The organism is Candidatus Lokiarchaeum ossiferum, assembly GCA_025839675.1.
Taxonomy (GTDB): Archaea; Asgardarchaeota; Lokiarchaeia; order Sigyniarchaeales; family Promethearchaeaceae; genus Lokiarchaeum; species Lokiarchaeum ossiferum.
Genome location: CP104013.1, coordinates 1326444 through 2249189 on the forward strand (window position 1 = coordinate 1326444; position 922746 = coordinate 2249189).

Sequence of the window (922746 nt, forward strand, 5' to 3'; positions counted from 1 at the left end):
TAATGATATAAGAACTTATTTTCATGAACTCGTTTTCAGTTTCATTTGCAATTATATGAAAAAGAAGAAATCCAGTTTGATTGGAGTTTCTTGATAAACTGAGCAATTATTGCAGACAATTGTGTTTTGTCTTTACTAATATCAATAAAATTTCAATTAAACAACGATTTAGTTAGTAGAATACAATTTTTTTATGAAATTTCGTCAATTTTATACACAATCAATTCAAATCAAGAATAAATATTAAGAATAAAAAAAATTAGAAATGAGAGAGTTTTCGTTTCCATATTATAACTATAATTACACTTGAAAATAGAAGGATCAACGCTCCAGAGAATCCTGGAATAGTTGAGCCAAAAGGATTATCTGAAGAGGATGTAGAATCCGTAGATGTGACTTCGGAAGTCGTTTCAGATACCGTAGAAGTAGTGGTATTCATGGGAGGGTACGAATCAGATAAAACTTCGACATTCAATTGAAAACTCGCTATATCACCGTCATCATCTGTCACAGTTAAGGTAACAAGGAATAATCCAGTTGCACTATAAGAATGGGACGGATTTTGGAGATTCGAGGTTGTTCCATCGCCAAAATTCCACGAATAGATCAACGGTGATATTCCTCCACTCGAAATATCGGTAAAATACACGGTTTCTCCAGTATTGACAGATTGCTTGGAACAGGTAAATTCACTGACCAAATTTGGAGTAAAAATGTTATCATGAATATTATTCCCACTCCCCTCATCAAATATGAAATTTTGCTCATTTTTAAGAAGATGATTCTGAAATACCATATTATTGGAGGATGTTTCACTCAGAAACATACCCCAATTTTTATTTTTAGCAACCAAATTCTTAGAGATACTGTTTTGAGAAGCCATAATCATGATACCACCATAATCATTATGTAATATATTATTTCCCGTAATATTACAATCCCAATTACCCGCTAAAAGAATTCCCATACCCAAATTGAAACTGATATTATTATTTGACACTCTAATGAGGTATTCCGAAGTTAGGCTAATTCCATCAATAGTATTGTGTTTCATCACATTATTGTCCACAATACATCTAGAGGAATAAAACAATTTTATGCCACTATTTGAATTATTCTCAAAAGAATTCCCAATCACGGTACTAAAAGAGGAATTGCCAAGAAAGAGCCCATCTTTTAAATTTAACAAAACCGTATTATCGATCACCGAGCAATTTGGAGAGAGATAAAGACGAATTCCGAAGAAATAGTTGTCGGAAACAATATTTCCAACAATAGTGCAATTAGCAGATTCCAGAATTTCGAAACCATCACCAGAGTTTCCAAATACAGAATTTTCACTTACGGTGCAATTGGGTGATTTTTCTAAATGAATGGCATCAAGATTGTTATTTGAAATTACGTTGTCTATAATTGAGCAATTGGGCGATTGTTCCAAAAAAAGGCCATATACTGAATTATGTGAGATTGTATTATTAATAATATTACAAAAAGGGGCAACACCAAGCTTAATTCCAGATTGTGTATTCTGAAACACTTCATTTTCAGTGAAATTACAATTAGATATCATGGTAAAGGAAATCCCATGACTATTACCAAATAGTTCATTTCTAACAAACGAACAATTGTTTAAGTACCAGCCTTCTAACCCCCCATTAGTATTGTTACCAAGGATATTATTTGAAACAATACAGGTGGATGTTTCATAAAGACGGATACCTGGTAAAAAATTTAGTTGATTGAAATTTTCACTTAAGGTGCAATTTGAAGAATATGATAAATTAATCCCCCATTGGGCATTTTCAGAAACATTATTCTTTAGTATGGAACAATTGGTTGAATAGTAAAGTGAGATACCCGTGTGCGAATTTTCAATTATTGTGTTATTAATTATAGTTATATTAGAAGAATAAGAAAGAGATATTCCAGTGTTCGCATTAGTAATGGTACAATTTCGAATGTTAGCATATTTAATGGAATTAGAGATTTTTATTCCTGTAGTTCCAGCTCCATCAACAGTTAAATTAGCAATAACATATGGATTTGAAAAGGTGCCATCACCAGCTATGTCTGGGATTACGGAAATCCAATTATCATGGTCAATTGAAATGGGACCAATACTACTTTTGGGAGTAATTTTTTGAATGGGAAGCGAATTCAATGAAAAATTTTCTTCATTAGGGAAGGATTCGCGACTACTAGATATTTCTTTTAAAGATAAGCCTTCCAGTCCAATGATTAGAGAGGAAAGAAGAATAAAGCCAAAAAGGAAAGCTGTGGGGTTTTTTTTGTTTTGTGATATCATTAGAATTTAACTCTTTTAACAATGTATGGATATTAGCCGCTTCCTTTTTATATTTCATGAATTAAATTAAAACATATCAGCACTATTAAAGACAATATTGAATGTAATACACATAATCTACATTTGATGAAGATTTCATGATATTTATGAGACTATTTCTCTTGGTTATCATCGCTAAAACTAATCAATTCATTCGATTTTTTAATAAAACAACTAATTTAAGCTAGTTTGATGAAAGAAGAAAAAATTAAAATAAACATTAGTTCTGAACCGGTTATTTATGGATTTACTATTATTCGACAGGATTTCCGTGTTCATCGAAGAATTTATTCTTTGCTTTACTTGCTGTGAGAATTCTGATCATAATCTTGAATGCTGAAAGAAAATAAATGTTTTTTCCGGACCCTTTAACTTTTCGAATCCTCGGAACTAAATAATCTGCAATTGTCTTAGGTTTTTCTGCTAAAACATTTAAACGTTGTTTTGATTTTAGATCGGGAGTGACTTTTAATAGCATGTCTGTTAAAACTATTCCTGGTCTGAGATCATGAATGCCAATTCTTTTAGAAAGGTTTTTGGTCTCCAACAGTAGGGTTTTTTTGATTATGGGAATCGCCGATTTTGAGGTGACATAAGGTAATAAATTGGCAGTGGGCCTTCCATGAGACCCAGCACCTTCCATATTGAATATATGCCCAAATCCTTGATCAATCATAATTTTTAGAACGGCTCTACAGCACAATAGCGTTCCGATAACATTCGTCTCAATAATACTCCTTATTTGGGAAACATCTAAATCAATTAGAGGCGCTCGCTTATTACCAGCGAGTCCTGCATTATTGATCCAAATATCGATTGTTCCGAATTTATTAACTGCAAATGAAATCAATTGCTCTATATCCTCGGCTTGAACAACATCACATGGGATTCCAAAGACATTTTCTGGACCATAAATGTTTTCAAATTCCGCGACTGTAGAGTCGATGGCATCTTGTGATCTTGAAGAGATAATTACCTTATCACCAAAATCCAAGAATTTCTGTGCAAGGGCTTTTCCTATCCCTTTTGAACTTCCCGTAATAACGACATGCATTTTTTTTCACCTAGTTTTTAGTTTTTTTTTTATTTTTCAATACTTTTTTTTATCTCAAGATTTAGTAAAAAACTTGCTAAGTCTCTAACTCATTATTTAAGAATTCTAAAGATGAACTTAAAAATTCCTTAAGATTTAGGAATTGAGTAATAATTTTTACCATACGATTGTACCCACTTCTTGCTTGCAATTGAGGTGCTCTCTCACTTAGTTCTTTCAACCAGTCTTCCATGGTCGGTATCCATTTAAAATAACTCTGGATTGATTCACGTAGAAAATAGAAATGAGAATAGGAAACTGATTCCATTTGATAATAGTATCTTCTTTCATTTGGCTTTTTAAATCGAGAAATTACACCCAATTCAAGAAGGTAATTTAATCCAAGAGAGATCGCCCCAGCGGACATCCCAGTAAAAATTTTGGAATCATGATTTACTGATTCAAAGTGCAATGTAATTTCCCTTAATGATTCTTGGGTAAGTTCTTCATACAAGATGAAAAAAATGAATAATACCCTATAGTCAGATTTCAAATTCATATATTGCAAAGAATTAGCAAGATATTGAATAATTTCAGAAATAAAGGTGCAAAAATCACCACTGAAATGAATATTTTTCCTTTTTTGTTGCTGAACTTTTTTTGGTTTAGAAACAGGAAGTTTCAGGAGAGCACTGATATTTTTTACATCCTGTTTATGACAATCAATCAGTTTTTCTAATCGGGAGAAAGCAAAGGAAGGATTTGGTCTATATGAGGACAATTTTGTCTTTGAAAATGGTGAAATCTCCATAGTTTGAAAACATTCAATTTTTTCTGAAAGGAATGAAATGGTATGACGAGAATTGATTACTGCTAGTTGAAAGGAGTTAAGTACTAACTTCTCAACATCAGAATTAATCTGATAAATAAATTTGTTTTTTGCACCAAGGACTTTTGAGCAAGTGATCCCAATCTTTCTTTCTACTAATTCACTAAGAATTTTTGATATTAGACCACTTGAAATCCCTTTTTTTTTATGATTCTCAAAGTAGAGATTGGAAAGGGTTTTAAAATCAGATTGAGTGAGAGATTCGTGAATTAATAAGTAGGCCAAGATATGGGATAAAACGGAGCTTCTACCTCTTACAATACCCGTATCAACGTAACAATCAATGAATTTTCGTTCGAATAATCGAATTTCGGGATCAAACACAATATTATCTCGAATTTCAGTAGTTTTTTGGTTTTCTTCTTTCAATTTGGAAAATCTCCATTAATTGGTTGACATAAACAGGTGGTGCAATTCTTGTATTGTTTTATACACTATATTCTTAATTTAATTAACTATTTGAGACATATAAAAGTTTGCAATTTTCATGAAATATGAAAGTTTATAATAACTATTTTCTATAGATACTAGAATACATTCAATATTCATGAAATATGAATGTATAGTAATCTTATAAATAGAGTAGATTATCAATGATTGAAAATAAAAAAAACTATGAGTATACACGGGAACTTTTCATGAGGGAACGTGCGTATTATCGGATTCCAGGGGTGAATGTATTTTTTCACCTCAAAATTAGAGGACAAATTCAAGAAAATCAAATGAAACTAGGAATTAAAGCGGTGCAAGCGAGACATGTTTTACTTCGCTGCAAAATTATAGAAGACGAACAATTTAACCCTTATTTTACTACAGAATCATGTGGAGAAATTGAATTAAAAAGTATTATTCTTAAGGAATCCAATGATTGGTTCGGAATTATGGCAAAAGAGTCAATAACTCCGTTTGAATTCGATAAACGACCGCTAATTCGCTTTATTCTTGGAACAAAAAAAGATATTTCTAATGAAACAGAAATTTTGATAGTTTGTCACCACTGCATTTGTGATGGTCTCTCATTAGGATTTCTCACACGGGATCTAATGCAAAGTTTGGCAATTCCACCACATCCTCTTGAAATTCTCGCACCTCCTGCGGGAATCAACATTCATAGTATTCCTGAAGAGATTAAACCTCAACGACTACTCGCTTTACTTATCAAAAAAATGAATAAAAAATGGCAAACACAACGAATCCAGTTTGATCAGGAAGATTTTAGAAACTTATTTGATGGTTTCGCAAGGAAATACAACCCTTCCATAATTTATTGCCAGGTTCCAAAAGATATTACAAAAAAAATAATAAGACGTAGCAAGAAAGAAGGTATTACTATCAATACGGTCATCCTTACAGCAATACAATTTGCTTCATCACAAATTCAGAGAGAACGAAAAAAATCTCTTAGAGAAGTCACGATGGCAGTAGGAGGGCGACACATTCTTCAAGGAAACTTGAAAGAAACATTTGGATTTCATGCGATAAGTCTGAAAGCAAAATTTCGTTATGAAAATAAAAAAGATTTCTGGGATAATGCTCGAATTTTCCATCGGATTCTACAAAAAAAATATGATCCCCAAAATTTACTCTCTGTTATGAAAACTAGCATTAAGATTAACCCAGAGATAGCTGATGCCATGCCCTATAAAATTCTTAGTTCAACGGTCCCTTCTGGATATTCCCGCTATGAAAAATTATCCAGTTTTGGTAAACGAAAAGATTTGTTTTCAAAATTCATTAAAAAATCAATTACAAAGTCTCTGGGTGCTCACTTGATTCTTACTAATATTGGAAATTTGGATTTTCAAGTTCATTATGGAGATTTAGAGCTTGAAGAGATCTCTTTTATACCTCCACCCAGTGATGCATTTGAAAAAATTCTTGGTGTGGTAACCTTCAATGGAAAGATGAATCTTTGTTTACGATTTTCAGAATCCAATGTAAACCGAAGTATCATAAAAGATATCCTGAATCTCGCAGTAGTAAAATTAGCGGAATAGATAACTTTTTTTAGATTTTTCTTTTATTCTATCACGTCTGTTCTATTTAACTACCGTATTACATCTTCTAGGAATAAAAGTCGCAAAAGTTGTCCCTTCAGTCAAAAAAATGCATCCAATCAACCTAAATTGAATTGGTGAAACTTGGGGGATGTTTAGATCCACCTTCACTATGAAATCTAACTGCAAATTGATATTATATAGTCAAAAATAAGATCTTGAAACCCAACCGTTTTGAAATTTTATTCTTGCTTCAAAATTATTTGATATACTCGTTTTACTTAATACGGTAGAACGAATAACAATAATTTGTAGATTCTTTGAGGACAAATCAGTTTAACGATTCTCATCATGGGCATTGGGATAAATAAATTGGAGAAAATTCCGAATTAACAAATATGCAAGGTGATCCAATTCTTCTGGGAAAGTTTCAATTTCTTCTAAAAGACGAGATTTTAATTCACTATCTTGAGGTAAGTCGAGAAATTCATCAGCCCATTGACCAATATTGTGAGCTTGAAGTTCCAAATAAACCTTCAAATGCCAGAAAAGTCAAATCCCTCGATAAAAATTAGGGAGATCGGTTCAAGATCTGGAATCAAAAACATGAGTCAATAAAAGAAGGATACAAAATACTACAGAAGTCCAACCAATGAGAAAGTAAGAATGAAGAACTCCAATATACTCGATTTCAAGGTAAAAAGTGGTAATCAAAGGAGCCAAAATTTTTGCAAGATATTGAGCATTCACCCCCCATCCATTAAGGGTACCTTGTTTTGCAGGAGGAAATTTTTTTGCTAGATTTAGGGCAATGATCGGCTTGATGCTCAATAGAAAAATAATCTGGATCCCCATAAACACAAACATAATCCAAAATTGATTTAAGAATGGAAATAGGAAAAATAACAAAACCATTCCTAAATTAGCGAAGAGAAACACCTTTTTTTCCCCGATTTTGCGAAGCAACGGCTTAAAAATCACGCCAGTGAACACCAACATTTCGATCCCGACTAAAAGATACAAAAAACCGATTTCCTCCGCCCCAACACTAAAACGAAGGTCCAAATATATCGGTAAAGACGAATTAATTGTTGAAAAAGCCAAATTCACCAAAAAAATCTGCAAAAGGATGAGGAAGGTTTGAATGCTTAGCTTTGATTTTTCGGGATACTTGTTATTTTCGGGGTGGGAAAGATGCCCAGCATAAGAAGGAGATAAGGTTTTTTCCCTGAAAGGACGAGTATCAGGCAAAAATTTAAAAGTTAGAATAATGGAGCAAGCCCCCAAAAGGGCTGCCAAGAGACATGGAACCATCCAATTAATCGAACCAAGAAAACCACCCAAAGCAGGTCCAACAATGATTCCCAGAGACACCCCAAAAAATAATTGTCCCATTTTTTGACGCCGTTCTTCGGGGGTGGTGACATCAGCAAATAAGGCTTTAACAATTGGAGCTTGCCCTCCAAAGATACCATCCAAGATACGACTTATAAACAACATTGAAATATTCGTCGATACTGCAAGTAAGGCAAAAGATATCACTGTCCCAACTTGGGATAAAAGTAACGGTTTAATTCGCCCACTCTTATCACTCCATTTTCCCCACAGCGGAGAAAAAATCATCGTCGTAACTGCATTCATGGAAATAATAAGACCTATGGTGAAGGGGGATGCCCCCAGATGTGTGGCAAAACTTGGTAATAAGGGTAAAACCATGGAATATCCGGCTGTATCCACAAATAAACACAAGGATAAAGTAAAAAGAGCCCATTTTTGATTCATCAAAGAGGGAGAAAGGGGAATTTTTGAGATGTTTGATCTAATCCGATCAAAAATCCCTTGGTTTTGGGAAAACTGATCTATTTTTTTCATCTGATTCCATCCAGTCCGGAATTTTAAGTAAATAAAAAAAATCAAGCGCGTGCGATAATCTCCACAATCCCCAAGGTGCCGTTTACCTTGACAAAATCACCTGTATTTAATTCTATTGTTGCATCATTCGTCCCGACAACAGCAGGAATCCCCAGTTCACGAGCTACAATAGAAGCATGGGAGAGAGGTGCACCGATATCAGTTATGATTGCGGCTGCACGGGGAAAAAGCAAAGTCCATCCAATATTGGTCGATTTTGCGACAAGAATTTCTCCAGGTTGGAAAGTATCACCTTCTTCCACACCGTTCAAGACTCGAACACGCCCTTCTCCCACACCCGATGACCCAGAAAAACCAGTTAGGTGAGATCTTTTACTCATATATTCGACACCGTTTGAGATGGATCCAATTTCATCTTCGTCTGAATAGAAATCAGTTCTTCGTTGTGGATTGCTGTGCCATGCTTCAGGATCGAATTTTCCACAAATATACACCGGATAGGGATGAAGAGCATTATACTTGGCATGAGTTTTTTTTCGGGCAGGTATATACTGGAGCGAACTCTCATTGCCAGAAAGGATCTCAAGCATTTCATCAATCGTGAGGTAGAACAGATCTTCTCCCAATCCTGTAATTTCGCCAACTTTCAGTGCAAATTTTCGAAGAACAAATCCAAAACGAACCGATTCAGATCGCATTTTTTCGCGCATTCTACTATTGCTAGCAATTTGGAGGAGATCTTTATGCATTTTTTTTGCTATTTTAGGAAATTCGGTTTGAAATTGCTTTAAAACAGATTGATATCTTTGTTTTTGATCTTCCATCATTTTTTCTACATCTATGTTGGATCTCTTAAATTCGGCAAGTTGCTTGTCTAACCACTTAGGATCTTCAATGGGCCGAGGAGTTGAAATATCACCTTCATGAGCACTTCGATGTCCATAGTTATACAAATATTCTTGACGAGACAACGTCCCCTTGATTACACGCGATAGTCCAACTATAGGACCCATGCTATCTAGCAATTCGGTATCACTACTGAGGTTGGATATTAAAATCGTGGCGTTTTCCTCCCCCACAATTTTTTTCAGTTTGGTCCGCAGTTTAGAAGTATGTTCCATGCTTTTTGAGGACGGTCCAAGCATCATCCATCGTATCTTTAGAGCCCAAGGGAAAAATTCTTCCAACCAAAAATCCTTTAATTTGTCTTTTGTGTCTAGTTGGGGTATTTTCTCAAAGAATCCTGCACAAATTTTTGGTACTAAAGGAAAATTTATAGAATAGTTTTTGGTAGCCTTCGCTTTATTTTTTTTGATAGATTTCGCATTTTTTGCGAGCATTTTAATTAGGGTAAGTTTAGAATAGGGGAGCGTGGGCATAGACATTCCCTTCGGTACCTTTCCGAGCATTTCGGAAAATTCTTCTGCTGCTTTCTCAGGATCTTTTCCCATGATCTTAAACATTGTCAACATATAACTAATATTGAAATACAATCGTCCACAAATATTTCCAATGGGAGCAATTCCGGGAATAATTCGGACCAAGTCGATAAATGATTTTTGCATGTAAGACCATGAAAAGGGAAGGACTATATCTTCCATGCCTTCTCCAGTATTATTGGAAGTCCACAAATATCTAGCCCCCATCGAGTCATTCCACTCCCCAGTTATTGGATTATAAGATTTTAAAGTGGAAATTGGACGAGATTGGAGGATAAAAAGCGAATTATTTGCCACTGCCCATTCAATATCCTGGGGAAAAGCTAATTGAAGTTCAATTTTCACCGCCAGTTTAAATAGTTTTTTGCCCATTTTGGCCATTTCAGCAGGACCTTTGTACTCACCCTTAGGTTTTGTTAGATGAAAAACATCAGGATTCACATCACCAGAGACCAATTTCTCCCCCAACCCGCGAGTATAATTACCCACCATCAAGGAGCGATCTGCAGAAATGGGATCAGCAGTAAATAAAACCCCTGAAACTTCAGCAGGAACCATCTTTTGAATCACCACCGCAATTTGGTGTTCTTTATCAATTCCCTTTTCTCTACTATAAGTTTGCACCCTTGCACTTAATCGTGAAGTGAATACAACCCCAATGGCATCCCATATTTCTGTAAGTGATTCCACGTTTAACACAGTTTCAAACTCACCCGCAAAGGAAGCCAAATCCGAATCTTCACTCAGGGCAGAAGATCGTACTGCGAAGTTGCTTACACCTTTCAATTTTTTAAAATGTTTGAGTTTAATTTTTACTTCTTCCCAAGCGTCAGGTCTCAATCCATCGGAATTAAAGCTTTCAGGAAAGACGATAAGACCTGGAGGCACAGGATACTTTAATTGATATAACTTTGCTAACATACCGCCTTTTCCCCCAGCGGAAATAAAATCTTGCTCGGATAACTCACTAAATTCTTTACAGAATGATACCATTTTCTTCAAATTATTTACCATATTTTTTACCTTCTCTGATCGATAAAAATATTGTGATTTTTCAAATTTTATAAATTTATGAAATTCAACACATCTAAGAAAATACCCATATTTAAAGTTTCACATAATTATAAAATATGAAAAATTTTAAATTCCCACTTTCTATATATTTATTGAGTCATATGAAACGGATAGAATCCACCGATAACCCATATAATATTTTGGTTGACAAGGACCTAGTATCCTACTATGAGTTCATCTTTAGGTTCTATCAAGAACTTGGAAAAGTGAAAGGAACCCCGAAGAAAATATCCACTTTAACTACTCTTCTTATGATATTTCAAGATCTCACCCAAAAACAGCTCCAAGCTCTTACGGGATATTCACTCACAAGTATTTCCAATACTTTAAATGTTCTTCAGAACGTAAATTTTGTAGAAAAAATTAGAATACCGGGTACGCATACATTCCAATACCATATGCCCCCCCAAATTGAAAATGCAATTAAACAGAGTATAATTCGCACCCATCACCTCCTTAAGGATACAATCACCTATTTTCGTCAGGTTCATGGTGAGTTGACATCCCCACAATTGAATCAGTTGCAAGGAGCATCATATATACAGACTCAACTGAAAGTAAACATTAAACACTTTGAATTTGTCAATCATGTATTGGAAAATTTTCTAGGAACTCTGAATAATCAAGATATCACAGAGATGGGAAACTTAGAAAAACAATATGCTGATGTGTTTAAGCCAAAAAATTTTCCTGAAAAGTATATTTTTAGAGATTTAGATGCCATAATCGCAGGTATTGAGAAGCAAATAATATCACACTTACAAAAATCGATCTTCCAGCCGAAAAAGGGAACATCCAAAGCCTTACTGATGCCCTATTTCATCACACGTGAATTCCTTACTCAAAAAGATTTAAAAAAAATTAGCAAATTATCTGTGGGCCAAATTTCGGGAGGTTTGAAGGAATTAACCCAAAAAAATCTATGCGGATTTAGTACTAACCTATTATCAAATCCAAAATCTAATCGGCCCATTAAGGTGTACTACATAAAATCCCTCCCCTATAGCCTGATATATCGATTAAGACAGATTTTTGACAAAATATTCGAATTTAAACCATCCTTTTTGAAAATGCAGAAGGAATTAAAACAGAAGAAATCTGAATGGAACGATAAGAACGGATTTAACAAAATTTTAAAATATTTTACCGAATTTGTGTCTATTATTACGAAGTATGAAGAATTTAATAATTATATTCAAGAAATAGAGCAGTTTATTTAGTTTATGGCAGTTTTATAGCGAAATTTATATAATATTTGCTTAATAGTATGCACAGGGTAAGTAAAATGTTCTTCCCTTTTGGGAAGGCGACTATAAAAGATTAGGGCTTTTGTCATTAATTGAGCTTGATAACAATTCTACCGAAAATTCTATCAGGAAATATTAAGTGATGATGATTCTTTCAAATCCCGCTCCAATGACAAAAACAGAACAAGTATAATTCGTTTTGGGATTTGAATGTTTTACAACATTCCTTGAAAAATATCAAGGAGTAAAAAAACCGACTGATGAGAGATTCAATCTAATTAAATACGACATGAAAAGAGCTTGGATGCATTTTTCCAGTAAATATCTTCTAAAACTTCAAGGGGAAGATCCAACCCATTGATCACAGTTCCCATCCTGCTATCGGGGTCAGTAAAAGGAAGAGGTAAATTCACAACATTGGTCTCGAAAAGGGCTTGATAGGTCAAATACCGGGTATAGTAATAAAGAGGTTTCTTTTTCTTTCGTTGCCACCCGAAGGAGAGATCTGAACCCCATAAGATTCTATTATGATATTTTTTTAGAAAAGTATTAGAATTCGCGGGATTTCGGGAGAGTTCCCGAGCCATCCATCGTGCCGAGCTGGCATCCACATAAAAATTAGGATAGGTATCAAACCACCGACCAAGGTTTACTAAATTTTCCGGTTGAGCACCAAAATGAGCCCCCAACACCTTCATTTTTGGATATTTTTTTAAAAATTCCTCAAATTCATGAAGATGACTTTCTTTGGAACCATACTTGCTTTCGGGAACATAGACGTTTTGATACCATATATCGGGATCTGAATTATGCACTAAAAAAACTAAGTCCAAATCCTCGATTCGAGAAAACATGGGTTCATACATTGGATTCGATAGTTTGCTAGCGCCTTCTTTTTCTCTACTAAATTTTTTTGTATAAACACTAAATCGAGGGGCAAACCATAATTTAATCACGGAAAAACCTTGAGAATAATATTTATCAATTGATTTGGCAGCTTTACTTGGTTTACCTTGAAGAAATTGCAAACTGGGAAAAAATCGGGCAAATGTAATCATATCATGGAGATCAGGTGATATTTTCTTAATCAAATTAGTATTTACGATTGCGAGCATGCGTTGAATATTAAAATCTTGAGCATATTGGATATTTTTCTCCAACGCTCGTGAGCTCCAAACGTGTGTATGTGCATCAAATTTAGGACCTATATATTTTGAGGGAAGAAGAGAATATTCTGAGTCAAGATTATTGGATGCAAAAGTGCTAAGCGAATTGTTTTTCACCATTTACCAACGAGGGTTTAAATTGTTCTTGAAAAATAAAAATGTTTGTAAAAAAGAAGATGAAGACTAGCTACCATGTTATATGAAATTCACAAGTAGCGTCGCCCTTTGAAGTACATTTGGTCTGTTCTACTTTCCCTGTTTTAATTCCAGCCATCTCAAGGATCCCTAAAAAAACACCTTTATATAGTTTACAACTATAATCTGGTGCTTCCGCCTCAACAATGACATCTCCATCGTCTTTCTTAATGAATTTTCGCGGTTTTAGTCCATTTCCCTTATGATTTGCTTTAAATCCTTCAGCTTCGAACAGAATGTAATCTAAAGGGGTTTTTAAAGTTGGGGGTAATCCAGATGTTTTCTTTATCGTTGGATACACTTTTTGACCTAATGTAACATACGCACGATCGCCTGTTGGGGAAGCCTTTGCATACGCATCCATTGCATGGGCAAAAATTTTAGTATCATACCATCCTTCTTGATCCAATTTATTATAATGCAAATTTGTTTGTTTAAATATATATTCATCCGCTTTAGCCTGTGCATCCTTATACGCACCCATTAAGGAAATAGCCAAGCTTATGAACTTTCCTTTTACCTTAGCCATGATTTAAAATCACTAGACGAAGTATTTATATTTTATTTTTTACATTTTTTTCAAAAAAAAAAATATAATTGATCATACTTCCTATAAAAAAGTCCAAAAAGGGACAACCCAAAATCATTTAAAAAAGAGGAACATAGATCAGATGAGCATAACTGGGGATAAATTAACATCAACAAATTTAAGGTAACAAGGAAAATGGAAATAAGATGGAAAAAATGAATAAGCCCTTTTTAGAGATTTCGGTGGTGTCTACAACAGATGCAAGTTTGGATGTGGTTGAAGTTCTTAAAAAAATTAAAAAAAGCATTATGGAATATCCAGGGAATCCACCTTTATCAGCTAAAATTACTACTAAACCATCGGTTTTATTCACATTTGCATCTTTAAACCATTTTAAGGCAATGTATGAAAAAGATTATCGTATATATTCATATTTATATGAGGAAATAATCCAAAAACAAGTTGACTTATCTGCAAACATTTTCAAAACAGGTGCAGAGAGTCTTGCAACTAACTTGACCCAAGAATCCACAAAAAATAAAGAAAACTATATTGTATTGCGTTATTATTCAAACAATATAGCCCCTATGCGACGTCATTATCAATTAATTTATAAGGTAAACGAGATCTTTGGGTTTCAAATAACCAATGAAGAGGTTCAAGATGGATTTTTACGATTCTTTAAAACCAGGGAAGATTTTGAAGGATTATCAATAGGGTGCGATGAAGTTGCGAAATGGATGGAAGTCTTTCGGATTTTTAAAATTGATGTGGAACATCCGAGTATCAAAGAATTCATTGAGATTATCCAATCCTATTTAGGTTAGAATTTAGAAAAAAAGAAAGAATTAACTCGATATGAATTGAGAAAAACAATCGCCTTTTCTTTAGATATTAAAAATATCCAGTATATCTAAGCGTAACAAACGGGGTAGCATCAACAATTCTGCAGCCCTTGAACCATATAATGCCCCAAAATGTTGATTATGTAGCTTAATTTGATCAATAAATTGACGTTTTTCCGGAGGGAATTGAGATTCATAAGTCAAGATTGCATCAAGCTTCTTTTGTAAGACTGAAGAGATATCGACTAAGAATGAATTGTGGGGAATTTGGCCCGACATCATAGCTCCGACAGGAAAATAGAATAATTGCTTGATTGTATGTACAGGATAAGTGAAGTGTTCATCCCATTTGGTGAGGCGACTATAAAAGACCGCTGCTTCCGTAATCAGCTGGGCTTGGTAGTGATCTGGAGAAGCCATAATAGTTTTTCCTCCCATCGTGATTACTATTTCAGGACGATGTTTGCGAAATACATCCCCTAAGGAAACTCGAGCCTCAAAAGAATCCATCAACCTCCGATTAACACAGCAATCCAATGTCAATCGATCTATCCCTAGAATTTCAGCCGCTGCAGAAGCTTCTTTTATCCGAGTGTCATGATCCCCTAGGGGAGTTGGTTCTCCATCCGTTAAATTTACAAGCAAAACTTTTTTTCCTTTTTTTGCAAGGGTCGCCATTATTCCTCCAATCCCAATTTCAGCATCATCAGGATGGGCAGTCACAACAATAACATCATATTTTTCTTCTTTCCTCGTCTCCTTAAGTTCAGTCATTTTTTATTCACCTTTTTTCATATACTATCCATTTACCAGTAGATATCAGTGAATAAATGCAACTATTAAGAAGTGGAGTTTATAAAAATTCAGTGACAAAGCGCAGGAAATTATAAAAAATAATTAAATGAATAGAAGAACAAAGGGGAATAAAAAAGAATAAGAATCGCACGAATATTCTCTCACCCAATTTTTCATTTTTTTTTATCAATTTCAAAGCCTCAATAAACGATGTAATATATTTTGAATCAAATGAATTCATATACCAATTGGATCTAAAAGTCTAATTATGAAAATGACTTAAAAGGTATTATGGTGTTAAACGAAATTAAAAATCGACGATCAGTGCGAAAATTCAAACCAGAGATGATTCCCGACGAGAAAATAACAGAAATCATCAAAGCAGCACAATTTGCACCTACAGCAATGAACAATCAAGCCATCGAGTACATAATAATTAAGGAACAAACTATCAAGGATCAAATTTTTGAAATAACCGAACCTAAACAAGAGTTTGTAAAAACAGCCCCTATCATCATAGTTCCTTTTACAAATACCGAAAAAACCAACTTGGCAACTCAAGATTTAAGCTTAGCATCAGAAAACATTTTCCTACAAGCAGCAGCTTTTGGATTGGGAAGTGTATGGAAAAATTGTTATCCTCCGGTCGCGAAAAAAGTAAAATTCATCCTCAATATCCCAGAGAAATACACATTGATAAATATAATTCCAATTGGAATTCCAGAAGAAAATCCAAAACCTTATGGTGATTTCAACTTTAAATCTGAAGGAATTCACACTGAAAAGTATGGCACTAAATTTAAAATAAAAAATGATTTAACAAGGAAAAACAAATGAATTCAAAAGATGATTTCTGGGATGATATGGACGCTTTGATTCCGAAAATGCGTAAAGCAGTTCGATCTGCACTTACACAAGATATTGCCACAATTGACCACGATTTAGCCCATCAGAGTAAAGAACGGAAACTAATTCGCACCAGCTTAGACTTTTTACGCAAAAAATGGATTTTAGAACTTATCTATATCATCGATTTATTAAAAACACCCTTTTATACAGACATCCACAATCATCTCCCCGAAGTCAATACAAAAACCCTTATTTCAAGATTAAAGGAGTTAGAAGAACTAGAAATGGTGAATCGTCTTGTAATTAGCACCCAACCTATTCGAGTCCAATATAAACTCACAGATTTTGGAGAAGGCATCTATGAATTAATTTTACCATTACTTTCATTTTATTCAGAAAAAATGAATAGGAAACAGAGATCAGACCAAAAAAAACCAGAGTAAAAATATGAAACGTAAATATATTTTACTGATATGAATTAGTTAAAGATTTCATTACATTTTTGGGATGAATTCCTTTACATGAAATTTTGCTAATTTTAAGGAAAATTAATCTACATCCTTGAATCGTTATTGTGTTTTTTGTGCATTCTATCTTTGATTAAAATTAAAAATACACCTATACTAATTACTATTCCTCCAGTCCATATCATAATGGATGAAAACAAGATTCTATCAAACAACCATCCAAAGAACCATATGATTACTGGTCCTCCAAAAATACTGTTACGCATACTACTCATTGCCGAGAGCACTGAGGCTCTTTGGGAAGATTTTATATAAAGATTTTCAAAGTTTTCAATAACCAAAAAACCCATCTCACGATTCATAACCAATAATCCCACCAATATACTCATCCCCCACCAAGATGTGATCATTCCCATGAAAATAAATATCAGACTTTGTGAAACAATCACTCCATAAAAAGTGGCTCTTTCTCCCAAGAAATCTACCATCTTATGAACAATTGAAGCCCCAAAGGCGCCCAAGAGCAAAAAGAAAGCAAATAAAAAAGGAATATACTGATCCGAAACCCCTAATTCTTGAAAATGGAATTGAGAATAAATATCCCAATATGATTCAATGAAAACACCAAAGAAGAGGGAAAAGAATGTGATCCATAAAATATCACGATTTTTGAACACGATACTCACCGATTTTTTCATTTGAGAATAAATGGATGGAGTGAGTTTCGTTGAAGATTTGAGGGGTGGCTCATGTACAAAAGATAAGAGTAAAATTGCACACCCCATAGTGACAATCTGACAATAATATGGGATGCGAGGATTGATTACAAATAAAAAACCACCTAAAAGCATGCTAAAAGTCGTCGCTAGAAGCCCCAGTGAGGAAAATTGCCCTTTTACTTTTAAAAATGTATCGGATTGACCTTCAGATTGTAAAATGTCATAGATCAAAGCAGAATCTGCGCCTGATCGAAAAGCAAAATCACAACCATTCAAAATTCCAGCACATATTAAGATTATCCAATTGGCAGAAGAAATTGCAAATAAAATCATTAACAAAAACCAAGAAAAGTAACTTAAGAGAATCGAATTTTTCCTTCCTTGACGATCTGCAAAAACACCGCTCGGAATATCAACAAGAAGAATAGTAATAGAGGTAATGGCTTCAAAAACGCCTATCGATTCGAAGGTAAAACCGATATACTGGAAAAATAAAATATATATGGCATTAATAAAACCAATGCGATAAGCGATATGGGAGCATGCAAGTTTCCGTAGATTAGAGTTCATATTTTTGCTTCCTTTGAGGATATGGAAGATTAAATGTTACAAAACATTTGTGAATATGAACCTTTTGAAATCATCCTAAAAAAAATGAACTCAAAACTACCAAACAACTTATACTTTTTTGATTATCGAAAATAAAAAAAAAATATGAAGAAAAATATTCTTGTAATGATTTACCCCAACATGGCAGATTTTGAAATGATCCTTGCATGTACAAGTATTTCCAAGTCAGACAAATATAATATAGTCCCAATTGGGGATGATTTAAACCCTATTGTTGCGGAATCAGGACATACATACATCCCAAAAAGAAAAATAAAGGATATTCCAATGATGCAGAACATTGAAGGTTTAATCATTCCAGGAGGATGTGGAATGATTGCATCTTCTGAATTGATAGAGCTAATTAAAAACCTCCACTCTAAAAATAAAATGCTTGCAGCTATTTGTATAGGACCAGAATATCTTGCTACAGCAGGCATTTTAGATGAATTGAAATACACAACTTCAATGAAACCAGAATATTACATTGAGAATGGTCGATCAGATCCCTTTAACTGGGAAAATAATACAAACACACGCATATGGTTGGAGAAAAATATTATTACTGCTAAAGGTGAAGCTTTTGTAGAATTTGCTTTAAAAATATGGGAGTACTTGGAAATCATGACACATGAAGAACTTCAAACGGAACGGGCAGAATTTACTCCCGAATGGTGTCAATAAGTCACCTTTTTTTATTATTTAAGTAAAAATTTTTGAGAAATATTGAAAAAAATCATTTTTCACTCGCCACACTTTTGAAGAGTAGAATAACCGGTAAAGTGCCAAATACATAGATTCCCATAGTCACCAAAAAGTTTAAGCGAAAATTGTTATTCGGACCAATAAGATATCCCCCAACCACAGCCGAAACATTCCAAAATAAGCCCCACGCAAGGGCTTCTAAAGAATTCCAGAGCCCACGTTTTTCTTTAGGGATAATGTCCATAAGGATGGAACGACTCAAAGGTTGGGCCGCATTCATGAATGATCCCCGCAAAATAAAAATAATAATCAAGAGCCACATCGGAGGGTAGGTAGCAATAATCCCTAAGCAAATTGTAGCAACTGCCTGGACCAGGAAAATCATTTGAGGACGTCCATTTGCTTTCGAATATCTTTGGGCTAAAAGTCCCGAAAATCCAGTTGCAATTGATGTAAGTCCCGAAATAATTTGAACCAAAATTGGAGACATGGTATACTCTTCCATGAAAAATATGGGAAAGAATTTGACTGTCATTCCTGCTCCAAGCCCGATAATAATGTTGCATCCTACTAAGATATAGGGAATGAATTTCGTTGGTATCAATGGGATTTTCGTTTTTGTGCGGGAAGAGTCAAATGCAAACGGTAGATCTCCTTGCGGTTCCTCATTTTCAGTTGTTGTGTCTGGAAGTGGGATTGAATCGCTAAGAGAACCTAAAGATTTCTTATCACTGAATAAAAACATCATTGCTAAGGAAATTAAAGAAAATATTAGTCCTACTCCCATCACCCATTTCAGAATAGACAGATCCCATTCATCACCTAGGATTAAAAAGAGAATAATATTTAGAAAAGGACCGATTGCCATACCAATTTGTCCAAACATTTGTCTCCAAGAATATATAACAGACCGATCCCCTGAGGGAACAGAATCAGCAAACAATGCTTCTAAAGAAGGACGGGTTAATCCTTGATAAAGTCCCCAAATAATTAAAGATATAAAAATCATAGTTAAGGTATTTGCAAAGAATAAAATTCCAGCACTTATTAACCCAAATACAGCAGCGGCTTTTAACATCCAATCTCTTCTAAAGCGATCAGCTAAGAAACCAGAGGGAAAAACCACAATTGTCATAGTTACACCCGTAGCAGCAGAAGTAAGACCAAGTAATTGACTAGAAGAATCCGATAGTAAGTAAATAAAACTACTCAATACATTCCCCATCCATATTCCTCGACCAAGGGATTGCATAAGCGTAAACCACAAAACTAAGCGGACATTATGATTTAAATTACGAAATGATTTGAGTTTTTGAAACATTATGACATCATCAAAGAGAAAGATAGATTGATTAAAGACGCAAATAGTATAAACATTCTGCTTTAACGTTTTTGTTAGAACGTTTTACAAAAGCGTAATTGAAAAGATATGATTTTTGATTTTTAGGATGTTTTATTTCAGATCCAAACATTAATTGAAAAATTTTGATAACAAGTTAACATCTAAGCTTTTAACCAAATAAAAGAATCTATCTACCTATGGGAGGCTTTTTCGGAGTTATTTCTAAAGAAGACTGTGTCAATGACCTGTTCTATGGGACAGATTATCATTCACATCTCGGTACAAAAAGAGGTGGTCTAGTTGTTCAAAATTCAAAGCGGATGAATCGAGTTATTCATGATATTACCACCGCACCTTTTCGACCAAAATTTAAAGATGATATCAAAAAACTACATGGGAACAAAGGGATTGGGATTATCAGTGATTTTGAAGATCAACCGCTAATTATTGGTTCCCATTTAGGAATTTATGCAATTGTGACCGTAGGGAAAATTAACAATTTGGATTCCCTCGCAGGCCATGCTTATAACAAGAAGCATACTCATTTTTCAGAAATGAGTGGTGGAGAAATTAATCCAACCGAATTAGTTTCAACACTTATCAATCAAGAATCAAATTTTGAAATCGGATTACAAAAAGCTCAAGAACTCATAGAAGGGTCTTGTTCAATTCTCCTTCTCACTGAAAATGGTATTTATGCTGCTCGAGATAAACTGGGACGTACTCCAATAATCATCGGAGAAAAAGCAGGTAGTTATGCAATTACGATGGAAACGTGTGCTTTTCCAAACCTTGATTATACAATTAGTAAATATTTGGGTCCGGGGGAAATCGTTTTAGTGACAGAAGATATGGTTGAAATAAAATCTCCAGCTAAAGAAAAATTGCGCATCTGCAGTTTTTTATGGGTGTATTATGGATATCCAGCATCCAATTATGAAGGAATTAATGCAGAAGTGGTTCGAAATAGGTGCGGTGCGATTCTCGCTCAAAATGAAGACATAGATATTGATTTAGCCGCAGGAGTCCCCGATTCGGGAGTAGCACATGGAATTGGATATAGTAATGAAGCCCATGTTCCCTATCAACGACCTTTCGTAAAATATACACCCACATGGCCACGAAGTTTTATGCCTACAAATCAATCTACACGGAACTTGGTTGCCCAAATGAAATTGATTCCCATTCGGGAACTAATTGAAAATAAAAAATTGCTATTTTGTGAAGATTCCATAGTTCGAGGTACTCAATTACAAGATACTGTCCAACGATTATATGACTATGGAGCGAAAGAAATTCATATGCGTCCAGCATGTCCTCCGTTGATCTATGGGTGCAAATACTTGAATTTTTCACGTTCGCGATCAGAAATGGAACTGGCAGGAAGATGGGCGATGAAGGAGATCGAAGGTGAAAATCCTCCAAATTTAGAAGAATATGCAAATGAAGGATCAGAAAAATATCATCAGATGGTAGAGGTTATTCGGAAAAGGATGAATCTCACCACTTTGAAATATCAAAAGTTGGATAATTTGATAAAAGCGATAGGTCTCCCTAAGGAAAAACTCTGTACATACTGCTGGGATGGACGAGAATAAAACCTATATACTTTTTTTCCTTATTATTACGAAATAATGACCCAAAATCCGATAATTATTGAAACTTATTCCTCTGAGTGGGTCAGAGAATTTAATCGGATTCGTGAAATTTTGACGAAAACACTTATGGGAGATTTTTTAACGATTGAGCACGTGGGCAGTACATCAATACAAGGATTATCGGCCAAACCAATATTGGATATCACCATAGTTATTGATTCACGCGACTTGCTACCAAAGATTATCACAAAATTAAAGTCAATAGGTTATATTCATTGTGGAGATAAAGGAATTCCGGGACGGGAAGCTTTTGAAAGATTGTCATCTGATGTACCCTATACAAATCCACCGCACGTCTGGATCCATCAACATTTATACGTATGTGATAAAGAAGCGGAGCAATTGAAACAACATCTTCTGTTTCGAAATTATTTACGAAAACATCCAGATGAAGCTTTACTTTATGGACAATTGAAACTCCATCTTGCTGGAAAATATCGCCATAATCGTGAAGCCTATACTAATGCTAAAACAGATTTCATCTTGGAAATACTTCGTAAGGCAACAAAAGAAAAAACCTATGGAAACATCTAAAAGGAAAATAAAACAAGAGAACTCAATGAAGACTCATACGAAGGGAATTTTAGCAGCAACTTTTAATTATACTTTCATTGGGTTAAGTTTTCTTTTTACAAAAATTTCTGTCGCTGTTGCTCCAGTTTTCATTGTACTTTCCTTACGATTTGTGATTTCATTAATAATACTTCTGCTTTTTAGTATCCTTTCCCATACCCATTTTTCGATCAAGGAATCCTTGAAGAAAGATTGGAAACTAATTGGAATATTTTCTCTCCTTCAACCAATCTTGTTCTTTATTTTTCAAGCCTATGCATTGAATCGAGTTGATAGTACGGAAGTAGGCTTGATTTCCTCGACGTCCCCTGCTTTAGTCGCCTTACTAGGATTCATTATTTTGAAAGAATCCTTATCAACGAGGAAAATAATTGGCTTAATTTGCTCTCTTGGAGGATTACTATTTATTTACATCATGAAGGGGGCGCTCGCTCACCCAACTGATATTTGGGGGATAATGTTTATAATTAGTGCTACCCTCACCGGTGCCTTATATCAAGTTCTGGCCAGGAAATTGTCAAAACATCATGATCCCTATACCCTCACCTTTATTCGTATTTCAATTGGGACAATTATATTCTCGTTAATTTCCTTAACTTCGAGAAATTGGCAAGTTTTTTCTTTCAGTGAATTACAAGAGCCTATTCAATTCTACCTCGGCCTTTTTTACTTAGCATTATTCACAACAGTGGGAACTTCCATTTTAACCATCATAGGACTGAAACATCTCAAAGCGGCAGAGCAAGGAATATTTGCGGGGTTAGCCACCACCATCTCCATTCTTGCAGGAATACTTATTTTATCTGAATCTTTTTACTGGTATCAAATAATAGGGGCTATTTTTACCATCCTCGGTATTTATCTGATGAATTCAGCATCTCAAGAGAAGGAAGTTATTTGCTAAAAATTGGCTATTGAATTGTTTTAATATCCACCAGGGCATAATATTATTATAATTGTAAATGGAGAATAAATCATGAAATTTTGTCATAATTGCGGAGAAGAGATTGAAAATACTTCAGAATTTTGTACCTATTGTGGAGCTAAAATGTCTTCCCATGCTCAATATCAAAGTGTTCCAGTTCAACAACCGGTTGTTCCAGCACAGCAAACAACCCACAATAACGCAATTCCAACCTATTCAGCGTATGGAACAAAATATCGAATCGTTGCGGCCCTTTTAGGCTTTTTCTTCGGAACTTTTGGAATTCATAAATTTTATTTAAATAAAACAAAATCAGGTGTTTTATCGCTAGTTTTCTTTTGGACTGGTGCCCCGACTATAATTGGAATAGTAGAAGCAATCCTCTACCTAACAGACGATGAAGAAATGTTCCAGCAAAGAATGCAATTAACCGATAACATCCCAAAAAATCCTTCCCGAGACAGACTTGTGGCAGCAATCTTAGGATTAATTGGTTTAGGTGGATTTGGAGCTCATCACTTCTTTATGCGAAATCCACGCGCAAAATATTTCCTAATCTTCTGTTGGACTGGTATCCCATTGATTGTTGGTTTTTTTGAAGGATTGATTTATTTACTAGAACCTTTGGAGAATTTTACCCAGCGATATTATTACTAATTTTTTTTTTTGTTTCTTTTGCCAAAGTAATCCATTTATCTTCTTTTTTTTTAGATATCTTGGAAAAGATTTCAATTCCCTTATCAAGTGAGGTTATTGACTCTGAATTTAGTTTTAAATTGTAATTACAAAGACCTACTTTAATAGAGTTTGGTAAATATACCATCCGTTTGGATCGACCTTAATAGCATACTTTAATTCTTTCAAGGCAAGTTTATATTGGCCAGTTTCATACAAAATCTCACCATAAATATCTCGATAATCGCCCCTTTGTGGTTTGAGAGAGACTATTTCCTTTGCCAGACTTAAAACAGATGATAAATCCCCATTGCTAATATAGCAGTAAATTAGGTGGTTTTTTAATGTCGAATTATCGTCAAAGTGGGGTTTAGTCTTTGATGATCTACCAAGCTTACATGAAAATCTATACCCTGTAGGACAAGAAAAGAAGGAAAAAAAAGATCTTAGGTTCAATCAATCAGCTATCGTGAGACTATACGGCGAATAGATGAGATTTAAATCATTTTCGCTTTTTCTTATAAATTATAGAAGCACCTACCACACCTATTAGAACAAGCAGCAGATCAATTGGTCCAAGGGGGGAGGAATCTTCTTCAATATGAAATGTATCACTAATTCCAATGCTTTCCCCATATATATTTACTGCAACAATTTTGTAGTAATAATTCATATGAGGGACCAAATCACCGTCGTCGGTGAATTGCGTAATCGTACTCGTTCCAATAATTTCATATGGGATATTTTCATCACTCGAATATTCAGCCGTATTATTTGCACGGTAAATATTATAATAAAGAATAGGAGCACTTCCATTTGATAATGGTGCATTCCATTCAAGGATGTTATAAGGTACTCCATCAGCAAAATTTGATTCGATCCGCAATCCAGTCGGTGCTGAAGGAGTTTCCTTCAGTCGAGCACTCACTTGGTTGGATTTCTCACTTTCTCCAATAATATTGATTGCTTTCACTACATAAAAATAAATATATCCTTGAGTAACATTTTCATCGATATATGAAGTAGTATTAGTATTTACAATTGCAATATAATCGGTTCCATTAGTGGTAGAACGATATACGGTATAGTTAAAGATCGGTTCCCCTCCATTTGTTGAAGAAATATTCCAATAAAGTTGCACTTCAACAATATTTGTTATTGCTTGCAAATTTAATGGTTTAGAAGGCACTGTTGCGAATAAAGCCGGAATTCCACTCACTTCATTTGATTGAGGGCCAACCGCATAGTTATTGACTGCAACCACATAATAATAATAGGTGATATTGTTTGTTACCGTCGTATCATTATACTCTTCTGAAAAACTCGTTCCGATTTGAGTATAGGATGTGGTATCATTCGTGGAACGATAAATTTCATAGTGAATAATAGGACCAGTTCCAGTGAGCGCGGGAGCGTCCCATTGTAATTCTATTGTACAATTACTTGGTGTAGTTTGTAAATTTTGAGGCGCAGAAGGAGCGATTATGACGAAGATTGCACTCACTTCATTTGATTGAGGGCTAGCCGCATAATTATTGACTGCAACCACATAATAATAATAGGTGATATTGTTTGTTACCGTCGTATCATTATACTCTTCTGAAAAACTCGTTCCGATTTGAGTATAGGCTGTGGTATTATTCGTGGAACGATATATCTCATAATATTTAATTATACTTGCTCCACTGAGCGTTGGAACTTCCCATTGTAAACCTACCGTGCAATTACTTGGTGTGGCCTGCAAATTTTGAGGCGAAGAAGGACCATAACTTGCATAGGGAGTTGCATTGACTATTGAAGAACCTAAACTTTCATCATAATCATTGTATGTAGTAACATAATAATAGTAAGTAGTTCCATTCTCTACACTGGTATCATTATAATAAAATTCGTCATAATAAGAAAGACCGAGAAAATATTCCGGAAATCCTGTGGTGCTCCTTGTAGATCTATAGATATAAAAATATGTTAAGCCCCATGAAGAAGAACCATTACTTAATGGAGCATCCCATTCAAGAAAAACAAACCCTAATCCTGCTTTGGCTGTAATATTTTCTGGAGGTGTTGCTTTGTTTAACACCGATGTATTGTTACTCTCTGCAATAGAGGACGTGTTACTTTCTCCAATGGAGTTTACGGCAGTAATATAATAATAATAAGTTGTTCCATTTTCAATTTCAATATCAAAATACCGGAGCATAGTATTGTATCCAATATACGAGAAACTCTCATTATCTTCAGAACGATAAATTCGATATTCATTGATGAGGGCTCCTCCATTTGAAACTGGTTTGTCCCAGGTTAGTTGGATATAATCATCAGCATCCAAATAATCTTTTCCCGTTGATATCGATGGATTTAATGGGGCAGTAGGTACTGTTGACTGATTGACAGGAATTGCACTTGCGTTGTTTGAAAATTCACTTTCACCTGCAATACTAGCTGCAGAAACCTTGTAATAATATTCGTGTCCATTCGTTAGATTGACATCAATAGCATTCATACTTGATGTATTGAATTGGTAACTAAATGAACCTCCAACATTAGTTGTACGGTAGATATTATACCACAATATTGTACTTCCATTATTCAAAATTGGTGACTCCCAATGTAGTGCTACTGATTCATTCCCAGGGGTTGCTTGGAGGTTTGAAGGAAGTGAAGGAACTCCAATAGGGATCGCAGATACTATATTAGATTGATTACTCTCCTGGAATGTAAATATGGAAACATAATAAAAATATTCTGTCCCACACACCACATCATTATCTTGATAAGACAACTCCCAATTATATGCAGAATCAATAAATGTAAAGATAGAATCATTCGTTAACGATCGGTAGATATTGTAGGAAGATTGAGGAAAAGCCGAAGCACCAGATGGAGCAGTCCAATTTAACTGGACATAGCCAATTTCCCCAGAAGCAGTGAGATTTTGTGGAGGTAGCATTGCAAGTGAGACAGCAGAAACAATATTGGAGGATTCAGACTCTTGCTCTTCCCAAGAAGGATCGATTATCACAATACCTGCTGTAACAAAATAAAAGTATTCTATCCCAGGATCGCCAGTAAAATCTTGATAAGACAACTCCATACTAGATAGAGAAGTAATAAATGTAAAGCTAGAATCATTCGTTATCGATCGGTAGATATTATATGACTCGACATTAATATTTACCCCAAACTCAGAAGCAGTCCAATTTAACTGGACATAGCCAATTTCTCCAGAAGCAGTGAGATTTTGAGGTGGAGTATAAAAATTATCATCGATCGGCTCAGCTGAATCGAATATTTGTTGTTTTTCGAGTTTATTCGTTGTTTCGGACTCAGAAAATGAGATTATTAGTCCAAAAAGATTTACCAAAATGATAAAGTAGATGACTTGTTTTGTTTTCAACTATTTGACCTCCATAAATATTTAGTTATTTTTGCCCAATTTCCACTTTCTGGAAAAAAATGTGAACCTAAAGGCTCATAGGGCTCAAATGTAAAGAAATATCTCATTTATGTTCTAAATCCCTTTCTCCGTTAAAGAAACGACTATAAGATTCTAAGACATAATTAGACTTGTGTTCTTTGTGAAATCCCATTTGATTGTTATAAATAATAATAGAACTCCACGTAATAACCTTATTATTTAAATACTAAAAAAAGGGGAGAAAGTAAACAAGTTTGCTTCATGATATCATCGTAACGATCAATGTTTTTTACAGGGAATTTGAATGACCCTAAAGTTTTAGAAGATTTGTTCTTTGAAGTGTGGTATTATTTAGATTTATAATTTTTCGACAATGAAAATGTAAATAAATGCGAGAATACAACCTTTTTAATCCATTTGTTCATCTAATGCCTTTTTAAGACCCAAGAGCAAACACCTTGATAAAAAACTAGAAAACAGTAAGCAACCTTTATATCTGCCTATTCTTGCTTTCTTGCAAACAATTTTGTATATGATTATTGAAAGGAAGAACCTTTTTAAGTGGATAAGATTATCATATTCACTAATAAAATTCTGATTTATGAAAAAATTCCTTAGAAGGGATGTAAATATGGCCTCAAGAGAAGAAAATGATCTCCCAAAACAAAATATAATAGATCCCAACATTCCTGTTGCCTATTCATTGATTTCTTTACCCCTAATTTATCTTATTGGATATTTTCTCTTTAATTTTCCTCCTTTTAATATATTTTTCGTACTTTTACAAAATCTTACCACGTATTCTGTTGCAATATTATCAAAGATATCTTTAATGCCCGAAGTACAAATAATTCATTCTTTTAATTCAATATTGACTGTTTCAGCTTCTGACCCTGCTTTATTCTATGAAAATATTAACTGGCTGTTTTCAATCAACAAATGGTGCACTGCAATGAATATTGGGGTGTATATCATCGCGCTGGTATTAGTTACACCAATTTTTCATAAAAGACAAGAATCTCATCCCTTAATTCAATCATTAGTCGGAAAAAAGGAATTATTTCTCAAATTAAAGGCTATATCTTTGATGTTACTTCTTCTTTTTATCTTAAACTCTATTAGAGTCTGGTTATTTCTTTATTTATTCGTGATGTATGATATTCCCAAAGAAATCTCCCATGATCTGATTTATAAACCTGTTATCTTTTCACTGGGAATTTTTTTTGTAGCAATGTTTCAGAAACTCGGAATTGATATAGCAGAGTTGATTTTATCTTGGTTTAAATCGATGCTCTTTATTGTTCAATCAGGAAGAGATTTTATCTTGCAGAAGTTTCAAAACAAAAAACCCTCTCGAGATGAAAAAAACTGACTAAATACTTGAAGCTATTGGGTGTAAGCATAGTAATTTGGATCACGCCATATTTTTGGGGACTGATTGTCCCATTAGATGTAGAGTTTCATCCGTTGATCTTACTTTATGAAATAAATGATGGTTATTATGTCAGTCTAATATTGCTATTAGCATTATATCTAATCTTGACCCATGATCTCCAAGAAATCATGTTGAAAGAGTGTTTATTGGAAGGATTGGTGATAATGTGTCTTCAAATTACTTTTGACATCATATTTATGATTATTTTTCCTCCTCTCCCTTCACAGAAAATTCTTCTGTTTGTGGGAATCTCTCATCTTTTGATCCCTTTTTGGCTCCTAATGTTTTATTGGATAATACAGAAAAAAAACGAACTATTCACAAAAAAAGATCATACTTGAATGGGTCTCGACAACCTCTTTGAATTGAAAATCTGCCCATTCTTGGACGAATCCTAATAGTTGAAGAATGATGGGATAGCATCCGAAAAAACTCTTAGAAAAGATTTAATCCCAGATCACTTAGGCTAAAAATACTTAAACCGATAGTAAAAATAATCTGGCAAATAAGAATAAAGGAAGAAATTTGGATCGCTCTCAGATTTATCCTATTTTTTCCTAACTTGCCTTTTTCTTTTTTTGCTAAGGAATAACAAATCATAGGACATAATAAAGGATAAAGTAAAGATAAGGGCAATATTACTTTAAGAACCAATCTTGAATCGTGGGGAAATATTTCTTTAGTTGTTTTCTCTTCTAACAAATCGATCCATTCGATCTGATTTAAAAGAAAATCAGCATCCATCATACCTAATGTATACCATGGACGTTTTTCTTCTTTATCGTTATCCAAAATTAAAAGAGATTTCGCTTTTGGCATTTTTGGAGCTAATATGCTTGCAATCGTTCCAATTGCCCATTCTAAACTTCCAAAATATCCAGTTTTTTCCCATACCAATAGAATTAGATAAATGAAGACAAATGACACCGCGATAATAAACATGGTGGTCCCAAAATCATAGAGATCGGAATCCCCAACTAAAAATTCATTACCTAATGACAAAGAAATTAATCCAATAGGAATAAGGGCGAAAAATCGTTGGAAAGTGTAGATTGATAATGCAGGTATCCCAAAACGACGGATAGGTCTGGAATACTTAGCAAAAGTGTTTGAAGCACCTCGAAATTCTAGGAGTCTAAAGAGCATCGTTATGGCAATGATTTGCCCAGCAAGAACCATCAAGAACCACGGAAGCCAGTGAAGGTACAATCCATTTGATAAAGCCGTTATATCATCATAATCATTATCTAATGGGATTAAAACATCAAAAGGGCCCACATCTTGAGTTACCATGAAGAAAATAGCAATCAAAATTCCTATAACACCGATGAATCCAGCAATTATGGCAGATTTAAAAAGATCTGAGGTTTTTTTCTGCTCTTTTTTTTCCGCTTTGAAAATCACTATCGCAATAATATTTCCCACAAAAGCATAGCTTAAATATGGAAAAATGGGTGTGTTTTGACCAGCAACAATAAGAAAAATAAAGTATTCGAAGTATTTAGTAATAGGCCAGCCCATCAGAGGCTGAGAAATATATTTATTTCCAGTAGGATCTAAATTGCTGGGATAGTCCGCCGTAGGATATCCAGGTATAAGTGATCTAATGGAATTCCAGATTGGTTGTGTTGCAATCAAAATAATTATACTAAGTCCAATGAAAATCAGAATATTGCGATTAAATTTTAAATGCCCATTATTTCTACATAATACCGGGTATATAATTCCATTAATAATCATGCACACACTCAGACACATCAATGGACTCATCACATAAGAATGCCAAATGATCCGAGTAAAATCAACAGGTCCCCAAATCAAAGTTCCCAAAAAACCATACTTTTGCAAGGTCCCTTCCACTATCAGCGCAATCATAAGTAATAAGAACCCAAATAACACTTGTCTTTTCATCACACTTTTCCAATCATTTCCTTTTTCTAAATTTCGCTGCATGGAGAAAATATTTCCCGTAGCACTGATCATTACGAACATACTTCCCCAACATCCAAAATAAACAATGAAGAGTAAAATTATAACTAAAATGATTGGATAATCATTTAATTGTGATTCTAAGCTTTCTTCATCAAGTAAATCAGTAAATAGATGAATAAAACAAACACACATTATGCCAAAGCCGCGTAAAAAGTCAATTGTTATATATCGTCTCATTTTAGTTCACAATATTTCCATTTGATATTCCCATTTGATAGTCTTCAATATTTCCATTTGATTAAATTTAGTCAATCGATTACATGGTCTTTCTCTTTTCTTATTATAAAAAATTACTTATTTTTACAATCTAATCGAGAAACACGAAGTAATTTTAGTAACTTCTAATTACGAGTGATTTTTTCTAGAAAAATCTCAAAATGGAAGAGATTTTTATCAACCAGCCACAAGTATGGAAATTATGACTCAGGAAAAAATTTACATAATAAAAACTCATATATCTACAGCACTTCATATCTTTATTCGAGGATTGGAAGGAGATGCATTACGTTAATATACTTTTGAGTTAGAAAGAAAGGTTTTATGAAAGAACTTAAGGTGAAAGAATTTTAATTCGCGTTTCAATTGAGAAATTGAAAATTAGATACCAATTTAATTAAATTTCTTGTTAATTCATTTGAATCGGAAAACTTGAATTTTAACACTTAAGAAGAAAGCGCTAAATCAGCTGAAAGTAGTGCGAAGTGATTTTTCAGATCAGAACTCATTTTCATAAGGAGTAAGTATATTTAACGGAAATTAAAAAATAGTAAAGATTTAAAATTTCAAAATCCTAAGAATTATTAGAGCACATATGAGTAGTAAATTTGGAATTTCCACTTATCATAATACCCAAGCGATTTATCAAAACCTTGATAAATTGCTTCAACAGCCCATTCTTGGAATAAAAGAAGACGCAATGACTAATTATCTAAATTATTTTGAGACTAAATGTCAAAAATCGAAACATATCATCACTGAAGCCAAGCAATATATTCCGGGAGGCGTACAGCATAATTTAGCTTTCAATTATCCATTTCCGATTGTGGTCACCAAGGCAGAAGGAGCTCACCTATATGATGTTGACGGAAACAAGTATATCGACTTTTTGCAGGGGGGAGGGCCAACAATTCTTGGAAGTAACTATCCTGCTATCCGCGATAAAGCGATTGAAGTTCTTTCAACAGCAGGTCCAGTTACCGGATTATTTCATGAATATGAACTTAAAATTGCAAAACAAATCCATTCCTATATGCCCTCTATAGAAATGTTTCGGATGCTGGGTAGTGGGACTGAATCAGTTATGACAGCACTTCGAATTGCTCGATTAGCCACTAAAAAGAAAAAAATAATTAAAATGGGAGGTGCTTACCACGGATGGAGTGATCAAATGGTATATGGATTACACATCCCCGGCACTCGCAGATTTGAAGCCCACGGGATCCCTGCTGCCTGCAGTCGACATACGCAAGAAGTATATCCAAATAATATAGGCGCATTAGAACGTAAATTACAATGGAATAAATTACGAGGAGGAACAGCTGCGGTTATTTTAGAACCCTTAGGTCCTGAAAGTGGTACTCGTCCGGTCGATCGAGACTATAATCAGAAAGTAAGAGATTTATGTGACAAATATGGCGCATTACTCATATTTGATGAAGTTGTTACTGCATTTCGGGTTGGTTTGGGAGGTGCTCAAGGGTATTTTGGAATCAAACCAGATTTGACTATTTTTGGCAAAATAGTCGCTGGAGGCTATCCTGCAGCCGGTGGAATTGGAGGGAGAAAAGATTTAATTTCCTATCTCGCAGCAGGTTTGGAAAGCGGAAAGAAACGTGCCTATTGTGGTGGAACTATGGCCGCCAATCCATTAAGCGCCGCCATGGGATATTACACATTAAAAGAAATCGAGCGAACCGATGCATGTGTTAAAGCGGGGCAAGCAGGAGATCAAATCACCCAAGGACTTCAAAAATTAATTGAGGATTATGAACTCCCTTATGTTGCATATAATCAAGGCTCTATTAATCACTTAGAAACTGTAGGTGCAATGTTCATTAAACTATTTGGCTTGCAGATATTCAAAGCCTTAAAAGAAATAAAAGCCCGAAAATTCGCCATGGAACAGTATGGAGCAGCTTATATGGCCGAAGGGATGGTCACTCTTGCGGGAAGTCGTCTTTATACAAGTATGGCAGATACTCCAGATGTTATCACAGATGCATTACAACGATTTGAACGGGTGTTTCAAAATATTCAAAAGAAGTGAAAATGATGAACGAAACAGAATTGGAAGTTAAAAAAATTGTTTGCGAAGCAGGAAAACGATTATCTACCAGCGGATTAGTTGCGGGAACATGGGGAAATATCAGTTGTCGAGTAGATGATGATACGATGGTGATAACACCCAGTGGTGTAAATTATGATACTGCTTCAGAAGCAGATATGGTAGTAGTGAATTTACATAACATGGAATATCAAGGTCAACATAAACCATCAACGGAAGTGGGACTACATGCCAAGATTTATTTGACCCGAAAGGAAGTGAATGCAATAATTCACACCCATTCAATGAACGCATCAACAGTCGCAGCAGCGCGTCGTGAAGTTCCCCCAATATTGGATGATATGGCACAAATTGTAGGTCCATCCATTCGAGTTGCAGAATATGCCTTACCTGGGACAAAGAAAATCACCAATAATACGGTCAAAGCCCTCCGAGGTCGAAATGCGGTTTTAATGGCAAATCATGGAGCCTTAGCCGTGGGTCGAGATATTGAAGAAGCCTTTACCACATGTTTAGTTTTAGAGAAAGCATGTAAAGCATTTATCGAAGCAGAATTTATGGGAGGAGCTAAGTCCATTAACAAATTCGAAGCTCACATAATGCATCAGTACTATTTACGTAAGTATTCAAAGAAAAAGCGATAGAATTTGAAGAAAAAAGGAAAAAATCTGATCCACTTTCTATTCATTCCTTGGGAGGAAACTTCCTTTAAGTTTTTTAAACCTTTAATTTTTATATTTTACCTTGAAATCCATGATATTCTAAAGTAGGATCCCAGTAAAAATCAACAATTTTAACAAAATAAATATTAGAAGAAAGGAAAAAAAGGAAAAATTTCCAAAAAAAAACTCAACAATCCAAAAAGTTTTATTCACTCTTTTTAATTTGGACTTTAGGAGTGATTGGAGAAGCACCATTAATATTGGTTATGATTGGGCAATGAGTTAACACTTTTTCCATCATTGCTTCGACTTTCTCTTTTGGAGCGGGGGATTTAATTTTTATTATAGGTTCCAATTTGTCATAACCAGCGAGTAAATTGTCATCTAAACCGAAAACAGCACCTAAATTAATATGACCTCGGCTGAATACCTTCAATTCATCGATTTGGATATCCATAATTTTAGACCAGAATTTGGTGACCGCAACAATACAAGCACCAATAGATCCAAGAATGACTAATAATGGACTAGGACCTTCATTTAACCCATCTAAACCTGGAGGAGCATCAATCGTAAACACAAACGGTTTGGCACCCATTTTGACTTCGGTCTTCATGCCATCAGGTAGCATGGTGCATTCAACATTAAAATTTTTTTCTCCTTTGGAGATATCTGCTTTAATCGCTTCGTATGTTTCTTTAAAACTTGGCATATTGATCATCTATCTAACACATCAATATTCATCGAATTAATGAAAAAGAATGCGTCACGAATATGTATTCATATAGATTAATAAATTTTGGTTTTTTACTTTTGATATCACTTTTTCAACATTTTTGCTGAAAAAAATAATCTTTTTGAAATAAAATTGACATAGTTTTAACAATTTTGATCAATCTATGGAACACTCAAAAATAAATTGAGCAAAAAAAAAGGAGATAGAAAAAATGCCCATCGATTTAGAGCAAAAGTTTATTCTTGTTTAACTAATGTAGTACTGAGCAATAGATCAATTATTTTTTTCTTCTTGCGAATAAAAGGGACCGTTTGCAACACAATAATCATTTCAGAACCAATTTTTAAAGTCACAGTACCAGCACCCATAGAAATCAACTCGAATATATCCGTGAATTCAATATTTAATTGCAAATTAGTGGTTGGAAATCGTTCAGATTTTCCTTGAGCCAGACCTTTGATATAGATCTCATTTTTTTCAATCTTGACAAAATGTACTTGAGCTTGGATAATTGCAGCAATTATTGTAAAGCCTAAAATTCCAAGAACCCATGCATAGAATTTAGAATCTAGAGTAAAATCAAATAATGTACGAATACTTGCAATGAAAGCAAATAAATCAATCGTACCGTTATGATCCAACAAGACTAAACCCATTCCAATTAAAATAACTACAAGAAAAAGCACAAAGAACTTTATACTCGAGAAATCAAAGCCAACAATTACAAGATTTATGAAGAATATAAAAATCCAAATAATAGCAAGTTGCGAAATTGGCTCTCGCCCCAATTTTTCTCCCCCATATTGCACAACCAAGGCAATGAGAGTATAAATAAAAAGGGGATAAAATAAAATAATCTTAGAATAATTCTTTAACACTACGCGATTTTTGGGTTTTGTAGAATTTGCTTTAGTTTTCGAAGTCATATAGATAGGTATGATTTTTCCACCTAAAGCCCTTTATATTCCAAGGGAGATAAAAAAAAGAAGCATTAACGATAGAGATTCATTTTAATTGTTTCTTGAGTTATTCTTGCCTCTTCAGCAGCAAAAGCCATAAAATGGGATTCCATCGCGGTTTCAATATCAGCATAGCCTGCCTTTTCCGGAGATTTTACACCAAGGAGAACAGATGTAAATGCATCCATCATTCCAAAATCACCCCCACCATGCCCCGCCATGTTCATTCCGGTTTTATAAACGGTTATTGGAATGCTATCACTAAAATTAGTCACTACCACTTCTTCGTGCTCTGCACGAAAAACTCCACGAATACTCCCTTTGGTTCCAAAAATTCGAATTTCCCTACCTTCTATATCCGATAATCCATGCACAGTTAAAGTGCCAGTTACTCCAGAGGGAAAATTGAAGGTAGAAACTTGATGATCCACCACATCATTTCCTGTTTTATAGATACATTTTCCATAAGGTCCTTCTCGGAGAGCTTTCATCCGACCTTCGACGGTTAAATCAGTTGTGATGATGCTAGATGGCCAATCCTTCCAGTCTAAGAATGATTTATATTTAGGGGCTAACTTAAATAGATGACCTGCCAGTTTACGGTGCTTTAATACAATTTTGGCTAAAAACTTTAAAAATTTATTAGAACTTGTAAAAATCTCTTGAATAATAGGTTTTCCACGAAGATATAAGGAAGGAGCATACCATGGGCAAGTTGACGCATGACTACACCCATCAGTACATCGATCTGCTGCATTTTCAGGAGCATTTTCAGGACGATAATGGGAGAGGTTCCCCGTAGATTGCACATTGAGCGGTTGTTTTCCAATAAGCCAAAACATAAGATCTAAATCATGACAGCTTTTTGCTAAAATGAGAGGGGAAGAGGTCGCCTTATTTTTCCAATTGCCTCGCACAAAGGAATGGCCAAAATGCCAAAAAGAGACATTTTCAGAATGATCATAATGAATTATACGCCCGATTCTACCAGAATCAACCACATTCTTAATAGATTTCCAAAACTCCGTATAGCGAAGTACATGTCCCACTTGAATATATTGATCCTTTTCTGTTCTTAATTTAACCAACTCTTGACATTCTGCCAAGTGAGGAGAAATGGGTTTTTCTAATAATATATGGTAACCCAATTCAATTGCCATTTTAGTAGGGAAAAAATGCTTATCATCTTGAGTACATATGAAAACAACGTCTGCGATCTTGCCCACTGTTGGATTTAGGATATCTTCCCAGTTTGTATATGCATGAGAGTCGGGAATGTTATGAAGTGATTGATATCGTTTACGTTTTTCAGGTATAGGTTCAGCAACAGCAATCATTTTTAATCTATGAGGTTTTTCAAGGGCGTACAAACCATAGGCATCCACTCCCCGATTTCCAGCACCAATCATTATTCCGGTTACAGGAGTTCTTGTACTATTCATGATTGATTAAATTATTTTTTCTATATATGATCTCGGATTTCCATTTGTCTCTTATGTAAAAAAGACTTTAATTAGTTTAAAAAAAGAACACACAAATAATTCGAAAAAATTTTCAAGCACGATGCATTGACAAAGCTATCATGGCACCTGATGAAGAAGAAATTGAAGAAGAAGAAGAATTTGTTGAAAAAACCTTCACTTGTCGCGATTGTGGCAACACAGTCGAATACGGAGAAGGTGATGATATGATTCACCTTTGCGATGACTGTTTGGAATTATATAAGGAAGATAAAATTTGGAAAGATTTCGATGCTGGAAAAATTGGAGAAGAAGATTTGACCAGTTTTGATCTCACCCCTTATTTGAATCCTAAAGGTAAGAAGAAAAAAGGAAAGTAATTTTTCTTTATTTTTTGTAAACAAATTAATTTAAGGGAAGAATTCTGAGATTATGGAAGACTTCCGAAGAATTTTTCCAATTCTTTTTTTTGATTAAAAATTATTTCTCAATTTTTGGAAGCTAACTTGACGGATTTTTGTCGGAATAGATCAAAGATCCTACATTTTTTGAAAGCGAAGAGATATCCTTCAGATTAATAATAATATATAATAATTCCAACAATTCTACTGAATAATTCTAACACCAACGATTTAATAACCTTAATTTTCTCTATATTATCATGGCAGCTTCCACAGCACAAGTTCGACTGGAAGATTGTTTAATTTCTGAGGAACATCTTCCAAATTCTAAACCAAAGATGCGATGGGCAGACGAACTAGATTTTCCCCAAGATGAAATCTGGTTACGAATCCGATATCAGTGATAGGTCCTTTTTTTATTCCATCATTAAGGAATACGTAAAAAATAAAATGTGTTCTACCAATTTTTATCCCTTATTTAAGAAAGTCCGAAATTACTCATTAATTTCTTGATATAATTCTAAGTGGATTTTTCGAAGAATTTCAGAATCAAATTTCACTACTTTCCGATCATAGGTCACCAACCCATTATACTCAATTTCTACATCGCTAGTTTGGGTGTAGATTATTCCACTCAACCCTTGTTTAATGAGAGGCTTAATTTTTTGCAGAAACAAGTCTTTGAATTTAGATTGCATTTCGGCTATATTTTGAAATTTTTTGTATCCAAATTTTTTCTTAGGATTCCATAGATGATCATCGATCATAAGCGTATAGCCACCAAATTCTGAAAATATAATGACACGTTGACTTTCAAGAGCAGGGAGCTTGATTTTTTGAGAATAATTATGAATACTTTTAAAATCTCCACATCCTTGATCAAACCATCCTGAAGCATGATCCACTAATCGACTAGGATCATGGTTTTTGATCATCGCGGAAATTCGTTCCGAGTCAAATTGGCCCCACGCTTCATTGAAAGGAACCCAAATTGCAATGGAAGGTACATTATATAACCCATCCAACATTTCTATTAATTCTGTCTCAAAATTCGATCGGAGAGCTGGATCTTTATAACCAGAAAATGCATAATGGCGATCATCACGAATCTTTTTCTTTAATAACATACTAATTATACCTTGACGATAGATCACCCCCTTTCCACCGCCATTAGGCATGTCTTGCCACACAAGCATTCCAATTTTATCACAATAGTGGTACCAGCGAGCCATTTCAACTTTGATGTGTTTGCGAACTGAATTAAAACCCATAGCCTTCATCATTTTGATATCATAAAGTAATGCTTCATCACATGGCGCGGTATATAACCCATCGGGCCAGAAACCTTGATCTAACACGCCGCTCATAAAATAGGGGAGATTATTTAAGAAAAATCGTGTTTTACCAGACTTATCCTTATGTAAACAAAATTTTCGCATAGCAAAATAACTATCCACTACATCTATTACTTCTTCATTTTTCATCAGAGTGAACTTTATATCGTATAAATAGGGGGATTCTGGAGACCATAAATGAGGATTGGGAATTTTAATGGATACTTGGGATTTTAAGGGACCAATTTCTTTGATAAGCAACTTATTATCTTCAAAAATTTCAATTTGGCACTCCATTCCTTCTGTTATAGGTGTTGAAAAATCGATAGTTAAACATTCTTTATCAATATCGGGATTATAGCGAATATTTATGAAAGAATTTTTTGAAACTGGCTCTAACCAAACAGTTTGCCAAATTCCAGAAATTGGAGTATAGAAAACCATCGAGGGTTTCAACCATTGTTTCCCAGAAGGTTGGCGTCCTGTTTCAGAAGGATCCCATACTTCTACAACTAATTCGTTTTCTTGATCACGCATTATATAATCAGAGATATTAAAAGAAAAGGGATTATAACCTCCTTTATGTTGACCAACGTTTTTTCCGTTCACATAGACAGTTGTTTTCCAATCAACGGCGCCAAAATGAAGAATTACATCTTTGTGTTCCCATAATTCAGGAATTCGAAAGCTTCTGCGATACCAGATCTTGTTATTGGGCAAGATAGGTTGTTGAACTCCAGATAATGCCGATTCGGGACAAAAGGGAACTAAAATTTGGTGATCATATCGAGTAAGTATGGAAGAAGGTTCAGTTTCAATTCGAAAATCCCATAACCCGTTCAAATTTAGCCATTCACTGCGTTGCATCTGCGGTCTTGGATATTCTTGCCACACATTAGTTTCGGTAATAGAATCAGCCCATGGTGTCATTAATGGAGCTTTTTTTTTAGCCCATGGAATTTGCGCCATATTAAATACTTTCTATGTTTTCCTATTAAAAATCTTTATAGCTTAAGACATAATAGTAACTATGAATTTAATTTTTGATGAACGAAAATGTACCAAATGCATGCAATGTAAGGCAATATGTCCAGCGGGAGTTATTTCACAAAACGAGGAGACAAAGCAACCTTTTGAAAAATATCCTTTAGCTTGTGTTGAATGTGGACATTGTGTCGCAGTATGTCAATATGACGCAATCCAACACAAAATTCTTCCAACTGAAGAATTCACCCTCATAAATCCAACAAATATAAGTTTTAACGATCTTAATGGGTTTATGAAACGTCGCCGAAGTATACGACGATATAAAAAGGAATCAATCCCAAAAGAGCACATTATTACTCTATTGGAATCAGTAAGATATAGTCCAACCGCAGAAAATGCTCAAGAATTAAAATATACCGTAATTACTAATCCAGATAATCTCTGGCAGATCAAATCAAAAATGGCTAAAATCTTCAATTTTGGTTATAGCGCCTCCAAGTTTTTTTTAATCAAAGCTTTGATGCCAAAGCGACTATTGAGTAGTTTAATCTCAATTATGGGCAGATGGAACAAAGGAAGTGAGAATGGAACAGAAGATCCCTTTTTACGTGGAGCACCTTGCTTAATAGTCATTTATTCAAAAAAGAAGGATTTCCTTAAAACGTGGGATGCTGGAATTGCAACCAATCATTTAATGCTTGCAGCACAATCTCTTGGTTTAGGAACAGTATGCAATGGATTTTTCGCAGTACTTGCGAATATATTTCCATCCTTAAAGAAAAAAGCCAAAATCCCACGTAAATTTAAAATTGTTGGAGCTTTGTGCGTTGGATACCCAAAATATGACTATGTAAAAACATGCACTCGTAAAATATTAGATTACAATATTTTTGAGTAATTTTTATTTTTCTAGTTCAAAAGTTTCAAAAAGCTAAACAAATTCGTAACATGTGAGAATAATGGGTGAAGATAGTGTGTTTATGGTAGGATATGGAACCTTTATCACCAACGAGACATATCTCAATTCTAAAAACGTTAAGGTATGTATTGTTCCGAAACATCGACGATTATGGTTGAAAACAACAATATTTCCCTTTATATTACCAGATCCAACTTTTCCAGGCATTCATGCATTAATTTTCTCTATTAATAAAGCCCAATTAAAAAATCTTGATATTTATGAGGGAGTTGAGGCAGGATTATATTCACGCGAGGTTATTTCTGTTCAAGATCTCAAAGGAAATAATTTTGAGGCGTATATTTATATCCCTACCAAAAAATGCATTGCAGAATATGAGTTATCTTTAGATAAAGATCCCACTGACTGTTGGATTGAAGAAATTCAGAAAAATTCTAACATTTACGAAAAATATCCCCAATTAATCAAGAAACTGGACTAATTTTTTCATCATTAAAGGAGCAAAACTTTTCTGCTTTTTTTAATAGAAGAAAAATTCAATCACCCCAAGCAGATTCTGACCAAATCTGTGCAATTCTATTTCCAAAAACTTATGATGAAACAAAGTATAATTTACCAAATTAGATGTGATTTTATGTTCGGTAGATTAATACGCAAGAAAATTTCAAGTATGATGCATTCGGAAAGTGATACTTCATTTGCACTTTCAGGAAAAACAATTCAAGATCCAGATATCAATCCTGAAATAGATAAAAATCTCACCACTGAAGAAAATGTTTGCATGCTTCTGAAGCAAATGACTTTGGAAGAAAAAGTAAACATGTTAGGTGGGGAAGAGAGTATGGCAATTTCGGGAGTACCTCGCCTTAAAATACCTCGTGTTTGGTGTTCGGATGCTACCGCAGGAGTACGATGTTTTGGAAAAGCAACAACTTTTCCTACACCCATTGCTATGGCCGCGACTTGGAATCGAGAACTGATGCAAAATATCGGAAGATCCATAGCAGAAGAATGTCGAGCAAAGGGAGTCTCTGTGCTTTTAGCACCAGGAATAAATCTTTACCGAGTGCCCACTTGCGGTCGAAATTTCGAATATATGGGGGAGGACCCTTTTTTAATTTCGGAATTAGTCGTTCCTTATATCAGAGGAGTTCAAGATAAAGGAGTAATCACAACAGTTAAACATTTTGCATGTAACAACTCAGATTATGATCGCCACCGCATGAATTCTCAAGTAGATGAAAGAGCACTCCATGAATTGTATCTTCCCGGATTTAAAGCAGCTATTACTAAGGCAAAGTCTTACTCCATTATGTGTTCCTACAACCCAATTAATGGAGTTTATGCGAGTGAAAATGAAAAACTACTAACGGATATCTTACGTAAGGAGTGGAAATTTAATGGTTTTGTTATTTCCGATTGGACTTGTGTATACAACACCAAAGAACCCATTCTTGCAGGTCTTGATGTTGAAATGCCGAAAGGAGATTATTTAAACATGCAAAAAATCCAACCATTACTTGATTCTGGTGATATAAAAGAAGAGGATATTGATAGGCATGTAAAAAATATCTTACGAGTATTTATTGAAACAGGAATATATTCAAGATCAATTAAAGATTCCCGTTATGAGGAGTTTAATTCGGATCATTCCGATGTTGCTCTAAAAACCGCACAAGAAGCAATAATTCTTTTAAAAAATGAAAACAGCATTTTACCTCTATCAAAATCAAAGATCAAAAAACTGGTTGTATTAGGAAAAAATGCCCTACGCACAACTACAAGTGGGGGCGGATCGTGCTATTTCCGTACAGATGAAACTATCAATATTTTTGATGGATTGAAACAATATATTGGAGAAGAGATTCAAATCGTCCCTCTAACACTATCTAAAACTAAAATATCTTTAGATGATGAAAGCATACTTAGAGATGCGGATGCCATTATTTATTGCACTGGATTTACGGAGGTAGAAGAAAGTGAATGTTGGGATCGTTCATGGAAATTGACAGATTCTGAGAATACCACTATCACAAACATATCTCAAATTAATCAGAAAATGGTGGTGGTGATAACAGCTGGCGCAGGGTTAGAAACAGAATCATGGATTCACCAAGTTCCGGCAGTTCTTCATAGTTTGTATCTGGGACAAAATGTTGGTAAAGCAATATGTCAAGTTCTTTTTGGTGAAGTGAATCCTTCTGGGAAATTACCATTTACCATGGCGAAAAAATGGGAGGATTTTGAATCCACGAAAAATTATGTAAAGAAACCAGAAAAAGTGAATTTTCTTCGCATTTGGGGACCCCAAGGTAAAAAAGGAGTTCGAAAAATTTGGACTGCAAATTATAAAGAAGGTTTAATGGTTGGTTACCGACATTTTGATACCAATCAAGTCAAACCACAGTTTCCATTTGGATTTGGATTATCTTATACTTCCTTTGAGATGTCAAATCTTCAATTGTCTAAAAAGCAGATAAATCCGAATGAATCGATTTCAGTTTCTTTGGATATAAAAAATATCGGAGAGGTCTCTGGGGCAGAAACTGTGCAATTATATATTCAAGATATGGAAAGTACTTTCTTTAGACCTTTAAAAGAACTAAAGGGCTTTGAAAAAATATTTTTGGCTCCAGATGAATTGAAAGTTATCCATTTTGAGATCACAGAAGATTTACTTCAATTTTATGATGATAAATCAAGAAATTGGAAATCGGAATTAGGTTTATTTAAATTACTTATTGGGAATTCGTCACAAAACATTATTCTTGAAGATATTTTTGAATTGACTAAAATGTAAGCGGTCATTTCTTTATTTAACTTCTCTTGATTTGATTTTTTTTAGAATATTCTCAAACACATAAATATAATAATTCTACCATTTTTTATTTAATAAGAATGGTTGCTCTCTCAAATCAAAGATGTTTAGTAATTCTAATCCTTTTTACTTCTATATTCATCAATCCAATTTACACAACTTCAGCTTTAAGTTCATTACAAGCAGAAACAATCAAAATTGGTGTTGATCGGGAGGCAGCTCCAATGGAATTTGAAGAACAAGGTCAACCCATGGGATTTAATATAGATATATTTGATCAAGTTTCAGCAAGTTGGGAAACTCAAAATCAATATTTATTCATGGAATGGCCAGATGTTTTGGATTCTGTGAATAATGGCAGTTTAGATGCAATGTTTGCCATAAAAACCGAAGAAAGGAGAGAAATCTATGATTTTAGTGATCCTTTTCTAAATATATCATGGCGAATTTTTATTAGAGAAGAGCAACCTAAATTGAATTCAATCACAGATTTAGAAAACCACACTGTGGCGGTCATTAAAAATTTCGCTGCTGATCAGTATTTGCAAAGTTTAAGTTTTCATTTCCATATTATTGAAGTAGAAGATACTGAAGAAGGATTGTCTTTACTATCAAAAGGAGAAGTATATGCATACTTTGGAAATTATCATTTGGGATTGTATTATGTTCAGCAAGAAGAGTTTAATAATATCATTCCAACAGGCGAAGAAATGGCAAAGCAAGAGATGTGCATTGCTGTCAAGAAAGGGAATTCTGAACTTTTATCAAAAATAAACATTGGACTTCAATTGTTATTTGAAAGTGGAAATTATACTCAACTCTACAATTCATGGTTCGGAGGTGATGTGCTTCCCGAAATAAACCCAACAATCATTCAAATAACATCAATTGTTATTGGAGGTTTATTTGTGGTATTGATACTACTCGCAGCATGGAATTTCGCGTTAACTAAAAAAATTGAGGAAAAAACAGAGGATTTAAAGAAAACTAACAGATTATTGATGAGACAAGATAAAATCGAATCCATTGGAGTTTTAGCAGGAGGTATCGCTCATGATTTCAATAATTTCTTAACCTCTATTTTAGGAAATATTTCTTTAGCTAAACTTGAGATTGGGGCAAGTAACAAAGATCTTTTTGAAATTCTTCAAGAAGCGGAGAACGCTTCAATAAATGCAAAAGATTTAACCCAACAACTACTCACTTTTTCAAAAGGAGGAAAACCAATAAAAAAAGTTATAAATATCGCCCCAATCATTCAGCGTTCAAGTGTTTTTGCGCTCCATGGAACGGATATTTCACTGTCGCTTGATATTGCTGAAGATATTTGGCCAGTTAGCGTAGATGAAGGGCAAATCACACAAGTAATTAATAATATTGTTATTAATGCCAAACAAGCTATGGAAAAAGGTGGAAAAATAAAAATCACAGCTCAAAATAAGGAAGAACCCGTCATTTCTCAGACATTATCCCCAAAAAAGAAATATATTGAAATAAAAATACAAGATCAAGGTATTGGAATCCCAGAAAGAAATATTACAAAAATATTTGACCCCTATTTTACTACAAAACCAACTGGAAATGGTTTAGGGCTTTCTATTTGTTACAACATTATCAAAAATCACAACGGGGAGATTCTGGTTCAATCTGCGCAGATGAAAGGAACGACGTTTACGATTTATCTCCCCGCATCTGATAAACCAATTGAAAATTTGAAGAATACAGAAGGAAAATTAATCAAAGGTTGCGGAAAAATAATAGTTATGGATGATCAACGCGGTATCCGAACTTTGTTAAAACTAATGCTAACTAAATTGGGTTTTGAAGTAGAAACATCTAGCGATGGAGAAGATGCAATTCAAAGATTTGAAAAATCAAAGTTGGAATCAAGTGGACTTCCAATTCTAATCTTAGATATCACTATTCCAGGGGGTATGGGAGGTATTGAAACACTAAAAATTTTAAAAAAAACAAATCCCAAGATTAAAGCAATTATCTCCAGTGGCTATTCTAATATAGCAGTAATGAGTGATTATAAAAAATACGGTTTCTTGGGTGTGCTCCCTAAACCCTTTTCTTTGATGGAATTAAGCAATTTATTGAAAGAAATTCTCGAATAAACAAAATTGTTAATGGAAAAACTATAATTCATTTGAGATTCATTTTTTAAAATGGTTTTTATTTGGTCATATATGATTCGAGATATCTTAGTGATTAGCAAAGCAGGTTTACCATTAGTAGCACTCAACTTTGGAAATTGTCACAGTTTTAAATCGAATCCATCAGAATTTGCAGGTTTGATCTCAATTATACAGCAGTATTGCAAAACTTTCACAGGTCAAGAAATCAACATTGTTGAAATGAATAAATTGAAAATCGGCTTTTATTCCAAAAGAGACTTGCAGTTTTGCATTATTTTTGATGTTGAAGATGATTCTACTAGCGCATTAAACAAAATTGAGATGATAGCTAAATTATTTATGACGTATTACGACGTTCAACTAAAAAATTTCAATGGAAATATCAATTTATTCAAAGATTTCGGAGATTTACTGATAACATCAAATATTGCGCAAAAAAATTGTGGAAATCGTGATGATTGCGTAGATTGTCCAAATAATGATAAAAATCTTGAAATTACAGAAATCCTTTCGATAAATAAAGCAAAGAAAATTTTCCATTCTTTAATTGATGTTTAACTTTAGAAAACTTTGGAAATTGAACTGGTTTTTTTTAAATTCAACTTATGAACTGAAAGTTTTTTAGTAAATATGTTGATGAATTATTCGTTGTAATGTACGAACGGATTCGGATGAACATTGAATAACACACATCATCTTACTAAAGTTATGGATATAACCACTCAAAAACCAAATGAAAAACGTGAATTTTTAAAAAAACTCATTTTAGAACTTCACGAAACTGAAAATATGGATAAAGTGAAGAAACAATTTAAGTCAAAGTTTTCAGATGTTGATTCAACAGAAATCGCATCTATGGAACAAGAGTTAATCGAAAATGGAGAACTTACTGCAGAACAAGTAACAAAACTATGTAATGTTCATGTGGAAGTTTTTAAGGATGAATTAAATAACCAAAAAAGTGCAGAATTAATTCCAGGTCATCCGATTCATACGTATCGCGAAGAAAATAAGATTGCTTTAGATCTGGTTAGAGATTTACGAAAAGCAGTTAAACCACTCAAAATGATTAAACTCTCAAAAATTACCTCCCATTATACCCGACTTGAAAATCAACTATTTCCGATTCTTGAAAAAGTCGGATTTTCCGGACCATCCCAAGTAATGTGGGCAAAACATGATGAAGTACGGAGGATGATCAATGATAAAAAGAAAGAGGAATTTCCCGCTTTACTTGATGAAATTGAGGGTCTTGTGTTTAAGGAAGAAAAAATACTCTTTCCCACGGCTCTTGAAAAACTCACAGAAGAGCAATGGATTGCAGTAAAACGGGGTGAAGAAGAAATAGGATTTGCATGGATAAAACCTGGCACCCAATGGAATCCTGTCACACCAGAGCAAATTCATATAGGGAAAAATGAATCGAAAACTCCAATATCTAGGATGATAAGCAAGATTATTGATTTAAGTACTGGAAAACTGGATCTTGAAGTGCTCGATCTCATTTTAACAATGCTTCCTGTCGATATTTCCGTTGTGAATGAAAAAGATGAAGTAATTTATTATTCAAATAATCCAGATCGTGTCTTCCCCCGAAGTCCAGGTGTGATTGGGCGAAATGTCAAAAATTGTCATCCTCCCAAAAGCCAACATATCGTTAAACGAATCTTAGATGCCTTTAAAAACGGAAGCCAAAATACTGCTGAATTCTGGCTGGAGTTAGGAGGACAATTTATCTATATCCAATATTTTGCGATTCGAGATTCCATGGGAAAATTCAGAGGGACTCTAGAGGTAACCCAAGATGTTACAAAAATTCGAGGATTGAAGGGAACCCAACGGTTATTAAATTGGAATGAACAACACTAACATTAATCATTCCTCTTTTTTTTTTTACATTTCATAACCTTTTCTTCTCAACGGATTATGGTAAAAAATAAATGGAGTTTTATAAGATCCAAATTTTAATTATATCATGTTTAAGAAAGATGATATTACATTAGCTGACATTAAATCAACACCCAATCCTGCAGTAGACTATATTAAATCCCATGACACCTACAAAGGGAATTTTGTGAGTTACACTCCAAAATCTGATGTCTTGAGCAAAATAGCAGATTGGTTGAAAACAAATGATGAAAAATTGACCATCGTTGCATTCGGAGCATCTTGGTGTGGTGATTGTGTGCGAAACATGCCAAAATTAGCAAAAATTGATGAAGTCATGAATAATGAGAAATTTTCAGCAGGAATTTTGGCTGATATCAAAGTAATTCCCCCCTATGAGCGAGAAAAAGGTAAATTAATTTGGAAAGTTCCACCATCCCCTCCAGAAGCCCTCGATGAGAAATTTGATATGTTTCACATCCCAGCGATCTTTATTTTTAATAAAGAAGGTAAATGTTTGGGGAAAATTGATGAAAATCCAGAACACACAGATACAGTGGAAGAAGAGATCTTACACTATCTGAAATAAAATCTTAGAAACATACTATCTTTTTTTTATTATTTCTTATGAATTAACACAAATCTAGCACGTGTAGATGTGATTACAATGAAACTCGAGAACATTCCAAAAATAGGATTAGGTACATATCAAATGACAGGGGAAAAATGTACTAATGCGGTTGTAGAAGCAATTGATATCGGATATCGACTTATTGATACAGCACAATTATACCGAAATGAAGAAGATATTGGAGTTGCACTTCAAAAATCTTCAGTACCTAGAGAAGAGTTAATTTTGGCTTCCAAAGTGTGGGTTACAAATTTAAGCCCGAAGCGTGTCATTTCAAGCACGGAAAAAAGTTTGCAAAAGTTGAAGACAGATTACTTAGACATCATGTATATTCACTGGCCAGCTGTCCGATATAATGTCAAAAAAACTATTGGAGCCTTCCAGCAATTGCTGGATGAAGGGAAAATTAAAGCATTTGGTGTATCAAATTTCACCCCAAAATTAATAGATGATATAGAAAAATTCAATTCCATTAGAATCTGGGGTAATCAAGTAGAGCACCATTTGTTACTACAACAGAAACCAATGAGAAGTTACTTAGAAAAACAAAACATGAAAATGGTTGCATATTCACCATTGGCTCGAGGAAAGGTCTTATCTTTACCGATAATTCAAGAATTAGCACAAAAATATGAAAAATCTCCGAGTCAAATAGCCCTTGCTTGGATAATGGCACATAATGTCATTCCAATTCCTAAGGCTTCAAGTAAAAATCATCTCAAACAAAATTTCAAAGCCCAAGAAATCGTTTTAACTGAAGAAGATATGATTAAACTAGATAATCTTCAGATCCAAAAAAGATTATTTTCACCTCCAATCTTATCTCCGAAATGGTGATTGTTCTTTTTTTTCATAACAATTCTTTTAAATAACTGAGTTTTACTCATATTTGTATGCCAGAGGATAGTGTTCATCCGAAATTTCGTCGAGATCGTCAAGGGAAAATCAACCATATAATCAAAGTTTTTTTTGATTTGGTGAAGGAAAAAGGCTATAAAAAAGTAAGCACTAATTTAGTCGCCAAAGAAGCGGGTGTAAGTATCGGAACAATCTATCGTTATTTTCCCGAAGGAAAACCGGCAATAATTCGAGAACAATTTAATGAAATATCAGAAAACTTCATAGATTTTTCAGATGTAATCAAAATTATTACCAAAAATGATAAAGAAGCAATAACGAGATTTATCAAAAAATACCTGACTTCTCACAGGGACAGTCACACCCTTCATGAAGCCTTTGAATTAGCGCAAATCGAAAGCCGAGAAATTTTTAGCATGAATGGGGATAATTTAAAAAACTACATCAAGCAATTTTTAACCAAGGCAAAGGATTCTTACCCGATATTAAGCAAAATTCCCGTAAAAGATGCACAACTTGCATTTTTGGCAGGAATAGATCTAATCGACCATTCGGTCCACCAACATCTCTTTTATGCCCCAATTTTTGCTTCAGATGAAGAATTAATAGATTACCTTGTTGAACTATTTCAAATGACACTAAATCGGTTTATTTTTAAAAATATGCAAATTAATTAGCTCGTTTTATTCAATTATTCCAAAATTGCGTATAAAGTTTTTGATCAGTTGTTTTTCGATTCAAAATTCATTTTTATCACTTATTGAGAGAGATAGTTTGTGACAATCAATGGGCTCTTCAACTAATATATGAGCACTACTCATTTATTATATTATAACTGAGTCCTACTCATTTATGAAAAAAGTGATTTTAAATGGTAAAAACCCTAAATTATAAATTTAAATTAGACCTAGGACAAATGTCTCAGGTTTGTATACGAGAAACAGATTCAATAATCAAAAATGAAGGATCAAGATTTCAAAAGAAAGATCAAGAAATTCAGGGAGAACACCTAAATGACTAAACGCATTTTATCCATCGATATTCTTCGTGGGTTTGGGATTATTTTTGTAGTTCTACTTCATGCTTTAGCCTTCCGAATATTTGGGCAAGATCGCAGTCAAATTCAACAAATTTGGGAAACAACTCCCCCAATCTTAATCATCTTAGCATTGCCATTTGTAATTATTACATTATGGGGATCAGTATTCACATTTCTTGGTGGTGTCTCAGTCACTTATTCAATTATTCAAACTGAAAATCGAAATAGTGAAGACGTGCCCAACAAGATTCAACATCATTTAGTAAGGAGTCTAATTATTTTGGTGCTTCAATATGTTTTCCTTGCCTTGTTTTCAAACCAAATTTCGGGAAATACATCCCAAATAACGCACTCACTAATCACGGGATTTTTTGAAACATTGAGTTTCGATACACCCAGTTTCTTGCACTATTTTACCGCAGGAACTTTAGAGGCCATTGCTGCAGGAAATATTGTGGTTTCTTTAATTTTATATTTACAATGGAAACGCAATAAGCTCACTAATTTCTCTCACACTTCCAGACGATTTATCATGATTGGGCTAATAATTATAATATTCACATTTATAGCTTTTGAAATTATAGGAGATCAAGCAGCCAACATATCATTACTTCAGCAAAATGAAAAATGGGGTCAACTATTGCTCTTTATCAAAATTTTTGCTGGAAGATATAGTTTATTCCCCACGCTATCCTATGCAATGTTTGGAGCGGTATTTGGGTATGCTATCGCTAGTAATCAATCCTATAACGAAATCAAGAAGTATGGTTTTATTATCGGGGGTATATTTATAGGAATTTTCATGATCTCTCTTCTTCGCGGATTTAATTACATTAAAGACCTCGCAGGTGAAAATTTACCGCTAAATGTGTATTTGTTTAATCTAGGAGGACAAATGGTCACTTTTACCGCTTTACTCAAAATTGATTATAGTTCACCAAAGAAACGAGAAATTCATAAAAAACGAGCAAGAATTTTCTTACTTTTCGGAAATTTAACACTCACAATATATTTCTTTGAAGGTATAAATTCAATTCTTTTATATCGAATATTTGCCAGCATCTTTTCAATCAATTTTGTGTCGAATGCATGGCTTGTCTTTTTATATGAAAATATGATATTTTTGATTTGGGTAATAATATTGACTTTATGGGGTAAATTAAAATTCAATTTCACTATTGAATATTGGATTGGCCTAATCGAGAATAAAGTTAGAAAACTCTTCAATCAAAGATATGTACAAGAAAACGAACCCGAATTAGGTGTTTTTAGTGAAATTAAGAACCCAATAATTGTATTAAAATAGATGAAGTTTGATACAGTATTTTCTTTTTTTTTGATACTTTTAATATCTTTGAAAGTGACATATTTTTCTATGAGTTTACTTTCACAAATTGCTGTTGGAGTCTGTTTTCTAATTATTATTATTGTTCTTTTCTTTGATGAAAATGATTATCTCACCTATTCAGTCTTGCTTATATTAATTGCAGCAGGTATTTCAGCAATAGAACTTGAAGAAGCAAGACATATTGAAACTTACATAAATGCAATAGACTGGGAAGTTGTGTTCTTTCTAATAACAATGTTTACTATCGTTGAAATTCTCAATGAAGCCCGCGTTTTTCATGAGATTGCAAAATGGATTGTATTTCGATATAAAAATAACATTCGGAAAATGTTTTATGTGATCTGCATTATTTCAACTCTAAGTGCTTCAATACTGGAAGATTTAAGTGTAGCGATCATTTTTATTCCAATTATCGTATTAACTTGTAAAGATCTTAATATTAATCCAACACCCTTTTTACTCGGCATGACTATTTGCATCAATTTAGCTGCAACATTAACTCCATTTGGTTCAGCCCAAAATCTTATGATATCAAACTATTTTGGGTTATCCTTCTCTTTCTTTGTCTTAAAATTTGGCCCCTTCTTTTTGGGATCCACCATTATCACCCTAATACTTCTTGATTACTTTGTCTTATCAAAAGAAATTAAAAGAAAATGGAAAAATTCATGTGACGAGCACAAAACAGATTTATCAATCATGGAAAACGAAGAATTAAAACTTGCAGAGGATCTTCGGACTGATTCAAAGATAATTATCATCAATTTGATTGCTTTGATAATATTTATTGTATTATTACTAACAATTCATCAAATTCACGTCGCTGGATTGATTGGGATGTTGATTTTTGTTTTTATTAATCCTCGAATTGGAAAAGCAAAAAAAAAACGCCCAGAACTTTCGCATTTTTTTCGTAAAGTGGATTATAAATTGATTTACTTTTTTATTTGTCTCTTTATTTTAGTAAATCTTATGGAATTAAATGGAACCATCTTGATTATGGAATCTATAATTCAGAATGCAATTTTTGATAATATTTTCATCCTATCTATTTTAATCCTCATAGTCACATCTCTCTTCTCTGGATTTATGGACAATGCTCCAGTAACCATAATTTTTATGCCAATTATTAAAATCTTGGTTGAAACAGCAGGTTTTGAACTAGTTCCTTTAATTATTGCTTTTGTCCTTGGAATTAATTTGGGAGGAAATTTTCTTCCCCAAGGAAGTGCTGCCGATATGATGACGTTGGAATTATCAGAAAAATATTGTGTTCAAGATTTGACTTATAAAAAATTAACTATAGTGGGCGGATCATTTGCTTTTTTACATATAATATTGGGAGTAATATATCTGGCGATTATCATATATCTTTAACAATATTTCTAATAATGTTCCTTTAAGAATTCATTTAAAGTGTAGAAATTGTAAAAAAAATCCCATTTGTGAATAATAAATAAAGAAGATTTGGTTTTTTATGCACTTTCGGTGATTCTTTCAAGGTAACAGATATGTTTTTTTTCTGATGGCTATTCTATTCAGTAGAAGAATCAGGTAAAAATTCCGGATGTTCCAGTAGCCATTTACTCAAATTATGGGCCGATTCTAAATCAGGATCTTCCATGAGCGATTTTTCATATAATAATTGGATCTGACTTTGATAGGGATTCACATTCTCTTTTTTCAAAGGAATTTTTTCATTAGAGTCAATCTCTGACACTTCCAAAATAATCTTATCTTCGGGAACTGCTGAAACCCTCTTTTGCGCCCGTTTTTTAAATAATCTCAATCTTGATCCATCTTTCCTTTTTTACTAAGGTAATAAAAATACAATGAGTATTTAATTTTAGGTGTCAAATAGAGAAATTATCTAATAGTTCATTTTTTACATTTTTTTTATCAAAAATTGATGCCTCTAAAAAATTACCAAGGCCAATAAAAAATAAAAACATTGTCTGATAGAATAACTTGGTGAAAGAAAACTATGAGTGATCATTTTCTCCAGAATAAGCAAGTTTAACACATGTTTTAGAAATAATCCTCCAGGTTCGCCACGAACTTCTGTTTTTACTAAAATCCACTTTGGAATAAATTGTTTTAGAGAATTTTCTCCGCAATGGATATTAGCACAAGATTTTTTTCTCCCTTTTAACCAAATTAAAAACTCAACTTTAGGTGAAACCCGATGGAAAACTATTTAGAACAATTCAGAGCCATTGAACAAAAATGGCAAAGCCGATGGCAAAAAGACGCCGTATTTAACGGAAAAATCGATAAAACCAAACCGAAATGGTTTATCACGGTACCCTATCCCTATACTTCGGGACCACTGCATATTGGACATTGTCGGACGTACAATTTAGGGGATATTTTTGCGAGGTATAAACGACAAACGGGCTTTAATGTTATGTGGCCTATGGCATACCACATTACTGGAACACCCATTTTATCAATATCTTCGCGAATTGAACGTAAAGAACCAAAAGTATGGGATCAATACCGAAAATATGTGGGCATCTATGAGAAAAATCCCCAAAAAGTCGATGAAATCATTTCTTCATTCACTGAACCGATGAATGTGGCCATGTACTTTGCAAAACATCTGATGCAAGATTGGCAATCCATGGGATTTTCCTTAGATACCAGTCGCCAATTTACCACTGGTGATCCCGAATATAAGAAATTCATTGAGTGGCAATATCATCATTTACATAAGAAGGAATATATCACCAAAGGCACCTATCCCATTTTATGGTGTAAACAATGTCAAAATGCGGTGGGTGAAGATGATATATTAGGTGGAGATGAGCAAAAAGTTGAAGTTTCAGAATTTGTGGGCATGAAATACAAATTCGATGCAAAAACCTTCATCGTCGCCGCAACTTTACGCCCAGAAACAATTTATGGAGCGACCAATTTATGGGTGCATCCCGATGCCACTTATTCAAAGATTCATATTGATGGAGAACAGTGGATTGTTGCAGGTGATGTAATACCGAAGTTACGGGAGCAAAATCATGAAATCGCAATCATTGAAGAATTTCCAGGAAGCAAATTAGTAGATCATGAGATTGAGGTACCTTGGACAGAGCAGAAAATTCCAATTTACCCTGCAATTTTTGTTAATACTGCTCATGCTACAGGCGTAGTATATAGTGTCCCAGCCCATGCTCCTTTCGATTATGCCGCGATTAAAGATTTACAAGCGGATGATGCAACAATTGAGAAATATAATATTGATCGTGATCGATTATCAGCAATTATGCCCATTTCCATCATTTCCGTAAAACAATATGGAGAATTTCCAGCCGTGGAAATATATGAACGGATGAGGATAAAAAATCAAGATGATGCAGAACAGTTAGAAAAAGCAACCCAAGAACTGTATCGGGATGAATTTTATTCTGGGATCATGAAAAAAAATACAGGGATCTTTGCCGGAATGAAGGTAGAACACGCCAAGGATCATGCCGCGATAAAATTCTTTGAACAAAAGATCGCTTCAAAGATATATGAAGTATCACGAAAAGTTCAATGTCGGTGTGGTGAAACGGTTTCAGTTGCGATTTTGAAAGATCAATACTTCTTAAATTACGCAAACACGGAATGGAAAATGCAAGCAAAAGAAATGTTGGATCAAATGACAATCACCCCCAAAAAATATCGATCCAGCTTTGAATTTACATTCAATTGGTTAGACAAACGTCCCTGCGTGCGAAAACGAGGCATCGGTACAGAATTTCCGATCACTAAAGGAAAAGGGTGGATCATCGAATCCTTAAGCGATTCGGTGATTTATATGGCCTTTTATACCATCATTCGAACGATTCATGAAGCAAAAATTGAAGATCAGCAATTAACCATTGAATTCTTCGATTATATTTTCAAGGATCAAGGTAACATTGATGATGTATTCCAGCAAACCAATATACCCAAGAATGTTCTAAACCAAATCAAGCAAGAATTTGAATATTGGTATCCCAATGATTTCCGTCATACAGCGATTGCACATATATCCAATCATCTATCCTTCGCAGTATTTCACCATGCAGCCATTTTTGCTAAGAACTATTGGTTGAAATCCTTTTCATTGAATAATATGTTAATACGGGAAGGAAAAAAGATGGGTAAAAGCAAAGGAAATGTCATCCCGATGGCAGAAATTCCCAAAAAATATAGTGTGGATTTGACCCGCTTACATTTAGCCTCAGTAGCGACAGCCGATTCAGTAATTGATTGGAAGGAGCAAGAAGTTATGCATTCATTGAAACGGTTGATAAAATTTTGGGAATTAGTTGAGAAATATCCCCCTAAAAAAAGAAAAATAACACAAAAAATCACTTTTCCTTCGAGATTGTTCCAAGCTAATGTCAAATATAATTTTATAACAGCCCAGCAAGCAATGAATGATCGTAAAGATATACGTGAATATGGTCAAAACTCATTCTTTAATAATATCAGATTAATTGAGGAATTTGAACGGAATGATACCATTACAAACGAAGGGGAACGAAAACAGGTAATTAGTGAATTAATGTTTGAAATGGCTATTTTTAACGCACCTCTAATACCCCATCTGTGTGAAGAAATTTATGAGAAAGCGGGACAGGATGGTTTTGTATCTTTTGCCCAATTTCCAGAAATTAAATTGACCGAAGAAGATCGAATTATCATTAATCAAGGGAAATTTATAGAAGGCGTTCAAGAAGATATTAATAATATCTTGAAAATGATGGAAACTCACCCTAAGCATATTTATGTATATGTAAATGCCAAGTGGAAATCGATCTTATATTCAAAAATTCAAAATTATTTTGATGATCGAAAAGTGACCATCCCAGAGATCATGAAGATTGCCAAAGAAGACCCCATATTACGATCCCACATGAAATTGATTGCTACTGAAGCAAAATTGATTATAAAAAATCCATCAATTTTGAAAATGGAATTATTAAATAATATCCAGCAAATCACAGCGCTGAAGGAACATATTCCGATGTTTAGATCCAAATATCCAGAGATTATCATGGAATTTATCGAGGCCGATGCGCAAAATATATATGATCCAAAAACACGAGCCTCAAAAGCCCGTCCAATGAAACCAGCATTATATATGGAATAAATATTCAGTTAGAATATGAATTAATCATACTTTTTTTTTCTCTTTTATTACCCTTTAATGAAATTTTGAAACATTTTTAAGAATTCACTTCTTAAATGCTATGCTGATAAGATATGAGTATCGAAATCTTAAAAATTGTCGTTATAGTTCTCTATGCTGGAATTATCCTATATGTTGGAATCATTGGTAAGCGTAAAACAAAGTCCACTGAAGATTTATTGTTCGGAGGGGGAAAAATAGGTGCCCTAATGTCTGCTTTCTCCTACGGAACAGCTTATTTTTCTGCCGTATTATTCATAGGATTTGCAGGACAAATTGGATGGAATTATGGACTGTCTGGGTTGTGGATTGCACTTATTAATGCTTTAGTAGGAGTATTTGGAGCATGGATGATAATTGGATGGCGAATGAAATCTGCTTCACTTCAATATAATGCCCAAACACTTGGAGAATTTTTAGAAGGACGATATCAAAACTCACACCTTCGGATTATTTCTACTTTTGCTATTTTCATTTTCTTGATTCCTTATTCTGCGGCTGTATTTATGGGCTTGTCTTATTTGTTCCAATTCAATTTTAATATTCCTTATGAGATTGCAGTTATTGTGATGGGAGTCTTCACCACATTTTATTTGGTTATGGGAGGTTATAAATCCGTAGCGATCATTGATGTTATTTTTGGAAGCATAATGCTAGTCGGAGTTAGTGTACTTCTATATTCAACTTCTTCAACCGCAGGGGGATTTGAAGAAATATTATCTAAATTAAATGCTATAGATCCAAAATTAACCGCTACTGTTGGCCCTCCTGGACTTTGGTCATTATTTTCCCTAATCTTTCTCACTAGCATCGCTCCCTTTGCGATGCCTCAACTTCTGCAAAAATTTGTATCTATAAAAGATAGAAAATCTATAAAGAAAGGAGCAATAGCTTCAACGATATTTGCACTAATTATTGGTGGAGTGGCCTATTTTGTTGGAGCAACAACTAGAATTTTAATAACTCCTGAAGAATTTCCTGAGGCATTTAATCTCGATAGCGGAACACCTATTTATGACCGTCTTATGCCCGAACTATTAGGACATGTTGTACCAGACTTTCTTTCCATACTCCTTCTCTTATTAATTTTAGCCGCTTCAATGTCGAGTCTGGCATCCATGGTTTTGACATCCAGTTCTACATTTGTAAAAGATATCTACTTAAAACTGCAAAAAGAGGAAATTGAGGATAGAAAAGTGAAAAAAATTTCCCGATTAGCTAGTGTTATTTTTGTGATTTTAGCAGTTGTTCTCGCTCTCGGAAATTTTGATTCAATTGTGATGATAATGAGTCTCTCTTGGGGAGCTTTAGGATCTGTATTCTTAGGTCCAGTAATATGGGGACTATATGGAAAACCAAGCATCTTTACCAAATTTGAAGCACTTTTTGCATCCATATTTGGATTAGGGACTTGTTTTTTATTGGCAATAGTTGGTAGACCTACTCCAGAAGCTGGAACTATTGGTATGTTGGTATCTTTTTGTACCCCAATTTTGCTAGCGTGTATTAGAAAAATACAACAGAAACAACAATAAAGGTTTCTCGGTTTTTAACTGTAAAATTTGATTTAATTTAACAACTTTTTTAATTGCATCGGATCTTCAAGCATTTTGCGAGAAATGGATATTTTTTTTGCTTTTTTTTTTAAAGTTTGAATTAAAGAGGATAATATTGCGATTCCTTCCGGAGTATTGAAGAGTAAACATTTTTGATAATCGATTTCATCATTCAAATCAGGGAGAAATATAATCCCCAAGTGATTCACAACTCCAAAATAGAAATTAAGAGGTTTCTCTAAAATAAAGATACTGATTTTCTGACTTCCCACCATTTTAATAAAGGTTGAAAAGTGTTCATGATTCAAAAACTGAGAAAAATTCTCTCGATCAGACAAAATTTCAGTGTTTGCAAACTGAAATTTAAAATCACTGAAATTCATGGCCCTATATTCGAGATCAAGATCAAAACTTCCCCCAATGCAAATGTCTAAATTATGAGGGGTTAAATATTGCTGGAAACTGGACAAGAGAGAAAAAAGATCCGGAATAACCAAGGGTTTTGTCGTCATCAACCTTAAAATCATTAAAGCATCTTTAAAGGGAAAATAGTGATTTTTAAAGTATTCAAGATCATTTTGCGATAGTTTAGTTAATGAGAGAATTCCATGAGCAATTTGTGAGTTTCCGTTTGCCGAATATCCTTCCACAGTATGATTTATGATCCCATTTTCAACCATTTGCTTCACATGATATTCCAAGGAAGACGATTTCATACCGGTTTGTTTCACTAATTCTGAAAATCGAACAAGTCCTTTTTCTTGGAGTAAAATTTCAATAATGCGGCATCTAATAGGGTGAAAAATCGCCGTAAGCATAGAAGACGAATCAGAGGACGGTTCCATTATTAATTAATAGCATGGGTTTATTTAAGTTATCGTGAAATGTACGAAAAAAATCGTACATTATAAACTTCTTTGCGCGAGCCTTTATCTATAAATGCTACTCTCTATTGGTTATACTTCTTGAATTAGAAGTAAAGAAGATGCATAAAAATGTCACTAGCATGGATAAATTTAATTTTATATTATGTTGCATGGATCGGATGGTTCTACTTGTATATGATAAGTCTGCAGCCCATGAAATTTGAATCGAAATTTGGTGAAGAAACATGGAAGAAATGTGCTTCCTATCGAAAAATGGCAATTTACCCTGCAATTTTGCAATTTGTTTGCCTTTTTCTCTGGTTTTTCTTCCCAGTTGAACCTGCTCGATGGTCGATTGCAAGCACTCATCTTCCCAGCATTTTGATAGCCCTTGGAATAACAGCAGTATTCGCGCCAATTATGATTAAAGGAACCATAGACGCAGGAAAAGAAACCTTAGTACCTTCAAAAGAAACGACCATGTATGGAGGAATTTACAAATACTTACGTCATCCACAAGTTTTGGGAGAATGGCCACTATTTTTAGCCATGGCTTTTTGCACCAATTCTTGGTTAATGGTAATCATTTCACTGATAATCGTTGTGATAACAGCACCTCTTATGGTTTATTTGGAAGAAATTGATTTAGTGAAAAGGTTTGGTGAAAGTTATCAAAATTATCAAAAACAAACCCATGCGCTCATTCCAAAATTTTTTTCAAATTAGGGAAATAGGAAGGAAAACTATGAAATTATCCATTGATCCAAGCCTAAAACGCAATAAACCACTCTTGATTGCAGCGTGGGGATTTATAATATATGCAATAATCGAAATAACTGATAGCATCGCCATAATGCTTATTGCTCTAAAAATAATTCCTAATATCTACTCAACATCTATAACGCTAGCTTTCACCCCGATTCAAACAATCGTGGAAACCCAGCCCGTTTTTTTGATTTTTATGTTTATTGCTTTTACGGGGATGCGTATCACAGCAGCAATTGGGCTGATGAAAAATCGATTATGGGGGTTTTGGGTTGCAGCAATGAGCTTAATTTTCACCATATTATTTTGTTTGATTTTGCTCCCTTGGGGATTTATCGAGAGTTTCCTCTGCATGGGATTGTTAACCATATTGATTATTGGAAAAATGGGCTCCAAGTCACTCATCTCCAAATAATCTGTCTTTTTTCTTCGTTTTCAGCCCGAAGGTGTATTAAAAAAGAAAAGAAAATAATTTATTTTATTTCATCAACACAAGTTTTTCCTTCCTTCGAAGAAAGTATTTACGTACTTCTTCCACGATCAAAATTGTGGAACCAATTCCAAGAATAACTACCCAGTCGATGAATAGAAGTGGAGTCGTTTCCAAAATGAGGTTGAAGAAACTTAAGTGGACGGCTAGGATTTGCAAGCCAAAAGATGCAATTAAACCAAATAATATCATACGATTATTACGAAATCCTATCTTGAAAATGGATTCCCGATTTGATCTACTGGCAATCGCATTAAAAATCTGTAATACGGCGAGTACCGTAAAACTTAAAGTTTCTTTTCTAACAATTGAGTCATCTTTAGAGTACACATTGAATATGAAAATAACACCTGCAGCCATCACTGAAGCAACGAGTAAAATATTTGCAATTATCGATCTATCAATCAATGAATCTTCAGGTTTTTTAGGAGGGCGGAGCATAACATCATTTTCACGAGGTTCAGCAGCTAATGCCACGGTCAAACTACCATCAGTCACTAAATTAACCCATAATATCATAATAGGTGTAAAAATTAGCGCCTCCGAGTTAATAAGAAGCATTGAAACCAAGATCGTAATTACTTCACCCATGTTGGTTGTTAGTAAGAATTTAACCCCTTTCTTTATGTTTTCATAGACTACTCGTCCTTCTTCTACAGCATTCACAATACTCGCAAAATTATCATCAGTTAAAATCATTGAAGCAGCATCTTTTGTAACATCAGTTCCAGTTATCCCCATAGCTACTCCAACATCAGCAGTTTTTAGTGCTGGTGCATCATTAGCACCATCCCCCGTCATTGCTACAATCTCTCCTTTAGATTTTAATCCATTGACAATCCGGTACTTATGTTCAGGCGAAACACGAGCAAATACGCGGTTTGTATCCAATTTTTCAATAAATTCACTTTCTGAAGTTGAATCAATTTCTTTGCCATCCATAGCAGTGAATTCGGTTGTTAGAATTCCAATATCCTTACCAATGGAAGAAGCAGTCAATTTATGGTCACCTGTAGCCATAATTACCTTTATTCCAGCATTATGAGCACGTAAAATGGCTTCCTTAACTTCCTCACGGGGGGGATCAATAATGGCAATTAATCCCATGAAAATCATCTCTAATTCTCGACTTTCAAATTTGGCTTTTAAATCATCAGTAGTGATATTCGAGTTAGATTCCTCATGATATGCGATGCCTAATACACGATAACCTTCTGAAGCATAATATTCGGCTTTTTGTTCAATCTGATCCTTCAATTTATCATCAAAGGCAATTTTTTGTCCATCAACAGTAATGGACTTACTTACCTGCATAATTACTTCTGGTGCTCCTTTTACAATTAAAAGAGAATTTGCATCATTTTTATGAATAGTCAACATATACTTATTTGCTGATTCGAAGGGAATTTCATCGATTCGAGGATATTCACCCATCAATTCTAGTTTATTGAACTGTGCTTTTAATGCCGCCACCAACAACGCACCCTCAGTTGGATCTCCTACAATTTCCCAAACAAATTCGTCGTTTTCTAATTCATGTTGACGCAATATGGCATCATTACTTAAGGCCATATTTTGTAAAATAAGAGGAAGTGTGGAATGTTGAGTGATTGAAATAATTTCTCCATCCACAGTAAAATCTCCGATTGGAATATATCCGACACCACCTACTTCAATATCAGTATTATCCACGAAAATGTGTTTGACAGTCATTTGATTTTGTGTTAAAGTGCCAGTTTTATCACTTACTATTGTAGTTACTGCACCTAATGAATCAATTGCATTAAGCTTACGAATGATTGCATTGCGTTTTACCATTCGAGATACACCTATGGCCAGAGTAATGGTAATTGTGGCAGGTAACCCCGAGGGTATGGATGATACCAATGTAGCACTCGCAAAAATTAACATATCAAGAATATCAAATCCTCGGATTATTCCGAGAATAAATGTCAGTGCACTGGCAAAAAAGGCAATAACACCAAGTTTTTTACTTAAAGAGCTGACTCGTTTTTCTAATGGAGATTTCATTTCTTTGGTCTGATTGATAAGTTCTGCAATTTTACCCACTTGAGTTTTCATACCAATTGCATATACTATTGCTTTTCCTCTTCCAGAAACCACAGTGGTTCCCGAAAACACAAGATTTTTGCGATCAGCAACCGAAGCTCCAGACAAGACAGGTGTTGTAATTTTTCTAACTGGAAGTGATTCACCAGTCAAGAGTGCTTCATCTACTTGTAAATTCGCCACTTCAAATAAACGGGCATCAGCTGGAATTTTATCACCCGCTTCTAAATAAATAATATCACCTGGGACAATTTCTCGAGCTTTGATACGATATTGTGTACAATGTAAAACATTCCCACAATCCCTAAGTATTGTGGCTTCAGGGGCAGTCATAGATTTCAAAGAATCTAAGGCATTTTCAGCTTTTACTTCTTGAATAAACCCAATTATACCATTTATCAACACAATTGCAACAATTACAATAAAATTAGTTAATTTTCCTACGAGAAGGGATAAAATTCCCGCTGCAAGTAGTACATATGTGATAGGATTAAGAAACTGTTCTGAAAACATTTTCGCCCGACTTCTCCTATCTTGGGTTTGAATCTCATTCCAACCATATTTTTCTCGAAGGATATCAATATCTTGCTCGGGCAATCCAGTAATTTTAGTTTCAAGAAATTTGAAAGTATCATTTATTTCCATTTCATGAACTAATTTCGTTTGATCTGAAATTAATTCATTATCTCTTATTGTCATCATTATCCATTTTTACAAAATGAGTAATAAAAACATAATCAATTGTAAAAATAAAAGGTGTATTTGAAAAATTTATAGACTAAATAGGATAGTTGAAAAAAACTATTAATAAATTATTATTAGTTTTAATAGAACTTCTTGGAAAAATAATTGGAATCAATTAATATCTTCAAAGGCATTTTTCTTTTCTGAAACCCAATTATCTAAAGCAACATCAGCTCTTAATAAGCGATAATTTAACGTGCCAATGTGAAGCATCAAATGCCGTAGATTATATATAAGCGAACTTAAGATATTGGTTCCATGCCATTCAAAGACAGAAGGTCGATATAAATCTTGAATTTCCAGTCGTGAAAAATATTTTCGAGCTTTTTTAGAACATTTTTCCAAATATTCTTTAACTTGATGAGGTTCCAAAGGAATTTTAGGCGTGTTTCCAACACGATGAGACACATTCCGAAAATACGGTTGGAAACTCTCTCTTTCCTCTGTGGTGAAACATAAATAGAGATCCAAAAAATAGAGGGCATGGTAAGAAATGTGCCAAAAAGGAGGACCATGAGATTTCTCATTCCATATATGCTCTGGGCACTTACAAATTACTTCTTTCATCATAGCGAGTGCAGCACCAAATTGTTCATCAATTGCTATAATCAAATCATTGGGTCGTTCTTCATTGTTCATAATGACAAAGTTGATTGCAAAAAATAAAAAAGATTTGTCAGTCATGTTTTTTTAGGATCTAAAAAAAAAAAAATGCTAAAATCTAAGTATTTAATTAAGATTTCACATAAAATGTTATTTCTGCGCAATTATTAAGTAACGCTGGCTTTCAATATCGAGAAATCCTTTTTTTTGTATTTTTTGATGCAATTCATATAATTTATCCTTATATAATTCAATTGTGAAATTTGGAATTTGCCAAGGTATTGCTTTGAAATAATAGACCATAGCTCCAATGTCGAAAATCCGTGTTATATATTTTAAGGAACGTTTTGTATGGATTTTTAATCCATTATCCGCCAATTGATTGGCTAAAAAATCAACAGTCCAATTTGGATCATAATCCTCTGGATTAGGTGCTCCAAGCATTTGGTTTAACATGATATCATTATCGGGGCCTACTTGTTGGGTGATAAAGCAACCTTGGGGTTGAAGAACTCGAGCAACTTCCGAGGCATTATAATATTCATGGCGATTAATGATCAAATCAAATTGTCCATCAGTAAAAGGAAGCTTATTTTCATCTTCCAATGAAATCACAGATATTCCCCTAGGTTGTAACCGAGATTTTGCAATAGGGATGTTAGGAGCGTAGCACTCTGTGGCAACGGTTTTGGAAGGAAAAGGAAGGATACTTAAAAATTCCCCACCACCAGTTCCCATATCCAAAAGTGATTTAGATTGCAGTAAATAAGGGATAATCAGAGAATGATAGCTCCACTCTTTAACCGACTCAACAAATCGATTATTTATGTAAGAAAAATCCCATCCTTGAAAATTTTGGGAAATTTCCTTTAGATAAAATTCAAAATTTCTTTCCATAATCAATAAACCTACTCAATTCATGGTATTTGATATATTTTAGTAAAAAAAAGTCAAACGATAGAGAAGAATCAAATTTTTCGACTTAGAAGCTTGAAATCAAACTTCCGGAGATATTTTATTTGATTTAACACATACTTCCGTGGATTAGGACTTTTCCCCAAAATATCGTGTGAATTGAGAAAAGTATACTTCGCCACTTTATCTTCTTTATATTCACTGTAATTCTGGAAAGCGGAGAGCAACACTGCATCATATTTATTATGAAAGAGTAATACAGTGGAAGAAGAGTTTAAATTATCCACAATTTCAGGTGTTATCGGAGAATTCGGAAGAAAACGGAAATGGTAATAGACTAAAAGATCATAGTCAAGCAATACTAAGTTCGGAATGATTACTTTTCTCATCAAACCTTCACTCAAATAGCGCTCCCGTAATTTTGAAACAGTATGTCTATTCAATTTCACAGTCTCTAACTCTGAAATTTCTTTTATGGATTTATCTGGAAAATCAACTAAAGCAACAAAAACGGCTTTATCATTCTCGGAGAGATTCACCAATTCAGAATTATCGAAGTAAGAAACAGGAGAGTCTTCAATTGCATCGAAATTCAGTTGGTTTATATCAATGTTGAAATTCTTTTGTAATAAATAAGAATAATCGAAGAAATTTAGGACTTTTGAGGAATTTATAGAAAAAGTTACATTTTCTGGTAAAGCTTTGGTTATTAACTTCAATTTTCCCATTATTTCAGTTCTCTCATGAGTATTCGAAATAAACTCGGTATAATTCTTGTTGAAACTAATCGAAAATTCTTTCTCTGCTTCACCTAATCTCAAAAATATATCATTCGATGATTTTATTTTGGCCATAATATTCATTCGTTTAGCAGGAGTCAGTTTCAAATTGTATTCAGCGAAATTAATACTTAAAATCTCAAAACCCAATCGATTGAGGATCGGTACATACACCACTTGAAACATCTTGCGCTTCTCAAGTTGATTGCGACAATAGTTTACAGTAGAATCTTTAATTTTCAGGACTTCCGCCAGCTCTCTATCATTCCGGTTGGGAAATCGGACCATACCATAAAGGACTAATTCTTCATTATGCGAAAGGGTTTTTTGAATGGCAGCCATAATTAAATATCACACTCATTAAGCGGTAAGAAAAAAAAATCAGATAAAATTTGGGATTTATTGAGCAAGTTTTTCATCCACAAGCTTTTCAATTAATCCATCTTCAGGAATTTCGGGTATGGTAATATGACCCCGACTACGAGAGTTCCATTCGGTAGCAGTACTGACAGCATTGGGATTTCTTGCCCAAGCCCGTCGTGCTACACCACAATGCACATCCCAATCAAGCGCCATTTCGATAATTGTGTCCACCCGTTCACTTCCATCGAGAACTAAACCGAAACCACCATTGATAACTTTTCCGGTTCCCACCCCTCCACCATTGGAGAGAACACACATAGTCATCCCACGAGTAGCATCTCCTGCCCAACAATGGTGTGCCATATCTGCCATAATGTTGCTTCCATCTTTAATATTCGAAGTTTCACGGAAGGGACTGTCAGTTCCAGATACGTCATGATGATCACGCCCTAGCATTACGGGCCCAATTTCACCATTTCGAACCATTTCATTAAATTTCAATGCAATTTTCACCCGGCCTTGCCCATCAGCATATAAAATACGTGCTTGGGTCCCAACAACTAACCTATTCTTTTCCGCATCACGAATCCATGTCCAATTATCGCGATCCTGACCTCGACGATTTGGATCAATGCAGCTCATAGCCATCTGATCTGTTTTGATTAGATCTTCATGTTTTCCACTCAAGCAGACCCAGCGGAATGGCCCATAACCAAAATCAAAGCATAATGGCCCCATAATATCTTCCACATAGGAAGGATAAATAAAGCCATTTTTAGGGTCTTCTTTGATGGCAATATCTTTAGCTCCTGCATCATACACGGCTTTCAAGAAAGAATTACCATAATCCCAGAATTTAGTTCCCCGTTCAGACATAATTTTGATCAGTTCATATTGCTTTCTTAGTGATTCATCAACTTTCTGATTAAACAATGATCGGTTAGACTTCAATAATTCTCTTCCCTCTTCAAAGCTAATTCCTGCGGGAGTATAACCTCCTTCATAAACCGCATGGCAACTTGTTTGATCAGAAGCCAATTCAACATTCAGATTCTTGTCTACAACATATTGCCATAAATCTACCACATTTCCATGATAAGCTATTGAAAGACGTTCTTTTTTCTGGCGGTATTCTTCAACCCATGCAAAAATTTCATCTAAATTATCGGACACTTTTGCAACCCAACCTTGTTCATGACGGGTTTGAATTCGTGAATAATCAACTTCAGCCGTGATACTAATAGCCCCTGAAATATCGGCGGCTTTGGGTTGCGCACCACTCATCCCTCCTAATCCACTACTAATATACAACACACCGGATAAATCTTCATCCTGGGCATGTCCTAAATATAATCTCCCAGCATTCAATAATGTTATATAAGTCCCATGAACTATACCTTGCGGTCCAATGTACATCCAACCCCCAGCAGTCATTTGACCATAGTTAGATACACCTAAGGCTTGTGCTCTTTGAAAATCTTCAGGATTATCATACATACCGATCATTAACCCATTAGAAAAAATAACACGAGGGGCATTTCTTTTAGTTGGAAATAATCCTAAGGGATGACCAGACATAACAACTAGTGTCTGATCAGGTTCCATAATTTCAAGATATTTCTTAATCATACAATATTGCATCCAATTTTGGCAAACTTGTCCCGATTCACCATAAGTAACCAATTCGTAGGGGTAAAGAGCAATATCAAAATCGAGATTATTGTCAATCATAACCTGAATGCCTTGAGCTTCTGGAATCCCTTTATATTCAGTAAGAGGTTTGCCCTTCAATGGCCCTTTTGGGCGATAACGATAACCATAAATACGTCCTTTTGTCATTAGCTCTTCTAAGAATTCCGGAGCAAGGGTAGCATGCAATTCTTTTGGAACATAGCGCAAAGCATTTTTCACGGCGATAATGGTCTCATCGTGAGTGAGATTATAGCCCCGATTTGGAGCCCGTCGATATTGGGGATCAAATATCGGATCGGCGGGGAGGACCGAGGGTAATTTTAAATCTGTGATGGTGGTTTTCATAATTGATCAAATAAAGTTGCATTTCGAACCATTTAAAATTTTCTTAAAAATTCCACAAAAAATTCAAAAAATATGCAATAGAAGTAAAAAAAAAGTGACTTTTTTTGAAAGTGTCAAAGAATTATGTGGGAAAAAGGCATCACGAAATTATTTTTTCAATGGAGAAAGGGAAGTTTGAATTGAACTTGATTATAAACTGTTTTTCATAGAATTTTTGATTCAAAATGATGTTCCCTAGTCAATTATTATTTTTATAAGAAAAAAGGTTATGCTGTGAATGCATTAATCCCAAACAAGTAGAAAGCATTTTTAAAAAAAGGAGCCAAGTTTATAAATTGAGATTACTCATCTAGCTCCAAGCTAAAATATGTTTCAATAATCCATTGGATAAAGAAATAAAAGGGGAGATTGAGAAATGGGATTCTTTCATGAAAAAGAAAATGTAGAAAAATATATTAAAATGGCAGAAGGCTTTGATGGAAAAGAATTAATTAAAGAATTAACCGATTTCTTACCAACCCAATCCTCAATACTTGAAATTGGGATAGGTCCTGGAGTCGATTTTCTTATTTTGGAACAATATTTTCAAGTCACAGGATCAGATAACTCGCAAGTATTTGTAGATCGTTTTAAGCAAAGACATCCGAGCGCCAATGTATTGAATTTGGATGCTGTTTCCCTAAAAACAGAGATTAAATATCAAGGGCTTTATTCCAACAAGGTTTTACATCATCTCTCCCGAGATCAACTTAAGCAATCGATTCTAAGGCAAGCGGATATATTGCAAACCAATGGAATAATTTGTCATTCATTCTGGCAAGGAGATAAAGAGGAAAATATGGATGGACTCCTATTTATATACTATACAATGGAACAACTTCAAGCATTGTTTCAAGAGCATTTTCAAATTCTCAAAATGGAACAATATCAAGAGATGGAACCAAATGATTCTATCTATTTAATTGCCAAAAAAAAATAATTACTGCCTCCATTGTTCGGGCAAAAAACTTATGATCCAAATATTTTTTTTAACTCTACCTCCGCTTTTAATCATGAATACTGAACATTCAAAATTTTCTCAAAATTTCCAAGTAAGATATGGGGAAGTTAATCAATCGGGGCAACTGATGATTCACCACTTATTTAATTATATGCAAGAAATTGCATTCAATCATGCAGATGCACTAGCCAATACTATAGAGGGAAAATCACACTTTGATTTTGCAGTTGTATGGACTAGGATGAAGTTAGAAGTGGAAAAAATCCCAAATTGGAAAGAAAATCTAACCATTTCAACATGGATCTCACCTTTAAAAGACCAACAACGTTTTGCGTTTAGAAATTTTGCAATTTTCAATCAATCCGGCCAAAAAATAGGAAAGGGGTATGGTTCGTTACTCTTTTTTGATTTAAAACAAAGAAAAGCCGTAGGAGTACCAAAGGATGTTGAGAATTATCCGACTCATGAAGAACCAGGGGATTCCCATCATTTTTCACAAATTGATATTAATGTTTCCGAGAAGAAGGATACTTCATTTTCTACGAATTTTCAAGATCTTGATATTTATCGTCATGTGAACAATGTCAAATATATTGAGTGGGCATTTAATGAAGTGAAACCAGAAATATATAAATTATATATTCCTTCTTCAGTAGAAATAAACTTTCTAAAAGAACTACGACTCGGAGAGTCAGTCTGTGTCCAAACGGAATATCTTGAGGGAAGCTCTGAATTGTTAATTAAACATTTAATCTATAAAGAAGAAAGTGGAGTCAAAATTGCCCAACTTCAGACATCTTGGAAAAAAAAATAGTCAATAATTAAACCCTTTTTTGTTATTATTCAGCATTTTGTCTCCATTTTGTTGGTTTAGTTTATGATGAAGAGATAATTTCATCCTTAGAAAGGATATATTGATTCGCAATTTGTAAAGAAGCGAGCACAGCTTCCAACTCGATTTTATCAGGGGTATCTTCCATAGTATGATATACTAAATGGTCACGTATCACATGATTTTCCATCCCCAATAATGTTGTAGCTTCAATGCCGTGCCTTCCAAATTCAGCTGCATCTGTGGCTCCTCCGCCCCAAGCAATCTTTCCCTTAGTGGTGGGATAACCTAATTCTTGAGCAATTTTTTGGCAATCTTCTATCATTGAATCCGATAATTTGACAATTTGGTTGAGATCCGATTGTAAAAAGGATAATTCATCTACGTGGTAAATGCTATCCATGTTAAAGAGAAACGTGGGTACTGATCGCAATTCCTTTAGATGATGTTTTACATAAGCGCGTGAACCTCTAATTCCTGCTTCTTCAGAGTCGAAACTAATAAATACCAATTCAGTGTGATTAAGAGGGTTTTTACCGGCTTTTTTGGCAGTTCCATATAATTCCGCCAGTTTGCATGTTATAGCAACAGCAATCATATTATCTCCAGCACCAGGAGAGACTTCCTTACTATTGAAGAAATAGAATTGTAAAACTGCGGGAGACCCTACCAGCAAGATTAGGGGTAAGTAATTAACAAACTGTGGAATAGTTCCAGTAAAAATATCAATTATTGCCCATGCGAGAAGTAATCCATTAATTCCAAAAAATATCAATAGACCCGTAATAATACGAGGGCCGTACCATTTCTGCAACTTTGGGTTGGCCATAAAATTCATCACCTTGGCACTATCATGATGTCCAGCTACAATTACACGTCTTTTTATTTCATTTTTCGGTGATATCTTCCCAATGATATTGGTTCCAGATTTTTTCTTGAAAAGAAAATTGAAGGTTTCTTTATATTGAACGAAATGGAGATAAGCATAAAGAGTTGCAAACGAAAAGCCTAAAGCCGCCAAATAGATCCCAGCTCTCCCAATCAGTAAAAGAGATGAAAAACAAACATATACAATACCAAATATTTTCATGAATGCCATGAAGGAATTTGGACATGTTTCAAATTGTTCTTTGGTTGTTGTATCGCAATATTTTGATAAATTTGCATGAATAGCATCACCTGCTTTTTCACAAGCAGTAGTTCCGGTCAACCGAGGCCCAAAATCATCAATGATGTCAGATGTAAAAGTTAAAGCATCCTTAGCATCTGTTGTGTGAATCATGACAGTTGTATCAAGCAATTTTGGATAAATTGTCCGAATATTTGTTTTCTGGTCTTCAATATGATTATAAATTTCAGTATGAACAAGAGTTTTGTATGTCATTCGAAATATTCACATCCTAGTTTTGTAGATTTTTCAATTATAAATTGTTATATCTACTTAGTAGATCTAACAAACCTTTTTAAATTTTTGTTCTGCCTACATAGCAAAGTAGGAAAAGAGTCTTGATGAGAAAGAGTCTTCTTATTAAGTTTTTGGAAAACACCAAAAATTGCACTTATTGTGCAAAATTGGTTAATTAGAATCTCACTAAACAGATTCCTTCCAATTTATAAAATGCAAATGAACCTTATCTCATTAAAGAAAATAATGATTCAATGGAAATTTTTTTTTGTAATTCCTCAAGATTTTTTGTAATTCCTTGTTTGTTCAATAGAATTTTCATTGTTATTACTCGATCCTCATTTGGATGCAAGCTAAAATAATTATCAGAAACAATAAAATCACAATCTTGCACTTTAAAGTGAACATATAGAGCAATTTTTTTAGCACTGATCTTTATTTGAAAGGAAAAGCGATCTTGTATTTTTTTTTCTTCAGAATTTATTGGAAATAAATCAAAATTAATACCCGGGTTTTGTAAGGGAAATGATTTAGGTTCCTTAAACAATCGGAAGCCAAATGCTCGATCCCTTAGGGATTCAATTCCATTGAATTGTGTAGAATAGAAAATAACATGATTTTTTAATTCACGTCGAGAAATAGAGAGTTGCTTTAGTGTGATTTTGTCTATTAGAATCGAACAGCAAGGGTCCAAATTAACTTCCACTGAATTTTGATACTTGATAACCCCTAAATGATTTTGAATAGACCACTTCACAGAGGATTGCACGGGATATTGCAAATCATTGGTACCCCAAATTTCCACTTTGCTATCGGATTCCTGGATACTAATGAGGAGCGGGGAATAACTACGTTTTACAAAATAATGAGAGGCTTTCCACCGACCATAATAGTCTACCGAAGACCAACTAGCTACAGGCCAACAATCATTCAATTGCCAGTAGAGAGAGCCCATACATTCAAAATTTGTTCGATGACGACGCCAATGTTCAATTCCATATTCCAATGCTTCACCATGAGTTATTTGGGATAAGATCACTTGACTCTCAAAAGAAGAAGGAATTTTAAAACGCCGCTTCATATATTTTAGAATTTTAGCATTTCCAGCCAAATTTTTTTGGTGGTTTTCCATAATTGAAGAGAAAAAATCAAGTTCTGAATCAGGACAAAACGATTTAATAGTCTTCAAAGAAGGAAAAGATTCAAATCCATATTCTGACATAAATCGAGAATTAAATTTTCTGAAAGCAGAAAAAGGAGCACTCTGATGCCAGACTTTCCAAAAATGGGAGTCACCAGTATGAGCTTGATTACTCTTCAATAAATTCAAGAGGGAACCTTTAAACTTCTTTCCTTCGGAAAAACCATTGGAAGGAGAACTGGGCCAATAGGAGCGAGAAGGATCAAACCTTTCGGTGAGAAAAGGGAGTTTTTGCTCAAATAATTTGTGATATCCCACTTTAAATTTACGATGGACTTTTTTACCTAAAAGGCGGGATTCAAATGCGAGTAAAGGCCACAACTGTTCAATTTCATTATTACCACACCATAATGCCAAACTAGGATGATTTCGAATGCGTTTTATATTCTGTATCACCTCAACCTCTACATTCTTTAGGAATTCATCATTGTAAGGATAAATTGCGCAAGCAAAGGGAAAATCTTGCCACACTAAAATCCCTAATTGATCGCATAAATCATAAAACAAGTCATCTTCATAGATCCCACCACCCCAGACCCGTAGAAAATTCATATTAGCATCTATCGCCGCATGGAGATTCATTTCATAAAGACCCATCTTTTTTCCACGGGGAATGCAACTGTCAATCGGAATCCAATTGGCACCTTTTGCAAAAATTGGAACTCGATTTAGTGAAAAATAAAAGCTTTCACCCCATTGATCGGGTTGTCTGATCAATTGCAATTCTCGAATTCCAAATTTCAACTGTCTCTCATCCAATACTAAAGAAGATGAATGAGAACGAATAATTACCTGAAGAGTATACAAAATTTGATCTCCAAGCCCAATAATCCACCATAGTTTTGGATTTTGAATAATTAATTGCTGAGAAGAAGATGAAGTTTCAAGTTTTTGCGAAAATTTAGAAATTATTTGCGAATCTAGAAGAATGCTTGTCTCAATATCCACATCTGCCATATTCTTAAGGGGTATTTTTCCATCAAGTTCAAGATCAATGCAAACTTCAGCTGAATCTACTACCGGTTGTATTGAAGAAATAGATTTTTTCCAATGGACTTTGTGTTTAGAAAAATTGAGTTTTTGCTTTATGTTGACGGAATTAATTTTGACCTTATTCCACGATACGATTTCCACCGGTTGCCAGATACCAATATCTGGAAATTTAGGTCCCCAATCCCAGCCAAAGGAATATTGGCTTTTTCGGAGATAAGGAGCCCCAGGAATCCCAGCATAACCAGTATTTAATTTAATATGTTCTTTTTCAATTTTCTTCGCAACATACTTTGTTGGACTATGAAATTGGACCTTGAGTTCATTTAATCCTTCATGGATGTAATTTTTAATATCGAATTCATATTTACGGAACATATTTTTCGTTGAGCTAACTTCTTTATCATTTAAGTAAATTGTAGTTATTGTATCTAAACCATGAAAAATAAGCTCAATTTGTTCAAACAACAGAATTTCATTAGAAATAAAAAATTTTTTAATGAAAATCCAATCTTCTTCAAAGACCCATGAAATGTGCCCTTCATTATTACCATAAAAAGGATCTGAAATAATATTTCTTTCCTCTAATACTTCTAATACAGTACAAGGAACATCTATATGAATAGGTTTAATGGAAGAGTTCTGAATAGTCCAACCTTTATTTAAGGAGAGATTTTGTGGAGATAATAGGTTCGTTGAAGAAACTGAATTCATCGAATTGATCTTGATGTTTATCAAGATAAATATACTGCTTGCAATTTAAGAGATATCTTAATTGCACAGAAATGTCGCAAACATTCTTAGGTTTCTACCGCCATTTTGAAGTAAACTTAAACGAAAGATTAATATGAGCATAGAAGAAAAACAAATAATTATGCATAATCCCTTAAATTCAACACGACGGATTCAAGCATTTGATTTTTTACGTGGATTTGCAATAATGATCATTATCTTCGTCCACCGAATTCATTATACTTGGACAGGTATGGAAAATGGAGAGAACTTATTTACGGATCAAGGTATTGGAGTAGTATTAATAATTGTAACAATCGTTTTTTTTATGATGGCAGGTATTTTTTATGTTGTCTCTGCTACGGTAAATACATACAATTTCTATCACCGTGTAACCCAAGATCATGAAAAAATTAAACAATACACTAAAATTGGGATCATTTCGGGGTTTTGGTTAATCGGTTTAAATTATATCCAACGGATCTTTTTTATGAATGGATTTACAAGTACTTCATCGGGTTTAGAACCGGAATTTCCCATAGGTATCTTTCCAAGTTTATTGAAATACCAAGGAGAATTCACATGGTTTTGGTCCATCCTTACGCAAACAGGTACCCTTTTTGTATTAGGGATCAATTTAACTATCGTCACAGGAATTCTTTATTTGCTCTTTAAAAATAAGAACAATCAAAATATGAAACAAAAATTGCGCATTTTATACATTTTAGGAGTAATGTTCTTTATCTTATCAATTTTCGTTAAATTTTGGGGACATCCTTTTTATTCTCAGTTGTATTCAGACGAAAATTATTTCGCAGCATTTATTTTGGGGGGGTTTACAACCGAATTTGGTCTCTTTCCGTATCTCAGTTTCGGGTTGTTTGGGAGTTATTTTGGATTGTTAATTGCTTCTGAAGAGAATTTACTCATAATTAAAAAGAAATTTCGCAAATCGATTTTGATTTGGTTAGTGATCGGATTAATTGGAGTCGTCGTTTTTAATACCGATACCGATTTTGGAGATCGTTTGATGACTACTGCAATTAATTGTGTGGGAGTGGCTCTCTTCATGCTTTTCGAATGGATTTGTTTAAAAATTTATGACTATTCAGCCAAGAAAATAGATGAAACTAAAAGTAAGCCATCAAATGGCATTGTTACTTTCGGAAAAATTAGTTTAACCATTTATATTTTAGAACCCTTGCTCGCAGAAATATTGATTCTTCCTATAGATTTGATTTTTGGAATAGAATGGAAAACAAATGTCTGGATGGTGGGATTGTTTGGAATTTTGTGTATAGCTATGTGGATGTTAATAGCCTTTTTCTGGAAAAAGAGCGAATTCATTGGTTCTTTTGAATGGTGTTCCAAAAAACTGTTAAAAAAGAATCGACCTATTCAATATAAGGTATAGAACAAATTAATTTGAATTAGAAAATGAAGAAATTATTGACTTCATTTAGAAAAAATGAATTGAAAAATTAACTTGGTAATATTGATTGTTTTATTTTTTCTTTTTACTCGCCAATTTACTCAGAATCATGAAAATTCGTAGCACCATTCCAACAAAATCGAAGAAAATATCAATAACAGCCATCATCCAATAACCACGTTTTATTTTCCCCGGTAAGGTTGCGGCATCAAAGACCATCACTCCAAATAAATAGCCAAACATTAGTAAATCGACGACAATATTATTTTCTCCTTCTCCAAATATGGCAATTATAACTACTTCTAACACTCCAAATAGAATACCAAATAACAAGAAATACCAACAATAATGTTTAGAAATCTTGTCTTTCAATAAAATGCCCAAGGCCATGGCTCCACCAGTGGCAAAAACACCAATTAATGCACTCGTTATGAAAAGACTTCGGGTTAATTCTTCACCCAAATCTTCCGCTACAAAGGATACAACAAACGACAACAAAACTCCAGATCCCAGTGCAGAAATGAAGAACAATACCATGGCAATTAAATTAACTCGTAAGAAAGTAAAAATCATGAGTAAAATCCAAACACCTACAAACACACATAATGCAATGATTATTTGAGGAATGGAAAAAGTGGTGAGATCTAAAGCAGGAGCACCGAACAATCCACTGAAATAGAGAGTAGATAATAACCAAAGAAGTGCTGCAACAAACATCGTTGGTAAAACTTTAGAATAAAATTCGTTGTCAAGAGCAGGTTGTTTACCTTTTACATGACCAAAATAATAAAAATTTCCCATAATGTGAGCTAATTCTTGGAAAATTTAATTGTTTTGATCGCTGAAAAGAAGGAAAGAATTGAATTCCCCTTATTGGAAAAGAGACATCATTTATGTTTTTTAAACTATAAAAAAAATGGAATAAGAAGACCTTTTCTTAAAATATGCTATAATCCTTTCAAAACACATTTTTTTCCATTAACATACTCAATTGAAAGATAATTTTTATTTTTAGATTAAAGCAAACTTTGAAAAGCTTAATATTAATAATATAAATATCAGAGAAACGATTGATTTTTTTTGGTGTAAATTAACTCATGTTATTTGAAAAATCTACTGTCCATTTTGAAATTACTTCTGAGTGCAACCATCGATGTATTTTTTGTTACAATCAACATCAGGTTTTTGACAATTCAAAAAATAAAGAATACATATCTTTCGATTTTTATAAGCAAATTATCGACAAGTTCGTTGAACTGAAAGTTAAGAATGTTATTATCACCGGTGGAGAACCATTTCTCCACCCTGAAATTCTTCCTTTTATTGAATATGCAAAAAAAAGGAAATTAGATATAAGTATCAATACAAATGGATCGCTTTTAACACCTGAAATTAACCAATTTTTAGCGAACTACAAAATTCGCCTACTTGTTTCTCTCCATGGCACTAATTCTTTATTTGAAAAATTAGTTCAAGTTAAAACCTTTGATCGAGTTCGAAAAAATCTAATTGATGCACGCAAAAATTATAATCTAAATATTTCTCTACAATTTGTTCCAATTAAAATTAATTTCCATCATATCCGAGAAGTTGCACAATTTGCAAAAGAGTTGGGTTGTTATCTACAAGTAGGAAGATACACGGATCCTTGTGGAATATCAGAAAGTACTTCATCCTTTGGATTAACGATTAAAGAATACCATTCTCTTTTCAATGAAATTCTCAAAATAAAAAGAGAATTAAAAGTACCCATTGGACTCGGAAATGGTATCCCATTTTGTATGATTGATGAAGAAAACCTCTCCAATGACATCCTGAATCTATTTAATCGCTGTGGGTGTTCTTTGGGAAAATCAATTTGGGCTTTGAGTCCAGAAGGTAACATTCGGGCTTGTCCGCAATTAAGTAATACAATTGGAAATATATTAACGGATTCTATCAAAATCCTATCTCAAAAAATTGAAGATTTATTTAATTCATCAGTAATCACTCCCGAAATATGTCAAGATTGCGGAATTCGAATACTTTGTTGTGGAGGATGCAGAGCAAGCGGATTGGTAAGAAATGGTGCAATTAATTCATTTGATCCCCTATTTCCTCTTGATGAAGAGAGGCGAAATAAATCAATTGCATTAATTAAGCAAAAAATCAAAATTCTTGGAGAGAAAGAGAACCAATCATTATCAAGTGAATTTGATGAACAAAGCATTTTGACTGCAAATCGAGAGCTATTTCGAAGAAATTTAAATAGTTACGTTATTTTAAGAGGATTTGGAAAAAATGGATTCATATATAAAGAGTTAAATGAATCTGCCTTGGCGATATTGAATGAATTCAAACATCCAAGTTCTGTGAAATCAGTTCTAATAAAATTAAGCAAAGATTTCTCTATTGGAATCGAAGAAATTAGAGGAGACGTTTTCAATTGCATTGAAAATTTTCTTAAAGCAGACATTTTACAATTCTGATCTCAATTTCTTGTCGTAATCCGTAGACACTCAAAAAATAAAAACAATTTTTATATCAAATTGATTTTTCATTTTGTATCAAATAATCCCGATTACCAAGATATGTTAAAAATTCACTCAAATCCGCTTTAACTTCACCCATTTCATTTTCTTCCAAATCAAAAGATTGTTTCAACTGAGTCAAAATATCAGCTAATGACCAGTAATTTAATTCAAGTAAAATTTTAGTAATTTCATATGCAACATCATTAATGAAAAAAGCGGTTTGTTTTTTCTCATCTAAAAAATAATATGAATTTTCATTAACATGTTTTAATAACACATGTTTTGGAAAGGAATATGTTTGCGTTTCTATTAATTTGAAATCTATATTCTCATCAGAGTAATTAATTTCAGATTCACTATTGAATATGGTTTTGGGAATTTGTTGTTTTCCCGATATGATTAAATATACGTCCCGAATAATGTTATTAATATCGCCTCCCGACCAAATTGAAAGAAAAAAGAATGTAGTGCTTATTACTGCGTAATATACCATTGTAAACAAAAATAACTCAAATTTTTCGTTGAAAAGATTTCCACTTCTAACTGAAATAATTGAGAGCACTGTGGGAAATAAAATAACGAGATTACACCACAAGGTACCCATTATAGCGATTTTTATTCTTTCTTTTGGAGTAAAAAGCAAAAGTGGAATTTGAACAGTCTCAACATTAATAAGAGAATTCAACTTTGAAATATAAGACCCAAATCCGCCATACATTTTGGCAGCAATTAAATGACCCCATTCATGAAATATGGAAAGAAATAGAGATAAAAGTAAATAGGTTGAGTAATTAAAAGCATCAGAAAAAATATATGAAATTGAAATTGGATTGTTCGTAAAAAACCAAAAAAATTCCAAAAATGTTGCAGAAAGTAATAATATCCAATAGAGATTCTTAATTTTTTTTTTCCAGAAAAGTTCTGATAAATAATTGAATAGTTTTGTTCTAAAAGTCATTCGAAAATGAATTGCCAGAATAAGGTTTGGAGAAACACCTAAGATATTGAAAGCGGGCCAATCTTTGTTAATTGCGAATTCTATTAATTGATTTAAAATAAACCAGCTATTTCGAGTTATTAAGAAAAGAGATACAAATGATAAGGAAAATATCCGTTTATCAAAAGAATAAATTACATATAAACCAATACCAAGTAAAATTGAAAAGAAATGAAGAAGGAGGACAAGAATTCTTTTATTTTTCTTTAAAAGGATAGAATCAATATGAATAAGAATTTGAGAATAAGATAAAATCGACCAAACTCCATAAATAGAGAATAGGATATTTTTGATTTTAAACGAATTATCCCCAATAGAAAGCACTTTATCCAAAAAGATTTGAGACATTATGAAAAAAACTAAAAATCCAAGCAATGAAAATGCGAATATTCTCCAAAAGGGAGGTTTAATTATCTTCTTAAACTGAAAAAGACCATAAAACCACAACATAATTGGAATTGTGAACGCAAAAGAGGAGAAAATGAAAATACGGAAAATTATATATAATCCAGAATCCATTGTAGTGAAACCGATCTCCCACGTTCATAATATTTTGATAAAATTATAGAAAAAAAGTTATTGATTTCTTGGGTTATTCTCCAGAAACATCCCCAGGAATATCGAAACAATCGCAATCACAATTACAATAACAATCATCACAATTGGCCGAATAACAATCACAATTTGCTGGGTCTTGGCAGTTGCTTGCATAACAAACTCCAGAAACTTTGCCACCTGGGTCATTCATCTGACAATCACATGAAGGATTAAATTCTGAAATTATATTACGAATTACGGGTTTTGTCCACTTCTTCATTTTTTCTTATTCTCCAAGATTTTTCGAATTAAAAATCTGTTTATACTATCAAAATAATGAATTGTCTATATAAAATTTTTCCAACATTAGTACATATTTAGGGCATTTTTATAGCTTCCAAATACATTTTTAATTTTGAAAAATTAATAATAGTGATTTTAAATTGTTAACTGATTTTGATGGACACAAGATTCGTTTTTCAAATGAATTAAAAAAAAAAATTGAACTGAAATATAAAGATATAGTGAATCATGATATCACACACCAATATCGCGAGAAATTTAATATATTATCCGATTTGACACTTCAAAATAAACGAGATGAAACCGAAATTGCATATTTAAAGGCAAAATATGCATATATCTTGTATGAAATGCAGTATTTTGAATCCAATCCGCATTTTAAAAATAGAAAAGTAATCTTCCAAAATGATAATATTGGTGAATTAATTTGGTATCTAACTTATTTATGTTCCAGAAAAATTACTCCAGAGGTAGACGAAATTCATGATTATTTAAAAGAGAAATTGGAACATTCAACAGATAACCTTCTTAATCTTGAATTTCTATATCCTCATTTCTTAATATTAAGTGATCAGCGTAAATTTTCACATGTATTTGATGAATTTTTGAATATCAAGTCGGAAATTCTTCTTCTTTCAGAAGAATTTAGATTAACAAAAGCATTGCTCTATTCTTGTGCAATAAATATTATACCTTATATTGAAAAAGAATCAGAAATAATCGATGAAATTTTTGTTGAAATAGAAAAAGTAATTAATTTTCAAAAAGACCTTTTTGGATATTGTGAGATTCAAAGATATTTAATTAGTACAGAATTATTATCTCCTGAAAAAGAGGAAACTAATCGCAATCAACTCAAAAAATTACTTTCTTATTATTTTGGGATTGGAACTAAGCTCATTCAAATGAAAGTTACAATGAATTTAGGACTTCTTGATTATTATAATGAGAATTATATTTCGAGCGTGAAATATCAACAACAGGCACTTCAATTAGCCAAAGATTTAAAAAGTATTAAATTTCAATCTTATATATCCTATTTGACTGGATTATCACTAGTTAAGTTGGGGAATTATTTGGAAGCTAAGCAACATTTTTTATCAGCTCTGGAAGGAAATCGTCTTCAAGCAAATGAAATTCAAATAATTAATATTTTCGAAGCATTAGGAAATCTGTCAGAAGATATAGGTCAATTTGATAAGGCAGAAGAATTTTATAATTCCGAAATTGAACTTGCTAAAAAACATAATGTTTTATCATCTATTGCTGCAGGGAACTTGAATTTAGCAATATTAAAGCTTTCTCAAGGAAATCTTTTAGAAGTCTTGAATTTATTACAGGAAGCAAATCATTATGCTCAAGATACATCCATGGATAATTTTATTCTTTCCATTATTAGTTATCAAGCTAAACTTTCATTTATGCAGGGAAATTATCAGAAATCATTAACATTATTAGAAAAAGGAAAAGAAAAATTAAACCAAAATTCATCTCCCGATGAATTGGCAAATTTTTACCTTCATGAAGCAGAAATACGATTGGGAATTGGTCAAGTTAATATTTCAAAAAAAATCTTACTCTCAGTTTACAATAAACAAGTTCGGGGGGAATCATTATCAACTTTTAGTGAAATTAATGAAATTCTTGGATCAATTCATTTCTTTGAAAATAAAACAGATGAAGCAAAAAAAATACTCATCGAAACTTATGAAAAATTGGCAGAAAAGGGATCTTTTGGAGGTATTTTCCAATCAGTTTTGGTACATCTCCTCGAATTTTGCATGATTAACAAAGATGAAAAAGAATACAACAATTGGAAAGACATAATGATGAGCCATTTAGGTACCCATAAAATTTCATTGTTATATGGAAATCAAATAAAACTCATATTTTTAGAATTAATGCATAAATACAATTCAAATTCCTTAGATCTCACAGCCTTAAATGATTTTGAGACCACTTTGAAAGAAAAACAATTTCTAAATCTTAAGTATAAAGTGAACTTGCTCAAAATTCGTTTTTTAGTTGACTCAGATCAAATCAAACAAGCGCTTGGTGTTATTCAACAGCTTGAATGCTCAATCGCAGACAATCCTAACTTAATCTTCGAAATTGAAATAAAACTCATTCAAGGATTAATATTAAGTCGAGATTTTGATTTTGAACAAGCACGAGAAAAAATATCTTCATTAACAAGTTTATTACAAAAATATAATCTGAAAAGATATATTGATCGGCAACAAGAAATCACCGATTTAATTCAAAAACATTGTGAATTATTTTCAGATATATATGATTTCTCTGAGCAAAAAGACACTCAAAATAGGCAAAAAGAAAATTTGAAGGTACCATTGAATGTTATTCATCAATATTTAGATGAATCTATTAAGATCTTATCTTAGAGAAATTACCAAGCGTGTTTTTTTTTTATACCCACTTTATTCCAATTTATTATGCTACTTCTGGTTTATTCCAATAAAAATATAAAAAAATGGAGGATAAATAGCAATTTATATTAATATCTAATTTAAGAAAAACAAAAATCAGTTAACTGAGAGATATTTTTTTGAAAGATAGCATTATCCTTCAAAATGTGTTTTCCCTGAGCAATATTGAAAGCGATTTCGTCATAATAATTCATATAAAGAAAATTAGCAATCTTCATTTCCGATGAAAATTTTTTTTCCCAATTCGAAATTAGGCCACCCATTGCATCTACATTTGGAATTTGGTTCCAGAAAACAGCAAATTCTTTTCCTAAAGCAAATGTTTTTTGATAAACATCTTGAACCATCTTTAAAGTACCTTTAAAATTGTTTAATTCTGCTCGTAAAATTAAAACAATTTTATTTGCGATTAAGCCATTATTAATTTGAATAAATCCCCATCCTGGACTGGAATCAATTATACAATAATCAAATTGAGAGGATAGATTTCGTAAGTCACCTAAAAATAATTTCAATCGTTTTCCATGATAAGATTGGTCAACAGAAAAAACTTTATCATTGAGAGAAAAATTATAACCACAACAAATGACTGAAAATCCATGATTAGTTTTTGAGATTGCCTTGGATAAATCACAATTACCTTCATAATAGTCGTTAAAAGTAAATTTTGGGTTTACTTTCAAAATTTCAATAAATGAGGGCATACTAATATCAGTTTCAATTAATAATACCCGCTTATTTTTATTTGCTAAATTCGTTGCAAGGTTAAGTGCTATTAGAGATTTACCAGTTCCCCCGCGAAATGAATGTACTGTTATTCTTTTCATAAATTTATCACCAAAGAATATTTGATGCGGATTATTTTTTTAATGATTATTTAAATGGACACAATTGTATGAAGTTGGAGTCAAAATCGGGTTCATTTATTGAGAAATTAATTTATACCTTTATATTCTTATGGGTATTGATTATGGAATCCAATATATTTTCTCCCCCTTATAATCCATACTCTCAATATATCCATCAGCTATAAGAAGGTCTAAACCAGCGAGAATAATATTTTCTTCCCTCTTTGTATTTTCGATTATGTTCTTTAGGGTTATTTTACCAGAATTATCATCTAATTCGACTAGTATCATTGCAATTTCTCGACAGAAAGGATTTAAATCCGTTAAAATTTCATAAAGATTTTCCCGTAAATTCTTGCGCTCTTTGTCAATTTCATTTAGAAAATTAGAAATGGAAGTATCTACAAATTGCTGTATTGTTTTAATGGAATATTTTTTTCGAAATGAAGGAGAATTGATATTTTTCGTTATAGAATTTGCGAGATCCTTCTCTAAATAAATATTATACACATCATAGAGAGTATTGGTTTTGCGTATTGCATCGCGAATAACGTTAGTATTTTGAATATTTTGGACGCTTGTACTATTTTTCACAGCAATTTTTTCCTTCAAAGATTGAAAGTGCACAAGATCGTCATCCTTCAAATCAATTCGAACAATAATTTTCGAATTTGAGAGGTCTTTATCCACAGGTTTTTTGGCCAATTTTTTCCCTTCCATAAATTATGTAAGTAAAGGTCATATTGATATATAAATATGTTACAATAGTACGATAGATTTTTGATGGAAGCATAATTTGTACTAAGTTCATACCTTTCACCCCATAAGAAAATTACTAAAAAAAAACCAATTAACTAAAAAAGAGAAAATTTGAGGAATAAAAGAAATTATTCATATCGAATTGAATCAATTGGAGATAATCTAGCAGCTTTACGTGCTGGGATAAATCCAAAGAAAACTGAAATACAAAGTCCAAATAAAACAGTTTTAATAATCATTAGAAATGAAAAGATAGGAGAAAATTGGATATCAAGGGGAGAACTATTATTTTCATTACCACTAAGCTGCATATATGCAGAATCCCTATGATTGATGAAATTCGTTGCACCAAATGCGAATAAAATTCCAAGGGCTACACCCAAGATTGAACCTAAAAACCCAATTAATAAAGATTCAAATAGAAAAATACCAAAAATCTCTCGATCTTTAGTACCGAGAGCTTTTAAAATCCCAATTTCATGAGTTCTCTCCAGAACGGAAATCGTCATAACATTCATAATTCCAATTCCAGCAACAAGTAATGAGATTCCCCCAATCGCAGCAAGAAACAAAGTAATTATTGTTGTTGCAGTATCTATAGTTCCACGCATTTCTTGTAAAGTTATAATGCCGACGTTTTCGCCAAATATTTCTTTGATTTCCAATGAAACAGTAGAAATAGTTTCATTGGAATCATCAGTGAGCTTAACTAAAATCATAGAACATTCATCAGTTTTGAAAAGTTTTTCAGCAAAATGAATGTCCATATAAATTGCATCATCAGAGGGAGCACCAAAAGTATCATATGTTCCGATAAATTCTAAGACTCCACTAATTTGTTGTGAAGAACTATAAATTTTTGTTGAGGAAGATGTCCGTTCAGCCCATTGTAACGTCAAATTATCACCAATATTTCCGATCGAACTTTCATTCCCCCAAGGAAAAAAGAAATCATGACCCAAAATAATAGAATCATTCAGCGTTTCAAGTCCAGACCCATTTCTGAATTTAAAAGTATTAGGATAAAGCTGAGAATATTTTTCAAAATCAATCCCATATACAACCGTCAACACATCTGTGCCATTTAAAGACAAATAAACCTGTTTTTGAAGCACCGCCACAGCAGTTTCTACTAAAGTAAGATTTTCAACCAATGAAGAATCGTTGATGTATAGGGAGACTTCAAAATCGGTTCGAGACATAATCGAAGTTTGCTTTGCTATAGTTATGGTATCTGTGGAAAATCCTTTATCAAATTCATCATTTATGGTTTGTTCCAAACCTTCACCTAAAGCGAGTAAGGAAATAATAGCCGCAATACCAACCACAACACCTATAGTAGTAAACATAGCTCTTTTTTTACGGCTAATTAATGTAATTCCAGAATATCCAAGGATATCACGAATTTTCATGTCATCTTCTCTCCATTTTGAGTATCATCTATTATTTGCCCATCTACAAGATGTAAAATTCGTTCACATTTTTGAGCAATTTCTTGATCATGAGTAACCATTATGGTTGTAATACCTTTTGCGTCATGAATTTTGCGAATTAAACTCATTAGTTCATCCCGAGTTGTAGTATCGACATTTCCTGTTGGTTCGTCTAACAATAAAAAAAAAGGTTCTTGACCAAGGGCTCGTGCAATAGCAACGCGTTGTTGTTCGCCTCCACTTAATTCATTATTTTTATGCTTCACCCGATCTGAAAGCCCTACAAAAGATAATAATTCTAAAGCCTTTTGTTTACGTATCCGATGAGAAAAATCACCTTGAACTGTCATAGCAAGTTCAACATTTTGGAGTGCTGTGAAACGAGGAACTAAATTTAAATTTTGAAATACAAATCCTATCCTTTGTCGTAATTTCGCTAATTCATTCCTCCTCATAATTGAAACCGGAATATTATTTATGAAAATTTCGCCTTCAGTTGGGAGGTCTAGGGCACCAATAAGATGAAGAAGAGTTGATTTTCCACTCCCAGAGGGCCCTAAAATTGCGATGAATTCGCCTTCCATGACATTGATCGAAATATTGACCAAGGCATTTACAGACACAGAATTAAGATCATAAGTTTTAGAGACATCTTGTAACCGCAATATACTTTTATTTTCCAGTTTTTAAAACCTTCGATTGTGTTTGATTATAAAGAAAAAAGACAAATAATTAGATAATTTTTTCCATAGGGTGTTCCCATTTATTCAATTCGTTATCAAAGCCTAGATCTCCGACATCTTTATTCATGGATTTAATAACGGCATATTTTTGATATACCACTCCACTTGCCCAAATTATTGCGAACCACGCCAAAGTTGTTCCGATATAAGGAATGAACATCCTTCCTCTTAATGGACGGGCATAAATAAATTCAAAAAGGGCGGGTAAGATCCATTTATATCCATAATGCCATTTTTTGCATGCAAGGGCAAGCAAAATTATATACCCAAAATCCAGTAAAATTGAGAATAGAAATCCTACACCATGATAAAACCAAGTATCTACGATGTCTAGGGTTGTACATACAACACCTAAGAAAAATAAATAAAGAAACTCAGATGACCATTTTGGTTCTATCCATCCAGGTGCTTTTTGATTTGATTTTTGCTCTTTATTTTTTTTTACCCAAATAATTAACCCCACAAAAAGACCAATTAGGACATTAAAAATAACTAAAACATATCTATTCCGCGAAATCTCATAGGAAGTGTCGGTTAATAATATTTGGCACCAGTGTCCATCAATTATCACATCAGCTTGCTCCAAAGCACCACTTGTGGTGTCAAAGATGAAGGATCCATGCTTTTGATGGGTTGAACTATCATAGAGAGTTGCTTCAAAACTTGCTTGAGCTCCTGAAAGATTTCGATGCTGAGCTAAAACAGGATAAAAAACGAACTTATCTATCACTTCATATTGATACAGAGTGGAAGAATTCCCAAAGAATCCGGTGGGATCCATAACTTCATAGAGATCGCCTTCACTTACACCCGCAAATACTACGACATTCGGAACATACACCCACCAAGGCGAATATATATTTTCCATTTTGGTATTATTTTGATAAACCCACCCTTCTGGGCTCATCCAAAAAGTGCCAATAACATTTGAATCCAATGTAATTGTGACTTGTGTGTGGGTGGTATTGATTTTACTCCCATCCAAACGTAGGTGTAAAATATCTTGACTTGTGTAATTGAAAATCTCAAATTCCACGTACTGATCCCCATCAAAGAAATAAGCTTCTCGAAAATTAATTTTATTCTCCAATCGTTGGGATATCGGACTTAAAATTAAAGCAAATAGATAACATGAATAAACTAATACTACCAAAAATGTTCGTTTTTTCCAAGATAAACCCATTAAATATAACATTCAGTATAATGCTTAAAAGTTTTAGAATAGAAGTTCTAATACATTTTATAAAATAGTATAGACCCCATTCTCAGATTGTTTTAAAAATGAAAATACAATATTTGAAAAAATGAATTGAAAATTCGAAAAAAGTGAGCTTCTATTTTTAGACATTATACTTTTCAAGAGATTAAAAAACGATTATTCATTTTTTGTGACATGGAAGATTTTTGTTATGGAATAGATCATCTTACACCTGAAATAGCTCTTCAAATAGCTCGTAATGAAATAAGAGGTATATTAGCAGATAAAGCGAAAGAAAAAGTGCTTCACTGCTATAATGCAGTTCAAAAAATAGCACAAGGTGAACGACCAGTGTATTCTATCAATACAGGTTTTGGTAGTTTGTGTACCACCAAAATATCCAAAGAAGATGCAGGAACCCTTCAAGAAAATTTATTGAAATCTCATAGTGTTGGAATGGGAGATCCTATTGACGCAGAAATTGCCAAACTTATGCTCATCCTTAAAGTACATGCGTTATGTCAAGGTTTCAGTGGTACTTCTTTAAAACTTATTGAACGTATTATTTGGCATATTGACAATAATTATATCCCCAAAGTTCCAGAACAAGGTTCTGTCGGTGCCTCCGGAGATTTATGTCCTTTATCACATTTATTTATCCCTTTAATTGGTTTGGGAGAAGTTACCAATGATAATGGAAAAACATATATTCCAACGCAAACAGTTTTAACACAATATAACCTTACCCATTTTGCCTTAGGAGCCAAAGAAGGCTTAGCTTTAATCAACGGAACTCAATTTATGGCAGCTCATGGAATTAAAATTATCGAACGTTTACAAAACTGCCAAGATCATGCAGAAATAATTGCTGCTTTGAGTTTGGAAGGATATATGGGATCAAAATCACCCTTCGATAAGCGGCTCCATCAAGTTCGACCTCATCCAGGGGCACGGATTTCGGCAAAACGAATGTGGGCATTATTAGAAAATTCTGAAATTCAAGTGGCCCATAAAGATTGTACTCGTGTGCAAGATCCATACAGTTTTCGGTGTATTCCCCAGATACATGGCGCAAGTCGTGATGCTTTAGTCCATCTTAAAGAAATTATCACCCGTGAAATTAATTCAGTAACGGATAACCCTAATGTTTTTACGGAGGGAGATGAATCTATTGCAATTTCTGGAGGAGGTTTTCATGGAGAACCGATTGCACTTCCGATGGATTATGCCGGTTTAGCTGCGTCAGAATTAGGAAATATTGCAGATCGTCGAATTTATCTTCTTATGGGAGAAAAAGGTGAATATGGACTTCCTTTATATCTCATAAAGGGTTCCGGATTGAATTCTGGATTTATGATTACCCAGTACTGCTCAGCAGCATTAGTTAGTGAGAATAAATCTCTGTGTTATCCCGCGAGTGCAGATAGCATCCCCACAAGCAACGGAGTAGAGGATTTAGTCTCGATGGGATCGATTAGTGCCCGAAAAACTTTGAGGATCATCGATAATTTAGAAAAAATTCAAGGTGTGGAATTATTCTGCGCATGTCAAGCAATTGATTTTCGTAGACCCCTTAAATCCAGTCCAACTTTAGAAAAATGTTATCAATATGTCCGATCCAAGATACCTCATATTGCTGATGACGAAGTATTATCTGGATATATGAATTCTGCCACCAAAATTATCCGTAGCAAGAAATTACTTACTTTTTTTAATATCTAAAAAACCTTAGGTAAAATGAAATGACTCAAAAAACTTTGATTGGTCCATTTAAGCAAATATTGACCATGCAAAATCTCCCTGTAAAGGGATCGATTAAAGATGAAGCTTTAGAAATCATTGAAAATGGAGCAATCTTAATAGAAGATGAAAAAATCCATAGTCTTTTGACTGAGGAACAATTCCAAACAGAACGAAAGAATTACAAAAAAAAACGTGGAGATAACATATTCTTTGAAATCACAAAGGATTCAATCTTAATTCCCGGGTTCATTGATTCACATACACATATGTGCTACGCTGGATCGCGAGCTGATGATTACGCTCGAAGAATAGCAGGTGAATCGTATCTTGAAATTGCAAAAAAAGGAGGAGGTATTTTAAGCACCGTTAAATGCACACGGGAAGCGACTAATAAGGAACTAATGCAATTATTGTTTGAACGCGGTTTGCATCATTTAAAACGGGGAATTACAACATGTGAAGTCAAAAGTGGATATGGTCTTGATCTAGAAAATGAATTAAAGATGTTAAGAGTAATCAAACAAGCAAAGGAATCCAGATATCTTATCCCCGATTTAGTATCTACGTGTTTAGCAGCTCATGTGAAACCGAAGGAATTTGAATCCCATGAAGACTATTTAGATTTTATTGTAAAAGAAATCTTACCCAAAATTATAGAAGAGGGGCTTAGTAAACGTGTTGATATTTTCATTGAAGAAGGAGCTTTTGATTCCGAAATGTCATTAAAATTCTTAGAGCAAGCCAAAGCCTTAGGATTTGAAATTACTGTCCATGCAGATCAATTTTCAACAGGAGGCGCAAAAGTAGCTGCAAAAGTAGGGGCAATAAGTGCAGACCATTTGGAAGCCAGTCAAGAAGAGGATATCATCGCAATGAAAGAAGGAAATGTAATTGCCACAGTCTTACCCGGAGCTTCAATGGGATTAGGTGTTGGATATGCTCCCGCCAGAAAAATTTTGGATAATGGTCTTTGTTTAGTAATTGCTTCCGATTGGAATCCCGGCTCAGCACCTATGGGAGATTTATTGATTCAAGCAGCAGTCCTAGGTGCCAATCAAAAATTGTCAATTGCAGAAACACTTTCAGCGATTACGAATCGTGCTGCTCTAGCATTGAATTTGAATGATCGTGGAGAACTTTCAGAAGGAAAACTCGCAGATATGCTAGCATTTCCATGTTCAAAATATCAAGAAATATTCTACAATCAAGGAATTTTACGCCCGAGTTTAATTTGGAAACAAGGAACCCGGATAATTTAAAAAAAAGAGGGAATAATAATGAAACAAGATATTGAGATAGCGCGAGCAGCAGAATCTAGACCCATCACCGAAATTGCTGCGAAGATGGGAATCCCCGAAGAAGCTTTAGAACCTTATGGGAAGGACAAGGCTAAAATTAGCTTAGATTTCTGTTTTAAATGCCAGAAGAAGCACAAACCAGGCAAACTCATTCTAGTCACCGCCACTAGCCCGACACCTGCTGGAGAAGGTAAAACCACAACCGCTATTGGATTAACCGAAGCATTAAATCGATTGAACAAGCAAGCTGCGGTATGCATTCGTGAACCTTCATTAGGTCCTGTTTTTGGAATCAAAGGAGGGGCAGCGGGAGGAGGATATTCACAAGTAATCCCTATGGAAGATATAAATCTCCATTTCACTGGAGATCTCCATGCAATATCATCTGCTCACAATATGTTAGCCGCAATTTTGAACAATGCTATTTATCGCCATAAAATTGATTTAGATCCAAAACGAATTTTGTGGAATCGTGTATTGGATGTAAATGATCGAGCTCTAAGGAATATCATTGTAGGATTAGGAGGACATACTGATGGAGTGTCGCATCAAAGTAGCTTTGATATAACTGCAGCATCTGAAATCATGGCAATTTTATGCCTTTCTAACAATATATCAGAGTTAAAAGAGAAAATTGGAAATATTCTCTTAGGTTTTGATTATGCCGGTAACCCCGTCTATGTGCATGATTTAGGAGTAGAAGGATCAATCACCGTGCTACTTAAAGATGCAATTAAACCAAACTTAGTTCAAACCATGGAAAATAATCCTGCCTTTGTGCATGGAGGACCTTTTGCAAATATTGCCCAAGGATATAATACGATTATTGCCACCCAGATGGCTTTACATTCTAATGATTTCGTTGTGACCGAAGCAGGATTTGGATCCGATTTGGGGGCAGAAAAATTCTTTGATCTCGTATGCCCTTATGGAGGATTCACACCAGATTTAACGGTGATGGTTACTACCATCCGTGCGTTGAAAATGCATGGCGGACAATCACTAGATCGAATCACTTTGAAGAATACCGAAACTTTGGAAAAAGGATTGGTCAACTTAGGACGCCATTTAGAGAATACACGCAAATTTGGAGTCGACTGCGTTGTCGCTTTAAATAAAATCTCTTCGGATACAGACGATGAATTGCGGTTAGTTATCGATTATTGTAAAGAATTAGGTTTTGATGTGGCTCTATCCGAAGTATGGGAAAAGGGAGGAGAAGGTGGCGAAGAATTGGGGAAATTAGTATTAAGCCATATAGAACAAAAAAATACAAGCTACCATAAATTATATGACTGGAATCAGTCGGTAGAAGAAAAAGTCAGGATTATTGCCAAGGAGATATATCGGGCAGATGATGTTGAATTTCTGGAAGAGGCGATAGAAGATATCAAGTTTATTAATAAACTAAATTTAAGTAAACTCCCCATTTGCATTGCAAAAACACAAAAATCTTTCTCTGATAACCCTACACTAATGGGTGCACCAACCGGATTTACATTGAAGGTAAGCCGAGTATTAATTGCATCAGGAGCCGGATTTTTGATTCCAATTACAGGAAAAATGTTACGAATGCCCGGATTACCATTAAATCCTGCAGCCGAATCCATTGACATTGATTACGATGGTGATGTAGTCGGACTATTCTGATAAAATAATTTTATTTTTTTCATGATTTTTCATTTTTTTTCTTGATTATTCTGGTATTTCAACATTGAGAAGAGAATATCTCGACATTTTTATAGAAAAACAAATAAAAATACTTGATCTATTATGCAACGACATCGATATTCCTTTTTTGGACAAAAAGTTGGACTATTATTGGATTCATCGGAATGGACCGATGCCAGTTTATATCTCCGCTTTTTAAAAAAACGACCTGAAGGGTATTGGGAAAAACCCTCAAAAAAGGAAGGCAAAAATATCAAGCTTAATCTTCTTGAAATGATAGCAATACTTGAATTATTATCTGACAACCAAACAACATCAAAAAAATGGAGTACAGTGCATCGATTTGGGCAAGAACAAACCCCTATTACCTTTGAAAAACGCAATGACGCCTTAACAATTTCAGTACCAGGATATCAAAAATACATGAAATTTCCAGAAACGAAACTGCTCACTGATCTCCTTCAACATATTTATAACGAAAAAATTATTTACGCCACCAAAAGTGAAATGGTGAAATCTACTAGTAATCCCCATATGGAAGAGATCAAAGCACCATCACGAGAATCTATCCCCATTCAAGAGAATAAGATATATTCAAACACTGCATCCACTAACTTCTTTGATCAAAAAATGAAATCATCTAAACTTGAATTTAATTCATCAACATCTCAAGATCCAAACGCTTGGATTTCGACTTTGGAACAGAAAAATGATTGTTATTTAGTGCCCGGAGAAATTCAAACCCGAAGTGAAAAAGCGATCGCCTTTCAGATAGCAGGACATAAATCGACTTGGGTACCCCTTTCCTGCATTAGTCAAGTCATAGATCAAGATAATTTAAAGGGATTGTGGATAAAACAATGGTTCATAAATAAAAAAGTGGAAGAGATTTTTGCGAATTAAATTAATGATAGAAATCGAGAGGAAAGGAAAAAAGAAAAAAATGATTGATTTCGCTAATTTTAATTACGTAGAATTGAAAATTGATAGTCAGCGAGACCTTCGGTGCAGCTCACAATCATTAAAGTATGATCACCAGTTGCATAATTTGCTAAGTCTATAGCTTCGAGGGTTTCTTCCGACAAGTCATCAAGAACTAATGTCATGATATTGGAATATAATTCGACTCCATCAACAATATCAACTTTAATCAAGGTTACAATGAAATCAGTATTGGGTTTAGCAGGAGCGGTAAAAATGACAAGATCATCAGCATCATCAATAATTACTCCATTTATTGCAATATTATCTACATACCACCCTTCTTCTTCAGTCCCCCAATCAGTCATATAACGGAAGGCTAGCATAACTTCACCGGAATATGCGGAAAGATCGAATTTCATAGTGATCCATCCATCACTTTCACCATCCAAACCAGGTAGTTCTTCTTTGATTGCGGGATAGCCGTCAGGATGAATTTCATCAGTAGTATAATCATTTGCTAACGAAGTCCAAGTTTCACCGCCATCAGTCGAAATTTGTACAAAACCAAAATCCCATTCATGTTCGATGATGTACATAGTCTCAAAATTCAACACCGGATCTACAAATCCAGTAAGATCAAATTCAGCAGTCAATGCCAAATCATATTCTGGAATAGAAGATGTGGAATACCATTCTAGATCACCGTCACCATCTTGATCCACTTGAATCCATGTTGGTTTATCTGCTACATCATCCCCATTAAATTCAAATGAAGGAAGGAATGATTCTTTCAAATTATTGAATTTTATATAGTCAGAACCATAGGATCCTAATCGAGTGAACCCAGTTCTGTCATTTAAATAAGATTTAGTTTCTCCAAAATCAGATCCGAAATAATCGGTAACTGATGGTTGCATAACATTATAAATTCGTGCAGGATTTTCTTCAAAGTAAGCTCCGATGTCTATAAATATATAATTATATTTTTCATTTCCTGCATAATCAGAATGAAGTAAATTCGCGATCCTCCAGTCATGGTAAATTTCAGTAAAGGTTTCAGTATAGCCAAAATGGTTTAGGGCATTATTTAAACCTAAGATTCCAGGAATACCAGTTTTAACAAAATAACTCAGAAACTCGGCTCCATAATGATCACCTAAATAGATCGACCATAATAAAGAACATCCATAGTCAGCTAATATATTAATATCCCCTTGATCACCCCATTCAGTTAATGAATTATCTGGTGTGGCCAAATAGGCTTCAATATCACCCCATGAAACTCCATACCCACATAAAGGTTCAGCATACATTGAGCATCCTTCATTCATGAAGGTATCATCATCAGGATTCCAGTCATCATGAATTAAATGTTGGTATTCATGAGCTACGGTTCCCATGTACATTTCAGCTCGATTATCCCAATCTGCACTATCAATTGAAATAATGTTGCGATCAAACGCATCTTCAAAGACTCCCCAATAAAATCCAACAATGTAATAAGGATAGCTATCATCATAGTAGGCTTCATCCCTTATATTTGAGATTAAAATAACATCACGCCCAGCGGGATCTACATAGGACTCATTAAGTTCAGCAAGTGTTCCATCATGAAATTCTGGAACTCCAAAATAGCTTGAAACTTTAGGATAGATATTTCCTTCAAATTCATCCATCATATAATCTACATGATCATCGGTGATAATTGGAGTATCCCTATTATCTGGAAAACTCATATCAACTTGGACCCAAATTTCAGTGTGTTCACCAATGGCTCGCAGTTCAAACGCGTCTACAAAAATTCCGTCAGGCACATCAGCACTATAATCATCCAAACAATACCAATTTACAATAGCTCCAATAGGATAATAATCTTCACCATCTAGGGTAGAAATTGCGTCAGCCACATTTATTTCCGGACTTGACACAGAAGGAAGATCAGACATTTTTGTCTCCCGGAGACGTGGTCCAATATCCATAGGTTGTTTCATGATTGTTTCATCAATAGTTGTCGCAGATGAGGTCATCGTTAGTGCCAAGATAAACGAACCTATAAACAACATAGGTAATATCAAGCACATCATAACTTTTCTTTTCATTTTTATCACTAATTTCCTAAATCAATTGTTATTAATGTTTCACACAACTGACGATTCTAGCATATCTCCGTCAATAATATTTAAAAAGTGTCGGATACTTTTCCCCATTACAAACGCGAAAATCAAAAGAATCACCCGTATCAACTTGTTTTTAGAAATTTAATTTTAAAATTAGGAAAAAACATTATAAATTTGACATTTAGTAAACTTCTGTCAAATTATGCTAAAAAACCGGAGTAATCAAGATAGAATTTCAATGCAGTATATGTGAATATTAATCCAGCAATTAGTAATCCCATAGCTATAATGGGGCCAATATACATCTTCATAATTTCAGATTTCGTAGGAGCGATTTCCACTAAACCAGATGATTCCGAAATACCTTGAACAAGAGCCTTATCCCCTTCGATAATGTGTTTTGGAGGCTGGGTTGCAATTGCCACCTCCCGCTTTTTCACATCAGCAGCCGTCCCTAGTAAAGTGATGGCAAATCCCATAAAAGATATAGAGATACTTAGTTTTGATCGTTCTTGATTTAAACCAATGACAATGAATTGTTCTTTATCATCAGTTTTGGTATTGACCATTTGAGAAAACTCAAATAAATCATTTTCTAGTTTTGTGGTTAAATTTTGAATCTCTTTATCGGACGATTGCCAAGCCAATTCAATTTCTTGTAATGATGCATTCCACTGATTATACAATAGTGATCGTAACATATATTCATCGTTACTAATAGTTTCCGTTCGAGAATCGTGTTCTTCCCAAATGGAGGCCCATCGGGCTTCAAAATATAATTCAGCCATGTTCCATAGCTTTGAAATATTAAATTGAAGAATATAGAAATTTCCAAATAATTCTTCAGAGTGATCGGTATAAGTCTTATTGATAATATCAAAAGTATGAGGATACGTGAAATCTAAAGCACTTGGAAATACATCTGTTAAATTTTGTTGTTCTATGATTCCCACAGTTAAATTCTCATAGTTTGAACTATTAGTATAAAAGATTTCTCTAACTTGTGGTGTGGTTCGAATTTCACTAAATTTGTAAAGGGAATTGGCATAGAATAAACTATCATAAATTTCCCTTCGGAGAGTGGCGTTAGCTTCGGTTATATTCATATTATTTGCACTAACCATTTCTTGTAAATATATATCCAATGATCGCACTTCAACTTCTAAAATCTGACGATATTGGCTACTTATATAGTCACAATCACCAATCATTTCCACTACATAATCATTCATTTTATCATATTCATCAATTTCTTCCGAAAGAATTTGTTCCGAATAATCCATTGCATCCTTAGTTTCATCGCTTATCCGATCCTCTTCCTTACTCAACCAAGTTGCCATATTACTTTCTAAAGTCCGAATTTCTTGGGCATTACTGGTCACCAAATCATCAATTTCATTCATATTTGAAATCCGTTTTTGAGAAATATTGAGTTGATCGATAGTGCGTAATTGATATATAGCAGTTTGATTTTCTTCCAATTCATTTGCCATCACGCTGTTCAATGCAGATATACCAGGAAGTATAGCGGAGGAAATAACCATAATTAATATTTTGTTTACCGATTTCATATTCTAACCATCATTACAACTTTGTATATGAATCTATAAATTTGAAACCTAAAGGAATTGTGACTATCTTTCTAGATCTTCGATGCAACAAAACTCCAAAAATTAAGAAATAAAAGCAAAACGTAGAATTAAAGCATTTAAAAACTCTTAAATTCCAGAATTTTACAACTAGAAAATGACTAGGAACTATAAAACTTATTACTAATTTTCACTCAGACAAATTATTTTAAGCCCATATAATCATCAAATAGGCAAGTAAATGCTGAATTCTGCACCCATTCCTTCTTGAGAATCGATGTATATATACCCATCATGTTTTTGAATGATTTCATAGGCAGTAGCTAATCCTAATCCATTCCCATCTGCTTTTGTAGTGAAATATGGCGTAAAAATATCATTCAATATAGATTCGGGAATACCTGGCCCATTATCTTTGAATGTTAACTTTATCCAACGCGTTATGTTAGATTTGGCATTGTGAGGTTTAAAATTATTTAATTCTCTAATTGAAACTTTGATGATACCTGATTCAGTGATTGCTTGACGTGCATTTAGTACGATATTTTGAACGACTTGACTAATCTGGTTTGGATCACATGAAATCTCCGAAATTTTTTGAGGAATTGAGTAAATAACCTTAATTCTGGATCCTGATAGAATAAAATTTGTTGAATCTAAAACGATGTCTTCAATTGAGGCATTTTTCTTGATTGGATCACCTCCCTTTGAAAACTGCAAGAGTTGATTTGTTAATGTTGAAGCTTTATTGGCCGCGAATAAAGCATTTTCGAGATCATTTTTCAAATCTGAAGGTTGATCTAAATCAAGGAGATTCATTGACAAAGTTCCTGTAATCATTGTCAGAATATTATTTAAATCGTGGGCAATTCCACCAACCAGCAGTGAAAGGGATTTATCCGATATATCCCGACTATTATGACATTCAGAAACCATGGGATTCAACATAACCTTCTCTCCTTACTAAAAAAAAAAAATTTTGATTTTTGGGGGAAAAAAAAGGAAAATTAGATTTCTAACAGGTGTGTTATTTGTTTCTTCCTTGACTAAAAATATATTCCACCAACTATTTATTTATTTGGAATTTTCTTTCATACCAACTTCATTGTTTTTTATTCTATCTAAAGCATTATAATGAATATTTTAGAGGTCTTTCATACTCTATATTATTTTTTACAAAATAATCATTATTATTGAAGTGAATTGGGGCCATTGATTGGTATATTAATTTCTTAATTTAATTTAATTAATTCAAAATTGAATTTTTTGTCTGGCATATTATGCAAATTTTTCCAATTTATTTATAAAGATTTAAATTATTCTCCTTCTCTAGATCAATAATCATTTAAGGTTGTTTATTATGATGCAAAAAAAAAACAATATGATAAATCTATGTGCTCTCATTTCAATTGGAATTTTGGCATATTTCACCGTTTTGGCAGGGAAAATCTTATTTTTGAATTCAATCGAAGAAAATACGAACTTATCAACTATTATTATAGATTCTCAATTGAAACACGAAACTTTATTACACGATTTTATAACCATGTTTAATAAAGAAACAGAAAGACCGGGAACACCTCAATTCATCCAGGATTTCATAAATATGTTTAATAAAGATAAAGAAGGACCGGGAACACCTCAGTTCATCCGGGATTTCATAACTATGTTTAATAAAGATAAAGAAGGACCGGGAACACCTCAATTCATCCAAGATTTCATAACCATGTTCAATAAAGATAAAGAAGGACCGGGAACACCTCAGTTCATCCGGGATTTCATAACTATGTTTAATAAAGATAAAGAAGGACCGGGAACACCTCAATTCATCCAAGATTTCATAACCATGTTCAATAAAGATAAAGAAGGACCGGGAACACCTCAATTCATCCACGATTTTATAACCATGTTTAATAAAGGTAAAGAAGGACCGGGAACACCTCAATTCATAAAACTAATAGTTTCTTAATTATATCATTTTTTTTTTATGGGAAAAATATTTAGGAATACAAATAGTTAAACAAAATAGAATTATTGGTTTGAGATCAATGATAAAACGACCAAAATTACGAAATTTGAAACAAGAAGAACTTAAAATACTTATGGAATTTCAGGAAAACCCATTTATCACTTTTGAGGAATTGGCTCAGAAGACTAAAATATCAAAATCAGTGGTCTTTAGGACGATTAAGAAATTCGAAGATCCTTCCTTAAAACCAGCATATCTAACAATTGTAGCTATTCCCAATTTAAGGGCTTTGAATTTTGAAAACTTTGAAGTATTTGTAGAAGCAGAACAAACCCACCAAATAAAGTCAATTATTACATTATGTGAAGAACATCCTTATATTTGGTACTATGCTCGCTGTTATGGAAAAATAAATGGATTTTCAATCCAATATCGTACACCCAAGGGAACGAGGCACCAAATTCAAGAACTTCTTGATATTCTAAAAACAAAAAATCTTATTCAGAATTATTATGTATTAAATTTTGAAGAAAATGTAATTTATACCCACCCTCAAGTAAAAAATTGGGATATGGAAACATTATCTTGGAATTTTGACTGGAATGAATGGTTTTTAAAAAAAATAGAAAAAATCCCAATTCAACAGCAGCAAAAAAATAGAGAAAAACGACTATTAACTAATTTAAAGCAGATAGATTTACTCATATTAAAAGAATTATTAAGAAATTCCCGAAGAAAGAATATAGAAATGATTCAATGTATGAAAACGAATGGTTGGGAAATTTCTCAACAGCAATTTAGTAAAAAAGCTAATTATTTAAAAGAAGTCTTTATTCTTGACTATAGAGCCGAAATTCATCCCGAAACATTAGATATTCTGACTCCTGTTTTGCTATGGGGAAGAGGTGAACAAGAAGAAATCCTAAAATTGGCAGTGAAAATAAAACAATTTCCAATCCCTTTTATTTCAACTTTTAAATATAACAAGACGTTAGTTTATTGGTATTTGCACCTATCTACATTTCAGTTAGCAGAATTATTATTAAACTTACGACCAATTTTAAGTGAAATACACTTTTTCTTTATTGATTTCCCACATTCTGAAAAATTTTCCTTGGAAACATCCAATTTTAATGAAAATCAGCATGATTGGATTCAAACGGACCAGTTTATAATTTATGATGTGTTGGAAAAAATATTAAAATCTCGCTAAAGAGTTTTTTCTTATCTAAAAAGGGCATTCCGATTGAAAATTTACGCTTAATTAGAAAAAATTTCTCAAAACTGCAAAAATGGACAAATTTATAACTTTTTAAGAAGAAATTTTAACTTGTAATTATATTCCATTAACAATATGTTTGGAAAAGAAGGGAAAATGGTGCGCCCACCGGTGATTGAAACCGGATCTCCGGGTTGGAAACCCGAAATGCTAACCGTTACACTATAGGCGCACAAATGATTTGTCTAATAATAACAAGAAGTTAAGTGAATAATGAGTTTTAAAATTTTTGATTCTAACTTTGAATTGACATTTTTAACTTATTATATTGTGGATAGAAAGATGCTTATCAAACTCAAATTACGATGAAGAATCAAAAAAATATGATGGAAACCAACTTTTAAGCTTTTCAAATCAAATCAAAATTCTTTGTTCCAACCATGAAGATATATCTTGAAAAAAGAATATTTGCAAATAATCCCATAAAAGAAAACAATCAAATTGGATCGAGTGAAGTTTGGAGGTTATACAATCATATTGCAACCATTTAAGGGTCTTATTGTGCTCATTGTTTTCAAAAGCCGATTATATTACGCAAAATAATCAGTATATCGCTTTATAAAGAAAGCAAATAAAAAATTCGAAATGAAAAACCTCATTCATGAAACAGTTAGATTAAATAAAATAATCTATTCCGGAGATTCAAAGCCCTTCGATATGTTAATCCACAAAATTTTTCAGAACCTAAAATCTGAGGAGATTTCCTTTCCAATGAAAAATTAATGTTTGATGCCCATCAAGAGCGCCACATTTTTTTGTCTTCACTCAAATATATTTTCCCACACGTATAAGGAAATAAAAATGGAAATTAAAACCAAAGGTTTCAGTATAAGAAGTAAAAATATATTTAAACATGATAAAGGAAAATATTTCACTGAAATTAGTCCACAACTAAGAAAATTTCATTAATCGGCTAAATTATGTCGGTATCGTCACATGACTAGTAATTTATAGGGATCAAAAACAATGTTGGAGTACGGATTATATTAAGGTCTTAAAAATGAAGAATAAAACAAAGAATATCCTAATTATCGTATCTTTTATTGTGGCTTTTGGATTAGCAAATTTCAATGAGATTCATAGTTTTCAAGAGAATATATCAGCAAAAATCTCCGATGGAAAAGAACCACAGACATCTACGACTAACAAACCCCGTTCCAGTTATGTGGTAGTGCCATTAACAATTAATGTTGTGGAAGGTACCAATCTAACTAAGGCAGAAGTAGAAGAACGAGTCAAGAAAATGAATGAGATATATAATTGCGAGGTGGTTATATTCGTGTGGAATGGAACAATCAATACAGTGCCTGATCCAGAGGGAAATGGGGATGGAAAAATTGATTATAATGCGACCCACAGGACCAAGGTGAGGAGTGATGCAGCTAAGAAATCAGGAGGAAAAGGAGTTAGCATTACAGTGACCAATTCCCTAGGTGATAATAATACCAACGGAATGTGTATTGTGGGAGGTGCTCATTCAGCAATTGTAAGGAAAGGGACAGATGGAACCACTTGGGCACATGAAGTTCAACATGCCCTTGGGCAAAGTCACGGACAATCACAACCCGCAGGGGAAGACTTAGACGGTGATGGTGATAAAACCGATGATCGCGGTTGGGATATCGACGGCGATGGGAATGTGACCAAAAAAGATCAAGGGTATAATTTATGGGGTCGGAGAAGTGATCGAACGGGAAACAATATGACAACTGCAGGCCATGATGCAATTTATGGGAATGCTTCTGCACTCCCAGGAGCAAGAGTTAAAACCCGTCCTGCCAAGCCAGCAACTACAAAAACGGACGGAATCACACCCTTGAAAGGAGGAATATCACCGGGTAAACGAAATGAATCATTAACTCCAGAGAAAAAAAGTTCTAATATCATCCAAGGAGGTTTTTCAGTCAATTATACAGATCCAAAAATGACGTTATGCTTACAACTTGCCGATATGCCAGCAGGGATAGTGAGTTTTAATTTAATTATTGATGCGGATCCAAATCATGGTAATCCACTTGATGGAGCAGATATCTGGATAGATTTATTTTGTAATATGGGGGTATTTGAATTGACACCTCACACATGGGGTGAAAGTGATTGGATAGATCTCCCTCCACTACCGTTCCTTCCCAGCCCCGGAATGGATACCATCAATCTGAACAATATCACTGGATCAGGATTGGTTGATTCCTTTTTTGATGTTTTTGTCGAAGTGGACATTCCCGAGCCTGCTATAGTAGATCCATTAAGATTTAGTGAAGAAACAAAATTTTGGTTCGAGTCTTGGTCTGAGATGGATTACTCAGATCGGACCGCAAATTCAACAGTAGACATGCGAGATATTCCGGATGAAACAATTACAGTAAGTAATGAACTTACAACAGCAGGAGGTTATTTAACAGTCAATGGCACAAATTTTAGTCCCGAGTCAACAGTAACTTTATATTTTGATGGGGAATCTATCGGTACCGTGCCTACAGACACTCAAGGATTCTTCACCCATGATATTTTAGTTATTCGGGAATTGTCCAAGGAAAATGTTATTCTCACCGCCATGGATGCGCAAGGAAAAGGAGATGGAATTTACATTGATATCGAAGGATCAGGAACAAAGACAACAAGTAGCACTGACACAACCTCCAGCAGCTCAACATCAACTCAGTCAGATGATACTGCAGACGTCGAGAGATTAATTATTCCAGGATATTCCCTTTTCTGGACTGGTGCAATTTCAATCTTTTCTTGCCTGTTCTTACTGAGAAAACGATCATTTTGGATTCAATTGAAGTAGTTGACATTATTTCCCATTTTTTGCCTTTTTTTTGCTGTTTACTTAATCTTCTAATGATCTTCAAGAAGAGTAAAAAAATTCGAATTTAGCCTTTGAATTAATAATAGAGAAAATATTGGACAGGAACGAGAGTAAACATGATATAAAGCCCAATTATACATAGATAGAATGAAAAAAAAAATAATATAAACCCCCAATTATTTGAATGAATGGAGAAAAGGGATATTTTGCTCTTGGATCTGAGGCGAGGGCAAAAAAAACCAGAGGAAAGATAATAGGCAAGATACTCTTCAGGGAAGAGCCGAAAAAGGATTTTTTCTTCGAGTTTTGAAAAAACCACAGTTGTAAACAAAATAAGAATAAAGGATGCAAGATCTCCGATGCGAATTCCCCAATCGGAAGTCCCAAAATAGTGCAGTATTGAAAATTCTGGAGGAACATATAGGGCAAATGGAAAAATCATCAGAAGAATTCCTAAATTCTGCGGATGACGTATGTATTTATAAATACCTGTCCTTACCAAACCGACTTTTTTCTGTTTTTGAATACTAAAATAGAGTATCGAAAAAACAAAAAGACCGAATCCTATTCCAAATATTAGAAATTCAAAGAAAATAAATTGATTTGTAAACAAACCGCAATCAAGGTACGCATTTAGCCAAGATACAAACAAATTTGTACCAATCAAACTTGGATCAATAAAATACCAAGAAATACGCGTGAAATAACCTAAGGAAAAAATTGGAACAAAAATGAGAAACATGGGCCATAAAATACCGCCAAAAATTACAAGATAGGAGCCAAGTTGGGAAAAAAATTTAGCAATAGGTAAAATTATTCGGATTTTTTTAGAGGAATCAATTTGGGATTTCATTTTTTTCCAAGTCCTTTGCTTAGGTAAAAGAAATCTGGACTTAAAAACATCAATGGAAGAGAATAGTAAATCTTCAAAAATGACCTAAAAAAACTGAACTTTCGATTACTATATAACTTGAAAAGCAAATTTATTTAAGTATTTTTTTAGATTGCTCATAGAAAGTTAAAACTCTGTTGACTACAACCCAGCTATCATAACCCCGATCTGGAAGAGCGATTTTTTGTCCAGGAAGATTTGCAATGGTTGCGGAAAAATGTCCTTTTTGAAATCCACCAATTAAAACAACAGAATCTTCTTCTGAAATAGCAATAGCATCTGATATTTCTTTTAAAGAATAAATTTGACCTGCCGCAGTGAAATGGTAGATATTTTTCTCAGAAAATTTGGCTGTTAACCAATGGGAAAAATTTTCAGTTTCCCGACGAATGAAGTATGGTTTTTTTTTGGGAATATTCCCCACTTCGAGTAATTGGACCATCAAAGCTTTGAATCGGTGATAATCTCGAGGACACCGCATATCAGATGAGACAGAATATAAAGCAGATTTTGTGTGAAAATAAATTTTTATTTCACCAGCGAAATTGGCCGGGCTTCCTAGAGTATCTAAAAGAAAATGATGAAGAATATCAGGACGACCCCGTTTTTCGCTATTTTTTAGTTTAGCCAAAAGATGGTGATGCAATGAAGTATCAAGCAAACGAGCAGCATTATTAAACTTTTGTATCCATTTCTTCACTATTGGATCTTTATCGTATTCGGATGGTATCATTTCGAGGGCAGTTTCAGTAAGAATCATATGCAACATGGGGGGAACCTCATAGATTTAAACAACAGAATTATTTTCGAGATGGTTTAGCGGGAGATGGTCGATTGTCAATAACTTTCCCTTTCACAATGTAGCGAGTAATATGGCCGCACATGTGGCAAGTTACACTCAAGTAAGAGCCATAATGCTTTTTATGATTCATTCGGAAATGCATATTGTTTCCTGGTGATAGTAATTTTTTGCAAGAATGGCAAATATAACGTTTCTTGGATAGGGGAATATTGATTTTCGCACCCATCGCAATTTTTCGGGCGATAAATACATAACGATTTGCAAGCACTGAATTTGTGCTATATATGGCATGGGCACGATCTAGCAAATCATTTACTCGTTCCGTGGCAACATCTTGCATCAAAATATGTTGTTTCATCTGTTTTTTTCGTCTTCTTTTTTGATGACGAAAACGAAAGGGGGATGAATTTCGAGGATGACCTGTCATAATAGAAAAACACCATGTAAATGTGAAAAAATTTAACTCCGTTTTTTAAATTTTGGAGTTCTTTTCGAAGAATGACCCGTTCCTGATCGAGATTTTCCTTTTTTAGGACCAAATTTTGAACTATTCGAACGAGCCCCCGATTTTGAAGCAGTTTTTGGGAATTTTTTATTGTCGCGCAAATTGGGGCGTGGTCGTTTCACTTTCTTTTTGGGTTGCTTGGTTTCAATCGCACCGTAAATTTCTTCACTTTGTTGATCAATGCGATGGAGTAAGTTTTCATCATCATAATCAATAAATTCTGGATTCATATCAACGACTTCACCATTTTCATCAAGCACGACGGTTTCTTCTTCACTTTCTCCATCTGCTTGAGGGGTGATTTCTTCATTATCACCAATTAACTTCCCGTATTTTTTCGGAACATGCAATCCAGTAACTTTCTTCTTTGAAATAATAAACGTATGTCCTCGTGCATCTAAAACAACAATTTTCAAGCCTTTCATAACTGCCGCAATGAAATGATCCATTCCATGTTCTGTGACCATATCGGGCATAACCTTGAGCTTCACGATTTTATTTTTTTTTAAGTGATTCTTAATGTGCTCCAATACACTTGGGGTGACCCCCGTTTTTCCGATAATTACATGGGCACGTTCTTGCCTAACTTGATGAAAGAGTTCTAATGACATTCTACTATTTTTCTTAGTCATGCATTTTCCTTAAATTTAATGCTTTTTAAAGCAACAATAAATGAATTTCATGCCAAAATAGTTTTAATATGAATAAATTGCTAAAATGGCATAGTAGCAAGAGAATCAATAAGGTAATCGAATGAATTTGACAATAACAACGAATAAAGAAGGAGAAAACAAAGAGCCTCCGAGGTTTGGAAGTAAATCATTATTGAGAAAACTAAGTGCTTATTTTTGGCATTTTTCACAAAAATAAGTCGTACGCTGTGCAATAGGTAGACGGGAAAGAAGAGTATTGCAAATCGGGCAGCATCCATCCTTTTTTCGGAAGGAAATAAAGTAGTCCGATGAGAAGGGTTCCCCGTATTCATTACCTTGTTGGACAGCGTGAATCATGATCTTCTTTATTTTTTTTGCTAAACGGATAAGTTCATCAGCGGATAATTCCTTTGTAAGACGATCGGGGCGAATTTGTGCTTGAAATAAAGCTTCGTCAGCATATAAGTTCCCCACTCCCGCTATAATTTTTTGATCTAATAAAGCAGATTTAATTTTTCGATTTCGCCCTTGCAATTGTCTTTGAAGTTCTGAGGGGGTAATACTTAATGCATCAGGACCGAATCTTTGTGATTTAATGTATTCATCTATATTGGCTATATATTCCACCCGTCCAAATTTTCTCTGTGATATATAAGCTAAATAATATCCATTCTTAAAATTAAAGACTAACCGATCATGTTTATGGAGTTTTTCATTAGAGTTACTGTAGCGAAAATCACCAGTCATCCCAAAATGGAATAAAAGACCCCCTTCACTGGATAGCTTGGCAAACATAAACTTTCCTCTCCGCGAAGTTTGAATAAATTTCGCTTGTTGACAAAATTGGAGCAGTTTCTCGGCAGAACTACCTTTAAGAATCTTTTCTTCCACGATATTCACTGAAGTGATGGCCTTATTCAAGGCGTGAATGTTAAAATATTGTCGAAAAGCTTCTACTTCCGGTAATTCGGGCATATTTTATTCAATTCGGAATAGTTTAAAAGGAGAAAGGTAAGGTTATTTTTTTTTGATTTGGATTTGTGTAATCTGAACATAATACATCGTTCTAAATATCGTACAGATTACATTTTCAAGATGTTAAAAACAAAAATGAAAAATTAATAACAAAGAATAAAGCAAATTTACTTAATTCAAATGATTTTCGGGAAATTTAGGAATTCTAAATTTACAACAAAAATCTGAAATCTATTACGAATAAAATACCCATTTATGCCAGTAACAATTGATTCTTTCAATTTGCTCGTTTTATCGTAAAAAATACCTCCACAAAGGATTAAATTTAATCTTATCAAGACATCTTCTCAAGTGGTTGTCTGATAACAGTCTTTAATTTTTCTGGTTTTGTCCTACGAGGATCTGATAAATAAATTTCATGATGATGTCCCCGTAAATGGAAGTTATTTTCTTTGGCATATTGATGGAGCCGTTTAATAGTAGGAGGTTCTTCATCATAAGGTCCAAAATATAAAATTTGCACCACCTTTCTTTCATCAAAAATTTCCACTCGGATATCATCAATTAAGGGTGCTTTATCCCTTTTCTTCAAGGCTACTTGTTCACTCGCATATTGGATGTATTTTTCACCGATAAAATCCGGAATTCGGATCATCATTGTCCAATTCCATAAACGCTTTTCTTCCATCGTCCATTTTTCCATGTCTTTCATATACCACAATCCTTCCAATGGAGGAACCACATAATCTTGTCCTTCCGGTTGCTTTTTGTAATACATTTTTAGAGTAAAGGATACCGCATAAAGTGTACTTATGGCGTTCTTGTAATCTTTTGAAATATTAGGATCTCCTTTACCATCTATCATAAAAAACTTCATTTTTGGAATTTCCAGAATAGTTGGATGTTTGGACGAGGGTTTGTAGAATTCAGGATATTTTAGTTTATAATCAAATTTAGCAGGTGTCATACGATTTATTCCCCTTTTATTGAAAATCAACGGGTAATTATAACAAAATTACAAGAATATTAAAACAAATTGAGTTGGTCTCGGGGTAAGGTTTTAACATCATGGATCTTTGGACATTAGTGAAGCAATATGGAAAAATATGATGTAATTCTCTTCGATTTGGATGGAACGTTAACCGATCCTAAGAAGGGAATAATCAATTCAATCAAATATGCTTTGAAAAAATTAAATATTTCAAATTATGATCCAAAAACTCTTGTCGAATTTATAGGTCCCCCATTAGATGAATCTTTTGAGTATTATTTCCACATGGATCATGATCAAGCCCTTACAGCAATAAATTATTACCGAGAATATTTTAAAGTCAAAGGTTTATTTGAAAATCAAATATATCCGGGAATTCCTGAACTGATGAAGCGAATTCATGATCAAAAACGCAAAATTTATGTTGCTACTTCAAAACCAACACAATTTGCTAAGGATATTTTAAACCATTTCAAAATTGCAGATTATTGTGTGGAAATTGTTGGTTCAAACTTGAATTTGACAAGAGTCAAGAAAGCAGACATTATTGAATACGTGCTACAAAAAATACCACAATGTCCGCGAGAAAGAATTGTAATGGTTGGAGATCGTAAATATGATATTATTGGTGCTAAGGATACAAAAATTGATTCAATCGGGGTAACCTATGGATATGGAAATCTTGAAGAAATTAAACATGCTAATCCAACAATGATTGCACATTCAGTGGCAGAATTATCTCACCTTTTACTTTAGAGCAAATTTACCTATTTTTTGATGGAAATATTAAAAACAGATTAAAATTGAACGTTAGATTTAAATTGTAGGTCAAATCTACATGTAATTAAGAATAAAGTAACAATTCTTCAATTCAATTAAAAAATCAGCAACCAATTTCCAAATCAATCTTCCAAAATCGAAAATTTTTTAATTTTTGTTTGTTTTACATACATGTCGATCAATGATCGGTATTTTCGATCGATTGATATGAATTTAGCGCAAGCTAAAGCGAGGTAATGCAAAATTAACATATATGATATCTATCCGCAGGATTTAATTGCCGCAGTTTCAGAAAAGTTGAAAGAAATTGATACAATTGAAGCCCCGAAAGAAATGATGTTTTGGAAGACTAGCTGGATAAGAGAGTATCCCCCTGTGGATTACGAGAATTTCTGGTATATTCGAGCAGCCAGCCTTTTACGAAAATTATACCGAAAACCAATCGGAATTAATCGATTGAAAAAGGTATATGGTGGAAGAAGTCCAGGATTTGTTCACTATAATCATAGTGCATCTGGTTCTGGTGCAATCATCCGACGTATCTTACAACAATTGGAAAAAGCAGGTTTTGTCAAAAAAACCGAAAAATCTGGACGAGAATTAACTAATGCAGGACGATCTATCTTAGATAAAACCGCGGCAGAAATTTCCCGAACAGAATCAAAAATAACTGCATAATAAAATCTTTTTCAAAGGTTGATACGAATGAGTGAAGATGAAGAATTGCGAAAGTTACGAGAACAACGAATGATTGAGATGCAACAACAGCAGGCACAACAAGCTCAACAATCTCAAGCAGCAGCTCAGCAAAATGCAATGCTTCAAGCCCAAAAACAAGCAATACTTGGAAAAATTCTTTCGTCAGAAGCTCGGGCAAGGTTAGCCAATATCCGATTAGCACGTTCAGATTTTGCAGAAAATCTCGAATTACAGCTGATTCAAGCCTACCAGTCCGGAGCATTAGGAAATCAAATACCCCTTCCTGATGAAAAATTGAAAGCTTTACTGATTCAACTTCAACAATCTCAGAAAAGAGAACGAAAAATCAAATTTAAATAAATATAATAATTAAGTGATAAAAATGGCAAGAAATAAAAGTTTACCAAAAAAGCTTCGCTTAGGCAAAGCCAAGAAGATAAGTGGTAATGTCCCAACATGGGTCGTTCAAAAGACCAAGGGAAAAGTGCGATGGACACCACACAGCCGTCGACATTGGAGATCTCAACGGATAAAGTCTTAATCTTAATTGGGTGATTTAAATGGCAAAAAAGAAAGTAATTACAAAAAAAATAAAGGTCGCTGAAGAAGAAGTTCAAGCTAAACCTATTAAGAAAGAAGAAACCGAAGATGTTGATGCATTTGATGTTGATGAAGTTCCAGAATCTGCGGAAGAAATCAGTGAACTTGAACAAGAAATCAGTGAAGATGAACAAGCAGATTTCGATGAAGAAATTCAAGAAGAACGCTTCTATACAATCCCATTAGCCAAAAAAGGATTTGAATTAACACCTCGATGGAAACGCAGTAAAAAAGCAATTAAAGTAGTGCGTGAATTCCTTGAACGACACATGAAACCGGAAGGAGAAGTGTATATTTCCCAAGATGTTAATGAACGAATCTGGGAAAATGGTATTAAAAATCCTCCACGAAAAGTTCGAGTTCGAGTAACAAAATCTATCGATGGCATTGTAAGAGCCTATCTTGCATAAATAAGTTACTTTTTTTTCTACTTTCATATATTAATATTACAAGAGATGATTTTTTGTGACAATTATAAAAGAAAACGTTTTTGGCGGGTCAGAATTAGGAGTATATCTTTCCTTGAACAATCAATATTTCATTCATCCTCCTAAAATCCAGCCAAAATTATTGGATCAGGTAAAAAAGATCAATTCAGAAATAATAACCATTGAAACTTTTATCGGTGGAGGAGCGATAGTAGGTTCCTTACTTGCAATGAATTCCCATGGAATAATTGTCCCAGCGACAATACAGGATGATGAACTGGAAATTCTCAAGCAAAATATGAAATCTGATTTTCAAATCACAATTATTGATTCGGAACATAATGCATTTGGAAATTTAGTCCTGTGCAACGATCATGGAGCAATAATTTCATCAAGATTAGTTGATGCCCAAGAAGCCATTGCAGCTGCTTTAAAAGTTCCAGTCAAAGTCCTTGATTTTGCAGGAACCGATTTAGCAGGAGCTTGTGGTTTAGCAAATAATAAAGGAGTGATTGTACATCCTATGATTACCGAAGAAGATGCAGAAACAATCGCCGAATTTTTAAAAGTAGAAATTGATGTGAGTACCGTAAATATGGGTATTCCTTATCCAAACGGAGGGGCCTTAGTTAATGATTTTGGCGGTATTTTTGGAAGAAACTGCACTGGTCCTGAAATTCAACGGATTTCTGAAATATTAGAGTTAGAATAAAAATCTCAATTATTTTTTAATTTATTATTGAAATCTACCTCAGATTTCACAATTCCATAAAAATTTAATGGAAATTCAAATTGAAAATGATAAAAAATTAAAATGATGTAGCGTTATTTTCAACTATAATTTAATTAAAATTAAGTGAAAAATTATGCCCGAGACTGAAGTTAAAATTTATAAAATTTCCGGTAAATATGTTATGAAGCACCAAAAATTCTCTTTTACCAAACATGTCCGAGCCTTATCTGAAGATAATGCAATGGAAAAAGTTCTTTCTACTGTCACCGCTTCGAAAATCCTTCGAAGAAAGATTACTATTACAGAATGTAAAGTTATTTCAGCAGAAGAATGTGATGATCTTTATATTAAAACGTTAGCCACTATGTAAGTGATCATAAATTCAATATCGAACGACCTATACCAATCCTGGTGTTGATCCGATTGAATTTTTTTTGTGATTCTCTTTTTATATCAAAATACATTTAATAAATTAAAATTTATAGGAAAATTATTTCAATGAGCACCCCAACTAATCCGCCATCCCAAAAAGATGTTCAACAATTATTTTATGTGTTTCAAGTTTTAGAAGACCAACAAAAGGGATTAATCGAACAGCTAAAAATGCTAGAAGGTCAAATCCGTGGAGTTACCCTCTCAAAAATCACTTTAGAAGGATTTTCAGAAATCACTCCTGACCAAGAAGTATTACTTCCCGTAGGTGCAAATGCATATACAAAAGCAAAACTCATCGACCCCAGTAAAGTGACTGTCTCAATCAGTTCTGATATGTTAATAGAAAAGAATCTGGAAGATGGATTAAATAGTATTTCTAAACTTCTTGAAAATTACAATAGCATAAAAGAACGACTTAATGGTCAATTGGGGGATGTGGAAGGAAAACTGGCTCAAATCCGACCCCAAATTGAAAATTTGTACCGTATGAGTGGAATTGCACCAAAGTAGTTTTGTGGGAATTGTGGTAAAAAATGTTTAAAAAATTAAGTCATGGCTTATCCAGCATTTTCAAGGTCACTTTATCCGAAAAAAATATGGATAAAACCATGGAAAAACTCAAATTAACATTATTAAAAAGTGATGTTGCGGTTCAGGCAGCTGAAGAGATCTGTAAAGCGACAGAAAAACAGCTCACTGGAGAAAAAATCGGAGCTTTTTCTAAAAAAGATACATTACAAAAAGCAATTCAAAATTCGATATATCAAATTTTGAGTGTGGAAAACCAATTTGATCTCATAAATACCATCAAAAACCGCCCAAATAAAAGGAAACCATATGTAATTATGGTATTAGGTGTGAATGGTACGGGAAAAACAACCACAATCGCTAAAATGGTGCATCTCCTAAAGAAAGAAAATATTTCTATGGTTGTAGCAGCAGCAGATACATTTCGTGCGGGTGCAATTGAACAATTAGGAAAACATATGAAAAAACTCGATACTCGACTCATCAAACAAGAGTATAGTTCAGATCCAGCTTCGGTCGCATATGATGCCATTGATCATGCTACAGCAAAAAAACTCGATACTGTAATTATCGATACAAGTGGTCGTCAAGTGACCAATAAGAATTTGTTAACGGAATTGCAGAAAATTAAACGGGTAAATACCCCCGATTTAACATTATTTATTGGAGACTCTCTTGCAGGAAATGATGTTTTAGTCCAAGCAGAAAAGTTTAACGAATCTATTGGGATTGATGCTTCAATTATTACCAAATTGGACGCAGATTCGAAAGGAGGGGCTGCATTATCGATAGCATATATAACCAAAAAGCCAATAATTTATATCGGAGTCGGCCAAAAATATGAAGATTTAATCCATTTCGATCCAAAATGGTTTATATCGAAGCTAATGGGAAATACAAAAAATTAATTTTGTTGGGAAAGATCAAAAACCGAACAACAATTTTTTTAATAAATAGAAAATTCAAAAATGTGAATCGTAATGACTGTAGATAAAGATGCCCCTACTTTAAATAAAATTCAGAAATTTTGGTTGAATACCAAACGGATAATCACCATTTCCACAAAGCCTACTCGAAAAGAATATTTTACCATGATGAAAGTGTGTTTAATTGGGATAGGAATTATCGGCGGTCTTTCTTATATCTTTCAATTGATATTTAACTTTATTCCATTTTAACTCACTTCCAGTGTCTTAGAACTTATTTTCATAAACAATTCTTTTTTTGCTAATTTGTCACTAACCATTTCATTCTTTCAATGACAATTGGGTTGAGAGTTTGTAAATTTCCTTGCGGAGCGGAGCAGGATATCTCTTTGGAAAAAATCCAAATTTGTTATGGACATCTGATTTTATGAAATGACTTTCTGTTTCATTTTAATTAGAAATAGTAAAAGTAAAAGTAAAAAAAAGAAATTAAAGGAAATCTTTAAAATAAAATAATTCAACTTCAGAATTACTTTGAATCTTTAATTGGGGATTGATATTGACCGCTATGATACGTTTAATTCCTTGAGCAATGACTTTATCAACAAAACGTTGGGTGACAACACCGTCAATTACAACTGTATTCATATTGGAATCCATTTTATTGAAAATATTAACATTACTCGTTCTCAATATTTCATCATATGTTTCATTCAAACCAATTGCTTCATTGCTTGAAACTAAAGATTTGATCATAGGTGAGAGTTTTTCTTTAGGTAAATTGAGTAAAGCAGCAGGAATTCGATTATGATCCCGAGAATTTTTTCGATCTCCTTTTTGAAATCGTCCTCCGTCTCTTCGATTATCAAATTTATCTCGTGAGTTGCGAGGATTTCTATCATGGCTATTGCGATCCCGTGGGGAGCGATCTCGAGTATGTCGATCTTTGTCAGTACGTTCATTAACGCGATTTGAGGCAGAACGACTAAAAGAAGAGTTTCGTCGTTTATCTTTTGCATCTTTTAAATCTCGTTCATATCGGGATTTATCATCTTTTGCTTTTCGTTCTTTTAATAAATGTTCAATGGGGCGTTTTTGTTGCAGACACTTAACCAATTCTTTTGGATTAAGTTCTTCAACTTCATGGTTGTTGGGGGCTCGTGCATAAAATTTAATTTTTGAGACCTGTAATAATTCGTTTAAAATCATATCGCCTCCACGATCACCATCTAAAAATGCGATGCACTCTTTTTTATGGGTGAGGTCAATAATTGCTTTGGGAACCGAAGTTCCATTGACAGCGACAGTATTTTTTACTCCAATTTTTAATAATTGTTGGATATCATTTCTACCTTCGACAATAATAACACGATCTGCTGTATTGATATCAGCTCCAGCAGGTAATCCATTCCATGTAATGATTGATTCTTTTTGGAGTTCGAGATTGATTTTATCAGAGATATTCTCTTTATCAGCTCTTCCCGCCTTCCAATCTTTCAATAATTCTTTTGCACGTGCTTCAATTTGCTTCAACTTAGATTCTCGTAAATCCCTAATCTCAGTTAATACTAAAGAAGCTCGACAAGGTCCTACACGATCTACTGTCTCTAAAGTAGCTGCTAAAATAGCTGTTTCTGTCCGATCAAGACTTGAAGGGATGATTATATCCCCGGTGGTTACTCCATTTGCTGAAGTAGCATTTACAACAATACGGCCAATTCGTCCGGATTTTTGCAATTCCCGGAGTTCGAGATCATTTAATAATCCTTCAGTTTGGCCAAAAAGGGCACCAACAACATCTTGCACTTCTACAACACCATGAACACTGAATGTGGCTGAAATGTTATATTTTGCAGATGTTTGGTCTACCGATTCATTTATTCCTTTTGTCATGAATTTTCACTATATTTTATTTATCAGAAATCTTATGAAAATCCCTCATCGAAGATGAAAACAAGAATAACAAATGATTGAGCCAAAACTATCATCCGTCGTTTATAAAATACATATATTACTAATACCTAGTCTTCCAAGTGCGAAGATATCTTCAGATATTAAGACCTACTGTCCTTCACTTTTCTAATTACTTTTCCCCTTGATCAAATGAAGCAAATTCCAATTTACTTCGATGGATTTATCCAATAAAGTCTTGGTTTCCGTTTTTACTTTGGAAATTGAAGTTCTCTTGACCAATGAGCATTGAACTTGATAATGGGTGTTTGGGTTTTATTTATTATGAATTTTTTAAACTTTGAATATGATTTGAATGCGGTTTTGAACCAACATTGTGTTATTTTAGTAGTAGCATCGCCACGATTTCCTCGTGGTAAAATGCTCGTAAATGCGTTTCCCTCTTGATGTGAAATTATCCTACGTGATTGGTGATAATTTTTATTTATATTTGATTTTTGATTTCACCCCACGGTGTGTGGGAATGAATGTATTTCTAACTGTTTGTAATATTTGATAGATTGTACTTGTAATTGGTAATAGAACAGTTTAGTAATTTTTTGACATATTTTCCTATTAACATCGCAATGAATTCTCGATTTTTATATTCTTACAACTCTCTTTAGAATTGATATTGTTTCAAGAATTTTAAGCGAATTACTTAGTTAGTTTGTGAAGAGGAACTTTTCCTCTAAATAAGAATAGGTTTTCGGAGTAAAAAAACATTTCCCTTCAAAAAATATGGTTTTCTCCTTATTTATTAAAAATAAATTAAAAAAATTTTAATTCAACTTATACAAGAATTATCCAGAGGTTAATATGGAAAACCTAATTATTTTTGGAGGGAAAGGAGGAGTTGGAAAATCTTCCATTTCCACCGCGACTGCAGTACATCTTGCCGATCAATTACAAGATCAAAACGTACTTTTAATTTCATTTGATATTGCACATAATTTATCGGATCTCTTTGACAAACACATTGGAAATGATGTAACCCAAATTACTAAGAACCTTTTTGCCATTGAGCCCGATCCCGATAAATATACTAAGGCCTATACAGGAGAATTGACCAAGAAAACTCAAGAATTAATCAATTCATCAAAAATAATTGCCATGATTCCGGATTTAGGCAATATTATTTCTGAAGCTGTAGAAGGAGATAACATTCCTCTCGCCTTGAAAAATTCCCTATTCTTCCAAAGTATTATTGATGCAGAGAACCCCATGGAACAAATTGGGGAAAAACAAATGCGATATAAAGGTATTGATCAAACAGATGAGACCCCATTTGAAGAACGGCAAAATATTCCGGATTTCGATATAATTGTGTGCGATTTTCCCCCAACAGGTAATATGATTGCATTATTTGAAATCCCGACTGATGCAACCCAACAAATGATGCGATTAACCTTAAAGATGTTGTCAAGCATTCAAGGTTCCTTCAATAAACTTAAAAAACTCACTAAATGGGTCAAACCTGCATCATGGATGGCAAATCGGATTGTGGGAGATGAACGCAATGAAGAAGATCAGTTAGATAAAGAAGAACAAAAAAATTTAGCCCAAGAAATTCTTGATATCGTGCTAGATATGGAAGAAAGATCTAAAAGAATTACGCAGTTAATGAACTGGTTAGGCTCACTGCGTCTGGTCAGTATTGCGGAAAAACCATCCTTTGAAGAAGCAAAACGAGCACGTGAGTTATCACTTCCCTATGTTTCAGTCGATGCTATTCATATTAACCGTTTAATTCCAGAATCAGAACGGGGTAATTCACCTTATCTTGATAATATCCTTAACAACCAAGAAATATATCAAAAAGCAATACGGGACAATTTTCTAGATCAAAAGGTATGGGAATCTCAACTTTTAGATCAACCTCCAATTGGAATTGAGGGTTTGCTAAAATTGGCTCATGAAATATATGGTGATACGCCTGTATGGGACATTCTTAATCCCCTACATAGAGTTATTAAAAATCCCAAGAAAACTAAAACAGAACATGTCTTCAAAATTGATGAAATACGAAAAAAATGGGATAACGCGTAATTACCAAGGAAAAATTTTTCAATTTTTTTTTATGAATCCCAAATTTTTTTGCTTTTCATTCATTCATTTTCTCAACATATGAAAAAAACACGTTTTGAAATTAAAAAACAAATGGGATTGACCCGGAAAGGGCGTATTACCTTCGGAGAAAAATCGTTTTCAACACCAAATCTTATCTTCCCTACCAATCAAAACCTTATAAACAAAATTGATCCCTCAACTATTCTACTACCGGATAATATTATTGGTTATCATATCGAAGATCCATTACATATTTTAGATGAAACCACACCAAAGAACTTAAAATCAGATTGCACATTAATAGCACATCAAACAGACCTATTTACAACATCCAATGAAATATTTGGAATTCCTAAAAGTCTAAATGCATTATTTGAAGATCCTCTTCAAGAGCTGGAGAACATTCCAATTTTATCTGAAATTTATCCTAATACGAATACAAATCGTTATTTGAATTATGAGGTAAAAAGTTTGGAGCATCGTTTAAAATTATATAGCGAAGTTCTCTTCTCCAAAGCAAAGGATCAAAAATTTATTATGGAATTTAATTTTAAGCAAGAAAAAGAGTTTTTACCACTTATTATTGAATGGATTAATGAAAATATAACTCATATCTTAGGAATTCAGCTTTCCAATCTATTTAAAAATTTAATGAATGCGACAGATATACTTCATTGGATATTTACATTGAAGCAAAAGATCCCTTCGGACTTAATTTGGATTTTAGGAGGACAGATTTTTCCACAAGACTATGCCTTAGCGCTTTATCTTGGATTTGATTTAATTGATGCCCGTACAATCTTCCAATGGAGCATGAAAGGGATGTATATAGGATCCAATTCCAGACAATGGATCAGAGAATTACAACATCCCCTTTGTAGTTGCAATTTTTGCTCCAACTTGTATCCCCTCATGCCAATTCATGGAGAATTGGCAATTGAAACTCAATCTAACATATTCAACCATAATCTTTTAGAAATGGTAGGTGAATTCCGAAGGATTCACCAATATTTCACCGATGCTACTTTTCGCACCTATCTGGAAGCAAAAATTCATTCGAGCCCCTTAGCAGGATCCCTCCTAAAATTAATTGATGTGAATTATGCAGCTGAGATAAATTCCCGTTATCCCTTAATTAACACCCATCCAGTGATGTGTATTGGTTCCGAATCCTATACTCGCCCAGAAATATCCAATTTCATCAATCGAGTGAAAAAAGAAGTTACCCCGAGTAGAGCATACCCTATGGCAATAATTCTTCCATGTTCGGCAAAAAAACCTTATTCACAATCAAAATCCCATCAACGATTTCAAAAAACAATTAAACGGGCAACTGGGAAATATTATACTGAACTTCATCAAATTATTATCACATCTCCAACCGGAGTTATTCCCCGTGAGTTAGAACGAGTATTTCCAGCAGCACATTATGACATTCCGGTGACTGGAAGTTGGGATGAAACAGAAATTCGATCCACGGGGGAAGCGCTAGCATCATGGATCTTGAAATATCCCGCATTTCAAATACCATCGAGGACTCAACAAGACGAATCTATGAAAATTATTGCCCATCTCTCGGGAGGATACAAATTGGCGTGTCAATATGCGGAAACCCTCATTCAAAAAACTCATCCAAAATTTACTTTTCATTATACCATTGATGGAAATACCCATGGAGGTGCTTCAAGTGATAGCACCCTTTCGATACTGCAGGAATGGTTGCAAAAAAATCGGACTCTATTAGAAAAAAATTATCCACAGTCAAAAGCTGAACGTATGACCCGCTTGACTGAAGATGAAATTATAATTCGTGCTACTTTTGATTATCAATTTGGCAAGGGAGCTGGTGATCTGATTTCTGATCGCGGGGCAGTGATGATAAAGGGAAGATGGCCTCAATTTAATGAAGTCTATGTATACGATGGAGCGGGAAAACTTTTAGTAGGAAGATACTACATGGATTCGGGATTGTTCAAATTGGCCCCATTGGGAGCGGAACTATTACTGGATCACAATCGCAACTTTGTGAAAATAAATGAAGAGGATCTTCGGGGAACCACCGTATTCAAACCCATTTTAGCATCTCTAGATGAAACAGCCCATCCTGATGATGATGTAGTAGTAATCGATAAAAATGGAGAATATTTGGGCGTAGGTGAATTAAATAGTTCTCCGCAAGACATTCTTTCGGCACTCCATGGAAAGGTTTGTAAAATGCGTAAAAAGATAAAACGCAAGAAAAAAGGAACACCCAGTGCTGATCTGGCATTACTTAAAGAAATTGAAGGAGATGACTAAACTTGGCACAAACTCAAAAAATTAACTCCGAAAAACCATTAACTACTGCAATAAACGCTTGGTTAGAAAATCAACCCAAATATGTCAATGAACTGTGGGACGAACTGGTGTATTTGCGTAATCGCCCCTTAAAAAAGAGTAAGTATGAGAAACAAGTGAAGCTCGATCGCCCTGTGGCAGTATTCTCGAAAGAAGAACGACTAAAGGAAGGCATGGGGAAAGAAATTACACTTATATTCAAATCTTCTGCATGCTCATGGGCCCGATCTAAATCTGGAGGGTGCACCATGTGCGGTTATTGGAATGATCGTGCCCCCGAAACAATTACAGAAGAAAATTATTGGAGTCAATTTACCAATGCTTTGAGCCGATATGAAGAGTTATTGGGAAACCCTGAAGAAAAAATTGTATTCAAAATGTTTACTTCCGGATCCTTTTGTGATCCCAAAGAAATTGCTTTGGATCTTCAATACCGGATACTTAAAAAACTTGCTACATACCCCACCATTAAGGAAATTGTCATCGAATCCCGTCCCGAATATATCACAGAAACACTGATGACCAAATATCATGAAATTCTTCCAAAGCAATATTTGGAAATTGGCGTTGGACTTGAAACCACTAATAATTTTGTGCGAACGAATATTATTAATAAAGGATTTGCATGGAAAGCTTTTGTCAAAGCAATGGATATTTTACACAAATTTCACTTTGGAGTGAAAGCATATTTATTATTTAAACCTCCATTTCTCCCCGAATATGCCGCCTTAGTCGACATCCACCATAGTATTCGCCAGTGTGTCGAATATGGGATTGACACAATTTCAGTTAACCCAACTAATATCCAGATGCATACAATTTGCAATGAATTAGAAAAAATCAACCGATTTCGATCCCCCTGGCTTTACTCTCTCCTCTGGGTTCTGAAACACAGCCTCACCAATGAAGATTTAAAACACACCCGAATTATCTGTGATCCTTCTGCAGCCGGAAAAGATCGTGGAGTACATAATTGTCAAGTGTTTGATAAGAGTAATGTTGAATGCTTACAAATCTTACATGAGTTTGTTGTTCAACAAGATGTCACATGCATTCCCGAAACCTTTTCTGGATCATGTTGGAACTCCTATGAAATGGAATTGTTGTTAGGAAATCTCTGAAAATCTTTTAATCTTGCTCTTTTTTTTCCATATGGAACATTTATATCCATTTTTTTGCCCTTTTCTCAATTTTGGAAAATCAAACGCATCTATCTATCCCTTAGTAAGCCCCGCTAGGAAATATCGTCATTTCGACAAAAAATATAGAGTTACGAACTCTCAAAATTTATATTTATATCTCTCTTAGATAGGAATAACCTATGTTTGAACAGGAAATCACCCCGTTTCAAGATGGATTTGTGATATTACGCGAATATGAACTCACTACAGACCCTGATAAATTAGTACTCCATCTTTTTGATAAAATGAATTCACCTGAAGGTATTACGGAATTGCGAGCTTCCGATAAGCGATTTGCAAAGCATAGGGATAAGAATAATCGATTTATTGCCGAATTTAAAGGAAAATTAATAGCGACCTTGACTCTAGTCTCTGAATATTGGAGTAAACAAGGATTTCACATGTACTCCGTCGTTACAGCGAAAGATTACCAAGGGTCAGGTATCACTTCATTACTATTTGATTATGCGTGTCAGTGGGCATCAGCTCAAGGAAAATCAATAATTATTGTAGATACTTACGAAGATAATCTCCCAGCACAAAAATACTTTAAAAAGATAGGCTTTAAGCGAATAGGGATCATCCCCGATGCTATTGAAAATAGCAAAAATGAGAAAGTAGGCCAGATTTTCTATTATTTGCACATCAACCTAAAAAACTAAACAATTGCAAATCTTGTTTGTATCATCATTTTTCTTTGTATTGATTGTAATATGGAAAGAATTAAGGATTTTATTAAGTAAACGAAGAAAAAATAGAATAAAATCTTAGAATGTTCATTTTTTAATGAGTATGTCTTAAAATTCCATTAAATAAACCACTTTTGAACAAATATATACATTATTTTAATCGGTTATTCATTTCTGTCCCATTTTACTCGGACAATAACTTTACAAGTTTTGCTTTAATTTCCATCTATTTTTTTTCACATCCCAATTATTCAAAAAACGCTGTTATTTCGGATTAAATCTAAAAATTCAAATTTTATGCGCCATTTACCAACTTAATTCTATGGATTTTTGGATTCGATTTTTCAACCCCCTAAATCTCACAGAAAAATTACCTATTAGGCGATATATTAATGGTTAAAGTAAGAAATCCCCAAGAAATCGTCGATATGGTGCAAAAAGGAAGCTATGCTAAAAAGCGTGTCTTTTCCATCGTTGCCCACATCGATCATGGTAAAACTACTACCTCTGATTTCCTTTTAAAACGTGCAGGGTTAATGCGCCCTGAAGACGCCGGAGCAATGCAAGCAATGGACTCCGATGATGAAGAACAAGCCCGTGGAATCACTATTTTCACTTCTGTTGTTCTCCTCGCCTTCAATGACAACCGCCAACCCGAAGATGAAGAAGCATACATTTTCCAGATCAACGATACTCCAGGTCACTTGTCCTTTACCGGTGAAGTCTCACGAGCCCTCCGAACCTCGGATGGTGCTATTCTTCTTGTAGACGCCCTTGAAGGTATGATGACTCAAACCGAAACTAACATTCGACTTTCCGTTGGAAACGAAAAATGTAAGCCAGTAGTGTTTATCAATAAAGTCGACCGTCTCATCTCTGAATTACGTCTTGAACCTGCTGAGGTTTATAAGCGTGTTGATGAGATTATCAATGATGTTAATAACCTCATTCGAGAACTCCAACCCGAAGGTTCAAGCTGGACCGTCGATTTCGCTAAAAGCCAAGTCGCTCTCGGTTCGGCTAAACATGGTTGGGGATTTACTATGGAAATTTTGAAACAAAATAATATCAAACCAACTTTCGTGTTTGAAAAGTATAACGAAGGAGACATTGATTTCCTCCGCAAGAATCTTCCATTGGATGAATCCTTACTTCGGATGGTTATCGATCATTTACCAGACCCCATTACCGGCTCCAAACTCCGAATGAAACACATTGTCTCAGGTGTAGATTGGGACACTGATTTTGGGAAATCTATTCTTAATTCCGATCCAAAGGGTGAATTATTAGGAATGATTGCCAAAGTATTTATCGATCCAAAGAGTTTCCGCCCCACATTGATTGGTCGGGTGTTCTCCGGATCCTTACACCAAGGAGATACGATCTATTTAGTCAACCAAAAAAAATCATATAAAGTTAAAAGATTAGGTGTTATGGAAATAACCGATTTATTGGATATGGACATGGTACCCGCTGGAAACTTATTTGCAGTGTTTGGATTCATTTGTCCCTCAGGGGAATCCTTCGTACGCAAGGAATATGCGGAAAGTTATGAGAACAAAGACGATATTCCAAGGTTTGAAAGTATTAAATACTCATGTGAAGCTGTAGTGTCTCGATCTATTACTCCAATCGATCCTCAAGACTTAGGAAAGCTCGGAGAAGTCACATCCAAATGGTTAATGGCAGACAACACCGCCAAGTTCAGTTTAAACAAGGAATCCAAAGAATATGTGCTCAGTGGAATCGATCCCCTTCAAATTGAAATTCTCACAAAGCGGATTAACAAACAAGTAAAAATCAAGATCGGAGAACCAATTATTGTATACCGGGAAATGTGCACCGATAAAGGTGAATTATACTACACTAAATCTCCAAACGGTCATAACCGAATGAAAATGTTTATTGAACCCTTAGATCCGGTAGCCACCAAACTTAGTTTGGATGGTGAAATCAACGAAATGATGGATCGTAAAACCATGGGTAAAATCTTACGGGAAAAAGCTGGCTGGGATGCCAAAGAAGCTCGCAAGATTTGGGATACCTATGAAGGCAACCTTTTAGTCGATGGATCCAAAGGATTACAACGGATGGACCGAATCAAATCAGCGGTAATTGATGCGTTCCGATCCTTCTGTGAACATGGCCCATTAGCCAAAGAACCTGTAATGGGAGTAAAGGCAACCTTTACCGATTGTACAGTCCACTCTGATCCTGCTCACACAGGATTCGGGGAAATTGCTACCATGGTAAACGCCAACTTAGCCCTCGGGTTCCTCTCAGCTAAACCAAAAATGTTTGAACCTATCCAACATGCAGATATCAAAACCCCTAACGGAACCGAAGGGGGTATCATCAAAGTACTGACTCAGCATCGAGGAATTATTGGTGATATTTTACCTGATGGTGCCTACATGCGTGTCACAGGAAAATTACCTGCTTCAGAATTAAGTAAAGGAATTGCCGATGATTTCCGAGGAGCCACCCAAGGACGGGCATTCTTTGGATACCAGTTTGCAGGGTTTGAAGCTATTCCACGCGCAATTATGGAAAAGTATATCATGGAAATTCGCAAGCGCAAAGAAATGTCTGAACAAATGCCAGATGGCAGCAATTTCAAACGATTCATCTATGTCCGCACGTAAAGACCATTGTGGATTTCAATTTTTTTTATTTCTATATTCTTATTACAATTTGTTTTCAAAAATGAAAAACTGGAAACGCTAAACCATTCACAACCGTTTTATTGTCCGATTGTTTTTAGGAAATTATCTAAAATTGCTAGAAAAAAACCAGAAAAAAATCGATACCAACGATTAAGTTGGATCGGAAGAATAGAATAATTCTTTGGCTTCAGGTAAGAGATTTAAGCAAACCAAACATAGTCAGAAAAATCGACAATGATTGGATATTGTCTACGATTTCTTTGTCTAACAGATAAAACTAAATCTTCTGCAAAGTGGAAACTATCAACTGCGTTGTATCCGTCGGCGACATGGTCAAAGAAGGCATCGGAAAATTTACCTTCACCTGGAAGTTCGGCAAGAGCATAGGAATTGTGGTCTTCATCTGAGGTGGACATTGCTAAATATGGAGATGCTTGGAAATCCAATGGGAATCCACCGGAATGGCAAGATTCGATTAAGAAACTAATTCGTTCTGCTTCCAATCGATCAAACATTACTCGAAGTTCGCTAGAATACACTATACTGGTGCCAGGTGCAAAAGCGGTCAATGAATCTTCACCATTGTTGTTTCCATGGCCGAAAAGATAGAAGAAAACGGTATCTTCAACACCTTCATATGCCTCAACTGTGTTGAAATCGGCTTCAAAATCAGCAGTATCTTTGAAGTTATACATAACGGTATAACCTTCGTCTTGTAAGATTGCCCAATATTCATCAACGCATGCTTGAGTTCCAGCATCACTTGCCCAGAAAAAGACGGCGATCTTTTCTGGAATTGCATTAGCTGATCCTAAGCTCAAGGTTTCTAATTCTCGATCGCTTGATTCAGCATCATCTAAAGCAAAGGAAAAGGCACTTGCAGGAGTGTAACTTGAACTGAAGACAGTTACAAAAATTAAACATAACCCAACAAGAGCCAAACTTATAGATTTTCTCTTCATGTTAATCACATTTCAAAATAAGAAAAATATGGGATATTTTTGCTTATTATGTATGAGTGCTTAAAGATCGTTTTGATCCGATTGCAATTCAACCACATAAATGTATTGCAATTAAGCATGTTACCTTTGTTCACATTACATATAAATGAAATGGAAAAATGAATCATAACAGATTAACATCTATTTTCATATTTTTGTAAAACGCTCTCTCTATGCGAATTCGGAAGCTAAGAAGATAAGAGAAATAGCTACGATATCTACTTTTTTATTACTATATAGAACAATTGTTAAAAGTAATAGAATGATTGAACAAATAGCAGATATAATTGGGTTTATTTTTGATAACTCTTACTTTTTTTGAGATTTTTCTCTCTTTTACACTCGTATTATATCTATTAAAAATAAGATGATTTCCAAAGAAAAGAAAAGAGCCATTAAGAGTTCTAACTTCCACATTTTATCTTCCGAGGAATTTTGGATGCTAAGAGAATAGACTTCAGTTAAGTATGCAATTCTCGCCCTAATGGAAGTGATCCAAGATGAAAGATCAAACAAATTGCAAATATGTTTGTATATTTCCCCTAAAAAAAAGTTCCCAATAATTTTTGAAACATTTTCAATATTTTCAAGCATAAATAGAGCATCAATTCTTAATTGTTGTATTCTTTTTGCTTTTAACTTAATTTGCCGATGATTTTTATTTTGAAAAAGAAAAGTAGATTCAATTTCTGCATCTTTCAACCATTTATCAAGAATGAAATCCAAATTTTGTAATTCTAAACTCATATAATTTGATAATTCGACTATAGCGAGAATATCTTCATAATCACGATAAGGATCAAAAATTAAGGCACGTTCTGATTCGAAAAGGAGCAAATCTTTTTCAAAATATGAGAATTTGTTATTCAATATATCCGTAATTTGTGTATGGTGGAGTTTATTGTTTGAATGTTCTCGAGATAAAAATTTAGCGACTAAATCTTTCTGAGTTTCAACAAAATTAGAAGCATTGATATTCTTATCTCGAATACAAAAAACCGAATAAGATTCAGGATCTCTTACATTAAATTTATAAAGCTCCTTCGTGATGAATGGTCTTATTTGTGCATAAATATGTTGAAATTGTTGATTAATCCATTTCTTAAGGGAAATTGGTGCTTTATTTGGGAATTTTACCTTTTGTGTTTTCCGAAATAAGTCAAGCTCCTCTAAAGAAACTTTTTTCACAATGGAACGTGTGATAAACGAGATGACTCCATCTTCATAGAATTGAACAAAAATGGAAATTTTCTCGAATATCTCTACATTCTTTGGAAAATAATCTTCTAAATGAATGTTTAACGGTTCAGGTAATATAATATTCTTTGGAGTTTTTTTACTAATTCGGAATTTTCTCTTTTGAGAAGAAGGAAATAATTTTATAATTTGATTAAGGTCAATTGAAGTCCCTACATCCCATAAATCGAAGAAAACTATTTCACATTCATCAAACATCAATGGTCGTTTCAACTCCCTTAAGAACTTCAAAATTCAAGCAATCAATTTGATGCACCCATTCAAATTTCTCTATCATGAATCTTTTCAAATATAAAATCCATTCAATATCTCCATTCCAATCACAATTAAAACGACTATTTTCACATTTTAAGTTATGATATATAGGCTTTTCTTCAATTTTTTTTTTTATAAAAACACCCCACTTGCTTTGCATATGGGAAGCTATAGATATTAAACCTATTGAGTGATTATAGAGTCCTCCCTAACATTTCTTTTGAGGAAAAAATTGCTAAAAACACAGCCGTTTGAAGCAAAATTAAGTTGTTGCATTATGACCAAAAAAAAAATCTAAACGAGTATAAAATGGACTAGTAAGTATCCTTAAACTTCATTAATGTCAAAATCGCTAGCATTAATAACTTCTAAAACTAACAAAAAGATAGAATAAAATTAGGGACGATCTATTAATATGGAAACACCATCTTTTTCAATTAAACAATTTCTTACGCCCATTCAACCGTTAGTTTTAGAGAATGTTCCAGTTGAAATTATAATATATAGCAATTTTGACCCAAATTCCCCCAAATCGATAGTTCAAGGCATTTTTAGAATAAATATTCAGAAACCAACAGACGAAATCGTTTTACAGACAAAAATTTCATCAGTAACCAGCATGAACAACCCGTTTAGTTTTCTGACTTTAACAAATACAGAAGAGAATTATAGCATTTCATTTTCTTGTCATAGAATTTTATCCATCACATTGGAAGGTAAGGTAGGAGTGATTGTTTTCATGCCCCATGGGACAAATCCTATTAATGGAATACCAGGAGAGATTAATGTTGCCTGGGGGGAAATCAGGATAAGCGGTGATGAAGGACAAAATGCCCAAATTTTACAAAATCAAATTCAGAATCTGTATATAAATAATCAAGTCCCTCGTCCACGGTGTTCTACATGTCAAGGAATGAAAATATTGAAAAAAACAGATCTAATGACGGATTTTAATGAAAATGCAATAGTTGTTGATGAGAATTTAGTCTGTCAAGATTGCTTGAATGGTGCTATTAACTATTATTCGAGCTTAAAAACTCAAATTGAAAACCTCCGCACTCAAGATGGAATAAAAACAAATAAGGAATATTTACTTCAATTAATTGATGGAGGGATCACCCTTGCGGAAAATTTGAACGATGAACCCTTCGTAATGGAATTTATCATATTAAAAATAAAAGTTTTGCAATCCAGCGATGAAGGAGAAGAAAAATATCAAGCCAAGGAGTTATTGGAAGAAGTGCAAATGTTTGCTGAAAATTGGAACCTTTCAGAAATTACAGCCAAAGTAGAAATATTGCAAAAGGCACCAGAATTGAAAGAAATAGATAACATACCTTCAAATAATACCAAATCGTTGGAAAAATTAGATAAAGATCCAACTCTTCTGGATGAGAAAAAAAATGAGCCCATGAAAGCGGTTTCTTTAAAACCAGTTAAATTACCAAAACTCAGCACTCCTATCAAAGACATAATCATTGAAGAAGAAGTTCTTCCTGATGAAGAATCCTTAGAACAAGAAGAACCAAAGAAAAAAAACTTAGAATTCCTTAAACCCGAAGATATCCCTGTCGATGAAGATGCAATGGCCTTAGGTGAAGCTTTGGATTTCACACCATCTCCAGATGATTTACATATACCATTACCAGAAAAACAGCCCGAAAAATCATCTCAAGAAAAAACCTTAGAATTCCTTAAGCCCGAAGATATCCCTGTCGATGAAGATGCAATGGCCTTAGGTGAAGCTTTGGATTTCACACCATCTCCAGATGATTTACATATACCATTACCAGAAAAACAGCCCGGAAATTCATCTCAAGAAAAAACTTTAGAATTCCTTAAACCCGAAGATATCCCTGTCGATGAAGATGCAATGGCCTTAGGTGAAGCTTTGGATTTCACACCATCTCCAGATGATCTACATATACCATTACCAGAAAAACAGCCCGAAAAATCAACTCAAGAAAAAACTTTAGAATTCCTTAAGCCCGAAGATATCCCTGTCGATGAAGATGCAATGGCCTTAGGTGAAGCTTTGGATTTCACTCCCACTCAAGAGGACTTAGATGAGCAAATCCCAAAAAAAATGCCACAGACGAAGCAAATAGAAACAAATATACCCATAGCCCCACCGAAAGTAAATTCAGATGAAAGCACATTTAAATCACCTCCAGAATCGGATTTTGATCCACTTGCACCAATTTTCAAAAAAGGAGATGAAAAACCATCAGAAATCCCAATAAACCCCCTAGAAGTACTTGATCATAAATCAAATACTAAATATGCAGCGGGATATCAGGAATTGAACAAGGGAAATCTTTTCTTTGGAATTGATAGGACGAAGCAAAAATTATCCACTTCTAAAGATAATAGTGAAAAAAAACCAGAAATTTTTTCACTCTTCGGAGGAGCTCCTTCAAAATCGTCCCAAGAATCATCATCAACGAGTCTTGACAAAGAAGCCATTTCTACCGAGAAATTATCCCCCCTCTCTTTAAGGAAAAATGCACGTCAGAGACGCCGTAATAAGGTGGATATTTGTCCGATGTGTGGTAAAATCGCCCCCCAATGTACATGTGGGTATATGAAGGCAAAAGGAAGGAATTAAGTTTATAGAAAGGGTAAGACATTTACATAAAAATTACCCATGCTTTGGGCAGCCATATCTGAAAATGGAGGAGTCGAAGCCGAACCAATGCTAAAAACCTTCAAATTAGAGATAGGGTTATTAGGAATTTCATTTTGAAGATATTCCAAGAATGTTGTAAATTTCCGCTTTACATTAATACATAAAAAACCATCACAATCGTAAGCATCAGGATGAGCACTGACAAAGCGAGAATAATGAGGTTCATCACTTACAGCAGGCCCAGTTCGGATATATTCTTCAGAAATTACTGGTTGAGGTGCATGTAAAGCAATAACATAAATCCCCTTTTTTGCATCAAATATTAATTCTCCTTCAACATTTGGAAACCTATCTTCGAGAGTTGCTTCCTGTTCAGCCTTTCGAATTAATTTCTCCATTAAATGATACAATTTATCCCGATATTTGGTATAGTGATCTTCTTCAGTCTCATGATATTCCACGTAATATAAGCAATTTAATGTCTTTTTATCGGAATGTAGAGACAAAATTGAAGGAATTCTTTCTTTTCGGAAGAAACTTGCATCGGGATTCGCCATAAATTGTTGAATTTTTGACTTCATTAAATAATATGCCCGGGAGGAGATGGAAGATCCTACATTCCTCTTGGCATCGGTGGGATCAATAAGGATTAGAAAATCATTGGGAAAAAACCTTTTTCGTATATCTGCAAAGGATTTATTTTGATATCTTGCAACATATTCGGGTAGCATCTCACTGGAATAAAGAATTTTAGAATTTAATTTATCAAAATTGCAAAAAACACCCCAAATAGAACTATAAAGATGAATCAATAATTCTGCACTGTACCCAATGAACCCACTACGCCCGATCGCACTTTGGTCCCCATAACAATGATGACATTTAAAAAAGTATTTTAATAAGCGCACATCATCCTTTTGTGATTTAGACAAATGATCACGGATGAACCGGCTGTGATGAGGGGAACGATCAACCGCAGTTATTGGACCGTTTTCATGGATATATTGACTTGACAAATCAAAACAGCAAACTAAATCGATTTCCACACCTTCTAATTCTGCTGACACATATGGGTGTTCAGCATAGCTGAGACGAACATTTTGATAGTGATTTTCTTTCAAGGTTGGAATCAACCAGTCCGATACAAGATTTTTGAACAATTTACGGATATAATCTCGACGAACTTTCTTTGAAGAAAACTTTGATTCAAATAAAAAAGTTGGATCTAAACCAATGAAAAGATCAATATCCGCAGCGTTGGTTAATGCAGTTTGTTTGATCCCAGTAGAACCTTGCGGTTCGATAAACATTAGAGATATTTCAGGTGGAATGCGACTAGAATTGATCACTTCAATGGTATCAGAAATTAAATTCTGCATTTTGATCAATTCTGATGATTTAGGAACAATTTGTTTAATTGTCTGGTGGAAAATTGAAGATATTTGTGGAGGAGGAAGAGTTGGAGAAAATTTCATAACAATAAACCTTTAAGAAGAATCTTGAATAGACTTAATCAATTCATCAACAGGAACGGGCTCAGGGATCTGAAAACCTTTCTTTAAATCTTCAATTGAACGTTCTTGAGTTATTCTAGGGATAAATAATACAGGGGCACTTATCTTCCCTAAAGTAGGATCTTGAGATTGAGCATTTTTAACTAAGAATTCCACTGATTGAACGAAACCCCCATGCACCACGATTCGCGAAGAATACCCAGGGTGAAAGAATTTCCCTTCAACCAGCTTACCTAAATGAGAATATTTCAGGGTTTCCTTTCGTTCTTGAAAGAAAGAAATAAGATTTGAAGATTGAGCATACATAGAATTTTGAATTAAAACCATTTCTGTATGATAACCATCAATCTTTTCCAAATTTTGAATGCGATCGAGATTATCTTGAATGTTTGGTTTTCGGAATAGGGGCAATTTTTCGAGAGACAAGCGTTCTCGCCAAGCAACATCTTGATCCAATTGAAGTTTTCCTGTAAGATCTATATCGAAGGTTCCATCTTCCATGCGATGACAATTAGGATTTACAATTTCCAGAATTTTTCCCTCTGTTTTAATGGGCGCCGAACTTATTGAATCAATTGCGCTTTGATCCTTTAATTCTTTTATTTGATAAAACCCTTTCATTGACTTTCGAATGTCTTTTGCAAGGCGCAATGCAATAAAATATAAAACCAAAGAAGATTTTATTCCCCGATAAATAAAAACAGAGCGTGAATCATCATCGGTAATTAAAATTACCTTTGATTGAGATAAAATATCGCCCACAGTCGAACCTTCAAGAATATGAGTTTCTAAAGATCGGGTCACTTCAAACGCTTGCATTTTATTCTTTACCTACTTCTAATTTCATTTTAACCAATTTAATTTTTTGGCAATAATTCAATGACAAATCTCAAAAATTAACTTTTTAGGCTTCGAAGACCATATTTGATCCATGAAACTATGTCCATCCGTCAAAAATGGTTTGCATTTCTCATGTAAACAATGTGGAAAATGTTGTTCAAATGAACAAGATGGATATGTTTTCATTTACCAAGAAGATATTGATAACATTTGTAAAAATCTAAAAATCTCAGAAGAGGATTTGGCAGAAAAATATTTTTCGACAACTGATTATGATTATGACTTATGGGATGAAAACTTAGGTGAAACTAAAAAAACCAAAGTTTACCCCACTTTGATTTTGAATAATGAGAAAAATCAAAATTGTGCATTTTTAATTGAAGCTGAAGGAAAGAAATTGTGTAAAATCTATAAAAGCCGACCCTTACAGTGTAAAATTTTTCCTTTTTGGAATGTTATCATCACTTCGGAAGAATTTTTTTTATCAGCAAGTCATTCTTGTCCTGGAATTAATTGCTCAGAAGATACGAAAGGATTCTTTTCACCTGAGAAAATTAAGGAATTAGTCTATTTAGAACGAAAAATGGAATATGATTATTATACCAAGATGAAAAATTGTGATTTTGAAATGAATGAGGTTTATCCCTTTTTAAAAAAAATCAAACCACTTAGTAAGAAAAAATAGGATGAAAAAAAATTCAGAAATTAAGTTTGAATTGAAGTGTCTTTTTTCACTTTAGCAGAATCGGTCATCTTTTTAGTAGTTGGGGAAGTTTGTTTAGGCGAAGGTTTTTTTTTCGACTTCGCAGTCTTCTTTGAGCCTTTTGATTTCTTTGCACTCTTTTGAGTAGTTTTCTTTGATCTGCTTTTAGCAGATTTCGTCGTACTCTTTTTTGAGGATTTTTTTGAGCTCTTTTTGACGGATTTCTTTGAGCTCTTTTTAGTGGATTTCTTTTTTGGATCCAATACAAGCATTTCTTGGTGTTCCTCACTATCGAGAACCTGACCATTTTGGTTAGCATGATGAAGAACAGGAGCTAAAAATTGCCCTGTGTAAGATTTCTTGACTCTCACAATCTCTTCAGGAGTACCCGATGCAACAATTTCTCCCCCTTCGTCGCCTCCTTCAGGACCAACATCAATTAAATAATCTGCAGATTTAATAATATCCATATTATGTTCAATGATGATTACAGAATTACCTTGATCTACTAATCGCTGAATAACTAAAATTAATTGGTTAGTATCATGAAAATGCAATCCTGTTGTAGGTTCATCTAAGATATACAAGGTTTTTCCTGTACTTCTTTTACTTAACTCCCGAGAAAGTTTAACTCTTTGAGCTTCCCCACCTGATAATGTGGTGGATGACTGTCCAAGTTTTATATACCCTAACCCTACATCAATGAGAGTTTTCAAAATGGCTTGCATGCGCGGATGATTTTCAAAGAATTCATAAGCTTCTTCATGAGACATGTCTAAAACTTCGGCAATATTTTTACCTTTGAATTTAACTTCAAGAGTCTCTGTGTTATAACGTTGACCTTTACAGACATCGCATCGTACAAACACAGATGGAAGGAATTGCATCTCAATTAAATTATACCCGGAACCAGTACACTTTTCACATCGTCCTCCCTTTACATTGAAACTAAATCGGCCCTTCTTATATCCTCGGAGTTTTGCTTCTTGAGTTTTTTCAAACAGATCTCGGATAATATCAAATAGTTTAGTATAAGTTGCTGGAATCGATCGAGGAGTTCGACCAATTGGTGTCTGATCAATATGGATAATTTTATCAATGGCATCACTACCGTCAATACTGTCAAATTCACCCGGAATCATTCGAGATTCTCGATAAATTTCGCGATGTAATCCTTTATAGAGAATCTCCATAATTAAACTCGATTTTCCTGCGCCACTTACACCAGTTACAACAGTTAAAACTCCAAGAGGGATCTTAACATCAATATTTTTTAAGTTATTCGAGCGAGCACCTCTAATTGTTATCCATTGATTGTCATTGGAACGTCGATATTCAGGTGTAGGAATGAATAGTTCACCGCGAAGATATTTCCCTGTCAGCGATTCCTTATGCTTTTCTACAACAGATAATGTATCCGCCACAACCACTTCACCTCCATGAATTCCAGCCCCTGGACCAATATCAACAATGAAATCCGCAGATCGGATAATTCCTTCATCATGTTCAACAACAAGAATGGAATTACCTTTATCGCGAAGTTGTTCCAACATTTTAACTAATTTATAGTTGTCTCGAGGATGTAAACCGATGGAAGGTTCATCTAAAACATATAAAACCCCCACAAGATTCGAACCAATTTGAGTCGCTAACCGAACACGTTCTGATTCCCCACCCGATAATGTTTTACTTTCTCGATCCATTTGAACGTAGTGCAAACCTACATTCAAAAGGAATGTATATCGAGCAAATAATTCTTTAAGTACTTCTTTGACAATATGCATTTGCCGATCTGAAACAAGAGCTTTAACTTCACTTAAGAACTGAAGGGCTTTATCAACGGTCAATGTTGATACATCAGCAATACTCTTTTCATGCAATATGACACCTAAGGCTTCAGGACGAAGACGTTGACCATGACAGACACGACAAATTTGCTGTTCCATCCATTTTTCATAATATTCTCGACTTGAATCAGAGGAAGATTGCATATAGCGTCGTTGTAATGTATTTAATATTCCTTCAAAAGGACGGGAAACGTTGTAAGAAAATTCCCGATCACCATTACCATTAGACTGACTTGAATCAAAGTGGAAGGGGATTTTTTCTGAGCCCGACCCCCATAAAAAGATCTGCCAAAAATCTTCGGGTAAATCCATGATAGGATCCGATAAATTCACATTATAGTGTTCCGCAACGGTTTCTAAGATTCGCCAGCTGTAAGTTTCGAGGGTTCCAAACCCGCCAACACTTCGTAAATTGCTCTCGTATAGATTCCGGTCTTTATCTGGAAATAAACGATGCTCGGTAAATTCATTTGATTTTCCTAAACCATTACAAGCAGGACACATCCCATGAGGTGTATTAAAGGAAAAGAGTTGAGGTCGTAAATCGGGCATCGAAAGACTACAAGTAGGACAAAAGAGGCGTTCAGAATAGATTTTCGGATCTTTTTCTGGAATCCAGATCTTGACTAACCCATCTGTTAATTTTGATGCTTGTTCCACTGCATCAGCTAATCGATTTCGGAATTGATCTGTATCTTTTTTCACTAATCGATCGATTACAACATCAATATCATGAAATTTATTTTTGTCAAGACTGATTTCTTCATCCAGTTCATATTCGATCTCATCAACTATCACCCTTACAAAGCCATCTTTCTTTAATTGCTTGAAAATTGCACTATATTCACCCTTTCTTCGTTGGATTATGGGGGAAAGAACGCGAAACTTGGTATTAACAGGAAGTTCTTTTAATATTGATTCAGTAATTTCTTGTGTGGTTAAAGGAGTGATTTCTTGACCACATGTAGGACAATGCGGGATTCCTATATTAGCGTACAACAATCTTAGATAATCATATATTTCCGTAACCGTACCCACGGTACTGCGGGGATTTTTACTCACACTCTTTTGCTCAATGGCAATGGAGGGAGATAAGCCTTCAATATAATCTAAATCGGGTTTATCCATAGAGCCCAAAAATTGACGGGCATAGGTATTCAAGGATTCTAAATATCTGCGTTGTCCTTCAGCATATATGGTATCAATGGCAAGGGAAGATTTTCCCGACCCACTTAAACCCGTAAAAACTACCAGTTTATCGCGAGGAATTTCAATATTTATATTTTTCAAATTATTTTGACGAGCGCCCTTAACAATAATACTAGATTTAGTCATTTGTTATCATTTCACTTCTGTTTCTTTTTTCGTTTTATTGATGTTTTTTTTTTTCTTATTACGCATACTTTGAATATCTCGTTTCCGGACATGTTCAACAGTTCCCATGAGTTGAAACCCAGACATTTCTTTCATTTGTTTATCCAGAGAAGGAGATTCTGAAGAAGATGATTCTGTAGGAGATTGGGATTCTTTTACATTTACTGTTTCTTTTAATCCCTCGAAGGTCCGTTTTTTATTTTTAACATCAGATATTAGATCTCGAAATCCTGCTGCCTTTTCAAATTCTAAATTTCGTGCAGCCTCCAGCATCGCTTGCTCCAATCCAATGAGTAATTCTTCCTCATTGGCATTCTTTTCGATTGTATCATGCAACACTTGTTCAAAGGATTTACTCATCTCTTCTTCTTCCTCAGCTTCTGACAAGGAATCTTGAACTCGTTTAATAATTGTTTGGGGAGTGATATTATGTTCTTTATTATAGGCAATTTGCTTTGTTCGGCGACGATTAGTTTCTTTCAAGGCTTCAGTAATGGCGGGAGTCATCTTATCCGCAAAAATTAGAGCACGACCATTTGAATTCCGAGAAGCTCGACCAATTGTTTGAATCAAAGAGCGTGTATCACGCAAGAACCCTGATTTATCACCATCGAGTATAGCCACCAATCCAACTTCGGGAATATCAAGACCTTCACGAAGAAGATTGATCCCTATTAAAACATCATATTTGCCTATCCGCAACTCTCGAATCAATTCCATCCGTTGCACTGTATCGATATCAGAATGTAGATATTCAATTTTAATTCCCAGATCTGAATAATAGTCACATATATTCTCAGACATACGCTTTGTTAGTGTGGTTACAAGAACACGATTACCTTTAGCAACTTCTTTTCTTATTTCAGAAAGAAGATCGTCGATCTGATGTTCTACGGGAAGGATTTCCACTTCAGGATCAATCAATCCAGTGGGTCGAATAACTTGATCAACCCAGACACCTCCACTTTGTTCTAATTCATATGGTCCGGGTGTAGCACTAGTACAAATGACATGAGAGATTTTCTGTTCCCATTCATCGAATCGCAGAGGACGATTATCAAGTGCACTGGGTAACCGAAAACCATATTCAACAAGATTTTGTTTTCGCGCTTGATCTCCCTTAATCATTCCACGAATTTGGGGTATTCCAATATGACTTTCATCCATAATAAGCAGAAATTTTTCAGGGAAATAATCATAAAGACAGGCAGGCATTTCCCCCGCTTCACGTTGATCTAAAAATCGAGAATAATTTTCAATACCCTTACAATATCCTACTTCCTTAAGCATCTCCATATCATATCGTACGCGCTCTTCTATCCGTTGGGCTTCCGCCCATTTTTGTTGATCTTTAAATTCAGTTAATCGAACTTCCAATTCTTGCAAGACATCTTCTACTATCTTGTCGATTAACTCTTCTATTGTGACATATTCTCGAGTTGGAAATATCTTTAAATTAGGTACTTGGTTGAGTTTTTCATTGGATACTGCATCCATTAGGAAAATGCGATCAATCTCATCTCCAAACATGCTAACCCGATAGTAATTATCCAAGTAACCTGGAAAAATATCTATTGTATCGCCCCTAACACGAATTTTTCCACGAGTGAAATCAACATCGTTCCGTTCAAAATGAATACCAATCAATTTTCGCATTAAAGCTTGGCGTGAAATTTCCATTCCGGGTTCTAGAACAAAAGATTTTCGTGACCATTCCGTGGGATTACCAATTCCATAGATGCATGAAACAGATGCAACTACAATTACATCTTGACGTGTCATTAATGCATGAGTACTGGCAAGACGATATTTCATGATTTCTTCATTGACTGAAGAATCTTTCTCAATATAAGTTCCGGAAGCGGGCAAATAAGCTTCAGGTTGATAATAATCAAAATAAGAAATGTAATAGTGAACGGAATTGTTCGGGAAGAAATCTTTAAATTCTTGATATAATTGGGCAGCCAGCAATTTATTAGGGGCCATTACTAATGTTGGAATATTAATTTGCGAAATTACATTTGCCATTGTATAAGTTTTACCTGTCCCCGTGGCACCTAATAGGGTTTGAAATCGTTTTCCTTTCATAATTCCTTCAGTAAGCTGTCGAATTGCCTCAGGTTGATCTCCTTTAGGTGAATAGTCCGACACTAAATCAAATTTAACCATATCTTTCGTCTCACAATTTTCCTTTGAAAAAGGGATGTTTTGAATAAAATTCAATAGAAATCCGAAGTTCTCTCTTCCAAAAAAATAAGGATTTCTTCCAAATTATATTGTACGCTTTTGAAAAATACGAAATTAAAATTCAGAGGTTATTGATTTTTTGAGTTATATATATTAAGTTGTTAATATAAAAAATACGAGATTCTTTGTAAATCAAATTAATTCTTCAAAACAGAATACTACTGAAATCCGATTTATCCGAATAAAATCATACTTGATTAAAAATCAATATCCATATGTCAATATTCCAATTAGATTATAAGGAGATTAAGTATTTGAATAACTAAATTGTTCAGATACATATCCAACATAATAAATTTTGGTCTTAACAATTTGATTAATTAAAAACTTTTTGCTTTAGGGAATAAGTCATACATCATAATCTATTGAAAATTGTGTAGATCATAGTGCTATTTTTTAAGAAAGAACCAAAACAGATTAGAAATTTTCCAATAATAAATGTTTTAAGTGATGAAATTCAAAAACTTAAAATCAAATGTAATATTGTTAGTAACTATACAATATTGGTCTTTTTTTAATGAACGAGTTGAATTTTTATCTATGGCCACCAGCATCAAAACAAAATCAGAAAAAAAACTTTTAGGAATTTCCTTGGAATGTGGATCTTGCCAACACGCCAAATCAATAACTGCGATTAATGATAAAGAAATAGAAGTAGATTGTTGGTCTTGTGGACCATTAATCTTCGATATTACCTCTACCGACGTTTCATGCAAAAATAAAGAAATAAAAAATCTATGTCCAAATTTGCTTTTATTGTCCAGAAAATAATTTTTAATTAACAAAAATTTTTTCATCAATGAAAAATTAATAATATCAATATAATGTCATCGAATACGCAAAAATGGAAAAATCGTTATAGATTGTTAGGATTATTGGTTATTTTTCCAATTTACAAGACTTTTGACTTTTTTTTGGATGATGAAATGGAAGATCACCTAGTGTGGGGTTTTGCAATGTTAATCGTTTCTATTGCATTTTTACTAAGTTTAGCTGTTTTAATTTACAAAAGAAATCAATAATTTTTTGGGTCTTTTATACACAGTCAAAAAAGTTTTTTTGGACTTATGAAAGCCTCTCTAAACCAGAAAAATATAGTTTACTCAGATTATTTCAGTCTTTTTAGTGTTAGGGTAAAATTTATTTGATTCTATCCAAGTAAATTTAAATACCCCATGTATTTTCTCAAAAAATGCATTTTCGAGGAGATATGATTCTCTTCAAACATCAATATATTTTATTATTTATCAAGAAATCTTTAAGGATTTTTGTCGAAATTGCCAAAAGCTTTAAATACCCGAAGATATACAAATCAAGTAACAAATCCTTTTGTGGGTAAATTTTCTTTTTATTTGAGAGATGATCTCAATTTTGCAAAAATGTAGCACTTTTCCTTTGAGATTATTGACATTCTGGAAAATATTTTTCCCACATAATGAATTTTGTCGAATTTATTTGCCGATTGTGCAGTACATTTAAATATTTAGATTCAGTAATGTAATTAAGAATCTTATGAAAATTTTGATTCTATGTTCGAATTGAGCATACTCAAGGAAGAAATTACTATGGTATATCAAGCTAAATATGTTCGGGTCTCGAAAATTCGAGATTTGCTAGTTGAAGGAGAAACAAAAATTCGAGTAGCAGGCGACGCCAAAGAAAAAGTAAACGAATATTTGGATAAAGCTATTGAAGCAGCAGTCAAAGAATTAATTGACAAACTTCCTCGCAAGAGCAAAGGGTCCTCTAAAGGCGAATTAAAACGAATCACAATTCAAACTCAAGATTTTGAATAATTTTTTTAATCTTTCCTAGATTGAAGCAACAATTCATGATTTTGAAACTTTTTTATTCTCTTCTAACTTTTCTTCTCCAATGATTAAGGATAATCAACTTGATACTTTGGTCGGTGAATTAGTAACAGCAGGATTTGAAAATATTGCATCAATGAGATTAAGCGATAAAAAAAAGTGGATGCAATCTGGGTGGGCTATGGTAGTGAATAATCCAATCATGGCTAGCACGGTTCACGATTGTTCTTTATTACATTTTACTCCACGTTTATTGTTAAGACCTGTGAACCTTGATCAATTAAAACTGATCGTTCTTAGTTGTGTTAAAAAAAAGATCCCAATATCATTTGCCAGTGGAAAAACAGGACTTTCAGGGGGATTTACCAGTCCATTTGTAGTAGTAGATATGGAATCATTACATACCATACCAAAACCATATTTCATGAATATGAATGAGAAGTTTATTGAAGTTGATCAAAATGTGCTAGTCGCAGAATTAATCCGTAGAGTACAACAAGACACACATACAAAATTTATATTTCCCGCCCAACCAAGTAGTTCTTTCAAGCTTCCCGTCATGATCGGAGGATTAATTGCCACTAATGCAAGTGGAGTCATTGCCGGAAAGCTGGGTCCAATAAAAGAATGGATTATTTCAATAGAGATTCTCACCCCCCAAGGAGAACAAAAAACAATTTTAGCTCAAGATCCTGATATTGGAAAATATATTGGAGGTGAAGGAAGATTTGGAATAATTCTGAATGCTAAAATTCGAATTGCACCCAATGAATCCACAAATGATGCTCGATTACTATTTGGCGATGATTTAGAAACTGCCTTTACTGGGTTGCAATCTGTCCAGGATGAAAAAATTTTTCCATTGTCCAGCGAATTTATATTATCTGAATCAACACTACCCGGCAAATTTGGAGCGTTATTCAAGGATCGTCCTGTTAAGTGGGCAATTTTGTTACGGGGTAATAAAAACGAACTGGAACAATTTGAAAGTTATGTAGCGAAACACACCAAACTACAAAGTGTTCATTTATCTAATGAAGAATATCAAGCTTACTTAGAGGAACGCACAGCATTGGCAACCCAAACAAGGAGTCAAAATTCAGATGATTCTTTTATACTGTATCCTGGATTTGAGGATGTCTTGATGCAGCCACAATTTGCCTTTAAAATATTCAATGAAGTAAATGAAATACTTACTCGAAATGATTTCCCCCAAGTGATGGTGGGATATGGGCACATCAATTTTCGCCAAGGACTAGGAATATTAATGCACTTGAGAGTCCCCGTTTCAATAAATCAATTGATTGAAGATCGACAAACTATGTTTCACAGGATCGCAAAGACTGTTGCTGAAATGAATGTAAATTTCATTGAAAAATATGACATTATTCCAAAAGCAGAACATGCAATAGGAATGATCTTCCCATGGCGAAACCGGAATGATATTGCTAACATATTGAACCAAATCAACAAAAAAGAAATGTTTCCATCACCCCATGTAAAAATTTTCCAAGAAGTTTGTGAAAGATTGCAAATCCCTTTAGATAGACCTTTCACAACCAAAAATAGCATCAATTCTCTAACCGAGTATTACTACTGCTATCTTATGGGAAAATTGGACATTATTTACGGAGAATAAATAAAATGAAATATACTAGAGGCTTCTTCTTAGAAGGAAAATATCCCTATGTTAGGTATGGATCAGGATCCCAAAAAATAGTAATTTTTCCACCTACCCAAGAATTAATCTTCAGCATTGCACAAAATCCAGAAAAACAATTAAAAAATTATGTGAAAATGCTTTCCCCTCTAGAAGATTTTTCATTGTACATTTTAGGGTACGACAAGACCATTTCTGAAAAGCAATGGTGTCGCGATGTCGCCAAAGATTTTGCAATTTTTATAAAAGATTTGGGCCCAGTGGTTATTGTCGGAATTTCCTATGGTGGAGCCATTGCTATTCCATTTGCAGAACAAAATCCAGAGTTAACCAAGAAACTATTATTGATTGTTTCAGCCTATGGATTGTCTGATGATGGAGTAGATTTTTGTAAGGATTTTATTCGTTTGGCTAAAACTAAAGGATTTCGTGAAGTACAAAGGAAAATGGATAACTTGAGCAATAAATGGTGGATTCGAACTCTGCTAAATATAACCACAACATTACAATGGCATACCCGAAAACAGTCCATTAACCCAGCAAGCACATTTATTAATGCTTACACTCATATTTCAACCTATCCAGTAGGATTAAAACGACATTTGAAGGGAATTAAAGCGCCCACGTTGATCCTTGGAGGGACCCAAGATCAATTTTTTTCAAAAGAGCGATACCAGGAAACTGCGGCTTTGATTCCTAATGCCACCTTGGAATTGTACGAAGGGCGAAGCCATGTTTTACCCTTAGAATGTTATAAAACGATTCAAAAATGTGCGACAAAATTCCTTATGGAAAAATAGTGTTTTTGATCTAATTCCCCTTTTTTTGTTCAATTTGAGAAATTAGCTTTTTATTATTTTAGGGGAAAGTGAACATAATTTTGATTTAGGTATGAATTTTCTAAATCAGGTGAAAAATATGGTTTTATTAAATCCAAATAAACTAAATACAACAGAATATCAAGATGAAATCACCAAATCGATTATGACCAAGACTATTAATTGGTTTGAAAACAAAGGACGATTACAATTAAAGAAGGATCACCATGAACGTACATGGTATCGTGATTTTTTAGATTTTCTACATGAAGAACAAATTTTTGCAAACTTATTAACCCCTCCTCAATATGGAGATCCAGGTACACGTTGGGATACTTTCCGAAATAATCAAATGAGTGAAATTTTAGGATTTTATGGATTAAGTTTTTGGTATACTTGGCAAGTGTCGATTTTAGGACTGGGTCCAGTATGGATATCTCATAATGAAAAAATAAAGAATCACACCGCAAAATTGTTACAAGATGGCGGTATCTTCGGATTTGGCCTCTCTGAAAAAGAACATGGAGCAGATATCTATTCTAGCGATTTAACACTGACAAAACAAGAAGATGGAACCTATTTCGCCAATGGGAATAAATACTACATTGGAAATGGAAATGAAGGGGCATTGATTTCAATCTTTGGGAAAATGGAGAACATTGGTGAAGTGGAAGACAAACGCTTTGGGAAATATGTCTTCTTCCCAGTAAGCACTCAACATGAGAAATATGAAGTGGTTAAAAATGTGATTGATTCGCAAATGTTTGTCGCAGAATACAAACTAAATGATTATCCTATTTTAGAAGATGAAATTTTAGCGAAGGGACAAGAAGCTTGGAATATGGCCTTGAACACAGTGAATATCGGGAAATTTAACTTGGGATGGGGATCCATTGGAATTTGTACCCATGCATTTTATGAAGCCATTGATCATGCCACCCACCGAATTTTGTATGGACATCCTGTGAGTGATTTCCCCCATATTCAACAATATTTTGTGCAAGCCTATGCACGCTTAGTTGCCATGAAAACCTTTGCCCAACGAGCAACAGATTACATGCGAGCAGCTTCACCAGAAGATCGAAGATATTTGTTGTTCAACCCACTTGTGAAGTGTTATGTTACTTCTCAAGGTGAAGAAGTTATAGATCTCTTGTGGGACATAATAGCTGCTAAGGGATATGAAAAAGATCAATACTTTGAAAACGCCACAAAACACATTCGGATGTTACCTAAATTGGAAGGAACAGTCCATGTCAATATGGCGTTGGTTGTAAAATTTGTGGAGAATTTCTTCTTCAATAAAGCCAATCTTCCCGAAGTTCCCAAAATGGACCAACCTATCAATGATGATTTCTTATTTAATCAACCTGCCGCAAAAGGGTTGAGAAAAATAGTCTTCCATGATTTTAATAAAGCCTTTGAGAATGTTGATATCCCAAATGTTCTTATATTCAAAGAACAAATCTTATTATTTGAAGAATTTTTGAAAACCGCTGCCCCCACAAAACTTCAAAGCAAAGATTTTGATTTTGTTTTGATCTTTGGATTTCTCTTTACGCAGATTGTTTATGGTGAACTAATTTTAGAAAATCAAAGATATTCAGCCTTAAATGAAGATCTCATTAATCAGATCTTTGAATTTATAGTGCAAGACTTTTCGAAATACGCAGTAAAGCTCTATTCCAAACCGACATGCACTGAAACACAAATGAACCTGCTCTTACAAATGGTCAAGAAACCTGCTTTGAATGAGGAAGGATTTGCAAAAGTATGGCAAAATTTCGTGTTTCCATTGAAAAATAGCTATACAATGCAGGAATAAGTCCCTTCCACCTCTTTTTTTAATTACTTTTTCAACCCTTATTCAAAATAACTAACCATTTAAACGAATCATCAAATGATGATTTGATTAATTTACCTTTTTTCAAAAAAAAAAAGAAAGAACCCTTAAAAACTCTCTAAAGAAACATGGGATAATAGTCATTTTCATAGATTTTTCTTTATGAAAATGATCAAAAGTATGGATGTATTAAAAATGCCTTTAAAATTATCAGAAGCAGTATATGGGAATTTACTTGAAAAGAACTACAATAAAGCCTTGAGCTTAGGAAATCGATATTCATTTATCAACTCCAATATCTTTCCTTTGTTAAATAAAGAAGAACAGGATCTCTTTATGGGATTTCAAGATGTTTGTAAAAAATTATTAAAAGAAGTTAACGTCGATGACGCTTATGAAATCTTACCTAAATTAGGGGAACATTATATGCTCCAACGAATGAACACCTACGATGGAGTAGTTGGGTCATGTAAACGACAATTATTATTGAATATGGCCGTAAATGGTATGGCTCCTGAAGTAGACATGGCAATGACCGCTTCTTCTATTTTAGTTGGAAATTCATTGTATCACAACCCAGATCGGAATGACATTCAAGAAAAAGCTCTAAAAGAGATTTATCGGGGAACGAAGGTCGGAGGTATTGGAATCACCGAACCAGAACATGGCAGCGATGCAGTTAACATGAAGACTACGGCCAAAATTGCTGAAAATGGAGATATTACCTACAATGGAACCAAAATATACACCACTAATGGAGCAGTGGCAGATTATTTCAGCACTTATGGAGTAACAGATATTTCAAACCCACGCCGTACTATGATGTTAACCTTATTCAAGCGAGATGATCCGGGATTATCGACCGAAAGGTTACATATCCCAGCAGCTCATGGAGTAGGAATTGCGAAAGTAAACTATGACAATATTACCGTCACCAAAGATCGAATGATTGCACCACCAGGAGAAGGATACAAACGTTTATTCCGTGGTTTGACCCCAGAACGATTTGCCATTACAACTGGAACATTAGGAGGAGTGTGGCACGCGTTAGCTACTGGAACCATTTATACCCAATTACGCCATCAATTTGGTAAGCCTTTATTCAAATATCAAGGTATCAGCCATGTTTTATCCGACACATATTCCGAACTTTCGGCCTATACCGCTTTTGCAATGCAAATCGCAGACTTCTATGATAAAAAAGTGGGTGAAAAGATTCACCGAGGAGAAACACCTAACGCCATGGATGAAGCCACGGTTGCAATTTTGGCAGCTCAAGGAAAATACTTAACCACCCGAATGTCCCATCGTGCCACCTATGAAATCGTACAGCTTATGGGAGGACGTGGAGCAATCGACGAACCTGGTTCCAACAACATCATAAATCGGGGAGAAAATATCTCTAGGTTAATGGAAGTACTCGGAGGACATCGCAATATTCAACGGATGATTATCGAAATGGGTCTTAAAGCATCCACCTCTATGGCTATCGGCAGCAATATCAAGAAAGCCAAACGAGAACAAGGAAAAGTGGAACAAAATATCACTCAACTAGTAATGGCTCGTGCAGAAAAAATGCTCAGTGAAGAAGCACAATTTTTACCTGATGATGAAAAAGCCAATTTGAGCAATGCCGTGAATAAATTAAAAGCCGCAGTCGAAACAAATAATAAAATTGAAATGGCGGCCTATGCTCGAGTATTACCCAAAGTTTTATCAAAAGCAGGAAAAGCAGTCTATAAAGCTAAAAAAGCACAATAATTACCTTTTTTTGATTTTCTTTTTTCTCAAGTTTTTTCCGTTTTTTCCCCCCTTATACTAAAAAAATATTAATTACATCTTAGCTATGATATGTATAAATAAGTAGAAATGATAGGGTGATATTTTTGGAAGAAAATAATGATCATGATCAAGAAAATGGAAATGATAAAGTAATCGACACAGAAGATACACAAATAGACCAAGAAATTAAGCCTTCTGATGTTATTGAGGATGATTCACAAGTCGAAGAAGGAGAATCAACCCCAACAGACGATTCTGATTCACAATGGGAAGCCACTTTAGAAGATAAAATGGGCTCCAAAAAAATGAAAAAAGCGTTAAAGAAGGAAAAACGCCAAGAATTCAAAGAAAAACTCCGCCTGAAGAAGCAAGAATTAAATGCGAAATCTGCTGAAAAAGTGGAAGGAGAATTATTAAAGGTGTTAGATAAAAAAGTTATTATCTATACAATTTTATTTTTGGTTGGTGCGGGACTGATTTTGTTCTTTGGAACAAATCAAAATAAACCTATAACTATCACAATCTCCTTTATTGCGATAATTGGGGTCTCTATGCTCTATTTTCTCTCAAGGTTTCCAAAAATCCATGATTTGATGTTTTCCCAAGGACGTATATTTAGAAAAATTCTACTAAATATTTTCGCTTATGGAATTGGATTTGGAATTTATATGGCATTCATTTATGGATGGGATGAGTTTTGGGGAGAAAAGGCAGAATTTTTAGTTTTTGAATCCCTATTTGGACTACTTTTACCATTAAGTTTTTTCCTATGGAATGCAATTCAAATTTGGTTTGTAAAAAGCACAGTGGAAAATGTTGCAGTTAAATCTGAAGCAAAATTCAGAGTGAAAGCAGAAACTAAGACAGATAAAAAGATCAATGCGAAAATTACACTTAAAAACACCATTTCTTTGGTAGTCCCATTTCTAATTCATATTGTGATAGTTATTCTTCTTCTATTACTTGACCGAGAAAAGACCTTTACTACCTTGTTCCCAAATAGCACAGTGGATTTTACAGGATTTACTGGAAGATTTACAATAAATCCAATAGACCCTTTGGAAGAAACTTTACCTTTTAATTTCAGTCAATGGCTTGCTATTTATCCTAGTGAGAGAAGTAATTTTGGAGCATTTTTAATAGAATATTTCCCCGCTATATGGTGGGATAATGCAAAATTACAAGCATTTTTCTTATGGATAGTTTTAATCTTTATAATATTAATCGCCTTGACAATACGACAAGCAAAATTATTCAAACAAAGTAAAGAAAACAATTCAAAAAATATATTTTCTGGGGTATTTTATTTGATATTCTTTATTTTCTTGTATTTGAAATTCTATTCCGTTTTCAATCTTGTAGTAAGTCTTACGGGTCTTGCCCAAGATGCGGCACCTGATCAAATTCCATTATTTTATCAAATTGTTGATTGGGCTTCAAGTTTCTTCTTAATGATAATAACAATATTAAATTTGATACGAGGCTTTGGAAAAAAAATAAAAGGAGACACTTCAACTATATCGAAATATCGAAGAACCCTTCAAATGTTTATTTTTGTGTTAATCTATTGGGGAGGTCAATTTACATTAATCTCCAGCGGAATGGATCAAGCGAGCCTCAATCTTGCAACTTCACTATTGGTTTCTTGTATATATATAGGGTTTTATTACTGGTATTCAAGCTATGTCTTAGAACGTCGAGGTTTTATTCGCAAAAAATCATTCACTCGAGCGGAAACCAAAGAAATGATGTTGGAATTAAGTCAACGATATAAAAATAGATTGCTCCAAACCATTGAAAATGGAGAGATCATCCAGTCCACACTAAATGAATATTTACTTGAACAGAGGATTGTTTTGGAAGATGGAGAAGAAGAAGATGCTCAAGTTGACACAATGGAAGTGGAAGAAGAAGAAACCACACCGGTTACACGATTAGAGAAAGCTCAAATCCAATACGAAGAAGCCCGAAGTGAACTTGAAGCATTTGAGGCAGCGGTTGCCAAATTGAAGCAATCAAAGGAATATCTTAAAACTTTACAACCTAAAATAACTGCCGCCCAAAAACTTGTTGATGCACTCAAGCCAACCATTGATCGAGATTTTGATTTTGCTGAGGTAACTCATCAAGAGTGGTTAGAAAAATGCCAAGAGCAGGAAGATATTTTCAATAAAAGTGTTGTAAAACTAGATGCTTTCAAAAAACCGATCGAGCCAAAACCCCATAAAACTGCATCAGGTGAGATTGACCATGACGCAACGGAACTACTAATGAAGGAGTATAATGAAAAATTTGCTCAATACCAGGTTTTAGAAAAGGATAAAGAAGTTAAAGAAGCAGCTTACAAAGAATGTAAGGCGAAGATGGAAAAACAGGCTGAAGAATGGACAAAATTACAAAAAGAGTTACAAGATGCCCAAGCTAAACGAGATTCATTGCATAATCTTACAACAACCAAAGACACCTTGGAAGCAGAAATAAAAGCATTAGAAAAAGACATTATCGTCTTGGAAGAACGAAAAAATGATGCTCAACCTTTATTAGATATTGCAGCAGCCTGGCTTGACAGCGCCACTACTGAAAATGAGAAATTTGAAGAATTGGAGGCAAAAATAGCAGAAGAAGAACAAGCCATTGAAAAGTTGCATAATGCCGAAAAAGTTCATCAACAAGCAGAAATGGATCTACAAACTGCTCAAGAGGAACTTGCATTAACAAAATCAATTGAAGAAAATCAAGCAGACATCGAGGCTGCTTTGGAAAAAATAGCCACTTTTGAAGCAAAAATCAAGGGAGCAGAAGCTATCCGATCAGATTGTAAACTCGCTTTTGAAGAAAAAACTGAAGCCCTTAATAATGCAAAGGAAGCCCACAGTGAAGCGAGCAATATTTTAGAAACGGCCCTTAAGCTTATTCAACAACGAGAAAAGGATCTGAAGAATGCCGAAGAGCATCTTCAAAAAGGAAAAACATTGAAAGCGGATTTAAAGCGTGCAAATGCAGAATTGGACACTTTAAAATCTCAACAAAATGAAAAAGCAAGTGTGGAGAATGTGGAATCCACAATAAAGGATCATCAAGCCCAGTTAAAAGAATTTAAGAGCGATTTGAAGCTCGAAAAGAAACGTGATCCGATTAACCAAAGCAAAATTGATGAGTTCATCACCAAAATTAATGATTTAGAATCTCAGATCAAAGATGATAAAGCTCTTCTAAAAGAGGTCAAGGGAATTGCATCGGATGTTTCGAATCAAGCTAAGAAAGTGAGTCAAATTGAAGGAAGTCAGATCAATTTAGAAGAAGCCCAAGAACAAGTTACCAAATGTCAGAAATTAGTTGAGGAAGCTTCTGAAGCAAAAATAGCACCAAGTAAAGTCAAAGAAGAAAAACTGGAAGAAATGCAACAAGCTCAGCATGACTATGATGTCGCTAAATTGAACTTGACTAATGCCGAAAGTGATTTGAAGGATAATGAAAATGGTTTAGCTCAATCCCAAGGAGAGAAAGAGGCGGCGGAAGTTGCATTACAAACTCGTAAAGATGCAGAAGCAAAAGTGAAAGACACAACCCAAGAATTGAAAAACGCGAAGAAATTATTAACTAAAGCTCAAGAAAACCGGGACGTGGAAGAGCAGAATAAAATCGAGGCTCAACATACTTTTGATCTTAAGAAAGAAAATGCCGCTTTAGAGCGAGAAATCTTCAAAGCCCAAAAAGCGTTGAAAGAAGCTCATAAAACCTTTAAATTGGCCGTACGTAAGGCAGAAGCGAATGTTGTTGGGTGTGAACAAATACTACAGGATAAAATTGCTCATAAGAAAGAAGTTTTTGAATCACGGAAAAAGCCTGTGGTGGATTCACCAGCTAAAGAAGTATAAATTTTCTTTTTTTTTGATCTTTTTCATTTTTTCTTTCTTTACTCTAAAAAAGCGTTTCAATTTATCAAGATGCAATTTAATTAAGTTAAAAAATGAAAGATTGACATATACTTCTTGAATATTCATTAGAATTTCATGGGGAAACATTCTATCAAGTTTGAAAATAGATTTATATTCCAAAAAAAATATAAAAATGCCATGGAAGATGGAAAAACCAAGCAGAAAAAAAAAGATTTTGTCGTAAAATTTTCAATGAAAGGGAAATTGTACACAATTACTCTCTTAACAATTGCGATTGTGGTCGGTTCAATAATTAATACTACGACTCTAGCTTCAGATTTACTTACTATTTCCATTTGGATCTGCATCTTGCTACTAGTGATACAATTCATTATGTTAATTATTAACTATTTTTCAAAGAATAATGAAATTCTATTCCAAGAAGTTGAAAATTTAGAATTAAGCTTTCCACCAAAGAATACCGATGATATTATTATTTTCCACGAAGATTTGAAGGAATTAAAAATAAACATATCTACATTAGGTGATCCTGCTGTATGGAAAACTCCAAAAAAATTAACCGAATTAATGTCAAAATTGGAGATCAAATTCAAGAAATTTTTAGATGAGTTCATTACATCAATTCTTTTTGATCCAAAGCTTCAAAATAAGGATAAAATGAGAGAATTACAAAAAATTCTGAAGATTGAACATACAAAATTTACGGAAATTGCAACAAGATATATAGAAGTTGAGAATAATCTGTTTAATTTACTTAAAGAGCACTCATCCAATTTCAAACATATCCATTTAATTGAAATCATTAATTCAATTAATGTCCCAATTGAAGATTTAGAATTTTTTATCCAAATCTTCATAAAGCGTGAGTTAATGGATATTGCATATAATTCTACTAATAAAACAATTATATTTGAGAAACAATTAGATAATGAAATTGCTAATTTAACAAATTTATTTGAAAATTGGAAAAAAAATGAGTATAAAGGAAATAAAATCTTAAAAAAAATTTAATTTTCTTGCCCATTAATTAAAATTTCATGAAGAAGCATTTCTAACCACATCGGTAGCTTCAATGAACTCAAAGATCGTTCGGGATTTTTTTTCTTTCCAGGTTGTTCTGGGAATTTTCGTAAGCGATGTTCAATATATCGCACGATGACATCATGTTTAAGGGCATCGACAAGAGGTTCAATTATCACAATGTTCCGGAACACATCTAAAGCTTCTTGAGCCGCAATAGAGATTTCAGGAGCCCCATGATCCAACATTCCAATTAAAGCAGAAATGGAGGTGGGATCTCGGATTTTCGAAAGACTTTCAATGGCAATTAAGATGAGATCTTCCGTATCGGTTTTTAAGAAGTCACAAAGCTGCGGAACCGCATCTTTGCATTTATATTCGCCAAGCATAAAAGCAGCGGCCCCTTGAACCTCCAATTCTTCATCATCCAATAATTCAATAAGTTTGGCTTTCACTTCAGGATGACGATCATAAAAACCCGCACTAAGAGCAGCATTTTCTCTGACTTTGGGATTTTCATCATTAAATGCTTTCAAAAATGACCCTGCAGCGGCCGGATTTGCAATCATTCCAATGGAATCTATGGCGTAATAACGATCTTGCCAATTATCAGAATCGATACAAGATTCTAAATGGGATGAAGCATTCTTGTCTCCAATATTTGCCAAGCTAGCCATGGCACAATAACGCACATCAGGTTCTTTATCATGCAAACTAGATATTAGTGGGGGGACTGCACGGTTATCTTTAGTCATTCCCAAAATCTCAATTGCTTGTTTGCGGACTTCCATATCTTCATCCCCTAACAGATCTATAATAGGCTGAACAATGGCTTCACCAAAAAATTCAGGTTGCATTAAAATATCTAAAATGGCGAGCTTAATATCTGAGTCAGGCAGAAGCAACCCCCGAAGAATTGCTTCCAGAGCATCCTCTTCAGATGAAAGATTGCCTAATTCATAAACGGCTTGAATTTGTTCAATAGGATTATCACAACCAATTAGTTTTTCATAGATCGGTTGGATTTTGGGAGAAAAAGTTTGATTCACCATATACCTAATTTTTATTAGTTTTACAAATTAATAATACAATTGATATAAATATGCAATGGTGGATAATCGGACTTGCACTAATTATGGTCCTTGGAATGTGCCCCTTAATAGGGCGTTTGATATATAAAATGAATAATAAGGTGGCTTTCTTATTTTATTTGATCCTATCTCTTATCTTATCGGCAATAATATTTATTATAACCGAGCATCCTTCATGGGATTCAATGGTCGAATTATGGGGGGACTATTTTGGATCCATAATTCAACTGAAAATTGTTTACATTTTCTCTTTTCTTACATATATCACAGCGGGAGTTGGAATAATTGGAGGTGTATTAGAATACGTAGGAGAGCATGCGGAATCTGCGGATGCATATAAGAAATATGATAAGAAATCACCGATTAAATTATATATTTACTTCATAATCTATGGATACATTTTCTTATTTGCAATATTTGCTTTCTCTCAGTTTCTCTTTGTCTTTTTCCAATGGGAATTTCCAGGAACTTTATTAAATGAATTCTTCAGAGCTATGTTGTTCCATAATATCATACTTGCTTTAATTGGAAATATTTTGACAGCCATCAAAATATTTCGGTTTGGATTTTTCTCAGTTGAATTCTACCGATCCGAATTTCATCCTTCTGTAGCAGATATCGGTCCAAAATTACGAGGTTTTCGAAAATTTTCAGCTTGTATTGTCGGATCTATGGGAGTGTATATATGTTGCTTCATCTTGGTAATGGAACTTTTTCCAAATACAGCGGGAGAAACGGTTACGTTTGGACGGTCCATTTACTTTTTAGCAGCAACAATCCAATCCATCTTATTTTACCTTCTGAAAGATAGATATGTGGATCAACTTAAACCGCTTTCAAAACAATATGATTTGAAGGTGGGAACTGGATCTTATAATCCTTCTGAAAAAGAAGAAGCACTCAAGGAAAGCGATGAAGATTTGAAATTTATTGATTAATGATTAATTTAGTTACTCCTTGTCAGAAAGGTTTTTTTGGCTTTTTTCTCTAATTATTACATGGATGTTTTAGACTGTATTAAATCCAGAAGAAGCATTAGGAAATTTGAAAATCAATTGATACCCCAGGAAATCATAGAAGAAATTTTAGAATGTGGACGATGGGCCCCTTCTGGTGTGAATTTCCAACCTTGGAAAGTATTTGTTGTGTCAGATCCCAATGTCAAGGAAAAACTGGCAAAATGCACGAAACATAGTTCATTAATATTAAACGCACCCCATACTTTTGCCATCTTCTTAGATCAAACCAAACAATATCATTATACTAAACATGTCCAGTCGATTGGCGCCTTTTTCCAGACCTTATTATTGGCACTTCATGCTAAAGGCTTGGGGGGAGTGTGGTTAGGAGAAATATACAACCAAAAAGACCAAGTAAGTGATGTTTTTGGGATCAACGATCCCCAATTGGAATTCATGGGAGCAATTGCATTTGGAAAACCTGCAGAACAAGGGAAAAGTTCACGCAAGAAGGTATCTGAATTTGTGGTATGGTCCTGAAAAAATTCATCAAAAAATTCTAAATATGGGGTTTGTTTTACCCCACTAAATTTATTTATTCAAAAATATCAGTAATTGAGAAAAATGATTACATGATTGTGGTTCTTTTTATTGATGTCGAAAATTGAGAAATTAGATACCATTTTTTAAAAAAAAAGACCGCAAGTTTGACTTTTTCTGACACAAAATTGGCATACGAAGTAGATTTTTCTTCAAGGAAGTGAGTGAGCTTGTTTGTTTTGTTAAAAATCGTAAATTTTTTTATCGAATTTTCTATTTTTAAAGTATGGCAGAAAGTATTGAAATTTTTGACCTTGCAATAATCGGCAGCGGGCCCGGAGGATACCATTCCGCCCTACGTGCTGCAACATTTGGAGCCAAAGTCGCATTAATTGAGAAGCATGAAAGACTTGGAGGCACTTGTTCAAATTGGGGGTGCATACCAACGAAAGCATTATATTCATCAGCAAAATTAATCGCGGATTTGAAAGAAAAAGCACCAGAATTTGGAATTAACTTCACAAATGGATTCACCACCGATTTTGGAAAAGCAGTTGAACGAAAGGATAAAGTAGTTCATGAACTTACCGATGGTATTCGAGGTCTTTGCAAAGCTAAGAAAGTGCAAGTGTTTCATGGTTTTGGATCTATTCTTGGTGGAAATATTTACACCAATATTAATTTGAAAATCAAAGAACAAGATGGAAATGAGATTTTTATCAAAGCAAAAAGAATTATTGTTGCAACAGGCTCTGCTCCTGCAGAAATTCCCGCATTTAATGTTGATCACCAACGAATTCTTGATAGTGATGATTTATTGGATATTAAACGTGGTTTAAAAATTGCCCCAAAAAGTTTGATTATTATTGGTGGTGGAGTCATTGGGTGTGAATTTGCTAATATATTTGCCCAATATGGCACTGAAGTGACTTTATTAGAATATCTTCCAACCATTTTGGCTAATGAAGAAAAATTAGTTGTAAAAACCATCAAGAAAGAATTCAAAAAATTGAATATAAACATCTTAGAAGGGAAAAACGTTCTTTCTGTGATCAATACAGGGGATCAAGTGAAAGCAACTATTTGTGATGCAAAAATTCCCCGTGATGAAGTTGATTCAGCAGAAAAGCAAGAATTTTTCGCAGAAAAATGTTTGGTAAGTATTGGTCGAATGAAAGTTACTGAAGGGTTAGGATTGGAAAACTTCCAGATTGCTCTACAACGTGGTTCCATCCCAATCAACCATGAAACGATGGAAACATCATTCCCTGGGATTTATGCTATTGGTGATTGCACTGGAATTCTTATGTTAGCACATTTTGCCAGTTATCAAGGAGATATTGCCGTATCGAATGCACTTTCATCAATTGGTGGATTCGAAGGTGTACACCCAGAGAAAGCAGATTTTGCGACTGTCCCAGCAACAACTTTTACCCATCCAAATATTGGAAGTGTCGGCTTACGCCAAAAAGAAGCCAAAGAAAAATATGGAGAAATATTGGTTGGCCGATTCGCATACCAAAGCAGCGGTAAAGCAAAATGTATGGGCGAAGAGACAGGTTTCATGATGGTTATTGCCGACGCGCGCACGGATAAAATTGTCGGAGCATCTTGCGTTGGAGAAGCGGCCCCAGAGTTGATCTCAGAAGTATCAGTTGCAATGCGATTAGGATTGACCACTCATCAAATGGCCAGTGTTATTCACAGTCATCCTACATTATCTGAAATCGCCTTAGAAGCGGTTGAAGATGTGCATGGAATGGCAATTCATAAAGCCGGTCGAAGAAGATAAAACTTCTTTGAATCTATTCCTTTTTTATCTTATTTTCTTTTAATATCTTTGAAAATTCTTCCATTCAAACATTTCTAATAGGGATTGACCTTTTATCCTTCATCCCGTTATATTATGTATGGAATCATCGAAAAATCGAAATAACCGATTTCATAACTGGTTATTTGATAAGATTGCATATTTTTATCAATGGTTCTTCAAAAAGCAAGTAAAATCCTATCAGAAAATACTGATGCGTCACATTGACCAGTTAAACTTAAAACCCAATGCGAAAATATTGGATATTGGATGCGGTACTGGAGCCTTTGGAACAGCATTTCAAAATCTGGGATACGATGTAGTTGGGGTAGATGTTGCTCCAGGTATGGTTAAACGTGCTTTAAGAAATAACTTAAAATGTCAACAAGCCGATGTTTTACAAGGATTGAATTTCTTACCTGAATCCTTCGATTTAGTTATTGCAGCCTTTGTACTCCACGGATTGAAAGAAATTTATAGAAAGAAAATCTATGACGAAGCTTCAAGATTATCCAAAAATCAGATTTTATTTCACGACTACTCTACTACAAGAAAAATACATATTTCCATTATTGAGTGGTTAGAACGAGGAGATTATTTTAATTTTATCAAGCAGATTCCATCAGAATTTAATGTCCACTTCAATTCCGTAAAAATTACTCCGATAAAATCCCACCTGGCATTATATCACTGTAAGAAAGTAAAAAAAGAAATATAATTTAGACAGAGAATTGATTAGTTAAAGTCATCTCATGAAAAGTAGATAAGATATTTGTTGGATCTTTAATCAGTTCACCTAGTTTTGCATCCTTTCCAAGTTTTTCTAACTGCTTTAAATAGAATTCGACAACCTCGCAGGCTTTTTGAATTGATTCTTGAGAGTTTTGGATTAAACCATGGCCAGGAATAAGAACATGATAGGGTAAAGATTTAATCCTGGAAACATTGTCAAAATGAAGTTGAAAAGTAGAATCGGCTCCAACATAGGGAAGATATTGATGACCTTCATAATCAAAAATCAAAAGATCACCGACAATCATATATTTATTATTCAGAATTATGGAAATAGATCCACTACTGTGACCTGGAGTTTCGAGTATTTGCAGTGAATGAGTTCCAAATTGGAAGAGATCGCCATCTTGGTGCAAATTTTGAGGGATAAAAGTGGGATCATTCACGTTATCCGCAAAATTTTCTTTGTAGTTCTTGCCACAATGGATTTGACAATTGGCGAAAAGTGAATTGGCAAAGCAATGGTCAGAATGTAAATGAGAAAAGAAAACATCGGTAACTGTGATTCCTTCGCGCGCAAGATGACGTTTCACTTGCAGAGCTTGTTGTTCATTTCCAATATCGATTAAACATGAATGATTTTCATGAATAAGGGCAACAATATTGACTCCATATCCTTCTTTGAAGGTATATAACAAAATATTGGATTCGAGTTGGGAAACTTCCATCATATCGAGTTAATTAAACCAATTAGGATTTTAAGACTTACTATTTCATTTTGAAAACAACATGAAAAAAAAGGAAAAAGAAATACAATTCAATGGAATAGAAATTTTGAGCAATTTTATATTTAGTAGTTGTAGAAGCAATCCTATTCCATCAAATACTTCAACAAACGAGTATTATCTTGATGGGGGAAAAATTTATCAAATTCAATGAAATACTTTTCAGGCCCATATCCCACAAATGCTTTGTATCTTGATTCTTTCTCTATATGCAGTTCATGATCTTTCAAATCAAAAAGTGAATTTTTTTTAACATATTTAAACCATCCTTCAATATCATCGAGTATAAAACCAACATTGACCGCTTTTTGATCCGTAAATTTATGCATTCCTCGTTTTTCATCAACAATGGCCATAAATCCTGTTTCCGATACTCTGTAAATTTTAGTCCATCCTTGATCTACTACTTCCTCAAACCCATAAACATCTTCATAAAAATGTTGCATAGCTAATACATCCTTATAATAGAGCCAAATTATGGTTGAGTGTATCGATAGTTCTGCTGGAACATCACTTTCGTGCGCAGATTGAACAACAACTTCTTTATTTTGGTTTAAGAGGGGAAAAAATCGTTCATTTTCTTGATGTTGATTAAATCGTTCGAATTCCAACAAATATCCTTCCGGATCTACAACTATAAAACCATCATGTGCACTATTCTCTTTTTCTTTAAAGTCATCTTTGATCTTCACATTTTTGCTTTTTAAGTGTTCATACCACTCTTTTAGCTGATCAGTCAACAAAGCGAGTGCAACTGTTTTCGGTTCTTCAGTAGTATGCATTCCTTTTGCCCCATCAACCAAGATAAGATAGGAATCTTTTGTCATTCGCATTATTTGAGCCATTTTATAATCGGCCATCAACTCAAATCCAAGATTCTTGACATAGAACTCTCCGGCTTTTTTTAGATCGTCATAATAAAGAAATAGATTATTCGCTTTAAGTCCAAAATTAATCATCGTTTTGAAAGGAGTATTCATAGACAAAAGTCCATTAATTTTTTGAGGACTATAACTAAGCATCCTACCGAATCTTTTTGATATCATACGGCGGTTTTTTTCATTATATTGCGCTGTATCTTTTAATAACTTCTGATCTTCTTTTAACATCAGATAGTTATCTTTTGTTGTTCCTTGAAAAAGAAGAAGCACGTCCAATCCCTTCGCAATATCTGCCGGGAATAAATCGGTCACTATAAGATCCGATTCTCTATATACTAATACATTATGTTTTGCGGCTATTTTCTTTGCATCCTCAATGAAATTATCCATTTCATCAGGAGGTAAAGGTGCACTTAATGCTAGCTGTTTAACCCCTGCATTTATTACTTCAGAGAAAGCCCCTACCACGCCAAGATCAAATGATTTTTTATGCAATTTGGGACCCATTTTTCTAATTTCTTCTATGGGATAAAAAATTTAATGTTTTTTATCCTTGGAAATTTTCCAATGATTTCACAGATCAGACATATACATATATCCATTTCGATACCCATTGTATTTTATAAGATCATCTAATGATCGACTTATGTCCATGAAATGTTATTTTTACGATCATACGATGATCATAATGCCATCATTTATGATGATGGTCACTTTACATTTTCATGGTCTTGATATTATGAATAATGAAAAATTTAAAATGACCTTACCGGAGATTATCTTGGTAGCACTCATGAGTGCTTTGAACGCGGGTTTCGATTTATTACTAAGTCCTCCTTTAAAAGTATTATTTGGACATATTGTAGCAGGAATCTTTTTAATGGTACCTATTAATTTCATCTTCATAACTTTTACAAAACTAATGGTAAATAAACATGGTACAGCAACAATTTTCTTGACAATTTTTGCAACGATTTCAATTCCCACAGCAATGTTCGGAGGAGTTCCTGGAGCCTACAAAATTCTCATTGGTGCAGTAATTGGGATAGGTCTGGATTTGATCTTTAGTATTAAAAATAAAATTGCTAAAATTATTGCTGGAGGAATTTTGGGTGCTGTAATCTGGTGGATTACACTTTTTACAATCTGGCAATTGTTCAAATTTCCATTTGTAACGGGATTTAGTAACTTACTAAATGCAGCAAGCCCAAATTTCGCAGAAAGCATCGATCTTTCTAACATCATTCAATTACCAATCACAGGGTTTGGAGGTGCTTTCTTTGCATTTGCAACACTATGTGGACTTTTATCAGCGATTCCTTGTGTGATAGGTGGATTCATAGGCTTCGGGTTATTTAGGACCATCGAAAAAACCGCATTATATGAGAAATTCCAAAATATGCAATAATTATCTCACCTTGCAAAATCGTTTAAGAGCTAGAAGATTTTATTTGGTAACCTTTTTTTTAATCCACTACCCTATAAAGGCCTTGTGAAAAAAACATGGATAATCCCACCCATCGAGTACTACAACCTATAATTCAAGTCAAAGATCTTTCTTTTGCCTATAAGAAGGAAAACTGGATACTTAAGGATGTTTCTTTTTCCATTCAACCAGGAGAAATTGTAGCAATAGCCGGTCAATCGGGAATTGGGAAAACTACGATGGGTTTTATTCTTAAAGGACTTATTCCTCACACGATTAAAGGAAAGTTAAAGGGAAGCATTCAAGTTGCGGGTTGGGATGTAAAAAAAACAAAAATAGTTAAACTAGCGAAAGCCATAGGGATGGTTTTCCAAGACCTAAACTCCCAATTATTCAGCACATCTGTTCAAGAGGAAGTTGAATTTGGCCTACGAAACTTGAAATTAAATCTCGAATGGGGACTTGAAGCAATGGAATTTTTGGGTATTGCAAATCTACGCGAACGAATGCCAATGAATTTATCTGCAGGTCAAAAACAAAGGGTTATATTAGCAGCCATCATTGCAACACACCCAAAAGTATTAATCCTCGATGAACCTTCTGCTCATCTGGATAAAATTTCTAAAATTGGGTTAAAAAACCTACTGATGAAATTAAATCATGAATATGGAACAACTATTCTCATCATAGAACAAGATCCGTGGATATTAGGAGAGATGTGTCAATCAATCCTCCATGTTGAAGATTGCACGATTCGAAGAACTGACAAAAATAGACTTTTAGAGAAAAAACCTCAATGGAGCTGGAAAACATGACTTCAATTTCTAATCTTATGGATGAATCTACAACAATATCTGCTAATTCCCAACATGTTCAATCAAAATCGCAAAAATCAACTCCAATTTGGGCAGATTATAAATTTCATATTCATCCGATAATTAAATTCTTACTATTTGGAATTTTGAATGTAGCAGCCTTTTTACCCAGTTTTCAACAAATAAGGTGGATTTTTCTCATTATCGAAATAATTTTAGCCTTTGGGATTAAATTGGAGATTTATCGTGTTCAAGGATTTTTCAAGTTTCTTTTTATGAATTTCATTGGGATTTATTTTCTCTTTTACTTTGTCGATTTTAGTTGGATAAATGCCTTCATTCTGTTCTATCAATATACACTCTCAATGCTGATTCTCTTTTTAGGAACCTTCATTTTTACACAAACTACACCTCCCCGCGAGTTGCTTACCGCATTAAGGATGTTTCATATTCCGCGAAAATTAGCCTTGGGAATTACAGTAGCAATTACATTTTTACCTTTGTTGACGGAACGAATTCGTCTTACACGAGCCTATCAAGAAGCAAGAGGATATAAAGTACATTTTTGGAATTTAGGACCGATTATAATTCCAAGCTTGCTAAATATTCTGGATTTATCAATGAATTTAGCAATTTCCATGGAATCTAGAGGATATGAAGTTTAGATAATATTTGGAATTTGTGACAAATTCGTGTATAAAATTTGGCCTTACATACATTGTAAAGTATAAACGTTTTATTGTTATTAATGGAAGATCATTTTCATGAAGAAGAAAATACGGAATTGGGAGCGTCCTACTCTCTTACAATTGCAGTTGAGGATTTTAAACAAAGTGTGCAGTTATACCAAAGTAAAAATCTGAAAGCGGCCTACAATCTTCTTCAAAAAGCCTTAAAAAAATTCCAATTGGAAAAACAACATAAATTGGTTATGGAATCAACCTATCTTATTGCAACAATTCTATTTCAGTTTGAGAAGTACTCCAAAGCAATTTCCTATTTCAAGGACTTAAATTTATTAGCAACAGAATTAAAACATCAGAGATATCAAGAATTATCTTCCTTCATGCAAGCATATTGTTATTATAAAAACAAAAAATTTGCTAAAGCGTATGAAATTTTCGAAAGAGAATTAATAGGTTCAACATCCTATGTAAATCGATTACAATTTTTTACCTTCAAAGCACGAACCTGTAGCAAATTAGGATATCGAGATCAAGCAATCCCATATTTTGAAGAAGCAATCATGATTTGCGAAAAAACCTCGGATTTACCAGGAATTAAACCCCAACAAGCACAATTGTTATATGATTTAGGATTGGAATATCATTATCATATACTGGATGAACTACGAGCCGCAGGTTTTTCTCAGTACAATAACTTGCTGAAATGGTCTCAAGAATTTAATCAATCAATTAACAATTTCTCCAAAGCAGTTGATATATGGACAAATACTGGAGAAATAAAAAAAACAATTGCGACTTACCAAATTATGGGGAATATTTATGGTTATTTGAAAAATAACCAAAAACAACAAGATTACTATAATAAGGCCCTTCAGAATGCAGAACAGAGTAACGAATTTACTCAATATATCAAAATCGCAAAAATACTTATTCGATTACTCAATGAACAAAATGCTTTCACCGATCTAATCCCACTTCTTCAAAAAATCATCTCCATTCTCAATCAACATGGTAATAGTGATGTATTGTCCATTGCGGGATTTCATCTTGAAATCGGGAAAGCTTTAAAAAAACTTAATCAAATTGACGAGGCATTGTTGGAATTTATTACGGCATTGAACATATATCAACGCTTAAAAATTCCAGTCCAAGGCCACAAACGAACTTTATTAGCACTTCTTGATATTTACCAGACCAAACAAGAAAATAAGAAAATTTCATATTACTCTGAGCAATTAAACAAATTGAATAGTAAATTTGAAGACTTACAACCCCATACTGAAAATAATTTAGGTGTTCTAAACGATTTCTGGATCATAACTGAAACAGGATTGGAGATCTTTTCCTATTCTCCAGGTATGGAAATAAATCTCACTTTATTTGGAGGATTTGTCTCTGCATTACAAACTTTTTCTCAAGAAGTTACAAAGAAAAGGATGGAATCTTTTGTGATAGGAGATTTGAGGTATTCATTTTACTTTGAAGATGGAAAAAAAATATTCATCTTGGGAAGATCAGAACTTTCAGAATCAGAAAAAACCGTTAATTTTATTTTAAAACAGATTTATCAACGGTTTAACTTAGAATTTGAAAAAAGACTTGAAAAATTTTCAGGAGATGTAACTCCATTCTCCAAATTTGGAGAGATCTTAGCAACTATTGATTTCAACTTAGCTTGATTGGGAGAAAAAATATAGTAAATATTGGTCTATACAAAAAATATATACTAAGAATTATAAAATTCAAAGGAGAGTAATGCTTACGGCAGAAATTTCAAAACAAGATAATGAAGAAAAACAAGCTAAAGAAAAAGCTTTAATTCAAGAAAAAGAGGTTAAACAAAGACGCCTTAAGGAATTACAAGCAAAATTAGCAGAAATAGAAGCCATAGAAGACCTCTCGACAAAAATGAAGACCGAAAAAGAATTATTTTTGGATGAAATTCTCCAGATCTTAGAACAAGAACAAAAAAAAGATCACATTCTTTCAACAATCATAAACTGCCGTAAAATCATTGAGATGACTGAAGATTTGGAAAATGTTGCTTTACATGCCCGAGCTAAATCAATTTTTGTGGATTTTGAACAAAAGTTAAAGGAACACCATCGAATCCAAGATGAGGAAGCAAAAGCTGTTATGCAACAGATCAATGATCTGGAGCAAATTATTAATATTGAAGATACTGTTGCACCAGAAATTGAAGATATCCCGATCTCGTTATTCATTGGAAATATTAATGAGGATTTGTTAAACATGCAAGAATTAGCGGATCAAGTTTTAGTAGATCACGCTGTAGAGATCCAAGAATATGCGGAAAGTAAAGCAATAATAAAACATGTTTCAGGGAAAGCAAGAGAAATCACTCAAGAAATTGATGTGCTTTGGGAATTTGCCGATGATAAACCAAGTTTGCCTGACTATGTAATTACAAATACCATAGAAAATTTCGCCGATGACCCGATTGAAGAAGCATTTATTCAGGATATTATTCCGTACAACTATGAAATATCGGAAGTTACAATTAATGGAAATACTCCGCAAGTAGATCCTCATCAACAACGGATGAAAGATGGATTACAATACTCTTGGTATATCCCAGAAGCAAAGAAGGATAATCCAATTGAGTTTAAATATCATTTAAAACCGAGAATTTCCCGAACCGTGGTTTTACCTTTGAAAAATTCTCTCAAAGTAATTAAAACCCATTCTTCTCTAAACAATGAGAAAATTGTTGGAGAAAAGAAAAAGCAAGATGAAGGAATTTTTGATGCCCTACTCAAATTTAAAAATTCGTACGAGAATCAACTTTCAGATATTGTATTAGAAGATGTAATCCCAATTTTTTATACTTATGAAGTAGAAGAACAAAAATCGGGGGATTTTCCTTCAGTCAAAGAATCTTCTGAAAGTTTTGTTAAATGGAAATTGGATGAAATGCCCATTGAACAAACCAGCTTACATGAATATCATCTAATTGAATTGCAAAAAATTGAAGAATTGAAAATTGAAGCTCATAATGTCTTAAAGCAAGATCCAGAAAAAGTAAGTAAGCACAAACGTAAAAATATTCTAAAACGGCAAGAGAGGGCACGTAATTTCCTTCAAAAATTTAATTTGTAATACATTCAAAATTTCAATTTGATTTAATGTTGCTTGGTGTTAATTATAAAAAACATGTTTTTCTACATTTCTTTAGAGCGATATCACCAATTGTCCTTCTTCTTGATACTGTAATATTAATTCAGCAACTTCATTGGAAGGGACCATATCTACTCCATCCATCAACTCCGATTTATCCATACCAATTATACGAGCTGCGAGATGGCAACAAATAAAATTTATACCCAAATCAATGCATTCTATCATTTCTTCTTCATATCTATTCCGTCCTACTTTCCCCCGTTTTCCTAGTAAAATTCCCATCGGACCCCAAAGAACAACAAGAACTTCCAATCCTTTATTTTTGTAATATTTTGCAAAACGAATTATTTCGAGAGGAGAGGTAGACTCATAAATCATGTTTTTGAGAAGGAGCAAAACTTTTGTAACTTTCACCATTATTTTAATTTAATCAAGTATAAAAAAAAAGGCACTGGTTATGTTAAAAAATGAAAACATTGGTTATGCTAAAAATTAAACCGGTGATATAAAATGACAATACAATGATAAAAAAATGAAATTGGTTTTGTGTTTTAAACTCATTTTAATATGAATGCTACGATGTAATATTTGAAAAACAACTTTAAATTATATAAAACAATCATATACTTGATCATAATTTAACATTTTCATTTGCCTTTCACAATCCAAGTTAAAACGGGGAAAGTAAGTTAAATTTTATTCTCTTGCATTTATCATTCAATCAAATGCTTTCCTATTCATCTACTTATCTTAACACTATTTTCAATTAATTTTGTTAATAGAAGAGTTTTTTAAAGAAGTTTCCCTTTATATTCATAGTAATATTGAAGAAAGAATCTGATCATTTTCTGACTAACTATTCACCATAATACCTTTAGCGATGAAAGATGATTAATTCTCATTCATTTTTTAATAACAAATTTGTAAATAAAATTTGAGGGAAGAAAAATGGCTTCAACAGCAAAAAAAATTACAGAAATTCTTCAGCAATTTCCGCCAGAAGATCCTTCTTCATTGATTCCTGTACTTCAAAAAGTACAAGAAGAATTTGGATATTTATCTGAACGAAATGTTTACGCAGTCTCAGAATATCTTGTAGTTCCAGCTTCTAAAATATACGGAGTTGCAACATTTTATGCACAATTTCGTTTAAAACCACTTGGAAGGCATATTATTAATTTATGCAGAGGAACTGCATGTCATGTTAAAGGATCTGAAAGACTTATTCCCGTTTTTGAACAAGAATTAAAATGCAAAGTCGGAGAAACAACCAAAGATGGAAAATTCACATTTTTGGTTGTTGCTTGTCTTGGAGCATGTTCCTTAGCTCCTGTAGTAAATATCGATAATGATTTTTACGGTGATGTTCAAGCGGGTCAAATCAAACGAATTTTACGGAAGTATGAATAAGGAAGGATTAAAATGGCAACAGAAAAAGCAACTCAAATAGGAAGTCAAATCGATCTGACCGCAATAACACTTTCTCCAGAGAAAGTGAAGGAAATAAAACATATTGGAAATTCAGAACCAATTATTTTTATTGGGATGGGAACGTGTGGACTTGCAGCCGGAGCTCAAGATACTTATAACACGTTAATCACTGAAATTCAAAAATATAAAATGAATGTTAAAATTATCCCAGTTGGATGTGTTGGTGCTTGTTTCGCAGAACCAATATTGGATATAAAAATGCCTGGAAAGGCTCGACTAGTTTATGAAAAAATTACAAAAAATAAAGTCGCGGATATCATTTCTAGAACACTTCAAAAGGGAGAAATTATTGATGAGTGGGTATTGGCCCAGTATACATCTATAGAAGATGAAAATTATGCAAATGTGGTAGATATTAATGATTTTCACTATTTCAAAAATCAAAAAAAATTCGTTCTCTCAAGATGTGGTTTGGTCAATCCAGAATCCTATGAAGAATATCTTGCGTATGATGATGGATATAAAGCTTTAGCCAATGTGTTAGAAAATTTAACGCCTAAACAAGTGATTGAAGAAATTAAGATAAGTGGATTACGAGGTCGAGGCGGTGGTGGCTTTCCTACAGGGAAAAAATGGGAATTCGGATATAATGCAAAATCAGAAGATGGGATAAAATATATTATTATGAATGCCGATGAAGGTGATCCAGGTGCTTTTATGGATAGAGCTGTGTTAGAATCTGATCCATATTCTGCCATTGAGGGGATGACTCTCATGGGTTATGCTATCGGTGCCCAAAAAGGATTTATTTATTGTCGAGCAGAATATCCTTTAGCCATTCGCAATCTATCTAAAGCAATGCACACCGCACGGGAAAAAGGACTCCTTGGAACTAATATTTTGGGGTCAGACTTCTCCTTTGACATCGAAATTAAAAAAGGTGCAGGTGCTTTTGTATGCGGTGAAGAAACAGCATTAATCGAGTCAATCGAAGGAAAAAGAGGAAGTCCACGCATTAAACCACCATATCCAGCCGTTTCTGGATTATGGGATCGCCCCACAGTAGTAAATAATGTTGAAACAATTGCTCAATTAGCAAAAATTATTAATATTGGAGGTAAAACTTTTGCAAGTTGGGGTACTGAAGGCTCAAAAGGTACAAAAGTTTTTGCTTTAACAGGAAAAATTCAATATGCAGGATTAGTGGAAGTTCCCATGGGAGTAACAATTAAAGATATTGTTAAAATCGGGGGAGGCATTCCAAACAACAAAAAATTCAAGGCAGCCCAAATTGGGGGACCATCAGGAGGATGTATCCCAAAATCACTCATCAATACACCCATTGATTATGAAAAACTAAAAGAAACTGGTGCAATCATGGGATCTGGTGGTTTAGTCATTATGGATGAATCTACTTGTATGGTTGATACAGCACGCTTTTTCATGAATTTCATTCAAGAAGAGAGCTGTGGTAAATGCATCCCTTGCCGTGAAGGAACGCGACGAATGCTGGAAACCTTAGAAAAATTGGTCATTAAACCAAAAAATGATAAGGAAGTTGTGGATCGAATGAAATCCATGATGTCATTAGAAAGATTATCCCATGTGATTCAAGATACATCCCTTTGTGGGCTCGGTATGACAGCCCCCAATCCCGTATTATCGACATTGCGATATTTCCGCGATGAATATGAAGCACATCTGTATGAAAATACATGCCCCGCGAAATATTGTTTGGGATTACTTGAATTTAAAATTAATGTTGAAAAATGTGTTGGATGCGGCCTTTGTAAGCTTAATTGCCCTAATGATGCAATCTTAGGAGAAAAGAAACAACCACACTACATAGTTGAAGACAAATGTGTAAAATGCGGACTCTGCCAGTCGAATTGCAAATTCGATGCAGTGTTCTTGGAGTAAGAGGTGGAAAAAATGGCAACAAAAACAATTACTATAGATGGACAAACCATTGTCCTTGAAAAAACTAAAACAATCTTAGAAGTTGCAAGAGAGCAAGGAATCTACATTCCCGTCTTATGCTATCTGAAAGAGGTGACTCCAACTGGCTCATGTCGAATGTGTGTGGTTGAAGTAGAAGGAATCCCAAGACCTGTTCCTGCATGTAGTACAGCAGTAAGTGATGGAATGATAATTAAAACAAACACACCTCGAATTCAATTAATTCGGAAAACGATTGTCGAATTGTTAATTGCAAATCATCCCATGGATTGCCTATATTGTGTGCGAAATGGAGATTGTGAATTACAAGAACTTGCAGAAATTTACGAAATTCGTGACCATCAGTTCCAAGGTTCTAAACGGATCAATCCATTAGATCAAACCAGTATGGCCTTAGTTCGTGATCCTAACAAGTGTATTTTATGCCAACGCTGTGTAAAAGTATGTGATGAAATACAATCAGTCCATGCAATTGATCTGACAAAACGTGGATTTGAATCAATCGTCACTAGTGCATTTGATAGAACAATTCATGAATCATCATGTGTGTTATGTGGTCAATGTGTTCGAGTTTGCCCAACTGGAGCTTTGATCGAACGTAGTATTCAGAGTGAAGTAAGAGATAACCTTTTAAATCCAGATGTAATTACAACGGTTCAAGTAGCACCTTCGATTAGTGCGACAATTGGAGAGGAATTTGGTTTTGCTCCAGGAACGGATGTTTCTGGAAAACTGGTGACCGCTTTGAAACGTATGGGCTTTGATGCGGTATTTGATACCGTATTTGGAGCGGATTTAACAATTATGGAAGAAGGGAATGAATTAGTGAAACGGATAACGAGTAATAAAACACTACCAATGATCTCCACTTGCTGTCCGGCATGGATCAAATTCATGGAACAAGAATTTCCAGATTTAATTCCACATATGAGCACTTGTAAATCACCGATGTCCATGCAAGGCGCCATTATTAAAAGTTTCTGGGCAAATAACACAAATGCGGATCCAAAGAAAATTTTCCAAGTAGCAATTATGCCATGTATGGCTAAAAAATTTGAACGGGATAGAACAGATTTAGTTAATGATGGATTGCCAAATACCGATGCAGTTTTGACCACCCGAGAACTTGTGAGATCCATTAAACGTTTCGGAATAGATCTTGCAAAATTACCTGATTCTGACTACGATGATCCTTTGGGTGAATCCACCGGTGCTGGAAAAATCTTTGGTGCTTCAGGTGGAGTCATGGAAGCAGCATTAAGAACTGGATATTGGTTAGTAAATAATAAAAATGTCGAACATGTGGAATTTGAAGCGGTTCGCGGAATGGATTCCATAAAGAAAGCCATAATTGAGATTACACCCGAAATCAAACTCAGTTGTGTTGCCGTTAGTGGTCTTGCCAACGCACGAAAAATTTGTGATGAATTACGAGAAGGAAATCCAAACAATTACCAATTCATTGAAATCATGGCGTGTCCAGGAGGATGTATCAATGGTGGAGGCCAACCCCGAGGATTGGATAGAGAAGTATTAGAACAGCGAGCAAAAGCATTATATTCATTAGATGATAATTATTCAATTCGATTTTCGCATGAGAATACTGCAGTTCAAAGACTCTATTCAAATTTCTTGAAAGAATTAGGTAGTCATGAAGCACATCATTTACTTCATACAAAATATTATAACCGAAAAGTAGGAGGCCAAGAATAAAATGGAAATAGAAGCGACACACAACGCAATATTGCTTGTACATTTTGAAGAAGGACAGTTTGTATCCCGTTTCACCAACGTATTTGAAGAAAAAGGATTTAGTTTATATCACTGTCCCAGCATAGAAGAAGCATATCAAATTCTCGGATCTCAAAGCGTGGAAATCGTTGTATTGGATATGGACGAAAACTATGATGAAGCTTTCAAATTCTGTTATAGAATCAAGCGAAATAAAAATTTAGAGAAAATATTTGTTATCGGATTAAGTGCTGCTCATACCCGATTCGGTATTTACATCGATGCTCACACACGTGAAGAACGGAATTGGCTAAATTGTGATCTTTTTGTGCATAAACCAATAAATGCCCGAAATCTCTACCTCCTTCTTAAGAAGGAAATTGCAATTATGAAAGGCATTGATGCCACAGACCTAGATTCTGAACAAGAATCTTGGCTTTAATTTTTTTCCTTTTATTTCTTTACATATTGAGTGGAAAAAATCAAATGTATGGAACTTCAAGATCTTGTTCTCGAATTCACAAGAGGTTTTGAATAAATTGTGTCATTTCGGGGATATAACTGATAAACTTGACAACTAAAGCAAATTGCGCTTTGGCTCTCTGTAAATTATGAGATTCAAACTGAGTTTTGAAATAACAATCACCATCTAGATAGTCAGACAAGAAACGAAGACCAATCATGAATGCCATCATAGCGGGTGCATCAGGCAACAAGGAAATTTCCTTAGGAGTTAAAAAATCCTTAGCATTGTCAATATATCCCCGAATAAATGATTCTAAGAAGATTGAATTGATTTGGATCAAATCCACATTTTTTTCATCTTCTTTTGCGGTGCTGGCAATAATGCGAAGTGCATCTCCAAAATCGTAATGAACCAACCCCGGCATAACTGTATCTAAATCAATAATAGAAATAGCTTGGTCTTTTTCATTCAGCAAGATATTATTAAATTTCGTGTCATTATGAGTCAACCGAAACGGTATTTCCCTCGATTTTGCAGCGGTATGAATTTGAATTAATTTATTACGATATTCCTGTACAAATAATATTTCTTCCTTAGCGTATTTGTTTCGATCAGATGAATTCGCTTGCACTATTCGGTCATAAATCGCCAAGCGCGATTCAAGATTATGAAAATTAGGAATTGTATCATTTATCTTTGAAATAGGAAAATTAACAAGAGATTTTTGAAATAGTGCGATGATTTTACCCGCTTCCAAAGCTTGAGTGGAATTTTTCACGAGATCGTGGGAATTTGCATTATCAATAAAATTGAAAATTCGCCAATATTCACTATGAGCATCTTGAAACCAATACTTTCCTTCATGAGTTGGAAAAACTTTCAGATTCACGATAGGGCTAGACTTATTTATTATCCCATCCATTTTCTCCATGTATTGTGTTATTTGCACTAAATTTTCTTGCAGTTTCGGGGGATTTGTGAAAACATGATTATTTATTTTTTGTAGGATATAATCTGGTGACGTTTTTTCTTTAGTTTTTATGAGAAAAGTACTGTTAATGTGGCCATTTCCGAAGGGAATTGCTCTGTTAAAAGTTCCAAAAACCTTGAATTGATCAAAAATCGATTTAATTTCTGTTTTTATCTCATCAGTCACCATTTTTTCTAACTAAATAAACCTATATTAATATATATGATTTTCTGGATAAAATTGAAGAAGGAACACTAAAAAAAAGGAAAAATGTAGTTAGGACAGTTCTTTTCCTAATTTTTTGGCCAAAAATTCAAAGTATTCCCTTCCCTTCTTAGTGATACCAGTCCCAGGGAACGCACCCCATTGATCATATTCATTGTAACCATCTTTTATTAAAACCTCAAGAAATTCAGATGTTTGTTTAAATGAAAGATGTTCCATATCACCCAGAAAATCTTCTGCGACTAACTCTCGCAAATAAGGCACACCAGTTCTTCTGATCACGCCAATTTGAAATTTGAGAAACCGATAGATTAAATCTTCTGTGATATTCAATTCTTTTAAAATGGGATGTTGGGAGAGATCTTGGGTTTTTCCCCAAACATGCATTTGAGGGGGCTTTTGTACATATTTTTCTTTAGATTCCGAAGAATCACGGGATTTTGTGGGAGAAGATTTTGAATCAGTAAATATATTCAACATTGAAGGATCAAATTCTTCTGCCAAGATTTTTAAAACACTTTCCCCTTTTTTTGTAATTCTGGTTCCAGGAAAAGCTCCATGTTGATCATAATCCAAAATATTGTTATCTTGGAGCAAATTAAGGTATTTTTCAGCACCTTCATAATTAAAACCTATTGTTGCAGAATCTGTTAAAAAATCGATCGTAGCAAATTCTCGTGCATAGGGCATGCCAGTTCTTTTAACAACTCCATAATGGAATTTTAGAAATTCAAAGGTTTTTTTTTTATAATCATCGCTTAAATCGTCGACAAATTTTTGGGACACAAATATTATAAATGAAAATTTCCCTAAAACGATTGTACTTTTGAAAGTATTTCGACTAATGCGCGCAATTCTGAGAAATCATCATCAGTTAAAATAGTAGAAAACTTACTTTGCATTAAAATCAAATTAGATTTGAATGAATTTGGATATATTTGAATAAATAATGAAGCAAAATCTACAAATTTAAATTCAATTTGATCCGTCATGCCAACTAATTTGGTCTTCACTTCATCTCTTAATTCTTTTTGATCTAGAACATGAGATAAAACACAAATTAAAACAAGAATATAACCCTTCATGTTAAAAGCTGCAATTTTATCAAAGTTATGAAATATCTGCAAATAAAAGGATAGTATTTCCCTGAAATTGTCATCTAATTCCTTTTTACTGAGTAAATTGAGTTTGTGCATATAATTAAGTTTTTCAAGCGAGAGAGAAGCGGCGGAAAAGTAATTTTGGTCAGATTGATCAACTTCTATCTGCATTTCAAGAACTTTAAGTAAGAGATGCAATAAATCGTTGCATTTAAACTTACCAATTTCACACATTTGGTAAGCTGCGATATAATTAATAATGGAGCTTTTTGAATTTCCCGCTTTATAATAAAATTTTCCCGCTTTTTGAAATAATTCTTGCGCTTTCCTATAATTTTTTAAATATTCAAACATTCGAGCAGCATCTTCATAATTAGTGGCGGCGGAAAGATTTTTTTTTGCTTTGTGATAGTAATTTCCAGCAATGAAAAAACAACTAGCGCTATCAAGATAATTATTTAAAGTCTCTCTATAACATAGACCGGCACCTCGATAATAAGAACCAATTTGATTCTTGCTAATATTACCTTTAATGCCAGATTTTGCTAAATTAATATATACGCCAGCTTCTTTTCTGGAATATTGCTGAAAATGAGGAAAATCATTCAATTTTTTATATAAGGTTTTAATTATCTGGTATAATTGAGAAAGATGCAAATTTTGGGATTGTACTTCATGAAATTCTGCAACATCAATAAAATAACTTATTGCTTCCAGTAAAATTTCATGAGATTTTGAAACTCCATGGAGTTTTTCATAAGCATCAGCTATGGTGTGATAAGCATTTGAAATGATGGAATAATCAGAAATGAGTTTCCCAACCTCAATAGCAGATTGTGCTGAGATAACAACATTTGACCAATCCTTTAACTGAGTAAAAAGAATTGAAAGAGTCAGATATCTACCGCATAAGTCTCGAGGGGAGCCAACATTTTGTAGGATTATGATTTGATTCGAAATCAAACCAATCGCTTTTCGTATATAATTTTCTTCATTATTCCTATCTTTTAGCTTATTTCGATAGATATTCGCAATTTTTAAAGCAACATTAGCAGCTTCTTTAACTCCACCTTTAATAACTACTTGGTGAAAATAATTATCATAAAACTTTATGCTCTTAATATAAATTTTACGGGCATTTTTTACATAAAACTCCTCTAAATAATATGCAGCACTATATAAACGACCAGCTGCTTCATAATAATCTCCATCTTGAGCAATATCATTTGATGAAGAGATAAGATAGGCCATTAGATCATATAGTTTTATATCCCGTTCAGATTTGGATTCTGATTGCTGTATCTCATCAAGAGCAAGCTTAGTATAAGTAATAAATTCATCTTGGTTATTATATTGATGCTCTTCTTTCATGATATTCAGCATTTTATTTTTACATCTACAAATTTAAAAAAAAATCTTACTTATGGCAATGCAATGTTTTTGAAAAAGCTTATGGGATTGATAAAAAAAAATGAACTTAATTTTTATAGTATTTTTCTTAGGGAAAAAGTTTTTAACTTCATTTTTTTATTCTACTACTTAGTAGATACTAAAATTAGGTGAAATTAAAATGCAATCTTTACAAGAAATATCAACTACGGGTACATTAAAGACCTATCGTGTTAATACTACACGTAATGTGGCAGATTTATTGAAAGAGTTAAAATTGGAATCAAAGTTCTTCGCAATTTTAGCGGATGGTAAAAAAGTAGATTTAGACGATAAGATCGAAGAAGGATCTGAAATTACAATCCTCCCAAAAATTGCTGGCGGATATTAAAAGCTATTTAGAAGAAGAATATTTTTTTTTCACATTTTCATTTAATCGAATTCATTTACTACTCAGATTTTGCAATAAAATAAGATTTAATTTTGTAATTATAGCAACAATGAGAATTTGGATTTTTTAAAAATAGTGAGAACTAATCCAATTCAAATTCGTCAACTAATTTGGCCATGCAATCTGGACATAATCCATGTGAAAATCGCAAATCATTATGCACCAATAGATAATCTTCGACTTGATTCCAATAACCATCATCACTGCGCACTTTTTTACATGTTGAACAAATCGGTAGAATATTGCGCAAAGTGTTGATCTCATTTTGCGCATTCTGTAATTGATTGACAAGGATTTTTTTCTTCGGTGGCAATAAATACAGTTTAAAGGGTGTTTCTACTGCAGTAAATTCGAATTTTTTCGTTGGAAAAAAGGTTAAGAATATAAATATATTGAGTCCAAATCCGATTCCAAAAATGGATTTTGCAACAATACCATTTAATACAGAAAAAAATTCGCCAGCAAATAAGATGTTTATTCCAATTGGATATAATATTCCATCCAAAATTAAGATAATAATATAGATTGAGGTGATAACAAGATTACTAAGAATTTTCTTTTGAATTAGAGGGATCACTTTTTTAAATAAAAATAAAAGAAGAAAAATCTCGCTAGAAAATAATATAAATGAAAATATCATAGAGATATAAGAAAATTCAAGAAATTCTAATGGAACGTCTAAAATATTAATTACAATTTCAGTAGAAATGATGAATTTTATGAAATAGAACAGTAATACAAGAAACAGACTAAGAATAAAGAAAGTGTAAATTAAATTACGAACAATTTTTGGTTCAGGTTGAGTAAGAAACAAGAAAACTGCGGTAAATAGTAAAGCACTATAAGAAATATCTCCTCCGTTCAAAGAAAAGTGAGAGCTTATTTGAATATTATACAATGTATTAAAAAGTTGGGTTAAACAGAAAAGAACCCCAAGAGTAACATAATAAAGAGTTATTTGGATTTCTTTTGAGAATATTAGAGCAAGAAATGCGGGAATACTATAGATTAGAAAGAGAATAAGAATTATGAAAATCACATGCATTTTTAATACAAAAAAGAATCAAAGCAATTGATGGTATAAACTTTTGTATAGCAAAAAAATTTTGAAGTGAAAATGCGCTTATTAATATGAAAAGAACTATTTCTTTGGTTTTATTTCTATATTCATCAAATCCACAGCTGCAGTTGTATCTTGAAAGAATCTTCTAGCTTCTTCTTCAAGGATCATAACATCGCGATAACGCCCCGAAAAATGAACTAAAAATAAATGACCCACATTAGCATCCCGAGCAACTGTTGCAGCCATTTTCGTTGACATATGAAGTTTTTCAATGGCCAATTTTTCATCTTCAATGATATAGGTAGATTCGCAAATGAAATAATCTGCATTTTTAGCAAGAGTCACCAAATTGGGACACATCATTGTATCACCACTATATGCCACGATATATCCAGGTCGTTTTTCAGTGACGATACCTTCCAAAATAGGATTGATTTCAGTGTCTCCATTAATTTTGATCGTTTCACCTTTTTGCATTCGCTTCCATAGAATCCCAGGTCGAATATTTAATTCTTTGGCCCGTTCAGGATTAAATTTTCCATCATGTGGCTTTTCTTCATACCTATATCCCAATGTAGGCATACTATGTTTCATCCAATACGTTTTAATTACATATGCATCTGCAATTTTAATGATTTTTCCTGAAATTTGGACAAAGGCTCGCTCATATGCAGATGTTAAGAAATTCCGGTATTGAATAGTGTCCATCCCCCCTTTAGGTGTATCATCTTTTGGAAACTGAACTTCTATTAGCGAAAGAGAATAAGATTGCGCTTTTAGACCGATTAATTGAAAATGAAATAGTAAATAAGCTGCAAGGCCTTGCGGTCCAATGATGGTCAAAGGAGCAGTTCGACCATTAAGATGAAAATTAAATAATAACCCAGGCAATCCAATAACATGATCACCATGCAGATGGGAGATCAAAATAGTTGTGGGTACATTAAATTTTAATTTTGCGGCTTCAAACCGTCTTTGAACATCTTCTCCAGCATCAAATAAGATTATTTCACCACTGTCAAGTCTCATTGCTATAGCAGGTAGATTTCGATCCATCGTGGGAGTCGCCCCGCTGGTTCCAAGAAATTTTAATTCCATGTCGATTCAATTATTATTTATTTGAAGGGATATTAGAAGGTTTATTTTTTTTACAATTCGAGCTTATCAATATTTATGATCTACTGTATTTTACTAAATCCTTCAATTGATAAGATTATAGAAATTCAAAACTTTAAATTAGGAGGAACCTATCAATTACCCAACCCACAAGTGTTTCCAGTAGGTAAGGCAATAAGTGTTGCACTAACTTTGAAGGAATTGCATATATCGACACATATAGTAGCTCTAATAGGTCAGCTTGATATAAAATTATATAAAAATTTCTTGGAATCAAAAGAGATAAATCACACTTTGATTGCAGTTGAAGGTAAAACGAGAACTAATATGACATTAATCGATTCAATCAACGATGCTTCAACGCATTTACGATTTTCTGGATTTGATGTCACTGCTAAAAATCTTTCAGAAATCAATTCGTTTCTTCGAATCATGATACAAAAAAATGATATTGTAGTTTTCAGCGGATCATTACCCCCTGGCACACCTTCTGAATATTTTTTAGAACCAAGTGAAATTATTCGAAATAAAAATGCAAAATTGATTATTGACTCCAGCGGTGAACGATTGAAATTAATGAAAATGTACAACCCATATATCATCAAGGCAAATTTACAAGAGATGGCCATTATTGTTAATAAAAAACTATGTACCAAAGAGGATTTTGACCATCAACCAACCGAAGAGGAATTATACACTTTACTTGATTTATGTTCCGAATTAAACGAGTACAAATCAAAATTCAATGTCCTAACATTAGGAAAATATGGGGCTCTAATTTTTAATAGAAAAGAAGCATATTACGGAAAAGTAACCTTAGAAAAATCCGCATATACCATTGGATGCGGAGATGCATTTTTAGGAGGACTAATCTCTGGTTTGATCAATAAATATGAAATGAAAGCAATCTTAAGAATTGCAACGATTTGTGGAGCTGCGAATACTTTGCAGATTGGTCCAGGATGCATTAATCAAACGGACATCACTAACTTAGAAAGTAAATGTCAAATTCAAAAACTTAGGTAGACGCAAAAGAAATTTTCAATTTGGAAGTAAAGAAACTAATAGGGAAGTTTTTTCAATTCCTTAAATAATTTGTAAAAATTTCTTTGAAACGAATATGCAACAGGAATAGCGAGCATATCAGGATGTTTTTTAAAATCCATAGAGTATGTCAAAGGGTGAACCATTTCAGCAAGGGGAGCGTTGTGATCATTAATAAGAGCAGAAGGTGAATTACTTGCCATAAATTTTACAAAAGTATCATGATTAAGGGAATTGGGAGTTTTGTCTGCTGATTTGAGATTATTAATTTCGCTCATAGTGAGTACTCTGTTTTTCTAGTATTTGAGTTTTTTTTTATGATGGATGCAAATTTTTTTAGCAATTAAGGGCAAATATAAATTAGCTGATGTCTTCAAATCCAAAACACTATTTTAAATGTACTAAGTGCAATAGTCTATATATCTTTGAAAATGATAATCCTATTAAATGCAGCAAGTGTAATGATACGAATTTTCAAAAAATGGAAGGGCGGTTCATACTTAGATGCAGAAAATGTGGGTTAACTCAAAATAAAAGTGCATTTAATCAACTCCACGGTCAGGAACCTCTTCAATGCCAATCAACGACTTGTCATGGACTTATAAAAGTAATTGAACTAGGAAGAAGAAAGAAGCAACAAATTGTGAAAGAAACTAGCCCTGAAAATGCATTTGTTTCGAGAAAGAAACAAAATTCTTCAGCAGTGCAACCTTCGGTACCTACCCGGAGAACTTTACCGAGTAAATCGAGTGAAGATACAGGATTACCTTTCCCAAAACCAAAAGAAACTCAAAATGTGCCTGAATCTCATCCAATTATCAAGAAGGATCAATTTTCTCCATTCCCCCAAAAAGAGAAAGATTTAAAGAAACTTGAGAAATCTGCAGGACCTGCAGAAAAAGATCACCCTGGGATTAAGGAGGGAGATAATCTTAGGTTAAAAGATGATTTTTATGAAATAACGACAAAATTGGGTACGGGAGGAATGGGTTCTGTTTGGAGTGCCCGAAATCTAACCACAAACAAGAAAGTTGCAATTAAAGAATTTTATTATAGTAGATTTCATGATCCAGAGTCAGGAAATAATTTTTGTGAGAAATACTGGACCCGAGAAGCAACAATTACTAAAATTCAAAGCGATTCACCCGAAGCAACTATGCATTTTATCGGATCCTTAAAACTCGAGAATTTTAGAAATCCCGAATATTACATCTTTTTGGAATACATCGAAGGAACTGTTTTTGACTCATGGTATAATAATAAATTTAAAGATCTAAAAAATTTAAGCGTAAAAGAACTCAGAATCATAATCAAGGATGTTTTAATGCCAATTGCTCGACATATGTACTTTGTCCACCAAAAAGGAATTGTTCATCGAGATTTGACTGTCCAAAACATCATGATAGTTAAAAAAAGCAGATATTCTGATGAAGAAGTCAAACCCGTTATAATTGATTGGGGTGTTGCTAAAAATGTGGGAGTTAATAATATGTTTCAACCCCGAAAACCTTATTATATATCTTCCGCACCAGAAGCAACAGGAATTCGAAATAGAGGAACCCCTCCCGAAGTAATGGCAGGATTTGAACCGATAGCTGCAACCGACATTTATATGTTGGGACATATTATGTTTTATATCTTCAGTGGAGGACATTATGCAGGAGCCGCTGCAACAAACGAAGATTTTGTACTTCATCCTGGTGATTTCAATCCAGATTTGCCTTCTGACTTTTCAAGATTGGTAGAATTTATGACTCAATACGAACCTGCCGATCGAATGGAAAACATGGTCAAGGTTTATGATGCATTAAATTATTTATATAATTCTTCTGAAACGATTGAAAATCCCAACTTGGCAAAAACAAAACAAAAACAATATTTCCTTTATTGTGATTATAACGAATGTTTTATCCCGTTGCCAGAAGGACAAATCGTACAATTAGGTAGGGACGAAATCATTGCTGCGGGGACCGAACATTCGATGGATGGACATCTATATAATGCTTTAATACCTATTGAAGGGGATAAATTCATGTTTGAGATCTTTATCAATGAGGGATATGCATTCATTCGAGATTTTCATTCGAAATTGGGATCTTTTATATGTCAATTAACAACCACGAATCAACAAGTGTATGATAATATTAGTATAAAGGGATTAGATAACGTCAGTATACAGCTTTCAGAGGCAAATCTCGGAACTACTCGAATCGAAGTCCCTTTTCTGGCACCAGATGGAATAACATATCGGATAGAATTCAAAATTTATGCAAAGGAGGAATCCCAATGAGTACAAATAATGAATTTTCCGAAGAAAATCATTTGCGAGACTTATTATATTCCTTAGCAAAGCAAGAAGTTCCTGAATATGTATTCCAGTGGTTCTTTCGATATTTTGCAAAGGGTACCGAGTTTTTTAAGGCGGAACCTCACGATTTATTAGAAAACTATAGCGCACTTCTTTCCACAGCAAAAATCATGTTAGATCATAGGTACAATAATGGCTCCTACTCAAAAATAATTCACGATACACATACTCCAGACTGGAATTATTACTTCATCGGGGACACACATGGCAGTTTTGATGATACGTATCTAATGATAGATTATTTTATTCGAGTATTTCAAGTAAATCCGAATATAAAGATAATATGGTTAGGTGATTACGTTGATCGAAATCCCTTTGATCTACAAAATTTAGCATTTATTGTTGCATTTTGGATTTTATTTCCAAATAATGTATTTTTACTCAGGGGAAACCACGAAGATGCATCTGTGTGCAGCAGATATGGCTTCTCGCAACATCTCTACGAAAAAGCAGGGTCGAAAGATTACTTTAATCCAATTTGGGATCAAGTAAATCAATTTTTTAGCCATCTTCCATTAGGATTTAGAACTCAAATTGGGGAAAAAAAAATACTTGCAGTCCACGGAGGTATTCCCTTCGATACAAAGGATTATAAACCAATTAAACTCGAACAAGGAGGGAGTAATCTAAATTGTTTTCAAACAGAACATTTTGATATGGATGTGTTTTCCCAAACGATTCTATGGGCGGATCCAGACCCAATAAATTTAACAACCGGAGTTGCCCCCACCCCACGAACAGGAAGACCGAGGTTTAGTTATCAAGCTTTTAATGATTTTATGGAACTTAATCAATTTGATATTTTAATTCGAGGGCATGAAAAATTCTCAAACGGTTACAGTTTATTATGGGATAAACGTCTCATATCACTCTTTAGCACTTCAACATATGATGGGAGAAAGATTGGGGAAGCCAAGTTCCTCCGGATTCAACCAAATACAAAACGAAAAGATATAGAGAATGAAGAATTAAACCAAGGTATCGGAATATTAGCAATAAAAGAATATTTCCTTGAAAATCAATTGGATAAATATTACAATGCAAAAACGGAGTTTTAAATCATGGTAAGTTTTAGTATTACCTATATTTTTCATATTATGACAACGCTTGCAGGATTAACAAGTTCTGTGTTCATTTTAAAGAAAGATTCAAAATATTTAGGAAATCAATTTATGGCTTCAGCCACAGGATTAATGGGGATTTATACCTTTTGCATTTTTATATATGATATTTTGGCCAATGAAGCTCTAACATTGATTTTGTTACCGATTGGAATGGTTTGTGTTTTAATTGGAACCATGTTGATTTATTTTGCAATGCAGTGCATGGTGAATTCAGCAGTTTGGTTTAAAAAGCATAAAGAATGGTTAATTTATGCATTCCTTGTTGGAACAATTGGAATTGTTTTCATTATTTTTGCAGATCGATTTATCACCTTTGAAGCACCCGATGAACTGGGAGGCAATATTAATGTTCATTTAAGTCTTTATGCGCTACTAGTTATAGCAAGTTTAATGCTCTATTTTATGTTCCGGAGCATAATTTACTTAATTCGACATGGTATTAGAAAAACTGATGGAGCTAGAAGGAAAAAAATGATCATTTTTGCTTGTGGTTTAGGAATTTGTATTTTATCTCTATTTATTAATGCTGGGAGTCAGTTTGCATCAGGAGTAATTTTAGATGTTCTAACATATTTAGTTTTGTCCATTGGTGTATCAATTACCAGTTTTGGCTTTTTAAAACGAATCTAAAACAGATTTTAACCCAAACGATTTGATTTTGTGATTTTTTTTCATAATTTTCCATCAACCGAATGATATTTATTCAAAGCGATTTAATTTTAGTATGATAAAAAATGGGATACAAATTTCGATCTACCCTAACAATTGGATTGTTGTATGGGATGCTATTTGTTTTAATACTTGCAGTAGATTTTTTTCTCCCAGATGATATTTATATCTTTTCCCCACTTATGATTGCTATCTTAAGTTGTATAGGAATCTTCTTTCAATACTTGATATCTCCTTTAATTATAGGATGGATATATCGCATTGAGTGGGTAGATTATAATCGACTGGAACAAAATGATCCCCATATCGCCCAATTAATCCAAAATGTTTGTCAAAAGTATAATTTCAAATTGCCTAAATTTGGTGTTATTCATGGGGGAACACCCAATGCATTTACATATGGATGGACTCGCAATTCAGCCCGTTTAGTAATTACGGATGGCATTTTAGAGTTATTAAATGCAGAAGAGCAACGAGCAGTCGTAGCTCATGAACTAGGGCATATTGAACACAATGATTTTATTGTAATGACATTTGTTAGTGCCATTCCGGTAATGTTTTACACCATTTTTCGATTGTTGACTAATTCCTATCGATATAGACGATTTACCAGTGTTAAACCATCTAGAGGATCATCTGATGACAACAAGTATGCGCAATATATTCTGCTTATTAAAATCGGATTAGCCATAGTCAGTTATATCATGTATATCGTAGGATATTTTCTGTCATTATTCATAAGTCGATTACGAGAATATTATGCCGATGAATTTTCAGGAAAAGAAACAGCGGATCCCAATTCCTTAGCGACCGCTTTGGTCAAAATAGCCTATGGAATTTTGCAAGAACCGGAAAAAGGACAAAAAACATTTAATGACAAAAATCAATATGTGAAAGCCCTTGGAATTTTTGACAAAAATTCTGCGAAAAATTTAGCCTATTCCGCCACAAATGGTAGCGGAAAGATAGATAATACCCTACTTGCACGCGCCTGTGCTTGGGATTTATATCAACCATGGGCAAAGTTTGCTGAAATCACTTCAACCCACCCACTTCCTGCAAAACGAATAAAACAATTGAGCTATATGAGTTTTAAAGAATTTAAAAAGCCGCCAAAGGTAGATCTTTCTCAGGCAAAGGTTGAATTTGAAAAACAAATGGGAAAATCTGCATTGGATGAATTTTTCGGTGAATTATTAATTTACATCATGCCTAAATTGATCTTCTGGACATGGTTAATCGTAGGAGGTATCTTATTCATAGCCAATTTTGATATCACAACCTTTTCCCCCCTCTTTAATGGATATTGGTCTTTTATGGTCTTTAGTTTGGTGTTAGCAGGAATTTTCCAACTAATTCAGAATGCATTTAAATATAAAAGTGGTTTTAAAGAACATAAAATTGTTGATTTAATTGGAACAATTAAAGTGAGCCCAATTCGACCTGTTCCAACAATTACAAAAGGTTTTGTTATAGGAAGGGGAGTACCAGGACTTTTTTGGTCGGAGGATGTTGTAGTAAGGGATGAAAAAGGAATCATGTTCATTGATTATGATTTTGGAATAGGGTTTATCAACACATTGTTTGGAATCTTCAAAGCGGAAAAATTAAAAGGGAAAGATGTGGAAATTACCGGATGGTATCGCAGAAATCCAAGTCCTTATATCCAAGTTCATAAAATTAAACTATTGGATGGGTCAGGAAAATCCTTTGGAAATTATAAGCGAGCATTTTGGCAATTTGTGGGGATATTCCTTATCGCTTTAGGTGGAATTCTCTGGTTTTTACTATAAAAGAAACTGTTCTTTTATTTAAAAAATCAATAGTATTTTTACTCATTTTTTTTAAATTTTGTTTGATTTTTATCACATGAATAGATTCCGTTCTTGCATCCCCGCAATAATAAGCTTTTTGTCTTATGGATGTATTTGATTTCTCCATTTTTGGACAATTCGGATGGAACACACATCTCTGATCCAAAATTATCTAAAATAGCAGAAAAGATTTCATCCGTATTTTTCCAATCTGTTAAAAATTTGTAGAGAAATCCTTCAATAAGTTGATTTGATAAAGGATAGTTTTTCTTTGACATAATGTGAATTAATAGTATTCTTGTAATTTAAACGATTTTATCTTTGCAACAGCGGGAAATGATACAAAATTGTTGCTATAAATTTCAATTTAATCTAGTCATATTTTTTATGAACAAATTTCACTTGGTCTCCATGAAATTTAAAATGAAAGTAGGAGATTTATCCCCGTAGGGTTAAAAAAATGCGAAAAATTGATTTTTATTGGAAAAAATCGTGGTCTGACCAAAAAAAAAATTTAGCAATTATCATCTGTGTTAGTTTTGCCTTAGCGATGATATCGGGCTTTTCATTTTTCTATGAATCGGTTCAAAACTATAATTTCGAAAAATCTTTTACTCAGTCAAGCGATTTTTCAATTTATCATGCACCTCAACAAAATGCTGACGGGCAGTTTATTTCCCCATTGAATTTTGCTGAATATTCAAACATTACAAAACCAGGGGTAGAAAAAGCATTTTCCTCTACAGATCTGGATGTCACAGGATATTATAATTTTGCATCCATAACTCATGGTGAAGCTTTTTTTTCAGTAAAAAATATCAGTCGATTTACCTCAAAAGGATATAACTCTGGATTTAATTTCTTAAGTGATACAAATGCTACCGGATTCCAATACATTTTAGCAGAAGATGATTTCTACAAATCTGAACGATTTAACGATTATTTCATCATAATCGAAGGAGAAAGTCCAAATTCTGACAATGAAATATTAGTTGATTACCAATTTGCAAGAAAATTCGACTTACGAGTAAATGAAATCTCCAATATCACAACGATGATAGGGGCTATATGGCCGGGCACACCTTTAAATATCAATTATCAAGAATTTATTATGGAAAATATAACAATTTCGGGCATTTATTTGCCAAAAGATAATTTAATTGGATTTAACAACTTGAATTTCAGATATTCCTATACCTATCAAAATTATGTAGATGAGGTAGTTCCATCAGATGACTTCACTTTTGAATCACCTGGAACATTTTCCTACTACAATTTCTCAGGAACTGATCTAAATCATCCTGTCCAACAACATTTTTCACAGATTGCAGCCGATACCGATGCTTCGAGATATTTAAGATCAACAAATATTGTATCTGGCTATTCCTTATTTTTTAATAGAGCGGCAATCAAATTTGAAACGATAAGCCACCAAAAAACCATAATTTCGCAACATGCCTTTGATTTTTCTTTAAATTTACCTTTAGCAGTTGTGTTTAATGATAATCTAGGATTATTTTTACAAGAACAAGCAAATTCATCAAGGTTAGAAAAATACTTATTTCAAATTTTTAATCTACCCTTTATAATTTTTGCCGGAATGATTAGTAAAAAACAATTAAACAGATATTATGATAACCAAAAAGAAGAAATTTTGATTTTACAAGGAAGAGGAATTTCAAAGTCCATTTTGAATACACAGATTAAATATAGTGCATTTCTAAGGAGTTTTATTACCAGTATAATTGGCACATCCTTTGGATGTGTTTTCTTTTTTGGATATAAAAAAATCTTGGGAAATGTCCTAATTATTGGACAAAACGCACAAATATTACCCTTTATTACAGTATCCGATCTATTCCTCACATTTTTGGTTAGTCTTGCAATAAATTTCGCAGCGACTATTTCAATAATTCAAAAAATAAAAAAACAAGATTTATCTAAAATTGCTGCATCCATGAAAATTGAAGATTTATCATCTGATTTTGATGAAAATAAATTGTTTGGAAAAGAGAAAGAAGGAGAAAAACTAAAAAAATTTGCTCAAAACTTAGAACACGATAAGAACCAGAAGAAATACCATAAAAAAACACAAAAACGAAAGAAAAAACAAAAGAAAAATGAAATTTTTGAAGAAAATGCAGGAGATTTCTTTAACAATCGAATCAAACCCACATCAATTCTTCAGATCTGCGTGGGTTTGCTACCTTTGATATTGCTATTTATTATATTTTTAGGAAACAATATCAGCCTTCCAGACAGTTTAATTGATTTAACTTACAATCTTGAGCAATTAATTCCAGGCATAATATTACTTTGTTTCATCTGTTTAGGACAACTCGTTTCTGGAATAGGAAAAATATTCTTTTTAGAAAGACCAAAAATATTCAGTAAACTCGCTAAAAGAATTTCGAGGGTGTTTTTACAAGATTTGGATATGTTCATATCAACAAATTTAGTAAAAAAGAAACAATGGGGAGAAATTGCGAGTTATCTTAGTATTTTTATTGCATTATTAGTTGCAAGCAATATTAACTATTCTTCTACTCAAACCTACGAATTTTCAATGAACAATTATTTGGTTGGAGCGGATTTGAGATTGGAAATCACAACTCACAATTTTACTTCAATGGAGAATATTCAAGAATTTGAAGAAAATCTAACGAATTTTCGCGTGAGTAATCGAAAATTGGTTAATGAGGTCGTTTCCTGTTTCACTTCAAGTTCACAAATCCAAACGACAGTGGGAGGAGTAAATGTATCTGTCAGTTTGCCTATCTATACACTAGATCTTCAAAAATATGAGAAAATTATTACGGAAATGGGTAAACCTGTTCCATATAGCGACTATAATAACAAAATATCAGAAATTCAAAATTTTAATACTGAAAATGAAGTTATTGGAGCAATAGTTTCCCCTACAACATTGAGCCGTTTCAATAAAAATATTGGAGATCAATTGGAAATCAAAATCCCTATTTATAATAGTTCCACAGATTCTTATTACTATCAGGAATTACAAATAGAATTTATCGAAGTTCTCGATCTGATGCCCGGTCTATTTTATGATGCAAATGATTTTCACACTAATGAACTGGGAGTCATATTGGACTTGAAATCGATTCCCGTTTCTGATAATGATATAATTGGGAATAGCATAATTCAATTGATGGATCTAAAAATCTCTTCAAATAATGACTGGGAATTGATCGAATCAAATCTTATAACAGTTTATGAAAATCAAGCTACTTTTTTGAATATCTGGACATATAACCAAGATTGGGACGATTTCCAAATAGAAATACATTATTTCGATTTTGGTTCGAGGGGATTTTACAAACTTACGTTTTTGATAATTGTTTTGTTAGGAGTATTTATCGGAATTCATTCTGCATTTACAATCCAAAGTGTTTTAGAAGAAGAAAAAACGGAAATCCAGAATTTGTTCAGAGCAGGATTTGAAGATAAAAATCTACTAAAGATCGTGATAATTGAAACTTCAATAATGATATTTTTAGCAATACTGGTCGGAGGATTGGTGGGTACGATCTATGGAACGATACAACATAAACTAACTTTCAATTATGTATTGACAGATCCAGAATTTTTCTATAGTAGCACTGTACACTTTCCAACGAGCATAAATTTATCTTTATTAATTGGAGGAATTCTTCCAGTGGTTTGTGCCATTTTCTTGCTTCAACTACTTCTTCTATCAAATAAATGGATTGGAATGAAACGAAAGAATGGGTTGCAAAACAAAATGAGTGAATTAGCATTAATTAATTGCTTAGCTATAGGTTTAGCCTTACAATTGTTTTTAAAACTTTCAAATGGAATTGCCTTTGGCATGATAATCGGAATTATATGGTTTTCAAGTCAGGCGCAAATTCTAAACAAAAAAAATAAAAAAAATCAAAATCAACTTCCAACAAATGTTGTGAAAATAAAGAGCAAGGCATAATTTTTTAAATTTTTTTATCTAATTTCTTTGTAAAAATTTAAAGTTGTTTTTCTAAAAAGGGAATTAGTTTCATTATTTTCATATTTTGAATATGAATTCTAAACAATAATTAAGTGAAAAAAAATTCCAAAGATTTAATAATTCTCTCGAGAAAAATAAATTAAGTATTAATGTTAAAATTTCATTTTTTTGAAATAGATGAATATTTTAATTTATAAATTAAATCAGGTGAAAATTACAATTCCAAAATATTTTGGTTTTTACTTCAAACACAGTTTATCAAAATTAAAAAATGAATGGCTCGTTATCATTTGCATTAGCCTCTCTTTATCAATGGTCACGGGATTAAGTTATTTCTTTAAAGCCGCTCAAAAGCATCAATTTGAGAATTCATTTTTTACAATGACAGATTTTGAGGTTACTTATTATCCAAAATTTGACAATGGCGGATTAATTCCAAAAATGGATTACTATCAATATTTTCATGACTCAGAAACCAAAATAAAAAATTCAATTAACAATAGTCCATTAGATTTAAATGGCACATATAAATTCGGACTTTTTGGATGGGGAGCAGGATATGTCGTTCCACAATATTGGGATTATCTAAAATTGGAAGACACTTCTGGTATTTTGGATTATGTTAATAAAATAAATGGTTCCAATGTTCAATTTGCATTATTTGAGCAGGATTTTTATCACTCCCAGCGATTTAATGATTATTTTAAAATTATTGCAGGAACTACCCCTGAAGCTGAAAACGAAGTATTAATGGATTACAATTACGCGAAGAAATTCAATTTGAACGTGGGAGATATTACAAATATAACAGTCTTAGTTGGAAGAACTCATGATTTGAATCCACCGGTAGGACACTTAATACCTTTTCAATCGCCTCCAGTAAAACTGGTAGGAACTTACTTACCGATTAAAGAAGATTACCGAATTAGCCTCCAACGTCTCAAATATAGTTACACTTATTTTGATTATCTCGCAAATCGAAGTTTTCCGGAATTTATTGATGAAGTGGACACTCCTGCGATTTTTTCGGCTAAAAATTTTTCAATACCCGGATTTTCACATCCATTCCAATTATTATATCAAAATATTAATGCGACTGATTTCTACAGAAATTACCTCGTGAATGATAACTTACGATGCGGATACATAATAGCTTATAATAGAGATCATATTCAGTTCAATACATTAAATAAGGATAAAACAATAATTGCCCAACAAGCGTGGAACACATCACTTAGTATGCCTTTTGAAGTAAATTTTGTTGATTATTTAGCTTTACAATTGAACAGAGTCTATTTAGATTTGATGGAAAGCCATCTCATTATCCAAGTTTTGAATATTCCAATAATCCTTTTTTCAATTCTTATCACCCAAAACTTTGTGGCGTCGAATAAAAAGCAAATTAATGAAGAACTATTACTTCTCCGACTTCGGAGTGTTCCATTAAAGACAATAAAATGGCAAATAGTGATCAGTGCGTTTATTAAGGGACTAATATGTATGATATTAGGTTTACTTGGGGGATTTATTACGTTTTTTGCTTATGAAAATTTCATTGGAATGATTTTTTTTGATACTGAGAAAGTATTGCTAACCCCTTATTTTGAATGGAATAATGTACTTTCGTCTTTCATTCTTGGAACAATAATGAATGGAATTGCAATTATTCCGAAATTAATTCAGGCACGAAAACCGAAATATGCTGACATTGCTGCATCTCTATCTCAAGATGATTTAGCTGCTAAGTATGATGAGAGATTATTTTTGGGAAAAAAAGAAAGAGAATTAACAGAAAAAAATGAATATGACAGTGATAGTAAAAAATTTTTTAAGCGCTATAACATAAAGAAAAAAACTACCAAGAAGAAGGTCGTTTATTCCGATTTTTATGAAGACGAGAAAAAAAAACGACAATTCTTACCCTATTTACTGATGGGAGTTGGAATAATACCAATAATTTTGAACATACTTATAGTTATTAGGTATTCTACAACAGCTTCAGATAGTTTAGTGGATTTAGTTAATATAATGACCTATTCTCTTCAAGCCTTTCAATTTCTTACATTGTTTGGGATGGCATTTTTTGTTGCTGGATTAGTGAGATTGGTTGTTATTCAAAGACCTTCTCTATTTGCTCGGATATCAAAGCAAATTTCCAAATTATTTGTAAAGAGGTACGATCACATAGTTGGATTAGAATTAGTGCGACAAAAAAAATGGTCTGGGATTATTACCTATCTGGCAATATTTGCCTCGCTCCTTATAACAACAAATATTACATTCAATTCCCAATTTCGTTATGAAACTTTGGAAAGAAACATGTATATTGGCTCCGATTTTCGAGTTGAAATGCAAAATCCATCGTTTGCATCATTAGATCAAATTAATTCATTTGAACAACAAATTCTAAATTATTCAGATGCAGACGCAAATCCATATTTTAAGGATTTAACAACATGTTTTGTAGATATTAATTGCACAAGTTATAATTATTTTAACGATCGGATGATAGAAAATTCATTTAACGCTTATATTTTGAATTCAACCGATTATTTAAATATTTTAGAAAAAAATGAGAAACCTCTTCCCTATCCCGAATTCAAAAATGATATTAAGGAATTGTATTCAGAAAATATGATGTCAAGCAATTCTTCGCTTCCAGCGTTTGTTTCAAGCCGATTTCTTATTGATTCCAATTCAATTATTGGAGATAAGGTAGAAATTCATCACAAATATTCCAATAACAATACAACAGACTTACAAACTCAAATACTACATATCGAGATTATTGGGGTTTTAGATTTTGTGCCAGGATTGTACAATAACTCGGATTTTATTGAGAGTTCAATATTATTGGACATAGGAAATCTGAATCAATCGGAAAATTTAGTTCATGGGAAAAAAATAATTCAAATACTGTCATTTAATAGCAATTTTGATGTTGGATCAGAGACAGAATATGATAATCTCCGCATGAAGTATTCCGCTTTTTGTTCGAATATAAGATACGATATATCAGACCCCGATTGGGATGACACATCAAAAGCTATTTTATCTATTCAATACGGTACAAGTGGATTTTTTGGATTGGAATATTTAAATTTCACACTTATTGGATTTTTGTTAGTCATAGAATTATCTCTAACAATTATCTTAATAAATCGAGAAAACTCACATTTCAATGGTCTTCTGCTTGCGAGGGGAATAGGCAGAAAAAAAATTTTTCAAATGGAATTAACAGAAACATTTATTGTATTTTTAATTGCATTTTTAATTGGTTCCATTATCGGAATAGGTTTTAGTTGGATTTTAATCAAGGTTGGACAAATAATTATTCAAAATATAATGGGCAGCACATTTTCCTCTAGTACAAATCTTCCTATATTTTGTGATATTGGAAATCTTCTTTCTATTTTCAGTTTACTCATTGTATCATCAATTGCAATCCTTGTTATAAATTATCTCGTGTCTAAAACAGAAACAATTGAGCAAACAATGGAGAAAGAAATGATCTAATTTTTTTTTAATTATATTTTCATCTCAATATGTATTTTTACCATTCGAATGAGTATTCAACCCGATAAATCCCATAATGCAACATAGATACCTACCAGGAAAATTTTTCATTCAGAAATGATTTTAGATTAAATTTGGATAGCAAATATGCCCTAAAGCAAAAAAAGGGTATGAAAAATAAAAGAATTAGAGAAAAAAGCAAGGTTTCCGCATCAAAATTTTCCTTAAATTGTCTTACCACAAAAGAAACAGAATTTTTCTTCATTCGTTGGTTGTTTTGCCCCACAACTTTCACATCGATCGATATTTGTTCTTTTAACTGGTCGGTTGATTTGTTGTGAATAACGTTGAAGTTGTTGGCGAACCAATGAAGAACGAGCTTGATTATTCAAATTTTGTTTAACAACGGGCGGTTTATGGATACGAGCTCTTTTCCTTTTAATAATTTTTCGTTTATATTCCCGTTTTTCTTTCATTGTTTTAAATTCAGGTAAAATTTCTGCTTCATCTTCTTCAACTGCAGGAACCATGAAAGTAATAGATGTAGCCGTATTAAGAGAATCGCCAGTAATTTCTTCGGAAATATCATCTGCTTTTACAAACGTCGTTTTAACTTCAGTTAATTTCTGTTTTTCTTTCTTTTTCTTTTGATTCTTATCTTTTTCAGTGGGATCAAATTGAAGATGACAGAGCTTAATTAAATCATCTATTTCTTCAACAGTATCTCCGATTTCCAGATAAATAGCTTTTTCTTTGCACTCTAATAACTCATCATAAATGGATTCTGCTTGTTTTTCTTCAATTATTTCAACGATTTTTGAGATTGAGCTTTTTAATGTTGAAATTTCTGTATCAATTTGATTTTGGATTTGTGAACCGGTGGCAGCAATATAATCTCTCATTGGATTAATTATGATCCCTTTGTATTGAGAAATTGCAGTTTGCAACCCATCCATCATATTTCTCGCTTCAATTACTTTATCTATTTCAATAAACCCTTTCGCTTCTTCTACACTTTCTAACAATTGTTGATGATTTGTGGTTAATTCAATATATTTATTAATTTCAGGAATTATTGATTTTACAACAAGTCCTTTGGCTGTTTCAAGCAATTGTTCTAACGAATTACGAGCATCATTAAAATGAAGAACGTTGATCTCTTTTTTAATAATTGTTTCAAGAGAGTCATTCATTCGACCTTCGCGTTCGCTATTCCCTTGTTTGACTTTCTTATCAAGAGTTTTCAGTACAATTTGAACTTGTTCAAATAATTGTTTATCATCTGCGGAAACATTCATAATTTCTTGAATAGATTTTAATGTTTGAGGAAATTCCGTGATTGAATCATAATTACGCTCCAATTTTTTACACTTGCTTACAACGGATAGATTGTGTTGACATTGGAGGTTCAAGACGTGTAATTCTTGTTTTAAGGTATTTAATCCCAAACGTTGAGCGCGAATTTCATAGTTACTCAGTAAATCAATAATTTCAGTAAATTCAAGACTTTTTTTCAGTTTGGCTAAAATGGCTTTATAATCGGATTCAAGCTTCTCAACTCCATCTTGTAATCCAATTTCAATCTGTCCATGTAAATTGGCAACATTTTCTCGTAAAGATGAACTATAAATCTTTGGATTAGTTTTCAAACCACTATCAATTTTATCGAGTAATTTTTTACATTGTTTAAAGGCGTCTTTTATATCCCCTTCACTAAAGATAAGCTGAACTTTATGTATTTCGTCCAAACCTTCAGAGTTCAGTTTAACTTTTTGAGAAAGGCGTTCAATCCGATCCTGGAATTGCTCTAACCCAGTAAAATTATTTCGAGCAATAATTTCTTGCAAAATAGATGTAGATTGATCAATATCGATCGATTCATCTAAGAGTGCATTTATTTGATCTACTTTTTCTTGAAACTTCGATTCTTCTTGAACGATTTTTTGTTCTAAATCCTTTTCTAACTTCTTGAATTTATCTTCCAAATTGGAATATATTAGAATATCTGATTTTTCAAGCATATTGCTTATTTTTATTTTCCCTTGAAGAATGCTACCAAATTTTTCATGAGCCAATTGGTCTTCAAACTGGAGGACTTGCTGAAATACATCAAAATTTTGGTTAAACTCTTTCAAAAAATGTTTATGTTGATCAAGATATGAATGATATTCTTGTTGTGTTGCAATAATATGTTTCTGTTGAAGAAGAGTATTCACCTCTTCAAAATTCAGTTCAGCCATTAGTTTTGTTTTTATCGCAACTAATTCTGATCTAAGTATCTCTTCTCCTTCATCCCGACACTTATTAATCTCTAGGCTAAACTTATCCACTCTTTCTTTGATATTATCGAGTAAGATTTCTGGTTTTACTTTAGATTCGATTTTTTCAATTAATTGGCGCATTGATTTTTGAGAACTTAAATAATCAGCAGTTTGGAATATTGCTTCAATATCTAGTAACCTATTGTATAATTCCATATTTATATTACATACATTTTGCTCAACACGAATTTGTTCTATTAAAACAGACATTGAATACTGTTCATATTTCTCAACCAATAATTTCATAAGAGAATCCGATTCAACAAATCTGAAATCAGCCATCAATTCTTGAACATAAAGGAGCTGTATTTTAGTTTCATTATTTAATTCTTCAATCAATGACTCGACTTGTTCCTTAATAACTCGAAATTTGTCGATGGAATTGAAAAAAATAAAATCTGGAAATTGTTCAAGGATCTTTTCAGCTTCTTGAATCTTTTTCCAAGCGGCAGGAAGATCTTTCCATTTTTTTGCAGCCGCACATAATCGTTTAAACTTGAAGTTTTGATTTTGAATATTTAGCAATTCTTTGGTATTTCCAATCCAAATTGAAATTTTTTTACTAACATTGAGTTCAGGGAGTTTAATTTGTTTTTCTTGAATATATTCTTCAAACTGGGATTTTATAGCAACCATCTTCTCAAGAATCTCTGGATGAATAAGAAAATGTTTGTTTGAGAGTGCTTGCTTGATCTTTAATTTATTTAGTTGGTGATCAATTGTGAAAAATTTTCGTTCAAGATCAGATTCTGAAATATCGTCGGATATTTTTTCTCCAAACCTTCGTAAAGAACGGATAAGAGAAATGTTCTTCTTTATTTTTAATTTTAATAAATAGTACGGATTAAGTAAATAAACCAATCCATTTTGTGAAATTTTCAAATAGAGAGGTTTCAAATTTTCTTTTGCTTCATCAAATTTTTGGGATTTAAACAAAGTTTCAAGTTTATCTATGTCATTTTTAATTTCTTGAGACATATGCTTAATTTGGGATGATACTAACCTCATTTCGTTTGTTAATATTGACACCCTATCATCTGAATAAACTATGGGGTGTTTATGAATTAACCGTAAATTAGATGTTAACAACAAACGCGATCGAATTAAATCATCGGTTTTTTTTGAATAATTAAAATTTAAACGATAAATGGAATCGAAATAGGAATATTTGACTTTATCTAAAAATGATATTTTTGGTTCTCCTTCAGAAGAATCATCAAGCTCTGTATCGATTGAAGCATTATCTTCCAATGAATCACCTTCAGGAGCAATTTCTTTAACAAGGGATTTAGATTCTTTAGAGAGTGAAAAATTTTCCTTCAGATTTGCACCACACATCGAACAAAATGACTGTGGATCTTCCATTTTAATTGGAGTACCGCAAAACTTACATAGATGAGGATCTGTCATTGCTATATTATTCAGTTAACCATGTGAACTTAAGAAAGTTATCACAAGAAAATCTATCTTCGGAGATTATATGAATTTGAAGAGAAAAATAGGGAAAAAATGAATTTAATAAATATTATTTATTTATCGGTTAAAATCAGTTCAAAGGTTTTCACTTCAAATGGACCAATCGTAAACTTTAGAATATTTTCCATTTTATCCATAATCACTGTTTGCTTTGATATATGTCTTTCTAACAAATCGCATTCCTTAACTTCAAGAATTTTATCGTGCAATTGACCAGGTAAAAATACCGTAGCATGGGTTGAATAGCCTGTGACTTCTGCAAATCGAACAATTATCGATCTTCGCTTTTCCCATTCGTTACGCTTGATTGCAGTTAAATGAACATTATCTTGAACAAGAAATTCAAAATCATTCAGTTGGAGAGAAATATCATGATCCCCACAAATTTTTTTAACTAAAGGAGGAAAATTATATTCTTCTGCGACTTTTTTAATTTCGGGATTAGTTTTCTTATTGGATTTAGTTAGACACCCTCCAGAGTGAGGATAATATGCAAATCGAGCACTTATAGGTCCAATCCCAGAATATACTGGAGGTTTTGATCCATCCAATTTCTTTCGAGCAGCGCGCTCTTTTAAAACCCAAGATTCGGCAGCAGGATTCGGATACCGGACGGCCCTATGTAAGGTTAGTCGAATTCTACCAGCACTCACATCAAAAGCATATTTCCCTTCATTAAGTAATGCAATACCCCATCGATTATCGGTTGTACTCAAATCAGCATACTGATGCATTGTTTTTTCAAATCTGGCTTTATCTGCAAGAGTATCAGGCAGAGTACTCTGGCGAAGTGCACAATACATTTCATCAACTGTGACTTCTTTTGCTTGCGTTTCGGTATCCAAAGTTATTTTTAACATAGTTTTAATTTCTTTCCAATCTGCAGTCCAGAAGCAATAAACAACGGGATCATCCTTAAACAATCTTAAAATTTGTGATATTGGTGATTCACCAAGCATTTTAGAGATTTTGAGAGTACTAAAAATTGGTCCTTCATCCATTACTTCAATTTTTAGTTCTTGAGTTTGTGAATACATTTTCGGTTTGGTCCAATATTTTTTCGAAAGATTCCATGCTGGATAACCATCATAACCCCGATCTTTATAGCCTTCAATTAAAAAACTTTTGTTACCATAAACAAGATTTTCTCCATCATTCACATTCACGGATTTAATTTCTGTTATAGCGCCTGATTTTGGATCCAAACTGAGACTCGTGATCCCATTAGTCATACGAGGAATACCCTCCGATGTGACGAATAGTGAAGGAGATTCAAAATCTTCAAAAGCAATTCTCCCTTTGATAAGTTCATAACCTGAAATTTCCAAAATCATCCACCATCCTTCCGAATTATTCATCATCCCATCTTTAAATTCTGCAGCAACGGGTTGACAAAGGGAACACTCTTCACCAAGATCAGTTAAGTAATAGAATTTTGCTTGCGGAGGTTTTCCATTTGCATCTAATGTTATATTAGGATCCACTTCTGAAATGGGAATGAAAATTCGAGCATTTCTTTTCCAAGATAATGGATTGAATATTCCAATGGGATATTTATCCGAATGAATTTCCTCCATGCAACGATTCAGAATCAAGGCAATATTGGAATCACACATATTCCACAAATCCACAACATCATCATAAACTTCAACAATTGAACTGCCGGGTAAAACATCATGAAATTGATTGAGCAAAATTAATTTCCAAGTCTTTTCCAAAATTTCATAAGGAAATTCAAAAGCTGGATTAGATATTGAGAGTATTGTTGCTAAGGTTTCTGTGGAACGCATTAAAGATTCCAATCGTCGATTATGACGCTTTACTTCCCCATGAACCGAGAAAGTTCCACGATGAGTCTCTAAATATAATTCATCTTCCCAAATAGGCAATTTATCTTTATATTTGGTTAAATTGGAAAAAATTTCCGAAACAGAAGACCAATGAAAATGCATCTCTTCATCTTTTCCAACTTTTTCAAAATTGATTGCTTCAACCATGTTTTGATGACTCGGCCCATGGCCTCCATCCCCCAAACCAAAGAAATACCCCACATCAGGAATAATTTGGTTTAAATCAACGTGATCTTTAAAATTTGTATAATCAATGCCATAATTCCAATTTTTTCGTCCAGTTTCTTTTAGAAGATGATAGCCATAGCGATAATCATTCCAATTTTCAAGAATTTCGGTATTTTGACCAAAATTTGTTGTTAGTAATTCAGATCCATCGGGCGATTTCCAGAGAAAATTAACAAAGGGAAATTTCGTCTGTTGATTCCAAGTAATTTTTGTTGTCCAAAAGGATTTGGCACCACTTTTGGTTAAGATCTGAGGAAGGCCGATATTATAACCAAAAGAATCTAAAAACCATTCAGTTTCAGGTAAAACACCAAATTCATCCCGGTAAAACCGCATTCCATAAAGTCTTTGTCGAATCATCGATTCTTCTCCTGGCATCATACAATCTGGTTCGACCCAAGACCCACCTACAAGTTCAAAATAACCTTTTTTATGATAATCTTTAATTTTAGCAAATAAGGAGGGATTATCTTCTTTAACCCAATCTAACATTTGCGGCGAAGAAGTAGCAAATTTGAAGTTATTCGGAAACCAATCAGCATGGAAAATAGCTTTTTCAAATGTCTTTATTGCTTTTTTCCGAGTTTGGGCATACCGCCACAACCAAGCCATATCAATATGGGATTGACCGACCATATGCCAATGGAGTTTCCCTGGATCTGAAGTTTCTCCAATCACTTTTTTCCATCGAAGCAAATTTGTTCTAACTTCTTGTTGATACTCTGGACTATTGATAGAATCTTCCAACCAAATTTTTCGAGTAGCAGCATTATCTATATCAGGTTCTTCAAATTGATTTGGATCAAGTCTTTCAGACCCACTATATTTTCCCTTTTTTCCCAGTTTTTGAAATTCTTCTGTTTGCATCATAATCAAATAAGTAAAAACATGTTTGGGGAAAAAAAAAGGTTCTCAATCAATTTATTGATCAATTTAAATCGGTCAATATGGTTAATAACTGCCAATTAGAAGTCCAAGGCTTGGAAAAATCGATTTCCAATATTTTCGCGGTTATTTCTTGAGTGCCATATTGAGAACAAGAAAAAATACTAAAAAGACGATCTTGAAAGTATTCACGATGACCATCAAGATAGACTTCATGACCACGCACCACCCGATCAACCTTATTAATTTCACAAAATCGATTGAAAATTTCTTCACCAAAAGTAAATCCCGCACCTCTGGGACTCGGCAGGAAATACATCCCAGGGGGTAATTCTGCCGCAGGGTCACTCCATAAAATTTGTTGTGAAAGAATATCCATCTCATCCATATTTGAATACTTAGAATCAAGTCGATCCAATCCCGCTGTGATATTGGGGATAATGGGTAATTCTTCAAATTCACGATCGTAAAAAGGAATTCCACCATGAACACACATAATTTGTTTAGCATCATGTCGAACTACATGGACAAGTGGAAGCTTCATAAAAACATATCCAAAATCGTTAAAGAGGTAAGAATTAGGGAGATATTTATTAATATTTTCCCAAAACCCATAATTCATTGAAATGGTAACATCTTCATGATTCCCACGTAAAACTCGAACATATTGGGGGAATTTGAGGGCAAAGGAAAAAATATAGAGAATGTTATGGATATCATATGGACTCCGATCTACATAGTCTCCATCAAAAACGATTAATATTTCTTCATTAGTCTCTTGAGCCTTCTGAATCTGTGTTAAAAAGAATTGAATACACTTATGGGTATCTATAATTGAACCATGGGTATCTCCCACATAATAAACTTTTCCTTGATTTATTGATTCTACAAGAGGAATTGATAAATCAAGAAATTCATTGCCAAGATACAGATCACTAAACTCTTCTAATAAACCACGAATCATTTCTGGAGCCTTTTCATCACCAACATATACATCAGAATCAACTTGTAAATCTGAATTTTGATAAAAATCCCAAAATTTGTTTGCAAAAGGAATTTTTTCATCAGAAATATGAATTTCTTTAAAACCTGAAATAATCGGCAAAAGAGGTGAGACAATAGGTTCTACAGTTTCTAGAGATTCTTGAGCATCAGTAATTGGATGGGTTGAAATATCGGAACTGATTTCTTGCCTTAAAGCAGTTAATTTCTTGATATATTCTGCTTCTTCCTGTTGTTGAATAAGTTTGTACTTTGCAAATTTTTCGAATATCTCATCTGTAATCCTCCCAATGTCTTCCTTGATTCCATGAGTTTCTAATGGAGTTTGATCTTTCGGGCAGATAAGCATTCCGAGCTGTAAATCGGGAGCGTTATCAAGAGGTTTATCACTTCGTTTTTCAATCAAATGACTATCATACTGTCTTAAACATGTAGGACACACCACAATCATCCGATCTGCAACAACTAACCCTTCTTTTAAACAATTTCGACACAATTTGCTCGCCGCCTCTTTTTCAGAATAATAAAATGCGTGCTTGCAGTGATGACAAATATGTATTTGCTTGGCCATGTAAATCTATAAATACCTTTTATTTGGCGATCTCTATAAATCGTTTGCTTTTGATTTTAAAAATGATATATAAAAAAATTAGATGATTGTCAGAATTCCGGTAAATCCAAATCCAGTCAAAATTATCTCAATTCCGATCCATAAAAGAATTAATGAGAATATTTTTTGAATTTTAGAGCCATATTTTATAAGTTTGACAATCATTTTAGAAGTAAACTTCCCCATCAATGGACCAATTATGATATAAGGTAAAGTTAACCCTATAGCATACAGCAACATGAGATACATTTGTACTGAAGTCTCATATTGTATTGAAAGGGTCAGGATTGAAGCATACATTGGAGTAACACACGGAATAAAGGCAGAACCCAAACTCAATCCAAGTAAGAACGCCCCACCATAGCCAGAGTATCTTTCAATTATTGAGGGTCGCTCTTGAGTTTTTTTTAATTCTGTTTCGGAATTTTCAACTGATGTTTTAGGAGTAAGGCGATCTTCCACACTCCTCGAATCATTATTGTCTGAAGAATGCAGTTTAGAAAATTTCTTACTCATAAATTGTTTATTAAACAAAAGATATAGGGAAAGAAAAACCATTAAAGATCCGGATATAAGATTGATGTATTTCATTTGAGTGATCAAAGAACTGAATGTGCTCAGCAAAATCCCTATGATAGCAAAAGTTGTAGAATATCCGATTGCAAAGATGAGGCTCATAATGATACTTTGTTTAGTATTTTTTGCAGAGGAACCAATATAGGATATGAATGTAGGTAATAGAGCAGCATTACACGGACTAATAAAGGAAATTAATCCCGCAGATAACGCGAAAGTAAGGATAGATATTTCAACCACTTTTTATTTTCACCATGAAGTTTGAAATAGAAAAAAAAGACTTGTCTTTAATTCTTTTACAATAATTTATCAATTGCCGATCTCATATTAGCAGCAGAATTTAGCCCAACTAATTTCTGACTGTATGATCCATCTTTCCCCAAAAAAACCATTGAGGGAGTCCCAGATACACTGTATTTTGACGCCAATGAATAATCAGTGTCTCGAACATTTGACCATGTGTATTCATTTTCAGATGCCCATTTCTGTATATCAGCAACGCTTTCTGAAATCTGAACATCGATAGCAACTATTAGAACTTCATCACTTGAATATTCTGCCATCACAGTTTTAAGATTCTGCCCATTTTCTTCGCAATAATAGCAAGAAATGTAATGAAAGTATAGAACAACAACCTTCCCAGCATTATCTGCCAACTCAATAACACTTCCATCAATTGTTGATAAGGAAAGCGGGGTTTTATATCCAGAGGGAGAAGATGACACTTCGGTTGAATCTCCTGTGTAAGTATAGGTAATACTATTCACGAGTTCATCATTGTTTTGTGAATCTAATAACTTTCCGACTCCAACAATCCCTAAACCGATAATAACAATGAAACCAATGAAAAATACAAAAGGAGAATTATTTTTTTTCTTTGAAAGTTCTTCGTCATAGTAAGTATGTTTTTTTCCAGACTGCTTTTGCTTAATTTCAGTTTTTGCTTTGATTTGATATTTACTTTTTGCCATGATATTCACTCACATTAAATCTTACATACATTCTTGATGATAGGATCAATATTTTTTACGGAGAGGTGTTTTTTCAGCAAACCTTCCGTTGAAATAATGATATCTTGTGAAAAATCAAAATGATTGAGATATTGATCGGAAAATTCGACCAACAATCCTTGTTGATTGCGGTAACCCTTGTCTTCAGAAATGAAATGAGCTTGATCTTTGACAATAGGGCTAAAAATTTGGGTACAAGGCTCTTCCAGATACTCGACATCAATTAAAACATTAGAAATCTTTTTTTTTTCAATATATTCCAGTGCACGAGTATCAAATTGTACATTAGGTATTAAAGGAAGATCTGTCATTAATAGTATTTAGCAAATGAATGTTAAAAAAGGTTATGCAAATAATATACCCTACTAAATTAATTGGTTTTTTTTTTTTAATAATTTAGGAATCGTCCTTATTTAGTTTAGATTTCAATACTTTTAACATCTCAAAATATAAATTTTTATATACAGCCAATTCTTCTTGAGATTTTTCGAATTTTGCTTTCCAGTTTTCATTCTCTTCATTCACAATCACAATTTTTTTTATTGTTGTATTTGATAAAGCACTTCCAAATTTCAGTTTAAGATTTAGCTGAATATCTCGATAGGACATGCCAACTTTTAAAAGCTTCCGTGCAAATTCGATTTTTTCTTCATTATTGTCAGCCATTCTAATCATTACCTTATCAAAACTGAAACTAAACATTTTTTGATGATTGGATATCATTAAGTATTTTTTCATGTTCTTTACGTAATTCCTCCTCGTTAAAATCCCTAAATTCTTCAATTTGAATCTCTTTACCACAAAAGTTACAAATTATTACATTAGATTCTGAATCTACACTAGCTCTCACAGAGTAAATAGGTTTTTTGCAATATGAGCAGAAATACTCATTTTTTGAAGCTTTCTTGTCTTGATTTATGAGGAAAAATCGAGCTCTTCTTAATTCAAGAAGCAATATAGTAATAAAATTAATAATTGCGGGAATTATCATCAGATCCCAATTATTGATAGAGGAAATAAAATCTATAGTTTCTAAGACGCTTATATTTGTTAAAAGGGAAAAAAGGGATAAAATAAAACACACAATGAATATTCTATCATCTAGTTTTTTTTTTTTAAACTTAAGTTGATAGAATTTGCATATGTAATAATAATAGCCAAGTTCCCACAAGATCCATAGGGCTATAAAATTGAAAATATTATTTCCCGTAAGATCATACAAATATGACTCCACTACGAATTGAATGAAGTTGATATTAACAATAACCCCAAAAAACAATATTCTACCAACAATCTTAATTAAAAACTTTGTTGAATTAAAAAAAATCAATTTTTGACTATTGCTCTGCAATATAACAGGCTTTTCTAAACTCAAAACAAATTTTATTAAAACCAATGAGATAATCATAGCAAAAAAGAAGAGAGTATAGTCAAAATTAGAATAATTATAAGTTAACCAATAAAAAATTCCCATAAATCCAAAAGATATCAATGGAATCATTAAAATTAATAATCTTATATCAATTTTTAATTTAGATTTTACATTAAAAGCAAGAAGAATAAATATAAGTACCACCGTAAATCGAATAGAGGACAATAGGTAGGATCTATAGATTATAACTTCAAAATATAAATAGAAAGTCAAGAAAAAAGAATAAACTGCTGTTTGAATATAATGTTTGATTATATTCCTAACATCATTTTCCAATTTCCAATTAAAACCTATTATCTTCAAAAAGATCATACCAACTATAATAAATACACTCACCAATAGGAAAAGAATTGAAGGAATTATTAATCCAACTACTATTACCATCAGAATAAATAATGATGGAAAGAGAATAATGATGGAAATCCTATTGCCAAGTTTCTCTTTCAAATCCTTAAAACTTTCTTTGATACCACATATGAAAGACTTCACCAACGAATTACTTTCAATGAGAATTCCCGGTATAGATAAAGTGCTCTCCATTTTAAAAAGAATATGGAAAATGAATATTCCAATCAAGAAACTAAATATATAATCATCCATCCTATGCGAGAAAGTTCCCATAACATCGATTCCAAAAAACCAAGCGATTATGTTACAAAAAACTATGAAAAGATAAAAAAAATTTAGTGTCTCCTTTTCATTTAAAATATCATTTCTATTTAAAATATAAATCAATTGAGTTAATGTGAGGAAAATTAGAGAGAAAAATGCCCCATACCCTCTTAATTCAAAGCTAAAATCAATTGCGTTTATATAAGCGAAGACAAAAATTCCGACCAAGAAAATAGTACGAATTATTAATTTGGAGTTCATTTTAAGAGATTCGCGAAGAGCAAGGAAATTGAAGAGTCCATAAGAATCTGGAATATTCAGGCAAGATTTATTTAATAAATCATTCACTACTTCATTCTTAGTTAATCCATCTTTTAAATCATTATTAGATTTTGGACGATATTTCAAAAATAAAAAACTACAAATGATACTTTCGAATACAAGGAATATAAATTTATATATTGATGTGATATATAATTGAATAATTCCAATTGCAGAAAATAATATTACCAAAAACCAAAAAAGGAACATTCTAGTTAATTTTGAAAAAACCAACTTCTCTTTAATATTGAAATAATGACAAAAAGTTCCGAATTCTAACATGAAAAAAGAAATTAAAAACATACTAGAATAAATCCAATGTGAGAAATTTGCGATATCTCTACTTATTATGAAGCTCGTAAATAAATTACAATATATTAAGATTATTACGGAGATACTAGAGAAAATATGCTTAGTGTTGAGGAAATACGTGATTATTTTTTTTTTTAGAAACTCTTTTTCGCTTATAAAAAATAACGCAAGAGAAATCCATATATACGAAAATATGGATATTATAAAGCCGTTGGATCTAAAATGTTCCAAGTGGTTCAATTTAAAGAAATAGAGAAAATAAAGGCAAATTGTTGCACATATAATAAAGGAAATGCAAAGTTTCCTTATCAAAGAATTTGGTGTTTTCAAATCGTTATCCATAGTTTTTCATCTTATCTTCAATTAATTTAGCAAATTCCAAATTAGGTGATATATGTATAAATTAAATCCATATAAATATTTTCAAGTGCTACATTCAAAGTTTGATATAGAACCAAAATCATAATTAATTTGGATTAAGTGAATAACACTCTAAAAACAAATATAAAGATAGAGAAAAAAAAAGGTAGATAAAATTACAGAAAATGAATTTCAATCCACGGAAACCACTTTAATTTTGAAATTTAGAGCTTTTCCAGCCATTGGGTGATTCATATCAATGGTCACGATTTCATCTGTAACCTTAACAACCAATGTTGGAATTCTCTGACCCTTCTCAGTTTCCCCATAAAACATCATTCCTGGTTCTGGAACCGGATCTTTAGGAAATTTATCACGAGGTATTTCATCCAATAAACGATCATCCCTTTCTCCATAAGCATCCTTAGGTTCTAAACGGAAAGTTTTCTCATCGCCAGAATTCATGCCTATTAATGCATCATAAAACCCTTTGATCAAACTTCCAGGTTTCATTTCAAATTTCATGGGAGATTTCCCTTCAGTACTATCAAAAACTACCCCATCATCAAGCGTACCCGTATATTCAAGGCAGATTTTCGAACCTTCTTCAATTGCCATATTTTTCACATTTCAAAAAATTTATTCTTGATTAATTCAAGTTTTTTTCTCGTTAAGGGCTTTGGGAAAATTTCTTCTCAAGAAATTTTTATAAAAGATAGGTGATAATTATGAAATATTTTCTTGTTCTTTCGGAGAATTAATTACAATTAATCTTTTCAAAACATCCACTAAGAACATATTTTGAAAAATAATGATTCCAAAATCAAAAAAATAAGGTTTAACATAAATGTCTGACAAAGAAATTCAAATATATGAGATTGTAAATCGAGAAACTCGTGCTTGGGACACCAAAGATGTTCAATTGCTCATGACCATTTTTCATCCCGATATGGTATGGCCTTGGCCAAAAACACCCGACTCCCACGATCCGATTAACTGGACAATAGAATGGGGGAGATTTAACTACAAGCGATGGAGCGAAAATTGGCAACAATTATTTGATACACACGATTTAGTTCACAATAAGAGAAGTATTAAAAAAATAGAACTCTCAGACGAGGAAGATGGAGCCTTTGCTGTAGTTGATATTGATACATTATGGAGAAACAAAGAAAACAAGGAAGAACAAAATTGGAAAGGTCGCGTATGTAAGGTTTACACAAAACTAGAGAAAGAATGGAAACTGATTATGCACACGGGAGTCTTGAATTATTAAAAAAGAAGAATATCTTCTGAACATAATATTGCAATCACCCACGATTTCCTCGTTTTTTTGAGTATTGATGGCCTAAAATGAAATTGAATACGTTTGAGGAGATAGAAAACTTTCTTAGATCAAGGGTTTCCACAAAATTTTGAAATTGATTGGGGGTTTTCCAGAAATATTGGATATCTTCGGTGATTTCCATTTCAGAGTTACCAACAGCTTTTTCATCCACAATGCATTCCACAATATAGGTTCTTTCATCAGATAATCCAGCACTTTTAGTACACAGGGGACTAATTGAAACAATTTGGCCATCATAGCCAGTTTCTTCTTTCAATTCTCGAAGAGCTGCTTGTTGAGGAGTTTCACCCTTATCTACCAACCCAGCCGGAAAACTAATTTCTATCTGATTAATAGATGCTCGAGGCTGTGAAATAAATAAAAATTTATTATATCTTCGTGAACGGCAAACTACGGACACAATTTGTCTATTTTGATTTCGTGAAACATAATCCCATTCTTGTTTATTTCCCGTTTTATCAAGATAAGTAACTTGCTTTAATTCCAACCATTTGGTAGCATACAAATTCTTCGTGCTTTGTACTTTCATGACTAATAGTTTTTTTGTGTTCTTAAAAATGTACCTAGGAAATGTTATGTTTTAATTCAATGAAAGTTTTTGGTAGTTGAACGAGATGAAGAAAGCGGATTTTAAATACTACGGTTTATTAGTGATCGCAATGTTTTTCTGGGGTTTGAGTTGGCCGCTTGCACAAATCATGGTAGGACAAGCAACTCCATTTCAGGTTGGATTATTCCGCTTCTTAATTGCCAGCTTACTATACATTATCATTTTATTTTGTACTAACTTTAAAATTATCAAGACATATACCTGGAAATCTGTTAGAGATTTTACAATTCTTGGATTATTAGGTATTTTTGGATATGGTTTTTTATTCTTAACTGCTATGCAATTTACTACATCATCGCAAGGAGCAGCAATCGCAGGAATACAACCAAGCTTAATCGCTATCGCATCCTTTCTTATTTTTGGTGAGAAATTATATCCAAAATGGAAGTATTTTGGGATATTATTAAGTTTCTTGGGAGTTTTAACAATTATTGGAATTCAATCCTTCATTGAGTTCAATAAAAATCACCTAATTGGTAATTTTATTGTTTTTATTGCCTTTTTATTCTGGTGCGGGTATACTCTTTATGGCAAAAAAATTATGCAAAAATATTCTTCATTAGAAACCACCACTTGGAGTTCTTTTACAGGTATGCTTATGTTTGGGGGAGCAGCTTTAATTGAAAATAGATGGTCCCAACTGGTAAATGTCCCAGCAAGTTTTTGGTGGAATATTTTAATTTTAGGAGTATTTACAACGGTAGTGGGCTTTTTCTTATATTTTTATGTTATTAATAAAATCGGCGCAGTTCGTTCGGGAGTTTTTATCAACTTAGTTCCCGTCTTTGGAACACTCCTATCAATAATCATTTTGAACCAAGAAATTACATGGACCCTTTGGATTGGTTTAGTTTTAATTTCTGGGGGAATACTTATCATCAATTATCCCAAAGATTTTTCAAATAAAGAACAACTCAAAGAGCAAATGATTTTAGATTAGGATAGAATGGATTTTTTTATTAAAATTTGGTAAATTTCGGATGGATTCTTAACGATATAAGCATCAATACCGATATTTTGAGCACCAATTACATTGTTTGGGACATCATCAAAGAAGAGAGTTCTAGCGGGTTCACAATTAATCTGGTTTAATAATTTTGAATAAATTTTAGATTCTGGTTTGTGACACTTCATTTCATGAGAACAAAAGATTTGTTTAAAAAATCGAGTTATTTGTGTGAAATGAATTTTCCAGTGGGAAGCATGCAAAGCATTTGTATTTGAAAGAATATAAAGAGGATATTTTGATTCTAATTGTTCTAAAATTGGAAGAATACCATTAGGAATTCCAAGATGGATATTATTCCAGCCTAATTTAAATATGGAGAAATCCCATTCTATCCCTAAAACCTCTGTGAGATAGGTAAAATAATCCATGGAAGAGAGTTTCCCTATTTCAAAATCATAAAGTACTGAATCAAATTTATAATTCTTTTGAAAAAAATCAAAGGAATATTCGGTTAAATCAGCCCATTTTTCAAATGTTCGAGTGAAAGTGTAATTTATAAGAACATTTCCCAAATCAAAGACGATAGCATCATAAGGCAAATTGAGAGTACTAGATTTTTGATCCACAAAATAGCTAGGAAGCCTAAATATTTAAATAGATTCGATTATATTATTTTCGAAATTATGAAAATTTGTTTTTTGATGAATAAAAAAAAAATTGGGAGAATACATCTATGTACAAATTAATATACGCCTTTAGAAGCACAAAAATTGATTTTCGCACCATTTTACTTGCTGCAAGTATTCGATCTTTTGCAGGCAAGTTAAATGAATGTCCGATTATTATTGCCTACAATGATGAGCACACTAAAATTTCACATGAACATCAACAAATTCTCAAGACATTAAATGTCTCTCTTATATCTTTCCAACTTTCAAAGGATTTTCATAATGATTTTTTTGCTGATTTTGTCAAAGCTGCTGGAATTATTGAAAAGAAAGTCTATAACGAAACAGAAAATTTAGTCTGGTTAGGCCCTGATACTTTGATCTTCAAAGAACCCACTCATTTTCTTTTACCTGAAGGCATAAAAATTGGATATCGACCTGTTCACCACATCAACATAGGAAGCCTTTTTGGATCCCCAATCGATGACTACTGGAATCTAATTTTTAGATTGTGTGAAGTACCTACGGAACGCTTTTTTCCAATGGAAACTCATGTTGATTTAGATATCATTCGCCCCTATTTCAATGCTGGATCTATTATAACACGCCCAAAAGAAGGTTTATTTCAAATCTGGTGGGAAAAATATCAACAATGGCACCAAAATAAGGAATATCTTGAACTATGTAAAGTTAAACCCGCCAATCGCATTTTTTTCCACCAGGCAATCTTATCGGGATTAATTTTAAACCGATACACAAAGAATTCCTTACTAAAACTTCCAAAAAATTACAATTATCCTCTGCATCTTCACACACAAAATTCCCGAAAAGATAAGCCCAAAGATTTTGAGGATATGATCACAATTCGGTATGAAAACCGTGACATTTTAGAGAATATTGCGCTACCTAATCACATAAAAACATGGATATCAAAAGAATTATCAAAAATCGATTAACGATCATAGAATAATGTGTGCATATGGGGTTTAAAACCCAAAGATTTCCAAAATGATTGGGATACTTCATTTTTTTCCGCTACGGAAAGTTCAATCCGAGAAATTTCCTTATCCTTAAGCCAATCAAGCGCTTTTTTAAATAACTGTTGTCCTATATGATGTCGACGAAATTCATTCAACACAACCGTATCAAATATAGACCCTTTTTTTTTGATTTGATATACAGGAGGATATAATGTTGTTTTCCCCGAAATATATCCAACTATTCTTTTTGAATTAATTTCTTCTGCAACAAATATAAAAGCACTGTCAGTTTCTGAAAAAAAAGAATGTGCAAAAGTACGGTAGTTTTCAGTGGCCTCTTTACAAGGGGTAAAAATAGAATCAAGTTGTGAATGAAAACGAGTAAGTTCTTCCCATAAATTAACAATAGAATCAATATCTGTTTCTTGGGCTCGGCGAATAAGAAAGGATTTCATAAGTATTAGATTAAATTAGAAGGAAAAAAAAGTTTCTTCTGATAGCATCTACTCGGTTGATTCTTGTTTTAGAAATTTTGTTAGATCGGCCAAATTCTTTTTAAGTTTTGCAGTTTCGGATCGAAATCCATCAATGGTTTTTAATATCTGAGAGTATTTTTGAACAAGATGCTTATATCCGGTCAATTTTTGTAGTTTTACTTTATTTTTGATTAATTCAGTAAGAGATTCTTGGAATTTATCGACCCAAGAATAAATATAGTTGTCAGAAGCAATGACTGCTTCAAGCATCGCAACCGAGATCGATTCTAAGAAATAAATTCGAGATTTTTGGTAGACTTTAGGATAACTTTGAATGATATTCTGTTCCAATAATTGACTTAATTTTCGAGAAATCGTACTCAGAGATAAAGAACATTGTTGTTCAATCAAATTTTGAGTTACTGTATGTCTGGTTTGGAGATAATTAAAAGTATGATTTAAAACAGTGTCATTGCTAAAGAAAATATTATTTTCAACATTGTAAGATATGAATATTTTTTCAAGTGCAACTAATTCTGGAGGAAATTCGATTATTTCCTTTTCTTTTTTCAAAGATCGGATATTTTCGGAGAAGAAGTCATATTTTTTCTCTTCAGAAATTGTTCTTCGTTGAACTTCAATATAATTGCGAACCCCATTAATTCGTTGAGACAAAAACTGCGATTTTTGCGGATATTGTAAAGAAAATTCAGATATTTGGTTCTGTAAATTTATGAGAAACTCATCCAACACTTCCAAATCACGCACAATTAAAGAGAAATCTTGATACACGAAATTTATAACATCAGATTTTAACTTATAGCAAAATTTATGAGTGCTTGGTATATGACCACGAGTAAGAATATTCCCTTGGATCAGACTTCGCAAGGTGGTGGAAATTGTGCTGGTAGAAAATGCTTTCTGGTTTTTCTTTTGATTTTTTGTATTTTCAACAAATGTGGTTTGTGTTAAATCTCTTAATGATTCTTGAGTAAGTGCATCGTAAATTTGCATATAACCAAAAATTTCCGTGGTAGTATGATCTAAACTTGAAATTCGTGCAATGTTTACGAAAAAACTTAAGAGACGCTGCTCATATTCTTTTAGAGGGCCATCTAAGATTGGATCAATCATTCTTGTCATCTGATTATTATAGTTTTGGTTAAAATTATTTCTAGTTGTGATTCCATTATTCATGAACTTTTTCCCTACTTAATGAAATAAGTTTAAATATTTTAAATTATTCTGTTTTCGAAAAAATGAAAATATGCGAAATCATATTTTCATGACCTTTTTTCGTAGTAGAGTTGATTAATTATGAAACAGAAAACAAAAAACAAAGTTGAATTTCACAATTTTAAAAGAACATTTTTAAAATGTTCCCTGTTCATATTTCTTGCAATCAATATGACACCATTGTTAGAATCCATTTCGCTGAGAAATGTGGAAGCTACAGATTCATCATCGGAAGCTCCATACAAAATTCTATTTATCATGGATGAAAATTATGGAGGTAATTGTAAATATATTATTGAAATCTTTGAGAACTATGGATGGGAAGTTACCACCACAGCCACAAAAAAAACAATTATCGGTTGCAGTTATGTGAGTTTTAAAGAGTTTACAGTCAATAAAACCCTCAGAACGGTAAATTTTCTGGATTATGATTGTATTTCAATCCTGCCAGGTAAAGACCATGAAAATCTAAATAAGAGCGAATCATTTTTAGATAAGATCCAAGATGCCGTTTACAGTGGAATAATCGTTTCTGCATGGTGTCGTGCAGTACTATTACTTGCACGAGCAAATGTTATTAGGGGGCGCACAGTTACAGGTAATGATGCAGATAAGGATATCTTAATCGCCGCGGGCGCCACCTTCAAATCTTACTGCCCTCCAATTCGTGACAACAATGTGATTACTTCTGTTCGTAGCAAATATTATCGACAAGAAACATGCGATCTTATCAAAGATACAGTTGAAAATTACGTTCCTGAGGTTGTTGACTTTTCAACATATTTAGGGGGTACAGGAGATGAACAAGGTGTTTCTTCAAGGTTAAAATATTTGGGAGATACTGAACTCGATTCTCAAGGAAACATCATTGTTTTAGGGAGAAGTGCGTCCGCCGATTTTCCGGTAAAAAATGCATTTCAAGAAAACAAATCTAGGGGTATCGATGTCACAATTACCAAATACTCGCCAGGAGGGAAGATAATCTTCTCAACCTTCTTTGGAGGTTCCGGCGATGAATGGGGTACGGGATTAGCACTTGATTCTGAAGATAATATTATATTCGGCGGGACAACGACATCACCTGATTTTCCTCTCAAGAATGCTTATCAAACAGAATTAAAGGGCGGGTCAGAAGCAGAAAATGACATATTTTTCGCTAAATTAAGCAGTGATGGACAAACACTATTTCATTCATCCTACTTGGGAGGCACAGACAGTGAGTGGTGTTATGCATTAGCAGTGAGTTCCAATGGAGAGATTGCAGTGGCAGGGTTGACCGATTCCACGGATTTTCCAATGATGAATCCAATACAAGAAGAAAAAGCAGGATATCATGATATCTATGTAACAAAATTTGATAGCTCTGGACAAGAAATTCTTTTATCAACCTATATTGGACAAGCAGGAGGAGATTCATGTCGTGGGTTAGGATTTGATTCTCATGGCAACCTATATGCCACAGGAGAATTAACCGGTTCCGATCTTGCAAAGGGAGCAGTATTCCAAAGACAGGCAGGAGGAGGATCCGATGCTTTCTTAGCAAAATTCAGTAAGAAAGGGGATCTCAGCTTCCTTACCTATTTAGGAGGATCCAATGTTGAACGAGCCACAGATTTGACAATCGACAGTCAAGATAATATAATAGTTACAGGATATACCTACTCGACGAATTTTCCAACCAAGAAAGCCTTTCAAGACGAAATTGCGGGGTCCTATGATATCTTCGTGACAAAAATAAGTTCCACCGGAATGCGAAAAATATTTTCAACATTCCTAGGAGGAAATAATATCGATCAAGGACATGCGATAAGTGTTGATAAAGATGATAATATTGTGGTTGTAGGAAGCACAAAGTCCTCTGATTTTCCAATTACAATAGAATCTTTGGCGAATCTTACGGGGAAAACGGAAGCATTTATCGTAAAACTATCAAAATCAGGAAAGGAGATGCTTTATTCAACAACAATTGGAGGTGCCCAAGACGATATTGCAATTGCGACAGTTAGTACTTTAGATTATAGCCAAATAATTGTTGGTTTCACATTCTCAACTAATTTTCCGGTGATCGATGCAACCCAAGACTGTTATGGGGGAAATTGTGATATCTTTATGACCAAATACTATATGCCCTATGAAAGTTCTTTCACAACTCAAAATTCAATTCCTGGACCATCAATGATACTTATAATTTCTCTTGGAATTGTGGCAATTGTGTTTTTAATGATAAGTAAAAGTAAGTAATTGAAACATTTTGTTACCTTTTTTTCCCTTTTTAGAAATGAACTTGATTTACTTTGAAATCATAATTCTTTGTATGTGGTTTTCTATGAGAACTCATGTTTAAATAACGAGAATTCAAAAATTGGTTGTAAATTTGATATTCTATTTCAGGAATTTGAGCATCAGGATGAGTAATTTTATTATTTTCAAATTTCAATAAAGAATTTTTTAAAATCGTTTCAATTTGCGAATTTATATATTCTATACCCATGATAATTAGATCAGAATACAAAGAAAAATATCTTTTGATACAATATTCGTAAGAAATTTAAATATAGAAATTTTTTTCCCAAAAAATGCATTTCTAAACTTCAATCCTAATTGCTAAAATACAGAACCGCTCAAATTATAAAGAACAATATCAAAAAAATAAGCAGTATTTCGAACGTATTCAGCGAATTTACCTCAAATACAAACTTTAATCAGAAAAGTATGAATTGATTAAAAGCAAAGTTTTTAATATTATTGATTCTCTTTTATGAATAAACAGAACATTCTATTAGAATGCAAAGATATCGGGTGCGGAAAAACAAGTGGATTATAATGAAATTTTAGACAAGTTGTTTCAAAAGAGCAATTTTCGAGAAGGAATTGAATTAATCAAGAAGTTAGAATTGGATTCTTCAGTATCTCAAACAATTCAGACGAGAATTCAAGTTAAGAAAATAAAATTTCTTGAAAAATTGGAAAAATATTCTGAAGCATTAATTCTCGCAGAAAATTTATTAAATCTTCCAACCACCGCATCCAATCCTAAATTACGAGCACAAATATTAATTGAACGAGCAAAAGTTTTATTCTCCACTGGAGATATGACCAATTGCCTTATTACCATAAAAATGGCAGAATTAAATCTAATTTCTTACAGAAATGACCGTGATCCTGAAAGTAATGAATTGATGGCAATGTTAATTCTTTTACGTGGTGGATATAATTGGCATCATGGAGAATTAAAAAATGCATTGTATTATTTCAAATTAAATTTGGAATTGCAAGAAGAAATTCAAAACCCGTTAGATCTTGCTCACGCCTATAATAATGTTGGTGTATTGTACAATGCCACAGGAGATTTAACTTCTGCTTTAAAATATTTGAAAACTGCGTATCAAAAATATGACCAAATTGGTTCTACACGTGGCTTGTCCAAAACCGGAAATAATATTGGGGCAATATTGATTCAATTAGGAAAATTAGATGAGGCCTTATATTATATGAAAAAATCACTCGATACAGATATAATCGAAAGTTATATTGATGGTATCAGAGTTGCTTCCCATAATATCGGGGAAGTTTATTGGCATAAGGGAGAATTCCAGATGGCTTTAGCTTACCTAAAACAAAGTTTGGATCTATGCAGTAAAATAAAAGATAATTTTCATATAACTGAGACACTTATTCCCCTAATTGCAGTTTCATTAGAACTAAATTATATTACCAAAGCCGAAGCATATTTAACCCAAATCAAAGAAATTGAAAAACAATCGGAGAATGCAATCATCCATCAACGATTCTTACTAGCGAATTCACTCATTTTAATTCAAAAAAATGATAAAGTACATTTAGAGCAAGCGGAGACATATTTGAAAGAAATTGTTCAAGATAAAATTCGATACCACGACATATCGATGATGGCAGTGATACATCTTTGCAGGATTCAGATTAAGCAAATGGAAAGAACCAACGATTTGTCGATAATGAACGATTTGAATGAAAATCTTGAATTTATAATAAACAACTGTTTAGAAAGTCATTCACATTCGTTACTCATTCAGTCCTATTTGATAAAAGCGCGTTTATCAATGATTAATTTAAATTTTGCTGATTCACAGAAATTATTTCTAGAAGCAAAAAATAAAGCCCACACTTATGGCTTGAATCGCCTAGAACATGAAATCTGCTTAGAATATGATCGATTCTTACTAAATTCAGCCTTTTGGAAATGGAATTCACATGTTGAAATTGAACATTATAAAAAATCACAAATTAATCAAATTAAATTGCAATTGGAATCATTTTTTGCCCCGAAGAATACACAGATCAACGATCTCAATAAAGAAGATCCCTATGCTCTAATATTCTTAAATAAGAAGGGTAATATTTTATTAACGAAAGAATTTAATCCGGAATGGAAAGAAAATTCCCTCGCCTTCGATATTTTCAAATTGAATTTAAATACAAAATTACAACAATTCTTATTCGATTCTATTGATCTGGCAAAATATGAAGAGTTTAATTTAATTTTTCGAGAATTCAAAGAAGTAATTATTTGTTATGTGTTTAAAGGATCGAGCTTTATTGCATCTAGGAAAATGGATAGCTTGATAACAAAATTGAATGAAAAACAAATATTTATTTCGAAGTTATCCAAAGCTTCTTCGGAAAATAAACAAATTTACATGGCTAGAGAACAATTTTTTAGTCAATGGCTACAGAGATTTATCACAACTTCGACATAAGCTAGGTAATGTCTCTTTTTTTCCACAAAAATTTTAACTTTAAACTCCTTTCATTCAAACTTATAATTGAGAAAGCCAAAAAACGTTCTTTTTCATTTTATCCAAAGATTCAATCGTTCCCACATCACACCAAAGTTCATTTTCATGCATTTTTATCAATTTCACCGTGAAGTATTTCTCTTTAATTATTCGAATTATTGGCTCAGTAAGTTCTATTTCTCCCCGAATTGTAGGTTTAGACTCTTTTAGCAAGCCAAATATGATTTGATCGAAGATATAAATTCCAGAATTATTTAAATCTGTTTTCGGAGCCTTCGAATTTGGTTTTTCAATGAAATTTAGTATTGTATCTCCTTCATAATAAATCGCGGCTCCTGCAGAAGGATCTTCCGTGGGATTGCCTACGAGGTAGAACGGATTATGATCTTGCTGATAAGTGTGATATAACCTTAAAAAAACACTTTTACTGACTAAAAGATCTCCATAAGTCAGTAAAAAAGAAGAAAAACCAAGATCTTTAAGAGATTTTTCAACTAAGAGTGTAGCTCCTCCCGTTCCATTGATTTCTTTTTGACGAATAAAGTGGAATGTTAAGGGATCAGTTATTGGGTTAATTTTATTTCCAAAAATTACATAAGCTGCAGATAAGAAATCATGTTGGATCCAATTTTCAACCAGAGTTGCCTTATACCCTGTAACAATGAAGAAATCGCGTATTCCAACTTGAATCAATCCAGAAAGAACATAATCAAGAAGGGGTTTGCCGTGAATCATGACTAATACCTTTGGGATCTTATCAGTATAGGGGCGCAGTCGTTTACCTTGTCCTGCAGCAAGTATTACTGCAGGTAATTTTTGCATTTCTTTCTCCATAAATAGCGATTTCCTTTACGGTTTAAATTAGAAATAATCATGATCTTATCTAAATGACAATATTAAGACATGAAGACCATATTAATCCAACATCACTCAGTTGGGATGATTTTAGATCCTAAGGGAAATAACATGAGGGAAATAATAAGGTTTTTCTAAAAAATCAGGTTGTTTAAACATGGAAACTTTGATCCCGACAGTTTAAGGCGGTTAAATGTCAAAAGGAAAAAAAATGAACTACTGATCTCCAACTTGTCGAATCACTTATAATAACGTTTGTGTATTAATGTGATAGAAAAACGTGAGAGATCCCAATGGAGAATATTCACCCTAAAACTTTTCAAACTCATGCGGGTAAAATCGAATATTATTATCAGAAGAACCCCAACAATGATTTAACTATTCTTTTCATACATGGATTAACAGGAAACAAAGAATGGTTTCCAGATCAATACCAGCGTTTTGACTTGCAACGATATTCTTGGATAACCTATGATTTATTAGGACATGGGAAATCCGATAAACCTCCACACCAGGAATATTATACAATGGAATTTCAGGCATCTATTCTTCGCCAATTACTAGAGACTCTCGATGTAAAGCAAATGATCATATTTGCACATTCCATGGGAGGTCCCATAGCAATTTCTTTACTGGAAAATATTTTAAATCCTTCAACACAATTTAAGATAGATTGTGAAGTACTTGGCTTATTCTATTTAGAAGGAAACTTGGATCGTGGAAATGCAACCTTTTCGGGTATAGTCGCAGATTATTCCCAGGAAGCTTTTGAGGAAAACTTTGAATCTTTCATTCAAGACATAGCCCCCCCTTCAGATCCAGACTCAATAGAGACCTTAGAAGCATTCCGAACAATAGGAGCATTTGCCCTTTGGGCAACTTGTGTTGATTTAGCCCGTACATCTAGACGCGAGGATTTGTTGCCGCGCTTACTGAAAATTGCATCATTTCCTATTTATTTTATATTTGGGGAAAATAATAAAGGGACATATTCTTCTGAATTGCTTCTCCAAAATAATAATCAACCGTTAATCTACATTCCGAAAGCAGGTCATGGATTATACTTAGAAAATCCCCGGGATTTTTGGAAACAAACACTATCCCTTCTTGAATCGAAAATGATGTAGTAAATATCATAAAAAGGTTTTAATTCTTCTACTAGGAAAGTTGTAATTCAAGAGAATTTCAGCATTCACATAATTGTTATTTATTAGCCAAACTGGATCCCAATCAAGACTGATAAGCATCAATTGTCATTTATTTCTCGTTTTTTCAATGTACTATGATGAAGCTAGAAAAAAAGATATGATGAAAAAAAGAGCACTAATATCAAAATGATCGCCTTTATTGTCAATTTTTGGACTCCCAGACTTTTATTTCACATTGAAAAAACATATTATTAGCACTATTAAAAAATTATAAACCACAATGGTAGATATCATATTGAAAACCTCCACAATTCCACAGTCAGAACAAATAGCCTTGGCGATCGAAAACGGATATACGCGCCTAATTAACAAAGAATTAATCAAAACATTTACAGATGCTTTCCGATTTTCATTCAATTCCCCAAAATTTGGCCTTTTCCTTTTGCGAACCATTTTCCACCAGAAAAAAGCCCTCAAAATGCGAAAAAGGTGGAAAAAACAAGAGTTAAATGTACCAGCATTTCTAATATTTAGTGTCACAGGATCGTGCAACCTCCGGTGTAAAGGGTGCTATTCTCACGCTCAACATCGTGATAAAGAAGAAGAACTCTCCTCCCAAAGACTGCAAGAAATTATTCAGGAAGCTAAAACCTTGGGAATTTCGGTTATTTTAATTGCCGGAGGTGAACCTTTCATGCGGAAAGAACTTTTAGACATCACCAAACAACATCCGGAAATCATCTTTCCTATTTTTACAAATGGATTATTAATTGACGATACAATCATCTTGAAATTGAAAACACAAAAAAATGTTGTCCCTGTCATTAGTATTGAAGGACGCTATGAAGAAACCGATCTTCGACGCGGAACTGGTGTTTTTAAGAAAGCACAAGAAGTGATGGAAACGATGGACAAAAATCACATATTTTTTGGGACATCGATTACGGTTACTTCCAAAAACTATGATGTTGTCATGAGTCCCGAATTTGTGGAATCCATAATCGGTTATGGCAGCAGGTTATTTTTCTATGTCGATTACGTCCCGATTCAAGAAGGTACCGAAAATTTGATGCTCTCGATCGAACAAGCTCAACAAATAACAAATATTTCAGCAAGCTACAAAAAAAAATACTCTAAGCTATTTGTGGCCTTCCCGGGAGATGAAGAAAAGTTAGGAGGATGCTTATCGGCAGGGCGGGGATTTCTTCACATCAGTCCCGAGGGTAGAATTGAACCCTGCCCATTTGCTCCATATTCAGATATTAACTTGAAAGATCACTCTTTGCAGGAAGCCCTTCGTTCCAAATTTCTAAAAGAAATTCGCGATAACCATTCCCAATTACTAGAAACTCAAGGAGGTTGCGCATTATGGGAACAACAGGATTGGGTTCGATCTTTATTGGAGTAAAAATTTTCTTTTTTTCTAACTAATCCTCATTTATTGAAATAAAAACTTATACATCAATTCTTTTTCTAAAATCATGAGCCCAAAACCATGGAAGATATTCAATTGACAAAAAAATAACCTCAGTTTTACGGGATAAAGATTTTCTAAAAGGGTTGCTGGGATTTCTTGGAATATATCTTATCGTTGTAGTAATTGCAGTGAGTAATATGCTCATATTTGGAGGATTTTTTTTGCTTATATTCATAGTTTTCTTCTTCTATCTTATTGTATGTTATCCAATTGGGTTCATTTTAATAAAGAAAGCCAAGAAAAAAGCTTTTGGAAATGGTTTAATGGGGGTAATGTCCATTGTTATCTTAATTTCAGTTTTCATTTACTTCATACCACAGATATTTGGTTTCACTCCCGATTAATCCGGTTGGATAGAAATTCATGTATTTGGATAGTCAATGACTTAAATAAATGTCTTACGATTGCATGATTACAGTTTCTTTTTTAGTTGGTGAATACAAGGGAGCAGAAAACATGTGATTTGATTAGAAAAAAGTTAATTTAAGAAAAGTTTAAGAAATTTTCCTTTCATGTATTTTTTGCTATTTACTCAAAGTGCAGTTTGAATTGAATTAAGGGAACCAAAAAGATGTTAAAAAGTAAAATCGTTAAATACTTTTAGCAGAATAGGATTATCTGCATTCCATTACCATAGTATCTTATTGCTAATAGCCAAAATAAAAACTAAAAATGAAATAAAAAGGAGATTAGCGAAAATTTTTTTCGAAAATTTTTTGCTCCTTTGTTACAGTATAGTTTAATTTAGTGTAAAATTTATGCGCGAGTTTCCGTTTACTGTTACAACGCACTCTAACCTTCCTGTTTTCATTAAAGAGCCCTTCTACATGCTTCACTAACAATTTTCCTATTCCATTCCCACGTTCTTTTTCATCTACTACTAATCCACCAATTTCAGTAAAGGGTTTTGAGGTAAGTCTTATAGCCGTGAAGCAATGAATATACCCAACCACTTGATCATTAACAACGGCAACGAAAGCAAAGTGGTCCGGTTTTTTCAATATTGCATGGATTTGGCTCTTCACTACATCAAAACTCACTTTTGATCCCAATTGAATTGCAAGAGAAGTAATAAATTCACTATCATTCAAGGAAACAGGTCTTATCAAAACTTCATTCTTCATCATTCATCACTAATTTTCATTACGTATAATTAATAATTATTATTTTTTCTACATTATATTTTTCCCCTATCGCTTGTTTTCATTCACCTGGTGGTTCAATTCTTTTGTTTGAGGATGGAGAGATTGAATGCAAGATTGGTCACCCATTTTTTCTTATTGTAAATATTGGATTTGCAAGTATGGTTTTTTATTCAGTCTTTCTTTCAATACATCTCGAAGAACACCTTTTTAATCATTATTGAATTATATAACTGCATATTTACAATTTCCAACCATTTTTCTAAAAGAGGAAAATTCAAATATGGATAAACTTGAATTGAGGAAAATTTGTCCCCCATTTTCAGAAATGTCTGAAGAAAAGCAGCAATTATTAATGAAACTACACGTTACAATTAATAGAACCAGAATCAGTTCTAACCAAACTCAATTCATCGTTGAAGTAGATCAAAATAATATTGTGCGATATATTTTGATTGATGCTGGAAAATCATATACTTCACCCAAAATACTTGAATTAGTTGAAGAGATCCCTTTGTTATTTCCTGATCTTCTAAAATTGTACTGTGATATTACAGGAATGTGGAAAATTCCAGTTGTTTGGGGATCTCTCCGAAATCTTATTCTTTTAAGGTGTGGTAATGATTTGGGACCACTCCAATCTTTCCCTTTTTCATCTTTGTGTAATTTAAAATACCTCGAATTGTGGGGTAATTTTTCATTTCTGCCGGAATCGATAGGCGCTCTCCAGTATTTAGAAGAAATTCACATCATTTCTTGTCACAAATTAAAAAACTTACCATTATTTTTTATGCATCTCCCCTCTCTCCAAAACCTACATATCCGAGATTGTCCACAATTAACTATCTCAAAATTGCTTTACGACAACCTTTGCAAGCAGTCTAAGTTCAAGTTTGATTGACAAGGAATAGCAAGGTGTAATTTTTTTTACTACTTTGTAGCCGATATACCATATTTTCAAATTAAAGTGCAAACGAAGTATACATTAATTGAAGACTGAATAATTTATAGGTATGTATAATGATGGAAATTTCCTGGATCATTGAGAATTTGTCGATATGCATACGTTCGATCTTGAATTTATAATTACTCAAGGAAATGGGTCTAAATCAGATCAACATTCTTCATCTTTCATCATTAAACTTTCATTGCTATATCTTTAATAATTATTTTTTTTCCATATTACATTTTTTCCCTATAGTTTGGTTTCATTCACCTAATTGATTCACACGGTTTTTTGATAATATGGAGGAAACCAAATTTGATTTTAAAAGTGATAATAGGACAAAACGGATAGTAAAAAGAAAATGGTGGGAGATAAGGGATTCGAACCCCCGACATCTGGCTCCGAAGGCCAGCGCCATATCCAGGCTAGACTAACCCCCCACGGGAATATTTTAAAAAAACAAGTCGCATTCTTCAATCAAATTAATGATTCCTTCTAGCATAGTAATCATTACAGATTATTTATGTTAAATTCAGCCACCTTTTTTAATTTTTTGATTACACCTAGAAAGAAGTGATATCCACCGAGATTTTGATAAATCAAGGAAGAGGGTATCACATAGTTTAAAAGGAAAGATGTAAGGAAGATGATTGTTTCTTCAGACTGGAAAATCATTGTGAAATGTCTCATTAAGAAATATTTAGGATCACCGATAATTCTTACCGCCCAGATTTGGGAATAAGATAATGGATAGGAATCATACTTGTATTTATAGGAGTAATTTGGCGGAAAAGGACAAAAAAAGCGGAAATTTTAAACCATTATGAATTGAAGTAATCGAATTTGCGCGATGGGTATTTTTTAGGTAAAAAAATTGATACGATTTTACCGTGTTATAATTTTATTTTTCAATAATGTAGGCCATGGATTTTTTCCCCTTTTTTTCAAGTCGGATTAAATTTGCCTCAACTAACTTATCCAAGTGATATTTAATTGTCTTTCGATTCAACTCCATCCGAGTTGCAATGCGATTTTGAATTATGCCGGGGTTTTCTGAAATAATCTCAAAGATTTGCAGTGTTTTCTTACTTTTCGCAATCTTGGGATTAAAATTAGCGAAGGGATTTTTTTCTAAATATGGAAAAAAGACAATATAATTGCCTACTCTTTGTTTGTAAATAATTTTATAGGTTTCAAGGATATCTAAATGCCATGCTAAATTACTTGGGGATGTGTCGATCTGCCGTAATAATTCGCTATAATGAATTCCGGCTTCATCGATGATAAGGTCTATTAATCTACTGCGAAACTCATTTTCTAACACTTCTTCCATCGATAATCGATGGGGAAATGTGTTCATTGGAAGAAATCGGTCTGTTAGGTAATGGCGATATTGTTCCTTAGACATCGCAAACCCAAATATAATAACTATCAACCCAAGTAATGAAAAGATATAAAATAAGGGCTCATTCAACAAAGTAGAAATATTAAAAACAAAGGGATCAATTATAATTCCGATAACACCCATCTTAGGATCATGAAAAATATGGTCTCCTCTAGGATAATTGAGATATAATATCGAATTTTCATCATTAAAACTCACTAAGACATCTCTATGCACATTATCAACAAGAACCGAATTTTCCCAACTGAACATCCCTGAAAAAGAATTATCAGTAGTATGTAATCCATTCTCATTTTGGGAATACCCCTTTTTTTCATCTTCGGTTTCATCTTCATACTCATACTCTTTATCCGATTCTAATGAAGTAGAGAGTGCAATTTGAGAGAAGTTGGATAAGAAAGGAAAATTCGAGATCTCTATGTCAAACTTCATCTGAGTAGGAGTCTGTATAGTTCCACTAATGTTTTCAAATTCTTCAACAAAGTAAAACCTTAAGAGAAAAACATCATCGATTGTGGAAATTGTTAAGATGTGAATCGTTGAATTTGATAAAGTTGTGGAAGTTGAATAATTTATGGGATAAAATTGTGGAAATTCATAAGTTTGAATTATCTCATCGACATTTGGATTATATACATCATTGTTATTGATGTCTATAAATTCAATCAGATTTGAAAAGAATATTTCGAATTTCAATTTGATTTCGTCCGAATTATACTCTGATTCATATTCTAATTCTAATCCCACTCCAATATCGGATATTTTTACGCTGAATTGAATTTTATCTTTCATTGATTCCATTTTTCGAACGGATTGAATTTTAGCTTCTTCAGACGAAACTTCAATCTCCAGTTCTCGTTCATTTTCCTGTTCTTTTTCATCCTTAATCTTATCGTTATCTTTATCTTCTGGATCTTCCGGTTCTTCGGGGTCTTCGGGATCTTCCGGTTCTTCGGGGTCTTCGGGATCTTCCGGTTCTTCGAGGTCTTCGGGATCTTCGAGGTCTTCGGGATCTTCGGGATCTTCGGGATTTTCAGAATTTTTAGTAATATCTGCACCCATTTCATCAGAAGTAGAGGTTTTTTGAAATGAAGTCGCTGCATCCCATAGAAAAATATTTGCAAATAATCCTATAATTAGAATAAACCCAATACTTCTGCGATGTTTTGATACAAGATTCATTTTAAGAACTCACTTTAGGAAGATACTTAAAAAAAGAAAGAGAAATCTTTCTAAAAAAACTATTTATTACTTCTTTTTCTTAAAAACAATTAACGCAATTGAAATTCCTGCAATGCCAAACATAATCCAAAGAGGATATCCAGGAATATTTGCAATCAAATCTGAAATAGCTCCGTCAGTTGGATTGGTTGATACATCGGTTGACATCATAGGTGATTCTGTAAGTAATCCTTGAACACCTATTTTTGGATCATGATATATATTAGTTCCATGAGGGTAATTGAAGAATATTTTCTCATCATTGACATCAATATCATCTGCTGAAACGGGATTGACTAGTACATCTTCACTCATCCCGTCGATATTTGCATATTCTGCCCATGTAAAGGCGGCGGCAAACCCATTCATTACACTTGCAAGTCCTGATTCTTGAACTGCGAATCCATTCACTTCATCTTCTGTATCGTGTTCTACAGCATATTCGGATTCGGATTCTAATTTTGTGTACAGTGCTAAACGAGATGTTGAATTCAAGAATGGAAAGTCGTTTATTTCAATATCAAGTTTCACTTGGGTGGGAGTAATTGTGGTGGAATTCACGTTCATAAATTCTCCTGCCGCAAATAAATGGATAGTAAATACATCATCAGCAGTGCCAATTTTAATGTAATGGAGAACTGAAGAATCATTTTGTGTTATTGCGGTATATTCCGGATCTTTGAATGTATCTATTAGGTATTCTTGCAGAATAGTGTCATTGGATTTATTAAACATTCCATCTCCATCAATATCTACGTATTCAATGATTTTTTTAAACACGGTCTTGAATTCCACTTCCAATTCAGATTCGGTTGTCGCATTTTCGTATTCAGACTCAAACTCGAGCTTAAGCGCAATTCCATCATCCCAATGAATTTTCACTTGAAATTTGTTAGTGACATTTCCGTGTTCCATCTTTGATTCAATTTGAATTTCATTTTCTGATACTTCGATCTGAACTTCACGTTTATTTTCATCTTCATATTCATCATCGATGTCATCATTATCCTCATCAATATCTTCATCTTTAGCAAGATTTTCATCTATGCTATCGTTTGTTTCTTCATCTTCATTGTCATCAGTTTCATTTACCGTATTCAAACTGATTCCAGCATTCCTTTCACTCTCTAGTGAGGTATTATAAATTTGACCATTCACAATACCTAAAGAAAGAAAGAATGCTCCCAATAAAACCAAACCAATTAATTTTTTTTTCATAATAAGCTCTAAACATCACATCTCGTGAAGGATATATAAAGAAATTGGGAGGATTTTGACCCTACAAATTTGTATATGCAAGTTTTTAGAAATTTACCGGTCCCTTGCTTTTTATCTTCTTAGTCAGTCTATCATTATTTATGGTAGTTACTCATCCGTTTAAAGTTGCGTTAGAAAAAGAAATTGCGACTTGGAACAATTATCGTCGGGGGCTTCGGCCAGAGGATCGTCTATATTTTGATGAAGTCATGAATGCAGCTCGAAAACATTGGAAAGAAATAGGGGCTTGTCAACGATTGGTACCGATGGAACCGATTTTTCTTAGCGTGATGGTAGAACAACAAAGAAAATTGGAAGAATTGAAAAAAGAATTGAAACAAATAATGATATGATCTATAAAAGATACCTAAATTCTTAATTTCAATGCATTTTCGGCATAACATAAATAAGATTCATTCCAATTGGTAATAATGAAAGAATAAATAGTATAATTCTAATCATGACATTCTTATTCACCTTATTTCACAGGTACGATTAAATATGTATAAAAATGCTGTGATCAAAGTACTTTCTAATTTAAAGTTACGAATTTTTAATTTATGACAAGAAATTAGAGACAACTCGCTCCTATTATGAAAAATCTGGAACTTTTCTTATTTTAAATAATATAGAAAAAATTTAATGACCTTGAAAAATAACCAAATTATTCTTCCTTAGGTTTCCATTGCCAAGCAATCCATATAGACAATAAATTGAAACATACATAAACAATTGTCAATAAATATCCCCAACCTACATGAACATCGAAGAAATTCATGACATTGAATACGAGAAATATAGGGGGAACAACAAGGTTTAAAATCCTGACCACTTTGCGCTTGCAGAAGAGAGGTAATAAGATCATAACAGTCTGAATGATTGCCAGGGGAGTTGCTACAAATAATAATAGTGAGTCGTCTGCGACTTCCGTGATTTCTTGCATGAGGGATAGCATGTCTCCAAAAGTCCAAAGTAAAAATTGAGATATCCAAATAGCCGAAAGTTTGAGTTTTGTGTCTTCCATAGATTTTCACTTCAATAATAGGTTGAATTGAAAAGTCACATTTCTAATACCATGATGAAACCTTTGGATCACCCTATTAATATATTGATATTATTCAATATGAATATTAAAACTTAGTAAGAATTTAGCTAATTAAGGAGAAATTGAATAAAAACAAAAAATGTCACTTAATATTTTTTGTTTTTGAATAAGTGGTCAATTTTATCATCGACAACTAACTTAATATAGCACGAGAAATAATGAAAATTTAAATAACCGTATTTCAAGCACGCCCATTTGATTGCTATTGATCTTGGATATACATCAGTAGTGTTTTTTAATGAAAGCGAATAAATCAAGGAAGAAAAATATAATAAAAACCTTTGATATATGAATTGAATCCTGCGAATGATGAACTGTTTTGTTAAAATTATTAATTAATTTTGAGTAATCTATGTTCGAAAACTATCCCCTATATTTTAAATATCAAATTGATGGTAACATGATTAGAAGAGGAGTGATTCAAAAATGCAATTTGACTTATTTTACCATGTGGTAAGAAAATTTAACAAAAGAAGAAATATCATTATGTTCGGATGTGGAACATTGATATTATTATCAACGATCATGATTTATTCAGAAAGTGCGATGGGAGATACCCAATTAATAACGCAAAATATGAGTGACACACCAAAATCAGCCACAAATTATGGACATCTTCAGATATCAGAGCAAAATAATTGGTCCACCTATCCAGAAATCGCCCAGGGAAAAGGAACATATGATGAACCATATATTATCGACGGGGTCACTTTTGATGCAAATTACCTGAAATTTTCCTTGAAGATATCAAATACTCAAGATTATATGATATTTCGGAATTGTGTCTTTAATGGGTCCTATAATGGTGATAGTGGTTCGTTCATAATCGATTCATGCTCCAATATTGACATCATCAGCTGTGAAATTATCAATAATGAACAGACGGGATTATTTATTAAAGATTCACAGAATATTACTGTTTTTCAGACGACGATTGAATATAATTCTGACACAGGTATATCATGTTCAAATTCTTCCAATATCACTTTTGAATCGAATATAATTGAGGCTACTGATGGTATAGGAATCCTGATCGAATCAAATTCACACAATATTGAGATTTTAAAAAATGGTATTGGTTATAATGAAATTGGAATAAAAATTATGTCTTCGAGCTCGTATGTCAATGTTACTGAGAATGATTTTGATGGGAACTCAAATTATCATGTGATACTCGTTCAATCATCATTTAACAGTATCATTGGAAATACATTATCTGAAAATGATGGAAATGAAATCATCGATGAAAGCAATGATGAAACAAATACAATAAGGGATAATAGTATTACATATCTTCTTGGGGAATTCTATTTAGAGCAAGATTATATGTTGCTAGTTTATTATGGATTAATTATTGGAATAGTTATAACCGCTGTCATAATAGGGCGGATAAGAAAAAGAAAACGTTCTGCAAATAAACAAAAGATTAACGTAAATCGAATAAAGGATTTTTGTCCCCATTGTGGTGAAATTTTGCCAAAAATTCCACATAAAGAGATCTCTAATCAACCAAGAGTTAATTATTGTGAACATTGTGGAGAAAAAATACTTTAACCCATTTTTACTTACTTTTTCTAATAAAATTGCTTATTTTGGACAATAGGCTATGCCATCGATCTGGCATTTCAATCCTTCCGGACCACCTTTATGAGCAAATTCTGTCGAAAGGGTTTTTCGAGCAGGATAAACACCCTTAAATTTCTCTTTGAAGACAGCTTCCATAATAGGGATGTCCCAAGGATCCCGAAGTAACACATTGACTTGGACCACAGCAGATAAAGTCATGTCAAAGAGGGTTAAACGTCGCTCCATATCTTCGAGAGCACCTTCGACTTGTTCTTTGATGGTTCCCCCAACATTTCCTACACAAAAGGTTAAAAAAATATAATCACCGGCTTTAACAGCACCTGAATATGCATATTCAGAATTAACATCTTTTCGTATTATATCACCCATAAGGAATAACAAAATTAAGAGATAATTTAAAGCTACTCCTCAATGAAAAACTTATTTACGATTAAATTGGTAGAATAAAACCTAAGATAAAAAGCGAGATTTCGAATTTATTCTTAAACTGATGATATTAGTTTGATAAAAAAAGATAAATATTTGCTAGTAGAACTTGGACCCCTATTCTTTTATGTTGTCTTAAAGCTTAAGAAAGGTATAAGTTAAAACAAACAACTAAGGGTGAAAACATGGAAATAATAATAAATGTGAACGAATATATCAAGTATGAAAAATTAGAAGATTCTTTATAGCAATTGAAACAATTCTATGCAAATAACTTTTTTTCCTTTGAAATATCAGTATTTCACTTATGTTCTTAAGATGAAACTTGACCTAAGTTGAATGAAAATATTTTAACCATTAGAAGTAATTATATTAAATGAGAAGATTTGAAAGTATACGTGTGATAAACATGTATTAATTCGCATGTTAGTATTGAAAAAGGTTTAACCTGAAAAAATAGAGAATGATAGGTAATGAAAAAAATACGTTTAGGAAGAACTGATTTAGAAGTATCAAGAATTGGTATGGGAGGAATTCCCTTACAACGTCCTTCTGAAGAAAATGCAGTTAAACTAATTAAATTTGCCTTGGATCAAGGCATAAATCTAATTGATACATCCCGACATTATGGCACAAGCGAAGAACGAATTGGAAAAGCATTGAAAGGCCGGAGGGATGAAGTTATTTTAATTACACGACAAAGTTTAATGGACGGAATGACAGCAAAGAAGAACTTGCAACAAAGTTTAGCCACACTTCAAACGGATTACATTGATGTTTGGGAATTTCATAATGTGGGAAAAGAAAAATATGAGAATTTATTAAAACCTGGGAGCGCCTTCGATGTTGCTAAACAAGCGCAAAAGGAAGGCAAAATCAAACATATAGGTATAACGAGTCATTGTTTTGAAACTATGAAGAAAGCTATTATTTCAGAAAACTTTGATGTGGTGTTATTTCCATTCAATTTTGTCAACAATGAAGCAGCAGATTCCCTAATTCCTTTAGCAAAAAAATTAGACATTGGATTTACTTCGATGAAACCTTTTGCTGGAGGTAGATTGCAAAATGCATCTCTTGTTATGAAGTATCTTATGCAATTTGACGATGTAATCCCTGTTCCAGGATTTGAGAAAATCGAGGAAATTGAAGAAGTAGTTAAAATAGTAGAGGGAAACTACAAACTATCAACCGAAGAAATGCATCAAATTGATCTAATGAAAAAAGATCTCGGAAAAAAATTCTGCCAATGGTGTGGCTATTGCATGCCTAGCTGTCCCCAAGATATTTATATTCCAGGAGTAATCAATCTTAAGGTAAGTTACAATTTATGGCCCCAAGGAGACTTTGTAGCTAATTATCAAAAAGAAGTTAATAAAGCAAAAAAATGTATTGAATGTCGAATTTGTGAGAGTAAATGCCCCTATAGCTTAGAAACCGTCAATTTATTAAAGAAAGGGATTGGTTTTTTTGACAGCATAGCCCAACTTTGAAAAAATTTAGGATTGTAAGAATTTTCAGAAAGGGAATTTATTGATTACCTTATATTTTTCACTTTGAAATTTTTTCCACAATCAACCATCTTAGAGAACAAACGAGTAACAGGTCAAAAACCAGCAATTAGAAGAAAAATAAAAATAAAAATTAACAGAAATTTAGATGTGAAAAAAGATAGGAAATAAGCGGAGTGTATGTTTACTCCTTTAATTCCAAATCATCCAGAGCTTTATTACGACGGGTTTGAATTTCTTTAACTTTTTCCGTATTGAGGGAAAATAAGGACGCAAATACAACCCCGATAATTAATGCACAGGCGGGAAAAATCGACATTAAAAGGCGCAAACCCAGTTGTTGTTTCGGAGTCACAGCAACCAAATCCACTTCTTCCCACCCATTATATGAGGTAAACACGATATTGATGCAAATAATGATCAAAATAGTAGCTAAACGGATGAAGACCGCATGAACTCCAAAAAAGGAAGCTTCCCGTCGCTGATGGGTACGCAACTCATCTTCATCAATAACATTGGAAATATTCCGATCAATAAAATAGGGGCCACCTCCAAAACCTATTCCAATAAAAGCCATGGCGATCATAGCACCTACATATTCAGTAATGAAATACAATGGAATTAAGGAAACAGCCCAAAAGATCATACATACGATAAAAGCTTGACGACTACCAATTTTTTTATCCAACCATGACCAAAATAGCACACCGGGGATGGAACATAGAAACACAGTCACTAATAACAAGGTCGTTTCAAACGCATTTTTACTTAAATCGAATTGAATGGAGGCATAGATCGGTAAAACCATCGGTAAAATCCCAAAGACATACCAATTCATGGTGGAAGCCATTACGATTAAAATAAAATCTTTGTTTTTGAACGTATATTTGAACGAATCAAGCAAGGAAAGGGTTTTTTGTTCTTGAAGTTCTTCCAAAGGACGTTCCCGAATTCCAGTTTTGATATGCCCTAACATTGTTACTAAAATGCACACCCCAAAGATTGCCCCGCAAAGAATATACTGGCGACGAGTTATTGCATCTGTCCCTACTAAATCAGTTATTACTATTCCCGGTAAGGCAAAGGCAACTAGTAATCCAACCACCATTAAAATCCGACGAGAGCGCCCCACTTCTTCACGAGCTCGATCCGATCGAAACATTTCAGGATAAAGGGAAGTATGATTCAATGAGTAGGTTGTATAGAATGTGTCAAATAAGATCATACTGATCGCCATATAAATGGCAATAACAGTATCGCTCCCTTCAATAGGTGTAAAAAGAAACACCATCACAAGCGGTAGAGGAATGATCATAGAAATTATCCAAGGTCGTCGCCGCCCACCACCAAATTTCTTCGTACGGGTTCTATCAGAGAGAGCACCAAGAATTGGATCATTAAAAGCATTGAAGATCGACCAGATTATGAAGACAATGGTTACGGTATCAATTGGGAGGCCTATCACAACGGAATAAAAGGTGAAGATTAAAAAGGAAAATCCTTGATAGGCAATTAAATCGGGTATTTCCCCAAGAGAAAACCCAAGATTCAGTTTTAAGGGAACTTCCCGTCCCGACTTGGGTTCAAGAGTATTACTTTGTGAGTCCATAGTATTATTCAACGGTTGACCTAAAAAAGACTTCATTTTCAAGATCTGAAACAAAATACCCCTAAAAAGTGATTATATCATTCTTCTTTAGAGGGAGAAAAATCGAGTTTTAGGATGGCCAGTTCTGATCCCATTCCTGTATCACGGGTTCCTACGAAAATTTTACTTGGAAGAGGGGAATTTTGATCGGGAGAAAAGATAACAGGGAATGGAAATTTATGGTTATGAAGAGGCAAAAATTTTCCAGCAGAATTTTTTTGTTCCATCATCACCACATCATTGAATTCTTTCAGCTCAACATAATATGGAATAGCCATGCTGGAACATTTTGGGCACCCCGGATAAAACCGAGTTGAGATAAATAAAACAGGTTTGAAGAAGTGTGGGAGATGTTGGAGTAAATATTCTTTTATTTTTCCCATCGCAATAAGTTGCATAATTGATGTGAAAAACCCAAGGGAAAAAAAGATAATGACTTTTAAGGTAGGAAAAGTATTTTGGAGAGAAATGTCATTTCATTTTTGTGGAAAAACCATTTCTTGAGATCTCGGTGGTAAAAACTACAGAAAAAAGATTTCCTCCTGTAGAAATATTGAAACGAATGCAACTTAGTTTTAAAAACCATTTCAACATCACAGGAAACATTCATAATTTGGATAATAATCCTTATCTACGATTCGTTTTTAATTCGAGAAGCGACTTTGAATTTTTATATGATCAAGATTATGAGGCTTATGCATTTTTGTATGACCATATTTTAACCAATGAAATGGACTTCAATTTTATAGAAGAAACAGTGAACCGAAATAAACCATCTGAACCGAAGGATGTAGCTGAAAATTATCTCATTTTTCATTACAAATCTAATACAATTGAACCAATGCGTCGTAATTACCGGTTGACTACAAAAATGAATAATTTAATGGGACAAAATATTGCTTATGAAGAAATAGAGACGGGGTTTCTCCGTTTTATCCACAGTAAAGAAGATTTTGAAAGTATGTTGGTAATGACCACCAAGAAGAAAGGATGGGAGGATTATTTTAAATCCAAGCAAATTTCATTGACACACCCTACAATACAGACGTTTTTTGAAATCGTCGATAGATGGGAACAAAAAGTGAGAGAAAAACATGGAGTTTTACAAAATCCATGATTAGAGATTTCAAAAAATTCATAAGGAATCATTAACCAAAATAATTTGAAAAAAAATGGAACAGCGCCTTCTTCATCCCTATGAATCCATGCTGAGTGGTTCTAACATCACACTTGCAGTTCAAATTCAAGGTCAACTTTCCCAAGGGAATCTTCTCCAAGCTCTTCACCAAACTGCTCTAATACATCCCTATTTACAATATGAAATTTGCATTCACCAACCAGATTCACAGCAAAATACAGCAAAACAATTCTTCCAAAAGAAAAAACCTCTTGAATTCAACATTCATTCAGAAACTGCACCAGTTACCCAAGATTCGTGGCAGGAGCGGATACAAAAAGTGAGTAGTTCTCCTCAAACAAATATGAATGCCCTATCTCAGATTCAACTATATTCCGATCCTAATAACAATAACAATGATCTTATCTTGGTGTTTAACCATGCAGGAATTGATGGATTGGGAGTCTTCCATGTTTTAGACATTTTACTCCAATCTTTGGCAAAACCATCCGAAGTTTTAGGTAAAAAACGTGTTTTCCAAGACATCATTAGTCGAATCCCTAATAGTTCTGGAGAAATTCCATATCCTTCCTTACCAAACGATGCTCATCCACCCTTAATGTTTTCTTCAAATTATCCGCCTAACACTCCAGCTCAAATAAAAGGCGTTTGGGCAGAATTTTCAGAGGATGAAACCAATCAATTACGCCAAATTTGCAGAAAAAATGAGAGCACGATTCAAGCGGTGATTACAACGGTTGAAATGATCGCCCTTTTAAAATATCTCAGGCAAATTTCACCCTTACCACAAACCATAATCCATATGGCCCCAATCAATATGCGCCCCTTTGTAGAACCGCCATTAGAACGTGAAGATTGTGTTTGTGGAAGTTCTGCAGTATTATGGTCTCAAAAAATTACATCTACCATGGGATTGTGGGAATGTATACAGGATTCGACAGTCAAACTCAAACAAGAAATAAATCGAAAAGCAGCCTTACGGTGGTGGTATAATATGGCAAAGGGTGAATTTATCAATCCTTCCACATTTATGGCATCCTCAATTGGAAACACTCCAATTAAAAAAACCTATGGAGAATTCACCGTTTCCGCAGTAAAATTAATAGGAGGAGCATATGATAAAGCAATTACAAGTCAAGCAGGATCAATGGTTCATGCATATACGGTATGCAATCACCTCAATATCACTTTAGCATTTACTAATCCCCCTATATCAAAGGATTGGGGTCAAGGAATATTAGATGATATGGTTTTTATCATAAAGAATATGCTGAAAATTTCTGATAAAGACCTTGAGATAGGACAGATCCTCCAACTTTTATCACTGAAATGAACCCTTTTTTAATTTTTGCATCCCTTTTTGCTACAATGCCCTTATATTTTGAATTCTAACAATTAATTATTTTTAAAAAAAAAATGCTCGCTTAAATATTTAAATTCCTAGCACAAAGAAAAGATATGAAACAAAGTGGCTCTGATCAAGACCCAATCATTCCAAGAAAAGTTCTTATTATCCTCGAGTTAGGGGTGATAATTGTGGGATTTCTCTTATTTCTTCGCTTTCATAATCCAGGAGTGATCCTAATTTCAATTGTATTGATGATTATAATTTGGCTATTAGGCAAACGCCCAAAAAAACAACCCTATGAATATTTATTTGATCAAAAACAACAAGAAGGAACCCTCCCATACGTTCCAGATACTCGATTCGATCAGCCTTATACCCCTCACCTCCCCAGCCCAGAAAAGGCAATGATACTTCCCTTTACGACAGAGGGGACCAAAACACGAATATACAAAAATTTCCAAGAAGCGGCTGAATATAATACAGGTTGGTTAAATGCTGAAACCCAAACCTTAAATTTGGATACCGAGGATGAAGTTATATTAAGTCATTGGACCCCACTACAAGTGTTACTAAAGAAATCCTTTGGAGATTCCCTGAAATCATTTATCATGCTTTGTTTTTATTTCAGTATTTACGCGGTTATTTCCTATTTTGTCACAATGAGAAGTGGAGATGCGAAAGCAGCTCGAGATGCTGCCATGCAAGCTTTGTTCTTCCCATTATTTCCCTATATTTTGATCTCTTATCGAAGTTTGGATAAGTATATCAAAGCTTTGGGTACGGCGTTCTTCTTAATGGTTGCAGTATTCATCCCCTTATCAGCAAATGGATTTATTTCGGGAGAAGGAATTCCCTTTTTAAAATACTTCTTATTTATCGATAAATATTTTGAAGGTCTCTCAGGTTTATTGGCCCAAGCAACAGGCACAGAAACATACATCCAATTTACGAACCGAATGTTAATAATTGTTTTTGCTTTTGAATTCATTCTTATGATTGTGTATGCGTTTATTAAGACACGTCCCTACATCCATACAGTAATTTCAAAAAAAGCCATTTTTATTCGTGCTAAAACGAAGAAATCGGTCTTTGAGATAATCAAACTGGTTTTTTGGATCATATTCAACCCTTTTAACATCAAACAATATAAAGATATTCGAGATCGGGTGAAATATAATCGCATGACTGCTTTGGAAGGACATCATCATGATTTTAGCCGGGTCCCCTATGATTCCATTGAAAAATTGAAAATTCATAAACACAACATAAGAGGCACAGTCTTTTTGCTTATTTTAATGATGGGAGTTGGAATTTTAACACTCAAATTTTTTATCGGTTTTGGCCTCATTGGAATTGCGATCGTTCTGCTACTTCGAACTATGCGTTTTAATAACACCTATCGAATCACCTTAGATGTAAAACGATCAAAAGTGGAAGGATCCTGGATATTAAGCCATCAATCGGATATTTTTGAATTTGACAGGGTACCGGAATCTATCACGCAGTATTTCCGTCAAATATAGCCCAATTAAGATTTTTTCTTATTTTTTTCTATTTTTAGCCCGTAAAATCTTTTTAAGAGAGTTTGTTTATTGAGCTTATGGAAAAAGTGAATCTGACTCAAAAATTCGATCTTTTTTCGGAGTATTTTAATCCTAAAATTGTGGGTGAATTAAACAATCAAGCCGTAAAATTGGTCAAATTCAAAGGCCCTTTTGTATGGCATCATCATGAAGCAGAAGACGAACTATTTCTGGTAATTAAAGGAGAAATGAGCATAGAATTTCGGGAAAAGACGATATTCTTACATGAAGGAGAATTTTTAGTGGTGCCCCATGGCATTGAACATCGCCCCAACGCCACTGAAGAAGTTCATGTCTTAGTATTCGAACCCCTATCAACAATTAATACCGGAAATAAACAAAACAACTTCACAGTGCAATGCGAAAGAATTTAGCCCTGTGTAAAAAACAAATTTTAATGATGTAGATAAAAAATAAGCCTTTTTTGCCTTTTTTATCACCCAAGACAACAAAAACCTTACCAAAATCAATTTTTCACAATGTTGAATAATTCATAAAAGAAGAACCAGGATTTTTTTCTGTAACCATGCGATCCTTGAAATATGAAGCTAACTTTTCTTCCCACTCGGGAGAATAATAGTATCGACCCCATAATCTTTGTTTAGCTCCGGTTGATAGCGATAAAAACCAATCAAAGGTCTGCCGCAGACCATCTATTAACCGATAGCGCGGTTTGAACCCAAGTTCTGTAATTGCCTTGATATTAGAGAAAGTCATGGATATGGGATATTCATACGGCCATAATCGCCTTTCTAAGGACCAATTTAAAGATAACACATCATTAGATGTGAAGAAAGTATATTTGAACGGGATTTTGCACCACCAGCTCACAAGACGCGCAAGCTGAAGACTAGTTATAAATTCTCCTGTCGTGGCATTATATATTTGGCCAATAGAACTCGAGGATTGAGCCGCTAATAAACAGAGATCTGCCATATCTTCAGCATGTATCATATCCAAATAAAGGGATTCGGGTGAAAGTAAATATAGCGGTAGCTGGGAAAGAATACGATGAAAAAAATATGCTTCTTTAAAGGAATAATTATCTGGCCCATAAATATATGTTGGTCGTAAAATGACTACAGGAAATCCAAATTCGTGATAAGCTTTGAGCAAATCTCGTTCACACATCCGCTTTCCTAAGGGATAGGAAGGTTCTGTGTTATTAATCGGTCCAACAGGATCTGTTTCATAAATAGGGTGAGTTATATAACGCTCAATGTGGTTCAAATCATAAACATCGACTGTACTCACATGAATGAACTTTTTTATTCGCCCTTTTAACATACCAAGGAGTTGCTTACTTTCGGTCCCCTTCCAAGCAATAAAATCGAACACCCAATCAAATTCCTTATCGATTAATACTTGCTGTAAAGCATCCACATGATTGCGATCTAGTTTATGGTGGATCACACCAGAAGGATAAATAAAAGGTTGATTCCCGCGATTGATGACCGTAATAGCATGGCCTGCCGCGTGCAATTTGAGCAGTAATTGTTTCCCACTAAAACGAGATCCCCCAATGATTAAAACTTGCATGAGGAAATTAAGGATCGAAAACGTTAAAGATTTCCTTTAGCAAAGAAAAATGACAAAGTAAAATTTTAAATTCGTTTGGCATAGAGCATATAAACACCCATACGACTCCCGAGATCATCTTCCACGAGATACACTGAAAATCCTTTAGAAGTCAAGAATGACTGCATTTCATGATGAAGATTTTTACATCCAACAATATGCGTATGCACTTCCATTGAGATTTGTCGAATTAAGGGCCAATGATCTTCTTGAATTCCCGCGATCACTTCTCGCTCAGCATTTTCTGCGTCAATTTTCAGAAGATCAATCCGTTTAATATCATGTTCTTCTATAAAGGAAGAAAGAGTTCGTACATGGCATCGAATTTTTTCACTTTGATATAATTTTTTGAGACTTCGATTAACAACCCATTTTCGTAAGAATTTCGGAACAATACGGGCCAAGGGATTCGTTTTTACCACCACATCATTATAATTTTCTAAATATTTTTTTAATTTAAAGTCCCAATCCACGGGATGGGCTGTAGAATCAGCACACACTTTAGGAAAGTAATAAAATTCAATATCTTTCTCTTCATTGGAAAGACCAACATTAAAAAGGTGGGTAAAATTAGAATCTGATGTGATATTTGCAGATAACACTTTAAAAATCACAGGTACAGGTTCAAATATATAAATATCTAGATTTTTAGCGCAATTTTGGACAAACCGGGAGAATAAACCAATATTCCCACCAACATCAAAAATGATATCACCATCTGAGATTGAAATTTCATGCTGCAAATATTGTTTTTCAACATAAATCTCATTATAAACATACAAAGCGGTTAATTTATCTATATAATATAAGGATTCTCCATTAGGTAGGATTAAGTTGTTCATTTCTTTTAACCTAAGATTTCCTTGATTTTTCAAAATATAAAGCTATCGATTGAAATTCACTGAAGAGGGGTTATATCAGATTTTTTACTAGGAACCACCATGCGATTTGACTTTCTGCGGTTGCATGCTAAGCAAAGTATTTGAATATTATCCACAGTACTTGTTCCACCTCGAGAATAGGGAATAATATGATCATATTCAATATTTTCTGATGCCCCACAAACTACGCATCGACCTTGATCCCGCTTCCACACACATAGACGAACATAAGCAGGAATATCCCGCCCAGTAGAAATATATTCCTTTTGAGATGTCGATTTTGCAAACTTTAGAGCCAAGTGATAAGCTTTTTGTGAAGATATTTTTTGTAAATGAGTTTTTTTCCGTTTCGAAACCCGATAGTAGGTTTTTGAAATGTTCCGATGATGCTGACCACGAAATTCAACGATTGAACCTACTAAAGCTGAAAATTCAAATGAAATCCAGTAGGTTTTATGTTTCGCATCCCAGAGACGAGGTGAATGTTTAATGAAGAAACGTTTGTAAGTTCGAAGCCATGGATCATATACCAAAAATGCTGCATAAGCATGTTTATTTTGCTTGGGTTGATAGTGTCGATCCGTTTCCAATGAACATACAACCATCGTAATTCCAGATGAACGATGAAAATTTTGAATCCAATTGCGTAACCCCATCTTTTCTCATATCACCTAGAATTCATTCTATCCATGATTAGATGTTCCGAAAGGTCAATAATTGAACATCAAAAAATTGAAATATTAACCTATACAGTTCTGTGATTTTTTAAAATAATTAAATTAATGAAAAAAAGATTTCCCCATGAATTTTACCTATTTCACAGGTAATTTAATTGTGGAACTTATTAACCATAATATAATTCCAAATAAATAACCCCATTCCCAAAAAGGCACAATATTTCCAGAAATTTTTGATTGAATAACAAATATTAGGAAACTCATATTAAAAATGAAATAAATTGCCACTGTAATTACAATTTTCAAGATAGAAGACACTGGTAGTTTTTGAGTTGATAATTTCTGTTGCTTGTAAATTCGAAAACCTTTGATTATCAATATCAAGTTGATATTTGCCATGAAGAAAATTCCGCCAAATGTAATTCCAGCAAATGTAAAATGGGGTACTTTGAAATCTTTGGGGAAAATTCCAATTAAACTCAAGGAGATGGAGGAAATAACACCAAATAATGTCGAAATGCCTGAAAGTAAGTAGGAGATGGACTTCATTATTCGAAACAAGTGAATAAAATGGGGTATCATAGAAATTCCAATGATAATCACTCCTATATTCCATAATTTATGTCCTCGAGGATTTAAAAGAATTGAACCTTGATCGCTGATAGTATTTGTAAAAATAGAATAATTTTCTGGAAAGCGTATTTGTGCAAAAGCACATATAACAATCAAAACCCCAATAAGCCCATAAATATACAACCGATGAATTATGGGTTGGGATTCAAATTTGTGAAAAATTTGGTTCCGTGAAAGAAATTCTGCCGATCGAGTATATTCAAAATTCTCTATTTTAATCTCCTCTTTTTAGAAAATAATTTAAATTTAAATATATAATACAAAAGAAAGTATTACCATATAAATTTACAGTGATCCAGTCTTTAGCATCAAACAAATCTATTTAATCAAACGAATATTGCTTTCATTTAAAGAATCGTTTTATCAAATAAGAAATTTAAAAACTTTAAGGCTGGAAAAATCAACTTAACTTGAACAAAACAAATGAAATATGAACTAACAAAAGCTCCTGTCTTTGGTCGTTATAATGACATACAGTTAGAAGAACTTGATTTCAACTTAATGGTAGAACTTGAAAAAGAATTAGGTAAACCAATTCCCCCCAAGAAGAAACTCGATTGGAATCTCTACGGATATGTTCATCAAAATAGAAAAATCGAGGAACTGGGCTTATATTTAAAAAAAATTATGCTATTGAATGAAAAAATAGGTTTGTTGAAAGAGTTAAAATCCTTATGGTTAGAGGAAAACGATATTGAATTGATCCCACCATCTTTTGAAAACCTTCGAAAATTACGGAATTTATCGTTTAACATGAATAATTTATCAGAATTACCAACTTATTTTCAAAATTTCATAGAATTGGAATCCCTAGAAATTAATCATAACCATCTTTCAACCCTCCCAGACATATTTTCGGGCATGAAAAAATTAGTAAAGTTGGACATAAGCCACAATCAATTGGAGACACTCCCAGATTCAGTAGTAAATTTAAAAGGATTAAAGGAATTTCGACTCAATAACAATATCATCTCTCACCTTCCGGAAGATATTGAACAATTAGAACAACTACAAAAACTTTTTTTGTCATCAAATCGTTTGACAACACTTCCTTCATCAATCATTCAACTAGCTCATTTGGAAAAATTATATATAGATAAAAATCCAAACTTGCAAGTAACAACGGAACAGTTAGAATGGCTTTCGGAAGTTGAAGGAAATGGTTGTTTTATTCGATCAGACTTTGAGAGATTAGAACCGAAGCGCTCTATTCAAGTTTTAAAGCCTCATAAAGATTCAGGAATTAAAATGAAAGAAATTAAAAAGAAGCGAACATGGCTTCAAAAACTCCTGAAGAAGAAGAAATAGTTTTTTCAGGAATTATAGATCTTTTTTAAGATTTCTCATCATTAAATTTTATGGTGATAAGTTCAAGTGCAAGATTTCCTAAGCATCCGGATGCATTGAATCAAAAACTTATTAATACGATTATCAAAGTTCCATTTTACAATTGCTTTTCTCTTATATTTGTAAGTTTTTTACTTCCACTCACGGCCACCCAAATATTTCACGCAACTGGTATCCAAATTGGTTGGATTATTGCTTCACAACTCATTGGATCAGTTGTGATGAATATCAGTCTTATGATGGTACCAAGAAATTGGCAAAAAAAAAACATGATCATTGCTGGTTCCTGGGGAAAAGCAATTTCCTTATTATCCTTATTTATCGCAATAGTTACTCAATCATTTTTCCTTTTAATTTTGAGTCAAGTTTTTTCTGGTTGTTTTGTGACCTTAATACGCACTCCGACGGATTTATTGCTAACTGAGAATAGTTCTATAGCAACACGTACCAGAATTTTTGGAAGGAGAATGAAATATAGTGGCTACGGCTGTCTAGTTGGAACTGGAATTGCTTTTTCTATGTATACACTATTCCAACTTACAGTTGATTCAAATATACTCATTTTTTCTCCCTTAGTCCTTTTTTGTTTTATTTCTTTTTGGGCAGGTTTGGAATTTTGTTTTCAATTTAATGGACTCCAGAGCCGTAATTCTTCGCAAAATTTAGAGTTAGCCGATTTCGGAGAATCAAACGACACCGAGATAAATGAAAAAAAAAAAGGAACGACATCTCGTTATAAACTTGGTTTTGGAGTTTTGGCAGTTACGTTTATTTTTCTTGGATTGAATCAAACGATTTCAAAATCATTTATTCAAATGTTGATTTTAAACCAAATTACCACCAATGAATCAATCATTTTTCTCATATACATTCCGTCTCAAATTATTTCGCTTATTTTAGCACCTTATTTGGCAGATTTATCAGTGAAAATAAGTCCCTACTTATTAATTTCTGTTTTATGCATCTCTGGATGTGTTTTTACATTGTTATTACTTCAAATTACCTCAAGTATAATTTTTACGCTAATTCTAACTACTGATGCTGCCATCGCTTATGCAGGATCAATTATCTTAAAGAATTATATTTCGAAAGCACCAGAAACGGAAAAATTAGGCAAATTATTTTCATTAATAAATTTAGCAAGTATTATTGGGATGATTTCGGGTCCAATTATAGGAGGTTGGTTGTGGGACACCCAAGATATTCAGACACCCTTCATTTATTCGGTAATAATTGAAGGGATATTGATACTCCCTTACTTATTTGCAATCAAATTGATAAATTTACAATCGCCAGGAGTGAAATAAATTTCTTCAAAAAGAATAAAACTGCCAGAAGTTTTGGAAGAAGTTTGGATCATGACCAGTGATGGAATCCCTCTTTATCACACAAATAAAAATTCTAAAATTTGCAACGAATTGTTCACAGGTTTCATTTCAGCCATTACCTCTTTTGCTTCAGAGATATTTGTTGAGAAATGCCAATGCATCCAAATGAAATCTTTCAAATTTACCATTTTATATCATTCGGATCCCAATTTGATTTTCATTTGTCGATCTGATGCTCATGTTTCAGAAATCAAGGTAAAATTTTACCTAAATATCCTAAAAAGGAAATTTTTAGCTGATCATCAGTTTGATTTGGAAAATTTCAAAGGGAAAATGGAGCAATTTAATCATCTCGATTTTTGAAGAATGTGTGAGGGAATATTTTTTACAAACTTCGTCCAATCAAAATTGATGATTAAATTTACCAGAAAACAAATAATGACTTTCACAGCGGGTCCTTTTGGATTTTTATTGGGAATGGTCCCATTTCTAATAGGATTTTTAACTGGATCTGGAATTGAATTTGATAAAGCAAGAGCCACCAATGAATTTGCCCGAGCACTTCAGGAGAAACATCAATTGTATTTTTGGATAACATTTTCTCTATTTCTTATCATTGTAGGTTTGTTTTTGTTTCATTATATCTATAATGTGAAAAAGAACAAATTTAATCCAGAATCAAAAACTAATCAATTTTTTTCCTATATTCGAATAATCACAGCAATTTGTACAGGATATTTAGTCTATGAATTGGTAATCTACCTTCTTATTAATGAGATTTACTACCATGGAGCATTTTTGACAATTCCATACTTAATTGGTCTTGGAATTACGCTAGGTGCATGTATACTTGTTTTCACTGACACGAAATTTATGGCATTTCTCTATCAGAGCGTATTAAAACAAAAAAAGCAAAATATCTTATATTCGATAAACAAATCACTCAATTATGCAAAATTGGGCAAAAATTGTATCGTTTTAATTCTAGGGTTAATTTTTATGATCCCTTCCATTTTTCCAATGGTTGGAATTACTCCAAATCCAGATGTACAACCTGAATCAGGATATGGATCCACAGATCGTCCTTATTCTGTTTCGAAAATCCGCATTGAAAATAAACTCCCTGCTGATATCGCATCCTATGTGTATCCCGATAATGAGAATTCCAGCTGGTATAGTTATATATATTTGCCAAATTTAGCGGAAAAATCCTTGGATGTAGAATCTCAAATCCCTTTGGCGTTTTTCTTGCACGGTTATGGAGGATCGTATCATATGGAGTATGATGCAACTCTCCGCACCCTCGCTTCACGAGGAGTAGCAGTGATTTTTGTGCAATATGCAACGGACCTTAACGTTGAAGTAATCTTAGATAATTTAGAAAATGCATCAACCACCAATAGTGCCGATTATTATGTGCGTTATAACATGACTTGGAATGGAATCGAAAATTCTGTAGATGCTCTAGTAGGTAATAATACTTTGATCGATCAAGAAGACTTGACCGCGATATTGGGAGAGTCGTACCAGATTGATTTATCTCGCATAATGATTATGGGCCATAGCTATGGGGGCGGCATGACATTATTTATTGGACCACAAGTGATTAAACAAGGGTGGGCCACAAAGCAACTCATCATTGACTTAGAAGCCCCCTGGTTTGCCAGTAAATGGACAACTCATGATATTGGACTCTCAAATTTGCCTAATTATACAATTGTGAATGTCGTCGGATATGAAGATGATGCAACCGCTAGCCCATGCATAGGTATGAGCCATTTTGAACGTTTTTATTCTCGAGATGATTCAGATCCTCTAAATTCCAGCCAAGTATCGTACCTTTATATCCAATCTGATCGTTATGGATTTCCACGACAGATTGCCACCCATTATCTCCCCACAGATGCTTTAATCAACACATTGGCACATTTTGGATATTTTCGTCGGTTGGATGCTATGGCAGGATTTTTAACAGCCGATGCATATAATCAAACTTCAGTCGCTATAGAAGCTTTAACTTACTTCACAAATGGAGGCACTCATGTGACTTGGATGGGAGATTGGAGCGATGGTACCCCAATAAAGCCCATTTTGTATTCGATTGATCCCTATGGAAAAAGAGGAGGTACAAACATCGCCGTCTTAGTATTGGATCCTGACCATGAAGAATGTCAGGGGTAATTTTTTTTTTCTAATTCTTACTTCAATTTATTTTTGCACATACTTTTTTACCAATAATGCTGGAAATACGCTGAGACAAGGCATGAGGCGCTATCAAAGCGCTTAACATTGGAAATTTGCTTTTTTAACAACTCTCCATATTGTTCTTCAAAGGACTCTAAAAATTCTTGCATCTTCCTCCGAATTTTTTTAATATCACTTAAAGCAATAGCCACCACTAAAACATCCCGTCCATCCTCAACTAAAATAGTGAAATCTTCCTGTTTCAAGACTTTCAAGGGCATTTTATTTTGAGCCACTTCTTTCATGATGGAATTAACTGCCACGATTGCCCCTCCTAATAAATCTTGGCGATTTTCCGTATCCTTAGTATCGTTTTCTGTGAAATCTTGAGTAAAAATAGTTATTCCAGATTTATACATAATGCTAATGTACTGAAGTGCTCCTTTCCATTCCAACTCACCTTTCGTTGGAAGTGTTTCATTAACTTGGGAAATCAAGATGGCAGCAATTAAAAACAAGAACAATAGAATTATAATAAAATGGGCGGGTTCAGAAGCCATTTTAGGATGTAATAATTCTCCAACTCCAACGGCGAGAAGCATTCCAATACCCATAAGAATATATGCAATCGACATACTATCTCGGATAAACTTCTTTAAAGAAATTTCAATGAGTAATAGAGAATTACTGGTCAAAAACATCGTGATTCCCACCCCCAATATAATCGGAAAGATTGTATAGAGAAATGCCGGATTCGAAGTAAAATATAGTAAAATAAATGCAAAGGCTTGCATCCCCAATCCAAGAAGCATAACAATCCGTCTGCCGATTGTATCTAACAATATTCCATTTGGTATGGATGAAAGTAAAACGGTAACAAATAAAATAAGCATAAATTGAGGATATTTATGAGAAAATTGGCGTGATTCAAGCAACAAAAAAGAAAAATAGAAAGGTAAAGTTAAGAAAAATCCCCAAAATATAGCAATCAATATCCGCATTATAGATCCTTCTGCTTGAAAGTAAATTCCAAAATTAACCCGAGATTGAAATGAAGAAGTGGATTGAGTCCGTCCTTTAAGAACCAAAAAAATGGTAACAAATCCTAAAATAGCAAGAATCAACACGTTCATCCAGTACAATTCGAGTAGGATAAATATATTAAATGCGATGATGAAGAAATTTATTGTTAAATAGCCCAAAGCATTGGCTCGTCCATTGTATTTTGGATCTGGGAAAGCCACTATCAATTGAGAGAACATCAATCCTGCAAAGGCACTTCCACAAAAACCAGAACCAAATAAAGCCAATTCCAATAGTATTGGGGATTCCACCAGTTGTAAAAGGGAAACAAAAATAATATCAAAGATCACTAATAGGATATAACTCATAAAGAAATTTAATTTTGAGACCACCAACAATGCAAAAATTCCTCCAATCACACATCCCATATATGCAAATAATACATAATGAAGGGGAAGACCCGCTCGGAAGCAGGCAAAATACTCAAAGACAAAATGGCTTGCCCAAAGCAAAGCTGCTACGATATTTGCTCCAAAAATAGAAGCCCATTGGCTTTTTGAAAATACTTTGATTGGTGGGATAATATCCATTACATTAAATTTAGGTAATTTCCTATAAAATTGCTATGGTTCCACAAATAATTTAGTTTAATGAGGTCTATATGTATATGCCTAATTCACAACATATTTTATTAAAAGGGAAAAATGATTTGGATTTAATATCAGATGAATTTCGAAACGGGTCTCTTTTTAAAAAAAATCCCATATGCCAAGGCAGGATCAGGGTCAAAAAAGCTGATTATTTTTCCCCCAACCCATCATTTAATGTGGGATGTAAGAGTTGACGCAGAAGAACAAATTAAGGGATATAGCAGATTTGTCCCTGAAGGATACACCTTTTATATCTTAGGCTATGATCCAAATCTCCCAAAAATGCATTCGAGTGAATCCATTGCAGCAGATTTTGCTGAAATTATCAAAAATAATATTGGGCCAGCAACAATCATGGCAGTTTCATACGGAGGTTCCATCGCATTCCCCTTTGCAGCAACTTATCCCGAATTAGTTGAAAAATTAATATTAATAGTGACCGCCTATGGAACTTCAGGTCCGGGAACCGAATTTGCCGAACAATTAGTGAAATTAGCAAAGGAAGGGAAAATATTCACCTTAGAACGCAAAATTAATGATTTGTATTCTAATACTATCATTCGGAAACTTTTCAAGCTGAAAATGTGGAAAGATTGGGCAAAAAAAGAAAGCACAATGAACCCTATCTCAACATTCATAAATGCTTACGAACATTTACTTGCCACCTCAGAAGATCGAAGAAAATATCTCTCAAAAATATCAGCCCCCACTCTAATCATTGGGGGCACCGCCGATCAATTTGCTTCGGAAGAATATTATAAAACAACTGCCAACCTAATTCTTAATTCTCATTTGGAACTTTTCGAAGGTGAAACACACACCGTCATTGTGGAACAATTTTTCGCTGTAAAAAAACTGATTCGCCAATTTTTAGAGGTGGATCAAAATACAATACGTATAATAAAAAATCTTTCCCAGAAATTAGCAGAAATGATCAAGGAAAATATGAGTATCAGTAAAATTAGCCAAAAACTCAAGCAATTAACATCATAGAAAGGAAAGAAGAAAAAAATAATGTAAAGGGTTTAAATTGGACGTGAATTGGCTTGGAAGATAGGATAAATAAAACTTCCGAAGATTTGTGCATAGCCTTCTTGAACAGAAACGATAGCAATTAAATCCTTTTCATCCTTCGCTTTTGGACAGAGTACGATTTCTTCCCCATCTCGTGAGACAGCATAAAAATCATTCGCATTCTTCAAGTTTCTAAATTGTATATTCCCTAATACTTTCATTTTTTGCACAATTTCTCCGAATGTAGCCATATCCCAACTCGTAGTATATAAAAAGCGAGCAGATTTCTTCATGTAGGCCACTTGAGATAAGGCTTCCAATATTTTAGGTTCCACCGAAGGAGAGACGATAGTAATAGTGCTTTTTGTCCGGTGCATGGCAGCAATGATTGACTCCAATAAAGATTTAGTACCAAATACGTGCCAAGTTGCACTATTTCCAAGAGGTTCTACTTGCATTGCAGCATTTTTTATATCAGTTAAAGCAGTTTCATTTTCTTCTGCATTCTCAAACCCGGTGTCAATCGCATTCATGAAATTTAAGGTAAAATCAGCAATTGCATCTTTAGTATCTTGAATGTTGGTTTGGATTGTTTTAGACAAGTCTTGTTGCAAATGGGTTGCATTCTCTTGATATTCTGCTTTATGCTTCTCTAGCATAGAGTGTAATTTTTCTTCCATGGCACTACATTCAGCGGTGAACAGATCTTTTTGACCGGTTAAATCAACATGCTGTTTATCATCCAAAGATGCGATCAGATCTTTGAAAGTTTGAATGTGAGTATCAATTTCTTGTTGTTGTTTTGTATTAATTTCATCAATTTCTTGGCGGAATAAAGTTATTTGATCATCGAGTTTCTGATGTTGGAACTCATTCATTGCTTGAGTTTCAGTTTTGAAGAGAGAAATTTGCTCATCTACTTTTTGGTGAACAAATTCATCCATATCCTTTATTTCTCCTTTGATTAAATTGATTTCACCATTGATCTTATCGGAAATATTGGTTTTGCAGTTGCGAAAATCATCACTTGTGCTACGAATTAATTCATCAAAAATTCTGCGTTGTTCAGTTTTGACATCTTTTACATCTCGATCGAAATCTGCAGAATGAAGAGAGTTTTTATCAGTAGTTTTCTTCAAGTGATCATTAATATCGCGAATTTGAGTTGCAATTTCATTGGAAGCATCACCTTTGATCCGGAGATGTTCCTTATCCATTGCATCATACCATAATTTAATTTTCTCATTTACGTTGGTATTGCACTCATCGTTATGTCCCAAACCAGTTTGGCGATACTTATTGATTGCAAATTCATATTCTTCATGATGAGTATGTAAAGAATTTTCGAGAGAATCTTTTAATTTTATTGTAGTATCTTGACAATGTTTGATGTTATGTTGTAAATTACCATTAATCTCTCCCGAGAGATCATTGGCTAAGCCTTCCAATTCTGCTTCGAGTTTTTCTTTTTGATCCCCATCTAATGAGTCCGTTTCAGTTTTGAATTCTTGATTTTTCTTTGAAACAAAAGAATCGAGTTCAGATTTGAGTAAATTTGTGGTTTCGCCCGTTTCTTCAATATATTTGGCCGTACTATTTTCAAAATTAGATTTCATATTGCCAGATATACTTCCAATTCGGTCTTGAATCTCAGTATAACGATCCAGGAAGTTTTTATGTTTCCCAAATAACAAAGCTTTCCAAGCACTACCTCGTTTGGCAAGATCTTGAGCCAATTCCGAATATCTATCACTAGTATCCTTTAAATTATCCATTAACTCAACAGTATTCTTTTTGAATTCCAAAACCTGCCCCGCCAAATCAGCGTGACGAGAATCTAACTTTGCATTAATTTGATCACGTAATTTTCCGCTAGTGGCATCAAAATTGGAGACATGGTTACCAAGAAGCGAAGAAAATTCGTTTTTCAAAGCTTCTACCACTTTTTTCATTCGTAAAATATATTTATCCAATATTTCTTCCAAATCTGGTTTTAAACCGTCAGCATGTTCTTTATGATGTTCGACGTGTTCATCTAAATCTTTTTTACATTCAATTTCGAGCTTACTAACACGATCTGCAAAATCTTTCAGAAGATCATCCACAATTTTATTAAGAGTAGTTTTCTGATCTTGAATTCCACCATCATATTTTAATTTGAATCCTTCAGAGATTTCTTTGAGCTGAGAATTTAAGCTATCAACCATGGTATGCAGGTTTTTTTCAAGGGCTTGAGTTTGAGTGACATGTTGAGCGGAGGTATCAGTCAATTGAGCATTTAATGCGGAATTATCAGAAGTAAACTTCTGGGTGTTTGAATCCCAGATTTTTGTGGATTCAGTGTGTCGTGCATTGACCGTGTCTTTAACATTCTTATCATGGGTATCAACATGGGTGTGAAGATCGGACTCAAGAGTTTTAGAAGTAGTTTCATAACGATCTCGTCCTGCAAATAGTTTAGTTTGTAAATGCAATTCTAAATCTTTACCTGTTTTTTCAAAGCGATCCCGTCCTGCAAATAAATTAGTTTGGATGTTATTTTCAACTTCCTTTGCAGTCAATTCAAAACGATCCCGCGATGTATGGGTTTTCGACTTAACCTCATCCGAGAAAGTAGTGCGAGTATTAGTAAACTTATCTCGAGATTCAAATAACTGGTTTTGGACTGTATCCATTAAAGCAATGCTCGTTGTATCCAAACGAGAACGAGCAGATTCTATAACATTCTTTTTATCGACATCATTAGTATCGCTTTCTTTAAAGAATGCATCAATTTGAGTGGAGACGCTTGTATTTATTGCTTGAACGCCAGAATTTTCAATATCATCCAAATTTTCAAAACGAGATGATTGATCTGTGAGCACTGAATCTTTAATTTGACTAATTTCTTCCCGAAAAGTAGCAGATTCTTTATTAAACATCTCCAAATAGGGTTCGAGAGGAATATATCGATCAACAATTCCTGGAATCTTTTTTATGAAATTTAAGCTTTCCAATTTATCAGCTATCGTTTGTATCTCGCTGGGTTCTTCTTTTCCTAAAACACCGGCGACTTCTGAAACTGTGAATTGGGGATAACCCAAAAATATTAGGTAGGCCTTAAATTCTTCATCAGTTAAGCCATAGCGCCCGTATATTTCTTTTGTGTGTTCTTTAAGAGACATAAATTATTACCTCGTACGCGAATAAACATTTCTTGTTTTTCTTCACTTTAAGATTTTTCCTTGCGCCTAAAAAATTTACCCTAGACGTCTATTTAAAATAAAAAACAATCAAAATTTCCCTCATTTTTCTTTCATTTGAATTTTTAAAGAGGTTCAAAATAATCCCAAACAGGATTTAAATCGGGATATAATATATTAAGAATAGGTTTGTACATCTCATATTCTGCATCTTTACCAATTGGAATAATTTCATCAAAGATATCTTCAATTGTCTTATATCCGAAAGTTAAAGCGATCCATTGCTTTTTAGTTAACTGAAATATTGGAAGATTAGTAAAATCAATAGAAGTGGGTGAGAGATCAATTTCATTTACTGAAACTATTTCTCGAGTTATACGAAAGAGAAATCGCGAATTTTCAATTTGAAGTAAGAATTTATCTTGTAGATCAACCATTGTAGAATTTGCTACGCGTTGGCAAAAAGTAGTTTGCATCCATGGTAAAATCACCCCTGGATGAAACAAAATGGCCATATTTTTTGTATCCAAATTTCGTTCTACAGAACATTTAAATTTCTTTCCCAAAGCGAATACTTCTGTATCTGTTGGATATGTTTTTATTTCTAAAACCAACGAGGGCGAATTATATTCTTCCAATAAGGCCTGCCACAATAAAAGAAAATCATCTGGATCATTCATTAAAGAATATTGTTCAAAAATGCGAAGATTATTTCCATCATAACGCGCAAGCGCATATGCTCGAATATCTCGACCCGAATAGATCGTTGCAAGAATTGCATCATTATTTAGATGTTGTAGTAATTTCTGATGGAAATGGATGGGATTTCGAATACACCGGATAGGACGTTTGACAAATTGGGTTGATCGATGGCGAACCCAATACATTTCTTCTGAAACGGATTCGGTGAGTTCATGTTCCATAAAAAATTCAACATACTTTCCGGTTGAGACCTTTTTTTCCATTAATGTCCGTAATGTGGACTTAGCAGAATATGTCCAGCTAATACGTAAATTCCACTCACTAAAGGAAGTTTCATAGCCCAATTTTTGATATAATTCATCTGCTGCGGAATGTAAAACAATTCCATCAAAACCTTCATTTTGAATGGCTGAATGAACATGATTTATTAAGTGTTTAGCAATACCTTGATGGCGATATTTAGGGTCTGTTCCTACCCCTGTCATGCATACTAAATGAAGGGGGCAGTACCAAAGCATTATATGAAAGGGAATTAATAATAATCCTGCAACAGGTTTATTATCCAAGAAGGCCCCCCAAAAAAATTCTTCTCGTTGGCGAGGCACATAATCAAATTGTTGGAAAAAATCTTGGCGACATGGATTATCAGGATCTTTAGAAAAACTCCGATTAATACAAAGTTCCACCGCTTCAATCTCATTTGGTTTTACGGGCCGAATTACCAAATTATTGAGTATCGAATCATTTCCCAGTGTTTTCTCATCCTCTTTTATAATATCTGTTTAAATCAATTCTTTTAAACTTAAAAAAGAGATGTAAATGTAAATTTCATCAAAGAGAAGAGGCATTAGAAAAACTAAAATTAATGAAAGATGGAAAATTCATCAATGTAAGTTACAACCAATTTTCTGGGTGATGGTACTTGGCAAAAAAAGTAATCGCAAAAAAGAATAAAACACCACAACCAAAGGAAACAAAAAAAAAAGACACTCCTTTTGATGAATCTACAAAAAAAATTCGTGCTCCTATTATCACTGTGTTGGGACATATTGATCATGGAAAAACATCTCTTTTAGATTATATTCGAGGAACAGTTGTACAAAAACGAGAAGCGGCAGGAATAACTCAACATATCGGCGCATCCTTCTTTCCTATGGACAGAATTTTAGATTTTTGCAAGGCGCCCCAATCATTGCGAGATAAAATCACACTCCCCGGGTTTTTAGTTATTGACACTCCAGGTCATACTGCATTTATGAATCTTAGGAAACGAGGAGGAGCTGTGGCAGATGCGGCAATATTAGTCATTGAAATGCCTACCGGGCCGCTTCAAACCACATGGGAATCCGTTAGGATCCTCCGTGATCGCAAAGTTCCTTTCATCTTAGCCGCCAACAAAATCGATCGTATTGATGGATGGAAATCCATTAAAGATGCGGATTTTCTTGAGACTTATAATAAACAAAATCCATTCACTAAAGAATTACTTGATAAATACATCTATGAAACCATTGGTTTGTTCTATGAAGAAGGATTCCCCGGAATAGAACGGTATGACCGAATATCCGATTTTACACAAAATTTGGCCATTGTTCCAACCAGTGCACTTACAGGAGAAGGTGTTCCCACCATTTTGATTGTGTTGCTCGGAATTATTCAACAATACCTACAAAAAAAAATAAAGTATACGGATGGTCCCGCCCAAGGGGTTGTTTTGGAAGTGAAAAAGGAAGTTGGGTACGGCATTACCTTAGATACAATTATCTTTGATGGACATCTTCGAAAAGGTCAGAAGATCGTCGTTGGAGGACTAAATGGCCCAATTGTTTCTCATGTTCGGGCATTGTTAACCCCTCGAGATATGGATGAAATTCGGGATCCTTCCAAGAAATTTCTACAAAATGATATCATATATGCGGCATCAGGTGTAAAAATTTTAGCCCCCGATATCGAAGATGTGGTAGCGGGTGCCCCAATTCATGCAGTTGAATCAGATGAAGAATTAGAAGAAGTCATTGAGCGTGTTCGAGAAGAATTGGAAGCTATTAATATTGAAACAGATGATGAAGGAATCATTTTAAAGGCCGACACACTCGGGTCACTTGAAGCGGCAGCAGGATTGTTTCGACAAGATAAGGTTCCAATTCGAAAAGCAGCTGTAGGGCCAATTACGAAAAAAGATGTTTCCGATGCAGTAGCAGCTCGCGAGGTAGATGAATTTTCAGGCCAAATTTGCGGATTCAATGTGAAAATTTTACCCGATGCAGAATTAGAAGCAGCCAATCAAGGAATTCGGGTCTTTTCCAGCCCAGTAGTCTATCGAGTTGTGGAAGAATATAAAGAATATATGGCACAACGTCGTAGTGATGAAGTCGAACATATCATGAAAGAACTGATTATGCCAGGAAAACTCACGATTATGCCTCAATATATTTTTCGACGATCAAACCCTGTAGTTATTGGAGTAACAGTAGAAGGAGGAAAGATTATCCCTAAAATGCGATTGATCAACCAAAATGGAAAGGTTATAGGAACCCTCCACTCAATCACAAAGAATAATAAACCTGTTCATGATGCAACGAAGGGAGATGAAGTAGCAATTTCAATCAATGGAGCAGTTTTAGGACGAAATTTGCTCGAAACAGACACGTTATATATCAAATCTCCCGAAGCACATATTCGACAGCTCCGCACCCGGTTTCGAGATGATATTACCCCCGATACATTAGAAATTCTAATCGAATACGTCAAAATTATGCGGAAAGTGGAAAATAATTCCTACTGGGCCGCTTAAGCGCAATAATTTAAGATTCATTTTTTAAAAACATAAATTTTTTTTAATTTGTTGTATTTTAACACCTACTCTTGTTCGAAAAGTCTTGAAAAAGACTAACCCAAATTTGAGAATTAAATTTGCGGTGAACTTGGTCCGGGTACATTGTTAAACAATGACCTGACTGCTGGAGTATGATTTATTATGGCCGATGAAGGACAATTTAAAATTAATGTGTCTGCTGGTAAAGACGCACCCGAAGAATTTCGGGGACAAACAAAAGTCATCACCTTAGAAGAAAACAAGTTTACACTTGTTGGCAAGATAGTAGGCGAAACATTTAATGGAGCTTTAATTGGATTACCGGGTTATGAATTAAAAATAACCGGGGGAAGCGATCGAGGCGGAATTCCAATTCGAAAAGATGTACACGGTCCTACTAAAAAGCGAATTTTACTTTCCAAAGGTCCATGTTACGTGCCGAAAAAGCATGGAGAAAAACGCCGAAAAATTGTGCGTGGAAATGAAATTACCGATGATATGACTCAAGTCAATACGATTGTTGTGAAATATGGTAAAGAAAAACTCTTCAAAGCGAAAGGCGAAGAAGAGAAAGCAGAGTAAGGTGAATAACAAATGGTCAAAGTCTTAAAATGCTCATATTGTGGCGAAGAAATTCCTCCTGGTACAGGAACCACATTTGTCAAAAACGATGGGTCAATCTTCCAATTTTGCACCCCTAAATGTCGAAAAATGAAATTGAAATTCAAAAAACCTGCCCGAAAAGTCCGTTGGACAAAATATTTCGGACAAAAATAAGATTTTCAAAAATATCTTTTCTTTTTTTCTCTATCTTGTGATATTCTCTAATTGAACTAACACAATTTAATTTCCAAAATCAGACTTTTCAGATCAAAGTACTGCACAGAAGCGAGTTAAAAAAAAAAGAAATTAATTCTAAAGATAAACTTATCTTCGAATTCGTTTTGCTTCACGTTCTGTTTCACGTAAAACAATTGTATCGTTCTTGCGAACGGGACCTTTAATATTTCGAGTGACAATACGGTTTTTATCTTTACCATCTAGTACTCGGACTTTACATTGTAAAATTTCACCAGTTAAGCCAGTTCGACCCACAATTTGGATCACTTGGGCATAACATTGAAATCGATCATCATTCTGCTGTTTATCTTTTTTAGCCATTTTTCACTCTCACCTTATTTTCGGAGTGCGCTAACATCTTTTACTATGGCTTTTAAATCTGCTTCTGCTTCTTTAGGAATATCTAAAACAGCGAGAGCAGAACAAGGGATGGTGATACCGGCGGACTTTCCGAGTTCAGCTTTTGTATTAACAAATGTATAGGGTACTTTCTTTTCTTGAGCAATCTTTGGGAGGTGCATCACAATTTCGGCAGGAGAGATATCCCCAGCAATGATGACGATTTTAGCAATACCGCGTTCAATAGCTTTGGTGCTTTCATTCATTCCCTTTCGAACTTTACCATTCTTATCGGTAACTTTCTTGACAAAATCAAGAGTTTTATTCTTAAGCTCATCAGGAGCTTCAAAATCTATGTAGGACATTTTTTGTTAAACCTCAATCAAAGCGCAAAACACGCTTATCATTTTATCATTGGTTTTTGAAACGAACCAACATGATCCTAAAATTAGCATATAAAAAAAATTTTTCTTTTTTCGTCGACCCAACTGGTAGAAAATGCGAAATAAAACCTTCATGGAAAGCAAGTCGCACGAAAACCACAAATTTTTTTTTAAATGCAGTATTGAAAACCTTATGATTATTCCCGTTCGATGCTTTTCGTGTGGCAAACCTATTTCGGATAAATACGAACCCTATATGCAAATGCGTGCTGAAGGAATTCCCATCAATGAAATCTGGGAAAAATTGGGCATTCGACGATTCTGTTGCAAACGTATGTTAACATCTCATGTAGAAATTGTTGATGACTTACTTAATTTTAACCGACTCCAATAATATTTTTTCATCATTTGTTTTTATTCTTTATATTGATCCTACGTAAATATTTTAATCGTATCTAAATCTTCATCCGATGCAAAAATTATTTATTACAAAATCTATACTCCAGAAGGTTTATCGAACCTGTTGCTACCAGAGATTGTATCGAATAATTTAGAAAAAAAAGGTTAGAGAATTTGAAAGTTAATAATTTTGATTAAAAGTTAAAATCGAAATCGTCGCCACCTTTCTTCTTCTTCTTTTTCTTTTTACCAGAACTACCCCCAAGTGCATATGCATCATCTTCGGGCACATAACTGGCAAAGGCACTCCCTCCACTCACAGAATAAGCATCATCCATAGATCCTCCTTCTCCTTGTAACCACGATTTTTTCTTCGTGAAAAAGAACACAAAGGAATGAATGAAAAAGACCGCATATAAACCTACGAGAGAGAGCATATGTCCAATTACAAAGGATTCATTTATTCCTCCTGCCATCGCACCTGCGATAAATCCAAAATAGATGTGTGAAACAATTGATCCTAAGAACAGAAGAAGAGCGGTTATCAAAGCAAGTTTATTCTTCTTTCGTAACCCAATACATCCAATAAAATTTAAGAGTGCAGCAATCACGTACAGAATAGTGGATAACCAATAAGGAGGCCCATAAACATATGCAGTATTTGAAGGGTCCACCATGATAAATGTAGCAAGACAACCCAAACTTGCCAATATCCCAAAAATCCCACTTACAACCAACATTTTATTTGTTTTTATAAATCCCGAAATGAACACCAAAATCATCCCAAGATACACAACAATTTGTGCGATTGCCACCATCCCAAAGGAATTTATTGAGGCGCTCTCAAAAAATGCTTGAATTGATGCGTCCCCAGCCATCAAAATGCTTGTAAAATTAAAGAAAAGCACCGCCCCTGCAGCAGTTAATAATCCTCCGATCAAAGATAATATTTTTACCATTTTTTTCTACTCCATTTCTGATGTTAATTTATTATCAGTACTAATTTAGTCATTTATACATATATGCTTTCTTTCGTAAATAGATTTAGGTTAGTCAAAGTCATACCAGAAATTTCTTGTTGTTCAATTTGATCGACCTTGGGTCCAAGATGAATTAAATTATTTCAGAATGTATAAAAAGTGGATAGAATTCGAAATTTTTTATGTAAAATTAACAATTAAAGCAAATTTATAAAAAACTATTACAGTGCAAATACAATTTCTACAAAAGATTGAGTTTTGAATGATTTTTGATTAGCCTGATAATTAATTGGTGCAAGTCAATTTGATTAAGGTTGGTTCTTTTGCTAGTAATTTCAGAGTTCTATTGAAAAAAAAAATGTGAAATATGGACCCTATATAAAGTTTTGAGAAAAACTTCAGTTAGCAATGATGTTTTTGAATAATTTAATTACACAAAGCTTAACCCATACCCGTTCCATACGATTTTGTTTTAAATAGGGATTAAAAATGTGTTCTTGAATTGTCTTGGGAATACCACATTCCACATCTTGTATTGAAATCTGAATGTAATAATTTTGAAAAAAAAATTAAAAAATACGAAGAAATGAAAAGAAATCTAAAAATTTTGGATTTCATTATAAAGACGGGAAGATCCCGTGTTTAGCTCATCAGCAACTGTACTTAATTCTTCTAAAGTAGCAGCCATTTCTTCTATTGAAGATGATAATTCTTGAGCCGTACCTGAAGATTGTTCAATAATTCCATTAATTTGTTCTATTTCCTGAACAATTTGCACGATATCTGAATCTTGCTCTTCGATATTTTTTATTACTTCACCTATCCCAAAATCAGTTTTTTGGATTATTTCAAATAGATTTTCCAATTGAAGAGCAGTCTCATCTAAAGCAACTTTACCATTGTTGATTGCTGATTCAGTAGATGTGGTTTCCTTGACAGCGACACTAACTTCATTTTTAATTTCTGAAATTAGATCATTTATTTGATCAGCAGCTTGTTTTGAATCTTCAGCAAGTTTACGAACTTGTTCAGCAACTACAGCAAATCCTTTACCTGCATCTCCTGCCCGTGCTGCTTCAATAGCTGCATTTAAGGCGAGTAAATTTGTTTCTGTTGCAATACCTGCGATAACATCAACAATTTTATTTATCTCTTTACTTTTAGTATCAAGAGAAGACATAACTGCTGAGACTTGCGTGGCACCATTAGACATCTCATCCATCCGAGATAACAAATCGTCAATAAGATGTTTTCCAGTTTGAGCAAGATTACCTCCATTTTTTGAATTATGGGCAATGGTTTCTGTTTTCTTAACAATATTCTCACTCACTTGTTTGACCCTAGAAACGGCTTCAACTATCTCAATTGCAGATTTATTTTGATCTTGAGCCCCTTTTGCCATTTCTTGAGTTCCATTAGAAACATCTTGGACAGAAAAATTAATTTGGTTTGAAGACTCGGAGACTTGCTTGGCCATAGTTTTTACTTCATCAGCGGTAAATCTTACTTCTTTTACTAACTCACGAAAATCCGAAACATCAATAAATGTAATTAATTCTCCAATAAACTTATTATTTTTATCATGCATCTTGATTACATTCAAGGTGGCAACGATTTTTTTTCCAAGAACATTCTTAAGCGAAAAATTGAAATTTTTTATATAACCTTGTTTTAGATATTTTTCATGTGATAATTCGTATTCTTTTAGATCTTCAAATAAGATTTTTATATTTTTACCTTCAATATCATCTCGCTTCATTCCAGTTAATTCAAGTAAAGAATTTCCCACTTCTTTAATTTTATTTTCAGGATCTATAAAACATAGAGGTGTGACTGTTGAATCAAAAATCAATTTATTTATTTCAGTTTGACTTGAGACGTTATTAATGATTTTTTTAAAATTTCGAACAATTTCAGTGGTTTCATCGTTATTTTCACTTAATTCTTCGATTTTGTGAAGATCACCTTTTGAATATGCATGAACGGATTTTTCTACATGTTCTAATGATTGCATGAATTGCCTAATTAAAATAACTGCAGAAACAAGCACAATAACGGATAAAATCGTTGCAGCAATCAAAGCAGGGGCGGAAAGCGAAATTAGACTTGGAACAAAATCTTCTTCAGGAACCAAAAGAATTACTTTTAGATCTGTAGGAGCCAATACTTCTTCAACAACAATATAATGTTTTCCATCTTCAATATATTCGAGTTGATCCTCAAACCCCGCAACATCTGAAGACACAATATCTTTATTCTTGAAATATTCGCTTCGTTCTATCCCCGAAATATTGTTTGATGAGACTTGAATTACATCCCGACTATCGATTAGCATCAAAATGCTATTTTCTGAAGGGTTGCTTGCAACAAAACTCTTGACTAGATCAGTCAGTTCAATTCCAATACCTGCAACACCAATAGGATCATTTTCATCCCCCATAAGGACATTAATCCACAAGGAAGTAGTTTGCAATTGATCATTTGAGTCAACATTTGTAGATGCTTTTATTCCCGAAGTTAAGGAATCATAAAACCAGGAATCATCAGGTGTGTTTTCGCTAAGTGTTTGAATTAGGTTTTCGCCTATCCAAAATTCATTAGTTTCTTTACTCGCCGCAAAAGCGGTCAAATTATTCTCTAGTAGTAATTTCATTTTTTCAATGTATAAATTTTTTACAAGATTGGTATCATTTTCACCCAAAGTGCCCTCAAACCATGCAACTCCGCTTGGATCATCAGCTAAGGCTAAGGATTCATAATAAGCTCTTTGGATCTCATTTTGTATTCCCGAAGCATAATAATGGAGGTTTTTCGAGATATCGGTTCGAAAACTTTGCTGAATATAATTTCGAGAATATTTTTGTCCAATCATAGTTCCAGTAAAGGATGTAATCAAAATTGAACAAATTAAAAGTAGTAACATTTTAACCCGTATTTTCATGGAAAATCATTCTTTTTATTTTGGAGTTTTCAATAGAATTGATATACAGTTCTGATTATTTAATCACATCCAATCTATCGAAAACCACACTATTTTTTCCAAATCGGGAAGGTATTAATTAATTTATTTTAGAAAAAGTATACAATTTATTGTTGTAATATTTATTGTTTTGAAGATGAATTTCGAAAATGTAAAACGCAGAACCGATCCATCAATAATCCATTAAAATTAAAGAATTGAATGAATTCAATAAAATAGGAATTAATTCCTTTTTCAATTATTATTTTTCACTGGGATAGGTTTCACTTTTAGAATTTATCTCATGTTTGAAATAGATGGATAACTCATTTCACATCGAACTAACAAACATCTATGATAAAACAATATGAATAAATGTAAGCCTTCTTGAGATCAATTAATGAAAATTTTGTCCATAATTGGATCGGGAAGAAAAAATGGGAATACCGCGTTAGTTTCTCAACTTATTGAACAACAATTAAGCCAAGATCCAACTTTTGACTTTGATTACGAACATTTATATATTAATGACTACCGCATTTTACCCTGTATTGGATGCAGAACATGTTTCAATAAAATAGAAATGTTCTGTCCCCTCAAGGATGATTTTCTTCAAATTAAATCAAAAATTGACAAAGCAACCTTGATTATTTTTGCAACTCCGGTCTATGTTAATGATGTAAGTGCTCTTATGAAATTATTGATTGATCGTCTTGCTTTTGCGACTCATCGACCCCAGTATTTTGCAAAATATGCTTTCGTTGTAGCTACTACAGCACTCTCAAATCCACGTAATGCAATCAGATCTTTAGCAAGTGCCATTAATGTGTGGGGATTTCACTTGATTGGAACACAAGGTTTAAAATTGAAAGTATTACCGGATGAAGAAAAGATTCAAGCCAAATATAATAAAACAATCCAAAAAATTACCGCAAAAATAACCAAAATAATAAAATCAAATAGAATTTCATCTCCCACCATTCTCAAACTCGCTATTTTTAAAGTTCAGCAAAATTACTGGAAATCGCAACAAAAGATGCTATATGAATATAATTACTGGAAATCTAATGGCTTTTTCGATTCTGATCGTGTGTATTTTAGTGAGGTCTCTCCTCCAAAGTGGAAAAAAGGAATGGCCGGATTACTCGCTTGGATAATCAATAGTGTTTTCATGTAAAGGAAATTGTTTAAAAAAAGATTCATTGTTATAGTATCCCTACTTAGAACTTGAATCTTTTTCTATTCAGTCAATATCGGCAAAAAAATATGAAATGCAGTTCCTTTATTTATTATGGATTTAAATTTTAGATATCCATGATGTTTTTGAATAATGGAATTACATAGAGCTAAACCCAACCCAGTTCCATTTGTTTTTGTTGTAAAAAATGGATCAAAAATATGATCTTGAATTGATTCTGGAATACCTTTCCCTTCATCTTGGATGGAAATATGGATAAAATTGCCTCCTTCCAAGTTAAAATCTGGAAATTGAGAAGTATTTATGGTTTGCATTGAAACTGTAATTATACCTCCTTTCTCCATTGCTTGATCGGAGTTAATTACGAGATTTTGTATAACCTGAATTATTTCTTCTTCATTTATCATAATGGATGGTATATTTGGGGAAATGTTTAGGTTAACTTTCGATTTTCTCCCTCGAATCGAAAAATCTATTACTTCTGGAAGAATTTTGGAAAGATCAGTTTTTCTGGTTTCTGAAGAAACATTTCCTTTTGAGAATGTTAGGAGCGTATTGGTCAAATTTTTAGCTTGATTTGATGCATTAATCATATCTTGTACAATTTCTTTACTCTCAGGCTCCATTTTCTCATCCATTTTCAATAACTCCGCCCCACCAATTAAAGAAGTCAAAATATTATTGAAATCATGAGCTACACCTCCAGCGAGAATTTGGATTGACTCAATTTTCTTTTGATGGATTAAAGACGCTTGGGTTTTTAAAAGTAAGCGATTTTGCTGTTCTTTTTGTTGAATTAAATTGATCAAAATGTGATAAATTATCTGGGATATTCCAAAAGATATTATCAAAGTTGGAATCAATACTGAAATATTGTCCACAGTGGCTATCTGTGTTGCAGGATGAAAAGTTTGTTGAGAAGAAAAAATACCAAAAATGCAGTAAATGATTACAACGACTATATCGAGTAAAAAAACTCCCCATGCAACTTTATTCGAAGACAATATTGTGCTACAGATTAGGATAAGCCCAAGTAAAGTCGCAAGATAAGCAGATCGCGTAATCATGGCTTGGATTAAGATGGCAATATTTGTAAAAAAAATTTGGATTATTACACTTAAGTTATACTTACCACGCTTTAAAATGATCAAAATAACCAGAGATGCAAGAGAAACTATCAATGAAAAGATCCAATAATTAGAACGAGTTATAATACCATAGATAAACATGATTGTACTCGATAGAATTATAGAATATAAATACCATTTTAAAATCATATTCCGATAATAATTCAAATTGATATCCTTTGATAGATTTTCAACCATACAATAAATATGATCTTTATTCCTAAAAACTTCAAAATTTCTCAAAATAACTACTACTCACTTCAATGATATTTTATAGAACTAATTTGTGTTAAAATTTCAAATCTATATACTCGTGGGACAGAATTGCGTATATATATAAGGATTCAAATTTTCCCGAATGGGCCTTTGAGCACTCCCGCAGACACCCTTCACGAATAAAGCCATGTTTCTCATACACATGAATAGCCCGTGCATTGGTGGTCAATACATCTAACCACAACCGATGAAATCTGCATTCTTGAAAAGTGAAATTTTGAAGAAAATGTAGAAACTGGGACCCATAGCCCCTACTGTGAGCGTTTAAGGCAATTCGGTACAATTCCATGCATTTATATGGATTAGTGTTCCCTTTTAAGATCCCGAATCCGACTTTATTCTTCGCTGCATTCGGAGTCATTTGTTTTACTTCTTGAATTTCAGCAATCCAATATCTGCAATCTGGATCGCTTAAACAACTTCGATGTTTTTCTAAAGAGTCGTGCCCTACAAACACGCTATTTTCGGGCAATAATTCCACTTCACAAATAAAATTCAGATCTTCTTGAGTTGCGGGTCGAAAATTAAGCTTCTGTTTCTGCTTTACCATCAATTGATCTTGAAAGCAGTTTGCTTCTTTTTTAACTTTTCGGAATTATCTGCTTTCTTAAGTAATTGATCTAGGCAAATTGCAAAAATTTTTATTTTCTACTAGTTTTAGTTCTTTATACCACTTTTTTCTTTTCTGGCCTGATATGATAGTGGTAGACGGACGGGTTGTGGTCCCGTTTGCGGTGGTTCAATTCCGCCTCAGGCCACCATACTTATCAAAACATCAACCAAAGTAATTTTTAGTCATTTATTTGTATTTCATTTCTTGAGTTTTGAACCATTTTGATTAAATTATAAGAAAAAAAATACTTTTATATTGAAAAGTTTAGGGAAATGCAAAAATGGTCGGAGAAGTAAAAAAATTTTACATGATCGTCTTTCTCTTAGACAATTTTTGGGAATGCTATGCTATCTAACAGACATCGACGCAGAGAATTACTAGGCATTTCCTGAGTTGGTGGTGATCTATTTTTGTCTTCCAAGTTCACTACAGGAACATATTCTTCTTATCGCTTGCCTAATACAGCGCTATAAACTCATTCCTGGAAGGGTTTGCTCATTTTCTCGCTTTTTGGCCGTGAAATATAAATTTGTTTCGCCAAAGGTTTTTTCTTGGACTTCGATTTACGTATATTTGATCACCCTTGATGTTGCTCTACTATCCGATCTAAGTATATCAGATGAGAGTTGCTTCAACGAATATATTCGGAAAGAAGACGAACTATTGGAAGGTTTGGGAAAAATTATTGAATCTTTACTCAGAATTGAGAAAAAAGTTCAAACACTTCAAAAACATCTATACAGGGATTTTATATTTTGTGCGCGGGCGATACCCAAAAGCGGATTGCAACTTGTGAGTTTGGACGACTCCCCGAAGCCCTTCCAGAAAGTAAAGGATAAATATAAATTTCTAAACTGTGATGATGGGATTATGAATATTCAACCCGACCAACAGGAAAACCAGATCCACCATTGTAAAAAATGTAACGAATTAACCCCCCATTCATTATGTGAAAACTGTAGTTCATGGGTATGTGATTATTGTGCATTTGGGTGTTCCCATTGCAAGAAAGTAATTTGTGTGGATTGTCTGAAAGTAGTGCTGGGAGAAGAATATGAGGTTGTGGGATATCCTTGTACCTACTGTGAAGGACAGGGTAAAATTGAGAAAATTCAAACTCGCATTTATCACCACCCTTGCAAAAACTTATTTAAAAAGAAATTTATCCAATATCGAATCGAAAAATTACTTGTTGTGCTATTTTGGTTCGTAAGTGTGGGAATTATGGGACTTTTCACATATATTTTCTTTATACTTATATTACCAACAGAACATCTCGGGCCAAAGATATTTGCGGGAATTGTTATTGGACTTTTGGATCTAGAAGTTATATACTTCCTTCCAGCTGTTATAAAGGGAAAAGTCACAATTTCTTTTGGCGCGAGTGATGAGTGATAGCAACTGGAAATGAAACTGGATCAAAAACTTAGAAATATATTTTTTGATTGAAACAAATGAAAATTTCCAGCCTATAATTCCATCTAAAAGAGTTATTACATATATCAGACAAACGCATAAATTTCCAAAAAAACATCTGCTGAAAATTGCTTCAACGAATATATTCGGAAAGAAGACGAAATATTGGAAGGTTTAGGAAATATTATTGAATTTTTACTCATAATTGAGAAAAAAGTTCAAACACTTCAATAACATCTATACCAGATCTTCGAGAGATATGAGGACGCGGACGGAAAACGGCTCCAATATTTTCTCGATAGATTCTTGTTTAACAGAAATGATGGGCGTAAACTAATTTTTAAGCAAAAAAAACATCCCCACATTTCCATGGACTGATCCCTGCCTTTTAATTTCAGAGATTATTTGTGAATATTCTCTATTTCTTTTCTTTTTCAAGGCTTTCAAAATACAATCTTTTAAAAAATGACAATTCACGCTCTAAATCTTTAATTTTTGATTCTAACTCGCTAATTTTGTCTTTTTTTTTATTCAAATTTTTGATTGTAGTGTTAGACATTCCACTTCCAAATTTATCAAATAACTTTTTCTGAATTTCGTCATAGGATAAACCTTCTTCAGTTAATTTCTTTGCAAATTCGATTTTTTCTCTGCTAGAACGAGGCATTTTGATCTCTCCAATCCACCTTGGATTTATTTTGATAAAAAAAAAAAATTCTACACCGAAGTATCAGTATTGTGCGCTTGACCCGTAAAATCATTCGAATGCTGTTTAATTATATGGTCTTCGAATTTTTCCTGAAAAACTTGATTAAATTTAGACTTCATTTGCAGAAGGAGAGTGAAACAATATCCTATTGCAATTCCATGTCCAAATCTAAACGGTATCATTAACCAAAGTGAATAATATTCGAAAATATACCCGGAAAAGCTTGGAACGGAGCGAGAAACAATACCAAAGGGTGAGAAGAAATTCACTATGATCAACCATATGATAATTATCAATATTCCACCTGTAAACCAAAGTAGGGCTTTTTTTCTTTTATCTGAAAAGAAGTCAAAATCCTGAGAGATAATATCCTTCTTGTTACAACTTCTAAAAAAGTGCAGCTTCTGTTTTATCAAAATCATGTTCATAGGACGGGTGAACAAAATTCTTTTTTTTTCGTTGGTATTGTCCCTAATTTCATGTTTAACTTTCTGAGCGACTCGAATTTCCCTTCGCATAATAATCCAGGATTTAATTGATATGACTAAAATCATCACTATGAGTAGTATACTTAAGAATAGTGAGAAATATGATAAAAGATTCTTCACGTAGAAATATACCATCAAAGGAGTTACTTCAATTGCAGATCCCCCAATTGCCCCAAATTGACCCGAATTTTCAACTAATGAGATCCAATCTATGTTCAGTGAAAAAATAATTCCAGGTGTACAATTGAAAAGGAAATGAATTGTTTCAATAAAAACCAATGAAATACTAAGAAAACTGAAGAAAATTTTCCAAAATACGGATGATTCTGCCTTAATCATGCCAATTAAGTATAGTATAACAAAAAATATTACAGCTGGTGCTAAATAAAAAAGAAAACTATTATAGTAATATATTAACAGCACCCCAGATGGATTAATTCCTCTAATAGGAATAATTCCAAATAAATCTCCGGAGGGATAAATGAGAAAGATCTCATAGAGTACTAAAAAAAAAAGAATTCCAGTTAGTTGTTTAGTTTTTACCATTTATGTTCAATGAATATAAAGTAACTCTAGTATTTAAATGATTACTATAAATTATCATAGTTATGATAAATATCTTTTATTAATCTCATAAATATCCTTTTTAACAAAGCGCTGATGGAGAATATTTTATAAATTACTATAGTTAAATATGGAAATATCATAACTCAAAAATATGTTCAAAAAAGATTTCAAAAGGACAACAAGATAAAATAAACATTTCATTTTCCAAATAATACCATTGAAAAGATCAAAAACTTAGAAATGATATTTTGATTGAATTAAATGAAAATTTACGGTCTATAACTCCATCTAATAGAATTATTACATATCATGGACAAACGAATAATTTCTAAAAAAACGATTTTTTAATAGTATCAAAAAGAAATCCCGCCAATCTTGCACCCATTTTTCTCTAAATTTTTTAACCAAACAACTTGTTCTTCCGATAATTGGAGATCTAAACCATCGAAGGCAATTGTCTTCAGATTGCCCAATTTTACAATTCGGGCCGGTAGAGTTGTTAATGCATTATGGGATAGATCCATATCTTCGAGGTTTCTCAATTCACAAAAACTACTGGGAATTTGCGGAATCTTATTTCCTTTGAACGAGATTGCTTTAAGATTCAAGAGATTTTTGATCCTTGAATCAATTTCATCGATCTTATTGTCATTTAAAATGAGAGAGGTCAGGTTGGGAAGATGAAATACTTCTTCAGGAATATTTTCAAATAAATTACCCCCTAGATCTAATTTTTTGAGAGTAGTTAGGAGCAGAACACTTTTGGAAAGCGATTTTAATTGGTTATGATGGAGATCAAGTTCTTCTAAATTTTCCAACCATCCAATCGTTTTAGGTAAACTAGTTAAATTATTTCGCCGTAACCCCAAAATTCTAAGGTTTTTTAATTGGAAAATATCCTCAGGCACGTTTTTTAGGCCACATTCATCTAAATCAAGGTTTGTTACACTTTTGTTCTCAATTGTGCGGATGCTAATGAGGGCTCTATTCGATTTTCCGATTTTATCCTCAAGAGTTTGAAGAAATTCAACTTCATTCTCCCAAAGTTCGGTTGTATTATAAAAAGAAGTTTTCTCGGGTGAGATTAGGATCCGGTTTGGATCAAGACTCGCTGATTTAGTAGATGCGATATTTTTTTTGTCTCTTTCTTCTCCCTTATCCATTTTTTTTAAAGGATCTTTCCTTTTCATGGGAGCATTTTGCTTTTTATCACCGTGGGTATGGTCATCCGTTTCGGAGGAAAATGCAGAGAGAAGATTGTTCAAAGAATCATTTGGTAACGAATTTTCTTTTTCCTTCTTTTTACGTAAGAATTTACTCATATGTATATGAGAGAAACCAAAATTGTTTTTAAATGTTTAGCGATGTGAGAATTTTGAATAAAGAATCAAATTAAGGGGAGTTTTTGTATCTTTCAAGAATCGAATTGCAATTGCAGTTTAGCCCTTTCAATAACGTTTTAATTAAGAAAAGACATTTTTGATGTACTTTAATTGAACTAACCGAAAATTTAATCGAGTATATGAAGGTTTTATTTCTATGTTTTACATTAACTATGATAGTTTCATTTTAGTTTTTTTATCAGCATTTTTGACAATAATTAGAACGAGGAAAAAAAATTACGCAAAAATAAGCGAAAGTATCCCTATATTAATCCCATAACAGAGAAAAGCAAGGAATAGTCCAGCTACAACGATAATTAGCATCTCATTAATGAATCGTTTTTGTGGTTCCAAGCTGGGGGTTTCCACAGCATAATTAGGACATTGAGTTATATTCAGTTTCATTCCCAAATACATTAGAATCGTTCCAGTGATTATTTCAATGATACAAAGACTAAAGAGCACGATCAAAGGGTTTACCCCATAGGATCCAAAATTAGTTTCAAATAATATGGTGATCATTGCACCGAAATTGAGCATCAACCCCCCTAAAAATCGAAAATAACTGATTTTTGTTGGTTCTATCCACCATGCCTTAAGATTGGTCTGACAAATTGGACAAGGGTGAGCCTTACCAAGTTCATTAGCAGATTTGGGTCGAAATTTAACACTTTTAGCACATTGAGGGCACCAATAGGCCATGCGAGGAATTCCATGAACCCATCCGGAAGTTGCGGGATAGATCCCGTTGGCATTTTCTAATGACTTGTTGGGAACATTAACGGCGAAGGGTTTTGTTTGTTCAATAGGACTTTCAGTTAAGTCCGGAATTCCAAGAAGGAACCATATTGCGATGGAGATTAGAACAGCCAGAACTATTAATACGAGGAAACGAGAAATAAAGTATCCTACCGAGCTGCCACCAACAAAACTTAAAATAACAGAAACAAATATTCGCAACCCTTGCAAAATCGACAAAATTTTGGGCATAATTCCATGTTTCCAATATAAAAGGAATAATGCAAAGGATGGACCCTGTCGAATCAAAGTTTCTATGAAATTTGCATAGCCGAGATTAATCAGGAGGAAAAGGTCCAAAATTCGGTACACTCCAGCCAGGAATAAAGCAAAACTGATCAATATGGCATGGTTTTTGGGAAGCAATTTTATATAATTCAAGTAACTAAATAATAATCCAAGAATTATGATCGATTGAATCGGGAGTAACACATCCATTATCTGCAGGAATACAGAAAAATCCATCTTGGTTTGAAAAAAACCGATAAAAATTTGGAATAGTAATAAAAATCCACATGCTGCCAATCCTAGATAGGTGATGCCATTATATTTTTTAGTGATATAATTCGTCATAATTAGACAATACTTGTCTAAATAATTATATAAAAGTATTGAACCATACTAAATCGTCTGAAGCGATTAATAATTTTAACAAATACTTAACTCAGTGGATTATGCAACTCAAGTTGATGAAGAAGAAAAATTTGAGATATTTGCACAAATCAAGAGTAAGCAAACAAACATTGTAGTGAGCTCGATTTCTGCATTCTCAACAAGAAAAAAATCCTAGTAACTTTTAAAATAACCCCCAACCTAACAGCTATAATTTGATAGAAGTAACTGAAAACTTAACCAACTTAATTCCGAATTTCAAGGAATTACTGCAATATAACTACGTAATCTATGCGATTTTAGACAAATCCTTGAAGGGGAGAGTATTTGTAGATCAATTACCGAACCCTAGAGTGGTTGTAGCTTGGGATAATACAGATGACTCTGGATTATATCTGGAAGGGCCTTATAGTTCCACGATAGCCAAAAAAATTAATCAGTTAATTGTAAGTGATATCATACCAACAGCAGTAAAGCTGGATGAGAGTAAAGATATGACCTGCTGCTTCGCCCCTCATGATGTATGGATTGATCACGTGGAAGGAGAAATATTCAAGGACGTTCCTGTTCGTCATGATACACGTAAATTCTTTCATTTTGAAAAGGGAAAAAATACCATTTTAAATTGGAAATATGAATTTCCACATCATTTTTCGGTGATTTATTACGATGGACTTCAGAAAGAAGCAAAATCTTGGTCTGGTGAATCCATTAACTTGTTCGATTTTGAAGGTTTTGATAAAATAGAACCCCTACTCTCCAACTCAAAAGATCCATTTGCATGTTGCATCATAGATAAAAAGCAAAAAAAAATAATAACACGAGTGTTTACGGATTGGAATAGCACAAATTTTGTGGAAACAGGCATTCAAACCACGGAGGAATATCGTAAGCAAGGATTAGGATCAAGATGTGCCGCAGCGATGTTGGAATTCGCATGTTCCCGCGGATATAAACATATTGGCTGGCATTGTTGGAGTGAAAACGTAGGATCAGCTAAAACGGCCTTACGAGCAGGATTTGAGTTTGAACGAAGTCATTCAGTATTCCATTTGTGGTATAATCAGTTTGATAATCTGATGCTTCACTTAGATCACTTGAATGATGGGGAAGATGGAAGAAACACGATTGATGTTTATCGGATTTTAGAAAACCATATTAGCTCTAACTCCCATGCATATCAAACATCATATTTCCAGTCACAACCGTATTATAGGCGGTGGATCACCCATATGAAAGTGGTGAGTTGTGGAAATGCAGGTGAAGAAGAAGCGGCAATAGAGGCACTGAACCAACTGAAGACAATGAAAGTAGATAATCTACAGGGAGTTATTGACGACTTAGGAAAAAAAATATTGAACAAACGATTGTGGGAAAATCCAATGTGGAAAGAAATAATTACTTCTATTGAATCCATTGAAAATTAAAGGACTTTACAATATTTTTTTTACTGTTTAAATTGAAAATCTAACTTTCTTAGAAATTTTCTAAAATAATAACTTTTAAACCTCAAATTTGTCATAAATTTCATAGCGAATGGACTTATTATTGAAAGAAAATCGGAAATTTAATGCATTTCTGTTATTGCTTTGTATTGCAATAGTGGGAATTTCATCCATCTATTTTTCTCAAGACGAGGAACAACATAAATTATGTAATTGTGTTAACATTCCACCAAGTATGGCCAGTGTGAGTTATCAAGTGGAGGATGAAGCGATCTATTTCTTTACAAATCCAAATGACACGAGTAACATTAATTATATCCAATTTTTTCTGTCATATAACGAAACAATCTTCTCTGATCTTAGATCTTATGTGACTTTCAACAATTCTCTTAGATTTAACGCAGGATTTTATGTGGATATTCGATCCAATAATAAGGATACCAATTTTCACATCCAGCAGAGAATAACTCCACAATATGTGAACTTGAATAAAAATTGGTATCGATCGGAAAGTATTGCTTGGATCCAATGGGTTAATAAAACGAACTCCGACGTGTATCTGGATCCTTTCGAAGGGGTGAAGATTCATGTTCTTTTTGGATCTCAGGAGTTGATAACTTGGGGAGATTCTTTCACCATATATTTAGCTTCAAGCCGTGAAAATGTCGATCAGATGCTTGAATTTAGGGTCGATTTACCTCTGGAAATGCCAACCGCATCCAACCAAATTATGGGACAATATTCCAAGGCTGAAACCCGAATGTATTGAAGGATATAAACTAAAATAAAAAAAAATGTTAACTCGAATTTTTTACTCTTCTTTAACAAAAAGCGCTTTAACATCCTTTTCAAATAGGAAAAAGGCAATTCCAAGCGGAAAAGCAAAAATCAAGAAGTAAGTGGAACTAAAGATGACCATATAGCGACAAATGCGATTTTTAAAGAAAAGGCCTATGGAACCAATCACAAGAATGAGAGAAATCGATCCATAATAGATCCCCAAAATCTCTAATTGAGTGCCAGTAACATCCATGGAATCACCGATTAAATCTACGAGAACATCGCTCATGGTTAAAGCAACCACCCCATAAGCAAGCATGATAACACCCAACAACAGTGAAATACTCGAAATAATGTTCAAGCGTGTTTTTGCCGGCATTTTCGATGGGATTGCAGCTTCTACAGGATGGTCTAACACATCCCGGGCGGCATAGAACAGAAGAAACATAGGTATTAAGAAATAAATAACACAGCAGAAAATGACTGCATATTCCCGTTCCCCTCCATAAATTTCAGTGGAAATTAACATTAACACAATTGATAAAACGGTACCAATTCCAAAAACAATAAATGTCTCTTTATATCCCTTTCGCAAGTAAAACAATGAGAATATAATCATCCCCACCACAATCGCTTCCCCAATCACCATTATAGGATTCATAGTGTGATAAAGGTCACCACTCCACTCCATGATATCCTGTAATTGGAGATCGATTCCAGGAAAAACATGCATTTCCAGCTCACGATGGAACATTTGATCGATAAAAAAGTGTGAAATTCCCCCTGCTGCGCTAGCACAGAACGCATTTTTCCAGGAGATTTCCTTAATCCCTTCATCCATAATAGTTAAGGGAAATCCCTTCGAGGAACGCTCCATTTTAAATCGTGAGATATAAGAAAATACAAGAGCCAATGGGATAGAAACAATGATATATCCAATAATATAATGGACCCCAGTTTCAATAAACCCAAAAAGAAAAGTAATATCGGGGCCAAAAATGTTCGTCATTAAGAAAATAAAAGCAAGTTTATAGCTGAATCGTTCTCGCGCGAAATAGAGAATAGGGATCAGCACACATAATCCATATACAATATGTCCAAAAGTTGGCATGATTAAATCACTTGAAAAGTTGTGTTGAAATTCTTCAATTAGTATTATTCTGCTGGAAAGAGTTTTAAAGCCATTGCCTCACTATTCCAAAAAAATAAAAAAAGTTGATAATTAAAATTCCCTTTTGAAAGACTATAGAAAGAAAAAACTCAAAAATTTTGCCGCTTTAGATAGCTAGAGTACGTAATGAAAAATGAAAACCAAGCGATTAAAAAGCTGAACTTGCAAAAACCATCGGGCACTATCGATTTTCTCCCTGAAGATATGGAAAAACGAAGATGGTTAACGCGTAAAATCGAAGATTCCTTTGCTAAATTTGGAATTCAGCAGATCGACATCCCTATGTATGATTTCTTTGATTTATATCGGATTCGATCTGGAGAGAAAATTATTAATGACATTTTTACCTTCCACGATCCTCCTAAACACCGCGCAACGGAAAATCCACCTTTATATGCCCTCCGTCCAGAATTTACCGCACCTTTTGTGCGTTTTTATATTACTAGCGAATTAATGTATCGACCTAAACCTCAGAAATATTTCTATATAGGCCCCTGTTTCCGTTATGATGAACCGACCCGTGGAAGATATCGCCAATTCACCCAAGCAGGCTTTGAAGTGTTTGGGGCCGATACACCAGCAGCTGATGCGGAAATGCTTATTGTAGCGATGAACTTGATGAAAGAATTGCAAATTCAAGAGTATCTTCTCCGGATAAATGATCTTACATTCCTTCGCACTTTCCTCCAGGAACAAAATCTATCCATGGCTATGCAAAACAAGGTTTTTGGGGTAATCGATAATATCGCGAGTTACTTACGAAAATTGGAAATTGGCGCATTAGAAGATCGAACTCAAGAAGATCTCATCGGAGATTATTACGCTATGATGAATGACTTGGAAATAGATCGAGACTTGACGGTTATTTTAGAAAATTTACTCTTACTCGTAGGGACAGCATCTGAAGTCATCGAGCAATTAAAAACCATTTTCACCGACTTTCCAGCCACTTTGGAAGCAATTAACAAATCAAATATTCCTGAAGTGTGCACCTTATTGGAAGCAGCAAATATAAATAACTATGTTGTAGACTGCGGTATTGCTCGAGGATTGGATTATTATACGAATACGGTATTTGAGATTGATGTTCCCGCACTCGGGAATGAAAAACAAGTCTGTGGAGGAGGGCGCTATAACGCCATGGTAGAAGAATTTGGAGGTGAATCTACCCCAGGTTTAGGTTTTTCTTTTGGATTTGAACGGCTAATTATCACCTTGGAAGAACAAGGTTTATTCAACCCCAAGGAAAACCGATCGGATCTTCTGATTGGAACCAAACCAGAAACTCGGGCTTATGGGATAACCATTGCCCAACAATTACGGGCGGCTGGTTTGAGTGTAGAGACGGATATAATGAATCGTTCCTTCAAAGCAACAGGGAAGTTTGTTAATCGAATGAAAATCCCATTTATGATGTTCTTAGGACCGCGTGAAATGGAAAACAAAAAATTTTCATTAAAAAACTTCACTACCCAAAATCAATTGAATGATTTAGATTTGGAAGCAGTAATTAAAGAGATTGAGACTTTTAAAAAAACTCAATAACCATTTTTTTTCTTATTTGACATATTCCCGTAAATGAGTGATTTTTAATAATTCAACGTTAACATCACGAGGATCTTTCCTATCATAAGTTAATCGAGCCACTCGGGCTTGGATAGAAGTATTTACATAGTCCCGTGCTGAAAAAATGGAAAGAAAACGATTTTTAAAATAATAGCGAAAACCTTGTTCAAACACTTGATGTCCCCGAATCACCATGTCCACACGATTGGTTTTGATAAAATTAGAAAAAATTTTAGGCCCAAACACGTAGAAGGATCCCCCTCGTTCAAAATTCGGACCATATAATAGGTTTTTTGAAAGATTTTCAATAGGATCATTCCATAAGATCTGTTGGGAAATCGGATCAATTAATTGGATATCAGCAAATTTATTTTGAAGATCTGTCTTCCTTAAATTGATAGCTTGTTTGGGATATTCAAGATTAATAGGAATACCCCCATGTAAAGCAAGAATATTAAAGCCATCGGAGTCAATAAATGCCGCTATAGGTAAAAGCTCAAAAAGACGAGCAAAATCAAGATAGAGATTTGTTCGAAAACGAGATTTCACATTTTTTTTAAAACCATAACTCGTGTTGACTCTTTGTTCCTCATGATTGCCTCGAAGTAAAATCACATCTTTGGGATGACGAAGATTGAAAGAAATTAAGTACAACAACGTATGAATATCCATTTCATTGCGATCAACATAATCCCCTAAAAACACGCATTTCATTCTTTTACCTTGTTGTTGGGCTTCTCTAAACATCGCTTCAAAATAATGAATTATGATATTCAAATCAAAAAAAGCTCCATGAATATCCCCAATAAAATAAAGAATCGTATCTTTTGGATTATAAACATCGATAAGGAGAGGTTTTTTTATATTCTTCTTGGAATATAATTGGATTATTTTTTCCAACAAGGCAGATATTTTCTGGGGAGCTGTTTCATCACCGTAATAACGTGTAAAGGAGATGGCTCGATTTTTTTGATTAAAATAATAATCCCAGAATTCCTGTTCCATTTTTATCCCTACAAAGATGAATCAAAAGTGTCCCGATTTGTTGTAAGTAGAAATAAGTGAAAAGATCCTTTGAATTTATGGATTATTGCTTTGGTGAAAATTTGGGAATGACATCAGGAAATCCAAAGGCCTTCAAGGGTTTTACACGGGAATAAGAAGAAGATGGAGCAATATGATCCCCCATTTTAAGTTCGGATTGTGAGACCGAATCGATTCGTTGCAAAATCGCCAGAATATCCTGATCCCCGGAAGAATTCTCAGAAACATTGGGTTTTTTAACTCTCTCCATAGTAAAATCTTCCCATTCATTTTCTGATTTTGACCTTTTAGTTTTTGAATCAATATCATTGGGAGATGAATCCTCGACTGTTGCTTTATAAATTTCAACTAAATCAGGATATTTTCCGATTTCCTCAATAATATTATCCTTTGAAGAGTGGGAATTCGGTGATCTCACTTCAGAGGGGTGGATTGAAGTATCTATAATAAATTCCTTTGACTCTGAATGATGGGACACAACATCTATTTCAGATGATGATGAGGGATGAATGGTATTGATTTCTGTTGGTGAGAATTCTTCTGATGGCACTGTGGAATTAGTAGCATCTAAAGAAGAATTTTCTGACATTAGACGGAGAGAATCGATATCAATTTTCTTGTTGAAAATTCGTTCTAATTGTTCAATTAAACCTTTTAAATACAATACTATTTCGGTTTTAGAAAGATCAAACTCGGATCTTGGTGAAGTATTGAATTTTTCAAGATAGTATAAATATTCATCTGCATTTACATTAAACTGCTTCACTATTGCGACATAAGCTTCAGAAAGGAGAAAAATGGATTGATGTGCCTTTTCTTTTTTAAGTTGTCTCAAATAGCCACTAAAATCTTGGTTTAACTTATCAAAAGAATTCTCATCGGCACTCATTGTTTAATATATCTTTTATTCTTAAGCTTAAAAAAATTTGTTTAAGCAATTTCAGAATTTCTCAACGATTAGTGATTTAACAGTCCAATTATTCAAATTGTTTCCATGGTTTTGTTAAGTGACCTTCAATGCTTAAAAAAAAAGATCTCTTTATTTTTGATATGGATGGTGTGCTCTACCGAACTTCGGAGCCTATCCCATCTGGAATTGCATGTGTGAAAAAATTACGGGATTTAGGGAAAATAGTGGTATTTCTGACAAATAATTCTTCAAAAACTCCTGAAAATTTTGCCCAAAAATTATATGACATGGGGTTACAAGTCGAATCGGAATTGATTTATACCTCAGCCACAATTACAGCAATGCAATTATCTTCTCAATATCGAAATGCCCAAGTATATGTGATTGGAGAACATGGATTATATCAAGCGTTGAAAGATCAAGGGTTTACTGTTTTAAATGAGATTTACCCAAATATTGAGGATTTAACAATCATCCCGGAAGATTTAACGGCAGATTTAGTAGTTGTAGGGTGGGATACTCATGTCAATTATAATAAATTTCGCGTTGCGATGATGTTAATATTAAAGGGAGCTCAATTCTATGCTACAAATGATGACGCTTCTTTTCCAGCCCCTGGAACATTTTGGCCCGGCTCGGGAGCAAACGTCGCTTTTCTTTCCACAGCCTTAGGAAAAGCCCCAGAAAAAATATTTGGAAAACCTTTTCCAGATGGAATTCAAACAATTTTACAACATTATCATAAGGATCCCGATTCGGCAGTTTTGGTAGGTGATCGTCTTTCTACAGATATTTTAGGAGGAAATCATGCAAAAATAACAACCGTTTTTGTAGAAACAGGCATTAATTCTCACGATGATGTATCACGAGTCTCGGAGGAACAAAAACCAACCTATACCTTCCCTCTTCTTTCTGATATGATAGACAAATATTTTTCATGAAAAGTTCATTTTTTTTTAGTTAGATGATGAAAAGTTCGGTATTTTAGGTTGCATTTTTATTATAGGTTGCATTTTTTGAAATTAGCAAGAAATTTTTTCGAAATTTTTTTGTGGAGTTGAATCCTTTTTTGAGTACAGATATCCAAGATTTAATCCAGAAGTTGGGCGATCGCAATACAAAGGCCCGTTTAGACGCAGCGAACGCATTAGCTCGCAAAGGAAATGAAGCTTTAGATGAAGTGACTAAACTTCTTAACCACGATGATTATACTTTTCGTCGAATCGCAGCATATGTGTTAGGTAAAATAGGAAACCCAGATTCCGTTGAAATTTTAGTCGAAGCTTTAGGCGATGATAACTCAGATGTCCGAAAGAGTGCAGCCCAAGCTTTGAATCGAATTGGAAAACCCGCAATTCCTCTGTTAATTCGAGCTTTGGGTAATATTTCCAAAGATGTTAGAGCAAGTGCAGTGTGGTCCTTAAGTAAGATGGGATCTATGGTTGTTGACCCCTTAATTGAAGCCTTAGCAAGTGAAGTTAAAGACGTTCGTGCAAGTGCTGTTTGGGCACTATCCAAAGTTGGTACACCTTCAATTGCACCATTAGTTCAATTGATTGACAATGATGAAAAAAATGTTCGTGAATCAGCCATTTGGGGTTTAGCGAAAATTGGTACTCCAGCGATTGAAAAACTAGCAGAACATTGGAACGTTCGTATTGGTGAAGATGCCCGTGAAGGGGAATCAGAAACCGATAGTGTCGATATTTCCGATTTGATTGCTGGCGGCGAGAATGCTATCAAGCAATGGATTAAATTTATGATTGATAATCGGCACAAACCAGAAGGGCTTGAATCAACCCCTGAATCTGAAGTTCCAAAAGAAGAATAATTAAATTAATCATATAATAATCATTATTTTTTTTTTAATTTTTAATGCAGTTCCTTTCTTCGCTTATCCTTCGCAATATATCTTCCACGTAATTCAATGTGATCAACTCGGGAGAGTATGAGTTCCATTTTATCTGATAACTGCGTACAATTTTGATAACCTTCAATAAATGCAGGATAGGTCCGATCAAATAAAGCACCATGAGTGCTTTGCAAAACTCGTTTGAAAAGATGTATATCCATGGCCATTTCTTCTATTCCAATATCTCGTTTGGCCAAACCAAAATCAATAAAAAATAATTCATTTTGATCAGTATAAAGAATATTTGAAGTTGTAAGATCTCCATGCATATGATCTGCAAGATGTAACGTAGCAACTAACCGTCCAATTTTTTGAAAGACTATTTTGATTTGAGAAGAATTAAAAGAATTCATCCGATCTTTCAAGCGATCTGCTTGAAGAAATTTCATGACAATTATTCCTTCAGAAGGCATTACCTCATAGACTGGTGGAACCGGAAAACCCATTTTTGCTAATGATAGTAATGCGCGCCCTTCAATTAATGTACGTTGTTTTCGGATTTGAATATCGAGTTTTTCTACTCGATAGGGTTTTTTTGATCGAAATTTCACCACAACATCTCTTTCAAACCATCTTCCTTGAAATAAAGTTGCTTCCGCTCCCTTTCGGAGAATTTTATTAACATGGGAAAAATTTAGATTTTTTATTTCGGCTAATAATGTATCTGAAATGACAGGAAAATTTTGACCAGACTGTTTGAGGTAAATACGATTTTCTACCTCCTTTTTCCAAGGAATAGGTACTTGATCCATCCGCCATTTTGGTTTTATTTTAGTGGCATCGATCAAATCAGCACCTCCTGAATGAAATTGTTGGATCCCAGCCCATGCGATCATTGCCCCATTATCACCTGCAACTTTGAGCGGTACGACATGAAATTCAGCATCATGATTTTTGGCGATAATGGAAATCATTTCTTGCAAACGTTGGTTCGCTGCCACACCACCGGTAAGTAATACAGATTTTTTCTCAGTATGTGCAATAGCTCGCTCAAATACTTCAGTTAACATCGCAAAAGAGGTTTCTTGCAGCGAATAGATGAGATCTTCTTGAGTATATTCCTTTTGCCATAAGTTTGGATTTCTTAGAAGAGATCGAATCTTGGAATAAAGACCCGAAAAGGATAAATCCATCCCTTTTACTATGTATGGAAGAGGAAAATATTTTTTTCCCAATTTTGAGAGAGATTCCATACGTGGCCCTCCAGGATGAGGAATTCCTATTTCACGGGCTACCATATCCAACATGTTTCCAATAGGTAGATCAAGGGTTTCTCCAAATACTTGATAATGGTCAGAATCAAAGGCGCTTATGATGGTATTACCCCCAGACACGTAAAGAGTGACTGGATCTTCAACCCCACACATTTCTCGCCCTATTTCGATATGAGCAATACAATGATTGACACCTACAAGAGGGATATTGAGTTTTAAAGATAAAGCACGAGCTACAGCGGCCCCAACACGTAAACAAGGACCAAGTCCTGGACCTTGGGAAAACGCAATTAAGCCAACCTCCTTCAACCGAATTTTTGCTTTTATTAAAGCGGATTTAAGTAGTGAATCGTAACAATTATAATGATGTTCAACAACATCTATAGGTTTTAATCCGCCTTCCGAAGGCATATATGTGTCTGATGATAACCCCAAAAGTTTACCCGTATCAGTAATAAGACCAACACTAAATGTATGTGCAGTACTTTCAATTCCTAAACAAATCACAAAGAAACCTCCAATTAAATGAAACGGACACCAAATAAAAATAATGTGAGGAAAAAAAAAAGAAATAAATCGTTTTTAATTATTGGATGCTTTCACTTTACGTTTAGCAGGGACTACTTTCCCAGATCGTTTAAATAAGGTATAACCACATTTGCCACAATGCATTCGATCATAATGATCAGCTAAGAAATTGCCCGGTCCACATTTTGGACAGGATTTTCGTGCTCGGACCACTTTATCCCCTTCAATAGTCCACATTGGACCTTTATTTTTATTTCGTGGGGGTTTCTGGGTCTTTTCTTTCGTTTTTACTTTACGTTTAGCTCCTCTTGCCATTGTTCATTCACTCCTAATTTTTCTTCTTCTTTTTCTTCTTGGATTTAATTTCTTTCCAAGCCGCGTCTCTTTCGCCCTTAGGCAGATTACGGATTTTTGAATAATTCGGTTCCAACTTAGAGGCCACATCTTCATTATCGTAAATGAGTGCGAGACCGTGGACATGAGGCATTCCAAACACAGGTTGCATCGTTTTGATAAAAGTTAATTCCGTTTTTGCGGTCTGCATAGCGGCTAATTTATCGCGAACTTCAATTCGATTTGGAGATCCAGCGCCGAGATGAGCAATCTCAAAAGAGATTTCTTTTCGGTGAAGGATACTGTTTTCTTTCACTTCGGTTATTTGAATATCGACCAAATATATCACCTGCTAGATCCAGTAGCATACGTTTTCCATGAGGGGACTATATGAGACCTTCTTTTCTAGCTTAAATTGTAAAAGGGAAGATTTGTAAAAAATTTATGGGTTTTCTTTCGAGAAACGGTCAAAACGGCATCAAACGGAAGGTAAAAGAATTTTAGATTTTTTCAATAGGTTCCATTTGATCAAAAATTTCTTGAAAGTGAGCTTTTACAACATCATCGTTAAAAATTCCTACACAACCGGAAGGTATATTTGTTCCTAAATCAGTCAAAGGTGGCTGTCCATAAAAGATAAAACAATTTGAAGTTTCTAATACAGCAGGAACAACAAGCAAATCTTCTTCACCATTGATTTTTATTATATATTGGTTAGAATTTGAAATTGTTTTACGGATAAAGGCAAAGATATCCTCCGCAATCATCCCACGCGGATTTAAAAATGAGATATATTTAAATTCTGATAGCGATGGAATTTTGATATCACCTCCACGTTGGGTCTCTCCGTCAATAAAACAATATTTTACAAAAGAACATAACTCTGGATGGGAAAGTAATGCTTGAGATACTACATCCCCCACACAAATGAGAACGGGATTATTTTTAGGGGATATTTCTTTACCTTGCCTTAAAAATTTCCCCTCATCAATGGATCTTATCCAATTAATTGCTTTAGGTATTGAAATCTCAGGAGAGCCTTCAAATAAATTTCCCATAAGATCTTCCGGGGAGGTAAATTTACGCATATCGCGTGTTAGTCGGTAGTACATCTATTCATAATAGAATAAGAAGGATTCAAAAAAAAAGTATGGAAAAGTGATTTTTCCCAACTTCATGAATTCTACATATTAAACGAATTTATGGTTTGATATACATGTTCTCTAAGGATCTGGTTGCGATGTTGACGGATCGATTTATTATTTTTCTTGAGTTCAAAATTGGTTCAAGATAACTCCGAAAATAGGTTCCAATCTTATCAATTTCCTTAATTCGTCTCCCAGCTTTGAATGAAAAAAGAACTGATATTTCCTGCCCAGATGACATTTCCCAATCAAAGAAGGCACGTTCAGTACAATTTTTTATAATTTCGGTAGTTAATTTAGCATACTTGCTTATTTCGTCAAACATTTTTTCAAACTTCACTTTCTGATACGCTTCAGGTACAAACCGGACCACTTCTCCTCCCAACTTTTAATCCCCTCCTCCATCTTAATAAAAAAGTCACATAATTCTATATCTTATAAATATCCTCCAAAGCGATGGAGGCATCGATTAAAGCATGATCCAAATGTTTTTCAGAATTAATTAGAGGTTTGATATAAGTTCGCAGATAATCGAGCATTTTGGAAATTTGTTCAGTACGAGCTTCAACATTTTCATTCACCAGAGTATTTACACTACGTTTTTCTGAAGACTCCCAAGCGCAAATTGCAAGTTCAGTATATTTTTGAGCGAGTGTATAACTAATCTGAGCATCTTTGCTAATATTTTGAATCATTTTATCAAACTCTACTTGACGACGTTGATTTGAAACAAAGCGAGTTGTATTGCTCATTTTTACTTTCCTCCTTCAAATTGAAAAAAAAAAAACAGCAGATAAGGATAAAGATGAAAAAGATTATTCTATTTAAAAAGAAAATAAATCAGAAGCTTCAGAATATTTTATACATAGTTTCCAAAGCCTTTGAAGCAATTTCAATGGATCGATCCAATTTTTTTCGTGAAAAGATGATTGGGCGCAATTTATCGCGCAATTTATCTAACATTTTGTCAATTTCAATGGATCGATAATCCGGACGTGCGGTAAAAAGAGTCAAAACGTCCTTTCCACCTTTGTTTTCCCATTCAGTTAATGCACTTTCAGAGCATTTTCGTACTAATTCGGGACTGATTCTCGCCTTAGCACTAATTTCTTGAATCATTTTCTCAAATGAGTCCGATCTATATTCGTGACTTACAAATCTGGTAATTTCATTCCCCAAGGTTTTCACCCACATACCATTCTAAGAAACATCAACGTAATAAATCGTACTATTTTGGAAATACATCTACATTTAAATTAGCTGAATTAAAGTTGAGTGGAAATGATAATCAGCGAGAAAAACACTTTTCTTTCAGATATACACCGAAAAGTACAATCTCCAATAAACAGAATGAATATCTAAGATTTGAATATCTAAAATTTGATAAGATTAAATAATTTTAATATACTGAGAAAAATCATGTTTACTAAAGCAATTGTTAGGACTCCATGCAAAAAAATGGTGGAAGGAATAACCACATCTCATTTAGGAAAACCAATATATGATATAGCTTTGAAACAACATCAAGCCTATATTCAAGCATTAAAATCCTGCGGCTTGGAAGTGATCATACTCCCAGCAGATGAACGATTTCCAGATTCCTGTTTTGTGGAAGATACTGCAGTTGTCAATGAAAAATTTGCAATAGTTGATCGCCCGGGAGCAATTACCAGACAGGGAGAACAAAATTCTATTCATGCCGAATTAAAAAAACATTATTCAGATATAAAGATCATAACGGCTCCAGGTACCCTAGAAGGTGGTGATGTGATGAGAATCGGATCAAAATACTATGTTGGGCTTTCAGATCGCACAAATCACAATGGTTTTAACCAATTTCGAGAAATCTGTTCACAGTTCAATTTTGAAGCCAATGCAATTGAAATGAATGAAATGTTGCACTTAAAAACAGGTGTAAATTACTTAGGAGATAATACTATTCTGGTAGCAGGTGAATTTATAGAAAAAGAAGAATTTAAATCGTTTACCAAAATAATTGTTGACCCAACCGAAAGTTATGCGGCCAATTGTATAAGAATTAATGCAAATATTATCATGCCGAAAGGTTTTCCCATTTTGAAAGCGAAACTGCAAAAAATTGGAGTATCCATTCTGGAATTAGAAATGAGCGAATTTCAAAAATTGGATGGAGGACTTTCCTGCCTTTCACTTCGCTTTTAGACAACCTTTTAGTTCAATTGGTCTAACAATCCGATTGGAAAAAAATTTTTAATAATTTTATCATTTTTAGTTATAGAACGTTAAATTTTCTTATTTTCGCATTTATGATTCATTTTTTTCATTTTTGTCAATTATCTTTAAGTAGATGGAATTTCTAAAGCTATTATCAAAAATGTGTTAGATGAAGGAATTCCTATGCCACCTATTATATCATCGCGCTCCCAAGAAATTATTCTAATATTCCATATTGAGTCGACAGAAACAAAAAATTTCCCGAAAAAAGCCATTGTAATGTTGATGCAAGATGTAACAGCACAGATGGGAGTTTCTTTGAATTTAGATCTAAAAACTCATTCACTAATAATAAAATGCAAGAACATTGATAGCTTTAAAATATTTTTTGAAATGGCCTGCATAAAAATCCCCTTATCATCTATACCTTCAGAGAAACCATTTGAAATTCAATTTACTTTCAATGCTATCCCCCCAACAATCCATGAAGTTGAGCTAATTGATTTCTTAGAGGAAAGATTCCAAGTGATGAATATCGGATTAAACCCAATAATAGGAACAGGAATCTATAAAATCATCTTTCCTTGCCAAGAAATGTATAAAATCGCCGTTATTGGAATGTTAGAACGAATGCATCAATTATCTATACCGTAACAGTTCAAGAATTAAGAATTAAATAAAAAAAGTATTATCGTACTCTAAGGGCATATTTACCGGGAGTATCAAAATTTAATCGTTTCGCTAAAACCGAGTGTTTTGGTTGCAGTACAACAACTGCACCCGAAAAATCTTCGGATAGTGTATGAGTTTTACACTTCGGACAATATTCTTTATGCGTAATTAAGTGGCACGTTTTGCAAGCACGTTCTTTTGTAATTATAATCACCTGATGTTAAATTTAATAAAAAATGGAACTAATCTTCCACTTCGAGGTTATCATCCACGATTTCCCCGCCTTCGCCTTCAATTTCTTCAGCAATCCATTCAATTTTCCCAAGAAATGGTTGACGCATGGTTAAACCTAATTTTCCAGATCGCCCAGTTCCCATTGAGACTGCAATAATTCGGCCTCGAACCATATCATCGACGGTCAAAATCTTGTTGGATTCCTTTCCTATAAAACGCTGATTCATATTTTCATAGGAAATAAAATCATCGCAAATTTGAGAGACATGACATAACCCATCTGAAGGACCTAAGCGAATAAAAGCCCCGAATTCTACGACTTCCACAACTGTTCCTTCAATTATTTCATGCAATTCAGGCATATAACAGAGAACAGTAAATGTACAAGAATGATATGTACTAGGGTCACCGTGAAGCAATTTTCCGTTCCCAAGTTCTAAAACATCAATACAGACAATAACGAAGCCGATATTTTCAAAAATTTGTCCATTAAATTGTTCTGAAAGGATTTCAAACGCGGCATCTTTAATATCGCCACCAAATTTAGTCGGAGGGATTTTCACGACATGCTGGAGAGTTAATTCTTTATACAAAGTATTTCGATCCTTGACACGCTAATGGGAGGAAAAATGCAGCATTTCTAAAAAAATTTTGCATAATGTAATCTAAAAGATTTGAATGGAATTGCGAGGAAAAGAAAAAAAGATATAAATTAGCTTTTAATTCGTTATTTAATCTGCTTACCACATATAAATTAGCTTTAAATCCGTTATTTAATCTGGCTTAATCTTAAACCAGAATTTATTTGGCTTAAGATGGATAAGAGGCGATCTTCAAAAGATTGCACTACATCTTTATTCTTATTTAGAGTTTTTTGAACAATTGGGAACATTTCCGCAGCAACGATGCAGCTTTTTTTGATCTTCTTGCGATGCCGGCGAGAAAGGGATTGAAATTGCATACCAAATTTTTGCTCTATAAGCGATTGAAAATTTTTTCTATTGTAAATAAAACCGTTGGGAAGATGTAAAAAAAGAGACATTAACTCCCAAAGAAGATGAGTATTATTCATCCCAAAGAAGTCTAGAATAAAGGCTCTTTGAAATTTATTCATATCAACAGATTGAGAATTCCAATAAGAAACAGCATAGAAAGCCAAATCAAAGATAGGACATAACCAATTATAGTGAGATTCAGCATTTCCAGAGTTGTGAGATGATTTTAGCGTGATTTCAGCAAATTCCATTTCAGAAAACAGATCTTGAATGTCTTGAGAAATCTTATTGTCAGCGACGAATACAAAATTATACTTATAACGTCTAGCATAAGTTAGCCACCGAATAATTTCGGCCTTTTGGGTGAATTCAGGTAATTTTGCAGGAATGGAACAAATCCGCTTTTGAGAACTGGGATAATCAAAAAGTTGAAGAGATTGGATGACCCAGAAATGTTGGTTAAAATGAATCAATTGGGAAAGAGAAGATAAGGCATAGAATAATCCGATTTTACTAAATGCCTCAATTAAAATAGAGCGATTTTCAACCACAATAGAATAACATTGATGCAATATTTCGGGCGAAAGAAATTCATTATGAATAGAATGATGTTTATGAAAAATTTGAGGGATTTGTTCAGGATCCAAATATGAAGCGGGGATGGGAGGGGAGTTTTCAATAAATTTGAGAATTGTGGATGTGCTAATTGAGATTTCTTTTTCGAACTGATTTTTTAATTGAGATGTGAGGGCGATATTCTCGAGAGTAATAGTGAGTTCATCTGAAAGAAGTAAAAAATGGGGATTAAAATGCAAAAACTTGGGATAAGGCAAGATTGGAATGTTGAGATCAATGAGTTGAAAATTCAAGGGAGGCTCATTCAATCCTTGAATGAAAACTTTAATTTTTCCCATAAGGTTACACAATTAATTGTTCCCAAAAAACTATAGCATCCTCGCAAAGACTCCGACTGTATAGGATCTACGATTTACGAGATGTATGATGATGATCTAGCTATCAATTAATGAAAATATATTGACTTAATGCATTGTATTAAACGAATTCCGAAGATGATTAATCGGAATTCTCGGAATTCCGAATGTGAAAGATAGTAATTATTGGATTTCCGAGGGTTAGTTTTAGGATTTTCTTTAAATGTAATTCTATTTGATCAAATAATTATTGATATAAAAGAAAGTAAATAATTATCACTAAATTATTTACAGCTTCTTAAAGTGATTCGATAATGAATTTTGAAAATAAAGTATGCTTAGTAGCCGGTAATCTTGGTAAATTGAAGAAAGATAAATTTACCTGTGGCTTAGGTGGATTAATAGCTCAACAATTGGTTGCCGATGGAGCTCAAGTGGTTGCCATTGATTTAGATTATGAAGTTGCAAAAGCATGTGCAGCAAGTATAGGCGGAAAGATCAAAGCATATGAATGCGATCTATTAAAAGATCGAACCTCTGAAGAAACAGATTATATTGACGATAGAGGAAAGGCAAAAACAACTGTAAAATGGACAGATAATCCTGCGCTTGAAATGGTGGAAAAAATTATAGCTTCTTTTGGAAAAATTGATGCAGTTATTTCAAATTTTGATTATTTTGAACAAGCTCGTGTCGATAATTCAAGTGAAGAATTCTATGAAAAAATGAAACAAATGAATGTTTCCCCAACATTTCATCTTTTAGCCGCTGTCCGAGAACAATTATCATTACAAAGAAAAACTCAAGGCACTTATGCTAAAATTGTAATCATCACAAATATCATGGGAAAAGCAGGAATGTCATTAGGATCTATTTATTCTGCTTTCAAAGGGTCCATGGTAGGGTTAACCAAATCTCTTGCACGGGAATTTGCCCGATTTGCAAATGTGAATGGTGTTGCCCACGGTCCTCTTTCTGAAAAGAAAATGCAAGGACCAAAAGATCGGGTAAAGAAGAATTATATGGCGACTCAAACAGAGATGTCGAATTTACCCCTTACAATCAAGAATATCGCACCCTTGGCGAGATTTTTAGCATCCGACGATGCAGCAGGAATTACTGGCCAAGTAATGAATGTGGACGGCGGATTGTGGTTAAAGTTAGAATCATAAAAAAACTGAGGTAAAAAACAATGGCATCTACAATTGATAATAAAACAAATTTCATAGCAAAAAATGATGTAAAATCCCCAAAAAATTTGCTGGATGGAAAAGTAGCAATTATTACGGGAAGCAGCCGAGGAATTGGAAAAGGAACAGCAATAGTCTTTGCTCAACAAGGAGCTAAAGTTGTGATAAATGGACGAGATGTAAAAGCTTGTGAAGAAACAGCCCAAGAAATTCGAGATATGGGTGGGGAAGCCATTGCATGTCCAGCAAGCATTACTAATAAGGAAGAAGTTGACAATTTGGTTCAAAAAACAATTGATACTTATGGAAAAATTGATATTCTTGTAAATAATGCCGGTACTAGCAGAGATGCTCTTATTCACAAAATGGATGATAAATTATTTAATTTTATTGTTGATTTAAACCTGAAAGGTACCCATATGATGACCCAAGCCGTGTTGCCACACTTCAGACAAGCCAATCGAAATAATGAATTTAAAAAAATTGTAAATGTTGCGAGTATTACTGGAGTAACAGGCAATTTTGGACAATCAAATTATGCAATCGCAAAAAGTGGAGTGATTGCATATTCCAAAGCCATAGCGAGAGAATTAGCAATGGATAGAATCAACGTGAATGTAGTTGCGCCGGGATTTTGTGAAACTCGAATGACTGCTTTGAAAAAGGAAGGGGATGAATTAGGCATGCCGGGTCCATTAAGAAATATTGCCATCTCAGCCACACCTTTTGCTCGAGAAGGGAAAGCAGGACAACCAGAACATACTGGGAATACAATACTCTTCTTCTCAAGTGAATTAAGCGATTGGTTATCAGGACAAGTCGTTACCGTTGATGGTGGGATGTATATTTAAAAAAATTTTTTCCAAAAAAAAAAAAGTGAAAAATCATGGTCGAAGTATTAAACAAGCATAATGTTGGGAATACAACCCCAAAATCTGAAATTATTTTAACTTACAAGAAATTGAAATATTTACGCCGCAAAGGATTGAAATGGGGCGGAGAAAAGTTGACAAATGAAAGCATTGCAGCATGGCGTAGTTTAATTGATGAAGATGCAGAAGCAATGCAAATGGATTACCTGGCAGGACTTTATTTCAAGAATGATAAATATGAAGAAGAATCAGTTTCTACTCCAAAAAAATCCTTGAAAAACACAATGTGTGAAATGAAATCCAACAGTTCTGCCATGGAACGATTACAATTTCTTAGAATTTTTGGATTCTTACCAGGGAATAAAAAAATCTCTTCAGACGAATTGAATTCTTGGGAAAACCTTGTAGAATTAGATGTTGAGGCCGCTCAACTTGATAAATACGCCGATCAAAAAATTCGGGAATTTAAATAAATGATAAAATACATTACATTTTTTTTAATAACTTTTGGTGAAATTAGAAATGCAAAATTTTGAAGAAGTCTACTTGACAGATTATGTAAGAACCCCATTCTCCCGTTCTCGACCTCCGAATGCGGAAAGAAGTGCGTTTAGCGAAGTACGTGGAGACCATCTTGTGGGTTTCACATTAAGAAATATGTTTGAAGAACGATTGAAGGGAAAAGTGAAACCAGAAGAAGTTTCAGAATTCCTTTTAGGATGTTCTCTTCCCGTCGGTACCCAATGGGCATATGCGGGGAGAAATGCATGGTTTGCAGGAAATATGCCCGCGAGTGTTCCAAGTGTAGTATTTGATCGCGCTTGTGGAAGTGCAATGACAGCTATGCACCATGGAATTATGTCCATTCAAACAGGTAATAATGATATTGTGGTTGCTTCTGGATTTGAGAACATGTTTATTGAAACTATGAACCCAACCCTCCAAAAAAGCATTGTTTTACCCCAAGATTTAGTAGCTGAAGCACCCGGAAATATTTGGTATCGCGATGATATAGATATAATGACGGGTTTTCAGATGGTCCAAACTGCGCAAAAATTGTTTGAAGAAGAAGCAGATAAAATAACCATTGAAGAAATGGATCATTGGGGAGTACGAAGCCATAATTTGGCGGAAAAAGCTTTGAATGAAGGATATTTTAAGGGAGAAATAATTCCAGTCATGGGGCATAAAGAAGGAGATCTCAATGAACCGATGCTGGTAGAACATGATCTTTCAATCAGAAAGGGTACAACCTATGAAAAAACCGCTCAGCTTCCACCAGTTAGTACCCCTGGATTTCGAGGCGGATATAAAAATGCGATTATTAAACGAAAGAACTATAAAGAGAGATTTGGTACCAATAAGGGAGCAATCAAAGCTGGAAGTTCTTCCCCACTAAATGCTGGAGCAGCAACATGTATGTTAATGTCAAAAACTGCAATGGAAGCACATAATATCACTCCAATGGCGAAAATTATTTCCATGGGATGGGCAGGAGTTGATCCTTCTGTAATGGGGCGGGGTCCCGTACCTGCAACAGAAAAAGCATTAAAAATGGCAAATTTAAAGGCTGAAGAGATTGATTATTGGGAAATTAACGAAGCCTTTTCAGTAGTAGCATTGAATGCAATTAAATCAATGAACATTAATCCTGATCGTGTGAATGTAAAAGGGGGTGCCATTGCTATAGGACATCCTTTAGCAGCTAGTGGGGTAAGATTACCTGCCACATTGGCGCGCATTCTTAATGAAAAGAAAGCTCGATATGGATGTGCAAACTTGTGCTGTGGTAGTGGCCAAGGAGTTGCCTTAGTTATCGAGAATACCAATCTTTAATTTTTTTTTCCAAAACTAAAATTAACATAATAGGAGAAACATCAAAATGAAAATTACAAAATGGTTAACCGAAGACGAATGCAAAGCCGCAATAAATCAATATTTAGAAAAATACGACAATAATACCTTAGTAGCAGATGATGCACATCTCTTCTTTAAAACATTGTTTGGTGGGATCTACTCTTCCAAAGTGGAAGAAGAAGACGAAGATAAGCAAGAACTATGGGAAAATATGTCAGATGATATTGAAGAATTTGAATCCTTAGGATATTTCATTGAAGTGCGCGATATTAACCAAAATTATGTATTCAAGCTTACAGATACAGAACAAAAAATCGGAATTTATGAAGGAGAATACAATGTTGATGAAGCAAATGAATTATTGGGCACAAAACATGTGGTATGGATGGATTGGACCCCCGCCTGTCAATTGAAGATTATGAAAGGAAATCCAAATACTGATCCGGAATTTTTTGCTGGGGATTGTACTGTGAAAGGGTCTTTAAAACTAGGCTCCAAACCACGCCAATGGATTTATGATCTTTTTGTTTTTATTGATCGTGAAGTAGAGTAATTTCTTAATCAATTTTTTCTATTTTTTCAATACTATAAAATCGTGATTATCTTATGTTCAATCGATGCAGAAAAATGCGGGAATGGATCAACATCTCAGAAGTAGAGAGTGATCCCGAGTGTCATATAAGTCGGGAAATTCCATTCCAAGAGAAAATAACTAAAAATACTTTAAAAAAGAATGAAGAAAATATTCTAGATCAATGGTTTGTGCAATTAATGAAAGAATACAACCCCTATTTTGCCCAAACTCGACCAAAAACAACATCCCAAAATTAAATATAAATTATTTGTATCTATGATTTCACGAATCCATTTTTTTTAGTTCTTATTAGTACATTCAAAAATGAAAGTTTAATTGGGTTTAATCTAAAATAATTTGATATTGTCAATCATTTTTCATTGCCAATATAATTTTTCATAATTCAAATATTGAAAAATTTTAAAACATCTCAATTTATTGTTACTACTGATATCTATGAAAAACTATTTCAAATTCTACTGGCGCCAATCTCTCAAGAATATTCGAAAGGAGGTATTAAGTATTATAATCATCTCAATTTCGATTTCTATGGTATCAGGTTTGAGTTATTACTTTGAAGCAACTCAAAAAAATAAATTTGATGAGGGATTTAATTTTCTACCCGACTTTGAAATAGTGCATGAACAATTTTTTACCGAGGATTTGGGAGTAACTCCCCGTTTAAATTATTCCCTTAATTTTCAACCAACAAATAATAAAATTCTCAAATTACTCAATGAATCTCGTCTGGATATTGTTGGCACGTATCAATACGCTCTTCTAACCATGGAAAGTGCTTTTTTCTATAATCCAGAATTAGATCATTTAGATTTAAATGATATGCGTTCCCTTTTTCAGTATTATACCTTGTTAAATGCTAGTCGCATTGAATTTGGATTTTTCAATAATTCTTTTTATCAATCTTCCCGATTCCAAAATTATTTCAAAATTCTTGAAGGGGAATATCCAAAAACTCAAAAGGACATTCTCATCGATTTTAATTTTGCCCAGAAAATGAATTATCAGGTTGGGGATATTGTAAATATTAGTCTTAAAATAGGCCGAATTCATGAAATGTCCTTAGGAATTGGAATGCCAATTTTTAATTTATTTGATTTTCAACTTCTTAATGTTAGTGTTTCGGGATTTTATCTTCCCAAAATGAATTCATACAATATCGATAATGAAGATTTTTACTATTCTTACACCTATGAAGATTATCTTCTGGGACATAAATATGAAGAAAAAGAAAATATTGACAGCCCCATAATGTTTTCATGGTATAATTTCACAGAAATAGATGGAACCCACCCGGCTCAACAACTTTACTATGAAATAGACCACCATGTTGAAGCTTATAAATATTTACGTAACGCATTTACACGCTCTGGTTATATTGTTTTTTATAATCGGGAGGCCATAAACTATGCATCAATCCGAAGCATTAATGTTAAAACTTCTCAACAAGCAGACGATTTAAGCATTCAAATTCCCTTAGGCCTATTTTTTCATAATAAACTAAATCTTCAATTAGATGAAAACTATCGAAATCTAATGGAAAATCGTCTTACTATTCAATTACTCAATCTTCCAATCCTTTTCTTTTCATTTTTAATTAGTCAAAATATAGGGATTCATCGCAATAAGAAAAAGGATAAGGAAAACCTACTTCTAAGATTGCGTGGAATTCCTGTAAGAAAAATACAGAATCAAATAATTGTGGAAAGTATTATAGGAGGAATGATTTGTACCGTTGTAGGTATTGGCGGAGGGCTTTTGACTTTTTATGGGTATGATTATTGGTTTGATGAAATTTTCCAATTTTCGGAAATAGTGCAATTGAAACCCCTAATAAACCTAACATCAATAATTCAACCTGTTATTTTAGGAATAATAGTCAACCTATTAACGAAAATTCCAAAAATATATGAAATTCGGAAGTCAAAATATGAGAATATCAGTAATGTCTTGAATAACTCAAGTGGAATTTCCAAAAACGATGAAAATGCAATCCCAAATGAATATTATCAAAATACCGCCGATCAAGTTCAACTTAGAATTAATAGTCAAGAATTGCTAGGCAATAAGCTCCTAAAGAAAATTGAGAAAAGAGAAAAACGACAAGAGAAGATCTCCAATGGAAACTCTCTTAAATTTAAGTATTCTCTGATATTGGTGGCAATTGGGGCACTCCCATTATTGGCCTACGCAATACTTTTTATAACAAACACTTGGATCGTCCCAGATAGAATTCTAAACGCATCGATTTTTCTATACGAATCTGTTATTGAAATGAAGCTATTAGTTATGCTGTGCATTGGAATTTTTGTGGCAGGATGTATTCGTCTGGCTTTAGTAATGCAACCTTATAACTTAACAATTTTGTTAAAGAAGATTTCAAAAATATTTGTCGGTGATTTAGATGAAATGATCAGCTTAGAATACATTCGTCAAAAAATTTGGTCTAGAATCATCATCTATATCGGAATTTTTGCAGCATTACTTGTGGTATCTAATATTTCTTATGTTTCTGAGTATCATTACAACATTGTTGACCAAAATATCGATATAGGGTCGGATCTCCAAATAACGACACCATTGTCACCCCAAGATGAAGAGTTAATCCACGATCATATTAATAATCTAAAAGATCAACAAAATGAAGAGATTGTAAATGATATCGTGTCTTTCTATTATTCTTCAAATAATTCTTTAAATTTATCCTACTCATATTCAAATGAAAAATTGATATTTAAACTATATACGGGAGACATTGATCATTATCGCGATTTTAGTTCAAATAACGACAAAATTCAACCTAATGGACAGATTCTCAGGCGACTTAAGCGATTAAATGATCACAATACAAAATATCTCACAAATGATAAAGAATATGCAGGAGCCATTGTAAATGACATGTACCTGTACGAATCAGGCTTAAAAATAGGTGATGTTGCCCAAGTTGAGACATCAAATTTTGATTTAGAAACAAATACTACAATATCTTCCTTTATTGATGTTCAAATAATCCAATCACTAAATTTTATTCCAGGGATATATAATTTTTCTAATTCCTATGAATCTGCGATGATAGTAGATGTTAGAACAGTGAGTGAGATAATTCAGGATGGATTTCTATTAAATTCAATTCATCTTGTAGATTTCAATCCAAAATTCACAGTAAATAATACAATTCAAAACTCAATGACAACCCAATTACTCCATGATTTCCCAAATTGTCAAATAAGACTCTATAATCCATTATGGGATCAATATCAGAATGCAAAACCATCTTTAGAATTTAGTAACAGTGGATATTTTAAACTCCTCTTTGTCGATTTATCTATCATTGGTTTAATAATCGCTGTTGAATTAGCACTTTTAATTACCCTTATTTCAAATGAGGATTATGATTTCAATTTCCGTCTCTTGATCCGTGGGACTGGAAAAAAAGGATTGCTAAGAATATTACTCACTGAAACAACAATTGCCATTAGCATCGCTTTGGTCTTTGGATCTTTCGTGGGATTTGGATTTGGTTGGATTATGAACAAAGTGAATCAAATAACAAATGCTAATTCAAAAGGATATCCATTTCCGATTCGCCCAAATTATCCCATTTTTGCCGATATTGGAAAAATTATTCAAATTTTTGCGTCAATATTTGGTTTAGCACTTCTAATCATATTCATGGGCTATTTAAGAAACCAACGTAAATCAATTGCGGAAGTAAATTTACAAAAGTAAATCTTTTTTTTCCACTTAAACATGTATCTTTTGATGGTAAAAGGAAAAAAACCGTTAAAATATGTAAAAAAAACAAGTGGGTTACAAAGACGACATCAATCCGAAGTTAAACATAAACTTCGTCATTTTGCAGAGGCAGAATATCGTGCGAAACGACCTTTAGAGTTACGGCTATTACAATTGAAACCTCAGATTGTTTTTAAAAAAGGAACGGTTCTTCCAAATTTATTGATAAAAGCACTTCAACAAACTGCCTATGTGATTTATCTAGATTATGGGGAAGAAATTCGATTCTATTTCTATACTTCTGATGGCATTTCCATGGGAGCATCTAATTTTCCAAAAACAGAGAAATTGCTTAGTGAAATGCATGGAAAAGCAAATACTCTGATATCATTACCCAAAAAAGATCCAAATGCAGATATTGATATAGATAGTATTCAATTCCAACAATACTTCAAAAAAATGGTTAAGAAAATTAGCCAAAAATATGCAGTATCATTTAAAACACTACCAACATTTGCAGTAAAAAATAAAATCCCACAAACCATACAAAACCGTAGCGGTATTCAAGTCCAAGATCAAATTCTCCATATTTTACGCGAATTTATTTCAAAAGAAATTAAAGATATAATTATTCTACGGGAAATTTTCTTATTATTAACCCCAAAAAATGAAACGAGCAATTTTTTACCTATCTTTGGGACAATGTGGGCATTTACAGAAATTAATTTGACTTCAAAATTGAATTTAGATACTTTATTACCAATTTGGAAGTACAGAAGTCCGTTGGTAATTAAATTCAAAAGCTGGTTGTCCCAGCGATTTCTTCCAAATCTACATGAAAATACAGAAAATATTCAGAACTACAGTTTATTTTTATTTGAAATGATTCAACTTTTAGAAAAAAATAAAATAATTCAACCCACACTTCTTTACGATGTAATTCTTTTATGGTTAATGAAATATGGTATTCAGAAAATCCCAATTTATCCAAAGAAAGTAAAAAAATGGAGGAAAACAAATTGGATACTTTATCAATTACTCGATTTTATTGATCGAGAATCGCTTTTACTGAGTAAATATCAAATCAACTGTGAAGGTTTTAGAACGGAAACGATTTCATTTCTGCTTTTAATTACTCAATTCACCCTATTTTTGGAACAGAAAAACTCAAAGAATTTAAAAGAACGATCATCTACAACTACCCTATCCAGCTTTCCGCACTACAAACAAAATTCGAAATTACTGGAAGAGTTGAACTTACGTGAGTTTATTGAATTTTTACCAGCGTCCATTAACAATAATTATGATATGATGATATTAATCCATCAAATGATAGATGAACTATTTGTTCAAAATGGGTGTGTACTTATTTCACCTACCGAAATCCAATTACACAAAAATGCACAAACGGAATATGAATTTATTTTACAAAATCGGAGTGATTGGATTCTTTATAATCCAACTTTTTACCTTGAAATTGCATCGAACTCGTATATTACCACAAAAATTGTAAAACATCCAAATATTGTTGTATTTGATAATCAAATCAAATTGCCCATCAAAATCACTTCATCAAATCGATCAAAACCAGCACATATCGAAATAATATGTGAATTTGATGATTATATTGTAAAAAACGAGCGGAGAATTTTAAAATTGGCTCAAATCTGGATTGAAATAGAAGAATAAAAAAAATTAATTATACACTTGTTCTAATTTATGACCACAATATTCACAGAACACTGCATTATTTTGATTTAACAATCCCATCATTTCGGGAGTGAATTGCTCTCCACACATCGGACAATGTAAAACATCCACAACTGGAGGGACGGAAGAAGGAGCACGAGGTGCTGTTGGAGGTCGAGGTGCTGTTGGAGGTCGAGGTGCTCTTGGAGGTCGAGGTGCTCTTGGAGGTCGAGGTGGTCGAGGCACTTGCGGAGGTCTAACATAAGTTCTTGATTGATGAGAAATACCATGGAAAATAGAACGGATTAAATTGATTACTGCCTTCACAATTTCGATCGCAAGTTTGATTGCATATTTTGTTATATAATAGGCTAGGGAAATACAGGCCACAGTTAAAGCCACTAACCCGGCCATAATTAATACTTGATAGAGCGTAGAAAGATTCTGAAACCATCCTCGAAAAGCGAAAAAGGAATCAAATTCAAACCATAAAAATTGTATTTGAGTAAGATGGGACATTTTTATTTTCATTTCCTAGTTTATTGATTAATATTGCTTATGATAATTTAGTTTCATTACCTACCTAAATGATCTAGAAACCAATTTTTATCACGTTCTTTACTAGAGAAATAATTTACCATCCGAAAATATCTCGCTAACCTTTACAATATTTTTATCTTTATCATATTTAAACAAAATTAGCAAATCTCCATGCTCTTTATGGGAAAAAATCCCCGATTCAACAGCTCTTTTAATATACCACGGATCTGCTGTAATATTACACTCTGGATAATTGTTGCATCGATAAAATTCTTTGGTTGAAGTGATAATCTTTTTCATTTCTGTTTCGCATTTGGTGCAATAAACATCTAATTTTCCCCGTGTGGCTTCCCATTTTTTCATGATTTCTAGAATTAGGGCATTAGTTTCTTCTTTCGATTGAGATTTCGAAGATTTTTCCGATTGTCTTTTTATAGGAGGTTCATCTTGCGATTTTTTTATGGGAGAAATTTCTTGAGAAATGAAGAGATCACACTCAAAAATAGTTTCCATTTGCTGAGAATCAACACCTTTCGGACAATCCATCATATTTTTACACATGAAACACCAAGGAATTCCTGGTTCCATCTCAATCTCTTGCTTTTGTTTTTTTGGTCTTGAAGGAGTTATATCAATATCTTTGGATAGAAGTTCCAAGACATCCAAGTCTTCAAATTCCTCATCAACATCGAGATCTAAACCGGAAATAACTTCAGATACATCATCCCCGCCAATAAATTGTTGTTGTTTTTGTTGATCGTGAGATAATTTTTCAAAATATTTCTCATAAGCATAAAAAAATTCATCTTGATATTTTTGTCGATTGATGCGGTATAGATCTATTTGATTTGTTTTGGTGAGACCATCCGTTTTGTAATAAAGTTGAATAAAGAAATCATCAGAATTAATATCTTGAAACTCAAACTGAGGAGGAAAATTAAGAGGGCGATCAACACACTGATGGAGATCCAAAGATGGAAAAAGAGAAAAACACCATGGACAAAGTTGTTGGATAACAGTTCCGCGCTTTTTAGGCTTTTTTTTAAGTTTCGACTCTATTTTTTCTTGAACGAGAGCAAGTTGTTCTTCTTTTTCTTGTTGCAAAATTTGGGCTTCATATCGTTTCGTAATTAGATATTTTAAACTGGGTGGATTTGCTTTATTTAATAAGTTAAAACATTCTTCGAATAGGGATTTGTATAAAGAACCATTCAATTTGAACACATCAATTTTCCCAGATCGATTCCAAATCCCAATATTCTGATATAAATAAACAAAAATCCAATCCGTACACAGATATTTAGGAACATGAAAATCAGTAGGATAGGAATCGGGTAAATTTTTACAGAGATGTTTACTCAGATCGTTATATTGGGAAATACAGAACGGACATACTTGTTTTACATTTTTTCGGTTAATATAGAGTTTTTCATAAAAATTGAGTTTTTCTTGAACTTTTATGTCAAATTGATTATCGGGAAGAGAAAATTCGGCAGTATCTAGATATGTTTCTTCTGAATCTGAATGAGACGCGGGAATTTGTTTAGGGAAAAAGATTCTTGTATAATATTTCAGAAAAATTTGGAGATAAAGAGTCCGGTTCAATAAATATATATCAAATTGGCCAGAAGAGTCAATTGCATCCAATAAAGAAAATGATACGGCACAAAACATCTGATTTGCCACCAAATCTGATGAAAATTCAAAGTTATAAGGTTTAAACTTACACGAATGGTCCCGGAAATCAGTTATTTGATGCATACAAAAAGGACAAAGCAAAATCAAACCCAATGTCTCATTATTGAGAGATGCAAGTTCATATTTGTGAGAAAATTGATCCCAATCGGGGAATTCTCTTATAGAAGATAACTTGGATGGAATTTTTGATGAATCAGATCTATCAGTATCCCTTTTTGCTTTTAAACGTTGCTGAGCAATCAACCGAATCAAAATACCTTCGGCATTTATATAAACGTCGGAGTTTGCACCATTTAGGGCAGACAGAATTGCAGTACAATATTCAGTATATTTCTTTCTATTTAATTTAGATTTGAGTAAAAAGCCCCTATCATCCCACCCTTCGGTTTCCTGGTATAGATGTTTGTAAAAAGCATCATCTCCGAGAAATTTTCGAAAATTCGATCCTAAAGGTGATTTTTTGCACTTGTGGAAGTCTAAACGAATAAATTCATCGAAACAGTAGGGGCAAACTTTGGGAATTTTTGATGATGTGTAAGACTTTTTAATAATTTTGGGAGCAGGATGGCGAATTGAAGCCTCAAATTGAACAATGGCTTCTTGATCAGAAAAAGCTTTATCATCCCATATCTGATCAATTGATAATTCGAGGTTATTCGATAATCTCAAATACATTTTAATAAAAAAACGTTGATATTTTTTTCGATCTAATTTTGTTCCATCAATGTAATGAGTTTTTGAGTTAAAAATCCCTAATTTTTGATATAGTCTAAGATAATGGACAGAAGAATGCATTTTTTTATTTCTAAATGAAAAATTCATGGGAGCAATTTGACAACGATGGCGAAAAATTTGTTTAAACTTACGATAACAAAAAGGACAAATTTGACGTACTTCTACTGGATCATTCATTGATTGCGCGGGGGATTTTATTTTCTTCATCTCCTGTAACTTGACAAAACAATAACTTGATTAATTTTGATGGATGGTTCCAAAATAGGATGAAAAATCAAAATTAGAATCAAAGAAAAAAAAATCTTTGAACCTAAATTTTTAATCATTGGAAAAAATAATAGAAATATTGTGGAGAAATGGACAGAAAAAATTCAACTATATCAAAACATTGTTGAAACGACACAAATTCATGGACCGATTTCAAAACTGATTGGGATGAAATTTGTTCATGTTGAAAAAGGGAAAACGAAATTTGAACTAACTCCTAACGAAAATCATTACAATCGAGGTGGATCCGTTCAAGGCGGAGTATTATGTACTATGGCGGATGCTTCCATGGGATTTGCTTTTGGCTCAACAGTAGATATTGATCAAGAATTCACAACCATTGAAATGAAAATCAATTTCATTCGACCAGTATTCATTAATCAAACATTACTTGCAATTGGTAAAGTTGTTCATAGAGGAAAAAGAACTGGTGTAGGAGAAAGCACGATTTATTTTAAAAAAGAATTCGAATTAACTGGAGACGCAGCCAAACCGGTAGCTAAGGCTTCGTGTAGTTTGATAATTCTTTAATTTACATCGATTTAAGATTTTTATGCTTCCACTTTGAAACTTCATCGGAATTGATAAGAAAATGTAATTCTTGCAAAATATATTCTTTATCTTGTCCAAAATTTTCGGATTCAGTGGTTGTATAGTTACTGATATGATCATTTCTAAATTGTGAAGTTATTTTTGATTCTATTTTTGAAAGAAGTAGAAATTCTTCTTCTAAAACTTCTCGAGGAGTTAAAATCTCAAATTTTTTCATCTTGATTTCTTGTTCTAAAGGAGAACCAGGTAACACATTAAGTGTCCTGAATCTAAATATAGTCGGATTTACAGCATTAATTACCTTAGCAGTTTCTTTTGCATGCATTTTAGACCATTTCCTTCCGCCTAAACCCAAAATAATATAAAGCGAAGCCTTGATTCCGCAGCTCATTAATTTTTGAATTGCTCGGATCTCCATTTTTTGAGTCTGACCTTTATGCATATATTTTAGCAAAATATTATAGCCGGACTCAATCCCAATATAACAAATTGATAAACCCAAATTTTGGAGCGTTTTCAACTCTTCTTCGGATTTTTGAAGAATATCAAGTACCTTCGCATAACAACTAACCCTCCTAACATGATGAAAGTTGTGTTTTATTCTTTTAAGAATTGATGCTAATTGAGCAGTCGGAACAGAAAGTGCATTTCCTCCACCAAGAAAAACGGATTGTGCTTGTGGAACTTCCTTGGACCAAATATCAATATCTATATAAATTTGTTCCAATTCTCTTATTTCATATTTTTGAATCAGCACATTTTGATTGTTGAAAGAATTTCGATATGTATTACAAAATCGACACCGATTCCAACTACATCCACCTGTGATTGGAATTAAAACTGAAAAAGCTTCAACAGGGGGACGAATGATAATATAAGAAGCAGGAATCATTGTTAGTACTTCTAGGAGACAACCTATAAGAATCCTTATTAAAATGTGTTTTTGATTATTAGAACTGAGGACATTTAGTCTATTTAGTTCACCAAAAAAAACGAGAAAACTTTTTATATTGGAATTTTGATCAAATATTTAGTATTTTGAAAAAAAATACTCTGAATTTTGAAGAAAAAAAATCTAGATGAGAAAGTTATGTCGGACGAGTACTACGATTTTAACCAATTTTCGAAGTCCACTAAATCCAAAAGGAGAAATAGAGGACCAGTTGAACGAGAGAACCGCAAAATTAAAACAAAACCTCGGCAAAAGGATTATCATTTAATTGCCAAGCAAGTAAAACAACGGGAAAGGTACGATTGGATTCCAGAGGAAATTTATGAGCGATATAGTGAATTAGACTGAATAGAAATCGGAAATAAAGATTTTTTTAGGTTTTTTCTTTACTCAACATAATGAGAAAATTTCTAGTTTTTGATCTAGGGGAAACATTGATCGATTTTAATATGACTGGGGTCTGGCGTGAGCAGATGCGGTTAGATGTCATTCCAAAAATGTTCACAAATTTAAAATCATTTCACTCCACAATCACGAATTTTCCTCAATACTCAACCTTCTTAGACACTGCATATGCATCGATTGCGAGAGGAGGATATCCCGTGAGTATGATTAATAGAATAAAAAACGCTTTAACAACACTTAAAATCCCCTTCTCTCAGAAGATCATCAATAGTCTACTTCAACCCTTTGATCAAGTCTTCGCCACCAAAGCGAAAATCTATCCACAAGTCAAATCCACTCTAGAGGAGTTAAAGAATTTAGGGTATATTTTAGGACTATGGTCTAATACCCCATGGCAAAGTCCGGGATATATGAGTGAACGAGTGATGAATCGATTTAACATTCGAGAGTATTTTTCCGCAGTCCATTTTTCTGGTGATTATGAAATTAGAAAACCTAATGCGAAAGCACTGGAAATTGTGCAAAAATCGTCTCAATTCAAGAAAGATGACATGATATACATTGGTAATGCGGAAGTGGATATTCAAACAGGGAGTAATTTTGGAATTCCGACGGTATGGATAAAAAGAAATGGAGATATACTCTCGGAAAAATGTCCTCGTCCAACCTATGAATTGAATTCTATATCGGAATTAGGATCGATATTACCCATTCAATGATCAATAATCGGCAGGAGAAATTCCAAAAGTATCATCCAAATCTGAAACTAATCCGTCTTTGGCATCAATTATTGTTGGGCTTTGACCTGGAACCAATCGAACGATTTTTGGCAGGTAATTTGCTGATTCGGCAGAAGGGTGAGACTTAATATTTGAGGCAGAAAAAATCGTGCAACAGAGATCATTTGTAAAATCAAACCTTATACCCGTTTTAAGATATTCATTCGATCGAACCATGTAATGACATTTGTTCGCTTGTAAAAAATGATTAAAAGCTTCTTGAGAAAAGCCAGATGATTCATCCATAGATGATAACGTTTCAGGTTTTGATGTATAAATTCTTTGAAGATCAATACCCAATTCGTTAAATTTTATCTTTCCAAGGGGTAATAGTGAATCCATCTCATTTAAAATAAAAGGTTTATTTGGATTTGTTGAATTGATCGGGATTCCAGTGTTTTGGGCAAGAATGTTGATTTGCCCTTGATTCATTGAAGCGATATGAAAATAAGGCATTCGTGAAAGAACGTGCATAATCAGACGATAAATTTGCTGAAATTTAGGGGGTGTTAACGATTCACTAGTTATTTGTAACGAGAGGGGAGAAATCATTTCATGAAAATCTTTTGCACCTCGCAAAAGTACCACATTTTCTGGATATTTCAGAGTAAATAAACTAAGTAGAGCAAACATTTCAATCCCAGAGTGATCATCATTGAAATAATTACCTAAGAATATAATCTTCACAGCGGGGAAATTTTCAATGATTGGGATGAAATAGTTGCATAAATTCTGTAGTTGCTGGAAATCCCCACAAATATCTCCAACATAATACACATAATTCACAGGCTCGCGAATAAGGGGAACTTTACTTTCTTCTAGATGAAAAATCATCGAAGAAAAAAGATGAATATAATCATTGGAATTTAAAGGTATTTCATCAAAATAGCAGAGCTTCAGAGAAAGAAGATATTGATTGATGATCTGATTTGTTAGAGAGGGGGATAAAGTTGCGAAATCTAAGGAAAAATCGAAATTAGAAAATATTTCTGCAAAGGGATCCAGAGATGAGACATCTTCTGTTGATGATTTCACATTGGAATTGGGCGCATTATGTAAAGCAATTTCTTCAATTTGTTCACCAATTAATTTGTCTGAAGGCAGTGGAGAAACATTGCTAATCACTTCGGCATCCTCAAAGGCATTTTTTTGCATCACTAATTGGGCAGGCATCCCATCCCAACGTTTTCGGATTGTCAGTAACCCATCACACTGATATTGATTCAAGCATTCACAAATACCTTCATGAACAGCCATCCTAACAACTCGTTTTGGCCAATATTCTAAACATTTTGGACAATGGATTAAAAATCTCTTTTCTGCCTTAAAGAAGATCTTATTATTACAATGGGAACACTGATAGTGTTTTATATCGCTAGATGTGGATAAATGAAGAGTTTTACACGATGAACATTCGAAAAAATGGATCTTTTCTGGATTGCTATCAGACAATTTGGGTACTCCAATGTGAGAATTTGATAATTAATCATTAACGCTCCCATTTTTATTTTTTTGGCTACGATCCTTAAGAAAAAAAAAACTTTTTTAAAAAAACTGAAATTGAATCCTACAACATTTTCAATATTTTGTCGAAGGATATATTAACTCATTAATATAAGTCACTTAATCTACCTATACGAGTGTACTAACCAATGAAAAATTCAATTATCGTTGTTTGGATTGATTCCAGAAGAAATGGAATCATCATCGCTGGATCGAAACGCATAAGCCATCCGTGGAGTATTAAAAGAGAACCCGATGCCTTTCTCATTCAGAATAATGATACCACCCAACCCATTAACTTTTTCTCCGAGCAGTGTAATTGCCAAATCTGCAGCTTCTTGCGGAGAATATCCCTTCCGGATAAAATCTATTGATTGACGGGAAATCATTACTCGCATTAGATCTTCACCATACCCGGTAGCTGCCACGCCACCAATAGATTCAACATACCCACCAGATCCCCATAACGGAGTATCCCCCACTCTTCCAGGTCGTTTAAATGGGGTTCCCCCAGTTGATACAGCAATTGCGATATTATGAGACTTATCCAAACAAACACATCCTACGGTTCCCATTCCGTTAGTTTTTTGATAGCTTCCAAAAGCCTCCTTTGGTTCAAAATGCTTCATTTCCTTTATTGCATGATAACGTTGCAATTCCCTACCCACCAATAAATCTTCAGGATTGCATTCAGGGATTTGTTGTTCCCGTGCAAAAATATTAGCACCTTCCCCCACCAACATGACATGCTTTGTTGTGTCCATTATTTTACGAGCAACAGAAATAGGGTGAAAAACATTTTGGATTCCACAAACAGACCCAATGCGATACTCATCTGTCGCGATAATTGCATCCATCTCCACTTCACCTAGCTGGTTGACAAAGGACCCTTTCCCAGCATCAAATGTTGGATCTTGTTCCATTAACCTTACACATGCTTCTGCAGCATCAATAGCGGAAGTTCCATCTTCCAAAAAATCATATGCTAACTTACAAGCAGCACGAACTCCACATAAATGATTTTCTACAGCATCATCTGGGATATCCCATGCACCTCCGTGAACAATTACACCAAATTCCATAAATTATTTCTCCTTAAATAGTCCAAGATCGCTCAATATTAATTTTTTTTTACAAATGAAAAAGCTTCTAATCCAAAAGAATTTTTCTTAACCCTTTTATAATCCAAATACCTAAGTTTTTTTTTCCAAGGGAAGTTAGAATATCCTAGTGAAAATTATGGAATCTACAAAATATAATGAGGATCTTTGGGATGAAATTCCCGCTTATGCGTTTATGGCTTTAGGAAGAAGAGGAAGAGAAGAAATCAGTCTGACCCAATGTTTTATTCCCAATTGCAGCTGCAATGGAGATGATAAACTTCATCCCTTAGTTAAAAAGATGGAAACAATACCAGCTTCAGATCAGAAGTTTTCCATTCAGAAATCGAAATATTTAATCCATTGTGATTGTTGCAACCAACAATTTCATTTAGTTTTCGAAAAACATCTTTCTAATGAACCTAAAAAAGAAGATTTGAATGAGGAAGCGATTCTCTTGGAACGTGTATATGCATCCGATGCAGATGATCAAGTAGATTATGGAGAAATCGGATTTGTTCAACCAAAATAATATTAAATAAGTGGATAAGAAGATTGTGGAAGGCATTACTTGTGTTTTATTTGATTTAGACAATACCTTGATAGAAATTCCCAATACTTGGATCTATTTTGACACTCTCATACAAGATGTGATGGAACAGATCTTCAACTTACCCATCCCCCCTAAAGAACAACGAGATACATTATGGCGGTCGGGAAAAGAATATATCAAGATATTACAATCTTGGGGAGTAAAGGATCCTGATGAATTTTGGTATCATTTTGATCAATTCGATGCCAAGAAAAGACGAGTATTGATTCAACAACAAAAACTTTTCTTATATGAAGACACCCTTCCTACCCTAAATAGACTCAATAAAATACCTGAACTTAAAATAGGTATTGTAACCAACACTCCCACATTTCTAGCGATAGAAGAATTAGAGGCGTATAATCTAACTCATTTTTTTAATGAAATTATCGGATTAGGGGAAGATCAATCTATTTGCAAACCAGAACCCACTGGGATTAATCAAATTTTACGAAGGATGGATAAAAACCATAAAAATACCCTTTTTATTGGAGACTCATTAGTAGATATCCAAGCTGGAATAAACGCTCATGTCACCCCCATTTTGATAGATAGACATAGAAGAAAAAGCAAAGGATTGAAAGGAATTCATCCTTCAAAGTATCTCTACTGCAATTCGTTGCAAGAAATTTTTAATTTAGTCCAATTTTAGCAGAAATCATGTTTCTTCCATATAATTGCGTGTGATTGTTATGGGGTATAAGTTTAAAAAATCACAAAACAAGTTCAACCTATGGCCGTAACATTGGAAACAAAAGTTAAACATGTATCAGTCTATCAATCAGGTGCCAGATTAACACATATTGGAGAGTTGGAATTAAAACCAGGCAAGAATACGCTAGTTATCAAAAAACTCACCAAAAGACTGGATAAAGAATCGGTTCGAGTCAAAGGCACCGGACATGGACAAATTATAAATGTGAATATTGAACGTCACACCCAAAAAGAAAGTAAACTGCCAGAATTGAATGAAATACGGAAAAAAACAGACCAATTACAGCGAGAACTACACTACACTCAAGATAATCTGAAGATGTTGGAAGAACGGTATCAAAATCATATCGATTTTTCCAAAATTTTTTTTAAAAGAGCTCCAACCTATTTCAATAAAAATGAAATAAACCTCGAAAAAATTTCAGCAATGGAACAACATATTGAGAAAAAGGATGAGCTTTATCTATCAAAACGCCACGAATATGAAAGTAAATTAGAAAAACTAAATGATGAACTCCACGAACTTCAAAAGGAAGCAAATAATATCGGAACAGCCCAAAAAATCGAAGAATTCTATGAGATTTCCATTAATTTAGAGGTTCTTCAAGAAGGGAAATTTGAGATTGAGGTACAATTTCAAATTCCTGATGCCTATTGGATTCCATTTTATGATGTAAATTTAAGCGAAAAAAATGCACATCTGAAATTATTAGGAAACGTGTTTAATAACTCAGGTGAGGATTGGAAAGAGGTACAATTAGAAATTTCAAGTGCAAACTTGCGACCAGTAAGAATCATTAAACCCAGGCCGATGATCGTAAAAGAACTGCAACCTCTTCCCCCACCAAGGCCAGTGAGCGCTTCTCTTAAAAAGAGGGGAAAGATGAAAGCAATGAGCGGTAACATTATGAAAGGTGGGAGAGATATGGAAGAATCTATCGGATTTGCAGCTGAAGCAGAGCCATTAGCTAGATCAGTTCCAAGAATGCAACAACGAATGGCAAAAATCGATGAAAGTTTAGGTGTTCAATCTTACCAATTACCCACACCCTTAAATATTCCTTCAGATCGACATCCACATCCAGTAACTTTAGTTGAAACGATTTTAGATACGAAGAAAGGATATTTTTGGAGTGTAGCTGCCCCAGATATGATAATCATTAAAGATACTATCACAAATGGAGATTTATTATTATTGCCTGGTAATGCCAAGGTTTATTATGAGGGAGAATTTATTGGAGAATCTCAAATACCTTTAATTGCCCCAAAAGAATCTCTTGAACTCGGAACTCGACGGACATATGATCTCAAGGTAATTAAACGGTTAAAAAACAGATCTTCCAATAAAGAAGGGATCTTGAAAGGGAAAATTGGTAAGGCTTACCAATATGAAATTGAAATTTCGGTGCTAAAGCCTAATAAATATAAATTAAAACTGATGGATCGAATGGTGCATTCCGACTCTGAAAAAATAAAAGTTGGGAAATCTAATTTCAATATCGAACCAGAATCAAAAGATCTCGGCATTTTGACATGGAATTTAGATTTAACAGGAAAAGAAAAAATAGTGATTTCGTATGATTACGAGGTCATCTGGGAAAAAGAAATCCGAATCACCCCCGCTCTACCTTAATAATTCCAAACTTTTTTTTAGCTTTTTAACTAATTATAGCTCAATTTCATGGAAAACCAAATTCGTTCTTTATCTAAAGCAATTGTTGCTAAATCGCACAAGGCAAAAATTATCGAATGGTTTGATCTCCATGTAGATGAAACAGGTAAGAAATTTGGTTTTAATTTTGATTTATGTAATCTGAATTTGAATAATAAAGACAATGAAAAATCAATTAACGATAATCGATTAATTGTGGGAATAGATTGGAAAATGAGTTCAGAGGATTTTGTCAAAAATCTTGGAAAAATATTTTCAATTTGCGTCAATCAACGATCTTTAGACTCAAAAACAACTTTGGGACAAGAATTTACACCGATGGACACAGTTTCATCTATTTTCAATGGAATTGTAGATTTGAAAAACATTTGTGAAACCACAAATATCCTTGATTTTGCTTGTGGAACAGGAAATTTTATCGGATGGTGCCTTAGATATCAATTAGAAGCGTTTTTCAAAGATCAAAATGAAAAAAGAACACAAAATATGACTAAAAATTTCAATAACAGATTAGAAACATTATCCCATCACTTGATTGCGGTGGATATTGATCCCCTGTCTTGTTTTACTACGGCGATATATACATCTTTAATAATTTTACATTTCATTCTACGATTTAATTTAACATTTGATAAAAAAATACAAAAAATGTGTTTTCCAGTTTGGATTATTCATGAGAATTTCTTCGATTTTGGAATGAAATATCCGACAATCTCTCCAGAGATTATTTTAGGCAACCCACCCTATTTATTTTCACGAAATCTTCCTGTTGATACACTTAAATTTTTGAAATCGAGAAAATTTCAATCCGCACGTGGACAATTTGATCTTTCAGATGTGTTTTTGGAACACTCTATGAATTTATTGCAATCTGGGGGAATTTTAGGGGTGATTATTCCAGAAACAATAACCATTTTAGAAAATCGACAGAAAATCAGAAAATATCTCATTAAAAATTCGGATGTCCTAAAAATTCAACATGTTTCAGGTACTTTCACAAATATTTCTGTTGAAAATATTCTTTTGTTTGCTCAAAAAAGTCAAAAGATACATAATGAGATGCTGACGATTTCTTGGGAAAATTTCCAATCTCAAATTATCAAAAGAAGCGATTTGCTTGAAAAAACACATTTTCCGCTAATATATTCCACCAATATTACTAAAGAAATCATTGCATGGGTTGAAAAGAATTTCATCTCAATAGATGAATGGAATGAAATACATCCGGAAGTTGCAATTAAAGTGTTTAGAGGGGTGGAACTCTCAAAAAAGGGAGAAATCATGCAATGCCCAAAATGTGATAAATGGATGCCCTATTCCCAAAAAAGAAAGACATGTTCCCATTGCAATTCAGAATTAAATAGAAATGGAAAAATTAAGAAAATAATCAAGAAAATGGAGAAACTTGGCGAGGCAGAAAAATTTCGCCCTTTCATTCCGCATTTTACTACTAATCAACCTTGCGTTATACCAAGTGCAAGAATTGAACTTGGATATTCCGGGATCAAATACAAAAAACTGCATGATTTTTGCCCGCAACGCATATTAGTTCGACAATTACTTGCAAAAAAACGGTTATGCGCAACTACTGTGAATGACCATTCTCTCACTTCCCAAAGTATTTACAATATTATCTTACCCCAACCATTGCAAGCAGATATTCAGAAACTTCGTAATATTTTGGCATCTGATTTGATATCCTATTATAATTATACCACATTCAGTAAGGGAAAACGGCTTTTTTCTCGAATTCTTTTACAAAAACTCAAAAATCTTCCGTGGATCCCACGCAACCAAAAATACTCTATTATAAACCAACTCCCAAACCATTTCATCCCTGAAATTACCACACGACTTGGGGAAAAAGATACCTTAATATAATGCATCAATCTTCTATTATTGCAAAATAACGCTTTAATGCTTTTTCAATTATTTGTTCATCAGAAATTTTTTCTTTATAAGACTGTTCTCGTAATTCTTGGATGCTTTTGATATAATCTTCAGCATCTTTGGTTAAAGCGATAACGGGTTTATCTACTTTCTCGATTAACATCTTGTAAATTCGAAACAGTGCATCATTTGAAGAACGTGAAGATTGTTCCGCATCTTTAAACAGTTCAGAGTGTACCAAAATTGCTAATTCTTCTTCTAACTTTTCAATTTTGCGAAAAACTCGATGAAGAATCACTTTCTCATAATTAGCAGAAGATAAATGTTCATCCGACATAAAAAATAATCGTTCTGCTTTGGAGAGTAGCATATGAAGATCATAAATTTCAGAAATATATATGTTTCCCCCAAGAATTATTACGAAAAATGGTAATCATTCTATTTAAGGACCCTATTTAAATAAAATTGAAAAAACTTTCGGGATCATTCTATAATATTTAAACCCCAAATAGAAAATATAGCGGATAAATGTCCCTTCTTGGAACAATTTCTTAATTACTTTCAAAGGAAAATCCATATCAGCATACTCTCGTATAACATTCTGTAATGATGTTGTGGTATAAAGATGGAAAAAGTGATTGAATTCATGGGGAGCAAGTGCTTCCAAAAGAATACGAATAATATAATGAAGTTTCAATTCGCGACCAATAGATTTTCGTACTTTTCTTTCGTAATGATGATATAAAAAGTTATGTGAAAAATTCTTTTGGGAGATGGCAAGAGAAATAGCGGGGGCAAGAATTTTTGCGGCAGAAACCAGCATGATAATCCCACCCCCAGTTGTTGCTTTTACCATACATGCCGAATCACCAATTAAAACAGTATTTTGAAAAACCATAGGAGCTAATAATCCCACTGGGAGTGCTCCCCCTTGTCGATCAATTTGATTTACTGAAGAGAGATTTAATTTTTTTAAAAATAGCTGAAACGCTTTATTAGGATGGTTTTTTGTGGCTAATCCCACCCGACAAACACTTCCTTCTTTTTCAGGAACGACATAGCCAAACAATTCCTTCCAGCGCGGATTAAAATACATAGATGTCTGATCGATCGGATATTTCATTTCAAATCTTGCTTGTACGGCTGGAATGACATAATTTTTTTGATTGAAATGAGCTGCCACTTTAGAAAAAGGGCCATCAGCACCCACCACCATGCGAGCCTTAATAATTCGTTTTGAAGTTTTAATTATTACATCGGTTTTCGACAAAGCCCAATGCTTTAGATATTTCTCTCCAAGATAATATTTCACCCCTAAACCTTGTGCTTTACATCCAAAATACGCATCAAAGCGAACTCTATCAATAATCACAGGTGATTCTGATCCTGACATTTTAATTGATACTAAATTCGGAGCCACAATTTCCGCTATATGAACACGATTTAAAATAATATCGTCGGGGAAATCAAGTAAAGTTAAAATTTTTTGGGAAATTATTCCTGCACATTGAAAAGGTTTCCCGAGTTCGTAGTGTTCCTCGATAACTATACAATTTACGTTTTTTTCTGCGAGTAAACAGGCGAGATAATTTCCAGCAATGGAACCTCCAATGATACACACATCCACATCCACATCAAAGTTAACCTTGGATTTTTCCACAATTAACTATATGAATCTAAGTATTTCATTTTTTCATAAAGCAATAGTTCAAAAATACCCTTTCCTTTCATTTCACCATGCTATTTGTGGGCGATGAATTGAAGCGACAAAATTCAAAAGCAAAAACTTCCACCGAACCAACTCTATTCAAACCCATTTTTCTTCCTAAAGAAGAACCAAAAGAAACACTGATCATCGAGGGACGAGGAAAATATTCAATCCGGAATAGTCTCAACAATCTTACGGGGACAGAATGGATTAAATTCACACGCTCATGGTTTGAGCACCATCCCCCACCACGAAATAAAAAACAACAAGAACATCTCCACCCCGCTAAATTTCCCGAAGATTTAATCGGAAAATTTATCCAGTACTTTACCAAAGAAGGAATGTGGGTATTGGATCCTTTCTTAGGCACGGGATCAACTTTAGTTGCTTGCGATGCGACACGTCGAAATGGAATTGGAACGGAATTAACGGAAAAATGGGCAAATATCGCAGCTAATCGTACCCAACAGTATGTGATCCAAGGAGATTGTCGAGAACTAAAAAATTATGCGCTTCCCCCCCTCGATTTTTGCATCTCTAGCCCTCCCTATTGGGATATGCTTCACCACTCCCGCGGTGGTTCTGCAAGTACCCAAAAAGCACGGATCAGGGAAGGGTTTGATGCTACTTTTTCGGATGATGAGCGAGACATGGGGAATGTGGAAGATTATGATGATTTCATTGAGATGTTGCTTCAGCTATACAAAGAAATTTTTGATTTAATGCGTCCTGGGGCTTATTGTGCAGTTGTGATGCAAAATTTACTAAAAAAAAATCAGGAATTTTATCCGATTGCGTGGGAATTCGCTTTAAAGATGCGAAACTTTGGGTGGCAATTATGTCAAGAATTTTTGTGGTGCCAACGAGATAAAAAACTAGGTATCTGGGGCTATCCCAACACATACATTTCCAATGTCCATCACCATTATTTTTTGATTTTTCGAAAGCCACTGCCTAAAAAGAAAAAAAAAAGTCGACGAAAGAAAGAAAATAATAATTAGTAATTTGTATTCATTGGAAGTAAGAAAATGGATTTAAAAAAAATTATTGATGATATAGACAAGCAAATTATTGATATGCTCCAAGAAGATCCTACACTCACCCACAGTAAAATTGCGAAGGAATTAAAAAGATCCCAACCGGCTATTGGCGCTCGGGTCAAAAAACTCACAGAAAAAGGGATTCTAGCCACCCAAATCGGAGTTAATTTCAATCAACTTCAAGAACTAAACTTGGTGAAGGTTGAATTAAAAACGACAAGAGTTGAAGATGTTTTAGAGTTGTGCCAACATTGTCCTTATGTCTTGAATGCCTTAAAAACATCAGGTAATTACAATATAACCATCTTTTTGGCATCTGCAAGTTTGAAAAAATTGGATAATGTCCTCGACCGCCATTTTCGAGAAAAAGACTATGTCTCCCAGTTAAAAATGGATTTAGTCACCGATTTTGCCAAAAAATTTGTTTTACCCATGAATTTTCAAGCAGAAATGAGCGACGATGGAGATGATCCATGTGCTAACCACCCTCTTTGTGCCTTAGCACGTAAAAAAGCAGGTATGCGAAGTCCTGCAGAACTAAATTTAGTATAAGAAATCATTATTCATTTGTTTTTTTTTCGTGTTGTTATTCCGGTTTCTGCCTTGTTTCACATGCAAACGAATTAAATATAATATCTTTTTGCGGCAACTATGAAAAAAAAGACAATTTACCGCGAAAAAATTATGGACAATTTGTGAAAAATTAAAAAATCGTTGAAGCTTTTAAAGATTACTAGGAGATTTTTAAAAATGGTTAAAGAAGTAATGCAAGCAGAGCTCGAAGAGCTTATCAAATGCAAAAAAATAGTAATTGTTGATTTTTCAGCAACTTGGTGTGGCCCTTGCAAGTCTATTGCAAAAGTATTGGAATCAAAAGTGACCCCCCAATTAGAAAATGATGACGATGTCGCTCTTGTTAAACTTGATATCGACAAAAATAAAGAACTGGCCACAGCCCTTCAAGTTATGTCTGTTCCTACGATGATGTTCTTCTTCTGCGGTCAACGCATCGTATTTCAAGGTGAAAATGGAAAACAAGAAGATCGTATTGTTGGTTTTGATCCTAATATTGATAAAATGATTTTAGGATTAGTCGACCAATTGAAAAAAACACCCGAACCTGCTGCTGGTGGATGCGGATGTGGTTGTACCGGTTGTGGCACTGAAGGTGGCCATGATAGCGATCCCGATAAAGGCTGTGGATGCTAGTTATCTTTTTTTTATAAATCTTTAATTTTGGAATATTGAAATATTATAAAAAATCCTTTCTGAAAGGATTCTGTCCCATTTTTGGTGGTAAATTAAACTAAGTAGATTTTTTGAATTATTTTTCGATCAATCTCACTTTCTATAATTGTAAAATCAAACTTTAAAGCATGATATCATTCTAAGCTTTATTAGCAAAAAGGTAACTTTTATGATTCAATTCCAAATAATCTCAAAGAGGAAAGCGAATAGACGGGATTTTTATTTCTTAATTATCATTATTGGATTCATTACTTCATATTGCTTAAACTATGATTCAAAATTGTTGAAGACTAAAACTTCAGAACACTCGTCTTTTTCTAAATTGGATAATTTAACAAGAGCCCCTAAAAGCAGTACAACTCATGATCCAATCTATATTAAAGAAGATAATTGGTCATCATTTGATGTGGTTACTGGAAACGGTACTGCTTTAGATCCTTATGTGATATCCGATCTAATAATTGATGCCAGAAATAATGATGAAAATTGCATTGAGATTGAAGAATCTGAAGCATATAGTATCATTCGAAATTGCACATTTATTAATGGAAGAAATGGTTTAGTTTTACGAGATGCTTCTTTTTGTTCAATCGTTGAGAATAATGTAGTCAATAATACTAATAGTGGAATTTTATTATCTAATTTGAAAAATTGTTCATTTACAGGAAATACAATTATTTGTATGAAAAAGAATTCTGGATACTTCTGGAGCATTGGCACCGGTATTAATATTATCAATTTGAAAAACTGTTCTTTCAACCAGAATTTAGTATTAAATTGTCCATTGAATGGAATTTATCTTAAAGATTCGGAAAACTGTATTGTAACGGAGAATTCTATTGAAAACAGCACGCTATATGGTATCAACTTGCAAAATTCGGAAAACTGTATTTTATTACAGAATTCTATAGGGGAAGGATCAAAACGTGGAATTTATGTCTCTGAATCGAATAATTGTACTTTGAACGGTAATATAATTAACATAACAACACGTGATGGAATTATATTTTCAAAATCTAACAATTGCAAATTGTTCCAAAATCAAATCTATGGTTCCGGAATTTCTTTATATAGTAGTTTTAATAATCAAATTGACACCAGCAATAAAGCAAATAGTAAAATAATTCACCTCTACGAAAATATTCAAGGAATTTCCCTAATACGGGAACCGAATGTTGCTCAAGTTATTCTAATCAATTGCTCAAACTCACAAATAATGAATCTTAAAATTTCTGAAACTTCTATGGGAATTTCAGTTCAAAATTCTCAAAATTGTACAATCAAAAATAATGAAATAGCTGATTCCAATTATGGAATTGATTTCAAATATTCTCAAAATTGTACAATCAAAAATAATGAAATTACTGATTCCGATTATGGAATTGATTTCAAATATTCTCAGAATTGTTTTGTTAATGGAAATATTGTGAAAAATATTGCAAGTACTGGAATTTTTTTTTTAAGTACAGAAAATTGTACAATTGATACAAACTCAGTTGAAAATATTTCAGATTGCGGTATTGGGATTCAATTTTCGGAGAATTGTACAATATTGGGAAATTCTATTCTCAACACGGAAGATACCGGAATAATGTTATTATTTTCAAAGAATTGTACTCTGACAAGAAATTTTATTACCAATAGTTCAAAATTTGGTATAAGGTTATATTTTTCATGCAATTGTTCAATTACGGAAAATTTAATCACCCACAATAAGTACGGTATTTATTTGGCGATAGGTTCTTGTGATAATTTAGTGTGGAATAATACTCTCTCAAATAATTCAGAGAAGGATATTCTAGATGACGGAGTCAATAATTTGATCATTGGAATAGGATTACCCTTGATTTTAAGTTTAATCCTTATCATTTTAATTAGTTTTCTTGGAATAGGGGGCATTATTACAGGAATTTTTCTTTTATTAAAAAAAAAGATGGATTAACTTCATTAAAAAGAGAAAAAGAAGAAATTTATTAACCAAAACGATAAAAAACGTTATAAAATCGCATACTTATCTTTTTTTATATTTATATATTTAGTTGTTTAAATAGCATCATCCTTTAATTTTTTAATAAAATTGCTATCGATCCAGTATATTTCTGATTCTCTAACAAAGAAAAACGCTTTTCCATCGGGCGTTAATCCTGGAAATCGTTCACTTCCTTTAGAGTTAATCGTAGGTCCGAGGTTCATGGGTTTAGTCCATTGATCATCTTCGGTATGGAATGAAATAAAAAGATCAAAATCCCCAATACTTCCTGGCCGATCAGAAGAAAAAATCAAATAACTTTCATCGGGAGAAATAAAAGGTATCCAATCATGATGGGAACTATTGATTTGTGGGGGAAGTAATTCTGGAGAACTGAATATTCCCTTTGATTGCCGAATTCTATAAATTCCCATATTGTTTTTCACACCATCCAAAATACTCGTGAAGTAAAATGTTCCTGACTTACTTATACTGGGAGTGGATGTAAAAATATGTGCGAATTTATCGCCAAAAGTTAAATAAGGCACGCTCCATCCATCTTCGGTCCGATCCACTTGCCATACTCGAAGAGTATTCGCTTCCGAAGTGGAATCTAAAGGTCGCTTTGAATAAAAGTATAAATGTTGATTATCAAAAGAAAAAACCGGCCCTCCATCGACAAAATCACTTGAAAACGAAGCGAGTTGGGCAGGATTCCATTTTCCATTTTCAAACCGAGAAAAATAGATCTTTTGGGGTGTTTCTCCTAAAGGGAAAGTTATCATGGACCAGTAACATTCTTTATGGTCGGCTGAAAGAGCTGGACTACTATGGTTATGTTGATCAGTTGAAATAATACACGGAACAAATTCTTGCGGGATATTTGTTGGAAAGGATTGTCCGTAATACTGCATATCTTTATTCATAAAAAATGAATGGTAGGGTTTAATATAAATTTATTTATTTGATTTCCTACAATTAATTGATTCACACATAGAATAATCACTTGATCAACATAATTATTAAACAAATTATGGCTAATTTCCTTGATTCCTCCAAATTTATTCAATGTATGCTCGAAAAAACCCATTTTCTGAGATCTCACATACTTGTGTAAAAGACAACACAGAGAAACTTCACAAATTCTTTTTGAGTCAATTGAAGAAAATATCGCACCTTTGGATACGACTGATACACTTCATGTCAAGGTTTAATTGTGATTTTTGGGATACTCAAAAATAGGATCAATTTGATATTATTCCCTTTGGTATGATTCCAAGCGATAATCTAAATCATTTAACGTTCTATTATTTGACCTCATCGCTTAAATAAAAGTAAATTTCTGATTATTTTAGGGATTTGATTTCGGAAGAATTTTGTATGAGACACAAGAAAAAAATTTTCGGGTTAATATTAGGTCTGACATTGGTGGGAAGTTGGTGCTTTTCAATTGAAGGGATGTCATATCTCGGACATCTCCCCAATGAAAGGTTTGCTTGTATCATCACGCACTTAGAATATCCACCAGATTTATTTGAAGGTCAACAGGTGGAATTCCGGATTTCGGCAACTTCTCTATCCTGTTTTTCAGATCAAGAATTATATCTCCGCAAATACAAGATCTTTCGATTAATTGAAGGTCATTTTTACTACTATCAAGACCCCAAGTTGTTTTATTGTGAAGCAGAATTACCAGTTAGTATGAATTTCACATATATATTTCCGTTTGCGGGAAATTGGAAAATAAAAATTAATGATTTTCCCATCATAGTTTCAGTTCAAAGAAATTAGTCATCAAATTGAATGTTTTTTTATCAATAAATCATAGAGGATAATTATTTCTCCTAATATTGGTAAGATATCAAGTTATAGCATAATGGATGATATATTTAGGGATTATTTTCTTCATAAAGCCGATGTCGAATAGAAATTACAATAGGATGATCGATCAATAGTAGAGATTTTTCTAACAGTGATAACTCAACAGCAGTACCTTCCCATGCTAAACGTTCAAATTGGTGAGAAATGGCACTTATAAATAATATATGGAGCAGAAAAAATTAGATTTGAGCGTTGTTAAATTAATAGAATGGCATTAAGATTTAAATGTAAAATTTAACATAAGATAATCGGAAATAAGTCAATTTTTTATTCCCAAAAAGAGAAAAAATTAATTTTTACGCCAACAATATAGCTGATGGAATTAATAAAGCTTGTTATCCATTTGATTTGGATGGAAATTGTTTCTCTATGATTATAATTCTATTCAGCCTAATGGAGCGACATCAAATTAATGATGGAATGCAGCAGATTTTAGATTTCTTAAGAGAATCCCTTTGAAATCCTTCAAATATTCAATTAATGAACTTAAAATCAATCCAGCTGAGATAAAATCGAAAAAATCGTTTGAAATAATCGTTTTTACTACAAGGAAAGAAAATTCCTAAAATTTGATTTAATGTCCTCCGGAGGACATTCTTTTATAAATAATTTGGAGATAGAATTATAACGTGCTTAATTTAGCGAAAATACAGCCAAAACTAGATTGGAATTATCATCGATAAGAAATCATAATGAAATATGACATGACAGAGTAAGAAAATAAAAATAGAGCGGAATATTGAATGCAGATATTATGGAGAAATGATCCCGATCATACGAAAATGAGAATAAAAAAAGAAAGACCAAAAAATTAAGCCGATAAATCTTTGACCATAGTACGAAGTTCTTGATTTTCCTTCTCCAATTTATTTATCTGATTTTCCAATTGCTCCATTCGCTTAACTATGTCCTTGATGATAGTAGAATCAAAGATAGAATCTCGAATTTTATTAAGTTTGGCTTCAACTTGAGATTCCACCTGAGTTTCAATTCTGTGGAAATTCGATTCCATTTTGGTATCCAAGTGATGCTCAATGTTAGCTTCTAAACGAGAGGCAACTTTGGTAGAGATAACGGGTTTGGAAACAGCAGCTTTTCCTGCTTGAAGTTTAAAAGGTTGAGGTGTGAATCCTTCGCCCATTGGAATCTTTGCAAATGTACGTTTTCCGACAGCCATTACATGATCTTCTCGACTGGTTGCGGTTTGGTTGGATGCAGCGAGAGCAGGAGATAATTCGGCAGCAATTTTTTTATCCGCTTCAGAAATAGTTTTTTTTTCTTTAACAAAACCCGAAGCTTGGTGTCGTTTGACTTGAACATTTTCTGGAACTTTCTCCAATTTTACCGAAGTACGTTCTGATTTTCCTGCGGTTTTTTTTGCTAATTTCTGTTCTTCTAAATTACGCAAAGCCTTTTGTCTCAAGAAACCAATAGTTTTTTGAATCTGATAAGTGTTGATGTTAGGAATTGCCAGTACACTGAGAACCCATCCCGTAAGATGATTGCCTAAAGGAAGTTCCTCGGGGTTCGGAGTATCCTTATACACTTTACTTGCTAAAACATCTCGTGCTTTAACTAGCCGGATCGCCCAAAAATTATTTACTTTGCCCATTTCAAGCTGATATGATGATCCAGCAATCCCAAGTTGAGGGGTTAAGGGTTGAAAATTTTGATTATTACTCATATAACATCTATCTCTCTAATTATTCCTTTTTTATTTACCTATAAGTGATATTTCTTTTTAGGAGTATTTATTTCCTTCTTTTTTGTGATTTAGGAATCCAACAATGTTTGCAAGAAACCAAGATCCGATCGGTCATGGAAACCCAAAAGGTATAAGGAAAGCAAACGAAATAATAATAAAAGAAATTTTACTGGTGAGAGAAATGGTTCAAAGTCGGGGTACTGTTAAACTTAATTTGGAAATATATAAAACAATTATTGCAACTACGACACGCTATGCGAATGCGCGGATACCTGAGGAAGAATGGGCAGAAGTGTACGGATTATTATATGGGTACAATGATGGGGACAATGTAATAATTACAGAAGCGATTCCCTTTACCCATACAAAAAAACAGCGTCATATTTTGAAAGTAGAATTTGATGAAGAAGATTATGCTTTAGCGGCATCAATTGAAAGCGATTTTTATATGAAAGACCCTCCCCAATATATCGTAGGGTGGTATCATTCTCATCCTGGAATTAAACTAATGTTATCTCAAGATGATATTAAAAACCAGTTAGCTTGGCAGTCCAATAATCCCTTAGCAATTGCCCTCGTGTTTAACCCGGTCCGTTTACTCAAGCAAATGGAAGTACCTGCCAGAAAGGGAGATCCTGTGACTCAGTTACATTTGGATTCGGGTTTTGAGATTTATCGGTTGGATGACCCCAATCGTGGGATTGAGGCGGCTTTTCATGCAATTCCTTTTGAATTCACAGATTATACTTTTGATGAAAACTTGTTATCCAATGCCCAAGAGTTTGTACAATGGGTAACAAAAGCGTTTCCACGAGGGGATGCAATCCTTGCAGACTATCAGCGATTTATTGATAATACATGGCAAAAATTAATTGAAACCTATGAAGGAACAGTCAGTTATGTCCAAAGACTGAAACGAAAAGGCGAAACAACGCGTATTTCAGGTATTATTACATCGCAAAGTCAAGAAGCTGCAAAAATTTTGGATCAAGGAAATGCAATGATCAATGTGTTTAAAATGATGAAGATTTATCTGGAATACAAAGAGCGCGAACGCTTAGTTCCACAGATTGATTCATTATTATCCGATTGGGATCAAAAATCAAATGGGTTTTTGGATAAATTCAAAACCATTTCTACGCTTTAAAGGTTTAGCAGCGGGAATTTTTACATGTGGCGCCCACAAATTTTTTTGATTTCTTTGTAACGCGTTCTTAAAGTAATATCTGAAATTTTCGCATATTGAGCAATAATCTGTTGACTGCGAGGAATTCGTTCGCGTAAACAAGCAAAATAAATCACACCTGCAACAATACCTACCGAATTTAGGCCACTTGTATTTTCATGTTTAAGATAAATTGATAAAATCAAATTAGCTTGTTGAACAACAAATTCATCAAGACCTAAACTCGCACAAAGTTTTGGAATTAATGGAGCGGGATTACTTTCTGGTTTAACAAGGTGTAATTGGCTCATTAATAAGTAATAATATCGATATGCGAGTCGAGAAGAAAAGTTATGATCTTCAATTACTTCTTCTATGGATAAAGGATGTTTATTCAGTTTTGCTGAATAAAAGAAACAGACTTGTGAAGTGAGAATTACATTATGAATTTTAAAATTCGGGCATTGGATTGCTTTTTGGAAAAGATAAATACTACGAGTAACAATGTATTCCCCCAATCCAAAACGAGCGCAAAGTCGTTTAATTTCATTAATTCCAATGGTTAGCTTTCGATCATCCCAACTTTTATTCCGATTTAACTTCAAAGCCCGTTTTAGGTTTGGGTTAATATTCATGAGTGATTTTTTAGAGATCGAAATGGTAGTTTCATCAGAATATGGCACTCCATCCCAACTGGAAACAATTATGTTAGTTTCTTTTACAAGACCACACAGATTGCATACAATTTGCCCAGAAGGCATATCAGTAATAAAATTGTGAGAATGTGTCTCAAAATCGATCGATGCAGAACTATCATTGGGATGATAGTTTGAGATGGTTAAAATTTCCCCCATAAAAAGATAAAGGGATCGCGCCTATATGGAATACTTCAAGTTAGCATTTTTTCCAAATATAATGGGAAAAGAATGAACGTAAAAAACGCAAGAAGAAATAAAAAGATTTATACTAACTTTGAGATTTTTGCGCAAGTACGCTGAGTATCTAAGAAAACTAACCCCAATTTAATATCTTTTGTTGTAGAAATAGTAAGAACAGAATTAGGTCCTGCGGACATTGTTATTATATATCCATTGACTCCTCGAACAAACACCATTTCAAGAGTGCCCTTACCAAGTTCTTGAGCAGCACGCTCCCCTAACGACAAGATAGCAGCAGTCATAGCAGCAATCCGAGTTTCATCAGCATTTGAAGGTAAGGCGGATGCAATGGGTAACCCTTCCACCGATACAATTGCCGCAGCTTGAACCTCGGGAATTGAAGCAAGTAAATTTTTTAGGATATCATCAAGTGTTTCGTCATTACTCATGTATTTTACAGCCCTTATTGGAGATATTTTTAACTTTTTTTTATTGATGGTATTTTTCCTTAGACTAAGGTAATACCGCAGCTACTTACTTATCTATGTTTTTAATATGTTTAATATGTTTTTTAATTTATGTAGTGCAATCAAAACACCATTTTTATGGGGATCAATTTTTTTCACATTTCTGTAGTAGGCTTATTTATGGTAATTTTTAAATGCTCCTATCGTACCTTCCTTTTTTAAAAATCACCCTAATTACTAAACATTAAGGTAAGACCCCTTCTTATACATTCTTTTTTACATTAAAAGATATAAATGTTTGCATATAGGAAAAATAGAACCATCTACAAGAAAATTTATAAATTTAACAGACATAATATATTTACGGCACGATCTTACAAATGAATTAGAAGATTTCATAAATCGCTTCATACTTCTTCCCAATTCATCATAACCCTAAGAAGGTAATTAAATGGTCATAGAACGTCAAAAGATGAAAAATATTACAATTGCACTACCTGAAATCTATGTTGAAAATATTGAGAAAATTCAACAAATTGGATTGGTGCCCAGTAGATCGGAAGCAATTCGATTAGCTATTCGTGAATTTCTCAAAAAGGAGATCCATACCTGTCAGCTTTTAGGTTACGACCTCAAAGTGGAATAATTTTTATTCCTTTTTCTTTTTATTACTCCTTTTTCTAATTTTTGACTTGTTTTCACATTTTATTTAAACTAAATCGCATTAAATCCATTATGGAATTTTCTTCTGAAAAAATCACCCTTTTTCACAGCGAGATCACTACATTTAATTTTCTTGAACATCCTCATGGAGGATTTTTAATCAGTTATTTACCTGAAAACTCTTCCAATATTGTTATGATGCAACAAGATCAAAGATATTCGGAATGGAGTCATGAAATCCCCCAAAATAAATCGAATTTTCAACAACTAACCGAAAAATGGAATAGGATTGAGGGTTTTTCATCTTGTTTTGATAATAAGGGAGATTTATTGAGATTTTTCAACGTAAAAACTAACGAGGGACAAGTAAAGTTATATTCCACAGCATCTTATTCATATGGGAAACATTGGGATTCGCTTAAAGAGATGACGGATGAATTTCAATCTTGGAAAATTGTAACCCAACCACTCAAGATTAAAACGGGAATTAATATAGGACAAATAGTATTATCTATTGAAGATCCTCGAGTTAATAGAGCGATGACTGTGTTTACAAAAGATAATGGAAGATCGTGGAATTTCTCGTTATTTGTTGAACCTCCAGAAATTGAGGAAGAACCAGAAAATTTTCATAAAAATGGAACTTTATCACCAGTTACAATCGAACTTAAAAATAATCAACTCAAAATGTATTGTAGAACACTTGATCCATCAAGACTCACAGAATCTATGTCATTTGACATGGGATCAACATGGACAACACTAGTTTCGACTTCAGTACCAGATTTTTCAAAAAAAGATGCCTTTACTGCTTATTGTGTACCGAATATCGAGGGGACTAAAAAAAACATTTTAATCTTAGGAGCAACAGGGCGAGAAAACCAACTAACACCTACTTTATGGTATTCAAAAGATGAGGGAAAAACTTTTGAAGTTGTTTGGAAATCCCATAGCTTAGAATCCAACCCGATAAAGCATAGTATTATTTATTTAGATAAAGAAAAAATTATACACTGGTTATTTGTAATTTCAGATAATATGATTTACCATTATTGGACATCTTTATCAAGTATTTGATCATTTAATTCCCAACTCATTTAAAAGAGCGAAAAAATCATGAAAAAAAAATATACTACAAAAATCTTAGGAGCAAAAGGATTACTGGACAAGGAGATAAAAGAATATTATGGGAGACTTAAGGATCTACGAAGTTCAATTAATAGTGATTCACAATCAACCCAAGCTCAAGAAAATTTGTTTGAATTAACCGGAGGTTTGCGTTTTTTTTACCAAGAATGGATTTCAAATGTTAAACCCTATAATGTAACACCTAAGAAACTAATCTTTGTATTTCATGAGGCATACGGAAGCTCAGATATCTTCTTCCCCCTTGCGGATATTTTAGGAAAAGAAGGGTTTTTAATAATAGGATTAGATTATCGGGGTCATGGAAGAACGGGAGGACAAGCAGGAGGACATCTCGGAGATATTGATAATTTCGATAATATTATCGATGATTATAGATCTTTAATTTCTTCCTATGAGGAAAAATATGATTTACCAATTATATTCATAGGATATGATATAGGTGCCCTAATTGCTTTGAAATTAGCAGCTAAACACCCTCCAAAAAACTTTGAAGGATTGATCTTTATTTCCCCCATCATTCAGTTAAAAGATCGGTTAAAACATGCTTTTCTATATCCAGCACTCACAATCGGAAAATTATTTTCAAAAGGAAATCCAGTACAACCAATTATTCCAGAAAAAATGGAAAAAACTTACTATCGTGAATATCAAGAATATGCGCAAAACAATCCACTTCGGCTCAAAGAAATGTCTTTGAGAATGTTCAAAGCCATTCTTCAATTGATAAGACAGTCTAAAAGATTAAATAAAAAAATTAATTCTCCATGTATGATTTTGCAAGGTACGAAGGATACTTTGGTTGATGTGTTCGCAGTTCACAATTTTTATAATAATTGGTCGCATCCAAATAAAAAAATTAGATTATATGAAAATGCAGGCCATAATCTGCTAATGGATAAGTTTACCAATGAAATTTATGAAGAAATACGTTTATTTATCAATTCAATCTAAGGTGAAAAAAAATAACAGATTTTACAACAGAAAAGGAAGCTTTTGAGTATATCGAGCATGTCGGAATAATGTGGAAATTCAAGTTTTATGGGTTTTTTAAAAATCTCCAATTTTTTGAACCCTACTTACTTCTTATTTTCATTAATTGGGGATACTCTTTCTTCCAAATTGGTATTTTCGTGATGATTCGCGAAATATTTACGTACTTGTTTGAAATCCCTTCAGGTATAATGGCGGACAAATATGGCAAAAAAAATGAACTCTTATTATGTTTTCTCTTCTATATCTTATCCTTCTTTCTATATTTCTTAGGACCGGGATGGTTTGCGGTCATTTTCGCATCAATTTTGTATGGTTTGGGGGAAGCTTTTCGATCGGGGACCCATAAAGCGATGGAATTGCAATGGATGGAAAAAAAGGGTTTGTTAAAATATAAGGCATATATTTATGGAAAGACTAGATCTTGGTCATTGTATGGCTCTACTTTAAATTCGGTACTCGCAATTGTCATAGTATTTTTTATTCCCGCAGAAAAATGGATCTTTTTGTTAGCAACAATTCCATTTATCTTGGATTTTCTTTTAATTAGTTCTTATCCCTCTTATATGAATATTAAATTAGAAAAATCCAAGTTAAAATGGCACCAACAGCTAAAACAAGATTTTCTGGATTTATTTACTGTATTCAAAAATCGAAGATTGCGTAAGGGAGTTTTCACTTCAGCGACCTTTGATTCAATTTTCAAATCCTTGAAGGATTATATTCAACCAATCATAAAAATTTTCATAGTAGCGATATTAATCAATTATAGTTTAGATGAGACCCAGGAAGATTTCTATATTAAATTAATATTAGGTATCATTTATGCCATATTTTACCTCGTCTCATCTTTTTCATCCAAAAATGCATATAATGTCATACAACGAATCAAAAATACTAAACGCACCATTGATCTTCTCTTTGATTTCTTTGCAATTTTACTTCTTTTAGAAGCAATTTTCATGTGGTTGAAAGTCCCGATATTGATCATTCTAATCTATATGGTAATTTATGGAGTATATAACCTACGTCGTCCTATGTTGGTTGGATATATTGGAGAATTAGCCCCAAAAAATCAAAGAGCAACAGTTTTAAGTGTGGAATCTCAAATAAAATCCTTTTTAACATTTCTTTTAGCTCCGATCTTAGGGATCATTGTAGATTACACATCAATTCAAGTATTGTTTATTATTTTAGCAGCAGTGATAATTGGGGTTAATTTCTTGTTTTTGCGCGGAGAATGTTCCACTCAAGAGATTAACTGTGATTCTGCTGATTCAATCAATTGAAAGTAAATCTCCATCATGTGCTACAGAAATATTTGAAAATTTTTTTTTTGCTTCCTTTAGAAAACCTTCTTCTTCAATTTCTGTAAGATCTGGCAAATGGGTTAAAATTAATTGAGAGGCTTTTGAAATTGATGCGAGCATTGCCGCATCTTGGGGCGTACTATGCATTAATTTATGAGCTAAAGATTTTTGAGAATCATCAAATGATGCTTCATGAATGATAACAGTACCTGCTGGAATAAAATTATGGAATTCTTTATTTGGTGCAGAATCTCCAGAATAAAATAATCGACCATTAAATAGAAAAGAATAACATTTAGGGTGATGAATCGATTCTATCCAGTCAATGGAATACTTATCGGTATTAAAATTAAGAGATAAAGGATTTTCATGAATATAAGGTAATTCAATGAGGCGAATTTGATAATTTACATTTTCAAATGGACAAAAAGTAACTTGAATAATTTGTTCAATAGCTGATTTATACCCTTCAGGTACATAAATTTTGGGAGACATCCGGATTTCCTTAAAATTTTTATTTTTTGTATAAAAAGCCCACTTAAATAATAAAGAAATCAAACCAAGAATATGATCAGGATGAACATGGGAAACAAAAATTGCTTGAATTTGATCAAGAGGATAATCAAATTTAAAGAGAGATTTTAAACAACCTTCACCACAGTCGATTAAAATTTTCCCATCTATTATTATTGATGGTAAATTTCTTGTTAGAGTTATTCCATATCCACTAGTACCCAGAAAGCGAAGTTTCATATTTTACAATCTCCAAGCGAGGAGCAAAAAAATTGAAAGGAATTTCTAAAAATTAAAGGAAGAACCTTCATAGGAAGTAATAATTTCTTTTATTCGGGCCAAGTATTGTCCAATATTTGATTTTTCATGTTCAGGAATTGATATGGCGAGAATTCGTTCAGAATCAAATTGTACAATTAGTATATTTGCCCCTTTACCTTGTAAAATCGTATAATCCATGGGAGTTTTCATCATCACTTGTGTCAAATTACTTAAAGCGGAGACTTGAGATCCAACCATCGGTCCTTGAACTTTTCCATTATCGATTATTTTGATAGGTAACCCTTCTTTTGAAATTATTGCGAGAAATGTTGCGGAAGGAATCGCTCTCATTATTTTCACCATAGGATCTTCAGTAATATAATCACTCGTTTCAACAAAAGCAGCAATTTTAAGCAATAAATTATCAAGAACTTTTTGATATTTTATAATACCTTCTAATTCTGCGAGTTTTCGATTTAAAATTGCGGCAGCAGACACATCTTTAACAATAGCCATTAAAATAACATGATTTTCAACAGTTAAATAAGAAGAATTCAAATCATTTTTTGCAATATGAGCAAAGAGACCTTTAGAGATATATTGAAAACTTGTAGCCGAGGCAATCAACTCATTCTCATTAAAATCTGTTAGTTCAGGTTTGAATTTAGTATAAATATTAGTAGCTATATCAGTTCCAACAGAAAATCCTTGAATTGCAACATTCTCCTTCATTGCCTCTTCGATTATTTTGGATATAGATTTAATTAATTCCTCATCATTATTGCTCATAAATTTAAAAAAGCTTTCATACCCTAAAATGATTTCAGAAGAAAATTTAAAATTGCAAAAAAACGAAGATAAATTACAAAGAACATTTTGGTGAAATTGTATCGACGACCAAGAAAAAATCAAAAATCTGGAAAAGACCCTTCAAGCTTTGAATGAAGAAATGAATTTTTTGAAAGCAGATCTTGATGATGCGGATGAAGAAGTAGAACGATTAGAGGAACGTTTGTTAGAATATGAAGCCAAGGATGGAATATTTCTATCCAAAGAGAAAGTGATGATAAAAATAAAAAAAATGCTTTCCCAAAGCCTTCACAGCATTAATATAACCACTCCCTCTATAATGGATTTGGAGAAATTGGATTTATTTGAAGTTTCTTCATCCATCAGTATCAAAGCATCTTGTGAAGTCGATTTTTCCAATATCCAACACCAAGAAATTTTAGAAGATTTGGAAAACCTTGATAATATATCTATTCGATTATATTCAGATCAAGATCGATTCTGTGCATTAAGAGATGGGGAAGAATTACTTTTAGCTTCAGTTGGGGATGAATACGATCAACTTCTGTTTTTCCGCACAAGGGATGTGAAGCAAATTAAAATGTTTACTACTCTTGTAATGGAAGCGTGGGTAAAAGGGAAAAAAATCAATAAGTAACAAATTAAGAAATTTCTTTTTTTTTATGGAAAAGACGTTGAACTAATTTGGCTCGTTTTGTGTCAATATTAAAATCGATAAGATTCGCCTTTTTTAATTCATGGCAAGCACGTAAGATCATGGCCCCTCCAATACCAGATGCAGATTTCAAATGATCTACAGTCATTTCTTCAGCATCCCCATGCAATAAATAAAGAACTTTGAAATGAGGTTGACTGGCATAAATTTCTTCGAATAAAGCTCTATAGATAGATAATGTTGCACGCATGTCGTCTAGAGAGATTTCTTCACTATCACTTGCGATTTTAGTAAATTTCTCCAATTCTTCTTTCACTTGGGCATATTCTAAAAGCAATTTATGTTGTTCATTGGTTAACCCAGATATTTCTTGTTCTTGTTTATTTGTTTTTTCCTGCAAAACACGTTTCTGGGATTCAAGATATTCTTTTTGAACTTCAAGTTCGATAAAATCATCGCGTGTTGCTGATATAATTCTATTTAATCCAGATAACAATCCAGTTATATTGGATTCCGCAGAATGTAAGATATCTAATGCAGCATCTAATTTTTCAATTCGATCTTCTTTTGGACTATCTAATGGTATTTCCATCTTCTTAGATAATACTTCTCAATTAAAATATTTAAATTCTATCCAAATATGATGAAAGATTGACAAAAATGATGAAGTCAATTGCTAAAAAATTCGGAATATTTTTTATTCTGAAATGATGTTGCAGGGCAACCAAGGCATGTACCATCTTTATACATCCCACAAAACAAACAATTCATCCCACAAGGAGTGTTTTTGTTTTCTTTCTGTTCTAAACTTAATTGCGGTATCGGGATAAAGCCCGGCTTTACATTAGATATTGAATTATAAACCTTATAGCTGCGAATCTGATCATCAGATTTAATCACACTAGAAATAAAACAATTTACGTCACCGATCGACGGACAAATGATTTGGATAAGTATATTGTATTTACCTGATAATCGATCAACAAGACTAACACGAGGGCACAAGCGTGATTTTTCAATCAAGCGTCTTTCAGTTTCATAATCTTTGGTTTCAATCATAGCGTAAGCTGAAATCATTTTTAAAGCATTAATATGACAATTAGCTTGAATTTTAATCATTTTTTCTTGAAGTTTTACGAGTCTTTTTTGAACACTAACATGAGACATGGATGGTTTCTTATTTTTAACTTGGGATTCAGAAGGTTTTTTAACAAATTGTAACATTTCTGCAAGTTTGGTTAATTTTTCTCTTCCATTTTGAAATAGAAAAGCAATGAGTTCTTCATCTACTTCATCAAGTTGCTCGTTTTTCATAATTCAGTCTTACACTTTTTTATATTATTTCAAATTGTAACTGCAGTTCAATCTTAAAAAAATTTGAGATTCTTTTTTTTTGAATAATTTGGTTACAAAACGTAACTTATTTTTGATGAGTATAACAAATTGAAGTCAAAATTGATAAACAGTTATTATTTGTAGATTTTGTTAGCGGTTTTTGGGAGATTTAAGGTAATTTAAATAGGATTTTTATTTTCAAAGATATATAACACTTTTTTTAAGTGAGGTATGTATCAATGCAGTATAATCAAGATAAAAAACAAAAAATTGCGGAAATTTTAAAGTCTGTTAAAGAAAAAAAAATTAAATTTTGTTTGTTACAATTTGTAGATATTGAAGGAACGCTAAAATCTATTGGTATTAATTCCAATCGGTTAGAAGACGTCTTATATTTTGGAGAAGGTTTTGATGGATCTTCAATATCAGGATATGGTCGATTAGAAGAATCAGATATGGTAGCAGTTCCTGATCCTCAAACTTTTTCAATAATACCATGGAGAGAAAATGAACCCGATGGAAGGTTTATTTGTGATATTTATAATCCAGATGGAACCCGTTATGAAGGAGATCCGAGATATATTTTACAAAGAGCTGCAGAAAAGGCGGAAGAGATGGGTTTTCAGATGAAAGCAGCACCAGAACTTGAGTTCTTTTTACTTAAGAAAGAAAAAAATGGTTTTGGATCAGAAGTCCTAGCAACTGATTATCGTGGTTATTTTTCCGCGGATGGTTCCCATGAAGATCACTATATCCGAAGAGAAATTGCATTGATTGCAGATCAATTTCCTTTTGTCGGATGTGAAACGGTTCATCACGAAGTCGCTCAATCACAACACGAAATCTCAATTCGATACGATGATGTCCGGAAAATTGCTGATGCAACGATGACTATGAAGATGGTAGTAAAAGCAGTAGCTGCAAAGCATGGATATATTGCGACTTTTATGCCTAAACCATGGAAAGGTCATAATGGGTCTGGAATGCATGTTCACCAAAGTCTATGGGATTTAAAAGGCAATAACGTATTTTATGATGAAAATGATCCAAACGGGAAAATAAGCAACATTCTGCGATATTTCATAGGTGGTCAACTAAAACACGCTCATTCCATGACAGCAATCTTAAATTCATGGCCCAATAGTTTCAAACGATTAATTCCAGGATTTGAAGCACCCACATTAATCTCTTGGGGATTTAAAAATCGGTCAATGCTCATTCGAGTTCCAAATTTCTTCAATAAAGGAAAAGCAGCACGATGTGAAATTCGAAGTCCAGATGGTGCGGGAAATATCTATTTACAATTAGCAGCCTTGTTAAATGCGGGGTTAGATGGAATTAAATATAAAATTGATCCACCTGCACCGGTTGAAATCAACTTGTTTCATACAACAAAAGAAGAACGAGAAAAATTGGGGATCAAAGAGCTTCCTGAAAGTTTAGGTGAAGCGTTAAGTCATATGACTCATTCGACTTTTACAAGAGAAATGTTGGGTGAAATTGCATATGAAGCATTTTATGATTCCAAACGCAAAGAAAATGATCTCTACAACCAAATTGTCTCAAATTGGGAATTACTTAGATATTCTGACAAATTATAGTTTATCAATCTATATAATTGCTTTGATTTATTCCATATCTTTTTTATTTCTTTCTTTAAGCACTTTACAAGGTTTTTCTGCCGCAAAAACATCGGAGGGATGTTTCTAACCACAACAGAACCAGCGCCAATAACAAAATTATCACCTATGGAAACTCCATAACAGATGATTACACTTCCTTCAATCCAAACATTATTTCCAATATTAATTGGATGAACTGCTTCTTTCCCAGTTAATGTTTCATGTGGATCAATTGAATGTGTGGCAGCATATATTTGAACATTTGGCACCATTAACACATTTTTACCTGTAGTTACCTTATTCACATCCAAGATAATACAACTATGATTACATTATTCAAAATTTTTAATAAAATCTGGGAAATCGAGAATATCAAACAGAGCGTGATAAAAAACACAATACTGGAGATTTCTATAGAAAAATCCCTAAATCTTTTTAGGTTGAGTTATCAATTATGATTTAGGCTAAAATGAGAATCTTGTTAATTGACAATGATTTAGAATTATTAGATGAAATGAGCCAGATAATTCTAAATATGGATCCCATGCACGATATCACGATTTGCCATTCAAGTTTCGAAGCACTTCAAAAATTTCGTAAGAATAAATACGATATCGTTATCACTGAGGTTTACCTCCAAGGTGGAATTCCTGGAAATGAATTAATTGAATCAGCACCCAAAAAAAGTTTTAAAGTAGGAATGGCCGAAGTTTTGGAAAATCCTCAAATTCGCGGACCTTTTAATCGTTTCCTTCTTAAGCCTATTAAAGAAAAAGCTTTGAAGGAAACACTCGTGAATGCAAAGTATAATAAACAGTATGTAATCTAAATTTTTTAACTTAAATTCTTTTTTTTCCTTAAGCGACAAATAATTGCTTTTTTATTGAAACATGATTTAGTTTATTTTTATGTTTTGATGTGAATTTAATGCAAAAAAAAGGATTTGACAATAAGAAATACTTGGAAGAACAATCAGAAGCAATTCTTAAACGAGCGAAAAAATTTGGTAACAAACTCTATTTAGAGTTTGGAGGGAAACTATCAAATGATTTACACGCAGCAAGAGTTCTTCCTGGTTTTGATCCGAATGTTAAAATTAAATTACTCCAAAAATTAGCGGACAAATGTGAAATAATTATATGCATTTACAGTGGAGACATTGAACGTAAAAAGATCAGACAAGATTTTGGTTTGGCTTATGACACCCAAATTTTGCGAGATATTGATGATCTTCATGCATACGGATTAACAGTCCGAGGAGTAGTGATAACTCGATATAAAGATCAACCAGTTGTGGATATCTTTAAAACCAAATTACAAAGAAGAGGAATTAAAGTATTCACCCACCATCCAATTCCAGGATATCCCAATGATGTAGACATAATAACGAGCCAAAAAGGTTATGGGAAAAATGAATTTATACAAACTGAAAGACCAATTGTTGTTGTCACGGCTCCAGGAGGAGGATCAGGTAAATTAGGAACTTGTTTATCTCAAGTGTATCATGAAAATCTGAATGGGAGTCAAGCTGGTTATGCAAAATTTGAAACATTTCCAATTTGGAATCTGCCATTAAATCACCCAGTCAATATTGCATATGAAGCAAGCACAGCAGATCTTGGAGATATTAATGAAATTGATTATTTCCATTTAGAAACTTACAAAAAAACAGCAATTAATTACAATAGAGATATTGAAATCTTCCCAGTAGTTAAGAAAATTTTGGTAAAAATAATGGGAAATGACAAAGTCTATCAGTCTCCAACAGATATGGGTGTTAATCGAGCAGGATTTGCAATTATTGATGATATAATTTGCCAAGAAGCAGCAATTCAAGAAGTAATTAGGAGATATTTTAAATACTCATGTGAGTATGTAGTAGGAAACGCAAATAAAAAAACTATGAAACGCATTGAACAAATAATGCTCGGAAAACTTGATTTACACGCCCATGATCGTAAAGTGGTAACCCCAGCAAGGAATACAGCTAAATTATCAGAAGAACAACACAAAGGACATGATGGAATCTATGTAGGTGCAGCATTGGAACTTAAAGATGGAAATATAATTTGTGGGAATAATTCGTCTTTAATGCATGCTTCTTCTGCAATAATATTAAATGCCATTAAATTTTTATCAGATATCCCCATGAAAATTGATCTAATATCTAGAAATGTATTAGATTCAATTAGGAAAATGAAAATTGATATCTTGAATACAGATAAAGTAAGTCTAAATTTAGAAGAAACACTAATCGCCCTCAGCATTAGTGCAACTGCAAATCCAACTGCTGAGATTGCAATGGATTCTTTGAAACAATTACGAGGATGCGAAATGCATATGACCCACATAGCATCACCAGGAGATGAGATAGGACTAAGAAGATTAGGAATTAATTTAACGAGTGATCCTCAATTTGCAAGCAAAAATCTATTTGTTAGTTGAAAATAACATATCATTATTAATAATAAATTGACAAAAGCTCTTCTAAGGAAGTTTATTTGTCATAAAAATTCTTCTTAACAATGAAATTTTTTTGCGATGGTGCGTACATAGTTACATGCCCAAGTTTGTTTTCGTAACTGGCGGAGTAATGAGCGGAATTGGAAAAGGTGTCACCACAGCATCCATTGGGAAGTTGTGTCAATTTCGTGGTTTTAAAGTATCTGCCTTGAAGATAGATCCTTATTTAAATGTAGATCCCGGAACTTTAAACCCTGTTGAACATGGAGAATGTTTTATCACTGATCAAGTGTGGAAATATAATCCAATTGGAGATACTACGAATAATCCATTTACATCAACCAAAATTGCAGAATTAGACCAAGATTTTGGAACTTATGAACGATTTTTAGGTGATCCAATTCATCCAAGCCACAATATCACTTCTGGTCAAATATATTTTGAAACAATTTTAAAAGAACGTAAAGGTGATTATTTAGGAAAAACAGTACAAATTATTCCCCATTGTACTAATATGATTAAAGAAAGAATACAAAATATTGCGAAAGATGAAAATTTGGATGTTTTGATTATAGAATGTGGAGGAACTGTAGGAGATGTGGAATCAGTCATATTTTTAGAAGCGTTTCGTCAACTTCGTTTAGAACTCCCTGAAGAAGATACTGCATTAGTTCATGTAACGCTAGTACCCTATTCAAAGGCCGTTGGAGAATTAAAAAGTAAACCAACTCAACATTCAGTTAAAGAGCTACAAAGTGCTGGTTTACAACCTGATTTCTTAATCTGTCGATCTGAAATTAATATGTACGAGGCAATCAAAGCAAAAATTTCTTTGTTTTCAAATGTTAAAAAAGAACATGTTATTGCAAACCCTGACTTAAAAAGTATTTATCAACTGCCGTTAATTTTTGAGCAACAAGGATTTGGAGATCTCCTCGGAGAAAATTTAGACCTTAAGACAAGATTAGTTGAAAATAATACTTATTCAGAATGGGTTGAGATGACCAATTTATTTGTGAATAAATATACAAAAACTTTGAGAATAGCAATGCCAGGTAAATACGTGGACAATAAAGATTCGTACGTATCAATTAATCATGCCCTTGCCCATTCTTGTGCTCACGAAAAAGTTAATTTGGAAATAGTTTTTGTTGATACCGAAAAAGATAATTTCGATGATGATTTGAATTCTTGCGATGGGATTTTGTTAACTCCGGGTTTCGGGACGCGAGGAGTTGAAGGAATGATTCACTCGGCAGAATTTGCAATGGATAACAAAATTCCTTATTTGGGAATTTGTTTTGGAGCCCAGCTATTTTATGTTGCATTTATGCGATCCAGAATGGGAATTGAAAGTGCCCAGTCAACAGAAATTGATCCAAATGCAATTGAACCTGTTGTTTCTATGATGGATGAACAACAAAAAATAGTGAACATTGGCGGAACTATGCGATTGGGAGGTCATTCAATAATCATTGATAAAGATACCAAATTGTATGAAGCCTATCAACAAACAAAAATTACAGAAAGATTTCGACATCGATATCATATTAATGAAAAATATGCGACAGCTGAGGCAAAAAACAAAGGGATTCGTATTTCAGCATATGATGAAACAAGAAAAATTGTGAATGCAATAGAACTAACAGGAGATCATTGGATGGTTGGAGTACAATGCCATCCCGAATACACTTCTCGCCCCTTTAAGCCTTCACCAATTTATCATGCTTTTATAAAAGCAATTTTAAAAAATAAAGCATAAGTGTTATCATTTTTTTTATTTTATATTCTTCACCCATTTTAGAGTATCTGTTGCATCCTCTTCTTTTTCAAAGAAATTTATCAATTTTCCCACTTCAATGGCAAAATCCGTAAAAGCTTGACCTTGAGCAGTCAAAATATTACCGTCTCGAATGAGATCTACTTCTTCAAATAGCGTATTTTTAAAAAAAACTTTTTCATCTTCTTGAATACTTCCAGTGCATTTTTTTCCATCTAATATACCAGAATTAGCTAAAAAGGTGGGACCACCACAAATAGCTGCAATTTTTTTCTTTTTTTGATTGAGTGTAGTCAAAATATGATTTAGTGCTTTCACATATTCTCTTTGTTCAGGATCTTTAATCAATAACTTCGGTTCTCCTCCAGGAATAATAAAAAGATCACAAAGATCAGGATTTAATTCCGACAACAATTTATCGGCTTTAACTTTAAGCTTGGTTTCACTTTCAAATTCAAGTTTATTGAAGCCGAAATAAACCAAATTTTCTCTTTTGAGTAAAAGCGTGGCAAGAACAATTTCAAAATCCGCAAAACGATCATAAAGTAATACATAAATATTACGTTTTTCCATAAATATCAGAAAAATAGTTTATTTTTCAAGTTTTTTTATTTCATGAGTGATTTCAATTGATCAATAGTTGTATTGGGATCATATCCATCAAATTCAAATATCTTTGCAGAAGAGTATTTGATAAAATTGTTTTCAATTCGTTGAACAGATAATTGATCAACCCCCAAAAAGCGAGTTGCGAAAGATTTCTTAGGTTTCATAATCACTAATTGATATCCTCGATTTCCAATTTTTTTGGCTATTTTTTCAAGTTCATCAGCAATCTGTGTAAAATCTGCACGACTTGAAGCATTTAAAGCAGGTTTTTCCAAGGAAATATTTGCTCCTAAATCACTTAGTATTAATATAATCGGGATAGAAAGTCCTTTAATTTGTTCTTGCCGAATTAAAGTTGTAGCTATATTCAGCGCAGATGCAAGTGGAGTGTACGATGTCGCTTTAAGATTGTTTAGCCTTTTCATCCCCACTGAAAATGAAACAGATGGTCGTTGAAGGATGCGAGCTTCTTTTCCTTGAAATGAAATTACACTAATTTTATCTTTCTTTGTATAACCCTCAGCATGAACACTTTGAATCACTTTTATCGTTTGTTTTAAAATCCGACGCATGGATGCACTTGCATCTACAATAAAATAGAGTGAAAGAGGAGCATGCAGTTCATTTACCTTTTCTAGAATGTATTCATATTTCAAATTCACGGCCAAATTTGAAGGATTGGGCAAATTTGAAGAATAAACAGCATCTCTAACTTTTTGCATTGAAGAAGGATACGAAATGAAGTGATTTTTAATAGTAGCATTGAAAGCTATGGAATTTGGATGTTTTTTTGGCTTTTGAGCAAAAACGTATCGCCCTCCGCTCCGAGTTAAAATTTTTAATCTAGAACCTCTCCCATTGAATTTCACTATCCTTCTATTTTTTTTTATCAAACTTAAAATAGGAGAAACATCGATATTTAGAGGTCTTTCAACAATATAGGTGGGGATTTCATTTAAGTCACTCAGTTCAATTTTTTTAAATGAGTTGAGATCTCCAACTTTAAGTCCGTTTGAAAATTTTTCTTCCAAATTCAAATTAGAATATTGATCTTTAGAATTTCGATCACCACTTTGCAATTCCGGAAGATCTTTGCTTCTATGCTCCAAAGGATTTTCACGAAATTCTCCACCAACTTTCATTGAAGATTTGTAGATGGAAGATTTTTCTGAAAAATCGGATTTTTTGTCATTTTGTGAAAATTCAGGAAATGAAGTGATATTTTGCCAAATTTTTTCAAAGGTTGATTCTAGAAGAAGATTTGTTTCAACATCATTTTTTGATGATAATTTACCCTGCAAGGTTAAATGCATTCCTTTTTTCAGGTGATTTTTAGTAATATGAAGATTTCCATGATATGCTGCAATAGCCCGACTAACTTTTAATAAAGTAAATTCGACACGAGGTGATAATTGCGGAAATGAAGACACAAGTTTTGAAACAAAAAAATGGTCTCTTTTTAGGAATTGGATATCTTTCAATAAATTTTGGGCATATAAAATTCTCTTACGAAGTGAGTTTTGAGAGAGCTTGTATTTTTCAATAAATTTTTTAGGATTATCATCAAATTCTATTGCATTATGTGTGATTTGAGATCTAATTGAGACATCATTTGGAGCTTTAATATCTACAATCAATCCAAAACGATCTAAGATCTGAGGGCGTAGAATTCCTTCTTCTGGATTCATAGAACCTATAAAAATAAAATCAGATTTATGAGATAAAGATAAGCTTTCTCTTTCAATATAATTAATCTTGGAACTAACAACATCCAAGAGAAGATCGAGAAGATTATCAGGTAACAAATTAATCTCATCGATATATAATACACCTCGATGAGCTTTAGCTAGGAGACCCGGTTGGACTCTAATTTTACCTTTTGCAATTAAATTTTCTAAGTCAACAGAACCAACCATCATATCACTAGTTGCTCCGAGAGGGATAGTTATAAATTCTCTTTTCTTTGTCATTCTAATTAAGTTATTAGAATTTTCTTGACAGAAAAAACAATAATTTTCATTATCTTCTGGATCACAGTGAAATGGACAATATTGATTCACATCAATATTTGATAGAAGGGGTCTTAGAGAACGTGCAACAATGCTCTTTCCAGTTCCTTGTTGACCAATCAAAAGAACTCCGCCAATATGTGGATCAATCATATTTAAAATCAATGCCAATTTCATCCGATTTTGGCCTAAAAAGGCAGAGAAGGGAAAAGAAATTCTATTCACTATAAGTGAATTAATTGAAAATAATATATGAAAATTTCTCAAAAATAGAATAAAAAAGAGATTGATAAATCTCAATCAAATTTCTTGATAGTAACAGAATTGGCACAATAAAACATATCGGTAATCCCAATATTACTGGAACTAGGAGGTACGATAGGATTGGCAGGTTGTTGAACATTCCAAGGCAAAGGATCTTCCCCTTTCTTTGTGATATTCAAAATTTTGATATAATAGCGAATTGCAGTATTATAATAAGGTGAACTCGGTTTACCATAGCTTTGTGTTTTTAACCCTGTATTATCATCAATTCCATCACCATTATCATCAATATTGGCTTCTAAGACAAAACGCTTGGTTTGTCCTTGTTCCATCCCCACCATCGCCCCATAAAACCCATATGGTTCGGCAGATGTAGAAATAGTTGGATACACTTCACCACCCATAGCAGGGGTGATTTCGTTGTTTTCATCATCGTGGTATTCATCCCAGTCGACTAAGCCATCACCATTGGTATCAACCCACATTTTGAATTCAAGAATCGCACTATCTCCATATTCTATAACACGAGTTTCTTCTTCTCCCCCGTTTGCTGGATTGAGATTGTCAATATTAATTACGAGAATTACAACAGCAACCACTATTATAACAAACCCAATTCCCATAAAAATAAGTCTTGGATTTATACTATTTGCAGATAAATTTTGCTTCTTGACGTATTGTTGTTTACGAGCATTATGTTTAGGATTTTTTGAAGGAATGTTCATTCACTCCGGATTTTTTATTCAAGTTTTTAACTCTATGAAGAAATATTTAAAAGTAATTAAAAAATTTTTTAGCACGTTTTTTATATATAGAGATTGTTTTCTGAATTCTTAAACGTATCCTTCTCCACTGTTGATTTCAGCTGCATTTGTAATTTCGGACTGATATTTTTCATAAAATAGTCAATAGCAAAAACTATACTAAAATAATTGAGTTTAAATGTTTCAAAATCCGCAGAAATTGGTACATCTGCTTGTGCCCAGATACTTTTATTTTCTGGATCCAGCGAATAAACAACACTGTTTAAAATAAAATTTCCTTTAAGGATTTCAGCATAGAGATGCGTAGTTGAATTACTGGATAGTTTATCAATTTCGAATATGGATGTTTTAATCAGAATCCACTCTGGACTTAAAACAATATGACTTAGAAATGTGAAATCTTCATAATCAAAGGGAACTGCAATGATAAGCTTCTTCCGATCAATCTTAAGATCCACGATTCCTATATCCTCAAGGTAACAAACAACCAAGTCGAGATTTTCTTCCATTTTTTCCCGTTCTTCATCAGTCAACAATTTTTGAAGGTTTTCATCTAAAGGAGTTAAAGGAAGATCGAGTGTATTGGAGGAAACTATATCTGTATCTTCAAGTTCAGAAATTTTCTTTTTTGAAGGTTTTTTGGATGTTTTCTTTTGAATTTTATCTCCATTCTTAGTGGATTTTTTGGATTTCTTTGTAGATTTCTTAGAAGTTTTTTTTGAAGCTTTTTTTGAAGCTTTTTTTTTGGATTTTTTAGAGGATTCTGCATTAGATGTCTTAGATAAATTATTTTTTGCCTCTGAAGTTTTCTTCTTTGTCTTCTTCGTTTTTTTGGTTTTATTCGCAGTATTCTCAGAATCCTCCTGAGATGATTTAATTTCCTTTGTTTTTTTTTTCCCCATATATCAAATACCAATTTTTTTTTTATTAGTTAATATTTTTAATTTAACAACCGAACTTTAAAAGAATTCGATTCAATGTAAATTAGAGATATTAAGATCAAACAAGTGTCAGATAAAGTGTCAGAAAAATCATCCTACTTTCAAGAAAAAGTCTGGTATATTATGAATTCGATTCAAGCAAACCAACTTTTTGTCCACTCTTCTAATTTGGAGATTTTGGTCCCCCAAATAAAAATAAACAAAAAAAGTAAAACCAACCCCACCAAATCGATCCAAAAATCAAAGAAATTAATTGCAAAGCAATTACCGGAAATATTAACTATTTGTATCTTGAATGCGCTATCCCCAAATTCTGCAATGTTACTTGTAGGAGGGCATGGAGGAGGAAAAACATCAATAGTAAAATATCTTGGACGGATGTTTACGGGAATGAGCCTTGCAGAAGCAGAAGAATGTATTTTACGGGGGCATCCTCAACTCACAGAAGAAAAAATAATTGCAACTTTAAATATCAAGAAATTAATGAAGGAAGGAGAAGAAGAAGTTATTTGGCGACGTTTTTCTTCAAATTTTTGGAAAATCATTGACGAAGTGAATCGATGTTCCCCCTATACTCAAAATATCCTTCTTTCACTTTTAGCGGAAGGTAAAATTAAGTATTATGATTCGGTGCTTAATATTTCAAAATATTGTGTTTATGCGACATTGAATCCAAATGATGTGGGCACATTTGAAATGGCTGCACCATTTCTTGACCGTTTTGGAATATCGGTTCCAATTTCAATGCCAAAATCTCAGGATTTGGCAATTATTCTTAGTAGTCATGATGAAAAATTGGGAGGATATGACGAATTGATTCAAGTACCCCAAGTATTAACGGTGGAACAATTATTGAACATCTGGTACGAGGTAGAAAATATCTCTTGTTCTCAAGAAGCATTAGATTTCATTCATGCAATCATTAGAGAATTTACATTATGTGAAAGAATTGATAAAGGAAACTCAGACTATCTAAAACCTTCGACAGGCTTATGTGCCGGATGCCATTATAATATACCAAACAAAATCCCTTGCTGTAATTCCGATTCAATTTTATCGGTTCGAGTAGCAAAAGATCTTCTTCGTTACTCAAAAGCACTATCGTGGCTATTAAATCAACCAGAAATTTCAATAAACACAATCATAACGCTTGCACCATACGTAATTAGCCATCGAGTCACATATATTGAACGATTAATAAATACAAGTCCATATTGGGGGAATAAATACAAGTATACCCAAAAAATGCTTGAAATTATTCAAAAACGATTTTTAGTTCGCAAAAAAGCATATCAGATAATTCAAAATTTGCAAGCAGGTACAAGTTCAGATGAGGAAATGAATACAATTAAAATGATGGCTAAATCTGACCTAATTATAATCCAAGATCTACTTCCTCTGGCACAAAGTTTATTTACCAAACCTTATCAAGAAAAAGTCCAAATTATGGAAAAAGCGCATCAACTAAAGGATATTAACACAATTTCCCAAATTAGAAGAGAATTGTTAAGAGATATAGATTTTCCAAATCGAGGCGCATTAATTTCTCGGTTAAATGGGATTTTAAGAGAATTGACACTTCGGAATTACAATTGTTCTATGGAATTATGGAATTCTATCCGATTTACAATTGATGGACTGTTACCAGATTTTTCTCAAAAATTACGAGAAACAACTAAGCAAAGAGGAACATATAGACTAAAGAATGAAGATTTGGAATTAGAAATTAATGTTACAGGAATTCAAAAGACTGATATCGTAAATTTTAGTTTTTTTGGCGGAGAAACTGCCACGATTTTAAAAGAACGGATTCAAGAAAACCATAAAAATTCATTTAAGAAAATGGAAGAATTGATTGAAGAAGCGGAAAATAGTCAAAAAGATCTTGAAAATAAATATATTGCTGAAAATCCTTCAAAAATTTCGGAACCACCATCCAAATCAGAATCCACGGATGATCTATTTGATGAAGAGTTTTTTCAGTTGTAGAGGATGAATTATATTGAGTCCCCAATATCCCGAAAAATCCCAAAAAAACCTCATAAAAAAAAAAAAAAGAAAGCCGAAAAGATCCATCAAAATCAAACCAATTAAGGGACGAATTTTAGAACTAAAGGACAATTATAAAAAAAATGGAAAGAAACGAATATCAAAAGTATATCATTCTTTTTCAGATCAAGAAGAAAAGATACTGGAAATCGGAAAACGAGCTTATTATAAGGCTCTTGCTTACTATTATTATCCTAGCCTTCCCGATCCGGAATTCATTTTTGATTATTCAAAAAAGATTGGATTTTTCATCAACTTAGATACCTACGGCATTACATTAAATCTTGCAAATACACCAAATATCTATTTAGAAAATGAATTGGAAGATTATTTTTTCTCTCTATCTCTACATGAAATATCCCATTACATTTTTTGTCCTTATGATACTCTCACTAATTTCAGATTATTAGCAGCAGCGATTAGGGGGGGGGTAAATAAATACTATTCCCCGATGGTTGTTAATATTTTTGCAGATTTAATCATTGATCAAAAAAATCATGCTGACTTTCCAGATTTAATGAATTGGGAATTATTAAAAACTACAGAATCCCTTTTTGATAAATCAGCTAACGAAACTTGTAGTAATCTGACCAAAGTTTTAATCGAATGTTATGAAATATTATGGGGAATACAAATTATTCCAAATTCCCAGAGAGATGAAATTAGATCTAATGCTTCAAAAAATATTTGTCAAATAATATTAAAAAATTTTTCAAACGAAAATTTATGGGAAAAAAAGGTAAAAGCGATAGGGAAACAATTAGTGGAAATATTAAAGAAAGAAGTACAATTAAATAACAATTTTCAACAAGAAAATATAAAACAAAAACAATCCCCCTTTATTTTACCAGATGATGTTCTTAATATATTTGGAGATCTTACAGAATTAAAAAACCCTGATTTGATTAAACAAAAATCTCCAGATTTAAACGCTCCAGTTGAAGACAAGGAAGAAAAAAATATCCAAAATTTGATGGAAGAATTAGCGCCAGAATTAAGTTTCAATACAATGCGAGATCTTCTATCTTTACATGGTTATACGGATTCAACTCAGAATCTTGCATTGTGGTATAGAGGACAAGCAAAAGGGTTGATTCAGATAGAATATTTTCAAAGAAAAAAAGGAGGTTCAATCCCCCTATATCCAGAAACTTGGAGAATAGGAGATGCAATTGAATCCTTTGATCCTATTCAATCGCTTTTAGTTAGTCCTGTGATCATTCCAAATATGACAACTCGAAAATGGAAATATGATTATGGGATAGGGCAAGAAAAATTATCAAAAATCCAAGATATTATGATTGTTTTGGATTCTTCTGGTTCCATGGATTGGAATTTTAATAAGAAAAGCATTTCTGGTCGTTACCATATTTCTCTACTAGCAGCATTTTCTGCAATGCAATATTCCCTTCAACGAGGAAGCTATATCTCAGCAATAAATTTTTCAGAACAAATTATCGCTCAACCATGGACTAATGATTTAACCAAGATTGAACGAGTGTTGTTATCTTATCAAGGTTTTGGAACAAGATTACCAACTAAAAAAATTGAAGAATTTGCTCAAAAAGCTGAAAATCCATCTTTAATTTTAGTTATTTCAGATTTAGAAATTGAAAACTGGGCACCATCGAAGAAACTTATCAAAAAATTGCTAGCAATGGGACATAAAATAATTTCTTTCTTCATTGACGGCGATCAATCCATATTATTGACAAAAAATTTTCAAGAGTTAATGGAAAGAGGTGCTAAATTTTATTGCATTGACAATATTGATGATCTTATAGGATTGGTCCTTTCTGAAGTAAAAGTTTTGCATCAATAATAATTTTTCACTGCGAATCTATGAAGTCTTGGATTTTTTTTTTTATTAAATTCTTTTCATTTGGAATCCCAAGATAATCTGCAAAGATTTTAGTTGTTGAAATTACTTTAGTTTTAATTTTTACTTCTTCTCCCGCTTCATTTAATGCATTATAGGAATTTATTGATATATTTACAAATCCTTCCTTTTTCAATGAATTTACGGATTTTTTAGCCGCTTTTCCAATAAAATCAACAACATCTTGCAATTCAATTGGCTGATTATACGCGATAAAGGCTAAAGTTTTAATTTCGTTAGGTTTAAATTTTTGTTGTTCGGTAAATTTGATTACTCCAACTTCATGCATAATGGTTGTTTTTACTTGCATACCAAAAGAATTGGAACTAAATTGATATATTTCTATGGCAGAATCATATGAATTGTAATCTGAAATCAATTCATTTATGATTTTAATAATTATTTTCTTCGGAATAGTTTTTAAACCAATGGAGAGTTCTTCTATTGAAATTTCCTTGCCAGCTTTAAATAAGGCTGCTTCAATAAGTAGCTTCCACTCAAAATATTGATTTTTACCAAACTGATTACTAATATTGCTCATTGAAATACCTTTAATTGAAGTCATTTGATCCATTTTAAATATAATTTGATGAAAAAAATATATCAATATTATCCATATACTACGTAGATATTTCTTTGATTAACTTCTACCAAATTTTAAATTTAAGTTCATTACCTAATGAATCATATACACCCATGCAATTCGAATTATACGGTGCACCCACGATTATATTTACAGGGTTTAATCGAAATGATTTTAAATCTTGTACACTTGGCTTGAATACCCCACTCGGGTGATTATGAAAAGAAGCGATAATTGATCTATCCCTTCCAATGCGGTGAGGAAAAAACACTGCAGATTTTTCAGAAGATACCGTTTGTGGGGAAAGAATATATTCTTGTAAGAATCCATTTTTCAACCTTAAGACACAAAAAATTTCCCGCGGATGATTTTCTCTAGCAATTACCATTAATTCTTCAAATAGACTATTAGAGATGTGGACTAACTTTCCTGTGATTGATTCCAAAGTTTGCATTATAGAACGAATTATATCACTCATTTGGGGAGGTGCCAATTTGTTCCAATTTCTTAACTCAGGAATGAATTGCTCAATATCAGGAATATTTTTTGTTATTTTTTTTGGTAACTCGATTTTTGGCTTGTTTGGATATCGCCGAAAATTTATTTTTAAAATAATTTCGGGATATATGGAAATTTCAAATTGGTTTTGTTTTGACTCAACTGCGGTGCTTGAGAAATCAAATATCATCTGTTTTTGGGTCTCTAATGAAATCATTTGAATCAAATGTTTATAAGAACTTTGAGTATAAAAACATTTATTACAGTATTGTGTGCAAATCATATTATGACTGAAGAAAATGCCGAAAATATTTGGCTTGATGTTCAAAAAATACAGCAATTTCTGGCAAAAATTACACCTCCAAATTTACCAATATTAATTATAGATGATGATCCATCAATTGGAAAATTGATAACAGGGCTACTGAAAAGATTAGAGTTTGAAAATAGCACATTCGTTGATAATGGAATAGATGCAGTTGAAATATGCCAAAAACAAGAATTTAGTGTTATTTTCCTAGATCTACAACTTCCACATTTGAACGGATTAGAAATACTTAAAGAAATTAAAACGAATCCATCAAGTAAATGTAAAGATGCAAGAGTGATTATTTTGACGGGTTTACCATCCCTTGAATCTGCAATAGAAGCGATGCAAGTAGGAGCATTTAATTATATCGGAAAGCCTATGAGTATCGAAAAATTTGATGAGGCTTTCGAACAAGCCCTAAATGATTTTTACAATCAAAGACGCGAGGATCTAATTTCAAAATACATGCAGCATCACCAAAGTGAAGATATTTATCAATTAAAACAAGAAATTGCCGAGAAAAATGAAAAAATCAAACGATTGGAAGCTCAAATAAAAATACTTCAAAAAAGCCTCTAAACTGATTCTTCGAGAGGTGTTTCACCTTTTATTAATTCTTGCAATACTTTTTTGATAGACAAGTTTATTACTGAAGTGACTCCCTCAATGTTGGAAACACCAAGAAGATGATCCACTCTTGCCATTGTGACATCTCTATGAGTAATTATTATAAATTGAGATTTTTCAGATAATTCTTTTATCATATCGGCAACTAAGGCAGCATTAACATCATCCAAGGCTGCATCAATTTCATCCAATATATAATATGGACTCGGTACATGCATTTGAATCCCTAAAATTAGGGCAATTATTGTTAGAGTTCTTTCTCCACCAGAAAGTGCCATGACATTACACTTTTCTTTTTCACCGGGACGAGCAACAATTTGGACTCCACCTGCAAATGGATCTTCAAGATTTTCCAATTCTAATCGCGCTTCACCATTTGGTGACAAGCGTGAAAAAATATATCCGAAATTAGCATTAATAGCATTAAATGTATTCATAAAAACTTTTAATTTTTCACTTTCCAAAGCCTCAATAAATTGTAAAATTGCTTCTCTTTCTTGAATAACTTGCTCATTTTTTTGCTCCAACTCGGTAAATCTCGCTTGAATTTCGGAATATTTCTCAATTGCTCTTAGATTGACTGCCCCAAGAGAATTTTTTTGATCCAGCAATTTTTCGATCTCAAGTTGATGTTTTGACTCTGACAAAGAAAGAAATTCTTGAGGAATTAATATTTCAGGAAGAATATGACACTTCCACTCTTGAATTTTCATGTCCAATTCAGATGATTTTATTTCAAAAGTATTTAATTTAACTTTCAAGGGATAGCGGTCATTATTAAGTTGTCCAATTGAAGTTTTCTTTTCAGACACTTCAAATTGTAAATTTTTCTTGTTATTAAGTAAGTTAGCAACAACTGCACTTTTTTGTACTATTTTTTCATCAAGAGCACTGGCTTCAATTTCTGTTTTCTTGAGATCACTTTCAAATGTGGAAATAGAAAGATTTGTTTCAGAGATTGATATTGATCTCACATTTAACTGCTGTTGTGCCTCTTTTCGACCGTTACTTATTGTTTCTGTTAAAGTCGACATCTTTTTTGTATACTCAATCTCTATTTGACTGGCAATTTTTGTTAATTTCTTCAATTCTTTTTCCGCGTTTCTCAGCTGTTGTTTTAGTACAGATTCTTCAGAGGAATCAAGTTTTTCTTGAATTGAATGTTCTTTCTCATTTAATGAAAATAATTTTTGTTCAACTTCCGAAAGAGAAGCATTTAAAGTCTCCAATTTGCACTCCAATTCCTTAATAGAAATTAAAATGTCTTCAATTTCTACTTCTAAAGTTTTTATGCTCGCTTGAAGGGTTTGAATATTAGATTTACAAATCGCAATTTTTTCATTGATTTCCTTTGTTTTATTTGCACCAGAAATTTTCAGTTGATATAACCGGCTAATTTCACCAGCATTGGATTTAAATTTTAATTCTAAAGCATCGATTTCATTTTTGAATTTATTATAATTATATTCTAAGTCCACCACTTTAGTTTCTTCATCATTTGTCCCTTTAAATCCAATACCTTTTGGTTTATTTTTTTGACCACCGCTCATTAAATTTGAACCATCAATTACATCACCATCCAAAGTAACTCGCTTGGCAGAAACTTTTAAATGCCTTGCAGTAGGAAGATCTTCCACAATAATTGTTCTTCCAAAGACATATTCAAAAGCATGAAAGTACTTTTGATCAAAAGTAATTAAATCAACTGCCCTTCCATAGATTTTTGGATCTCGAGATATTGATAGATTAAAAGAAGAATACCTAATCTCATCCAAAGGAATAAAGGAAGCACGACCGATTTTATTTTGTTTCAAGTAGTTAATACATTGTTCCCCAATTTCTTGGTTATCCACTACTACAAAGTTGAATCGACTTCCTGCAGCCATTTCCATAGCAATTGCAAATTTGGGATCAATAGATCCAAGTTCAGCAATGGTCCCATGAATTCCCGTTATTTTTCCAGAATTCTGTAATTTTTTTATAGCTTTTAACGCACGATTACCTGAATTCATCTGCTTGACAACTTTTATTCGAGATTTAATTTCGAAAATCGATTTTTGTGTTTCGGTGGCAAGAGGTTTTATTTTTTTTAATTTTTCTTGAATATGAATATTTTCTTGATTCAATTGGCTGATTTTCTTTTCCATTCCACTTTTAGATACATCATCGAAGTCAGTTAATCCAAGTTTGACTTTTTCCTCGTGTTCCAATTCCTTTAAATGAACCTTCATTTTGCCAAGATGCTCATGGTTTTCAAAAATTTTTTTTTCATTTTTGATTTTATCATTTTTCATAGTAGAAATCTGATTTTCAAGCACTTTGATTGACGTACTAATTTCAGCTTTGTCTTCTTTTACATTATTAATTTGAATCCGTATGTTTTTTGATTCTTCTTTGATTTGTGTATATTCAACATCAATTTTTTGTAAATTATCTTCAAAATCTGATATTTCTGCATTTTTTGAATCAATTTTTTCTTGGATCGTTTGTTTATTTTTTTCAATATCAATTATTTCTATTTTTAGGGATTCTTCTTGCTTTTGTAGGTCTACTAACCGGAGTTGTAGATCTTTTTGTTCCTTTTCATACGTTAACAAATTTTTATTTGCATATTTTAATGATGTTCTAAACTCAGTAATTTTATTTTTTAGTTCTTTCATTCGATAGGTCATTTGTAATAATTCTTCATCTTGCAATGCTTGAATTTTTGGATTTAGATCTTCGATTTGCATTTCTAGCTGGGAAATTTGTTCGTTTAGATCTTGTTCAAGGCAATTAATGTCCCCAATTTGAGCTTCAATATCTTGCTTCTGCAAAGCCATATCAGAGATATTTTTAACTGCAGAATTAATTTTAACTTGATAAAGAGCATTATTCCTAATTTTTTCTTGCTCTACAACGGCGAGATATTTTTCGGCATCTTCTTTTTCTTTTTTTAATTGTTCTAATTGGATGTAGACCTCATTCAACAATAAAGAGATTTGTCCTAAATTGGTTTGAACTTTAACTAATTCATCTTCAGCAGATAATTTTCGCTCGTTATAAGAAGAGATTCCAGCAATATCTTCAACTAATTCCCGCCTTTGAGTAGAATTCATATTAATCAGTCGGAAAAGTTCACCTTGCATAATCATATTCGACGAATTAGGGATGATTCCAGCAAGATCAAGAAGACTTACTATTTCTTTTCTGGTAGAACGCTTATCATTTAATCTATAGATTCCATTCCCTTTTCGATCAATTTTTCTTAAAATTCGAATTTCTGATTCACCTAAACCAAAGGCGCCGTCTTTATTATCAAAAACGATTTCTACAGAAGCAGTTTGAGCAGGTCCAAGTCCATTACCCCCATTAGAAATTAAATCTTTAATGTTGGTGGCGCGAAGAGTTTTTGCAGAAAGTGCACCTAAAACAAAAACAAAAGCATCGATAATATTCGATTTACCTGAACCATTAGCTCCAACAATAGCGCTAAAACCTTTATCAAAATTTATGACAGTTTTCTTCCGAAAACTTTTGAAACCGATACAAATCATTTTGTTTATGTGAACCATGCCGTATTTCATCCAAATTTAATTAAACTCTCTAAAATGCAAGAATTGAGTGTGTTGATATCGTGATAAGATCGTGATATGTTTAGTTCTTGGATTTAAAAAAACGAAAAAACATAAAAAAACCACATAACATCCAGACATATATCCAAGTAATATTGATGAAAAGAAAAAAAATTTTTATAGATTTTCTTTTTTATTGACACGTTTTTGTAATTAGAAGTTAATTTTTTAATCTAGAAGAGATAAAGATAAAATTATAGAAATATCGCATTATTATTATCTTAATACAGTAAATCAAACAATTTATATTCATATTTCAAGAAATTTGAGGAATACAAATGAGTGCTAAAAGACTAGTAAATATACAATGCCCTACATGCCAAACAATTAAAGATATTGACGTTCCCGAAGATCTATTCATGGGAAAAAAAATGGGTTTAATTAAAATCCATATTGAAAAAGGTATTTGTTGTGATCATCAATTTATTGCTTTTTTCAGTAAATCTGGGAAAAATTGCGGGTACGAAAAACTTGATGTAGCTTTTGAATTAACAGAAAAAGACGAAATTCAAGAGTTATCCTTACGAGATCTCCTAAAGAAGTATGGGGATTATACGATGACTTTAATGTTTCATTCGATTATCATCAATGTTCCAATCATCATTTTACATACAAAATACGAACTGGAAAATAAAGCTCCCGCTATGAATATGTTTGTAAATGAATTTTTGCCTGAAAAATATTATAGCCCTTTACTTTTTACTTCAGAATATGATTTAGATTTTCATAAAAATCCTAGAACAGATGCTTTAGTCATTTCTGCTCAAAATGATGTAGAAAATACTCCATGGCCAACTATCCCATTTGATTATGAGAAAGAGATTATCGCCAAGGCACTTGACATTCTCGATGATAAAATGCAACCTCTTATCGTTCAAGAAGAATTGAACATTCTTTTTAATAAAGCAGAATATTTCAATAATCTTTTAGATAAATGGGCAGCTATTTATGAAGAAGATGTAAGAGCAGAACTCGATAAAGAGTTTCCAGACGAAATCGATGATTACATGTATCGTTTGTTGTTACAGATTCTTGAACGAAGGTTTAAAGCTGATATGTCAAAAATTAAAAACCCTACCCAACCGAAAGGTCGAAGATTGCGTTAGGAGCATTTTTCTTTTTTTTTTATTTATTAGTTTACAGGTTATTTTATGACAAAAATTCTTTACACCGATAATATGCAACGGACAGAATTCTTTGCACAAATTATTTCTCTTGAAGACGGTATTTATTTAGAACTTGATCAGACTGCTTTTTATCCCAAATCCGGAGGAGTTGATTGTGATCTTGGAAAAATAGAACTTCTTGTTGATAACCATATTTTCCAAGTTATTCAAGTTAAAAAAAAAGGATCAAAAATTATTCACCAAGTTGATGCCCCAGGATTAAAAGAAGGAGATAAAATAAAAGGAACGATAAATTGGCCTCGAAGATTGGAATTAATGCGATATCACACAGCAGCACATGTTTTAAGTGGAGTTTTTTTTAAAGAAGGAAATGTGAAAGTGACGGGAAATGATTTAATATTAGGACAGGGACGTATTGACTTCAATTTTCCTGATTTTGATAGAAACAAAATCGAAAAATTCGTCGCACGAGCAAATGAATTGATTCAAAAAGATTTACGGGTTGAAACATTCTATATGAAACGGGAAGAGTTGGATAGTGATCCGAGTTTAACCAAATTAGTTATGGGGTTACCTAGTTCGATAAAAAACGTGCGAATTGTTGACATTAAAGGGTTTGATAAGCAACCAGACGGTGGATGTCATGTTTCCCATTTAAATCTAATCGGGAAAATTGAAATTTCGAAAATTAAAAACAAAGGTAAAAACAATCGTCGATTGTATTTCGTTCTAAAATAGATGGTTTTATCTAATTTTTTTTCTTAAATAATATATGCAACCTTTGAGTGAACTAAAATCTACTGATTTGGCAAAAATTGAAGTGATCTTCTCCGATATTGATGACACAATAAGCACAGAAGGTAAAATTCTTCCCCAAGCATATTCCGCTTTATGGGATCTTTATCATGCAGGGATCAAAATTGTTCCCATTACAGGGCGATGTGCAGGATGGGTAGATCATATCACCCGCATGTGGCCAGTTACAGGAGTAGTGGGCGAAAATGGTGCATTTTACACATATATGGATTATTCAAATATTCCAGTTAAGTTAAGAAAGAGAAATTATCTTAGTCCAAATCAAATTCACAATAATTCTGAAAAGTTTGAAGAGATAAAAGCAGAAATATTTCAACAATTTCCCACGTGTAAGGTTGCCTCTGACCAGCCGTACAGAGAATTTGATCTTGCAATTGATTTTTGTGAAGATGTCCCCCCTCTTTCTATGGATGAAGTAAAAAAAATTGTTCGAATATATAATAAACATGGAGCAACCACGAAAATTAGCAGCATTCATGTAAACGGATGGTTTGGAGATTTTGATAAATTAAAAATGACCAAAATCTTTGCTCGCGAAGTATTAAACTTCTGTTTAGACGATTATCCAGGAAGAGCAATATTCATTGGAGATTCCCCAAACGATGAACCAATGTTCGATTACTTCCCATTTTCTATAGGAGTTCAAAATGTTAACAAATTTACAAATCTAATTAAAAAAAAGCCGAAATTCATTACAAAAAAGCCATCAGGTTTAGGATTTGCCGAAATGGTTAAATTTATTTTGAAAAATCGATCCTAATCTTTTAATAATTTTCTTTTTTCAACAATTTCAAAGAATTGAAGGGCAAATCGTGAGTTTAAAGAAATTCCTTTGAGTTGAAACCATTTTTCCCATCCTTTTCGTGATAAATTATCAAGTTTACTATCTTCAAAATCCTCTCTTCTTCTATAAAACTTTAAAAAACCATCTTCAACTTCTTCAATAGCCGATTGAATTCCAAATAATTTATCAACACGGGTAGTCAATTGATAATTTCTTCGCATAGGATCTTTCCAATTTGATGTATATTTTAAAACAATGTAATTTTTATCAAATGCAAAAGAATTTTCTTGTTTTGGTTTTTGAATTAAAGTTGCTTCTTTGAAATAATCTTCAAGATCTAAATATCCACTATTCACATTTTCAAGAATACAAGTGTATATGGACATATCTCGTTCATAAGCAGTCAGGTATAAATTTTTAGAAGAAAATTGAATAGTTAACGAATGACCATCAATGGTTTCGTTTAGATTTACAGAAATACCATAAGTATTCTCGAGATCCTTTCTAAATTCCTCCAAAATATCAAATTTAGAACGTGTGGTATCAGTAGTTGTAACAATTTGAATTTTTAAAAAGGGAAGATCTTTCTCCATCGGATAAAGTATGATTACTATATGAAAAAAAGGTATTGTTTCTAATTTGAATTTACTATGAGAATTCTTCAAATATTTTTAAGATCGAAGAATAAATATATCACTGTCATTTAATAATTATAAGATTATTAGGATTGATTGAAATTTCTGCATCAAAAATACCAGAAAGAGAGAAAAAGGACCATTTTTCTACAAATAGTGACAATTGTGAAATAAATATTGACAATAATTCAAAAAAATACTTGATTACACCAGATTTTGAACCAATGATCAAAATAATTTATTGGAATAGTTTAGGTTTTTTCTTTTTTGGATTCATCATTCCATGGGTAACTGCTCAATTAATGGACGCTAGTGGTACAGAACTGGGATTTGTTGTTGCAAGCCAAACTGTGGGGGGTTTAATAAGTTCTCCAATAGTTGGATATTTAACGGATAAAATTTCAAAAAAAAAATTAGTTTTAATTGGATCAACAGGTCGAGGATTTGCTTATGTCATAATGTATTTTGGAATATGTTTTACATCAATCTATGTGTTTGCAATTGGTATATTTATCCAAGGACTTACTGTAGGTTATTTTTGGACACCATTAAATGCCCTAATTGCTCAAAAATCCCATAAAACCTATCGAGCCTCAGCATTTGGAAAACAAGGAGGAATGATTGGAAAGGGGAATTTAGTAGGATCTATTATTACCTTTAGTTATTTTGGACTCATGAATTTTTTGGTACCTAATCAAATTTGGTTGATTTACATCCCGCTCTTATTCTATATGTGTTTTAATGTGTTTGCAGGTTTGAAATTTTATCATGAAGTTGATGAAAAGCTTACTTTTGACAATTATATTAAATCACTCAAAGATTCGAGCTTAGCACATTTGATTGATAGCACAGAAGAAATAATGGTTAGAGGTGATAAAAATCAAGCAGAAATACAACCATCTGTTGCGAGGAAAGGGTTAATAATTGGTTTAACTTTTCTAATGTTTGCCTTTTTTGTTGCGGCGATTAATCAATCGCTAACTAGACCCTTCTTACAGGTATTTTTGACCGAAACCATGCAAATTCAAAATGGCTTTATTGTTATGCTAATATATTTTCCTAGTGAAGTTTTAAGTCAACTTTTAGCACCCAAATTGGGAGAACAAGCAGATAAATTAAACGCATCAATCGGAGTTGTTATTATCAGCGGATTTGGAGCATTGATTACGTGGTTTTTAATAAGTACAAATTCACCTATCATTTTTGGTTTAATCTTAATTTTCGATACTACTTTTGCGTGGGGAGGAAATTTAATCTTTCAAAATCTTCTAAGTCGAGTTTCTAAAAACAATAGAGGTAAAGTTTTTGGTTTGCAAAATTGGATAACCCTTTTAGGTGCAGTAGCAGGTCCAATTCTAGGAGGTTTGCTCTGGGATAACTTCACACATAAAACACCATTTTTAATGTCAATATTCATAGAACTTCTACTTATCCCTTTATTCTTGTTAGCGATTTACAAACTAAATCCATTCATCGAAGAGAAAATTGACAAAAAAAAAACGAGAGATCTAATAAAATAATTCAATTTATAGGACTTTAAGAAGTGCTAAACAATTTTTTTGAATTTGTGCTTCAATTTTGGAAGTAACTTTGTTCTCTTTAATTGCTATTATAGGTTCAATAAAATTAAATTTCAAGGAACGGCACAACTCAGCAAGTTTTTTTCCCGCTTTTCCTCCTCCACCATGGGAAACAAAACCAAATGCAGGACGACCTTCCAACTTAGACCTCATTTCGTATAATTCATCAAAGAACAATTTAATATATCCGGACATATATCCAAAAAATTCTGGTGTTCCTATAATAAAAGCAGAAGCATCCATAATTGAGTGAAAATTCATTTGAATTGCATCATAAAGTTCAATAGATACATTTTCAGGAATAAATTCACGAAATATATCCATAATGCGTTTTGCTAACATCTTCGTGTTTCCACTTTTAGAATAATACAAAATGACAATTTTTTTTCCCATATTTTTTGTTTCCTTACTCCACTAATTAAATATTTGGTTAAGAAAATTGATTGATTAAATAATTACGCAACTTTTGAACTCCTATTTCCAATGGACCTTCATTTTTAACGATGAAATCTGCTGTAAGAAAATCCTGATTTTTTCGAGCCCGTTCAACCCGATCTCTAAAAACAGGATCATTTTCGGACTCTCTCCCCCGATTTTTTATTCGTTCAAGAGTTATAGCAAAAGGAACTTTTACAAAAATAACTTTTAAATACGGAAATCTTTTACGTGCGTGGTCTATAATTGACCTACTTACATTGATCACTACGATATGACCTCTATTTAACCAATCTAAGATCTCACAAGACACTCCATAATCAAGACCATAGATGTGCCACGATAAGCAAAATTTATTATCTCTTTGTAATTGATCAAATGTTTCTTTTGTTACTGAATGAAATGGTTCTGTTTCATGAGGAGGTCGAGTAATATATCTGTGGGGAATCCGGATTTGTGGCAAATTTGAAGGCCAAGTTTTAACCACTTCGTTAATTAAAGAATCTTTGCCACTTCCGCTATTTCCCACTAGAAGGAAGAGTTTTTTATTCAAAGTCATACCATCACTAGTTTAAGGTTTTAAGAAATTATTTTGCCTTTTTCTTCTTTAATGAAGATGATTTTAATCCATGAGCATTTATTGACGCTTGAATTATTTTTCGCATCATATATTGCATTTTTCGGGATTGATATTGCTGTTCTCGAATTTTCACCATTAAAGGATAATTAATTCTAAAATATTCCATTAGGTTTGCAAACCATCGGGAACGATAAGAACGTCGGGCTTCTTCTTCTTCATCTTCATAAATAAGGGGCGGGAGAAGTTCTAATTCAGTTCTTTCATGGAGGATATTGCGATAAAACCATGTTTGCATTAATACGACGATCTCTCGTGTGCTTTCAGGACGATATTTCATCAAAGCAGAGGATAATGCAAAATCTGAAATTGGTAAAAATTCTACCCAACGATCTTCTGTTTCTTCAGTATCATCCATCCCATAACGGGAAAGATTAAAATTCCAATTTTCCACAGCCAATTCTTTAAGTAAAGGATACAACCTTCCTGGTGTTATTCGAGTATATTTTTCAATTGATGGTGCAATTTCAGAAATTTTAAAGCGAAAATCATCAGGATAATCAGCCACTTGTTTAATTCGTCTTATATATTCTTGTTTAATAATCTCGTAGACTAAATCGAGAGTATCCTCATCAACCGCTCGATCTATTATTAACTGTTCTTCTTCATGAGATTTTTTAATAGCTTCTTCATCTTTAATTTTTCTCCCATATTGGATTGAAAGTGCTTGAATAAAAGTATCATTTTGTTTGGATGAAGATACAGGACCTTTTGTTAACTTCAAACGTTTTCTTTGATCCTTTTGTATATTGGTCGAAAATTGATCTTGTAGATATTTTTTAGCTCGTTCATCCGCTTCTTTGCTTTTTTGATATTTCTGAGTAATAGGGATAAAATCAAAATAGAGAACTTGACTACCAGGAAGATTTTCTTCTTCATAAATCTGTACATCAATAAATTGTTTATCCAATCGATGAATTAGGGACATCACAATTCCCTTTCCCAAACCAGTTAATTGCATCAGTGATTGCACTATTTCATCACTAATAGCTAGACGTTCTCCACGACGAATGAACTCTCGTTTTAAAAAGGATAAAATTACGTCCATGCTTTTATCCTCTTTGCGGATTGCAGCTTCATTCATATGCATGAACATGGAAAATTGTTGTGGTTTAATCCAATAGATTAAAATCGACAGGCCCAAAAAACCCAAAATAAGGTAAGGTAAGACCACATAATCATATTGAATATATTTTGCCAAGGAAGTGATTTGACCTGCATGATTGGTGATCAATCCCAAGCGAGCGGTTGTTTGAGATAAAATCATCCCCATCAGAAATAGAACCAAACCATCTGATGTAAAGAATAAAACACCTTTTTTAAACTGTTTGCGGATATCCAACACGATCCAGGAAAGAAACAGAATAGCCAATAAAAACTCAATAATAAAGAAAAAGGAAGAAGATGAATCATCCCCCAGCAAAATACTAAGAGCTTCGATAAATTCTGGATCCAGATATAAATATAAAGTAATATTATAGATAGAATATAAAAGCATGACAAAGCTAATTAACCCAAATGTAAAGAAATCAAAAACACCAGCCCTTTTTGTTGAACCTTTTTTTCGACTTAAAATTATTTGTATAATTAGAAAAACGGATACCAAAAATAATCCCAAGTATAGAAGAGGAAAAATTTTATCCATTTCCTTATTATAAATTGAAAAAGCTTGAACAGGGTAATATTTTCCAAGAACATCTAATGTAAAAGTGACTGTTCCATAACGGATGAACCAAGCTACAAAAAAGAGTGCGCCAATGATGACGAAGGGGATAATAAAGGCCAAAAAATATAGAAAAGGAGAATAATTTTCTGAAAATCGCTTTTCTACCTTCGTAGCACCAGATCTCGCAGCAGTATATATCCGAACGGACTGAAAAATTAACCAAATCATAGCCAAGATTAAAAGAAATGAATACAATTCGAATGAACTATCATTTAAAAATTGTGCCAAAAAATAATTTCCAAAAGTCAGAAGAAGGACCGAAAGAAGATGTTTTAAAAGATATAATTTCCCAAAAAACCAAGTAAGAAACTTCTCATTGCAACAAGCGAGGCTTAACATCACAAAAGTGAACGTAACAGCAGTCGCTAAAGTGTAGAGATGTGCACCCCCAAAAGATAAAATAGTAAGCAAAGTATCAAGGAAGGACCCAGATTCTATATCTGAGTTCATTCGAGCAAAAAATACGAATGAATAAAGCAAGAAAAAGAAAATTAGACCCAACATACGCTTTCCTAAATAAGAGTGTTTTTCTCCTTGAGTTTGTTTTTTTGTCCTTCCAAGAAATAATTCACGAAAATAAATGAGTTTTTGCTGAACCTTGGTTAAAAAAGCGTTTTTTTTTTGGGAAGAGGGATCTTGGGCAATAATTCGACTATATTTGTTTCCCAATGCGTTTTTTGAACCATCTACTGAAGGTTCAGATCTCTTTTCTTCGTTTTTTTTATTATTTGAAGATGGCTCATCTACATTCATTGTATATCCATATATTTGTTACTTCAACTAAAAAAAATTCCCATTGGTAAAATTCTATTATATCCCAAGTTTTTATAATAATAACCATTTTTTTGGAGATATTATGAATATGGATTGTGATCGATGTGGAAGGTGCTGCTATGAATTCTCACATCAAATCCATTTTCTTTCCGATGAAAAGTTTATATTAAAGCCTATTGAGTTTCAAGATAGTTTTGTTGAAGAAAAAGTTCAGTTATATCATAAATACATGGATAAGTTCAAAAAAAAAACTCAAAATAAAATGAGGTTCTTTATCCCCACAAAAAAGCAAATATTTCCATATCTTAATTCCCAATCTCAGAAATATTTAATAGATGAAATGGTGCACCCTAATGAATGTATGTTTTTAAGTTGGCAAGAAAGATTAGCTTCTTGTGAAATTCATCAATACAATCCTCAAATGTGTAAAGATTATCCCACTGCTAAAGGAGGAGTGTGCAAAGGACATCCTGAAAAAAAATATACAAAACATTTTTATTATTATCAAAAACAGAAAATTGGGTTTGCAATACAAGCTTTGGAACAAATCTATTCTGAAAGAATTAATAGGCCTATAGCTTTTGAAATATTAACGATTTTGATGGATTTTGGAGATTTTAATCTAGATCAACTAATGGTTTTTTTTGAAAAAGACTTTTTCTACTCAAAATCAGAAATAGTGAAAGCTATGGATGATTTAAAAGATCTTGGTTTAATATTTCAAGAACAAAATCGCATTCAAGGGATATCGTTAAAAGAAGTAGAAGCTCAAATAGATGAGGTTATGAAGAGGAGAGGATGGCAATATCCTCATTAAAACATAAAAATTAAAAGCATTTATCGATGAGGTTACTTAGAGAATATGATAGAAAATTCCCAATATGAGAATGTTCCAAAAGAAAAAGTTTCAGAATTTGTATTACGTGCCATTGGAATGTTGATGGAAGGACAAGTTTCGGAAACGATTATCTTATCCAGTCATAAAATTAATTCTATCCTCCAAGAAAAATTGGGAAAAAGTTTGAAAGTGGATCGAATCGGAAGAGCTTTAGCTCGAATTGCACGCAAGAATGAATTGAAGAAAATGAGCACCAGAGTTCCAAAATATATTCTTAAAAAATCCCAATTTAATAAACTGTCGGTTCCAGAATAAATTGTTCCTTACTTTTTCTTAAAACATATTGTAAATCATTAAATAACCAGAGAATTTTAATGTGAGAAATTATGAGTAAATCTTCAACATCGGGTTTAACATCAACTGAGAGACAATTCAATCATTTAATTCAAGATGGAATATCAAGTTATAAACGTGCCATTGAAGCAAAAACAGTCAAAAACACAGTCAAACTTGCTCAATCATGTATAGATAAATTAGAAAAGGCAGTCCAACTAACTAAAATTATTGGCAATGAAGAACGTAACCCTTATATCTACGAATATATCACATTATCTAGCGCTTTAATTGGGAATACTTATATCACCAATAAGGATCTTCTTAATGCGATTGAGCAATTTCAATCTGCCTTAGAAAACAATAAAAAAACACTAGGTAATGAAGAAACAAATATAAGAGAGTTATATTTTTTATCAAAATTGATGAATATTGCAGAACTTCAAGAAAATTGGAGAATTGCCGACAAATATGCAATTCGAATGTATCCAATTGCAAAAAAATTAGAAGATTCGGAAAAAGCGATGGATTATTTTACAGAAATTAAGGATGTGTTCATTAAAAGTAAAAATTTGGATATGATCAACAATTCATACACTCAACTACTTAAAATTTGTAAGAAATCTAAGGGATTTGAAAAACTTAAACTTTCGATCGCTGAAATCTATAGTGATTATGCAAATTATTTGGAAGTAGTCTTAAATAAAAAGAAGAAAGCAAAATCATATTTTAGACAGGCAAAAGATTTGTTTAGCGAAATTTCATTAAGTGAAAAAGCTCAAGAAATGAGTACACGAATCGAAAAGTTGCAATAAACTACTTTTTTATTTATACATATTGCTTTTTAAATGATAGTTTTTCACCTTCTATATATTTGCCAACCAAAAGTTGTCAATTCCGAAAATTTTAAATGTCTAGATTTCTTCATTAATATTAGATAAAAATTGATGACTCAAAGTTGTCAAAAATTAAGTGATAAACATGTCTGAAACAAAAAACACAAAAAAAGAAAAAATCATCGGTATCGATTTAGGTACCTCTAACAGTGCCGCAGCTGTTATGATCGGTGGTAAGTCAGAAATTATTCCTGCAGCAGAAGGCGTTTCCATTGGTGGAAAAGCTTTTCCAAGTTATGTTGCATTCATGAAAGACGGAACACGTTTAGTTGGAGAACCTGCTCGAAGACAAGCAGTGTCCAATCCTGAACGTACTATTCGAAAAATTAAAAGAAAAATGGGTACCAGTCATAAAATTAGTATTGATGGAAAAAATTACACCCCAGAAGATATCAGTTCTATGATTTTATCCAAAATCAAAGCAGATGCAGAAGACTATCTTGGTGAAAAAATCGAGAAAGCAGTCATTACAGTTCCTGCATATTTCAACGACTCTCAACGAACCGCAACTAAAGATGCTGGACGAATTGCGGGTTTAGATGTCGTACGTATCATTAACGAACCTACTGCAGCATGTTTAGCCTATGGAATTGATAAAGCAGACGGGAAAGGTGAAAAAATTGCCATTCTTGATTTAGGTGGTGGAACTTTTGATGTTACGCTCATGGACTTCGAATCTGGAGTGTTTGAAGTGTTATCCACATCTGGAGATACCGCTTTAGGTGGTACTGATATGGATGAGGAAATCAAAAAATGGATTCTCTCCGAATTCAAACGCCAAACAGATGTCGATTTAAGCGCTGATCCACAAGCAATGATGCGAATTATTGAAGGAGCAGAAAAAGCAAAAATAGATCTTTCTTCGACCTTTTCAACCCGAATAAACTTACCGTTTATTGCTATGGGAAAAGATGGACAACCTTTAAGTCTTGATTTGGAATTAACTCGAGCTAAATTAGAAGAATTGATTAGTCATATTTTAGATCGATTGAAACCCCCAATGGAAAAAGCACTACGTGATTCAAAATTATCCAAAAGTGCAATCAACCGAATTATTATGGTTGGGGGTCCTTCCAGAATGCCTTCGGTACAAAAAGCATATTCCGACTTCTTTGGACGAAAAGTCGAAAAAGGTGTTGATCCAATGGAATGTGTTGCCCAAGGTGCTGCAATTCAAGGAGGAGTACTCTCTGGAGAAGTTGAGGATTTATTGCTCTTAGATGTTACCCCATTGTCCTTAAGTATCGAAACCCTCGGAGGTGTTGCAACACCTTTAATCGAACGAAATACAACAATTCCAGTGGAACGAGCCAAAGTATTCTCTACTGCAGCCAATAACCAACCATCTGTAGAAATTCATGTATTACAAGGAGAGAGACCGATGGCACAAGACAATATTACTCTTGGAAAATTCCATTTAGACGGAATCCCTCCAGCCCCACGTGGAACACCTCAAATTGAAGTGAAATTTTCCATCGATGCTAATGGAATTGTAAATGTCACCGCCAAGGATTTAGGAACTCAAAGAGAACAATCTATCACCATCACAGGCCAATCGAAACTTTCTGAAGAAGAAATTCAGAAAAAGATTCGAGATGCAGAATTACATGCTGATGAAGATAAAGTTGTCCGTGAAAAAATAGAAGCCAAAAACACTGCCGATGGAATGGCTTTCCAAGCAGAAAAAATGATGGCCGATAATGCGGATAAAATGGATGAAGACTTAAAGAATGATCTTATCAAAGCCATTCAAGATGTTAAAGATGCAGTAGCAGCCGATGAATTGAATCGAATCAATGAAACCAAAGATGCTTTGGAAAAACTATTGCACAAGTTGGCAGAAAAAATATACGCACAAGGTGGAGCCCCAGGTGGTCCCGGTGGAATGGGAGGAATGACCCCAGAACAAGCCGCAGCTTTTGCACAACAAGCAGCTCAACAAGGCGGAGCCCCCGGAGGACCTGGATTTGGAAACATGGGTGGAGCCACTTACGATAACCCTAACGATAACGACAAGAAAAAGAAGAAAAAAGTCGTTGACGTTGACTGGGAAGATGATTAAGTCCCAAAAAAAAGATTGGGCCGAAATTCCATCCCCCCTTTTTTTTAAAAATTCTATTTATAGAAAATTTCAATTACATAGAAAGATTCATATCAATTATTCATTCTCAGAAATAGCCAAACGGTAGACGATTCACAAATGTCCAGCAATAAAAATAAACGCGATTATTATGAAGTTCTTGGTATTGATAAAAGTGCTTCAGATGCAGATATCAAACGAGCCTTTCGTAAATTAGCAATGAAATGGCATCCTGACAAAAATAAAGCCCCTGAAGCTCAAGAAAAATTTAAAGAAATTAATGAAGCCTATATGGTCCTTTCCGATGGAGATAAGCGAGCAAAATATGATCGATTTGGATTTAATGGATTGGATTTTGGCGAGGGAGGTTTCTCCGGGGGAGGATTTTCTTCTTTTTCGGACATTATGGATATGTTTTTTGGCGGTATGGGAGGCATGGGCGGATTCGGAGGCCGACAATCTGGAGGAAGACGTCGACGCCAAGTACACGGTGAAGATATTGAGACGACCGTTTCCATTGATTTTATGGAAGCTGTTTTTGGTGTTAAAAAGGAAATTGAATACTCCCGTTATGAGCCTTGTGGAACTTGCGATGGAAAAGGTGGAAAAAATGTACAAAAGTGTACCACTTGTAATGGAAGTGGGCAAGAGACGCGTACAACTCGTTCATTATTAGGTTTAATGCAGCAAGTAGTCACATGCTCTCGTTGTAATGGATCAGGAGAAATTGTGAAAACTCCGTGTAAAGTATGCAAAGGAAGAAAAGTTGTTTCAAAGAAAAATAAAACTTCCATCGACATTCCTGCAGGAGTAGATAATGACATGCATTTGAAAGTTCAAGGTCATGGACAAATTCCCACTAAAGATGCGATTCCAGGAGATCTTTATATTCGTATCAGAGTTAAAAAAGATGGTCGATTTAATCGGGAAGGAAGCGATCTCTTCAGTGATGTTAACATTTCGTTTATTGAAGCCATCAAAGGATGTGAAACTACCATTGAAACGGTAGATGGTCCTAAAAAAATTAAAATACCCGCAGGAACCCAACCTGAAACTACGATGCGCTTACGCAACAAAGGTATTCCAGATTTAAACACGCGTGGAAAAACCCGAGGTAATCATTTCATTAATATTAAGATTACAATTCCAAAATATAGTGATCTTTCCAAAGATCAAAAACATCTCATTGACAATTATGAAAAATCAATTTAACCCAATAAGTAAAAAAATTTTTTTCTTTCCTTTCATCTAACAACGGAAGCGGTTCCAATTCATAACAATAAAATGATGTGACTTTATCCCTTTTTCCCATTAAGCAAACTCAATAAAAACTTGCCCATTAATGATCTTCTGCAACTTAATCAATAAATCATCGTTCACTGTATAATACTTATGTTTACCATTATTAGTCAATTCTGTTAAAACAAGACTCCGTTCCTCCAAAATCTGTAAATGTTTTTGGACGGTACTATAATGCATATCCAATGTTTTAGCGACTTGACTCAAAGTTGCATTATGATCCTTTAAGAAGTCAATAATGAGCTTAATTTTGTCATTTTGTAATAAAAATAAGTCAAATTCATGATTCATGTAGGTTTTATTTTCAAAATAGCCAAAACTTCGATTGTACTGAATTTTCTTGGTAAAACCAAATTTTTCTAACATTCCCATGTGCCAATTGAATTCATTGGAGCCCAAATTTAATTCTCGGCGAATCAATCGATTATAAGCTCCAGGATTTCTTTGAATAAAATGTAAAATCTTTTGACGTACTCGATTTGAAGAAATTTCATCTTTAGTGAGTGAAGTCCCCTGAATAAAATATCGTTTTTGAATCAGAGTATTAACCGCTTTAGTAATCTCAGTTTCAGAATATTTGCTGCCCAGAATCCTATAACATATTGGTAGAATCGTATTTAGATCGAAATGCTTCAATTTTTTCATATATTTTTGCATGACCTTATAGGCATTGATTTCAATTTCTGACAGGGGTTCAAATTTCATAAAAATTCCACACGATCCTACTATAATGTAACTATAAAACCTCTATTATTAAAAATTTATAGAAAATTTCTTAACTCATTTTTTCAAGATGAGGTAATGAATTTGATATCTGAAGTTCTAAAAAAAATCGTCATCATCGGAAATATCTTCAAAATCATCTTCATCTGTACTCATGAAATTCTGTATGAACTCAAACCGTTCAGCGGGAGATAACGCCACCATTTCCCGAATAAATTCTTCTTGCTGCAGGGAATCCATCTTAAATTTCGTCAATAACATACGGATTTCATCTAAATCGACTATTTGCATGGGAGAAGTTAAAATTTCTTCCACATCAGGAGGAATTGCACCTTGGACTTGCAAATTATTTGCATTCAATTGAGAAAATTCTAAGAGACGATGTGATTTAACAGCATCGATTGGAGGAAGGACAACATCCAATAACTCTGGATCAAGAGTTTGCAAATCTTTTTCAAGAGGATTATGGCGTTTCCATAACCGATCATAAATCGGAGAATAAAGAAAAGTAAACACAATAGTAATTACAATAATACCTAATAAAACTAAAAAAGCAATGAAATAGTTAAGTTGAGCAGATAGAGATGCAATTCGAGTGATTTTCAAAGTAAAAGAACCAATATTCCCGGCTCGATCTTCCAATTCGATGCGAAGTAGTAAATCGTTGAATTTCATCGCTTCCCATATTTGATCTGGAAATACCACATAAAATTCTCCCTTAGAACGTTGAATGGGGATTAATGAAATATAATCAATTGTTGGATCCTCCATATCTACAAAATCGGAATGAATGCTTCGGTGATTCCGCGTCAAATTTACGTATATTTTAAAATTTGAAATATCGTCATCCTTAAAGCTGAAATATAATGTTGGCTGTTCATCAAATTCATAAGCATCATATATCGGATTATAAACGGATTTAAGTGAAACATTACCGTTTTGTGCCCAAAATGTATTTGGATCACCGCTTTCAAACGCAGGTGGAATAGTATCTTTGATAAAAGTAATTTCATAGGAAGATGTTGGATTGCCTGCTGTATCATTTACGTAAATATAGATGACATTTTGACCTTCTGGCATATTTTGGAAATCTTGGAGAATAATGGAAGACATTGTCCCATTGAAAAAATATGTCGTTGGATTGTTTGCGTACCCAAAATCACTATACTTTCGATTATTTACTGTAAAATAGACTTCAACATCATTAGCAACGTTATCTGTAATCCACAAATAGACTAATGGGCTTTCAGTAAAATAAAAGGGGTTATCATGATATTTAATAAGTTGTCCATTCTGAGTGAGTTGAAATCCCAAATCAAATGTCGGAGCATGAAGATCTTTTGTTATATTAAGGGAATAAGTATAATTAACAGAACTATTGATTTTAATAAAAAATTGGACAAAAATGGGAATTGTTTCATTTGTTTGATCCCATTTCTCTTTTAGCGTGATATTGAATAATGTTGAGACCATATTTGAATTCAAGGGATTAAAGGGATCTAATGAATCCAAATCCACTTCATCAGAAATGTTGGAGATTCTCCACCAGTAACCCTCATTTGATTCGATCACTGTCGTATTTAAAATTTCCAATTGGAGGGATGGAAATGACCGGAAAAATGTTTTATTATTTGGAGTAAGGACCCGAAATCCCACGGTATTATTTTCTATAAGGTCAAAATTTGCATCAGAAGTCTCATTTTCATTAGAATAAATTTTTTTCGGATTAATATTCAAGATTGTTTTGGACGATTCCGCATCTACAGTTTCAAGATCATAATTTGTTTTGGGCACATAGAAATTGATCTGCCCTATTATAAACACAATCCACAAAAATCGTTTCCACGTGATTTTCTGGTCCATATGGATCTTCACACAATCGCCTAACAAATTTCCAACATATAAATTCAACACACTTATCCAAATAAATTTAGCCCAATATTTTTGGGCCATCCATACACCTTCCCTTCTTTTTCAAAGAAAACATTTTGGATAAATACTAATTTTTACCATGGAACTTCAAAAAATTCAAAATTGTTTTTATCACAATACTCAAAGAAAATTTCTTTGCGAAAAATGTGGAAAAAATCTTTGTCATGATTGTGTGAAAGTGATTAAGGACCCAGAATTTCGAGACAAGACCTATTGTTATCCTTGCTATTATCAATATCTTAAAAATAAGGAGATGGATTTGTTTAAATTAATACCCATTCCATGTGTTTGCCTTTTAGGATCAATATTTCTTTTTCTAAATGGGAACATTTTGGAAGGGATTCTAGTATTAATTAATTTTATTGGGATCCCTTTATTCTTAATTAAATTTTTAAGACCCAAGCGACTCGAAGAAGCGCGAAAAGTCGCCATGAAGTATGACTCTGGATCATATCAATTAGATGAGAATATAAAGAAAAAATAAAAAGGAAAATTTAGCCTGTTGGTGGATCCTTCATTTTGTTATTAATGGATGTGAAAATATTAAATAAATATATTACCAGTAAACCGAAGTTGATGGGAAATTTAATACTTGAACAATTAATTATCAATACATCTTTAATAGAACCATACTTTAGTTTGATTTTGATAATTTTGACATTCAATAATTTAGAAGAACAAATTTAGAAAAATGACTCACACGGGAAATTAAAATGGTGCACTCGCCGGGATTTGAACCCGGCTCCCCAACGTGGCAGGCTGAGATACTAACCGCTATACAACGAGTGCATATTTTTGCCTAATGTAAATATCATTCCATAATATAAAAAATTTATTGAACAATTCAATTAAAAAAATGAACTATCTGATACCAATTTCAACATAAGAAAAAAAAAATCGAGAGAAGTATGATTGTTTTTATTTTTTTGAATATTGACTAAAATTGACATTATCACTAATCTCAGAAAGCCTTTATTTGATATAGAAATCATTTTTTGGTCCAATTCATTTTAAATTTGCCAGTTATTGATAATCTATCAAAAATCACTAATATATTTTCTCTAAAACAACATTAACATTCTAATACACGCGAATTTTCAAATTTTGATCAATAGTTTAATCACAGTATAAAAAAATCAAAATCTCACATTATCCAAATTATCATAAAATGATAATATATTTAAAGGTGTTATCATTAAAATGTAATAATGGAAATTCAAAAACAAAATTTAAGTTGGAACATTATGGGGATGATTCTTTATTTATTCATTTCCATCACACCAATTTTCAACTCATATTCTCCCCTATATTACATTTTTCGAATATTGTGGGGATATCTTTTGATTTCAACCTTTCAAATTCTGTCTCACACACCTCAAAAACAAAAACGTTTTTTAGCTTATTCATTTTTCTTTTTGGGTCTAATTGCGGATTGTTTTATGTATTTTACCCTTCAAAAAAAATATTATACTCAATTTGTTGTTAAAACGACATATTTTTATTTAGTTTTTGCTCTTTTAGTCTTTTTAACAATCATCTTAAGTGTGATTGAAATTCATAATTTGTTCCAAACTTTCAAAACGAGATCCCGAGTTCGCGATGAGATATTCTCAGCCTTCAAATTTTCTCCAAATCTGATAAATAATGCAAGTTTATCGGTTCATTTTAAACGAATCACTCAAAAATGGAAATACAGCTTAAATAGATTAGGTTCTAAAAAAACAACAGAACAAAAAAAAAATATTAAAACCATGGCCGTTATACATCTCATACTGATTTATTTGGGCATATCAATAATATTGAGAACTATTACACTTTATGGACTTACAAATGGTGAACAAGGGGTGGATTATTATTTTTGGTTAAGAACACTCGCAGCTTCAACTAGAAACACATCCTCAATATTTCTTAATTTAAGTTTTTATTTTTTACTAACTTTGATTGGAGGAGGTTCAATTTTTGCCATTATTCAAGCAAAGATGAAAACTAATCATGAATACAATGATTATCGAGAAGCGTCATTACTTTCTACTCATAACAACACAATTTTTCAAATTAAGTCACAAAATAATCCTAACCAAACGGAGATTGATGAATAAATGCCCAAATCAAGCCTAGAAAAACTACAATTTGCGCAATTATTACTCGATAAAAACATACCCTATAATGAAATTCAAGAAAAATTGAAACTCAAATTTGGCTCTGGTATGTCAAATACTACTCTAGTAAAGATGCAAAACTTTGCAGAGTCTGAAGATTTGAAAGATCGACGAATAGCGGAGCTAGAACGAGAATTAAGATTTTTTAAAAAACTATATTTTGATTTGCTCGAAACAACTCAAATTTCGCTAAAACACAAAGAAGACAGTTAAATATACAAATTTTTAAAGATGCTTTTTTAAAAAGTATCGTTAGAACTCTTTTTATCCTTTTTTTTAAATGCAAACTCAAAATTTAGAAATGACTAATCTGGCAATCATAGATTTTGGGGTGAAAATTATATATTTCTGTTCGATTCTCTTTTTGTTAATAATTATTAACTCGTAAAAATCATGATATCAGCTATTCTAAAACGACATCGACCTTCTGATAACCGCGAACTTTTAAATTTTGATCCACAAAGGCTTGAAAGTGATGATCACAAACCAATTGTGCGGGGATCGAAATAGTATTCAGAGGTTTGGATTTATTAATGAGATTTATTGGAAAGCCAATTTTTTTTGTCATCTGACAGGTTGGACACTTCACAGTAATGATTATTTCCCTGACGTCAGGTTTATTATCACCAGATGTGAAGAATTCTTGAATTTTATTCTTTATCAATCCTTTTCGTTTGAGAGCATCTTTTAGATTAATATTAGTGTAAAGAGGATTGTTTAGTGAATGAAGAATTTGTTTTAAGGCTTTGATATTGTTAGATTGGCAGTAATGAATAATCAAATTATATTGCATCTTGTAATTATCTTCTAATCCAACTAAATCAGCAAAGAGATTATGTCTAATGATTCTGATATTTTCAGGAAATTCGATTTGATTGTCTTGGGGAAGGGAAATAAATTGCTCAGATTGAAGGGGCCAGGATAAACCGACAATAAACAGCATTACATCCATTCTTTGATATTTTAGACTTATTTCTATCAATTTTTCCCAAGATAGATCAGTTGTATAGATAAATTGGAGGGCTTTGACATGTGCTATTTTTCCAGCATCAATATCGAATTGCGCAGCCAGGTTTTTACCATCACCTTGACTTGTTAATCGATATTGTAAAAATTGTGTATCGTTTAAAATCAAACCATCAGCAACAATAGTTTCATCTTGATAAATTTTGGGATTCGTGTAGTAGATGAGTCCAGATTTATGACCGAATTCCGTAATTAAGGAGCTGAGGTGAGAACTAAATAAATTATGAGGGTCTTCATAACTTACGAGGGCTTCAGACTGAATACTGGCATAGTTTTGAGTATTTTCAGCATCGTCATCCAAATTTAATTCACTTGTATTATTAGAGGTAAGTATCATGTACTTGTTTCACGCAAATTATTTGATATAGTGAGAAGACCCCATTCATTTATTATTTAGTTCGAGAAGATTTCTAAGGCCAGAGGTAATTATTGGAATGTTTCTAACTAAATTGACAATTTTGCAAATATAAATATAATATATAAAAATCGAGGGATTTTGGTCGATATCCATGTGTAAAATAACGTTGAGAGAGAAGTTGGAATTTTTATCTTTTTTTCCTAACCAGTTATACAGAAGTGTGTTTTTTTAAAAACCAGCAGAATTAAAATTAATTGAATTGAGACTCAGTTTCCCGATGTACCATTGATATGAAAAATGGATTATTTTTATTTATTTTTCCAAAAAAACTTCAATAGGGTTCCCAATCATCATTTTATGAAATTTGGAAGTTTTCTGATCTAAATTCCCAAAAAAAAATGAAATATTCTGATGTTGATTTCCAAAAACATTTTTATAAATAACGAATAATGATTTGATAATTCTTCCTTTCCAGTGGAAATTAGTTAATTACAACGACTTCATAACGATGTATACTTACACATAAGCAAGGATCTCAAATAATTCAAGTAGATTTTTATCAGTAGAGTAACATAAATGTGTTATGCAAGCCATTTCCTATATGAATAAAACTGATTTGCTTCTCAATGCGAGAAAACACTATTTTTCACTGGGTGTGGATGATGGAGCAGCAAGCCTATGTCGGGCCAATTTTACTTATGGATTGGCAAAGATACACTATGCACAGCACAAGTTAGGTATATCCCCGAATGCAACATTTATATCGACTCCCGATGAAACGATTTCTCGTAATTCCAGGAGGTGGTCTTCGGGATATGGTTATGGAGGTAAATTAACGACTGGAGATCCAAATGACCCATTGATTTTCGTCGATACGAAACCCAACGCGTGTGGAATGCTGGTGGGTGGTTTGGAAAACCTTCCAAAACCCGATCAAATAATTAAAAATATCAATAAAGTGTTGGATTCAGAGATATATCTGGATAATATAAAGCTCGAATGGGACTATAAGAAAAGCAACCATTTCATCGATGTGTTTGAGACAAAGCTTGCAATCAAAAGTGATTTACATCTACCCCCCTATATGTTCATTATTCACGGTTCTGTCCCCGAATTGCGAAAAGCTACGGAAAAAGGACCAGGATTATATTACGATCAATCACCCGAATTACGTGATATGTCCCAATCAATCAAGACACCTTTTGGTAACATTTTCTACCTAGAAGGGAGAAATGCAAAACAATATTACCACTTTTATCAGTACGCAAAGGAACTAGCCGCCAAAAAACGAGTGATGGCAGCGGAGATTCTTTTTGGAAAATTTGAAACTCTTTCGAACCCAGTTCATCAAGGACTCCTGTCCTATGGAGAAATACTATTGGGTGCTCAACATATCACAGAAGAAAAAAGTAAATTGTTTCCAGTCGCCCTTCGATCTGATCTACCTTCGTATTTAATAACTGCTCTCCCTAATTTAACCGATGAACAAATTGATGATCTTGGATTTGAAAATCGAGCTAAAAAATTAGGCGTTCTCAAAAATTTAAAGAACTTAAATGTCCTTCCGCATGGAGGAGGATACAAACTACCCCATATTAATCAGGTTAGGGAAGTTCTTGAAATTGATGGAGAAAGATTCTTTGTATGTGAACAGGAGGTAGAAGATGGAACATATATCTTTTCCGATGTGACAGCCACTCAGTTTCTCTATCGAGGCAAAAAAATTATCAAACGAATCGAAGATCTGAACTTAGGAACGATTGAAGCCAAACTTTGGCCCAAATTCGTCTTGAAAATTTAAATAAACGAATTTGGATGGAATCAATTTTTAGAAGTGTTCAAAAAGAAAAAATGACCGAGAAAAAATATCGCGATTATAACGCTTCAACTGATTCGCTTTTGTTTTTTTTTACGGGTTTTGGGGCCGCTTCAATCACAACGACATTTTGGGCCACTAGTCCTTTATCTCCATCGACAATCTCAAAAGTTACTTTATCTTCTTGATGTAACGTTTTGAATTGATCTGATTCTCCAACTATTGCAGAAAAATGGACAAATACATCTTTTGCGTTCTCAGAATCATCAATAAGAGAAATAAACCCATAACCTTTCTTATAATTAAACCATTTTACAATTCCTGTTGCCATCCCTCGCACCATACAAATACTTTACAATTATATTGCAATTTATCAAAGAATTGTTAGAATTTAAATTTCCTATTACAATTTTCTTCAATTAGAGGTTTTGAAAGTATTGAATCACCAATTTTTTGTAAACCATGGCAATTTTGGGAAATCGATCAAAGATTTGTTTTATTTGCTTTATATTCAAACAATAAATCTTAAACACCAACGCATCAATTTGTGCTAAATCGGCCCAATATTGTTGTTCAAGTAGATTTTTTTGGCGATAATCGCGACCAAGCTGAACCATCTGATCGGCCCATCTTGCTGATTTATTTTGAAATTGGGTGACTTGAAAAATCAATTCTTCATGCAGAGGATTCGAAGACTCGTAAAAGGGAAGAGGAATACTTTTCACAAGATATTGATTGACATTATTATTAGTACTAAAAAGACGGATCCAATACTCGGCGACGAGAGAACCAAGCAAGCCTAATAAATAGAACATTTCGGATCGAGATATGATTTTTTTTTCTTCAGAATGACCATTGCGCAGAATTCGATATGGAGTTATATAATTCAGAGAATTCACCGTGGCTATCCCAGAAGGGATGATAGCAAAAAACAATCGCCTTCGCAATTGAATATTTGAGACATTCCGCCAAACTATCCGTTCATATTGAAAAATAGGCTTATATTCTTTATAATCAATTTTAGGAGCAATAAAATATTTCACAGCACTTATAGAATAGCCATAATGTACAAGATATTTTCCTTCCAAAACAGGAATAAGAGAAGGTTCCTGTTGGATGACTCCATTTTTTTCATCATCGGTTCGATTGAGTTCCCTTTTGGTATCGAACCCCCATCCCTTAGCAAGAGTGGGATATTGGTGAAGAAGCATAATGAGATCTTTCTCATCATGATGAGTTATGAGAGGAATGGCGAATGAATTTTCAAGAAACTTCTGGGTATTGTGAAAATTGGGAGATATTTGTTGCAGAAACTTGAGGGAAAGTGATACATGATCATCATTATGAAGATTCCTTGCATTGAAAAATGCAAATTTGAGATTAGTAGTGGGACCAGAATTGTGGAAAGTGAGGACAATCAAGGGCATTCCAGCAGCAATATTTGGGAAAAAATCTTTTCCTGTATAGCTTAAAGTGATATGTAAGATTTGAGTTCGTTCCACCAATTCAATACGTAACCGATTTGCACGTTCTTCACCCAATAACCCAGCAGGAATAATGATAGAACAATATCCAGAGGAATTACCTAAAGAGAGGATCCGTTCCAGAAACAGTTTGTAGAGATTTAGTTTGTTCTCCCCTTGAAGATGAAAAAAATGTTTCCAATAATCATTCTTTGATTTGATGAGCTGGATATATTGAAAATAATTTTTCGAGATAAGTTCATTATTTAATAATTGAAGCTTCTTTTTCTTTTTTTGAACTACCGCTAAATCAGCAAAATTAGGATAATATGAATTAAAAAACTCATTGTCATTGATTTGATTCATTTCCCATGGTGGATTATTTAGAATGATATCAAATCCATTATGTTTTTCAGTAATATCAAATAGGGTTCGGCTAAAAATTTCAGGAAACTCTAATATCCATGAAAACGAATTTTGCATATAAATATCATGATAGGGAGTTGGCATTTCTGCATAATATTGAGCCAAGATTTGCTCTTTGAGGAGAGAAAGTTGCTTTAATGCAGACATGATTTGTTTTGAGTTGGTACTTAACCGAGATTTCTCCCGTAGAATAACTAACTGTTCTATATCAAATTTGAATGGTTGGATAGAAGAAATGAAAGCAGGAGAAATTGTGGGAGAAATTACCGCATCTCCATAACGGAAATTTAAATTTAAAGGAGTAAAATCCCGTAATAAATCAGGATAAAATTGTTTGGAAGAGAGAACAAGAATTTTTGAGGCAAGCTGTTGAGCAAACCCATCTAAATCAACCCCATAAAGCATGTGAGTAAGAATATGCCGTTCCCACTTTTTATAACTTAGTTGCGTATCAAAAAACATCGTTAAAGAAGAATTATCAGATAAATTGCTAGTAAGATTCAAATTTTTATCAAGAAGTGTACAAAACTCATGTCTACGATTGCAAAGATAGGTAAAACTCGCCCGTAAAAAAGCACCTGTACCCATAGAAGGATCACAGATTGTGATTGAAGAAACATCATCCAACAATGAAGATATTGCATTTATTGGAGGTGAATTGGATACAAGAGGGGAAATTCCTTTAGTTTTTGATAAAATATTAGAAAGACGTCGCAATTTATCATCCAAAAATGTTCCTAAAGTTTCATTAACCATTTTTTCACAGAGGGAATCAGCTGTATAAAAAATACCTTTTTCTTTATGTTTGCGATTAGTTTTGTGAGGATTCACTGTGAAGTTTTGCTCACTAAAATTCCATTTTAAACGAAATTGATATTTAAGTTGATAATGATAATAATTTTGAATCAATTGCAGATTTAGTCCTTCAATTTCCCGCGCATCACCTAAAAATGAAACATAATTTTCAGAATTTTCGAGGAGAACCATTATAAAAGATACTAAAGGATCAGTAGTCCCTATTTTTAACGGATCTGCCAACTGAAATTTTGACAAGCTAAATGCTTTGAGGGCATTTTCAAATAACCCAAGATTTGCTGCCTGTAAGATTTTACTTTCGAGATGGGATAGGGAATATTCATCAGTAAAATCAAATTCAAACTTCAATTCTTCAGGGAAACAAAAATTTTTTGCATTTAGGAGGGAAAGAATCTCACCGATTATATGTTCCTTCAAAAGATTAAGGCTATCAAAATTCACTAGTTTTAAATGACATTTTTCGCTTGAAAAGATTTATGATTTTTGATTAAATGAAGGACAAAATGGTAAACAAGAAAAAGAAAATTGAAATTGAAAAAAAAGAAAATTAGAGAAAAGACATTTCTTCTTCTTCTTCAAAAGTTGGTTCCTCACCAGGTTCTCGAGCAACATCGTATTCGCGGACTGCATAATATAATTTTTCACATGCTTCCCGAACAATTTCTTTGGTTTTTCCTCCAGTACACACAATTCGTCCTGTGGAAAAGATAAGAAACACTGTTTTTGGTTGTTGCATCCGATAAATTAAGCCCGGAAAAACTTCTGGTTCATACATGCTGTATTCCATAACTACGGCAGCCATGTTTAAATCAATAGAACATTTAAGATCTCCACTAGCTACGATGTTTTGAATAATAATTTCAGGATTGGAAATATTGATTTTGCATTTAGAAATTCTCTTAATTACATCATTTACAACGGTTTCTGCTTCATCGGCTCGTCTCATACCAGTAACGACCATTTTTCCAGTAGAAAAGACCAAAATGGTTGCTTTAGGTTCCATGATTCGCATGACTAACCCAGGGAATCGTTCTGGATTATATTCGACATCAGAGTACTTTCGGGCAATAATATTTAAGTCCATTTTTTCGTCAATATCAACAGTTACAGTTGCAACAACGTTTTCTATCTTATATGTAAATTTTTCTTCTTCTGACATTATAAAAATCACTTTTTCGCTTTTTTTTATTTAAATACTATTCTTTAAAAGTGGTGAGTTATTTATAAATCCTTTTATAGAGACGGGCACCACAACACGATTGTTATAAAAAAAAATATAAGGGGTGAATATCATACGATCGTTTTACAATCAAACATGGATTAACCAGCTTTCAATGAAGCTCCACAAAAAATTTTCAAGGATTATCAAACAAACTGAAATCAATGAGCCCAGATTTCCCAGTAAAATACCGTATTGATGAAATTTTTGATTATTCGGTCCATGATCTTCTCGATTAAAAATACTTTTGTAGAGAAAAACACATTGCGTAATCCAGACTCCAAGGGATAGAAAAGCAACCACTATAACATTAATATAAAGCATAAATGGAGTGTTTATGGATGAAATCATGCGGACTAGAAAAGGGAACCACAAAACAACACTCGAAACTACAAAATAAATTCCCAAGGGTGAAATACTTGCAACAATTGCCCACAACACCATAACATAAGAATATTTCACAACTAAATTCGCCCGAATATTAGCATCTAAGACAGTTCCCGATCCATTATCTAAAAAATAAGTAATAAAATAGCCCAAAGACACCAAACCGATGGAAAAAATAAGGAGACCCTGATTTCCTCGATTAAAATGCCAAATAGGGTGAGCTTCGTGCTCATTGAAACGAGTTAAGCCACAAATAAAGAAATGAAAGAGGAGAAAACTTAGCATAAGAAGAGGAGTCAAGCGATTCAAAGAAGACAGAAAAAAAACACCGGCAGCAAGCATAAATAATATTCCGTAATTGCCCCATTCTGGAAGAATTTTCCTAAAAAGGGCTTTTTTTTGATTCGAATTGAAATAATTTTCAAACTGATCTTCCATTGGATTATTTAATTGCAGATATCAAATAAATAAATTTACCCCGAATCCAAATTTTAATTTAGCATTAAAACAAAGTAAGGTATATCAATGGGAATCCGAAGAAATCTTACCCGAAAAAGTTATCGGAAGAAACACGCCATTTTAGGGGAGAATATCATCTTAAAAAAAACGGGGATCGAACATACACGGGGATTATATGAACAAGTAGTTTCACCAGGAGTAATGGATAATCTAACTATCAATATAGATGACATCGAAGAATTTCGCCGATACATTATTTTCATAACAAATCAATGGAAAATGAATCAAGATTTTACGTATACAATTATAGAAAACAAAACTCAAATGATTGTAGGACAAATAAGCATCTATAATATATCATTTTCCCACAAACGGGGAGAAATTGGGATTTGGATAGGAAATTCTTATTGGAAACGTGGATATGGAAGCGAAGCACTTCATCTAATCACTGATCACGCGTTTGGAGATTTGTTCATTAATCGATTACAATGTCATATTTTTACTACTAATCAACGATCTATAGCCCTTTTTGAAAAAATGGATTTCCAACGTGAAGGGTTAAATCGACAATTTGTTCTAAAGGAAGAAAAGTTTCGAGATGTCTTTTGTTACAGCTTGTTGGCGGAACAGTGGGAGAAGAAGAAAAAAAAATCTAGCTAAACACAAAATTTTTTGATTCCCATTCATTAAATAAGGTAATGAAATTTGCCAAAGAAATGTGGTTTTGGATAACCCCGTGCATTATTGCAGATATAGCATGGCATATTTATTCTCTTCCAACAAAATATAATCCTTGGGCATATTTTTTTGTGATTACCTTTCCAACAGTTTCTGGAATACTATTATTGGCTTCTTTTTTCCGTGATCCAGAAAGAACCCCCCATCCAAACCATGTTCCAGGAAAAACCATTTTATGTCCTGCAGATGGGAATTTAATTGCTATAGAAGAAGAAGCAGGAGATACAGCGATTTATGTTGAAATGCATTATAATAATGTGCATGTAACTCGAGCCCATCTTTCGGGGATGGTTACAAAAGTGATTCGCAAAGGAGGACGTCATCATTGGGTATATTTTTTTAAAAAGACAGTTGGATCTGAATCCCAAGCAATTCGAAAAAATGCTCGAGCAATTATCCAGATGCGTGATCTGGAGGGAAATTATTTTGAATACTACTTAATATGTGGTGCTTTTTTTCGACGGGCCAAACCCTTTGTTAAGCCCGGCGATCAGATAACAGAAGGACAACGAATAGGAGTTATTGCCTTCGGTAGTACTGTAAGAATCACTTTACCAGGTACCCACTATGAAATAATGTCCCAAATAGGGGATAAAGTAAAAGCGGGCCATACTATTATTTGCAAACGAATACTTTAAGAGGATAAAAATGAGTTTATCGGAAAACGAAGAAATTAGGGACTATTTTAATGGATGGCTTGATGCCATGATGGCAGTATATGGAGAAGTTTTGGAAGAATGGGAAGAAAATAACTATGTGCAACCATTTCCGGATGCTCAGGTGACCTTTAAATGTAATGATTGCGGAAAATGTTGCAATTTTGAACAACATGATGTATGGGTGTACCCCTCCGATATGGTAAAATGGTTAAATGAATATGAAACAGAAAAATGGATACCTTTATATTTATGTGCCTTATTACCAGTTCAAGATCTGGATGGAATAACAGGGTTAGGATTACCCTCCCAAAAAAATTTAACGAACCAATATCGAGAAATAATGAAAAAGATTAAGGATAAAACAATCGTTCAGACTTTACAAGCAATCCTAGATCAATTGAAAGTTCTTAATCCATCTTTCGATGAAAAATCGGATTTTTGTGTCTATTATAATACCAATCCAAAACAAGGAACTGGACATTGTTCAATTTACAAACAGCGCCCAATTCAATGCCGTTCTTACCCTTATGATTTTCCACAATTCACAAAATTTGTTATCCCTGGACAAACGGAAGAAATAGATCTAGAAGATTTACCTCGCTGCCCTCCTAAGACATACACACACGGAGATCCAAAACAAGGTGTACTCACCAATGCAGACCAAAGAGAAAATGTCACATTTGAAAAAGCTAATTACCGTACTTCGAGTATCATTCACGATTGGGCGGAAGAATCACTAGATTGGAAAGGGCTTGTTGAAGAAGACATTGGCGATATCATTTTGGAGATTTTTCATAAAGGCATTTTAAACTTATGGCGAAAATCCAAAGTGTTTCCGAAGCCAGGAGGATCTAACAAAGGAGCGGGTAAACGATATGTTGCTGGAAAACGACCACAAAAAAGTACTTCCTTTAAAGGAAAGAAGAAATATTCCAAAAATTAGACTCAAATAAATCAGACGCTTTTTTTTAATCCCTCATCCTTTTTGTTTGTCAAAATTATTTTTAAACAATAACTACAAATACAAAAATAATTTTTTTTACTTGAAATATTATGGAAATTGATTTTTTAAAACAGGATATGGTTGAGATAACTTTATCTTTCTTTGATTTGATAATTGGGCCTCGTGTTATAACTGGTCTTCCTTGGTACAATGAAGGTCGATTGAATCAATTTATCTCCGAATACTTCGATTTCCATAAACCAGGAGACTTTTTTTGTCATATTTTTGCGAATTCACTTTCTTTCAATCGATTATTTCAGATAAATAACCCAGACAACGTTCGAGGAGGAAAGCGATTATTTATGCTGACCACTTCAATTCCTTTTACATTACTAAAGCGCAAAGATCTTCTCCAATATTTTCCCTCCATTGAGCAACTTTTTATTGATTGGGAAAAAGACTTGGCTCATTTATCTCATTTAAATCAAATAATTCAAGATGGAAAACGGGAGAACGAAAATAGTTTGCATCCAATTTTATATAAACTGAGCCAATATTTGGGAGAATTACAATTTATAATTCATGTCACCCCAGATACAATTACTATTCCCATGAATTCAATGTCAATTAAGGATTTAGAATAAATGGCTGAATTCTGGTGCAATTGTAAAAATCTTTTTCTTTTTTTCAAAATGAGAAGTAATAACTCCTCGTTTTTTTAATATTGATAGATATTTAGACACTGTAGGTTGAGATATTTTTTCTTTATGCTTCCATGATTGACCCGTTTGAATTTTTCGGGAGACATAGGCACATTGAATTGCTGGAATGGTTTGATATCCCAAGGCAATAAGACGAGCAAACGATTTCGCAGCGGGTTCTAAGATAAATAGCGGAATTTTTTGAGGTTTAGTTATCGTTCGATTCCAAACTATGGCTGTTATCCCAGAATTTTTTGAATTCAATAACATGTAGTACAAGAAAGGGGAGATTTCAGATGGGCAATCCGATAAATCTATTATCAAAGGATTATTAATCCCATGAAGATCTACTAACATTTGACAAAATGTAAGAATTGATCCGTCTTTTACAATATCTTGCTTTATTTTCTGCAAATATACAGAATTTGAGCCATTATCAATTTCAGAATTATGTTGAAATGATTCTGCAATCTGTGTAAGACTTTTATATCCTCCATGCGATTCAAAAAAAGATAAAATACTATAAGGAATAAGATCTGGACTGTGAAGGAAAAAACAACTCTTGATATCAAAAAATTCATAATCCTTCTGCATATAATCACTTGACTTAGTATAAATATAAAGTAGGTTTGGCATTTGTAATCAATAAACTTTTTTTCAAACAAGTAGCTCTTTTAGCTATATTGAAAGAAATCATCAAGTTCCTAAATTTATTATGAGATTCTTCATGAAATTTATTTAATGGCTAGTAACTCTTCCGCATCAAAACCTTTATTGTCGGTAGTAGATGAAATTCAAAATCAAGTTCTTGCAAATTATGCAGATAAAATTTTTGAAACAGAATTTTGGAAACCATTAATTCCCATCAAAGCAAAAATGTTTGAAAAACTAAACACTACAGGTTTTCAATTTGAAATTGATGATGATATCATTTTGGACTCTTCAGGGCTACTAAAACGACACTTTTTTGCAAAAGGAACCATCCATGTGGAGGAAAAAGAGAATATCGTATCAAATGGAAAGATTTGGGATGTAGAGATTTCATTAAATGAACCTTTGGCAATAGTTAAAGTTCGAATTCGGGCACGTGATATTGTCGAAAAGAAGAAGTTAAAAATCGGAATATTCATCCAAACCATGGATTTTGATAATAATTTGCTTGATGGAGTTGGAAGAGATGCAATTCTTTTTGCCATCAGATTTTATATTAGAAAAGCCATTCAAATCGCAGCAAAAATTAATTAATTGAGATTGATCACGTTTTTATCAGCTGTTAGATCCATACTTTTTTTTATTTATTAGACACTTTAGACCCTCATGGTTTTGAAACTTCAATGGAACAGAGGCAAATCTTTTGGATTGGCCTTAATTTATCTCGGGATTATGGGACTTCTCCAAATCATATTTATTGCAATTGGACAATATGGGATGCACATTGGATCTCGCCCAATTGTTATTCTGATTCCAATTGGAATCATTTTAGCGACCTTTTACTCATTAATAGTTTTATTCGAATCCACCACATCGGTGGTAGATTTTCGGAAAATCCATCAAAGTGTATCTAAGAAAAGCAAGAAAAAAACTACTCAAAAACCAGGTTTTAAGGGATTTATTAACAATATTTACGTAAAGCCCGTTTTAATGATAATTGTGGTCTTTAGTGTCTTATTTGGAATTGCCTACTTAATTTCATTTTCATGGACTGAACAAGCATCCACTTTTGCTATTGCAGACAATGTGGCTGGCTTTGGTGTAATTATTTTTGCTAATTATATGGAAGTATCAACAAAAAGAAAAGCACGATAATTTTCCTTTTTCGTTTTTTCTATCTTTATTTCTCTTTTTCCTTTTACTCATTAATTTTTGAGCAAGAATAAATTTTTTAGGATGATTTAACACTAATTAGATTAGGAAGGAAAAAAGGAAAATATTTTGAAAATGGAAATCTCAATTTCATGTCCCTATTGTGGTAAACAAATGCAAATAAGTTTGTCCAGAACCAAAGCAAAAGATGTTATTTGTGAACTCTGTGGAAGTCCTCTGAGTGAAGAAGCATTTAAAGCGATCAAAGATTATAAACCCCCAAGCCGAACAGGCACAAAATCATCAAATTCTGAACATGTAACTCAATCTACGACATTTCCATCAAGTAATGAAACTCCCGCTTTTCCTTCTCCGACACACACACCGGAACCTGCAAAAATTCAACCAGTTAGAAATTTCCCCTTTCAAGTTGGAGAAGCGCGATCTCCCATTTCTGCTCCGTCCATCTCCAATGAAGCATTTCTTATATTCCCTCAAATAAATCAAAAAATTAAAATCCCAACAACCAGTTCCTATTTCCATTTTGGGAGAAATGTAATTTTACCGTTGGTTTCACCTTCTCAATTTGATGTTGAATGGCTGAATTCCATATCCAGAGTTCAAAAACAACACGCACGAGTAATTAAGGAACATTTTAAGATTAGACGAGATTCAGCAGGCAAATTTTATCTGGAAGATAACCAAAGTCGATGGGGAACATGGATTAATCGTCAACAAATCAAGAACAAAGGGGAAATTCCTCTTATGAATGGCGATAAAATTGAATTAATGCTTTCCAAACCGAATACAAAAAAAGTATTTCCTTTTGAGATCATTTTTCAGTGTTAGAGTTTTTATTTGAGTTTTTTACACCCTTATCAAAATGCCTTTATGCTGAAAAATCCAAAATATAGTCAATGGTAAAATATTTTTTAGATGGATTTGAAACCATAGGTCATATTTATGCCAAAATTTTGAAGGATCAATTAAATATAACAACTATTGATGAACTCACGGCCATCCCACTAGAATATATTGTAGATAAAACAAATATTGAAGAAGAAAGAATAGAACAATGGTTAGAAATCGCAGATTTATTGAGAATTCCAACAATGTCCATAAAAAATGCTGAACTTTTACTTTTTGCAAAGATTAATTCAGTTACAGAGCTTTCTCACCGACAATCAATTCGTATTCTTTACAAATTTCAAAACCTCGATAAAAACACTTATCACATAATAATAAAACAGCCATCGTTACATCAAATTGAATCGTGGATAAACTACGCAAAAATGATGACCCAGAGGATAAAAAGTGGTGATAACATTCCATTAGTTTGCTTCCCCATGATTACCTTAGATCACTCTTCGAATTTTCAAAAGCATCAAATTGTTACATTGCGTGATTTAAAAGAATTTCCCCACTTAGATTTACAAAAAAATATTGGACTTTCAGAAAACAAGCTAAAAGAATTTATTCAATTGCGAAAGCTCTTGGATATCGATGGAATTGATATATACATTGGCAATCTCTTACTTCAAGCAAACATCACATCTACCAAACAAATAATTGAAATGAACGAAAATGATTTACTAATTCGAGTTCAATCCATTCAAGTGAATGAGATGAATCCCTTAGAAATACTATCTATGGAAAAAATCAAAGAGATAAAAGCCCAAACCGTGATTCAAAAAGGAGGAACGAACTAAGTGACCTGGCTCACTATTTTAATCAATATCCTATATTTAATTTTGGGAGGTCTAATCTTATATTTTGCATCTGCATATGCTCATAATAATTTGGTACAAGTTAATCGCATTAGAGGTAGTACCTTTAATATTAAAAATTGGAGTGTCTGTTTATTCTTCGGCATAATGGTAAGTATGTCTTCGATTTTTGGATTGAATTTACTTGTTAATTTTTTTAGTCCCACTCCTATCTATTCAATTGCGAGTTATTTATTAATTTTAGAACTTTTAATTCTGATCATTTATCCTATTTGGGAGATCTTTTTCTTAGGACGACCAACATCTGACGCTATCACCGACTATCATAAATTTTTAGAACGGAAATTTATTGACAAAGCTCAAGGGAAGAAAGCATATTTTGTATCGTTTTTAATTTTTGTTTTGACCTATATTACCCCAATTGTATTAATAACTCTCATTTTCCAACTTGAAATTTTGCCTGTGGCATTTTTATGGAGTTTATCCTTCCCCTTGTTTTTTATAGCATATTATGCCGCTTCAGGTTTGATGGTAAATGTCCTTGGAAATGCATACAAAGATGTTTCAGAGTTTGATATGTCGAGCAATTCTCTCATCCAACCTAAAAAATCAACCAAAATGTCTAAAACTATGAATAAAATCCAACCTATTCTTGCGTGGTTTCCGTTCTTACTCGAGATTTGGAATATTATCTTACCAATGATGCTTTTAATCAGATCGGGTCAAATTCAACGCAATGGAGTAATTTATATTGGAACTATTCCTATTGACATCGGACTTGTCTCATTAATTGCAGTTATATTTGTAATTCGTGGATTTGTGACCCGATTTTGGGTAAAGAAAAGCAAAACTAAAGCTCTTGATTTTGTTTTTACGGGATATATTGTAATCGCCATTAGCTTGAATATTATGATTCATTTCATCACGCTAAATCCAACTATTATTGAAAGGATTTTTATTGTAGATATAGGGGGAACTCATCCACTTCAAAGCTTACAAACGCTTCTTGAAAAGACATATATTATGCTACCGATACTCATAATACAACATACAGTCACTCTAATATATGCAATTAAGAATGTTGTCAAGAAAAACGCACAATACCAAGCAGATATTCGATTAACCGCCGTGCATAACGCAGCAGGAGATTTACCAAATTTAATTTTTGGATTAGAAACTATCTCGAATAATAACCAAGATAAATCAAAAAATATGAAGAAAAAGATCAATTTTCCCATACTGATCAAATCCATCATGCTGGAACCGGAATATAGTCATATAGATATTGACATTAATGAACAAATTCGAGAAAAAGCCAGTCAATATGTGATCCTAGCATGTAAGAAGAAGAATCAAGCCATAGAATTAGTTACCTTTTTCATTAGCCAAATCAAAATCAGTGTAGCCAAACACCGAGATATGACCATCAATCGCCATTCAATTGATATATTGGGGCGAATTGGTCAATTATATCCAAAAGAAGTAATAATTCCTCTTTTCAAGATACTAATAGAAGCACCATTAAATATTAAGCGAGAAATCTTGAAAGCTATTGCCCACATTGGGAAATTTAAAGCGAATACAAAAAAAGTTTTAGATATGCTCCTCCCATTTTTGAATAGTCCTGATCATGAAATAAAAACGATTTCTATTCAAGCAATTTCAGAATTATACTTTGGTTTTGAAGATTCTCTCTCGGTATTAGACTATTTCTATCAAATTTTAGAAAATGATAGAGAAGATCCATATCTTATTGAAAAAGTTTTGACTGCTATGATAAAATTGTGCTGCAGGCATGCTGATAAAATTGAAGTCAATAGGATCCTTCCTTTTCTAAATTATCAGAAAGAAGGAACAGACACACAGATCTTAAATTATGTTTTACAAAATTCAATTGTTATTTTAGGACATATTGCCCATATCGCTCCAGAAAAAATCCCAAAAAAAGCAATAGAACCATTCCTTGAAGATTCAAGAAATTTCATTCGGTATGTGACGACTGATACAATGGGTAATTATATGCTAGCAACCAAAGATCTTGAAATTTTACAAAACTTGTTTGTTATATCAATCCAAGACCCAGATGAAGATGTCCGAGATATGGCAATTGAATCAATACAAGAATTTTTGATGATAGAACCTGCCAGTGAAATAATATATAAGAAACCAGAAAAAAAACCCTTGTTTGATCTTTACTTGGAGGTGCTGCTATCTTCGAATAGAAAAAAAGCAGAAAATGCAAGTGAAGCTCTAAAATCAATCGCCCCATTGTATAAAAGAGATATTTTTGCAGAGATTGAGCCGTTATTACACGGAAAAAACGATGAAATTATTAGAGATTGCTTGAATATTATACCTTACATCCCATATCAAGAATCAATCAATTTGGAAACGATTTATTCTTTAATGAAGCACCATCTTTCATCAATACGAGAAGAAGCAATTAATGCGTTAGGTTTGCTCGCAGAAAAAGGATATGATATTGATGAATTTCGAGTTATCTGGATGCTAGAAGATGATGACCCTCAATGCCGATTTCGAGCAATTTTTGCTTTAGGAAAAATTGGAATCCAAAATCCACGCGATGTAGTTACCCATTTAATACGTCACTTTTACCGGATTGATCACATCTCCCAAACTCAAGAATTAATGCTTATTTTTGAATCTCTTGGCTTAATTGGAATTGAACACCCTTCACGTATCGCGATTGCTTTACTTCAACAAGCATTAATGGGAGATACTAATCCTCTATGTAAAGATGTGGCAGCACGAGCATTATTTGAAATTGGAAGGTCAATGATTCAGAAAGGAAAAGCAATTCAGTTACTCCAACACCATCACTTAGATCCTAAAGATTTCTCAAAATTACTTGATTTCTTTAAAATTGCCGAGCGCCAAGAATATGATTTGGGTGATGTTATTATGATCTTAATTGAAGCATTGCAATTAAAGGGAATCCCGGATCAAGCCATGTTCATTATAGGTGATTCATTGCAAGATTTATTGCCAGCATTTCTGTTTTATGAGAAATCATCTGAGTCCGAAACCTATCTAGAAACCCTAAAAGAGTTAATAAAACAAATTTATCACGCAAATTACTCCAAAGACATCTTAATTCTTGTTGATAGGATCACATCTTTGCAATTTTTCAAGAAGTATGTTGAAGAAAAAGATAAAGATATTCAAAAAGAATATTTATTTTACACAAAAAATTATACTCCAGACGCCGAACAATTTTTTGGACAAGGAGAATTGTTCATGGGCATGCATATTCCAAATTATCAAAAATATGCTGAAAAATCCTTTGAAATAGCTATTGAACTTGGACCAAATGAGATTTTCATGCCTTTGTGTTATTTATATTTGGGAACTATCGCTATCAATTCAGGTGATAAAATAAAGGCAAAAAATCTATTAGAACAAGCCATTTTTGGATTTGCAGCCTTTGATGATGTTAAAAACATGAAACGAGCGAAATTAAAATTGAGGGAAATAGCATAATAAATTTAAAATTTAAAAAATTTTTGTAATTTCATCTTGGGTAGAAAAACATAATGGGAAAGGTTCATCTTCCCCTTTTTTTACTAAATATTCTCCTTTATTTTTAGTAACTACACCTATAGAAGTTGTTTGAATATGATTTTTGGCCATAAATGCAATAACTTCAGATTGATATTTTGGATCAATTGTAAACAGTAAAGCACCCGAAGCAATCGTGCGTAACGGATCCAAATCAAAAGCATTGCACAAAATTTGAGTGCAAGGTAGAATAGGTAATTGCTCAAATTCAATAGTTACCCCACATTGTGAATTTCCAATCATTTCGGCAACACCCATGGCAAACCCTCCTTCAGTTGGTCCATGCATAGCCGTAATTGGAAATTTTTTGTGGAGGAGGCGTGCATCTTGCACAATGGAAATTCCAGGATTATGTAAAAATGTTTTCCCTTCATCTATTATGCGTTGCTGAATTCCTTTTTGCTGAAGTGCCATTTCTTTTTCTCTTGCAATAATAGCCGTACCTTCAATAGCGATTCCTTTTGTAATCATAAGAACATCTCCAGGTTGGGCACCCTTTGTTGTTACTAAGGAAGATTTATTTACCATTCCAAGCATATTTCCAGCAATAATTGGTCGATCCAAACCAAAAGTCACTTCCGTATGTCCACCAATTATGGATATTCCCCATTTTTGACATTCATGTGCTATATCTTGGAAAATTTGCAGACAAAAGGCCTCATCTGTCGTCTTTTCCGGCAGAAAAATTGTTGAACTAAACCATTTGGGTATTGCTCCAGAAGTTGCCACATCGTTTGCGTTCAAGGTTACTGCATAGTAACCGATTTCATCAGATGCAAAAGTCACCGGATTTGTCTTCGAAATCAAATAACTATCCCCCATATCGATGGCAGCAAAATCTTGCCCCAATTGAGGCCCTACCACCACTCCATTCATAGAGACGGAAGAATTGCATATTTTCAATAATTTTTTCATAAATTCCGTAGGTAATTTCCCGGGTGAAAATGGCATATTTAACTATAGAAGGTTGACAAAAAAAAACATTACAGATTGGATTGAAGAGGAATTATTACCTATCATATAAACTATTTTCATTTGAATCTATGGTTACAACTAATGGTCCAAATTTTGATACTTCTAAAAACCAAGCCGCTTCAGGTGATCCTAAATCGAGCCATTCAACAGATTTTACCTTAGTGATAAATTTAGAGACAAGCGCTCCAGCTCCACCAGGATATTGCAAATAAATCGCAGGTATTTTGGACCATTCCACATCTGTCATTCCTCCTTTACCTATTACAATATTACACGAAAGAAGTCGACAAACATCTGTTTGAAAAGGATTCATGCGAGCACTAGTTGTGGGTCCACCCGAGATGATAGAATAGCCACCATTTTCATTTTCTTTAACAATCGGCCCCATATGATAGATTGCTCCCCCTTTAAGATCAGAAAAGGAAGCGGGAAAATCCTTCCCATGTTTATGATATTCTAAAAGTCTTTTATGAAAATGATCCCTTCCAGTACAAATTATCCCCGAGATGTAAACTAAGTCCCCTGTTTTAACCTCCTTGATTTGTTGAGGAGAGACTGGCAAATTGAGGTTGTGAATTTGAGTCATTTATTGATCCTCCTCAAATTTAAATTGAGAATTCAACTTTCCAAATGTAATTTTACCCAAAGAAGTAATTCGGCAAGATTCGGTTCGATGACAATAGCATTCAACAATCAATCCAACAGGAAAAGTCGCTGGATGACGCATACCTATTTCAATTCGCACATCTAAGCAATTTGAATGCCCACCTAAGCCCATTATGCCTATATCGAGGTCGTTGATTTGTTGTAATAAACTTAATTCCAATGCTGCCACATCTTTACGGATATGATGAACACCAAGGGGGCGTAACAATGCTTTTTTCGCCAAGGACATGCATTTTGAGGCATCACCACCTAATCCGATACCCAGTATTGTTGGTGGACACGGTTTTCCCCCTGCAAATTTCATTTGCTCAACTATCTTAGGAATAAAATCATGAATACCTGTAGCAGCAGGAAGCATAAACAATTTAGACATGTTTTCGGACCCTCCCCCTTTATTCATTGCAGTAATCACAAGATCAGACGATTTAGGAATGATATCGAGATAAATAGGAGGCATATTTTCACCCCCATTAAACCCTTCATTAATTTGAGTAATAGGATCAACACTATTGGGGCGAATCAAAGATTCTGCAGTTAATTTTTTTAAAACTCGTAAAGAAATCTCTTTAAAATTAGAGACCAGAGGAAAATTCGAACCAATTTGAAAAAAGAGATTAATGTGACCGGTATCTTGACATAGGGGGATCTGATTAGAATGCCCATATTCAATATTATCCAACATTAAATCAATTTGTGATAATTGAATGGGGTTTTCTTTTTCAATTTCTCGAATTTCCTTCAGTTTCTGGATAGTATCTTCACAAACACTAGTTGAAGACTTAAGAATCAAATCATAAATTGCGAGTTCTACGGATGCTAAAAGCGCGGAAGTGTGCACAAAAGATACAATGCATTCATTTATTATTAATCATATTAATTAGATTTTTATCCAAGACCGAATTAAAAAAATAACATATATAAATATATTCAATACGAAGTAAGATCAATGATGAGAGTTAAAATAAAAAATGCATGATCAAAATTTGAATATTTCTCATTTGGATCTCTTATCACTCAAGCAAACACAATCAAATATTTCATAATCCATCAATAAACCAGAATAACACCCAAAAAATCAGAGTAAAAAAAAAAAAGATGACCGAGATATGACAAATCACCTTAATTCATTTCTCAATAGAATTGGACGGAATTATATTAAGGATTGGTATTCAATTAGAGATATTCAGGATTGGATGTTGGAAGAAATATATCGAAAGCGGAAAACTTTTCCAATTTGGAGAAAAAAAGTGCTTTTCTCCTTTACATCATGGATAAAAAATAAAACTAAAAAAGGACCTTCGAATGATATCGCTGGCTTTTCTGAGTACTTTTATAGAAAAATGGATTGGCTTTTCCGATATTATTTCCAAAAAATGTTTAACGGTTTTAATGAAAACCAACTTCAGCTGGTGGGCATCGAAGGGCATGCTAAATCACAATTTTCCGATTTATTTTTCGAATATAAATATCACTTGACCGAGATGGAAATAGCTTCCTTTAAACATTTTAAAGAAGAATTTGAGCACCCTGATCACTACCATCGGATAATTTCTTATATTTTCAATTTGGTTATTATGGTTTTTGGCAAATTGATAAAAGACATTCTTAAGAAAGATATCCAAATTACCATGTTATGTGCAGAAGTGAAGATTACCTATACGGGGGAAGAATATATTCATTTCATTATCGTTTCCCGAAAATTGGATGTCGCTTTCTTAAAAACTTATTTATATTCCTTAATCTACCATTTTGCTGAAGTGTTTCCAAATGTTAATAAAGGTCTTTTAGCTCAATTAAAAAAAAAAAACGACGAGATCTACCCCATTGCACTGGCAGAGTATCCAAAAAGTCGCAGAACCATTTCAACTGTCTTATTCACGCTTCAAAAAAAATGTCAACTCCTTGAAGAGATTACACCTGTACTTGATATTTTGAATTTTATCGCATCCCGAGTGGAAGATTCCATTTATGATACGATTCCAATCGTCCAGGAGATTATCGAGGAAAAAATCATACTCAATAAAGATCCAGAACTAATTGATGACATCGTTGAAATTTTTGAATTTTTAAACTCCAATGCATCGCTTTTTTCCACATTTCAAGCTAACAATCGAGCCAATATGCAACGTCAGTATCAACTTTTTTTCTTCTATGCACAATATTTTTGTTTTGGAGGCTTGGAAAATATGGAAAATAGTACCACTTTCAATTTTCCCGCGATTATTCAACAAACAATCGAAATTGAGCAATTTTCCGAACGTTTTCCAAACATCACTATGGAAACATTTACCAATTTCATTTTCCAAGGTCTTTCTCTTCCCACCAGTAAAGCCATGGATATAGTGTTTCATTATATTTATGGGCAATCAGTGAAAGAAGTGAATGAAACATTTTTTGAATGTTTCTTACATTCATTAAACATCAAATTTCATTCAAAACTTCAAGAAATACGGGATAGAAATCCACGGTTCCAGATTGATTTCGATGAGATTGTCCATATAATTCTTGTTATTCTTTTCAATTTAACCGATAAAATCTTTTTAGCTAAAAAACCGGAAGATGTGCAGGATAATTTTCGAGATAAAATCTCCCGATATACTCCCCAAAAAATTACATTGAGAGTCTTAGAATTAAACATTTTTAAGGATATTCCTCTATCAGATAATAACTGGCAAGATTATTTTCTTAGCCGTAATAAAAAATTTGTTCGCCATTTTTTCCAAAGATACTTCGAAATTCCTGATAGTTATTTCTTCTCTAATAAACGATTACTTAAAATCAATATCATGTATGAGCGAGGGTTACTCCCTTCAGCGAAATTTTTAGAAGAATGGATTATAGCGTTCTTATTGCAAAAGTTTTATATTTTCCAAAAAGAAGTAACAGATTCATTACCTAAACACTATGAAACTCAAGATATTACGGAAAAATTGCATAGATTATTTTTAAAAGACATAAAAGATGAACAAATCCAGAAAGATTTAAAAGAAATTGTAGAATTTTTCGCAAAAATATGGTAAAAAATACCTTAACACCCAAATTTCAATTTAGAGATCATAAATCCTCATAATTTTCTCAGGATTGGTTAAGAAATTAATAACCGGCAAATTATAATTAGTTTCAATGGATTCTACTTCTGAAGGCGTTGAACTAACCGCACCCGCCACAGCTACAACTTGTGGATCTAATTGCTCCGGAATTTCCTTAGAGGATTGGACACAAAGAATTTTTTTTTCATCTAAATCACGAAAGCCTTCAAACAATAAAACGATTGATTTTGGGTTAGAAGCATCTTCAGATTGTGAAATAGCTTCTACTATTTTAATTAATGTATTTGTTGAAACATCCCAATTCAAAATAAATGCCGATTCATTTTTGCTTTTCGAACAGACAATTCGAGCACCTGCTTGGGAATATTTCCAAGTATTTTTTCCTGGTATGTCAATTGAAAAATCATCTCGATGAATATGCTTGAAAGCCATGCACCGAATCTTTTTAACCGAAAGAAATTTGATGATAGCTTCGATACTTGCAGTTTTTCCCGATTTTGAATACCCAATAAAGGAGATTTTTGGAATTGAAGTAACTTGGGATGCATCCATATTGATTAAGAAATTCAAATGAAGATGAATATTCAACTTTTTCGAATTTCATTTTTGAAATATAATTTCAAATAATATTGCAACCAAATACAATCAAGTAAAAAAAAAAGTAATTTTGAGAGATTCTACATGAGTACAAGTCCTAACCAAAAACAACAGACCATCTTCATTTTCGATGCTAATTTTTTCATTTCTTTAAAAGAAATCAAAGCAAATTTACCCTATCAACATCTTGCTGTAGCAAAATCAGCATTGAAAGTTGAATTTTACGTAAGCGGTCCAGTCTTTAATGAATGTCCATTTATTGTCGGGACGATTCAACAACAATTTTATAAAGCAGTAAAGGTTGAAAAAGTGAAAGAAGCAGAACTAACCCGTGTGAAAGATGATCTAAAAAGGAAAGGAGTTAGACTACTCGCTCAAGATCCAGATTTATCCTTGGTTGCATTGGGAAAACGGTTGAAAACGAAGAGTTCAGAAGTCTTTATCGTAAGTGATGACTTTAAATTGAGTCAAAATATTGATACTTTGGGTTATCGAATGAAATGTCTTCCCCTTCCAGCATTTCTGCAAATATTGGGAAAAAATTTAACGGGAAAACATCGCACTTATTGGAAACTAATTCGGAAGAAAGTATTGACACTCAACTTAGATTTCATGATGAAAAGGAGCGATATCTACGCACCCCAAGCCAAAATTGCATGGTTAATTGAAAATGCAGTCTCGGTTGCGGGAGAAGGAATTCATTTGAACGATAGCAATATTGATCCAAAGGAGAAAGAGCCTGAAAACCTAGATGATATAGTCAAATTGCGAAGAATTTGTGATGATTTTATCCGCGGTAAAAATATTCCCCCCTCAGATATGAAACAGATTAAAATTTATCAAAAAGCATTGGACACAATTAAAGAAGGAAGGGTAATAATTAAAGAAGCGAAAGAGGCTTTAATGAAGAGCAATCACAAACTAGCCTTACGTCAACTTCGAAAAGTAAATGAACAGCTGATCCAAACCTTCCAGATCATGGGAGCTACTTTATCGGAAAATGCCTATCACTTTTTTGAGCGCCTTATGGCGTCAGAAATTTCAAAAGTCGTCTTTCTTCGATCTTTTGTCCTGATTGAAAACAATCGGATTACAAGTGCCCTATCAGCCTTAGATCAAACCGCTTTCTTTGCAACGATGGCTCAAATTCCCGAAACAGTTTTAACAATAAACTATTTGAAAGGATTATTATATATTTATAATTCATTTTACAAGAGAGCTATTAATCAATTTCAATTTAATTTTAAATTAGCAGATTCGCTCAAGGTAAGAGAAACCTTAGCAAATACATTAAAGTTAAAGGCAATTATCGGAGAATCAATCACGAGTTTTCTTATCGATCAACAAGAAGAAGCTGTAAAGCAAGTTCAAACAGCAGTTAGTCATTTATCACCCAAGATGCTACCAAGTTTGATGACTGCCCTCACAGATTCAGGAGATTACTTTCTTGCTTTGGGATTTCCTGAAATTGCGTCCAACTTATATTCTGAAGCCTTAGAGTGCGCAATAGACTCTGGAAGGAAATGGAGATACAACATTCTTATAAGCAAAATGAAGAAAGCCTATATGGCATCTTCTCTGATTGGAACAGAAACACGTCCGAGCGGAGATATTTCAGTTTTAATTGATAAATTCCATGATATCAAAGATGTTGATACCTATAACGAAATTATGACAGAACTGGCATTGTTTACCAATAAATTTTACGAACCCTTTAAATTCTTTTCTGAAGGTACCCGAAAGTTGACTAAATATGCCGACCTACCGAAAGAATTCCATGATGAATGGGAATGTGTCAAGATCCAAGAAAATAAAAAAACTGGAAGAACTTTATTGATCGGGCTAAATGAAGAAATTGGGTTGGTGGCTTTTGATGTGCTTTTAGACACAAATTTAGATGGTGTTCCCGAAAATTATACCATTAAAATTCGCGAGACTGCCAAAATTCGAATCGATCCACCTGATGAAATCAAAGAATCTCTATTCCTCATCCGAGCAATCGTTAAAACAAATAATGAAGATCGTGATATTGAAATTGTGCGCAAGATCCCGATTTTCTTCAAACAAATGGCATAATAATTATTTTTTAATCTCTATTATGTTCTTTTTAAGGATAATTATGCAAGATTGTTATCCTTTTTATTTTCCAACCCTATTAGTATATTTGGCTTAAATTTACAAAAATGGAAGGAAAAAAAATGACCTCCAATGTCTTTTCAAAAAAAAATGAAATTGAAGATCTCCTTGATAACTTAATTCTTCAACGAAATATCTTTGTAAGCGAAGTGGATTTGGACATGTGGAAATCGGCTTATGTAAGTATTTTTGGGATTTCAAATGTGCTGGATAATCAATTAAAGCACGGCGTTTGGAAACATAGTCAGTTTGAAAAACCTTTGAAAGAGCTGAAACGAAAAACTAATAAATTTGTGAAGTTAATACGTCGCAAAGGAATCAATCATGGCAAATGGGAAGGAGCATGTGCGGAATGTACAGATATCCTCCGCGAATATCAGGATCTTTGTCTCCCTCAAATCGAAATTATTACTCAAGAACTTGATGAATCCAATCCAATCCGGATTGAAATTGAAAATCAATTAGGATTAAATATAAAGGAAACACATCATTAGGAAAAAAAATGTGAACCTTTGTTCCAATTCACAATAAAAGACCTTCGCCGAAAAACACATCCGATTCTGAATGTCAAAAAAAAAATAGAGCAAGCACTGATCCATCTCCAATCAAAAATAGTCGGATTAAGGTAATTTTGGGATTAGTAGGTTATTTTCTCATATTATTAGCAGCCTTCATCACCCTTTTAAACTTATTTTCGGACTTATGGTTGGTTTGGCTGGAATGATTACTAGGAATTATCGCTTTTACACTTGTTCTACTTGTTAAGTGGCATTGACAGAATTATGTCTATAAATGTGATTTCTGTGAAAAGGAATTTAAAATTTCATTTTTAGTAGATCTTTTGAGCCCCCATGGAGCAAACAGAACCGGAGGTCGGATATATTTAAAATGTCCGAATTGTAATAAGAGATCTAAAATTGGAGTAATCAAGAAATCAACAAATACAGTTCAATCAAAAATTTTATAAGATTATAGACTAAATCTGCATAATGATAACAGAATTATTTTGTACTTACCATCCTACTCGTATCGTTAACACAAGATATGAGTAATGTGGAAAAATTATTTGTTTAGAGTGTAAATCTGTTTATCTTTAGACCTATAACAACGGCGTTGGTGATTCCAGCTCTTCTTTTCATATTAGAAAAGAATTTTATGCTCAATGTCATAAGATATTACTCGAAAAAACGCAAAGTCTTCCAAATATCTTGTTCTCAAGTATGTACCTGAAATCTCTCAGTAATTAAGTAGAAAACATCAATTGAAAAATCAGTTAATGATATATTACAAAATATTGACGACAATCTACCTAATTCAATTTTCCAAAAGAATAAAAAAATTAGTTACAGCATTAGGATTAAAAAAAAAGATTGTGAAAATAATATTACCCGAATACGTATTATCTTATTTTAGTGTGTTTACGTCGGTCGTCATCAGGACGTATATTTACCTTATGAGTATGTACGGCGCAGCTAACACAATACCATTCAGTAACTTGTCTTCTTGGAACGATAGCACCCGCTTCTCGTAATTCTTTACCGATGGCAAAATCAGTAAGGGTAACATAATGAGTAACTCGTTTGGCTTTCCCTCGTGGGACTAATCGACCGCATTTATTACAGTGGATAGAACCTTGGCGTCCGCCTGAGGATCCGGTTTTGCCACCGCTTTTTCTTTTTTTAGGAATAGTAATTCACCATATTGATCAGTTTTTAAATTTTTTTTTAGAAGTGAATGTGGTAAAAAGGGGGACATCTAAAAAAAATTTTATTATTTCCTCGAAGAAATGTGGAATTTTGGAAAGGAAAAAGAGCACAAAAAAGGGGAACTATTTCGCAAGGGTTTCTTGTTTGGCTAGAATTTTTGCCACTTTTTCGGGCATTTTATTATTTAACCACTTGAAGGCCCAAGAAACCCGCGACCATAAGGTTTGAAAACATAAGACAGTATAAAGGATATGGAGATAAGGGAAAATGTGGAAGACATTTGCCGGATCAATATCCATAAATTGAACTTGAATGGCGAAAGCAATCCACTCAATGATGATGGAAAAGAGAATAAAGAACCACCGTTCGGCGCGTTCCATAAACCCAATCCCTTTCATAACCACACCCTCAAGTTCAGCGCGGGATCGAGTATAAGAAATCATCAAAACAATAATCAAAGTAGTAAAACCAAGCATATTATTGACAAGAGTATTTTCAGGCCAAAGCATTCCAGAAAGCATGAAGCCCAGAACAACCACAGCATCGGAAATACGATCCAAAGTACTATCCAAAAAGGCCCCAAAGTTCGATGATTTTCCAATTTTACGAGCTACAGCCCCATCGATCACGTCAATATATCCTGTAAAGAAAAATAGCCATCCAGGAATACAAGCCCACCACCAATTAAAATTAGCTGTGATTGGAGAATAATTATACATAAAAATTGTGGGTAATGCCAAAGCAACAGCCGCAGCAACAGAATCTAAAAATCCGAGAAAGCTTATCATATTTGGAGTTATTTTGTGTTTGGCACAAAAATTAACTGGTCCATTGATAAACTTGGGTAAAAGATGACGATAATTATTGAGAACCATTTTGTATTATGCTCTTTTATTGTATGTACATAAATGATATTTAGCAATCATATTAAATTTTAACGAAATCAAAGACTTTGTTTAGTTTTCAATTAACAATGAACTATGAAGAAAACCCAAAAGAAAAATATAGAAATAGGACAAAAGGCATGATCCTGAATCCGTTCATTAACCTCTTCGGTCATTGCTGGGTATTACCGAATACTCCCGAAACCTCTTCTCATAAGATCGGACTTCAAATGAAACGAACCATGCAGGGCAGATATTCCTGTTTCGGAAAAGGGTTGCTGACATTCTCTCATAGCTAGCACAAGGCAGTCTCAAGAAAGGGCCTAGGATCCGAAGGTATTAGAATAAACAAACTCCAAGCTGTCGTCAATAATTTATGCGCGAATTCTTCATTCCCAAAGGGTTGGATTCGCCCTCGGTTACATGACTTTAGTGCTTATCATCGTTTCCCCAAAATAATTAAACGGTGAAGGAATAAATTTTTTGTGATCCTAAGCGATTTTTTGGGGGTAATATTATCACGATATGTTTTCACATGATAATCACCTCCAAAAACATTTTTTACCGTAGACTACTTATGGCTTCGGAAGAACTTTTAATAACATCTGTCAATGAACCGATATTACAATCTGATCCAAATCTAGTTGATGAACAGATGTTAGATCTATTTTCTTCAAAAATTAAAGCGTGTTTCCCAACTTTCGTAGCATCCGTTGTCACCGATATGGACGGATTCCCACTTCATGCAGATGTGGGTAACTCCATGGATGAGAATTTATTGGCATTAAGTGCCGTAGTGAGCAAACGCCGTATTATAGATGTTTCAAGTTATCACAGATTAGTTCGTCCCCTAAATAAAAATACACGTCTTTTAGTTCTGTTGGAAAAGTCAAGGGAGAACTATGCTAATGTAGGGATATTCGAAGAAATAGTTAAAAATGAAAATCCTCTTGAGTAAAAGAGAAAAAAAATCTTTGCTCTTCTGTATTACTTTCGTTTAACAGGTAAATCGAGATTTAAGCGAGTAATTAATTCTTTAAACCGATTTCTGACAGTTACTTCAGTCACTTGAGACACTCGAGCGATATCTCTTTGTGTTCGTCTTTCTCTAAAATAGATACTAGCAACATAAATTGCAGCGGCTGCCACACCAGTTGGACCTCTTCCACTAGTTAAACCTTTCCGTTCAGCTAAGCAAATGATTTCGTTTGCTTTTCGAGCTACATCAGAACTCAATTTCAGTTCAGAAGTAAATCGATTTACATAATCTGTTGCTTTGGTCGGATTAGAAGATAAATTCAATTTGGAAGCCACAAACCGATAGCTCCGACCAATTTCTTTTTTATCCACACGGGCACATTCAGAAATTTCCTGCAATGTCCGAGGGATTTTACACATTCTACATGCAGCATACAAACTAGCAGCTGCAACACCTTCAATCGATCTGCCCCGAATCAAATGATTTTTGACAGCCGAACGATATATTTTAGCTGCTGATTCGCGTAGATTTTTAGGTAAACCGAGAACACTTGCCATTCGATCTAATTCACTTAATGCAAAAGTTAGATTTCGTTCGGTTGCATCAGATACTCGTATACGACTTTGCCAGCGACGCAATCGATAAATTTGACTTCGCAATCGACTGGGAATTTCACGGCCACTAAAATCTTTGTTTTTCCAATCGATGATAGTACTTAATCCTTGATCATGGATCGTAAATGTCATTGGAGCCCCAACCCGAGTTCTCTTTTCACGTTGATCACTATCAAAGGCACGCCATTCTGCGCCAGGATTAATAATTCTATCACGTAAGACCATACCACATTGACTACATATAATTTCTCCCCGATGCGAATCGTAGATAGTATCAATTCCACGACAATTCGGGCAGAGAGATTCCGAGTCCTTTTCATTTAATTGCATGCTATTTGCCATTTGTTACAAGACCTCATTTTTTTTTCTTGAACTTGGAACTTTGACTATAAGGAACTTTCTTGGGTGGAAAACGTTTTATTTGGCGAGTTTTGGAACCAGATTTTGATTTAATGTTCGTTTTCGTTTTCGACGGTAATGTAAATAACGATGATCCATGTAATGAATCGTAGATTTTAATATTTTGACTTGAACCCCTTCGCATCAATTGTACAGATATAAATGGTTTGGTGACCGGACCAAAAATATCTGCAATATTACCAACCCTTTTCTTTTCTGCATCAAATACAGCATCCCCAATTTCAGGTAATGCCTTTTTATCCAACCAATCCGTGCAGCGCAAGATTATGTGTTGTGAACTCGCAACACCAAGTATTTTCCCAATATTCAATTTGTATTACTCCGTTTTTTTTTTACGTGCTTGGAAAAAAAACGTATTAAACTATAAAAATGTACCATCCCGCATCACATGGGGAAAAAAATGGGATTTAAAATATTATCGCAATAACGAAGTTACAGTTTTTTTATATTTAAAACTTTGCAATATTTCGCGCTTTTATTCAAATAACTATTAGAATAAACCAAAAACAGTGGAAATTTTTAAAGAATTTCGACAAAATAAATCTAAATTCAATAGAATTTCAAAAAGGGTCATTTTGCACTTAATACAAAAGTGGAATGTATATCAAATGTATGTCATCCAATTTTTTAGAAGACGAAATGAATAATTTTTGTAATAAGAAGTGATATATAAATGTTTCTTCACCTCGTATTCTCCATACTTGATTGAATGGGATAAATTTTTCTGAAGGAAAAAAAAAGTAACAATATTATTTGCGAAAAGTTTTCTTTTTTTTGCCTTTTACGGAAGGTTTTCGCTTTTTTGGATATTTAGAATATCCAGATCTCTTTTTTTGGGATTTTTTGGATAGTTTCTTGGATTTTGAACTTTTTCTAGGAGTTCTAGAAGTGGCTTCCTTTTTTGAAAGTTTTTCTGTTTTGGTCGAATTCTCACTGCTTCCTTCTTTGGAACTATCATTTTGAAGTTTTAATTTCTTCTTTTTTACATTAATCGGTGGCTGATCAAGTAAAGTGTTTCGATCATCATAATCTTGCATTTGCAATTGTTGTGAATGTTGGAAAACTACTCCCTTCAATTCTTTAATCCCAATTTCTTGTGAGGCAGATGTTTCTAAAATCCCTAAAAATCCAGAAGTAGCTTCAAAACCTTGAATTTCAATTTCAAAATCAGAAAATACTTGTAGAAGTTTTTCTTTTAGGGCTTTTAGATGATAAGAATTTAGTTTATCAATTTTATTTAAAACTAACACCGTAGGAATATTATTATTTAGCATAAATTGAATAAACTCAATGGTTAAGGGCACAGTTTCTTCATTTTGGAAATACCATTTATCTAATTCTTCTCCAAGGCGATCCGCACTTGATACCATTAACATTAAGAAAATATTATTTCTATCGATCTCAATATATTTTAGGATTTGTTCTTGGACGAAGGCTTCTGAAGATCGATCTAAGCGAGTCATACGCCCAAATCCTGGAAGATCTATAACATGATAATTCAAAGCAGGATCATTTATAATGGTTAATCGCACTGTAGATCCTGCGGTTTTTCCGATTTTTCCCTTATACCACTGCGGATGGGAGAGAAGATTTTTAGTTAAACTTGATTTTCCAACATTAGAATTACCAATTAAACAAAGTCGAGGAAAATTACCACGGGGATAGGAAAATTTAATTTTGGGCATAAAGAAAGAAAAGCTGCCATGATTCTTTATTTTTTGGATAAAACTAAAAATGCAAAAAGAAGTATTAAAATGGGATCATTTCTAAATATCCAAAAAATCATCCTTCAAAAAATCTGAAAACATAGCTTCTTTTTCATTGGAGGTTAAAATTGGACGTTCAGAAATAGGATCTCCCACCACGTTCAAAATTTCTTTCAAGTTCTCAATATTGATCATGACTTTGAGCTTACCTCCCTTAAACTGTACTACTTTTTGATCGTATAGCTTTAATCGAAGAATGAACCCTAACCCAAAATAAAACTTATGTTCTTCCAAAGGTTCTACAGGATTTTTGCTTGTGACCTCTTTCAAAGCATCATAGATAATAGCTTTTGAAGCTTCATGATCTTCGTTATCGAAGGTCAAATACCATAAAGCATGATAAACAATTTTTGTTTTCCGTTCACTGAGATATTGAATGAAATCTTCTTTGGTAATGGTTTTAATTCCTTGAGCTTTGCGTTTTTTGGCAAGTTCTTCTTCCATTTTAGCTTCCAAATCATCTCCAATTTCCGGTTTGAACTCTTCCTTTTCAATTTCTAATTCTTCTTCGGAAAGAGTATCATCAGGAGACAATGATTCAGATTCTTGAACATTTTCTGCAATGGCTTCCTCCATATCCCTAAGATCTTCTTCAGAAAGATCATCTAGTCCTTCTAGATCCGCAAATTCCAAAAGTTTTTTTTGTAAATCTTCAGAATAATCACCCCCTTCTAAAGCATCTGAAAGATTTTCATCCGATTCGTTTGTTTCTTCATTAATTTCGAGAGACTTTTCTTGAATTTCTTCAGAATTTGTATCTACCTCAATATTTCCATTATCTTGAGAATCATTATCTTCTTTTTGTTCTGGATCGTTTGAAGTCATTATGCTCAAGTATATATCAAACAATTTATCTAATAACTTTTTTTTTCCGTATTTACTTAGTAAATCGTAGTATAAAATGGATATTCTTAAAGAAAAAAATATAAAACTCATCATTTTTGATTATGATGGAGTCATTTACAATATGATCGAGCCCCTTCGGCAAACTGTAGAAGAAGGAATAAAGAAATTTAATTTGAAATCAAATGGAATTCAAGAAGATATGCGAGAAATATTCCATGTCCTAGAGCAAGCACTGACGCGAACAGTAGCAGATCAAATTCTTGATTCTAAAGAAATGCTTGATATAAAATTGCTTGATGGAGTACCCCATTTACAACGATTACGGATCAGTGCTCATTTTTATGGAGAATTTCGAGCCCGTACTAAAGAACCAGTATTATTTGATGGAATTGTTAAGTTAATTAAAAAACTACATAAGCGGGGAATAAAATTAACTATCCTTTCTAATAGTGCCAAAAATTATATTGTAGACACAATGAAACAATACGAACTGGATCAATATTTCAATACGATTTTGGGAGCCGCTGAAGTTGTAGAAGTAAAACCAAATCCTGAAGGACTGAATAAAATTCTAAACATAGAAAATATTGAGGCAAAAAATACCATTTTCATAGGAGATATGATATCCGATTTGGATGCAGGAAAGAGGGCAGGAATCAAAACAATAGCTGTGGCCAGTGGTATAGTCCCCTATGAAAAATTGGCCAACGAAAATCCTTTTGCGATCGTACGAGATATTTTTGAATTAGAGAAGTTTTTTGGAATTAATTAGATGATACAAAAATTAAAGCATTAAAAATATAAGAAATCCAAGAATCACACATTTAATAGTATAGATACGTTGAACCAACATAAAGGTGAATGAAAAATTAAACTCTTAATGATTCATAGTAATGGCGCGAGTATGAAGAAACGCGCACCAGCCACATCAAAACCCCAAGAATTTGAGGGAACAGAAATTCACTTAGACGGAAAAGTATTAGTTTGTTTTATTTCTGTAGAAGATCAAGATACTTTCGACATCAAAATTATCTCTAAACAAGCAACGGATGAAATTTTAAAAGGAATTAACTTAATTGAAGAATTTCCACAAGATATTGCTGAAAAAAACAAAGAAGTAGAAAAATTCAATACAGGATTAAAAAGAGCGCAAGAAAAAGGCTTTCGACAAAGTGACAATCCGCGAAAACTAAAAGAATTGATATTAGATCCTTCGGAATATAAAGTGGATCGAATCTTAGTATATCCATGGGCCCATCTCAGCAACTATTTAAGCCAAGAAAAAGTAGCTTCGGAAGTATGTCCTGTCATCGCCAAGATGTTAGAAGATAAAGGGTTAGAAGCACATTTTTCACCATTCGGATGGTATAAGGCGTTTACTTTAGATTGTTTAGGGCACGAAGTTGCCGAAATGTACCGAAATATACCTTTAGCATTATTATCTACTGAAGTGCGAGCAAAATCAAAAGTATATATAGTAAATAGTGATAAATCAGTTGACTTTTTCTGTGATTCTTCGGAAGAAGGCAAAAAGAATGCGAAAATTCCAAAACATTATTCCAAAGATTTTCGGGATTTTATTAAAGCTGAAGTACTTTCGACTCGTGAAAAGGGCAAACAAGAACCAGCTCACATTAAAATGATGCAGAAATTCGAATTGGCGGATTTTGAAGATGCTTCGGATGCTGGAAATCTCCGATGGTATACAAAAGGAGTTTTGATGAAAAACTTAATTCGGGATTATACCGAACAAACGGTTGTGAATAACGGTGCAATCTATGTAGACACACCAGTGATGTATACAGTAAAAAATAAAAAACTTACAGCACAAACCGCTCGCTTTCCTGCAAAAACCTATTGGGTCCATAGTGGAAATAATCGATTCCTTTTACGATTTGCGAGTGATTTCTTATTATTTAACATGTTTTCTCAAATGCATATTCGCTCAGAACAACTTCCAATTAGATTTTATGAATATGAACAATATGCCTTTAGACGAGAACAAGCAGGAGAATTAGCGGGTTTACGGCGATTACGCACATTTACAATGCCCGACATGCACTCATTGTGTAAAGATGTACCTCAAGCAGTAGAAGAATTTAAAAAGCAATTTCTTATGTCCAATGAAGTCCTCAATTCTTTTGGTCTAAAATCTTTTATTGTAATTCGCACCACCGAAGAATTTTGGGAGAAACATAAGGATTGGATTATCGATATTATGGCATCCCAAAACCAACCAGGATTAATTGAACTTTGGCCAGAACGGTATTATTACTTCATCTTAAAATATGAACGTCCTGTTCTTTCTGCTCAAGGACATACTGCTTGTTTATGCACAAATCAAATTGATGTCGAATCCGCCCAAGATATAATTGAACAATATGGCGAAAAACGTCAAAAATATAACATATCTTGGCATTCGAAAGATGGAGAAACCGACCATCCAATAATATTGCACAATTCTCCTTCAGGTGCAGTCGAACGTGTTATTTGGGGGCTATTAGAATCCAATGCAAGATATGAGAAAGATAAAGTATCCGGGTTTAAAACGTGGTTATCTCCTGTGCAAGTTCGGGTAATGGCCATTACAGATAAAGAAGCAGAAATTGCGGAAAAAATAATGGAACAACTAAATGCAGAAAATATCCGCTGTGATTATGATGATAGGGATGAAAAAATTGGGAAGAAAATCCGCAGTGCAGAAGTTGAATGGATTCCCTATACCGTTGTGATTGGTTCCCAAGAAGTTGAAAATAATACAGTTTCAGTTAGAAAACGTTTAGTGGGAGAACCTTTAGTGGAAGGAAAAACAAATGAGCAAATCAACGATATCCCGCTACCAAAACTTTTTGAAATTATAAAGCAGGACTTGAAGGGATATCCTCATAGAACTTTGCCTATACCATTCAGAAAATTTTCAACACGTATTAATTTTAGATAAAAAAAAAAATTCTATCTTTTTTTTTCTTACTCCATTTTAATCAGAGTTTTTATTATATCAGGATTGTTATAAGCATCCAAAGCCGTTTGGATCTGTTCTAAGGGATATATTTTTGAGATCATTGAGTTAACTTTGATTTCTCCTGATTGTAACCCTTGAATTGCCATTGGAAACGGTCCGCAGCGACTAGTATATATTTGAATTTCCCTCACAACCAAATCAGTAATATTTACAGGAGTTTGTAAACCATGGGTTGATTTAATATGTATTTTACCACAAGTCCGACAGGAAGCAATAATATCGTTTAAAACACTCGGATTTCCACTGGTATCAACACAAATATCAGCTCCAATCCCTCCAGTTAATTTTTTGATTTCGGATGATAAATTTTGTATCTTATGGCGGTTAAGTGTGTGAACTTCCCCATAACTTTTCACGAGGGTAAGTTTTTTTTCAGAACCATCGACTGCAATAACTTTCAATTTCTTTTGTAAAGCAATTTGTATGATAAGTAAACCTAACTTTCCTAGACCAAAAATCACAATATTGCGATCCTTTTCTTCAATCGGCATTTTTTCGAAAGTCTGATAGGCGGCAGCCAAGGGTTCAATGAATGAAGCATCTTCAAAGGATAAAACTGAAGGAATTTCATGTAATAAATATGATTCAACAGCAATATACTGGGCAAAACCACCATCAATATCAATTCCTAAAGCTTTTCGAGAAATGCATTGAGTATAATTTTGATTTTCACAAAAATAGCAATTATTATCGATATTACTATTAATTTCACAAGTAACCCGTTTTCCTTGCCAAATTGGATCGACATTAGATCCTAAATCTTGGACAATTCCGACGATTTCATGCCCTGGAATAAGGGGTATTTTAGGAACAGGCAAATCACCAGAAATAATCGCACGATCAGTGCCACAAACACCGGCAACCATAACTTTAATTAATACTTGAGACGCTGAAATGATTGGTGGATTAATTTCTTTAATTTCAAGATTGGTTCCATTAAAAATAGCGGCTTTCATAATATAACATCAATTTTGTTACCTATAGAATTTTATGAATTGTATCGAGATTTTTTTTTTCATGAAGCTCCAATTGTTTGAGTGGGAAAAAACACCCAATTGTAAAATTATGGAGAGTTTGATGGGAGTTTTTTCCCAGAACGTGTGTTTTAGATTAAAAGCAACAATGATTTAAAGGATCTTACATTTTGGTAATTAGTAATTTATTATCTTTGGATGCTTGAAATGCCTGAAATAAAAATTGATTTTAATTTATTCTTTCCATCTGAAAGAATATGCCAAACTTATTACGAAATTCTCAAAGAACACAACTTAATTTCACCAAAAGATCCAGTAAGTGAAAAAAAACCTAAGCGGTCCTTGGAGATCGATCACTTTATTTGTTGAAATGCATTCCGCCATATTTTTTAAATAATTCTATCTCGTTAATTCCTAAAATTTTAGAAAAAATTAAACTTTTGAAAAATCTATCTTAATTGACTTATCTTTAGGCCAAGAGCCACGAAGCAAAATATCTCGAGAGGGTTCATGAGTTTCAATAATCTCAAATCCACCTTGACGTTCTAATTCTTGAGCAAATTCCAATAGATCATCATATGTTGGAGCATAATCACGCAGTTCACGATTCTCACCAAGATGACCTAAACGATTCTGAAGTTCTAAAGCATGAGCTTCTACAGTGAATCCTTTTATATCAATGAAATTAGGTGTAGCACCTTTCAAAATTTTAACATATTCTGGAACCATATCAAGGTTTATATTCAAATATTTTACAGCGGTGATTCTTACAACCGTCCTACAAGGTAGTTCAGGTAAGAGTTGAAGAGTTTCTAAAAGATTTTCCCACGCATGTTTTGTCATAGGGCGCGAAATTTGATTAAATGACTTTCTATTGGAAGCAGGGAGTGTGATGTACAATTGGGTGGGAAGATGATTTTCATTATATAATTTCCTAATAACAGAGGGATGAGTCCCATTTGATACAATGAACGTGCACATGTTTCGTTTTCGAAATTCTTCAATAAATTCTCCAATGCGAGGATACAAGGTAGGTTCTCCAGCTAAGGAAATAGCTGCATGTTTGGGAGTTTTAGCCCGTTCAAAAACAGCTATGATCTCTTCTTTTGTTGTCACTTCTTTGAGGATTGCAGCATCAACATCATTGTGAGATTTCAAATCAGCTTTCCATTTCTGAGTTAATACATATTTATCATCTTCAGGATTGAGTAAAATTTTACAATTTTTTAATAGCAACATAGCACGATGAATTTTTGCACGAGTCGTTGAAAAAAGATTGGCAATTTCCATCTCCCCAAAATTTAAATTATTAGAATTAATTTTCTGAGCATGATCTACATAATGATAGAGAATTTTATGCATGAGATCGAAATTTTCCAAGGATTTTTTAAGAGTGATATGTTCAAAAATAAGATTTTGAGAATGACGAATCATTTCCCTTGCGAGTAACTTTGGTTCATCAACATCACCTTTCCATTCTGCACCAAAGGAAGAATTTTCAATATCACGCCAACAAAATACACATTGATGATTACAAAATGGCAAAGCGGGAGTATTTTGAATACATCCCTCGGATTCTATGCCAAAATAACCTTTATAACAGTTCCGATTGGATCTTCCGGTTAGCATTTTTTGTTCTTGCCAATGGCAAGGTTTTACTGCAGAATGTTTGAGTGGACCAATGATCCGATAATTAGATTTCATATAGGACTTAATTAACTTATCTTTATCAAATCCCGCGATTTTTATCGATTTCTTGGGATTTTTTTTTGTTTTCTGAGATAAATCCATTTTAATAGGGAAAAGAAAGGAAAAGAAAAAAAATTTGTGATTAAAATCAATTAATCTGTATCTTCGAGGAATTCACAAATTTCGAGCTTGGATTGATTGAAGAAACCGACGATCATAAACGCAAAGGTTAGCCCAAGCACCATCCCTAATACTAAAACAAATTCTAAGTAGTTGAAGAATATAGGCATATTCAAGAAACCTCCCCCGAGGGTTAAGGAATACATTTTACAAAATGCCATGGAAGTAAGAGTACCTCCGAGGATCCCAACGACAACAGATATTAAAAATGCAATTAACATCTGAACGGAGAGCATGGAATAGATCCCTTTTCGACCAAATCCTCTAGCAAGCAATTCCCCATACATACTTTTGTTTTGATCCTGGGCAGAAAAGATCAAAATTGCGACCCCAACAGCAAGAACTGCCCCAATTACGATCAAATTGAAGTAAAAAAGTCCTAGATAAGGAATTTCAATAGTATTATAGGATGAACTGTCAACAGTTTTCCAATTATAATTGTATGATTCAAATTCGACCGCATATGTATTATAGGTCGAGGAATCACGAATTAGATTAATAATTGGGGTATAATCATTAGTTCCTTCAGTGTCCAAATTATTGACATCGATTAATTCTATTACTCGATTTGTGGGAATAACTTCCTTTGAATAATTGAAGACATGCGTATCTATAATCATGAAATCCTCAAGATCATCTTGGCTAAAATACAAACCAGGCATAACATCAAGAACCATGAAAATTCGAGCAGTAATCAATTTATTCACCCGAGCTCCAGTAACATAATTGGTCGAAGTATGTGTTAAAACGACCGTTTCTCCAATCCTAAAATCATTATTAGCAAGATAAGTACTGCTAACAATAATTCCAGCATTATCTTCTGATAGATCAGCATTGTAATCAATTACACTTTGAATATCGGAAGCAAAGTTTTGATTAGGTAGATTTTTATCACTTTCCTTAACAATGTCTAAGTATTCTGTCAGATTTACAAAAAATTGATTATTTTTAACCTGACCACGATGCTCAAACTTTGTATAGACTAGTGTCATGTCGTTTACAACCGAATTATTTGTATCATCCCGTAGATTCCGAATTTCGTCGCTAAAATTGTCCAAGTCTTCATGATCTTCAAATATTTGACCAGCTACTAAAAATTCCATCTTTAAATCGGCACCAACAGCTAAATTTGTTCGAATTTGGGATTGTCTGACAAGGGAGTTGGTACTCATGTTTCCAAAGACCAATAAAGACACGAAAATTCCAATTAAAAATACAATTCTTGTATACTGTTTTTGTCGTGTCATTTCAATACCTACTAAATAATCCCGTTTACGAATGAATAAATGGCTGATTTTTTTTGCTATTTTGGCAAAACGCGGGGGCGATTCTACAATTAGAAATCTTAACAAACCAGCCACAAGCACAAAGGGGCTTGCTATTGTCAAAATTGTAATAAAAGTAATCTGAGATTGAAGAACTAATGCAATTTCGATTAAACTATCTGATGCTCCAGGTCGTTGACCAAGAAGAACCATGAAGAATAATATTGGAGGTAAAAGAGCAGCAAAAGAAATTGCCACACCCCATTTTGGAATTAATTCTTCCTTACGTTTGATGAAATTCTGAATATCTAATTCTTCTTGTTTAGCAGCTTCGTTAATTTGAGACTTATATTCCTTTATATAGAGAGAAGTTTCATCATAATCCGTATCCCCTTCTTTTTGAGTTAAAGCTGATGAGATTTCAGAGGTTTTAAGCTTATTGATAAATCGGATCGCACTAATAGAGGCTAATAGAGTCATAACGGTTCCAAACAAAAAAGTTTCCCCAATGGTTGTAATAGTCACACTAGGCGATAAAAGAAATCCTTCTACGTTAAAATCATTCAAGAATATAGGATTCAACCAATATTGACCTAAAAAGAAGATACCAAATCCAAAAAGGATTCCCAGGATCGAAATAAAGAAACTATTTACAATTGATTCAGTTATTAATTGATTTTGAACCATTCTCTTAGGAAAACCACGCATGCGCATCGAAAAGAACTCAAAATATCGCTTTCTTATATTTGACTTGTTAGCAATCGAACCTAAGTAAATTGCAAACAAATATAATGGTAAATTTGTAAATTGAATCGACAATCGAATATCGGTTTGAAAATCAAATTGTTCCAAAAACACTGGAGAAATGATATTATATGCCTGATATGTTGAAGGAAAGTTGTAAATTGTTCGTTGGAATTCATCTTCAATTATTTCAGAGGATGCACTAAGCCAAGCAATATTTACAGAATCTCGATCGTAATCTACGCCTAATAATGTTTTAATCGTAAATCCAAAATTTTTTCGATTTTGAATATATGAATCGTTTTCAAAAGCATTTATAATGGATTCCGTTGGATAAATCTGTGACTCATTAGAAAAATCATTATAGGTAAAAATCCTAAATTGATTAAAGTCAAAATCTGATTCACCTACTTGAGCTAAAACACGTTTAGTAGAATATAACCCAACGATATTAATATCATCAAGAGTTAAATTGTATTTTCCTATAGTATTCACTTGAATTGTCAAGTTTTCTTTAGATGAGACACTTAAATTGTATTCGTCAGCAAATTCCGAAGCAACAAGACATTCTCCAGGATTAGTTGGTACCTTACCTTCATCAATATTAATATAATTTTGAAATCTTGAGGAGCTGTAGAGATTATTTGCAGAAATCCACACTAAATCTTGTTGTTCAATTACACCGAAGATATCTTGATTAATATAGAGAAGTTCCGAAGAAATTTCCCTATAGTAGTAGGAGTCAAGAATATCAAGTGAAGAATCTGAGAATATATCTTGAATATAGGTCTCATTTTCCCCAATGGTCCAATCCATTGCATCATTATCTATATCTACACAAAAATCGAACATATTTGTATACCCTTGTTGAAGAGTAAATTCCTGTGCAGAATCAAAATAATAACCAAAACCAGCAACCATTGATACTGCCAAACCAAGTGCCAAGATCGTTAATTTTGATTGTTTGGTATATTTTATTCCTTGTTTCCAATAAAAGGATATTTTATTTCCCAATTTACCACATCCATATTCTATTTTTACTTACGAAAAAAAATTGAGAAATCAATCAAGGGACTCCATTTCATTTATTTTAACTTTATTCAAATCATGCGCTGTAACAGCCACAAAAGATAATTCATTACATTCTTTACAAAATATAGCCGCTTTTTGAACAATCTTAAAATCATGTATTGCACAATAAACATCGTTTTTATCGATTTTCTTCACAATATTTGTTGAATGGCAGTGTGGACACAATTTAACCTCATTCAACTTTGGAAAATTTTTTGGTTGAATAAGTTTATTCGTGGCATCATTTGATCGGGATAAAGACATGTCTGTTAACATATCTGATCCATTTGATTCATATTCAATTTCAGCATCATCAGACTTCCCATCGATTCTACGAACAAATTGACCATCACGAATAACTAAGGTATAATCAGCAATCTTTCTAACTGCAGGATCATGAGTTACAATTAATAATGCTTTATCGGGATTAGATTGCATAAATTCTTTAAATACTGTCAGAATGTTTTCAGCAGAAACAGAATCAACACTTGCTGTAGGCTCGTCTGCAATAACTAAAGCAGGATCGTTAGCAAAAGCCATCGCAATGGACAATCGTTGTTTTTCCCCACCTGACATGGTTGAAGGGCGATGATTCATTCGATGATCAAGACTAACTGCTTGCAATAATGATTTAACTCGTTCTTTTCGAGATTTTTTATCAATTTTATCTGCAACAATCATAGGCAATTCGACATTACCAGAAGCAGTTAAACTGGGAATCAAATTAAATGATTGAAAAATGATTCCAATTTCATCTTGTAGTAATTTTTGAATTCCTTCATCTCGTAACTTGGTGATCTCTAAACCCTTGATTTTAACAGAACCAGCATTTGGTTTTTCAATCCCGCATAAACAGTTGAGCAAAGTGGTTTTTCCAGAGCCAGAAGGACCCATAATAACCACTAATTCACCAGGATAAATCTTAAGATCTATCCCACGAACAGCCATAACTTCAATTTTCTTTTGTTTGAAAATTTTATAAATACCCGTCATTTCCACAACAGGGATTTTATGTTTTTTTTCGATGCTGACTTCGCTAACAGCAGTAACAGTTTCAATTTTTCCTTCCATAATTATCATCAAAAATTTATTTTTTTTATTTTATTTATCTTTCAAATCCATTTAAATTTTTTCGTATTTTTGAATTTTGAAAAAATGAATTTTTCACTTTTTTTGCAATTTTCAAATTATCAACCAAATAAGTTTATTTTCATGATTTAGACACATTAAATTTCCAACACATTTGAAATTCAAATTTTGAATTGTTTGAAAAAAGTATTGGTACTTTATATACATTAATTCTTCTTTATTAAATTTTCACATAATTTGGGATTTGCAAAAAAAAAATTATTATAAAGTAAGCTCTAAAAAGAATTGTTGAATAAAAAATAAAACATCTTTAGGAAAATGCTAAGTCTAAAAAAATTGAACAAATGGATTTTAAGAAATTTTCAAAATTCAAAAATACGAAAATTTTAAATCCACAGTTTTTTTTATTTACTAATGAGTGAATTGAATGAACACATTTTTGATCCCCAACTTCGAGATTATGAAAGCCAAATTATAGACTTTTTTATCAAAGAAGGAGAGATTAGAAATCGAGGGAAAAAGGCACAGTTAATTTATGCCTATTTGCTAATCCATCGCCAATTAACTCAAAATCAACTAGCGGAATTAAGTAATCTTAGCAAAGGATACATATCATCAGCATTATCTTCAATGCAAAATATACAACTAATCAATCGAAAAATGATACCTGGAACACACACATACAAATATTCTTTTGTTAATGATAATAATTTCTTCGGATTTCGGGAATCATCGAAATTAGTCCAATATTACAACAATTTTGAACGAGTTGTTTGGAGTGAAATAAAAAAACTGGAAAATCTGAAATGTGAAGAAAAATCTCAAAAGAGATTCCTAATAACGAGAATGAAAGATTTAATTCGCTGGACTCAAGCTGTGACAAAGATAATTTGTGAGCAAGAAGGATACAAAAATCCAAATGCAGATAAGTATCCAAATTTATTAAATACTCAATTATACAACTCAAATAATGAATTAGAATTTTTCGATTATGAACCCAACTTAGTAGAATTTGAAAAAAACTTCATAGATATCATTTTGTCAATGGATAATACCTTTAGAAAAGACCCCATTCTCATATTAGAAGGATTTTTTCTCACAAGGAAAATTTTGAGTCAACAAAAAATTGAAGAACTCAGTCAATATTCTCGAGCAACTATTTCAAAAAGTATTTCAAAAATGCTCAAAATGGGGGAAATTCAAAAAATTCCAAAATCAAATGCCTTAATTTCTGGATATAAAGCGTATATTATGCCAAATGTGACCGAAGTTCAGCTATTAATGCAGATATCCACCCACGAACAAATTTTGACCTTCCAACCAGCAATAAAAAAAATAATTGTCGAATTGAAAACAAATAAGAAGAAGTTAGATAGATTAAATGGTTATACTGAAATTCAAGATATAACAAGCAAATTGGAAGAATATTTTTCGCATCACGAACAAAAATTAAAAATCACCAGAAAGATTTGCCATGAAATAAAAGATATTCAAATTTTGACTCATTAAGCTTCGTTTAACGGAGTTTTTTTTAATTTTGCAAAAATTCTAAAATTCATAATTTGGAAAAATTTTTAAAATTTAAAACTATGAAAAATTTAGATATAATTTTTAAGAAAAACTTGAGGATAAAAGAAGTGGCCAAATATTGGAAATATTATTGGAATGAATCATTGATTAATTTGAAAAAACACTGGATCATTATTTTGTGCATTGGATTTTCTATATCAATGATTAGCGGTATGGCATATTTTAATATAGCAAATCAACAAATACAGTTTCAAAATGCAATTAATTCGGTTTCAGATTTTGACGTCATGCATGAACAATTCTGGACAAGTGACCTCGGATGGGAAGTTAAACTCGATTTTTATGAAAATTTCAATCATTCTGATTCAAAAATGGAGGAAATAATTAATTCTACCTCTTTGGACCTTGAAATGACTGTCAAGTATGGTATGTTGCATGTTGAAGAAGGATTTATTGTAAACAAAGATTGGGAATCATTTGAAATCAACAAATATAGTGATCAAATGAAATATCTGACCGATATTAATGCATCTAAAATAAATCTTGGTATGTTTGATAACAATTTTTACTCTTCTTCTCGATTTAGTCAATTTTTCAAAATAATCGAAGGGAAAGCACCTGAAAATCCGAATGAAATACTAATAGATTACTCTGTGGCCCAAAAATATTCCTATAAATTGAATGAAACAATCAATATTACTACAGTAATAGGTTCAACTCGAGCAGGAATCCCAATTATTATCAATCTTCATGAATTTCTTTTAGAAAACTTGACCATTTCTGGAATTTATCTACCAACGAAGAACGATTTTCAATTGGATTTAAATGAATTTCAGTACAGTTATACAGTCGACGATTACACCGCAAATCAAACCTATCAAATTTCAAAAAATTATATAGAGAGTCCTTTGTTCTTCTTATTTAATAACTTTGAAGTAGAACAGCGAGAACATATTTTACTCAATATGTATCAAGAAGTAGCCGAAAGCGATGGCTATAATTTTATGAGAGCTTTTCGCACATTTTCAGGTTATATGTTTTTCTTTAACCGCGCAGAGTTAAGATTTGATCAGATAAGGACGATGAAAACCCAAATTTCTCAAAAATCCTTTGAACTTTACCAATCTCTTCCTTTTGGGCTTGATTATTATGACAAATTATCAAACATTTTAGATAATGTCTATCGAGAATATCAACAGACCGGTTTTTTTCTTCAATTCCTTAATTTCCCAGTAATTTTATTTGCAATCTTAATATCTCGTAACTTAGTTCTTGAGGATGAAGAAAAATTTAGAAAGAAAATCTTAAATCTAAAAGGAAAAGGAATGCCAATCCAGAAAATTGTAAGACAAATACAATTCAACACTTTAATTACAGGATCAATTACATCTCTATTAGGGATCTTATTCGGAGGTTTGACCTTTTATGGGTATTCAGCATTTTTGGGAAGAATTTATGGAGAAGTTCAAGAATTGGCTGAGATTCCAGCAATTAGATCAAACACAATCATATTCTGCTTCTTCTTAGGAATTGGAATCACATATTTAACAAACGTTGAGCTTATTCACAAAATTAAGAAGTTGAAATTCTCTGATTTAGCAGAATCGATAGGCAATGGATCTATGAACAACATTAATGAGTCAAGCCCATTAAATAAAATAACTGATGATTATAGAGCATCGGTTTCAAAATGGGCTTGGATTCAAATTATATCGAGTTTAATTCCGGTAGTTGCATACTTACTTTTATTTATTAGCAAAAAATCAGTGATTCCAGATAGTTTAGTCGATATTGTTCGAGTATTTTTAGCAGGTGAAAATTATATTTTATTATTGAGTTATGTAGGAATGGGTTTAATCATTTCAGCAATAATTCGAATTATATCACGAGATGTTCCCAAAATATTTACCAATTACTCAAAAAATGTATCTAAGGTATTTGTGAGGGATCTAAATCCCATGGTTTCTTATGAATTAACCGAAAATTACAAGTGGAGCCATATTTTAACCTACCTCGCAATTTATGTTGCAAGTATGACAATTTTAAACATTTCATTCTATTCAATATTAAATTATGAGATGAATTTAGAGACATTTATAAATACTGGAACATTTATGAGTGAAAATCTGGATGCTTCTTTTGTATCCTTGAGGGGGGATTTTGCATTAATTTTTGGAAGTAGTGGATTTTATAAAATGATTTATATCAATTTCATTATAGTTGGAATATTTTTAGGGATTGAATTGGGTTTAACAATTATTATCATCATAAAAGAAAATTCTATGATAATGAATACATTGAAAAACCGTGGTTTAAAACGTAAAAAAATGATAAAAATAATAATGACTCAAGTATTTATCGTTTTTTCACTTGCCATTATTATTGGTGTTGGTATTGGTCTGTTGGTGGGCGTGGGTCAAATTAAAATGGGATTGTTCCTACTTACACATAATTCAGACAGTATTATACCGATGAATTCAGAATTTCCAATTATAATGGAGTTTTGGTCCCAAACAATTATATTTACAACAATATTTTTGATTGTTTGCTTAATTTTACTAGTTTACTTTTTTTACCAAAAACAAACCCACTTGAAGCAACAAAAAGTGTCTGAAGATATCAAATCAGTTGTTTACGCTTTGAAATAAACAAATGACTGTTTTTTTTTCTCTATATTTACGATATTGTATGAAAAAAAAAAATTATTCAAAAATTAAGCAATATTATATAAAATTAAGTGAAATCATTTTGGTTAAATATTGGCTATTTTATTGGAACGAATCGATTAGTTCAATAAAGAAAAATTGGATCCTTCTATTATGTATGGCATTATCTATATCCATGTTTAGTGGATTATCCTATTTCAATGAATCAAATCAAAGCAATAATTTTCTGAATTCATTGATCTATGTTAACGACATTGAAATTGTTCATGATCAATCTTTTAACCCAGATAATGGATGGACAACGCGCGTCAATTTTGTTGAATATTTCTCAGAAACCGATACACAAGTATTCAAAGCCTACAATGAATCTTCATTGGAACTAACAAACATCATGAAGTATGGAATGATGAGGATGGATGAAGGGAATATCGTGTCCCCTCAATGGAATATCATTGATCCGAGCGAATATTCAGACGGTTTTAAATATCGAAAGGACGTAAATGCAACAGAAATAAATATAGGTTTATTTGATGCTAATTTTTATAATTCTGAACGATTTGACCAATATTTTAAAATCCTTGACGGAAATGTACCAACCACCAATGATGAAATATTAGTAGATTATTCATTTGCACACACATACTCTGTCAAAATAGGTGAAACAATAAATATAACAACACTTATTGGAAGGACCATGAATATGTACCCTCTAATTTACAATATGCATGAAGTTCTGATTGCAAATCAAACAATTTCCGGAATATATTTGCCCACCCAATATGAATATGATTTAGATTTGAATCACTTTCGTTATTCGTATAATTATCAAGATTGGGTTGAAAATCGTACTTATAGCCAACCCCTAGATTTTATTGAGAGTCCCATGATTTTTACATATAATGATTTTTCCGTGAATCAATCAAATCACGTAATTAAAAAACTGTTTGATTATATTCGGGATTACCACTTGACCACCAATTTTATTCGATCATTCCGTACTTTTTCCGGATATGCCATAACTCTTGATAGAAGTATGCTTGAATATCAAAAAATTCGGACTTGGCGTACTTATATTTCTGCAAAATCCTATGATATGTATATTGATTTGCCTTTTCAAGTTGGGTATATTGATCGGATTTCCAATAATTTAAAAGAACTATCATTAGAATACTCACAAAATCGATTTTTCTTACAGTTTTTAAATTATCCAATTATTCTTTTTGCAATCCTTATAAATCAAAATTTAATTGAAAAAAATGAATTTGAATTTAATCAGAATTTGCTCCATTTAAGAAGCAAAGGTATGCCAATTAAAAAAATAATGATCCAAAAAGGCTTTCAAACCATAATGAATGGTCTAATTGCATCTATAATTGGCCTAACTGCAGGATTACTAACATTTTTTGGATATAATCAATTTTTGGGGAATTTGTATTCGATTTCTGGGGATGTTGCGAAAATACCATTGATATCAACAACTACCATCCTTGAAAGCGTGATCTTAGGCTTATTAATGTCAATATTCTCATACTATGCAATAATTCGAAAAATCAAGAAATCAAATTATTCCGAACTAGCGGAAATAATAGGAGAAAATCAATGGAACAATTCTCCAAAGACAACAAATTCCTTAACAAAATCATTCAAACCAATTTCAGTGTTTACTATTATTCAACTTTTTATTGGTATCATTCCTATATTTCTATTCATTTTGATATATATTCACAGTGTCGCACAATTACCTGATAGTCTAGTAGATGTTGCAATCACTTTAACCGAAAATACCGCTTTTCTACTAATCTATTCATTTGTTGGTTTAGGATTACTTGTTTCTGCATTTGTTCAAATATTTGCGATACAAAATACAAGAATTTATCAAATTCTATCCCAAAAAGTAGCTCATCTCTTCGTTAAAGATTTAAACCCAATTGTTGCGGAAAATCTTGTTTTAAATCGAAAATGGGGAAAAATTATTTCCTATCTATCAATTTTCATAGCTTTCTTAACGAGTTTAAATTTAAGTTTTTATTCGCATCTTAATTTTGAGAATTTGTTATTGACTTATTCACCAGAGAATGAAATTGCATATTCTTTCTTGGGAGCAAATTTAATTTTTTTGAAAGGTACCTTCTCAAAGGAATTTGCAAGTAGTGGTTTTTTTAAAATGATGTATATTGATTTTATCACAATAGGTCTATTTTTAGCAATAGAACTTGTTTTAACCATCATCACCATTGCTCAAGAAAATAAAAGAGAGAGCCAAAATTTGATTGGACGCGGAATTCCAAAAACTAAAATTTTAAAAATGCTACTAACACAGATATTCATCGTTTTTTTGATTGCAATAATGGTCGGAATTCTTTTTGGTTTCCTATTTGGTCTGGGATTAAATAAAATCACAATTTATCTCCTAATGCTTGAAAATCAGATAAACATTTCAGAGATTCCAATACCGATATTTTATGAATTTTGGACAATTGCTGGCATTATTTTCATTATTTTCATGTTGGTTTGCATATTATTAACAATTCATTTTGCTCATCAAAAACATGGGGAAAATAACAACCACCCATATCAAATTTCTCCTATTCTAAAGCATCAATAATTTGGATTAAATTTTTTTTTCCTGTCCCTTAATTGTAGTTTATTTGATAAAAAGCAAGAAAAGAAAAAAGAAGGGATCCAAGGTTTTTAATTATTTTTAAATAAAGCAACCAAAGTTATAATGGCACCTTCAAGAACCAAGATAATCCCAGATAAGAAGTGGAAACATGCCATTACCCCAAAAACTAGCTTCAAAATCCCCAGCCATAATGGGATATCTTGCATTCTCCGGTTCTTAGCAATTGATCGAAGAATAACGAGATCAATAGAAAGTGCACCCAAAGCGATAAAGAAATAAATAAGTCCAATTTCATCCAGTGAAATGAAATAAGGATTAGTAAAGCCGAGGATTATAAATCCCAAGAGCGAAGCAAAAATATTCGTTAAGGAAAGAATAACATCCCCAAAACTTCGCTTATATTTCCAAGAAAATACCGCACTATCAGTAATTGCAATAAACATTACAATAAATCCTTTGAATGCCAGATATATTCCCACACCTTTGCCAAAAATGGACCCTAAAATTCCGATTATAATAAAATCAATTCCATAATTTTGAAGATCGCGAGATTCAATTTTTTTCCTTACCCATACGACGTCATACAAGAAAATTATAATTCCTACACCGACCGGTATCAAAGCTCTAAGCAGATCGGATTGATAAGTTGATGAATCACCCGATTGGAGATCAGGAATTGTAGACATAAGAATAATAATGCCATAAATTAAAAGATGAATCATGGTAAGCGTTGAAGTAATGAGATTCATTCGACGGAAATACGAATATTTTTGCGACAGTGGCGGAGCATCCATATCATTATGAAATATTGACATTCGAGGTCGACGATATTCATTTCGATAATTTGAATCAGATCTTGAATTATATGGAGATTTTCGGGGAGAAGAAGCGGTCGTTGCTCGAGGTGAAGAATTTTGATTTGAAGATTTTTTATTTGGTGATGCTTCACTGTGTCCGGATGGAGAAGATAATTTAGAATCTTGAATTTTCTTCTTTATTCCCGAACCAATACGTTTCGTCCCTTTCCATATTTTTTTTGTACCTTCACCAAGTTTTTTAGACCCTTTTTTTAGATTTAGTCCAAGGTCAGAGAAAACTTGTTCTTTATTGGAATTATTCGAAGAAGAAATATGGATTGTTTGCATTTGGAATTTTTTACCACATTTCTCGCAATAAACAGATTTACCATTCATTAAATTGGTATATTGTTCCGATGTTAGTTGATTTCCGCAGTCTGTGCAAAATAATGGTTGTGTAGGTTGGCTCATAATATTAAACTCGAGAAGTTTTTAAAAAAATGATTGATTAAAAATATAAATGAAATGGCGGAACCTTATACAAGGAATTGTATTCTTTTAGGAGATCTACATTAACGCTCAGAGATTTTCCATCCTTGAAAATTAAATTTAAAGAAATTAAATTCTTAATATGATACTGAATTGCTCCATGATACACTCCTAACCTGCGGGCAATTTCAGATAAACCAATACTTTCCTGCATTAGTAATATCATAATTTGCACCACCAAAGGGTTTGAAAATAACACAACAAACTCATCAAATGTTTCTGGAACATCGATTAGAAAATAGTTTTGAGTGCGACCAATTTTTTTAGTACGAATTAATCCAAAAGCGTCTAAGACCATTACATGTTTAATAAAAGGATTTCTGGTGATCCCAAGTTCTTCAGTGATTGCTGGATCACGAGCATGAGTACCAGGATGTTCATGAATAAATTTGATTACATTTTTTAAAATGGGTGAATTTAATATTTCGTATCGAGTCCTTCTTTGTTCGGTGACCAACCAATATTCATTTTTTAAATTTTGAATCGCAGCGAATATTTCTTCTCGAGTAAAACCTTTAGTATAAGTCAACTTTGCAACACATTTGGAATGTAGCTGCTCTACCAAAGGACTCATCATCTCAATTCGATCAGCAGTCAATTCTGCAGAATACTTTTTTTTCTTCAAAATGGTTTTGGCAATTTCAAGAATGCTTTTTTCTAATTCAGAGAGTTTTTCATACTGAGAAGCAAGTTTAGCCAAAGGATCTTTTTTGGCTTTTTTTAATTGAGCGATAGTCTTTTGGACATCTCTGCTTAGATTTGGAGATGATTTTTGTTCAGATTGGACTTTAGAAATAGAGTTTGTTTGTTTTTCCTCTGAATTGGTAGAAATGGATGCATTTACGGAATTGATTTGAGTTTCTTCTAAATTTTTATGGGAAGGGAGAGATTCTGCAGTAGAAGGAAAAGGGGATAAAGGTGTTTCTTCAATATGCACCTTTTCTAAAACAATTTCTTGAACCGAATCAGATTCAGATAATTGTGATTCAATTTCAGAACTTTTCTTCTTTTGTTTTGGTCTAACTTTCTCTGCCATCAGTAATTTCCCAGTATTTTTTTTTGTTATTTTTATTATTATTTTCTATTCCTTAAATAATTTAGACTCCGGTTTCACTTTACTGTCTGCTCAAGGAAAGAAACAAATTCTTCTTGCTTTTCAAATGGGAGATATTCTAATTGCTCCACTAAGAACCGACGTTGTTGAGGTTCAATTGGAAGCACATGTATACGTTTGATATATTGTTCAAACACGACTTCTGGATCTTGATTAATATTCTGGAGTTCATCCATATATCTCAATTGATGTTCTTTTTCGAGATAAATCAGAGCTTTGGAAATTAAATCCCGTTCTTCATCGGTTACTGATAATTTAACAAATTTTTCGCGAACTGTAGGATCTAAAACGGAATAAATTTCTTTTGCAATATCACCAGGCAAAAAAATAGACTTATCTGAAAGTTTAGTCTCTCTCAAAGGAAGAACTGGAAGAACTACATTGTTTTCAATAGGATTCTTTGAGGATTGTGCATTTTTATTCTCCAAATTTTGATAGGAAGTGTCGAATAATGGTCGACCTGTAGCGGGATCAAACCTAGCTTTTAAGTGACCATTTTGTCCACGTTCACCATACGAATAATCATTTTTCTTGGTGGCCACGATCTTTGGGCGAATTTGACTGATTTCCAATGTGGATGGAAGTGGATGGATCAATTCTTGTTCTTTTTTTTGATAAACTAGCATTAATATTGCAAAAATAAGAACAGGAACACCAATGCAACCATTAGTTGATGTGAATACACCAAGAATTAACATTGTAATTATTTCTTTATTTGGAATATCTTCAACGGGTGTTTTGACAAGGAGAGGATTAATTTTGGATTTTAGAATACTCAAAGAAATGGAACTAAATACCAAGATCCAGACAAGATTAAATACAGATGCACCCGATCTAGATCCTTTAACAAATTCATTGATGCTAAAGAGGATTCCAGAAAAGAAAAACATAAATATCAAGTTTTGAAAAACTGAAATGAATGATAAAATCACTTCCCGAAACCACAAAACTCCTGAAAGATCGCCACTTCCCTTAACGGCAATATGATTTGGACTTTTTATTTTTAGTTCTTGGATGAAATTCACTAAATATAAAATACCCCGAGTTAAAAGGAAAATTCCTGCGCCAAAGGCATGTAAACTGAAAACACCCATTATTATAAGTGAAATTCCCGCATGAGGTACATTTTGGGCTCTAATACTGGGACTTGCAATTTTTAAATCATATGAAACCACGATCGCTAAAATCACTACCGCTCCCGAAAAATACAAGGGTGTAACACCGCGATCGACTAAATTGAAAATTGCCATAGCAAAAATAATTGCATAATAAACGGGAGCCAATTGAGTCAATAATTCAATAGCTGTGGTTATACCATTTTTATTTGGTACCCTGTTTTGCGAATGTTCAGGAAATGTTGATGATGATGTTGTTAATGGAATTTCGGGTTTAGAGACATCGAATGTATGTGATGAATTCCCAGATTCTTTTTTTTTTTGTTTCCGAGCTTTATATTGTTTCCACTCAGTTTGAAAAGAATTTTTAATATTATTCCACTCTTTCTTCCACTCTATCCACTGAATTTCTTTTTTATTTAAATTTGGAGTATTTTCATCTTGTTCAGGTGATTTTTCCAAAGGCTTTACATCACCATCTTGAGAAATACCAGTAAACGCAAACCCACACATCTCACAATATACTGTTTGACCATCAAGCAAGTAAGAAATTAACTCGCCATTAAGTCGGGTATTGCACTCCGGACATTTAATATCCGGGTTTTTTTTAGAATCGTGGAATTGATGTGACATATTTTTTTCACAAAATTGTTTGGTCTAATATCAGATAGAATTTACAGACTTAATTATTATTTCGAGGCCGATTTCTATCAAAAGTTTCATGTGAAGAGCGTTGTTTTTTTTTATTCTATTTAAAATTTGAATATATTGGATTATATTTTTTTGGGTTTTTTGATATTTATTATTGATTTTTAAAAGCTCATTTTTTAATCCAAAAATTTACTTTGTCATAATAACTATGAATAATCAATTTTTTTGGAACCATTACTAATATTTGTAAAAAATTTCAGAGAATTACAGTTTTCGGTAATATAAAAGATTTCTATTTAAAGTTGTTGTTGGATTTTTTCTAAGTTTCCATTTATTCTAACAAAAGATAGGAATGATAAAAATCAAACCTATTTGAATCAGCAAAGAGAAATATTTTGTAAAAAATTTTAGAAGGATGAATCAAATATGGTAGTTGAATTACTCAAGATAGTCGATTTTTCGGAATTTGGAGATCGAATAGAAAAATATTAAGCTTGAAACGCAACGAAAAATCGGAACTATAAATTAATTCACAGGAAATGTCTTATAGACGAAAAAAAAATCTGATTCTACCCGATGGACAGATGGTTTTACCCCCCAAAAAATCATTTGTCCATCATCCTCTTTCTATTACCAAATTAACGACTCATTAACAATCTTTATGAAGAAACCCTTTTTCATTTTCAATATGAACTTTGAAAACCATTCCCTCAGAATTGGACCCACTGGCGCAAAAAAAGAACTATTCTTTATGCCGGGAAGAGGAGGAAAATTGAGAAAAGGAAAACGGGAAGAACTACCAGAATATTTTGCAAAATTAGGGTTAAATGCCTACGAATTTCCAGCAGGAAGAATGTCGCATCTCAATGATGGTCCAGCTTATCAAAAGTTACGCGAAAACTCTACAATTTATGATGTAGCGATTTCTCTTCATGCACCGTACTATATCTCTTTAACTAGTGATAATGAAGAAACTTTCAAAGCTTCAATTGAACGGATTGCTCATGCTTACGCTTGGGCAACTTATCTTAATGCTCATAGAATAGTCTTACACCCTGGAACTTTTGGAGATTTGGCAAGGAAATTGAGCCCAAATCAATTAATTAAAGGAGAATTTCACCCCCAATCTCAAAAAAAAATTCATAAAATAATCCAAGGAATATCCGCAGGGATAGAGCGATCTGGAGATTTATATCCAAACCTAAAAGAAAAGTTTAGAAAAATTTGTATCTGTCCAGAAACAATGGGCAAACATGGACAAATCGGTCCTACTCCGATGATTATTCAAATATGCAAAGACATCGGTGTGGATAAAGTTCGACCTTGTATTGATTTTGGACACTTATACGCCCGAAATGTAGGTAAACTACAAGGTCGTAAATTATATGAGACAGTATTCCAGAAAATTGAAGAAGAACTTGGTTCTCATGTATTACAACATCTCCATATCCATTATTCAAAAATTGAATACACCCAAAAAGGGGAAAAAAAACATGTTGGAAATACTGATTCTTTATGGGGTCCAGAAATTAAACCGTTGCTTGAAATCATTCAAGAACAATCACTTACACCTACGATAATCAATGAAAGTCCAGAATTAGAACCGGATGCAGTTCAAATTATGAAGGAATGGAAAAATCTGAGAAAATGATATTATAGCTTCAAATTTTTTTTTAACAAGGCTTCATTAATCTCCATGAAAAATAATGCCTTTTTGCAATGCTTGCGCGGTTTTTGAACCAAAATTGGATGAAAATGGTTTTTGTAATGAATGCTCTATGAAATATGTACAAGGTGAGATTTCCGAGCAAACTATTAAAAATCAAATACGAATAATTGAAAATCAATTAGATCTCAATTCCCTAACTTATACAAAAAATTTAGATTATGTTCCATTGCTTTCCACATCTCAGATCTCTTCATCAACTTCATTACTTAACACTCTTATTAATGAAGAGGAAACCATACGAGATAATGAAAATAATATTCAAGGTGCAAGAGACATGCAAAATCACGACTTTCGTCGTTCTTCCATTGCTCTAACCACTTCAATATTAGGATTCATTCTTCTCTTCATTCCAAGCACTCAAATTATTGGATTTGTCTTACTTACTTCTGGAATGATCATGGCTATCGGTGCTCGTCGGTTAGAAGGGAGAAATTGGCGTCAATTAGCAGCGACAGGAATTTCTTTCATATTTTGGATCTTAATTATTATTACTATCATTATGTTAATGAACGATCCTACACTGCTCGATCAACTTGCTACGATGTAAAGATCGCAATCTTTTTTACACACAAAAGAAAATGTAATTCATGGATTCTCAAAATTTATCGAAAGAAGAACAATTCATCCTTCAAGCGATTCAAGAACATGGGCAAAGTGGAAAATCGATGGGATACAAAGAATTACAAAACATTTGTGCGGATGAATTTGAAGGAGTACGTTTGATTTTAAAAAAAATGAAAGCAAAAAAAATAGTTGATTTCGAAGGGATGATTCCTGGTTTTGCAGCAATAATTACTCTTCTTTAAGTCAATTAATTAAAGAAAAAATTAATTCTTATTCTCTTATCAAATAGTCATCTATATTATCTGAAAGATTCAAGACTTCCCGAACAATATTGGGAAATTCAGATTTTTTTTCTTCAGGTTTATCAATAAAAATTTTCGCAATTGAACGATAATAATCATATAATTTTGTGTTCCCTATATTTTTTAGTTTTGTAGAAAAGGAATACAAATTGGTATAGGCTGTTTGATAATTGAGTTCAAACAGAGATTTTCCATGGCCAGTTTCGACAGTTTTTGATAATGAAGCTTTTGCTTTTGACAAGAAATAAGCCATTTTTTCTTTTGTAGATTTTAATTCAGCCATCAATTTTCTGCGTTTTTCTTGAAGTTCCTTAATTTTTTCTTTGTTTTTTAATTTATGAAGCACAACTTCCATCGAATTTACAATTTCAAGTTTTTTAAAGATATTAGTAGATTGCTTTAGTCTTTCATCTAAAAAGGTAAGTTCATTATTGTATTGAGTTTTTTGATCATCCTTTAATTCAGGAAGATTTTTCATAATCTCGTTTAAGAACTCATTTTTATTATCTATGATAGACTTATTTCCCGAGAGATTTTTGAAATTTGACATAATCTGAAGAATTTCGAGATCTAAAACACTAAATCGAGAACGATCACCATCCCAATCCTTAAATAATTCTTTCCGGTGTTTTAATATGTTAAGCACTTTTGTTCCAAATTTTTTTAAAGATTTTTCATCGGCTTTATCCGCTAAAATGACGAGTTCTGCATTTACATCTTTAATTTTAAAAATCTTTACTACAAAATTTCCCATATCAATTCCGGCCAGACTTTTTTTATCTTGATCTTGGGTACCTTGCAAAATCATTTCACGTAGAAAACTTTGTATGGCAGAAAAGAAGGAAGAAAACAATTCAGACTTGAGATCTATATCCCTGTCAAATGATTTCTCCCAAAGTAATAATCCCGATTTAATTTGATAAATAAACATCCTATACAACATTTATAAATACCTTTCTTATATTTGCTCTTCTCTTGTTTTGTATTATTTAAAAATATGTTGAGCGAATATTTAATTGTTGCTACAGAATTGTGTAATATAACTCAGATTAATGTACATCAAATTATTTCTATATGATAAACGAACTAACCAAATTTAACTTGGAATTGCCCGAATTATTTCACTAGGAGTGATGATAATATCAACAGGGACATCTTTAGAGTGAACAGCCAAGGGAAAGTCCATTACAGTAAATTCGAAGGCAAACGCGATTTTAATCCCTTGAAATTTTTGTAGCAAAGAATCATAATATCCTGCTCCATATCCGTACCTTCTTCCCGATCGATCAAATACAGACCCTGGAACAAAAATTAAATCAATATTTGTTAGAGGAACACGATGTTCAATTCGAATTTTGGGTTCCATAATACCATAAGCCCCTTTTTCAATATCATCAGTTAAATTTTGAATGAAATAAAGATCTAATGCAATTTTTTCTGAATCGCAACGAGGCAAAAATAGTCTTTTATTTTTCATGGAAATAATTTCTGCCAACAAGGAAGATGTATCAAATTCACCAGAAGAACTCTTTCCATAATAACCCAAAATTGATGAAGCGTTCTGAAATTCAGGTAAGTCAAGTAAATAAAACTTGATGGTACTAAAAGCGAGATTTCGATCTAAAAGAGAAGTTTGATTTCTTTTCTGAAGAATGGCTTTTCGTAATAACTGAGGTTCCCTTGGCAATTCCATATGTCAATTATCTATCAACCATTATTTTTTAAAACTTTGAAAAAATGATTAGGAAGCAAAAAAAATCTCATGAAAAAATGTCGACTAGTTTAGCCGATTAATTCTTCAATTTCTTCCATTTTTTGAAGAACTTCTTTGCCCTTGTCGGTTAAATATATTACTTTTTCGTTGTTGTCATTTAATTTAAATTTGATTAGCTGAGATTCGAGTAAATTCTTCTTCACACGAAGGTATGCATTGTAGTAACTCTCAGATTCTTCAAATTTTTCAAAGAACTTGCTTTGGACGGCTTCTTGTTTATCGAAGGCACCCAATACCTTTAATGTTTCGCTAAATCCACGTTTCTTCATCATCTGGTAGAATTTGTTGCTCATATTTTTCATTCCATTTTGTTTTGGGAGGTTGAACCCTCCTGCATTAAATGAGTGTTTTCAAGTTATAAGTGAAAAGACTATAATATTATTAAAGATAGTTTGAAGTTTTAATATTATGACAATTTTGGTTTTTTTATGGATTGCTTCAAAATAGTTTGACAAAAATGGTTTAAATAGATATGATTTAGTTGGATTTTGTCGAGGAGAAAACCAAAATAATAGATGATAACGAGAAAATTCCATATAAGTTAATAAAATCCGAAGTTTTAATAGACGATATGACCAACTGGAATAACAATATTCCTTTTGATCTAAAAAAGAACTGGGAAAAAAGTTGAATATTATATTCAAAAACATCTATTTATATCTAACTAATGAAAATTTTGGTCATTTGACAAAGGATTTTCTATGAGTCATTCTGTTTTTCTATGAAATTAGTTAAAATTTTTCATTACTGGATTGAAAGAGAAAGAGAAAAAAAGAAAATTTAGTGTCGAAAGACGCGTTTTCCACAAAAGGCGAGTGATATTTTTAATTCATTCGCTTTTTCAATGACTAAATTATCTCGCATAGAACCACCGGGGTTCAAAATTGCTTTACAGCCAACTTCAGCAGCAGCAACCAAACCATCAGGGAATGGAAAGAAACTATCGGTTCCCATGACACTATCTTTTAAATCATGACCAAATTCTTCAGCTTTTGAAATCGCAAGTTTAACTACATGAACTCTGCTTTGTTGACCCGCCCCAATGCCCAAAGTATAGACACCTGTATCATATTCACGAGCAAATACAGCCGAATTTGATTTCGCCCATTTACAAGCCCGATATGCAAATATTAATGCTTCTTTCTCACGATCTGTGACATTCCTTTCGGTTTTCGTTTCCCATTGTTTAATTATTGGCAGCCAATCGTAATCTTGGACTAGTACTCCTCCAACAACACTGCGAATTTCTGGAAGATCATAACATTCTTCTCGTTTCTTGAGTAAATCGTCAAATTGAACAACCCGTAAGTTATCCTTAGTTTTCAAAATTTCCAAAGCATCTGCATCAAAACTTGGAGCGAGTAACACCTCCACAAACACTTTTTTCTCCAAAATAACGTATTCGGCAACTTCCTTAGTTAATCGTTGATTAAATCCCCAAATACCCCCAAAAGCTGAAAGTGGATCACAAGAAAACGCACGTTTAGTCGCTTCAAGTTGGGATTGATAGTCCACAGCCAACCCATTAGGTGTTGTGTGTTTAAATATTGAACACACATAGTGTTTTGAATGATCTTGATCAAAATCCAAGAGTACTTGAATACAAGAGTCGATATCTAACCAATTATTGAATGAAATAGCTTTTCCATGGAGTTGAGTTAAATTTTGTAAACCTGCAGTAGCGGTCGTATCGCGATAATAATATCCTTTTTGTTCCCAGTTTTCGCCGTAACGACATTTTTGGACTTTTTGATAGAGTTTGACTAGCAATTCTGGGAATTGTGTTTCGTCAACGCTTGGATCCATAGAATTATATTTTTCAGAATAGGTTCGACCAAGATAATTAGCGATAGTCGCATCATACAATGCCATGGTTGCGAAAACTTGTTGAGCTAATTCCATACGAGTTTTATCCGACACAGCCCCTTTATTTGCATGCATTTCTTGCAAAACTATATCGTATTTTGAGGGATCACTGATCACAGTTACAGATGGAAAAGATTTAGCAGCGGCTCGAATTTGGGTAGGTCCACCAATGTCGATCATCTCAATTGCTTCTTCCAAACTGGTTTCTGCTTTGGCAATTACTTCATTAAAAGGATACAAATTACACACGACTAAATCAATTGGCTGAACATTGAATTTTTCCGCATCCGATACATCCTTCGGATTATCACGCCTCATTAATAACCCTCCATGAATCCGTGGATGTAACGTTTTTACCCGTCCATCAAACATCTCAGGTGATCCAGTATAATCAGAAACTTTTGTATAAGGTATGCCCGCTTCTTCAAGTTTTCGAGCAGTTCCCCCAGTCGATAAGAGTTCGATGTGAAAATCTTCTACTAATTGACGTGCAAAATCAACAAGTCCAGTTTTATCAAACACACTAACTAATGCACGATTAATTGGTTGCATGAGTAATTAAATACAAAAAATAAGAAAAATTTTATGGAAGTATACCAAAAAATGGGAAAAAATGAAAGGAATTTGCAATTTAAGATTATATTTTTAGCGAATCAAATCATGAGGTCGTGCTTCAACAGCCCCTGCGGGTGTAACACGCCCAATTTCAATTTTATAGGCATCAGCAATACTTTTTGCCCCACCATAAATTAGTCCATTCTTTAATCCATCTTCTAATTGATCAAGGACTCCTTTCAAAGGACCAACAAAGGGAATATAACCACTAACGCCTTCGGCCAATTTTTTGGATTCTTTAATATAGCGATCATCAGCATAAGATCCAACGGCACGAGCTTCTGCACTTCCCATTCCTCGATAGACTTTTACCTTTCTACCTTGTATATTATCAAGCACCCCAGGTGATTCTGTGCAACCAGCAAAGAAATGCCCAGACATAACCATATCAGCTCCAACAGCGAATGCTTTAGTTAAATCACCAGGATATTTGAATCCACCATCAGCTACGAGTCCAATTTTTGGATTATAATCTTTGATCGCATCAGCAACTTCTGCTGCAGCAAAGAAAGTTGGAGCTCCAACACCCGTTTGAATTGCTGTAGTGCAAATTGACCCGGAACCCATTCCAACTTTTAACCCAATAAGTTTATCTTCAGGATATCCATAAGTCAGGATTGCTTCAGCGGCTTTATAAGTCCCAATATTACCAAGGACAAAAGTGGAATCAAGTTCTTTCATCATTTCCATTGCACCTTCCAGATCTGCTTTTTTATAAAACTCTGCAACATCAGTCATCATAATATCAACAAGATGGGCCGCTTCTTTCAAATATGCTAAATCTTGACTATTTTTGGGTAGGAATGGACTGCAACCAAGAGCACAAACGAGCCTACCTTTAGAATCTTTAGATGTGTAGGGATAATAAGGTTTTAAATCTTTTTTTGTGATTAATCCAGCGAGAATTCCATTAGAATCAACCAAAGGAATCTTTTCTTTACGAATTTCATATAATTTGGCAAGTCCTTCTTCCCGAGTAATATGTGGGTGTAAACAGATAGGATTTTTAGTCATGATAGAATCAACCGTTCCTTCAATATCATCATTGAATGGAATATCTCTTTGAGTAATTATACCCAAAACTTTTCGATCCCCATCCACAACGGGAAATCCACTAATACCTTTTTGTTTCATCAATAATTGTACTTCACCAATTGTAGTCTTAGGAGAAACGGTCGCAACATCTTCAATTATAAAATTACGCGCACGTTTTACTCGTTTGACCATCTCCAACTGCTTTTTATAACTGCAATTTCGATGAATTACTCCTAAACCACCATAAAGAGCCATTGCAATAGCCATTTCAGATTCAGTCACAGTATCCATTGCTGCAGTGCAAATTGGACTATTAAAATGAAAAGGGCCTAAATTAGTAGAAATATCGCATTCCGCGGGTGAAAAACCAGTATATCCAGGTTTACAGAGAACATCGTCAAAAGTCAATATCATATTCTGTTCAGTGATAAAGGCTTTTTTTCGAAAATCAATATTTTTTTTAGTAGTCTCCATAGTAGTACAGATATAGGATCTCTCATAAATCTTGCGGTTTGATTGTTTCATGCCTATCTTATCTTGACCATTACTCGATATTTAGATGATCAATTAGCTAAATATTTGATCCTAAATTGAACTCAACAAAACATTAATTACTTAAACAACATAACAAATTAATATATCACAACAAGTTACGATCTTACATTCGAAAAATCAAAAGGGATTTTATGAGTAAATTTCTATTCAAATTAATTATTGCGGGATCTGGGGGTTCGGGAAAGACCACACTACTCCAACGGTATACCACCGGATTATTTAGTGGAGGTACCAAGATGACCATTGGCGTGGATTTCAGCGTCACAAGTTGCAAGACGTCAAAGGGAGAATCTGTAACCCTTCAAATTTGGGATTTCGGAGGCGAAGAACGCTTCAGAACGATGTTGCCAAGTTTTTGTTTAGGAGCTTCAGGTTGTTTAATGATGTTTGATCCATTAAGACCGGCCACATTCCACGAATTAGAGGAATGGATCAAAATTGTACGAGACAACACAACAAATGTACCGATCATCCTCTTATCAAGTAAACAAGATTTGATTGATGAAGGACACACGTTTGCGATTCCAAAAATGGATGTGGATGATTTTGTTGCAAAATATAAATTGAAAGGATATTTACCTGTGTCTTCAAAAAATGGAGTAAATGTTGTTGAATCATTTACCTCAATCGCTGAAATGATGATTGAGAAAAATATAAAATAATTATTGGATTTACAAAAATAATTTTTTTTCCATTCTTACTTCTTTTAAACCATAAACATAGCAACCTTAAATTTTCTGAATCTTAATATAATATAGATATCAAGCAACTGATCAAGGGAAAAAATCTATGGATAATATCACAAATGATTCAGAAAAATTGCCATCACGAGAAGAAGCAATTCGCATCATGAATCATTTTGGATTGTCTCATAATATTATTAACCACGAATTGGCCGTAATGAGAAAAGCCCGAGATATAGCGCATAACATAACAAAAATAAGTGTAGATATAGAATTGGTTAAAATTGGAGCCATAATGCATGACATTGGACGTTGTAAAACGCATGGAATGCAGCACGGGCCCGTGGGAGGCGACATCATTCGAAGTTTGGGACTTTCCGAAAAACTTGCTCGAATAGCAGAACGTCATTCCATGGCTGGAATTACACCTCAAGAAGCGGAAATGTTTGATCTACCGGATCGATGTTTGATGCCGGAATCGATTGAGGAAAAAATTGTGTGCTTAGCGGATAAATATCATACCGGGACAATTAAAGTAACAATTGAGCAAAGATTTCAGCGTTGGATTGATAAATTCGGAGAAAATGAATTCCTTCTCACACAAATAAAACGAGCGAAAGAATTAGAAGAAGAAATTTTAGCATTAATTTTTTAATGATGAGTTGGTTAACTTGTTTGATGATCACTTAATATGAGCGAATATTTTCAAAATTCATATTGGAAAAGAACGGCTCAACAAGAGTTACCTTATTTACCGACGCCAATGGATGCAATCACTTTCACTTTTGATTATTTAGATGATCTAAAAATATTAAACCCCAATATCAGGTTAATTGATTTGGGAGCCGGAGATGGAAGAATTATTTTATATGCTGCGGAAAAATATCGCTTGCATGCTCTTGGTTTGGAAGTAAACATAGAGTTAATAGAAAGCACAAATGAGAAGATAATTCAAAAGAAATTAGATTCTTTATGTGAAATGAGAGAAGGAGATTTCTATGATTTCAATCTATCCAGCTACGATATCATTTTTTGTTTCCTCTTGCCTACTAATCACGTTTATTTCAAACACGTATTAAAAACAATCAAATCAGGGGCTCATATTATAACCAGTAAATGGTCTCTGGACACTTACAAAAAAGAATTCAAAAAAAGTTACATCTTGCACCCATTGAAAGATTATACAATGTTTGTATATGAAAAAGGTTAGTTAAATCAGATTTTCAACGATTTTTACCATTATTTTGCAACTTTCCAAAAGCACCACCTTGATCAAGCATTTCACGCAAAAATTCGGGGAAAGCACTAAAATTCCATGATTTTTCTTGAGTGATATTAGTGATTTTCCCATCATTAAGATCGATTTCTAAAATATCACCATGGTTTCCAAGTTCATGAGAATTTGCAATGGAAATGGGAGGAAGACCTAAATTGATGGAGTTGCGATAAAAAATTCGAGCAAACGATTCTGCGATAAGGCAGCTAATTCCAAGTTCTTTCAAGACAAAGACAGCTTCTTCTCTACTAGAACCACATCCAAAATTTCTCCCAGCAACAATAATATCTCCAGATTGTACATCTTTAACAAAATCGGGAAAAATAAGTTCTAATGTTGCCGATAATAGTTTTTGAGAATCTTGTTCAGTTAACACCCGACTTGGAACAATTAAATCTGTATCAATAGAATCTCCCAATTTCCAGATCTTACCAGAAAAAATTAATTTATTTGACTGTTTCATTTTTTATTCCCCCATATTTTTGTATCGGGAACAGTAATATATCCATGAAGTGCAGATGCAGCAACAACAGCGGGAGAAGCTAAATACGATTGTGAATCGGGATGTCCCATTCTCCCTTTGAAATTCCGGTTGGAAGTGCTTACGCATACTTCATTAGGACCTAGTACACCCATATGCCCTCCAATACAAGGTCCACAAGAGGGATATTCAACAACACCCCCTGCTCGAATAAAAATTTCGATTAACCCTTCTTGCAACGCATCTAAATATATTTGGCGAGAAGCAGGAATAATTATGAACTTTACTGAAGATTTCACGGTTTTTCCTTTCACAATCTGAGCTGCAATGCGTAAGTCTTCCAACCTTCCATTTGTACAAGAACCGATAAAGGCTTCATCAATCTCAATTTGCCCCAATTCTTCCACAGGAATCACATTGTCAGGAGAATAGGGTTTGGCAACTAAGGGAGGAATATCCACCAAGTTTATTGAAATATTATCACAATAATTAGAATCTTCTTCAGGATTGATAACTCTAGAATTGGGAGAAGTGTAAGAAGGATGAGTGTGAGCCATCAGCCATTGTTGTAGCAAAGCATCAGATTCGAAAATTCCACATTTAGCACCCATTTCAACCACCATATTTGAAATAGACATGCGCCCTGCGATAGAAATATTCTTTAAACCAGAACCACCAAATTCAAAACCCCTATAAATTGCACCATCTGTTCGATATTTGCCTAAAAGAGATAAGGCTACATCCTTTCCCATAGATTTTGGCCCCAAAGAACCTTCAAAAGAAATTCGAATCGTTTCAGGCACTTTAAACCAGAGATGGCCAGTAGAAAAGATAACTGAAACATCTGTAGCACCTATTCCCGTTGAAAGGCAATTGAAGGCACCATAAGTGGTAGTATGAGAATCTGATCCCACAATAAGATTTCCAGGTTGAGCAAAACCTAACTCGGGGAGTACTTGATGACAGATACCTAAGTTTTGACCCATATTCCATTTAAATTTATATTTTTGGGCAAATTCATTGGCGACTTGATGCATTTTTGCAGCTCTTACATCGGGAGGAGGTACCCAATGATCTAAAATGTAGAATACTTTCGCAGGATCCCAGATTTTTGATTGATTTAACTTCATATATTCCGGAGCAATTCTTCCCCCTAATTGCTCATGCACCATAACTAAATCAATATCACATTCGATAAATTCTCCGGATTCCACTCGTGTTTTCCCCGCATGTTGTGCAAAAATCTGGTCACTTATTGACAATTTTCATTTTTCTCCAATTTTTCTCTTAATGTTAATTACATCAAACAAATTTAAGAAATTTTTTTTAACAAATCAAGAATATATGAAACTTACCATTAAAAATTTTAATTTATTGGAAGAAAATTTTTAGGAATGAGATTAAAATGCCAAACTTCGTATTATTCGGTGCACCTGGTGCAGGAAAAGGAACTTTAGCCGGAAAAATAAAAAAATTTAGCCCCATTGCTCATATTAGCACAGGGGACTTGTTTCGATACAATATTAAAGAAGGAACTCCAATAGGTAAAGAAGCGAAAAGCTACATTGATGCAGGAAAATTAGTCCCAGATAGTGTAGTTATTGGAATGGTTAAAGACCGAATCGCTTTAGATGATGTGAAAGAACACGGATTCATGTTAGATGGATTTCCACGCACATTAGATCAAGCTAAAGCCCTAAATGAAATTGCTAAATTGGATGTTGTTGTTGTTTTAGACATTGCCAAGGAAGATTTAAAAAAACGAATTTTGGGTCGCTGGAGTTGTCCAAAATGTGGTGAAATCTATAATATTTACAATGACGAGTTAAAACCTAAGGTAGAAGGTAAATGTGACAAATGTGAAGATACTAATCTAACGCACCGTTCTGACGACAATGAAGAAACCTTTGAAAAACGGTGGAACACATATCTTTCCCAATCTGAAGAAGTAATAAATTACTACGATAAGACGGAAGGATTAGTAGGAAGAGTTGATGGTACCCGTACAATGTCATATACAGAAGATGAATTACGTAAAATATTGAAATTGTAGGGATTTTACCATTCTTTTTTATTTTTTCTTGACCTTTTGAAGGAACAACTTATGGGAAAAGTTTTTATCACTGGAGCAACCGGACAAGTTGGAAGTCATTTAGTAGAGTACTTGTTGGAGAATAAAGCAATGGGCATTGAAAAACCTGAAGATATCCTGTGTTTAGTTAGGACCCCTCAGAAAGCACTGCATTTAAAATCCTTACGAGTTACAATCATTCAAGGAGATCTAAATGATAAATCTAAAATAATGAAGGAATTTCAAGATCCCACAATTTCTACCATATTTCATGTAGCTGCTAATGTATATGTTTATGCATCCTATGAAGAGATGTATGAAGCAAATGTTCTCGGAACACGTACCCTTCTGAATTGCTTTATAAAATCTGAAATTCCAACATTTATACACACAAGCTCTATTATAGTATATAATGCTTCTGCTGCTTCAAGCATTCCAGAAAAAAAGAATTATTTTGAGTTTATTGAAACTTCTCCAATAGGGACATTAAATCCAGATACAGAGGTTCCATACGCTATCTCAAAAAGAATTGCAGAACTGGAAGTTAAGAAATTTGCAAGGAAATATCCTCACAAAAAATTCATAATAACCCGACTGGGACCTATAGTCGGCAGAGGGGATCGCCAAATAGTCCCTTCTCTAGTCAAAGCAAATTCTATAAAAGTTCCAAAATTAATTAATCATGGTCAAGGAAAACTTTCATTAACAGCGCCAGATGATGTTGCTCGAGCCCAAATATTTCTCGCAAATTTAGAGCATAAGAACAACCCAGAAATATTCAATATTGCGAATACGCATTTATCATTTAATACATTGTTTTCAATAGTTGCAAAATTCTATGGTAAAAACCCTCCATCAGTTTCAATACCTCTTTGGATTTTTAAACCCATAAAACCATTATTGCGATTACTTCAAAAATGTTTCCCAAAAAATGAATTGATGAGAACTTTCTTTTCAGCTTCAGCCTTAGAATATTTAGAAAAAACATACCACTATAATTCGGATAAATTACTCGAACTAGGGTTTAAATTTCAAAAACCAATAGATCAAGCGATTTTAGAAGCGATTCAGGAAATTGAGCAAGAAAAAAAATAAAATAAATATAGAGAATTTTATAATCAAGAGAAGGAGAAAACAAAGGATGGAGTATCATTTAGCACCATTAAAAAATATAACTTGCTGGGCTTTTAGGGCAACATGCAAAGGAGCAACAGATAGTTATACTGAAATGGTGAACATCCATCAATTACTAAATTTAAATTCTGTTAAGTGGGATCTTATTGACACTTATCATATTCCAAACCAGAAACAATGGGTCCAGGTTTTAGCCCACACTTACTCCGATTTTGAGAAACTTCCATCAAAATTACACGATTTTTCATCTCAAAATCCTGACCGAAATCATATTTTTGGAATAAATATTAATGCTGGATGTCCAGATCAGAATATCATTGGAGCAGGAGAAGGAGCAGCATTACTTCACAACCCAAATAAAATAAAGGCTATGATAAAAACATTTCTTGGCAAACCAGAATCTCATCCTTATGCCATTAGTGTCAAAATGCGATTGGGTCTTTCTGTTGAAGATTTAACAAGTAATATATTTGTAGAAATATTAGAAAATATAAAATCTCTGGATGATCCCAGAATCAAACCCACTGTAATTCATTTCAAACATGCAACTCAAAAATCAATAGAATTACCACGATGGGATTTGCTCGAAGTCGCATTGGATACACAAAATCCTATAATTATCAACGGAAATATCAGTTCAAAGATGGATATTCATACAATCAAGCAAATTTTACCCCATCGATATCAAAAGGAGTGGAAAACAAAGATCAAAGGGATTATGATAGGAAGAGGAGCAATTAAGAATCCAGATTGTTTTCTCCAATTTTTATCAAAAGGGCAACACATCTCCCAAAAAGAATGGAAATTACGTTTAAAAGATAATTTATCTAAACATTTACCCGCTAAGAAGTTTTCAACAACCCTTTCAAGTCATTATAAAATCTGAAAAAAAAAACCATATCCTAGAAAGAGATACGTTTACTCTTCATTTTGTAACTTGTTCAATCCAACCGAAAATGTCTTCTTTTTCACCATATTGGATTCCAGTTAATTCCGAATATAGGCGTGTGGCAACTGGACCCACTTCAAAATTATTGATTGTATAAGTGATATTTTTGTAGGTTATAGATCCAACAGGTGCAATAATCGCAGCAGTTCCCATACCGAAGGCTTCTGTAAGTGAACCAGACTTAATCCCTTCAATGACTTCATCAATAGTAATTTTTCGCTCGGCAGCAGGTAAATCAAAATGTTTACAGATCTCTAAAATACTCTTTCGTGTGATTCCAGCAAGAATAGACCCTTCCAAAGGAGGAGTTATCACTTCCCCGTTCATTACAAACGCCATATTCATTGCACCCACTTCTTCAATGTATTTACGCTCTTTTCCATCTAACCATAAAGTTTGGGAAAACCCTTTTTGAATTGCTTCATCCGTGGATTTTAATGAAGCAGCGTAATTTCCAGCCGTTTTTGCTTCACCAGTTCCTCCAACCGATGCTCGAACGTATTTATCTTCTACTAAAATTTTCACGGGTTTAAAACCCTCTTTAAAATATGGGCCAGATGGACTAAGGATAATAAATAATATATATTTCCGAGCCTTGTGAAGGCCTAAAAAGGGTTCATTTGCCACCATACATGGACGGATATATAAAGAAGTCCCTAAAGATGCAGGAACCCACGCTTCTTCTAAAATAAGAAGTTCTTTTAAGGAGGCAAGTAAGTAATCTACATCTATTTCCGGCATGCACATACGAACAGCGCTTCGATTTAAGCGTTTAAAATTTTCCTTAGGTCGGAATAATCGCAACCCCATCTTTGTACGATAACATTTGAGCCCTTCCCAGACAATTTGTCCGTAATGAAGGCAGGCAGATGCAGGTTCCAAACCTAATATCCCGTATGGTTTAATTTCAGCTGGACCCCACCCACCTTTTGCTTCATCATATTCCATATAAAGCATATGGTTTGTAAAAGTGTTCCCAAATCCAAGTTTTGTCTCATCGGTTGGGGGAGAACGCAGTAAATTTGCTTTTGTAATTTTTAAATTCATCTAATCAAATCCTAAGATATAAAAAAAATTTAACTCTATACTTTTTCAACCCACCCAAAAGTATCTTCCAAATCACCTGTTTGAATGCCAGTTAATTCGTCATATAATTCTTGAGTGATTTTTCCAATTTTATTATTATTAATTTCATAGGTTTGATCTTTATATGTGATTGACCCCACAGGAGAAATCACAGCAGCAGTTCCTGTTCCAAAAGCTTCTGACAATTTTCCATCCTTAGCGCCAGCAATTACTTCATCAATCGATAGTTTTCGCTCTTCGACAGGAATTCCCTTTTTCTTCAATAATTGAATCACGCTATCTCGGGTTATACCAGGTAATATGGATCCTTCATCCAATGCAGCAGTTATAACTTTACCATCAAGAACAAACATCATATTCATTGCACCAACTTCCTCAACATATTTTCGTTCTTTTCCATCCAACCATAATACTTGAGAAAAGCCCTTTTTTGCAGCTTCCAATCCTGATTTCATAGAAGCTGCATAATTACCTGCAGTTTTCGCATTTCCAACACCACCAGCAACAGCTCGAACATATTTATCCTCAACCATAATTTTAATTGGAGCAAAACCTTCTGCATAATATGCACCAACAGGTCCCACAATAATATAAAAGATATATTCATTTGAAGGATGAACACCCAAGAAGGCTTCACTACCTATCATAGTTGGACGAATATATAAAGCGGTTCCTTTGGAAGTTGGAACCCAATCTTTTTCAATTCGCAATAATTCTTTTAAGCCCTCCATTACAATATCAATATCTATTTGAGCCATGACCATGCGTTCAGCGCTCCGGTTCATGCGTTTAAAATTTTCACGAGGACGGAACAATTGAAGACCTTCTTTTGTAGAATAACATTTCATTCCTTCAAAAATCAATTGTCCATAGTGCAAACTACAACATGCAGGATCTAATTCCAAATTACCATAAGGTTTTATTTCTACTGGACCCCATTGTCCATCTTTATAATGCATAATTAGCATATGATCTGAGAATATTTTCCCAAATCCTAAGGTCGATTCGTCTACAGGTTTTTTTTTTAGAGTATGTGATTTTGTAATTTTTATTGCCATGATTGACCACTTTTATTATACTTTTAAAATATTGTAATTTAATTTATGAATCGCAAAAAAACAATTCTTGTTACTAAAAGATTTGTTTTTGTATAAAAATGCGACAAAAAATTAATATTAGCGTTTTTCTGACCTCTTTTTTCCATCATTAATTTCTTGACCAGAAGATATAATTTTTGATCAAGAAATTGAACTAATGGAAAACAAGTAAATCAAATATCAATCGATTTTTTCTTCCTTTTTTCAAAATTTATGGCCATTTTTAGATAAATTCCAAAAGATAGTTTTCTATCTTTGTTTGCAGAAATAAATTTCGCATGAAAATCATTCTTGGAATTGTCTCAAAAAAATCGAATAAATAGGATGGATTGTGTTTCTCATATAATCAAAGATTCTTTTTTTTTTGAAAAAATTCAAGGTTTAGAATATCATGATAACATCAAATGTGGAACCATTAAAGTACCAAGAAGAAGAAATATTTACATGTATTACTTTTTCAAGCACTAAACTGGGTCCGCGGCTGGTAGGAAATGCATCTGATTGGGGATTAAAGCATTTTTCCAAGGAAACATTATTTTCTGTCATTCATGATAGTCTTTTGATTCGTTCTCCTAAAGCATTGCTCTTTATTAATAATGTTTTTGGTGAATCCTTTAGGATTTATGTATTGAAATACAATAGGAGATTTTATGACTATCGTTATCAAGGAGATTCATTTTCAATTTGTGTTTTTGTACCATCATCATTCAAAGGAATCGTTCAATTAGATAAATCAATAGAATCATTCGATTGGACCCAATTCATTAGTTCATCAGGCTCAATTGAGAAATTGGTTGAAGAATTACACAAAAAGATGCATATGAAATGATGGTATTCTTTTTAGAATAAGTAATTTCTTACCCTATCACTTGGTGTATAGCATTCATCAGAAAATACATCATCAATCGTGCCTAAGAATTGTTGATATCTGTCCACTACCATTATATTAGATGGAAAAGAAGCAGGATATCTTAATTCAAATTTATGGAATAATTCATCTAAAAGAGAACTAATTATGTCTTTTGAAGATTTTCTATCGTCGATGGCATATAAAAAAATATTAGACCTGCTTTTTGGAGAAGGAATTTGAAAAATGATACGATAATTATCGTTATCCAGCATCTCCACCTCCCCTTTCAGAACAACTTTTGACATTTTTTGAATGCTATTGATAATATGAGACCTTTTTTGAATATTAAGAGTTTTCTGCGCCTTTTTAAGAGGATAAAAAGATTTAGATAAAACCAATAATGAATTCTCAAAAATGCCCACTTCCAAAACAGTCATAAAATCCTCATTTCCACTAAATTAGACAAGTGATAATAATAGTATAGTTTATTGTAACAAAAAGTCTTGCAAAATCCAAATTTTGCGATAGAGCGATCAAATTCTTTTAAATTTACTGATTGCTTAAATATGATGAATTTAAAAAAAAGTTCCCAAAATAATTAGCATTTCTATTTAATTAAAAAAGAAACATACAAAACCATATGAAATCTCATACGAAAGATATTTACGTAATAAGGAAAATTTAATATTAATAATGAGTTCTTCAAAAAAAATATTGATTATTGATGATGAATTAAGCTTGTTAAAGATCATGGGTAAATTTCTACAAAAAATGGGGCACTCTTCGATTACTGCAGAAAATGGACGAAAAGGAATTTCATTATTTGGAGATGATCCTTCTTCTTTTGATGCAGTTTTCATTGATTATAATTTACCTGAACTTTCAAGCCATGAAATCGTTAAAGAATTACGAAGTTTAAACTCAGAGATAAAAGTGATCTTATCTACGGGATTTGCTGTTGATGATATTAGTAAAGAATTCGATCAAATAGGCATTAATGGGACTCTTCAAAAACCATTTGCATTTAATGATTTCAAACAAATTATCGAACAACTTTAAAAAATGGCAAGCAAAATTATTTTTTATGTGCTATCTTAATAGTAATTATGAAGATTGACATCACTGAAATAGAAGATGGTTTAGAAGGAAATTGGTGGCATTATATAAAGAGTTCCGATTTCTCATTCCAAACTCGAATTCCTCAATTGAATAGTTTAGAGGCAAATGAAGACGATATTTTGATCCATAAACAAATTTTAGAAGGTGAATCTTTTCCCACAAAAAGATTTCATTTAATTATGGATGGAGAAGCATTTCAAGTTGAAGGTAATGAAATTAGAGAAACCTTAGCAAGAAAACTGGCCATTTTTATTCAACAAAATAAAAAATTACCTTTTGGATGTACGTATAAAAAAATTCAAAAAAATAACACTATCATTATTCAATACAATCCAAATGGGTTTGATAGTTTTCAGCTGAAAATTAAACCTGAGGATATGGAACTAGAAGATTCAGATATTGAAAAATTATTTAGCTCTATGGAAACTGAAAAAGTAAATGCATTGGCGACATCTGAAGATGCCACATTTACCATTGATCCGATTACAGAAGATCCGTTGTTAGAACAAGTGTCAATGGAAAGTGGAAAAAGTAAGGTTTTTGTAGTAGAAGGAAAAATAATTGCTATTGATTTGCGAAAATCTTTCTTTCAAGGGAATGAGACAATATTTTACCTTCTTCAGCTAGAAGGAGGAAAAATTGCTCCAGATAATAAGAAAAATACTTTGCAAAGAGATTTTTCATTGATTAATGCGAAATGTAGTGAAAATGCAATGAAAAAATTTGAATTACAAACAGGAAATATAGTATCTTTTAATGGAAAAGTAAAAATGGATAAGAAATTAAAATTAATAGTTCAAAACATCCGCAAGTTTGATGAAAAAACATAGAAACTTGATGGAAAGCATTGCCGGGGATATTTCTTGGAAATTAAATCTTCACTTTGAAACCAGAATAAGATTCTTTTTTTTGTAAGAATTTATGATCAACCTTACTAACATGAGAATATTTCGGACCTTGCTGGAGCCAATCCAATAAAGCATTCAATTTTGATTTTTCTCCTTGAGCAAGAACTTCCACATTCCCATCTTGTAAATTTCTAACCCACCCAGTTATTTCGAGCGAATTTGCCACGTTACAAGTGCTTGCACGGAAAAATACACCTTGAACTCGGCCATGAACAATAGCATGTAATTGAATAAAATAACCTCCTACAAAAGGATCGGTAAATCGTTTTTCCTTTCTATCTTTGTTAAATATTGAATATCTGTAAAAATTTTTCTTAAGGTTGCCTTTTGATCTTCGTTTGATTCAGAATGAATCAAATTTTCGATTTCCACAAGAATTTGAGGTATTCGACTAAGAACGATCAATTTGATCGAATCAATTTGTGTTTGGTCTGAACCTTGTAAAGTTAATTTTTGATAACATTTGATAATTTCTATATCGGAAATTTGATAATATTTTTCAATAATTATAGAATTGAAATGATTTTTATCCCATATTCGCCGAATGAATGAATCAAAAGGTCGATTTGGCATAATTTTCAATAAAGTAAGAGGTTCTAGTGATAGCAATATTTCTTGGGGGATACTATTAGAATATAACCCAGGCATTATTTTAGCAAGAGATTCAGTTGCAAGATAATGAATTTCCTTAAATTCATCAAGTAAAAGTTGATATAGAAGATGAACTGATTTTTCAGAATGAATAAAGCCCAAGGAGATTGAGAGGATTTTTCGAATTTCAATATCTGGATCTTCGATATACGATTCGAGAACTTCTAATGAAGAAATACTGTCCAAAGAACCTAATTTTATTATTGCATCTTCTTTAAGGTGCCAAGCAAGATCTGGAATTTTTAAGCGAGATTTTAAAATTTGAAATAATTTTTCCTTCTGAAAACGGGGTAATTTTGGAAGGATTTCTAAAATTTTATCAGATTCATAAACATGTGGTTCAATCTCATTTAATATTCTTCCTGCATTTATTGCTAAAGCATCATTTTCATGCACCAACAATTCGATCAGAAAAGGTTTGAATAGTCCGAAATACCTATGAATTTCTTTTTTAAGAGTTGAATATAACTTAAAATCCGTTGAAATTAGATAAAAGAGGGAAAATTCAAAAAATTTCGTTTGTTCATTAGAAGAAAGAAATTTATTAATATTAGAAAGGAAGTTTAAAGGAATCTTTCGACCCAAATCACGCTCTATTAAGAATAAAACCTTTTTTTTCAATTCTCGTGAAGGAAATCCTAGAAGAAATAATAGATCTGCAGTTTGGAATAAAAAATTAAGACTTTGTTTCAATTGATCAAAATTAGTTTTTTTAAATGTTTTTGAGTTTTTAATGTCAATACAGATGTTGTGGTATAGTTTAAATTCCTCAAGATGCAAGTAAAATCACCGATTTTTAATCCCGTAAAGAAATTCCAATAGCATTTCCAATTCCTAAAATAATGATGTTATCTTGTGGTTCTGTTTGAGAGCGAATGATTTGTTTTAATAACCTAACAATTTTGGGGACTGCACCTAAAATTTCTTCGGTCATTGGTTGGACAGCCTCTACAATAGATTCCCTGCATACAATAGCTTCCAAAGGTATTGAAGGATTTTGTTTTAAGGCGATAGATTCGATTTGAAATTTATCGATATTAGTATTTTTGCCAGCACCAATTGCTACACCCAACCCTTGAGCGACTGTACCAGATTTTTCACCTTCCAATCGAAGAAAAGCATCTATCGTTATAATTAAAGCAATTTGCCTATTCTCTGAATTCAATTTGTTAAGAAGAGATTCCAATGCATCCCCTGGTTTTCCAACACGACTTTCAGGACCAATTGGTCTACCACAGATACAATTTCGAGATTTGAACATTATTTCTTCAAAAATAATGTCATTAAATTTAAAATCTTGTTCAAGTTCATCTCCAGAAGGATTTTTTTTTGTAATGTTATCTAAGACGAAATTTTTTACAGCTAGGGGCCCAATTGAATCACCAATAGGAGATGTCCCCATAAATGAATCTAAAGCTCTTACATATGCTTTTGCTGTCAACATCGTTTGAGAGATTTCTGAAGCGGTTTGTAATAAAAAAAGGTATGATTTGGTTTTTTCACCCACGATTAGATTATGACGTACATTTTTGCAGAGAGAATCCAATTCGATCGTTGTGTTTAATAAAGAAGTAATTTTAGTCAAAGATAAATCATCAATATTAGGTAGAAATTTTTTTATTAATTGATGAAAACGTTCTTCTCGTCGTGACATTAAGAAGTGCATTTTTTGATATATATGTGGTTCAATAGTGGAAGGTGAAAGTACAAAAAAATCGAGCATCTCACGTATGAAAACTTCAATTTCACGGTTAGTGATGGATTCCGATCTATATGGATCAATAGATTTTTTAATCAATTCGATCCCATAATCCCGCCAAACAGCAAGATCATTTACTGCTCGTTTGATCTGCTTAGAAGCATACCATCCTTGCCAATTTTGACCATAGAAGAACACCAGTAATAAAAGTATCACAAAGAAACTGATCAGAAAATCTGCAATAGAACCTAAAATATCAACCATCAAATAAACCTCTTTACTAATTAGTTTGTTATTGTCATAAAAAAATTCATGCAAAAATTTAATGCTTTTAAAATAGAAGAAAATTATTGAAGATGGAATATAAAATATCGTATCCATACAAATATGTTGGTCTTGGGGGAAGTTTTGATCATCTGCATGAAGGTCATCATGAATTATTAAAAACAGCATTTAAAATGGGTGAAAAGGTAGGCATTGCTCTTACTACCAATGAACTGCATTTTGGCAAAGAAATTGAAGAGCTGATTGAACCATATAATATCCGAAAAGAACATTTAGAAGATTTTATAATAAACAAATTAGGGAAAAAAAAAGAAGAGTTTGTTATTATGCCATTGAAAGATCCCTTTGGTGTTGCTATAACTGATGAAAACTTGCAAGCACATGTAAGTTCTTTAGAAACGTATAAAATGGCCTTGAAAATTAATGATTTACGAGTGGAAAGAGGATTAGCACCTTTAGTATTAATTGTGATTCCATTAGTTCAAAATGAAGTAGGAAAAAAAATTAGTTCTAGTGATATTAGAAAAAAAATCGCCAAAAAATAGAATAAACGCTTCCTCTAAATTGCTAAAAGGTTTTTAATATAATTGATTAATTCCCGATTTCCTTTTTCAGCCAAATCGAGTAATTGATTTAATTCCGCTCTGGAAAAATTCTTCCCTTCACTGGTACCTTGAACTTCAACCAATTTATTATCTTCATCCATAATTACATTCATATCAACTTCTGCATTGCTATCTTCAATATAGCAAAGATCGAGTTTTGGAACATCTTTTATAATTCCAACCGAAATTGCAGAAAGTATTTTATATTTAGGCATACTTGGAATGAGTTCTTTTTTCACAGCCATTTGAAGGGCATCATAAACAGCAACAAAAGCTCCTGTTATGGAGGCACAACGTGTTCCACCATCAGCTTGAATGACATCAGCATCAATTTTGATAGTTATTTCACCGAGATTATCAATATCAACTGCCGCACGAATTCCGCGTCCAATCAATCGTTGAATTTCCATACTTCGACCAGGGATTTTTCGAGTACGATCTCGATTTCTCCGTCTATCGGTAGCTCGAGGGAGCATATCATATTCAGCAGTAATCCATCCTTTTCCAGAATCACGTAAAAAGCGTGGTACAGAATTTTCAACAGAAGCGGTAACTATAACTTTTGTCTCCCCCATTTCTATTAACACTGAGCCTTCAGGCCATTTTAAATAGTCCCGAGTTATCTTAATAGGCCGCAGTTCATCATTTTTTCGTCCATTTAATCTTTCGTCCCTCTCGTTATTGTTTTCACTCATGTAAATCACTTTTTTATAATTACTGAAAAAAAAACAGCATTTGTTAAGAAAGATGTGTTTCATGGAAATCTTCAAGAAAATAATTTTAACTACAATGAATAAGGTAAGAACATGGAAAAAAATCAAGTTTTATTGAATTTAATAAAAATTGTAAGAGAAGATCCATCCGTTTCTTACTTACAGGAACTGGACCCAAGAACTGAGATATATGTTCACGAAATGAATAAAACTGATTTAATCTACCTTAACCAAGAATATCCAAATTTTTTACCCGCCGAGAATTCAACTATTTTTTCTATTAATGTGATTTCAAGTAAAATGATGGAAGGGAGTGGATACAAAAAATTTAGATTTTATCTTGATCCCTCGGGTAAAATTCTGAAAAGAATTGAATCTTAATTACTTTCTCATTTGAAGTAATATTGATAAGCTATTTTCCAAAAAAATATAAAAGTGATACATTTGGAACCGAAGCTTTAAATTAATCTTATTCTAAATGAACAGTGAAGAAAAGCAATGAAATAGGTTTTTAAGTTTGATCAACCGAATTAATAACAAGTATTACGAGTGAAAATTTTATGCCAAAGACACCATATTGTTCTACCATCGATGAGTTATTTACAGAATTACATTCACAAAAAGGAGGATTGTCAACTGGAGAAGCGCAAACAATTAAAGCGCAAGTGGGAGATAATGAAATACCAAAAAAGAAAGTAGGATTATTTCAAAAATATATCAAACCTTCAATTAATTTCATGACGATCATTCTATTACTCGCTGCACTCCTACAATTATATTTTGTTTTTTATTTTGAAGGTAGTCCTGTTTCTCCTATCACAATAATCGTGATTGTATTGTTTAATGTAATTGTTGCCATTAGTCAACAATTTCGAGCAGAAAAAACGATTGAAGCCTTAGAAAAACTGACGGCTTATAAAGCCACCATTCTTCGAGATGGATTCACAACAGAGGTAGAAACAAATGATTTAGTTCCTGGAGATATTATGATTTTAAATCAAGGTGCCTATATATCTGCAGATGCACGAGTTATAGAATCAAATGAACTAAGTATTGATGAATCGAATCTAACGGGAGAGTCCGCACCAGTATTAAAGAAAACTGCTTCTTTAGAATCAGAAAATGTACAAATTCAAGAACAAAATAATATGTTATTTAATTCGACTTTTGTTAATTCTGGAAGTGGAAAAGCCATTGTCACTGCAATTGGAGTCGAAACAGAGATAGGTAAAATTGCAAAAGGTATTGCTCAAAATGACCAGAGAGATATACCGTTAACAAAAATGATGAATAAACTTGCAATGGGTTTAGGAATATTTGTTATTTTTGTTATTTCTCTATTATTTATCGTAAAATCTATAAATGGAATTGAAAATATTCAAGAAGAAATAAGTTGGTTGATTTTTATTGCTATTGCTGCAATTCCAATTAATTTTCCATTGATAACAGCCTTAGTGTTATTATCCGGAGTTATCAAACTTTCTCGAAATCAAGCAATTGTTCGGAATTTAAGTGCAGTAGAAACAATGGGTCGATTGAATATAATTTGTTCAGATAAAACTGGAACTTTAACACAAAATGAAATGACTGTGCAAAAAATATTCTATAACAATATGAATTATGAAGTATCAGGCCAAGGATATGATCCGAAAGGATTTATTACCTTAGAAGGTAAAAAAGTCAATGTATTGCAAGATATATATCTTTGGAAGATGTTAATAAATGGTGTTGTAAATAATAATGCAAATTTAATCGAAGAAGAAGTTGCGATTAAAAATGGAACAATAAAGAAATTCAAAGTTTTAGGAACTCCAACTGAAGGGAGTTTACTCACTTTAGCGAAAAAAGGGAACATAAATCCACAAATTGAAAGGGCTAATTATGATGTTCTCAAAGAATTGAGTTTTTCTTCTGAAAGAAAACGCATGTCTAAGATAGTAAAACGTGAAGGAAACATTCATTGTTTATCGAAGGGAGCCCCCGAACAACTATTGAGTATTTGTTCAAAAATTGTTTTAAATGGTTCGATTGTAGCTTTAACAGAAGAAATTTCCAGTAGAATAATCTTCCAAATGGAAAAATATGCAGAAAATGGTTATCGCAATTTAGGGTTTGCATTTTCTCCACTTGATGAAACACTCGATATGGATGAGGTAACACCAGAACTAGTCGAAAAAGATTTAATCTTTTTAGGATTAGTTGCATTATCCGATCCTCCACGTAAAGGTGTAAAAAAATCAGTGGATTTATGTAATCAAGCAGGAATGAAAGTCGTAATGATTACAGGCGACCACCCAATAACCGCAAAATCGATAGCCAAGGAAGTTGGAATATACCAGGATGGAGATAAAGTCTATTCTGGAGCAGAGATTTCACAATTAGCAGAGAATGAAATTTCTAACGCAAGTGTATTTGCACGAGTTGCACCCGAAGACAAGAATGAAATTGTTTTAAAATTACAAAATCAAGGCTTCATCGTTGCGATGACTGGTGATGGGGTCAATGACGCTATTGCATTGGAAAATGCAGATGTAGGAATATCTATGGGAATTACGGGAACAGATGTTGCAAAGAGTGCCTCCGATATAATTCTCACTGATGATTCCTTTAACACAATTGAAAGGGCAATTTATCATGGTAGGGGTTTGTTTAACAACATAAGATCAAATACAGTATTTCTATTGGTCTGCAATATTATGGAAATTTTAATTTTGTCTTCAATTTACCTTATATATCAAGAAAGGCTTTTTTCAGAATGGCAACTCTACTTTCTATATGTTTTACCACATTTCTTCCCCCCTTGGGGACTCATTTTCGATAAGTATAATGAAGAGATTATGAAAGATCCACCTAAGAAGAAAAGTGAATCTTTAATTAATAAAAAATACTTATCCATGATGGTAATCCAGATTTTAATTATTGGCGGGGTGGTTTTTGTATTGTGGATCATGATTCAGCAAGATATCTATGGTATCAATCCAACCAATGAAATTGATGTTCATGTATTTAATATTTTTTCAGGAAATGAGTACGATGGGTGGTTTGCTAGTGAAGGAAACACCATTAAAATTGAAGATTTAACTGATCTTGAGTTATTGACAAAGAAAGCTCAAACAATGTGTTTTATTGTCGTAGTATTCTCAGAAATTTGGATCGCTTTTGAAGCCCGTTCAGTTAAAAAAAGTATGTTCAAAGGAGAAAAAAATATTGCATTGATACTTTTAGTCTCTTTCGTAATTGTTGTGCTCCTTTTGGTACTTAATTGGGGATTGGCTCAATCTTATATTGGTTTTATTAATTTATCTGCTTTTGATTGGATTTTGGCGATTTTCTTATCACTTCTAGTTGTAATTATTTCTGAAATCTTCAAAATAATTCAAAAGTAACCCTTTTTTCTGACTTTTCAGTAATGTTTTTTTAATTAATTTCTATTATATTCTCAATGACTGAAATCGCAGCTGCAGATGATCTTAAGAGATTACGAGAAACCACAAATATCATCGAAAAGCTCATAATCATCCAAAGATTTGGATATTTAGACTCTTCTACAGTAATCTATCCAATATTAGAAGCAGTTTCTTTAGGTGAACAGGAGGTCATTGCACAAGCCACAGAATCACTTTTTAAATTAAAAAAATATCTTCTTCCATCCTTGAAATCAGAAATTACAAATCCCAATGCATTTATTAGATGGACTTTAACTCTAGTGATAAAAAAAATGAATGAACCTCGTTTTTTACCAATTCTGATTCCTGCATTGGGTTGTGGATATCGGCCAGTGGTAGAAATCATTTTGGAAACATTGAATCAATTAAATGCTGAAAGATTTCCGACAAAAAATCTCAAATCTGTTTTTCAAAACCTTTTACCAGATGAAAAAGAATCAGTTACACACTATGCAATTAGACAACTAGGAATTCTTGCATTGGACACAACAGAAACACTTTATGCTTTACAAAATTTGCATGATTTACGGTTTCCCAATGCGATTGTTCCCCTATTCAAAGTATTACATCATTCGGATTATAGAGTGAGAGATCAAGCAAGGAAAATACTAAATTCTTTTTCCAATGAAGAAAAATTGAAAATTTGTTTACAAACTATTAAGAACAAAGAGTTTTACAATGAAAACTATGATTTCCAACTTATCTCAGGAAGTAATTATCCTTTACATCTCTATGCAATTCAGGGGCTTGGATCTATTGGAAATGATACGGTAAATACGCGAAAAATATTATGGTCAATTTTGAGAGATGGAAATAAAGCAGAAAAAATCTTTGCACTGAAAGCTTTAGAACAACTACAAAAGAGTTCTAAAAACAAAATTCAAATCACCACTGAAATAAAAAATGAAATCACATCATTTCTGAACACACTTGAGGGCAAAAATAAGTTGATTGCAATTAAAACACTTGGAAGACTAGGAGAAGAATGGGCCACAACTACAATATCTTCACATTTAGACGATAAAGATCCTAAAATTCGTTTATCTGTAATAAATGCTTTAACAAATTCAAAACACCAAAACATAGTAGATAAAGTTGCGTATTTATTAATTGACAAAGACCGTCAGATTCGGCGGGCTACGGTACGCTTGTTTGAAGATTTAGACCGAGATTATTTTCAAATGCAAACAAGTGAAGGCAATGTTATTGACAAATTGCCAGAACCTATTAGAACGGAACTGTTAAACAAACTTCTTGAAAAAATGCAGCATGAATCGGAAGATTACCAATGTTTTGCAACATTTTGGTTAGGTACATTAGGATACAAACCAGCGTATGATATTTTAATAGGCAATCTTAAGAGTTCGTCAGAAAAATTGGTGTTAACCACCATTAATGCCTTGGGAATGCTTGGTTTAGCAAAAGCAATCCGTGAACTTATTCCATTTATATATTATATTAAAAATAACCAGATTCGGAAAAAAGCAATTGAAGTTATTGGTATGCTGGGAGAAGACAAGGAAGGACTTCACGCGTTAATCCATCAACTTTTTTTACAAAAAGAAATCAATCCTCCATATTTAGAAGAACATATAATATCCTATGGAGCAGGAGTTATTCCCCTTCTTACTTTAGAAATTGAAAATGAATCTTCCATCCAGAGAAAAATTTTGCTCGAAAATTATTGTTCCAAAGTTAATGGTATGTATGAAGTTAAAAATAAACAAGATTTCAATATCTTATTATAAAAATTGATCGGTCGAAAAACCATGATGGTAAATTTGGAACGCTATTTTTTTCCTAGTTGGATGTTTATCTTCATTTCAGGAGTTTTGATTGCGTTCGATAATATATCATCATTTTTTTTTATGATTTGTGTGCAATTATACTTAATTTCATTTGGATTTATTAACATTCATTATGCTTTTAATTCTCGGAAAAATGTAGAAAAGTCCCAATTTGAAGAATATTTTATCAATGAAATAATTACAGGAATATTATTTTTCTGCTTAGCAGTGTACTATCCATTTTTATTCACAGGTATTCCGTCAGAAATTAAATCACAATTTTATTTTCATCTGTGGGATTCACTAACAGTTCACCTTCTTTGTTGGAAAATATATTTATATTTTTCAAAAAAAAATAATATCAAAAAGAATCGTGGATTCCCGTATTCAATTTGGAAAATGATAATAATTGGGATGCACAATGAAGAGGATGATAGCAGACTCGATTTAAAAAGAAAAATAATGCATTTTTTGACATCTGCTGGTGTAGTGGGGGCATATTTATTATCAGCTAAAGTAAATTCTTGGTTGTTGGGATTTGGACTAACTGGGGAATATATTACAAGGTATATATGGGTTGTTTTCGGAATTCATTTAATCTGGATCATGAATATTCAAGATTTGATTCGTTTAACTCAATTTAATCGTTTAGGAAGATTTGCTACGCGATGGTTGGAAAATTCCATCCGACCAAAAGAATTGAATACTTTCACTTCTGCAGCGATAATGTTACTATCATGGCTTCCTTTTGTCTTAGCGCCATTCCAGGTAATGATGGCAGCAGCATTAATTGGAGCCAACTCTGATGCTATGGCCAGTATTTTGGGGAAGAGATTTGGTAAAAAAAAAATCAATTCATCAAAAAAAACATATGTTGGTTTAATTGCGGGAGGTTTATCGACTATTTTAATAATAAATATAACCCACATTATTCTTCCATTTCAAAATTTAAATATAATTCAAATCCAAATACTTTCCTTAATTACAGCAATTGCTTTTATGGGAATTGATTATTTTGTCAAAAATATTTCTGATAATTTTTTAAACCCGATCATTTGTGGTGGTATCATTTGGTTTTTCATGTCAATTTTTTAATTTTATTTTTCATTGGCGGATAAACTTTCTAAAATGCTTAAATAATTCCTACCTATAGAGCTATTGAATAAATTTTTCAAATTTACATTATTTGGAGGAATCATTTTAGTCTATGTCAGTGGATTTTGAGCAGCAAATATACGGGGAAATAATGGATGCTTATTCCAAAAATGACCCCGAAACACTTTTCGAATATAAAGAGTTGATCAAATTAATGAGAATGAAAGGCGAATTTGATGGGTGTAAGGAAAATCAATTCAACTCAATAATTACAAATTCAATTATTTTACTCATGGTACTATTTTTTCAAAAAAATACCTCAAATTTAGCGTATGAACAAAAATTGAATAACCACGAAAGAAAAAAAATAATACAGATTTTTGAAAAATTGATATAAAATGCTCAATAACTGGTTTTAATTTAATTTTTAAATAAGAACTTTATATCATAAATATTGAAATGACTGAATTAATTTTGTGTGAAAAATGTGGAGAAGAAGCCCACTTCAATGATACATACTGTGCATATTGTGGTGCGAATTTAAAAATCCAAAAAAATGCATGGAAAGCAATAAATGAGCCAAATAATACAACAAATTTAATATTAGATGGCCAGTTTTTAGAAGTGTATTATGATTTAACTGCTAAATTAAAAAATCTAGAAAATATAGATCTTGGTTTTGACCAACATCAACAATATTTCAAACAGTTATCTATTGAATTACAAGCATCTCAGGAAAAATTGAATACATTCCACAATTTTACTGAAAAAGAATTAAAAGATGTGGAAGATCTTAAAAAAATTACTTGGAAAAGCATCAAAGCAGGAGTTAAAGGTAATAAAGATGACTTGTTAAAGAAAGAAGAAGCAGAATATTTAAACGCCTTAAATAGAGAAGAATCTTTAAAACAAGATATTCTTGAACTTCAAAAAAGGTATTCAATTGCAAAAACAGAAATGGAACACCTTTCTAGGCTGAAAAAGCAAAAGTATGATTATAACATCCAATTAATACGCTTGATCGATCAGGTATGCGAAGGAGTTCCAGATCCTATTGAAGATAAAATTGAAGCAGATTTGTTGCAGTTAAAAAATCAATTACAACCCATTTCAGCCGAACGTATAAATCTGAAGAATGCTCTGGGCCATATTAGTAATGCTCAACAACATTTTCAATTCACATTGAATAAGCTTGGAAGTGCTAAAGGATTAAGTGATTGGGACACTTTTTTTGGAGGAGGATTTCTCGCCGATTCAATGAAGCACTCTCGAATGGCGGAAGCTCGAAATGGAGTCCAACAAGCCCAAAGAAGTTTGAATCGCGCCTATCAACTGGTTCCATCTCTACCCAAAATTCGCGGAGCACAAGTAGAAGAAATGAATATGTTCTGGGACACATTTTTTGATAACATTTTTAGTGATCTCAATGCCCGAGAAAAAATTATTAGATCTCGCCATTCTGTAGAACAAGCATTTTATGAAACTCAGCAAGCATCCCAATGGTTAAACTCCCGAATAGTTGAGAAACAACAGATATTCCAAGGTATAAATTCCAAAATTCAAAGCAAAAGGCAAGATCTTATCAGAGAAAGAAAACGAATGATAGAAAACGCATTGAAACAACAATAATTTTTTTGTCCAATGAAGATCCAGAGGGATCGGCCGGAATCCGACCGATCCGATGTCAGGATCAAACGAGATTTGACTCGCCAGTCAAATTCTCAAACAATTGGTGGCATGTTAATTACAGTCGGCTTTGTATTAATATTTGAGTAATTGGAATTATTTTAAGTTTAATTTCTTGCCGTGATTTTTTCTATTTATAGTTGATTTTTGGAAAATTTCTCTAATTTTACAACAACTTTGAAAATATCATCCATCTTATTAATAACAATCAAAAATTAAACTAGCACAACAGCTAAATTATTCAATAGGATGAATTATATCGCATGCACCCAAATATTTTTCATTTTGTTGAAGTAATTTTATTTTAAACAGATAAAAAACGAATATTTTACTTTTCTATGATTTATCTAAGAAAGGCAAGATAAAATGTATTAAACAAACGAGAAAATATAATTTACTGGTGGAAAGGATCAATAACAAGAAAATTATTGATCCTTTTTGTCAGGATTTTGTAAAAACAGAGTTTCTACAAGAACAAATGGTGGCAAGATAATGAAGTTTCTCTTCGTATTTATTTCTGGGTTTTTCCAAAAATTCCAAGTTAATTTCTTACCCCGAAAAGAAACATATTAATAATTGGGGTTTAAAAAAGTATCTCAAATTTATTAGTTCATTAAAAAGCGGACTAACGCTAAAAAATAGTCTTGAATAATACTTATTAGGAAAAAAGACCACCATATAATTAATAAAAAATTGCTCAATCAATCACAGCAATTCTTAAAAAGGGCAAAAAATAAATGCATTTGAATAGTATATTTTCGATTAACAAATAAAAATTGGAGATTTTAAAATTTGATCTTAGCAGTTCCATGGGCGTCTGGGGGATTTTTCTTTATTATTTGGACAGGTTTCTTTTTAGGGGTTTTACATACAATTATGCCCTGTGAAGATAAGTTTGTATTTTGTTTCTATGCTTTTGGAGTTGCCAGAGATTGGAAACAAGCATTTCGCATAGTAAATTTTTATGGAGCGGGACTGTTTATAATGAATTTAATATTGGGAACCATCATTACATGGTTTTCAAAAATTCTTGTTGAAACTTTTTCGAATATAGAACCTGCAATTTGGAATTACTTGGTGGCATTCAGTTTAACGTTAAGTGGAATCATTATGATGTATCAAATTCGAAAGAAAACTTATTGGCCTCATTCCGATCAATTCCAAGAATTAACTGAAAGTATTAGTACCTTAAGAGCCAAAAAAAGAACAGCATTGTTATTGGGATTATTAGCAGGTATTCCACCATGCATCTTTGAATTAGGTGTCTATTTTGAAGCAGCTTTCTTAGCTGGAAATTATGGATGGGGAAATGGAGTATGGATTATCTTTTTCTTTGGAATTGGGACATGGTTAGGGTTATATCCACTGGTTTTCATAGGAACAATGAGTGGAAAATTGTCAAAATCAATGAAAAGCTCATCTATTCAACGATTGCAGCAAAAAATTAAAAATAAGATTCGAAGACAAAAAAAAGTCGTTGATGAAGAACCTGAAGATATTCTTGAAAAAGATGAAATATCAAGTTACTCAAAGTTAGAATATTTCAGTGCTTGGAGCTTAATTGGTATTGGGGGAGTTTTTCTGCTTTTTGGAATTTTCAAGGTGGAATTAGTACCCGCTGAAGATGTAACCCATGTTCCATGGCCTTTTAATGATGATACTTTGAATATTTTCTGGATTATTTTTTTCTCCCTTATAGGATTGATCATCGTGTTAATTTTTCTAACCCTATGGTCCAAAAATAAAAAATATGTCAAAAGTATTGAAACTAATAACAAATGAGGATTCTACCAATTTTTTTTTATTTTATTCCAATATTGAGTCTATCGCAATTCCTATGACAAAAATTTTAACCCTAAGGATGCTAAATTAAATTAGGTGTTATATCTTGGGAATTCGTGAAATTGAAGATCGAGCAAAAATGCGGGATTTGATGAAAAAAAAAGCCGCAGAATTGAGAATGCATCGTTTAGCAACTCAAACGGCAACAACGAAGATGACTAAAGAAAAACTCGCAGAAATCGCCAAAAAACATGGTGTAATTGTTGCGTTAGATCCTGAGATGAAGGAAATCATCGAAGAAATTCGGAAAAAATATAATATTCCAAAAGAACGAATTATTCGGGAAGAAATTACTGAAGAATCTGTTTTGAAAAAGGGCAAAAAAGTTGACATTAAAAAATTAGCGATGCTGTCCTATCAACGTGTAATGTTGGAAAAACAAGAAACAGGAGGATTATTGACTCTACCTGATGTTTTTGACATGATTAATACGGGAAGTCTTAAAAATAGAATCACCATGGATGATACAGAAAAAGCAGTAAAAATATTGAAGAAAGATAAGGTGATCCCTGAAATTAAAAAACTCCCAAGTGGAATACTAGCTATTTCATTTTTCCCTGTTCAATATACAAAGGATCAGACTTCAATCTTAGAACTAGTCACAGAAGATGGAGTTATCACCACAGGGGATGTTTGTAAGGCACTTAATTGGACAGTTGAAAGAGCAGAACGCGCTTTGCAAAATTTGGTTGACACTCGAGTAGCTCGAATTACCGAAACTTTTAGAACTGGAAAGAAATATTTCTTCCCAAGTTTGAAAACGAAATAAAAAAAAGACATTATTACAAACTTCTTGAGATTTTTTTAAACAATTTTAAATTTTATTCCAAATTGGTTATCGTCAAGTTCGACCACAGTTCCTTTATGGTTTTGCTCAATTTTACCAAAAATAATCTTAAGATCTTCTTCTGGTAAGTTGGAAAATTCTGTTTCTGAATTGCGAATATCTGGAACCATAACCATATCAAAAATTGCATTATTTTTTGCCCAATCTTCGATTAAAGTGGTCCACTCTTCAATAGATTTCCAATAGACTCGAAGTTCTTCTTTTTTCTTTGGTTTATCGCCAACCCACTTTGCTAAATCTTTATCTATTAGAGCTTCCGCTAGGATAGAAATGGCTTTCTTTCTATCAATGAATTTATTAAAGGGTTTTTCGGTTAATAAGCGTTTAGGATAAATGATATGGATAAGTCCAACATGAGCATAATCAAGTAATACTTGTGACCACTCTTCTCGCCATGATTCAAAATCCTGCTTGTTTTTCTTCTTATTAGGTGTTGAATACATAAATCCATATTGAGGTGCTTCAATCCAATCATGTATTTCTAACAATTTTTCATAAGGAGATTTAACCTTCACCTTTGCTTCTACCGCAACTTCTTGTTCAAGAGCAGCCATTTCGGCTGCAATTGAAGCATCATTGGTGGAAACTTCTAAAAGAATTTCTCCTTTGGTAGCCCCTTTAATCCCCTGTTGAATGGAAGATTCTAAATCATCAAGACCATCCACTTCAGAACCAGAATCTATTGATTCAGATTCTAAAGAATTCAATTGTGATTGAAGAGCTTCTAATTTCTGAAGTTTTTCGAGTTTAGCTAATTTCTCTTTCTTTTTTTTTTCTTCATTTATAGATTTAGATTTCTGTGATGCCTTCGGGCGTTGTTGTTCCGCGATATTTATCACCCTCCGAATTCTTCAGTCCATTCTGCAAATTTTTGGAGCTCTTCTTCTGACACAACCGGTTTTATCTTTTGAATTACATTCAAGAAATCCTGTTGAGAAATGGGGCGAACTTTTAGCGAATCATCCCCTTCACCTAATTGACCTGCTACATCTAATTCTCGAACAGGTAACATTACGACTTCACGGCATATGGTGGCGATATCTGATCCAGAATAGGTATCAGTTAATTCTCCTAAAGCATCGAAATCTACTGTTTCATCCATTTCAATTTCTTTGGTGCATAATTGGAAAATTTTTGCTCGTCCTTCTTGCGTTGGAGGACCTACATAGATTTTTTTTTCAAATCGACGTAATACAGCACTATCAATAGACCAAGGAAGGTTCGTTGCCGCCATAAGGGTAACAATTTTATCTCCCGTACTTTTTACCCCTTGCATTTCTTGTAATATCTGGGTTTTCAAACGTCGTTCTCCGCCCCCTTCATTACCAGTTCCCCGTTTTCCTGCAATACTATCAATTTCATCCATGAAAATTAAGGAAGGAGCGTCCAAACGAGCAACTTTAAAAAGCGTTTTTAATAGTTTTTCCGATTCCCCTAACCACTTGCTTACTAAGCTAGCCGAATCTGCAGCAAAAAATTGAACACCACATTCATTCGCCGCGGCTTTTGCCAATAATGTTTTTCCACATCCGGGTGGACCAAATAATAATATCCCACGCCAAGGTTTTCGAGCACCCCTAAACAATTCAGGATGTGCCATTGGTAATACAACCGCTTCTCGGATCGCCTGTTTTGGATCCTCCATACCAGCCACATCACCCCAAGTCACTGTGGGTCTCTCAGTAACGATTGTTCCTTCAATGGTTTTTCGTAATTCTTTTTCATCATCAGACATCTCGCTCTCTTCTTCTGAATCTTCAGAATCATCTTTTTTAGAATGATGACTATCTTTCTTTGGAGATCTGCCAGTGGGAACTTTTTCCTTCTTTTTGCGGTTAGTTAACTGATCCGCACGTTTAAAATATTGTAAGGCTTTTTCTTGTGCAAGAGCTTTAAGTTTAGAATTTTTACAAAATTTAGCGAAATCATTCAACGTTTCGCTGGCTTGCAAATATTTATCTGCAGCTGCATCATATTGTTTGCCTTGATCAAGCTGAATTGCTTCATTCGCAAGCTTAATAGCGGCATTGAAAATTGCGTTATCATTAGCCATGGGTTTAAACTCCAAGGGATCATTAGGATCCATTTCTTGGTATATATGTGTTATAGTTTTTTTAGTCTTTAAAATGCTTTTTAGTCTTATGATCTCCAATTTTTAGCATTCTGATTTCCATCCATTATATCAAGAATCGGGTTATAATTTGAAAAGTTACTTTTTTCTCGGTAAAAGGGTATAAAATTCTTTTAAGGGATAAATTCCGACCAAAATTATGAAGTATTTTTTAGATTCAGCGAAAATTGATGAAATAAAGTATGCCTATGAAAACTGGGGTATTGATGGAGTCACCAGTAATCCGAAACACATCCAAAATTCGGGAAAACCTTTTTTCACAGTTGTAAAGGAATTAGCCGAATTTGCCAAAGAAGTAAGAGTTCAACAAGAAGATTTTTCAATTTCAGTTGAAATTAATCCACATTTGGAAAAAGCGGAAGAAATGATTGAGGAAGCGCAAAAGATTTTCAACATTTGTCCAGAAACCTTTGCAATAAAAATTCCTTGTAATGAACAAGGATTAATTGCTGCAAAAAAACTTACAGAAGCGGAGGTAAGAGTTAATGTCACGTTAGTATTTTCAGCATCCCAAGCGTTACAAGTAGGAAGAATCGGAGCAGCCTTTTGCTCTCCCTTCATAGGTTGGCAAGAATCTGCAGGAGTGGATTGTGAAGATTTCATGGAAAGAATTGTTCAAATGTATAATAATTTTGGCATCCAAACAGAAATCATTACCGCAGCAGTTAGAAATGGTAAACAAATTTCGGATGCTGCTTGTTTAGGTGCAGATATTGTCACCGCGGGTTTTGCTGTATATCAAACAAGTTTCGAACATCCCTTTACCAATAAGGGGCTAAAGATTTTCCAAGATTCGTGGGATGCAACGGAAATAGGTAAATTTGAAGATTGAATTATAAAATGTGAAGAACAATGACACAATTTAAGATAGGGTTTATCGGATTGGGAGTTATGGGAGAATCAATGTGTGAAAATATAATTAAACGAACTTCCCAAACAGTGTTCGTATATGATATACTTCCTCAACAGGTTAATAAACTCGTACAATTAGGTGCAACAGCGTGCCAAAATATACCACAACTTGCGGATCAGACAAACCTCATATTCATTATGGTCCCAAATAATGAACATGTCAATTCAGTAATAGATACACTTCTTCCATCTCTTAAAAAGGGAACAATTGTATGCAATATGAGTTCCATTTCTCCAGCAGTTCAACAAGATTGTGCTAAAAAAATTGAAGCAGCAGGAAGCATTTCTTTAGAAGCACCCGTCGTAAAGAGTAAGGGGGCTGCAATTAGTGGAACATTAGGTATTTTAGCCGCCGGAAATGGAGAAGCACTAAAAAAAATTGAACCGATATTGCTTCATATGGGTGAACAAGTCATTGATTATGGAGAACATGGAAAAGCCATGGCAATGAAAATTCTCCATAACATGCTAGTTGGTAATATACAAAATGGTGTGAATGAAATGTTTACAATGGCTGAGGCAATTGGCATAGATTTTGATTTAGCGATCAAAGGATGTAAAGCAGGAGGGGGACAAAATTTCTACCTCGATGGAAAAGGCCCTTCAATAATTAAACAAGACTATTCACCAAAATTTTCAGTGAAAAATATGGCCAAAGATACTAAATTGCATGGCATGTTGGCAAAAGACTTAGGTTTATCTTTACCTGGATCGGATCGAGTGAGACAAGTATATGATGAAGCTTTGAAATCTTTCCCCACTCAGGATTTTTCAGCGACGTACAAAATAGTTGCCAAGTTGAGCAAATTATAGAATTTATTGCCCGACTCACCTTTTTTTTCATATTCATGTTTATAGTTATAATTTAACCTTAAACTCATTTCATCGAATAATTTTATTATGAACCGCTAAAGTGAAAATATCTGCGGTGACTTTTTCTATAAATTTTTAATATTGAATTATGCTTTATTTTATTATACATATTTGGGATAAATTTCTCAAGTAAAAATAATTAGAGGGGTATATTTGGAAACCGTATTCAAACAGAGCTCTTTAGATCATTCAATCTTAATTAAACGAAGAAATCAAATTCAAACCGTGATGAAGCAAGTAGACGGACACTACATCTACAAAGATGGGTTAAATTTCAATTTCCTATATTCACTTTATTCGCAGAAATTAGAATACCTACTAAATGGAATCGATAAAATCGCAGACAATGAGTTTCAAGAAAAGGTATCCATGTTAAACCGATCTGTGAAAGAAATACATAAGTATGTTATTAAATAATCGATTAATCTCCATTGTTGCAGATGATTATTTCAAATTCAGTATCAATTCTTTTAACTTCGGTTTTTTTTTCTTCGATTATACTAATCACTTTTTATTTTGTATTGCGTTTATATAAATAGCGAAGGGAATTCTATGGGAAAGAGTAAGTTTCAAGTTAAAGCGCAAGATAGTATAAAAAAAAAAGCGACCAGTCCAAAGGGCCGCGCTCAATATTATGATGAAGACCTTCCTAAGAAGAGCAAATCAAATATTGGATTTGGAGTTTTTATAATTCTAATGGTTGTCGTTGCAGGGGGATTTATTGGTAATTCCATTAATCAAGATAATAAAGCAAAAGAAGCAGCCGAACAAGAAGCTCGTGATTTTTTGAATCCAGGAGTGACGTATTCTCCTTCAAATGATGGAAGTACCACAACTACCACTTCAACACCAGGCTCCGGAATTCAAGTAGGGGATGATGTTGAATTAGAGTATACGCTATGGATCGCAACACCTCAAAGCGGAAATGGAGGTGTAATTGATACAAGTAGTCCATATCAAGGACCTGCAACTTTTCCTACAACAGTTCAAAAGGGAGGGTTAATTAATGGATTCTATTATGCAATCTTAGGAATGGAAGAAGGGGAATCTAAAACATTCGAATTACCAGCGAATATCGATGCTAACGGTGATGGGATAGATGATAATTCAGGATTAGAAGTAGAAAGCTATGGTGCACCTTCCCATGATTTGTACAATACAAAGTTGAAATTCACTGTCAGAGTTATCTCAATAAGTTAACCCAAGTAACTCTTTTTTTTACTAAATTTTAGCCTTCCTAATTTGCCTGCATGATTTTCACGTAGAAAACATCCTATCTGCAATTCCATAAAAGGGATAAATTCGCATACACAAATCTTATGGCATATTGGTAATTAAGAGATTACTAAGCAATGCAATTGTTTGGATTAAAAAATAAAAAACTTCAAAAGAAAAATTTTTGAACAAGGTCGATTTCTTTTTGAGAAAGACTAATTTAAAAAAAAAGTCCGTTAAATATTAATTCGATAAATCTTTTTAAAAAAAGGAAATAATTGAGAACTATCTGTTCCCGATTCGAAAAAGACTTGATTTCGAGAAGTTAATATTAAACACAACCATGGCTTTGTCTATAAAATAAATGAACATTTTTAATCATTTTTTATCAAGAACTCCATTTCAATAAATATAATATGTAGAAATCATAGATCATACACTTTTTTTAATCAAATCTATACATTATCTTTTTATTGGATGTCCACAATATTACTATTAACTTATTGTTATTTGATCAAATATTTGTTTAATTAAAGAAGATTGATTTGATGGACCAAATAATATACAAGAGTCTAGAAATCCGAAATCTCTTACAAAATGGTGAACTCTATGACAGAATCTAATGTAATTCAACCAGATAACGCTCAATTAAGCACGAAAAATAGGATAAAACCATCCCCTCGTGTTAATATGGCACATTTAGCTAAAGATATGGGCATTTATCCATATTTTATCCCTAATTATGGTCAAATTGGACCTCGTACCATAATTAATGGTAAAGAAACTATCATGCTTGGAAGCAATAACTACATGGGACTCGCAAATCATCCTGAAATGATCCGAGTCGCAATGGAAGCCGTACAAAAATATGGAACGGGATGCACCGGATCTCGCTATCTTAACGGAACTTTAGATCTTCATATAGAATTGGAAGAAAAATTGGCCAAATTTACCGAAAAGGATGCAGGAATTTGTTTTTCAACAGGTATGCAAGCAAATTTAGGAGTTATCTCGGGATTAGCACAAAAAGGTGATTACATAATCTCCGACGCTAAAAATCATGCTTCCATTGTAGATGGTTGCCGATTATCTTATGCTGAAACTAAAGTTTTTGATCATGATAATATGGAAGATTTAGAACGAGTTCTCCGCACTTTACCACGGGATGCAAATAAACTTGTCATTTCCGATGGAGTATTTTCGATGGAAGGTAATTTAGCCAACGTTCCTGACCTCTCAGAACTTTCGGAACAATATAATGCCCGTTTGATGATAGATGACGCTCATGGAGTAGGGTATTTAGGTAAACATGGTGAAGGAACAGGAGGTTACTATAATATGATGGATAAAATAGACCTTTTGGTTGGTACTTTTTCTAAATCCTTCGCTTCTATCGGTGGATTTGTGACCGCTCGAGAGGATATCATTGATCACTTACAACATCATGCACGGAGTCTAATCTATAGTGCATCTCTCCCCCCTGCATCTGTAGCAGCCGCTTCAAAGGCGATCGATTTATTCTATGAAGGGGATGAAAGACGTGAGCAAGTAATGAAAAATGCTAAAATGTTCCGCGATGGTTTAGACGAATTAGGATTTACTACAATTCAAGGAAAAACCCCTGTTGTTCCAATCATTATAGGTGATGTCATGAAAATGCTCAAATTCAATCACAAATTGATTGAAGCAGGTGTTTATACAAATCCTGTTCCACCACCCGCTGCGGTGAAAGCTATGTTACGAACCAGCATGATTGCTACTCATACAGAACAAGATGTCCAAGAAGCCTTAGAAATTTTTGAAAAAGTGGGAAGAAAAACTCGAATTCTTAAAAAGAAAAAATAATTTTTTTATCACCGATTTATTTTTTTACACATACTCTTTTTTTACTAGCATTAGATAAAGATTTGAACGAAATTTCTTTAAATCATTTATTACGATTTATTGTTGAACATTATGGCAAGTGTCAATTTTACCTTCTTCTTATCTTTCTCCATTATAATGCTGGGATTTTTCCTCCGGCAAGTGAAAATTTTTCGAATTGAGGATGGGAGAACTCTTTCAAAAATCATCATTAACATTACTCTTCCAGCCGTTATTTTGAATACCATATCCAAGATTCAAATTGATTTTTCTCTCGGTATCATGCCCCTAATTTGTTTAATTTATACAATTATAGTCTTAGGGTTTAATATGATTGTTTCTCGAAATTTAGTTCCACAGGATAAAGGTGTTCTATTGATGACAGTTATTACCTTTAATGTCGGAAATTTCGCTTATCCTATTTTTGAAGGAATTTGGGGTGAAATAGGTCTAGCTTATGCTGCAATGTTTGATATTGGAAATGCTTTTGTAATTTTCGCGTTGTGTTATATTATTGCTGCAATAAATTCCCCTAAAAATTTGGTAGAAGAAAAAAAGCCTGAAATCAAGGTGATCCTCAAGAAAGCTTTGACATCACCCCCCCTTGTAAGTTATTTTCTAGCCCTATTATTAAATATTCTTCATTTGACCATACATCCCTCAATAACAGCGTTTTTGGATGTTTTTGCTAAAGCAAATATGGGCATTGTTTTATTATGTCTTGGAATATTACTCGATTTTCACTTTAATAAACAGCAATGGCACTCCATCTTACAAATCTTTTTAATTCGGTATTCCTTTGGGATAGGTTTTGGTCTTCTTTGTTATTTCTTCTTACCCTTTTCCGAGTTAGTACGAACGTTAATCTTTATTTTACTAATTTTACCAGTTGGGATGTCTATCATTCCTTATGGGGTAGAATTTGGATTTGATGAGCAAAAAATTGCAACGATATGTAATTTAACGATCATCATTAGTTTCTTGCTAATGTGGCTAATTATTGGGATATTCGGGACGGGGCTCTAACACTATTCGTTTTTCAATTTATTTTAATAACTTAATTCATTGAAGAAAATGGATTTAATTTATACCTAAGTTCACCTTCATGTAATTATGGCTCAAAAACATCAAATAAAAGTCGGAATAGCTTGTATAGCACGAAAGACTTTTGATTTTAAAGCAGCTTTAGATATTTTTCACAGTATTCAAACTTCTAAGCTTCAAAAAATTTCCAATATTGAGTGGGTTATCATTCCAAACTTAGTAATCGAAATTCAAGATGCCCAAATCGCCGCTCATCATTTAGCTAGCAAGGAGATTGATGCGTTTATTTGTTTATCCGGTACTTTTGCCTTGGGACATTTAATTTTGGAATTTAATAAAGTTTTAAAGAAACCTATTCTCCTTTGGGGGTTGGATGAACTCCCCTATAATGGAGGAAAAATTCGACTAAATTCGGTATGTGGAATAAATTTGAATGCATCAAATTTATATAAGGCAGGAGTTAAAGATTTTCATGCTATCGTAGGAGAGGAATTAGTCGAATTAGAAAACTGGCTTGATGCAATTCGAATTATGGCCGCATTTCAAACGGCTCATATAGGGATAATTGGGTATCGTGCTCAAGGTTTTTTTAATCTTGATGTGGATGAGTTGGATCTCTATAACCAAACGGGAGTGTTGATCGATCATTATGAACTGTCCCAAGTGTTTCAAATGCCAGTTGAAGACAGTGAGATTAATATTAGGAAACAACAAATCATAAAATTGTTCGATATTTCCCAAATTTCGGAAGATCAAATTGAAAAAGTGGCATTATTGACCACCAAATTTGATCAATTTATGAAAACAAATAATTTAACCACTTGTGCTATCCGCTGTTGGCCAGAATTTGCAGGTTCATTTGGAATATCCCCATGCGCGGCTATGTCTATCCTCCAATCGGAAGGAAAAATAATGGCATGTGAAGGAGACATTCTGGCAAGCATGAGTATGTTAGCTCATCAAGCCATTGGAGCTGAAACCCCCTTTTTAGCAGATTTTTCCCAAGTCAATTTCAAAGAAGATTTTGCTCTTCTCTGGCATTGTGGTGTCGCCCCATGCAATTTATGGGATGAAAAATGTACGCGTTCTTTAGACGGGTATTTTGCAGGAGGCAAGGGAGTGACCGCTGATTTTGTCATGAGACCAGGAGAAATTTCTTTGGCGCGTATTGATTATGCTCCAGGTGAATATCGAATATTATTGCAAAAAGGATTAGGTATTCCAATGAAAAAAGAATTGAAAGGAACTTATTTGAAGGCAACTTTTTCGAGTGGAGTAAGAACTTTAATGGATAAAATCGTTTATAATGGGATCGCTCACCACCTATCGGTAGTTTATGGTGATTATATTAAACCTTTTGAGATCTTTGCCAAATTAAAACATTGGAAAAAAATTTAATGATTTTTTTTCATAAAGAATTTTTTTTTAAAAAAATGTGGTTTTTTATTGAAAAAGTCTAAAGGGATTCTTTTAATTAAAAGGTTCGATCTAAAATCTATTTCTGGAAGGAACTAGAATTTTTGATATCGTAGATTCAGAAAAATAGAAGAAAAATAAAAAAAATAATCAAAAAGATCTTATATAATTTTAAGAACGTTTAGATTTTCGAATTAACAACGCTGCTGCACCTAAAGAGGCAAAGATAAGTGCCCCCACAGCAAAGCCTGGAACACCACCTTCTTCTTCAGTGGTTGTTGTTTCAGTTTCAGTTTCGGTGCATGTTTCAGTAATGGTCACAGTAGGTGGAGTATAATCACGATGAAGATACACTAGATCAATTTCATCCCCTTTTGGAACCATTCCATATACACCATCAAAGCAAACTGTCAAATAGAACTGAATTTCAGATGTTCCACCATAACCATCAATAACTTCAATTCTAATTGTATAATTCCCATCAGCTAAGCCTAAAGAACTATCTCCATAGATGGTTAGAGCAACATCTCCAACAACCCAATCTCCACTTCCAACTTCAATATCATTTGCATAGATTGTATAATTTGCGTCTGCGATGCTTAAATCTGCAACATTGAATACTGCAGAAATATTTGTTGTAGATGCAATGAGTTCAAATCCACTTAATACAGGTGCATAATTGACCACATCAATATCTACTGTTTCTGAAGCAGAATATCCAAATTCATCATCAGCAATAAGTTCAAATTCATATGTTCCAATGGCAGTTCCTGTGAAATCATAGGATACTAAATCTTCGAAATCACCAGTATCTACTTCAACACCATCTTGGAGTAAAGTATAATTACCACTTTTACATGTATCTGAAACATCAAACAATAAAGAGATTGTATCAGTTTGTTCTACTTCGGAATCTCCAATAAATTCAATAACAGGAGCAGAAGTATCATATAAGAACTTAGTAGATACAGTATGATCGAAGTTCCATCCAGCAGTTGAAGTGGTTACTAAATAGGTTCCTTCAGATACACCAGCAGCTTCAAGATCAAAATTCATGAGATCTCCTGGATCTACATTTGCAGTATATACTACATCTCCTAATACTGAGAAGGAAAGATAATACTCTACATCTGCTGGACCACTAGGATTATCAAACCATTCTATAACAATTTCATATAATCCAGTTGATGGAATAACTCCTTCAAAGTGTTCCGGTTTAGCACCAGTAGCAGATTGTCCAAATATATCAGAATCGAAATCATAAGGATCGCCCGCTCTGATAATTAATAGGTCAAAATCAGAATCATCTGACCAATCGAGTTCACCAACTGCATAGTCACCTTCATTTAGGAAAACAGTATAAGATGCTTCAATGGTCATTCCTCCAGCATACGCAACCAAATCTTCAGCCAACAATAATTCAGATTCTTCAAGAACAACTGCAGATGTAATTTGCATAGTGTTGTTGTATGCATCATTTCCAAAGGCTGGAATTGCATTATCATCAACTACACTCCAATTCGCTGTGAAGTTGCTATTTGTGATCATTACTCCCATAGGAGTCTCTACCATACCTGGAGTTGAGAAATCAACAGTTGGAACTGCAAAATCAGAAACAGATTCATTAGTCCAAGCAACCTTCAATGAGAAGTTTTCCAAAGGTAATGTTTCAGCAACAGGGTCTAAATCTGTGGCATGAACAATTAGAGTAAACTGATCAAATCCATAACCCGTTGTTACATTTTCAGCCCATCCACCATAGAAGTAATTGCTTGAAGCATTTTCATAGTAATTATAAATATCTATGAGTAATCTTTGTTTAGTCTCTCCAGCATTTTCTGTTGAAATATAATGCCCACCAGCTGTGAAATAGTCGGTTTCACCAATAACATAACCTTCATGGTCTACAACCCACATATTCATCTCAGAACCAGCATTAACCCACTCTAATTCGAGTAACATGGATTTAACATCTGAACGATTTGTGTATCCATCTAAAACAATATCATAGAATCGCCAATCTCCAGTTTCTGGACGCCAATCGTAATCAGCACATCCATACAATCCATTGTCATTTGGTCTACCAGTTAATTGTCCATCACTTACAATTGTCCATCCATCTGCTTCGTATCCAGTTACATTTGCAGCGATAGTATAACCATAAGGAACAAGCATTTGATTATAATCTGTTGTGTTGAATATAACATATCCTTCATACATCCCAGGTACTGCATCTGTTTCAATATCAATGGTCACTTCATACTCACCGCCAGATGTTTCTACTACGGAAACACGACTATCATCAGTACGAGTAAAAGCTCGGACACTTAATGAGAAGTTTTGACCACTCCAAGGATAATACAATCCATGATCACACATATGATTGAAACCAGGATCTCTGATTCTTACAAACGCAGGATCTTCAGAAGCCTGAAGGAAATCAGTAGGTAAGAATAAATCTTGGAAATTATTGTTGTCATATGCATAGTTCACAAATGCAAAATCTTCTTCGCCAGAAATATTTGATTCTAAAGCCCCGACGTACATAATCGGAGGACGACCACCAAAAGTATCTCGGTAAAACTCTCCAACTTCATAGGGTACTGAAAATTCTAATTGGAAGTAATCAGCAGATCGTAATTGAGCAATATCAAATAGAGCTTCTATTGAGAAAGCAGAATAATAGTCATACGTCCTCAAATTTTCAACTACAGCAGTATAAGTGGTATCAAATGTAACATCTGCAAAATCAGCACCAGTTACGCCACCATCTAAGGTGACCGTTGAGGTGTAGGATTCTTCAGGGAATAAAGTACCACCGTAGATTGCGGTATCCTTCATTGTATAAGGTCCAAATAAAGGATGTTCATCAGTATCACTAGTTGTATTTATTATGTCTGCACGGCTATCCCAATAATAGAGTCCACCATCTATATCTCGTCTAAACCAAGATGATGAATTAAAGTATCGGTGATAAGGAACTTCATAACGTTGGGCAGCAGTGGCGGTTGCATCAGTAGTATAGGCAACTAATATATCACTACTAGTTCCATCTGCATATTGAACTCCAGCAGAAACATTAATTCGTCCGGTCCCTTGCATATATGGATCATATCCAAAATCGTCAGCAGTACTTTTCATAATAGCCTTAGCCATGTCTGGATCTAAAGATTCTCCAGGATGCGCTGAAGCCCATGCTTGATAAATCAAAGCCATTCCACCTGCAAGGGCAGGACATGATGCGGAAGTTCCACCGAAAACATGATAGAAATATGGATTACCTACTGTAATTGGATTCAAACTCCAATCGAAGGCTCCAGGTGCGAGAATATCAATTTTAGGATATCCTATATTTGATGGACCGTTATCACTCCATCCAATGACTTGATCAGCTATACCATAGCTTGCATTCCATTCTGTTGAAGTATTTCTCCACCAATTTACGGTTGAAGCACCAACTGCAACAGCTGCGGTAGATTGACTTGGTTGTTTGCTTGTACCCATACCAGAACCTCCATTACCGGTTGAAGTTAAGTAGAGTACTCCAGGATAATCCGGATGCAAGAAGCCAGGAACAGATAGTAAATCAATAAACAAGGTTTCAAAATCCCAACCCATAGCAACATCATTTACTTCAACAGCACTGGTTCCCCAACTGTTTGAACTTATGTTAGCAATATGAGTGCTTTGAGGATTGAATGCCCAAATTCCATTAGCATCAGGTTCAAATCCTGCTGCCCATAACCATCCAAAAGTAGTTGCAGAATCGGAAAATCCAGCAGTAGCTAAAATTTTAGCTTCAGTTGACATTCCACCTATTGTGAACGTTTCATCAGATGGTAAATCTTCATTTTCTAATAAAGTGTAATTAATTGGAGCACTTGCAGCTAATCCTGCACAACCTGTTCCATGACCACCAGTATCCCACAAGTGAGCAAGGGTTTTTCCATCTGCTGGGATACCAGTTACAATACCTCCACCAGTGTAATTATTTGTATCTAAAACGTTTGCAATTGATCCTAAAGAGATATCTGTATATCCATCTAAAACACCATAATCTGTTGTATTCCATACGTCTTTGGATAATGCAAGATTTGCATTGTTTTTATGGGCAACTTGGCCAGTGAAATTAAACGGAGCGAGATCATACCATGAAGAATCACCAGTCAAGAACCCTTGTGTAATACAAAATCCGGATTCATAATCAACGTACAATGTGTCATAATCTCCATCATCGTCATCATCAGCTTCGATAAATGGTGTTATAGAAATAGTCCCGTCATTGTGAATTACACTCATTCCGAATGCAAAGCCAGTTACATTTCCATTGATTCCAGTTCCTACTGTATAAGTAGCAGGCATATTGAATCCAGTTCCATCAAATAATTGCCAGATTGGATTATAAAAACCGATATCTGGTGCATTTACAGGTAAGTTGTTGTATCCAGCTAAATAAATTGTTCCATTTTCGTCTGTATGTTTTGGTGAAAACCATCCATCCAATAACTCATAGGTACCATCACCAGGAGTAAAAATATCACCCCAAAAGTCCATAGCATTCAATGCAGTGAAAGACATACGACCGCTTGGTTCCAATGAAAGAGGATAACCATTTTCATCGACAGCCATTTGATTGCGTAAAGCAGTATGACCAAAATCAACGCCAGTATCATGAATTTGGATAACAATACCATCTCCATCATATCCAAGATCTTCAGCATCATCTACACTCATTACTTCACGTGTTTCCACCGAATGAGGTTGAACAATGCCAGACTCATAATTTTCCATTGGTAGGAATTCGTCTGCTACATCAACATTTATATATTTCAAATCCTGAATATCTGCGTTTTTATCATAGGATGGCCCATAAAATTGGTCCGCTTCAATTTTTAAAACAGCAGGATTTGCTTGTAATTCTTCCATTTCCCGTAAATTATCGACTGTAGTATGTACAAAACTATAGCCAGGGGATAATGGAACTATACCCAAAGGTTCGATTGTGCCACCTAAAGTGAAATCATCACCATAGACCATAAGCATAAGACTTATTTCATCATTGATGATGTTCATAGATGCAGGTAGCTCATTTGTCTCTTTCCACTCAGAAAGAAAACCATCCAATTTTACATTAGATCGATCGAATTTTGGAGTGTCATTAAATAACTCCGGTTGAGTTATACTCGATTTTTCAGTATCATTAGTTGTCATATTCAAAGAGATGACCATTGGCAATATAAATAATGTCAATGCGAAAACAACCAATGCTGGATTTCGAGCATTAGAGAATGAGAAATTTTTTACCTTCATATTTATTCTCCTAATTTAATATATTGCGTTGAATTTCCATTTAAGCCTTGCCAAAAAAGAGATAGTATTAAATAACCTATGGCCCAGAATTGAAAAACATCTTGGGGAAGAGTATGGGAAAAAACAGAAATGGTGTTTATCAAGGGAATGCATCAAAATTAAAAAATATCAACCGTTCAAGATAAAACTATTTTTTACAGAAACGATGGAAAAAAAAAGCAATATAGATTATCAATTTTGGAAAAATTTCCGACGTTCTGACCGTCGAAAGATAGATGTAATTATTAAAACTTTTAAAATCCGAATAACATCAATATATTTAAGATCTTTAATCTGCCAGACAATTTGCTGAAAATCATAGGATAGATTCATATTTTTAATTCTTTCATAGACCAGAAGGGCTTGATCCGTCAAATCTTTAAGATTCTCCAATTGGGTAATCTGTAAATGAGGTTGATAAAATTTTACATCTTGAATATATGTCGTGATCAACTTATTTATTCCAGTTTCAATTATGGATTTTAATTGATTCCCAACTTCTTTTGTATTTATCTGATGCAAACTGGATCCTTGGATTCGACTAAATTGCATTTGCATAGACATGCCCAGCGATTCAATCTCTAAAGAAAGTCGTTCGATTAAATTCCCGTGAAGATAATCTTTAGCAACCTTATCCCCAGAATTAGCTCGTTTTTTCAAAAAAATCTCTGAGATATCGGTTGGGCTCATTGCAAGTTTAAAAAAGAAATAGAAAATTAAAAAAATTTGGATTTCCCCGATAATAACGCTTTTTCGGCGAGTCCACCACATTCATGTGATACTAATGGATATCTCAGTCATCTTGCCTATAAGCTTCTTGATATTCTTTCAAAGTATCAACACTTATATCTTCATCCCCAGATTTTACTTTCAAAAATAACATAAGGGCAATAAAACTGCTTACGAGGAAGAAGGGAAACATGGCCAAATATCTTCTATCACCAAGGAAGTTAAAAATATCCAAAATGGCTCCGGTTAAAATTGGACTTAATGTATAAGCCGCTTGGTTGAACATATAATAATAACCCGTATATGTTCCAATTTCTCCTTCAGGAGATATTGCCCATAATACTGCGAATGTTTGAATAATTACACCCATCCAAGGGATACTTACACAAGCAAGGAGAAGCATTGCTAGAATAAGATTAGGATTCTGATAAGATAGGGGGACATAAATGAAACTCCAAACACCAATGGCTACCATTTGTAAAATTAAATTGCCGATAAGTGCCTTTTTTCGCCCAATTTTTTGCCCAATAATCCCATGAAGAGGAGCAGAAAGAATCATCGGACCAGAATATGCTAATAAAACAGTACCAGCTTGCCCTTCAGTAAATCCAATATACTGAATGGCAAAACTACTAAAGAAGGTTTCTAAAGAAGCAAAACCGAGATACATAAAAGTTACACTCAACAACATAAATGCCATATCTTTATTTTCTTTAAAGATTGTTTTAATTTCCAAATAGACATTCTTTTTTGATTGTTTTTCTTCCGTTGACAATTCTCTTTCATGAACTGTGAAATCATTTGGGTTTATTTCAATTTCATGATCTGCGAGTTTAAAGATTTTATCACCTGTAGGCGTCTCTTTAATGTAGAGCAATTGTAAAACTAGCATCGTTATCATCAGCACACCAATGATGAGAAAACCCAAATAACGGTCAAGAGACTCAGGAGGATTAGGGATCATGCTGATGAGAGGTGCAATAACAAATGCAATCACCCCACCCATATTTGACACAAATTGCTGGATACCACTCGCTTTTGATCTCACTTCATCCCGGGTATAATCTGGGAGAATAGCAATAGCAACAGATCTGAAGGAACACATAAAAATATCAAAAAGCAGGATGATTAAAATTAATCCGAATAATATCTGAATAAAAGGGATTAAAATATAACAAATTGCTGAAAGCACAGTTCCGAAGAAAATATAGGGCATCCTTCTTCCAAACTTACTTTGAGTTTTATCCGACATATTTCCAAATAAAGGTTGCAATAGGACAGCCACAATATTGTCCAAAGCCATGATTAATCCTCTTATTGTATCTTTACCTGGAAAATTGGGAAGTGCTTCATCTAGAAGTAAAGGAACTTTGAAATTGAAATAAGTCCAAGCAAGCAAAACAGTAAAAAAAGAGAACGAAATCAAGATTGTGCGGCCCATATTTAGCTTATTGGGTTGATTTGGTTTCATACGTGGTTTATAATTAGAGTAATTATTTTCCATACCCATAGGAAATTCTTGATCTATAAAAGAATATTTTAACTTTAGAAAGTGAGAATACTGGATTTTTAGGATGGTAAAAAAAAAAAGGCAAATTATTGGATCGATTTTTAATTTTTTCGACTTTCTTTGAGTTTCTTAATTTCTTCTTCAAGATCTTCTATTTGTGCTTCAGGTTCATCAGAAATAGGAACGGAAGGTAATGCCATCACTGAATCCATACTCATTTCGGTGTCAATTTCGGCTAAAGCATTTTCCACTTCTGAATCGGACACTTCAGTCTCCGATGTCGCCCCTTCACTTTGCTCTAACTGAGAAGTAGTGGTATCCATCATCGCATCCATGCTTCCAAATCCAAGATCCATTTCTTTTAACATTTTGACCATTTCAGGCATTTTAACATTTAATTGAAGACCTTGCAAAGTGCCCACAATATCTTCTGCGACTTCATTAAATTGCCCCATTACCTTCGCTTGTTGCAATCGAAACTGAATGTTTTCAATTTTCATTCGAAAATGTTCTGTAGAATGACCCCATTTTCGGTATTGTAAGGAATTTTTCATATGAAGCTTGGAGCCAGCTATATCACCCGATTTACGAGCATCTATAGCCCGTTTTTTGGCCATTTTTTCTTGAACTTCGATTTTCCTGATTTGACGGGCAAGACGTTTATTAAAAACTTTTATTTTAATTAGGGGGGAGGTAGTCTGTTCTTCATCACTAAACCCTCCGGAGAGCCATTCGGCAAATTTTTTCATTGAACCCAAAAATTTTCACATTCCGTTATTACGTTATTTAATAAAGAAGTTGTTGGCTCCCTATTAAAGTATTTGTAGTCTTTTTGTTACTAAAATTTGGCCTCACAATCAATTATTAAGGATTGAAGCTATGTAACAGTTATATAGGATTTTAAATAAAATACTGGAAGCATGAAAAACCCATGGGTAGTATGAAAAAATTCGCTAAATGGCTATCAGGTGACCGAAATAAGCGTGGAGTAGATCCTGTGCGTTCTACCATCACCAGCCTAAAAATATTTAATAAACGATTACAACGACAAATACGTAAAATGGAACAGCAACAGAAACTTGCTCGAAAAAAAGCCATTGAACGGCGACAAGCAGGAGATATTCCTGGTAGTAAATTACATATGAAAAGTTCCCTTCAATTTCAAAAATGGACCCATAATACAGAAAATTTCCGTGTACGATTGGATGGAGTTCAATTCCGATTAGAACAAGCCAAAGCGATGGGAGATTTTAGTAATGTTGCTCAAGATATAGTTTCAGCTTTAGGAGGCTTACAAATGCAAGTTAAAGCACCTCAAATTTCACAAATGTTAAGCCAATTGGATCTTGGTTTCGGGAATATGGAAGCCATGTTTTCCGAAACAAGTGAAGAGTTGGAAATGCAGGATGATGCAAGTGCAAGTGGTGTATCTGAAGATGAAGTGGAAAATGCACTTGCCGAAGTGGACGCTGAGCTCTCAATTGGTACCCGTGAAGCCCTACCTTCAGTTCCAGGCATGGCCCCTGGTGAAGAAATCAGTGATCTTGAAAAGGAAATTCAACGTTTAAAAAATTCCCGAAATCAATAGTTTTTATTTTTTTTGCTCTAATTTCTCTAAAGGATAAAATTCTAATCATTTCAAATTTTTATAAAGATAGGTTTACGATGGAAAAATATCTTTTTATTTTGGGAAGAAATTGGCGGTTATCTCTCGCGGAAATTGATAGCTTTTTACAACAAGAAGCTTATTTAGGAAGGATAACAGATTTTTCAGCAAATGTCGCTATCGTTGAATTCGATCACCCAAAATTTAGCAATCCAGAAAAATCTTTAGAAATAATTTCGGAACTGATGATAAAATTAGGATCTGTTCAAAAAATTGGAAAATGTCTTGATTTTATTGAACGGGAAGTATTTGAAAATGGATTTCCCTTAAATGCCGACATCGCAGATCAACGTGCCTTAGTTTATTCAGGGCGAAGATACGTTGATAACACTTTGAAGGATATTGTTTTCGAGTTATTTCCAAAAATTAAAAATCAAAAATTTTTTATTGCCAATTCAATCTATCCTGAAGCCTTTAATGACTCCTATTACAAAGAAGTATTGGTTTCCTATTTTCTACACTATGTCAATAAATTTTTCAACACCCATTTACGGGAAGAAGGGGCAAAGCAAGCAATTTATTATAAATACCCCCAAAAAAATATTGAATCAGGGAACCTAAATCCACTCTTTCCCCACCATTTCTTACGATATCGTCTTTACGAACCAAATCGAGTCGAAATTCTTTATTGCATGACAGAAGAAGGAATGTATGTTGGCAAAACACTCACTGTAGTAGATAGTAATTTCCAAAAAGAAATGGACGAAGAACGTCCTTTTAAACAATTTCGGCAATCAATACCCCCAAAATTTGCAAAAACATTAATCTCCTATCTTGGAATAAAGCATCCATACAAAGGTAAAAAAATCTATGATCCATTTTGTGGATCTGGAACAATCCTCCAATTCGGTCAAATGTTGGGTCTTCAAGTGTATGGATCCGATATCATAGAGGAACAAGTTAAGGGAACACGTCAAAATATTCAATTTGCGGCAAATTTAATGGAAACGAATCTTTCTAAGAAAAATTTGGAAGAAAATATTCAAGTCGCTGATATTGCGAATGTTCAAGATATTTTTCCAGATAATTACTTTGATGGGATTCCAACTGAACCAGTGCTCCTTCCCTATTACAGGGAAGCTCCAAGTTATGAAGAATTGCGAGAAATTTTAGACAACGAATCAATCCCCCTTTATAACCAACTATTAAAAAAAGCGTTTCGATTATTGAAGCCTGGAGCCCGATTAGCACTTGTGGCTCCTATTATTCAAACCAAGGAAGGACAAAAAATTGGATTTCCTATTACCCAACTTGCGATGAAAATCGGATTTAAATCAATTCAATTACTCGATACATCTCGAATTGATGAAAAAGAAAATCCCCGCTTCAAACTCCAAGGTCAAAATCAAAAAAGCATTTTTGATGCGGGATCCAAACATATTTCCCGAGAATTCTTTGTGTTTGTCAAACCACGAAAATCCAAAAAATAAATTTTTTATCTTAAATTTAAAAGCAAAGCGGTCGGAATCAACCGTTCTTTCCCTTGAACTTGGGAATCCAGAGGATGGGGTTCTGATCGAAAAGCAAAACGGGGTTCATTAATTAATTTATTCTCCACAATAAGTGTACAAGAACCGCCACCATCGAGATTAATAGCTTCGGTCATTCCACATTTCTGAGCAAGAAGAGCCGTCTCTTCTAAGAATAGTCCATGACTCCGATCCGATCTTCCTTCCACAACTAAAAGGAAATAGTGTTTGGAGTCATATCCAAAAACAGATCGAGGATTTCGGTCAACGGTAATATCAGTATCAAAATCATATGCTTTTTCTTGAAAATCCGAGTAATCAGTTTGAATAATGTTATTATGTACTAATAATGGCCCCGCTTGTAGTACGGAATGGAATTGATCTTGATTTGATGGAGAAGCAATATATGCACCTCCATCAAAAATAAAAACACATGGACGCGATTGATTCCGAAGGGATTGAATCTCGAACTTATTAACTATTAACCAATCTAAAGGAGTTCGATTTCTCTCAGTAAGTTTATAAAACCCCCCGTTTATCGCGGCAATATTTTTAGGGTAAGAACAAACCATTTCTGAAACTTTTTGTGGAGGATTTGAGTGATGAATGCGACACACAATACTTAATTTCTCCACTTTGAAGAAAAATGCTTCAAATGGATATTTCTTTTCAACTTCCCCTCGAATTTTTACTAGTTGATAGTTTGGGGTGTGTAAAAGAACAGACTCGGAATATAACATCTTATCTCATAAATCCTATATGCGGATGGTTTACAATATACTCCCTTGAACCAGAATTTTCTGTCGTTGATTTACAATGGAATCCAAAAGAATGATTAATTCCGATGAAACATTCTTTTCTAAAATTAATTTAACATCTTTGATAATTGATATTTGATGTGATTCTGGTTTGATTTTAGAAAATGAATCACCATTTTGGTGATTAAGCACAATATCTGCCACAGTAAATTCATCATTCTGAGTTTGAGATGAAGTCATGTTTAATCGTATCTGCACATCTTGTATCATTTCATTGGATAATCCTATGATTGGCATAAAATGTGGAATGGTGAGATTCTGTCCTAACGCACAATAAAGAGAATCGGTTAAACGAAAAGAAGTAAGAATTCCCTTTATCCAAAGATCTTTACTATTGAAACGCAATTCCCGATTGAAATTCACTTCTTTTCCCAAATTGTCTAATAAATACATTGTAGAATAGGCGAGTAGAATATTTTTCACAGCTTCGTCAGAAATTTGATTTAGATATTCTCCCAATGAATGAAGATCCAGTTGTAGAACGGTGATTGGTTCTGGAAGATATTTGGCGATTAACTTTATCTCTTCAATTGCACTGCTCATTGTTTTGTGTGAATTAAAAAGCTGATTCTTTTCATCAAAAAATATGATTGGGAATATGATCGACCCTCTACGCAACATCAATTGAGCAGCAACGGTATCATTAAAATCTCCTCTCCATAAAGCGATAACAGGCTTGTCAATTTCAATTGGATTTCCCCCCCAGATAGTATTAATTTTCTTTGAAAAGAAATAAGTTGCAGCTTCTCTGACTTCAATATAGATAGTTTTTGTTGGATTTTTCATTTTGACAAAAATTTCTCGCCCTAATTTAGCAGCAGTATCTAAAACCACTTCACCCATCTCCCGTTCTATTTCAAGAGATGTTTTTGGATGTGATTTCACTCTTCGAGCTCTAATCACAAAGGAATCCCCAGATTTAATATCAGCAGTGGCGAAATCTTTAACTTTTTCAATGATAGAAGAATTTGAACAATCCACAGAAATTGCTGGTGAGAAAGAATGTAATCCAATGATATATTTGAAAATTTTTAGTGCTTTGGGCATATTTTCCAAAGAAAATTCAAAAATGAATCGCCCCCATTCCCTTTGCGCATGCACAATAGATAAGTTCTCCCGCTGACATATTTTTTTAATATGACTAACTAATCTCTGCTCCATTCGGGAACGCACCTTACGAGATTTTAATCCAATTTCATTATATCGACAAATAATTAAATTATACTGTATAGGAGAGGCGGCTTCATTCATACTTCTGATCATTTTATTCAGTGAATCATTGGCAAAAAACATTAAGGCTATAAAAGAAAAATGAAAACTAAAGAATGAATATGTATTGATATTGATTACGCGTGATAAAATATGGAGACTTTCACTAAAAAATATGATGTAATCGGTTTAGGATCCTGTACGATGGATCTTATTTTCGCTGTTGACGATATAATGCGAATCGAAATGATTGATCGAAATAATGTTGATAAGAAATATGTTGCAATTGAAAATTCCAGTAAACTAAATGTTAAGTCAGTAAAATCATTTCCAGGAGGCTCAGCAGCAAATATAGCCTGTGATTTAGCAAATATTGGATTGAAAACAGCATATATCGGAGGAATTGGCAATGATTCAGCAGGTGATGCTTGTTTAGTAGATATGCAAAACCATCATGTTGATACATCAGGAGTGAAAGTTTTTTCGGATGATGCCACGGCCCACTCAGTTATAATCATGAATTCAAACTACAAAGATAGATCAATCTTAGCATACAAAGGTGCCAATGATCTGTTTTCTGCATCCCATGTCCCCGAAGAAATGCTTAGAAATACAAGATGTTTTGCGTGGACAAGTTTAACTTCAAAAAATGGCATAGGAGCAATTAAGAAATGTATTGAAATAACCAAAAATGCAGGTGGTTTTATTGCAGCAGCACCTTCAATTTCAATTATAAAAAATAATCGTGAAGAGGCCATTGATTTGATCAAATCGGCAGACATTACTAGTTTAAATGATGAAGAAATCGAAGCTTTAACGGAAATTAGGGGAGATCTCCATAAAGCGATGGAAAAACTTTTTAGCTGGGGAATTAAAATAGTAAATCTAACCCAAGGGAAACTTGGGCAGTGGATTAGTGATGGAAAAACCCTAGTAAAAACACAACCCCCTAAAATTCATGTTTCCGATACAACCGGAGCAGGTGATGCTACAATGAGTGGGATAATTTATGGTTATCTCAACGGAAAATCACTCCATGAAACATCTATGATTGCCGCATCAATGAGTGCTATGGAAATTGAAGCTACAGGTGTGCGAGTTGGATTACCGGCCAAATTTTCTGAGCTTCAAGCATTCATGGATGCTCATGAATTTCAGCAAGAAACCAGTAATTTTTAATTAAAGCAAATTTCATTTATTTATTTTTTATTTCCTTTGAATGATGTGTCATGAATATTATATACCGGAATTATCAACCTGGGGATGAAGTTCAACTTGCTGAACTCTTTAATCTTTGCTTTCACCAATCTGGAGTAGGATTTTTGAGAACCCCGAGAGGATTAAAATATAGGTATGTCAAACGTCCAAATTTTAATCCGAATGAAATTCAAATCGCAGAAGACACACATAAAAAATTAATAGTCGGAGCAGTATTTTCTACACTCGAAGAAATATTTTTAGATGGAAAACAACTTCTTTCAGGTTCCATCAATGACGTAGCAGTTCATCCCAACTATATAAAAATTGGAATTGCGAAAACACTCATGATTCAAGCATTAACCTTTTTAAAACAACAAAAGTGTGAGTTATCTACTCTTGCTGCAGATCCAAAAGGCCACGCTCGGTTGAAATTATATATCCCCCTTGGATGGAGGGATTATTCGTCTATTAGGGTTTGGATTTCTCCAAATATAAATTTCTTTCGTTATTTACCCTTATTATCCCCACTTCTATTTCTATTTATCCCCTTCTATTTTTATTCAAAATTGAAAATGAGAAAAATTAAAAAAAAAATGAAGGATCATGGGATACATGGCTCAATTATTCACCCCAGTACAGTTGGATTTAATCATTCTTCTTCTCATAACAGTTTTAGAAATTTTTATAATAAGATCGGGAAACAACAAAGAAATGGAAAAATTTTGATTAGTGACCAAGAATGGAAACATTTCCGCAAACAAAATATACGTTCTGGGCTGAAACCAACCTTTATAGCACTTTATAAGAAAGAGAGAATAATTGGGTTCGCTAGTTTTCTCTGTCAATGGATTTATTTTGATAAACTTGGTTTTAAATTTCCATTAGCCACTATTCGAGAATGGGGTGTAGACCATTCTATAACATCTAACGCACAAGAAAATTCTCAAATTTACAATTTTTTGCTAGATTTAATCCGAGAAGCAGCGTTGCAACGTAAATGTGTAACTGTTCTGTTTGGTCTCACAGATCAATTTCCATATTTCTCAAGGATTCTCAAAAAAAAAAAATTCATCTCCACATCTGGTGGGGTATTCATGATCAACAATATTAACCCAAGAAACAAACAATCTGGAAAGATTTTTAAACCTTTTATAATGGATATTGGAGAAATGTTCCTTCATCCTTAAAATAACCTGTATGCTTACACTCTTTCTTTATTTTTAAAACCGAAAAAATATTGTAGTATGATTCCTTCAATATATTAATAATGAAGAAAGTTTTTTTGATTGATTATGATCTGTGCTCCCCTCGTTCTTGTAACCGACTCTGTGTTGCCAAGTGTCCTATTACCTTAAGCAACGATCGCAAAAAATCTCACATTAAAAAGGATGAGGTACCAATAAAATATAAAAAATCAACGGATAAGATGATAATCATCAATGAATTATGCCTAAGTTGCGGGATTTGTTTAAACGTCTGCCCGCGCAATGCCATTTATTCAATTTTTTTATTGGATGAACCAGAAGATGAGCTAATAACCCATGAATATACTCTGGATCAATCAACCACAACAAATGAAACTCAGAAAATTGATTTATCCACCCATGGATTTCGACTATATGGTCTCCCCACTCTTCTTCCAGGACGTGTGACTGGACTATGCGGCCCAAATGGAATTGGAAAATCAACAGTTTTAAATATCTTGAATGGTACCCTAAAACCAAATTTCGGTAATACCTCGTATGGTCCCAATGGATTAAAGTGGCAAGAATTAATCAAACATGTGAAAGAAAACGAAATGCGTATGCATTTTAAAGAAACTTACAAAGGGGATCGACATATCGCTTATAAGCAGCAAGTTTTAAAAGTATTATTTGAAAGTTATAAAGGAAAAACAGTCAGTGAAATTTTAATGGCACATTCCACCATTGAAGAACAGTTTTTAACGCGTATTTTTGATGATTTGGATATTCATGCAATCTCAGATCGCCTATTAAAACAATGTTCCGGAGGAGAACTTCAAAGATTTGCTATTGCATTCATTTTATGTCAGGAAGCAGATTGCTACTTAGTTGATGAACCTTGTACTTTTTTGGATGTAAAAAAACGAATCAAATTAGCGGAATTGTTGCGAGACCGATCTTTAGGTTTTGGTGGAATCAAAAATTACCCTGTTTTAGTGGTTGATCACGATTTAGCGGTATTAGATTATATGAGCGATGTAACGCATCTTTTTTATGGAAAACCACATCAATTTGGAGTTATGACAAAAGTTCAAACTACAAAAGGTGGAATTAATGCATATCTTAATGGGTTTTTAAAAACAGAAAATACCCAATTTCGAAAAAAGAAGATAACATTTCGTCGAAGTGTTGCAGATCATAATTGGGAAAATGCCCGAATTTTTATGAAATATGGAAAAGTATCCAAAACATTTGAAGGATTTCGATTGGATGTAGATCCTGGAATAATATATGAAGGAGAAATTCTTGGAATTGTTGGAGAAAACGGAACGGGAAAGTCAACTTTCGCTAAAATCTTAACAGGCCAATTGAAACCAGATTTAGACAGTGATTTCTTAACAATAGATCGTTATGTATCATATAAACCACAATACATCACAGGAAATCATCCTGGAACAGTCAAAGAATTCATCATGAAATATTCACAAAACTACGATTTTTCAGAAGGGATGACCCAAATCCTTTATGGTCCTCTTGGAGTTGATCAGATATACGAGACACCAGTAAAATCTTTGTCAGGTGGACAACTTCAACGAGTTTTCATATGTACTTGCTTAGCAAAAAGAGCGGAACTCTATATTTTAGATGAACCTAGTGCCTATCTTGATGTTGAAGAGCGATTGCATATTAGTTCGGTAATTCGTGCAGTCACGAAACGAAATTCTGCAACAGCAATAGTAATTGAGCACGATATTGCAATAATAGATGCTCTTTCTGACCGCTTGTTTCTATTCACTGGAACACCAGGAGTTCAAGGAAGAACAATAGGTCCATTAACAAAGGGAGAAGGAATGAATGAATTTTTAAAGATCTTGGACATTACGTTTCGAAGGGATGACGATACAGGGCGAGCTCGAATTAATAAAAAAGGGAGCTCTATTGATCGGCGTCAGCGTGCAAATGATGAATACTTTTATGCTCCCCGTAAGTAAATCTCAAATTCAATTAGCAACTATATGTGCTTATTTGTATTTTTTTCTCTCTGCGATAAACGCAACTGATGATCCAGATAGAATCAACAATAAATGTAATGGAAAGGATGCAATTGACCCATCTTCATCAAATGTTCCGGTATTTTGTTGACGATTAGAATTTGTTTCCCCTTCTTTCAATATTGTATCAGCATAATAAGAAAATGAAACATCACGTTTAGTTTGATTTGAAAAAATTACCAAATCATACCCTTGCGAATGTTCTATGCTGTAAAGATGCGAAACGGTACTAACATTATAAAAATGGAGCATTGGAACCAAATCATAACCTTTAGTGCGCCATTGTGCGAAGTTTGCTCCATTTACGAGATACATGTTTAATCCATCCATTGGAAAAACACATTTAAATTCAAGATCGATCAGAAATGTATCTTCAAGATAATTGAAAAACACAATTTCACTTTCACCCGGTTTTAAAATTACCCCATTTTTAACAAATTCATGAAATCGATCATATTTTGGGAGTTTTTTACCATTGACACCAAAAGCACAATCGAATGAGAGAGAACTATTGGAATTATTTCTATTAGAAAATATATAATAATATAATCCTGATTCCAAGCAAGAATAATCCACTTTTAGTGAATGAAAATCATGATTAGCTTGGAAAAATTGATTAGAATTATTTTGATCAATCCAAAATTGAAATTGAGTCATATTTCCAACAAAAAAATCCATTAATTGAGAGGCGTTTTCTGTGGTTAAATAACCTTCAAAAGTGTCGCCTTTGGTTAAATTAACTGTACCATATTTCCAAGAATTTATTCCTAAAATGCAATTTGTTTCAACTAATGAGCCATCCTCAACTTCAAAATCTGGGCTCGATTCAGCAAGAGGAAGTAAAACAGAAAGTGAACTCAACCAAAAGAGAGTAATAAATTTGATTAAACGAGTCTTAGAATTATTTTTCATGTTATCGTCAAATGATATTATAGTATTTTAATAATATAAATTTTCACATTATTTGGGAATTAAAAATATAGCAATCAAAATTGAGAACATTATTTCTTAATATTTCTTTCAAGACAAAAAGACATATGAAAATTTTCAAATCCCAAATATAGTGAAAGTTTATATTATAGAAATTCATGATTATATTAATAAAAAAATGAGTGATTAAACCATGTTTAAATATACATCATTCCAATTCAATCAGATTCGTAGCAATTTTAAACGAGATTATATCATTTTATTTTGTATTTCTCTGTCAATTTCAATGATAGTTGGTTTGGGATACTTTTATGAGGCTAGCCAAAAAGAGATCTTCTCTTCCAAATTTACGAACATTAGCGATTTTGAAATTCCTCATTATCAATTACAAAAAAATGAATTTGGAACCCTTATTTCTATTCCCCGAGTCAAATTCTCCGAGAATTTTCATCAAGATGATCAGAAAATCCTTAATGAAATTGAGAAAAGCTCTCTTTTAATAGAAAATGTTGGGAGGTATGGTATTATAAATATGAAGGAAGCTTTTTTTTGTCTACCGACATATCCAAATCATAAATCAAACGCTACTACTCCATACGCATACAAGAAGGAATTAAATGGTACCGAAGTTCAATTGATGGTATTTGATGATGATTTCTATACGTCATCCCGATTTTCAGAATATATCAAAATTATTTCAGGAAAAGCACCAGAAACAGAAAATGAAGTAATGATTGATTATTGTACAGCCTTAAAATATAATTTGACTGTAGGAAAGATTAGTACACTTCATTTAAAAACAGGCTCGTTTTTTTCCGATCCAAATCTACAATTGCCAGTCACAACTCATCTTCATGACTTTGAAATTTCAAACATAAACATATCTGGAATCTATTTACCCAGCGTCTATAACTTCACAATCGATTTAACAACTTTTCATCACTCTTATAACTATGAAGATTATCTTACAAAGAAGAATTATATCGAAAATAATGAGATAGATAGCCCCGCTATACTTTCGTGGTACAATTTTACAGGTCCAGATTGGAAACATCCTTTTCAGAAACTATATACACGCATAGATGTCCATCCAGAAGCATTTAAATATTTACGGAGTACTTGGACACATTCAGGGTACATTTTAAGTTATCAGCGAGATTTATTAAATTATGATCAATTATCAAATCAATTAAATTTGATAGGAGTTCAAGCTTACAATTTATCTATCAATATTCCTCCAGACGAAAGCATGGTCAATTATTTGGGGCACCAGCTAGACTTGATTCATAAAGATATTCAAAAAACAAAATTTGCAATCCAAATCTTAAATATTCCGACCATTATATTCGCAATTGTTTTAGGATTAAATTTCACACAATCTAATACTAAAAAAAAAATAGAGGAAATCTTGTATTTAAAAAATAAAGGCGTATCTATGACTCTTATCAAAAAGCAGTTGATAATGTATGTTGTGAGTTCAAGTTTATTCTGCTCAATCGCGGCGGATCTGATAGGAATATCCACATTTTTCATATACAGAGCCTTTTTAAGTCCAATTTTGTTAAATAATACTAATTCACAACTCTTCCCATATATTTCATCATTCACATTATTCTTTTCTTTACTATTAAGCATTATTTTGAACTTAGTAATCACAATCCCCTTTATGATGAAAATTAAGCAATTCAAATTTCTAAATGAAAAAAACAGAATAGGAGAAGGAGAATTGAATGAAAATATATTATTAAACAGACTTGAGAACCCACAAAAAAAAGCAAAGCACATAGACTTGAAGAAATTCTCCAAAAAATTTAGCCAGAAGGAAAAAAAATATCTTTCAGAATATGATTCAAAAAAAAAAAGTAAGGTGTCTCTCCGAACAAAGCTGTTACTCTTTTTTGGACACTTCCCCATACTTCTCCTTCTATTATTGTGGATAGGAATAAGTATTCGACTCCCTGATTCATTAATCGACATTGTTAATAACATCGTTAATTATTATATCCTCATTGAAATCCTTTCCATCTTAGGGATTGCTATGATAGTGGCAGGAATTGTAAGAATTTTTACAATAGATCGTCCTAATCTATTTTATGCGATTTCCCGCAGATTTTCCCGAATATTTGTAAAAGATTATGATAAATTCGTGGGATTCGAAATCATTCGAGAAAAAAAATGGTCCAAAATATTCTTAGTATTCAGTATTTTCGCAGCATTGTTAGTAAGTTCTAATATTCTCTATCACGGAAAATATCAAAATCAAAAAATCGTTCAAAATTTTGTTATTGGAGCGGATTTAAAGATAACAAATCATGAGTTAAACTATCAAAATTTATCTAAAGTGAACGATCTCGAACAATTACTACTCTCCTATAAGTTAAGTGAAACGGGAGAAAATTTGATTTCAGATGTGAGTACTGTGCTAATGGAACCCCAAGTAGATATAAAGTTAATTTCAGAATCAGAGCAATTAATAATATCAAGCACATTAATTTCTTTAGATATTCCAAAATATCTCTCAATAATAAAGGATAATGGAAAAATGATGCCTTATCCGCTTTTCTCTCAGCAAATAAGGAAAATCGATCAAAAAAATACACAGAACTCGGGTCTTTGTGATGTTATTGTATCAAAAACATTATTAGAATCATCAAAATTACAAATTGGCCAGGAAATTTCAATTTCACAGAATCTTTTTAATTCCACAACCAACCAATTCGATAGGTTTTATTTTTCTGCAGTAATCATTGATGCGATAGATTTATTACCAGGAGTTTCAAATATCCAATCTTCAAATTTTGTTCTGATTGATGTAGATGGTTTACAATCACTTGAATCTAATGTTCAAATCAAAGAAATGATCCATCTTTGCACACTTAACAATGTGGGAAATAATTTAGAATCTACAATAAATGATTTAATCGGAGTTTGCTTTAAGAATGAAAAATCTAATATTGCTTATCAAAGTTATGCTGAAAATTGGAATAATTTGGATACAACTCTGATGACATTTGACTATGGAAGCTATGGATTTTATGGAATTATTTTCACAGATTTAATTCTTATTGGTTTTATGTTAACCGTTGAAATTATTTTTATGGAGTATCTCATCTATAAGAAAAACCATAAAATTGAAGCAAATCTCATTGGGCGGGGAATTTCACATAATAAGTTTAATCAGATCATATTAACAGAGTCCACTGTTATTTTTAGCCTTGCAATATTCATGGGTTGCGCTTTAAGCTTGTGCTATACGGGTTTACTCAACCATATTGGATTACAATATAGTAATTCAGAGCAAAATTATCCCATTAATCTTTTCTTATTTCCCCCCTACTTAGACGTTGGCACTATTGCATTGATTTTAACTCTGATATTTATATCGATAGAATTGATCCTGTTAATTTCTGTCATAAGCAATAATAGAACTGCCCGAAAACCGAACATTAAAAACCAAGATAAACTTATAAAAATAAATCTTTCTCAAGTATAATTTTTTTATTCTACATTAAAACTCTTAGGAGAGAAATCCATTCAACTAAGAACATAAAAGATGCAAAAAAATATGAAATTTTTTGATTTTTTGGTAGTTTCAGAAAAATTTAGGACTAAATTGTTCAAACTGAGAATTAATCTCGGGAATAATGCTCTCAATGTCTTGTTCAGTTGGAATTGGATTATCTGATAAGATAGGATGTGCAATATTTAAAGTATAATGGATATCATTAACCTCCCCTTTGATAATTGAAAAGCGATAGCCTTCAAATAAGTAAGAACGAATATTATTATCAATTTCAAGTGTAAAGAAATTTTTATAAAACGCCATTGAGGCATCCAAAAATTCCTGATTCGCTGTTCGTAATCGAAACGATCCAATTTCCAACAAATCTTCTACAAGTAAAGACATATATTCAATGGATTTATTTAGCGAGAAATTGGCGAAAAGAACAGATAAGGAATTATATATCGGTTGATCTCCGAGTATTGGTAGAGATATTGCATTCAAAACGGATAAAGGATCAAAAGCGGTAGTTTCGAAAAAGGCTAGTTCCACATCATCGGTTATCCGATGAATTTCTTTTTTCAATGTGTCAATCCGTTTTCTAACCGTCTCATCTTCTTGAAGAGCCGGATCTGTTTTGTGGAATAATATTGAAGCCATTATATTCGGATTATGGCTGGAAGAGAACTCATACACGCGTTTAAAATATTGTAACGCTTCAGGGAAGCGATCAGTATCTTGAATATCAATCACGTAAAATAGATATTGAATTCCCGATAGAAATCGATCAGGATGTTTAAGATACGAGTCACGATAGATAGACTGACCCCCAAAATCCCAAACTGTGCCCTTTTCGCCAAACATAGAAAAAAAACTGCGATCTATATTCTTCGTAGGGGATAAAGGGTCACCAATATGATAAGTTTTATGTAAAGTGCGGATAAGAGATGTTTTACCAGCATTTTCGAGACCGAGAATACCGATTTTCATAGTAGGAGCTTGTGTCATGGACTTTACCCAATTCAATTTTTTAGATTGATTGCTATACGATAATTTGTTTTTCTGCAATTATAATTTTAACTGTTTAGTTCAGATTATTAAAAAAAAAAGAACACCTCAAAGTCTTATTCATATTTTTGAAATTTTAAGTAAATATTCTTTCTCGAGTAAAATAGCATAAATATTGTTTAGTACATTTAGATCAGTTATAGTATATTTATTCAAGATATGGTGGAATTTAAACATCATATCAGCCATTATAGTCATCATTAACTTAATTCAATTAGTTTATTGATATAATATAGTAGAAATAAAATTTGAAATAAATGAAAACTTTAAATTAAAAAAAAAATAGTAATAACCTTATGGAAATATTGACTGAAAAAACTCAAACTAAAGTGAAGAAAGAATATCCTCTGATCCATTTTGATATGATTGCCTTAGTTTGGATTATTTTTATATACTTCATCATAACATACAATGTTCAATCTAGTACAATTACCATCATGGCAATACTTTCCGTACTATACTTGCTGATTGTTTTCAATCCTAACTCAAAATTTTCAAATAAACTTAATGATTTCATTTTCAGAATTAATCTACGAACTTTACCTTGGGCAACCAAAAATTCAAAAATTATTAAATGGGGATGTTTAGTAGTACTCGTATGCATGATTATGATGTTAGGTATCTTCTTAAGTATAGAAAGCGCCACGATTTTATCATTAATCTACATTATTTCTCCATTTTTGATAGTTATGGCTTTTAGCAAAAGAAAAAGCAAAGATAGCTATGAATAAAATATTCACCCATTTTTTTTCTATCACTTAGTTCTTCTTCATAGGATCGAAAAGCTTTTAGTTATAAAGGTTGTTCTAGATCTTGAAAACAATATATGTCACCGCACCCTTTTGATGAACGTCAATTACAGTTGAGAAATGAATTAGAGTCTCGCTTAGAATGGTACTGGCAAATTCGGGACAAAACCCGGAAACAATTACTATTCGCTCCAAAATCAACAAAAGGTGTAATGACGGACCTAATATTTTACTTGGATAATACTGCTATGCCCTTGGTCCGAAAACTTCTTGAAACGATAGGATATTGGGAACGAGCAGCTGCTCAAGAATTTTATCAAGCGAATCAAGAAGTATGTCGACTAACAGACATAATTAACGCTGATGCTCAAGATGAAGATAGAGTGACATGGCAAAATCCAAGAAAGTTTTAAAAAAAGGAATAAAAAATTAACGCTTGTGAAATTTCTTCGATTTCATTATATAGGCAATAATTCCAATTCCAAAAATAAGTAAGCTAGAGAAAGCATAGCCTGAAATTTTCAAAGTACCATCTCCCAAGGTAGTCGATACTACAACAGGATCGGCGATAGCCGTAAATGTCGGATCTTGATTAATAGATTTACCTTCCCATTGGGGGAAACAAATTGCATAGAATACGTTTCTGCGGTTAATATCAATTGAAATTTCCTGATCTGCTAAATCGTATTTCTCTTTAGTAAATTCAATACGTGCTTGAACCATAGATCGTGTGATAGAATTGAGAAATAGATGCGATAAATGATCCACAGCGTTTAAGGATCCATCTTTCAACCGAATTTGGGGATATAATTTTACTGGTGCAGGCATAGGATTTCCACCATTTAAAGTGTAATTAGGTTTACTTGCAAAATCAATATTGAATGCAGGTTTATTTGCTGTCCGGAGATCTAAGGAGGACACATTAACATCTGAATTATCACCATCAACATTAAACCCATTTCCATCAATTACATCCACATCATCCTGCCCATTAATATTTGCAGAGATAACTGTCATCCGAGCATAGTTAGTTATGGCAAGACTAAATCCGGGCACACTTTCATCCCCATTTAATCGATCTTCAATAGATGCTGTTGTGTTATATCTTGACACTGTTTTATCAGTAATTATATTGGAAGGATCTAAATCATAATAAATTCCATCCCAAAGTTCAGTTTTCGACTGTTCATCGTTGACAACCCACAAATCGGATAAAGGTCCGATGTCATATTCAGTAGTAGTAGTAACATTGATGGGCTGATCTTCAACCAAAGTTCCCGATATCTTATAAGTAAAGTTTAAGTAATCCATAGAACTAAACGCAACAATTTTATCTAACAATCCTTCAGCAGTAATAGTATTGTTGATATCCTCTTCTACGTGCATCGAATGCCAAACAATAAATATATTCTCATAATCAATCCCAAAAGTATATTCTACTTCATCTCCATTAGTTGTTTTTTCGAGTAATTTAGGAGTAGCAGTAGGAAGGTCTGCCATATTAAGTGGTTCAAATCCTAAAGATCGGAAAAATCGGTGGTTTAAAAGATGTTTGTTGAATTGACTATTTAAACTATTACCATAAAATAAATTATCATCCTTATTTGGCACTCCATTAGATTCATTGATCTCTTGATAAGCAACCAATCCAGCAAAGGAATTTTGCACAATCACATGTTTTCCAGCAGGCGTTCTAAAATGTTGTTGCATAATTTGATAAGGAGCAATTCCTATCCGAGTAGTGTTACGATTATCATTGGAATATTCTGTAAACGCCATATAGAGTGTTTGAACAGGACCAAGATTTATATAAGATATATAGAAATTAGCATCCCGATAAGGGGCTCGATCTGGAAAAGTGTCATTCATCTCTTCGGCGAAATCTCCAGGAATTAAATCTTCTACTAATTTTCCACTTAAAACATCGTATTCAATTGCCCAATATTCTTCAGTAAATTTATGACCAGTTTTTGTCACTATAATATTAGAATTATAGCCGGATGTTTGAAATACCCCCATAAATCCAATCGCAACCAAAAGAATGCCTGCGAATATTATTTTTAGATTTTTTTTTCTCATTTTTCATTCCCATTATTATTTTTCTGACCAAGAAAATGGTTCTGTTTTGGATATGATGAAAAATGAATTTAAATCGTGGTGTACCAAAGGTCGGATGCTGAACTACCTTTTGTAGGTCAGTTTTTAGAAAAAAGTATCTTCAATGAAAAATGTTTAAATCACGTTGAATCTTTTCGCCAATTACTCGCCCAAAAGCCAAATACTCATTGATATACCGAAGTTTATCAATTCCATCAAATTCTGGACCAATATCTACGTTGTAATACTTAAAATCAAATAAGGGGTTCGAATTCGCAATAATTTCCATCCGGCTAACTTTATTAATTGTACTCTGTATACGAGCTAAACCACCTTCCTTAGGTTGCATAAATCGATATAATTGCATAATCTGCCCATCTTTTTTTGCATGCTCAAAAGGGATTGATAAATCACACGAACCAGTTCCTATTACTGTCATTTCAACATGTTCTTGAGTCCAACCTAAATCAAAAATTTCAGCGAAGGCAATATCAATTGGAGTATTGGATTCCCCCATTCCCCCATCCACCCAAACACTTTGATTTTTGTAATCGACTAAATGACCAAAATAATGGGGAGCGGCAAAGGATTTTGCAATCTGAAATTGAAGTTTTTCTTTCCCGTCCTTTTTTTCCCATGATTTAAAAAAGTGAGTCTTAAAATCACATATGTTTACCGCTGTACACAAGAAACGAGTTTTGCAATCGCGCATGTGGACTGCATAGTCAAACAAGCGATCCCACATAGCATAAAAATATTTCCGACTATATAATGCTCCAAACATCTTCCGCCACCAGAAGGTTTTGAATAAAAAAGGGATATATTTGATAAAAATATCCATAAATTGATTCATAGTATATTTCCCCGTAGCCAAAATTCCCCCCGTGAGGGCACCTACACTTGTTCCAACAATTAGATCGAAAATTTCACAAATTTTCTTTCCATAGTATTTCTCGAGCACACGAAGACCATCTAATTGAATCAATCCCCGTACGCCGCCACCCTTCAAAACTAAAACTCGTTTCATAGTTGCTTTTCTCTCAGAACTTAGTAGTTAATGAAATGGGATCTTAGAATCCTCCAAATATCGTTCAACTTGTTCAGCAATTACCCGTCCAAAGGACATATATTGCTGCACATATTGAATTTTATCTGTTCCACTAAAAATTTTTCCTATATCAGTATCAAAATATTTCACTGTAATTAGAGGATTGGCTTTTGTAATAATTTCCATTCGTCGGATTTTATTTAAAGTACTTTGAATACGAGCAAGTCCACCTTCCACAGGACTCATAAATTTCAACATTTGCTGGAGTTGCCCTTGTTTTTTTGCCTTCTCAAAAGGAATAGAAAGATCGACATATCCAGTTCCAAGAATTATAATTTCTGTTCGTTCCTTGTACCAACCTTGATTAATAACTTCAGCATAAGCCCGATCAACAGGAGTATTAGTGGTACCCGCACCTCCATCAACCCATACGGCCTTATTTTTTTCATCTACAAATTGACCAAAGAAATAAGGTGCAGCAAACGATTTTGCAATTTGGTTTGCTAATAACTCATCTTTGTCTTCATCTTCCCAACTTTTAAAAAAATGGGTTCGATTTGTGCATAAATTTACCGCCGTACACATAAATTTAGTTTTGCAATCCCGCATGTATATCGGATTTTCACCCAAAATTGCATCCCACATGGAATAGAAATGCTTACGTTGGTAAACAGGTTTAAATATGCCAGACCACCAATGCTTTTTGAAAATTGATGGGAAATAGCGAAGAAATGAATCAATATAAGATTCCATGGAAATTTGACCCAGAGCACAGACACCTCCTGTAATCGCTCCCACTGATGTCCCTGTAATTAAATCAAATATTCTACAAATTGGTTCATCATAATGATTTTCTAAAATCCTTAGTGAATCTAATTGTAATAGGCCTCTAATCCCTCCCCCCTTCAAAACTAATACTCTTCTGATAATTATCACATTCCATTAGCATTTGAAAATATGTAGTGTAAAAAAAATGATTTTCTAGGATTTTAAATTTATCTTCGACTTAATTTAAAAGTAACAGATTGTAAAAAGGTATTATTCATGACAGAAAAAGAAGCAATTATGGGTGGTGCACCCTTCAGTGCAGGAATGAAAGCAGGAAATACAATTTATGTATCAGGGCAAGTTCCCATTGAAGATGGAAAAACTCCAGTTGATGTTGGAGAACAAACTAGAATATGTCTGGACAAAATTAAAGGAATTTTGGAAAAAGGAAATGCAAAACTAACCGATATTGTAAAAATTACAGTATTCTTGACGGATATCGCTGATTTCGGAGTTTTCAATGAAGCATACAAGAAATATTTCATTAATCATGGAATAGAAACGAATTTTCCCGCTCGAGCCGCTATGGCAATATCTGCTTTAGTTAAACCGGAATGGAAAGTTGAAATTGATTGTTTTGCCATCATATAAATTTTAATCATTCTTTTTTTTGTTTCCTTCTGTACCAAAGGTTCCTTAGCTATTAAATAAAAAGAATCGTTTCTTAATCTAGAACGAATCAAAAATGCCTTCTTCCCCAACAAAACGATATCGATCTGCTCTGGTAATAATTCAGTGCATTTTGGAAGAATTGATGAAACAAGGACAAGTTGGGGCGGTAAAATCACAAGTATACAAAGATCTTGGTTTGAAAACACCCGTTGGGGATAAGTATATTGAACAATTAGTGGCAGCCAAATACATCACTTTAATTGAAGAAGCTTGGGGAAAGCAGCGGGTTCGTCATAAAATATACATTACAAAACGAGGAATCCACCGGTTCAAATGGTTCATGCAATTATCTAAAGAATTGGAAATATAGAGAGTGTAAATATGGAAGAAAGACGTAAGAATGCAAATCTTGATGAAGAAAATGAGAAAAAAACCTATATAGAGGGAAATCAAGATACTTTCAATGATCCCGAAAAAAAACAAATCGATCCAACCTATTTAGCAATGCAGGCCACTTACCGACATAATGCAAAAAAAGAAAATATTATTCAAATAATAGGTTTTCTTTTCATTACAATAATGACAATTATCGAAATGATAGTTCTGGGGATGGTTCGAAGAATTGCGAATCGGAATGATAATTTTCGTATATTTAGATTTATTTCAATCTATCTGTTATTAGCAGTAATAACAATATTTGCATGCTATCAATTTCTTGTTATATACCATTGGAATCGAAAAATATTAAATGCATCTCAATCAATTGCCGCATCGAATTATATTCTAATTGATAAAATGCGTAAAATTCGAACGATTATAATCTGTATTCTTATCTTTAGTGCGATTTTCCTATGGATTTTCCAAGATTATTTAATAACAGTACGAGTAATTCCTCAATTAACTCCTTTGGCAGAAAAGTATAACTTCTATTTACATCGTTCTAGATTTTTTGTTGCGATTTATGCTCTATTTGAGATATGGCAATTAGTTCGTTGGTCTAAAAGAATTTTATCCATCAATACTATTGAAAAGTTAATGGTAAATGATTTCCCAGATATTGAGGAATTAGATAAACTAGCAAATTTACCAAGAGATTCTTTTTGATTGGAACCCATCATTTAAAAGAGATCCTTCTATCTTCTACTTAATATGACAGAAGAACTTATAACTAATATTGTGGAAATTCAGCGAAAGTTGACTTCATTAATAGGAGTGAGTGGTAGGGAAGATTTGGTCAGAGATTTTATCTATTCTGCAATGAAAAATTTTGCTGATAAAGTTTGGATCGATCCCATGGGAAACGTTCTTGCGGAAAAGAATGGTTCCAAAGAAAATGGACTTCGAATAATGCTTGACGCTCATATGGACGAGGTGGGTTTTATGATCCGTTATATTGATGAAAAGGGTTTCCTTCGATTCTCTCCTCTAGGAGGTATTGACAAACGACTATATCCTGGCAGCAGAGTTTTAATTAAAACAACTGATAATAAATCAGTTTCGGGAATTATTGGGATGCCACCACCCCATATTACTTCTGCAGCCGAACGGGAAAAATCCCCCGACCATTTTGGGTTATTTATTGATATTGGAGCCAAAAATAAAGATGAAGTGGAAATTTTGGGCATTGATATTGGAAGTACCGGAGTTTTAGATTATCCCTTTGAATATATACCGGAGAGAGGTATCATGCGTGGAAGAGGTTTTGACGATCGCACCGGATGCAATGTCTTGTTACAAATAGCCAAACTTTTATCCCAACAAGCTCAATTGGAAAATACAATTGTTTTTAGTTTCTCTACTACTGAAGAAGTTGGTGCTCGAGGAACTCAAGCAGCCACCCATAATCTCAACCCAGACATAGGATTTGCCATTGAAAATACCATAGCAGCCGATGTCCCAGGAGTCCCCGCGGATAAAAATCCAACATCGTGCGGATCTGGCCCCGCTTTTACAGCAGCAGATCATGGAACAATTTATGATCACCGATTGTTAAAATTACTTCAAGAAACCGCAAAGGAACTCAATATTCCTTGGCAATACAAGTTACCCACATTTGGGGGAACAAATGCAGGAGTTTTCCATAAAATGATTGGAGGAATTCCAGCAGCAGGAGTATCTGTACCCTGCCGATATATTCACTCACCTCTAGCTCAAAATTTGGTCGCAGATGTGCAAAAAACGATTGAAGTTTTATTGGTCACAATTTCGAAGCCAATTGAATTAAAATATTAAAAAAAAATTTGAATTTTCCTATTCTTCAGTATCTAAAGGAGGAGTTGGTCTTCTCATGCATTTTTTTACCAATTTTTTAACTTCTTCTACATTGAAAGATTCGAGATCTTCTAATTGATGGATTAATTCATCCAATTCTTTCTTATCTTCTGCAATAAAGGTCAATCGTTGGTTCATATGTCGAATATGACGATTTAATTGATGGCGCATTCCACGAAAATAATCTAAAGTATCCTCTTTCGATGTGAAAGTAGCAATTTGATCATGCATTAATCGTCGTGGTCCACGTCCTCTCATCGGAAAACCATATTTTCCAATGGGTGCAATTTCTTCTAATAAAATATTTCGTTCGGCAGCGCGTTCTTTAAGAACTTCGAGATAATTTTTTCCTTCTTTTGTAAGTTGATATAGATTTGATTTTTTACCTTCCAAACTTGGATTAGCTAATTCAACAAATTTTTGATCTTCCAAAATTTTTAATCCACGTAGCATATTTCCTCGTGGCATACCGTGCATTTTTTGAAGCTCCATACCAGATAAACCAGATGGTGCATCCTCCAGAGCGGAAAGAATAAATAATTCTTTCAAATCACGATAGACTTCATCACGCTTCATCATTCGAGGATTTCCCATGGGGCCAAATCTTCGAAGAAAACGCCGTTGAAGTGGATGAGTACCCTTTCTATGATGATGGGGAGAAGGATTTCTCCTTTGATCATCATCATGGTACATACGATCATCTCTTTTTCTAGAACCATTTTTAGTTTTGGGATCACTCATTAGAATTCACTCTGTCTGGCTGATGATTTGATTTATTTTTTGGCGCTTTGGCGATTTTCTGCTTCCATCTCGGAAGATGGGAAAGATCTCTATCCTTTTTAGGATGATCTGGATCGATTTTTTGATGGTTTGATTTAGTTTTTTTTACATTCATGTTTTTCACTTTGTGACCACAATGGTCAGTTAAGATTATGATCATAATGGTCACACAAGTATTTAAATGTGTCCATTGTGGTCACGGGTAACAAAAAGATATAGAAAAAAAAAATCAAATCTAACAGTGTAAGTAACGATCTATTTCCCATTCTTGCTCGTAATGGTTATTAACTGCAACCAAGTGTTCAATAAGCTCAGCACGTTTCTTTTCAAGATATATATCTTTAAATTGTTGACCGAATACCTTCGTAATGAACTCACTCTCTTCAAATGCATCAAGCGAATCTTTTAAACTAGAAGGTAATTGACTAATCCCTAAACTTGCTCGCTCTTCATCAGTTAAATGATCAATATTCTTTCGAGTGGGAATATTTGGCTGAATTTTATTACGGATTCCATCTAAACCTGCCGCTAAAAGTGCAGCACAACCGAGATAAATATTCATTGTCCCATCACCCGCCCGAAATTCCATATGAGCCTTCGATTCATATCCAGGAACACGCATTAATGCAGTCCTATTTCCAATACCCCATGCTTTGTGCACAGGAGCTTCGTGATTTGGAACCAAACGCTTGTATGAATTGGTTGAAGGGTTTAATAATGCTGAAATCGCATCAGCATGTTTTATAGTTCCCCCAATGAAATACTTCAATTCATCACTAATTCCACCTTCAGTAGCAAAAATATTATTGCCCTCTTTATCTTCTAAGTATTCATGAATATGTAATCCACTACCTGCTTTTCCCGCAAAAGGTTTTGGCATAAAAGTACTAACTAAACCGTTGAATAATGCTTCTGATTTAACAATGAGCTTACCTGTTTGAACATTATCTGCTTGGGCTAAACCATCCAGTTTTGAAAGTTCAATTTCATGTTGGGCAGGACCTACTTCATGATGAACTGTATGCGGGCTTCCTTTGGAAAACATACTTAGCATATCATCTGTGATTTGTCTTCGAACTTCATGTAAATGGTCTTTTGGGACAGTACACATATAATCTCCTTCATCAGCAGGATCTAAATCATCGTCTAAGAAATACCATTCCAATTCTGGTCTCGTTTTAAAAACATACCCCATTGAATCAGCTTCAGCCAATACTTTAATTAAAATTCCCCTCGGGCATGTAGGATAAGGTAAACCATCATTACCAACCATATTGCAAATAAACCGTCCCACTCGGGGGCTCCAAGGTAAAATTGCAAACGTTTCTAAATCAGGAATTGCACGCATATCAGATTGTTCTGTGGACAAAAATCCTAAACTTGATCCATCAACACCAGTACCTTCTTTCATGCTTTCCCAGTTTTGAGCGGGAAATTCAACTTCTTTCAAATCGCCCATTAAGGTGGTAAATTGGTATTGAATATAATCAATTCCTTTTTCTTTAAAATACTCAACAGTAAATTCAGTCATTGTCAAAACTCCAGATTGTATTTTTTTTAAATCGGCGATATTTAAATAGTTTCGGTTTTTCTATTGCCCCAACTTGCTTTTTTCCCAATAAATTGGGACGCTAATCAAAAAAAATAAAATTTGAACAGAAGATAGATGAGTTAGGTCAAAAATTGAAGTTTTTTTATACATTTCTACAAAGACTCTATTTATTGCTTGTTTTTTTATATCTATTTGAATTTGGTTTCTTGAAAACTTTCTAAGGATTATGTTTTAATCATTATTTTTTGCCCTAAAATCAGATAAAACTTCAAATTATACGTTAAAAAATTATAAAGGGGATAATCGTGAAAAATGGCAGTCTCAAATAAAAATATTGATCCAAATTTTAACTTAGAAACAGTAGATGTAAGCATACTTGATGCAGAATATGAAAAGGAAATCAAAATAATTGTTATGGGAGAAATGGATGCAGGAAAAAGTTCGCTGATTAAGATTTTTTTTGGTGACAAAACCCCACAAAGCATTTTATCTAATAAACTGGAGCCTACAATTGGCGTAGAAATAAATATCTTCGAAAAAAATCATGCTAAAATCGGAGTATTTGATTTAGCTGGGCAAGAGATGGCTCGATGGTTATCCCCAAATAATGAAGAAATGTTTTATGAAACCGATGGAATTTTATTATTTTTTACGTTATCAAATAATCTAAAAAAGAAAGAGATCGAACGAACTTCAAAAAAATTGAAATACTTTCTGAATGAAAAAGCGCCAAAATGTCAAGTTACTGTGATTTTAAACAAATATGATGACTATATTAATTCAAAAAGTGGAAACTTGAAAAAAGCAAATCGAATAAAAATGATGGTAGAAGAAGCCTCACAATTCCCAACATATATTAGTGCATTAACCCCAAATTATTATCCTTTATTGCGATTGAAACTAGATCGTATGTTAGGAACTATGCCGGTAGAACCACCCTCCATCGCAGAATCCCCTGCAACTGATTTGGCTCAACCTTCAGAAAATTTTTTCAAACAAGATGGACATATTGTTAAAGGACTATATTTGAGCGACGCAACTCAAGCTTTTGAAGAAGATTACGATGTTAAAATATCGAGACAAGAAATAATGAGCTCGGAATTTAGTTTAGGTCGTTAATTCACTATTTTTTTTCATAACTTTTCATTTTCTAGCATCTGATAGTACCCAATAATATTTTCTATTACGTTAGACGCATTTAGATAACCTTGAGTTGCTGCCCGACTCACAGTTTCCTCCAAAAATTCACAACAGGCATAATTTTCGGGGATAGGCATATCTAATGACCGAAGATTATAGAGACTTCGCCATATGCCAATAATCCATTCAATCAAATTTCTAATTTTCTTATTAAAAATCACTTCACTATTCCCCGATAAAGTAAAATCTTTAATAAATCGATACAACATCTCTGGTGAATCAGAACCTCCACATTGTTCAACATAATTATGAGCAATCAATATCGATAAAATCGAATGTATCTCATCGATCGAAACATCAAAATTCGATCGGTTCATATTTCTTCTAATACGTTCAGCAGAGAGGGGTTTAATTTTCATTAATTCTTTATTCTTTGCGACCACAATATAGCCCATAGGAACGTTTGTTAGATCTAACATGAAATATTGTAATAAAGAACCAATGAGAATCTCATTGGTTAAAAATACAACAGAAAAAAAATCACTTTCTGGAAAATCGACCCTCATTTGTTCTGGAAATAAATAGTGTTCGTAAAAATTATCAATCAAAGTTTTAATTACAATAAGAGTATCATTCATAGCTTGATGTAGAGTTTGTAATACTTGAATTCGGTAGGAAAGATTTTCTAAAAAATCAGTAGGATCTACTTTCATATTTTTAATTTTTAGGAGCGAAGGATTGAAATTAGGCCAATTAGTATTTAAAATGGATTGAAGCCGAAATAATTGTGTTTTTATGGTACTGAATTGTTCTAATACGGTTTCAAGCAAAACTTTTAAAAATTTATCTGGGATCATTGATAACTTCCATTTCCAATTCAATTACTTTTTTTTGGGGGCAGTTCATTTTATTATTCCATTCTAGGCGATATGCTCGCATACCGCGAACGGTTGTGGGATCTTGTATTTGATGTGGATTAATTACAATAGCAGTCCAATTAGGATTTTGAGTTTGAGCAGGATAATGATAAGTTACATCAGTATGTGACATATAAATATGATCTCCTCCCTTGAATGGATGGGAATGGAACCACCCTAACCAATCAAGATCTCTACTCTCGGCATTTTTAATAAGAGGAACAACTTTTACGTAATCTTCATCAGTAAAATGAACATCTTGCCGATTTCCAACTCGAAAAGGGTAAGATTCTTCAATAAATAGTTCTGCAGCTTCATTTTTAGTTCCAAAAAAAACCCCAATTACTTCCCGATTTGGATGAGCTAAAGCATATTCCATCATGATTTGATATGCGGAATGATCTAAATATACTTTGGATGTAGGAGTTAATTTCAATTAAATCAAGTCTTTTTTAAAATTTCATAGGTAAAAGTTTTTGGGTTTAAAAATTTGATATTGTTATGACTCTACGAATTAAGGATATCTTTCCTGATCATGGGATTAAAGCAGAAAAAAAATGCACACAGTCTACATTAGCTTTTGCCCCATTGGAACCATATTCTGCAAATCCCTTAATTCGAGAGCTTATGGGACTAAATGGTGCACAATTATTATTTCGACCAAAGATTTTACCTCAACATTTATTGAAAGCGAAAGAATGGCAATTTTGGGAAAAAATAAAGCATATCACTAAAATTAAAACTCCATCAGGAAAAAAAGTTTATGATGGAATTCAATTAATAGCACGCCCTGATGATCCCATCAGACCTGCAGTAGAATTCATTAATGCTAATGCAAAAAAGATGGAAATCAGTTTTATTGATCTTAACTTCTGCTGTCCAGGCTATAAAGTTCTTCCTCAAAAACGCGGAGGAGAATTACTAAAAACACCTGATTTGGTGATCAAGGTTATTTCTCGAGTCTTAAAATATTCTGATTTGCCAATATCTATGAAAATTAGGAAAGGTTATAACCAAGATGATAATCCAATAGAATTATGTCGAAGAATTAGAAAAGAATTTGGGAAAAATATTGGATGGATTAGTCTAAATCGAGCTCCAGTGAAAATGGCCGGAGTTAATATGCAACACATCCAAAATGATTTATCAAGTTTTCAAGAAGCTTATAAAGCTGTTGAAGGAGTAATACCAATCTTAGCAAACGGAGGAATAAGTGATGTTTGTCAATTACAGAACATTGTTCAAAATACAAATGTTTCAGGAATTATGATTGGCAGAGCAGCTATGGGAAATTCGAGAATTTTTTATAAAGCATCTCAATTTTTCCAGCCAAATTTACTTGCAAAAGATTGGACAATTGAGCAAGAATTACAAAATCTATTCCTTCTTGTTAATAAATATAAACGAGGTCCTTCAGGTCGATGGGTTTCAATAGGTAATTTAAAAAGAATATTGTTTTTTTATATTAAGGCATTTTATGAACGCCGTTCTCAACAAATTCCCAAGGGATATGGTTTTTCCAAATGGAATCAAACTAGTTTTTCTAAAGAGAGTCTCATTGCAACACTTATAAATATTTTTCCTTCAATACCAAAACTAACATGGCAACATTGGTTAGCCTTCTTATAGTTTTACCGATTTTTATTCAAAGCCAATTGTTTAACAAGCCAAAAGATTTAAAGTTCGCTTATCTATTTCATCATTATGTTTCAAATTAGTGATGATGAACGCAAGATTGCATATTTTTCTATGGAAATTGCAATGGAAAGTGATATACCCACATACAGTGGAGGATTAGGCGTACTTGCGGGAGATACGCTTCGATCAGCAGCAGATCTTGAAATACCACTAGTAGCAATAACGTTATGTTATGATTCGGGATATTTCTTTCAGGAAGTTGTCCAAGGGCGACAAATAGAAAGAGAAGTACAATGGGAATTCAGTTCAGAGTTTGAAAGATTACCCAATATCATTGAACTCGACATCCAAGATAAAAAATTTAAAGTAGGAGGATGGTTGTATAAAATGCAAGGAGAAACAGGATTTGAAATTCCCATTATCCTCCTTGATTCAAATATTGAAGGCAATGAACACTGGCAGAAGAAATTTACCCATATTCTCTACGATGCAACACCATTTCAAAGAGTTGTTCAGGAAATGATTTTAGGAATGGGTGGAGTGAAGATGTTACAATCTTTGGGATTGCATAATATTCAAACCCACCATATGAATGAAGGCCACGCTGCATTTGGAATTTTTGAACTTTTAAAAAAGTATAAAAATGACTTAGAAGAAGTAAAGAAGCGATGTATTTTTACTACACATACACCCGTTCCAGCAGGACATGATCACTTTAATCATGACTTAATCCGAGATGTTTTCCGAGATAGATTACCTGAGAATTATAAAGAACTAGGAGGAGAATATGATTTGAATATGTCACTTTTAGCGCTAAATGGTAGTCGATATTGTAATGGAGTTGCACAAAAACACGCAGTTGTTTCCAGAAAAATGTTTCCCGGTTATGAAATAGACGGAATTACTAATGGAATTCATAATCGATTCTGGGTCAACCCATATTTACAACATGTATTAGACGACCGTATACCTGGATGGACTATGAATTATCAGTTACTTCAAAATGTTTGGGATATCGGAAATTATGAGTTATGGCAAACTCACCAAAGAGCGAAGAAGAAATTAATGGATTATGAAAAATCGCATTCTTGGGTATTATTAGATGAAAATAAATTGACAATTGGCTTCGCTCGAAGAATAACCGAATATAAACGGCCGACTCTTATTTTTGATCAAGTAGAACGTTTAGGAAAAATTTGTAAAAAACGAGTTCAATTTATTTTTGCTGGGAAATCTCATCCTCGAGATGAACAAGGAAAAGGCTACATTAAACAAATTAGCGATATGTCGGATTATTTGTATGATTCATATGATATTGGAGTAGTATTTTTAGGAGCGTATGATATGGATCTTGCAAAATTATTGGTTAGTGGTGTGGATGTTTGGCTCAATAATCCCCGAAGATATATGGAAGCTTCTGGTACCAGCGGTATGAAAGCAACATTAAACGGAGTATTAAATTTTAGTGTGTTAGATGGATGGTGGATTGAAGGATATCAAAAAGATCCCATGGCAGGTTGGGCAATTGGATGCGGTCCCGAAGATCCGAAAGCCACTCAACATCCAGATTCATGGGATGCTTCAGATCTTTATACAAAACTTGAACGAGAAATTATTCCATTATATTATAATAATCGCGATGGTTGGTCAGAAAGGATGAAACATGCTATTAGATTATCATCATATTTCAATACTCATAGAATGGTTGAAGAATATGCACTACGAGGATGGCAATTGACACCTCAAACAAGATGGAAAACGAATCTAGATTATTAAAAGTCTTTTTTTTTCATAAAAATTCACTTTTTTTTTGCTCACTTGTGAATCAGTGTGAAATTCTACAACTTTTCAACCTATAAGGACCACACTCCAAAGGATTGACATAATAACCCATAGTCTTGTTTCGCAAGCGAAACATAACTTAGGATAATCAACTCAATAAACTTTCAGTTAGAAAAAGTTTAGTCAAAAAGGAGTAAAAAATACGCCCAATTTTACTGCTTTGAGCAGTAGCAGTTAGGAGGATTAAAAAAACAAAAAATTTTTCTAATCTACGTCGGCGATTCCGCCTTCTGTAAGTGTAAATATTGCTTCTCCTTCTGGTAAATTAGGAGCATCGATCATTTTTGCAACTCTCTGTTCACCTTTCCCTTTTCGTAGATAAATTCTAACTGTTGCTCCATGCGCAATTACATTTCCTCCTGCAGCACGAGTTGGATCTCCAAAAAATGTATCGGGTTTACTTTGGACTTGGTTTGTCACTACTACTGCCAATTCAGGATACATTTCAGACAATCGTAATAAATCATGAATATGTAGGTTCAATAATTGTTGTCGATTTGCCAATGTACCCCGTCCGATAAATTCCGCCCTAAAATGTGAAATAAGAGAATCAACAATAATTAATTTAATATTTTTTTCACCGATAATTTTCATGCAGTCTTTAACTAGCATGATTTGATGGTCACTTGAATAGGCTCGAGCATAAACGATATTTTTTAATACTTCCCGATAATCCAATCCTTTTGCCTCAGACATTTGAATGATTCGCTCAGGTCGAAAAGTACCTTCTGAATCAATATAGAGTGCTTTACCTTCAATACCACCTTGATTTCTTGGAAGTTGAACATTTACACATAATTGATGCATAATTTGTGTCTTTCCGGTGCGATATTCTCCAAAAAACTCTGTTAATCCACCAGTCTCAATTCCTTCCCCTCCCAATAAATCGTCGATCGATTTACTATTAGAACTAATGCGAGCAAGATTTTTTCGTCGTTCCCACACAGAATCAGCAGTTTTAAAACCAATGTTGAGCGATTCGCGTGCCGCAGCAATTATTTTTAGGGCAGTTTTATCCCCTAATCCCGCTTGTTCCATAATTACACTCTTGGGGGTAATCGCGATGCTGTTTACAGTTCCAAAACCCGAATCTTTCAATTTTTTTGCAATAGTCGCACCCACACCAGGTAAATCTTTGATATCATAATGAATAGCTGATAATCCGTGGTAAGTTTCAAGATCTCTAATTTCTTGATCAGGAGATAATTCTTCATCTGAAGATAGTTCTTCATTAATATCAGAATCATCCTCCATGAGATCATTCAATAATTCATCGACGTTATCTTCTTCTACAGCAATTTTTGGTGAAGATTTTGTAGTTTTTTTTGAAGTAGTTTTCTTTTTACTCGCTGTAGCTTTTGCTTTAGAAGTTGTTTTTTTTTTTTTTGCGGCCATGTTTTTTCCCTTTTTGATCTCTTCGATTAATTGAATGGAAAGCTGTCCATTCCAAAAAGAAGAGTGAATAGAAATTATACTTACTTAACTACTATTATTGTGTTATATAAAAGGAAGCCTATTGAAGAATTATTAAAATATTCTCCAATTATATTTTGTATAATTTTAAGAATTTAAAGACCTTTTTTTTTGTTAAAATAAGGGTCAATTTTAAAAAATAGGGATAAAATTTTGAAAAAAAGACTTAATCTTCAAGAATATCCATAATACGGTTCGTTGTACTACGCATATTAACAAATGCTAAATCCATACGGGCGTCTTCATCTAAAACACCAACGATGATGTAATCTGCACCGCACTGCATTACGAGAAATTTACCTTCAGATCCTTGAATAATGCAAATATCCAATTCACCCTTTCTTAACTCCATAAGAACACGTTCACAAGTACTTAAAATAATTGCACTCATTGCAGCAATATGCATATCAGAGATACCTTCTTCTAAAACAGCAGAAACAATTAAGCCTTCTCTTGATACTAAGGCAGTACTCTCCAATCCTTCAATCTTTTGCATCAATTCACGTAATAAATAGTTTAACTGGGCTTCTTCTTCCAAATTTTTGCACCAACATATCAAAGGTCTAATCGTATCTAATAATAATTAGAGATAAATAACTTGAACTTTTATAACTCTACAATTATATTTTACCAAAATTCCTTAAAAATTTGGTGTATAGTTCTTGTAGAAAAAAAAAAGAATATACCAAAACATCAGTTTTGTAATCTCATATCCAACAAACAATTTCAAATTTTTTAATACTAAGAAAAAAAATAATCGAAATTGAGTGAATCGTACTTTTTGTAATTTTCACTTTTTTTAGTAATTTATCACCCATTGGCTTTGAATCCCCCATTTTATACCACATTTAATTTTGTCGAGCAAAAGTGGACACGTTTTTTAGCATTCACAAAATTTCCCGTTTGCTAGGCCAAATTAGTGGATCTTAAATGATCTGATGATGAGCATAAAATCATGCCCAATTTCAAGATTTTAGATAATATAAAAACCAAAACAATTTTATTCTTGTTTTCCTTACACTAATATATTCAATATCTGGGGTGCATCAGCTATTCTAATATTCAAATATCGACGACGGCCTTCAATATATCAAATGCAGTTACATGATTATATCGGTCTGAAATCAACTCAAATACTTGAAATGTGGATTCCAAAGACATATCGCTATGTATATAAAAAATTTAAATGGTTTCCATTCAAGCGTCACGCCCGGAAAGCCCCTTCATTGATAGTTTCTAAATCCCAAACACGATTAGAGCATTATATATACGGAAATATTGCACATATTCTTCCCAAACGGAAGTACTTCATGCGATTTCGCAATCTTGGGCAAACAACTTATGATGATTATGCAAAAGGCATACTTCCGCAGTCAGAGTGGGATATGCTCCACACGCTACCAAAATTTTCAGGATATTTCAATCATATCTTTGAAATGAATGATCTTAGTTACTTTGATAAAATTCAAGATGAATTGGAGATACAGGGAGTTCATTTCAAAGGAATGTTCCTTCATGATATTATCGCATTTGAACTACTTCGTCGCCGCTTGGATTCAAAGATTATTCAGGTTTAGAAAAAATGTCATATTTTATTGGTGATAATCCTTTGAAGGGGATTTTACATGATTCTTACTACTTTCCCTCCGCGGATGATATCAGTTATATTATGAATCGTATCCCTCTTTCCCGAGTCATGGATTATTTTCATAACTTAGTTCGTGAAGCTATTGATCTTAGGATAATCATTCCTAGAATCATGATTTTTGATGGTCAATTTGTCAGAACGAACTGTAACAACAATAAAAATTCAAAAACAACAAAGTATAATGATAGTGATGCTGGATATTATCGTCATTCAGGGAAGAAGCTTGGTGTTGGATTTGTTCATTGGACACTTTATGCGTATTGTGGGAGCTGGAAACGGGCACTTCCAATACATTTTGAGACTTTTCCAGGCAATATGAACGATAAACCAGCATCCCGCAAAACCTTTACCGCTTTTAATAATCTTAAAATTGGAGAGTGGAAGATGGTGATGGGTGATACAGGTACGTATTGTAAGAAAAGTCTGGAATTTTATCAAGATCGGGGCATTTTTCCTTTGCTTCGTGCACCAAAACACCTTAAAACTCATCCAACTCGGGAATTAAAAAAAGGATTTTGGTTTAATTCCGATTATTTTCCACCTGGATGGACAGAGCAAGACATATTATTAATGTATGCTCAACGACCTTTAGTTGAAGCAGGTCAATCTGCAAACCCTACATTTTATAATCAAAAACGATTAAATACTCGTGGATTGAATATGGCCCACCTTCATCGTACCTTAACATATATACTGGATTTAATGCGAGCAATTACAGCATATAAATTAGGTAGAACTGACTTATTGACGAAATTAAGTGCATTTTCAACTGGAAGGGAGTTTAAAACAAACTCTATGTGGATTAAACTAGCACGAGATTCAGGTTTTTGTCAACTTCAAGAGATTGCTTTAAATCCACGACAAAAAGCATTTTGGGATAAACGTCGGAAGTGGGAAGCAGAATTAAGAAAAAAACGAAAAAACGGTAAATTTTAAGTTTTTAAAATTCACTCAATTAAACTATTTTTTTTGAGATTTATTCCTCTGTGCTTGTTTTTTCATCTCTTTTTTGACAAACTGCATCAACTCATTTGCATACGAATTTTCTTCGAAGTGCGTACGAACTGGTTTTATGAGTTTCTCTAAATGTTCTATTACTGCCAATTTTAAATCCACAGGAGATAATTTTTCTTGGCTATAAGCATCTTCTAAAGCCGAGTAAGACTCAAAGATAATATTTCCCCCATATTTTTCAGGTCTTTTTATCTCAAAATCATCGAAACGTTCAAATATTATAAAATTACAATATTCCAAAATTGGATTATCCTTAATCTCTCCAGGAGGACACCATGCTTTGTTAATTTTCCGCTTAATATCAGCATAAGTATCATCCATGAAAATTGCGGAATCAGGATTGGACTTACTCATTTTTCGAGCAATTTTTTTATCCATTTCATCCATTTCCGATTCTGGAGGTTTTACAAGCCCCATTAGCATATGATGATGTATAGCGGAAGGTTTATGTCTGTATCCAACAGAGCGAGCAACTTCCCTAGCAAGCATATTCACTTTTCTTTGATCCAATCCGAGTTGACAAATGTCTGCTTTTAATGTGAATATGTCTGCGCACTGCATTAAAGGATATAATATTTGCGAGGATTGCAGAGAGTCTTCTGAAGTACGTCCCATTATTTGGGTGCAGCGAAGAACACGCTTCAAGCTTGAATTCATTGATATTTTAAGAACAAGTTCCCAATAAGCAGGATCTTTAACTAAATCTGAAGCATAAATGAATTCCACGCGTTCTAAATCAATTCCACAAGCTTTCCATACTTCAACAAAATAATCTCCCACTTTTTTAATTACATCTAAATTTCCACCAAATTTCTGATTTGCAGCAGCATGCCAATCAGCAACAAACATAATAAATTTAACCCCTGCTTTTGTAAATTTATTGATGTTAATGGCTCGTAATAATCCTTGTGCAATATGGATTCTACCGGATGGCTCAAACCCATCATAAGCGATAATTTGTCCAGGTTTCCTATTTTCCAATAACCATTCAAGATGTCCTTCATCTGCTACAATTTCTCCCCCGCGACCCACGCTTAGCAATAAATTTAACTTTTCTTCATTACTTAACTCATTATTTCTAATACTCATAAAAAATTACAATGTAAAATGAAAAAAGAATTTAATCAATATTTCTATTCTTGATAAAAAGAAAAACAACATTAATGTGTTGCATAATCTCAAAAAAATAAAATTAAATAGGTGTAAGTTTTTAGAAAAAACGAGGATGAAAAAATCAACTCAGAAACCAGTCATTTTATTACTAATAATTTCAATTTTAGTACAAAATCAAGGGAATATGAGTTTTTGTCAAGGAAGCCAAAGCGATTACAATGTATCTAATGGTGATGTTTTTATTTGGGAATTTAATGATGTAGATTTTGTAGACAACAACTATTACATTAAATTTATTATACAGGAGATTTATACAAATAATTCTATTATCGGAGAAATTGAACGGTATTATCCATTTTTGAACGTTTCAATAAGCGAAACTGCATCAGATACTTCAATAATCAATCCCAAAGAAGAAATATATTTATTACCCGATTTTGGTTTTTTTGGATTAGAATTCAATCAATCAATTTTTGTCAATACATCCCAACTTCAATATTATGAAGAAAGTGGAGTCCAAACTGATTTTATTAAAATTGTTGACCAAGAAATTGAGTGTTTTGCACTTTCTGTTAACGGAAAAGAAATCTGGATTGAAAAGACTATGGGTGTTGTTGTTAAAGTTGATTATGTCAAAGTGTACACGCTTGAATTAGTATCTTGGGAAAATGTAAATTTAATTGAATTTGCTCAAGCGAGGCATTTTGAGGATTCAAAAAATTCAATATATTATATCTTAGTTTCCGTAGCAATTGCAGGATTGTTTATTGCTTCTCATTTAATGATTAGAAATTATAAAAAAAGAAAATTCTTAAAAAAAAAAGATTTGTAGTTTTTTAATTATTAATTAAAAAACGTATTATAGTTTACCTTGTTCATCTAAAATTGCTGCATGAGCAGCTGCAACTCTAGCAACAGGTACTCGGAAAGGACTACAACTAACGTAGTTTAAACCATATTTGTGATATAACAAAATTGAATCGGGATCTCCACCAGTTTCACCACAAACACCCACCTTCAAATTAGGTCGGGTAGATCGGCCATCTTTTACGGAAATAGCAACCAATTTTCCGACTCCATTAGGATCTAAGTGTTCGAAAGGATTGTCTTTCATAATTGGTGGCTCAATTTCATCGATATATTTCATCAAAAATTTGCTTTCAACGTCATCACGGCTAAATCCGTAAGTCATTTGAGTGAGATCGTTTGTTCCAAAGGAGAAGAATTCAGCGTGCTTTGCAATTTCATTAGATGTTAAAGCCGCTCGAGGAATTTCAATCATAGTTCCCCATTTAATCGTATTCTTTGGAGTGAAGTTTGCGCTTGCCATAATTTCAGATGCAAGTGGTTTCAAAATTGAGACTAAACGAGTGAATTCATTGACATGAGAGACTAATGGTAACATTATTTCTAAATGAACATCAATTCCATCGTTTTGAGATTCAATCAGAGCTTCAATTAGAGCACGAGCTTGCATTTTATAAATTTCAGGGTTGGTATTACCTAAACGAACCCCACGATGTCCAAGCATAGCATTTTCTTCTTTTAACTCTTCATATTTCCGAATCATGAATTCCAATTCCTTGAAACGATCGCCATGATCTCCTTTTACTCGTAATTCGGTAAACTCAATCAACATTGTTTTATAATCAGGTAAAAATTCATGCAATGGAGGATCTAATAATCGCACAGTGACTGGCTTCCCGTTCATAGTTTTGAAAATTCCCTTAAAGTCACCTTTCTGGAGGGGTAAGAGAACATTTAAAGCCTTTTCACGTTCTTCTAAGGATTCGGCAACAATCATATCGACAACTTTAGGTAAGCGCTCTTCAGCATTGAACATTCGCTCAGTTCGACAGAGTCCGATACCTTCAGCACCATTTTTAATAGCATCGCTAGCCATTTGTGGAGTATCTGCATTCGTTCGTACACCTAATTTACGGTATTTATCACATAATTCTAAATAACGTTGGAATTCGGCAGTTATTTCAGGATCAACAACATCAACTTCTCCAACATAAACATTACCAGCCAATCCGTCGATGGATATAATCGAACCTTCTTTGAAAACCACTTCACCACTAACTTTGGCAATACCAGCTTCTTCATCAATTTCCAAATCACCCGCTCCAACAATTGCAGGTAATCCAATCCCACGAGCAACCACTGCAGCATGACAGGTTTTTCCACCACGAGAAGTTAAAATTCCTATGGAAGCAATCATACCGGGGAAATCTTCAGGTTTGGTTTCTTTACGAACTAAAATAACTTTTTCTCCTGCCTTTTTCATCTCAATTGCTCTACCACAATCAAATACAGCCTTTCCAAATACTGCGCCAGGGGAAGCATTGAATCCTTTTACAATAGGAGATTTACGTTCAGTAGGAGAAATACGTTTATGCAATAATTCTTCAATTTTTTCAGGGGCCACTCGGAGAACTGCGGTTTTTTCATCGATATATTGTTCATCCATCATATCAATGGCAATTTTCACTGCAGCACTTGCGGTTCGTTTGCCCACTCGAGTTTGCAAGAAGAAGAGTTTTTTATTTTCAACCGTAAATTCACAATCTTGCATATCCTTATAATGATCTTCTAATTTATTAGCCAATCCAAAAATTTCTTCAACAATCTCAGGTCTTTCTTTTTGTAAATCATCCATACTCATTGGAGTACGAACCCCTGCAACAACATCTTCACCTTGAGCGTTTATTAAAAATTCACCCATAATTTTCTTTTCTCCATCCATTGGAGATCGGGTGAACAAGACACCTGTTCCAGAATCATCATTTAAATTTCCAAAAACCATTCTCATAACATTAACTGCAGTCCCATAGTTTGGAATTTTATTCATTTTCCGGTAGGCTACCGCACGTTCACTATCCCATGAAACAAACACAGCATTAATTGCACCAAAAAGTTGAACCCATGGATCTTCTGGAAATTCTGTACTTAATAATTTTTTATATTCAATTAAATATAAATCGCCTAATTCTTTCATTTCTGCAGCGCTTAATTCGATATCAAGTTTCTTACCTTTCTTTTCTTTATAATCTTCCATGATTTCATCATAAGGTTCTCGACCCGTCTCTTTTACGATATCAGAATAAGACATAATAAATCGGCGCCAAGAATCCCAAGCGAAACGTTCATTGGATTCAGCCATTTTTTCTGCAATTGCTTTGGACATTCCTAAGTTTAATACAGTATCCATCATTCCAGGCATGGAAACGGGTGCCCCAGATCGAACAGATAATAGTAAAGGTTTGTTAATATCACCAAAGACATACCCACTTTTCTTTTCAAGTTTCGCTATACTCTCTTTTACTTGATCTTTTAAAGCACTTGGCATCTCGTGATGCTCTGCATAGTGTAAACTATGTTTGCAAGGAATTACAAAACCATATGGAATTGGAAGCCCTAAAGAGGTCATATTTGCTAATCCGGCACCTTTTCCGCCGAAAAATTCTTTCAATTCGGAAGTAGTCTTGAATTTGGATGGATCTACTTCATCGAACATGTATACAATTCTTTCTTCTGACATATTGATATCATCTAATTTTGTGAGTCTCAAACTAAAAAAAAACGCTTCTAGCTGAGATATTCTGAGTTTTTAAAAGGAAGGAAAAGATTAAAGATTTACGATTTAGAATAAGCCAATGTTGATTTCCAACATTTCTTTTCAAAAAGAGATCATATTTTTGCATATAGTAGTTGTAGGACTACGATTTTGAACATAATTTATCATTTTTTTTCTTAATAAACACCTTCCTTATTTCAGTTGAAATGACCTTAATTCGAGTTTACTAAATCATAAAGGTCGTTTATAATAAATATATTAACTCTCATTATACCTTGTGGTATCTTCATTTCAAAAAACTTTGACAAATGAAGTAATTAGGAAAGAAATAAAAAAAAAAAAGATAAAAAACAGTAACTTAAAGGAAAAATCTAAAATTAGAATCCCAAATTTTGCAACAAAGTTAAACAGAAAATTGGATTTTTATGATCCCATCTTAAAATTGAAAAAACAAGTCGATTCTGGAATAATGATTCAAAATAAAGAAACAATTTTGATAAAATCAATATTAGACCAAAAAAAAGAAGTCGCTAGTCTTAAAGATGAAATCAAAAAATTGCAACAAAAAAACAAGGAAGATAATGAATTTCTTAAAGAATTATTGTTGAAGGCATTAGAAGTACCTAAAATCCCTCAAATGATACCCATGAATTATTCTCAATTTATACCTCCTATAAATGCCAATCCATCTTATTCCACAACACAATCTTCATTTTCACCTCCACCGCCACCACCAAGTAAACAAAGTAAACCCCCACAAAGCTATCAAGCACCAAATACTGGAAATCTAAAAAAGGATTATATTCAAGAAATCCAACAAATTTTTACAGGAGATATTTTAAAACCGTCTCAAATAGTTCAAACAACCAAACCCAGACATTTAGAGCATGAAGTTGAAGAAATAAGTGACAATTTTGAAATTCCACCGATTGATATCATTTCAACAGCCAAAAATTTTATTTCTTCCTCAGAAAATATGATCCAAGCTTGAAGAATCCAAAAAAGTATTTTTTTCGGATTTTTTTAATCCTGCCCTAAAGAACTAATTATGTATAAAAAAATTTGTAAAATTGTCATCGCAGGTGATGGTGGAACAGGAAAAACAACCTTGATCAATTCAATGAAAACAAATTGTTTTTCTTACGCATCAAAAATTACGATTGGAGTCGATTTTGCATGTTTTCCAGTTCAAATTAAATCTTCTCCCGACCAAGAAATTACTTTTCTTATTTATGATCTTGGGGGTCAAAAACGTTTTCATTTCATGCATTCTTCCTACATTATCGGATCAAAAGCCGCAATAATTCTTTATGATTTAAATCGACCAAAAACTTTTGAAAATCTGGAGTATTGGATTACTATTTTGCAAAAGGAAAATCCCTACATGCCCATCCTCATAGGAGGTGCTAAAAAGGACTTAACTCAGCCAACAGACATAAAGTATTATCGAAAAAAATGGCAGATATTATTTCAACAAATAGAAAATTCACAATATATCATTGATCACATAGTAATTTCTTCCAAGACTCGAGAAGGAATTGAAAACATTTTTCAAAAAATTGGTCAAGCAGTTCTTCAACCAGAAATTATTTTAAAACAACATAATTACGCCAAATTTAAAAATATTTAGACATCTGCTATGATTTTTTTCTGTAATAAAGATTTCAGATACATCTCTTGAATATTTTCAGAATATTGATACCATTTTTCGGAATTTTCCTTTAAAATTAATTTAATCAAATTCACCTGTTCAAAATTATAGTCTTTCAATATAAATTTGTATTTTTCTATTAATTTTTCTATTTCATCGGAGATATTTTTGTGATCAATGAGATTTTGATTTTTTTTTTTCGTTTGTTTAAAAAATCGTATGTACTTGTAAAGCGAAAGGCTGAAAGCAACACCAATATTTGGGAAAACAATAAGATTATAAAAATTTTCGAGTCTAAAGATGATAACAAAGGTAAGATGCACAAAAAGACAAAATAGCTGAATAATAACTGAAAAGAACTTATTATCACTCTTTGAATCTTTTTGAACATAACAAAATAAGGATATATATACTGAAAATGTCCCAATTTCATACAATTCTATATTATCTACCAAAATTAGTCCAACTAATGGAAACATTGAGAAAATCAGAAAAAGATATAATATTCGATTAGTTTTTGTATTATTTTGCCTCGTTCTTGTGAAAATCAAGACCCAGAAAAAAAAGAAGATTGAATAAATACTGGTAAACAAAATAGTTTCGAGCAGATTCATTCGTTATTATATTCAAGTTCCACTATACATAAATAATTTTGCGGATCAATGAAATAAAGGAGTTAATAAGTAGGCCCGGGGGGATTTGAACCCTCGAAAACTGGGTTCGCAACCCAGCGCCCTTCCAGGCTAGACAACGGGCCTTTCCTTAGAAAGTGAAAAAAACAAATCCGACTAAATTCAATATCGAAATCTTTTTCCTTCCAATCAAATGAATTTCTAATGGATAAAAAATTTTTCGGCTCGAATGAACATATCAAAGATCATCTTAAATAGAACTTCTTATCCACATACTAGATAGTGGAATCCAATAACAATAATATTTTGCCCTCATCAGTTGGAAAATCATCGAGCACTTCGTGTATGATCTGCCACATGCCCATTGAACTGACAAATTTTGGTATGGGAGAAAATATTTTAGAGCAAAATTACGTTGGATGTCCTAATGCTCATTTAGTTCATCGAGAATGTTTAAAACGATGGATTATTCATAGTCAAAACTGCCCAGTTTGTCATGAAAAGTATGATATTAAAATCATTCAAATTTTTGAAGAGTATGTTGCCCAAAAAGAAGCAGATAAGGAAAGATCAAAGCAACAAAAACAAGATTCACAACGAAAAACACTCGATCAACCAGAACAGATCGATCCAGAATTTGAAGAAAAGTTTAATCGTGCAGAAAATTTAGCCAAACAGCAAAACTTTGAAGCGGCAATGAATATTTATTGGGATATCTTGGAACAGAATAAATATCCAAAAGATGATGGAAAAACTCTCCGGGTTGTTTTACACTTGGGATTAGCTTATTATAAAATGGGCAAATATGCTCAATGTATTCGCCAATTAATGAAAATAATAAAAATTGATTATAATTATCCATTGGTATTTTACTTCCTAGGCTTAACTTATGAACAACTGGAAATGGCTGATAAAACAAAATGGGCAATGGAGAGAGCAAAAATTAATGCTGAAAAACTGTCCAGTAAAAATGATAAATACACCAAATATTTGGCTGATATTAAAAAAAGGTTAAAATAAATATTGTAATTACAAAAAAAAATGAAATTAATTCTTTTTATTTATTTCTTATTCATTTCCAACGAAGGCACCAATGAAAGCTAATAGTCCCCCGACAAAGGATCCCATAAGTCCATAACCTACATGACCGGAAGAACCCCAGAAAAATCCAAAATCACCAGCATCCAAGTAAAGAGTTACTAAAAAGAAAATAACACCAGCTAGAATTAAGAATCCACCTATAGCGCATGTGGCTTTTTTTGGAATAAAACATAAAATTCCTCCGAGAACAACTAAAACGCCTGGAATTAAACCAAGAATATCCAATGGAGAGGGAATAATTGTTCCAGCACTACCACCAATTGACGAAGTAAAAGTAGTACCGACATTATACCATCCAAGGAGACCTAGGAATAGGCTTCCAATAGCTCCAGCAAGGGCGAGTAAACCTCCCAATAACGAAAGTATCTTTGCCATGTTTTCTAATATAAAGATTGACAAATAAAAAGCTTTAGGCACCCGACAATTTTTTAGTCTGCATTCAAGCTTTATTTTAAAAACTTACCCGATTGATGCATAATTATTATAAAAAGATAATGTCGGTGATTAAAATTGACACGTTTATTTTCTGATCTATGGAAAATGAATCCATTTTATCAGAAGAAGGACAGAAAATTTTTAAATAGAATGGTTTTGGCTCAAAAATTTCAACGATGAGATTAATTGACTCATTTGATCCAAATTGAAGAGATGTAATCTTCCCTTGGTGTTGAAATGATAAAGAGGATGGTATATCTGAGGATGGAGCATCAAATCCGATCTGGTGAATATGTAATAAGTGAGGAGGAAGCTGAATTCCAGTAATGGTGGAAGGAATAGGTATGGAAAATTCAATAGAACCTATGTCTGTGAAAATTTTAGAGATGTTCTCTAAAGTAGTGAAGGATGATACAGAAAATAAATTATCTAAACCCAAAATTTTCCCGATTACATAGTTTTTTGGATATTTTCTCAGCGATAAATAATCATCCACTTGTTGAATAGTTCCTCCATGAATAATCCCAATTTGATCAGCAATTAAACGAGCTTCTTCTTGGCTGTGGGTAACGTATAAAATGGTAGTTTTGGTAGTTCTCTGAACGCGTTGAATCATCAATGCTAAAGATTCACGATTAGAAGCATCGATACTGGATAAGGGTTCATCAAGTAACAAAATTTTTGGGGATACAACAAGGGCTCGCGCTAAAGCAACGCGTTGCTTCTGTCCTCCGCTTATCTCATGAGGATATCTGTTCAATATAGACTCAATTTGAGTAAGGTTGACAACATTGGAGATTAATTCAGGGATAACTTTTTTTGAAAATTTTTGAGCTAATAATCCAAATTCAATATTTTTCTTAATTGACATATGAGGAAAGAGCACTTGAGATTGAGGTACATATCCAATTTTCCGCTGTTGAGGATTTAAACTCGTTATATCTACATCATCAACGAAAATCCTTCCCTTTTCAGGTTCAATTATCCCACATATAATCTTCAGCAAAGTTGTTTTTCCACAGCCAGATTCCCCCAATAGAACTAAAATCTGTCCATTTTCTACAATAAGATCTAAATGATCTAGGATAAATTTATCATTGTATTTCATTTTTATATTTCTAAGTTCTAATTTTGCCATAAGTTTAAACCTTGAAATCGATGTCTCCAATTTTGTGAATAAAAAAAAAGCAAAGAACAGTAATAATAATTAGAATAGTTGCCATTGAAGCTGGTAATTGCAATGTTCTGGAAAACAAAAGTTTCGAAATTCCAATTGACAGAGTCCCATACTCAGATCGAGCTAAAAAATTAGTTGCCCCAAATTCTCCAAGACTAATGGCAAAGGAAAAGATGGCCCCCACAATCAAACCGTTTTTTATTAAAGGCAACTCAATTTTGCGAAAAATTTGTATACGCGAAGATCCTAAGGTTGCAGCAATATTCAACAAATCTAAATCGATGCGATTATAACTTGCTAGGATCGATCGAGTTGTAAATGGAATACTAATTAATACATGAGCGAGAATAATTATGATCCAAACACTTCCGGCAAATAAAATAGAAGTTTGGAATTGTAAAAACAATCCAATAGCCAGAGTAATAGAAGATGTAGCCATTGGAATAATAATAAGAAACGAAATGAGACTGTCAGCCCGTGAAACTTGAAAATTATTTATTTTTTGGTAACGATTTCTTAACAAAAATACGATCATCAATGAAAAGAACAAAGTTGCGATCATCGTTAGACTCGCAAACCAAAAAGTATTCAATATTATCCGCATGGGGGAAGTTCCAAGTAATGAATTTGGAGAAAATGAAAATAATTGGCCATAACCCCAAAAAATAGAGATACCGGATTTAAACGGAATAAATGAAGCAATAATTACAGCTAATATCGGTAGAATTGAAAACAATGCAACCAGTATGACATGAATAATAAATAATGCTAAAAAAAGATTATTTTTCCAATGCTTCCTTGAAAATTGGATAGCAATTTTCGAAAAGGAGATATTCTTCCCCCTTGCCATTTGCCGAGTTTTCTTTTCAAAAAATAAATAGAGAATTATGACTAAGCTATTGATAAGTAATTGAAGTAAAGCTAATGATGCACCACCAGAAAAGTCAAACGATGAAGTCATTAAACGATAAACACGCACTTCAATTGTTTGAAACCGAGCTTCTCCCAAATATAACACTATAGCAAAGCTATTGAAACAATATGTAAAAATGAGTAAAAATGATGACAAAATGTAATTAAATATCTGGGGAAGAATTATTTTGAAGAAACATACAAACCTATTGGCACCTAAAGATCGTGCAATCTCAATTTGTTCATAATCGATATTTTCCCAAGCAGGAATTAGCATTCTAATAACAACCGAGATATTATAAAACACATGAGCTAATAAAATTCCTTGAAAAGAACCAAATAGTTTGATTAAGGGAAAATCGTTCTCTGTAATAATATTCCACAAAGTATTAATCCAACCATTCTCCCCATAAACGACAATAAAACCAAGGAGAACCACAATGGAGGGAAGAACAAATGGAACAGTCATGATATTTAAAAGCAATTTTTTTCCTGGAAATGTATATTTTGCCATGAAAAAACTGATGGGAAACCCTAAAAGGAAACAAATCAAACTGGATAGAAGAGCTTGAAATATTGAAAAGCTTATCGCCGAAAGATTTAGAGAAGATGTAAAGATTTCTGAGAATTCGGAAAAAGAAAAGGTCTGATCTTTCACAAAAGCATATCGCATGATTTTTGATAGTGGAATATAAAAAAAGGCAAGCAAAAACGAACCAATTGCCAAAAAAGCAAAAATCACTAAAAAACGATTATAAATAAGATTATAATCAGCCTTTTTTTTGGTGGATCCCTGATTTTTACCCAAAATTTGAGTTTTCATTGCTAAATTCCTATGTACGTTTTTTGAAAATTGTACTCATACCAATTCCAATCAATGAAGCAATCATGAAAAATCCACTTGAATAACCTGGAACAGACTTAGCAACAATCAATTCTTCCCAACCGACTTTCCAAGATTCGAGATTATCATTTAACATCTTAGGAGTGATTAAGTCATTGAGAATGGTGACATCAGCAGGACTAATTACAGCATCTGCGAATGTAGAAGAGACATTGACGTTGCTATTAGCCGGATACATCCAATTATGTTCTGCAATATTATTTTGTAATTCATCACTCAAAAACCAATCAATAAAATCCTTGGCTTGGTCTTCATGAGGCGCATCCTTAACTAAACCTAACCCTTCAATTTGTAACCAAGCATTTTCTTGATTTTTTTCATGGGAAACAATCGCTTTTTGAGAAGGATCGTTATATAAGCAAGCACTGTATGCTGGACTTGTTCCATATGAAACCATCATAGATCGATTAGATCCTTCTTCATACCACTCAGTGAAGGCTGCCCCCCAACTTGGAGTAATTCGAATATCACTAGATGCTTTATTCCACCAATCACGCCAATCTTGGTTTAAGAGACCTTCAAATCCAATTGAAGGATCTCCAAAAACTGCAATAGTCCACAATAAAAAACCCAAACCGGGTGAACTTAAGGTAGGATTCTCAACTATCAATTGTTTATCCAAATCATAATCGAGGATATCTTGTAAAGTCAATTCTTTAAGTTCTGGATTTGAAGTACTATTGATATTCATAGTATTATAATACAACGCAATTATTCCGTAATCATATGGCAAAACATAAAAATCGGAGTCTAAATATTGAACTAAATCAGTAGAAATGTTTGATAAAGTAGGAGACTCATAAGGAGCTAAAATCTGCTGTGACTTAGCAGTGTGGATCAAAACATTATCAATTCCAATAATAACATCCGCCACAGGATTTTCTTTCTCCAAAACAGCCCTAGAAACAATTGTATTTGCATCCTCTAAGTATTCTATCTGAATACTGTCCTTCGAAATTCCACTATAGTTTGCATAGGCATCAATGAAATCATATTCTGGATCTGCTAAAAGTGATTCATATGTGTAAATTGTTAATAATGTATCAGAACTCGACTCAAAATTGTTGTTAATACTTGCTGCAACAGAAATATTCCATCGGGATCCCACAAGAGGAACTAATATAAGGGCAAAAAGAAAGAATTTTGCACCATAATTCATTTTTTTTTTCATCTGAGTAACGCACGCCTTTCAATTAATTATTTACCTTGTTTAAGAGAGACAATCACTACCAGTACAGCATAAGAAAGTAGCTTATATTTCTCCTTCCTATAAAAAAAATGTGACGCATAAAGAAACAGAGCACATTTTTATAGTAAAGTTGTTTCCTTACGCTGGTATTATCCAGAACAAGTTCAAGGGTATTTTCTCAGCCTGATTATGTGAAATATCAAGCACCCCTAACATATATGTGATAATAAGTAAGTTCCTAAAAAGTAGAGATCTATTTTAAGTTATTCAATTGACTGATTAAAATCTTCCACTACGATGAAATTTTTTTGTTTACCTTATAAGTATGATTTATAAAACCACATTCATTAAACAGCTGAATGAAGTCAAAAATACTAGATTGGATCGATTCCCATAGGCAGACGATAATTGCCATTGGGCAAAAAATTTGGAAGACACCCGAAGTAGGGCTTTTAGAAACAAAATCATCCAAAGTTTTAGTTGAAGCATTAAAAACAGCAGGTTTCACAGTTAGAGAAAACCTTGCCAAAATGCCTACTGCATTTATTGCATCGTACGGAATTGGATTACCTATAATCGCAATAGTAGGGGAATTTGATGCCTTACCCAACTTAAATCAAGATACTACACCATTCAAAAACCCAATAAATGAGGGAACGCCCGGACATGGATGCGGACATAATCTACTAGGTGCAGCAGGAGTTGGAGCATGTTTGGCAATAAAACAATTGATTGAAGCAGGAGAAATTCAAGGAACAATCAGATTTTATGGTACACCAGCAGAAGAAATGTTTAATGCCAAAGGATACATGATCAAAGAAGGATTATTTGATGACGTAGATGTTGCATTAACATGGCACCCTGCAGATATTAATTCGGTCACTTATATTACATCAAATGCCATGAATTCAGTGATCTTTAAATTCAAAGGAATCACCGCCCATGCTGCTGGAGATCCCTATAATGGAAGAAGTGCATTAGATGCTGTGGAACTAATGAATGTAGGTTGCAATTACTTACGTGAACACATGATTTCCGAAGCAAAAATCCATTATTGTATTCTCAAAGGAGGGGATGCTCCAAATATCGTTCCTGCGAATGCTGAAGTCTGGTATTTTGTCCGATCTCCAAAACGTCATCAAGTGGATGAGCTTTATGAACGAGTGATAAAAGTAGCAAAAGGGGCTGCCATGATGACCGAAACTGAATTGGAGATCGATGTTTTAAGTGGAACTTTTAATACGCGATATACCCCTTCGGTCCAAGAAATTATCGATCAAAATCTCACATTTGTCGGTCCCCCTAAATTTGATGTTGAAGACGTGCAATTTGCTTTAGAACTACAAAAAACCTTTCCTAAGGGTTCCGCGGAAGGACATCTTAAATACATCCCTAACAATCAATTAGAACAGATGAAAAATCTCATCAAAAAACCACTCTGTGATGAAATAATATATAATTTTGGAAAGGGCAGTGTAATGGGTGGATCGACCGATGTAGGTGATTTATGCTGGAAAATGCCAACTGCAGAATTTATGGCATCTTGTATGCCCATAGGAACACCAGGCCACTCATGGCAAATTACAGCATCTTCTGGAATGAGTATTGGCCATAAAGGAATGATTCTCGCGGCTAAAGTACTAGCATTATCAGCACTTGATTTCATGACAAATTCTGATCTGGTTCATAAAGCCAAAGAAGATTTTAAGCAATGGACTGAAAATCGCCCTTATAAAGCGCCATTTCCCGAGGATTTAATCCCTCCCTTTCGTCAGTATAATTAATAGAAAAATGAATTCATAACTTTTTTTTACATATTTTTATCTCAAATTGTTTCTATTAAAATTGTGAGATAAGTGGTTGAAAATAGATTATTCATGATTTGTGGTTCTCCTCAAATGGACTTAAACTTTATTGAAAGAATTATGGGTAAAAATTTAACGAATTTTGACGTATTTGCAGTGGATAAAGGATTAGAAATATGCAGTACATTAAATCTCCCTGTAAAAAAGATCATTGGAGATTTTGATTCAGTTGATCCGAAAATTCTTGATAGATATTCTTCTTCTTTAAAATGTAATTATCCTAAAGATAAGGATCAATCTGATACCGAAATTGCTATTTCAATTGCCCTAAAAGAAAATTATCAAGAGATTTTTCTATTAAATGCTGATGGGGCAAGGATGGATCACTTTTTATTTAATACCTTGCTCTTATTCATGGCCCCAATGCGGATCAAAATGATTACTTCTTCAGGTACTTTAATAGCTTTAAAAGAAAGAAAGATAAATCAGTTCCATTTACAATCAAATTCAACATTTTCATTAATTCCATTAGAAAAATGTTCGGGGGTGTCGATTACAGGATGTAAATTCCCATTAAATGGCACTCAATTAAATTTAACTTCACTCACACTAAGTAACATAGCACTTGAAGTTGTAACCGTCCAACATGACAAAGGAAAATTATTATTCTTTTCGGAGGATCGCTTAATATGACCAATCCATTCTTAGATCCAGAAATTGCTAACGATTATGACACGATTTATCGTACCCGGGAAGGGAAATACATAGATTATTTTGAAAAAGCTTCAATGGATAAACTACTAAGAAATCTTCCGCGAGGTAAATTGCTTGAAGTTGGATGCGGTACAGGACGTTGGAGCAATTTTTTTTCTTCGTTAGGCTTTGATGTTACTGGAATCGATAGTTCCCTCCCAATGCTAGAGATTGCGCGAAAGAAAAAACTTCCCTTTACCAACTTCATTCATACGAGCGGTGAGTCTTATTTTCTCCCAAAACCTCAAAATATTAAGTTAATCCGGAAAAAGGAAGGAATACTATCTCGGAAAAAATATGAAGATGAAAGTTGGAAATTCGATTCTTTGGCTTTGATGTTTTCATTGGAATTTATTGAAAATCTGGAACGAGTTTTTGAAAACTGCCTTCAATTTATAAATTCAAACGGTTTTATCATTATCGGCCTTTTTAATTCAAAATCTGATCAGGTTTCTCGAATTTTGAGTAAAAAAACCTTCCCCTATGCCCATCTTAGATCTTTAACAGAAATTTCGCAATTTTTATCGAAATATGGGAAAGTTTCGGTTGAGAAATGTATTTTTCCCACTTTTCAAGATTATTCATCATCATCTCTTTTTGATTTAATAGAACAGGAGCATTTGATGAAAGAAAACCGTGAAAGATCTAACTTAATTTACTTCATTTTAATCAAAATCTCACACGAACAAAGTTAGGGCAAAAAAAAAATTTAATTTCTTTTAAAAAATATCTTGCTAAATTATGGGCTCAATTTGTTTTTTGATGGAATCCGACCTTTCTATAGTAAATCGATACAATCGCATATAAAAAATTACTGAACGATTGGAGAAAGGATTTATGATTTCAAACAATGAAAAAGTGATCAATCTACAAGGATTATCTAAGATTTACAAAGAAACGGCTGCTTTGAAACCTTTGGATTTAACAGTCGATAAAAATTCTATTTTTGGTTTCTTGGGCCCTAACGGAGCAGGAAAAACCACAACTATGAAATTGATGCTTGGTTTAATTAAACCAACTGCTGGAAATGGAACGATATTTGGAAAAGATATTGCGAAAGAGAATATTCAAATTCGAGAACGAATTGGATATTTGCCTCAAGAAGTGAAAATGTATGAATACATGACCGCAAGAGAGGCACTCGCTTTTACTGCACGTTTTTATTTTAAAGGCCCAAAAATTGAAATTCAGAAACGGGTCACAGAAATGCTTGAGTTGGTTAGACTGGAAGATAAAGCTGATCGCCCTATAAAAACATTTTCAGGTGGAGAAAAACAACGATTAGGAATAGCTCAAGCCCAAATAAACTATCCAGATCTATTGATTTTAGATGAACCTGCAGCATCCTTAGATCCCTTAGGACGACGTGATGTCTTGGATGTTCTTGAACGTCTACGAGAAATAACAACAGTTTTTTACTCAACTCATATTCTGGATGATGTTGAACGCGTTTCAGATACAGTTGCAATTTTAGATCATGGTGAATTAATAGCTCAAGGACCTATTACAGAAATTATGGCAGGAAATGAAGGCACGATTTACGATATATCCACAAAAGGAGTTTCAAATGGACTAGAAAAAAAATTGAAAAAACAATCATGGATAAACGATGTCAATATTACCCATAAAAATAGTCAAATTGAATGGAGTATCGCTGTAAATGATAATTTGCAAGCAGAACAACAACTTTTGAGACTTATATTAGAGAATAAACAACTGAATGTTATACATTATGGACAAAAGCAATATGATTTAGAAGATATTTTTATGAATTTAGTAGAAAATGGGAATGGAGAGAAAAATAATGGCAACAAATGAAGTATTAACACGGGTAAATGATCCAGAATGGTTACGAGGTTTTGATAATTTAGTTAAAAGTGATATTCCAAGCTGGTTTCGAACGATGAAATGGTGGGCACAATTTCTATGGGTCTTTTTTATGACGAATGTAATTATTTCCTTCACCTTTATCGGTGGGGAATTCGATATCGCAGTTATGCTATTTACAGTCTTTCAAGGATTATACCCCGTTTTTGGTATCTTAATAGCAATGCAAGGTACTATGATTGGAGAGAAAAATAGTGGAACCGCTGCATGGGTGTTGTCAAAACCGGTATCTCGTACAGGGTTCATTTTAGCGAAATTTGTAAATAATACTTTAGCCAGTACACTATTTATTATCATACTACCAGGAATAATTGGATATCTCGAAATTACCTTAATGGCAGGTCTGGAAATCTCATTCTTTGGATTTATTCTCGGTAATTGTCTTCTTTGGTTACACATGATGTTTTTCTTGACCATGTCTTTATTAGTTGGAACGATATTTAATAATCGGAGAGCCGTTTTAATTGTGGGAATCACATTTTTTGTAATAGAAATGTTATTGCAAGGAATGGTTCCTGCCGATTTAATGGTTTCAACACTTGCATTTCCTTCTCCAAATATTTCACTTGCAGAAGCTTTAATAACTGGTCAATCAGTTTTTTCGATATGGCCAATTTTAATTGCAATTGTTTCATGTGTAGTATTTGTAATCTTAGCAATTTGGCGCTTTAAACAAGAAGAATTCTGATCAATTAAAGAGGCTTTTTTTTCAACTTTTTTTCCTTTCTCTTCCTATGGATAAAAACTGGTCCCGAAATTTTTCTTATATTCAGATTAATTCAGTTATATTACTAATTACTGTTTATAACTCCCAAGTGAAAAAAATGGAAAATAATAATAATCAATCAACCCAGTATATTCAATTTGAATACAAGGCTCAAGAAGCCAAGAAAAAAACCAAAATTCAGCAATCTTCGATTGAAGAACAATATTACAACCTCCCATTAAAGGAGCGAATAAAAATTCGAAATAAACGCATAAAGCAGAAATTAAAAGAGAAATCACAAGAAATAGGAGAGAAAGCCAAAATCAAGAGTAAGCAATTAAAGATAAAAAGCCAAGAAATTAGTGAAAAGGTGCGAGAAAAAAATAGGCAACTCAATCATAAAATTCAGAAAAAAATTGATGAACATAAATCACACCAAAATCAACGAAATAATCGGGCAAGAGTTCAACCAAATGCACAAGTAAATATTCCTAATTCAATTCCCACCAAATTTTGTCCTGAATGCGGTCACAAAGTAAGTTTTTCTGGAAAATTTTGTCCTTCTTGTGGATCCACCCAATAATTTTTTACTCATTTAAAAAGGGAGATATATAACTCTCAGGTAAGATCTGCAGATCCTTAAATAATTGAATGACCGTTTTTGTTAAATTATATTTGTTTAGTTCATTAAATGGCACAAATATTGCATCCAAAACGTCAGATTTAGCTTGAGGTTTTGGAGGATCATCTATTGTATATGTTCCATTAATTTTCATCCAATAATCACACAGAACGTAATGGTATTCCACTTTGCCTTCCAAATCATGATCTATTTTATCAATCACGCTAGCTAATTCACCCAAGGATAAATCCAAACCAGTCTCTTCAACACATTCGCGTAATGCACCTGGTCCGGCTTGTTCTCCCAACTTTAAATGCCCTCCTGGAATCGCCCATAACCCCGCATTTGGCATATATTTTCGTTTAATAATTAAAACTTGCTTATTCCAAACAATTACACCACCCACTCCTATGTGAGGTCTAACAGGATAATGCCGGAGATCATAATGCAATTTTTGCTCTTGGGAGAAGTTAGATTCTTTCATCGTTATCTAAAATATTCTAAAAAAAAAAAGGTTGAGCAAAAATCACTTAAAAATTTACCTCGATATTCTCAAATAAAGGAGAAAAACATTTTAACGAAATAAAAAAAAAGAGGAAAAAAAACTATTTCTTCTCCTTATTATTAATTAAAACTCCACCTATTGCTATAAAAGAAATAGGGAGGATTGATGCGAAACCTGGAATTTTACTTGAAGAGTCAATGACTGAGGAATCGTAGGAAATTGAAGTAACAAAATAATCATTGCTTCCTCTACATTCGCTTTGTGCTGCAGCTATGCAACTTATATCGGTAGATTTTGTATATCCCACGATTGAAATCCTTCCAAGAGGAGACACAGCTACGCTTTGACCTACATCGTATGCATTACCACCAAAATATGAAGACTTCTGCAAATTTTCACCAGATCCTCCAAAAATGGCATAAAACGCATCATTTGATCCTCCCTTAAAATCTGATTGAGTCGCATTAACAATAGGAAAATCACGCGAAGATGTTTTTCCAGTTAAAACAATATTTCCATTAGGATCAGCGGCAATTCCAGAACAAGAATCCATATTTGAACCGCCAAAATAGGTCGAAAAGCGTACAGTACGTCCATTTGAAGACAATTTCATTATGAAAGCATCCTCGATTCCAGCAAGGCTATTTTGATAAGCATTTTTCACAGGAAAGTCCTCTGATTGAGTTGAACCACCAATGATAATGTTTCCAGAGTCATCTATAGCAACACAATTTGATAGGTCACTATTGCCACCACCTATGAAAGTTGAAAAGACTAAACTTCCAGTTGAGCTAAATTTAGCACATATTACATCAATCATCCCTTGTAGACTTCCCTTATAGGCACTTTTTGTAGGAAAATCTTCAGACATCGATCCTCCAACAATGATTGCATTATCTTCAGAATCAAAAACCAAATCCTTTGCCCAGTCATTCATCAAATCCCCAAGATATGAGGAAAATTGAAGAGAACGCTCTTCAATATTAATACTGGCAATATATGCATCAACTGCGGTTGTACTACCAATAGATTCTTGATAGGCATTTACCAATTGTAAATCGTCCGAATAAGTGCTTCCACAGATCCCAACATTATTTTGAGAGTCAACATCTATCCCATAGCCCCAATCATCACCAGATCCCCCAAAATAACTACAATAGAGCAAATCTTGACCATCAGGACTTAATTTTACGATAAAAGCATCAGTATGATAGACTCGTCCACCAGCAAACTCAGATTGAAAAGCATTACTTGAAGTTGGTAAATCATCCGAAACAGTTGTTCCAACAACATATATATTATTGTCGCTATCTGTAACGACATTAGCTGCCCAATCATCACTTGAACCACCAAAGTAAGTTGAAAACATCAACGAACCATTTTGAGAAAATTTGGCAATAATAATATCTTTGGATCCCCCACTATGATTCGCTTGAAAAGCATTTTTTATTGAAAAATTTGTTGATCCAGTTCTACCTACAATAATTGTGCTTCCATCTGAATCTACTACAATACCAGCCACAGAGAGTGCAGCATTTGTTTCCGCCAGTTCATCTGAAGTTCCTCCGAGATAGGTAGAAAAAACAACGTTTTCATTAAACGTGGAATTTTCACTGGTTTGCCCAAAATGTAGAGGATACATCCCAACGATAAAAAATGAGACCAAAATTACATTATAAAAAAATTTTTTCATAATAACTTCAATAATATGGTTTGGTTATAAAGCATTAGTTAATAAAAAAAATGTAAAGTGCCTATTTTTTAGTACTTTCAAAATTCGGTAAAAAAAAAGACCTTTGAAATAATACATTCGATCCATAAATTAATTTCCAAATATAAAAGTTTAAATGTTTTAGTTGTTTAAAAATGATTATAATTAATCACACATTTTTTTTATGACCTTTCGAAATACTGAAAAGGAAGAATCTGTATGATAGATCAAGCTTCATGCTGCAACGAACTGTTGAAAAATAACTTACGTTTTCAAATGTGGAATCTCTTTTCCATATACCCAGAATTATCCCTTTCTGATTTAAGTCAAAAATTAAACAAATGCAAATCCACTCTTCATCCACATGTAAAAACACTTTTAGAGTTCGGTTTAATTGAAGAAGTCAGAGAAGAACATAAACGCGGAAACATTAAAGCCAAAATATATGCCCGAACTCCAAAAAGTACAGATCAACAATTTGTACGGGAAAAATTAGAAATTAATTCCAAAATAGTTTCTTTGGATAAAGAATCAGGAAGAAAATATTTAGTACAACTATTGGCGAGAACAAAATTACTCAAAAAATCGATAGATTCACAATTATCTTTTATTGAGAAATTATTAAATTCTGGAAGGAATGGTCCAGATGAACATGCACTTCAATTATTAAATGAGATGTTAATTAAGAATACAATGGATAATAATTCTGGATCACCAGGCCCAGATATTTTTGAGTATTGCACTTATTTAAGCAAGAATGCCTACTGCAGCTATCGAAAGAAACTTGAACAAATCAATAGGGAATTAAAGGAAGTTATCAAAAAAGAAGAAACTCTTAATCCTACGATAGAAAAACCCTTTTATTTCTTTGGTATTGGATTACCTCTTAAAAAAATGTGTTCTTACATGAATCCCCCAAAAAATTATTAATTCGACGATGCTATCTTTTTCAAAAATTGATAAATTTATTTTTATGAGAGTTAGGAGGTTTTCTCACATTTGGGTAAGAAAATCCAACTATTTTTCTTTTTATGGTAATAAATCTGCATTATGAAAATTTCAATTTAATGAAAAAGATTTATTTAGGTAGACTTCCCACATTAGATATAAGAATTATTTTTTCATAAAACTAGATAGATGACAAAGATATGAATTATCAAGAAGAAAATACGGTTCAACGGATTTTGGAAACTGAAATCGATAGAATGTCCTCTTTGTTAAAATCTATTGCAAATCCGAAACGATTACAAATATTACTTTCCCTTTTAACTCAAGAAACAATGACTGCTGCAGATCTAATTGAACGGACAAAACTTAGCAAAACAGCCCTCCAAAATCATTTGTCCTATCTTGAAGATGCCAAATTAATTACTCATCCTTCCCGAGGAATTTATTTAATTAATGAAATTGGAAAAAAATTAATTTCAGGAAATTTACGAGCATACCAAGAATATCAAGATGTGCAAAACTTCATAACAAATGTTCACGAAAAACAATTTGCTCAATATAACCGAGGAATATCTAATTTACCAGAAGAATTCGACCTTTCTTCAGAAATTAAGTGGGTAAATTGTTGGGACTCATATATTAGTTCAATTACGGGAATTTTGCAGGCAAAAGGAAAACAAGTTGATCTAGTTGATGTTGCTGGTTATTCAGGCCAATGTTTTATAATTAACGCTCGAAAGGACGAATTAGCAATCCAAGATGCCTATTTTCACAAAGCATGGAACCATGTGCACTTGGGGACCGAACGATTAGGATACAAATTAGAAGTATATACTGACCCAAAGACTTATCCTTCCGATTTGATGAATCCAACAAAAGAAGATATTAAAAGAGCGACTTATCTGTTTCAAAAAGTCAAATTCGAATTAAGTCAATTCAACAGACCGATCATATTGTGGGGATTTCTCTTGCCGTTATATGGAATAGTTACAGGCTTTACTCAACAGAATTACAAAACAGCTCCCTTTACAATTAATCAAAAAATTCAAAGAACAATTTATCAATTTAATGAATTAAACGCACCTCGATATTTGCAAGCGATTTTTATTCGAGAAGATACAGAAGCATTATCAAAAGTGGATGATTTAAAAGCAATCGAACGAGCAATCATTTTAATTGAGAATTCAAATTTTGCATTAACAGATCATGTATATGGTCCTGAAGCGTATGATGAATGGGCTTCCATAATAGAAAAGACACTTTCCACAGCGAAACAGAATCAGAAAATATCTTGTGGATATTTTGGGGAATTATATTTAGAAAGAAAAGAATTTTCAATCCAATTTTTACAAAGAATTGCACTTCGGGCGCGCGATAAACCTCAATCAATATTTCTAACTAAAGCGGCGGAAGAATATAAAAAAATTAAAGCACTCCTTACTCAATTCACATTGATATTTCCAATGTATGAGTTTGAAGATATTTCTAACTTAAAATACCAACAAGGAGCAGATATCTTAAGAGAATGCAAACATTTTGAATATAAAGCACTAAAATTTCTAAAAGATGCAAGAGATTTGTGGCAATAACCCCCTTTTTAATTAATTTAATTTTTCCATAGAGATTGCTTAATAATACAATTTTCGGATTGATATTTTGATTAGAAAAAGTCAGGTAAGGAACAAATTTGAAGGTAAAAGGTTTTCTCAAGACCTGATTTTCTATTTGCCCCTCAATCAAGTAAATTTTTCAATCTATTTAAAGAAATTTGTGCAATAGATCATCTTGTTCATGAAATCATGTCCTAAAGAAATATTAAAATGAAAAAGAAAAACAAATTGGGATCAAAAATATATGTCCCAGTTTACTCTCTCCATTAAATAAAATCATAAAATGAGTTTTCAACGAGATCATGATCCTTACTAAAAGGAATTGTATCCCCATTCCAATTTTTTAATCTTTGATAATGGCGTTTCTGGAAAGCTTGAAGAAATTCCTTGAGAGAACTCCGAATTGTAGCAATTTCCCTATCTGCAAAAACTGCAGCAAAGATATCCAACCGATCTAAATATTCAAGTAAGACAACTTTATCCCCACAGTCAATAGAGCGAAGTAAATCCTTACTCCGGGTAGTCTCCTTAACAAAAGATGTTATGGCAGAAAACATCCCACTTACTAAAAAGGGGGAAACAGGCTCAACGCCACCCATATTTTCTTGAAAATTATGAAAAAATAAATTCCGACCATCAGGCGATAAAACATAAAGAGAATCTAAACGAGCTTGTTCAAAAAGACAAGAAAATTCTGGGATCCATGAAGAAATTGCATTTTCTTTATGTAATGTTATTAAAAAATCTTTCAGTTTGGAATAATTTCCATCTGCAGATAAAACAAGTTCATGAATGTACACTTCTGGACAACTGAAAATGTGATCAAATAATTTTTGAAAGCGAGAAGATCGATTCATTAAGATATTCACTGGATTAAAACGTACTAATAATTGACCTTTTGATTGAATGTTTCGAATAAGATGAAGATTATCACATTTTGAGAAAGAAATTCGTTCAATTTGAGTTTTAGAAGTTTGGAAGGATTTTACCATAAAATTGGTTTGGAATAATCGAATAAAATACCCCCATAGAAAAAGAACCGCAAATGGTCTTATAAGAATGAAAGGGGAAGAAATTGTTCGCAGAAGAATTTGTGTAGGATCAGAAAAATCAGCGTACAAGAACGCCGTTCTTATCGAAGTAAGATTTATCCCAAGGTATTTTGTTATAACTGGCGTGCTGGTCATCCAAACATGATCATACTGAATAAATAGCGGTGATATGAACGACCCTCCAAAAACGATAGAACCGAGCCAAGTAAATATTAAAGCAATAATTGAAAAAATAAGAATCACCCACTTTTGATGAATAGAATTTCGACTGGCTACAGCGAAGAAATAACCAAATACTAAAATACGTAAAACTTTCTCAATAGACCACAATGAAAATATAGAATCAATAGTAACCATAATGGATAGGGAGGGATGAGATGAAATTAAAGCGAGATCATAGAAATCCAAAGAATCGGGGAGTTTTGATAGCAGAGGATTTGTAATTATGGTTAGTAAAAGAAAACTTAGGAAGGAAAAAGAACACGCAATTATAGCACAATAAGTAATTTGCCATAAATTTTCATTTTTTAAGCGATTTGATTTGATTTCTCTTTCATTTGTACGATCTTTCTTATTTAACATCCATTTTATTGAATTTATTAATTTTAAAAGGAGAAAAATACTGATCGGTTCAAAAATCCTTAAATTGAGAATAAAAATGACCACACCCATTAAAAAATAACATGAAAAATAAAAGATCATTACAAGGCTATCGGGCTGGTTTAAAATGAACAATAATATAGATAAAATAGAAATTGGAGTTCCAACTTGCTTTATGCTTGAAAAAAAACTCTGTTGCATCGATTCTCCAAAAAATCGCCCTTTGAAGGAGAGGCGACTCGATCGTACTAATATAAAACCAAAAAGCAGAGTTGAAAGATAAATGAAGTATATCTCTAAAAACCACCCTAATCCAGTCGAATTTTCGGATAAATTGAGAACATCAACAGTAGTTAAATTGAGAATCATGGTCAAAATAAATAACGAGAAAGGTAATAGAATTAGAAATGACCTCAATATCACCCATTCTTTCTTCCAAGTGGAGTCTTTGAAGCCAGACACAATCATTTCTTTGGGAGAACTGCTAAATTCATAATTTAAATGTAGAAAAATTTGTTTCAAAGATAATTTGGACTCCGATTTTAGCCTGAAAGACAAAATGATTAAAGAAACAATCGGAGAAATGATAAAAATAAAGGGAAGAAGATCAAAAGAATATTGAGCATAACTAAATAATAAAGTAATTGCACGGATTATTAGGTAAGAAAAACCTTTCAAACCTTCATGACTCTCATCAGAATCAAATCCCATAGGATATGATTTCACTCCCAAAATACTTGGTAAAATCCAATAGATGGCAAAAAATAAAACTAATCCAATGTAGAACCGTTTATACATCATCTGGAAAAATTTTCTCTTTCTAAATAAAAGAATAGGTATGAAAAACAATCCTAAGGGAATTAAATTAAAGACAATTGAAAACGCAATATTTTGAAAACCCACATTACAGATATATGAATTATTAATATAATAAGTCGTTTCATCTCCAATTAGAAAATGTAACTTGAAATGAATTTAAGAAAAAAAATGGAAACTAAAGAAATTAATCGGCTGCAACTTCTTCCTTCTTTTTCGCCGCCGCTTTCTTCAATTTCACTTGGGCATAATACTCGTCCTTCATCATATCCAAGGCTTTTAACAGCGCATTCGGATTTTGAGAGCGGGTACGATACTGTTGACGAATGTTGTCAATATTATAACGCGGATAAAAACGTTCAATGAAGAAATCCGAGGTCAAACAGAAATATTCATTGTTCTTATCATCTTGGAAGACCGCAATCATCTTGGTTTCCCACATGGCTTTCAAAACCCGATCCACATCATCCACCCCTTTCTTCCGAAGTTTTTCCAAATCGTTGCGAGTCACCATGGCTTCCCGCATCAATTTAATCACTTCATAGCAGGCCGGATCCAAGAGTACTTTATCGATGATCGCCAAATTATCCGCTTCACTGGGGACATACAGTTCAAAGAAATTGCGTACTTCCTTGATGTAAGAATCCTTCAAGGATGCCGGTAGATGATGATCCACGGGATCTTTGACCAACTCCACCGGAGGAGTACGTAAAACCATGATATCCTCGGTTAAAAAGACCAAATCAGAAGATAACCCCTTCACGGAAGCGATTTTCACAAGCCCAAGTTTCACCATCCCCGCCAAGAGGTTTTCCACATCCACAAAACCTTCGCGGTATTGATCCTTCATCCAAATCGAGATTTCGGATTTCGAAATGGCTGTTTCTTCCCGTAAACGATTTAATAACATCCGTTTGACATCACTATTTAATAACATCCCATAGCGTTGTTCTTCGGTTAACGTTGGATAGACCGACAAACGTTGGAACAAGGGAGGCAAAATCGAATTTAAGGAATCCGACTCCAAATTCATCAGAATTTGGCGCGTAATTTCCGCCAACCCTTCTTCATACACATCCCCATCTTCTTCAGCGGTGAGAATCAAGATCACATACACTGCCGATTCGGGTCCGGTATAATAGGAAGCGAGATTGACCGCCCCTGCCGTCAATGACACCATTCCAGCTTCACCGGTAAATTCATGTTGGGAATAAAGTTGCATCAAGGTTTTCTCTTGAATGACCACTTCTTCAGGGTAGGCCCCTAACACTTCGACCCCCACCCGTTCATCCCAATGCATTATGACTAATCCAGTTGGCATTTTAAAGCCCTCCTACTTCTTCATCGCCTGCAGCAATGACAGAATCTGATGCAGTTTTTGCATCATTTACACCCAAAATCGAAGCAAGATCTAAATCTAAGATTTGCCAACGTTCTGCCAGAACTTCAACAATTTCATCTTTTGCAGTTAAACTGATTAATCCATCGGGTAGATCATGCTTTTTCTCCATATCTTTCTTCGTCGCATCAATTTGTTTAATAATCAAAGGAATTCGAGCACGTTTGATACCTTGTTGCACCATTATTATCACAACTACAGCCCCCAAAGTAGATCCGATTATAATCCAATTTTGGAATGTGACCCCTAAATAGGGATCCACAGGAAGTGTGATGGCAAATGTTACAGTTTCTTCTACCGTTGTATAGTTTTCTTTACTTATGGCCAGTGTTAATAAATAGGAATTTACATTATGAGTTTTCAACTCTGCAGGAGTAAAAACGTATGAATAAACTCCTGCATCTCCTTCAACTAAGACATATTCCCGATTATTAAAACTTAAAACTACATTCGCACCTTGAATTCCAAGTTCTACGGAAAAAGTGATTCCTTGATTCTGAGGGGTATCAATTACCCCTTCGATCGCAATTTCATCGAATATTGATACCACATCAATAGTTTTTGTTCCAACGATGATATCAAAAGTAGTTTCTGCATTTGAGTAATTCATAATACTGGACACAATTTTTATTCTATAAGATCCCAAAGTGTTTCCATTGAAATGATAAAGATAGAATCCATTCGAATCAAAAGTCAAATCACCATCTTCAATTTCAATCGTTTTATTGTTTGCAAGGTCATAGATATAATATACAACCCCAGCATTGTTAATTACATTATTTTCCAAATGGCTTTCATCATCAGACACAAATAATTTCACACCCATATCTACCATTTCATCCAATTCAATGTTAATGGTTTCCACTATTGAGGAAGCAGTCGAATTCATTAAAGGTATTAAAGTGGTTTTTAGAGGTTCAATCAATAAGTGTTCATGGGTCCAAGCTTCTGCATAAACGCTCACATTGATAATTGGAATAGCATAAAATACCGTTTGTTTCGCTACTGAGACAATGCCAGTGTTAAACCACACATCATAATAACCAGCACCTAAGTCATTATTCGCATTCCAACCCCAAAGAGATCCCATAGTACTAGCACCTAAAGAATGAATCAAGTTTTCCTTTTCTCCTTGGATAGAAGTAATGTTCAACCCAGAAATATCAGCCCCAGATAACGCAAGACCATTACGCGGAGATTCTGAACAATAATATTTCATTGTAAAAGTTGAATTCTCACCCCATGGATATATTATCGGAGGATTAATTACTTCTATTTCAGTCTCCCAATATTCAATTATTTCTAAATCGAGATTAACTGTTTTTGTTGCAGTATTCTCTTTTTGGGCACTTAGAGTTAAGGTGTATTGTCCTGCCGGGAAATTAATAAGCGATTTATTACAAATATATTCTCCTGTACTTACCTCATAGACATCTAAATCCAATCCGATTGAATCTATCCTTCCGGATAACGTCGGATAAATTTCGAGGAAACTCAAAAATTGAACTCCCAAGCTTAACACTTCATTTTGTGCAATTTTTATCGCATTCGAAGATATTTTAAAATCTTTACCAATTGAATAAACGAAATCCACTGATCTTCGAAGAACTAAAATATTCACAGAAGATTTTTCGGAAAGTGAATAATTGGTTAATTCCATTGTGAATTCAAGCAAGAATGATCCCACTTTACTCGCAAGGAAAGTAAAATTATATTCACCATTTTCTGTAAAGTCCAGATACCCTCTTTCAATAGAATTACTTCCGGGTTGAGAAACGTTGTACAAATTATACTCTATTAATGCCCCATCGATCCTTTTTCCTAAAATACTGCTGGAAGATTCAGTGACATTCATTATGACGTTTATGTCGATTGAATCATCGAAATAAAGTTCTACTTCTTGGATCTCCGATTCACTATCAAATGGTGTAAGAGAAGTATCCACAGGACGAATTGAAACCCATGGTTTTACAGTTGCTATAGAATATTGAGATTGTTCAATGGTTGGAATGATATAGAATAATTTCTCACTTGCTACTTCTAAAACACTCGTATTTACCTCAATTCGATAATAACCATCGCCATAAGCACCATCATCTTTTAGATTTTCCCAAGTCCAATTTGCAGGATCACTCGAAGAAAGCAAAATTTCTTCAACTTCAGTAGCACCTTCCATATAAGTAATCGAGAGTTGAGAAATTTCGGCATCACTCAGCGGATCGCTTAATCGAGGTTCGGATGTGCATTCATAATAAACATAGAATGTGACATTATTACTCCAAGAAGTTGATAATGGAGGATTAACGATTTCTAATTTGGAACTCCAGGTAGATAAGATTTCCACATTTATTTTGATAGTTGAATTTTCGTGGTTCATTTTTTCAGTGATAATGTAAAATTCGTGGAAACCTAAACTAAAACCAGAAGCACTTACCGTACAGTTATATTGCCATTCTCCAAGCCCATAATTATAATTCATTATAGGATTGGCAAGAGTATCTAAATATACCGTAATACTTGCATCATTGACTTGGCTGGAATTACTCACATAGGTATAATTCAAAAATGTCGTGATATTTTCCGTGATTGATGTTCGTAGTGAAGTATCACTTATTTTGAAGTCGGATTCAATAAAAGTATCTGTTTGAGTATCTACAGGTAAAATAGTAATCACTACAGTCAAGGATTGCGCCGTAAGGTTTCTTGCAGCAGCACTCAAACTGATTGTGTAAACCCCAACATTCAAACTATATTTTGAAACAGTGAGTAAATACACACTACTGCTCGCATCTAAACTCGCTAATGTTCCCGAAAATACAGTATCTTGAATGGTATATTCAATGGTTGAAATCGAATCAGAAATGTTCATAATTTCAGGAAGAACTGTTGTATAGTTGAAAGAAATAACAATATCTTGATCCCATTGTTTAGTAAGTTCAGATGTAGATGTTATTCGTTGGAATTTTGTGGTGTGATTCAATATTCGAATTTCACAAACAAAAGTAGAACTTTGCAAATCTTCAGTACCAGCATTTTGACCTCCTACTACAAATGTAAACACATAAGTTCCTGCCCCATACTGTGTTGAGAATAAACTAATATTGTATAAACCGGTCCCCACAGATAAATCATTGAAATCATCTGAGGATGAATCATTTATACTGTTTCCATTTTTAGTTAATTCCCAACTTCCTGTAGTTAGCCCTACTCCATGAGTTACAGCAGCATCATTGAAGAGATCATAAAAATATAGTTCTATTTCTACTGAATCCCCATAATACATTGTGAGATAAAATTGTGAACTTGAATCACTTGTTTGATTGTTATCATGAACACTGTCCCATCCTGTAATTCCAGATTTTCCAAAATATAAATCAGTATTTGATAAACTGGTTTTATGTTCTGTTAAGGAAACATACACAATTTTCGATTGGATTGTGTCTGCAGTAATAGTCCAATTATAGATCCCATAATTTCCATTTGTTGGAGAAATAGATATTGGCCTGTATTTATTCTGATAGTTAACAGTAATATTATAAATAGAACGAGGACAACGTATTGTGAGATTACCTTGGGCATTACTTTGGAAATAAGTAATATTTAACCCAGTATAGAAATTTTTAAGAGTAATATTTGCGTTGTATAAACCTCTGTAAGCAATTGGAATATTATCATCAGCATCCCAAACCATTAAGTTTATTGTTGTCAAATTACAATCCAATAAAGATCCGGTTAAAACATAATCTTGATCTTGTGGATCGATTGCTATGTAATTTGGGTTTTCATAAATAATATAATCTGTGGTTAACCCAGAAGATTCTTCTCCAACAGTATATTTTACCCATACATCCCAAGATGCACTATAAATGTTTTGTAATCGAATTTTACCACTCCCATCCGAAACAATCTCGAATGTTTTGGAAGAATCTGCGTTGTCAGTAAAATTAACAACCGCATTGGGAATAATATTACCATCATGATCATAGACTGTTAATTCATATGTTGTTAAGTTTGCATTAATCTCTTCAAAGATATAATCATTTGCTGTAGCAATTTCTAAGGAAAAGTTTAAGATGATTTCCCTTCCACTACCAGCAGCAACATCCACAACTAAATTCCAAGAATCACTCTCAGTACTATTATATATTCCTAGAAATTCAATAACTCCATCATCCAAATTCCCACTAAAACTCGTACCATCCTTATTAGTCAATTGGATCGAAGGTGATACTGAGTTTGATAATGGTGTTCCCGAATAATCATTGATAGTAAATTGCACATTTGTTAAATTAGCTATAATTGTATCGAAGATCAATTCTTCATTATCTTCAAATGTTGAATTTCTGACTTGATATACATTATCATAAATCACGTGATCATCAGATGAGGTAACAGTCAATTGCCAATTGCTGGAAGTTTCATATACTTCCGTTAAAGTGACGTTTCCATTGACATCCGTTATACCAGATTTGATAATAGATGGATCATTTAGATTAGTTAGCGCTACCGTGGCACCAGAGATATCATTCAATGAAGGATCTAAGAAATTCAACCTAGTATTTGTCAAATTTCTGTTTAATGTCAATTCAGAAGAATTTAATGATAAATAAAATATTTCCCAATTAAAAACAGGACTATATAGAGGTTCAATTGTTTTAGTATAATTGGCAACTATGAAACCACTTTCAGTTTGTAACTTAATCCTATAATCACCAAAGGGGATTTGAGTAAACAAAGCTTCCTCACTTGTAACCAAAGATGAAAAACTGACAGATGGATTATCAATATATTCCATTAAAACTTGCCCATTTACTAAATTTGGTATATAGAATTTAACATTTGTTAAATTACATATAATTTCATAGTTTGATGTTGATATGGCACTATCTAACACATAGGTACTATTAAAAATTGTATAATAAGTTGGGGCACCATATTTTACTTTTACAATCAACCTCCAAGTTTCATTATACATTCCTGTAACAGATAATGACCCATCTGTCAAATCCGCTAAATCATACGATGAAAATAGAGATTGATCACTTTCTTTATAGATTGAAAAATTCAGATTTGCTATTGGATTTCCATCTTCAGTTTGATCAATTAATCTCCCCAGATCATCTTTAATAGTAAAAACCGCATCAATAAACACTTCCGTCTGCACTGTAAAATCTATATTGCTGAAGTATACTTTGCTTTGACTATCAGTAAAATAACTTAATTCCACTCCAGAATCAATTTCAATTCCAACAGTCCAACGTAATCTGCCCGAATTATCTAAAGCATCACGTTGAGTAGAATTTAAGATCCACCCGAACTGATCACAACCTGTCCCATATCCAAGAGAAGCACCCCGAACATCAGCAAAGGAATTTAGAGAATAATTAGTAAATGTGTAGTCTGCATTAAATGTACCAGAAGAAGATTCATCAATTTCCAAGATAGCAAATACACGAGCTTTTTCTAAAGTTTCTGATAAATTTGCAGCATTAGCACTTCTAATTGCAGTTGGAATTTGATATCCGAACGTCAGTTCAGCGGGAGATTCGGGTATTATTGATCGTTTAGATCCCCAAGCAACAGGATCTGAAGTAATTAAAATTTGCTCCGGAGAAGATGGTAAATCATAAGGAGTTGATTCAGTGACCTCTACATAAGGTTCCACAATTTCTACAGAAACACCATTATCTTGTTCAAAATATTCATATATTGCATTATCAATGTGATTAGGATCATTACGAATACCTCGAAAATACCCATATTGATGATGAGTTAAATCAACAGTCATCTGTAAGAAATACCAACCTGTACTATCTAATTCTGATCCAAAGTCACCACTTTGAGTAATGGAAACATCATCGTCAAATGCACCAGTTCCAGAATCTTCTGAGAAGGATTTAATTGATTGTGTATTGGGTACCATAACAGGTGATCCCCCATTATATTCCCAAATATCATAAGTCAATTCGCCCGTAATATCAGTTTGATAAAATGTTTCATTTGCAATCTCATATCCTTGATAATTTGAATTAATTACGACTTTATCCAAAGGATGATATTCAAGTTCACCGATTTCATATAGATTAACATCAGCCCCATAATAGGCATTTGTTGAATCGGTAGTTTGATCATAGTAAAAATACATTCGAATTTCAGTTGAATAATCAAATGAAGTATCCCAGTACGCGTTCACATATTGAGTATTGTCAATCGTACCATCTTGACCTGTACTTTGAATATAAAGGTGCCACCAAGTAGTCCTTGCTGCTTCAATGCTGATTGTGTCTTGATCATAATCTACACTATAGCTCCTTTGAGGTGCGATTTTAGAATCAGCATAGTCACCATATGTACCGCTAGGTGTTGTAGTTGAAGATTGTAAAACAGCAGGTCCCAAAATAGTTCCAGATTCGTAAGTATTTGCAGGGTACGTGTAACTGTAGGATCGAGGATTATCTTGAAAAGTCCAATCTTCAGTATACATCATCACATTTGATAAGCTGTTTCCATATACACTCCGACCTGTACTATTAAATTCTTCACCACTTGCTAAATAACCCACACTTGAAGGAGTTGACTCATCAATGTGCAATAACCCAGTAGATTCATTCATATCCGTATTATTCAGAGAAAAGAGTTTTGTTCTTCGAGCACTATCAAGTTGGATGGCCCCAACACCCAAATCCTCGAAATCAGTACTTCCAGCAACATAAGAATTAGAATCATATACATAATCATTAAAAGGATTCCAATTTTGAGTATTAGTCTTTGTTTGGGTTGTTAGACCAGAAGTGATGGATCCATCCCCCCAATATGTATCAACGTAACTATTAGCACCATCATAAGTCCATACTGAAGGATTAAATTTTTCACTATATACTCCCTCGGGTATGAAGTTCTTTTCTTCATATAAACCATCAAGAGCACTATTTATATCTTGATTCGGTCCAAGTTCATCTCCCGTCGTTAAGTTTTCTTCAAAGTTATAAAAAGGATTATCAAACCCGACAGAAAAGATCTGGAGACAAAAGATAAAAACTAACACGATAGAATTTAGGTTATTTTTCTTTGTTTTCATTTAATTACCTCAAATTTTTTGGTATTTAGTTATATTACTTACTCTAAAGGTCAAATAAGTTTTATGGATAAATTTTCACAATTTACAAGCAAAATTTATTTAGCTAAAAGACTAAAACAAAACACTTTTTTTAAATTTAAGGAATTAAAAATAAAACAATCAAGAAAAAATGAAAATTGAAAGCAGAAAGTCCAAATAAGAATGTCAAATTAAAAAATGAAACCTTACTTGGACCATATTTACAATAAATAAAGAAATATTTAAAAAATCAAAAAAGACTAAGTGAAGAATCAATCAGCTGCGACTTCTTCCTTCTTTTTCGCCACCGCTTTCTTCAATTTCGCTTGAGCATAATATTCGTCTTTCATCATATCCAAGGCTTTTAACAGCGCATTCGGATTTTGAGAGCGGGTACGATACTGTTGACGAATGTTGTCAATATTATAGCGCGGATAAAAGCGTTCAATGAAGAAATCCGAGGTCAAACAGAAATATTCATTGTTCTTATCGTCTTGGAAGACCGCAATCATCTTGGTTTCCCACATGGCTTTCAGAACCCGATCCACATCATCCACCCCTTTCTTCCGAAGTTTTTCCAAGTCATTGCGGGTCACCATCGCTTCCCGCATCAATTTGATCACTTCGTAGCAAGCTGGATCCAACAGAACTTTATCAATGATCGCCAAATTATCTGCTTCGCTGGGGACATACAGTTCAAAGAAATTCCGCACTTCCTTGATGTAAGAATCCTTCAAGGATGCAGGCAAGTGATGATCCACCGGATCTTTAACCAGCTCCACCGGAGGGGTGCGTAAGACCATGATATCTTCAGTTAAAAAGACCAAATCAGAAGATAACCCCTTCACGGAAGCGATTTTCACGAGCCCAAGTTTCACCATCCCCGCCAAGAGGTTTTCCACATCCACAAAACCCTCGCGGTATTGATCCTTCATCCAAATCGAGATTTCAGATTTCGAAATGGCAGTTTCTTCCCGTAACCGATTCAGCAACATCCGTTTTACATCACTATTTAATAACATCCCATAGCGTTGTTCTTCGGTTAACGTTGGATAGACCGACAGACGTTGGAACAAGGGAGGCAAAATCGAATTTAAGGAATCCGACTCCAAATTCATCAGAATCTGGCGTGTAATTTCCGCTAAGCCCTCTTCATACACATCCCCATCTTCTTCAGCGGTGAGTATCAAGATCACATACACTGCCGATTCGGGTCCAGTATAATAGGAAGCGAGGTTGACCGCCCCTGCCGTCAATGACACCATTCCCGCTTCACCGGTAAATTCATGCTGAGAATACAGCTGCATCAAGGTTTTCTCTTGAATTACCACTTCTTCAGGGTAGGCACCTAACACTTCGACCCCTACCCGTTCATCCCAATGCATAATGACTAATCCGGTTGGCATTTTAAAGCCCTCCTACTTTTTCATCACCTGAAGTGACATTTGCATCCTTATTAGATTTAACTTCATCGAGATTTAAAACTGCTGCTAAATCTAAATCGATTAAAGACCATCGATTTTTTAACCTTTCTAATATTTCGTTCTTAGCAGACACTGTAATTAACTCATCTCCAATGGAACGCTTCTTTTCTATGTCCTTCTTAGTGGCGTCAATTTGCTTGATTATTAATGGAATATTGGCATACTTGATATAACTGTATGTTGCAAGTATTACTGCCATAGCTCCAATTGTAGCTCCAATTATCATCCAGGATCGATAAGTGACTCCTATTAGTGGATCTATAGGTAATCCAACTTGAAAAGCAATAGGAATAGAAGTTGTTGTATAATTTTCCCTTGTAATAATTATATTAAATTGATAGGGTTGATTTCTTGCTTCTAATAAAGCTAATTCATCTAAACTTAAGGTAATGGAATACACTCCAGCTGTGGCAGAATCTTCAATCAAATTGTACGTTTTTCCATTCAATTCAAAAGAGACGGATACATCAGACAAACTGATTCCACTAATTTTATCAGCAATATTAATACTAAAACTAATTTCCCTATTTTTCGGTGTAAATATAGTATTATTATCGATATTTAATCCAGTTTGCAAGGAGAATTCTTTTCGTAAACAATTGAAAAATGCAGAAATTGTTGTAGATGTATAATTTTCAAGAAAACTAGTGACATAAATTTTGTATTCACCAATTTTAATTGCATTTAATGAGAATTGATACAATCCATTACTTAGATCATCGAGAATTCCACTTTGAAGTATTTGAGACTCATCTTCTCTACTCACAATTTGATAATTCAATTGTGCACCTTCTATGTTTTTCCCATAAATCGCACTACTTTCATCAGTTACATTTAATTTAACGGAAAACTTTGTAGATTGATCTAAGATCAATTCAAAAGACTCTACATTTTGGATTTCAGTAGTTGAAGGAGTCAGACCAGTTCGAAGGGCTGTGATCCATATATATGGGCGAATCGATGCATTTTGGTATAATGAATAGTCTAGAGTTGGAATAGCATAAAATACCCCCGACGATTCGACAGATACAACACTAGTATTAAACCAAATTAAATAGTACCCACTTCCATAATTCGGATTATTTTTCAAATTTTCCCAATCCCATAATAACCCTCGCTGATTTTCACCTAAGCTTAATAATTGTAATTCAATCCCTTCCACTTTATGAGTAATATTTAATGAAAGGACATCAGCAGCATCTAATGCCACATCAGAACGTGTTGGATCGACACTTTCATATCTTACAACGAAGGATGAGATATTATTCCAAGGGTATACTGTTGGAGGAGTAATGATCTCCAGATTTGTATCCCAATAATCTAAAATCTCAAGATCGAGATAAATTGATTTGCTTTCATAGTAGAGCTTGGAAGCTTGAATCTTAACATCGTATTTCCCAATGTCATATAAATCAACATCAATGGAACAATTATAAACACCATTTCCATTGTTGAATAATGGAATTTCTGCATTATCTTCAACACCTTCAATGAATGCAGATACTGACGCACTCAAACCGAGATAGTTTTCAGATAAATCTGTATAATTGATTTGGAAGGTAATAATTTCTCCTTTAGCACCTTTCATATAAGTAGATGTGTAAGCAAATAAGTTATCGATAGACACATCTAATACTGTCGGATTTGCTATAATTTGAAGGGCGTATGTTTGATCAACTTCCTTATAGTTGGTTTGATTTCCAAAAATTCTTAGAGTATAAATTCCAACAGGTAAATTCAAATTCACAATTGAAAGATTGTATGTACACCAGTTATCATCCATATCTTGATTCAAAACATATTGTTCAAGTACCCCCGAAACACTTCTACCTACTACTTCATAATTTAAAATGGCGTTAGAAATGTTTCTCATTTCAGGATAAACACTATAATAATCTACTTGAAGGGAAAGTGCACTATTCCATTGAATAACAAAATCTTCACCCTCATTTTTCATTTCGAGATAAGAATTGAAGTTCAATATTTCTATTTCAATCTCTAAAAACGAATCTTGAAGATCCGTTTTATTCAATAATAAACTAAAGATATAAGTGCCAGCAAATAATGATTCTGTGTAAAATGAAAGATTATAAAAACCAGAACCAACATCAAGATCTCCAATATTAGTTGAAGAATTCACAATTTGATTCGAATCTTTCCGTAAAAGTGACCAAACACCTCCTGCACCTATAATAGGGACACCATCTTGAATATCTTCAAAATATAATTCTAATGAAAATATTTCTCCATAATAAACTTCTATAGAATAAGGTTCAATTGTGGTAATATTTTGTGAAGACCAATACTGAGAGCTAAACGAAGAGATAGTCAACTTAGTCTTATGTTCTTGAATAGAAACGTTGAATACTACAGAAGTTAAGCTAGTTAGTACAATAGTGTTTGTTAAGTTCTCATCTTGTCCGATATCATTTCCAATGATAAAACTACGCAATTTGTTTTTCACAGATACAGAAAAGTTCCATTGTGTTGCTGGTAATCTAAAAGTAACTATTCCATCACTGTTGGTTAAACTTGAGGTGATGTTAACATTCACACCAGAAGTTGCATTCATTAACGTGACATTTGCCGACCGTAAAATTTGATCATCATAATCTGAATAATAAATATCAGCAACAAAAATATTCAAGGTTGTTAGATTACAATTAAATATATCATAATAACGCCTACCATCAGAACCAATAGAAAACGTAATATCTTTGGTAAATATAGTATAGTTAACAGCATCATTCACAGAATATTTTACAGAAAATGACCATATATCATCATATAGTCCTTTAAAGGACACATTTCCAAATGAATTGCTTTGTTTTATAGTAATATCTTCGCCGCTGCTATTTGATATTTGAATAAATGCCCCTTCAATGATTTTTTGGTCAATATCTTTTAAATTAACCATAATTCTGGCATCATAATTTTCGACAGCAGTTCCTTTAATAACCCTAGGATCATTCTGTAACCCTTTGGCTCGAATTTTTGTTATACCACCATCATAATTATCAAAAACTTGACCGTACATCGTGAATGTCATCGTATCTCCTGCAGGTACCGCTTGAGCACGAATTTGAAAAGAATTTGAAAGACCCCCTACCCCTAATGTCGCTCGATAAAGATAAGAATAAGATGTAGTTGGAGCAATATCCCAGACAGTTCCAACTCCAACCATATCATTTTCATCCCACATTGTATGCCAAGCTTCCTTACGGAATAGATAAGTTGCTGTAGTATCAATTGAACTATAACTATCATCTGTACAAAATTCCTTTGATCCATCGATTCCTAAATCTGCATCGTCATCAAAATTCATCCCTCCAAATCCATAAGCTGTATCTTCGTCAACTGGTTGAGACCAATCATTTGTAAAAGTCCAGTATCCAGCACCTACTGCCGTTTTTGCATAGATTTGGTGATCAATTTTTATTGTATCATCAAGATAATTCAGAGTATAAAATCGTTCGTAGATAAAATCTGACGAATCAAAAACCATCTTCATAACTACTCGGATTGGACCACTTGAAACAATTTGTAAACTTGATAGACCATAAAAACAATTGTATGGCTCAGTATCATATCGCTGAGTTATTCCACCATATTGCCAATCTTTCAAAGCCCAGCCTCGACTTGTCCCTGGATTAGTTAAAGTTTTACCGGATCTAAGATCGGTCACCTCATAAATATGATCATGATATTGACCAACAGGAGGCAAACCTTCAGCCAAGGATATTTGAATCTTAGAGTTTCTAATTGTAAAATCATCGTTATCATTCATGATATAATCGAGAGCACTCGAACTTGTATAATTAACAGCGTCTTTATAATCAAATTCAGTATTGTCAAAATATATGAAATAAAATCGAGAACGTGATGAAGTAGTTTTCCCATCTGCCACCCAACAAAGAGTCCCTTTTGCGTTATTCTCTGCAATGAAATATTCATCTTTATCAAATTGATAAGGAATTTCTCGAGATTCTCCCGAAAATTCATCCCATTCAATAATTCGAATTGAATTTTCGTCAAATGTGGAAAACACCCCTAAATCAGTGAATATTTCAGTAAAATCCAATTCTTCTTCTATTAAATAATTACTGTAATAATGGTTTCCTTTTGGGGACGATAAATTCAAATTCAATCGATAGCTCCATTGGGCATCCCACCATGGAGCTTCAGAAATCATAGCTAAATTTGATTGATATTCACGATACGTTGGAGGATTCACATATATTTCAGGCATTCCCATAAATGAAGAAGTTTGATTTAAATAAGCATAACCACCAAAATAATTGTTATTAATAATTGATTCTACTTCTCCAGTTGTATTGAAATATACGTAGTATTTTCTTACTTCACGAGTGTAGGTAGTTGATAAGGCAAGATCTGGGATTTCCGTTAAAACATTATTACTACTTGAAAAACCAGTCGTAAAACCCCAATTCGAATCACCATCCCTATTTCTGTAACGTACCAATAAGGAATGCCACCCTTTAGTCACCTTAGCCAAATTATATCGTATATATTGAGTTAAATCCGCGGTTGAATCATTATAATTATAACCTCGATTTACACCGTCCCAATAAAGCCACATATCATCAAGTCGTTCAGCAGTAAACCAAGTATATGTTGAATCAACAGTTTCAGGAAAATATATATAGGTTTGCGCCCAAGCATAATGATTTGTACCTCCTGGTACACCCAAAGGCACGCTAAAATCAATATAATTACCATTACTTAGGTATTCATCCCATTGATATCCAAAAGTAATATCATCTGGACTATAATAGTTTTCTAAATTTATCACTCGAGTTTCCGTACCAACCACGGCCCAATTTCGAATAAAGCCTCCATAAGTATTATTACAAGATATTGTATCGGATCCATTTTTTATCCAAGAAATTGTAGCAGTTGCATTTAATTGTGAATCAAACCCAATAACTTCATCATCCCAATCAATAGTCATTGTACGCTCGCCGTTCAAACTAGAAGTAGAATTATATTCAACTAAAATTGCAGAATCTAAGTCAATATCTGCAGATAATCGCATATTCGAAAGCTGGTCAGTAAAATTTATTTTTTGAGAGAGAGTTTTATCTGTTTCCAAATTCATTTCATCAGTTACATCAATGGAAAATCTATATTGATATTCATTACCGTCAGAATACCATGGATCTTTTTGATCGCCATTATATATATCCACAATTTCTTCATCTGTTAGTTCCACATCATAGATACGTATGTCGTCGAGATAATCTGCAAAACGATAGTTATTTGATCGATAATTTCCAAGAATATACACTTCTGACATTGTTTTTCGGTTAGCACTCCCCAAAAATTCCCCATCTATATAGAAATCAGTTTGAGAATCATGACCTGTTGCGACTAAATGATGCCATCCGGTATAAGAACTCAAGTCATGACCTATTCCAGACCAACCCGCATCATAAGTTCCTAAATCATAAGTGTTAGGATAACCCCCAACCCAAAATTGTCCTTGACCACATACTAACATTTGCCACCTACCAACTTGGACAATATCTTTGAACCAAGCAGATATGGTCCATTGTTCATCAAGATCCACATCATTTATTAAACGAATACGTGAATTGGATTCTGGAATATCCAACACATTTCCTCTTTCGGGATCTAAATATTGACTCACGACTTCAGGAGTTCCGTCATGACCATTATTTGTGACATCGCGCCCCAAATCTTCGGAATCTTCAAAATCATAATGAGCAACTAAATGATCTGAGGCAATAATACCACTTGATCTAATAGATGCAGTATTTTCAGACTCATCGCCAACCAGATTTTCAAATGCGTCTGATGCGATATTAGAATCTAAAAAACTACTCATTTGAAGACTACTACTACACACGATAAATAGTATGCTTATAATTTTTACTTTATTTTTGAGAGATTTCAACATATTTTCATTCTCCTTTTTAAAAATCTTAATCTGCATTTATAGTTTGTATAAGTCGTATATTTATTTTTCGCTCATCCCCATAGATTTTGGAATTCCAATACAATAATGGAAATTGAAGTTTTATCAATTTCTTTCACATTAGAACCATTCCTTATAATAATGGATTTTTCTTTTGTTATAATCGAATTAAGGAATCAAAATGCTAAGGAAATTTGATAGATTAATTCACATTTAAGAGTTAGAAGAGGTTATTCCATATCCAGAAATGAGAAATGGTAAAAATCAAAAAAAATGTTGAAGAAGTAAAATTGGTTAAATTGTTTTTAGGAAGTAAAAAAAATTAAAAAATTACGCCACGAATTATTCTACTGCGACTTCTTCCTTCTTTTTCGCCGCCGCTTTCTTCAATTTCACTTGGGCATAATACTCGTCCTTCATCATATCCAAGGCTTTTAACAGCGCATTCGGATTTTGAGAGCGGGTACGATACTGTTGACGAATGTTGTCAATATTATAACGCGGATAAAAACGTTCAATGAAGAAATCCGAGGTCAAACAGAAATATTCATTGTTCTTATCATCTTGGAAGACCGCAATCATCTTGGTTTCCCACATGGCTTTCAAAACCCGATCCACATCATCCACCCCTTTCTTCCGAAGTTTTTCCAAATCGTTGCGAGTCACCATGGCTTCCCGCATCAATTTAATCACTTCATAGCAGGCCGGATCCAAGAGTACTTTATCGATGATCGCCAAATTATCCGCTTCACTGGGGACATACAGTTCAAAGAAATTGCGTACTTCCTTGATGTAAGAATCCTTCAAAGATGCCGGTAGATGATGATCCACGGGATCTTTGACCAACTCCACCGGAGGAGTACGTAAAACCATGATATCCTCGGTTAAAAAGACCAAATCAGAAGATAACCCCTTCACGGAAGCGATTTTCACAAGCCCAAGTTTCACCATCCCCGCCAAGAGGTTTTCCACATCCACAAAACCTTCGCGGTATTGATCCTTCATCCAAATCGAGATTTCGGATTTCGAGATGGCGGTTTCTTCCCGTAACCGATTCAATAACATCCGTTTGACATCACTATTTAATAACATCCCATAGCGTTGTTCTTCGGTTAACGTTGGATAGACTGATAGACGTTGGAACAAGGGAGGCAAAATCGAATTTAAGGAATCCGACTCCAAATTCATCAGAATCTGACGCGTAATTTCCGCCAATCCTTCTTCATACACATCCCCATCTTCTTCAGCGGTGAGAATCAAGATCACATACACTGCCGATTCGGGTCCGGTATAATAGGAAGCGAGATTGACCGCCCCTGCCGTCAATGACACCATTCCAGCTTCACCGGTAAATTCATGTTGGGAATAGAGTTGCATCAAGGTTTTCTCTTGAATGACCACTTCTTCAGGGTAGGCCCCTAACACTTCGACACCCACCCGTTCATCCCAATGCATAATGACTAATCCGGTGGGCATTTTAAAGCCCTCCTACTTCTTCATCACCAGTGGTAATGACAGAATCTGATGCAGTTTTAACATCATTCACCCCTAAAATCGAAGCAAGATCTAAATCTAAAATATCCCATCGATCTTTAAGACGTTCAACAATTTCTTCTTTGGAGCTTATTGAGATATTGGATTCACCGATCTCATTGTTCTTTTCAATATCTTTTTTCGTTGCATTAATCTTTTTGATAATCATCGGAATATTTGCATATTGGACATACTTGGTCACTCCTGCAATAACTATTGCCAATAATCCCACTGCACCACCAATAAATACAAAGATCTTTGGAACACCTACATTTCCTACAGTAAATTCTGGAGGTGTTACTGAAATAGTAATTGTAAATGGCTCAATGGTATAATTTGCTTTATCTACTGAAACGATTGCAATTTCGGTTTTTGCTGCAAGTAGTGCGTTATAATCGATGGAAGCAGTATCTATCACATATCGATATGTTCCAAGAGTATCAGTTTCTTCGACAGTCCAATTACTACCTCGATAGTTCATTGAAACTGCTGCCCCCGTTAAAGGTGCTTGAGCGACGGGATCATATAAAGAAAATTCGATCACAATATTTTCACCTTCAGGCATTTCAACAATTTTATCCGCCAATTCAGCGCTCAATGTTAGAGATATTGGTTTTTCTTTAATATTCAAAGTAATTGACGCAGATCGTTCAATATAATTTGCTTGACCCAAATGAACAACAAAGAAATACATTCCAACTTGACGTGTAGCAGTATTGAAATCAAGGAGATATTTTCCATCCCCAATATCAACCAATTGGCCTTCATGAGTTATGCCTTGGAATTCCCATTCGTAGTAAGCAACAATTGCATTTGAAATGCCAACGTATTCACTATCCTCATAAGCGAAAATCATCTGATATCCTGTGGTCACATTAATTGAAGTATCCAAATTTACAAATATGGAATTATTAATACTCGTTTGAATCCGATTGATTTTTACATTTATCACTAAGTTTTGAGTTTGATATTGATATTTTGTGGCTTCAAGATGCATAGTATAAGACCCAACACTTAAAAACTCAGTAGAATTTAGTTCGATCTCATATACTCCTCCACCAATCGGAGTCAAATACCCTGTAAAACCAGAAACTTGTCCAACATAATAAGAAATTTCCCCATCCGTTATTGGTCCGTCATTATGAGTATCGAAGAAAGAGACTGAAACGGTGAAATTTTCCTTCCATGTTTTATCAAATGACGTTGCTTCTGCACTTATAGATGTGGAAATACCATTAACATAGACGGTGATATATATTTGATTCGTTTCATATTGCGACTTGGTGAATTTAACTCGGAATGTGTAAGTTCCTTGTTTACCAAAATCAATCGTATTGAGTTCAAGAGTATATAACCCCATTCCAGAGTCTGTGAAGATCCCATTACCATATCCAACAGCGGAATAGGTTACTGGACCTCCAATTATGGCGGCAGGAACACTGAGGTTTCTAATATCCATAAGGTTTACAGAAATATTAAAAATATCTCCCCAATATGCCACTTTTTCATCATCTATATGATTAGAGGACAAAGAAGTTGGAATTATCTTGATGGTCAAAACAATTAAAGCTTGGCGACTTCCATATGTTTCTGCGAAGGCATCCAATTGAATGGTATAGGTACCGTTTTGACCAAACTGTGTTGTATTAAATTCCAAACGGAATTCATTAGAACCTATATAATTCAAAAATCCTGTAATTTCAGATAAAGAAGAGACATTATACGAGATTTGACCACCAATTACTTCTTGAATATCTTGAGGATCTACAACATCTTCATAATATGCACCAATTGTAAAATTCTCTCCCCAGAAATATTCAATTTCATCTGAATAGATTAAAGTTAGATTTGTTTTGATTAAATTAATATCTACAATAACTGTTAACTGTCGAGATTGATATTCATCCTTACTCGCTACAACGATGAAAGTATAAGTTCCAGCTCCAGGAAAATCGTCATCAGTATTAAATGTGATATTGTAGGTACCACCACCAACATGGGAAATAGTCCCAGACGCAGAATACCCACTTGGTCCAGAAACCACATAAGAAATGGATCCATCGGTAATTGCTATAGGATTCTGTGAATCAGAGTTATCCAAGTAACTTACAGATATGTTAAAATTCTGATTCAATTGTTTTGAAATAGTTAATTCATCTGCTGTCAAAATTGTAGAAATAATTGAAACATCAACGGTTAACACTACCTGTTGAGTCAAATATTGATTTTTCGTTGCAGTCATGGTTATGGTATAAGTTCCATTACCTCCAATATCGGTTTCAGAATTTAATGATAAATAATAAATTCCTGAGCCTTGAGGAGTAAGAAAACCAGAAGCAATTACACCTACAGGACTTATGGTAAAAGAGACGGTTCCATCATTTATCGGAATAGAAGACGCAAGTTGTTCATCCGTAAAAGTAACCGAAAGAACAAAATTTTCACCCCAGATCACTTCAATAACGGAATCACCATTAAGAACTAAATCTGTAGGTACAATGGAAATAGTTAACACTATACTCATTTGAACGGTTTCATATTGGTTCTTTGTTGCAGTGATTGTAAAAGTATAAGTTCCTGCGTGATCAAAATTAATTGAATTGAAATCAAAGGAATACACACCTGGATTGCTCGATTGATGATTAAGGATACCTAAATCTGAATATCCTGAACCCGAGACACTAAAATCGACATTGCTATCAAGAATAGGAGAATCATCTCTAGAATCAGTTAAAGTAACAGAAACAGTAAACCCTTCACCCCAAAATACATCAATTTCATCATTCCCGACCAAATTAACGGGAATCTTGGAAATATTCAAGAGAATGGATAACGATCTAGTTCCATAATTTACTTTACTCGCTTCAATTTGGATCGTATATGTTCCAGCACTAGTAAACACAGTTGAATTTAATTCCATTTGGTAATTTCCATTTGCAATATGAATCAGATCTCCAAAAATTGCACTCTTTCCAACTACAGAATAAGAAACACTTCCATCTGTAATGCCAATCGGCGATGCTGGAATTGTTAAATCTTCATACGTCAATGAAAGGGTGAAATTCTGATTCCAAAATACATCAATTTGAGATTCAAGGGAAGTTAAATCAGTTGGTCGAATATCAATATCAACGGAAATAACAATTACTTTCTGCTGAAATTCTTCCTTAGTTGCTGTAATAGTATAATAAAACGTCCCACCGCTTTCAGGGAAGTCATCCGTATAAAATACGGTAGAATTATAAATCCCAGATGATGTATGAGTTAAAGTTCCAGAACCTGTATAACCATCGGGACCACTAACTGAATAAGAAACAAGATCTGCATTTGTAATTGGGAGAGAACTGCTGTTATGTTCATCATAATAATTAATAGACAACACAAAAGATTCTCCAAAATTTCGGGATATTTGTGTACTTGCTGTGCTGATGGACGTTGGGATAATATTTACATTTATAGAGACCCACATCTGCTGACTTTGATAGTTATCTTTTTGAGCCACAACCTGTAGGGTATAGGATCCTGTCGTACCGAAACTTGTAGAATTCAGGGTAATATTATAAATTCCAGCTTCATTTGATTCAGAAATATAATAAGCATTGAATTCAGGATCACCAACCAAGTTATAATAAACTGTTGCCCCTGAGACAGGTAAATTATTAATTGTATCAGTAAAGTTTACTGAAAGTGTTAAGTTTTCATTCCAATATTTCTCAAGCGCACTAGCGTAATCATCACGATTAATATCGGTTGCGATAGGAAGTATTATCAAATCGATCCAAGTATTTTGACTTGTATAGTTTTGCAGAGTAACAACTATCTCCAGGCGATATTGTCCAATTTCCAAGGCTTTCAACGTATCTATCTCATAAGTATAGTTAGAAAATTCACCTGAAGATTGCTCCGAAAATAATGCATTCGTTTCATAATCCCAGTTCAATAATACACTTGCTCCCGAAAGATCTTGTGAATTATGCTGATAAACTAAAGTGACATCAAATTGTTCACCCCAAATTTTTGATATCACCACTTTATTAATTTGAGCTTGATTAGACTCGTCAATAATAGAGACCGAAGTATCTAAATTGAAGACTTGAAGAGGAATTGTGGTTTTATTATGTACGGGGTATCCAGCTTTAGTTGCAACCGCTTCAAGAGTATAATAATTGCCACCCACAAGATTGGAAGAATTGAGAGTAAATTGATATATTCCTTGAGATATCCGTTGCATAGAACTAGTTAAGACCAGCACCAACTCTTGATCGTATACAAAATAGTTGATGTTATCAGCATCCAGCAATGCAAACGGATCTTCACCATCGGAACTTGAGAAATTCACTGCAAAGGATTGAGATTCTCCCCAATAAAGATTCACTCCTGTGGAATTAATTTCAACTTTTGTTTGATAACTAGATAAATCCAGAAAATCCACCAGTACATCTTTTGTTTCTGCAGTGTCCATTGAAAAATCGAGACTAGGACTCCAACTTCCAACAGCCAGGGGATCAAAAACCCAAGAAGTTTTATTCAAACTTTGAGGTTCCCCAACAAATTCGATTCCAAGAGAGTAATTACCGTAGGATGATGGTGTATATCTAAAATAAGTATAATCTATTTGCCCATCGGTTGGAGTAGTTATATTTGCTATAGACTCCGACGAAGAAGCATTTGAAAACATACAGATTGCATTGGACAAAGGTTGATTTGATCCATCTTCTTGAGTAAGGGCGCTAACATTGAATGAAATTGTGGTCAAATTGGCCGTGATAAATTCAGTGCTTCTTTCATAATAGCTGACATTGATTTTCCCACTCTGTGCCGAAGATGTATCGCTTATTTGGAATCTAAGATCTTTTACATCAATCCCATTTGTCGAGACTGTTATATTTGAGTTTTGAATACTTGCATTGTGCAATAATTCGACTTCAATATCTTGATAATTTGTTCCATAAACATAATATTCAGTAATGTTGGTATCAAAATTAATAAAATCAGCGGTTACATACCCGATTCGCTTTGAATTAAATAAAGAAGCATCCAATGAAATAATAAAAAGAGTTCCACTAGTAAAGTTTCCAGAACCTGCATCAAAATTGGATTGATCAATCAAATCCAGGGTAATCAAATCAGATGATTCAGTGGAAGTTCGAGTCATCGTTCCATTATAGATACTAAAAATGGGATCATTGTAAACATAAGTTGCTGGCAAGAAAGTAGTATCATAAAAGACTTCGTAATCAAATTGATTAGAATAATTCTGACATCGAATTGTGGTATAGCCATTTGAATCCACTGTGCTATTTGCAAGAATTTCTTGACTTATTGAATCATTATACACCACCACCCTCGCATTTGAGATCGGTAAATCATCAAAATCATTAACATGAAAATCCATGGACCAAATGTTAGACTGGATCAAAATGCTATAATCAAATTCATCTAAAAGGACTTCATCAATAAACGCTGCAATGAATGTTTCAGTCCTTCCTTCAGAAAGATATTCAATAGTAATATTGTATCGTTGATTAATTAAAACATTGGTAAAAACCGTATAACCATTTTCATCTGTTGATTGAATTTGCTCAAATACACTATCAGTTTTATTGATCGTAACCACAGCATTAGGCACCGGAAACCCATCAATATCCAATACTTGAACTTCAAGGTTTGAAGAGACAGACTCGATAGCACCTAATGTTGGAATAACATCATTCGTTTTGTGTTGATTAACAGTAACGTTCCAAATTGACATATCATCGAATAAGACATAGTTGTTGAGGGAACGACTGGAATCATCATCAAAAATGTAGACCAAATATTCAATATCAGTTGCAAAACTACTCAAATCAACATTAAAATTATTCCACTCACCCAATGCGTCAACATAATCGCCTTGTTCCAAATAAGCCCAAGTTTGCGAACCAGAATTTTGTATACCTAAAAATTCATTTGTATAACTAGTTCTTACATTGGATACAGCACATCCGACAATTTCTGCCGTCCCATATGCTTCCCACGCAAAAGTACTGTAAGTTAACCAAGTTTCCCCTATAACTGGTATTGGTGCACCCACATCTTGAGCTCTCCAATCATTATACTCAATTCTCATAGAAGAAGCTCCACGATGGACTTCATCAGAGTATAAATAATAATCATCATAGCCATCATCGTTCCCGTCATAAAAATCCAAAATTACTCCACTCAGAGTACTTCTTTCAAACCCTTCATGAAAAAGCCGAAGTGGGCCATAATTCAAGCCCCGTGTATCAGGATGTCTTATAATAGGGTCATTCAACGCGTTAGTATTACCTAAGCAGAAATAGAGGAAATATGTTTTGGATATTGAGGGTCCAAAACTTCCCTCAATGATCCAAGCAAGCTCTCCATTATCAGAAGTATCGGATATAGCAGGATCATATTGCATTGGAATAGAATTTGCTGAACCAGAAGTAGTTTGTTCAATCAACCTTAAACTACTTGCATTAACTCTATTATTTAAATCAAACTCGTTAAAATATTCTGTAAAATTCAAATAGAGTTGAACAGGCGCATCAGTTTGAGAAACCCCATTTGGTGAGACTTCAATTTCTATCCTATATTCATATGATTCATCCCACCATCGGAAACTACTTGCTGCTGATGAAATAGGATTTGCAATCATTTCATCCAGATGTGTTTCCTTTTTTTCCAACATATTTTTTTCGTGTAGAACATTACCTTGACTAGATTCACTAAATATATTTGAAATTATTGAATCATTGCAAAGAAAAATACTGAAAATTACAATAACTGTGATTGTTTTTTTAAATTTCATACCTTCATTTTCATTCCTTTAAATTTTTGTTCCTTATCTAACATCTTACATAGGATCATATTTTAAAATAATCTTTTTTGTGATTTAACTAGGTGATCTTTATCATTTTGTCAAATTAATTGACTTTCATGAATGATAATTGGACCAATACAAATAGAATCAAGTTAATTTTAGTAAAAATACATTTTAATTTCCCGTTTTTTAGGGATTAATCTGGTTTCTTTAAAGAATGATGAAAATCTGACTGTAATCAAGGAGCGATCAAGACCTTCATACTAAGCAAATGATTTTTAAGGTAGAACTACATCAATGACATGTATGAGACAATTTAGGATCAATTTTGAATGTGAGATATGTGGTCTTGATACGAAGAGTTATTCCACTCAAATTCATAGATGTGTTGAATGTGGAAGGATCAAGTGCGCAAATTGTCGTCAGGGAGACTTTTGTATCAATTGTTATGAAAAATTAACTTTTAATCTCAAAAAAGAATTTGAACAAAAAAGAATTATTTGGCGATTATTATACACCCTATTCGCTTTTGGAACAATAATATTCACAATTTTCTTATTCATGAACAAATTATTTTCCCATCCTAAGGCGAACTTGGGAATTGGAGGTTTATTTCTTGTTATGATAGGTTTCATCGGATTAAATAAATATTATGGATGGATCCATGGTCCCCTTTATCACGTAGCAGAGCATCTTGCGGCGCAAAATTTTTCATTTTTGCGAGAAAAAGAAAAAGCTCAATCAAATCAAGTCAAGGAAGAAATCATCGATATGCACAATGCCACAAATTGAACTTAGAAAATAAGGAAACTAACTCATACGATTTTATTCAGTTAATCAAAAATGGTCAATATTCCTCTTTCAAAAAAGAAGTTTTGAACACACTCACCCAATAAAACCATATTTTTTTTTCCCAGCTTTTGAAAAAATGGGATTTTAATAGCAAAATACAAGTTTAGATAACAAATTTTGGATATGAGAGCGTAAGAACTATAAGTAGAAGTATAGAGAAGTCCAATGATATTTTCAAGGATAATTTTGCATATTGTTAACAGAATGTTGTCAAAAAACACTTCGAATGCGAAGCTTTAAATTAACGTTTTGTTATTATTATTTTAGAGTTCGAAAACGAATACTTCGAAATCGAATAATTCGTACAAGAGGAAATCGGAAAAAAATGTTCCCGCGTAAAGCTTTGGATCTAATCATACTATCAATTCTAAATGACAACACCGAAGGATTATCTGGTTATTCATTAGTGATGAAAATTAAAGAATTCTTTCCGATAACAAATGTATCCCCCGGCACAATCTACCCAAAACTCAAGAAACTTAGTGATGCAAATGATATCAAAGAACTGGAGAAAATATACAAAATCACAGATCAAGGAAAACAACGATTACAAGAGAGTACACCAAAGATTATCGACGATACCCTTAGCTTTATGCCCAAACTCTATAAAATATTGATTGGCACTTTACCTTTCAATAAAAGAATGAATTATATGTCAGACATTCCTTCTTGTTTCCATTTTGGAGCCGGTCACGAGTATGATGAAACAATATTTTCAAAAGAATCTGTTTGTTCATCCAATATCTCCGGTTCTTTAAAACACTTGACAGCTATGAAGGAAAAACTCGAAGAATCCAAAATTCGAATTCAACAACAAGCAGACCAGCGATTGCAACATATCGAGAAACGTTTAAAAGCAATACAACAGAAAATCGATGAATGTAATAAGGAAAAAGAACAATGGACCAAGATTCCAATCGTGGAAGATGATTGATTCATACCTTTAACATTCAGCTTTTGCAATTATGAATTTCATAAATTCACACCATTTTTTAAAACACCAACCCAAACCCCAACTACAAGACCAAACAAAAAAAAAACCCAACCAAAACCCAACCATAAGACCAACCCTACCCCAAACCATCAACCAACAGACCTGGAGATGATGTCAAAAAACACGAAACCATCCACCTAAACAACTGAATAAAATCATTTTTTTATGAACTATCTGATACTATGGAGACCTAGCGATGTCCGAAGGACTTACAATTGACCAACTACAGAATCCGGCATGGGAAGCCATCTTTGATCAACAGATTTTCATGCCACAAGATCTCATGGAGATAAATATCCAAACACCAAACGAACTATCCGTAAAGGAACAAGTGGCCAGTAGAACTGGTAAAATTGAACAGAAAGATTGGAAATATTTTAATCAGAGTAACAAGCAACTTAAAACTTTACAGAAACGATACCCCTATCTCTATTAAATTTTTTTAGAAACACACCATTAACACACAGGAGACACACGACACATGCACTACACACACGGATGCCACGGACCAAACCCCCAAATGTTTCAATTCTACATGAATAAATATGCGGGGTATATGCCCTACGATTTAGAAGAAGACGAAGGGACATACTATGTCACTATGCCCTTACCTGGATTTGATGTCAAAGATATCGAAGTTTCTGTCAAAGGAGATGCAATTCTGATAGAAGCAAAGAAACCACAAGAAAACACCGAAAAAGACCCTCCAAAACGGAAAAAAATTATAAACATTGGAGATGCAATATGGAAACGGCCGATTAGCGTAAAAATTCCGGTTCATGATGAAATCGATCCGGCAAAAGTAAAAGCTAAATTAAAACGCGGAATTTTAGAAGTAAATTTTTCTAAAAAACCAGGGATGAAAGTTCCTATCGCTGAAGAGGAATAAAATTCCATTCTAATTTTTTTCTAGTTTATCTAACAAAAAAGAAGTATGAAAATGACCCCGCCCACTAATTCTCCGAAAATTCAAGTCAATGAAAACCGCTTAATCTTACTGAAGAAAACGCGGAGCGAGACTCATAAACTAAAAATTGACAACCATCAGCCAATAAAGCAAATGTGGGGACCCACTAAACAATATTTTGCATCCCTCGAAAATATTTATAACGAAGTGTTACAACCAAAAGTTGAAAGAGACTGAGATAGAGAGTAGTTCACCAAAAAATACTTGCAAATTTCGATATTATTCGTCAAACATTTCACTTCTCAATTCAATTAACAATTATGCTGTTTTTTCCCACTTTTTCAGCCATAAATGGTTTCAAGAAGAAGATAGATACCCAGTATAATGGGACTAAGAATATTTCAACGAAAATCGAGATAATGAATGGAGCCCTATGATCAACACGATCCCAGACTAAACCTCCAATATTAGGCCCAAAAAATCCACCCAAAAGTTTCATCCATTCAGCCATTCCGAAGATTTTCCCTCGATGTAATTGAGAAGTCCGGCTAAGGACATTTTCCATTAAAAGTAGATTAGCTCGTGCGAAAGTGAAATCAAAGGTGAGCAAAAGACTGAAAACAACGGGAGAAGAAGTCTGAATGAGAAACCAAGTCATTGCCCCACCGATACAACTTAAGAATAAAATACCCACACGTGGATTGATGCGATCACAAATTTTCCCCATGTAGGGCGCCATCAATAAGGAGGTAATTTGGGCGGGAAAATATATGAGCATGACGAGAGTAGGATTTTGGATGATATTTTCAATCAGATAGACTTGCAAAAAGGGTTCAGCCAAAGTATCGTTCATCCGGCTTGCCATCAGAGCAAGAGTTAACAAAAAAAATGCCCCTAAAAATTTCTTGGACATTTTGTTTGATTCCATTTGAGTGGGTAGACCTTCAGAGGAATTTTTGATTACAAGTTCAGATTGCTCGTTACGATCACTATTATAAGAGAAGATTTTTTCTTTTTTAAACTCCGCAAACGAGTAATGCTCATCCACATTTCGGTAAAAATACAGCCCTGCAAAGATATTAATAACTGCAAAAATTAGAAAGGGGGAATAGACGATTAATAACTTATCCGGAATAAAATGGTGAGCTAAAGTGAAAACAGAAAAGCTGAAAGCTGAACCAGCCAAACTCCCCCATCCAATCATGCTACTCCTTTTTCCGTAGGCTTCTGATCGAAAGTATTTATTCGATTTTTCCGCAACGAGTGAATTGAAGGGGGGCCAAAAAAATCCCACTAAAACACCTTGGGTAAAAATTCCCGCTCCAAAGAGAGGTATGGAGTGCAACACAATGGATAAATAATACATAATATAAGAAATACAACGACCTAAAGCCCCCACCATGACAAGTTTCTTTTTAGAGACCCGATCTGTCAGATAACCGATTAAGGGAGTGCTAAGAAGTCTTCCAAAAGCTTGAAGAGAGACGATTAAGCCCATCTCAGATCCACTAGCTCCAAATAATTGAATCGGTACATAAGAAACAATAAAGCCAAAAAAGAGAAATCCAAGACTATTCCAAAACACAATTTGAATCATCGGTTTAAAATCAGGGGTAACGATAGGATCATTAATCGATTGTGCTCGCTTTTTTATTTGAAATGGTATGATTTATCCCCAGATCAAATGAATGGAGGATGAAATAAGTAAGTTATCAATTTTCACAAACGACAAATAGGATGATTACTTTACCTTAACCAGAAAGTGATTGTCTGTTATGACCTCAAAAATTCCTTCCCCAGAACTCTTAGCTCCGTTGAGTAATTGGAAATCCCTCGAACCTCAAACGAATATTTTAAGAAATGCTGACGCCTTTTACTTTGGTTTAGATACAAATTTTTCCATGCGAGCCAGAGCAGACAATTTTTCAATAGATGATTTGACCAAACTTGTCACTACTATCCACGAAGCCCACCGAAAATGCTATCTCACCACCAATATCTTGATATATAATACTGAACTTGTTGAATTACACCAAACAATCAAATTGGCAAAAGACGCAGGTGTGGATGCTCTAATATGTCATGATCTTGCAACAATAATGATAGCAAAACAGGTAGGAATCCCCTTTCATATCTCTACTCAAGCGAACATTTCAAACAAAATTGCGGCAAAATTTTATGAATCACTTGGAGCAGAACGCCTTATTCTCGCACGAGAAGTTAATTTGGAAGATATTAAGGATATAGTTTCAGAAGTTTCTATCCCGGTAGAGTGTTTTGTGCACGGAGCAATGTGTACTGCGGTTAGTGGCCGATGTTATCTCTCTGCCGACTTGATGCAACACAATTCTGAATTTTCAGCAAATCGCGGAAAATGCGTCCAACCTTGCCGTCGGTATTTTACTTTCCAAGGAGAAGAAGGGGAATTATTAGATTATGATCAATTTTCTGGTATGTTCTTTAATGCTAAAGACTTATGTATGATCGGCCATATTCCGGAATTAATTGAAGCGGGAATTGCGAGTTTCAAAATTGAGGGCCGAATGCGCGATCCACTATATCTTACAGAAGTTGTTGGGTGCTATCGCGAAGCTATTTCAAGTTATTATGAAAATACATACACCCAAGAGAAAGTGGACAAATGGTTGAATAAATTAACTCATGTATTTAATCGTGGCTTTCATACAGGGTATTATTTTAATCGTCCAAACATTGAAGATATAGAAAAAAATGTACGAGGCAACATATCAACTTGGCAAAAAAAACAAATTGGAAAAGTAACCAATTACTATCGCAAGGCAATGGCCATCGAAATAGATCTCTTTGATGAATATTTGCACGAAGGACAAGAAATTGTGATTGAAAACCGATCTTCTTTTTTTCATAAGCAAATAATTACCTCACTTCAATTGGAAGGCGCATTAGTTGAGGAAACACCAATGGCGAATCGCGAAAATCATATTATTGTAGGCATCAAAGTAGATCGTCCTGTGCCAATAAATGCCCTCGTGTATATCATGGAAAATCGTTCTAAACCAAAAATATTTCCCAAGAAGGATCATATATAAGCAATCTTAACAAAATAACTAGTGACATGTTTCGTGTTAAAATGAATAAGTATCTTGCACAGTTTGCTGAAGTATCAATTCTGCGATCCACCGGAAGTTGCAATTTTTTCGGATTAGAATCGAAAGGCCGAAAGCAGATACGAGGGAATGGAGTCTTAGTACTCACAACCCAAGAACTTTGTTTTCAAATGTATCTGCCCACAAGAGAATGGCGCATCCCTTTGTCATCTATTACATCAATAGAAACCCCAAAAAGTCACTTAGGTAAAACCAAATTTCGTCCTTTATTAATGGTCAAATTTATCAACAATGAAGGACTACCCGACTCGATAGCATGGTGGATTTTAGAATTAGACAAATGGGTTAAAGATATCCAGCAAGCAAGGGAGAAGGCCAAATCTAGTTTTTAACAATTCTAAGGAAAATTACCAATCTTTTTCTAATACTAACGCATGGCTAATCCCCCATTGTTTGTCTCTTATATATCTTTAGATTAGAGAACCGCTACCAAATTTATGAGTGAAATTAAGAAAATTTAATCTATCTTTTTTTGTCGTCATTTTATTGCAATTTTTCCAATATGAATATTATTAGTACTCACCTTCCTACTTTCATTGTATAACGATGGCTAGACGAGTTGTTCTACGATGTCCAATTTGTGGAAAGGCCTCCCTCCATAAGTTAAGTAATGATCTCATAACTAAAAGAGAACAAAATTCATTGGGGATAGTGCCAATATTGGTTGATCATGTGGTATGTGAGCACCTCTTTTTGATTTATGTAGATGCTCACATGGCTATAAGAAACTATATGCCTGTTTCAAATTTCAATGACCATCCTTATGAATTAAAAATTGAAGAAAAAAAGATTTTGGGGTTTAATTCAGCCCCATTAAAAGAAAAAGAACAAGTTACTGCATATTAAACAAGAATTCTGTCTTTCTGCTCAATTATTGGTAATTCAAAGATTTTATCTTTGTTTGGATTTCGTTCCATTCTTATCTCTATCCTATCTTCAATGAAATGCATAATGTTATTGGGATCCATTAGTTTTGCGATATTAGTCATATTTTACAACCCTCCATTATATTGCGAAGCCCAATTATAAAAAAGTCTATAAAAAAATGGACAATTGGTAATAATTTATTCGAAAAAATTATGAATCTATTTTAATTAAACAATTTACGCTAAAATGGCTAAACTCACAGAAAATAGCAATAGTTTCTCAGAAAAAGTTACCCCTGATTTTAATTCTATGATAAAAATCTTGTTTTGGAACAGTATGGGCTTTTTTTTCTTCAATTTCATGGTCCCCTATGTAACTGGACAATTGATGGATGCTTCTGGAACACAATTAGGATTTATGTTTTCAGCTTTCACAATTGGGGCGATAATTTCCACACCTCTTGTTGGTTATTTTACCGATAGAAGTTCGAAGAAAAATTTAGTGCTTTTTGGTTCTATCGGTAGAGGAATATCCTATATTTGGATGTACATAACAATCTTATTTCGATCTTTAATTGGATTTACAGGCTCAATGCTCTTTTTAGGTATGTCTGTAGGCGTTTTTTGGCCTCCCTTCAATGCTTTGGTTTCGGAAAAATCCAATAAAGAAAATAGGTCCACAGCATTCGGTAAAAGTTATGGTAAAATGGGAATTGGAAATTTAGTAGGGGCTTGTATCGGTGTTCCAATTTTTGTTGTTATTGACAATTTTTTCCCAGGACTCGAATTTATCCAATATTCACCTTTACTTCTTTATGCTATTTCAAATTTTTACGCTGGGATCTACTTCTCTAAAAATGTTGATGAAGATCTGACTTATGATCGCTTCCTGAATTCAGAAGTTGAATCGCTTCCACAGCAAAATATGGAAAAATTATCTAATAATGAAGAGGATGTCAAGGAATTTTTAAAATCTGAACCTTCAAAAGAACCATTTTTTAAAAATATGCCGAAGGGGTTAGCTTTTGGGCTTTTACTTATGATTTTGGGAATGTTTTTTGCCAATATGAATGAATCCATGGCTTACCCATTTTTACAAGCATATTTAACGGCCAACATCCAAGATAATGCGACAATTATTATGCTCATTTATTTTCCATCAGGCATATTAACACTGATTATTTCCCCCAAGATTGGTGAACTCTGTGATAAGATTAACCTCCCTTTGGGTGTAGCCCTTTCATCTTTTTTAGGTGCCCTTACTACGTTTTTCTTGATTCGAACGGATTCAGAAATTCTGTTTTCTCTTTTATTAATTATTGATTCCACATTAGCAACTGCAGGAGGTCTAATATTGCAAAATGTGATGTCCCGAGTGAATAAAACTAACCGTGGGAAACTTTTCGGATTACAAGGATGGTTAGGTCGTTTAGGAGGAGTTTTGGGCCCAATTATTGGAGGCTTGGCTTGGGATAAATTTGGAACTCAATCTCCTTTCATTATTAGTATTTTTGTTGAATTGGCTTTAATTCCCATATTTATTCTGACCCTGAAAACTTTGGAACCAGTTATGGAGGAAAAAATTTCTAAAAAATAAAAAAAAACGAAAAATAAACCTGTGAAGTTATAGAGGACCATTGTTACCTCACCATTTAATAAGAGGGTTTACCAAATTACAATAACAAACAAATTTTTTGTGGATCAACAATGGGAAAATTGAATCAATTTTTATTAGTCATAGAGAATCGGTTATTTGACATTGAACTGGACGAAGAAATCCAAACCCTTGAAAACGAAGTTATTCCCTACATCCGAAACAATCCAAACTGGTTATATCACAGTTGATGTGACTTTTTTCACAGTTTTTATAATTTAAATATTCTAAAATAGCAGATCTTGTTAAATAAGAATAAAAATGAAGAAAAAGAATTAATATTTCGTTTTAACTTCCTTGGTCACGAAGCAGGTTTCTTTGATCGAGACTCCGGAAATTTTCGAGATTTGATCTTCTATTAAAGGATCCAAATGTTCGAGAGAAGGCAATTCAACTCTTACAAAAACACCACAATCGCCACTAAGTCGCCAAATGTCTGTTATAGCATCAATTTTAAGCAATTCTTCAGTAATGCTTTTTATTTTATTTAAGTCAGGTTGTATTTTAATTGTTGCTTTGGTTGGATTATCAAGGCGTTTTTCATCTAGAACGATAGTAAATTTTCGGATAATTTGATCCCGAATCATTCGATTGACTCTTCTTCTGACAGTCGCTTCAGTTTTCCCAATTTCATCAGCAATTTGACGATAGGAAGTGCGAGCATCATTCTTTAAAATGGAAATAATATTACGATCGATAAGATCAATATGGGGTTTTTCTTCATGCTCCATATTACCACCACTATTATAATTAGAAATCATTGAAATGTCCTCACTTGATTTAATTTAAAATGAATTAAAAAATTATTGGTTTTGATCATTATAAGGCTTTTTCCCGAAATTTAGTGATAAAAGTCAATGATAAAATTCAATTAACAAAATTGAGTGATATATTTTTGAAACTTACATTTTTGAAAAATAGGAAGTTCCCTAATTCAATGCACTTTTTTCTAAATTTGATATAAATTATGGATGATATTGATGAATTTTCTACAAAAAAGAATCAATAAATTGATATTATCAACACTCTATTTTGAATTTGATTTTTAAATGATCCAAGGCATTGCGACAAAATTATACATTGAATGAATCACAAACCCAAGTATCAATGATTCTCCCCACTCATTTCGCAAGAAACACAAAAATAAACCGACAAAAAAAGCGGAATAGAAAATCATGAAACTGAAAACATGCCAAAAAGCAAATAATACAGCAGAACAAAATGCTTCAATCAAGATGAAATAATTCCGATTTAATTTTTTTGCAAATTGATTCCATTCTTTAACTCTAGAATAAAAAAATCCGCGAAAATATAATTCTTCGACTAAAGGGGCTTGAATACAGGAATAAAAAATATAAGCCCATGTTGATTTTTCGGGAAACCTCACAACTAAAGGATTAAAATCAATTAAAACATTCAAAATACTTAAAATCAAGATAAAAATTAATGCAATGGTTAAAATTTGCACCCAACGATGTTCTTGAACAGGTTTTTTTGGTAAATGGAGTATGATCTTTGAAAATTCTTCTTTTAGAACACCTTTCTGAAATATCGAAAGCCAAAGTAACAAAAGAGGATAGGAGAGAAACAATTTCCATGTTATTGGAAAATATTCAACTCCCATGATTATAATAGCCGTACCCGTAATAAATATAATAATTTCCAAACCCATTTGATGCAATTTTAAAGGTTTATCATTAAATAATTCGATTTTCTCCCACTCAAAAAAATCAGAATCAGTCCCTTCTGCAAAAGTGAACCATCGTAAAATCGCTTTTTCGGGATTTTGCTTATTTTTAAATAATCCAACGAGCACACTGATGATTGCAGCCGCTAACAAAATCCCCAAGGCAGCTGCTAAGAAATTAAAATCCACTGCAGCCATCATATTAAAAGCTTCAATTTTGTTTAATAAGATCATGTTTTTACGAAATTTCTAACAAGAAATATATTGAAAAACAAAGTTGTTCACACATTACAAAATACCAAAAATTCATAATTTAAGGTTCATTATTTGAAGTATGTTAAACCGAAACCCCTTCCCAACTCCCGGTGAAGTTGTTGTTTGTCGTGTTACCAACGTGCAAAGAGGTTATGTGCAAGTTGAACTAGAAGATTATACTGGACTCGCTCATGAACAACGCGCTCAAGGAATGATTCATATTAGCGAATTAAGCAACCGCTGGGTTAAAAATATTAATAGCATTATTGCAAATGGCCAGCGAGTGGTGTTATCGGTTCTTAGAGTCAATGAAGATCGAGGATACTTAGATTTAAGCCTCAGAAGAGTCAATAAAGTCCAAAAACAGAACATTATGAACTCGTGGCGCTATGAAAATAAATTGGAAGGTTTGTTAAAATTCTTTGCCGAACAAAATAAAATTGAAATGTCTGAATTATTTGATAAGGCTATCTGGCCTCTGGTTGATAAATATGGTGATTTACATACCGCATTTGAAGAGATCAAAGAAGAAGGTAAAGATGAACTCTTAAAAGTCGAAGAAATAGACATTCCAGAAGATCTCATGGAATCACTCTACCAATTAATTGTTGATAATGTAACAATTTCAAAAGTGAATATGACCGTAGAATATGATGTTCGATCCCAAGATGGAAATGGAATTGAATTAATAAAAGAAGCCTTCAGAGGGGCGGGAAAACTCCGAAAAGCTAAAGGGATTGAAACAGAGTTCACTTATATTGGTGCACCGATTTATCGATTGGAATTAGAAGCCAAAGATTACCAATCCGCTGAAAAACATCTCGCAAAAATTACCGCAAAAATCGAAAATGTTATCGGTTCTAATGGATCTGTTGAAGTAATGCGAGACAATTTATCCAATAAGCAATAAATTTTTTTCTTCCTTAACTAAATTATCGTGATTATCATGCCCACACATCTAAAACGTTGCACGAAATGTATGAATTACACAATTTCTGAAGCAAATTGTAAAAATTGCAATTCACCAGTTGAAAATGTGTATCCTCCCCGTTTTTCTTTGCAAGATAAATATCAAGATTATCGTATGGAACATTTCCGAAAGAAGATGCATGAGAAATTTCCCGACCTAAAGAAAAAATAAAGTTCCAATAATCCCTTAAATCTCAAGCATACTTGCAAGATTTTCTTCGATTAGGATATCAGCATTTTTTTGTGGTAAAAAAATAACATCTTCTTTATTCAAAGGCCCATAAATTTCGAGATCTACGCCTACGATGGGTGAAATATCGCTTAAAATGCGTACCGTAGTATATTGAATGGATTTATATTCTTGAGGGGACACTCGCGCTACTGAATGATCATTTTTCCTCGAGAGAACCAAATCCAATTCATCCAATATTTCAGCAGGAGGCGTATCTTCATCGAGAAGCTCATCTTCAAGATTTAAATCATAGGGAAATTCTTCCGGTATGTCCATTTTCTCCTCTCCAGAATTACCCAATGAAGAATTTGGGGCGATTAATTTAGATGAAGATTCCATATTTGAAAGTACTACTTCTTCTTGAACATTATCATCGGAATTTTGAGTTACACTAGATATTTTTTGATTTAATTCAACCAACGTAGAATCGGATAAAGAAAGGTCATCGGATGAAGAGAAATTTTTTGGAAATGCCTTATTTTGGGGAGTGAGTAAATCATCTAAGACCATATTTCGAGAAGCTTTATAGCCTCGAAAGGATGTAAAAAGACCACGATAAAAATCAATTTCTTCAGGAAGTAAAAATTCTTCTTTGATTTTTTTCTGTCGACGACATCGTAAAATAATTCGATCCAATCGCGCATCTAATAAATCTTTGACCATAAAATTGATGTTCTCGAGAGTTTTAAAAAAGATTTCTTGTATTAATTTATCCGATGAATTTTCAAGTTGATTTTTAATGGACACCACAAGAGCCCGAATATTGGGAATAAATTTATCATTGTTTGGGATTTGAATAATATTCTGAGATCGATATGATAAGCGCCAATATTTAACCAAGTTAACGTAAATTTTATCTTGAGTTTGTGAATCCATTTTTATCCCACATTCTTATGTTACAAAGCTAAATAAGATCAGAATGTTTTTTTAATTTCGTACTAGCAACGCAACATCTTTACACAATAAAAATAACCCTGCATTTAACGGAAGAGTAATTTTTTCTCCCAAAATATAAGGCCCGTATTCCGAATCCCCTATTCGAATCTTTGGAGCTAATGGAGCGGTAATTTGAATAGTTATTGTATTTTCGGAATTATCTGGAAAAGCCAAGCCGTCCACGAGAGGATCATAATCTTTTAAAGTTTCATAGGGGACACTCATGACTTTAAAACCGGCCTTTCCATGAAGTGATCCATTCAAACGTATCAAACGGTGAAGATCAATACTAACTACAACATCAATATCAGCTTTAATATGATCCCGTAAAATGTAGAAGATTCTGTGCCATGAACTGTCATGTAAAGTCGGGATGTCCCAAATTCGACTTTTTTTTTCAATAGCTGTAATCAATTTCAACCGATAGTTAAGAATTTTTTCTATGACAGGTTTATTGAGTGCTCTTCCATAAATGGGGTTCTTAAAATAATGCCAAATATTATTTTCGCCACTCTTTAATACCCGATAAAACTCCCTAGTAATCTTGGATGGCCATCCCGGTTGATCCAGAGTAAAACCTTGCATCACATTCTGGGTTTTTTTAAAGTTCCAAAGTTTAAAGGAGAATCCTTCTCCCGTTACATAATCCGCAATTTCACGACGAGCATCTTGATCAAGATGTAACCAAGCATCTCCATCAAGATGGATGTGATAACCTCGATGACCTGAAAAATTAAGCTGAATCGCCTCCAAGGGAATAGCAAATTCACGAACCAGAAAGTTTTCCACTAAATTAAATGCTTGCTGTTTGGAAACATTTAAGCACTCATCGCAAAGCCAAAGAATCTTGGTAAACTTCGTACCATCACATTTGGAACATTTTTCTGGTTTTTCTCCCTTTTCTTTATTGCCACAAGCCTTGCAAATAGTATAATTATGATCACTTCGGCAAGCCGTGGGTATATGATCGGCATCTATATCGGTCACAAAATCACAGCCAAGATAGCCTTTATCTTCCATTTTTTCGGCACTTGGTCGTTCATAATAAGTAGCACTGTGATAACTATGGCGCGGTCCATGGGAGATCAGATATTGTAATAAGAAATCTTTTGAAGGATATCCAAGGTGACGCACCATTCCAGGATGATCCCATCTTAAAAACGCAAATTCCCTCTGTGGAAGTGAAGCAGTATCGGGAAATTCGCGAATATGGGCCCGGTAATAGGCACTGAAAAGCTTCTTGATATAGGCTTGTGTGAGATTCATTTTATTTCCTCGAAGTTTGGGGGGGGATTTTCGATTGTTTTTCATTAATTTCAGTTTTCGAAGTAATGGTTTGTTCCCCTATTGCAATTTGTGTTCGATGAAGTCTATTTAATTCGATTTTCTTCCAAAATATGAAATCCTTCGCCGGATTTTGCATTTGAACGATTTCGCCGTTTCGTTTTTTAGCCCCTTTTATACACAGTTTGTCTCCAAAATCTTTATGGTCTGCATAGCATAAATGCAAGGATTTTAATTTGGAACATTTGAACATACTATATTTTTTCCCTTTTCCTCCAGATCCAGCTGCAAATTCCACTTGATATCGAGCAATACTTTCATCAAAATCTGGAGATGTCCGAAAAAGATCCACAGTTTCTTCTATGGTGTGATTGGTATTTAAGTAAAAAAAACAAATGGCCAATCGCTCATTATGAGATAAATTTTCACCTTGAAGCATTCGGTACAAAATTGCTTGAATACATGGAGCAAAAAGATCTGATCCTATCTTTTCACCATCAGATATCAAAGAAGATTGGAAACGAGACATATTTTCTTGAATTAATTTTTCAACTTCTACTAGAATTTCTTTAATTTTTGGAATTTGTTCCATTTCTTCCGCTAATTCTGGGGTCATATCTTTAAAATCGGGTTGAACTTTTTTTCGAACAAATTCACGAAGTAACATTACAACATCAGGTCGAATCAAGAAAATCTTTCCATCTTGAAATCGTTGATTCACCAATTTCCACTTACTATCACTCAATCGGGCTGCGGACATTAAATAGGAAGCAAAATCCATTTCAAAAGAATATTGGATTTTTTCAATGAACTCAAACCCCAAATTACAATCGATGCCTACATTTTTACAAATTTGCTGAATTAACTTATTAGGATAAGTCCTTACTGCCCCTGTCTGCGCTAACACCCTTTTACAATGTTTTGCATAGATATTCGAAAGTGCATTAGCCAGTACTCGATTTTTTAACATACTAATTAAAATTTGTAAAATGGGATACATCGCTAAATGAACGATATCATCTGTTGGTGTCTGAAAACGTTCTTCATTTTTCACGGCACTTTCAAAAAAGAGTAAAATTCGATCTTTCAAATCAGGATATTCCCTTAACAGTCTCTGAATAATATCAACAATTGATAAAGAATTAAGTTCATCCACTGTGATTCCCGCCCGATTAAATAAAACGTCACTGCTTCCATTGAGCCATGGAAACTGATAGTAATATTTCTCCGGAATTCCATCCATCCTTCATCATTCATCCTTTTATGTATTCTGCTTTCCAATTTCTTTACTTATATTATGAAAGCGAAATCAATAAGATATTCCATTTGATTTTAGTGAAAATAAAAAAATAACAATAAAAAGAAAAAGAATGAAGAATCTAATCCTCATACATCGAATCATCATCTTCTTCTACACGTGGAGCGAGGAAATACATGATTCGACTGGAATTAAGGATATCAAAAACCATTTTTAACGGAGCCTCAGACTTGAGCTCCATTTCGACCTTATCCGCAATTGCAGATACCTTTAAAATATTTTTCAAAAAGGAAATCGCAAAAATCCCCGTGCTCTCGGCCGAAAATTCAGAAGATTCTAATTCTTCCTTCTCAAGAACATATTCCATATCGCCAATATTTCCAGTGGTTGAGAAAATAAGATTCTCTTTGGCTTGAACTTGCAACACTTCTGCAAAAATTTCAGCATCTTTGATAGCTTCATCAAGATTTTTAAGCCCCATCCGAACTTTATTGTCAAATTCCATGGCTTCTAGAGATTCCAAATTAATTTCTTCTCCTTCAATATCGATGAGAGATATGGTAAATTTGCGTGCTTTTTTAGCGGATTCAGGTTTCATTTCAATGATTAATTTTTTATCCTTAGGATCATGAATAAAGGAAATTTCATCATTGCTTCCACTCCTTTTGATAATCTTTACTAAATCCTCGAGATTAATCCCCAATTCATAATTTTGATCCGCTTCAAATTCATCTAAATCTTCTTTAACTAGGGATAATGATACAAGACAAATATGGGATAAATCCATCGCAGTTAATGTAATTCCTTTATCTGGATCTACCTTTAAGAGAGTCTCACTAATGATGGCAGAGACTGCTTCAAACATTCCTTTCACAATCCGGGCATCTTTTATTTTAGCTTTAAACATTTTCTTTATTCCTCATAATATTTCAATCTATATTACTTTCCTCTGTTTTTAAAATCAAATAAAACCTCATGTTAATCTATAAATAACTCTCAAAATTACCTCTCCAATAACGGATTTTAAATTGGAAGATGGTATTAATTTATTATAATAATGGCATTCGAATATGAAAATGAAGTACAAAGTAAGGATTTTTTCCAAAAACGATTGGTTAAAGATATCCAAGCAACAGATAATCAAGTAACTCTTACAGGATACGCCCGGAATCTTAATGCTAGTGATGAATTTAATTTAGATGACACAACGGGCCAAATCAATATTCGTGATATCCCAGATGAAACAGTCGCAATTAAAGAAGGAAAAATTTTTACGGTGTTAGGAAATGTATCCCTTGATGGGGCAGGAACCAAATTTATCTCGGCTCAGTTTATTCGAGATGCTGAAGGCATCAATTTTGAGTTATATCTTAAATCTATGGAGCTTTTCAAAAAGATTATCTAAAAATAAAAAAAAATAGAAAAAGACGAAAGGGTTTCATCTATTGAGAAATTGTTGTTTGAGGTATAGCAATCTCTTTTTTCTTCTTTGCAAATCTTGAAGTTTCAGTTAGGAAGGTTTCTACCCGACGGATGATGTCCTCAATAGAAAAGGCAAAATTTTTACGTTCCCATAACTTTAAGATGAAAAACCATTCGATAAACACAATAAACTCAAAAATGGCAATCATCCAACCCGTAGTATAAAAGGCACCTCCATTATACCAATAAAAGAGTTTATACCACAAGATAGAATTAATCCCTTCTAAGAAATATAAAGATAAGGACACTTTGCCATATCTGCGCAACATTTTACTATTACGAGCATGAATTCGGGTCATTTTAGGAGAAGAATAATCCATCTTGATCAACGTGGTGGTGACTATCATTTGACCCCCTAAATTGAAACAATATACATTTATTGGAATGTGTTCACCAGCCAAATCCGCTACATAGTCAAATCCAGCAAAAATAGTGTAAAGAAATATGCCTAAGAATATTAATCCAAATCCATATCCAAATTTCGCAATTGATTTATAGGATTCTTTGTTAGCCAATGCAACCCCAATAACTGCTCCAAAAACGCCATAAGCAACTTGAGGGAAGAAACTGTGGCGACCACCTATGAATTTGATAAAAAGCAATTGTTCTGCATATCTTCCTTGATTTCCTAAATTTTCTATAACTACTTGTTGATCACCAACAATTTGGAAAAGAATTGCAGCAACCACGAAAATTCCAATCCCTATTCCAATAAGCCATCCATAAGTTTGTTTGATGGATTTATTCTTTCGTTTCCACAAAACATAAAATATTGTACAAATTACCCAATTTGAAATGACAATGGATTCCAAAGTCCCCACAGTGAAGAAATGAAAGATGCTTGGCAACGCCCAGATATCAGTCTCCAGGGAGCCAGTAATTAAAGAGTGAGTTATTTCACTGGTTGTACCCGACAATTGGTTTGAAAATAAAAAGAAGAACAGATATTGAGCAAGAAGGATCATAATTCCTCTAATTATTTGTCGTTTGTATTTCAGAGCCATAAGAGTTTCATCTTGCTCACGTTGAACCGTCAAGGAGTAGGCGACTGAAATTCCGCTTAAAAAAGTAAATAATGCACCCCAAATCATAATGATGATGAAGGGGATGAATATAATAACAAGAAATGTGGGAGTTTGATCCCACAATCTAACAATGTGACTTCGATCTTGTTCAAAGACACGCATCACCAAAGCGTGCAAAAGAACAACATAAAATATTGCAAAGCCACGAAATGTATCTATAGACATTAGACGTTTAGCCATTTTTTATCAATCCATTCAACCCATTTTTGTAGTTTTAATTCAATACCTATCTATTTATATAAATTTTAATTTGACTAATAATAAATCATGTTATTTCTACATAGTTTTGTGCAAATAAGTACAAAAAAGCTCAAATTATTAACTTATAATAAACCATAATTGTGGCGAGAGTTATCATTATTCCCGAGACCAAATCTTAGCAAATTAAAAAAAAATGATTCACTCTAACTAGCAATTATTGGGGGATTTCGGAAGATTTTTTTCTCCGAACTCACCCTTTTTAACCATTTTAAGTAGGGACGTTCCCACACTAACCAGTTCCGATTTAATTTGTTGGCATATAACCCTACTATAAGTCCTATCAAACTCCCCCTAAATAATCGCCGAAACACATGAGTTAATTTATAAAATTGGGCATGGGCAGAGATTTGGGCTTGTTGCAATTCCCACATAGTGAAATGTTCAGGTTTAGGGGTGAATTTAACATGATGAGTATCAAATTCATCCCATTTTGTATCAATAAACCGATTTTCTTCAATAACTTCTTGATAAAACACCGTTCCAGGAAGCGGAGTTAGAATTAGGAATTGAGCGGTTTCAATTTTGGATTTGATTGCAAAATCAACGGTTGCTTGAGTGGTTGCTTTTGTATCACTATCAAAACCAAACACAAACATTCCATGAATATGAATTTTACGTTTGCGAATTTCTTTGATCCCCCACCTTATATCCTCCACCGATTGGGCTTTCTTCATTTCTTTTAATGATTCCGGATTGATAGATTCTATACCAATATACACGGTTACACATCCTGCTTTCTTCATTAAATCTAAAAGTTCAGGATCCTTGGCAATATCGACTCGTACTTGGGTACTCCACCTGAAAGTTCCCCCAAATTCTTTTTTATGGGCAATCATCTCTCTTAGTAAATGCTTTGTGCGTTCTTTATTTGCCGAAAAGTTGTCATCATAGAAAAATATCACATGTTTTTTTGGATGATACTGTTTCATTTCTTCAATGATACTTGCGACTGAACGAAAGCGGAATTTTTTCCCAAACATCGATGTAACGGAACAAAATTTACAATTAAAGGGACATCCTCTGCTTGCTTGCATTGGAATGGTAGGTTTCATTGTAATACCATTCATCTTTTTTCCACCGGTATCCATTAGAGAAAAATCAGGGAAAGGAAGACTATCTAAATCTTCTATGGGTCGACACAACTCGGTGTTTCGAATTTTACCATTTTCCATCCAAGTAAGGGAAGGAACGTTTTCAAGAGGGGTCCCATCATTTAAAGCAGCGACTAATTTTGGAAGGGGAATTTCACCTTCACCTCGTATACAATAATCCGCATGACGCATCGCTTCTTCAGGAAGAGCTGTCACGTGTGGTCCTCCAATAACGACCGGGATACCTTGTTCCCGATAATAATCAGCGATTCGGAAAGCTGCAGGGGCAGTAGTTGATATAGTTGAAATTGCAACGAGATCCGCTTGGATCCGTTCTTCAATAATTTCATTAGTTTTTCGAAAGTAAACTCGTGTGTCATAACCAGCTTGTTTCATTATTGTGGCTAATAATACTGAACCCAAACGCGGTAATTCAAATTTGGAATATATATGGAGTTTTTCAGTTTTTGGTTCAAGGAAAATAATTTTTTGTATAGTCATAGGAAATCACTTAAATAACTATGTTGAATTAACAAGTTTAGTAAGTAGAAATAACAAACACAAATATTTAAAGTTGTTGGATCTACATAGTAAAGATCAATAATTCAATCCATCAGAATTCGGTTTCAAGTCTCCCTATATATGGATAAATTGGAAAAAAACGCCATATCTCTTAAAATTGATTTTATTTTTGATTTTTCAAATCCCAATCTTTTCGGTAATAGGAGTAATATAAATCGGCAAAGTAAACGCCTCCAGAATAGCCGGCATCCCCAATTGTAGCTTCCAAAGTAAATCCAACACGTTCAACACACTTCTGAGATGCTTTGTTGGGTTCATAAATGAGGGAGGCAATTTTATTCAAATTCAATTCCCCAAAACAATAATCCACAATTAATTTGGTGACTTCTGTTGCCAAACCTTTCCCCCAATATTCAACTTCACCAATTAATGCTCCAATTGAGGCTTTACGACGCATCCAATTTATGCCATCGACATGAACATACCCAATTGGTTTTTTATCAGCTTTATGCCACACTTCAAAACCAACATAATTTGTTTTGGGATTCCCAATGGATTTTTTTATCTCTTCCAAGGGAATTGGAATCACATTCCCTAAATATTTGCGTACCCGTGAATCATTATTCCATTTGAAATAGAGATCTACATGATTTGAATTCAATGGAACCAAATTTACCTTTTGGCCAGTTATAAACCCAAAATCTTCTGCATTGTCCATAATTAGAAATAGAAAAAATAGCGTAAAAAAGTTTGGATACTTTCAGAGAAAAAGGAACATTTATTTACCATTCATCGATTTCGCAATCGCTTTTTCTTCCTGCTGGATCATTTTCTGCAAATTTTTAATTTCCTTCATCTGAAGTTTTGTTTCCCGGTTCAATTCGGAGTCGATGTTCTTAAGCAAATTTTGAGCATTTTTTTCTTGCGTCGTTAACGCTTTTATATAATTATTTTTGACTTCCTTATGGACTTGCTTCTTTTCCTTGAATGCTTCCTTTGCCGCAATATACGTCTCTTCAGCAGTAAGAAGATGGGTTTTTTTTGCATTTAGATCATTTTCAATGTTTTCAACTTCTACCCCTTTGGTAGTTTTGATCTCATTGATTTTTGCTTCTTTATCCTTAATAGCAAGGTCATGTTTTTGGGAATATTGCACCTTTAAGGATTCAATTTGTTGCTGAATTTTGGCGATATCAGCTTTATACCGATTGATGTTATCTTCACTCATAAGCATCTACACTTTTATAGATCGTAAGACATTTATAAATGTTCTCTTCGCAAAACGTTGGAATAAAGACGTCTTTTTCCCATCTTTATTCATTAATTTTTTGTTTTGAATTGAGATAAGCAAGAATAATCGTTTCAAACTCATCTATCCACTGATTTCGAGCAATTAAAAGGGATTTTAATTCTGTCAAACTGCGAAATTCCACTTGACCTGCCATAAAATCCTCCAAGGTGTCATAAAACCATAAAAAACCATCGCTAACTTCTTCGACCATCATCTTTACACCAAATAGATTTGATACTTTTGATCCAAATTCATAATATTTGCGTAAGGGTTGTTTATAATTTGTAGAATATTTCAATATTAGATAAAGCTCCGTCTTAGATTTATTTTCTTGGACTTTTTCTTTTATTGGGATGGTTATTTCTCCCGTAGATATTTTTTCTAAAAGGGGATCAAATAAATCATAGCCTCGAGAATATTCTGTGATCAAAGAATCCATAGAATCGAAATCAATTCGAATATAGGGAGTTTCAGAATGGTTGATAATTTGACTATGGGCGCCAGGATTTTTTTGGAAGCGATTAATGATATTTTGGAGCAAAGTAAGTATAGGCTCTTGAGCGAATGCAGAATAATGTTGTATTGAAATCTCAAGAAAAGGGTTTTCCTTTTGCATATATATTAGATATTTCTTGATTTTCTATTTAAAACTTGCCTATTGAATGAGGATATATTCTTTTTATTGAAAACACATAAATGTATTGAATAATTTGTTAATAATCTCATTTTCAAATAGGATCTTTCTAATAATGACCCATAAACGAGTATAAAAAATCATTTACTCATGCCTTTATCAGAAAAATGGCACCTCATTCTATTCACCTTATTTTTTCTTAAGAATTTAACTTTATTTTCAAAGATCGCCAGAAATTGCAAAATTATTCCAACAGAAAGTCAAATCTTTGGAAGAAGTGAGGGAAAAATTTCAAAACAAAATGAGAACAATGCGAATGCAAGTCATACGAAAAAAAATGGACTATTTATTTAAAACGGAAATGCTGACACCATTTTTTGCAGGTATAAAGATAAATGGAAAAAAATTAATACTCGCGCCATCGATGTTTACATTTTGTACAGGAATAAAATGTTGTTGCTGGTTCATCTGCAGATCTAGTTTGAAATTGTTCGTAAAACGCCTCATCATGACCGCATTCGGGACATTCCACTTCCGTTCGAGGTTTTAAATCTAAATCAGGCTCTTCTCCAACGACCCGTGTTTTATTGTCCAATATTTTTTTTTCTAAGACTTTACTAACTGCTTTTTTTTTCCCCGCCCGAATATAGGGTTCTTCATGCCCGCATCCAATGCATTTTAGAATAAAGGATCCATCAGCTGCTTTCTTTTTACGGAGAATTTTTTCACATGTAGGACAAAAGTTTACCATAGGTTAAACAGCCAAGGAAAATAAAAAAATCTTTGGAAATCGAGATTATTAATACTCTAAAAATGATTTTTAATCAAGATTTAATATCAAACAATGAGAGAATTTCAAAAAACAAATAAATATCGAAAAGATAGAAAAAAAATTTTCTTAAGAGAGAACTTCGCTGATTTTAGTTAAAATTCGGGCTTTCCCACCAGTTGATTGGACCAATTGCTTTTCACAAACGAAGCATTTGACTTCAATCGTTGCGCAACCGAACACAATTTGCTCGGCTCCGCAATTCAAACATTTTATGCGGAGAAATCGGCTTTTTGGTTTAGGAACTAATTCTTTTTGAGTTTTGTTTGCCATATAATTACACCTTTAATTTGATTACTGATTGACTAACTCGAACTTCTTCAAGCGGAGTCCGGCCCCATAGGTCCCATGTCCACATTCTTTACATTTGAAGAGAGGAGTAGTCTTCTTGTTAACTTTACATTGGTTATGTTGAATAGGCTTTGGCTGTGAACCATAACCTGCTTTCTTGCGATCATATCGGCGTTTGCTTACAGCCATTTTTCGGTCTTTACCCTTTTTGTAAATGGAGACTTTATGATCCGTATGTTTTTTGCATCGGGCACAATATTTTTTTGCTGCTTTAGGCATTTTCATTAATGTTCAACTCACGCATGACACAAGATGCAATTTCTTCAACTCCATGAAAAACCTTTTTTTCCGAAGTTTTCGAGTGGATTACATTCCCATGACACTAATTGAATTCTAATGTTTTGTAAAATATTTCATGTATTTTTAATTTTTTGATCTTGGGAAGTAAAAGTCTCCCCCTATTGACATAAATTAAAAAAAGCATTAAATTTTGCGAATATCGAAGTAAAACAACAAAGTTTAATTAGATTCCTTGCTCGATGGAGAATTGATTACCGCAACAAATAAATATTTCGAGTAATGTCGGTATATTAGTGCTGTAATCAAAATGGTTAAAAAAAAATGTAACCTATATACTTTGGTTCACATGGAATTTTATAATCAAGATATAATTTCTGCAAAGCAATTTGATCGGGAAAAGGTCGAGAAATTTATCAAATTGGCTAAGAAAATTGAAGCAAACAAGGAAAAATATTCCACACTTCTTAAAGGAAAAGTGATGGCAGCATTATTCTTTGAACCGAGCACCCGGACACGATTGTCCTTTGAAAGTGCATTTTCATATTTAGGTGGAAAAGTGATCGGATTTTCATCAGCAGGATCCTCTTCGGTGAAAAAAGGAGAAACTTTAGCCGATACAATCAGAACAGTGGCTAATTATGCAGATATTATTGTTATTCGACATTCGAAAGAAGGAGCTGCCAAATTAGCTCAACAATTTTCTGATGTTCCAATTATCAATGCAGGAAATGGGTCACAGGAACATCCAACCCAAGGATTACTCGATTGTTTGGCCATTCATGATTTAAAGGGCACTTTGGATGGATTAAATGTAGGATTAATTGGTGATTTGAAATATGGTCGAACCGTGCATTCATTAGCTCACTTACTTTCTAATTTCAATAGTAACCTTTATTTCATCAGCCCTGATCTTTTACAAATGCAATATCGAGTAAAAGATTCATTGCGATTGAAGAATAACAATTTTAAAGAAACAACTCAGTTTAAAGAAACACTTCCATTATTAGATGTCATATATATGACTCGGATTCAAAAAGAACGCTTTGGAGATTTGGAAGAATATGATAAAGTGAAAAATGCCTTCATTTTAACACCAAAAGAAATGAAATTAGTAAAAGATGATGCCATTATTTTACACCCACTCCCCCGAGTAAATGAAATTTCCCCCGAAATTGATAGCGATCCTCGAGCGAAGTATTTTGAACAAACTTACCATGGATTAATGATGCGAAAAGCTCTCTTGGCTTCAATTTTACTAAAAGAAATTGAATAACCTTTTTTTCTTTACGGATAAATAACACATAGGTTATTCCCAATGGTAAAGGAAAATGAATCTCCTACAAGCGCACTTGGAAAACACTTGGCCGTATTAAGCTCAGATATCCGATTGCAAATATTGCGAATTCTCTATGAAACCCAATATCCTGTGGAATTTAATGAGATTCATAAAACCCTCCAATCCCATTTTTCAGAATTTGTTAATACATCCTATCATCTTAAGCGTTTAAAAAATATGGATCTAATTATCGGAGATGACAGAGGTTATCAATTAACAGATATCGGCTCACGTGCTTTCAGAAAGTTAGTAGATCTAGAAGACATCATATCAACTGATCGAGTCATATATGTCCGTACTTCAAAATATTCTTTGGAACCTTTTGATGAGTCCATTATTGAATCAAACTTACAATTAGAAGCAAATATGACGGCAAAACAAGCTCAAACTATTGCCCAAGAAGCCCGAAAAAGATTGAAGAAAGCGAACATCACATATTTGACCACCCCTCTTATTCGGGAATATATTAATGCAATCTTAATTGAAAACCAATATGAAGACTATCGTCACAAACTAACCCGTTTAGGATTGCCTCCTTATGATATTAATCAAATAATCTTCTCAGAACAAAAAATGGATCCTGAAATATTGCGTTTGGATTTTGGCACGACAATTTTAGAGCAATATGTACTCTTAAACCAAATGCGACAGAAATTTGCAGATGATTTACTATCTGGACGATTTGTTCTCACAGATTTAGAACACTATGGGATATCACCACTAGAACTATTACTCCCGGGAACTCAGTTCACACATATTTTATATGCTTATTATCTAACTACATTCACAGAAAATGAAATACAATCCATCTTCGATCTCCCTTTTCAAGATTTTTTATTTAACCTTACACGGTTTTTAGAGCAAATTTCACCCTTTTTTCCAAAAGGACTGACAATAATCCGATTTGATGAATTTGTATCACAATTTTTGAATTATTACACTCCGCAAGAATTGACCTATCTTATTAAATTTGGATTTTTCGTTAAACAAAATATCTCTAAGTGGCCAATAATGTTAGGTATATCCTTAAAAGCCAATTTGATAGAAGTGGAAGCATTATTGCAAGCATATAGCGAAATTTCAAAGATACAGCAGAATAATCCTTTCCCTAAAATCCAAATTCATCACGGACATACGAAGTTTAAAGCCTTAACAAACACTTCTGATTTTACAGATCTTAAACCCGTTTATCAACAAATAATTCAGCTCATGCAAAAACAGTCTTTAATCTTAAATCAATTTTCGCAATGGGGAAAACCGAATACAGAACATATTTTTACGAATTTAAAAATTCCAATCAGCTTTGAATCGATGGAGGGGTTAAAACCTTCAATTGTTTTGGAAAAAATATCCATTAATGTCCTTAAAATCTATTTAGAACATGGTACCGATGAAAAACAGTTCTTTTCAGAATTAGAAAAATCCGTCTTTCATATTTTTGATTACTTTGAACTTAAATCCAAAATATTAAAAAAAAACTTAGTTCACTTTCCAGGATGGCAAAGTATCAATACTTGGATATTCAACCAAAAAGATCCCTTTGTGGGATGGAAGGATCATCAAAAATATGCAAGCCACACCCCTTTAATATGTGGAGTATCATGTCATGGGTTAGACGAGTTAATATATCTGAAAACGGGATTATTTATCCGAGAACAGAGTCAAAATCGAAAAATTGCATCGGATATTATTCAATTTATAAATTCTCTCCTCGAAAAACAAAATGACCACCTAAATTGCGAGATAAGATATGTTTTTAGTCAACTCCATTGTCAAAAGGAACTAGAACGTCCAACCAATCATATCTTAGATCAATATAAAGAAAAATTATCGGACCAACCTGAAGAAATCAAAGATGGATATCGCTATGGGTACTGTGATACTCAAAAAATAATCTCCAATGATAATTTTAATCAAATTTATGCTGATTTGGTTGAATTAAAGAATCAGTTCATTTTAATCCAGAAATCTAATCAATTTTTATCAAAAGAACAAACTGATAAAGAATTTTATTTAACCCTTAAAAATATACTTTCAACTGGAATATGTGGAATAGATGGCTCAGATATTCAAAAAATGGGATTACAATGAATTTCATGTGAATTTCGTTACAAATATGTTTTCTTCTAATCTTAAAATTGCTTAAAATGAAAAGTATAAGTGAAGAATGAAAGAAAAAAAGTAATGAAATTAATTTATCTTGCAGAAATAGCCACACGTTCCATTTCGTCTTTACGCTTAATGGATCGGGAATTGGCATCATTACGTGCACCTAAAATTAACTCGTTAGCCAATAATTCATCAATAGTTTTGATGTTATTATAAGCTAATCCAACTGTACCTTGCACAATTAATTTAATAGCAAGATCTACGCGACGTTGTGGAGCAATATCAACAGCTTGTTGGTAACTAATTCCACCTAAAGAAATTCGAGTAGTTTCTTCACGAGGTGCGGCATTCTCAATTGCTGAAACTAAAACTTGGATTGGATTTTCTCCCGTTTTATATTCAACTAATGCAAATGCGTTGTATACCATCTTGATAATTTTTTGTTTTTTACCCATATTATGGGAAGAACCACGACCTTTAATCCGTTTTCCAACGAGACCAGGGGTCATAATTTTGTTAATGAACCGTTCCACGACAGAAATATGTTCAGTTTTCCAAAATTTCTTGTGTTGGTGTTTTCCACCAGAATGAGGAATGATAACAGGATCTAAATTGATATAATTTTTTAAACTGAGATCTTTTACTTCGACTCCTTCAAAAGACCATCGATTGAAGAGCAAAATCCCATGTGTAGCAAGTTTTTTTAATTTTTGTTCTTCGGTATCCTCTACAACTACCATATCAATTTTTTCTTCTTTGGATTCAATATCTTCGTCGTTTTCTTCTTCTTCGACAATTTCTTCCTCAGGTTTTTCTTTTTTCTTTTTTGCCATATTTCATTCACCTTATCGAACTGCCCGTTCTTTCTTTCCTTTGATTAAAGCATCTAAACTGACACCATTAACTTTAACCACTTTCCATCGGATTCCAGGAAGATCCCCGACAGCACCACCCATAGCACCACCAATTCCAACAACTTGGACGGCATCGTGCTCTTCAACAAAAGTTAAAGCGGCATCACCAGGAAGGAATGCACTGACTTGTTTTCCATTTTTACGTAATTGAACTCGGACGCATTTTCGAATAGCACTGTTTGGCTGTTTGGATTCGACTCCAATTTTTTCTAATACGATTCCTTCTGCCATAGGAGCGGCTTGAAGGGGATCGGTCTTTTCTTTAATACGAAGAACTCTGCGTTTATAATTAACATCGCTCCAGCGGAATTTTTTCCGTTTATTCGCGAGGGCACGAGCTGCGTATTCGCCTTTTGGACTTTTTGTTCTTGCCATGTTTTAATCTCCAATTATTTAGTTTCCAAAAAATTACTCAACAGCTTTTAAAATAGAAGAATCTCCTTCTTCTAAAATTCCGATGGTTGAAACCCAAAAGGGTTTTCCACATGATGCCCCTAATTCCCAGGAGCTGTTCTTTGAAATGAAAACGGGAACAGGATTTTCTAAGCATCCATTAAGGAGGCTTATTTGATCTTTTACTTTTGTAGGTGTATTATTGGCGAGAACTAATAATTTTAATTCTCCCATCGATAATTCACGAATCACCGATTTTGCACCTAACAAAGTCTTCCCAGTCTTCACTGCAACATTAATCTCTTTGTTCTCATCGAACGAAGATTTTGCACTGGTTCGCTTTCTGCGCTTGAGTTTCTGCTGACCACGTTTGTAACTCATTTTTCAAACAACTCAATAAATTTTATATTCCAAATTCACAAGAATCTAGAACTACGATAGATAACATAGCATTGATAAAAAATTTTGTCAAAACGTTAGGAAAAAGTTAAATAAGGCCAAGTTCCGAGAGGTTCCACTTACCCATCATTCATTGGAAGGTAAAAAGTAAAAAAATTGGAAAAGATTAATCTTCGATCTCTTCAGCTTTTCGATTTTGAAGTAAACGCATGGTTTCTGCAAAATCCATGGTTAATTCAATAGATCCAGTTCCAATTGTAGGAACGAGTTGCCCCACAATTACATTCTCTGGAATACCCATTAATTTTTCTTCTTCTCCACTAATGGATGCGTTAATAAGTTGTTTAATTGTTACTTCGAAGGCGGCTCGAGCTAACACGGATTCTTTGGTTCCACTAATACCATGGCGCCCAATTTGTTGAATTTGTCCAGAAACACACATTAAATCAGCCATACTATTCAAATGGCGAATGTTCACATCAAGAGATTGATCTTCTAACACTGATACTGCTTCTTGAATGATGGTCTGGCGAGATGCTTCAATTCCGAGATGTTTCTCTATTTCATGAATATGATTAGAAAAAGTGCGGGTTGCATCTACTCCATCAATTTTGGTCAGTACATCACCCAAATTAGTGCCTTCGGTTTGAATAACCCATTCATCTTCATCTTTCTTAATCATTCCACGGTTTATTCCACGAACTCCACGAATTAATGTCTTGACGATCTTTTCCCGTAATTTTTGCAATTTTTGAAGATCTTCCGTTTCAGGGTTGATTATGACCATATTCATTTCTTCATCATATTCGATGGTCCCTTTCTTCTTGAATTTCTTCAATTTTTTCATAATATCATCAATAGTTATATTCTTATCTTCTAACAAATCATCAATGAATGACAAATTTAGAGAATATTCGGTTAAATCAATTTCAATTTCACTGGTAATAGTTTCAAACTTGATTTGTTCAATCTGAGAATGGACTTCTCTAGCCTTTTTCACATCATGACGATGTTTTTCATCTAAATAGATGGTCATAATTGGGGTACTTGGATTTCTACGAGCATCAACAATTTCGATCAATCGAGGTAATCCTTGAGTAACACTAAAATCAGACACCCCTGCATAATGGAACGTTCGAAGTGTCATCTGAGTTCCAGGCTCCCCGATAGATTGAGCTGCAACAGTTCCAACAGGTTCTCCAGGAACGACTAAAGCACGTTTATAATTCGTATAAATCTCTTTGATAAAATAATCAATTTCATCACCTTGAAATCCTTCAGTGATGACATGTTCTTGAACTTTATCAAGATAAAAATCATTTAGACCATGGGATCGAAGAAAATCTAGCCCATCTTGTAATCGAGGATCGAGTTTGTCCGCTTTTTTTGTACTGGTTTTTGCTTTTTTCTTTGCCATCGTTTACACCTTTATCTATTCTAACTTAGTAAGCTCCCAATTTTTATATATTTTGGTTGTTCGACCCCGAACAATAGCTTTTTTACCCGTTTCAATATTATAAAGTTCATATTTCTCTTCAATGGTGAGACTGGAAAATGGTTTAGTTGTAAGATCTACCGCTTTAACTTCTTCAGCAGGTTTCTTTTCTTCCTTAACGGATTTTACTTCCTTTTTCTTTGGTTTTTCTACTGGATCGTCTTTCTTTTTTGATTTTTTCTTCGCAGTAGTTTTCTTCTTAGAGATCTTTTTCTTCGATTCTGCAGCAGCCTTGGGTGTAGAAGGGATTTCTTCCTTCGATTTTTTATCTGAAACTTCTTCCTTCTTTGAGGCAACTTCCTTTGATTTTATTCTCGGTGAATCTTTTAATACATAATCAACTGGAAATTCCGGATGCTGTTTGCCATCGAGAACTTCAGCAATGCCTTTTTCTTTGGCGAGTAAATCTTTGTATCGTCGAGTTTTAAGAATAACTTGATCAAAATTAATAATATCTCCAGAGTCAGAATTAGCCGGATCGATTCCATCATCCCCATACTTGAACTGAATAATGCTTTTTTCTGAGGTACGAACAGTTAAATCATTTTCAACAACCATATCTTGCAAAGCGTTGACAAGTCGACGTTGCATATACCCAGAAGAACTGGTTCGGACAGCAGTATCAACTAATCCTTCACGACCTCCCATTGCATGGAAAAAGAATTCGGCTGGGCTGAGTCCCGTTCGGTAAGAGTTTAAAACAAACCCCCGGGCTTCAGGAGAGAGATCATTAACTTTGAAATGAGGCAATGTTCGATCTATAAAACCCCGATGAATTCGATCTTGTCGCACGGATTGTTGACCAACACAAGCAGCCATTTGGGCTAAGTTCAAAGGATTTCCACGAGCACCTGATTTGGTCATAATAACCGAATGGGCTGTATCCCCTAAGAAATCAGATGCAATTGATCCAGCATCTCCACGTACCTTATTTAAAAGACTCATTAGGTTTAATTCTAAGGTTTCTTTTAAGGTTCGGCCGGGAGCACAAGGAAGAACTTCTTCATCTTCATCATAATAGGCTTTGATTAACCGATTTGCATCAGCATAAGATTGATAAATAGTTGCATGAATGTCTTTACGAGCGCTTCTAACATCAACTTCATCAATTCCCATTGTAAGCCCAGTTAAGGTAATTACCCAAACCATCATACTTACGAAATCATCTAAAAATTGACGCCCTCGATTTTGACCATAATCTTTGATAATTCGATGGAGAATACTAGTGGCTTTCCCATCACCCATGATATTTTTATCTATTACACCTGATACCATTTGACCATTTATGATTTGATCGTAACCATCGCTTCCCTCAACTAAACCTTCTTCTTTTCGATAAAACTTGGATTTCAAATCCATATTTAAATCATGAGGTAAAATACAGCTGAAAATTGATTTTCCGGAGTACTTCCAATCATTTTTTGGATCTTTAGGATTCACCGGTATCAAGTCTTTATCAATATCAAAACCGGGATTGCGCTTAAACACTTTTCCCCAATACAGTAAAGAAAAAGTATCTTTTCGATCGAAAACATTAGGAACTCCGGGAGATTTTTCATTACGAGTAAACATATACCCAACTGAAATGAAATCTTGGATTCCTCCAATAATTGGAGCACCCATACGAGGAGAGATCATATGTTCTTGAACTTTAAGTAAGTATTCCGCTTCAGTACGAGCTTCTTCACTTTGGGGGACGTGAAGATTCATTTCATCCCCATCAAAATCTGCGTTATAAGGAGGACAAACAACTAAGGCTAAGCGAAAGGTTTGACCTTGCATAACCTTCACCTCATGAGCCATGATGGACATCCGATGGAGAGAAGGTTGACGGTTAAAGAGAACTAAATCCCCATCCCGTAAATGACGTTCAATCACAAAACCTGGTTTTATAGTGGAAGCTACAATTTCTCTAGCCTTAACAAAGCGTAAGTCAATACGTCGGCCATCTTCACGAATAATATAGTTCGCACCAGGATGTTTTTTTGGACCATTCATTACCGTTTGTTTCATGTCCTCAATATTAAATTCGGTAACAAAAGTAGGAACCGTCAAAATTTTCGCAATTTTTTCGGGAACTCCCACTTGATTTAAAGAAATATGTGGATTTGGAGAGATGACGGTTCGAGCAGAAAAATCCACCCGTTTTCCGGATAAATTACTTCGAAATCGCCCTTCTTTTCCTTTTAGACGTTGAGTTAAGGTTCGTAAAGCTCGACCAGAACGATGGCGAGCCGGAGGAATTCCACTAACTTCGTTGTTAAAATAAGTAGTAATATGATATTGGAGCAACTCCCATAAATCTTCAACAATTAATTGTGGAGCGCCAGCATCAATGTTTTCACGTAACCGTTGGTTAATCCGAATAACATCGACCAATTTGTGGGTTAAATCATCTTCAGAACGAATTCCACTATCGAGTGTGATTGAAGGACGCACACAAACAGGAGGTATGGGAAGTACGGTCAAAATAACCCATTCTGGGCGAGCAGTCTCGGGATTAATCCCTAATAATTCACAATCCTTTTCCGCCATGTCACCAAGACGTTCCCGAATATCTACAGGAGTTAGACGTTCGCCATCTTCATAAAAAGTAGTGGGCTTTTCGATGGTGATCTTCTTTTTCGGGGCCCCACAATAAGGACATTCTTTCGATTTACGTGCTGTTTTAAAAATCTCAGCAAATAATGTGTCATCAGGCTTTTCAAAGACTTCTATATACCTTTCGTGTCGTTCTTTAAAAGAAAGAATTTGATCTTCCGTTAAAAGCACACGTTTACATTCGGTACAGACTCCCCGTAAAATTTTTAATAATAATTTGGCATGACCAACATGAACCACAGGTCGTGCTAATTCAATATGTCCAAAGTGGCCTGGACATGCCCCAACACGATTTCCACACGTAGAACATTTTTGTCCCGGTTCAATGGTTCCCAACTTTGGATCCATTAATCCCGATTTAATCGGTAAACCATCTTCATCATATGTATCTGCAGTGATGATTCGACCAACGGACATTTTTCGGATTTCTTCTGGGGAAAGTAGACCAAAGCGGATTCTATCGATTACTTTTAGAGTTTCGAGATTTATTGAGATTTTTTAACACCTTTGATACAGTTTATATAATTATATAATGAGAATTAGTTGAGATAGAAACTCGTTCCTCGTTCATGAACAAAGGTATAAATACGGCATATGTAAAAAATTTTTTGATTAAAAAGGACTTTTCTGCCGTCTAGGGCTTTTTTTTCCCTTGAAAGATAGATCAACCAAAAAAAATAGCCCAAAAAAAAAATTAATCCCGATAAAATATGGCATCTTTCAATAAATTAGCATTATCCAAACAAATTTCAGCCATGTTCGCATCTTTGGATTCATTTCTATGACGATCACATTCTTGGGAGAAATAGGTAATGGAATCATGCAAATCCGGAATTTTTTGGATAAGAATATCAATTTTTGTCCGTAAATTCAAAGCATTATCGGCATCCCCAATTTTACAATAAATATCTAAGATTTTCTGATAAGTAATTAAAGCATTAATCCAATCTTCCACTTTTTCAAAAGAAATGGCTTCTTCCATTAAAATTTCTTTGGACTGAATAAATCCGGCCCGCACTCCATCCATGGCCGTTTTCATTTCTCCATCTAGTTCATTCATTTTTTTGAGTAGATTATCAATATCGGAGTGATATTTCTTGATATTGGAATTTTCAGCGCCGATCCCGAACTTAAACAGAATATTCGAAATGAGTAATAACTTTGTATTAAGTTCAGTTTGCATGAATAAATCCTTCGCTTTGGTGGCCGTTTTCAATTCTTTCAACAAAAATTTCCGATATTCTATTAATGTCTCCTTGGTATAATATTCCTTATCACAAACGGAATCCTCACAATATTTTAATGCTTCTCCAGAGCGCTTAACCAAATCTTTAATATTATCCTCTACTTCAATATACCCCATCTTAAATAAACTGTGGGCCGCTTCAAGAGCAAGTTTAAACGCATTAAAAGCACTTTGAAATTCCTTTGCTTTCATGAATTTTTGCCCTTCTTTGGTCTTTTGTTTTAAGGTGGTTTTATATTTTGTCACCGTGTTGGATAGGACTAAATTTCCATAGGTCTTTCCGAGATTTTCCATATTCCATTGATAGGCAATTACTTCAGCAATTTCATAATTCCGAATAGCTTCATCAAATTCATGAGACTTAAGGGCTTTTTTCGCTAATTTATTCAATTCTTTAATTTCCTTGCGTGCATCACCCTCAGTTTCAAAGATTTTAGATTTGATGACTTCCCCAGTTGTTTCAGAAGTAATTGTTAGGGTTTGCGATAAGGATTGGATCGCCACATCTCGCTCCGCTTCAGATAGTTGTGTAACATCTGTTAAAATTTGCTGTTTTTCGTCCTCTGATTTATTCGGGATCGCCCAAACGCGTTCTCGAAGAGTACGCAGTTCTTGATCAGTCAACGCCTGTTCTTCGAGAACATCCAACTTGATTGGAGTGAGGATTTTTGCATCTAAAAGTTCAGTAATAGATAAAATAATCTCTCCGGGTTGTTTTTTGGTCTGATCAATCGCGACTGAGAGAAGTTGAGCTAAGAACATGAAATTGCGTTCTTCGGTGATCAATGTCTTGGATATTTCCAAAATTTGTTTTGTTAGCGCCCGAGAAATTCCTTTCAACAATTTTGAATCAGCATTATACTGATGGGGTAAAATAACCGATGTATTCAAGATATCATCAATTAAATCGCCTGCATCTGCAAAAGTATTAAGTTGACCACGCCATTTTTCTAATTTTGTATGATAATCGGCTTCAAACCTTCCAACAAATTTCGCTAAATTGCGCTTCATATAAGGTGAAGCAGATTTTCCTAGCACTAAAGTGACCCGAATAAACACACCATCGGAGAACAGTAAAATCTTATCACCATAAGATAGCTCATTTAACGATTTTTGAGATTTAATTTCTTTTCCAAAGGATTGCACAGCGGAGAGAAAACCTGAAATTAGATCTGGATCGAGTTCTTCTTCGGCAAAGGACTTGAAGAACAATGAAACCCCTGTCGCCTTATGAATGATCATAATATGATGTAAATTAATCGCATCATCAAAGATCGTGGAGGAAGACATCACTAAATCAGTATAATGCATTTTTCTAGGAGCAATCACTTTCTTTTGCACAACTATTGCCAATGAAACACTCCCTACAAGAATCAACAATGCTGGAAGGAACCACGAAGGTAATATAGTCGGACTAACAATTTTCGCACTAAAGGCTGATGCTTGATCACTTACTCCGTATAATTCACCTCCATATTCTATAGTTAAAACCAAATTCTGATAATCCCCTTGTGGAGCAATAAAAGTAAATACAACATGTCCGGTAGCATTTGTTACCCCTACAAGTACCGAGATTTCAGTTTTATTGGTCAGTAACCTTACATCCCCATCAATTATTGGGTAACTAGTTGAACCATTCGTATAGGATAACTTGAATATGATATCATAGGATTCTCCTTGCACTAAAGTATCGGGCATGTATATTTTTTCAATTAGCACCGCATACTCTCCAATAACCGTGATATTAAACGAATATGAAACAGTTTGACAGCTGGAGAGAGATAATTGGATTGTTATTGGCCCAGTTCCAATAACAAGTTCAGAAGATGAGATGAACCACCCATAGTTCCCACTGTTGCTTGAATTGAGAGCAATTAGTTCTCCATTATAATAACATGTAGCTATTGCACCACTAAGAAAGTTATCCGTCACACCATCAATATAAGTTATATTAAACTGAATCCCAAAAGGCGAAAAAACAACATAGGAGTTCTCACTATTTATTGAAATTAATCCAGTTTCTTGTTCAGGCTGAGAAATTCCGTAGAAATCGGATTTAGTTGGCAGTATTGTTAATGTGATATTAAAGGATACTGATTGATTAACATAATTCTTTAATCCGATAAGGATGGATATATTGTAGGTACCTACTTCAAAATTAGCTGCATTAATTGTCCAACTATAAACGCCATTCTCAATTAATGGTGAAAGATAATTTTCTCCATCAAAGGTTAAATTGGTCAACTCTGCATTGGATATTCTCAGATTATTAGTTGAATCGAGGTATTCATAGGCAATAACTAAATCATAAGGCATATAGACCGTATATCCCATAGTTTCTCCATTATAATCCAATCCTTGAGAGTGATGAGAAGGTTGGGAGATACTAATAAAATCAAAAGTGGTTTCTAAATAGAACAAAGTCATATTAAACTGAATAGTTGCTGTTTCATATTCATTCAATGAAAATTGAATAGTAACATTAATCCATCCTAATCCGAATGATGATAAATTTGCAGAAGGAATAAACCATCCATATAAATTATTTGCGAAATAATTGGATGAAAATTGAGTACCATTTAGATATATATTGGAGGTTGCTCCAGCAATGTAAACATTGTCAGCATCGTTGTAATAAGAAGCATTTATATGTAGCCCATATTGCATAAATACTCGATAACCAGCATTTGGATTTATTAATGCTAATGGAAAAGAATTTCTTGTCGGTTGATATATATCTTCATCAAAATCTCCGTATGTTTCTAATAAAATTATATTCAAATTTGTTGAAACAGAAGCGTTGGTTAAAATGTCGTGTCCAAAATGAAATTCAATGGGATGAACTCCAAGACCAATACTGGTTAAATTTGAGACAGACAGCTTAAAACCAAATGTATGAGCAGAGGGATTAAACCAATAAATTGAATAATTTGTATTTAAAAATTCTATAAATACCATCGATGGATCATCAATATATTGTAAATTCCCGAAATCATAGTACGATACATTGATATTCATTTCATAATGCATATATACATCGTACGAACCACTTGTTGGACTAATGTTATTTGAACTTCGTGGAATTTGTTGTACCAATTCAACTTGGATATCTGTGGATAATTCATTAACAGTAATGTTAAACGAATATTCAAAGTAATCATAATCGGTCGCATTGAATTGAAAAGTCAAATTGTATGTATTTTTTAATAATAGAATTTTGCTAATATTCCATGAATAAATTCCATTTTGAGTTGAAGTTCGAAAGAAATTTTGACCATTGAAAGTTAAATTAGCAGTATGAGCATCAATTATATTTATACCATCTAAAGCATCAAAATAAGTGATGTTGATTAACAAATAATAATTATTATATACAATATATCCCTTAGCTGGATCAAGTAGATCAAAGTAATCGCAAGTATTACCATTGCGATCTGGTTGAGTAATTTCATCATTTAAATCCGCGCTAGTTGGAATGTTGGTGATTGTTATATTGAAAGAATATGTAACAGGATTATAATCACTCAAGAAAAAAGTAATTGAGATATTTGATGTACCGAGTGGTAAATCAAGATTATCGATCACCCAAGTATATTGATCATTTGCATTAAATGACGGAGTATTGCTATAAAATACGCTATCAATGTATAAAGTTCCAGTAGCACCTGAAGGTACAAACACAGAATTATTCGTGTCAAAATATGTAACATTTACCAAAACATCATAATGAGTATAGGTAGTGAAGCCCAATTCGGGGCTTTGAAAAATGAGTAGATCATCATTTCGTTCTGGCTGAGATATGTGGTCAAATACAACAGATGTAGTTAAATTTCGCACATCAAGAGTAATGGTTATTGAAGTAGCATTTTCAAAATCTATTAGACCATAATAAAGAGTTATTGTATGTATTCCTATCGTTAACCATGATGATGGAACAGTATATAAATATGTGCCATCCCCATGATTGGTCATTGTATAATTATCCGAGCCATCCCATTCTAAATTGCGTAAACTAGCATCTGCAACACCTGATGCAGTAAGGGTAGCGAGATAAGATCCTTCAATTTGAAGATCGTAATGTGCATATACAACATATTGCCCAGTCTCTTGATGCAATTGATTTGCGGTATGATCTGTCTGTGTTATACTCGTATAAGTGGCAATAGTCTCTAAATCGAGAACTGTGATATTAAATGAAGTACTTGCATTTTGATAATTATCAAAACTTACATCAATTGTAATATTATATTCTCCAGATGAATATCCCGTAAAATCAAGTGTACCTTCATTTCTAGTTCTTATTTGAACATAGCTAAATGTAGCAGAAGCAATTGAGTTTGGAACACCATTAATATAAACAAAATAAGTGAAATCATCAAATTGAATAGCAGGTATATTAAGGCTTCCAGAATCTAGATCAATATACTGAAAATTAACAGCTACACTACGATCTTGTTGAAATATTGAAAAATCATTTCCAGATCCAGTTAAAGTTGGTTCAGATAATCCAAGAGAGCCAATAGATGTAGCATTTCCTGATATATTGAATCCAACAAAAAGAATGCTAGTTAAATAATTTGGACTATAAGTTAAATTAATTCTAAGTAGATATTCACCAACATTAATTCTGGAAATTCCGCTTGAGCCCAATGAAACATTAACTAAGTAAGCACCATTACCTAAAGACCATAATCTGTAGGCTGACGTTTCATCCGTAGTCCAATTTGTATTACTTGTCCCTTCATATACATATAATGCACTATTAGGAACATCATTTAAACCTGAACTGATAGAAATATCATCCACATTTATGATTATTGATAGATTTTTGTTGCTCGGACGTGAAATAACGGTATTATTTAAAGATACCAAAGATATTGCAGTTGACGCAGGAGTAGTTGTAATATTGAAAATAAAATCTTGTGGTTGGTAATTACTTGCACTGATTGAAAAATTAAACAAGTATTCATTCACAATTGGAACGCTTGTATTTAATTCAATAGTATAATGGCCATTTGCAGACTCAACATAACTCCATTCAAATGAATCAATTTCATTCACGGAAATAAATGCATTTGAAATACCTTCTGTTGGCTGTGAAATATTGTAATATTGCATTTCATAAGTAGCATTAATCCCTCTAATTGCATTGAAATCATTTGATGTAATATCTTGAACTTGGGTTGGATATTCTACTGTTAATTCATAAGTAAATGTATGATTCATATATTTAGAATTGTTTATCATAATTGTGAGTACGTGATCACCTGCGGGATATGTTGAAGGATCGATAGTTACATTGTAGGTATTATCTGCATTATTTTGAGCCGTATTTTCAACCCAACCCGAAATATCTGAAAATCCAATTGTTGCACCAGCAATATGGACAGGAGAATTAGTTATATCTTCATATGATACAGAAATATTGAATGGAATGTCATTTGTATGAACAATAGAACCATTAGCGTGGGGACTACTAGTAGAATATTGTGAGACACCTGCAATGAAAACACTAGTATCGTAAACTGAAACATCTGTTTCATTACTCCAAACCAATTGAACGCGAAAATCACCATACCCAGCAAGTGAACCCGCAGAAATATCCCAATCATCGAAGGTATTAACGGAAGTACTACTTCCTACCGATATTACTGGATTTGTTGTATACACCATTTCATCATTTACATCACTAGGATGATAAATAGTTAAATTTACGATTCCGTTCAGATTTTCTATAAAAGTGGAATTTAATTCAAGAGTGCTATCAGAATAAGCAAAATAGGGTTCTGACAGTTCAACACCTCCTATACCAATTTTAATATCGGAAATAAAATTTGTAGAACTGCAAGTCAGTGTCCATTCTCCATTAACAGCACTAGCTCCATCTACAGTTATAATTTGGGACGTAGAATTCGACCATATAGGTGTGTTCCATAAAACAGCACCACTTTTATCTAGGGATGTTGCAGTCCAACTTATGGGAATAGTAAAATTGATTGTTTCATATGAAAGATCTGAATCTGCACTAAGACTAGAAAAAGTTGAAGTGGAAGTCCAAGTGACATCATTACCATGATCAACCAAATATGATGTTGGAGCTTTAAATGATTGAGTATAATTAACTGAAGTAAAATTAATATCTGCGGAATAATTCCCCCAATCAGAAGATACAATAAATTCAATATTACTAGAAGAGCAATATTCACCAATTGTATCCCAATAACCTGAATTGTGACTTGGGGAAGAAGTATTATTATTAACTGCAGTCCCATTTATAGTCAATCCAATAGATTCTGGGTCAGGAGCAGTCACACCTCCAAGATCTAATGTCACCTTAGTTAAAAAATCAACAGTATATGATTCAAATTCTGGAACGAATAAAATTCTTGGAACATCTAATTTAAAAGAGTCAGCTTCATCCCCTTCAGTATCTTCAGATCCTCCTGAATCAGCACAATAGCGCCACCCCACAGCGAAACTATCATTATATGCCATTCGTATTCCAATAAACCATACGTTATTAACAGTATTAGAGCTAAGTAATTCTTGATTAAGATTTGTAAAATCAGCCCAGTAAGTTCCAGCTGCAGCATTTAAAGTAATACTATAATCAGAAGAAGTTAAAGCAGATTCTTTTGGAACATATCTTCCCAAGAGAGAATTCCATTCCCCACCATAAATGTGTAAATATAAATCTCCCATGTCGGTACCCGATTTAGAGATATAGAAGGATGCATCATCCAAATAGCAATCACCAGTAGTGTTGAAATTTATAACATATGTAGGAGCCAACCCAATAGGAACTACACTAAGAGGTGAAGAATCTTCAATATCATTCTGAATATCGTAAGCTTGAATATTATCAAAAGTAATATTTGTTTTTGAAGTGGTAAAACCTTGAGGAGCAGGACGACTAAAAGATGTATTAGTTTGATTAACTTCAAATAATGTAGTATTTTCGGTAGCTTGATGGAGAGTCACATTAACATTATTATAATCTCCTGAAAGAGAAGGAGAATAATCTTGAGCAATCGGATTTGCAATTACTTCATTTTCAATTTCCTCAATAATTTTCACATTTGAATTACTCGGAATACTGCCCAAAACAATGATAAGGAATATGATGCAAGAATAGGAATTTTTTTTCATTCGATTTTCGCTCGGAAGAAATTCTATAATGTAACATGCTTGCATTTTCTACTTAACTTTTTTGAATTTTATATTGAACTAACAAAAACGTCAAAGAATGGGGCTAGCGAAGGAATACTGATATGTCAAAAGTCGGTTTAAACTGGAGTCATTTAATTAATTTCAAATAAAAAAAGTCATTTTTTCTATGAAGAAGTAAAAAATATTTATTCTATATTTTCTAAAATCTATACTATTCAATTCATTTAATTCAGCGGAAAAAATAGAAAATCCCAAAACCTTGGGGCAAAATCACACAAAAACATTGTAAAAAAAAACGAAAGTGAATTACTCATCTTTTAAAATAATGCGTCCATCTACAGCCACAATGCCATCCTTATAGGTGAACAAAGGATTCAAGTCCATTTCAGCTATTTCAGGATAATCGTAGGCGAGTTGGGCAACTTTTTTCAAGGTATCTTTAATGGCTTCAAAATCGGCTTTGTCGTTTCCCCGATACCCATCCAAAATCTTAAAGCCCTTTATTTCGTGCAACATCTCATCAGCATCAAAATCGGAGATGGGGGCAATGCGGAACGAGACATCCTTCATCACCTCGACTAAAACTCCTCCAATACCGAACATAACGGTAGCCCCAAATTGAGGATCTTGCAGAGATCCGATAATAATTTCAGCAATAGGTTTAGGAGCCATCTCTTGCACAGAAATTGCTTTGGTCTCATCCACACATTCTATAGCCATGAGCCCATCATAGGCGATGCGAGCCTCAGCCGCATCTTTGATACCCAACTTTACGGCCCCAGAATCGGATTTATGAACGATTTTATCACTCATTAATTTCATAACTAACGGATAACCAATTGCGTCGCAGGTTTTAATTACCTCATCCGCGCCATTGGAAGCTAAAACAAGGGCTTGTTTAGGAATGGAAATACCGATGGTTTGTAATAATTCTTTGGATTCAAACTCGGTGAGAATTTTGCGATTTTCACTTCGCACTTTTGCAATGATTTCATCCACAGTTGCCATGGGTAAAATAAACTAGGTTAAAATTAAACTATTTCGATTCTGTGAAGATTCTTGGGAAAAAGTTGGGCAGATCCTTATTGCAAGATAAATCAAAGAAAAGCATGTAGGTAATTAAATTAAGGTAGTAAAAAAAAATAAAAAGATGAGCCTCAATTATAAGCCCATATCTTTTCGGAATTTATATTTCAAAGCTTCCACACTAGCAACGACCACTATGATAAAGAGCAAGATCCACAACCATTCAATGGTGAGTGGAATGACTTTAAAGATTGCCCCCAATGGACTTCCGGGAATATAAAGCACAATTGTCAAGACGGAAGAAATTGCAACTGCCCAGAGCATCATCTTATTGGTTAGTACTCCGATGGTCTTAATGCTATTGTATTCGGATCGACAATTAAATGCATTTGCCATCTCACCGAACATCATTGCAAGGAAGGTAACCGATCGAGCTTTCCAAAGGTTGAAGGCTAAGAGGAGTTCCTCGCCCGAGAGAGATTTATTCTCATAATGTTCAGTTTGAACTAATGCAGCTAAACTGTCAGGAATATCATCGACACTATTCAAGGCAAAAGGTCCGTGGAAGAAACCACCGCTATAATAGAGCAAGTAGATACCGAGGATTAAGATAGTCATAACCACACCACGGAAAATCATGGTTTCGATAAAGCGTTTGGTCAAGATGGGTTCATCTTCAGGCCGCGGCATCTGTTTCATGAGAGTAGGATCATATGGATCGAATCCTAAAGCAAGAGCTGGTGCACCATCAGTAACAAGATTAATCCAGAGTAATTGGATGGCAACTAAGGGAGGTTCAACTCCGATCAAAGCAGCACCCAACAATACTAAAACTTCCATAATGTTTGAAGAGAGGAGATATTGAATGAATTTTTTAATGTTATCATAAATACCTCGTCCTTCTTCGACAGCCATCACAATGGTGGCAAAATTATCATCCGCTAAAACCATAACTGCCGCTTCTTTGGAAACATCGGTTCCAGTAATTCCCATGGCTACACCGACATTTGCATTTTTTAGAGCAGGTGCATCATTGACTCCATCACCAGTCATTGCTACAACTTGACCTTCTGCTTGAAGAGCTTTGACAATGTTTTGTTTATGTTCAGGTGAGACACGAGCAAAAACATGACAATCTCGAATATCTTGATTACTCATGGAAGGAATATCTTTTCCTTCATGAGTTACTTCCCCTTCAGAAATCATACCTAATTCTTTAGCAATGGCAGTTGCAGTAATCAAATTATCTCCGGTGATCATTTTCACACCAATTCCTGCGTCCTTACATTCTTCAATGGCTTTTTTGACTTCATCCCTTGGAGGATCAATCATGAATTGCATTCCAACGAAAGTCAAATCCTTTTCAATAGATTCCACTTCAACAGGAATTCCATCAGCAACACGATAGGCGAAACCTAATCCACGTAAAGCTTCACTCGCTTTTTGTTCGTAGGCTTTTAAGATGGTTTTTTTATCATCATCTGTAATAGGACGTTCTTTACCATCCCAAAGGATAGATTTACAATAGTCTAAAATTATTTCGGTAGCACCCTTGATATATGCGATTTTTTTCCCATCAACCATATTAATGGTTGTCATTCGTTTGCGAGTAGAATCGAAAGGAATTTCATCAACACGAGGGTATTTTTCGTCGATCGCTTTTCGAGGACCATAGGCTTTTTCAGCAGCAGAAATTAAACATCCTTCTGTTGGATCTCCGAAACACATCCACTTCTCTTCTTTGGCTAAGCGAGCATTATTACATAGTAATCCTGTGCGTAATACCATTTCAAGATCAGGAATTGTTTTCCCATCAACAAGATCTTCACCAAGTTTAATTTCACCAGTAGGTTCATATCCTGCTCCAAAGACGTTATAGATTTTTCCGCCAGCCCAAATAGCTCGAACGGTCATTTCGTTCTTGGTTAAAGTTCCAGTTTTATCGGAACAAATAACAGTTGTACATCCGAGGGTTTCGACTGAATGTAATTTTTTAATAATTGCGTTTCGTTCAGACATCCGAGTAACACCGATAGCTAAACAAGTGGTGACTACTGCAGGTAAGCCTTCAGGAATTGCAGCAACAGCTAAAGCAACACCCGCGAGTAAGGAAGCAATAACTTTGGACAACCAAGCTTCAGGAGTCAATTGTCCGTGGATACCAGCCCAAATAACGTAGATAACTGAGACCAACCCACAAATGATTAAAATAATCTTTCCAAGCCAAGCACCAAATTCTTCAAGGGATTTTTGCAAGGGGGTCATCATTGTTTCAGCTTCGCTGATCATGGTGGCGATTTTTCCGACTTCGGTTTTCATTCCGGTTTCAGTGGCAATTACCTTGCCCCGACCATAAGTAGCTAAAGTGGAAGAAAAGACCATGTTCTTGCGGTCGGCTAAAGCGCATTCTTCATTTTCAATGATTTTAATATCTTTTTTCACTGCAACGCTTTCGCCAGTTAAGGCTGCTTCTTCAATTTTAAAATTGGATTCTTCGAATAATCGACCATCGGCAGGAATTTTATCTCCTTCATTGAGAATTAATAGATCTCCTGGAACGATTTCTCGAGCTTTTATCATAACTTCTTTTCCATCACGTACGACTTGAGCATCTGGCGCAGACATACTACGTAAAGCTTCAATGGCATCATCCGCTTTTCCTTCTTGAATGAATCCAATAACTGCATTCAAAATAACAATAATTGCAATTACCAGCCAATCCCATCCAAAAGAAGCTTCACCATGTGAACTGGTTTCGATATATTCCATAATTGCTGAAATTAACGCAGCGGCAATTAAGATGTAAATTAACACATCGTTAAATTGTTGTAAAAAGACTTTCCAACGAGGAATCTTTTCCGTTGCGGTCAATTCATTTGGACCATATTTTGCCAATCGAGCTTTAGCATCTGCACTGGATAACCCTGCCGTAATACTGGTAGATAATTTCTTTTCTACTTGTTCAGTTGAAAAGGTGAACCATTTTTCTTGTGGTTCTTCAATAACGGGTTGAGTTTCCATTGTAGTTTACCTATAACACTTATTTCTTCGTTTCTTGAAACCAAAATAAATTTCAAGATATGAAACAAGGAAATTTAATTATGGATTTTTAAAAAAGTTATTTAGTAGTCTTGGGAAAAAAATGGCAAATTTCTACTAATAAATTGATCCATTTATTTGAAAAGGAAACATCTGAATTGAAATAATGTTAAATCTTCAATATTGCATGATCATTCCATCATAGCATTTCCGAAAATTAGTGATGAATCCTTCAAAAAAATATATTCTTTGATCATATCTTGCTGTGATTTGAACACTTCATGATCGATTTGGAAGGTTTTCACTTACTATGATCCCATGAGCCTGGATCACATGCTGTTTTAATAGAGAATATACTTCTTTTAACTTGTCAAATATATCTGATTCACCACTGGTTGCAGTTATATGTAATTCCAATTCCCAATGACCTAGTTCAGATTTTCGTGGGTGAGTTTTGATCCATAAGGAGGGATATTGATCTTTAAGCTCGTAAACCTTCTGAGTGAATTTAGATTCACCAATGTTTTGAAAAACAAATCCTCCTTGATAAAAATGCTGATCGGAGGAGATCTGTCGCAATTCGGGTAAAATATGTACAGAAAAGATAGAATGGAGTTCTTTTGGAATCCCGGGCATTGCAATAATTGTAGTATGCCCATTTGTAATTGAAGGAGGAAATCGAACCCCTGGAGCAGTGCCCTCTGAATTTGATAACGAAATACATCCTTCAGGCATCATTGCCATTTTTAATAAGTAAGGACGTTCTTGAATCAATTTGTCAAATGAAAGGTCAGGATATCGTGTTTCATATCTCTCTTTCATCATTAAAACTGATTGTTTATTCTCTATAAGATTTAAAGGAGGATATAACACATTTGATATACCAAGAATAGTCATATCATCAAAAGTAGGCCCCAAACCACCTGAAACAAAAATATAATTAGGTTTTCGATCAAGAGCACTTCGAAAAGTAGATGAAATGATCTCCAAATTATCTGGAATGATAGTGATCTGTGATACTTGAATCCCCAAAGGAACAATTTGATCAATAATCCATTTTCCATTAGTATCAGCAATTTTCCCAACAAGTAATTCATTTCCCGTCAAGATTATTTCACACTGAATCATTTCACTTCCTATAAAGAGAAGTTCTTTAAAAGTATTTATGATAAAAAAGTCTGTCAAAAAAATGTAATGAAACCCTTATTTCCGATTTTGAGTTTTTTGACGTATACTTATGACCATAGAAATTGATGATAGCGGCACGGGAGATTTGATTGGATCTGCCTTTATTTTATTTTGGAGACGCGAAACCAACGAACTTGTTAAGAAAGAAGTGCCCCTTGAATTATATCAATCGTCTGATTTCAATACCACCACAAAGAATTACATTCGCCAGCTTTTCATTGATACTTTTGAGGAAATGAAAATTCCCAAAACTGAAGATATTTACCTTTGTACCGGCCCTTGTTTTGATGAAGCACGAGTTTTCTTAAAAGAAGAAGAATATAATTATCAAGATGCGAAAATTGAAGGATATTTGCAAGATATGGTCGAACAAACGTATTTAGATCACATCATCGAAGAATTTGGGGTCCCGCAACATAAAGTCTCCGTCGAGAGTGGAAAAAAGCGATTCTTTGCGATTTTTCATTGGATCACTAAGGATTTTCCACGTCGAAAAGTGTACGTGAAATCAGGTTTCGAAAAATGGCATACCAAATGGGAACAAGAAGCGGAACAAGAATGGATTGGACGCATGATTAAGACCGAAATGGAACCCTTGGAACAAAAAAGAGGCCGATATAGTCGAAGAACGCCATATCAAAAGAGAAATCCAAGGAAAACTTCCAAAGGAAAGCCTTACAAGGCAAAAAAGAGTTCAAAAACAAAGAAACCGAGATCGTATTTTGGGAAACGAAAAAAGAAATCCAGTGCCCCTAAATAGCCCTCAACATCATGATGGTCTATGACCAATTTTATTTAATTTCTAATTTTCAAAATAACTTCTGCCGTCTTTCCAGAAATCATTTTTTTTGATATCTTATTCTGGTTGGAGAGAGCTTTTTTCTTTCAAAATGACTTATCAAAAACGATGAAGGAATATCCAAATTTAAAACCAATTTTCGCTTCTTCCACCATGCATGTTTGGTTTGATAATAAAAAAGTTCAATTTAGCAACAATATCATTTACGATTATCTCGATTTGAGAAACAATTCTTCATGGAAAAGCTTTAAACATTTCTTAGCGGAACCAAAAAATTATGAGCAAGAAATTACCACAAATTGGAACAATTTACAGATGTTTTTGGATCAAGAAAAAAATATGATAAATGCAATCGATGTCAATCTGAACGTGCAACATTGTGGAATTCAGTTTAGAGATCCATTTCATCCTTTTGTGAATTGGATTGTGGAATTTGAAGGTCCAGGACATTTTGGAGCCAATTATTATGAGAATATAATTGAACAAGAGATTTTGGAATACCCCATATACTCACAATACATTTTCGATAAATCTACCCGCGTAATGGAGGTCACTAGTTCGATATCCTATGAAATCAACCCAAATAGACGCATCATCGAATATTTTGGACAAAAAGGAGATATTTTGAATGGATATGAAAAAATTTCATTCTCAAAAGGTCACTAAATCGTTTTCTCCTATCGTTTCAGGGATTTGGGTTTGATCTGCCAAAAGGTACACGTGAAAACATGCAAATTGATTTTCTTCCGATTCAAATTTTAGAAATCCTTCATAAACATCTAAAATCGTTTGGCAATACGATAATCCCAAGCCTAAACCTTGATATTTCTCATCTTCCGGGAGAATTTCTTTAGTTTTTTTGGTAGTAAAGAACGGATTAAATATCTGATCACTTATTTTAGCAGATACACCTAATCCATCATCATGAAAATCAATCACTACGTACGTTTTTTCCATGGATCCATGGGAAATAACTTCATTTCTAATCTTAATTTTCACAAGTTTCTTGTCTTCATTATATTGCGTATCTGTATATTTCTTTCGAAGAGAATAAATGGCATTATCTAAAATATTCATAAATACTTGCTGAATTTCATCGCGTCTTACGAAGGAATGTGAAAATTTGGCTTCAGATTCCATTCGAATTTGAATTTGAGATTTGATAATGATCGGGTCCATTAACTTCAAAACACCCAATAAGATCTCTTCTAAATTACAACTTTTTGGAGTCTTAGAACTGGGGCGTGAAAAATCAAGAAGATTTTTAGTAATTTTCGCCACCCGTTGGCATTCCGAGAGAATTTCTTGCAGACTATCATAATGTTCAGAAGCAGATGTTAAGGTAAGAGACCCATGTTCTTGAATATCCTCTAATATCAACGAAATATAGTTTTGTATAATCATTACAGGATTATTAATTTCGTGGGCGACTCCCGAAGCCATTTTACCCAATAAAATAAATTTTTCCGAATCAAGAACTTTTTGAACTATTTCATGATTAGCCTTTGTTTCATTCATCCGATATCTACATAAGTTGGGGATACTAAAAAATAATTTCCATTTAGAACTAACAAGAAAAATAAAAAAAAGGGGAATTAAAGGCGTTCTAAATACACAGCTTCTGAAACACCACCGCCACCACAAAGTGTGGCCAATCCTTTGGTATTACCAGAATGAATTAATTCATATAGAAGAGTAACCATAATTCTTGCCCCTGTACAACCTACAGGATGACCTAACCCTATTCCAGATCCATGAACATTAGTTACTTCCCGATTCAATCCTAATTCTCGTTCACAAGCTAAATATTGAGAAGCGAAGGCTTCATTGATTTCGATTCGTTCAAAATCGCTTAAATTCATGCCGGTGCGTGCTAACAAATTCTTTGTTGCCGGAACTGGACTCAATCCCATGTGTTCAGGCTCACAACCTCCCATTCCAAAACCACCAAATCGAGCCAAAGGTTTTAGTCCAAGTTCTTTTGCTTTATCCGCTGCCATAATGACCATTGCAGCAGCCCCATCATTGATTCCAGAAGCATTGCCAGCAGTAACCGTGCCCGTTTTTGGAATAAAAGCAGGACGCAGTTTGGCGAGTTTTTCCATGGTTAGTCTAGGTTGGAAATGTTCATCCTTGCTAACAATAATTTCACCTTTCCGTCTATCTTTAACAGTAATAGGCACCATTTCATCATCAAAGATACCTTCTACATTTGCTCTTTCAGCTTCATTGTGTGAACGAAGAGCTACTTCATCTTGTTCTTCTCGAGTAAAATTGAATTTTTGAGCGAGAAATTCGGCGGTTAATCCCATAATATATGGTTTTCCACGAGCCCATTCAATGGCACCGTCATTAGGATATTTTACAAAATGACTTCCTGCATGTAATCCATGGATCAACCCATCCTTAAATGTTTTATCTTGTAGTCGGCAACCCCATCGAGCTTCTTCAACAACATATGGAACGTTAGACATAGATTCCATCCCACCCACCAAAACAACATCAGAAACACCAGATTGAATTTGCCAAACACCAGACATCGTTGCTTCCATTCCACTTATACATACACGATTGATTGTCACCGCAGGAATAGTATTGGGAATTCCCGCTAATAAAGCCGATACTCTAGCAACATTCAATGCATCAACAGGCTCTAAACAACATCCAAACCGTACGTCTTGCAAAATATTCGGATCAATTTCTGCCCGTTTAATAGCTTCGGTCATCACTGCGGCCCCAAGATGAGGTGTTTGCACTTTTTTTAACGACCCACCAAAAGCTCCAATAGGAGTTCGACAGGCACTAACAATTACTACTTCACGTGTCATTAAAATCACTTTATTTCTTATTTTTCTAAAAAAACTAAAGAAACTATATTTTGACTCTGAGTATTCCTTAAAAATAGTTTTTTTAAGTTTTTCGCGTAATTTAGGGAAATTCGTGCTCAAATAAAAACCAATCTCAAGAAGTAATACTATTCCGAGTATTACTACCCGATTAGTTAGGATTAGATAAATATGTATCCTTTCCATGGAGAAAAGGATGGATTAGAATTTTTTACTTCTAAAAATCGCAAGTCTATAGCTTGGGTTAATACCTTCCGAATTCTTTTAGTATATCCAAGAAACAGAAAAAAACGCGCCAATCAAGATTTTATTGATTAAAAGTGGACTAATCTTGATGAAACTGAAGATTAATCTTGGTCAAAATACATTTTGAATGATTTATTAATCTAACACTACGAGGGAATTTAATTCATTATAATCAAACACATGTACTTAGTAGAAAAAATAGGTCGATTTTATGCCCAGTGATCCAAAAAAAAAAAAAAAAACCCCACCGAAAGGATTTACCAATTTGAATCAATTTATGACTCCTTCTTCAGGTTCAAAAAAAAAAAAATCTTCACAAAAAATAACCCATTTAACTAAAAATGATAAATCAAATTCAAACAAACCAGTATCTAAATCCACTTCTTCAATTACAGAACAAAAAAAAGATAATCCGGCATCTACCAAGGATTTTAAAAATGCTACGAAGAGCAAAAAAAAACCCCACCTTCAAGAAAAATCCATCGTACGTGATAAGGTAATAAAAGAAGAAGATATGCTTCAAAAAGTCTTTTTTGAACCGAATTCAGCCCCGATAGGAGATTCTCAATATGATTTTGAATTAGAAAGAGAGAGTCGAGAAGCACAAAAATCATGGCATCTTCGGATCTTGCAGAAAGCGGATGAAATAATTCAAGATATGGAAAAAGGCATCCTCCTAACCGTGGATTACGACGGAGGTCAGAATAAGGCGTTTGCAAAATTTTATGACACTAAAGATCAAAAAATTAAAATCTGGATTGATACTACCAAGCATCAATCATATTGTTATCACAAAGATTCTGAAGATGAACTATCCCAGAATCTAGATCTGATTGATTTAGAGGGATTTGACCATCTCGAAACTGTGAAAAAATATGATTTATTAGAAGATAAAGAAATTGAGTTAACAAAAATCTATGGAGATGCACCATCCCATATTGGGGGTGCTAATGGTATTCGGGAAATACTTGGGGGTGCATGGGAATCCAGAATTCGATACCATCACAATTTTATTTATGACAATGAATTAATTCCAGGAATGCCGTATAAAATCGAGAAAGGGATAGTATCACCATTAGAACCTGAAATTGATCCAATCCTACAACAAGAACTCTTTGAGGTATTTAAAACCGCTCCTGAAGAAATTCAAGAAATGGCAAAGGTCTACCAACCGGTTTTTTCTGCACCTCCAGGCGAAGTTAAACGTTTAGCATACGACATTGAGGTAGAAGAAACCCCTGACGGAACCCTACCCGATCCGATGCTCGCAAAATTCAAAGTTATTAGTGTATCCTTTGCTGCTACAGATGGACTTAAACAAGTTTATTGTTTGGATCGGGATGATGTTGAAATTGGAACTGTTCCAGAAGATTTTCCCCAAGATGCAGTAGTCAAATTTTTTAAAGATGAAAGAGAATTGCTAAAAGAAACCTTCCGCTTATTCTGGGATTATCCCATAATTCTAACTTTCAATGGAGATAATTTTGATAATACTTATCTATATCACCGCGCCCGACGCATGAAAATTAGTGAAAAAATAAACCCCATTTATGTTTCACGCGGTGGTGGAATGGTTACACATAATACCGATTATAAGCATGCAATCCACATTGATATTTTCCAATTTTTTGCAAATCGAAGTATTAAAGGATACGCTTTTGGAGGCGCTTATCTTAAAAATTCACTTGAAGCAGTAGCTTCTGCGTTACTTGGTGAGGGAAAGGTGAAACATGAAGGGGTACTAATTGGAAAAATGACTCTCGCCGATTTGATCCATTATAACTTGATGGATTCCATGCTAACTTTAGAACTCACAACATTTAATAATAATTTGATGTGGAATTTGTTGATAGTTATTATGCGGATCACTCGATTACCCATGCAAGATACGTTCAGGTTGCAAATTTCTGCATGGATCCGTTCTCTGATATATTCTGAACACAAGCGAAAAAATTACTTAATTCCACGGATGAGTGAATTAGAACGACGAGGAAAATTTTCACGTAATAAAACAGAAAAATTTCAGGGAGCCTATGTAATAGATCCAGTTCCGGGGGCCCATTATAATGTAGGAGTATTGGATTTTTCGAGTTTGTATCCTTCGATAATTAAAACGCGAAATCTGTCATATGAGACAATTAATTGCCACCATCCAGAATGTGAAGATAATTTTCTTCCCGATTCTCCATATTATACATGTACTAAACGAATGGGTATTTTTGCATACGTTGTTGGTTTCCTTCGGGATGTACGAGTAAAATGGTTTAAATCCCTCTCAAACAACAAAAATGTTGCAGAAAATGAACGCCATACTGCAAAAGTAATGGCTGCTGCACTAAAGGTGTTTATAAACGGATCTTACGGTGTGTTTGGGAGTCCAGTGTTTCCTTTTTACTACCTTCCGGTTGCCGAATCAACCACAAACATTGGACGGTATTCCATTCAAAAAACCATAGATAAATCGGAAGAAATGGGAGTCAAAGTATTGTATGGTGATACAGATTCTGTTTTTCTTTTGCAACCGACAGAAAAACAAATAAAAGAATTAGTAAAGTGGTCAGAAGAAAAACTCGATTTAGATTTGGAATTGGAAAAAACCTATCAATTTCTGGCTCTATCTGGAAGGAAAAAAAACTACATAGGAGTGCGTCAGGGGGGTAAACAAGTCGATTTAAAAGGACTCATGGCAAAGAAGCACAATACTCCCGAATTTATAAAAAAACGCTTCAATGATGTTCAAACAGTTTTAACCAAAATCACAGATGATGAATCCTTTAAAGCCAATCGTGAAGAAATAATTCAAATCATTAAACAAACAAATCGATTAATTGGTAAAACAAAAGAAAAGGGCGGATTTGACATAAAAGATTATGGAATTATGACTGCACTGAAAAAAGGGATCTCTGCATACACGAAAGCGATCCCCCAACATGTAAAAGCGGCACAAATGCTTCCCGAACAGGAACAAAAGAAACTCGAACGAGGAACCTTCATCACATATGTAAAAACGAGAAGTCAAGCAGGAGTAAAACCCGTTTCCTTAGCAACATTAGCTGATATCGATTATAAAAAGTATAAAGAAATGGTAAGGAGCACTTTCGAACAAGTTCTAGACGCTTTGGGCATTAATTACGAGGAAATTCAAGGAATTAAGAAATTGTCAAGTTTTTTTTAATTCGTGGAAAATCCTTTCAATCTTTTTTTTAGAGATTTTTCTTAAATTCGGGTAATTCTCGGAGTTTTGTAATAACTTTTTCAACTTCTTGGCGTGAGTTGAACGGAATAGTTGCCACAAGCGATTTTATTAGGGGTTGAAAATTGGGAGTAGTTTGCTGAGAAATCGGAATCATTTTTTTTAAAATGGTAACTATGAGATTTTCGTTTAGAAATAGATAATATGGTTTAATATAAATCACCATGGGACCATATTGCCACGTTTTAGATAAACTGTACATTGCTTTATGGAGTTTTTGTTCAGACCAATCAATATTTTTGATGATTTCTTCTTCGCGAGCAATTTGAAATTTCAACAAAATTTTCATTAAAGGATTATATTTCAAACGATTTATTGACCCCGGACTCGAGACCAGATAATAGAAAAGCATAATTAGTAACATTCCACCAATGGTAAGTATACCAACCAATTCCGACACTAAAGTGTACAACAGAATGCTAATAGCAATAATAATTATAAAAATAAACATTTCCAAAAATTGCGGAAGATATTTTCGTAGTCGATATAACATGAAATTTCACTAATCCCTAATGCACAATCATTAATTAATACTAATCACTTTGATTTTAATCGTTCCTAGAGAAATTTTTGACCACTTCTTCAAATTGATCAGAAAGAATATCATCAAATGAAAGTTCTAATGTTAATTCAGTTAATTTTTTCTTTTTTCTGAAAAGATTAATAGAAACAAAAGCCGCAATTCCCATTGCAACAACACTAAAATTCAAAATAGATAATATATAGAATTGTAAGGGGGTTTTAATTTTAAAATTGTACTCTTGAAGAGAATAAAATGTAGTATTTCCATGATTCATATAATCGTATGCAATTATCCCATACTGATACGTGCCATAGTCAAGTAATGGTAATTCTATACCAAAATTGCGGGAAAAATTAATGGATTCCATTTCATAGAGCGTATAGTTAGCAAACTCAGAATTACTAAACACTAAATATCCCCTACAAACCCCCACCCCGCTATCATCCAAGGTAGCAGTAATTGTTATTTTATCTGATACGGTAGGATTTTGAGGAAAAATCTCAATAGAACTAATTTTAGGAGTGATATCATCTAAAAGCACATCAAAAGATCCAAACACAGGAATAAAATTATGGGCAAAAATGGAATAGTTTAATGAAAATTGGCCATGAGGTAAGAAGAAGGAAACAACTCCATCTTTCCCTCCCTTTACTTGAAAATATTTATTGTCAGAAAATAATGTTAAGGTGGCGTTGGGGACGATATCTCCATTCTGGTCAGTAAGCTGGAATGAATATTTTCCTCCTTCATAGACTTGATCTCCAAGAGCCAAGAGGGGTGAAATTGCGGTTGGGGAGGACGTGTAAATATCCACACTCGGATCTCCAACTAATGCATACGTAAGTAAAGATTTTCGTTCCATTTCAAAATAGGAAAAATTATAATTGCTTTCTGCATCTAAAAACCATTCACTGTTTGCGTACGCCCATTTTGATTCATATAACGCTTTTCCTTGTTGATAATGCCCATTTTCAAACATCTCTCGCATAAAAAGTTTAAATAGAGCCCGATTATCATACTCTAAATCCACATCTCCAGGATAGTACCATGATAGACGAAGTGCTCCAATATAACCGATCCCAGCATTACCCTGTGAAAGGACAAATTCTTCACCTAATGTATCCCCATCAAATCTATTTGTGGAACATGCATCGGCATATATCATTGAATACCTGCCATAATTTGTGAGACTTGAAACATCGCTTGAGCTTAAAGCATATTTCGCAGAAAATGCAGACGCACTCCCATGACCAGCATAAGCTAGGATTGAAGCCCCATTATTAATGGCAGTTAAAGCTTTGGTCTTGGTCAAAATACTGACCCTCGAATCCTCAATAGGAGTATAATAAGAATTTTCATAATAATGAACCCAATCCATGTTTCCTTCAATTAGATTATCAATAATATATTGACTGACCACACCCTCGTGTTCCCCATCAGGATCACCTTCTTCAGGATTTGGTCCATTGGAAAGGCCGGAAATACTCACATATCTCCCCATCCAATCTCCTGCATTCGATCCATTCTCATAAAAGATTGTTTTGTCAATGATACTATTCAATTCACTTATAGTGTTGGCGGGGAATCGCCCTACATACACTTCAGGATCATAATCTAACTCTTTTTCCCCTACTTTCGTGCTGCCATTCCATTCCCAATGTTCACCCCAATATTCATCCCCATCGATATTCCAATTACCCGTTAAATCGGCGTAATAGAAATCTGTGGGTTTTAAATACTCTGAACCAAAGTTCTCATTATCTTTTACAAGGGGCGTATCGGGATTATAAACATAGCGGATTGGAATTAAATCTGTATCACCCATCAACAGGATCCATTCAATGGGATAGATTTCATAATAGGAAATTATAGCATTTCGAATCTTTTCGGGAATATCACGCCCTTCATACGCAGAAAAATTAGATACTACCAGAGAAGGAATCCCTCGAGAAGATTTCCATGCTGCAAATTCTTCAGCCGCAACAATATAATCAGAAATATTGGGAGTAATCAATAGCATTGTATAATTAACATCATACCACGATTCACTTATCTCAGATTTAACCTTGGTTGCAACTTCTCCCATCATCTCATCAATTATAGTTGAATCTATGGCAGATACAAATGCAACATTCGAATTTTCAGCATTAAAAAGAAAACTTACACATAAAAGTGATAGAACTAATGCAAGAGATGCTTTTTTTGATCGAATTATAATATTTGACATGGAGAATTAACTCAAGGTGAAATGGGAATATCAGTAATGCTTTTTTACTTAATCAAAACATGAATTCGCAACTTATATATCAATTGCTTTGGAAGTAAAATAAGGAAATTTTTAATTGGTACACTCACTGACCGATTTGGTTTCCTATTTGAAAAATCGAAAATTTTTAATCTTAAGTGAAACTAAAAATATTGTTCTTCATCAATTATGGTTGATTAATACATCTCTACAATAAATGATGCAGAAATCAAGAAAAAACTAAAAAAATTGCCAGTGTGGCTTAGTGGTTATAGCGCCTGACTTGTAATCAGGTGGCCGTGAGTTCAACTCTCACCATTGGCTCCATTCTTTTCTTTTATGATTCTTCCGACTTTGGCTTTTCAAGCTTGAAGATGGATTGATTTTAATTCAGTTAAAAGAATTTTGTTTAAAAAATCATCCATGGAAAAATTCATAGGAATCCCAGAATATTTATGATTTCTTATTTCGATTTGAGGAAAAATACGAATAATTTCCAAGTAATGGGCAGTTAAAGCACCAAATAGAAATTTATTCACTCGAAACTCAAATTCAGGACTTTCTTCATTGGAAATATTTTCGTTAAAATAGAGATTAATAAATTCTTGTTGGGATTTTTCCACCTCAGAACTTGCTTCGCAAATGAGATTGTTGAAATCGGGAAGATTTTTATCTTCTCGCGGATGATTCTCGAGAAGATTGATAAGAGATTGCTTAATACTTACATTTATATTGAAGGTTCTACTAATCGGAAAAAATATCAATTGAATTGTCCTTGAGGGAACGGAATGAAAATGGTTTTCTCGATCTAAAAGACCTAAAACTTCCCTATTATCAAGGGAAGTAAGATGCCACGCCATTTGCAATGAATGTTCATTTAAAAAAGAACCAAATAAACGTAACGATGGGATATTAGAAAGGGAAATAGGAGGGTTTTTCTGGAGAGCAAACCATTCGGGAAGCAATAGGACCTCATAATCAAGCATAACCATTTTTTAGATCATATCTAATAAGGATCTTTTTTTTTTTGAAGTCGACGAGTAAAATGATTTTTTAGATTTTTGTCGGAAGATGAAAAAATTACCGAAAATCAAACACCACTTTAATTGCTTGATTCTTTCCTTTAGTACGAGCTACCGCGATTGCTTTCTTATAATCGGCTATTTTATAAAAATGTGTCACTAAACCTGTAAATTTTTGCGTATAAAGTGATAATAGATCGATTGCCCATTCAAATGCTGGTTTTGTCTCATTTTGGAAAGCTTCAATACCATGCACAAAAGCACCTCTTATAATAATTTCTTTATGAATTTGAAGAGACCAATCAATGTGCTTTGTAACTGTAAAACCCATTCCAATGAAGACAATTGTACCATGATGCTTGATCATGGACAAAGACTCATTTACAGTTTTCTCGCTGGCAACACAATCATAGATCATATCAGGACCTTTTTCACCATAGAGAACTGCAGGGGAAAGCGTAGGCTTAAATATTGTCCCTTGGGTAATATTGGCGATTTGTTTTTTTCTCTTAGAAAGATCTCGTTCTTGGATGACATGAGATGCACCCATCAATCGAGCTTTTTCTGCTTGAAATGCATATCTAGCGAGAGAGATAATGGCGACCTTTGGAAAAAAATGTTTTAAAACAAGAATAATCATTAAACCAATGATACCGGCACCGATTACAACAGCAGTATCACTTCTTTGTGGAGGTGAATCTAATACAGCATGTATAGCAACAGCCAGTGGTTCAACCAAAACAGCATGCTCATCAGGAATGATTTGCGGAATTTTGAACATTTGTTCTTGAAATCCCAAAAAAAATTCACTAAATCCACCTCCCCCAAATCCTCCAAAGGAATGAGTTTTTCGATAAGGAAGCGAGATTTCATGATCCATGCTATTACCAGCTATGCATAAACAAGCTTGAGGATTATTATTTTGACAACTTGGGCAAAGAGGTAAACCATAGGAATTGCACGAGGCGATTGGAGTATAAACAACTCTATCACCAAGAGAAAAAGAAGTGACTTCTTTGCCAATTTCATCGATAACTCCTACTACTTCATGACCCAGAGGAAAAGGATTTTGAGGAGACGCAAGAATGCTCTCGTAAAGTGAAACATTTAGATCAATCTGATGCAAATCAGAAGTACATATCCCTCCTAAAAGGGATTTGACTCGAATTTGAGTCGGATGACTTATTTCAGGAACTTTCCAAGCACGAGAATACTTGGTTAAAAGAAATGAAGAACCTAAATGGATTTTTTTCAAAATAACTTTCCACATCTTAAAATCAAACATGAGAGCTTGCATACATTGCTTTGTGGGAAATGTATTTTTATAATTTTCGCAATCTAAGAAGAATTGCTTAATTGACGATTAAATCTATCTACAGTGTTGTTTTCAAATTTCATTAGTAGAATTTTGGTGAGTTCAGATATTCTAACAAATCTGGATCTAAGCGAGTTTTGGCATGATTTCGGACATCTACTGCCAAAAAAGACAACATATCATCATCAATCCCCGTAGCATCTAACCAAACATAACGAACCCATTCATTTAACATATCATCGGTAACCGTTGAGTCTTTCAACAATTGTCGAACAGCGTCAATTTTCATGGTAAACGGAGTTTCGGTATGTTCTAGCATAAGTGCTATCGCCCAGAGGTTTAAAATACCTTCTAATATGTCTTCATGTTCCACAAGATGAAACGCAGAGGCAAATAAATCTCGCTTTTTTTCAAGGGGGAAAGTTGAGGCAATGATATTTTTTGCCAATTCATCGATCCACTCAGATGTTAAATGAGTAGATATTGAATCCATCTTCTGAGCGAGGGCTGCATCTTCAATGATAAATTGCTTAATCATAAAAATATAACTGTACTTTTCCGCTAAATATTTTTCATAAAATAAATTTTGAATTTAAAGGAAAGATTTCATTCGAGATCAGCATCTGAAGGAATAGAAGGACTTAAACCATCATTCGGACCAAAATTCTCAGGAAGTGAAACGTTTTCTTCTGATACCTGTTCTGCTTTAATTTGCGGGTTTAAAAATTTGGTATGAAAATATTGTTCTAATAATTGATTGAAATCCACCTGAATGGGCATTGTAGCGGCCAAAATTTCTTCAGTGATATATTTTTCTTTAAAGGAATTAATAAATTTTAGAATGGTTGACTCAATGAAACGTGGATGCATCCGTGAAAGTAAAATGAGCCAAAACCCATTTTCTTTGGTAATATTGAGATAACCCCCATCGATTTCAATAACTCGAGTATGCGATCCCGTTATCTCTTTTATAATGGATAAAATTCCCGTAAATGCCGCAGAAACGAGAATTATATCCTCCTGTACAATCATTTCGGAAAATTGATGAGCTAAAGGCATCCCATTGTCATGCAACGTAATTACTCCAAGAACTGATTTTTTCACCTTTTCGCAATAGAAGAAGAATGAAAAACCACCAACAGATACAGCACCGGCCACCACAAATAGATAAAGATACCATGGAAGTGGTTCGATGGTTTGAAAAGCATTTGAAAAAGTTTTGGCGCCTTGATAATAATCACTAATAACCTCAACAGTTATAGAATAGTGATTTTCTTGAAGATCAGTGGGACTGGTCCAATTTAGATTCAAAGAAGAAATAAGACCATCAAAATTCTCATCATAAACGGTTTGCAAAGCACCCATTTCATTTAGAGCATGCATTTGAACTTTAATCGATATCGGACGGCGTAAAGTGTTTTGAGTCAAATTTTCTTGCATCAAAATGGAGTATAGTAAAGTATCCCCCGGTTTCAATTTAGAATTGGTCAATACTATGTCTATATTCACATCATTTTTCAAAATTTGAAGGTTTCTTAGATATTCTATTGAAGAAAATCCATCTTTAGTTGCTTCTATTTTTAAGGAATGATTTCCAGGGAGAAATCCATATTTATTTAGATCCAGATTAAAACTATACCAACCATCCCCGATATCAACCATCTGAGCTTGAACTTCGTTAATGGTTAGAACTACTTCTGCATTTTCTATGGGAATTTTTGAATAATAATCTTGGTATAGACATACGATTTCTAGGGTTTCAAACGCAGGTGTGAAGTAATTTTGTGCGATAAGATTGCCTTTTAGGAGTAAAGATAGAGGTAAACTCAAAATACCAAGTTCATTCTCTCCATAGTACACTATATCGATAGAAAGAACATCATTCACTTCGTATGGATCTATATACCAATCATACTCACAACTTTGAACGTCTTGAAAAGATTGTAAAGGCTGTAAAAAATTAAGATTATTTAAAAATAACGAGATATCCCCTACTGCATAGCAGTCCACTACAATTTTCACTACTTCTCCTAGAATGATAGAACTTGGAACTGATGCTTGAGCAATATAGTTTGGACTTAAAAAATTCAAATTCTGACTTGGAAAATCCGAAACTAGAAGATTTGATGATGAAATTTCATAGGCAACGGAAGAATTTCCATCCCACAGCTCAATATTTGTATAATCACTTTGCATTCCATAAATTAGCTTTCTATATGATTGAATTGAAAAACCGGCGGGTAATTCTGAAAATGACAAATTCCATTGAAAATCATTTACTCGCTGAGTGATTTCGTATTCTATTGGCTCTATTCGAGAATAATTCACATCCATCATGTAATTAATCAAGATATTACTCGAAGAGTTATCTGTTATAATAAGATCATTTGGGATATCATCTAAATTAAACGCTAAATCAACTTTTCCATAATTCGAGAGATAGTTGACAATCTTGTGAGAACCGAGATGTAAATCAATATCTTCGGGTGACAAAAATTGCGTTAAATTGATTCTCATGGAAATATCATAACCACATGAAATCCAGTTTGCCCCATCATTATACCAGGTTTCAGATTCATTATTTCCACCACCACAAGACTTCAAATAACTTTCTCCCATTGTGGAGTGATACTCTAAATAATATTTACCTGGATTTAGAAAGATGGGTACTGAAGGAGTAAAGGTGTTCCACCCTTTTGATGTAAATATAGTACTTTCACTGAATACTACCGTACCTGTTTTGCTACCCTCACGGATATTAAATAGAAATTCTGAATCGGCTTTATCTTTCTCCATATACAAAGAAAAGTCAAGTATGGAAGAAGCGTAGTCAGTTTGCCATGCTTGCGAATACTTATAATTGTTAGTTAAAGCATTCTCATCTCCCTCATAAAAAACGGGAGGTATAATAGACTTATTCTGACATTCAAAAATCACAGTTCCATCAAAATGATCAAACTCTTCAGGAATAGGAAAAATTAATTCTGAGTTATATTTTTGCCATGGATATTGATTTAAGATATGCTCTTCAGCAGAAAAATTAAATTTATTAGAATAATCAAAATCATAACTACTTGCCGAAAAAATTTTTTGAGGAGTTTCCTCACCTTGAATTCGGGTTGAATTAACGGTTACCAATGAAAAACACGCGAAACTTGTAATATAGATACTAAAAATGAGGAAAAGTCGTTTAGTATTTTTCATAAGTATCCAACCTCAGAAACCCACTTTCTATATGTATCTATATGAGCTCTGATATTTATTTAAATTTGGGTTTATTTTTTAAAAATAATTCTTCAAAGGTGGATTCTTGAATTTCTTCACTCTTTTCAATTTTAGCACGATTAGCAGTTACTAGATTATCCAAACGTTGCCGAATAAAACCAATATGCTCATGAAATTTCGCTGAATGTTCAGCATGAGCGGATTTTAAGAGAGAGAGAATATTCTTTTCTTCATTCTTCAATTGGATTTGAGATTGAATGGTAATTGGAATAGGATAACTAACTAATTTTCCTTCTTTAAATTCTAAATGTAACTTCTCTTCAATCATAGATTTAAGCTGTTTAATTTGGGTAAGCGAATTTTCAAGGATCGCAATTTGTACATCAGTCTTATTTAGCAATTCCTCAGAGAGTGCTTTAGCAATTTCATCGTCCACCGATTGGAGAATTCTATTTTGTATTTTTAAAATTTCAGTTTCGAATTTTTGATATAAAATTAAATTCTTGTGACGATGAGCCAATATCGCTCCATCAAGTAATTCCGGAAAAATTGTGAGATAATCGGGAGAATTTCCATCCCTATAACGTTCTGGTAATGTGTGGGATAACGGATCTAAGTCCAACTCGTGGTTCACCATCAAAAAATTCTTCCAACTTTGTTTTGAATACTACAATTTTATTATAGTAATTTTGCAATAAAAAACATCATAATTTGAATTATTTGACTCAGTTCAAAACAATATCTCTGAATTTTTTATTTTAATAGATTCGGTTTTAAATTTCATTTTTTTTCATATTCTTTGCTTATTTATCTAATATTAAAAATATGTTAATGAAAAAAATCGAATTTCAAAAATTATATTCATTTTTCATAGGTTTCCAGAGAAATCATAGTTTTAGAAGCTTGTATCCCAGGAATATTTCGCAAATCATCAATTATAAAACGATCAAGTTCATGGATGGAATGAACTCGAAACTTAACGATTATATCTGTATCGCCCGTAATTATTGATGCTTCTTCAACTTCAGGGCGTTTTAATAAGTGATGTACGATATCCCGCTGATTTGCTTGAAATACTTTAATCAAAATATAGGCAATGATATTTCCTGAAATTTGATCTTTATCCAAATTCACGGTATAATTTTTGATAATCTTATGTTCTCGTAACTTTTTGATACGATTATGTACCGTAGTTGAAGGTAAATTAGTCCTTTCTGCAATTTTTGCAATAGAAAGGCTAGCATCTTGTTGGAGGACAGCAATTATATCAATATCCTTTGTATCAAGCTTATAATTCATATTTTATACTTATATTCGGTAAAATTTAAAAAAATGGATATTTTTTCCATATTTCATAAAAAAAGGGTTAAAAACAAATTTAGCTTATTGCTGTAGGTAAAAAAGAAGAACTTTATTTCGAATTTTTTAACTTTAGAGCACATTATGCAGGCTTTTAATTTATTCTAAACAATTATGTTAATTATAAACTTCAATTTACGAATATTTATCATTTTCATTTATGAAATAAAAATCGGAATGGAATATTCATCCCAATTTATTATGAATTATTTGAAATTATGAACAACTGTTCCACAATTATTGGGATGATTAATCTTAATACAATGACTTTCTAGGAATATCATATAACCAAGAAAGGTTAACCCCATGTTAGAAATAGAAACTACAAGAAGTTCATTTACATATGATGATACCCGTTTAATGGCATTGCTGAAAATTCAGACAGAAATGCTAAAATCAATCCATGATTTTCTCTATGAGAAGAAATTGGTTCAACTCATGCCAGTTATCTTATCTCCAATAACAGATCCCTTGAATCATTCAGTCTATGATGCGAGCATCACTTACGGAGAACAAAAATTTCAATTAACAAAGAGTATGATTTTTCATAAACAACTCGCCATTGGTGCCACATCAGGTCCTGGTATTTATATAATGTCACCAAATGTCAGGTTGGAAAAAGAAACGATGCAACAATCTGGACGACATCTCTTTGAATTCTCTCAAGTAGATATTGAATTGCGGGGAGCTTCCACCCAAGATTTTATGGATTTCATGGAAGATCTTATCATCGCTACCTTAATTCACATTAAACAAAAATGTTCTGACGAAGTCGCAATTTTTGAGTCAAGATTAAAAATACCCTCCAAACCATTTCGAGTGTATAACAGTTTTAACTTAAGGGAACAATTTGGGGATGATTTTGAACAAATAATGTCTTCCACTTCAACAGATTTTTTCTGGATTATGGACTATACTCGTGAATTTTATGATAAAGAAGATCCTGAACGTAAAGGACATTACATCAACTATGATTTATTTTATCCTTACGGTTTCAATGAAGCCCTTTCGGGAGGAGAACGGGATTATGAATATAAGATCCTTCTAAGAAAAATTAAGGAACGCAACCAAGATCCCCAGATTTTTGACTTCTACTTAAAAGCAGCAAAAGAAGGGAAACTGACCTCTAGCGCGGGAGGAGGTCTAGGATTAGAACGATTTTTACGATATATACTTAAAAAATCAAATATAGGAGATATTTGCCTTTTTCCAAAAATTCCAGGCCAAAAAGTGCGAATTTAGTCCAAACTAATTAATAGTTTTTGTTTTTTTTATGACTTAATTTTCATCATACGCTAGTTGCATCCATTCCAGAAATTCTGCATCCAGCTCTTTTTGAGATCTGATACTTAGTTGATAATAAAATCTTCCATCCTTTTGATGGGATGATGCTGTAAAACGGGAACTGAATAGCTGGGTAAATAGCCGAAAGATTATTTTCAACGCTTTTTTTTGAATTTTAATGGAGCAAAATTGTGACTGTTTTTTTAAAGCAATTATATTTTTTAAAGACTCAACCGAAATCGGTCCGAATTTCTGTACTTGGGAAACAAAATCTCTAAATAATCGCGCAGTTTCCACAGGAATATTATTTAGATGATGATCTTCAATCGAGTATAACTCACAACTATGACTTTGATTCTTTCGGGTGAAAGTTCTTCTACAATTCGGACATATCCAAAGTGATTTGTGCATTTTTGGCATAATTTAATTCTCTCAATATTATCGTTTTTATTCAAAACACATAAAGTAAGATAATTTGAAAACATAATTGATGTGTTCCATCGAAAGCACTTATTTAATGGATCAATTCTGGTGAAAATACAATTAACGAACGGGCAATTGCGCTAATAGGAAACGGTTTTTTAAAAACTCTCCTTACAAACACCATTTTTTTGATTCTTTCACTCAGCCCATCCAGATCACTAGTCATTACAAACACGGGTATCTCCGGAAAATTCTGTTCAACAAAATTTACGATTTCTCCCCCATCCATCCCAGGCATATGAAAATCCGTTAAAATAAAGTTGATTTTAGTTGAAAGCAAAATATCAACCGCTTCGACACCATTTTGGGCAGTTATTACATTAACTCCAAGTTTTTTACATAAACGGGTTAACATTGTTAGAATATCGGTGTCATCATCCACAATCAACCCTTTTCCACCTAGCATGATCATTCTCTCCGTGTGATTATTGGTATTATCTTTTATCAGAATATAAAAACAACACAATATTGTGATAACATCCCCCATTTGGTAAGCATGGATTAAAAATTAAAATTATGGTAGGTAAAAAAGATTAAACTGTTGGATCTGCGAAAACATCTGCCCAAGGGAGTTTGAAGGAAAAAACTATAAACTCAATACACAAAATAATAGTCAAAATCCAAAGGATGACCTTCAAACTTCGATTATATTCCATTTGTTTACACGCTCGTTCGATATAACTCACTGCTATAATTGATAAAAAGCAGGCAATTATTGAATATGCTATATCAATCCACAGAATAGAAATTGGACCGATTAATGGCACTGTATACCAGAAAATGAAAGTTATCCATGGGAAGATTAGAGCTCCAATTACATGAGCATACAGAAATCCCGTTTTATTTTCCAGCTGTTTCCGTAAAAATAGATATTCAATCCCGGTAAAAATCCAATAACTAAAGAAGCCAATCTTCCAATGTTGAAAATTAGATTCATCAATTCCGCTGAAAAGATGAAATACAATATTTTGAGACCAATCATAGGTATAATGTAAAATTATGAAAACTCCTAAAATACCCACACTCCGAAGAAGCAAATATCGACTGTTATCTGTATCCATAATTCTATTGAAACATCATCTTATATATAATCCTTTATTCACTAATCAAATGGAAAAATCTATAATTTTTTCTTCAAATTGAAAAAAATCAATCCAATCGAGATTCTTAAAATGAAAAAGAAGTCTTACATCACTTTAATTCCAAATCAAAGTAATTTATAATTTTCCTAGGATTTTTCATCAGACTCATCCAACCGAAATAATTATTAAATTAAATTTTAATTTCACTAATCTGCTCCAATAGATATCGGTAGATCAAAATATGTATCCAAAAGAAGGATCGAAAAACAGTTTATCCCCTTAAAATTTTTCTGATTCTCTCTGAGATTTGTATTATATTGGCAGACTGTTTTGCAGTTCTCAACAATCGTGCTAAAGTTCCCGAAAAATGGCCCACTTGCAATGGAATCGTGTGAGAATCTGAAATTATTATATCAAAAAAGAAAGACTCACAAAATTCACACACCACGATGTATAGTCCACATGTGATCTATCAATATAATGTATCTGGAATAGGGTACAATTCTTCCTAAATATACCGAACGGAAGGTGAGATATCATCTTCAAATTGTGATTCAATTGAACAAATAGTGAATCAATTCAAAATTGGGAAAAAAATTGATGTATATTATAATCTTGCTAATCCCAAAGATTTTGCCTTAATCCCTGACCCACCCTCGTCCTTCTTTATCTTTATAACTGCATTTAGCGTCTTAGCAATTGGATTTTTCTTATGTGCTTTCATCTTAGATTATTAGCTAAAGAAAAACGATCCATTTCATAATATCCCTTAATTTCATGGGAGAGGAAATTTCTAAAAATAATTAAGTCGGGAAGAAATAGATTAATTTAGAATTACCCATAAGTAAAGAGTTGAACCTCAGTGCCCTTCTTTGATATTAGAAATTTTCTTATAAAATTGCAATGGACCGACTATCCCACCAAAGACCAAATAAAGATTGTTTATCGCGCACGAGGTGCCCCCAATGATGAAAATACGGTTACTTGGAATCAAATCACTAAAGTTGAAAAAATGGGTATGGATCTCATGGATGAAACCTACATCCCTTTTCATCGTATATTACGTATTACTAATGGGGAAGAAATACTTTACGTTAAACAAAGATTTTAGCATTTTTAGAAGTAAATACAATTTAATGGTCAAATTGGTAGGAAATTTTTCCTTTCTCTCTGAATACAAAAAATCAATTAGATTTCCTACTCGAATTTTTTAAGTATTTAAATAATCTAATTCCTTAAAACTCGCAGAATATAAAGTTAAATTGGATTCAGATTACTAACTGCAAAACTGTCACCATCAATGAAACCAATAATTTTTTAATCATTGAAGAACTTCTTTTGTTACAAACCAACCGTGGGGAATTAGTCTAGCTTGGTATGATACTTGGTTTGGGATTTTAGCTCGTTTCGTGCTAATACAAAACACCAAGAGGTCTGGAGTTCAAATCTCTGATTCCCCACCATTTTTCTCTTTTTAAAACATTTTTCTTAAATTCTATCTTGGTTTTGAGATTAAAAAATGACATATTAGATTGATTCCCAAAAAATCATTCGCAATTATGTAACGGTGATTTAAATAGATTAACCAATACATCAATTAATTTGCTAGATTTAGCATCAAGAAGCCTTCAACTCTCCTTTCGACAATTATAGCAATAATCAGGCACATTTAAAGGAGCCCCACAATGAGAACAATATTTATTTTTTTTCTTTTTTTCTTTTAAAAGTCTTTTTTGCTGAATATTGTTAGGCTGTGAAAATTTTTTCCGGATAATGTTTCTAGCATAAAAGGTGAGAAATATAATTACGGGAGACAAAAAGAACAATGTCGCCAGTATATTCATGAGAGGTGTATTTCGAAAACTTCCCGGAATTTTTTCATAAGTAAAATCCCATAAATAGAAGTACACTTTATTCAGAGAATTTCGGGCGAGATTCTCGCAACTAAAAGAATATACAGAATGTTTATTACTTGTAAATAAGAAAGAACAAGGTGCTAACTCAACAATCATATTTTGGAGTTCATGATAAATTTCTTCGCGTAAGGAGGGATTAGATTCAAATAATCCTTCATTCAATTTAGTATCAATAACGGAGTTATTGATAGAAACATAATTATAATTAGATGTACTCAAGAATAAAGCGTTGAGAATATTACTTGGATCGTTGTAATTTGGTTCCCATTCCAACATAAATATTTGAAATTTATGATCTGACAAACTACCCGGGAATTCTTTCCAAGTCATTCCATTTAATTCGAGCCTAATCCCTATTTTGGCGAAGGTTGCTTGACATAATTCTCCGATTTCTTCATGTAATTTGTTATTTGAATTGTATCCATATTGATAAGTTTCAATAGTGATTGTCTCCCAATCTTCATCGGATGAACTATGTTGTATATGGGCCCAATTTTCAGGAGTATCCATGCCTTGTTCATTCATAGTCACTGCTTGTATCAAGTGCATTCGAGCTTCGGTTAAATTCATGGCTGGAGCAAAAATAGATGGATCATGATATAATATTCCTTTTGGTATAGCAGAAGTCATCCTGGCCAACTCATTTCTACCCAAGTTCTTAATTATATAAGAATAATTGATGGCACTTTGTAAAGCTTTACGCGTGTGAACATCTAATCTGGTATTGTCAAAGCCTAAAAAACTAATATCAGTACTTGCCATCCTTTCTCTTACATTGTGATATTCACTGGCTTCATATTCATCCATAAATTCTGTGGAAACATAATCTACAAAATCAAGATTTCCATTGAAAAAGTCCTGATTCTTATGGAGTTCATTATCATATAAAATCCAGTGCATTTCCAAAATATCAGGTGCCTCAACATAATAATTTCCACCCCAGTATTCTGTAAAGTATTCTAATTTGATTAATCGATCTTGATGGGAAACTTGTTGGTATGGTCCAGTTCCAATTAATGTGTCCTTCATAGGCTGTATAATATTATCCAGAGAAAAATAGTTGCCTTCTGGTAAAATAACCGACCCCGTGTGGCACAATAAGGCTTCAAATGCAGTAAATTTGTAGTTTAAAACAAATCTTACATGAGTAGAATTTAATACTTCCGTGCGATTAATTAAAAGAGGAGTAACAGGAAAATTGGCTTTCAAGGGCATATATAATCTCGCAATTGGCGTGGGAGTCTGGTTTAAACAGAAAAGAGTTAATCTATCAAAAGAAAATACCACATCCTCAGGACCAAATGAAGAATCATCATGGAATGATATATTTTGTTTTAACTCAAGAGTGTAATTCCATTGTGAATTGTAATATCCAAGATTAGATTTGACCCATTGCCCAAAATCTACAGCCAGCAGGGGCATAATTGAACACTCTGGATCAGTTAAATTATAAGAAAAAAGCCCTTCCATTATTTGATCGATCATTTCAAAGGAAGCACGGTCATTGGCCAAATGAGGATCTAGATCTACTGCAAGCAAAGATTTACCGTAAATCATGGGTCGATCTTCTAAATTAGATTCTCCAGAAGCTAGGAGGGGGTAGAATAAACATCCAGTTAGGAACATAAATAGAAGTATGAATGAATTTGTTTTCATAAAACTTTCCTTTCGTATATTTGGGGATCTATAATAGAAAATAGTGGCAAGCTTATTTTAAAGTAGTGGAAAAAGTCTCCACCAATCCTTATGTTAAGAACAAAATTAGTAATCCTCAAATTAAAGATTGTAGATCAAATTGTATTTCTGAGTATTCCATGTGAACACCTGAGGTTTTGTAGGAGTGGATTTATTTACGAAATTTCGAATAGTAACAATACTAAGACTTTTTTTTTAACTATAAAAAGTCAATGAGAAATAAGTGAAAATAATGGTTGATACATCGAATGTAATTAGAAACGGTCCAAAAGTGACCCGTCCGAACATGACAAATGCCACTTCGGAGAAACAAATTGACGCATACTTTGATATGGCAAACCCAGAAGCAAAATGGCGGAATATAATAATTATTGTAGTGGGTTTGATGAATCTGATATTAATAGGAATAATGTTTGCCTACATTGAAGATGAATTTTGGTTAGTGGTGGCGATAATAGTTGCCGTGATAACAATTTTCCCTGCAATTTTATTGGTATTTAAAAAAAAATCAGAATATCGTTTCTTTACTTATTGCATCAATGTGTACGGGATAGTGGCAGCGATATCCATTTTTAGTGCTATCATGATACTTCCAATTATAATTACTTTAGTTTTCATGGTTGATGTAATTTCTACGGATTTTGCGCTGCAACCTCAAGGAATAGCAAGTAAGAACATGGAAACGGATGAAAGATTGGATTAAACGAAACACAAACCAAAGAATATGAAGGATATGGCACTTGCAGTGAGAACTACGTGTGAAAATAAACTCGCTGTAAGGATATTTTTTATCATCTTTTTTTTCACCCTGTAAGCATGGATACATAACTTGTCTTAAATAAAATTATGGATCTTTCTAAAGCAAAATCTTTAAACTAAGTAAAGAAGAGACGAGAAACGTATTCAATATTCTTCCATTAATAAAAATATGGAACGAATAAGAGAATATATTTTAAGCGATTATTTTCCGAATATGCAAAATATTTTCCGTAGTTTTTTATACTACATTTACCAATAAATTGTTAATGAACTTACATAACAGTAATATTACTGCCACATTAGGAACAACAACAAAAACAAATTCTCTGTCGATATATCTTCCAAAAGGAGTCATACGTTTCATTAATCACTTGAAAAATACGTGGAAAGTATATCTTATTACCTCAATAACAGCCCTTATCTTTTTCATCTTATTTCAATTGGAGATTGCAATGCAACCGGAAGGATGGCGCGCCTATCAATTTCCCTAATAACAATTTTAAAAAAGTGGTAGGGGTAAAAGAGAAAAATTAAGATCTGCTAGAATCCTTCTTGATTCTATTGAGTAAGCTAAGCGAAGTACCCATGGAAACCAGAACAATTAATATAGGAATGAAAGAAACTACACTTTGTTTTTCTAGGTAATGGGCAACAAAGTCGATTTCCGGCATCGATGCTAAGGGAAAGTAATCCATCTCAGTTTTTAAAGATCCGCCTTTGTATATCGAATACGGGATGCTCCAAAATTCACCATCATTTGTTGCATCAGGATAACGTTGAGAATAATTTCCCCAGTAGTTCCCAGAAGTACCATCATCCCATAGATTATAACCGGGAGTATCATCAAAAGCTTCATAGAAACTATTGTTCGCAATAATATTCCCATAAATCATATTATTACGGGTATTACGAAGCACTTTCACACCAATAGAATTATTGACAATTATGTTGTTCCGAACTGTGTTATTATAATTTTGACCTGCATAAAGTTCAACTCCGGTTTCCAAGTTGAACCGAATAATATTGTTGTAAACATCACAATAGGAAGAAAACATGATTGAGCACCCCATTTGAGGATTATTTTCAATTATGTTATAATATGCTTCAGCATATTTAGAGACATCAAGATCTAATCCGATCTGGCCATTATAAGTGATTTTATTCCCTACATATCTATTATAATCATCCATAAATGTATAAATACCTACTTCAGAATTATTTGTGATCAAACATTCAATCACTTCAATTTCATCACATTCCTTCGAAAACATTCCCACAAAACTATTAGCAGCAATACAATTTTCAAATTTAACATTACTGCATCGATAAAGTGTAAAAGCAGATTTAGATTCTCGGGTACCAGCATTGAATCCAGTACAATTTCGAAATACAACATGTTCATCAGAATTTTCAATTCGAAAAGCGCATCCTTCACCACCAGCATCAATAATTAAATTCTCAAATAAATAAGGAGATAAGCGAGTTCCTCGTCCGGTGACATAAGGGCAATCTTTCCAATCTTGACCCTCAATTAAAGGATCAATATAGACTTTTTCATGAGTACCTACCAAAGTAAGAGGTAGTATGAGGCTTTCAGACAAAGAATTATCCAATACAGAAATACTCGGAAGCGAAGGACGAGCAGGAACAAGAGGAAAGGAACAATACATCAAACCAATGCAAAAAAAACCGAAAAATAATACCGAATGATATTTTTTGGTGGTGTTGAACCAATGCAGATGATTTTTTATCATTATGATTTTCTAAGTAAATACGAGCATAAAAATTTTTTGAAATATGAAAAATTAAAAATACTTGGTTAAATGAACATTAACTCAATTAATTTGAAATAAATCCGAATTTGAAAGAAATTCAATTTTCATAGAATTTTTAGACCATTTAAATTCCTTCCAGATTTAGAGCAGAATTTCTTGAGAATAAACTCATTTACTCGAAATGAATAACAAATTTTAATAATACTTAATCCCAAAAGCACATTTAATACAAAAGAAAGAATTATTTGAGATATTTTAAGAAATATTACACTTTTAGTAAATTTCATTTCAACTCAAAATTAATTAGAACCAACTTCATATGACTTACCATGAGCTTGAAAGGTAAGATTGCATTGATAACAGGTGCCAGCAGAGGAGCGGGACGTGGAATTGCAATTGAACTGGCACAAGAAAGAGTTAAAGTTTATATCACTGGGAGAAGTCGAAGAGGGAAAAAGGAAACAACTCAACATAAGAAGCTCACCTTAGATGACACAACCGACATCATTACAAAAATGGGAGGTCGTGCTATACCAATCACCTGCGATCATACCCAAGAAAAAGAAATTAGAAATGTTTTTAATCAGATTAACCGTGATGAAGGAAAATTGGATATCCTAGTGAATAATGTCTGGGGAGGTTATATGGGAGAATATGGAAAATTGGACATAGAGACCGCATCATTTTCAGCCCCCTTTTGGGAACAACCACTTTGGCGATTTGATAAGATGTTCAATACTGCTTTGCGAGCTCATTATATAGCATCCCAACTCGCAGCACCACTCATGATGGCTCAAAACGAAGGATTAATTATCACCACATCTTTTTGGGATCAAGATAAATATATCTCGAATTTGCCCTATGATCTAGTTAAAATGGCTAAAAAACGTCTCAGCTATGGCATGGCTATTGAATTACAACCCTACAACATCACCGCCATAACTATTGGATTAGGTTGGATTCGGACCGAACATTTGAAGAATGAAAATGACTTAGATGATGAAAACTATAAGCATCGTGAGGGATTTGAACTAACTGAATCTACGAGATATGTCGGAAGAGCAATAGTCGCTTTAGCATCAGATCCCAATAGGATAAAGTACACCGGAAAAGTACTTACAACAAGCGAACTGGCTCGAATATATCAATTTACAGATCTTGATGGAACTCAACCCAAATATTTTTCGATACCTGATAAATCCAATGGAATAACTCAGAGACAGAGTCAAAAGTGATGGCACTCCTTTTCTTTCAAAATCAGAAATTTCTTCAAAAGCGAAAGAAGAAGGAAAATATGGAAAAATGATTATTTTTTTTATCTTTTCAATATTTCAAGTAAATTTTCATAATAAAGTATTCAATTTAAACTCTTAACGATGAACGGAACCCTCTAACACCGTAATAGGAAGGAGCGCTGTTATGATACACGAAGACCTTGTTGTAACGACGATCAGCGAAGAGAGCCCCTCCAAGTTTCCTAATATCAGCAGGTGTTTTTATCCAACTTGATGTTTTAGTATCGAATTTTCCAAGTTTCTGTAACTCCCGATAATCATCCTCAGATAAAAGCTCAACACCCATGTTAGCGGCCATATCTATAGCATTATTTTCGGGTTTGTTTTTCTTTCTTGCTTCTAACCCCTTCCGATCATAACAGACACTTCTACGACCTTTAGGACTTTCAGTCGAACAATCAAAAAAAATATATTCATCCATTTTTTTGTCATAACCAATTACATCCGGTTCTCCACCAGTCTTTTCCATTTCATTTAGAGACCACATTTTTTCGGGTTTTGCAAGTAATTTTACTGCAATTTTGCCCCATTCAAAACCTTTATGGCGCTTAGAATTTTTCTCAAAACGAACTTTCAATATTCTGAGTAAGACTTCACTTCTTTCTGAAATCAATTTTTTATTGATTTTTGACATAGTCACAATACTCTTCTCGTGTTTAAAAAGTGATCGTATTAAAGAAAAACAACATATCACATCATGTTTATATGGCAGAACAAGAAGTTAAGTATATGAAAAAATCCTCATTACGAAACATAATTGCAATTATTGTAATGCTTGTGTGCAATGCGATTATATTAATTACCCAACAAAGTCGTTTTGCATCCATTGGAGATGAAATAGGTGCTTTTGCGGCAATTATCGCCGCATCGACGATCATATCTGGATTCTTGGGAGGTTTAATTGCCCCTTATACATTTAAAAAAGTGATTCTTTATATTGAGATAATTTTAGTGATATGTGTTCTTGTAGGGGGAATAATTTTAATTTCACTCGGACAGGAAATTGGAAGCTCCGGAAACCCGTTCGCCGATTTGGCAATAATCCTAATAGTCGTCATCTTGACTGTGGCAATTCTCATTTTTGGAGTAGTCTCAAGTATTGGGTTCTTTTTAGGGGCATTTATTGGGAGCAAAGTTGGAAAATCCTTTACATCTAATTATACAGAGGAAAATCAGGCAACCACAAATTTTGGAGATTCTCCTTTTCAGAGTCAGATGTAATTCATTTCAAAATAGACTTTTTTAATGTTTTATCTATATTTTCTTTTATTTATTTCCTTGATCTTGAAAAAAAACAAGCATTTTTCACCAAAATAAAATTAAAAAAACCTACTTAAAGATCTACGTTTATAATATCGACAAAATGAAGAAAAAGGACACTTATTGCAATCAGGATTAGGTAATTTACATAATACAGCCCCAAAATCCATAATACCTTGATTAAATTCCCAATAATCTTCTTGAGGCAACAATTGTTCTGCAATTAACCAAAAAATTTTATTTTTTTCTGCTGAAGAGAGAGGCAGTTTAATATCTTGTAATAAAAGACGACCATAAACGCGTTCTACGTTGGTGTCCACTAAGGGAGATCGCATATTCAGAGCAAAACTCATTACTGCCCCAGCAGTATATTCCCCAATACCCGGTAATGCCAAAATATCAGAACTATTGGTTGGAAATTGTCCATTGTAATCATTAATTATAATTTGGGCCGTTTTTTGAAGGTTACGGGCACGATTATAATATCCCAATCCTCCCCATAATTCAATAACTGTTTCTTCTTTCGTGATTGCAAGGGTTGCAAAATCAGGGATCTGTTCAATAAATCGATGAAAAAACCCAATAACTCTATCCACTTGGGTTTGTTGAAGCATGATCTCTGAAAGTAAGATTTTATAAGGATCGCGGGTGTGTCTCCATGGTAAATCCCGACCATATTTTTTGAACCAGCGCACTAAACGCGCTCCAAAAAATTCTTGAATTGCTTTAAATTCTGGAGTGAGAATAAATTCATTCCACTTCTCTAAAGTATTAATTTTTGTTGGAACGGGGCTAATGGTATGAGCGGCCATCTAGATACACAAAATTAAAGAAAAGAAAAAAACATTGAGATCATAAATCATAACTACAAATTTATTACGTACGACTAAAGCGTTTAAACGCAAGTACACCGAGAAGAAATACAAATGTACTAATTCCGGATAAAATTCCGATATTTCCCCATACAATACTACTAAAGGGATTTGCATTCCTTAAAAAGAGCGCTTTGAAGGTTTCTGTAACATAAAAGGAAGGCATCAACCGATTAGCAATGGTAGGCTCCCCCAGAGACACAAAAGTCCCTAAGAACATCATTGGCATTATAAATATAAAGGACATACCAGTTGCCATCCCCGAATTTTTGGAAAGAACTCCCGTAATCAACCCAAAACCCACACAAGTAAGTGAAAAGATCAAGCTTGCAATAAACCCAACGAAGAGATTCCCGAAGGTAATTTCCGGCGAATACCCGACAATTAATGCCATAATGAAAACTACAATTGTCTGAGCCATCGCAGCCGTCATGTTGGAAATGGTTAAGCCAGTCATAATTTCATTGGATTTCGTTGGAGTTAGATAAATTCGTTTCATCATGCCTTGTTCTTTTTCTTTCGCTAATCCTTCTGCAATGGTCATAATCAAGAAAATCGTTGCAAAGGCAAAAAGTCCTGGCGCAAAATAATCGAAGGTTGTGTTTTTCTCAACTTCTACAAGATTTGGAACCCCAATTGATACCGGGTTTTTAATACTGCTGGTCTCCGGACCATAGATGGTTTCAGTTAAAGCCTGTTGAATTACAGGAGGGATAAGATCTTTCACTACCATGGAACCTTGATCAAGCTGTAAAGAAAGACTCGAATTTACCCATGTAGATCCATTTAATGGATTTAACCAATAAGAATAGATACTTACCCCAAATCCTTCAGGAATAACAACTAAGCCTGAAAGTTGACCTTCTTGAAGTTGATCTTCCGCATCATCTTGTGATAATTCGGTTTGGACTACCAGAATTTCATGACTGGAGAGATTCCCAATAAAATAATCAGCCCATTCGGAATAATCTCCATTCACATCTTCATTAATAACTGCAATCTTATAAGTTGTATCTTCAGTTGCACCAATGGCACCAAATGAAAATCCAAATGCAATAGTCAATAAAACCGGAAATATTATTATGAGAAAAATTAAGGCCGGATCTTTTGTCATTCGAGTAAATTCTTTTGAAATAATACCCTTAATTCGCTGCCACTTCATTTAAATGGCCTCCTGTAATCGTCGACCTGTGATTTGAATAAAAACATCTTCCAAAGTCTTGGCATCATATTTTTTCTTCAATCCTTTTGGAGTCCCTAATTCAATTAATTTTCCTTGATCAATTATACCAACACGATCGCATAAAGCTTCGGCTTCTTCAATGTAATGGGTTGTTAAAATAATAGTCTTTCCTTTTTCCCTTAACTCATCGATAAACGCCCAGACTGCACGTCGAGATTGAGGATCCATCGCCACAGTAGGTTCATCGAGAAACACAATTTCTGGTTCACTTATCAACGCAATAGCGGTATTAATCCTTCGGATCATACCTCCACTATATGTTTTGACTGTACGATCCGCATCTTCCGTTAAGTTTAGAGCATCAAGTAAGGTCTGAGTGCGTTCTTTCAATATTTTTTTTGGAACACAATGCAGATTACCAAAAAATTCAATATTCTTTCGGCCAGATAAAAAGCCATATGTTGCCGGTTCTTGAGGACATACCCCAATAATTGCTTTAATCTCATCAGCTTGTTTTGATACATCATACCCTCCTATAATGGCAACACCACTCGTGGGTTTTAGTAACCCACATAAAATATTTAGAGTTGTTGTTTTTCCAGCCCCATTTGGACCTAAAAAACCATACAGTTCACCTTTTTTCACTTCCAAATTCAATCCATCAACAGCAGTGACATTATCATCAAATATTTTCACCATGTCTGTTACAGAGATACAAATTTCTTCTTTCGTTTCAATAGTCATAAAATTACCACTTTTTATATATTAAGAAATTAAATTGAACTCTTGAATAAAAAGAAAATTTTCTCTGAACATGGAAAAAAGACCTAATTTAGTTATTTTTAGTTCCGATCTTTATGTATGATGGGTGAAGAAAAAGAATACCCTCTTTCTTGCAAAACTGTATCGTGAGTGTTTAGATCCCCCATATCCAAAATTCAAACCAAATTCATTATATCATAATAAATTCATGCAAATATCCATAATTCTGTTTTAAAAATAGATTTTCGAGCCATATGAGTAAATGGAAATAATGCAAGCATTTGGTATTTTTCTTACTAATTTAAACTTGAAAAATAGATTTCACAATTTTATTGAGTCATGAAGGAATTTATCTCGCCATGTTTCCAAAATAACTCCATCATACATCATATTTATTTCAATTTGTTTAATCCCATTAATGCTTTGAATAGATTCTCGCAATTTAGATAATTTCTCAAATGAATCCACCCACCACACACTGAATAAGAAATTAGGTAGATTGGAAAATTGCATACAATACACATTATTTTCTCCATAACTGGCATTAATTTGAGATTCAATTTGGGCGGGTGTATAATCGTCCTCAATGGTTAGATGCAGATAGGCCAAAATATCGCTTTTTTTGTTCGGAATCCAATCAATTGTAAAATGCACCAGATACTTCTCACTCAGAATTGAAATACGTTTGTTAATTGTTTTTGCTGAAATCCCGATTATCGAAGAAATTTCGGATGCTTTTTTCCGGGAATCATATTGCAGTTCTCGAATTATTTGCAAATCGGTTTTATCTAAGTCATTTATTTTTCCAGGTATTGGAAAAGATGGCCCAATTCCCACAATCACCTCAGACAGATCTGCAGCATTTTTTGCAAAAGCAACAACTTCTGACAATTCATCAATAGAATGAAGATAAGCACCAATATAAACTAGATTTCCTGCACCAAATGTCACCCAATAGTACCTATTGTCCCGCACTAAATTCCTTTTTAGAATATTGAGCGAAAACAAACTTGTTTTCCCAAAAATTATGACTTGAATTCCAGAAAATGCACCTAAGGAAATATTTGTCCGAAATTTTTGAATTATTCCCGAATCAATCAAATTTTGAACACGTTTGTGGACAGAATTGATAGAAATTCCTAGACTCTCAGCCATTTCTCGATAGGATTGGCGAGAATTAATCAAAAGTAACTTTGATAATTGTAAATCAGAAGCGTCCACAATATAAGAATGCTTTTCTAGCAAAAAAGGTTGTTTTGATTAAAATAAATTTATGAATTTGATGCGAATTCGTCCAATGGTTTTGGTTCATCATCGGGAATAACTGAAGATTCAAATGCCAACCTCAGCAAGGGCGTAAATAATGTCAATAATACCATAAAGATTAAAAATATTACAGGAGAAAGCTAATAGATCGTGTGAATTGAAAAAGCATCTGCCAAAACTCCCCACAATATTAAATCAATCAGAGATGATTAATAGATTCTTTGGAGTATAAATTATTCAACCAATGTAGTAATACATCAATATATTCCTTCGAAATTATTCCTGTATCATTTCGTAATCCAGATTTCGTAATTGATCTCATAAAATGGTTTGCCCCTTTTATCTGCTGAATGTTTAGATCTTTTGGACCATAATTTTTCCAAATTTCAATACTTTTCTGTATTGGCACCCAAGGATCTTTTTCCCCATACAATAGTAAAACCGGAATACAAATTTTTTTAATAACTGGGATTGGAGTAAAATCAAGTTCTTGAAACCATTTAGTCTCCGAAGGATTTTTAGGAAGTTCGCCATCTAAGTACGCAAACTTAAACCAATCTTCGTTTCTTACCAATTCGACTTCATTTAGAACCTCAAAATTGTCTTTCTCTCCCCGAAAATATTGATTCACAAATTTTCTGATGTTTAACATCAATTTAACTTTTTTTTCTGAGAATCCATGATCTCTCAGTTCAAATTCAGCGCTATAATCCATTTGTTCGGCAGGTGATACACCCGAAGACGATATAGGAATTATAAACGACACATCCTCTGATTCGGAAGCCACCAAAGGTGCTATCCACCCCCCTTGACTTAAGCCCCAAATCCCTATTTTGTTGGAATCAATATTATTCCTTCGTTTAAGCAGATCTATTGAGGCAATTATATCAGACGCTAAATCTAAAAAGGTGGCATTCTCAAAATTTCCAGTTGATTCCCCCGAACCTCGTCGGTCAAAAATAAATACCGCAAACCCATTTTTTGGCAATATATCAATTAAATGTTGATAAACTTCAGAATCTTTAGTTGCGGAACCGGAGGTATGAGCAACGATAATTAGAGGGTTCCGTTTCTCATTAATTGGCATAGCAAGTTTTCCCGCTAAACTAATTTCATCATTTTTAAATTGAATTTTTTCAAGTTTCATTCTATTTACCTTTTCTAAATTTGATTTTAGTAAAAAAAAAATTATGAATTTGATGCGAGTTCTTCCATTGGTTTTGGTTCATCATCGGGAATAGCTGAAGATTCAAACTTTAACTTCAACAATGGCGTAAATAATGTCAATAATACCATAAGAATTAAAGATATCACAGGAGAAAGCAAATAGATGGAGTGAATTGAAAGACTATCTGCCACAACCCCCCATAATATCAAAGCTAAGGGAAGTAAACTTTTTATTAATGTGAAGAACGTGGAAAATATTCGACCTTGCATTTCTTTAGGAATTACCACCTGCAATAAACTCATAAACTGGACATCTACGAGGGCAATGAAAAATCCAACTAAGGCTCCAAGGGGATAAAATAACCATTTTCCGTTTGAAGGTATGAAATATAAGAGTAAAGTTGTGATAGATAGACCGAAGCAATTGACAACTATACTTTTAATCGTAGGAATGTAATTTTTTTTCTGCATGATTAAAATTGTGGCGACAATATAACCCACATGCACGATTATCATTAGAAAACTGTAAAAATATGCTGATGCTTGATAAAAATCTGATATTAATTTTGGTAAGAGACTGAAAAGGGGATTAATAAAGATATTTGCCAGTGCAAAGAAAAGGATCAACCAGAATAATTTCTTTTCCATCAAATATATAAGTGATTCCTTGATATCGCCGATAAAATTGATCTTTGATTTTTCATTTAATGATTTAGGTAAAGAAGGAATACTAACTTTTAGTAAAACTATGGCAGCTGGAATGAAAGTGAATACATCCAACCAATATATTGTTGCAATATCAAAATTAGAAACAGCTATCGCACCAAATGCAGGTGATAAAAGATACGAAAGTGCTTGCAACATGGAATTCAGAGAATTAAATTTTGTTATTTTATCGCTTGGAACCATTGACGACATCACGGATATTCCCGCAGGCATCTGTAAGCCTTGCATTAAACCACGAATTCCCAATAGAATATAGATATGATATAATTCAACAACATTGAACCAAAATAACAAGATAAGAGCAAGAGTCGACAGTGCTTGAAATGAATCAGTCAAAAGTAGAATTTTTTTGCGATTCCAACGATCACAGATAACTCCTGCAAAGGGTGCGATTAATATAGTGGGAAGTAAACCCGCCATTGTAGCTAGGGATAATACGAGGGTTTCAGTATAGGCAGTAGAAAGCCACCAAATTAAGGCAAATTGAACAATAGCACTACCAAAGATAGAGAATTGTTGGGAAGTAAAGATACTAATATAACCTTTCAAGTTATACTGATTGGAATCTAAATCAGGACTATTTTTTATCATTTGAGTCACCAATATTTTTTCGAATACAATTTGGATTTGATGATAAAATCCAAATCATAATAGAATTAAGAAAAAATTAATATTTAAATATTTGGATTTACTTTCTATATCCAAATCGCATTTGATATTTTGCAAAAAATCAAAACCATATTAAAGGAGTCCATAAAAAAATGTCTGAAAGAACTAAAAAAAAATCAATTCATCAATTATTTACGAGTAAAATCAAATTCCGCATATATAACTTATTTGAAATATATCGAAAATTAACCTTACAAGAAATTGCAGATAAATTATCCCGAAATAAATCAAGCATTCACCCTCATATTCGTGATTTAATTGATCTCGGTATTTTGAAAGAACCCAAAATTGTCGATGAAAAACGAAATTTCATTTTAGAATTGACCGAGGATTATCAAAGCAAAATCGACACCATTGATAGTGAGATAGATCTTTCCAAAGGATTGACTTCTGATGCAATATCCCAAATTTCTCAAATGGGAGTGAAATGGATGAAAATAGAGAAGTCGCTCTTAGATGAACATATAGAGTTCACTAAAAAAATTCAAAAAATGAATCAAATTCCCAAAAATTTCGAGGAAGTTCACGACTTATGTCAAGATATCTTCAAATTTGAACAAGATTCCAAAGGACAAATTAAAACCAACGAAAATGGACTGCCATTGAATTCCTCAATTTCCAATAATTCCATCTATTACTTCGATGAAGAAACATACAAGGATTATCGAAAGGAATTATATAAGTTAGGTGCGAAATATGGAAAAATAATGGACCAAAAAAACGAAAGTGATCCGGATTTGCGACGTTCTGTATGTTTTATCGCCCACTCTATGCCGATTGAGAAAATCATTGAAGTGAATAATAGAAAAGATATCGATTAAATTTCAAAATATTCTAAGAAAGGAACATGCATTCCATCTTTTCCACCAATTACTTGGATTGCTGGTCCGACCGCTTTTTTAATCTTCTTAATTTGGTCATCAACCCGATCTCCAGAAATAGGGTTGATCATTTGAGCCCCAAAATGGATTAAAATGCATAATTTAGGGGAAATTTCTTTGAGTAAAGGGATAAACTCCTCTACACATAGGTGACCTCGACAAAAAGAATTGTCGGGACGCAGAACATTTGCAACTAAAACATCCACTCCTCTGTATAAGGAAGTATAACCTGGAAAATTGGCAGTATCTGAAGTAAATGCGATTTTAAAATCACGCTGAGGATATTTTAGAGAAAAAATAAATCCAACATTTTGTAGTTTTCCATGATTTGTTGGGACAGTCTTAATCGAAAAATCTTCCGTGATTAGATACTCATTACTATTATTAACTGAGATTATTGTTTGAAGTAAATTTTTGTAGTATGAATTTAATTCACCAGATTCAAGATATTCTGTTGGGGCTATAAGGCAACCCCTTGGTTCATGATATGCAAAATCCTTTTGAAGAGCTTCGATTATGATAGGAATGCTCATAGAATGATCAGTATGGGCATGTGTTAAGAAAATGTGAGTAGTTAACCTAGAATTAATTTTGTAATCCCGTAGGTCACGGATGGCTCCAGGTCCGGGGTCTAGATGGCATTGATATTTCCCATTAAATAATTTTAAAATGATCCCTCCAGTCGATCGAAGCTGGGTTGCTGCATGAAATCGCCCTCCAGCTGATCCCAAGATGATGATTTCATCCGAAATGCTTGTCATTGGATAAAAAATGAAGATCATTTTATTTAAATATGAGGAAAATCTGAATGGGATATGGATTTAAAAAAATATACTGAGATGAATAAGGAAGCTTGGAATGAAGTGCAACCCATTCACCAGGAAGGACGAAAAATAGATTTAAAGGTCGCCGTGAAAGATCCTAATTTCAACACTCTCGCTAAAGAGGAATTAGAGGGATTCACAAAAATTGGATTCAAGGGTAAAGAAATTGTGCACGTTTGTTGCAATAATGGAATTGAATTACTCTCCTTGGTGAAACTTGGGGCGAAAAGAGGTGTCGGTTACGATATTTCCGACAAATTCATTGCGGAAGCTAATCAATATGCCAACATTGCACAAGTGGATTGCAAGTATGTTCAAGCAGATGCTTATGATCTAACACCAAAAGAACACGGATTATTCGATATATTATATCTTTCCGTAGGGGCTTTATGCTGGATGCCAGATCTGAAGTTATTTTTTGAAAAATGTGCGTCTTTAATCAAACCAAGTGGACATATCTTTATTTTTGATTCTCATCCAGTTACGAGCATGATCGGTTTTGAAGGAGAAGAAGGATACAATCCAGAATATCCATTGAATCCAATCAATTCATACTTTAAAGATGATCCATGGATCGAAACTGATGGAATAGATTATATTGGAGGCACTGAATATAAATCTAAACCTATGGCGAGTTTTGCTTATAAAATGGGAGATATTATAAACAATCTTATAAATGCAGATATCGAAATCATGGAATTAAACGAATATGCAGAAGATATTGCAACAGTTTATGGCCACGTAAAAGATTTTAAAATATATCCTTTATGCTTCTCACTTATTGGCAAGAAGAAAGAGTAAAAAAAAACCAGATTTAGTTAATTTTTTTTAAAATTGAATTCCTTATAACAGGAGATATTTTTTATTACTTAACAATTAATATTTATGAGAACAGCTAAGAAACATGGTGTCATGATGAAGAACTTTGAACAGATAGATCCTTCGGAAATTGAAGATCCAGCGAGGAATCTTTTGAAAAAATTGGGAAAACAAATCGAATGTATTTCATTTTTAGGTAGAGGAGAATGTTCAGCAGTTTTTAAAATAGAAACTAAAGAAAAAGTCTACTGTTTGAAAACTGCCCTCTTTCCAGAACGAAAAAGAAAGGTGCTTAACGAAGCTAAAATTCGTGAAGATTTTATTTCAAAGGGATTGAAGTTTGTTCCTGCACCAGTATATAATGATGATACATTTTTTCCAAAAGGAGCAGTGTTATTTGATTTCATTGAAGGTGAGAATTCAAAATTTACATCTCCCCACCTAATTCAGCAGATGGCGAGACATTTAGCTTCAATTCACCAATTGCAATATGAAATAATACCCGATGGCATGGCACAAATGATGAATAACTACCAGAATTTAATAATAACATTTCATCACATTGAAACAGATTACCCATTTTTAATTAATCCCGATATAACACAAGCCTTTACTCAAGCTTTACAAGAATATAAAGAACTTCTTGTTAAAAATGGTAAATCCTTTCCTATCGGTCTCTCCGGGATCCTCCATGGAGATTTGAGCAACAATTTCATTACCGATCCCCAAGAAAAAATATGGTTAATTGATTGGGAAAATTCGGAATACGGGGATATCTTGGAAGAAATTAGTATGTTTTTATTCGATAATGAAATAGATGAACAGTTGCAAGAAATTTTCCTCGAAACCTATGCAAAAGCATTTCCTCCAGCATTGCAAGTAAATATGAAAATCCTCGCCCAATTTTATATTCAATTGGTTCCTGCCTTTAATGTATGTTATGGAATGGATCAATTAGCTACAAATTTAAAATATAATATGGAACCGGAACGAAAATTACGCGACATTGCACAATCAGCTAAGAATTGGGAATCGTTCTTTTCTCATTCCACTTGCAATTTGATAAAAAAAGGAATTTCCCAACTCATTCGAAAATTGGAAAAGGATTACCATCTCAATGTTCCACTTCAGGATTCTTTCTGGAAAAAATAATCAAGAAACCCATATTTATACGGTTGGTCAATATTTAATCGAGTAATATATTTTTGCTGTTTTTCTAATATTTTGACCCCAGAAAGCATAGCTTCGCATTCGTCTTCAGATAAAAGTGTATGGATTATATCATACCCATCCCCAGAAGAAACATACTCACCCGGTTCATCTTCAGTATCGGTCTTATGAATATCATCCTTAATATCAATGAAATTAATAAAACCTATCCCACCAGGTTTTAAAATTCGAATTATTTCATCTACAGCTTTTTTTATTTCGATTTTTTTCATATGAAAAATTGTATTATATGAATAAACTACATCAAAATGATTATCGGGATATGGAATTGACCGAATATCGGCTTTCTTAAAGTTTATTTCAATTTGATTCTTTTGAGCAAACTGGTGAGCTGATTGTAAAGCCTCGTCATCAGAATCGATTCCATATAATTCATAATCTTTATCACCAAAAAAGGCCAGTTTGGGGTAAGACCCTCCCGCCCCACAATCCAATACTTTTTTTCCCGCAGAATATTGCTCACAAAAATATAAAAGATCGATTAACTCAGTTGTGTATTGCTTACGATTCATGGTAGTCTCTCCAATTAGAATGTAATAATAATTCATTTAAAAAAGATCTTTTTGAATTGCTCATTCTAGATATGATAGACCCTCTTTTCATGAATAGAAACACTATTCAGAAATTAATTAAAAAAAATAAGGGGATATGAGAAAGTTAGGATTTCTTAATACCCTTTTGTCGGAGTTAAATTCCTGAATTCACATAGATTGAACAATATGACCAGTATTATGAAATATTTTTTAAACTAGCTATTCTTATGAGGGCATTTGATGATCGGAAAATGCACTATCCACCATTTAGTGCAATATATAGTCATAAAAGGCAAAATAAAAAAAAACAGAAGATTATGCATTAAAATCATAATTTTGAATCCTTTCGATGGCACATTGAGTATCTTTTTGACTACCAAATGCAGTTAAACGAAAATAACCTTCACCATTGGGTCCAAATCCAGAACCAGGAGTCCCAATAATATGCATTTGATGAAGAAAAAGATCAAATAACTCCCACGAACTTTTATCCTGAGGAGATTTCACCCATATATAAGGAGAGTTAATCCCACCATAAAACTCCAAACCAGCTTTATTTAAACCATCTCTAATTATCTGAGCATTGTGTTGATAATATTGGATATTGCGGAGTATTTCTTCAGAACCTTTTTGAGAATAAATGGCAGCGATCGCTTTTTGGACAGGATATGACACGCCATTGAATTTTGTGCAATGTCGTCGATTCCAAAGAGCATGGATAGAAAAATTCTTCTGATTGGAATCAAATCCCAGTAAATCCTTTGGAACAACTGTGAAAGCACATCGGGTACCAGTAAATCCCGCAGTTTTTGAAAAACTCCGAAATTCGATAGCCACTTTTTGGGCCTCTGGGATTTCATAGATCGAATGAGGAATTTGATCTTCGGTAATAAAACGTTCATATGCAGCATCAAATAATATAATAGCATTTTCCCGTAAGGCATAATCCACCCAACTTTTCATTTCTCCGTAATTCAATGCAGTTCCTGTCGGATTATTGGGAGAACAGAGATAAATTAGATCCACATGAAAAGCGGGTATTTCAGGCTTAAAAAGATTGGATTCATTGCAAGGGAGATATACAATATTTGAGTATTGTCCATGATTTGTGGGATCTCCAGCATTTCCCGCCATGACATTGGTGTCAACATAGACGGGATAACTTGGATCCGATATGGCTATTGTGTTTCTCCCGAAGATATCAAGAATATTACCAGTGTCACATTTTGATCCGTCCGATATAAAAATCTCATCAATTTGGATAGAAACTCCACGAGTGCGATATTCATGTTCCACAATTAACTCTCTGAGAAAAGCATATCCTTGTTCCGGCCCATACCCACGAAAAGTTGTCGCATCTGCCATTTCATCCACAGCATCATGAAAAGCTTTGATGACTGTAGGAGGGAGAGGAAGAGTTGTATCCCCAATCCCTAATTTGATAATAGGAGCTTTGGGATTTGCAGCAATAAAATCCCGCGTTTTTCGGGCGATATCAGAAAATAAATAATTTTTTTGCAATTTTAAATAGTTTTCATTTACTAAGACCATCTCATCTCATCTCCTCAATTTATCGAAATTCTCCGAAACTCTTCATTGATCGCATTAGCGACAATTTGAGTCTTTTCTGAAGGAACCACAAGGGATAAATTTATTCCGTCACTACTTTGAGCCACTGCCAATGCATGAACCCCAACTTTCTCTAGAGCTTGAAAAATGAGAATTTTATTTTTGGATAAATTGATATCTGTACCAATCACTGCAATCATACCAACAAGAGATTTTTCGAAGGTAAACCAATGGGAAAACCAAGAATCTTCTTCAAATAGGTGAAGGGATTTATCACCATCTTTAGATTCTACAATAAACGTCGTATTCACCTCTGATGACGACTGAGTGACCATAGACACATTGATATTATTTTGCCCCATTAAAGTAAAAATACGTCCTAAGACTCCAGGCACATCAACAAGTAGACCAGATGAAACGGTGACCATGGCCATCTCTTTAATGGCACTAACACCGGTAATTACTTGATCATTCGCCACATTTGAGATAGTAGAAAATTCCTGTTTGATAAATGGTCGTGTAAAATTACGGATTTGAATTTCGATTTTTTGATCTTCGATCAACGATAAACATTTGGGATGTAAAACTTTTGCTCCAAAGAAGGCCATCTCCTTGGCTTCCGAATAGCTCATTTGCTTGATAAGGTGAGGATTTTCAACTTGGTTGGGGTCCGCTGAGAGAATGCCTTGAACATCTTTCCATAAAATAATGGTGAGAGGAGTTTTCAGTAATTCAAATAGAGACCGAGCCACAATTGTTGCAGTAAAATCACTCCCCCCTCTACCTAAAGTGGTGGTATATCCATTTTTATTTCTTCCAATAAACCCAGTTATACAAATAATGGAATTTTGATCACTTTGCGAAATTAGGGGCAGAATTCGTTTTTGAAATCGTGGGATTGTACATTTTAAGTCTGGAAGCGCATTAGAATAATTATCATTGGTGATGATCAATTCTTCTCCTGAAAAGAAATGAGAAATTAACCCTTCTTTTTGAAGATAGAGGTGCAAAATGAAGGTACTGATTCTTTCCCCGAATGAGATTACATAATCTGAGAAATAAGGTTCCATCCCAAATTCAAGGATTTTTTCAAGCGTTTTATTCAATTCAGCGATTAAGCTGTTTAAGCACTCAATTGCTTCTTGTTCATATACAGGAAAATCATTAAAAAGTTCAAAGATTATTGATACATGAGATTCTTTCAGTTCATTCAAAATTTCTTGAACTGCACTTTGATCTTTTGATTTTGCATATAACGTTAGTTGAACCAGTTTTTCAGTAACCCCATTGAAGGCTGAAGCAATATAAAATTTCTGACTGGTGCTATAAAGCAATGAAATTTCACTGATTTTTCGAAAAGCATGACTATCGAGTAGGCAAGATCCCCCAAATTTCATTACAATGAGGGGAGATCTACTGCCAATTTCTGACATTTCTGATACATTTTGGGTTTCTAACATGTGATTTGTTCTCCTTTTTGAGTATTTTGAGACGGTAAGTCTGATGAATTATAATAAAAAAAGCCTGTGGAAACCATCGAATAAGGACCAGTTTTCCACACGCGATCTAAAGATTCAGTTGTTTCTAAGATTAAATCCCCCCCTTTGAGATGAATGAGGACTTTTTTGTCAAGTAAACCAAGAAGATTTCCCGCTGTGATTGCAGCAGCAGCACCGGTTCCACATGCCCATGTTTCTCCCGCACCTCTCTCCCAGACACGCAAGTTTATTTCTTCGGGTGAGATTATTTCAATGAATTCCGAATTAATTCGGTTAGGAAAATAGGCATGGGTTTCCAAGGCTGGTCCAATTAGTTCTAAATTTAGGGAATTAACATCCGTTACGACATAAACGGCATGTGGATTTCCCATTGATACCGCAGTGAATCGACCTTTAAAATGGGAAGTAGAAATGGGATGATCCACCACAGTTTCAGAATCAATATGAACAGGAATATTAATTGATTCTAATATTGGGCAGCCCATATCAACCCGTACCATTGTATTTTCAAACATCTCAATGCCTATGATCCCAGCAAGAGTCTCGATATTGAATTTTCTCTGTGATACAAGATTGTTTTCAAAAGCATATCCAGCAACGCATCTAACGGCATTTCCACACATTTCCGCTTCACTTCCATCACTATTAAACATCCGCATTTTTATTTCTACTTTGATGCTGGGACAAATGAGAACTAAACCATCCCCACCAATCCCATAATGACGGTGGCTAATTTTTTGAGCCAAGTCTGGTAGGTCAATTTTATTAACAGAAAAATCGAAAGTGTTTATATATACATAATCATTTCCAATTCCATGCATTTTAATGAACGGTATAGGCTGGCTAGTCATGATTTTCAACACCTCCTGCAATTTTTAATCGATCAGGAATAATTTGATGGAGAAGTAGATCATCAAAAGATTCCCGTTCGCGAATGAGAATATTCGCATGCCCTCGTGAGATTAAAACTTCAGCGGATCTAGGTCTAGAGTTATATGTGGAACTCATAGAAAAACCGTAAGCTCCTGCATCCAAAATCGCCAAATAATCACGTTCCTCTAAATGAGAAAATTTACGATCTTTTCCCAATACATCCCCCGATTCACATAGTTGCCCTACAACATCTGCGATTATTGACTCATCTGACTCTGTTTTCAATAGGGAAACTATTTCATGATAGGATCCGTAGAGAACAGGTCGAATCAGAGTATTAAATCCAGCATCAATACCGATAAAATGACGAAATCCATTATTTTTGATAGTATTGACTTGGGAAAGAAGAATTGAGGCTTCGGAAGAAATATACCTCCCAGGTTCGATTGCGAGATAAGGAGTGCCCAAATTCATAGTTTCACACTCATATTGAAGCTTGCTGATTAGTAAATCGGCATATTTTTCTATGGATAAGGGATTCTCAGAATCCCGATAAGGAATCCCAATTCCCCCACCAAAGTCCAGAAATTCAAAAGTGATGTCTAGTTCTTCAACTACACTACGGATAATTTGGAAATATTTATCTAATGCTTTTTTAAAAGATGTGATGTTCAAAATACCAGATCCTATATGCATATGGGCCCCAAATTGCGTAAATCCACATTCTTTCGCGATTTTAAAAGCTTCAATTACTTGAGGTTCAAAAATTCCGAATTTTATCGTTTTTCCAGCGGTAATACAATGATCATGATGGCCATCTCCAAATTCAGGATTAATTCGAAATGAGAGAATGGGAAGTTGTTGATTGCTATTTCCACAGAGTTTTTTCAAGCGATGTATATGCGAAATAGCATCAAGATTAATCATTATATTATTATCTAAGGCATATTGCATTTCCTCATCGGTCCAATTATTTCCAGTTTGCATGATCCTATCTGAAGTAAAACCAGATTTTTTTGTAAGAAAAACTTCTCCAGAAGATACAGCATCCACATATGCCCCTTCTTCTTCTAAAATCCGCAACACTGAAAGATTTGAATTTGATTTAACAGCATAATGTATCCGAACTTTTGAATAACGATTACTAAAAATGTTATGTATTGTGCGATACCTTTTTCGAATTAAATCTTCATTCACAACATAGAGAGGAGTCCCATAAGTTTGTGCTAATTCGGTAAGGGACTGATCTCCACAGTATAATTGTTGATTACGATATTCTAAATCTTTTAATTTAAGCCAGTTGTCATTTACCATTTCTATCATCCTAGATTTGTTTTAGACCAAGTACATCATCCATTGAAAAAATAACACCCTCAGATCGATGTGCGTTTAAAAAAGTGGCAGCAACTAAAGATCCTTTTGCATATCCTTCACGATTATGGGCACGATGAGTGAGTTCTATCCGTTCACCCGGACCAGCAAAAAGAACTGTGTGTTCCCCAATGATATCTCCAGCTCGAATAGAATGAAAACCGATTTCTGCATTACTAGATTTGCGTAAAGTTTTTCCTTCTCTCCCATAAATAGCAGCGGAATTAAATTCCGCATCAATTTTTTCAGCAATTTTATTCCCTAAAGTCAAAGCAGTCCCACTTGGCGAATCCACTTTATTACGGTGATGGGTTTCAAGAATTTCAACATCCCAAGATTTTGTAAAGGACGCAATCAATTCAGCAACGTGAAAAAAAACATTAACTCCACGCAACATGTTGGAAGCAATTACGCAAGAGCACAGTTGGTGTTCACTTAATGATTTCAAACGATCGATATTTTGAGCAGATATCCCAGTAGTACCAATCACGCATGGAATACCTCTATTTAAAGCCATGGAACAATTCTTAATCGTCGCTTCCGGAGAAGAAAAATCAATGACAATATCTACAGGATGTTCATGCAACCATGCTTCCACAACCGCAGCATCTTGTAATATTACCCCGATTTTGCCTTTTCCAATTAAGAATCCAATATCAACATTCAAATTTACGGATGAAGAGGCCGCAAAAGATCCAACGAGTTGAAATTGTGGATCATTAATAATTTGATTTGATATTAACAACCCCATCCTCCCATCTCCTCCAAAAATAGCCACTTTTAATTGAGTCATATTTATTTCCTCTGAGATCATTTTTGGTTTATTTGCAATGACAAATTCTCTAAAGTGCTTCGCATGATCGTTTTCGAAGAAGGTTCAAGCCCCACTAAAGGTAAACGCACCCTTGAAGACATTAAATTTAAAATTTCCGCACCGTATTTTGCGGGAGCAGGATTGGTCTCAATAAAGAGATTATGGAACAAATCTTGGAGCAAATTATGTTCAATTCTCGCTTCAGACCATTGATTATTTGTCATGAGTTGAACAAATTGGACCATTCTTTCTGGAATTAAGTTCGATGCTACACTTATTACCCCTTTACCCCCAGATTTCATGATCTCGTAGGTTAAGCTATCATCTCCACTTAATACTACAAAATTATCATGAGTAAGGTTGATCACTTTTTGAATTTGAGCCAAATTACCACTGGCGGCTTTATAACCAATAATGTTTGCATAATCTTCACTGAGTGATTGAACTGTTTGGGGAAGAATATTCCCACCAGTTCTCCCGGGACAATTATAAACCACTATTGGAATATTAATCTCACTTGCAATTGCAGCATAATGAGCATACAGACCTTTTTGGGTGGGTTTGTTATAATAGGGTGTAATCAATAAAACACCATCGACACCCATTCGTTCAGCATGCCGGCTTAAGCTAATAGCTTCTTTTGTATTATTACTACCAGCTCCTGCTAAGACGAAAGGTTTTTCATTGGATCTTTGAGCTTCTTCAACACACCAACGAATTACATTTTCATGTTCCTGATGAGACATCGTTGCTGATTCACCAGTTGTTCCACATGGAACTAGTCCGCAGCCTGCTCGAATCTGTCTTCGGATAAAATTTCTGTAAGTAGATTTGCATAAATCCCCATCGTCATCCATAGGACTAATTAGAGCGGAAAAGGCTCCATTTAATTTAGATATGTTTAAATTCATTTTTTTCACCTATTTCATATATAATTTTTAGCTGTGAGATATTCAGCACTTAAAACTCCCCCTCGTCCAGCACCAAGCTCTGTGTTATGAGAGAGAACAGTAAATTTGAAACCATTTTCAAAAACAGTTTGTTCAATTCCTCCAACGAATGTAATCATTCCATTTGTTGATGAATTTTTCAAATCAATACGAGGTTGGGGACGATATGGGCTATTGTCTGTAAAAACTTTAATTGGAAATTCTGGAGCGTTGGGAAGGTTTAAACCGTCCGTTTGTCCACGATAGTTTTGCAATAAGTGGGTTATTTCTTCAACTGTTGTTTGTTGTTCAGTTTGAATGAAGACAGATTCAAGATGACCATCTACAACAGGAACTCGATTACATTTTGCATCTAGCGGAAAAGATGGTTCTTCAAGATTTCCAGCAGATAAATTGGCAAATATTTTTTTTACTTCTCGGATAACTTTTCCTTCCTCATTGGGAATATGTGGAACTACATTACCCAGAATGTCATAGGACGGTACCCCCGGATATCCTCCTCCACTGATTGCTTGCATCGACACAGCATGCATCGATTTCAGTCCAAAATTTTCAAAAATAGGGTAGGAAGAAATTGCGAGACCCACTGTAGTGCAATTAGGTCCTGGGCATACAAAACCATTCCAGTTTCTTTGTTTTTTCTGTTCATCAAATATACGGAAGTGTTCCCCATTGACGAAAGGAAGGAAGATTGGAACATCAGGTTGATATCGATAAAAGGATGCAGTAGATATAACAGGGATATGCAGAGCTATTTTACCTTCAATTGATTCGGCTACATCCCCCGGCACTGCAGAAAATACAACGTCAATATTTTCATAATCAATATCTTCAATGGGTTTAATTTTCATGTTTAAAATCTTCTCACTCGTTCGATAGGAAGAAAAACCTCGACGTTTTTCCCTATAAGTAAAACCGGCACTACTAAAGCCATGCAAGGATTCAATTGAAAACCACGGATGGTTATCTAAAGCTTCGACAAACTGTTGTCCGGCCATTCCGGTACAAGCAACAATAGCAACTTTTTTTTGTGGAATAGTTATCATCTCTTTTATGAAATTTCTTCCTGAGAATCAAACCAAGTCTGCTCGCATGATTAATCTATTGCGTATATCGCACCAAAAAGAAGTCCTGTAAAAATTTTATTAATCTCTGATTAATTTCTCATCTCTGATGCGATACCGAATTTTCTATGCTAATCGGCACTTCTTCTTTTGCATAGTAACCTTCATAGACTTAACCATAGCAAAAGTGCCCATTTGTGACCCATTTGGGGTCCATAGATTATTTTCGATAGACATCATCAGACTCAGCTAATAAATTCTTATTACAGGTAGTAATTTGCAATTTGATCTAAACTTAGATCATTATGTATTAATAGGGAGACCGCAGTATTTAAATCACTTCATTCCTCTGTGGAATAAGAATATTCATACACCAAACAATAGTTTATGAAAATATCTGAATTTATAATTGAAGATAACCGCTGTTAATTTGAGATTGTCTGAAATATACTTACCACTAGAAAAATTTCATTCTTAAAATTGGATATGATCGCCCAGCAATATTCAGAGCGATAAAATGAGTTGCGAGATATTCTGTTGCGAATTGTCCAATACTTTAGAATGAAAAAGACATCTTAGTCTTCTTCAGCCCCTTCTTCATTGGCTTCTTCTTAGTAAGTAAAGAACAGAGAGAATAATAGATAACTCGCATGATACTGAACTAAAAAAAATCTGCTTTGCATATATAATTTTTGTCATATTTGAGATATCAATGGGAATAATAGGAGAAATAAAATTGAGATTAAAAAATAATTAAGGAAAAAATCAATTACTTTGTTGCAATTAACATTCCAGATTTGCCAGTAAATGTGAATTTTCCACGACTGTCAATAATATCTACGATTTCTTGCTTGATTTTGGGCTCAAACAAAGGATATTGGGGATAATATTCTGGAGACATCGTACTTCTAATATAAGCCATTAAAGAATCTAAATTATCTTCTGTAATAATGACTTTATTTGAATAGTTTTCAATTTTGACCGACTCAAATTTCGATTTCAGCTTAAATAATCCAGATCGCATCAGAAAATCGCTGAAATTTTTGCTAAATCGGTCTACTTTGAGATTGAATTCTGTTAGAATTTTATATAGATCGTTTAAATGATCTTCGTAAATCGTTGTAGCATACAGTTTTCCATTTGGTTTCAACGTCCGATAAATTTCATCAATAGCCCCATCAAGATCTGGAACATGATAAAGCATATGAAAAGCAAGGATATTATCGAAAGTCTCATCAGGAAATGGAATGGATTGTGCATTAATTTGTTGGAATGAAAATAAATCACTTTTATTTCTCAAATTTTGTTTGAGCACATCTAACATACCCCCAGAAAAATCGGATAGTATGATTGAATCTACTTGAGGTAAGTTACTTAAATTTTCAAGCCATAGTTTTCCCGTTCCAGATCCTAATTCCAATATTTTTCCTTTTAGAGGAAATTTGATATTAGAAAAAATCCATTTTGAAATTGGAGTTTTATTGAGACCATAGTCCCAGATATTTATTCGGGTTTGAAGATTAGTATCATTACCATATTGATCATGCGCATAATTTTCTATTTCTGTTGGGTTTTTCATTTTAATTATTCCTTATATGAGTTTTTTCTATAAATATTTTACTTGATTTCTATTTCTCAGAAAATAGTTAAAAAAAATTTGAAGTAAATTTAATAGTTAAAATTAATTTTAACTATTTATGCCGTTATCATCACAAGTTGCGGATTTTTTTGCAACATTGGGAGATCACACTAGAATCAAAATTTTAGGAATGGTTTATGCTTATCCATTAACAGTAAATGAAATAAGTGAACGTTTAGGTGATATGAGCCTCCCGGCACTTTCATATCAATTACGAAAATTAGAAGAACAGCATCTAATAAAATTTGAAAAAGATCCAAAAGATGGTCGTCGAAAATTAGTTTATTTAGCCGATAAACACGTAACGCACATACTGAATGATGCTATCGTTCATTTAAAGGGCGGAAAAGAATGTGAAGGAAATCTAGAATGCGACGATACAGATAATTTAAAATTATTGATGGTGACACAATGAAAAATACAGCCAATACAAATACATTCATGGTAGAAACAGCAAAAGATGATATTATTCATGTTATTCAGGCTTGCGATGATGATGATGATCAGTGCAGTTGTACTTCGGGATGTGCATGTAGCCAAGTTTCTTTGCAAATCGAAGCACCAGAAAAATATAATTGGAAGAAAAGGATGGTGCCCTTCACAATCTCTTTCATTCTGGCAATTCTCGGGTTCATTCTTGAAAAATTATCTTCCAATCAAAATTTAAATATTGTTTATTACACAATTTTTACAGTTAGCTATGGTTTCGCCGCGTATAATGTATTTATTAACGTATTTAAAAATTTAAGAATAAAAACAATTTTTGATGAAAATTTTTTGATGATTATCGCATCTGTTGGAGCTATTTTCACCAATAATTTCTTAGAAGCCATTGCAGTAATGTTATTTTATAAACTAGGAGAAATTGTGGAAGGATACGGAGTATTTAAATCTAAGAAATCCATCCAATCACTCCTAGAAAATCAACCGGAAATTGCTCATGTTAAAATAGGTGATAAAATTATTGATAAATCACCTAAGGAAGTCCATATTGGTGATATCTTATTAGTAAAACCTGGAGAAAAAGTACCATTGGATGGGCTTATGAAATCAAAATATTCCAGGTTTGACACATCAGTTCTTACGGGAGAATCTATTCCACGAAAAATTATGGAAAATGAACCAATTTTATCTGGAATGGTCAACCTTAGCAATCTTGTTGAAATTGAAGTCAATAAGTCTTTTGAAAACTCAACCATTGCCCGTATTATGGATTTAGTCCAGAATGCAGAATCAAATAAATCCCAAACTGAAAAATTTACCAAAAAATTTGCGAAGTACTATACACCAATTGTGGTTATTGCAGCCGTCTTACTTGCAATAATACCACCACTCGTTATTTCATCAGCAATATTTAGCGAATGGCTATATCGAGCAATGATATTTTTAGTCATCTCTTGCCCATGTGCTTTAGTAATTTCGGTTCCATTAACTTATTTTGGAGGAATTGGAGGTGCTTCTCGACATGGAATCCTTATCAAAGGCACTCAACATCTGGAAACCTTAGTTAAATTAGATACAATTGTGTTTGACAAAACAGGAACAATTACAAAGGGAAATTTCACAGTCTCGGATATAGTTCCGCTAGATGGCTTCGGATCTGAAGCTTTTCTCGAGTTAGTTGCATCGATTGAAGCATACTCCAATCATCCAATTGCTTCTTCCATCATCAATTTTTATGGAAAAGAAAATTTAACAAATTCGCCTTATAAAATTGAAAATTTCAAAGAAATTCCAGCCTTAGGTATTGTTGCAACAATTGATGGGAAAAAAATTATTGCTGGAAATGATAAAATTTTGCATGAATTTAATACTCCACACCATCATGATTATTGCAAAATCACAGGAACAATAGTGCATGTTAGCTTTGACAATAAATATCTAGGGTATTTAAGAATATCTGATGAAATCAAAGATGATTCGGTTGTAGCATTTTCAAACTTGCGAAAATTGGGCATCCAAAAAATGGTAATTCTTTCGGGGGATGAAGAAACAATTGTACGAGAATTGGCTCAAGAATTAAAGTTGGATGGATATTTCGCAGGATTAATGCCGGATGAAAAAGTAGAACAATTTGAACGGTTAAAAACAAGCAAGAACAAAGTCGCATATGTTGGTGATGGGATAAATGATGCTCCAGTAATTGCACGAGCCGATGTGGGATTCGCAATGGGAGGTTTTGGATCAGATGCCGCGATTGAATCTGCAGATGTGGTCTTGATGACAGATGCTATGACCAAAATAGGTGAGACCATTCAAATTGCGAAACGAACCCGCATCATCAATTGGCAGAACATTTTCTTAATCTTCTTGGTGAAGGGAGTCTTCTTATTACTTGGAGCCTTGGGATTAATGACCATGTGGGGAGCAGTGTTTGCTGATGTCGGAATGGCTCTTATTGCCATCATCAATTCACGACGAATGTTGAAATTCAATCCCATCCCATATAAGAAATAACAATCACCTTTTTTTTTCTATTTTCATTTAGCAAATTGATCGTAGTGAATGCAAATATCGAAAATATTGAATTTAGTAAAGAAATATTAGCCAACTTAAAAACAATCTCTGCCAAATTTCCTCGAAAAGTCACTATCATGCATGTCTGCGGGACCCATGAGTATACTATTGCAAAAAATGGGATCCGATCCTTACTCCCCGACAATATTGAAGTCATTTCGGGCCCAGGTTGCCCCGTATGCGTTTGCCCAACAGTTGATTTGGATTTAGCCATTGAACTTAGCAAGCGGAAAGATACCATTATCACGAGTTTTGGTGATATGATGCGAGTACCTTCTTCCACAATTTCTCTCCACGAAGCAAAAGCGATGGGATATGATGTTCGAGTAGTATATGGCCCACACGATGCAATTGAATTAGCAAAAAGTAATCCAGATAAAGAAGTAATTTTCTTCGCAATAGGATTTGAAACAACAGCCCCCTTAATTGCGTTTGAAATATCTGAAAAACCACCTACAAACTTTAGTATAATTACAGCATATAAAACGGTCCCTCCAGCAATGGATGTACTTTTAGGTCTCGAGGATATAGCAATCGATGGATTTATCCTACCTGGACACGTATGTGCAATAATAGGTTCAGACCCTTTTATTCCTTATGCAGAAAAATATCACTCTCCGATGATTGTGAGCGGTTTTGAAGTAAACGACATGCTCATCTCAATTTTAGGAATACTTCAACAATTGTTAGAACATCGTGCTGAAGTAGAAAATACATACACGAGGATAGTAAAAGCAGAAGGAAATTTGGCCGCTAAAAAATTTATGAAGCAAATTTTTGAGGAATGCGATTCTGTTTGGCGTGGTATTGGCATGATCCCTAAAAGTGGATTGCAATTGCGAGAAGAGTTTCAACAATATGATGCGGTTCGGAAATTCGGAATTAAGCTTCCTGGAGATGCTAAAATGCCTCCTGGATGTTCTTGCCATTTAGTGTTAATTGGAAAAATCCCTCCTAAGAAATGTCCTTTATTTGGAAAATCTTGTACCCCTCAAAAACCAGTCGGTCCATGTATGGTTTCGCATGAGGGAAGTTGTAAGATTGCATACACATTTCGAGATATTTAAGAAAAAAAACAGCCGTATTTTTTTTTTGATATTTTCCTTTTACCCATAAAAGCGATTAATTTAGTAAACGCGTGAATAGAATTGTGAAAAAAAAAAACCCTAAAAGAAAATGTGTGCTCATTTTTTTTTAGAAGGAAATTTCTAAGCTTCAACTTTTTTAGATTTCTTTTTCTTCTTAATCTTTTTCTGCTTATGACCTTGAATACGGGGATCCATAGCATCCCGTAACCCATCACCAAAAAGCATGAAACCTAGAACGGTTATAAAAATACCAACCCCAGGCACAAGTGCTGCCCAAATAGCATTATACAATCGATCTCGAGCAATATTGATATCATTTCCCCATTCGATCAAAGTAGGATCATTAAATCCGAGGAAAGCTAAACCAGCCAACCCAAGAATCATACCTCCAATGTTAAAAGTTACTGCGACAACAACAGGAGCAATGCAATTTGGCAAAACATGTTTAAACATGATCCGACCACTCTTTGTTCCCGCGACTTTAGCCGCTTCAACATAAGTTTTTCCAATTTCTTGAAGTGCCGAACCTCGTATCAAACGAGCATATCCAGGAATACCCAGAAATCCGAAAATTATTAATATTGTCTGCATGGAAGTCCCCACAATTGAAAGAATGATGATAACAATAATTAAACCGGGAAACGCCATAATAATGTCCATCACTCGCATTATAATATTATCTACAATTCCTCCTTGATAGGCAGCATAGATCCCTAACATCACTCCAAAAACAGAGCTAATAGTTAAGGAAAATAATCCCATTGTGATCGAAGATCTTGCGCCCCAAATAAGCCTTCCATAAACATCCCGACCAAATTTGGATGTTCCTAATATATATGTTGAATTAGGTTCAGCCCATGGAGGTATTTCTTCATTTACTCCAACCAATTGGGAAAAAGGAAATTCTGATACTATCCAAGGAGCAAAAACAACCCATATTAAAATTGTTGTAATGATCAAAATACCAAAAATCGTGAGGGGATTATTCAATTTGGAAGCAAATTTACGTTTGCTTTTAAGCTTATTAAATTCAAAATCTCGCCTGACCAATTCTTCATTATGTGCATTTGGTGTTAGGATGAATTTTAAAAAATCAGCCTTTATTTCACGAAGTTGCTCCTTATATCCATCTGGCTTATACAACTTACTTTGTCGAATAGCCCACGCTTTTTCCCCATCAATAGATTCAGAAGTTAAACCAGTTGATCGGGATTCATAATCGATTTTACTTGACATTTTTTTTCCTCCTAGTACCTTATTCGGGGATCAACCATCCCATAAATTAAATCAGTGATCAAATTGACGACAACAAAAATGAAGGTCATTAGAAACACCGAAGCATTGATAACATAGTAATCCACCGCTCGAATAGCCAATAATGTGGTAACACCCATTCCTGCTAAGTTGAAAGTCGATTCGGTTAAAATCGCTCCACCCATCAACCCCGCCACATTTAGTCCAACTATTGTGATGGTAGGAATCATAGCATTACGCCAAGCATGCTTATAGATAACTTGTTTTTCGGTACACCCCTTAGCCCGAGCAGTTCGAATATAATCAAGTTCTAATACTTCCAACATACTGGAACGCGTTTGGCGAGTAATACCCGCAATTGTTATAAAGCTTAAACAAAATATGGGTAATAATAGATGCAATGCAGTATCGAAGAACATGGGAAAATTGAGATTTAGTAATGAGTCCAATAACCGCAATCCAGTTATTTTCTCATTAATATAAGTTATTTCAAAGGCTGTTGTATTATAGTTTGTGGCAAACGGTAAAATTTTTCCCTTAATAACCAATAAATATTGCAACATTAGTCCCATCCAAAATACTGGAATGGCAACACCTGCAAGTGCAATAAATCGGATAACAGTATCTTTACCTTGATTTCGATTAACTGCAGATATAATTCCTGCACGAATTCCAATAATGGTGGCAACGACCATTGAGATAATTGTAATTTCAATTGACTTTGGAAAAGCATCCATTAATATATCCCAAACATCAGCACCATTATTCATTGAAATAGATGTTCCCCAATCACCTCGGAAGAGTGCGCCTACATATATCAGAAATTGAGTAATCACGGGTTTATTTAACCCCAATCGTTCAACATTATTTAAATATTCTTGTCGTTGTGTATCAGACCGAAATCCACCTTCACCTATTAAAAATTTATAGGGATTATCAGGCATTGCCCGTGTTAACACAAAAGACATGAATAATACACCAAATAATATCGGAATCAGGGCTAAAATCCGTCTAATTGTATATTTGAGTAAACTCATTTTTTTTCAACCATTTTTATTTATTTTCAAAAAAAAAAAAAAATAAAAAATAAAGCTAGAGTTTCATAATGATTTATTGAAGTGGTAATTAATCACAGAGAGTGCATTTTTTGTGATACTTAATATAATAGAAATCACGAAGAATAGAAATATAAAGATTTTCATAAATATGTAATTTTGAAAGGTAAAAAAGTTCATTTTTTTTACACCTTCACACAAATTAAGCGCGCTTATTTCGAGTAAGACCACATTAAAATGAACTTTTCTAAATTTCATGAAGTTGATAAAAAAATTTAATAAATTGAAAAAACAAACAAAAGCCAAAAAGAGTAATAATTTGAAAAAAAAGTGAAAAATTAAGCCTATTAATCTTCTAAACTTGGAATTAAACCCCATTTTTGTCCTGCCGGATCACCTAGACCGAAGAAATCGTTAGTGAAAAAAGCTAAGGTACGAGATTCAAAAGGATTCTTTGGCGTTCGGCAAATAATTGGTTTATAAGATAATAACTCCTTAAAATCACTTTTCTTCATTCCTAAAGCATATTTTAATCCTAAAGAATGATGAGCAAACTCTTGTCGCTTTTTTGAATAATTTGGTTCCAAAAGATATTGTTGGTATTCTGGAGATACAAATGTATTAGAACTTGCATAATAAGTGGAGATATCCCTACGGATATGATCGGTGGGAATCGTTTCACAAGACAAAATTTTTGATTTATCAGCCATCATGATATTATAAGCATTTGGATTAGGTTGTGCGTAAGTAGTCTTATATGCTTCTTCTATATTATGCGAATTTGTTAAGACCATTCGAGATAAAATTCCAGTTGGAATTGTATATTCTCCGGGAATAGTGCATTTTATAATATTTATGCAACATTTCAAACCCCACCCATTCTTTCCGGTCGGCAAGGAAAGCATACCCCCTAAACGGAGCGAAAAAACTTTTGGAGAATTCCCCACTTTATGTAAAACATAACATAGACTTGGTTTAAATGAAAGGTTGAAATCAAAATTTTGGCCAATATACGGCATTTCAATTGATTCGGAATGATTTAGATTATTATTTTTAACCATCGCACCAAAACTTGTACAACCAAACTCGTATTCATTTGGAATTCCCGCTTGAAATGGAAGCAATTCACCATATACAACATCAATAAAACAATTTTGTAAAAAAACCTCTTCAAAAGAGATTCCAGATATTCCATCAGCGATACCTTGGATCTCATCAATAATGTTTCCAAAAGAACCTTGTTTTAAATATGAATCGGGAATGGAATCTTCATATGAACGAGCCATTTCGAGAAATCTCGCATATTCATACCCCTTTTTTCGTGTTGTAGTTGCAATTGCTTTAATTAGAAGTCTTTGTGATCGAATTTTTTTCAATAAATATTTTCCTTCCAATAACCCCAAATTGTAATAGTCAGAAGCACTAATTTCGAGATACTTCTGATTGTTATTTTCCTGCCATGATGCTTCATCAAGATTTAATTTGTTCTTGTCAATTTCACGATTGCGTTCTCTATGAATATCTTCAATTTGTTGTGAAATATTGCGAATGCTTTTTTTTACCTTTGATTTTCGAATTTTAACTTTTTTTGTCGATTCAGAATTTTTCATATTGAAATTTGAATCTTCCATGAGAGACATAAGGAAAAATATGGCAATAAATATTAAGGAAAAAAGAATATAATGCAAAAAAGTAATTTATTTCAATTGTTGACCGCAAGATTCACAAAAGAGATGATTACTTCTGTTTTTTACACCACAAGCGGGGCAAAAAATAGATTCTTGGCTATTATCAGTTGTTTTCACAATTGTAGGTGTGACATAAGAAGGTTCTGAATAGTTTGGTACTGGTCGAATCATTGGCCTAATATGATAGGTATTCTTTTGAACTCCATTAACAATTAAATATGTTAATCCCATGATGGGAATTGAGGGGATCCAGAACCATAAGAAATAACCCCCTGTGACCAGATCAACAAAAAGTAGAAATATACACACCACAGCAGAATACCACACAGCATGTAAGGGATGGACAGGCAATCCTTTTTCCAGATTGGAAATACGTTTGTATGCAACAAAATGTTCCCCTATAGCAACACCTAACACAGAAATAGGCCACATGAACCAAGGATATCCAAACCCTGTTACAATATATAAGAATAGAAAGAAGCCCGAAAGAGTTAGAAATACAGAAAAATGAATATAGAAGCCTCGATCCGAAATAGAGTGATATCGCTGTAAAACATATAAAACTGCAGTATGGATTGAAATTCCAATGCCCCAAGATGCGAGGGGGAATAAATGCCAAGGATAGTAATACCCTGTGAAAATATTAACTAAGAAAAGAAAAGCATTTACCAATAAATATACAACCCAATGAATTTTTAACCCTTGTTGTTCATGATAAGGAAGCGCATTCACAAAAGAACTCACAAAATTTGAAGATCCTTGTGTGCGCTTTGAATAATAGTTATTTTCAGTCATAATCAATCTCTCATAAATATGATTAAGTAGTATTTAACTCGAAAAATATAAGAAAAATGTGGACACCAATTTTTAGCAATAATAAAATCTGTTTATACACGGAGAAAAAAAGTTTTAAGACGAGTAAAAATGAAATATTCTTATATGTAAGCATTTTCCTTGAAAATTTGCACAAATAAAGCCACAATTTCATCACTGAGAGATTTCATTTTAGGATCCATATTAAAATCATAAAATGGTATATTCGGATCAGCTTCTTTTGCATCTAAATCATATTCATCTTCTTTATACAGCTTATAAGATTCCAGAAATTGCAAAGAATAAGGACATATCCCGAGCAATATCATTTGTAAATTTGGCACACCTATTTTACACCGATCCACAAAAACTGGTAAGGGCATACTATGGCTCGAAATGGGTAAATAATTGAGCATCTGTTTTTCTTCGAACAAACCGACGGATCCGGGAAGATTATCAGTGCCTACAACATCAATTACAATCATCAAATTTGGTTGGAAATCCAATATTTCAGAAAGTCGTTCTTCGGGAGTAATCCCCCCATTAATAATACAGATTTCAGGAGAAGTAATTTGTTTGTCAAGATTGAATGAAATCCATTGCCCCGCCCCATCATCACCCATTCGATTCTCTCCAATCCCTAATATTAAAACTTTTGGATGAGAGTTAAAAAGAGTCTGGAGCTGTCGTTGAATTTCTGCATACTTTGCCAAATAACCCATGATTTTATTAAAAGCACGACGTTATTAAAAGATGAGGATCAGAAAATGGAAGAAACACCCGAGAAAAAAATTGTGCAATTGGGTCATGGAGGGGGAGGAATAATGCAAGGCGAACTTATTCGCTTTATTACCGAAAATATCCCCATCAAACAGATTTCAAACGGTATTGGTGTTGATGCATATGATGACGGTGCAACAATTCCTTTAGAGAATTATGATTCAGAAATCGTTGTCACTGCAGACGGGCATACTGTTGACCCCTTGATTTTCCCGGGTGGAGATTTAGGAAAATTATCCGTTTGTGGGACTGTAAATGATATTATTATGATGGGAGCCAAACCTCTTGCTTTAACCTCGATAGTTCTCATTGAGGAAGGACAAACATTTGAATTTGTTGGTAAAATAATGGATTCATTTAATAAAACAGCAGGAGAAGCAGGAATTGCCATATTAGCGGGTGATACAAAAGTTATGCCCCGAGGAACTCTAAAAGAAATGGTAATTAGTACCAGTGGTATCGGAATTAAACCTAAAAATCTTATTATTCGTGATTCTAATTGCCAACCCGGAGCAAAAATCATTTTAACAGGCAGTATTGGAGATCATGGCGCAGCCTTAATCGCTCGACGTGAAGGAATTGACTTACAAACAGAATTGAAATCCGATGTCGCCATGCTTTTACCTCTGTATAATATTATAAAGGATCAAGAAGGAATATTAGCAATGAAAGATCCCACTCGGGGGGGGCTTGCATCTGCTTTAAATGAATGGGCAGAAAAATCAAAGGTTAGTATTTGGATCAAAGAAGAGCAAATCATAATTAAAAAAGAAGTCAAAGCCATTTGCGATATATTGGGATTAGATCCCTTAGAAATTGCAAATGAAGGAAAAGCCATTATTTGTGTGGAAGCAACCTTTGCAGACCACCTTTTAGAAAAAATTCAAACCACATCCATCGGTCATGATGCACGCATTATTGCAGAAGTGAAAGAAGAAAAATCGGGATTGGTTGTAGTGCAAACACCATTAGGTGGAAAACGAATCGTTGAAAAACCCATGGGTGAATTAATTCCACGTATATGTTAACAAAACGATTATGAAATCTTGGGATCAGGATGAAACAACAACAAATTATCATAACAGGAATTGTTCAAGGTGTTGGGTTTCGTCCTTTTTTATTTAATTTGTTAGATAGCCACCATTTAACTGGAACGATTAAAAACACCGGTAATTTGGGAGTTACATTGGATCTTCAATCAACCAATCCAAAATTCAATTTTGAACGTCTTGCTCTCGAAATTCGCGCAAAAATCCCCGCTATGGCTTTAATTGAAGATATTACAGTTTCATCCCCGAAGGAAGTTATGACAAGTGAATTTAAAGAATTAAAAATAATTCCAAGTAATGATGGAATCGGGAAAGGACTAACACTTCCACCCGATATTGCAATGTGCGATGAATGCTTTAAGGATTTCACAAATCCAGATCAAAAACGCTTTTTTCACTACCCATTTATCGCATGTGCTCAATGTGGTCCCAGATACACTATCATGAAAGCATTACCGTACGATAGACCTAATAGCACAGTGAAAGATTTCCCCTTTTGTGAAGGATGCGAACAAGATTATTCTGATAGGTCTAATCGCAGGTTTCATGCGCAAACATTTAATTGTAATCATTGCGGACCGTTCTATTTTCTTGCTACATTGGAAAGCCCCAATCCAAGGTTTCCCGAACCTAATGCATTGAATGAACTGATAATTGCCATAAAGGAAGGAAAAATTGTAGCAATTAAAGGAATTGGAGGCGTGAATTTAGTGTGTCGAGCGGATGACGAAAAAGTAATCCAAAAACTTCGTAATCGCAAACGCGAGCGCAAAAATAAGCCCTTTGCAATTATGGTCGCTGATCAACAAGCAGTTCTTAACTACTGCCACGTGACACCAAAACAAATGGAAATCATTTCTTCCTTTAGAAGGCCCATTCTCCTTCTACCTAAAAAAGAGAAGTCCTTCCCAGAGAATCTTGCTCCAGGATTGCACAACATCGGAATTCTACTGCCTTATATGGGATTACATCACTTACTCTTTCAGAACCTCCCCAATATTCCCTTAGTTTTCACCAGTGGAAATATTTCATCATTGCCAATGGCAGTAGATAATATTGAAATATTAACTCATTTGGACGGAATCGCCGATCTCTTTTTTTTACACAATCGTGAGATATTCCAGCGTTGCGATGATAGTGTTATTAGACCTATTTTGAATAATCGGGCAATCATTCGTCGTTCCCGAGGCTTTATTCCGGAATATATAAAACTGCCCTTCGAACCCAAATGTGATGCGATTATTGCCGTCGGCGCCGAATTAAACAGTACAGGAGCAATTTCAAGGGGCCCCCGCATATTTCCAACGCAACACATCGGAAATGTGCGCAATTTGGAAACGTATGAATTCCTTGAATCCGCCCTTCACCATTTACAAACTCTTTTAAAAATTGACGACTGTGAAATTGGATGTATCGCTCGAGATCTTCACCCCAGTTTTCAATCGACCCGTTTAGCTCAAAAAATTGCAAAAGAACTCCGATCTCAGTCAGATGAACGGCAAATTATTCCGATACAAACCATTCAACATCATCATGCACATTTAGCATCATTGATGGTGGATCATCAACTTCCCTTAGAAGAAAAAATTCTGGTTCTCACATTAGATGGGGTAGGATATGGAAAGGATCACCAACCCTGGGGGGGAGAAATTCTCTTAGGAGGTTACTATTCTTTTACTCGTATTGCACATTTAAACCCTATTGTGATGATTGGAGGTGATTTATGTGCGAAAAATCCCGCTAGAATGTTGTTATGTGAGCTCTATTCTGCAGCAACATCAGATATAGATAGGGAATTAATCGAAGCGCTCATCCAGAAACTCGATTTAGTCTCCTATTTTCCCCATAAAACCACCGAGTTAAAAGTTTTAAAAACCCAAATCACCAATCTTCCCCAAACAACTACAATATATCCGTTTACATCAAGTCTTGGTCGATTGTTAGATGCGGCAGCGAGTCTTTTTAACGTCTGTCATCAACGAACATATCGAGGGGAACCCGCAATGCGTTTAGAAGGGTTTGCATGGGGTAGTAAGTATGAAAAACGATTCGACCTTACCAAATTTCACACTAAGGAGATTATTTACGGAGAGAAATTGCTCTTTGAATATGCCAAGCTTCTCTTTCAGGCCACCAAATCACACACTCGTGAAACCATGAAAAACCTTGCTTACGGTTTCCATTGTGATATTGCTGAACTATTTACAAATATTGCCATCTCAACTGCTAAAACCCACAAGATCCAAAAAATAGGAGTGTCGGGTGGCGTTGCCTATAATGAAATAATTATGCAAACCATCAAAAAATTAGTCGAAGACGCTAATCTGACCTTTTTACAACATAACCGGATCCCACCTGGAGATGCAGGTATTAGCGTAGGACAAATCGCTATTGCTGCGGCTCAAACAACAAATGAAACCTAAACCGATTCTTGGATTTTATTTAAAATATCAGGTAAATTTTCGGGAATTTTTGTCACATCTTGAAAAATGAAATCCGGATTCGCTTCCTTCATCGTTTCAAGAGTACAAAACCCAGAAAGAACTCCAATGGTGGTAGTTCCTGCATTTTTCCCCGCTTCTACATCTGCACTAAAATCCCCAACCATAACCAAACGGTTTGGCGGGATCCCCCACTTTTTACTTAGCTTCAAAATCCCTTCCGGAGCCGGTTTAGGATTTTTAACGGTATCACGACCAATGAGCGCTCCATTAAACTGATCTAAAAATTCAGGTCTATTCTGGAAACGGAGTTTGATTTCTTCTTCACTACTCGTCGTACAAATACCAATAGGAAAATTATTTTTTTGAGTCAAAACGTTCAGCATATCTTCTGCACCGGGTATCAGAGACATGTTGGTAATTCCTTTTTTATAGACTTGATAATTAACTTTTAAAAACTGAAGTCTCTTATACCAAGGGATGTTGTATAATTTGGCAGTTTTTAAGATTGCCCGAAGAATCGGTGTTTTTCCTTTAAGTTTCGATCCTCCAAATGCCTCAAACATCATCGATTTCACAAATGTTTCCATTTCTGGAGTAAATTCGGAACCATAAAATTGAGCCACTTGTCTAGGCATATCTCGAAGGAAAAAATCCATGTTATCAAGCAAAGTACCATCCAAATCGAATATGAAACCAATCTTTCCCGATTCTAAATTCATATAGAGTCAATTATGTTTTATTCTATTTAACTCATTTCCGAAAAAATTTAGAAAAAAACATTTCACACATAATCGGCTTTATCAACCAAGTTTTTCTCTAACATTTCGCGCCATAAAGTTAAGGTTTCTTGAGCAGCTTTTTCATCAACAATTTCAATTGCCATTCCAGCATGCACAATCGCATATTGTCCGACTGTAATACTAGGAACTAAAGCCACAATTATTTTTTTCTGGGTACCATCAAAATCAGCTAAGGCTTGATTGCCTTCGATGGATAAAATTCTTGCAGGAATTGCTAAGCACACATACATAAAAAAAGAGGGAATATTCAAAAAGATGATCATTATTTTCTAAAATAGCACTTTGCATAGCGCCAACTTTACTAAACAAAGATATCTGATGAGGGAAACAAATAAAGTTCCATATTCGAGGTAAAAAACAATGAAAAAAAAGGATGTTAAACTAGTTTAATTAATTTTCCACTCAAAAGGAGTATAATATTCAGCCGCAAGTTTAAATAGCACATTTTGCAGCGGATCAGTAGATGAAGTATTAAATTCCTTAATAGGGACTAAACAAAGATTTATTTCCAAGCCTTGTTCACTTTCAATTAAATTTTTACCATCGATAATTACGGTTGTTTCTCCGTCTGGATTTCGTTGGGAAGAATAAATACCTTTGTCAGTGAATACACCTAACCCATGATCTTGCTTTTCATCCCAAAGACAGAGCACTTTATCGTGGGCTACCACATCACATTTCAATGAAGTGGGATAAATAAAGGATACATTGTGTGAAGTTAATTCTTTTGGTAAACAGGAGTGAATTCGAATGACTGGTTTCTCACCCTTTTGAATATCAATAAAGGTGGTGATTGGGAATTTTGCTCCACTTTTTGCCATTAACGTCGCTTTAACTTGAATTTTGCCGCCAAAATCACTGGCTTCCATTAAATCATACTTAACATCCTCCATGGAGAGAATTTCGGAATCAACTTGAATTTGATGCAATTTAGGATAATAATAAAAAGAATCCCCTGCCCAAATTGATCCATTCCCCAACTCTTCCCCCATGATAATTAATTTTTGGTCTTCAGGAGTCTCTTCTTCTTCATCTTTATCCATGATAGTCAAAGACCCATCGACTTCAACAATAATACGCAATAAATCATTTTCTAAATAATACTCATTACCATCTAACAAACCTTCTTCTGGAAGATGTAAATCAGCAGTGGTATCCCGTGCCTTGATGAAGAATTTTTTTTTTCCACTCGCTGGAATATTCTCTGCCACAAATCGAACTTGACACCAGCCATCGACTTCAGGATCCATTTGGGATAATAACTCACAATTTGCATCATCATAGACTTGTAATCCTGAAATATGCAAAGTATTTTCAAAGGAGACTGACACCAACGAAGTTCTGTCCCATGGATGAGGATTTGAAATAGTTATCGGAATCATATTAATTATAGAATTATTCATACTTGTTTAAATATCGCATAGTTCTTAAAAAAATTCTTCAGCATATGTATGAAACTTACTGATAGTTCACTATCCAAAAATGTTAATTTTCATCGAATATCCATTCATATCCAAAACCTTAATTTTCTTCCCGCCAATATTTTTACAGAGATGACACCCAAGGCGAATACAAAAAAATATACAATTTTACTAGAACGATTAGATGGGTGCTGTGACAATGGGCAAGCAAGTTATGACGAATTGGTTAAATTTCGTGAACAATTCTTAGCGGATGAGAAAAAGCAACAAATTATTGCGTTTTTAGAAGCTATCGGAAATCAAGAACGATATTTAATTATGGAAAGTTTAAGGGACCAAGCCCGATGTGTGTGTGAATTAGAAGCTCTTTTACAAAAATCCCAACCCACAATATCGCACCACTTGCGCGTATTAGAAAAACAAGGGCTGATTTTAGGAATGAAAAAAGGCAAGTTTACTTTCTACTCTTTAGTGAGACGACCATATGAAAAAATGTCGAATGAATTTTCAAATTGGGTAAAGCAAGTATCTGCATGGTTTGGAGAAAATCTTTAATCATTCCTTCTAATTTTTATTCATTTATTGCACTTAAAATAGCTTGCAAAGTCGCCCCTGCACTTTCATGGAAACATAGATCTGCTTCAGAATCATACATAGTTTCTTGATGATTTATAATGATTAATTTGGAGCCATTTTCTTTGGCAATCAAGGGAAAGGATGCCGCAGGCATTACTGCCAGTGAAGATCCAATAACAATTAACACATCTGCAGCCATTGAATGGTGTTGAGCAAGATCCATTTCTTTTTGAGGCATAGGATCCCCAAAATTGACAACAGAACTAATAAGTCGTCCCCCACATGCTGGACATCCCGGTTGATTATCGCGTATTGGTGATGTGCGGTAGCCATTACCCCACTTCGTAGAATCCCACAAATAATCTTTTGGATGTTGACGATCACATGTTAAGCATCGCATAAGGTGACGATTACCGTGCAATTCTGCTATGATCTCGGAAGAAATTCCCGACCGAAGATGTAGTCCATCCACATTTTGTGAAATCAGAAATTTTAATAGCCCTCGGTTTTGCAACTCTACTATCGCTTCATGTCCAGAATTGGGTTGAACTTGATCCATAGTCATTTTCATTTTCAGGGGAGGTAATCCTTTATCCCGACGTGTCCAAACACCATCAGGACCACGATAATCGGGAATACCAGACTCGGTACTGATCCCAGCGCCTGTAAAAACCACGAGATGCTGCGAATTTTGAATCCATTTTACCGCTAATTGAATCCGTTCTTCATAGGATAGATCTTGTTTTGTAGGAGACATCAATTATGCTTACGATCCAAACACACTAATTTAAAATTGCACTAATACTTACCCATGAAATATATTGGAGTTGATGGATGTCGATCTGGTTGGATGTGCGCCATTATTGAAGAACAAACGAAATTTTCGATTTCAATTTATCCAACTTTAACCTCCCTATGGAAGAACCATTCGGACGCAACCCGAATTTTTATAGATATTCCGATTGGGTTGCGAGATTCAGGCTCAACCCCTCGAAAATGTGATCACCTTGCAAGAAAAATTCTTACCCGAGCACGTTCATCCAGCATATTTCCACCACCTTGCCGTAAGGCACTATATGCGACAACTTATATGGATGCAAATCGAATAAATCGTGAACGAACCACCAAAGGGCTTTCCAAACAAGCATGGAATATTTGTGATAAAATACGAGAAATGGATCAATTATTAATCTCTGATACTTCTGCGCGCCCCATTTTCTATGAAAGTCATCCTGAAGTGTGTTTTTGGGCATTTAATCAAGGAAAACCTATGGAACATTATAAAAAAACACAAGAAGGAATCCAAGAACGAAAAGAGGTATTACAAAATCTAACTTCTGCTTCCTTTGACCTATTCTCAATACAAAACCACAACATAAAAAATGGGAAATTTGAGTCAGATGATATTTTAGATGCATGGGTTCTTGCTTTTGCCTCCTCGAAATCAGCAAGTCAAATCAAATCCTTGCCAAATCCACCAGAATATGATAGATTAGATCATCCAATGCGAATTGTTTACGCTATGAGATAAAAAAAAAGAGTGCTTCTCAACTTTTCTAAATCGCTCTAAAATATTTTTTGACTAATCTAACAAAATGATCATCCTAAAATCAACAATTTTGAGTCATCTTAGATTCTTTTTACAATTTTCATTGGTAATCAATTTTGAATATCTTTGATCTCGAACGATTTATTAAGAAAAATGAAATACGTTAGAACAGAATAAAAAAAGATGAAAAAGGTGAGCATCCCCGGACAGGGGTCTCCAGTTTCTCCAGAGTTTGTGAGAAACGTTCATCGAACTCAACCCATGAAGTTTAACCGCAGTCAACTTCTAACTTGCGAACAATGCGCTCAGTACCATCAGGTTCCACAACGGTTATATGAGCAGCACACGATAATCAGCAATCATAACAGCGGATTACCATTTCGAGCAAGTTTAAGATACCTTCATTTACTTCTACCATATTAGGTCACATTTTAGGTTGTTCGATTATTTTATCCAAGGTTCAGGTAATTTAAGTTTTGATAAGGCATCTTGCTCAAAGATTTGTTGAGCGGCATGCTTTACACTTTTCTCAATTCCTGCAATATTATGGTTGGTTGCAACAATGATATTTAATTTACGACAAATCCCATCGGCATCGGTAGCCATATCATAAATTAAATTACCCCGAGGCGCATCAACCATTCCCACACCACGTCCTTCCTTAGGTTTAACATCAAGAGTTTTGATATCAGTACTTAGGATTTGAGGATCTTTGAGAAGAGTTACAATATTTTCAAAGGCTTCAACAGTTTCGATAATTCGAGCCCAATGGTAAGCGAAAGTATTGTGAATTACGCCACAATCCGCACCACAGACTTTTTGATACATTTCTTTTCGAGCAGCTTCTGCCAATGGAGTGGACATTTCATCACAAGCATTCAACATAGCAAGGGAATTGGTTCGATAAATTCCATCGGGATATCCTGCGGGTTTGAAGTAAGTGTGGCTTGCATAATTATGATCAACCACTTTCTCTCCAATTGCTTCAAGATAGTCTGCTGGTTTATAAATGTGCTTTTTACCTTCAGGAGATACGAAAATGATATCACCATCATAAATATCGTGCACAATCTTGCCATTGACTTGTTTACCCACACCACAATAATAAGTTTCGGTGGCTGCAACATTTGCAATAACATCCCAATAATCAGATACCACTTTCTTTGCAATATCTACGGTTTTCTTCACAAATTCTAATTGTTCTGGAATTTGAGCGATATTGGCATCACGAACTGCAGATGACAAGGGATTTCGCATCCCACCGACAATTCCTGCAATAGGACCAACAGATTTACCACCAATAGCAGTACAAATGTTTTGGCCAAAATCCATCATTTTTAATGCCATTGCCCCAACTTCAGGCATATCCTTGATGATATTCACAACATTACGTTTTCCAGCAGGAGCAAACGGACCATAAATAAAATCAGGAGCAGCCAATGCAAAGAAGTGCAATAAATGAGAACTGTATTGCTTTGCATTAATAAACAACTGACGCAATTTATAAGCGGCTTCTGGAATTTCTACCCCCCATGCAGCTTCCACAGATTTAGTAGCTGCTAAATGGTGGGGAATTGGACAAATTCCACAAATTCGATTCGTGATTCGAGGTACATGCTCTGCATATCGCCCTTCACACAATTTTTCAAAGAATCTGGTAGTGGTGATGTTGAATTGGACATCCTTTACGGTTTTCCCATCTTCACCCAATACCAGTCGTAATCCACCATGTCCTTCTAATCGAGTGACAGGTTCTATTTCATATACTTTATCTGGAGACATTTTAAAGATTCACCTTAGCTAATGCTTCTTTCCCTTTATTACGGTGGAAGTTCAATCCAAGAGATTTTGGATCTTTACCCATGGCTAATGCCAATAATTCGGTAATATAGAAGATTGGAAATTTATATTCTTCCCCTTCTGCAGCCAGGGCTTTTAATTTCGGTTGTTCACTATCAAATTGCTGGAAACATGAAGGACAGTTCACAGTCAAACAATCTGCATCTGCTCGTTTGGCTCCATCAATTTTTGATTTTAACATGATGTTGGCAGTGTTCACATCAGAATTTCGCACTACATTCCCGCAACACAAGTTTTCTTCTGCAAAGGAAACAGCAGTAGCACCAGTAACTTCTACAAGTTGATGCAAATACTTCAAATCCATCGGATCCTCTTCAACCTTTAAAATATGTGAAGGTCGAGCATAATGACATCCTGGATGACAAGCCACTTTCAACCCGGTTAAGGGATGAGTGATTTTTGCTTTAATCGCTTCCAAACCAACTTCTTCTACTAATACACGCACGAAGTGCTTTATATTAATTGTTCCATTGTATTCTTTACCAACTTTGGCAAGGATTTCATTTACGCCTTTTTTCAAGACAGCATCATGTTTCATTTCATGATCCGCCACAATCATCGATTGAGCACATCCATTACATAAAGACATAATGTCTTTATTTTCTTTTTCAGCTACTGAGATGTTTCGAGCAGCTAAAGAAGCCCATGTTTTTTGATCCACAAAGCGCAATCCAACAGGATTAGGACAACATGAAAATTCTCCAGGAGAAGTTACTAAGCCTAATTCATCGAACACTACTTTTGCGGAAGCTTCTAAGAACGGTAGACGATTGGTCATTAAACAACCAGGAAATAATTTGTATTCTGCCATTACGCGGAACCCTCCTCTTTTTCTTTAATTGTATTTTCAATACCGGTCGCAGCCATAATTGCTTTCACTTCATCAACGGGAATCGCTGGAGGCAATCCAATACCCAACTTTTCACGTCGTTTATTTATTGCGGGTTGCACAGGAATTGCCATCCCATTATCGCGAATAGTTCGACACGATTGAGGATAGAATTCAGGTGTTGCTCCTGCAGCACAAGCTGCGTTTTTTAATACACAAATAATCTCCGTAATTGGAATTTCGGCAGGGCACATTTCATCACATGTTTCACATGCGGTGCAGCCCCATAATGCAAATGGGTCTCGTCCCACTGCAGCAAATAGTGCTTCCTTATACCCTAAGGCAGAGAAAAGCACCAAATCACGTGGATTATAGCGTGAACCATGTTGTTGACTAATGGGACATACGTCATTACAAACTCCACACTGCATACAGTATGATAATTTGTCTCCACCCATCATCAAATCCAAAACGGCTCGTTTTAAGTTTAAATCTGCTTTTACCATTTTTATTCCTCCTTATTTTTCCTCCAATTTATGCCCAAGGGTGCTAGTAGGCACACAAAATCGGGCAAATAATCCCGCAGGATCAGAGAAGAATTTCTTAATATTTTCAGGGGAATCCCGACAAATTGAAGGGAACAAGCTCATAGCTTTGGCTGCGTAATCATCAACATTTACTGCAGGACCATAACAACCTAAACAGGGAGAATTGGCGCGCGGACAGGTTGCTCCACAACCACCTTTGGTGATCGGCCCCATACACACATACCCTTGAATTAAGAGACATTTATCTTGATCTGGGAAACCTTCATAATCACGTTTATATCGGACTACTTCTTTATTTTCCACATTCCGTTCACAAGCAGAACACACAGTCTTGGCAGAATCATCATAATCAGGATTATCTTTTAAATTGGCCATAGAAGCACCAATAATATGATTCACCATCTCAGGATAACCTTCGGCGGTGTAATCTACAATTTCTTTATTGTTAAAAGTTTTCATCTTGATTGACTCTGGATCTAATTTCACGGCACGAATTGGATCTGCTTTACCAACCAAATAACCTAAAGGTACAGATGAAAGAGTCATCATTAAAGCAGTGACAGTTTGACTTACTTCGTCTTTGGTCAATGGTTTTTCAGTTAGTTTTGCAAACAATTTATTGGCATTTCCTTCGTGGATTGCTTTGGTTAATCCGAATTCACCACTCACGGGATAACCTGCAGCAAGTTTTCCAATTGGATCTCCAGCAGCAGTAATAGGGCCATAACAGAGCGTTCCAGCATCCAATAAACAGTTTTCTAATGGGCAAACATCACACATACTTTTACTTGCATCAACCTTAGTATCTGGAGCACCTAATACATGAGCGATTAGTCCAACAATGTTTCCTGGTTTTGGTGGACATCCCGGTAAATCAACATCAACTTTCACTTGAGTGTGGAGATCTGGAATAGCATCCATAAACTTAGGAACATGTTGATCAGGCACTTTGGCACCTGCATCAACGAATTCAGTATCTAAAAATTTTCGTTGGGTTAATTCTTCGATCGTATAGAGGTTAGCCAATCCAGGACATCCCCCTAATACAGCACAAGACCCCATTGCGACAATTATTTTGCATTTTTGACGCATTAATTTTGCATTCGCAAGATCACCTTCGGTTCGAATAAACCCTTCTAAAAACCCAACGTCGACTGACCCATCTTCATAGCCTTCTAAATCTTTAATTTTGAAATCTACTACGGCTGGCCAATAGACAAACTCGAGTTCCGGTAATACATGCAAAAGCGTTAAATGCGAGTCAAGTAGGGATTGATGGCAACCCCAACAACTTGAAAGTTGCATAAAGCTACATTTTACCATACATTTTTACCTCTTACCAATTATGATTTAAATAGATAGTCAAATAACCCCATTAGTATCAGAAATTCGAATACATATCAAATCTCCAATTTTCATATCTAATTTAAATAATTTTATTAGTTAAACCTCACAAAATCCCATAATTAGATTTTCTAAGGCAATACTATGATATAGTGTAGGACAAGACTCCTTTTAAGATTAATTTCGAGCTTTTTTTGAATAAAAAAGAAAAAACAATTGATCCAAATAGCGAATTCCATGCAGAAAAAAAAAAATACAATGCTAAATTTCGATAAAATCACTGAGAATCATGAATAAATGAGGTAATTTTAATATTTTCTATAGATTTTATCTGAATGAGTATTCAAATAAACGCTAATTCGCTGTTACAATAGATTGAAAATAAAAATTGAAAATAAGTCCAGATATATTCAAAAAACATTATTCAATCTTCAAAGCTCGGAAACTTAAGTAAGCATAATAATTAGTTTTTTAATTTTTCAAAAACCCCACCGCTATAAGTAATCATTTAAAGAAGATTCTACGAATTCTTCGATACACCCAACTTTATATCCGAGAAGTGTATTTATTATCGGAAGATATAATTCCCACATACTTTTAGAAATTAGATCTTTAAATAGATCCAGATATTCAGTTTTAATGCAGTTTCTTATTTCTATTTTAATAAAATTCTAATTGGGTTGCGACATCCCTAATAACTTGCTTTCTAAAAATTCTCTAATTTCTTACAATAATTGAAAGGATGTTTTACATATTTTTTAAAAACAACTTGAGCCGAATGATTTGATAAGCATCAGAAAAAGAGAATGGAATGAATTTACCAAAATATTTTTATAGATACAATTCAGTCACATATAATACATGCGTGTGATTGTATCGATTTAATTCAGTTTCTCAATTCACACCATGTTGAATAGTATGGGGAAATTTTATGAGAAGAAATAAAAAAATATTATTTTTGTTGGTTGTTGTGGGACTATCGCCATTTTTGGTATTAAATGCAATTTCAACTGCTAGCGCGAATCCAGGGGAGGTTTCCAAAACGTTCACTTTCAATGCAGATTTCGAAGAAGGTGAAATGGTTGGAGTAGAATGTGAATCGATTCCAGATCAATTACAGTTATCCGAAGAAACGTCAACATTTTCCTATTTATGGATAGCCAATGCAGGAGAGGATACATTATCAAAATGGGATACCGAAACGAATACCGAAGTTGCTCGTTACAATACATGGTTTAGCACATATCCAGACCATGATGCATGGACAGGAGCATCACCGTCTCGCACATGTGTGGATGGTGAGGGAAATTGTTACGTTGCCAACAGGCATTTTGATGGTAGACCCACGGATGTCATGAAAGTATTGGTCGATGAATGGATAGATCGTAACGGAAACGGGATTTTGGATACTTCTTTTGATGCAAATTTTAACGGAGAAATCACTCCCGATGAAATGCAACCTATGTTAGATGGAAATGGCAATGGAATTATCGAGGATTCTGAAATTCAAGATGAACGAATAGCTTGGATAGTGAGAGTTGGAAATCCAAATGGTATTGGCAGATCTTTATCAATTGATCCTGAGGGAAATATCTGGGTAGGATTATATTCTTCCCGACAATATTATAAATTAGATTCCATTTCAGGAGACATTCTAGGAGGTCCATATACTACATTAGGTAGCACACCCTATGGATCATTAGTCGATAAATATGGTATTTTATGGAGCGCATCGCTTTCTAACAGACTATTCTGGTTAAATACATCGGATCCATCGCAGTGTGGAATGTTCACAGAACCATATTGTAGTACATATGGGATGGCATTGAACTATGATATATTTGGAAACACAATAGTTTATTTAGCAGATTCATCAACCGGTAAGGGATATATTCAGTTTAATTCGAGTTCAAAAATATTTTCTATCGGACCAGTAGTAAAACCAAATATGCGAGTGACTGGGATAGCTACCGATTCCTATGGAAATATAATTATCGCAAGTTATACGCAAGGATATCCAATCAAATATTCCCCTGAAGGAATTGAACTCTGGAGGAATTACTCTACACCAGTAACAGAAAGTCGAGGTGTGATCGTTGATGGAGAAAATAATATATGGTTGTGCCACAGAGCAATCAGTAAACTTTCTAAACACTTAGGAGAGAACGGTAACTATGTAGGATCATATGAAACTGGTCTATTTCCATACACGTACAGTGACGCAACAGGACTTTCGTACCAACAAAGTATTAGCCAAAATGGATATTGGAGAATTATTTTTGATTCTGAAGAAGATAATTCTAAATGGGGAAGAGTATCTTGGACGGATTATATCCCAGTAGGGGGAAATCTTGAAGTTCGGGTAAGAAGTTCCAATGATGGATTAAGTTGGACAGGTTGGGAATACGTATCGAATAATATCTTCTTTGATTATATTCCAGATGGACGATATTTGCAGATCGATGTCAAATTTGAAATTGGAGATGAGGATCTCTCTCCAATCCTCTATGATTTAACAGTTCAAATCGGAGATCCGAAATCATTGAAAATGGAAGCTAAAAATATTTTGGAGGATCTTCACACAGGAATCCGTTGCATAGATGTAAACACACGAAATATAATTCATCAAATAGAATTAAGCTTATGTGGTAGATTATGGAAAGATGAGTCTCATTTAGATTTCAAGCACGGAGACCAAGTATTTGTCCATGAACGAAATGCAGTTAATCACATGGAAAAGATGATTGCCAAATATCAACGAATTATTGATGCCTATGAGGAACCATTACCTACGATCATGTTGGAGAAGTCACTTTCAAAAATTGACCCAACAATACTAATTCCTCTTTTAGAAAATGTCATCATCACCTATGAAAAAGTGTGTAAATATTTGACTATGGCAGATATGATTTTAGCTCAAATTGCCTCTGAAGAATCGGCAGCATTGCCAATTACTTCAGGAAAATGGGAAACCAGAGTGGAAATGTATTTAGAAAAGAGTACAAATTCACTGTTCACTGGAAATGAACAGTTTGAGCAAGGAGAATGGGAAAAAGCTGTAAGTGAATATCGCGATGCATGGCGGTATGCAATGGATGTTGAATTCTGGGCATTGAAGAAATAAAATATTGCTATTTTTTTCAATTTTTTCTTTCTACATAAATAATCGAAGATAGTTTAAAATTCAGTATCAAAAGCAATAACTAAGCATTGATATTACTAAAATTGAAAAATCCAGTTACCCACCTAGGAAAAATAGATTACTTTCTCACGATTAGATTCCATACCTTTTGAACCCCAATTTTTTGCAAGATTCCGACTTATTCCACTTATTAGCGAAAAGGTGGAAATTGATATCAAGATACTATTCACCACCAGTAATTCAATCCAATCGATGCTTATGTACGGTCCCGAGTTCCTAGGGATATTGGGGATGCTCATATATTTTAGTTGGAAAGCGACGCTGTTTATTATCCAAGCAAATAGTAATCCACTTACGATTCCTATTATTAGTGCAAAGGATAATATGATGAAAGATTTTGCGAGTTCTATTCGAATAATACGCTTTTTTCTTATCCCACGTCCGAGTAAATTGTTTGTAATGCGAGCGTTATTTTTGAAAATTAGGAGTTGAATAATGATGATTTCTATAATAGTAATCATACCAATTAGCAAGAAATCTTTATATACTAAAGCATAAAACCCGGATTCCCCTAATTCGAAAGATAAATTGGCATCTTGGGAAGATAATAATGGATTATCGATTGAAATTCCTTCTTCACTTTCAAGATTGCTGAAAAAATTATTCGAATAGAGTTGAGAATTGAATGTCAAATTCGAAGCAACTAAAATAGATGCAAATATTGCAAAAATGGCGCAGATTTTTGACCAATTTCTCTCACGTAATAATTCTAAGTGTGTTAAAAGATGATATTCTTTAGAACAGATAAAAGCCATTTTTTGTGAGAATTTTGTGAATAGCTTGACTTCATATTGAGAAAAATACTTTACTAAACCGTTGACGAAAAAACCCAATCCAAAGAATACTAATAAAATGAAGAGAGGCAATTCTTCAACCATAAAGTGGATGACATCGATAAGAGAATCAGGGAAAGCAACTTTCAAACTTATATATATTAATCCAAATGGAACAATGGTAAGTAACCCGAATAGGATGCTAAGGCGAGTCCACCAAGAGAGCTTTTTCTTGGTATAAATCTCCAGATCACTTGTTGATTTCTTCTTTTTTTGAGAGAACAGTCGTGTATTTTTCACTTTCTCCTTCTTTTCCACTTTTTTCTTCTTTTTCACTTTTTCCTTCTTTTTCTTTTTATCTTTAGAATCAAGATATTCTTCAGAGAAGCGATCATCCGGGTCAAAATCATCATTTTCAATATTAAAATTTTCGGTATTAATCCGTAAAAATTCAAATTTCTTCAAATTCTTTATCGAAGGAACAAGCATAAGAATGTTAATTCCAAAACTTAACATCACCGCAAAAATAAGTGAGAAGGATGATATTTTGGGTAATAAACGAGTGCTATCCAAATTGAAGAAAAAGGGACCAATAATTTCTTGAAACCCAAAGAAAGGCAATATTCCAAACACAATACCGAGAAAGGCACAGATTGCACCATATAGTAAATGTTTTTGAATATTTAATCGGATTAAAACTATTGCCGGGATTCCTTTTGCCCTTAGAGTTAGAATTTCATTTTGTTTCTGTTTAAAATTGAAATTTGTGAACATTTTACTAAACAAAATAGCGAAAAGAAGCAGAGGTAGGTTTAATAATTGTATTATGAAGCGAGTTTTGCTAAGATCTCGTTGAAAATTTGCAATTTGAAGCCCTAAGTAATCAACTAATGATTCATCCGGAGGAATAGATAGAGTGAGTTTCGCAATCTTGGTTGAAAGAACCGTATATTGAGAAGTTAATTCATCATAATCCAAGGAACTTCGGTCATATATCAATATATATCCCGAATGGGTCCAAGTACTGCGGTGATATCGGTAAGCCATATAATGTTGATCTATATCATAGTATAACCTTTGAAATGGGTGCTCCCAATCAGGTCCAGAGAAATTGTACCAAGAGAATACTGCAGGTTTATCAATTTCAGTAGATTCGACGAATTCTTTTTTGAGTAAGTAATCATTATACACGTAAGAATAAGTAAAATCAGTTTGATCTACAGAAAAATGGGGGTAAATCGGAAGATATATTGCAGAAATACAGACATTCTCAATTTTGAAATCATAAAGGGTGGTTTGAACAGGTTTCTGATAATTCGGATCCTCAAAAAAGATTCCAGTTTTGACAGAAATATTTGTGATTTGACCAACAGATACATTTAGTTTCAAAGCAGTCCCATAATCAAGCATAATATCCGTATTTTGCTTGGGAACTTCACCGTCAACAATTATAAAGAATTCTGAAAATCGAGAAGAATTATAGAAATTATCTTCAAAGACAGCCAGTTGCATTTCAGTTGCATTAATTTTTTTTTTGTATTCCGATTGATAGATAGATTTTGCAGCGAAATCGGAATTTTCATCATTACAAATAAATGATTCTTCCAGATTCACGATCCCATACCGACATATTTCCTGAAAGTCTATCTCACTATCATCCAGCACATCTAATATAGCATCATCATCATCCGCGAAAACTTTGGAATATTCTATCCGAGGTAAGGAAATAATGCTTTGAGTCACAGTTACCCACCATTCTTGTGGATGAATGATTTCGAAATCACTTAAACTCTGAAAATTCTGATCAAAATTATATTCTTGGCTTGCCTCATAAAAATAGCCCAATCCCGATACCATCGAGATTGAAATTGAAATAGATAACAATAGGATCCAATCCCGCTTCGCATCAGATATAATTTGATTCCGATAGAATTTTCTCAGTTTAAACATTTTTATATTGTGTTACATTTCTGTCATGTTTAAATAATTTTGTAAAAAAAAGAATTTCTAAAATGATGAAAAACCATATTTTCATGAACAATTTTGATTTATTTTTGCAAGGAAGTCGAATCAATTTTGTGAAAAAAAAGAACACAATTGTCTCTAGAATATATATTTTCAAACTTGTTGCTGGAGTAAATTCATGATCATTATTATTTCTTAATATTGGGAACGGAATACTGATCATTTCACTATTTATGCACCATATCACTAGCATTCAATTCGTTTTGCTGCCTTGAGAAACTCAAAGGTAGAAAAATATAGAAGATCAGTGAAAATAAGAAAAAAATTAAAAATTACATCAGTAGTAAATGTTCAATCAAAATTTTAATCCCTAGCCCGATAAGGACAATCCCACCGAAAATTTCAGCACGACTTTGAAACAAAGTTCCTAATTTATTACCAAACGAGTATCCAAATAATGAAAATCCCAAGGTTGCCCCAAAAATAATAATAATAGTCCAAAGTATAGGAAGATCGGTTGCAATTAAACTAATTCCGGCCGCTAAAGCATCGATACTAGTAGCAATACCCATGGTAAATAGAACCAGCAAAGTAAGATCTTTTTCTTCACATTCTCCACCATTATTGTGGACAATTCCTTCTTTTAGCATATGTCCACCAATGAACCCAAGTAATCCGAAAGCAATCCAATGATCGATAAAGGCAATCTGTTCGGCAAAAAAACTCCCCAAAAAATAACCTAATAGCGGGGTAGAAGCTTGCACGAACGCAAAAATAAATCCTACTTTCAATGCCATTTGCTTTTTATTCTCGGTAGCCTGAAGTCCGCAAGAAACAGATAAGGCAAGGCTATCCATACTTAATCCTATGCCAAGCATGAGCATTGATATGATAGTTGTAAAAGTGATCATTATAACAAGATATGGAATTAGAAGATTACCAATAAATTTTTCCATTCCAAATTGGGAGGATTTTCCCAATATTTGAAGAGAAATCAGTTATGTTAACGATTTTTATAAATTTGGACATGGATATTATTTGTATACTCCCCATACAAGTGGAACATCAATGATTAAATATTTTGGGAAAAAAAGGAAAATTCAAAATAAGGGAATTTATGCTAAGATATTATTTTTATCAACTGTTTCATCTTGGTCTAAGCAATTCAGAGATTTTGAGATTTCTTTTGCATTTTTAATCGAAGGAACTCCAAAATAAGTGAAGAGTGTAATGGCCAGATAAATGAGGTAAGCAAGGGTTTCAATTAGACTTGGATTTCCATTATATCCAAATATAGCATTTAGTAAAGATCCAAGAGTCCCTTTCTCATAAATCAATGGGTTAATATCGTAAATATGCTCAATAATTGTTGGGATAATATTTGCTTCTTGTAATTCGTGTATTCCATAGGATAATAATCCAGCAGCGACAATTATTAAGAAAAGGGATGTTATATTAAAAAATGCTCTCAAATTAATACTGATAGTCCCTTTGTAGACCAACATTCCAACAAAAATGGCAACGACTATTCCAGCTATAGATCCAAACAGTGAAAAGGATTCTTGGGAAAGTGTTGATGCACTCAAAAATATGACTGTTTCAATCCCTTCTCGCAAAACAGAAATAAACGCGAGAAAGAATATGCCATAGGATTGAGATTTATCTAAGGATCGATTTATCGTAGTTTCTATGTATTTAAAGGATTTTGATTGACGATGTAACCAAACTACCATAGTTGTAATCATGGTCGCACCAATGATCATCATAAACCCTTCAAAAACTTCTTCTACTTGACCTTCAAATCCACCTAAAATCGATTGAAATATTATGGCTCCGAGAATACTAAAAATAATTCCAAGAAAAGTACCCATAAAAACATATTTCCTCTTCTCAAATTGGTCAATTTTTCTCAAATAGGAGAATATGATACCAATTATCAAGGCTGCTTCGAAAGTTTCTCTAAATGTGATTAAGAATTCAATAAACATTTTGTGTTCTCCCTAACTCAATAGATAAGTTAGAATATATATATGTTAGACATACCTAATAAATGAATACTGACATTATGTCTTATAATTTAAAATAAGTAATCAGTTATATTCAACTTTCATGGAACAGATCAGATAACGATACACTCATTTTTGCAATTATAACTCAATTCTTAATAAACATTAGATGATTTGAAATAGATGCAATACAACAGAAAAAACCAAATCTTATTCTTCCTATCCAAACTAAATCTCAAGAATTCAAATATTTAATCAAATTGAGCAATCCATAGATAATTCGACCCAAGTACAGAAAACGAATAAGAATAGAAAAAAGTTTTGAATAATTCTCTTGAATACCAAGAAATCGTGATGTAAGTAAAAACTTTTATTTATACTTGATCTCGACAAAAAGTCACTTACATATCAAGCCCTTAACATGAAATAATACGAATCATTCTTAGAAAAATCAAAAAAATCTCTGACTGTGACATTTAATAACAAAAATTTTCCCTTACAAGATAATTGCCATGCCAAGATCAAAAGCCACACAATACGTAGACAATGATAAATTGTCCACTTTCGAGCCCAATCAACTCACAGAAGAAATCCGTCGCCTCCGACAAATGGAAAAGCTCATCCTTCGCAAAAAACTCGCTATGGAAATGAAATTACAGAACGTCCTGGCAGATCGAGATATGTATAAGCGAAAATTTTTAGAAGCACAGACAAAATTGGAACAATTAAATTTAAATCCTCTTCCAGTAGCGGTTGTTGAGAAATTAATCACAGAAGATGAAAATCGAGCCGTAGTTCGCTTGATTTCAGGCCAAATGTTTGTGTGCCATTATGACCCAAATTTGGCGATTCATGAAGGAGATAATGTCGCTTTACATCAAAGATCGATGAGTATAATGGAAGTGCTTCCGAGTTTCATCGATCCTAACGTAGTAGCTATGGAATTAATGACACTACCAGATACAACGTATGAGGAAATTGGAGGATTGTCACAAGAGATTATGGAGATGCGAGAAGTGATAGAACTTTCTCTTAGTCAACCGGAAGTGTTTAAGGAATTTAACATAAGCCCACCTCGTGGAGTGTTGTTATATGGTCCACCAGGGACTGGAAAAACGCTTTTAGCAAAAGCCACCGCGAATGGAGCTCAAGCCAAATTTTTAAAGCTCGCTGCCCCAGAACTTGTACAAAAATTCATTGGCGAAGGAGCTCGTTTGGTGAGGGAAATTTTTAAGAAAGCTCGGGATGAAAAAGGACCTGTGATCGTGTTTGTTGATGAGATCGATGCCATCGCAGCACATCGAACAGCCGAAAATCAATCAGGTGAGCGAGAAGTAAATCGAACTTTAATGCAATTATTAGCAGAAATGGACGGATTTGAAAATAATGATAATATTCGATTAATTGCGGCAACAAATCGCATCGATATTTTAGATCCAGCAATTCTGCGACCAGGAAGATTTGATCGCATCATTGAACTCCCCCTCCCAAATGAAGCGAGTCGCCAAGCAATTTTTAAAATACATCTCAAAAAAACACCCAAATATGGCATTCATCTTGAAGAACTTGCCCAACGGAGCGATGAGTTAAGCGGAGCAGATATTAAAGCCGTGTGCATGGAGGCTTCAATGATAGCTCTGCGTGATCATTTAAACAATACAAAAAAAGCCCGGAAACGGGTTTTACAAAAGGATCTTTTAAAAGCTATCGAAAATTTTAAAACTAAACGCAAAATTCAATCAAATCCGCCAACTCAATCCGTTGGATTGTATGCTTAACCACAATTCTTTTTTTTCATAAAAAACGAGGAATCTTAAAAAAAAACTCAAAAAACATCCCCATTTTTTCATTTACTTTGAATACAACATCTATCTTTTGGGTTTTCAAAGCTTCTAAGTCGGAATGTTATATTTCTGGAAGTTCTAAAAAGATTTGCGCTATATACCGATTGTAATTACGAGTTTGGATGGCAAATACTTTTTCTGCTTATAACTATAGGAAAAAGACAATCCGATTTGATTCTAATAATTTAAGATTTTTAAATCTCAGGAGTTTGGATTGAGATCTGTTTTCGGTGGGGAACTTGAAACATTTTTTGAGCTGCATACGCAAAATGCTTAGCGAAACTATAATATAGAGTATCTTCAATCACTAACATGAAACTAACCACATACACCCGTGAAACAATATATTCGAGATCCTTCAGTGTTAATCCCCAGATGACGGCATACTTGGGACGAATTGCAAGCATCTTATTAATAAAATCTTCTAAGGCAATTTCTTCAGGAATTTCTACCACCGAAGGAGCAAAATATTTTATTGGCTTAAAACGTCTTCCTGCAGGGAGTTCTTGTTCCCATTGATAATCAGATTCAATATGAACAATGTTTTCCAAATTATAAAGCACTTTGGCTCGGGTTGCATAATGACGGCTTTGCGAATAATAGACAGTATCTCCTACTATTGCGACATATTGACATACCCAAACGCGTTTATGAAATTCTTGCATATCTTTTCCATGAACATCCCAAACAATAACATATTCTGGTCGTTTTTTAAGTATCAAGCGAAGAAAAGTACTTTTGTCAGTTTCTTCAGGATTATCCATTAAAGCAGGTGCAAAGAATCTCATGATTTTAACCTTAGATTTTAAACAATCCTACGCACTTTAAAAATTCACCCATCCATATTCGAGCGCTTTTTTTAGGAGTGATTTTGATCTTTGAAAACTTGAGAAATAAGAAGTTCTAAAGAAAGGCATCTCCCGGGGTTGATAACAGTTCCATTTTGGGCAGAAAAATATAAGCATTCCCAAGCAGATTTATTTTTGCGTAAAAACTTGGTAAATTGACGCATTTTTTGTTTTGCTAAGAAAGATTTTCCCTGAAAGACATAACAGATAATAATTGGATCTTCGTGTTTCAAAAGAATATTATATTTTCCAAATTTTGCCCGATCAAAAGATTCTGAAAAAAATTCTCCACTAAAAGATTGAAACGCGGATAGTAAAGCCCCAAATAATTGATCATCATATTGCCAATCCTTAAGGAATTTGTAAGTAAAGATATTTGGACCGTTCTCACTCATGATATTAAGTAAAAGAGGGGTCTCTGGTTCAATTTTAGAATTATTTACGACGCCATCCCGCAACATCCGTTCCATTTGCGATTCAATTTGCGCCATATCAACTCTTTTGGAAAGGGAAACATCATTATCAGCCATTTTTTCCCACATTGATTGTTTTTCCACAAGTGTATCATGTTCGTTGGATATTTTGATGGCAAATTGTTTTAAACCCTGATTTTCAGCTAAAAGTTGAGCATTTTGATATAAGTGACGAGCTCGTTTATAATCCCATTGAATTAAAGCTAATTTCGCTTGAAGTGAATATATTTCGGCCCAAAGAATATAGGATTTTTGCATTTGAGCAATTTTTAATAATTTTTCAATAATTTGGTCAATTTCATCTATGATTCTTACATCATCCGAAGTTCGGAGTTCAACTAACAATAAGTCACTTAAATTTAACATAGCGATAACGGTAAATTCGTGTCGAATCACTGGATGAGCAATAATTTTTTGGAAGATGGTGGAGGCAATAAAAATATTCCGGGAGCGTAAATTCTGCCTAGTTATCAAAGCACGTGCGAGTTGATATTGAATTTTAATGCGAGGATTATTGAGAGAAGCACCAATTTTTTTTATTTTTGTGAAACAAGAATCCGCTGCAGCAAAATCCTTTTTATCTAACATTACAAGCAATTTATAGTATAAAATATCAACTAATATGATTGGATTACCAACTTCATTTACCAAGGAGAGAGATTTATTTAAATAATACAAGCTGGTGTCCAAATCACCTTTTTGACGATATATTATTCCAATATTTGCAAGTATATCATGTAAATCCTTTTTAATTCCAATTTTTCTTAATAGAAGTTGGGCATCTTTTAAATATTTGAGAGCTACATCCAGATTCCCAAGCAGTTTATGAATCCATGCGATATTATTTAATATTTTTGCAAGAGCTTTCTGATTATTTGTTTCAGTATAGATGGTCAATGCTTCTTCAAGGTAGATTAACCCACTTGATAGGTCGCCTTGTTCACAATAAACAACACCAATTTTTCCGAGGGATTCAGCAATTGAATTTTGATCTCCATAAACTTCTCGAATTTGAAGTGATTTCTGCACATTTAATAAAGCCTTATCCAATTCTCCTTGAAACCAAAAAATATCACTGTGAATGGAACAAATATCTGCAAAAAATAATTTATATTGCTTTTTGTTAAGTGCCGAAGTTTTAATCAATACTTCTAGCTCATCTAAGAAGCTTCGAGATTCAGATAGTTTTCCCAAGCATTTTAATGATCTTGCATGAATACATCCAAATTGAACTTTTTCAACTAATTCAGATGAATTTGATAAATTTTGAAATCCATCATAAGAGTACTTCAAAGCAAGATTATAATCATCTAACTCGTATAACGTTTGGCAATGTAGAAGCTTGTATTGATTTCTTTCTTGAAATGATAGTGTTGAATTATTAGATAACGTTAAGATTAAATCCAAGGCCTCTAAATTAGATCCATCTTGGATAAGAGAATCAATTTTTTTGATCTGATTTAAAGCCATATCACGTACTCTGCTTAATGTATTTTTTCCCATCTAAATAAATGTATTTCTTTGCAGAAACGGAAGCAACCCAACAATATTGGTGAAGAAAGAGATAAATTGTGGAAAAAAAATGTATTTTTTGCCAAGAAAATAGAAAAAATTATTTAACTTGAAGATGAAATGCATCATCAAGGGGATTTTTTACTTTCCCTGAAATATATAAGAGCCCATTTTCATACTTTCCACTTACCGAATCTATATCAATTTCCCATGGAAAATGTCCATGAAGCGAATATTGCGCTTGATCTCGGATGGCTTCCAAATCAAATAGAGTTGGGAGAACTCGAAATTTCACCTTTGATTTATCCACACCGGGAAGATGAACTTCAAGATTCCATTCTTTCTTTACATTTTCGTAATTAAAATGGCTAGTGGGGGTAATTTGATATTTAATTTCTGGCTTATCAGTTGATTTTTCACTCATCGTTATTCCTCCTAAAAATTAATTTCTTTTGCTCCATCAAAAGGGTCAGGAATTTTGGCCCATATGGTTAATAATCCATTCTCATATTTTGCAGTGGTTTTTTCGGGAATAATTTTCTTTCCAAAATTTTGGTTAGCACTGTACATAAGCTGTCCTCTCTTAGCATTAAGATGGAACCAGTTTGGTAAGGATTTAAGGCTTATATCTTCTTTTTTGACTCCAGGTAAACTTACTTCAAAAGTAATTTCCCGTTTATCATAATTTATATTTCTACGCATGTCTGGATAGACTTTGTATAATGTTTCTTGTTCTTCTTTTTTGGATTCTGATTCAGTTAAATTTTCTTTTATATCACGTTGTACGATTGCCATTTTTTTTCATCTCCAATAATTTAAAAAATTATTATTCAATTTTTACCTCATAAGCATGTTCTAAAGGATTGTATCGTTTCAATTCGATTTTCAATAACCCTTCTTCATATTCAGCTTTACTCACTTCTGGCTCTACTTTGATCATTTCAAGATCCAGAGTGTACATGACTTCCCCTCGAGGTGCTCGTAGTGTAAAATAATTAGGTAGGACTTTCATTTCAATATCGGCTTTTTTGACACCTGGAAGTGCGACTTGCACAGTAATTTTATCATCTTTACTCCACACTCCATAGCGAGGAGTCACTTTGTATTTAGGTTCAATTTTATGTTCGGCCATATCAGTACTTTCATTTTTTGTTTCAGTAATTGACATCTTTTTTTTCTCCGTTGTTAGACAACTATTTGTTGTCGTAATATAATAATATATAATAAATATGACTATTTAAAGGTTTTGAAAAATTTCATCTTATGACAACAAAAAGTTAATTTATTGTTAATATTACTAAACTAAAAAAAAATTTATTGGTTAAAAACACTTCATAAATTCATGGGATTTTATACAACCTCGATAAGTGGTAAACTTATTTCACAGCAACAAGGATCAGGAACATTATCCGAGGGACCGGAATATTATTTAATTCCCTCTGGAAAATATGCCCATTGGAAAAAAATCTTAATTCGAAAAAAAACACATCTCTGGCAAGAAGATCCAATTTTGCATCCATTTGTAAATCGCCAAATAAAAATAAAAGCAGACATTACTGAAACTAAGGATACGATAACAATTGATTATATTTCAGTGATTTTGTTAGAAAATTAAGACTAATAATATCTATTCGAGGTCACTTCCATACAAAAAACCTTAATTACTTTCAATTACACCCACATTTATGCTTAGTAACGAAGAAAAGTCAGCTCTTTACAAAGTGATAATAGAAAAGATAACAAAAACACTTCAAAACCTAACAACGAAACAGGAAAAATTTGATATAGTAATTAAAGAATTAAGTAACCTCCCCCATTTTCAATGGACAGGGATTTATGAATACGATGAACCAAAAGCAATGCTTACACTTTACCCGGTTTACATTGGACTTCCAACAGATCATATTAAAATCCAGAAAGGTCAAGGTGTATGCGGAACAGCGGTTGAAACCGGTGAAGATATCATCGTTAAAGATGTTACCAAATTAGATAACTATCTGGCATGTTCCACTCAAACTAAATCGGAAATTGTGGTATTACTAAAGGACAAGCAAAAAATTTTGGGGCAGATAGATGTGGATTCGGATGTTGCAGGAGCATTTTCTGAGATAGATCGTCAATACCTTAATCAAATTGCTGATCTGTTAGTTCGTAACCTAAACTAACAGATTTGAAAGTTATTCATTTGTGAAATTTTCTAAAAAAAAAAGGAATGAAATCCAGCATCACAATCAGCAAAAACCCTACATAAGCCTAATATTAAATGTCTTTAATGTTGAAAATTTATCGGATATTTTATAACGAGACCATTTTTTCTCTATATATTTAGAGTCCTTTGTGAGAATTTCTACAATATGGAAATAATTCTACTTATTTTTATCAATTTAGATTAATAGTGAAGATACAAAAAAATAAATAGGGCACGTTAGATGAATCCTAATGGAATAAAAATCGCTAAAAGTATGATATTCAACCCCCATATCGAACTCAAGACAATTTTCTGAGTTTTTGGCTCCCAATAATAGGCGTACGTGGCTCCCAAAAAGAAGGGGATGTAAACAAACAAAAAGACCGTGAGAGCCCCCCACCATGGATAAACCCAAACAAACGCGGGAGTAGTCACCAGGAATATTTCAATAATAGATGCTAAAGCCGCATTGAAAACACCATAAAAGATTCGGACATTAACCCCCAACACTTTTTCCGTTTTATCTTCTGGTAATAAACGAGTTGTAGCAAGCCCCGCAATTGAAAACATCAAACTCAGCTCAATACCAACCCCAACCAAAATTAAGTATGCAGTCCCGGTGGGAACAGTCCACAATGCATGGTCAGACCAATGTTGAATCAGGGCATTCACAATTTCTACAAACCAATGAATTCCATATAGCATCATTCCCCCTGCAATACCCTTCCAATTTTTCTTGCCCATTTCCGTAAAGTAAATAAACATTACAATTACTAACAATGGAATAACATACCATTGAAAATACGAAGGATCACGTAAAATAGCGAGAGCCTGTGCTGTCGCTTCTGGTTTATTTAGTTCAAAAATCATTTTGCAAATCACATCAAGCTATTAATTTATGCTTTTCCTTTATCCATTTAAAAATTTACTTCCATTTATTTAGAGGTAAAAAAAAAAGCAAAAAAAAAGGCACATTTTCCTCATTTTTTATGGAAAATTCTGTACTTTAAATAGAGAATTTTATCAGTCAATAACTATTTTAAGGAATAAGTTCACTAGTTATTTGAAAATAATGGGAAACAAATCAATTTACATAAAAGTCACTTCAAATATACCTCTATTTACGAAAATAGTGAAGTACATTGATTTATTTAACCATCACTTAAGCGAGCAAATCCAAGGAGGATTCTATTTAGAAGTAGTTGAAGGAGGATTAATCTACATCTATGATGGGATTACGGCTTTCAAAAAAATTAACCGCCAATTTTCTCCCCAACTAATAAAATCCTTTTTAGAAACACATGATCCAATTTTACCTCCAGAAGCGCTTCTAAATGGAGTTTTGGATCGAGCTAATTTCCCAAAAGATGGGGTCATTGTAAATTTTATTGCTCAAACTGAACCAAAAGACCAATATTTATTTCTCAAAGAAGCTCACTTTAGAAGTTATTTAACTACAGGTGTTTCTATTGACACTAAATCTCCAGATGATTTAATTCTTACTTTCCATACCTATGAAGCCCTTTTAAACTACAGTAAATTCTTAGTAGCACTTATCAGTGGATTATTACCATATCAAAAAATATTCACTGATCAAAAGCAAAATGTTCATGAAATTTAGATTCTTTTTTCAAATATTCGAGAATGGAAATTTTATTCGAACGTTTTAAATTTAAGTTTTGATAGTATAATACCATGTCAAAAGCAATTGAATTTGATTCCCCGTATTTTACAATCCATAAATTGCATGAGGGAATCTATGCGACTTTAGGTCTTAAAGACGATTCATATGAATCTAACGCTGGATTTTTTGATTTAGGCAATCATGTTATTGTATTTGATACTTTTCTCAACTACTCTGCCGCTAAAGATTTAAAAAGAGCTGCGGAAGAAATTACGGGAAAACAAGTTTCCATGGTGATCAACTCCCATTACCATACAGACCATGTTATTGGAAATAATTTATTTGACCAATCCGTACCCTTGATTAGTACTCAAGCGACTTATGATATTACAAAAGAGCAAGCAATGAAAAGTGTGCGGGAAATTAAAGCTTTGGATCAAAAAGAAGTAGATGATTTGGAAGCCCAACTGGAAACAGAAACAGATGAAACCAAACGGAAAAATATTAAAAATGAATTGAATTTTATCACCCGAATGCGTAATCCAGAATTTGAAGTAAGACTCCCAGATACGATTATAAAAAAAGAATTAATAATTTATGGAACAAAGCGCACCGTTCATCTCACCAATGTAGGTGAAGCTCATACCGATGGTGACTTAGTTGCATATTTTCCAAAGGAAAAAATCTGTTTTATGGGTGATCTCCTCTTCTCAGACTGTTTTGCTTGGATCGGATCTGGAAAACCTGAGTTACTCAATGAAGTTTTGAAAACCTATATGGATAAAGATATTGACATTTACGTATCTGGACACGGTCCTTTATCAACCAAAGATGATTTAACTATCCAAGTAGACTATGTCACTGAGTTAATTGAAATTATCAAAAAACGCATTGAAACAAAAACAGAAGATACCCCAATATCCAAGTCGGAATTTAAAACAAAAATTCAAAATTGGGATGGAGTATGCTATGAATGGAATATTAATTTTCTCAAAGAATACCTCAAACAATAAGCATTTACATCCTTTATCTGCCATATTAAGCAGATAAGGTAAGAGTTTATTTCTCCTTTTTTCCAATTTCTTACCATGGTAATTGTTATTGAACCGTATTTTGAACGGCTTCAAATCACAGAATCTGACTGGGATAAGGAGGTTATTTTCCAAAGAATTGAATTAGCAGCACGAACATGTTATAAATCGGAAGATCTGATTCAACTTGGATCGGGTGAACGGTTAGTTCGAGGTTTAGTGTCACGAGGGCACTGGGCAATGATTGAATTTGGAGGAATGTTCACGGTGCGTTTTTTCTGTGATAGAGGTTTTTCCCATGAAATTGTTCGACATCGAATGTGCAGTTTTGCACAGGAAAGCACACGATATTGTGATTATACGAAAGGAAAATTTGGAAAAGAAATTACAGTAATCGCTCCACCAGGTCACCTAAAACACAGTCAAGCCTACCAAGATTGGTTGGACGGCATGAAACGAGCAGAAACTGCATATATTGCACTTCGTGACCAAAAATTCAAACCACAAATCGCCCGAGCAAATCTCCCGATTAGTATTAAAACAGAAATATGTGTGGCAACTAACTTACGTGAATGGTTCCACATTTTTGAATTACGTTGTGCGCCAACAGCTCACCCTTCCATGCGTCAGTTAATGATCCCTCTTTTAGATGAATTTCATGAGGTTATTCCTTTTATCTTTGATACTCTCTGGGAAAAATATTGTAAAAAATAGACAAATAAAAGTAAAAAAGGGCGAATTTATACGTATTTATATCCCGCACGAACCCAAGCGATCATTCCACCTTGAACCGAACGAATGTATTCAAATCCTGCCCTTTGAAGTAATCGACCGGCCATATACGAACGAGAACCACTATGACAGATTGTAATTATTTCTTGTTGTTTATATTGTTCCAATTTTTTCATCTCTCCTTGTAGTTTTCCCAATGGGATGAGAGTAGCTTCCTTCAAATGACCTTGATTCCATTCTGATTTTTCACGAGTATCAATGATAATTGGAGGTGGATTATCAGAATGCAATTCTGCATACAAATCTTCCGCAGTAATTTCAGATAAAATTGGAAGACCTACAGGCCGAATCGATTTATCTTTTTTCTTAGTTTCTTCAGATTCTGAAATTGTAGGTGTTGCATCCACATATGCCTTCTTCTTGAAAACTGTGGCCAATAGGATATCACCCTTCTTCTTTAGAGAAATCAAATCAATCCCATCATTCAGCTCTACATAGGTTTTGATCGTGGATGCAAAACTAGGATCAGTAGCTTGCACTTGTAAAAATTGTTCTTCTGGAAGATCTTTCAAGCCTACAATCATAGAATTTAAGGGTCCAGGGCAAGAAAGACCACATGCATTTACAACTTTTAATTCTTTTTGACCAGATATATCATCCCCCGGCCTCCCTAATCGTTGTTCTAAAATCTTTACACGTGGATCCACAGCCATAGGTGCAAATTCTTCAGGTCTCATTTGAGCATATTCAAAGGTCTTATATCCACCAGTTAAATTATAAACTTCTGAAAATCCGAGTTGAATGAGAGTACGGTAAGCAAGATATCCCCGAAATCCAACTTGGCAATTAATATAGATAGGCTTATCTCGAGGAATCAAATCAATTTTTTTACGTAATTCTAAATCCGAAATATTAAGAGCCCCTTCGAAATGTGCAATATCAAATTCTTCTTTAGTCCTCACATCTAAGAATACCCCACCTTGTTCTCGAATTTGGTCAACATCATGCCAATGCCAGATTTTCATTGTCCTGCGAAGAATATTGGAACCTATAAAACCGAGCATGTTTACCGGATCTTTGGCAGATCCAAATGGAGGAGCATAAGAAAGTTCTAATCGTTCTAAATCAAATACAGTGCCCCCAAATTTCATTGCCGTTGCAATGACATCAATTCGTTTTTCAGTACCACTCCCCCCAATTGCTTGAACCCCAAGAATTCTTCCAGTAGGTATCTCAAATAATAGTTTTAAAGAAATCGAAGAGGCACCAGGATAGTATCCAGCATGATTATTAGGATGAGCGTAAATTTTTTCATATGAAATACTTTTAGTTTTTAAAGTTCTCTCATTCATACCCGTGGCAGCTGCAATCATTCCAAAGATTTTAAGGACGGAAGTGCCCAATACACCTTCACAATGCGTTTCAACACCTGCAATATTGTCAGCTGCAACCCTCCCTTGTCGATTGGCGATCCCTGCCAATGGAACAGCCCAGGGTTCATCTAAAACCATATTATGGACTTGAATTGCATCCCCTACAGCAAAAATATTAGGATCTGATGTATGCATGGTATGATCTACAACAATATGTCCCCTTGCAGAAAGATCTAATCCAGCATTTCGAGCTAAACTAGTATCCGGCATCACTCCAACGGCCATGATCAGCAAATCCGTTTCTATAGAATCACCACTTTCCAATTTTACAATGGTTTTTTCTCCAGGTTTAGTAAATCCAACGGCCCGTTCATTCAAGTGTAATTTTACGCCATTAAAGCCCATTTCTTGATGTGCAATTTGAGCCATTTCAAAATCAAACGGCATTAAAATTTGAGGTGCCATTTCTACGATTTCGACATCGAAGCCTCGCTCACGCAAATTCTCAGCAATTTCAATTCCAATATATCCCCCTCCAATTACTGTTGAATGATTTACTTTATTATATTCAATGAATTTAGTAATTTTCTCCACGTCTGGAATATCTCGAATAACAAAGTGAGGCACTTCATTTAGACCAGGAATAGGAGGAACAATGGGTTTGGCTCCAGGTGATAGAACTAACACATCATAGGATAGCACGTACTCGTCATCATTTTCCAGTTTTTTGACTGTAACTGTTTTTTCTTCTCGATTGATAGAAATTACCTCGTGCTTTACCCGCACATCAAAATTAAATCGTTCATTGAAGAGTTCCGGAGTCATTAATTCTAGTGCATCACGCTCTTTAATTACATTCCCTACATAGTAAGGGAGACCGCAATTAGCGAATGAGACATAAGGACCACGTTCGAGCATAATTATGTTAACATCTTCACTTAAACGACGTAATCGAGCTGCTGTACTTGCACCACCAGCAACTCCACCGACAATTACAACATTTTTGATAGACATATTCTTACTAGGAACTAGGTTTCCTAAGAATAAATAGTTTGTGAATATTATTTGCACATCCTTAATTTTTAGATATTATGGAATATAAATCGAGGAAAAGCATAGAACAATAACATCAGAACGATCTATATATAAAAATTTCCACTAATGAATGAAAAAGTGTAGATTTTGGATGAACATACCTTAAAAATCAGATAGTATATGGAAAAAAATACTTGAAATTACTAGCAACATTGAACCTTGATGCAATCAAAGTTGGTCGATAGTAAATCTTTCCGATTAATATTACAGTGATTCTGTCTAAAATCTACACTTTAGCAATAGAACCGAAAAAAATGAGACATTTGACAAACATGCAAGTTACAAACAGGTCAAAGCATCATTTAAAGCATCCATTAACAACTGTGGATTTTCTAATCCGATATGAATTCGGATCAACGAGATACGATCTTCAGGTATATTCTCAACATAGGAGATAGCATTCGCATATATTAAACTCTCATAACCCCCCCAACTTACCGCTCTTTTAAACACTTTAATGGAATTTACAAACTGCTTAATTTTTTCTACATTGTGAGATTTCACTCGAAAAGAGAAGAGCCCAGCTCCACCGGTCATTTGGGACTTAGCTAAATTATTCTGTGGGAACGAGGAAAGAAAGGGATAACAAACGCTTTCAACTTTCGGATGTTTTTCCAAAAATTCAGCGATTAATTGAGCACCTGCATTATGCTGTCTTAAACGGACTTGTAGGGTCCGCATCCCTCGCAAGATTAGCCATGCCATGAAGGGATCTGGCACATGACCGATATTAAGGAATTCTTGTTTATAAATCTGAAGCATATCAGATTTGTTACCGATTATCACTCCAGCCACCAAGTCTGAATGACCCCCAAAATATTTTGATGCGGAATGTACAACGATATCTATCGCATGATCTATGGGATTTTGATAAAGAGGCGTTGCCCATGTATTATCAATAATCGTTTTGATTCCATTATCTTTTGCAATCTTAGCAATGGCAGTGAGATCTTGGATCTTAAAAGTCAAGGAGGTAGGACTTTCAAGGTAGATAATTTTCGTATTCGGTTTAATTGCTTTGGCAAAATCTTGAGGATCCACCCCATCCACAAAATCATGTTCGACACCAAATCGCCCCAAATAGGTTGTGAATAATGTTTTAGCCCATGTGTAACAATCTCGGATGGAGATAATATGATCTCCCGTTTTAACAAAAGCCATCACAGCCGCAGATATGGCGGCCACCCCAGAAGACATTAATTTCGCTTGCTCACCATGTTCTAACGCAGCAATTTTCTGTTCAACGAGATTAACGGTTGGATTATTTCCACGAGAATATAGAAAACTATGCGTTTCGTCAGCCAAAGCAGCTTGATAATCTTCATAGGAATCAAACGAGAAGATGGATGTTTGAAATATGGGAGGAGACATAGCGTTGAAAGGGAGGTTTTCTTCTCCTAGATGATGAAGAATCTCGCTAATATCCCGTTTTTGTTTCAAATTCTGCATGATCATTCAGTGAATTTATAAAATGATCACTAAATTTAAAATCATCAGCTAGCAGTTTTTATGGAAATTTGATCTTTATATTCCTTAGCATTTTAGTAAAATAAACAAATATTGCCAATAATCCAACAATTAATATAGTTTCAGAATGATATCCGGGAACTGAATGTAATCTTTGAATAGATACCACTTCAATTTTAAAGTTTTGGATGGAAAAATCACCATTACAATCCCAAATTGTCAAATTACCCGCGTATGTCCCTGTAGCATTAAAGAGGTGAATATCTGAGGCAGTTGTTGAGTTAAAACCATCTCCAAATTGCCAAAGATAATTGATAATCGGATCTTCAGATTCTGAAATGCTGTAGAATTCCACTTCATTTTTTGATTGTATCACTGAAACATTTGCAACGGGTAGATTATTTCCAGGAATAGTCCCCGATTTAATAGAATGAATTTCAAAATCAAGCATTCCAGAGATATTATCAGGCAATCTAATATCTAAGTAGTCAATTGCACCTAAAACGGGGTTGATTGTAAAATTTAATAAATAATCATAAGTGGAATCAATTATTTCTGTAAAAAATGAATAATCTGTGAAATTAATATTCATCATCTCTTCTGAGAAAAATTCTTGCATATCATAAAGAGCCCCCAAATTTTCACCTAACATTTGGGTTATGGTTGTATTACACGGAAAAACTAATGGAAACTCAGGGAGATTTAGAATAATTTCACCTGTTTCTTTGGTATTTCCAATTAAAGTAGAATCATCAGTCTTACTACGGAAATCATCATCAGCAAGCCAATGACCGACAGTGCCATTATAATCCCAAACATAAAAATCAGCCATAACTGAATAGAATGAATTTTCTGGAGAATCGCCGCAAAGATTCGGAATACAGGCTTCGGATATCACATATTTAAAATATGTATACTCACATTCCGATTGAGGTTCAAGAAACTCATAAATGAGAGAGTCTCCAACATTAATTCCCCAAGACCAAGAGTTATCAGAGGTTCCTACAATTTCTTCAATTGAAGAAGATATTGGAAAGACTCGAGTGTTATAAGATAAAGTGCCCTCTAAATGAGTACAATTTGTAAAAATTACCCAGATCAATAGACTTGAGAAAATTTTTAGATTTACTTTGTTAATTAACCTCAACAACCTCTTCAATGTGGAATCAACCTGTGATTTTATGCTTTTTGATAAGAAATGAAAGGGACACAATGCAAAATAGCAAGCTCCCAAAGAAACTTATACTCATAGTTAAATAATCTACACTGATTAAAAAAGGAATCTCCGAAATTTTAGCAACATTTTGGAAAACTAAAATTGAGAGAGATGTACCTATGAACCCTCCAATAATACTCGCAGAAAGGAATTTTATGCTCATTTCTTGAAACAGCATTCGAGATTTTTCTTTGGCACTTACCCCTATAGCGCTAAGAATTTTCAATTGGTGTTTTCTTTGATCCATCAATGAATTAAATGCAAAACTGATACCAATCAAATTCACAAAAACTGAGAATCCTATTATCAAATAATTATAAGTTCGGGTCAGTTGTTCATTATTTTGAAAAAATTCACGTTTTTGAATAGGATCAGAAATAACATAGTTAAGATTATTATAAAACTGAGCATTGAAAGATTTTACAAAACTATCACGACATTCTAGAGTTGATTCTTCTAACTTGAGCAAAATTTTATCTATTTTTTGGTTGAAAGCATTAAAATCACCAGATTGATTTAGAAGATCAAAGTACAGGGATGGGGACACGATTATAGCTTCATTGGAAGAGAGTGAAACTTGATTTGTATGAATATTGGTAAATCCAGGTAACATGGAAACTATCCCAGCAACCTGAAGAATTCTTTTTTCAGCTAATTCAGGAAAAGTTTCCCAAATCGATAAAGAAACATAGTCTCCGACTTGATCAATACCAAGAAAAAGTGCACACGCCTCGGTAATTATACATGAATTGTTCATATTGTACAAATCATCAAAAGAATGGAGGGTACTGTTGCTTCCTTCCATCCATCCGATATTTTCAAGAGGAATGATAGAAGAATAATTGCAATCGACAGCCATCAATCCACAAGGAATTTCTTGAAGTTGACCTAAATTGCTGAGAGAATTGCGAAATGTCGGATCTTTTCCTTTAGAAGACATTTGTAGATTAATATTATTGGATTGAGATTGAAAATTGATTTCCGTCTCGAAAGAAAAAGTTGCATACATAGCTGAAACTTGAGCAACTGACGTCATAGATAAAATTTGATCCAAGACAATTCCCGAGATAAAATTATTTTCCTGAAGATTCCCCCCATTTATAATGTGAAGATCGGTTCCATATTCATATTGAATCGTTGTAATATACCCAAACATGCGAAGCTGTTGCGATGTAGCGATAAACTGGTTAAACGTAAATATGATTAGGACCATATAAACGTAAGGAGGATGATTAATATGTTTAGTTGCGAACCACATCTTTATTTGATGAAATGAACGCCGATCTCTTTTTCTCCATTTTAAGAGTTGCATTAATAATATATTGAAGTATTTCAACAAATTTAGGGCGATTATGATAAAACCGCTTAAGATTATAATTAGTAATAGTAAGAAAAATCTTCGAATGAGGAGTGAATCGTTGGAAATTGCAATTTTTGGTAAGAAAAAGAAGATTATTTCTCCCATAAGAAGAATAAAACCTCCAATGAAAAGGGACTTGTAATTGACATTACCAAATTTTTTCGAAGTAAAAAATTGAATACCACCATCACGGTTTGGTTGCAATATCTGAATTAAATTCTTATTCCTCATAAAAAACAAGGGAAGAATACAAAGAAGGATACTAAGCCCAATCGTAAAAATATTAAAAGAATTACGGAAAATTGCCTCAAAATTGATCCCAAATAGAAGAAAAGCGAGTAAATGCCCTCCTAAAATCCCCAAAACAAGGCTGGGACCCATATAGATGATATTTTGAATTAATTGAAACTGTGCAATTTTTTGTGGTGAAGCACCAATAACTTGAAATAATCCATGATCACGAATGGAATAGACAAAAATTGAATGAAGAATGGAATATATGACAAATGCAAAGAGAATGACCATTAAAATCTTCATTAAATCATAAATTATACCTGAAAAAAAAGTAAATTCATGAACTTCTTTAAGTTGGATTAAGCGCGGTTCTAAGATAAGATAGGTTTCATCCAGAAAATTAATTATTTTTTGATTGATAGCATTAATACGTAGTTGAGTTCCATCTAAATCACCTAAATCATAAATAATTTCAGGATGCTCAAATTGACCAACTAAGAAATTAATGCGATTTTCGAGCTGGCAGAATTCTTGAGTAAAATATAGATTGGTGAGTATCAAAGCGGATTCATAAATGGCGAAGCGACCATCATTTTCAACAATGGCATCAATCATAAGAGATTCTTCTCCCGTTGCAACCTGTACTAAAATTTGATCGTTAATGCTTGAATTTAATAAAATAGCCGCATTTTTGGTAAGAACGCAATGTCCCGGAAGTATTTCATTTTCATATAGCAAATGGGTATTCTGAAGCTGTTCATCGCATAGCCATAATGATCCCAATGTTGGATTTGAAAATTCTTGTTGTGAATCTATCCCACAAATTAATATTTCTTGCTGAGGAAAAACAGAATCTACAATATCTTTAGTTGTAAAAGAAGGAATATATAGACGAGGAATTAAGCATTCGATGGATTCTATCTGATTGGGTATTTCTTTAGCAAGAGATTCATTAAAATATATATTATAACCTACGGTCTCCATCTTTTTAGATATAATTATATCTTGATTACCAAAATATGTCGATGAATTTTGAAAGTAAACATAATTCAAAGAGGATGTTAAAGAACCTATAAGAGTAAGAAATATAATGGTTATTGTTAAACAAGTGATATATAATCCGGTCTTTTTTTTATGTTTACTGAAAGATTTACTCAAGAAAAACAATATTTTCATCATAGGTGAACTTTACTCCTTCTTTTTATGTGGATTATGAAAAACATTAGAGACACACCAATGACCATACTTGATGAGAGTCCAAAAATAAGATTAAATGTTGATCTAACTTGCAGAGTTTTGATTTCACTTGTGATTTTTATCTGAGAAACGTAAAGATATCTAACTTGAGCTCCCAATAATTCAAAATTACCTAGTTGCTCAAGATTTAGGGAATAGTTGAATGAAAAAGACTCACCCACACCTAAAATGAAAATAGATTTCTGCAGAACACCTTGGTCTAAAGACATAGATTGAATAGGAAAACCATAGTAATCATCAATTACCAGATTTTGAATGGGAATATCCCCGAAATTTGTAATTTTTATAGAAACCACAACATTTTGACCCGTCCATCCTTGAATTCGATTCAAAATTTTGGAAATCGTGATGTTTGGAGACCCAAGTGGATGAGAAATACATGAAGAGAAATGATACAAGTAAGAATCCAATCCATTCATCCAAATCAAGGGGGATAATATAGCGTAGGGAAATATTATCTCAAAAATAAATACAGTTGTATAAGTTTCTAAAGGAGTTAGAAGGGAAATGTTTGAGTTTTGAGTGATATTTGTTAAAATATAGGAATCACTTGGAAATAATGGAAGAAGATTCACATTTGTAATATTTGAATCTCCGACATTCATCATGGTACAATTCACAAGAAGTATGGATTTATTATGAATAGAAATAGAAGTATCAAGACTTAATTGAGGAATAAAAGGCAAGTGCAATTTATCATCAAAATATGGCTCGACGAACATTTCAACTTCATTTGATAACAAAATTCTTTGGTATGATTCATCTTCCCACCAAACTTTGGTAGAGCGTATTATTAGCGAATTTGGAGAAAAAAAGGTATAACTGAATTCTGTTTGAAGTGTAGAGGCATTAAAATATGGGATATTTAATGACAATATCTTCCCATTCCGATCAAAATCACCAGAATCAATTAAAATTCCAACAATAGAAACATTTATCTTAATATTCGTAAAATTTTTATTTCCAGAATGATGAAGAGAAACGATATAACTATTCTGATACCCAGAACGTGTAAAATTTTGAACGAGTCGAGCGGTGGCTTTGATAGATGTTGATGAATTTAAAAAAATTGCTAGAGAATTAGATCGGATATCATGAAATTCATAGCCATGTTCAGATCCATAACGGAATGTAGCAGGATCATTAGTTAGAAAAGTAGAATTTCCTGTATCTAAAGTGATTTGTGAGAAAAAGTTCAAAGTTGAATTTGGTTGAATCACCCAGTTGAGAGGATTATACATACTATAAGAATAATTGAAGGACTGAGCATATTCTACCAGTTGTGATTCATTATAGGAAGTATGAACTGTTAAATCCGCTAAATTATCAAGAATGGATGCAGTAAAGGCAGGAGAATAACGAGAACGAACAGATTCATTTAAAATGTTTGGAAAAATCTGGGAAAAATAGCCTTGTCCTAAAAGATCAATAGAAAAAAAGCGCGGGATATCGCTTGAAAACATTGATTTAGTATTATAGCCCAAAACTTCCAAACGATTTGAAATGGAGTTATCAGGAGAAAGGTTATTTATCCCAAATGAAGATAAATCGGGCATAGGAAGCCCCCAAACATCAGAATTACATAAGTTCTTTACTTTTAGGGTAAAATTAACCGTTTGATTGTCAAAAAAAAAGGGTTCCGAATGGTTCAAGGATATCATTTCTTTTTGAATTTTAATTAACGTGGGATTTTCTTTTAATTTGTACTTCATATAAAAATCTGGAACTGAATCAAAGAACAGGCAAGGAAGAAAAGATAAAGCAAATGGAGAGAATAAATCAAAAAAATCTTCCAAATTGGGTGCCAAATTTTGAACTTTCTTAGGAAGAGTTTTTAACTGCGAAATACTCCCTTGAGATTCAAATAGCACATTCCATTGATAATCCCTAAAGTTCAATGAAATATCAGCACCATTACTTGCTAAATAAAGAAAATGTTGGAGAGGCACAATGTTTTCAGAAGAAATATTAAACTTTTGAGGCGAAACTTCAAGAATATCGGAATGTGCACATACAATCGATATACCAGAAAAAAGACCAAATAAAGAATTCAAACATTCAGTACTTAATTCTATTGGAAAATTATCAGGTAACCCTAAAGCTTTCCGGAAATTGAATATATATTCGCCATTTTTCGTTTTAATTCCTTCCGAATTACCAGTATAACTCACTTGCAAGATATGAAAAGGAAAATTTATCAAATCATCAATATTCTGATCCAGGATTAAATTATCAACCTCTGCGGAAACCAGAGCTCTATCTGCGGAGTTACCCTCCATTTCGGAAAAATCATTGACTAAAGAGAGCAAGGGGATTCGATTTAGCGGAGTATAAATATCAAAATTTAAAGATTCATAATGTTTTTCCCAAAAATGAGTAATAACATTTATGGTTGTCGGGGAATGAAAATAAAATAAGGATTCTTGAACAAAATTAGATGAAGAAATAGAAGTATTTAATGGTTGATTTAAAAAACTAGGATTAAAATAACCTTCAGTTGATATAGAACCGAGAACATTTTCAGTAAACTGCGAAAAGTTAGAAATAAGACCGTAAAATGGAAAAAAGTAAATGTTCTCGTCGGTCACATTTTGAAGCTCAATAATGTTTAGTTCAAATTTGGTTTCAAATAGTTTAACCACCCTATCCCTTAAAGATGCGACCACATTTGCAGAATAAGATGTCTCATAAACTAAAAAACCCAAAAAACCAAATTTAGAAACAGAAGGAGCATTTTTCCCATATGAAAATGTGGAGAGAGGAATAGGATTCTGCAATTCATTTGTAAAGGAGAGATAAAATGAAGCATTTGAAAAACATGGTTCTAAAAGATCTAAACCAAACATATTTCGACTATTTGAAACACGAGAATGATGAATGACAGAAGTATCTTGGGAAATTTCAGCTAAAATATTTTCGACATATAAGTTATCCCCTAACGATTGTGATTCCAATGGATTACCAACTTTATCAGAAGATTTTTGTGTAGAGGTAAGAAAATCATTTTGAATCATATTTCTATTTTCAAAAATATTCCCCCAACTTAACGAAGACAATGAAATAAGATATATCAAGAATAATATTTTCTGGTGTTTCAATTAATTTGACCCCTTAAGTAATTTTAAGATTCAATATATTTCTTTAAGATTAATGTATTATTTTTGATTGTATAGAGCAACTGATTCTTTTGGATCATTTCGCTAAGGAGTATTTCAAATGGTATGGGAAGATTTTTGAGAATATTTGCTTCAATATTTTGTTTTATCGATTCAAAGCTCAATTCAGTTTGAGAATGCATTAAAGCTTGATTTATTAAGAAATATATCCTATTTTGGCATATGAGAACATAATCTAAAGGATTTTTTGTTGATAAAGGAATTTGAGTGGATGACTCAGAAGAAATAGAAGAAGTAAGCATTTCATTGGAATCATCAATTTTTCCATCCTTAATATGAATAATTCGACTACAATATGAGGCAACCAGGGGATCATGAGTCGCAACGATAAAGGTTGCACCTTTTTGGTTAAGTTGACGCAAAAGTTCCAATATTTCATGAGCAGATTTAGAATCTAAATCCCCTGTGGGTTCATCTAACAAAACAATTGTAGGATCATTTGCAAATGCGCGAGCAATGGCAACTCTTTGCTGTTGCCCTCCAGAAAGTTCAGAAGGAGCATGATCTGCTCGATCTTTCAATCCCACATCATCAAGTAACGTTAAAGCTTTTGTTCGAGCTTCATTCTTTGACAATCCTTGAAATAGCATTGGGGACATAACATTTTCTACCGCTGATAATAGAGGGAAAAGATTATAAAATTGAAATACGACCCCAATTTTATCCCGACGTAGGTGTGCTTTTTCTGTTTCGGTCAACTTTGATAAATCATCTCCCTCAAGATAAACAGTACCCCTTGAAGGATCATCTAGCCCCCCAATGATATTTAGGAGAGTTGTTTTTCCACAACCAGAAGGTCCCATAATACCGACAAATTCGTGTTCTTTAAATTCAAGATCAATTCCTCGTAAGGCAGGAACAGCATTGGTTCCTAATAAGAACGTTTTATGCAAATTTTCAACGATTATTTTGGTTTCATTTAATTGGGTAGTAGTCATTGTGATTTTCCTTTAAATAGTTAAATTTGGAGCAATTTTGGTTTCAATCTTCTGTCGGAAGATACGATGATAGGTAAATTTGAGATATAAGCCTGAAATTATAAACAGAGCAATTATAAGATCAAAAGAAAGGGAAAAAGGAGTTTGGACGCGATAAGCAACTTCCCCTAAAGAAGAAAAGGTATAAGCCATAAAACTGCCTCCCAAAACACCCACAATTCCATTAGCAAATAATAAAATTAATAATTCGACAGAGAATACTTTTTCAATATCCTTGATACTAAGGCCTATTCCTCGTAAAGCGCGAATTTCATTTTGGCGTTCTACAAAAATAGAATAAGCAGAAACACTCAAATTGGAAACAGCCGTAAAAATGAAAATAAATAATAAGATCGACACGCCATACTTGATATTTGAAAATAATTTTTGATCTTGAAAGATCCATTGAGTGGTTGTAATTATTTCAAGGTTGTAATTGGTTAAAAGGGTATATATATCTGAACGTACAAGATCTTCGTCAGCATTGGCACTTACCTTTACTAAAATTCGCGATGCATATCCTTGATTACCAGTATCAGAGGTCATTCCAAAGCCTTGATTAAATAAAGAACGTGAAAATAATATTCCATTTTCATTCAGATAATCAAACGATTGCTTATCGAGATTGGTAAATTCTTCAAAACTTCTTACTCCGGGAATTTGTGTAAAGATCCCAGCAACATTAACAATTTCCTCTTGGATTGTATTATTATTTTTAAATTTTAACCGAAGAGAATCATTTATCGTAATTTCCAAAGTAGCTGCGAGTTTTGCAAATATAATTACCGATGTGTGTGAGAATAATTGTTCAAAGGCACCCTCAAAAGTCCCCATATCCATCCGGATTATATCTTGATAGATCGTTCTGGCAAAATCTTGATCAACTGCAACTGAAAACACATTCGTGGAGATAACTCCTCCAATCTCACTGATGGATAGCGATAAATCTTGATAAACGTGTGGATTTCCGGGAAAATTGTGATTTTGCAAATCACCAGTTCTTAAAACAGCAGTTGAACTTTCAACACCTTCGACTTCTCGCACTTTATCTCTAAGATCCATTGGAAGTAATGTTTGGTCAGAGCTATGAATAAACATGTCCGAACCCGTTTTAAGTTGTTTTTGTAAGATCATTTGATTCGTGACATTCGTCATAAATGAACTTGTAAAAATTATCATGCAAAAACTAAAGAGAAGCATGAAATTAATCAAATTATTCCTTCGATTATGCCGAAAAATGGACATTTTAAGAAAATTTCGGATATTTGATAAGACTGGGGAGAAAACGGCCAAAAATCCCCGTATAAGGAGAGGTAAAATACCCAAACCAAGAAGAATAAATCCTATCATGACACAAAATAGCGTAATACTCATCAAATTTAAAAAAAAGTCTATTTTTCCTGAGATCATAATATTTGGTAAAGACATAAAAACAAACAATCCCACCAGACATAACACAAAACCAACAAAAGTCAAATAGAGAAGAGTTTTTTTACCATTGGTTTTGAATGATATCTTACTTTCAATAAATCTATCTGGATAAATGCTTCTAATTAAGGGCATATTATACGCATAACGAGCTGGAACAAAGGAAACCAAAGTGGATATAATAATCCCTAGACTACAGCCATAGAACACATTTAGAGGTCGAATTCTTATCGAAGTGAGATCAAATTTCTGCAAGAGGGGGCTTAATATCAAGAAAAAGAGAACAGAAGCAAGACTACCTATCAGAGATCCCACGATACCCAATTTAAATCCTTGGAAAGTTATTTTCTTTAAAATGTGATCTTTAGAGGCCCCAATCGTTCGTTCAATTCCAAATTCTCTAATTCTATCATTTAATGAAGTCGTCAATGTGCTATAAATAAAAGTGGTACTCAAAAATACCGCAGATAACCCCATAAAAAACGTTAAGGCAGTGACCAATAATTGAAAAGTTTTTGAATTACGAGCATTAGCTAATTGTTTATATTCTAAAGTCAAATCTTGAAGACTAGGCATATAATTTTGTGCAGCTACTATGATTTGAGCCCCTTGATTCTGAAGAAAATCGTTGGTTTCCTCCATAGTTCCAAAGGTGTATAAATCTGTTTCAGGCACTAAATCTATGAGCATAGTATTTACTTTGTGATTCCACGAGATCCCATTTGATAAAGGAATTTTGGTGTTAAGTAAGTCCCAAAATGTTGGTAAATTTACAATTAACTCAAAATTAGGATTTTTTCCTAAACCAGCATTCTCATCCTTTTCAAATATCCCTACAACAAATAAACTATGGGTAAAATTTAATTGGGGGAATGTGATCTCGAGAACAGTGCCAATTGAAACCTGATTTTGTTCACTATATCGATCGGATATGATACAATTGTCAGAGGATAACCCTTGAAAAATAGACTGAGTCCAATTTTCACTCCGAAATAGGAGGGATTCTTCATTGAATCCAAAATTCTGATTATGTTCGCCAGAAAAATCTACCGCAAGCATAGTAGCAGAGTCGAAGTTTGAGTCACCATTCTTTTTAAGAAAATCCATTTTTATTCGCGAGAATGATCTACTGAACTCAGATATTGACGAAGAAAGAGAATCAACCATCAGATCAGAATTGAAAAACATAGAAGGTGAATAAATATCAATATCGACATCATTTGAAGATGTTAAATATTCGGTTAGGGAAGCATCAATTGAATCACCCATAAAAAGTACCGAAGTAAAGAAAAAAATGGCCAAACTCAACCCTACAATTGCAATTCTTCCATCCTTCAATTGTTTTGAGTTAAATTTTGGAAATTTTTGCGTTTTTTCTTTTAATTTCCCATTCAATTTCAGTTACATCACATCTACAAATTCCAAGAGACCCTTGGTTATATTTTTACTTTTAATTCCTAATAAAAATTGTTGTCAAACAATCATTATTCAAAAAGAAAGGAAAAAATTGAGTCAATTACGTATCCCACAAAAGATGCGTAATTTTCAGTCAATTTACAAACCTATCAAATCCAATTGCAGAAGTGTCAAAGATCCCAATTTTTGAATCATTTCGGGATGCGGACGAAAAAATGACAAATGAAGACTAAAAACAACCTCACACAATTCGATCCGCTTTTTGTTCTTTCAATATCTTCCGATCAAAAAAATTTTAGATCATTACTTGGAAAAAACCAAGGAGAAGTAAATCCTTTTTTTGTTCATAGCTGCTATTTATAACATGGGTTATGATATTATGGGAATTGGAGAAGTGGTTGTGGACTGGGTTGCCACAGTGGATCATTTTCCCGAACCTGACGAAAAAATTGATTCCAAGACTCAAAATCTATTTAGTGGAGGAGTTACTGCCAATTATTGTGTAGCTGCAGCACGATTAGGCGCAAAGGTGTCATTTTTTGGAGCAATCGGAAGTGATGACCATGGAAATTTTTTAAAGGCAGATTTCATTTCTGAGAAAATTGACTGTCAAAACCTGCTAGTTAAGGCAAATTGTCCCACTCCGGTCAATTTTATATTTGTAGTTGAAAAAACTGGCGAAAAGGTTATAATTCAAAGCCCATATATGCATACAACGGTACCTTCAATAGAAAGTTTTCAAGAAAAGATCTTATCGGGAGTTAAACTTGTCCATTCCACGGGTATATACCCCGAAATTACATTACGTGCATTTAGATATGCCCGAAAACATAATATTATAACTTCATTTGATCTAGAAAAACAGATTGCTGTTTGGGGAGTAGCCAAGCTTAAACCAATTCTTGAAAATGTAGATATTCTCTTACCAAATAAAATGGGAGCAATGGAACTCACCAATACAAATTCACCGTTAGACGCGGCCAAAATTTTCATCCAGTGGGGAATTAAAACGATAGTTATAACACTTGGTGAAGAAGGAGCTTTGGCTGTTACTAAAGATCGCATTTTACGCTTCCCCGCCAAAAAAATTAAACCTGTTGATACCACAGGAGCGGGAGATACTTTTTGTGCGGCCTTTGGTTATGCTTACGGTATTCTATCAATGCCTTTAGATAAAGCGGTTCAATACGCAAATGCAGCAGCATTTCTCAAAATTCAACATTTAGGTGCTCGAAGCGGAATGCCCAGTTCTAGTCAAGTCGAACAACTTTTGATCAAAGAAAAACTAAACTGAAAGTTTTATCTTGATTTACCATTGGTTATTCTGAAATAACTAATGTTGAATTTTCTAACAATCTCGCACCTTATTTATTAGAAGCTTTTTTGCAGCGGGTATTCATCTTATTCAGTCGGATATGAACCAAGACTTCTTTTTTTGTATTCGTTTTAAAAACCAACAAATAATATAGTCTTTGATTGTATATGATAAGTATGGATGATGAACAAGATTCTAAATCGCGACGATTATGCAAAGAGTATCAAGCGGACATTTTGGAAGTCATCCAAGCTTTAGGAAATCTCCATCGATATAAAATTCTTATGACATTGGTAGATCATAATTCCGACTTTCAAGAATTGCTTGCTATATTAAATCTCGGAAAAACTGCTACATCTCATCATTTAAGGAAATTAGGAGATCTCAACCTTATTGTAAAGACCCATCGAGGAAAATATGCAATTTCCCATGATGGAAAATCATTTCTCCATGCTATTGCCAAGGGATATTCAGAAACTTATCTCAAAAGACGATTTGATCAACAGCTCCAAACACTATACAATCAAAATAGAACAAAATTTAGGAAAAAATATAAAATGAACAAATTTCCAGTAAAAATTGTATCACTACCTCCAATGAAGGTCGCGAGTGTTAGAGCCATCAGTCCAACCCCAGAAAATGATGCTTGGACGAAATTAGAAAAATATGCAATGAAGCATAATCTGTTGGAAAATCATGAATTACATCCAATATATGGCTTCAATAATCCAGATCCAACACAAGGTCAAAAAGAATATGGCTATGAATTTTGGATCCGAGTGGATTCCTTTACCCAATCGGAAAAAGATGTCATTATCAAAGAAATCCCTAGCGCTCTATATGCTGTTAAGGAATGTAATCTCTTTGAAGAAAGTCAATCAGATTTTTTCAAAAAGAATGGAATTTTAGAATCCTGGTCCCAATTATTTCATTGGGTTGAAGAAAGTGAGTATCAACGAGGAACACATCAATATTTAGAAAAATCACTTAATCCAGGACATGATATTGAAGAATTAATTTTGGAATTGCATATGCCAATTATTAATAGCAGGAAGGGAGTTGGAAATTGATATGTCAATCCAGTTAGAAACAGATAAGATGGAAATTCTTCCAATCAATCTCACAGAAGATCTCCCAAAATTAACTGAAGTTATGAAACGAGCATTCAATGACGATGCACGCAGATTTAATAATAAACCAGAAGGAGATGGCCCTCCAGGATATGATGATGGCAATTTTTATCGTAAATGGAGTCCCCAATCTAAAGGGTTTAAAATTGTATTTCAAAATAAGATTGTAGGCGCAATTTTAGTTTTTCCTAATTCGAAAGGAAAGAGCTATCTTGGAAATATCAATATAGATCCCCAATATCAAAATCTTGGCATCGGTACCAAATTAATTCAATTTATCGAACGAAAATTTCCTTTATCAAAACTCTGGGTTCTGGATACTCCCTCTTGGGCTACCCGAAATCATCATTTTTATCAAAAAAATGGATATTCTAAAACCAAAGAAGTTGTGCATAATAAATCAATGAAGAGTTTTGTTTTTGAGAAGAGAATTGAATGATCCTAATAATGAGAGTGAATCAAATTCACTCATCTTTTTTTGCATAGGTTTTTCCAATAATCCCACCTGGATGGCGGACTTTGAACCACACATCATTAAACCCTAACTTTTCTGCAGCAGTTATCGCTAAAATATCAGCGATAATTAGCATTAGAGTAGTGGAAGTCGAAGGTACTTTGGAAACCAAACAAGATTCTTGAATTTGTCCGTATGAAATCAAAACATCTACGTCAAATTGTGGTGTGGAAGTTCCAGAAACAAGGATTGTTGGATTGGTTTGCTGATGAAATTTATGAAGGGATGCAATCATTTCTTTCACCTCCGATGTGGCACCAGAATGTGAAAAAATAATCAGGAGATCATTCTCTCGAACCTTTCCTAAATCACCATGTAAAGATTCCGCCGGATTTAGATAGAAAGAGGGGATGCCAATACTTGCCATTGTCGCACTCATTTTTTGTGCGATAATCCCCGCTTTTCCCATCCCAGTAGTAATCACAATGGAACCTTCTTTTTGGGCATTATATATACGATCCACAGCATCTTTATAATGGCTATCAATTGAAAGTGCCATAATTGCCTTTTGCTGAATTTGAAGTATTTCCCCCATACGGTCAACAATGTTCACTTTTCTTCTCCCTATTGTTCTGAGAGCTGGGACCCCTTAAAAATTCATCCAACAAGGTTTGATAAAAAAACTTTATATCGGAAAAATAACTTTCAATCTTGTTTCTGGTATTCATAGCACAACTATTTTTACATAATTGTGTGGAAACCGAATCATCTTTGGGACGTTCGTCTAGTGGCTAGGATGGTGGGCTCCAGACCCACTGATCGCGGGTTCAATTCCCACACGTCCCACCATTTCTTCACTTTTAACAAAATGTGACATCTTTTTAGGAAGTAATCCATCCATTGACAAGTGTATGGATTCATTAAACATGGGATGATTACTCATCACTGAAAACGGGTATAGCAGTTGTTATATATCCCTTGATAAGTAGATTCATATAAACTCGCTTCTATAGGCAATTTAACTATGAAATCGAGATGAACCGATAAGTCATCACAACCAGAACCAATGTTAAACGTTAATGTGTCACCCCACTTGATGACATCATTGCTTCCAATAATGATGTAAACACGAACTTGTTCATGCAAATCAAGATACATGTCAGAGATTATCTCCTTACGCCATTCCATCCACGAGACTGAAACAGTACTCTTCATTTTTAAACGTTGAGTTAAATTCTGTTCCATTGGATAACGAAATTGATCAAACCAGCGATCATCCGATTTCAGATGACAGAAAAAACCATTATTATCACGCCAAGAGGATTCAAAGGAAGTGAAATATCTTAAGTTAGGAAGAAGAGAGGAATTTACGGATAAATCAAACCATAAATATCGAATTTCCGACGAATTCATAGGGTGTGTAAGGATATGGAGCTTCCTATCATCCACTTCAATTCCAGAATAGAGACTATCATATGGGCCAGGCTTATTACAAGGACAAATTTCCCTTTCTGGGAAATTATTAAAAATTAAAATCCCAAAAAAAGCGATATTCAAACAAATTACTAAGCAAATTCCCAAAACAAAGCGTTTATGGTTCTTATGATAGCCGTGCTTCATTAGTTTTGAAAACAAATTTAAGTATATATACTTAATATTCAAAAAAAATTCTACAAAACTAACATCCATGAAATTCATGATTTGGATCAATTCCGGCTATCGAAATTTGGATTAAACATTTGCCTAATCTGATCATTTAATGTGATTTCAAGTTAATATTCAATCAAGTTTTTAATTATTTTATTTCGAATTGATTTCATTTTTTCCTTATCTATCTGGGATGCTTCAGTCAAGGTATTCATTTCTTCAATGAAAATGGATTCAATTTTTTGCCTATCAGTAAAAATTTGCTTCAATTCTTCTGGAAAAATTAAAGTAAAGAGAATATATGCCTTTCCATGCTGCCTTTCACTCGTTTGGGTGCAATCGTTGATTATAGTTGCATATATAAGCGCACGTAAGTTTCCTCCTCCAAATGGAAGTAGTCCAAATAATCCTTGATGATATTTATGTCCTTGACCTAAAGCAGATGTATACAACGAGCCACTCAAGATTAAATCTTTATACCAATTGCTATCATTTGGATCTAAATTATCAGCCAACATCACATCTGGACCCATAATTTCATCAACTTTGAAAAGAACGAGATAGATTTGATTTTGATCCCCTTTCTTCAATTTCTTTTGATTGAAAGTGGATGTTGCACTATTAATTTCATCAATGGCAAATTGAATAAAAAATGAATTGGTATCTTTACTATCTACCGATATTCCTTCTCCATTTATCTGATTTAAAGTAAAAGTATAAGTATTTTGTGAAGTGAGAATTAGGTTTGGAATTTCGCATTTTTCCGCCAATTCAATTGCTTCTCCAAAGATTTTTTTTACATTCTCAACTTGCTTTTTAATTCCAAGTAAAATTCCCTGAATTATTAGAGAAGTAATCAATTTTGGAATCAAATTTTTTTCACGAGTAAAGTTAATTGCTTTCTGAATATAATCGAATGCATGATTAAAATCACTTTGATCCATTGTTTTTTTATATTTGAGGAGATAAGCAAGAGTAAGTAATAATAAGGCATTGTTATGTAAAATGAGATTATGTTTCTCTTCTGAAATATAGCTTGCTCGAATTAGATCAATTTCAGCAAGATCATATTGCTGTAATCTTAACTCAATTCGAGCTTTTTGGATTAATACTTTAATATATTCACTTTCCGATTTCTTCAACCGCGCTATTCTGTCTGCTTCCTTTAGATAATGAAAAACCAAAGGAAAATTTTTAAATCCTAAACTTATTTCCGAGAGCGAAATACAAATATCTACTGCAAAAACCGTAACTTTGAATTCTATGACAATATCATAAGCTTCTTTTAAAAGTTCATGAGCTTTAATAGCATTTCCTTTTAACATCCAGAAAAAAGAATATTTATACAGAGTTTCTATTTTTATTTGAGGACTATCGGAATCCTTAAAAAATTGCATAGCCTTTTCAAAAAAAAGTTGAGATTTTTTAAGTTTTCCAATATTAGCAAAAAAATAGGCATAGGAAGTTAACATTCCTCCTTCAAGAGAAGATTCTGATTCATTTGTAGCGATAGTCAATCCTTCCTTCAGACAATCTTCTGCTTTTTTTATCCTACCAGTTAGGAAATAAATATCAGCAAGATTTAATAAGGAAATACCAACAGCATTATGATATGAAATTTCTCGAAACAATTCAAGAGCTTTCTCATAATTTGATATAGTATGTTCTAAAGCCCCCTCAGACTCATATAAAATTCCAATGTTATTAAAAACTCGTGCTTTTTCTAAATTACTTATTTTATTGCTTTGAGAATTTTTAATATTGATAGAAAAAAGATGTTTTGCTTCAGAAATTTTCCCATTCAAATAAAGCATATAAGCTAAATCGGTTCTAACACCAAAAGCGGATTCAAATTTCCCCAATTTTTCATATATTGATAAAGCCATCTGATCGGACCGAATTGCATCATCAAATAATCCTAAATCACGATAGACTTTTCCATATAAGAAGAAGATTTCTGCGAGCTCAAATTGATATCCTGCTTTTTCAGCAATTATTTTAGCTTTTAGTAAATATTCCTTAGATTTATTCAACTCATTGCTAAAAATGAAGAGATGGCTTAACTTAGTTAAACATTTAACTTTCTGTATAGAGTTTAGATTTTTCAAGAGTAATTGATCAAGGATTTTTTTTGCAGATTGAGGTTCAGAGAGTTTTAGCTTCAATGCTTTTTGGTATAAATGAGAAAATTCATCATTTGAAATGACCATCACCTTTACTAGGGAAATCCAAAATATATGTCATATTTTTATAAAAAGCTTAAAAAGTTTCACAATAATTTATACAACTAACAATTTTCGATTATTTACTGATTATTAATTCGAGATTTTACCCGAGCAAATGAAGGACATAAAATTTCTTGTGTAATATTAAATTAAAACCAGTAGTGTTCGAGTTATATGAATACTTAGATTGATAGGATACAAAGATACCGTTTTTATGGAAAAGGAAAGAAAAATGAAATGCGATCTATGAGAAAATATTGGGAATAACTTTGGTTAAATATGTACTAAAAATCCGTCCTTATTCTGGTAGATTTATATACCAAATTTGCGATAAATTAAATGATGCCAATATTCAAAAATTCAAAAACCAAATGGGCGCGAATCCATGATGGATTTCGCCTTATAGTATCGTTTCACCTAATTGCCTTCTTGATTTACGTCAATATTTCTGTCGCTAGAGGACCTGAATATAGTTGGGGTTATTTAGTTATCTCAATCCTAATACTTCTCTCGGCTACATTCTGGACATATATTCATTATAAACCCCCCAAAAGTCTTCAAAATCAAAAAATTGCTAAAATTGGGTTAAATATTGTAGCATTAGAATACATTTTCTGTTTTGTAATACTAATAGCAGGATTTATGGGTTTATTTAATGAGATATTATCAATTATCTTTGTATTACCTTCTATTATTCACTCACTCTTAAATTTAACGGACATAAATACTAATATGAATGGAATTCATGATCCAGACCAACATGAGATGATTTCTGATGTAAAACTAAGGAGGATTAAGAACATTAAAGTAGGAGGGTATTATTTAGGCATAGTAAGTGGTATTATATTTACAATAATACTTGTTTCTGAATTAATTAATCTTATGAGAGAAGTTAGTATTTGAGGATCATTTAAATTCATTAAAATTGAACAACTTAGTCCTTTCTTCTTCAATTAGAGAGATTATTAAAAAATGATTGACATGGAATTTAACAAAGTATCTAGAAATTTACACTTTTTTTTATTTTCTGATTCTTAACATAGATTCCAATTTTCAACCGCCATATGGTTCAATAGGACGAAACCTTTAAGTGTAGAACATATTCTTATCTTAGACAAAAATGGTAAAAAAAATAAATTTCGCACGCCCGATGCGAAGTGCTCATAATGATTGGGGAAAGTATAACGAATATGAGAATCATCTTCTACCTATTGATGAAGAAGAATTACGAAAAATGCGAAGTACACAATTTCGCAACAGAGAAAGAAGGGAGCGTAGAACAGGAATATTGATTATTGGTACTTTATGTTCGATCATCCTGGCGATTTATTTCTATGCTAAATTAAATTATTAAGAGAGCAAAAAGTTGCTGATATCTGAAGTAAGGCATAAAGATAAGGAAAATAGGAAATTTTTACTTCTTATTTCATTAATAATAGAATTCAATGAAGAAAGAAATTCAGAACGAAGCCATAACCCACCCTTTTCTTCCTGTTTTCTATGAAGGATAGCATTTTATAAATAAAAGCTATTTCTTTTGAAATATAGAATTCAATTGAGAACGAAAATCGGAATTCTCAATAAAAAGCTTAAAAATAGCAGTTATGCTAAACATTTCTTTAAGATGCCAAACAGAAAGGGGAGACGCTAAATCCGCTAAGGTTTTATCAGACTCGATGGCTTCAAATTGATCTTGAATATTTTTGCTTTCACCACTTAAGTATGTTTCAATGAGCTGTGTAAGAGGTTCAATTGAAGATTTTTCAACTTGGAAAAACCTTTGCATATACTCAGGGACAATTTTCATAAAATCTGCTCCAGAAGATGAATCCCACCAATTTTTTTTATCAAGATTTTCTTCAAAAAGAAATACCACAGCAGTTCGACAGTATAATTTCTCAGCCATGCGACTTTTTTGAGCCATTCTATGGCCCGAAACTTGTATAAGAGATGATTTTTCAAGAAATTCCATATAGCGATAGATAGTTTTCAATGCTTTAGAATATTTTTGGGTTTGGGGGTTATAATATAAATGATGAATTTCCTTGACGGTCATATGTCCATATTTCGTCAAACTTTTCATAATAAGTACGTGTTCCCTTAAAAGTTCTTCTTGTTTTAGGGAAATACGCCGAATTAGTTGAGGTTTTTTGGTTACAAAATCTTCATAATTCTTAGCGCTAATTTCATCAACCATGTGAATGCAAGTTATTCAAGATATGAAAACTTTTTAAACTTGTGAATCATTGTCATGACATGACAACCATTTGTCGATATGCAAGAATTGGATGAAAAAATATGTCAATCGAAAAAGCAGAAATTATTGAAGTTACCGATAAAATATACTTACATCGTTATACTGGAACCAGGTTCAATGAAGGAAACATTTCCTGCATTAATATGAAGTGGGGATTAATTTTTATAGATGCGGGAGCACGAATGGATAAAGCCGCAGAATTTCGAAAACAGATGGAACAAAAATTTCAAAAATCCTCGAAAATATTAGTTTTAACCCATACCGATGGGGATCACATTCAGGGAATGGATGCTTTTGCAGATCTTCAAGTAATTGTCTCTGAATCTGGAATGCAAAAGATGGTTGAAGACGAAAGGGAAGGTGCCTTCAAGAAAGAATTTCGTCAAAATCAAATTGACAAAATAATCAAAGGAGCGGAAGAACGAAAGGACCCTTTACCAGATGCATGGATGAATGACTTTGCACCTCGCTTCATTAAAGCAAAGTTTTTTCTTCCCAATATATCCTTTAAGAATCAGATGTATATCAGAGATAATACTCAAACATTAACACTAACTTTGATTCAAGGGCATACTCCTTGTTCCATTCTAATTGAGTATCGTTCAAGTGAAGATAATTCACAAAAAATTTTGTTTACGGGAGATAATCTGAATGCAGAGCATGCTGATAATTCCGGTTGTATGTTAGGGCGATCTATGGAAAGTTTGAAGCAAATTAAACATATAATTGATTCAGATTTTAATGTTTTTGTACCTGGACATGGACCTGTGGTTGATAAAGAATATGCAATTAAAACATTAGCTTATTTAACAGAAATGAAATCAAGAATAAACCAATTGATAGCAGAAAATTTATCAAAGGAAGCAATCATAACACATCCAAGTCTCCCCGTCTTCTATGAAACCAAGGTCCCAGATTTTCTCCCAAGAGTTATTTCATTATGGTATGACTATTTCAATTCAGATCCAAAATCAGTTTAATAGGACTCCCTTATTTTTTTCCCCATATGATTTTCTAGTTACCATATGGATCCATTGGAACTCTTTGGTGAATTCATATTAGACTAAGAGACTATTATATAATTAGAATCTTAGTGATTCGGGTGAAATATTATATCAATATATGAAAGCGCAAAAATGGATTTTATGAGACGGGAACACTACAATGTTGGGCGATATGATGATGTTCAAAAGGATTATGTTCAACACGATAAGAAGAATAGCATTATGAAAATGGTAGACAAATTAGTACCTTTCATCCTATTCGGTGGAATTTTTCTGATGTGGATTCTCGTTTTTAATAGAGCTTGAAGGGTAATCAACCTATCTATTTATTTTTTCAATCAACTGACCTAAAATACTTACAATTATTTAGAACTTTTCGATTTTTTCGAAAATACTTAAACTTTTAATCAATTAACAATGTATTTGGCGGATAACAAGGTTATTTTTGGGATATCTACCAGTTCGTTAAAGACTACACTTTCGTACATATCCACATTCTTCTGTTTCTTCCGAAAGGATATATAAACTGTTGTCTGTTAAATACAATTTTTTTTATTACTCCAACTTCAAGATCTATCAATGAGTTTTCATACTGCAGAATCGAACCTCATCTTGGATTGTGTATCGGAAAATCAAAAAATAATTCGTGGGGGCAAAGATCTGGACATTCAACGAGCTATTCATTATGCTTTTCCCAATGCTACAGACTATGAGACCTTCGGTTTCAAGCAAATCGGTAATGATTTGCAAATCAAAAAAATAAATTATTTTTAATTCTACAAATTTTGACTTAACCATCCATAAAACACAATACACCCTGAAATTCATTTTTCATAAATTCTTGTTCGGATAATTGAATTTAATTCGAGAAATTGGAGAAAGAAAGTAAAAAAAAGGGGACTATTTTTCTTATTCAGTATAGTTTGATAAAGCCAGGTCTGGAGAACCCTTATTTTCTTCGTCGTTTGAAGATTTAAAATTGGAGGATAAAGAGAATCCATGGGAAATCAGCATGAAACTCAAACAAACCAAAAATATTCCGAGAGCAGGCCAAAAAACAGCATGGAATGCAAATTGCATATTATTTCTCGCCAAAGCCACCCAATTTCCTAAATCGATGCTCGAAGGATCACTATATCCATAGTAAGATACTGTTGATTTCATAATAGCAATAAATGTACTATAGAAGAGAATTAAGCTAATTAATTGAGGAAGCATCTCTTTGAACAACAAATTTAACTCTTTGGCTCTTCCAGAGCGATTAATATGTTTCAATACCAGATTACGGGTCAATTGACCCAGGAATATGGCACTAAGCAATGAAAACGTAATAAATCCTAAAATATTACTAGTGCCCATTACACTAGATAGAACGATAAATAACACTGCTTGGGGTAGTAACATTATAACATTACCACAAACCATAAAGAAAGTTCCAATTTTCCCCCCTTTTGCACCCGAAATAAAACCAATCGGAATCCCAATTGTTGCTCCAACGAACGCAACTCCGAGGGAGTATGAGATTAAGGAACCAATCCCAAACATCAACCCACCCAGTACATCCCTTCCAAATCTTGTAGTTCCCAATAAGTGTTCTGAACTTGGAGGCATATAATCACCACCCATTGAGACACCACTAATATCGACCTTATTGAAGAAGATTGGGGCTAAAATAGCTAAAAGAATTAAAACGGCAAATAAACTAAGCCCAACAATTATGGAGGGAACTTTGAAATACGATTTAATGTCATCCGATGAGAGCGAGTCACCATCATCATTCTCAACTTGTGGAGATTTTTGAAAATTTGGTCCTTCATCTTTACGATGAAATGCAGCTAACTCTCCATTATCTTTATCACGTATTACGTGAATCACATTCAAGATAAAATTAGGAAGAAGAAAACTTAGGAGAAGGAGAAATACTATAGCATTCACTACATAGTAATCCACAGCATTTATCGCCATAATTAGAAGACTTGATATTCCAGAAAGATTAAAAATGCTTTCTACGGAGATAAGTGCCATAAAAATTACACTAAAATTGAATGCATATAATGAAGTTTGATCTATATAAGGTTCTGCTATATTCTTAATTTTTTTTAAGCGATTTGCACGAACTACAGGAATTAATAAACTTCCAAACAAAAAACTCATCGTTAAACAAGGTAATAGAAGATGCAATAGTACATCGCCAAACATTGGAAGATTCAAATTCAAAAGTGAATCGAGTAAAGGAAAACCAGTAATCATTTCACTAATATAAGTTATTTCATACGTAGTAGACATGTAATTTGAATAAAATGGAAAAATTTGGCTTTCTAATGCAAGCAAAAATTGAAAGAGCAGAGCTACGAACACCAAAGGCACTCCAAAATAAATTTTTGAGAAACACAAAATTCCACGATCACTCGTTTGTGTTTCTTTTTTTGCAGCAAGTCTTCCTAGAGGAATTGCTAAAATAAGGGTAATTAACAATGTAACTCCACAAATTTCAATAGATCTTGGGAAATTTCGTATTATTAATTCCCAAACAGGTGTTCCAGAACTAATTGATATCGAGGTCCCCCAATCACCACTGAGTAAAACTCCAATATATTTGAAAAATTGAACAATTACATGTTGATCCAACCCTAATCGTTCCACATTCTCAAGATATGCTTGTCTTTGAGCATCTGAAGTAAAACCTCCATTTGCAAGCAACATTTTATAAGGATTATCGGGCATCATACGAGTAAGTATAAAAGTTGCGAGTATTCCAATAAATAAATAGGCGATAAAACAGATTCCTTGATATAATATCCGTTTGGCAATGAGATTAGGAGAAGAATCGGAATCTACAGTTAAATTAGGTTCTTTGTCTAATTGGTATGACATTTTTTTATTCAGCTTTTTTTTTATCATCGAACAAATTAATGAACATTTTGTTAATCTAATTAGGAGATGTTATGGTATAAAAATCTAAGGGTCATTTTCAGATTCAACCTAAAATTCATCCAAAATCTATGAACTACGAGGGTGAAGAAAAATAAGGCAGCATATGGTTCTTATGGTGTTGGAATATAAATATAAAAAAAAAATATAAATCGTGCATTTATATGGGATTTTTCTTTTTGTAGACCACTACCCCACCAATGATTGCAATAATGGCAACCCCTCCTCCAATGGATACAGGAAGTACCCATGAAGGTACCTTTGTAACATCATCTTGAGTAGAGGAAAGTGTTAAATTTGGAGTTAGGAGCTGAACACCATAACTTGCTATATTTAACCGATATTGAACATATTCGGAGGTATTCACATCAGCGGCAACAAATATAAATTTGAAGCTAGATGGAGCAATCCCTAATTCTATAGAATCATTCACATTTCCTGAAAATAGAGGATAAACATTTGACATAACGGGGCCAGTATTATCTAACCATATATTATCAAAAATTAATCCAGCAGAGATCGGGTTTTGAGTATTGGTACTTTGGAAAACAAATTGGTACCAATCATAGAGATTTCCTTCAACGGAAACAATTACCCCATCATGGTGAGATTCATTATAAGAACCGGAAAATCCATAGGTGTTATAATCTTCAAAATCCAATTCACTGAGATCAATTGGACTAGAACCAATGGAAGGATATGTTTCAGTTTCATAACGTGCTACATCATCGAATGTAACTATTCTAAACTTAACCTCTTTGGTGATAGGTACATTTGTATAGGTGCTTGTACTTTCATCATAAGTTCGATCGTAGACTTGATAAGGCCAAATAGACCAGAGAGCATCACCAGATCCAAAAAGACCATTATCGGATAATTCAAGATAGATATAATCCTGAGAATCAAATTCATCAAATCCGTCGAGGTTGAGAGTATAATCTTTAGTTTCTTTTTGAAGCTTAGTCATATTATCAAATTTTGAAATTAAATTAATCTCAGAGTTAACTTTCACATATAAATTTGTATAGGGATACATTTGCACTTTAGGGGAAGCAGAATTATGTGGAGCAAGAGCAGGAATTGAACTGGGAGAAGGAACCAAACACCTCAATCGATACCAATACATAGATTTATTGACATCGGGCATAGCACCTCCCCAATCAGGATCACTCACTTTATTAAACTCAGTAAAAACTTGAGGATAATCAAAATTGATCTTTCCACTTTGTCCTAAAGTTCCCCCTGTAGTATTAGTCCCATCGGATAAAATATTCATATTCGTCCAATCGTTATCCGAATCGTTATCCAACCATTGCCAAGTATAATTACCCGTAGAAGAACTGACATTCACTAAATTAAAAGCCATGCTATCAACTTGTTGATCACACCCGAAATAGACATAATGACTTGTTGCACTTCCATTAACAAATAAGTCCAACGCAGATCCACTAGTTGTTTGATTTAAGTACTCAGTTCCATTCCAAATCCACACTTGAGTATCAGATACATCCATAACTCTATCGAAGATGAGTGGATTATCAGCGGGATAGATGCTGACATTATAACCAAATCGAATGGAATCATCATACTCGAACGACCGAGTTGATGGATAATTAACAGTATAAGTTGAAGTATCATAAAAAGGAGCACTCGTTAATTGACTCATGTCTGATTTCAAAATGTAATCGTTAATTTTAGTATGATGTTTGCTAGTGATTTCATCTCGATCTAAAATGTATGATTGGAATTCTACCACATCTGTCTGTAATTTCGAAGTACTATGAATAAATAATCGATAAATGCCTGGAACCAAATCATAATAATAATCTGACACACTTCCACTTGCAATAGGGGCGTTTATTTTTAAATAGCCAGTTTCATCGCTTAAATAAAAGAAATCATTAGCTGGGTCATATACACCAGCTCCACCTTGATGAATAGTATAGTTCAAAAGAACTGAGGTTGGTTCAGTTCCAGTGACATTGAATTGGATGATTGCTCTCTGAAAAGTGGGATCTACACTATAAAGACTTGTATTGCCCAATTCATACTGGTATGTCGGAATTTCATCATTGTAAACAGCGAAATTATAATAAAGAGGGATGTTCCAAAGTGTATTGAAATATTGATTGTGTAAAACTGCAAAATAGGCAGTACCGTCTTCACTTATAGGAATGAACGTATCTGTTCCATCAGTTGCAATAGTATCCATTTGATACCCAGAAATACTTGGAAGGAGTAAGAAACTCATGGGGGATCCCCATATTTCAGCATAATTAAATCGAAGGTATTGTCCGGTGGAAACGGGGAATGAATATAATTGAATTGGGAAATATGCACTCTCTGACATCAATGTGGATGGATCAATTTCCTCAGAATTACTATCTTGGTATATAACACGATCTCCAATATCTAAATCTGTGATATCAGTGATTCCCACTAGTTCAAAAGTGACATAACGTGTAGTGGTTTTAAAGAAAAGAGTATAACTTCCAGCATAATCTGCCCAGAAATATGCAAATTTCCGAATGGTTGTCCCACCTCCCATTCCATCAGCGAGTAAAGGAAGTAAATTTTCCGCAGTAAACCCAATTTCTGTTCCATTTTTGTTTATTAAATGGGGACTATTCAAAGTAGTATCAGCTTCATAGTAGAAAATATACAAACCTGGTGCTCCAACAATTAATTCCAATTCTCGATAATCAGACATAATAAATGTATCAAATCCAGTTTTGGCACCAACATTTAAAGATCCCAATTGTACTGATGAAAGTGAGAGATTATATGATGCAGTTTCTCCACTCTCAATATCATTATTCGAAATATCAAGCCATTCAACAGCCCAAGGATTTTCCAAAGGATCAACACCCCATGTTTCTTCTAATGTTCCAAGTGATGTAGGATATCCTTTTTCATTTGTTGTTGAAAATGTTTTTGTTCCTATTTGATTATCTTCAAAATCAACATAGGTGAACACACCCGGTTGATCCCCTGCTACATGAACATTGAAAGGATAATTTTTAGCAGGAAGCATAGCAATTTTTGTATTAGTTGGAAACTCACTGTCAATGGACACAGATTCAGTGCTATTTATAATACTAGACTGAGTTTCAGCAGGTAAAGCTGTACCAGGACCCATCAACATGGAAATGACACACAATACAAAAGCGTATGTTATTATTTTTTTTGTTTTCATAGATTTTCACTTTTTTTTGAAGTTTTTTGTTTTGATTGATGAGTCACATTCGTTTTTGGAAATATAAATATTGTGGCCTTAATCAAATCCATTTGCTCAAATATAATTAGATTGATTTGAAATCATTCTGAAATAAACTAATTTTTGAAGAATTCAAACAAAAAAGCAAAAAAAATTAATAATTCTTATCATCCTTGGAACCAAAAATCTGCCTCTGAATTCGTTTTCCCGTCGGTGAAGCTGCAAGTCCACCATTCCCAGTCTCTCGTAAGTCTTCAGGTAATTTACGCCCAACTTTCATCATAGCTTCGATAACTTCATCAGCGGGAATTATAGAAGTCACTCCGGAAAGCGCCATTTCGGCAGCGAGAAATGCATTCATGACACCAATTGCATTACGTTTGATACAAGGAGAAATTACTAAACCCGCTACGGGATCACAAACCAAACCCAAAAGATTTTTTAATGTCAAGGCAACGACTTGCCCAATTTGGTCGGGAGAACCACCTGCCATATATGCGATAGCAGAACCCGCCATTGCTGATGCCACCCCCACTTCAGCTTGGCATCCCGCTTCACTTCCAGACAAAGACGCTAAATTTCCAATAATAGCTCCAACAGTTGCACCGACTAAAAACGCATTTAAAACATCTTCATTGGATTTATCTAGCATCTGTTGAGCCTTAAAAATGACTGCAGGAAAAATACCCGAAGATCCAGCAGTTGGACAAGCGCAAATTACACCCATTCCATTACTATATTCCATAATTGACATCGCCCAATATATTGCTTCTTTTAAATCTTTCCCGATAAAGATTGGGGCACCCATCATATGTTGCGATTGCTCAATAACTTCTTTGATTGGGAGATCGATGTCCAAAGTGTTTCCTTTTTCAAGAGATTGTAACATTATATCAAGTGAATGTTGCGCTCTATCAAGAATTTCCTTATGAGACCTTCCAGTAGTTAAAGATTCTTCATTTAAAATAATCTCATGCATTGGGAGATTTTCTTTTTTCACTATGGAAATTAAATCAGCCATATCCTCAAACATTTATAGCCCTCACCTCTTTCATTTCTGGAATCTTTCTTAAAGCAGATATTAGTTCATCTGGAATTTGTTTTGTTAATTCAATCCAACTCATTGCAATTTTTTTCCGAATATTGCGGGAAAGGTGCATTTCGCTAATATTTATATCAAATATCGAAACAACACTAGCGATATTTGCCAATACTCCAGGAATATCATCGTGAACTTCAACAATAGTAGGAGAATCCGCATCAAAGCCCGCTTCTAATCCATCTATTTCTTTGATTCGTATATTGCCACCTCCAATGGAAGAACCCACAATTGAAAGCTGTTTTTTATCCGTTTTCATAACAATTTTGATGGAATTTGGATGATAATCAGGACCCAAATCAGCCATTTCAAATTTAAATTTCATAGACTTTTCTTGAGCATGCTGAAAACTAAATGGAATTCGTTCATCGTCAGGTTTATAGCCAAGTAATCCCCCAACTATGGCTACATCGGATCGATGGCCTCGATATGTTTCAGCAAACGACCCGTGCAAATATATCTTAGCCTCAAGAGGCATCCCCCCAAAGATAATATGGGACACATATCCAATCCGACAGGCCCCAGCTGTGTGAGAAGAACTCGGCCCTACCATGATGCGACCAACCACATCAAAAATGGAATCATATTTCACAATGATCAATTAATGCTATTTTCCAATAAAACTTTAGGCGTGCTAGTTAAGATTATATTAAGAAAAATGAATCGTTGTGAATTTATCTATAATGCCGCCATGACTATAGATGGAAAAATTGCCACTCGGGAAGGAGACTCGCAACTTTCCGATGAGTTGGATTGGAAGGAAGTCCATGCCATCAGGAGGGATGTAGATGCAATTATGGTCGGAATCACGACAGTCCAACAAGATGATCCCAAATTAACAGTCAAGTTTTACGGGCCTTTAAAAAAATATCCCACTCGTATTATTATTGATAGCCGAGGGAAAATACCTATAAATGCGAGAGTGATTAACTTTGAAAAGGATAAATATCCCACATTAATTGCGACCACCACCCATATAGACCCAAAAAAGAAGGAACAGTTGATTCAGAAAGGAGTGACTGTCATCGAAGCGGGAATAAATCAACACGTTGATCTCTTGTTATTAGCCAAAAAGTTATGGGAATTAGGCATCAAGAAAGTACTCTTAGAAGGAGGGGGAACTTTGGCTTGGGGATTATTGGAACAAGATCTCATTGATGAAATTAGATTATTTGTAGCTCCATTTTTAACCGGTGGAAAAAAAGCCACGAGCTTGATTATGGGGGAAGGATTTCCAAAAATACTTTCCTCCCGAAAATTCAATTTGGTAGACCTCAAGAGCCGAAATTCGAATGTTATAGTAAAATATTCTCGTAAATAGAAAAGAAATAAAAAAACTTATGAACGTTTCAAGTGATGATCCCAGAGACCATCTTTTTTCCCTTGTAATTCATATGTCGCTAAGAGATCATTTGCTGCATCTTCTTCTTCTACTTGCTCTTTGACATACCAATTTAGAAATTCGATAGAAGGGTAATCTTTAGTTGATTGGGCGAGATCCATCAATTCATGAATTTTGCTTGTAATAAATTGCTCATGACCAATAGACAACTTAATGGTTTCTTCGGTGTTTTCAAATTCCGATTTTACTGCTTCCAAGGTACCTAATTCCACGTGTCCACCGCGTTCGGTAATGAATTTCATAAATTTCTCTGCATGCGCAAATTCTTCTTTGGCTTGCAGATGCATCCAGCTTGCATAGTGATGCATTGAACGTTCTTCCGCCCACCGGGAAATACCTAAATAGATGTAAGCAGAATGTAATTCTTCCACGATCTGCTTATTCATTGCAGATTCCATTTCTTTACTTAATTTTGACATAATATCACTTCTAATCCAATGATTAGATATACTTCAATTAAAAACTTACAATTACGTAAAGAAAGAAATTTGGTTAGAATTCTTATTTTTTGTTAGGAAATTGGATCAAAAAATGATAAGACTTATTTTAGACAATTAAAACGGAGAATTTTTTGATGTCTTAAAAGCTAAAATTTCAAAAAAAAAGGAAGGTTAATAGAGTTATATAATTTTATCTTTAAAAATTCTGTGAGTAATTATGTATTCTGACAAAGTTATGGATCATTTCCGAAAACCCCGTAATGCAGGTGTGATTGAAAATCCGGATGCTGTAGGAGAAGTTGGTAACCCTGCATGCGGTGATGTTATGAAGATTTATTTAAAAATTAACAAGGACGAAATTATTAATGAAATTAAATTTCAAACCTTTGGTTGTGCCTCAGCTATTGCATGTTCATCAATGGTGACGGAACTTGCTATAAATAAGCATATTGATGTTGCCGAAAAGATATCTCGCAAAGATATTGCAGATGCATTGGATGGTTTACCTGCACCAAAAATGCATTGTTCTAATTTGGGAGCTGATGCACTTCAAGAAGCTATCAAAAACTATCGTTCAAGCAAACAATCTTGATATTTTCTCTTTTTATTACTTATTCTCATCAAATAAAAATTCAAAGAACCAACCGCTTTCTTCTGCAGTAACCTTCACACTGTAACCACAATTTTTTATGATATGTTCCATGGCTTTATTTTCCCACATTATTTCTCCATTAAAACCAGCCAATTCTTTTTCTTTGGCAATTCTAATCAATTGCTGCAGCATATAAGTGGTGAGACCTTTGTTTCTCCATTCATTATGAACAGTAAAAGCAATTTCAGCAAGATTCTTGGTAGAATTCTTTTCATAACTGCATAAAGCCACCGCCTTCTCGTGCCCAACTTCCCCAACTACACCAATTAGACCTAATATATTTTCATAATCCATTAAGATATCCATTTGAACATCTGGACGTTCAAAATATTTCTTTTTCCTAAAAAATCGATAGATACGACTTTCTTCATCCAGTGAATAATAGAGATCTTGTACCAGTCGTTCATCAGTGGGGAGAATCGGGCGAAAATGGACTTCGAGGATGTCATCAATCATGAAGACAGAGCGATATTTTTCAGGATAAATGATCACGTGCCCTGTTGCATCAGTGGCTAACTGTTGGTCAGAGTAACAATAATTAAGTTTCTTCGCTTCATCCAACAACCACTTCCTAAATTTAGGATGAGCAATAGATATTAAAGCAAGAGCCCTTTCCCGAATATTTTTTCCATATAACTGGGCAATACCATATTCAGTCACAACATAATGAACATCTGCCATTGTTAAGGAAACATGAGATCCAGAAATAAGTGTTGGAACAATCCGAGATAAACTACCCCCAATAGCTGTAGAAGGAAAACAAATAATGGGCATCCCACGCTTTGAGTATGAAGCACCTCGACTAAAATCAACTAAACCCCCAATTCCAGAATAAAATATTGGCCCAATCGAATCCGCATTGATCTGTCCCATCAAATCTACGCTGATTGCTCCATTGATTGTTGTCATCTGATGATTCTTTGCAATCAACAGGGGATTATTCGTATAATTGGCGGGTTGAAATTCGATCCCCAAATTGTCATCCACATAATCAAACAGTTTTTTTGTCCCTAAACCGAAACAAGCCACAGATCTCCCAGGGGAAACGGTTTTCAATTTATTAGTCACAGCACCTTGCTCAATTAAATCCACGAAACCATCAAAAAAACTGTCGGAATGAATCCCCAAATTTTTATGATCTATTAACTCGTTCAATACGGCATGAGGAACATCACCCAACCCCACTTGAATTGTGGAACCATTGCGAATTAACGAGGCCACATTTTTAGCTATTTTGCAAGTGGTCTCATCTGGTGTTTTATGCTTATATTCTAAAAGTGGTTTTTCATTATAGACAAAATGATCGATCTTGCTCATATGAACAAATGAGTTGCCGTGCACTCTGGGAACAAAGGGATTCACCTCTGCAATCACTAATTCGGCTTCTTCCATGATAGGTTTAGCAACATCAACATTCACACCCAAGGAACAATAATCATTCTTATCTGGGGGTGAAACTTGAATTAAAGCCACATCAATTGATTTTCGACCGGAATGAAATAAAGCAGGGATATCAGATAATCCCATTGGAGTGTAATCCGCTTGCCCTGAATTTACAGCATCCCGAATAGATTGTTCTCCCAAAAAAAAGGCATTATATCGAAACAAATCTTGAGGTTTATGTTTTAGTATTTTTTGATTATTGGAATAAATGGATAAAAAGTGATGAATCTCAATATCTTTCAAATATTGATGTTGGCGATACAATTCCGAGGTCAACTTTTGAGGTTGAGAACATCCAGAATGGATAAATAATTTATTGCCAGGTTTTAATAACTTAATGGCATCTTGAGGAGTAATTTCTTTGTGACCGAAGTTATTATACCATCGGGCAAGATTTTGCCACACTTCACTTTTCTTATTTTCCATTCTTGCATAGAATTAGTTTTTTTTAGATAAAAATTTTCTTTTAAGTGAATAGCAATGAACTGGTTTTATTTACCATAACTAATTCATTGAAAATCCTTATTTAGAAAAAGAAAAAAGGTTAATTTGGGTCCGAATAGATCTTATTCGTTGAATTTTACATGGAAGATAAGATTTATTTAGACAATGCAGCGACTACACGTTGCCATGAAGATGTACTGAAAGAAATGATACCTTATTTTACAGATATATATGGAAATGCTTCTTCACTTCATACAATGGGCCAAGAAGCCAGAAAAATCATCGAAAATGCCCGTGCTAGAATTGCAAAATACTTGAATGCTAATCCAAACGAGATCATTTTTACTGGAAGTGGTACAGAATCAGACAATATAGCCATCTTAGGAACTGCCCGCAAACTTAAATCACGCGGAAATCATTTAATTACTTCAAATATCGAACACCCAGCAGTTCGAAATACGTTCCACCATTTACAAAGAGAAGGGTTCGAAATAACTGAAGTTCCAATATCCCCAAATGGGACAGTCTCAGTTAAAGATGTAGAAGATGCAATCCGTCCAGAAACAATTTTCATTTCAATTATGTATGCGAATAATGAAATAGGGTCAATCCAACCTATTGAAGAAATCGCAAAACTTGCAGATGACCGTGATATCATTTTTCACACTGATGCAGTCCAAGCTCTGGGAAAATTAAGATTGGATCTGAAAAATTCTCACATTCATTTATTAAGTGCATCAGCTCATAAAATAATGGGTCCGAAAGGTGTTGGGCTATTGTATTTTAAAAATAAATGTCGGCATCCAAAGTTAGGTAAATTTTTAGAACCAATTACTTATGGAGGAGGGCATGAAGGAGGATACCGGTCTGCAACAGAAAATGTTCCAGGTATAGTAGGATTTGCTAAAGCCATTGAAATCGCCTACAATGATTTGGAAGCGGAACAAACCCGAGAAAAAAAAATTCGCGATGATTTTATAACTTGGGTACTCACAAACATCCCAGAATCCTATCTGAATGGATCCCAAGAAAACCGATTAGCAAATAATATTAACCTCGGTTTTAGATATATTGAAGGCGAATCCCTTCTATTATATCTTAATGATGAAGGTTTTGAAGTTTCCACAGGATCAGCATGCTCTTCACATTCATTAGAACCTTCCCATGTACTATTAGCTTTAGGGTTGGAAAAGGCAGAGGCTCATGGATCATTGCGAATCACCCTTGGAAGAGATGTAAATCAAGCAGATATGAACAATTTAAAGCCAGTTCTCAAACAAGTCGTTGAAAACTTGCGAAAACTTTCTCCTTTAGCACCACATTAATTGATTGGTAAGCTGAATTTTTTTCTAGTTTCATTTCCTCAAGGAGAATATTTTTTTAGTCATGTTTTAACGATCGTTATAGGATTAAATATCCTTTTGATTCTAATTGGAACTTATATTCCTTTTATGAAGAATACACGCTCGATGATGAATTCAAATGATAACCAACGAATTAATAATCAAAAAAGGAAGATTTTTCTGAAAATTGGAATGAAATATATAGATATTGTAGGAATTTTCCCTTTAATGTTGATCCCGTTTATTTTCTTCAATGATGTAGAATCCATTGGGATTTTTTTGGGAATCGCAGCAATTTTCGCAACATGTTCCATAGGTAGTGACATATATCAATATCGAGGCAAGATAGAAAAAGAAACAATTGTTAAATCCTAATGGATTCTTTGAATACTTCATCAAATTTCTTATTTTTTATTTGTTTTTTATATTTTAATTGTGCATAATTAGTGCACAAACTTTATATATCATTTTCACTGATCAATACTTAGTGATACCCTTGAAAGTAACAAAGAAAGCTCAAGAATATATGCAAGAACAATCGAAGCAATTTGAAAATCCGGCTTTGGTAGTGTTCGAACGTGTCTATCGTGGATGATGTGGCACGGAAAAAGTCAATACAGTCGTTATTGCAGATCAAAAACAAATCGGAGATAAAAATGCTTTTGAAGAGAAAAAAATGGAAAATCTTGAATTTCCATTATTCTTGGATAAGAATCTCATCGGTTTATGGGATCGAACCAAAGTCGATCTCGTTGGTTGGTCTAGCTTCAAACGATTAGCATTAGTATAGACTCTAAAACTCAGAGGAATGACACAAATTCGTAAACCTTGGAATTTGTTGACACCTATGCCATAGGATTCTGAGCACAATCCCCTTTTTTATAGCATTTCATGCATGGAACCACTTTTAAATCCATGTAAATCAATTGTGACGTACGTAAACCCAAATTTTTTTAGTTGAGATACGATTTTTTGTTGAAATCCCCTCTTTATAATTTGTTGATGAATCTCATTTTCACATTCAATGCGACCTAACAAATTAGTTGTTGGATGGAGTACATGAAGCCTTACACGAAGAGGACTATGATCATTTTTCAGAAGAGTCCGTATAAATTGCTCACTTTGATCAATTTGAGCAAGAATCTGTGGAGTTAGGGGAACGTTGAAGGGTACCCGTGATGCCAGACATGCTTGAGAAGGGATATCCTTTGATGGTAAATTAAGAATTTGACTAATTTGAATGATTTCTGCTTTTGAGAGTTCGGCTTCAGCTAGAGGAGACCGCACAGGAGTTTCCTTTAATGCTTTCAATCCAGCGCGTGTAGTCGATAAATCGGAGAAATTCGTACCATCAACAACCAGATCAAATTGACGTTGTTCAGCCAAAGTTAAGAGAATTTTTAATATTTGCTGCTTACAGAAATAGCATCTTGCTTCTGAATTCTGGGCAATATCAGGAATTGCCAAGGTATTCACCTCAATTATTTCAAGCGTTAATGATAATTCTTTACTAAATTTCTGGGCTTGTAAAAACTCTTGTTGAGGAGTGGTGGGAGCTTTAATTAATACTACTAAAACTTTTTGTGCAAATTCCTTTGCAAGAAAAGCAAGAAAAGTACTATCGATTCCACCAGAGAAAGCAACAATAACCTTTTGATCCTTAAACATGGCTTGTATAATATCAATTTTTTTCCATAAATCTTTTGTAAATTTATTACGATCTAATTGTGAGCTAACCATTATCCCTACTTCCATTGAACAATTGGTGCTAAAAAAGCGCATCGAATATATTTCATAAATTCATAAGTTATCATGAACCAATATTGTTGAATCAAAAATCAAAAGAAGAACTTTTTCCTATTTTTCGTCATGCTTGGGAAGCGATACTTGTCCTCCTAGTCCTTTATTTTCTAGTGATGTTCATTCCAGCGGGATTAGTCTATCTTATTCCTTTAGAAGAATTGACTAACCCCGAACTGATTACTTTTAGTATCAGGTTTGTTTTCCTAAGTCTCTATTTCTTTGTTTTGTGGCCAAAATTTCGTTACCCTAAAAACTATAGCCAAATATCTGAATATTTAGAAAAAATTCTTCTAAAAAAACCTAATCATTCGTGGGAATTGAGATTAGGTCTCATGACTGCAGGAATAACCCTTTGTTGTTCCTTCATCGCTGTCTTGTTGACTGGAGCTTTTATTTTAGATTTTTCTACAATATTACCGCCAACATCATGGTATATTTTAACTTCCTTAATCCCGGGAATTTTTGAAGAGATTTGTTTTCGAGGAATCCTTCTATCAATATTTCTAAAAACACCGCGAGGAAATCCTAAAAACGCAATTATTGCATCATCAATTATATTTGGCTTATTTCATTTCACAAATTTGCTCACAGCCCTTTCTGTTTATACAATTATTCAAGCAATTATTTCAATCTTCGGTGGAATTATGTTTGCATATCTAACAATCAAAACCAATAGTATTTTTCCCGCAATGATAAGTCATTATCTTATTGATGTGTTCGCCCCTCTTGTTTTTAATGCACCTGAAGCTAATTTGATTCTATACGGAGGGCTCTTAGTAATTATCGGTTTTCTACTGAGCACCATTCTAAATATTAAAATAATTGATTATTTTATAAATAAAAGAGATCAAAATTCTTCCATCAACACCCATTTTGAAACATCTGATGAGAAAAGTGGAATTTAAAATAGCAAAAAGCTATGAAAATTTAATTAATGGAACTGCTACAACCGAGATAAAACTTCCAAAAAAGATTATCAGCATTCAAGCACCTGAATTTCAATCTATTACCCTAAAAAAGTTAGATTCTTTCCTTAAAGAGCGGGACGTGCAATTTACGGAGCGGATGAAGGAATTGGGAGTAAAATAAAAAATTAATAGTTATTTTCTTTTTAAATTTCGACCATTTTCATTTTAAAATCACACTTCCATATCGTAACTCGTTTTTTATCTTTATCAATGGAGTTTTTGGGAGATAAGTGGTACAAACAAATGATTTTAATAGGGCGCAGATCATTTCTTTGTTGAAGAACAATGGGTAACGAAAAAAAAAACTATCATATCCGAGATTTGATCATAGATGACGAATATGGTACAATTTCAAATGAAGCAACTGTTGAAGAAGTTGCCAAAAAAATGAAAGAATTGGACGTTCCAGACTTGGTAGTCTTGGAAAAAGGTTCAGATAAAGTATTAGGTGTTGTAGCAGATTTTGATATAGTTCAAAATATTGTTGCCGATGGTTTAGATCCAAAGACAACTAAAGCAACCGCAGCGATGTACACCATAGAACCAGTCACTTTAAACACCAAAGTTGAAGAAGCCTTTTCAAAAATGCAAGAATTGCATGTTAATGTGGTTCCTGTGATTGAAAAGAAAAAATTAATTGGAGTAGTCACCCTTCAAGATTGTTGGGGATTTATTCCTGATGAAACAGTGGATGAAATAGGATTAATCCCCGTCCCAGATCCAAAGACGGCGGAATTTTGGTTTGCTGGTTTAGCAGCAATTTTAGCTCTTATCCTTGGAATGGTTTTTCCGCTTGCAGGAATCACCGGATTCTATAAGGGAGATTTTCTCGGAAATCCGATATCATACTATCTTTTTGAAGCACATAGTTCAGATTATCGAACAGCCTATATGAACATGAACGGCGCAATGTGGATAGTTACTGTCATCTGCAGTTTCTTAGTAATCTTTTCAAGTATTTTCGGAGTTTTTGCCTTATTATATGTGAGCTATTCAGATTCAAAAACGATTAAAACCGCACCTGTATTGCGATATATTATTCCTGCATTACCAATTGTGTTCTTGGTATTCGAATGGATTTTTATAAAAATCGCCCTAAATGTGAGTTCAATAGGGACTAATGTTAAGATAGATGCTTTAGGATTAATTATGACCATTTTTGCGATACTCTTCTATTTAGGTGCAATTTTTCGGGACTATGCATTCCGACAAACTGGCGGAACCCCTGCATCAACAAATCAGGTGAATAATTAAAAATGCCCAGAGGAGGAGGAGGTTTTAGCGGGGGCGGTGGAGGATTTCGAGGAGGCGGATTTCGCTCCAGCGGGGGAAGTTTTAGATCCAGTTCCTTCCGCTCCAGTAGCCCAAGTTTTAGATCCCGTTCCAGTTCACGCCCTTATGGAAGAACTGGTGCTCGAAGGACAACATCTTCATCATATCATAGAAGTCGATCAAGCCCTTATCGCCATAACACGTATCATCGACCATACTATCATCGACGTCACTACCACCGACCCTATTATTACCGAAGCTGGTGGTATCGTCCATACTTCTGGGGTCGGCATTATCGCCCATGGTATTATTCTCCCGTGTATGTAGGCGGGGGTTTAGTGTTAGCAGTAGTATTAATGATGGTATTTATCCCCTTAATGGGAATTGCTCTCTCTTTTCCATTTTCAAGTAGTAGTTCATCCGGATTAGTAAATTACAGAGCAACCGAGCAATTAAATTTTAATGAATATTGGTATGAATATGAATCACTTGAAGCAGGGAATGAAATCAAATTCGACATTCAAGCAACAACACCAATTAGTTTCGCCATTGCAGATCACCCCTTTGCAGATTTCCCAACAACTACAGAATCAGGGCAAGATACAGGAAGTTTATCATTAGGTGCAGATGAATATGGATACCAAGGATACTATGTCAGTGCGGGTTCAAATTTAGTTTACAATTATTCCGCTACAGACGGGATTGAATTCAAAGTTATGAATAGCGATGAATTTAATTCTTGGTTATATTATGGTATTCCAGACACATTTGATGAAAGCATGGCGAGTTCATATAGTGGCAGTAGTGCATTCTTTGGCTCAGAAGATGTTTATCTGGTGTGGTATAATGAAGTTGGAGCCATTGTTGATGTCGATTATACGATAGACTATACTATTACAGGAGTCTATGATTTAAGTGGAGCAGAGTTTTCCGAAATAGCAACACAAAATGTTGATGGAACTATCACTGTGCCAGAAGATGGAACATGGTATTTCTTCGTGTTTTTCGATCCTATGTACTCAAATGCTGAATCTACATCAATCACATTCGATGTTACATATGATAAACAACTCGATACTCAAACACAATGGGCAAATATTAGACCAACCTTGATTTGGGTAGCAATAATCTCCGGAGCACTAATTTTAATTGCGAGATCTGCCCGTAAGAAACAGAAGGCTAAAGGAATAACGGCAAATGGAACCAGCGTTGCTCAAACGGGCAGCACCACATCTAAGGTCGCCAGTTCAACCCTTAGAACAACCAGTAATTCCAAATCATCGGTTTATGGAAAATCAGAACAAAAACAAACACCTTCTGCATCCGTTAAAACCACGCTTCAACCTCAAATTGATCCATCTAAATGTACCCGATGCGGTTGTTCTTTGGAAGCAAAAGATATCTTTTGTCCCGCCTGTGGAAAGAAAAAGGAAGGGAGGAAAGTGGGAGGAACTACGGTTTCCAAGGAACTTAAATCCCAAGTTTGTTCTTATTGTGGTAAGCAAATTCAAAAAGATGCCCAATTCTGTATTGGTTGTGGATCAAAGATTCAACGATAACACTTTTTTTAATTTCGTTTTCTTATTCTTTTTTCTATGTTTCATCGATTCGAAATTTTATTTTTTTTATATCAAATTTAAACAGTTAAATGAATAATGATAATCAAGAGAATTTTAACCCTTCATTTCCCACCTTTTTGTTCATCAGTTTTAGGTATTCAAAATTTTATTTCGATGAAAAACTTTTTATCTCTTTCTTTGTCTTGTATCTATTACAGCTTAAATTTTACATAGGTCATTTCATGAAAAAACGGTTTGATTCGTATTGTGGACTTTATTGTGGTGCTTGTGAGATAATGAAAATTAACTTGACAAACAATTTTATTCAAGCTGCTAAAGATCGCAATGAGGAATTGGAAAATCTTGTATGCGACGGATGCAAGAGTTCCCAACACTGTGCAGAGTGTTCGATATGCGATATTCGAAAGTGTGCTCAAGATAAAGGTTTGGAATTTTGTAGCGAATGTGCATCATACCCGTGTAAAATGCTCCTTCGCTTTAAGAGTAATAATAAACCCCATCATTCTGCAATTATTGCGAATTTAGAAGAGATTAAAAATTTTGGTGTAGAAGAATGGTTAATAAGACAAGAAACACGATGGGCGTGCCCTAAGTGTAATACACCATTTTCTTGGTATGAAAAAACATGTGAAGAATGTGGAGAATCTCTTTATCATTGTAAAAAAGAACAAAAAGAAATTTTATTGGACGAATTATCAAAACTACCTTTATTTTTTGCCCTATAACGAAAACAAAACCCTAAAATTTGAACCAAATTAATATTCCTTACTGGTAATCTCTATGAAATCTAATACACCACGAAATTTAATTATAATTTCCTTATTGTTATTAAGTACTAGTTTATTTTCATCTGTTCCTTCAGCTCATGCCCAATCATCTACCTTTGAATCCATTGATGCTTTTATTCAAGAACAAATGAAAGATATGTTAATCCCAGGAATTGCTTATGGATTAGTGATGGATAACGAAACTGTTTACACCAATGCTTTCGGAAAAGCGGATAATGATGGAGCATCCATGACATCAGAAACACCAATGCATCTTGGAGCAATGGGAAAGACTTTCATTTCAACTTTAATGATGAAGTTAACAGAAACTAACAATATAACGTTAAATCAGACAGTTCAATCCATCTTTCCTTGGTTCACCACATCTAATTCCCTTGAATCGTCAAAAATAACACTTGAGCAATGCCTATACCATTTTACAGGGATTCCAACGAGTTTAGATATTTCTATTTTATTAAATAACTCCCTTGAAGAAATAGTTCGAAAATTTGATACCATCCAACTTTCTTCCACACCGGGTTCAGAATTCATCTATAGCAACTATAATTATATTATCCTCGGAGCGATCATTGAAAAAGTTTCCAATATGACCCTTAACGATAGTTTTCACATTTTTATTGCAGATCCACTCGAAATGAACAACGTCTATACTTCGATTGATGAAGCAAAGGCAAATGGGTTATCTCATGGCTATCAACCATGGTTTGGATTACAACAAATATCAAACAAAGAGTATTCTAAATCTAATATAGTCACGGAGCAATTTATTGCTTCAGCGGATGATATGACACATTTCATAGTGGCTCATTTGAATTCAGGAAATTATGAAAATACCACTATCTTGAACAAAACAAATATTCAAATGATTCATAGTATCCCTGAGAAATTTCAAGATAAATCCTATTATGCAATGGGATGGGCAAATCATACTTTAGATGAATATGAAGTAATCAGTCATTTAGGTAATTTGGACGATACATTTGCGGATATGATGCTTATTCCGAGTGAAGGAATTGGAGCAGTGATTTTAATAAATACGAACAATTTCCTTGGTCAAACCGCATATTATCAAGAATTAGTGCCAAGTATTCTTAAGATGTTATTGGATCAGGAACCAACAGTGCGAAATATGACGTACATCTTCCTATATATGATCATTGATCTTCTAATTATACTTTCTATTGTTTTTGAAGGCCGTCGTTATATAAAATTTGAAGACCGATTAAAAAACTTCTTAGCGGATTTTAAAGATCCAAAGGAACGACGTTCTCAAGCAATCGGCAAATCTATCGCAGATTTTATGATTGTCCCATTCATACTTCTCGGAGTTCCCGGAATAGTCTCACTTATGATGGGCATTCCAGGTTTTAATTTAAGAATGTTGATGAGTTTACAACAAGATCTTGGACTTTGGATCTTTTTCTTTGGCGCTTCAGCACTTATTCAAGCAATTTTACGAGTAGCTTATTTTAAGAAGAAAAAAATATACTAAAAAAGTTCAACAATCTTGAATTTATACCCATTTTTCATTTTTATTCAATTTTAGCATCATAGGAAAATTGCTTTTTTAATTTATTGCAAGAAAATATAAAGAAAAACTGCTCTAAAAAACGGAGATCACAGCATAAAGTTAAATATTTGAAAGATATAAAAAGCAAAAAAGTTTGAAGATCTATTCTTGAACTTTTGCTAATTGCTTGCGTGCCCATTGAAGCATAGTGGCTTCTAATTGAGCGATATCGTCGTCAGTAATCATTGTATCTATCTCCTTATCAGTTAATTGCGAATGAAATCAGTGTGGCTATATATTCCGACATTATTTCTTAATTCACGTACACTAATGTATCATCCCAAAAAAACCTTTTGACTGCAAATTAATGCAAATTTTCACCCTATTTCATGAAAAAGCGGAACAAATGAAACCCATTAAAATGGACGACTCATGAAATTTGATGAGATTTCCACCGAAAATCATGGCTAATTTTTGCATAATGGCGATTTAATTGATCCAATTCTTCAAAATTATAAACTTGAATCACAATATACGACAGATCAGGATGAAAAATGGATGCATCTAAAATAACAATGAATCTATGGCCATCGTCTAATGAAAAGGTGAAATAGTCGCCTTTTTCTCCAAAAATTCGTTTATGATCCATCAATAACTTGAGAATATAGGATTTCAGTGAATTAATCTCATCTAAAACCTTGTTATCAGTGGTGAAGAGTGATGCGATATCAAAATCTTTATCTAATAAAAATAATGGTTGAATCATGGAAGTATCGGCAAGCATTTGAAATAATTCTGAAAAGAAATTGAAAAACAGGGAGAATTTATCCAGAATCAACTGAGTCCCAATAATTAAATCTTGATTTCCTTGATATTGGAGACTGGTGAAGAAAATCGGAATATTATTTTTAAATGCGAATTCTTGAAGAGATATTTGATCAAAATCAGGAAAATCAGCAACTAAATCAAATTTATGACAAAAAATGACAATCTGAGGGCATATTTTTTCTTCACTTTGATTAATACGGATTAAACGCGATAAAGTATCTAACAATTTCTCGGAACTGAGGGTCCAGTCTTCGACAGAAATGAAAAAAATAATGAGATCCGAATATTGCAAAAGATTTTCATCTGGATCCAGCCATCGTTCAATTTCTTGGCCCGAAGTATCAAACACTGATAGTTGCAAATCAATGAGATCATAATGCGACGTTTCAAATGCTTCCGTGGGGGAAAGGGAAGTATTTAATAAATCTTCGCTGGTAATTTTATCAAAAATGAACTGTTTCGTTGAAGTCTTTCCTGAATTCGGATACCCCATGAACACTATCTTTCTGATTTTAGGTTCTATAATATTTTTTGCAAATTTGTAGAAACATTGATTTCTTTGATCTTTAGCCATTTGGAGTATAGAATCACCTTGAATTTTGAGTTCCATTTGAAGTTTATTTATCAAAACTGTATCGGTTTCATCTAATACTGCGACAATAAAATCGTAATTCATGATCCCATCTCTCACTGGAAATCCATAAATTAAAACAATTTGATTTTCATCCTTGATTTCTAACGTTGGAGATGTACCCAAAGCTTGCAATGTCGCCAAATATTGCGAAATTTTATTCTTATCGATTTGAGAATTGTCCGGATATTGAGCTTCGATTATTGAACCCAACATATTATCCCAACCAACTAAGAATATCCCTTTTAGCATTTTTGATTACCCATTTCGAGATTAATTATATTGTTTATATGAGCCCAGATGTTTAATAGTTGTGAAAAAAGGAAAAAACTGGAATTTATTCCCCAATTTCAGTAGAATTTTTAAAAAACTTTGAAGAATAATATCCTTGGATCCAAAATGTAACAATTTCAGCATAAACTACAATCTTTTGGCCAACAACTTGAATAAACCGTCCCGTTTCAGTATTTGAATCAGGGCCAAAAAATAAAAGATAAAGATATACAATCAAAATACACCCCATTGCAATATATACAACGGATAAAATTTTTGGAGTAGATTTGTTCCGTAAAAATGTTATAACATAACATAGAACAACAGGTAAGGTGGTTGGAAAGGCTAAATAAACAAAAAAGAGATGTAATTCTAAAGTTGTATCCCAAGGAGTAAAACCTATTCCAATGTAGCCAAAAGCGGCAACAAATCCGATTAAGCTTCCAATAACCATCAGAACGAAATCAAGTTTATTCGTTTTAAATAGAGAAGGAATAGTTGCAAAGTAAGGCAGCATGAATCCTCCACAAAATATGGTAGCGAGTAAAAAGAGCGTTGATGAGAGCATATTTGATTCTCCACTATAACTCGTTGTCATTCCCAAATCGCTAAAAAAATTGTTGAAGAAAGAATATCCCAAGTTTTCTTGATTAAAAGCAGTCCCACCAGTAAATGTAAACATTGCGATTATGGTTAAAATGAAGAAAAGAGAACTACCGATAACTGGTGCGAAAAGAGCCCATTGTTTCAGTTTATTTTTATCCATAAAATTTGTTTAGCTGTTTTTTTTTTTAAGCTTGCTGTAATTTTATTATAGAAATATTTATTTTTGTTTAATTAATTCCAAAAAAATTAACTTGATAGTGCCAATAAATTATACTCTTCCCATTTTTTGTCAAACTGAATTATTTTGAAACCAAGACTAAAGAAAAAGTTTAGAGCTCTAAAATTTTCAATTTTTACTTCAGTATAAACCGGGAAATTTAATTTTTGCGCTTCTCTCTTAGCAAAACTAATTAATTTCTTTCCAAAGCCTTGGTTTTGAAAATTGCTTGCAAGTGCAGTCATTTTTATAATTAGTTTATCTAATTCATATTTTAAAATCATAAATCCACAAAGATAATTTTTTTTAAAAATTCCATAATATTTATGATTCCCGATAGATCTATTTTGAAACCATTCTAAAAGGGATTTTTTTGTATGTTTTCGATTGGTAGAAGATAATACATGAGCATTTGGATTCCAAATCTCCACCATAGTAGGAATATTTTCTTCAGTAATGAGGGTAATATTTACATTAACAGAATTTTGACTCATTATGACTCTTTATTTTTATTTGCATAAAAAGATTTAAAAAGTCACAGAAAATGACATTGATATAGTGCCTCAACCTTTAAAATCTCAAATCAAAGAAATTCAACTGATTATAGACAAGGATGATGTAATTGTCAAACATTTTGTTGCGGGGATCTGGAAAGGATCACAAACTTTTACGGGATTTTCTTTCTCCACATCATTGAAATTAGATGCAGTTTATGCCTATGAACGAGATAAAATTCCAGCAAGAGCAACCTTGCGAGATGATCACCATACCATTGATGTCCAATTTACTACTGCCATTCAACCTAATTCAAAATATGTGTATGAAATTCAACTTCTTTTAAATCCCAAGGACATCATTCAGAAATTAGGGAGTTTAAACATCATAGAATGGCCCAAAGAAGATTTAACAGAAATAATCTTTCTTCGCAATGCAGGAGAGATATTCTTTAGCTCTGCATTAGCCAAAATTAAGATTGATCAAAAAAATCACACTCGAAACATTGTTCCGGGAAAATTTTCAAAGAATTTAACTTCCCATGCTCGGAATGCATCGGCAATAAGAATTGAATGGGGAAAAAGTCCCCAATTTAGATTGCATTTTGATTATATTATAAAAAATGTTGACAACCAAACTGCAAGGAATCTCATTCTGGAAACTTATATTCCCCCTTCCACTAAATTTCAAAATTCTAGACTATTATCGCTCAATAATTCTAAAATCGATATTGATGAAGATGGAAATTCTCTGTTAACCATAAAAGTTGATGAAATCCCAGCTCATCAAACAAAAGCACTTCAATTTGATTTAATTATTACTCCAAAGGGGAATTCCGATATTGTCTTACCTATATTTGGAAAGTGGGAAGAATATCGTAAACTTACACTCCCAGGGTCAACTGGATCGGCCATGCTTCTAGCTTCGCAATACTGGCCAATTTCAGATTCAATAATCCAAGAATTAGTCAGGATTTTAAAAAAAAATGCCAAGAATGCTTCCGAATTTATCACTCTCGCCTTTGAATTTGTGAACCAAAAAATATCATATGAAATGAATGGAATTCGAGAGGATGCAGTCAAAACGATGAATGATCGTCGCGGAGACTGTTCAGAAATGTCCGATTTATTTGTATGCATACTTCGAGCGGGAGGAATTCCAGCCAGAATTGTTCACGGATGGTCTGTTGATTTAGATAACTTATCTCTAGGACCTCATGCATGGTGTGAATTTTTCTCTCCAGATGCTGGAGGATGGAGGAGTGCAGATCCAACATGGGGTTTTCTTACCGGCACAGGTGTGCAACATATCTGCCGACAACGCGAAGGGTTAGTGACAGATCAACACACTTATAGTTGGAAATATCAAGGTCAGACAAAAATCGAAGTACAAGAAACGACTACACTATCAATAGAGTGATAATATGAAAAAACAAGAAATTGTAAAAAGGATGGAAGTTCCAGTTGCGAATATTTTTGATATGCAATATAAGTGGACAATTTTAGCTGGAGCAGGTATTTCTATGGATGCTCCATCAAATCTACCTTCTGCTCGTCAAATCACACGTTCTTTATTGGAATTTTGTGCTCCAGAGGAAGAAGTCGAAGAATTAGCAAATTTAGAGGCTCTTCGCTATGAACTTCTTGTGGAAATGATTCAACAGGTCAGAGATACCGAATTAGTGTTTATGGACTATTTTGATCTGGTCAAGGATCCAAACTTGGTTCACCTTTTCATTGCTCAAGCAATTCTAACGGGAAATCATGCAATAACTACAAATTTTGACTATCTTATTGAATTTGCCCTTCAATCACTCCTTTCTCAAGAAAAACACCACAATATTCATCCCATTATAACTAAAGCAGATTTTCTTCAATATAAAAATCCAGAGGAATTGATGGCACAAGGGAGATTTCCACTGTACAAAATTCATGGCGCAAAAAGTAATATAATAACTCAAGAATCTACCATCGATTCCTTGGTAACCACAATTAGCGATCTGGGAAAAGATCGCGAGGTAGGAGAAACTTTTGCGATTGAACCTTATAAAAAACCCGCGGTGAACAACATGATGCGAGATAGATCTCTGCTCATTATGGGTTACTCGGGAAGTGATGATTTTGATATCGGACCAGTGTTAAAAGAATTGCCTCATTTAAAACAATTGGTTTGGATAGAACATGCACCAGTGGATCGTCCAGAAATCTACCAAATTCAAAAAATAACAGATCTTTCTACTATTTCTTCTCTTTCTAAACCGGATTCTCTTTTAGCAGAAATTCGATCCGATGTAGATTTTGAAGTCTTTCTAATAAAAACCAATACAAGAACACTTATACAAGACTCTTTGTGGTCACAATTCTTTCCTTCAATTACTTTACCGAAAATTGCATCCCAACCTACTCAAAGACCTGATTTTAAATCATGGGCACAAAATATATATGCAAATACGGGAATCTTAGATAAATATATCTTAGCAAGTAAAATATACTTGGAAGTCAATCAAAATCAATCTACTTTGCGAACAGCCCGAAAAGGATTAGATTTAGCATCCAAAATGGAAGATCAATATGAATTTATGAAACAAGGGAATTTTAACAATATTCTTGGTCATGTGTATAAAGACATTGGTGAACCTGAAAAAGCTTTGGAGGCCTATTCCGCAAATTTGGAGACAGATTTAAAATTAGGTGATGTTGATGGAATAACAGCAGCTTATAGCGGAATTGGTTACATTTATTATAGTCAAAGTAATTTTCAGACAGCTTTGGAATATTATAACAAAGCATTGGATCTAGCAATAGAGAATGATTTACTTGAAAAACAAGGGCATTATCTCAATAGCCTCGGAATGATCTATAAAGATCAAGGAAAATTTGACCAAGCAATGAATTACTTGCAAAAAGCGCTAGCAATAGCAGAAAATGTAGGCAATTTGACCAGTAAAGCACGTCTTTATAGCAATATAGGACAGATGCACAAATCCCGAATGGAATATGACAAGGCGATCCAATACTATCAAGATGCTTATAAGATAAATTCTGAATTAGGACAAATTAGGAGCATGGCTGTCAGATTAGGCCATATTGGACAAGTATACTATATGCAAGAAAAATTTGATCTCGCTAAACAACATTATGAGGATTCATTAAAGATTTATAAAGAACTAGGCGATATTTCGAGTCAAGCACGTACCATGGGAAATTTAGCGTTAATTAACGTTCAAAATAAAGAATATGACATTGCCTTGAAAATTTTCAAGGAAACAGTGCAAATTGCAGATAAATTGGGAGAATTACGTGGAAAGGCAATCCGGTTGAATAATATTGGTACAATTTATCAAGCTCAAGATGAGGATGAACAAGCTTTGAAATATTTCTTTGAAGCCGTAGATATTGATCAATCCACGGGAAATCAAGCGAACCTAATCACGGATTTCAATAACATTGGGCTGTCATATGGGAAGCTTAAGAATTATGATCAAGCATTTGATTATTACAATAAAACTATTAACATTGCAAAAGAAATTCAACAAGAAGAAATTCGAATGATTGGGTTAAGAAATCTCCGAGATCTTTATGTGCAAAGAGGAGATGAACTCAAATCGGAGAGAAATTATCTTCAAGCCATTGAGGATTATCAACAAGCTTTTGAATTACACAACACACTTAAAAATCCCGAAGAAAATGCATATTATTTGAATAAATTAGGTGTTGCAAATTACTATGCAGATCAAAATGAGACAGCTATGCAATATTTTGAAGAAGCATTTCTTCTCGATGAACAGTTTGATGATCGAAAGGGAAAATCGGATCGACTTTATTATATGGCCTTAATTTATCAGGAAGCACAAAATCTTGAGAAAGCAGTTGATTTATTCGCTCAATCATTGAAATATGCAGATGAATTAGCTTTAGTAGACGATCAACTATTATTATTAGAAAAAATTTATAAGATTCATCGGGAACTTGCTTTACCAGAAAAAACAGTTTCATTCTTTGACCGATATTTAACACTCCATTCTCATATTTATGCTGAAAACGCGGAAGAACTTCAGGAAAGTGTGATTAAATATCTTGAACTAGCGAAATTAAGTAATTCTCTAAAAATGCATGAGGAAGCATATGAAATTTTGTTAAGAGGAGCAAAAATTGCCGAACAAACACAGATGTTTTATGAATTATGTGCAATATATTATACTGCAGGATATACACAATCTCAAAATCTGAAGAATTATTCAAAGGCAAACAAACTATACAAGCAAGCAGATCAAATTGCAAGTTCACATCACTTTGAGGATCTTCAAAATCAGCTTTTAAATCAATGGGCCTTAAGTTTAAAGTATTTGGGGCAATTTGATGAAGCAATAAATAAATTATTAATGGCTATTCCTTTAGCGGAAAAAATAGCAGATCCAAATGCATTAGGCCATCGATACAATAATTTGGCTGGAATTTATTTTCGGAAGAAAGCTTATCAACAATCTCTCGAATATTATACATTAGCATTAGCACAATTTTCTGCTTTAGGCAAAACGAAAAGTGTTGCGACCATTCAAAAAAATATTGAAAATGTCCAAAAACGGATTTAATTAAACAGGAATACATTTCTGTTTTTTCTTATGGGGAAAAGTATCAGCGAAAGATTAAATATATCATAACAATTTGGCGAATCAGACCAAAGGTCCGAGACATTGGGCACCATTGGTGCGAAATGCTTTATATATCCTTTTGGACTTAACTATCATAGCACTCAACCAGTGTGAAAAACCATGAAACGCTCTCAAAAATTAATGTTATATAGTATTGTCGGAATGTTAGCAGTTGGCATCTTTATTGCTGCTGCTAATGCCTCAGCGGAAGAATTAACCTCAGATTTGACTAATGAAACATGTGATGGAACTGGAACACAACAACAAAAACGCCAAGGAAATGGAACTGGAGATCATCCTCAAGATGGGACAGGAAACGGTTATAAACACCAATATAATGCAACCTTAGATGAAAATGGTGTCTGCATCTATGCAACAGAAGCATAATTGACCTTTTTTTCTTTGTATTTTTCATTAATATTCTTGTAAATCAGCTTGGATTAAAAGTTGGAAAAAATGAAAATGAAAAAAAATTTGTACTTCACGCTCTCATTTACAAGAATATTGGAGCAATTAAAGCCCCAACAGAAAATATAAAAGTGAGCCAGAGCCATGCGTTAATTTCTTTTATCTTCCCTAAAACAATTTTAATTAACACAAAAGAAATAACTCCAAAAACAATTCCATTTGTAATACTATAAGTAAATGGAATCATCACCATAGATAGGAACGCAGGAATAGCATCTTCCAAATTAGTCCAATCAATATTTGCAAGAGGTTTAAACATCAAAACACCTAAAAGAACTAAGACAGGAGCGGTTGCATATAATGGAACGGCAGCTAATAAGGGACTTAAAAACATAAATGGAAGGAAGCATAATCCAGTAACAACTGCAGTTAAACCAGTTCTACCACCTTCTTCCACACCAGCGGCACTTTCAATATATGTTGTTGCATCAGAAGTTCCAAAAAAGCCAGATACAAAAGTAGTTAAACTATCAGCAACAAGAGTTCTCTTGAAATTCTTTGGATCACCATTTTCATCGAGTAATCCTCCCACTTCAGAGACACCAAGAAAAGTTGAAACACTGTCAAAAAGATCAGTAAAGGCTAAAGTAAAAATTGGAATAATCAAAGCAGGTTTTAAAATAACCCCAAGATCAAATTTGAAGAAAGTTCCTGTATCGGGTAAGGCAGCAATTTCGGTTATCGCAATTGATTGAAAATTTTCATCAATAACGTTAGTACCCCATCCACCTATGGAAAAAATTACTCCTAAGATCGCTGTGGTAACAATACCAATTAAAAATGCACCATTGACCTTCTTAAGCATCAATACAGCCGTAAAAATTAACCCAAATAGAAATAATGCAAAAGTTAAACCAAAATTATTCATACCTACTAATGTGGCGTCATTATTGATTACCACACCTGCATCTTGTAATCCAATGAACACTAAAAATAATCCAATTCCGGCCGCAAGACCAAATCTAAGGCTTTTTGGAATTGCTTTTAACACCCCACTACTAATTGGAGTTAAGGACATGATAGTTAATAATGCACCAGCAATGATTATTGCCCCCATCATTTCTTCCCAAGTTATTGTTCCACCCCCAACTAATGCAAAAGAAATATAAGCATTTAAACCCATACCAGGGGCCACAGCATAAGGATTATTTGACATTAATCCCATTACGATGGTCATTACCGCAGAGATTAAAACTGTTGAGAATAAAATTGCATTGAAATCTTGGTTCGCCCCGTATTCATTAGAAAGAATTCCTGGATTGACCACGATTATATATGCCATTGTCATAAAACTGGTAATTCCTGCGAGAACCTCAGTTTTGACAGTAGTTTTATTCTCTGAAAGTTTGAATGTTTTTTCGAGGAATTCTCCAAATCCACCTGTAGAATTCTCTTTCGTTTCTGTTTCAGCAGACATATTTTTTACCTTGTATTTTTTTAATAAAACAAATTTTGTCCAACCTTTTCTGTAACACAACTACAAAATCTGTTTCGTTCTTCTCAAAAGCTTCTATTTGAAGTTTATCAAAGAATTGATTCTTACTTAGCTTTGAAATATAAAAGGAGTAAGTACTAGTAGGTTAATATGTCTCGCAAGATTTCTTGAATTTTTGAATTGGAATCAAATCAAATCGATATATTGCAGAAATACCATTAAATTTTCGTGATAATATGTCAATTGTGAAATTTTTCTTCAATAAATCGTTCAATATTCAGCATTTGAACTTAATTTATATTAAACCAAAGTTTTTTTTTTGGAAATTTAATCATCCAGTACCAAAAAATGATCATTTATGTGCTCCGACTTGAATATGGGGACAACATCCCATGATCATTTTGGCATTTGTTTAGATCAAAACCGATAATTTTAAGGTCATTCGATCTTTACATCTCCTTGTAGTATTAATTATTAATAATTACGAACTTTCCGAGGAATTAAACACATGCCTTCTAAAACAGTAGAAGAATTACAACCTATGTTTCACCCAAAATCGGTGGCAGTTATAGGCGCGAGTAACAAACCCGGAAAAATTGGAAATTCAGTCTTGAAAAATATGGCTGAATCCGGGTACTCTGGAATAATATATCCAATTAATCCAAAAGCGGATGAAATTTTAGGACATAAAGCATTTAAATCAATAACTGATGTCCCTGGACCCATTGACTTAGCTGTTGTTTGTATTCCATCAAAATTTTGTGTTCCCGTCGTCGAAGATTGTGGAAAAAAAGGGATAAAAACGATGGTGATCATTACCGCCGGTTTCAAGGAAATTGGTGGAGCCGGAATTGAACGTGAGCATCAAATTGTTTCTATTGCAAAAAAATATAATATGCGGATTCTCGGTCCTAATTGCTTAGGCTTGATTACATCAGGGAACTTTTCATTTTCATCTTTATCTCCTAAAAAGGGCCATATTGGGATGCTTTCACAAAGTGGAGCCATGATGACTGGCCTTCTTGACTGGGCTGTAGAAAATGATATTGGTTTTTCAAGTTTTATCAGTTTAGGAAATAAATGTGATGCTGATGAAGTGGATTATATTGAATATTTAGCTCAAGACGAAAATACCAAAGTTATTGCAGCATATATTGAATCCGTTCAAGATGGAGAAAAATTTTTCAAAGTCGTATCGGAAGCCACTAAGAAAAAACCCGTAATTTTATTGAAATCAGGTCGAAGCGCTGCAGGTGCCAAAGCCGCATCTTCCCACACAGGAGCATTAGCAGGTTCAGATATTGCATTTGATCTTGCCTTTAAAAAAGCCGGAGTTATACGCGCAGAAACTATTAGTGATCTTTTTAATTATTGTTTAACATTTATTATTGCCCCTATTCCAAAGGGAAATAAATTTGCAATAATCACTAATGCTGGCGGTCCAGGTATTATCACCACCGATGCCATGGAAGCGAGTAATTTAGGTTTCGCTCAATTTACGGAAGATACTGTAAATAAATTGCAAGCTGTTTTACCTGCAGAATCTAACTTTTATAATCCCGTCGATATTATTGGAGATGCACCTCCTGAGAGATATGAAGCAGCCATTGATATCCTCTTTCAATGTCCAGATTCAGAAGTCGCAGGAGGAATAGTCCTTTTAACACCTCAATCCCAAACCGAACCCTTACGAGTAGCGAAACTAGTGAGTGCCTTACATCAAAAATATCCCAATAAGACACTAGTGGCATCCTTTATTGGTGGTGTGAGTGTTAATGAAGCAGCCAAAGTGCTAACTAAAGGGGGAGTACCTACCTATGCATTTCCTGAAGAAGCCGTGAAGGTCTTAAAAGGGTTAGAATATTATGGTAGAATTCAAAAATCACCCATCATCACCCAAAAAAAAGTTCCGCACGTAGATGTAAATACTACTCGAGTTCGAGAAATTTTTGATATTGTTCGGAAAGACAATCGAGCAGTATTATTAAGCTATGAAACATCTGAAATTTTTGATATCTACGGAATCAAAAATCCAAAATCACGACTCGCACAAACAGCACGAGATGCTGCAGAACTTGCAGAAGAGATTGGTTTTCCAGTAGTTATGAAAATTGTTTCCCCCCAAATAATTCATAAATGGGATTGTGGCGGAGTCGTTTTGAATATAGACACCCAGCAAAAAGCAAAAGATGCTTTTATATCGATTATGTCAAATGCCAAGGCGAAGGGGCCATCCAATGCAGATTTGAGGGGAGTTGAAGTTCAACAAATGATTACCACAAAAGATAAGAAAAAGGTAAATGAATTGATCTTTGGAATTAACAGAGATCCCCAATGGGGACCGATGATTATGGTGGGAAGTGGAGGAATCTATGCCAATTATGTTAAAGATGTAAAATTTGATTTAGCCTTCCATTATGATCGCGATGATGCACTCAAACAATTAAAACAGACCAACATTTCTAAAATCCTAGAAGGAGTCCGTGGGGAACCTCGAAGTGATATCGAAGGCGTAGTAAGCATTTTAGTGAAATTGTCGCAATTAGTTAATGATTTTAAGGACATTGTCGAATTAGATATCAACCCATGCCTGGTTTTCGATGCAGAATCAGGATACAGTGCAGTCGATATTAAAATAACCATTTCTCACTAATTTTTTGTGTATACCAGGTGATAACCATGACAAAAACAATTATGCTCACATCAACACATTCTGGGGCGGGAAAAAGCATTGTAGCCATTGGAATGTTTTTGAAGATGAAAGAAAATGGAAAAAATCCGGGATATTTCAAACCCATTGGAGATGCAATGACCCGTCAAGAAAAAAGTCGCACAGATAAAGATGTTTCTGTAATTTCTGCGGTAGTTGCACGTAAATATTCCAAGGAGGAAATATGCCCTCATTTTTTAAATCCCGAATATTATTTGGATGAAATCTTACCAGAAGAAGTGGATGAAGTATTTCATAAAATAAAAGATGCATATACCAACATCTCCGCAAAATGCGATTTAGTACTCATTGAAGGCAATCACTTCGTGAGCCAATATTCACCAATAGGATTAGATGATTTAAGATTTGCAAAAGAATTCAACGCATCAATGATCATCTGCGCCCCAATCACCGATGATGATGATTTAAACTCAGTAATTGCGACTTATGAATATATTAAATCACAAAATCTAGAAATCGCGGGAGTCATTTTGAATGCCAGAACAAAAACCGCCGAAGCCCGAATTAAGCGATATCACATACCCCTTTTAGAAAAACGAGGAATCATAGTGATAGGTGCATTAACAAACTCTCGAGAACTTGAAAAACCCACCATTTCAGAAATAATGGATGCAACTGGGGCTAAATTATATTCAGGTGAATTTATTAAAGTGAAAAATACCCTGATCAATTCTTTTGTAATCGGAGCTATGGGTGCAGAGCCAGCATTAAAAATTTTTAGGGGCGGTATTGATAAGTGTGTCATTACTGGAGGAGATAGGACAGATATTGCCTTAGCTGCTTTAGACACGAGCACAAAATTAATTATTTTCACTGGAAATTTAGATCCAATTCAACGTGTGGTAAGTGTTGCAGAAGAAAAAGGAGTTCCCCTTTTAACTACTAGTTCGGATACTTATTCAGTAGCGGAACAAATCCGAAAGATTCAAACACACATTCAAGCCAACGAGATTCAGATTTGTCGCGATCAAGTAGAAAATCTTGATTGGGAAAAGATCCCACAATAAATAAGAGTTAAGTTTGTTTTTTTTCTTACATTTTTTATTTTAAAGTATTTATATAACCACCCCTCAGATCCTTACCACAAATTTTGACACTAATTACCGAATTGGTTAGTTTTTCAGAATTTATTTGAAGTTTTGTTCCAAAAATCACTCTGAATTACCTATACAGGATTTGTGTTAAAGCAATGAATGAAAAAAAAAAAAAGTTATTCTCTTAATTTGCGATTAAAAGTTATGGTTGAAAATATGGACCATGCAATCAATCCAGAAATAAATAATAAACTGATGTATACAAGCCAATCACCTAAGAAACTATAGCCAGTTTTTATACCATTTGTGGGTAAATCGGTGAACATCAAACATTCATTGGTTTTAAAGAAGTCTTGATATGATAAAATATTACCATAGTAATCAATTCCCATTGATACTCCAGTATTCGATTGACGAATAACAGACATTCCATTTTCTACACCCCGGATCATTGATGATTTTGTATGATAATCTTTTATTACTTCAGTGTCAAAAGCAGGGACAAGAAGTATATCTACATTATTTTTTCCAGCTTGCCTTATAAAATTTGGAAAATCATTATCAAAGCAAATAGTAATTGAGATACGTCCGTATATGGTATCAATGTAATCTATAATTCCATCAGATGTTGTTTCATACCAGGAAATAGTCTTAATATAATCAAAAGCAATCTCTCCTTCAGGAGTAATCATGTATGCCATATTATCACTCACGTATGATCCATAGTATAGCTTCAATACTGCTGGGATAAAATATATTTGATTGGTGGCAGCAAATTGCTTGCATCGATTTAGAAATGAATCTTCTTGATCCTCATAAAAAACATCATTTCCTTCACTCCAAAATACTATTTTGGCACCAGCATCTACAGCTTTTTGTGAGAGATTAAAAAGTTGTTCTTCTATTTGAACAAATTCTGTTTTAAATGACGTGGAAGTCTCTGTTGGTGTTTTTTGATCAACAATTTCCCCCCAATAATTCTGTTTATGAGGTACTGAAATTGAGGCAATTCTGACGGTCTCGGATCTAGGCTCAAATAGAGCTAATCGAAAAGTACCGAAAGTTAGGATCACTACTACAACCACAGAATAAACTTTTATTAATTTCTTTCTTACTTTTAATGGAGAATGAGCCAAGAGCAGTTTTGAGGAATTTTTTTCATTTATTTGTTCCCATAGCTTGTTGATGATACTTGCAGTCCAGCTTATTAAAAATGATAGCCCCCAAATCCCTGTTAAAGAGGTAACTTGTAAAATGGCCTGATGATCAAATTGGGTAGCACCCAATGACATCCCTGTTCCAAGTGGGGTTAATGTTAGCAAAAATTCTGTAAGTACAACCATGCTAGGAAAAATAAATGACGAAATTATCATTGAAAAACGTCGTTCTAAAATCTTATCAACTATTAGAGGAATGAACACTAATATAACCACAGCAAGAATCGCAATTGTAATGGCCAGATATAATTCCATATCCCACCCATTCACCATTTTAAGAAAACCAGGAACAGATAGTACTGGAACAATTAGTAATTGATTTAAAAATCGATCTTGTGAACGAAAATAGCACATGATTAAAGGTATTGAGATCCATGCAGCCAGCGAGATATTCCAATGCCAACCAACGAATGTATAGACGAATGCACCTGCAAGTAGACAAATAACATTCTTAGTTTGTTTATTATTGTTTGTTATTTTTGACATATATAATCAACTTTTTTTTTAATTGAGATTTATAATAAATGAGCACAACTCAATTATTTAGAATAAATGAGCATTGCTCATTAAAACATATGACCCTCAATTTTTAGCAAAAAAAGATGTCAAAAACTATTACCCAGAATTCAAATTTATCCTTATATTTCAAAAAAAACTAGTTAACCTGAAATTTAATATTGAAAATAGTATAAGAGTAGATATTTTTGAAGTATGTAGGACCTTTGTTCTCATAAGAAGAACCAATGGTTTGAAAGCTATTTTAAATGATTACTTAAAATTAAAATCATGGTTCAAAACAATACATTTTTGCAGGGTATATTAGATATTGAAAGTGTGCTTTCAATTATTCAACTATTTGTAATAGGTATCATTATAGTCTATGTGATCAGGTATTCTATGAAATATAAGCATAGAAACATGAAGTATTACATTTTAAGTATGGTGGCGTTTTTTGTTGGAAATTTGGTTCCAAAGATTCTTCAATTTTCTATAGATAGTTTTAAACTTCAGTTTATCTTTTCAAGTTCAAGTTTTCTAATTCTTTTGATAAGCAGCTTGTTTTTAATCCTATTTTTTGAATCCTTTAAATATGAGCATGTTTTAACAAAGAAAAATCAATTATTCGTTAGTTCAGTAATAGTGATTCTTTCTGCCATGGTTACATTTTTGATTGTGTTTTTCAGCATTTTAGATTTTTCTACTATGGAAATAAATTTTGGCCCAGGTGGAATTCAAGACGCTCAATTTATTCAAGGAATGCAAATATTCAAAAGTTTAGCGTATGTAGTTATCGCATTAACAACTTGTGAATTAATTAGCTTACTACTCTTCATTCGACAAAGCATAAAGAGATCTACCAACGATATTCTAATTAAAAAGTACAAAATCATTGCATTTAGTATCATCTTTAGTATCTTGCTTAGTATTTTAAGTGCAATTCTCACCTCAGATCCTACAGTAGCGATAGTTAGAGCATGGAATTTAGTCGTACAATTTTTCTTGCTACTCAATTACATTATAATCTGTATAACTGTTTTCAGAGGGGGGATTTTTATGTTTCAAGAAAATTCTCTTAGGAAACTTTTAATTATTGATAATAATGGAATATCTTATTATTCCTTTGATTTCCAACGATTAGAATCTAAAAACACGGATGATAACAGCGATTTATTATTTTCAGGAGCTTTAAATGCCGTTGGAAAAATTTTTGGAGAATTAACTGGGAATTTACAAAATCATCTTGAAGAAATGGTTTTTAACAATATTCATCTTCTGATTGAACAAATTCCTGATACAGATCTTTCTGTAATATTATTAATGGAGAAATCAACAGTATTTTATAAGGAAGCCATTAGAAATTTCGCTTTAAACTTTAAGCATATCGGAGAAATTGAATCAAATTTAAGATTAGATAAAGATCAAACTAAAGAAGCAAATCGAAAAGTAAGGGAATTTTTTGGTTTTAATCAAATTTCGGTTTGAAATTGCTGATTTTGGTTTTTTTTTTTTTTAAAAAGTTCATTCTAAACAAAAATGCTTATAGCTTTTTTTGATCAAATCTTAATAAGAGAGTTTAACCTAATTTTAATTATGGCCACGAGATCAATTTTACTCACCTCAACTAAGGGAGGTTCTGGGAAATCGGTTATTGCGATTGGTGCCTTTTTAAAATTAAAAGAAACTGGACATAAACCCGGTTACTTTAAACCCATTGGGGATTCATTGTCCATGACTCCCAAAAATCGCACGGATAAGGATGTATCGGTTATATCGGCAGTAGTCGCCCGTCAATTTTCAAAAGAACTGATTTGCCCTCAATTTTATAATCCCGAATACTTTCTCGATGAAGTTTTACTTGAAGAAGCTCCAGATGTGATGGAAAAAATTAAAGATGCATATCAAATCATCAGCGCAAAAACAGATATTATTTTAATTGAAGGAAATCACAACTTCAATCAATACTGTGTTGTTGGATTAGATGATCTCCAAATGGCAAAGGAATTCAAATCCGAAGTAATCATTTGTGCACCAATTGCTGATGATGATGACTTAAATCTTGTAGTTGGGACATACAATTATATAAAATCTCAAAATGTGCCCATTGCAGGGGTAATTTTAAGTGGCACAACACAAAATGCTGACACAAGAATTGAAAAATATCACAAACCCCTTTTAGAAAGACTCCAAATTAACGTAATTGGGGGATTGAAAAATTCCAAACAGCTTGAAAAACCAACTATTGCAGAAATTATGGAAGCTGTCCATGGGAATCTAATTTCAGGGGAATATATCAAAATTAAGAATAATTTTATTGATGGATTTACAATTGGAGCAATGGGTGCAAATGCAGCCATTAGTTTCATGAGAAAACAAAAAAACCAATGTATTATAACGGGGGGAGATCGGAGCGATGTAGCTTTGGGAGCAATTGAAATAGGAGCAGGGCTGATTATATTCTCAGGAAATATTGATCCCAATCAACGGGTCATAAGTGCTGCTGAAGAAAAAGGAATCCCATTGATCAAATCTCCTTCTGATACTTACACGATAACAGAACAAATTAAGAAGATTCACACCCACATTCAACCTAATGAGATTCAATTGTGTCGAGATCAAGTAGAAGAACATGTTGATTGGGATAATTTCCCACATTAAATTTTTTTTATCATTAACTTGGGTTTTTTTTTGCACTCTTTCTTAAAACAAAATATTTTGTTCTATGATTCAAATGGAATCTTACTACTATTTGGATTTAGTATTGGAGCTGCTTGCATGGGAGAAAAAGATGATGGTCAAATGGAGTTAAATTCAGAAAATTTTGACTTGAGTCAACTGGAACAACAATTCTTACAAGAAGAACAATCGGAATCACTAGTTCAACAGCTTCAAAAGACAATTAGGGACTTAAACCAACAAATAGAACTCCAACAGAAACATATAGAAGAATTAACCAATTATGATCAAGTTTTGGTAGAGAAAAATGTTCAAATTAAATCCCTTGAAGATAAATTGCACCCATTAAAGACAAAATTGAATAAGCAAAAGAAACAAATTTCTCAGATAAATGAATTGAAAAAAAAAGTTGAAGAGTTAACAAAAAAAAATTCCAAATTAGTTGCTGAATTACGACTATACTCCACACCACAAGCTACTTTACAAGATAGATATAAATCCTTACAAATTGAACACTCTAAAAGAGAAGTTAAAATAAATTCGTTAGAAGAACAACTTGAAAAGTATAAAAAAGAATCAAAAAATAGTTTTGAATTACAAAAACAAATCAAAATACTGACGACTGAGATTCAAACTCTCGAAAATGACACAGAGTTGAAGAAACTTCATGAAAAATCTCATGTTTTATCCCTAGATTTAGAAAAATTAAGAGCAGATAATCTCCAATTGCAACAAAAATATGACCATCTATGGAAGGAACATGTTGAACTAAAAAATAATTTAGAAACACGAACTTCTTTGAAAACTACAGAAAATGCAAATATAGTTTCAGAATTAGAAAATCAAATTAAATCTATGCAGATATCTTGTGAGAAGAATATTAAGGAAAATGATAAATTAAAAGCGGATAAATTATCATTGAAACAGAAAAATTCAAAGTTAGAACAATCAATTTTTGAGAAAGAGCAAGAATTCAAGGCAATTCAAACTGAAAGTGCATCTCAAATAGAGCAACTTAAAAGAGAAATTGAAGAAAACCACAGTTCACGCTTTCATTTGGATGCTCAAATTCAACTTAGTAAAGAAGAAATTAAAAATCTAACCCAAAAGATAGATGAAAATAGAGAAAAATTTGAAAGCGATCAACAGGAGCAGAGTAGATTTTCCCAAAAGATGCAAGAAAAAGTTCAAGAGCAAGAAGAAAAAATTCATCAATTACAAAGCAATCTCTTGTTAACTATGCGGAAATATGATTCGGAAATTGAAAAATATCATATTAATATTTCAAACTTGGAATTAGAGAAAAAATCTTGCATTGAAAATGCAAAAAACAAATTTGAGCATGAAATTCATGTAATGAACGAGAGTTTGGAATCTAAAAAGAGAGAAATAGAAAAAAATTTTAGAGAGCATAAAATAAATATTGAAAAAATCAATCAAAATCATGAAAGAGAGAAGAAAAAATTAACAAAATCAATTTCAGAAAAAGATAGACAGATCTTAGAACTTCAAAACAAATCTCAAGAAAAGCAAGCATTATTACCCCAATTCAAAGAAAAAATAAGTATATATGAGGAAGAAATTCAGAAATTAAAAGATTACCAAACAAGAAGTGCAGATGAATCAAAAGAGATCCTTCAAAATCTAAATCGTCAACTTATGGAAGAAAAAGAAACAAATAATAAATTAAATCAAACGATACTCGAAATCCAGACACATTTTGCATCACAATCTCAGTCTTTTGATATTAAAAGGGAAAAAGAAATAAAGAAGATAGAAAAACAAATTCTTACCCTCAAAAATGAACGAAAAATCGATCAAAATAAAATATTAGAAGGAAAACAAGAGAATTCGAAATTGAAAGAAAAAAATTCAGATTATGGTAAAACGATTGAGAAGTTGAAAACGGATTTGGAAGACTCTCAAGCAAAATTTAATAATTTTAAGAAAAAATATGAGCCTGCAATAAAGAAATATCAATTAATCACGGAAATTTCACAAACCCATGAGAAAAAACATGCAGTTAATGAATCATTTTTTTCAGAAAAAATTTCAAAATTGAAAGACGAACTTATAAAACTCAAGAAAATTCAACATTCTTTACAATCTTCACAAGATATGGAAGAAATGAATTTGGAAATTCAAAAGTTGAATAAAAAAATCACCAACCTTCAGAATTTTTTATCTAGATAGTGCTTGCTTTTGTATTGAAATAAATATTTAACATTGGGAATTAACATATATCATAAGAATAAGAATTACAAAGCGGGAAATGGGTAAAAAAGATGGAAGAAGAACAGAACAATCAGTACAATAATCCGGTAGAGGAACAGAATCAACAAGAAGAAGAAGCAAATAAACCCTCTGAAATAAATTCAGAAGATAATACATCAATTGATACCATAAACGAAGAAGTAACAATTTCCCCAGACAAGTCTCCTTTTAACACCCCATTACAAGATAATGCATCAGAAATGCAAGAATTAAAAGAACGAGTGGAACGTAGAAATACAAAGATCAAAGAACTTGAAAATGAAATCAAGGATCTAATATTAGAGATAGAAAAACATAAGAACGAAGTTGACCGATTTTCCGAATTAGAACAAAACAATAAAGAAATTACAGAAACAAATTCTACTCTACGTCAGCAGATTTTGGAAAATGAATCGGAGCTTTCAATCAATCAAAATGAATTAAAATTATTGCAATCAAGAGTTAGTTCTCTTCAAGAAGAACTGGAGAATAATCAACATATCTTGAATGATTTTCGGGAAAAAGCTGAAACATATCAAGATTTGGAAGAAGAAAATCTAAAATTGGCCACTGATATGGAGAAAATTTTAGAAGAAAAGCATGAACTCCAATCTAAAGTGTCTCAAATAACTGAAGATTACGATATGTTGCAAAATTTTCTTACTCAATCAAAAGAAAATTTATTGGGAATTGAAAAAGAAAATGAAGAATTACGGCACAATAAAGAGCAATTAAATTCTCGAATTTTGGAATTACAAGAAGAATTAGATTTAAAAAAGCAAGAATGCATCAACATTCGAGAAGAATCATCTAAAAATGGGGAAGATGTGGATTTAGTTTCCCAATCCTTCAATGAAAAACTTAATGAAAAAGAAGTTTTAATTGACGATTTACGACAGGAAATTCGAGATTATAAAGATAAGATCGCATCCATGGTACATAAAGAAGAACTTGAAAAAATTCAAGCGGATCTATCAGCTAAGGATAAACAGTTAAGTGCTTGGGAAGAAAAATATTCAGAAAAGTCACGCAATTTAGAGAAATTACACCTTGATGTTGAAACTGAAAAAACAAAACTTCGCGATAAAATTGAAGAGTTACAGACTCAATTATTAGACACTCAAGAATTAAAAGAAAATATGAGTGAAAAGGAAGAGGTAATTAAGGATTTTGAGAAACGGGAAGAAGAATTTCATGAAGCACTAATGGATAATCTCAGGATCCAAGCGGAAAAAGAAGATTTAAATGATAAAATAACGGAATTAATCGATCAAAAAAGTGTTTTATTTGAACGCATCAATGAGTTGAAAAATCATGATCGAGGCCATATTGCGATCATCCGACGACTGGAAGCAAAAGTGGCTGATTTTGAGAAAGAAAAACAACAAGAAAACAAGTCTGAAGAAGAAATACTCAAAGAAAACATTGAAAATGATTTATTAAAACAAAGAATTGAAGAATTAAATACCGAAATAAGCGATCAAATAGTAAAAGCTTCGGAAGCCGTGGGCAGATACGAAGTAACCAAAGACCAAATTGAACAATTGAAGCATCAAGTCAAAGAGGTTACAGATAAATACGATTTGATTAAGCAAGACATGGAACGATTGGCACGAAAAGCGAGAGAAGAAAAAGAAGAACTCACAGTTAAATTGCAAGAAACAGAACAAAAACTCAAAGATACAGCTGAAAAGATGTCACAATTGGAAGACGAGCTGGAACAAGCAAAATCAGGAGGACAATTAAAAGAACAAGTTGAAACTCTAAAACGTGATTTAGAAGAACAATCTGGTATTGCAGAAAGCTTGGCAGATGATATGTCCAAATCAAATATTGAATTGCTGATGGCTAAGAAAGAAACTACCCGTTTAAATGAAGAAATTGTTGGATTAAAACGACGGATTAAATTACTTAGAAGGGATCTCTCCCAAAGATAATAATTATTCTTTTTTCTATTTCGTTTTAATTTTACATGACCGAACAAAAAATTTTTGAAAAAAGATTTAAAGGAGAGTAGTTGCGATATCTGCTGCAAGCCAAAACAATTTTTCATGGAATCCCATGGATTTCATAAGATTGCGATGATCCCATTCCAAGCCACTTACATCATCCCCCGCACCTAAAATATAACCTAATGAAACACCTCGAAAATCGGCAACAGCCGCCAATGCAGCCGCCTCCATTTCAACGGCAACAGCCCCTTCTTCTCGCCGAAATTTTACCTTTTCAGGTGTTTCACGATAAAAAGCATCGGTAGTCCATGTTTTTCCTTGAAGATATTTAATATTCTTTTTGTCCAAATAAGATTTTATGACTGTTTGCATGTTCGGATTAATTGCAATTTCACGACTGGGAGGAAAATAGTGGTAGGATGTCCCGTCTTCCCGAATAGCAGAACTAGGGACAATCAAATGATCTGCTGGAATTGATGGATCCAACACACCACAAGATCCCACAGCAATTATCTTTCTACAACCCATTCCAATTGCAAATTCGAGCATACTTGCCGCAAAAGGTGCCCCTAAACCTGGAGTAACCACAGCAAGAGATTTTCCTTTATGAGACATTTTATATAGAGGCAGCGGATCAAGTACCAATGATTTTTCATGACCAATTTCATGTAAAATGTTCTGATCAACCAAATTATTTATAACTTTCTTATAAAAGGGAAAAATACAGACTTCGGGAGTTTCAACACCTTTAAAAAAATGGTCAGGATTGATTATCGCTTTTTTTTCTGGATCAAATTCCAATATGGGAAATTCTTTAGGCTCCATTATAATTAAATTACCAAATCGTTTCTAATTCATAAATTTTTCAAAGAAATTAAAAAAAAAAAAAAGTATGTTATTTTAACAAAGGTTCTATGGCTTTACGAACTTCTTCGACCGATGCTCCATCTTCAATAGTGGAAATATCTCCGATATTTTTTCCCTCTGCAATAGATTTTATAATTCGACGCATAACTTTTCCAGATCTCGTTTTAGGCAATCTACTGACATTCAAGATCTCTTTTGGGGTAGCTATTGGCCCTATACCTTCCCTAATTAACAACCTCATTTCCTTTTTCAATTCATCGTTGAATACAATGTCTTCTTTTAATACAACTAAAACTAAGGGCGCTTGTCCTTTTACTTCATCAATAATACCGATAACCATATTTTCGGCAACCGCAGGATGGGAATTTAGTAATTCTTCAATTTCACGAGTTCCTAAGCGATGAGAAGCAACCTTGATAACTTCATCGGCCCGACCTAATACATAATAATAACCATCAGGATCTACGATGGCATAATCCCCTGTATAATACATATCTTTCCCAGGAATTACTTTCCAGTAGGTATCTATGAAACGTTGATCATCACCATAAACCGTCATCATGAACCCAGGTGGAGTGGGTGGATGAGCAACCAAAAATCCTTTAACATCAGGATTAACACGATTACCTTCTTCATCTACAACTTCAAGATTCCATGTCCAAGTAGGGAAAGATGGAGAACCCGCTTTGATTGGAAGATTATCAACACCAACAGGATTACATAAAACGGGCCAGCCAGTTTCGGTTTGCCAATAATTATCCACAATATCGATCCCCTTTAAAACATCCTTAACCCAATTATAGGTAGGTGGATCTAAAGGTTCACCCGCTAAGAAAAGATAACGTAGTTTGCTTAAATCATGCTTGGTAATATTTTCCTCAGGATATTTTCGGAGTACTCGAAATGCCGTAGGGGAACTGAAAACAACGTCCGCCTTAACTTTCGCCATGGTTTCAAACCAAATACCTGTGTTCTGTTCACCGCCTTTCCCATGAATCGGCGTTCCATCGTAAATAATACTTGTGAGTCCGGCAATAAGGGGCCCATATATGGTATAACTATGACCTACAACCCACCCAATGTCCGAAGTCGCGAAGTAGACAGAATCATCCTTACATCCATAAAGTGAAAAGATCGAATAATAGAGAGCAACCATGTAACCGGCAGTATCTCGAAGAGCACCCTTAGGCTTGCCCGTCGTTCCCGAAGTATATAAAATATATGATGGATCATCGGATTTTAAGGATGTACAATCAACCTTCTTGATTGGACAAGAAGCTAATTCTGTTTTCCAATCCAGATCTCTATCATTAATAGGTATATAACTTTTTATTTTAAAATCTACCACCAACACTTTTGGCACTTTAAAACTTGCGATATCCACGGCATCATTAATAATAGATTTCAGATCTGTAACTTTTCCAGCACGCTTGCTTCCATCAGCACAGATGATCAGTTTAGGTTTAGCATCATCAATTCGCACAGCAATAGATTCTTTACTAAATCCTGCAAAGATGATAGAATGTATTAACCCAATTCGTGTGCACGCAAGAGCTGCCACACAGGCTTCAATCGACATGGGAAGATAGATTATAACCCGATCTCCTTTTTTTAAGCCCAAATGTTGGTACAATCCCGCCACTTCATTCACTTGTTTGAAAAGATCTTCATAAGAAACTGAAGTTGAAACTTCGTCAACAGGATTTTCGTAAATAAAAGCGGATCGTTTCGCGTGATCACCGGTAGCCCATCGATCTACAGCGTTGTAACAGATATTAGTTTCTGCTCCAGCAAACCATCTATAAAATGGTGGATTTGATGAATCTAAGACTTTATCCCATTTTTTAAACCAATGAAGATTTTCGGCAATTTCACCCCAGAAAACCTCTGGTTCTTCTATGGATTTCTTATACAATTCTGAATAACCCATGGTATATTCCTTTGTTAAATAGTTTTTTAAAGTTACTTACCTAATGTAGAAAATAACTATCAAAAATCAATATTTTCTTGGAAATTATTGCCAAAAAAAGCTAAATTTACCAAAAAAATCGATGGTGAAACAAGATTATGGATGAAAATCAATTACAAGCCAAAAAAATTCAAAATAGGTGGCTAGTTGTTATTGCAGCAGTTATTCTCGAATTAGCACTTGGTGCGATATATGCTTGGTCAACATTTGCGAGTTATCTAAAAACGGAAGAAAGTTGGACCAGCTCAGAAACACAATGGGTATTTTCTGCTGGGACATTAGCTTTGGCTATTGCTGTTATTTTTGCTGGTAAATTAAATGAAAAATTTGGACCCCAAAAACTGATTATTTTAAGTGCTATCGTTACTGGATCGGGATACATTTTGGGAGGGATATTACCCTTACGCCCCATTTCGATAATTTTAACTGTAGGACTGATTGGTGGAGCAGGTATTGGAATTGCTTATGCTTTACCAATAAGTGTTTGTTCAAAATGGTTTCCTGACAAAAAAGGTTTGGTAACAGGTCTCGGAATGGCAGGTTTTGGCACAGGATCATTAATTTGGCAATATTTATTACAAGGTGTGTTTTATGACGCAGTAGGAATCTCATGGACTTTTATCATCTATGGAATCTGTTTTATAATAATGATTATGTTTTCTTACTTCTTCATCTATAATCCTCCTGAAGGATACACGGTGGCTGGTTATGACCCAAGTTTAGCAAAAAATGCGAGTGATACCATGGAAGAAGTCAATTACGAAAGAAAAGAAATGCTTAAAATGCCCCAATTTTATTTTTTGTTTTATACCCTTATGGTAGGCTCAGGCGCAGGACTAATGGTAATTGGAATTTCTAAAATATGGTCTCAACAAGTATTAATTAGATTAGAATACGAAAATGCTGCCGCTATTGCAACATTTGCGGCAGCCGTCATCTATCCCCTCTTTAATGGGCTGGGAAGAATAGTTATGGGATGGTTCTCCGATAAAATCGGCTGGAAGTTATCCATCATCATCATGGATAGTGTACAAGCCATAACTTTTTTCCTAATGGCCATTTTAGTTCGGTCACCCGCGACCTTATATATTGGAATGGCAATCATTGCTTTTAATTATGGTGCGAATTTTACAGTATTTCCAATGGCCACCGGAGGTGTTTTCGGACGAAAATATCTTTCTGCCAATTATGGATGGGTATTCTTTTCCTTTGGGATTGGGGCTATTTTCGGCCCTCCTTTGGGGGGATATTTTAATGATATAAACCTACAAGTGACTGCTTTTATTATATCAGGAATCAGTTTGGTGATTGGCGTGCTATTAACATTTCTGATTAAACAACCCAAGAAACCATCTTCAAACTAAGGTTATTTTATCCAATTCACCAAATAAACAACTTTTTTTATTTCAAAGTATAAGTACTTTTTCTTTTCTTCCCTTTTCCTCGGGGTGCTTGGTAAGTCTCTTCGGTAAATTTATAGATAGCATCAATATTTTTATCGTTAGTGGGGCCATCTAATTTTGTGGTAATAAGAATCGGTTTATTTTTGGTAGCTTTAAGTGTTTGTTGGATAGATTTCCCATTCATCTGAATATCCTGGATTTTTTGTGTAAAATAAGTCTCATAGCCTTTTTCTGTACTCATAATGATAACTTCATCCCCAACTGATAAGGTTCCATTTTCCAATTTAATTTTTGCGACATGACTCCGAAAAGACTCTTGAATCCTTCCCATTTCAATATAACGGAAATGGGAAACATTTGCAGGACTATTTAGCTGAGAATCCTTGGCAGTAGCCATATTAAAATAGAACCCAGTAGTAAAGCCACGATTATACACACGTTTTAATTGGGTAATCCAGCGATTTTTTTTTTGCATTTCTTTGAAATCTCCTGCGAAATAAGCATCTATGGCTTCCCGATAGCACCGTGTAACCGTTTCTACATAATGTGGATGCCGCATTCTGCCTTCAATTTTAAAACTTTTTAAGCCCGATTCTATCAGCTGTGGAACATAATTAATCATGCAGAGATCCCGGGAATTGAAAATACGTTTTCCATTATAAATAAATTCATGACCACTTTGAGAAGTTAACTTCCATTCGCCACGGCATGGCTGAGTACAAAGGCCACGATTAGCCGATTGCTTGTTAGAACAAGCGATCGTTTGCGAAAGATAACAGCGTCCTGAAATAGAACTACACATGGCTCCATGCATAAAGGCTTCAATTTCAGCAGTTTTCATTTTAGGGACAATTTCTTTAATTTGATTTAAAGAACATTCCCGTGCGAGTATAATTCGCTCTGCCCCCAAATCTTCATAAAATAGAGCTGCTTCAGAATTGGAGACATTACATTGTGTAGAAATATGAAAAGGGATCCCTACTTTTTTGGCGATTTGAATGGCAGCGAAATCATGGACAATAACTGCATCTATTCCAGCATTTTTTGCCGCTTGAATTACTTTCTTCAACTGACTAAGTTCATTCTCATAAACAACTATATTAACAGTCATATATGCCTTTCGAATTCGATGATTTTTGTCGATGGGATTATGACATAATTGAGCTATGCGAGGTAAAGAATCGAGAGTAAAATTATCTGCTTTCATTCGCATATTGAAGCTTTCAATTCCAAAATAGACCGCATCCGCATACGGTCCTGAAGCTTTTAGCGCCATAAAATTTTTCGCGGGAGCCAATAATTCCACATTAGAAGGAGGAGAATGATTCTTAATTGACATTATGCTCGATATTAAAAATATTTGGTTAAACTTAATGGTTTGGATTAAGATTGATTTTCAAATCTCCAATGAGAATAAATTTATTAATAAAAAAGATCAAGGAAATGGTTATACATTGATTTCTTTTGGTTTTTCAGAAAAAAAGGAATCTTTGGATTGATAAATATGAAAAAATACAATTTACTCTTTATCAGCACTATTATGCTACTAATTCTAAGCGCAATAATGCAACCGACATTGATTACTGCAACATCCGCAGTAAACGCAGATAATGTTTCCACAACACAAGTGTCTTTGATAGATACTGGCAAAAATGATTCATATTCTCGCTTAGCCATCATCACTCAAAATAATGCACTTAATGAAATATGGGTAGAAGGGAGCATTCCTGCAGAATTTACCTTTACAACCAAACAAAATGCAACTATAGGAACACCATCCACAGTAACAGACACCAGAGCTTATCCCTACGCAATAGGTTATGCAGGAGGTTCATCAATGAGCAGTCTTACGGATCCTTGGAACAATGTTGACTGGTTGCACATTGATAATATTGAAGACATTCCAGATGATGAAGCTTCCTTCAATATTTCAGTTTCTAAAAATGTTCTTGGAACGATTTCACCAGGTTCTTCAGGAATGTTTCAAATAGACAATCCAGATATACAAATGCTCGAACTTTATCTTTCTGTTAATAAACCTGGAAATTACATTTTATATTTTGATGAAGATGCAATTTCAACAATCTCCCCAATCCTATCCTATTTAGTCGATCCACAAGGAAATGCAATTGGAGAATTTGGAGGTTCCTTACCCACAGTTGCACCAAGTGGTGAAGTCGCCAGGGATTATTTTATTTTTACCACAGAAGAAACTGGGGAGTTTATTTTCCATTTTGCAGGAGCAAAGAATCAAATCTCTTTTGATTTCCAAATGATTTCTCCGATGAATAAAATTAAATTCGGGGATCAATATTCATATAAAGATGCTGAAGTTACCGAAGTAGGACCAGATGTCATCCAAGGTGCAATTTCTGAAGAATTTGTGCATGTATACAATTTAGATGTATCAGCAGGACAATATTTACACCACAATTTTGATCTTCTCTGGGGTTCAAGTGGCAGTCCAACAATATTTTTGGCAACTCCAACACCTTATGGATATTCGTACAATACCATAGATACGACCGGAGACGATGATTACACATTTATCCCCTTCGATGGAACTGCTTATTTAATAGTTATAAATCAAAATTACTATGAATGGAATGCTGCAGGACCTATCCGAAACTTACTATATTATGTTACAACTTTTGATGAAGTTACCCAATTTGAAGATTATTCTTTGGGAGAACAAAAAGTGATCAAAATTTCACCATCACCAGGTCGGACTTTTATTAAAATTGAAGTCAATAAATCTGAAATGATCCATTTCTCAGCAGAAGATGTTGATGGAACACCACTCTTTGGAATTCTAAATGGAAATCCCGATCTAACATTTTTATATAACGATCCAAAAGAAGGAACAAAGTATGTTCCAGCTCTCGCAACTGCAAATTCTCACTCTGTTTACATGTTCCATCCAGGAACATATTATGCACACATTGATCACCCCGGAAACTCTTTAAATTCAGTATTTCTAGAATTGACCTCTCAAGAATTTACTATTAGCAGTTCAGTTGATCATACTGAGAAAACAGTTGCTGATCCAGATCAAATCATTTCAGATCTTTCCAATGTGGAGTTCAATGCACTAGATTTTGACATTGAAAGTGGTGCAGAAATGCAACCAGTTATATTTCCACTTTCCTTTTCAGATTTTGTGTATGATTTGGAATACAACATTACACTTCAACGGTCGGACAATAGCAACATTGCGGGTAAAAACTTACGTTTCGAATTATTCGCTGGAATTATACAAAAATCACAGTTTAATAATTTAACTTTCACTAGTTTAGCCCCTATTGTAGACCAGGGAACAATCACATTATCTTCCGTAGAAGATAGCATTAATCCAATAAGTGATGTAGCCACCATGGATAGTAATTTATTTTTGATGGGAGATATGGAAGGTTACTTTTTTATGTGGCCTTATGATGTAGAATTACATAATGGTTCCGAATTTTTACCCTATGATGAAACAGATCTAACATTCAGAGTAGGTACTAGTGACGAAAATGATTTTATCAAGCAAGAGACATTTACAGGAGCTGAATTGGTAGACACCCAATTAAATGATATAGATTACACTACATTGAATTACAATCTGCAAGGAGAATTGGATACAACAAATTATGATAAAGTTTTAATATTTATCAATGAGACCAGGATGTACGATTGGTGGCAATTTGCATTTAATTATGAGAACGCTTTCCTAATTGGAGATGCTTTAATCTATGATAATATTTGGTTGGATAATTCCGGACCAAATACAATAAACACGGATGTAAAGTATATAGGTTTTTCAAACCACTCATATGAATGTGGAATTGTTCCTTCAACATATTGGATTTTAATTGAAGCGACTCCTCTCGTGGGAGATGTGATCAATTATAACATCAATATTGCCCGATATAATATAACCGCGTTTCATACACCAATAATCGAATATGATAACAAACAGACCATCGGTCAATTTTTCGCAAATCTTCCAAGTTGGGCGACCTATGCGGGTATTGGAGGCGGAGTTCTTATAATTGGAGTAGTTGTAATTACTGTGATAAAGAAGAAGAAGGCCATTTAAACAATCTTTAAGAAAAGAAGTTCGATAATTCTTTTTATCTTTTTTCCCTCTTTTTTTATTTTTTGTTTTGTTAATCGATATGTTTCCTCTAACAACAGAGAGTTTTCAATAAAACTTAAACAATTAAAGATTTTTCCGACATTTTTGAGATTTTAGGGTCAATAGATAAAATAAATAAATGGATAAAATAAATAGTTAAAATAGTATGACTTTAGATTGGACTTTTTCTTTTATTGAACTCGTGGACAACCGTCCAAAACTGCAAATGGTGAGTTCATTTCGGAATGGGAAAGCCCAATTGTTAGCAACACGCAAGAATTTCCCAGAAGTTATTCATCAGATGGAATCTGTGATCACTCTTCTCACTTACATCGCTTATTTTCCAAATAAAGATTTTACTAAAATTAAGCTCGATACTTCAGGTAATCATTATGCTGTTCATTTTTTGGACAAACGATACATTGACAAAGGTTTTTTAGGAATTATCTCAGTTAGCGAATATGACACTCCTCTAACCTATGATTTCTGGGGAATCGAAGAAATGATGGCAGAATTTGTTTTCGATTATTATATGGATCTTAAACAGTCCTTTGAAAATGAATCATTTAACATTTCGGAGTTTCAATCATGGCTCTCCACAGAAATCAAAGAATTTTTTGTTGAATGGTATGATGCAAAGAAAGAGTTTCGAAATGCTCAGTCAGATCCTGAGAAGCAAACATATTTTGAATCAAATAAACATAAAAAAGCAAAGTCGTTTGAACAATGGTGGGATTTGCAGTTAATAAATGAATATGGTGCCCCACTCACCGACATGATCTCTTTCATTGACGATTCATCCTTTTTTGTAGCAGAAGAAGCGGAACAAACCAACCAATCATTGGAATCAATGTCTTTATCTGCTTTAAAAATATTGATTGACCAACAAGGCGGATGGAACATAAAATACCTAAAAAATCGTCTCAATAATGAAATGGGATATTCATACACATTTTTCTGTAAATTCACCGTCCGTGACATCAGATACTTATTAATTATGAATTCAGCCATCTACGATTTACAATCTGAAACTTGTTTACAAGCTTTTCGAGGAAATGAATTCGAGTTATTAGATCTAATTGCAAGTAAAATGGAACACCACACCATGTTTTTTACGGAAAATGGCCAGTTAAATGTGGAAAATAAAGAGCTCATTCAACAAATAATTTTAAATTATGTTGGGAAAGTTTACAAGTGATACATTTTTTGGATTGATAACTATTTCTAATTATGGGAAGTACGAAAAGTAATCATTAATCTCCATTTTTCGGTATTTTTGGCGCAATTTTGAATCATTTAATAAAAATTTATGGAATTCTTAATAAAATTTAAAAATAAGAAAAACATCATCTATGTATATAGGCTAGCAAAAAAAACATCGGAAAGATATCCAACTTAATTCAAGAAAATAGCATCCGACAAATTAGAGACTTTGGGTTTTCTAATTGAGGTCGAACTTGCTACATTCAAACAAGAGGGGTTAATGGGGACACTTCGCTTTCTGCATGGAAAGGTTTGCTTTCCTACCTTTATTTTTCTTTTTGAAATATATTTTCCGAACAATGGTAGAGACATTTTACAATATTTCTTTACTGATATGTGTTGAGTAATGTTTTTCTTTGAACTAACTCTACATATCTTATATTTGAGAAATATGATCAAAAACGTGTACTTCATCTTAATTTCCACGCAAATATGATCAGTTTTTAGGTGAAAAATATGACATCTCAGGACTCTGACAGTGACACACAACTTAAAACCTCTGCAACATCGCAAAAACGCGCTCACAAGGAATTAAATTCCACCACAGAAATGCACTTTACCGATCCACGAGGATATAAGGTTCAAAAGATCTCAAAAATGGCTCGACTAATAGATGAGTACACTACCTTATCCAAACAAAAGAATTTGATATGGTCTACGACTGAATGTGATATTACCGAGGCTCGTCAAAAAATTAAAGCTTACAAAGATCGTACCGGGGAATCGATTAGTTTTACTGCATTTTTGATCACAGTATTTGCTCGGGTTGTAGCTAATCATAAAAATCCAATGAATGCGATTCGAAAAAAGAAGAAAGAATTATATATTTTCGAAGATGTCGATGTTTTAACCAATATTGAACGAAAACTTCCTGATGGTACAAAAAAACCAGTCAATTACACTATTCGGAAAGCGCAAACCAAAACATTGAAAGAAATCAGTGCAGAATTACGGGAAGCCCAAAAATCAAAAGTAATCTCTGCAACGAGTGGAAAACAGTCTTCACTAATGAAAAAAATATCAAAGAACATCCATAAATTCCCAAAATTTATCCGTAAAATGATTTTAAACTTCTTGTTTTCATCTCCAACATTTAAAAAGAATTCCATGGGAACGGTAGGTGTAACCGCCGTAGGAATGTTTGGATCTGGTTTAGGTCACATGATTCACTTAACACCTCATACGATCAGTTTGGGGGTTGGAGGTATGGATGTACTCCCCTTTAATGTCAACGGAGAAATCGTTAATCGCGATTTAATTGCGTTAACCATTGCAATGGATCATGCAATCATAGATGGTGCACCAGCAGCCCGATTTTTCCACGATTTACGACAAATGATTATGTATTTCTGTCATGACGCCGAATGGTGTTTTAAATCGTTGGAATAAAGGATTTTTTTATTTTTTTGTCGGTATGATTTAATATGTAGATCATGATCGTTGTCTATATATTAGATACAAGGCTCGATTCTCTAAAAAGATCATCTATTTAATTCGATAGGTATTGTTCATAAAAAAAAGGAAAGAAGTTAATAAAAAAGGAGTTATTGGGACACTTCAATTAAATTAACGTTTTTCGCCTTAAAAAACCTTTTTATTGGAATAATTTTGAAATATATTCAAACACTTCATAATTTATAAGCAAACTTGATTTAAAACAAAAAATAACGTTTTTGGAGACCATCTCTAAAATTGTTTAAGAATAAGACAATGCAATATTATTTTCAAATCCAAAATTGAAGAAAAAAAATTGTAAGGTAAGGCGCCCCACGTGCCAGAAAGCCGAAGTGTCCCGGAAACCCCTCTTTTATAGTTTAACTTAGAAGACCGCACATTTTCATGATTTTTTCTTGCTAAACTGAAAGTTTCACCGAAATTTCCATTCTGTTGTGTTGTCCTACCTTAATACAGAAATGTGTTGTCATCCTTTAAAAGTCTTTTTTTGGCCCACGGATGAATGAAATTGGAAAAGTGAGCTAGATTTTATTTCTTCACGATTTACTATTGAATGTGGAAGAAAAATCACTCAAATCATCGATACTTTCCTTAATTTCAGAAGAATATAACCCTTCCAATGTTATTTCAACGCAAATCTCTTCGCCGAAATATATGTCAAGAAGTGAGATTTGTGATGTTTTACAGAGGATAGCACCTCTTGAAAAAGATACAGTGATAATAATTAATGATCATGATCGATCCACACCCACAGCAACAATAATCCATTATTTAAGAGAACTCCAAAAAATCCCATTCCCCGTAACTTTCTTTGTAGCAACAGGAACTCATTCCCCAACGCCTTTAACAGCTGCCCAAAAATTATCTGATTGGAAAGAAGGAGATAAATTAGTTGTTCACAACTGTGATAATTATAACCAGCATACTTTCGTTGGGATTACCTCCCGAAAGACCGAGGTTTGGGTGGAAAATTTAGTTGTAACTGCAAAAAACATCCTCACAATTAATAGTGTTGAACCCCATTATTTTGCTGGATTTACGGGGGGCATCAAATCGATAATACCAGGATTAGCCGCCAGAAAAACAGTAGAACAAAATCATCGTTGGGCAATGAAACAAGAATCACAAATTTTAGTTACCGAAGGTAATCCTTTATTCGAAGATTTATGGGAAGCAGGGAATTTGTGTCGAGATCTATCTCAAATTCAAACAATTCAAATGATAAATCATGGAGAACAAATCAAGTATTTAGCGGTCGGTTCTTTAAAATCTGCATTCAATTATGCAAAATTGGCAGCTTTAGAATTTTTTGGATTCTCGATGACGGAAAAAGTAGATCATATAATTTCGTTTGTTGCACCTCCATTAGATAGAACCCTATATCAGGCCCAAAAATCTATGGAAAATGTAAAGAAGGTTTTGAAAGACGGGGGAACTTTTCTATTAATTGCAGTATGCGATGACGGTATCGGAAACTCTAATTTCTTCCAACGGTTCTTGAGTTATGATTCTCCCCAATCTTTGATTAAGAAACTTTCCTTTAAACAGTATAAATTCGGGGATCATAAAGCCTTTTATTGGGGAAAGTTGGCCGATCGAGCGCAAATTTATTATATGGGGGATTTATCCGATGAACAAATCCAGACCGCATTTATGAAAAAAATTTCTTTAGATTATTTAACAAACCTTTTAGAGAAATGGAATAAAAAAAAAGAAACACTTCTTGTCGATGTAGCAGGTGGATTTACATCGTGTTATGTGAAAAAAGATTAAGGAACCATTTTTTTATCTTTCGAGATATTTGGAACTACTTTTTTAGAATCTGGAGAACTCCATTTTTTCAAATAGTCTTCATAAGTAGCCATAATTCCATCAATATCAAGATCTTTTCCTTCTTTGATACTTTGTAATCCCATCAAAAGCATTTTTGTTTGAGTTAAAGCAAATTGCTGACCTTTCATATCGCTAGTCAATAAAAAACGATGAGTCATTTCATTACTTTTCCGCTGATCTTGGGTCGATATATTCCATTTATCTAATAAATATCCCGCAAATATTGTAATTAACACGAGTAGCGGAACAAATGCAATAATATATTCGATTTGGATTTCATATTCAGCCTTGACTAACATTAAGGCAGTAATGCTCGTCATAGCGAGTGTGAGATAAGACATGGCTAATTTAAAACGAGAGATCTGTTTTCCAATAAAATTAGATGTGATTTTTTTTTGTTGTTTAACCATAAGCTAGAAGCGAAATGAGGCTTTTTAAATTCCTTGATACACTGAAAGAAATCCATTAATACACGCTATAAAAAGGAAGACTCTTGGCCCAAAAGATCTGAACTTGTCTTTTTTTTGCAATAGCTGAATTAATTAATTTCCAACCCTTAATTTAGTGTAATAATGGCTGAAATACCTACAGATGATACGAATAATTCCCCAGAACAACAAACAAATGATGCCTTTTCCTTAGTGTTTCGTAAACCTATTGATTCAAAAATAGCAGAGCAGCTAATTTCAGACCTTCTAATTGAAGATCTACCAAGATACCAGATAAAACATCCAACCATGACAATAAACCCAATTTATCATGCTAATGGAGATTTATTGGCTATTGATTTTGGTATTCCTTTAACGAAAGCACTGAAAAGACAAATTGGAGAAGTTATCAAGTTAAAATACTACAAAATCACAGGAATTGATCCATCTACAGAAAAAGAGAGACCAATGACCTTCACAGATCTCTTAGGTACATATCGGATAAAATTGACCCGAATATACATTCCAATATTAATTTGCATTGGAATATCCACATTTTTAGCGTGGTTAACATCATTTCCCGCTGATGTAGAAATAAATGGAGCTACTTTTCCAGATGAAAATAATGCAGCAGAAATACTTCTCAATGGGCTTATTCCCGTCATATTAAGTGCAGTTTTCATAACAGTGTTGTGGTTACTAATCAAAAAATTTGGAATAATCGTGTTTAAAGTAATAATGGGCATATTAGTAGTCTTCTATACATGGTATGGAATTTTGTTTTTCGCAACTATTCTTGGAGGAGTTTTGCAAAAGAGCCTTCCCGTAAACCTCGGATTGGTCATATATATTGCCTATCTCGTAATAATTATTGGTTCAGCCATAGTATTACTTATTATGGGATATCTATTTTTCAAGAATCGCTTAGGAGTAAAGCAAAAGAACATTCTTGTCTTACTTTATGGTATTTTTATGGGAGGATTAATTGGTCTTTATTTTCCAATGTGGACTACATTTTCCTTTGCTATTTTTCTATCAATTTGGGATTTAATCACCGTGTTTAAAGGACCCTTAGGAAAAATTGCAGGAATGTTACAAGAAGGACAAGCCCAAGCCAAAGAAAACCTCGATAATCAAGTCGCCAGAGGTGAATATACCAAAGAGGAAGCTCAAGAAATTAGTCAATTTTCTTCTTTACAAAATCAAGATATCCCCGATGAAGAACTCAAAGATCATTATAAAGAAATGGAAATCGAATTGGGATCAGGTGACTTGATATTATATTCAGCACTTGTGGCAAATGTTTTTGTAAACACCCTCAAAGCAACAGAATCACTCTTCCATACATGGATATCCACCATTTTTGTTATTGTGGGAGTATTAAGTGGGGCAGCATTAACCATTTATCTCTTAATAACAAAACGGAGAATGTTACCGGCTCTACCTTTTAGCATGTTCTTTGGAATAGCGATGTTCTTTATTTCAAAATTATTTTTACTTCTCTTCTAATCTTTTTTTACGACTCTTTTGATGTTTTTTTAGGATAATATTTTTATTATTAACGGCGAAAGTTCTTTCTATGAACATTTTGTTGAATTTTCATCTGCAAAATTTATATCCCTACGAAAATCAATCCATTCGAGAAGAATTTGCCTTTAATCAAACATTTGGTGAAATATTAGAGATCATTTTGAATAAATACTGCCCTAAATTAACTCTTGATCAGATTGCCGTTCTTTCTGATAAAAATTACATTTTTACTTTCGGAGATCTTTCAAAAACTTTAGGGGAGATTATGGGAACACATCTGACTGATTACATTCTGAAACCTCGGCAAGAAGTAAATGGTCCAAATTTAATGGGATTATCGGATATTCGACTTAAAAATGCGATTTCAGATGAAATTTCATTAGATCAGAATGAAACATTATCAATTGCTGAAGAGCTCGAGGCGGATAATATACTTTCTATGGAGGATCGAAAGGATTCTATCCAAAAAGAAAAAATTAGCTCAAAACCTTCAACATCCCCCTCTTTAGAACCGATTGAAAAGGAGAGCGATAAACTTATGCCTCCAAGTCCACCTGGTGCACCTTCTGAAATACTCTCAGAATTTGGATCAGCAGGAGCCGTACCTACACCTCCATCTGCACCTAAACCAGCCCCAAAATCGGAAGCTCCTTTACCCCCACCACCTCCAACAATTGCTGCACCAATTCAAGAATATGAATCATCCTTAGACTTAGATAGAGATTCGACTCCAAAATTTCGATCTAAGAAGAAGCAAGCAAAGAGAGCAAAATCTTCAAGTAAATCGTTAACAAATCGTGAAGAATCTAAAAGGGAATCAATAGATTTCCTCGATGATTCTGAATTTCCCGAGAAAGTAGAAAGCGAAGAAGAATTGAACGAAGAATTTGCAAAATATGATGAACTTTTAGAACAACCAATGGAGAAGAAAAAAGATCCAACAGTTTTTCATAAAAATATCGCAATAGACTATTTCAGTGTCATGAATCCGGAAAAATATTATCCCATGGTTATTAATATTGCTGATCTTGAACAGATGGTCAAACAAGATCAAGAAAATATATTAACAGGAGAACGAAAAACTCAAAAGAAAGATGCAATGGAAGTGGCACTATTGAGTCCGATTGTTACGGTTGTTCCTATATTTCCTGGCTGCAATGTGACACCTCCCTCAATTCAAACAAACTTTGAAAACCCTGAAGATGAAATTACATTCTATATTACTCCTTTAGTTAACGACGATTTGGATGAATGCAAGATCAACTTTGTGAATAGTGAGAATCAAATTGTTCATTCTGTTCCAACTCCATCTAAGGTTCAAGACCCGAGATATGCACGGACGGTAGCCCTCTACGGAACATTGGCGAGTGTTATCCCCAAAATACTTATTATCTTCGGAATAGAAGTTGATAACCTTATTAATGCCTCCACTATCAAACCTTTATTAGAAAGTTTGGTAGGTGCCATGTCTTTTACGAATCTTATTGGATATTTTGGAATTGGTTTGGCCCTTGTTATCAGTGCGATTATTTATTTCACACGCAAACCAAAATCGGTCTTGAGACGTTATAAACTACAAGACTTGAGACGGAAGGCAAAAATTTGAAACAAAAAGACTCAAATACCCGAATTTTAGTATTTTTTTTAATATTTATTTTGAACATAGAGAAGATATTCATTTGGTTTCAGTGACCGGTTTAAACAGGGTTCTGTAACCAGCATTTTTGCCCCAAGGAGAGTAAGTTGATAAATAGGAGTATTAAAATCGAGGTAATATTTCAAATCGGGAATATAAATTGGATTTGAGATTTCCCAATCCTTGTTATAAATCAAGAACATTTTTTGATCTTCCATCATCGAAGATTTCTGGAGAAGTAAGATTCCTTGATTGTTATATTCAAATTGTTTTATTGGTCCATCTTCATTTAAACATCCCCATTGCTTTTTGAACTCATTTATTAAAGCAATATCTTGTGAAATATCAAATTTCTTGGGACCCCAATCTTCGGGAGTGGTATTAACAACATCAGTTTTCTTTTGAAATCCAAATTCATATCCGCTAGTTATCATCACACCTGCGGAAAAAAATGCGGAGAATAAATAACAAAAAATCTGAGTATCCTTTCTTCCACCAGTTTCCCATGCAAATCGAGGAGTATCATGATTTTCGGGAAAACTTACTGAAGGAGCAAATTTTCGGAAAGCATTATACTGCTCTAAACACCATGGAGCGGTAAAATCCCACCATTTCACACTGGTCGTAATAAAATCCATGCCTGCTTTTTCAACCTCCAAGTATTGATCCATGGTTGCACCTAAAGTCTCAGCCCAAAATACAGCATTAGGATAATTATTTTTCACATAAGAAATGAACTTTCGCCAGATTGGAGTGGGAACTTGGTAGGCAGCATCACAACGAAACCCATCAACACCCATTTTTAAATTGAAATCAAGAAAACGACAGAAATAGGACTCAATTTCAGAATAATCCGGAGAATTAAAATCAATTTCAGCTAAATCACCCCAAATTTGGAGCTCCTTCGTGTTATCTGGATTCACAGCATAAGCGTTAGCAACATCCCAAACAATTCTGAATTCGTCTTCTGGATATTTCTTAGAACTAGGTTTTTCATCTTTATCATAAAACATAACAATTGCATCGGATTGCTTTTTTTTCACAATCCACTTCATCTTGTACCATGTTGGATGCTCTTGGACCATATCAACAGCAGTATGGTTTATTACCAAATCTACCATGACTTTAATACCATTCTCGTGACATTGTTCAATAAAAGTCTGAAAAGATGTCCAAGTTTTTTGATCTTCAACTGATTGAGCAAAAATGGGATTCATAGTAAAATAATCTTTAATGGAATAAAGGGATCCAGAAAATCCAACGTTATTTAAAGGATTAACATAAATCCAGTTAAATCCCATTTCTTTAATGTGAGTTAAGTGATCCTTCCATTTAGAAATTTGACCAAAAAGGCGAGGAAATAAATTATAGATACGCGGCCCCTCAAGATTTAGGGTAGTTTTTTGTCGTTGAGCCTTCTCATAGAGATCCAAAGCTAAGTTCATTGATTTGACGGCCCACACTGCACAATGATGATTTGCTTTAGGAAATTTTCCCAATGCGAGTAATACATCTTGAGCATTAATTTGTCGGGCATCTTGAACTGAAATCCCATCGATCATCTTCGCCGTCTGGGACGCAGCAATCCCCGAAGTAGCACAACCTTGAAGATCATAAAAAGCTTGTGTAATTCTCCCTTCAGAAATATCCAAATACCATGTAATATCATCATCACATGAACTCTTCATGGAACTTGTAAAAACGGTCTTGCTCTCGGGCAAAACTCCAAGATGAAAGGGATTTTTCGATAACGAGAGAGAATATTCGGAAAAATCCTCCAAATCTTTAGCATCAACATACTGTTGTAGATCCGCAACAAGATCATCAAAATCTTCATGGTTCATTAATTAAGTAAAAGAAAAAAACGTTCTATGTAAATTTTCGTTTCAACATCAAGACATTTGTTTCAATTGAACATATTTCTTTTCATGCATCTGCAATACTTTATCATTTACATCTTCCAAGTATTTTCCTCTAAGGGGATAAAATTGTAAAATTATGGCTTCTAAAAGCATACAAATCCCCGGTATCAACCCTATGAAAATTCGAATGTTTGTAATCGCTTGGAAAGGTTGAAATTGAGAAACACCATCCACTTGTTTCACAAAGTTAGCCATACTTAATAGACCCGTAACAATAACTACTGCAATGGATTGAGCCGGTTTGGTCAACAAGGCATTTACACCAAAGAACATAGCCTCACGTCTTACCCCACATTTCATCTCATCTTCATCCGACACTTGAGCAAAAAGGATATTGGTTAAAACTTGTGGACCAGCTAATCCAAACCCGGCAATAAACAAACACGGATACATAATTATATTTGGTACAAAGGTGAGTAAAATTAAGGGAATTCCCGCAATAAGGGCGAAAACTTGCTGAGTCTGAACATATCCTAATTTTTTAGCAATTGGATTGATCACAATCACCCCAATTATAATTCCTACAAAGAGAGGAACTAAAGTTAAAGTATGATCTGCACCCAAAACATAGACTGATAAATAAATTAACGAACCCAGTAATAAGGATGACATTAGTATCGACATGAAATTACCCGCAACTAAGATTAAGAAGGATTTACTCTTAAATGTCAGTTTAATAGATTCCAAAAGAGGAACAGGTGCATCTATTTTTGTAAATTCAGGCCTTTCCTTAATCGCATACGTTGTGATCATCGTGAAAAAAGCACCAAACACAGCGATGACAATTACAAATAAATAGAAGGATTGAGGATCTCCTTGTTCCATTTTCGTTGCAAAAATTCCCGGAATTAGAGATCCAATAATCGTTCCTAAAAGCCCGAACAGTGAGGAAATAGTTGAAAGTTGTCCTCGTATATTATTATCTTCAGTTATTTCAGGTAATAATGCAGAATAAACTAACCCAATAATAGTATACGCCGAATCATACAATAGGATTCCAATTAACATCCAAATAAAAACACCCACTTCACTCAAACTACTTGGAACTAGCCACAACGCAATAAATGTCAAAGCAAGAAATGGAGCAGTATAGCGCATAAAAGGAATGCGCCGTCCTTTTTTGGAACGGGAATTATCGGATAAGAAACCAAAAAGGGGATCATTAAATGCATTCCAAATTGCATAAATTAATTGCCCCCAGTACATGAAATTTTCACCTAAACCCATATAATCCTGATAAAAAAACAGATATAATCCCGCATAGGTATTAGAAATAATGGCAGTCCCCAAAGAAGCGATTCCCCATCCAATTTTTTTCATTGGAGTAAAAATTTGACGAGATGAATCAGTCTCTAAATCATTGTTTGTTGAGTGGCTCATTTTTTTAGTCAAATCAATATCTTTTGAAGTTATAAATAAAGTTTTAACAAAAAATAAGTGAAATGTGTCGTTATAAAGAACACTAATGAGTATTCCAAATACCGAATTATATAGTCAAATTAAGAAAAAACTAACCAAATTTAAACCTAAAATCATATCACTTCCAGAGTTTAAACAATCTGCAGTTTTAATGTTATTAATACCTGTAAAAAATAGTTTTCATCTCGTTTTCACAACTCGCTCAAGACATATTCATTCTCATCAAGGGCAGATGAGCTTTCCAGGAGGAAGATTTGATTCTAGCTATGATGATGATCTGCAAGAGACGGCTTTACGGGAAACTGGGGAAGAAATTGGGGTAAATTCTAATCATATCGAAATTATTGGGCAGTTAAATGATCTTCCTATCACCTCAGGGTATATTATTTCTCCCTTTGTGGGGCTATATCAAGGAGAAATTCCAGTCACCTATTCTCTGAATCCAGTAGAAGTAGCAGATTTAGTTGAAATACCAATTGATTTTTTCCTTCAACAACCATTGTTTCAAGATAAAATAGATTTTGAATTTACGTATCAAGGATTTAAAGCAATGTCCATTTTTGTTGATTATATAAATCCAAAAAACAAAAAAACCTACCATATTTGGGGTGCTACTGCACATATTACTGCAGAGTTTTTTAAAATATGCTTCGATCACCACTTAACAAAACCAGAATATTCCCGCCCCCCCTTGGATTTGATCATAGAATATCTAAGCAATCGATCAAAACATTAAGCGAAAATAAAAAAAATTCAGAAAAATGGAGATTACTGATAATTATGAACTAATTGGGGTAAAATTAGGATTTTTCCCCATTTTTGGCCATTAACCTTCCTATTTTCATTCCATTGCTGCCCTAAAAACAATAAAGATGCACTGGTTAAAAATAATAACACTTCAGCCAGAGTGACAATTAACGCTAAGGGTAATTCTTCGTATAAAGGACTAAATTCCATGCTATAATTCATTTCAATGGAAAATTGTACCGTTTCAATATCTCCATCTATCACAAAATATGCATTCACAGTACCTTTCACAGAAAGATGTTCACCCGGTTCAATTTTAACATCTTCAATCAAATCTTGGTAGAAATATCCATAAATGGGTTTTTTTTGAGAAAAAACTTGTAACCCATCTATCGAAAAGGTCAAATCATAATCGATTAAACCTATAACATAAACATCCTCAGTTGAACGCATTTCAATCCCAATTCGGGCATACCGATAATCTTCTTCGGAATTTTCTAAGTAATTTTCAAGAACAAGATTAGCTTCTCCATAATCGAATTCTTTGGTAAATACTTGGATATCATCAGCCCGTGAAACCATATTCACTTGCGATTGCCCAAACATGGCCAAATTAAGAAGAGTCAAAACCACTAAAACCCCCAGACTGCTGCTGATCAAAAACTTACTAAATCTACGCGATTTCTCATTCATTTTTTTTTCACAAATCTTAAACTCTTTTTCAATACTTTTCGATCAAAAGCTTTCTATTTATAGATGCTATTGTAGTAAAAATTCTTGAATCAAAAACAAGTTCTCTGAAACTCGACCCCTTAATTCGATTAATTTAAGGAAAATAAAGTGTCGGCATTTTTTGGAAGCTATTTCAAAATTTAAATTCAATCCTTCATAGATATTCTTATGGGTAAGAAGACTATACTCAGACTTGTTTTAGACATATTAAAAGCATATGATCCTGAAATAAATTTGGTTTGCGAAGAGCTAATTGAGAAGTGTGTTGAAAGTCATATCAGCGGAGTGAACATCACCGTTACAGCGATGGATCGTCTCACTCAAGGCGTGAAAATTGTCATTGAAGGTAGCAGTTTAGATTACGATGAAATTAATGATGTGCTCGTTTCAATGAATTGCGTGGTTCACAGTTTAGATCAATGTGTTGCTGGTGAACGCCTTGTTGAAGAAATAGACACCCCACAAGATTAGTTCGGAACATTTTTGAACATACATTTTTTTTTAGCAACATTTCTTTTTCCCTTCTTTATAGTACGACGATAATATTAGAATATTAAATCCTTTTAGATGGGGATTTTAAAATAAGATCTTTGATATAGATGAATTTTAAAATCTCGCATATTTTAAGGAAAGATAAAAACCAGACAATAATGAATAATTCAAACGTTGAAGACTTGTTTCAAAAACAAAATAAAAGACTTAATGAAGAAATTGCATCCGCACTTCTAGGAAAAGATTCCATGAAAATCCGAACGATTGCAAAGGAAATAACCAACATCTGGATTCGACAATCAAATCGAAACTAAACGAACTTTTTTCAATTTACTTTTACTTCAAATTTGACGTTTTTGTAATTTTTCTGATGAAATTTGTTCAAATTTTTTCAACTATTGATGAAAATCTTCGTAATTTGCTACGTTGAAATGTGAATCTATAAATATGTAGGCTCGATTTTATATAAAAGGGGTGTTTTTACATGAAAAATCAAGATGAAATTCGGAAAAACCAAACACGATTTTCACTAAAATCTACGTCTTTATTCAAAAATAATGAGATTAGAATTGAATCCAGTCATCAATCTGATAAGGATCAAGATCAAATTAATACCGAAATAGATGAAGCAATTCAAAATCAGGATAGAAAATCATTAAGAAGTCTTTCTAATGAATTGACTAAGCAGGCCCTAAAAAAAATGCGATCTTTCAATAAAAATTAAATAGACAATCAAATTTGACTTATTCTTCAATAAAAGATTGTAAAATTGATATTATAGAAGGTGAGGGATTTTCTTGGGGAGCTGAATGAAGAGTTTTAAATTCTTTTAGAGGATGCTTTTCTGAGATTATTGCTATTGAACGAGAGTTGACTTTGTTTGCAGTCTCTATGTCACTTGGATGATCACCAATCAAACATACATCTGAGGGTGCCAATTTCATCCGATCTAATAAAGTATGAGCATGTGCAACATGGGGTTTAGGTCTGGAAGTTCGATCCCGTCCAATAATTAAGTCCGAACTTTGAAAATAGGGAGCTAATCCCGCATTTTTTAAAGATAAAAGAGCATTAGAAGTGGTATTCAAGGTAATAATGCCAAGTTTTAATTCACTTTTTTTTGCAAATTCTAACATCTTTTCAATCCCATTAAGTGGTCTGGCTAAAAAAGATGCTTCGCGCTCAATTTCAGCAACTGAATCATCAACTTTCTTCTTGATCATCTGAATTTTTTCCGCAGAGTAGTTCAAAGAAGACTGAAAAAATTTTCCTGCTATTTCAACCATTTCTAATACAAAATTTTTTTCTGTAAATTTGGGAGGATAGCCATAACGTTCTAAGATTTCGCGTGCCCGTGCTCGAGCCAGGCTATAATCAATCTGAAAATGGATAAGAGTACCATCCATATCTAACATTAATCCTTTAAGCCCCATGAGTTTTCTTCCTTATTTGTTAACAAAATCTTCAATAATGCGCGTGTAGTAAGTAACAGCTAAATGCAATTGTGCAATAGAAATGTATTCGGGTGTTTTATGAGCTTGGTTAATGTCACCCGGCCCCAAAATTATGGTGGGAATATGATATTTCCGAAAGTACAGATCTGCTTCGGTATACGCCGGTAGATGGCCCCAAGGAGCATTATCCAATAATAATGATAACTTCAAGACTAACGGATTTTTCTCCCCATCCGGTAAATAATAAGGCCATCCAACCACCGACGACTCAAATATCACATGTGGATCAATCAATTTAGCCATCGATTTGAATCTCATCTCATCTTCCACAGGATTTTCACCAGGAACATAACGACGATCAATCGATAAAACACACTGAGCGGGTACTACGTTGGTAGCAGACCCCCCTTTGATAGTCCCAACAGAAAGTTTTGGATTTCCAATAGGTGAAGAAATTTCTTGAAGTTCTTGGAAATAATCCCGTAAATTGTGGATATATTCGGTCGCCATATATATCGCATTAATTCCTTGCTCGGGAACGCTGGAATGTGCAGCTTTTCCATTGAAGGTAACTTCATAGCGATTTATTCCTTTATGGCCAATATGTAATTGCATCATGGAAGGTTCTGCTAAAATACAATAAGAAACCCTTTTGAAGAGTTGCAAAATCTCCGGTAATTCTTCAAGGTGATCTACTCCTTGACATCCATCCTCTTCATCAACTGTGAATCCAAGAAGAATTCCTTTCTGGTTTTCTTGAAGAATTTCTTGATTTTGTTGAAGAAATTGTAAAGAAGCAACAACATATGCCGCAATACCCCCTTTCATATCACACGTACCACGCCCATAGACACGATCGTCTTTCAATTCCGCCAGATCTGAAATATTTTCATTGTATCCAGGAACAGTATCCATATGTCCAGAAAACAAAATTAATTTCGCCAATGAAGTAGGTTCCCACAATGCAAATAAATTTGTTCTTCCCGGGGAGAGTTCATGCTTTAAAAATTGAAACCCAAAAGGTTTAAGTAAATCTTCAATCACATGTCCCATTCGATCTTCATGGTTGTTTTCAGTTTCAAGTCGAACGAATTGCTGTGTTAGGGATACCACATCGGGTAAAGACAGTTCAGATCTTAAATTCATAATTAACACCATTTTTGAACCCTTATAAGAATTGATGAAATGCTTGCGACATTAGATATTACTAGAAAGTTTTATTTTTTATTAGGGCAAAATACATTCAGAGAGAAAATATCATGTGGCAAATATCACGGATTCCCTTTGTAAAAAATTATCGTCCCTTGGTTATGGCCCACCGGGGAGATAGTGCCAATGTCCCTGAAAATACCTTAGCGTCTTTTGAAGATGCCTATAAATTGAATGTCGATTGTATTGAATCCGACACCCATTTAACTAAAGATGGGCAATTTGTTTTATTCCATGATGATAAATTGGATCGCACTACCGATGGAACAGGGTTGATTGCAGATTATACGGTTGAAGAATTAAAAAAACTCGATACAGGATTTCATTTCTCGGGCACTCCCGACAATCCGCATCCATTTCGAGGAAAAGGTTATCACATCCATACAATCGATGAAATTCTCCCGACATTTCCAGATGTTCGATTCAATTTAGATATAAAGAGCAAAAATCCAAAAGCTCCAGAGTTACTCGCAAAAAAACTAGCTGATTTAGAGGTAGAAGAGCGAGTGATGGTTGGTTCATTTCATCAAGGACAGATCCGTCTCTTCCGGAAAAATTCAAAAATCCCTACTGGGGCAGGATCTCGGGAAGTTCTATCTTTTTGGCGAAAATCAAAATCTTGGATTCGTAAACACCCCGAGATAATTCAAAATAATAATCCCGTAAACCCAGATGATATTGATCGTAATCAAAAGGAGGTATTTGGGAAACTGCTTCCCTATTATGCTCTTCAAATTCCAGAAGGATACCTTTTTCTACAAATCGTGAAGCCCGAATTTGTTATCTTTGCCCATCATATGGGTATCGCAGTCCACATTTGGACAATTAATGAAGCAAAAGCTATGAAACGCTTGCTTGAGTGGGGAGTGGATGGCATTTTTACCGATCATCCTAGGATCTTGCTAGAAGTAGTTGGTTCTATTAATAAATAGCCCGATAATAAAATAAAAATAAATAAAGATGTAAAAAAACTCTACCAATTTTTTCTATATTTACTATTCAGCACCTAATTTCCAAACTACAATAATCGCTAAGAGTGTTATGCAAAAAATCGAAGCAGATATAAGTGCAAATGAGGATTCACTAATTAACCACATAAACAACATGATTCCTGACATCAAGCTAAAGGCCGCTATGAAATTTTGTTTTTTGACAATTTGGGTTTCAACAGGATATAATTTGTAGTAAATTCGATACAATGGCTTATATATTACGGTTAAAAAAATGGTTAGCAATGTAGCTGAGATTAATTGTCCTTTTCTTTCCCCTAATCGATTTTCATCAAATATTGATGCATAGATCGTTGTCAAGGAAAAATAGAATACCATCCCTGGCAGAAAAATTAATGAAATTTTTAAAATGGAATCAGTTTTCGAAACTCCAACTAGCGGTAAGATCAAAGAAAGCAAAACACATCCAATGATTACGCTAAGCAAACTAATGGAAAATAAGAATACCGGTGATATACCAGTTAAACTTAAAATCATCCCACCATCTGTTTGTGCCCCCCAAGGACTATCACGATCAATCACATCCATCAAGATTCCGATACCTTGTCCCATAAAGGATAAACCATTCCACATTAAAAAGGGAAGGTATTTCTGTTTATATGTCCGCCACATAGGAAATGCAATTAAGGTTGAACAGATAATGTCAAATAACGGCCCCATTGCATAGATTAATGTTTGCTGAGTAATGGAGAGGGATGAATAATCATCCCGAGTTTCGACAGCAGATTTTCCAAATGGGCTATAAAATAAAGTAAATTCAGTCTTCCCAAACATTTGATTCAGCAATGCATGACCATACTCATGAAAAATGATGGTTAAACAGTAACCAAATATAAAAGATATACTAAAAAAAAGAAAGGACTTCAATAAGGCGTTTTGAGTGTGTGTGTCTTTATTCATCTTTAAATTCTCCTTGATTTTGTAGATTACGAGTTTTTTGTAAGTATAAAGCTAGAATTTGATAGAGCAAGTTAACTATATTCAAAAAAAAGCACCCAAGGATCAGAATTAATACCGATTGGATATTCTGATCAGTTAACGAATTCAGATGTTCAAAATTAAGAGGGTAATAATAAAGAACTCCAGTCAAACACACCAATTTAATAATTAAATTTGCTAAACTAAAATATTGAATTGGAATGGTCCCCTTAAACCATAATGATTTGATATTGAACAGAACCATGCTAGCACTCATAATAAGAAGAGCGATAAAGCAAATAATCATATTCTCTGCAATGAAATATTGATAATTACAGCTAAAATTTGTCATGCGATCTAAAATTATTACTACAATGACAAAAAGTAAAAACATACTTGCAAGGATAAAACGAATGGTCTTCATCAATTGATTATATCCAATTGGGATCATTCTTTTACCAATATGGATATAAGCATCTTCTTTGTTTTTACTAAATATTCGTCGAATTCTTTGTTTTTGATGCTTAATTGCCTGATCATCTATAAGATAAATTAACCCAATAACAGAAATCGCAATAAGAAAAACTATAAAAGAGTTTCTTAGGATAAATCCAGGTTGAAATGCAGCAAAATTTGCAATTCGGATCAAAATATAAACAAAAGCAAGTGTGAAGACAGAAAATATCCCCCATTTTTTCTTGCTAATTTTCTTTTGTACAATAAGGGGAGAATAATCAAGTGAGGAAAGGAGATTTTCTTGTTTAAATTGGGTAACCAGATTTATAGGATCTTCCAGATCCTTCAGAGCTAATTTAAAACATTCCGAATGATCTTTTCCTGAAGATAGGCCAATATCATTTGCAAGATCCCAAATATAATCCCTTAATTCTTGGACTATCAATTTCTTATCTGAAAATTCATGCAGACCTTCTTCAATTATCTTTAAGTATTCTTTTACAGTTGTAATTTCATGGCTCATTGTAATTCCTCCGTATTTTTATTCACTTTTTGGATTATTTCATAGAAATAATCCCAATTTAGCTTCAAAATATTATAAGCGGTAAATCCTAATTCAGTTAGGAAGTAATGTTTCCTTATTGGACCTTCTTTACTTTCCCCTAACTCTGAAAAAATTAGTTTATCTTGTTCCATCCTTCGTAAAATGGCATAGAAGGTAGCATTTGAAGCATCAATTTCACCTTGAGTCTGTTCAAGGATTGATTTAGCAATCCCATATCCATAAATTCCACCAGAATTTTGAGATTGTTTGATTATATTGAGAAGAATGAATCGAAGGGAACCATTTTCAAGTTGTTTTATCTCCTTTTTGATCCAGTTCGGATAATCTTCTTTTGTTCCTAACCTAATATACTATCACCACTATTATCAATTTGATAGTAGCTAAAATAGTATAAAAACATTTGGAAAAATTAAATTTTTATAGTTTTATTAGAAAAATATGTCCAGCATAAAGACTTAAAATACACTTCCAAAAAGTAACAATGTGTTTAGATTCCGCAATATAGTCTACCCTATTTCAATTTCCACAGGTTTTCAAAGAATTTTTCTTAGTCTTTACTTATTTTTGGTGTAGCACGTATTTATTTCCTTCAATTGATTTATATCAAAACACATCGCATTGAAAAATCCATCCCCCTATAATTATTGAAAATTTCGATATTCCAAAAGATTATTATGGCTACAGTCGCCCCTATAGCGATCATAATCTGGTAGTTGCCCAAATTCTTGTTATTTAAGGCAAAATTTGAAATAAGCTAAAAGGGAAAAGTAGGGGAAATGAAGGCTTCATTATCAAATTACAAAACTTAAATCATATAAATCTTGCTCTGCTTCATTAAACGGCAAAGAAAGTTGTAGCTGTATATCCATCCCTTCTAAATCACCCAGAATTCGATAGATTTCATAATTTTCTCGAATCTGCAAAAGGAAGCAATTTTTTATTGAAAAAACGTATTTTTTAAAGAAATCTTGCAGGATAGATGCAATTTTTTGGAATTTCACAGGATTGGGCGTATACATTTCTTGTAAAGTTGTGATCTAAAATCCCTCATTTTTTTTATTTCTTACACATAATATAAAGATGGCATTCCAAATTAATTATTTCCACATCTTCCATATGTATCCTAGCGATTAAAAATCATCCCGCCATGACTTTTCTAAATTCTTCAAATTCATATTTTTTATAATCTTTAAGAGCGATAGTAAACACAGGGAAGGATTACAATGAAACTGAAGGATTTCTTAGGGGGAAATTTCGATCATGCTTTTTGGAAAAACCGCTTATGCCCTGTTTTGATTGGTCAATTTTTAGGGACACTTTTAATAGCGTGGGCACTCCGACCAATATGGGTTGATGATAGCTGGCGTTACATTCCATTTCAAAATTATATTAGTGGATTGGGAGGGGGACGCATGGAAGGGAATATTGGAGCATGGGTCTTTTTATTTGGATTTTGTGCCTTTCCCATAATAGGAACAGGCTGGAACTCGTATCTTTATCGACAATTTTCGAAAGTTTCGAAAATTTATGCGGCAATTCTCTGGGTTACTTTTGAATTGAGCATGATTTGTGTTGCTTTCGTAGGTATTTTTGATGGTGTATGGCCGAATCCCAATATATCAGGATTCATGCATTTTATTGGAGCAACATTTTCGTTTATGGGACATACTATTTCAGCAGTTCTCGTGTTTATCGCAATCTCCATTATTTATTGGAAAACTCCAAGTGAATCCCGACATATGCATCACCCATTGAAATTTGCACTCGTAATTGTGGAACTTGTTGGCGTTTATCTTTTATTCAGCGCTTTTGGAGGCCCTACGTGGCAATGGTTAATTATGCTCTCCCTTAATGTATTTTTACTTGCCATTAGTCGCCTTTTTCCAGAAGATTTGTCCTTCCCCACTCAAAAAATAATTGCTGAAGAATCATGATCTCATAAAAACTTATTTTTTTTTTACTTTGATGCGAACCTAATTCCCAATCTAGAAAATGAGCATCAAGATCGGATAAATAATCATTCATGCGATTTAACGAGATGGTTTCACCTCTCATCTCAAATGATACTTTTTCTTTCCAAATTTCGAGATTATTTTGTAGTTGTTTTTCGGTTATTCCAAGGCTTTCTGCGACCAATTCAACGTCAATATTATGAGATAACACCAAAATGGAACAAAATTTTTGAAATACAACAGGATCGTGAGGATCTATCTTCTTTTTTTGATTTTGATTCTCCTTATCACGTTTTTTTCCATTCGTTCTTACTTGAGATTTCTTAAAAAACCTTTTTCCTTTAACAGAAATAACAAGCAAGGCAACAATAATTCCAACAATGATCGGTACACTGCTTTCATTAAAAAAAGGTAACGATTCAACTATTTCTGAAGAATTTGAAGGTATAACAATATCAGATAATTCTGTAAATTCACTGGAGAAGAAAGTTTTTTGAATATTACTGAGTCTAAATTCATCATAGTCACCGAATGCTGTTGGTGGATCAAAATCCTTTTTTATAACACCAAGCCCGTAATACCGAGCAGTAGTAAGCAAAATTGATGTAATTTTTTCATCTAATATTAATTGATTTCCATTTACCCAAATTCCAATACCGTTTGATCCCCACGAACATGCAATATGATAAATTTTATCATCTTCCAAAATAATTGGCGCAATGACCTTTTTATAAACATTTCCACTATAATATCCCACAACTAAAGCACCTTCTGGTCGATAAAATAGAGAAAGGGCTATTTCGGATTCAGTCAAAATTTGGAAAATGTAAGTATTAGAATAAGGTGAAAGCCCTGTTGGTCGAAATAAACATTCTATTGTTCCTTCCGGAATTGATTTTTCAAGATCCCAATATAGAGTAGCATCCCAATTTAGACTAAGAGAAGTAGTCCCACTTAGTGCAAGTGGTGTCATATAGGACCAAGTCCCTCTTATAACGCCATTTTTATCCATAGAGTCAAAATTATCATTTTCCATGTTACAATATAGGATCGTGTTGTTATCTGCAGATTGAGGTGGATTAAAGACCGATGTTGGATACGAAGCATCATTATTTGTTGGAAAAAGGGAGATATTGTTTAAATAGCTTATTCCAAAGATCAAAAATAGGAGAATTTTCTCTTTTCTTTTTGATTTTGAAAAAATCATTATGATACAATTGAAGCAAGATGCATTTATTTATTTTTGGAGATAATAAAGAAAGCGTATTAAACACAGGATTCTTTCAGAAAGCGGTAATTTTTTGCCTTTTTGAAGAAATTTTTTTAAGTAAAGAAAGAAAAAAAAGAAATGTCTCCGAAGAGACACTCCAACCTTGACAGAAGTCTCAGTTTTGTGGGTTTTTGGGTTGGGTTGTATATATAGGGTTGAGATATGGGTCTTTTTTTAGTTGAGTGATTAAAATGGTTGGTTGAAAGGATTAGGAAGGAGGAGATTTCTGAAAGATATAACCATGCAATTTATAATTTCCTTCGGTATATACAGTGACAAAATCCCAGCCTTGGGCTTGAAATTGGGAGATAGTTGCAATAATAGCAGTTCTATCAGCAGTTGCAGTCATGAAATGACAAAGAGTTCGGATCATGGTGGTTTCCTCAGATTTGATAAAAAAAACTATTGAGAGACAATTTTGGGTTTTGTAAAAACGTATCCAACTGTATTTTTGAGATGTTCTGGTACAATGCATTGTTGAAATTTCCAGCCCATAGTTTCTATGTTTTGAATGATTGTGGATTTTTTCTGATCCTTTTGTAATGAATACTCATAATAAATGAATTTGGATTGATCGGAAGCGTTCTTAGTCATCTTGTTTTAAACGGCTCCGATTTTTTTCAATGAATCCATAATAGGCTTTTTATTTGATTTTGCTCCTTCATTCAGCTGTTTGTTAAATTCAGGAAGAATTTGTAATAAAGGAAGAACGGATTGGATGATGCCATTGAACCCTTGGTTTCCTTCCCCCATTACAATCATTTTATCTGGGCTAAGATGCGAGAAGACTTCAGGTAATTGTTCAATAAGTTTCAAAGACATAAATTGTTCTCCGGCAGAACTTAAAGCATCGACTTGCTTTTGAATTCCCTCAGCTTCGGCAGCCATTTTTATACGAATTCCTTCAGCATCAGCTTGAAATTCCGCTAAACGCCTAAGTTTAATTGCCTCGGCATCGGCTTCAGCTCGGATTAAGATGGACTTCTTATAACTTTCGGCTTCAATTTCTGCCCTTCGCATTTCACGTTCTTGGATTTGAATAGCTAACTCTTTATTAGCTAGATCCGCTTGGCGTTGAACATCAATTTCTTTTAACTTGTAAATTTCTGCCGAGGTGGCAGCAGACATTTTGGCTTTTTGCTTTTCCTGCACTTTTTTGACTGCTTCCATGTTGTCCTTTAGATCCGCATCCAAGACTTGAGCTTCAATAATTTCTAAACTTTCAATCACAATACCCCAATCTTTGGTTAAGTTGAGAAGTTGGTCAGAAATCATTTTAATAATTTCAGTACGATCACACAAGATTTTTTCAATAGTGAGGCTTGCACAAGTCGTTCTGATAATTGCTTCAGTTGCAGTGCTCAAAACGCGCTCAACATAATCGTTTGAATTGCGATCCCAGACAACAGCATTAAAGGCAATTGAAGGATCTGAAACTCGCCAATATAAAATTGCAGAAATTTTTACATCTTGATACTCACGGGATAAGATTTTTTCCGAAGAATTCAAGAGAGTTTTGCGTGTTGTGGTGGGGATTACAATGATTTCATCAATTAAAGGAGCCTTGATGATTTTTCCCCCACGACCTGCTGACTTAACAACCCCATTTCGTAGATGGATTACATATTCGTTTGTCTTAAACTTACGGTATCGACTTGCTATAAATAACGCAAAGACGACAATTGTCGCAACAATTCCAGCCACAATTGCGACTATTCCAGGATTTAATGCCATAATTTTGATTTTTCTCCGATTAGAGTAATTTATTTTTTATTTCTAATATATTAATTTGATTTATTAAAAAAAAATCAGCGTTGGCGTGAAATCGTCGCTTGATGAAAATTGCTGATTTTTGAGATAGATGATTTGTTTTCATTTTTTTTTCCTTTCTTAGCATAAGAGAGTTTTACATTTTGAGCATTGGAATCAACATAATACATTCCATTTTCGTAAGCACAAATATACACGGTGTCACCAGGATAAAAATATGATAAAGGAAAAAGCGATTGGGCACCAATTTGTTGAACTGATTCAGTTGTTCTTAGCGAAATAACCCCCCCATTTTGATCCACAGCAATCTTTACCAATGCTTCTCGACCCAAAAGTTCATTTTGTACGCGAACCCGGTATGTACGATTTTTTGCAAGACTTTCATACCCTTTACTCACGATCTTGGTTATACCCACAGGTACGAGTAAAACAACAATGAGCCAGATTATCTTTAGAGAAATTAGATTATAGGTAAAAGTTCCCATAGTTCCAAACCAAAGTAGATATAAGGAAAAGACCAAGGAAGTTGGGGTGTTGGTAGAATAATTCACCATATCAGACACTGAACCAGCTGACCCTACATCCATATCCAAACCTAACTCTGAATCAGAGTTAAAACCATCATCATTCTCAAGATGAGTATCATGATCAACATCCGAGCCATGATCAAAACTATCGTGATCAATATCCGAGCCATGATCAAAACTATCGTGATCAATATCCGAGCCATGATCAAAACTATCGTGATCAATATCTGAGCCATGATCAAAACTATCGTGATCAATATCTGAGCCATGATCAAAACTATCGTGATCAATATCTGAGCCATGATCAAAACTATCGTGATCTATATCAGAATCGTGATCAAGATGGGTCCCGTGATCTGTTTCAACACTTGAATCTACTTCAGAATCCATCTCAGAATGTTCTATTGAATCCGAAGAAGAATTTGATAAATTAGATGCAGACAGAATCATCAGCAGGAGAGTCAAGATTACACCCATAATGAGCGCCCCCACACAAATTGAATAGATTATTTCATGCCATATCATATAGTTTTTACCTAAATACCACTGTATTTTTATTTACGCTGATTTTTGTCTCCTACGACGAAAACCCATGTAAGATAGAGAGAATTTCTCTCTAATTGATATATAGCACACCGATGAAATAAACGATATCCTATGTAATAATATGATTACAAAGGCATCCATATGATTGAAAATTGATCTGATGGTTCATTTGGTGAAATTCAGAAACATTCAATTCCTTCAGAATTCTAAACATTTTATTACATCTCTTTCTATTAAGTATGTGATTATGAAATTTTGGACATCCTTTTTTGAACTGAGTGTTCTTCTTTACTTTTCAATTGAGGTAATTTTGCTAATTCAAAAAAAAAAATATCTACAATTTTCTACTTTGATTACAGGAGCTATTTTTGGTGTAGTTCTTGAATTTGTAAATGTATTTTTAACTCAAGCTTACACTTACAGCCAAGAATTTATTTTACAAGTCGGAATATTTCCTAATAATATCCCTCTTGTGATTGGATTAGCTTGGGGAATTTTACTTGAAACATCCCATCAAATCAGTGAATGCTTCAACTTGCCTATTTTCATTCGCACTCTTTTTGAAAGTGTATTTGTTGTTTCAGTAGATCTATTTTTAGATGTTGTTGCAATACGGTTGGATGGAGGATTTTGGATATGGACGGATGAACCCATCGTTTCAACTATAACTACAACATCTCTCTTAGGAATAGGTTATGGTAATTTTTATGGATGGTTTTGTGTGATATTCTTTAGCTCTATCATTCTGCATCTTTTTGATAAGATCTATGCAAAAATAAGTGGGAATAAGGATCAAAACAGTAAAAAATCAAGTCCTTGGAAATATCTTCTTTTACGAATAACAATTACGGTGATACTTGCAGAAGGATTACTATTTGTGTTTTTAAATATCTTGAGATTTGCACCGTCCTTTATATGGTTATTTTTTGTCCTTCAATACTTTGGTTCGATTTTAATATTAATATTTTATATGGTAAAGAATAATAAACGTGCTACTTCAAAACTTCCAAACGTTTATTCTCTAGCGTATTATATGTTTTCCTACTTCTTTTGCATTATCACAATGATAGTGCTAGGATTAATCCGAGAAATACCTGTATTTTTTGCACTAAACGTAGTATATGGCATTGGAATGATCATCTTTTTAGGTCGGTTATCATCTTTGCAATGGAAACAAACCACATAATTTCTACAACTTGTTTCTAATTCAATCTTTTTTTGGTGATTTTAACTTGTTATAACTCTAACCGCCAAATCACCCCATTCAGATGCTTCTAAGAAGCGATTTAAATAATATGCTAACATATCCGTTTGAAGCAATTCAGTAAAATCGGAATTACTGAAGAGTATATTATGCTGGTTGAATAAGTTCTGGCTGAGTTTCGTTGCTTTTATTAAGGTTAACAACGAAATTGCATGAATTGATGAGGATTGGATGGATGAATTGATTTCTTGAAGTGTGTCATAAATTTCAGACATAATGCTTGATTGAGTTAGGGAAAATTGCAATTCCTTAAAAATTAGCAATCGTTTTTTCTCTATTTTTTTAATAAAACCGTGTTCAACTAATCGATTTATCAATTGTGGGAAAAAATCAGAATGATATTTATTCAGCAGCTCAACAATTTTGTAGACTTTTTTCTTTTTGGGATAATCTATGATAATTTGCAAAACTTGGGCAAGTAAAGGATCAGTGGGAGGTGAATCCTCAATAATTTCAATCATAATATCATTTTTTTTATTCACACCAAACCGGATTTTACCGAGCAGTTCTAAGTCCTTTAATAAAGCTCCAGTAACTGCATACTTGAAGTGCGGGATTTCATCTTTATTGAGAGTTCCTTTTGTGCCATCTATTGCAATTAGAATGATTTCTTCACCTATTAACATAGAGAAAAAGACTCCTTATTCACATAAAAGTCTTATCATTCAAAGTTATTTGATGGAAGAAAACCTAAAAAAAGCAGATTTCTTTAATGAATTGAACTTGTTGCAGCCGTACTGGAAGTGATGACCGCTATAGCAACAGCAGCATGGATCGATTGAATGATCGATTTCAAATGAGAACCTATAAGGTCTGAATCGATGATGGCACGGATTTTTTTCTTAGCCCTCTTTCGATATTCCTTTGCAAATACAGTTCCAATCATCTCAGTAGCGCCAATGATCGCCAATAAACCCACAATACGATCCGAAGGATGCTTATCATCTACAATAAAATCTTGAATGTCAACCAAAATAGCATCTTTGGGAGAAGGATTAATAACGGGATGTCGAACATATTTGAATATCTTTAAACGTAGTTTCTCAACCCGTTCCAAAATACCTTGTTCGACTAATCGTGAAAAAAGCCCTTCACGAAATTCAGAATATTTCCGGATTAAAAGATGAACAATTTTATCTATTTTGCGCTCTTTTGAATATTCTTGTATGATAATCAAAGCTTTATCGAGAAGGGGATCTTGGGTTAATTGATCATCGATAATTTGGACAACAATTTTATCTTTTTTCATCGTTTCAAAGGCTATTCTCCCCATTAAGGCTAAATCGGTTAACAAACTTCCGGCAATGGCATAATTAATGTAAGGAGCAGAAGTTCCACTCAGTTTACCACTTTCATCATCCAAAGCAAGAAGGAGGACTTCTTCGGCTAAAATCATAATATCCATAATTATGTATTTTTCTATTAAAAAATTAGCTATAAGATAAATGAAGTTAGATAAAAAAATGGAAAAAAGATTTAATTAGAGAGTAATCGAGGTTTATAGTTTGTTGATTTGCTTTTGATTTGTTTGAAAATGAGATGAGTTTTAATTTTCTTCACAATCAATACTACAAAAAATATTTCCAAGGGAATTAATATTATGAAGAGAGATAATTCAAAAGGATCTTGTAACCTGTAATTTACTTTGATATGATGGACAATTCTTGTAATATCATCACCTATACTTAAAAGCACAACAATTTCGCCTTCGAATGATATAGATTGTGTCATTATTTTCAAAATTCCATCTTCATTGGGTAAATTTACTATAAAATGCACAGACGAGGGAAGAGTCGAAAATTCGTCAGTATAATTTTGTGAGAATTCATTGAAAGCAGAATTTAATTTTACGTCTTTAACTCTACCTTGCATTTCACCTTCAGTTCGCACCATTATTCGAAATACTATAGCTGATTGATTTGCCCATTCTTGTTGATTACTTACCATTAATGTCCCTTTTAGACCATCTATCTCCGTAGAATATTCTTTGTATCCATTTTCAAAAACTATCATAGTTTCTGCTGTAAGTATTCCCGTTGAAAGCAATAAAAGCGCTAAAATAGAGCCTGCGATTTTCCAAATATTTTCCGTTTTCATGTTAACAATGTTTTTTGCTTCAATAAAAGATTTTCCCCCGCTTTTCCATCCTAAATATTGATTACCTATTTTGGTTTCATGGAAATACTTGATAGATTTGTCGATTATTAAATCAATTACAATTGTCACAAATGGAAATATAAGATACAACAATATTCCCCAATCACCTATTGTATAAGGATAATTTGCAAAAACTTCAAGAATAAAAATCATAATTCCAAATTGAATACTCCAAATTACAATTGACAAGCCGATCCAAAAAATTGTCTTTTTAAAGATTTTAAGGGAATTGGATTTCTTAGATTCTCTTTCGGGTCTTACAAGAAATATAAAAGGGATTAGTATGCACATACCATATAGGAATTTATTTAACATTGCAGCGATATACAATACCGCTAATAGAAAAAGTAAAAAGAGAATAGATAGCATTTTATTAAAATTCCGTTTTGGAATCGCTAATGGATCTTCTTGAATTTTATGGTTTGCCTTTGAGTGGTTTTCCATAGTTTAATTTAGGGTTTTATACACAAAAACGTTTGCCAATATTTTCATAGGCGACTATATGTAATCATAAGAATTATTCAATACCATATGGTTGGAGTTTTTATGCAATTGATTTTTTTTTTGGAAGACTTCAAACACTTTTTCAGTTTAGGAACATGTTTCACATATTAGAACACTTTTTTTTGAGTGTATCAATGCTTGGTATATTTAGTAAAGATCCATATTATCATTTTAAAACTCATGATAGAGTGATTAAAAAAAAATTGATGATAAAATGATCTTCAACTACTTACGGCACAGTCTTGGCCGAAATAAAACCCGTTCCTTATTAATCAGTTCGGGAATCATTATTTCAATCATGTTGATCTCAGGGGTGATGGTAGCATCTAATTCTATGGCCACCTATATGATTGAAGAAAAACTTGATCAAATCAAAGTGGATTTTGCAGTTTCCAGTAGGAATAAGAATTACACAGAAGTTTTACAAGTTTTGAATGGACTTAATGACAGTGAACAAGGAATCAAAGAATTTCAAGCCGCTTTCGCTCAATCACAATTTAATTATTATCAGACGTACTTGCAACCGGGTAATTCTACTATCGATTGGAATCCTATTTTGAATTCTCACAGTGAATGGGGTGGAATGGATTATTCATTTTTTAATAATACCTATTTTTGTGGAATTTCATCTAATATTTTCCAAGATGTGACAATTTCTCAACGATTTGAGAATGTTATTGGATTCAATGATACTTTTGATTTTTCACAACAAGGAATTTATTTAGACTCGAAAACGGCTAAAAAATATAATTTAAAAGCTAATGATTCACTTTCGTTAGGATTTTTCTATCAAAGCTGGAATTATGAGGAGGAGAAGCAAACTTCTACCAATCATACTGCAGAAGTGCAAGGAATACCAATAATTGGGATTTATACCGTTCCAGATAGGGATGCTTTTGGATATTTATTTGGTAATCAATGGGGTCGAACATATATCGGGGATGATGATGTCATACTTCTTGGAAACCTTACCTACTTGAAAGATGATCTTGCGAATTACCTAATTTCAGAGATAAAAACTTCAGTGGAAAACGCTGGAGACAATTACTATCAGGAACAAGAAGCATCTGTTCGTTATGGTATTTTGATTGATCACAGTGTGCTTGCAAAAATTAATCCCAATTTACTCGAATCCTATATTACTAAGATGGAAACACGGATATCTGTTATAGGGGAATCGGTAATTCAATCATTATCCAATCAGATTGGAGAGTCCATTTCAAGTGTGATGCGAAGTATTTTGATATTTCAGGGTATTTTCTTGATCATATCTCTACCTGTTTTACTTCTTGGTTGGTATTTAAGCAAAACTAATTGGGTGCTCAGTTATCAGCAACGTAGACGGGAGTTAGCACTCTTGAAGGTAAAAGGAGGATTATCCCGCCAATTAACCTTTATGTTCTACATGGAGGCAATTATTATTGGAATATTTGGAGGATTTTTAGGGATCATAGGTGGTAATTTGACCTCTTCTTTGGTATTGAATCAAATTTTTCCAGATGCTCTCGCTGGAAAATTATTTGGAATGTTACTAACTGATACACTTCTAGGAAGATCAATTTCATGGACAACTTGGCTAGTTGGTTTAGGAGGCGCCATTACTATTTCCCTTCTCTCAGTTCGAAAACCTTTAAAAGATTTTTCAACCATGAAACCAATAGATGGGCTTCAAAAATATCATGAATCTAGCCAAAATGAATTACCAAAGAAAAAGCGCGATGTTGCCGTATTATTACTCGGAATTATCCCGATTTTAGTTGCCCTCTTTACCCAAGGAATTATCAACCCCGAACCACCCATTTATGAATATGGAGTAATGCCATCTATTTCGTCTTACAACCCATTCGTCTCCTTATTCCTTACAATATCGACAATATTGCTTCCTTTAGCACCATTTGCTTTAATTTATGGAACTGTTAAGTTGCTATGTCGAAATGTCAAAGTATTTGGGAATTTAATTTCCAGAATAAGCAGAGTATTCAATAAGCAAATATCTGTCTTCACATCAAAAAGTATTATTCGCAACCAAGCTCGTTCATTCCGTCTTGTCTTCATTGTTGCTATGTCCTTGAGTTTTATGGTAATGGCATCCACAATTGAAAGTACCGAGTTGGAATATCAAGATCAAATGCATACAATTGATACTGCAGATGGATTTCGGATGTACTTTTGGTCTCAAGAATTTCAATCCAAATCACCATCTGAACTGTTCGATCTTCTTTGGAGTGAATCAGAAAGCCTTGATTTTAGTGGATTTAACTATCAATTTAACTTGAGGAATGGGAGAATTGGATCCAAAGATGATGATGGAGGGGGGGGAATTCTCGAAGCTTCAGAAAAACAACCATCCTATGATGTTAGTGAACCTTATTTCGGATCCACTCAGTTGAAAATGATTGATGCTAAAAATTTTAGCAAGTTTGTGAATCTCCGGGATGATTGGTTTGCAGACTTATCAGCTTCGGAGGCTATGCAACAATTAGAAATACCTGGAAACGCCCTGATCCCCCAATCTTTAATAGATCAAGGATACATTATTGGAGATAATGTCACCATTAGCTACGAACTAGCAAATGGAACTATGGTCGACTCCAGTATTATAATTGCAGGCGTTTACAATGCTTTCCCGATTATTTCATCAGGATATAACTGGGCTCAAAGTATTATTTTGGATAATTCTTCAATCAGTGATGGAAGAGTTCAAGACGAAATGCAATTTATTTTCTATAAGGAAGACTCAACCAATACTTCTTTTGATGCTAATCTCTTTAAGGAAGTTCTTGAACAATTTGATCCACATGGATATGCTGGTGAGCCTTGGATATCGTCGTCAGATGAATTAGTCACTATAGAAAATTCACTTATCCGCTTTTTGAATTTGGAAAGTATTTATCTTCTAACCATTGTTACCTTTGGTATAGCAATCATCATGTTTATTTCAATTAGTGAGAAGAGTCACGATATGGGATTGTTAAGGGCACGAGGAGTGGAGAAAAAAGTATTATACAAGATTCAAATCGCGGAAGGAAGTACTTTGATTTTCTTAGGTTCGCTTTTTACCGGTATTGGCATTGTGGGAGGTGCTGCAATGATTTTGCAATTAAATAACATGTTTATGCTCAATACAGGCACCGTAATCACTAGAAATCTTATCATACCTTGGATCAAAATTTTAGGGCAATTAGCGATTTCAATGATAGCTTTCATCATTGCCATATCAATATCTGTGTTCCTTGAAACAAAGAAGTCCAATGTTTCAAAAATTGGAGAATTATTACGGGTGGATGCTTGAAACCCTTTTTTTTAATTATAAATTTACTAATGGAGAAAAACTCAAATGGCAACTACAACATTAAAATCGAGTACCACACGATTAAACGAAAGTCAAACAGAAAAAATCCTAATAGATGACGCAATCAAAATCTATAAACGGGGAAAAATTGAAGTGGTGGCCCTCCGGGGCCTATCATGTGAATTTAGACCTGGAGAAATAACTGTAATCATGGGACCCAGCGGATGTGGTAAAACTACATTGCTAAATATGATAGGGGGATTAGATCGCCTAAATTCAGGAAAAATTTTCGTTGACGGGGAAGATATTGCTCAATTTTCAGATACTGAAGTTGAAAAATATCGACGTCAGAAAATCGGCTTTGTGTTTCAATTCATGAACCTGATTCCGGAATTAAACGCTCTTGAAAACATTACATTACCTTTGGAACTATCCGGAACCCTCACCAAAGAACGAAAAAATTTCATCAATGAATTACTCCAGATCGTTGGTTTAGAAGATCGGAAAAATCATCGCCCCGATGAACTGAGTGGAGGAGAACAACAACGCATTAGCATTGCTGCAGCCTTAGCGAATGATCCTGAAATTGTTCTCTGTGATGAACCGACTGGAGAATTAGATTCCCAATCAAAGAAAGTCATTATGGATCTCCTCCGATCGGTGATTGAGAAGTTTCCTGAGAAAACAATGATAATCGTAAGCCATGATCCCGAACTCAAAGCAATTGCGGACAATATGCTCTATATTCGCGATGGAAATATATCCCATACTTTCACTAAAGAGGAAATAATAGCATCTCAACAATCCAAGGATAGTGAATCTTCTTCAAAAACTTATTTCCCAAGTAATCCAAATGAAGCAAATGAGAAAGTTCTCTTGGAGTTACGAGAATTAAATCATATAATCTTGGATAGAATCAACCAAATTGAAAAAAAAATGCACCCCATATGAATTGTTCTAATATAAACCCCTTGCCTTTTTTTAGATATTGATTTCCTCATGATCAATATCCTTTTTTTTTTTTATTTCACTAATTTTTGGCTCAATGGATTTTTATATCAATTATTCAGTATTAAAAATGAAAATCTTGATCCCTACAAAAAGATAATAAAAAAATTTTCTGAGGGATTAGAGGCTTTAAAAAAATAGGAGAGAATGAAAAATTATCTTCCATTATTTGCGAAAAAGTTTAGTGCGAAATAAAACACGCACATTTTTGGTAAGTGTGGGCATTATTGTTAGCATTATGCTTATTTCTGGAGTAGATGTTGCTGCAAATTCTATGGCCAAATACATGACGGTTCAAGTTCTGGATGAGGTCAAAATTGATTATGATGTTAGTAGCAATGAAAAAAACTATACTCTAGTACTTGATACATTGAATCAACTAAATCAATCAAATCAAGGATTCGATGAATTCCAACTTGCATTTGCAACATCAGGGGCAGATTGGGAGTATTCTTTTATAACACCAAGTACAATACCAGTAAACTGGTCAACAATATATGACCCTACCAATCATTCGAGCAAGATTGAGTATGAATTATTAAACAACACCCATGTTTTTGGAGTTTCAGATGATTATTTCACAGATCCTGCTGTGGGAGATCGATTTAGAGATGTCTTAACTACCAATGAAACATTTGATTTCACCCAAGATGGCGTATATATCGACCTCACAACAGCGAATTTTTATAACTTGTCCAAAGGTGATAATTTGACTGTAGGATTTCTCTTCAATGTCTACGATTGGGAAAAATCTGAGAAAAATGATGAAAGTTATTATTATTTTGCAGACACTACCGTTACAAATATCCCAATATTGGGAATCTTCAATTTACCCGATTCATTTACGTTCGGAAGAATGTTTAAAACAACACGTTGGGGAGATGGAGCACGAGTATATGAGGATGATACGGTTCTACTCGGTAACATTGATTATGTGGAAAATACAATAAATATTCCGTCCATGCAAACGATCGTTGATCAATTAGGTGAAAACCTTCAATATTTAGAATCTTATTACAACAATCCTGCAGATTATGACTCCAACTTTAATTTTGGAGTTTTGGTTGATCACGAATCCTTAGCTGTTTCTAGCCCCGATACTCTCAGCTCACTTATTAAGAAGCAAAAAACACGTATTGAACAGGTGGATCCAATAATGATTGATAGAGTAACTAGTAATTTAGAAGATTTAATTTTGGAAGTCCGTCTTTCGATAATGCTCTTTCAAGGAATCTTCATGATCATTTCCTTACCCGTCATTATTTTAGGTTGGTATCTATGTAAAACAAATTGGGTATTGAGTTACCAACAAAGACGCCGAGAACTTGCATTATTGAAGGTTAAAGGAGGTATCTCACATCAATTAAAAGCAATGTTTTACTTAGAAGCAATTATCGTTGGAGCTCTTGGAGGTCTATTAGGAATCATCGGAGGAAACATAACATCACCTCTTGTACTAAACCAAGTCTTTCCAGAAGTCGTGGAAACACTAATAAAAACAACAATGTGGGGAGATATTTTATCAGGACGATCAATAACGCGATCAACTTGGCTTATTGGAGGAATTGGTGGAATAGCACTCTCCCTAATTGCAGTGAGAAAACCTTTACGAGATTTTGCAGCGATGGCTCCTATTGATGGCCTTGCAAAGTACCATGAAACCAGTCAAAATCAACTCCCAAAAAAGAAAAAAGATGTTGTACTTTTAATACTTGGGATTCTGCCAATAGCCTATGCAATTATTGTAAATTCAGCATTTAAAGATCAAATTTCATTCTACAATCCCTTCTTATCATTATTTACGGGATTGGCAACCATATTACTGCCGATTGCACCATTTGTACTTATTTATTCATCGGTGAGATTGCTTTGTGGCAATCTCCAAATCTTCCAGAAAGTTGTCACAACTATAAGCGGAGTGTTCGATAAAACGATCGCAGTTTTTACTTCAAAAAGTATCATTCGAAATCAAGCCCGATCTTTTCGGTTGGTCTTTATAGTTGCAATGGCACTCAGTTTTACAGTAATGGCGTCAACGATCAAACAATCAGAATTAGCTTACGAAACTCAAATGAAAACTATTGAAACCGCTGATGGATTCGGAATGCAATTTTATTTATCTGATAAAGGTGATGATGGAATAGAGCCTTTCTTAGAACATCTTTACAACAATCAAGAAAAAGGGCATTTTGAAGCGTTTAATTATAATTATCGCCTCGCTGGAGGCACTTTGGAAGGGCAAGCAGATAATTATGACTATAATTATGATGATCCTTCTGATCGTCCCGTTGCAATCAATGTTATCTCCTCAGCCAATTTTTCTGAGTATATTAAGTTAAATGATAAATGGTTCATAGATATAACAGCCAAAGAAGCGATGGAAGCTCTACAATCTCCCAATACAACTTTAATTCCAGAAACACTTACAGGTAAAGGTTTAGGAGTCGGTGACACAATCAAAGTGGAATATACCGAACATGTGAATCATACAACTTTAATAAAAAATTTAGCGATCGTAGGAGTCTATAAAGCCATTCCCTTAGTATCTACCGGATATTCATGGGAACAGCAATTAGTGGTTGATCAAGTTTCAGTACCCTACGGATATTCGTGGGACACTCTAAGATTTGCTTTTTATGGAATCGATGGGAATCAAACTGCTTTGAATGAAGATGAATTTGAGAATATCGTGCTTGAATATGACGAATATGCCCATGCTCATGCACCTTATAATTACAATGATGAATTTGAGACGATGGGATCTTCTTTAATTCGTTTCTTAAACTTGGAAAGCCTTTACCTGGTGACAATTGTCACTTTTGGAATTGCAATTATAATGTATATTTCCATCAACGAAAAAAGTCACGATATGGGATTATTGCGAGCACGGGGCGTGGAGCGGAAAGTACTTTATAAAATCCAAATTGCAGAAGGGGGTACCCTCATTTTCATGGGTTCATTATTTACTTTCATGGGAATAATTGGAGGTGCAGCAATGATATTACAGCTGAATAACCTTTTCATGATGGAGGGAGGTTCCGCACTTGAACGGACATTACAAGTCCCTTGGTTAACAATACTTTGGCAACTAGGTCTTTCATTAGTGTTATTTGTTATAAGTATAGCAGTCGCAGTTGCGATTGAAACAAGGAAATCTGATGTCACAAAAATCGGAGAACTACTCCGGGTAGATGGTTAATCTACTTTTTTTATTTTAGACAAATTATTAGGATTTATGAGGAAAGTAAAATGGAAATGAACAACACAAAAATAGTGATTGATGATTCAATTAAAATTTACAAACGGGGATCTATAGAAGTCGTGGCTCTCCGCGGATTAAGCTGTACCTTCCATAAAGGAGAAATTGCAGTCATTATGGGTCCAAGTGGCTGTGGTAAAACAACATTGCTAAACATGATAGGTGGCCTAGACCGCTTAAATTCAGGCAAAATAATTGTAGATGGCCAAGATATTGCCCAATTCACTGATAAAGAAGTCGAAAAATATCGTAGAGCAAAAATTGGGTTTGTTTTCCAGTTCATGAATTTAATCCCCGAATTGAATGCGGTAGAAAACATCACCTTACCACTGGAATTATCAGGTACATTAACCAAGGAACGAAAAGAATTTATCCAAGAACTTTTGAAAATTGTTGGATTAGAAGATCGTCAAAATCATCGCCCTGACGAATTAAGTGGAGGAGAACAACAACGAATTAGTATTGCGGCAGCTTTAGCAAATGATCCCGAAATAATTCTCTGTGATGAACCTACGGGAGAATTGGATTCACTCTCGAAAAAAGTAGTAATGGACCTCTTACGATCGGTTATTGAGAAATTCCCAGAAAAGACCATGATTATTGTAAGTCATGATCCCGAGCTCAAAGCGATCGCCGACCAAATGTTCTATATTCGGGATGGTAACATCTCCCACACCTTTACTAAAAGTGAATTGCAAGCCAAACAACAGGCAACCCTAACACCGGGGGATGTCCAGACTTACATGCCCAGTAATCCAGATGAAACGAATAAAGCTATATTGACGGAATTGCGACATATAGATCATTTCGTAAAAGATAAGATCAATAGCATTGAGAAGAAAATGCACCCAGTATAAATATCAAAACCATCAGTAAAATTTCTTTAAATTGCATCTTTACTTTTTTTTCTTTATTAATTCCAAATCACCAATGACTTTAAAAAGAATTAATAGATATGTTTTTTATGCCAGAATTTCAAGATACTAGCTTTATATTTTCTAAGCTAGGATTTAATGTAAAGACCAAATCAGGAATTACATGGTCTATTTGCTTAATAATTGTTTTTTCTATTTTTACAATGGTTAACTATCTTCCAGTACAGGCAAGAATCCAAGCAGATGAACTAGATCCAATCGGAGTTGACCATGATGATATCGATTCAAATCCATATATTACAGGAAGTGGAACAGCTAACTCACCATACATCTTGGAAAATTTGGCAGTCAATGCCAACGATATAGGAACATGTCTATGGATTTCGGGAGTTAATAGCTATTTAATTATTCGTAATTGTACTTTAAAAAATGGAGGGGATGTTCCCTCGGATGCAGCAGGAATTTCGTTACAAGCATGTAAACGAGTTACTATAACAAATTGTACTGTAAAAAATTCAAATTACGGAATTTTTTTACGAAACTGTGATGATATATTCATTTCCAACAATACGATCCAAGATAACCGTATAGGAATTGAAATTGATTTCACAACGCAAGTAAATATCACTCAAAACACAATATCTTCCAGTTCAAAATATGGAATAATAATTAGTGACCAACATTGCACAGAGATATCAATATATGAAAATATATATGAAGATAATAGCCTAAAAAACATCAAGGATAATGGTGTTAACAATCAAATTTTAGATAGCAATCCTTCAGATATCTTTTCTTTAGAAAATTTGTTTTTAATTTTAAATGTAGGTATTATAATAATCTTTTTTGCTATTTTACTTCAATATTTAATGAAATATGCTTATTTCAATTCTTCTTCAATTAAAATAGAATCTAATGAAGGAGAGGTTATGCGTTCAAATTGGACTCAAAATGGAAAAAAAAAGATAACATTTGAAATCAAAATCATTGTCGAGCGCATAAAGCGAAATCCATCTGAGATATTATTATTGATTCTTATCCTTTTCATTTCTACCTTTTTCGTCATTACATCGGCGGATCTGATTTTATCTTCGACTATTAATAATACTGGAAATCAATGGGAGACATATCGAATAATTAAAATAATTATTCTACCATTATTATTCCTAATACTCATTTTAACTGGATTAGATAATTGCGTTAAGAGAAGGCCAAATTGTGCAATATCTTCAAATAAAAATAAGACAAATAATTTTCAAAGATTAAAAAACTATCTGATAAAACTAGATCGATTCAGTATTTTTTGGATCTCTTTGGGTATTCTATATAGTATTTTAGGTGCTATGGAAGGGACCGAGGTTCTTGCGGAATTATATCTGTTTTCATTCAATCGAGGAATCTTAATAGGCATGTTGACATCTCCAATAGAATATGAAATAATGAAAGTACTATTTGGAATATTTTGGTGTATTTTTGCCCTCATATTCATACCAAGTTTTATTTATGTCTCTAAATTAAAGGGAAAACAAAGAGTGCCTTTTTTTAAAATGCTAGTTAGAATTCAAAGAGGCAGTATAACTGAAAAGATCAAAATACTCATCATGATAATTGGAGTAATATTTCATTTATTCTTACTTTACACAATTATTCTATTGTTCTATATGGCTATTCATAATATCTAATTGAAATTTCCCTCAACATATAATAAAAAAGTCCATAGTTTGGAAATCTATTTTTTTTTAGGTTTTTTGTTCATCTTTTAAATAACGAAGAGACACTTATCTCGAAAATATGTCTACTTTATACACTCTACAGTTCAATCTATTTGGTTAAACGACTCAGACTTAAATACGAAATAAAAATAATAAAAAACCTTCAAACTATGACAAATTATCTTTATATCCTATTTTTTCGCAAAATACTTAAAAGCTCGCAGTATATTAAAAGCAATCATGGGCATTGATATCAAGATAAGTGGTTTTGGCGATCTCCATCTAAAATATTTAATAACCGATTTAAATGGAACTCTTTCCATGTATGGTGAACTTCAACCAGAGATACACGCATTACTATCGCAACTAAAAGAAAAAATGGAAATTTATATCCTTACTGCTGATACATTAAACACTGGGGAACGTATAGCATCCGAATTGGGAGTAAATTGGCATAAACTCACCAAACAAAAATCTCAAGCAACAGAAAAGGCAAAATTTGTTTATAAATTAGGCTCAAAACACGTCGTAGTAATGGGAAACGGGCGTAATGATGTTTTGATGTTTCAAGCGGCTGCATTGGCTATTGGTATAATGGGAGAAGAAGGTATTTCACCACAAACCTTAGAAAAGGCAGATCTCATTGTAAAATCACCTCTTGACGCTTTAAAGTTATTAATAAATCCACTTGTTTTAAAAGCGGGATTACGAAATTAAAGTTTTTGAAAAAAAGAAATGAAGATGATTATTCGGTTTTCTTTTCGTGATCCAGCATAAGGAAGGAAGATGTTATAATAATAACTGCAATCAACAAAATAAAGAAGAACACTACATCAAAAATCGGCCCGATTACGGGGTCGGAGATAATTTGGCCAGGGATGTTCACAAAAAGTGCCACGATATTTGCCAAAAGACCATATGCAAATCGTTTCATCCTATCATGAGAAATGCCTTTACTTCTCTGAATGCCATACTTATTGAGTTTAAAAATAGAATAAAACAAGACTGCCATTACACTCCCAATAAGAACAGCCAATGGAATTAAATCCATCTGAGTATTTACAATTTCGTCAGATTCCAATACTGTAATAAACCCACGATCGATAATCATATAAAGTGTAAATCCGGCCCACCACCCAACATATGGAATCCAATTCATTTTGAGATTGAACCATTTCGTGGAATCTACCAAGACTTTCATAGAAAAGAATAATCCGATAACACCAGCTAAAATCATGGAAAGAGCAATCCGATAAAAAATTTGAATTGCCCATGAAGTTGCAATGATATCATATAAAAGAATAAACAAAGAATAAAATGCTAACCCGAATGTTGCGCTTGACATAATGATATTTCCCAGATATCGAGGGTTTTTCTTGAGTGTCAAATATGATGCAATTATGCCAAATACAAAAATTAAGATCTCTAGGATATATCCCACTACTGTTAAAAATGCCATCTCGAGATTACTTTGTTTTTGTCGTGTTAAATATATTCCCTTTCTAAAATATGTTTTTTTTTTTGGCTTCGTTAATAAATATAAGGAAGATTGATACTATATAGAATTGACAAACTTTATTACTGACCAACCAATTTGAAGTTTGAAGCAAGCTACTATTTCATACCTCGCAAAAAAATGGTTCATCATGGTCCGACCTTCAGATTTTGATAATACTCCACAAACGAGTAATAAAACACCTCATTTTCAATTTAGAATTTCCAAAAATCCAGAAGAACGATTCAACACTTTATCCCATCTTCTTGCCGCAGTTATTTCCTTTATTGGATGTCTCATTTTACTTTACAAATCCAGATCTAATCTCCAAATATTTTTGATCTATATCGTGTATGGATTTTCAAATACCCTGCTCTTTATTTCCAGTAGCATTTGCCATTCCCAAAAAATTGAAGATGATGTAAAAACATTCTGGAGAACTATTGATCAAATAGCAATTTTTATTATGATAGCCGGTACTTATACTCCTATTGCATATATATATCTTACAGGGGGTTGGAAAATAGGGATTTTACTGGCTCAATGGACATTTACACTAGTTGGCATACTGGTAAAAATATTTCTCCCCGACACACCCCGATGGATTACCGCAGTTATATATTTGATTCAAGGTTGGATGATTGTACCAGTTATAAATCCCCTATACCGTGCTATGGACCTGTTTCCATTTATCACGATTTTTATTGGAGGTATGATGTATACAGTAGGGGTTCTGTTTTATACAACTAAGAAACAAATTCTTTTCCCTGGGAAATTTGGTGCTCATGAATTATGGCACATTTTTGTCATATTGGGAGCAGTTTCCTTCTATTATGTAGTTTTTCAATCAATATAACACTTCTCCAAAATTTGAAAAAACAAGGTTTTAATCTCACATATCTAAACAATAATTAATGGTTGATCAAAAAGCGAACCCGCATTTTTTAAACTCCTTCATTAATCCAGCATCCATTGCCTTTTTTGGCGCAAATGAACAAATCCCTGACAATATGGGCGCCTTACAAGCACTCACATTAATTGACAATGGATACCTTGGTCAAATTTATCCAATTCATCCCCGCTTAGACACAGTCTTTGGATATAAAGCCTATAAATCTATCAAGGACATCCCTAATAAAGTGGATCTGGCCAAATTAATCTTACCGAAACGGTATGTGCCTCAAATTTTGGAAGAATGTGGACAGTGCGGCGTAAAACATATCATCATTGTCACGGCAGGCTATCGTGAAGTCAACGATAAAGATAGCCAAGATGAAATTATGGCCATCATAAACAAGTATGATCTGAAAGTTCTCGGTCCGAACTGTATTGGTATGTTAAATACTCATGGATATCTTCTTGATTCTTCAGCAGAATTCGTAATTAATACAACGGTTCAAATGTACAATGAACCCCCAGGCACAGTTTCAATTGCATCGCAAAGCGGAACCTTCGTTTCACATAGTTTTATGTTATTAGCCGAACGGGATTTGCACCTTAGTCGCGGGTTTTCCTTAGGAAATGAACTAATTATAGATTTGTGCGATTGTTTAGAATTTTTTGAACAAGATCAACAAACTGAAGTAATTCTCCTATATATAGAAGAAATTAAGCGCGGGAGACGATTTTATGAACTTGCTAAAAGAATTTCCTCAAAAAAACCAATTGTGGTGTTATATCCTGGCGGCACTTCAGGAGGAAGCAAAGCGATTTCATCCCATACAGGGTCAATGGCCGGAAATGATGAGATCCACAATGCAGTGTTTAATCAATCTGGAATAATAAGAGCCGATTCTGTGGAAGAACTTTTCGATATTGCCTCCATTCTAGCAAAATTAATTCCAACAGATTCTATCCCAAAAGGAGACCGAATTGCAATTATGACTAATTCTGGAGGTCCCGGTGCAATGATGGCCGATGCTACATCACGAGCAAAACTAACATTGCCTCCCCTGGGGGAGAAATTGAAATTAAAACTTGGAAAATTACTCCCTCCTACTGCACAGGCAACTAACCCTCTAGATTTAACCTTCAGTTTAAATCCTGCCCAATTTCACTATACGATTCCCCGAATGTATGCAAAATCATCAGATTTTGATGTTTTAATTTGTTATGGCGCTTTTGGCCCTTCTTTTTTCCGTTTTAATGAGTTTGGAACGAGTTTTATGAATCAAGAAAAAAGCAAGGAAAAACTGTCGCAATGGTTGGAATTAGTCGAGTCGAGTATTGAAAGTGCCAAACGTATTGTAGCGAAATTTAAATTTCCAATAATTAATGTGATTTTCATGGGATTAGATGAACCCGTCTTTTCCTTACTAAATAAAAGCGATTTTCCAACATTTAAGATGCCCCACCAAGCAATAGCCGCTATAAAGAAGGTAATAGGTTATGGAAAATATCGCCACAAGATCCTTAATTTACAAAATTTGACTAAAAAAGAGATTAAGACGGATTAATTATCATCAAAAATGATGGGATGCTCGACTGGTTTTGTTTTTGGAACAGAAAAATGAGTAATTACGCCAATAATAACGGACAAGATGCCTAAACCAAAAAGAAAATCAGAAATGATTGCTTCATGCAACAAACATCCAAATAAAGTACATATTACCCCTCCAAACAACGTTATTTTTACTATGAACGAAATAGAGATTGTTCTTCTTGCCATAGGATTCACATTTTGGTTTTTTTTTCTTAATATACCTACATGCATAGGTTATTTAAATGATTCTTATTCATTATTTTGGGAGAAGGATGAATTTTTTCAATTTTTAAAAAATGAAGACTGGAATAAGAGGCTTAGTTCATTTTCTACGTTTTTTAATAGATTCTACTTTGCCAGAGCGTGTTGTAATTTAAAAGCTTGTTTCCAATTGTTATATTGTGCAGGCTCAGGGTTTTGTATCAACAATTTGTGTAATAATGAGTTACTAAAACGATATGTTCGATTCATCCCAATTGAATACGATAATTCCGAATTATGTCCTGTGATATCGTATGCCATACGCGAAATCGTTCCATATTCAAAAAACCCCGTTGAAGTAGTTAATTTTTCTACTTTGACGTTTCGAGTTGTTGAGAAGACTTCAAACTTCTGAATATTGTAATATTTTTCCATATAATTCATCCCATACATTGCAAGGAGTGACCCTAATCCATTTTCTCTAAAAATTTGTGGTAATAATAGGGCTGTTCGGAGAGTGAGTGGAGATTCATTGCTAATTTTCCCAAAGGCTAATCCTGCAAATAGTGTTCTATTTTGGAATTCCATGGTCATTACTCCAGCAAAATCACCCACTAATTCATCAATAAAAACATCTGTCAAAATAGAGGGATTTACACACCCATTTGGTAAAATTAGATTTGAAAAGGAAGAGCCTTCAGTAGTGAGGCATTCTACCAATGTAAGTATTAATTGGATCTTAAATCTATCTCGCAACGCATTCCATTCTCGAGATTTGGTGGATACAATGGCGATTTTAAACCCCATTCGATTTAGTAATCGTAAATCCTGTCTATAACTGCGACCAAAGGTGGTCGAATGGAAGAATGTGTCCTTGCTAAGAAGAGTTTTTGCCCATATCATTTTTTTCCGTTGTTTATATTTTGTCAAGGTTTTTTTAATTTGTTTTTTATGAAGTGCGATAAATGAAGCATAATCAATCAGTTCTTCACCAAAATTTTCGTTAATCTCCTTGCAAAAATTAACAAGTTTGGATGTTTGGTCCACAATTCGAATAGCACCATCCATCTGCGAAATCAAGTTAGCTGTCAACCCTTTTTGTTCTTCAAAGGATGGATTTTGCCAAAATAAATGAAAACTTGAACAAACACGATTATTCTCCACATTATCAGCAAAATTTGAATGAAGAGCCCAAGGATGAGAAATTTCACAATTTAGCAAGAATTTTTGCTGTGATTTTCGGGGGATGACAATTAATATGTAGCTAATTACTTGTTCATCTATGGAAGTGAAGTCACAATAATCATCTACAAGATCTTTAATCAGATTACTTTTGAAAAAATCGTCCATTCGAGTAATATTTTCTTTTTTAAATAAAATATACATCCGGATCCAAGGCAGAAATATCCCCTTTGCAGGAACATGCTGGAATCCAACCATCATCCAAGTTTCATTCGTCTCTTCCTCAAAAACACGATATTTTTTTTTTGTATTAGCGAGAAATTTTAAACTTGGGAAATCTTGCATAAAATCTTGGGGATTGATTGTTGCATTTCCTCCCAATACATTATATTTTAAAATAACCATAAGTTTCCTTTATCTCAATATTTTTAATATTCGAGAATTTTTCATTCGGTTGCTAAGATATATTTATTTTTTAATTAGAAAGAGAGAATATAGTGTTCCCTTAAAAAGGGAAAGATAAATTATTTAATGTTTTGAGTTAAAATAATTCTACCGATTTTAAGACAATTTGAAGCTTGAGGGAATTATGCCGACTAATCCATATTTAGTCCCAGAAGGAAGACCGTTCCATACAGGCCAATATTGGCCCGAAGGAGTCCCACATCAAATAGAATACGACTATACCTTGACTTTAAATGATATGTTTGAAAATTCAGTAAAGAAATATCTAAAGGATCCCGTTATTTGGTTTTTAGATGGATGGATCACCTATGCAGAATTAAAAGATTCTGTTGATCGCTTTGCTACCGCCCTTCATTCATTTGGAGTTTCAAAAGGAGATGTTGTCGCAATTCACCTGCCAAATTCCCCACAATACGTTGTCGCCTATTATGCAATCGTTCAATTAGGGGCAATTGTTACTGGGATAAATCCTCAATATAAACCTACGGAGATTCTTCATCAATTAAAAATTACCGGTGCGACTTATCTCGTGGTATTGGATGCGCTTTATACCAATTTTGTAGCACCCATAATGGATAAATGGGAACTAAAAAAAGTTATCCATACTAACATGTTAGATATGGCTGTAGGATTATCAGGAGTTAAAAAATTCTTGGCAAAGAAACTAAAAAAAGTGCCGGTAACCAAAGTTATTCATCCCAATGCAATATCCTTCAAAGAATGTTTAAAATTTGAACGAAAAGCACCCAAAATCGCAGTATCAGCTTCCGATCCTGCAGTATATATGATGACTGGCGGAACCACGGGAATTCCAAAAGCCGCAATCCTAACCCACTTGAACTGCGTTGCAAATTCTTTTCAAAGTGAAGAAACTTTGACGAATCAACCAATCCCTAATCGAAAGCAAGTATTGGGAAATAAAACTGCTTTAATCGGAGTTTTACCTCTCTATCATTCCTTTGCCATGACTTCGGTCATGAATTTTGGTATAAAAGCAGGGTGTTGGATGAAATTATACCCCAAACCCCCTCCCACCGAAGAATTATTGAAAGATTTTCATGAAATGCCTGATCTGAATGGGTGCATTTATTGTGGAGCAGAAATCTTATTTCAACGCATAGCGGAATTACCAAGTTCTGTGTTGGACCAATATGACATTAAGGGAAAACTAACTCTTTGTATTAGCGGAGCCGGTCCCCTTCATGAATATGTACGTATTCCCTATGAAGAAAAAACCGGATCTAAAATTCGGGAAGGATATGGATTAGCAGAAGCATGTCCAATCGTTTCTACGAACAATTTCTTTGGAAAATCAGATCCCGGTACGATTGGTGTACCCTTTCCAGGCACTGATTGGAGAATATTTCCAACCGACGACTTTGATGAAGGCCCCATTGAAACTATTGGGGAAGAAGGGACAGGGGAAATCTGTATTTGTGGACCCCAAGTTATGAATGGATATCTGAACGAACCGGAACAAACTGCTGATACCATCAAAGAGTGGGATGGACGCAAGTGGTTGTTAACGGGAGATATTGGATTCATGGATAAGGATGGAAGGGTCGTTATTCGAGATCGTAAAAAGCAACTCATAAAATTAGCAGGTCATTCTGTATTTCCAGCCGAAGTGGAAAGTTTGTTGGGCAATCACCCTCAAGTATTGGAAGCAGCAGTTGCAGGAGTTCCCGATCAAAAAACGGGAGAAGCCATCAAAGCGTGGGTGGCTTTAAAACCAAGCGAAATCGGGAAATTGACCACCGATGAATTACTCAGTTGGGCGAACGAAAACCTAACTCGATGGAAAGTGCCGAAATATATTGAAATTGTAAATGAATTACCCAAATCGGCCGTCGGAAAAGTAATTCGACGCACCTTGCAAGAAGCTGACCCATTGTGGCAAGCAAAAAATCAGTAATTGGAATGTTGTAGACTTACATTAAAAGTCCTTTTTTTTCATGTAGAGTATTGATCTTTTCTGAAAGTTCTTTATGCGCTTTTTTATAAATTGGAATAAATTGAAAAATTCCATTAAGAAAATGGGACATTTTATTAAAAGTAGGGTTATTTAAGAAAATTTCAGCCCTGTTTTCAAGATTTCTTTGGATTTCAGCTAATCTCTCTTGCCAGGAAAGTAATTTTTCTGTTGATTCACATAAAAGATGGATATTTGCCTCCAATATTGAGGGCATAACATAATGATATGGTCGTTTGCGGGGGATTATTTTACGAATATAATGAAAATTTTCTAATTCTTTAAATGTTTGAGAGATTCTCCCATTTGAGAAGGATGTGAGTTCCTTAATTTTCTGTTGAGTAATTTTTCCCCTTAAATAGAAGTAGGCTAAGATTTCTGCAGTAATTTCGCTATGATGGCGCAGTATTTGATGATTAGTCAGATGATTAATCAAATTACTCTCCACTTGAAGAAGTGATGGATCCAGATCAATCTGTTTGTCAAACTTGCTTTGTACAAGTATAATTTCCTTGGTTATTAGAGGAGGGAATCTTTTATCGGAATACTTTAAACATTCATTAGTCCAAGCAGAAAAATTTAAGAGAAATTCATAGGTATGGATCAATTGATCCAACCTATCAATCAAAAATGAGCATCCAGATGTCGAGGGTTCAAATTTCTGTAAGATTTCACTTCGCTTTTTTTGGAAAAATATAATTTCTTTGGTTAGGGAATCTTCACCTTGAGCAAAAGCTAAAGATGTTTTAGAATAACTAGAATTTAAAGAATACTCGTATTTTTTAGTCGATTTATTTAGTTCTACATTAATTTCTTTTTTTTTTGTCAATTCCTTTAAGGTTTCAGAAATTGTCCCACAGGATATTTTAGTCAATTTCTTAAATTGATCTTGTGTTAAAACCGGATTAAATATGAGATAGGCCTTAATTTGTGATTCTTTGGAATTTTGTGAACGATAATTGCTAATATCTTGAATGAACTCAACAATTTGTTGCTGACTTGAGAAAAGAAGGGTTGAAACATCATTTTCATGTGAATTAGATTTTGATATTTGATCTGTTTTAGTCACGTTTGTTTCTAAAATAACTAAGGAATTTTTGATATTTAACGATTTTGAAAATCGTGAATTTCACTGAATTCGAAATGCTTAAATATAAAATTCACTATAAATAGATCAGAGATTTCATTATGTGTGAATTTCACATTAAATGAAATTTTAATTTCAAGAAGGTAAAAATATGATTAACTCAAATCTCGAAACTTTTCAAATGAACTTAACTTTTGAGCGTTCTTTTCTTCCGGCGAGATCCTCAAATATTAAAATCGTAGCAGCGGTCAAAGGGCAGATAACACCAGAAGCATTTCATAATGCAGTGACAAAATTGGCGTTAAAACATCCATTATTAAGATCGAGAGTAATTGTACGTAGTGATGGAAGTGCCTATCTCACTACTGAAGGAGGATGTTGTCCTAAAGTAATTATTAAAGAAGAACGAACAACCGAAGATATTTTTGAAGCAATCTATCAAGAAGATTTACAACCAGCAAATTGGGAAAATGATCCTACCAGTCGCTTCTTCCTCTTCGGCAAAACAGGAAATCAACACATAATTGTAGCATATATTCATCATACAGTTGCAGATGGGAGATCGGTGGCTTTTGTGATGCAACATCTACTAAGTTTAATTGCAAATCCCTCACAAGAAGTGAAAATTCTTCCTCCTATTTCCATGCTCGATGCAGTTCCTTCTGATATCAAGATCTCTAAGATGTTAACCAAACTATTAGGAATGATCAATAAAAAATGGGGAAAAGAAAAAATTACTTTCACTATGAAAGATTTTCTACAGGTTGCTCAAGAAAAATATACCCAAGGCCCAGAAATTTATGTTGATAAATCATTAACACGTGAAGAAACAAATCAACTTCGACAAAAAGCACGAAATCACGGAGTTTCAGTCAATGCGATGATCTTAGCTGCATCAATACTGGCAAAAGAAATAGAAGAAAAAGCTTCTTCTCCAAATAAGGTAGGATTTGCAGTTGATGTTCGTAAAAAACTCACTAAAAATACAGGTGAAGCATGCAATTTACTTGCTTCGGGGTTAATGGTAAATCCAAAATATAAACGAGGAATGACATTTTGGGAGTTAGCTCGAAATATACATATAAAAACCCTAAAAAACATAAAATCAAATAAGAAACTATTCATGAAGCGTGTTATGGCCCCACTAATGGATCCTACCTTCAATGATGCAATGTATATGATGCAGCAAAGTAGTTGGGAAGGTACTCCAATGTTGAAAAAAATGGGAAATAAGAAATCCCCAGTTGGAGCAGTACTTACGAATTTAGGGGGCCTAAGTCTTCCTTTGGATTACCTTGGACAAACACCTATAAAACTTCAAGATGCAATCTTCTTCCCCCCTATTGGTGTGGATTCTGTTATTGAAATTGGAGCAAGTAGCTTAGCAGGAAAACTCCATTTAGTGACTCAATCCAAGCAGGATGCACAAAACCAATTAGTGAAGGAAAAAATATTGGTGAAAATAATTGAGATTCTTCAAAAAAATACACAACAATAAGAAAATTAAGTCCTATCTCTAGTATTTTTTTTTTTATTATTTACTATTTTTCACTTTCCTTTGAAGAAAAAAACATCGATATTCTTTGCTATCTGCTTCGCAATCCCATAAGGAACCCCCAATTGTAAGAAATTTACATGAAACCACGTATTACCTGAGGGATCGGTAGATCCTAAAATAATTCGTTGTTCTAGACTATTTTTAGTGAGAATTGTTGAATAAGAAATGAATGAATCATAGTAAAGATCCCCGGGAAATTGAACTTTCAAGGAGCTTTCGGATTGAAAATAGAATAAGGAGTAAAAATTTCTAATCAGTTCAGCTTTTCCAAAAAATAAAACTGAACGGATTTTTTGATTACCTACAACTTCATCACTATTATTTTCGGAATCAAATTTTTGAGGAACAATTTTTTTCCCAAAGGGTTCACTTCACCCAGAGATTTTAACCTTTGCCGTACTAATTCGGGAGTGGCAAGTAAATGTTCTGACTTCCCATTTCGAATATCTTCTCTACTTGTTGAAAGAAAAATTGTAAATAGAGCCTAAATTCATTGTAACCCAACTATCCTTGTCCAATCGGGCAACTTTTTCGGTTTTCATCTTGTTCAATAATGATTGCATGAATTTAGGGAGCATCTACTAATTCAAAGATGGTTTTGTCAATGCATGACTAATTTTTGAAATGTACTTCTTTGGAAGGAATTTCATCGGAAATATAGATTAATAGAGGAGTTTTCTTCAGATGTATTGCCATTATGAGTTTTTCTATAACTTGCCATTTATTCAATTCCATCAATAATTCATTTATTTTTTTAACTTCTTTCCAAATTTAATCAAGTTAAAACCAACCGCAATATGCCAAATCATAATAAATATGGCTGCAAGAGTATAAGGAAGAAAGAGTAAAGCGGGAAAAAAGAATAGGGGGATGATAAAAGTTAGTAAAAAACCATGTCCAATTATTCCTATCATTCCAACCCATTTCTTAAAATCGGTTGACTTTAGGAATAAAATTGAATAAATTAGCCCTGCAATTGCAAAACAGATTTGACTAAAATACACAATCATCCCTTGCCATGTAAGTTGAATAAGGGCAAAGGGCAATAGTTGTTCGCCTTTTAATAGTAAAGTATTCATTTCACTATTGGTTGTAGCGTTATAATATTGATTGCTTAATCGCATCATGGCAAGTGCAGGATTCGTGATTATAACAATAAGAACTGCAGTAATTCCGAATAGTAACGCCACTTTCGCTTGAGTTGGTTTTGTGTTTTTGAAATAGAAAAACAATCCAAGAAATATGAAACTGACGAGGATATAATTAATTACATCTAAGAATTGGAGATAAATTAGCCCTAATAAGGGATAGGTGTGAAACATTGAAAACCACTCTAAAACAGATGTCGGTTGAAGCAGATTTTCATTGATAAGTCCAAATTCTTGTAAAAGTGTGATTTCAGCGCTCCAATTTTTGCGTATGAATACCCCCGCAATGATTCCAGCAATCCCAGCGATAATATAAAATGACTTCTTCCATAGTAAAAATTTTTTTTGAGATTCTTGGTCAATTTGATCTGAAGAATTCACAGATAATTATCAACATTGATTATTTTTATTTTCTTCTAATATCTTCGATCGATCACTTAACAACTCTTGAACTCTCTTTCTATCCCCTTTAATCGTTTTGAATGTTAAAAACCACATTAATAAGCCAGGAAGTAGCAACCAAGCCATACTAAAAATAACTGCTTGATAATTTTGTTCATATCTGGTTAAGAGAATACCGGCTAAGAGAGGTCCAAAACCATAACTCGCAATTTCTACCATTTGTCCCCAAGAACGAATGGAACCTTGCGCTTCGGGTAAATTTATTTCTTGAATTATGGCAGGTTGATTTACCATAAAGAGACTGAAATCAATACGCGCCAGGAAAATTACAATCCCATATAGAACAAATCCATTGAAAGACCATAAAACAGAAATATTTTCTCCTTCTGCTGGAGATAAATGGGGGAGATCAACTAAGAAGAAGCAAGATACCAAGAGAAATCCCCCGATGAGAGAAAATATGATCATTTTAATGCGATTTTTAATATTTTTCTTCCCAAATTTGTCCGATAGTTGCCCGAACACTAATGGTCCGATCAGAGCAGCAGGTAATCCAAAGGTAAGAGAAAGCACGGCGGAATTTGTAGGGGATAAATTTCGAGGAGCATCTTGGATATAGGGTAATAGCAGAAGATCCAATATTCCAAAGAACACATTCGTGAAGATCCCTTCAAAAAGAATAAGAAGATTGGTTTTACTTAGCATGGTGGATTTAAGCGTGTCTTTTGATATCTTAAATTTATATTCAACATCAGTATTGGACAAGACATTCGTCAAAACTTGTTCAGTAATGCCCCGTTTAGGCTCTATAAAACGTAAAAGCATGTAGGCAGAATAGAATATATAAAGGAGACCGATGCTGAAGTAATAATACCGCCAGTATCCAAGTTGAAAGACAACAGCACTGGCTAAGGAGAATAAGCTCGGAAATAATCCCCAGATCAGTGATCCTAATCCAAAATACTTGGATCGATTTTCTTTTTGTAAAATGTCACTCACAAATGAATGAATTATGGGCCCGCCAGCACTCATGAACATTCCGGTGAAACCCCGAACAATAATCCACCAAATGTAATTGGAATTACCGCCACCTACAGGTAAGAATCCATTTAGGAAGATCATGATCCCTGTCATAGAACTTGTAAAGGAAAGCATAGTTTTGCGTTTAATTCGATCAGCTAAATAACCCCACAATAAAGCGCAAACACCATCAACCCACAACCGAACAGTTATTAAAGCCCCCATTTGTAGTGCATGAAACGATTCTCCTGGCCAAAGTAAATTTGATAAATAAATTAAATTGATATAATCTGCCGAGATAAAAATACCAACTAAAGCTTCATAGGCAAGTAAAGGCCATACTTTTTTAATAACATACCCATAACTACGTGATGTTTCATCTGAGGAGACCATTTATTTAAAGATAAATGAGAGATATCACTTATTTTTTTCCTTTTGGATGTCGGAAAAACTCAAATTTGATCACTTATTTCAAGCCATCACTAAATAAATTTACCAACACAATATTTGGGATTAAGTTCGCTCATATTTGCCAACAATTTTTAGTTAGCTGAATATTATTAAAGTGTATATAAGGAATTCTTTAAATTGATGCATCTTAGGAAAGATCCACAAAAAATCTTCAGTTAGACTCAGCACTATCATTCGATAAAGGTCAATATAAATTAGAAAAAATTAAATAATATTTTTGGCTTTCTTTTCTGCATAAAGACGCAAAGCATTTTCCATGCTATCCATAATGAGTTTTCGTTCAGATAATTCCAGTTTGGTGGCATATTGAGTTATTTCATCAATAACCATCTGGGCATCTTCACTCAAACGATCTAAATGGACAAATTGCTCAATCACTTGAGCGGTTATTAAGCTAGAAAAGGTAGACCCCGATTGTTCCTTAAGCATTTCTCGCACATCATAAATTGGAATCCCTAACCGCGTATATTGACAACGATACTCATGTAAACCTTGGGAGGTAAGTTCACCACAGATCAATTCCCGAAGATGAGGTGCAGCAATGAAATCCAGTCCTAAAGTGCTTAATCGGCGAAGAACATTGGTTGTAATTTCAATTGCTCTTTTTTGCTCCAAGCCTGTTTCCCGTATCAAGGATTCAACAATATTTTGAGGATTAAACGCAGAAATCTTCCCATCAGTTGTCTCAACACGCTTAGGAAGCAAATCTTCTGGATTAATGATTTTTTTCTTCAGTTCTTTTTTCGGATCAAAGTTTATTTTGAACATTCCAATTCCCTCTGCTATAAGCACATCTATTCCGTTATCCATAAAAAGTAATTTATTGGTATAATAATATGGGGTATAAGAACAGATAAAATCCGACTTATTTTTTTCGCGAAGAAATATAAGTATAAACACTTTGAGTAAGAAATAGGGACCACAAATGAAAGTACATATGGCTTACGGAACGGAAGGAATAGAATTTGAGATTGATGATAATATCACAGCAGAGGTCGTAAAAGCAGCAATGGAAACACCCTTAGATGACCCAAAACAAGCTATTGTGGAAGCTTGTGAAAAACCCCTTTTTTGTCCCCCCTTACGGAATCTCTTGGCCAAACGAAAAGATGGCAAAATTTGTATTGTAATATCGGATAGTACACGGCCTGTTCCGAGTAAACTTATCATTGAAGCTCTCATCGAAATTTTTGCAGAATATAAGATCCTGGATGAAGATATCCAGATACTCATTGCTACCGGTTTACATCGGAAATCCACACCCAAAGAAATGAAACAAATGCTCGGCAATGATATTCGATTTAGATTTGATATAATAAATCACGTAGCCAAAGATATGGATACTCTAGAATATCTCGGAGAAAATAAATTTGGAAATCCGATCTATATCAACAAAACATATCTAGAAGCCGAAATTAAAATCATTACAGGATATGTAGAACCCCATTTCTTTGCAGGTTTTTCAGGAGGAAGGAAAGCCATTGTACCTGGAATTGCGGGTAGTGAAACTATAGCCCACAATCATTGTAAAGAAAATATTGGATCGGAGAAAGCGCGGTTTGGAATTCTTAAAGACAACCCAATCTATGAAGATGCAATCGATATCGCCAAGAAAACCGAAATTAAACCTGATTTCATGATCAATGTGTGTATTAATCCAGCACACCAAATCACAAAAGTGATTGCGGGAGCACTTCAGAGCCATCAAGAATTAGTGATGTATCAAGAACGTTTATGTTTTCATCGCATTACCGAACGATATGATGTCGTAATTTGTGGAAATGGGGGATTTCCTCTTGATTTAGATTTATATCAAGCGGTGAAAAGCATGGCCATTGGAGAATTAGGAGTCAAACAAGGGGGCACTATTATTACGGTGAATGAATGCCGCGATGGCGTAGGGCATCCAAAATTTGAGGAAATGATCAACTTGGGATTAACCCCCACGGAATTTTTAGATCAATTAAACTCGGGAAAAATTACATGTTTAGATCAATGGGAAAGCCAGGTGTTAGCCCGAGTTTTAGAACAATTTCAAGTTTTTATCATTTCATCCATAACAAAAGCCAAATTGGGAAACATGGGACTGAAATATGCCGCTTCGGTGGAAGAAGCCTTGGATCTTTGTCAACAACACTATGGCCCCCAAATGCGGGTATTAATTCTTCCCGATGGACCGATGATGTTGCCAAAAGTTCAATAAATTTTGATCCCTAAAATCCTCTTTACTCTTTTATTTTCTCTTTTACCGCATCTAATAATTCATAATACATTTTTTTGTACATTTTCAGTTCCAGAGAGAGCTCCTTGACATGATCTTCTAATTCATGAATTCGATCTGATTCCCCAATTAACCGTTGAAGGGTGGAGTTGGACATACCTGTTCCATACCGATTTTTTAAATCTTGCTGAATTTGAGAGTACGAGATGCCTTGATCTAAGAGAGCACGAGCATGATCTTGTTTTTCTTTGGATGATTTTGGCATTGGAAAGGCACCTCAGTGTTTTTCTTCCATTGAATGTAATGTTGTTGGAGATTGTTGAACCTTTTTAAGAATTTTCTGATGATCCGATAATATTTTTTCCTTTGGAAGTGGATAAATTTCTTGAAAACGTATTTTTTCCCCACATTGAACACAATAGATGGGAGTATCTTCGGATAATTCTGTCAGTAATTGGGATTCGACCACATTTCCACAAGTAAGGCATTTTATTCCTTCAGTTGAATTAATACTATTCGATTTTGCACCATTTAATCGTTTAGGGATTGTAATTTTTAGTGTTTTGGATATGTTTTGCTGAAAGAAATATTGTAGAAGTAATAATCCATTAAGATTAACAAATCCAAAAACTTGAAAAGTAGGATTAGATTCCACAATTAAGAACCCAAATCCAATTATCGCAATCCAAAACCAGGTAATATAGAAAATGAACTGTTTTATAATAGTTGAAGGAATTATTTTAGATATAGGATCCACCCTTTTGTGGAAAAATAAATTAAAAATAAAAGGAATAAAAAGAAATCCAATATAAAAAACCAGAGAGCCTATTCCAAGAAAGTTAGCATCTATTACAAATATAAGCAAATAGGATAGATTGATCATTATAGCAATAGAATAATGCTTATTTTTTTTTAAGTCTAGAATAATATTGGATTTTTCTATATAGTGATAATTTTTTTCCTTCTTTTTGAAGAAAATATAAGTATATAATGGGACAAGGAAAATAATGTGAGTTACTAAGCATAAATAATGGATCCAATAAATATCTGAAGTCGAATAACCGGATTTAAAAAGTGGAATTAATATTATTGCACTTGTAGTAAGAATAATAATTTCTAACACAATTTCAATAATAATAGGCCATGTTTTATGTAACAAATATTGAAAATCAATTGAATGGGGATCTTTATCAACTGGGAGAAGCAAGAGTAATTGAAAAATAATGAAAGCCAAAAGCCCAGTAATTGGAATTATAATTGAATCTAAATCGATAAAATTCACTAAAATGGTTATAGATGTTGCTTGCAGGAAGGATAGTGCACCAATTTTTAGCATATCAAAAAATGTTAATTTACCAAAGATGTGATCCGCCATACCATTCTCATATCGATACGCCTTATTAAATCTTACTTTTCATTATCATTTCTTATCATTTACTAACAAAAATTTATTTTAGGGGTTTAAAAGATTTTTCAGGTATTAATTATGTCTTTGAGTAAATAGATAAGATTTTTCTACAAAATTTGTCTCTTCGTGATCAATTGGGGGAACAATGGGTCAACATTCTCTTATCGTCCAAATTTGGGGAATACTTTTATATGCCAATAGAACGATAATAAGTATCATATCTCTTAATGCAGATATTACTGGTGAAAAGAAAAAATGAATTATCCTCTATTTATTAATTTCAAGAAAGTCGCTTTTGCCCCTCAATTTAAGGTGACGGATGCGAATGGCGATATGGTATGTTACGTGCGCCAAAAATTGTTTAAATTAAAAGAAGACATTAAAGTTTATAAGGAACGGGAGCGACAAACGCTCCTCTATAGTATCCGCGCAGATCGGATCATAGATTTTTCCGCAAAATATACGTTTTATGATGCTCATGATGTACCTTTTGGTGCTATTAAACGCAAAGGGATGAAATCTCTCTGGAGAGCGAACTACTTGATTGATGGAGAAAACAATCAAGAGTTAGAATTAAGAGAAGAAAGTGTTTTAATTCGCCTTTTAGATCGATATGTAGGATGGCTTTGTGGTAGCTTCCTTTTCCACCCAGTTTACATCATTTCTCGGGCAGATGGAACTCCGGTAATGCGAGTCAAAAAAATGCCTGCTCTCTTTGAAGGTAAGTTTAAAATTGAATTACTCGCCCCGATGAGTGAAATCGAAGAAATGCGCAATTTACTCGGAAGTATGATGATGTTATTACTCGAACGAATGCGAGGGTAATTGTATACTTAGTTCCTTTTTTCATTTTTTTCCTTAGTTTGCGGAACAGCAATTTTTTCCCTCAATGAAAGATTTTACTTATTAGTTTTATCGGGAGCATCAGCAAAACACACGTCTGTAGGGCACAGAGCGGATTTCCATTTATCGCTACATTGATTACAAACTTCCTTTGACTTTTTCATATGTAAGACTTGAAGTGGAATGTACCCGCCGACAGAAACTGCCATTAAAAGAAAGATCTTAACAATTATGGACGCATTTATTAATAAATAAGCGGAGTGTAAAATTAAACCCGCTCCAAAACCAATGAATGCTTTTTGGAATATTTTGAGGACTTTCATTTCTGTTATTGGTGATAAACTTAGCAGCTGAAAAGATACCATTCCCAATCCAAGAAAAAAGAGAATATCCGCCCTTAAAACACTGTACGTTGCGAAAAAATACGAAATAACGATTGCAAAAATCATGGATGGATAGCCGATAAAACACCCGATGCAAAATTGGAGGGAAAAGAGTCCAAAAGTATGATTTTTAAACTGTTCACATGGAGGATGATGAGACAGGAGCATTTTCCAATGACCTAGATTTTGCATTGATCGCGCCACACTTGTTCTAATTATAACCACTATATATTTCCTTCTCTTTTAAAAGGATAAATTCAAAAGAAGAGAAGATAAAAATGGAAAGGGAAAAAATTGCAATTTATAAATGTTAAAAAAACTTAATCAAAAAAAAGATCGACTTCTTCCCCACAGGACTGGCAGAAAACTGCTTTTTTGTCCCGAAATAATTGAATCATTTGCGGTGTGAAAACGCTGCCACAATTGGGACAAAATTTCTGCGGAGGTATCGCGGGCGGTGTATTCATTCTTCCATGATAGCCATTTGGATTCCAGGATTCCCACGGTTTAGTCCGTTTTATGGGTGGAGGTGTATCCATCCTTCCAATATAAGAGGATTGAGAAGAATGAGGCACTTCAACAAACTGTTCCGAAGATTTTTGGTATGAATGTGGATTGCGATTTCGTGAAACTGCCCAAACAATGATGATAATCACAATTATGATTCCAACAAGAACGAGTGCAAAAATAACAAGTGCAATTAAGCCAAAACCGAAAAGAACATCTTCAAATGGATAATCATAATGGTCGTATTGAGTTTCGGAATAAGTCTCGGTCCAAGTGGTTTCTGGGACAGGGAAAAGATCATTACCTTGATGTAATAAGGTTCTGGTCCCATTTCCAAATTCCCAGAATTGAGTTACTACTTCAGAAGTGGAAATTTGAATTACTGTTGCATTGAAATAATATTCCCATGAAGCATTTGCAAAAATGAGACGATCAGTGAGAGAATTATTTTGAATCAACCCCATTTCAATCGAAATATCTAATCCCGAGGTTGAATTGCCATGAAGATTCCAACTCGCATTATAAAACCCAGCAAGATCGGAAAAATAATCAACATTACAAGTAAAATCATTCAGAAACCATGAATCGTCAATCAAATCATAAAAATAACCAAAATTAATGGCTTCAATGGGGGAATATTGGGCCCAATCTTCCAATAAGGCGCTATTGTTTTGTTGGTAATCTGAGATATTAAGATCAGACGGGATAATATTTAAGGAAAAAATATTTTCATAGGTGGTATTTTTCTGCTCGTTCAAGCTGTATCCATAGTCCCAGGAATCAGGATTTTCAAAATTTAATGGAAAATGTTCCGAATAAAAAGTGTCAACGTGAATATTAGTAGAATTATCATCCGAAATATCTATATGAAGATTATTGAAAATCCCAAGATCAATATGATAAGAATCGTTTGTATTCAATTCTGAGTTTGATACAGAGTTAAACATGTAACTATTGTTGCTGGATAAGGAATAACCCAAGCTAATTGCGTCATCAATGGCATATTCTAAATTAGTGTCCAAAGTATGTTCAAGTAAGGACCGATTATAAGCATTAGATTTAGGAATGAACATTTTTTGTTGAGCTTGATCACTCTCCACAAGATTTGGAAAAGTTGCGCTAAGACATCCAAGCATACAAGCTAGGAGTAAAATGGATGATAACCAAACATATTTTTTCATTTTTGCATAAACATAATAGTAGTTTATATTAAAAAATCTGTGGGAAGAATTCTCTGCTAAAGTGAAGTTAATATGAATAATGAGGAACAATTAATAGCGAGTAGTCACCAATATAATGTAAAGAAGGAATGCCCAATGCCCAGCCCCCGGGAACTATTTAAACTCGCCTATGAAGCGGATCGCAATCGCAAATTTGATGAAGCGGAAAACTTTTACCGTCAAGCCCTTAAATTGAATCCAAAATATAGCATGGCGTGGAATAATTTGGGCTGGATCTTGTTTGATCAATTCCAACAATATAAAGAAGCGGAAAAATGTTATAAAAAAGCACTCAAATATGATAACAGGAATTTTTATGCTTGGAATAACTGGGGGATCTTATATTATCGTCAAAAAATGAACTTTTCCAAAGCCCAAGAATGTTGGGAAAAGGCGATCACTTTTAATCCAGAATTTGGGAATGCGTGGAATAATTTGAGCGTATTGTACAAATTTCAGCACGGAAATCCAACCAAAGCTCGTGAATTTGAAGAAAAAGCAATAAAATATCAAAATTCAGAACAAAAACAAACGCCCACTTCTAATCTCACCTATAATTTTTGTTCAGAATGCGGTAGTACTTTAGAAGCAAGCCAGAAGATATGTGATGTCTGCGGATTAGAACGATAACCCTTAGGTTTTTTGGTCAAAAGCCCATATTTTGATTTTAGGGGGAAAAACTTGAAAGGGGGCCACAGCTAAAAGAGACCAATCTTGAGAGATCCCCACAGTGAGCATCTTCCCTTCTTCAATATGGTGATTATGACAAATCAATCCATCATGCGTTCGATATATTGTTAGATCATTGTCGAGATCCACAGCTAAAAAATGACTTCCCTCGGGATTAAAACTTAATTTCGTGATTTCTGCAGATGTTTGAATGGAGTATTGCAATTCATGGGTTTGATAGTTCCACATTTTAATCGTTTTATCCCGCCCTCCAGAAAGAAGCAAGGACAAAGTGGGATGGAAATCAAGCGTATATATTTCTTTGCGATGACCTTTGAGAGAAGGGAGATAATGACAGGAAGGAAATTCCCACAGGTGAATATCTGCTTCATCACCAATCGCCGCAAAAAGAGAATTGGAAGGATTTAGTTTTACCACATGCACCGAAGCTTGGGGTTGGTTTAAAATCTCTTCACATGCAAAGGAGAGATTATGCAAAGATTTTTTTCCAGCAAGCGGATAAGCCACCTTCCATACCCTCACAGTTGCATCTTCCCCTCCAGAAAGGATATAATTATACGAATTATCACAAGTAACGGAAAAAACCTTCATTTTATGTCCCAATAAGGTATTTAAACATTGACCTGATTGAGGATCCCAAATTTTTATGGTCCCATCCTTGGACCCAGAAATTAGTGCTTGTTTATTCTGGCTTAAACATAAAGAGGTTATACTCGAATCATGTGCATCGAGAGAAAATTCTGGAGAGAGAGTCGTAGAATCTGAATTTGAAGCAGCACCCTTGTGTGATATGCGATAAATGTTAATCCGTTTATCCCAGCTACCTGAAAACATCCATTGATTATCGGTTGAAAAACCAATCACACGGATCTCATCTTGATGCCCCAAATATTGACCTAAATCCGAATCAATTTTGGTTTTAATTTCCATGGGATGTGCAACCGTCCTATCTTATTCAAAATGAGGATTTTTGAAAACTAGCTCTTCCAACCCATCTTTTTTCTGTTGGAGATCCAATAAAAATTCATTGGGAAGTGAATTTTCGATTTGAGCCTGATGATCTACAAACACAGAAATAGGATAATCCTTATATCCTTTCGGAAATAGCTCGTCAAAAGCACTCCGTTGTTCCGTAAACATGAAACTTCGTGATTGGATTTCCGGAACAATTAACCCACCAACAACATGGAGATCAGCTAAGATTACGACCACTTCTTCATTCGGAAAATTTTTTTGTTGATAAGTAGCGATAAATTGCAAGGCTGGAGGGGTTATGGTTAAATCATATTTCATGTCCATTTCACAAGTCCAATGAGAGGCTGTTTCTTAAAAAAAGTTGCTCTTATGTTTTGATGGAAAAAATGACAAAACTCATTAAATATTTGATAATTTTTTGATTATCAGTTCCTGATAATTTATCAATATTTTGCATTAATCTTTAAATATTTTCCAACATCCATGGTTCCACTCGCGGATGTTTTTTCAGAATGGTGCAGCATTTTTTCCTAAAATTGGAAACCCGCTTGTCAGTAATTTCTGAAAGTTGAGAAATTAGAAATGAGAGTTTCTCTGCGTTTTGATATTTAATAACATTTAAAATTTCTTCCTGTGGGCTAGCAAAAAAAGCATCAAATTCTTCTTGAAAAAACATTAGATAATGCAAAATGGCATCATTGCGCGTTTCTAAGGGTTTTTCTACATCATGAATCAATGAAAGATATTCTACAGGGGTTTGAGCATAGTCACTTGCAAGGGGAGCTTTCACCTTGCGCCCAATGAACACCCCGTTTTCATATACGGCTTCCAAATTAGAGGGCATTTTTTGGTGTGGGTTTTTACGTAAATGTTCGCTTTTTTGGAGATCTCTGCCTTGCTTCGGTTCTTTTGTGACGCCTTTTTTTTTACTCATTTGACTCAGTTCCAATTTGCAATTTATTCTTACTGTAATTGACTCCCTATTTTAAAGTTGTGATTTATGAAAAAAAGTGCAAAAAAAAAAAAGATAGTTCTACAGAAAAATTTCACATCAAAGAAATCCTCAATTAGCACGATATCAAACCATATAAATGCCCATTAAAACAGCAAATGTGAAATAAACACGTTCCCATGACTTTTGATGGTTCATTCTGAGATAATTTTACCTTGCCTATTCTAAAATGATATCAGTAGGCATTAATACTACACACAACAGCATGAGATTCTTCTCTTTGATAAAAACCAGAATTCAATCTCAGATAAAATTTTTCGGGAGAAATCAAACAAAAATAAGGAATAATTATGAAAAAAAGATAAAAATTTACTCGGTAGTTGATTTTGCTTCCAACTCTTCAATACGTGCCAGCAATTTCTTCACTTGGGATTTCAGATCATCCATATCCTTACTAAATTTCTTTTCAATCTTCTCAGGATCTTGACGCTCTTTAATTTTTTTCACAATGCGTTCCACCATAGGATGACTTTGGGAAGCAATTTTAGCTTTCGCTTCATTAAATCCACCTGTTAAGCTCATCTCAGTCGATTGTGAAAAACTTCGGATCATATTCTGAACCATCGCCTCGCTTTGTTCTTGCTTTAAGTGAGATAAAAGCGTTGCAATGGTACGTTGTTTAATCGATTTTTCTTGCCAAGTTAAACACTCCGCAATGCTACTATATATCGCCCGACGAGCTCTTTCTGAAACCTTTCCATAAGGTAATTTGGCCAAAAGATAGTCCAAGGCTTCGGGTGTACGAGTATTGCCGATAGCCATATATAAACTGGACTCAATCAAACTTTTAAACCCATCACCAATCTGATATTGGAGCAAGAAATCATAGGCTTCTTTTGTGTGTTGAGAGCCAATCACTTTCAAAGCAGCACCTGTGGCCCAATAAAGCGTTTCTGGTCGTTGTAAAAACTTCTTCATTGCATCGAATACTATTGGGTATTGCATCCCGCTTAAATTGGGGATGAAATCTTGGAGGACCATGGGATCGGTTTCACTTTCTAACAAAGATACAAGTCCTTCAATAGCTGCAAAAGTTGGAGATTTAGCCAATTCTTTTGCCATTTCGATTCGCACACCCCAGAATTTTTCTTTGCGATATGCTGCAAGAACGGCTTCTAAATTTTTCTTTTTCCCCTTCTTTAATAATTCTCGTGCTGCTAAAATACGCAAAATCACCGACTTATGAGTTAACTGACGGATGAGAAGCTCATCTCCAGGATTAAACTCTAAAGAAAACAAAGTTTTGCATTCAGGATCTAAAACAACTTGTAACGGTTTTTTATCCACTTTGAAGTAAAGGGTTTGTTCTTTTTCCTTGATTTCAAACACGCGTTGATCTATCTGCCCATCAGCAGATTCCCATTGCACTTCTAAGGGGAAGTTGAACAATCCTATTTCCTTATCCTTATCTTCTTGAGTTTGTGTCACTTTCAAGGATGCCAATTCAGATTTCTCGTTGTAGGAGAATTCCGCTTTCAATTTGGGATACCCAGGTTTATATAACCATTGTTCAAAGAAGGCTTCCAAACTTAATCCAGAATGTTCTTCCATTTTTCGTTGGAAATCAATGGTTTCTACCACTTTGCCTTTAAATGTATTTAGATAATCAGAAGTGGCAGTCCAAAAAATGTCTTCACCGAGTTTGGATCGGAGCATATGGAGCCGCCAAGCACCGCCTGGATAGAGATGCATATCATACATATCCCAACTAGAACTATATTTGTTTGTTACAATTGGACGAGCATATTTAGAATCAGATTCTTTCATATAGCTCCGGGCATCGCAAAAAAGCCCATAAAGGTTCTCATCGTGACCGTAAAAATCTTCAAAGTACACTGTTTCCATATACGTGGCCCAACCTTCTTTTAACCAAGCATGACTAAATTCTTTGCAAACGATCATGTCCCCAAACCAACTATGGCTCATTTCATGGGCATTAACATCATCAACAATCCACAACATCTCAAGAGCTTCTTTTTCGTTTAAAATCGCAAAATCACCCCAGGTTACAAAACTGATGTTTTCCATAGCCCCTCCGTGATGAAAAGTCGCAATTTGATAATATTTATCCCATTCTAAGGGACATTTCAACTTTTTGGCCATCCATTCCAAGAATTTAGGTGTTGCTTCAAAACTGGTTTTCAATTGTGCCGAGGTATAGCCTTTGGGAGCATAGTAAGCAACAGGAATTTGGCCTTTTCCAGCATCTGCAGCGCGATCTTGGTAGGAGACAAATTCACCGACAGCCAATGTGATCAAATAACTTGGACAAGGGAATGTTTGGGACCAATGAGATGTCTTTGTTCCATCCCCATTCTTTACCTCATCTATGAATTTTCCATTGGCGAGCATAGTATGAGATTCATCAGAAGTCAGATAAAAATCAATTGAACACCGAACGGAAAGATGATCAATACATGGGAGCCAATAACGAGTACGAATCGATTCAGTGTCAGTAATTGCATAACTTGCACGATCGGGATATGCTGCATCAGGATGGCAGAAATATAACCCCGATATAGGGTGATCAATTATATACTGAATAGTAAAGGATCGTTCTTCGCCTTTTTCATAATTTTTATTCCAAAAGAAAGAAAGGGACTCATCATTTTTCTGCCAATGATCAACACCATCAACAGCAATAATCTCTAAATCAATTGCATCAAAAGTAATTTTATTCGCTCCAAGAACATTGGCTTTCACTTTCGTTGTCACGGAACCAACCACTCTAAAATTAGGAATATCAAATTTAAGTTTAATAGTTTGATGAATTGGTTCCAATTGCAAATCGCGTGGATAGTTTCCTTCCACATCTGGAGTTGCAAAATCTTTTACATACTGTAAAATCGTCATTATCGAGATCAAAGATGGGCTAAAATAAAAAGTTTGGAATCATCCTTGATAAAATAACCAAAAATATGGACACAAAAATACTAATAAGATTTAAGAAATATTATCCGCCAAAGTACTTTATCCGACAAAGTTTAAATAAAACATCAAATTATTATTTTTATGGACATACCAAAAAATCCTAGATCTGAATCTGATCAAATAACTCAACCTACCATCAAACATAAACCGATTTTACGTATTCAATTTGCACTGATAATTCTTTCAAGTATTATTGTCACAGTAATTTTCCTACTTCTGCGCATGATTTTAGACTTAGATATATCGAAAAGTTATCTTCCCTTACTGGCATATCCTCTCAATTTCCTACTGCTATATATTGTCTTTTATCAAAAAGCGCACGTACCCATCCATGCAGATTCCTTCCGAATTTTTACTCAAGAGATCGGTTTGAAAATTGACAAGAATACTTGGAAATTAGTCTTCCTTGGAGTCCTTTTAGGGATTCTTTCTTTAAGCGGGATGTTGTTGGGATCCATATTATCAAATAATTATACCTTCGATTGGGCCCAACTTGAGTTAGAACAAGTTTTATTCGCAACTGTGCCAGGAATTTGGGAAGAAATTTTCTTCCGTGGATTATTAATGCTTGTCTTCTTGAAAATCTTCAAAAAGACGAAGAAGACCATGATTATTCAGTCAATCGTCTTTGGATTGCTCCACTTTCAAGGATTTCATCTTTGGGAAATTGTTGATATGATTTCAGTCATGGTAATCGGATTTGCGTTCACCTATGTAGCATATCAGACCAATTCAATCATCCCCGGAATGATTTTCCACTATATCCATGATGCATTTATTTTCTTAGTGCAGGTTCCTGAAACCACGGTATCAACTAATCTGGATAACGTTTATTTTTACCTAAGTCTGTGGATAGCTCAAGCCATCATCTGTGGTATTTCCTATCTATTTCAAAAGCTGGTACTAAATTCCCCTAAGAAATGGAAGTATGATTATAATCATCTTCTCCCTCTGATTCCACAAAAATTGAATAAAATAACTCATATGAATAGTGATATCAAGCAAGAATAATTATTTGTTCGAATTAGAAACATTTTTCTTTTTTATTTCACAAAACCAATTAGATCATGGTCAAATCCAAACCGAGGGAACTCTCTTTGCTTCAAAAAAAAATTTTTTATAGCACAATTCGGTATGGAATTCGTGAATTAGTGCAAGCAGTTCTATTATTTTTTGCTACCTTCTTGTTTATCAACAATTACACCCCACTCATATTTGCAGCAGTGATCTTTTTGGGAGTGTTCTTGAGTCCAAAAATAGATAAATATATAAAAATGGAATTGATTTACCCTCGCGTAGGATTTATAGAACTGCTTCCATCGCATAAAAGGATCCTCAAAAATTACAAGAAAATAGGGGTCATTGTTTTCATAATCACCTACATCTTGTTCTTCCTGATAGTTTTTTTACAAAACTGGACAATTGAGACAATGCTGAAATACCTTCCAATATTCATTTGTATTATTTTTATTGGTCGTGCAATTTATACATATTTTCTAACCAAGAGGTGGCAATCCCTTCTGGTAGGGGCTTTGAGTGGAATCTTCACAATTAGTTTATATTTAATTCCGCTCTCAGAAGGACGGTTCTTTCCGATGGTGTTTAGTTTATCCCATGCACTATTGTTTTTAATCGTTGGAGGGTGGAAATTCTGGAATTTTCTGAAAGCAAACCCTATAAGCGTGGAAGAAGAGGAAATCGACAATGAATCCGAGTAACCCAGAATCAAGCGGAAATATTAAGGTAGGCAAGGTTGATCCCAAAAAAAATCGTGAAAACTATTTTTTTTCAGATGACGACAAATTTATTCATGAACCTATCCGTTTGCTCATCATGGCCTATTTATATTCAGTTGATAAAGCCGATATGAAATATTTACAAAAAGAATTACAAGTTTCTTGGGGGAATTTGTCCTTCCATTCTACGAAATTGGAAGAAAGACATTATATTTCCATTGAAAAACAATTTATTAAAAAAAAATCATACACTATCTTATCTCTTACAGGTATCGGTCGTAAAGCTTTTCAAAAATACCGTAAAAACCTAAAAAAGATTGTTTTTTGATTCAGAAATTCATAAAAATTCTTTTAGGTTAGGTAACCATGTAAGTTTTAGTTTTTAAAGACTCTATAATGCGAAACCCGGCTTTAGTATATAAACCCACGGCTTTCTCATTCTCAACATCAGCCGTTAATATAATTTTTTTACTTTCTTTTTCTGTAAAGTGTTCTATTGCCTTTAAGAGCATATAACTCCCTATCTTTTGATGTTGGAATTTAGGAATGACTGCAAGTCCTGAAATATAACCGAATTGTTTTCCAGGTTCATAGGCCAAATTGCACGAACCAATGAGGATCCCATCAGCAAACACTTGTCCGATTGCAAAGTCAAAATGCTTTTTTTGGGAATCGATAAGGGATTGTGAATTTTCAAGAGTCCATTCTTGAAAATCAAAACTGCCTCGGAAAGCAGCATTATATACCTCCACATATTGCTCAAGGTTGACCGGTTCAAGAGATTTTTGATAGGTTAGACCTTGGGGGAGTTGAGGCAGAAATGAAGGATTCAAATCTACAAGATGTAATTCAAGGGCATAATGAAAGGGATGAAAACCGAATTTTTCCAAGGCCCGATCAAAGGGTGCTGAAAGAGTCCCAGTTGTTTCTATTTCTAGACCTTGAATATTTTGGGATTTTCCAAGAGAAATCCCTGCTTCGATGACTTGTTGCGGAAGGCGGGTATCAAAATATTCCGGAAGTATTGCATAAAATAAAAAATGGGATTTAAAAAGTCCAGAGAGATTACTCATAGCAACATATCCAACAAATTTTCCATTATCATCCTCAAATCGTATTACATCACGGGAGAGATCAAATCCTTTTCCAAACCACAAATCCAGAATGTCATCCTTAAATTCGATGTTATAATCCGGGTAGAGGTAGTTTCCCATAGTGTTATGCAAAGTTAATAGATTGGAAAGTGAAATGTCTTTTTCCCATGATTTTTTCTGGAAATGATCATTTGAAGTTTTTTGGATCATATGATAGAAAAAATATATACATGAATTTAAGTACATCGGGGAAATTCATACATTAAATTGTTCCATTCAAAAAATTTTATAGGTTTTAATTTTCAACGAATCAATCACACAAAATCCAACACGAGTATATAACTTCACGGCATTTTCATTGGAAACATCAGTATTCAATCTGATTTTGACACAGCCTTTCTCTTTGAAATGTTCAATTGCGAGTGAAAGCAAGAAGCTACCAACACCTTGATGTTGATTAGCGGGCAATACGGCAAATCCTGACACAAGACCAACATTTTCCAGGGGATCAAACGAGAGGTTGCAAAAACCGATGAGGCGATCATCAATAGAAGCTTGCCAGATTGCAAAATCATACTGGTGATTTTGGAAGGTAATAAATTTCCTACAATTTTCAGTAGTCCATTCAATGAAATCAAAACTATTTTGAAATGCTTGGTTATAAACTTCAACAAATTGCTCATAGTCTACGGGCTCTGAAAGTTTCCGTAAAGTGATGCCTTCTGGAGGGTGAGAACGTAAAAAATCTTTGAAATCTAATAGTTGCAATTCCAAGGAGGATTTAACGGGATGATATCCCATTTCTTCCAACACTCTATCAAAAGGAGCGGCTCGAGTGCCATTTGTGGAGATTTTAAGATTTTGTAAATTTAGAGATTCCCCCAAGGATATGCCACTTTCAATAACGAGCTGTGGAAGTGAAGTCTCGAAATATTCAGGAAGAATGGCATAGAATAGCATGTGTGATTTTAATTGTCCAGACAAATTTGTAATGGCCACATATCCAATTAAGGTGCCTTCTGGTGTCTCAAAGCGAATAACATCCCGAGAAATGTTACCGTCTTTTCCAAACCAAACTTTCAGAATGTCTTCATTAAATTCATGATAGTTTTCTGCCATAAGATATTTACCCATGGTATTTTGCAAAGTAACTAAATATTTGGGTGAATGGTGCTTTTCCCATGGTTTTTTAAGAAAGAAATTTGGTGCATCATTTGCATTTACCATATAATATTTTGTAGAAAAAACGACATTTAAGAATTATGAAATTATGCATGCATTCAAAGGATTATGGTCCTTAAAAGAGAAGAAGCAGTATTTTTTATTAAAAATCGATCTCACGTATTGTTATTTAATGACGACCTTTCCGTTATCTTTTTGGGTATATTGATGGTCTCATTTTTATAGATTAATTCCCAATTGTTAATCAAACATTATTTATGTCTTTACTGGGATCATCATGTCTAATAAACCAAACACCCTAGGAATTATCATTGCAAGCGTGTTAATCACCCTTGTAGTTACAGGAACCGGAATGTATTTCGGTTTACCTCTTCTTTTTCCAAATCTCACCGCCGACTTATCGGAATACGATCAATCGGAAGAAATTGAAAATATAACAACTAAAGGGATTCTCCTTCAAACCCAATATGCTGAATTTACTCAATATTTATCAATATATGATAGCGATTTAGTTCCCGAGATAATGACCGGTACAAATCTTACTATTACCACCCAAGGCAGTTCCAAATTACATGTCATATTTACAGAAAATTTCGTGGCAAGATTTGGTCCGTCTTTTTCTGGAGACGCAATATTTAACGTGACCTTATCGATCGTGGGCATCCAGAATAAAACATTAAGCATTCTTGAATCAAGAATGAGTGCCACAGGAACCCAAGAACAGCAAAATCGGTTTGCCCAGATTACTCTTGAAACAGCAACCCTTCCTGCAGCCACATATTCCATTATCATGTATTGGTATTCCACACAGGATCCAACAGGTTCAGCCTATTTATTTACCTATGATTCCCGTGCCTTATATGCTCAAGAAATTGCAGTATAAAAAAGATTGAGACTATATTTGGGATTCGAGTTTTTTTTTATTAATATCTTTTATTTTTCGTTTTCCAACGACTCCGCCACTGATAGATAAAGCAGCTCCGATAAAAGGAGTAAACATTCCAATATGTACGTTGTAGATTCTCCAAAAGTTATGAACAGCGTAATTAATTCGCAGTGCAAATAAATTCCATCCTATCAACATTGCAATGACGTAGAAAACCGCGATTCCGATTTCAAAAAGTCCCACTATTTTCCATATTTTTTCTGCTTTGCCTTGGATTGCTTTTCCTGTCGCAACCAACAAGGCAAAAATGATAACTACAATAGAGGATAATAAGATTAATATTGCTGCGATTAAACCAGGAATAAATAATTCTGAGGGCAAAATCTCAAACACATCACCCCCTGTAATATGGTGGATCATCCCCCACATCCACAAAGTTTCCCTAAATCCGGTGCTACTATACCAAACCGGAATAAAAAGACCGATAATTGAAAGAATTCCTCCATTCAGAGGCAATACCCAATATTTGGTTATGCTCAATTTCATTTTTTTTTCTCCGAATTTAGTAGTTTAATTTTTGAGCTTATAAGATTTTTGCCTCCTACCAGTCCAAACCAGCAAGTTATTCATGAAAACCGAAGCTTTTTGTATCAGCAAAATCGAAAATCGGAAATGCTAAGAGCCACGATAATCAACAGTTATGTTTTTTGTAATTTCATCTAGGTTATACCTATTGAACATTTTCTAATCTGCATGTAACTATGATTGAAAGGAGGTTTTTGGATAGAATGTTTGGCTGGGAAAAATAATGTGGCAAACAGGAACTCTTACCCAAGTATTATTAGTCGCGTTTGGAGGCTTTATCTATATCATTTTTATAGACAATCTCCCAATGTGTATTTAAACTATGGTCACGCAAAAATGTTACTATCACAACAATTTCTCTGCTGCCGCAATATGTTGTAAATGTGGAAAACCAGTTTGTGCTGAGTGCCGGAAAGAAAAACGAACTGTTAATTATTACAAATCGAGAAATATAAAAAAAAGTAGAACAACAATAAAAAAATATTGTCCAGTTTGTAAATATCAAGAAGACGAAAAAATCCATTGGGGAGCCCTAATTGGATTAAATAGTTTTATGTTATTAATATTATACTTGGGTATTGTTTCAGTTTCAAATAATATCTTCATTGGCCTCATAATAATCTTGTTGGCAATTTCATTAATTTCTCTTAATATTTACTATTATATTTTTAAGTTAAATGAAAATCGACAAGAAGCAACTCGAAAGAAACTTAATTTTATGAAAAAAATGGAATTAAGTGAAATCCCATATGAAAAAAACCAATTAAATAAAAAATAGACTAAAAATTACTCGGAATCCCATTTACCTTGTTCACGTAGATCTTGGGTCTCTTTTTCCGCCATATCATGGAGTATTTTATAATCCATTTTGGCAACTCGATTGAGAGGAAGAGTACCTTCATCTAAGATAACTACATGACTGGGACGTTTATAGGCAGCCATTTCCTTGGCAGCAGCATAGATATCTTCTTCAGACACATTTACTCCAGGTTTTCGTTCCACATAACAAACCACTCCTTCAGTAAAGACCTCATGTTGAGCCCCAACTATTGCCACAGCACTAATTTTATCCTTAAGTTTGGACATGAGGAATTCTTCTACTGCCGGAGGAAATACTTGATATCCTTTTGGTTTGATGACAAATTTAGCACGTCCAGCAAAATGCAAGCCTGTTTCCTCATAAGTCCCGAGATCTCCCGTATAAATGAAGCCATCTTTAGATAATGTTTTAGCGGTCATCTCAGGATTATTGAGATACCCAGAAAAATTCTGAATCCCAGTGAAACAAATTTCACCTACTTCACCTGGAGCTTTTTCTGATCCAGCAGTTCCATCAGGATTCATAGGATCACGAATTGAAACCGGATAGAGAGGAGAATCGAAACCTACACTTGCACAAATTTCCTCAACGGTTCCATCTAAGGGACTATAAGTCACAAATCCTGCAGTTTCTGTCAGACCTAAGCCCGTACCCGCTAAAGGTGCCATAGATTTGAGTTGCTCTAAGAATTTTGTCGACACCGACTGACCACCATACAACGCAAAGCGTAATGATGAAAGATCATAATCATTATAATTGGGAAGGCGCCATTCCATAGAAAATAATGCGGGAATTTGGCCAATAGCAGTACACTTATATTTTTGAACGGCTTTCAAAGAATCTTCAGCAGTAAACATATGTAAAATAACGGCCACCCCTCCACCATAGATTGTTGTCGCGAGCTGTTCAGTCGTACATCCAACATGGCTTGGAGGAAGATTGATGAGCATTCGATCCGACTCTTGGAGATCAAAACCCACACTAAGACTAATATTTTGGGCGATGATAGCTTGATGAGAGAGTAAAGCGGGCTTGGGCTTCCCAGTGCTTCCAGTAGTAAAAATAATCAAACAAGAATCTGTTTTAGCGACTTTCTTCTGAGCTTTTCTTACCTTGCCTAATATCAAGCCCTGTATAACAAATATTTTCTTAATATCAGCAGCAAAATCTTTGACTAATTGAGCCCCGTCAATAGCTTTTTCACCAGTAAATTGAATCCAATGTTTACAATAGGTAGAGTGTTTCTTCATTAATTCAACCGCTATGAGACTGAAATCAGTGACAGGGGTTGGTCCAAGGAAGAAATACGCTTTTGGCTTCATTTGAGAAAAGCAATAATCAACTTCACTTACTTTTAATCGGGGATCCAAGGGGGCAATGATTGCGCCGATACGAAAACAGGCATACATTAAATATATATGTTCTTTCAATAAAACTAATGTTGTTGCAACTACATCCCCCTTCCCAATTCCCATTGAGAGTAATTTTGCGGCAAATGCTTTACTTTTTGTAGCAAAGTCTTTCCATGTGATTTCTGATTCGGTATTATACTCAATAATTGAAATGTCCTCCGGCTTTTTTGAAGCCCAATAATCAACCCAATCGAACATACGATCTTTCCCATTTTGCATCTCTGCATATTTTCGCAAAATTTCTGCATCCATTTCTTTATTTTTCATGATATTCGTATCCAAAATCTTTATTGAATTTCTATTACTTAATTTTCATATACTTCATTATAAAAAAAAATTCGTTTCCGATATTGAGTGTATTGAATAGAAATAGAAAAAAAAACCATTTTCAGATTTTTCTCCATTTAATTCATATGGATGCTACTTTACAATATGAAAAAAGTTTTATATCGCAAAAATTTTATATTTTTGTGCTACCATTATTTTCAAAAAAAGGTCTATTAAATTCCTTAATTCTTTTTATATTACGACATAAAGGTCCTTCCCACGGATATGCTCTTTCACAATGTTTAGAAGAGAAATTTGGGTGGAAAACCAGCCAAACTTCAATTTATAATACTTTGAAAGATATGGAGAGCAACAATCTGGTTTCATGTGAAGAACAAATTAAAAATGGTCGAAATCAGAAGATATATTCGATTTCTGACACCGGTCTTCAATTTATGAGGAAAACCAAAAACCAACAAAAACATGAGTTCAAGAAAACCATCTCAAAATTGTTAGTTTTAACACAACAATACGGAGAAAATGAATTCGATGTCGAATCGAATATGTTGGAAGACCTTATGCTAAAGTTGCGTCAAATTAATGATCATTCTTTAACTCTAATGAGTAATGCACCAATCGAAACTCAAGAGATCTTATTGGGTACTATTAACTCATTGGAAGAATTAGCAAATCAAAATGATATCAAATTAAGTTAGAAATTTCTTTTCTCTTTTTTTAGACAACAGGTGACGAATAAACAATGAAAAAAATCTTGAAATACGCGAAACCCCACATCCCCTTGATATTGGTGGCCATTGTTCTTCTATTTGGACAAGCTAATGCAGATTTAGCATTGCCAGACTATCTTTCCAAAATAGTGAACACTGGAATTCAACAAGGAGGTGTGGAGGACCCAGCACCGATCGCCATTAGCAACAGTACAATGGAACGTTGCAAATTATTTATGAATGAAACAGAAAAGGATCTGGTTCTTAGTAAATATACCGCAATAACAAATATTTCAAACGAGTATGAGGATTATCTTGAAGATTATCCCTTACTGGAAAATGAGTCAGTTTTTATTCAAAATAAACTGAAATCCTCAGAATTAGATGAATTAAACCCAATTATGGCGAAAACTATTATGACTGTTTCGATAATTGAGAATTTATTAAACAATGCGAGCCTCGCAGGTAACATTACTTTTGGATTAGGATTCAATGTTTCTGCAATACCGGAGGGAATGGATGTTTTCACAATCTTGGGTAATTTACCTCAGGCGAATAGAACAGAAATTGTCGACATGGTCACATCTGAATTTAATGCGATTGGAGAAATGGTTTTATTCCAAGCAGCCATTAATTCTGTTCGTCAAGAATATACTAAATTGGGAATGGATACAGATCAAATTCAAACAAGATATGTTATCATAGCAGGAGTATGGATGTTATTATTAACATTAGCTTCTGTGACATGTACCATTTCAGTAGCATTGATAGCATCCAGAACGGCTGCTACTATGGGTAAAGAGATTCGGCATGATTTATTTGAAAGAGTAGAATCATTTGCAAGTGCAGAATTTGATCAGTTTTCCACTTCTTCCTTAATTACGCGAACAACCAATGATATAACCCAAGTCCAAATGGTCACAGTATTGGTAATCCGAATGGTCTTTTATGCACCCATTATGGGAATCGGAGGTGTAATTCGAGCCCAAGGCAAAGCCCCATCACTCTCATGGATCATTGGTTTAGCTGTGTTAGTATTGATATGTGTAATTATAACAGTATTTATTATTTCGGTACCGAAATTTAAAATTAATCAAAAATTGATTGATCGACTTAATCTGGTAGCACGGGAAAATCTCTCGGGTATGATGGTAATTCGTGCATTTAACATGCAGGAGTTTGAAGAAAACCGTTTTGACAAGGCAAATGTAGATTTAACAGCAGTTAGTTTGTTTATCAACCGTGTGATGGTAGTTTTAATGCCTGTAATGATGCTCGTAATGAATGGATTAGTAATTGCAATTATTTGGCAAGGAGCTCATGAAGTCGCAGATTTTAATATGCAAGTGGGAGATATGATGGCTTTCATGCAATACGCAATGCAAATAGTTATGTCCTTCTTAATGCTTACAATGTTATTTATCTTCTTACCTCGATCATCTGTCTCTATTGGGCGCATTGAAGAAGTTTTGAAAACTAAACCGACAATTATTGACAAAGAAACTCCAGAAGAACTCCCCTCTCCATTAGAAGGAGTTATTGAATTTCGAGATGTTTCATTTAAATATCCTGGAGCAGAACAAGAAGTATTGCAAAATATTTCATTTACCGCAAAACCAGGGGAAACTACCGCATTTATCGGATCAACTGGTTCTGGAAAATCGACCGTTGTGAATTTAATTCCCCGCTTTTATGATGTTACCTCGGGAAAAATTTTAGTGGATCGCAAAAATATTCGGGATGTGGATCAACATGCTTTACGTGATAATATCGGGTATGTGCCTCAAAAAAGTCTCCTCTTTTCGGGGACGATTGAATCGAACTTGCGTTATGCTGACGAAAATGCGAGCACAGAAACAATTCAAATAGCAATTGAAGTTGCTCAAGCAAAAGAATTTGTCTCATCTAAACCCGAGGGAATTGCAAGTACAATTTCACAAGGTGGTTCAAATGTATCCGGTGGGCAAAAACAGAGATTGTCCATTGCGCGTGCTTTAGTTAAAGGATCTCAAATATTGATCTTAGATGATAGTGTTTCCGCACTGGATTTCAAAACCGATGCAGCCCTCCGCAGAGCTTTGAAAGAGACAACTAAGAATACCACCCTCCTAATAGTTACTCAACGGATTTCTACAGTGATGAATGCAGAACAGATAATTGTAATGGATGAAGGGCGGATTGTTGGAAAAGGAACACATAAAGATCTTCTAAAGACGTGTAGCACATATCAAGAAATTGCGCAATCTCAATTAGCCTTGGAGGAATTAGCATGAGCACCCACAATAGTAATAATAATCATGAATCAAATCAAAATTCTCGCCCCAGATCTGAAATGAAAATGCGTGGCCCTCGTCGAGGACCAATGGGCAGAGGACACGGGATGAGTGCAGGTGACAAGCCTAAGGATTTCAAGAAAGCACTAAGAAGTTTGCTCGTATATTTACGGGAATATCGAATTCTGATAATAATTTCGATTCTTTTTGCGATTGGTTCTACGATTGCTTCCATTGTAGGTCCCAAAATTTTAGGACGAGCCACAACTCTTCTCTTTGAAGGGGTGATGGATAATATTCGAGGAATAGGAGAAGTGGATTTTGAAGGAATTGGAAAAATAATCCTCACTGTTTTAAGTTTGTATTTAGGTTCTGCAATCTTTGCCTATGTTCAAGGATGGTTGATGGCGAACGTGTCAACCAAATTGTCCTATCGACTTCGTCAAGATCTTTCGAGAAAATTAAATCGAATGCCGTTGAAATATTTTGATGGGACAACTCAAGGGGAGGTCCTTTCAAGATTCACCAATGATGTTGATACAGTTAATCAATCAATGTCACAGAATTTAAGTCAATTAATCACATCCGTTGCAACAGTAATTGGAGTGGCGATAATGATGTTATCGATCAGCTGGCAAATGACTTTAGTCGCATTAATAGTAGTTCCACTCTCGATGGTATTTCTTAAATTAGTCTTAGGAAAATCCCAAAAGTATTTTGCTAAACAGCAGAAATATCTCGGTGATGTAAATGGCCATGTTGAGGAAATGTATGGCGGTCATGTTGTTATGAAAGCTTTCAACGGTGAAAAGAAAAGCATTGAGACTTTTAGTAAACATAATAAAAATTTGTATGAAGTAGGGTGGAAAGCACAATTTCTCTCTGGATTGATGATGCCCATAATGATGTTTATTGGAAATTTGGGATATGTTGCAGTCGCCATTACAGGTGGATATTTATCAATTAATGGCGGCATAGAAGTGGGAGATATTCAAGCATTTATTCAATATGTGCGCAACTTCACTAGACCAATGTCTCAGTTGGCAAGCAGTTCCAATGCATTACAGCAAACAGCCGCAGCGGCCGAGCGAGTCTTTGAATTTTTAAATGAAGAGGAAGAATCGTTAGATGCAACGGAGAGTATTGCGATTGAAAATGTCAAAGGTTCCGTGGAGTTCAAAAATATTCATTTTGGATATAACCCTGATAAGATAGTCATCAAGGATTTCTCTGCAATTGCTCAACCAGGTCAAAAAATTGCAATTGTTGGTCCAACGGGAGCAGGAAAAACAACAATTGTAAAATTATTAATGCGATTTTATGAACTCAACGCCGGAGAAATTCTTGTTGATAATCAAAAAATAACTGAAATGAGCCGAAATGATTTAAGGAAAATATTTGGCATGGTTTTACAAGATACGTGGTTGTATAATGAATCAATCATGGAGAATATTAGATATGGGAATCCTAATGCATCTGATGAAGATGTTGTTAAAGCGGCCAAAGCCGCCCACGTTGATCATTTTATCCATACTCTCCCCGATGGGTATAATATGGTGATTAACGAGGAAATTACGAATTTATCCCAAGGACAAAAGCAACTGCTAACTATCGCGCGGGTAATATTAGCCGATCCAGCAATTTTAATTTTGGATGAAGCCACCAGTTCTGTGGATACGCGAACAGAGGTCTATATTCAAAAAGCTATGGATGCTTTGATGGAAAATCGAACCAGCTTTGTAATCGCCCACCGATTATCTACAATCCGAGATGCGGATCTTATATTAGTGATGAATGAAGGAGATATTGTCGAACAAGGTAATCATGAAACCTTGATCTGTGCAAACGGGTTTTATGCGGATCTCTATAATAGCCAATTTGAACCCGAAGAAACCGTATCGTGTAATTAAATTCTGGTTTACTTTTTTTTTATTCTTTCCTTATATTTTTAATTTAAATGACCCGTAGAGTCCCAAGAAATAGAACAACAAAATTAATTTGAAACTTACCCTCTTAAAACCTATGGAGAAGAAGAGTTTATAGTATTAGTTGCACCTCTATGTAAAATTCCGAAAAACTTAATCGACCAATATTATTTTAACGTAAATCTTTTATCTTAAAGCCTTCCCCTGGACCATGAAATCGCCGATATTTTTCAGGATCAGCAGTTCGATTAAAAATTTGAATCGCAGAAGAAGGGCATCGATTATAACACCGCATGCATGCAGTGCAGGATTTGTGAAAAATAAATTTGTCATCGAAATATTCTATGGAATTAGTTGGACAATCTTTCACACATAATAAACATTGAGTGCATTTAGATCGATCGACACTCCAATATTTGCTTATTAATGATATTTCTTTTTCTCCAAATATACGCTGTAACCATCCAACGAAAATTAAGAGCGGATTACGCCCTTCCATACATTTTTTTCCTTTACTTAAGCGTAATATTAGTTTTCTCATCTTCTTACGATTTCGGTTTTTTCGGCTTTCTAATTTCTCCATACTCACTGGATTATAACGGAAGAAAGGAACACTTAAATTGGAAGTCATTTGGAAATTCATGGCACCCTGAAGTTGCAATCCAAGTATTTTCATCTTTTTTCGGGGAACAAGCGCACCATCACCACTGAACAATGCCACAGAAGTTAGAGTATAACCCACCTTGCAAGCATTAGACAGTTTTGAAAAATCTAACTGCCCCAATTCATCCAAAAATTGCCACATTATTTTTGGTAGTGTTGATCCATAAATTGGATATGCGATTCCTATTGCATCCGATTCATTAAAAACAGTCTTTAGAAACTCAGAATCATGAATAGCTTTGTTTTCTAAAGAATAATATTGTGCTTCGTGGCCCAACTCTTGAACTAGGCGAGAAAATTCTCGAGTCACCCACCATGTATTACCAGTGCCTGAAAAGAAAAAAGTGGTAAAACGCATACTCTTCTGTATTTACATTAATTAAAAGGATTTATAATAATTTCTATCAGATTCTCAGAGATATAGTAGAAGAGAAAAAAACGAATGAAATAATTCCATATTAGGTTAATTTAACAATGAGAATTAATTAGATTCATTCAGCACTGGAATCACTTCAAGCAATAGACTAGCTTCTCGGTAAAGAGAAGCGAGATTTTTTGAATTTTTGGACTTCTGAGTAATTTTAACTAAACTGGAATGAGCATCATTATATTTCATGTCTCGAAAATCTTTTCGGGCTTGTAAAAAGTCTTCTAAAAGAGATTTGACATTCCGCATTTTCCGGACACTTGAAGAAACTTTCACAGCCCCTCCTTTATAGCAAATTGATGCAACATTATCTTTGATCAGTGGTGGAAAAGTTGAAAATTGAGACACAACCGCTTGAACTAAAGCCCGTTGGGTATCAAAACGAACTTCCTTGATTGCTTTATCGGTAGGAACATCGTTCGTTCGTCGCTGTTTGATTCTATTAATGATAAATTGGGAAAGAAGAGACAAACAAAATGCTCCAATAATGCTGATGAAAATAGACCAGAAAATACTCTGAATGGGAGAAGTAATCCAGATGAGTAATAAGGTTTGAATTATATATACTCCCAATTTCAATAATATTTCAAAACGATTCACTTTTATTTTCTGACCTAAAGTTTGTTCCATTCGATCAATTTCCTCAATGTTATCAACATGGATTTGCTGCAAGCGTTTAATAGCATCCTTATCAAGTTCAGTATCGGGAGAATTTCGAATTAAACGTGTCTTTTCAGAATCATTCTCGGATTTTTCTTTGGAATTTTTGTTAATTGCCATTTATTTCTCCTCCTCATCTTGTTCAATCAATTCATCTGAATTAATTTCGTCTTCTCCTGTGTCCTCAATCTTATCATCTATGTCATTTTCAGAGTCTTGCGATTTTAATTCGTCGGCTGTTTTTTGGGCTTCGTGAGATAAATTCTCAAATTCTGCTTCCTTTGCATCTTCAGAGATCTTCTGTAATGTGCTAATGCTTTCTGATTTACTCCCTTCCCGAAAAGCCATGAAAGTAGATAAATAACTTAAAGCTAAAGCGTGATGAGTATTTAGCAATATGAGTTCAGCCTGATCCTTGAATTTCAAGTAATTATCAACCGCCTTTAGGACTAAATTACGAGTATTCTTGGGAATCTGGGCCCAATGATGTTTTAAGGCTGCAGCAAGATCTGTAGGAGACAAATTAGGAATGGACGCAATTGAGATTGGTGTCCCATTTGGCATTTCTAACAGTTTGAAACTTGGATCAGATTGCATTTGGGGAGGAGAATCATTTTTTATTATCCCTTTTTTATCACCCGTTGTCTCGATGCCAGTGGAATCGTTTTTTGGAGCAATATCAGAAGGAGTTGTGGATTTCGAAACTCTATTTTTGATTGTTGTGACAATTTTGTCAACTGGAGTGACATTTGCTGCGGTGATTCCGATGGCTGTCCCTCCAACACTCATAAAGACTAAAACAACTGGGAGAATTGGAGGATCATTTGATTTATTTTCTTCAATTTCCACATCAACGGAAATTACATTTGAAATGGTGCTCGTACTACTCGAGTTCACTGCAACAATGGTAAAATAATAAGACCCATTTGTTAAGCCAGATATAAAGTACGATGTCTGGGTAGTATTACCAATTGGATTTAATGATCCAATTGAAGAAATGGGTTGCGTAGACAGATAGACTTTATAGAATTCTGCTCCAGGAACCGCATTCCAGTGTAGAGTAATATTTCCATCAGTATCATAACCTATTTCATCCAGATCCGCAGGAAGCAATTCTGGAGGTGATAAAGGAGGATTTTCAACAGGTTCTATTGCGACTACAACTTGGATAGAATTAGAAGGTAGACTTTCACCAGATGCATTGAAAGCAGTAACCGCAAAGAAATAGGTCCCATTTGGATAATTAACAATATTAAATGAAAGTAATATTGTGTCGTGGAAGTTAGTTAAATTACCAACATCATCGATAGATGAATTAGATACATATAAATTGTATCCACTTACTAGGGGAACAGAAGACCAAGAAAGTGTGAAATTACCATCTGTATCGGGTGAGGTTATATCATCTAGGATTGGAGGGGCAGGATCAAATTGAGGTTCAAAGAAATTAGTGAGATTCACAAAATATTCAGATGTGATTGGAAGATTATCAAAATTCAATCCATAGGATATTTCTTCAGAAGAATTTAGTATACGTTGATATGGAGTATTGTACACACCATTTACCGCAATAGCTTCAGAATAGAAATCCAAGTAATTTGCCCAACAATTTCCAATGTTCGTATTATTCCAATAATTTGTTTCTTGATTGTCATAAGTAATATTTCCCAAATAATTTCCAAAAATATGACTCCTTTGAGCCCCCATTAGATTAAGATCATAATTTTTTGACATATTCACATAATTGAACGTAATATTGCAATCTTGGGTACTAAAAAACACAATATTAGAAAATTGTGGTTTTTCAAAATAATTCTTTGATATCAAATTATCATTTGTCCTACTTAAATACAGATTATTGGTATTTTCTGAAAATATATTAGATTCAATGGTTATATTGCTTCCATATAATACTTCAAATCCATTTTGAGAATTTTGTGTAACATTGTTAAGTGAAAATATTCCATTTGTTAAGGCATAGCTCCATATTCCACGCGAATTGAATTTGATTGAATTATCTTCAACCGTAAAATTTTCAGATGTAAATATATATAAACCTTGAGTAGAATGATTAGAGATTATGTTTCCAGTAATTTGACAATAAGAAGAGTAGAATAAAAGAATTCCATTGAAGCTATTATTGCATATTTTATTATTTCTTATTTCAATTTCAGTATTATCATTAATGTAAATTCCATCAGAAAAATGATTTTCAATTCTATTATTTTCAACAATAATTCCTTCAACTGAGACTGCTTTTATTCCTTCTAATCCACCATTGGTGATATTATTCCCACAAATTGAGATGTTAAAGGATCTATCTATATCTATTCCACTAATTCCAGATTTATCATAGCCATCATGATAATAGAAATTATTCAAATTAAAGTCATTATCTTCAATAGACAAATCAAAAGCCGAGATTATATTTAAACCATATTTATAATTCAATGTAAAATTATTTGATATACAAGTTGTCTGATTTGAATTAAGAAGCCTCAAACCCTCTCCTTCAATAACTTCACCATCCCACTTGAACAATGAATTATTAAAAACGGTATTCGTATGAATACTAAGATCTTGACAATGGCTTGCGAGAATTCCTATAGGTTTGTTAAAAGAAATGGTATTATTTTGAATTTGAGTATCATTGCAAGAATATAAATTTATTCCAGTTTGATTATTGGAAGTTATAATATTGGAATCAATAAGTATTTGTGAAGAGTTAATTATTTCGAGACCACCATCAATTAAATCACCCTCTATCCAATCTTCACCATTATTTCCAAATTCACATTCAGTAATATTCACATTTGAACAATTATCTAAAAAAATACCTGAATGAAGAGCAGATTGAAAATTGCAGTTAAATATTTGGACATTTTGGACATTGGTTAGATTAAGATTACTTTGGTCAGCACTATGGATATATAAATTTTGAATTAACAGATATTTGGTAGTGTTTTGAATCAGAAGGCCTACTGGGGATTTAGAAGCATTTATTTCATCAAAGGGCAATATATATGGATCTTCAAACGTTCCAATACCACCGCTAGAAATTTCATCCAAATCTACATCTCCTGTTATTATGTAGGATGCTGAGGCAATAGGAAAAGGAATCTCATCATTTAGACAATTCATTTTTTGGTTTTCTTTAGTGATTTCAAAATTAGAGTAATTTACAAAGCTCGAAAAAACTAAGTTAAAGCCAATAAGCACATAACAGAAATATAACATTTTTCTATATTTTGACATGTTTATCCCAATATTCTCATTAGGATCCTTTCAATTTATTAGTGTTTTGTTGCAAAGAATTAGTCAAATAAGTGTTTGAATAATTAGATAGATTGCTAAATTAATTACAGAATCAATTAATAAAGGAAAAAGCATGAAATCCCGAGGGTTTTGGATATTAAAAGCAGGATAAATAATCAAAAAAAAGTATTCAGTTTGCAGAAAAGAAAATTAAAAATACTTCTCAAACAATCAGATTTGGAATAACGGAAACCATATTAGTCTTATATAGTATTTTTAATCACATCCAGAGTACTTTTGGCATCTGGAACCATTTTATGGAATGCTTCTAATTTTTGACAAGTATATTCTCCACAATAAGCACAATTGTTGATATTTCGGGGTAATCCACATTTTCGCATTTCACAGACAGAACAATGGCTAAAAAGAACGCCGTTTTTTGAATTACATCCTTCGCAATTAATATCCTCAGGCTTTATTTGCTCATTAAATTCCTTACTCCACATTTCTGCAGCCTTAATTCGAGCTTCATCATCATTCACCATTGTTGCAATATATGCAGGACAATCCGAGCATACTATCCCGCAGTAACCAATTATTTTTTCCATATTTATCTACCGCTTTCTATAAAGAATGGTATTTTTATCAAATACATAGACGAATTTAAAAGAAAAGGGGTTCACATTTTTTCAATTTCTAATAATTGCTTGAATTGAGCTTTCGTTCAATGAAAAAAATGATGATCACAACCACCATCCAGATGATGCCGATGGATAGATGAGTAAATTTGAACCCAATCCAATCCCCTAAGGCAGAAATCGCCATCTGCCCTAACGCAGCCATCATAAACCCAACGGATTGGATAATCCCACTACCAAACCCACGGATATCATTTGGAATTAAATTGGTTATGAAAGTAGTATTAATCGGATCTTGAAGGGCAATAAATACCGCAAACACAATGTTCACCACAAAATAGATCCAGAATGTATGAAAATAGGCAGTAAAAATCAAAGTAAATGCTAAAATAGCCGAGGAAAATATCATCAGTTTGAAATAATCCCATTTTTTTTCTATGCGCGGTGCGAGCATTAAACCAATAATATAGCAAAGTGTTAATGGGATCAATATTAAAGAGGTTTGAATACCGGTAATGGAATAATAATTTCGATAATTCCAAATCTGGTAGGTTAAGAAACCACTAAAGACAAACTGTCGCAATCCATGCATGAATAATCCAAATTTAAAAGGCAGTGACCACATTTCCTTTGTTTGACTTCGACTTATTTTCTTTTTTTCTTCAACAATTCTAATACGGTGTTTTTTTGGATTAGTTTCAGGTAAAATGACTATTAGTAAGATAAACGCAATTAAGTTAAACCCAGCAGCCCAAAAGAAAAGAGCCCGAACACCAATTAAATCTGTGACAATTCCACCAATAATGTTTCCTAAAATGTATCCGATTGTGAGAGAAACCGAATAGAGAGACACAGCGTGAGTTCGTTCTGTCTCATCATAAAGATCAGTTACTGTTGCAAAAATAACCGATGAAAATGCACCCGCCCCTTGAACTGCCCGAAAAATAATCAGTTGAGTAATAGTTTGGGCAAATCCGGAAAGAAACAATCCTACGATATAAATGAACATCCCTAAAGCAATGAGTTTCTTCCGACCAAAACGATCTGATAAAGAAGCATTAGGAATTTGAAAAAAAGTTTGGACGAATTGGAAAATTCCGATGGTCACTCCATAAAGAGCGAGTGTCCCCGCTAATTCTAAGATAAAATCGGGTAACCCGATTGTGAGCGAAGATCCTCCCATAGATCTTAAAATATTAACAAAGATCAAGAATCCAAAAATGGTTTTTCGTTTGGATGCCGAAAATAATTTTTGAGGAAGTTCTACATTACTCATTAGCTGCTCTAATTAGATGCTTGATTTAAATTTTCCGAATCCAAGCTCCGATTGAAACTGAAATTATTTTTTTGAGCAAATTGGTTCGTTTTCCAATTACCAATTTCAAGGTTCAATTATAAATTCTTATTTTCGAGTTCTTGAAACTATTTTTTTGAGCAAATTGGTTCGTTTTCCAATTACCATTTTCAAAGCTCAATTATTTGTTCTTATTTTCGTCTTCTTGAACATTTAGCCATTTTTTAAACCAATTTGGCATGATCCATCCTAAATAGTAACAAATTATGGCGATCATTGGGAAAATCCAAGTAAGGTACAATAATAATGCATATACATTAATTTGAGCAATAAAAATACTTGCTAGTGTATCTGCAACAAATGTTAAAAGAATCATGGATTGTCCAAGAGCGATTATTCTGAATCCAAGACTAAATTCACCTACTTCAGTTCTACTTGCAATTTTTAGGGAAGATATAATTATACCAAGAATGGTAGGCAAAATAAAAATCACAACTAAGATACTAAATGCGAGGGAAATTGTTAATAAGGGATAACCGCTACCATCCATAAACTCCGCAACATTCACAGAATTAAGTATCAAAGTGAATAAAATTATAATAACCCCAATAATCCAATAGAAATAAATTACATTCTTCTTCAAAGAAAAGAAGATTTCTTGTGAGAATTGAAATGAGAACATAATTCCAAGAAATACTCCACAATAGACGATCTTTTGACACCATATCACCATTTCGAGGTTGATTTCAGAGAAAAAATAAATAATGGTCGCAGCTAAAAATGCAAGATCCCAACAGAGAACAGAACAAGCGAGATATAAAGTATTTTTCTTCTTTCGAGTAAAATATTTTTGTAATATCAATGTGAAAATGAATATGGTGATGATTGTTGCAACTGAACTTAAGCAACCAGCAATTATTGCAATTGAAGATTGGGCCATATATTTGATAACATTGCGATTTATCGTTATAAAACTTCAGAAAAAAGAAGTTAGAATAGACACTTTTGTTTTATGCCCAAAATCGTCTTTTAGGGGTTGAAAGTCGAACCCCAGATTTGGCTTGAGCATAAACGTCATCTTCAATGCGAACACCAAATTTACCTGGTAGATATATCCCTGGTTCAACAGTGTATACATTGTTTAATAGTAGGGGATTTTCATTTGTTGCCAGCATATATGGCGATTCATGAATATCCAAACCAATACCATGGCCAGTCCGGTGGGTGAAAAATTCACCATAACCACTTTCTTGAATGACTTGACGGGCAGCAGCATCGACTTCTTGGCCAGTTTTCCCTATTTTTCCCATTAACACTGCTGCTTGATTTGCTCGTTCAACAATATCGTAAATTTTAAGAAATTCTTCTGTAGGAGTCCCAAAGAAAGTAGTATTGGTAATATCTCCCCAATAACCATTTAAAGTCGTCCCAGCATCAATTAGAACCACATCACCCTTCTTCAATTTACGTGATGTAGGCCCTGCATGAGGATTTGAGGAATTTTCTCCAAATTGAACAATAACAAAAGAATCTTCTCCATTTGATCGCTCGGCATAGTAATCCTTGATAAATTTAGCAACTTCCAATTCTGTCATTCCTTCCGATAATATCTTAAAAGCAGCTTCAATTCCTTCTGCGGATAAATTGCTCGCCTTTTTCAACATTTCAATCTCAAGATCTGTTTTTGATATTCGAGCTTCTTCAAAAATCGATAAACCATCACAAAATTGTGCTTTAGGTAATTTTTCTTGAATACGGCTGAACATCGTATAGGGCATTTGTGGAGAAATGGCGATCTTCCCTTCTTCAACATGAAGTTGTGCCAACTTTTCAGCAACGAGGGCAAAAGGATCTTCAATTTCTTCCCATCCAATAAGTTGATTTTCTAGAAGGAAAGTTCCTTGAGCAACATTACCAATTTCAAAACAAGGTAAAATGATGAGAGGTTCGGAGAGAGGTGAAATTAAAGCAACAATCAATCGTTCAGAAGGATGAGCATTTAAGCCAAACACATAGCGAAAATTTTGCCCTAATGTACAAAGCATTGCATCGATCGTATGATTTTTGAGTAGAACTTGAATTCGTTTCAGATTTTGTTGGAGAGATTCCATTGTTATTTCTAAAGATGCATAAAATTAAAATTATATACTAAGTAAAAAGATAGAAAAATCTAGAAAACAATTAGCGGAACAAACATCTCATCTTCACTCAAGCCACCATGATTACCAATGTGCAAATTTCGTTCTTCCCCTTCCAGTCTATCATTAAAAATGTAGTTATCACGCATCAAAAACACATAATCCCCAATTCGTTCTTCAAATTTAGGATGGCTTGGGAATAATCCAAAATAATTTGCAGCGATTAAATCCTCTCCTTTTTTAAGATCTCCAGCAAAGGAAAGATTTTTTTGAATATACGCTTCAAATTGAGCAACTTTTGCAGGTCGTACATAGAAAAATGGTGCACGTGGCTCCCCACTCAAAGGTAGAGTCAAACACTTATAAAGTTCAGGATGATCTTCCAAGAATAGCATTCTCTCAGGAGGAGTATCTATTAACCCATGGTCTGCTGTAATAAGTATTTTAGTTTGAGGGGATATTTGCTTAATTGAATGAATAAATTTTTCCAAATGATTCAAGAGGAGTGTAAAATGGTTTTGTGTATCCGGATGGGCAACACCCTTGCTATGGCAGGAGCTATCAAAATTTGGCCAATAACCTAATAGAAAATTGGATGATTGGGATTTATTATTTTTTTTAAGGACTTTTAACATGGTTTTAAAGAATGACTTCAGACTGCCATATTTATAGCTGCATTGACTGGTCTGACTTAAAACAACATTTCCATAAGGATTCCCGGCAATTTCTTTGGGGAGGAAAACAAATTGATTTCCATCACATTGGTTAAAAAGAGACTCAATTTTTAAGATATTTTGAGCGCTAACAGTTTTAGTTTGAAGAGAATATCCCGTAGCACGATTATGGAAAGGAAGAATGGTTGAAATTAAGCCCAATTCCCGAAGATAAGTAAACCAAGAAGGAATAGCATGATCTTGAGGTGCTAAGCCCGTATAAAAAGTAGTCATCGCTGCTGCTGTAGTGGATGGAAATATGGAAGTCATTTTTGTTTTAACATTTTGAAATAAGAAGGATTTCGGAAAATATTTTGATAAGAAGTTGTAGCCCATGCCATCAACGACAAGTAATAACACATTTTTTGCCTCTGTTAGCTTTTCAGATGAAAAATTTTCTAACTCGCGATATGGCGAGTGTCCACCCATATGCGTTAAAATGGTGCTCATTAAGTTTACAATTGATTGATTTTCGTAGTTGGGCTTGATCATAAAAATTTCAACACTATATTTCTTTTTCGGGGTAACGTTTTTTTAAAATTTCAGAAACTCGTTGGCGCAAAGCGAAATCGGAGAGGGGAATCTTATTGCGTTTTCGACCTAATTTTTCAACACAGCGCCAAGCTGTTTCGTCAATATTTGTTTCAGACCCCCATTTTGAGACAATTTTCTCAAATTTCCCTTTCACCAATTTTTCGGTAAAAATTTTATGAATCAAGTTTTCAGCTTCCGTTTCATGCATTTTTTCCTTCAATTGAGAAAGATATCGAATTTTATCATCAATGAATTCAATGAGAACTTGTTCTTTAACATAATTTCCATCATAAAACATTCGGGCGGAAGATAAATGCTCAATTTTATTATCTAATTTTGATACAGATAAAGAATTCATTTCAAGGATACCCATTCGAAGAGATTTTTGAGCATCAGTAGACATTCGGTTTAGAAGATAAGATGAAAAAGCTGGAATCCTATCTAGGATATCCTCCACACTTTCATTTTTATTTTCTTTAGAGGATTCTTGAGGATAAACTTTCTCAACGGTGGAACCTTCTTCTTTTAAAGCTAGTTCATTATTTTTTTCCACTTTTTGGGATGACGAGGCAATTACTTCGTCAATTAGATCAGTATGTGATGGTTTATGGAGCTGGATCAATTCTGCAAGTCGGTTTTCATCTAAAACATAACCTGCTGGTTTTGTTCGAACATAATAAATTACATGGTTTTTTGTTAATTCCGCTTTGATTGTATTCACAGTCCATTTTTGAGGCAGTTGCGTCTCTTTTAATTTATCTAAAAGCGCTTTTGCGGGAGAAATTTTTGGATTACTTTGGAAAATTGCTTTAAGTTCAGCGATAAAAGGTTCAGAAATATACAATGGTGACTTTGATTTATGATTTGAATTGTTTTGAGTCTTCGACATGTTTTAAGCCATCGTAAATTTTTTTTTTTTTTCACAGAACAAATTTTGCTTGAGTTTAATAATCCACAAAATCAAAAAAATTTTCTTAAAAAGCAATATGGAATATTTCTTAAAAGGACACTATTTGACATTCAGAACATAGAAAAAATTAGAGGAAAAAGAACTTTTTTTCAAATCTTGGTGAAATATTTGGGAGAACAACATCAGAAAGAAGAAATCGAAGCCGTGTATATTTCGATATTGTCTAATAATACACATCCATTTGAACAAGCAGTCAGTCGAAGTGATGTACGCTCCCAAAGCGATAGTTATGATATTGCTCGCCCTCATCAAGGAGCAGATCGCCGAATTGAACGAGCATTAAAATCGATCCAACGGAACCATCTTCCAAAATTATTGCCTTTATTAGGAGAAGCGGGAGCGGGGAAAACTCATTATTATTGGATCTTAAAGGATCAGGAAACGCCTTCATATGAAGTTTTAGAATCAGATGAAAACCCTTGGGCAATCATTTATGTTCCTTCACCCCCAATGGCTCTTAATATACCCCTTCATATATTAACATGTCTAATTGACGATCAAGGAGAAGATTTGATTGTTTCCACTGCCTTAAATCTTTTCAAGAAATTTAAAACTGATATTAACTCTTCTTTTGAAAATGTGAAAAACCAAATTGTAAATTACTATGGAGGGCTACATTCCGATGTAATACGAGTATTACTACAATTCATTTGGCCAGGAATAACCCAAGAAGAAAAAATATTATCAAAACGATGGTTATTTGCAGATAACTTAACTAAGGAAGAACTGACAAAGCTAAAGGTTAAAAATAATATTGAAAATGATGATGTCGTCTTAAATTTACTCCATATCATTGATGAATACTCTGGAAGAACTTTAATTTACTTCTTTGATGAGATGGAATTAATATACCGAATGTTTGGAGCAGAAAGTGAAATAAAACTGTGGGAGATAATTAAAAAACTATTTAATGAATCCCGTAACTCTCTCTTTCTCACCACATGTTTGTTAGATGTTTGGGAGAGAGTAACAAATAATTTAGACTCAAGCGTGATTTCACGATTTGAACCTGAAATACAGCTTCAATCCTTCAATCAAGAGGAATGTCACTTACTTTTTGCATCTCTAATGGAACATTTTTGGAAGCAATATTATTTGGCAAATCCTCCCAATCCATATTTCCCTCTTTCTGAAAATATAATCAACTTCATCTATACTAAATCAAAAGGCAATCCACGCCAAATTATCAAGCTTATTTCTAAAATTTTAGATCAAATTATATTGGAAGAAATTGAATATGCTGGGATAGATGAAGGAGCAGATCCTCAAGAAGTATTACAATTTGTTGCCAAATATTCTGAACAAGAAGAATCAAACAAGTTTTCAGAACCCACTCCGGAAGATTTTCGAGTTTCTCAACAAAATACTCGAGATGAGGTCATTGAGATTAATCAACTACTTCCTCAAGTGCTCCAACCCAAAAATCGTAAAGCGAAATTGAGTGTAAATGATGAAGAATATTTTGTTGAGATTAATCCAACATCTATTATATCGGCTTTAATGTCTTTATTAAATAAAATTGATGAAAAATTGTTCAAAAATGTATCTAATTTTCTCAAATTAACAATTAATTCATCCTATGACCTCCAAGGTGTGAGAAAAAATTTAGCGATACTTTTAGAGCTCCCCCAGAAAAACAAAAAAATTGGAATAGATATTCCTGCCATAAATAAATTGGGAAACTTATCTAAAGCAAAGGCATATTATTCTGTTTTAGACTGCACAAATGCAATTAATCGAGGAAAATTCGATCGCATGATTTTGCTTCTCCCAGATGGGTTAATTGATAGAACAGGACAAATTATATCAACCCTACAAGATTATAGTGATGATTTTCTTCTTATAGAATTTTCTGAGGATGATGCGCTGAAATTAATTGAAGCTACTGCTCCTATTAATGTGTCTACCTTAAACGAAATAGAACAATTGAAAATTTTTCTAAATTTTTGCTTCCCAAACCAACGGATACTTTCTTCATTGGAAAATCTTCTAAAAAATGAAAGAAAACAAAAATCATCCCCCCCGGATGATTTAGATGAAAAAATTGACGATTTAAGAAATTTTCTATTGAAATTAAATAAATAGCTCCTTAATTGGGATGTAAATATTTAATTAATCGATATGTTTTTTTACCTTGGCATTCAGGACATACCACTTTTGATCCCTTAGGCTTAGTCTTCTTCCCAACATCTGTAATAATGGAAGCCCATTCAAAACCACAATCTTGACAACCGAATCCTGAGAATTTAGTTTTGCTATCAACATCAGTAAGTTCTGGAACCAGTTTTGAATTTTTTTTTATAGTGTTCTCTTGATTTTTTTTAGATTTGGTTGATGAAGGGACATTATCTAAGGGATGAGATTGAATTGAAATAGCATAACCTTCAATAAAGGCTTTTGCGAGCTTTTCATATGCCCGACTTACAATCCGAGAGTATGTAGTTTGACTGATGGCCATTTCTTCAGCAGCATCAGTTTGTTTTTTGTGATCATAATTTCTTAAACGTAAAGCTTCAAATTCTTCGGCTGTAAGAAAAATTTTTTCAGCATTCTTTATTCCTTCGGGCCGATAATTGCTCGATTTAGGACGAATACTAGAAATATTTCTATATTTGTGCGGTCTACCCATTAGTTTTCCCTCTATATTAATCTACAAAAATGAATATTTATGATAAATTGTAGATATACAAAAAGTGGTTTTTCGTATATAAGAATCTTTCGACTATATATACAAATTTATCGTTTGAATCGATCATCCCAAATAAATTAGGTTCAAATCTAAAAAAAAAAGGAAAAATATTCACTCCATTTTTAATTTACCCGTTTCACAACCATATTGGTTTTCTTAAATATAATAAATATTTTTTGTAGCTATAAAATTGTTTTTTTTTGAATTATAAATCGAAAAATTTGAAATTGAGTTATAGAAAACTTTATACAGTGGGATTACCTTTATGTGAATAGGTATTCGTATAGGTTTGAAAAAAAAATGGAAAATCAAATTATTGCAATTCCAAGTCAAATACCTGGAGGCTTAGACGCTCAGGTAGACACACGATTTGGACGATGCAGAGTATTCACAATCGTCAATATAGTGAATAATGCCATCGGAACAGTTAAAATTGTTCAAAATGGAGGAAACAACGCTATGGGTGGCGCAGGGCCTGTTGCAGCCCAAACTATAGCCCAAGAAAAAGCAAAATGTGTTATAGGTGGAAATTATGGTCCAAATGCTGCAAATGCATTGTCACAAGCGGGAATTGCAACTTATGGAACAAAAAATGGCACTGTTAAAGAAATTATTGATCTTTTTCTCGCAAATTCACTACCTTTGATCTCTGGATCGAATGTTGGATCCCATAATGGTATGAATTAGTCTTTTTTAATGGAAATTTTCAATCAGGTAGAACAATGACAAAGACAATAGCCATCACAGGCGGAAAAGGGGGAACTGGTAAAACCCTCATTGCAACAAATCTTGCGATAAATTTAGCTAATAATGGATATAAAACACTTTTTATTGATTGTGATGTCGAAAATCCAAACTCTAATATTCTTTTGGGTAAGTCTCTTACGACTCCAGATGTAGAAAAGGAATCGATCGCGATATATAAACCGAGTTTTTTACAAGAATCATGCACTAAATGTGGAATATGCCGTAGTGCATGCTATCGCCATGCAATTTTGCAATTTCCGGACCATTTCCCTTCAGTTCTGGAACATATGTGTTCAGGATGCAAAACATGTCAAAAAGTATGCCCAAACGGTGCCATCATTACTGATTCACGTATCATAGGAAGTCAATATTTTCTTAAGCAAGCATATTCAAACTTAGATCTTCTCGTAGGCGAGTTAAATCCCTCTGAAGCAATATCAGTAAAGATAGTGGAAGCTCTTTTCCACTACTCGGAGAAATTAAGTGAAAAAGCGAACTATGACTTCATAATAATTGATACTGCACCAGGAGCACATTGCGATGTAGAGAAATCTATTAGTGATGCCGATCTAGTTATAGCAGTCACTGAACCAACTCCCTTTGGGGAACACGATTTAAACAGAATTTTAGATCTATTGGATGTAGTTGGACAAAAAGCAGATATTATCCTAAATAGATCTAACCTAACCCACTATCAAGAACCTCTCCGTTCTCTCGCAAAAACTAGGAACTGCAACATAATTGGGGAAATTCCCGTAGATAGTGTAGTGATTGAAGATTATGCTAAAGGATTACCATTTGTTTTAGATACTCGTAATTTCCCAGCAAAATCTGCGTTTAATTTGATTTATTCCAAAATATTGGAAGGAATAACAATGGAGTTGTAATTATGCCAGAGAATTATTACAAATTAGGAATTGTTTCAGGAAAGGGAGGAGTTGGAAAAACTTCTATTACAGCATCGCTTGCTTGTTCATTAAGTGATCAAGGTATAAATCTTATTGCAGCCGATACGGATGTGGATGCTCCAAACCTCCAAATTCTTTTTCAAACTAATGGAGTACCAAAGAAATCCTTTACTCTGCAGACTACAGAAAAGGCGACTTTTATTGCTTCATCATGTTCTCATTGTAAAAGATGCATTTCAGAAGAATTTTGTTCTTTCGGAGCACTATCATGGGACGAAAAATGTTTAGAACCAATTATTGACGTTGTAGCATGTGAAGGTTGCCGTGCTTGCTCACTACTTTGCCCAGAAAAAAGTTTTGAAATAAATCCAGTAGATAGTGGAAATGTAGTTCATTTAGAAGGAGAATTTGGATTTGATGTAATTACAGGCCAAACAATCTTGGGATCCCAAACTTCTGGAAAGCTAGTCACGGAATTAAAGAAATATGCGGGAAAAATTGCAGATTTAGAAGAAAAAGATCTCTTAATCATCGATGGCCCCCCTGGGATAGGATGCCCTGTAATTGCAGCAGTAGCTAATTTAGACTACTGCATCGTTGTCATTGAACCAAGTTCCGCGGCATTACATGATGCAAAGCGTGTGATAGAAGTCATTTCACAGTTTAAAATACCTATTGGTATTATCATTAACAAATCAGATATGTTTCCTGATGGCTATCAATTAATATCTCAATACATTAAGGATTATCAACTTGAATTGCTAGGGGATATTCCTTTAGACGATAATTGGCCTCAATCGATAGCTCAAGGATTACCAATTATTAAATTTGATCCAAAGGGGATACCGGCAGAAAGACTGCGGGTGATCTCAACTAAATTATTGAAAAAAATTAAATTAAAAACAAAAATAATAGGAGTAGAAAAAAATGAAAAGATATAGTATAGCCACGGATAATGGACAAGTTTCGCAACATTTTGGAAGATGCCCAACTTATACTTTTATCGATGTGGAAAATAGCACAGTTGTAAAAAAAACGACGGTTCAAAACCCAGGCCATCAAGTTGGAACTATTCCAAAATTTCTCCATGAAAATTCTGTAAATGTCATTATTGCAGGAGGGATGGGGAGAAGAGCCATAGATTTTTTTAATCAATACAATATTCAACCTATATTGGGCGCATCGGGCACTATTGAAAATATAGTCGACGTAATTTTATCCGGCGAATTGAAAAGTGGAGATAGTACTTGTGTTCCCAGAAAAGGGAAGGATTACGGTCTCCCTAAAGAAGAATGCGATGAATCTCACCACGAACATTAACTTCAATATTTTTTATTTTATTCTTCCTTTTTCCCTTTTTCCATCTTGTTAATTACATTCAAATGATATTCTATAATCGTAATCTTCTTATTTTGCCAATTGTTTGAATAGATATTCAGAAAAGTGATTACTATGAGTTTATTAAAAGTAGCATTTCCATCCACAGTTGAAGGATTAACTGGGGAACTAGTCCCTCATTTTGGCCACACCCCAGCCTTCACTATTTTAGAATATGATGAAGAATCCAAGGAGGTATCGAATGTTGAAGTACTTCAGAACGCACCACATCAACAGGGAGGCTGCATGCAGCCCGTAATGTTCTTGAAAAATGCAGGTGTTAATTCCGTCGTTTTAGGTGGGATTGGACAAAGGCCTTTGATGGGATTCTTACAAGTTGGTGTCGAACCTTATGCAGGAATTCAAGGAACAGTTAAAGAGAATTTTGAAGCCTTTGTGGCTGAAAAACTGCAAAAAATGGCTAAAGCTTCATGTAATCATTAAGCTAAAATTTTTTTTTTTATTCTTTGATATTATCTTTGAAAAATAAGCTTCTTCGCAAGGTTTATTATTTTAATATTTAAAAAAGTTAATAAATTTCTGAATCCAGATTTAATCATTGAGTGGATTGTATATATCTGGTGAAAATTGGAATTGCCAAAAAAGAAATTAAGGGAAAGTTATGATAAAGACCTTTTCCAAAAACAAAACTTGTTTTATAGAAATGTCCGTAATGAAAACGATGTTGATCAGCCAATCACGATAACCTTGGAAGAATACAGCGCTTTAAGATTAAATAGCTATATACATAAGGATGTAAAAAAGGGAAGGCAAGCACTATGTGCAAAAGAGTTCAACGTAAGTCAGCCTACTTTTAGCCGAATATTAAAAAGTGGAACCGAAAAAATAGTTCAAGCGTTAGTGGAAGAAAGGAACTTTCAAATAGCTGGAGGTAATATTGGATATAAATTAAATGGGTGGGGTTGCTGGAATTGTAATTGGGAAAGTGAAGTTGAAGAGCAGGATGAGTCCCTCCCAAAACCTGATAAATGTCCAAAATGTAGCTCCAAAAAATTATTCCAATTGAAAAAAATTGTTACCAAATGGAGTACTTAAAATAATACAGAAGGAATTGGGATGAAAAATTGCCCCCCACACTTTTTTCGAATCCACCCAAGCAGTTTAATTGCATTTCTAATCATTTTCATTAATGCTGGATTGAATTTATTTTATCGAGGATATAACTTAAGTTTTTTTACAATATTACTTGTAGCTTCGATTTCAACAGTGCTAGCAATTTTGAGTTTAATTTTACATGAGCTAATTCACGCAAGTATAGGAAAAGCTCGTTCAATCCCAGTTCAAAATATCATAGTTAACTTTTTGGGAGGATTTACTGTCTTTCAAGAAGAGACCATTGAAGCAAAAGATGAATTCTGGATAACATTAGGAGGACCCTTATCCAATGCAATACTCGGAATACTACTATATTTACCAAATTGGTTAGAAGAGTCGACCACAATGTCATTATACTTTCAATTTATGTTGAGCTATTGTGCACTCATCAACTTTCTTTATGCAGGATTTAATCTTCTTCCCATATACCCCTATGATGGTGGCCGAATTTTGCGTTCAATTCTTTGGATGAGAAAGAAAGAATACAATAATGCTACAATTAAGTCAATATATGTTGGATATTATACCGGAATTGTCGTAGTTGCATTAGGATTCTATTTTTTGATTGAAAAGTTTTTTCCATTCTATAATTTCGGAATAATAATAATTGGATTTTACTTCATATCCGTTTCTCGCACTTATATCAAACAAATTAATGAATTCAATTCAACTAAAACATAAAGTACGCTAAAATAATCAAACCTGCTTGAAAAATTGAAAAAAAATCAACTTGTAAATGGTTTCTTATCTGATTTGAAAAATGTCTCTTTATCTAAACCATCCATGTTTAATAAAAGAGAAAAATTGGCTTTGGAAAGTTCTTCTACACCTAAATCTTGAATATTTTTTTGACCTTTACTCAATTTCTCTTTAACGGTTTTTTTCTTAGAATCATCTTTACTAACCATGTTGTTTTTTGCTTGTTCTGTCATACAACTCCCTCTAACTAAAATATCGTTTTTAAGATATTTATGTGTTGTCATAAACAATAAAAATAAAAAATTATAGAAAAATATTATTTTGTGAAGGGTACCTTTCTAGACCACAAAGGTCCTTCGTTTTCACAGCCATGATGTTCCATTAAACGGGCAAAATTTTTTCTTTCTGGTTCACTATTCCCATCTATTGTATCTTCTAACCTATATCCACGTTCACTAGTCGGTTTTTTGCCCACTTTATCAATTTTAAAGTGTGTTTTTTCCGACATTAAATTCCCCATAATCCTTATCGTCTTAGCCTTTAAAATATTACTCAAAACTCGATAAATTTCAAATATTTAAAATTTTAGAAATTAATTGAAAGAAAAAATGGATTAAAATCCCATCGACTTGGGTTTAGCAGAAAAAAAACCATAGTGGAAAGTTCCCAGAAAATCGATCCCACATAATTCCCACACATCTACATTAGATTTTGGATCACTTAGCATGTCACCGATTAATTTTAGATTTTCTTTTGCACAATACATGTTTTTCAATTTTAAATGAATATACTTGGAATAGAATGGAAGCTGCACCCACTTAAAATTTTTGGGATTATTAGATAATTCAGGAACTTTAAACTTATGAGGACGAAAACCCCAGAATGCCAATTTATCAACACTTAAGGGCAGTTTTTTTCCATTTTTAAAATTGAAATATGAAAAGCTAAATTTGCGAGTAGAAGGATTATAAGAAATGTCTCCAAGTATCTTGATACTCTCTTTATGGTTACTAAATTCTAATCCATCAACAACTAAATCGGAATGTGAAATGGCGAACAATACACAGAATTTAGACTTTAAGTGCTGATTTGTGGAGGAACCATTCATTAACTTTGAAGTTAGTTTGTAGATGAAATCGGGCAAAATAGAATGAGAAATGATTATAATATTCTTAATTTTAATTAATAGATGTAAGATTGCTTGTATTTTCGAGATGGAATTCTCTTCAATCAGATCCAAGGATGGAGAAAGCATCAAAACAAAATGAGAAATATTATTAATATCTCCTTGCATTAACCGAATTTTTTTTGATAGTTTGAAATCTTGGAAAGCAATTTCAGAAGAACTACCATCGAAATCAGTGATATCTTCAAGATTGGTGATTTTTACATTATCTCCATCAGATAAGAAAAATCCATTTTGGTTTAAAATTTGATGAATGTGCTCATCCCACCTATCAATGCTCTTGAAATTTACCTCTTCTACCGAAAACGGAGACACAACCCTATCTTTTTTTTTATGTTGAAGAGGCAATTCATATCGAACTTGATCTTTCGATTTTCGTTCATGGGCCAGATCACTTAAACTAATTTTATTTACTGGGGTATAATGAAAGTCATTTGATTCAATATTCCATTTAAAACAGGGAAAAATAGTACCAATTAACCAATTACAAGTCGATAGAATGGCCGTCGGACTTGTATCGAAAACAATCCACTTTCTTTCCAATTTTTCAGCGACCATCGCTGTCGTTCCAGAACCACTTGTAGGATCAAGCACTAAATCCCCCGGACGTGTGGTCATAGCCATACATCTTTGAATCACTTTTGGGTTAGTATGTACGGTGTAATGTTTTTTAGCTGCAAAAGTACTTGTAGATGTATCAGTCCATAGATTTGTTAATATCATTGCAGGAAAATCAGATTCATAACGTTTTCCATATAGTTTATTGTTAATTATTTGCACTCGATCCAGCTCAATCAACTTTTGAATAGCTGTTTTCTCCCAGCGCCATTCAAATCCATTTGGAGAAGCGATTTTTTTACCTTGATATTCAATTATGAATTGTCTTTCAAAACGATTTGGCTTCAGAGGATTGATGCGTTTAACTAATTCTTGAGGTTTAAAGCGGATAATTTCTCCATTTTTGGGATTTTTAGAAGAATAAGTGAATGTTTTGGCGATTTTATCCATAGGACGCTCAGTGAAAAGATTTCGTCGAAAAACTTGTTTTTTATCTTTCGCATACCATAGAAGATAATCTGCGATGCCTTGAACCTTATTGGTACTTATAGCCGTTCTAAATGTTATTTGACTGACGCAATTTTCGATGCCAAAAATTTCATCAAGTAAACAGCGAACATAATGTAAGTTTTTTTCTCCAATTTGAACAAAAATCGAACCACTACTGGTTAATAATTCCCGAAAAAGAACGAATCTTACTCTGAGATAGGCTAAGTAAGAACTTAGACCATTTTTCCAAGTATCCAGATAACCTTCAGATTGAGATGACCCTGAAGTGTGTTTTGCATCAAAATTTATTCCAAAAGGAGGATCCATATAAATCATCTGAACTTTAGAACCATATCCCGCCTTTAAAAGAGCATTCATCCCAATTAATGAATCTCCGTGAATTATTCGATTATGCCAAACTTCATCTTCATCTCCCAAAAATTTGATGTATTTAGTGGTTTCGAATTCATTTTCAAATTTCTCCTTTCCAAGAATCATCTTTAAATTGCTTAAAATTTTCTTTGAATCGAAAAAATTAATCGAATTTAATTTGGCTTCGGGGACAGAAAAAGAAGTTTGAGGTTTATCCTGCCAAGAAATAACGGGTGTTTCGGGATCAATCTTTGGAAAAGAAAAATTCATATATTTAAATATAAATGCTAATATAACTTAAGCATTTTTTGTCAAATTACTTCAGATTAAGAGAAAAATTAAGATGATAAATCGAAGATCCATCCGAAAAATGAAGGAAAAAATCAATGGTCAAATTCAAGATACTTTAATGAAGGATTCTGATAATTATGTCTTGAATAAAGATTTTATCCAAAATTATCTAGTCATTCTAGTATTCTTATCAAAATCCGAGTTGTTTACTCATTTTTCCAAATCTCAGCAATCCAAATTGAAGAAAACCTTATTTAACATTTTTAAAAAAGAATTCTCTCCTTCTATAACCAATTTTCAAGAAATTCAAAAATTTGTGTCTGTCTTACCCCCAAACATGACTTTTTTCAGGGACAATCAATTATCTTCGGACCAATTAAAATGGAACAATAATAAAAATGAAGTGAGCATGTATTCTAACATTTTTTTAGGTCAAAACTCAAAATTAGCAGACATATTTGAGTTTCATGCAATATTACAGACACTAAGATATGATTCAACAAATAAAAAAAGCCAAATTCAAAAAAATCGAGGTGCTTTTTTTACTCCGCTCAATGTAATTAATTTCATTTTGGAATCCCTAAACCAAAAACTTCTTGATTCGTTTAAAACACGAAAAAAAGTACGAATTTTAGATTATTCATGCGGTATGGGAGGATTTATCATCTGTACTTTAGTGTATATCTCAAATTTACTTTCAGATTCTACAATTTTGCATGGGGATATAGAAATTGAATTTTGGGGAATTGATATAGATATTTTTGCATTAGATATTGCCCAATTTTCACTCAAATTACTAAATAATAATGATAATTTTAATGCAAGTCAAATATCTGTAAGTTTTTTTCATCAAGATTCATTAAAACCCATTGATGATAAGAATATTATTTCAAATGATCTCAACTTAAAATTTAGACACCAATTATGTCCCTTCAATGAAAAATTTTCAGATTTTATCCTTAGTAATCCCCCATACGTCAGTTGGGGGTTGGGAAGAGTAGGAAAGTTAGGAAAAGACCAAACTCAAATGCTCCGTCAAAATTTCTCACATTCAGCAGAATATAAGATTAGTTACTATGCCATATTCATAGAACGGGCAATTCAATTATTAAAGAATCACGGTTTTGCCGCATTGGTCGTTCCAGATAGTTTTCTAATGGGAAAATACTTTCATAAGCTTAGAAATTATATATTACACACCACAAGGATTCAAGAAATTAATTTATTTCAAAGGAATTTTTGGTCTGGAGTCGATAGTGGTCTTCCGGTGATAATTATTTTTCAAAAGGATGCAATGAAAATTAAAAAGCAACAAATGATATCACGTATGTTAAGTTTTTCACCCCAACATATCAAAATACTACACGAGTATCAAATGGATCAACAATATTTTGCGAAAATATCAAGATCTCGATTTCGGCTTCTTTTTTCAGAAGAATCTCTGTTGTATATTAACCGTTTAGAACAAAATTCAATTCCTTTAGATCAACTATTCGAAATTCATCATGGGATTCGATCCAAAAAAGGAATAGGAAAAAAAGAAATTACATCAAAATTACGATTAGGATCATCTTGGATGCCTGGTTTGGTATCAGGAAATGATGTAGAACCTTATAAACTATCCTATCGAGGATTTTATATAAATACTAAACCAGAAAATTTGTATTCAGGTGGATATCAGAGATATCACATAGAACAAAATAAAATTATACTACGTCGAACAAGTGATAGACTTATTGCAGCGGTAGATGAAAAAGGATACTATCATACAAACACACTTCTCTACATCATCCCAAAAGAAGGAGTTAAATCCCCAATCTCACTCTATGAGCTATGTGCATTACTGAATTCCAATTTATTGAACAAATATTATGCCTTGATATCCCTAAAATCCAAACGAACGTTGCCTCAAGTAGAAATAGATATGTTGAATAAGATACCTCTTAAAATTCAGAAAGAATCCGCTGAGATTATCCAGTTGGTAAAAAAAATCCATACATTAAAGACAAAAAATACAAGGACCAATGAAGAAGAACAAGAAATCACAAATTTTTTCGATTTAATTGAAAAAAATCTTGAAAATTTGTACTTAAAATTGAGAATATAATTTTTTTACTGGTTTTCTAAATAACAGGATTACAAGTAAAAGACCAGCAGAAGCTAAACCGAATACCAGCAGTTTCTCTTCAAAATAATTAAATAAAATATTTGTAAAGAGTAAGAAGGTAAACAACAGTGCTAGCAAAGTCATGTACATAAGAATTACTTTAAAAATGCTCATATTAAGCATATTGACATGTTTAGGTTCCTTTCGCTTGCAAGTCGTACCAATTTTTTCAAAACATTCTAATCTATCTTCATCACTTAATTTTACTGTACAAAATTTGCATTTTTTGGGTAAAATAGCATCAATAATATCAATGGAAGTATTATTGTTCAAATGCATTATATCTTGTTGAATTGTATAGATCTCTTTTTCTTGCTCTAAAATGAGTTTTTCCGCACCTAACTGCTTCAACAGTTGTAACTTTTGCATACTCTCTTGCAATTCATGTAATTTTTCGTTAACATCAGACATAAGGGTTCACTAAGATAGCAGATTCACAATTACGAAAATCAATGTATTACTATGTTTAATTAAAGGAATTAACGACCGAATTTAAATGATAGACATTGGGGAGTTTCTAATATTTTTGTAAAAAAAATTCAACTTTTGTAGTAAAGTTTAAAAAAACTTTATTTAGTGATTAAAATGTTTATTTCTTGAAATTAAAAATACAATAGCAAGCCCAAATATTGTTATCAACGGGAATAGTGAATATCCAGGGATCACTGCATCATTTACACTATTTGACCACTCATCAACAAGAAATGCATCAATTCCAAACCCATAAAGTCCAAGATCATATAGTTTAAACTCATAAATATTTTCCCCAGCTAATTTGTATTGCTCATTAATTGTATTTCCATAATTATCTACGTAAGATTCATTTGAATATACATGCCAAGTATTAAATTCAGCAGTATCTTCATAATCAGATTTCCAGTGCATGAATTGAAGAGGAGGTTCTCCGAAAAGTAGGTTAGGTGATATTTCATCAGGATAAGTCAACCTTAAAGTTATAGGAAATGTGACTGCTGATTTATTGGCAGCATTAATCCAAAAAACCACACCACCTCCCTCATAATAGGTATTATCAATTTCAACGTTCCCAAAAACACCATTATATTCACTTCGTGAATACATATCCATCCTATAATATCCTTCTTGCAGATTTCTTTCCCATTCAGATGCAGTAGAAGCTGCAAAGAACATATTTGTTGAAGTGGTTAATGTTGTTGATATAGTTAATTTGAATTTAACATCGGAATTGTATTCGAATGAAGGATCTAAAGATGAAATATACTTACCAGATTTCGCATTTCCAGAATGAATGTTTTCTGTTTTTAAAAATTCTTGGCGGAGATAACCACCCAAATTTATTTCCATGCTATAATACGATGAACGTCCACTATTATCTACTGCAATAGCCATAAACCGTAAATTAGTAAAACGTGTTGAATATTGAGCTTCTAACTCAGATAATCGAATTGTTGTTAAAGGTACTTCATAAATTTGGTTAGATGAAACATTTTCAATAATACGATAAGGGTAAGGTTGGCCATAATCACCAAAAATAATGATATAAATTTTATCTAAATCATCATAAAGTGGAGAACTATCGGAATCAATTGCAGATGTAACAATCATTGCATTTTGAGTCTCATACATGACAAAATCACCATATTGAGATGTTTTAGTTGCCATGTTGACGATTTGTGGAATATAATTCCCCGCTTTTGTTAGATTGAAGCAATCATAGGTCGATTTCCCATTTTCGTCTATAACAAAAAGTTCTATTTTAGACGTAGATCCAACTTTATCATTAATAGCAAAAATGGTTTCTAGATTTAAGTTAACATTTGTTCCAGAATATTCGTCATATCCATCGGAAATGCTATTATTATCAACTATAACTGTATAATTAAACTTCAGATTATCAGTAGTGTAAACAGTCCATGAAAATGGTTGATAATTATCTGGATAGTAATAAAAATCATCATAATACATGCCTAAAACGGGATTATCCTCCGTAATATTTACAATCATTTCATGCGCATATATTTGCTGAGTTATTGAATGAAAAATTTCAAAGGTTACGTTGTGGATGCCGATGTTATTCATCACAGTATTTTGTAGAGAATAATCAACAGTGAATTCCCAAGTGTTATAAATTTCCTGATAATCCTTTTGTTGACCATCAACGAAAATTCTATACCATTCAAATGTTCCTCTACATTCCCTATAATTTTCATCGTAAGGTAAGTAAAAATGAATTTGATTTTCAACTTGGTTTTGATATCGTTCTACATAAGTAGGGGCAAAAATAAATTGATCAAATGGATATTTTCCCCCTAGATGATTATAATCATACATCTTGTAGGATGACTGAGAATCTAATGGTTGTTCAGAAGGTAGTTCTCTCAATCCATTATTAGAAATATCTCGCCCATTATCAATTTTGGTGAAACTACTATTGAATATACATCCAAACATGAAAAGAACTATCAATGTTCTATACAAATAAGCACGCTTCATTATCATTTTCTTGAACCTCTCAATTATTAAAAAAATTAAACAATGTTTTGCTCTTCTCTAAGAGTAGAAATCCCAGCAAGTTGTTTTGAAATTAAATCTTTTAACCATTTCTTAATTTGAAGAAAATTTTTAACTAAACCCATTGTACTTTCTTCAGGAAAGGGTAGATCTTGCCCTTGTTTTAAAGCGAAATCCATCCATTTATGTAATGCGAGTTGAACCAAATCAGCACCTTTGGAATTTTGAAATATAGGAATAAGTGCAGCTCTTTCCCGACATTCACCAATTGCAAAATAAACTCTACGACTTAATTCTTTTGATAAAGCAAAATGCATTGCTTCATCTACTTTTCTTTCAACTAAAATACATTTGGAAATTTGATTTCGTAAATCGGAATTGATCGATTGCAGCTGTGATTTGTATTTTTGAAGGTTATCTGCGAGATTTTTGATATTTTCATCAATAGTTTCTTCATTACTCTCAAATAGAGTAAGAAAAATTTCGTCTTCTTTGTTTAAAATACTGATAAATTGCTTTGATTGCGCATTATATAATAAAGCAACATCTTGAATATGATCTTTTCCAGGATTAATTTTGATGGAGAAACATCGAAAGGGAACATCACTTGCGGTAAAATATGCCAATTCAAATAATTCTAACCTTCCCAGTGGATCATAGGCAATCTTGACAGATCTATTCCGCCAAATTTTGTTTATCTTTGCAAATTCTTGTAAAAGTCCCATTTTTTTCCCTTAAATTGTGTTGATCTTTTGAAAATAAAAAAATTTCGTTTAGGTTCATTTATCTTGGATCTGTATGAAGGCTTTTTTTAACATTTGGATTGCAAGTAAAATATGTTTTTTCTCAACCCCTATTGCGGCATTCATGACTACATAAGAGAAAGGTATTTCTGTTTTATTTGTACAAGACCCAAATTCAGACTTATTTAGATCAATGATCCTTGGACCGGTAACGCGTAAATTATATAGAAATCCACCTAATTTTGAGATTTGATCTTGAGAAAATTTGGAAAGTGTTAATGCACACGATACTTTGTTTCCACAATCTATTAGCTTTTCCCCAAGATTTTCGGCAAGATTCTTCAGTTCAGATTGAAGTATGAAAAGATTTTCTTTTTGTTGTTTCATTTTGGATAAGTATCCGTTTTTTCCCATGCTTAGAAGAGACGTTAATAAATGCATCGCAGGAGCAGCACTCGCTCTTCCAGCGTACGATTTGCTGATAGTTTGAATTAACTCTGAATTTGGGGATGCAATAATCGCCCCTCCGACTGGAGTTAAGAAACATTTATCAGTACTCTGTATTATTGCATCCACCTTCCCTGCATCTATTGCCCCACGAATTATTTTCAAGATATCGCTAGATTGAACACCATATGCGTTGTTAATTATATGAATGAGTTCATTTTTTTTGGCAAACTTTGAGATTTCTTTTATATTATCTGGAACCCTCGGGGCAAAAAATGCACAGTTTGTAATAATTGCACACACAGAATCGGAGTTTTTTTGAAAAATGGATTCAATTTCAGCCATATCAGTGTAAACACCTTCAGAAGCATAATAATTTTTTCCAAAATGACCCGGTATTGTGATTATCTCGGCTCCAATATATTTAATACCTTTGATGGGTGAATTGTGATCAATTTGAGTCATTAATACCATGTTTTTTTTTGTAGAGTTTATTTGAAAATGTGCTAAAGCACCTCGTAAAGCTAACCCAAGACTCATACCTGTACCCATGGGTACGACTAGAGAGCTTTTGATATTAGATAACCCCAGAGACTTTAAAAGGGAAAAGGAAACTTTGTTTGACAAATTTTGCATTAAAGAGGCACCAGCAGCTTTTGGTTGGGGAGCCGCCAGCTCCCCACTTCTACCGACACCATGGCAAAAACCACCAATTTGATTAGACAGTAATTGAGTAGAAATTCTCCCTTCTCTTTCTCCAATCCGGATTGATTGTGGATCTTTATCAGAATCTAAATGACTAAGAACATAAAGTAATTGAGTTATCTGATCATCATTCCAGCCCTCATCAGGGATAGATCTCTGTTCAAATAGTTGAATAATTGGCTTTGTATGAGCCCGTAATCCAATCGATGATCGATCCAACATATGAAGTGGAATACCGAGATTTTCAAGCTTCTTTGTAATAGATTTTTCCCACATCAATTCTCATTTAAAAATGTAGTGAACAAGCGTAAAAAGTCTTCCTCTCCAACTTTTATGAATTCATCTTTTCCTTAACATTGTTAAGAAAAAATAGGCCTCGTCTTTAAATTGGGTATTTTCTTTATATTATTAAAGAGGAAGGAACTTGAGCGAACGAACTGGTACGAATAATAATAGATTTTGGAAAAAGCGTTTAAATAAACGCACTCGAAAAAAGGATCACGAAAAATTTCATGCTTCAATAGATAAAGACACATCCCTTACATTATATCGAAGAGAAGGAGGGCTTTATCTAATAATCAAAAAAGAATTAGTAGAATATGATTTAACAATTAAACCTTCAGAAGCACCAGTCATTAACCAATATCTTAAAGTCCCGGACCCTTTTGAATCCATGTTGGCAGATATTAAGATATTTGAGAATGAAATCGAACCCTTAAATCTTGGAGTTCAGACCACCTTTGGAGAATCAAAAGATATTAACTTGATTTCAGTCAAACTAGCTATAGGATCAGGAGAAGATGATTATGTCACCATAGACGAATCAGATCTATTTGCTATGGATGTGGAACCCACAATGACTGGGTTATTAGATTTCATTCAAGCCAATGATAGCATAATCGGAATTTGTGATAGAATATTTGATCATGAAAAAGGAAATATTGTTCTTTTAGAAGCCAAATTAAGAGATCCGCACATTGGAATTTCATCCATAGAATTTAAAATTTTAAGCAGTCTCCATCAACGAGGGTTATATTTACAAAAAAATATGCGATATGCAGGATTACAACTTTATACGATAATTAAAGCAGAAAGTCTAACTCCAGAATTACTCTCCTATTTGAAAGCTATAGATATAGACTGGGAAATAGTTTTCTTGCGCAGAGATTTAGCCATTGGTGATTGGTTGGAAGTAGAATGTGAAAAAAGTTCAATAAGTTTGAAAGGATATCTTGCTTCGAAATATGAATCCTTAGGTTTCTTTGATGTTAATAATATCACCAGAATTGCTATCGTAAATCAACTCAGTTTTAAAATTGTGGTGAGAATGAGTGAACTCCTTAATCGCGTTAAATTTAACAAAGAAGAATTAACTGGAGGTTCTCCAGACCAAGATCCATTGAAAAAAGCAGAAATTATTGCAGCTGCAAATTTAGCTTGTGCCTATCATGGAATAAAAGTCGATATCAAAATTGATAAAGAAATTGATCCTCTCGAAATCCAACGATTTGAAGAAGAACTGATTCGACTTTAGTTTTTTTTACCCAATTTGTTCTTTCACAAATTCATTTACTTTCTCAATAAAATCTTTCAAATGGGCCGTTTTTATCTTTGCACCCGCTGCCGGAGGGTGCCCACCAGCAGGATTTTGAATTTTTAGTTGTTGACAGGCTTTACGCATTACAATACCAAGATCTAAGCCTTTATCCAACAATTCTCGATTTGCTCTAGAAGACACTTTTAAAAAATGATTGTCAGAATCGGCAAACGCGATCAAAGGTTTATCATGTTGTAAATCTGAGTGAATTAGAATAGAACAAATAGTTCCTATAATTCGTTCATCTATAGTATTATCATAAACAGTTCGAATATATTCATATTCACGAATTTGTTTCTTTGCAGATTGAATGGCCCGAGATAATTCTTTTTTATAGTCTTTTTTTTCACTCATGGCATCTGTTAGTGCCTCAGCATTCCCTAAAAGAGCCGCAATCCCAACACCTTGTTTCCCACGCCTCCCACATGCATTCAATAAACTTGACATTTCTCTAGCATCTGAAACAGAGATTTTTGGGTCAAAATCTGTTAAAATATAGAAAGTGGTCACTAATTTTTTGATATCATCGGTAGAAATACCTTTTTCTACTAAAGCATATTGAATCAATGCGTTTGTAAGTGTCTTTTTTTCCATCTCACTTAGATCTATCAAAGTTCGCGAATGGTTCAATTCGTCAGTCGCTTGAATATTTATCCGATTCAAAAATTGGACCACTCCATCATAACTACCAGATAAACCTTCAATCTCTAAAGGGAGGGAATAAATTAACGATTGAATTAAAGGACGAGTCCTTGAAATGGCAATATTTTTCTCCAAAATTATTTTTCTATCATTCATTGCTTCTTGCAAAATTTTCTGATTAATCCCTTTAAATTCACTTTTGTCGTTGTTATTTTGCATGTCACCAATAGCACCTACAATAGCGAGGGCAGCCAAATCTTGATTTTTTTCATTCATTATTTTAGAAAAGAGATAACATATTCCAGCCCCAGAAATTTCATCCTCACCCCGAATATCGTAAAAATAAGGATTAATATGATTAATTTCAGGAGGATTATCAATTTTCTCTGGCTTGTGATGATCCAATATTAAAAAATCAGTTGTTTTTAATTTTTCTTTCAAAATCTCATATTGACCGGATCCAAAATCGGTTAAGACAATAAAACGATTATATTTTGATATCTCTTCAGCAATTGTTGCAATATACTGAGATTCTAATTGATTTAAAATTGTAATTTGAAATCCAATATTCTCACGAGTGAACATTTTTGCCATAATTGCCGCAGCACTTAACCCATCAGCATCGAGATGACTATAAATGTGAATGTTTTTTTGGAAACGAGAAGAATCAAAATGTTGGAGACTAACCTTTTTTTGAAGATTAGGAGCGATTTCATCTTGATTTTTTGATGCTCCTTTCTCAATCTGAGCAAATAGAAAATCTTTAGCCTTTTGCATAGCATTTAGTAGTTCATTTAATGGTATCATACTCACCTAAAGGAGACAATCTTACTTGTTTTCCTTTCTTTATTTGTCTTTATATCAAAGCTGTTTAACTAAATCAATTAAAAATATAGAGCAAAAAAAGAAATAAACTTATTTTTGCTCTTCCCTATGATATATTACAATTTTTTCCCATTCTTCGGGATCAGAAAAAATGGAACTCACTCGATCAAAAATAAATTCAGCAATTTTATCTTTTCCATGAGTTTCAACACTTTTTTTCATTCTTAATCCACTTGATATCTCAATACCCCATACAACTTGATTCAAAATTAATAGATTAAGCTGTTTTCGAGAATTTTTTATGGCTCTAATTAAATACCAAGGGGATTTTCCACTTTGATTAATAGTTATATCATTAGAATTGGGACCTTTTACAAAAATATTCTTGCCTGATAAAATCTGACATTTTTTAGGATTCTCTTCTTTAAAGGTCTGAACTTTGCGAAGGAAATTTTTATCATGGTCTATAAGTCGTATATGTTTCCCACAGATTTGTTCACAGCTCAAAATTCGGATTTCTTTCTTACGATGAAGTTCTTCTGACTCATAAATAACTTCCAAAAATGACATTGAAATTCCCCTTATATCACAATTTGTTGTCAGATCATTTAACACTTTGTGCTTCTTGAAAAATTAAAAAAAACCAATAACAAAAAAAATCAAGCATTTAGAACAAGAAAATCAATTATTTTTTTGGAAATCGATCGCTTACTTGCAAGTTCTAGCTTAGTGGTGGCTTTTTGTGAATCAATAATAAACACTTCATTTGTGTCTGATCCAAATCCTTTTCCAGAAATGGAACTACCAGCATGATTTGCGACGATTAAATTAGCTTTAGATGTTGTTAGACGGTCATAAGCCTTTTCAATAATTTCTGAATCGGATAAATTTGATTCTGCTTTGAACGCAATAATGTAAAGATTTGGAGATTTTTCTCGGGCTAAAGAGATCAGTTTTGGTGTGGATATTAGATGCAGATCTAAAAATTGTTGATTGCTTGAGATCTTTTTATCTTGTCGCTTCTCTGGAGTAAAATCCGCTAATGCTGCGGTTGAGATTAAATAATCATATTTCTTGAGATCCAACTCTTTTAACATCGCATCTACAAAATTTTGAGTGGATTCTACATGGACGACTTTTGCACCAAGGGGGTCTTTGATGATACTCTTCCCTTTTAATAAAGTCACTTCACCACCTCGTGATAAAATTTCTTCGGATAATGCAATACCCATCTTTCCCGTTGAAGGATTTGAAAGAAAGCGAACATCATCAACCCACTCTATGCTAGGTCCTGCAGTGATCAAGAACTTTTTTTTGATTAAATCTTTGTTTGGAGAGAAAAAATTAATGACAAAATTAACAACTTCATCTACTGCAGCAATTTTAGCTTTGTTTTCTTCTAATCTAGGTCCAAGCACTTGTACACCTAAATTTTTTAGTTTTTGAATATTTTCTTGAACAATAGGATTTCGAAACATGGAATCGTGCATAGCTGGGACAATGGCCATTGGGGTTTTACTACCTAACGCAACCATTGAGATGGCGGTGACAGGATTATCACTTATCCCATGGGAGATCTTTCCAATAGAATTACCTGTTGCAGGACAAATCAGAATCATGTCTGCGATACCTTTCGTATTTTCACGTTCTCCAGCAGTAGCGATGTGTTCAATTTTTCCAGTAATTTCAGTAATAACTGGATTACCCGTCGCCCATTCTATTAAAGTTGGCTGAATTAGTTTAATTGCCTCTTCTGACATCACAGTAATAACTTCAGCACCATGTCGCATTAATTCCCGCGCTATTGAAGGAGCATTTAAAATAGCCACACTTCCAGTTAAACACATACAAATGGTTTTACCTTGTAAATTTTCGCTTTTAATCCCAATTATATCTTTAGTAGGATGAATATGGCGAATCTGATTTTCCATGAGACTAGTTAAAGCACAATTCAAAAAAATATTTCTTATGCCTCAGTATATATCTTTGTGATTACAAGGAATGATAGAATTTTAGAATTTCCAAAAAGTTTAAATATGTCAAAAAAAGATAACAATCTTTAATACGGAGCGTTTTATTTATTGAACTTGAAAATTGAATTGGAGTTTTGATTCCTAAGCGAATATATTCATAATCCGACAAAAATAATTCCAACAGCCCACTAAGGCAATTGATCTACAATGGCAAAGAAAGAAACTAAATCTCAAGAAAGCGGAACAATTAAGCAAGGTAGCGTAGCAGAATTTTTTAGAAAACGAACTCAATTAGTCGGATTTGATTTTGGTCTAAATAAGTTTACTCAGTATTGTATTGAGTTTGTAGATAACTCTCTCGACGCTTTGGAGAATTTCCATTGGAAAGAAAGTAAGAAACATCAAGATTATGCATTCAAATTGAAAGATGACTTGATTTTAGAGAATTTTAGCTATTTTATTCCCGTCTTTGAAGAAGATATTCAAGAAATGGAAAGTAAGCTTGAATCCGAAATGGTTGATGATGAGGGTAATAAATTATCAGAAGATGGAGAATTAATTATCGAGCTTGAAGATGAAGAGGAAAACGATGAATCCCTTGTAATTGATGAAGAAGAAAAACTTCAAACTGAGGAAACTGCCGATTCAGATGAAGATGATGAAGAAGCGAAAAATATTCGAAAGTTGCAAAAAAAAGCCGATGAACTTGAATCCGAAGTTCAAAACATCATGTATGGTATTGATGGATTTCTATATCCTATCAAAGCGATGGTAGAAAGAGAACCATTTGTAATATTTCAATTAACTGAAAGAGAAGCACAAGACGTATATGCAGATGCAAGTTCAGATTCAAAAGAAGTTTTTGAATATACATTGGATGTATTTGATAATGGAACAGGAATGAGTCCTGGAGATTTGGAAAAATTTGGAAGATATCTTGCATCTAGCAAAAGTCAAAAACTTAAACAAACCCGAGGATCCCAAGGGTTTGGATCTCCAAGTGCATTTAGTGATGCACAAAATACCACCGGACAACCTGTAACAGTCGTTTCTAAAGATATAAATCACATCTATGCAACTTGTTCCCAATTTTACACAACTTCGAAAAATTCAAAGGAATATATTGTTCCACCTACAGAAGTAACTTCCATTTTTGAACATGGGACATTTATTTCGCTCAATTTTCTTAATGTTAAATATCGAAAAGGATATATTGATTCCTACATCCAACAAACCGCTCTTACCAATCCACACATTACAATAATCTTTCTTGATCCAAATGGTGAAGAAGAAATTTATCCTCGGAGGGTTAAAAACTTCCCCCGAGAACCAACCTACGCTTTACCACACCCATCATCAGTAAATATTGGCGATTTCCAAGATCAATTACGATCTTCTGAGAATTTAACAGTTAGTGCTTTTTTACAAGATAATTATGTAAGAATGAGTTCAACCATAGCGAAAAAAATTGTGAAGGAATCTGAAGAAGAACTTGAGCAAATTCTTTCGCTTTTAAATCTCGAATCTGGATATCTTACTTGGAGAAAAAATCCAGGGCCAATTTATTTTGCGCATAATGAACAACGAATTCATGGTAGATCAAAAAAACCTCGAGATACTTTAGTTATATATGAAGTTAAAGATGAAGAGGACTTAGCTCAATATTGGGGAATCCTTAAAGTTTACAACAAAAAATTGGATTCCATTAATAAAAAGAGTAACAAGATCCGTAAACTCCAAAAATCAATTATGCGTGAAGTAGATAAAAAACAAATTAAAACTTATAAAAAGGAAATCAGCGGATTAGAAAAAGAAATTGCATCTATTGAAAAAGAAAATCAAAATCTTAAAAAAACTCTTAGTAAAGCTGTAAAAACATTTAAATTTCTTCCTCAAAATGAAGTGAAGGATTCTAAAATCACCGATAAACTGGAAGATGATGTAAAAGAGGTTATGACTTCAAAAGCCCACCCATATTCTTTAACCCAAAAACAGACCGAATCATTATATAAGGCATTCAAAGCCCAGAAATACATGGCACCTCCATCAGATCCTGCAGTTCCTATTGGCGGTAATATTCTGGAAACAACGATGCTTAAAGAATTTAATTTAAACCCCGCCCATCGGACGGATTTGTTCATACAATATGAAGCCAAACTCGAAAAACTTACATCAAAAGAATCCGAAATATTTCCCCAAAAAATTTTATCACGATTTATAGTTCCGCCCTACTTGGATCCCGAATTTTCTTCAGAACAAATGTATAAGGCCAATGAGGAATTAAATCATAAATCATATGCCGATATGTTCCTAAAATATGACATGGTTCATACTCAAGATGATGATTTTATAATGGGCTATACACGTTCTCCAACAAGCGGTAAGGGATTAGCTTTCGTAGTAGAAGCCGTTATAGCAATCAGCCCCAAAATACCAAGTTCTAAACAAGCTCAGCAAGTCCTTATGCGTTATGTGAATAGAACACCAAAGATGCGAGATAATTCAGATTGTGCAATTTGGAAAGGTGTTCAATCAGTTAATTGGAAAAATTATAAATTGGATACTTTTGACAACGGCATTCCGAAAGGAAATATTCGCATGTTAGTTAATGTTTCTGGACCTTATGTCCACCTTATGTTCAAATCTCAATCAAAGAATGCTTTAGCAGAAGATGAAGTATTATTAAAAGAAATTAAATATTGTTTGGAAGCAATTGGTCGGAAGATTCGACAATATCAAAATAAAAGAACCAATCGAGAAAATAGTCGTAAACGCTCCAAAGTTATTGAAAAATTTGTGCCTATCTTTGTAAGTTCATTACTTGAAGTTGCTACAACAATAGACGCCTATAAAGATTTGAAGGCTGCCAAAATTGAACAACGTATCCTAGATCGACTTGAAGGAAAAATAAAAAAAACACCTGAAGAAATTGAAGAAGAAAATTCAAGAAAAGAACAAGAAGATAAAGATCGTATTATTTTGGAAAAGATTCGAAAGCAACAACAGGCTAGAAAGAGAGAAGTGGATAAAGAAATATCTTCACAAAAGAAAGATGAAAACTCCGATGATGAAGTTGAGGTAAGTGATGAGAGTGAAAGTCCAAGAAAGGAAGTTAAAATAACACTTTCTGAGAAAATTGCGATGAAACCAAGATCCGCTGATGGCCCAAAACCTGTTCGCACTATCGATGATATCCTATCTAAAGCAAAAACACATTCAAAGTCAAAAGTTTCTTCCAAAACAAAATCTTCCACAAGAAAATCAACCAAAAAAGTTCTTAAAGTAAAAGGAACAAAAGCGAAAAAACTTGAGAGTAAATCACCAACATCAGACAAAACAATTCCGAAAGAACCTATTAAAGTTAAAAAATCACCTCCTGCACCGTCCGCGAAAAAATTGGTCAAACCACAATCAAAAATAAATATTATTTCAGCTGATGGAATTCTTAAAAAATTACCTGAAGATGAGTGGTTGAATATCAAAGATCTCATTAGAATATTGGAAATTAAAGATCTAAAAGATGCTCGCTTCTTGCAGCTCAAACTTAAACAATTAACCCGTGAAAAACGGCTCCTTATTTCCATTAAAGGAGGTAAAACCTTTTGGAAGTTAAATAAAAAATAAGGAAGAGAAAACCATGGCGAAAAAGAGTACGCGGAAAACTACCCGAAAAACGACCAGAAGATCAAGCACCAGTAAGAACTCACAAAAAGAAGTCACGGCCAGCAGAAACCTACGTTCGGGCTTAACAATGAACCAATTAGTTGCAGTCCGGAACTATTTAACTGAGAGACAGAAAGAAGCCGATCGTGGCGATTTTGTTGCCCCAGAAGGAACGGTTCAGATCGATGAACTAACCATGGATAAAACTTTGGAGCGGATTGATACAGAAATTCGCAAATTGGTATTTCAAATTGAAAATTCTGGCAATCCCAGCTTTTCAATTCCTAAACGTTCTGCTTCCAATATTATTTATGATGAAGAACAAGATATCTTATTACTTGGGAATCAACAAACTAATAAAGCACTTCTAACCTTGACATCCGCTCAAGATACTACTCGAGTTATGGAAGTCATTAAAATAATTCATGAATTGCTCACTAAACGAAAGCATATGACGAAAAGGGAAGTATTTTACGGAAATGTAAATCTCTTCAAAGATCAAAAATTCAGTGATGCTTGCATAGAAGATGTCTCGGCACTATTGCATACAACCCGAAATTCAACCGGAATTGTTGCTAAAGCCCGAGGATCTGCAGTTGGGCGATTAAGATTAAAGGATGGAAATGAAATCATTGATCTGGATCGTCAAGGCTCGGGTTCGTGGAGTATAACACCCATGATTGACAAGGTCGATGTTATCGAATCGGACGCCGAATTTATTCTTGTTCTGGAAAAAGACGCCGCCATGATGCGGATTATTGAAGAAAAATGGTGGAAAAAATTCCCCTGTATCACCCTCACTGCTGAAGGAGTCGGTAACGTAGCCACCCGTATGTTTCTCAAGAAAATCAACTCGGTTCTTAAACTTCCAACATTCTGTCTCGTCGATGCAGATCCATATGGGCACTACATCTATTCAGTTTATATCCGAGGAAGCAAACGATTGAGTTACGAATCTCCGTTCTTAGCGACTCCAGACATGCACCTTTTAGGGGTTTTATCTCGCGATCTCGACGAATACGGGGTTGATTACAGCTGTCGAATCCCTATGGATAAAGTCGATATAAAACGCCTAGACGATATGTTAAGCGAGCCTTATGTCCGTGCGAATCGTCGCTGGCGGGAAGATTTAGAACTCATGAAGAAGATGAAGATGAAAGCAGAAATACAAGCACTCTCATCACATGGGATCGAATATTTAACTGATACCTATTTACCTAACAAATTATATTCAGGAGATTGGATTTAAAATGAAGGTATTTCGATTAGACGATGGGCGAATTTTACAATTAGCAGATAAAAAAAAGATGGATCATTGGGATGCTGAAATGCCATTGCTCTTCATTGGTGATACTCGAGAAAAACAACTGCCCGAATATAAAAAAATCTATCCAAAAGCAGTAGTTCAGGAAATTGAGGATTATTTAGAAGATATTTTAGAATCTGTTGCAATTCCAAAATTGATTAATGCTTTAACGAGTAAAGTTCTTGAAACACGTTTAAAAGTTGCGGAAAATATTGCTAAATTAAGTGAATCAAATCCAGATCAACTCAAAATTGCACTTCCTCATGTGGAAAAAGCGTTGCAAGATCCAAATAAGCAGATACAGAAACTCATGGAAACAACTTTAAAAAATTATAAGCGGGCACAAAAGCGAAAGGAAACTGCCAAAAAACGAAAAATTTTAACAAAATTGCGGAAACAAATGGATATCGTTGATAATGATTTTGCTGATGGAAAGATCAATGATGAGCAATATATGATTGAACAAAAAAAATACTTGGTATTAAAACGCGAAATTGAATTAGCGGAACAAGTGGATTGAAAGTAAGATGGCTGTTGTAAAAAAATATGAACATCTGGAAGAATTCATTCATTGTGTAGACATTGGCATCGATACAAATACCGATTTAGTTCGGTGGACCCGTCCTCAAACAAATATTTTTAGATTGGAGATGTTACATGCCAGAGAAATGGCAAAACCAGGAATTTATCTTCATATTGAGAAATCGAATCGAAGAACTGTATTTATCCGAAAAGAAAAAATTGTTTTTATTATTGTAGCAGACGATTCGGTGCAATATCAATTGTTGGAAGCAATTTTAGAAGTGACTATGAAAGCCTTTTTTGATTCCTATGAGGATCTTCTAAGTGGGTTTTTAACTGGGATGACAAACATGTTTGGTGGATTTCAAAGCTTGATCACTCCGTTATTTATTAAAGCATTGAAAGAAAATGTAAGATGGATTTCAGCTCACTGCAACGTTTGCAATGCTAATCACTCCGTTTGCGTTAAAAAATCATTTATTAATAATGCGCCACGGTACCCAGCATCAATCGTATTCAAACATGAAGGGCATGGTCTTTTAATATATATTGATGGAGATTTCAAGATAAGGGGTCAAGAAGTAGTTGAAATTACAGGTTAAAGGTTAAAAAAAATTTTAAAAAAACCCGAAATTTTATTTAATGCTAAGTGCAGGTTTTCCAGGAAGGGCTTGGTCTTTCTTTTTATTATCTGAGTTTGTTTCTTTTACAATAATTATTTTGGTACCAAGATCATTTTCGAGTAATGCTAAATTTTCAGTAAAGAATGCATATTCTTCCTCTTGATTAGGGAAAGGCACTGAAAATTTTCCTGGATTTTTAGAAATTCGCCCCAAAAACCCTTTGATTTGCTTTCCATAACGCTTCAAATCTGGTTTTGACATGGCATTTTTCATTAAATCCCCAAAATTTTTCCCATCCTTAATCATGGAAAGAGTTTCTTCAGTAAATTGATTTTTCCAAGAATCAGCAATAATGATTTGAATTTCCTTTGGAACTTCAATTTTTATCAATTTCTGAATATTTTTGACATCATCTAATACATTTTCATAACATTGCCAACGTAATTCGATGGATTCATTTATATACTGAGAATCGAATGCAGGCCATTTACAAAGAGAAACATAGGGATCATGTCCCTTGAGATGCCATAATTCTTCACACATATGGGGGACGATAGGGGCAAGCATCAATATTAATGTTTCCTGACATTGCCCAAAAAGTTGTTTATTAGGCACCATTTCACAATATTTTCGAAGCACATCAGCGAAACCAATGATTTCATTTAAAGCATCTCGAATTAACATTGTTTGATAAAGTTCCGTCACATTTCTAATCATACGATGCAAGCGATATTGGATATAACCATCGTAAACATCAACTGAATCCCTGGTTGAAATTGGGATATCATTAACTAGATCCCAGATTTTTAACATAATACGATTGTCGGCACTACAACCTGCATCTGACCAATCCATTTCCTTTACAGGATTTGCGGCATGCATAATGAAGAAACGAGCAGTATCTGCACCAAATTCCTCGACAATTCTTTGGGGAGATATCGTATTTCCCAAGCTTTTGGACATTTTGGCAGATTTTAGAATATATTTTGACCCACATGTATTACAAGTTTCGGTTTCCATATTATATTCTCCCGTCCAATTTCCTTCTTTGTTATAAGATTTGGGCAAGAATTTGTTACAAGATTCGCAATAAGGATGAGGAAGATTAACCATCCCTTGGGTCAAGAGTGCTTTAAAAGGCTCATTAAAACTATGCAAACCAAAATCGCGAGTTATTTTAGTGAAAAATCGTGCGTAGAGTAAATGTAAGATTGCATGTTCGATCCCTCCAATATATTGATCAACCGGCCCCCAATATTCCACATCTTCCTTATTGAATGGAACATCACCTAATTTAGGACTAGTGTATTTTAGGAAATACCAAGAAGAATCCACGAAAGTATCCATCGTATCCGATTCTCTTCGAGCAGCTTTTCCACATTTAGGACATGAAACATTCATGAAAGATTCACTATGTTCCAAAGGATTACCAGTCTTACCAAAAACAGCATCTTGAGGCAATTCAACAGGTAATTGATCAATTGGAACGGGAACTACCCCACATTCATCACAAAATATCATTGGTATTGGTGTACCCCAATAACGCTGGCGAGATACAAGCCAATCTCGAATTTTATAATTTGTTGTTTTTCCGCCTTTACCAATTTCTTTTAACTTCTCTGCAATACGATCAATAGCTACTCGATTCTCAACGCCAGAAAAATCTTCAGATTTATCTAATACACCATCTTCAATAAATGCCCGAGACATTTTCTCCCCTTCAAGAACAAATCCATCAAAGGGTTGAATAACGACTTTAATGGGAATGCCATATTTTTTAGCAAATTCAAAATCTCGTTGATCATGAGCTGGAACGGCCATAACTGCCCCGGCACCATAACCATATATAACAAAATTCCCTGCATAAATGGGTATTTTATCTCCATTCAAAGGATTAATTGCATATTTACCCAAGAAAACTCCTTTCTTTTCAGTTTCATCAGCCATGCGTTTATATCGATCTTGCTCCATCACTTCTTCATAAAATTCTAGATATTCTGCTTCATATTCAGTATCCTTAACAAATTCTTTGCACCAAGGATGTTCTGCGGCCATGGTCATAAAAGTGACACCAAAAATGGTATCAACTCGGGTAGTAAAAATACTTAGTGTTTTGTCAGTTCCTTCAACAGCAAAATCTGCTACAGTTCCCTCACTTCGTCCAATCCAATTTCGCTGCATAGTTTTTACTTTTTCAGGCCATTCAAGATCATCCAACCCTTGAAGCAATTCATCAGCATATTCACGGATTTTGTAAAACCATTGGGATAAAAATTTAGGATTCACATCAGAACTACACCGCCAGCATTTTCCATTTATGACTTGTTCATTGGCTAACACTGAAGTACAGCCAGGGCACCAATTCACGAGTGATTCTTTCCGATAAGCCAACCCTTTTTCATACATTTTAAGAAAGATCCATTGATTCCAACGATAATAATCTTTTTCAATGGATGACACTTCTCTTCGCCAATCGTAGCTATAACCGATTCGTTTTTGATTTTCTTTAATACTTGCAATATTTTTACGAGTTGTTATTTCTGGATGAGTTCCTTGCTTAATTGCAGCAATTTCTGCAGGTAATCCAAAAGAATCATAACCCATAGGATAAAGAACATTAAACCCATTCATCCGTTTAAAACGAGCGAGAGTATCACCAATCGTATAATTGCGGAGATGTCCCATGTGCATTTTACCGCTTGGATATGGATACATTTCGAGGCAATAGAATTTTTTTTTGGAAGGATCCTTTTCCACTTCAAAGATTTTGGCTTCTTCCCATTTTTTCTGCCATCCAAGTTCAATTTCTTGGGGCTTGTATTCAACCATAAGAGTGTAAGTAAGGAGAAATAAAAAAACTTCTCGAAACGTTTTTTTTAAAGAGGTTCGGAGTTTTTATGAGAAAATAATCATTTAACTCTGATGAATATCATTAAGAATAAGATATCGAATAATTCAGCAGATGAATTTTTCCAATCAATAAACAATGTAATTTCAAATTTTTTTAGCCAGCCGAATAAATTTGTGGTGTATTTAATTTGGAGTCTTATTTTCTTGGGGGTTTTTGGAGTATTCTGGGCATTTTTTCTGAAAGTAAACAATAACATTAAAACTGGAGAACTGATTTCTCGCCTATTTATCTGTGGGATTCTTTTTTATATCTTGGTGCTTCTAACAAACATACTTGATTTTTCCCTAAGAGTAGAATAAAATAAAAAAATATTAGTATCTTCTTCTTATTTAACAGTCACGCTTTTTGCAAGATTTTTTGGTTTATCTGGATCAAAGCCTTTATAATCCGAAACAAAGTAAGCAAGCATCTGTAATGGTAATACAAAAGGAACGATAGACATCGCAATTGCATACTTGTTATTTTTGATTGGAACTCGAATAGTATGATGAGAGATTTCGGAAATATTTACATCGTAATCCGCAACGACAGATATGATCATAGCACCGCGACTTTTCATCTCCATCACATTTCCAATAATTTTGGGGTAAGTTTGATCTGGTGGAGTGATGAAAACACATGGAAATCCCTCTTCAATTAGAGCAATTGGCCCATGTTTAGATTCTCCCGCAGCATATGCTTCAGTGTGAATGTAGGCAATTTCTTTCAACTTTAAAGCTCCTTCAAAAGCAGCCGAAGTTGAAATTCCCCGAGCTAAGAAATATAAATTAGATTTATAGGCAATTTTATGGGCTAAATTAATTAGAGATTTTTCATCTTTAAGAATCAAAGCACAAGCTTCGGCAGTATCTAATAGTGCAGATTCATATTTTTCGATTTCATCTGTTGTTAATGTATTCGTGAGTGTTGCGATTTTTAAAGCAACCATAGATAGAGCAGTCACTTGTGTGCAATATGCTTTTTGGGATGCTACTGCAATTTCAGGACCCGCCGTTGTTATTATAACATGGTCTGAATATCGGGTGAGGGAAGATCCAACAACATTTACCACAGAACAGATCTTTACACCGAATTGTTCTTTAGCATATCTCACTGCTTCGATAGTATCGGCAGTTTCTCCAGATTGGGAAACGGCAATCAATACAGAATTCGGAGGAATAGTTGGTAATGCATCAACTAACTCGGAACACAAAATTCCTTGAATATAAGGACCTCCAAATTTAGTAATTTGATATTTTCCCGCTATTGCCGCATAATAAGCTGTTCCCGCTGCAGTGATAAATACATGATCAGCATTGAGAATTGCTTGAGCAAACTCATCAAGATGTTCTTGGGGCATTCTGACTTGATCAATAATTTTCCGAGGGATTTCATGCATTTCCTTATGCATGAACCATTTGTACTCTTTTCCATCAAGTACTTTTTGAGCAGCATCCATGGAATAATCAACAGTAAAAATTTCTCGTTTGGCTTTTTCTCCATCATCTACGTGGAAAATCTCACATTTTCCAGGATATAAAACTGCAACTTCATTATCATCGAGGATTATTGCATTCCTTGTTAAGGGAAGAAATGCTGGAATGTCAGATCCACAATAGGTTGTTTCATCTTCTGTAATTCCAATAACAAGAGGTGATTCTTTTCTTGCAACGACCATATATTCGGGATTATCAGCATCACAAACCACAACTCCATAAGCCCCTTTACATAATTTTACTGTTTCAATTACAGAATCTTTAAGATCCAAACCAGTTTTGCGAAATTCTTCAATCAAATGAGGAAAAACTTCCGTATCGGTTTCTGATACTAGTTTATGTCCACGTTCAGTCAATTTTCTTCGCAAATCTTGATAATTTTCAATAATACCATTATGAACAAGCGCAATTTTTCCTGTGCAATCCATATGTGGATGAGAGTTATTTGCAATTGGAGGTCCATGAGTTGCCCATCGAGTATGCCCCACACCGAACTGACCAGGCATTTTGTCAAACCAGCCATCAGCGTTGATATCAGCAATTCGTCCGGCTTTTTTTCTAAGTTCAATTTTACCATTATTTACAAGAGCAATCCCGGCTGAATCATAACCGCGATATTCCATACGTTCAAGACCTTCACGTATAAGTTGCGCAACGTTTATGTCTTTTCGTTTACTAATTAATCCAAAAATTCCACACATGTTTTACACCGTGTTGAGACAAGTTTCATTAACAATCCGAAAGGAAATGCTTTTTTTCATTTATTTTATATGAGTAACCAGCACGACTGCACAAAAATTGAAATTTCTCAATATCTGTTTGTTTGCAGTTAGATCAATTAAATGAAAAATATATCTTTCAGTTGAATTTACGTATCTACACAACAAAATATGCGTAATATTTTTAAAAATTTATGGGATCAAACATGAGATCATTAATAACTCTCAATATTTGACATATTCTTACAAATAATTTTTCCTTTCAATAAAAGAAAAGAAAAATGAAATATTTCTAAGATTTATTTTTGAACCTTTTTAAAAAAAGGTGTCTAGAAATGAACCTATATGATCGTGTTGGTTTTTGAGTTTTAATGGTTCTTCAATCAAAACAAAATTCTTTCTATGAATCCCAGAATTCAACTAAAGATTCATCCCAGCTCCTAACAGAACTAAGATTTCTATTAGAGCATTCGGTTGAAGCCAGAAAAGTAACATTACGTGAATATTTTTCTCTTTTACTTAAATTTAATCAACAAGGTTCAGCAAAAAAATTAAAGGATCATTTTCATGAAGATAACTTCAAAGAATCATGTAAAACATCTCACAATCAAGCCTTGTTAGAAATTATTATGAGAGTTTTTTCTGAATATGAATCTATGTACTTGGATACGAGTGAAGAGATTCTTTGGCATATAATTGAATATTTAATAGTCAAGTTAAGTGATTATCAATATTGTACTGAATGTTTCAATTGGCAAATAAGTGAAATTCCGCGAATGTCAAAAAAAAATGAGAAAGAAAAGCAGAAAAAGTGGTTCTGTTCTTCATGTCAGAATCGGGTTACTATTTTTCCAAAATTTGAGTTATTTCCAGATTTTCTTGAATATTTCATAAGATTGAATAGTGATGTCTCTAGATTTAAGAGAATAAAAAAGAAACTCTTTAAAAAATGGAGTAAGGGTCTATCATTTAATTCTAAAAAACACCAACATCTAATAATATTATTTTATGAGTTGTTTGAGGATCTTTATTCCTATGCTAAAAAACAATCGGATATAAAAGGAATTTACAAAATATGGTCAATTGGTCAAAAATTTAACTTCATATCACTCTTTAAAGAAGATCCCGCTTATGTGTTTGTTGCTGATCATTTAGTGAAACAAATAGAAAGAGCGGATTTTTCAGATTATTCGATGTGTTTGGATTATGTTGGGAAAATGGCCCCACCGGGAAAATATTCGATTCAAGATTTTCTTTTGAAAGGTGGGATTGAAAAAAATATTGTACGAGCAGTAAGTACTTGTGAACTCGATAAATTTCAGCACAGTTTTAATTTTGGGGTGAACAATGGATTAATTCAACATGAAGAATTTCTTTCATCACCACATTTCAATGCTGCATGCTCTCGTGGATTGTTCTTTGCCTTGAAGAATTCCCATTTTGATAAATTTGAAGATTTAGTTGATTTAATTCATTTTTATGGTATTAATACACCTGCATCAGGAATATCAAACAGATATCGCCTAATGGGGGAGATCTTTATTAATTCAATTAGAATGCAGCGATTAGATCGTACCTTTTCAATTCTTAAGTTTGGGCTAAAACACAAATTATATAATCACCCTTCTTCAAAAGAACGTTTACAGCAGATTAAATCTTTGAAAAGGAATAAACAACTTATACAGTGTCTAAAAAATTTAATGGATATTAAAAATGGAGTAAATTTGAATGAAATGCTTAACTTCATTTATTACTATTTACCACCGAAAATATTTGAATATTTCACAGATTTATTTGAATTCATAACCGATGAAGATGAATTAATCAATTATATGAATGATTTTGTCGATAATTTTACCCTATATGGACTTTCTTTAAAAAAAATTGGAACCACTTCTCATTTTATGAAGAATATTAAAAAAATTCTTTCTACAAAAATACTCTATCAAGATGAAGTAGAAATATTATATTCAAAACGTACGATTCTTCTTTCCCGTTCCAATTTATATGAATTAAGGAGACGCATCCATTCAAAACAACGGAATTATGAGTTTCTCATGTTGGGAATGGTAATGAAAGGAGGGTTGGGCCCACAAGGTTTTGGTTTTGTCTACTTAACACCTCGTGGCGAAATGGTAGAAATTTGTTCAGATTCTAAAGCAAATGATGCATATATTGTCCATTTTAAACAATTCCTTAAAACAGACTTTATTAATGAGCTAGAAGCTAAAATTCGCACGCTCTCTCTGACTATATATCAACGAGAACGCCTTTTGGAAATCTTAGAAGGAAAGTTGGGATATTCTCAATTAATAGGATATAAAAAGGAACAGTTTATTTTACACCAAGTCAAGGATTTTTTGGAAGATGAATTCGACTTTAAACGAATTACATCTGATGAAATATCCAAACTATTTCATTCTCTAGAAAATAAAATTCATGCCATTCTATCACCAGTATCACTCGTTGATCAATATAGATGCAGATTAGATTTAGTAACACAAGGAAAAGTCAGTCCAGGTGACATTGCTAAGCTTACCAGTTTGGGAGAAAAATCTCATTTTGACCTATTGCAAGAACGGTACTTTTATCAATCTATTCTACAAGTATATAAAAAAAAATTCCAGAATGATGATAGCTTTAGCGATCCGAATGTATATGGTGATATTGATTTAATCTAAATATGGTTATTAAAAAAAAAGAATCAATGGATTTCTATTTTCTACAGTGCCAATAGCCTTCACCTTTTCTATTTTGAAGGACTTTGATTAAGTGCATGGTAGCGGAGTATTCCAAAGAATTTTCATTCAAGTTTTGATTTGAGTTTGCTTGCATATTAGAGATTGCTTCCTTACTTATCATAAATATCAACTATTTTGCTAAATTATTATTAATAAAGTGCGAGAATTCTCAAGTAAAATAGTTATTAATTGCTCAAAAACCTTTAGTTTTAGGAAAAGTATTTATTTGATGAAAGAAAGAATAAATTTCGCCAGAAATTAAAGAGATTTTATCATATGAAAGTGGAAGCAAAACTTATAAATTTTTTTTTCTTTTAAATTTTAAATTAGAATAAAGGTGAGGTTCTATTTGGCGATTGAATAAAAAAAAATTTATCAAATGTATTTTTATCTAGGTAGATCATCATTGCCCAAATCATGTAAATTTTTCAGTGAATGCAAGAGTCCTGCCGTATACCAGATACCACATTCTCGATTATCCCTTTGTCGACAGCATTATTTAAAAAATGTTGAGAAACGTGTGAAAGAATTGATTGAAAAAAAGCATATGTTTCATCCTGATCGCGATGAAAAACTTTTAGTTGCTGCAAGCGGTGGAAAAGACTCTCAAGTTTTATTGTCGATAATCAAAAAATTATATCCGGTAGGATTGGATGTTGAGGCACTGTATATTGAACTCGGAATTTCCCAAGAAAACTATTCTCAAGATTCCGGTATAGTAGCAAGAAAATTTTGTGAAGAATTGAATATCCCATTTCATCAACTCAACGTCAAAGATACCTATGGATTCAATATAGACGATATCCATCAGCTCAACGCAGAAGTTGAAGATCGAAAGTGGAAATTTGATAAAGATCCCATGCGGGGGGAATGCTCCTATTGTGGTACTTTGAAACGGTATATGATCAATAAATTTGCATTTGAAAATGGTTTTACTTGCGTGGCCACAGGCCATAACTTAACTGATGAAACAACTCAATTAATGAACAACTTCTTTAATATGGATTTGAACTTCTTGGCAAAATCGGGTCCTGTTGCAGATGTCCATATTCCCAAGCTTGTTCCTAGAGTAAAACCACTATTCTTCATCAGCGAAGAAGAAATTGCAATGTATGCATATTTTGCAGATATTGCCCATTTAGGGACAGAATGTGCATATTCCACCCATGTACCGAATATTCAATTAAAAAAAGCCCTAAAAGAAATTGAGGATTATCGAAGAGGGAATAATTTAAGTTTAGCGAGAAGATATCATAAAATTATGCAACCAGTTATTGAAAAAGCAGTCCATTCTGATAAATCAAATGATAAATTATGTAGTGTCTGTGGATTTCCAACTTTTGGCAAAAAATGCAAGTTTTGCAAAACGATTGCAGTTCTAACTGACAGATTTCAACAATTGAAAATCGAGTTATAATCCTTCAAGGCGACAAATCAGAAATTTTTTATTTTTGGATGAATTTTTAGTATTATTCCTTTTGGATTTTTATTTTTGGGCCTATGGCTTAGTTGGTAGAGCACCTGGTTCGCAATCAGGGGGTCGGGGATTCAAATTCCCCTAGGTCCACCACTTTCTCACTTAAGAAATTTCTGAAGTATCGTTAAAAAGATTTTTTTATCTATGAAATTTTTGAATCATTTTTTCGATGATTTTAAGAAATTTTTGGATGGTTGGATGGGTAAGATCAATGTTTTTTGTTTTAAAATACATCTCCCAATCACTAAGCTCAATAAAATTCTTCATTAATGAAAGATAGTCTTCCTTTGAGTGAACAAATCGAATAAATCCATTAGAAATTTCTTCATAGGAAACATGACATCCAATCAACTGATTAAAAGCTGAAGCGAGACGGTAATTTTTCCGTATGGGGTCGATAAGGTCAGTTCGATAAAGAGTTACTAAATAATTCTGTTTTTCTGAATTAGGGGAAAAATTATAATTGGAAATTTCTGCAATATCATCGAAATTTAAGCCCATTTTCTGAACTTCCTCAAAAATATAACTGTATATTTGGAAACCATCATCATAAATCTTTTTAAATTGATCTTCTGATTCAAAAATCACTTTTAAATAGGGTTTTGATTCCCGTTCTTCAGTAATACACTTTACTCGATCATGTTCCTTGAAAGATCGACTAATTTCATTTAAAAATTGGAGATGGGTTATGTTTTGCTCGGTAGTAGAGACTATTGATACTTCCAAAACAGGGAGGACCATATAATTTTATCAATGAGCCATTATAAAAAAACTTTAAATGTCAAAATTCTTTCATGGAGGTATGAATGATCGAGCCATTAGCCCAGCCTACCGGATAGAAACGGACCGGATGGTGATTCGATGTTATAACCCTTCGGATGCCCGTTTATTGGCAAAAGCAGTTCAAGAGAGTAAAGAACATTTACTTCCTTGGATGCCATGGGCGGGAGCAGAACCTGAAGATCTACAAAAAAAAATTGAACGCTTAAGGGGAATGCGAGCAAATTTCGATTTAGGGAAGGAATATGTTTTTGGAATATTCAACAAATCTGAAACTGAATTGATAGGGGGAAGTGGACTTCATCGACGCGTTGGAGATAAGGCACTCGAAATTGGTTACTGGATTGATGTAAATTATATTAATCAAGGATTTGCTACCGAGATGGCCAAAGCTTTAACAAAAGTTGCTTTTGAGATTGAAAAAGTAAAACGTGTAGAAATCCATTGTGATCCTAAAAACCTCGCAAGTGCTGCAATCCCAAAAAAGTTGGGTTTTGTACATGAAGCGACTTTACGCCATCGAAACGTAACATTTGCGGGAGAATCTCGTGGAACAATGGTATGGTCGATGTTATCAGAGGAATATCAGAATTCTTTCATCCCTCAATTAAATATATCTGTTTTGGATGCGATAGGGCGGAAATTTGAGATTTAGATATTCTTCAAGTTATTTTGTTGGTTTTTTTAGTATCTTAACCCCAAATTTTTTTTGAAATCCTTGTTTTATCGTTCTTATTAGAAGTACCCATAACTTAGAAATGTGACTTTAATGAAAGAAGAATTATCAAAAGTATATGATCATCACGCCATTGAAAAGGAATTGTATGATTGGTGGGAAAAAGAGGGTTATTTCCGACCCGAAAAAGCTAAAGAATTGGGATTGATTAACCCTGATGAACCCAGTTATTGTATCACACTCCCTCTTCCAAATGTAACAGGTCAACTTCATTTAGGACATGCCATCACGATTTCCTTAGAAGATTTGATGACACGTTTTAATCGTATGTGCTATAAAGAAACTTTATTTATTCCGGGCACAGATCATGCTGGGATCGCCACTCAGAATGTTGTTGAGCGAGAATTATTAAAACAAGGTATTAAACGGAAGGATTTGGGAAGAGAGAAGTTTATTGAAAAAGTATGGGAATGGAAAGATCAATACCATGCCCGTATTACCAAACAATCAAAAAGCTTAGGAATTAGTTCCGATTGGAGCCGTGAACATTTTACCTTAGATGAAGATCTTTCTAGAGCTGTCCGAGAAGCTTTTTATCGCTTATATCAAAAGGGATTAATTTATCGTGGGGAATATATGGTTAATTGGTGCCCTGGCCGATGTGAATCCGCAATTTCGGATCTTGAAACCGAAGCTGTTGATGAACATGGCCATTTATGGTATATCAAATATCCTATCCAAACCGACAAGTGGAATGGACCTACGGATAAATGGGGGAGTGGAAATTGGGCAAAGGGAGCAGAGCAATTTATAATGGTCGCAACTAGCCGCCCTGAAACGCTTTTAGGAGATAGTGCGATTGCTACCCATTCCAAACATCCCGAATATGGCACACTCATCGGTAAACATGCAATTTTACCCGCAGTAGGAAGAAAAGTTGCAATCATTACAGACGAACATGTTGATCCCGAATTTGGAACAGGAGCAGTTAAAATTACCCCATCACATGATCCGAATGATTTTGAAGTAGGACAAAGGCATTCATTAGAATTCATCACAGTAATGGATCATAAATCCCGAATGCTTCCAAATTTCTGTGAATTGTATACGGGTATGGATCGTTATGAATGCCGCGAAGCGATAGTTGCCGATTTGGAAAAGGAAGGATTACTTGTTAAGGTAGAACCCCACGTTCATGCCGTAGGTCATTGTTCACGCTGTCATACAACCATAGAACCTCGAGTTTCGATTCAATGGTTTGTCAAAACTAAAACTCTTGCTGAAGCAGCCATCGAGAAAGTGAAAGCTAAAGAAACAATCATAATGCCTGAACGGGAAGAACATCGATTTTATCATTGGATGGGCAATATTCGCGATTGGTGTATCAGTCGCCAACTATGGTGGGGACATCAAATTCCTGTATGGTACTGTAAAGATTGTGGAGAAAAAATTTGTCCAGAACCCCATATCAATGAGGTTACGGAATGTCCCAAGTGTAAAAGCCACACAATTGAACGCGATCCAGATGTATTGGATACCTGGTTTTCAAGTGGATTGTGGCCTTTTTCCACCTTAGGATGGCCAAATACTGAATCTCCCGATTTCAAGCGATTTTATCCCACGACGACGAGAGAAACAGGCTATGATATTCTCTTTTTCTGGGTTGCTCGTGAAATGATGATGGGGATCGAATTAACTGGAAAATCACCATACAAGTATGTCTACCTTCATGGGCTAATTCGGGATGAAAAAGGGAAAAAAATCAGTAAATCCATGGAAGATGTGGATAAATATGATCCATTGCTCATCATTGATAAACAGGGAGCAGATTCACTCCGTTATGTGTTGATTTCCAACAGTGTTCCAGGGATGGATACGAATTTAGACCCACGCAATTTAGATGCCGCCCATAGATTCTGCAACAAAATCTGGCAGGCTTCGCGATATGTGCTAAGTAATATTCATGAAGAAGACACTATCCCACTTCTCGCAGATATTAAGTACGACCAATTACAATTTTCTGATAAATGGATTTTATCCCGTTTAAACAACCTCATTGGAGATATCAGCAGATATATGGAGGAATTTGACTTCCTACGGGCTTCTCGGGAATTGAAGTCTTTCTTCTGGAGTGAATTCTGTGATTGGTATATCGAACTCAGCAAAATTCATCTATATGACGAACAAAATACAAATACGGGCATTCAAAAATCAGTATTGTTACATGTTCTAAATACAGTCTATCGTTTAATGCACCCCATCATGCCATATCTTACCGAAAAATTATGGCAAGCCCTTCCCGATCAATACCATAAAGTACCAACCATCATGTATGCGAAATGGCCAGAAGTTGAAAATCAATATATCAAGGAAGATATTGAACAAAGTTTCACTGTTATTTCAGAATTTATTCGAGAAATTCGCAGAGTAAAACATGATTTTGGTGTCAGTCTTGGAATGCAAGTTCCTTTACAGATCGAATTGGGAGAGACCCCAGACGTGTTTGCCCTAGGACGACGCGAATTCGTTGAAATGGCAAAAATTGATCCTGCTCAACTCCTAATTGCTAAAAAAATTGATGCTCCAAAACAATCTGCGAAAATTGTATTGCATAATATTGCGGGATACATCCCTTTGGCCGGTATGATTGATTTGGAGAAAGAAAAAGAACGGGTAACCAAGCAGTTGGAAAAAATTGAAAAATTTATCCAAAAAATCAACAAAAAACTCAATAGTGATTTTGCCAAACGAGCCCCGAAAGAGTTAATTGACAAAGAAAACGAAAAACTTGAAGAATATAAGCATAAAAAAGCAGAAATGGAAGAGCAACTTGCTATTTTTCAATAATATTCTTTATTTAAAAACACTGAAGTATTTTTTCCTTTTTATTCTCTAGAGTTTTGAAATATCTTTATTTAAGGCGGCAAATAAACTATAATTGATGAAAACTCGTAAAGAAATTGTGATATTTGGTCTGGTATTTGTTATATTTCTTAGCTTTTTTGGGATATTTTCCATTTTTCCAGCAAATATTCGTCGAACTTACAATCAAACAACGGTGACTTCAGATGGTGTATCAATTGTTTATGATATCTTTGAACCAAATTCAGATACACCTTCATTAAGAACTGGTGTTATTCTGGGACATGGAGTGATGGTGAATAAAAATTTCATGCGAACTATTGCCCTCGATCTTGCTTCCCAAGGGTTTGTGGCAATAGCTTTAGATTTTCGGGGACATGGAAGGAGTGGTGGAACTCTTGAGGAAGGTGATATCACTACTGATATTCTCGCCATTAAGGAAGTAATGGCTCAACGGGGAGATATTAATATGACCAATCTTGGCTATATAGGCTATTCTATGGGAGGTGGAGCGGGATTTCGATTATTGGATACCGATCCAGATTTTAAAGCCATGGTAAGTCTGGCAGCAGGGGGAAGAACTCAATATAATACCCCAAATTTGTTAATTCTTCAAGGTAAATGGGATGAAGCATTTAGTTTAACGGGAGTTTTGGAATACATGACAGATAAAACAGGTCTTTCGGAAGAAGAAATTGAAACGGATCGTTTGTATGGATCTTTTCAGAATGGAACGGCATTGAAACTGTGTATCGCCAATACTGATCATCTTCTGGCACCTTACAATTATAATAACGTCCGAGAAACGAGATTTTGGTTTTTACAAGCCTTGAATGGAGAAACATCCCCGAATTCCACCTTCACAAATTATTTTCTGCTTCTTTCTAGTGTGATCTTAGCAACTTTATCTGGGATTTATTTATTTCTCTTAGGAACAGATCTGGTTTTATCGAAAATTTACCCTTCATTGCAACCGAAGGAACTAACTGAAGCAAATTTAGTATTAGATCAATCTGAATTGAAAGTAGTGATGCGCAAGTATTGGATATTTGTCCTCCCCCTATCAATCCCTTGTATGGTTCTGGCTTTACCTTTGCTACCCGTCCCAATCTTTAATATGGTTCTCTTTTCAGCATTATTATTGGGACCTTCCACTGCAATATTACTTTTTCAGTTTTATATCCTGAAGAAAAATGGGATGAAATTGAAGGAGTATTATTCTCAATTTTGGACTAAATCCACCATCAAAAATTGTTTTACGGGGCTCCTTTTTGGTATGCTTTTTTATATCATCCTTAATTTGACAATAGGATATATTTTTGGAATTGTTCCAAGCACTACCAAATGGGGATGGGCAATATTATTCTTTGTGGTTATGCTTTTCATCCAATTTAATCTTGCACAATTTTTCCAACCCGTTGTGCTTCAAGGAAACGGCTTTAATACATTAAAACAAAAATTTCGGGGACAATGGTCGGTTTTTATTTTATTTTTTAGCCCGATAGTGATGCTGGTTTTGATATCCCTTTTGATCTTCCAAAGTTGGTTCAATATACAATTTCTTCTCCCGCTACTTCCATTGATTATAATCATAAATCTCATTTCTGGGAGGTTTTACCAAAGAAGTCATGATGTGATGATAGCTGTATTTACAAATAGTTTGTACTTAACGCTTCTCTTGATTACTCTCGCAAATTACTAGGGAGAATTTTCTTTTTTCTTATTCCAGATTTCCTTAACTGATGTAGAATCATTGAATCTTAGCGATCTTCTGTTGAGAGCATTGATTTCTTATACAAACAACTAAATCGCTGCGGAAATCTAGTTGATTTAAATTAAAAAGCTTGATGAAAATCAAAAAAAAAATAATGTTTAACTTCTTAGAAAAGCCATCTTTTCTTCCAAGTTTAATTCTTTAAAATTCCCAGTTTTTCCATCGATGGTATCTACAATAATATTCTCTAAATCGTCATTATCCACAACGGTAGATCTAATCGCAAGCTGAATTGATTCATCCAATGACATTTCATCAGAAAATTTTGTCAAAATTTCTTTAGTTATTTTTTCACGCTCATTTCCTATAGCTACAACTCTAGTTTCATGAATAGAACCCGATGGATCAAGTAGGAAGAGTTTTGGGCGATTAGTTAAATCAAATCCGCCAATAATAAAACAAGCACCCAATACTCGCAAGTCTTTGTTTAAGGTGAATTTGTGGAGAAAAAAAGAAAGATCTTCAACTAAAGCGTAAATATCCACAGATTCATTCTTTGTATTCTGATTCATTATCTCTTTCGCTTTTTTCATTACTAATTTCCCGTCGGCCATGATTCCAGTCATAGAGATCTCAATTTTTTTTGAAAGTTTTTGCAGTGGTCTCGTATATTCATTATATCGTAAAGCTGAAAGATCTGGATGGCAAGCAGGGGATTTTCTTTTTAAAAGCACTAATCCATTTTTAGTTTGAATTCCTAAAGATAATAATCCCTTTTCTGAAGCAATTGTTGCATATTCCACTTGTAAAATTCTTCCATCGGGAGAAAATACTGATTCGAGATCATAGTCTTTAGACCATGCAGTTGGAACACTAGACAAATACTGTGTTATTGCACTTCTAACAATCTCTGCTTTATTACCAGCAATTCCGGCACGAATTAAAGAATCTAAGGTTTTTTCCATATTTTCTGGAATAATTATTCGTAATTCAGGCATATTTTTCACATACTCAAAATTTTTATAGTTATATATCCATCTATAATACATTAAATGGTTAATATAATGGAGTCAAAATACTTATTTAAAATTGATTGGTAAAAATCCCATCCAGAGGGAATAAAAATGAAAATAATTGATATTCTAAGAAATTCAATAAAAACAACAATTGATGAGAGAGGAAGAATTTACATTCCTAAAATGGTTCGTGAGCAATATAATTTAGTAAGCAATGATGAATTGTTTATTTTACTTCACAAAGATTGTTTTTATATCTATTCAAGCCAAAATCTTGAAAAATTATTTAAAAACATAAAACATTGAAAAACTAAATTCTTTTCAACAAATTAATGTAAAATTCCTCCTTTGCGCAAAAGTCATACTGAACAGAACCATTTGGTGATTGATTACCACTTGTATCATTTTATAATGCTTTTATTATGTATTTCTTTCTGTTTTACATTCAATGTTTTTTTGATTTTTGAGTAGAATCCAATACTCATTTTAATGCAAATTTTCCACAAATTTTAAGAATTACACATAGAAAAAAATCGTGTTTTGAAATATGCTTGATTTTGTCAAATAAACGTAGCACATTTATAATCTCGATCTTACATGTATGTTGTTATGAGACATATTTTTTTCCATGGGCCCAAACCTCATCCCGTAAAAGCGCCTGTTAAATTACCTCTTATCTTTTTAGTGTCTCTTTTACTTCTAAATTCCATACTCGGTTTATGTTATAATCAGAAGACTCAGATTTACTCCCAAGGTTTAATAAATAGTGAAGAAATTGAATTTAATTCCAAAGATGGAACCTTAATATCAGGGGATCTGTACTTTCCACCATTATTCAGCGAGGATCTCGCACCCTCTTCATTAAATCTGATCATAATATTACATGGATATCAATCCCATAGAGGAACTTTGACGAATGAAGCATTAAATTTGGCTATGGATGGATATGTTGTTTACACTCCCGATTTGCGGGGACATCAAAAATCAGAAGGAATTTTCACATTTGGTCTACAAGAACCTCAAGATATCTTAGAAGGGCTTCAGATCATTTGCGATGAGTTCGAGTCTATTGACCCAAATAATGTCGGTCTTCTTGGAAAATCATTTGGGGGCACGATTGCTTTATTGCTTTGCAACCAAAGTAGTATTTTTAAATCTTGCGTAGCAATGGCCCCAGCAAGTAACCTCTCTAAACTATTACAAAATAATCCAGGATGTCCATCATTGTTTGGGCTTTCTTATAATTATCGTTCAACCCAAGAAAATATGATTAGGAATCCATCTAATCCCAACAATAACTATGATCAATGTTCAATTCTTTTAATCCATGGCGAACAAGACTCCTTAATCGATGTTTCATATTCAATCGAGTTCTATGAATCTTTTTTGAATCCATCCAAAGACAATCTTACCATTTTATCTGATTGTAATCACCGGAATGTGGATGGAGTTGAAGCTCAACACTTAAGTTGTTCTTGGTTTGATCAAAAATTCCATGTAACCACTACTCAAAATCAGATTGTAATGTTACCATTGCTGATTTTAGATTTCTACTGGATTCGACTTCTCTTATTTCTTATTAGTGCCGTTATTTTTGGAAATATTAGTAAAAAACTATTTTTTTCACACCTAAGCGAACAAAAACCAAATTTATCTAAAAATAATTCAGAAATGTTTCAGAACCTTGAACAAAAACATTATTTATCGGATAATAACACTCCGATATTATTAGAAGGCATTTTTTTTATTTTGGGTGGAAATTTTTGTAATTTTCTAGGTCTTAGTGCATTTTTAGGATTTTTAATTTGCCTTTGCTTCTGTGATTTTATTGCTCTAGGATTTTATCTTGGATTTAAAAAGAAAAAACAACAATTACATATAGAATGGCGAACCCTATTAAAAACACTCATATTTTCTTTAGTTTTCCCTATGATTTTGATCCCCTATAATCAAATTGGATACATTTGGAATTTTCCTCAAGTCAATGCACCGGTGTGGAGCTTCTTACTATTATATTCCCTTCTTCTATTAACAACTACTTTTGAATTGAAGCATTATAATTTGTTAAAAAATAATTCAAAGGTACCATTCCACCAATATGATCAAACAACTATATTCCGATATATTATTTTTCTGATTTGCTTCTTTTCCCAATTTCAACAAAAATTCGCCATTTCGGTGGATTTAATCTCAAACTTAACGATCATCGGACCTGCTATAATTCTTTTCTTCATTGCACTATTTTATCTGGGAATCATCACTTTACAAAATATCGGGGAAATTAAATTGTTTTATACGAGTGCGCCAGTGTGTTTGTTTTTTACAGCGATCTATTTTCTATTTTCAACGCGAATATTCTAAATTATGACTTTAAAATTTGCAAAACATTTAATTTTTGAAATATCGAAAGGTGCATCTATCATAACCTTTTGCAATTGTTTCAAACTGTGAAAAATTCGCCCATTTTTGAAAATTATCACTGAAAATCGAATGAAATTTACAAATAATCGGTGTTAATTCAGGATGATCATTATGTAGTAAAATTTTATGCACTAAACATTGATGAAAATCAAATCCAAACCGTGACCGTTCATTATAGGTGTATTGAAGCTGGTAATAATCGTTATCATACATTTCGAGATTATTTTTCTGTAATAAACTCAAAAAATCTTCCCAAGGATTTTCGCTGACTTCTAATGGTGCAGCTAGGGATTTAATTTGGAGATTCATAATATCACAATAGACATTGAGAGAAATTTTTTGTAAATCATCAAAAGAAACATTTTGCTTCTCAAGAGTTATGAATAAACTCAATACAAATATAGCACTTGCACCTAAACGTTGACTGATTTCATCGGGCATTAAAAATGAATTTGATTTGTCGAGAGTTTCGAAGTTAATTCTAAATTTATCAAAGAGGATGCTCCCTTTAGCGTCCCCAAAAAAGGTTTTTAACTGAGAATTAGTTGTAATCAAGTAAAAATTTTTGGTAGAAGGATGAAAAGCCATAGAATGAAAAAATAATGGAGATACAATTTTTAAATTTTGCCTTGGTCTAATAAAAAAAGTTATTTCATAAGAAGGGCAGGAGTAATATCTTGCAAACTTCGTACCCCTGTCATCAACATTGCTTTTGCAAGATCCTTCTGGAGATATTCCATTTGTAATTGAACCCCTCTTGATCCACCTCCAATCGCAGCACGAACAACATCCCTTCCAATTAGCACGGCTTCCGCCCCTAAGGCGAGCATTTTCAATACATCAAAACCTGTCCGGACGCCTCCATCCACCAAAATTTTGATTTTTCCATCAACGGCTTTAACAATTTCAGCTAAAACGGAGGCAGTACCAGGAGTGCAATCTAGTACTCTCCCTCCATGATTGGACACCATAATGGCCGAAGCTCCTGTCTTCACAGCCATTAAAGCATCTTCCACGGTCATAATCCCCTTGAGTATAATGGAGATACAATTTTTAAATTTTAACTAAGTATTCCAAAAAAAAAAAGTCTAGAAATATCGTAGGAGAAATTAATTTCAAATTCCGCATCCCAGTCATGAGCAAGGCTTTGCGAAGTTTTTTTGAAGATATTCCATCTTGAGTCGAACTCCAAGAGAACCCCATCCAATTGCAGCCCGAACAACATACATCCCAATTAACACATATTCAGCATCAATTACGAGTATTTTAAGCACATCAAACCATATACATAACGAGTTTTGAAAGTTGAGATTGTTGAGAAAAAAACACAAAAAATTTTGGAGAAAAAAAAACCCTTTTAAAAGAAAAGCATATTTACTAATTCATCCTAAATTACAATATGATTAAGATAAAAAGATCAAAAAAATATAACTCATTTATTTTTCAATTTTCTCTTTTATCGATTATCTTTCTTTTTCTATTGCTTCATTTTAGGACCGAAATGGTAAATAACGCAGAAAATCCGCCGAAAAATCACAATTCAGAAGATTTCCCCGCTCCTTCCAGTGATGATTCAACAGCGTTTCTCTCAGTGTGGAATTCTCAGAAATCAAGTTATGGATCAAGTGCTCAAAATCAAATTCATCTCCCCTTAATCTCAAATGGTAACTATAATTTCTTAGTACAGTGGGGAGATGGGAAAAAGGATAACATTACATCCTATTCGGATAGCAATATTACCCATACATATTCAAAACCAGGGATTTATAATGTGATTATCACTGGAAAATTGGTGGGATGGAGCTTCAATTTTACGGGTGATAAAGATAAGATAGTAGAAATATCACAATGGGGGACGTTGAATTTAGGAAATGAAGGAAGTAATTTCGCGGGTTGTACAAACTTAAATCTCACTGCTACCGATGCATTAAACTTAACGGAGACAACAACATTATATCGTGCTTTTTATGGGTGCGATAATTTAGGTAATATGGGAAATATGAGCAAGTGGGATGTTTCGAGAGTATTAAACATGGGCTCTATGTTCCTCGGCGCAGATAGCTTCAATCAAGACATTTGCAATTGGAATGTCTCAAGTGTTCTAAATATGAATAGAATGTTTTGTTATTCATCTATGTTCAATCAAGATATCGGAAATTGGAATGTCTCGAAAGTTACGGATATGAGAGATATGTTCTATAGGACGCTTGCCTTCAATCAAAATATTGGTATTTGGAATGTCTCGAAAGTTTTGAAAATGGATTTTATGTTTTGCGGCGTAGATACATTCAACCAAGACATCGGAAATTGGGATGTATCTAATGTTATTAATATGAAATATATGTTTAATGGCGCATCTCTCTTCAATCAAGACATTGGAAGATGGAATGTTTCCAATGTTGTCAATATGGAGCACATGTTTAGTGATACATCAGCCTTCAATCAAGATATTGGAAGATGGAATGTATCCAATGTTGTCAATATGGAGCATATGTTTAGTGATACATCAGCCTTCAATCAAGATATCGGAGGTTGGGATGTTTCGAGTACCGAAAATATGAATGGATTGTTTTATTATGCATCTGTTTTTAATCAAGATATCGGAGGTTGGGATGTTTCGAGTGCAACATCTATGGCATCAGTTTTCAAAGGATCATCTGTTTTCAACCAAAATATTGGAGAATGGAATGTCTCAAATGTCAAAGAAATGGGACATATGTTTAATGGCGCATCTGCTTTCAATCAAGACCTCGGAAATTGGGATACTTCGAGTGTCTTGAATATGGATTCGATTTTTTGTTATGCATCTGCCTTCAATCAAGATATCGGAAGATGGAATGTTTCAAGAGTTACAGATATGAGGTCAATGTTCTACCGAGCAACATCTTTCAACCAAGATATCGGAAGCTGGGATATCTCAAGAGTCACAAATATGGAAGATATGTTCTTTGGGATTAAATTATCTACAGAAAATTACGACTCCTTGTTAACTAGTTGGGCACAACTTTCATTACAACATGGAGTGAAATTTAATGCAGGAAACTCTCAATACAGCTCAGGAGAAGCGGCAATAAAACGAGATTATATTATAAATACTTTTGGATGGGAAATAATTGATAATGGAGAAATTGAGAACAATCGCCATATTTTTGGTTTTTCTTTAGAAATTTTAATTGGTTGCATTGGGATCACATCCTTAGGGTTATTCAAAAAAAAAGATCGATTTAGATTCTAAATAGGCTACTAAACAACAATTTTTTTTTTACTTTACTCTTATTATGAACTTAATTAAAAAAAACATTAGATAAGAATCTCGGTTGAAATCTCTTTCAAATCCCAAACACTTGTCATTAGCATGGCTTTTGTGAGATTTTTCTGGAGATATTCCATCTGTAATTGAACTCCTTTAAATCCTCCTCAAATGGCAGCTCGAACAATATTTGAATAATCGATATGAATCAATAATTCTTCTCTTCTTTAAAAGAAAATATAATAAAAATTATTGAAATAAAACAAAATTGGCGAATAAAGCGGTTCAATGGGTCAAATCTCGTGCAGAATGAAAGATCATGGGAAAAAAATTAGTATTCCAATGACTTATTATAAAATCTATTTTGATCAATTGGGAGAACTGTGAATTTACTTCATTGTACTGATCTTAATCCAATTTGCCTATTTCATAATACTAAGTGTCAACTCCAGTCAAAAAATTGAGGATGATGCAGTAAATACGCATTATTATCACCGCTAACAATTTTTTCGTTGATTTTTTTTTAAGATATGGATTATAACTCCAAAAATTTCTAACAATACTTTCTTTGAGTGAAAGATTCTAATCTCATAGAGAATTAATTCCAATAATTGGAATTTAGGCGATCTCTTTGACTAAACTAATCATCATTCAACACTGTCAATCTGAACATCACATCAATAATATGTCCGGAGGATGGACGGATACACCACTGACATCTTTGGGAAGAAAACAAGCAGATCTCATCGGAAAAAGACTCAGAGTAGATATTTTGAACGAAAAATATGTACTGTATGCTTCGGATTTGAAACGAGCTTATCAGACTGCTGAAGTTATTGGAAAACACTTGAATTTAGAAATTAAGATAGATAAGGATCTTCGAGAAATTAATACGGGCATTGCTGCAGGAAAAACGAAAGATTGGGCGAATGCCCATCGGAATCCTCGAACAGAAAAGGGATTCAATTTGGACTATCGAGAATTTCCACAAGGAGAAACATGGAAACAATTCTATTTTCGAGTGTGTGATTGTATGGAGCGGATTACTAAATCCGAAAATCACAACTATATCATAGTAACCCATGGATGCACTTTAGCTTTTATTGTTGCTTGGTGGTTAAAATATGATGTCCAAATGTTGGTTTCGTCTTACTTCTCAGCTTCCCCAGCGAGTATTTCAATTCTACAATATAAAGAGAATTATCAACAAAATGTTTTGAAATCATTCAATGACACCTCACATTTGAAAGATTTTGGCAAATAAATAAAGATTTTTTAGAAAGTGAAGAATTTTTTTTTTGGTTTTATGGATTCAACGATAATCTAAAAAATAGAAAAGATCGTGGGAAAGGAGGGCTTCGAACCCTCGATATCTGGCTATCTCAGCGAATATGGGCAATGTGAATATGTGCGCCCATATCTCATATAAGACCAGCGCATTGACCAGGCTATGCTACTCTCCCACAGTAAGACTTTCGTCTTATCTTAATTATTGCAACGAAAATTAAAAATTTTTTGGAAAGGTGCTTGAACGATTTCTTCTTGATCGATTTGATTATAAAGGAAAGCAAAAGTGGAAAGGGTTTCCAAATAAAAATGGAACAAAAAAGAATTAAATTTTCTTCTAAAAAAGAAATTATTTTTCATGATTAGAAAGAATAGTAAAATCAATACCATTTCATAAAAGATCGATTAATAGGCTTGTAAAAGAATTTAAACCCCGCACAATCCCACCTAAGAAACATATTCCTAGATTTTCCTTTGAGATTTGTAGTTAATCTCGATTCGTGAAATTAATATTTTTTCAAGTTTAAGAATCATTTGAAGAACTCTCATGTTCTTCTTTTACTAAATTCGACAGTACTTGTAAGGTCATTTTCTCAAATAATTTCCTTTGATCTGGTGCAAAATCCTTAAAGTAAACCGTTATCATTTCTTCGAGCACATTTTTATAAGTTAAGAAATATTGATCAAATAAGGAAGTTTTCACGATGTGAACTTTCCGTCGATCTTCGGTATTTCTAACTCTTGAAATAATTCCTTTTTTTTCTAATGAATCCAGAAGTTGACTCAATGTTGAATTGCTTAAAGAAGCCAGTTGAGATAGTTTATGAACCGTTATTTTCTCATGGGATTCAAGCAAAAATAGAACCCTTCCTTGAGAAGCACTCAATTTTTGAAGGGAAGCCTCCCGTAATTTGCGTTCAAATACTCTATCTGATGTTTGATGAATTTGTGCGATTAACAATCCAATTGATGAAAAGTCTCTCATTACACAAAGTAGTTTTTTTTCTCATATAATACTTCGGACAAGAATAATTCGGAAAGGAATATTTCGGAAACGAATTAATTTATATTTTAAAAAACCTTATTCAGAGTATTATGGTAAAAATTTTAGTAACGGGAGTTCTCGGAAATGTTGGTCGAGAAGTGTTCAAATATCTACAACAATATTCTGATCCTAACACAGAAATCATCGTAGCAGATTATGATGAGAAAAAGGTACGTAGTGAGTTTGGTAAGGAGATCAATTTTCGAAAACTAGATTATTATGATCCCAGTTCCTTTCTTACTTGTACTCAAGGAATTACAAAACTATTTCTCATGCGACCCCCTGCAATTGCAAATATTCGCAAATTGATGGCTCCATTCATCAAACATGCAAAAAATGCGGGAGTTAAGCATGTAGTATTTCTCTCAATTATCGGTGTAAACCCGCTGGTACCACACTGGCATGTTGAAAAATATATAAAGCGATACAAAATTCCCTTCACAATGTTACGTTGTGGCTTTTTTATGCAAAATTTGAATACAACTCATCAACTTGTCATTCAAAAGGAACATGATCTGTTAATACCGGCAGGAAACGGAAAGACTGCATTTATTGATGCGAGAGATATCGGAGAAACAGCCGCGATAGTTCTAACTAAGGACAAATATATCGCTCAGACTCCAAACTTAACAGGATCTGTTGCACTTGATTATTATGAAGTTGCAAAGAAGATGACTAATATACTTGGATTTCCAATAAAGTATTCAGAACCATCTCCCAAAGTATTCAATAAAAAAATGCTTACATATGGATTTGATCAAAAATTTATCAGGATTGTGAAACTTCTTTATTGGAATGTAAGAGCAGGGCATGCGAAGGATGTATATATAGATTTAGCTCAAATATTGAATCGCAATCCACGCACAATGGACGATTATATTAATGAATATCGCAACTACTGGATATGAAGAAAGTAGAAAGGCAAAAAAAAAAGATTAGAGTTTATTTCTCTTCCAAGAAGGGAGTTGTTTTTTTAATAGCAAGGAAGAAGAGCGGAATCAAGGCCACTTCAACAACGATCGAGATAATAAACGGCATTTTAATACCATAAACCCGCCACACAATTCCACCTAAAATCGGTCCCAAAGCAGCGCCAATATTCGCAAAGAATAGGCGACTTCCAAAGAGTTTTCCCCGATGTTCCTTTGAGATTCGAGAGACGAACTTATCCAAGATCAAACTTTGACTAATCGCAACGGCGGTATCAAAAATGAGCAAGAAGGAGAAGAGGATCATATTTTGGACATTTATCAAAAACAAGGTGAGAAGAGCCCCGAGCAAAGCAGCAGCAATCAAACCCCAATAAATATTGATTCGTTCCACAAGAGAACCCAATTTAGGGGCGAGTAACATAGGAAGAATACTGGAGGGCATGAATATAAGAATAATGAGGGTTGGATCATCCGTGACGGTTCGCATAATGAATGTCTGCAAAAAGGGTTTACTAATTTCCGAATTGATACTCCCAATAAAATACGAAAGCATGATAAAAATTAACCCAATCAACAACATCTTTGGAATGGGAGATTTCCCTTTTATAGTTTCTTTTTCTGTAGTATTAATTAATATAGGATTACTATCGACTTCCGCAGAATGGAGAGTTAAATCCTCATCAACAGCCCTAAGAAATAGGTATCCGGCATAAAAATTCGCCCCAGCAAATAATATGATCGAACTATAGAGCAGATAGATAGGAAACTGAAATCGTTGCCCTACAATGAACAATCCAAAACCAATAATCCCCCCAACTAAACCTCCTTTTCCAACGGCGGAAGCTCGCTGAGAATAGGCAAAACTCCGGTGATCATGATGAGATTTTTGCGCAATCAATTGATTAAAGGGAATCCAAAAGAAACTTACAACAAAACCTAAAATTATACACGAAAGGACAAATAAAACATAAGATCGCAATAAGATCGCCAAATACATAACAAAATACGAAAGCCCTCTTCCAAAAACGCCAAAAGATCCAAGAACTTTCTTAGATATTTTATCTGCCAAGAAACCGACTATGGGAGCAGAAATAATGTTGCCCATAGTAATGAAAGAATAAATTAGACCTAGCTGAACATCCTGCACCCCAATCATTTCAGCAAATTGAGGAATAACAAAACCTAGAAAATAAAACCCAGTGGTGCTCCAGAAAATAGATTTCACCATAGGTTGAAAATCGGAAGTAAATAAATCCGAATCTTGAAGAAGCTCAGAAGCAGGTCTTCGCTTCGGATTTTTCGCTTTTTTTACGAGTATTTCCGCCACAATACAAATAGTTGATCATTGCTAAAAAATATTTAGAAATTACATATTTGGAAATACATTCGTATTCGATGATATATTTCAAATATTTATGAACCAAAAATGCTCATTTCTGACAAAGATTTTATGCTATAGCTGGGTTAAAAGAAAAAATATTTATGAGCAAAAACCAAATATAAAAGTAGTTATAAAAAAAAGAAATTCTCATGTAGAATGCTTTGGAATGGGAAAAATCATGTCAGAAATGCTAACTGACCTCTTACAGAACATATATTCACGTATCGCCACATTGGGTAAATCAATCCAAACCCTTCAAGGAAGTGTTGAGTCCCTAAATACGAATTTAGGAGAGAAGGTTCAATCGTTGGTAGATTCAATCAAATCAATGACGGAATCAGTTGAAAAAGAAGGAGAAACCCAGAATCTGGTGTTTAAACAAATTGGTGAAGAAGCAGTTCAAGAAATCCAACTTTTGCAAGAACGAGTTGGCCTTAAAGATCTTGATGAATTAACTGGCAGGCTTAACCAATTTGTGGATCTCTCACAAGAGGCACTAAAACCAGAAACGGTGGATATTTTACTCCGCGAAGTGCTTGACTCTATCCGAGAAGTAAAGGAAGGGCCAAGTAGTAAAGAAACAACAGGGTCCAGCGAAGATCTTTTACAACGAGTGGATGATTCTTTATCAGGAAAATCAAATCCTTCCCCTCAACCGACTCCTTCGGCATCAGTACCTCCACCAACAAGCCCTTCACCTCCAACCCCTCCACCTGCTGCACCAGATAAGAAAAAAAACTTAAAGGATTTAGGTCCTCCACCCGGGACAATCCCCCCCCCAAACTAAATACATTAAAAGGAGAATAAAAAATGTCACAAAATTACTTGCAGGATATTGCCACATCGATTAACAGCATAACCCAATCTTTAGATGGAACAATTGCTCAAATTGAAAATTTGAATCGAGCTCTTGAAGATAATTCCAAGAATTTAATGGAATCACTGACTGCAGTCAATGAAAATATGCGGTTAATTATTGAGGTTATTAAAAAAGGGCGCTCGAATACTAAAGAATCATTGGATGAAATTAAAAAACATATCGACGATGAGATCCAATCCCTCTGGAATGAAAAATCCCTCGAAAATATTGGAAAGGATCAAATCGAAGCGGTGAAAAAACTCAAAAATATTAATTATGCCATTGGTGAAAATTTGTATATGACTCAAATGCTCTCTATCATTACGTCACTCCGTCAAATTTTGGGCCAAGCCAAAGCAATCAAGTTAACCAAACAAACAACTGCAGCTTCCGCCCAAAAATAATATCTTTTTTTTTACATTCTTCAATTACACCAATAAAAAAGGTGGATTCTTTATAGGAGAAAAATCTTTAAGATCGAGGATCATTATCTATGATGAGTGAAAAAAATGGCCCTTGGTAGCTTCTTCTTCGTAGTTGATGATGCAAAAATTGCACGTAAAGCAGTGTATTTATCCCCAGAATCACCCCAAATTGAAATTGGTGACAATGAATTTTTACGGATTCGAACAGGACATTCAGATAAATCGTATGTTCTCACCTTACTCGCCGATGCCCAACTTTTTACATATAAAAAGGAATTAGATGTCAAAAGAAAAATCGTGGAATTAATTGGAGGAGTCATTTTAGAACGTGATATAAACACAGAAATTCATAAAGATGCATTAAAAATGTTTGTGGAAAAAATGGCCGAATTTAAAGATAAGCCCAATGGGGATTTAATTATCCTAATTGAGCAACGCCATGCCCAACATTTTGACAAACCTCAATTTATTTTGGATCAAAAAGAAATTGAAAAGCGGTTAACTGACAAGGTCAAATCCTTAAATAAGCGTGGAAAGTTTGATGAAGCCAATATTCTATTAGATAAAATTAAAAAAATCCCAAAAAAACTTTATGCAGCCCATAATACCGCCGAGAAAGCATATAAGAACCGAGACTTTGATAAAGCGGAGCGTGAATATGCAACTGCAAAGAAACATGCTGAAAATTTAGGGGAAAAAGATTTAGTTTCCATGTATAAATCCAAAATTAACTTAGCTCGGAAAACACCATCCTTATTGAAAAAACGGGATGATTTTGTAGATAAAGCCCTTAGTAGTTTAAAAGCTGGCGATTTCACTAAAGCCCAACGTTTTTTCAAGAAAGCATCTGAAGCATCAGAGGACCTGATGGATTCAACCCGTTCTGAAGAATATGCACTAAAAGCGAAAGCACTCGCAGAATATGTCAGGGTTGATAAAAAATTCAATAGATAAGAAGTATTTTTTTTTACTACATTTCATTTAATGAACAATTTAAGGTAATCAACATGACCATAATTGGTATACTTACAGATTTTGGAATGCGTGGCCAACATTATGTCGCAGAAATGAAGGGAGTCGCATTAAAAATTAATCAAAATGTACGTTTTATTGATGTCTCCCACACAATAACTCCTTTTTCAATAATGGAAGCGGCTTACACATTGTATACCGTCTACGATACATTTCCAGCAGAATCTATCTTTGTATGCGTGATAGATCCAGGAGTCGGCTCGGATCGCGATATTGTAGCCATCCAAACCATAGATAATTATATATTAATAGGTCCAGATAATGGAATATTTTCCTATTTTGCCCAGAAAAACTTGATTAGCATGATAATAAAGATTACTGAACCTGATTTCTATAATCCGAGGTACGCTGAAGCATTAAAAATCGTTGAAAAACGTCAAGAATTTCAAAAGGATGTCTACACGCAAGATCAAGGGATCAATCCTTTAGAAAATTCAAACCGATTGAAGATTGATTCGGATGAAATCCCAAGATCGATTCCAGATACCACTTCAATTGCCCCTACTCAATTGACCCCAATTACAAGCACCTTTCATGGAAGGGATATAATGATGCCTGTTGGAGCTCATTTATCAAATGGTCTTGATTTGTTTAGCATAGGGGAACCAAAGGATGAATTGGATGTTATATTGAATATTGAACCCGAAATATCAGAGGATAAGCAATTTATTACAGCTAAAATTCAATATATTGATGATTTTGGGAATATAATAACAACAATTCCAATCGTAGAATTCCAGATGTTTACTTTTAACAAAAAATGTTCCTATCATTTGCATCATAGGGAAAAAAATCACCCTATAATTGCCACCCCTACCTTTGCAGGGCATGATTCAGATCAATTATTGCTGATTGAAGGATCCAGCGGATTTTTGGAGATTTGTTGCAATAAGGCTCGAGCTGATGAGGTAATTGATGCAGCCTTGGAAGATTCATTCAAGTTAGAAATAATGGGGGCATTATTTAGCGAATTTACAGAATTCCCCTTTAGCCAATAAAACCTTTTTTTTCCTAAAAATACAAGAATGAGGGATAATTTATGAAGGTATCATCTAAAACCGAGATTGTTGCATGTTTTCATGAGACAGACTTACCCAAATTTCATACGGGCAAGTTATCCTCAATAGTTTATCCAGCAACACGGGAAGAAAAAAACCAGAAAAATCTTTCATTCATCATCTGCAGAGTATATGCTTTTACGCTTGATGGAAAATATCTTGTTCAAAGGCGTTCAGTGACTCGAAAAGTTTTACCATTAAAATATTGCGATTCCGCTTCAGGACATGTCCAATTTCATGAAAATTTCTCTTTTGAACACATTCAAACAGAAGCATGGCGAGAATTGACTGAAGAAATGGGTGCAAAAGTAATCTATGGTCGATTTTTGGATATGAAAATAGAACATAATCGGGAAAAAGCATGTGAATTGGCCTATAATTTTATTGCTCTTATTGAGGATGCCATCCACATTGATTTAAAAGAAGTAGCACCTGAATCGGGGTTTTACACTCAGGAAGAAATGACCATCCTGCTAAATCAAGAAAACTTTGTTCACATAACTCACGAATATTGGAAAAGAATTATTACCCAAAATCTCCAATCAATATTAATTACTGAATATGAAGAGAACCAAAAGTCAAAACAATCTTTAACCCCCATTTCTGCCACCAATCAAGACGATGCGAACCGATTTTCAGTAGGAGCGATAGTAGGGCGATTCCAACCTTTTCATAATGGACATCTTCAATTAATTCTTGAAATCTTCCAAGAGGTAAAATTTATAAAAATTGGTATAGGCTCCTCGCAATATTCTCACACAGCAGATAATCCATTTTCTTTTGACGAACGAAGAAAGATGATAGAGGCCGCTTTAAAAGAACAAGATATTGCAGCAAGTTATTTTCAAATTTATCCTATTCCTGATTTACATAATATCTCTAAATGGACCACAACAATGCTAGAGATTTTGGGGAATTTTGAGATTTTTTATTCAAATAGCGAATGGATCCGTCAATATTTATCAAATCATGGCAAAAAAATTGGCGCTTTAAAAAAAATTAATTTTCAACGATTCAATGGAACATTTATCCGTTCCGAAATCATGGCAGATCGAGAAACTGCCGGACTGATACCTTTAGCAGTTATCAATGTTCTGAAAGAAATTAAAGGATTTGAGCGAATAAAATCTCTTTAATTTTCACTTTATTTTATAATTGCTCGAAAAAACTGTTTTAATTATGAATGTCTTTTTTGATACTATGGCTGACTATGATGCCGATGCAGAGTTGATGGACTTAGCTAATCAATTGTTAGCTCAACTCAAAATGAAAAATCTTACTTTGGCGACAGCCGAAAGTGCCACAGGAGGGTTTATCAGCCACCTACTCACCAATATTGATGGTAGCTCTAAAGCCTTTATAGGAGGTGTTATTGCTTATTCAGCACATCTCAAAAATTTTACACTAAAAGTCGATTATGACCTCATTAATGATTATGGGACCATTTCTCCAGAAGTAACTGAGGCGCTATTAGATGGCTTAAAACAAATAATGCTGTCGGACATAGGAATCGCAATCACGGGAGTAGCAGGATCCTATATTTTGGAGGGCAAACCACGCGGATTAATGTATATTGGAATTGGCACACACGCTTGTAATAAAGTAAAAGAATTTCGATTTCATGGCACAAGAATGGAAATCAAACGCCAATGCGCAAAAGCCACTTTTGAATTCTTACTCGCAGAATTAGAAAATATGTAAGAACCGTTTTTATTTTCTGTCCAAATTCTTTAAAGGTTTTTTTGCTTATCACTTGTTATCAATGGAACCAATCGTCATCGATGGATCATTTGGAGAGGGAGGGGGTTCGATTCTCCGCATTTCAGCAGGATTGGCTTGCGTTATAAATAAACCGATTCGAATAATTAATATTCGCAAAAATCGCACCAAACCGGGATTAAGATTACAACATTTAGTTGGATTACAAGCCCTTGCATCGTTAACAGGAGGAAAAACCAGCACCATCGAAGTTGGGTCCACAGAAATCGAATTATTTCCTGGAGAGAAGTGGAGTAATAAGATAGATGTTTCAATAGCGACTGCAGGAAATATTGGATTACTAACACAGACCTTACAAAATGCTTTGTTTCTGGCACCACCACCAAATTGCGAATATAAGATCAATGTACAAGGAGGAGGAACATACGGAAAATATGCTCCCGGCCCAGATTATTTGAATAATGTTACGTATACACTTTTCAAACAAATGGGATATAATGTCAACATTGAAGTTATACAACATGGGTTTTTCCCAAAGGGTGGTGGAGAAGCTTGTATTACAATCCAGCCTAAGACAACTCTAGCAGAATATCAACCAATTTGGTTTGAGGAACGAGGAGAATTGCTCGGAATAAAGGGAGTTATCCATGTAGAAGAACGATTATGGAAGCCAAAAGTTGCCGAAAGGATACTTGCCAGTATCAAACAGCACCTCTCTGCTCCTTTTGCTAAGAGTATTGAAGTAGAAATCACCCCTCAATATCATAAATCGCTTTCTACAGGGGTAGGGGTTGATGTATGGAGTGAATTTTCTAACGGAGAAGTATTGGGAGCAGGTACAATTTTAGGAGAACGAGGAGTCTCGTCAGAAAAAGTCGGAAAGAAAGTTGCAGTAGAATTAAACAAAATTTTGAATGGAACAGCAACTGTTGATGAATTTGCTTCCGATCAAATTCTACCCTTATTGTGTCTAATCGAACAACCTTCAAAATTCAGACTGGCCTCAATTTCTTCCCATTTTAAGACTAATTTGGATCTTTTAGAATTTTTCTTCCATCGAAAATGGGAACTAACCAAAACTACGGGCGGATTTTTCGTGGAATATCAATAACGAACTAAAAATATTTGAAAAAATTTCATAATTGGTCCAAGAGATTTTTTTTCTTTATATACATTCATTGAGAACTATTTGAACTTTTTGACCGATACAATCTTTTTTAGGAAAAAACGCCATTAAGTAATATATTAACAAGGATTTCATCTATGAATTTGGATGATCTTACTCCCGTGAAGTGAAATCCCGAAATCTGTGAAAAATTATGGCAAGATGTCCAAGCTGTGGTCATGAATCTGACCTTGATACCTATATCTGTGATAACTGCGAATATAAACTCAAAGAAGAACGCATTGAGGCAATTCCGATTTTTACTCGACCAAATATCAGATTATATAAGCCCGATAACAGATTTAAGCGCATTTATAAAGTAATCAATCCAATAAAAACCCCCATTGCTTTCCGTGACATTAATAAAAAGAAAGATGGAGGAGGACCTCGATTTATTACGTGGTTCAATGGTTTTCTCATTGGATTATGTGCGCTTGCAGTAAGTTGGCACTTAGATATTCAACTTTATCAAGGTGTAGAATTAACTCCGATGTCCATCTCATTCAGCCCATTTGCAATCACATGGGGGTATAAATGGGTTGCATTCTTAAATAGTTTTATTATCTTCCTATGTTTCTTCATTTTCGGAATTATTTATTATGTCATTATTTTCAAACTGTATAATTTTGCCTTTGGACTGGCAGCCAATTTTTCAGTCCAGCTGGATGGGTTACTGGCCATTCGGTATAACGTCAAATTGAAAAAGAGCAAACTTAATGACATGATCTCAGGAAAGAGCCGTTTGGAGAAAAAATCAGGAATCGAGGGCGAAACATCCTTCCAAACATCTCAGAAGAAAGATTTTATGACAAAACTATCCCAAACAGGCAAAAATAAAATTATGACTTACGCCTACGCCCCATTAATAATAATTAACTTCATATCATTTTTACTAATTGCAATCGCGCTCCCTACCACAACTCTCGCAAACACGAGTGGAGTTACCTTCTCGAGTATTAGTAATACGATGAGTGATATCTGGTCATCTAAACTCTGGATGGTCTTAGATGGACTGCAATTATTAGGAATCATCTGGGTTGCGTGTACGATGAGTGTTGCACAACGAGAAATTGGCAATACCAGCACCACCCGTCTCTTAATAGGAAATATGATTATGGCGCTTATAATCGGATTTACCACAATCATGCTACGTCCTACTTTCGGGGCCAATAATTGGAATATTATTGAATCTTTTACTAGTTGATCACATATCATCCACATAATATCCCTTTTTTTCTTCTTTTCACCCTTTATTCTTATTGGTTCCTATGAATTTTTCGCCTGAATCTCCTCAACCCAAATCAATTATTACATCTCCTCAAAAGAGAACCGTAGTGGATATTAAGGCGGATTTATATTCCATTTTTCAAACAGCTGCTTTTCTAAAAGATCGTTTTGAATCGGGAATGGTGGATGCTCTATTTTATTATCGTCGTTTGAAACACTCCCATTCTGAATTAGTAGGACTTCAAAATGAACTCTCTCTCTGGAACCGTTCTTTATTGGAGATCATTGATGATTTCAAAATTGATCAAAATTTCACTTCCATTCTTTCAGTAATATCTTCGATTCAAGATTTTAAATTCAATGAAATTGCTCAAACATGGCAACTTGATCCTTATTTATTGGCTTCAGTGGCAACGGAATGTACATCCAATTTCATTACTATTATTGATTATTTGCATTTAATTGAAGCCTTTGAGGAAGAATTTTTCCAGCAATTGATGGGGGATCTCGAAAAAAGCTTAAGTCAAATTAATACTTTTCAGCCCTTTTTAATCCAAATTGCCCAATTAAATCAAAATCTCCCACTTTATCTCCAACAATCAGGACTTTACCAAGCTACAGACCCAACCCACATTAAAGCAATTCTCCAAAAAATCGAACAAAGTATCTATACTCTCTTTCAAGAATTTAAACAATATTTGCACATTCAATGAAAATCCTTTCCTTCTTTTCAAAATATTTTTTTGCTATTTTGACCTATTTCATTCAAGAATCTTCTTTTTAAGCCAACGTGGAGTTTTCCCTATTAAATGTTTAGTTTTCTTCCCCCGAAGCGAAAATTTAATATTTTATGCTAATTTCTCTTCCATATTATAATTGCAAAATTTTGCAATGTTAAGGTGTTAAATAATGCGAGGAAATCGAAGATCCCATGCTATGCGACGCTTGATGCGACGCTTGCCAGGTAATACTACCACCACCCATTTTGTACGAAGAAGACCAAAATACGCTCACTGTCCAATAACGGGTCAAGTACTCCACGGAGTTCCCCGATTACGACCTGCTCAAGTTCGAAAATTAACCAAAACCGAACGAAGACCAAGTCGGCCATATGGTGGAAAAATCTCCCACACTGCTTTAGCAAATGCAATTCGGGCTAAAGTTTTAGAAGATCGCAATTAAAATCAGCGATTACAGAATTAAGTTCTCTTTTTTTTCATCCTTCTTACTTAACTACGAAAAATTTTGCTTTAGAAAATCAGCAAGGTTTTGAAAATCTTTAAACAAATGAGATTTTAAACCTATTCGACTGGCGGCCGCACTATGAGTGTGAGAATCATCTATATACACAGCTTCTGAGGGTTTTATACCCAATGTTTTCAAGGCAAAGTGAAAAATTCCAGGATTAGGTTTTATCAAACCAATGCTGGATGAATTGATAATATAATCAAAAGTATTAGAAATCGAGAGAGTCGAAAGATCTTCAGTTAGTTTATTGGTTGCATTGGTTAATAATGCCAAAGTTGCACCTTTATTACGGTATGAAGTATACAAATCCAATATTTCATAATTAATTATACCTGGAAATGAAGACCAATCCCTTATTAATTTCATACTATCTTGGGCAGGTAAAAATTCCTGAATCCGAGAGGTAATATTTCTTCTCCACTCACTATCTGAGATTTCTCCCACCATCGCTTGATTCAAATCAGGATACCCAAAGGTAGTGTGCAAAAGAGTTCCTTGGGGAAGACCATAACGCGTTTCAAACCCGGAATTCCTCTGGGCAGGAAAAAATCTAAGCACCCCATCTAAATCGGTAATAATTGCCTTCATGAAGATCAAAATGTTAAAAAGTTAATATTGTATCCTAAATTGAATTAAAATATGAATTTTTCCTTTGCGGGATTACATGGAACCGGAAAAAGCACAATTGCGAAAAAAGTTGCGGACCATCTAAACTATACTTTTTATTCCACCGGCATGGCTTTTCGAGAGTTAGCCAAAGAAAAAAACATGTCTTTAGAAGATTTCTCTCTATACGCTGAAGATCATTTTGAAATTGATAAAGAATTAGATGGAAAAATCCTAAAATTAGCCCAAACGGGTGAAAATTATGTATTTGAAGGACAACTTCCAACATATATGTTAGGAGAACTCAAAGATTTTGCGATCTTATTAGTATGTGATGAAAAAGTACGTATTGAACGGATGATGGACCGTGATGTCCGTACTTTTGAAGCTCAACGGCACGAGACACTAGTACGGGAAGAAAGTGAACGCCAACGGTTCATTGACATTTACCAAATCGATGTTTTAGATCCTGCCACCATGCACAACACTTTCGATTTAATCATTAATACGACACATTTGGGGATAAATGCAATCTTCAACATCTGTATTACAGCGCTCACGGAATTTATTCATGGTCAGCGTTAAGAAAAAAAACGAAAAATCAAAAATTTTTTAATTTTTGCTGTATTGATCAAAATATTCTCAGCGGTTTTGTTTTTACAAAATGCTTAGAAACATTAAGATATCACCTTGGTTGAAATCTGAACTGCGGTGAGATCTTGTGTAAACTCCGTTTATGGTGACATAAATGAGGTGTTTCATACCATGCCAGTATTCGAAGTAGGTCGTGTTGCATATAAAACTCTCGGAAGAGAGGCAGGTCTTGCCTGCGTAATTGTAGAAGTAATCGACAAATCATATGTGTTAGTCGATGGAATCAAAGTTCGACGACGACGTGCCAATGTTCGTCATCTTGCTCCAACCCCTGAAAAAATTGACATCAAAAAAGGTGCAAAAACCGCCGCTGTCAAAAAAGCAGTAATTGCTGCTAAAATGGAAGAGAAATTTTCCAATCGAATGAAATTAGATTTGTAAGCTTCATTCTCTTTTACTTTTTTCCTCCCAAGCACTCGTCGCCTAGTCGTATGACGCTGGACTGGAAATCCAGTGCGGTCCTCCGCCCGTGGGTTCAAATCCCATCGAGTGCGCCATCATTTTCCTGCATTCTAAATGCGATTTGAAATTAATTTTTAATCAAATCAATTATGACTCTTTTGATTACATGATTATATCTTACAAATGTTATGATTTTCAATCCAAGATTAATTTCAGGCATTTTAAAAGAATAAAAAAAATTATAATGAAATCCAGGTACTTGCATCTTTAATTATGTTTGGATTTTGGTCTGAATCTGTTTGGAAAATCTCAATTGAAGTGAATATTCCGTTCTTATCAGAACTAAATTCAATCTTAGCAACATTCTCATCAATGAAGTAGACCATATTTTCAAGAAGAAGATCATCAATTGTTAAGTTTGCAGAATTATTAAAGTATCCAACAAAAAAACCATGGACTATTTCGTTTGTTTGATTGATAGGAATAGTATAATTTGGATTACTTGAAGCAAAATCAGTATGCCATATGGAAGGAAACAATGAAATGTCGACGATTCCATCCTTAATATGAATATAATTGTCGGAAAAGTTATAATTACGAGTAGTAGTTCCTGAACTAACTCCACCGGATTGCATTGAACTCATTAAAGAGCAAGTATATATAATAGAATCATTTGAAAGTACAATTTTTCTGTAAAATAATTTTGCTATAGTATTGAATTGATTACTATAATTTCTAGTATTTTGATTATATCTATGGGAAAAAGTAAGATCTTGTTCAGAAGAATTCCAATAAATTTCACTTGATGTATTAAAAAAAAACATCTCCCCAGGAGATTGTATTTCATCTTCAGAATTAATATCATCCTTAATATGAAGATTATTTCCAAAATAAATTATAGAAAATGTGCTTAAATTAGTAATGATTAACATAAGACCAATGCATAAAATTGATTTCCTGGTAGTTAAGAAATACCACTCAAATTTATTGTTTTTTTGAACCATAATAAAGATTAGATTCACTTTTTATTTAAGTTCAATTGTCAATTAACTTCAAAATAACCAAGTGATCTTTAGAATTTTGTATGCACTTGTTTAACTCGTTTTTGAACTTCCTATATAAGGAGTGCATGAATCCTAGAGAGTGCACATACGTAAGAATCGACTACACTCCATCGAGTGCGCCATCATTTTTCTACCCACATTACTCAATTTGAGAATATTTTATATCCAAAACAAGAGTTTATCACCATTATATGTTATTATCTGGTGAAAACGTTATCTTAGTCGAACAACGATCTATTTTAGGTGCTTTAATGAGTGAGAAATAAGTAACTAATCGGAATTTGATGCAAAGACCTTATATGCATTTTTAAATTTTATATAGATATAATTATTCTTATTAGAGGCAGAATAGTTGGAGAAAAAAAAATATGGATTCTTTGTACTATTTGGGTTGATTATAGGTGCCACTCTTTCTGGTTTTATTATCAATGAAAAAATCAAAAGTAAATTAGCTAAAGATCAAAACAAAATTTTTTTTCAAAGTTTACCGGAAAATTTTTTTGTACATTAATTTGAAAGTACTTTGAAATATGATTACGGTCGATTCAATTTTGATGTTCTAAGAATAATCGGAAATAATACTCAAAGTAGTATAACGATTGGCAATGAAGATAAAAATTTAAATCTGTCTTGTGATATCAATAGTAATTATTTAGATCTTCGAAATTGAAATCAAATTAGAGCCTAAAACTAAAACAATTGATGAAAATCAAATATTCAATATACCAGGATATATTTCTGGATATGTTCCTCTCTCTCTAATCATTGGGATTCTTATTGTCTATTTTGCTAATCTTCAGAAGAAAAAAATTCAAAAATTGACCTGTAATCTCATAAGTTCCCCTTTTCTTCAAATTAGTTTTTTTCATGAACTTCAAAAGTAATCTAAGTTTTTTTTATTCTCTTAAATTACCCCGTTTCATTGTTGTTTCCAATTGAAATAATAATATTTCCTTTTTTATGGCCAATTTCAACATATTTATGGGCTTCAGCAATTTTTTCTAAAGGATAACTTTTATCTACAACAGATTTTAGTTTTCCTAAATGCATAAGATCTGCTAGGAAGAGTAAATCCTCATTACTTTTTTTCATTACTCCTTGACTAACTGTCAGGAAACTGCCATTTGGATATAAAAGTTCTCGACATTTTGAAAAAGAAGTTTTTCCAACAGCATCAAAAATATAATCATAAAGAGTTCCACTTTTTGTATAATCATCCTTAGTGTAATCTATCACAACATCTGCGCCCAAATTTTTTACTAAAACTAAAT

The 922746-nt window shown here is 33.7% G+C and carries 778 protein-coding genes, 11 tRNA genes, 1 pseudogene and 1 riboswitch (1 of these 791 cut by a window edge); of the genes and pseudogenes, 393 read left to right on the forward strand and 397 right to left on the reverse strand.

Annotated features, from left to right (window positions below):
• Nucleotides 1–259: 259 nt before the first annotated feature.
• From NEF87_RS05320 to NEF87_RS05330, 3 genes are all read right to left on the reverse strand, one after another.
• Nucleotides 260–2305 (reverse strand): Loki-CTERM sorting domain-containing protein, encoded by a 2046-nt coding sequence (locus NEF87_RS05320; protein ID WP_457918974.1) that lies wholly within the window; start codon nucleotides 2303–2305, stop codon nucleotides 260–262.
• Nucleotides 2306–2597: 292 nt separating this feature from the next.
• Nucleotides 2598–3398 (reverse strand): SDR family oxidoreductase, encoded by an 801-nt coding sequence (locus tag NEF87_RS05325; RefSeq protein ID WP_457918975.1) that lies wholly within the window; start codon nucleotides 3396–3398, stop codon nucleotides 2598–2600.
• A gap of 76 nt (nucleotides 3399–3474) precedes the next feature.
• A complete protein-coding gene (locus tag NEF87_RS05330) occupies nucleotides 3475–4635 on the reverse strand; it encodes a hypothetical protein (protein WP_457918976.1) in 1161 nt (386 codons plus the stop codon).
• Nucleotides 4636–4859: 224 nt separating this feature from the next.
• On the opposite strand from NEF87_RS05330, the gene NEF87_RS05335 reads away from it, so the two are divergent.
• The gene (locus NEF87_RS05335; RefSeq protein ID WP_457918977.1) at nucleotides 4860–6263 is read left to right on the forward strand and encodes a condensation domain-containing protein; all 1404 of its coding nucleotides are present in this window, start codon (nucleotides 4860–4862) and stop codon (nucleotides 6261–6263) included.
• 336 nt (nucleotides 6264–6599) lie between these two features.
• Here NEF87_RS05335 and NEF87_RS05340 read toward each other — a convergent pair whose 3' ends face one another.
• From NEF87_RS05340 to NEF87_RS05350, 3 genes are read right to left on the reverse strand one after another with little or no spacing between them, the layout of a single operon-like run.
• Nucleotides 6600–6803 (reverse strand): hypothetical protein, encoded by a 204-nt coding sequence (locus NEF87_RS05340; RefSeq protein ID WP_457918978.1) that lies wholly within the window; start codon nucleotides 6801–6803, stop codon nucleotides 6600–6602.
• Between the two features lie 45 nt (nucleotides 6804–6848).
• A complete protein-coding gene (locus NEF87_RS05345; RefSeq protein WP_457918979.1) occupies nucleotides 6849–8135 on the reverse strand; it encodes an MFS transporter in 1287 nt (428 codons plus the stop codon).
• A gap of 41 nt (nucleotides 8136–8176) precedes the next feature.
• Nucleotides 8177–10588, reverse strand: coding sequence for a PEP/pyruvate-binding domain-containing protein (locus NEF87_RS05350; RefSeq protein ID WP_457918980.1), 2412 nt, complete (start codon nucleotides 10586–10588; stop codon nucleotides 8177–8179).
• Nucleotides 10589–10749: 161 nt separating this feature from the next.
• Here NEF87_RS05350 and NEF87_RS05355 point away from each other — a divergent pair, with 161 nt between their 5' ends.
• Nucleotides 10750–11868, forward strand: coding sequence for a hypothetical protein (locus NEF87_RS05355; RefSeq protein WP_457918981.1), 1119 nt, complete (start codon nucleotides 10750–10752; stop codon nucleotides 11866–11868).
• Nucleotides 11869–12173: 305 nt separating this feature from the next.
• Here the strand turns inward: NEF87_RS05355 and NEF87_RS05360 are convergent, their stop codons facing one another.
• Together NEF87_RS05360 and NEF87_RS05365 are read right to left on the reverse strand one after the other, a co-directional pair.
• The gene (locus NEF87_RS05360; RefSeq protein WP_457918982.1) at nucleotides 12174–13181 is read right to left on the reverse strand and encodes an amidohydrolase family protein; all 1008 of its coding nucleotides are present in this window, start codon (nucleotides 13179–13181) and stop codon (nucleotides 12174–12176) included.
• A gap of 67 nt (nucleotides 13182–13248) precedes the next feature.
• Nucleotides 13249–13785: a V4R domain-containing protein gene (locus NEF87_RS05365; protein WP_457918983.1), complete on the reverse strand. Its 537-nt coding sequence runs from the start codon at nucleotides 13783–13785 to the stop codon at nucleotides 13249–13251.
• Between the two features lie 215 nt (nucleotides 13786–14000).
• Here NEF87_RS05365 and NEF87_RS05370 point away from each other — a divergent pair, with 215 nt between their 5' ends.
• The gene (locus NEF87_RS05370; protein WP_457918984.1) at nucleotides 14001–14612 is read left to right on the forward strand and encodes a hypothetical protein; all 612 of its coding nucleotides are present in this window, start codon (nucleotides 14001–14003) and stop codon (nucleotides 14610–14612) included.
• A gap of 60 nt (nucleotides 14613–14672) precedes the next feature.
• On the opposite strand, the gene NEF87_RS05375 is transcribed toward NEF87_RS05370, so the two are convergent.
• A complete protein-coding gene (locus NEF87_RS05375) occupies nucleotides 14673–15404 on the reverse strand; it encodes a PIG-L deacetylase family protein (protein ID WP_457918985.1) in 732 nt (243 codons plus the stop codon).
• A 312-nt stretch (nucleotides 15405–15716) separates the two neighbouring features.
• Between NEF87_RS05375 and NEF87_RS05380 the strand changes: the two genes are divergently transcribed.
• Both NEF87_RS05380 and NEF87_RS05385 read left to right on the forward strand, forming a co-directional pair.
• On the forward strand, nucleotides 15717–16262 hold the full coding sequence (locus NEF87_RS05380; RefSeq protein WP_457918986.1) for a nitroreductase family protein: 546 nt from the start codon (nucleotides 15717–15719) through the stop codon (nucleotides 16260–16262).
• The gene (locus NEF87_RS05385) at nucleotides 16259–16717 is read left to right on the forward strand and encodes a winged helix-turn-helix transcriptional regulator (protein WP_457918987.1); all 459 of its coding nucleotides are present in this window, start codon (nucleotides 16259–16261) and stop codon (nucleotides 16715–16717) included. The genes NEF87_RS05380 and NEF87_RS05385 overlap by 4 nt, the downstream gene beginning before the upstream one ends.
• A gap of 110 nt (nucleotides 16718–16827) precedes the next feature.
• On the opposite strand, the gene NEF87_RS05390 is transcribed toward NEF87_RS05385, so the two are convergent.
• Complete coding sequence (locus tag NEF87_RS05390; protein WP_371805371.1) at nucleotides 16828–18030, reverse strand: MFS transporter; 1203 nt, start codon at nucleotides 18028–18030, stop codon at nucleotides 16828–16830.
• A gap of 144 nt (nucleotides 18031–18174) precedes the next feature.
• On the opposite strand from NEF87_RS05390, the gene NEF87_RS05395 reads away from it, so the two are divergent.
• Complete coding sequence (locus NEF87_RS05395) at nucleotides 18175–18753, forward strand: DJ-1/PfpI family protein (protein WP_371805372.1); 579 nt, start codon at nucleotides 18175–18177, stop codon at nucleotides 18751–18753.
• Nucleotides 18754–18805: 52 nt separating this feature from the next.
• Here NEF87_RS05395 and NEF87_RS05400 read toward each other — a convergent pair whose 3' ends face one another.
• Entirely contained in the window at nucleotides 18806–20095 is a 1290-nt protein-coding gene (locus tag NEF87_RS05400) for an MFS transporter (RefSeq protein WP_371805373.1), read from the reverse strand.
• A gap of 218 nt (nucleotides 20096–20313) precedes the next feature.
• Here NEF87_RS05400 and NEF87_RS05405 point away from each other — a divergent pair, with 218 nt between their 5' ends.
• The 4 genes from NEF87_RS05405 (at nucleotide 20314) to NEF87_RS05420 (ending at nucleotide 23929) form a co-directional block, all read left to right on the forward strand.
• Nucleotides 20314–21714, forward strand: coding sequence for an amidophosphoribosyltransferase (locus NEF87_RS05405; protein ID WP_371805374.1), 1401 nt, complete (start codon nucleotides 20314–20316; stop codon nucleotides 21712–21714).
• 36 nt (nucleotides 21715–21750) lie between these two features.
• Entirely contained in the window at nucleotides 21751–22308 is a 558-nt protein-coding gene (locus NEF87_RS05410) for a GrpB family protein (RefSeq protein ID WP_371805375.1), read from the forward strand.
• 25 nt (nucleotides 22309–22333) lie between these two features.
• Nucleotides 22334–23251: a DMT family transporter gene (locus tag NEF87_RS05415; protein WP_371805376.1), complete on the forward strand. Its 918-nt coding sequence runs from the start codon at nucleotides 22334–22336 to the stop codon at nucleotides 23249–23251.
• 72 nt (nucleotides 23252–23323) lie between these two features.
• A complete protein-coding gene (locus NEF87_RS05420) occupies nucleotides 23324–23929 on the forward strand; it encodes a TM2 domain-containing protein (protein ID WP_371805377.1) in 606 nt (201 codons plus the stop codon).
• A gap of 520 nt (nucleotides 23930–24449) precedes the next feature.
• On the opposite strand, the gene NEF87_RS05425 is transcribed toward NEF87_RS05420, so the two are convergent.
• A complete protein-coding gene (locus NEF87_RS05425; RefSeq protein ID WP_371805380.1) occupies nucleotides 24450–27344 on the reverse strand; it encodes a fibronectin type III domain-containing protein in 2895 nt (964 codons plus the stop codon).
• A gap of 652 nt (nucleotides 27345–27996) precedes the next feature.
• Between NEF87_RS05425 and NEF87_RS05430 the strand changes: the two genes are divergently transcribed.
• A complete protein-coding gene (locus NEF87_RS05430; protein WP_371805381.1) occupies nucleotides 27997–28737 on the forward strand; it encodes a hypothetical protein in 741 nt (246 codons plus the stop codon).
• A 498-nt stretch (nucleotides 28738–29235) separates the two neighbouring features.
• On the opposite strand, the gene NEF87_RS05435 is transcribed toward NEF87_RS05430, so the two are convergent.
• Entirely contained in the window at nucleotides 29236–30969 is a 1734-nt protein-coding gene (locus NEF87_RS05435; protein WP_457918988.1) for a hypothetical protein, read from the reverse strand.
• A 634-nt stretch (nucleotides 30970–31603) separates the two neighbouring features.
• Between NEF87_RS05435 and NEF87_RS05440 the strand changes: the two genes are divergently transcribed.
• Both NEF87_RS05440 and NEF87_RS05445 read left to right on the forward strand, forming a co-directional pair.
• Entirely contained in the window at nucleotides 31604–33058 is a 1455-nt protein-coding gene (locus tag NEF87_RS05440; protein ID WP_457918989.1) for an aspartate aminotransferase family protein, read from the forward strand.
• A 5-nt stretch (nucleotides 33059–33063) separates the two neighbouring features.
• A complete protein-coding gene (locus NEF87_RS05445) occupies nucleotides 33064–33720 on the forward strand; it encodes a class II aldolase/adducin family protein (protein WP_457918990.1) in 657 nt (218 codons plus the stop codon).
• Between the two features lie 223 nt (nucleotides 33721–33943).
• Here the strand turns inward: NEF87_RS05445 and NEF87_RS05450 are convergent, their stop codons facing one another.
• The 3 genes from NEF87_RS05450 to NEF87_RS05460 form a co-directional block, all read right to left on the reverse strand.
• On the reverse strand, nucleotides 33944–34450 hold the full coding sequence (locus tag NEF87_RS05450) for an OsmC family protein (RefSeq protein ID WP_457918991.1): 507 nt from the start codon (nucleotides 34448–34450) through the stop codon (nucleotides 33944–33946).
• A gap of 260 nt (nucleotides 34451–34710) precedes the next feature.
• Nucleotides 34711–35400 carry a hypothetical protein gene (locus tag NEF87_RS05455; protein WP_457918992.1) on the reverse strand — a complete coding sequence of 230 codons (690 nt, stop codon included), beginning with the start codon at nucleotides 35398–35400 and terminating at the stop codon, nucleotides 34711–34713.
• A gap of 65 nt (nucleotides 35401–35465) precedes the next feature.
• Nucleotides 35466–36875 (reverse strand): Gfo/Idh/MocA family protein, encoded by a 1410-nt coding sequence (locus tag NEF87_RS05460; RefSeq protein ID WP_457918993.1) that lies wholly within the window; start codon nucleotides 36873–36875, stop codon nucleotides 35466–35468.
• A 140-nt stretch (nucleotides 36876–37015) separates the two neighbouring features.
• On the opposite strand from NEF87_RS05460, the gene NEF87_RS05465 reads away from it, so the two are divergent.
• On the forward strand, nucleotides 37016–37273 hold the full coding sequence (locus NEF87_RS05465; RefSeq protein ID WP_457918994.1) for a hypothetical protein: 258 nt from the start codon (nucleotides 37016–37018) through the stop codon (nucleotides 37271–37273).
• A gap of 281 nt (nucleotides 37274–37554) precedes the next feature.
• Entirely contained in the window at nucleotides 37555–37698 is a 144-nt protein-coding gene (locus tag NEF87_RS05470; protein WP_457918995.1) for a hypothetical protein, read from the forward strand.
• A gap of 90 nt (nucleotides 37699–37788) precedes the next feature.
• On the opposite strand, the gene NEF87_RS05475 is transcribed toward NEF87_RS05470, so the two are convergent.
• Complete coding sequence (locus NEF87_RS05475; protein WP_457918996.1) at nucleotides 37789–39597, reverse strand: glycoside hydrolase family 2 protein; 1809 nt, start codon at nucleotides 39595–39597, stop codon at nucleotides 37789–37791.
• Between the two features lie 61 nt (nucleotides 39598–39658).
• On the opposite strand from NEF87_RS05475, the gene NEF87_RS05480 reads away from it, so the two are divergent.
• From NEF87_RS05480 to NEF87_RS05535, 12 genes are all read left to right on the forward strand, one after another.
• Nucleotides 39659–40513 carry a nitroreductase family protein gene (locus tag NEF87_RS05480; RefSeq protein ID WP_457918997.1) on the forward strand — a complete coding sequence of 285 codons (855 nt, stop codon included), beginning with the start codon at nucleotides 39659–39661 and terminating at the stop codon, nucleotides 40511–40513.
• Between the two features lie 61 nt (nucleotides 40514–40574).
• Complete coding sequence (locus tag NEF87_RS05485) at nucleotides 40575–41015, forward strand: gamma-glutamylcyclotransferase family protein (RefSeq protein WP_371805392.1); 441 nt, start codon at nucleotides 40575–40577, stop codon at nucleotides 41013–41015.
• Nucleotides 41016–41204: 189 nt separating this feature from the next.
• Complete coding sequence (locus NEF87_RS05490) at nucleotides 41205–43334, forward strand: beta-glucosidase (RefSeq protein ID WP_457918998.1); 2130 nt, start codon at nucleotides 41205–41207, stop codon at nucleotides 43332–43334.
• A 98-nt stretch (nucleotides 43335–43432) separates the two neighbouring features.
• Nucleotides 43433–45472: a transporter substrate-binding domain-containing protein gene (locus NEF87_RS05495; protein WP_457918999.1), complete on the forward strand. Its 2040-nt coding sequence runs from the start codon at nucleotides 43433–43435 to the stop codon at nucleotides 45470–45472.
• A gap of 72 nt (nucleotides 45473–45544) precedes the next feature.
• On the forward strand, nucleotides 45545–46051 hold the full coding sequence (locus NEF87_RS05500) for a hypothetical protein (RefSeq protein ID WP_457919000.1): 507 nt from the start codon (nucleotides 45545–45547) through the stop codon (nucleotides 46049–46051).
• Nucleotides 46052–46201: 150 nt separating this feature from the next.
• Complete coding sequence (locus tag NEF87_RS05505) at nucleotides 46202–47362, forward strand: DUF438 domain-containing protein (protein WP_457919001.1); 1161 nt, start codon at nucleotides 46202–46204, stop codon at nucleotides 47360–47362.
• A gap of 106 nt (nucleotides 47363–47468) precedes the next feature.
• Nucleotides 47469–47969 (forward strand): TlpA family protein disulfide reductase, encoded by a 501-nt coding sequence (locus NEF87_RS05510; RefSeq protein WP_371805397.1) that lies wholly within the window; start codon nucleotides 47469–47471, stop codon nucleotides 47967–47969.
• Nucleotides 47970–48047: 78 nt separating this feature from the next.
• Nucleotides 48048–48848 carry an aldo/keto reductase gene (locus NEF87_RS05515; RefSeq protein WP_457919002.1) on the forward strand — a complete coding sequence of 267 codons (801 nt, stop codon included), beginning with the start codon at nucleotides 48048–48050 and terminating at the stop codon, nucleotides 48846–48848.
• Between the two features lie 56 nt (nucleotides 48849–48904).
• Complete coding sequence (locus tag NEF87_RS05520) at nucleotides 48905–49546, forward strand: TetR/AcrR family transcriptional regulator (protein WP_371805399.1); 642 nt, start codon at nucleotides 48905–48907, stop codon at nucleotides 49544–49546.
• A gap of 194 nt (nucleotides 49547–49740) precedes the next feature.
• Nucleotides 49741–49890 carry a hypothetical protein gene (locus tag NEF87_RS05525; protein ID WP_457919003.1) on the forward strand — a complete coding sequence of 50 codons (150 nt, stop codon included), beginning with the start codon at nucleotides 49741–49743 and terminating at the stop codon, nucleotides 49888–49890.
• A complete protein-coding gene (locus tag NEF87_RS05530) occupies nucleotides 49883–51214 on the forward strand; it encodes a hypothetical protein (protein WP_371805400.1) in 1332 nt (443 codons plus the stop codon). Before NEF87_RS05525 ends, NEF87_RS05530 begins: the two co-directional genes overlap by 8 nt.
• A gap of 69 nt (nucleotides 51215–51283) precedes the next feature.
• Complete coding sequence (locus NEF87_RS05535; protein ID WP_371805401.1) at nucleotides 51284–52633, forward strand: SLC13 family permease; 1350 nt, start codon at nucleotides 51284–51286, stop codon at nucleotides 52631–52633.
• Between the two features lie 157 nt (nucleotides 52634–52790).
• Here NEF87_RS05535 and NEF87_RS05540 read toward each other — a convergent pair whose 3' ends face one another.
• Nucleotides 52791–53045: a hypothetical protein gene (locus NEF87_RS05540; RefSeq protein WP_371805402.1), complete on the reverse strand. Its 255-nt coding sequence runs from the start codon at nucleotides 53043–53045 to the stop codon at nucleotides 52791–52793.
• A 396-nt stretch (nucleotides 53046–53441) separates the two neighbouring features.
• On the opposite strand from NEF87_RS05540, the gene leuS (NEF87_RS05545) reads away from it, so the two are divergent.
• Nucleotides 53442–56378, forward strand: coding sequence for a leucine--tRNA ligase (gene leuS, locus NEF87_RS05545; RefSeq protein ID WP_457919004.1), 2937 nt, complete (start codon nucleotides 53442–53444; stop codon nucleotides 56376–56378).
• 113 nt (nucleotides 56379–56491) lie between these two features.
• Nucleotides 56492–57952: a sodium:solute symporter family protein gene (locus NEF87_RS05550; protein ID WP_457919005.1), complete on the forward strand. Its 1461-nt coding sequence runs from the start codon at nucleotides 56492–56494 to the stop codon at nucleotides 57950–57952.
• Between the two features lie 32 nt (nucleotides 57953–57984).
• Here NEF87_RS05550 and NEF87_RS05555 read toward each other — a convergent pair whose 3' ends face one another.
• Nucleotides 57985–58818 carry a winged helix-turn-helix domain-containing protein gene (locus NEF87_RS05555; protein ID WP_371805405.1) on the reverse strand — a complete coding sequence of 278 codons (834 nt, stop codon included), beginning with the start codon at nucleotides 58816–58818 and terminating at the stop codon, nucleotides 57985–57987.
• A gap of 150 nt (nucleotides 58819–58968) precedes the next feature.
• On the opposite strand from NEF87_RS05555, the gene NEF87_RS05560 reads away from it, so the two are divergent.
• Together NEF87_RS05560 and NEF87_RS05565 are read left to right on the forward strand one after the other, a co-directional pair.
• Nucleotides 58969–59565, forward strand: coding sequence for a methyltransferase family protein (locus NEF87_RS05560; protein WP_371805406.1), 597 nt, complete (start codon nucleotides 58969–58971; stop codon nucleotides 59563–59565).
• Nucleotides 59566–59584: 19 nt separating this feature from the next.
• Nucleotides 59585–60019: a hypothetical protein gene (locus NEF87_RS05565; protein ID WP_371805407.1), complete on the forward strand. Its 435-nt coding sequence runs from the start codon at nucleotides 59585–59587 to the stop codon at nucleotides 60017–60019.
• Between the two features lie 63 nt (nucleotides 60020–60082).
• On the opposite strand, the gene NEF87_RS05570 is transcribed toward NEF87_RS05565, so the two are convergent.
• The 5 genes from NEF87_RS05570 to NEF87_RS05590 form a co-directional block, all read right to left on the reverse strand.
• A complete protein-coding gene (locus NEF87_RS05570) occupies nucleotides 60083–62866 on the reverse strand; it encodes a cation-translocating P-type ATPase (protein WP_457919006.1) in 2784 nt (927 codons plus the stop codon).
• Nucleotides 62867–63019: 153 nt separating this feature from the next.
• A complete protein-coding gene (locus tag NEF87_RS05575; protein ID WP_457919007.1) occupies nucleotides 63020–63592 on the reverse strand; it encodes a DinB family protein in 573 nt (190 codons plus the stop codon).
• A gap of 69 nt (nucleotides 63593–63661) precedes the next feature.
• A complete protein-coding gene (locus NEF87_RS05580) occupies nucleotides 63662–64408 on the reverse strand; it encodes a methyltransferase domain-containing protein (RefSeq protein WP_457919008.1) in 747 nt (248 codons plus the stop codon).
• Between the two features lie 71 nt (nucleotides 64409–64479).
• Nucleotides 64480–65547, reverse strand: coding sequence for a hypothetical protein (locus tag NEF87_RS05585; protein ID WP_371805411.1), 1068 nt, complete (start codon nucleotides 65545–65547; stop codon nucleotides 64480–64482).
• A 57-nt stretch (nucleotides 65548–65604) separates the two neighbouring features.
• Nucleotides 65605–67605: a urocanate hydratase gene (locus NEF87_RS05590; protein ID WP_457919009.1), complete on the reverse strand. Its 2001-nt coding sequence runs from the start codon at nucleotides 67603–67605 to the stop codon at nucleotides 65605–65607.
• Nucleotides 67606–68020: 415 nt separating this feature from the next.
• Between NEF87_RS05590 and NEF87_RS05595 the strand changes: the two genes are divergently transcribed.
• Together NEF87_RS05595 and NEF87_RS05600 are read left to right on the forward strand one after the other, a co-directional pair.
• Complete coding sequence (locus NEF87_RS05595; RefSeq protein WP_457919010.1) at nucleotides 68021–68584, forward strand: class I SAM-dependent methyltransferase; 564 nt, start codon at nucleotides 68021–68023, stop codon at nucleotides 68582–68584.
• 73 nt (nucleotides 68585–68657) lie between these two features.
• Nucleotides 68658–69419, forward strand: a complete 762-nt coding sequence (locus NEF87_RS05600; RefSeq protein ID WP_457919011.1) for an acyl-[acyl-carrier-protein] thioesterase — start codon at nucleotides 68658–68660, stop codon at nucleotides 69417–69419.
• Nucleotides 69420–69480: 61 nt separating this feature from the next.
• Here the strand turns inward: NEF87_RS05600 and NEF87_RS05605 are convergent, their stop codons facing one another.
• Nucleotides 69481–70821, reverse strand: coding sequence for a M28 family metallopeptidase (locus NEF87_RS05605; RefSeq protein ID WP_457919012.1), 1341 nt, complete (start codon nucleotides 70819–70821; stop codon nucleotides 69481–69483).
• A 247-nt stretch (nucleotides 70822–71068) separates the two neighbouring features.
• On the reverse strand, nucleotides 71069–73747 hold the full coding sequence (locus NEF87_RS05610; RefSeq protein ID WP_457919013.1) for a glycosyl hydrolase 2 galactose-binding domain-containing protein: 2679 nt from the start codon (nucleotides 73745–73747) through the stop codon (nucleotides 71069–71071).
• 133 nt (nucleotides 73748–73880) lie between these two features.
• On the opposite strand from NEF87_RS05610, the gene NEF87_RS05615 reads away from it, so the two are divergent.
• A complete protein-coding gene (locus tag NEF87_RS05615; RefSeq protein ID WP_457919014.1) occupies nucleotides 73881–75179 on the forward strand; it encodes a DUF418 domain-containing protein in 1299 nt (432 codons plus the stop codon).
• Between the two features lie 90 nt (nucleotides 75180–75269).
• Here NEF87_RS05615 and NEF87_RS05620 read toward each other — a convergent pair whose 3' ends face one another.
• The gene (locus NEF87_RS05620; RefSeq protein ID WP_371805418.1) at nucleotides 75270–75998 is read right to left on the reverse strand and encodes a hypothetical protein; all 729 of its coding nucleotides are present in this window, start codon (nucleotides 75996–75998) and stop codon (nucleotides 75270–75272) included.
• A 296-nt stretch (nucleotides 75999–76294) separates the two neighbouring features.
• On the opposite strand from NEF87_RS05620, the gene NEF87_RS05625 reads away from it, so the two are divergent.
• Nucleotides 76295–77665 carry a radical SAM protein gene (locus NEF87_RS05625; protein ID WP_457919015.1) on the forward strand — a complete coding sequence of 457 codons (1371 nt, stop codon included), beginning with the start codon at nucleotides 76295–76297 and terminating at the stop codon, nucleotides 77663–77665.
• A 55-nt stretch (nucleotides 77666–77720) separates the two neighbouring features.
• Here the strand turns inward: NEF87_RS05625 and NEF87_RS05630 are convergent, their stop codons facing one another.
• Nucleotides 77721–79055, reverse strand: coding sequence for a hypothetical protein (locus NEF87_RS05630; protein WP_457919016.1), 1335 nt, complete (start codon nucleotides 79053–79055; stop codon nucleotides 77721–77723).
• Nucleotides 79056–79299: 244 nt separating this feature from the next.
• Entirely contained in the window at nucleotides 79300–79524 is a 225-nt protein-coding gene (locus tag NEF87_RS05635) for a hypothetical protein (RefSeq protein ID WP_457919017.1), read from the reverse strand.
• A gap of 163 nt (nucleotides 79525–79687) precedes the next feature.
• Between NEF87_RS05635 and NEF87_RS05640 the strand changes: the two genes are divergently transcribed.
• The gene (locus NEF87_RS05640) at nucleotides 79688–81949 is read left to right on the forward strand and encodes a tetratricopeptide repeat protein (protein WP_457919018.1); all 2262 of its coding nucleotides are present in this window, start codon (nucleotides 79688–79690) and stop codon (nucleotides 81947–81949) included.
• Nucleotides 81950–82074: 125 nt separating this feature from the next.
• Here NEF87_RS05640 and NEF87_RS05645 read toward each other — a convergent pair whose 3' ends face one another.
• The 6 genes from NEF87_RS05645 to NEF87_RS05670 all read right to left on the reverse strand — a co-directional run bounded on the left by NEF87_RS05645 (nucleotide 82075) and on the right by NEF87_RS05670 (nucleotide 86960).
• The gene (locus NEF87_RS05645; RefSeq protein WP_457919019.1) at nucleotides 82075–82821 is read right to left on the reverse strand and encodes a tyrosine-protein kinase family protein; all 747 of its coding nucleotides are present in this window, start codon (nucleotides 82819–82821) and stop codon (nucleotides 82075–82077) included.
• A gap of 141 nt (nucleotides 82822–82962) precedes the next feature.
• Complete coding sequence (locus NEF87_RS05650) at nucleotides 82963–83547, reverse strand: hypothetical protein (protein WP_457919020.1); 585 nt, start codon at nucleotides 83545–83547, stop codon at nucleotides 82963–82965.
• A complete protein-coding gene (locus tag NEF87_RS05655; RefSeq protein WP_457919021.1) occupies nucleotides 83525–83653 on the reverse strand; it encodes a hypothetical protein in 129 nt (42 codons plus the stop codon). Before NEF87_RS05655 ends, NEF87_RS05650 begins: the two co-directional genes overlap by 23 nt.
• A gap of 76 nt (nucleotides 83654–83729) precedes the next feature.
• Nucleotides 83730–85013 carry an ABC transporter permease gene (locus NEF87_RS05660; protein WP_457919022.1) on the reverse strand — a complete coding sequence of 428 codons (1284 nt, stop codon included), beginning with the start codon at nucleotides 85011–85013 and terminating at the stop codon, nucleotides 83730–83732.
• Entirely contained in the window at nucleotides 85010–85699 is a 690-nt protein-coding gene (locus NEF87_RS05665; RefSeq protein WP_457919023.1) for an ABC transporter ATP-binding protein, read from the reverse strand. The genes NEF87_RS05660 and NEF87_RS05665 overlap by 4 nt, the downstream gene beginning before the upstream one ends.
• A gap of 67 nt (nucleotides 85700–85766) precedes the next feature.
• The gene (locus tag NEF87_RS05670; protein WP_457919024.1) at nucleotides 85767–86960 is read right to left on the reverse strand and encodes a hypothetical protein; all 1194 of its coding nucleotides are present in this window, start codon (nucleotides 86958–86960) and stop codon (nucleotides 85767–85769) included.
• 210 nt (nucleotides 86961–87170) lie between these two features.
• Between NEF87_RS05670 and hutH the strand changes: the two genes are divergently transcribed.
• From hutH to NEF87_RS05690, 4 genes are all read left to right on the forward strand, one after another.
• Nucleotides 87171–88697, forward strand: a complete 1527-nt coding sequence (gene hutH / locus NEF87_RS05675; RefSeq protein ID WP_457919025.1) for a histidine ammonia-lyase — start codon at nucleotides 87171–87173, stop codon at nucleotides 88695–88697.
• Nucleotides 88698–88717: 20 nt separating this feature from the next.
• A complete protein-coding gene (hutI, locus tag NEF87_RS05680; protein ID WP_457919026.1) occupies nucleotides 88718–89977 on the forward strand; it encodes an imidazolonepropionase in 1260 nt (419 codons plus the stop codon).
• Nucleotides 89978–89995: 18 nt separating this feature from the next.
• Nucleotides 89996–91666: a formate--tetrahydrofolate ligase gene (locus tag NEF87_RS05685; protein WP_371805431.1), complete on the forward strand. Its 1671-nt coding sequence runs from the start codon at nucleotides 89996–89998 to the stop codon at nucleotides 91664–91666.
• Nucleotides 91667–91789: 123 nt separating this feature from the next.
• On the forward strand, nucleotides 91790–92590 hold the full coding sequence (locus NEF87_RS05690) for a hypothetical protein (protein WP_457919027.1): 801 nt from the start codon (nucleotides 91790–91792) through the stop codon (nucleotides 92588–92590).
• A gap of 59 nt (nucleotides 92591–92649) precedes the next feature.
• Here NEF87_RS05690 and NEF87_RS05695 read toward each other — a convergent pair whose 3' ends face one another.
• From NEF87_RS05695 to NEF87_RS05705, 3 genes are all read right to left on the reverse strand, one after another.
• Nucleotides 92650–94710 carry a hypothetical protein gene (locus NEF87_RS05695; RefSeq protein WP_457919028.1) on the reverse strand — a complete coding sequence of 687 codons (2061 nt, stop codon included), beginning with the start codon at nucleotides 94708–94710 and terminating at the stop codon, nucleotides 92650–92652.
• Nucleotides 94711–94928: 218 nt separating this feature from the next.
• Nucleotides 94929–96299: a hypothetical protein gene (locus tag NEF87_RS05700; RefSeq protein ID WP_457919029.1), complete on the reverse strand. Its 1371-nt coding sequence runs from the start codon at nucleotides 96297–96299 to the stop codon at nucleotides 94929–94931.
• 243 nt (nucleotides 96300–96542) lie between these two features.
• Nucleotides 96543–97265 carry a two-component system sensor histidine kinase NtrB gene (locus NEF87_RS05705; protein ID WP_457919030.1) on the reverse strand — a complete coding sequence of 241 codons (723 nt, stop codon included), beginning with the start codon at nucleotides 97263–97265 and terminating at the stop codon, nucleotides 96543–96545.
• 412 nt (nucleotides 97266–97677) lie between these two features.
• Between NEF87_RS05705 and NEF87_RS05710 the strand changes: the two genes are divergently transcribed.
• Entirely contained in the window at nucleotides 97678–98286 is a 609-nt protein-coding gene (locus tag NEF87_RS05710) for a hypothetical protein (RefSeq protein ID WP_457919031.1), read from the forward strand.
• A 79-nt stretch (nucleotides 98287–98365) separates the two neighbouring features.
• Nucleotides 98366–99499, forward strand: coding sequence for a winged helix-turn-helix transcriptional regulator (locus NEF87_RS05715; protein WP_457919032.1), 1134 nt, complete (start codon nucleotides 98366–98368; stop codon nucleotides 99497–99499).
• Nucleotides 99500–99662: 163 nt separating this feature from the next.
• Here the strand turns inward: NEF87_RS05715 and NEF87_RS05720 are convergent.
• Nucleotides 99663–99737, reverse strand: a tRNA-Gly gene (locus NEF87_RS05720).
• 828 nt (nucleotides 99738–100565) lie between these two features.
• Here NEF87_RS05720 and NEF87_RS05725 point away from each other — a divergent pair.
• The gene (locus tag NEF87_RS05725; protein ID WP_371805438.1) at nucleotides 100566–102356 is read left to right on the forward strand and encodes a hypothetical protein; all 1791 of its coding nucleotides are present in this window, start codon (nucleotides 100566–100568) and stop codon (nucleotides 102354–102356) included.
• Between the two features lie 97 nt (nucleotides 102357–102453).
• Here the strand turns inward: NEF87_RS05725 and NEF87_RS05730 are convergent, their stop codons facing one another.
• The 6 genes from NEF87_RS05730 to NEF87_RS05755 all read right to left on the reverse strand — a co-directional run bounded on the left by NEF87_RS05730 (nucleotide 102454) and on the right by NEF87_RS05755 (nucleotide 107171).
• Complete coding sequence (locus tag NEF87_RS05730; RefSeq protein ID WP_457919033.1) at nucleotides 102454–103230, reverse strand: methyltransferase family protein; 777 nt, start codon at nucleotides 103228–103230, stop codon at nucleotides 102454–102456.
• Nucleotides 103231–103360: 130 nt separating this feature from the next.
• Nucleotides 103361–104038: a hypothetical protein gene (locus NEF87_RS05735; RefSeq protein ID WP_457919034.1), complete on the reverse strand. Its 678-nt coding sequence runs from the start codon at nucleotides 104036–104038 to the stop codon at nucleotides 103361–103363.
• Nucleotides 104039–104069: 31 nt separating this feature from the next.
• Nucleotides 104070–104498: a ribonuclease P protein component 4 gene (locus NEF87_RS05740; protein ID WP_457919035.1), complete on the reverse strand. Its 429-nt coding sequence runs from the start codon at nucleotides 104496–104498 to the stop codon at nucleotides 104070–104072.
• Nucleotides 104499–104530: 32 nt separating this feature from the next.
• Nucleotides 104531–105208 (reverse strand): YhbY family RNA-binding protein, encoded by a 678-nt coding sequence (locus NEF87_RS05745; protein WP_457919036.1) that lies wholly within the window; start codon nucleotides 105206–105208, stop codon nucleotides 104531–104533.
• Nucleotides 105209–105418: 210 nt separating this feature from the next.
• Nucleotides 105419–106204 carry an Fpg/Nei family DNA glycosylase gene (locus tag NEF87_RS05750; protein WP_457919037.1) on the reverse strand — a complete coding sequence of 262 codons (786 nt, stop codon included), beginning with the start codon at nucleotides 106202–106204 and terminating at the stop codon, nucleotides 105419–105421.
• 334 nt (nucleotides 106205–106538) lie between these two features.
• Entirely contained in the window at nucleotides 106539–107171 is a 633-nt protein-coding gene (locus NEF87_RS05755) for a GyrI-like domain-containing protein (RefSeq protein ID WP_371805444.1), read from the reverse strand.
• Between the two features lie 129 nt (nucleotides 107172–107300).
• Here NEF87_RS05755 and NEF87_RS05760 point away from each other — a divergent pair, with 129 nt between their 5' ends.
• The 10 genes from NEF87_RS05760 (at nucleotide 107301) to NEF87_RS05805 (ending at nucleotide 112576) form a co-directional block, all read left to right on the forward strand.
• Nucleotides 107301–107951: an HAD family hydrolase gene (locus NEF87_RS05760; RefSeq protein ID WP_457919038.1), complete on the forward strand. Its 651-nt coding sequence runs from the start codon at nucleotides 107301–107303 to the stop codon at nucleotides 107949–107951.
• Nucleotides 107952–108233: 282 nt separating this feature from the next.
• Entirely contained in the window at nucleotides 108234–108653 is a 420-nt protein-coding gene (locus NEF87_RS05765; protein ID WP_371806833.1) for a 40S ribosomal protein S19, read from the forward strand.
• A 27-nt stretch (nucleotides 108654–108680) separates the two neighbouring features.
• Entirely contained in the window at nucleotides 108681–109034 is a 354-nt protein-coding gene (locus tag NEF87_RS05770) for a DNA-binding protein (protein ID WP_371805446.1), read from the forward strand.
• 22 nt (nucleotides 109035–109056) lie between these two features.
• The gene (gene rpl39e / locus NEF87_RS05775; RefSeq protein ID WP_371805447.1) at nucleotides 109057–109215 is read left to right on the forward strand and encodes a 50S ribosomal protein L39e; all 159 of its coding nucleotides are present in this window, start codon (nucleotides 109057–109059) and stop codon (nucleotides 109213–109215) included.
• A 175-nt stretch (nucleotides 109216–109390) separates the two neighbouring features.
• The gene (locus NEF87_RS05780) at nucleotides 109391–109684 is read left to right on the forward strand and encodes a 50S ribosomal protein L31e (RefSeq protein WP_371806834.1); all 294 of its coding nucleotides are present in this window, start codon (nucleotides 109391–109393) and stop codon (nucleotides 109682–109684) included.
• A gap of 55 nt (nucleotides 109685–109739) precedes the next feature.
• The gene (locus NEF87_RS05785; protein ID WP_371805448.1) at nucleotides 109740–110414 is read left to right on the forward strand and encodes a translation initiation factor IF-6; all 675 of its coding nucleotides are present in this window, start codon (nucleotides 109740–109742) and stop codon (nucleotides 110412–110414) included.
• 154 nt (nucleotides 110415–110568) lie between these two features.
• Nucleotides 110569–110805, forward strand: coding sequence for a 50S ribosomal protein L18Ae (rpl18a, locus tag NEF87_RS05790; RefSeq protein WP_371805449.1), 237 nt, complete (start codon nucleotides 110569–110571; stop codon nucleotides 110803–110805).
• Nucleotides 110806–110933: 128 nt separating this feature from the next.
• Nucleotides 110934–111380, forward strand: a complete 447-nt coding sequence (gene pfdA / locus NEF87_RS05795) for a prefoldin subunit alpha (protein ID WP_457919039.1) — start codon at nucleotides 110934–110936, stop codon at nucleotides 111378–111380.
• 23 nt (nucleotides 111381–111403) lie between these two features.
• Nucleotides 111404–112306 carry a signal recognition particle-docking protein FtsY gene (ftsY, locus tag NEF87_RS05800; RefSeq protein ID WP_457919040.1) on the forward strand — a complete coding sequence of 301 codons (903 nt, stop codon included), beginning with the start codon at nucleotides 111404–111406 and terminating at the stop codon, nucleotides 112304–112306.
• A 72-nt stretch (nucleotides 112307–112378) separates the two neighbouring features.
• Nucleotides 112379–112576, forward strand: a complete 198-nt coding sequence (locus NEF87_RS05805) for a protein translocase SEC61 complex subunit gamma (protein ID WP_457919041.1) — start codon at nucleotides 112379–112381, stop codon at nucleotides 112574–112576.
• Nucleotides 112577–112813: 237 nt separating this feature from the next.
• Here the strand turns inward: NEF87_RS05805 and dnaG are convergent, their stop codons facing one another.
• A complete protein-coding gene (gene dnaG / locus NEF87_RS05810; RefSeq protein WP_371805453.1) occupies nucleotides 112814–114217 on the reverse strand; it encodes a DNA primase DnaG in 1404 nt (467 codons plus the stop codon).
• Nucleotides 114218–115093: 876 nt separating this feature from the next.
• Between dnaG and NEF87_RS05815 the strand changes: the two genes are divergently transcribed.
• The 5 genes from NEF87_RS05815 (at nucleotide 115094) to NEF87_RS05835 (ending at nucleotide 123196) form a co-directional block, all read left to right on the forward strand.
• A complete protein-coding gene (locus NEF87_RS05815; protein WP_371805454.1) occupies nucleotides 115094–116323 on the forward strand; it encodes an ArsA family ATPase in 1230 nt (409 codons plus the stop codon).
• 78 nt (nucleotides 116324–116401) lie between these two features.
• Nucleotides 116402–118642 carry a DUF5591 domain-containing protein gene (locus NEF87_RS05820; RefSeq protein WP_457919042.1) on the forward strand — a complete coding sequence of 747 codons (2241 nt, stop codon included), beginning with the start codon at nucleotides 116402–116404 and terminating at the stop codon, nucleotides 118640–118642.
• A 2-nt stretch (nucleotides 118643–118644) separates the two neighbouring features.
• Nucleotides 118645–119802 (forward strand): archaeosine biosynthesis radical SAM protein RaSEA, encoded by a 1158-nt coding sequence (locus NEF87_RS05825; protein WP_457919043.1) that lies wholly within the window; start codon nucleotides 118645–118647, stop codon nucleotides 119800–119802.
• Between the two features lie 200 nt (nucleotides 119803–120002).
• On the forward strand, nucleotides 120003–120524 hold the full coding sequence (locus NEF87_RS05830) for a GNAT family N-acetyltransferase (RefSeq protein ID WP_457919044.1): 522 nt from the start codon (nucleotides 120003–120005) through the stop codon (nucleotides 120522–120524).
• Nucleotides 120525–120943: 419 nt separating this feature from the next.
• Entirely contained in the window at nucleotides 120944–123196 is a 2253-nt protein-coding gene (locus NEF87_RS05835; protein ID WP_457919045.1) for a GTP-binding protein, read from the forward strand.
• A gap of 221 nt (nucleotides 123197–123417) precedes the next feature.
• Here the strand turns inward: NEF87_RS05835 and NEF87_RS05840 are convergent, their stop codons facing one another.
• Nucleotides 123418–124179 carry a C13 family peptidase gene (locus tag NEF87_RS05840; protein WP_457919046.1) on the reverse strand — a complete coding sequence of 254 codons (762 nt, stop codon included), beginning with the start codon at nucleotides 124177–124179 and terminating at the stop codon, nucleotides 123418–123420.
• Nucleotides 124180–124554: 375 nt separating this feature from the next.
• The gene (locus NEF87_RS05845; RefSeq protein WP_457919047.1) at nucleotides 124555–125673 is read right to left on the reverse strand and encodes a hypothetical protein; all 1119 of its coding nucleotides are present in this window, start codon (nucleotides 125671–125673) and stop codon (nucleotides 124555–124557) included.
• A 472-nt stretch (nucleotides 125674–126145) separates the two neighbouring features.
• Between NEF87_RS05845 and NEF87_RS05850 the strand changes: the two genes are divergently transcribed.
• Nucleotides 126146–128338, forward strand: coding sequence for a hypothetical protein (locus NEF87_RS05850; protein WP_457919048.1), 2193 nt, complete (start codon nucleotides 126146–126148; stop codon nucleotides 128336–128338).
• A gap of 2 nt (nucleotides 128339–128340) precedes the next feature.
• Here NEF87_RS05850 and NEF87_RS05855 read toward each other — a convergent pair whose 3' ends face one another.
• Together NEF87_RS05855 and NEF87_RS05860 are read right to left on the reverse strand one after the other, a co-directional pair.
• A complete protein-coding gene (locus NEF87_RS05855) occupies nucleotides 128341–129834 on the reverse strand; it encodes a hypothetical protein (RefSeq protein ID WP_457919049.1) in 1494 nt (497 codons plus the stop codon).
• Nucleotides 129835–129846: 12 nt separating this feature from the next.
• Complete coding sequence (locus NEF87_RS05860) at nucleotides 129847–130692, reverse strand: hypothetical protein (protein ID WP_457919050.1); 846 nt, start codon at nucleotides 130690–130692, stop codon at nucleotides 129847–129849.
• 112 nt (nucleotides 130693–130804) lie between these two features.
• Between NEF87_RS05860 and NEF87_RS05865 the strand changes: the two genes are divergently transcribed.
• A complete protein-coding gene (locus NEF87_RS05865) occupies nucleotides 130805–131398 on the forward strand; it encodes a YkgJ family cysteine cluster protein (RefSeq protein ID WP_371805488.1) in 594 nt (197 codons plus the stop codon).
• A 20-nt stretch (nucleotides 131399–131418) separates the two neighbouring features.
• Here the strand turns inward: NEF87_RS05865 and uvrA are convergent, their stop codons facing one another.
• Together uvrA and uvrB are read right to left on the reverse strand one after the other, a co-directional pair.
• The gene (uvrA, locus tag NEF87_RS05870) at nucleotides 131419–134598 is read right to left on the reverse strand and encodes an excinuclease ABC subunit UvrA (protein WP_457919051.1); all 3180 of its coding nucleotides are present in this window, start codon (nucleotides 134596–134598) and stop codon (nucleotides 131419–131421) included.
• Nucleotides 134599–134838: 240 nt separating this feature from the next.
• Nucleotides 134839–136806, reverse strand: a pseudogene (uvrB, locus tag NEF87_RS05875) (excinuclease ABC subunit UvrB); the annotation flags it as partial.
• Between the two features lie 618 nt (nucleotides 136807–137424).
• On the opposite strand from uvrB, the gene NEF87_RS05880 reads away from it, so the two are divergent.
• The 9 genes from NEF87_RS05880 (at nucleotide 137425) to NEF87_RS05920 (ending at nucleotide 149708) form a co-directional block, all read left to right on the forward strand.
• Nucleotides 137425–137655, forward strand: a complete 231-nt coding sequence (locus NEF87_RS05880) for a hypothetical protein (RefSeq protein WP_371805490.1) — start codon at nucleotides 137425–137427, stop codon at nucleotides 137653–137655.
• Between the two features lie 53 nt (nucleotides 137656–137708).
• Nucleotides 137709–137906, forward strand: a complete 198-nt coding sequence (locus NEF87_RS05885) for a hypothetical protein (protein ID WP_371805491.1) — start codon at nucleotides 137709–137711, stop codon at nucleotides 137904–137906.
• A gap of 516 nt (nucleotides 137907–138422) precedes the next feature.
• A complete protein-coding gene (locus tag NEF87_RS05890; RefSeq protein ID WP_457919052.1) occupies nucleotides 138423–138680 on the forward strand; it encodes a hypothetical protein in 258 nt (85 codons plus the stop codon).
• Nucleotides 138681–138759: 79 nt separating this feature from the next.
• The gene (locus NEF87_RS05895; protein WP_457919053.1) at nucleotides 138760–140334 is read left to right on the forward strand and encodes an FAD-binding oxidoreductase; all 1575 of its coding nucleotides are present in this window, start codon (nucleotides 138760–138762) and stop codon (nucleotides 140332–140334) included.
• Between the two features lie 5 nt (nucleotides 140335–140339).
• Complete coding sequence (locus NEF87_RS05900; protein ID WP_457919054.1) at nucleotides 140340–141155, forward strand: alpha/beta fold hydrolase; 816 nt, start codon at nucleotides 140340–140342, stop codon at nucleotides 141153–141155.
• Between the two features lie 118 nt (nucleotides 141156–141273).
• A complete protein-coding gene (locus NEF87_RS05905) occupies nucleotides 141274–142998 on the forward strand; it encodes an acyl-CoA dehydrogenase family protein (RefSeq protein WP_457919055.1) in 1725 nt (574 codons plus the stop codon).
• Nucleotides 142999–143211: 213 nt separating this feature from the next.
• Nucleotides 143212–144777 (forward strand): acyl-CoA dehydrogenase family protein, encoded by a 1566-nt coding sequence (locus NEF87_RS05910; protein WP_457919056.1) that lies wholly within the window; start codon nucleotides 143212–143214, stop codon nucleotides 144775–144777.
• 125 nt (nucleotides 144778–144902) lie between these two features.
• Nucleotides 144903–148676, forward strand: a complete 3774-nt coding sequence (locus tag NEF87_RS05915; protein ID WP_457919057.1) for a hypothetical protein — start codon at nucleotides 144903–144905, stop codon at nucleotides 148674–148676.
• A 198-nt stretch (nucleotides 148677–148874) separates the two neighbouring features.
• A complete protein-coding gene (locus tag NEF87_RS05920; RefSeq protein WP_457919058.1) occupies nucleotides 148875–149708 on the forward strand; it encodes a hypothetical protein in 834 nt (277 codons plus the stop codon).
• On the opposite strand, the gene NEF87_RS05925 is transcribed toward NEF87_RS05920, so the two are convergent.
• Nucleotides 149705–150769, reverse strand: coding sequence for a HEAT repeat domain-containing protein (locus NEF87_RS05925; RefSeq protein WP_371805500.1), 1065 nt, complete (start codon nucleotides 150767–150769; stop codon nucleotides 149705–149707). The genes NEF87_RS05920 and NEF87_RS05925 overlap by 4 nt on opposite strands.
• A 50-nt stretch (nucleotides 150770–150819) precedes the next feature.
• Between NEF87_RS05925 and NEF87_RS05930 the strand changes: the two genes are divergently transcribed.
• The 4 genes from NEF87_RS05930 (at nucleotide 150820) to NEF87_RS05945 (ending at nucleotide 154835) form a co-directional block, all read left to right on the forward strand.
• The gene (locus NEF87_RS05930) at nucleotides 150820–151746 is read left to right on the forward strand and encodes a hypothetical protein (RefSeq protein ID WP_371805501.1); all 927 of its coding nucleotides are present in this window, start codon (nucleotides 150820–150822) and stop codon (nucleotides 151744–151746) included.
• A gap of 60 nt (nucleotides 151747–151806) precedes the next feature.
• Nucleotides 151807–152307 carry a nitroreductase family protein gene (locus NEF87_RS05935; protein ID WP_457919059.1) on the forward strand — a complete coding sequence of 167 codons (501 nt, stop codon included), beginning with the start codon at nucleotides 151807–151809 and terminating at the stop codon, nucleotides 152305–152307.
• Nucleotides 152308–152593: 286 nt separating this feature from the next.
• On the forward strand, nucleotides 152594–154099 hold the full coding sequence (gene lpdA, locus NEF87_RS05940; protein WP_371805503.1) for a dihydrolipoyl dehydrogenase: 1506 nt from the start codon (nucleotides 152594–152596) through the stop codon (nucleotides 154097–154099).
• Nucleotides 154100–154217: 118 nt separating this feature from the next.
• Nucleotides 154218–154835, forward strand: coding sequence for a class I SAM-dependent methyltransferase (locus NEF87_RS05945; protein WP_457919060.1), 618 nt, complete (start codon nucleotides 154218–154220; stop codon nucleotides 154833–154835).
• Between the two features lies 1 nt (nucleotide 154836).
• Here NEF87_RS05945 and NEF87_RS05950 read toward each other — a convergent pair whose 3' ends face one another.
• Both NEF87_RS05950 and NEF87_RS05955 read right to left on the reverse strand, forming a co-directional pair.
• On the reverse strand, nucleotides 154837–155580 hold the full coding sequence (locus tag NEF87_RS05950; protein ID WP_457919061.1) for an MBL fold metallo-hydrolase: 744 nt from the start codon (nucleotides 155578–155580) through the stop codon (nucleotides 154837–154839).
• Nucleotides 155581–155720: 140 nt separating this feature from the next.
• A complete protein-coding gene (locus NEF87_RS05955; RefSeq protein WP_457919062.1) occupies nucleotides 155721–157022 on the reverse strand; it encodes a VOC family protein in 1302 nt (433 codons plus the stop codon).
• A 181-nt stretch (nucleotides 157023–157203) separates the two neighbouring features.
• On the opposite strand from NEF87_RS05955, the gene NEF87_RS05960 reads away from it, so the two are divergent.
• From NEF87_RS05960 to NEF87_RS05980, 5 genes are all read left to right on the forward strand, one after another.
• Nucleotides 157204–157923, forward strand: a complete 720-nt coding sequence (locus tag NEF87_RS05960) for a hypothetical protein (RefSeq protein WP_457919063.1) — start codon at nucleotides 157204–157206, stop codon at nucleotides 157921–157923.
• Between the two features lie 95 nt (nucleotides 157924–158018).
• Nucleotides 158019–158756 carry an energy-coupling factor ABC transporter ATP-binding protein gene (locus tag NEF87_RS05965; protein ID WP_457919064.1) on the forward strand — a complete coding sequence of 246 codons (738 nt, stop codon included), beginning with the start codon at nucleotides 158019–158021 and terminating at the stop codon, nucleotides 158754–158756.
• Entirely contained in the window at nucleotides 158753–159421 is a 669-nt protein-coding gene (locus NEF87_RS05970) for an energy-coupling factor transporter transmembrane component T (protein ID WP_457919065.1), read from the forward strand. The genes NEF87_RS05965 and NEF87_RS05970 overlap by 4 nt, the downstream gene beginning before the upstream one ends.
• 83 nt (nucleotides 159422–159504) lie before the next feature.
• On the forward strand, nucleotides 159505–161121 hold the full coding sequence (locus tag NEF87_RS05975) for a tetratricopeptide repeat protein (RefSeq protein WP_457919066.1): 1617 nt from the start codon (nucleotides 159505–159507) through the stop codon (nucleotides 161119–161121).
• A 76-nt stretch (nucleotides 161122–161197) separates the two neighbouring features.
• Nucleotides 161198–162562, forward strand: coding sequence for a hypothetical protein (locus tag NEF87_RS05980; protein WP_457919067.1), 1365 nt, complete (start codon nucleotides 161198–161200; stop codon nucleotides 162560–162562).
• A 72-nt stretch (nucleotides 162563–162634) separates the two neighbouring features.
• Here the strand turns inward: NEF87_RS05980 and NEF87_RS05985 are convergent, their stop codons facing one another.
• Nucleotides 162635–163000, reverse strand: a complete 366-nt coding sequence (locus tag NEF87_RS05985) for a DsrE family protein (RefSeq protein WP_457919068.1) — start codon at nucleotides 162998–163000, stop codon at nucleotides 162635–162637.
• A gap of 531 nt (nucleotides 163001–163531) precedes the next feature.
• Here NEF87_RS05985 and nuoE point away from each other — a divergent pair.
• The 4 genes from nuoE to NEF87_RS06005 are packed head-to-tail and all read left to right on the forward strand — an operon-like array spanning nucleotide 163532 to nucleotide 168146.
• A complete protein-coding gene (nuoE, locus tag NEF87_RS05990; protein ID WP_371805513.1) occupies nucleotides 163532–163993 on the forward strand; it encodes an NADH-quinone oxidoreductase subunit NuoE in 462 nt (153 codons plus the stop codon).
• Between the two features lie 12 nt (nucleotides 163994–164005).
• On the forward strand, nucleotides 164006–165934 hold the full coding sequence (locus NEF87_RS05995) for an NADH-ubiquinone oxidoreductase-F iron-sulfur binding region domain-containing protein (RefSeq protein WP_457919069.1): 1929 nt from the start codon (nucleotides 164006–164008) through the stop codon (nucleotides 165932–165934).
• Between the two features lie 12 nt (nucleotides 165935–165946).
• A complete protein-coding gene (locus NEF87_RS06000) occupies nucleotides 165947–167686 on the forward strand; it encodes an NADH-dependent [FeFe] hydrogenase, group A6 (protein ID WP_457919070.1) in 1740 nt (579 codons plus the stop codon).
• A 1-nt stretch (nucleotide 167687) separates the two neighbouring features.
• Nucleotides 167688–168146, forward strand: a complete 459-nt coding sequence (locus NEF87_RS06005; protein WP_371805516.1) for a response regulator — start codon at nucleotides 167688–167690, stop codon at nucleotides 168144–168146.
• A 76-nt stretch (nucleotides 168147–168222) separates the two neighbouring features.
• Here the strand turns inward: NEF87_RS06005 and NEF87_RS06010 are convergent, their stop codons facing one another.
• The 3 genes from NEF87_RS06010 to NEF87_RS06020 form a co-directional block, all read right to left on the reverse strand.
• Complete coding sequence (locus tag NEF87_RS06010) at nucleotides 168223–169329, reverse strand: phosphotransferase enzyme family protein (protein ID WP_457919071.1); 1107 nt, start codon at nucleotides 169327–169329, stop codon at nucleotides 168223–168225.
• 87 nt (nucleotides 169330–169416) lie between these two features.
• Nucleotides 169417–170151, reverse strand: coding sequence for a hypothetical protein (locus NEF87_RS06015; RefSeq protein WP_457919072.1), 735 nt, complete (start codon nucleotides 170149–170151; stop codon nucleotides 169417–169419).
• 23 nt (nucleotides 170152–170174) lie between these two features.
• Entirely contained in the window at nucleotides 170175–171848 is a 1674-nt protein-coding gene (locus NEF87_RS06020) for a hypothetical protein (protein WP_457919073.1), read from the reverse strand.
• Nucleotides 171849–172035: 187 nt separating this feature from the next.
• Between NEF87_RS06020 and NEF87_RS06025 the strand changes: the two genes are divergently transcribed.
• On the forward strand, nucleotides 172036–172245 hold the full coding sequence (locus NEF87_RS06025; RefSeq protein WP_371805520.1) for a MoaD/ThiS family protein: 210 nt from the start codon (nucleotides 172036–172038) through the stop codon (nucleotides 172243–172245).
• A gap of 142 nt (nucleotides 172246–172387) precedes the next feature.
• Here the strand turns inward: NEF87_RS06025 and NEF87_RS06030 are convergent, their stop codons facing one another.
• Nucleotides 172388–173350: a hypothetical protein gene (locus tag NEF87_RS06030; protein WP_457919074.1), complete on the reverse strand. Its 963-nt coding sequence runs from the start codon at nucleotides 173348–173350 to the stop codon at nucleotides 172388–172390.
• A 96-nt stretch (nucleotides 173351–173446) separates the two neighbouring features.
• A complete protein-coding gene (locus NEF87_RS06035) occupies nucleotides 173447–174466 on the reverse strand; it encodes a ribonuclease Z (protein ID WP_371805522.1) in 1020 nt (339 codons plus the stop codon).
• 75 nt (nucleotides 174467–174541) lie between these two features.
• On the opposite strand from NEF87_RS06035, the gene NEF87_RS06040 reads away from it, so the two are divergent.
• Nucleotides 174542–175510 carry a 1-phosphofructokinase family hexose kinase gene (locus NEF87_RS06040; protein ID WP_457919075.1) on the forward strand — a complete coding sequence of 323 codons (969 nt, stop codon included), beginning with the start codon at nucleotides 174542–174544 and terminating at the stop codon, nucleotides 175508–175510.
• A 35-nt stretch (nucleotides 175511–175545) separates the two neighbouring features.
• Here NEF87_RS06040 and NEF87_RS06045 read toward each other — a convergent pair whose 3' ends face one another.
• A complete protein-coding gene (locus NEF87_RS06045; RefSeq protein WP_457919076.1) occupies nucleotides 175546–175806 on the reverse strand; it encodes a hypothetical protein in 261 nt (86 codons plus the stop codon).
• 89 nt (nucleotides 175807–175895) lie between these two features.
• On the opposite strand from NEF87_RS06045, the gene NEF87_RS06050 reads away from it, so the two are divergent.
• The 4 genes from NEF87_RS06050 to NEF87_RS06065 all read left to right on the forward strand — a co-directional run bounded on the left by NEF87_RS06050 (nucleotide 175896) and on the right by NEF87_RS06065 (nucleotide 181482).
• On the forward strand, nucleotides 175896–177818 hold the full coding sequence (locus tag NEF87_RS06050; protein ID WP_457919077.1) for a protein kinase domain-containing protein: 1923 nt from the start codon (nucleotides 175896–175898) through the stop codon (nucleotides 177816–177818).
• Complete coding sequence (locus tag NEF87_RS06055) at nucleotides 177815–178954, forward strand: metallophosphoesterase family protein (RefSeq protein ID WP_457919078.1); 1140 nt, start codon at nucleotides 177815–177817, stop codon at nucleotides 178952–178954. The genes NEF87_RS06050 and NEF87_RS06055 overlap by 4 nt, the downstream gene beginning before the upstream one ends.
• Before the next feature lie 3 nt (nucleotides 178955–178957).
• Nucleotides 178958–179650 (forward strand): hypothetical protein, encoded by a 693-nt coding sequence (locus tag NEF87_RS06060; protein ID WP_371805527.1) that lies wholly within the window; start codon nucleotides 178958–178960, stop codon nucleotides 179648–179650.
• A 104-nt stretch (nucleotides 179651–179754) separates the two neighbouring features.
• Nucleotides 179755–181482, forward strand: coding sequence for a M48 family metalloprotease (locus NEF87_RS06065; protein WP_457919079.1), 1728 nt, complete (start codon nucleotides 179755–179757; stop codon nucleotides 181480–181482).
• A 38-nt stretch (nucleotides 181483–181520) separates the two neighbouring features.
• On the opposite strand, the gene NEF87_RS06070 is transcribed toward NEF87_RS06065, so the two are convergent.
• On the reverse strand, nucleotides 181521–181781 hold the full coding sequence (locus NEF87_RS06070) for a hypothetical protein (protein WP_457919080.1): 261 nt from the start codon (nucleotides 181779–181781) through the stop codon (nucleotides 181521–181523).
• Between the two features lie 182 nt (nucleotides 181782–181963).
• Here NEF87_RS06070 and NEF87_RS06075 point away from each other — a divergent pair, with 182 nt between their 5' ends.
• Together NEF87_RS06075 and NEF87_RS06080 are read left to right on the forward strand one after the other, a co-directional pair.
• Nucleotides 181964–185467 (forward strand): FtsX-like permease family protein, encoded by a 3504-nt coding sequence (locus NEF87_RS06075; RefSeq protein WP_457919081.1) that lies wholly within the window; start codon nucleotides 181964–181966, stop codon nucleotides 185465–185467.
• Nucleotides 185468–185665: 198 nt separating this feature from the next.
• Entirely contained in the window at nucleotides 185666–189004 is a 3339-nt protein-coding gene (locus NEF87_RS06080) for an FtsX-like permease family protein (RefSeq protein ID WP_457919082.1), read from the forward strand.
• Nucleotides 189005–189228: 224 nt separating this feature from the next.
• Here NEF87_RS06080 and NEF87_RS06085 read toward each other — a convergent pair whose 3' ends face one another.
• The 9 genes from NEF87_RS06085 to NEF87_RS06125 all read right to left on the reverse strand — a co-directional run bounded on the left by NEF87_RS06085 (nucleotide 189229) and on the right by NEF87_RS06125 (nucleotide 202617).
• Nucleotides 189229–192735, reverse strand: a complete 3507-nt coding sequence (locus tag NEF87_RS06085) for a hypothetical protein (RefSeq protein WP_457919083.1) — start codon at nucleotides 192733–192735, stop codon at nucleotides 189229–189231.
• Nucleotides 192736–192854: 119 nt separating this feature from the next.
• A complete protein-coding gene (locus NEF87_RS06090) occupies nucleotides 192855–195749 on the reverse strand; it encodes an alpha-mannosidase (protein WP_457919084.1) in 2895 nt (964 codons plus the stop codon).
• A 58-nt stretch (nucleotides 195750–195807) separates the two neighbouring features.
• Nucleotides 195808–197337, reverse strand: a complete 1530-nt coding sequence (locus tag NEF87_RS06095; RefSeq protein WP_457919085.1) for a metallophosphoesterase — start codon at nucleotides 197335–197337, stop codon at nucleotides 195808–195810.
• A gap of 78 nt (nucleotides 197338–197415) precedes the next feature.
• Nucleotides 197416–198192: a cytochrome c biogenesis CcdA family protein gene (locus NEF87_RS06100; RefSeq protein ID WP_457919086.1), complete on the reverse strand. Its 777-nt coding sequence runs from the start codon at nucleotides 198190–198192 to the stop codon at nucleotides 197416–197418.
• A 56-nt stretch (nucleotides 198193–198248) separates the two neighbouring features.
• Nucleotides 198249–198923 carry a TlpA family protein disulfide reductase gene (locus NEF87_RS06105; RefSeq protein WP_457919087.1) on the reverse strand — a complete coding sequence of 225 codons (675 nt, stop codon included), beginning with the start codon at nucleotides 198921–198923 and terminating at the stop codon, nucleotides 198249–198251.
• Between the two features lie 14 nt (nucleotides 198924–198937).
• Complete coding sequence (locus NEF87_RS06110) at nucleotides 198938–199273, reverse strand: hypothetical protein (RefSeq protein WP_457919088.1); 336 nt, start codon at nucleotides 199271–199273, stop codon at nucleotides 198938–198940.
• A gap of 85 nt (nucleotides 199274–199358) precedes the next feature.
• Nucleotides 199359–199628 carry a hypothetical protein gene (locus NEF87_RS06115; protein WP_457919089.1) on the reverse strand — a complete coding sequence of 90 codons (270 nt, stop codon included), beginning with the start codon at nucleotides 199626–199628 and terminating at the stop codon, nucleotides 199359–199361.
• Between the two features lie 28 nt (nucleotides 199629–199656).
• Nucleotides 199657–201414, reverse strand: coding sequence for a hypothetical protein (locus NEF87_RS06120; RefSeq protein WP_457919090.1), 1758 nt, complete (start codon nucleotides 201412–201414; stop codon nucleotides 199657–199659).
• Nucleotides 201415–202191: 777 nt separating this feature from the next.
• Nucleotides 202192–202617 carry an FKBP-type peptidyl-prolyl cis-trans isomerase gene (locus NEF87_RS06125; protein ID WP_457919091.1) on the reverse strand — a complete coding sequence of 142 codons (426 nt, stop codon included), beginning with the start codon at nucleotides 202615–202617 and terminating at the stop codon, nucleotides 202192–202194.
• A 229-nt stretch (nucleotides 202618–202846) separates the two neighbouring features.
• Here NEF87_RS06125 and NEF87_RS06130 point away from each other — a divergent pair, with 229 nt between their 5' ends.
• Entirely contained in the window at nucleotides 202847–203275 is a 429-nt protein-coding gene (locus NEF87_RS06130) for a hypothetical protein (RefSeq protein ID WP_457919092.1), read from the forward strand.
• 34 nt (nucleotides 203276–203309) lie between these two features.
• On the opposite strand, the gene NEF87_RS06135 is transcribed toward NEF87_RS06130, so the two are convergent.
• The gene (locus NEF87_RS06135) at nucleotides 203310–203876 is read right to left on the reverse strand and encodes an NUDIX domain-containing protein (protein ID WP_457919093.1); all 567 of its coding nucleotides are present in this window, start codon (nucleotides 203874–203876) and stop codon (nucleotides 203310–203312) included.
• 85 nt (nucleotides 203877–203961) lie between these two features.
• On the opposite strand from NEF87_RS06135, the gene NEF87_RS06140 reads away from it, so the two are divergent.
• Complete coding sequence (locus tag NEF87_RS06140) at nucleotides 203962–204897, forward strand: DMT family transporter (RefSeq protein WP_457919094.1); 936 nt, start codon at nucleotides 203962–203964, stop codon at nucleotides 204895–204897.
• Here the strand turns inward: NEF87_RS06140 and NEF87_RS06145 are convergent.
• Nucleotides 204894–205532 carry an HAD family hydrolase gene (locus NEF87_RS06145; RefSeq protein WP_457919095.1) on the reverse strand — a complete coding sequence of 213 codons (639 nt, stop codon included), beginning with the start codon at nucleotides 205530–205532 and terminating at the stop codon, nucleotides 204894–204896. The two genes, NEF87_RS06140 and NEF87_RS06145, sit on opposite strands and share 4 nt — an antisense overlap.
• A 107-nt stretch (nucleotides 205533–205639) precedes the next feature.
• Here NEF87_RS06145 and NEF87_RS06150 point away from each other — a divergent pair, with 107 nt between their 5' ends.
• Entirely contained in the window at nucleotides 205640–206530 is an 891-nt protein-coding gene (locus tag NEF87_RS06150) for a hypothetical protein (RefSeq protein ID WP_457919096.1), read from the forward strand.
• Here NEF87_RS06150 and NEF87_RS06155 read toward each other — a convergent pair.
• Together NEF87_RS06155 and NEF87_RS06160 are read right to left on the reverse strand one after the other, a co-directional pair.
• Entirely contained in the window at nucleotides 206527–207009 is a 483-nt protein-coding gene (locus NEF87_RS06155; protein ID WP_457919097.1) for an N-acetyltransferase family protein, read from the reverse strand. The genes NEF87_RS06150 and NEF87_RS06155 overlap by 4 nt on opposite strands.
• A 48-nt stretch (nucleotides 207010–207057) precedes the next feature.
• Nucleotides 207058–208227, reverse strand: coding sequence for a hypothetical protein (locus NEF87_RS06160; protein ID WP_457919098.1), 1170 nt, complete (start codon nucleotides 208225–208227; stop codon nucleotides 207058–207060).
• Between the two features lie 210 nt (nucleotides 208228–208437).
• On the opposite strand from NEF87_RS06160, the gene NEF87_RS06165 reads away from it, so the two are divergent.
• A complete protein-coding gene (locus tag NEF87_RS06165; protein ID WP_457919099.1) occupies nucleotides 208438–210507 on the forward strand; it encodes an SBBP repeat-containing protein in 2070 nt (689 codons plus the stop codon).
• 572 nt (nucleotides 210508–211079) lie between these two features.
• The gene (locus NEF87_RS06170) at nucleotides 211080–213002 is read left to right on the forward strand and encodes a tetratricopeptide repeat protein (protein ID WP_457919100.1); all 1923 of its coding nucleotides are present in this window, start codon (nucleotides 211080–211082) and stop codon (nucleotides 213000–213002) included.
• Between the two features lie 60 nt (nucleotides 213003–213062).
• On the opposite strand, the gene NEF87_RS06175 is transcribed toward NEF87_RS06170, so the two are convergent.
• Nucleotides 213063–213863, reverse strand: a complete 801-nt coding sequence (locus NEF87_RS06175; protein ID WP_457919101.1) for a sugar phosphate nucleotidyltransferase — start codon at nucleotides 213861–213863, stop codon at nucleotides 213063–213065.
• 326 nt (nucleotides 213864–214189) lie between these two features.
• On the opposite strand from NEF87_RS06175, the gene NEF87_RS06180 reads away from it, so the two are divergent.
• The 3 genes from NEF87_RS06180 (at nucleotide 214190) to NEF87_RS06190 (ending at nucleotide 216865) form a co-directional block, all read left to right on the forward strand.
• Nucleotides 214190–215023 carry an alpha/beta fold hydrolase gene (locus tag NEF87_RS06180; RefSeq protein WP_457919102.1) on the forward strand — a complete coding sequence of 278 codons (834 nt, stop codon included), beginning with the start codon at nucleotides 214190–214192 and terminating at the stop codon, nucleotides 215021–215023.
• 301 nt (nucleotides 215024–215324) lie between these two features.
• Nucleotides 215325–216452 (forward strand): radical SAM protein, encoded by a 1128-nt coding sequence (locus tag NEF87_RS06185; RefSeq protein WP_457919103.1) that lies wholly within the window; start codon nucleotides 215325–215327, stop codon nucleotides 216450–216452.
• 152 nt (nucleotides 216453–216604) lie between these two features.
• Nucleotides 216605–216865, forward strand: coding sequence for a hypothetical protein (locus NEF87_RS06190; protein ID WP_457919104.1), 261 nt, complete (start codon nucleotides 216605–216607; stop codon nucleotides 216863–216865).
• Between the two features lie 345 nt (nucleotides 216866–217210).
• Here the strand turns inward: NEF87_RS06190 and NEF87_RS06195 are convergent, their stop codons facing one another.
• Nucleotides 217211–217645 (reverse strand): GNAT family N-acetyltransferase, encoded by a 435-nt coding sequence (locus NEF87_RS06195; RefSeq protein ID WP_457919105.1) that lies wholly within the window; start codon nucleotides 217643–217645, stop codon nucleotides 217211–217213.
• Nucleotides 217646–217946: 301 nt separating this feature from the next.
• Here NEF87_RS06195 and NEF87_RS06200 point away from each other — a divergent pair, with 301 nt between their 5' ends.
• On the forward strand, nucleotides 217947–218564 hold the full coding sequence (locus NEF87_RS06200) for a hypothetical protein (RefSeq protein ID WP_457919106.1): 618 nt from the start codon (nucleotides 217947–217949) through the stop codon (nucleotides 218562–218564).
• 407 nt (nucleotides 218565–218971) lie between these two features.
• Here the strand turns inward: NEF87_RS06200 and NEF87_RS06205 are convergent.
• From NEF87_RS06205 to NEF87_RS06215, 3 genes are all read right to left on the reverse strand, one after another.
• Nucleotides 218972–219049 (reverse strand) — tRNA-Arg (locus NEF87_RS06205).
• 461 nt (nucleotides 219050–219510) lie between these two features.
• On the reverse strand, nucleotides 219511–221196 hold the full coding sequence (locus NEF87_RS06210; protein ID WP_457919107.1) for a winged helix-turn-helix transcriptional regulator: 1686 nt from the start codon (nucleotides 221194–221196) through the stop codon (nucleotides 219511–219513).
• A 66-nt stretch (nucleotides 221197–221262) separates the two neighbouring features.
• Nucleotides 221263–222453 carry a Loki-CTERM sorting domain-containing protein gene (locus tag NEF87_RS06215; RefSeq protein WP_457919108.1) on the reverse strand — a complete coding sequence of 397 codons (1191 nt, stop codon included), beginning with the start codon at nucleotides 222451–222453 and terminating at the stop codon, nucleotides 221263–221265.
• A 140-nt stretch (nucleotides 222454–222593) separates the two neighbouring features.
• On the opposite strand from NEF87_RS06215, the gene NEF87_RS06220 reads away from it, so the two are divergent.
• Nucleotides 222594–222845, forward strand: coding sequence for a hypothetical protein (locus NEF87_RS06220; protein ID WP_457919109.1), 252 nt, complete (start codon nucleotides 222594–222596; stop codon nucleotides 222843–222845).
• Nucleotides 222846–223156: 311 nt separating this feature from the next.
• Here NEF87_RS06220 and NEF87_RS06225 read toward each other — a convergent pair whose 3' ends face one another.
• Nucleotides 223157–223516, reverse strand: coding sequence for a hypothetical protein (locus NEF87_RS06225; protein ID WP_457919110.1), 360 nt, complete (start codon nucleotides 223514–223516; stop codon nucleotides 223157–223159).
• A gap of 507 nt (nucleotides 223517–224023) precedes the next feature.
• Between NEF87_RS06225 and NEF87_RS06230 the strand changes: the two genes are divergently transcribed.
• Complete coding sequence (locus NEF87_RS06230; RefSeq protein WP_457919111.1) at nucleotides 224024–225151, forward strand: right-handed parallel beta-helix repeat-containing protein; 1128 nt, start codon at nucleotides 224024–224026, stop codon at nucleotides 225149–225151.
• A 33-nt stretch (nucleotides 225152–225184) separates the two neighbouring features.
• On the opposite strand, the gene NEF87_RS06235 is transcribed toward NEF87_RS06230, so the two are convergent.
• Nucleotides 225185–225553 carry a RidA family protein gene (locus NEF87_RS06235; protein ID WP_457919112.1) on the reverse strand — a complete coding sequence of 123 codons (369 nt, stop codon included), beginning with the start codon at nucleotides 225551–225553 and terminating at the stop codon, nucleotides 225185–225187.
• A gap of 530 nt (nucleotides 225554–226083) precedes the next feature.
• On the opposite strand from NEF87_RS06235, the gene NEF87_RS06240 reads away from it, so the two are divergent.
• A complete protein-coding gene (locus NEF87_RS06240) occupies nucleotides 226084–227103 on the forward strand; it encodes an aldo/keto reductase (RefSeq protein ID WP_457919113.1) in 1020 nt (339 codons plus the stop codon).
• Between the two features lie 202 nt (nucleotides 227104–227305).
• Here NEF87_RS06240 and NEF87_RS06245 read toward each other — a convergent pair whose 3' ends face one another.
• Nucleotides 227306–228730, reverse strand: coding sequence for an MFS transporter (locus NEF87_RS06245; protein ID WP_457919114.1), 1425 nt, complete (start codon nucleotides 228728–228730; stop codon nucleotides 227306–227308).
• Between the two features lie 77 nt (nucleotides 228731–228807).
• Entirely contained in the window at nucleotides 228808–229167 is a 360-nt protein-coding gene (locus NEF87_RS06250) for a hypothetical protein (protein WP_457919115.1), read from the reverse strand.
• A gap of 113 nt (nucleotides 229168–229280) precedes the next feature.
• Here NEF87_RS06250 and NEF87_RS06255 point away from each other — a divergent pair, with 113 nt between their 5' ends.
• The 4 genes from NEF87_RS06255 (at nucleotide 229281) to NEF87_RS06270 (ending at nucleotide 233212) form a co-directional block, all read left to right on the forward strand.
• On the forward strand, nucleotides 229281–229886 hold the full coding sequence (locus NEF87_RS06255) for a hypothetical protein (protein WP_457919116.1): 606 nt from the start codon (nucleotides 229281–229283) through the stop codon (nucleotides 229884–229886).
• A gap of 55 nt (nucleotides 229887–229941) precedes the next feature.
• Nucleotides 229942–231240 carry a hypothetical protein gene (locus tag NEF87_RS06260; RefSeq protein ID WP_457919117.1) on the forward strand — a complete coding sequence of 433 codons (1299 nt, stop codon included), beginning with the start codon at nucleotides 229942–229944 and terminating at the stop codon, nucleotides 231238–231240.
• Nucleotides 231241–231365: 125 nt separating this feature from the next.
• Nucleotides 231366–232778: a hypothetical protein gene (locus tag NEF87_RS06265; protein ID WP_457919118.1), complete on the forward strand. Its 1413-nt coding sequence runs from the start codon at nucleotides 231366–231368 to the stop codon at nucleotides 232776–232778.
• Between the two features lie 77 nt (nucleotides 232779–232855).
• Nucleotides 232856–233212, forward strand: a complete 357-nt coding sequence (locus NEF87_RS06270; RefSeq protein WP_457919119.1) for a cupin domain-containing protein — start codon at nucleotides 232856–232858, stop codon at nucleotides 233210–233212.
• Between the two features lie 100 nt (nucleotides 233213–233312).
• Here the strand turns inward: NEF87_RS06270 and NEF87_RS06275 are convergent, their stop codons facing one another.
• The 4 genes from NEF87_RS06275 to NEF87_RS06290 form a co-directional block, all read right to left on the reverse strand.
• Nucleotides 233313–234377, reverse strand: a complete 1065-nt coding sequence (locus tag NEF87_RS06275) for an NAD-dependent epimerase/dehydratase family protein (protein ID WP_457919120.1) — start codon at nucleotides 234375–234377, stop codon at nucleotides 233313–233315.
• Nucleotides 234378–234442: 65 nt separating this feature from the next.
• Complete coding sequence (locus NEF87_RS06280) at nucleotides 234443–235258, reverse strand: FkbM family methyltransferase (protein ID WP_457919121.1); 816 nt, start codon at nucleotides 235256–235258, stop codon at nucleotides 234443–234445.
• A 56-nt stretch (nucleotides 235259–235314) separates the two neighbouring features.
• Nucleotides 235315–235953, reverse strand: a complete 639-nt coding sequence (locus NEF87_RS06285; RefSeq protein WP_371805572.1) for an HNH endonuclease — start codon at nucleotides 235951–235953, stop codon at nucleotides 235315–235317.
• A 156-nt stretch (nucleotides 235954–236109) separates the two neighbouring features.
• Nucleotides 236110–236703, reverse strand: a complete 594-nt coding sequence (locus tag NEF87_RS06290) for a DUF998 domain-containing protein (RefSeq protein ID WP_371805573.1) — start codon at nucleotides 236701–236703, stop codon at nucleotides 236110–236112.
• A 327-nt stretch (nucleotides 236704–237030) separates the two neighbouring features.
• Between NEF87_RS06290 and NEF87_RS06295 the strand changes: the two genes are divergently transcribed.
• From NEF87_RS06295 to NEF87_RS06310, 4 genes are read left to right on the forward strand one after another with little or no spacing between them, the layout of a single operon-like run.
• Nucleotides 237031–237915 carry a leucine-rich repeat domain-containing protein gene (locus NEF87_RS06295; protein WP_457919122.1) on the forward strand — a complete coding sequence of 295 codons (885 nt, stop codon included), beginning with the start codon at nucleotides 237031–237033 and terminating at the stop codon, nucleotides 237913–237915.
• 50 nt (nucleotides 237916–237965) lie between these two features.
• A complete protein-coding gene (locus NEF87_RS06300; RefSeq protein ID WP_457919123.1) occupies nucleotides 237966–239261 on the forward strand; it encodes an MFS transporter in 1296 nt (431 codons plus the stop codon).
• A gap of 51 nt (nucleotides 239262–239312) precedes the next feature.
• Nucleotides 239313–239645 (forward strand): hypothetical protein, encoded by a 333-nt coding sequence (locus NEF87_RS06305; protein WP_457919124.1) that lies wholly within the window; start codon nucleotides 239313–239315, stop codon nucleotides 239643–239645.
• A gap of 48 nt (nucleotides 239646–239693) precedes the next feature.
• Nucleotides 239694–241463, forward strand: a complete 1770-nt coding sequence (locus tag NEF87_RS06310; protein WP_457919125.1) for an alpha/beta hydrolase family protein — start codon at nucleotides 239694–239696, stop codon at nucleotides 241461–241463.
• A 47-nt stretch (nucleotides 241464–241510) separates the two neighbouring features.
• On the opposite strand, the gene NEF87_RS06315 is transcribed toward NEF87_RS06310, so the two are convergent.
• Nucleotides 241511–243079, reverse strand: coding sequence for an MFS transporter (locus NEF87_RS06315; RefSeq protein WP_371805578.1), 1569 nt, complete (start codon nucleotides 243077–243079; stop codon nucleotides 241511–241513).
• Nucleotides 243080–243214: 135 nt separating this feature from the next.
• On the opposite strand from NEF87_RS06315, the gene NEF87_RS06320 reads away from it, so the two are divergent.
• Nucleotides 243215–244132, forward strand: coding sequence for an alpha/beta fold hydrolase (locus NEF87_RS06320; protein ID WP_457919126.1), 918 nt, complete (start codon nucleotides 243215–243217; stop codon nucleotides 244130–244132).
• A gap of 32 nt (nucleotides 244133–244164) precedes the next feature.
• Here the strand turns inward: NEF87_RS06320 and NEF87_RS06325 are convergent, their stop codons facing one another.
• Nucleotides 244165–247317 carry a hypothetical protein gene (locus NEF87_RS06325; RefSeq protein WP_457919127.1) on the reverse strand — a complete coding sequence of 1051 codons (3153 nt, stop codon included), beginning with the start codon at nucleotides 247315–247317 and terminating at the stop codon, nucleotides 244165–244167.
• 143 nt (nucleotides 247318–247460) lie between these two features.
• Nucleotides 247461–248762 carry a GNAT family N-acetyltransferase gene (locus NEF87_RS06330; protein ID WP_457919128.1) on the reverse strand — a complete coding sequence of 434 codons (1302 nt, stop codon included), beginning with the start codon at nucleotides 248760–248762 and terminating at the stop codon, nucleotides 247461–247463.
• 197 nt (nucleotides 248763–248959) lie between these two features.
• Here NEF87_RS06330 and infB point away from each other — a divergent pair, with 197 nt between their 5' ends.
• The 3 genes from infB (at nucleotide 248960) to NEF87_RS06345 (ending at nucleotide 251629) form a co-directional block, all read left to right on the forward strand.
• On the forward strand, nucleotides 248960–250831 hold the full coding sequence (gene infB / locus NEF87_RS06335; protein ID WP_371805582.1) for a translation initiation factor IF-2: 1872 nt from the start codon (nucleotides 248960–248962) through the stop codon (nucleotides 250829–250831).
• A 183-nt stretch (nucleotides 250832–251014) separates the two neighbouring features.
• Nucleotides 251015–251434 carry a S6e family ribosomal protein gene (locus tag NEF87_RS06340; protein ID WP_371805583.1) on the forward strand — a complete coding sequence of 140 codons (420 nt, stop codon included), beginning with the start codon at nucleotides 251015–251017 and terminating at the stop codon, nucleotides 251432–251434.
• Between the two features lie 12 nt (nucleotides 251435–251446).
• Nucleotides 251447–251629, forward strand: a complete 183-nt coding sequence (locus NEF87_RS06345; RefSeq protein ID WP_371805584.1) for a 50S ribosomal protein L24e — start codon at nucleotides 251447–251449, stop codon at nucleotides 251627–251629.
• A 150-nt stretch (nucleotides 251630–251779) separates the two neighbouring features.
• Here the strand turns inward: NEF87_RS06345 and NEF87_RS06350 are convergent, their stop codons facing one another.
• The gene (locus tag NEF87_RS06350) at nucleotides 251780–252013 is read right to left on the reverse strand and encodes a 30S ribosomal protein S28e (protein WP_371805585.1); all 234 of its coding nucleotides are present in this window, start codon (nucleotides 252011–252013) and stop codon (nucleotides 251780–251782) included.
• Nucleotides 252014–252027: 14 nt separating this feature from the next.
• Nucleotides 252028–252396 (reverse strand): 50S ribosomal protein L7Ae, encoded by a 369-nt coding sequence (gene rpl7ae / locus NEF87_RS06355; RefSeq protein WP_371805586.1) that lies wholly within the window; start codon nucleotides 252394–252396, stop codon nucleotides 252028–252030.
• Between the two features lie 211 nt (nucleotides 252397–252607).
• On the opposite strand from rpl7ae, the gene NEF87_RS06360 reads away from it, so the two are divergent.
• Complete coding sequence (locus tag NEF87_RS06360) at nucleotides 252608–252808, forward strand: DNA-directed RNA polymerase subunit N (protein WP_371805587.1); 201 nt, start codon at nucleotides 252608–252610, stop codon at nucleotides 252806–252808.
• Between the two features lie 199 nt (nucleotides 252809–253007).
• On the opposite strand, the gene NEF87_RS06365 is transcribed toward NEF87_RS06360, so the two are convergent.
• Both NEF87_RS06365 and NEF87_RS06370 read right to left on the reverse strand, forming a co-directional pair.
• The gene (locus NEF87_RS06365; RefSeq protein WP_457919129.1) at nucleotides 253008–253772 is read right to left on the reverse strand and encodes a hypothetical protein; all 765 of its coding nucleotides are present in this window, start codon (nucleotides 253770–253772) and stop codon (nucleotides 253008–253010) included.
• A gap of 619 nt (nucleotides 253773–254391) precedes the next feature.
• On the reverse strand, nucleotides 254392–256734 hold the full coding sequence (locus NEF87_RS06370; RefSeq protein WP_457919130.1) for a methyl-accepting chemotaxis protein: 2343 nt from the start codon (nucleotides 256732–256734) through the stop codon (nucleotides 254392–254394).
• 418 nt (nucleotides 256735–257152) lie between these two features.
• Here NEF87_RS06370 and NEF87_RS06375 point away from each other — a divergent pair, with 418 nt between their 5' ends.
• Nucleotides 257153–257929 (forward strand): flavodoxin family protein, encoded by a 777-nt coding sequence (locus NEF87_RS06375; protein WP_457919131.1) that lies wholly within the window; start codon nucleotides 257153–257155, stop codon nucleotides 257927–257929.
• A 62-nt stretch (nucleotides 257930–257991) separates the two neighbouring features.
• Here NEF87_RS06375 and NEF87_RS06380 read toward each other — a convergent pair whose 3' ends face one another.
• Entirely contained in the window at nucleotides 257992–259275 is a 1284-nt protein-coding gene (locus NEF87_RS06380; protein WP_457919132.1) for a two-component system sensor histidine kinase NtrB, read from the reverse strand.
• A 91-nt stretch (nucleotides 259276–259366) separates the two neighbouring features.
• Nucleotides 259367–259903 (reverse strand): GNAT family N-acetyltransferase, encoded by a 537-nt coding sequence (locus NEF87_RS06385; protein WP_457919133.1) that lies wholly within the window; start codon nucleotides 259901–259903, stop codon nucleotides 259367–259369.
• Nucleotides 259904–260040: 137 nt separating this feature from the next.
• Between NEF87_RS06385 and NEF87_RS06390 the strand changes: the two genes are divergently transcribed.
• Both NEF87_RS06390 and NEF87_RS06395 read left to right on the forward strand, forming a co-directional pair.
• A tRNA-His gene (locus NEF87_RS06390) sits at nucleotides 260041–260114 on the forward strand.
• Nucleotides 260115–260365: 251 nt separating this feature from the next.
• Complete coding sequence (locus NEF87_RS06395; RefSeq protein ID WP_371805590.1) at nucleotides 260366–261361, forward strand: FYVE zinc finger domain-containing protein; 996 nt, start codon at nucleotides 260366–260368, stop codon at nucleotides 261359–261361.
• 439 nt (nucleotides 261362–261800) lie between these two features.
• On the opposite strand, the gene NEF87_RS06400 is transcribed toward NEF87_RS06395, so the two are convergent.
• The 4 genes from NEF87_RS06400 to NEF87_RS06415 form a co-directional block, all read right to left on the reverse strand.
• Nucleotides 261801–262049, reverse strand: coding sequence for a hypothetical protein (locus tag NEF87_RS06400; protein WP_371805591.1), 249 nt, complete (start codon nucleotides 262047–262049; stop codon nucleotides 261801–261803).
• 50 nt (nucleotides 262050–262099) lie between these two features.
• Complete coding sequence (locus tag NEF87_RS06405) at nucleotides 262100–263125, reverse strand: hypothetical protein (protein ID WP_457919134.1); 1026 nt, start codon at nucleotides 263123–263125, stop codon at nucleotides 262100–262102.
• 374 nt (nucleotides 263126–263499) lie between these two features.
• The gene (locus NEF87_RS06410) at nucleotides 263500–264468 is read right to left on the reverse strand and encodes a leucine-rich repeat domain-containing protein (RefSeq protein WP_457919135.1); all 969 of its coding nucleotides are present in this window, start codon (nucleotides 264466–264468) and stop codon (nucleotides 263500–263502) included.
• Nucleotides 264469–264765: 297 nt separating this feature from the next.
• Entirely contained in the window at nucleotides 264766–265899 is a 1134-nt protein-coding gene (locus tag NEF87_RS06415; protein ID WP_457919136.1) for a hypothetical protein, read from the reverse strand.
• 254 nt (nucleotides 265900–266153) lie between these two features.
• On the opposite strand from NEF87_RS06415, the gene NEF87_RS06420 reads away from it, so the two are divergent.
• The gene (locus NEF87_RS06420) at nucleotides 266154–267365 is read left to right on the forward strand and encodes a GNAT family N-acetyltransferase (protein WP_457919137.1); all 1212 of its coding nucleotides are present in this window, start codon (nucleotides 266154–266156) and stop codon (nucleotides 267363–267365) included.
• Between the two features lie 109 nt (nucleotides 267366–267474).
• Nucleotides 267475–268152, forward strand: a complete 678-nt coding sequence (locus NEF87_RS06425; protein WP_457919138.1) for a hypothetical protein — start codon at nucleotides 267475–267477, stop codon at nucleotides 268150–268152.
• Between the two features lie 42 nt (nucleotides 268153–268194).
• Here the strand turns inward: NEF87_RS06425 and NEF87_RS06430 are convergent, their stop codons facing one another.
• Nucleotides 268195–269274, reverse strand: a complete 1080-nt coding sequence (locus NEF87_RS06430) for a hypothetical protein (protein WP_457919139.1) — start codon at nucleotides 269272–269274, stop codon at nucleotides 268195–268197.
• Nucleotides 269275–269460: 186 nt separating this feature from the next.
• Here NEF87_RS06430 and hisS point away from each other — a divergent pair, with 186 nt between their 5' ends.
• The gene (gene hisS, locus NEF87_RS06435) at nucleotides 269461–270879 is read left to right on the forward strand and encodes a histidine--tRNA ligase (protein ID WP_457919140.1); all 1419 of its coding nucleotides are present in this window, start codon (nucleotides 269461–269463) and stop codon (nucleotides 270877–270879) included.
• 12 nt (nucleotides 270880–270891) lie between these two features.
• Here the strand turns inward: hisS and NEF87_RS06440 are convergent, their stop codons facing one another.
• Entirely contained in the window at nucleotides 270892–271905 is a 1014-nt protein-coding gene (locus NEF87_RS06440; RefSeq protein ID WP_457919141.1) for a metallophosphoesterase, read from the reverse strand.
• Between the two features lie 82 nt (nucleotides 271906–271987).
• On the reverse strand, nucleotides 271988–272833 hold the full coding sequence (locus tag NEF87_RS06445) for a hypothetical protein (RefSeq protein ID WP_457919142.1): 846 nt from the start codon (nucleotides 272831–272833) through the stop codon (nucleotides 271988–271990).
• Between the two features lie 128 nt (nucleotides 272834–272961).
• Between NEF87_RS06445 and NEF87_RS06450 the strand changes: the two genes are divergently transcribed.
• A complete protein-coding gene (locus tag NEF87_RS06450; RefSeq protein ID WP_371805601.1) occupies nucleotides 272962–273795 on the forward strand; it encodes an HAD-IIA family hydrolase in 834 nt (277 codons plus the stop codon).
• Between the two features lie 128 nt (nucleotides 273796–273923).
• Nucleotides 273924–274685 carry a HEAT repeat domain-containing protein gene (locus tag NEF87_RS06455; RefSeq protein WP_371805602.1) on the forward strand — a complete coding sequence of 254 codons (762 nt, stop codon included), beginning with the start codon at nucleotides 273924–273926 and terminating at the stop codon, nucleotides 274683–274685.
• 41 nt (nucleotides 274686–274726) lie between these two features.
• Here the strand turns inward: NEF87_RS06455 and NEF87_RS06460 are convergent, their stop codons facing one another.
• The 7 genes from NEF87_RS06460 to NEF87_RS06490 form a co-directional block, all read right to left on the reverse strand.
• Nucleotides 274727–276487 carry a bifunctional N(6)-L-threonylcarbamoyladenine synthase/serine/threonine protein kinase gene (locus tag NEF87_RS06460; protein ID WP_457919143.1) on the reverse strand — a complete coding sequence of 587 codons (1761 nt, stop codon included), beginning with the start codon at nucleotides 276485–276487 and terminating at the stop codon, nucleotides 274727–274729.
• A gap of 75 nt (nucleotides 276488–276562) precedes the next feature.
• Nucleotides 276563–276823, reverse strand: a complete 261-nt coding sequence (locus NEF87_RS06465; protein ID WP_371805604.1) for a 30S ribosomal protein S27ae — start codon at nucleotides 276821–276823, stop codon at nucleotides 276563–276565.
• A 13-nt stretch (nucleotides 276824–276836) separates the two neighbouring features.
• Nucleotides 276837–277181, reverse strand: a complete 345-nt coding sequence (locus NEF87_RS06470) for a 30S ribosomal protein S24e (RefSeq protein ID WP_371805605.1) — start codon at nucleotides 277179–277181, stop codon at nucleotides 276837–276839.
• A 160-nt stretch (nucleotides 277182–277341) separates the two neighbouring features.
• A complete protein-coding gene (locus tag NEF87_RS06475) occupies nucleotides 277342–277953 on the reverse strand; it encodes a DUF359 domain-containing protein (protein WP_457919144.1) in 612 nt (203 codons plus the stop codon).
• Between the two features lie 88 nt (nucleotides 277954–278041).
• A complete protein-coding gene (locus tag NEF87_RS06480; protein WP_371805607.1) occupies nucleotides 278042–278371 on the reverse strand; it encodes a hypothetical protein in 330 nt (109 codons plus the stop codon).
• 43 nt (nucleotides 278372–278414) lie between these two features.
• The gene (locus NEF87_RS06485) at nucleotides 278415–278738 is read right to left on the reverse strand and encodes a hypothetical protein (protein ID WP_371805608.1); all 324 of its coding nucleotides are present in this window, start codon (nucleotides 278736–278738) and stop codon (nucleotides 278415–278417) included.
• A 97-nt stretch (nucleotides 278739–278835) separates the two neighbouring features.
• Nucleotides 278836–279165, reverse strand: coding sequence for a hypothetical protein (locus NEF87_RS06490; protein ID WP_371805609.1), 330 nt, complete (start codon nucleotides 279163–279165; stop codon nucleotides 278836–278838).
• Nucleotides 279166–279405: 240 nt separating this feature from the next.
• On the opposite strand from NEF87_RS06490, the gene NEF87_RS06495 reads away from it, so the two are divergent.
• Nucleotides 279406–280167 carry a dimethylarginine dimethylaminohydrolase family protein gene (locus tag NEF87_RS06495; RefSeq protein ID WP_371805610.1) on the forward strand — a complete coding sequence of 254 codons (762 nt, stop codon included), beginning with the start codon at nucleotides 279406–279408 and terminating at the stop codon, nucleotides 280165–280167.
• A 195-nt stretch (nucleotides 280168–280362) separates the two neighbouring features.
• Nucleotides 280363–280833 carry a hypothetical protein gene (locus tag NEF87_RS06500; protein WP_457919145.1) on the forward strand — a complete coding sequence of 157 codons (471 nt, stop codon included), beginning with the start codon at nucleotides 280363–280365 and terminating at the stop codon, nucleotides 280831–280833.
• A 34-nt stretch (nucleotides 280834–280867) separates the two neighbouring features.
• Here the strand turns inward: NEF87_RS06500 and spt4 are convergent, their stop codons facing one another.
• From spt4 to NEF87_RS06515, 3 genes are all read right to left on the reverse strand, one after another.
• Nucleotides 280868–281065 (reverse strand): transcription elongation factor subunit Spt4, encoded by a 198-nt coding sequence (gene spt4 / locus NEF87_RS06505; RefSeq protein WP_371805612.1) that lies wholly within the window; start codon nucleotides 281063–281065, stop codon nucleotides 280868–280870.
• Nucleotides 281066–281093: 28 nt separating this feature from the next.
• The gene (locus NEF87_RS06510) at nucleotides 281094–281678 is read right to left on the reverse strand and encodes a DNA-directed RNA polymerase (protein WP_371805613.1); all 585 of its coding nucleotides are present in this window, start codon (nucleotides 281676–281678) and stop codon (nucleotides 281094–281096) included.
• 176 nt (nucleotides 281679–281854) lie between these two features.
• On the reverse strand, nucleotides 281855–282994 hold the full coding sequence (locus NEF87_RS06515; protein WP_371805614.1) for a glycoside hydrolase family 20 zincin-like fold domain-containing protein: 1140 nt from the start codon (nucleotides 282992–282994) through the stop codon (nucleotides 281855–281857).
• Between the two features lie 332 nt (nucleotides 282995–283326).
• Here NEF87_RS06515 and NEF87_RS06520 point away from each other — a divergent pair, with 332 nt between their 5' ends.
• From NEF87_RS06520 to NEF87_RS06555, 8 genes are all read left to right on the forward strand, one after another.
• Nucleotides 283327–284184, forward strand: coding sequence for an SDR family NAD(P)-dependent oxidoreductase (locus NEF87_RS06520; RefSeq protein WP_457919146.1), 858 nt, complete (start codon nucleotides 283327–283329; stop codon nucleotides 284182–284184).
• A gap of 20 nt (nucleotides 284185–284204) precedes the next feature.
• Nucleotides 284205–285053 (forward strand): SDR family NAD(P)-dependent oxidoreductase, encoded by an 849-nt coding sequence (locus NEF87_RS06525; RefSeq protein WP_371805616.1) that lies wholly within the window; start codon nucleotides 284205–284207, stop codon nucleotides 285051–285053.
• A gap of 35 nt (nucleotides 285054–285088) precedes the next feature.
• A complete protein-coding gene (locus NEF87_RS06530; RefSeq protein ID WP_371805617.1) occupies nucleotides 285089–285547 on the forward strand; it encodes a hypothetical protein in 459 nt (152 codons plus the stop codon).
• 49 nt (nucleotides 285548–285596) lie between these two features.
• Complete coding sequence (locus NEF87_RS06535) at nucleotides 285597–286910, forward strand: acetyl-CoA C-acyltransferase (RefSeq protein WP_371805618.1); 1314 nt, start codon at nucleotides 285597–285599, stop codon at nucleotides 286908–286910.
• 46 nt (nucleotides 286911–286956) lie between these two features.
• A complete protein-coding gene (locus NEF87_RS06540) occupies nucleotides 286957–287484 on the forward strand; it encodes a hypothetical protein (RefSeq protein ID WP_371805619.1) in 528 nt (175 codons plus the stop codon).
• A 53-nt stretch (nucleotides 287485–287537) separates the two neighbouring features.
• Nucleotides 287538–287762 carry a hypothetical protein gene (locus NEF87_RS06545; RefSeq protein ID WP_371805620.1) on the forward strand — a complete coding sequence of 75 codons (225 nt, stop codon included), beginning with the start codon at nucleotides 287538–287540 and terminating at the stop codon, nucleotides 287760–287762.
• A gap of 199 nt (nucleotides 287763–287961) precedes the next feature.
• Nucleotides 287962–291252 (forward strand): hypothetical protein, encoded by a 3291-nt coding sequence (locus tag NEF87_RS06550; RefSeq protein WP_457919147.1) that lies wholly within the window; start codon nucleotides 287962–287964, stop codon nucleotides 291250–291252.
• A gap of 33 nt (nucleotides 291253–291285) precedes the next feature.
• Nucleotides 291286–292947: a hypothetical protein gene (locus tag NEF87_RS06555; protein ID WP_457919148.1), complete on the forward strand. Its 1662-nt coding sequence runs from the start codon at nucleotides 291286–291288 to the stop codon at nucleotides 292945–292947.
• Between the two features lie 6 nt (nucleotides 292948–292953).
• Here NEF87_RS06555 and NEF87_RS06560 read toward each other — a convergent pair whose 3' ends face one another.
• Nucleotides 292954–293466: a hypothetical protein gene (locus tag NEF87_RS06560; protein WP_457919149.1), complete on the reverse strand. Its 513-nt coding sequence runs from the start codon at nucleotides 293464–293466 to the stop codon at nucleotides 292954–292956.
• A 102-nt stretch (nucleotides 293467–293568) separates the two neighbouring features.
• Nucleotides 293569–296127: a hypothetical protein gene (locus tag NEF87_RS06565; protein WP_457919150.1), complete on the reverse strand. Its 2559-nt coding sequence runs from the start codon at nucleotides 296125–296127 to the stop codon at nucleotides 293569–293571.
• A 141-nt stretch (nucleotides 296128–296268) separates the two neighbouring features.
• Here NEF87_RS06565 and NEF87_RS06570 point away from each other — a divergent pair, with 141 nt between their 5' ends.
• A complete protein-coding gene (locus tag NEF87_RS06570; RefSeq protein WP_371805625.1) occupies nucleotides 296269–296718 on the forward strand; it encodes a PaaI family thioesterase in 450 nt (149 codons plus the stop codon).
• 1 nt (nucleotide 296719) lies between these two features.
• Here the strand turns inward: NEF87_RS06570 and NEF87_RS06575 are convergent, their stop codons facing one another.
• Nucleotides 296720–297631, reverse strand: coding sequence for a radical SAM protein (locus NEF87_RS06575; RefSeq protein WP_457919151.1), 912 nt, complete (start codon nucleotides 297629–297631; stop codon nucleotides 296720–296722).
• A 198-nt stretch (nucleotides 297632–297829) separates the two neighbouring features.
• Here NEF87_RS06575 and NEF87_RS06580 point away from each other — a divergent pair, with 198 nt between their 5' ends.
• A complete protein-coding gene (locus tag NEF87_RS06580) occupies nucleotides 297830–298039 on the forward strand; it encodes a hypothetical protein (protein ID WP_371805627.1) in 210 nt (69 codons plus the stop codon).
• Nucleotides 298040–298089: 50 nt separating this feature from the next.
• Nucleotides 298090–298815 (forward strand): HAD family hydrolase, encoded by a 726-nt coding sequence (locus NEF87_RS06585; protein ID WP_457919152.1) that lies wholly within the window; start codon nucleotides 298090–298092, stop codon nucleotides 298813–298815.
• On the opposite strand, the gene NEF87_RS06590 is transcribed toward NEF87_RS06585, so the two are convergent.
• Both NEF87_RS06590 and NEF87_RS06595 read right to left on the reverse strand, forming a co-directional pair.
• Entirely contained in the window at nucleotides 298816–300327 is a 1512-nt protein-coding gene (locus tag NEF87_RS06590; RefSeq protein ID WP_457919153.1) for a hypothetical protein, read from the reverse strand.
• A gap of 209 nt (nucleotides 300328–300536) precedes the next feature.
• Entirely contained in the window at nucleotides 300537–301460 is a 924-nt protein-coding gene (locus NEF87_RS06595) for an isoaspartyl peptidase/L-asparaginase (RefSeq protein ID WP_457919154.1), read from the reverse strand.
• A gap of 157 nt (nucleotides 301461–301617) precedes the next feature.
• Here NEF87_RS06595 and NEF87_RS06600 point away from each other — a divergent pair, with 157 nt between their 5' ends.
• From NEF87_RS06600 to NEF87_RS06615, 4 genes are all read left to right on the forward strand, one after another.
• Complete coding sequence (locus NEF87_RS06600) at nucleotides 301618–302010, forward strand: hypothetical protein (protein ID WP_457919155.1); 393 nt, start codon at nucleotides 301618–301620, stop codon at nucleotides 302008–302010.
• 25 nt (nucleotides 302011–302035) lie between these two features.
• Nucleotides 302036–302722 (forward strand): HAD family hydrolase, encoded by a 687-nt coding sequence (locus tag NEF87_RS06605; protein ID WP_457919156.1) that lies wholly within the window; start codon nucleotides 302036–302038, stop codon nucleotides 302720–302722.
• An 81-nt stretch (nucleotides 302723–302803) separates the two neighbouring features.
• Nucleotides 302804–304417, forward strand: coding sequence for a mucoidy inhibitor MuiA family protein (locus NEF87_RS06610; RefSeq protein WP_457919157.1), 1614 nt, complete (start codon nucleotides 302804–302806; stop codon nucleotides 304415–304417).
• Between the two features lie 48 nt (nucleotides 304418–304465).
• Nucleotides 304466–306337 (forward strand): Eco57I restriction-modification methylase domain-containing protein, encoded by a 1872-nt coding sequence (locus NEF87_RS06615; protein ID WP_457919158.1) that lies wholly within the window; start codon nucleotides 304466–304468, stop codon nucleotides 306335–306337.
• 4 nt (nucleotides 306338–306341) lie between these two features.
• Here NEF87_RS06615 and NEF87_RS06620 read toward each other — a convergent pair whose 3' ends face one another.
• Together NEF87_RS06620 and NEF87_RS06625 are read right to left on the reverse strand one after the other, a co-directional pair.
• The gene (locus NEF87_RS06620) at nucleotides 306342–306716 is read right to left on the reverse strand and encodes a hypothetical protein (RefSeq protein WP_457919159.1); all 375 of its coding nucleotides are present in this window, start codon (nucleotides 306714–306716) and stop codon (nucleotides 306342–306344) included.
• Between the two features lie 81 nt (nucleotides 306717–306797).
• Nucleotides 306798–308006 carry a lycopene cyclase family protein gene (locus tag NEF87_RS06625; RefSeq protein ID WP_457919160.1) on the reverse strand — a complete coding sequence of 403 codons (1209 nt, stop codon included), beginning with the start codon at nucleotides 308004–308006 and terminating at the stop codon, nucleotides 306798–306800.
• A 98-nt stretch (nucleotides 308007–308104) separates the two neighbouring features.
• Here NEF87_RS06625 and NEF87_RS06630 point away from each other — a divergent pair, with 98 nt between their 5' ends.
• The 4 genes from NEF87_RS06630 to NEF87_RS06645 all read left to right on the forward strand — a co-directional run bounded on the left by NEF87_RS06630 (nucleotide 308105) and on the right by NEF87_RS06645 (nucleotide 312284).
• The gene (locus tag NEF87_RS06630; RefSeq protein ID WP_457919161.1) at nucleotides 308105–309055 is read left to right on the forward strand and encodes a DNA methyltransferase; all 951 of its coding nucleotides are present in this window, start codon (nucleotides 308105–308107) and stop codon (nucleotides 309053–309055) included.
• A gap of 27 nt (nucleotides 309056–309082) precedes the next feature.
• Entirely contained in the window at nucleotides 309083–309646 is a 564-nt protein-coding gene (locus NEF87_RS06635) for an Lrp/AsnC family transcriptional regulator (RefSeq protein WP_371805638.1), read from the forward strand.
• Between the two features lie 198 nt (nucleotides 309647–309844).
• Nucleotides 309845–310303, forward strand: a complete 459-nt coding sequence (locus NEF87_RS06640; RefSeq protein WP_371805639.1) for a thioredoxin family protein — start codon at nucleotides 309845–309847, stop codon at nucleotides 310301–310303.
• A gap of 208 nt (nucleotides 310304–310511) precedes the next feature.
• Nucleotides 310512–312284: a NosD domain-containing protein gene (locus NEF87_RS06645; protein WP_457919162.1), complete on the forward strand. Its 1773-nt coding sequence runs from the start codon at nucleotides 310512–310514 to the stop codon at nucleotides 312282–312284.
• 101 nt (nucleotides 312285–312385) lie between these two features.
• Here NEF87_RS06645 and NEF87_RS06650 read toward each other — a convergent pair whose 3' ends face one another.
• Nucleotides 312386–313237 (reverse strand): TolB family protein, encoded by an 852-nt coding sequence (locus NEF87_RS06650; RefSeq protein ID WP_457919163.1) that lies wholly within the window; start codon nucleotides 313235–313237, stop codon nucleotides 312386–312388.
• Nucleotides 313238–313691: 454 nt separating this feature from the next.
• Between NEF87_RS06650 and NEF87_RS06655 the strand changes: the two genes are divergently transcribed.
• On the forward strand, nucleotides 313692–314102 hold the full coding sequence (locus NEF87_RS06655) for a hypothetical protein (RefSeq protein ID WP_457919164.1): 411 nt from the start codon (nucleotides 313692–313694) through the stop codon (nucleotides 314100–314102).
• 901 nt (nucleotides 314103–315003) lie between these two features.
• Here NEF87_RS06655 and NEF87_RS06660 read toward each other — a convergent pair.
• Complete coding sequence (locus NEF87_RS06660; protein WP_457919165.1) at nucleotides 315004–315876, reverse strand: hypothetical protein; 873 nt, start codon at nucleotides 315874–315876, stop codon at nucleotides 315004–315006.
• Between the two features lie 202 nt (nucleotides 315877–316078).
• Between NEF87_RS06660 and NEF87_RS06665 the strand changes: the two genes are divergently transcribed.
• Nucleotides 316079–317044: a hypothetical protein gene (locus NEF87_RS06665; protein WP_371805644.1), complete on the forward strand. Its 966-nt coding sequence runs from the start codon at nucleotides 316079–316081 to the stop codon at nucleotides 317042–317044.
• Nucleotides 317045–317064: 20 nt separating this feature from the next.
• Here the strand turns inward: NEF87_RS06665 and NEF87_RS06670 are convergent, their stop codons facing one another.
• Nucleotides 317065–317916, reverse strand: coding sequence for a hypothetical protein (locus tag NEF87_RS06670; protein WP_457919166.1), 852 nt, complete (start codon nucleotides 317914–317916; stop codon nucleotides 317065–317067).
• Between the two features lie 107 nt (nucleotides 317917–318023).
• Complete coding sequence (locus NEF87_RS06675; protein ID WP_371805646.1) at nucleotides 318024–318389, reverse strand: roadblock/LC7 domain-containing protein; 366 nt, start codon at nucleotides 318387–318389, stop codon at nucleotides 318024–318026.
• A gap of 469 nt (nucleotides 318390–318858) precedes the next feature.
• On the opposite strand from NEF87_RS06675, the gene NEF87_RS06680 reads away from it, so the two are divergent.
• The 4 genes from NEF87_RS06680 (at nucleotide 318859) to NEF87_RS06695 (ending at nucleotide 322498) form a co-directional block, all read left to right on the forward strand.
• Complete coding sequence (locus tag NEF87_RS06680; RefSeq protein WP_371805647.1) at nucleotides 318859–319053, forward strand: ribbon-helix-helix domain-containing protein; 195 nt, start codon at nucleotides 318859–318861, stop codon at nucleotides 319051–319053.
• An 89-nt stretch (nucleotides 319054–319142) separates the two neighbouring features.
• The gene (locus NEF87_RS06685; RefSeq protein ID WP_457919167.1) at nucleotides 319143–320147 is read left to right on the forward strand and encodes an exo-alpha-sialidase; all 1005 of its coding nucleotides are present in this window, start codon (nucleotides 319143–319145) and stop codon (nucleotides 320145–320147) included.
• A 39-nt stretch (nucleotides 320148–320186) separates the two neighbouring features.
• Nucleotides 320187–321170: an alpha/beta fold hydrolase gene (locus NEF87_RS06690; protein ID WP_457919168.1), complete on the forward strand. Its 984-nt coding sequence runs from the start codon at nucleotides 320187–320189 to the stop codon at nucleotides 321168–321170.
• Between the two features lie 68 nt (nucleotides 321171–321238).
• Nucleotides 321239–322498, forward strand: a complete 1260-nt coding sequence (locus NEF87_RS06695) for an MFS transporter (RefSeq protein WP_457919169.1) — start codon at nucleotides 321239–321241, stop codon at nucleotides 322496–322498.
• On the opposite strand, the gene NEF87_RS06700 is transcribed toward NEF87_RS06695, so the two are convergent.
• Together NEF87_RS06700 and NEF87_RS06705 are read right to left on the reverse strand one after the other, a co-directional pair.
• Entirely contained in the window at nucleotides 322487–323272 is a 786-nt protein-coding gene (locus NEF87_RS06700) for an MBL fold metallo-hydrolase (protein ID WP_457919170.1), read from the reverse strand. The two genes, NEF87_RS06695 and NEF87_RS06700, sit on opposite strands and share 12 nt — an antisense overlap.
• Before the next feature lie 45 nt (nucleotides 323273–323317).
• Nucleotides 323318–324082, reverse strand: a complete 765-nt coding sequence (locus NEF87_RS06705; RefSeq protein ID WP_371805652.1) for a hypothetical protein — start codon at nucleotides 324080–324082, stop codon at nucleotides 323318–323320.
• A gap of 160 nt (nucleotides 324083–324242) precedes the next feature.
• Here NEF87_RS06705 and NEF87_RS06710 point away from each other — a divergent pair, with 160 nt between their 5' ends.
• Nucleotides 324243–324740 carry a hypothetical protein gene (locus NEF87_RS06710; RefSeq protein WP_371805653.1) on the forward strand — a complete coding sequence of 166 codons (498 nt, stop codon included), beginning with the start codon at nucleotides 324243–324245 and terminating at the stop codon, nucleotides 324738–324740.
• Between the two features lie 4 nt (nucleotides 324741–324744).
• On the opposite strand, the gene NEF87_RS06715 is transcribed toward NEF87_RS06710, so the two are convergent.
• Together NEF87_RS06715 and NEF87_RS06720 are read right to left on the reverse strand one after the other, a co-directional pair.
• Nucleotides 324745–325350, reverse strand: a complete 606-nt coding sequence (locus NEF87_RS06715) for a hypothetical protein (protein WP_371805654.1) — start codon at nucleotides 325348–325350, stop codon at nucleotides 324745–324747.
• 77 nt (nucleotides 325351–325427) lie between these two features.
• Nucleotides 325428–326072: an Lrp/AsnC family transcriptional regulator gene (locus NEF87_RS06720; RefSeq protein ID WP_371805655.1), complete on the reverse strand. Its 645-nt coding sequence runs from the start codon at nucleotides 326070–326072 to the stop codon at nucleotides 325428–325430.
• Nucleotides 326073–326332: 260 nt separating this feature from the next.
• Between NEF87_RS06720 and glnA the strand changes: the two genes are divergently transcribed.
• Nucleotides 326333–327694 (forward strand): type I glutamate--ammonia ligase, encoded by a 1362-nt coding sequence (glnA, locus tag NEF87_RS06725; RefSeq protein WP_371805656.1) that lies wholly within the window; start codon nucleotides 326333–326335, stop codon nucleotides 327692–327694.
• On the opposite strand, the gene NEF87_RS06730 is transcribed toward glnA, so the two are convergent.
• On the reverse strand, nucleotides 327640–328020 hold the full coding sequence (locus NEF87_RS06730) for a hypothetical protein (RefSeq protein ID WP_457920118.1): 381 nt from the start codon (nucleotides 328018–328020) through the stop codon (nucleotides 327640–327642). The genes glnA and NEF87_RS06730 overlap by 55 nt on opposite strands.
• 164 nt (nucleotides 328021–328184) lie before the next feature.
• Between NEF87_RS06730 and NEF87_RS06735 the strand changes: the two genes are divergently transcribed.
• From NEF87_RS06735 to NEF87_RS06745, 3 genes are all read left to right on the forward strand, one after another.
• Nucleotides 328185–328544: a response regulator gene (locus NEF87_RS06735; RefSeq protein ID WP_371805657.1), complete on the forward strand. Its 360-nt coding sequence runs from the start codon at nucleotides 328185–328187 to the stop codon at nucleotides 328542–328544.
• Nucleotides 328545–328642: 98 nt separating this feature from the next.
• Nucleotides 328643–330160, forward strand: coding sequence for a DUF1846 domain-containing protein (locus NEF87_RS06740; RefSeq protein ID WP_457919171.1), 1518 nt, complete (start codon nucleotides 328643–328645; stop codon nucleotides 330158–330160).
• 115 nt (nucleotides 330161–330275) lie between these two features.
• Nucleotides 330276–331940, forward strand: a complete 1665-nt coding sequence (locus tag NEF87_RS06745; RefSeq protein WP_371805659.1) for a CTP synthase — start codon at nucleotides 330276–330278, stop codon at nucleotides 331938–331940.
• 15 nt (nucleotides 331941–331955) lie between these two features.
• Here the strand turns inward: NEF87_RS06745 and NEF87_RS06750 are convergent, their stop codons facing one another.
• From NEF87_RS06750 to NEF87_RS06765, 4 genes are all read right to left on the reverse strand, one after another.
• Entirely contained in the window at nucleotides 331956–332531 is a 576-nt protein-coding gene (locus tag NEF87_RS06750) for a DJ-1/PfpI family protein (RefSeq protein ID WP_457919172.1), read from the reverse strand.
• 35 nt (nucleotides 332532–332566) lie between these two features.
• Nucleotides 332567–334801: an ATP-binding protein gene (locus NEF87_RS06755; protein WP_457919173.1), complete on the reverse strand. Its 2235-nt coding sequence runs from the start codon at nucleotides 334799–334801 to the stop codon at nucleotides 332567–332569.
• A gap of 71 nt (nucleotides 334802–334872) precedes the next feature.
• A complete protein-coding gene (locus NEF87_RS06760; RefSeq protein WP_457919174.1) occupies nucleotides 334873–335565 on the reverse strand; it encodes a hypothetical protein in 693 nt (230 codons plus the stop codon).
• 80 nt (nucleotides 335566–335645) lie between these two features.
• Entirely contained in the window at nucleotides 335646–336506 is an 861-nt protein-coding gene (locus NEF87_RS06765) for a hypothetical protein (RefSeq protein ID WP_457919175.1), read from the reverse strand.
• A gap of 117 nt (nucleotides 336507–336623) precedes the next feature.
• Here NEF87_RS06765 and NEF87_RS06770 point away from each other — a divergent pair, with 117 nt between their 5' ends.
• Both NEF87_RS06770 and NEF87_RS06775 read left to right on the forward strand, forming a co-directional pair.
• Nucleotides 336624–338534 (forward strand): AAA family ATPase, encoded by a 1911-nt coding sequence (locus NEF87_RS06770; protein ID WP_457919176.1) that lies wholly within the window; start codon nucleotides 336624–336626, stop codon nucleotides 338532–338534.
• 13 nt (nucleotides 338535–338547) lie between these two features.
• Nucleotides 338548–340416 carry a hypothetical protein gene (locus tag NEF87_RS06775; RefSeq protein WP_457919177.1) on the forward strand — a complete coding sequence of 623 codons (1869 nt, stop codon included), beginning with the start codon at nucleotides 338548–338550 and terminating at the stop codon, nucleotides 340414–340416.
• A 7-nt stretch (nucleotides 340417–340423) separates the two neighbouring features.
• On the opposite strand, the gene NEF87_RS06780 is transcribed toward NEF87_RS06775, so the two are convergent.
• A complete protein-coding gene (locus tag NEF87_RS06780; protein ID WP_371805666.1) occupies nucleotides 340424–341038 on the reverse strand; it encodes an SMC-Scp complex subunit ScpB in 615 nt (204 codons plus the stop codon).
• Nucleotides 341039–341120: 82 nt separating this feature from the next.
• Nucleotides 341121–341771: a Mov34/MPN/PAD-1 family protein gene (locus tag NEF87_RS06785; RefSeq protein ID WP_371805667.1), complete on the reverse strand. Its 651-nt coding sequence runs from the start codon at nucleotides 341769–341771 to the stop codon at nucleotides 341121–341123.
• 69 nt (nucleotides 341772–341840) lie between these two features.
• Here NEF87_RS06785 and NEF87_RS06790 point away from each other — a divergent pair, with 69 nt between their 5' ends.
• Nucleotides 341841–342443, forward strand: a complete 603-nt coding sequence (locus tag NEF87_RS06790) for a response regulator (protein WP_457919178.1) — start codon at nucleotides 341841–341843, stop codon at nucleotides 342441–342443.
• Here NEF87_RS06790 and smc read toward each other — a convergent pair.
• Nucleotides 342440–346045: a chromosome segregation protein SMC gene (smc, locus tag NEF87_RS06795; RefSeq protein ID WP_457919179.1), complete on the reverse strand. Its 3606-nt coding sequence runs from the start codon at nucleotides 346043–346045 to the stop codon at nucleotides 342440–342442. The genes NEF87_RS06790 and smc overlap by 4 nt on opposite strands.
• 338 nt (nucleotides 346046–346383) lie before the next feature.
• Here smc and NEF87_RS06800 point away from each other — a divergent pair, with 338 nt between their 5' ends.
• The 3 genes from NEF87_RS06800 to NEF87_RS06810 are packed head-to-tail and all read left to right on the forward strand — an operon-like array spanning nucleotide 346384 to nucleotide 348808.
• A complete protein-coding gene (locus NEF87_RS06800) occupies nucleotides 346384–347211 on the forward strand; it encodes a hypothetical protein (RefSeq protein ID WP_371805670.1) in 828 nt (275 codons plus the stop codon).
• A gap of 45 nt (nucleotides 347212–347256) precedes the next feature.
• Complete coding sequence (locus tag NEF87_RS06805) at nucleotides 347257–347970, forward strand: alanyl-tRNA editing protein (protein ID WP_457919180.1); 714 nt, start codon at nucleotides 347257–347259, stop codon at nucleotides 347968–347970.
• Nucleotides 347971–348013: 43 nt separating this feature from the next.
• Nucleotides 348014–348808 (forward strand): HAD-IIB family hydrolase, encoded by a 795-nt coding sequence (locus tag NEF87_RS06810; RefSeq protein WP_457919181.1) that lies wholly within the window; start codon nucleotides 348014–348016, stop codon nucleotides 348806–348808.
• On the opposite strand, the gene NEF87_RS06815 is transcribed toward NEF87_RS06810, so the two are convergent.
• Nucleotides 348805–349425, reverse strand: a complete 621-nt coding sequence (locus NEF87_RS06815) for a hypothetical protein (RefSeq protein WP_457919182.1) — start codon at nucleotides 349423–349425, stop codon at nucleotides 348805–348807. The genes NEF87_RS06810 and NEF87_RS06815 overlap by 4 nt on opposite strands.
• 134 nt (nucleotides 349426–349559) lie before the next feature.
• On the opposite strand from NEF87_RS06815, the gene NEF87_RS06820 reads away from it, so the two are divergent.
• Nucleotides 349560–350987: an MFS transporter gene (locus NEF87_RS06820; RefSeq protein ID WP_457919183.1), complete on the forward strand. Its 1428-nt coding sequence runs from the start codon at nucleotides 349560–349562 to the stop codon at nucleotides 350985–350987.
• A 6-nt stretch (nucleotides 350988–350993) separates the two neighbouring features.
• Here NEF87_RS06820 and NEF87_RS06825 read toward each other — a convergent pair whose 3' ends face one another.
• Genes NEF87_RS06825 through NEF87_RS06835 form a run of 3 tightly spaced genes read right to left on the reverse strand, consistent with a single transcriptional unit; the run spans nucleotide 350994 to nucleotide 354598 of the window.
• Nucleotides 350994–351440, reverse strand: coding sequence for a flavodoxin family protein (locus tag NEF87_RS06825; protein ID WP_457919184.1), 447 nt, complete (start codon nucleotides 351438–351440; stop codon nucleotides 350994–350996).
• Between the two features lie 37 nt (nucleotides 351441–351477).
• The gene (locus NEF87_RS06830) at nucleotides 351478–352041 is read right to left on the reverse strand and encodes a hypothetical protein (RefSeq protein ID WP_457919185.1); all 564 of its coding nucleotides are present in this window, start codon (nucleotides 352039–352041) and stop codon (nucleotides 351478–351480) included.
• A gap of 28 nt (nucleotides 352042–352069) precedes the next feature.
• Nucleotides 352070–354598: a hypothetical protein gene (locus tag NEF87_RS06835; protein WP_457919186.1), complete on the reverse strand. Its 2529-nt coding sequence runs from the start codon at nucleotides 354596–354598 to the stop codon at nucleotides 352070–352072.
• A gap of 103 nt (nucleotides 354599–354701) precedes the next feature.
• On the opposite strand from NEF87_RS06835, the gene NEF87_RS06840 reads away from it, so the two are divergent.
• The 5 genes from NEF87_RS06840 to dnaJ all read left to right on the forward strand — a co-directional run bounded on the left by NEF87_RS06840 (nucleotide 354702) and on the right by dnaJ (nucleotide 359978).
• Complete coding sequence (locus NEF87_RS06840) at nucleotides 354702–355436, forward strand: YkgJ family cysteine cluster protein (RefSeq protein WP_457919187.1); 735 nt, start codon at nucleotides 354702–354704, stop codon at nucleotides 355434–355436.
• 45 nt (nucleotides 355437–355481) lie between these two features.
• Nucleotides 355482–355772 carry a hypothetical protein gene (locus NEF87_RS06845; RefSeq protein ID WP_371805679.1) on the forward strand — a complete coding sequence of 97 codons (291 nt, stop codon included), beginning with the start codon at nucleotides 355482–355484 and terminating at the stop codon, nucleotides 355770–355772.
• 71 nt (nucleotides 355773–355843) lie between these two features.
• Nucleotides 355844–356605, forward strand: a complete 762-nt coding sequence (locus NEF87_RS06850) for a hypothetical protein (protein ID WP_371805680.1) — start codon at nucleotides 355844–355846, stop codon at nucleotides 356603–356605.
• A 166-nt stretch (nucleotides 356606–356771) separates the two neighbouring features.
• Complete coding sequence (gene dnaK, locus NEF87_RS06855; RefSeq protein ID WP_371805681.1) at nucleotides 356772–358748, forward strand: molecular chaperone DnaK; 1977 nt, start codon at nucleotides 356772–356774, stop codon at nucleotides 358746–358748.
• Nucleotides 358749–358886: 138 nt separating this feature from the next.
• Complete coding sequence (gene dnaJ, locus NEF87_RS06860; protein ID WP_371805682.1) at nucleotides 358887–359978, forward strand: molecular chaperone DnaJ; 1092 nt, start codon at nucleotides 358887–358889, stop codon at nucleotides 359976–359978.
• Between the two features lie 99 nt (nucleotides 359979–360077).
• On the opposite strand, the gene NEF87_RS06865 is transcribed toward dnaJ, so the two are convergent.
• Entirely contained in the window at nucleotides 360078–360770 is a 693-nt protein-coding gene (locus NEF87_RS06865) for a hypothetical protein (protein WP_371805683.1), read from the reverse strand.
• A gap of 117 nt (nucleotides 360771–360887) precedes the next feature.
• Nucleotides 360888–362741: a hypothetical protein gene (locus NEF87_RS06870; RefSeq protein WP_457919188.1), complete on the reverse strand. Its 1854-nt coding sequence runs from the start codon at nucleotides 362739–362741 to the stop codon at nucleotides 360888–360890.
• A 238-nt stretch (nucleotides 362742–362979) separates the two neighbouring features.
• On the opposite strand from NEF87_RS06870, the gene NEF87_RS06875 reads away from it, so the two are divergent.
• On the forward strand, nucleotides 362980–363204 hold the full coding sequence (locus NEF87_RS06875; protein ID WP_457919189.1) for a hypothetical protein: 225 nt from the start codon (nucleotides 362980–362982) through the stop codon (nucleotides 363202–363204).
• A 230-nt stretch (nucleotides 363205–363434) separates the two neighbouring features.
• Here NEF87_RS06875 and NEF87_RS06880 read toward each other — a convergent pair.
• A tRNA-Gly gene (locus tag NEF87_RS06880) sits at nucleotides 363435–363509 on the reverse strand.
• A gap of 419 nt (nucleotides 363510–363928) precedes the next feature.
• Here NEF87_RS06880 and NEF87_RS06885 point away from each other — a divergent pair.
• Together NEF87_RS06885 and NEF87_RS06890 are read left to right on the forward strand one after the other, a co-directional pair.
• Nucleotides 363929–364819, forward strand: coding sequence for a hypothetical protein (locus NEF87_RS06885; protein WP_457919190.1), 891 nt, complete (start codon nucleotides 363929–363931; stop codon nucleotides 364817–364819).
• Nucleotides 364820–365092, forward strand: a complete 273-nt coding sequence (locus NEF87_RS06890) for a hypothetical protein (protein WP_457919191.1) — start codon at nucleotides 364820–364822, stop codon at nucleotides 365090–365092.
• Between the two features lie 190 nt (nucleotides 365093–365282).
• Here NEF87_RS06890 and NEF87_RS06895 read toward each other — a convergent pair whose 3' ends face one another.
• The gene (locus tag NEF87_RS06895) at nucleotides 365283–366242 is read right to left on the reverse strand and encodes a hypothetical protein (RefSeq protein WP_457919192.1); all 960 of its coding nucleotides are present in this window, start codon (nucleotides 366240–366242) and stop codon (nucleotides 365283–365285) included.
• 604 nt (nucleotides 366243–366846) lie between these two features.
• Between NEF87_RS06895 and NEF87_RS06900 the strand changes: the two genes are divergently transcribed.
• Entirely contained in the window at nucleotides 366847–368064 is a 1218-nt protein-coding gene (locus NEF87_RS06900; protein WP_457919193.1) for a hypothetical protein, read from the forward strand.
• A gap of 73 nt (nucleotides 368065–368137) precedes the next feature.
• On the opposite strand, the gene NEF87_RS06905 is transcribed toward NEF87_RS06900, so the two are convergent.
• The 4 genes from NEF87_RS06905 to NEF87_RS06920 form a co-directional block, all read right to left on the reverse strand.
• Complete coding sequence (locus NEF87_RS06905; protein WP_457919194.1) at nucleotides 368138–368410, reverse strand: cold-shock protein; 273 nt, start codon at nucleotides 368408–368410, stop codon at nucleotides 368138–368140.
• Between the two features lie 88 nt (nucleotides 368411–368498).
• Nucleotides 368499–371225, reverse strand: coding sequence for an Eco57I restriction-modification methylase domain-containing protein (locus NEF87_RS06910; protein WP_457919195.1), 2727 nt, complete (start codon nucleotides 371223–371225; stop codon nucleotides 368499–368501).
• 106 nt (nucleotides 371226–371331) lie between these two features.
• Nucleotides 371332–371943 carry a TATA-box-binding protein gene (locus NEF87_RS06915; RefSeq protein WP_371805715.1) on the reverse strand — a complete coding sequence of 204 codons (612 nt, stop codon included), beginning with the start codon at nucleotides 371941–371943 and terminating at the stop codon, nucleotides 371332–371334.
• A gap of 150 nt (nucleotides 371944–372093) precedes the next feature.
• Nucleotides 372094–372828 (reverse strand): hypothetical protein, encoded by a 735-nt coding sequence (locus NEF87_RS06920; RefSeq protein ID WP_457919196.1) that lies wholly within the window; start codon nucleotides 372826–372828, stop codon nucleotides 372094–372096.
• Nucleotides 372829–372915: 87 nt separating this feature from the next.
• Here NEF87_RS06920 and NEF87_RS06925 point away from each other — a divergent pair, with 87 nt between their 5' ends.
• The 4 genes from NEF87_RS06925 (at nucleotide 372916) to NEF87_RS06940 (ending at nucleotide 375833) form a co-directional block, all read left to right on the forward strand.
• Nucleotides 372916–373509: a GNAT family N-acetyltransferase gene (locus tag NEF87_RS06925; protein ID WP_371805717.1), complete on the forward strand. Its 594-nt coding sequence runs from the start codon at nucleotides 372916–372918 to the stop codon at nucleotides 373507–373509.
• A gap of 38 nt (nucleotides 373510–373547) precedes the next feature.
• On the forward strand, nucleotides 373548–374225 hold the full coding sequence (locus tag NEF87_RS06930) for a phosphatidylserine decarboxylase (protein WP_457919197.1): 678 nt from the start codon (nucleotides 373548–373550) through the stop codon (nucleotides 374223–374225).
• Between the two features lie 10 nt (nucleotides 374226–374235).
• Nucleotides 374236–375189, forward strand: coding sequence for a YkgJ family cysteine cluster protein (locus NEF87_RS06935; protein WP_457919198.1), 954 nt, complete (start codon nucleotides 374236–374238; stop codon nucleotides 375187–375189).
• Between the two features lie 110 nt (nucleotides 375190–375299).
• A complete protein-coding gene (locus tag NEF87_RS06940; protein ID WP_457919199.1) occupies nucleotides 375300–375833 on the forward strand; it encodes a hypothetical protein in 534 nt (177 codons plus the stop codon).
• Here the strand turns inward: NEF87_RS06940 and NEF87_RS06945 are convergent.
• The gene (locus NEF87_RS06945; RefSeq protein WP_457919200.1) at nucleotides 375825–376526 is read right to left on the reverse strand and encodes a hypothetical protein; all 702 of its coding nucleotides are present in this window, start codon (nucleotides 376524–376526) and stop codon (nucleotides 375825–375827) included. The genes NEF87_RS06940 and NEF87_RS06945 overlap by 9 nt on opposite strands.
• Nucleotides 376527–376631: 105 nt before the next feature.
• Here NEF87_RS06945 and NEF87_RS06950 point away from each other — a divergent pair, with 105 nt between their 5' ends.
• The 5 genes from NEF87_RS06950 (at nucleotide 376632) to NEF87_RS06970 (ending at nucleotide 382921) form a co-directional block, all read left to right on the forward strand.
• Nucleotides 376632–377135 (forward strand): hypothetical protein, encoded by a 504-nt coding sequence (locus tag NEF87_RS06950; RefSeq protein WP_457919201.1) that lies wholly within the window; start codon nucleotides 376632–376634, stop codon nucleotides 377133–377135.
• 72 nt (nucleotides 377136–377207) lie between these two features.
• Nucleotides 377208–377696, forward strand: a complete 489-nt coding sequence (locus NEF87_RS06955) for a hypothetical protein (protein ID WP_371805723.1) — start codon at nucleotides 377208–377210, stop codon at nucleotides 377694–377696.
• 132 nt (nucleotides 377697–377828) lie between these two features.
• A complete protein-coding gene (locus NEF87_RS06960) occupies nucleotides 377829–378542 on the forward strand; it encodes an FHA domain-containing protein (protein WP_457919202.1) in 714 nt (237 codons plus the stop codon).
• 68 nt (nucleotides 378543–378610) lie between these two features.
• A complete protein-coding gene (locus NEF87_RS06965) occupies nucleotides 378611–379402 on the forward strand; it encodes a DUF4332 domain-containing protein (protein ID WP_457919203.1) in 792 nt (263 codons plus the stop codon).
• Nucleotides 379403–382921 carry a hypothetical protein gene (locus NEF87_RS06970; protein ID WP_457919204.1) on the forward strand — a complete coding sequence of 1173 codons (3519 nt, stop codon included), beginning with the start codon at nucleotides 379403–379405 and terminating at the stop codon, nucleotides 382919–382921.
• A gap of 12 nt (nucleotides 382922–382933) precedes the next feature.
• Here NEF87_RS06970 and NEF87_RS06975 read toward each other — a convergent pair whose 3' ends face one another.
• From NEF87_RS06975 to NEF87_RS06985, 3 genes are read right to left on the reverse strand one after another with little or no spacing between them, the layout of a single operon-like run.
• A complete protein-coding gene (locus NEF87_RS06975) occupies nucleotides 382934–383950 on the reverse strand; it encodes an AIR synthase-related protein (protein ID WP_457919205.1) in 1017 nt (338 codons plus the stop codon).
• A 58-nt stretch (nucleotides 383951–384008) separates the two neighbouring features.
• Nucleotides 384009–384560: a FumA C-terminus/TtdB family hydratase beta subunit gene (locus tag NEF87_RS06980; RefSeq protein ID WP_457919206.1), complete on the reverse strand. Its 552-nt coding sequence runs from the start codon at nucleotides 384558–384560 to the stop codon at nucleotides 384009–384011.
• Nucleotides 384561–385478, reverse strand: a complete 918-nt coding sequence (locus tag NEF87_RS06985; RefSeq protein WP_457919207.1) for a fumarate hydratase — start codon at nucleotides 385476–385478, stop codon at nucleotides 384561–384563.
• Between the two features lie 268 nt (nucleotides 385479–385746).
• Here NEF87_RS06985 and NEF87_RS06990 point away from each other — a divergent pair, with 268 nt between their 5' ends.
• On the forward strand, nucleotides 385747–387660 hold the full coding sequence (locus NEF87_RS06990) for a hypothetical protein (RefSeq protein WP_457919208.1): 1914 nt from the start codon (nucleotides 385747–385749) through the stop codon (nucleotides 387658–387660).
• A 27-nt stretch (nucleotides 387661–387687) separates the two neighbouring features.
• Here the strand turns inward: NEF87_RS06990 and mobB are convergent, their stop codons facing one another.
• The gene (gene mobB, locus NEF87_RS06995) at nucleotides 387688–388242 is read right to left on the reverse strand and encodes a molybdopterin-guanine dinucleotide biosynthesis protein B (protein ID WP_457919209.1); all 555 of its coding nucleotides are present in this window, start codon (nucleotides 388240–388242) and stop codon (nucleotides 387688–387690) included.
• Nucleotides 388243–388371: 129 nt separating this feature from the next.
• Here mobB and NEF87_RS07000 point away from each other — a divergent pair, with 129 nt between their 5' ends.
• Both NEF87_RS07000 and NEF87_RS07005 read left to right on the forward strand, forming a co-directional pair.
• Nucleotides 388372–390363, forward strand: a complete 1992-nt coding sequence (locus NEF87_RS07000; protein ID WP_457919210.1) for a hypothetical protein — start codon at nucleotides 388372–388374, stop codon at nucleotides 390361–390363.
• 107 nt (nucleotides 390364–390470) lie between these two features.
• The gene (locus NEF87_RS07005; RefSeq protein WP_457919211.1) at nucleotides 390471–390917 is read left to right on the forward strand and encodes a hypothetical protein; all 447 of its coding nucleotides are present in this window, start codon (nucleotides 390471–390473) and stop codon (nucleotides 390915–390917) included.
• A 905-nt stretch (nucleotides 390918–391822) separates the two neighbouring features.
• On the opposite strand, the gene NEF87_RS07010 is transcribed toward NEF87_RS07005, so the two are convergent.
• The 3 genes from NEF87_RS07010 to NEF87_RS07020 all read right to left on the reverse strand — a co-directional run bounded on the left by NEF87_RS07010 (nucleotide 391823) and on the right by NEF87_RS07020 (nucleotide 393004).
• The gene (locus NEF87_RS07010) at nucleotides 391823–392050 is read right to left on the reverse strand and encodes a 30S ribosomal protein S26e (protein ID WP_371806836.1); all 228 of its coding nucleotides are present in this window, start codon (nucleotides 392048–392050) and stop codon (nucleotides 391823–391825) included.
• Nucleotides 392023–392178 (reverse strand): hypothetical protein, encoded by a 156-nt coding sequence (locus tag NEF87_RS07015; RefSeq protein WP_371805734.1) that lies wholly within the window; start codon nucleotides 392176–392178, stop codon nucleotides 392023–392025. Before NEF87_RS07015 ends, NEF87_RS07010 begins: the two co-directional genes overlap by 28 nt.
• A 73-nt stretch (nucleotides 392179–392251) precedes the next feature.
• On the reverse strand, nucleotides 392252–393004 hold the full coding sequence (locus NEF87_RS07020) for a CDP-alcohol phosphatidyltransferase family protein (RefSeq protein ID WP_457919212.1): 753 nt from the start codon (nucleotides 393002–393004) through the stop codon (nucleotides 392252–392254).
• Nucleotides 393005–393590: 586 nt separating this feature from the next.
• Here NEF87_RS07020 and NEF87_RS07025 point away from each other — a divergent pair.
• On the forward strand, nucleotides 393591–393971 hold the full coding sequence (locus NEF87_RS07025; protein ID WP_457919213.1) for a hypothetical protein: 381 nt from the start codon (nucleotides 393591–393593) through the stop codon (nucleotides 393969–393971).
• Nucleotides 393972–394000: 29 nt separating this feature from the next.
• Here the strand turns inward: NEF87_RS07025 and NEF87_RS07030 are convergent, their stop codons facing one another.
• The 4 genes from NEF87_RS07030 to NEF87_RS07045 all read right to left on the reverse strand — a co-directional run bounded on the left by NEF87_RS07030 (nucleotide 394001) and on the right by NEF87_RS07045 (nucleotide 397617).
• Nucleotides 394001–394948: a transcription initiation factor IIB gene (locus NEF87_RS07030; protein ID WP_371805737.1), complete on the reverse strand. Its 948-nt coding sequence runs from the start codon at nucleotides 394946–394948 to the stop codon at nucleotides 394001–394003.
• A gap of 13 nt (nucleotides 394949–394961) precedes the next feature.
• Entirely contained in the window at nucleotides 394962–395336 is a 375-nt protein-coding gene (locus NEF87_RS07035; protein ID WP_371805738.1) for an H/ACA ribonucleoprotein complex subunit GAR1, read from the reverse strand.
• A 439-nt stretch (nucleotides 395337–395775) separates the two neighbouring features.
• Nucleotides 395776–396711, reverse strand: a complete 936-nt coding sequence (locus NEF87_RS07040; RefSeq protein ID WP_457919214.1) for a GTPase — start codon at nucleotides 396709–396711, stop codon at nucleotides 395776–395778.
• Between the two features lie 81 nt (nucleotides 396712–396792).
• Entirely contained in the window at nucleotides 396793–397617 is an 825-nt protein-coding gene (locus NEF87_RS07045; RefSeq protein ID WP_457919215.1) for a hypothetical protein, read from the reverse strand.
• Nucleotides 397618–397693: 76 nt separating this feature from the next.
• Here NEF87_RS07045 and NEF87_RS07050 point away from each other — a divergent pair, with 76 nt between their 5' ends.
• On the forward strand, nucleotides 397694–398410 hold the full coding sequence (locus tag NEF87_RS07050; protein ID WP_457919216.1) for an HAD family hydrolase: 717 nt from the start codon (nucleotides 397694–397696) through the stop codon (nucleotides 398408–398410).
• A 132-nt stretch (nucleotides 398411–398542) separates the two neighbouring features.
• Nucleotides 398543–400579, forward strand: a complete 2037-nt coding sequence (locus NEF87_RS07055) for a threonine--tRNA ligase (RefSeq protein WP_457919217.1) — start codon at nucleotides 398543–398545, stop codon at nucleotides 400577–400579.
• 26 nt (nucleotides 400580–400605) lie between these two features.
• On the opposite strand, the gene NEF87_RS07060 is transcribed toward NEF87_RS07055, so the two are convergent.
• From NEF87_RS07060 to NEF87_RS07075, 4 genes are all read right to left on the reverse strand, one after another.
• A complete protein-coding gene (locus NEF87_RS07060; RefSeq protein ID WP_457919218.1) occupies nucleotides 400606–401616 on the reverse strand; it encodes a zinc-dependent alcohol dehydrogenase in 1011 nt (336 codons plus the stop codon).
• A gap of 450 nt (nucleotides 401617–402066) precedes the next feature.
• Entirely contained in the window at nucleotides 402067–403425 is a 1359-nt protein-coding gene (locus tag NEF87_RS07065; RefSeq protein ID WP_457919219.1) for a radical SAM protein, read from the reverse strand.
• 50 nt (nucleotides 403426–403475) lie between these two features.
• Entirely contained in the window at nucleotides 403476–406526 is a 3051-nt protein-coding gene (locus tag NEF87_RS07070; RefSeq protein ID WP_457919220.1) for an ABC transporter permease, read from the reverse strand.
• A gap of 48 nt (nucleotides 406527–406574) precedes the next feature.
• A complete protein-coding gene (locus tag NEF87_RS07075) occupies nucleotides 406575–407654 on the reverse strand; it encodes an ABC transporter ATP-binding protein (RefSeq protein ID WP_457919221.1) in 1080 nt (359 codons plus the stop codon).
• A gap of 432 nt (nucleotides 407655–408086) precedes the next feature.
• Here NEF87_RS07075 and NEF87_RS07080 point away from each other — a divergent pair, with 432 nt between their 5' ends.
• The 3 genes from NEF87_RS07080 to NEF87_RS07090 all read left to right on the forward strand — a co-directional run bounded on the left by NEF87_RS07080 (nucleotide 408087) and on the right by NEF87_RS07090 (nucleotide 414473).
• Complete coding sequence (locus NEF87_RS07080) at nucleotides 408087–409181, forward strand: hypothetical protein (protein WP_457919222.1); 1095 nt, start codon at nucleotides 408087–408089, stop codon at nucleotides 409179–409181.
• Between the two features lie 80 nt (nucleotides 409182–409261).
• Nucleotides 409262–411850 carry a hypothetical protein gene (locus NEF87_RS07085; RefSeq protein WP_457919223.1) on the forward strand — a complete coding sequence of 863 codons (2589 nt, stop codon included), beginning with the start codon at nucleotides 409262–409264 and terminating at the stop codon, nucleotides 411848–411850.
• A 40-nt stretch (nucleotides 411851–411890) separates the two neighbouring features.
• On the forward strand, nucleotides 411891–414473 hold the full coding sequence (locus NEF87_RS07090; protein ID WP_457919224.1) for an FtsX-like permease family protein: 2583 nt from the start codon (nucleotides 411891–411893) through the stop codon (nucleotides 414471–414473).
• A gap of 86 nt (nucleotides 414474–414559) precedes the next feature.
• Here NEF87_RS07090 and NEF87_RS07095 read toward each other — a convergent pair whose 3' ends face one another.
• The 3 genes from NEF87_RS07095 to NEF87_RS07105 form a co-directional block, all read right to left on the reverse strand.
• Nucleotides 414560–415759 carry a hypothetical protein gene (locus NEF87_RS07095; RefSeq protein WP_457919225.1) on the reverse strand — a complete coding sequence of 400 codons (1200 nt, stop codon included), beginning with the start codon at nucleotides 415757–415759 and terminating at the stop codon, nucleotides 414560–414562.
• A gap of 37 nt (nucleotides 415760–415796) precedes the next feature.
• Nucleotides 415797–416873, reverse strand: coding sequence for a hypothetical protein (locus NEF87_RS07100; RefSeq protein WP_457919226.1), 1077 nt, complete (start codon nucleotides 416871–416873; stop codon nucleotides 415797–415799).
• Nucleotides 416874–416947: 74 nt separating this feature from the next.
• A complete protein-coding gene (locus tag NEF87_RS07105) occupies nucleotides 416948–418699 on the reverse strand; it encodes a hypothetical protein (RefSeq protein ID WP_457919227.1) in 1752 nt (583 codons plus the stop codon).
• Between the two features lie 706 nt (nucleotides 418700–419405).
• On the opposite strand from NEF87_RS07105, the gene NEF87_RS07110 reads away from it, so the two are divergent.
• From NEF87_RS07110 to NEF87_RS07120, 3 genes are read left to right on the forward strand one after another with little or no spacing between them, the layout of a single operon-like run.
• Nucleotides 419406–420368 (forward strand): TIM barrel protein, encoded by a 963-nt coding sequence (locus NEF87_RS07110; RefSeq protein ID WP_457919228.1) that lies wholly within the window; start codon nucleotides 419406–419408, stop codon nucleotides 420366–420368.
• 55 nt (nucleotides 420369–420423) lie between these two features.
• The gene (locus NEF87_RS07115; protein ID WP_457919229.1) at nucleotides 420424–420993 is read left to right on the forward strand and encodes a hypothetical protein; all 570 of its coding nucleotides are present in this window, start codon (nucleotides 420424–420426) and stop codon (nucleotides 420991–420993) included.
• Nucleotides 420994–421033: 40 nt separating this feature from the next.
• A complete protein-coding gene (locus tag NEF87_RS07120; protein ID WP_457919230.1) occupies nucleotides 421034–421252 on the forward strand; it encodes a hypothetical protein in 219 nt (72 codons plus the stop codon).
• Nucleotides 421253–421280: 28 nt separating this feature from the next.
• Here NEF87_RS07120 and NEF87_RS07125 read toward each other — a convergent pair whose 3' ends face one another.
• From NEF87_RS07125 to guaB, 5 genes are all read right to left on the reverse strand, one after another.
• A complete protein-coding gene (locus NEF87_RS07125) occupies nucleotides 421281–422243 on the reverse strand; it encodes a hypothetical protein (protein WP_457919231.1) in 963 nt (320 codons plus the stop codon).
• Between the two features lie 165 nt (nucleotides 422244–422408).
• Nucleotides 422409–423005: a 5-formyltetrahydrofolate cyclo-ligase gene (locus NEF87_RS07130; RefSeq protein ID WP_457919232.1), complete on the reverse strand. Its 597-nt coding sequence runs from the start codon at nucleotides 423003–423005 to the stop codon at nucleotides 422409–422411.
• A gap of 89 nt (nucleotides 423006–423094) precedes the next feature.
• The gene (locus NEF87_RS07135; RefSeq protein ID WP_371805758.1) at nucleotides 423095–423379 is read right to left on the reverse strand and encodes a hypothetical protein; all 285 of its coding nucleotides are present in this window, start codon (nucleotides 423377–423379) and stop codon (nucleotides 423095–423097) included.
• Between the two features lie 487 nt (nucleotides 423380–423866).
• Nucleotides 423867–425504, reverse strand: a complete 1638-nt coding sequence (purH, locus tag NEF87_RS07140; RefSeq protein WP_457919233.1) for a bifunctional phosphoribosylaminoimidazolecarboxamide formyltransferase/IMP cyclohydrolase — start codon at nucleotides 425502–425504, stop codon at nucleotides 423867–423869.
• A gap of 93 nt (nucleotides 425505–425597) precedes the next feature.
• Entirely contained in the window at nucleotides 425598–427127 is a 1530-nt protein-coding gene (gene guaB / locus NEF87_RS07145; protein WP_371805760.1) for an IMP dehydrogenase, read from the reverse strand.
• 161 nt (nucleotides 427128–427288) lie between these two features.
• Between guaB and NEF87_RS07150 the strand changes: the two genes are divergently transcribed.
• From NEF87_RS07150 to NEF87_RS07160, 3 genes are all read left to right on the forward strand, one after another.
• Nucleotides 427289–427819, forward strand: coding sequence for a Rab family GTPase (locus NEF87_RS07150; protein ID WP_371805761.1), 531 nt, complete (start codon nucleotides 427289–427291; stop codon nucleotides 427817–427819).
• A 127-nt stretch (nucleotides 427820–427946) separates the two neighbouring features.
• Nucleotides 427947–428495 carry an HD domain-containing protein gene (locus NEF87_RS07155; RefSeq protein WP_457919234.1) on the forward strand — a complete coding sequence of 183 codons (549 nt, stop codon included), beginning with the start codon at nucleotides 427947–427949 and terminating at the stop codon, nucleotides 428493–428495.
• A gap of 36 nt (nucleotides 428496–428531) precedes the next feature.
• Nucleotides 428532–429050, forward strand: coding sequence for an SAM-dependent methyltransferase (locus tag NEF87_RS07160; RefSeq protein WP_457919235.1), 519 nt, complete (start codon nucleotides 428532–428534; stop codon nucleotides 429048–429050).
• A 13-nt stretch (nucleotides 429051–429063) separates the two neighbouring features.
• Here NEF87_RS07160 and NEF87_RS07165 read toward each other — a convergent pair whose 3' ends face one another.
• Complete coding sequence (locus NEF87_RS07165) at nucleotides 429064–429579, reverse strand: LeuD/DmdB family oxidoreductase small subunit (protein WP_457919236.1); 516 nt, start codon at nucleotides 429577–429579, stop codon at nucleotides 429064–429066.
• Nucleotides 429576–430859, reverse strand: coding sequence for a 3-isopropylmalate dehydratase large subunit (locus NEF87_RS07170; protein ID WP_457919237.1), 1284 nt, complete (start codon nucleotides 430857–430859; stop codon nucleotides 429576–429578). Before NEF87_RS07170 ends, NEF87_RS07165 begins: the two co-directional genes overlap by 4 nt.
• Before the next feature lie 143 nt (nucleotides 430860–431002).
• Between NEF87_RS07170 and NEF87_RS07175 the strand changes: the two genes are divergently transcribed.
• Genes NEF87_RS07175 through NEF87_RS07185 form a run of 3 tightly spaced genes read left to right on the forward strand, consistent with a single transcriptional unit; the run spans nucleotide 431003 to nucleotide 433688 of the window.
• A complete protein-coding gene (locus NEF87_RS07175; protein WP_457919238.1) occupies nucleotides 431003–431650 on the forward strand; it encodes an adenylate kinase family protein in 648 nt (215 codons plus the stop codon).
• A gap of 51 nt (nucleotides 431651–431701) precedes the next feature.
• Entirely contained in the window at nucleotides 431702–432763 is a 1062-nt protein-coding gene (locus tag NEF87_RS07180; RefSeq protein ID WP_457919239.1) for an NAD-dependent epimerase/dehydratase family protein, read from the forward strand.
• 46 nt (nucleotides 432764–432809) lie between these two features.
• Nucleotides 432810–433688 (forward strand): tRNA-dihydrouridine synthase family protein, encoded by an 879-nt coding sequence (locus tag NEF87_RS07185; RefSeq protein ID WP_457919240.1) that lies wholly within the window; start codon nucleotides 432810–432812, stop codon nucleotides 433686–433688.
• A 39-nt stretch (nucleotides 433689–433727) separates the two neighbouring features.
• Here the strand turns inward: NEF87_RS07185 and NEF87_RS07190 are convergent, their stop codons facing one another.
• Entirely contained in the window at nucleotides 433728–434798 is a 1071-nt protein-coding gene (locus tag NEF87_RS07190) for a branched-chain amino acid aminotransferase (RefSeq protein ID WP_371805769.1), read from the reverse strand.
• A 35-nt stretch (nucleotides 434799–434833) separates the two neighbouring features.
• Nucleotides 434834–435895, reverse strand: coding sequence for a branched-chain amino acid aminotransferase (locus tag NEF87_RS07195; RefSeq protein WP_457919241.1), 1062 nt, complete (start codon nucleotides 435893–435895; stop codon nucleotides 434834–434836).
• Between the two features lie 430 nt (nucleotides 435896–436325).
• On the opposite strand from NEF87_RS07195, the gene NEF87_RS07200 reads away from it, so the two are divergent.
• Nucleotides 436326–436763 (forward strand): hypothetical protein, encoded by a 438-nt coding sequence (locus tag NEF87_RS07200; protein ID WP_371805771.1) that lies wholly within the window; start codon nucleotides 436326–436328, stop codon nucleotides 436761–436763.
• A gap of 11 nt (nucleotides 436764–436774) precedes the next feature.
• Here NEF87_RS07200 and NEF87_RS07205 read toward each other — a convergent pair whose 3' ends face one another.
• Nucleotides 436775–437056: a hypothetical protein gene (locus NEF87_RS07205; protein WP_457919242.1), complete on the reverse strand. Its 282-nt coding sequence runs from the start codon at nucleotides 437054–437056 to the stop codon at nucleotides 436775–436777.
• A gap of 421 nt (nucleotides 437057–437477) precedes the next feature.
• Here NEF87_RS07205 and NEF87_RS07210 point away from each other — a divergent pair, with 421 nt between their 5' ends.
• Nucleotides 437478–437843, forward strand: coding sequence for a response regulator (locus NEF87_RS07210; protein WP_371805773.1), 366 nt, complete (start codon nucleotides 437478–437480; stop codon nucleotides 437841–437843).
• A 47-nt stretch (nucleotides 437844–437890) separates the two neighbouring features.
• A complete protein-coding gene (locus NEF87_RS07215) occupies nucleotides 437891–438733 on the forward strand; it encodes a hypothetical protein (RefSeq protein ID WP_457919243.1) in 843 nt (280 codons plus the stop codon).
• 40 nt (nucleotides 438734–438773) lie between these two features.
• Here the strand turns inward: NEF87_RS07215 and NEF87_RS07220 are convergent, their stop codons facing one another.
• Genes NEF87_RS07220 through NEF87_RS07230 form a run of 3 tightly spaced genes read right to left on the reverse strand, consistent with a single transcriptional unit; the run spans nucleotide 438774 to nucleotide 441425 of the window.
• Entirely contained in the window at nucleotides 438774–439154 is a 381-nt protein-coding gene (locus tag NEF87_RS07220; protein ID WP_457920119.1) for an acylphosphatase, read from the reverse strand.
• Complete coding sequence (locus NEF87_RS07225; protein WP_457919244.1) at nucleotides 439055–440242, reverse strand: HEAT repeat domain-containing protein; 1188 nt, start codon at nucleotides 440240–440242, stop codon at nucleotides 439055–439057. Before NEF87_RS07225 ends, NEF87_RS07220 begins: the two co-directional genes overlap by 100 nt.
• 16 nt (nucleotides 440243–440258) lie before the next feature.
• Nucleotides 440259–441425 carry a DUF1512 family protein gene (locus tag NEF87_RS07230; protein ID WP_457919245.1) on the reverse strand — a complete coding sequence of 389 codons (1167 nt, stop codon included), beginning with the start codon at nucleotides 441423–441425 and terminating at the stop codon, nucleotides 440259–440261.
• A gap of 92 nt (nucleotides 441426–441517) precedes the next feature.
• On the opposite strand from NEF87_RS07230, the gene NEF87_RS07235 reads away from it, so the two are divergent.
• Nucleotides 441518–441991, forward strand: a complete 474-nt coding sequence (locus NEF87_RS07235) for a pantetheine-phosphate adenylyltransferase (protein ID WP_457919246.1) — start codon at nucleotides 441518–441520, stop codon at nucleotides 441989–441991.
• Between the two features lie 14 nt (nucleotides 441992–442005).
• Here NEF87_RS07235 and rph read toward each other — a convergent pair whose 3' ends face one another.
• The gene (rph, locus tag NEF87_RS07240; protein ID WP_371805778.1) at nucleotides 442006–442746 is read right to left on the reverse strand and encodes a ribonuclease PH; all 741 of its coding nucleotides are present in this window, start codon (nucleotides 442744–442746) and stop codon (nucleotides 442006–442008) included.
• A 111-nt stretch (nucleotides 442747–442857) separates the two neighbouring features.
• Between rph and NEF87_RS07245 the strand changes: the two genes are divergently transcribed.
• The 9 genes from NEF87_RS07245 (at nucleotide 442858) to NEF87_RS07285 (ending at nucleotide 453389) form a co-directional block, all read left to right on the forward strand.
• Nucleotides 442858–443145 carry a hypothetical protein gene (locus tag NEF87_RS07245; protein ID WP_371805779.1) on the forward strand — a complete coding sequence of 96 codons (288 nt, stop codon included), beginning with the start codon at nucleotides 442858–442860 and terminating at the stop codon, nucleotides 443143–443145.
• Nucleotides 443146–443324: 179 nt separating this feature from the next.
• Entirely contained in the window at nucleotides 443325–446150 is a 2826-nt protein-coding gene (locus tag NEF87_RS07250; RefSeq protein ID WP_457919247.1) for a cation-translocating P-type ATPase, read from the forward strand.
• 56 nt (nucleotides 446151–446206) lie between these two features.
• A complete protein-coding gene (locus NEF87_RS07255) occupies nucleotides 446207–447958 on the forward strand; it encodes a HEAT repeat domain-containing protein (protein ID WP_457919248.1) in 1752 nt (583 codons plus the stop codon).
• A gap of 129 nt (nucleotides 447959–448087) precedes the next feature.
• Nucleotides 448088–449092 carry a hypothetical protein gene (locus NEF87_RS07260; RefSeq protein WP_457919249.1) on the forward strand — a complete coding sequence of 335 codons (1005 nt, stop codon included), beginning with the start codon at nucleotides 448088–448090 and terminating at the stop codon, nucleotides 449090–449092.
• 112 nt (nucleotides 449093–449204) lie between these two features.
• A complete protein-coding gene (locus NEF87_RS07265) occupies nucleotides 449205–449489 on the forward strand; it encodes a hypothetical protein (RefSeq protein ID WP_457919250.1) in 285 nt (94 codons plus the stop codon).
• 62 nt (nucleotides 449490–449551) lie between these two features.
• Complete coding sequence (locus tag NEF87_RS07270; protein ID WP_457919251.1) at nucleotides 449552–450721, forward strand: hypothetical protein; 1170 nt, start codon at nucleotides 449552–449554, stop codon at nucleotides 450719–450721.
• A gap of 12 nt (nucleotides 450722–450733) precedes the next feature.
• Entirely contained in the window at nucleotides 450734–450868 is a 135-nt protein-coding gene (locus NEF87_RS07275; RefSeq protein WP_371805785.1) for a hypothetical protein, read from the forward strand.
• Nucleotides 450869–451570: 702 nt separating this feature from the next.
• Entirely contained in the window at nucleotides 451571–452560 is a 990-nt protein-coding gene (locus NEF87_RS07280) for an urease accessory protein UreH domain-containing protein (RefSeq protein WP_457919252.1), read from the forward strand.
• A 106-nt stretch (nucleotides 452561–452666) separates the two neighbouring features.
• Nucleotides 452667–453389: a hypothetical protein gene (locus NEF87_RS07285; protein WP_457919253.1), complete on the forward strand. Its 723-nt coding sequence runs from the start codon at nucleotides 452667–452669 to the stop codon at nucleotides 453387–453389.
• A gap of 35 nt (nucleotides 453390–453424) precedes the next feature.
• Here NEF87_RS07285 and NEF87_RS07290 read toward each other — a convergent pair whose 3' ends face one another.
• Together NEF87_RS07290 and NEF87_RS07295 are read right to left on the reverse strand one after the other, a co-directional pair.
• Nucleotides 453425–454306 (reverse strand): hypothetical protein, encoded by an 882-nt coding sequence (locus tag NEF87_RS07290; RefSeq protein ID WP_457919254.1) that lies wholly within the window; start codon nucleotides 454304–454306, stop codon nucleotides 453425–453427.
• On the reverse strand, nucleotides 454303–455520 hold the full coding sequence (locus NEF87_RS07295; protein ID WP_371805789.1) for an AAA family ATPase: 1218 nt from the start codon (nucleotides 455518–455520) through the stop codon (nucleotides 454303–454305). The genes NEF87_RS07290 and NEF87_RS07295 overlap by 4 nt, the downstream gene beginning before the upstream one ends.
• A 217-nt stretch (nucleotides 455521–455737) precedes the next feature.
• On the opposite strand from NEF87_RS07295, the gene NEF87_RS07300 reads away from it, so the two are divergent.
• From NEF87_RS07300 to NEF87_RS07330, 7 genes are all read left to right on the forward strand, one after another.
• Nucleotides 455738–456430: a transaldolase family protein gene (locus NEF87_RS07300; RefSeq protein WP_457919255.1), complete on the forward strand. Its 693-nt coding sequence runs from the start codon at nucleotides 455738–455740 to the stop codon at nucleotides 456428–456430.
• Between the two features lie 20 nt (nucleotides 456431–456450).
• On the forward strand, nucleotides 456451–457323 hold the full coding sequence (locus tag NEF87_RS07305) for an NAD(P)-dependent oxidoreductase (RefSeq protein WP_457919256.1): 873 nt from the start codon (nucleotides 456451–456453) through the stop codon (nucleotides 457321–457323).
• A gap of 213 nt (nucleotides 457324–457536) precedes the next feature.
• On the forward strand, nucleotides 457537–457800 hold the full coding sequence (locus NEF87_RS07310) for a hypothetical protein (RefSeq protein WP_457919257.1): 264 nt from the start codon (nucleotides 457537–457539) through the stop codon (nucleotides 457798–457800).
• Between the two features lie 135 nt (nucleotides 457801–457935).
• Nucleotides 457936–458583 carry an FKBP-type peptidyl-prolyl cis-trans isomerase gene (locus tag NEF87_RS07315; protein ID WP_457919258.1) on the forward strand — a complete coding sequence of 216 codons (648 nt, stop codon included), beginning with the start codon at nucleotides 457936–457938 and terminating at the stop codon, nucleotides 458581–458583.
• 624 nt (nucleotides 458584–459207) lie between these two features.
• The gene (locus tag NEF87_RS07320; protein ID WP_457919259.1) at nucleotides 459208–460443 is read left to right on the forward strand and encodes an aminotransferase class I/II-fold pyridoxal phosphate-dependent enzyme; all 1236 of its coding nucleotides are present in this window, start codon (nucleotides 459208–459210) and stop codon (nucleotides 460441–460443) included.
• A gap of 111 nt (nucleotides 460444–460554) precedes the next feature.
• Nucleotides 460555–461487 carry an AEC family transporter gene (locus tag NEF87_RS07325; protein ID WP_457919260.1) on the forward strand — a complete coding sequence of 311 codons (933 nt, stop codon included), beginning with the start codon at nucleotides 460555–460557 and terminating at the stop codon, nucleotides 461485–461487.
• Nucleotides 461488–461574: 87 nt separating this feature from the next.
• Nucleotides 461575–462903 carry a fucose isomerase gene (locus tag NEF87_RS07330; RefSeq protein ID WP_457919261.1) on the forward strand — a complete coding sequence of 443 codons (1329 nt, stop codon included), beginning with the start codon at nucleotides 461575–461577 and terminating at the stop codon, nucleotides 462901–462903.
• 189 nt (nucleotides 462904–463092) lie between these two features.
• On the opposite strand, the gene NEF87_RS07335 is transcribed toward NEF87_RS07330, so the two are convergent.
• The 4 genes from NEF87_RS07335 to NEF87_RS07350 all read right to left on the reverse strand — a co-directional run bounded on the left by NEF87_RS07335 (nucleotide 463093) and on the right by NEF87_RS07350 (nucleotide 471258).
• Nucleotides 463093–468231 (reverse strand): S8 family serine peptidase, encoded by a 5139-nt coding sequence (locus tag NEF87_RS07335; RefSeq protein WP_457919262.1) that lies wholly within the window; start codon nucleotides 468229–468231, stop codon nucleotides 463093–463095.
• 231 nt (nucleotides 468232–468462) lie between these two features.
• A complete protein-coding gene (locus tag NEF87_RS07340) occupies nucleotides 468463–468960 on the reverse strand; it encodes a hypothetical protein (RefSeq protein ID WP_457919263.1) in 498 nt (165 codons plus the stop codon).
• A gap of 103 nt (nucleotides 468961–469063) precedes the next feature.
• The gene (locus NEF87_RS07345; RefSeq protein ID WP_457919264.1) at nucleotides 469064–470503 is read right to left on the reverse strand and encodes an MFS transporter; all 1440 of its coding nucleotides are present in this window, start codon (nucleotides 470501–470503) and stop codon (nucleotides 469064–469066) included.
• Nucleotides 470504–470610: 107 nt separating this feature from the next.
• Nucleotides 470611–471258: a Snf7 family protein gene (locus NEF87_RS07350; protein ID WP_457920120.1), complete on the reverse strand. Its 648-nt coding sequence runs from the start codon at nucleotides 471256–471258 to the stop codon at nucleotides 470611–470613.
• Between the two features lie 182 nt (nucleotides 471259–471440).
• Here NEF87_RS07350 and NEF87_RS07355 point away from each other — a divergent pair, with 182 nt between their 5' ends.
• Together NEF87_RS07355 and NEF87_RS07360 are read left to right on the forward strand one after the other, a co-directional pair.
• On the forward strand, nucleotides 471441–472097 hold the full coding sequence (locus NEF87_RS07355) for a Snf7 family protein (protein ID WP_371805800.1): 657 nt from the start codon (nucleotides 471441–471443) through the stop codon (nucleotides 472095–472097).
• A gap of 77 nt (nucleotides 472098–472174) precedes the next feature.
• Complete coding sequence (locus NEF87_RS07360) at nucleotides 472175–473605, forward strand: TRM11 family SAM-dependent methyltransferase (RefSeq protein ID WP_457919265.1); 1431 nt, start codon at nucleotides 472175–472177, stop codon at nucleotides 473603–473605.
• A 5-nt stretch (nucleotides 473606–473610) separates the two neighbouring features.
• Here the strand turns inward: NEF87_RS07360 and NEF87_RS07365 are convergent, their stop codons facing one another.
• Together NEF87_RS07365 and NEF87_RS07370 are read right to left on the reverse strand one after the other, a co-directional pair.
• A complete protein-coding gene (locus tag NEF87_RS07365; RefSeq protein WP_457919266.1) occupies nucleotides 473611–474384 on the reverse strand; it encodes a phosphodiester glycosidase family protein in 774 nt (257 codons plus the stop codon).
• A 30-nt stretch (nucleotides 474385–474414) separates the two neighbouring features.
• Nucleotides 474415–475713, reverse strand: a complete 1299-nt coding sequence (locus tag NEF87_RS07370; protein ID WP_457919267.1) for a THUMP domain-containing protein — start codon at nucleotides 475711–475713, stop codon at nucleotides 474415–474417.
• Between the two features lie 111 nt (nucleotides 475714–475824).
• Here NEF87_RS07370 and NEF87_RS07375 point away from each other — a divergent pair, with 111 nt between their 5' ends.
• The 3 genes from NEF87_RS07375 (at nucleotide 475825) to NEF87_RS07385 (ending at nucleotide 480046) form a co-directional block, all read left to right on the forward strand.
• On the forward strand, nucleotides 475825–476850 hold the full coding sequence (locus NEF87_RS07375) for a carbohydrate kinase family protein (RefSeq protein ID WP_371805804.1): 1026 nt from the start codon (nucleotides 475825–475827) through the stop codon (nucleotides 476848–476850).
• Between the two features lie 50 nt (nucleotides 476851–476900).
• Nucleotides 476901–478058, forward strand: coding sequence for a GNAT family N-acetyltransferase (locus tag NEF87_RS07380; RefSeq protein WP_457919268.1), 1158 nt, complete (start codon nucleotides 476901–476903; stop codon nucleotides 478056–478058).
• 80 nt (nucleotides 478059–478138) lie between these two features.
• The gene (locus tag NEF87_RS07385) at nucleotides 478139–480046 is read left to right on the forward strand and encodes a ribosome biogenesis/translation initiation ATPase RLI (RefSeq protein ID WP_371805806.1); all 1908 of its coding nucleotides are present in this window, start codon (nucleotides 478139–478141) and stop codon (nucleotides 480044–480046) included.
• 30 nt (nucleotides 480047–480076) lie between these two features.
• On the opposite strand, the gene NEF87_RS07390 is transcribed toward NEF87_RS07385, so the two are convergent.
• A complete protein-coding gene (locus NEF87_RS07390; RefSeq protein WP_457919269.1) occupies nucleotides 480077–481018 on the reverse strand; it encodes a hypothetical protein in 942 nt (313 codons plus the stop codon).
• A gap of 211 nt (nucleotides 481019–481229) precedes the next feature.
• On the opposite strand from NEF87_RS07390, the gene NEF87_RS07395 reads away from it, so the two are divergent.
• Nucleotides 481230–484529 (forward strand): hypothetical protein, encoded by a 3300-nt coding sequence (locus NEF87_RS07395; protein WP_457919270.1) that lies wholly within the window; start codon nucleotides 481230–481232, stop codon nucleotides 484527–484529.
• 99 nt (nucleotides 484530–484628) lie between these two features.
• Here NEF87_RS07395 and NEF87_RS07400 read toward each other — a convergent pair whose 3' ends face one another.
• Nucleotides 484629–485546 (reverse strand): ADP-ribosylation factor-like protein, encoded by a 918-nt coding sequence (locus tag NEF87_RS07400; protein ID WP_457919271.1) that lies wholly within the window; start codon nucleotides 485544–485546, stop codon nucleotides 484629–484631.
• A gap of 356 nt (nucleotides 485547–485902) precedes the next feature.
• Here NEF87_RS07400 and NEF87_RS07405 point away from each other — a divergent pair, with 356 nt between their 5' ends.
• The gene (locus tag NEF87_RS07405; protein ID WP_457919272.1) at nucleotides 485903–486337 is read left to right on the forward strand and encodes a hypothetical protein; all 435 of its coding nucleotides are present in this window, start codon (nucleotides 485903–485905) and stop codon (nucleotides 486335–486337) included.
• A 95-nt stretch (nucleotides 486338–486432) separates the two neighbouring features.
• Nucleotides 486433–486768: a hypothetical protein gene (locus NEF87_RS07410; protein ID WP_371805811.1), complete on the forward strand. Its 336-nt coding sequence runs from the start codon at nucleotides 486433–486435 to the stop codon at nucleotides 486766–486768.
• A gap of 16 nt (nucleotides 486769–486784) precedes the next feature.
• On the opposite strand, the gene NEF87_RS07415 is transcribed toward NEF87_RS07410, so the two are convergent.
• The 3 genes from NEF87_RS07415 to NEF87_RS07425 form a co-directional block, all read right to left on the reverse strand.
• On the reverse strand, nucleotides 486785–488434 hold the full coding sequence (locus tag NEF87_RS07415; RefSeq protein ID WP_457919273.1) for a hypothetical protein: 1650 nt from the start codon (nucleotides 488432–488434) through the stop codon (nucleotides 486785–486787).
• Between the two features lie 139 nt (nucleotides 488435–488573).
• On the reverse strand, nucleotides 488574–489479 hold the full coding sequence (locus tag NEF87_RS07420) for a patatin-like phospholipase family protein (protein WP_457919274.1): 906 nt from the start codon (nucleotides 489477–489479) through the stop codon (nucleotides 488574–488576).
• 27 nt (nucleotides 489480–489506) lie between these two features.
• A complete protein-coding gene (locus NEF87_RS07425; RefSeq protein WP_457919275.1) occupies nucleotides 489507–490436 on the reverse strand; it encodes a patatin-like phospholipase family protein in 930 nt (309 codons plus the stop codon).
• Nucleotides 490437–490544: 108 nt separating this feature from the next.
• Between NEF87_RS07425 and NEF87_RS07430 the strand changes: the two genes are divergently transcribed.
• From NEF87_RS07430 to NEF87_RS07445, 4 genes are all read left to right on the forward strand, one after another.
• Nucleotides 490545–490919, forward strand: a complete 375-nt coding sequence (locus NEF87_RS07430; RefSeq protein ID WP_457919276.1) for a RidA family protein — start codon at nucleotides 490545–490547, stop codon at nucleotides 490917–490919.
• Between the two features lie 94 nt (nucleotides 490920–491013).
• On the forward strand, nucleotides 491014–491310 hold the full coding sequence (locus NEF87_RS07435) for a hypothetical protein (protein WP_457919277.1): 297 nt from the start codon (nucleotides 491014–491016) through the stop codon (nucleotides 491308–491310).
• 11 nt (nucleotides 491311–491321) lie between these two features.
• A complete protein-coding gene (locus tag NEF87_RS07440) occupies nucleotides 491322–492044 on the forward strand; it encodes a hypothetical protein (protein ID WP_457919278.1) in 723 nt (240 codons plus the stop codon).
• A 45-nt stretch (nucleotides 492045–492089) separates the two neighbouring features.
• On the forward strand, nucleotides 492090–493172 hold the full coding sequence (locus NEF87_RS07445; protein WP_457919279.1) for a M42 family metallopeptidase: 1083 nt from the start codon (nucleotides 492090–492092) through the stop codon (nucleotides 493170–493172).
• 18 nt (nucleotides 493173–493190) lie between these two features.
• Here NEF87_RS07445 and NEF87_RS07450 read toward each other — a convergent pair whose 3' ends face one another.
• The 3 genes from NEF87_RS07450 to NEF87_RS07460 form a co-directional block, all read right to left on the reverse strand.
• Complete coding sequence (locus NEF87_RS07450) at nucleotides 493191–493952, reverse strand: hypothetical protein (protein WP_457919280.1); 762 nt, start codon at nucleotides 493950–493952, stop codon at nucleotides 493191–493193.
• Entirely contained in the window at nucleotides 493945–494106 is a 162-nt protein-coding gene (locus NEF87_RS07455; protein ID WP_457919281.1) for a hypothetical protein, read from the reverse strand. The genes NEF87_RS07450 and NEF87_RS07455 overlap by 8 nt, the downstream gene beginning before the upstream one ends.
• Before the next feature lie 120 nt (nucleotides 494107–494226).
• Nucleotides 494227–495522, reverse strand: coding sequence for a glutamine synthetase family protein (locus NEF87_RS07460; protein ID WP_457919282.1), 1296 nt, complete (start codon nucleotides 495520–495522; stop codon nucleotides 494227–494229).
• Between the two features lie 333 nt (nucleotides 495523–495855).
• Here NEF87_RS07460 and NEF87_RS07465 point away from each other — a divergent pair, with 333 nt between their 5' ends.
• Entirely contained in the window at nucleotides 495856–496662 is an 807-nt protein-coding gene (locus tag NEF87_RS07465; protein ID WP_457919283.1) for an ADP-ribosylation factor-like protein, read from the forward strand.
• Between the two features lie 14 nt (nucleotides 496663–496676).
• Here the strand turns inward: NEF87_RS07465 and NEF87_RS07470 are convergent, their stop codons facing one another.
• Both NEF87_RS07470 and NEF87_RS07475 read right to left on the reverse strand, forming a co-directional pair.
• On the reverse strand, nucleotides 496677–497540 hold the full coding sequence (locus tag NEF87_RS07470; RefSeq protein WP_457919284.1) for a hypothetical protein: 864 nt from the start codon (nucleotides 497538–497540) through the stop codon (nucleotides 496677–496679).
• Nucleotides 497527–498036, reverse strand: a complete 510-nt coding sequence (locus NEF87_RS07475) for a Mov34/MPN/PAD-1 family protein (RefSeq protein WP_457919285.1) — start codon at nucleotides 498034–498036, stop codon at nucleotides 497527–497529. The genes NEF87_RS07470 and NEF87_RS07475 overlap by 14 nt, the downstream gene beginning before the upstream one ends.
• A gap of 65 nt (nucleotides 498037–498101) precedes the next feature.
• Here NEF87_RS07475 and NEF87_RS07480 point away from each other — a divergent pair, with 65 nt between their 5' ends.
• Both NEF87_RS07480 and glgP read left to right on the forward strand, forming a co-directional pair.
• The gene (locus NEF87_RS07480; RefSeq protein ID WP_457919286.1) at nucleotides 498102–499229 is read left to right on the forward strand and encodes a tRNA-dihydrouridine synthase family protein; all 1128 of its coding nucleotides are present in this window, start codon (nucleotides 498102–498104) and stop codon (nucleotides 499227–499229) included.
• A gap of 75 nt (nucleotides 499230–499304) precedes the next feature.
• The gene (gene glgP / locus NEF87_RS07485) at nucleotides 499305–501014 is read left to right on the forward strand and encodes an alpha-glucan family phosphorylase (protein ID WP_371805826.1); all 1710 of its coding nucleotides are present in this window, start codon (nucleotides 499305–499307) and stop codon (nucleotides 501012–501014) included.
• Between the two features lie 270 nt (nucleotides 501015–501284).
• Here glgP and radA read toward each other — a convergent pair whose 3' ends face one another.
• Together radA and NEF87_RS07495 are read right to left on the reverse strand one after the other, a co-directional pair.
• A complete protein-coding gene (gene radA, locus NEF87_RS07490; RefSeq protein WP_457919287.1) occupies nucleotides 501285–502475 on the reverse strand; it encodes a DNA repair and recombination protein RadA in 1191 nt (396 codons plus the stop codon).
• Nucleotides 502476–502719: 244 nt separating this feature from the next.
• Nucleotides 502720–503112 carry a roadblock/LC7 domain-containing protein gene (locus tag NEF87_RS07495; RefSeq protein WP_371805828.1) on the reverse strand — a complete coding sequence of 131 codons (393 nt, stop codon included), beginning with the start codon at nucleotides 503110–503112 and terminating at the stop codon, nucleotides 502720–502722.
• Nucleotides 503113–503647: 535 nt separating this feature from the next.
• On the opposite strand from NEF87_RS07495, the gene NEF87_RS07500 reads away from it, so the two are divergent.
• Both NEF87_RS07500 and NEF87_RS07505 read left to right on the forward strand, forming a co-directional pair.
• On the forward strand, nucleotides 503648–504130 hold the full coding sequence (locus NEF87_RS07500) for a hypothetical protein (RefSeq protein ID WP_457918051.1): 483 nt from the start codon (nucleotides 503648–503650) through the stop codon (nucleotides 504128–504130).
• Nucleotides 504131–504135: 5 nt separating this feature from the next.
• Nucleotides 504136–505137, forward strand: coding sequence for a hypothetical protein (locus NEF87_RS07505; RefSeq protein WP_457918052.1), 1002 nt, complete (start codon nucleotides 504136–504138; stop codon nucleotides 505135–505137).
• 24 nt (nucleotides 505138–505161) lie between these two features.
• Here NEF87_RS07505 and NEF87_RS07510 read toward each other — a convergent pair whose 3' ends face one another.
• Nucleotides 505162–506304, reverse strand: a complete 1143-nt coding sequence (locus NEF87_RS07510) for a tyrosine--tRNA ligase (protein WP_457919288.1) — start codon at nucleotides 506302–506304, stop codon at nucleotides 505162–505164.
• A 136-nt stretch (nucleotides 506305–506440) separates the two neighbouring features.
• On the opposite strand from NEF87_RS07510, the gene NEF87_RS07515 reads away from it, so the two are divergent.
• Entirely contained in the window at nucleotides 506441–507160 is a 720-nt protein-coding gene (locus NEF87_RS07515) for a hypothetical protein (RefSeq protein ID WP_457919289.1), read from the forward strand.
• A 27-nt stretch (nucleotides 507161–507187) separates the two neighbouring features.
• On the opposite strand, the gene ppdK is transcribed toward NEF87_RS07515, so the two are convergent.
• Entirely contained in the window at nucleotides 507188–509872 is a 2685-nt protein-coding gene (gene ppdK / locus NEF87_RS07520; RefSeq protein ID WP_457919290.1) for a pyruvate, phosphate dikinase, read from the reverse strand.
• 505 nt (nucleotides 509873–510377) lie between these two features.
• Between ppdK and NEF87_RS07525 the strand changes: the two genes are divergently transcribed.
• Nucleotides 510378–510899: a hypothetical protein gene (locus NEF87_RS07525; protein WP_457919291.1), complete on the forward strand. Its 522-nt coding sequence runs from the start codon at nucleotides 510378–510380 to the stop codon at nucleotides 510897–510899.
• A 57-nt stretch (nucleotides 510900–510956) separates the two neighbouring features.
• Nucleotides 510957–511538 (forward strand): Rab family GTPase, encoded by a 582-nt coding sequence (locus NEF87_RS07530; RefSeq protein ID WP_457919292.1) that lies wholly within the window; start codon nucleotides 510957–510959, stop codon nucleotides 511536–511538.
• Here NEF87_RS07530 and NEF87_RS07535 read toward each other — a convergent pair.
• Together NEF87_RS07535 and NEF87_RS07540 are read right to left on the reverse strand one after the other, a co-directional pair.
• Nucleotides 511535–512038, reverse strand: coding sequence for a hypothetical protein (locus tag NEF87_RS07535; RefSeq protein ID WP_457919293.1), 504 nt, complete (start codon nucleotides 512036–512038; stop codon nucleotides 511535–511537). The genes NEF87_RS07530 and NEF87_RS07535 overlap by 4 nt on opposite strands.
• Before the next feature lie 205 nt (nucleotides 512039–512243).
• Nucleotides 512244–512317: transfer RNA gene (locus tag NEF87_RS07540), tRNA-Arg, on the reverse strand.
• Nucleotides 512318–512473: 156 nt separating this feature from the next.
• Between NEF87_RS07540 and NEF87_RS07545 the strand changes: the two genes are divergently transcribed.
• Nucleotides 512474–513211: a hypothetical protein gene (locus tag NEF87_RS07545; RefSeq protein ID WP_457919294.1), complete on the forward strand. Its 738-nt coding sequence runs from the start codon at nucleotides 512474–512476 to the stop codon at nucleotides 513209–513211.
• A gap of 48 nt (nucleotides 513212–513259) precedes the next feature.
• Here NEF87_RS07545 and NEF87_RS07550 read toward each other — a convergent pair whose 3' ends face one another.
• The 4 genes from NEF87_RS07550 to NEF87_RS07565 form a co-directional block, all read right to left on the reverse strand.
• Nucleotides 513260–513667: a hypothetical protein gene (locus NEF87_RS07550; RefSeq protein ID WP_371805836.1), complete on the reverse strand. Its 408-nt coding sequence runs from the start codon at nucleotides 513665–513667 to the stop codon at nucleotides 513260–513262.
• A gap of 106 nt (nucleotides 513668–513773) precedes the next feature.
• Entirely contained in the window at nucleotides 513774–514865 is a 1092-nt protein-coding gene (locus NEF87_RS07555; protein WP_457919295.1) for an ABC transporter ATP-binding protein, read from the reverse strand.
• A gap of 4 nt (nucleotides 514866–514869) precedes the next feature.
• Complete coding sequence (locus NEF87_RS07560; protein WP_457919296.1) at nucleotides 514870–516639, reverse strand: ABC transporter permease; 1770 nt, start codon at nucleotides 516637–516639, stop codon at nucleotides 514870–514872.
• A gap of 10 nt (nucleotides 516640–516649) precedes the next feature.
• Nucleotides 516650–517891 (reverse strand): thiamine ABC transporter substrate-binding protein, encoded by a 1242-nt coding sequence (locus NEF87_RS07565; RefSeq protein WP_457919297.1) that lies wholly within the window; start codon nucleotides 517889–517891, stop codon nucleotides 516650–516652.
• A 136-nt stretch (nucleotides 517892–518027) separates the two neighbouring features.
• A riboswitch (TPP riboswitch) is annotated at nucleotides 518028–518130 on the reverse strand.
• 138 nt (nucleotides 518131–518268) lie between these two features.
• Here NEF87_RS07565 and NEF87_RS07570 point away from each other — a divergent pair.
• The 6 genes from NEF87_RS07570 to NEF87_RS07595 all read left to right on the forward strand — a co-directional run bounded on the left by NEF87_RS07570 (nucleotide 518269) and on the right by NEF87_RS07595 (nucleotide 523643).
• Nucleotides 518269–519693 (forward strand): M20 family metallopeptidase, encoded by a 1425-nt coding sequence (locus NEF87_RS07570; protein WP_457919298.1) that lies wholly within the window; start codon nucleotides 518269–518271, stop codon nucleotides 519691–519693.
• A 72-nt stretch (nucleotides 519694–519765) separates the two neighbouring features.
• Nucleotides 519766–520407: a thiamine diphosphokinase gene (locus tag NEF87_RS07575; RefSeq protein ID WP_457919299.1), complete on the forward strand. Its 642-nt coding sequence runs from the start codon at nucleotides 519766–519768 to the stop codon at nucleotides 520405–520407.
• Nucleotides 520404–521162 carry a class I SAM-dependent methyltransferase gene (locus NEF87_RS07580; protein ID WP_457919300.1) on the forward strand — a complete coding sequence of 253 codons (759 nt, stop codon included), beginning with the start codon at nucleotides 520404–520406 and terminating at the stop codon, nucleotides 521160–521162. The genes NEF87_RS07575 and NEF87_RS07580 overlap by 4 nt, the downstream gene beginning before the upstream one ends.
• Nucleotides 521163–521304: 142 nt before the next feature.
• Nucleotides 521305–522285 (forward strand): ABC transporter ATP-binding protein, encoded by a 981-nt coding sequence (locus NEF87_RS07585; RefSeq protein ID WP_457919301.1) that lies wholly within the window; start codon nucleotides 521305–521307, stop codon nucleotides 522283–522285.
• Entirely contained in the window at nucleotides 522272–523042 is a 771-nt protein-coding gene (locus tag NEF87_RS07590; protein ID WP_457919302.1) for an ABC transporter permease, read from the forward strand. Before NEF87_RS07585 ends, NEF87_RS07590 begins: the two co-directional genes overlap by 14 nt.
• Nucleotides 523043–523178: 136 nt before the next feature.
• Entirely contained in the window at nucleotides 523179–523643 is a 465-nt protein-coding gene (locus tag NEF87_RS07595; protein WP_457919303.1) for a hypothetical protein, read from the forward strand.
• A 4-nt stretch (nucleotides 523644–523647) separates the two neighbouring features.
• Here the strand turns inward: NEF87_RS07595 and NEF87_RS07600 are convergent, their stop codons facing one another.
• The gene (locus tag NEF87_RS07600; protein ID WP_457919304.1) at nucleotides 523648–524166 is read right to left on the reverse strand and encodes an NUDIX hydrolase; all 519 of its coding nucleotides are present in this window, start codon (nucleotides 524164–524166) and stop codon (nucleotides 523648–523650) included.
• Nucleotides 524167–524287: 121 nt separating this feature from the next.
• Nucleotides 524288–525880 carry an SBBP repeat-containing protein gene (locus NEF87_RS07605; RefSeq protein WP_457919305.1) on the reverse strand — a complete coding sequence of 531 codons (1593 nt, stop codon included), beginning with the start codon at nucleotides 525878–525880 and terminating at the stop codon, nucleotides 524288–524290.
• A gap of 237 nt (nucleotides 525881–526117) precedes the next feature.
• Between NEF87_RS07605 and NEF87_RS07610 the strand changes: the two genes are divergently transcribed.
• Nucleotides 526118–526828: a hypothetical protein gene (locus NEF87_RS07610; protein ID WP_457919306.1), complete on the forward strand. Its 711-nt coding sequence runs from the start codon at nucleotides 526118–526120 to the stop codon at nucleotides 526826–526828.
• Between the two features lie 218 nt (nucleotides 526829–527046).
• Nucleotides 527047–528435, forward strand: a complete 1389-nt coding sequence (locus tag NEF87_RS07615; protein ID WP_457919307.1) for an ArsR/SmtB family transcription factor — start codon at nucleotides 527047–527049, stop codon at nucleotides 528433–528435.
• A 287-nt stretch (nucleotides 528436–528722) separates the two neighbouring features.
• Here NEF87_RS07615 and NEF87_RS07620 read toward each other — a convergent pair whose 3' ends face one another.
• The 7 genes from NEF87_RS07620 to NEF87_RS07650 all read right to left on the reverse strand — a co-directional run bounded on the left by NEF87_RS07620 (nucleotide 528723) and on the right by NEF87_RS07650 (nucleotide 555209).
• Nucleotides 528723–530909: a hypothetical protein gene (locus NEF87_RS07620; RefSeq protein ID WP_457919308.1), complete on the reverse strand. Its 2187-nt coding sequence runs from the start codon at nucleotides 530907–530909 to the stop codon at nucleotides 528723–528725.
• Between the two features lie 202 nt (nucleotides 530910–531111).
• Nucleotides 531112–532245 (reverse strand): hypothetical protein, encoded by a 1134-nt coding sequence (locus NEF87_RS07625; protein WP_457919309.1) that lies wholly within the window; start codon nucleotides 532243–532245, stop codon nucleotides 531112–531114.
• Nucleotide 532246: 1 nt separating this feature from the next.
• The gene (locus NEF87_RS07630) at nucleotides 532247–539401 is read right to left on the reverse strand and encodes a hypothetical protein (protein ID WP_457919310.1); all 7155 of its coding nucleotides are present in this window, start codon (nucleotides 539399–539401) and stop codon (nucleotides 532247–532249) included.
• Between the two features lie 290 nt (nucleotides 539402–539691).
• Nucleotides 539692–540825: a hypothetical protein gene (locus tag NEF87_RS07635; RefSeq protein WP_457919311.1), complete on the reverse strand. Its 1134-nt coding sequence runs from the start codon at nucleotides 540823–540825 to the stop codon at nucleotides 539692–539694.
• Nucleotide 540826: 1 nt separating this feature from the next.
• Nucleotides 540827–546844, reverse strand: a complete 6018-nt coding sequence (locus tag NEF87_RS07640; protein ID WP_457919312.1) for a LamG domain-containing protein — start codon at nucleotides 546842–546844, stop codon at nucleotides 540827–540829.
• Nucleotides 546845–547204: 360 nt separating this feature from the next.
• Entirely contained in the window at nucleotides 547205–548338 is a 1134-nt protein-coding gene (locus tag NEF87_RS07645; protein WP_457919313.1) for a hypothetical protein, read from the reverse strand.
• 1 nt (nucleotide 548339) lies between these two features.
• The gene (locus NEF87_RS07650; protein ID WP_457919314.1) at nucleotides 548340–555209 is read right to left on the reverse strand and encodes a hypothetical protein; all 6870 of its coding nucleotides are present in this window, start codon (nucleotides 555207–555209) and stop codon (nucleotides 548340–548342) included.
• Between the two features lie 318 nt (nucleotides 555210–555527).
• Between NEF87_RS07650 and NEF87_RS07655 the strand changes: the two genes are divergently transcribed.
• The 5 genes from NEF87_RS07655 (at nucleotide 555528) to NEF87_RS07675 (ending at nucleotide 558211) form a co-directional block, all read left to right on the forward strand.
• Nucleotides 555528–556013 (forward strand): hypothetical protein, encoded by a 486-nt coding sequence (locus NEF87_RS07655; protein WP_457919315.1) that lies wholly within the window; start codon nucleotides 555528–555530, stop codon nucleotides 556011–556013.
• 385 nt (nucleotides 556014–556398) lie between these two features.
• The gene (locus tag NEF87_RS07660) at nucleotides 556399–557007 is read left to right on the forward strand and encodes a PadR family transcriptional regulator (RefSeq protein ID WP_457919316.1); all 609 of its coding nucleotides are present in this window, start codon (nucleotides 556399–556401) and stop codon (nucleotides 557005–557007) included.
• Between the two features lie 256 nt (nucleotides 557008–557263).
• The gene (locus NEF87_RS07665) at nucleotides 557264–557503 is read left to right on the forward strand and encodes a hypothetical protein (RefSeq protein ID WP_457919317.1); all 240 of its coding nucleotides are present in this window, start codon (nucleotides 557264–557266) and stop codon (nucleotides 557501–557503) included.
• 45 nt (nucleotides 557504–557548) lie between these two features.
• Entirely contained in the window at nucleotides 557549–557956 is a 408-nt protein-coding gene (locus tag NEF87_RS07670) for an Hsp20/alpha crystallin family protein (protein ID WP_457919318.1), read from the forward strand.
• Nucleotides 557957–558007: 51 nt separating this feature from the next.
• Nucleotides 558008–558211, forward strand: a complete 204-nt coding sequence (locus NEF87_RS07675) for a hypothetical protein (protein WP_457919319.1) — start codon at nucleotides 558008–558010, stop codon at nucleotides 558209–558211.
• Between the two features lie 70 nt (nucleotides 558212–558281).
• Here NEF87_RS07675 and NEF87_RS07680 read toward each other — a convergent pair whose 3' ends face one another.
• The gene (locus NEF87_RS07680) at nucleotides 558282–559559 is read right to left on the reverse strand and encodes an MFS transporter (protein WP_457919320.1); all 1278 of its coding nucleotides are present in this window, start codon (nucleotides 559557–559559) and stop codon (nucleotides 558282–558284) included.
• Between the two features lie 190 nt (nucleotides 559560–559749).
• Here NEF87_RS07680 and NEF87_RS07685 point away from each other — a divergent pair, with 190 nt between their 5' ends.
• The 3 genes from NEF87_RS07685 to NEF87_RS07695 all read left to right on the forward strand — a co-directional run bounded on the left by NEF87_RS07685 (nucleotide 559750) and on the right by NEF87_RS07695 (nucleotide 561966).
• Nucleotides 559750–561042, forward strand: coding sequence for a peptidase U32 family protein (locus tag NEF87_RS07685; protein WP_457919321.1), 1293 nt, complete (start codon nucleotides 559750–559752; stop codon nucleotides 561040–561042).
• Nucleotides 561043–561083: 41 nt separating this feature from the next.
• Nucleotides 561084–561452, forward strand: a complete 369-nt coding sequence (locus tag NEF87_RS07690) for a hypothetical protein (RefSeq protein WP_457919322.1) — start codon at nucleotides 561084–561086, stop codon at nucleotides 561450–561452.
• 214 nt (nucleotides 561453–561666) lie between these two features.
• Complete coding sequence (locus NEF87_RS07695) at nucleotides 561667–561966, forward strand: hypothetical protein (RefSeq protein WP_371805865.1); 300 nt, start codon at nucleotides 561667–561669, stop codon at nucleotides 561964–561966.
• On the opposite strand, the gene NEF87_RS07700 is transcribed toward NEF87_RS07695, so the two are convergent.
• Entirely contained in the window at nucleotides 561963–562109 is a 147-nt protein-coding gene (locus NEF87_RS07700; protein WP_457919323.1) for a hypothetical protein, read from the reverse strand. The genes NEF87_RS07695 and NEF87_RS07700 overlap by 4 nt on opposite strands.
• A 124-nt stretch (nucleotides 562110–562233) precedes the next feature.
• Between NEF87_RS07700 and NEF87_RS07705 the strand changes: the two genes are divergently transcribed.
• Entirely contained in the window at nucleotides 562234–563583 is a 1350-nt protein-coding gene (locus NEF87_RS07705) for an MFS transporter (RefSeq protein WP_457919324.1), read from the forward strand.
• Nucleotides 563584–563693: 110 nt separating this feature from the next.
• Nucleotides 563694–563831: a hypothetical protein gene (locus NEF87_RS07710; protein WP_371805868.1), complete on the forward strand. Its 138-nt coding sequence runs from the start codon at nucleotides 563694–563696 to the stop codon at nucleotides 563829–563831.
• 84 nt (nucleotides 563832–563915) lie between these two features.
• Here NEF87_RS07710 and NEF87_RS07715 read toward each other — a convergent pair whose 3' ends face one another.
• On the reverse strand, nucleotides 563916–564401 hold the full coding sequence (locus NEF87_RS07715; protein ID WP_371805869.1) for an Lrp/AsnC family transcriptional regulator: 486 nt from the start codon (nucleotides 564399–564401) through the stop codon (nucleotides 563916–563918).
• A 284-nt stretch (nucleotides 564402–564685) separates the two neighbouring features.
• Complete coding sequence (locus NEF87_RS07720) at nucleotides 564686–565561, reverse strand: CPBP family intramembrane glutamic endopeptidase (protein WP_457919325.1); 876 nt, start codon at nucleotides 565559–565561, stop codon at nucleotides 564686–564688.
• Nucleotides 565562–565661: 100 nt separating this feature from the next.
• On the opposite strand from NEF87_RS07720, the gene NEF87_RS07725 reads away from it, so the two are divergent.
• Both NEF87_RS07725 and NEF87_RS07730 read left to right on the forward strand, forming a co-directional pair.
• Nucleotides 565662–566492 (forward strand): translation initiation factor IF-2 subunit alpha, encoded by an 831-nt coding sequence (locus tag NEF87_RS07725; protein ID WP_371805871.1) that lies wholly within the window; start codon nucleotides 565662–565664, stop codon nucleotides 566490–566492.
• A gap of 36 nt (nucleotides 566493–566528) precedes the next feature.
• Nucleotides 566529–566723, forward strand: coding sequence for a nucleolar RNA-binding Nop10p family protein (locus NEF87_RS07730; RefSeq protein ID WP_457919326.1), 195 nt, complete (start codon nucleotides 566529–566531; stop codon nucleotides 566721–566723).
• Between the two features lie 15 nt (nucleotides 566724–566738).
• Here NEF87_RS07730 and NEF87_RS07735 read toward each other — a convergent pair whose 3' ends face one another.
• The 4 genes from NEF87_RS07735 to pcn form a co-directional block, all read right to left on the reverse strand.
• Nucleotides 566739–567659, reverse strand: a complete 921-nt coding sequence (locus tag NEF87_RS07735; RefSeq protein WP_457919327.1) for a DNA replication complex subunit Gins51 — start codon at nucleotides 567657–567659, stop codon at nucleotides 566739–566741.
• A gap of 51 nt (nucleotides 567660–567710) precedes the next feature.
• Nucleotides 567711–568985: a DNA primase small subunit domain-containing protein gene (locus NEF87_RS07740; protein WP_371805874.1), complete on the reverse strand. Its 1275-nt coding sequence runs from the start codon at nucleotides 568983–568985 to the stop codon at nucleotides 567711–567713.
• A gap of 1 nt (nucleotide 568986) precedes the next feature.
• Complete coding sequence (locus NEF87_RS07745) at nucleotides 568987–570246, reverse strand: hypothetical protein (RefSeq protein ID WP_457919328.1); 1260 nt, start codon at nucleotides 570244–570246, stop codon at nucleotides 568987–568989.
• Nucleotides 570247–570382: 136 nt separating this feature from the next.
• A complete protein-coding gene (gene pcn / locus NEF87_RS07750) occupies nucleotides 570383–571168 on the reverse strand; it encodes a proliferating cell nuclear antigen (pcna) (RefSeq protein ID WP_371805876.1) in 786 nt (261 codons plus the stop codon).
• 150 nt (nucleotides 571169–571318) lie between these two features.
• Between pcn and NEF87_RS07755 the strand changes: the two genes are divergently transcribed.
• Nucleotides 571319–571666, forward strand: a complete 348-nt coding sequence (locus tag NEF87_RS07755; RefSeq protein ID WP_371805877.1) for an RFA2 family protein — start codon at nucleotides 571319–571321, stop codon at nucleotides 571664–571666.
• A gap of 37 nt (nucleotides 571667–571703) precedes the next feature.
• Here NEF87_RS07755 and NEF87_RS07760 read toward each other — a convergent pair whose 3' ends face one another.
• The 8 genes from NEF87_RS07760 to NEF87_RS07795 all read right to left on the reverse strand — a co-directional run bounded on the left by NEF87_RS07760 (nucleotide 571704) and on the right by NEF87_RS07795 (nucleotide 578032).
• Nucleotides 571704–573008, reverse strand: a complete 1305-nt coding sequence (locus tag NEF87_RS07760; RefSeq protein WP_457919329.1) for a hypothetical protein — start codon at nucleotides 573006–573008, stop codon at nucleotides 571704–571706.
• 224 nt (nucleotides 573009–573232) lie between these two features.
• Nucleotides 573233–574681, reverse strand: a complete 1449-nt coding sequence (locus NEF87_RS07765; protein ID WP_457919330.1) for a B12-binding domain-containing radical SAM protein — start codon at nucleotides 574679–574681, stop codon at nucleotides 573233–573235.
• A 184-nt stretch (nucleotides 574682–574865) separates the two neighbouring features.
• Entirely contained in the window at nucleotides 574866–575420 is a 555-nt protein-coding gene (locus NEF87_RS07770; protein WP_457919331.1) for a GNAT family N-acetyltransferase, read from the reverse strand.
• 60 nt (nucleotides 575421–575480) lie between these two features.
• On the reverse strand, nucleotides 575481–575930 hold the full coding sequence (locus NEF87_RS07775) for a hypothetical protein (protein WP_371805884.1): 450 nt from the start codon (nucleotides 575928–575930) through the stop codon (nucleotides 575481–575483).
• Between the two features lie 85 nt (nucleotides 575931–576015).
• Nucleotides 576016–576609: a hypothetical protein gene (locus tag NEF87_RS07780; RefSeq protein WP_371805885.1), complete on the reverse strand. Its 594-nt coding sequence runs from the start codon at nucleotides 576607–576609 to the stop codon at nucleotides 576016–576018.
• Between the two features lie 424 nt (nucleotides 576610–577033).
• Entirely contained in the window at nucleotides 577034–577378 is a 345-nt protein-coding gene (locus NEF87_RS07785) for a transcription factor S (protein ID WP_371805886.1), read from the reverse strand.
• A 147-nt stretch (nucleotides 577379–577525) separates the two neighbouring features.
• The gene (locus NEF87_RS07790; RefSeq protein ID WP_371805887.1) at nucleotides 577526–577729 is read right to left on the reverse strand and encodes a 30S ribosomal protein S27e; all 204 of its coding nucleotides are present in this window, start codon (nucleotides 577727–577729) and stop codon (nucleotides 577526–577528) included.
• A gap of 21 nt (nucleotides 577730–577750) precedes the next feature.
• On the reverse strand, nucleotides 577751–578032 hold the full coding sequence (locus NEF87_RS07795; RefSeq protein WP_457919332.1) for a 50S ribosomal protein L44e: 282 nt from the start codon (nucleotides 578030–578032) through the stop codon (nucleotides 577751–577753).
• A 361-nt stretch (nucleotides 578033–578393) separates the two neighbouring features.
• Here NEF87_RS07795 and pyrB point away from each other — a divergent pair, with 361 nt between their 5' ends.
• Nucleotides 578394–579320 carry an aspartate carbamoyltransferase gene (gene pyrB, locus NEF87_RS07800; protein ID WP_371806839.1) on the forward strand — a complete coding sequence of 309 codons (927 nt, stop codon included), beginning with the start codon at nucleotides 578394–578396 and terminating at the stop codon, nucleotides 579318–579320.
• A 42-nt stretch (nucleotides 579321–579362) separates the two neighbouring features.
• Complete coding sequence (locus NEF87_RS07805; protein ID WP_457919333.1) at nucleotides 579363–581474, forward strand: DUF7347 domain-containing protein; 2112 nt, start codon at nucleotides 579363–579365, stop codon at nucleotides 581472–581474.
• Nucleotides 581475–581578: 104 nt separating this feature from the next.
• Here NEF87_RS07805 and NEF87_RS07810 read toward each other — a convergent pair whose 3' ends face one another.
• The 9 genes from NEF87_RS07810 to NEF87_RS07850 form a co-directional block, all read right to left on the reverse strand.
• Nucleotides 581579–582325, reverse strand: coding sequence for a 30S ribosomal protein S7 (locus NEF87_RS07810; protein ID WP_457919334.1), 747 nt, complete (start codon nucleotides 582323–582325; stop codon nucleotides 581579–581581).
• A 12-nt stretch (nucleotides 582326–582337) separates the two neighbouring features.
• Nucleotides 582338–582781 (reverse strand): 30S ribosomal protein S12, encoded by a 444-nt coding sequence (locus tag NEF87_RS07815; protein ID WP_371805891.1) that lies wholly within the window; start codon nucleotides 582779–582781, stop codon nucleotides 582338–582340.
• A 33-nt stretch (nucleotides 582782–582814) separates the two neighbouring features.
• On the reverse strand, nucleotides 582815–583180 hold the full coding sequence (locus NEF87_RS07820) for a 50S ribosomal protein L30e (RefSeq protein WP_371805892.1): 366 nt from the start codon (nucleotides 583178–583180) through the stop codon (nucleotides 582815–582817).
• A 184-nt stretch (nucleotides 583181–583364) separates the two neighbouring features.
• Nucleotides 583365–584615 (reverse strand): DNA-directed RNA polymerase subunit A'', encoded by a 1251-nt coding sequence (gene rpoA2, locus NEF87_RS07825; protein ID WP_371805893.1) that lies wholly within the window; start codon nucleotides 584613–584615, stop codon nucleotides 583365–583367.
• Nucleotides 584616–584630: 15 nt separating this feature from the next.
• Nucleotides 584631–587783, reverse strand: coding sequence for a DNA-directed RNA polymerase subunit A' (locus NEF87_RS07830; protein WP_457920121.1), 3153 nt, complete (start codon nucleotides 587781–587783; stop codon nucleotides 584631–584633).
• 205 nt (nucleotides 587784–587988) lie between these two features.
• Nucleotides 587989–595689, reverse strand: coding sequence for a hypothetical protein (locus NEF87_RS07835; protein WP_457919335.1), 7701 nt, complete (start codon nucleotides 595687–595689; stop codon nucleotides 587989–587991).
• Between the two features lie 327 nt (nucleotides 595690–596016).
• Nucleotides 596017–596718 (reverse strand): acetate--CoA ligase family protein, encoded by a 702-nt coding sequence (locus NEF87_RS07840; protein WP_457919336.1) that lies wholly within the window; start codon nucleotides 596716–596718, stop codon nucleotides 596017–596019.
• A gap of 153 nt (nucleotides 596719–596871) precedes the next feature.
• Nucleotides 596872–599757 (reverse strand): cation-translocating P-type ATPase, encoded by a 2886-nt coding sequence (locus tag NEF87_RS07845; RefSeq protein WP_457919337.1) that lies wholly within the window; start codon nucleotides 599755–599757, stop codon nucleotides 596872–596874.
• Nucleotides 599758–600054: 297 nt separating this feature from the next.
• Nucleotides 600055–600903: a molybdopterin-binding protein gene (locus NEF87_RS07850; RefSeq protein ID WP_457919338.1), complete on the reverse strand. Its 849-nt coding sequence runs from the start codon at nucleotides 600901–600903 to the stop codon at nucleotides 600055–600057.
• Nucleotides 600904–601012: 109 nt separating this feature from the next.
• Between NEF87_RS07850 and NEF87_RS07855 the strand changes: the two genes are divergently transcribed.
• Together NEF87_RS07855 and NEF87_RS07860 are read left to right on the forward strand one after the other, a co-directional pair.
• Nucleotides 601013–601723, forward strand: a complete 711-nt coding sequence (locus NEF87_RS07855; RefSeq protein WP_457919339.1) for a hypothetical protein — start codon at nucleotides 601013–601015, stop codon at nucleotides 601721–601723.
• Nucleotides 601724–601870: 147 nt separating this feature from the next.
• Entirely contained in the window at nucleotides 601871–602428 is a 558-nt protein-coding gene (locus NEF87_RS07860) for a hypothetical protein (RefSeq protein WP_457919340.1), read from the forward strand.
• On the opposite strand, the gene NEF87_RS07865 is transcribed toward NEF87_RS07860, so the two are convergent.
• Nucleotides 602414–603280: a sensor histidine kinase gene (locus NEF87_RS07865; protein ID WP_457919341.1), complete on the reverse strand. Its 867-nt coding sequence runs from the start codon at nucleotides 603278–603280 to the stop codon at nucleotides 602414–602416. The two genes, NEF87_RS07860 and NEF87_RS07865, sit on opposite strands and share 15 nt — an antisense overlap.
• A gap of 77 nt (nucleotides 603281–603357) precedes the next feature.
• The gene (locus NEF87_RS07870; RefSeq protein ID WP_457919342.1) at nucleotides 603358–604590 is read right to left on the reverse strand and encodes a thiolase family protein; all 1233 of its coding nucleotides are present in this window, start codon (nucleotides 604588–604590) and stop codon (nucleotides 603358–603360) included.
• Between the two features lie 475 nt (nucleotides 604591–605065).
• Here NEF87_RS07870 and NEF87_RS07875 point away from each other — a divergent pair, with 475 nt between their 5' ends.
• A complete protein-coding gene (locus NEF87_RS07875; protein ID WP_457919343.1) occupies nucleotides 605066–608029 on the forward strand; it encodes a DNA-directed DNA polymerase I in 2964 nt (987 codons plus the stop codon).
• Between the two features lie 28 nt (nucleotides 608030–608057).
• On the opposite strand, the gene NEF87_RS07880 is transcribed toward NEF87_RS07875, so the two are convergent.
• Together NEF87_RS07880 and NEF87_RS07885 are read right to left on the reverse strand one after the other, a co-directional pair.
• A complete protein-coding gene (locus NEF87_RS07880) occupies nucleotides 608058–608600 on the reverse strand; it encodes a hypothetical protein (protein ID WP_457919344.1) in 543 nt (180 codons plus the stop codon).
• Between the two features lie 55 nt (nucleotides 608601–608655).
• Nucleotides 608656–610857: a C25 family cysteine peptidase gene (locus NEF87_RS07885; protein ID WP_457919345.1), complete on the reverse strand. Its 2202-nt coding sequence runs from the start codon at nucleotides 610855–610857 to the stop codon at nucleotides 608656–608658.
• Between the two features lie 269 nt (nucleotides 610858–611126).
• Between NEF87_RS07885 and NEF87_RS07890 the strand changes: the two genes are divergently transcribed.
• A tRNA-Thr gene (locus tag NEF87_RS07890) sits at nucleotides 611127–611202 on the forward strand.
• Between the two features lie 35 nt (nucleotides 611203–611237).
• On the opposite strand, the gene NEF87_RS07895 is transcribed toward NEF87_RS07890, so the two are convergent.
• The 6 genes from NEF87_RS07895 to NEF87_RS07920 all read right to left on the reverse strand — a co-directional run bounded on the left by NEF87_RS07895 (nucleotide 611238) and on the right by NEF87_RS07920 (nucleotide 617736).
• On the reverse strand, nucleotides 611238–611867 hold the full coding sequence (locus NEF87_RS07895) for a hypothetical protein (RefSeq protein WP_457919346.1): 630 nt from the start codon (nucleotides 611865–611867) through the stop codon (nucleotides 611238–611240).
• An 88-nt stretch (nucleotides 611868–611955) separates the two neighbouring features.
• Nucleotides 611956–613194, reverse strand: coding sequence for a zinc-dependent alcohol dehydrogenase (locus NEF87_RS07900; RefSeq protein ID WP_457919347.1), 1239 nt, complete (start codon nucleotides 613192–613194; stop codon nucleotides 611956–611958).
• Nucleotides 613195–613294: 100 nt separating this feature from the next.
• Complete coding sequence (locus tag NEF87_RS07905) at nucleotides 613295–613750, reverse strand: hypothetical protein (RefSeq protein ID WP_457919348.1); 456 nt, start codon at nucleotides 613748–613750, stop codon at nucleotides 613295–613297.
• 68 nt (nucleotides 613751–613818) lie between these two features.
• Entirely contained in the window at nucleotides 613819–616416 is a 2598-nt protein-coding gene (locus NEF87_RS07910) for a hypothetical protein (RefSeq protein WP_457919349.1), read from the reverse strand.
• A 55-nt stretch (nucleotides 616417–616471) separates the two neighbouring features.
• Nucleotides 616472–617074: a hypothetical protein gene (locus NEF87_RS07915; protein ID WP_457919350.1), complete on the reverse strand. Its 603-nt coding sequence runs from the start codon at nucleotides 617072–617074 to the stop codon at nucleotides 616472–616474.
• Nucleotides 617075–617298: 224 nt separating this feature from the next.
• The gene (locus NEF87_RS07920) at nucleotides 617299–617736 is read right to left on the reverse strand and encodes an Lrp/AsnC family transcriptional regulator (RefSeq protein WP_457919351.1); all 438 of its coding nucleotides are present in this window, start codon (nucleotides 617734–617736) and stop codon (nucleotides 617299–617301) included.
• 366 nt (nucleotides 617737–618102) lie between these two features.
• Between NEF87_RS07920 and NEF87_RS07925 the strand changes: the two genes are divergently transcribed.
• Nucleotides 618103–619038 carry an asparagine synthetase A gene (locus NEF87_RS07925; RefSeq protein ID WP_457919352.1) on the forward strand — a complete coding sequence of 312 codons (936 nt, stop codon included), beginning with the start codon at nucleotides 618103–618105 and terminating at the stop codon, nucleotides 619036–619038.
• A 36-nt stretch (nucleotides 619039–619074) separates the two neighbouring features.
• Here NEF87_RS07925 and NEF87_RS07930 read toward each other — a convergent pair whose 3' ends face one another.
• The 3 genes from NEF87_RS07930 to NEF87_RS07940 all read right to left on the reverse strand — a co-directional run bounded on the left by NEF87_RS07930 (nucleotide 619075) and on the right by NEF87_RS07940 (nucleotide 620624).
• Complete coding sequence (locus NEF87_RS07930) at nucleotides 619075–619500, reverse strand: DUF5655 domain-containing protein (RefSeq protein WP_457919353.1); 426 nt, start codon at nucleotides 619498–619500, stop codon at nucleotides 619075–619077.
• 94 nt (nucleotides 619501–619594) lie between these two features.
• The gene (locus tag NEF87_RS07935; RefSeq protein WP_457919354.1) at nucleotides 619595–619969 is read right to left on the reverse strand and encodes a response regulator; all 375 of its coding nucleotides are present in this window, start codon (nucleotides 619967–619969) and stop codon (nucleotides 619595–619597) included.
• Between the two features lie 127 nt (nucleotides 619970–620096).
• Nucleotides 620097–620624, reverse strand: a complete 528-nt coding sequence (locus NEF87_RS07940) for a DUF6512 family protein (RefSeq protein ID WP_371805914.1) — start codon at nucleotides 620622–620624, stop codon at nucleotides 620097–620099.
• 554 nt (nucleotides 620625–621178) lie between these two features.
• On the opposite strand from NEF87_RS07940, the gene NEF87_RS07945 reads away from it, so the two are divergent.
• The 3 genes from NEF87_RS07945 to NEF87_RS07955 all read left to right on the forward strand — a co-directional run bounded on the left by NEF87_RS07945 (nucleotide 621179) and on the right by NEF87_RS07955 (nucleotide 622108).
• The gene (locus tag NEF87_RS07945; RefSeq protein ID WP_445137963.1) at nucleotides 621179–621382 is read left to right on the forward strand and encodes a DUF3592 domain-containing protein; all 204 of its coding nucleotides are present in this window, start codon (nucleotides 621179–621181) and stop codon (nucleotides 621380–621382) included.
• A 125-nt stretch (nucleotides 621383–621507) separates the two neighbouring features.
• Nucleotides 621508–621756, forward strand: coding sequence for a DUF504 domain-containing protein (locus NEF87_RS07950; RefSeq protein WP_371805916.1), 249 nt, complete (start codon nucleotides 621508–621510; stop codon nucleotides 621754–621756).
• A gap of 245 nt (nucleotides 621757–622001) precedes the next feature.
• A tRNA-Pro gene (locus NEF87_RS07955) sits at nucleotides 622002–622108 on the forward strand.
• Nucleotides 622109–622273: 165 nt separating this feature from the next.
• On the opposite strand, the gene NEF87_RS07960 is transcribed toward NEF87_RS07955, so the two are convergent.
• A complete protein-coding gene (locus tag NEF87_RS07960) occupies nucleotides 622274–624217 on the reverse strand; it encodes an ABC transporter substrate-binding protein (RefSeq protein WP_457919355.1) in 1944 nt (647 codons plus the stop codon).
• Nucleotides 624218–624488: 271 nt separating this feature from the next.
• Between NEF87_RS07960 and NEF87_RS07965 the strand changes: the two genes are divergently transcribed.
• Nucleotides 624489–624959, forward strand: coding sequence for a hypothetical protein (locus NEF87_RS07965; protein ID WP_457919356.1), 471 nt, complete (start codon nucleotides 624489–624491; stop codon nucleotides 624957–624959).
• A 322-nt stretch (nucleotides 624960–625281) separates the two neighbouring features.
• Nucleotides 625282–625506: a hypothetical protein gene (locus NEF87_RS07970; RefSeq protein ID WP_457919357.1), complete on the forward strand. Its 225-nt coding sequence runs from the start codon at nucleotides 625282–625284 to the stop codon at nucleotides 625504–625506.
• Between the two features lie 39 nt (nucleotides 625507–625545).
• Here NEF87_RS07970 and NEF87_RS07975 read toward each other — a convergent pair whose 3' ends face one another.
• Nucleotides 625546–626769, reverse strand: coding sequence for a right-handed parallel beta-helix repeat-containing protein (locus tag NEF87_RS07975; protein ID WP_457919358.1), 1224 nt, complete (start codon nucleotides 626767–626769; stop codon nucleotides 625546–625548).
• 350 nt (nucleotides 626770–627119) lie between these two features.
• Here NEF87_RS07975 and NEF87_RS07980 point away from each other — a divergent pair, with 350 nt between their 5' ends.
• Nucleotides 627120–628025, forward strand: coding sequence for an SDR family NAD(P)-dependent oxidoreductase (locus NEF87_RS07980; RefSeq protein ID WP_457919359.1), 906 nt, complete (start codon nucleotides 627120–627122; stop codon nucleotides 628023–628025).
• Nucleotides 628026–628152: 127 nt separating this feature from the next.
• Here NEF87_RS07980 and NEF87_RS07985 read toward each other — a convergent pair whose 3' ends face one another.
• Nucleotides 628153–628719, reverse strand: a complete 567-nt coding sequence (locus NEF87_RS07985) for a DUF4256 domain-containing protein (protein WP_457919360.1) — start codon at nucleotides 628717–628719, stop codon at nucleotides 628153–628155.
• Nucleotides 628720–628814: 95 nt separating this feature from the next.
• On the opposite strand from NEF87_RS07985, the gene NEF87_RS07990 reads away from it, so the two are divergent.
• Nucleotides 628815–629306, forward strand: coding sequence for a hypothetical protein (locus NEF87_RS07990; RefSeq protein ID WP_457919361.1), 492 nt, complete (start codon nucleotides 628815–628817; stop codon nucleotides 629304–629306).
• 98 nt (nucleotides 629307–629404) lie between these two features.
• Here NEF87_RS07990 and NEF87_RS07995 read toward each other — a convergent pair whose 3' ends face one another.
• The 6 genes from NEF87_RS07995 to NEF87_RS08020 all read right to left on the reverse strand — a co-directional run bounded on the left by NEF87_RS07995 (nucleotide 629405) and on the right by NEF87_RS08020 (nucleotide 635912).
• Nucleotides 629405–630157 (reverse strand): A/G-specific adenine glycosylase, encoded by a 753-nt coding sequence (locus tag NEF87_RS07995; protein WP_457919362.1) that lies wholly within the window; start codon nucleotides 630155–630157, stop codon nucleotides 629405–629407.
• Nucleotides 630158–630221: 64 nt separating this feature from the next.
• Nucleotides 630222–631379: an ABC transporter permease gene (locus tag NEF87_RS08000; protein WP_457919363.1), complete on the reverse strand. Its 1158-nt coding sequence runs from the start codon at nucleotides 631377–631379 to the stop codon at nucleotides 630222–630224.
• Nucleotides 631380–632144, reverse strand: coding sequence for an ABC transporter ATP-binding protein (locus NEF87_RS08005; RefSeq protein ID WP_457919364.1), 765 nt, complete (start codon nucleotides 632142–632144; stop codon nucleotides 631380–631382).
• Nucleotides 632145–632483: 339 nt separating this feature from the next.
• Nucleotides 632484–633383 (reverse strand): AsnC family transcriptional regulator, encoded by a 900-nt coding sequence (locus NEF87_RS08010; protein WP_457919365.1) that lies wholly within the window; start codon nucleotides 633381–633383, stop codon nucleotides 632484–632486.
• A gap of 244 nt (nucleotides 633384–633627) precedes the next feature.
• Nucleotides 633628–634575: an alpha/beta hydrolase family protein gene (locus tag NEF87_RS08015; protein ID WP_457919366.1), complete on the reverse strand. Its 948-nt coding sequence runs from the start codon at nucleotides 634573–634575 to the stop codon at nucleotides 633628–633630.
• Between the two features lie 41 nt (nucleotides 634576–634616).
• On the reverse strand, nucleotides 634617–635912 hold the full coding sequence (locus NEF87_RS08020; protein WP_457919367.1) for an MFS transporter: 1296 nt from the start codon (nucleotides 635910–635912) through the stop codon (nucleotides 634617–634619).
• Between the two features lie 170 nt (nucleotides 635913–636082).
• On the opposite strand from NEF87_RS08020, the gene NEF87_RS08025 reads away from it, so the two are divergent.
• Nucleotides 636083–636811, forward strand: a complete 729-nt coding sequence (locus tag NEF87_RS08025; protein ID WP_457919368.1) for a hypothetical protein — start codon at nucleotides 636083–636085, stop codon at nucleotides 636809–636811.
• On the opposite strand, the gene NEF87_RS08030 is transcribed toward NEF87_RS08025, so the two are convergent.
• Nucleotides 636808–637632, reverse strand: a complete 825-nt coding sequence (locus NEF87_RS08030) for an MBL fold metallo-hydrolase (protein WP_457919369.1) — start codon at nucleotides 637630–637632, stop codon at nucleotides 636808–636810. The two genes, NEF87_RS08025 and NEF87_RS08030, sit on opposite strands and share 4 nt — an antisense overlap.
• A gap of 54 nt (nucleotides 637633–637686) precedes the next feature.
• Between NEF87_RS08030 and NEF87_RS08035 the strand changes: the two genes are divergently transcribed.
• Together NEF87_RS08035 and NEF87_RS08040 are read left to right on the forward strand one after the other, a co-directional pair.
• On the forward strand, nucleotides 637687–638496 hold the full coding sequence (locus tag NEF87_RS08035; RefSeq protein ID WP_457919370.1) for a class I SAM-dependent methyltransferase: 810 nt from the start codon (nucleotides 637687–637689) through the stop codon (nucleotides 638494–638496).
• A 111-nt stretch (nucleotides 638497–638607) separates the two neighbouring features.
• Complete coding sequence (locus NEF87_RS08040) at nucleotides 638608–639666, forward strand: aminoglycoside phosphotransferase family protein (RefSeq protein ID WP_457919371.1); 1059 nt, start codon at nucleotides 638608–638610, stop codon at nucleotides 639664–639666.
• On the opposite strand, the gene NEF87_RS08045 is transcribed toward NEF87_RS08040, so the two are convergent.
• The 9 genes from NEF87_RS08045 to NEF87_RS08085 form a co-directional block, all read right to left on the reverse strand.
• On the reverse strand, nucleotides 639642–640256 hold the full coding sequence (locus NEF87_RS08045) for a class I SAM-dependent methyltransferase (RefSeq protein ID WP_457919372.1): 615 nt from the start codon (nucleotides 640254–640256) through the stop codon (nucleotides 639642–639644). The two genes, NEF87_RS08040 and NEF87_RS08045, sit on opposite strands and share 25 nt — an antisense overlap.
• 336 nt (nucleotides 640257–640592) lie before the next feature.
• On the reverse strand, nucleotides 640593–641828 hold the full coding sequence (locus NEF87_RS08050) for an LL-diaminopimelate aminotransferase (RefSeq protein WP_457919373.1): 1236 nt from the start codon (nucleotides 641826–641828) through the stop codon (nucleotides 640593–640595).
• Between the two features lie 14 nt (nucleotides 641829–641842).
• The gene (locus tag NEF87_RS08055; RefSeq protein ID WP_457919374.1) at nucleotides 641843–643306 is read right to left on the reverse strand and encodes an aspartate kinase; all 1464 of its coding nucleotides are present in this window, start codon (nucleotides 643304–643306) and stop codon (nucleotides 641843–641845) included.
• A complete protein-coding gene (gene dapF / locus NEF87_RS08060; protein ID WP_457919375.1) occupies nucleotides 643300–644196 on the reverse strand; it encodes a diaminopimelate epimerase in 897 nt (298 codons plus the stop codon). Before dapF ends, NEF87_RS08055 begins: the two co-directional genes overlap by 7 nt.
• Complete coding sequence (lysA, locus tag NEF87_RS08065; protein ID WP_457919376.1) at nucleotides 644189–645532, reverse strand: diaminopimelate decarboxylase; 1344 nt, start codon at nucleotides 645530–645532, stop codon at nucleotides 644189–644191. The genes dapF and lysA overlap by 8 nt, the downstream gene beginning before the upstream one ends.
• Nucleotides 645533–645542: 10 nt before the next feature.
• Complete coding sequence (gene dapB / locus NEF87_RS08070; protein ID WP_457919377.1) at nucleotides 645543–646382, reverse strand: 4-hydroxy-tetrahydrodipicolinate reductase; 840 nt, start codon at nucleotides 646380–646382, stop codon at nucleotides 645543–645545.
• A 17-nt stretch (nucleotides 646383–646399) separates the two neighbouring features.
• Nucleotides 646400–647314, reverse strand: coding sequence for a 4-hydroxy-tetrahydrodipicolinate synthase (gene dapA, locus NEF87_RS08075; protein ID WP_457919378.1), 915 nt, complete (start codon nucleotides 647312–647314; stop codon nucleotides 646400–646402).
• A gap of 14 nt (nucleotides 647315–647328) precedes the next feature.
• Nucleotides 647329–648399, reverse strand: a complete 1071-nt coding sequence (gene asd / locus NEF87_RS08080) for an aspartate-semialdehyde dehydrogenase (protein WP_457919379.1) — start codon at nucleotides 648397–648399, stop codon at nucleotides 647329–647331.
• 787 nt (nucleotides 648400–649186) lie between these two features.
• Entirely contained in the window at nucleotides 649187–649996 is an 810-nt protein-coding gene (locus NEF87_RS08085) for a class I SAM-dependent methyltransferase (protein ID WP_457919380.1), read from the reverse strand.
• Nucleotides 649997–650114: 118 nt separating this feature from the next.
• Between NEF87_RS08085 and NEF87_RS08090 the strand changes: the two genes are divergently transcribed.
• Genes NEF87_RS08090 through hypD form a run of 3 tightly spaced genes read left to right on the forward strand, consistent with a single transcriptional unit; the run spans nucleotide 650115 to nucleotide 653640 of the window.
• On the forward strand, nucleotides 650115–650471 hold the full coding sequence (locus NEF87_RS08090; RefSeq protein ID WP_457919381.1) for an ArsR/SmtB family transcription factor: 357 nt from the start codon (nucleotides 650115–650117) through the stop codon (nucleotides 650469–650471).
• Nucleotides 650468–652513: a heavy metal translocating P-type ATPase gene (locus NEF87_RS08095; RefSeq protein ID WP_457919382.1), complete on the forward strand. Its 2046-nt coding sequence runs from the start codon at nucleotides 650468–650470 to the stop codon at nucleotides 652511–652513. The genes NEF87_RS08090 and NEF87_RS08095 overlap by 4 nt, the downstream gene beginning before the upstream one ends.
• 44 nt (nucleotides 652514–652557) lie before the next feature.
• Entirely contained in the window at nucleotides 652558–653640 is a 1083-nt protein-coding gene (gene hypD / locus NEF87_RS08100; RefSeq protein WP_457919383.1) for a hydrogenase formation protein HypD, read from the forward strand.
• Nucleotides 653641–653781: 141 nt separating this feature from the next.
• Here hypD and NEF87_RS08105 read toward each other — a convergent pair whose 3' ends face one another.
• The 5 genes from NEF87_RS08105 to NEF87_RS08125 form a co-directional block, all read right to left on the reverse strand.
• Nucleotides 653782–654897, reverse strand: a complete 1116-nt coding sequence (locus NEF87_RS08105) for an ABC transporter permease (RefSeq protein ID WP_457919384.1) — start codon at nucleotides 654895–654897, stop codon at nucleotides 653782–653784.
• 11 nt (nucleotides 654898–654908) lie between these two features.
• Nucleotides 654909–655952 carry an ABC transporter permease gene (locus NEF87_RS08110; RefSeq protein WP_457919385.1) on the reverse strand — a complete coding sequence of 348 codons (1044 nt, stop codon included), beginning with the start codon at nucleotides 655950–655952 and terminating at the stop codon, nucleotides 654909–654911.
• 365 nt (nucleotides 655953–656317) lie between these two features.
• Complete coding sequence (locus tag NEF87_RS08115) at nucleotides 656318–657601, reverse strand: C45 family autoproteolytic acyltransferase/hydolase (protein ID WP_457919386.1); 1284 nt, start codon at nucleotides 657599–657601, stop codon at nucleotides 656318–656320.
• 66 nt (nucleotides 657602–657667) lie between these two features.
• Nucleotides 657668–658453: a 2TM domain-containing protein gene (locus tag NEF87_RS08120; RefSeq protein WP_457919387.1), complete on the reverse strand. Its 786-nt coding sequence runs from the start codon at nucleotides 658451–658453 to the stop codon at nucleotides 657668–657670.
• 140 nt (nucleotides 658454–658593) lie between these two features.
• Complete coding sequence (locus tag NEF87_RS08125; protein ID WP_371805948.1) at nucleotides 658594–659193, reverse strand: hydrogenase maturation protease; 600 nt, start codon at nucleotides 659191–659193, stop codon at nucleotides 658594–658596.
• A gap of 45 nt (nucleotides 659194–659238) precedes the next feature.
• On the opposite strand from NEF87_RS08125, the gene hypE reads away from it, so the two are divergent.
• Both hypE and hypF read left to right on the forward strand, forming a co-directional pair.
• Nucleotides 659239–660279 (forward strand): hydrogenase expression/formation protein HypE, encoded by a 1041-nt coding sequence (gene hypE / locus NEF87_RS08130; RefSeq protein ID WP_457919388.1) that lies wholly within the window; start codon nucleotides 659239–659241, stop codon nucleotides 660277–660279.
• Between the two features lie 29 nt (nucleotides 660280–660308).
• The gene (hypF, locus tag NEF87_RS08135; protein WP_457919389.1) at nucleotides 660309–662723 is read left to right on the forward strand and encodes a carbamoyltransferase HypF; all 2415 of its coding nucleotides are present in this window, start codon (nucleotides 660309–660311) and stop codon (nucleotides 662721–662723) included.
• Here the strand turns inward: hypF and NEF87_RS08140 are convergent.
• The 3 genes from NEF87_RS08140 to NEF87_RS08150 form a co-directional block, all read right to left on the reverse strand.
• Nucleotides 662720–663463 carry an HAD family hydrolase gene (locus NEF87_RS08140; RefSeq protein ID WP_457919390.1) on the reverse strand — a complete coding sequence of 248 codons (744 nt, stop codon included), beginning with the start codon at nucleotides 663461–663463 and terminating at the stop codon, nucleotides 662720–662722. The genes hypF and NEF87_RS08140 overlap by 4 nt on opposite strands.
• Before the next feature lie 62 nt (nucleotides 663464–663525).
• On the reverse strand, nucleotides 663526–663768 hold the full coding sequence (locus tag NEF87_RS08145; protein WP_371805962.1) for a HypC/HybG/HupF family hydrogenase formation chaperone: 243 nt from the start codon (nucleotides 663766–663768) through the stop codon (nucleotides 663526–663528).
• Between the two features lie 162 nt (nucleotides 663769–663930).
• On the reverse strand, nucleotides 663931–664947 hold the full coding sequence (locus tag NEF87_RS08150) for a hypothetical protein (RefSeq protein WP_457919391.1): 1017 nt from the start codon (nucleotides 664945–664947) through the stop codon (nucleotides 663931–663933).
• 48 nt (nucleotides 664948–664995) lie between these two features.
• Between NEF87_RS08150 and NEF87_RS08155 the strand changes: the two genes are divergently transcribed.
• A complete protein-coding gene (locus NEF87_RS08155) occupies nucleotides 664996–665520 on the forward strand; it encodes an ArsR/SmtB family transcription factor (RefSeq protein ID WP_371805964.1) in 525 nt (174 codons plus the stop codon).
• Nucleotides 665521–665536: 16 nt separating this feature from the next.
• Here the strand turns inward: NEF87_RS08155 and NEF87_RS08160 are convergent, their stop codons facing one another.
• On the reverse strand, nucleotides 665537–666298 hold the full coding sequence (locus NEF87_RS08160; RefSeq protein WP_457919392.1) for an SIR2 family NAD-dependent protein deacylase: 762 nt from the start codon (nucleotides 666296–666298) through the stop codon (nucleotides 665537–665539).
• Nucleotides 666299–666352: 54 nt separating this feature from the next.
• On the opposite strand from NEF87_RS08160, the gene NEF87_RS08165 reads away from it, so the two are divergent.
• Nucleotides 666353–667072, forward strand: a complete 720-nt coding sequence (locus NEF87_RS08165) for a DUF429 domain-containing protein (RefSeq protein ID WP_457919393.1) — start codon at nucleotides 666353–666355, stop codon at nucleotides 667070–667072.
• A gap of 210 nt (nucleotides 667073–667282) precedes the next feature.
• Nucleotides 667283–667513, forward strand: coding sequence for a hypothetical protein (locus NEF87_RS08170; protein ID WP_457919394.1), 231 nt, complete (start codon nucleotides 667283–667285; stop codon nucleotides 667511–667513).
• A 21-nt stretch (nucleotides 667514–667534) separates the two neighbouring features.
• On the opposite strand, the gene NEF87_RS08175 is transcribed toward NEF87_RS08170, so the two are convergent.
• Genes NEF87_RS08175 through NEF87_RS08190 form a run of 4 tightly spaced genes read right to left on the reverse strand, consistent with a single transcriptional unit; the run spans nucleotide 667535 to nucleotide 671650 of the window.
• A complete protein-coding gene (locus tag NEF87_RS08175) occupies nucleotides 667535–668872 on the reverse strand; it encodes a Ni/Fe hydrogenase subunit alpha (RefSeq protein WP_457919395.1) in 1338 nt (445 codons plus the stop codon).
• 1 nt (nucleotide 668873) lies between these two features.
• Complete coding sequence (locus NEF87_RS08180; protein WP_457919396.1) at nucleotides 668874–669761, reverse strand: CoB--CoM heterodisulfide reductase iron-sulfur subunit B family protein; 888 nt, start codon at nucleotides 669759–669761, stop codon at nucleotides 668874–668876.
• The gene (locus NEF87_RS08185; protein WP_371805969.1) at nucleotides 669761–670285 is read right to left on the reverse strand and encodes a 4Fe-4S dicluster domain-containing protein; all 525 of its coding nucleotides are present in this window, start codon (nucleotides 670283–670285) and stop codon (nucleotides 669761–669763) included. Before NEF87_RS08185 ends, NEF87_RS08180 begins: the two co-directional genes overlap by 1 nt.
• Nucleotides 670286–670297: 12 nt before the next feature.
• Nucleotides 670298–671650, reverse strand: coding sequence for an NADH-quinone oxidoreductase subunit B family protein (locus NEF87_RS08190; protein WP_457919397.1), 1353 nt, complete (start codon nucleotides 671648–671650; stop codon nucleotides 670298–670300).
• 952 nt (nucleotides 671651–672602) lie between these two features.
• On the opposite strand from NEF87_RS08190, the gene NEF87_RS08195 reads away from it, so the two are divergent.
• Nucleotides 672603–674795 carry a hypothetical protein gene (locus NEF87_RS08195; protein ID WP_457919398.1) on the forward strand — a complete coding sequence of 731 codons (2193 nt, stop codon included), beginning with the start codon at nucleotides 672603–672605 and terminating at the stop codon, nucleotides 674793–674795.
• Nucleotides 674796–674917: 122 nt separating this feature from the next.
• Here NEF87_RS08195 and NEF87_RS08200 read toward each other — a convergent pair whose 3' ends face one another.
• From NEF87_RS08200 to NEF87_RS08210, 3 genes are all read right to left on the reverse strand, one after another.
• Nucleotides 674918–677596 carry a hypothetical protein gene (locus NEF87_RS08200; RefSeq protein WP_457919399.1) on the reverse strand — a complete coding sequence of 893 codons (2679 nt, stop codon included), beginning with the start codon at nucleotides 677594–677596 and terminating at the stop codon, nucleotides 674918–674920.
• A gap of 347 nt (nucleotides 677597–677943) precedes the next feature.
• Nucleotides 677944–678522, reverse strand: a complete 579-nt coding sequence (locus NEF87_RS08205; RefSeq protein ID WP_371805972.1) for a manganese efflux pump MntP family protein — start codon at nucleotides 678520–678522, stop codon at nucleotides 677944–677946.
• A 204-nt stretch (nucleotides 678523–678726) separates the two neighbouring features.
• Nucleotides 678727–679599 carry an FTR1 family iron permease gene (locus NEF87_RS08210; protein WP_457919400.1) on the reverse strand — a complete coding sequence of 291 codons (873 nt, stop codon included), beginning with the start codon at nucleotides 679597–679599 and terminating at the stop codon, nucleotides 678727–678729.
• Nucleotides 679600–680225: 626 nt separating this feature from the next.
• Between NEF87_RS08210 and NEF87_RS08215 the strand changes: the two genes are divergently transcribed.
• Nucleotides 680226–681395, forward strand: coding sequence for an AAA family ATPase (locus NEF87_RS08215; protein WP_457920122.1), 1170 nt, complete (start codon nucleotides 680226–680228; stop codon nucleotides 681393–681395).
• A gap of 260 nt (nucleotides 681396–681655) precedes the next feature.
• On the opposite strand, the gene NEF87_RS08220 is transcribed toward NEF87_RS08215, so the two are convergent.
• From NEF87_RS08220 to NEF87_RS08240, 5 genes are all read right to left on the reverse strand, one after another.
• The gene (locus NEF87_RS08220; protein ID WP_457919401.1) at nucleotides 681656–682249 is read right to left on the reverse strand and encodes a hypothetical protein; all 594 of its coding nucleotides are present in this window, start codon (nucleotides 682247–682249) and stop codon (nucleotides 681656–681658) included.
• Nucleotides 682250–682320: 71 nt separating this feature from the next.
• Entirely contained in the window at nucleotides 682321–684285 is a 1965-nt protein-coding gene (locus tag NEF87_RS08225; RefSeq protein ID WP_457919402.1) for a tetratricopeptide repeat protein, read from the reverse strand.
• A 109-nt stretch (nucleotides 684286–684394) separates the two neighbouring features.
• Nucleotides 684395–684718: an Hsp20/alpha crystallin family protein gene (locus tag NEF87_RS08230; RefSeq protein ID WP_457919403.1), complete on the reverse strand. Its 324-nt coding sequence runs from the start codon at nucleotides 684716–684718 to the stop codon at nucleotides 684395–684397.
• Nucleotides 684719–684729: 11 nt separating this feature from the next.
• On the reverse strand, nucleotides 684730–685089 hold the full coding sequence (locus tag NEF87_RS08235) for an Hsp20/alpha crystallin family protein (RefSeq protein WP_371805977.1): 360 nt from the start codon (nucleotides 685087–685089) through the stop codon (nucleotides 684730–684732).
• A 31-nt stretch (nucleotides 685090–685120) separates the two neighbouring features.
• On the reverse strand, nucleotides 685121–685462 hold the full coding sequence (locus NEF87_RS08240; RefSeq protein ID WP_371805978.1) for an Hsp20/alpha crystallin family protein: 342 nt from the start codon (nucleotides 685460–685462) through the stop codon (nucleotides 685121–685123).
• A 174-nt stretch (nucleotides 685463–685636) separates the two neighbouring features.
• Here NEF87_RS08240 and NEF87_RS08245 point away from each other — a divergent pair, with 174 nt between their 5' ends.
• Together NEF87_RS08245 and NEF87_RS08250 are read left to right on the forward strand one after the other, a co-directional pair.
• Nucleotides 685637–685909, forward strand: coding sequence for a hypothetical protein (locus tag NEF87_RS08245; RefSeq protein ID WP_371805979.1), 273 nt, complete (start codon nucleotides 685637–685639; stop codon nucleotides 685907–685909).
• A gap of 70 nt (nucleotides 685910–685979) precedes the next feature.
• Complete coding sequence (locus tag NEF87_RS08250; RefSeq protein ID WP_371805980.1) at nucleotides 685980–686459, forward strand: GAF domain-containing protein; 480 nt, start codon at nucleotides 685980–685982, stop codon at nucleotides 686457–686459.
• Nucleotides 686460–686719: 260 nt separating this feature from the next.
• On the opposite strand, the gene NEF87_RS08255 is transcribed toward NEF87_RS08250, so the two are convergent.
• Nucleotides 686720–687352 carry a hypothetical protein gene (locus NEF87_RS08255; protein ID WP_457919404.1) on the reverse strand — a complete coding sequence of 211 codons (633 nt, stop codon included), beginning with the start codon at nucleotides 687350–687352 and terminating at the stop codon, nucleotides 686720–686722.
• 202 nt (nucleotides 687353–687554) lie between these two features.
• Between NEF87_RS08255 and NEF87_RS08260 the strand changes: the two genes are divergently transcribed.
• The 3 genes from NEF87_RS08260 (at nucleotide 687555) to thyX (ending at nucleotide 689851) form a co-directional block, all read left to right on the forward strand.
• A complete protein-coding gene (locus NEF87_RS08260; RefSeq protein ID WP_457919405.1) occupies nucleotides 687555–688103 on the forward strand; it encodes a hypothetical protein in 549 nt (182 codons plus the stop codon).
• 74 nt (nucleotides 688104–688177) lie between these two features.
• The gene (locus NEF87_RS08265) at nucleotides 688178–689119 is read left to right on the forward strand and encodes an MBL fold metallo-hydrolase (RefSeq protein ID WP_457919406.1); all 942 of its coding nucleotides are present in this window, start codon (nucleotides 688178–688180) and stop codon (nucleotides 689117–689119) included.
• 75 nt (nucleotides 689120–689194) lie between these two features.
• Complete coding sequence (thyX, locus tag NEF87_RS08270; RefSeq protein WP_457919407.1) at nucleotides 689195–689851, forward strand: FAD-dependent thymidylate synthase; 657 nt, start codon at nucleotides 689195–689197, stop codon at nucleotides 689849–689851.
• Nucleotides 689852–689877: 26 nt separating this feature from the next.
• Here the strand turns inward: thyX and NEF87_RS08275 are convergent, their stop codons facing one another.
• The 7 genes from NEF87_RS08275 to NEF87_RS08305 all read right to left on the reverse strand — a co-directional run bounded on the left by NEF87_RS08275 (nucleotide 689878) and on the right by NEF87_RS08305 (nucleotide 704847).
• Nucleotides 689878–692256: an FAD-dependent oxidoreductase gene (locus NEF87_RS08275; RefSeq protein WP_457919408.1), complete on the reverse strand. Its 2379-nt coding sequence runs from the start codon at nucleotides 692254–692256 to the stop codon at nucleotides 689878–689880.
• A 360-nt stretch (nucleotides 692257–692616) separates the two neighbouring features.
• Nucleotides 692617–693786 carry an aminotransferase class V-fold PLP-dependent enzyme gene (locus NEF87_RS08280; RefSeq protein ID WP_457919409.1) on the reverse strand — a complete coding sequence of 390 codons (1170 nt, stop codon included), beginning with the start codon at nucleotides 693784–693786 and terminating at the stop codon, nucleotides 692617–692619.
• Nucleotides 693787–693844: 58 nt separating this feature from the next.
• On the reverse strand, nucleotides 693845–694951 hold the full coding sequence (locus NEF87_RS08285) for a PKD domain-containing protein (protein WP_457919410.1): 1107 nt from the start codon (nucleotides 694949–694951) through the stop codon (nucleotides 693845–693847).
• A gap of 19 nt (nucleotides 694952–694970) precedes the next feature.
• On the reverse strand, nucleotides 694971–697793 hold the full coding sequence (locus NEF87_RS08290; RefSeq protein WP_457919411.1) for an FtsX-like permease family protein: 2823 nt from the start codon (nucleotides 697791–697793) through the stop codon (nucleotides 694971–694973).
• Nucleotides 697790–700885: a hypothetical protein gene (locus NEF87_RS08295; RefSeq protein WP_457919412.1), complete on the reverse strand. Its 3096-nt coding sequence runs from the start codon at nucleotides 700883–700885 to the stop codon at nucleotides 697790–697792. Before NEF87_RS08295 ends, NEF87_RS08290 begins: the two co-directional genes overlap by 4 nt.
• A gap of 107 nt (nucleotides 700886–700992) precedes the next feature.
• Entirely contained in the window at nucleotides 700993–701985 is a 993-nt protein-coding gene (locus tag NEF87_RS08300; protein ID WP_457919413.1) for an ABC transporter ATP-binding protein, read from the reverse strand.
• 12 nt (nucleotides 701986–701997) lie between these two features.
• Nucleotides 701998–704847, reverse strand: a complete 2850-nt coding sequence (locus tag NEF87_RS08305; RefSeq protein WP_457919414.1) for an ABC transporter permease — start codon at nucleotides 704845–704847, stop codon at nucleotides 701998–702000.
• Between the two features lie 385 nt (nucleotides 704848–705232).
• Here NEF87_RS08305 and NEF87_RS08310 point away from each other — a divergent pair, with 385 nt between their 5' ends.
• The 3 genes from NEF87_RS08310 to NEF87_RS08320 all read left to right on the forward strand — a co-directional run bounded on the left by NEF87_RS08310 (nucleotide 705233) and on the right by NEF87_RS08320 (nucleotide 707752).
• Nucleotides 705233–706162 (forward strand): carbohydrate kinase family protein, encoded by a 930-nt coding sequence (locus NEF87_RS08310; RefSeq protein WP_457919415.1) that lies wholly within the window; start codon nucleotides 705233–705235, stop codon nucleotides 706160–706162.
• 197 nt (nucleotides 706163–706359) lie between these two features.
• Nucleotides 706360–707253, forward strand: a complete 894-nt coding sequence (locus NEF87_RS08315) for an AraC family transcriptional regulator (protein WP_457919416.1) — start codon at nucleotides 706360–706362, stop codon at nucleotides 707251–707253.
• Between the two features lies 1 nt (nucleotide 707254).
• Nucleotides 707255–707752 (forward strand): GNAT family N-acetyltransferase, encoded by a 498-nt coding sequence (locus NEF87_RS08320; RefSeq protein ID WP_457919417.1) that lies wholly within the window; start codon nucleotides 707255–707257, stop codon nucleotides 707750–707752.
• 25 nt (nucleotides 707753–707777) lie between these two features.
• On the opposite strand, the gene NEF87_RS08325 is transcribed toward NEF87_RS08320, so the two are convergent.
• Nucleotides 707778–708380 carry an SIS domain-containing protein gene (locus NEF87_RS08325; protein ID WP_457919418.1) on the reverse strand — a complete coding sequence of 201 codons (603 nt, stop codon included), beginning with the start codon at nucleotides 708378–708380 and terminating at the stop codon, nucleotides 707778–707780.
• Between the two features lie 160 nt (nucleotides 708381–708540).
• On the opposite strand from NEF87_RS08325, the gene NEF87_RS08330 reads away from it, so the two are divergent.
• Nucleotides 708541–708616 (forward strand) — tRNA-Trp (locus NEF87_RS08330).
• Nucleotides 708617–708709: 93 nt separating this feature from the next.
• On the opposite strand, the gene NEF87_RS08335 is transcribed toward NEF87_RS08330, so the two are convergent.
• A complete protein-coding gene (locus NEF87_RS08335) occupies nucleotides 708710–709387 on the reverse strand; it encodes a hypothetical protein (RefSeq protein WP_457919419.1) in 678 nt (225 codons plus the stop codon).
• Nucleotides 709388–709539: 152 nt separating this feature from the next.
• Nucleotides 709540–711624 carry a tetratricopeptide repeat protein gene (locus NEF87_RS08340; RefSeq protein WP_457919420.1) on the reverse strand — a complete coding sequence of 695 codons (2085 nt, stop codon included), beginning with the start codon at nucleotides 711622–711624 and terminating at the stop codon, nucleotides 709540–709542.
• Between the two features lie 357 nt (nucleotides 711625–711981).
• On the opposite strand from NEF87_RS08340, the gene NEF87_RS08345 reads away from it, so the two are divergent.
• Together NEF87_RS08345 and NEF87_RS08350 are read left to right on the forward strand one after the other, a co-directional pair.
• Entirely contained in the window at nucleotides 711982–712542 is a 561-nt protein-coding gene (locus NEF87_RS08345; protein WP_457919421.1) for a hypothetical protein, read from the forward strand.
• A gap of 217 nt (nucleotides 712543–712759) precedes the next feature.
• Nucleotides 712760–712993: a hypothetical protein gene (locus tag NEF87_RS08350; RefSeq protein ID WP_457919422.1), complete on the forward strand. Its 234-nt coding sequence runs from the start codon at nucleotides 712760–712762 to the stop codon at nucleotides 712991–712993.
• A 174-nt stretch (nucleotides 712994–713167) separates the two neighbouring features.
• On the opposite strand, the gene NEF87_RS08355 is transcribed toward NEF87_RS08350, so the two are convergent.
• Nucleotides 713168–713836 carry a hypothetical protein gene (locus NEF87_RS08355; RefSeq protein WP_457919423.1) on the reverse strand — a complete coding sequence of 223 codons (669 nt, stop codon included), beginning with the start codon at nucleotides 713834–713836 and terminating at the stop codon, nucleotides 713168–713170.
• 101 nt (nucleotides 713837–713937) lie between these two features.
• Here NEF87_RS08355 and NEF87_RS08360 point away from each other — a divergent pair, with 101 nt between their 5' ends.
• The 3 genes from NEF87_RS08360 to NEF87_RS08370 all read left to right on the forward strand — a co-directional run bounded on the left by NEF87_RS08360 (nucleotide 713938) and on the right by NEF87_RS08370 (nucleotide 715674).
• The gene (locus NEF87_RS08360) at nucleotides 713938–714876 is read left to right on the forward strand and encodes an MBL fold metallo-hydrolase (RefSeq protein WP_457919424.1); all 939 of its coding nucleotides are present in this window, start codon (nucleotides 713938–713940) and stop codon (nucleotides 714874–714876) included.
• A gap of 165 nt (nucleotides 714877–715041) precedes the next feature.
• A complete protein-coding gene (locus NEF87_RS08365) occupies nucleotides 715042–715206 on the forward strand; it encodes a hypothetical protein (protein ID WP_371806002.1) in 165 nt (54 codons plus the stop codon).
• Nucleotides 715207–715479: 273 nt separating this feature from the next.
• Complete coding sequence (locus tag NEF87_RS08370) at nucleotides 715480–715674, forward strand: hypothetical protein (protein WP_457919425.1); 195 nt, start codon at nucleotides 715480–715482, stop codon at nucleotides 715672–715674.
• A gap of 135 nt (nucleotides 715675–715809) precedes the next feature.
• Here NEF87_RS08370 and NEF87_RS08375 read toward each other — a convergent pair whose 3' ends face one another.
• The 4 genes from NEF87_RS08375 to sdaAB form a co-directional block, all read right to left on the reverse strand.
• A complete protein-coding gene (locus tag NEF87_RS08375) occupies nucleotides 715810–717774 on the reverse strand; it encodes an ABC transporter permease subunit (RefSeq protein WP_457919426.1) in 1965 nt (654 codons plus the stop codon).
• 217 nt (nucleotides 717775–717991) lie between these two features.
• Nucleotides 717992–721027 (reverse strand): hypothetical protein, encoded by a 3036-nt coding sequence (locus tag NEF87_RS08380; RefSeq protein ID WP_457919427.1) that lies wholly within the window; start codon nucleotides 721025–721027, stop codon nucleotides 717992–717994.
• A 175-nt stretch (nucleotides 721028–721202) separates the two neighbouring features.
• The gene (gene sdaAA, locus NEF87_RS08385) at nucleotides 721203–722081 is read right to left on the reverse strand and encodes an L-serine ammonia-lyase, iron-sulfur-dependent, subunit alpha (protein ID WP_457919428.1); all 879 of its coding nucleotides are present in this window, start codon (nucleotides 722079–722081) and stop codon (nucleotides 721203–721205) included.
• A complete protein-coding gene (sdaAB, locus tag NEF87_RS08390; protein ID WP_457919429.1) occupies nucleotides 722074–722739 on the reverse strand; it encodes an L-serine ammonia-lyase, iron-sulfur-dependent subunit beta in 666 nt (221 codons plus the stop codon). Before sdaAB ends, sdaAA begins: the two co-directional genes overlap by 8 nt.
• A gap of 66 nt (nucleotides 722740–722805) precedes the next feature.
• Here sdaAB and NEF87_RS08395 point away from each other — a divergent pair, with 66 nt between their 5' ends.
• Nucleotides 722806–723468: a 2,5-diamino-6-(ribosylamino)-4(3H)-pyrimidinone 5'-phosphate reductase gene (locus tag NEF87_RS08395; RefSeq protein WP_457919430.1), complete on the forward strand. Its 663-nt coding sequence runs from the start codon at nucleotides 722806–722808 to the stop codon at nucleotides 723466–723468.
• Nucleotides 723469–723485: 17 nt separating this feature from the next.
• On the opposite strand, the gene NEF87_RS08400 is transcribed toward NEF87_RS08395, so the two are convergent.
• Nucleotides 723486–723968, reverse strand: a complete 483-nt coding sequence (locus NEF87_RS08400; RefSeq protein WP_371806009.1) for a ferritin — start codon at nucleotides 723966–723968, stop codon at nucleotides 723486–723488.
• Between the two features lie 238 nt (nucleotides 723969–724206).
• Here NEF87_RS08400 and NEF87_RS08405 point away from each other — a divergent pair, with 238 nt between their 5' ends.
• Nucleotides 724207–724581: an iron-sulfur cluster assembly scaffold protein gene (locus NEF87_RS08405; protein ID WP_371806010.1), complete on the forward strand. Its 375-nt coding sequence runs from the start codon at nucleotides 724207–724209 to the stop codon at nucleotides 724579–724581.
• 15 nt (nucleotides 724582–724596) lie between these two features.
• On the opposite strand, the gene NEF87_RS08410 is transcribed toward NEF87_RS08405, so the two are convergent.
• Nucleotides 724597–726510, reverse strand: coding sequence for a GNAT family N-acetyltransferase (locus tag NEF87_RS08410; protein ID WP_457919431.1), 1914 nt, complete (start codon nucleotides 726508–726510; stop codon nucleotides 724597–724599).
• A gap of 170 nt (nucleotides 726511–726680) precedes the next feature.
• Between NEF87_RS08410 and NEF87_RS08415 the strand changes: the two genes are divergently transcribed.
• Nucleotides 726681–727853 carry a cysteine desulfurase family protein gene (locus NEF87_RS08415; protein WP_457920123.1) on the forward strand — a complete coding sequence of 391 codons (1173 nt, stop codon included), beginning with the start codon at nucleotides 726681–726683 and terminating at the stop codon, nucleotides 727851–727853.
• Between the two features lie 126 nt (nucleotides 727854–727979).
• Entirely contained in the window at nucleotides 727980–728246 is a 267-nt protein-coding gene (locus tag NEF87_RS08420; RefSeq protein ID WP_457919432.1) for a hypothetical protein, read from the forward strand.
• Between the two features lie 504 nt (nucleotides 728247–728750).
• On the opposite strand, the gene larE is transcribed toward NEF87_RS08420, so the two are convergent.
• Nucleotides 728751–729611 carry an ATP-dependent sacrificial sulfur transferase LarE gene (larE, locus tag NEF87_RS08425; RefSeq protein ID WP_457919433.1) on the reverse strand — a complete coding sequence of 287 codons (861 nt, stop codon included), beginning with the start codon at nucleotides 729609–729611 and terminating at the stop codon, nucleotides 728751–728753.
• Nucleotides 729612–729697: 86 nt separating this feature from the next.
• Between larE and NEF87_RS08430 the strand changes: the two genes are divergently transcribed.
• From NEF87_RS08430 to NEF87_RS08455, 6 genes are all read left to right on the forward strand, one after another.
• On the forward strand, nucleotides 729698–730579 hold the full coding sequence (locus tag NEF87_RS08430) for a CPBP family intramembrane glutamic endopeptidase (protein WP_457919434.1): 882 nt from the start codon (nucleotides 729698–729700) through the stop codon (nucleotides 730577–730579).
• Nucleotides 730569–730763: a hypothetical protein gene (locus NEF87_RS08435; protein WP_457919435.1), complete on the forward strand. Its 195-nt coding sequence runs from the start codon at nucleotides 730569–730571 to the stop codon at nucleotides 730761–730763. The genes NEF87_RS08430 and NEF87_RS08435 overlap by 11 nt, the downstream gene beginning before the upstream one ends.
• 164 nt (nucleotides 730764–730927) lie before the next feature.
• The gene (locus tag NEF87_RS08440) at nucleotides 730928–731896 is read left to right on the forward strand and encodes a CBS domain-containing protein (protein WP_457919436.1); all 969 of its coding nucleotides are present in this window, start codon (nucleotides 730928–730930) and stop codon (nucleotides 731894–731896) included.
• 2 nt (nucleotides 731897–731898) lie between these two features.
• Nucleotides 731899–733473 carry a zinc-ribbon domain-containing protein gene (locus tag NEF87_RS08445; RefSeq protein WP_457919437.1) on the forward strand — a complete coding sequence of 525 codons (1575 nt, stop codon included), beginning with the start codon at nucleotides 731899–731901 and terminating at the stop codon, nucleotides 733471–733473.
• A gap of 242 nt (nucleotides 733474–733715) precedes the next feature.
• On the forward strand, nucleotides 733716–734219 hold the full coding sequence (locus NEF87_RS08450) for a DUF3795 domain-containing protein (RefSeq protein ID WP_457919438.1): 504 nt from the start codon (nucleotides 733716–733718) through the stop codon (nucleotides 734217–734219).
• A 55-nt stretch (nucleotides 734220–734274) separates the two neighbouring features.
• Nucleotides 734275–735774 carry a serine hydrolase domain-containing protein gene (locus NEF87_RS08455; RefSeq protein WP_457919439.1) on the forward strand — a complete coding sequence of 500 codons (1500 nt, stop codon included), beginning with the start codon at nucleotides 734275–734277 and terminating at the stop codon, nucleotides 735772–735774.
• Nucleotides 735775–736222: 448 nt separating this feature from the next.
• Here NEF87_RS08455 and NEF87_RS08460 read toward each other — a convergent pair whose 3' ends face one another.
• The 3 genes from NEF87_RS08460 to NEF87_RS08470 form a co-directional block, all read right to left on the reverse strand.
• Nucleotides 736223–737503: a GTPase domain-containing protein gene (locus NEF87_RS08460; protein WP_457919440.1), complete on the reverse strand. Its 1281-nt coding sequence runs from the start codon at nucleotides 737501–737503 to the stop codon at nucleotides 736223–736225.
• Nucleotides 737504–737588: 85 nt separating this feature from the next.
• A complete protein-coding gene (locus NEF87_RS08465; protein WP_457919441.1) occupies nucleotides 737589–738290 on the reverse strand; it encodes a hypothetical protein in 702 nt (233 codons plus the stop codon).
• An 86-nt stretch (nucleotides 738291–738376) separates the two neighbouring features.
• Nucleotides 738377–738841 carry a GNAT family N-acetyltransferase gene (locus NEF87_RS08470; RefSeq protein WP_457919442.1) on the reverse strand — a complete coding sequence of 155 codons (465 nt, stop codon included), beginning with the start codon at nucleotides 738839–738841 and terminating at the stop codon, nucleotides 738377–738379.
• A gap of 64 nt (nucleotides 738842–738905) precedes the next feature.
• Here NEF87_RS08470 and NEF87_RS08475 point away from each other — a divergent pair, with 64 nt between their 5' ends.
• The 3 genes from NEF87_RS08475 (at nucleotide 738906) to NEF87_RS08485 (ending at nucleotide 743880) form a co-directional block, all read left to right on the forward strand.
• On the forward strand, nucleotides 738906–740261 hold the full coding sequence (locus tag NEF87_RS08475; RefSeq protein ID WP_457919443.1) for a transglutaminase-like domain-containing protein: 1356 nt from the start codon (nucleotides 738906–738908) through the stop codon (nucleotides 740259–740261).
• A gap of 4 nt (nucleotides 740262–740265) precedes the next feature.
• A complete protein-coding gene (locus tag NEF87_RS08480; RefSeq protein ID WP_457919444.1) occupies nucleotides 740266–743433 on the forward strand; it encodes a tetratricopeptide repeat protein in 3168 nt (1055 codons plus the stop codon).
• A gap of 180 nt (nucleotides 743434–743613) precedes the next feature.
• Nucleotides 743614–743880: a hypothetical protein gene (locus tag NEF87_RS08485; protein WP_457919445.1), complete on the forward strand. Its 267-nt coding sequence runs from the start codon at nucleotides 743614–743616 to the stop codon at nucleotides 743878–743880.
• Nucleotides 743881–743986: 106 nt separating this feature from the next.
• Here the strand turns inward: NEF87_RS08485 and NEF87_RS08490 are convergent, their stop codons facing one another.
• Nucleotides 743987–745378: an NCS2 family permease gene (locus NEF87_RS08490; protein WP_371806025.1), complete on the reverse strand. Its 1392-nt coding sequence runs from the start codon at nucleotides 745376–745378 to the stop codon at nucleotides 743987–743989.
• Between the two features lie 526 nt (nucleotides 745379–745904).
• Between NEF87_RS08490 and acs the strand changes: the two genes are divergently transcribed.
• The gene (gene acs, locus NEF87_RS08495; protein WP_457919446.1) at nucleotides 745905–748049 is read left to right on the forward strand and encodes an acetate--CoA ligase alpha subunit; all 2145 of its coding nucleotides are present in this window, start codon (nucleotides 745905–745907) and stop codon (nucleotides 748047–748049) included.
• A gap of 26 nt (nucleotides 748050–748075) precedes the next feature.
• Complete coding sequence (locus NEF87_RS08500; RefSeq protein ID WP_457919447.1) at nucleotides 748076–749134, forward strand: DRTGG domain-containing protein; 1059 nt, start codon at nucleotides 748076–748078, stop codon at nucleotides 749132–749134.
• 203 nt (nucleotides 749135–749337) lie between these two features.
• Here NEF87_RS08500 and NEF87_RS08505 read toward each other — a convergent pair whose 3' ends face one another.
• Complete coding sequence (locus tag NEF87_RS08505; RefSeq protein ID WP_457919448.1) at nucleotides 749338–750864, reverse strand: nitrilase-related carbon-nitrogen hydrolase; 1527 nt, start codon at nucleotides 750862–750864, stop codon at nucleotides 749338–749340.
• 300 nt (nucleotides 750865–751164) lie between these two features.
• On the opposite strand from NEF87_RS08505, the gene NEF87_RS08510 reads away from it, so the two are divergent.
• The 4 genes from NEF87_RS08510 (at nucleotide 751165) to NEF87_RS08525 (ending at nucleotide 757742) form a co-directional block, all read left to right on the forward strand.
• The gene (locus tag NEF87_RS08510; protein WP_457919449.1) at nucleotides 751165–752361 is read left to right on the forward strand and encodes a hypothetical protein; all 1197 of its coding nucleotides are present in this window, start codon (nucleotides 751165–751167) and stop codon (nucleotides 752359–752361) included.
• A gap of 108 nt (nucleotides 752362–752469) precedes the next feature.
• Nucleotides 752470–753534, forward strand: coding sequence for a DRTGG domain-containing protein (locus NEF87_RS08515; protein WP_457919450.1), 1065 nt, complete (start codon nucleotides 752470–752472; stop codon nucleotides 753532–753534).
• A gap of 117 nt (nucleotides 753535–753651) precedes the next feature.
• Nucleotides 753652–755745: a hypothetical protein gene (locus NEF87_RS08520; protein WP_457919451.1), complete on the forward strand. Its 2094-nt coding sequence runs from the start codon at nucleotides 753652–753654 to the stop codon at nucleotides 755743–755745.
• Nucleotides 755746–755837: 92 nt separating this feature from the next.
• Nucleotides 755838–757742 carry a hypothetical protein gene (locus tag NEF87_RS08525; RefSeq protein WP_457919452.1) on the forward strand — a complete coding sequence of 635 codons (1905 nt, stop codon included), beginning with the start codon at nucleotides 755838–755840 and terminating at the stop codon, nucleotides 757740–757742.
• A gap of 66 nt (nucleotides 757743–757808) precedes the next feature.
• Here the strand turns inward: NEF87_RS08525 and NEF87_RS08530 are convergent, their stop codons facing one another.
• Both NEF87_RS08530 and NEF87_RS08535 read right to left on the reverse strand, forming a co-directional pair.
• Nucleotides 757809–758582: a nucleoside phosphorylase gene (locus NEF87_RS08530; RefSeq protein ID WP_457919453.1), complete on the reverse strand. Its 774-nt coding sequence runs from the start codon at nucleotides 758580–758582 to the stop codon at nucleotides 757809–757811.
• A 70-nt stretch (nucleotides 758583–758652) separates the two neighbouring features.
• Nucleotides 758653–760554 carry an acetate--CoA ligase gene (locus NEF87_RS08535; protein WP_457919454.1) on the reverse strand — a complete coding sequence of 634 codons (1902 nt, stop codon included), beginning with the start codon at nucleotides 760552–760554 and terminating at the stop codon, nucleotides 758653–758655.
• A gap of 137 nt (nucleotides 760555–760691) precedes the next feature.
• Between NEF87_RS08535 and NEF87_RS08540 the strand changes: the two genes are divergently transcribed.
• Nucleotides 760692–761957: an L-lactate MFS transporter gene (locus tag NEF87_RS08540; RefSeq protein ID WP_457919455.1), complete on the forward strand. Its 1266-nt coding sequence runs from the start codon at nucleotides 760692–760694 to the stop codon at nucleotides 761955–761957.
• 37 nt (nucleotides 761958–761994) lie between these two features.
• Here the strand turns inward: NEF87_RS08540 and NEF87_RS08545 are convergent, their stop codons facing one another.
• Nucleotides 761995–763335, reverse strand: coding sequence for a U32 family peptidase (locus NEF87_RS08545; protein ID WP_457919456.1), 1341 nt, complete (start codon nucleotides 763333–763335; stop codon nucleotides 761995–761997).
• 165 nt (nucleotides 763336–763500) lie between these two features.
• Between NEF87_RS08545 and NEF87_RS08550 the strand changes: the two genes are divergently transcribed.
• From NEF87_RS08550 to NEF87_RS08565, 4 genes are all read left to right on the forward strand, one after another.
• Entirely contained in the window at nucleotides 763501–766077 is a 2577-nt protein-coding gene (locus NEF87_RS08550) for a hypothetical protein (protein WP_457919457.1), read from the forward strand.
• A gap of 205 nt (nucleotides 766078–766282) precedes the next feature.
• Nucleotides 766283–767314 (forward strand): hypothetical protein, encoded by a 1032-nt coding sequence (locus NEF87_RS08555; protein ID WP_457919458.1) that lies wholly within the window; start codon nucleotides 766283–766285, stop codon nucleotides 767312–767314.
• A gap of 521 nt (nucleotides 767315–767835) precedes the next feature.
• Nucleotides 767836–768768, forward strand: coding sequence for a 2-oxo acid dehydrogenase subunit E2 (locus NEF87_RS08560; protein ID WP_457919459.1), 933 nt, complete (start codon nucleotides 767836–767838; stop codon nucleotides 768766–768768).
• A gap of 621 nt (nucleotides 768769–769389) precedes the next feature.
• Complete coding sequence (locus NEF87_RS08565; RefSeq protein ID WP_457919460.1) at nucleotides 769390–770607, forward strand: lactate racemase domain-containing protein; 1218 nt, start codon at nucleotides 769390–769392, stop codon at nucleotides 770605–770607.
• Here the strand turns inward: NEF87_RS08565 and NEF87_RS08570 are convergent.
• Nucleotides 770604–771077, reverse strand: coding sequence for a hypothetical protein (locus NEF87_RS08570; RefSeq protein ID WP_457919461.1), 474 nt, complete (start codon nucleotides 771075–771077; stop codon nucleotides 770604–770606). The genes NEF87_RS08565 and NEF87_RS08570 overlap by 4 nt on opposite strands.
• Nucleotides 771078–771239: 162 nt before the next feature.
• On the opposite strand from NEF87_RS08570, the gene NEF87_RS08575 reads away from it, so the two are divergent.
• Both NEF87_RS08575 and NEF87_RS08580 read left to right on the forward strand, forming a co-directional pair.
• Nucleotides 771240–772604, forward strand: a complete 1365-nt coding sequence (locus NEF87_RS08575; RefSeq protein ID WP_457919462.1) for a hypothetical protein — start codon at nucleotides 771240–771242, stop codon at nucleotides 772602–772604.
• 70 nt (nucleotides 772605–772674) lie between these two features.
• Nucleotides 772675–774231, forward strand: coding sequence for a hypothetical protein (locus tag NEF87_RS08580; RefSeq protein ID WP_457919463.1), 1557 nt, complete (start codon nucleotides 772675–772677; stop codon nucleotides 774229–774231).
• A gap of 38 nt (nucleotides 774232–774269) precedes the next feature.
• Here NEF87_RS08580 and NEF87_RS08585 read toward each other — a convergent pair whose 3' ends face one another.
• Nucleotides 774270–776105 carry an alpha-amylase family glycosyl hydrolase gene (locus NEF87_RS08585; protein WP_457919464.1) on the reverse strand — a complete coding sequence of 612 codons (1836 nt, stop codon included), beginning with the start codon at nucleotides 776103–776105 and terminating at the stop codon, nucleotides 774270–774272.
• A gap of 48 nt (nucleotides 776106–776153) precedes the next feature.
• Nucleotides 776154–777563, reverse strand: coding sequence for an MFS transporter (locus NEF87_RS08590; RefSeq protein WP_457919465.1), 1410 nt, complete (start codon nucleotides 777561–777563; stop codon nucleotides 776154–776156).
• Between the two features lie 85 nt (nucleotides 777564–777648).
• On the opposite strand from NEF87_RS08590, the gene NEF87_RS08595 reads away from it, so the two are divergent.
• A complete protein-coding gene (locus NEF87_RS08595; RefSeq protein ID WP_457919466.1) occupies nucleotides 777649–778338 on the forward strand; it encodes an NUDIX hydrolase in 690 nt (229 codons plus the stop codon).
• 32 nt (nucleotides 778339–778370) lie between these two features.
• Here the strand turns inward: NEF87_RS08595 and NEF87_RS08600 are convergent, their stop codons facing one another.
• On the reverse strand, nucleotides 778371–779042 hold the full coding sequence (locus NEF87_RS08600; protein ID WP_457919467.1) for a hypothetical protein: 672 nt from the start codon (nucleotides 779040–779042) through the stop codon (nucleotides 778371–778373).
• Nucleotides 779043–779249: 207 nt separating this feature from the next.
• Between NEF87_RS08600 and NEF87_RS08605 the strand changes: the two genes are divergently transcribed.
• The 3 genes from NEF87_RS08605 (at nucleotide 779250) to NEF87_RS08615 (ending at nucleotide 780297) form a co-directional block, all read left to right on the forward strand.
• Nucleotides 779250–779552 carry a DUF211 domain-containing protein gene (locus tag NEF87_RS08605; protein WP_371806047.1) on the forward strand — a complete coding sequence of 101 codons (303 nt, stop codon included), beginning with the start codon at nucleotides 779250–779252 and terminating at the stop codon, nucleotides 779550–779552.
• Nucleotides 779553–779731: 179 nt separating this feature from the next.
• A complete protein-coding gene (locus NEF87_RS08610; protein ID WP_371806048.1) occupies nucleotides 779732–779887 on the forward strand; it encodes a hypothetical protein in 156 nt (51 codons plus the stop codon).
• Nucleotides 779888–780057: 170 nt separating this feature from the next.
• A complete protein-coding gene (locus NEF87_RS08615; RefSeq protein WP_371806049.1) occupies nucleotides 780058–780297 on the forward strand; it encodes a hypothetical protein in 240 nt (79 codons plus the stop codon).
• A gap of 19 nt (nucleotides 780298–780316) precedes the next feature.
• Here NEF87_RS08615 and NEF87_RS08620 read toward each other — a convergent pair whose 3' ends face one another.
• The gene (locus NEF87_RS08620; RefSeq protein ID WP_457919468.1) at nucleotides 780317–781006 is read right to left on the reverse strand and encodes an HAD family hydrolase; all 690 of its coding nucleotides are present in this window, start codon (nucleotides 781004–781006) and stop codon (nucleotides 780317–780319) included.
• Between the two features lie 12 nt (nucleotides 781007–781018).
• Nucleotides 781019–782173, reverse strand: a complete 1155-nt coding sequence (locus NEF87_RS08625) for a M20 family metallopeptidase (RefSeq protein ID WP_457919469.1) — start codon at nucleotides 782171–782173, stop codon at nucleotides 781019–781021.
• Nucleotides 782174–782286: 113 nt separating this feature from the next.
• On the opposite strand from NEF87_RS08625, the gene NEF87_RS08630 reads away from it, so the two are divergent.
• On the forward strand, nucleotides 782287–783168 hold the full coding sequence (locus NEF87_RS08630; RefSeq protein ID WP_457919470.1) for a glycerophosphodiester phosphodiesterase: 882 nt from the start codon (nucleotides 782287–782289) through the stop codon (nucleotides 783166–783168).
• 63 nt (nucleotides 783169–783231) lie between these two features.
• Here NEF87_RS08630 and NEF87_RS08635 read toward each other — a convergent pair whose 3' ends face one another.
• The 4 genes from NEF87_RS08635 to NEF87_RS08650 form a co-directional block, all read right to left on the reverse strand.
• The gene (locus tag NEF87_RS08635; protein WP_457919471.1) at nucleotides 783232–784146 is read right to left on the reverse strand and encodes a hypothetical protein; all 915 of its coding nucleotides are present in this window, start codon (nucleotides 784144–784146) and stop codon (nucleotides 783232–783234) included.
• Entirely contained in the window at nucleotides 784139–785143 is a 1005-nt protein-coding gene (locus NEF87_RS08640; RefSeq protein ID WP_457919472.1) for a hypothetical protein, read from the reverse strand. The genes NEF87_RS08635 and NEF87_RS08640 overlap by 8 nt, the downstream gene beginning before the upstream one ends.
• Nucleotides 785140–785532, reverse strand: a complete 393-nt coding sequence (locus NEF87_RS08645) for a PadR family transcriptional regulator (protein ID WP_371806844.1) — start codon at nucleotides 785530–785532, stop codon at nucleotides 785140–785142. The genes NEF87_RS08640 and NEF87_RS08645 overlap by 4 nt, the downstream gene beginning before the upstream one ends.
• A gap of 444 nt (nucleotides 785533–785976) precedes the next feature.
• Entirely contained in the window at nucleotides 785977–786186 is a 210-nt protein-coding gene (locus NEF87_RS08650; protein ID WP_371806055.1) for a hypothetical protein, read from the reverse strand.
• Between the two features lie 222 nt (nucleotides 786187–786408).
• On the opposite strand from NEF87_RS08650, the gene NEF87_RS08655 reads away from it, so the two are divergent.
• On the forward strand, nucleotides 786409–787119 hold the full coding sequence (locus tag NEF87_RS08655; protein ID WP_457919473.1) for a hypothetical protein: 711 nt from the start codon (nucleotides 786409–786411) through the stop codon (nucleotides 787117–787119).
• Here the strand turns inward: NEF87_RS08655 and NEF87_RS08660 are convergent.
• The 5 genes from NEF87_RS08660 to NEF87_RS08680 all read right to left on the reverse strand — a co-directional run bounded on the left by NEF87_RS08660 (nucleotide 787055) and on the right by NEF87_RS08680 (nucleotide 791229).
• Complete coding sequence (locus tag NEF87_RS08660) at nucleotides 787055–788299, reverse strand: hypothetical protein (protein WP_457919474.1); 1245 nt, start codon at nucleotides 788297–788299, stop codon at nucleotides 787055–787057. The two genes, NEF87_RS08655 and NEF87_RS08660, sit on opposite strands and share 65 nt — an antisense overlap.
• A 316-nt stretch (nucleotides 788300–788615) precedes the next feature.
• On the reverse strand, nucleotides 788616–788780 hold the full coding sequence (locus tag NEF87_RS08665) for a hypothetical protein (protein ID WP_371806058.1): 165 nt from the start codon (nucleotides 788778–788780) through the stop codon (nucleotides 788616–788618).
• A gap of 29 nt (nucleotides 788781–788809) precedes the next feature.
• The gene (locus tag NEF87_RS08670; RefSeq protein WP_371806059.1) at nucleotides 788810–789001 is read right to left on the reverse strand and encodes a hypothetical protein; all 192 of its coding nucleotides are present in this window, start codon (nucleotides 788999–789001) and stop codon (nucleotides 788810–788812) included.
• Nucleotides 789002–789007: 6 nt separating this feature from the next.
• Entirely contained in the window at nucleotides 789008–790141 is a 1134-nt protein-coding gene (locus NEF87_RS08675) for an SPFH domain-containing protein (RefSeq protein ID WP_457919475.1), read from the reverse strand.
• 74 nt (nucleotides 790142–790215) lie between these two features.
• Entirely contained in the window at nucleotides 790216–791229 is a 1014-nt protein-coding gene (locus NEF87_RS08680) for a hypothetical protein (protein ID WP_457919476.1), read from the reverse strand.
• A gap of 268 nt (nucleotides 791230–791497) precedes the next feature.
• Here NEF87_RS08680 and NEF87_RS08685 point away from each other — a divergent pair, with 268 nt between their 5' ends.
• Nucleotides 791498–792436 carry a hypothetical protein gene (locus tag NEF87_RS08685; protein WP_457919477.1) on the forward strand — a complete coding sequence of 313 codons (939 nt, stop codon included), beginning with the start codon at nucleotides 791498–791500 and terminating at the stop codon, nucleotides 792434–792436.
• A gap of 41 nt (nucleotides 792437–792477) precedes the next feature.
• Here the strand turns inward: NEF87_RS08685 and NEF87_RS08690 are convergent, their stop codons facing one another.
• From NEF87_RS08690 to NEF87_RS08700, 3 genes are all read right to left on the reverse strand, one after another.
• Nucleotides 792478–793140 (reverse strand): GOLPH3/VPS74 family protein, encoded by a 663-nt coding sequence (locus NEF87_RS08690; protein ID WP_457919478.1) that lies wholly within the window; start codon nucleotides 793138–793140, stop codon nucleotides 792478–792480.
• An 83-nt stretch (nucleotides 793141–793223) separates the two neighbouring features.
• Entirely contained in the window at nucleotides 793224–793910 is a 687-nt protein-coding gene (locus NEF87_RS08695) for a GOLPH3/VPS74 family protein (protein WP_457919479.1), read from the reverse strand.
• 80 nt (nucleotides 793911–793990) lie between these two features.
• Nucleotides 793991–795115, reverse strand: a complete 1125-nt coding sequence (locus tag NEF87_RS08700) for a hypothetical protein (protein ID WP_457919480.1) — start codon at nucleotides 795113–795115, stop codon at nucleotides 793991–793993.
• 274 nt (nucleotides 795116–795389) lie between these two features.
• On the opposite strand from NEF87_RS08700, the gene NEF87_RS08705 reads away from it, so the two are divergent.
• From NEF87_RS08705 to NEF87_RS08730, 6 genes are all read left to right on the forward strand, one after another.
• A complete protein-coding gene (locus NEF87_RS08705) occupies nucleotides 795390–798467 on the forward strand; it encodes an FtsX-like permease family protein (RefSeq protein WP_457919481.1) in 3078 nt (1025 codons plus the stop codon).
• 45 nt (nucleotides 798468–798512) lie between these two features.
• On the forward strand, nucleotides 798513–799418 hold the full coding sequence (locus NEF87_RS08710) for an ABC transporter ATP-binding protein (protein ID WP_457919482.1): 906 nt from the start codon (nucleotides 798513–798515) through the stop codon (nucleotides 799416–799418).
• 241 nt (nucleotides 799419–799659) lie between these two features.
• Complete coding sequence (locus NEF87_RS08715; protein ID WP_457919483.1) at nucleotides 799660–802674, forward strand: ABC transporter permease; 3015 nt, start codon at nucleotides 799660–799662, stop codon at nucleotides 802672–802674.
• A 50-nt stretch (nucleotides 802675–802724) separates the two neighbouring features.
• Nucleotides 802725–803591 carry an ABC transporter ATP-binding protein gene (locus NEF87_RS08720; RefSeq protein WP_457919484.1) on the forward strand — a complete coding sequence of 289 codons (867 nt, stop codon included), beginning with the start codon at nucleotides 802725–802727 and terminating at the stop codon, nucleotides 803589–803591.
• A 107-nt stretch (nucleotides 803592–803698) separates the two neighbouring features.
• Nucleotides 803699–805291, forward strand: coding sequence for a right-handed parallel beta-helix repeat-containing protein (locus NEF87_RS08725; protein ID WP_457919485.1), 1593 nt, complete (start codon nucleotides 803699–803701; stop codon nucleotides 805289–805291).
• 270 nt (nucleotides 805292–805561) lie between these two features.
• Nucleotides 805562–806038, forward strand: a complete 477-nt coding sequence (locus NEF87_RS08730; protein ID WP_457919486.1) for an HAD family hydrolase — start codon at nucleotides 805562–805564, stop codon at nucleotides 806036–806038.
• Between the two features lie 28 nt (nucleotides 806039–806066).
• Here NEF87_RS08730 and NEF87_RS08735 read toward each other — a convergent pair whose 3' ends face one another.
• The gene (locus NEF87_RS08735; protein ID WP_457919487.1) at nucleotides 806067–806666 is read right to left on the reverse strand and encodes a hypothetical protein; all 600 of its coding nucleotides are present in this window, start codon (nucleotides 806664–806666) and stop codon (nucleotides 806067–806069) included.
• Nucleotides 806667–806922: 256 nt separating this feature from the next.
• Here NEF87_RS08735 and trhA point away from each other — a divergent pair, with 256 nt between their 5' ends.
• Together trhA and NEF87_RS08745 are read left to right on the forward strand one after the other, a co-directional pair.
• Nucleotides 806923–807672, forward strand: coding sequence for a PAQR family membrane homeostasis protein TrhA (gene trhA, locus NEF87_RS08740; RefSeq protein ID WP_457919488.1), 750 nt, complete (start codon nucleotides 806923–806925; stop codon nucleotides 807670–807672).
• 58 nt (nucleotides 807673–807730) lie between these two features.
• Entirely contained in the window at nucleotides 807731–809272 is a 1542-nt protein-coding gene (locus tag NEF87_RS08745; RefSeq protein ID WP_457919489.1) for an acetate--CoA ligase family protein, read from the forward strand.
• Here NEF87_RS08745 and NEF87_RS08750 read toward each other — a convergent pair.
• Together NEF87_RS08750 and NEF87_RS08755 are read right to left on the reverse strand one after the other, a co-directional pair.
• Nucleotides 809269–809484, reverse strand: a complete 216-nt coding sequence (locus NEF87_RS08750; protein WP_371806075.1) for a hypothetical protein — start codon at nucleotides 809482–809484, stop codon at nucleotides 809269–809271. The genes NEF87_RS08745 and NEF87_RS08750 overlap by 4 nt on opposite strands.
• A 162-nt stretch (nucleotides 809485–809646) precedes the next feature.
• Nucleotides 809647–811086: a hypothetical protein gene (locus NEF87_RS08755; RefSeq protein ID WP_457919490.1), complete on the reverse strand. Its 1440-nt coding sequence runs from the start codon at nucleotides 811084–811086 to the stop codon at nucleotides 809647–809649.
• 184 nt (nucleotides 811087–811270) lie between these two features.
• On the opposite strand from NEF87_RS08755, the gene NEF87_RS08760 reads away from it, so the two are divergent.
• Complete coding sequence (locus NEF87_RS08760) at nucleotides 811271–813061, forward strand: AMP-binding protein (protein ID WP_371806077.1); 1791 nt, start codon at nucleotides 811271–811273, stop codon at nucleotides 813059–813061.
• 16 nt (nucleotides 813062–813077) lie between these two features.
• On the opposite strand, the gene NEF87_RS08765 is transcribed toward NEF87_RS08760, so the two are convergent.
• On the reverse strand, nucleotides 813078–814187 hold the full coding sequence (locus NEF87_RS08765; RefSeq protein WP_457919491.1) for a hypothetical protein: 1110 nt from the start codon (nucleotides 814185–814187) through the stop codon (nucleotides 813078–813080).
• Nucleotides 814188–814356: 169 nt separating this feature from the next.
• Here NEF87_RS08765 and NEF87_RS08770 point away from each other — a divergent pair, with 169 nt between their 5' ends.
• Entirely contained in the window at nucleotides 814357–815703 is a 1347-nt protein-coding gene (locus tag NEF87_RS08770) for a condensation domain-containing protein (RefSeq protein WP_457919492.1), read from the forward strand.
• 50 nt (nucleotides 815704–815753) lie between these two features.
• Here NEF87_RS08770 and NEF87_RS08775 read toward each other — a convergent pair whose 3' ends face one another.
• The 5 genes from NEF87_RS08775 to NEF87_RS08795 form a co-directional block, all read right to left on the reverse strand.
• On the reverse strand, nucleotides 815754–815972 hold the full coding sequence (locus NEF87_RS08775; RefSeq protein ID WP_457919493.1) for a hypothetical protein: 219 nt from the start codon (nucleotides 815970–815972) through the stop codon (nucleotides 815754–815756).
• A gap of 403 nt (nucleotides 815973–816375) precedes the next feature.
• Complete coding sequence (locus NEF87_RS08780; protein WP_457919494.1) at nucleotides 816376–816498, reverse strand: hypothetical protein; 123 nt, start codon at nucleotides 816496–816498, stop codon at nucleotides 816376–816378.
• A gap of 11 nt (nucleotides 816499–816509) precedes the next feature.
• Nucleotides 816510–817292 carry a DUF4386 family protein gene (locus NEF87_RS08785; RefSeq protein WP_371806081.1) on the reverse strand — a complete coding sequence of 261 codons (783 nt, stop codon included), beginning with the start codon at nucleotides 817290–817292 and terminating at the stop codon, nucleotides 816510–816512.
• A 9-nt stretch (nucleotides 817293–817301) separates the two neighbouring features.
• Nucleotides 817302–818726, reverse strand: coding sequence for an MFS transporter (locus tag NEF87_RS08790; RefSeq protein ID WP_457919495.1), 1425 nt, complete (start codon nucleotides 818724–818726; stop codon nucleotides 817302–817304).
• A gap of 282 nt (nucleotides 818727–819008) precedes the next feature.
• Nucleotides 819009–819614 (reverse strand): hypothetical protein, encoded by a 606-nt coding sequence (locus NEF87_RS08795; protein WP_457919496.1) that lies wholly within the window; start codon nucleotides 819612–819614, stop codon nucleotides 819009–819011.
• A gap of 115 nt (nucleotides 819615–819729) precedes the next feature.
• Between NEF87_RS08795 and NEF87_RS08800 the strand changes: the two genes are divergently transcribed.
• Nucleotides 819730–821007, forward strand: coding sequence for a nickel-dependent lactate racemase family protein (locus NEF87_RS08800; protein ID WP_457919497.1), 1278 nt, complete (start codon nucleotides 819730–819732; stop codon nucleotides 821005–821007).
• Between the two features lie 22 nt (nucleotides 821008–821029).
• Here the strand turns inward: NEF87_RS08800 and NEF87_RS08805 are convergent, their stop codons facing one another.
• Nucleotides 821030–821290, reverse strand: a complete 261-nt coding sequence (locus NEF87_RS08805) for a hypothetical protein (protein WP_457919498.1) — start codon at nucleotides 821288–821290, stop codon at nucleotides 821030–821032.
• 12 nt (nucleotides 821291–821302) lie between these two features.
• Nucleotides 821303–822400, reverse strand: coding sequence for a hypothetical protein (locus NEF87_RS08810; protein ID WP_457919499.1), 1098 nt, complete (start codon nucleotides 822398–822400; stop codon nucleotides 821303–821305).
• 288 nt (nucleotides 822401–822688) lie between these two features.
• Between NEF87_RS08810 and NEF87_RS08815 the strand changes: the two genes are divergently transcribed.
• Nucleotides 822689–823258, forward strand: coding sequence for an LURP-one-related/scramblase family protein (locus NEF87_RS08815; protein WP_371806085.1), 570 nt, complete (start codon nucleotides 822689–822691; stop codon nucleotides 823256–823258).
• Nucleotides 823259–823332: 74 nt separating this feature from the next.
• On the opposite strand, the gene NEF87_RS08820 is transcribed toward NEF87_RS08815, so the two are convergent.
• Together NEF87_RS08820 and NEF87_RS08825 are read right to left on the reverse strand one after the other, a co-directional pair.
• Nucleotides 823333–823851 carry a hypothetical protein gene (locus NEF87_RS08820; RefSeq protein WP_457919500.1) on the reverse strand — a complete coding sequence of 173 codons (519 nt, stop codon included), beginning with the start codon at nucleotides 823849–823851 and terminating at the stop codon, nucleotides 823333–823335.
• Between the two features lie 128 nt (nucleotides 823852–823979).
• Nucleotides 823980–825347 carry a hypothetical protein gene (locus NEF87_RS08825; protein WP_457919501.1) on the reverse strand — a complete coding sequence of 456 codons (1368 nt, stop codon included), beginning with the start codon at nucleotides 825345–825347 and terminating at the stop codon, nucleotides 823980–823982.
• Between the two features lie 72 nt (nucleotides 825348–825419).
• On the opposite strand from NEF87_RS08825, the gene NEF87_RS08830 reads away from it, so the two are divergent.
• Nucleotides 825420–826016 carry a tetratricopeptide repeat protein gene (locus NEF87_RS08830; RefSeq protein WP_457919502.1) on the forward strand — a complete coding sequence of 199 codons (597 nt, stop codon included), beginning with the start codon at nucleotides 825420–825422 and terminating at the stop codon, nucleotides 826014–826016.
• A gap of 3 nt (nucleotides 826017–826019) precedes the next feature.
• On the opposite strand, the gene NEF87_RS08835 is transcribed toward NEF87_RS08830, so the two are convergent.
• From NEF87_RS08835 to NEF87_RS08850, 4 genes are all read right to left on the reverse strand, one after another.
• Nucleotides 826020–827006 carry a WD40 repeat domain-containing protein gene (locus NEF87_RS08835; RefSeq protein WP_457919503.1) on the reverse strand — a complete coding sequence of 329 codons (987 nt, stop codon included), beginning with the start codon at nucleotides 827004–827006 and terminating at the stop codon, nucleotides 826020–826022.
• 21 nt (nucleotides 827007–827027) lie between these two features.
• Nucleotides 827028–827375 carry a hypothetical protein gene (locus tag NEF87_RS08840; protein ID WP_457919504.1) on the reverse strand — a complete coding sequence of 116 codons (348 nt, stop codon included), beginning with the start codon at nucleotides 827373–827375 and terminating at the stop codon, nucleotides 827028–827030.
• 139 nt (nucleotides 827376–827514) lie between these two features.
• Nucleotides 827515–827985 (reverse strand): hypothetical protein, encoded by a 471-nt coding sequence (locus tag NEF87_RS08845; protein ID WP_457919505.1) that lies wholly within the window; start codon nucleotides 827983–827985, stop codon nucleotides 827515–827517.
• 387 nt (nucleotides 827986–828372) lie between these two features.
• Entirely contained in the window at nucleotides 828373–830916 is a 2544-nt protein-coding gene (locus tag NEF87_RS08850) for a M1 family aminopeptidase (protein ID WP_457919506.1), read from the reverse strand.
• Between the two features lie 159 nt (nucleotides 830917–831075).
• On the opposite strand from NEF87_RS08850, the gene NEF87_RS08855 reads away from it, so the two are divergent.
• The 3 genes from NEF87_RS08855 to NEF87_RS08865 all read left to right on the forward strand — a co-directional run bounded on the left by NEF87_RS08855 (nucleotide 831076) and on the right by NEF87_RS08865 (nucleotide 833058).
• Nucleotides 831076–832005 (forward strand): CPBP family intramembrane glutamic endopeptidase, encoded by a 930-nt coding sequence (locus NEF87_RS08855; protein WP_457919507.1) that lies wholly within the window; start codon nucleotides 831076–831078, stop codon nucleotides 832003–832005.
• Nucleotides 832006–832091: 86 nt separating this feature from the next.
• The gene (locus NEF87_RS08860; RefSeq protein ID WP_371806094.1) at nucleotides 832092–832712 is read left to right on the forward strand and encodes a hypothetical protein; all 621 of its coding nucleotides are present in this window, start codon (nucleotides 832092–832094) and stop codon (nucleotides 832710–832712) included.
• A complete protein-coding gene (locus NEF87_RS08865; protein WP_457919508.1) occupies nucleotides 832699–833058 on the forward strand; it encodes a winged helix-turn-helix domain-containing protein in 360 nt (119 codons plus the stop codon). The genes NEF87_RS08860 and NEF87_RS08865 overlap by 14 nt, the downstream gene beginning before the upstream one ends.
• Before the next feature lie 28 nt (nucleotides 833059–833086).
• On the opposite strand, the gene NEF87_RS08870 is transcribed toward NEF87_RS08865, so the two are convergent.
• Nucleotides 833087–834034: a GNAT family N-acetyltransferase gene (locus tag NEF87_RS08870; protein WP_457919509.1), complete on the reverse strand. Its 948-nt coding sequence runs from the start codon at nucleotides 834032–834034 to the stop codon at nucleotides 833087–833089.
• A 66-nt stretch (nucleotides 834035–834100) separates the two neighbouring features.
• Complete coding sequence (locus NEF87_RS08875) at nucleotides 834101–835051, reverse strand: GNAT family N-acetyltransferase (RefSeq protein ID WP_457919510.1); 951 nt, start codon at nucleotides 835049–835051, stop codon at nucleotides 834101–834103.
• 232 nt (nucleotides 835052–835283) lie between these two features.
• On the opposite strand from NEF87_RS08875, the gene NEF87_RS08880 reads away from it, so the two are divergent.
• Nucleotides 835284–835889: a hypothetical protein gene (locus NEF87_RS08880; protein ID WP_457919511.1), complete on the forward strand. Its 606-nt coding sequence runs from the start codon at nucleotides 835284–835286 to the stop codon at nucleotides 835887–835889.
• Between the two features lie 12 nt (nucleotides 835890–835901).
• Here NEF87_RS08880 and NEF87_RS08885 read toward each other — a convergent pair whose 3' ends face one another.
• Nucleotides 835902–836438, reverse strand: a complete 537-nt coding sequence (locus NEF87_RS08885; protein WP_457919512.1) for a hypothetical protein — start codon at nucleotides 836436–836438, stop codon at nucleotides 835902–835904.
• Nucleotides 836439–836799: 361 nt separating this feature from the next.
• On the opposite strand from NEF87_RS08885, the gene NEF87_RS08890 reads away from it, so the two are divergent.
• On the forward strand, nucleotides 836800–837255 hold the full coding sequence (locus tag NEF87_RS08890; RefSeq protein WP_457919513.1) for a hypothetical protein: 456 nt from the start codon (nucleotides 836800–836802) through the stop codon (nucleotides 837253–837255).
• A gap of 8 nt (nucleotides 837256–837263) precedes the next feature.
• On the opposite strand, the gene NEF87_RS08895 is transcribed toward NEF87_RS08890, so the two are convergent.
• The gene (locus NEF87_RS08895) at nucleotides 837264–838976 is read right to left on the reverse strand and encodes a class I adenylate-forming enzyme family protein (protein WP_457919514.1); all 1713 of its coding nucleotides are present in this window, start codon (nucleotides 838974–838976) and stop codon (nucleotides 837264–837266) included.
• Nucleotides 838977–839122: 146 nt separating this feature from the next.
• On the opposite strand from NEF87_RS08895, the gene NEF87_RS08900 reads away from it, so the two are divergent.
• The 3 genes from NEF87_RS08900 to NEF87_RS08910 are packed head-to-tail and all read left to right on the forward strand — an operon-like array spanning nucleotide 839123 to nucleotide 843887.
• On the forward strand, nucleotides 839123–839692 hold the full coding sequence (locus tag NEF87_RS08900; RefSeq protein WP_457919515.1) for a PadR family transcriptional regulator: 570 nt from the start codon (nucleotides 839123–839125) through the stop codon (nucleotides 839690–839692).
• Between the two features lie 44 nt (nucleotides 839693–839736).
• Nucleotides 839737–841977: an ABC transporter ATP-binding protein gene (locus tag NEF87_RS08905; RefSeq protein WP_457919516.1), complete on the forward strand. Its 2241-nt coding sequence runs from the start codon at nucleotides 839737–839739 to the stop codon at nucleotides 841975–841977.
• Nucleotides 841974–843887: an ABC transporter ATP-binding protein gene (locus NEF87_RS08910; protein ID WP_371806103.1), complete on the forward strand. Its 1914-nt coding sequence runs from the start codon at nucleotides 841974–841976 to the stop codon at nucleotides 843885–843887. Before NEF87_RS08905 ends, NEF87_RS08910 begins: the two co-directional genes overlap by 4 nt.
• 187 nt (nucleotides 843888–844074) lie before the next feature.
• Here NEF87_RS08910 and NEF87_RS08915 read toward each other — a convergent pair whose 3' ends face one another.
• From NEF87_RS08915 to NEF87_RS08955, 9 genes are all read right to left on the reverse strand, one after another.
• Entirely contained in the window at nucleotides 844075–844923 is an 849-nt protein-coding gene (locus tag NEF87_RS08915) for an EFR1 family ferrodoxin (RefSeq protein ID WP_457919517.1), read from the reverse strand.
• A 123-nt stretch (nucleotides 844924–845046) separates the two neighbouring features.
• Complete coding sequence (locus tag NEF87_RS08920) at nucleotides 845047–845772, reverse strand: hypothetical protein (protein ID WP_457919518.1); 726 nt, start codon at nucleotides 845770–845772, stop codon at nucleotides 845047–845049.
• Nucleotides 845773–848907 carry a right-handed parallel beta-helix repeat-containing protein gene (locus NEF87_RS08925; RefSeq protein ID WP_457919519.1) on the reverse strand — a complete coding sequence of 1045 codons (3135 nt, stop codon included), beginning with the start codon at nucleotides 848905–848907 and terminating at the stop codon, nucleotides 845773–845775. It abuts the gene before it with no gap.
• 263 nt (nucleotides 848908–849170) lie between these two features.
• Entirely contained in the window at nucleotides 849171–849515 is a 345-nt protein-coding gene (locus tag NEF87_RS08930) for a DUF3795 domain-containing protein (RefSeq protein WP_457919520.1), read from the reverse strand.
• An 88-nt stretch (nucleotides 849516–849603) separates the two neighbouring features.
• Entirely contained in the window at nucleotides 849604–850821 is a 1218-nt protein-coding gene (locus tag NEF87_RS08935) for an MFS transporter (protein ID WP_457919521.1), read from the reverse strand.
• 199 nt (nucleotides 850822–851020) lie between these two features.
• On the reverse strand, nucleotides 851021–851779 hold the full coding sequence (locus NEF87_RS08940; RefSeq protein WP_457919522.1) for a hypothetical protein: 759 nt from the start codon (nucleotides 851777–851779) through the stop codon (nucleotides 851021–851023).
• Between the two features lie 70 nt (nucleotides 851780–851849).
• Nucleotides 851850–852950: an aminopeptidase P family protein gene (locus NEF87_RS08945; protein ID WP_457919523.1), complete on the reverse strand. Its 1101-nt coding sequence runs from the start codon at nucleotides 852948–852950 to the stop codon at nucleotides 851850–851852.
• 59 nt (nucleotides 852951–853009) lie between these two features.
• Nucleotides 853010–854182: an alkaline phosphatase family protein gene (locus NEF87_RS08950; protein ID WP_457919524.1), complete on the reverse strand. Its 1173-nt coding sequence runs from the start codon at nucleotides 854180–854182 to the stop codon at nucleotides 853010–853012.
• Between the two features lie 13 nt (nucleotides 854183–854195).
• Entirely contained in the window at nucleotides 854196–855113 is a 918-nt protein-coding gene (locus NEF87_RS08955) for a hypothetical protein (protein WP_457919525.1), read from the reverse strand.
• A gap of 189 nt (nucleotides 855114–855302) precedes the next feature.
• Between NEF87_RS08955 and NEF87_RS08960 the strand changes: the two genes are divergently transcribed.
• Entirely contained in the window at nucleotides 855303–857279 is a 1977-nt protein-coding gene (locus tag NEF87_RS08960) for a hypothetical protein (protein ID WP_457919526.1), read from the forward strand.
• A gap of 4 nt (nucleotides 857280–857283) precedes the next feature.
• Here NEF87_RS08960 and NEF87_RS08965 read toward each other — a convergent pair whose 3' ends face one another.
• Nucleotides 857284–857823: a DUF134 domain-containing protein gene (locus tag NEF87_RS08965; protein ID WP_457919527.1), complete on the reverse strand. Its 540-nt coding sequence runs from the start codon at nucleotides 857821–857823 to the stop codon at nucleotides 857284–857286.
• A 360-nt stretch (nucleotides 857824–858183) separates the two neighbouring features.
• Between NEF87_RS08965 and NEF87_RS08970 the strand changes: the two genes are divergently transcribed.
• From NEF87_RS08970 to NEF87_RS09000, 7 genes are all read left to right on the forward strand, one after another.
• A complete protein-coding gene (locus NEF87_RS08970; RefSeq protein WP_457919528.1) occupies nucleotides 858184–858570 on the forward strand; it encodes a NifB/NifX family molybdenum-iron cluster-binding protein in 387 nt (128 codons plus the stop codon).
• Between the two features lie 35 nt (nucleotides 858571–858605).
• Nucleotides 858606–859517 carry a nucleotide-binding protein gene (locus NEF87_RS08975; protein WP_457919529.1) on the forward strand — a complete coding sequence of 304 codons (912 nt, stop codon included), beginning with the start codon at nucleotides 858606–858608 and terminating at the stop codon, nucleotides 859515–859517.
• Nucleotides 859518–859519: 2 nt separating this feature from the next.
• A complete protein-coding gene (locus tag NEF87_RS08980; RefSeq protein ID WP_457919530.1) occupies nucleotides 859520–860479 on the forward strand; it encodes a P-loop NTPase in 960 nt (319 codons plus the stop codon).
• A complete protein-coding gene (locus NEF87_RS08985) occupies nucleotides 860466–860858 on the forward strand; it encodes a NifB/NifX family molybdenum-iron cluster-binding protein (protein ID WP_457919531.1) in 393 nt (130 codons plus the stop codon). The genes NEF87_RS08980 and NEF87_RS08985 overlap by 14 nt, the downstream gene beginning before the upstream one ends.
• A gap of 132 nt (nucleotides 860859–860990) precedes the next feature.
• Nucleotides 860991–861359 (forward strand): NifB/NifX family molybdenum-iron cluster-binding protein, encoded by a 369-nt coding sequence (locus tag NEF87_RS08990; protein WP_371806121.1) that lies wholly within the window; start codon nucleotides 860991–860993, stop codon nucleotides 861357–861359.
• Nucleotides 861360–861509: 150 nt separating this feature from the next.
• Nucleotides 861510–861971 carry a DUF134 domain-containing protein gene (locus NEF87_RS08995; RefSeq protein WP_457919532.1) on the forward strand — a complete coding sequence of 154 codons (462 nt, stop codon included), beginning with the start codon at nucleotides 861510–861512 and terminating at the stop codon, nucleotides 861969–861971.
• Nucleotides 861972–861992: 21 nt separating this feature from the next.
• On the forward strand, nucleotides 861993–862712 hold the full coding sequence (locus NEF87_RS09000) for a site-2 protease family protein (protein WP_457919533.1): 720 nt from the start codon (nucleotides 861993–861995) through the stop codon (nucleotides 862710–862712).
• A gap of 44 nt (nucleotides 862713–862756) precedes the next feature.
• Here the strand turns inward: NEF87_RS09000 and NEF87_RS09005 are convergent, their stop codons facing one another.
• From NEF87_RS09005 to NEF87_RS09015, 3 genes are all read right to left on the reverse strand, one after another.
• Nucleotides 862757–863014 carry a hypothetical protein gene (locus NEF87_RS09005; RefSeq protein ID WP_371806125.1) on the reverse strand — a complete coding sequence of 86 codons (258 nt, stop codon included), beginning with the start codon at nucleotides 863012–863014 and terminating at the stop codon, nucleotides 862757–862759.
• Between the two features lie 32 nt (nucleotides 863015–863046).
• Nucleotides 863047–863238, reverse strand: coding sequence for a hypothetical protein (locus NEF87_RS09010; protein ID WP_371806126.1), 192 nt, complete (start codon nucleotides 863236–863238; stop codon nucleotides 863047–863049).
• 105 nt (nucleotides 863239–863343) lie between these two features.
• Nucleotides 863344–865605 carry a site-specific DNA-methyltransferase gene (locus NEF87_RS09015; protein ID WP_457919534.1) on the reverse strand — a complete coding sequence of 754 codons (2262 nt, stop codon included), beginning with the start codon at nucleotides 865603–865605 and terminating at the stop codon, nucleotides 863344–863346.
• A gap of 73 nt (nucleotides 865606–865678) precedes the next feature.
• On the opposite strand from NEF87_RS09015, the gene NEF87_RS09020 reads away from it, so the two are divergent.
• A complete protein-coding gene (locus tag NEF87_RS09020; protein ID WP_457919535.1) occupies nucleotides 865679–867733 on the forward strand; it encodes a TaqI-like C-terminal specificity domain-containing protein in 2055 nt (684 codons plus the stop codon).
• On the opposite strand, the gene NEF87_RS09025 is transcribed toward NEF87_RS09020, so the two are convergent.
• The 4 genes from NEF87_RS09025 to spcS form a co-directional block, all read right to left on the reverse strand.
• Nucleotides 867716–868204: a hypothetical protein gene (locus NEF87_RS09025; RefSeq protein WP_371806129.1), complete on the reverse strand. Its 489-nt coding sequence runs from the start codon at nucleotides 868202–868204 to the stop codon at nucleotides 867716–867718. The genes NEF87_RS09020 and NEF87_RS09025 overlap by 18 nt on opposite strands.
• 162 nt (nucleotides 868205–868366) lie before the next feature.
• Nucleotides 868367–870271 (reverse strand): hypothetical protein, encoded by a 1905-nt coding sequence (locus NEF87_RS09030; RefSeq protein WP_457919536.1) that lies wholly within the window; start codon nucleotides 870269–870271, stop codon nucleotides 868367–868369.
• A 29-nt stretch (nucleotides 870272–870300) separates the two neighbouring features.
• Nucleotides 870301–871008, reverse strand: coding sequence for a putative selenocysteine system protein (locus tag NEF87_RS09035; RefSeq protein ID WP_371806131.1), 708 nt, complete (start codon nucleotides 871006–871008; stop codon nucleotides 870301–870303).
• 54 nt (nucleotides 871009–871062) lie between these two features.
• Nucleotides 871063–872454: an O-phosphoseryl-tRNA(Sec) selenium transferase gene (gene spcS / locus NEF87_RS09040; protein WP_457919537.1), complete on the reverse strand. Its 1392-nt coding sequence runs from the start codon at nucleotides 872452–872454 to the stop codon at nucleotides 871063–871065.
• A 148-nt stretch (nucleotides 872455–872602) separates the two neighbouring features.
• Here spcS and NEF87_RS09045 point away from each other — a divergent pair, with 148 nt between their 5' ends.
• The gene (locus NEF87_RS09045) at nucleotides 872603–873712 is read left to right on the forward strand and encodes a hypothetical protein (RefSeq protein WP_371806133.1); all 1110 of its coding nucleotides are present in this window, start codon (nucleotides 872603–872605) and stop codon (nucleotides 873710–873712) included.
• 6 nt (nucleotides 873713–873718) lie between these two features.
• Here NEF87_RS09045 and NEF87_RS09050 read toward each other — a convergent pair whose 3' ends face one another.
• The 3 genes from NEF87_RS09050 to coaBC form a co-directional block, all read right to left on the reverse strand.
• Nucleotides 873719–875224 (reverse strand): DHH family phosphoesterase, encoded by a 1506-nt coding sequence (locus NEF87_RS09050; protein ID WP_371806134.1) that lies wholly within the window; start codon nucleotides 875222–875224, stop codon nucleotides 873719–873721.
• Nucleotides 875225–875332: 108 nt separating this feature from the next.
• Nucleotides 875333–875812, reverse strand: coding sequence for a DEAD/DEAH box helicase family protein (locus NEF87_RS09055; protein WP_371806135.1), 480 nt, complete (start codon nucleotides 875810–875812; stop codon nucleotides 875333–875335).
• A gap of 89 nt (nucleotides 875813–875901) precedes the next feature.
• The gene (gene coaBC / locus NEF87_RS09060; protein WP_457919538.1) at nucleotides 875902–877173 is read right to left on the reverse strand and encodes a bifunctional phosphopantothenoylcysteine decarboxylase/phosphopantothenate--cysteine ligase CoaBC; all 1272 of its coding nucleotides are present in this window, start codon (nucleotides 877171–877173) and stop codon (nucleotides 875902–875904) included.
• A gap of 249 nt (nucleotides 877174–877422) precedes the next feature.
• On the opposite strand from coaBC, the gene NEF87_RS09065 reads away from it, so the two are divergent.
• The 4 genes from NEF87_RS09065 to NEF87_RS09080 are packed head-to-tail and all read left to right on the forward strand — an operon-like array spanning nucleotide 877423 to nucleotide 883308.
• Nucleotides 877423–880839 carry a DNA topoisomerase VI subunit B gene (locus NEF87_RS09065; RefSeq protein ID WP_371806137.1) on the forward strand — a complete coding sequence of 1139 codons (3417 nt, stop codon included), beginning with the start codon at nucleotides 877423–877425 and terminating at the stop codon, nucleotides 880837–880839.
• A 13-nt stretch (nucleotides 880840–880852) separates the two neighbouring features.
• On the forward strand, nucleotides 880853–882127 hold the full coding sequence (locus tag NEF87_RS09070) for a hypothetical protein (protein WP_457919539.1): 1275 nt from the start codon (nucleotides 880853–880855) through the stop codon (nucleotides 882125–882127).
• Nucleotide 882128: 1 nt separating this feature from the next.
• Nucleotides 882129–882704: a hypothetical protein gene (locus NEF87_RS09075; RefSeq protein ID WP_371806139.1), complete on the forward strand. Its 576-nt coding sequence runs from the start codon at nucleotides 882129–882131 to the stop codon at nucleotides 882702–882704.
• A 7-nt stretch (nucleotides 882705–882711) separates the two neighbouring features.
• Complete coding sequence (locus NEF87_RS09080; RefSeq protein WP_457919540.1) at nucleotides 882712–883308, forward strand: hypothetical protein; 597 nt, start codon at nucleotides 882712–882714, stop codon at nucleotides 883306–883308.
• A gap of 33 nt (nucleotides 883309–883341) precedes the next feature.
• Here the strand turns inward: NEF87_RS09080 and leuS (NEF87_RS09085) are convergent, their stop codons facing one another.
• Both leuS (NEF87_RS09085) and glmS read right to left on the reverse strand, forming a co-directional pair.
• Nucleotides 883342–886158, reverse strand: a complete 2817-nt coding sequence (gene leuS, locus NEF87_RS09085) for a leucine--tRNA ligase (RefSeq protein ID WP_457919541.1) — start codon at nucleotides 886156–886158, stop codon at nucleotides 883342–883344.
• 407 nt (nucleotides 886159–886565) lie between these two features.
• On the reverse strand, nucleotides 886566–888416 hold the full coding sequence (glmS, locus tag NEF87_RS09090; RefSeq protein WP_457919542.1) for a glutamine--fructose-6-phosphate transaminase (isomerizing): 1851 nt from the start codon (nucleotides 888414–888416) through the stop codon (nucleotides 886566–886568).
• 389 nt (nucleotides 888417–888805) lie between these two features.
• Between glmS and NEF87_RS09095 the strand changes: the two genes are divergently transcribed.
• The 3 genes from NEF87_RS09095 (at nucleotide 888806) to NEF87_RS09105 (ending at nucleotide 892745) form a co-directional block, all read left to right on the forward strand.
• Nucleotides 888806–891115, forward strand: coding sequence for a hypothetical protein (locus NEF87_RS09095; protein ID WP_457919543.1), 2310 nt, complete (start codon nucleotides 888806–888808; stop codon nucleotides 891113–891115).
• A gap of 580 nt (nucleotides 891116–891695) precedes the next feature.
• Nucleotides 891696–892592 carry an ATP-binding protein gene (locus tag NEF87_RS09100; protein ID WP_371806144.1) on the forward strand — a complete coding sequence of 299 codons (897 nt, stop codon included), beginning with the start codon at nucleotides 891696–891698 and terminating at the stop codon, nucleotides 892590–892592.
• Between the two features lie 77 nt (nucleotides 892593–892669).
• Nucleotides 892670–892745, forward strand: a tRNA-Ala gene (locus NEF87_RS09105).
• Nucleotides 892746–892790: 45 nt separating this feature from the next.
• On the opposite strand, the gene NEF87_RS09110 is transcribed toward NEF87_RS09105, so the two are convergent.
• On the reverse strand, nucleotides 892791–893393 hold the full coding sequence (locus NEF87_RS09110; RefSeq protein ID WP_457919544.1) for a hypothetical protein: 603 nt from the start codon (nucleotides 893391–893393) through the stop codon (nucleotides 892791–892793).
• 37 nt (nucleotides 893394–893430) lie between these two features.
• Between NEF87_RS09110 and NEF87_RS09115 the strand changes: the two genes are divergently transcribed.
• The 3 genes from NEF87_RS09115 (at nucleotide 893431) to NEF87_RS09125 (ending at nucleotide 898672) form a co-directional block, all read left to right on the forward strand.
• Nucleotides 893431–894087, forward strand: coding sequence for a GNAT family N-acetyltransferase (locus NEF87_RS09115; RefSeq protein WP_371806147.1), 657 nt, complete (start codon nucleotides 893431–893433; stop codon nucleotides 894085–894087).
• Nucleotides 894088–894201: 114 nt separating this feature from the next.
• Nucleotides 894202–896955: a valine--tRNA ligase gene (locus NEF87_RS09120; RefSeq protein WP_457919545.1), complete on the forward strand. Its 2754-nt coding sequence runs from the start codon at nucleotides 894202–894204 to the stop codon at nucleotides 896953–896955.
• A 94-nt stretch (nucleotides 896956–897049) separates the two neighbouring features.
• Complete coding sequence (locus tag NEF87_RS09125) at nucleotides 897050–898672, forward strand: alpha/beta hydrolase (protein ID WP_457919546.1); 1623 nt, start codon at nucleotides 897050–897052, stop codon at nucleotides 898670–898672.
• 170 nt (nucleotides 898673–898842) lie between these two features.
• On the opposite strand, the gene NEF87_RS09130 is transcribed toward NEF87_RS09125, so the two are convergent.
• Nucleotides 898843–899682: a hypothetical protein gene (locus tag NEF87_RS09130; RefSeq protein WP_457919547.1), complete on the reverse strand. Its 840-nt coding sequence runs from the start codon at nucleotides 899680–899682 to the stop codon at nucleotides 898843–898845.
• A gap of 126 nt (nucleotides 899683–899808) precedes the next feature.
• Between NEF87_RS09130 and NEF87_RS09135 the strand changes: the two genes are divergently transcribed.
• Together NEF87_RS09135 and NEF87_RS09140 are read left to right on the forward strand one after the other, a co-directional pair.
• A complete protein-coding gene (locus tag NEF87_RS09135; protein ID WP_457919548.1) occupies nucleotides 899809–900006 on the forward strand; it encodes an AbrB/MazE/SpoVT family DNA-binding domain-containing protein in 198 nt (65 codons plus the stop codon).
• Between the two features lie 303 nt (nucleotides 900007–900309).
• Complete coding sequence (locus tag NEF87_RS09140; protein ID WP_457919549.1) at nucleotides 900310–902061, forward strand: alpha/beta hydrolase family protein; 1752 nt, start codon at nucleotides 900310–900312, stop codon at nucleotides 902059–902061.
• A gap of 27 nt (nucleotides 902062–902088) precedes the next feature.
• On the opposite strand, the gene NEF87_RS09145 is transcribed toward NEF87_RS09140, so the two are convergent.
• The 3 genes from NEF87_RS09145 to NEF87_RS09155 form a co-directional block, all read right to left on the reverse strand.
• Nucleotides 902089–902709, reverse strand: a complete 621-nt coding sequence (locus NEF87_RS09145; protein ID WP_457919550.1) for an L-2-amino-thiazoline-4-carboxylic acid hydrolase — start codon at nucleotides 902707–902709, stop codon at nucleotides 902089–902091.
• Between the two features lie 59 nt (nucleotides 902710–902768).
• Nucleotides 902769–903143 (reverse strand): alpha-hydroxy-acid oxidizing protein, encoded by a 375-nt coding sequence (locus NEF87_RS09150; protein ID WP_457919551.1) that lies wholly within the window; start codon nucleotides 903141–903143, stop codon nucleotides 902769–902771.
• Between the two features lie 111 nt (nucleotides 903144–903254).
• Nucleotides 903255–903395, reverse strand: coding sequence for a hypothetical protein (locus tag NEF87_RS09155; protein WP_457919552.1), 141 nt, complete (start codon nucleotides 903393–903395; stop codon nucleotides 903255–903257).
• A 227-nt stretch (nucleotides 903396–903622) separates the two neighbouring features.
• Here NEF87_RS09155 and NEF87_RS09160 point away from each other — a divergent pair, with 227 nt between their 5' ends.
• Together NEF87_RS09160 and NEF87_RS09165 are read left to right on the forward strand one after the other, a co-directional pair.
• Complete coding sequence (locus NEF87_RS09160; RefSeq protein WP_457919553.1) at nucleotides 903623–905356, forward strand: BspA family leucine-rich repeat surface protein; 1734 nt, start codon at nucleotides 903623–903625, stop codon at nucleotides 905354–905356.
• Between the two features lie 646 nt (nucleotides 905357–906002).
• Nucleotides 906003–906635 carry a histidine phosphatase family protein gene (locus tag NEF87_RS09165; RefSeq protein WP_457919554.1) on the forward strand — a complete coding sequence of 211 codons (633 nt, stop codon included), beginning with the start codon at nucleotides 906003–906005 and terminating at the stop codon, nucleotides 906633–906635.
• 79 nt (nucleotides 906636–906714) lie between these two features.
• On the opposite strand, the gene NEF87_RS09170 is transcribed toward NEF87_RS09165, so the two are convergent.
• A tRNA-Ile gene (locus NEF87_RS09170) sits at nucleotides 906715–906834 on the reverse strand.
• 347 nt (nucleotides 906835–907181) lie between these two features.
• Entirely contained in the window at nucleotides 907182–907643 is a 462-nt protein-coding gene (locus NEF87_RS09175) for a MarR family winged helix-turn-helix transcriptional regulator (RefSeq protein ID WP_457919555.1), read from the reverse strand.
• Between the two features lie 110 nt (nucleotides 907644–907753).
• Here NEF87_RS09175 and NEF87_RS09180 point away from each other — a divergent pair, with 110 nt between their 5' ends.
• A complete protein-coding gene (locus NEF87_RS09180; RefSeq protein WP_457919556.1) occupies nucleotides 907754–908611 on the forward strand; it encodes an NmrA family NAD(P)-binding protein in 858 nt (285 codons plus the stop codon).
• Between the two features lie 34 nt (nucleotides 908612–908645).
• Here the strand turns inward: NEF87_RS09180 and NEF87_RS09185 are convergent, their stop codons facing one another.
• Nucleotides 908646–909962 carry an MFS transporter gene (locus NEF87_RS09185; RefSeq protein ID WP_457919557.1) on the reverse strand — a complete coding sequence of 439 codons (1317 nt, stop codon included), beginning with the start codon at nucleotides 909960–909962 and terminating at the stop codon, nucleotides 908646–908648.
• A gap of 232 nt (nucleotides 909963–910194) precedes the next feature.
• Here NEF87_RS09185 and NEF87_RS09190 point away from each other — a divergent pair, with 232 nt between their 5' ends.
• From NEF87_RS09190 to NEF87_RS09235, 10 genes are all read left to right on the forward strand, one after another.
• Nucleotides 910195–910803: a hypothetical protein gene (locus NEF87_RS09190; protein ID WP_457919558.1), complete on the forward strand. Its 609-nt coding sequence runs from the start codon at nucleotides 910195–910197 to the stop codon at nucleotides 910801–910803.
• 23 nt (nucleotides 910804–910826) lie between these two features.
• A complete protein-coding gene (locus NEF87_RS09195) occupies nucleotides 910827–911279 on the forward strand; it encodes a hypothetical protein (protein ID WP_371806164.1) in 453 nt (150 codons plus the stop codon).
• A gap of 105 nt (nucleotides 911280–911384) precedes the next feature.
• The gene (locus tag NEF87_RS09200) at nucleotides 911385–912254 is read left to right on the forward strand and encodes a hypothetical protein (protein ID WP_457919559.1); all 870 of its coding nucleotides are present in this window, start codon (nucleotides 911385–911387) and stop codon (nucleotides 912252–912254) included.
• Nucleotides 912255–912307: 53 nt separating this feature from the next.
• Nucleotides 912308–913330, forward strand: a complete 1023-nt coding sequence (locus tag NEF87_RS09205) for an SAM hydrolase/SAM-dependent halogenase family protein (protein ID WP_457919560.1) — start codon at nucleotides 912308–912310, stop codon at nucleotides 913328–913330.
• A 41-nt stretch (nucleotides 913331–913371) separates the two neighbouring features.
• The gene (locus tag NEF87_RS09210) at nucleotides 913372–914526 is read left to right on the forward strand and encodes a nicotinamide-nucleotide adenylyltransferase (RefSeq protein WP_457919561.1); all 1155 of its coding nucleotides are present in this window, start codon (nucleotides 913372–913374) and stop codon (nucleotides 914524–914526) included.
• 64 nt (nucleotides 914527–914590) lie between these two features.
• Complete coding sequence (locus NEF87_RS09215; protein ID WP_457919562.1) at nucleotides 914591–915091, forward strand: CinA family protein; 501 nt, start codon at nucleotides 914591–914593, stop codon at nucleotides 915089–915091.
• 61 nt (nucleotides 915092–915152) lie between these two features.
• Entirely contained in the window at nucleotides 915153–916220 is a 1068-nt protein-coding gene (rtcA, locus tag NEF87_RS09220; protein ID WP_457919563.1) for an RNA 3'-terminal phosphate cyclase, read from the forward strand.
• Between the two features lie 208 nt (nucleotides 916221–916428).
• Complete coding sequence (locus NEF87_RS09225; protein WP_457919564.1) at nucleotides 916429–917478, forward strand: hypothetical protein; 1050 nt, start codon at nucleotides 916429–916431, stop codon at nucleotides 917476–917478.
• A gap of 64 nt (nucleotides 917479–917542) precedes the next feature.
• A complete protein-coding gene (locus NEF87_RS09230; RefSeq protein ID WP_457919565.1) occupies nucleotides 917543–918214 on the forward strand; it encodes a hypothetical protein in 672 nt (223 codons plus the stop codon).
• Between the two features lie 196 nt (nucleotides 918215–918410).
• Nucleotides 918411–918683, forward strand: coding sequence for a 50S ribosomal protein L34e (locus tag NEF87_RS09235; protein ID WP_371806172.1), 273 nt, complete (start codon nucleotides 918411–918413; stop codon nucleotides 918681–918683).
• 51 nt (nucleotides 918684–918734) lie between these two features.
• Here NEF87_RS09235 and NEF87_RS09240 read toward each other — a convergent pair whose 3' ends face one another.
• Complete coding sequence (locus NEF87_RS09240; RefSeq protein ID WP_457919566.1) at nucleotides 918735–919337, reverse strand: HAD-IA family hydrolase; 603 nt, start codon at nucleotides 919335–919337, stop codon at nucleotides 918735–918737.
• A gap of 51 nt (nucleotides 919338–919388) precedes the next feature.
• Here NEF87_RS09240 and cmk point away from each other — a divergent pair, with 51 nt between their 5' ends.
• The 3 genes from cmk (at nucleotide 919389) to NEF87_RS09255 (ending at nucleotide 920506) form a co-directional block, all read left to right on the forward strand.
• The gene (cmk, locus tag NEF87_RS09245; protein ID WP_457919567.1) at nucleotides 919389–919940 is read left to right on the forward strand and encodes a (d)CMP kinase; all 552 of its coding nucleotides are present in this window, start codon (nucleotides 919389–919391) and stop codon (nucleotides 919938–919940) included.
• A gap of 180 nt (nucleotides 919941–920120) precedes the next feature.
• Nucleotides 920121–920390 carry a 50S ribosomal protein L14e gene (locus NEF87_RS09250; protein WP_457919568.1) on the forward strand — a complete coding sequence of 90 codons (270 nt, stop codon included), beginning with the start codon at nucleotides 920121–920123 and terminating at the stop codon, nucleotides 920388–920390.
• Nucleotides 920391–920421: 31 nt separating this feature from the next.
• Nucleotides 920422–920506, forward strand: a tRNA-Ser gene (locus tag NEF87_RS09255).
• 144 nt (nucleotides 920507–920650) lie between these two features.
• Here NEF87_RS09255 and NEF87_RS09260 read toward each other — a convergent pair.
• Entirely contained in the window at nucleotides 920651–921415 is a 765-nt protein-coding gene (locus tag NEF87_RS09260; RefSeq protein ID WP_457919569.1) for a hypothetical protein, read from the reverse strand.
• Between the two features lie 969 nt (nucleotides 921416–922384).
• A protein-coding gene (locus tag NEF87_RS09265; protein WP_457919570.1) for an NAD(P)-dependent alcohol dehydrogenase crosses the window boundary here: on the reverse strand, nucleotides 922385–922746 show its final stretch. It continues 592 nt past the right edge of the window; the window shows 362 of its 954 coding nt (coding positions 593–954); the start codon falls outside the window, past its right edge; it ends in the stop codon at nucleotides 922385–922387.

What these genes read in the sequence shown, in the direction of transcription:
- NEF87_RS05320 (WP_457918974.1), bottom strand. Translation starts at nt 2,305, where the DNA reads ATGATATCACAAAACAAAAAAAACCCCACAGCTTTCCTTTTTGGCTTT.
- NEF87_RS05325 (WP_457918975.1), bottom strand. Translation starts at nt 3,398, where the DNA reads ATGCATGTCGTTATTACGGGAAGTTCAAAAGGGATAGGAAAAGCCCTT.
- NEF87_RS05335 (WP_457918977.1), top strand. Translation starts at nt 4,860, where the DNA reads ATGATTGAAAATAAAAAAAACTATGAGTATACACGGGAACTTTTCATG.
- NEF87_RS05345 (WP_457918979.1), bottom strand. Translation starts at nt 8,135, where the DNA reads ATGAAAAAAATAGATCAGTTTTCCCAAAACCAAGGGATTTTTGATCGG.
- NEF87_RS05350 (WP_457918980.1), bottom strand. Translation starts at nt 10,588, where the DNA reads ATGGTAAATAATTTGAAGAAAATGGTATCATTCTGTAAAGAATTTAGT.
- NEF87_RS05355 (WP_457918981.1), top strand. Translation starts at nt 10,750, where the DNA reads ATGAAACGGATAGAATCCACCGATAACCCATATAATATTTTGGTTGAC.
- NEF87_RS05360 (WP_457918982.1), bottom strand. Translation starts at nt 13,181, where the DNA reads ATGGTGAAAAACAATTCGCTTAGCACTTTTGCATCCAATAATCTTGAC.
- NEF87_RS05365 (WP_457918983.1), bottom strand. Translation starts at nt 13,785, where the DNA reads ATGGCTAAGGTAAAAGGAAAGTTCATAAGCTTGGCTATTTCCTTAATG.
- NEF87_RS05370 (WP_457918984.1), top strand. Translation starts at nt 14,001, where the DNA reads ATGAATAAGCCCTTTTTAGAGATTTCGGTGGTGTCTACAACAGATGCA.
- NEF87_RS05375 (WP_457918985.1), bottom strand. Translation starts at nt 15,404, where the DNA reads ATGACTGAACTTAAGGAGACGAGGAAAGAAGAAAAATATGATGTTATT.
- NEF87_RS05380 (WP_457918986.1), top strand. Translation starts at nt 15,717, where the DNA reads ATGGTGTTAAACGAAATTAAAAATCGACGATCAGTGCGAAAATTCAAA.
- NEF87_RS05385 (WP_457918987.1), top strand. Translation starts at nt 16,259, where the DNA reads ATGAATTCAAAAGATGATTTCTGGGATGATATGGACGCTTTGATTCCG.
- NEF87_RS05390 (WP_371805371.1), bottom strand. Translation starts at nt 18,030, where the DNA reads ATGAACTCTAATCTACGGAAACTTGCATGCTCCCATATCGCTTATCGC.
- NEF87_RS05395 (WP_371805372.1), top strand. Translation starts at nt 18,175, where the DNA reads ATGAAGAAAAATATTCTTGTAATGATTTACCCCAACATGGCAGATTTT.
- NEF87_RS05400 (WP_371805373.1), bottom strand. Translation starts at nt 20,095, where the DNA reads ATGTTTCAAAAACTCAAATCATTTCGTAATTTAAATCATAATGTCCGC.
- NEF87_RS05405 (WP_371805374.1), top strand. Translation starts at nt 20,314, where the DNA reads ATGGGAGGCTTTTTCGGAGTTATTTCTAAAGAAGACTGTGTCAATGAC.
- NEF87_RS05410 (WP_371805375.1), top strand. Translation starts at nt 21,751, where the DNA reads ATGACCCAAAATCCGATAATTATTGAAACTTATTCCTCTGAGTGGGTC.
- NEF87_RS05415 (WP_371805376.1), top strand. Translation starts at nt 22,334, where the DNA reads ATGAAGACTCATACGAAGGGAATTTTAGCAGCAACTTTTAATTATACT.
- NEF87_RS05420 (WP_371805377.1), top strand. Translation starts at nt 23,324, where the DNA reads ATGAAATTTTGTCATAATTGCGGAGAAGAGATTGAAAATACTTCAGAA.
- NEF87_RS05430 (WP_371805381.1), top strand. Translation starts at nt 27,997, where the DNA reads ATGGCCTCAAGAGAAGAAAATGATCTCCCAAAACAAAATATAATAGAT.
- NEF87_RS05435 (WP_457918988.1), bottom strand. Translation starts at nt 30,969, where the DNA reads ATGAGACGATATATAACAATTGACTTTTTACGCGGCTTTGGCATAATG.
- NEF87_RS05440 (WP_457918989.1), top strand. Translation starts at nt 31,604, where the DNA reads ATGAGTAGTAAATTTGGAATTTCCACTTATCATAATACCCAAGCGATT.
- NEF87_RS05445 (WP_457918990.1), top strand. Translation starts at nt 33,064, where the DNA reads ATGAACGAAACAGAATTGGAAGTTAAAAAAATTGTTTGCGAAGCAGGA.
- NEF87_RS05450 (WP_457918991.1), bottom strand. Translation starts at nt 34,450, where the DNA reads ATGCCAAGTTTTAAAGAAACATACGAAGCGATTAAAGCAGATATCTCC.
- NEF87_RS05455 (WP_457918992.1), bottom strand. Translation starts at nt 35,400, where the DNA reads ATGACTTCGAAAACTAAAGCAAATTCTACAAAACCCAAAAATCGCGTA.
- NEF87_RS05460 (WP_457918993.1), bottom strand. Translation starts at nt 36,875, where the DNA reads ATGAATAGTACAAGAACTCCTGTAACCGGAATAATGATTGGTGCTGGA.
- NEF87_RS05465 (WP_457918994.1), top strand. Translation starts at nt 37,016, where the DNA reads ATGGCACCTGATGAAGAAGAAATTGAAGAAGAAGAAGAATTTGTTGAA.
- NEF87_RS05470 (WP_457918995.1), top strand. Translation starts at nt 37,555, where the DNA reads ATGGCAGCTTCCACAGCACAAGTTCGACTGGAAGATTGTTTAATTTCT.
- NEF87_RS05475 (WP_457918996.1), bottom strand. Translation starts at nt 39,597, where the DNA reads ATGGCGCAAATTCCATGGGCTAAAAAAAAAGCTCCATTAATGACACCA.
- NEF87_RS05480 (WP_457918997.1), top strand. Translation starts at nt 39,659, where the DNA reads ATGAATTTAATTTTTGATGAACGAAAATGTACCAAATGCATGCAATGT.
- NEF87_RS05485 (WP_371805392.1), top strand. Translation starts at nt 40,575, where the DNA reads ATGGGTGAAGATAGTGTGTTTATGGTAGGATATGGAACCTTTATCACC.
- NEF87_RS05490 (WP_457918998.1), top strand. Translation starts at nt 41,205, where the DNA reads ATGATGCATTCGGAAAGTGATACTTCATTTGCACTTTCAGGAAAAACA.
- NEF87_RS05495 (WP_457918999.1), top strand. Translation starts at nt 43,433, where the DNA reads ATGGTTGCTCTCTCAAATCAAAGATGTTTAGTAATTCTAATCCTTTTT.
- NEF87_RS05500 (WP_457919000.1), top strand. Translation starts at nt 45,545, where the DNA reads ATGATTCGAGATATCTTAGTGATTAGCAAAGCAGGTTTACCATTAGTA.
- NEF87_RS05505 (WP_457919001.1), top strand. Translation starts at nt 46,202, where the DNA reads ATGGATATAACCACTCAAAAACCAAATGAAAAACGTGAATTTTTAAAA.
- NEF87_RS05510 (WP_371805397.1), top strand. Translation starts at nt 47,469, where the DNA reads ATGTTTAAGAAAGATGATATTACATTAGCTGACATTAAATCAACACCC.
- NEF87_RS05515 (WP_457919002.1), top strand. Translation starts at nt 48,048, where the DNA reads ATGAAACTCGAGAACATTCCAAAAATAGGATTAGGTACATATCAAATG.
- NEF87_RS05520 (WP_371805399.1), top strand. Translation starts at nt 48,905, where the DNA reads ATGCCAGAGGATAGTGTTCATCCGAAATTTCGTCGAGATCGTCAAGGG.
- NEF87_RS05525 (WP_457919003.1), top strand. Translation starts at nt 49,741, where the DNA reads ATGGTAAAAACCCTAAATTATAAATTTAAATTAGACCTAGGACAAATG.
- NEF87_RS05530 (WP_371805400.1), top strand. Translation starts at nt 49,883, where the DNA reads ATGACTAAACGCATTTTATCCATCGATATTCTTCGTGGGTTTGGGATT.
- NEF87_RS05535 (WP_371805401.1), top strand. Translation starts at nt 51,284, where the DNA reads ATGAGTTTACTTTCACAAATTGCTGTTGGAGTCTGTTTTCTAATTATT.
- leuS (WP_457919004.1), top strand. Translation starts at nt 53,442, where the DNA reads ATGGAAAACTATTTAGAACAATTCAGAGCCATTGAACAAAAATGGCAA.
- NEF87_RS05550 (WP_457919005.1), top strand. Translation starts at nt 56,492, where the DNA reads ATGAGTATCGAAATCTTAAAAATTGTCGTTATAGTTCTCTATGCTGGA.
- NEF87_RS05555 (WP_371805405.1), bottom strand. Translation starts at nt 58,818, where the DNA reads ATGGAACCGTCCTCTGATTCGTCTTCTATGCTTACGGCGATTTTTCAC.
- NEF87_RS05560 (WP_371805406.1), top strand. Translation starts at nt 58,969, where the DNA reads ATGTCACTAGCATGGATAAATTTAATTTTATATTATGTTGCATGGATC.
- NEF87_RS05565 (WP_371805407.1), top strand. Translation starts at nt 59,585, where the DNA reads ATGAAATTATCCATTGATCCAAGCCTAAAACGCAATAAACCACTCTTG.
- NEF87_RS05570 (WP_457919006.1), bottom strand. Translation starts at nt 62,866, where the DNA reads ATGATGACAATAAGAGATAATGAATTAATTTCAGATCAAACGAAATTA.
- NEF87_RS05575 (WP_457919007.1), bottom strand. Translation starts at nt 63,592, where the DNA reads ATGACTGACAAATCTTTTTTATTTTTTGCAATCAACTTTGTCATTATG.
- NEF87_RS05580 (WP_457919008.1), bottom strand. Translation starts at nt 64,408, where the DNA reads ATGGAAAGAAATTTTGAATTTTATCTAAAGGAAATTTCCCAAAATTTT.
- NEF87_RS05585 (WP_371805411.1), bottom strand. Translation starts at nt 65,547, where the DNA reads ATGGCTGCCATTCAAAAAACCCTTTCGCATAATGAAGAATTAGTCCTT.
- NEF87_RS05590 (WP_457919009.1), bottom strand. Translation starts at nt 67,605, where the DNA reads ATGAAAACCACCATCACAGATTTAAAATTACCCTCGGTCCTCCCCGCC.
- NEF87_RS05595 (WP_457919010.1), top strand. Translation starts at nt 68,021, where the DNA reads ATGGGATTCTTTCATGAAAAAGAAAATGTAGAAAAATATATTAAAATG.
- NEF87_RS05600 (WP_457919011.1), top strand. Translation starts at nt 68,658, where the DNA reads ATGAATACTGAACATTCAAAATTTTCTCAAAATTTCCAAGTAAGATAT.
- NEF87_RS05605 (WP_457919012.1), bottom strand. Translation starts at nt 70,821, where the DNA reads ATGACATACAAAACTCTTGTTCATACTGAAATTTATAATCATATTGAA.
- NEF87_RS05610 (WP_457919013.1), bottom strand. Translation starts at nt 73,747, where the DNA reads ATGAATTCAGTTTCTTCAACGAACCTATTATCTCCACAAAATCTCTCC.
- NEF87_RS05615 (WP_457919014.1), top strand. Translation starts at nt 73,881, where the DNA reads ATGAGCATAGAAGAAAAACAAATAATTATGCATAATCCCTTAAATTCA.
- NEF87_RS05620 (WP_371805418.1), bottom strand. Translation starts at nt 75,998, where the DNA reads ATGGGAAATTTTTATTATTTTGGTCATGTAAAAGGTAAACAACCTGCT.
- NEF87_RS05625 (WP_457919015.1), top strand. Translation starts at nt 76,295, where the DNA reads ATGTTATTTGAAAAATCTACTGTCCATTTTGAAATTACTTCTGAGTGC.
- NEF87_RS05630 (WP_457919016.1), bottom strand. Translation starts at nt 79,055, where the DNA reads ATGTCTCAAATCTTTTTGGATAAAGTGCTTTCTATTGGGGATAATTCG.
- NEF87_RS05635 (WP_457919017.1), bottom strand. Translation starts at nt 79,524, where the DNA reads ATGAAGAAGTGGACAAAACCCGTAATTCGTAATATAATTTCAGAATTT.
- NEF87_RS05645 (WP_457919019.1), bottom strand. Translation starts at nt 82,821, where the DNA reads ATGAAAAGAATAACAGTACATTCATTTCGCGGGGGAACTGGTAAATCT.
- NEF87_RS05655 (WP_457919021.1), bottom strand. Translation starts at nt 83,653, where the DNA reads ATGAACTTAGTACAAATTATGCTTCCATCAAAAATCTATCGTACTATT.
- NEF87_RS05660 (WP_457919022.1), bottom strand. Translation starts at nt 85,013, where the DNA reads ATGAAAATTCGTGATATCCTTGGATATTCTGGAATTACATTAATTAGC.
- NEF87_RS05670 (WP_457919024.1), bottom strand. Translation starts at nt 86,960, where the DNA reads ATGGGTTTATCTTGGAAAAAACGAACATTTTTGGTAGTATTAGTTTAT.
- hutH (WP_457919025.1), top strand. Translation starts at nt 87,171, where the DNA reads ATGGAAGATTTTTGTTATGGAATAGATCATCTTACACCTGAAATAGCT.
- hutI (WP_457919026.1), top strand. Translation starts at nt 88,718, where the DNA reads ATGACTCAAAAAACTTTGATTGGTCCATTTAAGCAAATATTGACCATG.
- NEF87_RS05685 (WP_371805431.1), top strand. Translation starts at nt 89,996, where the DNA reads ATGAAACAAGATATTGAGATAGCGCGAGCAGCAGAATCTAGACCCATC.
- NEF87_RS05690 (WP_457919027.1), top strand. Translation starts at nt 91,790, where the DNA reads ATGCAACGACATCGATATTCCTTTTTTGGACAAAAAGTTGGACTATTA.
- NEF87_RS05695 (WP_457919028.1), bottom strand. Translation starts at nt 94,710, where the DNA reads ATGAAAAGAAAAGTTATGATGTGCTTGATATTACCTATGTTGTTTATA.
- NEF87_RS05700 (WP_457919029.1), bottom strand. Translation starts at nt 96,299, where the DNA reads ATGAAATCGGTAAACAAAATATTAATTATGGTTATTTCCTCCGCTATA.
- NEF87_RS05705 (WP_457919030.1), bottom strand. Translation starts at nt 97,265, where the DNA reads ATGTTGAATCCCATGGTTTCTGAATGTCATAATAGTCGGGATATATCG.
- NEF87_RS05710 (WP_457919031.1), top strand. Translation starts at nt 97,678, where the DNA reads ATGATGCAAAAAAAAAACAATATGATAAATCTATGTGCTCTCATTTCA.
- NEF87_RS05715 (WP_457919032.1), top strand. Translation starts at nt 98,366, where the DNA reads ATGATAAAACGACCAAAATTACGAAATTTGAAACAAGAAGAACTTAAA.
- NEF87_RS05725 (WP_371805438.1), top strand. Translation starts at nt 100,566, where the DNA reads ATGAAGAATAAAACAAAGAATATCCTAATTATCGTATCTTTTATTGTG.
- NEF87_RS05730 (WP_457919033.1), bottom strand. Translation starts at nt 103,230, where the DNA reads ATGAAATCCCAAATTGATTCCTCTAAAAAAATCCGAATAATTTTACCT.
- NEF87_RS05735 (WP_457919034.1), bottom strand. Translation starts at nt 104,038, where the DNA reads ATGTTGCATATGATTCTTACTGAAACTGCCCTCGAAATGATACCATCC.
- NEF87_RS05740 (WP_457919035.1), bottom strand. Translation starts at nt 104,498, where the DNA reads ATGACAGGTCATCCTCGAAATTCATCCCCCTTTCGTTTTCGTCATCAA.
- NEF87_RS05745 (WP_457919036.1), bottom strand. Translation starts at nt 105,208, where the DNA reads ATGACTAAGAAAAATAGTAGAATGTCATTAGAACTCTTTCATCAAGTT.
- NEF87_RS05750 (WP_457919037.1), bottom strand. Translation starts at nt 106,204, where the DNA reads ATGCCCGAATTACCGGAAGTAGAAGCTTTTCGACAATATTTTAACATT.
- NEF87_RS05755 (WP_371805444.1), bottom strand. Translation starts at nt 107,171, where the DNA reads ATGACACCTGCTAAATTTGATTATAAACTAAAATATCCTGAATTCTAC.
- NEF87_RS05760 (WP_457919038.1), top strand. Translation starts at nt 107,301, where the DNA reads ATGGAAAAATATGATGTAATTCTCTTCGATTTGGATGGAACGTTAACC.
- NEF87_RS05770 (WP_371805446.1), top strand. Translation starts at nt 108,681, where the DNA reads ATGAGTGAAGATGAAGAATTGCGAAAGTTACGAGAACAACGAATGATT.
- rpl39e (WP_371805447.1), top strand. Translation starts at nt 109,057, where the DNA reads ATGGCAAGAAATAAAAGTTTACCAAAAAAGCTTCGCTTAGGCAAAGCC.
- rpl18a (WP_371805449.1), top strand. Translation starts at nt 110,569, where the DNA reads ATGCCCGAGACTGAAGTTAAAATTTATAAAATTTCCGGTAAATATGTT.
- pfdA (WP_457919039.1), top strand. Translation starts at nt 110,934, where the DNA reads ATGAGCACCCCAACTAATCCGCCATCCCAAAAAGATGTTCAACAATTA.
- ftsY (WP_457919040.1), top strand. Translation starts at nt 111,404, where the DNA reads ATGTTTAAAAAATTAAGTCATGGCTTATCCAGCATTTTCAAGGTCACT.
- NEF87_RS05805 (WP_457919041.1), top strand. Translation starts at nt 112,379, where the DNA reads ATGACTGTAGATAAAGATGCCCCTACTTTAAATAAAATTCAGAAATTT.
- dnaG (WP_371805453.1), bottom strand. Translation starts at nt 114,217, where the DNA reads ATGACAAAAGGAATAAATGAATCGGTAGACCAAACATCTGCAAAATAT.
- NEF87_RS05815 (WP_371805454.1), top strand. Translation starts at nt 115,094, where the DNA reads ATGGAAAACCTAATTATTTTTGGAGGGAAAGGAGGAGTTGGAAAATCT.
- NEF87_RS05820 (WP_457919042.1), top strand. Translation starts at nt 116,402, where the DNA reads ATGAAAAAAACACGTTTTGAAATTAAAAAACAAATGGGATTGACCCGG.
- NEF87_RS05830 (WP_457919044.1), top strand. Translation starts at nt 120,003, where the DNA reads ATGTTTGAACAGGAAATCACCCCGTTTCAAGATGGATTTGTGATATTA.
- NEF87_RS05835 (WP_457919045.1), top strand. Translation starts at nt 120,944, where the DNA reads ATGGTTAAAGTAAGAAATCCCCAAGAAATCGTCGATATGGTGCAAAAA.
- NEF87_RS05840 (WP_457919046.1), bottom strand. Translation starts at nt 124,179, where the DNA reads ATGAAGAGAAAATCTATAAGTTTGGCTCTTGTTGGGTTATGTTTAATT.
- NEF87_RS05845 (WP_457919047.1), bottom strand. Translation starts at nt 125,673, where the DNA reads ATGTTTGATGAATGTGAAATAGTTTTCTTCGATTTATGGGATGTAGGG.
- NEF87_RS05850 (WP_457919048.1), top strand. Translation starts at nt 126,146, where the DNA reads ATGGAAACACCATCTTTTTCAATTAAACAATTTCTTACGCCCATTCAA.
- NEF87_RS05855 (WP_457919049.1), bottom strand. Translation starts at nt 129,834, where the DNA reads ATGAAATTTTCTCCAACTCTTCCTCCTCCACAAATATCTTCAATTTTC.
- NEF87_RS05860 (WP_457919050.1), bottom strand. Translation starts at nt 130,692, where the DNA reads ATGCAAGCGTTTGAAGTGACCCGATCTTTAGAAACTCATATTCTTGAA.
- NEF87_RS05865 (WP_371805488.1), top strand. Translation starts at nt 130,805, where the DNA reads ATGAAACTATGTCCATCCGTCAAAAATGGTTTGCATTTCTCATGTAAA.
- uvrA (WP_457919051.1), bottom strand. Translation starts at nt 134,598, where the DNA reads ATGACTAAATCTAGTATTATTGTTAAGGGCGCTCGTCAAAATAATTTG.
- NEF87_RS05880 (WP_371805490.1), top strand. Translation starts at nt 137,425, where the DNA reads ATGGCCACCAGCATCAAAACAAAATCAGAAAAAAAACTTTTAGGAATT.
- NEF87_RS05885 (WP_371805491.1), top strand. Translation starts at nt 137,709, where the DNA reads ATGTCATCGAATACGCAAAAATGGAAAAATCGTTATAGATTGTTAGGA.
- NEF87_RS05895 (WP_457919053.1), top strand. Translation starts at nt 138,760, where the DNA reads ATGATTAAGGATAATCAACTTGATACTTTGGTCGGTGAATTAGTAACA.
- NEF87_RS05900 (WP_457919054.1), top strand. Translation starts at nt 140,340, where the DNA reads ATGAAATATACTAGAGGCTTCTTCTTAGAAGGAAAATATCCCTATGTT.
- NEF87_RS05905 (WP_457919055.1), top strand. Translation starts at nt 141,274, where the DNA reads ATGGTTTTATTAAATCCAAATAAACTAAATACAACAGAATATCAAGAT.
- NEF87_RS05910 (WP_457919056.1), top strand. Translation starts at nt 143,212, where the DNA reads ATGCCTTTAAAATTATCAGAAGCAGTATATGGGAATTTACTTGAAAAG.
- NEF87_RS05920 (WP_457919058.1), top strand. Translation starts at nt 148,875, where the DNA reads ATGGAAGATGGAAAAACCAAGCAGAAAAAAAAAGATTTTGTCGTAAAA.
- NEF87_RS05925 (WP_371805500.1), bottom strand. Translation starts at nt 150,769, where the DNA reads ATGGTGAATCAAACTTTTTCTCCCAAAATCCAACCGATCTATGAAAAA.
- NEF87_RS05930 (WP_371805501.1), top strand. Translation starts at nt 150,820, where the DNA reads ATGCAATGGTGGATAATCGGACTTGCACTAATTATGGTCCTTGGAATG.
- NEF87_RS05935 (WP_457919059.1), top strand. Translation starts at nt 151,807, where the DNA reads ATGGATGTTTTAGACTGTATTAAATCCAGAAGAAGCATTAGGAAATTT.
- lpdA (WP_371805503.1), top strand. Translation starts at nt 152,594, where the DNA reads ATGGCAGAAAGTATTGAAATTTTTGACCTTGCAATAATCGGCAGCGGG.
- NEF87_RS05945 (WP_457919060.1), top strand. Translation starts at nt 154,218, where the DNA reads ATGGAATCATCGAAAAATCGAAATAACCGATTTCATAACTGGTTATTT.
- NEF87_RS05950 (WP_457919061.1), bottom strand. Translation starts at nt 155,580, where the DNA reads ATGATGGAAGTTTCCCAACTCGAATCCAATATTTTGTTATATACCTTC.
- NEF87_RS05955 (WP_457919062.1), bottom strand. Translation starts at nt 157,022, where the DNA reads ATGGGTCCCAAATTGCATAAAAAATCATTTGATCTTGGCGTGGTAGGG.
- NEF87_RS05960 (WP_457919063.1), top strand. Translation starts at nt 157,204, where the DNA reads ATGCCATCATTTATGATGATGGTCACTTTACATTTTCATGGTCTTGAT.
- NEF87_RS05965 (WP_457919064.1), top strand. Translation starts at nt 158,019, where the DNA reads ATGGATAATCCCACCCATCGAGTACTACAACCTATAATTCAAGTCAAA.
- NEF87_RS05970 (WP_457919065.1), top strand. Translation starts at nt 158,753, where the DNA reads ATGACTTCAATTTCTAATCTTATGGATGAATCTACAACAATATCTGCT.
- NEF87_RS05975 (WP_457919066.1), top strand. Translation starts at nt 159,505, where the DNA reads ATGGAAGATCATTTTCATGAAGAAGAAAATACGGAATTGGGAGCGTCC.
- NEF87_RS05980 (WP_457919067.1), top strand. Translation starts at nt 161,198, where the DNA reads ATGCTTACGGCAGAAATTTCAAAACAAGATAATGAAGAAAAACAAGCT.
- NEF87_RS05985 (WP_457919068.1), bottom strand. Translation starts at nt 163,000, where the DNA reads ATGGTGAAAGTTACAAAAGTTTTGCTCCTTCTCAAAAACATGATTTAT.
- nuoE (WP_371805513.1), top strand. Translation starts at nt 163,532, where the DNA reads ATGGCTTCAACAGCAAAAAAAATTACAGAAATTCTTCAGCAATTTCCG.
- NEF87_RS05995 (WP_457919069.1), top strand. Translation starts at nt 164,006, where the DNA reads ATGGCAACAGAAAAAGCAACTCAAATAGGAAGTCAAATCGATCTGACC.
- NEF87_RS06000 (WP_457919070.1), top strand. Translation starts at nt 165,947, where the DNA reads ATGGCAACAAAAACAATTACTATAGATGGACAAACCATTGTCCTTGAA.
- NEF87_RS06005 (WP_371805516.1), top strand. Translation starts at nt 167,688, where the DNA reads ATGGAAATAGAAGCGACACACAACGCAATATTGCTTGTACATTTTGAA.
- NEF87_RS06010 (WP_457919071.1), bottom strand. Translation starts at nt 169,329, where the DNA reads ATGGTGACTGATGAGATAAAAACAGAAATTAAATCGATTTTTGATCAA.
- NEF87_RS06020 (WP_457919073.1), bottom strand. Translation starts at nt 171,848, where the DNA reads ATGCTGAATATCATGAAAGAAGAGCATCAATATAATAACCAAGATGAA.
- NEF87_RS06025 (WP_371805520.1), top strand. Translation starts at nt 172,036, where the DNA reads ATGCAATCTTTACAAGAAATATCAACTACGGGTACATTAAAGACCTAT.
- NEF87_RS06030 (WP_457919074.1), bottom strand. Translation starts at nt 173,350, where the DNA reads ATGCATGTGATTTTCATAATTCTTATTCTCTTTCTAATCTATAGTATT.
- NEF87_RS06035 (WP_371805522.1), bottom strand. Translation starts at nt 174,466, where the DNA reads ATGGAATTAAAATTTCTTGGAACCAGCGGGGCGACTCCCACGATGGAT.
- NEF87_RS06040 (WP_457919075.1), top strand. Translation starts at nt 174,542, where the DNA reads ATGATCTACTGTATTTTACTAAATCCTTCAATTGATAAGATTATAGAA.
- NEF87_RS06045 (WP_457919076.1), bottom strand. Translation starts at nt 175,806, where the DNA reads ATGAGCGAAATTAATAATCTCAAATCAGCAGACAAAACTCCCAATTCC.
- NEF87_RS06050 (WP_457919077.1), top strand. Translation starts at nt 175,896, where the DNA reads ATGTCTTCAAATCCAAAACACTATTTTAAATGTACTAAGTGCAATAGT.
- NEF87_RS06055 (WP_457919078.1), top strand. Translation starts at nt 177,815, where the DNA reads ATGAGTACAAATAATGAATTTTCCGAAGAAAATCATTTGCGAGACTTA.
- NEF87_RS06060 (WP_371805527.1), top strand. Translation starts at nt 178,958, where the DNA reads ATGGTAAGTTTTAGTATTACCTATATTTTTCATATTATGACAACGCTT.
- NEF87_RS06065 (WP_457919079.1), top strand. Translation starts at nt 179,755, where the DNA reads ATGGGATACAAATTTCGATCTACCCTAACAATTGGATTGTTGTATGGG.
- NEF87_RS06070 (WP_457919080.1), bottom strand. Translation starts at nt 181,781, where the DNA reads ATGTCAAAGAAAAACTATCCTTTATCAAATCAACTTATTGAAGGATTT.
- NEF87_RS06075 (WP_457919081.1), top strand. Translation starts at nt 181,964, where the DNA reads ATGCGAAAAATTGATTTTTATTGGAAAAAATCGTGGTCTGACCAAAAA.
- NEF87_RS06080 (WP_457919082.1), top strand. Translation starts at nt 185,666, where the DNA reads ATGAATATTTTAATTTATAAATTAAATCAGGTGAAAATTACAATTCCA.
- NEF87_RS06085 (WP_457919083.1), bottom strand. Translation starts at nt 192,735, where the DNA reads ATGACAGATCCTCATCTATGTAAGTTTTGCGGTACTCCAATTAAAATG.
- NEF87_RS06090 (WP_457919084.1), bottom strand. Translation starts at nt 195,749, where the DNA reads ATGATGCAAACAGAAGAATTTCAAAAACTGGGAAAAAAGGGAAAATAT.
- NEF87_RS06095 (WP_457919085.1), bottom strand. Translation starts at nt 197,337, where the DNA reads ATGGCCAAGCAAATACATATTTGTCATCACTGCAAGCACGCATTTTAT.
- NEF87_RS06105 (WP_457919087.1), bottom strand. Translation starts at nt 198,923, where the DNA reads ATGGCAAAAAGTAAATATCAAATCAAAGCAAAAACTGAAATTAAGCAA.
- NEF87_RS06110 (WP_457919088.1), bottom strand. Translation starts at nt 199,273, where the DNA reads ATGACAGATCTTCCTTTAATACCTAATGTACAATTTGATACTCGTGCA.
- NEF87_RS06115 (WP_457919089.1), bottom strand. Translation starts at nt 199,628, where the DNA reads ATGGCTGACAATAATGAAGAAAAAATCGAATTTGCACGGAAGCTTTTA.
- NEF87_RS06125 (WP_457919091.1), bottom strand. Translation starts at nt 202,617, where the DNA reads ATGGCAATTGAAGAAGGTTCGAAAATCTGCCTTGAATATACGGGTACG.
- NEF87_RS06130 (WP_457919092.1), top strand. Translation starts at nt 202,847, where the DNA reads ATGTCTGACAAAGAAATTCAAATATATGAGATTGTAAATCGAGAAACT.
- NEF87_RS06135 (WP_457919093.1), bottom strand. Translation starts at nt 203,876, where the DNA reads ATGAAAGTACAAAGCACGAAGAATTTGTATGCTACCAAATGGTTGGAA.
- NEF87_RS06140 (WP_457919094.1), top strand. Translation starts at nt 203,962, where the DNA reads ATGAAGAAAGCGGATTTTAAATACTACGGTTTATTAGTGATCGCAATG.
- NEF87_RS06150 (WP_457919096.1), top strand. Translation starts at nt 205,640, where the DNA reads ATGTACAAATTAATATACGCCTTTAGAAGCACAAAAATTGATTTTCGC.
- NEF87_RS06155 (WP_457919097.1), bottom strand. Translation starts at nt 207,009, where the DNA reads ATGAAATCCTTTCTTATTCGCCGAGCCCAAGAAACAGATATTGATTCT.
- NEF87_RS06160 (WP_457919098.1), bottom strand. Translation starts at nt 208,227, where the DNA reads ATGAATAATGGAATCACAACTAGAAATAATTTTAACCAAAACTATAAT.
- NEF87_RS06165 (WP_457919099.1), top strand. Translation starts at nt 208,438, where the DNA reads ATGACACCATTGTTAGAATCCATTTCGCTGAGAAATGTGGAAGCTACA.
- NEF87_RS06175 (WP_457919101.1), bottom strand. Translation starts at nt 213,863, where the DNA reads ATGCAAAAATTACCTGCAGTAATACTTGCTGCAGGACAAGGTAAACGA.
- NEF87_RS06180 (WP_457919102.1), top strand. Translation starts at nt 214,190, where the DNA reads ATGGAGAATATTCACCCTAAAACTTTTCAAACTCATGCGGGTAAAATC.
- NEF87_RS06185 (WP_457919103.1), top strand. Translation starts at nt 215,325, where the DNA reads ATGGTAGATATCATATTGAAAACCTCCACAATTCCACAGTCAGAACAA.
- NEF87_RS06195 (WP_457919105.1), bottom strand. Translation starts at nt 217,645, where the DNA reads ATGAAGAATGAAGTTTTGATAAGACCTGTTTCCTTGAATGATAGTGAA.
- NEF87_RS06200 (WP_457919106.1), top strand. Translation starts at nt 217,947, where the DNA reads ATGGATAAACTTGAATTGAGGAAAATTTGTCCCCCATTTTCAGAAATG.
- NEF87_RS06210 (WP_457919107.1), bottom strand. Translation starts at nt 221,196, where the DNA reads ATGAATCTTGTATCAAAACATCGCAGAAGTATTGGGTTTATTCTAATT.
- NEF87_RS06215 (WP_457919108.1), bottom strand. Translation starts at nt 222,453, where the DNA reads ATGAAAAAAAAATTAATTGGTTTGGTTTTATTGGGAGCATTCTTTCTT.
- NEF87_RS06220 (WP_457919109.1), top strand. Translation starts at nt 222,594, where the DNA reads ATGGTAGTTACTCATCCGTTTAAAGTTGCGTTAGAAAAAGAAATTGCG.
- NEF87_RS06225 (WP_457919110.1), bottom strand. Translation starts at nt 223,516, where the DNA reads ATGGAAGACACAAAACTCAAACTTTCGGCTATTTGGATATCTCAATTT.
- NEF87_RS06230 (WP_457919111.1), top strand. Translation starts at nt 224,024, where the DNA reads ATGCAATTTGACTTATTTTACCATGTGGTAAGAAAATTTAACAAAAGA.
- NEF87_RS06235 (WP_457919112.1), bottom strand. Translation starts at nt 225,553, where the DNA reads ATGGGTGATATAATACGAAAAGATGTTAATTCTGAATATGCATATTCA.
- NEF87_RS06240 (WP_457919113.1), top strand. Translation starts at nt 226,084, where the DNA reads ATGAAAAAAATACGTTTAGGAAGAACTGATTTAGAAGTATCAAGAATT.
- NEF87_RS06245 (WP_457919114.1), bottom strand. Translation starts at nt 228,730, where the DNA reads ATGGACTCACAAAGTAATACTCTTGAACCCAAGTCGGGACGGGAAGTT.
- NEF87_RS06250 (WP_457919115.1), bottom strand. Translation starts at nt 229,167, where the DNA reads ATGCAACTTATTGCGATGGGAAAAATAAAAGAATATTTACTCCAACAT.
- NEF87_RS06260 (WP_457919117.1), top strand. Translation starts at nt 229,942, where the DNA reads ATGGAACAGCGCCTTCTTCATCCCTATGAATCCATGCTGAGTGGTTCT.
- NEF87_RS06265 (WP_457919118.1), top strand. Translation starts at nt 231,366, where the DNA reads ATGAAACAAAGTGGCTCTGATCAAGACCCAATCATTCCAAGAAAAGTT.
- NEF87_RS06270 (WP_457919119.1), top strand. Translation starts at nt 232,856, where the DNA reads ATGGAAAAAGTGAATCTGACTCAAAAATTCGATCTTTTTTCGGAGTAT.
- NEF87_RS06275 (WP_457919120.1), bottom strand. Translation starts at nt 234,377, where the DNA reads ATGCAAGTTTTAATCATTGGGGGATCTCGTTTTAGTGGGAAACAATTA.
- NEF87_RS06280 (WP_457919121.1), bottom strand. Translation starts at nt 235,258, where the DNA reads ATGAACAACTTAATCCTACCTAATGGAGAATCCTTATATTATATAGAT.
- NEF87_RS06285 (WP_371805572.1), bottom strand. Translation starts at nt 235,953, where the DNA reads ATGGGGTTACGCAATTGGATTCAAAATTTTCATCGTTCATCTGGAATT.
- NEF87_RS06295 (WP_457919122.1), top strand. Translation starts at nt 237,031, where the DNA reads ATGAAATATGAACTAACAAAAGCTCCTGTCTTTGGTCGTTATAATGAC.
- NEF87_RS06300 (WP_457919123.1), top strand. Translation starts at nt 237,966, where the DNA reads ATGGTGATAAGTTCAAGTGCAAGATTTCCTAAGCATCCGGATGCATTG.
- NEF87_RS06305 (WP_457919124.1), top strand. Translation starts at nt 239,313, where the DNA reads ATGACCAGTGATGGAATCCCTCTTTATCACACAAATAAAAATTCTAAA.
- NEF87_RS06310 (WP_457919125.1), top strand. Translation starts at nt 239,694, where the DNA reads ATGATTAAATTTACCAGAAAACAAATAATGACTTTCACAGCGGGTCCT.
- NEF87_RS06315 (WP_371805578.1), bottom strand. Translation starts at nt 243,079, where the DNA reads ATGGATATTATCCCACCAATCAAAGTATTTTCAAAAAGCCAATGGGCT.
- NEF87_RS06320 (WP_457919126.1), top strand. Translation starts at nt 243,215, where the DNA reads ATGAATTTCGAAACGGGTCTCTTTTTAAAAAAAATCCCATATGCCAAG.
- NEF87_RS06325 (WP_457919127.1), bottom strand. Translation starts at nt 247,317, where the DNA reads ATGTCTCTTAAAGAACACACAAAAGAAATATACGGGCGCTATGGCTTA.
- NEF87_RS06340 (WP_371805583.1), top strand. Translation starts at nt 251,015, where the DNA reads ATGGCCGATGAAGGACAATTTAAAATTAATGTGTCTGCTGGTAAAGAC.
- NEF87_RS06345 (WP_371805584.1), top strand. Translation starts at nt 251,447, where the DNA reads ATGGTCAAAGTCTTAAAATGCTCATATTGTGGCGAAGAAATTCCTCCT.
- NEF87_RS06350 (WP_371805585.1), bottom strand. Translation starts at nt 252,013, where the DNA reads ATGGCTAAAAAAGATAAACAGCAGAATGATGATCGATTTCAATGTTAT.
- rpl7ae (WP_371805586.1), bottom strand. Translation starts at nt 252,396, where the DNA reads ATGTCCTACATAGATTTTGAAGCTCCTGATGAGCTTAAGAATAAAACT.
- NEF87_RS06360 (WP_371805587.1), top strand. Translation starts at nt 252,608, where the DNA reads ATGATTATTCCCGTTCGATGCTTTTCGTGTGGCAAACCTATTTCGGAT.
- NEF87_RS06365 (WP_457919129.1), bottom strand. Translation starts at nt 253,772, where the DNA reads ATGGTAAAAATATTATCTTTGATCGGAGGATTATTAACTGCTGCAGGG.
- NEF87_RS06370 (WP_457919130.1), bottom strand. Translation starts at nt 256,734, where the DNA reads ATGAAAATACGGGTTAAAATGTTACTACTTTTAATTTGTTCAATTTTG.
- NEF87_RS06375 (WP_457919131.1), top strand. Translation starts at nt 257,153, where the DNA reads ATGAAAATTTTGTCCATAATTGGATCGGGAAGAAAAAATGGGAATACC.
- NEF87_RS06380 (WP_457919132.1), bottom strand. Translation starts at nt 259,275, where the DNA reads ATGGTTGAAAATCTATCAAAGGATATCAATTTGAATTATTATCGGAAT.
- NEF87_RS06385 (WP_457919133.1), bottom strand. Translation starts at nt 259,903, where the DNA reads ATGGTAAAGCAGAAACAGAAGCTTAATTTTCGACCCGCAACTCAAGAA.
- NEF87_RS06400 (WP_371805591.1), bottom strand. Translation starts at nt 262,049, where the DNA reads ATGCCTCGTTCTAGCAGAGAAAAAATCGAATTTGCAAAGAAATTAACT.
- NEF87_RS06405 (WP_457919134.1), bottom strand. Translation starts at nt 263,125, where the DNA reads ATGGTAAAAACTAAACAACTAACTGGAATTCTTTTTTTTTTAGTACTC.
- NEF87_RS06410 (WP_457919135.1), bottom strand. Translation starts at nt 264,468, where the DNA reads ATGAGTAAATTCTTACGTAAAAAGAAGGAAAAAGAAAATTCGTTACCA.
- NEF87_RS06415 (WP_457919136.1), bottom strand. Translation starts at nt 265,899, where the DNA reads ATGACGAATTATATCACTAAAAAATATAATGGCATCACCTATCTAGGA.
- NEF87_RS06425 (WP_457919138.1), top strand. Translation starts at nt 267,475, where the DNA reads ATGGACTTATTATTGAAAGAAAATCGGAAATTTAATGCATTTCTGTTA.
- NEF87_RS06430 (WP_457919139.1), bottom strand. Translation starts at nt 269,274, where the DNA reads ATGCCAACTTTTGGACATATTGTATATGGATTATGTGTGCTGATCCCT.
- hisS (WP_457919140.1), top strand. Translation starts at nt 269,461, where the DNA reads ATGAAAAATGAAAACCAAGCGATTAAAAAGCTGAACTTGCAAAAACCA.
- NEF87_RS06440 (WP_457919141.1), bottom strand. Translation starts at nt 271,905, where the DNA reads ATGGAACAGGAATTCTGGGATTATTATTTTAATCAAAAAAATCGAGCC.
- NEF87_RS06445 (WP_457919142.1), bottom strand. Translation starts at nt 272,833, where the DNA reads ATGAGTGCCGATGAGAATTCTTTTGATAAGTTAAACCAAGATTTTAGT.
- NEF87_RS06450 (WP_371805601.1), top strand. Translation starts at nt 272,962, where the DNA reads ATGCTTAAAAAAAAAGATCTCTTTATTTTTGATATGGATGGTGTGCTC.
- NEF87_RS06465 (WP_371805604.1), bottom strand. Translation starts at nt 276,823, where the DNA reads ATGGCAAGAGGAGCTAAACGTAAAGTAAAAACGAAAGAAAAGACCCAG.
- NEF87_RS06475 (WP_457919144.1), bottom strand. Translation starts at nt 277,953, where the DNA reads ATGTACTACCGACTAACACGCGATATGCGTAAATTTACCTCCCCGGAA.
- NEF87_RS06485 (WP_371805608.1), bottom strand. Translation starts at nt 278,738, where the DNA reads ATGAGCAATACAACTCGCTTTGTTTCAAATCAACGTCGTCAAGTAGAG.
- NEF87_RS06495 (WP_371805610.1), top strand. Translation starts at nt 279,406, where the DNA reads ATGTTTACTAAAGCAATTGTTAGGACTCCATGCAAAAAAATGGTGGAA.
- NEF87_RS06500 (WP_457919145.1), top strand. Translation starts at nt 280,363, where the DNA reads ATGCCACCTATTATATCATCGCGCTCCCAAGAAATTATTCTAATATTC.
- NEF87_RS06515 (WP_371805614.1), bottom strand. Translation starts at nt 282,994, where the DNA reads ATGGGAAAAATTAAAGTTTTCATTCAAGGATTGAATGAGCCTCCCTTG.
- NEF87_RS06520 (WP_457919146.1), top strand. Translation starts at nt 283,327, where the DNA reads ATGAATTTTGAAAATAAAGTATGCTTAGTAGCCGGTAATCTTGGTAAA.
- NEF87_RS06525 (WP_371805616.1), top strand. Translation starts at nt 284,205, where the DNA reads ATGGCATCTACAATTGATAATAAAACAAATTTCATAGCAAAAAATGAT.
- NEF87_RS06530 (WP_371805617.1), top strand. Translation starts at nt 285,089, where the DNA reads ATGGTCGAAGTATTAAACAAGCATAATGTTGGGAATACAACCCCAAAA.
- NEF87_RS06535 (WP_371805618.1), top strand. Translation starts at nt 285,597, where the DNA reads ATGCAAAATTTTGAAGAAGTCTACTTGACAGATTATGTAAGAACCCCA.
- NEF87_RS06540 (WP_371805619.1), top strand. Translation starts at nt 286,957, where the DNA reads ATGAAAATTACAAAATGGTTAACCGAAGACGAATGCAAAGCCGCAATA.
- NEF87_RS06545 (WP_371805620.1), top strand. Translation starts at nt 287,538, where the DNA reads ATGTTCAATCGATGCAGAAAAATGCGGGAATGGATCAACATCTCAGAA.
- NEF87_RS06550 (WP_457919147.1), top strand. Translation starts at nt 287,962, where the DNA reads ATGAAAAACTATTTCAAATTCTACTGGCGCCAATCTCTCAAGAATATT.
- NEF87_RS06555 (WP_457919148.1), top strand. Translation starts at nt 291,286, where the DNA reads ATGGTAAAAGGAAAAAAACCGTTAAAATATGTAAAAAAAACAAGTGGG.
- NEF87_RS06560 (WP_457919149.1), bottom strand. Translation starts at nt 293,466, where the DNA reads ATGTCCCATCTTACTCAAATACAATTTTTATGGTTTGAATTTGATTCC.
- NEF87_RS06565 (WP_457919150.1), bottom strand. Translation starts at nt 296,127, where the DNA reads ATGAAGAAAATAAAATCCCCCGCGCAATCAATGAATGATCCAGTAGAA.
- NEF87_RS06575 (WP_457919151.1), bottom strand. Translation starts at nt 297,631, where the DNA reads ATGATTCCTGCTTCTTATATTATCATTCGTCCCCCTGTTGAAGCTTTT.
- NEF87_RS06580 (WP_371805627.1), top strand. Translation starts at nt 297,830, where the DNA reads ATGTCGGACGAGTACTACGATTTTAACCAATTTTCGAAGTCCACTAAA.
- NEF87_RS06585 (WP_457919152.1), top strand. Translation starts at nt 298,090, where the DNA reads ATGAGAAAATTTCTAGTTTTTGATCTAGGGGAAACATTGATCGATTTT.
- NEF87_RS06595 (WP_457919154.1), bottom strand. Translation starts at nt 301,460, where the DNA reads ATGGAATTTGGTGTAATTGTTCACGGAGGTGCATGGGATATCCCAGAT.
- NEF87_RS06600 (WP_457919155.1), top strand. Translation starts at nt 301,618, where the DNA reads ATGGAATCTACAAAATATAATGAGGATCTTTGGGATGAAATTCCCGCT.
- NEF87_RS06610 (WP_457919157.1), top strand. Translation starts at nt 302,804, where the DNA reads ATGGCCGTAACATTGGAAACAAAAGTTAAACATGTATCAGTCTATCAA.
- NEF87_RS06615 (WP_457919158.1), top strand. Translation starts at nt 304,466, where the DNA reads ATGGAAAACCAAATTCGTTCTTTATCTAAAGCAATTGTTGCTAAATCG.
- NEF87_RS06620 (WP_457919159.1), bottom strand. Translation starts at nt 306,716, where the DNA reads ATGCTACTCTCCAAAGCAGAACGATTATTTTTTATGTCGGATGAACAT.
- NEF87_RS06635 (WP_371805638.1), top strand. Translation starts at nt 309,083, where the DNA reads ATGGATTTAAAAAAAATTATTGATGATATAGACAAGCAAATTATTGAT.
- NEF87_RS06640 (WP_371805639.1), top strand. Translation starts at nt 309,845, where the DNA reads ATGGTTAAAGAAGTAATGCAAGCAGAGCTCGAAGAGCTTATCAAATGC.
- NEF87_RS06645 (WP_457919162.1), top strand. Translation starts at nt 310,512, where the DNA reads ATGATTCAATTCCAAATAATCTCAAAGAGGAAAGCGAATAGACGGGAT.
- NEF87_RS06650 (WP_457919163.1), bottom strand. Translation starts at nt 313,237, where the DNA reads ATGAATAAAGATATGCAGTATTACGGACAATCCTTTCCAACAAATATC.
- NEF87_RS06655 (WP_457919164.1), top strand. Translation starts at nt 313,692, where the DNA reads ATGAGACACAAGAAAAAAATTTTCGGGTTAATATTAGGTCTGACATTG.
- NEF87_RS06660 (WP_457919165.1), bottom strand. Translation starts at nt 315,876, where the DNA reads ATGAGTAATAATCAAAATTTTCAACCCTTAACCCCTCAACTTGGGATT.
- NEF87_RS06665 (WP_371805644.1), top strand. Translation starts at nt 316,079, where the DNA reads ATGGTTCAAAGTCGGGGTACTGTTAAACTTAATTTGGAAATATATAAA.
- NEF87_RS06670 (WP_457919166.1), bottom strand. Translation starts at nt 317,916, where the DNA reads ATGGGGGAAATTTTAACCATCTCAAACTATCATCCCAATGATAGTTCT.
- NEF87_RS06675 (WP_371805646.1), bottom strand. Translation starts at nt 318,389, where the DNA reads ATGAGTAATGACGAAACACTTGATGATATCCTAAAAAATTTACTTGCT.
- NEF87_RS06680 (WP_371805647.1), top strand. Translation starts at nt 318,859, where the DNA reads ATGGTCATAGAACGTCAAAAGATGAAAAATATTACAATTGCACTACCT.
- NEF87_RS06685 (WP_457919167.1), top strand. Translation starts at nt 319,143, where the DNA reads ATGGAATTTTCTTCTGAAAAAATCACCCTTTTTCACAGCGAGATCACT.
- NEF87_RS06690 (WP_457919168.1), top strand. Translation starts at nt 320,187, where the DNA reads ATGAAAAAAAAATATACTACAAAAATCTTAGGAGCAAAAGGATTACTG.
- NEF87_RS06695 (WP_457919169.1), top strand. Translation starts at nt 321,239, where the DNA reads ATGTGGAAATTCAAGTTTTATGGGTTTTTTAAAAATCTCCAATTTTTT.
- NEF87_RS06700 (WP_457919170.1), bottom strand. Translation starts at nt 323,272, where the DNA reads ATGAAACTTCGCTTTCTGGGTACTAGTGGATATGGAATAACTCTAACA.
- NEF87_RS06705 (WP_371805652.1), bottom strand. Translation starts at nt 324,082, where the DNA reads ATGAGCAATAATGATGAGGAATTAATTAAATCTATATCCAAAATAATC.
- NEF87_RS06710 (WP_371805653.1), top strand. Translation starts at nt 324,243, where the DNA reads ATGAATTTTTTGAAAGCAGATCTTGATGATGCGGATGAAGAAGTAGAA.
- NEF87_RS06715 (WP_371805654.1), bottom strand. Translation starts at nt 325,350, where the DNA reads ATGGAAATACCATTAGATAGTCCAAAAGAAGATCGAATTGAAAAATTA.
- NEF87_RS06720 (WP_371805655.1), bottom strand. Translation starts at nt 326,072, where the DNA reads ATGAAAAACGAGCAACTTGATGAAGTAGATGAAGAACTCATTGCTTTT.
- glnA (WP_371805656.1), top strand. Translation starts at nt 326,333, where the DNA reads ATGCAGTATAATCAAGATAAAAAACAAAAAATTGCGGAAATTTTAAAG.
- NEF87_RS06735 (WP_371805657.1), top strand. Translation starts at nt 328,185, where the DNA reads ATGAGAATCTTGTTAATTGACAATGATTTAGAATTATTAGATGAAATG.
- NEF87_RS06740 (WP_457919171.1), top strand. Translation starts at nt 328,643, where the DNA reads ATGCAAAAAAAAGGATTTGACAATAAGAAATACTTGGAAGAACAATCA.
- NEF87_RS06745 (WP_371805659.1), top strand. Translation starts at nt 330,276, where the DNA reads ATGCCCAAGTTTGTTTTCGTAACTGGCGGAGTAATGAGCGGAATTGGA.
- NEF87_RS06750 (WP_457919172.1), bottom strand. Translation starts at nt 332,531, where the DNA reads ATGGAAAAACGTAATATTTATGTATTACTTTATGATCGTTTTGCGGAT.
- NEF87_RS06760 (WP_457919174.1), bottom strand. Translation starts at nt 335,565, where the DNA reads ATGAACATTCCTTCAAAAAATCCTAAACATAATGCTCGTAAACAACAA.
- NEF87_RS06765 (WP_457919175.1), bottom strand. Translation starts at nt 336,506, where the DNA reads ATGGGGAAAAAAAAAACAAAGGAAATTAAATCATCTCAGGAGGATTCT.
- NEF87_RS06780 (WP_371805666.1), bottom strand. Translation starts at nt 341,038, where the DNA reads ATGACTTCAATTAAAGGTATTTCAATGAGCAATATTAGTAATCAGTTT.
- NEF87_RS06785 (WP_371805667.1), bottom strand. Translation starts at nt 341,771, where the DNA reads ATGATTTCATTAGAGACCCAAAAACAGATGATATTTGATTTCTCAAGC.
- NEF87_RS06790 (WP_457919178.1), top strand. Translation starts at nt 341,841, where the DNA reads ATGACTGAAGAAAATGCCGAAAATATTTGGCTTGATGTTCAAAAAATA.
- smc (WP_457919179.1), bottom strand. Translation starts at nt 346,045, where the DNA reads ATGGTTCACATAAACAAAATGATTTGTATCGGTTTCAAAAGTTTTCGG.
- NEF87_RS06800 (WP_371805670.1), top strand. Translation starts at nt 346,384, where the DNA reads ATGAGTGCTAAAAGACTAGTAAATATACAATGCCCTACATGCCAAACA.
- NEF87_RS06805 (WP_457919180.1), top strand. Translation starts at nt 347,257, where the DNA reads ATGACAAAAATTCTTTACACCGATAATATGCAACGGACAGAATTCTTT.
- NEF87_RS06815 (WP_457919182.1), bottom strand. Translation starts at nt 349,425, where the DNA reads ATGGAGAAAGATCTTCCCTTTTTAAAAATTCAAATTGTTACAACTACT.
- NEF87_RS06825 (WP_457919184.1), bottom strand. Translation starts at nt 351,440, where the DNA reads ATGGGAAAAAAAATTGTCATTTTGTATTATTCTAAAAGTGGAAACACG.
- NEF87_RS06830 (WP_457919185.1), bottom strand. Translation starts at nt 352,041, where the DNA reads ATGACTTTGAATAAAAAACTCTTCCTTCTAGTGGGAAATAGCGGAAGT.
- NEF87_RS06835 (WP_457919186.1), bottom strand. Translation starts at nt 354,598, where the DNA reads ATGAATGTAGATGAGCCATCTTCAAATAATAAAAAAAACGAAGAAAAG.
- NEF87_RS06840 (WP_457919187.1), top strand. Translation starts at nt 354,702, where the DNA reads ATGAATATGGATTGTGATCGATGTGGAAGGTGCTGCTATGAATTCTCA.
- NEF87_RS06845 (WP_371805679.1), top strand. Translation starts at nt 355,482, where the DNA reads ATGATAGAAAATTCCCAATATGAGAATGTTCCAAAAGAAAAAGTTTCA.
- NEF87_RS06850 (WP_371805680.1), top strand. Translation starts at nt 355,844, where the DNA reads ATGAGTAAATCTTCAACATCGGGTTTAACATCAACTGAGAGACAATTC.
- dnaK (WP_371805681.1), top strand. Translation starts at nt 356,772, where the DNA reads ATGTCTGAAACAAAAAACACAAAAAAAGAAAAAATCATCGGTATCGAT.
- dnaJ (WP_371805682.1), top strand. Translation starts at nt 358,887, where the DNA reads ATGTCCAGCAATAAAAATAAACGCGATTATTATGAAGTTCTTGGTATT.
- NEF87_RS06865 (WP_371805683.1), bottom strand. Translation starts at nt 360,770, where the DNA reads ATGAAATTTGAACCCCTGTCAGAAATTGAAATCAATGCCTATAAGGTC.
- NEF87_RS06870 (WP_457919188.1), bottom strand. Translation starts at nt 362,741, where the DNA reads ATGGCCCAAAAATATTGGGCTAAATTTATTTGGATAAGTGTGTTGAAT.
- NEF87_RS06885 (WP_457919190.1), top strand. Translation starts at nt 363,929, where the DNA reads ATGGAAATTCAAAAACAAAATTTAAGTTGGAACATTATGGGGATGATT.
- NEF87_RS06890 (WP_457919191.1), top strand. Translation starts at nt 364,820, where the DNA reads ATGCCCAAATCAAGCCTAGAAAAACTACAATTTGCGCAATTATTACTC.
- NEF87_RS06895 (WP_457919192.1), bottom strand. Translation starts at nt 366,242, where the DNA reads ATGATACTTACCTCTAATAATACAAGTGAATTAAATTTGGATGACGAT.
- NEF87_RS06900 (WP_457919193.1), top strand. Translation starts at nt 366,847, where the DNA reads ATGCAAGCCATTTCCTATATGAATAAAACTGATTTGCTTCTCAATGCG.
- NEF87_RS06905 (WP_457919194.1), bottom strand. Translation starts at nt 368,410, where the DNA reads ATGGCAACAGGAATTGTAAAATGGTTTAATTATAAGAAAGGTTATGGG.
- NEF87_RS06915 (WP_371805715.1), bottom strand. Translation starts at nt 371,943, where the DNA reads ATGTCAGAAGAAGAAAAATTTACATATAAGATAGAAAACGTTGTTGCA.
- NEF87_RS06920 (WP_457919196.1), bottom strand. Translation starts at nt 372,828, where the DNA reads ATGGAAGATCAGTTTGAAAATTATTTCAATTCGAATCAAAAAAAAGCC.
- NEF87_RS06925 (WP_371805717.1), top strand. Translation starts at nt 372,916, where the DNA reads ATGGGAATCCGAAGAAATCTTACCCGAAAAAGTTATCGGAAGAAACAC.
- NEF87_RS06930 (WP_457919197.1), top strand. Translation starts at nt 373,548, where the DNA reads ATGAAATTTGCCAAAGAAATGTGGTTTTGGATAACCCCGTGCATTATT.
- NEF87_RS06935 (WP_457919198.1), top strand. Translation starts at nt 374,236, where the DNA reads ATGAGTTTATCGGAAAACGAAGAAATTAGGGACTATTTTAATGGATGG.
- NEF87_RS06940 (WP_457919199.1), top strand. Translation starts at nt 375,300, where the DNA reads ATGGAAATTGATTTTTTAAAACAGGATATGGTTGAGATAACTTTATCT.
- NEF87_RS06945 (WP_457919200.1), bottom strand. Translation starts at nt 376,526, where the DNA reads ATGCCAAACCTACTTTATATTTATACTAAGTCAAGTGATTATATGCAG.
- NEF87_RS06950 (WP_457919201.1), top strand. Translation starts at nt 376,632, where the DNA reads ATGGCTAGTAACTCTTCCGCATCAAAACCTTTATTGTCGGTAGTAGAT.
- NEF87_RS06955 (WP_371805723.1), top strand. Translation starts at nt 377,208, where the DNA reads ATGGTTTTGAAACTTCAATGGAACAGAGGCAAATCTTTTGGATTGGCC.
- NEF87_RS06960 (WP_457919202.1), top strand. Translation starts at nt 377,829, where the DNA reads ATGGAAATCTCAATTTCATGTCCCTATTGTGGTAAACAAATGCAAATA.
- NEF87_RS06965 (WP_457919203.1), top strand. Translation starts at nt 378,611, where the DNA reads ATGGTAAAATATTTTTTAGATGGATTTGAAACCATAGGTCATATTTAT.
- NEF87_RS06975 (WP_457919205.1), bottom strand. Translation starts at nt 383,950, where the DNA reads ATGCCATTTTCACCCGGGAAATTACCTACGGAATTTATGAAAAAATTA.
- NEF87_RS06980 (WP_457919206.1), bottom strand. Translation starts at nt 384,560, where the DNA reads ATGACTCAAATTCACAACCTCAATTTGCCAGTCTCTCCTCAACAAATC.
- NEF87_RS06990 (WP_457919208.1), top strand. Translation starts at nt 385,747, where the DNA reads ATGACAAATCACCTTAATTCATTTCTCAATAGAATTGGACGGAATTAT.
- mobB (WP_457919209.1), bottom strand. Translation starts at nt 388,242, where the DNA reads ATGGATGCATCCCAAGTTACTTCAATTCCAAAAATCTCCTTTATTGGG.
- NEF87_RS07000 (WP_457919210.1), top strand. Translation starts at nt 388,372, where the DNA reads ATGAGTACAAGTCCTAACCAAAAACAACAGACCATCTTCATTTTCGAT.
- NEF87_RS07005 (WP_457919211.1), top strand. Translation starts at nt 390,471, where the DNA reads ATGGAAGGAAAAAAAATGACCTCCAATGTCTTTTCAAAAAAAAATGAA.
- NEF87_RS07015 (WP_371805734.1), bottom strand. Translation starts at nt 392,178, where the DNA reads ATGTCCCCCTTTTTACCACATTCACTTCTAAAAAAAAATTTAAAAACT.
- NEF87_RS07020 (WP_457919212.1), bottom strand. Translation starts at nt 393,004, where the DNA reads ATGGTTCTCAATAATTATCGTCATCTTTTACCCAAGTTTATCAATGGA.
- NEF87_RS07025 (WP_457919213.1), top strand. Translation starts at nt 393,591, where the DNA reads ATGGCTTCGGAAGAACTTTTAATAACATCTGTCAATGAACCGATATTA.
- NEF87_RS07030 (WP_371805737.1), bottom strand. Translation starts at nt 394,948, where the DNA reads ATGGCAAATAGCATGCAATTAAATGAAAAGGACTCGGAATCTCTCTGC.
- NEF87_RS07040 (WP_457919214.1), bottom strand. Translation starts at nt 396,711, where the DNA reads ATGCCCAAAATTAAATTTTCCTATCCCCGTGGTAATTTTCCTCGACTT.
- NEF87_RS07045 (WP_457919215.1), bottom strand. Translation starts at nt 397,617, where the DNA reads ATGACTTCAAACGATCCAGAACAAAAAGAAGATAATGATTCTCAAGAT.
- NEF87_RS07050 (WP_457919216.1), top strand. Translation starts at nt 397,694, where the DNA reads ATGGATATTCTTAAAGAAAAAAATATAAAACTCATCATTTTTGATTAT.
- NEF87_RS07055 (WP_457919217.1), top strand. Translation starts at nt 398,543, where the DNA reads ATGAAGAAACGCGCACCAGCCACATCAAAACCCCAAGAATTTGAGGGA.
- NEF87_RS07060 (WP_457919218.1), bottom strand. Translation starts at nt 401,616, where the DNA reads ATGAAAGCCGCTATTTTTAATGGAACCAATCTTGAAATTAAAGAAATT.
- NEF87_RS07065 (WP_457919219.1), bottom strand. Translation starts at nt 403,425, where the DNA reads ATGGATTTATCTCAGAAAACAAAAAAAAATCCCAAGAAATCGATAAAA.
- NEF87_RS07075 (WP_457919221.1), bottom strand. Translation starts at nt 407,654, where the DNA reads ATGGAAGGAAAAATTGAAACTGTTACTGCTGTTAGCGAAGTCAGCATC.
- NEF87_RS07080 (WP_457919222.1), top strand. Translation starts at nt 408,087, where the DNA reads ATGAGTGAATTGAATGAACACATTTTTGATCCCCAACTTCGAGATTAT.
- NEF87_RS07085 (WP_457919223.1), top strand. Translation starts at nt 409,262, where the DNA reads ATGAAAAATTTAGATATAATTTTTAAGAAAAACTTGAGGATAAAAGAA.
- NEF87_RS07090 (WP_457919224.1), top strand. Translation starts at nt 411,891, where the DNA reads ATGAAAAAAAAAAATTATTCAAAAATTAAGCAATATTATATAAAATTA.
- NEF87_RS07095 (WP_457919225.1), bottom strand. Translation starts at nt 415,759, where the DNA reads ATGAGCCAACCTACACAACCATTATTTTGCACAGACTGCGGAAATCAA.
- NEF87_RS07100 (WP_457919226.1), bottom strand. Translation starts at nt 416,873, where the DNA reads ATGGCAGAGAAAGTTAGACCAAAACAAAAGAAGAAAAGTTCTGAAATT.
- NEF87_RS07105 (WP_457919227.1), bottom strand. Translation starts at nt 418,699, where the DNA reads ATGTCACATCAATTCCACGATTCTAAAAAAAACCCGGATATTAAATGT.
- NEF87_RS07110 (WP_457919228.1), top strand. Translation starts at nt 419,406, where the DNA reads ATGAACTTTGAAAACCATTCCCTCAGAATTGGACCCACTGGCGCAAAA.
- NEF87_RS07115 (WP_457919229.1), top strand. Translation starts at nt 420,424, where the DNA reads ATGCCTTTTTGCAATGCTTGCGCGGTTTTTGAACCAAAATTGGATGAA.
- NEF87_RS07120 (WP_457919230.1), top strand. Translation starts at nt 421,034, where the DNA reads ATGGATTCTCAAAATTTATCGAAAGAAGAACAATTCATCCTTCAAGCG.
- NEF87_RS07125 (WP_457919231.1), bottom strand. Translation starts at nt 422,243, where the DNA reads ATGTTTATTTATCAAATTAAATCGGGATTATTACTTTGGGAGAAATCA.
- NEF87_RS07130 (WP_457919232.1), bottom strand. Translation starts at nt 423,005, where the DNA reads ATGGAATTGCCAAGGGAACCTCAGTTATTACGAAAAGCCATTCTTCAG.
- NEF87_RS07135 (WP_371805758.1), bottom strand. Translation starts at nt 423,379, where the DNA reads ATGAGCAACAAATTCTACCAGATGATGAAGAAACGTGGATTTAGCGAA.
- purH (WP_457919233.1), bottom strand. Translation starts at nt 425,504, where the DNA reads ATGCAACCAATTAATCGTGCATTAGTTAGTGTGTTTGATAAAACTGGA.
- guaB (WP_371805760.1), bottom strand. Translation starts at nt 427,127, where the DNA reads ATGAAACAATCAAACCGCAAGATTTATGAGAGATCCTATATCTGTACT.
- NEF87_RS07150 (WP_371805761.1), top strand. Translation starts at nt 427,289, where the DNA reads ATGAGTAAATTTCTATTCAAATTAATTATTGCGGGATCTGGGGGTTCG.
- NEF87_RS07155 (WP_457919234.1), top strand. Translation starts at nt 427,947, where the DNA reads ATGGATAATATCACAAATGATTCAGAAAAATTGCCATCACGAGAAGAA.
- NEF87_RS07160 (WP_457919235.1), top strand. Translation starts at nt 428,532, where the DNA reads ATGAGCGAATATTTTCAAAATTCATATTGGAAAAGAACGGCTCAACAA.
- NEF87_RS07165 (WP_457919236.1), bottom strand. Translation starts at nt 429,579, where the DNA reads ATGAAACAGTCAAATAAATTAATTTTTTCTGGTAAGATCTGGAAATTG.
- NEF87_RS07175 (WP_457919238.1), top strand. Translation starts at nt 431,003, where the DNA reads ATGCCAAACTTCGTATTATTCGGTGCACCTGGTGCAGGAAAAGGAACT.
- NEF87_RS07180 (WP_457919239.1), top strand. Translation starts at nt 431,702, where the DNA reads ATGGGAAAAGTTTTTATCACTGGAGCAACCGGACAAGTTGGAAGTCAT.
- NEF87_RS07185 (WP_457919240.1), top strand. Translation starts at nt 432,810, where the DNA reads ATGGAGTATCATTTAGCACCATTAAAAAATATAACTTGCTGGGCTTTT.
- NEF87_RS07190 (WP_371805769.1), bottom strand. Translation starts at nt 434,798, where the DNA reads ATGAATTTAAAAATTACAAAAGCAAATTTACTGCGTTCTCCCCCAACC.
- NEF87_RS07195 (WP_457919241.1), bottom strand. Translation starts at nt 435,895, where the DNA reads ATGGCAATAAAAATTACAAAATCACATACTCTAAAAAAAAAACCTGTA.
- NEF87_RS07200 (WP_371805771.1), top strand. Translation starts at nt 436,326, where the DNA reads ATGATAACATCAAATGTGGAACCATTAAAGTACCAAGAAGAAGAAATA.
- NEF87_RS07205 (WP_457919242.1), bottom strand. Translation starts at nt 437,056, where the DNA reads ATGCTGGATAACGATAATTATCGTATCATTTTTCAAATTCCTTCTCCA.
- NEF87_RS07210 (WP_371805773.1), top strand. Translation starts at nt 437,478, where the DNA reads ATGAGTTCTTCAAAAAAAATATTGATTATTGATGATGAATTAAGCTTG.
- NEF87_RS07215 (WP_457919243.1), top strand. Translation starts at nt 437,891, where the DNA reads ATGAAGATTGACATCACTGAAATAGAAGATGGTTTAGAAGGAAATTGG.
- NEF87_RS07230 (WP_457919245.1), bottom strand. Translation starts at nt 441,425, where the DNA reads ATGGTTGATATTTTAGGTTCTATTGCAGATTTTCTGATCAGTTTCTTT.
- NEF87_RS07235 (WP_457919246.1), top strand. Translation starts at nt 441,518, where the DNA reads ATGGAATATAAAATATCGTATCCATACAAATATGTTGGTCTTGGGGGA.
- rph (WP_371805778.1), bottom strand. Translation starts at nt 442,746, where the DNA reads ATGAGTGAAAACAATAACGAGAGGGACGAAAGATTAAATGGACGAAAA.
- NEF87_RS07245 (WP_371805779.1), top strand. Translation starts at nt 442,858, where the DNA reads ATGGAAAAAAATCAAGTTTTATTGAATTTAATAAAAATTGTAAGAGAA.
- NEF87_RS07250 (WP_457919247.1), top strand. Translation starts at nt 443,325, where the DNA reads ATGCCAAAGACACCATATTGTTCTACCATCGATGAGTTATTTACAGAA.
- NEF87_RS07255 (WP_457919248.1), top strand. Translation starts at nt 446,207, where the DNA reads ATGACTGAAATCGCAGCTGCAGATGATCTTAAGAGATTACGAGAAACC.
- NEF87_RS07265 (WP_457919250.1), top strand. Translation starts at nt 449,205, where the DNA reads ATGTCAGTGGATTTTGAGCAGCAAATATACGGGGAAATAATGGATGCT.
- NEF87_RS07270 (WP_457919251.1), top strand. Translation starts at nt 449,552, where the DNA reads ATGACTGAATTAATTTTGTGTGAAAAATGTGGAGAAGAAGCCCACTTC.
- NEF87_RS07275 (WP_371805785.1), top strand. Translation starts at nt 450,734, where the DNA reads ATGAAGATCCAGAGGGATCGGCCGGAATCCGACCGATCCGATGTCAGG.
- NEF87_RS07295 (WP_371805789.1), bottom strand. Translation starts at nt 455,520, where the DNA reads ATGGCTAATGATAACGCAATTTTCAATGCCGCTATTAAGCTTGCGAAT.
- NEF87_RS07300 (WP_457919255.1), top strand. Translation starts at nt 455,738, where the DNA reads ATGAAGTATTTTTTAGATTCAGCGAAAATTGATGAAATAAAGTATGCC.
- NEF87_RS07305 (WP_457919256.1), top strand. Translation starts at nt 456,451, where the DNA reads ATGACACAATTTAAGATAGGGTTTATCGGATTGGGAGTTATGGGAGAA.
- NEF87_RS07315 (WP_457919258.1), top strand. Translation starts at nt 457,936, where the DNA reads ATGGGAAAGAGTAAGTTTCAAGTTAAAGCGCAAGATAGTATAAAAAAA.
- NEF87_RS07320 (WP_457919259.1), top strand. Translation starts at nt 459,208, where the DNA reads ATGACAGAATCTAATGTAATTCAACCAGATAACGCTCAATTAAGCACG.
- NEF87_RS07325 (WP_457919260.1), top strand. Translation starts at nt 460,555, where the DNA reads ATGGCAAGTGTCAATTTTACCTTCTTCTTATCTTTCTCCATTATAATG.
- NEF87_RS07330 (WP_457919261.1), top strand. Translation starts at nt 461,575, where the DNA reads ATGGCTCAAAAACATCAAATAAAAGTCGGAATAGCTTGTATAGCACGA.
- NEF87_RS07335 (WP_457919262.1), bottom strand. Translation starts at nt 468,231, where the DNA reads ATGAAGGTAAAAAATTTCTCATTCTCTAATGCTCGAAATCCAGCATTG.
- NEF87_RS07340 (WP_457919263.1), bottom strand. Translation starts at nt 468,960, where the DNA reads ATGAGCCCAACCGATATCTCAGAGATTTTTTTGAAAAAACGAGCTAAT.
- NEF87_RS07345 (WP_457919264.1), bottom strand. Translation starts at nt 470,503, where the DNA reads ATGGAAAATAATTACTCTAATTATAAACCACGTATGAAACCAAATCAA.
- NEF87_RS07350 (WP_457920120.1), bottom strand. Translation starts at nt 471,258, where the DNA reads ATGAAAAAATTTGCCGAATGGCTCTCCGGAGGGTTTAGTGATGAAGAA.
- NEF87_RS07355 (WP_371805800.1), top strand. Translation starts at nt 471,441, where the DNA reads ATGGGTAGTATGAAAAAATTCGCTAAATGGCTATCAGGTGACCGAAAT.
- NEF87_RS07360 (WP_457919265.1), top strand. Translation starts at nt 472,175, where the DNA reads ATGGAAAAATATCTTTTTATTTTGGGAAGAAATTGGCGGTTATCTCTC.
- NEF87_RS07365 (WP_457919266.1), bottom strand. Translation starts at nt 474,384, where the DNA reads ATGTTATATTCCGAGTCTGTTCTTTTACACACCCCAAACTATCAACTA.
- NEF87_RS07370 (WP_457919267.1), bottom strand. Translation starts at nt 475,713, where the DNA reads ATGAATGAAGCCGCCTCTCCTATACAGTATAATTTAATTATTTGTCGA.
- NEF87_RS07375 (WP_371805804.1), top strand. Translation starts at nt 475,825, where the DNA reads ATGGAGACTTTCACTAAAAAATATGATGTAATCGGTTTAGGATCCTGT.
- NEF87_RS07380 (WP_457919268.1), top strand. Translation starts at nt 476,901, where the DNA reads ATGAATATTATATACCGGAATTATCAACCTGGGGATGAAGTTCAACTT.
- NEF87_RS07385 (WP_371805806.1), top strand. Translation starts at nt 478,139, where the DNA reads ATGAAGAAAGTTTTTTTGATTGATTATGATCTGTGCTCCCCTCGTTCT.
- NEF87_RS07390 (WP_457919269.1), bottom strand. Translation starts at nt 481,018, where the DNA reads ATGAAAAATAATTCTAAGACTCGTTTAATCAAATTTATTACTCTCTTT.
- NEF87_RS07395 (WP_457919270.1), top strand. Translation starts at nt 481,230, where the DNA reads ATGTTTAAATATACATCATTCCAATTCAATCAGATTCGTAGCAATTTT.
- NEF87_RS07400 (WP_457919271.1), bottom strand. Translation starts at nt 485,546, where the DNA reads ATGACACAAGCTCCTACTATGAAAATCGGTATTCTCGGTCTCGAAAAT.
- NEF87_RS07405 (WP_457919272.1), top strand. Translation starts at nt 485,903, where the DNA reads ATGGAAATATTGACTGAAAAAACTCAAACTAAAGTGAAGAAAGAATAT.
- NEF87_RS07410 (WP_371805811.1), top strand. Translation starts at nt 486,433, where the DNA reads ATGTCACCGCACCCTTTTGATGAACGTCAATTACAGTTGAGAAATGAA.
- NEF87_RS07415 (WP_457919273.1), bottom strand. Translation starts at nt 488,434, where the DNA reads ATGAGAAAAAAAAATCTAAAAATAATATTCGCAGGCATTCTTTTGGTT.
- NEF87_RS07420 (WP_457919274.1), bottom strand. Translation starts at nt 489,479, where the DNA reads ATGAAACGAGTTTTAGTTTTGAAGGGTGGCGGCGTACGGGGATTGATT.
- NEF87_RS07430 (WP_457919276.1), top strand. Translation starts at nt 490,545, where the DNA reads ATGACAGAAAAAGAAGCAATTATGGGTGGTGCACCCTTCAGTGCAGGA.
- NEF87_RS07435 (WP_457919277.1), top strand. Translation starts at nt 491,014, where the DNA reads ATGCCTTCTTCCCCAACAAAACGATATCGATCTGCTCTGGTAATAATT.
- NEF87_RS07440 (WP_457919278.1), top strand. Translation starts at nt 491,322, where the DNA reads ATGGAAGAAAGACGTAAGAATGCAAATCTTGATGAAGAAAATGAGAAA.
- NEF87_RS07445 (WP_457919279.1), top strand. Translation starts at nt 492,090, where the DNA reads ATGACAGAAGAACTTATAACTAATATTGTGGAAATTCAGCGAAAGTTG.
- NEF87_RS07450 (WP_457919280.1), bottom strand. Translation starts at nt 493,952, where the DNA reads ATGAGTGATCCCAAAACTAAAAATGGTTCTAGAAAAAGAGATGATCGT.
- NEF87_RS07455 (WP_457919281.1), bottom strand. Translation starts at nt 494,106, where the DNA reads ATGAATGTAAAAAAAACTAAATCAAACCATCAAAAAATCGATCCAGAT.
- NEF87_RS07460 (WP_457919282.1), bottom strand. Translation starts at nt 495,522, where the DNA reads ATGACTGAATTTACTGTTGAGTATTTTAAAGAAAAAGGAATTGATTAT.
- NEF87_RS07465 (WP_457919283.1), top strand. Translation starts at nt 495,856, where the DNA reads ATGGCAGTCTCAAATAAAAATATTGATCCAAATTTTAACTTAGAAACA.
- NEF87_RS07470 (WP_457919284.1), bottom strand. Translation starts at nt 497,540, where the DNA reads ATGATCCCAGATAAATTTTTAAAAGTTTTGCTTGAAACCGTATTAGAA.
- NEF87_RS07480 (WP_457919286.1), top strand. Translation starts at nt 498,102, where the DNA reads ATGACTCTACGAATTAAGGATATCTTTCCTGATCATGGGATTAAAGCA.
- glgP (WP_371805826.1), top strand. Translation starts at nt 499,305, where the DNA reads ATGTTTCAAATTAGTGATGATGAACGCAAGATTGCATATTTTTCTATG.
- radA (WP_457919287.1), bottom strand. Translation starts at nt 502,475, where the DNA reads ATGGCCGCAAAAAAAAAAAAAACAACTTCTAAAGCAAAAGCTACAGCG.
- NEF87_RS07500 (WP_457918051.1), top strand. Translation starts at nt 503,648, where the DNA reads ATGCAGTTACATGATTATATCGGTCTGAAATCAACTCAAATACTTGAA.
- NEF87_RS07505 (WP_457918052.1), top strand. Translation starts at nt 504,136, where the DNA reads ATGTCATATTTTATTGGTGATAATCCTTTGAAGGGGATTTTACATGAT.
- NEF87_RS07510 (WP_457919288.1), bottom strand. Translation starts at nt 506,304, where the DNA reads ATGAGTATTAGAAATAATGAGTTAAGTAATGAAGAAAAGTTAAATTTA.
- NEF87_RS07515 (WP_457919289.1), top strand. Translation starts at nt 506,441, where the DNA reads ATGAAAAAATCAACTCAGAAACCAGTCATTTTATTACTAATAATTTCA.
- ppdK (WP_457919290.1), bottom strand. Translation starts at nt 509,872, where the DNA reads ATGTCAGAAGAAAGAATTGTATACATGTTCGATGAAGTAGATCCATCC.
- NEF87_RS07525 (WP_457919291.1), top strand. Translation starts at nt 510,378, where the DNA reads ATGATTCAAAATAAAGAAACAATTTTGATAAAATCAATATTAGACCAA.
- NEF87_RS07530 (WP_457919292.1), top strand. Translation starts at nt 510,957, where the DNA reads ATGTATAAAAAAATTTGTAAAATTGTCATCGCAGGTGATGGTGGAACA.
- NEF87_RS07535 (WP_457919293.1), bottom strand. Translation starts at nt 512,038, where the DNA reads ATGTTTCCATTAGTTGGACTAATTTTGGTAGATAATATAGAATTGTAT.
- NEF87_RS07550 (WP_371805836.1), bottom strand. Translation starts at nt 513,667, where the DNA reads ATGGCAAAGATACTTTCGTTATTGGGAGGTTTACTCGCCCTTGCTGGA.
- NEF87_RS07555 (WP_457919295.1), bottom strand. Translation starts at nt 514,865, where the DNA reads ATGGCAAAATTAGAACTTAGAAATATAAAAATGAAATACAATGATAAA.
- NEF87_RS07560 (WP_457919296.1), bottom strand. Translation starts at nt 516,639, where the DNA reads ATGAAAACTCAAATTTTGGGTAAAAATCAGGGATCCACCAAAAAAAAG.
- NEF87_RS07565 (WP_457919297.1), bottom strand. Translation starts at nt 517,891, where the DNA reads ATGAAAAAAAAAATGAATTATGGTGCAAAATTCTTTCTTTTTGCCCTT.
- NEF87_RS07570 (WP_457919298.1), top strand. Translation starts at nt 518,269, where the DNA reads ATGAAGTCAAAAATACTAGATTGGATCGATTCCCATAGGCAGACGATA.
- NEF87_RS07580 (WP_457919300.1), top strand. Translation starts at nt 520,404, where the DNA reads ATGACCAATCCATTCTTAGATCCAGAAATTGCTAACGATTATGACACG.
- NEF87_RS07585 (WP_457919301.1), top strand. Translation starts at nt 521,305, where the DNA reads ATGATTTCAAACAATGAAAAAGTGATCAATCTACAAGGATTATCTAAG.
- NEF87_RS07590 (WP_457919302.1), top strand. Translation starts at nt 522,272, where the DNA reads ATGGCAACAAATGAAGTATTAACACGGGTAAATGATCCAGAATGGTTA.
- NEF87_RS07595 (WP_457919303.1), top strand. Translation starts at nt 523,179, where the DNA reads ATGGAAAATAATAATAATCAATCAACCCAGTATATTCAATTTGAATAC.
- NEF87_RS07600 (WP_457919304.1), bottom strand. Translation starts at nt 524,166, where the DNA reads ATGAAAGAATCTAACTTCTCCCAAGAGCAAAAATTGCATTATGATCTC.
- NEF87_RS07605 (WP_457919305.1), bottom strand. Translation starts at nt 525,880, where the DNA reads ATGAAAAAATTTTTTTATAATGTAATTTTGGTCTCATTTTTTATCGTT.
- NEF87_RS07610 (WP_457919306.1), top strand. Translation starts at nt 526,118, where the DNA reads ATGATAGATCAAGCTTCATGCTGCAACGAACTGTTGAAAAATAACTTA.
- NEF87_RS07615 (WP_457919307.1), top strand. Translation starts at nt 527,047, where the DNA reads ATGAATTATCAAGAAGAAAATACGGTTCAACGGATTTTGGAAACTGAA.
- NEF87_RS07620 (WP_457919308.1), bottom strand. Translation starts at nt 530,909, where the DNA reads ATGATGTATAAACGGTTCTACATTGGATTAGTTTTATTTTTTGCCATC.
- NEF87_RS07625 (WP_457919309.1), bottom strand. Translation starts at nt 532,245, where the DNA reads ATGCCAACTGGATTAGTCATAATGCATTGGGATGAACGGGTGGGGGTC.
- NEF87_RS07630 (WP_457919310.1), bottom strand. Translation starts at nt 539,401, where the DNA reads ATGAAAACAAAGAAAAATAACCTAAATTCTATCGTGTTAGTTTTTATC.
- NEF87_RS07635 (WP_457919311.1), bottom strand. Translation starts at nt 540,825, where the DNA reads ATGCCAACCGGATTAGTCATTATGCATTGGGATGAACGGGTAGGGGTC.
- NEF87_RS07640 (WP_457919312.1), bottom strand. Translation starts at nt 546,844, where the DNA reads ATGTTGAAATCTCTCAAAAATAAAGTAAAAATTATAAGCATACTATTT.
- NEF87_RS07645 (WP_457919313.1), bottom strand. Translation starts at nt 548,338, where the DNA reads ATGCCCACCGGATTAGTCATTATGCATTGGGATGAACGGGTGGGTGTC.
- NEF87_RS07650 (WP_457919314.1), bottom strand. Translation starts at nt 555,209, where the DNA reads ATGAAATTTAAAAAAACAATCACAGTTATTGTAATTTTCAGTATTTTT.
- NEF87_RS07655 (WP_457919315.1), top strand. Translation starts at nt 555,528, where the DNA reads ATGAGACAATTTAGGATCAATTTTGAATGTGAGATATGTGGTCTTGAT.
- NEF87_RS07660 (WP_457919316.1), top strand. Translation starts at nt 556,399, where the DNA reads ATGTTCCCGCGTAAAGCTTTGGATCTAATCATACTATCAATTCTAAAT.
- NEF87_RS07665 (WP_457919317.1), top strand. Translation starts at nt 557,264, where the DNA reads ATGTCCGAAGGACTTACAATTGACCAACTACAGAATCCGGCATGGGAA.
- NEF87_RS07670 (WP_457919318.1), top strand. Translation starts at nt 557,549, where the DNA reads ATGCACTACACACACGGATGCCACGGACCAAACCCCCAAATGTTTCAA.
- NEF87_RS07675 (WP_457919319.1), top strand. Translation starts at nt 558,008, where the DNA reads ATGACCCCGCCCACTAATTCTCCGAAAATTCAAGTCAATGAAAACCGC.
- NEF87_RS07685 (WP_457919321.1), top strand. Translation starts at nt 559,750, where the DNA reads ATGACCTCAAAAATTCCTTCCCCAGAACTCTTAGCTCCGTTGAGTAAT.
- NEF87_RS07690 (WP_457919322.1), top strand. Translation starts at nt 561,084, where the DNA reads ATGAATAAGTATCTTGCACAGTTTGCTGAAGTATCAATTCTGCGATCC.
- NEF87_RS07695 (WP_371805865.1), top strand. Translation starts at nt 561,667, where the DNA reads ATGGCTAGACGAGTTGTTCTACGATGTCCAATTTGTGGAAAGGCCTCC.
- NEF87_RS07700 (WP_457919323.1), bottom strand. Translation starts at nt 562,109, where the DNA reads ATGACTAATATCGCAAAACTAATGGATCCCAATAACATTATGCATTTC.
- NEF87_RS07705 (WP_457919324.1), top strand. Translation starts at nt 562,234, where the DNA reads ATGGCTAAACTCACAGAAAATAGCAATAGTTTCTCAGAAAAAGTTACC.
- NEF87_RS07710 (WP_371805868.1), top strand. Translation starts at nt 563,694, where the DNA reads ATGGGAAAATTGAATCAATTTTTATTAGTCATAGAGAATCGGTTATTT.
- NEF87_RS07715 (WP_371805869.1), bottom strand. Translation starts at nt 564,401, where the DNA reads ATGATTTCTAATTATAATAGTGGTGGTAATATGGAGCATGAAGAAAAA.
- NEF87_RS07720 (WP_457919325.1), bottom strand. Translation starts at nt 565,561, where the DNA reads ATGATCTTATTAAACAAAATTGAAGCTTTTAATATGATGGCTGCAGTG.
- NEF87_RS07725 (WP_371805871.1), top strand. Translation starts at nt 565,662, where the DNA reads ATGTTAAACCGAAACCCCTTCCCAACTCCCGGTGAAGTTGTTGTTTGT.
- NEF87_RS07730 (WP_457919326.1), top strand. Translation starts at nt 566,529, where the DNA reads ATGCCCACACATCTAAAACGTTGCACGAAATGTATGAATTACACAATT.
- NEF87_RS07735 (WP_457919327.1), bottom strand. Translation starts at nt 567,659, where the DNA reads ATGGATTCACAAACTCAAGATAAAATTTACGTTAACTTGGTTAAATAT.
- NEF87_RS07740 (WP_371805874.1), bottom strand. Translation starts at nt 568,985, where the DNA reads ATGAATCTCACACAAGCCTATATCAAGAAGCTTTTCAGTGCCTATTAC.
- NEF87_RS07745 (WP_457919328.1), bottom strand. Translation starts at nt 570,246, where the DNA reads ATGGATGGAATTCCGGAGAAATATTACTATCAGTTTCCATGGCTCAAT.
- pcn (WP_371805876.1), bottom strand. Translation starts at nt 571,168, where the DNA reads ATGTTTAAAGCTAAAATAAAAGATGCCCGGATTGTGAAAGGAATGTTT.
- NEF87_RS07755 (WP_371805877.1), top strand. Translation starts at nt 571,319, where the DNA reads ATGGCATTCGAATATGAAAATGAAGTACAAAGTAAGGATTTTTTCCAA.
- NEF87_RS07760 (WP_457919329.1), bottom strand. Translation starts at nt 573,008, where the DNA reads ATGGCTAAACGTCTAATGTCTATAGATACATTTCGTGGCTTTGCAATA.
- NEF87_RS07765 (WP_457919330.1), bottom strand. Translation starts at nt 574,681, where the DNA reads ATGACTATACAAAAAATTATTTTCCTTGAACCAAAAACTGAAAAACTC.
- NEF87_RS07770 (WP_457919331.1), bottom strand. Translation starts at nt 575,420, where the DNA reads ATGGACAATGCAGAAGATTTTGGGTTTATAACTGGCCAAAAGGTAAAT.
- NEF87_RS07775 (WP_371805884.1), bottom strand. Translation starts at nt 575,930, where the DNA reads ATGAGTGAAGATAACATCAATCGGTATAAAGCTGATATCGCCAAAATT.
- NEF87_RS07780 (WP_371805885.1), bottom strand. Translation starts at nt 576,609, where the DNA reads ATGCAAAAGGAAAACCCTTTTCTTGAGATTTCAATACAACATTATTCT.
- NEF87_RS07785 (WP_371805886.1), bottom strand. Translation starts at nt 577,378, where the DNA reads ATGGTAAACTTTTGTCCTACATGTGAAAAAATTCTCCGTAAAAAGAAA.
- NEF87_RS07790 (WP_371805887.1), bottom strand. Translation starts at nt 577,729, where the DNA reads ATGGCAAACAAAACTCAAAAAGAATTAGTTCCTAAACCAAAAAGCCGA.
- NEF87_RS07795 (WP_457919332.1), bottom strand. Translation starts at nt 578,032, where the DNA reads ATGAAAATGCCTAAAGCAGCAAAAAAATATTGTGCCCGATGCAAAAAA.
- pyrB (WP_371806839.1), top strand. Translation starts at nt 578,394, where the DNA reads ATGGAATTTTATAATCAAGATATAATTTCTGCAAAGCAATTTGATCGG.
- NEF87_RS07805 (WP_457919333.1), top strand. Translation starts at nt 579,363, where the DNA reads ATGGTAAAGGAAAATGAATCTCCTACAAGCGCACTTGGAAAACACTTG.
- NEF87_RS07810 (WP_457919334.1), bottom strand. Translation starts at nt 582,325, where the DNA reads ATGGCAAAAAAGAAAAAAGAAAAACCTGAGGAAGAAATTGTCGAAGAA.
- NEF87_RS07815 (WP_371805891.1), bottom strand. Translation starts at nt 582,781, where the DNA reads ATGGCAAGAACAAAAAGTCCAAAAGGCGAATACGCAGCTCGTGCCCTC.
- NEF87_RS07820 (WP_371805892.1), bottom strand. Translation starts at nt 583,180, where the DNA reads ATGAGTTACAAACGTGGTCAGCAGAAACTCAAGCGCAGAAAGCGAACC.
- rpoA2 (WP_371805893.1), bottom strand. Translation starts at nt 584,615, where the DNA reads ATGGCAAAGAAAAAAGCAAAAACCAGTACAAAAAAAGCGGACAAACTC.
- NEF87_RS07835 (WP_457919335.1), bottom strand. Translation starts at nt 595,689, where the DNA reads ATGAAAAAAAATTCCTATTCTTGCATCATATTCCTTATCATTGTTTTG.
- NEF87_RS07840 (WP_457919336.1), bottom strand. Translation starts at nt 596,718, where the DNA reads ATGGCAACTGTGGATGAAATCATTGCAAAAGTGCGAAGTGAAAATCGC.
- NEF87_RS07845 (WP_457919337.1), bottom strand. Translation starts at nt 599,757, where the DNA reads ATGGAAACTCAACCCGTTATTGAAGAACCACAAGAAAAATGGTTCACC.
- NEF87_RS07850 (WP_457919338.1), bottom strand. Translation starts at nt 600,903, where the DNA reads ATGATTCAGTGTGAAATAATCTTGACGGGAAATGAATTACTTGTTGGG.
- NEF87_RS07855 (WP_457919339.1), top strand. Translation starts at nt 601,013, where the DNA reads ATGACCATAGAAATTGATGATAGCGGCACGGGAGATTTGATTGGATCT.
- NEF87_RS07860 (WP_457919340.1), top strand. Translation starts at nt 601,871, where the DNA reads ATGAAGGAATATCCAAATTTAAAACCAATTTTCGCTTCTTCCACCATG.
- NEF87_RS07865 (WP_457919341.1), bottom strand. Translation starts at nt 603,280, where the DNA reads ATGAATGAAACAAAGGCTAATCATGAAATAGTTCAAAAAGTTCTTGAT.
- NEF87_RS07870 (WP_457919342.1), bottom strand. Translation starts at nt 604,590, where the DNA reads ATGACACGTGAAGTAGTAATTGTTAGTGCCTGTCGAACTCCTATTGGA.
- NEF87_RS07875 (WP_457919343.1), top strand. Translation starts at nt 605,066, where the DNA reads ATGCCCAGTGATCCAAAAAAAAAAAAAAAAACCCCACCGAAAGGATTT.
- NEF87_RS07880 (WP_457919344.1), bottom strand. Translation starts at nt 608,600, where the DNA reads ATGTTATATCGACTACGAAAATATCTTCCGCAATTTTTGGAAATGTTT.
- NEF87_RS07885 (WP_457919345.1), bottom strand. Translation starts at nt 610,857, where the DNA reads ATGTCAAATATTATAATTCGATCAAAAAAAGCATCTCTTGCATTAGTT.
- NEF87_RS07895 (WP_457919346.1), bottom strand. Translation starts at nt 611,867, where the DNA reads ATGGTTATGCTTGATTATGAGGTCCTATTGCTTCCCGAATGGTTTGCT.
- NEF87_RS07900 (WP_457919347.1), bottom strand. Translation starts at nt 613,194, where the DNA reads ATGCAAGCTCTCATGTTTGATTTTAAGATGTGGAAAGTTATTTTGAAA.
- NEF87_RS07905 (WP_457919348.1), bottom strand. Translation starts at nt 613,750, where the DNA reads ATGATTAAGCAATTTATCATTGAAGATGCAGCCCTCGCTCAGAAGATG.
- NEF87_RS07910 (WP_457919349.1), bottom strand. Translation starts at nt 616,416, where the DNA reads ATGAAAAATACTAAACGACTTTTCCTCATTTTTAGTATCTATATTACA.
- NEF87_RS07915 (WP_457919350.1), bottom strand. Translation starts at nt 617,074, where the DNA reads ATGGTGAACCACGAGTTGGACTTAGATCCGTTATCCCACACATTACCA.
- NEF87_RS07920 (WP_457919351.1), bottom strand. Translation starts at nt 617,736, where the DNA reads ATGAATTATAAGCTTGATACAAAGGATATTGATATAATTGCTGTCCTC.
- NEF87_RS07925 (WP_457919352.1), top strand. Translation starts at nt 618,103, where the DNA reads ATGTTAGAAATAGAAACTACAAGAAGTTCATTTACATATGATGATACC.
- NEF87_RS07930 (WP_457919353.1), bottom strand. Translation starts at nt 619,500, where the DNA reads ATGCCAAAAATGCACAAATCACTTTGGATATGTCCGAATTGTAGAAGA.
- NEF87_RS07935 (WP_457919354.1), bottom strand. Translation starts at nt 619,969, where the DNA reads ATGCTAGGTGGAAAAGGGTTGATTGTGGATGATGACACCGATATTCTA.
- NEF87_RS07940 (WP_371805914.1), bottom strand. Translation starts at nt 620,624, where the DNA reads ATGGATACAGATAACAGTCGATATTTGCTTCTTCGGAGTGTGGGTATT.
- NEF87_RS07960 (WP_457919355.1), bottom strand. Translation starts at nt 624,217, where the DNA reads ATGAAAACAAATTCATTCATACTTCTATTTATGTTCCTAACTGGATGT.
- NEF87_RS07965 (WP_457919356.1), top strand. Translation starts at nt 624,489, where the DNA reads ATGGTTGATACATCGAATGTAATTAGAAACGGTCCAAAAGTGACCCGT.
- NEF87_RS07970 (WP_457919357.1), top strand. Translation starts at nt 625,282, where the DNA reads ATGAACTTACATAACAGTAATATTACTGCCACATTAGGAACAACAACA.
- NEF87_RS07975 (WP_457919358.1), bottom strand. Translation starts at nt 626,769, where the DNA reads ATGATAAAAAATCATCTGCATTGGTTCAACACCACCAAAAAATATCAT.
- NEF87_RS07980 (WP_457919359.1), top strand. Translation starts at nt 627,120, where the DNA reads ATGAGCTTGAAAGGTAAGATTGCATTGATAACAGGTGCCAGCAGAGGA.
- NEF87_RS07985 (WP_457919360.1), bottom strand. Translation starts at nt 628,719, where the DNA reads ATGTCAAAAATCAATAAAAAATTGATTTCAGAAAGAAGTGAAGTCTTA.
- NEF87_RS07990 (WP_457919361.1), top strand. Translation starts at nt 628,815, where the DNA reads ATGAAAAAATCCTCATTACGAAACATAATTGCAATTATTGTAATGCTT.
- NEF87_RS07995 (WP_457919362.1), bottom strand. Translation starts at nt 630,157, where the DNA reads ATGGCCGCTCATACCATTAGCCCCGTTCCAACAAAAATTAATACTTTA.
- NEF87_RS08000 (WP_457919363.1), bottom strand. Translation starts at nt 631,379, where the DNA reads ATGAAGTGGCAGCGAATTAAGGGTATTATTTCAAAAGAATTTACTCGA.
- NEF87_RS08005 (WP_457919364.1), bottom strand. Translation starts at nt 632,144, where the DNA reads ATGACTATTGAAACGAAAGAAGAAATTTGTATCTCTGTAACAGACATG.
- NEF87_RS08015 (WP_457919366.1), bottom strand. Translation starts at nt 634,575, where the DNA reads ATGAAACTTGAAAAAATTCAATTTAAAAATGATGAAATTAGTTTAGCG.
- NEF87_RS08020 (WP_457919367.1), bottom strand. Translation starts at nt 635,912, where the DNA reads ATGATAAAAAATAGTCCTGATTTAGATTCCAATCAGTATAACTTGAAA.
- NEF87_RS08025 (WP_457919368.1), top strand. Translation starts at nt 636,083, where the DNA reads ATGTCTGAAAGAACTAAAAAAAAATCAATTCATCAATTATTTACGAGT.
- NEF87_RS08030 (WP_457919369.1), bottom strand. Translation starts at nt 637,632, where the DNA reads ATGACAAGCATTTCGGATGAAATCATCATCTTGGGATCAGCTGGAGGG.
- NEF87_RS08035 (WP_457919370.1), top strand. Translation starts at nt 637,687, where the DNA reads ATGGATTTAAAAAAATATACTGAGATGAATAAGGAAGCTTGGAATGAA.
- NEF87_RS08040 (WP_457919371.1), top strand. Translation starts at nt 638,608, where the DNA reads ATGATGAAGAACTTTGAACAGATAGATCCTTCGGAAATTGAAGATCCA.
- NEF87_RS08045 (WP_457919372.1), bottom strand. Translation starts at nt 640,256, where the DNA reads ATGAATCGTAAGCAATACACAACTGAGTTAATCGATCTTTTATATTTT.
- NEF87_RS08050 (WP_457919373.1), bottom strand. Translation starts at nt 641,828, where the DNA reads ATGGTCTTAGTAAATGAAAACTATTTAAAATTGCAAAAAAATTATTTA.
- NEF87_RS08055 (WP_457919374.1), bottom strand. Translation starts at nt 643,306, where the DNA reads ATGTTAGAAACCCAAAATGTATCAGAAATGTCAGAAATTGGCAGTAGA.
- dapF (WP_457919375.1), bottom strand. Translation starts at nt 644,196, where the DNA reads ATGACTAGCCAGCCTATACCGTTCATTAAAATGCATGGAATTGGAAAT.
- lysA (WP_457919376.1), bottom strand. Translation starts at nt 645,532, where the DNA reads ATGGTAAATGACAACTGGCTTAAATTAAAAGATTTAGAATATCGTAAT.
- dapB (WP_457919377.1), bottom strand. Translation starts at nt 646,382, where the DNA reads ATGACTCAATTAAAAGTGGCTATTTTTGGAGGAGATGGGAGGATGGGG.
- dapA (WP_457919378.1), bottom strand. Translation starts at nt 647,314, where the DNA reads ATGAATTTAAACATATCTAAATTAAATGGAGCCTTTTCCGCTCTAATT.
- asd (WP_457919379.1), bottom strand. Translation starts at nt 648,399, where the DNA reads ATGATAACTATTCCACAAAAAAAAGTTGCTATTGTTGCTTGTACCGGA.
- NEF87_RS08085 (WP_457919380.1), bottom strand. Translation starts at nt 649,996, where the DNA reads ATGAAAAACCCAACAGAAATAGAAAATTATGCGCATGATCAATATGGT.
- NEF87_RS08090 (WP_457919381.1), top strand. Translation starts at nt 650,115, where the DNA reads ATGCCGTTATCATCACAAGTTGCGGATTTTTTTGCAACATTGGGAGAT.
- NEF87_RS08095 (WP_457919382.1), top strand. Translation starts at nt 650,468, where the DNA reads ATGAAAAATACAGCCAATACAAATACATTCATGGTAGAAACAGCAAAA.
- NEF87_RS08105 (WP_457919384.1), bottom strand. Translation starts at nt 654,897, where the DNA reads ATGTCAAGTAAAATCGATTATGAATCCCGATCAACTGGTTTAACTTCT.
- NEF87_RS08110 (WP_457919385.1), bottom strand. Translation starts at nt 655,952, where the DNA reads ATGAGTTTACTCAAATATACAATTAGACGGATTTTAGCCCTGATTCCG.
- NEF87_RS08115 (WP_457919386.1), bottom strand. Translation starts at nt 657,601, where the DNA reads ATGGAAGATTCAAATTTCAATATGAAAAATTCTGAATCGACAAAAAAA.
- NEF87_RS08120 (WP_457919387.1), bottom strand. Translation starts at nt 658,453, where the DNA reads ATGACTGAAAATAACTATTATTCAAAGCGCACACAAGGATCTTCAAAT.
- NEF87_RS08125 (WP_371805948.1), bottom strand. Translation starts at nt 659,193, where the DNA reads ATGGGTTATTTGGCAAAGTATGCAGAAATTCAACGACAGCTCCAGACT.
- hypE (WP_457919388.1), top strand. Translation starts at nt 659,239, where the DNA reads ATGGAAGAAACACCCGAGAAAAAAATTGTGCAATTGGGTCATGGAGGG.
- hypF (WP_457919389.1), top strand. Translation starts at nt 660,309, where the DNA reads ATGAAACAACAACAAATTATCATAACAGGAATTGTTCAAGGTGTTGGG.
- NEF87_RS08140 (WP_457919390.1), bottom strand. Translation starts at nt 663,463, where the DNA reads ATGAATTTAGAATCGGGAAAGATTGGTTTCATATTCGATTTGGATGGT.
- NEF87_RS08150 (WP_457919391.1), bottom strand. Translation starts at nt 664,947, where the DNA reads ATGAATAATTCTATAATTAATATGATTCCGATAACTATTTCAAATCCT.
- NEF87_RS08155 (WP_371805964.1), top strand. Translation starts at nt 664,996, where the DNA reads ATGAAACTTACTGATAGTTCACTATCCAAAAATGTTAATTTTCATCGA.
- NEF87_RS08160 (WP_457919392.1), bottom strand. Translation starts at nt 666,298, where the DNA reads ATGTCTCCTACAAAACAAGATCTATCCTATGAAGAACGGATTCAATTA.
- NEF87_RS08165 (WP_457919393.1), top strand. Translation starts at nt 666,353, where the DNA reads ATGAAATATATTGGAGTTGATGGATGTCGATCTGGTTGGATGTGCGCC.
- NEF87_RS08175 (WP_457919395.1), bottom strand. Translation starts at nt 668,872, where the DNA reads ATGTCTCCAGATAAAGTATATGAAATAGAACCTGTCACTCGATTAGAA.
- NEF87_RS08180 (WP_457919396.1), bottom strand. Translation starts at nt 669,761, where the DNA reads ATGGCAGAATACAAATTATTTCCTGGTTGTTTAATGACCAATCGTCTA.
- NEF87_RS08185 (WP_371805969.1), bottom strand. Translation starts at nt 670,285, where the DNA reads ATGGTAAAAGCAGATTTAAACTTAAAACGAGCCGTTTTGGATTTGATG.
- NEF87_RS08190 (WP_457919397.1), bottom strand. Translation starts at nt 671,650, where the DNA reads ATGGTAAAATGTAGCTTTATGCAACTTTCAAGTTGTTGGGGTTGCCAT.
- NEF87_RS08195 (WP_457919398.1), top strand. Translation starts at nt 672,603, where the DNA reads ATGAGAAGAAATAAAAAAATATTATTTTTGTTGGTTGTTGTGGGACTA.
- NEF87_RS08200 (WP_457919399.1), bottom strand. Translation starts at nt 677,596, where the DNA reads ATGTTTAAACTGAGAAAATTCTATCGGAATCAAATTATATCTGATGCG.
- NEF87_RS08205 (WP_371805972.1), bottom strand. Translation starts at nt 678,522, where the DNA reads ATGATCACTTTTACAACTATCATATCAATGCTCATGCTTGGCATAGGA.
- NEF87_RS08210 (WP_457919400.1), bottom strand. Translation starts at nt 679,599, where the DNA reads ATGTTTATTGAATTCTTAATCACATTTAGAGAAACTTTCGAAGCAGCC.
- NEF87_RS08215 (WP_457920122.1), top strand. Translation starts at nt 680,226, where the DNA reads ATGGAAAAGCTCATCCTTCGCAAAAAACTCGCTATGGAAATGAAATTA.
- NEF87_RS08220 (WP_457919401.1), bottom strand. Translation starts at nt 682,249, where the DNA reads ATGAGATTCTTTGCACCTGCTTTAATGGATAATCCTGAAGAAACTGAC.
- NEF87_RS08225 (WP_457919402.1), bottom strand. Translation starts at nt 684,285, where the DNA reads ATGGGAAAAAATACATTAAGCAGAGTACGTGATATGGCTTTAAATCAG.
- NEF87_RS08230 (WP_457919403.1), bottom strand. Translation starts at nt 684,718, where the DNA reads ATGAGTGAAAAATCAACTGATAAGCCAGAAATTAAATATCAAATTACC.
- NEF87_RS08235 (WP_371805977.1), bottom strand. Translation starts at nt 685,089, where the DNA reads ATGGCAATCGTACAACGTGATATAAAAGAAAATTTAACTGAATCAGAA.
- NEF87_RS08240 (WP_371805978.1), bottom strand. Translation starts at nt 685,462, where the DNA reads ATGTCAATTACTGAAACAAAAAATGAAAGTACTGATATGGCCGAACAT.
- NEF87_RS08245 (WP_371805979.1), top strand. Translation starts at nt 685,637, where the DNA reads ATGGGATTTTATACAACCTCGATAAGTGGTAAACTTATTTCACAGCAA.
- NEF87_RS08250 (WP_371805980.1), top strand. Translation starts at nt 685,980, where the DNA reads ATGCTTAGTAACGAAGAAAAGTCAGCTCTTTACAAAGTGATAATAGAA.
- NEF87_RS08255 (WP_457919404.1), bottom strand. Translation starts at nt 687,352, where the DNA reads ATGATTTTTGAACTAAATAAACCAGAAGCGACAGCACAGGCTCTCGCT.
- NEF87_RS08260 (WP_457919405.1), top strand. Translation starts at nt 687,555, where the DNA reads ATGGGAAACAAATCAATTTACATAAAAGTCACTTCAAATATACCTCTA.
- NEF87_RS08265 (WP_457919406.1), top strand. Translation starts at nt 688,178, where the DNA reads ATGTCAAAAGCAATTGAATTTGATTCCCCGTATTTTACAATCCATAAA.
- thyX (WP_457919407.1), top strand. Translation starts at nt 689,195, where the DNA reads ATGGTAATTGTTATTGAACCGTATTTTGAACGGCTTCAAATCACAGAA.
- NEF87_RS08275 (WP_457919408.1), bottom strand. Translation starts at nt 692,256, where the DNA reads ATGTCTATCAAAAATGTTGTAATTGTCGGTGGAGTTGCTGGTGGTGCA.
- NEF87_RS08280 (WP_457919409.1), bottom strand. Translation starts at nt 693,786, where the DNA reads ATGCAGAATTTGAAACAAAAACGGGATATTAGCGAGATTCTTCATCAT.
- NEF87_RS08290 (WP_457919411.1), bottom strand. Translation starts at nt 697,793, where the DNA reads ATGATGAAAATATTGTTTTTCTTGAGTAAATCTTTCAGTAAACATAAA.
- NEF87_RS08295 (WP_457919412.1), bottom strand. Translation starts at nt 700,885, where the DNA reads ATGATTCAAAATGATTTTCTTACCTCTACACAAAAATCTTCTGATAAA.
- NEF87_RS08300 (WP_457919413.1), bottom strand. Translation starts at nt 701,985, where the DNA reads ATGACTACTACCCAATTAAATGAAACCAAAATAATCGTTGAAAATTTG.
- NEF87_RS08310 (WP_457919415.1), top strand. Translation starts at nt 705,233, where the DNA reads ATGGGTTATGATATTATGGGAATTGGAGAAGTGGTTGTGGACTGGGTT.
- NEF87_RS08315 (WP_457919416.1), top strand. Translation starts at nt 706,360, where the DNA reads ATGGATGATGAACAAGATTCTAAATCGCGACGATTATGCAAAGAGTAT.
- NEF87_RS08320 (WP_457919417.1), top strand. Translation starts at nt 707,255, where the DNA reads ATGTCAATCCAGTTAGAAACAGATAAGATGGAAATTCTTCCAATCAAT.
- NEF87_RS08335 (WP_457919419.1), bottom strand. Translation starts at nt 709,387, where the DNA reads ATGAAGCACGGCTATCATAAGAACCATAAACGCTTTGTTTTGGGAATT.
- NEF87_RS08340 (WP_457919420.1), bottom strand. Translation starts at nt 711,624, where the DNA reads ATGGTCATTTCAAATGATGAATTTTCTCATTTATACCAAAAAGCATTG.
- NEF87_RS08345 (WP_457919421.1), top strand. Translation starts at nt 711,982, where the DNA reads ATGCCAATATTCAAAAATTCAAAAACCAAATGGGCGCGAATCCATGAT.
- NEF87_RS08350 (WP_457919422.1), top strand. Translation starts at nt 712,760, where the DNA reads ATGGTAAAAAAAATAAATTTCGCACGCCCGATGCGAAGTGCTCATAAT.
- NEF87_RS08355 (WP_457919423.1), bottom strand. Translation starts at nt 713,836, where the DNA reads ATGGTTGATGAAATTAGCGCTAAGAATTATGAAGATTTTGTAACCAAA.
- NEF87_RS08360 (WP_457919424.1), top strand. Translation starts at nt 713,938, where the DNA reads ATGTCAATCGAAAAAGCAGAAATTATTGAAGTTACCGATAAAATATAC.
- NEF87_RS08365 (WP_371806002.1), top strand. Translation starts at nt 715,042, where the DNA reads ATGAGACGGGAACACTACAATGTTGGGCGATATGATGATGTTCAAAAG.
- NEF87_RS08370 (WP_457919425.1), top strand. Translation starts at nt 715,480, where the DNA reads ATGAGTTTTCATACTGCAGAATCGAACCTCATCTTGGATTGTGTATCG.
- NEF87_RS08375 (WP_457919426.1), bottom strand. Translation starts at nt 717,774, where the DNA reads ATGTCATACCAATTAGACAAAGAACCTAATTTAACTGTAGATTCCGAT.
- NEF87_RS08380 (WP_457919427.1), bottom strand. Translation starts at nt 721,027, where the DNA reads ATGAAAACAAAAAAAATAATAACATACGCTTTTGTATTGTGTGTCATT.
- sdaAA (WP_457919428.1), bottom strand. Translation starts at nt 722,081, where the DNA reads ATGTTTGAGGATATGGCTGATTTAATTTCCATAGTGAAAAAAGAAAAT.
- NEF87_RS08395 (WP_457919430.1), top strand. Translation starts at nt 722,806, where the DNA reads ATGAATCGTTGTGAATTTATCTATAATGCCGCCATGACTATAGATGGA.
- NEF87_RS08400 (WP_371806009.1), bottom strand. Translation starts at nt 723,968, where the DNA reads ATGTCAAAATTAAGTAAAGAAATGGAATCTGCAATGAATAAGCAGATC.
- NEF87_RS08405 (WP_371806010.1), top strand. Translation starts at nt 724,207, where the DNA reads ATGTATTCTGACAAAGTTATGGATCATTTCCGAAAACCCCGTAATGCA.
- NEF87_RS08410 (WP_457919431.1), bottom strand. Translation starts at nt 726,510, where the DNA reads ATGGAAAATAAGAAAAGTGAAGTGTGGCAAAATCTTGCCCGATGGTAT.
- NEF87_RS08420 (WP_457919432.1), top strand. Translation starts at nt 727,980, where the DNA reads ATGAAGAATACACGCTCGATGATGAATTCAAATGATAACCAACGAATT.
- larE (WP_457919433.1), bottom strand. Translation starts at nt 729,611, where the DNA reads ATGGTTAGCTCACAATTAGATCGTAATAAATTTACAAAAGATTTATGG.
- NEF87_RS08440 (WP_457919436.1), top strand. Translation starts at nt 730,928, where the DNA reads ATGGGTAACGAAAAAAAAAACTATCATATCCGAGATTTGATCATAGAT.
- NEF87_RS08445 (WP_457919437.1), top strand. Translation starts at nt 731,899, where the DNA reads ATGCCCAGAGGAGGAGGAGGTTTTAGCGGGGGCGGTGGAGGATTTCGA.
- NEF87_RS08450 (WP_457919438.1), top strand. Translation starts at nt 733,716, where the DNA reads ATGAAAAAACGGTTTGATTCGTATTGTGGACTTTATTGTGGTGCTTGT.
- NEF87_RS08455 (WP_457919439.1), top strand. Translation starts at nt 734,275, where the DNA reads ATGAAATCTAATACACCACGAAATTTAATTATAATTTCCTTATTGTTA.
- NEF87_RS08460 (WP_457919440.1), bottom strand. Translation starts at nt 737,503, where the DNA reads ATGCTAAAAGGGATATTCTTAGTTGGTTGGGATAATATGTTGGGTTCA.
- NEF87_RS08465 (WP_457919441.1), bottom strand. Translation starts at nt 738,290, where the DNA reads ATGGATAAAAATAAACTGAAACAATGGGCTCTTTTCGCACCAGTTATC.
- NEF87_RS08470 (WP_457919442.1), bottom strand. Translation starts at nt 738,841, where the DNA reads ATGAGTCAAAATTCTGTTAATGTAAATATTACCCTCATTACTGAAGAA.
- NEF87_RS08480 (WP_457919444.1), top strand. Translation starts at nt 740,266, where the DNA reads ATGAAAAAACAAGAAATTGTAAAAAGGATGGAAGTTCCAGTTGCGAAT.
- NEF87_RS08485 (WP_457919445.1), top strand. Translation starts at nt 743,614, where the DNA reads ATGAAACGCTCTCAAAAATTAATGTTATATAGTATTGTCGGAATGTTA.
- NEF87_RS08490 (WP_371806025.1), bottom strand. Translation starts at nt 745,378, where the DNA reads ATGTCTGCTGAAACAGAAACGAAAGAGAATTCTACAGGTGGATTTGGA.
- acs (WP_457919446.1), top strand. Translation starts at nt 745,905, where the DNA reads ATGCCTTCTAAAACAGTAGAAGAATTACAACCTATGTTTCACCCAAAA.
- NEF87_RS08500 (WP_457919447.1), top strand. Translation starts at nt 748,076, where the DNA reads ATGACAAAAACAATTATGCTCACATCAACACATTCTGGGGCGGGAAAA.
- NEF87_RS08505 (WP_457919448.1), bottom strand. Translation starts at nt 750,864, where the DNA reads ATGTCAAAAATAACAAACAATAATAAACAAACTAAGAATGTTATTTGT.
- NEF87_RS08510 (WP_457919449.1), top strand. Translation starts at nt 751,165, where the DNA reads ATGGTTCAAAACAATACATTTTTGCAGGGTATATTAGATATTGAAAGT.
- NEF87_RS08515 (WP_457919450.1), top strand. Translation starts at nt 752,470, where the DNA reads ATGGCCACGAGATCAATTTTACTCACCTCAACTAAGGGAGGTTCTGGG.
- NEF87_RS08520 (WP_457919451.1), top strand. Translation starts at nt 753,652, where the DNA reads ATGGGAGAAAAAGATGATGGTCAAATGGAGTTAAATTCAGAAAATTTT.
- NEF87_RS08525 (WP_457919452.1), top strand. Translation starts at nt 755,838, where the DNA reads ATGGAAGAAGAACAGAACAATCAGTACAATAATCCGGTAGAGGAACAG.
- NEF87_RS08530 (WP_457919453.1), bottom strand. Translation starts at nt 758,582, where the DNA reads ATGGAGCCTAAAGAATTTCCCATATTGGAATTTGATCCAGAAAAAAAA.
- NEF87_RS08535 (WP_457919454.1), bottom strand. Translation starts at nt 760,554, where the DNA reads ATGGGTTATTCAGAATTGTATAAGAAATCCATAGAAGAACCAGAGGTT.
- NEF87_RS08540 (WP_457919455.1), top strand. Translation starts at nt 760,692, where the DNA reads ATGGATGAAAATCAATTACAAGCCAAAAAAATTCAAAATAGGTGGCTA.
- NEF87_RS08545 (WP_457919456.1), bottom strand. Translation starts at nt 763,335, where the DNA reads ATGTCAATTAAGAATCATTCTCCTCCTTCTAATGTGGAATTATTGGCT.
- NEF87_RS08550 (WP_457919457.1), top strand. Translation starts at nt 763,501, where the DNA reads ATGAAAAAATACAATTTACTCTTTATCAGCACTATTATGCTACTAATT.
- NEF87_RS08555 (WP_457919458.1), top strand. Translation starts at nt 766,283, where the DNA reads ATGACTTTAGATTGGACTTTTTCTTTTATTGAACTCGTGGACAACCGT.
- NEF87_RS08560 (WP_457919459.1), top strand. Translation starts at nt 767,836, where the DNA reads ATGACATCTCAGGACTCTGACAGTGACACACAACTTAAAACCTCTGCA.
- NEF87_RS08570 (WP_457919461.1), bottom strand. Translation starts at nt 771,077, where the DNA reads ATGGTTAAACAACAAAAAAAAATCACATCTAATTTTATTGGAAAACAG.
- NEF87_RS08575 (WP_457919462.1), top strand. Translation starts at nt 771,240, where the DNA reads ATGGCTGAAATACCTACAGATGATACGAATAATTCCCCAGAACAACAA.
- NEF87_RS08580 (WP_457919463.1), top strand. Translation starts at nt 772,675, where the DNA reads ATGAACATTTTGTTGAATTTTCATCTGCAAAATTTATATCCCTACGAA.
- NEF87_RS08585 (WP_457919464.1), bottom strand. Translation starts at nt 776,105, where the DNA reads ATGAACCATGAAGATTTTGATGATCTTGTTGCGGATCTACAACAGTAT.
- NEF87_RS08590 (WP_457919465.1), bottom strand. Translation starts at nt 777,563, where the DNA reads ATGAGCCACTCAACAAACAATGATTTAGAGACTGATTCATCTCGTCAA.
- NEF87_RS08595 (WP_457919466.1), top strand. Translation starts at nt 777,649, where the DNA reads ATGAGTATTCCAAATACCGAATTATATAGTCAAATTAAGAAAAAACTA.
- NEF87_RS08600 (WP_457919467.1), bottom strand. Translation starts at nt 779,042, where the DNA reads ATGAATGAGAAATCGCGTAGATTTAGTAAGTTTTTGATCAGCAGCAGT.
- NEF87_RS08605 (WP_371806047.1), top strand. Translation starts at nt 779,250, where the DNA reads ATGGGTAAGAAGACTATACTCAGACTTGTTTTAGACATATTAAAAGCA.
- NEF87_RS08610 (WP_371806048.1), top strand. Translation starts at nt 779,732, where the DNA reads ATGAATAATTCAAACGTTGAAGACTTGTTTCAAAAACAAAATAAAAGA.
- NEF87_RS08615 (WP_371806049.1), top strand. Translation starts at nt 780,058, where the DNA reads ATGAAAAATCAAGATGAAATTCGGAAAAACCAAACACGATTTTCACTA.
- NEF87_RS08620 (WP_457919468.1), bottom strand. Translation starts at nt 781,006, where the DNA reads ATGGGGCTTAAAGGATTAATGTTAGATATGGATGGTACTCTTATCCAT.
- NEF87_RS08625 (WP_457919469.1), bottom strand. Translation starts at nt 782,173, where the DNA reads ATGAATTTAAGATCTGAACTGTCTTTACCCGATGTGGTATCCCTAACA.
- NEF87_RS08630 (WP_457919470.1), top strand. Translation starts at nt 782,287, where the DNA reads ATGTGGCAAATATCACGGATTCCCTTTGTAAAAAATTATCGTCCCTTG.
- NEF87_RS08635 (WP_457919471.1), bottom strand. Translation starts at nt 784,146, where the DNA reads ATGAATAAAGACACACACACTCAAAACGCCTTATTGAAGTCCTTTCTT.
- NEF87_RS08640 (WP_457919472.1), bottom strand. Translation starts at nt 785,143, where the DNA reads ATGAGCCATGAAATTACAACTGTAAAAGAATACTTAAAGATAATTGAA.
- NEF87_RS08655 (WP_457919473.1), top strand. Translation starts at nt 786,409, where the DNA reads ATGAAACTGAAGGATTTCTTAGGGGGAAATTTCGATCATGCTTTTTGG.
- NEF87_RS08665 (WP_371806058.1), bottom strand. Translation starts at nt 788,780, where the DNA reads ATGATCCGAACTCTTTGTCATTTCATGACTGCAACTGCTGATAGAACT.
- NEF87_RS08670 (WP_371806059.1), bottom strand. Translation starts at nt 789,001, where the DNA reads ATGACTAAGAACGCTTCCGATCAATCCAAATTCATTTATTATGAGTAT.
- NEF87_RS08675 (WP_457919475.1), bottom strand. Translation starts at nt 790,141, where the DNA reads ATGGCATTAAATCCTGGAATAGTCGCAATTGTGGCTGGAATTGTTGCG.
- NEF87_RS08680 (WP_457919476.1), bottom strand. Translation starts at nt 791,229, where the DNA reads ATGATATGGCATGAAATAATCTATTCAATTTGTGTGGGGGCGCTCATT.
- NEF87_RS08685 (WP_457919477.1), top strand. Translation starts at nt 791,498, where the DNA reads ATGAAATTTTGGACATCCTTTTTTGAACTGAGTGTTCTTCTTTACTTT.
- NEF87_RS08690 (WP_457919478.1), bottom strand. Translation starts at nt 793,140, where the DNA reads ATGTTAATAGGTGAAGAAATCATTCTAATTGCAATAGATGGCACAAAA.
- NEF87_RS08695 (WP_457919479.1), bottom strand. Translation starts at nt 793,910, where the DNA reads ATGATTTTAGCCGAAGAAGTCCTCCTTCTTGCTTTGGATGATGAAAGT.
- NEF87_RS08700 (WP_457919480.1), bottom strand. Translation starts at nt 795,115, where the DNA reads ATGGAAAACCACTCAAAGGCAAACCATAAAATTCAAGAAGATCCATTA.
- NEF87_RS08705 (WP_457919481.1), top strand. Translation starts at nt 795,390, where the DNA reads ATGATCTTCAACTACTTACGGCACAGTCTTGGCCGAAATAAAACCCGT.
- NEF87_RS08710 (WP_457919482.1), top strand. Translation starts at nt 798,513, where the DNA reads ATGGCAACTACAACATTAAAATCGAGTACCACACGATTAAACGAAAGT.
- NEF87_RS08720 (WP_457919484.1), top strand. Translation starts at nt 802,725, where the DNA reads ATGGAAATGAACAACACAAAAATAGTGATTGATGATTCAATTAAAATT.
- NEF87_RS08725 (WP_457919485.1), top strand. Translation starts at nt 803,699, where the DNA reads ATGCCAGAATTTCAAGATACTAGCTTTATATTTTCTAAGCTAGGATTT.
- NEF87_RS08730 (WP_457919486.1), top strand. Translation starts at nt 805,562, where the DNA reads ATGGGCATTGATATCAAGATAAGTGGTTTTGGCGATCTCCATCTAAAA.
- NEF87_RS08735 (WP_457919487.1), bottom strand. Translation starts at nt 806,666, where the DNA reads ATGTCAAGCGCAACATTCGGGTTAGCATTTTATTCTTTGTTTATTCTT.
- NEF87_RS08745 (WP_457919489.1), top strand. Translation starts at nt 807,731, where the DNA reads ATGGTTGATCAAAAAGCGAACCCGCATTTTTTAAACTCCTTCATTAAT.
- NEF87_RS08750 (WP_371806075.1), bottom strand. Translation starts at nt 809,484, where the DNA reads ATGGCAAGAAGAACAATCTCTATTTCGTTCATAGTAAAAATAACGTTG.
- NEF87_RS08755 (WP_457919490.1), bottom strand. Translation starts at nt 811,086, where the DNA reads ATGGTTATTTTAAAATATAATGTATTGGGAGGAAATGCAACAATCAAT.
- NEF87_RS08760 (WP_371806077.1), top strand. Translation starts at nt 811,271, where the DNA reads ATGCCGACTAATCCATATTTAGTCCCAGAAGGAAGACCGTTCCATACA.
- NEF87_RS08770 (WP_457919492.1), top strand. Translation starts at nt 814,357, where the DNA reads ATGATTAACTCAAATCTCGAAACTTTTCAAATGAACTTAACTTTTGAG.
- NEF87_RS08780 (WP_457919494.1), bottom strand. Translation starts at nt 816,498, where the DNA reads ATGGAATTGAATAAATGGCAAGTTATAGAAAAACTCATAATGGCAATA.
- NEF87_RS08790 (WP_457919495.1), bottom strand. Translation starts at nt 818,726, where the DNA reads ATGGTCTCCTCAGATGAAACATCACGTAGTTATGGGTATGTTATTAAA.
- NEF87_RS08795 (WP_457919496.1), bottom strand. Translation starts at nt 819,614, where the DNA reads ATGGATAACGGAATAGATGTGCTTATAGCAGAGGGAATTGGAATGTTC.
- NEF87_RS08800 (WP_457919497.1), top strand. Translation starts at nt 819,730, where the DNA reads ATGAAAGTACATATGGCTTACGGAACGGAAGGAATAGAATTTGAGATT.
- NEF87_RS08805 (WP_457919498.1), bottom strand. Translation starts at nt 821,290, where the DNA reads ATGCCAAAATCATCCAAAGAAAAACAAGATCATGCTCGTGCTCTCTTA.
- NEF87_RS08810 (WP_457919499.1), bottom strand. Translation starts at nt 822,400, where the DNA reads ATGGCGGATCACATCTTTGGTAAATTAACATTTTTTGATATGCTAAAA.
- NEF87_RS08815 (WP_371806085.1), top strand. Translation starts at nt 822,689, where the DNA reads ATGAATTATCCTCTATTTATTAATTTCAAGAAAGTCGCTTTTGCCCCT.
- NEF87_RS08820 (WP_457919500.1), bottom strand. Translation starts at nt 823,851, where the DNA reads ATGCAAAATCTAGGTCATTGGAAAATGCTCCTGTCTCATCATCCTCCA.
- NEF87_RS08825 (WP_457919501.1), bottom strand. Translation starts at nt 825,347, where the DNA reads ATGAAAAAATATGTTTGGTTATCATCCATTTTACTCCTAGCTTGTATG.
- NEF87_RS08830 (WP_457919502.1), top strand. Translation starts at nt 825,420, where the DNA reads ATGAATAATGAGGAACAATTAATAGCGAGTAGTCACCAATATAATGTA.
- NEF87_RS08835 (WP_457919503.1), bottom strand. Translation starts at nt 827,006, where the DNA reads ATGGAAATTAAAACCAAAATTGATTCGGATTTAGGTCAATATTTGGGG.
- NEF87_RS08840 (WP_457919504.1), bottom strand. Translation starts at nt 827,375, where the DNA reads ATGGACATGAAATATGATTTAACCATAACCCCTCCAGCCTTGCAATTT.
- NEF87_RS08845 (WP_457919505.1), bottom strand. Translation starts at nt 827,985, where the DNA reads ATGAGTAAAAAAAAAGGCGTCACAAAAGAACCGAAGCAAGGCAGAGAT.
- NEF87_RS08850 (WP_457919506.1), bottom strand. Translation starts at nt 830,916, where the DNA reads ATGACGATTTTACAGTATGTAAAAGATTTTGCAACTCCAGATGTGGAA.
- NEF87_RS08855 (WP_457919507.1), top strand. Translation starts at nt 831,076, where the DNA reads ATGGACATACCAAAAAATCCTAGATCTGAATCTGATCAAATAACTCAA.
- NEF87_RS08865 (WP_457919508.1), top strand. Translation starts at nt 832,699, where the DNA reads ATGAATCCGAGTAACCCAGAATCAAGCGGAAATATTAAGGTAGGCAAG.
- NEF87_RS08870 (WP_457919509.1), bottom strand. Translation starts at nt 834,034, where the DNA reads ATGATCCAAAAAACTTCAAATGATCATTTCCAGAAAAAATCATGGGAA.
- NEF87_RS08875 (WP_457919510.1), bottom strand. Translation starts at nt 835,051, where the DNA reads ATGGTAAATGCAAATGATGCACCAAATTTCTTTCTTAAAAAACCATGG.
- NEF87_RS08880 (WP_457919511.1), top strand. Translation starts at nt 835,284, where the DNA reads ATGTCTAATAAACCAAACACCCTAGGAATTATCATTGCAAGCGTGTTA.
- NEF87_RS08885 (WP_457919512.1), bottom strand. Translation starts at nt 836,438, where the DNA reads ATGAAATTGAGCATAACCAAATATTGGGTATTGCCTCTGAATGGAGGA.
- NEF87_RS08890 (WP_457919513.1), top strand. Translation starts at nt 836,800, where the DNA reads ATGGTCACGCAAAAATGTTACTATCACAACAATTTCTCTGCTGCCGCA.
- NEF87_RS08895 (WP_457919514.1), bottom strand. Translation starts at nt 838,976, where the DNA reads ATGAAAAATAAAGAAATGGATGCAGAAATTTTGCGAAAATATGCAGAG.
- NEF87_RS08900 (WP_457919515.1), top strand. Translation starts at nt 839,123, where the DNA reads ATGGATGCTACTTTACAATATGAAAAAAGTTTTATATCGCAAAAATTT.
- NEF87_RS08905 (WP_457919516.1), top strand. Translation starts at nt 839,737, where the DNA reads ATGAAAAAAATCTTGAAATACGCGAAACCCCACATCCCCTTGATATTG.
- NEF87_RS08910 (WP_371806103.1), top strand. Translation starts at nt 841,974, where the DNA reads ATGAGCACCCACAATAGTAATAATAATCATGAATCAAATCAAAATTCT.
- NEF87_RS08915 (WP_457919517.1), bottom strand. Translation starts at nt 844,923, where the DNA reads ATGCGTTTTACCACTTTTTTCTTTTCAGGCACTGGTAATACATGGTGG.
- NEF87_RS08920 (WP_457919518.1), bottom strand. Translation starts at nt 845,772, where the DNA reads ATGGCAATTAACAAAAATTCCAAAGAAAAATCCGAGAATGATTCTGAA.
- NEF87_RS08925 (WP_457919519.1), bottom strand. Translation starts at nt 848,907, where the DNA reads ATGTCAAAATATAGAAAAATGTTATATTTCTGTTATGTGCTTATTGGC.
- NEF87_RS08930 (WP_457919520.1), bottom strand. Translation starts at nt 849,515, where the DNA reads ATGGAAAAAATAATTGGTTACTGCGGGATAGTATGCTCGGATTGTCCT.
- NEF87_RS08935 (WP_457919521.1), bottom strand. Translation starts at nt 850,821, where the DNA reads ATGAGTAATGTAGAACTTCCTCAAAAATTATTTTCGGCATCCAAACGA.
- NEF87_RS08940 (WP_457919522.1), bottom strand. Translation starts at nt 851,779, where the DNA reads ATGGCCCAATCTTCAATTGCAATAATTGCTGGTTGCTTAAGTTCAGTT.
- NEF87_RS08945 (WP_457919523.1), bottom strand. Translation starts at nt 852,950, where the DNA reads ATGGAATCTCTCCAACAAAATCTGAAACGAATTCAAGTTCTACTCAAA.
- NEF87_RS08950 (WP_457919524.1), bottom strand. Translation starts at nt 854,182, where the DNA reads ATGATCAAGCCCAACTACGAAAATCAATCAATTGTAAACTTAATGAGC.
- NEF87_RS08955 (WP_457919525.1), bottom strand. Translation starts at nt 855,113, where the DNA reads ATGTCGAAGACTCAAAACAATTCAAATCATAAATCAAAGTCACCATTG.
- NEF87_RS08965 (WP_457919527.1), bottom strand. Translation starts at nt 857,823, where the DNA reads ATGGGTAGACCGCACAAATATAGAAATATTTCTAGTATTCGTCCTAAA.
- NEF87_RS08970 (WP_457919528.1), top strand. Translation starts at nt 858,184, where the DNA reads ATGGAAAATCAAATTATTGCAATTCCAAGTCAAATACCTGGAGGCTTA.
- NEF87_RS08975 (WP_457919529.1), top strand. Translation starts at nt 858,606, where the DNA reads ATGACAAAGACAATAGCCATCACAGGCGGAAAAGGGGGAACTGGTAAA.
- NEF87_RS08980 (WP_457919530.1), top strand. Translation starts at nt 859,520, where the DNA reads ATGCCAGAGAATTATTACAAATTAGGAATTGTTTCAGGAAAGGGAGGA.
- NEF87_RS08985 (WP_457919531.1), top strand. Translation starts at nt 860,466, where the DNA reads ATGAAAAGATATAGTATAGCCACGGATAATGGACAAGTTTCGCAACAT.
- NEF87_RS08990 (WP_371806121.1), top strand. Translation starts at nt 860,991, where the DNA reads ATGAGTTTATTAAAAGTAGCATTTCCATCCACAGTTGAAGGATTAACT.
- NEF87_RS09000 (WP_457919533.1), top strand. Translation starts at nt 861,993, where the DNA reads ATGAAAAATTGCCCCCCACACTTTTTTCGAATCCACCCAAGCAGTTTA.
- NEF87_RS09005 (WP_371806125.1), bottom strand. Translation starts at nt 863,014, where the DNA reads ATGACAACACATAAATATCTTAAAAACGATATTTTAGTTAGAGGGAGT.
- NEF87_RS09010 (WP_371806126.1), bottom strand. Translation starts at nt 863,238, where the DNA reads ATGTCGGAAAAAACACACTTTAAAATTGATAAAGTGGGCAAAAAACCG.
- NEF87_RS09015 (WP_457919534.1), bottom strand. Translation starts at nt 865,605, where the DNA reads ATGAATTTTTCTTTTCCAAAGATTGATCCCGAAACACCCGTTATTTCT.
- NEF87_RS09020 (WP_457919535.1), top strand. Translation starts at nt 865,679, where the DNA reads ATGATAAATCGAAGATCCATCCGAAAAATGAAGGAAAAAATCAATGGT.
- NEF87_RS09025 (WP_371806129.1), bottom strand. Translation starts at nt 868,204, where the DNA reads ATGTCTGATGTTAACGAAAAATTACATGAATTGCAAGAGAGTATGCAA.
- NEF87_RS09030 (WP_457919536.1), bottom strand. Translation starts at nt 870,271, where the DNA reads ATGATAATGAAGCGTGCTTATTTGTATAGAACATTGATAGTTCTTTTC.
- NEF87_RS09035 (WP_371806131.1), bottom strand. Translation starts at nt 871,008, where the DNA reads ATGGGACTTTTACAAGAATTTGCAAAGATAAACAAAATTTGGCGGAAT.
- spcS (WP_457919537.1), bottom strand. Translation starts at nt 872,454, where the DNA reads ATGTGGGAAAAATCTATTACAAAGAAGCTTGAAAATCTCGGTATTCCA.
- NEF87_RS09050 (WP_371806134.1), bottom strand. Translation starts at nt 875,224, where the DNA reads ATGATACCATTAAATGAACTACTAAATGCTATGCAAAAGGCTAAAGAT.
- NEF87_RS09055 (WP_371806135.1), bottom strand. Translation starts at nt 875,812, where the DNA reads ATGTCATTTTTGGAAGTTATTTATGAGTCAGAAGAACTTCATCGTAAG.
- coaBC (WP_457919538.1), bottom strand. Translation starts at nt 877,173, where the DNA reads ATGGAAAATCAGATTCGCCATATTCATCCTACTAAAGATATAATTGGG.
- NEF87_RS09065 (WP_371806137.1), top strand. Translation starts at nt 877,423, where the DNA reads ATGGCAAAGAAAGAAACTAAATCTCAAGAAAGCGGAACAATTAAGCAA.
- NEF87_RS09070 (WP_457919539.1), top strand. Translation starts at nt 880,853, where the DNA reads ATGGCGAAAAAGAGTACGCGGAAAACTACCCGAAAAACGACCAGAAGA.
- NEF87_RS09075 (WP_371806139.1), top strand. Translation starts at nt 882,129, where the DNA reads ATGAAGGTATTTCGATTAGACGATGGGCGAATTTTACAATTAGCAGAT.
- NEF87_RS09080 (WP_457919540.1), top strand. Translation starts at nt 882,712, where the DNA reads ATGGCTGTTGTAAAAAAATATGAACATCTGGAAGAATTCATTCATTGT.
- leuS (WP_457919541.1), bottom strand. Translation starts at nt 886,158, where the DNA reads ATGGTTGAATACAAGCCCCAAGAAATTGAACTTGGATGGCAGAAAAAA.
- glmS (WP_457919542.1), bottom strand. Translation starts at nt 888,416, where the DNA reads ATGTGTGGAATTTTTGGATTAATTAGTAAACGAAAAGACATAAACGTT.
- NEF87_RS09095 (WP_457919543.1), top strand. Translation starts at nt 888,806, where the DNA reads ATGGTTCTTCAATCAAAACAAAATTCTTTCTATGAATCCCAGAATTCA.
- NEF87_RS09110 (WP_457919544.1), bottom strand. Translation starts at nt 893,393, where the DNA reads ATGGTCCTCCCTGTTTTGGAAGTATCAATAGTCTCTACTACCGAGCAA.
- NEF87_RS09115 (WP_371806147.1), top strand. Translation starts at nt 893,431, where the DNA reads ATGTCAAAATTCTTTCATGGAGGTATGAATGATCGAGCCATTAGCCCA.
- NEF87_RS09120 (WP_457919545.1), top strand. Translation starts at nt 894,202, where the DNA reads ATGAAAGAAGAATTATCAAAAGTATATGATCATCACGCCATTGAAAAG.
- NEF87_RS09125 (WP_457919546.1), top strand. Translation starts at nt 897,050, where the DNA reads ATGAAAACTCGTAAAGAAATTGTGATATTTGGTCTGGTATTTGTTATA.
- NEF87_RS09130 (WP_457919547.1), bottom strand. Translation starts at nt 899,682, where the DNA reads ATGCCTGAATTACGAATAATTATTCCAGAAAATATGGAAAAAACCTTA.
- NEF87_RS09135 (WP_457919548.1), top strand. Translation starts at nt 899,809, where the DNA reads ATGAAAATAATTGATATTCTAAGAAATTCAATAAAAACAACAATTGAT.
- NEF87_RS09140 (WP_457919549.1), top strand. Translation starts at nt 900,310, where the DNA reads ATGAGACATATTTTTTTCCATGGGCCCAAACCTCATCCCGTAAAAGCG.
- NEF87_RS09145 (WP_457919550.1), bottom strand. Translation starts at nt 902,709, where the DNA reads ATGGCTTTTCATCCTTCTACCAAAAATTTTTACTTGATTACAACTAAT.
- NEF87_RS09150 (WP_457919551.1), bottom strand. Translation starts at nt 903,143, where the DNA reads ATGACCGTGGAAGATGCTTTAATGGCTGTGAAGACAGGAGCTTCGGCC.
- NEF87_RS09160 (WP_457919553.1), top strand. Translation starts at nt 903,623, where the DNA reads ATGGTAAATAACGCAGAAAATCCGCCGAAAAATCACAATTCAGAAGAT.
- NEF87_RS09175 (WP_457919555.1), bottom strand. Translation starts at nt 907,643, where the DNA reads ATGAGAGACTTTTCATCAATTGGATTGTTAATCGCACAAATTCATCAA.
- NEF87_RS09180 (WP_457919556.1), top strand. Translation starts at nt 907,754, where the DNA reads ATGGTAAAAATTTTAGTAACGGGAGTTCTCGGAAATGTTGGTCGAGAA.
- NEF87_RS09190 (WP_457919558.1), top strand. Translation starts at nt 910,195, where the DNA reads ATGTCAGAAATGCTAACTGACCTCTTACAGAACATATATTCACGTATC.
- NEF87_RS09195 (WP_371806164.1), top strand. Translation starts at nt 910,827, where the DNA reads ATGTCACAAAATTACTTGCAGGATATTGCCACATCGATTAACAGCATA.
- NEF87_RS09200 (WP_457919559.1), top strand. Translation starts at nt 911,385, where the DNA reads ATGGCCCTTGGTAGCTTCTTCTTCGTAGTTGATGATGCAAAAATTGCA.
- NEF87_RS09205 (WP_457919560.1), top strand. Translation starts at nt 912,308, where the DNA reads ATGACCATAATTGGTATACTTACAGATTTTGGAATGCGTGGCCAACAT.
- NEF87_RS09210 (WP_457919561.1), top strand. Translation starts at nt 913,372, where the DNA reads ATGAAGGTATCATCTAAAACCGAGATTGTTGCATGTTTTCATGAGACA.
- NEF87_RS09215 (WP_457919562.1), top strand. Translation starts at nt 914,591, where the DNA reads ATGGCTGACTATGATGCCGATGCAGAGTTGATGGACTTAGCTAATCAA.
- rtcA (WP_457919563.1), top strand. Translation starts at nt 915,153, where the DNA reads ATGGAACCAATCGTCATCGATGGATCATTTGGAGAGGGAGGGGGTTCG.
- NEF87_RS09225 (WP_457919564.1), top strand. Translation starts at nt 916,429, where the DNA reads ATGGCAAGATGTCCAAGCTGTGGTCATGAATCTGACCTTGATACCTAT.
- NEF87_RS09230 (WP_457919565.1), top strand. Translation starts at nt 917,543, where the DNA reads ATGAATTTTTCGCCTGAATCTCCTCAACCCAAATCAATTATTACATCT.
- NEF87_RS09235 (WP_371806172.1), top strand. Translation starts at nt 918,411, where the DNA reads ATGCGAGGAAATCGAAGATCCCATGCTATGCGACGCTTGATGCGACGC.
- NEF87_RS09240 (WP_457919566.1), bottom strand. Translation starts at nt 919,337, where the DNA reads ATGAAGGCAATTATTACCGATTTAGATGGGGTGCTTAGATTTTTTCCT.
- cmk (WP_457919567.1), top strand. Translation starts at nt 919,389, where the DNA reads ATGAATTTTTCCTTTGCGGGATTACATGGAACCGGAAAAAGCACAATT.
- NEF87_RS09250 (WP_457919568.1), top strand. Translation starts at nt 920,121, where the DNA reads ATGCCAGTATTCGAAGTAGGTCGTGTTGCATATAAAACTCTCGGAAGA.
- NEF87_RS09260 (WP_457919569.1), bottom strand. Translation starts at nt 921,415, where the DNA reads ATGGTTCAAAAAAACAATAAATTTGAGTGGTATTTCTTAACTACCAGG.